This window comes from Shewanella psychrotolerans (assembly GCF_019457595.1).
GTDB classification, from domain to species: Bacteria; Pseudomonadota; Gammaproteobacteria; order Enterobacterales; family Shewanellaceae; genus Shewanella; species Shewanella psychrotolerans.
This window is the reverse complement of sequence record NZ_CP080419.1, coordinates 2883578-3806323: the sequence shown is the minus strand read 5'-3', so window position 1 is coordinate 3806323 and position 922746 is coordinate 2883578. Positions and strand designations below refer to the sequence as shown.

General features: G+C 44.0%; 788 protein-coding genes, 8 tRNA genes, 1 other RNA gene, 1 pseudogene, 1 riboswitch and 1 other annotated feature (2 of these 800 only partly in view). Of the genes and pseudogenes, 478 read left to right on the top strand and 320 right to left on the bottom strand.

Annotated features, from left to right (window positions below; all coding sequences use genetic code 11):
• On the bottom strand, positions 1–420 hold the 5' portion of the coding sequence (gene degQ, locus K0I62_RS16740; protein ID WP_220069181.1) for a Do family serine endopeptidase DegQ. It extends 933 nt beyond the left edge of the window; 420 of the gene's 1353 nt are visible here — the first part of the coding sequence; it begins with the start codon at positions 418–420; the stop codon falls past the left edge of the window.
• Positions 421–841: 421 nt separating this feature from the next.
• Here degQ and zapE point away from each other — a divergent pair, with 421 nt between their 5' ends.
• The 8 genes from zapE to rlmB all read left to right on the top strand — a co-directional run bounded on the left by zapE (position 842) and on the right by rlmB (position 8847).
• The gene (zapE, locus tag K0I62_RS16735) at positions 842–1948 is read left to right on the top strand and encodes a cell division protein ZapE (RefSeq protein WP_220069180.1); all 1107 of its coding nucleotides are present in this window, start codon (positions 842–844) and stop codon (positions 1946–1948) included.
• A gap of 276 nt (positions 1949–2224) precedes the next feature.
• Positions 2225–2656 carry a 50S ribosomal protein L13 gene (gene rplM / locus K0I62_RS16730; RefSeq protein ID WP_028762636.1) on the top strand — a complete coding sequence of 144 codons (432 nt, stop codon included), beginning with the start codon at positions 2225–2227 and terminating at the stop codon, positions 2654–2656.
• A gap of 14 nt (positions 2657–2670) precedes the next feature.
• On the top strand, positions 2671–3063 hold the full coding sequence (gene rpsI, locus K0I62_RS16725) for a 30S ribosomal protein S9 (protein WP_220063045.1): 393 nt from the start codon (positions 2671–2673) through the stop codon (positions 3061–3063).
• 171 nt (positions 3064–3234) lie between these two features.
• Positions 3235–3423 (top strand): DUF2065 domain-containing protein, encoded by a 189-nt coding sequence (locus K0I62_RS16720; RefSeq protein ID WP_220069179.1) that lies wholly within the window; start codon positions 3235–3237, stop codon positions 3421–3423.
• Between the two features lie 66 nt (positions 3424–3489).
• A complete protein-coding gene (locus K0I62_RS16715; RefSeq protein ID WP_220069178.1) occupies positions 3490–4785 on the top strand; it encodes an adenylosuccinate synthase in 1296 nt (431 codons plus the stop codon).
• A gap of 175 nt (positions 4786–4960) precedes the next feature.
• Positions 4961–5581, top strand: coding sequence for a tetratricopeptide repeat protein (locus tag K0I62_RS16710; RefSeq protein WP_220069177.1), 621 nt, complete (start codon positions 4961–4963; stop codon positions 5579–5581).
• A 42-nt stretch (positions 5582–5623) separates the two neighbouring features.
• A complete protein-coding gene (gene rnr / locus K0I62_RS16705; protein WP_220069176.1) occupies positions 5624–8077 on the top strand; it encodes a ribonuclease R in 2454 nt (817 codons plus the stop codon).
• Between the two features lie 29 nt (positions 8078–8106).
• Positions 8107–8847, top strand: coding sequence for a 23S rRNA (guanosine(2251)-2'-O)-methyltransferase RlmB (rlmB, locus tag K0I62_RS16700; protein WP_220063050.1), 741 nt, complete (start codon positions 8107–8109; stop codon positions 8845–8847).
• Between the two features lie 362 nt (positions 8848–9209).
• Here rlmB and K0I62_RS16695 read toward each other — a convergent pair whose 3' ends face one another.
• The gene (locus tag K0I62_RS16695) at positions 9210–9407 is read right to left on the bottom strand and encodes a hypothetical protein (protein WP_220069175.1); all 198 of its coding nucleotides are present in this window, start codon (positions 9405–9407) and stop codon (positions 9210–9212) included.
• Positions 9408–9673: 266 nt separating this feature from the next.
• Here K0I62_RS16695 and K0I62_RS16690 point away from each other — a divergent pair, with 266 nt between their 5' ends.
• Positions 9674–10096: a hypothetical protein gene (locus K0I62_RS16690; protein ID WP_220069174.1), complete on the top strand. Its 423-nt coding sequence runs from the start codon at positions 9674–9676 to the stop codon at positions 10094–10096.
• Positions 10097–10917: 821 nt separating this feature from the next.
• Here the strand turns inward: K0I62_RS16690 and K0I62_RS16685 are convergent.
• On the bottom strand, positions 10918–11661 hold the full coding sequence (locus tag K0I62_RS16685) for a DUF481 domain-containing protein (RefSeq protein WP_220069173.1): 744 nt from the start codon (positions 11659–11661) through the stop codon (positions 10918–10920).
• 227 nt (positions 11662–11888) lie between these two features.
• Here K0I62_RS16685 and rpsF point away from each other — a divergent pair, with 227 nt between their 5' ends.
• Genes rpsF through rplI form a run of 4 tightly spaced genes read left to right on the top strand, consistent with a single transcriptional unit; the run spans position 11889 to position 13332 of the window.
• Positions 11889–12299, top strand: a complete 411-nt coding sequence (rpsF, locus tag K0I62_RS16680) for a 30S ribosomal protein S6 (RefSeq protein WP_220069172.1) — start codon at positions 11889–11891, stop codon at positions 12297–12299.
• 8 nt (positions 12300–12307) lie between these two features.
• Positions 12308–12613 (top strand): primosomal replication protein N, encoded by a 306-nt coding sequence (priB, locus tag K0I62_RS16675; protein WP_220069171.1) that lies wholly within the window; start codon positions 12308–12310, stop codon positions 12611–12613.
• A gap of 11 nt (positions 12614–12624) precedes the next feature.
• Positions 12625–12852, top strand: a complete 228-nt coding sequence (rpsR, locus tag K0I62_RS16670) for a 30S ribosomal protein S18 (protein ID WP_011867078.1) — start codon at positions 12625–12627, stop codon at positions 12850–12852.
• A 27-nt stretch (positions 12853–12879) separates the two neighbouring features.
• The gene (rplI, locus tag K0I62_RS16665) at positions 12880–13332 is read left to right on the top strand and encodes a 50S ribosomal protein L9 (RefSeq protein ID WP_220063057.1); all 453 of its coding nucleotides are present in this window, start codon (positions 12880–12882) and stop codon (positions 13330–13332) included.
• A gap of 286 nt (positions 13333–13618) precedes the next feature.
• Here rplI and K0I62_RS16660 read toward each other — a convergent pair.
• Positions 13619–14687, bottom strand: a protein-coding gene (locus K0I62_RS16660; RefSeq protein WP_220068015.1) for an IS630 family transposase whose coding sequence is annotated in 2 segments (ribosomal slippage) — positions 13619–14192 and positions 14191–14687 — 1071 coding nt in all. Because the reading frame shifts where the segments join, the coding sequence is not laid out codon by codon here.
• Between the two features lie 12 nt (positions 14688–14699).
• Between K0I62_RS16660 and K0I62_RS16655 the strand changes: the two genes are divergently transcribed.
• A complete protein-coding gene (locus tag K0I62_RS16655; protein WP_220071430.1) occupies positions 14700–15989 on the top strand; it encodes an IS4 family transposase in 1290 nt (429 codons plus the stop codon).
• A gap of 59 nt (positions 15990–16048) precedes the next feature.
• Here the strand turns inward: K0I62_RS16655 and K0I62_RS16650 are convergent, their stop codons facing one another.
• Positions 16049–18253, bottom strand: a complete 2205-nt coding sequence (locus K0I62_RS16650) for a S46 family peptidase (RefSeq protein ID WP_220069170.1) — start codon at positions 18251–18253, stop codon at positions 16049–16051.
• A gap of 123 nt (positions 18254–18376) precedes the next feature.
• On the opposite strand from K0I62_RS16650, the gene dnaB reads away from it, so the two are divergent.
• Both dnaB and alr read left to right on the top strand, forming a co-directional pair.
• Complete coding sequence (dnaB, locus tag K0I62_RS16645) at positions 18377–19783, top strand: replicative DNA helicase (RefSeq protein WP_220063059.1); 1407 nt, start codon at positions 18377–18379, stop codon at positions 19781–19783.
• Positions 19784–19885: 102 nt separating this feature from the next.
• Complete coding sequence (alr, locus tag K0I62_RS16640; protein ID WP_220069169.1) at positions 19886–20962, top strand: alanine racemase; 1077 nt, start codon at positions 19886–19888, stop codon at positions 20960–20962.
• 541 nt (positions 20963–21503) lie between these two features.
• Here alr and K0I62_RS16635 read toward each other — a convergent pair.
• The gene (locus K0I62_RS16635; RefSeq protein ID WP_220069168.1) at positions 21504–21968 is read right to left on the bottom strand and encodes a chemotaxis protein CheX; all 465 of its coding nucleotides are present in this window, start codon (positions 21966–21968) and stop codon (positions 21504–21506) included.
• A 408-nt stretch (positions 21969–22376) separates the two neighbouring features.
• Between K0I62_RS16635 and dusA the strand changes: the two genes are divergently transcribed.
• The 4 genes from dusA (at position 22377) to K0I62_RS16615 (ending at position 24678) form a co-directional block, all read left to right on the top strand.
• Entirely contained in the window at positions 22377–23366 is a 990-nt protein-coding gene (dusA, locus tag K0I62_RS16630; RefSeq protein WP_220069167.1) for a tRNA dihydrouridine(20/20a) synthase DusA, read from the top strand.
• A gap of 286 nt (positions 23367–23652) precedes the next feature.
• Positions 23653–23940 (top strand): hypothetical protein, encoded by a 288-nt coding sequence (locus K0I62_RS16625; protein ID WP_220069166.1) that lies wholly within the window; start codon positions 23653–23655, stop codon positions 23938–23940.
• Positions 23941–24092: 152 nt separating this feature from the next.
• Entirely contained in the window at positions 24093–24299 is a 207-nt protein-coding gene (locus K0I62_RS16620) for a PspC domain-containing protein (RefSeq protein WP_220069165.1), read from the top strand.
• 19 nt (positions 24300–24318) lie between these two features.
• On the top strand, positions 24319–24678 hold the full coding sequence (locus tag K0I62_RS16615; protein ID WP_220069164.1) for a hypothetical protein: 360 nt from the start codon (positions 24319–24321) through the stop codon (positions 24676–24678).
• 23 nt (positions 24679–24701) lie between these two features.
• On the opposite strand, the gene K0I62_RS16610 is transcribed toward K0I62_RS16615, so the two are convergent.
• Positions 24702–25439 carry an enoyl-CoA hydratase gene (locus tag K0I62_RS16610; protein ID WP_220069163.1) on the bottom strand — a complete coding sequence of 246 codons (738 nt, stop codon included), beginning with the start codon at positions 25437–25439 and terminating at the stop codon, positions 24702–24704.
• A gap of 50 nt (positions 25440–25489) precedes the next feature.
• On the opposite strand from K0I62_RS16610, the gene K0I62_RS16605 reads away from it, so the two are divergent.
• From K0I62_RS16605 to K0I62_RS16595, 3 genes are read left to right on the top strand one after another with little or no spacing between them, the layout of a single operon-like run.
• Positions 25490–25957: a copper chaperone PCu(A)C gene (locus K0I62_RS16605; protein ID WP_258405029.1), complete on the top strand. Its 468-nt coding sequence runs from the start codon at positions 25490–25492 to the stop codon at positions 25955–25957.
• A 12-nt stretch (positions 25958–25969) separates the two neighbouring features.
• Positions 25970–26941 carry a DUF2333 family protein gene (locus K0I62_RS16600; RefSeq protein WP_220069162.1) on the top strand — a complete coding sequence of 324 codons (972 nt, stop codon included), beginning with the start codon at positions 25970–25972 and terminating at the stop codon, positions 26939–26941.
• Positions 26942–26945: 4 nt separating this feature from the next.
• Positions 26946–27704, top strand: coding sequence for a TIGR04219 family outer membrane beta-barrel protein (locus tag K0I62_RS16595; protein ID WP_220069161.1), 759 nt, complete (start codon positions 26946–26948; stop codon positions 27702–27704).
• Between the two features lie 73 nt (positions 27705–27777).
• Here K0I62_RS16595 and tolC read toward each other — a convergent pair whose 3' ends face one another.
• Positions 27778–29103 (bottom strand): outer membrane channel protein TolC, encoded by a 1326-nt coding sequence (gene tolC, locus K0I62_RS16590; protein WP_220071428.1) that lies wholly within the window; start codon positions 29101–29103, stop codon positions 27778–27780.
• Between the two features lie 277 nt (positions 29104–29380).
• On the opposite strand from tolC, the gene nudF reads away from it, so the two are divergent.
• From nudF to parC, 7 genes are all read left to right on the top strand, one after another.
• Positions 29381–29989, top strand: coding sequence for an ADP-ribose diphosphatase (nudF, locus tag K0I62_RS16585; RefSeq protein ID WP_220069160.1), 609 nt, complete (start codon positions 29381–29383; stop codon positions 29987–29989).
• On the top strand, positions 29986–30432 hold the full coding sequence (locus K0I62_RS16580; RefSeq protein WP_220069159.1) for a DUF1249 domain-containing protein: 447 nt from the start codon (positions 29986–29988) through the stop codon (positions 30430–30432). Before nudF ends, K0I62_RS16580 begins: the two co-directional genes overlap by 4 nt.
• A 9-nt stretch (positions 30433–30441) precedes the next feature.
• Positions 30442–31281, top strand: a complete 840-nt coding sequence (gene cpdA / locus K0I62_RS16575; RefSeq protein WP_220069158.1) for a 3',5'-cyclic-AMP phosphodiesterase — start codon at positions 30442–30444, stop codon at positions 31279–31281.
• A gap of 239 nt (positions 31282–31520) precedes the next feature.
• On the top strand, positions 31521–32099 hold the full coding sequence (locus K0I62_RS16570) for a YqiA/YcfP family alpha/beta fold hydrolase (RefSeq protein ID WP_220069157.1): 579 nt from the start codon (positions 31521–31523) through the stop codon (positions 32097–32099).
• 48 nt (positions 32100–32147) lie between these two features.
• A complete protein-coding gene (gene parE / locus K0I62_RS16565) occupies positions 32148–34040 on the top strand; it encodes a DNA topoisomerase IV subunit B (RefSeq protein ID WP_220069156.1) in 1893 nt (630 codons plus the stop codon).
• A 56-nt stretch (positions 34041–34096) separates the two neighbouring features.
• Positions 34097–35239 carry a PQQ-dependent sugar dehydrogenase gene (locus K0I62_RS16560; RefSeq protein ID WP_258405028.1) on the top strand — a complete coding sequence of 381 codons (1143 nt, stop codon included), beginning with the start codon at positions 34097–34099 and terminating at the stop codon, positions 35237–35239.
• The gene (gene parC, locus K0I62_RS16555) at positions 35239–37506 is read left to right on the top strand and encodes a DNA topoisomerase IV subunit A (RefSeq protein ID WP_220069154.1); all 2268 of its coding nucleotides are present in this window, start codon (positions 35239–35241) and stop codon (positions 37504–37506) included. The genes K0I62_RS16560 and parC overlap by 1 nt, the downstream gene beginning before the upstream one ends.
• Before the next feature lie 75 nt (positions 37507–37581).
• On the opposite strand, the gene K0I62_RS16550 is transcribed toward parC, so the two are convergent.
• The 3 genes from K0I62_RS16550 to uvrA form a co-directional block, all read right to left on the bottom strand.
• The gene (locus K0I62_RS16550) at positions 37582–39381 is read right to left on the bottom strand and encodes a DEAD/DEAH box helicase (protein WP_220069153.1); all 1800 of its coding nucleotides are present in this window, start codon (positions 39379–39381) and stop codon (positions 37582–37584) included.
• 233 nt (positions 39382–39614) lie between these two features.
• Positions 39615–40634 (bottom strand): M28 family peptidase, encoded by a 1020-nt coding sequence (locus tag K0I62_RS16545; protein ID WP_220069152.1) that lies wholly within the window; start codon positions 40632–40634, stop codon positions 39615–39617.
• 146 nt (positions 40635–40780) lie between these two features.
• Entirely contained in the window at positions 40781–43606 is a 2826-nt protein-coding gene (uvrA, locus tag K0I62_RS16540) for an excinuclease ABC subunit UvrA (protein ID WP_220069151.1), read from the bottom strand.
• A 228-nt stretch (positions 43607–43834) separates the two neighbouring features.
• On the opposite strand from uvrA, the gene K0I62_RS16535 reads away from it, so the two are divergent.
• From K0I62_RS16535 to K0I62_RS16510, 6 genes are all read left to right on the top strand, one after another.
• Positions 43835–45202, top strand: coding sequence for an MFS transporter (locus tag K0I62_RS16535; RefSeq protein WP_220069150.1), 1368 nt, complete (start codon positions 43835–43837; stop codon positions 45200–45202).
• A 77-nt stretch (positions 45203–45279) separates the two neighbouring features.
• Complete coding sequence (locus K0I62_RS16530; RefSeq protein WP_220069149.1) at positions 45280–45951, top strand: single-stranded DNA-binding protein; 672 nt, start codon at positions 45280–45282, stop codon at positions 45949–45951.
• A gap of 320 nt (positions 45952–46271) precedes the next feature.
• Entirely contained in the window at positions 46272–46667 is a 396-nt protein-coding gene (locus K0I62_RS16525) for a curli production assembly/transport protein CsgE (protein WP_220069148.1), read from the top strand.
• Positions 46668–46676: 9 nt separating this feature from the next.
• Positions 46677–47063, top strand: coding sequence for a curli assembly protein CsgF (locus K0I62_RS16520; RefSeq protein WP_220069147.1), 387 nt, complete (start codon positions 46677–46679; stop codon positions 47061–47063).
• A 3-nt stretch (positions 47064–47066) separates the two neighbouring features.
• Positions 47067–47852, top strand: coding sequence for a CsgG/HfaB family protein (locus K0I62_RS16515; RefSeq protein WP_220069146.1), 786 nt, complete (start codon positions 47067–47069; stop codon positions 47850–47852).
• Between the two features lie 404 nt (positions 47853–48256).
• Positions 48257–48922 carry a response regulator transcription factor gene (locus tag K0I62_RS16510; protein ID WP_220069145.1) on the top strand — a complete coding sequence of 222 codons (666 nt, stop codon included), beginning with the start codon at positions 48257–48259 and terminating at the stop codon, positions 48920–48922.
• A gap of 47 nt (positions 48923–48969) precedes the next feature.
• On the opposite strand, the gene K0I62_RS16505 is transcribed toward K0I62_RS16510, so the two are convergent.
• Entirely contained in the window at positions 48970–50481 is a 1512-nt protein-coding gene (locus K0I62_RS16505) for a curlin (protein WP_220069144.1), read from the bottom strand.
• A 14-nt stretch (positions 50482–50495) separates the two neighbouring features.
• On the bottom strand, positions 50496–50903 hold the full coding sequence (locus K0I62_RS16500) for a curlin (RefSeq protein ID WP_220071427.1): 408 nt from the start codon (positions 50901–50903) through the stop codon (positions 50496–50498).
• 479 nt (positions 50904–51382) lie between these two features.
• Between K0I62_RS16500 and K0I62_RS16495 the strand changes: the two genes are divergently transcribed.
• The 3 genes from K0I62_RS16495 (at position 51383) to K0I62_RS16485 (ending at position 55943) form a co-directional block, all read left to right on the top strand.
• On the top strand, positions 51383–53896 hold the full coding sequence (locus tag K0I62_RS16495) for a S8 family serine peptidase (RefSeq protein ID WP_220069143.1): 2514 nt from the start codon (positions 51383–51385) through the stop codon (positions 53894–53896).
• Positions 53897–54209: 313 nt separating this feature from the next.
• Positions 54210–55232: an NAD(P)H-quinone oxidoreductase gene (locus tag K0I62_RS16490; protein ID WP_220069142.1), complete on the top strand. Its 1023-nt coding sequence runs from the start codon at positions 54210–54212 to the stop codon at positions 55230–55232.
• A 279-nt stretch (positions 55233–55511) separates the two neighbouring features.
• Positions 55512–55943, top strand: coding sequence for a hypothetical protein (locus tag K0I62_RS16485; RefSeq protein ID WP_220069141.1), 432 nt, complete (start codon positions 55512–55514; stop codon positions 55941–55943).
• A gap of 101 nt (positions 55944–56044) precedes the next feature.
• On the opposite strand, the gene K0I62_RS16480 is transcribed toward K0I62_RS16485, so the two are convergent.
• From K0I62_RS16480 to cutA, 5 genes are all read right to left on the bottom strand, one after another.
• Complete coding sequence (locus K0I62_RS16480; protein ID WP_220069140.1) at positions 56045–57088, bottom strand: aldose epimerase family protein; 1044 nt, start codon at positions 57086–57088, stop codon at positions 56045–56047.
• An 87-nt stretch (positions 57089–57175) separates the two neighbouring features.
• Positions 57176–58348 (bottom strand): galactokinase, encoded by a 1173-nt coding sequence (galK, locus tag K0I62_RS16475; RefSeq protein WP_220069139.1) that lies wholly within the window; start codon positions 58346–58348, stop codon positions 57176–57178.
• 287 nt (positions 58349–58635) lie between these two features.
• The gene (locus K0I62_RS16470; protein WP_220069138.1) at positions 58636–60264 is read right to left on the bottom strand and encodes a cation:proton antiporter family protein; all 1629 of its coding nucleotides are present in this window, start codon (positions 60262–60264) and stop codon (positions 58636–58638) included.
• Positions 60265–60441: 177 nt separating this feature from the next.
• Positions 60442–62268 carry a protein-disulfide reductase DsbD gene (locus tag K0I62_RS16465; protein WP_220069137.1) on the bottom strand — a complete coding sequence of 609 codons (1827 nt, stop codon included), beginning with the start codon at positions 62266–62268 and terminating at the stop codon, positions 60442–60444.
• Positions 62265–62588, bottom strand: coding sequence for a divalent-cation tolerance protein CutA (cutA, locus tag K0I62_RS16460; RefSeq protein WP_220069136.1), 324 nt, complete (start codon positions 62586–62588; stop codon positions 62265–62267). Before cutA ends, K0I62_RS16465 begins: the two co-directional genes overlap by 4 nt.
• 273 nt (positions 62589–62861) lie before the next feature.
• On the opposite strand from cutA, the gene K0I62_RS16455 reads away from it, so the two are divergent.
• Positions 62862–63419: an FxsA family protein gene (locus tag K0I62_RS16455; protein ID WP_220069135.1), complete on the top strand. Its 558-nt coding sequence runs from the start codon at positions 62862–62864 to the stop codon at positions 63417–63419.
• On the opposite strand, the gene K0I62_RS16450 is transcribed toward K0I62_RS16455, so the two are convergent.
• Entirely contained in the window at positions 63416–65245 is a 1830-nt protein-coding gene (locus K0I62_RS16450; RefSeq protein WP_220069134.1) for a protein kinase domain-containing protein, read from the bottom strand. The two genes, K0I62_RS16455 and K0I62_RS16450, sit on opposite strands and share 4 nt — an antisense overlap.
• Positions 65246–65459: 214 nt before the next feature.
• On the opposite strand from K0I62_RS16450, the gene K0I62_RS16445 reads away from it, so the two are divergent.
• Together K0I62_RS16445 and K0I62_RS16440 are read left to right on the top strand one after the other, a co-directional pair.
• Positions 65460–65804, top strand: coding sequence for a hypothetical protein (locus K0I62_RS16445; RefSeq protein ID WP_220069133.1), 345 nt, complete (start codon positions 65460–65462; stop codon positions 65802–65804).
• Positions 65805–65901: 97 nt separating this feature from the next.
• A complete protein-coding gene (locus K0I62_RS16440) occupies positions 65902–66561 on the top strand; it encodes a thiopurine S-methyltransferase (RefSeq protein WP_220069132.1) in 660 nt (219 codons plus the stop codon).
• Positions 66562–66668: 107 nt separating this feature from the next.
• Here the strand turns inward: K0I62_RS16440 and K0I62_RS16435 are convergent, their stop codons facing one another.
• The gene (locus K0I62_RS16435; RefSeq protein ID WP_220069131.1) at positions 66669–67685 is read right to left on the bottom strand and encodes a porin; all 1017 of its coding nucleotides are present in this window, start codon (positions 67683–67685) and stop codon (positions 66669–66671) included.
• A 451-nt stretch (positions 67686–68136) separates the two neighbouring features.
• Complete coding sequence (locus K0I62_RS16430) at positions 68137–69195, bottom strand: porin (protein WP_220069130.1); 1059 nt, start codon at positions 69193–69195, stop codon at positions 68137–68139.
• 420 nt (positions 69196–69615) lie between these two features.
• Between K0I62_RS16430 and tcdA the strand changes: the two genes are divergently transcribed.
• Both tcdA and pepT read left to right on the top strand, forming a co-directional pair.
• Positions 69616–70416: a tRNA cyclic N6-threonylcarbamoyladenosine(37) synthase TcdA gene (tcdA, locus tag K0I62_RS16425; RefSeq protein WP_220071426.1), complete on the top strand. Its 801-nt coding sequence runs from the start codon at positions 69616–69618 to the stop codon at positions 70414–70416.
• A 73-nt stretch (positions 70417–70489) separates the two neighbouring features.
• A complete protein-coding gene (pepT, locus tag K0I62_RS16420) occupies positions 70490–71716 on the top strand; it encodes a peptidase T (protein ID WP_220069129.1) in 1227 nt (408 codons plus the stop codon).
• A gap of 14 nt (positions 71717–71730) precedes the next feature.
• On the opposite strand, the gene K0I62_RS16415 is transcribed toward pepT, so the two are convergent.
• Positions 71731–73365, bottom strand: a complete 1635-nt coding sequence (locus K0I62_RS16415) for a sensor histidine kinase (RefSeq protein ID WP_220069128.1) — start codon at positions 73363–73365, stop codon at positions 71731–71733.
• A 228-nt stretch (positions 73366–73593) separates the two neighbouring features.
• Here K0I62_RS16415 and K0I62_RS16410 point away from each other — a divergent pair, with 228 nt between their 5' ends.
• A complete protein-coding gene (locus K0I62_RS16410; RefSeq protein WP_220069127.1) occupies positions 73594–74205 on the top strand; it encodes a superinfection exclusion B family protein in 612 nt (203 codons plus the stop codon).
• Positions 74206–74296: 91 nt separating this feature from the next.
• Here the strand turns inward: K0I62_RS16410 and K0I62_RS16405 are convergent, their stop codons facing one another.
• Positions 74297–74425, bottom strand: a complete 129-nt coding sequence (locus K0I62_RS16405; protein ID WP_081730679.1) for a DUF3149 domain-containing protein — start codon at positions 74423–74425, stop codon at positions 74297–74299.
• Between the two features lie 315 nt (positions 74426–74740).
• Here K0I62_RS16405 and K0I62_RS16400 point away from each other — a divergent pair.
• Both K0I62_RS16400 and K0I62_RS16395 read left to right on the top strand, forming a co-directional pair.
• Positions 74741–74825 (top strand) — tRNA-Leu (locus tag K0I62_RS16400).
• 83 nt (positions 74826–74908) lie between these two features.
• Positions 74909–74995, top strand: a tRNA-Leu gene (locus K0I62_RS16395).
• A 56-nt stretch (positions 74996–75051) separates the two neighbouring features.
• On the opposite strand, the gene K0I62_RS16390 is transcribed toward K0I62_RS16395, so the two are convergent.
• From K0I62_RS16390 to K0I62_RS16375, 4 genes are all read right to left on the bottom strand, one after another.
• The gene (locus tag K0I62_RS16390; protein WP_220069126.1) at positions 75052–76683 is read right to left on the bottom strand and encodes a methyl-accepting chemotaxis protein; all 1632 of its coding nucleotides are present in this window, start codon (positions 76681–76683) and stop codon (positions 75052–75054) included.
• Between the two features lie 185 nt (positions 76684–76868).
• Complete coding sequence (locus K0I62_RS16385; protein WP_258405026.1) at positions 76869–77981, bottom strand: site-2 protease family protein; 1113 nt, start codon at positions 77979–77981, stop codon at positions 76869–76871.
• 114 nt (positions 77982–78095) lie between these two features.
• Positions 78096–79766, bottom strand: a complete 1671-nt coding sequence (locus tag K0I62_RS16380; protein ID WP_220069125.1) for a flagellar assembly protein A — start codon at positions 79764–79766, stop codon at positions 78096–78098.
• A 196-nt stretch (positions 79767–79962) separates the two neighbouring features.
• Positions 79963–80985 (bottom strand): methyltransferase, encoded by a 1023-nt coding sequence (locus K0I62_RS16375; protein ID WP_220069124.1) that lies wholly within the window; start codon positions 80983–80985, stop codon positions 79963–79965.
• Positions 80986–81166: 181 nt separating this feature from the next.
• On the opposite strand from K0I62_RS16375, the gene K0I62_RS16370 reads away from it, so the two are divergent.
• From K0I62_RS16370 to K0I62_RS16360, 3 genes are read left to right on the top strand one after another with little or no spacing between them, the layout of a single operon-like run.
• Positions 81167–81607 carry a type 2 periplasmic-binding domain-containing protein gene (locus K0I62_RS16370; protein WP_220069123.1) on the top strand — a complete coding sequence of 147 codons (441 nt, stop codon included), beginning with the start codon at positions 81167–81169 and terminating at the stop codon, positions 81605–81607.
• Positions 81591–82754, top strand: a complete 1164-nt coding sequence (locus K0I62_RS16365) for a hypothetical protein (RefSeq protein WP_220069122.1) — start codon at positions 81591–81593, stop codon at positions 82752–82754. Before K0I62_RS16370 ends, K0I62_RS16365 begins: the two co-directional genes overlap by 17 nt.
• A 52-nt stretch (positions 82755–82806) precedes the next feature.
• Positions 82807–85236 carry a putative bifunctional diguanylate cyclase/phosphodiesterase gene (locus tag K0I62_RS16360; protein WP_258405025.1) on the top strand — a complete coding sequence of 810 codons (2430 nt, stop codon included), beginning with the start codon at positions 82807–82809 and terminating at the stop codon, positions 85234–85236.
• A 9-nt stretch (positions 85237–85245) separates the two neighbouring features.
• On the opposite strand, the gene K0I62_RS16355 is transcribed toward K0I62_RS16360, so the two are convergent.
• The 7 genes from K0I62_RS16355 to K0I62_RS16325 form a co-directional block, all read right to left on the bottom strand.
• Complete coding sequence (locus tag K0I62_RS16355) at positions 85246–86730, bottom strand: alkaline phosphatase (RefSeq protein WP_220069120.1); 1485 nt, start codon at positions 86728–86730, stop codon at positions 85246–85248.
• 12 nt (positions 86731–86742) lie between these two features.
• Positions 86743–87690 (bottom strand): glutathione synthase, encoded by a 948-nt coding sequence (gshB, locus tag K0I62_RS16350; protein WP_220069119.1) that lies wholly within the window; start codon positions 87688–87690, stop codon positions 86743–86745.
• Positions 87691–87730: 40 nt separating this feature from the next.
• Positions 87731–88462 (bottom strand): 16S rRNA (uracil(1498)-N(3))-methyltransferase, encoded by a 732-nt coding sequence (gene rsmE, locus K0I62_RS16345; RefSeq protein WP_220069118.1) that lies wholly within the window; start codon positions 88460–88462, stop codon positions 87731–87733.
• 3 nt (positions 88463–88465) lie between these two features.
• On the bottom strand, positions 88466–89176 hold the full coding sequence (locus tag K0I62_RS16340) for an endonuclease (protein WP_220071424.1): 711 nt from the start codon (positions 89174–89176) through the stop codon (positions 88466–88468).
• 273 nt (positions 89177–89449) lie between these two features.
• Positions 89450–90016, bottom strand: coding sequence for a SprT family zinc-dependent metalloprotease (locus K0I62_RS16335; RefSeq protein ID WP_258405024.1), 567 nt, complete (start codon positions 90014–90016; stop codon positions 89450–89452).
• Positions 90017–90067: 51 nt separating this feature from the next.
• Positions 90068–91219, bottom strand: a complete 1152-nt coding sequence (locus K0I62_RS16330; protein ID WP_220069117.1) for a PA0049 C-terminal domain-containing protein — start codon at positions 91217–91219, stop codon at positions 90068–90070.
• Between the two features lie 483 nt (positions 91220–91702).
• Positions 91703–92614 (bottom strand): LysR family transcriptional regulator, encoded by a 912-nt coding sequence (locus K0I62_RS16325; protein WP_220069116.1) that lies wholly within the window; start codon positions 92612–92614, stop codon positions 91703–91705.
• Between the two features lie 121 nt (positions 92615–92735).
• On the opposite strand from K0I62_RS16325, the gene K0I62_RS16320 reads away from it, so the two are divergent.
• On the top strand, positions 92736–97286 hold the full coding sequence (locus tag K0I62_RS16320; protein WP_220069115.1) for an ATP-binding protein: 4551 nt from the start codon (positions 92736–92738) through the stop codon (positions 97284–97286).
• 64 nt (positions 97287–97350) lie between these two features.
• Here the strand turns inward: K0I62_RS16320 and K0I62_RS16315 are convergent, their stop codons facing one another.
• Positions 97351–98550: a cation:proton antiporter gene (locus K0I62_RS16315; RefSeq protein WP_220069114.1), complete on the bottom strand. Its 1200-nt coding sequence runs from the start codon at positions 98548–98550 to the stop codon at positions 97351–97353.
• Positions 98551–98672: 122 nt separating this feature from the next.
• On the opposite strand from K0I62_RS16315, the gene K0I62_RS16310 reads away from it, so the two are divergent.
• On the top strand, positions 98673–99551 hold the full coding sequence (locus tag K0I62_RS16310; RefSeq protein ID WP_220069113.1) for a universal stress protein: 879 nt from the start codon (positions 98673–98675) through the stop codon (positions 99549–99551).
• On the opposite strand, the gene K0I62_RS16305 is transcribed toward K0I62_RS16310, so the two are convergent.
• Positions 99511–102102: a cation-translocating P-type ATPase gene (locus tag K0I62_RS16305; protein WP_220069112.1), complete on the bottom strand. Its 2592-nt coding sequence runs from the start codon at positions 102100–102102 to the stop codon at positions 99511–99513. The genes K0I62_RS16310 and K0I62_RS16305 overlap by 41 nt on opposite strands.
• A gap of 191 nt (positions 102103–102293) precedes the next feature.
• Positions 102294–102554, bottom strand: coding sequence for a DUF5062 family protein (locus K0I62_RS16300; RefSeq protein WP_220069111.1), 261 nt, complete (start codon positions 102552–102554; stop codon positions 102294–102296).
• A 170-nt stretch (positions 102555–102724) separates the two neighbouring features.
• On the opposite strand from K0I62_RS16300, the gene K0I62_RS16295 reads away from it, so the two are divergent.
• On the top strand, positions 102725–103126 hold the full coding sequence (locus K0I62_RS16295) for a VOC family protein (RefSeq protein ID WP_220069110.1): 402 nt from the start codon (positions 102725–102727) through the stop codon (positions 103124–103126).
• Positions 103127–103224: 98 nt separating this feature from the next.
• On the opposite strand, the gene K0I62_RS16290 is transcribed toward K0I62_RS16295, so the two are convergent.
• The 9 genes from K0I62_RS16290 to K0I62_RS16250 all read right to left on the bottom strand — a co-directional run bounded on the left by K0I62_RS16290 (position 103225) and on the right by K0I62_RS16250 (position 113932).
• On the bottom strand, positions 103225–103533 hold the full coding sequence (locus tag K0I62_RS16290) for a hypothetical protein (protein WP_220069109.1): 309 nt from the start codon (positions 103531–103533) through the stop codon (positions 103225–103227).
• Between the two features lie 918 nt (positions 103534–104451).
• Positions 104452–104874, bottom strand: a complete 423-nt coding sequence (locus K0I62_RS16285; protein WP_220069108.1) for a nitrate reductase cytochrome c-type subunit — start codon at positions 104872–104874, stop codon at positions 104452–104454.
• Positions 104871–105752 (bottom strand): quinol dehydrogenase ferredoxin subunit NapH, encoded by an 882-nt coding sequence (gene napH / locus K0I62_RS16280; RefSeq protein ID WP_220069107.1) that lies wholly within the window; start codon positions 105750–105752, stop codon positions 104871–104873. The genes K0I62_RS16285 and napH overlap by 4 nt, the downstream gene beginning before the upstream one ends.
• On the bottom strand, positions 105749–106480 hold the full coding sequence (gene napG, locus K0I62_RS16275) for a ferredoxin-type protein NapG (protein WP_220069106.1): 732 nt from the start codon (positions 106478–106480) through the stop codon (positions 105749–105751). Before napG ends, napH begins: the two co-directional genes overlap by 4 nt.
• A 65-nt stretch (positions 106481–106545) precedes the next feature.
• Complete coding sequence (napA, locus tag K0I62_RS16270; protein ID WP_220069105.1) at positions 106546–109029, bottom strand: nitrate reductase catalytic subunit NapA; 2484 nt, start codon at positions 109027–109029, stop codon at positions 106546–106548.
• Complete coding sequence (locus K0I62_RS16265; protein WP_220069104.1) at positions 109026–109295, bottom strand: chaperone NapD; 270 nt, start codon at positions 109293–109295, stop codon at positions 109026–109028. Before K0I62_RS16265 ends, napA begins: the two co-directional genes overlap by 4 nt.
• A gap of 284 nt (positions 109296–109579) precedes the next feature.
• Positions 109580–110761, bottom strand: coding sequence for a lipocalin-like domain-containing protein (locus K0I62_RS16260; RefSeq protein ID WP_220069103.1), 1182 nt, complete (start codon positions 110759–110761; stop codon positions 109580–109582).
• Entirely contained in the window at positions 110758–113271 is a 2514-nt protein-coding gene (locus K0I62_RS16255) for an ABC transporter permease (RefSeq protein ID WP_220069102.1), read from the bottom strand. Before K0I62_RS16255 ends, K0I62_RS16260 begins: the two co-directional genes overlap by 4 nt.
• A complete protein-coding gene (locus K0I62_RS16250) occupies positions 113264–113932 on the bottom strand; it encodes an ABC transporter ATP-binding protein (protein WP_220069101.1) in 669 nt (222 codons plus the stop codon). Before K0I62_RS16250 ends, K0I62_RS16255 begins: the two co-directional genes overlap by 8 nt.
• 411 nt (positions 113933–114343) lie before the next feature.
• Between K0I62_RS16250 and K0I62_RS16245 the strand changes: the two genes are divergently transcribed.
• Positions 114344–119686 carry a PAS domain S-box protein gene (locus K0I62_RS16245; protein ID WP_220069100.1) on the top strand — a complete coding sequence of 1781 codons (5343 nt, stop codon included), beginning with the start codon at positions 114344–114346 and terminating at the stop codon, positions 119684–119686.
• A 103-nt stretch (positions 119687–119789) separates the two neighbouring features.
• Positions 119790–120809, top strand: a complete 1020-nt coding sequence (locus tag K0I62_RS16240) for a response regulator (protein ID WP_220069099.1) — start codon at positions 119790–119792, stop codon at positions 120807–120809.
• Between the two features lie 81 nt (positions 120810–120890).
• On the opposite strand, the gene ygfZ is transcribed toward K0I62_RS16240, so the two are convergent.
• Positions 120891–121853 carry a tRNA-modifying protein YgfZ gene (gene ygfZ, locus K0I62_RS16235; protein WP_220069098.1) on the bottom strand — a complete coding sequence of 321 codons (963 nt, stop codon included), beginning with the start codon at positions 121851–121853 and terminating at the stop codon, positions 120891–120893.
• A 356-nt stretch (positions 121854–122209) separates the two neighbouring features.
• Positions 122210–123439 carry a phosphoglycerate dehydrogenase gene (gene serA, locus K0I62_RS16230; RefSeq protein WP_220069097.1) on the bottom strand — a complete coding sequence of 410 codons (1230 nt, stop codon included), beginning with the start codon at positions 123437–123439 and terminating at the stop codon, positions 122210–122212.
• A 165-nt stretch (positions 123440–123604) separates the two neighbouring features.
• Here serA and K0I62_RS16225 point away from each other — a divergent pair, with 165 nt between their 5' ends.
• From K0I62_RS16225 to K0I62_RS16190, 8 genes are all read left to right on the top strand, one after another.
• A complete protein-coding gene (locus tag K0I62_RS16225; RefSeq protein ID WP_220069096.1) occupies positions 123605–124225 on the top strand; it encodes a DUF2238 domain-containing protein in 621 nt (206 codons plus the stop codon).
• A 245-nt stretch (positions 124226–124470) separates the two neighbouring features.
• Entirely contained in the window at positions 124471–125136 is a 666-nt protein-coding gene (locus tag K0I62_RS16220) for a helix-turn-helix transcriptional regulator (protein WP_220069095.1), read from the top strand.
• 888 nt (positions 125137–126024) lie between these two features.
• Positions 126025–127077, top strand: coding sequence for a porin (locus K0I62_RS16215; RefSeq protein ID WP_220069094.1), 1053 nt, complete (start codon positions 126025–126027; stop codon positions 127075–127077).
• 34 nt (positions 127078–127111) lie between these two features.
• On the top strand, positions 127112–130360 hold the full coding sequence (locus tag K0I62_RS16210) for an ExeM/NucH family extracellular endonuclease (protein WP_220069093.1): 3249 nt from the start codon (positions 127112–127114) through the stop codon (positions 130358–130360).
• Between the two features lie 76 nt (positions 130361–130436).
• Positions 130437–133082: an endonuclease gene (locus tag K0I62_RS16205; protein WP_220069092.1), complete on the top strand. Its 2646-nt coding sequence runs from the start codon at positions 130437–130439 to the stop codon at positions 133080–133082.
• A gap of 168 nt (positions 133083–133250) precedes the next feature.
• The gene (gene ushA, locus K0I62_RS16200; RefSeq protein WP_220069091.1) at positions 133251–134984 is read left to right on the top strand and encodes a bifunctional UDP-sugar hydrolase/5'-nucleotidase UshA; all 1734 of its coding nucleotides are present in this window, start codon (positions 133251–133253) and stop codon (positions 134982–134984) included.
• Positions 134985–135373: 389 nt separating this feature from the next.
• On the top strand, positions 135374–135811 hold the full coding sequence (locus K0I62_RS16195) for a PaaI family thioesterase (protein WP_220069090.1): 438 nt from the start codon (positions 135374–135376) through the stop codon (positions 135809–135811).
• A gap of 118 nt (positions 135812–135929) precedes the next feature.
• Complete coding sequence (locus K0I62_RS16190) at positions 135930–136178, top strand: YgjV family protein (RefSeq protein WP_220069089.1); 249 nt, start codon at positions 135930–135932, stop codon at positions 136176–136178.
• Positions 136179–136185: 7 nt separating this feature from the next.
• Here the strand turns inward: K0I62_RS16190 and K0I62_RS16185 are convergent, their stop codons facing one another.
• Positions 136186–137067 (bottom strand): LysR family transcriptional regulator, encoded by an 882-nt coding sequence (locus K0I62_RS16185; RefSeq protein WP_220069088.1) that lies wholly within the window; start codon positions 137065–137067, stop codon positions 136186–136188.
• Positions 137068–137193: 126 nt separating this feature from the next.
• On the opposite strand from K0I62_RS16185, the gene K0I62_RS16180 reads away from it, so the two are divergent.
• Positions 137194–139194, top strand: coding sequence for a ligand-gated channel protein (locus K0I62_RS16180; protein WP_220069087.1), 2001 nt, complete (start codon positions 137194–137196; stop codon positions 139192–139194).
• A gap of 111 nt (positions 139195–139305) precedes the next feature.
• On the opposite strand, the gene K0I62_RS16175 is transcribed toward K0I62_RS16180, so the two are convergent.
• Together K0I62_RS16175 and K0I62_RS16170 are read right to left on the bottom strand one after the other, a co-directional pair.
• On the bottom strand, positions 139306–140337 hold the full coding sequence (locus tag K0I62_RS16175; protein WP_258405023.1) for an AraC family transcriptional regulator: 1032 nt from the start codon (positions 140335–140337) through the stop codon (positions 139306–139308).
• On the bottom strand, positions 140337–141224 hold the full coding sequence (locus K0I62_RS16170; protein ID WP_220069086.1) for a GGDEF domain-containing protein: 888 nt from the start codon (positions 141222–141224) through the stop codon (positions 140337–140339). The genes K0I62_RS16175 and K0I62_RS16170 overlap by 1 nt, the downstream gene beginning before the upstream one ends.
• Positions 141225–141638: 414 nt before the next feature.
• On the opposite strand from K0I62_RS16170, the gene K0I62_RS16165 reads away from it, so the two are divergent.
• The 3 genes from K0I62_RS16165 to katB all read left to right on the top strand — a co-directional run bounded on the left by K0I62_RS16165 (position 141639) and on the right by katB (position 148015).
• Positions 141639–144377, top strand: coding sequence for a TonB-dependent receptor (locus K0I62_RS16165; protein ID WP_220069085.1), 2739 nt, complete (start codon positions 141639–141641; stop codon positions 144375–144377).
• A 10-nt stretch (positions 144378–144387) separates the two neighbouring features.
• Entirely contained in the window at positions 144388–146223 is a 1836-nt protein-coding gene (locus K0I62_RS16160; RefSeq protein ID WP_220069084.1) for a phytase, read from the top strand.
• A gap of 325 nt (positions 146224–146548) precedes the next feature.
• The gene (gene katB, locus K0I62_RS16155) at positions 146549–148015 is read left to right on the top strand and encodes a catalase KatB (protein ID WP_220069083.1); all 1467 of its coding nucleotides are present in this window, start codon (positions 146549–146551) and stop codon (positions 148013–148015) included.
• An 83-nt stretch (positions 148016–148098) separates the two neighbouring features.
• Here katB and K0I62_RS16150 read toward each other — a convergent pair whose 3' ends face one another.
• Positions 148099–148653: a TMEM165/GDT1 family protein gene (locus K0I62_RS16150; protein WP_220069082.1), complete on the bottom strand. Its 555-nt coding sequence runs from the start codon at positions 148651–148653 to the stop codon at positions 148099–148101.
• An 81-nt stretch (positions 148654–148734) separates the two neighbouring features.
• Positions 148735–148855, bottom strand: a riboswitch (yybP-ykoY riboswitch).
• 443 nt (positions 148856–149298) lie between these two features.
• On the opposite strand from K0I62_RS16150, the gene K0I62_RS16145 reads away from it, so the two are divergent.
• The gene (locus K0I62_RS16145; RefSeq protein ID WP_220069081.1) at positions 149299–150498 is read left to right on the top strand and encodes an aromatic amino acid transport family protein; all 1200 of its coding nucleotides are present in this window, start codon (positions 149299–149301) and stop codon (positions 150496–150498) included.
• 275 nt (positions 150499–150773) lie between these two features.
• A complete protein-coding gene (locus K0I62_RS16140) occupies positions 150774–152930 on the top strand; it encodes a S46 family peptidase (RefSeq protein WP_220069080.1) in 2157 nt (718 codons plus the stop codon).
• 406 nt (positions 152931–153336) lie between these two features.
• Here the strand turns inward: K0I62_RS16140 and K0I62_RS16135 are convergent, their stop codons facing one another.
• The 3 genes from K0I62_RS16135 to K0I62_RS16125 all read right to left on the bottom strand — a co-directional run bounded on the left by K0I62_RS16135 (position 153337) and on the right by K0I62_RS16125 (position 156349).
• Positions 153337–154062, bottom strand: coding sequence for a pseudouridine synthase (locus K0I62_RS16135; protein WP_220069079.1), 726 nt, complete (start codon positions 154060–154062; stop codon positions 153337–153339).
• Positions 154063–154074: 12 nt separating this feature from the next.
• On the bottom strand, positions 154075–154776 hold the full coding sequence (locus tag K0I62_RS16130; RefSeq protein WP_220069078.1) for a DUF998 domain-containing protein: 702 nt from the start codon (positions 154774–154776) through the stop codon (positions 154075–154077).
• A 229-nt stretch (positions 154777–155005) separates the two neighbouring features.
• Positions 155006–156349, bottom strand: coding sequence for a Na+/H+ antiporter NhaC family protein (locus tag K0I62_RS16125; protein WP_220069077.1), 1344 nt, complete (start codon positions 156347–156349; stop codon positions 155006–155008).
• Between the two features lie 370 nt (positions 156350–156719).
• Between K0I62_RS16125 and K0I62_RS16120 the strand changes: the two genes are divergently transcribed.
• Positions 156720–157244 carry a DUF3087 family protein gene (locus K0I62_RS16120; protein WP_220069076.1) on the top strand — a complete coding sequence of 175 codons (525 nt, stop codon included), beginning with the start codon at positions 156720–156722 and terminating at the stop codon, positions 157242–157244.
• Positions 157245–157300: 56 nt separating this feature from the next.
• Here K0I62_RS16120 and K0I62_RS16115 read toward each other — a convergent pair whose 3' ends face one another.
• Together K0I62_RS16115 and K0I62_RS16110 are read right to left on the bottom strand one after the other, a co-directional pair.
• On the bottom strand, positions 157301–158038 hold the full coding sequence (locus K0I62_RS16115) for a FadR/GntR family transcriptional regulator (RefSeq protein WP_258405022.1): 738 nt from the start codon (positions 158036–158038) through the stop codon (positions 157301–157303).
• Positions 158039–158606: 568 nt separating this feature from the next.
• Positions 158607–159542: a LysR family transcriptional regulator gene (locus K0I62_RS16110; RefSeq protein ID WP_220069074.1), complete on the bottom strand. Its 936-nt coding sequence runs from the start codon at positions 159540–159542 to the stop codon at positions 158607–158609.
• 115 nt (positions 159543–159657) lie between these two features.
• Here K0I62_RS16110 and K0I62_RS16105 point away from each other — a divergent pair, with 115 nt between their 5' ends.
• The 3 genes from K0I62_RS16105 to lgt all read left to right on the top strand — a co-directional run bounded on the left by K0I62_RS16105 (position 159658) and on the right by lgt (position 163478).
• Positions 159658–161115: an NAD-dependent succinate-semialdehyde dehydrogenase gene (locus K0I62_RS16105; protein ID WP_220069073.1), complete on the top strand. Its 1458-nt coding sequence runs from the start codon at positions 159658–159660 to the stop codon at positions 161113–161115.
• Positions 161116–161141: 26 nt separating this feature from the next.
• On the top strand, positions 161142–162422 hold the full coding sequence (gene gabT / locus K0I62_RS16100; RefSeq protein WP_220069072.1) for a 4-aminobutyrate--2-oxoglutarate transaminase: 1281 nt from the start codon (positions 161142–161144) through the stop codon (positions 162420–162422).
• Positions 162423–162686: 264 nt separating this feature from the next.
• Positions 162687–163478, top strand: a complete 792-nt coding sequence (gene lgt / locus K0I62_RS16095) for a prolipoprotein diacylglyceryl transferase (RefSeq protein WP_220069071.1) — start codon at positions 162687–162689, stop codon at positions 163476–163478.
• A 326-nt stretch (positions 163479–163804) separates the two neighbouring features.
• Here the strand turns inward: lgt and K0I62_RS16090 are convergent, their stop codons facing one another.
• The 5 genes from K0I62_RS16090 to K0I62_RS16070 all read right to left on the bottom strand — a co-directional run bounded on the left by K0I62_RS16090 (position 163805) and on the right by K0I62_RS16070 (position 169013).
• Complete coding sequence (locus K0I62_RS16090) at positions 163805–164800, bottom strand: WD40 repeat domain-containing protein (RefSeq protein WP_258405021.1); 996 nt, start codon at positions 164798–164800, stop codon at positions 163805–163807.
• Between the two features lie 125 nt (positions 164801–164925).
• The gene (locus K0I62_RS16085; RefSeq protein ID WP_220069070.1) at positions 164926–165645 is read right to left on the bottom strand and encodes an oxidative stress defense protein; all 720 of its coding nucleotides are present in this window, start codon (positions 165643–165645) and stop codon (positions 164926–164928) included.
• Positions 165646–166033: 388 nt separating this feature from the next.
• Positions 166034–166279 carry a hypothetical protein gene (locus K0I62_RS16080; RefSeq protein ID WP_220069069.1) on the bottom strand — a complete coding sequence of 82 codons (246 nt, stop codon included), beginning with the start codon at positions 166277–166279 and terminating at the stop codon, positions 166034–166036.
• A gap of 555 nt (positions 166280–166834) precedes the next feature.
• On the bottom strand, positions 166835–168457 hold the full coding sequence (locus K0I62_RS16075) for a PepSY-associated TM helix domain-containing protein (protein ID WP_220069068.1): 1623 nt from the start codon (positions 168455–168457) through the stop codon (positions 166835–166837).
• 292 nt (positions 168458–168749) lie between these two features.
• Positions 168750–169013 (bottom strand): hypothetical protein, encoded by a 264-nt coding sequence (locus K0I62_RS16070; RefSeq protein ID WP_220069067.1) that lies wholly within the window; start codon positions 169011–169013, stop codon positions 168750–168752.
• Positions 169014–169166: 153 nt separating this feature from the next.
• Between K0I62_RS16070 and K0I62_RS16065 the strand changes: the two genes are divergently transcribed.
• Entirely contained in the window at positions 169167–171224 is a 2058-nt protein-coding gene (locus tag K0I62_RS16065; RefSeq protein ID WP_220069066.1) for a TonB-dependent receptor, read from the top strand.
• A gap of 65 nt (positions 171225–171289) precedes the next feature.
• Here the strand turns inward: K0I62_RS16065 and rluF are convergent, their stop codons facing one another.
• Complete coding sequence (gene rluF, locus K0I62_RS16060) at positions 171290–172189, bottom strand: 23S rRNA pseudouridine(2604) synthase RluF (protein WP_258405019.1); 900 nt, start codon at positions 172187–172189, stop codon at positions 171290–171292.
• Between the two features lie 288 nt (positions 172190–172477).
• Here rluF and K0I62_RS16055 point away from each other — a divergent pair, with 288 nt between their 5' ends.
• From K0I62_RS16055 to K0I62_RS16045, 3 genes are read left to right on the top strand one after another with little or no spacing between them, the layout of a single operon-like run.
• On the top strand, positions 172478–173212 hold the full coding sequence (locus K0I62_RS16055; protein WP_220069065.1) for a basic amino acid ABC transporter substrate-binding protein: 735 nt from the start codon (positions 172478–172480) through the stop codon (positions 173210–173212).
• 7 nt (positions 173213–173219) lie between these two features.
• A complete protein-coding gene (locus K0I62_RS16050; protein WP_220069064.1) occupies positions 173220–173900 on the top strand; it encodes an amino acid ABC transporter permease in 681 nt (226 codons plus the stop codon).
• Positions 173893–174618 carry an amino acid ABC transporter ATP-binding protein gene (locus K0I62_RS16045; protein WP_220069063.1) on the top strand — a complete coding sequence of 242 codons (726 nt, stop codon included), beginning with the start codon at positions 173893–173895 and terminating at the stop codon, positions 174616–174618. Before K0I62_RS16050 ends, K0I62_RS16045 begins: the two co-directional genes overlap by 8 nt.
• A 346-nt stretch (positions 174619–174964) precedes the next feature.
• Here the strand turns inward: K0I62_RS16045 and K0I62_RS16040 are convergent, their stop codons facing one another.
• From K0I62_RS16040 to K0I62_RS16020, 5 genes are all read right to left on the bottom strand, one after another.
• Positions 174965–175960 (bottom strand): diguanylate cyclase domain-containing protein, encoded by a 996-nt coding sequence (locus tag K0I62_RS16040; protein ID WP_220069062.1) that lies wholly within the window; start codon positions 175958–175960, stop codon positions 174965–174967.
• 217 nt (positions 175961–176177) lie between these two features.
• Positions 176178–177119 carry a cytochrome c nitrite reductase subunit NrfD gene (gene nrfD / locus K0I62_RS16035; RefSeq protein WP_220069061.1) on the bottom strand — a complete coding sequence of 314 codons (942 nt, stop codon included), beginning with the start codon at positions 177117–177119 and terminating at the stop codon, positions 176178–176180.
• The gene (locus K0I62_RS16030; RefSeq protein WP_220069060.1) at positions 177116–177805 is read right to left on the bottom strand and encodes a 4Fe-4S dicluster domain-containing protein; all 690 of its coding nucleotides are present in this window, start codon (positions 177803–177805) and stop codon (positions 177116–177118) included. Before K0I62_RS16030 ends, nrfD begins: the two co-directional genes overlap by 4 nt.
• Before the next feature lie 10 nt (positions 177806–177815).
• On the bottom strand, positions 177816–178295 hold the full coding sequence (locus K0I62_RS16025; protein WP_220069059.1) for a cytochrome c3 family protein: 480 nt from the start codon (positions 178293–178295) through the stop codon (positions 177816–177818).
• Positions 178296–178403: 108 nt separating this feature from the next.
• Positions 178404–178784, bottom strand: a complete 381-nt coding sequence (locus K0I62_RS16020; RefSeq protein ID WP_258405018.1) for a DUF2726 domain-containing protein — start codon at positions 178782–178784, stop codon at positions 178404–178406.
• A gap of 508 nt (positions 178785–179292) precedes the next feature.
• Here K0I62_RS16020 and K0I62_RS16015 point away from each other — a divergent pair.
• Complete coding sequence (locus K0I62_RS16015; RefSeq protein WP_220069057.1) at positions 179293–180270, top strand: LysR family transcriptional regulator; 978 nt, start codon at positions 179293–179295, stop codon at positions 180268–180270.
• A 32-nt stretch (positions 180271–180302) separates the two neighbouring features.
• On the opposite strand, the gene K0I62_RS16010 is transcribed toward K0I62_RS16015, so the two are convergent.
• Both K0I62_RS16010 and K0I62_RS16005 read right to left on the bottom strand, forming a co-directional pair.
• On the bottom strand, positions 180303–181424 hold the full coding sequence (locus tag K0I62_RS16010; protein ID WP_220069056.1) for a LysR family transcriptional regulator: 1122 nt from the start codon (positions 181422–181424) through the stop codon (positions 180303–180305).
• A 331-nt stretch (positions 181425–181755) separates the two neighbouring features.
• Complete coding sequence (locus K0I62_RS16005; RefSeq protein ID WP_220069055.1) at positions 181756–182112, bottom strand: DUF3718 domain-containing protein; 357 nt, start codon at positions 182110–182112, stop codon at positions 181756–181758.
• A 772-nt stretch (positions 182113–182884) separates the two neighbouring features.
• Here K0I62_RS16005 and K0I62_RS16000 point away from each other — a divergent pair.
• The 6 genes from K0I62_RS16000 (at position 182885) to K0I62_RS15975 (ending at position 189076) form a co-directional block, all read left to right on the top strand.
• Positions 182885–183994, top strand: a complete 1110-nt coding sequence (locus K0I62_RS16000; protein ID WP_220069054.1) for a glucosaminidase domain-containing protein — start codon at positions 182885–182887, stop codon at positions 183992–183994.
• A gap of 618 nt (positions 183995–184612) precedes the next feature.
• Positions 184613–185992 (top strand): UDP-N-acetylmuramate:L-alanyl-gamma-D-glutamyl-meso-diaminopimelate ligase, encoded by a 1380-nt coding sequence (gene mpl / locus K0I62_RS15995; RefSeq protein WP_220069053.1) that lies wholly within the window; start codon positions 184613–184615, stop codon positions 185990–185992.
• A gap of 31 nt (positions 185993–186023) precedes the next feature.
• Positions 186024–186683: a flavin prenyltransferase UbiX gene (locus tag K0I62_RS15990; protein WP_220069052.1), complete on the top strand. Its 660-nt coding sequence runs from the start codon at positions 186024–186026 to the stop codon at positions 186681–186683.
• A gap of 19 nt (positions 186684–186702) precedes the next feature.
• A complete protein-coding gene (gene hpt / locus K0I62_RS15985) occupies positions 186703–187233 on the top strand; it encodes a hypoxanthine phosphoribosyltransferase (protein ID WP_220069051.1) in 531 nt (176 codons plus the stop codon).
• An 83-nt stretch (positions 187234–187316) separates the two neighbouring features.
• Complete coding sequence (locus K0I62_RS15980; RefSeq protein ID WP_220069050.1) at positions 187317–188255, top strand: ABC transporter ATP-binding protein; 939 nt, start codon at positions 187317–187319, stop codon at positions 188253–188255.
• A 50-nt stretch (positions 188256–188305) separates the two neighbouring features.
• Entirely contained in the window at positions 188306–189076 is a 771-nt protein-coding gene (locus K0I62_RS15975; protein WP_220071419.1) for an ABC transporter permease, read from the top strand.
• A gap of 43 nt (positions 189077–189119) precedes the next feature.
• On the opposite strand, the gene K0I62_RS15970 is transcribed toward K0I62_RS15975, so the two are convergent.
• From K0I62_RS15970 to sfsA, 11 genes are all read right to left on the bottom strand, one after another.
• Complete coding sequence (locus tag K0I62_RS15970; RefSeq protein WP_220069049.1) at positions 189120–189440, bottom strand: DUF4144 domain-containing protein; 321 nt, start codon at positions 189438–189440, stop codon at positions 189120–189122.
• Positions 189441–189500: 60 nt separating this feature from the next.
• Complete coding sequence (locus tag K0I62_RS15965) at positions 189501–190040, bottom strand: DUF4124 domain-containing protein (protein WP_220069048.1); 540 nt, start codon at positions 190038–190040, stop codon at positions 189501–189503.
• 264 nt (positions 190041–190304) lie between these two features.
• A complete protein-coding gene (locus K0I62_RS15960; protein ID WP_220069047.1) occupies positions 190305–193109 on the bottom strand; it encodes an FAD-binding and (Fe-S)-binding domain-containing protein in 2805 nt (934 codons plus the stop codon).
• Positions 193110–193178: 69 nt separating this feature from the next.
• Positions 193179–194822: an L-lactate permease gene (locus tag K0I62_RS15955; RefSeq protein WP_220069046.1), complete on the bottom strand. Its 1644-nt coding sequence runs from the start codon at positions 194820–194822 to the stop codon at positions 193179–193181.
• A gap of 847 nt (positions 194823–195669) precedes the next feature.
• A complete protein-coding gene (gene panC, locus K0I62_RS15950) occupies positions 195670–196515 on the bottom strand; it encodes a pantoate--beta-alanine ligase (protein WP_220069045.1) in 846 nt (281 codons plus the stop codon).
• A 14-nt stretch (positions 196516–196529) separates the two neighbouring features.
• The gene (gene panB, locus K0I62_RS15945; RefSeq protein WP_220069044.1) at positions 196530–197324 is read right to left on the bottom strand and encodes a 3-methyl-2-oxobutanoate hydroxymethyltransferase; all 795 of its coding nucleotides are present in this window, start codon (positions 197322–197324) and stop codon (positions 196530–196532) included.
• A 78-nt stretch (positions 197325–197402) separates the two neighbouring features.
• The gene (gene folK, locus K0I62_RS15940; RefSeq protein WP_220069043.1) at positions 197403–197891 is read right to left on the bottom strand and encodes a 2-amino-4-hydroxy-6-hydroxymethyldihydropteridine diphosphokinase; all 489 of its coding nucleotides are present in this window, start codon (positions 197889–197891) and stop codon (positions 197403–197405) included.
• Positions 197891–199279 (bottom strand): polynucleotide adenylyltransferase PcnB, encoded by a 1389-nt coding sequence (gene pcnB, locus K0I62_RS15935; RefSeq protein ID WP_220071418.1) that lies wholly within the window; start codon positions 199277–199279, stop codon positions 197891–197893. The genes folK (K0I62_RS15940) and pcnB overlap by 1 nt, the downstream gene beginning before the upstream one ends.
• 140 nt (positions 199280–199419) lie before the next feature.
• On the bottom strand, positions 199420–200286 hold the full coding sequence (gene gluQRS, locus K0I62_RS15930) for a tRNA glutamyl-Q(34) synthetase GluQRS (protein WP_220069042.1): 867 nt from the start codon (positions 200284–200286) through the stop codon (positions 199420–199422).
• 68 nt (positions 200287–200354) lie between these two features.
• On the bottom strand, positions 200355–200798 hold the full coding sequence (dksA, locus tag K0I62_RS15925; RefSeq protein ID WP_220062010.1) for an RNA polymerase-binding protein DksA: 444 nt from the start codon (positions 200796–200798) through the stop codon (positions 200355–200357).
• A gap of 159 nt (positions 200799–200957) precedes the next feature.
• Positions 200958–201662, bottom strand: a complete 705-nt coding sequence (sfsA, locus tag K0I62_RS15920; RefSeq protein ID WP_220069041.1) for a DNA/RNA nuclease SfsA — start codon at positions 201660–201662, stop codon at positions 200958–200960.
• A gap of 167 nt (positions 201663–201829) precedes the next feature.
• On the opposite strand from sfsA, the gene pepB reads away from it, so the two are divergent.
• Positions 201830–203107 carry an aminopeptidase PepB gene (gene pepB / locus K0I62_RS15915; protein ID WP_220069040.1) on the top strand — a complete coding sequence of 426 codons (1278 nt, stop codon included), beginning with the start codon at positions 201830–201832 and terminating at the stop codon, positions 203105–203107.
• A 25-nt stretch (positions 203108–203132) separates the two neighbouring features.
• Here pepB and thpR read toward each other — a convergent pair whose 3' ends face one another.
• Positions 203133–203690, bottom strand: a complete 558-nt coding sequence (gene thpR, locus K0I62_RS15910; RefSeq protein ID WP_220069039.1) for an RNA 2',3'-cyclic phosphodiesterase — start codon at positions 203688–203690, stop codon at positions 203133–203135.
• A gap of 544 nt (positions 203691–204234) precedes the next feature.
• Between thpR and K0I62_RS15905 the strand changes: the two genes are divergently transcribed.
• The 3 genes from K0I62_RS15905 (at position 204235) to mrcB (ending at position 211452) form a co-directional block, all read left to right on the top strand.
• Positions 204235–206433, top strand: a complete 2199-nt coding sequence (locus tag K0I62_RS15905; protein WP_220069038.1) for a putative bifunctional diguanylate cyclase/phosphodiesterase — start codon at positions 204235–204237, stop codon at positions 206431–206433.
• A gap of 149 nt (positions 206434–206582) precedes the next feature.
• Positions 206583–209078: an ATP-dependent helicase HrpB gene (hrpB, locus tag K0I62_RS15900; RefSeq protein WP_220069037.1), complete on the top strand. Its 2496-nt coding sequence runs from the start codon at positions 206583–206585 to the stop codon at positions 209076–209078.
• 31 nt (positions 209079–209109) lie between these two features.
• Positions 209110–211452 carry a penicillin-binding protein 1B gene (gene mrcB, locus K0I62_RS15895; RefSeq protein ID WP_220069036.1) on the top strand — a complete coding sequence of 781 codons (2343 nt, stop codon included), beginning with the start codon at positions 209110–209112 and terminating at the stop codon, positions 211450–211452.
• Positions 211453–211511: 59 nt separating this feature from the next.
• Here the strand turns inward: mrcB and K0I62_RS15890 are convergent, their stop codons facing one another.
• The 5 genes from K0I62_RS15890 to K0I62_RS15870 all read right to left on the bottom strand — a co-directional run bounded on the left by K0I62_RS15890 (position 211512) and on the right by K0I62_RS15870 (position 216350).
• Positions 211512–212114 (bottom strand): GNAT family N-acetyltransferase, encoded by a 603-nt coding sequence (locus tag K0I62_RS15890; RefSeq protein ID WP_220069035.1) that lies wholly within the window; start codon positions 212112–212114, stop codon positions 211512–211514.
• Positions 212115–212198: 84 nt separating this feature from the next.
• Positions 212199–213332, bottom strand: a complete 1134-nt coding sequence (locus K0I62_RS15885; protein WP_220069034.1) for a flavohemoglobin expression-modulating QEGLA motif protein — start codon at positions 213330–213332, stop codon at positions 212199–212201.
• A 269-nt stretch (positions 213333–213601) separates the two neighbouring features.
• Positions 213602–214408 (bottom strand): PepSY-associated TM helix domain-containing protein, encoded by an 807-nt coding sequence (locus K0I62_RS15880; protein ID WP_220069033.1) that lies wholly within the window; start codon positions 214406–214408, stop codon positions 213602–213604.
• 154 nt (positions 214409–214562) lie between these two features.
• Entirely contained in the window at positions 214563–215048 is a 486-nt protein-coding gene (locus K0I62_RS15875; RefSeq protein ID WP_434086854.1) for an FMN-binding protein, read from the bottom strand.
• A gap of 126 nt (positions 215049–215174) precedes the next feature.
• Positions 215175–216350: a porin gene (locus K0I62_RS15870; RefSeq protein ID WP_220069031.1), complete on the bottom strand. Its 1176-nt coding sequence runs from the start codon at positions 216348–216350 to the stop codon at positions 215175–215177.
• 573 nt (positions 216351–216923) lie between these two features.
• Here K0I62_RS15870 and K0I62_RS15865 point away from each other — a divergent pair.
• From K0I62_RS15865 to K0I62_RS15815, 11 genes are all read left to right on the top strand, one after another.
• Positions 216924–217634: a DUF3581 domain-containing protein gene (locus K0I62_RS15865; RefSeq protein WP_220069030.1), complete on the top strand. Its 711-nt coding sequence runs from the start codon at positions 216924–216926 to the stop codon at positions 217632–217634.
• 499 nt (positions 217635–218133) lie between these two features.
• A complete protein-coding gene (locus K0I62_RS15860) occupies positions 218134–218349 on the top strand; it encodes a DUF4177 domain-containing protein (protein WP_220069029.1) in 216 nt (71 codons plus the stop codon).
• A 2-nt stretch (positions 218350–218351) separates the two neighbouring features.
• Positions 218352–218576: a membrane protein insertion efficiency factor YidD gene (gene yidD, locus K0I62_RS15855; protein WP_220069028.1), complete on the top strand. Its 225-nt coding sequence runs from the start codon at positions 218352–218354 to the stop codon at positions 218574–218576.
• A complete protein-coding gene (locus K0I62_RS15850) occupies positions 218576–218965 on the top strand; it encodes a TM2 domain-containing protein (protein WP_220069027.1) in 390 nt (129 codons plus the stop codon). The genes yidD and K0I62_RS15850 overlap by 1 nt, the downstream gene beginning before the upstream one ends.
• A gap of 278 nt (positions 218966–219243) precedes the next feature.
• On the top strand, positions 219244–220506 hold the full coding sequence (locus K0I62_RS15845; RefSeq protein ID WP_220069026.1) for an efflux RND transporter periplasmic adaptor subunit: 1263 nt from the start codon (positions 219244–219246) through the stop codon (positions 220504–220506).
• A 7-nt stretch (positions 220507–220513) separates the two neighbouring features.
• Positions 220514–220780: a hypothetical protein gene (locus K0I62_RS15840; RefSeq protein ID WP_220069025.1), complete on the top strand. Its 267-nt coding sequence runs from the start codon at positions 220514–220516 to the stop codon at positions 220778–220780.
• Positions 220781–220825: 45 nt separating this feature from the next.
• Positions 220826–221548 carry an ABC transporter ATP-binding protein gene (locus K0I62_RS15835; RefSeq protein ID WP_220069024.1) on the top strand — a complete coding sequence of 241 codons (723 nt, stop codon included), beginning with the start codon at positions 220826–220828 and terminating at the stop codon, positions 221546–221548.
• Between the two features lie 11 nt (positions 221549–221559).
• The gene (locus K0I62_RS15830; RefSeq protein WP_220069023.1) at positions 221560–222870 is read left to right on the top strand and encodes an ABC transporter permease; all 1311 of its coding nucleotides are present in this window, start codon (positions 221560–221562) and stop codon (positions 222868–222870) included.
• Between the two features lie 10 nt (positions 222871–222880).
• Complete coding sequence (locus K0I62_RS15825; protein WP_220069022.1) at positions 222881–224080, top strand: ABC transporter permease; 1200 nt, start codon at positions 222881–222883, stop codon at positions 224078–224080.
• A gap of 109 nt (positions 224081–224189) precedes the next feature.
• Positions 224190–225674, top strand: coding sequence for a sigma-54-dependent transcriptional regulator (locus tag K0I62_RS15820; RefSeq protein ID WP_220069021.1), 1485 nt, complete (start codon positions 224190–224192; stop codon positions 225672–225674).
• Positions 225675–225757: 83 nt separating this feature from the next.
• Complete coding sequence (locus K0I62_RS15815; protein WP_220071417.1) at positions 225758–227071, top strand: sensor histidine kinase; 1314 nt, start codon at positions 225758–225760, stop codon at positions 227069–227071.
• A 251-nt stretch (positions 227072–227322) separates the two neighbouring features.
• Here K0I62_RS15815 and pyrC read toward each other — a convergent pair whose 3' ends face one another.
• Positions 227323–228351 carry a dihydroorotase gene (gene pyrC / locus K0I62_RS15810; RefSeq protein ID WP_220069020.1) on the bottom strand — a complete coding sequence of 343 codons (1029 nt, stop codon included), beginning with the start codon at positions 228349–228351 and terminating at the stop codon, positions 227323–227325.
• Positions 228352–228614: 263 nt separating this feature from the next.
• On the opposite strand from pyrC, the gene K0I62_RS15805 reads away from it, so the two are divergent.
• The 5 genes from K0I62_RS15805 (at position 228615) to K0I62_RS15785 (ending at position 233312) form a co-directional block, all read left to right on the top strand.
• Positions 228615–230318, top strand: coding sequence for an FAD-dependent oxidoreductase (locus K0I62_RS15805; RefSeq protein ID WP_220069019.1), 1704 nt, complete (start codon positions 228615–228617; stop codon positions 230316–230318).
• Positions 230319–230394: 76 nt separating this feature from the next.
• Positions 230395–230832: a YeeE/YedE family protein gene (locus tag K0I62_RS15800; protein ID WP_220069018.1), complete on the top strand. Its 438-nt coding sequence runs from the start codon at positions 230395–230397 to the stop codon at positions 230830–230832.
• A 10-nt stretch (positions 230833–230842) separates the two neighbouring features.
• Positions 230843–231304 carry a DUF6691 family protein gene (locus tag K0I62_RS15795; protein WP_220069017.1) on the top strand — a complete coding sequence of 154 codons (462 nt, stop codon included), beginning with the start codon at positions 230843–230845 and terminating at the stop codon, positions 231302–231304.
• 111 nt (positions 231305–231415) lie between these two features.
• On the top strand, positions 231416–231757 hold the full coding sequence (locus K0I62_RS15790) for an FKBP-type peptidyl-prolyl cis-trans isomerase (RefSeq protein WP_220069016.1): 342 nt from the start codon (positions 231416–231418) through the stop codon (positions 231755–231757).
• Between the two features lie 190 nt (positions 231758–231947).
• Positions 231948–233312, top strand: a complete 1365-nt coding sequence (locus K0I62_RS15785; protein ID WP_220069015.1) for a diguanylate cyclase domain-containing protein — start codon at positions 231948–231950, stop codon at positions 233310–233312.
• A gap of 434 nt (positions 233313–233746) precedes the next feature.
• On the opposite strand, the gene K0I62_RS15780 is transcribed toward K0I62_RS15785, so the two are convergent.
• The 5 genes from K0I62_RS15780 to yjjX all read right to left on the bottom strand — a co-directional run bounded on the left by K0I62_RS15780 (position 233747) and on the right by yjjX (position 238425).
• On the bottom strand, positions 233747–234193 hold the full coding sequence (locus tag K0I62_RS15780; RefSeq protein WP_220069014.1) for a SufE family protein: 447 nt from the start codon (positions 234191–234193) through the stop codon (positions 233747–233749).
• Positions 234194–234262: 69 nt separating this feature from the next.
• A complete protein-coding gene (locus K0I62_RS15775) occupies positions 234263–235474 on the bottom strand; it encodes a cysteine desulfurase (protein WP_220069013.1) in 1212 nt (403 codons plus the stop codon).
• A 92-nt stretch (positions 235475–235566) separates the two neighbouring features.
• Positions 235567–236607 (bottom strand): NADP(H)-dependent aldo-keto reductase, encoded by a 1041-nt coding sequence (locus tag K0I62_RS15770; RefSeq protein ID WP_220069012.1) that lies wholly within the window; start codon positions 236605–236607, stop codon positions 235567–235569.
• A gap of 123 nt (positions 236608–236730) precedes the next feature.
• On the bottom strand, positions 236731–237699 hold the full coding sequence (locus K0I62_RS15765; protein ID WP_220069011.1) for a bifunctional helix-turn-helix transcriptional regulator/GNAT family N-acetyltransferase: 969 nt from the start codon (positions 237697–237699) through the stop codon (positions 236731–236733).
• Positions 237700–237855: 156 nt separating this feature from the next.
• Positions 237856–238425, bottom strand: coding sequence for an inosine/xanthosine triphosphatase (gene yjjX / locus K0I62_RS15760; RefSeq protein ID WP_220069010.1), 570 nt, complete (start codon positions 238423–238425; stop codon positions 237856–237858).
• Positions 238426–239098: 673 nt separating this feature from the next.
• Here yjjX and K0I62_RS15755 point away from each other — a divergent pair.
• On the top strand, positions 239099–240370 hold the full coding sequence (locus tag K0I62_RS15755) for an aromatic amino acid transport family protein (protein WP_220069009.1): 1272 nt from the start codon (positions 239099–239101) through the stop codon (positions 240368–240370).
• 73 nt (positions 240371–240443) lie between these two features.
• Entirely contained in the window at positions 240444–241811 is a 1368-nt protein-coding gene (locus K0I62_RS15750) for an L-serine ammonia-lyase (protein WP_220069008.1), read from the top strand.
• 98 nt (positions 241812–241909) lie between these two features.
• Here the strand turns inward: K0I62_RS15750 and K0I62_RS15745 are convergent, their stop codons facing one another.
• Positions 241910–242353, bottom strand: a complete 444-nt coding sequence (locus tag K0I62_RS15745; protein ID WP_220069007.1) for a GNAT family N-acetyltransferase — start codon at positions 242351–242353, stop codon at positions 241910–241912.
• A 142-nt stretch (positions 242354–242495) separates the two neighbouring features.
• Here K0I62_RS15745 and K0I62_RS19290 point away from each other — a divergent pair, with 142 nt between their 5' ends.
• Positions 242496–242834 (top strand): DUF4234 domain-containing protein, encoded by a 339-nt coding sequence (locus K0I62_RS19290; RefSeq protein ID WP_258405016.1) that lies wholly within the window; start codon positions 242496–242498, stop codon positions 242832–242834.
• Between the two features lie 165 nt (positions 242835–242999).
• On the top strand, positions 243000–244298 hold the full coding sequence (locus tag K0I62_RS15735) for a dicarboxylate/amino acid:cation symporter (protein ID WP_220069006.1): 1299 nt from the start codon (positions 243000–243002) through the stop codon (positions 244296–244298).
• Between the two features lie 126 nt (positions 244299–244424).
• Here K0I62_RS15735 and K0I62_RS15730 read toward each other — a convergent pair whose 3' ends face one another.
• Positions 244425–244847: an META domain-containing protein gene (locus K0I62_RS15730; protein ID WP_220069005.1), complete on the bottom strand. Its 423-nt coding sequence runs from the start codon at positions 244845–244847 to the stop codon at positions 244425–244427.
• Positions 244848–245012: 165 nt separating this feature from the next.
• Here K0I62_RS15730 and K0I62_RS15725 point away from each other — a divergent pair, with 165 nt between their 5' ends.
• Entirely contained in the window at positions 245013–245216 is a 204-nt protein-coding gene (locus K0I62_RS15725; protein WP_220069004.1) for a hypothetical protein, read from the top strand.
• 72 nt (positions 245217–245288) lie between these two features.
• Here the strand turns inward: K0I62_RS15725 and K0I62_RS15720 are convergent, their stop codons facing one another.
• Both K0I62_RS15720 and K0I62_RS15715 read right to left on the bottom strand, forming a co-directional pair.
• Positions 245289–246230, bottom strand: a complete 942-nt coding sequence (locus K0I62_RS15720; protein ID WP_220069003.1) for a diguanylate cyclase domain-containing protein — start codon at positions 246228–246230, stop codon at positions 245289–245291.
• Positions 246231–246478: 248 nt separating this feature from the next.
• Positions 246479–247453 (bottom strand): GGDEF domain-containing protein, encoded by a 975-nt coding sequence (locus tag K0I62_RS15715; RefSeq protein ID WP_220069002.1) that lies wholly within the window; start codon positions 247451–247453, stop codon positions 246479–246481.
• 143 nt (positions 247454–247596) lie between these two features.
• On the opposite strand from K0I62_RS15715, the gene K0I62_RS15710 reads away from it, so the two are divergent.
• The 6 genes from K0I62_RS15710 (at position 247597) to K0I62_RS15685 (ending at position 250577) form a co-directional block, all read left to right on the top strand.
• Complete coding sequence (locus K0I62_RS15710) at positions 247597–248145, top strand: GNAT family N-acetyltransferase (protein ID WP_220069001.1); 549 nt, start codon at positions 247597–247599, stop codon at positions 248143–248145.
• 76 nt (positions 248146–248221) lie between these two features.
• Positions 248222–248506 (top strand): hypothetical protein, encoded by a 285-nt coding sequence (locus K0I62_RS15705; protein WP_258405015.1) that lies wholly within the window; start codon positions 248222–248224, stop codon positions 248504–248506.
• A gap of 42 nt (positions 248507–248548) precedes the next feature.
• A complete protein-coding gene (locus K0I62_RS15700; RefSeq protein WP_220068999.1) occupies positions 248549–248941 on the top strand; it encodes a VanZ family protein in 393 nt (130 codons plus the stop codon).
• Between the two features lie 78 nt (positions 248942–249019).
• Positions 249020–249451, top strand: a complete 432-nt coding sequence (locus tag K0I62_RS15695; protein WP_220068998.1) for a DUF3429 domain-containing protein — start codon at positions 249020–249022, stop codon at positions 249449–249451.
• Positions 249451–249840: a thiol-disulfide oxidoreductase DCC family protein gene (locus K0I62_RS15690; protein ID WP_220068997.1), complete on the top strand. Its 390-nt coding sequence runs from the start codon at positions 249451–249453 to the stop codon at positions 249838–249840. The genes K0I62_RS15695 and K0I62_RS15690 overlap by 1 nt, the downstream gene beginning before the upstream one ends.
• Entirely contained in the window at positions 249837–250577 is a 741-nt protein-coding gene (locus K0I62_RS15685; RefSeq protein ID WP_220068996.1) for an SDR family NAD(P)-dependent oxidoreductase, read from the top strand. Before K0I62_RS15690 ends, K0I62_RS15685 begins: the two co-directional genes overlap by 4 nt.
• Before the next feature lie 291 nt (positions 250578–250868).
• Here K0I62_RS15685 and metK read toward each other — a convergent pair whose 3' ends face one another.
• Positions 250869–252023 (bottom strand): methionine adenosyltransferase, encoded by a 1155-nt coding sequence (gene metK / locus K0I62_RS15680; RefSeq protein WP_220068995.1) that lies wholly within the window; start codon positions 252021–252023, stop codon positions 250869–250871.
• Between the two features lie 470 nt (positions 252024–252493).
• On the opposite strand from metK, the gene tkt reads away from it, so the two are divergent.
• From tkt to K0I62_RS15650, 6 genes are all read left to right on the top strand, one after another.
• Positions 252494–254488, top strand: a complete 1995-nt coding sequence (gene tkt, locus K0I62_RS15675) for a transketolase (protein WP_220068994.1) — start codon at positions 252494–252496, stop codon at positions 254486–254488.
• Between the two features lie 140 nt (positions 254489–254628).
• A complete protein-coding gene (gene epd, locus K0I62_RS15670) occupies positions 254629–255645 on the top strand; it encodes an erythrose-4-phosphate dehydrogenase (RefSeq protein ID WP_220068993.1) in 1017 nt (338 codons plus the stop codon).
• A gap of 144 nt (positions 255646–255789) precedes the next feature.
• Complete coding sequence (locus K0I62_RS15665) at positions 255790–256965, top strand: phosphoglycerate kinase (RefSeq protein WP_220068992.1); 1176 nt, start codon at positions 255790–255792, stop codon at positions 256963–256965.
• A 184-nt stretch (positions 256966–257149) separates the two neighbouring features.
• On the top strand, positions 257150–258214 hold the full coding sequence (fba, locus tag K0I62_RS15660; RefSeq protein ID WP_220068991.1) for a class II fructose-bisphosphate aldolase: 1065 nt from the start codon (positions 257150–257152) through the stop codon (positions 258212–258214).
• A 197-nt stretch (positions 258215–258411) separates the two neighbouring features.
• Positions 258412–259152, top strand: a complete 741-nt coding sequence (locus tag K0I62_RS15655; RefSeq protein WP_220068990.1) for a DUF481 domain-containing protein — start codon at positions 258412–258414, stop codon at positions 259150–259152.
• A gap of 273 nt (positions 259153–259425) precedes the next feature.
• Complete coding sequence (locus tag K0I62_RS15650; protein WP_220068989.1) at positions 259426–259926, top strand: helix-turn-helix domain-containing protein; 501 nt, start codon at positions 259426–259428, stop codon at positions 259924–259926.
• A 189-nt stretch (positions 259927–260115) separates the two neighbouring features.
• Here K0I62_RS15650 and K0I62_RS15645 read toward each other — a convergent pair whose 3' ends face one another.
• Together K0I62_RS15645 and K0I62_RS15640 are read right to left on the bottom strand one after the other, a co-directional pair.
• Positions 260116–260637: a hypothetical protein gene (locus tag K0I62_RS15645; protein ID WP_220068988.1), complete on the bottom strand. Its 522-nt coding sequence runs from the start codon at positions 260635–260637 to the stop codon at positions 260116–260118.
• A gap of 14 nt (positions 260638–260651) precedes the next feature.
• Positions 260652–261473: a cytochrome c3 family protein gene (locus K0I62_RS15640; protein WP_220068987.1), complete on the bottom strand. Its 822-nt coding sequence runs from the start codon at positions 261471–261473 to the stop codon at positions 260652–260654.
• A gap of 593 nt (positions 261474–262066) precedes the next feature.
• On the opposite strand from K0I62_RS15640, the gene K0I62_RS15635 reads away from it, so the two are divergent.
• The 3 genes from K0I62_RS15635 to K0I62_RS15625 are packed head-to-tail and all read left to right on the top strand — an operon-like array spanning position 262067 to position 264835.
• Entirely contained in the window at positions 262067–262858 is a 792-nt protein-coding gene (locus tag K0I62_RS15635) for a winged helix-turn-helix domain-containing protein (RefSeq protein WP_220068986.1), read from the top strand.
• On the top strand, positions 262851–263369 hold the full coding sequence (locus tag K0I62_RS15630; protein ID WP_220068985.1) for a hypothetical protein: 519 nt from the start codon (positions 262851–262853) through the stop codon (positions 263367–263369). The genes K0I62_RS15635 and K0I62_RS15630 overlap by 8 nt, the downstream gene beginning before the upstream one ends.
• Before the next feature lie 59 nt (positions 263370–263428).
• Positions 263429–264835, top strand: a complete 1407-nt coding sequence (locus tag K0I62_RS15625) for a hypothetical protein (protein WP_220068984.1) — start codon at positions 263429–263431, stop codon at positions 264833–264835.
• A 336-nt stretch (positions 264836–265171) separates the two neighbouring features.
• On the opposite strand, the gene K0I62_RS15620 is transcribed toward K0I62_RS15625, so the two are convergent.
• From K0I62_RS15620 to K0I62_RS15590, 7 genes are all read right to left on the bottom strand, one after another.
• Positions 265172–265591, bottom strand: coding sequence for a GFA family protein (locus tag K0I62_RS15620; protein ID WP_220068983.1), 420 nt, complete (start codon positions 265589–265591; stop codon positions 265172–265174).
• Between the two features lie 637 nt (positions 265592–266228).
• The gene (locus K0I62_RS15615) at positions 266229–268445 is read right to left on the bottom strand and encodes a PAS domain-containing protein (protein ID WP_220068982.1); all 2217 of its coding nucleotides are present in this window, start codon (positions 268443–268445) and stop codon (positions 266229–266231) included.
• A gap of 99 nt (positions 268446–268544) precedes the next feature.
• Complete coding sequence (locus K0I62_RS15610; protein ID WP_258405014.1) at positions 268545–269177, bottom strand: TatD family nuclease-associated radical SAM protein; 633 nt, start codon at positions 269175–269177, stop codon at positions 268545–268547.
• An 83-nt stretch (positions 269178–269260) separates the two neighbouring features.
• Positions 269261–272398: an efflux RND transporter permease subunit gene (locus K0I62_RS15605; RefSeq protein WP_220068981.1), complete on the bottom strand. Its 3138-nt coding sequence runs from the start codon at positions 272396–272398 to the stop codon at positions 269261–269263.
• On the bottom strand, positions 272398–273612 hold the full coding sequence (locus K0I62_RS15600; protein WP_220071415.1) for an efflux RND transporter periplasmic adaptor subunit: 1215 nt from the start codon (positions 273610–273612) through the stop codon (positions 272398–272400). The genes K0I62_RS15605 and K0I62_RS15600 overlap by 1 nt, the downstream gene beginning before the upstream one ends.
• A 234-nt stretch (positions 273613–273846) precedes the next feature.
• Entirely contained in the window at positions 273847–275079 is a 1233-nt protein-coding gene (gene srmB, locus K0I62_RS15595; protein ID WP_220068980.1) for an ATP-dependent RNA helicase SrmB, read from the bottom strand.
• Positions 275080–275185: 106 nt separating this feature from the next.
• Positions 275186–275896: a tRNA1(Val) (adenine(37)-N6)-methyltransferase gene (locus K0I62_RS15590; protein WP_220068979.1), complete on the bottom strand. Its 711-nt coding sequence runs from the start codon at positions 275894–275896 to the stop codon at positions 275186–275188.
• Positions 275897–276358: 462 nt separating this feature from the next.
• Between K0I62_RS15590 and brnQ the strand changes: the two genes are divergently transcribed.
• From brnQ to K0I62_RS15555, 7 genes are all read left to right on the top strand, one after another.
• A complete protein-coding gene (gene brnQ / locus K0I62_RS15585; RefSeq protein ID WP_220071414.1) occupies positions 276359–277675 on the top strand; it encodes a branched-chain amino acid transport system II carrier protein in 1317 nt (438 codons plus the stop codon).
• Positions 277676–277750: 75 nt separating this feature from the next.
• On the top strand, positions 277751–278662 hold the full coding sequence (gene xerD / locus K0I62_RS15580; RefSeq protein WP_220068978.1) for a site-specific tyrosine recombinase XerD: 912 nt from the start codon (positions 277751–277753) through the stop codon (positions 278660–278662).
• A 117-nt stretch (positions 278663–278779) separates the two neighbouring features.
• Positions 278780–279511: a bifunctional protein-disulfide isomerase/oxidoreductase DsbC gene (gene dsbC, locus K0I62_RS15575; protein WP_220068977.1), complete on the top strand. Its 732-nt coding sequence runs from the start codon at positions 278780–278782 to the stop codon at positions 279509–279511.
• A 158-nt stretch (positions 279512–279669) separates the two neighbouring features.
• Positions 279670–281394: a single-stranded-DNA-specific exonuclease RecJ gene (recJ, locus tag K0I62_RS15570; protein WP_220068976.1), complete on the top strand. Its 1725-nt coding sequence runs from the start codon at positions 279670–279672 to the stop codon at positions 281392–281394.
• Positions 281395–282799: 1405 nt separating this feature from the next.
• Entirely contained in the window at positions 282800–283357 is a 558-nt protein-coding gene (rimJ, locus tag K0I62_RS15565; protein ID WP_220068975.1) for a ribosomal protein S5-alanine N-acetyltransferase, read from the top strand.
• A 200-nt stretch (positions 283358–283557) separates the two neighbouring features.
• On the top strand, positions 283558–283710 hold the full coding sequence (locus K0I62_RS15560) for a hypothetical protein (RefSeq protein WP_220068974.1): 153 nt from the start codon (positions 283558–283560) through the stop codon (positions 283708–283710).
• A gap of 123 nt (positions 283711–283833) precedes the next feature.
• On the top strand, positions 283834–284352 hold the full coding sequence (locus K0I62_RS15555; protein WP_220068973.1) for a hypothetical protein: 519 nt from the start codon (positions 283834–283836) through the stop codon (positions 284350–284352).
• A 431-nt stretch (positions 284353–284783) separates the two neighbouring features.
• On the opposite strand, the gene K0I62_RS15550 is transcribed toward K0I62_RS15555, so the two are convergent.
• The 3 genes from K0I62_RS15550 to K0I62_RS15540 all read right to left on the bottom strand — a co-directional run bounded on the left by K0I62_RS15550 (position 284784) and on the right by K0I62_RS15540 (position 287683).
• Positions 284784–285095, bottom strand: a complete 312-nt coding sequence (locus tag K0I62_RS15550) for a hypothetical protein (RefSeq protein WP_220068972.1) — start codon at positions 285093–285095, stop codon at positions 284784–284786.
• A 542-nt stretch (positions 285096–285637) separates the two neighbouring features.
• Positions 285638–286795 (bottom strand): membrane dipeptidase, encoded by a 1158-nt coding sequence (locus K0I62_RS15545; protein ID WP_220068971.1) that lies wholly within the window; start codon positions 286793–286795, stop codon positions 285638–285640.
• 216 nt (positions 286796–287011) lie between these two features.
• Positions 287012–287683, bottom strand: coding sequence for a type 1 glutamine amidotransferase domain-containing protein (locus K0I62_RS15540; protein ID WP_220068970.1), 672 nt, complete (start codon positions 287681–287683; stop codon positions 287012–287014).
• Positions 287684–287919: 236 nt separating this feature from the next.
• Here K0I62_RS15540 and K0I62_RS15535 point away from each other — a divergent pair, with 236 nt between their 5' ends.
• Positions 287920–288807, top strand: a complete 888-nt coding sequence (locus K0I62_RS15535; protein WP_220068969.1) for a LysR family transcriptional regulator — start codon at positions 287920–287922, stop codon at positions 288805–288807.
• 12 nt (positions 288808–288819) lie between these two features.
• Here the strand turns inward: K0I62_RS15535 and K0I62_RS15530 are convergent, their stop codons facing one another.
• Positions 288820–289395, bottom strand: a complete 576-nt coding sequence (locus K0I62_RS15530) for a TetR/AcrR family transcriptional regulator (RefSeq protein WP_220068968.1) — start codon at positions 289393–289395, stop codon at positions 288820–288822.
• Positions 289396–289529: 134 nt separating this feature from the next.
• Positions 289530–290954, bottom strand: coding sequence for a coniferyl aldehyde dehydrogenase (locus K0I62_RS15525; RefSeq protein ID WP_220068967.1), 1425 nt, complete (start codon positions 290952–290954; stop codon positions 289530–289532).
• Between the two features lie 345 nt (positions 290955–291299).
• On the opposite strand from K0I62_RS15525, the gene K0I62_RS15520 reads away from it, so the two are divergent.
• The 3 genes from K0I62_RS15520 to K0I62_RS15510 all read left to right on the top strand — a co-directional run bounded on the left by K0I62_RS15520 (position 291300) and on the right by K0I62_RS15510 (position 292789).
• Positions 291300–291677, top strand: coding sequence for a SpoIIAA family protein (locus K0I62_RS15520; protein WP_220068966.1), 378 nt, complete (start codon positions 291300–291302; stop codon positions 291675–291677).
• A 158-nt stretch (positions 291678–291835) separates the two neighbouring features.
• Complete coding sequence (locus K0I62_RS15515; protein WP_220068965.1) at positions 291836–292267, top strand: universal stress protein; 432 nt, start codon at positions 291836–291838, stop codon at positions 292265–292267.
• A 78-nt stretch (positions 292268–292345) separates the two neighbouring features.
• Complete coding sequence (locus tag K0I62_RS15510) at positions 292346–292789, top strand: universal stress protein (RefSeq protein ID WP_220068964.1); 444 nt, start codon at positions 292346–292348, stop codon at positions 292787–292789.
• A gap of 47 nt (positions 292790–292836) precedes the next feature.
• Here the strand turns inward: K0I62_RS15510 and K0I62_RS15505 are convergent, their stop codons facing one another.
• On the bottom strand, positions 292837–293427 hold the full coding sequence (locus tag K0I62_RS15505) for a TetR/AcrR family transcriptional regulator (protein WP_220068963.1): 591 nt from the start codon (positions 293425–293427) through the stop codon (positions 292837–292839).
• Between the two features lie 156 nt (positions 293428–293583).
• On the opposite strand from K0I62_RS15505, the gene K0I62_RS15500 reads away from it, so the two are divergent.
• Positions 293584–294624: an alkene reductase gene (locus K0I62_RS15500; RefSeq protein WP_220068962.1), complete on the top strand. Its 1041-nt coding sequence runs from the start codon at positions 293584–293586 to the stop codon at positions 294622–294624.
• 187 nt (positions 294625–294811) lie between these two features.
• Here K0I62_RS15500 and K0I62_RS15495 read toward each other — a convergent pair whose 3' ends face one another.
• The 5 genes from K0I62_RS15495 to K0I62_RS15475 all read right to left on the bottom strand — a co-directional run bounded on the left by K0I62_RS15495 (position 294812) and on the right by K0I62_RS15475 (position 300651).
• On the bottom strand, positions 294812–296980 hold the full coding sequence (locus tag K0I62_RS15495; protein ID WP_220068961.1) for a TonB-dependent siderophore receptor: 2169 nt from the start codon (positions 296978–296980) through the stop codon (positions 294812–294814).
• Between the two features lie 179 nt (positions 296981–297159).
• A complete protein-coding gene (locus K0I62_RS15490) occupies positions 297160–297918 on the bottom strand; it encodes a sulfite exporter TauE/SafE family protein (protein WP_220068960.1) in 759 nt (252 codons plus the stop codon).
• A 14-nt stretch (positions 297919–297932) separates the two neighbouring features.
• On the bottom strand, positions 297933–298487 hold the full coding sequence (locus K0I62_RS15485) for a DUF924 family protein (protein ID WP_220068959.1): 555 nt from the start codon (positions 298485–298487) through the stop codon (positions 297933–297935).
• A 9-nt stretch (positions 298488–298496) separates the two neighbouring features.
• Positions 298497–300008, bottom strand: a complete 1512-nt coding sequence (locus K0I62_RS15480) for a PH domain-containing protein (RefSeq protein WP_350354793.1) — start codon at positions 300006–300008, stop codon at positions 298497–298499.
• Positions 299998–300651, bottom strand: coding sequence for a PH domain-containing protein (locus K0I62_RS15475; protein WP_220068958.1), 654 nt, complete (start codon positions 300649–300651; stop codon positions 299998–300000). The genes K0I62_RS15480 and K0I62_RS15475 overlap by 11 nt, the downstream gene beginning before the upstream one ends.
• 184 nt (positions 300652–300835) lie before the next feature.
• Here K0I62_RS15475 and K0I62_RS15470 point away from each other — a divergent pair, with 184 nt between their 5' ends.
• Together K0I62_RS15470 and K0I62_RS15465 are read left to right on the top strand one after the other, a co-directional pair.
• Positions 300836–301126, top strand: coding sequence for a winged helix-turn-helix domain-containing protein (locus K0I62_RS15470; protein ID WP_220068957.1), 291 nt, complete (start codon positions 300836–300838; stop codon positions 301124–301126).
• Between the two features lie 69 nt (positions 301127–301195).
• Positions 301196–302602 (top strand): NAD(P)/FAD-dependent oxidoreductase, encoded by a 1407-nt coding sequence (locus K0I62_RS15465; RefSeq protein ID WP_220068956.1) that lies wholly within the window; start codon positions 301196–301198, stop codon positions 302600–302602.
• 90 nt (positions 302603–302692) lie between these two features.
• Here K0I62_RS15465 and K0I62_RS15460 read toward each other — a convergent pair whose 3' ends face one another.
• Positions 302693–303028 (bottom strand): DUF2956 domain-containing protein, encoded by a 336-nt coding sequence (locus K0I62_RS15460; RefSeq protein WP_220068955.1) that lies wholly within the window; start codon positions 303026–303028, stop codon positions 302693–302695.
• Between the two features lie 196 nt (positions 303029–303224).
• Between K0I62_RS15460 and K0I62_RS15455 the strand changes: the two genes are divergently transcribed.
• The gene (locus K0I62_RS15455; RefSeq protein ID WP_220068954.1) at positions 303225–305075 is read left to right on the top strand and encodes an ABC transporter transmembrane domain-containing protein; all 1851 of its coding nucleotides are present in this window, start codon (positions 303225–303227) and stop codon (positions 305073–305075) included.
• 81 nt (positions 305076–305156) lie between these two features.
• Here K0I62_RS15455 and K0I62_RS15450 read toward each other — a convergent pair whose 3' ends face one another.
• Positions 305157–306134, bottom strand: coding sequence for a DUF4382 domain-containing protein (locus K0I62_RS15450; RefSeq protein ID WP_220068953.1), 978 nt, complete (start codon positions 306132–306134; stop codon positions 305157–305159).
• 310 nt (positions 306135–306444) lie between these two features.
• Between K0I62_RS15450 and K0I62_RS15445 the strand changes: the two genes are divergently transcribed.
• The gene (locus K0I62_RS15445) at positions 306445–306954 is read left to right on the top strand and encodes a lipocalin family protein (RefSeq protein WP_258405012.1); all 510 of its coding nucleotides are present in this window, start codon (positions 306445–306447) and stop codon (positions 306952–306954) included.
• Positions 306955–307072: 118 nt separating this feature from the next.
• Here K0I62_RS15445 and K0I62_RS15440 read toward each other — a convergent pair whose 3' ends face one another.
• The 4 genes from K0I62_RS15440 to K0I62_RS15425 all read right to left on the bottom strand — a co-directional run bounded on the left by K0I62_RS15440 (position 307073) and on the right by K0I62_RS15425 (position 312621).
• The gene (locus K0I62_RS15440; protein WP_220068951.1) at positions 307073–308671 is read right to left on the bottom strand and encodes an AMP-binding protein; all 1599 of its coding nucleotides are present in this window, start codon (positions 308669–308671) and stop codon (positions 307073–307075) included.
• A gap of 226 nt (positions 308672–308897) precedes the next feature.
• The gene (gene ccoG / locus K0I62_RS15435; protein ID WP_220068950.1) at positions 308898–310373 is read right to left on the bottom strand and encodes a cytochrome c oxidase accessory protein CcoG; all 1476 of its coding nucleotides are present in this window, start codon (positions 310371–310373) and stop codon (positions 308898–308900) included.
• A gap of 180 nt (positions 310374–310553) precedes the next feature.
• The gene (locus K0I62_RS15430) at positions 310554–311999 is read right to left on the bottom strand and encodes a sigma-54 interaction domain-containing protein (RefSeq protein ID WP_220068949.1); all 1446 of its coding nucleotides are present in this window, start codon (positions 311997–311999) and stop codon (positions 310554–310556) included.
• 85 nt (positions 312000–312084) lie between these two features.
• Entirely contained in the window at positions 312085–312621 is a 537-nt protein-coding gene (locus K0I62_RS15425) for a thioredoxin family protein (RefSeq protein ID WP_220068948.1), read from the bottom strand.
• A 322-nt stretch (positions 312622–312943) separates the two neighbouring features.
• On the opposite strand from K0I62_RS15425, the gene K0I62_RS15420 reads away from it, so the two are divergent.
• Positions 312944–313558: a LysE family translocator gene (locus K0I62_RS15420; protein WP_220068947.1), complete on the top strand. Its 615-nt coding sequence runs from the start codon at positions 312944–312946 to the stop codon at positions 313556–313558.
• A gap of 150 nt (positions 313559–313708) precedes the next feature.
• On the opposite strand, the gene K0I62_RS15415 is transcribed toward K0I62_RS15420, so the two are convergent.
• Both K0I62_RS15415 and K0I62_RS15410 read right to left on the bottom strand, forming a co-directional pair.
• Positions 313709–314026 carry a DUF3144 domain-containing protein gene (locus K0I62_RS15415; RefSeq protein WP_220068946.1) on the bottom strand — a complete coding sequence of 106 codons (318 nt, stop codon included), beginning with the start codon at positions 314024–314026 and terminating at the stop codon, positions 313709–313711.
• A gap of 135 nt (positions 314027–314161) precedes the next feature.
• Positions 314162–314698 carry a pilin gene (locus tag K0I62_RS15410; RefSeq protein ID WP_220068945.1) on the bottom strand — a complete coding sequence of 179 codons (537 nt, stop codon included), beginning with the start codon at positions 314696–314698 and terminating at the stop codon, positions 314162–314164.
• 127 nt (positions 314699–314825) lie between these two features.
• On the opposite strand from K0I62_RS15410, the gene ung reads away from it, so the two are divergent.
• Together ung and K0I62_RS15400 are read left to right on the top strand one after the other, a co-directional pair.
• Complete coding sequence (gene ung, locus K0I62_RS15405) at positions 314826–315494, top strand: uracil-DNA glycosylase (RefSeq protein ID WP_220068944.1); 669 nt, start codon at positions 314826–314828, stop codon at positions 315492–315494.
• 153 nt (positions 315495–315647) lie between these two features.
• Complete coding sequence (locus tag K0I62_RS15400) at positions 315648–316262, top strand: hypothetical protein (RefSeq protein ID WP_220068943.1); 615 nt, start codon at positions 315648–315650, stop codon at positions 316260–316262.
• Positions 316263–316277: 15 nt separating this feature from the next.
• On the opposite strand, the gene K0I62_RS15395 is transcribed toward K0I62_RS15400, so the two are convergent.
• Complete coding sequence (locus K0I62_RS15395) at positions 316278–316718, bottom strand: copper resistance protein NlpE (RefSeq protein ID WP_220068942.1); 441 nt, start codon at positions 316716–316718, stop codon at positions 316278–316280.
• A 544-nt stretch (positions 316719–317262) separates the two neighbouring features.
• Between K0I62_RS15395 and K0I62_RS15390 the strand changes: the two genes are divergently transcribed.
• Complete coding sequence (locus K0I62_RS15390) at positions 317263–318225, top strand: substrate-binding periplasmic protein (RefSeq protein ID WP_220068941.1); 963 nt, start codon at positions 317263–317265, stop codon at positions 318223–318225.
• Between the two features lie 262 nt (positions 318226–318487).
• Here K0I62_RS15390 and K0I62_RS15385 read toward each other — a convergent pair whose 3' ends face one another.
• From K0I62_RS15385 to K0I62_RS15375, 3 genes are all read right to left on the bottom strand, one after another.
• On the bottom strand, positions 318488–319159 hold the full coding sequence (locus tag K0I62_RS15385) for a 5-formyltetrahydrofolate cyclo-ligase (protein WP_434086817.1): 672 nt from the start codon (positions 319157–319159) through the stop codon (positions 318488–318490).
• 512 nt (positions 319160–319671) lie between these two features.
• A non-coding RNA gene (gene ssrS, locus K0I62_RS15380) (6S RNA) lies at positions 319672–319852 on the bottom strand.
• Positions 319853–319961: 109 nt separating this feature from the next.
• Positions 319962–320270: a cell division protein ZapA gene (locus K0I62_RS15375; RefSeq protein ID WP_220068940.1), complete on the bottom strand. Its 309-nt coding sequence runs from the start codon at positions 320268–320270 to the stop codon at positions 319962–319964.
• 313 nt (positions 320271–320583) lie between these two features.
• On the opposite strand from K0I62_RS15375, the gene K0I62_RS15370 reads away from it, so the two are divergent.
• The 9 genes from K0I62_RS15370 (at position 320584) to K0I62_RS15330 (ending at position 334385) form a co-directional block, all read left to right on the top strand.
• The gene (locus tag K0I62_RS15370) at positions 320584–321156 is read left to right on the top strand and encodes a UPF0149 family protein (RefSeq protein WP_220068939.1); all 573 of its coding nucleotides are present in this window, start codon (positions 320584–320586) and stop codon (positions 321154–321156) included.
• A gap of 76 nt (positions 321157–321232) precedes the next feature.
• Positions 321233–322552: a 2-octaprenyl-6-methoxyphenyl hydroxylase gene (gene ubiH, locus K0I62_RS15365; protein WP_220068938.1), complete on the top strand. Its 1320-nt coding sequence runs from the start codon at positions 321233–321235 to the stop codon at positions 322550–322552.
• An 11-nt stretch (positions 322553–322563) separates the two neighbouring features.
• A complete protein-coding gene (locus K0I62_RS15360) occupies positions 322564–323772 on the top strand; it encodes an FAD-dependent monooxygenase (protein ID WP_220068937.1) in 1209 nt (402 codons plus the stop codon).
• A 462-nt stretch (positions 323773–324234) separates the two neighbouring features.
• Positions 324235–325329: a glycine cleavage system aminomethyltransferase GcvT gene (gene gcvT / locus K0I62_RS15355; RefSeq protein WP_220068936.1), complete on the top strand. Its 1095-nt coding sequence runs from the start codon at positions 324235–324237 to the stop codon at positions 325327–325329.
• Between the two features lie 207 nt (positions 325330–325536).
• Positions 325537–325926, top strand: a complete 390-nt coding sequence (gene gcvH / locus K0I62_RS15350; RefSeq protein WP_220068935.1) for a glycine cleavage system protein GcvH — start codon at positions 325537–325539, stop codon at positions 325924–325926.
• A 130-nt stretch (positions 325927–326056) separates the two neighbouring features.
• Positions 326057–328945, top strand: a complete 2889-nt coding sequence (gene gcvP / locus K0I62_RS15345) for an aminomethyl-transferring glycine dehydrogenase (protein WP_220068934.1) — start codon at positions 326057–326059, stop codon at positions 328943–328945.
• A 397-nt stretch (positions 328946–329342) separates the two neighbouring features.
• Positions 329343–331205, top strand: coding sequence for a hypothetical protein (locus K0I62_RS15340; protein WP_220068933.1), 1863 nt, complete (start codon positions 329343–329345; stop codon positions 331203–331205).
• Positions 331206–331540: 335 nt separating this feature from the next.
• Positions 331541–333535: a WD40 repeat domain-containing protein gene (locus tag K0I62_RS15335; RefSeq protein ID WP_220068932.1), complete on the top strand. Its 1995-nt coding sequence runs from the start codon at positions 331541–331543 to the stop codon at positions 333533–333535.
• Positions 333516–334385, top strand: coding sequence for a toll/interleukin-1 receptor domain-containing protein (locus K0I62_RS15330; RefSeq protein WP_220068931.1), 870 nt, complete (start codon positions 333516–333518; stop codon positions 334383–334385). Before K0I62_RS15335 ends, K0I62_RS15330 begins: the two co-directional genes overlap by 20 nt.
• Before the next feature lie 134 nt (positions 334386–334519).
• Here the strand turns inward: K0I62_RS15330 and K0I62_RS15325 are convergent, their stop codons facing one another.
• Together K0I62_RS15325 and K0I62_RS15320 are read right to left on the bottom strand one after the other, a co-directional pair.
• On the bottom strand, positions 334520–335341 hold the full coding sequence (locus tag K0I62_RS15325; protein WP_220068930.1) for a DODA-type extradiol aromatic ring-opening family dioxygenase: 822 nt from the start codon (positions 335339–335341) through the stop codon (positions 334520–334522).
• Positions 335342–335437: 96 nt separating this feature from the next.
• Positions 335438–335887 (bottom strand): DoxX family protein, encoded by a 450-nt coding sequence (locus K0I62_RS15320; RefSeq protein ID WP_220068929.1) that lies wholly within the window; start codon positions 335885–335887, stop codon positions 335438–335440.
• Between the two features lie 174 nt (positions 335888–336061).
• Here K0I62_RS15320 and K0I62_RS15315 point away from each other — a divergent pair, with 174 nt between their 5' ends.
• The 3 genes from K0I62_RS15315 to K0I62_RS15305 all read left to right on the top strand — a co-directional run bounded on the left by K0I62_RS15315 (position 336062) and on the right by K0I62_RS15305 (position 338495).
• A complete protein-coding gene (locus K0I62_RS15315) occupies positions 336062–336994 on the top strand; it encodes a LysR family transcriptional regulator (protein ID WP_220068928.1) in 933 nt (310 codons plus the stop codon).
• Between the two features lie 194 nt (positions 336995–337188).
• Positions 337189–337674, top strand: a complete 486-nt coding sequence (locus K0I62_RS15310) for a VOC family protein (RefSeq protein ID WP_220071411.1) — start codon at positions 337189–337191, stop codon at positions 337672–337674.
• 368 nt (positions 337675–338042) lie between these two features.
• Positions 338043–338495 (top strand): hypothetical protein, encoded by a 453-nt coding sequence (locus K0I62_RS15305; RefSeq protein ID WP_220068927.1) that lies wholly within the window; start codon positions 338043–338045, stop codon positions 338493–338495.
• 335 nt (positions 338496–338830) lie between these two features.
• On the opposite strand, the gene K0I62_RS15300 is transcribed toward K0I62_RS15305, so the two are convergent.
• Positions 338831–339391, bottom strand: a complete 561-nt coding sequence (locus K0I62_RS15300) for a DUF2726 domain-containing protein (RefSeq protein ID WP_220068926.1) — start codon at positions 339389–339391, stop codon at positions 338831–338833.
• A 97-nt stretch (positions 339392–339488) separates the two neighbouring features.
• Entirely contained in the window at positions 339489–339923 is a 435-nt protein-coding gene (locus K0I62_RS15295) for a dCMP deaminase family protein (protein ID WP_220068925.1), read from the bottom strand.
• Between the two features lie 296 nt (positions 339924–340219).
• Here K0I62_RS15295 and K0I62_RS19285 point away from each other — a divergent pair, with 296 nt between their 5' ends.
• Entirely contained in the window at positions 340220–340432 is a 213-nt protein-coding gene (locus K0I62_RS19285; protein WP_258405011.1) for a hypothetical protein, read from the top strand.
• Between the two features lie 155 nt (positions 340433–340587).
• Here the strand turns inward: K0I62_RS19285 and K0I62_RS15285 are convergent, their stop codons facing one another.
• From K0I62_RS15285 to K0I62_RS15275, 3 genes are all read right to left on the bottom strand, one after another.
• The gene (locus tag K0I62_RS15285; RefSeq protein WP_220068924.1) at positions 340588–341613 is read right to left on the bottom strand and encodes a substrate-binding domain-containing protein; all 1026 of its coding nucleotides are present in this window, start codon (positions 341611–341613) and stop codon (positions 340588–340590) included.
• A 313-nt stretch (positions 341614–341926) separates the two neighbouring features.
• The gene (locus K0I62_RS15280; protein WP_220068923.1) at positions 341927–342172 is read right to left on the bottom strand and encodes a DUF3297 family protein; all 246 of its coding nucleotides are present in this window, start codon (positions 342170–342172) and stop codon (positions 341927–341929) included.
• Between the two features lie 139 nt (positions 342173–342311).
• Entirely contained in the window at positions 342312–342974 is a 663-nt protein-coding gene (locus K0I62_RS15275) for a glutathione S-transferase (RefSeq protein WP_220068922.1), read from the bottom strand.
• Between the two features lie 138 nt (positions 342975–343112).
• On the opposite strand from K0I62_RS15275, the gene K0I62_RS15270 reads away from it, so the two are divergent.
• Together K0I62_RS15270 and K0I62_RS15265 are read left to right on the top strand one after the other, a co-directional pair.
• Positions 343113–345410: a peptidase U32 family protein gene (locus K0I62_RS15270; RefSeq protein WP_220068921.1), complete on the top strand. Its 2298-nt coding sequence runs from the start codon at positions 343113–343115 to the stop codon at positions 345408–345410.
• A gap of 291 nt (positions 345411–345701) precedes the next feature.
• Positions 345702–347018 carry an anaerobic C4-dicarboxylate transporter gene (locus K0I62_RS15265; protein WP_220068920.1) on the top strand — a complete coding sequence of 439 codons (1317 nt, stop codon included), beginning with the start codon at positions 345702–345704 and terminating at the stop codon, positions 347016–347018.
• Between the two features lie 355 nt (positions 347019–347373).
• On the opposite strand, the gene K0I62_RS15260 is transcribed toward K0I62_RS15265, so the two are convergent.
• The 4 genes from K0I62_RS15260 to K0I62_RS15245 form a co-directional block, all read right to left on the bottom strand.
• Positions 347374–347940 (bottom strand): PepSY-associated TM helix domain-containing protein, encoded by a 567-nt coding sequence (locus K0I62_RS15260; protein ID WP_220068919.1) that lies wholly within the window; start codon positions 347938–347940, stop codon positions 347374–347376.
• The gene (locus K0I62_RS15255; RefSeq protein ID WP_220068918.1) at positions 347933–348400 is read right to left on the bottom strand and encodes a DUF4920 domain-containing protein; all 468 of its coding nucleotides are present in this window, start codon (positions 348398–348400) and stop codon (positions 347933–347935) included. The genes K0I62_RS15260 and K0I62_RS15255 overlap by 8 nt, the downstream gene beginning before the upstream one ends.
• Positions 348401–348458: 58 nt before the next feature.
• Positions 348459–350957, bottom strand: a complete 2499-nt coding sequence (locus K0I62_RS15250) for a TonB-dependent receptor plug domain-containing protein (RefSeq protein WP_220068917.1) — start codon at positions 350955–350957, stop codon at positions 348459–348461.
• 127 nt (positions 350958–351084) lie between these two features.
• A complete protein-coding gene (locus K0I62_RS15245; RefSeq protein ID WP_220068916.1) occupies positions 351085–353913 on the bottom strand; it encodes a M16 family metallopeptidase in 2829 nt (942 codons plus the stop codon).
• Positions 353914–354230: 317 nt separating this feature from the next.
• On the opposite strand from K0I62_RS15245, the gene K0I62_RS15240 reads away from it, so the two are divergent.
• The 3 genes from K0I62_RS15240 to K0I62_RS15230 are packed head-to-tail and all read left to right on the top strand — an operon-like array spanning position 354231 to position 356050.
• Entirely contained in the window at positions 354231–354839 is a 609-nt protein-coding gene (locus tag K0I62_RS15240) for a MotA/TolQ/ExbB proton channel family protein (protein ID WP_220068915.1), read from the top strand.
• A gap of 2 nt (positions 354840–354841) precedes the next feature.
• Entirely contained in the window at positions 354842–355264 is a 423-nt protein-coding gene (locus K0I62_RS15235; RefSeq protein WP_220068914.1) for an ExbD/TolR family protein, read from the top strand.
• A 9-nt stretch (positions 355265–355273) separates the two neighbouring features.
• Complete coding sequence (locus K0I62_RS15230) at positions 355274–356050, top strand: energy transducer TonB (RefSeq protein ID WP_220068913.1); 777 nt, start codon at positions 355274–355276, stop codon at positions 356048–356050.
• A gap of 273 nt (positions 356051–356323) precedes the next feature.
• Here K0I62_RS15230 and K0I62_RS15225 read toward each other — a convergent pair whose 3' ends face one another.
• Entirely contained in the window at positions 356324–357742 is a 1419-nt protein-coding gene (locus K0I62_RS15225) for a family 43 glycosylhydrolase (RefSeq protein ID WP_220068912.1), read from the bottom strand.
• A gap of 440 nt (positions 357743–358182) precedes the next feature.
• Here K0I62_RS15225 and K0I62_RS15220 point away from each other — a divergent pair, with 440 nt between their 5' ends.
• Positions 358183–360369: an OsmC domain/YcaO domain-containing protein gene (locus K0I62_RS15220; protein WP_220068911.1), complete on the top strand. Its 2187-nt coding sequence runs from the start codon at positions 358183–358185 to the stop codon at positions 360367–360369.
• A gap of 101 nt (positions 360370–360470) precedes the next feature.
• Here K0I62_RS15220 and K0I62_RS15215 read toward each other — a convergent pair whose 3' ends face one another.
• Positions 360471–361085, bottom strand: coding sequence for a DsbA family protein (locus K0I62_RS15215; RefSeq protein ID WP_220068910.1), 615 nt, complete (start codon positions 361083–361085; stop codon positions 360471–360473).
• Between the two features lie 209 nt (positions 361086–361294).
• Here K0I62_RS15215 and K0I62_RS15210 point away from each other — a divergent pair, with 209 nt between their 5' ends.
• A complete protein-coding gene (locus K0I62_RS15210) occupies positions 361295–361543 on the top strand; it encodes a hypothetical protein (protein ID WP_220071410.1) in 249 nt (82 codons plus the stop codon).
• A gap of 29 nt (positions 361544–361572) precedes the next feature.
• A complete protein-coding gene (locus tag K0I62_RS15205; protein WP_220068909.1) occupies positions 361573–362055 on the top strand; it encodes a cupin domain-containing protein in 483 nt (160 codons plus the stop codon).
• Between the two features lie 139 nt (positions 362056–362194).
• Here K0I62_RS15205 and yghU read toward each other — a convergent pair whose 3' ends face one another.
• The 4 genes from yghU to K0I62_RS15185 all read right to left on the bottom strand — a co-directional run bounded on the left by yghU (position 362195) and on the right by K0I62_RS15185 (position 368870).
• The gene (gene yghU, locus K0I62_RS15200) at positions 362195–363052 is read right to left on the bottom strand and encodes a glutathione-dependent disulfide-bond oxidoreductase (RefSeq protein WP_220068908.1); all 858 of its coding nucleotides are present in this window, start codon (positions 363050–363052) and stop codon (positions 362195–362197) included.
• 289 nt (positions 363053–363341) lie between these two features.
• A complete protein-coding gene (locus tag K0I62_RS15195; protein ID WP_220068907.1) occupies positions 363342–365291 on the bottom strand; it encodes a TRAP transporter permease in 1950 nt (649 codons plus the stop codon).
• Between the two features lie 205 nt (positions 365292–365496).
• Entirely contained in the window at positions 365497–366423 is a 927-nt protein-coding gene (locus tag K0I62_RS15190; protein WP_220068906.1) for a TAXI family TRAP transporter solute-binding subunit, read from the bottom strand.
• A gap of 377 nt (positions 366424–366800) precedes the next feature.
• On the bottom strand, positions 366801–368870 hold the full coding sequence (locus tag K0I62_RS15185; protein ID WP_220068905.1) for a M13 family metallopeptidase: 2070 nt from the start codon (positions 368868–368870) through the stop codon (positions 366801–366803).
• A gap of 457 nt (positions 368871–369327) precedes the next feature.
• Here K0I62_RS15185 and ptsP (K0I62_RS15180) point away from each other — a divergent pair, with 457 nt between their 5' ends.
• Positions 369328–371916: a phosphoenolpyruvate--protein phosphotransferase gene (gene ptsP, locus K0I62_RS15180; protein ID WP_220068904.1), complete on the top strand. Its 2589-nt coding sequence runs from the start codon at positions 369328–369330 to the stop codon at positions 371914–371916.
• 37 nt (positions 371917–371953) lie between these two features.
• The gene (gene ptsG, locus K0I62_RS15175; protein ID WP_220068903.1) at positions 371954–373705 is read left to right on the top strand and encodes a PTS glucose transporter subunit IIBC; all 1752 of its coding nucleotides are present in this window, start codon (positions 371954–371956) and stop codon (positions 373703–373705) included.
• Between the two features lie 281 nt (positions 373706–373986).
• Here ptsG and K0I62_RS15170 read toward each other — a convergent pair whose 3' ends face one another.
• Positions 373987–375294 (bottom strand): NAD(P)/FAD-dependent oxidoreductase, encoded by a 1308-nt coding sequence (locus K0I62_RS15170; protein WP_220068902.1) that lies wholly within the window; start codon positions 375292–375294, stop codon positions 373987–373989.
• 183 nt (positions 375295–375477) lie between these two features.
• Between K0I62_RS15170 and K0I62_RS15165 the strand changes: the two genes are divergently transcribed.
• The 9 genes from K0I62_RS15165 to K0I62_RS15125 all read left to right on the top strand — a co-directional run bounded on the left by K0I62_RS15165 (position 375478) and on the right by K0I62_RS15125 (position 385826).
• The gene (locus K0I62_RS15165; RefSeq protein WP_220061745.1) at positions 375478–376026 is read left to right on the top strand and encodes a cupin domain-containing protein; all 549 of its coding nucleotides are present in this window, start codon (positions 375478–375480) and stop codon (positions 376024–376026) included.
• Between the two features lie 629 nt (positions 376027–376655).
• Positions 376656–377417, top strand: a complete 762-nt coding sequence (locus tag K0I62_RS15160; protein ID WP_220068901.1) for a gamma-glutamyl-gamma-aminobutyrate hydrolase family protein — start codon at positions 376656–376658, stop codon at positions 377415–377417.
• A 5-nt stretch (positions 377418–377422) separates the two neighbouring features.
• Positions 377423–378772: a glutamine synthetase family protein gene (locus K0I62_RS15155; RefSeq protein WP_220068900.1), complete on the top strand. Its 1350-nt coding sequence runs from the start codon at positions 377423–377425 to the stop codon at positions 378770–378772.
• Positions 378773–379072: 300 nt separating this feature from the next.
• Positions 379073–380173, top strand: a complete 1101-nt coding sequence (locus K0I62_RS15150; RefSeq protein WP_220068899.1) for a polyamine ABC transporter substrate-binding protein — start codon at positions 379073–379075, stop codon at positions 380171–380173.
• Positions 380174–380353: 180 nt separating this feature from the next.
• Positions 380354–381454, top strand: a complete 1101-nt coding sequence (locus K0I62_RS15145) for a polyamine ABC transporter substrate-binding protein (protein ID WP_220068898.1) — start codon at positions 380354–380356, stop codon at positions 381452–381454.
• Between the two features lie 100 nt (positions 381455–381554).
• On the top strand, positions 381555–382691 hold the full coding sequence (gene potA / locus K0I62_RS15140) for a polyamine ABC transporter ATP-binding protein (RefSeq protein WP_220068897.1): 1137 nt from the start codon (positions 381555–381557) through the stop codon (positions 382689–382691).
• 11 nt (positions 382692–382702) lie between these two features.
• The gene (locus K0I62_RS15135; protein WP_220068896.1) at positions 382703–383611 is read left to right on the top strand and encodes an ABC transporter permease subunit; all 909 of its coding nucleotides are present in this window, start codon (positions 382703–382705) and stop codon (positions 383609–383611) included.
• Positions 383608–384435 (top strand): ABC transporter permease subunit, encoded by an 828-nt coding sequence (locus K0I62_RS15130; RefSeq protein WP_220068895.1) that lies wholly within the window; start codon positions 383608–383610, stop codon positions 384433–384435. Before K0I62_RS15135 ends, K0I62_RS15130 begins: the two co-directional genes overlap by 4 nt.
• Before the next feature lie 104 nt (positions 384436–384539).
• Complete coding sequence (locus K0I62_RS15125; protein ID WP_220068894.1) at positions 384540–385826, top strand: NAD(P)/FAD-dependent oxidoreductase; 1287 nt, start codon at positions 384540–384542, stop codon at positions 385824–385826.
• A gap of 280 nt (positions 385827–386106) precedes the next feature.
• Here K0I62_RS15125 and K0I62_RS15120 read toward each other — a convergent pair whose 3' ends face one another.
• Positions 386107–388560 (bottom strand): EAL domain-containing protein, encoded by a 2454-nt coding sequence (locus K0I62_RS15120; protein ID WP_220068893.1) that lies wholly within the window; start codon positions 388558–388560, stop codon positions 386107–386109.
• Positions 388561–388725: 165 nt separating this feature from the next.
• Between K0I62_RS15120 and K0I62_RS15115 the strand changes: the two genes are divergently transcribed.
• Positions 388726–392358 carry an ATP-binding protein gene (locus K0I62_RS15115; protein ID WP_220068892.1) on the top strand — a complete coding sequence of 1211 codons (3633 nt, stop codon included), beginning with the start codon at positions 388726–388728 and terminating at the stop codon, positions 392356–392358.
• A gap of 47 nt (positions 392359–392405) precedes the next feature.
• Entirely contained in the window at positions 392406–393341 is a 936-nt protein-coding gene (locus K0I62_RS15110) for a GGDEF domain-containing response regulator (protein WP_220068891.1), read from the top strand.
• A gap of 290 nt (positions 393342–393631) precedes the next feature.
• Here the strand turns inward: K0I62_RS15110 and K0I62_RS15105 are convergent, their stop codons facing one another.
• The gene (locus K0I62_RS15105; RefSeq protein ID WP_220068890.1) at positions 393632–394423 is read right to left on the bottom strand and encodes a substrate-binding periplasmic protein; all 792 of its coding nucleotides are present in this window, start codon (positions 394421–394423) and stop codon (positions 393632–393634) included.
• 386 nt (positions 394424–394809) lie between these two features.
• Here K0I62_RS15105 and K0I62_RS15100 point away from each other — a divergent pair, with 386 nt between their 5' ends.
• Positions 394810–397128: a phosphatase PAP2 family protein gene (locus K0I62_RS15100; protein WP_220068889.1), complete on the top strand. Its 2319-nt coding sequence runs from the start codon at positions 394810–394812 to the stop codon at positions 397126–397128.
• Between the two features lie 150 nt (positions 397129–397278).
• On the opposite strand, the pseudogene K0I62_RS15095 reads toward K0I62_RS15100, so the two are convergent.
• The 6 genes and pseudogenes from K0I62_RS15095 to rpsU all read right to left on the bottom strand — a co-directional run.
• Positions 397279–397509, bottom strand: a pseudogene (locus K0I62_RS15095) (VOC family protein); the annotation flags it as partial.
• Positions 397510–397847: 338 nt separating this feature from the next.
• Positions 397848–397924 (bottom strand) — tRNA-Ile (locus K0I62_RS15090).
• 195 nt (positions 397925–398119) lie between these two features.
• Positions 398120–399961: an RNA polymerase sigma factor RpoD gene (rpoD, locus tag K0I62_RS15085; protein ID WP_220068888.1), complete on the bottom strand. Its 1842-nt coding sequence runs from the start codon at positions 399959–399961 to the stop codon at positions 398120–398122.
• 126 nt (positions 399962–400087) lie between these two features.
• Positions 400088–401815 carry a DNA primase gene (gene dnaG, locus K0I62_RS15080; RefSeq protein ID WP_220068887.1) on the bottom strand — a complete coding sequence of 576 codons (1728 nt, stop codon included), beginning with the start codon at positions 401813–401815 and terminating at the stop codon, positions 400088–400090.
• A gap of 96 nt (positions 401816–401911) precedes the next feature.
• Positions 401912–402355: a GatB/YqeY domain-containing protein gene (locus K0I62_RS15075; RefSeq protein WP_220061731.1), complete on the bottom strand. Its 444-nt coding sequence runs from the start codon at positions 402353–402355 to the stop codon at positions 401912–401914.
• Positions 402356–402361: 6 nt separating this feature from the next.
• A complete protein-coding gene (gene rpsU, locus K0I62_RS15070) occupies positions 402362–402577 on the bottom strand; it encodes a 30S ribosomal protein S21 (protein ID WP_006080725.1) in 216 nt (71 codons plus the stop codon).
• Positions 402578–402900: 323 nt separating this feature from the next.
• On the opposite strand from rpsU, the gene tsaD reads away from it, so the two are divergent.
• A complete protein-coding gene (tsaD, locus tag K0I62_RS15065; RefSeq protein WP_220068886.1) occupies positions 402901–403914 on the top strand; it encodes a tRNA (adenosine(37)-N6)-threonylcarbamoyltransferase complex transferase subunit TsaD in 1014 nt (337 codons plus the stop codon).
• An 84-nt stretch (positions 403915–403998) separates the two neighbouring features.
• Here tsaD and plsY read toward each other — a convergent pair whose 3' ends face one another.
• Positions 403999–404607 carry a glycerol-3-phosphate 1-O-acyltransferase PlsY gene (plsY, locus tag K0I62_RS15060; RefSeq protein WP_220068885.1) on the bottom strand — a complete coding sequence of 203 codons (609 nt, stop codon included), beginning with the start codon at positions 404605–404607 and terminating at the stop codon, positions 403999–404001.
• A 298-nt stretch (positions 404608–404905) separates the two neighbouring features.
• Here plsY and folB point away from each other — a divergent pair, with 298 nt between their 5' ends.
• From folB to K0I62_RS15035, 5 genes are all read left to right on the top strand, one after another.
• Complete coding sequence (gene folB, locus K0I62_RS15055) at positions 404906–405259, top strand: dihydroneopterin aldolase (protein WP_220068884.1); 354 nt, start codon at positions 404906–404908, stop codon at positions 405257–405259.
• A gap of 4 nt (positions 405260–405263) precedes the next feature.
• A complete protein-coding gene (gene folK, locus K0I62_RS15050) occupies positions 405264–405755 on the top strand; it encodes a 2-amino-4-hydroxy-6-hydroxymethyldihydropteridine diphosphokinase (protein ID WP_220071409.1) in 492 nt (163 codons plus the stop codon).
• Between the two features lie 22 nt (positions 405756–405777).
• Positions 405778–406578 (top strand): undecaprenyl-diphosphate phosphatase, encoded by an 801-nt coding sequence (locus tag K0I62_RS15045; RefSeq protein ID WP_220068883.1) that lies wholly within the window; start codon positions 405778–405780, stop codon positions 406576–406578.
• Positions 406579–406615: 37 nt separating this feature from the next.
• On the top strand, positions 406616–407482 hold the full coding sequence (locus tag K0I62_RS15040) for a methyltransferase domain-containing protein (RefSeq protein WP_220068882.1): 867 nt from the start codon (positions 406616–406618) through the stop codon (positions 407480–407482).
• Positions 407483–407547: 65 nt separating this feature from the next.
• Complete coding sequence (locus K0I62_RS15035) at positions 407548–408495, top strand: L,D-transpeptidase family protein (RefSeq protein WP_220068881.1); 948 nt, start codon at positions 407548–407550, stop codon at positions 408493–408495.
• A gap of 225 nt (positions 408496–408720) precedes the next feature.
• Here K0I62_RS15035 and K0I62_RS15030 read toward each other — a convergent pair whose 3' ends face one another.
• Positions 408721–408987 carry an Lpp/OprI family alanine-zipper lipoprotein gene (locus K0I62_RS15030; protein ID WP_028762277.1) on the bottom strand — a complete coding sequence of 89 codons (267 nt, stop codon included), beginning with the start codon at positions 408985–408987 and terminating at the stop codon, positions 408721–408723.
• A 211-nt stretch (positions 408988–409198) separates the two neighbouring features.
• A complete protein-coding gene (locus K0I62_RS15025) occupies positions 409199–410437 on the bottom strand; it encodes a multifunctional CCA addition/repair protein (RefSeq protein ID WP_220068880.1) in 1239 nt (412 codons plus the stop codon).
• 167 nt (positions 410438–410604) lie between these two features.
• Here K0I62_RS15025 and K0I62_RS15020 point away from each other — a divergent pair, with 167 nt between their 5' ends.
• A complete protein-coding gene (locus tag K0I62_RS15020) occupies positions 410605–412248 on the top strand; it encodes an ExeA family protein (RefSeq protein ID WP_220068879.1) in 1644 nt (547 codons plus the stop codon).
• A complete protein-coding gene (locus K0I62_RS15015; protein WP_220068878.1) occupies positions 412248–413246 on the top strand; it encodes a general secretion pathway protein GspB in 999 nt (332 codons plus the stop codon). The genes K0I62_RS15020 and K0I62_RS15015 overlap by 1 nt, the downstream gene beginning before the upstream one ends.
• 21 nt (positions 413247–413267) lie before the next feature.
• Here K0I62_RS15015 and nhaD read toward each other — a convergent pair whose 3' ends face one another.
• The 3 genes from nhaD to K0I62_RS15000 form a co-directional block, all read right to left on the bottom strand.
• Positions 413268–414515, bottom strand: coding sequence for a sodium:proton antiporter NhaD (gene nhaD, locus K0I62_RS15010; RefSeq protein ID WP_220068877.1), 1248 nt, complete (start codon positions 414513–414515; stop codon positions 413268–413270).
• Between the two features lie 443 nt (positions 414516–414958).
• Positions 414959–416245: a glutamate-1-semialdehyde 2,1-aminomutase gene (gene hemL, locus K0I62_RS15005; protein ID WP_220068876.1), complete on the bottom strand. Its 1287-nt coding sequence runs from the start codon at positions 416243–416245 to the stop codon at positions 414959–414961.
• 706 nt (positions 416246–416951) lie between these two features.
• Positions 416952–418661: a chloride channel protein gene (locus K0I62_RS15000; protein WP_220068875.1), complete on the bottom strand. Its 1710-nt coding sequence runs from the start codon at positions 418659–418661 to the stop codon at positions 416952–416954.
• 71 nt (positions 418662–418732) lie between these two features.
• Between K0I62_RS15000 and K0I62_RS14995 the strand changes: the two genes are divergently transcribed.
• Together K0I62_RS14995 and erpA are read left to right on the top strand one after the other, a co-directional pair.
• The gene (locus tag K0I62_RS14995) at positions 418733–419671 is read left to right on the top strand and encodes a DUF6776 family protein (RefSeq protein WP_220068874.1); all 939 of its coding nucleotides are present in this window, start codon (positions 418733–418735) and stop codon (positions 419669–419671) included.
• Positions 419672–419690: 19 nt separating this feature from the next.
• On the top strand, positions 419691–420041 hold the full coding sequence (erpA, locus tag K0I62_RS14990) for an iron-sulfur cluster insertion protein ErpA (protein WP_220068873.1): 351 nt from the start codon (positions 419691–419693) through the stop codon (positions 420039–420041).
• A gap of 78 nt (positions 420042–420119) precedes the next feature.
• Here the strand turns inward: erpA and K0I62_RS14985 are convergent, their stop codons facing one another.
• The 4 genes from K0I62_RS14985 to K0I62_RS14970 all read right to left on the bottom strand — a co-directional run bounded on the left by K0I62_RS14985 (position 420120) and on the right by K0I62_RS14970 (position 423709).
• Positions 420120–420569: a hypothetical protein gene (locus tag K0I62_RS14985; protein ID WP_220068872.1), complete on the bottom strand. Its 450-nt coding sequence runs from the start codon at positions 420567–420569 to the stop codon at positions 420120–420122.
• Between the two features lie 23 nt (positions 420570–420592).
• The gene (locus K0I62_RS14980; RefSeq protein ID WP_220068871.1) at positions 420593–420964 is read right to left on the bottom strand and encodes a DUF2750 domain-containing protein; all 372 of its coding nucleotides are present in this window, start codon (positions 420962–420964) and stop codon (positions 420593–420595) included.
• Between the two features lie 183 nt (positions 420965–421147).
• On the bottom strand, positions 421148–422257 hold the full coding sequence (locus tag K0I62_RS14975) for an anhydro-N-acetylmuramic acid kinase (protein WP_220068870.1): 1110 nt from the start codon (positions 422255–422257) through the stop codon (positions 421148–421150).
• A 9-nt stretch (positions 422258–422266) separates the two neighbouring features.
• Positions 422267–423709, bottom strand: coding sequence for a peptidoglycan DD-metalloendopeptidase family protein (locus K0I62_RS14970; RefSeq protein ID WP_220068869.1), 1443 nt, complete (start codon positions 423707–423709; stop codon positions 422267–422269).
• A gap of 126 nt (positions 423710–423835) precedes the next feature.
• Here K0I62_RS14970 and tyrS point away from each other — a divergent pair, with 126 nt between their 5' ends.
• Complete coding sequence (gene tyrS / locus K0I62_RS14965) at positions 423836–425032, top strand: tyrosine--tRNA ligase (RefSeq protein ID WP_220068868.1); 1197 nt, start codon at positions 423836–423838, stop codon at positions 425030–425032.
• Positions 425033–425223: 191 nt separating this feature from the next.
• Here the strand turns inward: tyrS and K0I62_RS14960 are convergent, their stop codons facing one another.
• The 7 genes from K0I62_RS14960 to K0I62_RS14930 all read right to left on the bottom strand — a co-directional run bounded on the left by K0I62_RS14960 (position 425224) and on the right by K0I62_RS14930 (position 431542).
• A complete protein-coding gene (locus tag K0I62_RS14960) occupies positions 425224–425703 on the bottom strand; it encodes a nuclear transport factor 2 family protein (RefSeq protein ID WP_220068867.1) in 480 nt (159 codons plus the stop codon).
• A 1-nt stretch (position 425704) separates the two neighbouring features.
• Complete coding sequence (locus K0I62_RS14955) at positions 425705–426325, bottom strand: trimeric intracellular cation channel family protein (protein ID WP_220068866.1); 621 nt, start codon at positions 426323–426325, stop codon at positions 425705–425707.
• Entirely contained in the window at positions 426322–426711 is a 390-nt protein-coding gene (locus tag K0I62_RS14950; RefSeq protein ID WP_220068865.1) for a DUF2721 domain-containing protein, read from the bottom strand. Before K0I62_RS14950 ends, K0I62_RS14955 begins: the two co-directional genes overlap by 4 nt.
• 107 nt (positions 426712–426818) lie before the next feature.
• Positions 426819–427811: a cobalamin biosynthesis protein CobD/CbiB gene (locus K0I62_RS14945; RefSeq protein WP_220068864.1), complete on the bottom strand. Its 993-nt coding sequence runs from the start codon at positions 427809–427811 to the stop codon at positions 426819–426821.
• A 15-nt stretch (positions 427812–427826) separates the two neighbouring features.
• Positions 427827–428519 (bottom strand): 5'-methylthioadenosine/S-adenosylhomocysteine nucleosidase, encoded by a 693-nt coding sequence (mtnN, locus tag K0I62_RS14940; protein WP_220068863.1) that lies wholly within the window; start codon positions 428517–428519, stop codon positions 427827–427829.
• A 978-nt stretch (positions 428520–429497) separates the two neighbouring features.
• Entirely contained in the window at positions 429498–430484 is a 987-nt protein-coding gene (locus tag K0I62_RS14935) for an ATP-binding protein (RefSeq protein ID WP_220068862.1), read from the bottom strand.
• A 911-nt stretch (positions 430485–431395) separates the two neighbouring features.
• Positions 431396–431542, bottom strand: a complete 147-nt coding sequence (locus K0I62_RS14930) for a hypothetical protein (RefSeq protein ID WP_220068861.1) — start codon at positions 431540–431542, stop codon at positions 431396–431398.
• A 145-nt stretch (positions 431543–431687) separates the two neighbouring features.
• On the opposite strand from K0I62_RS14930, the gene K0I62_RS14925 reads away from it, so the two are divergent.
• From K0I62_RS14925 to K0I62_RS14915, 3 genes are all read left to right on the top strand, one after another.
• The gene (locus K0I62_RS14925; protein WP_220068860.1) at positions 431688–432857 is read left to right on the top strand and encodes a PepSY-associated TM helix domain-containing protein; all 1170 of its coding nucleotides are present in this window, start codon (positions 431688–431690) and stop codon (positions 432855–432857) included.
• On the top strand, positions 432857–433324 hold the full coding sequence (locus K0I62_RS14920; protein ID WP_220068859.1) for a PA2404 family protein: 468 nt from the start codon (positions 432857–432859) through the stop codon (positions 433322–433324). Before K0I62_RS14925 ends, K0I62_RS14920 begins: the two co-directional genes overlap by 1 nt.
• Positions 433325–433541: 217 nt before the next feature.
• Complete coding sequence (locus tag K0I62_RS14915; RefSeq protein ID WP_220068858.1) at positions 433542–435704, top strand: TonB-dependent siderophore receptor; 2163 nt, start codon at positions 433542–433544, stop codon at positions 435702–435704.
• A 572-nt stretch (positions 435705–436276) separates the two neighbouring features.
• Here the strand turns inward: K0I62_RS14915 and K0I62_RS14910 are convergent.
• The gene (locus tag K0I62_RS14910) at positions 436277–437686 is read right to left on the bottom strand and encodes an FAD-dependent oxidoreductase (protein WP_220068857.1); all 1410 of its coding nucleotides are present in this window, start codon (positions 437684–437686) and stop codon (positions 436277–436279) included.
• 6 nt (positions 437687–437692) lie between these two features.
• Positions 437693–442141: a glutamate synthase large subunit gene (gene gltB / locus K0I62_RS14905; RefSeq protein ID WP_220068856.1), complete on the bottom strand. Its 4449-nt coding sequence runs from the start codon at positions 442139–442141 to the stop codon at positions 437693–437695.
• 464 nt (positions 442142–442605) lie between these two features.
• On the opposite strand from gltB, the gene mnmL reads away from it, so the two are divergent.
• The 3 genes from mnmL (at position 442606) to oxyR (ending at position 445332) form a co-directional block, all read left to right on the top strand.
• Positions 442606–443517: a tRNA modification radical SAM protein MnmL/YtqA gene (gene mnmL, locus K0I62_RS14900; RefSeq protein WP_220068855.1), complete on the top strand. Its 912-nt coding sequence runs from the start codon at positions 442606–442608 to the stop codon at positions 443515–443517.
• A gap of 199 nt (positions 443518–443716) precedes the next feature.
• Positions 443717–444082 (top strand): Hpt domain-containing protein, encoded by a 366-nt coding sequence (locus K0I62_RS14895; protein WP_220068854.1) that lies wholly within the window; start codon positions 443717–443719, stop codon positions 444080–444082.
• Between the two features lie 335 nt (positions 444083–444417).
• Positions 444418–445332, top strand: coding sequence for a hydrogen peroxide-inducible genes transcriptional activator OxyR (gene oxyR / locus K0I62_RS14890; RefSeq protein ID WP_220071408.1), 915 nt, complete (start codon positions 444418–444420; stop codon positions 445330–445332).
• Positions 445333–445359: 27 nt separating this feature from the next.
• Here oxyR and K0I62_RS14885 read toward each other — a convergent pair whose 3' ends face one another.
• Positions 445360–446439, bottom strand: coding sequence for an adenylate/guanylate cyclase domain-containing protein (locus K0I62_RS14885; protein ID WP_220068853.1), 1080 nt, complete (start codon positions 446437–446439; stop codon positions 445360–445362).
• A 597-nt stretch (positions 446440–447036) separates the two neighbouring features.
• Positions 447037–447717: a DNA mismatch repair endonuclease MutH gene (gene mutH, locus K0I62_RS14880; RefSeq protein ID WP_220068852.1), complete on the bottom strand. Its 681-nt coding sequence runs from the start codon at positions 447715–447717 to the stop codon at positions 447037–447039.
• A gap of 691 nt (positions 447718–448408) precedes the next feature.
• Between mutH and rppH the strand changes: the two genes are divergently transcribed.
• The 9 genes from rppH to K0I62_RS19345 all read left to right on the top strand — a co-directional run bounded on the left by rppH (position 448409) and on the right by K0I62_RS19345 (position 456523).
• Entirely contained in the window at positions 448409–448933 is a 525-nt protein-coding gene (rppH, locus tag K0I62_RS14875; RefSeq protein WP_220068851.1) for an RNA pyrophosphohydrolase, read from the top strand.
• A gap of 44 nt (positions 448934–448977) precedes the next feature.
• The gene (gene ptsP, locus K0I62_RS14870; RefSeq protein WP_220068850.1) at positions 448978–451209 is read left to right on the top strand and encodes a phosphoenolpyruvate--protein phosphotransferase; all 2232 of its coding nucleotides are present in this window, start codon (positions 448978–448980) and stop codon (positions 451207–451209) included.
• Positions 451210–451303: 94 nt separating this feature from the next.
• Entirely contained in the window at positions 451304–452098 is a 795-nt protein-coding gene (locus K0I62_RS14865) for a sulfite exporter TauE/SafE family protein (RefSeq protein ID WP_220068849.1), read from the top strand.
• 65 nt (positions 452099–452163) lie between these two features.
• Positions 452164–453015 carry a thymidylate synthase gene (locus tag K0I62_RS14860; protein ID WP_220068848.1) on the top strand — a complete coding sequence of 284 codons (852 nt, stop codon included), beginning with the start codon at positions 452164–452166 and terminating at the stop codon, positions 453013–453015.
• A 304-nt stretch (positions 453016–453319) separates the two neighbouring features.
• A complete protein-coding gene (gene nhaA / locus K0I62_RS14855) occupies positions 453320–454495 on the top strand; it encodes a Na+/H+ antiporter NhaA (protein ID WP_220068847.1) in 1176 nt (391 codons plus the stop codon).
• Entirely contained in the window at positions 454492–454875 is a 384-nt protein-coding gene (locus K0I62_RS14850) for a hypothetical protein (protein ID WP_220068846.1), read from the top strand. The genes nhaA and K0I62_RS14850 overlap by 4 nt, the downstream gene beginning before the upstream one ends.
• Before the next feature lie 34 nt (positions 454876–454909).
• Positions 454910–455818 carry a transcriptional activator NhaR gene (nhaR, locus tag K0I62_RS14845; protein ID WP_220068845.1) on the top strand — a complete coding sequence of 303 codons (909 nt, stop codon included), beginning with the start codon at positions 454910–454912 and terminating at the stop codon, positions 455816–455818.
• Positions 455819–455892: 74 nt separating this feature from the next.
• A complete protein-coding gene (locus tag K0I62_RS14840; RefSeq protein ID WP_220071407.1) occupies positions 455893–456132 on the top strand; it encodes an FAD assembly factor SdhE in 240 nt (79 codons plus the stop codon).
• A complete protein-coding gene (locus K0I62_RS19345) occupies positions 456065–456523 on the top strand; it encodes a protein YgfX (RefSeq protein WP_350354792.1) in 459 nt (152 codons plus the stop codon). The genes K0I62_RS14840 and K0I62_RS19345 overlap by 68 nt, the downstream gene beginning before the upstream one ends.
• 7 nt (positions 456524–456530) lie before the next feature.
• On the opposite strand, the gene nadB is transcribed toward K0I62_RS19345, so the two are convergent.
• Positions 456531–458141, bottom strand: a complete 1611-nt coding sequence (gene nadB / locus K0I62_RS14830; RefSeq protein ID WP_220068843.1) for an L-aspartate oxidase — start codon at positions 458139–458141, stop codon at positions 456531–456533.
• A 200-nt stretch (positions 458142–458341) separates the two neighbouring features.
• On the opposite strand from nadB, the gene rpoE reads away from it, so the two are divergent.
• The 11 genes from rpoE to acpS all read left to right on the top strand — a co-directional run bounded on the left by rpoE (position 458342) and on the right by acpS (position 467842).
• Positions 458342–458920 carry an RNA polymerase sigma factor RpoE gene (gene rpoE / locus K0I62_RS14825; protein ID WP_220061687.1) on the top strand — a complete coding sequence of 193 codons (579 nt, stop codon included), beginning with the start codon at positions 458342–458344 and terminating at the stop codon, positions 458918–458920.
• A gap of 39 nt (positions 458921–458959) precedes the next feature.
• Positions 458960–459565 (top strand): sigma-E factor negative regulatory protein, encoded by a 606-nt coding sequence (locus tag K0I62_RS14820; RefSeq protein WP_220068842.1) that lies wholly within the window; start codon positions 458960–458962, stop codon positions 459563–459565.
• A gap of 66 nt (positions 459566–459631) precedes the next feature.
• Positions 459632–460564, top strand: coding sequence for a MucB/RseB C-terminal domain-containing protein (locus tag K0I62_RS14815; RefSeq protein ID WP_220068841.1), 933 nt, complete (start codon positions 459632–459634; stop codon positions 460562–460564).
• A 7-nt stretch (positions 460565–460571) separates the two neighbouring features.
• The gene (locus K0I62_RS14810; protein WP_220068840.1) at positions 460572–461030 is read left to right on the top strand and encodes a SoxR reducing system RseC family protein; all 459 of its coding nucleotides are present in this window, start codon (positions 460572–460574) and stop codon (positions 461028–461030) included.
• 127 nt (positions 461031–461157) lie between these two features.
• The gene (gene lepA / locus K0I62_RS14805) at positions 461158–462948 is read left to right on the top strand and encodes a translation elongation factor 4 (protein WP_220068839.1); all 1791 of its coding nucleotides are present in this window, start codon (positions 461158–461160) and stop codon (positions 462946–462948) included.
• Positions 462949–463096: 148 nt separating this feature from the next.
• Positions 463097–464014, top strand: a complete 918-nt coding sequence (gene lepB, locus K0I62_RS14800) for a signal peptidase I (RefSeq protein ID WP_220068838.1) — start codon at positions 463097–463099, stop codon at positions 464012–464014.
• A gap of 1 nt (position 464015) precedes the next feature.
• On the top strand, positions 464016–464693 hold the full coding sequence (gene rnc / locus K0I62_RS14795) for a ribonuclease III (protein WP_220068837.1): 678 nt from the start codon (positions 464016–464018) through the stop codon (positions 464691–464693).
• Positions 464690–465682 carry a GTPase Era gene (era, locus tag K0I62_RS14790; RefSeq protein WP_220068836.1) on the top strand — a complete coding sequence of 331 codons (993 nt, stop codon included), beginning with the start codon at positions 464690–464692 and terminating at the stop codon, positions 465680–465682. Before rnc ends, era begins: the two co-directional genes overlap by 4 nt.
• 108 nt (positions 465683–465790) lie before the next feature.
• Complete coding sequence (gene recO / locus K0I62_RS14785) at positions 465791–466486, top strand: DNA repair protein RecO (RefSeq protein ID WP_220068835.1); 696 nt, start codon at positions 465791–465793, stop codon at positions 466484–466486.
• A gap of 108 nt (positions 466487–466594) precedes the next feature.
• Positions 466595–467332: a pyridoxine 5'-phosphate synthase gene (pdxJ, locus tag K0I62_RS14780; protein ID WP_220068834.1), complete on the top strand. Its 738-nt coding sequence runs from the start codon at positions 466595–466597 to the stop codon at positions 467330–467332.
• A 111-nt stretch (positions 467333–467443) separates the two neighbouring features.
• Positions 467444–467842 (top strand): holo-ACP synthase, encoded by a 399-nt coding sequence (gene acpS / locus K0I62_RS14775; RefSeq protein ID WP_220068833.1) that lies wholly within the window; start codon positions 467444–467446, stop codon positions 467840–467842.
• Positions 467843–467895: 53 nt separating this feature from the next.
• Here the strand turns inward: acpS and K0I62_RS14770 are convergent, their stop codons facing one another.
• Positions 467896–468918: a sensor domain-containing diguanylate cyclase gene (locus K0I62_RS14770; RefSeq protein ID WP_220068832.1), complete on the bottom strand. Its 1023-nt coding sequence runs from the start codon at positions 468916–468918 to the stop codon at positions 467896–467898.
• A gap of 395 nt (positions 468919–469313) precedes the next feature.
• Between K0I62_RS14770 and K0I62_RS14765 the strand changes: the two genes are divergently transcribed.
• The gene (locus tag K0I62_RS14765; RefSeq protein ID WP_220068831.1) at positions 469314–469853 is read left to right on the top strand and encodes an Mpo1 family 2-hydroxy fatty acid dioxygenase; all 540 of its coding nucleotides are present in this window, start codon (positions 469314–469316) and stop codon (positions 469851–469853) included.
• A 104-nt stretch (positions 469854–469957) separates the two neighbouring features.
• Here the strand turns inward: K0I62_RS14765 and K0I62_RS14760 are convergent, their stop codons facing one another.
• Together K0I62_RS14760 and K0I62_RS14755 are read right to left on the bottom strand one after the other, a co-directional pair.
• Positions 469958–471244 carry an HlyC/CorC family transporter gene (locus K0I62_RS14760; RefSeq protein ID WP_220068830.1) on the bottom strand — a complete coding sequence of 429 codons (1287 nt, stop codon included), beginning with the start codon at positions 471242–471244 and terminating at the stop codon, positions 469958–469960.
• A gap of 123 nt (positions 471245–471367) precedes the next feature.
• Positions 471368–472156: a cytochrome C assembly family protein gene (locus K0I62_RS14755; protein WP_220068829.1), complete on the bottom strand. Its 789-nt coding sequence runs from the start codon at positions 472154–472156 to the stop codon at positions 471368–471370.
• A 290-nt stretch (positions 472157–472446) separates the two neighbouring features.
• Here K0I62_RS14755 and ffh point away from each other — a divergent pair, with 290 nt between their 5' ends.
• The 13 genes from ffh (at position 472447) to K0I62_RS14690 (ending at position 488380) form a co-directional block, all read left to right on the top strand.
• A complete protein-coding gene (ffh, locus tag K0I62_RS14750; RefSeq protein WP_220068828.1) occupies positions 472447–473820 on the top strand; it encodes a signal recognition particle protein in 1374 nt (457 codons plus the stop codon).
• Between the two features lie 271 nt (positions 473821–474091).
• On the top strand, positions 474092–475312 hold the full coding sequence (locus tag K0I62_RS14745; RefSeq protein WP_220068827.1) for an efflux RND transporter periplasmic adaptor subunit: 1221 nt from the start codon (positions 474092–474094) through the stop codon (positions 475310–475312).
• Positions 475313–475314: 2 nt separating this feature from the next.
• Positions 475315–478461 carry an efflux RND transporter permease subunit gene (locus tag K0I62_RS14740; RefSeq protein ID WP_220068826.1) on the top strand — a complete coding sequence of 1049 codons (3147 nt, stop codon included), beginning with the start codon at positions 475315–475317 and terminating at the stop codon, positions 478459–478461.
• A complete protein-coding gene (locus K0I62_RS14735) occupies positions 478454–479968 on the top strand; it encodes an efflux transporter outer membrane subunit (protein WP_220068825.1) in 1515 nt (504 codons plus the stop codon). Before K0I62_RS14740 ends, K0I62_RS14735 begins: the two co-directional genes overlap by 8 nt.
• Positions 479969–480226: 258 nt before the next feature.
• Positions 480227–480478: a 30S ribosomal protein S16 gene (gene rpsP, locus K0I62_RS14730; protein WP_033539792.1), complete on the top strand. Its 252-nt coding sequence runs from the start codon at positions 480227–480229 to the stop codon at positions 480476–480478.
• Positions 480479–480498: 20 nt separating this feature from the next.
• Positions 480499–481029, top strand: coding sequence for a ribosome maturation factor RimM (rimM, locus tag K0I62_RS14725; protein ID WP_220068824.1), 531 nt, complete (start codon positions 480499–480501; stop codon positions 481027–481029).
• Positions 481030–481044: 15 nt separating this feature from the next.
• Complete coding sequence (trmD, locus tag K0I62_RS14720) at positions 481045–481791, top strand: tRNA (guanosine(37)-N1)-methyltransferase TrmD (protein ID WP_220068823.1); 747 nt, start codon at positions 481045–481047, stop codon at positions 481789–481791.
• A 35-nt stretch (positions 481792–481826) separates the two neighbouring features.
• Positions 481827–482177, top strand: coding sequence for a 50S ribosomal protein L19 (gene rplS / locus K0I62_RS14715; RefSeq protein ID WP_220061669.1), 351 nt, complete (start codon positions 481827–481829; stop codon positions 482175–482177).
• A gap of 377 nt (positions 482178–482554) precedes the next feature.
• Positions 482555–483646 (top strand): 3-deoxy-7-phosphoheptulonate synthase, encoded by a 1092-nt coding sequence (locus K0I62_RS14710; RefSeq protein WP_220068822.1) that lies wholly within the window; start codon positions 482555–482557, stop codon positions 483644–483646.
• A gap of 14 nt (positions 483647–483660) precedes the next feature.
• Complete coding sequence (gene tyrA, locus K0I62_RS14705; protein ID WP_220068821.1) at positions 483661–484800, top strand: bifunctional chorismate mutase/prephenate dehydrogenase; 1140 nt, start codon at positions 483661–483663, stop codon at positions 484798–484800.
• Between the two features lie 294 nt (positions 484801–485094).
• On the top strand, positions 485095–486759 hold the full coding sequence (gene hcp / locus K0I62_RS14700; RefSeq protein WP_220068820.1) for a hydroxylamine reductase: 1665 nt from the start codon (positions 485095–485097) through the stop codon (positions 486757–486759).
• Positions 486760–486820: 61 nt separating this feature from the next.
• Entirely contained in the window at positions 486821–487873 is a 1053-nt protein-coding gene (locus K0I62_RS14695; RefSeq protein WP_220068819.1) for an FAD-binding oxidoreductase, read from the top strand.
• Positions 487874–488044: 171 nt separating this feature from the next.
• A complete protein-coding gene (locus K0I62_RS14690) occupies positions 488045–488380 on the top strand; it encodes a hypothetical protein (protein WP_220068818.1) in 336 nt (111 codons plus the stop codon).
• Between the two features lie 100 nt (positions 488381–488480).
• Here K0I62_RS14690 and pheA read toward each other — a convergent pair whose 3' ends face one another.
• Positions 488481–490457 carry a prephenate dehydratase gene (gene pheA / locus K0I62_RS14685; protein WP_220068817.1) on the bottom strand — a complete coding sequence of 659 codons (1977 nt, stop codon included), beginning with the start codon at positions 490455–490457 and terminating at the stop codon, positions 488481–488483.
• 39 nt (positions 490458–490496) lie between these two features.
• Positions 490497–490617: a sequence feature (Phe leader region), on the bottom strand.
• An 813-nt stretch (positions 490618–491430) separates the two neighbouring features.
• On the bottom strand, positions 491431–491805 hold the full coding sequence (gene hpf, locus K0I62_RS14680) for a ribosome hibernation-promoting factor, HPF/YfiA family (RefSeq protein ID WP_220068816.1): 375 nt from the start codon (positions 491803–491805) through the stop codon (positions 491431–491433).
• A 274-nt stretch (positions 491806–492079) separates the two neighbouring features.
• Between hpf and K0I62_RS14675 the strand changes: the two genes are divergently transcribed.
• On the top strand, positions 492080–492763 hold the full coding sequence (locus K0I62_RS14675) for a cytochrome b/b6 domain-containing protein (protein WP_258405009.1): 684 nt from the start codon (positions 492080–492082) through the stop codon (positions 492761–492763).
• A gap of 43 nt (positions 492764–492806) precedes the next feature.
• Here the strand turns inward: K0I62_RS14675 and K0I62_RS14670 are convergent, their stop codons facing one another.
• The gene (locus K0I62_RS14670) at positions 492807–493268 is read right to left on the bottom strand and encodes a c-type cytochrome (protein ID WP_220068815.1); all 462 of its coding nucleotides are present in this window, start codon (positions 493266–493268) and stop codon (positions 492807–492809) included.
• A 242-nt stretch (positions 493269–493510) separates the two neighbouring features.
• Here K0I62_RS14670 and trpR point away from each other — a divergent pair, with 242 nt between their 5' ends.
• Positions 493511–493786: a trp operon repressor gene (trpR, locus tag K0I62_RS14665; RefSeq protein ID WP_220068814.1), complete on the top strand. Its 276-nt coding sequence runs from the start codon at positions 493511–493513 to the stop codon at positions 493784–493786.
• Between the two features lie 72 nt (positions 493787–493858).
• On the opposite strand, the gene K0I62_RS14660 is transcribed toward trpR, so the two are convergent.
• Both K0I62_RS14660 and slyD read right to left on the bottom strand, forming a co-directional pair.
• The gene (locus tag K0I62_RS14660) at positions 493859–494239 is read right to left on the bottom strand and encodes a hypothetical protein (RefSeq protein ID WP_220068813.1); all 381 of its coding nucleotides are present in this window, start codon (positions 494237–494239) and stop codon (positions 493859–493861) included.
• A 148-nt stretch (positions 494240–494387) separates the two neighbouring features.
• Positions 494388–495005 carry a peptidylprolyl isomerase gene (slyD, locus tag K0I62_RS14655; protein ID WP_220068812.1) on the bottom strand — a complete coding sequence of 206 codons (618 nt, stop codon included), beginning with the start codon at positions 495003–495005 and terminating at the stop codon, positions 494388–494390.
• A 755-nt stretch (positions 495006–495760) separates the two neighbouring features.
• Here slyD and thrA point away from each other — a divergent pair.
• The 4 genes from thrA (at position 495761) to K0I62_RS14635 (ending at position 501393) form a co-directional block, all read left to right on the top strand.
• Positions 495761–498229 carry a bifunctional aspartate kinase/homoserine dehydrogenase I gene (thrA, locus tag K0I62_RS14650; RefSeq protein ID WP_220068811.1) on the top strand — a complete coding sequence of 823 codons (2469 nt, stop codon included), beginning with the start codon at positions 495761–495763 and terminating at the stop codon, positions 498227–498229.
• Positions 498226–499161 carry a homoserine kinase gene (gene thrB, locus K0I62_RS14645; RefSeq protein WP_220068810.1) on the top strand — a complete coding sequence of 312 codons (936 nt, stop codon included), beginning with the start codon at positions 498226–498228 and terminating at the stop codon, positions 499159–499161. The genes thrA and thrB overlap by 4 nt, the downstream gene beginning before the upstream one ends.
• Positions 499162–499189: 28 nt before the next feature.
• On the top strand, positions 499190–500470 hold the full coding sequence (thrC, locus tag K0I62_RS14640; RefSeq protein ID WP_220068809.1) for a threonine synthase: 1281 nt from the start codon (positions 499190–499192) through the stop codon (positions 500468–500470).
• A gap of 623 nt (positions 500471–501093) precedes the next feature.
• Positions 501094–501393 carry a hypothetical protein gene (locus tag K0I62_RS14635; protein WP_220068808.1) on the top strand — a complete coding sequence of 100 codons (300 nt, stop codon included), beginning with the start codon at positions 501094–501096 and terminating at the stop codon, positions 501391–501393.
• Here K0I62_RS14635 and nfo read toward each other — a convergent pair.
• On the bottom strand, positions 501390–502244 hold the full coding sequence (nfo, locus tag K0I62_RS14630; RefSeq protein WP_220068807.1) for a deoxyribonuclease IV: 855 nt from the start codon (positions 502242–502244) through the stop codon (positions 501390–501392). The two genes, K0I62_RS14635 and nfo, sit on opposite strands and share 4 nt — an antisense overlap.
• Positions 502245–502383: 139 nt before the next feature.
• Between nfo and K0I62_RS14625 the strand changes: the two genes are divergently transcribed.
• The 3 genes from K0I62_RS14625 (at position 502384) to K0I62_RS14615 (ending at position 506171) form a co-directional block, all read left to right on the top strand.
• Positions 502384–504405, top strand: coding sequence for a hybrid sensor histidine kinase/response regulator (locus K0I62_RS14625; RefSeq protein ID WP_258405008.1), 2022 nt, complete (start codon positions 502384–502386; stop codon positions 504403–504405).
• A gap of 2 nt (positions 504406–504407) precedes the next feature.
• Entirely contained in the window at positions 504408–505502 is a 1095-nt protein-coding gene (locus tag K0I62_RS14620) for a response regulator transcription factor (RefSeq protein ID WP_220068805.1), read from the top strand.
• 126 nt (positions 505503–505628) lie between these two features.
• Positions 505629–506171 carry a hemerythrin domain-containing protein gene (locus tag K0I62_RS14615; protein WP_220068804.1) on the top strand — a complete coding sequence of 181 codons (543 nt, stop codon included), beginning with the start codon at positions 505629–505631 and terminating at the stop codon, positions 506169–506171.
• 33 nt (positions 506172–506204) lie between these two features.
• Here the strand turns inward: K0I62_RS14615 and K0I62_RS14610 are convergent, their stop codons facing one another.
• From K0I62_RS14610 to K0I62_RS14590, 5 genes are all read right to left on the bottom strand, one after another.
• The gene (locus K0I62_RS14610; RefSeq protein WP_220068803.1) at positions 506205–506396 is read right to left on the bottom strand and encodes a DUF3545 family protein; all 192 of its coding nucleotides are present in this window, start codon (positions 506394–506396) and stop codon (positions 506205–506207) included.
• A 238-nt stretch (positions 506397–506634) separates the two neighbouring features.
• Positions 506635–508272 (bottom strand): glucose-6-phosphate isomerase, encoded by a 1638-nt coding sequence (pgi, locus tag K0I62_RS14605; RefSeq protein ID WP_220068802.1) that lies wholly within the window; start codon positions 508270–508272, stop codon positions 506635–506637.
• Positions 508273–508286: 14 nt separating this feature from the next.
• Positions 508287–509243, bottom strand: coding sequence for a transaldolase (tal, locus tag K0I62_RS14600; protein WP_220068801.1), 957 nt, complete (start codon positions 509241–509243; stop codon positions 508287–508289).
• 254 nt (positions 509244–509497) lie between these two features.
• A complete protein-coding gene (locus K0I62_RS14595) occupies positions 509498–510601 on the bottom strand; it encodes an OmpA family protein (protein ID WP_220068800.1) in 1104 nt (367 codons plus the stop codon).
• A 222-nt stretch (positions 510602–510823) separates the two neighbouring features.
• A complete protein-coding gene (locus K0I62_RS14590) occupies positions 510824–513187 on the bottom strand; it encodes a phosphoketolase family protein (protein WP_220068799.1) in 2364 nt (787 codons plus the stop codon).
• Between the two features lie 426 nt (positions 513188–513613).
• Between K0I62_RS14590 and K0I62_RS14585 the strand changes: the two genes are divergently transcribed.
• Positions 513614–515092 (top strand): alanine/glycine:cation symporter family protein, encoded by a 1479-nt coding sequence (locus K0I62_RS14585; RefSeq protein WP_220071405.1) that lies wholly within the window; start codon positions 513614–513616, stop codon positions 515090–515092.
• A gap of 133 nt (positions 515093–515225) precedes the next feature.
• Positions 515226–515999, top strand: a complete 774-nt coding sequence (gene yaaA / locus K0I62_RS14580) for a peroxide stress protein YaaA (RefSeq protein ID WP_220068798.1) — start codon at positions 515226–515228, stop codon at positions 515997–515999.
• A gap of 68 nt (positions 516000–516067) precedes the next feature.
• Here the strand turns inward: yaaA and K0I62_RS14575 are convergent, their stop codons facing one another.
• On the bottom strand, positions 516068–517474 hold the full coding sequence (locus K0I62_RS14575) for a M28 family peptidase (protein ID WP_220068797.1): 1407 nt from the start codon (positions 517472–517474) through the stop codon (positions 516068–516070).
• A 135-nt stretch (positions 517475–517609) separates the two neighbouring features.
• Here K0I62_RS14575 and K0I62_RS14570 point away from each other — a divergent pair, with 135 nt between their 5' ends.
• Positions 517610–517906: an ArsR/SmtB family transcription factor gene (locus K0I62_RS14570; protein ID WP_011864899.1), complete on the top strand. Its 297-nt coding sequence runs from the start codon at positions 517610–517612 to the stop codon at positions 517904–517906.
• Positions 517907–518681: 775 nt separating this feature from the next.
• Here the strand turns inward: K0I62_RS14570 and rpsT are convergent.
• Positions 518682–518948 carry a 30S ribosomal protein S20 gene (rpsT, locus tag K0I62_RS14565; protein WP_028762782.1) on the bottom strand — a complete coding sequence of 89 codons (267 nt, stop codon included), beginning with the start codon at positions 518946–518948 and terminating at the stop codon, positions 518682–518684.
• A gap of 246 nt (positions 518949–519194) precedes the next feature.
• Here rpsT and murJ point away from each other — a divergent pair, with 246 nt between their 5' ends.
• The 12 genes from murJ (at position 519195) to K0I62_RS14505 (ending at position 533068) form a co-directional block, all read left to right on the top strand.
• On the top strand, positions 519195–520754 hold the full coding sequence (murJ, locus tag K0I62_RS14560; protein WP_220068796.1) for a murein biosynthesis integral membrane protein MurJ: 1560 nt from the start codon (positions 519195–519197) through the stop codon (positions 520752–520754).
• A gap of 65 nt (positions 520755–520819) precedes the next feature.
• Positions 520820–521755 (top strand): bifunctional riboflavin kinase/FAD synthetase, encoded by a 936-nt coding sequence (gene ribF / locus K0I62_RS14555; RefSeq protein WP_220068795.1) that lies wholly within the window; start codon positions 520820–520822, stop codon positions 521753–521755.
• A gap of 32 nt (positions 521756–521787) precedes the next feature.
• A complete protein-coding gene (gene ileS / locus K0I62_RS14550) occupies positions 521788–524610 on the top strand; it encodes an isoleucine--tRNA ligase (RefSeq protein ID WP_220068794.1) in 2823 nt (940 codons plus the stop codon).
• Between the two features lie 11 nt (positions 524611–524621).
• Positions 524622–525134, top strand: coding sequence for a signal peptidase II (gene lspA, locus K0I62_RS14545; RefSeq protein WP_220068793.1), 513 nt, complete (start codon positions 524622–524624; stop codon positions 525132–525134).
• A gap of 4 nt (positions 525135–525138) precedes the next feature.
• Entirely contained in the window at positions 525139–525561 is a 423-nt protein-coding gene (fkpB, locus tag K0I62_RS14540; protein ID WP_220068792.1) for an FKBP-type peptidyl-prolyl cis-trans isomerase, read from the top strand.
• A 29-nt stretch (positions 525562–525590) separates the two neighbouring features.
• Positions 525591–526520, top strand: a complete 930-nt coding sequence (gene ispH / locus K0I62_RS14535) for a 4-hydroxy-3-methylbut-2-enyl diphosphate reductase (RefSeq protein ID WP_220071404.1) — start codon at positions 525591–525593, stop codon at positions 526518–526520.
• A 233-nt stretch (positions 526521–526753) separates the two neighbouring features.
• On the top strand, positions 526754–527287 hold the full coding sequence (gene pilV / locus K0I62_RS14530) for a type IV pilus modification protein PilV (protein WP_220068791.1): 534 nt from the start codon (positions 526754–526756) through the stop codon (positions 527285–527287).
• Positions 527288–528301, top strand: a complete 1014-nt coding sequence (locus K0I62_RS14525) for a PilW family protein (protein WP_220068790.1) — start codon at positions 527288–527290, stop codon at positions 528299–528301.
• Positions 528302–528313: 12 nt separating this feature from the next.
• Positions 528314–528784 carry a pilus assembly PilX family protein gene (locus K0I62_RS14520; protein WP_220071403.1) on the top strand — a complete coding sequence of 157 codons (471 nt, stop codon included), beginning with the start codon at positions 528314–528316 and terminating at the stop codon, positions 528782–528784.
• A complete protein-coding gene (locus tag K0I62_RS14515; RefSeq protein WP_220068789.1) occupies positions 528781–532380 on the top strand; it encodes a pilus assembly protein in 3600 nt (1199 codons plus the stop codon). Before K0I62_RS14520 ends, K0I62_RS14515 begins: the two co-directional genes overlap by 4 nt.
• Before the next feature lie 2 nt (positions 532381–532382).
• A complete protein-coding gene (locus tag K0I62_RS14510) occupies positions 532383–532772 on the top strand; it encodes a type IV pilin protein (RefSeq protein ID WP_220068788.1) in 390 nt (129 codons plus the stop codon).
• Positions 532769–533068, top strand: a complete 300-nt coding sequence (locus K0I62_RS14505) for a TapY2 family type IVa secretion system protein (protein WP_220068787.1) — start codon at positions 532769–532771, stop codon at positions 533066–533068. The genes K0I62_RS14510 and K0I62_RS14505 overlap by 4 nt, the downstream gene beginning before the upstream one ends.
• Positions 533069–533193: 125 nt before the next feature.
• Here the strand turns inward: K0I62_RS14505 and K0I62_RS14500 are convergent, their stop codons facing one another.
• A complete protein-coding gene (locus K0I62_RS14500; protein WP_220068786.1) occupies positions 533194–533682 on the bottom strand; it encodes a GspH/FimT family pseudopilin in 489 nt (162 codons plus the stop codon).
• 167 nt (positions 533683–533849) lie between these two features.
• Positions 533850–534386, bottom strand: coding sequence for a GspH/FimT family pseudopilin (locus K0I62_RS14495; protein ID WP_220068785.1), 537 nt, complete (start codon positions 534384–534386; stop codon positions 533850–533852).
• 247 nt (positions 534387–534633) lie between these two features.
• Here K0I62_RS14495 and K0I62_RS14490 point away from each other — a divergent pair, with 247 nt between their 5' ends.
• Entirely contained in the window at positions 534634–534972 is a 339-nt protein-coding gene (locus K0I62_RS14490; RefSeq protein ID WP_110456541.1) for a P-II family nitrogen regulator, read from the top strand.
• Positions 534973–535040: 68 nt separating this feature from the next.
• On the opposite strand, the gene K0I62_RS14485 is transcribed toward K0I62_RS14490, so the two are convergent.
• Positions 535041–536072, bottom strand: a complete 1032-nt coding sequence (locus K0I62_RS14485; RefSeq protein WP_220068784.1) for a LacI family DNA-binding transcriptional regulator — start codon at positions 536070–536072, stop codon at positions 535041–535043.
• 427 nt (positions 536073–536499) lie between these two features.
• Between K0I62_RS14485 and K0I62_RS14480 the strand changes: the two genes are divergently transcribed.
• Both K0I62_RS14480 and K0I62_RS14475 read left to right on the top strand, forming a co-directional pair.
• Positions 536500–539121, top strand: coding sequence for a TonB-dependent receptor (locus K0I62_RS14480; protein ID WP_220071402.1), 2622 nt, complete (start codon positions 536500–536502; stop codon positions 539119–539121).
• Positions 539122–539272: 151 nt separating this feature from the next.
• The gene (locus K0I62_RS14475; protein ID WP_220068783.1) at positions 539273–540826 is read left to right on the top strand and encodes a tryptophan halogenase family protein; all 1554 of its coding nucleotides are present in this window, start codon (positions 539273–539275) and stop codon (positions 540824–540826) included.
• Between the two features lie 212 nt (positions 540827–541038).
• Here K0I62_RS14475 and K0I62_RS14470 read toward each other — a convergent pair whose 3' ends face one another.
• Positions 541039–541758, bottom strand: coding sequence for a SapC family protein (locus tag K0I62_RS14470; protein WP_220068782.1), 720 nt, complete (start codon positions 541756–541758; stop codon positions 541039–541041).
• 1068 nt (positions 541759–542826) lie between these two features.
• Between K0I62_RS14470 and K0I62_RS14465 the strand changes: the two genes are divergently transcribed.
• The 5 genes from K0I62_RS14465 to nagP all read left to right on the top strand — a co-directional run bounded on the left by K0I62_RS14465 (position 542827) and on the right by nagP (position 550591).
• On the top strand, positions 542827–545484 hold the full coding sequence (locus K0I62_RS14465) for a beta-N-acetylhexosaminidase (RefSeq protein WP_220068781.1): 2658 nt from the start codon (positions 542827–542829) through the stop codon (positions 545482–545484).
• A 220-nt stretch (positions 545485–545704) separates the two neighbouring features.
• A complete protein-coding gene (nagK, locus tag K0I62_RS14460; RefSeq protein ID WP_220068780.1) occupies positions 545705–546604 on the top strand; it encodes an N-acetylglucosamine kinase in 900 nt (299 codons plus the stop codon).
• 46 nt (positions 546605–546650) lie between these two features.
• The gene (gene nagA, locus K0I62_RS14455) at positions 546651–547784 is read left to right on the top strand and encodes an N-acetylglucosamine-6-phosphate deacetylase (RefSeq protein ID WP_220068779.1); all 1134 of its coding nucleotides are present in this window, start codon (positions 546651–546653) and stop codon (positions 547782–547784) included.
• A gap of 123 nt (positions 547785–547907) precedes the next feature.
• Positions 547908–549044, top strand: coding sequence for a transmembrane glucosamine N-acetyltransferase NagX (gene nagX / locus K0I62_RS14450; RefSeq protein ID WP_220071401.1), 1137 nt, complete (start codon positions 547908–547910; stop codon positions 549042–549044).
• Positions 549045–549286: 242 nt separating this feature from the next.
• On the top strand, positions 549287–550591 hold the full coding sequence (gene nagP / locus K0I62_RS14445; RefSeq protein ID WP_434086816.1) for an N-acetylglucosamine MFS transporter NagP: 1305 nt from the start codon (positions 549287–549289) through the stop codon (positions 550589–550591).
• A gap of 264 nt (positions 550592–550855) precedes the next feature.
• Here the strand turns inward: nagP and K0I62_RS14440 are convergent.
• Both K0I62_RS14440 and K0I62_RS14435 read right to left on the bottom strand, forming a co-directional pair.
• Positions 550856–550931, bottom strand: a tRNA-Thr gene (locus K0I62_RS14440).
• 32 nt (positions 550932–550963) lie between these two features.
• Positions 550964–551039, bottom strand: a tRNA-Phe gene (locus K0I62_RS14435).
• Positions 551040–551499: 460 nt separating this feature from the next.
• Here K0I62_RS14435 and K0I62_RS14430 point away from each other — a divergent pair.
• Together K0I62_RS14430 and K0I62_RS14425 are read left to right on the top strand one after the other, a co-directional pair.
• A complete protein-coding gene (locus tag K0I62_RS14430; protein ID WP_220068777.1) occupies positions 551500–552054 on the top strand; it encodes a cytochrome b in 555 nt (184 codons plus the stop codon).
• On the top strand, positions 552051–552626 hold the full coding sequence (locus K0I62_RS14425; RefSeq protein WP_220068776.1) for a YceI family protein: 576 nt from the start codon (positions 552051–552053) through the stop codon (positions 552624–552626). Before K0I62_RS14430 ends, K0I62_RS14425 begins: the two co-directional genes overlap by 4 nt.
• Positions 552627–552710: 84 nt before the next feature.
• On the opposite strand, the gene K0I62_RS14420 is transcribed toward K0I62_RS14425, so the two are convergent.
• On the bottom strand, positions 552711–552989 hold the full coding sequence (locus K0I62_RS14420; RefSeq protein WP_220068775.1) for an oxidative damage protection protein: 279 nt from the start codon (positions 552987–552989) through the stop codon (positions 552711–552713).
• A 2-nt stretch (positions 552990–552991) separates the two neighbouring features.
• Positions 552992–554053 (bottom strand): A/G-specific adenine glycosylase, encoded by a 1062-nt coding sequence (mutY, locus tag K0I62_RS14415; RefSeq protein ID WP_220068774.1) that lies wholly within the window; start codon positions 554051–554053, stop codon positions 552992–552994.
• A 283-nt stretch (positions 554054–554336) separates the two neighbouring features.
• On the opposite strand from mutY, the gene trmB reads away from it, so the two are divergent.
• From trmB to K0I62_RS14385, 6 genes are all read left to right on the top strand, one after another.
• Positions 554337–555053: a tRNA (guanosine(46)-N7)-methyltransferase TrmB gene (gene trmB, locus K0I62_RS14410; protein ID WP_220068773.1), complete on the top strand. Its 717-nt coding sequence runs from the start codon at positions 554337–554339 to the stop codon at positions 555051–555053.
• 65 nt (positions 555054–555118) lie between these two features.
• The gene (locus tag K0I62_RS14405; RefSeq protein ID WP_220068772.1) at positions 555119–555442 is read left to right on the top strand and encodes a YggL family protein; all 324 of its coding nucleotides are present in this window, start codon (positions 555119–555121) and stop codon (positions 555440–555442) included.
• Positions 555433–556356, top strand: coding sequence for a glutaminase B (gene glsB, locus K0I62_RS14400; protein WP_258405006.1), 924 nt, complete (start codon positions 555433–555435; stop codon positions 556354–556356). The genes K0I62_RS14405 and glsB overlap by 10 nt, the downstream gene beginning before the upstream one ends.
• A gap of 203 nt (positions 556357–556559) precedes the next feature.
• Positions 556560–557387, top strand: coding sequence for a YggN family protein (locus tag K0I62_RS14395; RefSeq protein ID WP_220068770.1), 828 nt, complete (start codon positions 556560–556562; stop codon positions 557385–557387).
• Between the two features lie 350 nt (positions 557388–557737).
• Positions 557738–558679 (top strand): LysR family transcriptional regulator, encoded by a 942-nt coding sequence (locus tag K0I62_RS14390; protein WP_220068769.1) that lies wholly within the window; start codon positions 557738–557740, stop codon positions 558677–558679.
• Between the two features lie 750 nt (positions 558680–559429).
• Positions 559430–560101 carry a hypothetical protein gene (locus K0I62_RS14385; RefSeq protein WP_220068768.1) on the top strand — a complete coding sequence of 224 codons (672 nt, stop codon included), beginning with the start codon at positions 559430–559432 and terminating at the stop codon, positions 560099–560101.
• Between the two features lie 233 nt (positions 560102–560334).
• Here K0I62_RS14385 and K0I62_RS14380 read toward each other — a convergent pair whose 3' ends face one another.
• From K0I62_RS14380 to K0I62_RS14345, 8 genes are all read right to left on the bottom strand, one after another.
• The gene (locus K0I62_RS14380; protein WP_220068767.1) at positions 560335–562176 is read right to left on the bottom strand and encodes a DUF885 domain-containing protein; all 1842 of its coding nucleotides are present in this window, start codon (positions 562174–562176) and stop codon (positions 560335–560337) included.
• Between the two features lie 152 nt (positions 562177–562328).
• Positions 562329–563468 (bottom strand): radical SAM family heme chaperone HemW, encoded by a 1140-nt coding sequence (hemW, locus tag K0I62_RS14375; RefSeq protein WP_220068766.1) that lies wholly within the window; start codon positions 563466–563468, stop codon positions 562329–562331.
• The gene (gene rdgB / locus K0I62_RS14370) at positions 563468–564070 is read right to left on the bottom strand and encodes an RdgB/HAM1 family non-canonical purine NTP pyrophosphatase (RefSeq protein ID WP_220068765.1); all 603 of its coding nucleotides are present in this window, start codon (positions 564068–564070) and stop codon (positions 563468–563470) included. Before rdgB ends, hemW begins: the two co-directional genes overlap by 1 nt.
• Before the next feature lie 140 nt (positions 564071–564210).
• Entirely contained in the window at positions 564211–564645 is a 435-nt protein-coding gene (locus K0I62_RS14365) for a DUF4426 domain-containing protein (protein WP_220068764.1), read from the bottom strand.
• Between the two features lie 92 nt (positions 564646–564737).
• Positions 564738–565025: a DUF167 family protein YggU gene (yggU, locus tag K0I62_RS14360; RefSeq protein WP_220068763.1), complete on the bottom strand. Its 288-nt coding sequence runs from the start codon at positions 565023–565025 to the stop codon at positions 564738–564740.
• Positions 565025–565573: a YggT family protein gene (locus tag K0I62_RS14355; RefSeq protein ID WP_220068762.1), complete on the bottom strand. Its 549-nt coding sequence runs from the start codon at positions 565571–565573 to the stop codon at positions 565025–565027. The genes yggU and K0I62_RS14355 overlap by 1 nt, the downstream gene beginning before the upstream one ends.
• Positions 565574–565610: 37 nt before the next feature.
• The gene (gene proC, locus K0I62_RS14350) at positions 565611–566429 is read right to left on the bottom strand and encodes a pyrroline-5-carboxylate reductase (protein WP_220068761.1); all 819 of its coding nucleotides are present in this window, start codon (positions 566427–566429) and stop codon (positions 565611–565613) included.
• 72 nt (positions 566430–566501) lie between these two features.
• Positions 566502–567212: a YggS family pyridoxal phosphate-dependent enzyme gene (locus tag K0I62_RS14345; protein ID WP_220068760.1), complete on the bottom strand. Its 711-nt coding sequence runs from the start codon at positions 567210–567212 to the stop codon at positions 566502–566504.
• 35 nt (positions 567213–567247) lie between these two features.
• Between K0I62_RS14345 and K0I62_RS14340 the strand changes: the two genes are divergently transcribed.
• The 4 genes from K0I62_RS14340 (at position 567248) to hemH (ending at position 571120) form a co-directional block, all read left to right on the top strand.
• Positions 567248–568285: a type IV pilus twitching motility protein PilT gene (locus K0I62_RS14340; RefSeq protein WP_220068759.1), complete on the top strand. Its 1038-nt coding sequence runs from the start codon at positions 567248–567250 to the stop codon at positions 568283–568285.
• A gap of 13 nt (positions 568286–568298) precedes the next feature.
• Positions 568299–569411: a PilT/PilU family type 4a pilus ATPase gene (locus K0I62_RS14335; protein WP_220068758.1), complete on the top strand. Its 1113-nt coding sequence runs from the start codon at positions 568299–568301 to the stop codon at positions 569409–569411.
• Between the two features lie 125 nt (positions 569412–569536).
• Positions 569537–570079, top strand: a complete 543-nt coding sequence (locus K0I62_RS14330) for a glutathione peroxidase (protein WP_220068757.1) — start codon at positions 569537–569539, stop codon at positions 570077–570079.
• Positions 570080–570103: 24 nt separating this feature from the next.
• Entirely contained in the window at positions 570104–571120 is a 1017-nt protein-coding gene (hemH, locus tag K0I62_RS14325) for a ferrochelatase (RefSeq protein WP_220068756.1), read from the top strand.
• Positions 571121–571635: 515 nt separating this feature from the next.
• Here hemH and K0I62_RS14320 read toward each other — a convergent pair.
• The 3 genes from K0I62_RS14320 to lolB all read right to left on the bottom strand — a co-directional run bounded on the left by K0I62_RS14320 (position 571636) and on the right by lolB (position 574151).
• Complete coding sequence (locus K0I62_RS14320; protein WP_220063398.1) at positions 571636–572583, bottom strand: ribose-phosphate pyrophosphokinase; 948 nt, start codon at positions 572581–572583, stop codon at positions 571636–571638.
• A 67-nt stretch (positions 572584–572650) separates the two neighbouring features.
• Positions 572651–573505, bottom strand: a complete 855-nt coding sequence (ispE, locus tag K0I62_RS14315; RefSeq protein WP_220068755.1) for a 4-(cytidine 5'-diphospho)-2-C-methyl-D-erythritol kinase — start codon at positions 573503–573505, stop codon at positions 572651–572653.
• A complete protein-coding gene (gene lolB, locus K0I62_RS14310; protein WP_220068754.1) occupies positions 573495–574151 on the bottom strand; it encodes a lipoprotein insertase outer membrane protein LolB in 657 nt (218 codons plus the stop codon). The genes ispE and lolB overlap by 11 nt, the downstream gene beginning before the upstream one ends.
• 272 nt (positions 574152–574423) lie before the next feature.
• Between lolB and hemA the strand changes: the two genes are divergently transcribed.
• From hemA to prmC, 3 genes are read left to right on the top strand one after another with little or no spacing between them, the layout of a single operon-like run.
• Positions 574424–575674, top strand: a complete 1251-nt coding sequence (hemA, locus tag K0I62_RS14305) for a glutamyl-tRNA reductase (RefSeq protein ID WP_220068753.1) — start codon at positions 574424–574426, stop codon at positions 575672–575674.
• Between the two features lie 13 nt (positions 575675–575687).
• Positions 575688–576773 carry a peptide chain release factor 1 gene (prfA, locus tag K0I62_RS14300; protein WP_220068752.1) on the top strand — a complete coding sequence of 362 codons (1086 nt, stop codon included), beginning with the start codon at positions 575688–575690 and terminating at the stop codon, positions 576771–576773.
• Between the two features lie 40 nt (positions 576774–576813).
• The gene (gene prmC / locus K0I62_RS14295; RefSeq protein ID WP_220068751.1) at positions 576814–577656 is read left to right on the top strand and encodes a peptide chain release factor N(5)-glutamine methyltransferase; all 843 of its coding nucleotides are present in this window, start codon (positions 576814–576816) and stop codon (positions 577654–577656) included.
• A 123-nt stretch (positions 577657–577779) separates the two neighbouring features.
• Here the strand turns inward: prmC and K0I62_RS14290 are convergent, their stop codons facing one another.
• Both K0I62_RS14290 and K0I62_RS14285 read right to left on the bottom strand, forming a co-directional pair.
• Positions 577780–578988, bottom strand: a complete 1209-nt coding sequence (locus K0I62_RS14290) for a class I SAM-dependent methyltransferase (protein WP_220068750.1) — start codon at positions 578986–578988, stop codon at positions 577780–577782.
• Between the two features lie 358 nt (positions 578989–579346).
• Positions 579347–579781: a GNAT family N-acetyltransferase gene (locus tag K0I62_RS14285; RefSeq protein ID WP_220068749.1), complete on the bottom strand. Its 435-nt coding sequence runs from the start codon at positions 579779–579781 to the stop codon at positions 579347–579349.
• Between the two features lie 146 nt (positions 579782–579927).
• Between K0I62_RS14285 and K0I62_RS14280 the strand changes: the two genes are divergently transcribed.
• The 5 genes from K0I62_RS14280 to K0I62_RS14260 all read left to right on the top strand — a co-directional run bounded on the left by K0I62_RS14280 (position 579928) and on the right by K0I62_RS14260 (position 585365).
• Positions 579928–580314, top strand: a complete 387-nt coding sequence (locus K0I62_RS14280) for a SirB2 family protein (RefSeq protein WP_220068748.1) — start codon at positions 579928–579930, stop codon at positions 580312–580314.
• Positions 580314–581102, top strand: a complete 789-nt coding sequence (locus K0I62_RS14275; protein WP_220068747.1) for a transglutaminase family protein — start codon at positions 580314–580316, stop codon at positions 581100–581102. Before K0I62_RS14280 ends, K0I62_RS14275 begins: the two co-directional genes overlap by 1 nt.
• Before the next feature lie 388 nt (positions 581103–581490).
• On the top strand, positions 581491–582744 hold the full coding sequence (locus tag K0I62_RS14270; protein ID WP_220068746.1) for a DUF819 family protein: 1254 nt from the start codon (positions 581491–581493) through the stop codon (positions 582742–582744).
• Between the two features lie 68 nt (positions 582745–582812).
• Entirely contained in the window at positions 582813–583661 is an 849-nt protein-coding gene (gene kdsA, locus K0I62_RS14265) for a 3-deoxy-8-phosphooctulonate synthase (RefSeq protein ID WP_220068745.1), read from the top strand.
• Positions 583662–583826: 165 nt separating this feature from the next.
• Positions 583827–585365: an AbgT family transporter gene (locus K0I62_RS14260; RefSeq protein WP_220071400.1), complete on the top strand. Its 1539-nt coding sequence runs from the start codon at positions 583827–583829 to the stop codon at positions 585363–585365.
• A gap of 119 nt (positions 585366–585484) precedes the next feature.
• Here the strand turns inward: K0I62_RS14260 and K0I62_RS14255 are convergent, their stop codons facing one another.
• From K0I62_RS14255 to K0I62_RS14235, 5 genes are all read right to left on the bottom strand, one after another.
• Positions 585485–586924, bottom strand: a complete 1440-nt coding sequence (locus K0I62_RS14255) for a methyl-accepting chemotaxis protein (protein WP_220068744.1) — start codon at positions 586922–586924, stop codon at positions 585485–585487.
• A gap of 290 nt (positions 586925–587214) precedes the next feature.
• Entirely contained in the window at positions 587215–587886 is a 672-nt protein-coding gene (locus tag K0I62_RS14250; protein ID WP_220068743.1) for a phosphatase PAP2 family protein, read from the bottom strand.
• Between the two features lie 107 nt (positions 587887–587993).
• Positions 587994–589985, bottom strand: coding sequence for a flavohemoglobin expression-modulating QEGLA motif protein (locus tag K0I62_RS14245; RefSeq protein WP_220068742.1), 1992 nt, complete (start codon positions 589983–589985; stop codon positions 587994–587996).
• The gene (gene gshB, locus K0I62_RS14240; RefSeq protein ID WP_220068741.1) at positions 589972–591006 is read right to left on the bottom strand and encodes a glutathione synthase; all 1035 of its coding nucleotides are present in this window, start codon (positions 591004–591006) and stop codon (positions 589972–589974) included. The genes K0I62_RS14245 and gshB (K0I62_RS14240) overlap by 14 nt, the downstream gene beginning before the upstream one ends.
• Before the next feature lie 3 nt (positions 591007–591009).
• Positions 591010–591369, bottom strand: a complete 360-nt coding sequence (locus K0I62_RS14235) for a MaoP family protein (RefSeq protein WP_220063419.1) — start codon at positions 591367–591369, stop codon at positions 591010–591012.
• Positions 591370–591521: 152 nt separating this feature from the next.
• On the opposite strand from K0I62_RS14235, the gene K0I62_RS14230 reads away from it, so the two are divergent.
• The gene (locus K0I62_RS14230) at positions 591522–592406 is read left to right on the top strand and encodes a LysR family transcriptional regulator (protein WP_220068740.1); all 885 of its coding nucleotides are present in this window, start codon (positions 591522–591524) and stop codon (positions 592404–592406) included.
• A 34-nt stretch (positions 592407–592440) separates the two neighbouring features.
• On the opposite strand, the gene K0I62_RS14225 is transcribed toward K0I62_RS14230, so the two are convergent.
• The 4 genes from K0I62_RS14225 to K0I62_RS14210 form a co-directional block, all read right to left on the bottom strand.
• Complete coding sequence (locus K0I62_RS14225) at positions 592441–592551, bottom strand: MetS family NSS transporter small subunit (protein WP_220068739.1); 111 nt, start codon at positions 592549–592551, stop codon at positions 592441–592443.
• Positions 592541–594082 (bottom strand): sodium-dependent transporter, encoded by a 1542-nt coding sequence (locus K0I62_RS14220; protein WP_220068738.1) that lies wholly within the window; start codon positions 594080–594082, stop codon positions 592541–592543. The genes K0I62_RS14225 and K0I62_RS14220 overlap by 11 nt, the downstream gene beginning before the upstream one ends.
• Before the next feature lie 90 nt (positions 594083–594172).
• Positions 594173–595126, bottom strand: a complete 954-nt coding sequence (locus tag K0I62_RS14215; RefSeq protein ID WP_220068737.1) for a ketopantoate reductase family protein — start codon at positions 595124–595126, stop codon at positions 594173–594175.
• A 33-nt stretch (positions 595127–595159) separates the two neighbouring features.
• Positions 595160–595516 carry a VanZ family protein gene (locus K0I62_RS14210; RefSeq protein WP_220068736.1) on the bottom strand — a complete coding sequence of 119 codons (357 nt, stop codon included), beginning with the start codon at positions 595514–595516 and terminating at the stop codon, positions 595160–595162.
• Positions 595517–595676: 160 nt separating this feature from the next.
• Here K0I62_RS14210 and K0I62_RS14205 point away from each other — a divergent pair, with 160 nt between their 5' ends.
• A complete protein-coding gene (locus K0I62_RS14205; protein ID WP_220068735.1) occupies positions 595677–596162 on the top strand; it encodes a YajQ family cyclic di-GMP-binding protein in 486 nt (161 codons plus the stop codon).
• A 136-nt stretch (positions 596163–596298) separates the two neighbouring features.
• Here the strand turns inward: K0I62_RS14205 and K0I62_RS14200 are convergent, their stop codons facing one another.
• From K0I62_RS14200 to K0I62_RS14185, 4 genes are all read right to left on the bottom strand, one after another.
• A complete protein-coding gene (locus K0I62_RS14200) occupies positions 596299–597732 on the bottom strand; it encodes an AmpG family muropeptide MFS transporter (RefSeq protein WP_220068734.1) in 1434 nt (477 codons plus the stop codon).
• Positions 597733–597847: 115 nt separating this feature from the next.
• Entirely contained in the window at positions 597848–598180 is a 333-nt protein-coding gene (locus K0I62_RS14195) for a hypothetical protein (protein ID WP_220068733.1), read from the bottom strand.
• Between the two features lie 145 nt (positions 598181–598325).
• Complete coding sequence (locus tag K0I62_RS14190) at positions 598326–598910, bottom strand: peptidylprolyl isomerase (RefSeq protein WP_220068732.1); 585 nt, start codon at positions 598908–598910, stop codon at positions 598326–598328.
• Positions 598911–598929: 19 nt separating this feature from the next.
• The gene (locus K0I62_RS14185; RefSeq protein ID WP_220068731.1) at positions 598930–599499 is read right to left on the bottom strand and encodes a YajG family lipoprotein; all 570 of its coding nucleotides are present in this window, start codon (positions 599497–599499) and stop codon (positions 598930–598932) included.
• A 314-nt stretch (positions 599500–599813) separates the two neighbouring features.
• On the opposite strand from K0I62_RS14185, the gene K0I62_RS14180 reads away from it, so the two are divergent.
• The gene (locus tag K0I62_RS14180; protein ID WP_434086853.1) at positions 599814–600848 is read left to right on the top strand and encodes a DUF2804 domain-containing protein; all 1035 of its coding nucleotides are present in this window, start codon (positions 599814–599816) and stop codon (positions 600846–600848) included.
• Between the two features lie 54 nt (positions 600849–600902).
• Entirely contained in the window at positions 600903–601823 is a 921-nt protein-coding gene (locus tag K0I62_RS14175; RefSeq protein ID WP_220068730.1) for a sterol desaturase family protein, read from the top strand.
• 81 nt (positions 601824–601904) lie between these two features.
• Here the strand turns inward: K0I62_RS14175 and K0I62_RS14170 are convergent, their stop codons facing one another.
• Positions 601905–603068, bottom strand: a complete 1164-nt coding sequence (locus K0I62_RS14170; RefSeq protein WP_220068729.1) for a methyltransferase — start codon at positions 603066–603068, stop codon at positions 601905–601907.
• Between the two features lie 239 nt (positions 603069–603307).
• Here K0I62_RS14170 and K0I62_RS14165 point away from each other — a divergent pair, with 239 nt between their 5' ends.
• The 17 genes from K0I62_RS14165 to K0I62_RS14085 all read left to right on the top strand — a co-directional run bounded on the left by K0I62_RS14165 (position 603308) and on the right by K0I62_RS14085 (position 618980).
• On the top strand, positions 603308–603934 hold the full coding sequence (locus tag K0I62_RS14165; protein ID WP_434086815.1) for an alpha-ketoglutarate-dependent dioxygenase AlkB family protein: 627 nt from the start codon (positions 603308–603310) through the stop codon (positions 603932–603934).
• A gap of 101 nt (positions 603935–604035) precedes the next feature.
• The gene (locus tag K0I62_RS14160) at positions 604036–604539 is read left to right on the top strand and encodes an ACT domain-containing protein (protein WP_220068727.1); all 504 of its coding nucleotides are present in this window, start codon (positions 604036–604038) and stop codon (positions 604537–604539) included.
• Positions 604540–604609: 70 nt separating this feature from the next.
• Complete coding sequence (locus tag K0I62_RS14155) at positions 604610–604909, top strand: BolA family protein (protein ID WP_220068726.1); 300 nt, start codon at positions 604610–604612, stop codon at positions 604907–604909.
• Between the two features lie 287 nt (positions 604910–605196).
• Complete coding sequence (gene luxS, locus K0I62_RS14150; RefSeq protein ID WP_220068725.1) at positions 605197–605706, top strand: S-ribosylhomocysteine lyase; 510 nt, start codon at positions 605197–605199, stop codon at positions 605704–605706.
• Between the two features lie 473 nt (positions 605707–606179).
• The gene (locus K0I62_RS14145) at positions 606180–607514 is read left to right on the top strand and encodes a Na(+)-translocating NADH-quinone reductase subunit A (RefSeq protein ID WP_220071398.1); all 1335 of its coding nucleotides are present in this window, start codon (positions 606180–606182) and stop codon (positions 607512–607514) included.
• Positions 607514–608713 carry an NADH:ubiquinone reductase (Na(+)-transporting) subunit B gene (locus K0I62_RS14140; RefSeq protein ID WP_220068724.1) on the top strand — a complete coding sequence of 400 codons (1200 nt, stop codon included), beginning with the start codon at positions 607514–607516 and terminating at the stop codon, positions 608711–608713. The genes K0I62_RS14145 and K0I62_RS14140 overlap by 1 nt, the downstream gene beginning before the upstream one ends.
• A complete protein-coding gene (locus K0I62_RS14135; protein WP_220068723.1) occupies positions 608706–609500 on the top strand; it encodes a Na(+)-translocating NADH-quinone reductase subunit C in 795 nt (264 codons plus the stop codon). Before K0I62_RS14140 ends, K0I62_RS14135 begins: the two co-directional genes overlap by 8 nt.
• Entirely contained in the window at positions 609500–610132 is a 633-nt protein-coding gene (locus K0I62_RS14130) for an NADH:ubiquinone reductase (Na(+)-transporting) subunit D (protein WP_220068722.1), read from the top strand. The genes K0I62_RS14135 and K0I62_RS14130 overlap by 1 nt, the downstream gene beginning before the upstream one ends.
• Before the next feature lie 5 nt (positions 610133–610137).
• The gene (gene nqrE / locus K0I62_RS14125; RefSeq protein ID WP_220068721.1) at positions 610138–610746 is read left to right on the top strand and encodes an NADH:ubiquinone reductase (Na(+)-transporting) subunit E; all 609 of its coding nucleotides are present in this window, start codon (positions 610138–610140) and stop codon (positions 610744–610746) included.
• Between the two features lie 48 nt (positions 610747–610794).
• Complete coding sequence (gene nqrF, locus K0I62_RS14120; RefSeq protein WP_220068720.1) at positions 610795–612042, top strand: NADH:ubiquinone reductase (Na(+)-transporting) subunit F; 1248 nt, start codon at positions 610795–610797, stop codon at positions 612040–612042.
• A gap of 120 nt (positions 612043–612162) precedes the next feature.
• Positions 612163–613185, top strand: coding sequence for an FAD:protein FMN transferase (locus K0I62_RS14115; protein ID WP_220068719.1), 1023 nt, complete (start codon positions 612163–612165; stop codon positions 613183–613185).
• A 117-nt stretch (positions 613186–613302) separates the two neighbouring features.
• Positions 613303–613524 carry a (Na+)-NQR maturation NqrM gene (nqrM, locus tag K0I62_RS14110; RefSeq protein ID WP_220068718.1) on the top strand — a complete coding sequence of 74 codons (222 nt, stop codon included), beginning with the start codon at positions 613303–613305 and terminating at the stop codon, positions 613522–613524.
• Positions 613525–613880: 356 nt separating this feature from the next.
• Complete coding sequence (bfr, locus tag K0I62_RS14105; RefSeq protein ID WP_220068717.1) at positions 613881–614354, top strand: bacterioferritin; 474 nt, start codon at positions 613881–613883, stop codon at positions 614352–614354.
• A 10-nt stretch (positions 614355–614364) separates the two neighbouring features.
• Entirely contained in the window at positions 614365–614832 is a 468-nt protein-coding gene (bfr, locus tag K0I62_RS14100; RefSeq protein WP_220068716.1) for a bacterioferritin, read from the top strand.
• Between the two features lie 276 nt (positions 614833–615108).
• Positions 615109–616188: a DNA polymerase IV gene (gene dinB, locus K0I62_RS14095; protein ID WP_220068715.1), complete on the top strand. Its 1080-nt coding sequence runs from the start codon at positions 615109–615111 to the stop codon at positions 616186–616188.
• Between the two features lie 359 nt (positions 616189–616547).
• Positions 616548–617492 (top strand): carbon-nitrogen hydrolase family protein, encoded by a 945-nt coding sequence (locus K0I62_RS14090; RefSeq protein WP_220068714.1) that lies wholly within the window; start codon positions 616548–616550, stop codon positions 617490–617492.
• Positions 617493–617759: 267 nt separating this feature from the next.
• Entirely contained in the window at positions 617760–618980 is a 1221-nt protein-coding gene (locus K0I62_RS14085; RefSeq protein WP_220068713.1) for a substrate-binding periplasmic protein, read from the top strand.
• A 134-nt stretch (positions 618981–619114) separates the two neighbouring features.
• Here K0I62_RS14085 and K0I62_RS14080 read toward each other — a convergent pair whose 3' ends face one another.
• Positions 619115–620575 carry an aminoacyl-histidine dipeptidase gene (locus tag K0I62_RS14080; protein ID WP_220068712.1) on the bottom strand — a complete coding sequence of 487 codons (1461 nt, stop codon included), beginning with the start codon at positions 620573–620575 and terminating at the stop codon, positions 619115–619117.
• A gap of 248 nt (positions 620576–620823) precedes the next feature.
• On the opposite strand from K0I62_RS14080, the gene K0I62_RS14075 reads away from it, so the two are divergent.
• The 5 genes from K0I62_RS14075 (at position 620824) to K0I62_RS14055 (ending at position 628115) form a co-directional block, all read left to right on the top strand.
• Positions 620824–622353: a M17 family metallopeptidase gene (locus tag K0I62_RS14075; protein WP_220068711.1), complete on the top strand. Its 1530-nt coding sequence runs from the start codon at positions 620824–620826 to the stop codon at positions 622351–622353.
• Between the two features lie 867 nt (positions 622354–623220).
• Positions 623221–624510 (top strand): NCS2 family permease, encoded by a 1290-nt coding sequence (locus K0I62_RS14070; RefSeq protein ID WP_220068710.1) that lies wholly within the window; start codon positions 623221–623223, stop codon positions 624508–624510.
• Between the two features lie 174 nt (positions 624511–624684).
• On the top strand, positions 624685–625803 hold the full coding sequence (gene proB, locus K0I62_RS14065) for a glutamate 5-kinase (RefSeq protein ID WP_220068709.1): 1119 nt from the start codon (positions 624685–624687) through the stop codon (positions 625801–625803).
• Positions 625804–625891: 88 nt separating this feature from the next.
• Positions 625892–627166 carry a glutamate-5-semialdehyde dehydrogenase gene (locus K0I62_RS14060; protein ID WP_220068708.1) on the top strand — a complete coding sequence of 425 codons (1275 nt, stop codon included), beginning with the start codon at positions 625892–625894 and terminating at the stop codon, positions 627164–627166.
• 307 nt (positions 627167–627473) lie between these two features.
• Positions 627474–628115, top strand: coding sequence for a hypothetical protein (locus K0I62_RS14055; protein ID WP_220068707.1), 642 nt, complete (start codon positions 627474–627476; stop codon positions 628113–628115).
• A gap of 481 nt (positions 628116–628596) precedes the next feature.
• Here the strand turns inward: K0I62_RS14055 and K0I62_RS14050 are convergent, their stop codons facing one another.
• On the bottom strand, positions 628597–629517 hold the full coding sequence (locus tag K0I62_RS14050) for a DMT family transporter (protein ID WP_220068706.1): 921 nt from the start codon (positions 629515–629517) through the stop codon (positions 628597–628599).
• Positions 629518–629812: 295 nt separating this feature from the next.
• Between K0I62_RS14050 and dnaK the strand changes: the two genes are divergently transcribed.
• From dnaK to greA, 8 genes are all read left to right on the top strand, one after another.
• Complete coding sequence (dnaK, locus tag K0I62_RS14045) at positions 629813–631726, top strand: molecular chaperone DnaK (protein ID WP_220068705.1); 1914 nt, start codon at positions 629813–629815, stop codon at positions 631724–631726.
• A gap of 89 nt (positions 631727–631815) precedes the next feature.
• A complete protein-coding gene (gene dnaJ, locus K0I62_RS14040; protein WP_220068704.1) occupies positions 631816–632949 on the top strand; it encodes a molecular chaperone DnaJ in 1134 nt (377 codons plus the stop codon).
• Between the two features lie 116 nt (positions 632950–633065).
• Positions 633066–633854: a M48 family metallopeptidase gene (locus tag K0I62_RS14035; RefSeq protein WP_220068703.1), complete on the top strand. Its 789-nt coding sequence runs from the start codon at positions 633066–633068 to the stop codon at positions 633852–633854.
• A gap of 79 nt (positions 633855–633933) precedes the next feature.
• Positions 633934–634551, top strand: a complete 618-nt coding sequence (gene bamJ, locus K0I62_RS14030) for a BamJ family beta-barrel-assembly machinery protein (RefSeq protein WP_220068702.1) — start codon at positions 633934–633936, stop codon at positions 634549–634551.
• 117 nt (positions 634552–634668) lie between these two features.
• Positions 634669–635484, top strand: coding sequence for a 4-hydroxy-tetrahydrodipicolinate reductase (gene dapB / locus K0I62_RS14025; protein ID WP_220068701.1), 816 nt, complete (start codon positions 634669–634671; stop codon positions 635482–635484).
• Between the two features lie 159 nt (positions 635485–635643).
• Positions 635644–636816, top strand: a complete 1173-nt coding sequence (gene carA / locus K0I62_RS14020) for a glutamine-hydrolyzing carbamoyl-phosphate synthase small subunit (protein ID WP_220068700.1) — start codon at positions 635644–635646, stop codon at positions 636814–636816.
• Positions 636817–636836: 20 nt separating this feature from the next.
• On the top strand, positions 636837–640058 hold the full coding sequence (gene carB / locus K0I62_RS14015) for a carbamoyl-phosphate synthase large subunit (protein WP_220068699.1): 3222 nt from the start codon (positions 636837–636839) through the stop codon (positions 640056–640058).
• A gap of 287 nt (positions 640059–640345) precedes the next feature.
• Positions 640346–640822 carry a transcription elongation factor GreA gene (greA, locus tag K0I62_RS14010; protein WP_220068698.1) on the top strand — a complete coding sequence of 159 codons (477 nt, stop codon included), beginning with the start codon at positions 640346–640348 and terminating at the stop codon, positions 640820–640822.
• Between the two features lie 89 nt (positions 640823–640911).
• On the opposite strand, the gene yhbY is transcribed toward greA, so the two are convergent.
• Positions 640912–641211, bottom strand: a complete 300-nt coding sequence (gene yhbY, locus K0I62_RS14005) for a ribosome assembly RNA-binding protein YhbY (protein ID WP_220068697.1) — start codon at positions 641209–641211, stop codon at positions 640912–640914.
• Positions 641212–641302: 91 nt separating this feature from the next.
• Here yhbY and rlmE point away from each other — a divergent pair, with 91 nt between their 5' ends.
• The 14 genes from rlmE to rpsO all read left to right on the top strand — a co-directional run bounded on the left by rlmE (position 641303) and on the right by rpsO (position 654732).
• Positions 641303–641932, top strand: coding sequence for a 23S rRNA (uridine(2552)-2'-O)-methyltransferase RlmE (gene rlmE / locus K0I62_RS14000; protein ID WP_220068696.1), 630 nt, complete (start codon positions 641303–641305; stop codon positions 641930–641932).
• 45 nt (positions 641933–641977) lie between these two features.
• Positions 641978–643948: an ATP-dependent zinc metalloprotease FtsH gene (gene ftsH / locus K0I62_RS13995; RefSeq protein ID WP_286670319.1), complete on the top strand. Its 1971-nt coding sequence runs from the start codon at positions 641978–641980 to the stop codon at positions 643946–643948.
• 304 nt (positions 643949–644252) lie between these two features.
• Positions 644253–645038, top strand: coding sequence for a dihydropteroate synthase (gene folP / locus K0I62_RS13990; RefSeq protein ID WP_220071397.1), 786 nt, complete (start codon positions 644253–644255; stop codon positions 645036–645038).
• 66 nt (positions 645039–645104) lie between these two features.
• Complete coding sequence (glmM, locus tag K0I62_RS13985; protein WP_220068694.1) at positions 645105–646436, top strand: phosphoglucosamine mutase; 1332 nt, start codon at positions 645105–645107, stop codon at positions 646434–646436.
• A gap of 180 nt (positions 646437–646616) precedes the next feature.
• A complete protein-coding gene (tpiA, locus tag K0I62_RS13980; RefSeq protein WP_220068693.1) occupies positions 646617–647399 on the top strand; it encodes a triose-phosphate isomerase in 783 nt (260 codons plus the stop codon).
• A gap of 3 nt (positions 647400–647402) precedes the next feature.
• Positions 647403–647735 carry a preprotein translocase subunit SecG gene (gene secG, locus K0I62_RS13975; protein WP_220068692.1) on the top strand — a complete coding sequence of 111 codons (333 nt, stop codon included), beginning with the start codon at positions 647403–647405 and terminating at the stop codon, positions 647733–647735.
• A gap of 124 nt (positions 647736–647859) precedes the next feature.
• Positions 647860–647945 (top strand) — tRNA-Leu (locus tag K0I62_RS13970).
• Between the two features lie 106 nt (positions 647946–648051).
• A tRNA-Met gene (locus tag K0I62_RS13965) sits at positions 648052–648128 on the top strand.
• Between the two features lie 155 nt (positions 648129–648283).
• Positions 648284–648739 carry a ribosome maturation factor RimP gene (gene rimP, locus K0I62_RS13960; protein ID WP_220068691.1) on the top strand — a complete coding sequence of 152 codons (456 nt, stop codon included), beginning with the start codon at positions 648284–648286 and terminating at the stop codon, positions 648737–648739.
• Between the two features lie 27 nt (positions 648740–648766).
• On the top strand, positions 648767–650266 hold the full coding sequence (nusA, locus tag K0I62_RS13955) for a transcription termination factor NusA (RefSeq protein ID WP_220068690.1): 1500 nt from the start codon (positions 648767–648769) through the stop codon (positions 650264–650266).
• Positions 650267–650292: 26 nt separating this feature from the next.
• Complete coding sequence (gene infB / locus K0I62_RS13950) at positions 650293–652953, top strand: translation initiation factor IF-2 (RefSeq protein ID WP_220068689.1); 2661 nt, start codon at positions 650293–650295, stop codon at positions 652951–652953.
• Positions 652954–653003: 50 nt separating this feature from the next.
• Positions 653004–653420 carry a 30S ribosome-binding factor RbfA gene (gene rbfA / locus K0I62_RS13945; RefSeq protein WP_220063469.1) on the top strand — a complete coding sequence of 139 codons (417 nt, stop codon included), beginning with the start codon at positions 653004–653006 and terminating at the stop codon, positions 653418–653420.
• The gene (gene truB, locus K0I62_RS13940; protein WP_220068688.1) at positions 653420–654367 is read left to right on the top strand and encodes a tRNA pseudouridine(55) synthase TruB; all 948 of its coding nucleotides are present in this window, start codon (positions 653420–653422) and stop codon (positions 654365–654367) included. The genes rbfA and truB overlap by 1 nt, the downstream gene beginning before the upstream one ends.
• A gap of 95 nt (positions 654368–654462) precedes the next feature.
• Positions 654463–654732, top strand: coding sequence for a 30S ribosomal protein S15 (gene rpsO / locus K0I62_RS13935; RefSeq protein WP_220063471.1), 270 nt, complete (start codon positions 654463–654465; stop codon positions 654730–654732).
• 382 nt (positions 654733–655114) lie between these two features.
• Here the strand turns inward: rpsO and K0I62_RS13930 are convergent, their stop codons facing one another.
• A complete protein-coding gene (locus tag K0I62_RS13930) occupies positions 655115–657151 on the bottom strand; it encodes a putative bifunctional diguanylate cyclase/phosphodiesterase (RefSeq protein WP_220068687.1) in 2037 nt (678 codons plus the stop codon).
• A gap of 204 nt (positions 657152–657355) precedes the next feature.
• Between K0I62_RS13930 and pnp the strand changes: the two genes are divergently transcribed.
• The 11 genes from pnp (at position 657356) to deoD (ending at position 670683) form a co-directional block, all read left to right on the top strand.
• Complete coding sequence (gene pnp, locus K0I62_RS13925) at positions 657356–659458, top strand: polyribonucleotide nucleotidyltransferase (RefSeq protein WP_220068686.1); 2103 nt, start codon at positions 657356–657358, stop codon at positions 659456–659458.
• A 128-nt stretch (positions 659459–659586) separates the two neighbouring features.
• Positions 659587–660477 carry a lipoprotein NlpI gene (gene nlpI, locus K0I62_RS13920; RefSeq protein ID WP_220068685.1) on the top strand — a complete coding sequence of 297 codons (891 nt, stop codon included), beginning with the start codon at positions 659587–659589 and terminating at the stop codon, positions 660475–660477.
• A gap of 180 nt (positions 660478–660657) precedes the next feature.
• Positions 660658–662238: a peptide chain release factor 3 gene (prfC, locus tag K0I62_RS13915; RefSeq protein WP_220068684.1), complete on the top strand. Its 1581-nt coding sequence runs from the start codon at positions 660658–660660 to the stop codon at positions 662236–662238.
• Between the two features lie 102 nt (positions 662239–662340).
• The gene (locus K0I62_RS19385; RefSeq protein WP_491573760.1) at positions 662341–662505 is read left to right on the top strand and encodes a DUF5363 family protein; all 165 of its coding nucleotides are present in this window, start codon (positions 662341–662343) and stop codon (positions 662503–662505) included.
• Positions 662495–663292, top strand: coding sequence for a TatD family hydrolase (locus tag K0I62_RS13910; protein WP_258405005.1), 798 nt, complete (start codon positions 662495–662497; stop codon positions 663290–663292). The genes K0I62_RS19385 and K0I62_RS13910 overlap by 11 nt, the downstream gene beginning before the upstream one ends.
• Before the next feature lie 178 nt (positions 663293–663470).
• Entirely contained in the window at positions 663471–664730 is a 1260-nt protein-coding gene (locus tag K0I62_RS13905; protein ID WP_220068683.1) for a NupC/NupG family nucleoside CNT transporter, read from the top strand.
• A 343-nt stretch (positions 664731–665073) separates the two neighbouring features.
• Complete coding sequence (locus tag K0I62_RS13900) at positions 665074–665916, top strand: nucleoside-specific channel-forming Tsx family protein (RefSeq protein WP_220068682.1); 843 nt, start codon at positions 665074–665076, stop codon at positions 665914–665916.
• Between the two features lie 448 nt (positions 665917–666364).
• The gene (gene deoC / locus K0I62_RS13895; protein ID WP_220068681.1) at positions 666365–667138 is read left to right on the top strand and encodes a deoxyribose-phosphate aldolase; all 774 of its coding nucleotides are present in this window, start codon (positions 666365–666367) and stop codon (positions 667136–667138) included.
• Positions 667139–667294: 156 nt separating this feature from the next.
• Complete coding sequence (deoA, locus tag K0I62_RS13890) at positions 667295–668626, top strand: thymidine phosphorylase (RefSeq protein WP_220068680.1); 1332 nt, start codon at positions 667295–667297, stop codon at positions 668624–668626.
• Positions 668627–668636: 10 nt separating this feature from the next.
• Positions 668637–669854: a phosphopentomutase gene (locus K0I62_RS13885; RefSeq protein ID WP_220068679.1), complete on the top strand. Its 1218-nt coding sequence runs from the start codon at positions 668637–668639 to the stop codon at positions 669852–669854.
• A 118-nt stretch (positions 669855–669972) separates the two neighbouring features.
• Entirely contained in the window at positions 669973–670683 is a 711-nt protein-coding gene (gene deoD, locus K0I62_RS13880) for a purine-nucleoside phosphorylase (RefSeq protein ID WP_220063481.1), read from the top strand.
• Positions 670684–670755: 72 nt separating this feature from the next.
• Here deoD and K0I62_RS13875 read toward each other — a convergent pair whose 3' ends face one another.
• The gene (locus tag K0I62_RS13875; RefSeq protein WP_258405004.1) at positions 670756–671475 is read right to left on the bottom strand and encodes a YtjB family periplasmic protein; all 720 of its coding nucleotides are present in this window, start codon (positions 671473–671475) and stop codon (positions 670756–670758) included.
• Positions 671476–671517: 42 nt separating this feature from the next.
• Between K0I62_RS13875 and serB the strand changes: the two genes are divergently transcribed.
• Both serB and K0I62_RS13865 read left to right on the top strand, forming a co-directional pair.
• On the top strand, positions 671518–672501 hold the full coding sequence (serB, locus tag K0I62_RS13870; protein ID WP_220068678.1) for a phosphoserine phosphatase SerB: 984 nt from the start codon (positions 671518–671520) through the stop codon (positions 672499–672501).
• Between the two features lie 256 nt (positions 672502–672757).
• Positions 672758–673681 (top strand): alpha/beta fold hydrolase, encoded by a 924-nt coding sequence (locus K0I62_RS13865; protein WP_220068677.1) that lies wholly within the window; start codon positions 672758–672760, stop codon positions 673679–673681.
• A 33-nt stretch (positions 673682–673714) separates the two neighbouring features.
• Here the strand turns inward: K0I62_RS13865 and K0I62_RS13860 are convergent, their stop codons facing one another.
• Positions 673715–676093: a PilZ domain-containing protein gene (locus K0I62_RS13860; protein WP_220068676.1), complete on the bottom strand. Its 2379-nt coding sequence runs from the start codon at positions 676091–676093 to the stop codon at positions 673715–673717.
• A gap of 443 nt (positions 676094–676536) precedes the next feature.
• Between K0I62_RS13860 and radA the strand changes: the two genes are divergently transcribed.
• The gene (gene radA / locus K0I62_RS13855) at positions 676537–677910 is read left to right on the top strand and encodes a DNA repair protein RadA (protein WP_220068675.1); all 1374 of its coding nucleotides are present in this window, start codon (positions 676537–676539) and stop codon (positions 677908–677910) included.
• A gap of 15 nt (positions 677911–677925) precedes the next feature.
• Here radA and K0I62_RS13850 read toward each other — a convergent pair whose 3' ends face one another.
• Positions 677926–678642: an RluA family pseudouridine synthase gene (locus K0I62_RS13850; RefSeq protein ID WP_220068674.1), complete on the bottom strand. Its 717-nt coding sequence runs from the start codon at positions 678640–678642 to the stop codon at positions 677926–677928.
• A gap of 109 nt (positions 678643–678751) precedes the next feature.
• Positions 678752–679120: a PilZ domain-containing protein gene (locus tag K0I62_RS13845; protein WP_220068673.1), complete on the bottom strand. Its 369-nt coding sequence runs from the start codon at positions 679118–679120 to the stop codon at positions 678752–678754.
• 202 nt (positions 679121–679322) lie between these two features.
• Here K0I62_RS13845 and K0I62_RS13840 point away from each other — a divergent pair, with 202 nt between their 5' ends.
• Entirely contained in the window at positions 679323–680549 is a 1227-nt protein-coding gene (locus K0I62_RS13840; RefSeq protein ID WP_220068672.1) for a DEAD/DEAH box helicase, read from the top strand.
• 34 nt (positions 680550–680583) lie between these two features.
• On the opposite strand, the gene K0I62_RS13835 is transcribed toward K0I62_RS13840, so the two are convergent.
• Positions 680584–681240 (bottom strand): class I SAM-dependent methyltransferase, encoded by a 657-nt coding sequence (locus tag K0I62_RS13835; RefSeq protein ID WP_220068671.1) that lies wholly within the window; start codon positions 681238–681240, stop codon positions 680584–680586.
• A gap of 554 nt (positions 681241–681794) precedes the next feature.
• Here K0I62_RS13835 and K0I62_RS13830 point away from each other — a divergent pair.
• Complete coding sequence (locus tag K0I62_RS13830) at positions 681795–683153, top strand: NCS2 family permease (protein WP_220068670.1); 1359 nt, start codon at positions 681795–681797, stop codon at positions 683151–683153.
• Between the two features lie 65 nt (positions 683154–683218).
• Here the strand turns inward: K0I62_RS13830 and K0I62_RS13825 are convergent, their stop codons facing one another.
• The 3 genes from K0I62_RS13825 to K0I62_RS13815 form a co-directional block, all read right to left on the bottom strand.
• Positions 683219–683623: a CBS domain-containing protein gene (locus tag K0I62_RS13825; RefSeq protein ID WP_220068669.1), complete on the bottom strand. Its 405-nt coding sequence runs from the start codon at positions 683621–683623 to the stop codon at positions 683219–683221.
• A gap of 324 nt (positions 683624–683947) precedes the next feature.
• Positions 683948–687640, bottom strand: a complete 3693-nt coding sequence (locus tag K0I62_RS13820) for a two-component regulator propeller domain-containing protein (protein ID WP_220068668.1) — start codon at positions 687638–687640, stop codon at positions 683948–683950.
• 131 nt (positions 687641–687771) lie between these two features.
• Positions 687772–689127, bottom strand: coding sequence for a YjiH family protein (locus K0I62_RS13815; RefSeq protein WP_434086814.1), 1356 nt, complete (start codon positions 689125–689127; stop codon positions 687772–687774).
• Between the two features lie 589 nt (positions 689128–689716).
• On the opposite strand from K0I62_RS13815, the gene K0I62_RS13810 reads away from it, so the two are divergent.
• Entirely contained in the window at positions 689717–690409 is a 693-nt protein-coding gene (locus tag K0I62_RS13810; protein ID WP_220068667.1) for a hypothetical protein, read from the top strand.
• On the opposite strand, the gene K0I62_RS13805 is transcribed toward K0I62_RS13810, so the two are convergent.
• Positions 690406–691254: a U32 family peptidase gene (locus K0I62_RS13805; protein WP_220068666.1), complete on the bottom strand. Its 849-nt coding sequence runs from the start codon at positions 691252–691254 to the stop codon at positions 690406–690408. The genes K0I62_RS13810 and K0I62_RS13805 overlap by 4 nt on opposite strands.
• Before the next feature lie 18 nt (positions 691255–691272).
• A complete protein-coding gene (gene ubiU / locus K0I62_RS13800; RefSeq protein ID WP_220068665.1) occupies positions 691273–692274 on the bottom strand; it encodes a ubiquinone anaerobic biosynthesis protein UbiU in 1002 nt (333 codons plus the stop codon).
• A gap of 196 nt (positions 692275–692470) precedes the next feature.
• Here ubiU and ubiT point away from each other — a divergent pair, with 196 nt between their 5' ends.
• The gene (ubiT, locus tag K0I62_RS13795) at positions 692471–692983 is read left to right on the top strand and encodes a ubiquinone anaerobic biosynthesis accessory factor UbiT (RefSeq protein ID WP_220068664.1); all 513 of its coding nucleotides are present in this window, start codon (positions 692471–692473) and stop codon (positions 692981–692983) included.
• Positions 692984–693107: 124 nt separating this feature from the next.
• On the opposite strand, the gene K0I62_RS13790 is transcribed toward ubiT, so the two are convergent.
• The 6 genes from K0I62_RS13790 to trhP all read right to left on the bottom strand — a co-directional run bounded on the left by K0I62_RS13790 (position 693108) and on the right by trhP (position 699869).
• The gene (locus K0I62_RS13790) at positions 693108–693365 is read right to left on the bottom strand and encodes a YfhL family 4Fe-4S dicluster ferredoxin (RefSeq protein WP_220068663.1); all 258 of its coding nucleotides are present in this window, start codon (positions 693363–693365) and stop codon (positions 693108–693110) included.
• A 624-nt stretch (positions 693366–693989) separates the two neighbouring features.
• Positions 693990–694295 carry a cytochrome c3 family protein gene (locus tag K0I62_RS13785; RefSeq protein ID WP_220068662.1) on the bottom strand — a complete coding sequence of 102 codons (306 nt, stop codon included), beginning with the start codon at positions 694293–694295 and terminating at the stop codon, positions 693990–693992.
• Position 694296: 1 nt separating this feature from the next.
• Entirely contained in the window at positions 694297–696012 is a 1716-nt protein-coding gene (locus K0I62_RS13780) for an FAD-binding protein (protein ID WP_220068661.1), read from the bottom strand.
• A gap of 140 nt (positions 696013–696152) precedes the next feature.
• Complete coding sequence (locus K0I62_RS13775) at positions 696153–697160, bottom strand: porin (protein WP_220068660.1); 1008 nt, start codon at positions 697158–697160, stop codon at positions 696153–696155.
• A 141-nt stretch (positions 697161–697301) separates the two neighbouring features.
• Entirely contained in the window at positions 697302–697994 is a 693-nt protein-coding gene (locus K0I62_RS13770; protein WP_220068659.1) for a TetR/AcrR family transcriptional regulator, read from the bottom strand.
• A gap of 510 nt (positions 697995–698504) precedes the next feature.
• On the bottom strand, positions 698505–699869 hold the full coding sequence (trhP, locus tag K0I62_RS13765) for a prephenate-dependent tRNA uridine(34) hydroxylase TrhP (protein WP_220068658.1): 1365 nt from the start codon (positions 699867–699869) through the stop codon (positions 698505–698507).
• Positions 699870–700160: 291 nt separating this feature from the next.
• On the opposite strand from trhP, the gene K0I62_RS13760 reads away from it, so the two are divergent.
• Both K0I62_RS13760 and K0I62_RS13755 read left to right on the top strand, forming a co-directional pair.
• A complete protein-coding gene (locus K0I62_RS13760) occupies positions 700161–701003 on the top strand; it encodes an HDOD domain-containing protein (protein ID WP_220068657.1) in 843 nt (280 codons plus the stop codon).
• A 69-nt stretch (positions 701004–701072) separates the two neighbouring features.
• Positions 701073–702569 carry a putative bifunctional diguanylate cyclase/phosphodiesterase gene (locus K0I62_RS13755; protein ID WP_220068656.1) on the top strand — a complete coding sequence of 499 codons (1497 nt, stop codon included), beginning with the start codon at positions 701073–701075 and terminating at the stop codon, positions 702567–702569.
• Here K0I62_RS13755 and K0I62_RS13750 read toward each other — a convergent pair.
• Entirely contained in the window at positions 702564–703010 is a 447-nt protein-coding gene (locus tag K0I62_RS13750; RefSeq protein ID WP_220068655.1) for a thioesterase family protein, read from the bottom strand. The genes K0I62_RS13755 and K0I62_RS13750 overlap by 6 nt on opposite strands.
• An 85-nt stretch (positions 703011–703095) precedes the next feature.
• Positions 703096–703857, bottom strand: a complete 762-nt coding sequence (locus tag K0I62_RS13745) for a substrate-binding periplasmic protein (RefSeq protein ID WP_220068654.1) — start codon at positions 703855–703857, stop codon at positions 703096–703098.
• 320 nt (positions 703858–704177) lie between these two features.
• On the opposite strand from K0I62_RS13745, the gene K0I62_RS13740 reads away from it, so the two are divergent.
• The 5 genes from K0I62_RS13740 to K0I62_RS13720 all read left to right on the top strand — a co-directional run bounded on the left by K0I62_RS13740 (position 704178) and on the right by K0I62_RS13720 (position 712457).
• Entirely contained in the window at positions 704178–707198 is a 3021-nt protein-coding gene (locus K0I62_RS13740) for an EAL domain-containing protein (protein ID WP_220068653.1), read from the top strand.
• Positions 707199–707447: 249 nt separating this feature from the next.
• Positions 707448–708719 (top strand): DEAD/DEAH box helicase, encoded by a 1272-nt coding sequence (locus K0I62_RS13735; RefSeq protein WP_220068652.1) that lies wholly within the window; start codon positions 707448–707450, stop codon positions 708717–708719.
• Positions 708720–708760: 41 nt separating this feature from the next.
• Positions 708761–709819, top strand: a complete 1059-nt coding sequence (locus tag K0I62_RS13730; RefSeq protein ID WP_220068651.1) for a CobW family GTP-binding protein — start codon at positions 708761–708763, stop codon at positions 709817–709819.
• Positions 709820–709868: 49 nt separating this feature from the next.
• Entirely contained in the window at positions 709869–711209 is a 1341-nt protein-coding gene (locus K0I62_RS13725; protein WP_220068650.1) for an MATE family efflux transporter, read from the top strand.
• Positions 711210–711386: 177 nt separating this feature from the next.
• Positions 711387–712457, top strand: coding sequence for an energy transducer TonB (locus K0I62_RS13720; RefSeq protein ID WP_220068649.1), 1071 nt, complete (start codon positions 711387–711389; stop codon positions 712455–712457).
• A gap of 81 nt (positions 712458–712538) precedes the next feature.
• Here K0I62_RS13720 and nadK read toward each other — a convergent pair whose 3' ends face one another.
• Positions 712539–713417 carry an NAD(+) kinase gene (nadK, locus tag K0I62_RS13715; RefSeq protein ID WP_220068648.1) on the bottom strand — a complete coding sequence of 293 codons (879 nt, stop codon included), beginning with the start codon at positions 713415–713417 and terminating at the stop codon, positions 712539–712541.
• Positions 713418–713517: 100 nt separating this feature from the next.
• Here nadK and grpE point away from each other — a divergent pair, with 100 nt between their 5' ends.
• The gene (gene grpE / locus K0I62_RS13710) at positions 713518–714135 is read left to right on the top strand and encodes a nucleotide exchange factor GrpE (RefSeq protein WP_220068647.1); all 618 of its coding nucleotides are present in this window, start codon (positions 713518–713520) and stop codon (positions 714133–714135) included.
• Positions 714136–714281: 146 nt separating this feature from the next.
• On the opposite strand, the gene dxs is transcribed toward grpE, so the two are convergent.
• The 3 genes from dxs to xseB are packed head-to-tail and all read right to left on the bottom strand — an operon-like array spanning position 714282 to position 717294.
• Complete coding sequence (dxs, locus tag K0I62_RS13705; protein ID WP_220068646.1) at positions 714282–716150, bottom strand: 1-deoxy-D-xylulose-5-phosphate synthase; 1869 nt, start codon at positions 716148–716150, stop codon at positions 714282–714284.
• 22 nt (positions 716151–716172) lie between these two features.
• The gene (gene ispA / locus K0I62_RS13700) at positions 716173–717054 is read right to left on the bottom strand and encodes a (2E,6E)-farnesyl diphosphate synthase (RefSeq protein WP_220068645.1); all 882 of its coding nucleotides are present in this window, start codon (positions 717052–717054) and stop codon (positions 716173–716175) included.
• Positions 717055–717294: an exodeoxyribonuclease VII small subunit gene (gene xseB / locus K0I62_RS13695; protein WP_220068644.1), complete on the bottom strand. Its 240-nt coding sequence runs from the start codon at positions 717292–717294 to the stop codon at positions 717055–717057.
• 398 nt (positions 717295–717692) lie between these two features.
• On the opposite strand from xseB, the gene pomA reads away from it, so the two are divergent.
• The 3 genes from pomA (at position 717693) to thiI (ending at position 721028) form a co-directional block, all read left to right on the top strand.
• Complete coding sequence (pomA, locus tag K0I62_RS13690; protein ID WP_220068643.1) at positions 717693–718460, top strand: flagellar motor protein PomA; 768 nt, start codon at positions 717693–717695, stop codon at positions 718458–718460.
• A gap of 4 nt (positions 718461–718464) precedes the next feature.
• A complete protein-coding gene (locus K0I62_RS13685; RefSeq protein WP_220068642.1) occupies positions 718465–719409 on the top strand; it encodes a flagellar motor protein MotB in 945 nt (314 codons plus the stop codon).
• A 164-nt stretch (positions 719410–719573) separates the two neighbouring features.
• Complete coding sequence (gene thiI, locus K0I62_RS13680; protein WP_220068641.1) at positions 719574–721028, top strand: tRNA uracil 4-sulfurtransferase ThiI; 1455 nt, start codon at positions 719574–719576, stop codon at positions 721026–721028.
• Between the two features lie 160 nt (positions 721029–721188).
• On the opposite strand, the gene K0I62_RS13675 is transcribed toward thiI, so the two are convergent.
• On the bottom strand, positions 721189–721416 hold the full coding sequence (locus K0I62_RS13675) for a hypothetical protein (RefSeq protein WP_220068640.1): 228 nt from the start codon (positions 721414–721416) through the stop codon (positions 721189–721191).
• Between the two features lie 179 nt (positions 721417–721595).
• On the opposite strand from K0I62_RS13675, the gene K0I62_RS13670 reads away from it, so the two are divergent.
• From K0I62_RS13670 to rlmM, 4 genes are all read left to right on the top strand, one after another.
• On the top strand, positions 721596–722507 hold the full coding sequence (locus K0I62_RS13670) for a transcriptional regulator GcvA (protein WP_220068639.1): 912 nt from the start codon (positions 721596–721598) through the stop codon (positions 722505–722507).
• 36 nt (positions 722508–722543) lie between these two features.
• Positions 722544–723242: an alpha/beta fold hydrolase gene (locus K0I62_RS13665; RefSeq protein WP_434086852.1), complete on the top strand. Its 699-nt coding sequence runs from the start codon at positions 722544–722546 to the stop codon at positions 723240–723242.
• Positions 723235–723624 (top strand): DUF423 domain-containing protein, encoded by a 390-nt coding sequence (locus K0I62_RS13660; protein ID WP_220068638.1) that lies wholly within the window; start codon positions 723235–723237, stop codon positions 723622–723624. Before K0I62_RS13665 ends, K0I62_RS13660 begins: the two co-directional genes overlap by 8 nt.
• 99 nt (positions 723625–723723) lie before the next feature.
• Positions 723724–724806, top strand: coding sequence for a 23S rRNA (cytidine(2498)-2'-O)-methyltransferase RlmM (gene rlmM, locus K0I62_RS13655; RefSeq protein WP_220068637.1), 1083 nt, complete (start codon positions 723724–723726; stop codon positions 724804–724806).
• A gap of 73 nt (positions 724807–724879) precedes the next feature.
• Here rlmM and K0I62_RS13650 read toward each other — a convergent pair whose 3' ends face one another.
• Complete coding sequence (locus K0I62_RS13650) at positions 724880–725887, bottom strand: isocitrate dehydrogenase (protein WP_220063518.1); 1008 nt, start codon at positions 725885–725887, stop codon at positions 724880–724882.
• Positions 725888–726375: 488 nt separating this feature from the next.
• On the opposite strand from K0I62_RS13650, the gene K0I62_RS13645 reads away from it, so the two are divergent.
• Both K0I62_RS13645 and K0I62_RS13640 read left to right on the top strand, forming a co-directional pair.
• On the top strand, positions 726376–729189 hold the full coding sequence (locus tag K0I62_RS13645) for a S9 family peptidase (RefSeq protein ID WP_220068636.1): 2814 nt from the start codon (positions 726376–726378) through the stop codon (positions 729187–729189).
• 83 nt (positions 729190–729272) lie between these two features.
• On the top strand, positions 729273–729743 hold the full coding sequence (locus tag K0I62_RS13640; RefSeq protein ID WP_220068635.1) for a methyltransferase family protein: 471 nt from the start codon (positions 729273–729275) through the stop codon (positions 729741–729743).
• A gap of 121 nt (positions 729744–729864) precedes the next feature.
• Here K0I62_RS13640 and K0I62_RS13635 read toward each other — a convergent pair whose 3' ends face one another.
• The 5 genes from K0I62_RS13635 to K0I62_RS13615 all read right to left on the bottom strand — a co-directional run bounded on the left by K0I62_RS13635 (position 729865) and on the right by K0I62_RS13615 (position 736650).
• Positions 729865–730251, bottom strand: coding sequence for a DUF3192 domain-containing protein (locus K0I62_RS13635; RefSeq protein WP_220068634.1), 387 nt, complete (start codon positions 730249–730251; stop codon positions 729865–729867).
• A gap of 142 nt (positions 730252–730393) precedes the next feature.
• The gene (xni, locus tag K0I62_RS13630) at positions 730394–731161 is read right to left on the bottom strand and encodes a flap endonuclease Xni (protein ID WP_220068633.1); all 768 of its coding nucleotides are present in this window, start codon (positions 731159–731161) and stop codon (positions 730394–730396) included.
• A gap of 22 nt (positions 731162–731183) precedes the next feature.
• Positions 731184–732536 (bottom strand): nucleotide 5'-monophosphate nucleosidase PpnN, encoded by a 1353-nt coding sequence (gene ppnN, locus K0I62_RS13625; protein WP_220068632.1) that lies wholly within the window; start codon positions 732534–732536, stop codon positions 731184–731186.
• Positions 732537–732751: 215 nt separating this feature from the next.
• Positions 732752–734308 (bottom strand): GGDEF domain-containing protein, encoded by a 1557-nt coding sequence (locus K0I62_RS13620; protein WP_220068631.1) that lies wholly within the window; start codon positions 734306–734308, stop codon positions 732752–732754.
• A 164-nt stretch (positions 734309–734472) separates the two neighbouring features.
• The gene (locus tag K0I62_RS13615) at positions 734473–736650 is read right to left on the bottom strand and encodes a tetratricopeptide repeat protein (protein ID WP_220068630.1); all 2178 of its coding nucleotides are present in this window, start codon (positions 736648–736650) and stop codon (positions 734473–734475) included.
• Between the two features lie 124 nt (positions 736651–736774).
• On the opposite strand from K0I62_RS13615, the gene K0I62_RS13610 reads away from it, so the two are divergent.
• Complete coding sequence (locus tag K0I62_RS13610) at positions 736775–738574, top strand: M61 family metallopeptidase (protein ID WP_220068629.1); 1800 nt, start codon at positions 736775–736777, stop codon at positions 738572–738574.
• Positions 738575–738707: 133 nt separating this feature from the next.
• Here K0I62_RS13610 and rdgC read toward each other — a convergent pair whose 3' ends face one another.
• The gene (rdgC, locus tag K0I62_RS13605) at positions 738708–739619 is read right to left on the bottom strand and encodes a recombination-associated protein RdgC (protein ID WP_220068628.1); all 912 of its coding nucleotides are present in this window, start codon (positions 739617–739619) and stop codon (positions 738708–738710) included.
• 301 nt (positions 739620–739920) lie between these two features.
• On the opposite strand from rdgC, the gene K0I62_RS13600 reads away from it, so the two are divergent.
• The 6 genes from K0I62_RS13600 to K0I62_RS13575 all read left to right on the top strand — a co-directional run bounded on the left by K0I62_RS13600 (position 739921) and on the right by K0I62_RS13575 (position 748287).
• Positions 739921–740871 carry a porin gene (locus K0I62_RS13600; RefSeq protein ID WP_220068627.1) on the top strand — a complete coding sequence of 317 codons (951 nt, stop codon included), beginning with the start codon at positions 739921–739923 and terminating at the stop codon, positions 740869–740871.
• A 207-nt stretch (positions 740872–741078) separates the two neighbouring features.
• Positions 741079–741768 carry a phosphate regulon transcriptional regulator PhoB gene (phoB, locus tag K0I62_RS13595; protein ID WP_220063528.1) on the top strand — a complete coding sequence of 230 codons (690 nt, stop codon included), beginning with the start codon at positions 741079–741081 and terminating at the stop codon, positions 741766–741768.
• Between the two features lie 65 nt (positions 741769–741833).
• Complete coding sequence (gene phoR, locus K0I62_RS13590) at positions 741834–743129, top strand: phosphate regulon sensor histidine kinase PhoR (protein WP_220068626.1); 1296 nt, start codon at positions 741834–741836, stop codon at positions 743127–743129.
• A 261-nt stretch (positions 743130–743390) separates the two neighbouring features.
• The gene (locus K0I62_RS13585) at positions 743391–744362 is read left to right on the top strand and encodes a PstS family phosphate ABC transporter substrate-binding protein (RefSeq protein ID WP_220068625.1); all 972 of its coding nucleotides are present in this window, start codon (positions 743391–743393) and stop codon (positions 744360–744362) included.
• Between the two features lie 668 nt (positions 744363–745030).
• The gene (locus K0I62_RS13580; protein WP_220068624.1) at positions 745031–745648 is read left to right on the top strand and encodes a MarC family protein; all 618 of its coding nucleotides are present in this window, start codon (positions 745031–745033) and stop codon (positions 745646–745648) included.
• Positions 745649–746502: 854 nt separating this feature from the next.
• Positions 746503–748287, top strand: a complete 1785-nt coding sequence (locus tag K0I62_RS13575) for a M1 family metallopeptidase (RefSeq protein WP_220068623.1) — start codon at positions 746503–746505, stop codon at positions 748285–748287.
• Positions 748288–749272: 985 nt separating this feature from the next.
• On the opposite strand, the gene K0I62_RS13570 is transcribed toward K0I62_RS13575, so the two are convergent.
• Positions 749273–749752, bottom strand: a complete 480-nt coding sequence (locus K0I62_RS13570; protein ID WP_220068622.1) for a glutathione peroxidase — start codon at positions 749750–749752, stop codon at positions 749273–749275.
• A gap of 269 nt (positions 749753–750021) precedes the next feature.
• On the opposite strand from K0I62_RS13570, the gene K0I62_RS13565 reads away from it, so the two are divergent.
• On the top strand, positions 750022–750555 hold the full coding sequence (locus K0I62_RS13565; RefSeq protein WP_220068621.1) for a YfaZ family outer membrane protein: 534 nt from the start codon (positions 750022–750024) through the stop codon (positions 750553–750555).
• 83 nt (positions 750556–750638) lie between these two features.
• On the opposite strand, the gene K0I62_RS13560 is transcribed toward K0I62_RS13565, so the two are convergent.
• Together K0I62_RS13560 and K0I62_RS13555 are read right to left on the bottom strand one after the other, a co-directional pair.
• Positions 750639–750821: a hypothetical protein gene (locus K0I62_RS13560; protein WP_220068620.1), complete on the bottom strand. Its 183-nt coding sequence runs from the start codon at positions 750819–750821 to the stop codon at positions 750639–750641.
• A 542-nt stretch (positions 750822–751363) separates the two neighbouring features.
• The gene (locus K0I62_RS13555; protein WP_220068619.1) at positions 751364–752767 is read right to left on the bottom strand and encodes an RsmB/NOP family class I SAM-dependent RNA methyltransferase; all 1404 of its coding nucleotides are present in this window, start codon (positions 752765–752767) and stop codon (positions 751364–751366) included.
• Between the two features lie 318 nt (positions 752768–753085).
• On the opposite strand from K0I62_RS13555, the gene K0I62_RS13550 reads away from it, so the two are divergent.
• Both K0I62_RS13550 and K0I62_RS13545 read left to right on the top strand, forming a co-directional pair.
• Positions 753086–753562, top strand: coding sequence for a MarR family winged helix-turn-helix transcriptional regulator (locus tag K0I62_RS13550; RefSeq protein ID WP_220068618.1), 477 nt, complete (start codon positions 753086–753088; stop codon positions 753560–753562).
• An 80-nt stretch (positions 753563–753642) separates the two neighbouring features.
• Entirely contained in the window at positions 753643–754527 is an 885-nt protein-coding gene (locus K0I62_RS13545) for a patatin-like phospholipase family protein (protein ID WP_220068617.1), read from the top strand.
• Between the two features lie 180 nt (positions 754528–754707).
• Here K0I62_RS13545 and K0I62_RS13540 read toward each other — a convergent pair whose 3' ends face one another.
• From K0I62_RS13540 to K0I62_RS13530, 3 genes are read right to left on the bottom strand one after another with little or no spacing between them, the layout of a single operon-like run.
• The gene (locus K0I62_RS13540; RefSeq protein WP_220068616.1) at positions 754708–755328 is read right to left on the bottom strand and encodes a glutathione S-transferase; all 621 of its coding nucleotides are present in this window, start codon (positions 755326–755328) and stop codon (positions 754708–754710) included.
• 21 nt (positions 755329–755349) lie between these two features.
• Positions 755350–756192 carry an SPFH domain-containing protein gene (locus K0I62_RS13535; RefSeq protein ID WP_258405003.1) on the bottom strand — a complete coding sequence of 281 codons (843 nt, stop codon included), beginning with the start codon at positions 756190–756192 and terminating at the stop codon, positions 755350–755352.
• Between the two features lie 16 nt (positions 756193–756208).
• Positions 756209–756913 carry a DUF2461 domain-containing protein gene (locus K0I62_RS13530; RefSeq protein WP_220068615.1) on the bottom strand — a complete coding sequence of 235 codons (705 nt, stop codon included), beginning with the start codon at positions 756911–756913 and terminating at the stop codon, positions 756209–756211.
• Between the two features lie 231 nt (positions 756914–757144).
• Here K0I62_RS13530 and K0I62_RS13525 point away from each other — a divergent pair, with 231 nt between their 5' ends.
• Entirely contained in the window at positions 757145–757597 is a 453-nt protein-coding gene (locus K0I62_RS13525) for a YaiI/YqxD family protein (RefSeq protein ID WP_220068614.1), read from the top strand.
• Between the two features lie 76 nt (positions 757598–757673).
• Here K0I62_RS13525 and K0I62_RS13520 read toward each other — a convergent pair whose 3' ends face one another.
• The 3 genes from K0I62_RS13520 to K0I62_RS13510 all read right to left on the bottom strand — a co-directional run bounded on the left by K0I62_RS13520 (position 757674) and on the right by K0I62_RS13510 (position 759201).
• Positions 757674–758195 (bottom strand): NUDIX hydrolase, encoded by a 522-nt coding sequence (locus tag K0I62_RS13520; RefSeq protein WP_220068613.1) that lies wholly within the window; start codon positions 758193–758195, stop codon positions 757674–757676.
• A 69-nt stretch (positions 758196–758264) separates the two neighbouring features.
• On the bottom strand, positions 758265–758921 hold the full coding sequence (locus K0I62_RS13515) for a Rossmann-fold NAD(P)-binding domain-containing protein (protein WP_220068612.1): 657 nt from the start codon (positions 758919–758921) through the stop codon (positions 758265–758267).
• A 28-nt stretch (positions 758922–758949) separates the two neighbouring features.
• Positions 758950–759201: a hypothetical protein gene (locus K0I62_RS13510; RefSeq protein ID WP_220068611.1), complete on the bottom strand. Its 252-nt coding sequence runs from the start codon at positions 759199–759201 to the stop codon at positions 758950–758952.
• 625 nt (positions 759202–759826) lie between these two features.
• Between K0I62_RS13510 and K0I62_RS13505 the strand changes: the two genes are divergently transcribed.
• Positions 759827–761650 (top strand): S8 family serine peptidase, encoded by a 1824-nt coding sequence (locus tag K0I62_RS13505; RefSeq protein ID WP_220068610.1) that lies wholly within the window; start codon positions 759827–759829, stop codon positions 761648–761650.
• 143 nt (positions 761651–761793) lie between these two features.
• Here K0I62_RS13505 and rsmS read toward each other — a convergent pair whose 3' ends face one another.
• From rsmS to K0I62_RS13485, 4 genes are all read right to left on the bottom strand, one after another.
• Positions 761794–761976: a pleiotropic regulatory protein RsmS gene (gene rsmS / locus K0I62_RS13500; protein ID WP_220068609.1), complete on the bottom strand. Its 183-nt coding sequence runs from the start codon at positions 761974–761976 to the stop codon at positions 761794–761796.
• Positions 761977–762188: 212 nt separating this feature from the next.
• The gene (locus K0I62_RS13495; RefSeq protein WP_220068608.1) at positions 762189–764582 is read right to left on the bottom strand and encodes a TonB-dependent receptor plug domain-containing protein; all 2394 of its coding nucleotides are present in this window, start codon (positions 764580–764582) and stop codon (positions 762189–762191) included.
• A gap of 355 nt (positions 764583–764937) precedes the next feature.
• The gene (locus K0I62_RS13490; protein WP_220068607.1) at positions 764938–765345 is read right to left on the bottom strand and encodes a hypothetical protein; all 408 of its coding nucleotides are present in this window, start codon (positions 765343–765345) and stop codon (positions 764938–764940) included.
• A gap of 2 nt (positions 765346–765347) precedes the next feature.
• The gene (locus K0I62_RS13485; protein WP_220068606.1) at positions 765348–766937 is read right to left on the bottom strand and encodes a S41 family peptidase; all 1590 of its coding nucleotides are present in this window, start codon (positions 766935–766937) and stop codon (positions 765348–765350) included.
• 258 nt (positions 766938–767195) lie between these two features.
• On the opposite strand from K0I62_RS13485, the gene K0I62_RS13480 reads away from it, so the two are divergent.
• Positions 767196–767948, top strand: coding sequence for a DUF599 domain-containing protein (locus K0I62_RS13480; protein ID WP_220068605.1), 753 nt, complete (start codon positions 767196–767198; stop codon positions 767946–767948).
• 421 nt (positions 767949–768369) lie between these two features.
• Here the strand turns inward: K0I62_RS13480 and K0I62_RS13475 are convergent, their stop codons facing one another.
• A complete protein-coding gene (locus K0I62_RS13475) occupies positions 768370–769482 on the bottom strand; it encodes an HD domain-containing phosphohydrolase (RefSeq protein ID WP_220068604.1) in 1113 nt (370 codons plus the stop codon).
• A gap of 317 nt (positions 769483–769799) precedes the next feature.
• Complete coding sequence (locus K0I62_RS13470) at positions 769800–771089, bottom strand: O-acetylhomoserine aminocarboxypropyltransferase/cysteine synthase family protein (protein ID WP_220068603.1); 1290 nt, start codon at positions 771087–771089, stop codon at positions 769800–769802.
• 168 nt (positions 771090–771257) lie between these two features.
• Here K0I62_RS13470 and K0I62_RS13465 point away from each other — a divergent pair, with 168 nt between their 5' ends.
• A complete protein-coding gene (locus K0I62_RS13465) occupies positions 771258–772103 on the top strand; it encodes a DUF3465 domain-containing protein (RefSeq protein WP_220068602.1) in 846 nt (281 codons plus the stop codon).
• Positions 772104–772352: 249 nt separating this feature from the next.
• Positions 772353–773231, top strand: a complete 879-nt coding sequence (locus tag K0I62_RS13460) for a LysR family transcriptional regulator (RefSeq protein ID WP_220068601.1) — start codon at positions 772353–772355, stop codon at positions 773229–773231.
• Positions 773232–773247: 16 nt separating this feature from the next.
• Here K0I62_RS13460 and K0I62_RS13455 read toward each other — a convergent pair whose 3' ends face one another.
• The 6 genes from K0I62_RS13455 to K0I62_RS13430 all read right to left on the bottom strand — a co-directional run bounded on the left by K0I62_RS13455 (position 773248) and on the right by K0I62_RS13430 (position 779153).
• Entirely contained in the window at positions 773248–773856 is a 609-nt protein-coding gene (locus K0I62_RS13455) for a response regulator transcription factor (RefSeq protein WP_220068600.1), read from the bottom strand.
• A gap of 297 nt (positions 773857–774153) precedes the next feature.
• The gene (locus K0I62_RS13450; RefSeq protein WP_220068599.1) at positions 774154–775452 is read right to left on the bottom strand and encodes a response regulator; all 1299 of its coding nucleotides are present in this window, start codon (positions 775450–775452) and stop codon (positions 774154–774156) included.
• Positions 775453–775517: 65 nt separating this feature from the next.
• Positions 775518–776864, bottom strand: a complete 1347-nt coding sequence (locus K0I62_RS13445) for a GGDEF domain-containing protein (protein WP_220068598.1) — start codon at positions 776862–776864, stop codon at positions 775518–775520.
• 2 nt (positions 776865–776866) lie between these two features.
• On the bottom strand, positions 776867–777460 hold the full coding sequence (locus K0I62_RS13440) for a response regulator transcription factor (protein WP_220068597.1): 594 nt from the start codon (positions 777458–777460) through the stop codon (positions 776867–776869).
• A gap of 14 nt (positions 777461–777474) precedes the next feature.
• Positions 777475–778641: an EAL domain-containing response regulator gene (locus K0I62_RS13435; protein ID WP_220068596.1), complete on the bottom strand. Its 1167-nt coding sequence runs from the start codon at positions 778639–778641 to the stop codon at positions 777475–777477.
• Positions 778641–779153 carry an Hpt domain-containing protein gene (locus K0I62_RS13430; protein ID WP_220068595.1) on the bottom strand — a complete coding sequence of 171 codons (513 nt, stop codon included), beginning with the start codon at positions 779151–779153 and terminating at the stop codon, positions 778641–778643. The genes K0I62_RS13435 and K0I62_RS13430 overlap by 1 nt, the downstream gene beginning before the upstream one ends.
• Before the next feature lie 432 nt (positions 779154–779585).
• Between K0I62_RS13430 and K0I62_RS13425 the strand changes: the two genes are divergently transcribed.
• The 7 genes from K0I62_RS13425 to nqrF (K0I62_RS13395) all read left to right on the top strand — a co-directional run bounded on the left by K0I62_RS13425 (position 779586) and on the right by nqrF (K0I62_RS13395) (position 787688).
• Positions 779586–781490 (top strand): hybrid sensor histidine kinase/response regulator, encoded by a 1905-nt coding sequence (locus tag K0I62_RS13425; protein WP_220068594.1) that lies wholly within the window; start codon positions 779586–779588, stop codon positions 781488–781490.
• A gap of 227 nt (positions 781491–781717) precedes the next feature.
• Complete coding sequence (locus K0I62_RS13420; protein ID WP_220071391.1) at positions 781718–783079, top strand: Na(+)-translocating NADH-quinone reductase subunit A; 1362 nt, start codon at positions 781718–781720, stop codon at positions 783077–783079.
• Positions 783079–784293 (top strand): NADH:ubiquinone reductase (Na(+)-transporting) subunit B, encoded by a 1215-nt coding sequence (locus K0I62_RS13415; RefSeq protein WP_220068593.1) that lies wholly within the window; start codon positions 783079–783081, stop codon positions 784291–784293. Before K0I62_RS13420 ends, K0I62_RS13415 begins: the two co-directional genes overlap by 1 nt.
• A gap of 114 nt (positions 784294–784407) precedes the next feature.
• Positions 784408–785178 (top strand): Na(+)-translocating NADH-quinone reductase subunit C, encoded by a 771-nt coding sequence (locus K0I62_RS13410; RefSeq protein WP_220068592.1) that lies wholly within the window; start codon positions 784408–784410, stop codon positions 785176–785178.
• Position 785179: 1 nt separating this feature from the next.
• Positions 785180–785803 (top strand): NADH:ubiquinone reductase (Na(+)-transporting) subunit D, encoded by a 624-nt coding sequence (locus tag K0I62_RS13405; protein WP_220063567.1) that lies wholly within the window; start codon positions 785180–785182, stop codon positions 785801–785803.
• Between the two features lie 9 nt (positions 785804–785812).
• Positions 785813–786421 (top strand): NADH:ubiquinone reductase (Na(+)-transporting) subunit E, encoded by a 609-nt coding sequence (gene nqrE / locus K0I62_RS13400; protein WP_220063568.1) that lies wholly within the window; start codon positions 785813–785815, stop codon positions 786419–786421.
• Between the two features lie 49 nt (positions 786422–786470).
• On the top strand, positions 786471–787688 hold the full coding sequence (nqrF, locus tag K0I62_RS13395) for an NADH:ubiquinone reductase (Na(+)-transporting) subunit F (protein ID WP_220068591.1): 1218 nt from the start codon (positions 786471–786473) through the stop codon (positions 787686–787688).
• Between the two features lie 135 nt (positions 787689–787823).
• On the opposite strand, the gene K0I62_RS13390 is transcribed toward nqrF (K0I62_RS13395), so the two are convergent.
• Entirely contained in the window at positions 787824–788189 is a 366-nt protein-coding gene (locus tag K0I62_RS13390; protein ID WP_258405002.1) for a group I truncated hemoglobin, read from the bottom strand.
• Between the two features lie 258 nt (positions 788190–788447).
• Positions 788448–788798: a putative quinol monooxygenase gene (locus K0I62_RS13385; protein ID WP_220068590.1), complete on the bottom strand. Its 351-nt coding sequence runs from the start codon at positions 788796–788798 to the stop codon at positions 788448–788450.
• A gap of 171 nt (positions 788799–788969) precedes the next feature.
• Here K0I62_RS13385 and K0I62_RS13380 point away from each other — a divergent pair, with 171 nt between their 5' ends.
• A complete protein-coding gene (locus K0I62_RS13380) occupies positions 788970–789713 on the top strand; it encodes a pseudouridine synthase (protein WP_220068589.1) in 744 nt (247 codons plus the stop codon).
• Positions 789714–789762: 49 nt separating this feature from the next.
• On the opposite strand, the gene K0I62_RS13375 is transcribed toward K0I62_RS13380, so the two are convergent.
• The gene (locus tag K0I62_RS13375; protein ID WP_220068588.1) at positions 789763–791169 is read right to left on the bottom strand and encodes a DUF3300 domain-containing protein; all 1407 of its coding nucleotides are present in this window, start codon (positions 791167–791169) and stop codon (positions 789763–789765) included.
• 191 nt (positions 791170–791360) lie between these two features.
• On the opposite strand from K0I62_RS13375, the gene K0I62_RS13370 reads away from it, so the two are divergent.
• The 4 genes from K0I62_RS13370 (at position 791361) to K0I62_RS13355 (ending at position 794878) form a co-directional block, all read left to right on the top strand.
• Positions 791361–791741, top strand: a complete 381-nt coding sequence (locus K0I62_RS13370; RefSeq protein WP_220068587.1) for a VOC family protein — start codon at positions 791361–791363, stop codon at positions 791739–791741.
• Between the two features lie 1173 nt (positions 791742–792914).
• The gene (locus tag K0I62_RS13365; protein WP_220068586.1) at positions 792915–793901 is read left to right on the top strand and encodes a DUF5677 domain-containing protein; all 987 of its coding nucleotides are present in this window, start codon (positions 792915–792917) and stop codon (positions 793899–793901) included.
• A 163-nt stretch (positions 793902–794064) separates the two neighbouring features.
• Positions 794065–794337 (top strand): hypothetical protein, encoded by a 273-nt coding sequence (locus K0I62_RS13360; protein ID WP_220068585.1) that lies wholly within the window; start codon positions 794065–794067, stop codon positions 794335–794337.
• A 103-nt stretch (positions 794338–794440) separates the two neighbouring features.
• Positions 794441–794878 carry a GNAT family N-acetyltransferase gene (locus K0I62_RS13355; RefSeq protein ID WP_220068584.1) on the top strand — a complete coding sequence of 146 codons (438 nt, stop codon included), beginning with the start codon at positions 794441–794443 and terminating at the stop codon, positions 794876–794878.
• 811 nt (positions 794879–795689) lie between these two features.
• Here the strand turns inward: K0I62_RS13355 and xseA are convergent.
• Positions 795690–797018: an exodeoxyribonuclease VII large subunit gene (gene xseA / locus K0I62_RS13350; protein WP_220068583.1), complete on the bottom strand. Its 1329-nt coding sequence runs from the start codon at positions 797016–797018 to the stop codon at positions 795690–795692.
• Positions 797019–797137: 119 nt separating this feature from the next.
• On the opposite strand from xseA, the gene guaB reads away from it, so the two are divergent.
• The 3 genes from guaB to tadA all read left to right on the top strand — a co-directional run bounded on the left by guaB (position 797138) and on the right by tadA (position 800997).
• The gene (guaB, locus tag K0I62_RS13345; protein WP_220068582.1) at positions 797138–798604 is read left to right on the top strand and encodes an IMP dehydrogenase; all 1467 of its coding nucleotides are present in this window, start codon (positions 797138–797140) and stop codon (positions 798602–798604) included.
• 106 nt (positions 798605–798710) lie between these two features.
• Positions 798711–800288, top strand: a complete 1578-nt coding sequence (guaA, locus tag K0I62_RS13340) for a glutamine-hydrolyzing GMP synthase (RefSeq protein ID WP_220068581.1) — start codon at positions 798711–798713, stop codon at positions 800286–800288.
• Between the two features lie 199 nt (positions 800289–800487).
• Complete coding sequence (tadA, locus tag K0I62_RS13335) at positions 800488–800997, top strand: tRNA adenosine(34) deaminase TadA (RefSeq protein ID WP_220068580.1); 510 nt, start codon at positions 800488–800490, stop codon at positions 800995–800997.
• A 207-nt stretch (positions 800998–801204) separates the two neighbouring features.
• Here the strand turns inward: tadA and mltF are convergent, their stop codons facing one another.
• A complete protein-coding gene (gene mltF, locus K0I62_RS13330; protein WP_220068579.1) occupies positions 801205–802638 on the bottom strand; it encodes a membrane-bound lytic murein transglycosylase MltF in 1434 nt (477 codons plus the stop codon).
• Positions 802639–802965: 327 nt separating this feature from the next.
• Here mltF and purL point away from each other — a divergent pair, with 327 nt between their 5' ends.
• The 4 genes from purL to cydX all read left to right on the top strand — a co-directional run bounded on the left by purL (position 802966) and on the right by cydX (position 810933).
• The gene (gene purL / locus K0I62_RS13325; RefSeq protein ID WP_220071389.1) at positions 802966–806847 is read left to right on the top strand and encodes a phosphoribosylformylglycinamidine synthase; all 3882 of its coding nucleotides are present in this window, start codon (positions 802966–802968) and stop codon (positions 806845–806847) included.
• Positions 806848–808086: 1239 nt separating this feature from the next.
• Positions 808087–809643 carry a cytochrome ubiquinol oxidase subunit I gene (locus K0I62_RS13320; protein WP_220068578.1) on the top strand — a complete coding sequence of 519 codons (1557 nt, stop codon included), beginning with the start codon at positions 808087–808089 and terminating at the stop codon, positions 809641–809643.
• A gap of 15 nt (positions 809644–809658) precedes the next feature.
• Positions 809659–810798 carry a cytochrome d ubiquinol oxidase subunit II gene (cydB, locus tag K0I62_RS13315; protein WP_220068577.1) on the top strand — a complete coding sequence of 380 codons (1140 nt, stop codon included), beginning with the start codon at positions 809659–809661 and terminating at the stop codon, positions 810796–810798.
• Positions 810799–810813: 15 nt separating this feature from the next.
• Entirely contained in the window at positions 810814–810933 is a 120-nt protein-coding gene (cydX, locus tag K0I62_RS13310; RefSeq protein ID WP_220068576.1) for a cytochrome bd-I oxidase subunit CydX, read from the top strand.
• Positions 810934–811296: 363 nt separating this feature from the next.
• Here the strand turns inward: cydX and K0I62_RS13305 are convergent, their stop codons facing one another.
• The 4 genes from K0I62_RS13305 to K0I62_RS13290 all read right to left on the bottom strand — a co-directional run bounded on the left by K0I62_RS13305 (position 811297) and on the right by K0I62_RS13290 (position 819415).
• On the bottom strand, positions 811297–812511 hold the full coding sequence (locus K0I62_RS13305) for an OprO/OprP family phosphate-selective porin (protein ID WP_220071388.1): 1215 nt from the start codon (positions 812509–812511) through the stop codon (positions 811297–811299).
• A 511-nt stretch (positions 812512–813022) separates the two neighbouring features.
• On the bottom strand, positions 813023–815026 hold the full coding sequence (locus K0I62_RS13300) for a methyl-accepting chemotaxis protein (protein WP_220068575.1): 2004 nt from the start codon (positions 815024–815026) through the stop codon (positions 813023–813025).
• Positions 815027–815218: 192 nt separating this feature from the next.
• On the bottom strand, positions 815219–818299 hold the full coding sequence (locus tag K0I62_RS13295; RefSeq protein ID WP_220071387.1) for an efflux RND transporter permease subunit: 3081 nt from the start codon (positions 818297–818299) through the stop codon (positions 815219–815221).
• A gap of 3 nt (positions 818300–818302) precedes the next feature.
• Positions 818303–819415 carry an efflux RND transporter periplasmic adaptor subunit gene (locus tag K0I62_RS13290; RefSeq protein ID WP_220068574.1) on the bottom strand — a complete coding sequence of 371 codons (1113 nt, stop codon included), beginning with the start codon at positions 819413–819415 and terminating at the stop codon, positions 818303–818305.
• A gap of 142 nt (positions 819416–819557) precedes the next feature.
• Here K0I62_RS13290 and K0I62_RS13285 point away from each other — a divergent pair, with 142 nt between their 5' ends.
• Positions 819558–820175, top strand: coding sequence for a TetR/AcrR family transcriptional regulator (locus K0I62_RS13285; RefSeq protein ID WP_220068573.1), 618 nt, complete (start codon positions 819558–819560; stop codon positions 820173–820175).
• 112 nt (positions 820176–820287) lie between these two features.
• The gene (locus K0I62_RS13280) at positions 820288–821190 is read left to right on the top strand and encodes a DUF6268 family outer membrane beta-barrel protein (protein WP_220068572.1); all 903 of its coding nucleotides are present in this window, start codon (positions 820288–820290) and stop codon (positions 821188–821190) included.
• Between the two features lie 76 nt (positions 821191–821266).
• Here K0I62_RS13280 and K0I62_RS13275 read toward each other — a convergent pair whose 3' ends face one another.
• From K0I62_RS13275 to K0I62_RS13265, 3 genes are all read right to left on the bottom strand, one after another.
• Entirely contained in the window at positions 821267–821827 is a 561-nt protein-coding gene (locus K0I62_RS13275) for a chalcone isomerase family protein (RefSeq protein ID WP_220068571.1), read from the bottom strand.
• A 43-nt stretch (positions 821828–821870) separates the two neighbouring features.
• Positions 821871–822350 (bottom strand): DUF2947 domain-containing protein, encoded by a 480-nt coding sequence (locus tag K0I62_RS13270; protein WP_220068570.1) that lies wholly within the window; start codon positions 822348–822350, stop codon positions 821871–821873.
• 114 nt (positions 822351–822464) lie between these two features.
• The gene (locus K0I62_RS13265) at positions 822465–824945 is read right to left on the bottom strand and encodes a motility associated factor glycosyltransferase family protein (protein ID WP_220068569.1); all 2481 of its coding nucleotides are present in this window, start codon (positions 824943–824945) and stop codon (positions 822465–822467) included.
• Between the two features lie 382 nt (positions 824946–825327).
• Between K0I62_RS13265 and pseB the strand changes: the two genes are divergently transcribed.
• Genes pseB through K0I62_RS13240 form a run of 5 tightly spaced genes read left to right on the top strand, consistent with a single transcriptional unit; the run spans position 825328 to position 829655 of the window.
• Complete coding sequence (gene pseB, locus K0I62_RS13260; RefSeq protein ID WP_220061465.1) at positions 825328–826329, top strand: UDP-N-acetylglucosamine 4,6-dehydratase (inverting); 1002 nt, start codon at positions 825328–825330, stop codon at positions 826327–826329.
• A 35-nt stretch (positions 826330–826364) separates the two neighbouring features.
• Positions 826365–827051: a pseudaminic acid cytidylyltransferase gene (gene pseF, locus K0I62_RS13255; protein ID WP_220068568.1), complete on the top strand. Its 687-nt coding sequence runs from the start codon at positions 826365–826367 to the stop codon at positions 827049–827051.
• Positions 827052–827945: an SDR family oxidoreductase gene (locus K0I62_RS13250; protein ID WP_220068567.1), complete on the top strand. Its 894-nt coding sequence runs from the start codon at positions 827052–827054 to the stop codon at positions 827943–827945.
• Entirely contained in the window at positions 827911–828999 is a 1089-nt protein-coding gene (locus K0I62_RS13245) for an N-acetylneuraminate synthase family protein (RefSeq protein WP_220068566.1), read from the top strand. Before K0I62_RS13250 ends, K0I62_RS13245 begins: the two co-directional genes overlap by 35 nt.
• Positions 828981–829655 carry a glycosyltransferase family 2 protein gene (locus tag K0I62_RS13240; protein WP_220068565.1) on the top strand — a complete coding sequence of 225 codons (675 nt, stop codon included), beginning with the start codon at positions 828981–828983 and terminating at the stop codon, positions 829653–829655. The genes K0I62_RS13245 and K0I62_RS13240 overlap by 19 nt, the downstream gene beginning before the upstream one ends.
• Positions 829656–829691: 36 nt before the next feature.
• On the opposite strand, the gene K0I62_RS13235 is transcribed toward K0I62_RS13240, so the two are convergent.
• Positions 829692–830312, bottom strand: a complete 621-nt coding sequence (locus tag K0I62_RS13235; protein ID WP_220068564.1) for a pseudaminic acid biosynthesis-associated methylase — start codon at positions 830310–830312, stop codon at positions 829692–829694.
• A gap of 454 nt (positions 830313–830766) precedes the next feature.
• Entirely contained in the window at positions 830767–831000 is a 234-nt protein-coding gene (locus tag K0I62_RS13230; protein ID WP_220068563.1) for a hypothetical protein, read from the bottom strand.
• A 234-nt stretch (positions 831001–831234) separates the two neighbouring features.
• On the opposite strand from K0I62_RS13230, the gene K0I62_RS13225 reads away from it, so the two are divergent.
• From K0I62_RS13225 to K0I62_RS13205, 5 genes are all read left to right on the top strand, one after another.
• The gene (locus tag K0I62_RS13225; RefSeq protein WP_220068562.1) at positions 831235–832548 is read left to right on the top strand and encodes a tyrosine-type recombinase/integrase; all 1314 of its coding nucleotides are present in this window, start codon (positions 831235–831237) and stop codon (positions 832546–832548) included.
• A gap of 47 nt (positions 832549–832595) precedes the next feature.
• Positions 832596–832799 (top strand): ATP-binding protein, encoded by a 204-nt coding sequence (locus K0I62_RS13220; RefSeq protein ID WP_220068561.1) that lies wholly within the window; start codon positions 832596–832598, stop codon positions 832797–832799.
• Positions 832735–833640: an AAA family ATPase gene (locus tag K0I62_RS13215; protein WP_220068560.1), complete on the top strand. Its 906-nt coding sequence runs from the start codon at positions 832735–832737 to the stop codon at positions 833638–833640. Before K0I62_RS13220 ends, K0I62_RS13215 begins: the two co-directional genes overlap by 65 nt.
• Before the next feature lie 79 nt (positions 833641–833719).
• Positions 833720–834343, top strand: coding sequence for an HNH endonuclease (locus K0I62_RS13210; RefSeq protein WP_220068559.1), 624 nt, complete (start codon positions 833720–833722; stop codon positions 834341–834343).
• Positions 834344–834584: 241 nt separating this feature from the next.
• Positions 834585–835735 (top strand): IS3 family transposase gene (locus K0I62_RS13205; protein WP_220068250.1). Its coding sequence is split into 2 segments (ribosomal slippage): positions 834585–834822 and positions 834822–835735, totalling 1152 coding nucleotides; the frame shifts between segments, so codons are not numbered across the junction.
• A 12-nt stretch (positions 835736–835747) separates the two neighbouring features.
• On the opposite strand, the gene K0I62_RS13200 is transcribed toward K0I62_RS13205, so the two are convergent.
• The 16 genes from K0I62_RS13200 to K0I62_RS13130 all read right to left on the bottom strand — a co-directional run bounded on the left by K0I62_RS13200 (position 835748) and on the right by K0I62_RS13130 (position 848028).
• Complete coding sequence (locus K0I62_RS13200; RefSeq protein ID WP_220068558.1) at positions 835748–835915, bottom strand: hypothetical protein; 168 nt, start codon at positions 835913–835915, stop codon at positions 835748–835750.
• 10 nt (positions 835916–835925) lie between these two features.
• Positions 835926–836138 carry a hypothetical protein gene (locus tag K0I62_RS13195; RefSeq protein WP_220068557.1) on the bottom strand — a complete coding sequence of 71 codons (213 nt, stop codon included), beginning with the start codon at positions 836136–836138 and terminating at the stop codon, positions 835926–835928.
• A gap of 100 nt (positions 836139–836238) precedes the next feature.
• Entirely contained in the window at positions 836239–837213 is a 975-nt protein-coding gene (locus K0I62_RS13190) for a caspase family protein (protein ID WP_220068556.1), read from the bottom strand.
• Positions 837214–837225: 12 nt separating this feature from the next.
• Positions 837226–837597 (bottom strand): TIR domain-containing protein, encoded by a 372-nt coding sequence (locus tag K0I62_RS13185; RefSeq protein ID WP_220068555.1) that lies wholly within the window; start codon positions 837595–837597, stop codon positions 837226–837228.
• Between the two features lie 118 nt (positions 837598–837715).
• On the bottom strand, positions 837716–838393 hold the full coding sequence (locus tag K0I62_RS13180) for an HNH endonuclease (protein ID WP_258405001.1): 678 nt from the start codon (positions 838391–838393) through the stop codon (positions 837716–837718).
• A 54-nt stretch (positions 838394–838447) separates the two neighbouring features.
• Complete coding sequence (locus K0I62_RS13175; protein WP_220068554.1) at positions 838448–838939, bottom strand: hypothetical protein; 492 nt, start codon at positions 838937–838939, stop codon at positions 838448–838450.
• A 127-nt stretch (positions 838940–839066) separates the two neighbouring features.
• The gene (locus K0I62_RS19275) at positions 839067–840245 is read right to left on the bottom strand and encodes a replication endonuclease (RefSeq protein ID WP_258405000.1); all 1179 of its coding nucleotides are present in this window, start codon (positions 840243–840245) and stop codon (positions 839067–839069) included.
• A complete protein-coding gene (locus K0I62_RS19270) occupies positions 840232–841047 on the bottom strand; it encodes a replication endonuclease (RefSeq protein WP_258404999.1) in 816 nt (271 codons plus the stop codon). The genes K0I62_RS19275 and K0I62_RS19270 overlap by 14 nt, the downstream gene beginning before the upstream one ends.
• Positions 841040–841348: a hypothetical protein gene (locus tag K0I62_RS13165; protein WP_220068553.1), complete on the bottom strand. Its 309-nt coding sequence runs from the start codon at positions 841346–841348 to the stop codon at positions 841040–841042. Before K0I62_RS13165 ends, K0I62_RS19270 begins: the two co-directional genes overlap by 8 nt.
• Positions 841348–841713, bottom strand: coding sequence for a hypothetical protein (locus K0I62_RS13160; protein WP_220068552.1), 366 nt, complete (start codon positions 841711–841713; stop codon positions 841348–841350). Before K0I62_RS13160 ends, K0I62_RS13165 begins: the two co-directional genes overlap by 1 nt.
• Complete coding sequence (locus K0I62_RS13155; protein ID WP_220068551.1) at positions 841697–841882, bottom strand: helix-turn-helix domain-containing protein; 186 nt, start codon at positions 841880–841882, stop codon at positions 841697–841699. Before K0I62_RS13155 ends, K0I62_RS13160 begins: the two co-directional genes overlap by 17 nt.
• 131 nt (positions 841883–842013) lie before the next feature.
• Entirely contained in the window at positions 842014–843648 is a 1635-nt protein-coding gene (locus K0I62_RS13150) for a hypothetical protein (RefSeq protein ID WP_220068550.1), read from the bottom strand.
• Positions 843645–844538 carry a hypothetical protein gene (locus tag K0I62_RS13145; RefSeq protein ID WP_220068549.1) on the bottom strand — a complete coding sequence of 298 codons (894 nt, stop codon included), beginning with the start codon at positions 844536–844538 and terminating at the stop codon, positions 843645–843647. The genes K0I62_RS13150 and K0I62_RS13145 overlap by 4 nt, the downstream gene beginning before the upstream one ends.
• 213 nt (positions 844539–844751) lie before the next feature.
• Positions 844752–844827 (bottom strand) — tRNA-Arg (locus tag K0I62_RS13140).
• Between the two features lie 77 nt (positions 844828–844904).
• Positions 844905–846062 carry a flagellar assembly protein FlgT gene (locus tag K0I62_RS13135; protein ID WP_220068548.1) on the bottom strand — a complete coding sequence of 386 codons (1158 nt, stop codon included), beginning with the start codon at positions 846060–846062 and terminating at the stop codon, positions 844905–844907.
• Positions 846063–846243: 181 nt separating this feature from the next.
• Positions 846244–848028, bottom strand: coding sequence for a GSCFA domain-containing protein (locus K0I62_RS13130; protein ID WP_220068547.1), 1785 nt, complete (start codon positions 848026–848028; stop codon positions 846244–846246).
• Positions 848029–848343: 315 nt separating this feature from the next.
• Between K0I62_RS13130 and K0I62_RS13125 the strand changes: the two genes are divergently transcribed.
• On the top strand, positions 848344–848970 hold the full coding sequence (locus K0I62_RS13125) for a FlgO family outer membrane protein (protein ID WP_220068546.1): 627 nt from the start codon (positions 848344–848346) through the stop codon (positions 848968–848970).
• A complete protein-coding gene (locus K0I62_RS13120) occupies positions 848967–849413 on the top strand; it encodes an LPP20 family lipoprotein (RefSeq protein WP_220068545.1) in 447 nt (148 codons plus the stop codon). Before K0I62_RS13125 ends, K0I62_RS13120 begins: the two co-directional genes overlap by 4 nt.
• Positions 849414–849451: 38 nt before the next feature.
• Here K0I62_RS13120 and K0I62_RS13115 read toward each other — a convergent pair whose 3' ends face one another.
• The 3 genes from K0I62_RS13115 to flgA form a co-directional block, all read right to left on the bottom strand.
• Positions 849452–849877 carry a flagella synthesis protein FlgN gene (locus K0I62_RS13115; protein ID WP_220068544.1) on the bottom strand — a complete coding sequence of 142 codons (426 nt, stop codon included), beginning with the start codon at positions 849875–849877 and terminating at the stop codon, positions 849452–849454.
• A 6-nt stretch (positions 849878–849883) separates the two neighbouring features.
• The gene (gene flgM, locus K0I62_RS13110; protein WP_220068543.1) at positions 849884–850207 is read right to left on the bottom strand and encodes a flagellar biosynthesis anti-sigma factor FlgM; all 324 of its coding nucleotides are present in this window, start codon (positions 850205–850207) and stop codon (positions 849884–849886) included.
• A 118-nt stretch (positions 850208–850325) separates the two neighbouring features.
• Entirely contained in the window at positions 850326–851033 is a 708-nt protein-coding gene (flgA, locus tag K0I62_RS13105) for a flagellar basal body P-ring formation chaperone FlgA (protein ID WP_220068542.1), read from the bottom strand.
• A 207-nt stretch (positions 851034–851240) separates the two neighbouring features.
• Here flgA and K0I62_RS13100 point away from each other — a divergent pair, with 207 nt between their 5' ends.
• The 50 genes from K0I62_RS13100 to K0I62_RS12855 all read left to right on the top strand — a co-directional run bounded on the left by K0I62_RS13100 (position 851241) and on the right by K0I62_RS12855 (position 899709).
• Positions 851241–852161 carry a chemotaxis protein CheV gene (locus tag K0I62_RS13100; protein WP_220068541.1) on the top strand — a complete coding sequence of 307 codons (921 nt, stop codon included), beginning with the start codon at positions 851241–851243 and terminating at the stop codon, positions 852159–852161.
• A gap of 154 nt (positions 852162–852315) precedes the next feature.
• A complete protein-coding gene (locus K0I62_RS13095) occupies positions 852316–853155 on the top strand; it encodes a CheR family methyltransferase (protein WP_220071385.1) in 840 nt (279 codons plus the stop codon).
• Between the two features lie 149 nt (positions 853156–853304).
• Positions 853305–853703 (top strand): flagellar basal body rod protein FlgB, encoded by a 399-nt coding sequence (flgB, locus tag K0I62_RS13090; protein WP_220061450.1) that lies wholly within the window; start codon positions 853305–853307, stop codon positions 853701–853703.
• 2 nt (positions 853704–853705) lie between these two features.
• Complete coding sequence (gene flgC / locus K0I62_RS13085) at positions 853706–854125, top strand: flagellar basal body rod protein FlgC (RefSeq protein ID WP_220068540.1); 420 nt, start codon at positions 853706–853708, stop codon at positions 854123–854125.
• Between the two features lie 10 nt (positions 854126–854135).
• Positions 854136–854924 carry a flagellar hook assembly protein FlgD gene (gene flgD, locus K0I62_RS13080; protein WP_220068539.1) on the top strand — a complete coding sequence of 263 codons (789 nt, stop codon included), beginning with the start codon at positions 854136–854138 and terminating at the stop codon, positions 854922–854924.
• Between the two features lie 62 nt (positions 854925–854986).
• Positions 854987–856351 (top strand): flagellar hook protein FlgE, encoded by a 1365-nt coding sequence (gene flgE / locus K0I62_RS13075; protein ID WP_220068538.1) that lies wholly within the window; start codon positions 854987–854989, stop codon positions 856349–856351.
• A 189-nt stretch (positions 856352–856540) separates the two neighbouring features.
• Entirely contained in the window at positions 856541–857284 is a 744-nt protein-coding gene (gene flgF / locus K0I62_RS13070; RefSeq protein WP_220068537.1) for a flagellar basal-body rod protein FlgF, read from the top strand.
• 10 nt (positions 857285–857294) lie between these two features.
• Positions 857295–858083, top strand: a complete 789-nt coding sequence (flgG, locus tag K0I62_RS13065) for a flagellar basal-body rod protein FlgG (RefSeq protein ID WP_220068536.1) — start codon at positions 857295–857297, stop codon at positions 858081–858083.
• A 9-nt stretch (positions 858084–858092) separates the two neighbouring features.
• Positions 858093–858767, top strand: coding sequence for a flagellar basal body L-ring protein FlgH (flgH, locus tag K0I62_RS13060; protein WP_220068535.1), 675 nt, complete (start codon positions 858093–858095; stop codon positions 858765–858767).
• A 10-nt stretch (positions 858768–858777) separates the two neighbouring features.
• Positions 858778–859869, top strand: a complete 1092-nt coding sequence (locus K0I62_RS13055; protein WP_220068534.1) for a flagellar basal body P-ring protein FlgI — start codon at positions 858778–858780, stop codon at positions 859867–859869.
• A gap of 17 nt (positions 859870–859886) precedes the next feature.
• The gene (flgJ, locus tag K0I62_RS13050) at positions 859887–860885 is read left to right on the top strand and encodes a flagellar assembly peptidoglycan hydrolase FlgJ (protein ID WP_220068533.1); all 999 of its coding nucleotides are present in this window, start codon (positions 859887–859889) and stop codon (positions 860883–860885) included.
• 43 nt (positions 860886–860928) lie between these two features.
• Complete coding sequence (gene flgK / locus K0I62_RS13045) at positions 860929–862842, top strand: flagellar hook-associated protein FlgK (RefSeq protein WP_220068532.1); 1914 nt, start codon at positions 860929–860931, stop codon at positions 862840–862842.
• Between the two features lie 12 nt (positions 862843–862854).
• Positions 862855–864054, top strand: coding sequence for a flagellar hook-associated protein FlgL (flgL, locus tag K0I62_RS13040; RefSeq protein WP_220068531.1), 1200 nt, complete (start codon positions 862855–862857; stop codon positions 864052–864054).
• 86 nt (positions 864055–864140) lie between these two features.
• The gene (locus K0I62_RS13035) at positions 864141–864962 is read left to right on the top strand and encodes a flagellin N-terminal helical domain-containing protein (RefSeq protein ID WP_220068530.1); all 822 of its coding nucleotides are present in this window, start codon (positions 864141–864143) and stop codon (positions 864960–864962) included.
• A 235-nt stretch (positions 864963–865197) separates the two neighbouring features.
• The gene (locus tag K0I62_RS13030; RefSeq protein ID WP_220068529.1) at positions 865198–866016 is read left to right on the top strand and encodes a flagellin N-terminal helical domain-containing protein; all 819 of its coding nucleotides are present in this window, start codon (positions 865198–865200) and stop codon (positions 866014–866016) included.
• 107 nt (positions 866017–866123) lie between these two features.
• Positions 866124–866522, top strand: coding sequence for a flagellar protein FlaG (locus tag K0I62_RS13025; protein WP_220068528.1), 399 nt, complete (start codon positions 866124–866126; stop codon positions 866520–866522).
• A 51-nt stretch (positions 866523–866573) separates the two neighbouring features.
• Positions 866574–867944 (top strand): flagellar filament capping protein FliD, encoded by a 1371-nt coding sequence (gene fliD / locus K0I62_RS13020; protein ID WP_220068527.1) that lies wholly within the window; start codon positions 866574–866576, stop codon positions 867942–867944.
• A 2-nt stretch (positions 867945–867946) separates the two neighbouring features.
• A complete protein-coding gene (locus tag K0I62_RS13015; protein ID WP_258404998.1) occupies positions 867947–868294 on the top strand; it encodes a hypothetical protein in 348 nt (115 codons plus the stop codon).
• Between the two features lie 6 nt (positions 868295–868300).
• On the top strand, positions 868301–868711 hold the full coding sequence (fliS, locus tag K0I62_RS13010) for a flagellar export chaperone FliS (protein ID WP_220068526.1): 411 nt from the start codon (positions 868301–868303) through the stop codon (positions 868709–868711).
• A 269-nt stretch (positions 868712–868980) separates the two neighbouring features.
• On the top strand, positions 868981–870414 hold the full coding sequence (locus tag K0I62_RS13005; protein ID WP_286670318.1) for a sigma-54 dependent transcriptional regulator: 1434 nt from the start codon (positions 868981–868983) through the stop codon (positions 870412–870414).
• A 177-nt stretch (positions 870415–870591) separates the two neighbouring features.
• Positions 870592–871662 carry a sensor histidine kinase gene (locus K0I62_RS13000; RefSeq protein WP_220068525.1) on the top strand — a complete coding sequence of 357 codons (1071 nt, stop codon included), beginning with the start codon at positions 870592–870594 and terminating at the stop codon, positions 871660–871662.
• Positions 871655–873007, top strand: a complete 1353-nt coding sequence (locus K0I62_RS12995; RefSeq protein WP_220068524.1) for a sigma-54-dependent transcriptional regulator — start codon at positions 871655–871657, stop codon at positions 873005–873007. Before K0I62_RS13000 ends, K0I62_RS12995 begins: the two co-directional genes overlap by 8 nt.
• Before the next feature lie 165 nt (positions 873008–873172).
• The gene (gene fliE, locus K0I62_RS12990) at positions 873173–873505 is read left to right on the top strand and encodes a flagellar hook-basal body complex protein FliE (RefSeq protein WP_220068523.1); all 333 of its coding nucleotides are present in this window, start codon (positions 873173–873175) and stop codon (positions 873503–873505) included.
• A gap of 88 nt (positions 873506–873593) precedes the next feature.
• On the top strand, positions 873594–875282 hold the full coding sequence (gene fliF / locus K0I62_RS12985; protein WP_220071382.1) for a flagellar basal-body MS-ring/collar protein FliF: 1689 nt from the start codon (positions 873594–873596) through the stop codon (positions 875280–875282).
• Positions 875275–876324, top strand: a complete 1050-nt coding sequence (gene fliG / locus K0I62_RS12980) for a flagellar motor switch protein FliG (RefSeq protein WP_220068522.1) — start codon at positions 875275–875277, stop codon at positions 876322–876324. The genes fliF and fliG overlap by 8 nt, the downstream gene beginning before the upstream one ends.
• On the top strand, positions 876324–877298 hold the full coding sequence (gene fliH, locus K0I62_RS12975) for a flagellar assembly protein FliH (protein ID WP_220068521.1): 975 nt from the start codon (positions 876324–876326) through the stop codon (positions 877296–877298). The genes fliG and fliH overlap by 1 nt, the downstream gene beginning before the upstream one ends.
• On the top strand, positions 877267–878607 hold the full coding sequence (fliI, locus tag K0I62_RS12970; RefSeq protein WP_220068520.1) for a flagellar protein export ATPase FliI: 1341 nt from the start codon (positions 877267–877269) through the stop codon (positions 878605–878607). Before fliH ends, fliI begins: the two co-directional genes overlap by 32 nt.
• Positions 878608–878655: 48 nt before the next feature.
• Positions 878656–879099, top strand: coding sequence for a flagellar export protein FliJ (gene fliJ, locus K0I62_RS12965; protein WP_220068519.1), 444 nt, complete (start codon positions 878656–878658; stop codon positions 879097–879099).
• Positions 879100–879285: 186 nt separating this feature from the next.
• Complete coding sequence (locus K0I62_RS12960) at positions 879286–880932, top strand: flagellar hook-length control protein FliK (RefSeq protein WP_220068518.1); 1647 nt, start codon at positions 879286–879288, stop codon at positions 880930–880932.
• A gap of 88 nt (positions 880933–881020) precedes the next feature.
• On the top strand, positions 881021–881542 hold the full coding sequence (gene fliL, locus K0I62_RS12955) for a flagellar basal body-associated protein FliL (protein WP_220068517.1): 522 nt from the start codon (positions 881021–881023) through the stop codon (positions 881540–881542).
• Positions 881543–881584: 42 nt separating this feature from the next.
• A complete protein-coding gene (fliM, locus tag K0I62_RS12950; protein WP_220068516.1) occupies positions 881585–882613 on the top strand; it encodes a flagellar motor switch protein FliM in 1029 nt (342 codons plus the stop codon).
• 36 nt (positions 882614–882649) lie between these two features.
• The gene (gene fliN, locus K0I62_RS12945; RefSeq protein ID WP_220061423.1) at positions 882650–883033 is read left to right on the top strand and encodes a flagellar motor switch protein FliN; all 384 of its coding nucleotides are present in this window, start codon (positions 882650–882652) and stop codon (positions 883031–883033) included.
• 11 nt (positions 883034–883044) lie between these two features.
• Positions 883045–883422, top strand: a complete 378-nt coding sequence (fliO, locus tag K0I62_RS12940; RefSeq protein ID WP_220068515.1) for a flagellar biosynthetic protein FliO — start codon at positions 883045–883047, stop codon at positions 883420–883422.
• Positions 883419–884168 carry a flagellar type III secretion system pore protein FliP gene (gene fliP, locus K0I62_RS12935; protein ID WP_220068514.1) on the top strand — a complete coding sequence of 250 codons (750 nt, stop codon included), beginning with the start codon at positions 883419–883421 and terminating at the stop codon, positions 884166–884168. The genes fliO and fliP overlap by 4 nt, the downstream gene beginning before the upstream one ends.
• An 8-nt stretch (positions 884169–884176) precedes the next feature.
• Positions 884177–884446, top strand: a complete 270-nt coding sequence (locus K0I62_RS12930) for a flagellar biosynthetic protein FliQ (protein WP_220068513.1) — start codon at positions 884177–884179, stop codon at positions 884444–884446.
• A gap of 57 nt (positions 884447–884503) precedes the next feature.
• A complete protein-coding gene (fliR, locus tag K0I62_RS12925) occupies positions 884504–885301 on the top strand; it encodes a flagellar biosynthetic protein FliR (RefSeq protein WP_220068512.1) in 798 nt (265 codons plus the stop codon).
• Positions 885301–886434: a flagellar biosynthesis protein FlhB gene (flhB, locus tag K0I62_RS12920; RefSeq protein WP_220068511.1), complete on the top strand. Its 1134-nt coding sequence runs from the start codon at positions 885301–885303 to the stop codon at positions 886432–886434. Before fliR ends, flhB begins: the two co-directional genes overlap by 1 nt.
• Before the next feature lie 138 nt (positions 886435–886572).
• The gene (gene flhA, locus K0I62_RS12915) at positions 886573–888672 is read left to right on the top strand and encodes a flagellar biosynthesis protein FlhA (protein ID WP_220068510.1); all 2100 of its coding nucleotides are present in this window, start codon (positions 886573–886575) and stop codon (positions 888670–888672) included.
• An 11-nt stretch (positions 888673–888683) separates the two neighbouring features.
• On the top strand, positions 888684–890075 hold the full coding sequence (gene flhF, locus K0I62_RS12910; RefSeq protein WP_220068509.1) for a flagellar biosynthesis GTPase FlhF: 1392 nt from the start codon (positions 888684–888686) through the stop codon (positions 890073–890075).
• Positions 890076–890079: 4 nt separating this feature from the next.
• Positions 890080–890961, top strand: a complete 882-nt coding sequence (locus K0I62_RS12905) for a MinD/ParA family protein (RefSeq protein ID WP_286670317.1) — start codon at positions 890080–890082, stop codon at positions 890959–890961.
• The gene (locus tag K0I62_RS12900) at positions 890954–891673 is read left to right on the top strand and encodes an RNA polymerase sigma factor FliA (RefSeq protein WP_220068508.1); all 720 of its coding nucleotides are present in this window, start codon (positions 890954–890956) and stop codon (positions 891671–891673) included. The genes K0I62_RS12905 and K0I62_RS12900 overlap by 8 nt, the downstream gene beginning before the upstream one ends.
• 42 nt (positions 891674–891715) lie before the next feature.
• Positions 891716–892099 carry a chemotaxis response regulator CheY gene (gene cheY, locus K0I62_RS12895; protein ID WP_081953870.1) on the top strand — a complete coding sequence of 128 codons (384 nt, stop codon included), beginning with the start codon at positions 891716–891718 and terminating at the stop codon, positions 892097–892099.
• 13 nt (positions 892100–892112) lie between these two features.
• Positions 892113–892850: a protein phosphatase CheZ gene (locus K0I62_RS12890; protein ID WP_220068507.1), complete on the top strand. Its 738-nt coding sequence runs from the start codon at positions 892113–892115 to the stop codon at positions 892848–892850.
• A gap of 15 nt (positions 892851–892865) precedes the next feature.
• Positions 892866–895049, top strand: a complete 2184-nt coding sequence (locus tag K0I62_RS12885; RefSeq protein WP_220068506.1) for a chemotaxis protein CheA — start codon at positions 892866–892868, stop codon at positions 895047–895049.
• Positions 895050–895146: 97 nt separating this feature from the next.
• Complete coding sequence (locus K0I62_RS12880) at positions 895147–896253, top strand: protein-glutamate methylesterase/protein-glutamine glutaminase (protein ID WP_220068505.1); 1107 nt, start codon at positions 895147–895149, stop codon at positions 896251–896253.
• Complete coding sequence (locus tag K0I62_RS12875; protein ID WP_220068504.1) at positions 896246–896845, top strand: hypothetical protein; 600 nt, start codon at positions 896246–896248, stop codon at positions 896843–896845. The genes K0I62_RS12880 and K0I62_RS12875 overlap by 8 nt, the downstream gene beginning before the upstream one ends.
• A gap of 39 nt (positions 896846–896884) precedes the next feature.
• Entirely contained in the window at positions 896885–897676 is a 792-nt protein-coding gene (locus K0I62_RS12870; RefSeq protein WP_220068503.1) for a ParA family protein, read from the top strand.
• Positions 897660–898688, top strand: coding sequence for a chemotaxis protein CheW (locus K0I62_RS12865; protein ID WP_220068502.1), 1029 nt, complete (start codon positions 897660–897662; stop codon positions 898686–898688). The genes K0I62_RS12870 and K0I62_RS12865 overlap by 17 nt, the downstream gene beginning before the upstream one ends.
• Before the next feature lie 7 nt (positions 898689–898695).
• Positions 898696–899190 carry a chemotaxis protein CheW gene (locus tag K0I62_RS12860; protein ID WP_220068501.1) on the top strand — a complete coding sequence of 165 codons (495 nt, stop codon included), beginning with the start codon at positions 898696–898698 and terminating at the stop codon, positions 899188–899190.
• 117 nt (positions 899191–899307) lie between these two features.
• Positions 899308–899709, top strand: coding sequence for a DUF2802 domain-containing protein (locus K0I62_RS12855; RefSeq protein ID WP_220071380.1), 402 nt, complete (start codon positions 899308–899310; stop codon positions 899707–899709).
• A gap of 34 nt (positions 899710–899743) precedes the next feature.
• Here the strand turns inward: K0I62_RS12855 and K0I62_RS12850 are convergent, their stop codons facing one another.
• The gene (locus tag K0I62_RS12850; protein WP_220071379.1) at positions 899744–900055 is read right to left on the bottom strand and encodes an EscU/YscU/HrcU family type III secretion system export apparatus switch protein; all 312 of its coding nucleotides are present in this window, start codon (positions 900053–900055) and stop codon (positions 899744–899746) included.
• A 44-nt stretch (positions 900056–900099) separates the two neighbouring features.
• Positions 900100–902076 (bottom strand): hypothetical protein, encoded by a 1977-nt coding sequence (locus K0I62_RS12845; protein WP_220068500.1) that lies wholly within the window; start codon positions 902074–902076, stop codon positions 900100–900102.
• 186 nt (positions 902077–902262) lie between these two features.
• On the opposite strand from K0I62_RS12845, the gene K0I62_RS12840 reads away from it, so the two are divergent.
• Positions 902263–903048 carry an MlaA family lipoprotein gene (locus K0I62_RS12840; protein ID WP_220068499.1) on the top strand — a complete coding sequence of 262 codons (786 nt, stop codon included), beginning with the start codon at positions 902263–902265 and terminating at the stop codon, positions 903046–903048.
• Between the two features lie 127 nt (positions 903049–903175).
• Entirely contained in the window at positions 903176–904279 is a 1104-nt protein-coding gene (locus K0I62_RS12835; RefSeq protein ID WP_220068498.1) for a response regulator, read from the top strand.
• Positions 904280–904372: 93 nt separating this feature from the next.
• On the opposite strand, the gene K0I62_RS12830 is transcribed toward K0I62_RS12835, so the two are convergent.
• Positions 904373–905842 (bottom strand): peptide MFS transporter, encoded by a 1470-nt coding sequence (locus K0I62_RS12830; RefSeq protein ID WP_220068497.1) that lies wholly within the window; start codon positions 905840–905842, stop codon positions 904373–904375.
• Between the two features lie 719 nt (positions 905843–906561).
• Between K0I62_RS12830 and K0I62_RS12825 the strand changes: the two genes are divergently transcribed.
• The 13 genes from K0I62_RS12825 to K0I62_RS12765 form a co-directional block, all read left to right on the top strand.
• The gene (locus K0I62_RS12825) at positions 906562–909333 is read left to right on the top strand and encodes an SLBB domain-containing protein (RefSeq protein WP_220068496.1); all 2772 of its coding nucleotides are present in this window, start codon (positions 906562–906564) and stop codon (positions 909331–909333) included.
• A 104-nt stretch (positions 909334–909437) separates the two neighbouring features.
• A complete protein-coding gene (gene gspG, locus K0I62_RS12820; RefSeq protein WP_220068495.1) occupies positions 909438–909854 on the top strand; it encodes a type II secretion system major pseudopilin GspG in 417 nt (138 codons plus the stop codon).
• On the top strand, positions 909851–911518 hold the full coding sequence (locus K0I62_RS12815; RefSeq protein WP_220068494.1) for a GspE/PulE family protein: 1668 nt from the start codon (positions 909851–909853) through the stop codon (positions 911516–911518). Before gspG ends, K0I62_RS12815 begins: the two co-directional genes overlap by 4 nt.
• Positions 911518–912714, top strand: a complete 1197-nt coding sequence (locus K0I62_RS12810; RefSeq protein WP_220068493.1) for a type II secretion system F family protein — start codon at positions 911518–911520, stop codon at positions 912712–912714. The genes K0I62_RS12815 and K0I62_RS12810 overlap by 1 nt, the downstream gene beginning before the upstream one ends.
• The gene (locus K0I62_RS12805) at positions 912715–913353 is read left to right on the top strand and encodes a prepilin-type N-terminal cleavage/methylation domain-containing protein (RefSeq protein WP_220068492.1); all 639 of its coding nucleotides are present in this window, start codon (positions 912715–912717) and stop codon (positions 913351–913353) included.
• Positions 913346–913780, top strand: a complete 435-nt coding sequence (locus tag K0I62_RS12800; RefSeq protein ID WP_258404997.1) for a type IV pilus modification PilV family protein — start codon at positions 913346–913348, stop codon at positions 913778–913780. The genes K0I62_RS12805 and K0I62_RS12800 overlap by 8 nt, the downstream gene beginning before the upstream one ends.
• Positions 913777–914463 (top strand): type II secretion system protein, encoded by a 687-nt coding sequence (locus K0I62_RS12795; RefSeq protein WP_220068490.1) that lies wholly within the window; start codon positions 913777–913779, stop codon positions 914461–914463. The genes K0I62_RS12800 and K0I62_RS12795 overlap by 4 nt, the downstream gene beginning before the upstream one ends.
• Before the next feature lie 74 nt (positions 914464–914537).
• Positions 914538–915368: a type II secretion system protein GspK gene (locus K0I62_RS12790; protein ID WP_220068489.1), complete on the top strand. Its 831-nt coding sequence runs from the start codon at positions 914538–914540 to the stop codon at positions 915366–915368.
• Positions 915369–915733: 365 nt separating this feature from the next.
• Positions 915734–916972: a hypothetical protein gene (locus K0I62_RS12785; RefSeq protein WP_220068488.1), complete on the top strand. Its 1239-nt coding sequence runs from the start codon at positions 915734–915736 to the stop codon at positions 916970–916972.
• The gene (locus K0I62_RS12780; protein ID WP_220068487.1) at positions 916972–917538 is read left to right on the top strand and encodes a hypothetical protein; all 567 of its coding nucleotides are present in this window, start codon (positions 916972–916974) and stop codon (positions 917536–917538) included. The genes K0I62_RS12785 and K0I62_RS12780 overlap by 1 nt, the downstream gene beginning before the upstream one ends.
• Positions 917538–918278, top strand: a complete 741-nt coding sequence (locus tag K0I62_RS12775) for a hypothetical protein (RefSeq protein WP_220068486.1) — start codon at positions 917538–917540, stop codon at positions 918276–918278. Before K0I62_RS12780 ends, K0I62_RS12775 begins: the two co-directional genes overlap by 1 nt.
• Before the next feature lie 137 nt (positions 918279–918415).
• A complete protein-coding gene (locus K0I62_RS12770; protein WP_220068485.1) occupies positions 918416–920518 on the top strand; it encodes a secretin GspD/PilQ domain-containing protein in 2103 nt (700 codons plus the stop codon).
• A 916-nt stretch (positions 920519–921434) separates the two neighbouring features.
• On the top strand, positions 921435–922746 hold the 5' portion of the coding sequence (locus tag K0I62_RS12765) for a hypothetical protein (protein WP_220068484.1). Its footprint extends 113 nt past the window's final position; 1312 of the gene's 1425 nt are visible here — the first part of the coding sequence; it begins with the start codon at positions 921435–921437; its stop codon lies beyond the right edge, outside the window.

Here is a 922746-nt window from a genome sequence, read left to right as displayed (position 1 = left end):
GATATCTGATTCGGCATCGGCACCAATTAATTTTGCTTCAATCTCACGACCGTCAGATAAGCCGATGAGAATTTCATCAGCGCCATTAATAACATGGTTGTTGGTGACGATATAACCCTCGTCAGCATCGATGATCACCCCCGAACCCAACCCTTTAAACGGGCGTTCTTGTACCTGTTCTCTTGGTGCATTGGGGCCAAAGAAATAACGAAATGCATCAGGAACTCTCTGTTTAGACACATGGGTTCCAGAAACTGCGACTGCAACGACGGCGGGAGTCGTTTTCTCAAGCATCGGGGCGAGACTCGGAACTTGTTGGCTACCAACGGCTAATGGAATCGCGGCCTGTGATACACTTGGCATCACCAGAAGAGTGGCACTTAATACTGCTGCTGAAATTAGTGATAGTTTTGTTTTCATCAATTCATGACTCCAAATTGGGGATAATGGACTTATGATCACTATAGATATAAGGCTGTTTTGCCTCAAATCAAGTTGTTAATCTTAAATCTGCTATCCAATCGGACTATACGAGTTTCGGTTAAGTTCACCTTGATTAACAAAGGTTAATTGTTTGATCATGATAGGGATTAGCTATCTGTCCTTTCGCTGGTTCGCTAGGTATCACTGTGCGGCGCTGTGTCCCCCCAGCCGAGTGTTATTACCTAATTTATTAGGATCTCTATTAGATCAATTCCTATAATGCGTCCATCTTTACGGCCGGATATTTAGCTTAACTTCCTTTTTATCTGCTTATGTTCGTCGGTAGATATCTATGAGAATTACTGACTGTCATGATACCATCTGGCCGTTGATTTAAGGATAGAAGAGAATATTGACTGTGCCGCATCTCACCCCTTGGGAACATTACCAGCAAGATTTACAGCGAGCCGAGTTCTCTCATGATCTCGCACAAGAACAAGCGGTCAAATCACTGCAGCGTGTCTATGACGAATTAGTTGCCGCTCAGCAACCTGTTTCGGGGATTTCTAAGCTGTTTGGTTTTTTGAGAAAAACAAACTCGCAGGTAAAAGGGCTTTATTTGTGGGGCGGCGTAGGACGTGGCAAGACCTATTTGATGGATACCTTTTTCGATGCGTTGCCTGGTGATAAAAAGCTGAGAGCCCACTTTCATCGATTTATGCATCAAATTCACCTAGATTTAGATGGCTTGAAAGGTCAGCGTGATCCGCTATTAGTGATTGCCAAAAGAATGGCTGAGCAATATCAAGTTATCTGTTTCGATGAGTTTTTTGTCTCAGATATTACCGATGCCATGTTGTTAGGCACGCTGTTTGAGGCGCTATTTGCTGAAGGGGTTGTCTTGGTGGCCACCTCTAATATCATTCCTGATGAGTTGTATCGCAATGGCTTGCAACGGGCGCGTTTTCTTCCCGCAATTGCCGCCATTAATAAGCATTGTGAAATCCTCAATGTCGATAGTGGTATCGACTATCGTCTGCGTACACTTGAGCAGGCTGAAATCTACCATTTCCCATTAGATACGCAGGCAGATGCAAACTTGATTAGCTATTTTGATCAATTGGCGCCCGAATCTGAAGTATCAGATGCGCCAGTTGATATTGATGGTCGTGAAATTGCTATACGTAAACAGGCTCAGGGCGTGTTATTGATCAATTTCAGAGAACTATGTGATGGTCCGCGCAGTCAGCGAGACTATATGGAGATGGCCTGCATCTACCATACGGTGCTGTTAAGTAATGTTGAGCAGATGGGCAGCCAAACGACGGGGGATGATATCGCGCGTCGGTTCTTGGCAATGGTGGATGAGTTTTATGAGCGTAACGTCAAGCTGATTATTTCTGCTGAGGTGGCACTCGAACAGATCTATACCGAAGGTTTATTGTCGTTTGAATTTAGACGCTGTCGCTCACGACTCACTGAAATGCAGTCTCATGAATATCTCGCGCTAGAGCACTTGCCTTAATAATCAAAATGGCAAAAGGGATAATTGTCACTTTTAGCTATTTCATCATTCAATGAGGCAAAGCTGAAGAATTCCTGCAAATTAGCTAAAAAATTAGATGATTTTTAACTCAGCTTTGTCTATAATTCGCGACCTGCCCTCGTTACTCCGCTAATAAGGCGGAAGATGTAAAGCCTTATTCTTTGCTCGAAGGGGTAGAGAATGGCACTTTTTGTGTTGTTATTTAATGATGAATGACGGCATGTGAGACAGAATTTTAACATTGGGTTTTTGTAAATGAAGACTACTTTTACTGCTACACCAGAAACCGTTACTCGCGACTGGTATGTTGTTGATGCTGAAGGTAAAACTTTGGGTCGTATCGCTACTGAGATTGCTGCTCGCCTACGTGGTAAGCACAAGCCTGAGTATACTCCTCATGTAGATACTGGCGATTACATCATCGTTATCAACGCTGAGAAAGTTACTGTTACTGGTAATAAAGCGAAAGGCAAAGTGTACTACTCGCACTCTGGTTTCATTGGTGGCATCAAGCAGATCACCTTTGAAAAGCTGCAAGATCATAAGCCTGAAATGATCATCGAGAAAGCAGTTAAGGGTATGTTACCTAAAGGTCCTTTAGGACGTGCCATGTTCCGTAAACTTAAAGTTTACGCTGGTACAGAACATAACCACGCTGCACAACAACCTCAAGTTCTTGATATCTAAACAGGATTAAGCAAATGGCTGCAACTCAGTACTACGGCACTGGCCGTCGCAAAACATCTACTGCTCGCGTATTCGCTAAAGTAGGTAGTGGTAACATCGTCGTGAACCAACGTCCACTTGACGAATATTTTGGTCGTGAAACTGCTCGTATGGTTGTTCGTCAACCACTAGAGCTAGTTGAAATGACTGACAAGCTAGACATCTATGTAACTGTTAAAGGCGGTGGAATCACTGGCCAAGCAGGTGCAATCCGTCACGGTATCACTCGTGCATTGATGGAACTTGATGAAGCTCTACGTCCATCTCTACGCGCTGCTGGTTTCGTTACCCGTGATGCTCGTAAAGTTGAGCGTAAGAAAGTGGGTCTACGTAAAGCACGTCGTAAGCCACAATTCTCTAAGCGTTAATATTTCGCTTCGAAAATTCAAAAACCCAGCATTATGCTGGGTTTTTTTATGGCTAAATTCTGCTATTTTTAGCTCATCCATTCGCTTTAAACCCGTTCACCAAGGACTGGCTGAGTTGATCAGTTTGTTATAGTGGCAGGTATTACTGTTCTGTATAGGAAAAACTTGTTTATGTCATTTCAACTTCTGATGTTAGTGTTGGCGATAGTGCTCATTATTGAAGGTATTGGGCCACTTTTATTTCCCAATCGTTGGCAAGCATATCTGAAGGAAATTTCTAATCAAAATCAGCGAGTTTTGCAAAGATTAGGCGGGGCGTTAGTGACGGCTGGTGTGGTCATATTGATTATTTTTTCATAAATTACTTGCAACTTCCCCCCTAAGATCTGCTAAAATCCCGTTTTAACCACTACCTTGCAGCAAATAATGGGCAAAAACGTCGTAGTTCTCGGCACCCAATGGGGTGACGAAGGAAAGGGTAAGATAGTCGATCTACTTACCGAACAGGCCAAATATGTCGTTCGTTACCAAGGTGGCCACAATGCGGGTCACACACTGGTAATCGATGGTGACAAAACCGTTCTTCATCTTATTCCATCAGGGATTTTACGCGATAATGTAAAATGCATTATCGGTAACGGTGTGGTGCTTGCGCCAGACGCTCTGATGACTGAGATCAACATGCTTAAAGAGCGTGGCGTACCTGTAGAGGAACGTCTACTTATCTCTGAAGCGTGTCCTTTGATCCTTCCATTCCATTGTGCGTTAGATGTCGCTCGCGAAAAAGCGCGTGGTAATAATGCTATTGGTACTACGGGTCGTGGTATTGGTCCAGCATACGAAGACAAAGTTTCTCGTCGCGGTTTACGTGTAGGCGATCTGTTTGATGCAGAGTTGTTTGCCGCTAAACTGAAAGAAGTGATGGCTTACCATAACTTCATGTTGACTGAATACTACAAGTGCGAAGCAGTTGATTACGAAGAGACATTGAAAGATGCGCTAGCAATTGCTGATTACTTGAAGAGCATGTGTACAGATGTATCTGAGCTGCTTGATCAGGCACGCAAAGCGGGCGAACCAATTCTATTTGAAGGTGCTCAAGGCACGTTACTGGATATCGACCATGGTACTTATCCCTATGTAACCTCTTCTAATACTACCGCAGGTGGTGTTGCAACTGGTTCTGGATTTGGTCCACGTCATCTAGATTACGTTTTGGGGATCATGAAGGCATACACCACTCGTGTCGGTGCAGGTCCTTTCCCTACGGAATTGAAAAACGAAATCGGCGACTACTTAGGTACTAAGGGGCACGAGTTCGGTGCGACTACTGGTCGTAAGCGTCGTCCAGGTTGGTTAGATGTTGTCGCTATGAAGCGCGCAGTTCAAATCAACAGTGTTAGCGGTTTCTGCTTAACTAAACTAGACGTTTTAGACGGCCTAGAAGAAGTTAAGATTTGTGTTGGCTATCAATACCCAGATGGCTCTGTAGCAACCACGACTCCGCTAGCAGCTGAAGGTTATGAGCAGGTAACACCTGTTCTAGAAACTATGCCTGGTTGGAGTGAATCAACTTTCGGCGCCACTTCTGTAGATCAATTGCCACAAGCGGCATTGAACTACATTAAGCGTCTTGAAGAGTTGTTGGAAACGCCAGTCGATATTATCTCAACGGGTCCCGATAGAAACGAGACCATGATTCTAGTGAATCCGTTTAGTTAATCATAAGGGCCGCGTTAAGCGGCCTTTTTATTGAGTCAGACAAAAGAAACCGCTATAACTAGCCAAGAGTCTTTAAGGTAATTGCCAAGCGGCCGATAAGATAAGTTATACTGCCCAGTGTTAATATATGCCGAGAGGCGATGCAGGGCGCGAAATCGATATAGAGAATTTTGTTATGCTACGATTTGTATTCTTTATTATTTTGAGTTCCTTATCTTTAATGAGCTACGCAGAAACTCAAGCTGTGAATATTTACAGCCAAGAGCAATTAATCGATATGATCCGCGATAAGTCTTATCTTACTCAGGTCAAAGGCGATGATTGTCAGTTGGTGCAAGACATTGAAGCGCGCGCTGAAGTATTAAAGCAACCCTTATATCAGTACCTTTGGGCGGAGATGCTTAATTATGGCATCTGTGTTTCAGCAAATCCGCCGAGGGGGATCTCATTACTTCGTGATGCAGCCGAGCAAGGCAGTGCAGAAGCAATGGTGAGGATTGCCGAGTATTACCATGACGGTAAGTTTGTGATCCAAGATAAAGAGCGCGCAGTGCAATACACGCTGCCCGCAGCCGCAAGTGGCGATCTACCAGCACGAATGATGTTAGTCAGATTGTTTGGCGAAGGCTATGGTAGCCCCAGAGATTACGAGATGGGTTATCATTGGCTATACAACGATGTATTTAGTGATGAGGCAACGAAGCAACAAGCCTTGAAATTATTGATGGTGCTAGAAGCAAAAATGCCCGCCAGTGCAGTAGATAGGGCAAAGCAGGAGCATCTGAGATCCCGGTAATTGCCCTACGCAAGAAGCAAGGGCTGACATTTTGGATATTGAATGATCAAAGATCCGCATTTAAAGCGTGAACAACAGAAGTACGACAACCCCATTCCCAGCCGTGAGTATATTTTAGATTACTTGCGTTCAGAGAAATCACCCCTCAATCGTGAAAAAATAGCGCAAGCGCTAAAAATTGTTGATGAAGAACAATTAGAAGCATTGCGTCGTCGCCTACGAGCGATGGAAAGAGATGGCGAGTTAGTGTTTACTCGTGGTCAAGCCTACGGTTTACCAGAGCGCATGGACTTACTCAGCGGCACGGTTATCGGCCACCGCGATGGTTTCGGCTTTCTAAAACTCGATGAAGGTGGTGACGACCTTTATATTAATAACCGTGACATGTTGATGTACTTTCATGGTGACAAGGTGCTGGCGCAAAAAGCTGGCGTCGATAGAAAAGGACGCCGCGAAGCACGTATTGTACGTTTAACTCATCAACGTACCGCAGCATTAGTCGGACGTTTCCATATCGATTCGGGTATGGCGTTTGTTATTGCCGACGATCGCCGTATTACCCAAGAGATCTTAATCCCTGATGAAGATCGTGGTGGTGCTCGCCAAGGCGATGTAGTGGTGCTTGAGTTAACTCGACGCCCTGGTCGCCATATCAAAGCGGCAGGTAAGATCACCGAAGTTTTAGGTAAAGAGCTAGCGCCAGGGATGGAGATTGAAATTGCACTGCGCAATTACGATCTGCCTCATACTTGGTCGAGCATTATTGAGAAGAAACTGCGTAAGATCCCAGATGAAGTGACCGAGGCCGATAAGCAAGGCCGTGTCGATTTACGTCATCTGCCGCTGGTCACTATTGATGGCGAAGATGCACGAGATTTTGATGACGCTGTGTATGCCGAAACCAAAAAAAGTGGTGGCTGGCGTTTATGGGTAGCGATTGCCGATGTGAGCCATTATGTGCGCACCGAATCCGCCTTAGATACAGAAGCACGTGCTCGAGGTAACTCGGTTTATTTTCCATCGCAAGTGATCCCAATGCTGCCAGAGAAGATCTCTAATGGCTTGTGTTCCTTGATGCCAGAGGTCGATCGTCTGTGTATGGTGGCTGAGATGACTATTTCAGCAGCGGGTAAGTTATCTGGTTATAAGTTTTACCCAGCCGTTATGCATTCCCATGCAAGGTTAACTTATACCCAGGTTGCCGATATGCTGGAAGGCGGCGAGGTGAGCGATAAGCTCAAACCCATATTCCCACACCTGAAGACACTGCAATCTTTGTATCTCACGTTAGATGATACTCGTGCTCAGCGCGGCGCGATTGCCTTTGAGACCACAGAAACCCAGTTTATCTTTAATGCCGATCGTAAGATCGATCGCATCGAGCCACGTACCCGTAATCAGGCACATAAGATCATCGAAGAATGTATGATCATGGCTAATGTTGCGTCGGCTAAATTTGTGCAGAAACATAAAGGTGAAGTACTTTACCGTGTACATGAAGCGCCATCTGAGCAAAAACTAGCGAACTTTAAGGAGTTCCTTAAAGAGCGCGGGCTCACCATGAGTGGTGGTCTCGAGCCAACGCCGGCCGATTATCAAGCGATAATGGAAAAGATAAAAGACAGACCCGATGCTGAACTTATTCAGGTGATGTTGCTGCGCTCAATGCGACAAGCGACTTATACGCCTGATAATCAAGGCCACTTCGGTTTGGCATTGGAGGAGTATTCACACTTTACCTCACCCATTCGCCGTTATCCCGATCTAGTGCTGCACCGGGTTATTCGTTACTTGTTAGCCAAAGAGCGCGGTGAAAGCATCGATAAATGGACCCCTGATGGCGGTTATCACTACAAGATTGAAGAACTGGATCTACTTGGCGAAGAGTGTTCAACTACCGAGCGCCGCGCCGATGAAGCCACTCGCGATGTAAGTGATTGGCTCAAGTGCGAGTTTATGCAAGATCATGTGGGCGACACATTCGAAGCGGTTATCGCCTCGGTAACCCATTTCGGTATGTTTGTTCGTCTTAACGACCTATTCATCGATGGCTTAGTTCATATATCTAGTCTGGGCAGTGATTATTATCAATATGATAATATGCGCCAACGTTTAGTAGGTGAAGCTTCTGGAAAGATCTATCAACTTGGCGACCCAGTTACCGTAAAAGTGGCTGCCGTGAACCTTGACGATCGTCAAATTGATTTGATGATGGTCGATGATGAAGGTCGCACACCAAGAAGAGCTAAAGCCAAAAAGCCATTAACAGCTAGAGAACGAGTTAATCTTGAAGGGGCTAAAGCGGGTAAGGCTGGCGACAAAAAGGTTAAAAAGCCTCGTCGTAGCAGTGCTAAGGCGGGCGTAAGTAAGCCTGCTGCAAGCAAAGCTAGTGGCAGTAAGGCCGGCGGTGCTAAAAGTAGTACCGCTAAACCCAAGAGCGGTACAGCTAAAACGGCTGCCAAGAAACGCAAACCAGTTAAGCGTAAAGCAAAATAGTAAGCGCAAAAATAAGAGAAACCAAATAGATGAAAAAACAAGATATCACCTTCGGTATTCATGCACTTGAAGCAGTGCTAAACCATAGTCCCGAACGTGTGATTGAGATGTGGGTATTACAAGGTCGTGACGATCAGCGTTTAGCCCCTTTACTTGAAATTGCCGCTCAATATGGCGTGTCGATCCAAAAGACTTCACGTAAGGCGCTTGATGAAAAAGCAGGTAGCACTCAGCATCAAGGCGTATTAGCGCGTGTTAAAGCGGTGAAGCAGCTTAATGATAATGATCTATTGGCATTGGTCGAAAAGACCGAAACGCCATTTTTGTTGATCCTTGATGGTGTTACCGACCCTCATAACTTGGGGGCCTGTTTACGTAATGCTGACGCTGCTGGTGTTCATGGGGTGATTGTTCCTCGCGATAATTCAGTTGGCTTAACACCTGTTGTGAGCAAGGTTGCTTGTGGTGCAGCAGAAGTGGTGCCGCTATTTCAGGTGACAAACCTTGCGCGTACCATGAAGGCTTTACAAGAAAAGGGCATCTGGATCGTTGGTGCAGCTGGTGAAGCCGAACATGATCTTTATAAAGCCGATCTTAAAGGTCCGATTGCGATTGCCATGGGCGCCGAAGATAAAGGTCTGCGCCGTTTAACTCGTGAAGGGTGTGACTCGCTAGCATCGATCCCTATGTCGGGTAGCGTTTCGAGCTTGAACGTCTCGGTAGCAACCGGAATCTGTTTGTTTGAGGCGGTTCGCCAAAGGTTGGGGTGATCGGGAATTCGATCTTTCAATTTTTGAGTCGCTGACTCAAGGTTGATGAATGCCGATGAGGGAGACTTCATCGGCATTTTTGTATCTGCCGTTTGACTACATGGTCATTTAGTGACGTGGTTATAGCGTTAACCGTCGCTGTTGTTTATAGCCTGCGGCTCGCTTATGTGCAGATACATCTGCTACACACCGACTCTTTATTTCGAAGAGAGTCGTCCGTGGAGGCTCGACGATGGCATCCCTGCCATCGACGTCCGCAGATGCATCTACACCCGGTTATTTCATCTCTTCGATTGAATGGTATCGGAATTTTCTATGTGTCTGGATAAAGTGCATTTGTTCTTGCCGTGGATCTTGTAGCGTTAACCGTCGCTGTTATCTATCGCCTGTCCGGCGGGGGATGTGCAAGCACTCTTTTGGCACGGTGAGTGAAGCGAAGCTTCGCGCTCACGAGCGAGAGGCATGGATGCCGAACTGGCTGTTAAACAGGGATGTTGTTTGAATATATCCCTATACGCTTCACGGCGGTACTGACCTACATGGATAATGGATGGGTCCATTCCATTATCCTTGATATCTATCGGCTGCCCGGCGGGGGAAGTGCTTACACCCGTATCTAAACGTCTCTTCGATTTGGCTTCACTTGGCATCGGTAAATGATGTTGATTAATTTTGAGGAATGCTTTAACTGTATATAGGCCAAATAGTGATGGATTAGTCTCTTCATCAGTTGGTTACATCGGTACTTGGAGTGTAAATTAATTATCGGCAGGGGTTTATCCGGTCGGTCGGATAATAAGCCACTAGCTGTAGAAAGGAGGTCATTATGCAGTATAAAAACACTCAGCCTGGAATTGCGATGCTTTCAATTATGGGAATTGTAGTATTGGTGCTTCTCTTTGCTTCGGTAACTAAGCCTACCGAACCTATTGGATTTGCATATTTAATTTTAGGTGTGCTTTCAATTCTTTTTTCATCATTAACCATTAAAGTGGAAGGTGGAGAAGTAAAGTGGTTTTTTGGCCCAAAATTTTGGAGTAAATCAATAAAAATATCTGAAATAGAGTCGCTCAAAAAGATAAGAACAAAATGGTACTATGGGCTTGGAATTCGTTTAATTTCAACTGGATGGTTATATAACGTCTCAGGGCTAACAGCTGTTGAGTTAAAACTTAAAGATGGCACAACGGTTAGTTTGGGGACAAACGATTCTGAAAACTTAATAAAGGCTATTGAGCAAAGCAGCTAACAATACTGTCATTAAAGACACTGAATAGCTGACTGGTGCTCGTTCTTCACAAACTTTAGCAGCTTTTAAATTGCATTTTATGAACACGTATCTGGTCAAATCGAAGAGGCGTTGGATAACTAGTGTAGATACGCTGGTGAGCTTCCGAAACAGGGATGTTTCGGCAGAGCCTATAGGGATATATTCACGGCGTCTCACAGGCGTATCTGCACATGAGCCCACCGCAAGTGATAAGTACACCATCAAGCGATGGTTTGAATTACCCTTTCAGACGGCAAAGTCCTTTCGACCCAAAAAATTGAAAACATACTGACATCAGTAACGTTAAATCGAAGAGACGATAGATACAGGTGTAAACACGTTTTTGGCCTTCGAAATCAGGGATGATTTCGCAGAGCCCACAGGGATGTGCTTGTGGCGTGCCAAAAACGTGTTTGCACATAAGGCCTGCGGCAGGCAATTGATACAACATAAGGCCAAGGTTGGCTTAAACCTTTCAAATATCAAAGTAGGGTAGAAGCTACTACTATCTGAAAAGTAGTTGAAAACGACAGGCATCAGTAACGTTAAATCGAAGAGATAAATAACCCGGTGTAGGTGCGGCTGAGGCCTTCGATTTCAGGGATGAAATCGTAGAGCGCCCAGGGACGGGTTTACAGTGTGCCTCAGCAGTACCTGCACATGAGCCCACCGCAGGTGATAAGTACACCATGCTGCCATGGTTCGCAGAACCCTTTCAAATTTCTACTTGGCTTGATGTATAAGCAATTGAAGCAGCGCTTCATCTACCAGAGCTGCATTGAAACCTTGTGCTGCTAAGCTTACTTGAAGGTATAAAGCAGATTAAAGGTGGTGATGGTATCCGTCTGCTTTGAATCCTCGGGTACTACTTCTGTGTACTTGATATTCATGCCGACTTTAAACGCCCAGTCTTGAAACAGGGTGTTCTTGTAACTCATGTCTAGGGTGACAGTGCTGTTGTCCTCGCCAGTTTCGGCGGTGAGATCGGCGTTGAAGCTAGTGTATTCGTGGATCTTCTGCTCAAACTTGGCTGCGGTACGCAGGATCACTTCACGCTCGGCTTTTGGGTCGGGTATCGACTCACTGACTTGAGGCAAGTTGTATCGATAACCTGGACCCACTTCGAGACTCAGCTTAGTGCTGTCGCCGCTAATGGCGTCGAAACCATAACCAGTCGAGATGGTCGAGATACGGGTATAACTACCAAATCTGTCTTCGGTGAAGTCGCCACGGGCAAAGATATAGCCTGAGTAAATCTTGTAGTTCGACTGGAGCTGGACATCATATTTTTCTGATGTGGTTTTTTCTGAGTCTGAGGCGAAGTAAGCCTTGAACACCCCTTCCTGACGAAAGTTGTCTGTGTCGTAGAGTAGTTTGGTGCGGCCGTTGAAGCTACTGGACTCTGTGTTACCCGTGTTGATCTGCAGCCCCGCTTCGATCTCTGCCGAGAAGTCGCTTGGAGGCTCCTGATAGTCCGGGGGCACCAATGCCCATGCACTATGGGGCAGGCAAAGCGATGCGAAAAAAAAGCTGGCTCTTAACATTATTTTTATTCTTGAACGAGTCGAATTGAAGGAGGCTTTATTTTAAGTCGCCTATCATACCGTTTCACTGTCCGATCGGCAAAGGCAATAGCGAAAGATATCGCTTGAGTTTAAGCCGCTTCCCATGTAATATTCCGCGGCTTAATTCAGTCACTTTAATTAGTTCCTTGCCTCCATTTGGTTTGACTGAGCCAACAACGAGGCTAGATAACCGTAAGGAGCAAAAAATGCGTCATTATGAAATCGTATTTTTAGTTCACCCTGATCAGAGTGAACAAGTGCCAGGTATGATCGAACGTTACACGGGTATTCTTACCCAAGCTGGCGGTCAAGTTCACCGTTTAGAAGATTGGGGCCGTCGTCAATTGGCTTACCCAATCATCGAATTGCATAAAGCTCACTATGTTCTTATGAACGTAGAAGCAACTGCAGAATCGGTTGAAGAGCTAGAAACAGCTTTCCGTTTCAACGACGCTGTTCTTCGTAGCATGGTTATGCGCACTAAAGGTGCCATCACTGAAGCTTCTCCAATGGCTAAAGCGAAAGACGAGCGTGATTCACGTCGTTCTAGCGAAGACCGTCCAGTTGCTGATGCAGCTGATGAGTCTGAAGAAGCCGCTGAAAACACAGCTGAGTAAGTTTTTCTGTGACCACCAATCACTTGGTGTTATCTGGAACCATAACCCGTTCTAGAAGCTTTAAAAGCCCAGCGGGCATTGCGCATTGCGTGATTATGTTGGAACACAAATCGCAGGTTTATGAAGCAGAAATGCTCAGAAACGTATACTGTCAGATGCAAGTGGTATTGAGTGGTGAGCGCTTTGAAAGCGTAACAGACAAGCTGAAAACCGGTGTGGATATCGAGGTTCAAGGTTTTATTGCTCTACAACAGGGGCGAAATGGCCAAAACCGTTTGGTATTACACGCTGAAAATGTCGAATTGAAAACTTAGGAGACTGTCACATGGCACGTTATTTCCGTCGTCGCAAGTTCTGCCGTTTCACTGCAGAAGGCGTTACAGAGATCGATTACAAAGATATCGCTACTCTAAAGAACTACATCACTGAAAGTGGTAAAATTGTTCCTAGCCGTATCACTGGTACAAACGCTAAATATCAACGTCAACTAGCTCGCGCTATCAAGCGTGCTCGTTATCTTTCTCTACTGCCGTACACTGATTTACATCAGTAATACCGCATCAATTTAGAGGAATATAAAATGAACGTTATTTTACTAGATAAAATCGCTAACCTAGGTAACTTGGGTGACCAAGTTTCTGTAAAAGCGGGTTACGCACGTAACTACCTTTTACCACAAGGTAAAGCTGTTGTTGCTAACGCTGCTAACACTGAAGTTTTTGAAGCACGTCGTGCTGAATTAGAAGCTAAGTTAGCTGGTGATCTAGCTGCTGCAAACGAGCGCGCTGAGAAGATCAACGCACTTGAGCCTGTTGTTATCGCTTCTAAAGCGGGTGACGAAGGTAAGCTATTCGGTTCAATTGGTAACCGTGATATCGCTGATGCAGTAACTGCTGCTGGTGTTGAACTTGCTAAGAGCGAAGTTCGTCTTCCACTAGGTGCTATCCGCACTACTGGTGAATACGAAATTGATGTTCAAGTTCACACTGAAGTTAAAGCTGTTGTTAAAGTTTCTGTTGTTGCAGAAGACTAATACCTCAGTTTAAAAGCTTTAAAGAAAACACCGCACTAAGTTGATTAGGCGGTGTTTTTTTATGTCTGAAATTTGCTGAGAAGCGATGCTCGGCATTATAAGCGAGACAAAAAAATACCCAGCAGTGCCGTAATGCCGATCAGTTAATGCCAATATGATCGGTTGACTGATCTTTAAAAGCCGTCAAAATCCAGTACAGACTCTTGTTTGTACTGGATTTTTTAATGGAACTTTCTGAAGCTTTAGCGCGTACTTCTATCAATCGACCTACTGATACCATTCCATCTTAATACTTAGTCATTATTGCCCACTCTCTACGACATAAAGACATCACTCTTTTCGTATCGCTAATGAAGTTGTTCCAAGCATCAGAGCAGGCTGCAACGATATCATCGTATCCTTGAAAGCTGCGATTAGCTAAATGATGCTGCCGTAACCAACTCCATACTTGCTCTATCGGATTTAGTTCAGGGGAGTATGGCGGTAATTTGATGATGCTAAGGTTGTTAAACTCATCTGCGAGATCTGCTGTATGCCAACCTGCACCATCCATGACAACAACGGCATGCCTACCTGGTTTTGTCCTTTGTGCTATCAGTGATAGATGCTGACGCATGACGTCTTTGCTTAGGTAAGGAACGATCATCGCTTCAGTATCGCCTGTTTGCGGACAAACAGCGCCAAAGAAATGCGCATATTCGAACTGTTGCTGGCGTATAGCGCGAGGACGAGTGCCTTTTCTTGCCCATAAACGTGTGGTCGTGTTTTGCTGCCCGAAGCGGGCCTCATCTTGAAACCAGATATCAACTCGCTCAAGCGCCACACTACCAGGGATGTTAAGGATCGTTTCCAGTTGGAACTTTTTTAAAAGCCTCTTGGACTTCTATTGATTGCTTAGGATGTTTTGAACGACTCGTTATCCAACTAAAACCTAATTGTTCCAGTAATTTGTAAATCGCGTTTGGATGGTAATCAACATTAAAGTGATATTTGACATATTTTAGGATCGCATCACCTGTCAGTCTTCCACCTGAATCACTCGAGCATTGTTCCTCTATGTAGGCACTGAGTTGCTGCTTTTGACTTGAGGTTAAGTAGCTATCACGTCCCTTATTTTTCTTAGCATCCAACCCTTTGATACCGTTGGCAAGATACTTAGCTACCCAAGCGTTGACGCTAGCGCGGGCAACTTTGAGCCTCAAGGCGACATCAGTACGATTATTTCCCTCGAGGAAGAGAGCGACGGCAAGTAATCGCATACGTTTACGAGGTTCTTTTTCTGCTCTAGATAAAGCTAAAAGCTCTTCGGCACTATAAGTTTTCAATTTGGAATACGGGTTAAGGTTGGTGCGCATATTAGATCATAGATCATTACTAATTGGTATGAGTTCACCAATCTTGGGGAGCTTCTTTGTCCAGAGCTTATTCAAAACTGTTTACAATCCAATGGTGTAGCCACGCTTCGTAAGCGAAAATTACCTATGGAGTCTATGATTTGGGCTGTTATCGGCATGGCTTTATTTCGGGGGGAGTCCGTTAGGCAACTGATTAATAAACTGGATATTATCCTCCCAAATAAGGTCGATTATGTTGCTCGAAGTGCTGTCACTCAGGCAAGAAAGAAATTGGGCAGTGACGTTGTAAAAGATATTTTTCGACAGACTCAAAAGAGATGGAACATGCTGGCTGAGCATCCACAATGGTGCGGCCTTAATCTTTATGGCGTGGACGGTGTCGTCTGGAGAACCCCTGATACACCTGAAAACGATAGCGCCTTTTCTCGCACGAGCAACCAATCGAGTAATGCTTCCTATCCTCAAGTTCGCATGGTGTGTCTAATGGAACTCAGTAGTCATCTGTTAGTCGACTCATCTTTTGGGAGTGTAGCTGAAAATGAAATGGCATTAGCCGCTAATCTCATCAACAATACGCCGGATAACAGTTTAACCCTGTTCGACCGGGGCTTTTACTCGTTGGGGTTATTACATGACTGGTCACAAGCTGGCAGTAATAGACATTGGTTAATGCCATTGAAGAAGAATACACAATATGAAGTGGTACGTTCTTTAGGGCGACAAGATAAGCTTATCAGGCTAACCACAACCCCTCAATCTAGAAAGAAAAGGCCTGATTTACCTGAGTTTATGGAAGCACGTTTACTCACTAAAACAGTGAAAGGAAAAACGCTGCAAATCATCACTTCACTCACAGAGCCAATGCGTTATCCATCAGGTGAAATCGTTGATTTATATGCACATCGATGGGAGATAGAGTTGGGGTACAGAGAGATGAAGCAGTATATGCTTGAAACTCGGTTTACACTCAGAAGTCAGCTTCCGGAATTAATTAGGCAGGAGTTGTGGGGAGTCCTTCTTGCGTATAACTTGCTGAGATATAAGATGGTATTGATGGCACACTCATTAAAAGGGGTCTTCCCTAACCAATTGAGTTTTAGAGAAGCGTCGTCGCATATTATTTTTAAACTATCCCAACTTCCTAGCATATCTCCCGGCAATATTCCTAAGGTAATCTTTGATATAGAAAAAAATGCAAAACAGTTTGTTTTAGAAGGAAAGAGGGAGCGTAGTTATCCTAGAGTGTTGAAGTGTTCGAAGGACCGATATCCCATAAAAAAGAAAGCCGTTCACGTTAAGTGAACGGCATTAAGCAGTGCCGGGTATTTTTATTGTAAAAGACGCAGTGGATGAGTCTTTTGTTAGTTACGCACTAACTCCAGCTCTTTGATCAAGTTGTCGGCATGGTCAACTTCATCCATCATCCATAGGATATATCTAAAGTCGACGTGAACTGCACGAGTGATCGTTGGGTTAAAGAACCAATCTTTGGTGATGGCTTCATAGGTCGAATCGAAGTTCAATCCAACGAGTTCGCCTTTGCCATTAAATACCGGTGAACCTGAGTTTCCGCCAGTGGTATCAACACTCGACAGAAAGTTTACAGGCACCGAGCCAAAACTCTCAGGTTTGTCTAAACAAGAGAACAGGCGACATAGCCAAGATGCCGGATCTTGATACACAGACTCAACTTGATGGCTGCCATAGCGTTTAGCGTTAATCGCATCTAATACCTTTTGCGGTGCATTAAATGGCTCAACACCAGTGTGCTTAGCTACGATACCTTCAAGGCGAGTGAAAGGCTGCTTGTAAAGGGCATCTTTCGATTGATAGCCATCAACCATACCATAGGTGATACGTAAGGTGCCGTTGGCGTCTGGGTACACTGGCCAGTTGTTTGACTTATAGTAAGCGATAACGGCTTCCATATAAGCTGGTCGTGCTTTGGAGAGCTTACCTGCTAGTGTTTTTTTCGCCTTTTCTTGTGCCATATTGGTGTCGTATAAGGCTACGGCAAGACGAATAAAGGGATCGGCACTGGTTTCAAATGCCTTAACGTCTGCATCCATCCAAGCTAAACGTTTAGCTTGGTCTGTGAGTGAGGTTAATGAGTAGAGACCGTCTAATTTGTCGGATAGTGTCACGCTACTATCTTCAGTTTTGAGCATCTCGTCGAGTTCAGCAACCCGATTTTCTTGTGCCAGATAAGCGTTAAGATCTTGTAGCCATAGAGTCTTATCAACCGATACCGCAAAACTTGAATCGATACGCTTAAGACGCGCTTTAAGCATCTTCATGTCACGTTGCTGATAACCCTCTTCACGTTCTGCATCGGGCTTGGTTTTCTCTTTTGCTAGTCGATACAGTTGGTTGGCTGCAGTTAACAGCGCGCTCGATTGAGCGTTTTCAAAGAAGTAACGGGTTTGCTGGGCGGTGTGCTGCTCAACTAACAGGTTTTCTAGCTGATCAAATTTAGCCTGATAGCTTTGATATTGGCTATCGGCTGCTAACCACTTGCTAAAATCATCTTCGCGCGCTTGCTTAATCCCTGCAATATCGGTGGCCTTAAAGCCATCGAGCAGACCATTGTATTTTTTCATCCGGTTTGCCATTGAGGCTAAGGTGCCTGCATATTTGATGGCAATCGCAGCATCGCTATCACCCATAGCTTCAATGGTATCTATGCGCAGTTGATAGCGCTTAGCTAGGGTAGGGTAGAGCCAATCGCTGGCGAATTTTAGTTCGCTGGTTAAACGATAGCGACTGGTTGAGCCTGGATAGCCAGCGACAAACACGCCATCACCCGCTTTAACACCATCGGCGTTAATTTTGAGGTAGCTTTTAGGTTTAAAAGGCACGTTATCAGCAGCATAGGCTGCTGGCTTACCATCTTTGCCTACATAGGCGCGCAGGAAGGTAAAATCGCCCGAATGGCGCGGATACTCATAGTTATCGATATCACCGCCGAAAGAGCCAACACTTTTGGGTGGCGCGTAGACTAAACGAACATCGCGGATGATAAGTTGCTTGATAAGGTAATATTCGAGGCCGTTATGAAAGCTTCGCACCGAGCAGCGATAGTTGTCATCGCTTTCACACTCTTTGATGAGTGATTTACGGTTGGCTTGGATCTCTTCAAAGCGTTTAAGCGGGTCATCGCTTAAACCATTCATTACCTTGTTGCTCACGTCGGTAACGGCTTCGGTAATATAGAGGCGTTCGTTGGGACCAGCCGAAGGTTCTTCGGACATCTGCTTGGCTAGGAAGCCATCGGCGATATAGTTGTGCTCTTTTTTACTATTGTATTGTATCGCACGATAAGCACAGTGGTGATTAGTCACAACTAAACCTTGGGGCGACACGAAACTGGCGGTACAATACCCGAGGCCAACAACCGCATTCATGGGATATTGGGTGAGATCGGCAAGTTGTTTTGCTGGAATTTTAATACCACGTTCGCTAAGTTTATCGGCGATCGAAGGCATTTGATAAGGTTGCCACTGCCCTTCATCGGCAATAGCGATGCCCGATGACAGCATTAAGGCTGCAACCAATGCTTTGCGCATGTTTATTCCTTAATTATTATATGTGTGTTTGTTGGACGAACAGGCGTAGGCGGCCTGTTTGAGTTCTGCTTGACCCGGGTTTTATACCATATTTTGCCTAATCGTTGGAAATTTGGAGATTTAATGGCACAGCAAGGTGGTTTTCAGGCTAAGAAAAAGCCGAGAGATTTACAACTCGATGCATTGAAGATGCCGCCACACTCTATTGAGGCCGAGCAATCTGTGCTCGGTGGCTTGATGTTGGATTCAGACGCTTGGGATAAAGTTGCCGAAGCCGTGGTGAAGGAGGACTTTTATTCTCGTTCACATCGGATGATCTTCGTCGCGATGGAGGCCCTGGTTGCTGCAGGTCAACCGATCGATTTGATCACGGTATCTGAGCAGCTTGAGCTTGAAGATAGTCTTGAAGATGCCGGTGGTTTTGCCTACTTAGGCGAAATTGCGAAGAATACCCCGAGTGCGGGCAACATTTTATCTTACGCCTCGATTGTACGTGAACGTGCGGTTGTACGTGAAATGATTAAGGTGGCCAATGAGATTGCCGACGCGGGTTTTAATCCCGAAGGACGTAATTCGGGCGAACTACTCGATTTAGCCGAAAGCAAAGTCTTTAAAATTGCCGAGCAGCGTGCCAATGCGAATGAAGGCCCTGAGGGCATTAAGAGCATTTTGGAAAAAACGGTCGATAAGATTGAAGAGCTGTACAACAACCCACACAACGGCGTCACTGGGGTGTCGAGCGGCTTTGGCGATTTAGATAAGATGACCGCGGGTTTCCAGTCTGGCGATTTGATCATTGTTGCGGCGCGTCCATCTATGGGTAAAACCACTTTTGCGATGAACTTGTGTGAGCAAGCCGCACTCAATGAAGATAAGCCCGTGCTTATTTTTAGTTTGGAGATGCCATCAGAACAGATCATGATGCGTATGTTGGCCTCACTCGGTCGTGTTGACCAAACTAAGATCCGTACTGGTCAGCTTGACGATGATGATTGGGCACGGGTTTCATCGACTATGGGGATCATGCTTGAACAGGGCAAGATGTATATCGATGATGGTTCGGGTTTAACGCCAACCGAAGTGCGCAGCCGCGCCCGTCGTATCGCCAGAGAACATGGCGGCTTGTCGATGATCATGATCGATTACCTTCAATTGATGCAAGTTCCTGCGCTATCTGACAACCGTACGCTAGAGATCGCCGAGATCTCTCGCTCACTTAAGGCGCTTGCTAAAGAGTTAGAGATCCCTGTTATTGCGCTGTCGCAGCTTAACCGTTCATTGGAGCAACGTGCCGATAAACGTCCTGTTAACTCTGATTTGCGTGAATCGGGTTCTATTGAGCAAGATGCGGATTTGATCATGTTTATTTACCGTGATGAAGTGTATAACAACGATTCTGAAGATAAGGGCACCGCAGAAATCATTATTGGTAAGCAGCGTAACGGCCCTATTGGACGAGTGCGCTTGGTGTTTCAAGGTCAATATTCGCGCTTCGATAACTATGCCGGCCCTCAATTCGAAGAAGATTAATTTATGAGCAGGGCAAAGATTAAACATGGTTTATTTTGCCCCTTTATGACTCATTTTGCGTTAATTTCATATTAAGCGTATTTGCTTTTATAAGGTTATTGTTTGAAACCCTTTCCCCGTGCAGAGATCAGTGGTGATGCGCTGAAGTCTAATTTACAGCGATTACGAGAACTTGCACCCCATAGCAAGGTGATGGCGGTCGTTAAGGCCAATGGTTATGGCCATGGTTTACTTAATGTGGCTAAGTGTCTGACGACGGCTGATGGTTTTGGTCTTGCCAGATTGGAAGAGGCGTTGGAACTCAGAGCCGGTGGCATTAACGCCAAGCTGCTTCTGTTGGAAGGCTTTTTTCGCCAAAGTGATCTTAATACCTTAGTTAATCATGATATCGATACCGTGGTGCATCACGAGTTTCAAATCGAGATGCTAGAAACCGCTAAGTTAGATAAACCTGTCACTGTGTGGATGAAAGTTGATTCGGGAATGCACAGATTAGGGTTTACCTTAGCGCAGTTCGCCTCAACCTATCAGCGGTTACTCGATTGTCCTCAGGTGGCTAAACCTATTCATTTGATGACCCATTTTGCTTGTGCAGATGAGCCTGACAATCCTGCTACGGCTAATCAAGCTAAACACTTTAACGAGATGACTAAAGATCTTCCTGGCGACAGAACTTTAGCTAATTCGGCTGCGGCGCTTTATTGGCAAGATACCCAAGCTGACTGGATAAGACCCGGAATTGCGCTTTATGGCGTATCACCAGTTACAGGTGATTTTGGTAGTAATCATGGTCTTATACCTGCTATGGAGCTGGTTTCTCAGTTGATTGCAGTGAGAGAGCATAAGGCGGGTGAGCCTGTCGGATATGGTAGCTATTGGCACGCTAAACAAGACACCAAACTCGGCGTGGTCGCCATAGGCTATGGCGATGGCTATCCCCGTAATGCACCTGAGGGAACTCCAGTGTGGATTAATGGCCGTTTGGTACCGGTCGTTGGCCGAGTATCCATGGATATGCTGACGGTGGATTTAGGTATCGATGCAACAGATGCCGTGGGTGACGATGTACTGCTTTGGGGTAAAGCGTTACCCGTTGAAGATGTTGCTGAACATATTGGTACGATAGCCTATGAACTAGTGACTAAGCTGACCCCGCGCGTTGCAGTATGTTTGGGGTGATTTTTTGCCTTATATTAATGGTGAAATTACTCATTAATTTGAGCAGCTCGCTAATGGATTATTAAGTGTTATCCCAATCAGTATAAGAAAGCGATCGACTCAGCGTGTTTTTTGGGTAACCAATCCAAGGCGAATGGATAATGCAATGGTTGTTTCCATGTGAGGCCATTCAACGCAGAAGTCGAAAGTCAAAAAACACGCCTAACAGGCGAATTTTAGCGCTTTTGATGCTGTGTTAACGAGTTTGACCCTAGAACAAGTATGCGCTTCACTCGTTGTAAACAACAAGGTCTTGCATGTTGCCGACATACTTAAGACATTCCCGCCAGCCTTGGCGGTCAGATGTTATGAATGTCTTTAATACTGGAGCAATTAAAGACCTTGCCTCATCAGCGCTAACCTTTAGTGTTGAATCGTCGCTGAGCGATCACATCTTTATACTAATTGGTATTAGACCTGTCTAAAGCTTCGAGGAGAAAAGAAAGTGCTCCTCGATGATTCGCTTTCAATATAGCCTATTTCGATGATGCTCTGCTTGCCATTAAAGCTCGAAGCAGATTTCGATGTACGCATTTCCAAAATTACTGGTAAATGGCATTATAATTTTTTGACCGTCAGATTTATGGGCTATGGTATGGCCTTTACCTGAGACGACAATTGGTGTGGCCATTTCGAAGTCATAGCCTTTATCACCCAATAAGTTTTTGGCACCACCCGTCACCATATTAGTAATTTCGCCAACGAGATCGGTAACCTCTTCGTTAACGCTAGAGGGTCTTTCCCCTAGCATATTATTCATGATCTCTAAAATTAATGACTCTTCGAAAGTGATAGAAAGCGAACCTTTGGTTTGTGGGCCGACCATACCGATTAAACCTGATACGTCACCCTTTGCGATATTATCTTTTTTAAGATTGGGCTTCCCAGGCTTAAGTTCCATGCTGGCCATGGTCTTGAGGACGTTAAGTAGCGATTCTAAAAACGGATTTATAAAGTTCACATTCATCTGGGAAGAGGCTCCTATACTGTCTCTAAATTGATTGCCGATGCCTGACTATAAGCTTAGGAGAGTTTTTATTTAAAATCTTAAAATCTCATTTTTTACCATAGCACAGCACCACCTTAACTGTATAAATTGTTGGGATTAACTTGCCAATATTTTATGATTTGTGACCACAACAGTAATGCTATCGGCTATGTTGACATTGGTTGGCTCTCTTTCTCACGATGAGAATGCGGTATGTATTGCCGTTGCAGTTTGTGTTGGCCGCTTTGTTCGGTACGGTGTCTTTAGGGTGAAAGGTCAAATTTATAGAGTTGAGTGAGAGCAAGCCTGTGCATTTTTTGATGACCAGTGTAAAATGCGCGGCCACGCCCTGTACTGGGGGCTGTTAAACTACGGGTTACTGTTTTTATGTCACTAAATACCATGCCAGATACCATCAATCGCACTTTCAGCATTGCGCCCATGCTCGATTGGACTGATCGGCATTATCGCTACTTTGCTCGCTTGATGTCTGAGCAAGCTTTGCTTTATACCGAAATGGTCACTACTGGCGCGATTATTCATGGTAAAGGTGACTATCTTGCCTATAACGATGAAGAACACCCGTTAGCTCTACAACTAGGCGGCTCTAATCCTGCCGATCTCGCTACCTGCGCCAAGTTGGCCGCAGAGAGAGGCTATGATGAGGTTAACCTGAATGTGGGGTGCCCGTCAGATCGTGTCCAAAATGGGCGCTTTGGTGCTTGCTTGATGGCTGAGCCAAAGCTGGTAGCACAATGCGTTGATGCGATGCGAAACGTGGTCGATATTCCGGTGACGGTTAAAACCCGTATTGGCATCGATGAGCAAGATAGCTACGAGTTTCTTACCGATTTTATTGATATTGTTAGCGCGGCCGGTTGTGATACCTTTATTATTCACGCTCGCAAGGCTTGGTTACAAGGATTAAGTCCAAAAGAGAATCGTGAGATCCCAGAGCTCGATTATGAGCGTGTGTATCAGCTAAAGGGGGATCATCCCAAGTTAAGCATCTCTCTCAATGGCGGCGTGAAAACATTGAGCGAATGCAAAACCCATCTTGAGCAATTAGATGGGGTGATGGTTGGGCGAGAAGCCTATCAAAATCCTTATATACTTGCCCAGGTTGATCAATTCTTGTGTGGTAGTGATAAACCTGTTTTGAGTCGAGATGCTGTTTTGGAGAAAATGATTCCTTATATAGAGAAACATTTAGCTGCAGGTGGTCGTCTGAATCATATTACTCGTCATATCACAGGGCTTTATCAAGGTGAAGTGGGTTCGCGTGCTTGGCGTCGTTATGTGAGTGAAAATGCGCATCGCCAAGGCGCTGGTATTGAAGTCATACATCAGGCTAGAGCCAGTATGGATAATAAATAAACATTTTTAAATTAAGTTCTTATCTGTTTTTTTCATCGAAAGCCTGCATGTAAATTGTAGGCTTTTTTGTTGGTTTTTTAATCTTTTCACTGCAAAGTAGCGAAAATTACTAGTGGGTAGCGAAACTCGCTATTTCGCTTTTTTATTTATTTTCGTAAATTAGCTCACATTATTCTTGCATAAGTTAAAAGTTAAATAAAAACAATGTATTGAGTGTGCTGTTAAAAGTTGGCACACCCTTTGTATTGTCTTACTTGTCACAATCGAATATGAAAAGGAAGACATTATGAACAAGCTAACTAAAGTATCACTTATCGCCTCTTTACTTGTAAGTGCGAGTGTCTCAGCAAGTGCTGATGAGTTTATCCCATCAAACATCAGTGCAACGCTTGAGCGTAACCTTGCTACTCAGATGCAGGAAATGATGGTTGTCGCTCAGCAAGAACTTAGCCTTTCACTACAAGCACAGTTATCTGAGTCTTTATTTGAAACTAGCCTAGAGCAAGCGGTAGATGTTGCAGATAGCGAGCAGAGTAATAACGCTGAGATAACTAGTGCGATGGCGAATCAGTAATGATGACTTATCTGTTTGAACTAGCGGCGATATTGTTGCTACCCGTATTGGGCTTTGCGTTGTGTGCTGCAGTGGTATGTACCTTTAATTGGCACAAGGTCATTTAGTGAAGCGCTGGGATCAATATCCATTTATGTCATCAGGAGTATCCAATGAATATAGATAATCTAGTCCGTAGGCTGAAGCGTCCGAAAGGGGTTGTGTGTGGTATTGCAGCAATGATGGCGGATAAATTTGGCTGGTCGCGTTTGTGGACCCGAGTAGTATGGGCTATTGCAGTAATAATGAATCCCGCAATTAGTTTGTTAGTGTACTTTGCATTGGCCTTAGTATTGCCTAAATGGGATCCACAGTACTAATTTTGTAAGAGAGTACCGCGTGAAGGGATATGAGCGACTAAGCAACATTTTAGAGACAGTCATCGGGTTAGGTGTAGTTATATCGTTAATCATGATGTTGCTGATGCTTAGTCAGTACATGGACGGTGGATGGATTTATGTTAGTTTAGAATCGTTTCAAGGGATCGATATTGGGTTATGGCGAATTGTCCTGACGGGTGTCGTTTCGTTTATGATGTTGCTTTGGATAACCTTAGCCTTTAGTTTTGTCGCTGTGGTGTCTGCAATGTGCGTCTTATTTGCCATGATCATGATGGTTACAGGTTTTTCGCCTTTATGGCCCTTGTTATTATTGTTGCTGGCCGCTTGGGGCATAGGTAAAGCTAGCCAGCTAGACTAGAGACTAACTCAACCTGATTTCTGTTATCGGTTTAGAAATGCTTGAAATCGTTGTTTTGCCTCATCGCTTTGCAGCCTAACATTAAACTCTTTTAGCTCTTTCTTCATTTGTGCTCGGACTAGATCTTGATCGTAACGCATCAATTGTCGACTGGTTTGCAAGGCTTGAGGTGGTTTTTGAGCGAGCTTAATCGCTTGGGTCTTGGCATAGTCAAATAATGATTCCGATGGAATTATCTGATTTATCAAGTTCATTTGCTGTGCGTCGTGGGCATTAAAGCTTTCTCCTAACAAGAGTAACTCGGCAGCTTTTTGCGGCCCAACGAGGCGAGGGAGTAGCAAGCTAGCACCCGCTTCAGGCACTAGGGCTAAATTGACAAACGGTAGCTGAAATTTGGCGCTATTATCGGCATAAACAAGATCGCAATGCAGCAGTAAAGTGGTGCCTATACCCACCGCGGGCCCCGTCACTGCCGCAACGATAGGTTTGTTTAGATCGAGCAGTGTAAACAGAAATTTGAATGTGGGATGATCTGGCCCTAAGTTACTATTTTTTAAAAAATCAGCAACATCATTACCTGAGGTAAAACAATCGCTCTGGCCTTTAATCATAAAGACGTTAATACCATTGTCGGATTCCCCTTGGATAAGGTATTCTGTGAGCTGAGTGTACATATAGAGGTTAAGCGCGTTGCGTTTATCTGGGCGGTTTATAGTGATGATGCGAACGCCCTGCTCATCCTGAATTTGAATGGTACTCATTGGTCAATAGTCCTTATTATGGCGAATGGGATTAAAAGGAGTTTAAGACATTGAAACATATTTTCAAACATGCGTTTAATTTTGTTTTGCTATCATGTACTTCATTCTCTGTCTTGGCAAATGTGATGCTTGTTGAAGGTTACGTTAGAGCGATGCCTCCGAGTGTGCCAAATACAGCGGCTTACTTTACCCTTATGAATCACGGCCCCGAGATCAAACTTGTTGGGGTCGAAACGGTTATTGCCGAAGAAGCTCAGTTGCACACTTTAGTCGAAGAGGCTGGTGTCATTAAAATGAAGCAACAGACAAGCTTTACTATTCCAGAGCACGGCAATCTTGAATTGGCTCCTTCAGGTGATCACGTTATGATCCTAGGCTTGAAACAGCCATTAAAGGTTAATGAAGCTGTTAATTTAAAGCTAAAATTTGATGATGGCACTGACAAAGTTATTAGTATCAAAGTGACTAAGCAAGATATGACAAAGCAACATGGTGAAATGGAACATCATCACCATTAATGGAGTAATTGTATGCAGATGACATGGAAACGAGGCGGGCTAGTAGCCGTAGTTTTATTTTTAATTGGTTATTTTATTAGTGTGTGGTGGAGTGTGGAGCCGGAACCGCTAACTCCGCAGCAGCTTAGTAGTTCGACGGGGAAAAATGTGGTTGGTTATGCGACGACAACCTCGCTTATTCTGACCGTTGAAACCTTATTGGATAAGAATGGCGGCTGGCTATCTAATGACATTATGCCACCATCTGTATTTATGGATAATATGCCGGCATTTGAGTTTGGTGCTATTGAGCAGGCTCGAGATCTTGCGTTAGTCATGCGCAAGGAGTTTAGCCGTTCTCAATCGCAATCTACAGCGGACAAAGACCTGTTGGCGGCACATTCAAAACTTAACATTGAACATACCAGCTGGTTGGTGCCTAGTGCCGAAGGTGAGTATCGAGATGCCATTAAGTTATTAAAGCTGTATCGAGCCCGCATTGCTGACCCCAATACTCCTGATGCACAATTTTATGCTCGCGCAGATAATCTTAATGAGTGGCTAAAAGAGATCCAGAAGCGTTTGGGCAGCATGTCACAGCGTTTGTCTGCCAGTGTTGGGCAGGAGCGACTTAATACCGATCTTGCTGGTGAAGCGGAAGCCAGTCAATCGACGCCTAACCTTGCTAGCCAGCAGATTAAAACCAGTTGGTGGAAGATAGATGATGTTTTCTACGAGACTCGTGGCGCTACTTGGGCACTGCTTAATTTTATGAAGGCGATTGAGGTAGACTTTGCCGATGTACTAAAGAAGAAAAATGCTGAAGTCAGCTTACAGCAGATCATTCGTGAACTGGAAGAGACTCAGCAGCCTGTGTGGAGTCCCATTGTCTTAAATGGCTCTGGGTTCGGCATAGTGGCCAATCATTCTCTCGTGATGGCCAATTATATTTCCCGCGCAAATGCCGCGGTGATTGACTTAACTAACTTATTGACTCAAGGCTAAATAGATGAAAAAAACACTAGTTGCATGTGCATTGCTAGGGTCTATAGCAGCGACGTCCGCACACGCGGCCACCGTTGTTGGTTTTAAAGTGGGTGGTGATTATTGGGAAGCCGATGCAGAGGGCACCTTTGCGCAAAAAGGAGTAGCCCAACAAGAGTTTGATTACAGCTCTTCATCTCAAGGCAGTGTATGGGTTGCCATCGAGCACCCAATTCCGTTAGTGCCAAACTTTAAGATCCGCGAAAACAGTTTGGATGCCGATGGAAAAGCAACACTCGGTGGCGAATGGGATTTTGCTGGTAGCCAGTTTAACGACGACGTGACGACAGTGAGTAATCTGAGCAACACCGATTTTGTGCTTTATTGGGAGCTGCTAGATAACGATATCGTCGCTTTGGATCTTGGTGCTGCCTATAAGAAGATGCATGGTTCTTTTCGTGTTCATCAGGTCTCGCCATCTGGCGTAGTGGGTGCCTACTCACAGAAAGATCTCGATGATGGTGTCGTGATGGCTTATGCCAATGCGGAAGTGGGGATCCCTGGCATAGGTTTGTATGTTTTTGCCGATGTGATGCAGGGCATAGATGAAAGTAACGTCTATGACTATCAGTTGGGCCTAGGCTGGGCGTTTGATGGCACAGCATTGGATACTAAGATCCGTTTCGGTTACCGTGACTTTAACTTTGATGTGAATGATTTCGATGGTGTGACCGCCAATATGCAGTTCAAAGGCTATTTTGCTGGACTTGAACTGGTTTTCTAACGTCTTGTTTCAAGCATAAAAAAACCGCCATAATGGCGGTTTTTTTATGTCTAAAGGCTTACTCTCAGAGGTCTTATTGACTGACTTCTGGTGCCTTAAGGCCGTTATTGATGGCGATGACATCGTCTTCGTTCAATGTGCCTGTGGCCTGTTTCAACGCTAGGATAGAGTTGATGTAACCGTAACGGGCATTAGAGAGTTGACGCTTAGAGTCGTATAGATCACGCGTACGGTTGAGCACGTCAACAATGGTACGAGTACCAACTTCAAAACCAGCTTGAGTGGCTTTCAGCGCGCTTTCTGAAGAGATCACAGATTGCTCATAGGCGCGGATTGAGCTGATAGAAGCGCCAACGTTATTGAAGTTGTTACGCACATCTTTGACTACCTTGCGGAAAGTCTGCTCCATTTTTTCACTGGCTTCTACGTACTGGTATTGAGCCTGATTGACTTTAGAACTGACTTTAAAGCCTTCAAAAATAGGCACGTTTAGGGTTAAGCCTATATTGGCATTGTCATAATCACCTTGACTGCCAGTTTGATTTTGTTGATCAAGATTAGTGGTGTAGCCCGCGTTCAAATTTAGCGATGGCATGTGGCCAGCTTTGTATAGCTCAATGGTTTGCTGCGCGATATCTTTACCGATACGAGTTGTCATCAAGTCTACGCTGTTGGTTTCAGCCATTTTCAACCAATCGCTAGGACGCTCTGGTGACGGTGTTACAGCGGTAAAGCGATTCGTGTCGAGAATATTAATCGATTTATGCTCAAGGCCCGTTATTTCGCGTAATGCTTCGTAGCTGTTGGTTAACTGGTTTTCAGCTAAGATTTCTGATGCGCGAGCCAAATCGTATTGTGCTTGTGCTTCATGTACGTCGGTGATAGCTGTTAACCCTACAGCGAAACGTTGTTTGGTTTGCTCTAATTGGCGCTCAATCGCACGCTTTTCTGCGCCTTTAAATTCATAGTTATCTTTAGCCGCTAACACATCGAAGTAAGCACTTGTCACGCGAATAATTAGGTTTTGCAAAGTTGAGGCATAAGCCGCATCGGCTTGAGAAGCTGCGAGTTCGGCTAGATCTAGGCCGACCCATGCACTGTGGTCGTAAACGACTTGCTTAAGTGATACACCCGCATTTAGACCGCTGTTATAATTGTTATCTGATACATCTGACCAGTTTTTACCATAGCCGACAGTGGCACTGATAGAGGGCAGTAATGGAGCGCGATTTTCTTCAATCTGCTCATACAGTCTGTCACGTTGAGATTGGGCTTGAAGCGCGATAGGATCATTCGTAAGCGCTTGTTGGTATATCTGTAGTAGATCATCGGCGTGCACGGCTGAAGTGGTTGCCGCAAGACTCAAGGCTGCACATAGGGTGCGGATCTTAAATTTCATTACCTGTCCTTTTTTAGACATAAAAACTCCTTACTTGGAGCAATTTACTTAAAAGTTAAGTGATGCTTTACGCAAATTGGTTGAGTAAAGCGGTTTGCGCTTCCCGACGCTTCCCGATATATCTAAACTTATTAGAGTTAAGATATTAAGAAATTAACTAATTTTAAGTCAACTGTGAAGTATAACAGTTTTTGATTTTATGTCTGCAAATTTTGATGTGTTACATGGTATATTGGGGCATATTAGACATGAGTCATATTTATCTGCGAGCAGAAGCATGAACCAGAAATTTACCAGCGATGATATAGAGATGTTGAGTCAGCGAACCTTATACCAAGGGTTCTTTCGATTGGACGAGTATCGGTTTAAGCATCGCTTGTTTCGCGGAGGCTGGAGTGAAGTCGTTACTCGCGAAGTGTTCGAGCGTGGACACGCGGTGGTGGTTTTGCCTTATGATCCCAAAGAAGACAAAGTGGTGTTGATAGAGCAGATACGGATCCCTGTTTTTTCTACGACAGACCAGCCTTGGTTACTCGAATTGGTCGCTGGGATGGTTGAAGATGGCGAAACCGCCGAGCAGGTCGCTCATCGTGAACTGCATGAAGAGGCAGGGTTAGTTGCTAATAAGATGGAGTTTATTAGTCATTATTTTTCTAGTCCAGGGGGAACCAGTGAGCGGTTTGATTTTTATTGGGCCGAGGTCGAATCAATTAGCGCTGAGGGGATTCATGGCCTGAGCGAAGAGCATGAAGATATTCAGGTTCATGTTATGTCTAGAGAGGCGGCCTATCAGGCAGTTTGTGACGGTGTGATTAATAATGCATCGACAGTGATCGGGCTGCAATGGTTACAACTTAACTACCTAAAATTAAGAGCTAAGCCGTGAGTATCTCTTTAAATAAAAGACATCATAGTTACCAAGTGGATGTCAGCCGCTTTTTGGCGCTATGTTCTCGCAACTATTTTAATATATTGCGTTGGTTGCCTGTATCATGCCAGCAAGGGGAAAGTTGGCAAGTTGAAGGTGATTTTGGCTGTTTAGAGGTCAAATTGCTTGAGAATACCCAATATACCCAATTAATTGAGATTTCCAGAATAATAGAAACCTCGCAATTGATTGATACCCCTAAAGTTGTAGTGCGTGTTTATCATGACGCTAAATTAGCAGAAGTGTTAACTAGTCGACAGATTTATCGTTTAAGAGCGGTATATGATTATCCAAATATACGTATGCATCATCGCGATGAAAAGTATCAGGTAAATGCTTTTCTTGAAGAGTTATTAATTATTGACAATCATGTTCGTGTTATTTGTCAGTCGGAATTCTAGGGTTTTAATGTGCTAAAAGAGGCTATCTCTTATTCTATTGACAACAGTGAGAGTGTCAGACTTGTTCAAGTGACTGATCCTCATCTGTTTGCCGATCCTGAAGCTCAGCTTTTAGGCGTTAATACCGCGCACAGTTTGGACGCCGTTCTTAATACGATTAAGGCCGTCGATTATCCCGCGCATTTTATGCTGGTTACAGGCGACATTAGCCAGGACTATTCAAATGAGTCTTATCAGAATTTCGTAAAAGCGATCGCTCCCCTAAAATTAGCGTGTCATTACTTACCCGGTAATCATGATGATCCTCGGATCATGAATTTGCATATGCAGGGCCCGAATATTTATGGTGATCGCCGTATTCTGGCTGGAAACTGGCAGATAATTATGTTGGACTCTACCGTGCCGGGAAAGCCTGGTGGCCACATGGCCGAAAGTGAGTTTGACTTAATTGAATCGGCTGTTAAACAACATCCAGATAGATACACCTTGTTAGTGATGCACCATAATCCGATTTTGGTTGAGTGCAAGTGGCTCGATCAACATTGTATGGATAATGGCAGTGACTTTATCGATAGGGTCAGCAAACTTCCTCAAGTTAAAGGGCTGTTGTGGGGGCATGTTCATCAAAGTCTCGATCAAAGCCACTCAACAGAGACTGGAAGTATGCGGTTAATGGCGACACCGTCTACCTGTATTCAGTTTAAGCCTAAATCGCCCTATTTTGCTTTAGATGCTCAACAGCCCGGTTATAGATTACTTGAGCTGAAAGCCGATGGCAGCATACTAACTAATGTCTACAGAGTGCCCGGGAACAAATTTTCTCCTGATCACGATTCCAAAGGTTATTAGTTTACCGTAAGGCCTAAAGCTATCTTTAGTGTTTGTCGTCGGTATTAACTGATAACCTTTAACATTCAAGCTTGAAAGCTTTATTTGGCTAATCGTGCAGCCAATGTTAGCATCCCTATTTGCGGTAAGGTTTATTTGATTCTACTTAGTATAGGTTTATCGGCTGCCACAACTTGATGATAGTGTAAAAACACTATTTTAATTGTCGCAATTCGGACAACAACTGTTATCGAGGAAATATGCTGCTTTATATCCATGGTTTTAATAGCTCACCTCAGTCTGAGAAAGGGGTGATCACCGCCGAATATATTGCTAACCATTTTCCACAACTCTCATTTTTCCAACCTCAATTACCCTCAGCGCCGAAAGATGCGATGGCACTGCTTATCGATATTGTTGAGCGAGAGAGAGCCAAAGGTGAATCACTTCATTTTATCGGGTCGTCACTTGGTGGCTATTTTGCTAGCTATTTAGCGGAAACTTACGGTGGCAAGGCAGTGCTAATTAACCCCGCGGTGACACCATTTGAGTTGTTTGATGAGTTTTTGGGGCCACAGTACAATCCCTATACCGATGAAACCTATGAGGTGTTGCCTGCGCATAAGCAAGAGGTTGCACTTTATAATACCGAGGTCATTTTTTACCCTGAACGTTTTTTTGTATTATTGCAATCAGGCGATGAAGTGCTTGATTATAAGCAAGCAGTGAATAAATACCATTGTTGTCAGCTGCTGGTTGAAGCGGGTGGTGACCATAGTTTTATTGGCTATGAACAACAGTTGGATAGGATCTGCCAGTTCCTGTTTCTTGACAAATAGACATGTAGGGCCGCAACATGGCCTGAATAACTATATATTGTGTGCGCTATGACTAACCAATACACCTCAGATTCAATTGAAGTCCTCAATGGGCTCGACCCTGTAAAACGTAGACCTGGCATGTATACCGATACCTCTCGTCCAAATCATTTAGGGCAAGAAGTTATCGATAACAGTGTTGATGAGGCGTTGGCAGGCCATGCGACCAAGATTGATGTCATCCTTCACAAGGATAACTCTTTAGAAGTTATCGATGATGGTCGTGGTATGCCTGTCGATATTCATCCTGAAGAGGGGATTTCTGGGGTCGAGCTCATCTTAACCAAGCTACATGCCGGTGGTAAGTTTTCGAATGACAACTATCAGTTTTCTGGCGGCTTGCATGGTGTCGGGATCTCAGTGGTGAACGCGTTGTCTAATCGCGTAGAGATCACGGTTAGGCGTAATGGCCAAGTCTACGACATGGCATTTGAGCACGGTGATAAAGTTGAAGACTTAGTCGTCACGGGCACCTGCGGTCGACGTAATACAGGCACCAGAGTGCATTTTTGGCCAACGGCCAGCTATTTTGATTCACCTAACTTTTCGATTCCCAAATTAATCTATTTGCTACGCGCCAAAGCGGTATTGTGTCCAGGGCTGCGGATTAAGTTTTCGAATAAACAGTCTGGTGAAACCGAAGAGTGGTTTTATGAAAGTGGCTTGACTGACTATTTACAAGCGTCGGTTAATGGTGCTGAGATGCTACCTAAAGAGCCTTTTATTGGCACGATGCAAGGTAACACCGAAGCCGTTGATTGGGCTATCACTTGGTTACCCGACGGTGGTGACTATCTTAACGAGAGTTATGTTAACCTCATTCCAACGCCCCTTGGCGGGACTCATGTCAATGGTTTCCGACAAGGCTTGCTAGAGGCCATGCGCGAGTTCTGTGAATTTCGCAATTTAATTCCTCGGGGTATTAAGTTGTCACCTGAGGATATTTGGGATCGCTGTAGTTTCATTTTATCGATTAAGATGCAAGATCCGCAGTTTGCAGGGCAAACTAAAGAGAAACTATCCAGTCGCCAAAGTGCTGCATTTGTATCGGGTATCGTCCGTGACGCCTTTAGTCTATGGCTTAATACCAATACAGAGCAGGCTGAGGCTTTGGCTGAACTGTGTATTAATAATGCCCAAAAGCGTTTAAAAGCGGCGAAGAAGGTCGCACGGAAAAAGGTAACCTCTGGGCCTGCGCTGCCAGGCAAATTGACCGATTGTAGTGGTCAAGATCCGATGCGAGGCGAACTATTTTTGGTCGAGGGTGATTCAGCTGGTGGTAGCGCGAAACAGGCTCGAGACCGCGAGTTTCAGGCAATCATGCCACTGAGAGGAAAAATTCTTAATACTTGGGAAGTTGAGGCTTCTCAGGTACTCGCCTCGCAAGAGGTACATGACATTTCGGTTGCCATTGGCTGCGATCCTGACAGCAGCGATATATCAGAGTTACGCTACGGTAAAATTTGTATTCTAGCGGATGCCGATTCCGATGGACTGCATATTGCGACCCTGCTTTGCGCTTTATTTGTGCAGCATTACAGAATATTAGTGGAAAAAGGCCATATTTATGTGGCGATGCCGCCACTGTTTCGAATCGACATTGGTAAAGAGGTTTTTTACGCGCTAGATGAAGACGAGAAGCAGGGGATTTTGGACCGTATTAGTGCGGAGAAAAAGAAAGGCAAAGTTCAAGTAACTCGCTTTAAAGGTTTGGGTGAGATGAATCCATTGCAGTTACGTGAAACCACAATGGATCCTAATACTCGTCGTTTAGTGCAGTTAACGATTGAAGATGGTGATGATACTATGGCGCTGATGGATATGTTATTGGCCAAAAAGCGTTCAGGAGACCGAAAAACTTGGTTAGAGACCAAAGGTGATTTGGCCCTTTTAATCGACTAAGTAAAAACGTAGTGAGAGATGATTTGACTCAAAATAATAATATGAACAATAAAACAATGAGTTGTAGGTTTTCTTTAGCCCTAATAACCTTGGTTGCATCGATTATTTCAGTCGCAGCAAAAGCTGAGAGTCAGCCCATTATGATCACAGTAACTAAAGGGTTTGGCTTATCTTTGTATGCGTCTGATTTAGGGGACGCGAAGCAGATGGCGCTCGGAGATAAAGGCACACTATTTGTCGGTACTCATAAATCGGGCGAGATCCAAGCTTTAGTTGATAGCAATGCTGATGGTCGGGTTGATAAACGCTATGTCGTCGCTAAGGGACTTGAATATCCAGAAGCATTAGCGTTCCACAACGGTGATCTTTATGTTGCCGAAGAGGAACGTATTATTCGTTACGTCGATATTGAAAATCGTTTACGTCGGCCAGGGCGCGGTAAAGAGGTCTACGATCGCTTGCCTGGTAAGCCCAACAAGAGTCACCGAGCGATGCATTTTGGACCTGATGGTCGTCTCTATGTCGCTATCGGTGCGCCATGCAATGTCTGTGAGCCTCAAGCGCCGTTTGGCAGTATTATTGCTATTGATATCGACACGGGGAGTAGTGAGCAAATCGCCACTGGAGTTCGTCACGTCACTGGATTTGATTGGTCTCCAGTAGATGATAAATTGTGGTTTGCCGACTTAGGACGCAACTGGATGGGTGATAGGCTGCCACCCGATGAGATAAATCGAGTTGATAGCGTGGGCGCGCATTATGGTTTTCCTTATATTCACGCCACTACCGTGCTTGAGCCAGCCTATGAAAAGCCTAAAAGCTTAAAGGCGATCCCGCCTGTTTTTGAACTACCCGCCCATGTTGCACCTATGGGGTTAGCATTTTATCGAGGCATGCAATTTCCTGACAAATACCATGATCAGATGTTTGTTGCCGAGAATGGTTCATGGAACCGCTCGAGTAAAATTGGCTACCAAGTGACGATGTTGACCATTGAAGATAATGAGATCACTAATCGTCAAACCGTAGTCAGTTTTCTTGATGGTGAATTTCCGGTGGCAAGACCTTACGGTTTGTTAAACTCCCCTGATGGTGCAATGTATATTTCTGATGATTTGAAAGGCAATGTTTATCGCTTATTTTATAAGGGGAACACTGCCGAAGAGAGTGAAGCGAGTGAACAACAGGATCAAAACTAATGAGTGATGCGATAGATTTAAGCCTCGATGGCGTCGAGCAAATGCCACTGAGACGTTTCACTGAGGAAGCTTATCTTAATTACTCAATGTACGTTATTATGGACCGTGCGTTGCCTCACATCGGTGATGGTTTAAAGCCTGTTCAACGTCGAATTATTTATGCAATGAGCGAGCTTGGGCTTTCTGCACAATCGAAACACAAGAAGTCAGCTCGTACTGTGGGTGACGTTTTGGGTAAGTACCATCCCCATGGTGATAGTGCCTGTTATGAAGCTATGGTGCTGATGGCGCAGCCTTTCTCTTATCGCTACCCATTAGTCGATGGTCAAGGTAACTGGGGGGCGCCCGATGATCCTAAGTCATTCGCGGCAATGCGTTATACCGAAGCCCGTTTATCTAAGTTTTCAGAGGTTTTATTAACCGAGCTGGGTCAGGGAACCGTCGATTGGGGCGTTAACTTTGACGGCACCATGAAAGAACCTTTGGTGTTGCCTGCACGTTTGCCTCATATTTTACTCAATGGTATTACAGGTATTGCGGTGGGCATGGCTACAGATGTGCCGCCTCACAATGCCCGAGAGTTGGTTAGTGCCTGCATCGAGCTGTTAGACAACCCAAAGACTGAACTTGAACGCATAATGGAGTTGGTGCCGGGGCCAGATTACCCTACTGAAGCCGAAATTATTACACCTAAGGCTGATATCGCTAAGATATACAGTACGGGTCGAGGCTCTATTAAAGCGCGCGCCGTTTACACTATAGAAGCTGGAGAAATCGTGATTACCGCATTGCCTCATCAGGCAAGTAGCGGCAAGATTTTAGAACAGATAGCGGCGCAGATGCAGGCGAAGAAGCTGCCTATGGTTGCCGATCTTCGTGACGAGTCCGATCATGAAAGTCCAGTTCGTATGGTCGTGGTGCCGCGTTCAAATCGGGTTGATTGCGATCAATTGATGGCCCATCTATTTGCTACCACAGATCTGGAAAAGAATTTCCGCGTCAACCTCAACGTGCTAGGGCTCAATGGTCGTCCACAGGTTAAAGGTCTTAAGCAGCTACTTACCGAATGGCTCGAATTTAGGTTAACTACGGTAAGGCGTCGTTTAGAACATCGACTCGATAAGGTATTAGCGAGATTACATATTCTTGATGCCTTGATGATCGCTTTTCTCAATATTGATGAAGTGATTGAGATCATTCGTTACCACGATGAGCCTAAAGCGGAGTTGATGTCGCGGTTTAGTCTGACCGATGAGCAAGCTAATGCGATCCTTGACCTAAAACTACGTCACTTGGCCAAGCTTGAAGAGTTTAAAATCAAGAGTGAACAAAGTGAACTAGAAGCTGAGCGTGACAAATTGGAGTTACTCCTCAGTTCAGAACGCCGTATGAAAACTTTGATCAAAAAAGAGTTAACTCAAGACGCTGAAAACTATGGTGATGATAGACGTTCGCCACTGGTCGAGCGCAGCGAATCTAAGGCGTTGACCGAACAAGAGCTGATGCCTGCTGAAGCGGTTACAGTCGTATTATCTGAAAAAGGTTGGGCACGCTGCGCGAAAGGGCACGATATCGATCCGACAACCTTATCTTATAAGGCGGGTGATGGTTTCCTTTGTGCTGCGTCAGGGCGAAGTAATCATCCGACCGTCTTTATTGGCAGTACAGGACGTGCATTTGCAACAGATACGCACACCTTGCCATCAGCGCGTAGTCAAGGTGAGCCATTAACTACTCGGTTCCAGCTCTCTGCGGGTGAAACCATCGAGCACGCCTTGATCGGTGAAGATGGCCATTGCTATTTGCTTGCCTCAGATGCGGGCTATGGCTTTATTGGTGATTACAAAGATATGGTATCGCGTAATAAGGCGGGTAAAGCGCTATTGAGTTTGCCTGCAAACGCCAAGGTGTTACCACCTAAGCGAGTAGATAAATCTCGTAATGAATCGATTCTGGCTATAACCAACGAAGGTCGGATGTTACTGTTTTCTGTTGATGCGCTTCCGCAGTTATCCAAAGGCAAGGGCAACAAGGTGATAGGCATCCCGAGTGAGCGCGCTAAGAGTCGTGAAGAACTATTGACTCACCTACATGTGGTGCCAGAGGATACCCCTGTCACGTTATGGGCGGGTAAGCGTAAACTCACCTTAAAGGCGAGTGATCTTGAACATTATCGCGGTGAACGTGGTCGTCGAGGTGCTAAATTACCAAGAGGCTTACAGCGTGTCGATAAAGTTGAATTAGGCGATGATGAGCCTGTTTTATAGCCTTGTTGTCTAGATGACGAGAATAAAAAAAAGCTGCAATATGCAGCTTTTTTTTATTGGCAAGAGATAACGCGATTATGCGTTGTCTTTACCACCTTTGCGATGTGGTTTACGGTCGCCAGCTGGCTTGCGGCGACGTGGTGGACGACTGTCATCACCACTGTTTGCAGGCTGTTCAGTACCCGCTTCGCGAATGTTTAGTGGCTTACCACAAACACGCACTTTCTTAAGGTGTTGTAGTACATCTTTTGGCATACCGTCAGGTAGGTCAATTGCTGTCATTGAATCAAATAGTTGAATTTGACCGATATAACGACTGTCGATGTTAGCTTCGTTAGCTACTGCGCCAACAATGTTACCTACTCCAACACCATGATCGCGACCTACATCGATAATATAGCGACACATCTTAACGTCAGGATTATCTTTTAGAGCATCAGCTTTACCAAGGTTGGTCGGCGTTGGACGTGAGTCGCGACGGCTACGTTCGCGAGGAGCACGATCACCACGGTCACGCGAACTACGGTCATCACTTCTGTCGCGCTGACGCTCGTTGATAGGAGGTAGCTGCAGAGGGCGATCTTTCTGAACTTGTTGCAACAAAGCCGCAGCAAGTACGTCTGTATCAACTTCTAACTCTTGACATAGTTGTGCAACAGCGCCTTTCATGAAGTCTAAAGAATCTTTAGCAATCACTTCAGAAATCTGCTCACCTAAGCGAGAAAGACGACGCTCTGTTACTGTCTCTGGGCTAGGTACGTCCATTGGTGAGATACGGCTATTGGTTGCACGTTCGATGGTGCGCAGCATGCGCATCTCTCTGTGTGTAACAAAAAGAATCGCCATACCTGTACGACCAGCACGACCAGTACGGCCGATACGGTGAACATAAGCTTCTGTATCGTATGGAATATCGTAGTTTACTACGTGTCCGATACGCTCAACGTCAAGACCACGAGCCGCAACGTCAGTAGCAATAATAATGTCTAACTTGCCACGTTTAAGCTGATCAACCGCACGTTCACGTGCTTGCTGGTTCATATCACCATGTAGCGGTGATGAAGCATAACCGCGAGCTTCTAGCTTCTCGGCTAGCTCAACACAACTGTTACGAGTACGAACGAAGATAATAATACCTTCAGTCTTTTCAACTTCTAGAACGCGCACAAGTGCTTCTAGTTTGTTGTGCTGTGATACTTGTACAAAACGCTGTTCAATGGTTTCAACCGTAGTTGTGGTCGCAGCGATTTTAACGTGTACAGGCTCAGATAAATATTTGTTAGCAACACGCTTAATTTGCTCAGGCATAGTGGCTGAGAATAGTGCGAGTTGACGTTGCTTCGGCGTATGCTCCAGGATCCATTCGATATCATCGATGAAGCCCATTTTTAGCATCTCATCAGCTTCATCAAGCACCATTGCTTTTAGTGACTCTAATTTAAGAGTGCCACGACGCATGTGGTCCATAACTCGGCCTGGTGTACCAACAATGATCTGTGGGCCACGACGAAGTGCGTTAAGTTGTTGATGCATGCTTTGGCCGCCGTATATTGGCAGTACATGCAAACCTTTCATGAATTTAGAGTAGCTACCAAATGCCTCTGCAACCTGAACCGCAAGTTCACGAGTTGGGGCTAACACCAAAATTTGTGGTGTGTTTGAGGTAGGATCGATAGCATTTAATAATGGAAGTGCAAAAGCACCGGTTTTACCAGTACCTGTTTGCGCTTGACCCAAAATATCTTTACCGGCCATAAGAGGGTCGATACTAGCAGATTGAATTGGTGTTGGTTTTTCGTAACCAAGCTCGTCAAGAGCACGCAACAAAGGCTCGGATAGACCGAGTTCGCGGAAAGTTCTTTCTTCGGATGACATGGGTTGTAGCCTTGTGGAATAACAGAGTGCAGTAAAATGCACTTATTTATAGACAGAAAATCAACCCCGTGTCGACTTCCCGCAACAAAATTTGCTTTAATAAGCCGAGCATTATAGCAAGAGGTTATGTAATTTTCCACCACTATGATTGTATGTTTAGTGTTTAACTGATTAATTGGTTGGTGATAACTAATATTAACAATAAGTTAAGTGTTCTAAAAAAACAAAGTTGTTTACTGTTTTAGTTGGTTATTTAAGAGATAACTGTCAATAACTAGCAGTTGATAGGCTGTTTCTGTCACAGCCGCTAGAAAATTCATATCTATCTTTGCGGCTTTATCACTCGGTTGGTGATAGTCCTGATGTGGTGGGACACCAAAGTATAGCCAAGGGATATTGGCTTTATGGAAAGGATAATGATCCGATGCCCTTAACCAATCAATCCTTTGAATCGATTTGCCCGCCTCGGGTGGGTGATTTGCCCTGATGCATAGCCCAACAGTTTGTTGCAGGGTCACTTTGAGTTGTGCAAATTGATTAAAGCCACGTCTTCCTTCTATGTAGATGTGATTTCGCCGACTTGGGCGGCCAATCATATCGAGATTTATCATTAACTCAATTTGTGGTTTGGTCGGCACGCTATCGTGTTGCAAGAGCCGTTCGACTAATGCTTCGCTGCCGTATAATCCTGGCTCTTCAGCGTCGGTTGCGACAAAAAGCAGGTTGGTGGAAAGAGGTTGTACTGATGCTTGTGTAGACACATATTCTGCTAGTGCGAGCATCGCTGAGACGCCTGAAGCGTTGTCATCGGCTCCAGGATAGTATGTATAACCTTTTTTGCCTAAATGATCATAATGCGCCACGACTATTCGCCATTTTTCGCTGGGGATTGCTGCTTGATGCATACCGATAATATTAACGCCATGGCGACGACCAAATTGATAATCATAATCGAAACCTTGCTCGTAGCTTTGGTTCCACGGGGCTAATTTAGCCTGTTGCATACGTTCAACAATGTAAGCGCGAGAGCGAGTCGCTCCCGTAGTCGCGGTTTTTCGGCCTTCAAAATCGGGCGAACTTAAGGTTTCAATATCTGCGGCTAATTGCAGTTGATCTGTCCAAGTTAGGGTGTATGGCTCGCCGCATTGTGATGATGAGCTTGAGCAGCCAACAATCACAGTCAAAGCTGCAAGTATGGTGAGCAAGGCTGGATTTAATGAATTGACTATTTTTTGATAATCGATCAATGCCATTGAAAGCGAGTCATTATTGGGCGGTAACAGTTAACCTACATTTAGTTGTCAGATAAAGAAAGCAAACGCAAGATAAAGAAAGTAAAAAGCCAGAGCGGTATTAAGTACCACTCTGGCTTTTTTAAGACGCTCAATACCTAACGATATTAAGCTTGCAGCAGCGGCTTAAGGAAGCGTGCAGTGTGCGATGTTGGGTGCTCGGCAACCTGCTTGGGCGTACCACTGACCAAAATAGTGCCGCCACCAGAACCACCTTCAGGACCCAGATCGATGATCCAATCAGCGGTTTTGATCACATCGAGATTGTGTTCAATCACTACGATGGTATTACCGTGGGCCTTAAGGCGATGCAAGACATCTAGCAATAGCTGAATATCGGCGAAGTGTAAGCCTGTCGTCGGCTCATCTAAGATATACAAGGTTTTGCCTGTGTCGCGTTTTGACAGCTCTTTAGCCAGTTTGACCCGTTGTGCTTCACCGCCTGATAGCGTGGTTGCACTCTGGCCAAGGCCGATATAAGAGAGGCCAACTTCCATTAAGGTTTGTAGCTTACGGGCTATGGCCGGTACGGCATCGAAGAACTCTCGCGCTTCCTCAACGGTCATCTCTAACACTTCGTGAATATTCTTGCCCTTATAACGAACCTCTAAGGTTTCACGATTATAGCGTTTACTCTTACAGCTATCGCACGGTACATAGACATCCGGTAGGAAGTGCATCTCAACTTTGATCAGACCATCGCCCTGACATGCCTCACAGCGTCCACCTTTTACGTTAAAAGAGAAACGCCCCGGTTTATAGCCACGGGTTCTGGCTTCTTGTGTGGCGGCGAACAGCTCACGAATAGGGGTAAAGATACCGGTATAAGTTGCCGGATTCGATCGCGGTGTACGACCGATGGGGCTTTGATCGATATCGACCACTTTATCGCAATGATCCATCCCCTCTATTCGCTTATAAGGGGCGGGTTCATCGACGGTAGCACCATTGAGCTGACGATGAGCAATCTTATAAAATGTATCGTTGATAAGCGTTGATTTACCTGAGCCTGACACGCCCGTTACACAGGTAAATAGGCCTACTGGTATGGTTAAATCAACGTTCTTCAAGTTGTTACCCGTAGCGCCAAACAGCTCGATGACTTGCTCAGGGTTATATTGTGCTGGCGTTTCGCTGATGTGGATCTGTTTAGTGCCAGAGATATATTGTCCAGTTACTGAGTCTTTACAGCTGATGATGTCATCTAAGGAGCCATCACAAATCACCTCGCCACCATGAATCCCCGCGCCTGGACCGATATCGATAATGTGATCCGCCATGCGTATGGCGTCTTCATCGTGCTCCACTACAATAACGGTATTTCCCAGATCCCTTAAGTGAATCAGGGTTTGCAGTAAGCGTTCGTTATCACGTTGATGCAGGCCAATGGAGGGTTCGTCGAGAACATACATCACGCCGACAAGACCTGCGCCAATCTGGCTGGCTAGACGAATACGCTGTGCCTCTCCGCCAGACAAGGTGTCAGCAGAGCGAGACAGGCTCAAATAGTTAAGCCCGACATTGACCAAGAAGCCTAAGCGATCGCGCACCTCTTTTAAGATCTTTTCGGCGATCTGAGCGCGCTGTCCCGTGAGGGATAGCTGTTCAAAATAGCTCATCGCCTCGCCAATAGACCACTCGGTCAGCTTTGGTAGATTAAGGTCTTCGATAAAGACATTACGCGCCTCTTCACGTAGACGTGAGCCTCCACAGCTTTTACAGGCCTGAGTATTAATATACTTGGCTAACTCTTCGCGAACTGAATTAGATTCGGTTTCACGATAGCGCCTGTCCATATTATTTAAGATCCCCTCGAAAGGGTGGTTACGTACCACGACATCGCCGCGATCGTTGATGTACTTAAACGCGATGCTTTCTTTGCCTGAACCATGAAGCACAATTTGGCGCACTTTATCGCTAAGTTGCTCATAGGGCACTTCAACATCAAACTTATAATGTTCGGCCAATGAACTGAGCATCTGAAAGTAATAGAAATTACGTCGATCCCAACCGCGTATCGCTCCGCCAGCAAGGGATAGCTCGGTGTTAGTGATCACTCTGTCGGCATCAAAAAACTGCTGCACACCTAAGCCGTCACAGGTTTGGCAGGCGCCAGCCGGATTATTAAATGAAAATATGCGTGGCTCGAGTTCCGCCATAGAGTAACCGCAGTGTGGGCAGGCAAAGTTGGCCGAAAAGAGCAGCTCTTCAATATCGCCATCCATAGAGGCGACAGTGGCGATACCACCAGAAAGCTCTAGTGCTGTTTCGAATGATTCCGCTAAACGCTGAGTAATATCATCACGCACCTTGAAACGATCGACGACAACCTCGATGGTGTGCTTAACGTGCAGCTCGAGGGTTGGTGGGTCGGAAAGATCACACACCTCGCCATCGATACGGGCACGGATAAAACCTTGTGCCGAAAGGCTATCGAGCAGTTTTACATGCTCTCCTTTGCGATCGTTAATCACTGGTGCCAATAGCATTAGGCGGCTGCCTTCTGGCATTTCTAATACTTTATCAACCATTTGGCTAATGGTTTGTGCCGCTAGAGGTTGATTATGAGTTGGACATCTTGGTTCGCCGACGCGGGCAAACAACAATCTTAAATAATCATAAATTTCGGTAATAGTACCCACGGTAGAGCGTGGATTGTGAGAGGTGGATTTCTGTTCGATAGAGATCGCAGGGCTTAAACCTTCAATATGATCGACATCGGGTTTCTCCATCAAGCTTAAAAACTGACGAGCGTAGGCAGAAAGTGACTCGACGTAACGACGCTGCCCCTCGGCATATAGGGTATCGAAGGCTAATGATGATTTACCTGAGCCCGATAGGCCAGTGATCACGATCAACTTGTCCCTTGGGATTGTCAGGTTGATGTTTTTTAGATTGTGGGTGCGGGCGCCACGAACTTCAATCTTGTCCATCTGTCTCTCTGATTGGCCGAATAAAAAAGAGGCTGATTATCGCATAAAATTTGAAGCAGGTCATAGAAAAGCCTCTATTAGAAGATTGACTACTAACATCTTGTTTGCCGCTAAAGCATTAAGATAATCTTGCATATATATCGCATCTTTCATTTTTTCTTTTTGAGCTGAATCTAATCTTCGTGATAACATGCTCGACTTATTTATGAATTCAGATCAGGGCGAAAAATGGCCAATAATGGACTGTCTAAGACTGAGCAAAAAGTCGCATTTTCTTTAGCCAGTGTCTTTGGTTTGCGAATGATGGGCTTATTTATGATCATGCCTGTCTTCGCACTTTATGGGCAACACTTAGAGGGATTTTCACCGTTATGGGTGGGGATTGCTATTGGTGCATATGGGTTAACTCAGGCGGTATTGCAGATCCCTATGGGGATTCTGTCTGATAAATATGGTCGTAAGCCCATTATTTTAATCGGATTGCTAATGTTTGCTGTCGGTAGCGTCGTTGCGGCGATGGCTGATTCTATTTATGGGGTGGTTTTAGGGCGGGCCATGCAGGGAATGGGCGCAATTGCTGCGGCCGTGTTAGCCTTAGCTGCCGATTTAACTCGCGATGAACAGCGCACAAAAGTGATGGCGATTATCGGTATGTGTATCGGTTTCTCCTTTGCGCTTTCGCTGTTGGTCGGCCCCATTGTCGCGCAGCATCTTGGTCTATCTGGCTTGTTTGCCATGACGGCGGGTTTAGCGCTGTTAGGCATGGTGATTGTACAGTTGCTGGTGCCTAACCCAATTAGCCAAGCACCGAAAGGCGACACGGTTGCCGCGCCGGCTAAACTTAAAGCCATGCTCAAAGATCCGCAATTGATTAGGTTAGATGCAGGTATTTTTATTTTGCATTTGGTGTTAACCGCGGTATTTGTCGCATTACCACTGGACTTAGTCGATGCCGGCTTAGTCAAAGAAAAGCACTGGATGCTCTATTTTCCTGCTTTTGTGGGTGCCTTTTTCCTTATGGTGCCGCTGATCATCATTGGCGTGAAAAAGAAAAACACTAAGGCTACCTTTCAAATTGCCCTGTTAATCATGATGGCAGCGCTCGCTTCAATGGCGTTATTTGCTAATAGCTTAGTGGTGCTAAGCGCTGCGATTGTGCTGTTTTTTACTGGATTTAACTATCTTGAAGCCTCATTGCCGAGCTTGATTGCTAAATTTTGTCCGGTAGGGGATAAAGGCTCAGCTATGGGAGTGTATTCGACTAGCCAATTTTTAGGGGCGTTTTGTGGCGGATTACTCGGTGGCGGTGCCTATCAATTAGTCGGTGCAGCAGGGGTATTTGCTGTCGCCTTAGGCTTAATGTTTATTTGGTTAGTGTTGACGCTCGGAATGGAAAATCCTGTGTTGTTAAAGAGCTACACATTAGAAGCCAAGGTTGAAGGTAAAGAGCAAGCTAGAAACATGGTTACAGAGCTGTCACAGCTCCCTGGTGTCGCAGAGGCTATTGTTGTTCTTGAAGAGAAAGTCGCTTATTTGAAAGTTGATGAGCATTTCGATTTGAGACAAGCGCGAGCTGTGTTAGGCTCTGTCAATTAACTGTTTGGGACTTGAGTTGACCTCACCCGTTAAGCAGTATTTATATTAGATTTGTAAGAATATCGCAGGAGATTTCAATGGCCAGTCGTGGTGTCAATAAAGTAATTTTGGTCGGTAACTTAGGGAAAGACCCTGAAGTACGCTACATGCCAAATGGCAATGCCGTAGCCAACTTTACAGTGGCGACCAGTGAGTCTTGGAAAGACCAGCAAGGTCAGGTGCAAGAGCGTACAGAGTGGCACAATATTGTAATGTATCGTCGCTTAGCTGAAATCGCAGGTGAATACCTAAAGAAAGGTTCTAAAGTTTATCTCGAAGGTAAACTGCAGACTAGCAAGTGGCAAGATCAGCAAACTGGGCAAGATCGTTACAAAACTGAGATCAACGCCAGTGAGATGCAGATGCTAGACAGCCGTGGTCAAGGTGGTCAGCAGCAAGGTGGTATGGGCCAAAGTGCAGGTGGTTATGCGCCACAGCAAAACCAATATGCACCGCAAGCTCAAACTGCGCCAGCTCCTCGTCCTGCCGCACAACCCGCTACTCAACAAGGTTATGCGCCACAACAGCAAGCTGCACCTGCATCACAGCAAGGATACGGAGCACCACAGCAGCAATCAGCGCCAGCTTATGCACCTAAGCCTCAAGCTGCTCCGCAGCAGCAAGCTCCGCAGCAACGTCCAGCGCCGCAGCCACAGCAAAACTTTACGCCAGATTTGGATGATGGTTGGGATGACGATATCCCGTTTTAGATCCCAGTTATTATAGTTATGTAAGATTAACTAGTATGAGTACCCTAAACCCAGTCATTTGATTGGGTTTTTCTTTTTCTGACACTTTTATTCGTCTAAAAATCCATAAATCGCTATTACCCAAAAGTATTACTCCTTTTTTCTACATTTACTAATCCCTTCATTCTCTGCTGCGGTATCACTGCCCAAAAACACCAATTGCTGTTAGCTTTGTTCTACTAAATCGTACTGGTTATTGTTAACCAGTACTTTGTGATGGAAGATATCGTTTTCAGTTGATTTATTCTGCATCGGTTATGGATTAAATAGGTGCGATTGTTATGCGGTTAAATATTTGTGCATTGGTAGTTTTATGCTGTTGCTCGCTGCCATTAAGTGCCGAAGATAGTGATATTGATATCAGTGGCTTAGTGATTGATAGGACGTTAACTCGTTTTGGTAAAGACTTTGGTTTTTACTACTCAAGTTATTGGCGTGATCTGCCTTTTACTCAAGGATTCAATGTCACTCTTTTCGAGACTGTATTCCCTCAAGCTGGAACGCTGCTAACGTTAGAAGTTAATGGGGTAACAATTTATAAAACCCATTTTGGACGTAGAGCTAGCCCGATAAAAGAAAGAGCTGAACAGGCCATTTTGTTGACAATAGATCATCTTGCCCAGGTTAGAGCCAATGCTATTACTGGTGAGTTCGCTGATGAATCAGATGGATATTAGGAAGATATAATGAAAAACAGGATGTTAATTATCACTGCAGTTTTTATGGCTTTTGCTACCCATGGTACTGAGTTGGTCTATACACCAATCAATCCGAGTTTTGGTGGTTCAGCGCTTAATGGCTCTTATTTATTAAATAAAGCTAATGCGCAAAATGATCATACAGCGGAAAGTAATGAGAAAGATTTCGTTACCCGTTTTAAAGAGTCGTTAGAGCGCAATATCTTGAATACGATTACTAGAGGTGTGGCTAACGGTGAAATCACCGATGGAACTTATGATACCGGTGATTTTAGAATTGAAGTCGCTTCTATTGGTGGTGGGGTAATGTTAACTATCACTAACTTGCTGACAGGTGAAGTGACCGTTATTGAAATGCCGACATACGGAGGGTAAGTGATGAAAAAGATAATAGCTTTGGCATCACTAGTGTGTTTGTCTGCTTGCAGTTTGGTTCCTAAACCAGAGTTGAATATCAGTGAGGCTCAACTCAATCCTATTAGCGATACAATGCAATCGCTGATGGCAAAGCCTGGCCCTAAGTATCCCATTCCTGTTGCAGTGTACTCATTTAGAGATCAAACAGGGCAATATAAACCTCAGCAAAATGTTAGTTCATTTTCTACTGCAGTTACTCAAGGTGCTACATCTATGTTGGTGCAAACCTTACTCGATTCTAAATGGTTTACACCGGTGGAAAGGGAAGGGTTGCAAAACTTATTAACTGAACGAAAGATAACTAAAAAACAGCCGGGTAGCTCCAAAACTGATGACGTCCCTCAACTGACTAATGCAAGGCTGTTATTAGAGGGTGGGATTATTAGTTATGAAACAAATATCAGCACAGGAGGCACGGGTGTTGAGTACTATGGCATAGGCGCTTCTGAGATGTATCGCGAGGACCAAGTTACTATTTATTTGCGGGCTGTTGATGTGCATACAGGAAAAGTCATGATGTCAATATCCACCAGCAAGAAAGTTTTTTCACAGGAGATGCGGGCAGGTTTAATGCGTTTTACGAGTCTAAATAGACTTGCTGAAGCTGAAGTCGGTTTTACAACTAACGAGCCTGTGCAATTTTGCGTGCTTCAAGCCATTGAATTAGCTGTATCTGAACTGGTTGATAAGGGGATAAAAATGGGGTATTGGAGTCCCGCTGAACCTATTGAGGTATCTGAAGGTTGAGTTTATTTCTCACAGAGAAATCGATGTTGTAGTGCAGATTTAAAAGGCTAGAAGCGCTAGCCTTTTTGTCATCTATTTTACTATTTTTAAGTGTATTATATTTTTTAGTCCTTATTTTGTGCAGCTTTCGTCTAATAAATGCTTTGTTTGTAGATAGTGCTGACACAAATATTGTATTAATATTGTTCGCATTGCAGTGTGATTTTTCAGAAGAGCAAAACCCATTTGTTACAAATATGGCTCTGTTGGTCTTTCAACGATGTTTTTACCATAGGTTTATGGGCTATTTGGATAAGATTGAGGCTAGGAAGAGCCTATTTATTATCCATAGATAGTTCATTGCAAGATAAAAACAATTACCGCATTAGCAGAGATAGAAATATTTGATTCAGGGAGAGAGATCAATGAACAATATCGATGAGTTAGTGTTTATTCATCAAGTTTCAGCCCCGTGTCACCTCGCTATATTAGCGGACTCAATAGGCTTGAAAACTGTTGTGGTGAAAAAACCATCAGACTTGATCATAACGAAGGAGTGTAACCGCCTTTTTCTCGTGGCTCAAAAGGGGACAGCATTAGACAGTAAAGGTATCCCTTTGTTGGCCTCGAGATTAATCAATCAGGCGCCTATCGCCCTTTATCAGGTGGAGCGTAACACCTTAGATCCTCAAGCAGCTTTGTTATTAGGTGTTAAGGGTCTTTTGTATACCGATCAGGGGATGGATTTGCTATTAACCGGGTTGCGGAAAATGGTGGCTAATGAACTTTGGTACGAAAGAGCGTTATTGAGTAATACTTTTAATCATTTGGTTAAACGATTAGATAATCAAACAGATTGCGATCAAGATACGATTGCTATGCTGCAGATGTTAACGGGTCGAGAGCGGGTGATTATTCAGTTGGTATCAAGTGGTGCGCGAAACAAGGAGATTGCACATCAACTTTGCATCAGTGAGCATACGGTAAAAGCTCATATTTCCTCTATCTTTAGAAAGACACAATCACGTAATCGAGTTGAGCTTTTAAGGTGGGCACAGACTTATCAAAGTCAGTTTGAACTGTGTTCATAAAAAGCAAAAAAGGGAGCTAAGCTCCCTTTTTACATTGTAACTTTGATTTAGTTTTGCATTACTGTCGCAGTGTTGTAGTCGCCTGTTTGCGTCACTGAGATAGTGTTGCTATCGCCAATTTGAGAACCCATGACTAAGTTATCGTTACCCGATTGAGCAATGATTAGGGTGTTATCAGAACCATCGACTCTGAATGCTGGTTCCTCTTCACCACCAACCCAGTTGCGCTCGCCTGTTTGTTCTATCATGGCGCTATTTTCATCGCCAACGATGATAAGGTCAATAAGGTTTAAATCACCGACTTGTGTTGTCTCTACATTGGTATTATCAAAACCAACAATAGTGACTAATGATTCATTGTCACCACCATCTTGCTCGACATCAACTTCATTGTCATTACCCTCGATGTCAACATAACCATAGTTTTTGTCACCCTCTTGAGCAATTTCGATGTCGTTGTCATCACCCGTAGTAAATGCCACTGTGGTATTCATATCGCCATCAGAGCTTAGGTCGATGTCGTTGTCGTCGCCATAAGCACCAAATGTTGCGAAATTAGAGTTGCCTTCCTGATCAAGATCTATATCGTTCTCGCTACCGAAAACTTGGAACTCAGCGCCGTTGTAATTACCTTCTTGCTCTATATCAATCGTGTTATCGTCACCTTCAATTTCAGCTGTTAGCGTGTCACCAATGGTATTGTTATTGCCATCTTGGATAATTTCAACATCGTTGTCATTGCCATCGGTAAATGCAAGGTAAGCAGTGTTAGTGTTTCCTGTTTGGTCTAGTGAGATTTCATTATCAGAGCCTGTCAGCGCATAGACAAAGCCAGTATTACTATCGCCAACCTGAGTCACAACAAAGTTATTATTGTCGCCGGCAACACCTTTAACAGCCCCTAAATTGCTACTCCCTTCTTGATACACTTCAACATCGTTGTTATTACCAATGTTAGGCGTGATATCGAGTGACACCATACCGGCGGTGTTATTATCGCCAATCTGGGTGATGAGGCCATCGTTATTGTCACCTTCTACGCGGAATACACCGAAGTTTCCGTTGCCTTCTTGAGTCACTTCAGTAGTGTTTTCATCACCAAGTAATTCCACCACGGCTTCGTTTTGTTCGCCATCTTGCATTATATCAGCGCTATTGGTATCGCCTGTGATATCAATTGTGCTTGTGTTGAAATAATTGAATTGCGCTACAGTAGCTTCGTTGCCATTACCATTGATATTGGTTGTGCTTACGTGCCAATCATCAGTTTGAACGATTTCAACACTGTTAGTTTGACCGTTTGAATCGACATAAGCTTCATGCCATACCCCGTCTTGCAATATGGTCGCAGTCTGATCATCACCAACTTGGGTTACATCTGCCTGATTAAGTAAGCCCGTTTGGTAAACTGTTGCTTCTTGACCCACTGCAGGATTAGGGCTATCAATGATTTGAGTGATTGTTGCGCTATTTTGTGAACCAGCCATAGCGTTACCACTAATTCCTAAGCTTGCTGTTATTGCTATTGCGATGAGTGTTTTAGTCGTTTGCGATTTCATTAGACGCTCCTTGTTTAATACTGAGTTATTGTGATTGCGGCACCATCTGCAATCTGTTCGATTGAAAAACTGGCACTTCCAAGTTGGTTAATCTGTACTAAATTGTCATTACCGACTTGAGTTATATCGGCAAAGTTATTAATCCCAGCCTGTAAAAGTTCTACTTCATTATCTTCGCCGTACTGGATAATTTCAGCGTGATTGCTACTACCCATTTGAATTAAGCTTGTTCCATTTCCTGCTCCTGATTGACTCAAGTTGGCATGATTTAGAGTGCCTAATTGAAATAGATTGATGACATTTTCTCGCCCAGAACCTTCCAGAAGTGTTTGCAGTGTTATGGGGAGTCCATTTGCACCATCAATTAACTCTTCCGCCTGATTAGGGGCGGAAAAGATGCTTAGCGCGACTATGACTCCCATTGCTTTTAAAGTTGACACCTAACGCTCCTTCATTGCTGAGTAATTTAGATTTTTGATTAGCTAATGCTAAGCCTTCTAAATTACAGCTACCTGATGAGCAACTATCACTGTGTGTTCATCAGCTAGTACGTCCAAGTTACAGTGGTGTCTTTTTGCCGCAATCAGAAGAAGGTCTATTTATTCTTAAATGTCATGAGTGGATAAAAGACAAAGTTATTTTGCTTTGATTATGAATTTATTGGTGTTTATGGCGTTTGGGTGGTTTATATCATTTTCGGGCTAATCCAATGTTACTAGTAGTTAAGTGTTGAAGTGTTGTTGTTTTCTTTTCAAAGTCGATGCTCTGTGGCAACAATTCTTGGGTTTAGAGTTGCCGGATGTTCACTTTGTCATTTTGTCGCTTAGCAGTTGTCTAATGGTAGTACTGGTGTATGGAGTACCGGTTTAGGAAATTTAAAGGACTAACAGGAAACCTATCTATGTTTAAGAAATTAACACCACTAGCCTCGGCTATCGCCGGTATTATCGCGGTCTCATCGACACCGGTTCAGGCAAAAGGCCCAATACAGCATGAATTTGTTAAAGATTCTCTTATTGTCGTTTATAAAGATAACGCCACTAAAAGTGAGCGAGCGGCAGCACAGCGCTTAGTTCGAGGCTCAATACGCGACATGAATGCAGATGGTGTTGATGATCGCTTCTCAAACCTTCTCAACGGTAAATTGGCGAGATTGTCGCTTCGTGCAGGCTCTGACGTTGAGCAGGCAATTAAAGTGATCAGCCGTCACCCTGCGGTTAAATATGCCGAGCCTAACTATGTCATTAAGGCTGCAGGAGCGCCTGATGACCCTGATTTTGTTTCATTGTGGGGCATGAATAATACAGGCCAAGATGGCGGTACAGCAGATGCCGATATTGATGCTGTCGAAGCGTGGGATGTGACAACCGGTAACAGTTCAGTTGTGATTGGTGTCATCGATAGTGGTGTCGATTATAACCACCCCGATCTACAAGGAAATATTTGGACCAACCCTAACGAAATCCCTGGTAATGGTATTGATGACGATGGTAACGGTGTCATTGATGATATTCACGGATTCAGTGCGTTGAATAATGACGGCGACCCAATGGATAGCAACAGTCATGGGACTCATGTGTCTGGAACCATTGGTGCTAAAGGTAATAATGGTGTCGGTGTTGTCGGCGTTAACTGGGACGTGACTATCGTTAGTTGCCAGTTCCTTGATGCGGGTGCTTCAGGTTCTACAGAAGGTGCTATCGCATGTATCGATTACATGACTGATTTAAAAGTTAATCATGGTGTAAATATTAAGGCGACGAATAATTCTTGGGGGGGCGGTGGATTTAGCCAAGCGCTTAAAGATTCGATTGAATCTGCGGGTGAAGCTGGCATTTTGTTCTTTGCTGCCGCGGGTAATGACGCGGTAGATAATGATGTTGAGCCACATTATCCATCTAGCTATGACTCAGATGTTGTCATGTCTATAGCCAGTACCGATCGCGATGACAATATGTCTACCTTTTCACAGTGGGGTCTAACAAGTGTCGATATGGGCGCGCCAGGTTCAGCGATTTTATCTACCACCCCAGGCAATAGTTATGCGACCTATTCGGGCACCTCTATGGCGACTCCGCATATGACGGGGGCAGCAGCATTGGTGTGGTCTATCAATCCCGATTTGTCCCCTGTTGAGATGAAACAGCTGTTGATGGATTCAGGTGATTCGAATGCTGCTTTGACGGGGAAAACCGTTGCTGGTACTCGACTTAATGTCGCTAATGCTCTTGATGTGGCCGATCCATCACCAGGCTATCGCTTTAATGTTACGCCGAGGATGCAAACAATCGAAGCTGGTAGTGCGACAAGTTATGACTTTAGTGTCGGCAGCGTTGCTGGTTGGGATGCTAGCGTTGCACTAAGTGTCGAGGTTAATCCTGCGCTTGCCGGTGTAAGTTTATCGACTCATAGTGCTATGGCGGGTGACAGTTTTACTGTTAATGTTGCGACCGACAGTGCAGCGTTGTGGGGTGACTATACCATTACCGTGACAGGTGATGATGGTGCAACATTGAGGAGTAAATCTGTTTCCTTGACCGTTTTACCTGAAGGCATTCAAGACTTCAATTATGGTAATGATGCTTCAGTCGCTATTCCTGACGGCGATACCAACGGCATTACCAGCACTATTGTAGTGGTTGATGATGTTCAAGTCTTCGGCGTGAATGCCGATGTCGATATCTCTCATACCTGGATCGGTGATTTAGTGGTAACGCTGACTTCTCCTGCGGGAACGGAAGTTACACTGCATAATCGTGACGGCGATAGTGCAGACGATATCGTCAAGAGCTGGGATCTGTCAGCCTTTAATGGCGAGATGGCAACAGGTACTTGGACGTTATCGGTTAGCGATCATGTTGGCCCTGATAGAGGTACACTAAATAGTTGGGGCTTGGTTATCTCAGGTGTTGGCGAAGCTGCACCTGCTGCACCTGTCGCTGACTTTAGCTATACCGTTGATGGTTTGTCGGTCGCTTTCACTAATTTAAGTCGTGATATGAACGATGACATTGTTAGCTATAGCTGGGACTTTGGTGATGGTTCAACGTCATCAGAGATGAACCCTACTTACGCTTATGCTACTGCTGGTGCTTACACCGTCTCAATGACAGCAACAGATGCTGAAGGCAATCACAGTACCACAGATATGCTGGTTGAAGTGTTTGAGCACAGTATTACTGCAGGTGTGACTCGCGCGAAGCTTTCTCGTCGTGGTAGTGCTTTAGTTGACTTAAACTGGAGCGGTGCAGCGGGAAGTTCTGTTGTTATTTATCGCGATGGAGCCGCTATCGCAACGACAAGTAACGATGGCAACTACCGCGATCGCTTTAGCGATGCAGCGACATCGGTTGAGTATCAAATTTGTCAAACTGAGAACAGCTTGTGTTCAGAGGTGTTCACAGCAACATTCTAAAATATAGAGTTTAACTCTTGTGATTTGAGCGGCCTTCGGGTCGCTCTTTTTTGGCCTGTTTTGTTCAATAAGAAATGAGATCTCTCCTTTTACAGGACGTTGTTCGCGTTAATCTTCCTATTTAATCTGAACTTAGTTTGTTTATCTTTCATGTTTTTGACTTTCCAGCGAAATAGCGCGTATTGATTAACGCGGTTTCGCTACATCAGTTTATCGGTTGTCATCGTCAATAAATATGTTGTTGCTATGGTGATCTTGGCTATTACAAGATAAATTGCCATATCCAATTCCAAGTCACTACTTGAGGTGTCTAATGGCCGAACAAACAGATAGCTGTAAACAGATAATATTTGATCAAGCTGGTGGTCCTGAGGTGTTGTATATCGCAGAGAGCAACGTGCCAAAGGTTGATTCGGAGCAGGTATTGATAAAGGTGAGCTACGCAGGAGTCAATGGCCCAGACATCGCACAGCGAAAAGGAATGTATCCACCGCCACCGGGTGCTAGCGAGGTTTTAGGCCTCGAAGTGTCAGGTACTATTGTTGCAGTCGGTGACTCGGTAAGTCAATGGCAGGTTGGAGATGTGGTATGTGCGTTAGTGCCTGGTGCCGGCTATAGCGAATATGTTGTTACTTGGGGCAGTCACTGTTTGCCTATACCCTCAGGTCTAACGCTTGCTCAAGCTGCGGCTTTGCCAGAGACCTTTTTTACCGTTTGGGGCCACTTGTTTATGCGTGGAGCCTTAAAGGCTGGTGAAACCGTGTTAATTCATGGTGGTTCTGGTGGTATCGGTTCTGCGGCGATCGCGTTAGCTAAGCAGTTTGGCATTAAGGTGATTGCAACTTCAGGTAGCCAAGATAAATGTGATTATTGCAAGCAACTCGGCGCAGATTATGCCTTTAATTATCATGATACAGACTTGCTTGAGCAGCTCCTTGCTGTAGCACCAGATGGGGTTGATGTGGCGCTCGATATGGCATCAGGCGATATGATTAATCTTAACTTGAAGGCCTTAGCGGTAGAGGGGCGTCTGGTGACCATTGCATTGCTGCGCGGCCCAACGGCCTCGGTTGATGTGTTTCGACTGATGTCAAAACGTATCACGTGGACTGGGGCTACCTTGAGGCCGCAATCGATTGAGGCTAAAGCTCGTATTGCCAAAAGACTGTTAACAGATGTTTGGCCACTATTTTTAACGAGTCAAGCGGAGCCGCTAGTACCGCATATTTTTGCTGAATTTAGTTTTGACAAGGTGGCCGAGGCTCATCAGCTAATGGAGTCTGGCAGACACTATGGCAAGATTGTGCTTAAAATGGCTGCTGAAGATGTAACTTAGCCTGTTCAAAGCTTGGATTGTGGATTCTCGTCATCATTAGAAAAAAAACTTGAATAACTGATTTGATCGGCTAAATTCGATACTAGTGTCGGTAGAGTGCACAATTTGATAGCAATTGAAAAAAATAGATCTATTTTGCTATTGATTTCTGTCGTTATTTATTAAGAATGTGGACATAATCGCTGCGGTCTGATTTTGTGCGATGACAATGACTGAGCTAACCATGGTCGGCTTAATAATTTTATATTGGTATGTGTTGATTTAAGGGTATTAGCATATATGTATAACACTTCAAAAGAACCTGTCTGGTATGGTGAACTCCGCACTGCGCGAGGCAACACTATTCTCATTCATGATAAAGAGTTCCCAGAGGCATCTGCCGGACGGGTTTATCTCTATAATACGGCAAGAGATGCTGTTATTGAATATGCAGAAGATATCGTAAAGGTCAATCTGCACGACCTAACGGATGAGGAATTAAAGGCAGCGAAAGCCGAGTATGACGCTAATTGGCTAGTTGCTCGAGCTGAGTTTATGCAGCGGCACGCTGGTTGGGTTGAAGCCATTCATGCCAAGCCTGCTCCGGTACCGAAAAAGCCTAAGGTCGATCCTGAAGTAAGCACCGACGACGATGACGATGATGTTGAATTAGAAGTCGATAGCTTAGATGATGACTTTGATGATTGGTCCGATGATGACGATCGACCTTAACTTCGAGTTAAGTCGATAAGCGGATTTTAGGCATCAGGTTCTAGTTAAACTAGGCCTTTGCCTAAAATCCCTCTCTTGATGTAGCACAGTTGTTGTGGTTATTAACTGGCATTAGTCTCAAATTGATATCGACTGATGTGATGATAAACTTCCCCCGGTTTAACCCAAGGTGTTCCTGGTAGTACTGTTTGATTGGGTGCATCGGGTAGCTGTTGTGGTTCAATACAGAAGCCTTGATAAGATTTCAGTGCTTTACCTTGTTTACCTATAGTGCCCTCTAAGAAATTGCCCCCATAAACCTGTACACCAGGCTGATTTGTGTGGAGTGTCAGACGTCTGCCTGAATGTGGTGTGCTTACGGTCGCTACCTGATTCAAGGTGTTGGGTTCATAGTTTGGCGTGAGAAAACAGTGGTCAATTCCAGAGGTCACAGAGAGAGGGAGTGCTTGTTGTAATTCACTAAATCGACGGCCTTCTCTGAGGTCGAAAATCGTATTTGCAACAGGGTTTATCCCGACAGGGATCCCTTGATCATTACTCTCGAGATAGTGTTCAGATGTCAGTTCAATTGAGTGTTCGCCATTGCTTTGATGATTAGCGCCTTCGAGATTGAAATAACTGTGTTGCGTCAGACTGATAGGGCAAGGCTTATCGGTCACAGCAAAGATTTCAACATAGAGGTTATTCGCCACTAGGCGATAATCTAGTTGAATATTACAATTACCAGGAAAGCCCATGTCACCATCTGGGCTAAACAAGCTGAGTCTAACGCCGTCTGGAAGCTGACCCATATGCCATTGCTTTCGATTAAACCCTTGCTCTCCGCCATGTAGACAATTGTCTTGATGATTGTTATTTAACTCATAGTGAATGTTATCTTGGGTGATGCTAGCACCTGAAATACGGTTAGCGTAGCGCCCAACGACAGCGCCTAGATGGGCATTTTGCTTGAGGTAGTCTTCCACACTATCGCATCCTAATACAATATTGCTACGTTCCCCTTTATTATCTGGCGCCCAGAAAGAGCGAATAATTCCGCCTAAACTTAGCACTTCCAATGCGATTATGCCGTTATCAATGTTAATGCGTTCAATCTGGCCACCTCTTGGATCTTGCCAGGCATCTAGTGAACGAAAACGAACCATTTGTTATCCTTTCTATAATAAAAAGAGCCGTTTGGGCTCATTTTATTTTTTAACTTAGTTGGTTAAGGTTGAATACGTATTCGGAGGTTAAAACTCATAAAGCTCGTCATCAAGTCGGGTCGCACCATCGCTTGCTGAACATAGATACACCGTTGGTTCAAGATTCGTCTTGGCTTGGTATTGCGTTTCTATTGCATCTACCACGGCATCACTCAGTTCATGTTCAACTAAAGCCACCACGCATCCGCCAAATCCTCTACCTGTCATGCGTACACCACCTTGTGTGCCAACCACTTTGGCGATGATCTCTACTAAGGTGTCGATTTCTGGCGTGGTTATTTCAAAATCATCTCTCATCGATGCATGAGATTGTGCCATGAGTTCGCTAAGTTTCGCGATATTACCCGCCTGCAACGCGTGGGCTGCATTTTGAGTGCGACGGTTTTCTGTTAGCACATGATGTGCTCGTCGATAATTTACCTCTGAGAGTTCTGATGCCGCAGCCTCTAGCATACTGAGCTCTAAATGGCGCAGACTCTCAACACCAAAATGAGTGGCCACTTGTTCGCATTGATCGTGACGCAGATTATATTCGGCGTCAAAATCGCCTCGCGGCACGTTAGAGTTGACAATAATTAGGCTTAAACTTTCAGGAATGGGGACAGGTTCACTATCAAGGTCTTCACAATCGATTAATAGTGCATGATCTTGCTCACCCAGAGCACTGATCATATGGTCCATTATGCCGCTAGCGCTACCAATATATTGGTTTTCGCCGCGCTGCGCCATCTGTGCCACTGCCAATGGTGAAAGCCGTAATTGACTGCTCTCATTCACGGCGGTGCCAAAGGCCAGCTCTAAGGCCGCCGACGAGGCCAGTCCTGCGCCAAGGGGCACATTACCCACTACAGCTAGGTCCATTCCTTTAGCGGGAAGTCCTGAAGCGGCTAGCGCTGCGGTAAATCCTTTGAGGTAGCTGGCCCAATCATTTTCAGGGTGAACTTGATCCTCTTGGCCAAAACGCCAACTGTTGATTTTTCCTGGATAGACATCAGATACCGCTCGAAACAGATCATCTTCGCGTCGTTTGATGGCTATTATGGTGTGAAAATTAATAGCCGCAGGCAATACAAAACCGTCGTTGTAATCGGTATGTTCGCCAATTATGTTCACTCTCCCTGGGGCGAGATAGAGATCATCCGCAGTGGTACCAAAGGTTTGCACAAATAATTTGTTAGCGCGCTGTGCGGGATTAGACATGCTCTCAAGCTTCTCACATAAAAAGTTATCACTCTCTGCACCATCGTTTGGGGCAGTGTCATTTACGGCTCATACTGATTGGTATTATGACCACCGTAATTCGTTCCTTATGATTTTTATATCACGACTGAGCTCAGCTGTAACTGAGTTTTTTATAAGTCGCCGTGAGTAGCGATTGGGGAGACTGGGTATATGAATTGCGGACTTAGGGTATGGGAGTCTCTGCCCAGTGGTGCTTACCATCTGATGATAGAATGACAAGCACCGCGGTAGACTAATATTACGGCTTAGCTAGCATGGGTTGGCTCTTCGATATTGATGTCGGCTTCATGTTGTTTACCCGACTCAAGCTCCTGGATTACATGATCAACGAAACCAGCACCAGCCGCTTCATAGAGATTAAATACGCTATGCACTCCCGATTCCTTAAGTTGCACTGCATCTTCACTATATTGCACAATGGCACTTAATTTTCCTTGATAATTTAATCGTTTAAGTTGTTCAACTGCAAATAGGTTTCCTGCATGGTGTGGCATGGCAAGCAAGACTAGCTCTAAATTTGGCGCATGCTCAAGTTTCTCCCAAAAGTCAGTATCGGATGCATCCCCCTTAACAACATTACGTCCTTCGTTGCGGTGGAAATCGACTAACTCCTGCTTATGTTCAATACCTAAAATGTCACCACTGAATTTATTGGCTAGTTCATCATAGGCACCGCTACCAATTCGTCCCATACCTAAAATGAGAAAGCGCGGATTACCCACAGGGATCTGACGATCCTCTGGGTGTAATGGGTGACGTTCTAATTTGCGTAATCCTGATTGGAAACGTTGGTATAACCTGTTTGAGGCTGTGTTAAGTGGCGCTGCGAATAAAAAGCTTAAGCTCAAAGCAACTGCTAAAATGATCATCCACTGGGCAGGTAACCAACCTTTATTAATGGCTACAGCAGCGACAATAAGACCAAATTCACTATAGTTACCTAAATTAAAAGAGGTCATTAGTGAGGTGCGCGAGCGCAGTTTAAAGTAGGTCAGTAGGTATAAAAACAGCACAATTTTAATCGGTACAATAAGTACCAACAGGGCGGCGAGCCCGATATCAGAGAAGCTAGGTAGTCCATTGAGGCCAACCGTTAAGAAGAAGGCCACTAAGAATAGTTCTTTGAAATAAAATAGCGACTTAGCAAGCTCCGATGATTTTGGATGTCCCGCGAGTAAGATACCGACAATCAAGGCCCCCAGATCAGGTTTTAGGCCGACCAGTTCAAATAAGCCTGCGCCCACCACTAAGGCCATAACCAATCCGAATAAGACTAACAGCTCACCATGGCCGACACGATCGAATGCCTTGTAGATAAGGGGTTTGGCAAAGGGCAGAAGCAATAAGCTCAGCGCCCAAATAGAGGGGATATCACCTTTAGATATGGTCAAGAAGAGTACCGCGAAGATATCTTGCATGATCAAAATACCAATAGCGACACGACCATAAAGTGATTGCATATCACCTTTATCTTCAAGCACTTTGACCGCGAAAATGGTACTGGAAAAACTCAATGCAAAGGCCAATAAGGCCAATTGATTCCACTCAAGACCTGTTAGCTGTTCAAGGCCTAATAGTCCGAGCAGCTTAAGAAGCGGCACGAGGAAAAGAATCGAGCCTATTAAGTGAAGACTCGATCCCGCCCACACCTCGGCTTTGAGTAAGCTCTTTATATCCAGCTTTAAGCCAATAGCGAACAGTAGCAGAGTTACACCAAGATTAGCTAATTGCTCTAACAGTGGCAGACTTTCCTCTTGCACACCAAAAAGAAACAGTACAAACCCCGCCACTAAATAGCCAATTAGTGGTGGTAGTCCTACGCGACTTACCAACATTCCGCAGACTAAAGTGATAATAAGAATGGCGGGTTCCATGTGACTCCTTCGAAATAGGGGGTGAGAGTGGCGTTAACTATCTCTTATTGTATAAGATTTCTGTTAACTATAAATGAAAAAAATCGGCGTTAAATAATACTTTTGCCATAGAGGACAAGATAAGCTAACAACAAAAAGCCTCCCGAAGGAGGCTTAAGTTGATGTTAAATCATTGCGCTATTTAGCGAGTAACAGATCTAAATGGGCTGCAAAGGCTTCGGGCTTCATAAAGCCTGTTACCCTGAGTTCATCACGTAGCTCACCGCTTGCATCAAACATGAGTAGTGTTGGCAGTCCTAATACGTTGTAGTGTTCTAGCAGTTCAACGTCAATCGCATCGCTCTTGGTTACATCGGCTTGTAAAAAAATCATCTGTGATAGACGTTGTTGAACCGCCGGATCTTTAAAGGTAATGTTTTCAAACTCTTTACAAGCAACGCACCAATCAGCATAAAGATCCAGCATTACTGGTCTGCCTTGGGCTTTTGCTGCAGCGACTTCTGCTTCGAGATCGGCAACAGACTTAATGGTTTTGTGAGTGACTCCGTGACCCTCACTGCTTAGGGTGTGAGATTGAAAACCTAAGCTATTCATTACCGCTTGAAAGCCATAGGAGAAGCTTGCCAATAGCATCAGCAATAGCGTTACCGAGCGAACCGTTTGTTTCCAGTTAAACTCAGTCAGCTTATTTTGATGCATTAAGTAGCCAGCAAGTGCAATGCCCCATAAAGCCCAAAGTAGATCTGACACTAAACCTGTCCAGATACGGCCGAGCATGACAATTGATACCGCGATTAATAGGAAACCAAAAATGGTCTTGATGATATCCATCCACGCACCCGCTCTTGGTAAAAGCTTGCCGCCAGATGAACCAATGATTAATAGAGGAAGCCCCATTCCCATACTAAGGACATAAAGGGCTAAGAACCCCTGCATTAGGTCGCCCGTTTGTGCCACGTAGACGAGTGCGCCTGAAAGCGGTGCAGTGGTGCATGGAGAGGCGACTAAGCCCGAGATGATCCCCATGATAAACACACCAGCGATATTGCCGCCTTTCTGGTTGTTGGAGAAGCGATTCATCTTCTCCTGCCAGCTCGATGGCAGTTTTAAGTCATAAAGACCAAACATTGATAAACTGAGCACGAAGAACAAAATAGCCAGTACCACTAACACGGCAGGGTGTTGCAGGGCGGCTTGATACTTCATTCCCGCAGAGGCCACCACTAACCCAAGTAGGGAGTAGGTAATAGCCATACCTTGAACATAAACCATTGAGAGGGTAAATGCTTTGCGAGTTGACAGTTTCTCCCCTTGACCGACAATAATCCCTGACAAAATGGGATACATAGGAAATACACATGGGGTCAAGGCGAGGCCGATGCCTAAGCCAAAGAAAATCACTAAGGTCCATAAAAGACTGTCATTAGCCAACATCTGACTCAGAGTGTCTTGCTCTGTGATCGGTGTTGTCGTCGCTTGCTGGGCAGATGAGGGCGTAGATAAGCTCTGGCTCGCGCTTGCCTCTGCAGCTGGCAGTACACCGTCGTTTGCCACGACTTCAGCTAAGACAGCGCTGCGTTTGGTTGGTGGATAACAGAGTTTTCCCTCGGCACAGCCCATAAAAGTGACGTTCAGCGTACCTTCACTAGAGGCTTGTTTGATAGCGATAGGGACTTCTACATAAGAGTAATAGACCTCTTGCTCGCCAAAGTAGTCATCGGTATGCGCCTTGCCGCGGGGCAAGTGTATTTCGCCTAGAGTCGCGCCATCGGCTTCAAATTTAAGCTTATCGCGATACATGTAGTAACCATCGGCGATAACCCAGCTGACTTTGACTTGCTCACCCTCTTGCTTAAAGTCGAATACAAAAGCTTGATCGACGGGCATCAACTTAGGTTCGTCTTTTAGAAAGCCAAATTTATTACTGCTGAAAATGCCTTCACTTTGAACCGCGGGGGCAAGTAATAACAGTGACGAGAGAAAAAGGAACAGTATTTTTTTCATATTTGTGTGGTTTCTTTTATCCAATCTAAATAAGCAGGAGAGCCGTTAGCGATTTCCAAGGCGATAAGCTCCGGTACATCATAGGGATGCATGGAGAGTATCAGTTTGGCGATCTCATTATAATGTTGGCTATGACATTTGATCTGCAATGAAAACTCTGGCTCTTGGCATAACTCGTCCTGCCATGAGTAAACAGAGATCACAGGCGATGATATCTGTACGCACGCCGCAAGTTTAGCGCTCACTAATGCCCGCGCGATATTGCCTGCAATCTCTTTATCTGGGCACGTTGTTATGACTAATAAATAGCTGTTATGCATGATGTCGATCGTCTTTCTCGCATTGGGTTTTAAAGCTGTTTTAAGTCAAAGAGTGTAAACTTCATCCTATCAGTCTCATCGGGATGAATGCTGTGGGATACTTTACGTCTTTTACCGTTGTCTTGCATTAAGCTATGACTAAAATAGTGAGCTTATCCAAGTTAGCTTAGCCGAGTTGAAACCGCGGTTTTTATCGACTAGCTTGAAAGTAGACCAGATTGCCCCCATTTAGTTTTCAATGAATTAAGAAAAATTTTCTTTTGCGAGGTCAGTGTGTTTTTTATTCTACTAATTATTTTTGTGCTCGTGCCCGTTATTGAGTTGAATGTACTGATCCGTGTAGGCGAGTCGCTAGGGAGTTGGACGACCGTTGGTCTCGTGTTATTTACAGCAGTGGTTGGGGTGTCTTTGGTGCGCAGTCAAGGAATAAGCACCTTGATGCAGGTGCAGCAAAAGTTGGCTAGAGGCGAAGCGCCTGGGCAAGAGATTGTCGAAGGTATGATGTTGGCTGTAGCAGGATTGCTGTTACTTATCCCTGGCTTTGTAACTGACTTTATCGGTCTATTGTTGTTAACGCCGATAACTCGAGTTCCAGTCGCTGGTTTTTTATACAAGCGCATGCAATTAAAGGTAAGTAGCCAAGGTGGTTTTCAAGCGGGATTTGGTGCCGGTGGATTTGGTTCAAAAAATGGTCGCTCCCCATTTGGCGATGATCCTTTTACTCGTGATGATGGCAATACCTTCGATGGTGACTTTGAACGTAAGCCCGACCCATCAGAAAAAAAAGAGGAGTCACATCAGCTAGACGACAAGAAGGATCCTAAAGTTTAAACTTCATTTTTAATCGCTTTGGGGTTCTTGGGATAGAAAAAATCAGGTTTTCTATCTATATGGTTGAAGCGGCGAGTGTTTTTGTATGGTAGCTTCATAAAACCAGATACCCCTTTTCCTTGTATTTTATCGACGTGGCTGAGAATACGATCTAGGCTAGCGCGAAACGCGGCCTGTTTTCTAGGGTTGAGTAGCCTAAGGTAACTGTGGATCTTCATATGCTTGGGAAGCACTTCGAAAATGATACATCCAGTATGATGGATCTGGTTTATCCAACCGAGTTCGGTCATGATCTCTTTTGGTAGTTCGAGGTTTTCATCGGGATCGCGTCCATCCTCAAAGTAAGAATGTAATCTCGACTTGTCTTCCAGCGACGGTACATCACCAACTTCGAAAGGCAGTTGCTGCTCTGGGCTGGGCTTAAATGGTTGATTAATATCGCTTCGCTCTAAATGTAATGTGTCTTTTGCATTAAAGAAGCAGGCTTTAAATACGCCGATACGGCGGATCCCTCTCGCTAACGTCACCATGTTGTTGACCGCGAGTATTAAAGCGGGTTTTTCTTCGCTATTGTAAGTTGCAAGGTTTGAGTCGATAAATACCCCTGACTCTTGCCAGTGAATCGCAATTCCCCCCATAAGCGAGTATTGTCCTACACGACCGACAGCGGCGATGAACCCCTTTTCTGTATCGCCCATTCCAGCCATAAAATTGCGATAATATTTCTCTAATTGCAGATCGTCCATTTTAGCAATGGGATCATCCGCGTTGTGTTCTTTCAGGAAGGACTTTCTGGAGCTGTAAGTCACGGTTTCAACGTCTTTGCCACGAGCAAGTTCCCATACGGGGATCTCGGCTTGTAGCGGTGGTTTTGGTAACTCGGGAAGATGCAATCTATGACTATGAGCCATGCTTTTAAGAAAATAATCGCCCGCCTTGTTTCGAGTGACAGGGTCATCACTGAGCATGCCGTCCAAGGTTTTTGCCAACTCTATGGGTAAGCCGATGCTGGTGGCAGGAATAACCTTACTACCAAAGCGACTGGCTTGACCTGAAGCTAATGCGTATAGCGTTGCGGCTGCACCTTGTTCATCAAACCTTGGGCTTGAGAGCGCGCCATTGAGTTGCTCATCGCCAATAAAATAGACATCGCCCATACGGGCGTTGGTATGTTGTTGATCGCTCGATAGCAGATCCATAACATTGCCATTGACTGGATTGCCATTGCCATCACGCTGGGCAAAAACCGCTGATCCCCAGTCGATCAAGGATAGATGATTGGTTTTCATATCATAGACAAGGTTTGATGGCTTAATGTCTCCGTGGACTAACGGACGACCATTGTGCAGATAATGCAATATATGAGCGAGTTGACGGGCGATACTAACAACTATGCCTACGGGGAGTGCGCCGAGACGTTTACAAAGCTTGTCGAGATCTTCACCCGGCGCTCTCGCCATGACTAAAATACCTTGCTTACCGACGTGCTCGAATTTAATCACGGGAGGCACATTGGGGTGGATCACCTGAGATAGCATGAAGGCTTCCTCTTCTAAGCGATCTTGAATATGTTGCGGTAACGTCAGTCGAGAAAATTTAAAGACATGGGCATTGTGCTGCTTATCTACTCCAGCAAATACAAAGCCATAAGCGCCTTTACCGACTAACTCAATGTCGCTGTAACCCAACTTAGTTAATTGCTGTTTACACAAACGAATCCATGCTCTGTGTTTACGAGCATCATCGGCCTTCAATAGATAAATTGATTGCTCTTCTGAGATATAAAAGTGCTGCAACTCTGGTGTTGGATTGCTTGAATTAGGCATGAGTGACATCTTTACAAATCGATATGTTTTTATAGCAAGAACACGGTCTAGTGCACAATAGCTAGATTTTTCATCACTGTGAGCCCTAACCGATATTTTCGTTGTAGATATTGACCTACATCAATCCTGCTACATACACATAAAGGTAACCTGAAGCTAATATAAAATTAAGCCTCTAAATAAAGAGTAATACCCGATGAGTGAGGAGGGTGTGATGACGGAACCTGACAAAGCCCTATTAATTGAGCTGTTGGAATATCCTAGAAAACGTATCGTGCAGTCGATGGAACTGAAGTTTTGTCCCCATGCAGGTTTCTTTAATAGCACTGACCCCCAATGCATCCACTGTCACCAGGGGATGGAATGCACTTGGATGAACCACAATGACGAGTTAGTCGCTGTTGAGCGAAAATCGGTACAAGAGTTAAGGCAGCAACTGCTCATCGCGGTCGACTTTATCGATTCGAGCCTCACGCCACATCATTTATCAAGACGCAACTGCGAATGCGAAAATTGTGTTTGGCTCAGGCGAGTACAGAAGGTATTAAACCCTCAGTAATGACCAGCGGTTATTTGTATAAGATTTTTTGCGTCTAGTGCCACTTACTATTAGAGTACGGTGAATATTCACCGTATTAGGTTAAATGGAGTGAGAGATGCAACCAAGTTTTTGGCATGACAAATGGGCGTCCCAGCAAATAGGCTTTCACCTTGGTGAGGTTAATCCCTTATTAGTCGATAATTGGGATTCGTTAAATATTAAATCTGGTGCCAAGGTTTTTGTGCCGCTATGCGGTAAGAGTTTAGATCTCTGTTTTCTCGCAGAGCAAGGGCTAGATGTTGTTGGCTGCGAGCTTAGTCAAACCGCAGTTGAGCAGTTTTTTTCTGATAATCAGCTTGATGTAGATGCTCAAGCACTCGCGGATCATACGCTTTATCGCACAGAGCAAGTCGCTATTTATCAGGGCGATCTATTTACCTTACCGGCTCACCTATTGGAAGATATTTCGGCCTTTTACGATAGGGCGGCACTCATTGCCTGGCCAGATGAGATGCGCCGCCAATATGTGCTGCAGTTAGCGAAACTTCTTCCTCCCAAGAGTATAGGGTTACTTATTACATTAGATTATCCTCAAGAGACGCTAACTGGCCCGCCATTTGCGGTATCTAACGACTGGATTATGGAGCACATGAGTGAGCATTTTGAGATTGAGCTGCTACATACCGAGGATGTGCTGGCTGACAATCCAAGCTTTGTGAAAAAACAGGTGCCTTGGTTAACTGAGTCTGTATATCGATTGACTCGTAAAGGTTAACTTATTTAGGGCTCTTATCAGTTAGCGATATTAATATGACTAACTTTAAGGATATAAAAAAGGCGACCTTAGGTCGCCTTTTAGCATCTATGTCTTAGGTAAGATGATTAGAAGTCGTAACGAATACCAACAGTGAAGATGTCATCATCAGCTAGGTCAGTTTTAAGACCAGCAACTTTGTAATCGCCTTCGTACATCGCATAGTGGCCATAGACTAGCGTAGACTTAGCTACACGGTAGTCAGCACCGATGGTGAAGTTAGTCACATTGATGTCAGAACCTTGTTGAGCTTGCTTAGAGTACTTACCGAAGCCTGCTTCATCTACACCATATTCAGCTTTTAGATTTACGCCGTTTAGGTTGTAAGCTAGGTTAACTAGGTAAGTGTTGTTGTCTTCAGAACCATCAGCAATGCTTTCAGAGTTTTGGAACAGACCGCCAACTTTAAAGTCGCCAACCTTGACTTGAACCACGCCACGATAAGCATCAATGTTAGAGATGCCTTTGTTGTAAGCGAATGCTAGGTAGTAGCTTTGTTCTTTGAACTTCTTGTCACCAAGTGTTGCACTGACTGCATACTGATTTTCTGGATCTTCAACACCAGCTTGGTTGTTGTCTTCCATTAGGTAAGTAGCGTTGATAGTCAGAATGTTAGCGATACGTGGTGAGTAGTACCAGAAGCCGTCAGCGCTACGAGTCTGTCCGCCTACTAAGCGGTCGATATCGGCATTTGAGTTACCGAATAGGTCGATGCCACCTTCAGACTGTTTGAAAACAGTGTCGTTACGACCAACAAGCAATGTACCTGCAGCGCTCTTAAGACCTAGGAAAGTGTTACGAGCTTTAAATACGTCGCCTTTAGAAGAAGTATTCTCTACTTGGAATTCCATTTGGTAGATAACATCTACACCGTCAGAAATCTTTTCGCTACCTTTAACACCAAGGTTTGAGAAGTTGTTTTCGATAACCGTGCCTTCTTTGCCTTCTTGCGTAGTTACACCTGTATCAGAGTTTGTAACTGAAAGGTCTAAACGACCGTAGAAGCCTGGGCCATCGGCTAGCGCACCGAATGAAGCTAGAGTAAGTACAGATGCAATTGATGCAGAGATTAGAGATTTTTTCATGTGTTGTGCTCCCAAGAACTGAGTTCTTTTCCATTTTTTAATGGTTATTAACATAGTTTCTATAATTTGCTCCGAGTGTCCATTCTCGTAACAAAGTTGGCTCGAAGTTTACAGTTTTATGTCATTAAAATTGTGGTGTAGATCAAATTTTTATCTATTCACGTTAGGTTTAAAGCTAATTTGTGAACAATTTAACCGCCTTGTACAAAATTAATACTAAATTTGTAAAACCCTAGCTTTTCATCTACTTATAAAGAGGTAGATCGGGTTGAAGGTCAAACTGAACTAAAACTTAATAAGTAGACGCTAAAATTGTAGTTTGTTTGCTAATAAATGCATTGAAATGTATAGAAAATATGCAGAGAAGAGCGGGGTTAACACTGTGTGTGTGATTGGTGTCACAAAAAAAGCGGCCCTAAGGCCGCTTGATTTATTTTTATACAAAATAACTCTAGAAGTCGAAACGCATACCTAGGGTGACGATATCATCGCCAAGATCTTGTGTTACACCCGTCAGTTTCAGGTCACCATCATATTTGGTGTAGTGGCCGTAGAACAGGGTGCTCTTGCTGATGCGGTAATCTGCGCCGATGCTGAACTGTTGTAGATCGACATCTGATACGGTTTCCATACCTGCGCCATCGGCGTTACCCACGAAACGGCTGACATATTTACCTAGGCCTGAGTCGTCACTACCAAACATGGCTTTAATTTTTACATTGCCCAGTACGTATGCAGCGTTAACGAAGTAGGTATCACCCTCTAGGTTGGCATATTTAGCGTCAATATGTTCACTGTTCTGGTATAGACCACCAATGATGAAGTTACCGACTTTGACTTGAGCCACACCACGGTAAGCTTTTACATCATCGATATTTTCGTTATAGGCGGCAGCTACATAGTAACGTTGTGCCTTGAGGGCCTTATCGCCAAAGGTTGCACTTAGGGCATACATGCTGTCTGGCGCGACGCGCTCATCACCATTGTATGTGACATAATTGTCTTCAACTAGGTAGGTAGCGTTTATGGTCAAAAGGTCAGCAATTTTCGGTGAGTAGTAAGTGATACCGTCAGCGGTACGCGACTGACCAGCAACCAGTAGGTCGATATCTGAGTTAGTGTTGCCAAATAAATCGAAGCCGCCTTCAGAAGCTTTAAACACAGTGTCGTTGCGACCAATGAGGCCTGTACCGCCAACCCCTTTCAAACCAAGGTAGGTGTTACGTGCAGCAAAGGTCTTGCCTGAGTTATCAAAGTTACTAACGCCAAATTCCATCTGATAGATCACTTCAAGACCATCGCTGATTTTTTCGTTGCCCTTGACCCCTAACCAGGAGAAGTTGTTTTCTATAATAGTGCCATCTTTTTGGTTTTGGGTTGCAATGCCATTATCAGAATGAGTAACAGCGAGATCGGCACGGCCATAAAATTGTGGGCCGTTTGCGAGAGCGGTAAACGAGGTAGCAGCGAGTGTTGCGATGATGCTTGCCGATAGAACAGATTTTTTCATTATCATCTTCCTGTAGCGGTGATGCTCTTTTATCAGAGCGTTTATTTATCGTGATATAGGCACAGGTTGGTTCGACAACCTGACCATGTTGTTTTTGACACACTGAGTTTCGATGTGCTTTTTTCTTGTTAGGTAAGCCTTCATATCTTGCGGAGATATTTGCATGTTTTTAGATTTTTGCTGGTTGATCCTGATCACGTTTTAGTGAATTGGTGTGATGTTTATTATTTTTTTTACATTTAAAATCATTGGGTTGACCTTGGTCATTACATTTTTCACATTGCTATTTCGTCTACTTATTAGGTTTGCCGTTTCGTTAACACTTATTGCTGGTATTTTTATTTTGGCTTTATGGATGATTAGGATAAAATCAGTGCCTTTATCCTATTGCCTGTGGAGCACAATTTGAGCCAGCCAACATTGTCAGATCCGTACTTAAACCGATTTGCTGGAATAGGTCGTCTTTATGGGGTGAAAGCATTACATCAATTTGCTCAGTCCCATGTTGCTGTTGTGGGCATTGGCGGTGTGGGCACTTGGGTGGCTGAATCACTTGCTAGAAGCGGTATCGGGGAGATCACGTTAATTGATCTCGATGATATATGTGTGACGAATACCAACAGGCAATTACACGCGCTTAAACAAACAATTGGCGAATCTAAAGTTGAGGTGATGGCCGAGCGGATCCGCCAGATAAATCCTGATTGTAAGGTGAATGAAATCGAAGATTTTATTACTGCCGATAACTTAGGAGATTATTTTAATGGCAAGAAGCAGGGGGGAAGTCTCGACTATGTTGTTGACTGTATTGATGCGGTTAAACCTAAGACAGCTTTAATCGCCTGGTGTAAACGTCAGAAGCTGCCAATTGTGACGGTTGGTGGTGCTGGCGGCCAAACCGATCCGACTCAAGTACAGGTTGCCGACTTAGCCAAGACCTACCAAGATCCCTTGCTTGCTAAGGTGAGAAACCTACTAAGGCGTGAATATAATTTTTCGAAAAATGTACAACGTCGCTTTAGTATCGAAGCTGTATTTTCGACTGAGCAGTTAGTTTATCCCCAGTCCGATGGTAGCGTATGTAATGTAAAGGCGACCGCAGAGGGGAGTATGCGTATGGACTGTGCATCGGGATTTGGCGCCGTGACCGTAGTCACTGGAACCTTTGGTTTTGTTGCAGTGAGTCGAGTGCTGACTAAAATCGCAGCCAAAGCTAGCTAAAGATTGATCAAGGTCTAAAGACAACTTCATGGAGCTTGTTAGACTCAGGAGAATTTTTCTATAGGTCTTTTTTATGAAACAAGCTCTTCTTAATCGTTTTTTGCGTTATGTTCAGTTTGATACTCAATCTAATTCATCAAGCACTAGCGTGCCGAGTTCATTTGGGCAACTTGCCTTAGCTGATCAACTTAAGTTAGAGCTAATTAAACTCGGCTTTAGTGATGTAGCGCTATCGGACAAGGGATATCTAACCGCCGTGCTCCCTGCCACAGTGGCTAATATACCTGCTATCGGTTTTATCGCACATCTTGATACTGCTCCCGACTTTTCTGGTGCTAATGTAAAGCCACAAATCATCGAAGCCTATGACGGCAGCGTGATCTCTCTTGGGGGAGATGAGTTTTTATCTCCGGATGAGTTTCCTGAATTAGCGCATTATATTGGCCAAACCCTTATCACAACCGATGGCAATAGCTTACTTGGCGCCGATGATAAAGCCGGAATTGCAGAGATTATTACGGCGCTGGCCACACTCAAAAATGAGGTCGGTGCTGTTCACGGTGATATTCACCTCTGTTTTACGCCAGATGAGGAGATAGGCCGAGGTACCGATCATTTTGATGTTGACGGTTTTGGTTCTCAATGGGCTTATACCGTAGACGGTGGCGCTATTGGCCATTTAGAGTGTGAAAACTTTAACGGTGCACTCGCGGTGGTTACTGCTCAAGGCAATAACTGCCATCCTGGCACAGCCTTTGGTGTGATGGTCAATGCTCAAACTATCGCGGCTAATTTCCATGCGCAAATGCCAGTTGGTGATACACCTGAGAAAAGTCGTGGTTATGATGGCTTTTTCCATCTTATTGAGATGAATGGTGTTACAGAAAAAGCACAATTGACATACTTGATCCGCGATTTTGACTTAGATGCTTTTGAGCAACGTAAGCTCTGGTTAACAGAAAAGGTCGAGGGATATAACCAAACGCTTAAGCAAGGAGCGTTGAGTGTGCAGATCACTGATAGCTACTACAATATGCGCGAGCAACTTATACCGTATCCGCACGTTATCGAAATCGCGAAGCAAGCTATGTTGAACGTGGATGTTGAACCTATCATTGAGCCAATTCGTGGCGCTACTGACGGTAGCCGCCTGTCATACATGGGGTTACCTTGTCCCAATCTGTTTACTGGTGGGCATAATTTTCACGGTAAACATGAGTTTATTAGTCTGCAATCAATGGTAAAAGCGACAGAAGTGATTATTGAGATCTGTAAGCTAACCACAATGCGATACCGTTAGTTAGTGATTTAATATTAAAGATTATTGGCTAGGATGAATTCTGATGAGTCTATTTCCACGACTTCGACAGGGAAGCTGACTTCGAAGCATGCACCGCCAAGCTCACATTCTGGCAGGTATCGCATCGTGCCTTGTAATAGGGTTGCCGCATTGAATGCTGCCGATAACCCAAGACCTGTTCCTCCTTCTGAGCGCGTGGTGGTATAAAACGGCTCGAATATGTGGGCAGCTGCTTCGGGGCTGATCCCCTCGCCATCATCTTGAATTTTGATCGTGAGGAGTTGGTTATCGACACTGGCATCGATACGTAGTTTGCCATTGTTTCGATTTTTGAATGCGTGAGCATAAGCATTTGAAAACAGGTTAGTGATGATCTGTTTGAAGAGGCTTAGGTTCGTCCTGACGGTTAAATTGGGATCTAGGTGATAGTCGACGTTAACAAGTTGAGCACCGTAAATAAATTTCATTGATTCGTGGTGCTCTATCAGTCCTTGTTGCACATTGATGCTGCGTTTTTCTTCGTGACTTTGTTCGGCTGCTATCGTTTTAAATTTTTGAATTAAACTGCTAGCGCGGGTGATGTTATTGATGATCAATTCACAGCTTTGTTGATACTCCAATAAGATACTATTGATCTCTTCTAGTGTGGCGTTTTCACTATGAATTAACGTGATAAGTTCTTCGACATAAGAAAGTTGAGCGCTTGCTGCGGTAAGGCAGATTCCTATAGGTGTATTTATCTCATGGGCAACCCCCGAAACTAAGCCTCCCAATGCTGCCATCTTTTCCTGTTCGACCAATACTTCTTGCGCTCGTTTTAAGATTAATAACGACTGTTCTAGTTCGGCTGTTCTTTCTTTGACTTGCCTTGCAAGCTCATCTTTATAGCTTCGTTCAAGCTCGAGTAGCCTTTCTCTATCTTCAAGGGCTTGTTGTAGTTCGAGTTTTGACCTTTTGATATCGTCAAAAGATGTTCTAAGCTGCCGCTGCATTTGATTGATAGCTTCAGCCACTAGCCAAAACTCATCATTTTTATGGCTATTTTTGACGAAAACCAAGGGTTCAAAATCAGTATCTAAATCAATGTTCTGGCTATATTCACTGAGTTTGTGAAGATGGCGAGTAACCAAAAACCACACTAAAAATAAAATAAAACCAGCAACAATGAAGGTTTTAATGGCGTTAGACAATAGGATGATTATTGCCCGATCCAGTAGTTTATTGTATACCTCTTGCAAATCGGCTTGTACCGTCAGTGTACCGACGTTGATACTCTGTTCACCTGAAATATAGGTTAGTGGAAAAGACTTTTCAATGGTGTTTTCTGGTGTCGCTATACCTGCTTGCCATTGCTGACCACTGTCATCTTCTATCGAAATATAAGTAATATCGGGTAATTGAATTAAACCATTGATTTGGGTGTTGATGAGTCGTTCGTCGATAACCCAAATACTCGCGGCCATCACATTGAGATTCACCTTCTCTATACTCTCGAATTGATTTGAAATTCGGTTTACATCACTTCGATAGTCATTGATCAGTTGAAAGCCTGTAGTGAGCAAAGTGATTAACGAACTAAAAAGGATAATAGACAGAGTCAGTTTTCTGCCTATCGGGCTTTTGAGTAGCTGTTTGGTCATATTTTGCATTGAAAAGTTCGCTTACCTTAATATGCGATCTATAAGATGATGTTCTCGCTCATCGCTTTTAGAGAAAACTAATAGCTTTAAGCATAGCCTCAATCTTATTTTCTGCATGATCTTGTTGATAAAAATAGTCACAAAGTAATGTTTGTTAAGTCTTTCTTGTTAGTTATTCTTTGGCACTATATTTGCAGTTAATTAAGCATCTGCGGATTTTTGACACTGGGTATCAAGATGGAAAAGCTGAATCTGATTCTGTTTAAACATGCAACGCCAAAACAAATGATTTTTAATCTTATGCTATGGGTTACATTGGTGAGCAGTGCATTACTTTTTGCACCAGCGGCACTGCTTGGCGCATTAAAGTTAGATGCTTTAGTGAATCAATATGCTCACTTTATCGGACTTGGACTCATTATAGGTGCTGCTTATTTATTGATGAAAGTTGCGAACTACTTTCTTGATGAAGCGATTCATTATCTGCGAAGCAAGCGTACAGTCGAAACGATAGAGAATAAAGTATTGTTGTTAGATCCCATAGAGAGAGCTTTGTTACGTGAGTTCTTTTTACAAGGTGAAGCCGTGTTAACTTTGCCGGAAAATGAATCGGCGGTGAAAAGCTTACTTGAAACTAATATCTTGGAATACCTAGGAAATAAGAAGCACTACGCAATTCATGGGCCTACGGCCGATTACAAAATTTCTATGGCAGCAAGACGCTACCTTAATCGACAAGTGTTACGTTTACCACCAGGTGAGCCTAATCAGGAGCAGATGCAGCTATTGATTAAGGCTAGGCCTCATTTTATACACAGTGTCGTACCAAGTCGTAAACACGCTGCATAATCGACAAATTTGAGATTTATAGATAAAAAAGAGGGGGCATAGCCCCCTTTGCATTAGAAAAGTGTATTCACACTGAGCCTTAAGGCTCTATCTATTCTGGTTTTGACTTCGATATAAACAACCACATCAGATATGACATTATTCCAATGGTTGTGAAAATAACGATCATAGACATTAAACCAATGGGGTTACCAAACATTAAATCTAACCAAAATGCCATTTGAGAAGTCCTCTTTCGCAGATGTTTATAAAGGCGTCACAGCTAATTTAGCGTGATTAAATATGGTAGATGCTGATCTCGATCAATAATTGCCATAAATTTGCTGGCGTTGTTAAAATCGGTCGTTAAATTTGTGATAAATGCATAGAATTGAGTCATGCCATGTGTGAGCTTTAGGTCCCAACGGGTCTGTTAGACGGAATTTTGTCCATTTGGCAATATGAATGTTTCAAAAGGCTTGCCATTAGCTAAAGCAAAGGTATAATTCCGTTCACTTGCTAAGGTAAACACGTTTAGCATGGTCTATTTGATAATGCCGGAGTGGTGGAATTGGTAGACACGACGGATTCAAAATCCGTTTCCTTCGGGAGTGACGGTTCAAGTCCGTCCTTCGGTACCATTATCAAAAATTGCTCTTTAAGAGCTACTCTCTTCAGAGAGAGAAAGCCTGCCTTAGAGCAGGTTTTTTTATATCAAAAATTTGCAGATGTGGTGGAATTGGTAGACACGCTAGCTTCAGGTGCTAGTGGCCTAACGGCCGTGCGAGTTCAAGTCTCGCCATCTGTACCAAATTAAAAGCCTTGCTGATGCAAGGCTTTGTCTATAGAACATGGTGATAACCTTTCCTAAGCAACTTTAAACCGCGATACCTCATGTTGGAGGTTATTGCAGATGGTCTGTGTGCTTTGAACAATTTTCTGGGTCTCACTGATCACATCATGAAAATGCACGGTTTTATCTGATAGCTCGGTCAAGTTCCGATTAATCTCTTCAGACACATGAGTCTGCTCTTCTGTTGCCGTTGCGGTTTGGCTAGACATGTCACTCACTCTGGAGGTTGAGGATAAGATCTCATCTAAGGCATTTTGGGTTTGGGCTGTTAACGAGACCGTAGAGCTGGTCAAGGCTGCGCCGGCTTCGATGGTTTTTACTGCATCTAACACACCGTGTTGCAATTGCTCTATCATTTTTTGAATATCTTGGGTGGAGGTTTCTGTTCTGCTCGCTAAGGTACGCACTTCATCTGCGACCACGGCAAAGCCTCGACCTTGCTCTCCGGCGCGAGCTGCTTCAATCGCTGCATTCAATGCCAATAGGTTGGTTTGTTCCGCGATGCCACGGATAACATCTAGTACCGAGGCGATATTAGCCGAGTTTTCGGATAGCTTCTCAATAACAGTAACGGCTTGTTTTACCGACCCAGATAGCTGATCTATTTGCTCAACCGATAGACTGAGAACGCGTTTCCCTTCTATGGTTTGATCGTTGACTTTATTTATCTCGCTCGCGGTATCCATTGCGTTGCTGGCGACTTCTTTTACTGCGGCACTCATTTCGTTTACGGCCGTGACTATGGTTTCAACAAATTGCGACTGGTCTGAACTGATTGTCAGTGTTTCAGTGGATTTCTCTGATAACTGCTCAACGCTAGAATTAACTTCATGGGTCTGAGCGCTAATGGTGATAATCATCTTCTGTAGTTGTTCGACAAACAGATTGAAAGAGCTGGCAAGAGTGCTAATTTCATCGTCTCGCTTTATTTGAATTCGTTGGGTTAAATTACCATCTCCGTTAGCTATATCATTGATCCTATTAGTTATATCATTGATTGCGTCAACGATAGTTTTAGGGCCAAAGTAAGCGATGATGAGTGCAAAAATAGCCACTATGGCAGCAATCCCAACTGACATTCTGTTTTGGCTAATCGCCCGTTCACTGATAAGTGTATCGAGTTCTTTCACTCGCTGATCAGCCGCTTCTCCTGCGGCGTTATAAATACTTCTTAGTGCCTTAAACTCCTTTTTAGAGAGCTGGTTATGTAGCACAAGTGCATTGGTATAGTCTTGCTGTTCTACAGCTTTGACGACCTTGCCCGATGCCTGATACCAAAGGTTGAATTGCTCATCAAATCCCTTAGTTGCATCCGTTACCGTTGGGTGGTTGGCTAGCATCTCTCTAAACTGCAGCATTCTATCTTTCGCTTGGTCGACATTTTCTTGCCAATTTTTTATCTCTTTTTGTCTCTGCTCGGCATTCAATTGATCGTTTAATAGGGTGACTTCACTGAGCTGTGCCTGGTATAAATCTCGGTCAGCATTCAGGATGGCAGATGTGGCAGGATTGAAGCGTTGACTAAACTCTTGTAGTTGATTGACTATTTGATGATTGCGTGTGGCATCAAATATAGAGATAAAAATAAGTACTGCCGCAACAGCGATAAACATCAAAGAGAATTTAACTCGGATACTTTTAAACATAGCGACGCGACTCCTCTGTTTTTATTAAGTTTAGACGTAAACCGTTAAATCGCGAGTTAACCTTTAAATTTTATTTACTTAATTTTTTTCAATGGTTTTCAATAAAAATAATTGTGTAAATAGATAAGAAGAGTTTAGACATGCCTATCCTTGAAGGATAGGCATGGAGCCCATGTCTGAAAGGGTTAACTTTGTAATATCTGCAGTGGTAAACCGAGTATTTCATCACCACTACCTGCGAAATACCAGATAATCGCGACTAATGCTCCGACCGTTACAAGGTACCAGATGGCGGAAAAAAGTTGGCCATATCGGTCTAATGGCAGAAGGTGGCTTTGATGGCGAGACTTCCACTCAAATACTATTTCTAAGCTACCTATCAGTAACAGAAAACCTAGTAGTGCAAGCCCTAAGGTATAACTGATGAATACGCCGATAGCAGCGCCAGTAATACAGGCGAAAAGTCCGAGCAGGCTGTTCATTGAAAAGCTGATACTCTTGAGAATATGACCGCCGTCTAACGGTAAAATAGGTAAAAGATTAAACAGGTTTAACAGTGCGTTGAAAGCGGCTAAGCCTGCGAAGAAAACATTACCTGTGACCCAATAGGCAATTAACGCAGCGATAGACATCAATAACCCGAAGGTGGGTCCCATGATGGAGATCACCACATCTTGCCAACGAGTGTTAATCTTTTCATCACTAAGCGCGAGCCCTCCCATGAATGGGATCAGGTAAATCCCTTTTGTTTTCATGCCGAAGTATTTCATTGCTCTAATATGACCATATTCGTGAAACACTAAGCAGGCAATAAGCGCTAAGGCAAATTGGAAAGAAAATAGCCAAGAGTATGCAGCCACACTCGCCCCTGCGAGAACCACCTTTATGACTTTCGCATTTTTGAGCAGTTTAAAGCCTAAAGAAGCTAGTCCTACTAAGCTAAATTGCTTTTTGACTGGAATAGGTGCGACAGGTGTTTGTTGCTCGATATCTTTGCTATCTCGATTACCTTGGGTCAGTACGTCATCATTTTTTAATAGACGATATTGCAAATTAAAGGGTTGCCACTGTAAATCGACTTCTAAGGTGATTTTTAGGCTCGTTGATATCTGGGCTTGCTCTTCGGTGCTAGCTGTATGGGGAGTAAGTTCAAACTCATGATTTCTAAGTCCCTCATGGTTTGCCGACGCTTGTTTGACTGAAACGAGTTTATTGTCCCAATAAAGTTGTTGCCAACCCGCCATTGAGCCTTCCAGCCGTAGCTCTTTTCCTAGGCAGTCAATCCTGAGTAGTTCCACGTTATCTCTCTTATTTGCACAGCGTTATGGTGCGGGATTATGCCTGTAAAACTGAAAGAAATAAAAGAGGCGTAACTTTAGGTTACGCCTCTCCAATAAAAAACTACGCCAGAGTTACTTTCTACTACTGTAATCGAAGTTAATCTCTTGATTTACATTGGTCACAATACAGGGCCCGTGTTCGCGTTGAGTGCGGTTAAAGGCTGGCCCGATATGAAGCTCTACGTTGGCAAAGATATGTTTGCTCGCTTCTATTCGATATTGTTGATAGTAGTCTTCGACCTCTTGATGGGCGAGATTATACTCGATCTCTTCTTTCGAGCATTCGGTCATTATTCGGCGTTTCTCTTCGAGCATGCCTTTAACTTGCTCAACCATCAGCTCGTCGTCTTGCCACTGGGCTTTGGGCGGTAATTTATTTAGGCTCGATTCGATATTAAGCTTTGCGACCACCATCTGTTTGATGCTTTGATCAAACTGCTTGAGAGACTCTTTTAGTTCGCCGTATCTCATCGCACAATAGATGTCGGTTTTTGTTCCTGCGGTCGCACCAATAATGACAGCTTTGACGCCTTTATCTGCCTTAGCTATACCGCCAACCAAGTCGCCTCTGCGTCCATTAGCATCACTGACAGTCAAGGTTTGAGCTGTGCTGGCATGACTATGAAGTAGTTGTTTGGTGACTAAGATTTCCCCTTCCGCTTCAAGCTCTGAGTATTGAACAAATTGAGCTGAAATTTGACCTTTAGCATGCAATTTAGTTGAAAGCTGATCTTCTTTTAACTGTCTTCCGATCACCCCTTTGCTGACGGTGATATCACCATCGGCGATGAGATGAGCTGAGTCGACAAACCCCATCACTGTGATATCCCCCGTGGTTTTGACCACCATACCTTCATGGACATCGCCAGTTACTAGGATACTGCCCTTAAAGTCGACGTTACCGTAACCAATATCGACATCTTTTATCTCAAGTACATCATCGACCTGCATGCCCGTTTTGGTTTCGACTGGCTGACCTGCGACTGAAGCGACTAATATATTCGCATTGGTTTCGAGTAAATGGGCGCCATTACCCGCAGTCAATGGAATATCCTTACCTGGAATGGGGAGTAGTTTTTGACCTTTAACGTCATAACCGGGACTACCTTCGGTAGCAGGTTTTTTTATCATTAGAGTGTCATTCGGCTTGACCATGATCACATCGCCCAAGTTTCGCATATCAACGGTACCGTCTTGGCGTTCTTGGGGTTGTAGGAGTCGCTCTCTTGCTAATGGTACTTTGCGTTCGATAATAGCATTATCACCATTGATAGCTGGTTTTCCATGAGCAATGACTTCGGTGCAACGTTCACCAGGTCGGAGGGTGGTTAACTGTTTCAATAAGGATTGGATCTTAAGCTTGCTGAGTCCCATGTTGATATCATTAGCTTTTAATGCTTTTAGGATATCGGGTAGAGTGACTTCGTTCCCCCCCCAGGCCGCGACTAAAGTCATCTCGGCGCTCATATTATCTTCGGCTATCGTAATTTCAATTTCGCCATCACGACGCTCGGCGACTTCAAAGAAAAGTTCATATTGTCCATCATCTTGGCCTATTAACTGGTTGACTTGTATAACGGCGTTATTGATGACATTGGTTCGAGGGAAGAGGTGTGATAATTCAGGGAAAGAGAGCAACTCGTTAATCCCCTCAACACTAAGTGGTCCGTGAGTATTGGGGATCAATCTTAATTCTGCAAATTTGCCATCGCTACTTAGTTCTATGAGTCCGGGATCCAGCATATGTTGTTTCCGAAGTGAGATTCTTATTATTAGAGAGTGTTGCCTGAGTATAACAGCATAAAGTTTGACCTATGAAGTCTTTATTTATGAAGTATTTGAGCTGAGTCTCGTGTTGGAGAAGATATAAAAATGAGGCCAGGGGAAAATCGATAACCCCTAGCCTTATTGAATGATTTTACAGATTGATAAATATTTTTTAACTATTTGAATAAACTTTGTATTTATTATTCTCCGCTATGACGTTCACTTTTTTGAACTGTTTCGCGATAAGCTCGCTGTAGGGAAGGTGGCGGTTAGCTACGATGCGCCATTGACCCGATGGCTTTAGTTTTTTGGCGCTATCTTGTACAAATTGTGCCGCAATATTGGTGGTGCTATGCAACCCATCGTGGAAGGGCGGGTTAGAAATAATGCCGTCAAATACCCCTTGTGCTTGCCCTATGCCATCTGAAGGATAGATATTTGCGGTCATGCCATTGGCGGCTAACGTGAGTTGGCAAGAGGCCAATGCCATGGCGTTGATGTCGACGCAATCGATGTCGAGTGTCGGTTGTACTTTCAACATGGCCGCACTAATGATGCCGGCGCCGCAACCAAAATCGAGCACTTTGCCATGCAGTGCAGGAAGGTGTTCGAGTAACAGTTTTGTGCCCTCATCTAAACGCTTTTCACTAAAGACACCGACCAGATTGCATATGGTGATCTCCCCTTGTGGCGTCGATAAAGTGTATTGGCTTACCCAGTCTTCCAGTTTCAGTGCGGGGGCGGTATCAATCAGCTCGGTGCCAAACAGTAAGCAATGGCGGGCATTGTCCAGTTTACTGGCGCTATCAAAGTAGTCTGGAAGCTGTTTCGCGATAGAGCGAACGCCGCCCTTATTTTCGCCAACGACAAAAAGTTCTCCGCCCGATTTAAGATGTAAGCCTGCTAAGTTGATGAGGTAAGGGGCTAAACTTTTGGATTTAGGATAAAACAGTATTACTGCATCAAACTCAGCTTCGATGGGCAAATTATGCCCAAAGTAGGCCGATAGCCTTGCAGACTCATGGGAGGCTAAATGTTGATAGTGATTGAAATCAAGTGCTAACGCAGTGACCTGTTTGGCGCTGTTGAGTAACTCTTTAGCGAGTAGATCACTTTCGAAGTTGAGCAGTAAAACATGCTTTGATTCAAATAGTTCACTGTTTCTTAAAATAAGTTGCGAGGGGTTAGATAGCACGAAAACCACAAGATAATAGAGAATTTGCGGCAATTATAGCCTAAGCCCCTAGATTATCAGTAACATTTATTATGCCACTTTGCCAAATCTTGCCTAAGCTATATCTCATGAGACAATAAATATCCTTTGTTATGTGGGATTTGCCGCATCAACAAGGTGAATGGAGATTAGAGGATCTGAAATGCGACGAGTGTCGACATGGATGTGCTTATTGAGCTTATGTTGCGCCAATGTTTTCGCGGCTCAGGTAATTGTTAACGACTCCGTCGATGTATCTGTGCTCACCCCTAAAGAGCTCAAATTGATCTTCGCCATGCAGAAGCTGTACTGGCCTGATGGGCAGAAGATTAAGGTATTTGTCTTACCCAGCGAATCCCCCATACACCAAGAGTTTTGTTATCAGCAGCTTGAGTTGATGCCTTATGTACTGCGTCATCGTTGGGATCGGCTGGTATTTTCTGGGATCGGTGAACGACCAACCACCTTGGCCTCTGAGGCGGAGATGCGCACTCGGGTCGAAAACACGCCTGGCGCTATAGGGTATGTGGCGGGGAGCGGTGAGAGTCAAACTATTGTGGTAAGTGAGCAGAGCCAAGGAGGACAAGATGAAGCCGAGCATTAGTAGCCTATGTCTGCTGGCCCTTTTTATGGGACCAGCTTCTGCCAATCAGTGGCAGTTGAACGGTTTCATTGGTCAGGGCTATATCAGCGCCGACGGGAGTGAATTTATTGTTGGTGATTCTGGGGACACCTTGGATGTGACCGAGGCCGCGCTACATCTCTCCTGGAATCCAGATGAGCATTTTCGCTTGGCGGGGGCGGCACGTTACCGCCAATGGGGCAACTTAGATGAGTCGGGCTTCGATGCTGACTATCTGTTTGCCGAGTATAAATTTATTTTGAACCAAGGCTATCTGGGAGTCAGGGGAGGCTTGTTTAAGAGTGAGGCCGGTTTTTACACTAGTACTCGAGACGTTTCTTTTACCCGGCCTGGCATCTTGTTGCCCCAATCTGTCTATAGTGACTTTTTTCGAGATTCTCTGCTGCATATTACAGGTGGTGAGCTGTTTGGCCGTCACCCAGTGTTCGATGGGTCGATCGAGTGGCACCTGACTTTAGGGGACGCTCAGACCTCGGACGATTTAGCGCGCAACGTACTCGGTTCCCAGACGTTTGGGGATTTCGATGCCGATGGTTACTGGGGCTCGGATATCGAATATCAGGATGACAGTTTGCGTCTAGGGCTAACCTATTTTGATGCTAAGAGTGCCTTTGACGCCTATCAGGGAAGTCCCTTTAGAGAGGGTAGCTTGCGATCTAAACACTTGATTGTTTCGGCCCAGTATCGAGTTGATTTTATGGAGTTTACAGCGGAGTACCTGCATTTCGATCGCGACATTGACGGGGTCTTTGTTCCGCCTGGGCAAGGAACCTATGAAGTCAGAGGTTATGGGTATTATCTGGATATGCGCGGCTATCTGCCGGGCGATGTGGAACTGTTTCTACGTTACGATCGTCAAGTGAGGGATGAGGATGACCCTGATGGCAAGGATCTGCCCGCAGTGGGTCTGCCGACTTATTTTGGTTATGCCAATGACTGGACATTAGGAACGCGCTGGTTACCGGCAAAAGACTGGATGCTGGAGGCCGAATATCACTGGGTGCGGGGTGGTGGTTGGGTGACCCCTATTTTGCGACCTAATCCAGAGACGCAAGATAAGGATTGGTCACTGTTTGCCATTGAGCTTTCCTATAAGTTCCAGTGGTAACACTATGATAGTGGACCACCCAAATCGTTTCGTGAGTATTAAATGGAAGCTGATGATAGCGGTCGTTTTGATCCTCACGTTTGTGGGTACGGCCATCAGTACCCTGGCTTATCGACAGTTACTTAATCAGGAGAAAGTATTACTTGAAGCTCAGCGAGATAAGCTGGCTCAGAGCCTCTCCTTTTCCTTAAGTACTGCCGTTGAGCATTCGCTGCAGGCCGCGATGCAGCTAGGTTTTGTCGCCAACGCGAAAGGGGATGGCGGCGCCGAAGGTTATCAATTGCTGCTGAGCGAAAACTGGCCAGATGTACAGCTTTATTGGGACCTTAGGCGATTTGGTCTTTATACCCTAGATGGTGAGCGGCTGGCTCATGCAGGCGAGCCCAACTCGGAGGATGATCTCAACTGGCTGCTCAACAGCGAGGTGTCTTATGAGCTCTCTTCAAGAGTCATTTGTATCGAGGAGTGTGTGATCCAGACGTTGGTCCCCACACTGGTTAATTCCAAGCCCCACCTGTTTTTCTTTGAGTCCGCCCTGACAGAAGTGATCAGCCATTTTCGTACAGATAAGTCTATTGAGCTCGCCGTATTGGGCGGGCAGACAGGCGAAGCCGAGCCTGCGCCTTTGTGGGGGCGTCATCTCTATAGTATTAGTAATCGCCCAAGCAGTTTCAGCTTACTAAGCCATATGGCCGATAATTATTCCTGGCAGCAGATCTCCATGGGCGAGGAGATCTATGAATATCAAAGCAGTCACTGGGCGGTGTGGTCCTTTCCGCTGGATAAGGTGGCTAACGCGCCAGCGATAGTAGTCTTGATGAGTCTGGAACAGTGGCAAATCATGCTCTCTAGTTTCCAGTTGGGTTTAGTGGCGACCTTGCTAGTGGGCCTCATCTTGGCGGCTGGGCTAGTGATGCTGGTCGCCTGGAAACCAGTACTTAGCTTAGCCCACCATGCCAGCCTGCTGCCCTTACTGGCGGACCATGACTTTGCCCGCGTGCGTGCCAGCCTGCCGAGTAAGCCATCACTGTTTCCCGATGAGGTGGATCTTATTCACCAGGCCACTCGTCAGCTGGCCGACAATATGCAGGGCCTTGAAAGCGAGGTGGATGAATATACCCATGAGTTAGAGCGTTTGGCAATGCTCGATACCCTGACCGGCTTGCCAAATAAGGCGATGTTGAACCATGAGTTACAGACGGCTATCGCCTGTATCGCCAACGAGGACGACTGCGTTGTGCTGATGTTTCTGGATCTGGATGAATTTAAGCGGATCAATGACACCCTGGGCCATATCCAAGGGGATGAATTGCTCAAGATTGTCACCGCCAGGTTAATCAATAGCGTGCGAGAGGTGGATACCGTGTTTCGTCAGGGAGGCGATGAGTTTCTAATCTTGCTCAGGATGGTACGCGATGATCAGGAGGTCAGTAATGTGATCCACAGGATCTTTGCTGCCCTGCAACATCCAGTGGTACTGGGGAGTCATAAGCTCATTGTGACCACCAGTATCGGTCTGGCTTACTGCACTACGCCGTATATGCGATCCGAAGAGCTGATACAACATGCGGAGCTGGCAATGTATCAGGCCAAAAGTGCGGGACGCAGCAATTATCGGGTGTTCAGCGAGGAGATGCTGAACCAGGCGAACAACCGATTAATGGTAGAGCAAAGCATAGAGGCGGCCATTAATGAGGAGCAACTGGTGCTTTTCCTTCAGCCTATCGTCGAACTACGTGAGGCGAAACTGAAAGGGTTCGAGGCGTTGATCCGCTGGTTCCATCCTGAGCGGGGGCTCATCATGCCGGGGGACTTTATTCCCGACATCGAACATAGTGAAGCGATTATTCATGTGGGTAATTATGTGATCCACAAGGCGGCGGAGTTGCTCGCTCAATTTAAGTTAGCCGGTTGGTCTGAACTCTATATTGCCGTTAACCTGTCGGCGAAACACTATCTCGCCGCCGATCTGCTTAACGTGGTGCGTCAAGAGGTGGATGCACATGGTATCTCGGCGCAGTCACTGGTGTTGGAGGTGACAGAGGAGAGCGTGATAGAGCAGGTGGAACGTGCGATGGCCGCCATGGAGTCGCTTAAGTCGTTGGGGGTTAAGATTGCCATTGATGATTTTGGTACCGGCTACTCGTCACTGAGCTACCTTAAGCAGTTGCCGTTCGATCTGTTGAAAATTGATCGCAGCTTTACTGCTAATGTGCTCGACGGTGAGGCCGATGCCCATATCATTACCACGGTTATCGAATTGGCCCACAACCTCGGCCGGCAGGTGATTGCCGAAGGTATTGAAACTCAGCTGCAGGCACAGTATTTAAGTTGCCAGCAATGTGAATTAGGTCAGGGTTACTACTTCTCTCGCCCCCTGGATGTGACTTCTGTCTTTAAGGTGCTTAGCGAAATTGAGCATACCCGCATGTGGCCAGTGAATCAAACTCCCCAGCCTAAGCTGGTCAGGCAGGGGAGCTGAATCTGGCATCTAGGCTTGATTATCGACCTGGGTGACAGGTGCGGCAGATTGACTTTCGGCGCCTTCGCTCAGTAGGTCTTTGGCTTGCTGTAGCTCACCATTTTCCTCATTTTGAGCAGGCGTTACCTCTGTAGGCGTTACGTCAGAGGCTGGTTTTGCTGGCATTTTCACCTCTGCTTTAGGCTTGGGCATCTTAGGCAATAGGCTGATCAGTTTATTGGCGATATCTGTATTGTCCTGATGACCGGCAAAGAGGGGGGAGGCAGGCCCTGCGGCAAAGACCTGAACATCTACGCCGGTATGACCGCTCGTGGTCCAGCCGGTGTTTGAACGCTGGTCGATAAGCTTCTTGAGCTGCGTGGTCAACACTTTTTCACCCTGCATTCTGGCGCTATCTAGGGTGTTGAACTCCTCATTGCTTGGCGTAAAACCAAGCGATTCACTCAGGCCTGTGTGCCACTCATCTTGGGCCAGTGCATTCGCAGCGATGCGTGAAGGGCTGGCACTGATATCACGCAGTACCTGGCTGTCCCAGCGGTACTCACCTTGGGTGCCGATAGATAAGCCTCCCGTGTTGTGGTCAGCGGTGACCACCAATAAGGTGTCCCGATGCTGACGCACATATTGCTCGACCACTTCGATGGCGCTGGCAAATTCGTGCATCTCGGCCATGGCGGTGGCGATATCGTTGTTATGACCTGCCCAATCGATCAGGCTACCTTCGATCAGTAACACGAAGCCTTGCTCATTTTGCGAGAGAAGTTCCAGTGCCTTGGCTGTCATGGTGCTCAGGCGTCTGGCTTCAGGCTCATCTATGGCCCAAGGAAGTTGTACATCGGCAAATAGCCCCATCACCTTAGGTTGGGTCACGCCATCTAGCAGCGCGGCATCTTTAAGCACCTGATAACCTTTGGTCTCGAACTGCTTGATCAGCTTGTCGGAGAAATAGCGCTGACCACCGCCGAGCATGACATCGGCATCAGTGTTTAGATAGTTTTCTGCCAGAGCCTCGTAATTACGGCGGCTCTCGTTATGACTTAAAAAGGCAGCCGGGGTCGCGTGGTTGATCTGGCTGGTTACGGCTACACCCGTGCTCATGCCACGTTTTTTCGCCAGTTCCAGTAGGGTTGGCACAGGACGTTTGTCGGTATCGACCGAGACGGCGCCATTGTAGGTCTTAACCCCGGTTGCCAGTGCCGTGGCAGCGGCCGCCGAATCGGTGACATAGCCGCTGACTGGTGCCGGATAGGTGCTGGCATTGCCAACCAGCAAACGGTCAAATACCGTCTGCTCTATCTCCTGAGTATTGGGATTGTCCTGATAGTAACGATAGGCGCTGACGTAGGCGGGCCCCATACCATCCCCAACCATGATCACGATATTCTTGGGACGGCTCGGCGCCGACTGCGGGCCCAGCAGGCTGTCGGCCCACAGACTGCCAGAGAGCAGCGCGGCCGACAGTGAAACTAGGCTGAATAAACGGGTTAACTTCATTTGGTCTCCAGTTTAACGGGCAATACGCGCTTCTATGGCATCCATCAACATGCCGGTGATATCCACATCGAAGGCGGCTTCGATCTCTTTAATGCAAGTAGGGCTGGTTACGTTAATCTCGGTAAGTTTGTCACCAATAACATCTAAACCGACAAAGATGAGTCCACGCTTTTTAAGCTCAGGGCCTATAGCATTGGCAATGGCCCAGTCACTGTCAGATAAAGGCTGAGCCACGCCACGACCGCCGGCGGCTAGGTTGCCTCGGGTTTCCCCTTTTTGCGGAATACGCGCAAGGCTGTATGGCACAGGTACGCCATCGACCACCAAAATACGCTTGTCGCCGGCAGTGATGTCGGGAATAAAGGCCTGGGCCATGGCATATTGTTGACCGTGGTTGGTCAGGGTTTCGATGATCACTCCAAGGTTAGGATCGTTAGCTTTAACTCTAAAAATCGAGCTGCCACCCATGCCGTCGAGCGGTTTTAAGATGATGTCGCCTTTCTCTTGATAGAAAGCGCGAATACGCTGAGCATCGCGAGTTACTATGGTTTCTGGAGTAAACTCACTAAACCAAGCGGTAAACAGTTTTTCATTAGCATCACGCAAGCTTTGCGGCTTGTTAACGATCAGTACGCCTTGCTCTTCGGCGCGCTCAAGCATATAAGTGGCGTAGATAAACTCAGTATCAAATGGAGGATCTTTACGCATTAAAATGGCGTCTAATTCAGCCAGTGGCGTATCGGTGGCTTCACCAAGCTGATACCAGTTTTGCTCATCTTGCTTAACGGTTAGCAGGCTCATCGTTGCCATCGCAACGCCGTTGACCATAGCGAGATCTTTCATTTCCATATAAAAAAGTTGATAGCCGCGAGACTGCGCTGCCAATAACATGGCGAAGCTAGAGTCTTTCTTGATGTTGATGTCGCTAATCGGGTCCATCACTATGCCAAGCTTAATCATCTTCGTATCCTTATTGTTTCTGGTGGTGCATTTAGGTCTATTAACCTAAATCGCCAAATCTAAGTTGTAATGCGCTGATCGCTGTTAGGGCCGCTGTTTCTGTTCTAAGCACGCGCGGGCCAAGGAGCACATCGGTAAACTGATATTGTTCTGTCATCATGATCTCAGGTTCTGATAAACCGCCTTCGGGGCCGATTAACAGGCGTACTCTTGTGGTATCGAGTTGCAAGCCATTAATACCGTGAGCCGCGCGAGGATGAAGGTTAAGTTTTAGCGCTTGGCTTGGTTCAGCGCACCAGGTTTCGAGTGACATGGCTGGGCGTACCAGTGGCACCGTACTACGACCCGATTGCTCACATGCGCTGATGACAATTTTCTGCCATTGCTGGATCTTTTTCTCTAGACGCTCACCGTTAAGTTTTACCCCGCAACGTTCAGAAAACAGCGGTGTAATGGTGCTTACGCCAAGTTCTACCGATTTTTGAATGGTGAAATCCATTCTGTCACCACGAGAGATCACTTGCCCGAGGTGTAAGTTAAGTGGCGACTCGCTATCATTGGTTGTTTGAGTTAAGACCTTCACTTCGACGTTTTTCTTACTTGCACTAACAATTTCAGCTAAATAGTTGTGTCCATCGCCGTTGAATAGTTCTAGATTTTCGCCCGGTCCCATGCGTAATACTCGGCCAACGTGACCCGCGGCTTCGCTGTCTAACATAACCGTTTGACAAAGGGCGAGTTCGCCCAGCTGGTAGATTCTTGGAACTCTCATCTGCTACTCCGCAGTTTGTTTAAATTCGGCCAACTTTTGGCATTGTGCCTGCACAAATGGATTATGGTTGCCTTGGCGATTGGCTATCGCTAGGTCTCGTTGACACTCAATAGTATCAACTGGGTAGGTTTTATCCCATGCTTTAAATAGCTTTAACTGACTTTTAGCTATTTGTAATCCATAAGCCTGCTGCATGTAGAGATAGGTTCGGGCAATTTTACCGCGAGTATAGCTCGGCGGTTCAACTTTTCGCGATTTAAAGTCGACGATCATGGCGCATTGACCATATTGCTGCGGCTTAGCATTCCATTGACTGAAACGGTAGTTGCTGCGATCACCGTTGACCTCGCCGATGGCGGGCACCAAGTTGTGTAGGTCGCTCTCCATCTTCTTAAACTGTTTATCAGTTCTTCCGCAGTTTTTACGGCCACCTTGTTGCCAGCATAGGCGCTGATGACCAAATTCCCAAGCTGGAACGATATGTTCCCATTCGATGCGACTGGCGCGTTTTTGCTGTTTACGTACCTGATAACCGCAATGACTAAAATTAGGCTGCCACTTTTTACCCATTACCGTGATATCGCAACCACAATAGAAACTGGTGGCGGGAAGTTCTTCTGTGTAGATGAGTCGAGCGATATTTTTAGCTTGCCCAAAACTGCTGGGATGTGAAGCGAGTGCACTGCTAGATAATGCAGACAGCGCCAGCAGCATAGCCGTAAGTGCATATCTGCACCGACTAGATAAGGTGTTCAATATTATAAATCCCTAAAAAAATTACAGTGACATTGAATGCATGCTATTGGCTCTAAATGGCCTTGAGCTCAGTGTCACCTTAATACGGCGATAGATACGGTAATCGTTATGCTCAGCGTGACAACAAGTGCTGTTGCCTTTGCCGTTGGGGCAGATTTTACGGGATGGGACTGTGATGAAGCAAGGCGTCAAGGTGAGAGATTAACGAAACTTCTAGATGCCTAGTGTTAATCATTCTGCCAAGGTTAATGTTTGGCTGCAACGACGGCAACGGTACAGAGTCTGTTGTCGAAGTATCTTGTTATGTCTGCGAACGCTGAGGTTAACTGGCCCACAATCACATTGATATTCATAGGTTTTGCCTTCAACCGAACTGGTATCCAAGTTGTGCGTGGTACTTGGCCGCAGTTGGTAGAGTGTTATCATTAAAGATTGCCACTCTTTCCCATGGGGTTTGACTCGTCCATAAAGTTGATAAGCGAGTAGATGACAGATCTCGTGTGGCACCACTTGGGCAATGAACTCGGTCGGATTCTCTTCTAATAAGGTCGCATTAAATCTCAGCTTATTGAGTTGCAGGTGGGCCGTACCCGCGCTTTTGCCTCGAAGTTTGAAATTAACTTCAGGGCGAGGAAAGGAGCGATTGAGTTGTTGTTCTGCGAGTCGATAGCAACTTTCTACACTCCGCAAAATGTGTGCCTGACTATCAGTTTTGGGCTGTGCACTTTTATTTACGTGAGGGGGAGTAACTTGGGCTGATGCCTTGCCCTTAATCATGGTTTTGATGCGCTGATACATGTTAAATCTTATGATTGCGCCCACTGTATGTGGGCGCCTTAATGGTGGATATTATAACTGAGTTGCCGCAGCTTCAACCATAGCTTTGATTTGAGCCACTATCTTCATTTCCGTTTCGGCTTCATAGGCCGCTACTCTCGGGGTGTGAATATGGCCAACCGGGATTGCACTGTTAAACTGTGCCCCAAGTAACACTGCGCGATAGGAGATCTCATTTGAGAGGTAGCCACCACCAGAGCCTTCTACCGAAGTTGCACTTTGTAATTCCAGTAGCGATTTAGCCTCAAACTCACCTTTGGCAAGTGTGGTCACAGTGTGGTTATCATTGACCTTCCATGGTCCTTCGACACCTTGCATTGCCGCTACCGGAAGTGAGAACTCAACAAACTCGGGTCCATTGAGTGTCTTGCCATCGAACATAGGGGCTTTAGGCGCAGAAGGACTGGCTCCTGTGAGTACATTCAAGTTGTCTGGTGCCGTTGCACTGCGGTTGCGACCTGGAAAGCGCTCTAGATCGAAGTTATCACGGCCCATGCTGATGGTAAAAATCGCATTGACGCTATTGTCACGATAGATAGGGGTCAGTAAAGATTCGATTATACCTTGGTCAAAATCGGCGAAGCGCACAGGTATCATCACGGTTTCGACTTGGGCTTTCTTACCATTGACGCTAAATTTATAACCATCAAGCGCCAGAGCGGCTAAGCCAGATGGATTACTCTGATCAATATGGCGATCGAGGAAGAAAGGATCGAATCCCGTTAAGAGTATACGGATTTGAGTACTGTCATCGAATTGAATATCGCTAAAACCTCGAGAAGATTTCTCCACCGCGTTAAGGAGAATTTTACGCTGCCAGCTGGCGATGTTAAACGCAGGATTATGTTGTTTTAGTTGTTGTTTCATCGACAAGCGGCTCCAGTAGAGTGGCCTGTCATCTTGTCCACCAGACTGTACATCTCTAACCGCTTGTTGCCACAATCTCTGGCCTTGACGGGCGACCATTTGCGTCATGATAAGCTCATCGGTTTGTTGTCTATATTTACTATCTAGATCTTCAACCATAGCTTGATAACGGCCCACCACATCGGGAATTGCTTGGGTTGCAGTTGGGAGGCGCAGCTCTTCAACATCAAGATTTGCAAGGGCGGCAGTGCTGCTTAAAATGGCGGTCATCGCCAAGGCTAAGGCTGATTTACTCATGGCTTTTAATCCTTTCCGTACTCATCTTTTGACTTATCCCTAGAGACTAGGAGTGAGTCGAGTAATGTGTGGCTGGGTAGTTATCAATTTGAATTTATTATAGTCAACAACTGAGTATGCACGACATCAAAGCGCAAATAAAGCATTGAGGTTTATTGATAAAACGCCCTTTTTTGACTTAAATCATCACGGTTTTGACCGATTGTCGAACCTCTTGCTCTGTTATGCTGAGAGCGTCGTTCATTTGGCGTGCTGGTGTTACTTTACGATAGCAGTGGTGAGCAGTTGATCCATAGTAGCGTCCGCAGCCAACAGCGCTGTATTCCAGCTTCAACGTTTAAGATCCCTATCGCGAAACTATTGTCTGGCAAGCGCTCACTAATTTGGGGGTGATCTCGTATCTTCTTACTGCTTGGTTAACCAGTTTGAAGATAATAGGCTGGTAGGTTTTTGATATTCTGCAAAGCCATCAAGCTCAAAGAGTTAGATCATCATAGATTGCAGAGATTCATGGCTGCTAAATCGTTTGGTGAAAAAGTCTAAGAAGACACTGATATTGGTTGCAAGCTGACGCCGACTTGAATACACACCATAGACTTTAAATGGTTCTATCGGCCACTCTTGTAATAGTGGCACTAAGCTGCCGCCAGCTAACTCATTTTTACATACCGAATTAGATAGCATGGCAATGCCAAAATCATCTAGGGCTAGCTGTTTTACCATAATCGCGCTATTAACCCTCACTTTGCGCTTAAAGTTAACCATTGTCTTACGTTCACCTTTACCTAATGGCCAAATGGGCGCTGAGCGCGAGGTTCCAAGTAAGATACCGCTATGCTCACTTAGCTCCTGTGGTGTTGCTGGAGTGCCTTTGGCTTTTAAATAGGCAGGACTCGCGACTAAAATGGGTTGGCGTTCTAACAGTAGCCTAGCGACCAGATCTGAGGATTGTAGTGGACCATATTTAATGGCGATGTCATAGCCTTCGCCAACGAGGCCTACATCATTATCGGTAAACTGCACGTCGAGTTCGATATTGGGGTAGAGGCGCATAAAGCTGCTACAGAGCTTAGCAATCAGCTCTTGGCTAAATGAAACTGGGATAGCGATGCGCAGTGAACCCGATACGTCATTATGAGTATTTTCGATAGTGGCCTTGGCAGCTTCGATTTCATCATTAATACTACTGCAGTGTTGATAAAATAATGCACCCACTTGAGTTAGGCTTAAATTACGGGTATCTCGCTGCAATAAGCGTACGCCAAGCTGCTCTTCAAGTTGGGCAACTTTACGACTTATGGTTGATTTTGGCATACCGGTATTACGCGCTGCTTGGGAGAATCCCTTGGCCCTAACTACCGCTGCAAATAGCATCATACCGTTCAAATCTGGCATTTTTCTATCACTGTCTCAAATATGGAACAAAGCGTCTAGGCCAGTTTAATAGCATTTGACCCTATAACAAAGCTATATTTATGGGCTAAAAATTTTAGAGGCTAAAGCAGAGGATCTATTGATGACCAGCACCAATCAGCCCACAAACTCGACTCAGGTTCAAACTGCCGATCCGCTTTTTCTTCAAGCAGAGCATTTGGCACAAGATTTTTCTCTGTTTCCTAAGCATAGTAAACAGAGCCTTTCGCATCAGATTAACGGTCTGTTAAGTGAAGATACGATTCAGTCTAACCTTAAAGAACTGGAACAGTTAGACGTTGACGGTTATGTCGCTAAAGTTATTCAGCCAACATTAGATAAGAACCGTCTTGGCGCAAAGCGCGTAATTGCCGATCTTAAAGGTAAGCTGATAACCGAAAAACATTTAGGCGCTTTTTATAGTGCAGAGATCGAACTGAATTTTGGATCTCGTACTCGCCGTATCGGTTTTATAGCTCAAGAACGTACAACCAGTAATGGCGCGTGGATGCCAGAGCATCACTTAGCGGCATGTGCTGCTATTCGTCATTTTGCCGAATTATGTATGCCTATCGTTTACCTTATCGACACCCCAGGTGCCGATGCGGGTGAAGTAGCGAACAGTCAAAATCAAGCGCATACCATCTCTAAGGCGATTGCCGAAAGTGCTAACGTTGACGTACCGACTATCGGTATCGTTATCGGTGCTGGTTATTCAGGCGGCGCAATTCCATTAGCTGCTGCAAACATCTTATTGTCTCTTCGTGACGGTATTTTCAATACCATTCAACCACAGGGCTTGCAGAGCATTGCGCGTAAGTACAACTTGTCTTGGCAGGAGTGTGCCAAGTCTGTTGGCGTATCGCCAGAAGAGTTGTACACCTCAGGTTGTATCGATGGCATCATCGACTTCTCGCCTTCAGACAAAGATGAGCGCCAGCACAACTTACGCCGCGCTATCGTTAGCAGCATCGAAGCGGTTGAAAATGCGGCAGTGAAGTTTGTTCGTGAATCGACAGATCTGCGTGAGCATTACGATCGTAGTTTGACCCGTTTCCTTCATCCTTCGAAGAACCTTGCTGCACTAGAGGATCAGGCGGAGTTAGCGGTCGCTGATAACCCAACCATGCACTTAAACCTGTTTGGTAGCGCCTATCGTTACTTGCGTTATCTTACGCTGCGTAGCCGTATTCACTCTATCTCTCAAGAACAATATGGCCGTCTATCTAAGGTCAGTATCCCAGAAGGTGATCTGCTTGCGCGTATTCAGCAAGAGCAAGATAAAGTTTTCCAATCTTGGTTATCTAGCCCTGATAAAGTTGTTTACGACGAAGAGCTAAACAAGCTTTGGGGTAACTTTACCTCTAAGCGTGACGATGTTGCTACTGAGCGTAACATGTTGACTCGCCTTATCTTGGGTGAGCCAAAAGAGAACTACAAAAAAGCACGTAAGGCGCTGTTATTTAACATTGGTTGGTCGCTATACCACCGCTGGAAGAGTAACGCTGAAAACAACTTCAAAGGCCTAATCCATTACTTGGAAAGTCTACCAGATGAAGTCACTCAAGCCGATTGGCCTGAGCTTAATCAGCTTACTGTTCTCGATGTGATTGTGCATGATGAATTACGTGAAGACTTCATTTGGCAATGTTATAACATTCTGGTTTTCAACGCACTTTATGACAATGTTGTTGGTAATTTGGCGTCAATCGCTAAAGAAGCCATGATGTCTAAGAGCCTGTCACGTGCATCGGTTGATAATCTATTACATGACTCAATTGACCGTGCTATCTCAAAGCAAGATACGGCTAACGATAAGAGTAAATTCTACAAATGGCTGAAGTACTTTATGTCTCAGTCAAACCGTGCTGATCTACTCACCAAAACAGAGCAGTGGAAAAGTGTCGGTTTCCCACAACTTAACGACAGTCTATTCGTTATCTTGACCTACTTCTTCGAGCGTTTATTGCCAGAGTATTTCGCTAGCGAAGAGAAGAGCAATGAATATACAGGTGCCATCAACCCTGTGCGTATCGGTCGTCGTAAAGATTTCTGGAACCGCTTAACCATGGGTTACCAAGATCTGCTTATTCAAAAGGTGCTTCGTGATGAGAAGCGCAAGGGCAATATGACGTGGGAAAATGTCATTGGTAAGTTCTTCACCGAGTTTGATGAACTAAATGGCGATAAGATGTCGGCTAACCTACTTAACTTCCCTGGTTTCCGTCTCTCGATAGAAGATGCGCTAGATAAAGGTATTCGCCCTTGCGGTTTGATCACGGGTACCGCTGATTTTGAGCATAACGGCCAGACGATGCGTGTGGGTGTTGCTGTCTCTAATACCGCATTCCAAGCGGGTGCATTTGATATGGCCAGTGCGGAGAAATTCAGTGCGCTACTTATTGAGTGTGCCAAGCGTAAACTCCCTGTTATCTGCTTTATTAGCTCAGGTGGTATGCAGACTAAAGAAGGCGCCGCTGCATTATTCTCAATGGCGGTAGTGAATGACCGTATTACACGCTTTATCCGTGATAATGAGCTGCCAGTATTAATGTTCGGCTACGGTGACTGTACTGGTGGGGCGCAAGCTAGTTTTGTGACACATCCGTTGGTACAAACCTATTATCTATCGGGTACCAATATGCCATTTGCGGGCCAAATGGTAGTACCTGCATACTTGCCTTCTACATCGACCTTGTCTAACTACTTGTCGAAAGTCCCTGGTGCGATGAACGCGCTAGTGAACAATCCATTTAGTGACAGTATTGACGATCAGTTAGCGGGTATCGATCCATTGATGCCTAAGCCAACGGCTAAAGTAGAAGATATCATTGGTAATGCGTTATCGACGCTTGTACCTGAGATGATGATCACCGAAGAAGAGATTGTTCAAGATGATCCTCGTCAATTGATGAAGCCTATCGATAAGGTGCTTGTCCACGCTCGTGGTTGTACTGCGGTTAAGCTGATTCGTAAAGCACACGATAACAATATCAAGGTTGTATTGGTTGCATCGGATCCCGATATGACTTCCGTACCAGCCGATATGCTAAATGAGAACGATAAGCTGGTTTGTATCGGTGGTAATACGTCTGATGAAAGTTATCTAAACGCCTATTCAGTGTTGAAAGTGGCTGAATATGAAAAGGTCGATGCACTGCATCCAGGTATCGGTTTCTTGTCTGAAAGCCCACAGTTTGCTGCTCTTTGTGTTAACAACGGGGTTAACTTCGTCGGTCCTAGTGTTCATTCAATGACCACTATGGGTAACAAATCGAACGCGATTAAAACATCTCAGGCACAAAATGTTCCGGTAGTTCCAGGTAGCCACGGTATTTTGACCAACGCAGAGCAAGCGGTAAATGTTGCTAGTGAAATCGGTTACCCTGTGCTGCTAAAAGCGGTGCAAGGTGGTGGCGGTAAAGGTATTCAGGTTGTTGAGCGTCCAGAAGATATGATCTCTCTGTTCCAAAAGACCTCTACCGAAGCGGCAGCTGCATTTGGTAATGGCGACCTTTACCTAGAGAAGTATGTGACTTCACTACGCCATATCGAAGTTCAGTTGCTTCGCGACAAGTTTGGTAATACCAAGGTGCTTGGCTTACGTGATTGTTCTGTGCAGCGTAACAACCAAAAAGTAGTTGAAGAGTCTGGTTCTACCATGTTACCAGATGAGCTGAAGCAACAGGTGATGGCTTATACTCGCGCACTGGGCGATGCGACCGATTATATGGGCGCAGGTACCGTTGAGTTTATCTACAACCTTGATGCAAACGAAGTGTACTTCATGGAGATGAACACTCGTCTTCAGGTTGAGCATCCTGTGACAGAAGCAACCTCAGGTATCGATATTGTCAGTGCCGGTTTTGATATTGCAGCGGGTCGTTCAATTGAGCATCTTGAGCCACAAGATATTGGCTATGCGATTGAAGTACGTGTAACAGCAGAGAAAGCGGCGCTCGATAGCAACGGTATTCTGCAGTTAGTACCACACCCAGGTAAGATCACTGAGTATGTTATGCCTGAGCGTGATGATATTGAGATCATCTCTATCGCTGGCGAAGGCAAAGAGGTTTCACCTTACTATGACAGTTTGATCGCTCAGATCATCTGCCGTGGTGAAACTCGTGAAGACGTGATTAACAAGTTACACGATTACCTAGCAGATCAAGTCGTGATCAAAGGTATCGCGACCAACATTCCATTGTTAACGCGTATTCTTAAAGATGGCACCTTTAACGAAGGCGTATACGACACTAACTATCTACCACGTTTCATGGCTGAACTTGATATTCCAGCGTTGATCGCAGAGATGGAAGCCGCAGCAGAAACCCTAGGTGTTGATACTGAGTCGCTACGTGTCGGTGAGAGTAACGAGTTGAAAGTACTGGCACAAGGTGCGGGTATCTTCTATACCTCGCCAGCACCGGGTGAGTCAGACTTCGTTAAAGAAGGTGATATCGTCAGTGTTGATCAGACGTTAGCACTAACCGAAGCCATGAAGATGTTCTCACAAGTGACCCTTGCTGGTTTCAATCGCCAAGATGCTGTGCTGTACCCAGAAGATAAGCAATACCGCATTGAGCGTATTCTTAACAGTAACGGTCAGCAGGTTTCACAAGGTGAGCTGCTATTTGTGGTGTCGCCAGTTTAGGCCATCGCTTATCGCGTGAATAATATTAAAATACCCATCCAATGATGGGTATTTTTTTGCTTGCTTAATTGGCCTTGTGCGGCGAATGCAGTGCCCACTTTAATAACAGTGGGCCCGCTATCGTGGTGATGGCGATAACGAGTACTAATTCAGTAAACAGTTTCGATGAGATGATCTCCATCTGCAGTCCCATCTCGGCAAAGACTAATCCGACTTCTCCCCGTGGCACCATAGCGCTGCCGATGATCAACTTAGTGCGCGAACATCCTTCGACAAACGCCCCCGCTGCGACTTTAGCGGCAATAGCCAATATCGCTAGGGTAACCAATATGAAGAAGCCGCTCCAGCTCGCATCGATCTGACTGAGATCTAAGCTCACACCGACATAAACAAAAAAGATCGGCGTGAACACATCGACGAGTGGTTTTGAAGCGACTTCCATTCGATGGGTAAACGGGAAGGGGTTTTTGAGGTATCGGTTTAGGGGCGACACAAATTGCCGGCTTAGGGCGAGTCCTACGGCGAAACCACCGAGTAGTGCTGGTGCCCCAAAAGCGTGCGCCAGCCAAGCAAATAGACAGATTAGCACCATAGTCACAATCGCTTCGTAGCCTGTATGGTGTTCGGTCGGCCTTAATGCCCTAAAGATATAGAGTAGTCCACGTGCTAAAGGAGGGGACAGCAGTAAGAAGCTGACGATTTTAATGATCAGTAACCCTGTCGCTAACAGGCTCAGTTCGTCTTTAGATGCGAAGTTAAATAGTAGGCTAAGTAGGATAACCCCTGCGATATCATCGATCACCGCCGCGCCTAAAATAATATGCCCTTCACGGGTTTGCGCCTGTTTAGCTTGCGCTAGCACTCTTATCGAGATCCCTATGCTTGTTGCGGTGAGCGCGCAGCCTAGGTAGATAGCGGTAAAGCCGCTTTGGTTTAACCAAAGCATCGCAGTCACGGTGACAACGATGGCAGGCAGTAATATGCCAATAAATGCCACGCCAACAGCACTACTTCCCGCCTGATATAGATGTTTTATCGAGGTTTCACAGCCGATGGAAAACAGCAATAAAATCACGCCGAGTTCAGCCATGACTCCAAGGGTTTCATGGGGAGTGACCCAATTGAGTAATGTGGGGCCCAGTAGTAATCCCGCGAGCATCTCCCCGACGACGCTGGGGAGTTGTATGCGCTGAAACAGATCGCCGAACAAGCGAGCAAAAAGTAAGATTAGACACAGTGACAGCACAAAGTTATCTATGGCCATGTTGGTCTCCGATCGCGAGTGGCGATGTAAGTATGATCTTTATCAATATGATGGCCGATATCAAGGCTATTTTGTGCAACAATGGCTAAGCTCAAACTACGATGTAGTAATAGGAGATCACCATGGATAAGGTATTTATTATTTCGCAGAAAGAACAACAGCAAGCCGATGCGATAGCGACAGGAGTGAGCCTCGCTAAAGCGCTTGATAAAAGTGCTGAGGTATTTGCTTATAGTTATGAATCGTTTAGTGGTAAAGAACACTACAACCCCCGTCTTGCTGCGGTTGCCAAGCTGCATATTATGAAGCAACGTAGTAGCGAAATTGAGGCGCAGTTGCACTCCCTTAAGGCTGACGATGTTCCTGTCAATACAGTATGGACTAAAGATCTTTTTGAGCATGCCTGTAATCACTCCGTGCGTCATGGATTCGACTTAATGGTCAAAGCCGTGCATCATGCCGACCACTATTTACCTATGGATTGGCATCTGATTCGCCATGTCAAAATTCCATTAATGTTACTGTCTAATAATCCCCTTAATCGTGCTAAAAGCGTACTGATGGCGGTCGATCTAGGCAGTGACAACAAGATAAAAAAACAACTTAATCAATCAGTCATAGCCCATGCGCGCAAATTAGCCGAGGCAACGAATAGTCAACTGCATTTAGCCTATATTATTAGAGTTCCCAAAATCCTTCGAGATATGGACTTGGTCAATACTCGCACCTTGATTAAAGATGCCTATCAGCGTTATCAATCTCAATTGGCTGAAATTGGCCTACCTCAAGATCATGTTCATATCTTAGCGGGTGAACCGGATCTTTGTCTGTATGAACTCTCATGCCGCTTAAAAGCTGGCTACGTCGTGCTCGGCGCGCGCCAGCGCAGCGGTATGCTTGGTTATGTCATAGGTAATACTGTCGAAGCGATGTTGAGTCGAATTCGCAGTAATGTTTTGGTTATTCCAGCTGATGACCAGTTACTGATGCCGCTGGCTTAATCTGGTGTTTGTTACGGCAATAACGTTTGTGGAGTTCATCGACGATCAATAGCGTTAATGCAGTGGCTAGTAGGATTAGCCACTGCTGTATACTTATTGGGCTTAGCCCAAGGGTATCACTTAGTCCGGGAGTGTAACTTGCGCTGATATGAATAGTTTGTGCGATGATTATCCCCACTAGCAGTAAAGGGTTGCTAAACCAACGCATCGAAAACAGAGAGTTACGCTCTGAGCGACTATTAAGGGCGTGAACATTTTCAAACAACACCATCAACATTAAGGTGAGATTACGTGCGGTCTCTTCAGTGGCTCCCATCTTGAGTGTGAGGGAAAATAGCCCAAAGGCAACAAGGCCCATCCAGAGGGCACTGATAAACACACGCTCTAACATGAGGCGATCGAAGATTGGCTCGCTAGGCTTTCTTGGTGGCTGCTCTATCTCATGTCCTTCAGCTGGTTCAAAGGCCAGAGCTACATCTTGTACGCCATTGGTGACTAGGTTTAGCCATAAAATCTGCAGTGGAAACAGCGGAATAGGTAGAGCGAAAAGTACACTCAGAATAAACAGTAATAGCTCCGCCGCGCCAGTGCTTATCAATAGGTAGATCACCTTACGAATGTTGTTGTAGACGATTCGCCCCTCGATGATCCCTTTTACGATCGAGCTAAACTTGTCATCAGTTAGCACCAGATCGGCATTCTCTCTGGCGACATCGGTGCCTTTTAACCCCATGGCGATGCCTACATGAGCGTGCTTTAGCGCGGGCGCATCATTGACCCCATCGCCTGTCATGGCGACAAATTCCCCTTGGCGGATCAATGATTGGGTTATCTCCATTTTTTGCTTGGGCTGCACTCTGGCAAACACCCTATGTTGTGCCACTAAGACATCAAACGCCTCCTCGCCTTGCTGCTGGGCTTGGCTCAGCTGAGCGCCCGTGACCACATCATCTTTATCTGACACCAGTTTAAGTTGTTGTGACAACGCCAGCGCAGTGACAGGGTGATCGCCTGTGATCATCGCTACCTTGATTCGGGCTTTTTGACACAGGCTAACCGCTTCAATAGCATCCTCCCTGAGGGGGTCGCTCATAGCGGCGAGTCCGAGGAACGTGAGCCCAGTAAATGGATTATCAAGCTCACAGGGATGGCCTGATGCAAGTGCTAGGACGCGGTAGCCATGGCGCGCCATCCAATGGGTTTCGTGGTGGATTTGTTCTATTTCGGCATCGCTAAGCTTGCACATGGTTAGCAGCTTTTCGACCGCGCCCTTGACCGAGATCACTAATTGGCCATCGATCTTATTAATGCTGGCGCTAAACTGATTCTCAGACTCATAGGGAAAAAGCTGCGTCTGTGGAGGACGCCGTGAGGTTTGCATCGGCAGATTGAGTTTGTAGCCTAAGGTCAGAAAGGCGAGATCAACCCCATCACCATCGCTGTGAGTCTTATCGTCATCGAAAACCAGGTGAGCCTCGTTGGCGAGTATGCCTGTTAACCCCAATTGATAGAGCTGCGGTGCGTCATCGCTAGAGACGTGAACCCCGTGACCATGTTTATTAATCAGTCCTGTCGATGCCAGTCCGGTGCCTGCAACATGATACTTGTCGCCATTGGTGAGCCAAACTTGGCTAATGGTCATCTCATTAACTGTGAGGGTGCCAGTTTTATCTGAGGCGATATAGGTACAAGAGCCCAAGGACTCCACCGCCACCAATTTACGTACAATCACATTGGCTTTGGACATCCGCTTCATGCCGATAGCCAATGTCACGGTAATAGCGGCAGGGAGCCCCTCTGGAATAGCCGATACCGCCAGTGCGACACCGAGTAAGAATACCTGTGAAAGATCCGCTCCACGGATTAAGGTCAGGCCAAAAATAAGCGCAATGATCACCAATGTCGCGATGGCGATAATCAGGGTAAATCGTTCAATACGTTGCATTAGTGGAGGCTTCGCACCGCCTTGTTGATGAACTAAGTCGGCAATTTGACCGATCTGGGTATTAGTGCCTGTCGCTATCACTTCGCCCTCAGCGCGGCCATGGGTCACTAAAGTCCCCGCAAAGGCTAAATCTGTCTTGTTGACCGAAACCGATTCGCCGGTTAACGCCGACTCATCGACCTTAAATTGATTGTATTTTTCAATGCGAATATCGGCGCCAATACGATCACCATTGCTTAGCATAAGCCAATCCCCAGGGACGAGATCCATGCTGCTAATGGTCAGCGGATGTCCGTCGCGGATCACATGGCTTTTCAGTGGCACCATCTTGCTCAATGCATCGGCTGCTTGCTGGGCGGAGAACTCTTGTACTGTGCCTATGATGGCATTAAGCATTAATACCGCGAAAATGAAAATCGCATTAAGCAACTGCCCTAGCAGTAAGCACATCAAAAAGGCGGCCAATAGGACATAGATAAAGGCACTTTTAAACTGAGTGATAAAGAGTGTAATAAAGCTTAATCTTGGCGGTTTTGGCAGGCAGTTCTGGCCATATTGCTGTAACAGAGTGTGTGCCTGCTGACTCGTTAGTCCATGCAGTGCCACTGGAGACCCTAGATTTTGGTTGGTGAACGATATCTGATCTATAGCTTATCTAGAGAGACTTTGCAGGGAATCGAAGTGCTTGTTGATAGAGATCAAAGTCTTGTTTTTCTGATCTTTCAAATGGCTGAAACAGTGCGCTTTAGAGGATGTTAGCGCACTACTCTGTCTGCTGGACGAACATTGATTGAGTATTAATTGAGTAGCGGATGATCTTCGGGGAGTTGGCGGCTGATCCACAGTATCAACTTATGCTTCATATTAGGGCCATCTTCTTTGTCTGTGGCTAATGGCTGGATCAGTTTATCTTGTACTAATAAGCGGTAGATACACTCGACTTTATCTTTAGGTGAAATGCCTTTATCAAAGTCGCCGAAACCGCGTTTCTTGGCGTAGCCTACACCAATTTCCATGGCGAGTTTTAATAGTTGTGCGTCGTGCTTGCCTTGTTTCATAACTGACTCCATTAAAGCTGATAGCACTAAACTACCCTAAATAGGGGCAATAAAAAATGACAAATTACCAATATTGAACAAGATGTTAGATTTAGGCTTTTGCCAGTTGAGAATCGTCTATTCTTACAGCATAAAGCCATTGGTAAGCCGCTCGAATCGTGGGGGAAGTGATGATAAATATTCAAGGAATAGATCATGTGGTGTTTCGCACCACTAAGCTTGATGCCATGCTGCACTTTTACCAGCAGGTATTGGGCTGCAACATTGAGCGCGAACTCAAGCAAGAGGGATTAACTCAGCTAAGAGCTGGCAATGCCCTGATTGATATTGTGCCTTGCGATAGCGAGCTGGGCCGTTTAGGTGGCAAAGCTCCGCAGCAAGATGGACGTAACGTCGACCATGTATGCCTGCTGATTAACCCAATGGATGAACAGGCACTGCTGGATTATCTCGCTGAGTTCGGTATTGCCACTGAGGGATTCGCCAAGCGTTATGGCGCCCAAGGTTTTGGCCGCTCACTTTATATCAATGACCCTGAGGGGAATGTTATCGAACTTAAGTTTTCGAATTAATTGGGTTCGCAAATGTTTTCTATCGAGTAGTTAAGGCTTATTTTTTTATAAAAAAACGGCAACCTTAGCTGCCGTTTATCTGACTATTTCAAATTATGCTAATTTAATTTTGCAGATGAATTATAGCGAATCAATCCTTTCAATACTGGACTGGTTTGTTCACAACTTTGCTGAAAGTTGACGGCGAGTTTTTTAACTTGGTTATCTGCATCATAAGCAAGCTCTATAATTTCAAATTCACCTAAGACAGAATTACAGCCTCGATGATCGCCATTAAAGTCTAATCCTGGCGCTAAAGGTGCTTGAAATGGATAGCGTGTTGCATTTTCATATCTTTTGGTCGTGAGCTGCTGACCTTTCGGTGCCGCTATGTCTAGTGTCCACCAGGTATTACCATCAACACGCACACCAATATGATCTTCATTTTCCCAGTTATTACGGCTCTGGGGGATCCCCTCATAATTCAGGTCTCCCAGCAGTGTGAACCAACTTGGTAAGCACCCTTTACACTAGACACTACACTGATTAGAAAAAAGTAGGTCAAATACTTATCCTTAAAGGCTGACGGATAAGTGCGCTAGCTTGGAATGGGGCAAAAGCACGTTAGCTTTTATCTTCTCATTCACACAAATAACGTCAAATCGAAGAGAGTTAATAATCCAGTGTAAGCGCGGTTTTGGCCTTCGAAATCATGGATGATTTCGTAGAGCCCACATGGAAGTGCTCGTGGCGAGCCAAAAGAGTGCTTGCACATTCCTCGCCGGACAGGCGTTAAGTAACAGCAAAGGTGTGACCTTCTAAAACACCCAACAAATAAGATGCAGCCAAACGCTACTAAAGTTAATCCCAAAAATGCCAAACCTTCATTCCAAGGCCAACAAACTTTGGTGCAAAAGCACGTTAGCTTTTTACTCGCCCCTCACACCAAATGAAGCAAAATCGAAGAGAGAAAATAACCTAGTGTAGATGCAGCTGAGGGTATCGAAAACATGGATGTTTTCGTTAAGCGGCCAAGGATGGCGCAAAGCGTCCCGAAGCAGTATCTGCACATCAGCGTGCCGCAGGCTATTGGTTACAGCGATAGTTAACGCTAGATACACCCTCACCGTAGGTGATAGCTAACCATGAAGCTGAAACCTTCAAACACTTTGCCATTATTGCAAACGTAATAAAAAACCACCTATTGCTAGGTGGCCTTTGCATGTAAGAATAGGCTAGTTTTCAATGCTTAACCTCGAACCTCGAACCTCGAACCTCGAACCTCGAACCTCGAACCTCGAACCTCGAACCTCGAACCTCGAACCTCGAACCTCGAACCTCGAACCTTACTGATTCGAAAAGTTATTCTCGACTAACTTCTGCTTGTTCTCAGCTTGTGGAACGTGACACTGAGTACAGTTGAAGAATTTGTTATCGAGCTTACTGTCGGCAAGCAGATGCGAAGCGTGGATCTCGGTCGCTTTCATGCGCTTGGCCTTTGCAGGGCTATGACAAGTCATGCAGCCGTTTTTCTTAATGGTGACGCTGTAGTCGGCTTTATGGGGGATCAGCGGTGGCTGGTGGACGAAGCCTCGCTCGATTGATGCTCCCCTCTTAGGGTAAGTCGGCATCGCATCGGCGGCACGCACCTCGGTGATCTCCGATTTTCCGAGTGAGCTGACATTGACAGGCTCAGCCGTGTTGTTGGCTTGCTGACCAGAGCAGGCACCTAGCGCCATAAGCGCGACTAAAGTGAGTACTTTTTTCATTGGTTGTTCTCCGCCTTTAGGGCAATTCGATTTTGATACTGGAAAACGCGTTGAGCACAGACGTCGATACAACGACCACATTGGGTGCAATCACTGTCGGTTATCATCGGATTTTTCCCCTTGAGGGCCGGTTTTAACACCTGCCTTTCAGGACAAATTTCGAAGCAATCCATACAGTTGTCGCAGTCTTTCGCATTCACAGCCGATATTTTTACCGGGCTTGCTTTGCCTAATAGCGCAAACATCGCACCAGTAGGACAAAGATGGCCACACCAGGCTCGCTCACTGATAAACAGGTCGAGCAAGAAGATCGCCGCTAAGATCCACAAGCTGCTTCCCGCACCAAATAGCAGTGCGCGATAGACTACGGGGACGGGGTTGACCCATTCCCAGGCAGCGATGCCGGAAAATAGTGGCATAAGCAGCACCACTGCTAGCAGGTAGTAGCGTAAGTTCCTTGGCATCTCGCTGGTGCGAGGCAAGTGAAGTTTACGTCTCAGCCAGCTTGCGGTATCTGTCACTAAATTAACCGGGCATACCCAGCTGCAAAATACGCGTCCACCAGTCACTAGATAAAATAGGGCTATGATGGCGGCGCCTAGCAGTAGGCTGAGTTCTGGCCAATGCCCTGTCATCAACACTTGCAAGGTCGCCAGTGGATCAGACAGCGGAATGGTAGCCAATAACTCGCTACTTGAGAGGTTGCCTTTGAGTAACCAAAGGCCAAACCAAGGGCCAATAGCAAAGGCAAGCAGCACACACAGTTGGCTAGCGCGACGTAGAAATAGAAACTTGTGGGCACGCCACCAGCCTAGTTCATCGATCGCAGCTTGAGCGAAACGTGCATTAGCCGTATTACTCATGCTTTTGCTGTTCATAATGTGAGCCCCTTGTTTAACATCTCAAGTGTGGTCTCTTCGGTGTTCATATAGGTATCGTGTGAAGCGGTTTTACCCAGCGCAATATGGGTTGGCAATACACGGATCGCTGACTCTTCCAACACGCAGACGTGTTCACATTTCCCGCAACCGGTGCAGCTGTCGCTGTTGACGGTGGGGAGGAACATGGCGTGGTGGTCGCTGCGTTGATTGTGTTGCCGCTCTAGGGTGATGGCCTCATCAATTAAGGGGCAGACGCGGTAACAGACGTCACAGCGTAACCCTTTAAAGTTGAGGCAGTTCTTCTCATCAATAAGGACGGCTATGCCCATTTTTGACTCATTAATCTCAGTCAAACTGTGGTCCAGCGAGCCCGATGGGCAGGCTTTAACACAGGGGATATCCTCACACATTTCGCACGGAACAGTGCGCGCCGTGAAATAGGGCGTACCCGTAGGAACTCCCTCAAACCAACGTGCTAGTTTAAGGGTGTCATAAGGGCAAGCCTCGACACACAAACCGCAGCGAACACATGCAGATAAGAAGTCATCTTCCGTTAATGCACCGGGTGGTCTAATCGCCAATGGGTCAAGGTGAGACGATTGTTTTGCAACCCCCGTCACTCCTAGCCCCAATAACCCCATCGCACAACCCGCCTTAGCCGATGTGGCTAAGAACTGGCGGCGATTAACGCCTTTGGCTTTGGTGTTGCGATTGACCTGGTTCATATTGTGCTCGTTAACTCTCTGTTTTTACTCAAGCGATTAAAGTTGTTTAGGTTGAGTGATCTGCCTTAGGCTTTCATCACTTTGACTGGACACTTCTTGAAATCCGTCTCTTTAGAGAGGGGATCGGTCGCATCGAGTAACAACTTGTTGACCAGTTGGCGCGCATCGAAGAATGGCATAAATACCACGCCTCTTGGCGGTTTGTTCCGGCCTTTGGTTTCAACACGGGTTTTAACTTCACCGCGAGGTGAGGCCACGACTACTTCATCACCGCGCTGTAGCCCACGCACTTTGGCATCTTCAGGATGCATAAATATCTGTGCATCGGGATAGGCGCGATAAAGCTCAGGAACACGGGCTGTCATCGAGCCTGTATGCCAATGCTCAAGTACGCGGCCGGTTGACATCCATAGATCGTATTCGGCATTAGGCTCTTCGGCGGCAGGCTCATAAGGCAGGGCGAAAATCACCGCTTTACCATCTGGTTTGCCATAGAAGTTAAAGCCTTCTCCGGCCTTAACATAAGGATCGCTGCCTTCGACGAAACGGCGCAATGTCTCTTTGCCGTCAATCACAGGCCAACGTAGACCGCGGGTCTCGTGGTAAGAGTCAAAGTTGGCCAAGTCATGGGCATGGCCGCGACCAAATTGGGCGTACTCTTCGAATAAGCCTTTTTGTAGGTAGTAACCAAAGGCCTCTGATTCATCGTTAAGATCAGCCTTGCAATCTGAAGTTGGGAACTTGTTCACCACACCGTTGGCAAACAACACATCGTAAAGGGTCTTATCGGCGTACTCAGGCTTCTTAGCGACCAACTCTGCTGGCCAGACTTCAGCGACCTTGAAGCGCTTAGAGAACTCGACTAACTGCCAGAGATCCGACTTTGCGCCGTCTGGTGCTTTTACCTGTTGGTGCCACATGTGAGTGCGACGCTCGGCATTACCATAGGCTCCCTCTTTTTCTACCCACATTGCCGTTGGTAGAATCAAATCTGCTGCCATTGCCGTGACGGTTGGGTAGGGATCAGATACTACGATGAAGTTTTCAGGGTTACGGAAACCTGGATAAATTTCATCGTTAATATTAGGGCCTGCCTGCATATTGTTGGTACACATAGTCCAGTAACAGTTGAGCTTGCCATCTTTGAGCATACGGCTTTGAAGCACTGCGTGATAACCCGGTTTTGGCGGGATAGTGCCTTCAGGCAGTTGCCATAGTTTTTCGGTTGCGGCGCGATGCTTAGGATTGGCTACAACCATGTCGGCAGGTAGGCGGTGAGCAAAGGTGCCAACTTCGCGAGCAGTACCACAGGCTGATGGTTGACCCGTTAGTGAGAACGGACTGTTACCTGGAGTGGCTATTTTACCTGTGAGTAGGTGGATGTTGTAGAGCATGTTGTTGGCCCACACACCACGTACGTGCTGGTTAATCCCCATGGTCCACAGGCTCATTATTTTCACTTTAGGATCGGAATAAGCTTTAGCCATGAGCTCAAGTTTTTCAGGCTCAACGCCACTCATCTGTGCGGCATATTCTAAGGTATAAGTGCTAACAAACTTAGCGTACTCGTCGAAGCTAATTGGCGTCGACTTACCGTTACCAGGGTTTTTCGCTTTCTGCTCTAGGGGATGGTTTGGACGCAGTCCGTAGCCGATATCGGTTGTCCCTAAGGCAAACTTAGTGTGCTTGGTAACGAAGTCTTTGTTTACCGCATCGTTTTGAATGATGTAGTTAGCGATATAGTTGAGGATCACTAGGTCTGACTGTGGACGGAACACCATGGCGTTGTCTGCTAGGTCGAAACTGCGGTTCTCAAAGGTCGATAATACGTGCACCCTGCTATCAGGGTTGCTGAGGCGACGGTCCGATAAACGCGCCCATAGGATCGGGTGCATTTCGGCCATGTTGGCACCCCAAAGCACAAAGTGATCCGCGGCTTCTAAGTCATCATAGCAGCCCATAGGCTCATCGATACCAAAGGTACGCATAAAGCCACCCACCGCAGATGCCATACAGTGGCGAGCGTTGGGATCGATGTTATTGGTGAGGAAACCTGCTTTGTGCAGTTTCGAGGCCGCATAGCCTTCCCATACGGTCCATTGACCAGAACCAAACATACCTACGGCGGTAGGTCCTTTGGTTTTGATGGTGTTTTTCCATTTGTCGGCCATAGTATCGAAGGCGACATCCCAGCTGACAGGGGTAAATTCACCCTCTTTGTCATACTGGCCATTCTTCATGCGCAGTAGCGGCGTGGTCAGCCTGTCTTTTCCGTACATGATTTTTGATAGGAAGTAGCCCTTAATACAGTTAAGGCCTTTGTTCACTGGACTTTCTGGATCGCCCTTAGTGGCAACAACTTTCCCTTTATTGGTGCCCACTAATACGCTACAGCCCACGCCACAAAAACGGCAGGGGGCTTTATCCCACTTGATGTTGTCTTTCTGCTCAGCGGCTTCAACGATCTTCACTGGCAGAGTGACTCCAACAGCGGTAGCAGCTGCAACTGCGGCGTTGGCTTTTAGAAACTCGCGGCGGCTAATGCTCATGGTGTTTCCTCACTCTTTTCTTCTATTGGTTCAACTTGGTGATAGACAAGACTGCTTGATAACACCCCGTTAAGGGCGTTAATGGCTTCGACGTTACTCAGTATAGACGCTTGAGTTTCACCCTCGAGGGTGACCACAAACTTACCTTCGTCGGTAACGGCATGAATATCGGCACCCTCTAAGGCGTCGATATCTGTTTGTACTTGTGTCACGGCATTAGGCGCCGCGTGCACGACTAGGCTGGTGACGTGATATTCCTGACTCATTGGGGCTTACCTTTTCAGTGCAAAGTAGCGGCTAAAAATATGGCGATGGTTAGTGGCGTTACTTGCTATAGGATAAAATTAAGTCTAAACCTTGCTGTTAATAGGGGTATACCTCTTGAGGGGTAACTGCAGTGTTTGTAGATCAAGATCAAACTTTTTGGCGTGATACTGTTCACAATTTGTTGTTAAACAGTTTTGGTGGATGTGTTGCTCAATTAGCGTACAACAAGGTACGAAGTGATTGACTAAGCTATTGAATAAAAAGAATCGTTGTTAAATGATAATTATTCGTAATATGGGGGGTAATATCCAGTTAGCTCCATATAACCAGAGCCAGTATGGCTACCTTTAATTGTAATTGGCCCCTCCCAATAAGTGATAGAGAGTGGCATTTTTGCATCGGGATTCAGTGGTGAAATACGCAGGTCAAGTGCTTGGTTGTCGATACGGATCTGCCACTCCACCGGATGCGGTTTTCCAGCAATCGTGTGCCAAGCGGTGGGCGTCATGCTTATTTCATTGGCACTAATGGTTTTACCACTGCCATCGGCGTACATGCGTCTGCCACTGTAAAAGTGCTTGCTGGGTGTGGTTTGAAGGTTATTTTCAGCTCGAAGTTGGAATAGCATTAAGGTCGAGCCGTCATTCAGTCGGAGCGCAAACCAGTCCCAGCCCTGCTGCTGTCTCGTGAGGAATTGAGAACTCCATTCTCGATCGAGCCATGCCTTACCTGATACATTGACGAATTTGCCATCAAGCATCACTTGACCTGTCACCTCGATAAAGGGTTGGCTGTAATAATAAGAGGCGACACTCGCATCGGCACTTTTTACGCTGTATCCGCCATCTCCTTGCAGCTGATAGGGCGCGCTTGTGGTTAACTTAAGTGAGTAGTTAACATTATCGCCAGTGACATGGAGCGTTGCAGGAAACAGCTCTTCGTTTTGGCTCTGCCATTGCCAACTATCGAGCTTTATTGTTAGCGGCGACGAGGATATACCTGCTAGTTGCTGCTGACCTCGAGACCAGCGCTCTTCGGCGTGATGGTGCTTAGCCGTGGTTATAGCACTGTGGGCCATATAGAGCTGGTTGCTCGCCCAGTTTGAGTTTGATTTGGGCACCTTTGAAGATAAGGCAATACGAAATTGAGTCCACTGAAGTCCTAATGGCGTTCCGGTTTCAGTGGTGAGGTTAGCGGTTAAGTACCACCACTCTTGGCGAAAATCATCATGGGCTAAATGATCTTCGGGGAAGCTAAAACTGCGGTTAGGCAATACCTGAGCGTAACCGATTTGGGTCTCGCCCATTAAGCCGCCCATACCGCTCGATGTATCTTGTTGTGGCTCGCTACAGCCAACCAGTAGGGTACATGAGAGACCGATCAGAGTCGCACTCGTGAGGACCACACGCGCGAGTTTGGGTGCTAAAGCACAAAGTTTGACTGACCGGTGGATTAATCTGCTCATAAGATATCGCTCTGTAGGCTGCTAATTAATGGGCGGCGGGTTTGTCGATAGAGTGGCAGTGCCACAGCGAGCGTGCTGGCGACTAATGCCAATAACACCACATCGAAATAGGCTGACCAATCCCACACCATGGCGATGCTCCAACCAAAGGCTTGTAAGGTCACTTTGTTGATCAGTAGGTAGCCCAAAATTGCCCCTGTTGGTAGGGCTACGATGCAGGTCAATATGACCATTAACAGCATTTGGGTTGTGACCATAGTGGTTAATTGGCGTCGACTAACCCCTAAGGTATATAGGCGAGCGATGGGGGCCATACGCGCTTGGGTCAACATATAACAAGCGCTAAATAAGCCAATAGCGGCCACTAATAAGGTTAAGGTGTTAAGCACTTGGGTAATGGAGAAGGTACGCTTAAACATCTCTATTGCTTGGACTTTAATCCGCGCCTGACTATAGATAAGAGATTCAGGCAGGGCTAACTGTTGCTGCAATTCTAAGCCATAGGCATCAAAATCGCCTCGATAGGTGATGGCGATACTTAGGGGCTCTGTGTCGAGTTTAGCCTGATGCCACAAGGCGGAAGGGATGATCACCTCACCATAGGGGTTGCCATAATCATAATAGATGGCCGCTATGGTTAACTTGGTATTGCCCAATGCATCAAGGCTGATGGAATCGCCGACGTTAAGTTGATGTTTAATAGCAAAGGGCTCGCTTACTATTACCTCAGGGGCTTTGGACAGCGCAGCGTCAAAGTAGTCTTGCCACAGAGCGGTTTCTGATGAGCTTTTAGCCGTCTTGATCACTGTGGTGTTTTCGATAGAGTAGCGATCGCGAGTCAGCAAAAAAATCGGTGTGTGCTGATACTTAGTTTTGGTTAACCACTGCTTATAGATCCCCGTTACCTGTTTATTTTGGCTTAATAGGGTTTCAAGCTCTACCATTTGATTCTTGGGCGGTCGCAAGTAAAGGTCAGCATGCAATCGGGCGTTAAGCCACTGTTTTAGGGTGATCTCAAAACTGCCTACTAGGCTATTCATGGAGATATTTGCCGTCAATGCCAGTAGCATCGCCATCATGGCCAGTGAGAGCGGTGGAATAAGCTCTTTGGTTTCGGCTATTTGATAACCAATAAGCCCTTTGGGACTCATTGCTGCTATGGCATTGATCAGTCGTACCAGTAGCCAAGGCAGTGACAGTGGAATGGCTAACACCACTAAGCCAAGTAGCCCCATGGTGATGCGGTAGTCTTGGCTGATGGGCATAAAAATTAGTGCGATAAGGGCTAAGATCATCGCCGACAACATTTGCCACTTCTGCGCCCGATGGGCATTTTTTTGCTGGCTAAACTGGCCAGAACTTTGGGCCAAGGGCTGACGCAGTAGCTCGATAAACAGTGAGCTACAAGCTAATAGCGCGGCCCCCAAGGTCAATAGCGTCGCTTGCACTAACCATTGCCAACGCCAGATCCCCGGTAAAATATTGGCTCCATATAACTGCTCTAAGGTCACAGAGACCATAGGCTGTAGCCAATAGCTAAGTTGTAAGCCTAAAATAAAGCCTACGACGGATCCCACGAGTACCAGCAGCAACAATTCGCCACTCAGGGCTGCCATGATAGACAGCTTCATAACGCCCTGTTGCTGTAGTTGAATGATTAAGCGTTTACGTTTGAGTAGGCTGTAACGCACGCCGTTGTAGGCAATAAATAGACCGACAATAAACGCCAGCAAGCTCATGGCGGTGAGGTTGAGATGAAAGCTGTTTGTGAGTGCTTTCATGCTATCGCCATTATCGCTTTCGCTGAGATTTCCGTTTGCTGCTAACCAACTTTCTAGGGCTAACTGTTTGTCGCTAACATCGCTGAAGATAGCGATATAACTTAACTGACCGGGTTTATCTAATAGTTGTTGCGCCAGTGATATATCCACTAGCAGGCGATTACCAAGATTAAACCTGTCATCCACTGTCACCACTTCTAGGGATACATCATCAAGGGTGAGGCGGTGGCTATCGAGGGTGTTAGCGGCAGAGCGGCTCATGAGTACAATAGGTTCACCAGCGATAATGCGCGCCAGTGGTAAGTCAAGTTTGCCAAAGGGGCTAGCGTGTGAGGAGGTGTCGTCTTTACTGTTTAATGCGCTAATAGCGGCAATGATATCGCTACCTTGCAGCTGCCAACGTTGCTGACGACTGTCGGTTATCCAGCCTTGGAGCACGGCGAGGCTCTGGTAGATCCCCATCTGTCGCAGTTCAATATAGCGCTGCTCTGCTAAATTTTCTTGCTGCGCTGCGGGGGTAATGAGCCATTTGGCTTGTTGACTGAGGAGTTCGGTGGCGCTGCTATAACTGTTAATTGCGTTCTCATTAGTGGCTCGAACTCCTGTTAACAGGGTAACGGCCAAAATGATCCCAATAATGATCGCCCCAGCTTGTAGCGGTGATTGGTGATAGTGAGCTAAGAACACCTTAAGGGTTAATAGGCTGCCTTTGATACTTGGACTATTCATGTATTTTGCCAAGATCTAAATGCCAACGTCGGTGCATAAAGTCGGCGCATTCTTGGCTATGGGTTACCATCAGAATGCTGGTGTCATGTTCTGCGGCGAGGGCACAGATTAGTCCCATCACTTCCAAGCTGGTGGTCTGATCTAAGTTACCTGTCGGCTCATCTGCCAGAAGCAGTGCGGGTTTATGAGCGAGGGCTCTAGCTATCGCCACTCGTTGCTGTTGACCACCTGAAAGGGTTTCGACGTGTCGTTTTAGTAGTGCTCGTAAGCCTAAGGTATCGACCAGATGATCGCACCAGCTGTTCCAGCTATCGCCATTAAGATGAAGAGGGAAGGCGATATTGTCTTCTACATTGAGCGGTGTTAGTAGATTAAATTGTTGGAATACCACCCCAAGTTGTTGATGACGAAATTGACTCCAATCGGTATCTTTCCAACTTTTAGTGACCTGTCCTAGTATTGACAGGCTGCCTGATGTGGGCGGCTCAAATCCGGCGATGATGTTCAGTAGGGTACTTTTGCCGCTGCCACTAGGCCCTGTCAGAGCTATGGTGTCGGCATGATTGAGTTTGAGTTCGATATCATCAAGAACGCGATGAAATTTATCGCCATCGGTAAATCCTTTGGAGATATTGTCTAAGCTAACTACGCTTGTATCCATCATCGCTCCTACTGCCCAAGTAACATGATGCCGTAAACCATATTGTTATCATATAGTAAATTACCCTGAGGTCTGCTTAATACTACTTTGTACGCACGAAATGCAGATAAAGATCGTTGTCGCTTATTTTGTCGGCGTTTTTATTCGCAATAAAAGTGGACTTGATTGGTTTGCCTTGTCACTCAAATTGAGTAGAAGGTTATTTAGCTTAGCATTGGTCTGTATTTGTAGGATAAATAATCAGTTTGTTGTTGAATACATTTGGTCATGGTGCTTTAATGAATTTACTAATTTCAGAATCTTCATGTAGTTAGCAATATTTTTTGGGTGATACTAGCAAGCCTTTAATTGACTTAGCGTATTGCTTTATGGTTATAAGTAAATCTTCCTGATTTTTAAGCACTGTGGAATATGGATATGAGCAGACTTCGTACTTTTCGTAGCAGGATTTTATCGCACATCGCTCTGCCGTTAATTGCGATCATGACTACCGTTTTCAGTATCAATGCTTGGTTCAATTATCAGGCTGAAGAAAAATATATTTATGATGATTTAGCGAAACAAGCCGATAATGCGGCACGTAGAATGCAGTTCTTTTTGTCGACGGCCGAAAAAGATACGAAAGCCATCACCGATCTGCTGAGTGAAATCGACAATAAGCAGCTGTTCAGCGATGCTCAAAAACTGCGCCAATTACTTACCCATCGTTTAGAGCTTCATCCTGATTTCTACGGCAGTGCCATTGCCTTTCAAAAAAATAAAGTTGAAGGTCGAAATCTCTATGCCCCCTACGTTTATCGTGACAAAGGAGACTTCAATACCCTAGATATTGGTGTCGATGGCTATGACTACACCGATGGCAAATGGGATTGGTGGAGTAAGGCGATAGATAACATTAATGGTTATTGGTCTACTCCCTACTTTGATGAGGGGGCGGGTAATATCTTGATGCTCACTTATTCTCACCCTTTTGGTTCAGCGCAGCCCTATGACGGCGTGCTGACGGTTGACTTGGCCTTAGATGTTATTCCACAAATGACGGGGATACCTCCTGAGCGAATTGTGATTATCGATGATAGTGGGCGATTGATTTTTCATGAAGATCATAGCCTTCTGCTAGCAAAAGGGACCGAGACTTGGTTGGCCAAGTCTAAAGATAACCAACTGTTTGTCGACCTATTTAATACGGGAAAAGAGGGCAGTAGCCTTATTGTTGATAGTGATGGTAATACGTTTCTTGCCAGTGTTGGTGTAGTGCCTGCACTGGGTTGGCGAGTGATTATCATGACCCCAGAAGAGCAGCTCTATAACCAGTTTTTTAGTGATTCCTCTTCATTAACGCTTAACCTGCTGCTGATCGTCATCGTACTTTTACTGACAAGCTATCTTACTGCCCGTCGTCTAACTCGGCCGATTGAAGAGTTAGAAGAGGGGATTGTCGAATTTGCCGCTGGGAGAGCCAAACGTATCGAAAAACCCAGTGGCGCCGTAAGTGAAATTGTGACCCTGACCAATAAGTTTAATGATATGGCAGGTGTGTTAGAGGAGCGTGAACAAGCACTTTTGGATTCTCGCGGCAATCGTTTTGCCAAGTTGATTGACGGTATGAGCGATAAATCTTTTTATTGCTCATTAGAACCCGATGGCCAAATTGCTCAGGTGAGTGCCGGGGTTGAAAAGGTGTTGGGGGTTACTCCCGATTTGTTGAAACGAAAATATCAACGTATGTTCTCCGACAATCCTTTAAATGAGCAAAATTGGGAGTATATGGATAGGGCGTTACAAGGGGAAAGTGTGCCGCCCCATCAAGTCGAGATGCTTGATGCCAGTGGTAAGCTGCGTCAGCTCGATCTGTTTATGCAACCACTGGTTTCCGATAGCCAAGAGTTACTGTCGGTTGAGATGCTATTTAACGATATTACCGAACAGTTTTCTGCAGCCGCCTGGTCTAATGCAGTGCTCGAATCAGCACCTGAGGCGATGTTGATCGTTGATGAAAGTGGGCAGATTGTTTTCACCAATACGCGCTGTCAAACCTTGTTTGGCTATGATGAAGAGCAGATGTTATCTATGTCTGTCGAACAGTTGGTACCTGAATATGCGCGTGCTAAGCATCCGGAGTTTCGTAGAGGCTTTATTGTCGCAGGCCAGGACCGTAAGATGGGACTCGGTGCTGGTGCCGAGCTTATGGCGCTTAAGGCTAATGGTAGCTTATTTCCTGTTGAAATTAGTTTAGGAATATTGCCACAAGATGTTGATGGCGGAAGACAAATTGCTGCATCTGTGCGAGATATGACAGAAGAGTTGGCGACCGCTAAACGCATTAGTGATAGTGAAAGCCGTTTTAGAGGCCTAGTCACCAATATTCCTGGCGCGGTATATCGAACGCGCATAGGCGATACTTGGGTGATGGAATATGTCAGCGATAACATAGGTGATATTACCGGTTATCCTGCCACTGATTTTATCGAAAACCGTAAACGTAGTTTCGTCAGTTTGATTGTTGAGGCCGATCGTGAATTAGTCAGTGAGGCGATCAACAGTGGTGTCGCTGAACACCGCGGATTTGAGGTGCAGTATCGTATTAAACACCGAGACGGTAGTGAACATTGGGTGCACGAAAAAGGTAAGGCGATCTACGATGATGCCGGTCAGCCTTTATGGTTTGATGGCAGTATTAATGACATCACCAGCAGTAAAATTGCCCAGCAGAAGATTGCTGAATCTCAACGGCAACTGGAAACCATTACCGAATCAATACCCAGTACAGTGTATCAATTACGCTGGATATCCAACAAGGAACGTAAATTTACTTTCCTATCCAGTGCATGTATTAGCACGTTAGGTTTTCATCGCGATCAAGCGATCCAGAATTTTGATCTTGTCGCTAATTGTATAGTGGAAAAGGAGCGTCCACAGATAGTTGAATTACTGTCAGGTAAAAGTAGCGAAGGGTTGAAATGGATAAATGAGTTTAGGTATAACCATCCGATGGGAGATTTGCGCTGGTTACAAGCGGGGGCCCATGGGAGCTATCAAGAAGACGGCAGTTTGCTCTGGAATGGTTACCTTATGGATGTTACAGAGCGTAAGCAGCTAGATAGGGAGCTTGCGAACCGAGAAGCTCATTTTAGAGCTCTGTTTGACCATGCGGGGATCGGCATTGTTAATATTGACGACCGCGGCGTTATTATCGATTGTAATGAGCAGTTTAGCCAATATATGCAGCTATCTGTCGCCGAGCTTAAAGGCACCTCCTTTTTTGATTGCCAACATCCCGAAGGCCGTGATGATGCTAAGGCGATATTACGTGAGAGAGCCGAAAATGGTAGCGATAGCATTACTGGCGAAATAAGATTAGTGAATCACAGCGGTGAATTGATGTGGATGGATATCACTGTCACTTGGTTGCAAGACAAACAGGGCAACATCAATTCAGCCGTATTGTCGATGGCGAATATCACCTCGTTGAAAGCGATATCCGAGGAATTAAGACAGGCGAAAGATATTGCCGATGCGGCGAGCAAGGCTAAAAGTGATTTTCTTGCTAATATGTCCCATGAGATCCGTACCCCTATGAACGCCATCATTGGCATGTCGCAGTTATGTTTACAGACAGAGTTGGATTCTAAACAACAAAACTACATCGAGAAAATCGATCGTGCATCTAAATCCCTGCTGGGGATCATTAATGATATTTTGGATTTCTCCAAGATTGAGGCGGGTAAGTTAGATATCGAATCGATACCGTTTCAACTCGATACCATGCTCGAAGATCTCAGCGATATGTTCTCAGTCAAAGCTGCCGATAAACAGCTGGAACTCTTGTTTGCGGTTGCGCCCAATATACCAAGGCACCTCGAAGGCGATCCACTGCGTTTGAGTCAGGTGCTAATCAATCTAATGAACAATGCGATTAAGTTCACTGATCAGGGCGAAGTATTACTGTCCATTAGTCAGTTAGAGCGCATTGATGACGATATCGTGCTGCGATTTAGCGTGCGTGATAATGGGATAGGTTTAACCGAAGAGCAACGTACAAAATTGTTTAAGTCGTTCAGTCAAGCTGATACCTCAACGACACGTAAGTATGGTGGTACTGGGTTAGGATTAGCGATTTGTAAGCAACTGGTCGAGTTAATGGGTGGTGAAATTGGCGTTGAAAGTCAATTTGGTAACGGTAGCACCTTCTTCTTTTCTGTGCGCTTTAAAGTCGCCGACAGTCAACTGTTAAAGGTTGAGGAGGAACTCGAAGGAATGAGGATCTTGGTGGCCGACGATAATGCAACAGCGCGTGATATTTTACGTACTACTTTAGAAAGCATGGGCTTTGAGGTGGATACCGTACGAAGTGGCGCAGAAGCCATCTCTCGCTGTGAACAGATGCATTACCCCATGGCTCTTATTGACTGGCGTATGCCAGAAATGGACGGTTTAGAGACATCGAATAAGATCTTAAATCAGATCGAGAATCCACCTAAATTATTGATCGTCTCGGCTCATGCCAATGCCGAGTTTATCGATAAGATAGAGAGTAGTGGTATCTCTGGATATATCACTAAACCTATCAGTGCTTCACGTCTACTCGATGGCATTATGTCGTCTTTGGGCAAGCATGGTGCCATGCCTGTGCGGCGCAAAGCTGTTGATATCAGCAAAGAGGTGCTATCACAACTCAAGGGTAAGCGCATCTTGTTAGTCGAAGATAATGAGATGAATCAGGAAGTGGCGACCGAGTTTTTAGAGCAGGTAGGCGTGATCTTATCGATTGCTGAAAATGGGCAAATCGCACTAGAAAAACTGGCGATGCAGAGCTTTGACCTCGTGTTAATGGATTGCCAGATGCCAGTGATGGATGGTTATCAAGCCACAGAAGCATTGCGTAAAAATCCACAGTTTGAATCACTACCGGTGATCGCTATGACAGCAAATGCCATGGCGGGTGACAAGGAGATGTGTTTGCGGGCGGGGATGAACGATCATATTGCTAAGCCAATCGAAGTGTCTCTGCTCTATAAGACCTTAATTGAATATTTAGGCGATGGTTCAACGGTCACTGCAGCCGACGATATTGTCTGCAGTGCTAACGACGAGTCGACGCGATTTTGGCCACAACACGAAGCTATTGATGTCGATAAGGGATTACAACTAGTCCAAAGTTCGGTAAGACTGTACCGCAGAATATTTGAGCGTTTTTATGCCGGTCAGATGCAGGTTGCCGAAGAGATCGACTTGGCGCTAACTCAGGGCCGCATTGAGGATGCAATTCGTTACGCCCATACGCTAAAAGGAGTGTCAGGCAATCTTTGTAGCCCTAAGCTGGTTGAATTGGCTAAAGCGATTGAAACCAAGTTAATGGCCTCAGAGAAACCGGATGTTTCAGCAGAGTTAGCGCAGTTATCGGAACTTGTTGCATCGATATGCGAAGCAATCTCTCTGTGGATATCTCATCAACAACAAGAAACCGCTGATGACACTAATGATGCAGATGTCCCTGAGAAACCGTTAATGTCGGATAGTGAGTTACAGCAAGCGATTAGCGAACTGCTCGATATGCTAGAAGATGCTGATTCGAGTGCGGTGGATAAAATGAATCAGATAAAAGAGGGACTACCCACAGAAAGGTGGCAGAAGATCAGTCCCGCAGTCGCTATGGTCAATAGCTATCAATTTGATGAGGCCGCGGAATTAATTGAAGAGTATTTCGGCTCGAATAACACAAGCGACTCCACCATCAATAAGCACCAGCAGTAGCGCAGAGTTTATCGCTGTAACTGCGAATTTGACGCAATAGATCAAAGTGGATGAATATTGGTGACTATGCTGATGATATTATACTCAAAGGAGAATGAGTTTCATGGATAATGCGACGGTTCTGGTTGTAGATGATACCCCTGAGAATATCGACATTTTGGTTGGTATCTTAGGGGGAGATTACAAAGTCAAAGTGGCAATTGATGGCCCGAAAGCGTTAGCGCTGGCAAGGAAGAGCGCACCTGATCTCATCTTGCTTGATGTGATGATGCCTGGCATGAATGGCTACGAAGTGTGTAAGCGCCTCAAGCAAGATCCCTTAACCAGCCATATCCCCGTTATTTTTGTTACCGCATTAGCCGATGTTGCCGATGAGACTCAAGGGTTTGAACTTGGCGCGGTAGATTACATCACTAAGCCTGTAAGTGCGCCGGTCGTAAAAGCGCGAGTAAAAACCCATTTAGCGTTATATGATCAAAAACGCTTGTTAGAAGAAGAGGTTAAATCTCGAACCAAGGAGCTGGAAGAGACTCGTTTTGAGATCATCCGTCGACTTGGGCGTGCAGCTGAATATAAGGATAATGAAACGGGGCTACATGTCATTCGTATGAGTCATTATGCCAAGTTGTTAGCGCAGCAAGCGGGGTTGCCTGATAAGTATTGCGAACTTATTTATAACGCAGCGCCCATGCATGACATAGGTAAAATTGGCACCCCAGATTCAATTTTGAAAAAGCCAGCTAAGTTAGATGCAGATGAATGGAAAGAGATGCAGCGCCACGCCGAAATTGGTGCCCAGATCATTGGCGAGCATAACGATCCTTTACTTGAAATGGCGAAAAGGATTGCGCTTACCCATCATGAAAAATGGGATGGCTCTGGTTATCCTAATGGACTGTCGGGAACCGAGATCCCGATAGAGGGACGTATAGTTGCGATTGCCGATGTATTTGATGCGCTCACCTCCATTCGCCCCTACAAAAAAGCATGGACAATTGAAGATACAATGAATTTAATCGAGAGTGAGTCGGGCAAGCATTTTGATCCAGAGCTGGTGGTCCATTTTTGCGCCATTTTAGATGAGGCGGTAAAAGTCCGTGATGCCCACAATGAAACCGAATAGCGCTTATTGGATGTTATGGGAATAGTAAAAAGGCGCTTAATGCGCCTTTTATTTTGGTCTGTATTAGATCAATGCTGAATACTATTCGTCGTCTAGAGAGTAAGGAAGAGGCTGAATCGACAGGTTTGATGTTTCATCATCAGCGAAACGTAGTATCGCAGCATCAGTGGTGTCATTGGGGAGGACAGCCGTTAATATGACGTGCTCTCCCGATTGAGCGTACTCGATAATCGATCCCGTTTTTTTGAAACCACTCTCCAAGGCTAACTCGAGCTGGCTCTCAAGGGTTATCGTATTCTGGGTTGTGCCCGCCAAAATATAAAGCGCCCGCTTGTTGCCACCACGATATTTCATCCTAGCAACGGTTTCTTGCCCCATGTAACAGCCTTTGTTAAAGCTAATGCCATTAACCGCTTGTAAGTTACACATCTGAGGCACAAATTGTCCTTGATGGGCCGCAGCGATATTGGGATATCCCGCTTGAATCTCTATGCTTTGCCAAACGCTGCTTGTGTAAATCGGTTGCTCTATTGTGTCTATCAGTGCGTCACTGTTCTTGGCCGCAACGACGATAATGTAGCGTTCGCCATCTTTAAGGATCACGCCATCAGGGATTGCTGTGACGGGCGCTGAGATTGCACCAAACTGGCTTTGAACCCAAGAGTTCGCCTCTTGTCCAGCAACGCCTAATATGGCCCAGCTATCGCTTGCATCTGCAAGGTCTGCTTTGCTAAATACCGCATATTTAGCCAGTTGTGGCAAATCTGCGGCTAAGGTGTCTTTAGGCATCATCAGCATTAATGCATCATCGATACTAAAGGCTCTAAAGCTTGCAAGCATTTTACCTTTAGGATCGCAGTGCGCGCCCCACATCCATTGGTCGGCATTAAGTGAGCTGATATCTGTAGTCACTTGGCCATGGATAAAGCTACGGCCCTGTTCGCCAGTGACACTAAGCAGGCCTAAGTGGGAAAGATTACAAAAAACGAGCGTGGGGATCTCCTCAGTTACACTCCACTGAGGTTGAGAAACGGTAAGTGTCATATCATGTTCCTAGGCATTGGCATGGAGATAGTATTCGATTGTAACCTTAATGGTTTATTACTCATAAATATATGGGCGTTTGGAACAATTTAAAGGGGCAGGTGTAGTCGTTTGGTGAATTTGGTCTGCTGATTTGAGGTGATATCATCACTTTTGTAACCAGTGACATTATGACAAAGAGCGTTATACCGACATATAGCTCAGAGTTGCGACTTGACGCTGTTTAATGGGGCATTGGCCAGTGCTATCGCTAAAGCGATGAATGTGAGCAAGTCAGTCATGGTTCCGTGAGTTGAGATAAAAAAAGACGCACCGTTTAGGATGCGCCTTCATGTTATTGGATATCGATGTAAGGATTAGTGCAGCAGGCGTGCTCTAATCGTGCCTTCGATGGCTTTCATCTCTTCCAATGCTTCAGCTGCTTGGTCTGAGTTGACTTCCATGACGACATAACCAATTTCTGCTGTGGTTTGTAGGTACTGAGCAGCGATGTTGATGCCCTTCTCTGCAAAGGCTTGGTTAATCTTAATCAAGATACCTGGGCGGTTATGGTGAATATGCAGTAAGCGTGAAGCATCTTTATGCTGCGCTAACGAAACTTCTGGGAAGTTCACTGCGGTCATCGTTGAACCATTGTCAGAGTATTTCGCGAGCTTACCAGCCACTTCAATACCGATGTTTTCTTGTGCTTCTTGGGTACTACCGCCAACATGAGGCGTTAAAAGCACATTATCTAGCCCGCGAAGTGGGCTGACGAACTCATCATCATTTGATTTTGGCTCGATAGGAAACACGTCGATGGCGGCGCCGGCGATATGGTCATTGCGAATCGATTTTGCTAGCGCTTCGATATCGACTACAGTGCCACGAGAGGCATTGATTAAAATGCTGCCTGCACGCATGCAAGCTAATTCAGCCTCGCCAATCATGTTCTTGGTTTGTGGCGTTTCTGGCACATGTAGGCTGACGACATCAGATAGTGATAGTAGCTGCTCCAGAGAATGCACTTGCTGCGCATTACCTAATGGTAGTTTGTCTTCAATATCGAAGAAGATAACTCGCATACCTAAGGTTTCAGCTAAAATGCCAAGCTGAGTTCCAATATGGCCATAACCAATCACACCTAAAGTTTTACCACGGGCCTCGAAGCTACCCGATGCACTTTTTAACCAGCCGCCACGGTGAGCTAACGCATTACGCTGTGGAATGCCACGAAACAACATAATGATCTCACCCAATACCAGTTCTGCAACACTTCGAGTGTTTGAGAACGGTGCATTGAACACGGGGATCCCCAGTTTTTCTGCCGCCGTAAGGTCGACCTGATTGGTGCCGATACAGAAGCAACCGATACTGACCAGTTTTTCAGCGTGGTTAAGTACGGATTGGGTCAGTTGGGTACGAGAGCGAATACCGACAAAATGAGCATCTTTAATCGAGGCGAGTAACTCCTCCTCCCCGAGTGATGCTTTGTGATATTCAATGTTGCTGTAACCTGCTCGTTTGAATACATCTACCGCAGATTGGTGGACGCCTTCCAACAGCAGGATCTTGATCTTATCCTTGTCTAGCGAGTGTTTCGCCATGATTTAGGTACCCTCTTTGTCGGTTGTTGCTATTATGTGGTAATTGTTTTGTATGTTGATTGCAAAGCCCCCACAAAATAGCACCTTTTTTAGTCAGTGTGGAGGGCTAGATGGCTAAAGTTATTATTCTGATATTAAAACAATATCATCTAAGGAGTTTCAATTTTGAATAAAAGCATTATTTGGCTCACAATTTTCTTCTGCGTACTTATCTGGTCAGGTATCGAACCTAAGGATAACTTCACTTGGTTTTTAGAAGTTGCGCCCGCCTTGATTGCTTTACCTATTTTATTTTTTACCCGTAAACGCTTCCCTTTAACTGCTTTAGCCTACGGGCTTATTTTGATCCACGCGGTAATTTTAATGGTAGGTGGCCACTATACCTATGCAGAGGTGCCGTTATTTGATTGGATTGCAGATCTCATGGGCAGTGACCGTAATAACTACGATAAGTTGGGACATTTTGCTCAAGGATTTATTCCTGCACTGCTTGCTCGCGAAGTGTTTCTAAGGCTGGAAGTGGTTAAGCCCGGAGCTTGGTGTAATTTTTTAATATGCTGTTTCGCTTTAGGTTTTTCAGCTTTTTATGAGCTCATTGAGTGGTGGGTGGCGCTATTTTCTGGTGAGGATGCCGAATCCTTCTTAGGGACTCAAGGTTATGTGTGGGATACCCAATCTGATATGGCGATGGCATTGCTGGGAGCTGTGGTGAGTTTAATATTATTGCCTCGTTGGCACGATAGATTGCTCGCCTCTCTCAAAAAAGTGGAAGGCAGCCGCGGTTAATGTTCATCTAGTTGATGATAGTTTTAAGATCGTTGTTTATTATAACAATTGGTGATAGCTGTTGTTATCAATGTTAGTTAGTATGGTCGCGACACTTTTCTACTAGCCTTTAGCAGATAAAAGTCAGGTTAATGTATTTATTTGGCGGATTGAATTGTTTAATCAGCCAACAATAGGATTGATAGGGATAGCATTCTTAAATATGTATATTTATGTGATTCAACACTTTTCAGGGAGAGAAGTTAGTGGGTAGAATCGATGAATTGGTGTTCTTACACCAGCTTTCTACGCCTTGTCACTTAGCGGCTTTGGCTGAATTAATAGGCTTTAAAACTCGTATAGCTAAGCAGGTGAGCGATCTCGATCCCGATCGTGATCATAATAGTTTTTATCTTATTGCTCAAAAAGGCGCCGCCATAGACAGTAACGGCGTGCCTTTAATTGTATCTCGATTGCTGCCTCATGTGCCGATCGCCCTTTATCAAGTTGAAAGGGGGACTTTGGATCCTGAATTTGCATTACTACTTGGTGTGAGAGGATTGCTGTTTTCTGATCAGCGCATGGATCTGTTACTGACGGGTTTACGTAAAATGGTTGGTGACGAGTTATGGTACGATCGGCCATTGATCTCGAAGGTGTTTAGACGCTTAGTTAGTCGACAAGATAGTGGCATAGACTTGACTCAAAATACCGTCGCTATGCTGCAAAAGCTAACGGGAAGAGAGCGAACTATCATACAGTTTGTCTCTACTGGTGCAAGAAACAAAGAAATTGCCGAGCGTTTATGTATAAGTGAACATACGGTAAAGGCGCATATCTCCTCTATTTTTAGAAAAACCCAGTCACGTAACCGAGTCGAATTACTCCGTTGGTTTCAAGACAATGCTTGCCATTTTGAGTTTTGTTCTTAGGAAGGAAAATTTTGGTAAAGTGCCGATAATATCCTCCGTTTGAAAGACTTTGTCATCAATATTTGGGTCGACTGGATTGAAAAACAGCGCTGGGCACAAACCTACCTACTCCATGCGTTGCCCGACCTCCTATATCCATAGCGTCGTGCATTAATGACATTCACAACGTCCTTGTTGTTTACAACGAGTGAAGAGCATAGTTGAACTAGGCTCAAACTCGTTAACACAGCATCGAAAGCGCTAACACTTGCCAGTTAGGCGTGTTTTTTACCTTCCTACTTCTGCGTTGAATGGCCTCATAAGGGAACGACCATTCCATCATCCATTCGCCTTGAATGAGTTGCCAAAAAACATGCTGAGTAGATCACATTTTTATACTGATTGGTATCAATCGCTTTTGCTGAATATTTTTAGTTTTAGCAACAATTTTAGCAACAAATTAATTGATTATTTAGTTTTTTGCTAAAAAGTCCCCCCTTAATTCTCCCATCATTTTATACAAAAATACACCGCCCCTGTTCTCACTTAAGTTCCTGATTTTCGGCTGCATAAAACCCAGTTACTATTGCCTTGTTCTGCTCTCGTGGTTAATGGGGCTCTATTTTTCTTTACATAACAAATGCTTGCGCGTTACAAATGTGACTGGATATCCTTTTTTTTGTTATCAAATTCTGCAACAATCGCGGCTGGCGTTAATGGGTGTTGTCAGAGTTATTGTCAAAATGGAGTTGGCTTATGGAAGGGGTAACAAAGTTGTTGGCGATTTCGCCGTCGAACTTACCACGTGTCTGACCAGCTTGCAGTTTTAGATACTACTAATAAACATTTTTAATTTTGAATTTGGCCTTTAAATATAGGCTGATAAATTACTAGTCGGAAGTAACATCAATGTTAAATAAATCAACAATTGCAATCGCTATCGTCACTATGCTTAGTGCTGGTTCAGCGAGTGCTGTAATGCTAGATGGTGACAGTCAAGGTGACCACGTTCGCTTATATGGCGAAGTAGGGGTAGGTGGGCATTTTGATACTCATGCCGCTTACAATCACGATGAGTTCTACGATACCAAGGGTTATGTCGATGATAGTTTTGCGACTATGGGGGTTGAGGGGCAGCGTCAGCGGTTTACTTATCGTCTAGAGCTAGACTATCAACGTCGAAACTGGCTTGGTGGAGACGGTGAGTTTGAGTTGGCCATCGACAAATTGTACGTAGGTTATCTCTTAACCGATCATCAGTGGATTGAGCTCGGTTTGACCGATACTGCATTCGACGATTATGACCACTTTGGTGACTTTACTTTCAACAAGTCTGTTGAAACGGGTGAGGCGGGTGACCAAGAAAACACTGTTAAGTACCAAGCAGATTTTGAAAATTTTATCGTTGGTGTTTCCTATTCATATGATGGCGAGCATAAGAGCGGCGCACTACAAGGTGACATAGTTAATGGATATGTCGGTTGGATGTCTGATCGAGTATCTGTTGTCGTTGGTTTAGAAACGCGTGGCGGTTCAAACGGCATCAGTAAATATGGTGAGCAGGAACAGATAGGTTTAGGCCTACGTCTGAAACTGATGTCAGACTTATCTATTGGTTTTAACGGCTTTATAGAAGATGAAGATTTAGCTACACGTAAGGGCGGTGATGTATACCTCGATTATCAGACCTTCCGCAATAAGGGGGCAACGGTAAGCGGCAAGTACGATCTGAATGAGCACTGGGAAATCATTGGCTCCTTAAATCACGAAGAATACGAAGGTTGGGATCTGATCGGTCCGAACTACGACTATTCTGAGCTGCCACCTGAGTATGGGAAAGAGCGTCGTTGGGCCAGCTTAGGTTTCAATTATCGTCCCGCTCGTGACATCGTGCTGTCTGTAGAAGGCAGAGTCGGTGAAGCCCCTGAAGCTGCCTACGCATACGCGCGTATGTACTTTTAGTCCGAATTGAATCCAACTTTTATAGAGCTTACTTATGAAGAAAAGTTTCCTCTCGCTGGCCATTGCCAGCACCATCAGCATGGGTGCCTTCGCGGGTGTCGAAGACTTGCTGATCACCGAAATGACGCAAAGCACTGATGCCATTGTTGGCGCGGTTGAAATCACTAATACAGGCTCAGATGCCTTCACCTTTACCGATGATGTGACTGCCTACCAGCGCTCAAGTGGTAAGTACGATAACGAGTTGCTTAACGCTGATGCTAAGCCGTTGTTGAGTGGTTATACGCTGGCTCCTGGTGCTTCTATGGTGGTAGTCAATAGCAGATCGAGCGAAGAGTTTCGTAATGCCATTGCGACTCAAGGCGGCATGGTTGTTGTTTCTACTTATGATCCAAGTAATAAGTACAACAACCTGTATATGACAAGTGATGACGGCTTCTTCCTGAAAAATGGTGATACCGTTATCGATCGTGTTGGTGCTGTGAATGAGACGAGCAAGTGGGCTACGAACACGACGTTGCGTCGTAAGAAAGCCGCTGACGGTACCAATCCCGTTCAATCAGGTACTTTCGATGCGGCTAAGTGGCAAAATATCTTACCAATGAGGTTTGATGATTTAGGTAAATCTGAGTTGCCGGCTGCCGATGCTGAAGACATCATGGACATCTTCACTTGTCCAACCGATCAGAATGAAATCAAGTCTCCTAGCGAAGTCCAGGGTACGGGCTTTACCTCACCTCTTATTGCCGAAGGGGAAACCGAATCAGCTGAAAAAGTTGCCGTAGAGGGGATTATCACAGCCAAGGTGTCTCTTCCTCATGAGGGCTTCTATCTTCGCAATATTATTTCTGACAACGATCCTGAGACCTCCGATGGTATTTTCGTTCGTAGCAGTGCTGCTGGTGATCTGAAGGTTGGTCAAACTGTTTGTATCGGTAGTAAAGTTGTCGAATACCAAGGTCAGACTCAACTGTCAGCTGATACTGCATTTAGCTGGAACGTGACTGATACTGACATCCTAACGCAACCTACAGATATTGAGGTTCTAAGCTCAGATAACGGCTCTTTCGATAAGACATTAGAGCGTTACGAAGGTATGTTGGTTAATCTGCCGAGAGATCTGGACCCTCAGACTGATGGCGACCAAGATATGCGTATTGCTCGCAGCTTTAGCTACAACTACTTGTCGTCTCCTAACGGTCGTAACAATATGGTCGCGGCTTATAAGCGTCCTAATTTGCAGCCCAACCATTTGCACGTTGCAGGTAGCCCTGAGTCTAAAGCGGCTTACGAGCAAAATAATGACTATCGTTTAGTGATTGAAAGTGCGACTAAATCAAACGGTACCGATATACCTTACTACGCTGGTTTCAACAGTGACCCACACACTAACTATATTCGTATCGACGATAGTATCGTGGATGCGCAAGGTGTGATCAGTCAGTATGAAACTGAGGCGATTCCAGGCACTGACAAGTTTGAGCAGGACTACAGCCTGACTGTAACCAACCAGTTGACCAGTGATAACTTTATTCACAACCTACCGCGTACCACTAAGCCGGATTTGAAAGACAATGTAGCAAAAGATGATTTTGCTATCCGCGTTGCTAGCCAAAACCTGTTTAACTTCTTTAACTCTCCTTTTGGTGGCGACAATAACAACTATGGTCAGAGCCGAGGCGCAGAGACCTATGATGAATACATTCACCAGAGAACCAAGCTGGTAGAAATTATTCGTGCGCAGGATGCCGATGTCATGGCCCTGATGGAGATTGAAAACAACGGTTTTGGTGATGCAAGTGCCATTGCTGAGATTGTAAATCAGGTCAATATCCAGTATGTGGATGAGCGAGCCCAGGATTACAACGGCCCTAACTCCACTGAGAACCGTTATGTGTTTGTTGGTTTTGACAACAACGGCAATCAAATGTTGGATAACCTAGACGCCATTGGTTCTGACGCCATTGCTACCGGTATCATCTATCGCCCTAGTAAGATGAGTATTGAGCGCACTCGCGTTATCCCAATGCCTCAGCAGAAAGCACCTACCATAGTTAACGACTTGGGTGAGGTGATCAAAGATCAGAACGAGGAAATTCTAGAGAACGGTCAAAATTACCACCGCGATGCCTTGGTTGTAACCTTTATCGTTAACCAAACAGGCAAGCGCTTGACGCTATCTGTGAATCACTTTAAGTCAAAAGGCTCTACTTGTTGGGAAGAGTGGCAAGGTGTTGAGTTTGGCAATGCCAAGACTTGGGATAACCGTAGTGCCCCAGATGCCGATTTCCAAGGATCTTGCGCCGAGTTCCGCGTAGCGGGTGCCGTGCACTTAGCCGAAGAGATGAAAGATATCCCAGGGGATAAGATCATTCTAGGTGACTTAAACTCTTACGGTAAAGAAGATGCTGTACTGGTTCTGACTGAGAACCCACGTAACAAAACTATCGTTACCGCTAGCCACACCTTCCTTGGTCCTAAGCCTCAGTTTAACGAAGATGGCTCTCCAGTTGTTATCACTAAGACGTACGGCTACATCGATATCGTCGGTGAAAAGTTTAAGGAGAAAGGCAAGACGCCTTGGAGTTACTCTTACAATGACGAAATTGGCTCACTTGATCACATCTTGATCTCGCCGTCTTTGAAAGATCGTGTTATCGACGCTACAGATTGGCATGTTAATGCTGCAGAGACCGGCCTGTATGACTACCAAAACAGCTTTAAGGGTAGTATCGACGGTACTGGCGCGCATAAGTTCTACAAAGGGGACTTTTATCGCGCGTCGGATCATGACCCAGCACTTATTAGCCTTAGCTATAAGCCTGGTGATGCGGATGCTAACGTGCCTCTGAACCTGCCAAAACTCAGAAAATTGATCAAGGTTCCTTACCAGATCCCAACTGATATCTCTGCTCAAGTTGGCGATGTTGCGACAATCAGTATGACGCCTGTTGATGATGAACAACGTCTAGATTTGACCCAAATGGTACAGCCTAATGTTGTCATTTCGAATGATGAGACCGCTTTGGTGAATTTCGAGGTCTTTGGCGCGCCGTCAGCTATCTACAAGGTCACCGTAAGCCTACAGCGTGATGGTGAACTTGTAGAAGGATCTAAAAAGACTTTCCGAGCCAAGGTATCAAACCGCGACGCCTTGATTGCAGACATTGTAGAAGAAGAAACCGACAACACTGGTGGTAACGGTAAGGCTGGTAGTGCTGGCTTTATCAGCCTGCTATCCCTATTCGGATTGGCAGCGATTCGTCGTCGTCTTCGCAAATAAGGGTTGATCTCGATAATGAAGCGCACAGCCTCTGGGCTGTGCGCTTCCCACCATGGATTCAAATAGAGATACGATTATGAGAATTAAAAAGAATGCAGTTGCTGTAGCTACTGCTATGGTTTTGGGTACCCTATCTACAGGTGCCAGTGCTAATTTAGTTATCACCGAATACATCGAAGGCAGCAGCAACAATAAAGCGGTTGAGATCTCCAACCTAGGTGGCAGCGCCATCGATCTGGATGCCAACGTCTATAAGCTGACTTTGTTTGGCAATGGTAAAACCGATCCGGGTAATACCGAGACGCTGACAGGCACTCTAGCTGCAGGAGAGAGCCTTGTTTTCCATAACTCTGGTGCGGTTGATGCGTTCAAAGTTGGTAGTGCTTCTACCGTTACTTACTTCAACGGTGATGATGCGCTGGTATTAACCAAAGACGATGCGGTTATCGATCGCTTCGGTAAGCGTGGTGAAGATCCAGGCTCGGCTTGGACAGATCCAAACGACGCTAACTTCTCCACGGCCAACAAGACACTACGCCGCAAAGCCAGTGTCACTACTGGTGACACTGCAGCTGAGGCTGATTTCCCTGGTACTGACAATCAATGGGTGGTCTTCGACCAAGACACATCTGATGGCCTTGGTTGTCCTGGTGAAAGCGCTTGTAATTCAGAAGCCACTCCTGGCGTACTCTTGCTTACCGAATATATTGAAGGCAGCAGCAATAACAAAGCAATTGAGATCTCCAACGTTGGTGGCACAGCCATCGATCTGGATGCCAATGTTTATAAGTTGACTCTGTTTGGTAATGGTAAAACTGATCCAGGTAATACTGAGACACTGACTGGCACTTTGGAGCCAGGAAAGAGCATTGTTTTCCATAACTCAGGTGCCGCTGATGCCTTTAAAGTAGGCACTCCTTCTACGGTCACTTATTTCAACGGTGATGACGCACTGGTATTGACCAAAGACGATGTGGTTATCGATCGTTTCGGTAAGCGCGGTGAAGATCCAGGTTCTGCTTGGACTGATCCAAACGACGCCAACTTCTCTACCGCGAATAAGACGCTGCGTCGTAAAGCCAGTGTGACTGCTGGTGATACTAATGCTGAAGCCGATTTCCCCGGCGCCAACAATCAGTGGGCCGTATTTGATAGCGATACCGCTGATGGCCTAGGTTGTGCTGGTGAAGGCGCATGCGATGGTTCAGTAACGCCACCAGAGCCACCAGAGCCAGAAACAGGCCCTTGTACGGGGTGTGAGACGCTGACTCCTGTTGCCGATCCTGCTACGTTCAATGCTGAAATCTATTACTCAGATGTATTGAGTGGTGAGTTTGCCAATGCTGAAGAGCTTAAAAATGCACTGTCAGTTATCATTGCTAAAGATCACAAGCAACTGACTTATAAGCAGGTTTGGAGCGCACTGAGTTATGCAGACCAAGATCCTGATAATGATAAAAATGTTATCGAGATCTATACCGGTGCTTCTATTTCAAAGTACGACAATCAAACTGGTGGTAGTGGTGTAGGTAAGTGGAACCGTGAACACGTTTGGGCCAAGAGCCATGGCTTCCCAAGTGAGTCTCAGTGGGGCTATACCGATGCCCATCACCTGCGTCCTTCAGATCCAGGCATCAACACCGCACGAAGCAATAATGACTTTGGTCTATGTAGCGATACTGGTGAAGAGGTTCTATTCAATGGTGTGGGTACGGGTAACTACTTGAACAAAACAACGGATTGCTGGGAGCCTCGTGATGAGGTGAAAGGCGACGTTGCCCGTATGATCATGTATATGGATACTCGCTATCAAGGTACGGATACCGCAACGACGAATATGCCAGATCTCGTCGCCGTCGATCGTCTAACCACGACTGACGAGGATAGCGCTCCGCTTATTGGTACGCTTTGTACTCTGTATGCGTGGAACCAGTTAGACGCTGTTGATACCTATGAGCAGAACCGTAACAACCAGGTATATAAATACCAAGGCAACCGTAACCCTTTCATTGACCGCCCTGAGTTAGTAAAAGAAGTGTATGGTGCAGTTTGTGGTGATGATCCAAATCCTGTTTTGGACGTCGAAGGCGAGATTGTTGCGCCTGAGAGTGTTATTGAAGGTGCAGCTTACACAATCGATGCCTCGGCAATCAAAGCTGGCGAAGGTGTAGCGCTTACTTATAAGTGGGAACAGCTTGTTGGTGAAGAGAAAACAGTGGTTGGTGATAAGGCTATCTTGTCTCTGACGGCGCCAATGGTTAAAGCCGACGAGACGTTGAACTTCACTTTGACCATCAGTGACGGCACTTTGGAAACCACCAAAGCGGTTAGCCTGAGCGTGATTAACGTACCTTTGACGTTGAATGTAGAGTTTACAGGGACAACCAAAGTGACTGAAGGTGAAAAGACGGCAATTACTGCCGTTGTTGCCGATGCACCAGAAGGGACTGACTACAGCTGGAAACAGGTATCTGGAACCACGGCCATGTTTACTGCTACAGGTCTGACACTTGATGTGACTGCACCTAGTGTCAATATTGACCAAATATTGGTGTTCGAACTCACGGCAACGGTTGGGGAAGACAGCTTTGTTAAGTCTGTTAGCCTTGAGGTGACAAACACCGAAGAACCTGGTTGGACTAAGCCTGATGGGGCGGGTAGTTTGGGCGGTCTTATGACTCTACTGCTACCGCTATTGTGGTGGCGTCGCCGTCAAGGTTAATCATCAGTTAAGCCGATAAAAAGCAGCACCGGGATCCGCTCTGGGTGCTGCTTTTTTTAACTGTACAGACGTTGTCTACACCTCGCCTTGTGCGCTTTGTTCTTAATGTAGAGATTAAGCCCTTTGGGCAAGTGACAACGCTTATCTAAATATTATTGAAGGATTATTATGAATACTTCACTCCGTCCTTCTAGCCTACTTCTTACTGGCTCAGCTATCGCACTAACGTTAGCATTGAGCGGCTGTGGTAAGGAAAAGGTGGAAAAGGCGCCTAAGACAACAGCATCTATTGCCTGTCAAGCCGCCGGTGATGACTGTAAACGCTTCACCGTGCTACATACCAATGATCATCATGGACGTTTTTGGCAAGGCTCAAGAGGTGAGTATGGTATGGCTGCGCGAAAAACCATACTAGACCAGATCCGTAAAGAGGTTAGCGAGCAAGGTGGGGAGACTTTACTGCTCTCTGGTGGCGATATTAACACTGGTGTTCCTGAGTCTGATCTTCAAGACGCCGAGCCAGATTTTATCGGCATGAATCACCTTGGCTATGACGCCATGGCCGTGGGCAACCATGAGTTTGATAATCCATCGACAGTGATGGGTAAGCAGAGAGGCTGGTCAAAATTTCCTTGGTTATCGGCCAACATCTATCGCCAAGTCGATGGTGAATGGCAACGCTACTTCGAGCCTTATAAGCTATTCGAGGTTCAGGGGTTAAAGCTCGCCGTTGTCGGCCTGACTACCGAGCATACCGCTGAGATCGGCAATCCAGAGTACGTTGAAGCATTAAAATTTACTCCTGCTCAAGCAGAGGCGAAAGCGGTTTTGGCAGAGCTTGAAGAGAAGCATCATCCTGATCTTGTTTTTGGTCTTACTCATATGGGCCACTATGAAAATGGTCGGCACGGCAGTAACGCGCCCGGTGACGTCGCTCTGGCTCGTAGCCTTAAGCCTGGTCAGGTTCAAGCCATCATTGGTGGACATTCGCAGTTGCCCGTCTGCATGGAAGGGGATACTGGTAAGTACGTAAAAGATTATGGTCGAGATGAACCTTGTAAGCCTGATCGTCAAAATGGCACCTGGATCATGCAAGCCTACGAATGGGGCAAGTATGTTGGTCGCGCCGATTTTGAATACTATGGTGGTCAACTGCATCTAGCAAACTACCAGTTGGTACCTGTGAATACCGAAACCAAGTTTGGTTCCTACTATCCGCCTGAAATGATGACGCCTAAGGATAAGGAAACTCTCGAGCTGCTTCGTCCTTATCAGCGTAATGGTCAGCTGAAGTTGAGAGAGCAGATTGGTGTGGCAAAGGCGGATTTCATTGGTAAGCGTAAGGTTGTTCGTAACCAAGCGACCCCGCTAGGCATGATGATCGCCCATGCTCAGACTCAACTCCCTGTGCCTGCTGATTTTGGCATCATCAATTCTGGCGGTATTCGTGCCAGCATAAAGAAAGGGCCTATTCGCTATCGTGATGTGCTTAAGGTGCAGCCTTTTTCAAACAGCGTGACTGTGACCGAGATGAATGGGACCGAACTGAAGAAGTATTTGTCTAAGGTGGCACTTAAGACTCGAGGTTCTGGCGGCTTTGCCCACTTCAGCGGTATCAAGATGACGGTTGACTGTAAAGCTAAAGATGTCGATATCAGATCTATTGGTGATAAGCCTTTCAAGCTAAAGGATACATATCGATTTACCCTGCCTAGTTATAACGCTGCTGGCGGTAACAAATACCCCAAGTTGAAGGGCAAGGCGATAGACACCGGCTTTATTGATGCAGATATGCTTTATCAATTCATCAAAAAGCATGAAACGCTCGATCCTGCCGATTATGATAGAGCGAAAGATGTTCGCTATATCAACTCCAACAGTTCTGATGGCTGCGGCAGTTAATCTTATTATTTTATAAGGTTAATCAGCAGTTCACTTAGATCTTGAATCAGTGCCTAACCTTTAGGTTAGGCACTGTTTTTTTAAGGTATGCATCCGACACTCGACACCTAGCTTCAGAGTCACAGCTTGAACCAGAACCCAAGCCTGAAAATGAGTGTTAGGCTGCTTGAGCTTGATGTTACTGGTTTATTTGGTTTACGTTGTTGTTAAAGCAAATCTAGTTAATCGAAGGTATGGCTAAGAAACTTAGTTCAAAACTTAGTTAATCCAAATCAAGGCCAGCGGCTCGCCTCCGCAGCTTCTTTTAGCCCTAGCGGTAAGCGTATTTAATTTGTGATAGTTACACAGTAGACTAACGCTCTCACTTTACAGACAAAATGGAATAACGCATGAGCATTTGGTTTAGACCTGTCACACTGGAAGACTGCGCCAAGATGGATGCAGGCATGCATGGTAAAGGCACATTGATGCAGACCATGGGGATTAAAATATCGGAAATTGGCGAGGATTATATGAAGGCAACGATGCCTGCTTCTCCTGCGATCCATAATCCACTTGGTATTGTTCATGGTGGAGCTAACGTCGCTTTAGCTGAGACGGTAGCCAGTTATGCAGCTAATTTTGTTGTCGATTTCGAGCAATATTATTGCGTCGGGCAAGAGATTAATGCCAATCATTTGAAAGCATCACGTAATGGCATACTTACAGCGACGGCAAAGCCTGTTCATCTGGGGAAACGCAGTTCAGTTTGGGAGATCCTTGTTCATAATAGCGCGGGTGAGCTTTGTTGTATCTCCCGTATGACGGCTGCCGTCGTGCAGCGTTAATTGTCGGGATAAAGGGCTGCTATGACGCCAAATAAACGCTTGTTATATTTGTCATTACTGTCGTTTATAGCGGTTAGTGTCCATAATAACATAGCGTTTATTAATTGAAGAGGTATCTATGGATAGCGCGACAATTTGGGAATGGGTAGGTTATCTAGCCTCAGTGGTTGTGGCTGTGTCATTGATGATGTCAAATATCAAGAAGCTACGCTGGTGGAACTTAATCGGTGCTTTGCTATTTGTAGCCTATGGTGTGGCTATTAGTGCTATACCTGTGGCATTAGTTAATTTCTTTATTGTATTAATTGATATCTACTATTTGGTTAAGCTTTATCGTGAACCTGATACATCGACAACTGATGGCTAAAATGAGGTTAGCCAAAATATTCACTAAGGGCATTGATGGCCTCTCTTACTTTAGCTGGTTGCTTATCTCGCGCCGAATTGACACAGTAAACGCTAAAGTTATCGAGTGACCATTCTGGCAGTATTGTCACCAGTTTTCCTTGTTCTAGATATCGATAAACCTCAGGCTCTGGCACAGCCGCAAATCCTAGCCCATCTAGGGTCAGTTGAATTAAGGTCTGCATATTGTTGACTGTGATTCGCTGACCTGTCAGCTCGAAACGTTCTTGGCTGTGGTTGTGGGTTAGAGTTTCCCACTTAGCGTAGGCGTGATTGATTCTATTGTATTTCATTAATTCAGATGGATGTTTTATCTCTTGCTCTCTTGTTATGTATTCGGGCGAGGCGCAGAGTAACATGCGCCAATTGGCTAAATGGCGAGCAATAAGATTAGAGTCCGACAACGGACCGATGCAGATAGCCAGATCGATGCCCTGATTTACTATATCTATTGGCTCATCTTGTAAGATTAAATTTAAACTTATCTGAGGATGTGACATTAGCAGTTGATTAAAGGGCTCACTGAGCAAGCCCCCACCAAAGCCTACCGGTACAGCAATTTTTAATTCTCCAGATGGAATATCTTTCAGATCATGTAGTTGCTGCTCTGCACTTTCGACTATCGCTATGACTCTGCGACAGTTCTCATAGAACAGTCTTCCAGCTTCGGTGAGGGTTAGGTTGCGAGTATTGCGATGAAATAGGCAGATCCCCATATCCATTTCGAGTTTAGATACCTGTTGGCTTACTGCCGATGAGCTGAGATTTAGCGATTGCGCGGCCGCACTCATAGAACCCTTCTGCGCAATAGTTGTGAAAACGATCATCCCCTTGATCATATTTTTGTTCATTCTTAAGTAACTCTTACAAGTGAATAGATAAAGTCTAACTTGAGGCGATTGTAACATAGAGATACATTATCGAACTGAAAATAATTCTCATTTACAAAATTTGCGCTTTAGGGAGACTTGTCGCTTATGTTGTTAAGTCGTAAGAAATATCTTGCTCAATTGATCACTGCTTTATGTTTGTTGCCTGCTGTGCAGGTGACCAATACCTTGGCTGATACAGTATTAGATAAAGACAGTGAGATGGAGAGGATAGTCGTAACCGCCTCGGGATTTGAACAGCAGATCCGTGAAGCTCCCGCCTCTATCAGCGTGATCGTTCGTGAGGATCTCGACAATCGTTTCTACCGTGATTTAACCGATGCCATGCTAGCAGTGCCCGGGGTTGTGGTGACAGGTGGCGCCGATCGTCAGGACATTAGCTTACGAGGTATGGGCAGTCAATATACGCTTATCTTGGTAGATGGTAAGCGCCAATCCTCCCGCGAGACTCGTACCAACAGCGACGGTCCTGGAGTCGAAGGGGCATGGACGCCTCCGCTGGCCGCCATCGATAGGATCGAAATTGTCCGCGGTCCCATGTCATCCCTTTATGGTTCTGATGCAATCGGTGGGGTGATTAATATCATCACTCGCAAAGTGCCTAATGAGTGGCAAGGCGAAGTGCGACTCGATACGACGCTGCAGGAAAAATCGGTGTCGGGCAATGTGTATCAAGGGAACTTTTTTGTTAATGGCGGTTTGATCGAAGATCTGCTTGGGATGCAGTTGTACGGTCAATATTCCCAACGACAAGAAGATCAGATCTATGACGGTTATCGTGGCCGCGATGCCACTAACCTTACTGCAAGGTTTGCGCTTACACCGAACGATAATCATGACATCATGTTGGAGCTTGGCGTATCGAGCCAAGAGCTCGACAGCACCTTAGGTAAGACCGTTGCACCGCTCCCTCCTGGTGAAAGTTGCGGCCGTCGAGGCTGTCCGGAATCTTCGACTACAGAATATGACAACAGCACCATCTCTCTTTCTCATACTGGACGCTGGGATGTTGGAACTTTGAATTCATACATCAAGCATGAGGTTTTTGATAACAAGACTCGTAAGATGAAGATCACCAACACCGATGTTCAGTCCAGCTTGGTAACTTTCCTAGGTGACAGCCATACGGCGACCTTTGGAGCCGCTTTTAACTATCAGGATTTAACCGACGAAACGGGGAATCAACTCAGCGATTTAACCGATATCAACCGCAGACAATGGTCGATTTTTTCCGAGGATGAGTGGCGCATAGTCGATAACTTTGCGCTGACCTTGGGACTTCGAATAGACGATGATGAGAACTTCGGCAACCATCTTAGCCCTCGTATTTACGGAGTTTGGGGCGTCACCGACAGCACCACCTTAAAGGGTGGGGTATCAACCGGGTTTAGGGCTCCGAGTTTACGTCAGACCGTGCCCGATTGGGGCCAAGTGAGTCGTGGTGGCAATATGTATGGTAATCCAGATCTTGAGCCCGAAACTTCAGTTAACTATGAGCTAGGTCTATATTCAGATCTAACCGATAACATAACCGCTAGCGCTGGCGTTTTTTATAACGAGTTTAAGGATAAGATCACCCGTGTTGCCTGTCCTATTACTCAGTGCAACGATGGTCCAAACCAGTTTGGTTCAGACCCCACCACTTATGTGAATATCGACGATGCGGTAACGCAAGGCGTGGAGTTGACCATAGATTATAAAATTCTTGAAAACCTTGGCTTTACGGCAAACTATACCTACACAGATTCAGAGCAAAAGACCGGAGCTTATAAAGGCAGCCCACTCAATCAATTGCCTAAGCATTTAATTAATAGCTCATTAAACTATGAACCTTTTGAGAGCGTAAATACTTGGCTAAGAGTTAACTATCGTGGTGAAGAGAGCCAGCCGACGACGGGGCCATCGTCGCGCAGCTTAATCGCGCCTTCGTACACTTTATTGGATCTGGGCGCCAATTATCAGATGAATGAAATGCTCAAATTTAGCTTAGGTATATATAATGCGTTTGATAAGGAGATCACTCAAGATGAGTATGGTTATGTCGAAGATGGACGTCGTTATTGGTTAGGTATGACTTATCGTTTCTAAGTTAGCCTCACGTCTCAGAGCGATAAAACAGCTCAGCCATGCTGGGCTGTTTCCTTTTTCGGCTTCGCCTATTTTAGCTTTCTCTACTCACAAGAATGTAAAGACCATCAATTAGTTCTGGGCGAGCCAGTACTTAAATTGACTCGGTAGTTGACCCGTCCAACGTTTGAAAGAGCGTCTAAAATTATTGCCGTCGGCAAAGTTAAGCCGTTTGGCTACGTTAAGGTTGTTCTCTCCCGAGATAGCGAGCAAATAGATGGCTTTTTGTAAGTTGGCTTCATCTTGCAGTTGCTGAAAGGTCAACTGGTACTCTTTAAGTCGCCGTTTTAAAGTGGCAGGGCTGAGGGATAATTGCATTGCGACCGCTGGCAGACTGTATTGGTTGTCGCAGCTCTCTAACAGGAGTCGACGGATGGCTCCGGGTAGTCCAATTTGGTACTTGGATTGACTCTGTTTTTGCGATATTAGATGGTTTGCCTGCAGGTAGCCCTGTCGGTTTGCCATTTCAAACTGCTGCTGATTCATCTTCGAATCATAGCTAACGACGCACACGGGTTGGTCAAATAACAGTGATTCTCCCAAGTATTTATAGTATTGATCTACAGAGTTTGGTTTTGGGAAGGGCAGGGCAAATTGCCCTTGCCACTGATGTCGACTAAGTCGTTTATAGCTAGAAACTAGGCTCGATAAGGTTAGCTCAATGAAGAAGCGTCTATGGCGATGACAGCCCAGATCCAGCTGTAACAGTAAATGGTTCGACTGGCCACTTCGCCAACGCCAGCCTTGGAGCCAAGGTTGGCAGTGCCAGTGGTGACGCTGCCAAAACACTTGCATCTGGAGTAAGTGTTTGCAACAGAGTAATCCGTTAGTGAGATGACCACTCTGACTGGGTAACCACTGTTGACCTAATAGAAATGCTAAATCGTTTCCGGGCCACATCCGCAGTGCATTATCGATAAGCTTGCCTAATTGAAGTGGACTGATATGGTATTCGACTTGCTGTAAATCTTGTTTAAATATCTGAGTCCCTCGCAGTAAGGTATCTATGTCTAGTTGCCTATGCTCAAATAGTGCCACTACGTTAAATACCAGTAATTGGCTGTCGATACATTTGTCGTGCGCATATGCGATTTTTTGCATCATTACACAGCCTTAGGCCACTGCTTACTCTTCTTAATATTGGCTATTTCGCTATTGATTTGGGTGATCAATTGTTCGGCATCGACATCATGTTCACCCTGAAGGTTTGCTTTATGCAGCATGGCATAGCTCACCATACACTTGAGTTGACTGACCGAATCAACAAGATGACGCGCCATTGCTTGGGTGAAGGCTTTTGATGTATTGGGTAGCATGATGATGAAGCGATCACCGGCAAACCGGCAGACGAGATCTTGGGATCTAAGCTGGCAGGCGAGCATTTGGGCCATATCGGTGAGCAGCGTATCGCCTCGAGCAAAACCTTCCTTAGCATTGAATTCACTAAAGTTATCTATATCGAGCATGATGAGGCTAATGCTTTGGAACTGCTTGAGATTTCGATTTATTTGCTGGCGCATACTGCTGGCGTCATAGATCTTTGTCACCCGGTCAACGAGCTGATGCTGACGAAAAAACTGCTCTCTGGTGCGTAACTGTTCGTTAATGGTTAACTGCTCTTCCCGCCACAGCCATAGGCCAAATGTCAATGTGACTAAGCCAATCGGCGTCGGTAATTTCTCTAAAAAACCAAACCAGTTAGGTAAGCTTTGATGAATAAAAAATTCATCGAGTAGATCCATGTAACAGCCCAGAGAATATCCCAACAGCCCGAGGATCAATAGCCGAGTGACTCTACCATCTGGACGCGCTTGCAGCATCAGAACTAACCAGCTTAATCCCAGCAGTAATAATGCGCCTTCGGTGACGACATCAAACCAGTCTATGGCTATCAGTAGTTTGGATCGCGCCTGAATACTACAGAGTACCAACAGCAGACTAGCTGTTAGTAACGTACTAATAAATATCCTGTTTTTTAACGCTTTGTACATTATGTAACACCTTGTGCTTCGTTGCTAAAGGCCATAAAAAGTTATGATGAGTGTTAAAGATAGGCGAGATTTATGACTGTTTAGTGATGCTTAAGGGGGGCAAATTAGCTCAGTAGATCGATTCGATTTCTTTAAAAATAATCAGATCCCCACAGGTAACGCTGGCTTACCTTAATTGTTACAGTCTCTATTTTATTTGTTTATCAGTTGCTTAGTTCTTTTGTGTCATGTTTTTTTATTGAGGCCGTTACCAGCGATGTCATCTGAAATGGTAGGCAATTGAGCTCACTTTGGTTGAGAAATCAGTGAAAAACTGACGATGAGCCGATGCTCGAAACACCCTGTCACCGAACTGTCATCTCACTACCTTAGCTTTGCCTGCCATCATAGTTAACTAAACATAGGATAGTGAAAATGAAGCCGTCGAAAATTCTTTCGCCGTTATATTTAGCGCTGTTAACGTCGAGTCTTTGTCTCTCTTCAACTTCTTGGGCTGGGCGTATCGAAGGGGCAGTTAAAGACAGTGCAACTCAAATACCACTTGAGGGCGCTTTAATTAGCATCGAAGAGTTAAAACTTAAGCAAGAGTCTAATCGCAGTGGACGCTTCTTTTTTACCGAGATCCCTGAGGGGAGATACACCTTAGTTGCACAATATATTGGTGGCGAGACTTATAGACAGGAGATTCAGGTTGGGGAGATCAGCTTAACCACCGCTAATATTCTTCTTAATGGCCAAGGAATTGAGCATATTCAAGTTGTGGGTCAACGAGGTGCGCTAAGCAAATCGTTAAATCGCCAGCGTGCGGCGGATAACCTTATTAGTGTCTTAAGTGCCGATGCCTTGGGGAATTTTCCCGATACCAATATCAGTGAAGCACTGCAACGGGTTCCAGGGGTGTCGATTGAGCGAGATCAAGGAGAGGGACGTTTCGTTCGTATTCGCGGCATGGCTCCCGACTATAACGCTGTCTCAATGAACGGCACTCGTTTACCTTCCCCTGAAAGTGAGCGGCGCGCGGTGGCTCTGGATGTGATCCCCTCTGATTTATTGCAATCGGTTGAGGTCACTAAGACGTTAACACCAGATATGGATGGTGACTCGTTAGGTGGTGCAATAGAGGTTAAGAGCCTGTCGGCCTTCGATCGTGATGATACATATTTTAACCTTAGTGCCGAAGCCAGTTTTGACGAGATAACGGGGAGCACTAACCCTAAACTGGCCGCAAGCTATAGCCAGATTTTAGGTGAAACCGTTGGGGTTGCCGTGGCGGCGAGTTGGTATGACCGAGATTTTGGCTCAGATAACGTGGAAACTGGCGGCAGTTGGGATTTTGATGGCGATGAAAAACTCGAGTCAGTTGAGCAGCGTGACTATCAAATTAACCGTGAACGCATCGGTGTCGGTATTAACTTTGATTATCGTCCTAGCGATAACCACGATCTATTTCTACGTACGCTATATAGCCGCTTTGTGGATACGGAAGCGCGTAATGCTGTCGAGGTCGAGTGGGAGGAGCCTGCGCTCATTGATACAAAAGGCAGTGCAGAAGCAAAGCGTTCACTTAAATCCCGTGAAGAGGAACAATCGATTATCTCATTGGTGCTTGGCGGCGAGTCTCGACTCGACATATGGACCTTGGACTATCAAGCCAGTTTCAGTGAAGCGAAAGCTGCTAAGCCAGATTATATCGGTGGGGCTGACTTTGAGGGAGAGTTTGATGAGATCAGTTATCGTCAGCCAAATATCCCGGAGTTGTCGGCCGACGAATCTTTTTATCAAGCTAGCGAGTATGGCTTGGACAAAATCGAGATAGGTGATTCTAGTGCTGTGGATACGATGATCGCCGCCAAAGTCGATTTTAGTCGCGAGTTGAAGCTTGGCCAATATCCAGCGGAGATTAAGCTTGGAGCTAAATACAGTGGCAGGAAGAAAGAGAACCATGAAGATATCTGGGTGTATGAGGATTTTGACGAGCAAGGGATCTCAGATGACCAGCTCGGCTTAAGTGTTTATGCTGGTTCGGAGCCTGATTACGGGCTTGGGCGCTTCGGTCCCTCAATTAACACAAATGCGATTTGGAACTTAGTGAATCGTATGGACAGGGCTATAGCAAAAGATGATATCGAATCTGCCATTAATGACTTTGATATAGATGAAGATATCTCATCGGCCTATGTCATGGGTCATATCGATATTGACAATTTGCGTCTCCTCGCCGGAGTGCGTTACGAGCATACCGATGTCAAATCTAGCGGCACAGGATATGACGAGAGTCAGGATGATTTCTTCGACAGTGAGATAGACAGCGATTATCAGCACTGGTTACCAGGTATTCACCTCAATTATAAATGGAGCGACAAAACCATTGTACGCGCCTCTTGGAACAACACTATCGTTCGTCCTACGTTTGGTCAGTTGGCACCTGGTTATTTAATCGAACAGGATGATGACGAGTTAGAGGCGAGTTTTGGTAATCCAGAGCTCGAGGCATTAACCTCGACAAACTGGGATCTTAGTATTGAGCATTACATGGGAGGGTTAGGTGTACTCTCTGTCAGTGGTTTCTACAAAGACATAAATCACTTTATCTATGAAGCCGATCTTGGTGGTTATGGACAATACCAAAATTTTGAGAAGGCGAAGACCTATGTCAATGGTGACGATGCGAAGATCTTAGGTGCAGAGTTGGCCTATGTGCAAGAGTTTGGATTTTTGCCTGAAGCTTGGCGGGGGCTGATCTTTACCACTAACTTCACCTACAGTGACTCGACGGCCAGTATCAGCTGGATGGATGATGGTAAACAGAGCCGTGATATTCCTATGCCCAGCCAGTCAGAGTTTACGGCAAATGCATCATTAGGTTATGAAAACCCTTATGTTAGCCTGCGTCTTTCGGCGGCCTATAAATCGAAATACTTACTTGAGGTTCAAGAACTCGATGATGCGAATTTTGATATCTATCAAGATGCCCACACCCAGTGGGACTTAGTGGCTAAAAGCTTCATTACAGATGAAATCACGATTTATTTCAAAGCAATCAACTTATCTGATGAACCCTTCTATGCCTATACCGGAAGGCAAAACTTCAACGCTCAATATGAAGAGTACGGTCGTACTTTTCAGTTAGGCATTCAATTTATCAACCTATAGAGTAAGCAGTATGAAACAACAATTAATAATGACAGCCTGCTTAGTCGGTGCTTTTATCAGTGCAAATGTTGCTCCCTTGGCATATTCGGCTGATCAAGAGAGTGCTGTGTTTATCGAACCCGATGGCGGTAGTGAACTTGTAAAATGGCAGCAGCATCGGCTATTTGTGAGTGAAAATAAGGGATTGCTTATGGCGCAGCAGCAATCTTTTAAGGTCTTAATGCCGGGGCAATTTGAGTATTTAAGTGTTCAAGATAATGTTGCGCTCACTTACGATACTCAGGTCGATCAGGTTCAGGGGATAAGGTTAGACCTGAGTAATGTTCAGCGATTGACCTTGCTGCCTAAGCGAAGCTTTCAAGTGGAATGGCTCTGCCTCCAGCCTCGCAAGGCCGATCAAAACTTGTATGCATGGATCGGCGATGACGAAGGTCGAGCCGAGCAGTGGCTATTAAGCTCAAATAATGAGTGGCGACCTCAGTTAGTTCGGGCTCTCTCGGTGGCTATGGGCGCGATGAAATGTGCAGTTGATGCTAGAGAACAGCTATATATTATCGATAATCATCAAGGGCTTTGGGCTTATCCTGCGGCGCCGAGTGCACCAGCCGAGTCAGAGCTGAAGCTCTATATGCCAGATAACCAGCTATCGGGTTTGGCTATTGTCGATGATCAAGTGATCATGATGGATGAAGAGGGGACCCTGTACGACAGTCGCGGACAACAAGTTGCCAGACCATTTAACGGGCTGTCATCTTTAGAAAGCTTATATATTAGCGATGGAGAGGTTTGGGCTTACTCTGACGATGAAGATAAATTTTATCGCGCTAAATTATCGCTTGAGATGGAACTTGCCACGGAAAAAGCCGAATTGATCAAAGAGATCCCAACGGCAGTCGAGAGCGCAATCGCTGATAGAGCTGGAGATACCATGGATGATCCAGCGATCTGGGTACACCCAAATGATCCCAGTAAGAGTCGAGTGATAGGAACCAATAAGCGTTCAGGATTACTGAGTTTTTCTATGCAAGGAGAGCAACTTCAAGCACTTCCTGCCGGCAGATTAAATAATGTCGATATCCGCCAGAGAGTCAAATTAGGCGGTCAATTTCGTGATATTGCCGTGGCGAGTAATCGTGACCGTAATAGCTTGAGTCTGTTCGAGATAGATAAGCAGGGACAACTCATTCAACTGCCAGAACAACCCACTCGCTTAACGGATATCTATGGTCTATGCCTATTTCAACCCAGTGACAATGAACTCTATGTGTTAGCCAACGATAAGTCAGGCATCATTAGTCAGTTTGCATTGCAGTGGCAAGGCGATAGCCTTATAGCGACTGAAGTTAAGCAATTTTCCGTGCCAAGCCAGCCTGAAGGCTGCGTTGCCGATGACAAAGCGCAGCGCTTATATGTTGGAGAGGAAGATCAGGGAATTTGGATGTTTGATTTGGCATCTAAAAAGACGACCGAACGAGGCGAGATGATCATTTCGGTTGGAGGACCATTGGTTGCCGATATCGAAGGGCTCGCGCTTTATCAAGGGCGGAAAGGTGTTGATTACTTGGTGGTCTCTAGCCAAGGGAATGACAGTTATCTGCTATATCAAGGGCAACCTCCTTATGCTTATGTCGATCGTTTCCGGATCGGGGTGAATGGCCACAAAGGACACGACGGCAGCGCTGAAACAGATGGGTTAGAGGTGACATCTCGAGCCGTTGGTTCTGGTGTTTGGTCGCTAGGAATGATGGTGGTTCAGGATGGAAGGAATCGACTGCCTGAACAAAATCAAAATTTTAAATGGATTCCATGGAGTGAGATTGAGCAGAGACTCGGTTTAACCAAGTAAAGACTCTGTCATTCTAAGCTAAGTAGAAACAGCCCACACTTGTGGGTTGTTTCGTTTGTGTCTGCATGTCGGCTCGGTTTCATCTTCGTATTCACACCTCTTTAATCTGTAAAACAGTTTAGAGCTATTTGTTTTAATCGTTTTATTTGTTTTTTGTTTGCGCTCTACTATAGCCCTATTGAAATCGCATTGACGATAACCGTCAGCCAGGAGCTAACACACTATGGCAACCATCTATGACGTGATTGAAGAGTGGATTAACAGCAAGCATTAATTGAATGAACACATTTAGCACAGACAAATTTGAATTTTGGAGATAAACATAATGACTCAGACTAACAATACTCTAACTAGCCAAAGCGGCGCCCCTATTGCCGATGATCAAAACTCACTCTCCGCCGGTGAGCGTGGTCCACTACTGCTTCAAGATTGGCACTTAATTGAGAAACTAGCCCATTTTAACCGTGAGCGTATTCCTGAGCGTATTGTTCATGCTAAGGGCACTGGAGTTTACGGGACTTTCACCTTAACGAAAGATCTCAGTGATTACACCATCGCTGATCACTTCAATGGCGTTGGCAAACAAACAGAGACCTTCATTCGTTTCTCAACCGTTGGTGGTGAGATGGGTTCTGCCGATGCCGAGCGTGATCCGCGTGGTTTCGGACTGCGTTTTTATACGGCGCGAGGTAATCACGATATTGTGGGTAATAATACGCCGACCTTCTTTTTACGTGATGGCATTAAGTTCCCAGACTTTATTCACACCCAAAAGCGCAATCCGCAGACCAATTTAAAAGATCCACAAGCGATGTGGGATTTTTGGTCGCTAAACCCTGAGGCGATGCATCAGGTAACGATATTGATGTCAGATCGTGGTATCCCTGCGAATTATCGTCAGATGCATGGTTATGGCTCGCATACCTTCTCTTTCTGGAATGCTAAAGGTGAGCGTTTCTGGGTCAAGTTCCACTTTAAGTCACAGCAAGGCGTGGTGAACTTAACGGGCGAGCAGGCGGATATGTTGAAAGGTATTGATCCTGACTCATCGCAGCGCGATATGGTGGCGGCAATTAACGATGGTAATTTCCCGCGCTGGACTGTCAATGTGCAGATCATGCCAGAAGCCGACGCTAACCATTACCATATTAATCCATTCGACCTGACTAAGGTATGGCCGCACAGCGATTATCCTTTGATTGAAGTGGGTGAACTTGAGCTGAATCGTTTGCCACAAAACTACTTTGCCGAAGTAGAGCAGGTGGCGCTAGCACCAAGTAATTTGGTGCCAGGTGTGGGGGCATCACCTGATAAGATGTTGCAGGCACGTCTATTTGCCTATGCCGATGCACAGCGTTACCGCATTGGAGCCAACTATAATCAGTTGCCAGTTAACTGCCCTCATGCCACCCAAGCCAATCACCATCAACGTGGCGGTGCGATGGCGGGAACCCAGTGTCCATTTAGCGGTAGCCAAACCGGTGGTGACGCAACACCTAACTATGGGCCCAATAGCACCGGGTCAGCATTGGTCGAGCCAAGTACTTTTGCTGAACCCCCACTTCGAATCGACGGTGAAGTGGCGCGTTATAGCCGTTATGATCAGGATGACTATACTCAGGCGGGCAACTTGTATCGCTTCTTCAGCGAGGAGGAGAAAGCGAGGTTGGCGACTACTATCTCGGGTTCTTTGAGTCAGGCAAGCCTCGATGTGCAGGAGCGTATGCTGGCGCATTTCTTCAAGGCCGACGAAGACTATGGTCAGCGTATCAAACAGGGATTAGGCCTATAAATGTAAGTACAAGTCGCTGTAGATAGAAAAGCCAGTGACCCGAGTCACTGGCTTTTTGTGGCCTGTTGAGTGCGGATCAGCGCTTAATAGATCAGTGTTGCGACCCCTAGTAGTGCAAATAGCACAGCGCAGCCGCGATGGATCCACTTCATCGGCAGTTTTTCGGCACTGAAATGCCCCGCGATCACCACTGGCACATTGGCGATCATCATGCCTAAGGTGGTACCTATGACGACTAATCCTAGCGCATCATATTTAGCCGACAGTACGACTGTCGCTACTTGGGTTTTGTCACCCATTTCAGCTAAAAAGAATAGAATAAAGGTGGCGATAAAAGGCCCCATTTTATAGAAACGGCTCTCTTCACTGTCGACCTTGTCGGGCACTAATACCCATAATGCGATGGCGAAAAAGGAAAAAGCGACTAAATAGGTAGCCATCTCAGGGCTTATCCAATTTATGGCCCATTGCCCAAACCACGCAGCAGCAAAATGATTGGCTAAGGTAGACAGCAAGATGCCCAAAATGATGGCGGTCTTATTTTTAAAGCGGGCAGCAAGAATCAGTGCTAAGAGCTGGGTCTTATCACCAATTTCGGCAATGGCTACGGTAAAGGTTGATGCGAGTAGAGCTTCCATGATGGTTCCTTAGGGGGCGAAAAATCCAAGCACAGTCCGCCGCCCCCTAATTTGAGCGGTAACCGTGCTTAGGTCTTGCCTGGCAATATGTGGACATAAACTGTCACCTATTGCTGTGAGTACCATGGCATGTGGCCAAGTATGTTGATACTCACCCGTGACGCATTATTCGTCACGTTAGCTACTCCCCTAAAGCAGTGTGCAAATTATACTGATAAGATCGGCTAAGGCAATATCTTAGATCATTTTATCAGTAGTAAAGGGCCGCGGTGATCAAGCTGTAGTGCAGTTATTTAGACATTGTTGCCTGATTGTGTAATCTTGGCTTGGATTGCGACAGATGCCTTGTACACTGAGTTTGCCTCTGATATTGTCGCTAGCAGTCAAATTTATAGAGTAAGGTCGTGATGAAACAAACCTATCGATATTATTACCGATTTAGGCAGCCTCAGGGGCTTAGTTAAAAATCATCGGTAGATAAGGTTAGCTAAGCTGTTGGGGCCCACCAACTCGTACTAAGGCAGAGATGCGCAGTTCGGTTAGGAGGCTTAAGCTTAGTGTGTGTTTTATTGCTAAATCCCTCCTTTGCAGTCGTTCTAAATCTGACCTTCCAAAACAGATAACAATCAAAGACAGGACAATTTTGTGAACTTAAAAATGCTAGGCTCTATTGCCATTGTTGCGGGCACCGCAATTGGTGGCGGCATGTTGGCGCTTCCACTTGCTACAGCTTCGTTAGGCACCATTCCGGCGTTACTACTTTTAGTCGCCATTTGGGGTATCTCCATCTATACCTCACTGTTAATGTTAGAGATCAATTTACGCGCTGGTGTTGGTCTCAATGTCCATGCGATTACAGGTATAACCTTAGGTAAAGTCGGCCAGTTGATCCAAGGCGGTTCGTTTTTAAGCCTGCTGTTTGCGTTAACTATGGTATATCTGATGGGGGGATCTTCATTATTAGAGTCACGTTTTGAGCCCCTGGGCATTACCATTAATCATGAATTCGCGGTGCTACTATTTACGGTGATCTTCGGTGGTTTCATCGCCGTTGGTGTGTCTTGGATCGACAAAATTTCTCGGATTCTGTTTACCGCTATGGTAGCCCTCTTTATTGTCGTGGTGTTGTTTTTGCTTCCAGAAGTGAGCCCTAGCTATATTTTGCGTGAGTCGGCTACAGAGTTAGTTTCCAAAGGTGAGCTAGGCGACTTGTGGTTAGCGGCGATTCCTGTCGTCTTTACCTCGTTTGGTTTCCATGTATGTATTGCCACTATTGTGCGCTACTTAGATGGCGACGCGATGTCGCTGCGTAAGGTGTTAATTATCGGCTCTAGCATTCCATTGTTGTGCTATATCCTGTGGTTAATGGTGACTTTAGGCACTGTGGGCGGTGCGACTGTGTATGGTTTTGACGGCTCGCTACCTAAGCTAGTCTCTGCGCTTCAAGGTATTGCCCAGTCGGCTATTTTGCAGCAGTGTATCGACCTATTTGCTAACTTGGCGTTGATCACCTCATTCCTAGGGGTAACCATGAGTTTGTTTGATTACATTGCCGAGCTGACACGTGCAAAAGATGATGTTGGCGGTCGCATCAAAACTTGGTTAATCACCTTTGTACCGCCATTGTTATGTGCACTTTATTATCCAGATGGTTTTATTCAGGTGTTAGGGTTTGCGGCCTTACCGCTAGTGATGATGATTATTTTCCTACCGATTGCGATGGCGTTAGGGCAACGAAAGCAAAACTTAGGTGGCTACCAAGTCTCTGGTGGTACGCCAGCGTTAATGGTGTCAGCATTGCTTGGGGCTGTGATTGTCGCCGCGCAATTGTGGATCGCACTGTAATCGTGATCAGTATAGGCAAGTGGGCGTTTATATTGCGATATTGATTGGTATCGGTACACAGTTAGTTACAACTCATGCGGTTAACTAGCGCTGTTTGCCGTTGTGTGAGTTGATAGGTTTTATGATAAAGTCGGGCTCTAGCCCGACTTTTTTATGCCTTAAATTTAAGGGCGCTAGCACCATCATATTTATCTCCATTGTATTAAATTGCTAAGCTGAATCATTAATCTGATGGAGATACGATGAGATAACGATAACAAAATGGACTTAACAGAATGAAGAAACTGATATTAACAGCAGCATTGGTGGCCTCTTTTGCCGCACAAGCTGATGAAGGAATGTGGCAGCCGTATCAGCTACCCGCAATGGCGGATGAGCTAAAAGCCAAAGGCTTGGAGATTGATGCAAAGTCTATCTCAAAATTAACAGAGTTCCCTATGAATGCTGTTATTAGCCTTGGTGGTTGTACCGCATCATTTGTGTCACCTAAAGGGCTGGTTGTGACTAACCATCACTGCGCCTACGGCTCTATTCAATACAACTCAACACCAGAGAAAAACCTACTGCAAGATGGCTTCTTAGCGAAATCTTATGCAGAAGAACTGCCAGCGACTCCGGGGTCACGCATCTATGTGACTGAAGCGGTCACCAATGTGACAGATAAGGTTAAAGAAGGTCAGGCGGACAAAGTCGGTAACGATTTTTACCAAGGGATCGAAGCTAAAGAGAAAGCGCTGGTTGCTGAGTGTGAAGCGGAAGATGGCTATCGCTGTCAGGTATACAGCTTTCATGGTGGCTTAGAGTATTACCTCGTTAAACAACTCGAGATCCGCGATGTGCGCTTGGTGTATAACCCAGCTGCAAGCGTGGGTAAATATGGCGGTGATATCGATAACTGGATGTGGCCACGTCACACTGGCGACTTCTCTTTCTATCGTGGTTATGTGTCAAAAGATGGCAAGCCAGCCGACTTTAGCAAAGACAACGTGCCTTATGAGCCAAAAAGCTTCCTTAAGGTATCGGCCAAAGGTGTCAGCGAAGGTGATTTCGTGATGGTGGCGGGATATCCAGGCCGCACCAACCGTTATCGCACTGCCAATGAAGTAGAAAATCAGTTCGAGTGGGCATACCCAGAAGGTAAGATGCTGCGTGAGCGCTTTATTGAGATCATCAAAGAAACCGCACCTGAGGGCAGTGACGAGCGTATCAAGTATGAGAGCCTCATTGCTGGCTTGGCGAACTACGCCAAAAACTTTACCTCAATGATCGAGTTTTATGGCAAGTCGACCATGCTTGATGACCGTAAAGCGCGTGAAGCAGAGTTAATCGCTTGGATCAATAAAGACAGCAAGCGTCAGGCTAAGTATGGCAAGACCATGGCTGAACTCGATAAGCTGATCAAAGAGAGTCAAGAGCATCAAGCGCGCGACATTATCTTAGGGTATTTGGGTTACACCACCATGTTGCCTACGGCACGTAATTTATATCGTTTAGCCAATGAAAAGCAGCTTGATGATATGGCGCGTGAGCCAGGTTACCAAGAGCGTGATATGACACGCTTTAAGTCAGGCATGGAGCGTATCGACAGACGTTATGCGCCAAGCGTTGATAAGGCGGTCGTGCTCGATCTATTAACTCGTTATGCAGCGCTGCCGGCCAGTGAGCGTATTCCTGCGCTTGATAAGGCATTTGGTCTGGGTAAAAAGTTTGATGCAGCTAAGCTGAGCAAAACCTTAGACAAGATGTACGCTAAAACAGAACTTGGTAATAAAGAAACCCGTCTAGCTTGGATGGACAAATCGGTCAGTGACTTTAAAGCTTCTAAGGATCCGTTCATTAAGTTTGCAGTGGCTATGTATGACACAGATATGGCCCAAGAGAAGCAAGAGAAAGAGCTGGCTGGTAAGTTGATGAAGGTCCGCCCTCAATATATGGACGCCATCATCGCTTACAACAAAGAGCTGGGTAATCCAGTGTATGCTGATGCCAACTCAAGCCTACGTGTGACAGTGGGTCATGTTAAAGGTTATTCGCCACAAGATGGCTTGCAGGCTGTGCCATTTACTCGCCTCGAAGGTATTTTGGCTAAAGATACCGGTGTTGATCCATTCGATGCACCTAAGAAGCAGTTGGATCTGATCAAGAAGAAGCAGTATGGCGATTTCTATGTGAAATCAATTGACTCTGTGCCCGTTAACTTCCTCTCGACCTTAGATACGACAGGGGGTAACTCTGGTTCCCCGACCTTGAATGGCCGCGCCGAACTCGTCGGTTTGCTGTTTGACGGTGTATACGAGAGTATCATTGGTGATTGGGGTTACGATCCTGAAACTAACCGCTCTATTCAAGTCGATAGCCGTTATATGCTTTGGGTGATGAAGTATCTGGATAACGCCGATAACCTGTTGGCGGAAATGGAAATTGTTCACTAATTTTAGCGATTAGTGGAGGCGCTGGTTTGATGCTTTTAGTATCTAGTTAGCGTTAAGATTAAAAGGGCTTAGATGAAAACTTAAGCCCTTTTTTCATGCCTTTAAAATGGTTGTAGTTAGCTGATGCTAGCGTTAACCTTTTTGGCAACTAATTGCTTGCAGTAGAGCTTTCATGCAAACGCTCTTTTGGTTCGCAGCAAGTCCCTCCTTGGATGCTCTGCGAAATCATCCCTGATTTCGAAGGCCAAAAGCGTGTTCACATCGAGTTATCTATCTCTTTGATTTGGCCTTAATTTGACCTTAACTGGTATCAGTCGGGCAATCACAAATTAACTATGCCACCTTCAAAAATACGGCGAAAATGTAATGAAGCCTGCCGCTACTTAAGAAAATACAGATGTTTATCCTATGTTTGATGCTTGATAACCCCTTTGAGCGATGACTCTTCCTCGCACGTTAGGGGGCGCATTTCTCCTTCAGGCAGCGCGCCAAGTTGTAATGATTCGATGGCGATCCGTTTAAGATCGATCACCTTATAACCAAGGGCTTGACTCATACGTCTGATCTGCCTATTAAGTCCTTGAGTGAGGATGATTTCAAATTGGTCATCGCTAAGCCTGCGTATATTGCAAGGCTTTGTCGTGACAGCTTTGTAGCTTACGCCTGCGGCCATCTCCTCAATAAAATCGTCGTCAAAATGGCGATCTAAACGAACCTCATAGATTTTACTGTGGTTAAAATCGGGGTGCATGAGTCGCTGGGTTAGATAACCGTCATTAGTGAGCAGTAGCAATCCATGAGAATCTTTATCTAAACGGCCCACGGGATAGAGTCGCGGTTGTGCCGGCAGTAAGTGAATAAGACTCGATGGATCATCTGGTAATAATCGACAATCGGTGCCCACTTGTTTATTAAAAATCCAATAGGCTTTTGCTTCAATCTCAGCAATGGGCTGCTCGTCGACACAGACATTTTGGACGGGGTGAAGGCCATTTGTGGTTTCAATAAAAGAGATACTATCGATATGGTTTGCGAGCCTGCCATCAATAGTGACTCTCGCATCGCGGATCCTGCGGGTTGCTGCGCGACGAGAGCAGAGTCCAGTTGAGGCGATATATTGGGCTAAACGCATTGAAAACTCAGATTAATAGTTGGCCGTCAATTGGTTGGATATTAATTTTTTATAGTCATGCCGCGCCAAATTTTTTATGGTCAAGGCTAGGGTGATACACCAAATCATCACGAGGTTGGTTTGACACCACGTAAGTAACGATATTGTACAAATATCTGTCTTTGGATGAACACATGGCGAAAAATCCAATATATTCCAATTGAGCATTAGTGCTAATGATGATGCGGAGATAAACCCTAATAAACTGACGCCAAACAGTGGCAGTGGACAGATCTCTTTATGATTGAGGCGCGCGCATAGGGTAAGAAAGTAAAGCAGTAAAGTGGTTACCAGAAAACCGGTTGAAAATAGCCGATGTTCAAATAGGTAGTTGATGGGATAGATCCCAATCAAGATAATACATGCGCCAACGGCAAACCCTGTGATTGAGATATAGTGGCCAAAATGACCGAGGCGTAACTGCTGCAGTCCATACATAGCAAGTAAAACACACAGCCCCGCCAAGATCAGTCCCATATTGAATATGTAGGCTAATGGAGAGTCCATATAATTACCTAAAAAATCGGGTCGCTGATTAAATACTAAGCTGCCAATTTGCATGTATTTGGCAATAAGACTAATGCCTAGACCTAAGCTCGAGACTATCGCACCAGCTAAGGTTGTAAATATCACCATACGGTGGAAGTCATAATTGATTGGATGGTAAACAGCCATAGAGTCGTCAGTTATTTTTGTTATGTAAAAAAGGAGCGCAACAATTGCACTCCTTTGATAAATCTGGCGCTGCTACTTATGATTACTCGTGAGTCAAATAACCCGACTGAGATCCTATCACGTCATACTACGCCATTGGTGATATCCCTATGGCTACAGTCTAAGCGATAGCAAGCGATTGTGAAACTATATCTTTAATATTCGCTTTCGCTATCTACTCATACTGTGTTTAATGACGTTTACGAAAACTCACTATCGCAACCGCGACAACAGCTAATATCATGCAATACCAGGCATGGGTTACCGCTTCTAATGGACTAATTGCAAAAGTTGAGGCGATCAATAGTGCTTGTGCACCGTAAGGAATCAATCCTTGAACAATACAGGAGAAAATATCCAAAATACTGGCGGCGCGCTTTGGGGTGACATTGTGTTTTTGTGCCAGTTCTTTTGCGATATCACCAGTCACCACAATCGATACCGTGTTATTGGCCACGCAGGTGTTGGTTACGGCCACAATACCTGCCATACCCAACTCTGAAGCGCGAGTCGAAGCTTCACCTTTAGCCTTAGAGAAACGAGTGATTAACTTCTCTATCTGGTTACTGACAAAAGCCAGTCCACCTTGCTGTTGCATTAGTGCGGCGAGTCCACCGACAAGCATCGAGAGAATGAAAATCTCCTGCATATTGCTAAAGCCTGCGTAGATATCTTGACCGAACTTAATCATGCCATAATCCATGGTAAATAGGCCTGTGAATCCTGCGAGTAAAATGCCGATGGTTAACACGATAAACACGTTCAGGCCTGCGACCGCTAAGGCCAAAATAGTGAGGTAAGGGAGCACTTTTACAAAATCAATCTCTTGCGCTGCAACGTCTGCCTGACCTTGGCCTACCAAAGTAAAGATCACTAAGGTGATGATCGATGCGGGAATAGCAAAGATAAGGTTCTCTCTAAACTTATCTTTCATCTCACAGCCTTGTGTTCGAGTCGCAGCAATTGTGGTGTCAGAGATAATAGAGAGGTTATCACCAAAAAGAGCACCAGAAATTACCGCGCCAGCCATGATCGCGTGATCAATTTGTGCTTCGTTGGCAACGCCAAGTGCAATAGGTGCTACGGCAGCAATGGTACCCATAGAAGTTCCCATTGCAGTGGCAATAAAAGCGGCGATCACAAAGAAACCTGGAAGCAACAGATTGGATGGCACCAAGGATAAGCCTAAAGCGACGGTGGCATCTACACCACCGGTCGCTTTAGCCACAGAGGCAAAGGCACCGGCGAGTAAGTAGATAAGACACATGGCAATAATATTGGAGTGTCCAATGCCCGCAATAAAGGTTTCAATGCTTTGATTGAGCTTTTCCTTAGAGATAATCAATGCCAAGATGATCGCTGGGAGTATCGCTATTACGCTCGGTAATTGATAGAAAGCGAAATCGACGCCCTGACTCTGAAAGTAAACTCCAGCACCAATAAATAGTGCTAAGAAGAGGAATAATGGTAGCAAGGCAATAAAGGAAGCTTGCGTTTTTGCTGTTGATTTATGGGCATGCGTCGAAGTTGTCAATGTGATCTCTCTTTTCACTTAAACGTCTCATTAATGAGAACGTATCTTTAAAACTAGATGTACACCAATGGTTCCCTCGCCCTCCTAGCTGGAACATTTCGTTTAAAAACGAAATGGGTCATCTCAATAGGTGAGAGGATATGAGATTGAAAGACGTCTGTCAATTTAGACGTCTAGATGTTTTTACTTCCAAATGTTTTGTTACTGTTAAATTAGTGGTTACTCAGCTTTAACAAATCAATTAGCTTACAGCTTAACTTGCCTAGCTTTAATCAATAGATCAAATGTTTTATATCAGTAAAACCGCGACTTAGACTGCGACTCATGGTAATCTTGCAAGCTATTTTTGTCGTGGTAAAAGAGAACTAAAATGAAGTTAGTCGAGGTCGATAAAGTACTTTATCGCCAACGTTTAAATCGGGTGATTGGGGTTTTTATCGGCAGTCTAGCGCTGTTATCATTACTTTTTGGCCAAGTGTTGATAAGTCTTTTTGGTCATGTTGAGGTGCAAAGTGGTGAGCCAACGGGGAACTTACATCTTAATTTTTTAGGTGTACTTATTGCTTTTGCGATTTGTGCGGGTGGGTTATATCTAAAGCGCCACAATGATTATTTGAAAGAGATCTATTATGTGTCGCGCTTAAAAGCGCTACAAAATCGGATCTATCGTAAGCTGAAGGCGATAAAACGCGAGGCGGACAACGATAATGTTGACGCCTTGATTATCTTAAGTTTTTATTTCACTAGCCTAAAATTGGTTTATCTGCTGGATGACAATACCCTGACATTAAATCAGCTTGATAGTGAGCTAACGGCGATAAAGCAGCGAATTGAACTCCTTGGTCTTGCTGTAACAGAGCATGATTTTGATGTAGAACTACTGAATCGATTTTAGGTTAATCGATTCAGTATTAGCTTTACAGGGGAAATCTCAGTGATCTGTTTGGGATATTAACTAGGAGTGTAACTGGCATTAAGCCATTCCCTGTACTCTTCTTCGATACCCTGTAAGAGTGAGATAAACTCAATTAAGTGCTCTCGCATCGCATTTTCTGCACCAATTTCATCGCGAGCGATCACTGCATCAATGATAGATTGGTGTAGTCCCGCCGGATGGACTTTGTCGGTATCGGGTTGAAATTGATGAGTAATGTTAGCGACTAGCTGAATTAATGATTTGTCGATAGCGGTTAAAAAACGATTGTTACACATATCGGCGAGCAGGTAATGTACGCGGCTGCGTAGCAATACGGTTTCCGGATGTTCTAAGGTTTTATTTTCATTATTATTGGCTTCGATCAACATCTTTGCTTGCTCATCGGTGCAATGTTTTGCGGCCAAACCTGCCACGACAGGCTCTATGGCTAAACGCGCTTGGCAGATCTCAGTAAAAGACATTTGACCTAGGGAAAACAGATCCTTACAGTCATTGGTTAGTCTTTCAAAAGTGAGTTCTTTAACGAATGCGCCGCCCGTAGCGCCCTGCTTGATTTCGACTAATCCACGCGCTTCTAAACCTTTTATCGCTTCACGAACCACTGTTCGACTTACCTGAAAGTTTTCAATCAACTCTCGCTCAGAGGGCAGTTTATCGCCGGCAACATACTTACCTTCAAAAATGGCACACTTGAGTTGCTGCGACACTTCTTCTGAGGCTTTAACCTGCTTGATTGGCTTAAAATGATTCAAGGTAAGATCCATAAAAATATGAGATTTAACATTATAACATAGCTATTAATTGGCTGAGTAGCGTCACCTCCACCTTTCGTCATTTCCCCTATCAGTATCTTTGTTAAACATTCAATAGTGGTTGTGGCAGTTTTTAATAACTTATTGTCACAACAGTGATCATTTACCCATTTTAAATAAATTCGTGAGCCACTTTTTAGATCTCGTTTGTTTAAATATACGTCCAAATTCAATTGTATTACATTTGATGTATAGCTTTTGTTATTTTACGTTATATTGTTTGGTGTGGTGTTGTTAAGTGGCTTTTAAATAAAGGTAGCCGTCATCTCTGGTTGTCAAGCAGTTGAACACTTAATCCTAGTTACGACGATTAAAAATAACACTATCTTAAGGCTCTGAATATTTTCGAATTCCTGCAATCGACTTAGGGTTGGGCCTTTTGTTTCATCGTGTTGCTTTCATTGATGTACTTGCGGTCAGGATGAGCGTATTACATTTTTATATTACTAAAGTTTCATCATTTTAGCTGTTGGCAATATCTTTACTTAAGGTGTTGCTACAGCTTTTTTTATACCACTTCACTCAATGCGAAGACTTCCTCAAATGCCGCGATTAACAGCTCGACTTTAGCCGTCTCTCTCGCCGAATGCTTACAGACCATAGAAAGGTTAAATTGGTAACTGGCTTCATCGCCGTGGATTATCTTCATCTGCTTGGCTTCAAGCTCTTGCTGTATATAGCTTAGCGGCAGATAACCTATGTAGCATCCCGATAAAATTAAGGTTTTACGAGTATCAAACTGATAGGCTTTTGCCGCAAGGTTTAGGCGCTTTAACTGTTCCCTTCCATCGGGATCGATATCGACTCCCGGGTGAATAGAGTGGGTCTTAGCCAACATTTCCGCGCTGATCTCATCATCATTTAAGTAAAAATAGGGGTGTTGCGCGCTGCAACAGAGATAAATAGGCTCACTGAAGATGGTGCGATAGTTCAGGCCTTCTATCTGTTGATAGCTGGGAAGTAGCCCAACATGGGCTTTATCTTGTAACAGTGACTTCTCGATATGGTGCAGTGCTTCACCATCTAAGATGAGGTGCAGCTGTGGCTGACGCTGATGAATATAGGCGATCACTTGCGCCAACTTTTGTTGCATCGTATGGTCGAGCTGGTCGGCGCAGAGTATCACCAACTCTCCGATTAACTCTTCACCTAGATTGTTGACAAACATCGAGAAATTATTGAGTGAGTCGAACAGCTCGATACAAGCATGGTACACGGCTTGGCCCGCTTCGGTGAGGGCAAAACCACCTCGCCCTCTGCTACAAAGTTTCAGTTTCATACGGCTCTCAAGATTAGACATATGGACGCTGATCGTGGAGCGGGTCACGCCTAATTCTGTCTCGGCGGCAGCGAAACCACCATTTTCAACAACAGTGCGAAAGATACGCAGCAATCGTAGATCATATTCGGTGACCGTTTTAGGAATTATCGATTGCTTACTCATAAGTTTTATCGCTATAAAACATTGTGTTGATTTTTTTGTATTTAACCTGAGTTGGTTTTGCTATTCAATAGAGAGATAAGTAAAAGTTAGTGAACCTTTTTGATTTGGAGTAATTATGCAGGGAATTAAAGATAGCCAGTTAATCAAGCTCGCCTCATATATCGATGGCAACTGGAGTCACAGCGATAAGCGATTCGCGGTGGTGAACCCTGCTAATTTAGAGACGATTGCCGAAGTATCCGATGCGGGATGCGCCGAAACAGAGATGGCGATAGTCGCAGCGAAGAAGGCGTTGCCAGCTTGGTCAAAAAAATCCGCTAATGAACGTGCGGCGTTAATGCGTAAGTGGTTCAACCTAATGATGGAGCATCAAGAGGATCTTGGCCGGATACTTACCCTTGAGCAGGGCAAGCCTCTAGCTGAAGCAAAGGGTGAAATTGCCTATGGTGCTGCCTTTATCGATTGGTTTGCCGAAGAGGGTAAGCGAGTCTATGGTGATACAATTCCCGCCCCCTCTAATGACAAACGTATCTTAGTCATTAAGCAACCCGTTGGCGTGGTGGCATCGATCACGCCCTGGAACTTTCCTAATGCGATGATCGCCCGTAAAGCGGCCGCAGCGCTGGCGGCAGGTTGTACTTTCGTGGCTCGTCCTGCCCCATCAACCCCCTTATCTGCATTGGCTATGGCCGAGCTGGCAGAACGCGCCGGCATTCCTGCTGGGGTGTTTAATATTGTGGTGGGTGAAGATGCCGTGGGTATGGGGAAGGTATTGACTCAACATCCTGATGTGGCCAAGTTTACTTTTACTGGATCCACCGCAGTGGGCAAAATTTTGCTAACACAGTGTGCTAGCAGTGTGAAAAAAGTATCGATGGAGTTAGGTGGCAACGCGCCATTTATCGTTTTCGATGATGCCGATATCGACGCAGCAGTGCAGGGCGCCCTGATCTCTAAATACCGTAATGCGGGTCAAACTTGTGTCTGTACCAACCGAATATTTGTCCAAAGTAAGGTTGCTGCTGAATTTACCGAAAAGTTTGCAGCGGCGGTGGCGGGTTTAAAAGTGGGTGACGGTTTAAGCGAAGGCGTTACTGTCGGCCCAATGATCAATAAAACGGCCGTCGATAATGTGCTCAAACTGGTGGAAGAGACCGTTGCCAGTGGTGCTAAGGTGATGACTGGTGGTCAGCGTAGTGACTTAGGGGAGAGCTTCCTCGCGCCTGTGATTGTTACTGGCGTGACCAATGATATGGCGCTGGCGCGTAATGAAATTTTTGGCCCAGTGACACCGATTATCTGTTTCGATGATGAAGCCGAAGCGATCAGCATGGCTAACGATACCGAATATGGCCTGGCCGCTTACTTTTATGCCCGCGATATTGGTCGTATCTTCCGCGTCGCAGAGGGGCTGGAATATGGCATGGTGGGGGTTAACGAAGGGATCATCTCTAATGCTGCCGCGCCTTTTGGTGGGGTGAAACAGTCGGGTAATGGTCGTGAAGGTTCTAAATATGGTCTAGATGATTACTTAGAAATTAAGTATTTGTGTCTTGGCGGATTGGATAAGTAACTTTAGGTTGAGTAAAGGACAAACAGATGAATAACGCAGAACTACAGGCGCGTAAAGTTAAGGCTATTGCTAGAGGTCAAGGCAACGCTTATCCAGTTTATGTTGAACGTGCTAAAAATGCTGAGATTTGGGATGTCGAAGGCAATCGTTTTATCGATTTCGGTACGGGGATTGCGGTGTGCAATACCGGTCATAGTCATCCGAAAATTGTCGAGGCGGTTAAGGCTCAGCTGGATAATTTTAGCCATACCTGTGTGATGGTTAATCCCTATGAGTCGGCGGTTGAGCTAGCTGAGAAGCTGACTGAGATAGCGCCTGGTGACAGTGATAAGAAAGCGATTTTTGTGACAACAGGTGCAGAGGCCGTTGAAAACTGCGTCAAAATCGCCCGCGCTTATACGGGTCGTCGTGGTGTTATCGCTTTCAATGGTGGCTTCCATGGCAGAACCAATTTGACCATGGCACTGACGGGAAAAATTAGCCCTTACAAGCATCAGTTTGGTCCATTTGCCGGAGATATCTTCCACGCACCTTATCCAATGGCGTTGCATGATGTTAGCGTGAAAGACTCACTTAAGGCGATTGAAAACCTATTTAAGGTGGATATTGCGCCCTGCGATGTGGCGGCCATTATTGTCGAACCCGTTCAGGGTGAGGGCGGATTCTACGCCGCGCCAGCCGAATTTTTACAGGCACTACGTAAGCTATGCGATCAGCATGGGATCGTGCTAATTGCCGATGAGATCCAAAGTGGTTTTGGTCGTACTGGTAAGATGTTTAGTTTTGAACATGCAGATGTTGAACCCGATCTGATCACCATGGCGAAGGGGATCGCTGGTGGTTTCCCGCTTGCGGCTGTGGTTGGTAAGAGTGAGATTATGGATGCGCCACTGCCTGGTGGTCTGGGTGGTACCTATGGTGGCTCGCCAGTGGGCTGCGTCGCAGCGCTGGCAGTGCTCGAGGTGATGGCCGAGGAAAACTTAGTTGAGCGGGCAGCGCAAATTGGGTCGATTTTCAATGAACATTTAACGGGGTTGCAGCAGCAATATCCTCAAGTCATTGGCGAGGTGCGTAATCAAGGCGCTATGATCGCGATGGAGTTGATTGTCGATGGCGATAAAGAGCAGCCTAATACCGCACTGACTCAAGCCATTATTGCCAATGCCGCCAAACATGGATTAGTGCTGTTAGCCTGTGGTTTTTACGGTAACGTGATCCGCTTCCTGCCAGCCTTGACCATTAGTGATGCCATCGTCCATGAAGGTTTAGAAAAGTTTAATCAGTTGTTTGCCTCGGTCGCAAAGTAGTGTTTTAAGCGTTAACTAATATCAATCAATATAAATTAAGGGCTTGGTCGCTTTGGCGACTAAGCCTTTTTCATTGCCAGCGAAAATCCTAACGACCTTAGAAAATTGACTATCTATGGATGACAGTTAAACCGATTATTCTTAGATAAAGTTTAGCTAATCCAAAGCCAAAGTCTTGAATAACCTAGGCGAAGCGCGTAAAACTGCATGTCAGCAGATAATTTTTATTTAGGCCTTTTGGTCAGAGGTTTGGGAGCAACACGTTTGGAGCATTTAGTTTGGAATATGGACCCAGTATTAGTGTCTTTTATGGGGCTAACAATACACTGGTACGGCGTTTTATTTGCCACGGCGATCGCCAGTGGTTTTCAGGTGATTAAGCATATTTATGTCCGTGAAGGGCTCGATGTGGATTCACTGGATAACTTGTTGGTTTATTGCGTGGTTGGCATAGTGCTCGGGGCGCGATTAGGACATGTTTTGTTTTATGATCCTCAATATTATTTTGCCCATCCCGCGAAGATTTTCGCGATTTGGGAAGGGGGGTTGGCGAGCCATGGTGGTACTGTAGGTGTGGTACTGGCCATGTATTATTACAAGCACAAAGTGAAGCTTCCGTTTCTATTCGTGCTTGACCGCTTAGCGATCGCAACAGGCATTTTCTGTGTATTCGTCCGTTTAGGTAATCTGGCTAACTCTGAGATTCTCGGTGTCGCAACCGATAAGCCTTGGGGGATCATCTTTGAGCGAATCGATATGGTGCCACGCCATCCGGCGCAGTTATATGAGGCCTTAGCTTATTTGGTCATCTTTATCACCTTGTGGCTGCTCTATCGTTATACCGAGATGAAACGCAGGGAGGGGGCGCTGGTAGGCTTGTTCTTGGCATTAGTGTTTGGGGCTCGTTACCTGATAGAGTTTGTCAAAGTGCGTCAGGCTGAGTTTGCCCTGGATTGGAGCCTTAGCGTGGGTCAGATGCTCAGTGTCCCCTTTGTGTTAGCTGGATTAACTTTGTTGGTGACGGCCTATTTAAGACCGCCTCGGGATTTACGCTAGCGTCAAGTCAAACAGAAGCTCAACTTAGGTTGGGCTTTTTTATTTTTTTTATTAAGTTTTTTATCAGTAATACCAATCAGTATAAAAATGTGATCGCTTATTTCGGCCGCTGCTGGGGTGGAAGCTGCTATTGAGTTTGTGCATGTGGTGTTCTTTATCGTGCAGTTTTCGATTGTGTTGCAAGGTGCGGCGATAGAATCTTTGGCTAAAAAGCTCAAGCTGAATATCTAATGTTTAATATCTAGTGTTTAATATCTAATGCTGATAAATCACCTGATTTTAGGCTAAATGTTTAGGTTAAACTCGTCAGGTTAAAGCGAGGTGGACTAGAGGGCCCACCGCTCAAGGCCTGCGTCAGAGCTTAATGTGAGTAATTTTCCGCTGTCATCTAATACCATATCCATAACCGTGGTGCCGAGAGAAAACGCGCTAATTTCCCAATGTTGGATCTCTTGGCCTGTTTTAGCGTCCCAGTGGATGATGGCTTGTTTTGAGGTTGCGGTAAGTAGCTCCTGTCCATGTTCAATAAACAGTGCTTTGCGGAAATAGCGATAGCGTTCAAGAAAATTTAACTGCGCGATATCTGTGTTTGAGCTGGGGTCGATAATGCGATGGTTATCTAAGCTATCGGCAAAGAACAGGCGCCGATTGGCTTGGTCAAATCCGGTGCTGGTGATTCTTTGTGGAAGTGAGAACTCTTTAATAACCTCCCCGCTGCTTGTGGCCCACCAAAGCACTTTGCCATCGTATCCCGCAGACAGAATATGTTCATTAACCTGGCTAAACTCTAAATGGCTCACTTCGGTATCATGTTGTTTAAACATAGATAACTGCTGGCTTGACAGGTTGACTATGATGATGCTGCCTTCGTTCATGCCTATCGCAACTTGTTTACCACTTTGATTGAATGACATGCTTGAGATACTGGCATCAGGATCAAAGCCATTAACCTGCCAATGCAGAGCAAGTTGACCATTAGTTAAATCAAACAGGGATATCTGTCGTTTGCCTGCGACAGCTACATAACGGTTATTACCAGACAGCGCAATGAGGTAGGCCGGAGTGTCGAACTGCTCCGGAGGCCAACGATAGATAGGCTTATTGGTTGTGGTATCCCAAACTGTCACAGTTCTGGTGCGCGTTAATGTTACAGCGAGTCGGGCATTTTTTGATAATGCACCATCAATCAGCGTGTCTTCAACTAACCTATGGGTTTGCTCTGGCGCTTTTGCAGGAGTCACATCACTACAAGCACTTAATAAGAGCAGTGGCAACAATAACAGAAGCCAATACCCCCGACGATTGAGAGACTGAATATGCAAGTGAGACCTTAGGTAAATAGCTGTATGCCTACAGTGATAGTAGCATATATGGTCGATGGACAAGGTGCGCTAATTTCAGCGCGCCTTGTATCATCAAGCGGTTACCTCGGTTTGATCTATACGGATTATTTCAAGCGATAGACCACTTCAACTCGATCGCTGATAGTCATCTGTGCCTCTTGGTAGCTCTCGGCTACATTGGCTTTCGCAGACGCCTCCATTTGATACATGACTGGCTGGATTGGACGTTGGTCAAAATAACGGATCTCCCATACGCCCGCTAATCGCTCGCCGAATCCTTGCGCGAGCGATTTTGCTTTATGCTGTGCATCTTTAATGGCGAGTAAGCGAGCTTCTTCAACCAACTCCGCCTCTTTGCTCGATTTAAAAGCGATATTGTTAATTCGATTAATGCCTTGGGCTAATGCACTGTCTAAGATGTCGTTAAGCTTGTCGAGTTCTGTGATGGTCACGGTCACTTTTCGACTAGCTTTGTAACCCACTTTATTGTTAGTGCGTGTCTGTGGGTCGTAAATATGGTTTGGGTAAAGTTGTAAGTTAGCACTTTGGATCTGCTCGCGCTTTACTCCTGCTTTAGTCAGTCTGTCGATAAAGTCGGCTACCGCTTTGTCGGAGCCAGCTTTGGCATCGCTAGGCGTTTTAGCTTCAGTAACCACTTCTACATTAAGCTCTGCCATGTCGGCTTTGACTAGGATTTGGCTAGTGCCTATGGTTTCAATATGGGGGAAGTTAATGTCACTGGCTTGTGCATTAGGTGTAGTTATAGCAAAAGTGGCACTTAATAAACTGGCTGACAATATGGCTGCTAATACCGATTTTTTCATTGGTTACTCCGAAATTACGTTCGTTAGTCATGCTGATGAGATTATCAATCTTGTCGGTATAAACGAGGGTGTTTTAAAAAAGGGTTAATAGCAATCTAATATTTTTTTTATAGTGGAGTTGGTCTTGGCGGTATAGATAGAGGGGTAAAAAAAGAAAAAACCTAGAAAATGAGCATCCTGCCATTTACTAGGCTAAAAGCGCCTTTGGGGGTGCGCTTCGAGATACCACCTGTAAGATACCTCGATTAAAATGGTTGTCGTATTAGAAAGTGTGCCTTTTGGCATGAGCTATTATGTATGCTGCCCTTTCACTTTCTACTACACGCTTCCTGCTGACTACCTATTATTTTTATTATTGTATTTCTCAGTTTATCCGAGCACGGATTCTTTAATGTTGGAGCAATTTTAGTTCACGCATTAATAGATTAAGGTGCTGAGTCACTTTATCTATTTCTGCTTTTAAACTATTGGCACGGCTTCCTTGTTGTTCGCTCTGTCTAACGAGCTGATAAACCATTTTATTTGATACGCCAAATTTCTTAGCGACATCTGACAGCAGGCAATTGTTAGTTTTTACTTCTTCTACAATTCGCTGTGCCATCTTTGGAGTGATATTTTTACCTAAGTGACTCATTTCGAACTCCTCATAAAAAATTAATATCCTGTGGCGCGATGATTCGAGCCGACTTAGTTTTTGCTTTGTTATGTATTAGGCTTATTCAACATCCCACTGGCTTACGCCAAGATGAGTGAAGAATTGCCATTGCTGCTGCACTAACAAGCTAAATAGATTAAGATTTTTCATGATTGACTCCTAATAAAGCTACTAATCACTGGGTATACTATCGACTACCTATATATAGGTATGTAAGTTTCGTGCCAACTTTTTATTTAATTAATAAGCTGTTGATATATATGTTTGTTTTTTGTTTTTGGCGTCACAGAGCTATTTTTGTTTTGATTAAAGCTTTCACCAAAATGGAGCAGGCTTGCATAAGCTTGGTGCATCAAGAGTATTGCCAGAGGGATTCGCGTATTGCGTTGGCTTAATATGGCGAAGATATGAATGGTATAGTGCTGACTGGTAAACTAATGAGTCACAGAAAGAACTAGCATCAGTCACTTTAGTGACCTTTGCCAGTTCGTATTTGTGCCAGTTCAATATTGCCCTTTGAGTCGTTGCTTAAGGTTAAATAGTCTCCGTTTTTAAAGACGAGAGACCCTGAGAAGACTGAGTCTTGGTGGTTATAGCCCAAATACTATTGGGTTCACCATTGTGTGCCCTTTGGTATGTTTTTCGGCTAGCGATATAGAATAGCAATGAGAATAGCGTTGCCACTACTTCAATTGAAAATCCATAGAAATCACGTAGGGCCCAAGTATCAAATAGAGGTAGGTAAGCCAGTATTAGCGATGTCACAGGAATTAATAAGCAAGCGATTGCTAATAACCTCAATAAGTGAATCGCTGCAATTGCCGCTCCGCGCCATAAAGCGTAACCAATCGCGCCAAAGAAGCTAAGGTAGTAGCAGTAAAGGTAATAGTAGTTGGGTTGATCATCAAATATATACAGCCATTTAGTGGCGAGTATTGCGCTGCAAACACCTAATATCGACCCTAAACAGACCCCCACAGTTAGCGCTGCCATAATGTAGCTGGAGCGGGTTTGTCCCCCCTGTTTTTGTCGGCGTTTTTCGAGCCATAATAGGTTGCCGCTATAGAATAGAAATGCTCCTAACAACCCCATAATGAAATAGAGCCAACGACCAAATTGCCCTGCATAGTTTCCAAAGTGTAAACCGAAAAAACTATTCACTATTGCCGCATAGACGCCAGCGTCGTCGTTCGCAATCGTGTTAAAGGCGATTTTTTTTGTATAAGGATTCATATAGATGTAATCGCTATAACCGCCGCGCATTATGGTGTTGTCGCCCACCAGTTTGACTGCCAAACTCGGACTAGTGCTCTCAAGCTTAGAAAACGCCATGGAGCTAATGCGGTAGCCTTCGCTTATAGCATTGATTTCCGTTAGGTAACTGGTTACTGGTTGCAGATCGGCTACGGAATAGCTGATTGTGGACTGTTCTCTCGGTGTAAACATTGGTTCATCGCCATAGATTAGGCTTAGCCCTCCGTAAAGTACATCGTGGAAGGCGAAGACAATGACACTCCACGCGATGATGAGATGAAAAGGAAGACTAAATATACCGACTAGGTTATGACTATCGAGCCAAAAGCGATTGGCGCCTTTGTTCTTACGCAGTGCAAACAGGGTTTTCATTAGTGTGGGAAGCAGGAATATTACGCCTGAGACAAGTGCTAAGAAGTATAATAGGGCGGCGATACCGAGAACCAAAATACCTAGTCTTTCATGGCCCACTTTACCGGCAATCCCTGCAGTGCGATGCAGTTGATCGATAAGGTTTCCAAGCTTATTACTGGAACTACTTACGGTGATCAGTTCATCGTTGTCTGTTAGGCTGCCTTGCATCAGTCTGTCGTCGAGCCGGATGCCTCGTCCACCGCCTTTTTCATACCAAGCAATGGGTGACTTATCTTGCTCGAAATTAATGATAAAACCTTGTTTAGCTTTATCGTGGGATGCCATTGCCTGCGCGACTAAGTCGTCAAGCTGCGAGATGTTAACTTGGGGCAAGTTATGGCTAGGAGGCGTCGCCCATTGAGTGATTTGGGGTTTAAACATGGTCAAGGACCCTGCATAGAACCCGATAAACAAAAATAAGCCAGCAATTATGCCTGTCCAAGTATGGATTGATTGATAGGTACGTAGAATATCTGAACGTATTTTCACAGTGACCACCTCAAAACGGCGAATATAAGCCAGCTCAACAGGTTTGCTAGGCCTAAATAAAGCAGTGCATTCCGTGCAGTTTTGAACATAAAGCCCAAGCTCAAGATGCACAGCCATAACAGGCAAACCAGCCACATATTAAATTGCACTTTTGTCGGCGCATCTATGCCTCCTGGGCCAAACCAGGCAAATAGGCCAATGATGCTGTAAGCCAAACTGAATCCTAACAGGCTCGCGATCAGTGTTTTTTGCCACCACTGTGGTTGGATCTTATTGACGGGAGATAGCAGGTTCATTTGGAGTGCTCTTGCTTGTTGATTAGGGTCAGAAATGGAATACAGGCGAATAGACTAATGGCGGTGAATATCCAAGTGAATACTGCCGCAGTCGTGGTTAACAGCTGTAACCAGCTGAGCAATGCTGCTAGCAGTATGCTTATTCCCATTAGCGCTACCGGAGCGGGGAGACGCTGACGGAGTACTCGCTGATGTTTGCGGGTTAAGTAGATAAGGGTTGTACCAATAATTGTCAGTACTAAAGCCATTGCCTGAAACATAACAGTATTCGTTCCTTTTTGTGTCGTTATTCATGCTGACAAACATGTTAATGTAAATGGTAATAGTTCTCAATTGTATTTGGTCTTTTGGTAACGTAAATTGTTGCCCTGTTAATTTACTTATCACCTTTTTGGTTTAATTAGAGGACGAATATGAACGATAAGTCGCCCCACAAAAATCTCACCGCGATGACTTTGCTTTGTTCACCGTTATTATTTAACGCCTATGCGGCGGCAGGCGATGAACCGACGAAGTCTATTGAGGTGATCACTGTGCTTGGAGAAAAGATTGAGCGTAGTCTTAAAGACACTAGCTCATCGGTATCTGTAATAGATAAAGAGATCTTAGATAGTGGTCAGTATCAGTCGATTTCTAGCTTGTTAGCTGAAGTGCCTAATGTTGTGGCGTTGAGTGGAGCGGTTCCTGATATTCGCGGTGTTACGGGCAATGGCGCTGCGGGTGGTTTTAACTCTTTTACTGGTGGTGCCAATGCTAGGGTGTCAACCTTAGTGGACGGGGTGGCAGAACCCTTTGTTGCCGATTTAACTGGGGACACAGGTCTTTGGGATATTCAACAAGTTGAAGTGTTTCGAGGTCCACAATCTACGTTAAATGGGCGTAATAGTATTGGTGGAACCGTATTCATTAAGACCTTAGATCCGACATTTGACTGGAATGGTGCGGCTCGAATTGGTTATCGCAATCAAGATAATTATATCGACAGTGCGGTAATGTTATCTGGGCCAATTTTAGAAGATCAATTGGCATTTCGTATTAGCGGTCAAAATGTTACTGGTGATACCTATGCCGAAGAAAATCTCTATGCAACTAATCCTGAAAGCTTTGATCAAACAGAGCTGACGACCAATCGTTGGCGGGCTAAATTACTCTGGCAGCCTGAAGCGTTAGCAGATCTAACTGTGTTGTACAGTTATTCCTATAATCATGAAAAGGGTAATACGGGGCGAAAATATTATACCGGTGACGATCCGTGGGCGTTCAAACCCATTATGAATAGATATATGGATACCGAGTCGAATACACACTCGGTCAAATTTGATTATCAGCTTGGGAAAGGTCAGAGTGTCGATCTGTTGTTAGCCTATCTGGACTATCAATGGGGGTTTAGTACCTACGAAGCTATCGTCGCGAGTCAGCAGTACGTTGCAATGGATGACACTAGCTACACCTTAGATGGAAAATACAGTTTTGGCTTAGATGATCCAAGCTTTAATGGGTTTGTCGGCTTATCGCTTTTTAAGCGTAACCAAGATTTTGCCAGTACTGGAGGCACGGTATATCAAGGCGATGACACGAGTGAGTCTCAATCTATATACGGAGAGCTTTATTACCAGCTTAGCCAACATCTAGGGCTGACGATTGGCGGCAGAGTGATGCATGAGGAGCAAACTCGTAATTTCGCCATGTTCTTACGTGGTGACGATCTAAATGAACAGCTCGATAAGAGTAATACTGTGACCTTACCAAAATTAGTCTTGCAGTATTTCGTCGATGACTCGACCACCTTATCAGTTAGCGCCCGCCAAGGTTATAACTCTGGTGGAGGGGCCATTTCGGCAGATAATCAGTATTACTATTACGATGAAGAATCGGTTAATACCTATGAGATCAGCTCTAGGAGCAGTTTTCTCGATGGCGACATCAGTTTGAGTGCTAATCTGTTTTATAACGATTTTGATGGTTATCAGGCATCGAACAGTCAACGTATGATCACCAATATTGAAAAAGCGGTTACTACCGGACTCGAGGCCGAATTAACCGCGATGTTAAATGATAATTGGCAGCTAACCAGTGGCTTTGGTCTGCTCGACAGTGAGATTAAATCTGCCGATCAGGCTTATGGTGACATCATAGGTAATGAACTCAATTCAGCCCCTAACTTCACCGCTAATGTAGGCGTAAAGTATTGGTTAAATGATGAATTGACCTTAGGTTTTTCTGGACATTATGTGGGTGAGTATTTCGGCGATATCAATAATACCGATGAACGAATTGCTGGTGACTATGTGATCACTCGTTTCAATCTCGATTATCAAAATGAGAACTGGCGTATTAGTGGTTTCGTCAATAACCTATTCGATGAGCAAGCCGTGACGGTAAGACAGCCCCCTGGGCGCGGTTATGTTGACGGCTATGCGGCAATAGTTGACCCCAGAAACATTGGTGTATCAGTCGCTTATAATTTTTAGTGTAGAAAAGGTAACCGCTAATGCAACGCTGCTATCGACTCGTTGCATTAGCGATGAATCGAGTGTTAGCGCTTAGGACGTCTTGCGTGCGATGGCTTGCCTTTATTGGCGCCAGTAGGCTTTTTCTTTTTATTACCACCGTGATTTTGCATAAAGTGTTCAGGGCCTTCAATCTTATCCCGTAGCGATTTATTGGGTTTCTTGGCGGGCTTTTTTACCGCTTTTTTCGGGGCTTTTTTGTCTTCAGAAGAGGAGTTCTCTATCAGTTTAAACAGGGTTGAAAGCTCCTCATCATCTAAGTCACGCCATTCACCTATCGGTAATCCCTTTAAGGAGACGTTCATTATGCTTTGGCGTTCAAGTTTGGTGACTTCGAAGTTGAAATGTTCACACATTCTGCGGATCTGACGGTTAAGGCCCTGTACCAGCACGATCTTAAACACGAACGTCGAGATCTGCTCCATCTTACATTTCTTCGTGATCACCCCAAGCATGGGCACCCCAGCACGCATTCCGGTTAAAAACGCTTCGGTGATCGGCTTGTTGACGGTGACCACATACTCTTTGTCGTGGTTGTTACCCGCACGCAAAATTTTATTGACTAGATCGCCATTGTTGGTCAGGAATATTAAGCCTTGAGAGTCTTTATCTAAGCGGCCAATAGGGAAAATTCGGTCACTGTGATTAACAAAATCGACTATGTTATCGCGCTCGGTGCTTTCCGTGGTACTGACAATACCCACAGGCTTATTTAATGCGATGAAGACTAAGTCTTCTTCCTGTCTAGGCTCTATGTCACGGCCATTGACTTTAACCTTGTCACCAAAGCTAACCGTATCGCCAATCTGGGCACGTTTACCATTGATAAATACATTGCCCTGTTCGATATAACGATCGGCTTCTCTACGTGAACAGATACCACTTTCACTGATGTATTTATTAAGGCGGGTTGCTGAATCGCTCAAAATGGCTTCCTGTAATTTAGGGTCTGTTGCAGACTTAAATCTGTGTTGCGCACACTTGTTCTAAGCCGCGTAGCGGAATGGCAAGATGCTACCACAAATCTCACTTTGGGTATTAACCTCAGGCATATTTTCTGTGACAGATTTAGTCGAGGTGATTGTTAATAGTGTAAATGGATAGTGAACAAGGTGAATTGATAATCAATATAAATGCATAAGTATTGACTGCGAGATTGAATGAACTTATAGTCCTGCCCAGCTAAGTGTTTATTATTAAAAAGAGAGTTAACAATGAAAAAATCCATGTTATTGGGCTGCTTTGCATTTATTACGGCCTTGGGGTTAACAGGATGTGGTAAGCCGCAAGACGTGTTGGTGGTTGGAACCAATGCCTCGTTCCCGCCTTTTGAATATGTTGGTGGCACCAGCGGTGATGAGATCAAGGGGTTTGATATCGATTTAGCGCGTCAAATTGCTAAGGATGCAGGCAAAACTCTTAAGATCGAAAACATGAAATTTGACTCGTTAATCGTAGCTTTAAATTCAGGCAAAATTGACTTCATTGCATCGGGGATGACCATTACTCCAGAGCGTGAGGCGAGCGTGAATTTTTCTGCTCCCTATTATGAAGCGACCCAAGTGGTACTAGTGAATAAAGATGACGATAGTATTCACACTATTGAAGATCTCACTGGTAAACATTTTGCGGTGCAGCTGGGTTCTACCGCAGACATGATGGCGAAGCAATACACCCAAGAGATCACCGCATTTAACACCGGATTCGAAGCTATTATGGAGCTGAAGAATGGCAAGGTCGATCTCGTCTTATTTGACAGTGAACCTGCGGCCAACTATCTCGAGAAAAATCCCGATCTCAAGTTAATCAACCTAGCGTTTCCTCCTGAGTTTTACGGCTTTGCCGTTGCTAAGACCCAGCCAGAACTATTGTCGAGCATCAATAATACTTTGATTAAGATGAATAAAAACGGCGAATATCAGGCGCTCGTGTCTCAGCATATTAAGTGATCCCATCATGATAGATGCAATTAATGCTTCACTCTTTACCCCTATAGGTGACGATGGTCTGGTTGGGATCTTACTGATCTTAAATGGTCTTAAGGTCACGCTAATTGTGACCTTTTTTGCCATGATATTAGGGTCGATGCTCGGCATTACTACCACGCTAATGAAGATGTCATCTAAATGGTATCTGCGCTGGCCAGCGGAGCTTTACGTTGGAGTGATACGTGGTACCCCCGTCGTTGTGCAGTTAGTCATTCTTTACTTCATCGTGCTGGCTGCATTTGATGTCGATAAAATTACAGCGGCCATTATCGCCTTTGGCCTTAATAGTGGTGCCTATATTTCAGAGATCATCCGTGCGGGAATTCAGGCGGTCGATAAAGGCCAAACTGAGGCGGCGCGCTCCTTAGGCTTGTCTCAAGGGATGACCATGAAAGAGGTGATACTGCCTCAAGCGATTAAGAATATTCTGCCCGCCTTAGGTAATGAGTTCATCGTACTCTTAAAAGAAACCGCGGTGATCGGCTTTATTGGTGGAGTGGATTTAATGCGCGCTGGAGAGATCATCCGTAGCCGAACTTTTGAAGATAGTGTGCCGCTGTTTACCTGTGCGCTCATCTATTTGCTGCTGACATACAGCTTCACCTTTATGTTGTCGAAATTTGAGAAGAGGTTAAAGCAGAGTGATTAATATAACTAATCTACATAAAAGTTTTGGCGATAATTTGGTGCTTAAGGGGATTAATGAGCATATCGCTCGCGGTGAGGTGGTCAGTGTGATTGGCCCAAGTGGTAGCGGTAAGAGTACGTTTCTGCGCTGCATTAATCTGCTCGAGCAACCAACACAGGGTGATATTGCCATCGATGGTCAATCGATCACTGCCAAAGGTGCTTGCATAGACAAGCTACGCCAAAAAGTGGGCATGGTGTTTCAGAACTTTAATCTGTTTCCCCATAAAACGGTTAAGCAAAACATTACTCTGGCACCAGTTAAGTTAGGCCTAATGACTCAAAATGATGCCGATATTGAGGCGCTTGCCTTACTTGAACAAGTGGGGCTTTCCGACAAGGCGCAAGCTTACCCCTCTAGTCTCTCTGGCGGCCAAAAGCAGCGGGTCGCGATTGCCCGCGCGTTAGCCATGAAGCCTGAACTGATGCTGTTTGATGAGCCTACATCGGCACTGGATCCCGAGATGGTTGGCGATGTACTAGATGTCATGAAGTCATTGGCGCTTGCTGGGATGACCATGGTGATCGTGACCCATGAGATGGGCTTTGCTCGCGATGTGTCCAATAGAGTGATCTTCATGGATGGCGGTTATATTGTCGAAAACAGTAAGCCAGATGAGCTATTTACTCAGCCTAAAGAGCCGAGAACACAAGCGTTTTTAAGTAAGGTGCTTAGGTAATACCAATTAGTATAAAGATGTGATCGCTCAGCGAGAATTTAGCGCTGATGAGGCAAGGCAACGAGTGAAGAGCATAGTTGTTCTACGCTCAAACTCGTTAACACAGCATCAAAAGCGCTAAAACTCGCCTGTTAGGCGTGTTTTTGGCTTCCTACTTCTACGTTGAATGGCCTCACAAGGGAACGACCATTCCATCTGCCATTCGCCTTGAATTAGTTGCCAAAAAACACGCTGAGTAGATCACTTTCTTATACTGATTGGTATAAGATAAGCCGCCGACTAGGTTAGCTTTAGTGGATTAAAAAAGGAAGCATCGGCTTCCTTTTTTAGGTTTATTCATTAGTGCTCAGGGGGAGTTTGAGATTTTGACCCTAGGTTGCCAAAATTGATACCCATGCTTACCCTGGTTTTTGACTCGGTACATAGCCGCATCCGCTCGCTCTAAGCCGACAGTAAAAGAGTCCTCTGGGCTGAAACAATACACCCCAATACTCAAGCCCAGTGAGATATCATAGCCATCGAGTTTGAAATCTTGCTCATAGGTATCGAGTATCTTCTGGGCCAACTGACTCAATGTCTCCCCATCTGTGGTGGGCAGCATAATCATAAACTCATCACCACCAATGCGGGCGCAGTGAGCCGTTTCTCCTGCAAGCATCTTTAAGTTGTTGGCCACATGGATCAGTAATAGATCGCCAAACTTATGCCCAAGTTTATCGTTAAGGCCTTTAAAACCATCGAGATCGATGAAAAATAGCGCCCCGCCTAGACTCGATTGTGCCTGATGTTCATTGAAGGCGCGAGTAAGGGCCTTACGGTTACTCAGGTTCGTCAGCGGATCGCTGTGTGCCAAGATGGAGAGTTCCTGCTCGTAACGTTTTTCTTGGGTGATATCCATATGGGTTCCCATGATACGTAGCGGCGTTCCGTCGGCCTTACGTTCGACGATTCGCCCACGATCTGATACCCAAGTGACAGAGCCATCTTTATGGATCATACGATGGACGGCCTGATAGTAATCGGACTTACCGTTAACGTGATCTTCAAAGGCTTTTATGACCCACTCTTTATCTTCTGGATGCAAGTTTTGTTTCCAGCTGTCTACATGGGCAGCAAGTTCTTCGCGGCTAAAGCCCAGTAGTTCACCCCATTTCATGTTAAAGATGGTTAAGTTGCCGCTGGGGATATGTTGCTCCCAAAGGCATAAGCCATTGCCATCTAATGCGGCAAATAATTTCTCTTCTGCGCGGGCATTTAACAGTTTAAGCTTGGCATTTTCTCGCTTAAGTGCTGCTAGCTCAGCGCGTAATTCGGTTAAGGATGCTTGCTCATCCGGTTCCATCTCGCGTTAGCTCCTCGATGATATTGTCGTAAGTTAATCATCAATTTTGGCAATAGACAACAATAGAATCGTTATGCAATCAAATGCTATACATGTGTAGTCAAATCATAAGGCGCACCATTTGGTAATCGATGCGCCTTGGGGGATCATGTTGTTGCGGTGAGTTAGAACACTGAACTTTAGCACTCAAACTTTAGCATTCGAGCTAGTGCTGCCTCTATACCCCTGTCATCTGTCCTGTGTAGAGGATGAAGTTTCGCAGTAAAAATACCCCGATAAGGCTAAAGCTTGCAGTAACCGCAACATAGGTAAATTTACGGTCCGCTGACACCTTCATCCATAGGTTGGCTGCAAGGGGTAGTGTCAGTCCGACACCTATCACTCCCCCCCAAAATATCCAGCCCCAAAAGCCATAGCCTATAGCGTTAAGCGCCGCCACTTGGCTTTGGCCACCTGAAAGAATAAGCCCAACAAAGAAGGTAAATATCAGGCCAATCTCCACCAAGATCATCGGAATTTCGATGCCATGGATAAAGCGCACTTCGATACCATTGGGGTTGCCTCGTAAAAGCACTCCACCGAGCAGTGTTGCTGCTGCGCCAGAGGATAAACCTGAGATTAAAAATAGCAAAGGCAGCACAGGGTTATTCAGTAGTGGGAAGCCGATTAGCGCCGATAGTAAGAAGCCAGTGTACGCCCCTAATGAGATAGACAAAATCACCAACACGCCGGTAATAGCCGCTTCTTGCTTAACTAGCCATTTAATCATGCGGCTGACAAATGCCAATCTGTCACCTAGCAGTTGAAGTATCATCTTGTTGAAGATACAGGCTATCCAAGCAAATAACGCAACCTGATAGGCCATCAATACCAAGACCCCCATAGACATCACTGAAGTGGTATTGTAAAACACCAAAATCTTCCAGAAATCTAAGGGCTTGGTAAGATCGAATACCAATATCCCTAAACCGCCAAATACGGTGATTGGCGCGATGATTGCCGCTGCCTGCACGAAAGGGGAATGGTAGGCTTCACCTGCCAATTTAAAATGTTTGAGCATGATAGCGAAAAACACTGCGCCAGCTGATAGTCCCGCTAAGAACAGATAGATGGCAATAGGCCAATGCCATACTAGGCCTTCAAAGTGAAAAGCACTCATAGCATTATCTCCCCATCAATGATTTGCACATGGAACAATTTAGGCCGAGTACCGAGATCGACTTTAGAGCGATAGGTCGGTTTACTCTTTAAGAGCCGTACTAGGTCTGAGTCAGGGTCTTTTAAATTGCCAAAGGTTAATGCCTTAGTTGGGCAAGCCAGCACACAGGCAGGCGCTAATCCCTGCTTCAATTGGGTCTGCTGACAGAAATCGCATTTGTCGGCGGTGCGGGTCTCAGGGTTAATAAAACGAACCTGATAAGGGCAGGCGGCAATACAGTATTGGCAGCCGACACAACGTTCTTCGTGCACCGCGACGATACCGGTTTTTTTATCTATGTAAGCTGCGCCTGTTGGACAAACTCTGACGCAAGGTGCTGCTTCACAGTGTTGACAAGAGACGCGATTGAAACGGTAGCTCTGTTCTGGGTATTCCCCAAAAGGCCCTGTACGATCGATTTTGAGTCGAGTGACACCCTCTGGTACATGATTGACTTCGCGGCAGGCCTCTACGCAGGCATTACAGCCTATGCAGATGTTCTCATCGTGAACCATGGCATACTTTATCTCGGCCTGCGCTTCAGTATCGGTGTTTTCGGCTAGGGGGGATTTAGTGACGCTATAAACCGATACCCCAGCTAGTAGTGCGCCGCAGCCTTTTAGAAATTGTCGTTTTGAATGTTCCATAACAGGCCTCCTATTGATTGACCCGATGGCAGGTAACACATAATTGGCTATGTTGTTTGCTGTCTAACGTCAACATAGGATCGGATTCTGGATGTAGCTTGTGGCATTGGGCGCAAGCAAGTTTGGTTGCGTGCACATTGTGAGTCCACTCGGCTTCGGCCAAGGCTTGATGATCATGACATGCGAGGCAGATGGCGACTTGTTTATCGACGGGCACCAGGCTACCGGCACCAAAGGTATTTATTTGTGAATCTTTTTTAGGATGATTGCCTTTTTTACCATGACAATCTTGGCATTGGATCGCCAGTCCTGGATTTGCATGTATGCCTAGTAGTTGACCATTACGCTTATGGCACTTCATACATGTGCTGCTTGTTGTATGACTTGTTGCATTATCTGCTGCAATGCTTGGGGTTGGGATACCGCACCAAACGCATGTCGTAACGGCGACATAGAGCAGAATTGAGATATAACGGCTAATTTGGCACATACCGTATCCTTACACCTTAGGGTGAACATGATCTCGGCTTTAGAGGAGAGCGCCAAGTGGTAAGTTTGACGCTCGGTTGCGCGATTACTGCTTGAGTTACGTTAACCATCAGGCTGCGAGGGCATTGCGCAGTAGGGCTTCGTCACAGTGCTTATCTTTATCTAATTTGATAAATTGTACACCGATGTAATCTAAACATTTTTCGACAAACTTCATCTGTTCATCTGAGCTGGCATCTGGGTCGCTAACCACTAATTTGACCGCTGATGATTCATTGTCGACGACCACATAATCTAGGTGGCAATGTTCCATGAAGTCCTGAACCTCTTCGTGATTTTTTATTGAATCATCAATATCGACCACATTAACCAGAGACGCCCCGTACAGCACATCGTAGCGATTACTCGCGATTGATTTTAAGCTTTTTAGGAAATGCATAGACTCCTTATCGAGCAAGTGGGGCTTGATGCTTACCGTTGCATCGACCATCTGAACCTCATTTGATCTAAAGAACTTTATGCAAGTCATTACGAAGGTCACGATTACGAGAGGAACAATTATGAATAAAACAAAATACATAAATGCATAACTTAAAATAACTGTAGCGGTGGCGTTCATGATAAACCTCCATTAGTACTTCTATTTTTAACTCTCCATTTTATTATTACTTTATGCTGGATATTTACAATAATTATTGAAATCAAATTATTAAAATTTAGTGGTGGGTCTGATAGCTGGTTTTAGCTATTTGGAATTGTAGATTATCAATAGTTGGATATGTAGTTATTAAATTGTGAATATCTTGTTTTTAGGTTTAAATGCTTTTAATTTTGTTTTAAATTAGTGGTTTGCACTACACCTGTAAACCATTGAAATTAAGAATTATGATCTAAGTCTATTTTATTTAATTTATTAATTATGTATAGGAACATTGTTAAAACCATTATGTTGGTTATAATTTAACTTGGTGTATTTAATATTGTGGAGGTATTTTTAAATGAAAAATATAACTCTAGATAGCTTGGATATGCTTAGTGCTAATATATTGGTTAATCTTTATGAAAAGCATTCAGCTTCTTCGGTTGCTATCGATATGAATATACCAGCACCTAAAGTGAGTCGTTGCCTACAACATGCGAGGATGATTTTTAATAATCCATTATTTATTCGAAAAAAGCATGGCCTCGAACCTAACGAGTTTACGCGGCAACTCTATCCAATTGTGAAGGAGTTAGTGCAATGCTCCGAGCATCTGTATCAATTGAATCAACTTAACCCGCTAGAGCTAAACACGGCGATGGTGATTTATGTCAGCGACCTGCTGATCCAGCATTTTCCTCAGCACTTGAGTACCGCGATCAACTCAGCACACGTGCCGCTCAGTTTTGAGTTACGCAGTGGCTCGGAAGATATTTTGGAAGATACGGCTAATGGGCTGATTGATATTGCCATACTCAGTGAATCTAACCCTGAATTATTACAAAATGATCCCCGTCTTGAGGTGATACCGCTAAAGAGATTAACGCACCTTTATCTATTGTGTGGTCTGCATCATCCAATATTAAATCAAGAGATTAGCTTAGTTAATATCGCGAGTTATCCCTATCTCAGTGCATTTAGTTCATTAAATAGATCGTCCCTAGATCCGTTCCAAGCCTTTTGCCGTCATCAAAAGCTGTTTTGTCACCAGGCGCCCTATGACAACGCGCAAACAGGGTTGGGATTTCACGATCTCTTCCGTTACCTGTCTGATAATAAGACGGTGAGTTTACTGCCCTATAACAAGGTATATGACCAGAGCCATCTATTACCCGGGCTGCACGTTTGTTGTTTATCCGCCATCGATACCGAATTACTTTATCGAGAGCAGCCTCAACCAATGCTCTATCTTATCAGTGCTAAACATCATCCCAGCTCACATCTTGATTGGCTTAAAAATGAGATCACATTACTGATCAATCAGAGCGTCCACTAACTAAGGCATTAAAGCCTTATACTGATTGAGCGTTAGTTATCGCAACATCTTGGTGCTGGATCATCGCTGGTGTCGTTAGGGCAGTGGGATTTGGTCATGCCATCCGTTGACGAGCGATTGCTTGTTCCATGAGGACAGCAGTGTTTAGAGGAATGTTTTGCAGTCGGTTCTGTTGAGCTATCACAGGTTAGATTATGGCCCGAAGCAACCGCATCATAGTGAGACTGCATCTCAGTTAGTTTCTCTGTAAGAACCGTTTTTAAGCAGTTAACTAATTGTGGTTTGATGCTTTTATGGCAATGCAAATAGTAACTCTCGCACTCTATTCCACTGGTTTCACGCCAAAGCTGAGATACGTCGATATAGTCGACATCATTGCGGTTTTCAAAATAAACCATCGACATAGCCGATGAGAGTAAAGCGATATCGTCACAATGACATACGTGGTCGACCAACATCCGTAAACTTGGACTCTTAAGGGCGATCTTAATATTGAGATTGTGTGCAGTAGCATATTCTTCTATCGGGTGGGCTTGTTGCTCATGTAAGTTGGTATTCACCAGCGCAAGAGGGTAGTTGAATAGGTCTACCAATGGCTGGCTTGATGTCAGAATCGGGTGGCCAGTTCTGGCGACGATAAAGAAATAGCTAATATCGCCGAGCTTGTAATTGTTCACCATGGTGTGGTTAATCGGTTCGGTAGAAATACTGCAATCGATTTTACCCTGACATAAACGCTGAGCTATGTTGTCTGTCCAAGGCAGAATATTGATACTGACTCCGCCTTCGATACAGTGACAAGTCTCATGCACGCAGTTCATTGCCATCAGTGACCATTGCTCATAGGTGGCTACGCTGAGTTGGTATGGTTCTGTGCCTTTATCTATGGTCGTCGCGACAATTTTGTCGTATTGCTCCAAAACCGTTTGCACCATTGGATAGATCTTAAGCGCCACTTGATTTGGCTCAAATCCATATTGCTGGCGAACAAAGAGTTCATCTTCTAATACTTCGCGTAAGCAGGTTAGGCTTCGACTGATCTTAGACTGGGTTGTTTGCATTCTGTCTGCAACCGCGCTGCCATTTTTAAGCTCAATCAACCCAATAAACACTTGTAGTGTAAAGTAATCGAGGCGGCTCACTTTTTTCAGCATAGCGATATCCTTTGCATTAACTGCATAACATCTGCATTTTCAATTATAAGAAGTCGATTTAACGCTCCTTAAATTGGCTAAAAAATAAACATTAAGCAGCTTCTGTTTGTAGCATGAGCTGATTAAAAAAACTGCGGCTAACGTCACGTTTGGCGTGCCGTTTGTAGATGAATAACGCTAGAGTTTGTGGTAGTGGAAAGATATAGGCATAAAAAATCCCTATCACAATCATGTGATAGGGATAAATACGCTTAATGGGTGGTTAAGCGAGTGGCATAGCCATAAAAGGGAGAGATTCTAACAATTTCACAAGATCACCTAAGTGTATCTGTTAATAGTTGACGGCATAGACCTCCTTAGAGATATTAGTTTGAGCAAGATCTTTGATGGTGACTCGACCTTGAACATACTGGTTAATTTTATTAGCTGTTTTATAAGCGCCTTGATTAAAGGCAAACTGATAAAAATTCTGGCCATTGCACACTAAGCGTGGAAACACGACATGTTTGTTAATACGGTAGTCACGCATAGTGTTATTAAAAGTGGTGATTTTATTACTTGCACCGGCTTTGCACACTTGGATTAATGTGTTCTCAAGTTGAGGGTCCATCGCTGCAGAAGCTGTGCTAGAAAAACCGATTAAACATAAAGTTGCAATGGCAGCGCATTTAGATACTGAAATGTTCATGTTGAGCTCCTAAATTTTAACGTCGATATAACTTAATTTCTTAGTTTATGCCCCCCGATCTACGGACGGCTCCCAAAGGTCAGATATATCGAAATACATTGCATTGCTAGATGTTTAACCTAGGTAAATGTTCTTTTGTATCAGTGATATCTGAACTTTTAATCTTACCCTGAAGTAATGACAATGATGGTATTGTATGACGAAAGTAATTTATGTGATCCGGCTCGTATAGATGAATTAACAAGATCGATTCGATCACAATTTCTTACAACATTTGCAAAAAGGTGTTTGCATTGAGATTGGTCATCGATAGTGAAATAGAGAAAGGTAAAGTTGGGCGAAGAGTCATCGCTAAAGATTAATACCAATTAGTATAAAGATTTGATCGCTCAGCGAGGATTTAGCACTAAAGGTTAGCGCTTATTAGGTAAGCTCCCCAGGCTCTAGCATCCTCGAGAAGTGCTCCATGCGTTATCCTATCTCCTAAATACCTTTAGTCGTGCTTCGCCCTACCTTCTATATCCATCTAGTCGTGCATTAAGGGCATTCACAACATCCCTAGGCTAAAAGGCGGACAATATATCCATAGATTAGTTAGGACGATTAACATGGTTTGACATACGAAAATGCGACATTTTTTGTTTTTTAAACAAGTTAAAAGCGATTGATGCACCTCATTAGGCGGTACATGATGCCGGTGACGTTGTCACAGCAGACTCTCGTTCCACAATCGGTTAGAGTAAGGTGAACATTTGAGATTTGGGATGATGTGATGCCGAAAAATGACACTGAGTTGAACGATGGCCAAAGCCATGGCAATGGGACAAAAATAACTAAAAAGAATATCGCCCTATTCATAGTGGTAAGTGTTGCGATTCTATCGCTCATCTTCTACCTCACAAAGCAGCGCAGCGAGACATTGGATATTTCAATGCAGGAGGCGCTCGCCTCTGCTGGTATGGGGATGCCGGTGTCTAATGCCAGTGAGCTAGCCACTGCGCCAGGGTCTGATAAGACACAAACCGGCTTTAAAACTGTGTCACAACAGCGTCCCGAAAAAGCCCCTAAAGATATTAAAATAAGCTCCTTGGATGAGTTGTCGGCACTATTTGATAAGCTCAACTACACCACTGAGAGCTGGCAACAAGGTAATCGAGAGGTGCCGAGATTAACGTTTGAAGCTGTGGGTAAAAGTTGGCAGCAAACTTCATCACAGATCCCAGTTCAACAGAAAAAGATGGTGTTTTTTCGTTTGATGGCACCACTGATCCTCGTCGCCAATGAAAACATTCTCCTCCAACGCCAACTCGTTGCCGAGGCAAGCTTAGATGATCCTAAGTTAATCAATATGGCACTAAAATATCGTCTTCTGAGTCGAGACCAAACTATCACTGCCTTGACTGAGGAGCAGCGTCAGCAGCTACTCGAACAAGTGGATATTATGCCACCGTCATTAGTACTCGCTCAGGCTGCAGAGGAAAGTGGCTGGGCAACCTCGCGATTTACGGTTGAGGGTAACGCCTTTTTTGGTCAATGGGATTTTAGCGGTAATGGCATGATCCCTAATCAGCAGCGCAAAGAGCTTGGTAACTATGGATTAGCGCGTTTCGATACACCGCTAGACTCGGTCGAAGGTTATCTGCTTAACTTAAATACCAATAATGCCTATCAGAAGTTACGTGCGCTGCGGGCTAAACTGCGTGCCGATAACCAACCCATTACCGGGCTAGAGCTTGCTGGCACCTTAGATAAGTATTCTGAGCGAGGACAGGCGTATATTGATGGTATTCGCGAGATGATACGTTACAACCATCTCGATCAAGTTGATGAAGCTTATCTCAGTGATGATGCGCCGTTACATCTTATTTCGGGGAATGATTAAGGGTTTTAGGGAGTGCGGTCTTGCGACCGAGAAAGTCGTGGAATTCCATTCCACACCAGGGCAAGAAGGGGATCAACAGCAATCCCCCTCTTGCATCTCCCCGTGCCGCCCCAGACGAAGTTGTTCTTCCTACGCGGCTATTTGAAAATAACTGACGCTTCCGATGGGGCATCCATGCCCCCCGAAAGCTAGCCTCACATCCATGTGAGTCTCACATTATTTTCTGTTAGCCACTTCGGCAACTTCGATGGGGTTTATCGTAGCCACAACCTGAGTTTGGCGATATCAAAATTTAATATGGATTTATTGTTGATGTGGTTATGCGGTTTTACGACCGAGGTAAGCTTTTCCAAACTTCGTTTGGATTAAGGTCGTGGGTTGAAGACCCACGACTTTCCTCGGCCGTAAGGTCGCATCCCTTTGTGCGGAATGGCATTCCACGATTTATCTCGACCGCAAGGCCGCACTTTCGGCGCTAGCCATTCAAATGCAGTTTGAAAACCACTTCCTAGTGGCTCCAGCCAGAACTCAAATAGTTATTTAAAGTATTGTTAACTGACAATGGCATCCCAAATCGTTAGAATACCGACAGATTATTCCTCATCTAGAGCCAACCCCATGCATGTACATATTCTTGGCATTTGCGGCACCTTTATGGGTGGTCTTGCACTGCTTGCCAGAGCCAATGGTCACAAGGTTACCGGCAGCGATGCCAACGTCTATCCGCCGATGAGCACCCAGCTCGAAGAGCAGGGTATTGAACTGATCCAAGGTTTTGATCCTAGTCAGCTAGGACACAATGAAGATGATGCACCGGATCTGGTGGTGATAGGTAATGCCATGAGTCGCGGTAATCCATGTGTCGAGGCGGTACTGAATCGTGGGTTAAAATACACCTCTGGGCCGCAGTTTTTAGCCGAGCATATTCTGCAGGGGCGCTGGGTATTAGCGGTATCTGGGACTCACGGTAAAACTTCTACTTCGAGTATGTTGGCGTGGATTTTACAAGATTGCGGCTACGAGCCGGGTTTCTTGATTGGCGGTGTGCCGCAAAACTTTGGGGTGTCGGCGCGTCTCGGTGGCTCGCCATTTTTTGTGGTCGAGGCCGATGAATATGACAGTGCGTTTTTCGATAAGCGCTCTAAGTTTGTTCACTATCAACCTCGTACGCTAGTCATCAATAACCTCGAATTCGATCACGCTGATATCTTCGATGACTTAAAAGCGATCCAACGTCAGTTTAATCACGTAATACGTACAGTGCCTGGCCAAGGTAAGGTTATCTGGCCAAGGGATAGCGTTGCCGTGCGTGAGGTGATCGATATGGGTTGCTGGAGTGAGCAGGAAACCTATAGTGTTAATGAGGCCAATACAGGCTGGCACACTGAGCTTCTGAGTGATGATGGTCATAGCTTCGAGCTGTTTTTGGACGGCGAGTCGCAAGGGATCTTAGATTGGCAGTTGATTGGTCAGCACAATGTGGAAAATGCCACCATGGCGATAGCAGCGGCGCGTCATGTGGGCGTTAAGCCTTTGGCGGCGATTGAGGCATTAGCCAAGTTTGCTCCACCTAAGCGCCGAATGGAGCTGATTGGCACGGTCAATGGCATTGAGGTATACGATGATTTTGCCCATCATCCTACAGCGATAGCGACAACCTTACAGGGTTGCCGCGCTAAAGTGGGCGAGGGGCGTATTATAGTGGTGCTTGAGCCGCGATCGAACACCATGAAACGTGGGGTACATAAAGCGACCTTAGCGGGATCTATGGCCCTTGCTGATGCGGCATTTTTATATCAGGCCGATAATATCGATTGGGATGTTGAGGCGGCGATGGCTAGAGCGACATTGCCTGTTGCTGTGCTATACCAAATAGAGGATGTGGTCGAGGCAGTAGCAAGTGAGGCCAAACCCGGTGACACCATTATTGTGATGAGTAACGGCGGCTTTGGTGGCTTACACGGTAAGTTACTCGCTAAGCTAGTGCCTAGTGCCTAGTGCTTAGGTGCTTTCAATTTAAGAGAACAAAATGAATTATCCAAGAAAGGCCAAGGCGATCAGTTTAGCGTGGACCGGGGCATCGGGTGCACCTTATGGGCTTAAATTACTCGAGTGTTTGCTGGTGGCCGACTATCAAGTGTTCTTGATGATATCGAGTGCGGCGCGGGTGGTGCTGGCGACTGAGCATGGTTTACAGCTCAGTGCCAATGGCGATAAAGCCAAGGCGCAGCTGTTGACCTTGTTTGCAGAAAAGGGTGTGGCTATTAGCGGTGAACTGCATGTGCTTGGCAAAGAGGAGTGGTTCTCGCCGCCAGCATCGGGTTCGGCTGCACCTAAACAGATGGTGATCTGTCCCTGCAGCACAGGCACCTTAGCGGCGGTGGCGACCGGAATGAGCAACAGTTTGTTAGAGCGGGCTGCAGATGTCGTAATAAAAGAGCGTGGTCAGTTGATTATGGTGCCAAGAGAAACTCCTTTTAGCAGCATACACTTAGAGCACATGTTGTCCCTGTCTAAACTAGGTGTAACCATAATGCCAGCTGCGCCGGGCTTTTATCATGATCCCAAATCGGTTGAAGATCTGGTAGACTTCATGGTCGCTCGGATTTTAGATCATCTGGGCGTCGACCACGCGTTAACTAAGCGTTGGGGCTATGATAAGCACAGTGCCAGCAATAGCGACCATTAAGACAATTTTTGAGAGTAGTATGAAACACACCATCGAAGTGATGATCTCCGCAGATGAGATTGAGCAACAACTGGATATCCTAGCAGAGCAGATTAACGCGCATTACGCTAATAGCGAGCGTTTGTTAATGGTGGGTCTATTAAAAGGTTCTGTGGTCTTTATGGCCGATCTTTGTCGTCGTATTAAAGGCCATGTGGAGATCGATTTTATGTCGGTATCTAGTTATGGTAATGCGATGAGTAGCTCTCGGGATGTCAAAATCCTTAAAGATGTGCAGTCAGATATCGAAGGCCGCGATGTATTGATCGTTGAAGATCTTATTGATTCTGGTAATACCTTGAACAAGGTACGAGAGATGTTAATGCTACGCGGACCCAAGAGTCTAACCTTGTGCACCTTGCTAGATAAACCAGAGCGCCGCGAAGTGGATGTGCATGTCGATTTTATCGGTTTCACCATTCCTGACGAGTTTATCGTTGGTTATGGTATCGATTATGCTGAGCAATATCGTAACTTGCCTCATATCGCTAAAGTGGTGCCACTCGATTAAGTTCGTCAGTGAATCAAATTTGAAACTCCTGCCCAGTGCGGGAGTTTTTGTTTTATGTTTAACCCAACTAACGGAAGTAAGTAATGACCAACGAGCCATATGCTTTAGTCATCGACTCGCTCAAGAAAACCTATAAAGGCGGTGTCGAAGCGGTAAAAGGAATAAGCCTTAAGGTTAACGCGGGGGATTTCTTTGCCCTGTTAGGCCCTAACGGGGCGGGTAAGTCGACGACCATTGGTATTATCTGTTCCTTGGTACAAAAAAGCGCAGGTAAGGTAAAGGTGTTCGAACACGATATCGATACTCATCTTGAGTTAGCTAAGATGTCGATAGGCTTAGTGCCGCAAGAGTTTAATTTCAACCAGTTTGAAACCGTGCAGCAGATCGTGGTCAATCAGGCAGGATATTTCGGTGTGTCTCGTGATGTGGCCCTGCAGCGAGCGAAGAAGTATTTAAGCCAGCTCGATTTATGGGAGAAGCGTAACTCACCTGCCCGCGCATTATCGGGCGGCATGAAGCGCCGATTGATGATCGCTCGCGCCTTAATGCATGAGCCAAAGTTACTGATCCTCGATGAACCCACCGCTGGCGTCGATATTGAGCTACGTCGCTCCATGTGGACCTTTTTAACCGAGCTTAATAAACAAGGTGTCACTATCATCTTGACCACTCATTACCTTGAAGAAGCGGAGATGCTGTGCCGCAATATCGGTATTATCGATAAAGGGGTATTGGTGGAGTGCACCAGCATGAAATCTTTGCTAAGCCGCTTGAACATGGAAACCTTCGTGTTTGATCTGCGCGACGATCTTAACCAAGCACCTGAGATATCTGGGATTAATTGCCGCTTAATCGATCCGCACACCTTAGAGGTTGATGTGGCCAAAGAGCATAGTATCAACAGTGTGTTTGCTCACCTCAGTGAGCAAGGGATCGAAGTGTTGTCTATGCGCAATAAGGCGAACCGTTTAGAGGAGCTATTTGTTGAGTTGGTTGAGAAAGGTAAGGGGACTGCGCAATGAGTAAACAGATGAATAATCAACTGAGTACAGACACTAGTCAGGTTGCGAACATGAAGCATGTCTATTTCACCGCATTTAAGAGTATCTTGATCAAAGAGATCACCCGTTTTACCCGTATTTGGGTACAAACCTTAGTACCGCCCGCAATCTCTATGACCCTGTATTTTCTTATTTTTGGTAACTTAGTCGGTAAGCGCATCGGTGAGATGGGTGGGGTTACCTATATGGAGTTTATTGCTCCTGGTCTTATCATGATGTCGGTGATCACCGCATCCTATTCCAACGTCGCCTCCTCGTTTTTTAGCGCTAAGTTTCAGCGCAACCTCGAAGAGTTGATTGTCGCGCCTGTGCCTCACTATGTGATGATTGCCGGTTATGTGGGGGGCGGTGTGGCGCGGGGTTTGTGTGTCGGCACCATTGTCACTTTAGTCGCCATGTTTTTCGTTGATATTAGTCTGCATCATGCAGGGCTTGTGGCGATCACCGTGTTACTTACCGCAGTGCTGTTTGCCCTTGGCGGACTGATTAATGCCGTGTTTGCTAAGAGTTATGATGATATCAGCATCGTTCCCACCTTTGTGTTAACGCCGCTAACCTATTTGGGCGGGGTGTTTTATTCGCTGAGTCTGTTGCCTGACTTTTGGCAAGGGGTGTCGCAGCTTAACCCTGTGGTCTATATGATTAACGTATTCCGTTATGGGTTCTTAGGTTACGCCGATATCAGCATTCCGTTATCGATCGCGATTATGGTGGGCTTTTGTACCGCGCTATGGGCTGTTGCTTATTACCTGATTAGCCGCGGCATAGGCCTACGTAGCTAAATTGATAGCGTTTAAAATCTCTTACTCGTTCCTAGATGTTAGCTTATAGGAACGAGTGCTCCTCCAAATAAGTCATCATGTCGAACACTTGGACTATGTTGTTAGCCCCAAGTTTGGCCGTACAACAGTGGCCATTAAGGCCGGCATGGGCGCGAACCCAGTCGATAATAGCAGCTAGACTTATCTGTTCCGTTGCAAGATAGAATGCCTCGCCTTGCCACTGATAGCTGTGACCTTGGCTATCGATGATTTGTAATTCTTGTGGGTAAAGATGGGCCGTTTCTTGCTGCCATTGGGCTAGGTTTTCGAGCAGTTGTAGCTCGGGCTGTTGTGGGTGCTTGATGAGTATCGGCCACTGTAGCATTAAGTTACCTGTTATTTGGGGCTTCTGACGTTACCCGAGCTTAATCAATATATCTTGCTATTATTGCTGCTTAGCTTCGGCGGTGGGACTCGCGTTCTCATCTTCGATTGATTCGGCTTGGATCTTAGCTTGATGCTGTTTTAGTACGTCTATTGCGTCAATGTTAATCTGAATCAAATTATCGAAGTGGGCATTCATCTCGTCGATCTTGGCAATAAACTCAGGATCATCTTTAGCTTGCTTTTGCCAGTAACGCTTGCGATCTAGCTTCTGTTTTTCGCTGGCGCGTAGGATCTCGTAATAGCTGTTTTCCTGCTTAAGACGATAGATCTCGCTGCCAATTAGTAGCAATAGTTTCTCTTTGGAGATGGTGTTTTTGGTTAGCAGAGCGTGCAGAGGATCGACGGACTGTCGCTTTTTATCTGTGTCGGTTTCTGTGGTGATCCCAAGTTGATACTGAATTTCATGTTGGCGAAACTCTTTAGGGCAAGATGACTGGCTGAAGACAATTTTGTCTCCTTTTATACACTTATAAATGCTATTAGCATGAGCACCCATAGATAGCATCATGAAAGTGAGCGTCAGGAGCAGTTTTCCCATTTGGCGATATATCCTCTATCAGCCTAAAAAGACGGTTTATTAATTACATTAGTCGATGGAAGACATTTATTGGCAGTGCCATACATCCCTATTTCCTCCATTAAACTCCCTTACTATGGCGCAAGTCGACTGTTAACACCAGTATTTGTGAAGTTAAATAACTGTAATCGCGGCAAATGATACCAGAAATAAAAAACCGCGATATAAAATCAATTCATATCGCGGAGTTTGCTTGGGTGGGGTTATTTAAAACCTCATTTGTGACTAACGGCTACACTCTTCTAGAAGGTAAGCCAAATGACGATACGAGATACCGCTGTGATGTGATAGACCCACTTCACACATACGGTTAGCGTAATAGCCCTCTTTGATATCGACAGGGATCAGTTTCTTAATGTTACGCAGCGCACTGGCGTTCATCTCAGGCTTGTACAAGCCTTTCTCGCCAGCATAACCACAACACTCGATGCCTTCAGGTAGCTTAACGCCTGCACTACAGGCATCGGCTAACGCTTGCATCTTAGGCTCAAGCTTCATCTTACGCGCACTACAACCAAAGTGCAGCGCGATGTTGACCTTCTTGGTGAAGGTGAGCTTAGGCATGATCTTGTCGTGCATAAACTCAACCAGATCGGTGATCTCTACCTTAGGATTACCTGTTAGGGTGCGGTAAGTACAAGATAGTGCATCAACTACTACTGGCACTTTGCCATTATCGCTTAGTGCGCTTAGGGCATCGATCAGCTCGTCGCGCTTAGCATCGGCATTTTTAAAGTCGCCTTTTGATTCCCACATCTGACCGCAGCATAGATGACGGGTATTCTCTGGGGTAACGACGTTATAGCCCGCACGTTCAAGTAAGGTAACCACGACATCGGGTAGGGTACGATTGTCTGGGTCTAGTGGTGTTGGACCGAAAGTTCGACCGCCACATGCTGGGAAGTAGACCACGGTTTCTTTATCGGGAGATGCTGGTGATGGCGTAGGCAGATTACCGCCTTTAGCGAAATCAGGATTCCAGTAAGGCACCTCTTTAGTCACCATGCGGCCAACGTTCATCAGTCCGTTTGTGACTTTGTCACCGGTGACCTTATGGATGATGTTGAGTATATTGAAACCTGTGCTGATCACTTGGTTTACTGCGCCAAAATGTTTGGCTTGGAAATCCAGTACTTTCTGCTCAGTGGTCGTGATATAAGGTGTACGTAGCTTACGCACCAGGTTCCCCATGCTGTTATCGACAGGGCAAGCAATGGTACATAGCTGACAGGCGGCACAGGTATCAACCACATCATATTTAGCGGCTGCACGCATCTCTTCTGCCGCTTGTTTATCACCTGAGGCTTCGAGACGAGCAATTTCACGTAAGGTCGCGATGCGCTGACGTGGCGTGAAGTTAAGCGCCGAGGTTGGACAGGTCTTCTCACAGAAACCACACTCGATACACTTATCGACATAGTCATCGACCACAGGACAAGGTTTGATGTTCTTCACGTGCACATTGGCGTCATCGTTCAGTATTACGCCTGGGTTAAGTAGCCCTTGTGGATCGAAGATATGCTTGATGCGCTTCATCAAGGTGTAAGCATCAGCCCCCCATTCCATCTCGACAAATGGCGCGACCGCACGACCCGTTCCGTGCTCTGCTTTCATTGAGCCATCGTACTTGTCGATAACCATTTCTGCCACATCTTGCATAAAGGCGTGGAAACGGTTGATATCGTCTTGTGAGGCGAAGGTTGGCGTAATAATAAAGTGGAAGTTACCCGCTAGCGCGTGACCATAGATCACCCCTTCAGGGTAGCCATGTTTATGGAATAGCGCGGTTAAGTCACTCGCTGCGTTGGCTAAATGTTGTAGCTCAAACGCGACATCTTCGATAATAACCGAGGTCCCTTTTGGACGTTCGCCACCAATGATGGGGAACAAACCAGAACGCATTGCCCAGTATTTGCTGTAAACCTCTGGATCGTTACTGAAGGTGATTGGACGCTCAGTTTCGATATGAGCAAGCTTAGCGATCACATCTTGAGTGTAACGATTAAGAGTGTCTTCATCGTTAGCACGGGATTCAATCAACAGAATTGCCGCCCCCTCGGGAAGTTCACTTAACCACTCAGGCATCCCTTTCTTGCCTGTGACGGACTTAATCGATGCCCAGTCGAGTAGTTCTGCCGCTGCAACGCTTTCGCACTTAATTGGTGGGATAGCACTTGCCGCATCGACCATGTTGTAAAATACCGCCATGGCAGATGCTTTAAACTTAGCTTCTTCAACCGTGTCGTAGGTTACTTCTTCTACGAATGCGAGTGTGCCTTCTGAGCCCACGATTAAGTGGTTGATTAAATCGAATGGATCGGTGAAATCAACTAAAGCGTTAATGCTGTAGCCCGTGGTATTTTTGATTGAGAACTTTTTACGAATACGGTTAGCTAACACTTCGTTATTACGAGTCAATTGGCTTAATTCGGTCAACTCGTTAAGTAGGTCTTTATGGCTGGCAGCAAAGGCTGCTTTTGATTTCTCACACCCTGTATCAAGCTCGGTGCCATCGGCAAACAGCAGTTTGGCTGATGAGATGGTTTGATAGCTGTTTTGCGCCGTACCACAACACATCCCCGAAGCGTTATTGGCGACGATACCACCGACCATCGCTGAGGCTAAGGTTGCTGGATCGGGGCCAATTTTTTTACTAAAAGGCTTTAGTGCCATGTTGGCATCGCTACCAATCACCGCCGCACCTAATGAGATCTTTTGTTTATCTTCGCTGATAGTAATTTTTCTAAAACCATCATGGCCCAAGATCAACAAAATACCTTCACCAATTGCTTGACCCGATAAACTGGTACCTGCGGCGCGGAAGGTGATAGGCGCCTGATGATTACGGGCAACCTCTAGGGTTTGTTTGGCTTGCTCTAATGTTTCTGCGTGTACGACCACTTCAGGAACAATACGGAAATAACTGGCATCGGTTGACCAGGCAAAACGGCGCACCGCATCGTCGGTGACCGCATCTTGGCCCAGTTTTTCTCGTAAATCTGCGACAACAGCTGAATAGTTAATCGACATAACATTACTCTTTATTTTAACGGGTAAAAAGGCAAGCAATGACTTGCTTGCCTCCCTGAGAATTAATACTTAGAAACCGCCCCATGCCGCCGCAATCGTACCGGCGATTAAGGCATAACCAAGCGCGATAGGCATGGTTTTACGAATAATTTCAGATTCCCTACCAGCCATACCAACAACCGTTGCCGCTGCGACCACGTTCATCACACACATCATGTTACCCGCATTAGCACCTATGCCTTGTAGGGCAAGTACCATAGCGTGGTTCATGCCGATGTTGTCGGCTACGCTGTATTGTAGGCCAGAGAACATCATGTTGGAGAAAGTTGCAGAGCCAGATAGGAAGGCACCGAAGATACCCACAATCGGTGACATCCAAGACCATACCGCGCCCATTGAGCCGGCAAGCATGTCAGCTAGCGCCACAGGCATAGAGGCTAAACCAGATTCATTTGCCCCTGAGTTGAGGAAGATCTTCACCATAGGAACCGAAGCGCCTAGAGAGATAATCGTTGGCAGCATAGATTTGCAAGAGACGGTGAAAGACTCTTTTATTGCTGGCGATTTCATCTTAAATAGGAAGAAACCAAGGATACAGACAAGCACGAAGAAAGCGCCTGGTGCGTAGAGCGTGGCAAAGCCCGCTTTAAGTTCGGTGCCGAGTAAACCAGTCCAGCTGATGTTAAAGCTAGTTAACCAAGATTTGAGTGGGGCCACGGTGCGAGAAAGAACCAGCAGCGCCGCCATAATGATATAGGGTGTCCATGCCGCAACTTGAGAGAAATGAGCTTTAGTCTCGATTTTGTTCTGCTCTTGGTTGTCATTCTCGGCAAAGTCGTTCCAAGGTGTAGCAGGTAGTAAATAACCTTTTCGAGCAACAGGAATCACTAAGGCCATACCTACAAGCGCACCGATCACCGATGGGAACTCTGGGCCGGCGAAGAAGTTGATGAGCCAAGCTGGAACAGTGAATGCTAGACCTGCAAACAGGGCAAACTTCCAAATGGCTAAGCCTTCCTTAAATGATTTGTTGCGACCGAAGAAGCCAGTCAGTACAGAAACCAATACTAAGGGGATCAAGGTGCCTGTGATCAAATCAATCGTGATCATGTGCATCGCGATAAACTGAGCATAGTCAGCGAAGTGACCGCCATGTTCGGCAATCTGTTCAGCGGCCATACTCACACCGCCTGACATCAATCCCTGCTCCATACCAAACAATACAGGTAGGCCAATCGCACCAAACGACACGCTGGTTGAGTCAGCAATCAAAGCGACTACGGCTGCGGCAATAGGGGGGACACCGAGCAGCACTAGCAGTGGTGCACCGATTGCCGCTGGAGTACCAAAACCAGCTGAACCTTCGATGAATGAGCCAAATAACCAACAGATGATAACCACTTGTACGCGAGCATCACCACTGATATTAGTGAATCCTGCACGAATGGTGTCCATAGCGCCCGAGTATTTTAGGGTGTTTAGTAGGAACACTGCACCGAAGATGATAGTCAACGGCGTTAGGGCTGAAAGTAGCCCTTCGACCACAGATGCGCCAAGTATTGTGGTGTCCATCTGCCAGATAAAGACGGCGGCTAAACCTGTCATTACCATAGAGATCGGCATCGCGCGCGACGCTGGCATTTTTAGCAGTACCAAAAATAGCATAACGCTGATTACTGGCGTTAAACTGGCGAGCAGTTCAAGTAGGGTCATGATTGCCTCTTACTGTCTTTACTTGTGGGTTCTAATTTTGTTAGGGCTGGCTCAATTGATACAGCACCGTGCTTGGTTTGGCTTAATTATTTCATTGGTCAATTAAGCTTTGATGCGTACTAAACGCTAATTCACCAAAAGCAAATATGATCTAGATCATCTTGTATTGATTATGTATGAGGAGATGGAGTGTGTGTGAGCTTAGTCTGTTGAGGTGGGGGTAAAGTGTGATCTGGCTCACTGGTCTGCGCAGTTTGTTATAACTAAATGGAATTAAAAGTAGCTAGTGTAATCAGATAAGCTGTTTTTTCGGGAGTTTTTACTCTAAAAGGCTATCATTTATGGAAATATCTGATCTTATAATTTCAGTTTAGAATTCATTAATGAAAGCGCTGTTTTTTCGCAAGAGTGATCTAAATCACTCTGTTAATCATTGGTTGTAGGTTGTATTTGTTGGTAAAAAGGTATTACCAGTATTATTCAGTGAGTTAGTCATTATCTGCAAAATTTCACACCCGATCCGTGTAAACATTATGTATGTGCTTTCGATCTAGCTCATTTTATGCATTTTTCTCAAATAGGTAATTTTATTTCTGGTTTTCGGCGACTGAAGCTAAATTCGTCTGCACCAATTTGGGGCGAAAAAAGTCATTTTGTGAGATGAAGATGAAGTAGCGATGCAATAATGGGGCTAGGTTTGGTTGAATTGTAGCCATTATCGCTAAGGGAATAAAACGAGGAACTCAGGTTTTTGCTCCTCGTTTTATTGGTCAAATGACAAGCTAAAGGAGGCGAACGATAGCTATCAAGTAGTATTGACTCGGCCAACCTTGGCTCATTTTAGTGGCTAGCGCTGAAATGTCAGATTATCAATCAGGCGCGTTGTCCCCATATAGGCGGCAGCTACGATCACAAGCTTATTATCTTGGTCGTTTACTTCATGGAGATTATTGGCGTTACGTACCGCCAGATAATCGGGTTTAAAACCTGCTTGCATCAATTTTGACTCTGCTGCTTGCACTACATTAGGGATCGCTTCACCGCGGCGAATCGCGTCAGCTATTGTATCCATGGTTTGCTTAAGTGTAGCGGCCTGAAGCTTTTGTTCTGTACTTAAGTAACCATTACGCGAACTCATGGCTAAACCTGTTTGCTCTCGTATGGTATCGACCCCGATGACATTAATTGGTAATGAAAGATCCTCCACCATGGTTTTAATCACCATGAGTTGCTGAAAATCTTTGTTGCCAAACAAGGCGGTATCAGGTTGAACAATATTAAATAGCTTACAGACGATGGTTGCTACGCCTCGGAAATGACCTGGACGGCTAGCGCCACAGAGTTCGTCTGAGATCTTAGGAACTTCAACGAAAGTCTGTTTATCCATATCTTTGGGGTACATGGTCTCTGGTGTTGGGATAAATAGCAGCTCTACACCAGCATCTATTAACGCCGCCTTATCGGCATCTAAGGTGCGAGGATAGGCGTCGAGATCTTCATTTTCTCCAAATTGCATGGGGTTCACGAAGATTGAGACAACGACGTGGTCAGCATGCTTAGCGGCTTCCTTTACTAAGGTAATATGGCCTAGATGCAGATTACCCATGGTTGGAACAAACGCTACTGTTTCACCTTGGCGTTTCCAAAGACGCACTTGCTCTCTGATTTGAGCGATATCTTGAGTGGTAAACATCTTTACTACTTACCTTAGCTAAACGTATGTTCGCTGCTGGGAAAGGTGCCGTTAGCCACCTCTTTAATATAAGCGCGAATGGCGCTACGAATTTCGCCCGTTTGGGCTAAATAGTTTTTCGAAAAGCGAGGAATATAGCCACTAGAAATACCTAGCACATCATGCATGACCAAAATCTGACCATCGGTATCAGCACCTGCACCGATACCAATAACCGGGATGGTTAGCGCTTCGGTGATGGTCTTTGCGAGGGCGGCAGGAATGCACTCTACCACTAATAACTGCGCGCCAGCAGCCTCAAGGGCTTTGGCTTCATCTAAGATCCGCTGTGCATTATCAGCGTCACGTCCTTGGACTTTAAAGCCCCCAAACACATGAACAGACTGAGGCGTCAGGCCTAAATGAGCACAGACGGGAATGCCGCGTTCGGTGAGTTTAGTGACGGTTTCAAGCAGCCAATGACCGCCTTCGACCTTAACCATATTCGCGCCAGCTTGCATCAAGACAGTGGCATTGGTCATCGCCTGATCAGGCGTGGCGTAGCTCATGAAGGGCATATCTGCTATCAGCAAGGCACGTTTGATACCGCGGCGCACACAGCGCGTGTGATAGGCGATATCTTCAATGGTGACAGGCAAGGTGTCATCATGACCTTGAAGTACCATCCCTAATGAGTCACCAACAAGCAGGACATCGATTCCTTCACTGTCGAATGCACCAGCAAAACTGGCATCATAGGCGGTGATTGAAGTGAACTTTTTTCCTTCCTGCTTAAATTTAAGCAGGGTAGAGCTAGTTATCTTAGACATAATGATGGTCTTAAATGTGATTTAAAAAGGATTCTGTATTCACAGTAGTCTGCTTTATAAGCTAACTGTGGCTTAAGTTCAATGATCTGTACCGAGTTGTTTCACTTCGGCTCGGAGATTGTCATTGATTAATGCGGCGATTGGCGTGCCGCAAGGCAATATCAGTTGTGGTGCTAGGTCGCTTAAGGGAACCAATACGAAACTACGTTGTTTCATCCCATAGTGGGGCACAGTTAATCGCGGTAATGAGAGTTGCTCATCGCCATACAGCAGAAGATCGAGATCTAGGGTTCTCGCGCCCCAGCGCACATTGCGTACTCGTCCCTGTTGTTGCTCGATAGTTTGTAAGGCATCAAGCAGTTCAATGGGGGCTAATTGAGTTGTGAGGCAAGCGACGGCATTGATATAGTCGGGCTGTTCAATCTCCCCCATAGGGGCGCTACGATAGTAGGGAGACACTTGCACATTCGCATCTTCTGCGAGCGAACGGAGTGCGACAATCGCGTCATCGAGTTGCTCTTTGGGGGACTCAAGATTAGCCCCCAATGCGATATAAACCCGGATCATTATTCTTCTGGTTTAATGGTTTTTTTCGGGGAGCGGCGACGACGATTGTTATTACGGTTGCGACTGCCTTTGGCTGTGCTGCGGGCGATCACGCTACGCTGCTCTTCATTGCCCTCAACGAAACTCTTCCACCATGCCGCCGACTTGGATAGATTACCGCCCTCGGCTTCGGCGCGAAGTAACAGAAGATCATAGGCTGCGCGGAACTTAGGATGCTCAATGAACTTAAATGCGCGAGTGCCTTGATTACGGTCGAAACGTAATTGTAACTGCCAAATATCTTTAGCTGGCGTGCTAAAACGACGGGGAATACTGATTGAGCGACATTGCTGCTCCATCACATCGCCCATTGCGGCATAGAATGCATCATAAGTACTTAGGCCGCTTTCTACTGCAATATCATCGGCGCGTTGACTGAGTGGATACCATAAAATCGCCGCATAGAAGAAGGCTGGTGTGACTGTTTTATCGGCCTGTACCCGTTGATCTGTGTTACGCATGATGGCGTTGTTCATCTTAGTTGCAGGCCCGTGAGGGTCTTCTACTAAGACATTTTCAACTAATGGGAATAGCGGTTCAAATAAACCATATTCACGCATCATAGTGTAGTTATTCTGTGCTTGACCGTTAAAGAAGAGTTTCAATACTTCTTCATACATGCGAGCGGCTGGAATATCTTTAAGTAGTGGCGCGAGTTCATAGATAGGCTCGGCAGCATCTTTATCTATTTGCATTCCTAGCTTAGTGGCAAAACGCACGGCTCTAAGCATACGAACCGGATCTTCTCGGTAGCGTTTCTGCGGATCGCCAATCAGACGTAGGGTGCGAGACTCTAAATCTTGTAGTCCACCACCATAGCTGTGGATAGAGAAGTCACTGATATCGTAATAGAGGGCATTAACGGTAAAGTCGCGGCGCTCTGCATCTTCATCTATGGTGCCATAGACGTTGTCGCGCAGTAGTCGACCTTCGGCATTGACCTTAGAGATCTTCTCTTCGTTGTCGACATGGTGGCCACGTAGAGTCGCCACTTCGATAACATCACGGCCAAAGACGATATGGGCGAGACGGAATCTACGGCCAACGAGGCGACAGTTTCGAAATAATCTTTTTATCTCTTCTGGCGTAGCATTGGTGACTACGTCGAAATCCTTAGGTTTAAGGCCCAGTAAAATGTCACGTACTCCACCACCGACAAGATAGGCTTTAAAGCCTGCTTTATGGAGTCGGTAGAGTACCTTTATAGCGTTTTCGCTAATCTGCTTACGAGAAATTGCATGATTTTTTCTTGCAACTACTTCCAAGCTTAGTCCCGCTTGTGTGGTTTCTGTTGTGTTTTGATTGTCGTCAAAAAGCTGCTTACAGAATTGACTAATACGGCGAAAAATAGGACACCTCGAACATGGATCTTAACTAAGGGTTAAAATAAGGCCGCTATCATAACCCAAATATGGGTTAAAGAGTATACCCATAGGAGGGGCTTAAGTGTGGCTTTCGTGATGGGGTTAGTGTTTAGGCTGCGCCACGGTTACAGTATTATCTGTTGTTGTTTAGGAATGGCATCCAAATTAAATTGTGTAACGGCTTGAGCGAGCATGATCTCTGGCGCATCGATATCGACACAGGGTTGACCTAAGAAGCGAAGCGCGGCCTGAATGCTTTGCTGTGGTGCACGGTTATCGATCGCTGGCGCATGGTTTTGTTTAGACAATTTGCGTCCCAGTTCGGCGCAGGCCAGTGGCAGGTGAAGCCAATTTGGCGTGTGATATTCAAATAGGTTAAACAGGGTCGCTTGGCGGGCGCTGGATGTGAGCAGATCGCAGCCGCGCACCACTTCGGTGATCCCTTGAAATGCATCATCCATGACGACCGCTAATTGATAGGCATAAAGGCCATCACGGCGTTTGATAATAAAGTCTTCGCCGGCAAAATCCTCATCAACCTCAATTTGTCCCATAAGCTGGTCGGTAAACTGAGCTATGGGTTGATGGTTGCGAATGCGTATTGCACCTTCATTTAAGGCGGGTGTTAGCCGACCACATCGGCCATCGTAACAGTGTCCCATTGCTTGGATCTGCTTGCGGGTACATTGGCAATAATAGGCTTTATCTTGGCTAAGCAGTTGCTGCAACTGAGCCTCGTAATCGCCCAAGCGCGAGCTCTGAAATAGCACGCTATCGTCCCAATGTAGGCCGTAAGCGTCCAGTGTCGATAAGATCCCTTGGCTTGCGCCTTCAACTTCTCTAGGAGGATCGATATCTTCAATGCGCACTAGCCACTTACCCTGCAGTGCGCGGGCACGTAAATAACTGCCGAGGGCAGCAATCAATGATCCGAAATGGAGAGGACCCGAAGGTGAGGGGGCGAAACGACCAATGTAGGCTTTAGAGTGCACGTTGCAGCCTTTGCAAAAAGCGGATACTAAAAAGCGGGGATAAACCCCGCTTCCATTAAAAAGTCAGACTAGCCAGCCATCTGCTTTTCTTTAATCTCTGCAAGAGTCTTACAATCGATACACTGATCGGCTGTTGGACGCGCTTCGAGACGACGGATACCGATCTCGATACCGCAAGAGTCACAGAAACCAAAATCATCATCTTCGATTTTCTGTAGCGTCTTTTCGATCTTCTTGATCAGTTTGCGTTCTCTGTCTCGTGCACGAAGTTCTAAGCTGAACTCCTCTTCTTGAGCTGCACGATCCACTGGATCTGGGAAGTTAGCAGCTTCATCTTGCATATGACTAAGAGTACGGTCGACCTCTTCACGAAGCTGGCCACGCCATGCATCGAGAATTTTCTTGAAGTGATTCAGTTGAGCGTCATTCATGTACTCCTCACCGGGTTTTTCCTGGTAAGGATCTACTCCTGCGATAGCGAGTACGCCAAGTTTTTTAGTGCCTTCAGGCATAACGCATCTCCTGTTAATCATTTGCGTTGTAGGACGGCTTTCAATAAAGGCCGATATCTATATCAGAATCTTATATACCACGCAAATTTTTTATGCTGCGGTTTATCTATCTTCTGACTATGTCCTCTATTTAGCATTTATTCAACTTTTACCGCTCATTTACAGTTTGACAGGGCAGGATTTAGTCAAGTAGGCGCCTTGGACCGACATTTCGGTGCTATAGGCGAGTACTTCAACGCCAGCTTGATGGGCTTTTTGCAATAGTTCGCTGTAGTGGGGATCGATATGTTGCGCTGCCGTGACAGAGGCGATCCCTGTGTGCTGAACCACAAATAACAGTACCGCCCTATGACCTAGTGCCACCATCTCCATTAGTTCTCTGAGGTGTTTTTGTCCGCGGGTGGTGACGGCGTCGGGAAAGTAACCCTGACCCTCTTCTAAGAGGGTGCAACTTTTAACTTCTATATAGCAGAGCCCTAATTGGGGATCATCTAACAATAGATCGATACGACTATTTTCGCTGCCATATTTGACCTCTCTGCGCAGATTGGCGTAGCCCGAGAGTTCACTGATGACATTATTGGCGATCGCTTCGGCGGCGAGTTCATTGGCTCGGCCGGTGTTGATACCTATGATATCGCCAGCATCGGTTTGCGCCTGCTCCCAAGTATAAGGGTATTTTCGCTTGGGATTGTCAGATGTTGAGAACCAGACTTTTTCTCCGGGGAATAAGCAGTTGCGCATCGAACCAGTATTTGGGCAGTGGATGGTTATCACGCTGCCATCTTTGAGTTCGACGTCAGCTAAAAATCGTTTGTAACGTTTAATTAAAATACCTTGTTCGAATGTTGGACTAAAAAGCATACTCTGCACGGCTATACATGGGCGATAACCGCAGGTTATCAGAAAGCCTAGATTGACACTAATTGATAGGTGATGATCTGATTTCAGTTGGGTTATACTTGGTCGCAAAAATTCAGCTCGAGCGATCAACAGAGCCTAATAATAGCGGTACAAAACAAGGAATCAATATGAGCGACGCGATGAAGATTTTTCTGACTAACGACGCACCAGCGGCCCACTGGGGCACGGCTGATGTAACATTTACCCAAGATCAAGCCAGAATCCATTTACAGGCCGGTGATCAGTTGCGTCAGGTACAGCAAGCTGCGCGTAAGATTCGTAGTCAAGGCCTCTCAGAGGTTGTGTTGAGTGGTATAGATTGGGATCTTAACAGTCAGTGGGCGTTTGCGCTTGGATTTGCTACCGCTAAGGCTGAGGGAAAGATTCACTGGAGTGGTGATGAGGCTTTGCAAGCGGCGTTAAATGCTCGTCTTGAGAGTGCTAATTTTGCCAGACACTTAATCAATGAAACGCCTGAAAATTTATCCCCCGTGAGTTTAGCGACTCAAGCGGCTAAATGGTTAGCCAAACTAGGTGGTGATAAAGTGACTTACCGCATTATCGAAGGTGAGGCGTTACTTGAACATAAGTGGATCGGTATTCATGCCGTTGGTCGTGGTAGTGAGCGTCCACCCGCATTATTAGAGCTGGATTTCAATCCGTTAGATGTCGATGCCCCTGTTTCTGCGGCGCTCGTGGGTAAAGGGATCACCTTTGATTCGGGTGGATACAGCATCAAGGCGTCTGAAGGTATGCTAGGGATGAAGTGCGATATGGGCGGTGCGGCAACAGTGACCGCTGCACTGGGCTTGGCGATTAAATCAGGGCTGAATAAACGCGTTAAGTTGTTCCTTTGTTGCGCCGAGAATTTGATCAGTGGCCATGCATACAAGTTAGGCGACATTTTGACCTACAAAAATGGTGTTTCAGTTGAAGTGGTTAACACCGATGCCGAAGGTCGTTTAGTCCTTGCCGATGGCTTGCAAGCAGCGTCAGAGACTGGTGCTCCGCTGATTATCGACGCAGCAACCTTGACTGGTGCAGCGGTAATGGCGGTGGGAACCAATTACAATGCGATTTTCTCGCCAAGCAGCGAATTATTAATGCGTGCTCAAAATAAGGCTTCTGCAGTGGCAGAGCGAGTATGGCCATTACCATTAGATCCTTGGCATAAAGAGATGTGTCCATCGCCTTACGCGGATACGGCTAATAGCCGTCCTGTCAAAGGTGGCGGGGCGGGTGGTGCGTCAAATGCGGCCGGTTTCCTATGGCGATTTGTATCACCCGATGCACAATGGTTGCACCTTGATTTGGCCGCGGCCTTTGCCGATACCGCTAATGGTTTATGGGCAGCGGGTGCGACAACTCACGGCATGTTAACCATTGCGGGTCTATTAGAAGATTAAGCTGAGTTGATGAGACTAAATGCGCCTATTTGGGCGCATTTTTTTTGACATCATGAGTAGATGGTATGAGTGGCCATGAATGAATAATAGGATAACTGACGCCATCTTCGCCGCTAACAGAGTGATACAGATGCAACTCATGGGCCGTTATCGTTAGCGGGGGGATTTGCCGTGGAGAATACTTCCTCGCTTTACGAAACAGAGTGATATGAGGCGTAAATGGGTGTTCGCTTTGATGTAAATTCAATGCATGACTTAACTGCAGACAGGTTTGATGCAGTTCGATAAGGGCGAAATCCTTTGCGGTCCCTGACTGACAAATTACCTTAGGTTTCTGCCACCACTCGATGGTTTCTAAATCGACACTAAAGCGTTTAAGTTTGTTTTGAGCATTAAGTTGGTTCAGGGTCTTTATCAACTGTGTTTGTTGTAGCTCATCAACTTGACCAAGAAAATAGAGAGTGACATGAAAATTATCTTTGGGAATAGCCCGTCCATCAGTGCTTATCAGTGATTGGGTGCGGGCTAGGAGCTGGGCTTGATCTTGTGTCGGGCTGACGCCGAGAAATAGTCGTTTAATCATTAGGACCTATTGATCTTTTAAGGTTGTTTTTACGCCGAATTGTTGGGTATTTATACTAAGCAGAAGCTTTTTAGTGTAGTTACTGAGAACGCAGTGGCAATGACCAACAAACGCTGCCTGAAGGGCTTGGCTCTTTGTTAAGTGAATGTTGCTTCGATCTCTTATCCCTAGGTTCTCTCACTAGTATTTTAGCTTTTCATCAATTCGTTAGCTTGAATAATACTTGAGCATGATCCCTTTTTATTGTTAAGTTAACTTCTTGAGTTTATTTTAGTTCTACCTATTTCTGCTGCCATAGCCAAGCTTGGAGTGCAGTTTATTTTGAGTGAAACAAATGAGTTAGAGCTAAAACGCTACGCCAAACAGCGGCAGACTGTAGATGATTAATTATTGAAAATAGCTGCTGGTTTAAGTATTTGTTTTTTACTTTAAGTTATATGGTGCTGTGATTGGTTTATACATTGGTATCTTAGACGCTAATCATATGATTTTGTCTATAATTAGTGCAGATCACACATGAATCATCATAAGGAAGCTTTGTTACATGTCAAATCGTCAGCAAAATCATTCGACACTATTGCAACAGGTGACAGCTTATCTTTGTGACTATGATTTAGATGACGAAGTTGATGTTTTATTGCAAGGTCTGGCCCAGAGAACAGGCTGTAATGGTTTGTTTTTATTGCGTGTTACATCCAAACGTCGTGGAGTCAAGGTTAAAGCCATGTATCGAAGTGATGATTCTGTTTTTAGCCAGCGTGATGCCGAATTATTATTAAGACGGGTTTCCAATAACAACAATCTTCAAAGCTATGCCTCACTGAAACATCCCGTAATTATTGAAGATATTTCAATGGCTATCGATGATTTAGATAGTCAGCAGCAACTTGTTCAAGCTGGTGTTCGCAGCGTATTATTACTCCCAGCGTGTGGTGAAAAACACTATATCTTTGGTGCTTATCGTTATGATTGTGATGGCCTCTGGGATAAGGATTTAGTCGAAGCGCTGACATTGGCGGGCAATGTGTTGGGGTATTCTCAAGAGGTGTATCGTCTTGAGCAAGTGGTCAATAGTAATGAGTTAGTTTGCATTGAACACTTGTATCGCATGCCCATGTCTTGTGTACATATCAGCGCAGATAATCGGGTGGTACGATTTAATGCCCGCGCGACACAAGAGCTGGGTGTTGAGACCCTGCAAGATATTCACAGCTTAATTCATCCCCTAGAACTTCCCCTGTTTCGGGACACTATGGCACTCGTGCGTGAGCAAGTGTTAGAGCAAGCCAGTTGTGATGTATTGATGCGCCACGATAGCGCGACTAAGGCTAAGGTAACGTTTCTTTCGCTATCAGGTGAAAATGGCTTGTTGCTGATGTTTGTTGAAGCGGCTCAAAATGAGAAGTTAACCGAGCCATCAACAAACATTTCATTTAATTTTGATGGATTAACAGGGCTGGCAAATCGAGCCTATTTTGAATCTTTGTATTCTTATATTGCCCCTTGTACAGGCCCACGAAAAACCTTTATAGGGTTTATGAACCTCGATAGTTTTCAAATCGTTAATAATGTCAGTGGTCATCAGGCTGGAGATCAATTGCTGCGTGAGGTCGCCGAGAGATTAAAGCAATTAGTGCGCCGAAATGATGTGGTAGCAAGACTCAGTGGTGATGAATTTGGCATTTTAATGCCCACCGTTGATCAAGCTATTGCCGAGCAAGTCGCGCAGCGGATTTGTCATGCCCTCAATAAACATGAGTTTGTTTGGGGCGGAAGAAAACATAGCGTTAGCATCAGTATGGGATTGGCCGAATGTGATTGTCATGCTGATTCGATATCGGATTTATTGCGACGCGCCAGCGCAGCCTGTCGTGTCGTTAAAGAAGGTGGAGGCAATGGCTGGTATCTATATGCTAGCGATGATCCTGAAGTCGAGCGTCTCAATGCCGACATGAATACCTCTGTTGATGTTATCGGTGCGTTGGCCAATGACCGGTTTGAGCTCTATTTTCAACCTATTGAGACGCTATTGGAGGATGGCGGAGGCTTGCACTTGGAGATCTTACTGCGAATGCAGTTAGAAAATGGAGAATACCTGCTCCCTGGGATATTTTTACCCGCCGCAGAGCGTTTCAATTTAGTGTCTAAAATCGATCGTTGGGTCGTTGAACACTTGCTGCGTTGGGGGAGTGAGAATATAGCGATATGGCGTCAGCTTTCGTTAGTCTCTATTAATTTGTCGGCGCTCTCTATCGGTGATCGAGATTTTATTAATTGGCTTGAAATGAGGTTGTTATCTGAGCCTGAGTTAGTAAATAAAATCTGCTTTGAGATCACCGAAACGGCCGCTGTTAGCCAATTAGATTTAGCCACTGAGTTGATCAATATGGTGAAGTCTATGGGATGCACATTAGCGCTCGATGATTTTGGCTCTGGTTTTTCAAGCTTCGCTTATCTGAAACTGCTCGATATTGACTATGTGAAAATCGATGGCCAATTTATACAAAACTTATGCAGTGATAAAGCTGATCAGGCTATTGTGTCTGCTATCTGTCAGCTTGGGCGAGATATGGATTTTAAGATAGTGGCAGAATATGTTGAATCCATCGAGATAGGTCAGCATTTAGCCCAACTTGGGGTTGAATATGGCCAAGGTTTTGGCATCGCTCGGCCCATGCCCTTAAACAGTTTGTTATCGGGTCAAAACCTAGAGTGGTATAAGCTACTCTCAGAGAACGCTTAGCCTTGAGTGCGTGTTATACCAATTGAGATGACGAGTCGCCGTTAGCATGAGTTGGATTGATACTGATTGCTATTAGCTTGAACCAGCATTTTGTTTTGCCTTCATACCTTGTACACTTGTGGCAGTTTTTAGCGTATTGAAAGCCACTTTTGAACCAACTACCCATTCATGATCTGCTACCCGCCTTACGAGAGGCGCTAGCTCACTCACAACAGCTGATTTTACAAGCACCAACAGGGGCTGGTAAATCCACCGCCTTACCTTTAGCCATGCTTAATTGGTCTGAGATTAAGGGCAAAATACTGATGCTAGAGCCTCGTCGTATGGCGGCGCGTAATGTCGCCCAGTTTATTGCTAAGCAGTGCGGCGAGACCATAGGGCAAAGCGTTGGCTTTAGGGTGCGTGGCGAATCAAAGGTGAGTGCCGCGACGCGGCTAGAGGTAGTGACCGAAGGGGTGTTAACCCGAATGATCCAGCAAGACCCTGAGTTGACGGGTTATGCTGTGATTATCTTTGATGAGATCCATGAGCGTCATCTGACGACCGATCTTGGGCTTGCCTTGGCGTTAGAGGTGCAAAGCTCCTTTCGTGAAGACCTCTCGATTTTGGCGATGTCGGCAACCCTGTCGGGCTTGCCTTTACAAGCGATCATGCCTACAGCCGTTAATCTGCAAAGTGAAGGTCGAAGTTTTCCGGTTAGCATCGAATATAGCGCTCCTCGTTCATCCCAAGATTGGCTTGACCATATGGCGCAGGTGATTGTTGAGGCTCTTAATCATCAGGGGGAAGGCTCTTTGCTGGCATTTCTACCAGGCCAAGGAGAGATAAATCGTCTGATGCAGCGCTTATCTGCGCGTCTCGATCCTAAACTTTATTTGCTTGCGCCCTTATATGGCAGCTTATCACCCAAGCTACAAGATAGTGCCATCGCCCCAGCGCCCGAGGGAATGCGTAAAGTCGTGCTCTCCACCAATGTTGCCGAGTCCAGTTTGACCATCGAGGGGATAACCTTGGTAGTTGATTGTGGCTATAAACGGCAAGCAAGTTTTAATCCTAAAACGGCGGTGAGTCGACTGTCACTTAAACGTATTAGCCAGTCTTCTGCGGCCCAGCGGGCTGGGCGAGCGGGACGTCTATCGCCAGGGCACTGTATTCGTCTGTGGGGACAAGAGGAGCAAGGTCGTCTATTACAAGCCGATGAGCCTGAGATCCTTCATGGTGATTTAACGTCTATGGTGTTGGATGTGGCTTATTGGGGCGAGAGTGCCCTTGAGCAATTACCCCTGCTCAGTCCGCCCGCGAGTGCGAATGAGGCGGTGGCATGGGCTTTATTAGCGCAGCTTGAGATTGTTGATGATAAGCGCCGAATAACGCCTCATGGCAAGCAAGCTTATCAGCTAGGCTGTCATCCGAGGTTAGCGCATATGCTATTAACGGCTAAGCAATGGCAACAAACGGAACCAGAAAGTCAGATTCTGGGCCTTGCTTGTCTGTTAGCTGGGATCATCGAATCTCGTAGCCGCGCACGTCGTGGTGCCGACATTACGGATTATTTAGCCGATGCTCGGCACGGTGAAACGGCGCAGTTGGCGCAAGGTTATCTGACGCGTATGCAGAGTAGAGCGAGTTTAGATAAAGCCATAAGTTTGGCTCATCCTGATGATATTGCGGTACTGCTTGCTTTGGCGTTTCCCGATAGGATAGCGAAAGCGCGCGGCAGCCGCGGTTATCTCCTTTCTGGCGGCGCGGGCGCGTCATTGGCTGAAGATGATCGACTCAACGGCGAGCCGTGGTTAGTGGTGGTTGAGTTTCAAGAGACTCAAGGGCAGAGTAGCGGCCGAATATATCTGGCTGCAGCGGTTAATCCCGAGCGTTTTAAAGACAGATTAAGTCACTGTGTATCGCAAGAGGTGGTTTGTGGTTGGGATGATGATAAAGCGCGTTTTTATGCCCAGCAGCAGCGCCGTATTGGTGCGATTGTATTAGAGCGACGTCCCATCGAACAGTTAGACGATGAGTTAATCAAGCAGGCGATTTATGATTTAGTTCGCTGTAAAGGCATCTCCGTATTGGGTTTTGATGATAAAGTAGCCCAGCTTAGACAAAGAGTCACATTAGCTCGTAATTATCAATTATCAGGTGATTGGCCAGCGATGGATGATGCTAGCTTATTACTCAGCTTAGAGACCTGGTTAGGCCCCTATTTGGACAATGTTAGGCGTTTAACTCAGCTTAAGGCGCTCGATTTTTATAGCCTGTTGCACAACCTTTTACCTTGGCCGCAGCAACAAGTGTTGGCGGAGCAGTTGCCCACTCATTGGCCGATGAAAACTGGGACTCGAGCCCAGATCCGCTATGAAGAATCGGGGCGTGCTCTGTTAAGTGTTCGCCTACAAGAGGCGTTAGGCATGGCCCAGAGTCCAACCTTGGCGCAAGGTCAGCTGGTGGTGACTATGGAGCTGTTGTCTCCTGCGCAGCGTCCGTTAGCCCTGACGGCAGATTTAGCCAACTTCTGGGTTGGTCCCTATGTAGAAGTGAAAAAAGAGATGAAAGGGCGTTATCCGAAACACTTATGGCCAGATGACCCAGCAAACACATTGCCGACCAAATATACCAAGAAAAAGACGTTAAATAACGGCCAGTAAAGCGTCGTTATCTATTTTTAATGGAAATGAAATGACAAGCAAAGAGACACCTAAAAAGCGTGCAGCCAAGAAGCCGACCAATAAGTCTGCTAAGACCAAGTCTAAAAAAGCACAGCCAGTATCTAAAGGCTGGGGACGCAAGTTATGGTCGATTACGTGGAAGCTAGCGCTTATTGTTATCGCAGGCTTAACGATTTATAGCATCTATCTGGATCAGATCATTGCCCGTAAATTTGAAGGACAGAAATGGCACCTTCCGGCTCAGGTCTTTAGTCGCTCGATGGCGCTTTATCCTGGGGCTGCAGTGAGCCATGAACAATTGATTGCCGAGCTAAAACTGCTGGGCTATCGCAAGGTGGCGAATCCGCGTCAAGTTGGTGAGTTTTCAGCGTCAAAAACTAAGGTTGATCTGTGGCGTCGCCCGTTTCAACATCCACAGGGCTCTCAGGTCGAGCAGCGAGTGATGATCACCTTCGATAGCCAAGGGGTGGCGTCGGTTGCGCGTCAAAGTGATCGTCGTCAAATGGCGGTGTTTCACTTAGAGCCAGTATTACTCGACAGAATGATCACGGGCGACGGTGAAGATCGTCTATTTGTACAGACAGATAAAATTCCCCCAGCGATTGTCAATGCATTGATTTTAGTGGAAGACCGCAGCTTCTATGAGCATCATGGGGTAAATCCCTTTGCCATTTTACGTGCCGCATTGGTTAATATTAGTGCAGGACGAACCGTGCAAGGTGGCTCGACACTGACGCAACAATTGGCGAAAAACTTCTTCCTCTCCAGTGAGCGTTCCATCGTGCGTAAAGTGCGCGAAGCCTTAATGGCGATCATTATTGATTTTCGTTATGACAAGGATGAAATCTTAGAAGCCTACCTAAATGAAGTGTATATGGGGCAAGATAAATCCCGCGCGGTTCATGGCATGGGCTTAGCCTCGCAATTCTATTTTGGCCGGCCCATTGCGGAGCTGACTTTGCCGCAACAGGCGTTCTTAGTGGCGGCAATTAAGGGACCCTCATATTACAACCCTTGGCGTTATCCTGAGCGAGCTCAAGAGCGCCGAGATCTAGTGCTGCGATTATTAATGGAAGCCGAGCAATTGTCGGTAGCCCAGTATAAAGCGGCGGTAGAATCTCCGCTGGGTTTACGCAAATTCGATCGACCAGTGCATCAAAAACTGCCCGCTTTCTTTGCGGTAGTAAGAGGTGAGCTATCTAGACGCTTTGGTGATGCTTTGTTGCAACAGTCTGGGGTTAAGGTATACACCACGCTCGATCCTATGGCGCAAGAGGCAGCGGAAAAGGCGGTTGAGTCGACCATGAAACATTTAGCTGGACGTGATAAAAACTTACAAGTTGGCATGGTGGTGACCGACAAATATTCGGCGGGTATCGCCGCGATGGTAGGCGATAAGGTGCCAAGTTATCAAGGCTTTAACCGTGCGGTAGAGATTAGGCGTCCTATCGGTTCCTTAATTAAGCCGTTTGTCTATGCCACAGCCCTTAGTCAAGGCGATAAATACAACTTAGCCACGCCACTTAAGGATGAGCCTATCACCCTTAAAAATGAGCAAGGTAAGACCTGGTCTCCACAAAACGTCAACAAGCAGTTTTCTGGACAGGTGCCGTTATTGACCGCGTTTAAGAAGTCGATGAACGTGCCTACGGTGAACTTAGGTATGGCGATTGGCACCGGAGCGGTAGCAACCACCTTAGACAAGGCGGGCTGGGCCGATAAGATCCCTGAATATCCATCTATGCTACTTGGCGCAGTCAATGGCTCGCCATTGATGGTTGCTCAGGTATACCAAACCTTAGCCGATAATGGTCGTTATCGTCAGCTTAGTGCGGTAACCCATGTTTTGGATGCGAATAACAATCCTTTGGAGAGTGCAAATACTGGTGCGAGTCAAGCGATTGGGGTTGCCAGCGATTTCTTAGTGCAGCATGCGATGACCGAAGTGGTTCGTTCTGGCACCGCGGCCAGACTTGGTAAGGCGTTTCCTGGAGTCACACTAGCGGGTAAAACTGGCACCAGTAACGATTCTCGTGACTCATGGTTTGCAGGTTTCGATGAGCGAAACGTTGCCGCGATTTGGGTCGGCCTCGATGATAACGGTAAGACCAGTCTTTACGGGAGTAGCGGTGCTATGGCGGTCTATCAGGCCTTTTTAAATAATCGTTCACCCATCAGTTTGCGACGTACGCCTGTTGATGGTGTGGTACAAGGTTATTTCGACAAAGCAGGTATTGCACAAGAACCCGATTGCGCAAATGTTGTGGCATTGCCAGCGTTGCGTGAAAGTTACCAGCCAATCAAAAATTGCGGCAAACCGCTTTCATGGTGGCAAAAGTTAACGGGTAGCTAGTGTGCTCGGTTTTAATGGGCTTCAATAGAGAAGGGGGCTCGCCCCCTTCTTTTTAAACCTTATGCCTGCTGTTGCCATAATGTTTGAGCGAAGCGGTCGGCGCTGATATGGATATAGTACTGCGCCATATCAACCTCTTTCTTATGGGTAGGTGAAAGGCGATTTTTATCCTCGTTAATCACAAAGCCAAGCGAGAGTAGACTCTTTACCGAAGGTTGGTTTTCGCGGTTGACATAACAGTAGACTTCTTCAAGTTTTAGTATCTCAAAGGCTACTGTGAGTAGTTGTTTTTTAATATATTTGTTGATTCCCTTCCCTTGACTGGTACCCATTAACCAGGTGCCTATTTCAGCTCGCTTATGGTTAAAGTCAATGCTTTTAAGGCGAGTAAACCCTATTACTTCTTGGGTGTTTTTATCTCTTACCGTAAACAGGAAACTGCTTGGATCTTTAAGCAGCGATTCAAAATAACGATTGAAAACAGCTTGCTCGCTTTTAGGGAAACGAGCGAAGCGCCAAATGGTCGGATCGGTTCCGATCTGTTTTAGCGTCGCAATATCAGCGTCGATTAATGGCGAAATATACGCCTGACATTCACTGTGCCTAAATGACTGGCAGAGCATGTTTGCGGGTTGCCTGTATTGCTCAAGCACCTTCATCATAAAACCCCTTCTCCATTTACGCATCGGTGTAGTCTGATGCGTAATGTTTTGAATTAAGCCTGTTGATTCAATTAAATGATGTTATCAACGGATTGCATGAGTAATGAATCTACTCACAGCGCCATTGGACGCTGGATTGCGGTATGCAGGTGTGATGAACTCTGGCTCGAGTAATATCCCTTTACTTATCAAACGAGAAATTAAAGGTAGGTAGGCCAATGATGTTTTCCCGGCTAGCAGGTGGTTAAAGTGCTTCTCTTGCTCATAAGCGCTTAAAATCATGCTGAATCCTTTGAGATAAAGATGATCTTTGGTGTAACCGCCGCCACGGTATACGCGCGCGGTAATGGTGTAGGCTAAGTTATCGTCTACGCCATAGTTTTCTTTGAGCAGTAAAAATGTGGTTCGAAAGTTTTTATCTTCTATCATCGAGTTGACCGCCATGACCCTTAAGGCAAGGGTCTTGAGGCGTTTTACACTCAGGTTACCAGATAGGTATTCACTTAAGATGGCCAGCCCTTCTTGGGTCATGGTATTGAGTGGGCAACCTAACGATAAAATTTGCAGTGGCTGAGCCTTAGCGTTGAGAGAGGTGACTAAGTGGACGCCTAATTCATGGTGAGCAAGGGCTTGGGCATCGATTGTCGATAAAATAGCGTGGCTGTTGATGCGCACCTTAGTGCCAGAAACTAAGGCATTGGCGACCATGGTTTCATCCATTTGTAACTGCCAGTTATAGTTTTCCTCTATTGCCATTTTGGCCAAGATTTCGCTGATGGCCTGAGCATCGAGTAGCGCTCCGGTTTGCTCGTCTGGATTGTCTGGTAGATGCAAAATAAACTGAGCGTTACGGATATCTTTTTCGCTGGGTTCGCCATAATAGCGCAGCGAGTCATACAGAAATTCACTGCTACCAATCGATTTAAACTGGTCAATCTTATCAACATAGGAATCAATTACATCGAGATATAACGTATAGATATCAGGATCTTCAATCTCCTCTAACGGCAAGTTAAATAAGCTGCGTTTGAGGGTGAATGGATCGATAGAGGTATCGGCATAGATAAATCTTGGCTCGATTGAAAAATGATTTTCGAAAAATGCGTTTCTTTGTTGCAGATAGTTGAGCGGTTTAACCGCCTCAAGAATATCAATATCTTTGACTAGCTGATGCAACTGAGTGTCGATAGACGACAGGATAGGAGCCACATTAGACATAGGTTGTAAAATCTCAGCAAGGGTTGGTATCGATGTCGAAAATCGACATAGTCTAGAAACATTCTGCAGGCGTTTGTGGGTCCTATCGCACCGAAGAACTTATCTTCGCTAAAGCTAACTCAGGTTTTGGGTTTTAGCCAGAAAATCGTGATGCATAAATCAAAATTATTAGCGGTATCTCAAGGGCCAAAACGGCAAACATATCATGCAGCTTGAGGGGGATAGATCTAATACTCACTGTTTGAACCAGAGTTAGAGCAAGTGGGCGATCAAGCGTTAGATTTGCGCTTTTTAGGTTTGGTTTGCTGCCATAAATATAGGCCTGAAATGGCCATCATGATTAAGGATAAGGCGACAATATCCATTAACCAAGGCCCTGATAAGCCGATAATTCGACCACTATGAAGGTCCAGTAACACTCGCTCCCAAGTGAGATGACTCGATCGGGCTTGTTGAGTGATCTTGTCTATGATGGCTGGGTTAGCCTTGTGTTTTATTGGGGTTTGCCACTTGGGTTTTATATTGGGCACAGCGGTGCGCCATTCGATCAGCTCGCTATCGGCAAGGTAAATGCCATTTTCGCTGTTAAGCCAAAGTTCACTGCCATTGTCATTAACCTGTACGGTTAGCGACATAAGAGCAGAGGGTAAGCCTGTTGAGCTATCTTGCTTCTCCAGCAGTTCACCCTGCTGGGATATTAAGTAGAGGTTGTTGTTATCGATTGCCACTATGAGTCCCTGATACTCGACAGCGCTAAGGATAGTATTTGCCGCTTCTAAAAGCTGAGTGTCGTCTTGCCAAAGTAAGTTATCGGTGCTGGCGAGCAGTGGGGAAAGTGAGAAAACACTGGTTTTTTCGGGGGCTTTGATCGCGTAATGATCGAGTAACCATTTTTGCTGTACGCGCATACTGTCGAGTGCTAGGTAGTGGCTATGGTTAATTAACATACCTGTTAACGAGACCAAAATAACAAAAAAAGCACTAATAATGCCTACTCGTCGATGCCAAGGCCTAAACCGTTTCGCCAGCTTTTGAGGCAGTGATTTACGATGAGGATGGCGAGGTTTATTAGTCATTAATGGTTATCTTTCTATCTGCGCTAGATAGGCAAACTTGCCTAGAGGGAACAATGTTATTTGGTTAGCGATCATATTACACAATCGATAACAATAACATTGGGTTTTACTCAATATTTTAATGAATGAATCAGTCAATATTAATGTTGCGCAGTTAACCATGGAGCTTACTATCGAGGTATAAGGCGATGCGGGATAACTTGGTTAATGCTCTAACCGATAGCGTCGCACCTGTGATGCCGTCAATATGTCGATCTAGCTGTCGATCTGACGTTAGCCTAGCCATCTTAAACTGGTCAGTAAAAAAGTCGTGGCGTACTTCATCACCGCGGCTTTCACGGTAAACAAGTACCTTAGTTTTCACTATGGCTTGCTGTTTAATATGGATACCAACAGTAATGGGTGATTCTTTACCTATCTCTTCCATGATCCATACAGTCTCATCGGCTTGCTGCCAATAACGTAGTCGCATCTTATTGAATCTATGCGCTAAGATCTCCTCAATTACTTGCTTATCTTCATCTTCTAGCCAATACACTTTTGCTTTAGGCATCGCAGCGTTAAAGGCTTGGCTGATGAATTCGTCAGATGTTTGGTACACGCTAGCCGCCTTAACGTGAGCAAATGACGCCAATAGCATGGAGATTAATAATGCAGTAATAAGTGATCTGAGTGCGTGCATATCTTAAGCCTAAATCAGTTTGTTGTTGCAGCGTTCAAACCAGGTTGAACGCTGCAATGATGGTTTTTTACCTAGGTTATGGGCTTAAAACTGATAGCCAACCCCTAGATTGAAGCCATCAGCGTCCTTCGCGCCGCCGACTTTTTCATAGTCTGCTTTGAAAACCACGTTCTCATGTAACCAGTAGTTTACACCCACATTGGTTTGGGTGATTTCGGTATCATCACCATTACCAGCATTGTTGTCCCATGCGTTGTAACGAGCGAATATGCCGACACTCTCATTAAAACGGTATGAAGGTTCAATGTAATAACCGCTCTGCTCATCGCGTCCAAGGGCTTTGGCTTCTTGTCCATCGATATCCCATTGTGCATAAAGTGCTTTAATGGTGAAGTTTTCAATGCTGTAAATTGCGTGAGCAGTTATTAGCGTTGCAGAGGCGGTATCGACATCGCCAGCACCTTGAGTCAGATCAGATTGATATTGAGCGGTAGCCGCTAGCTCTAGACCGGGTACAGCAGTGTATTTTACGCGTGCGGTGTAAGCTAAGTCATCAGCTTTGGCTTTCGATACCTTTTGACGGCCGCCACGAATTTTGTAGTCATCGCCCACATTAAGACCCGAAGTGACTGCTGCGTCGAACGCTAAGCCTGGAGCGGCTTTGATGTTTAGGTTAAGACCGGCTTCCCACCAAGTGGCTGGTAAAATATCTTTCTCAACCGGGTTACGTTCGACACCGTAGAATGCTGGTGGCTCATGAGTTTCGTTGATGATACCTACAGGCATGAGAAACAGACCCGCTTTACCGGTTAATGCATCGCTAAAATCATGTTCGATATAGGCTTGTTCTAGCTCTACTTCACCATTTTGACCGTCACCAGAGATTGAGTGTTCAACTTCTAGCTCAGAGAAGAAACGGGTATTAGCCGTGAACTCATGGCCAAAGAACAGCACGAAGCGATGGAAGTCGAACTCTTTCTTGTCTTTGCCTGACTTATTGTCAGTGATGTTGTTGTAGTGAAGTTCACCATAGCCGCCAATGGTGGTCGCGCTTTTAGCTGAGCTTGATTCTTCAACCACATCCGCGGTTTTTTCTACGCGTTTTTCTGTTTCTTCTAGACGCTTCTCTAGGTCTTGAAGCACTTTTTGTTGTTGCTCAATAATTTTACGTAACTCTTTAGTTTCTTCAGAAGCATAAGCACCTTGGCTTGCAAAAGTGCTAAGTAAAGCCGCGGCAATCAGTGTTTTTTTCATCATCATTTTTCCCAGTTGTTATGTCAGGGTTATTAAATTAGGGGCAAGTTTACTTAATACGTATGTAAACGCAAACTATTATCATTAAGTTCTTTGATTGAAATCAAGAGTGATGTAAAAATTATGTAAACAGCTGTAAGCAGTGTTGTATGAGGGTTTTGTGATTAACTGTTTTTAAAACAGTGTTTTAGCTTGCTTGCTGTGTGGGGGAGTCGATATTAGTCTTAGGTTTGATATTTTTTTGTTAAAATCATTGTCATCGCTCCCGCATTAATGCTGCTAAAACCATCAGCTTGATAACGATACAGATCCATTACTGCGCCCACACGATCTCCTTAGTCAGCAACAAATGCGTGCAGTTTTCCATAGCCATGTTGGGCTGCAGCCAGATCAATTTGTCATGTTAATGCTTCCTTAAGGAGCTGGCATGAGATGAGGTTAATTGCACCGCTGGCAGTGCGTGGACCATATTTACACTTGTTAAATTTTATATTTCAAGTCATCGGAGAAGTATTTGTCACAATTTGCTATACACTATGCCCCTTGATTGATAACAACACTCTGCATTATTGAGCCAATATGTTTCTAAGTCCTTATTTTAAAAAAGAACTACAACTTGTTTCTGTCTCGGCCCAGCAAGCGAGCGAGTTTGCTAAAGGCGTCGCACAAGATTTTAACCCTATCCATAATGTTGCGGCCAAGCGCTTCTGCGTCCCCGGTGATCTGCTATTTGCCTTAGTATTGGGTCAATATGGCTTGAGTCAGACGATGAGCTTTAGCTTCGAAGGTATGGTTGGTGATGGCGTTAAACTGGTTTTCCCAGATAGCGTAGGCGATAGCTTTACGATTTTTGATGATAAACAGAAGCAATATTTAAGTGTCGAGCGCAGTGGTACTAACACCCAGTGTGAAGTTCAGATCGAATCATTTATCCGTAGTTACGTGGCTTTCTCTGGGCTCAACTTTACTCATGTATTAGTGCCTATGATGCGTAAACATGGGGTGATGATAAACCCTGCTAGGCCGCTGGTGATCTATGAGAGTATGTCGTTCGATTTGGTTTCTTTCGATTTTAATCACATCGAACTTTCTTTAGTGGAACAACACTTAGAAATCGATGGTAAGCGCGGTGATGTGACGCTCAAATTTGAGCTGCACTGTGGTGATAAACTTGTCGGAACAGGCCGTAAAACCTTAGTGTTAAGTGGCCTGCGCACACTCGAAGAAGGTGGCCTAAATGAGATGGTTGAGCGCTATGAATCACTCCGAGTCGACTATCAAGGGGTGTAACCCCCTTGGTTCCAAAGTGCATTTTTAGCTGACAGCATTTTGTTGAGTTCGTTTCAATTCACTCTTGGTAGCATTAACCTTCATGGTTTTGAATTGTCTGCGGCAGGTGAAGCGCATGGATGCGAAAATGTCGTGATCACAGGATGTGAAAGAGCGACCTATCTGTGCAGCTAATTCGATGACACGCTACGAGCACTTCCATGTAGCTCTACCTCGGCATCCATACCTCGGAAGGTCACAAATGTGTTTACACCCATATCTAGCGTCTCTTCGATTTAACGTTATTGCATAGCCTAGCTTTAAAAACACTCTTCGACACAAATGAGTCACCTAATTACCTCCATCCCCTTTATCTGTTTTTAGCAATCCCCTAGTCGCAAACGATAATCAGCTGCTTCACGTAGTCAAGTGCGATGTCGCACACTTTATCCTATTCATCTTGATGCCTGCTTATTGGTGTTATAACATTATGTATTTATTGTAATAGTTGGTTAAAAAAATGACAAAGTATTCAGAGTATAAAGTAGTTCATATCGTTGAAGGTGGCTGCGGTACTATTTTGCTAGGGGCAAGTGGTTTGCCAATTCAAAAAATGGAAGCTGAGCTAAACAAGTATGCGCAAGATGGTTGGCAAGTCGTATTTCAAGTCGTTGAACAAAAACGCTTTATGCTATTTTGGAAGCGTGAGGCCGTAATTATCACTCTCGGCCGTTAAGTTTGCTTAAATATATTTCTTTGAAGCTTATCCACCGCTACCAAGTTAGTGGTGGCTCCAAGCAATTATTGAACATTGAGTGTAACTTCGAACCTACCTGTTCTGAATATACTAAGCAGTGTATTTCGAAGTATGGGGCGCTAAAGGGTTGGAAGCTTGGTTTGTCGAGAATAAAGCGATGTAGTCAACCAGACTTAGTTGAAAAAATATATGACGAGGTGCCTTAATGCGCTTATTCGAACCAATAGAGCAGCTAGAGGAAAATGAAGATTCATTGAGAAAGCAGGTAAATGCATTACCTGAAGCTCAAAAGAAAGAGTTTTATAAGCGTCAATCTGAAGAACTCAAAGATCCTGATACCTATGCAGCGTTGAATTGGTTTTTTCTTGGTGGCTTTCATCACTGTTACTTGAGGAAATATGCTTTATTTTCATTTGAGTTAATACTGTTGACTATTAGCATTATTGGACTTGTTTTAGAGTATACAAACTCACTTTTCATTATTGCTTTCTTGGTTCTTTTTGAGTTACCTCAACTGTTTTTCTCGCAGAAGATAGCAAGGCAATATAACTATGACGTGTCTTGTGACATTTTTAATGAAGTCAGCAGAGGCTGAGTTTAAAACTACCGTATAACAACTAAGGTTGGGCCAGCGCGAAGCTGTGCTCCCCGCTCCTCTTTCTTCGCTAAACCGTTCTACTTCCTGATTTACGGACACTTCCTTATAACATCGGACACTTAACATGTGTCCGCGGACACTTTTATCTTTCCTAAAATACCTATTTCAATCCTAAGTGATTGGTTTTAATTGTTATTTATAATTGGCACGACAATTGTAATCCTACATTGTATAAATCGATGAGATCGAGTAACGGACACAGTTAGGGATCAATAATGATTAAAGATACCAGCGGACAAGATAAACAAGTCGCTCCCAGTTTAGGGCGTCGTTTGCAATGGCCTTTGAGTCTTGGGGCAGCGGTGCTACTTGTATCTGGCTTAGTTTGGGCGAGTGTCAACGGCAGTAGTGTGAGTGAGTCTATCGACAGTACAGAGTTACGCTTTGCGACCTTGGAGCGGGGCACGTTAACCCGTGATATCGCCACTAACGGTAAAATTGTCGCGGCGAATGCACCAATCCTCTACAGCCCTGAGCGCGGTACTGTGACTTTGCTTGCGAAACCAGGGGATAGGGTTGAACAAGGGGATGTGGTCGCGCAAATAGAAAGTCATGGTTTGACTAATAGCCTGAAGCAGCAAGAGGCGCTACTTGAAGGAATGCAAAGTGCGCTGGAACGAACCCGTCTCGATGCTCGTCGTGAACAGCTTAAAGCCCTACAAACCATGGATATGGCAAAAGTTGATTTAGATGCGGCGGACCGTGAAAGTCGCCGTGGTGATCAACTCATTGAAAGCGATCTTATTTCAAAAATTGATTTTGAGAAAAACAAAGATGATCTGCATAAGGCCAAACTCTTGTTTGCTCATGCGAAGCAAGAAGCTGATCTGATGAAAGATACGCTCGCCTTTGAGCTAAAAAATAAGGCGCTAGAAGTGGATAGACAGGCACTGGTGGTTGCAGAGCTAGAAAGACAGGTGGCGGCATTGAATATCACCGCCCCCGTTGGCGGCATCATAGGTAATTGGTTAACTGAGCAAAAAGCGCGTATCGAACAAAGTCAGCCTATTTTGACTGTGGTCGACTTAAGTGCGTTTGAGGCCGAATTGGCTGTGCCAGAATCTTATGCCGATGAGTTAGGGCTCGGCATGGATGTCGAGCTGAGCTTTGGTAGCGTGACCGTGATGGGCAAGCTCTCTTCGATATCGCCTGAAGTACGCGATCGCGAAGTGACCACTCGGGTGCGCTTTAAGCAAGATGACAATTTACATCTGCGCCAAAATCAGCGTTTATCGGCGCGCGTGTTACTGGAAAATCGCAGTGATGTCTTAATGGTAAAACGTGGGGCGTTTGTCTCCAGCGGTGGGGGGCGTGTGGTTTATCGCGTGGATGGAGATATTGCAGAGCGTACAGAGATTCAACTCGGCGCGCGCAGTATGAGTCATGTTGAGGTTTTGCAAGGTGGTGAAGTGGGTGACAGATGGGTGATCTCCAGTATCGAGCCGTTTAAACAAGCCCAACAAGTATTAGTTCGCTAGGAGAAAGATGATGAAGGAGTTGAGTCTTTGGCTTAACCGGGAGCGGGTGATTACCATATCGGCATTATTGCTGCTGTTAGTGGCCGTACAAGTGATGACCCAAGATGCGTCAGATTGGTTTTTATTGGGTCTTAATATCTTGCAGGCGACAGAGTTTGCTGGTGCTCAGCAGCTCGAACAAAGTCTAGCGGAGGTGATTAAGGTTGATGCCGATCTAGGTGAGACGTCCGTCGCGTTAGTGGAATTGACGATTAAGTTACTCGGTGCGAGTTAGTCTAATTATAACGAATTGATAAAAGAGAAATTAAGGAATAACACCATGTTATTGATGAAAAATATCAGCAAGGTATTTAAAACGGATTTAGTCGAAACCCATGCATTACGTGATTTTAACCTCGAGGTGAATGAGGGCGAGTTTGTTGCCGTCACTGGGCCATCTGGTTCGGGAAAAACCACCTTTCTTAATATCGCGGGTTTGTTAGAGGGCTTTACTCATGGCGATTACTTTCTCGATGATGTCAATATCTCGAATCTGAGCGATAACAAGGCCGCCGGGATCCGTAATGAAAAAATTGGCTTCATTTTTCAGGGATTCAACCTGATCCCCGATCTTAACTTAGCCGAAAATGTTGAAGTGCCATTACGTTATCGCGGCCTCAACGCTGCTGAACGTCAACGCAGGGTTAAACAAGCGCTTGAGCAAGTTGGCTTAGGAGCTCGGATGAAGCATCTACCGTCACAACTTTCCGGTGGTCAGCAGCAGCGTGTGGCTATTGCCCGTGCTCTTGCTGGCGAACCAAGATTTCTCCTCGCCGACGAGCCAACAGGTAACTTGGACAGCCTGATGGCTCGTCAGGTGATGGAGCTTTTAGAAGCGATCAATAAGGCGGGAACGACCATCATCATGGTGACTCACGATCCTGAGCTTGCTCGCCGTGCTCAGCGCAATATTCAGATCGTCGATGGTCAAGTGTGTGACTTTACCCTTTATCAAGGCGGTCAGCCCCATCTGGTTGACGGTGCCGAGCAAGTGGCTATTTAAGGAGAGTAGGCATGTTTTTATATTACGTGGATCTGGCCTGGCGCAGCATCAAAAAGACCCCGGTGTTATCACTATTGATGGTGCTGGCGATCTCTATTGGTATCGGCATTACGATCACGACGCTTAACGTGTACAACATGATGTCCTTTAATCCGGCAGGAGATCGCAACGACAGATTGAATGCCATTCAGCTTTGGAGTCAGGGAGTGGACTCTTGGGATGAGTATCATTCGCTGGTGACATACCAAGATGTGATGAATCTGCGTCAGTCTGATGTGCCCAAGGCGCAAGCGGCAATGTTTCGCTCTGGTGCGGCAGTGCAAATCGATGACCCAGAGTTTGTGCCCATTCTTCGAGGGGTAAGAGTCACCGATAGCGGATTTTTCAGCCTGTTTTCGGTGCCGTTTTTATACGGCAATGTTTGGGATAAATCGGTTGATAGCGATCCACAATATCAAGTGGTTATCGGCGAGGAGCTCAACCAGAGTTTATTTGGTGGTGAAAACAGCCTAGGCAAGACTGTCTATCTTAATCGTAAGCCGTACCAAGTTGTGGGGGTGATTAAAGAGTGGAATCCTCAGCCTAAATATTATGATCCGACCTCGGGAGCGTTTAATAAAGCTGAGCAGTTATTTATCCCATTTTCACTGACACCTATTGAAGAGTTTGATGTGTGGGGCAACTCATCGGGTTGGAAGTTTGAACCTATGTTCAGTTATTCCGACCGTTTAACCTCAGAGAAGGTGTGGCTGGAATATTGGGTCGATTTACCTAGTGAAGAGTCTCGCTCGGCTTATCGCAGCTTTTTAACCAACTATGTCGAGCAGCAAAAAGGATTGAATCGTTTTACCGACGATAAAGCCGCGGCCGATTCGGTACAGTTATCTAATGTTGCTGCTTGGCTCGAGATGAATCATGTGGTGCCCGAAGATAATAAAATATTGGTTGGCTTGAGCGCGCTGTTTCTGTGTGTGTGTTTGGTCAATATTCTGGGATTGATGTTAACTAAGTTTCTTAAACGAGCACCAGAGGTCGGGGTAAGGCGTGCTATTGGCGCCAGTCGCGCGCAGATTTTTTCCCAATATATGGTCGAGGTCGGCGTGATTGGCTTATTTGGTGGGCTATTAGGTTTGCTTTGGGCTTGGCTTGCGCTCTATGGCTTGTCGGCGCGATTTAATGTGTCCGATGGCCTGACAAATTTATCGATCAATATGTGGGTTATCACGCCGACTATCGCGGTTGGCACTGCGTTGTTAGCGGGTTTGTATCCAGCCTGGGTGGTGTGCCGCACTAAACCTAGCGTTTATTTAAAAAGCCAATAAGGGATTTAAAATGCTTAATATTAAACCGATTCTAAGCACCTTAATGCGCAGTAAGAGTGGCCCTGTATTGCTGCTATTACAGATTATTTTATCTGTCGCTATCGTAGCCAACGCCAGTTTTATTATTCATGAGCGGCTGGGCATGATGGAGCGTGATTCTGGTATTGCCGAGTCTGAGATCTTAAGTTTCAATATGTATAACTTTGATCCCAATATAGATGCTGTGCAACAAAATAAACTGGATCAGCAACTGTTACGCAAGCTGCCTAATGTGCTTCATGCGACGTCGACAAACATGCTGCCGTTAAGTGGCAGTGGTTGGTCGAGCACCCTTAACTTAGGGCCCGATCCAGAAACGGCTAAATCGACGCCCCAATTTGCGATGTATTTAGGGACTGAGCACACTATAGATACTCTAGGCGTTAAGCTGATTGAGGGGCGCAACTTCTATCCCGATGAGATCAACACTAGCCTTTCTGCTAGTGGCAAACTGGCTATCGTGTCAAAGGCTTTCGCCGATGCGACTTGGCCTAATGAGTCGCCACTGGGCAAAGTGTTATATGAAGGGGAAGATACCCAGATAACCGTTATTGGCGTGGTGGAAAAGCTGCAAGGTGCTTGGATAGATAGTGACGATTTAGAATACAGCGTTATTCAAAATGTCGATTGGGGCGGGCGTTCCTACTTGGTTCGTGCGAATCCCCGTCACCATGCTGAACTGAAAAAGGCGATCACCGATGCCATGCTCAAGGAAAACCCCAATCGGGTTATTGATGATTTTCAGTCGATCAGCGCGGTAAAGGAAAGCTCCTATCGAGATCATGAGTTGATGGTGACAGTACTGTCGATGATGGTGGTGTTATTGCTACTGATCACCAGCTTAGGACTGACTGGTATGGTGATGTTTAATATTCAGCGCCGTACAAAACAGATAGGTACTCGCCGTGCATTAGGGGCGACAAAAGGTGATATCTTGAGTCTGTTTTTGGTGGAGAATTACATTATCTGCATCCTTGGCGGTGTGGTTGGTGGCTTGTTGGCTATGTTACTTGGGCAGCAACTGATGCAGCATTATGCGCTGCCTCATCTTGAGTGGGGTTATCCTGTGATGACGGTTATCGGCTTATTAGCGGTAACCACCATAGCTGTGGTATTGCCGGCGCGTAAGGCGGCCAATATCTCACCGGCAATGGCGACGCGTAGCGTGTAAGTTGTCGTGTTCGTTTCAGTACTCGAAAGTGCTATGACCTTTATATTACTGGCACTTTCGGGTAGTTTTGTTGTTCTTGTATAGATGTGTAAAAAATTAATAAGAAGATATGGATACCATTCTCATCGTTGATGATAATCAAGCAGTGTGCAGCGCACTGGCATTGATGTTAGAACTACATGGATTTAACACTCATACTTGCCTCTCACCCGATGCGGCCTTAGCCTGCATGAGCGATCATGAGTTTGCGCTAGTGATCCAAGATATGAACTTTACTCAAGACACTACATCCGGTGAAGAGGGGAAGCGTTTATTCTTTGAATTGCGGGCGTTGCAGCCACAACTGCCGATTATCTTACTCACCGCCTGGACTCAGCTTGAATTAGCGGTGGAGCTGGTTAAGCAGGGTGCTGCCGATTATATGGGTAAGCCTTGGGATGATGATAAGTTACTTAATAGTGTCAATAATCTTATTTCGCTTCACCGACTCTCTAAACAAAATACTCAGCTGGCTCGCAGTGAACATCAGCGGATGGCAGCGATTAAAGATGCTGACTTATGCGGCATAGTGTTTGGCAGCGGTGCAATGCAGCGCTGTATCGACTTGGCGCTGCAAATTGCCAAATCAGATGTATCGGTGTTGATTACTGGGCCTAATGGTGCGGGTAAAGATAAATTGGCCGACATTATTCATGCTAATTCTCCACTTAAGAATAAGCCTTTTATCAAGGTGAATGTGGGTGCGCTGCCGATGGAACTGCTTGAAGCGGAACTGTTTGGCGCGGAGGCGGGGGCGTTTACTGGGGCGAATAAGACCCGAATCGGTCGCTTCGAGGCGGCCGACGGCGGCACACTATTTTTAGATGAGATAGGTAATTTGCCTCTCTCAGGCCAGGTCAAGTTACTGAGAGTGCTACAAACGGGCGAATTTGAGCGCTTAGGAAGTCATCAGACTCGCAAGGTCAAGGTGAGGGTATTGAGTGCGACCAACGCCGATCTGGCGGACGATATTGCCACGGGGCGATTTAGAGAAGATCTCTTCTATCGCTTGAATGTGATTGAGCTTGCTTTGCCGCCATTGCACCAACGTCAAGACGATATTCTTCCTCTGATTGGTCATTTTATAGGGCCAGGTTTTTCATTGTCTAAGTCGACCCAGCAGGCCTTAGTTAATCATCCTTGGCCGGGGAATGTTCGTGAGTTAGAAAATGCCTGTAAACGGGCGGTGATTTTAGCCCCAAGCCCTGAGCTGACCATTGCCGACTTCGGTTTGTTGAATTTGGTTGGCAGTCGAGATTTAGGCAGTCGAGATTTATCACCTGCGGCTGAATCTGAACAATATAGCCGTCATGCGGGCGCGCGATCTCAGACTCACTCCCAGCCCGATACTCAGCCCCTGACCTCTTCTCATCTTCCTCCTCAGAATGATACCGTTGCTGGTGCAAAAATAGCGGCCAAAGTCGACCCCGACAAGGATGAAATTGAAACGGCCCTTGCCGAGCATAATGGCGTTATTGCTAGAGTGGCTAAGGCGTTGGGATTAAGTCGCCAAGCGCTATACCGGCGCATGGAAAAGTTTGGTATTGATAAGTGAGCCAATCATTGAATCAGCGACCCGATCACAGCGATATCATATCCACAGGGCTGTCACTGCGGACTAAGCTCATTTTGGGCGCAATGTTGTCAACTTTATCTGCCATAGGGTTACTGATAGGGCTTTTTTGGTGGTTAGCCCCAATGGCGATAACCGATTTGGGCTGGCCGCTTATTAGTGCCGCTGTTTTGGGTTGTTTGACATTCTCACTGCTGGTGAGTCGTTATCTTACTCACGATCTCGGGCGCAGTTTAAGTGCATTAGAGGTGGGTCTGCTTAATTTTAAAGATAACGATTTTAGCGTGCATATTCCCCTGCAAGGAGATGGCCAACTTCGGGCGTTGGCGACCCTGTTCAATGAGTCTGCAGAGGTGTTACGGCGAGAGCGTCAGTATATCTATCAGCGTGAACTGCTGCTCGACAAGGTGATCCAAAGCTCGCCCAATGTGATGTTACTGCTCGATGATCAACAGCGGGTTATCTATGCTAATGATGCCGCCCGTCACTTGTTTAATCAGGGCATACGAATCGAAGGACTGAAATTGCCTGAATTGCTTAAAGGGTTGAGTGAAGAGTTAGCGATAGCGCTTAACAACCCTAAGGGCGGCTTGTTTACCTTGGCCAGCGAGAACGAAGATCGTGAGGATGAAACTTGGCACCTGTCTCGTGGACGTTTCTTGCTTAACGGCCAGTATCATCACCTTATTTTACTTAAGCAGATGACACGTGAGCTTAATCGGCAAGAGGTAGCGGTTTGGAAAAAGGTGATTCGAATCATCAGCCATGAGCTGAATAATTCGGTGGCACCTATCGCCTCTATGGTGAAATCGGGGCGCAAGATCACTGAGCCGCTAGCGGATCCTAAGCTCAAACTGATTTTCGATACCATTGAAGATAGAACCAGCCATTTAAGCCAATTTATTTTTAATTATGCCCGTTTTGCCAAGCTGCCTTTACCGAAAAAGAGTCGAGTCGATTGGACTCGTTTGACCGAACAGTTGGCGCAACATTATGGTTTTACCCTTGAAGGTGAGTTGCCGCCAGATCCCGGTTATTTCGATGTTATTCAAATCGAGCAGGTACTACTCAATTTACTTAAAAATGCTCATGAATCCGGCTCCAATGTCGACGATATATCGCTGCGTATCTATGCCAGTATTTTGGCCGATGGTGTTTCAGGAGTGATTATCGAAGTTAAAGATAGCGGAAGCGGCATGTCGCCTGAGGTATTGACTCAAGCCTTATTACCTTTTTACTCGACTAAACACTCGGGAACTGGCCTAGGTTTGGCATTGTGCCGAGAAATAGTCGAAGCCCATGATGGACGCATAAGCTTGCATAATCGCGCGGATGCGGGATTGATGGTGAAACTCTGGTTGCCTAATGATGAGAGTTAGTGATGCGCCCTAGCCATAAGAGGCATTAAGAGAAAGGTATCGATAGATGATCATTTATTAAGGGTCATATATTGAGAGTCATATGTTGAGGGTTACATATGTTGAGGGTTGTTGGTACGACATGAGCTACTCTCGCGATAGAAAAAGTCTCACCCTTAGATAAAACACCGCCAATTTGCGGTGTTTTATTATGGATTGCTACTGATTAACCCTAGTTAAGCTGACTATTTATCAACTTATTTATCAACTTGTCACTTCTCAACTTGCCACTCGATGGTTTCGCCAGCGCGGATAGGCACGACGCCAGTATCACCCAACGGATAGGTTGCTGGCACATCCCAGCTGCGTTTCACTAAGGTGATGGTGTCGCTGTTGCGCGCTAGGCCATAAAAGTCTGGGCCGTTGAAGCTGGCAAAGGCTTCTAGTTTATCTAACGCATTGACCGATTCAAAGGCTTCAGCATAGAGTTCGATCGCTGCGTGAGCGGTATAAGACCCCGCGCAGCCACAAGCCGCCTCTTTACGATCTTTAGCATGAGGGGCCGAGTCAGTGCCTAAGAAGAACTTCTTATTGCCACTGGCCGCTGCCGCGAGCAGTGCTTGCTGGTGGGTGTTGCGCTTTAAGATAGGCAAGCAGTAAAAATGAGGACGAATACCACCGGCTAACATATGGTTACGGTTATACAGCAGGTGATGGGCAGTGATGGTTGCTGCCACATTGTCTGGCGCGCTCATCACAAAGTCGACCGCATCTTTAGTGGTGATATGTTCAAGCACGATTTTAAGCTTAGGAAAGTCTTCAACCACTTGCTTTAAGGTGTTCTCGATGAAGATCGCTTCTCTGTCGAAGATATCGATAGAGGAGTCAGTGACTTCACCGTGAACCAAAAATAGCATGCCTACCTCTTGCATCGCCTCAAGCACTGGGTAGATGTTTTTGACATCGGTCACGCCCGAATCTGAGTTGGTGGTGGCCCCGGCCGGATACAACTTAGCGGCGACTACTTTGCCTGAAGCCTTAGCGGTGCGAATATCCTCAGCTGTCGTATTATCGGTCAGGTAGAGCACCATCAAAGGCTCAAAGTTGGTCGTGGTTACGGCTTTGATGCGCTCATAGTAGGCCATGGCGCTATCAAGGTTGGTGGCGGGTGGTACGAGATTTGGCATGATGATCGCGCGGCCCATATAGCGGCCTGTGTCTCTGACGGTATCGGCAAGCACATCGCCATCGCGTAGGTGAACATGCCAGTCGTCTGGGCGAGTAATGGTTATTGTGGTCATTGAGGTATCTTTCTTTTTGCGTAGAGTGGCTGGATCTTATGTGGCTGGACGAGCGCTGTAAAGGGGAAACTTGTCAGACAATGTTGCTTCGAGACAGATCAGTATTTAAAAAATATCAATTTGGAAAATGTCCTTAACTTGAACCGAGATCACTGTTTTAAATTTTCACTTAGATTTTTCTAATAAAACAAATTTGCATGTAATGGCGAATGTAATACACTTTCGGCCATGATTTGGTTTGGGTTGAAATTAGAGGCATTAAGATGAAAAAAATTTTGATTATCGGTGGCGTCGCAGGGGGCGCCTCTGCAGCGGCTCGAGCACGTAGACTCAGCGAAGATGCACAAATTATCATGTTTGAGCGTGGTGAGTATGTCTCTTTTGCCAATTGTGGCCTGCCTTATCATATCAGCGGTGAGATCAGCCAGCGAAGCGCGTTAGTATTGCAGACTCCTGAGAGCTTTAAAGCGCGATTTAATGTCGATGTGCGAGTGATGAATGAAGTTGTCGCCATCAATCGTCAGGATAAAAGCGTCACGGTTAAAAATCAGCTCGATGGCTGCGAATATTGTGAGTCTTATGATTTTCTACTGTTGAGTCCTGGCGCTTCGCCAATAGTGCCGCCTATTCCCGGTATCGATAATCCGCTTACCCATTCACTGCGTAATATTCCTGATATGGATCGCATTCTGCAGACGATCCAGATGAACAATGTTGAACATGCCACCGTGGTTGGTGGGGGTTTTATTGGTCTTGAGATGATGGAGTCACTGCATCACTTAGGCATTAAAACGACCTTGCTGGAATTGGGCGAGCAAGTGATGACGCCGATTGACCGAGAAATGGCGGGATTTGCCCATGTTGAAATTAGGCAAAAGGGTATCGATCTGCGTTTGGAGACCGCCTTATCTGCTGTTGAGTATGTGCCGCAGGTGCATATGGCTAGCGATGCAGCGGGTGAAGATACCGCCCATCAACATATTAAAGGTCACTTAAATCTTTCTTTGAGTAATGGTGACAGCCTAGATACCGACTTGTTAATCATGGCGATAGGCGTGCGACCAGAGACACAGCTGGCCCGTGATGCAGGGCTAGAGATTGGTCAATTAGGTGGCATATACACCAATGAGATGATGCAAACCAGCGATCCCGCTATCTTCGCAGTGGGTGATGCAGTAGAAGAGCAAGATTTCGTCACGGGTTCACAAACTCTAGTACCACTTGCCGGACCTGCCAATCGTCAAGGGCGGATGGCTGCCAATAACATGTTTGGCCGTCAGGAAAGCTATCAAGGAACTCAAGGTACTGCGATCTGTAAAATCTTCGATTTAGCGGTGGCTTCTACGGGTAAAAATGAAAAACAGCTTAAGAAAGAAGGCATAGAGTACCAAAAAGCCTACGTCCACACCGCGAGCCATGCCAGCTACTATCCAGGTGCTGAAGTTGTGTCGTTCAAGCTGTTGTTTGACCCAAGCTCAGGCAAGATCCTTGGCGCGCAGGCGGTAGGTAAGGATGGTATCGATAAGCGCATCGACGTCATGGCGGTTGCCCAGCGAGCGGGGATGACCATAGAGCAGTTACAGCATCTAGAGCTGAGCTATGCGCCGCCATTTGGCAGCGCAAAAGATGTGATCAATCAGGCTGCCTTCGTTGCTTGCAACATAATGAAAGGCGATGCGATGCCGATTCATTTTGATGAGATCGATAACCGAAGCGATGAGCAATTGTTACTGGATGTGCGTAATCCTAGTGAATTGCAAAATGGCGGATTTATCGATGGTGCGCTGAATATTCCTGTCGATGAGTTGCGCGATCGCATGGATGAGCTACCTAAAGATAAAGAGATCGTTATCTATTGCCAAGTAGGCCTACGCGGTAACGTGGCCTATCGTCAGCTGGTCAATCGTGGCTACAAGGCCCGTAACCTGATCGGTGGTTACCGTACCTATAAGTTTGCCAAGGCTTAGTCCTTTGTATCAAAGGCGTCTTTGCCACATAAGACTCCTTTAAATTCTATTCAGTGTTAGATGAAAGAGGTATTTGATGTTTTCATCCTTCGCCCCCGCGCTATTCGGTGGCCTGCTTGTCGGTTTAGGCGCCATATTATTATTGTTACTTAATGGCAGAATAGCTGGGATCAGTGGCATTTTGTCTGGCGCACTTTGGTCTAGCGGAGAAAGTGACTCAAAAGGTCTTGCTTGGCAATGGTATTTTTTAGCTGGATTACTACTCAGTGGATTGCTGATGGGAGGACCACTTGAAGCCCTGTTTGGCGTCAAGCCTATGGATATGAGTACCCTAGAAATACCGACTCCGTTACTGTTGATATCTGGCGTATTAGTTGGGTTGGGATGTAGTTTAGGCAGTGGTTGTACTAGTGGTCATGGTATTTGCGGTATCGGTCGGTTATCGCCTCGATCGATTGTCGCTACGTTAGTGTTTATGTTTGTCGGCGTACTTGCCGCCATCGTGTTTCACTAGGAGGGCCATTATGAATAAATTGATGGCGCTGTTGTGTGGAATCCTGTTTGGTACGGGCTTGATGTTATCGGGACTTGCTGACCCAGATAAAGTGATTCATTTTTTAAATTTAAGCTTGTTGTTAACGGGAGAGTGGGATCCCTCATTGATGTTTGTGATGTCTGGGGCGTTAGCGGTTTATTTACCCACCTATTTACTGGTTGTGAAGCCAAGGGTATTAGATAACCAGGGTCCGCTATTGGATAAGCAATATCATCTGCCAGCCAAGCGAGCTATTGATGCGCCTTTACTGATTGGTTCGGTATTATTTGGTCTTGGTTGGGGGATGGTTGGGATCTGTCCTGGCCCTGGGATTGTTAACTTGGCCTATTTCGAACCTGATATTTTTCTATTTGTGTTTGCTATGGTGCTAGGGGCATATGTAGGTCGTCAGATTCATCGGTCGATACCTATTGCCGTTAATAATGCTTAAGCTCACCCGATTGCCTTAGCGCTGCCATTGTTGGCCGCAGTCTTATTATTAGCCTCCTTTATCGGGGGCTTTCTTATACTGATTAGTATTATCGTTGAGTTAGGAGTTCAAATGAATAGTGAATTAGAGATTATCGATGTCGAAGTTGGTGAAGGAAAAGCAGTGGTAAAAGGCGCGTTAATTACAGTGCAATATGAAGGTTTTCTATCCGATGGCACTAAGTTTGATTCTTCATATGATAAAGGAAGAGCGTTCCAGTGTGTTATTGGTACGGGGCGTGTTATCAAGGGATGGGATCAAGGCATGATGGGGATGCGAGTTGGTGGTAAGCGCAAGCTTAAGGTACCTGCTCACCTTGCCTATGGCGAACGTCAAGTTGGTGAGCTGATTAAACCTAATTCAGATTTGAATTTTAATGTCGAATTACTCGAAGTCTTGACCCGTGACGATTAAGTCACCTTTAATTTGTATTGCAATTGTTACCGCGTATAGTTATAAAATTTAAGCATCTAGCCGTGTTTGCAACTTTATGATGGCTTTATTTAATTAAAGATAGAAAGAGGAGTTTCGTTAACATGGAAGCGCGGTTTGTCTTCAGCGATTATAAATTACTTTTTTTGTGGTTTCTTAATAGAGATATTGCATGAATAGCGCTGCAGAAATAGCGATTGTCTTTGCTATTTCGGCGCTCACTTTAGTGAGTGTTATCGCCTTAGTGTTTAAGATAATCGCTCATCGCCGTTCATCCCATAAGAGTGAGCAGGTTAAAGGAGCGTTTGATAACCTTAATCAACATATTGACGACGGCTTGTTGTTAGTCAGTCACGATGGGTATCTGTTGCAACATAATCTCACCGCCCAACAACTTTTAGACAGAGATTCTAATGATTTATCTCATCGCTTCATCGGTGAGTGGCTTGATAATATTAGCGAGCTTTCGTCGATAACTTGTCCCGATCGCCAATATGGCAAAAGTTTAAATAGCAGTCAGATGGATTTAAGTTTTACTCGCTTAACCGATAACGGCGCTGAGTTACTGTTTTTGGTGCGTAAATTGGATCTATCCGACGAGATTGCGGGTGATGTGGAGCGTTTCAAACGCAGCCAATATTTTGCCCAAATAGGGACTTGGGATTGGAATGTGGGTACCGATATCCTTTATTGGTCTGAAGCGATATACGGTATCTTTGGATTTAAAGTCGGTGAAATAACCCCTAGTTATCAGTTCTTTTATTCACGTGTGCATCCAGAGGATAGGCAGAAGGTACGAGCCGGTGAGTTGAGGTGTATCGAAACGGGGGAAAATCACGATGAAGAATATCGAGTTGTATGGCCTGATAATAGCATCCACTGGGTAAGGGAGACGGGCAACCTAGTTAAAGACGAAAAAGGCGAAGTCGTCAAAATGATGGGCGTAGTACGTGATATTACTCAAGAAAAACTGCAGCAACATCATCTTCATCGTTTAGCGCATCATGATGCATTAACTGGGCTACCTAATCGATTGATGTTGGAGCAACACCTATTAAAATCAATCCAGCGAGCAAGGGCACAAAATACCAGAGTCGCATTGGTGTTTATCGATCTTAATGGTTTCAAAGAGATTAATGATACGTTAGGGCATAAAGCGGGCGATCAGGTTTTGGTTGCTTGCGCCAAACGGTTAAACGCACTTAAGCAGCCTAGCGATCTCGTTGCTCGTATTGGCGGGGATGAGTTTGTCATGGTCGTTGAGGGTTTGTTTAGTGAAAATAACCTAGATCAACAAGCAAATGAGATCTGTACTCGACTATCGCATCATTTGTCTCAGCCGCTAAATATTATGCCTACGGGGATTAACGCGAGTCTAGGTATTGCTGTTTTCCCTGAACATGCGGCGAATATGGATGGCTTGTTACATGTGGCTGATCAGGCGATGTATGCCGCAAAAGCTCGAGGGGACAATCAATACCAAATTGGGCTTGATGAGCAGTTTGAACAGACGGCGCGACAGGCATCAGTGATATAGTCTTGGTTAACTTTCCTATGCCGATATATCCTTGCTTTCGATGATCAACGCGCTCTGTTTTTGGCTGTGAATAAACATCACATAATATAAACGAGCAGCTAATCCAAGAAATGGTGAGCCTCATCGACCGTGAGAAATAAAATGCGCGCCTCTAAATGAGCAATACCAAATATCAATCCTTAATTCGACTCCAAATAACAGTCCTATACAGCGAGTAAGAGTGATTACGAAAGTCGTGTTCGGGTATTGTTGTCTCAAAGGTTCGCGTCATCTTTTCTCTTTCAAGTACGTACCGCAACATTAGGCGATTAGAGTGCACTCTAATCGAAGCGTAATACCTATATTTTTTGTAAGAGACTGATTTTTTTGAAGATTAATGCTTAACTAAATACCAATACGGGAAGAGAGCGATTATAGTGGGGTCAAACCGGTGTTTATTCGGCGGCGGATTTGATTGCTGCGGCTAAGGCAAATAAACCATTGGTTCTCGATGGACTCAGTTGACCCGTTAACCCTAGTTTATCGAAATAAGCATTAATATCTAATGCCGCGATGGTTTGCGCACTCTGTCCATGTGTCATCGCCAACAGTAATGCGATAAGGCCTTTAACAATCCGCGCATCGCTGTCGGCCAAATAGTAGTTCTTGCCTTCGATATTAATGTGATAAAGCCAAGCACTGCTTTCACAGCCTCGTACTTGCGCCTGTTCAACACGTAATGCGTCATCCAGTGTAGGTAAGGTCTTTCCTAGTAGCATTATCTCCCGATAACGCTCTTGCCAGTTGGCGGCGTGCTCGAAACGAGCCAATATCGCTTCGCTGTCGAAGGTTAACGCAAGATATTGTGCCTTTACTGGCTGTGGAGTTTTGGATGAACTCATGGATATCCTTGATCGCTGATGGCTCATTTGGGCCGTTAACGGTTTTTTTAAGTGCTTGCTTATTCTACTTTAGAGTAGCAGTTCTTTGACCGATTTTAGCGCATCGATAAAGCGATCGATATCTTCGACACTCGTGTAAACCCCAATTGATGCGCGGCAACACCCCTTAATATTGAGAGATTGCATCAGTGGCATGGCGCAGTGATGGCCACAGCGCACTGCAACGCCTTGTTGATCGAGCAGTATTCCTACATCTTGGTGGTGTTCGTCGGCCAGATTAAAGGCGACTGCGCCAAGGTTGTCATCATGGGCACCGTAGAGCGTAATATCGCCGAGACTACGCAGTGACACTTGTAGATAACTAAGTAGCTCAGCTTCTCGTGCTTGGGTTTCTGTTTTTGGTAAGGCCTTGATAAAATTAATGGCTTCACCGAGACCTATCACTTCGCTTATGGGCGGCGTCCCAGCTTCAAGGCGATTAGGTAGAATATTAAACACAGTGTTATCGAAACTGACGCTGGTGATCATCTCTCCGCCAGTGAGCAAGGGATCCAGTTTATCGAGCTGCTGATAACGGCCAAAAAGAATACCAACTCCAGTAGGACCATACATCTTATGGCCAGAGAATAGATAGAAGTCACAATTAATCTGCTGCACGTCTACATCCATATGGGCAATCGCTTGAGCGCCATCGATAACCGTTATCGCACCGACAGCTTTTGCTTGCGCCACCATCTGTTTGACTGGGTTTACCGTGCCTAGCACATTGGATACGTGGCAAAGAGCCACAATTACGGGCTGCTCTTTAAGTAACTGAAGATAAGCCTTGTTATCGATTCTCAGCTGATCATCGAGCGGAATGGGTTTTATGAGAGCTCCAGTGCGCTTAGCTAGCATCTGCCAAGGTACGATATTAGCGTGATGGGCTGCGGTATCGACTAAGATCACATCGCCTTTTTTGACCTGTTGGCTCAGGCCGTGGGCAATCATATTGATGCCCAGGGTGGTACCGTGGGTGAAGATAATCTCTTCACGCCGCTGAGCATGAATAAATGCTTGTACACTGTCGCGCACAGCCTCATAACTTATCGTCGCTCGAGTCGATAGCTGATGGGCCGCTCGATGGACATTGGCGTTATCATATTGATAGTAGTTTGCCATGGCATCGAGTACTTGCTTTGGCTTTTGGCTGGTGGCCGCAGTATCAAGGTAACATAGAGGATAATCCCCTAATGTCTGGGCAAGTGCAGGAAACTGCTCACGCAGTAGGTTCACGTCCATCGATGGGTCCAACGATAATAAATAATAGGCGCTAAGATCTTGGGAGATCTTAACGCCTATTGCAAGCGGCTTTTTAGTCAGATTCGCTTAGATTATGGGCAGGGAATACGGTATAGCTCTGCTAGTTCATTGAGTCTGGCAAGCAAAGGAGCACTTAGTGTCACCTCGATACTGTCGATATTCTCTTTGAGCTGCTCGAGATTGGTTGCCCCAATAATGTTTGAGCCGACAAATTGCCGTGTATTAACGAAGGCCAACGCCATCTGTGCCGGACTGAGATTAAATTCACGAGCCAGTTCGACATAAGCCTTGGTTGCTTCGAGTGCAATGGTTGATCCTGTATAGCGAGCGAAGCGCTTAAACAATGTTAGACGCGCCCCTTCAGGCCATTGATCATCCATGTATTTACCAGTCAACGCACCAAAGGCTAACGGTGAATAGGCCAGTAGTGGTAACTCTTCACGGTGAGCAATCTCTGCCATACCCACTTCGAAGCTACGATTAAGCAAGTTATAGGGGTTCTGCACGCTAATGATCCGTGGTAAGCCATGTTTTTCAGCGAGTCGCAGGTACTTCATCACGCCCCAAGGCGTCTCATTTGATACACCGATATAACGAATTTTTCCCGCAGAGATGAGTGAAGCTAATGCCTCAAGAGTTTCTATTATCGGGGTGAGTTTTTCCGAGTCTTGTTGCTGATAGAAGAGTTCACCGAAGAAATTGGTATTTCTATCTGGCCAATGAAGTTGATACAGATCGATCGTCTCTATCTGTAATCGCTCGAGAGAATCATCGACAGCTTGATGAATATTACGCCAATCTAGCGCCATATTGTCGCGGATACCGTCGCTCTTTCCGCCAGGGCCTGCCACTTTAGTGGCGATAACCAAATTATCTCGGTTACCTCGAGACTTAAGGTAGTTACCTAGAATGCGCTCGGTCTCTCCTTGGGTTTCTGCTTTAGGTGGTACCGGATACATCTCGGCAGTATCGATAAAGTTGATCCCTTTACCTATGGCGTAATCGAGTTGTGCGAACGCTTCGCTTTGGGTATTTTGTTCGCCCCAGGTCATGGTGCCGAGGCAAAGCTGACTAACGTCTAGGCTCGAATGTGGTAGTCGTCTATAGTCCATTCAAATCTCCAGAATGAGCAAGGATTACCCTTGAGGCTAGCAAGCTTTGTTGTGAAACACTAGATAATTTATTTCATGATTTATTAATAGATTATCTAGATGATCTCCATTTTAAATTTGTGGTCAAAGTTTAATCATCATCGGTATTTCACAGGCATCATGTCCCGTATTTCCAAGAGGCTTATCTAGATGTTTAAAGCCCAGCTTTTCATAAAGGAACACGGCCTCTTTTAAGCATGCCGTGGTTTCTAAATAGCAACTTTCATAACCTTGGCTACGAGCGAAATCTAAGGTTTGAAGCGCTAGGCGTCTTGCTAGTCCTTTGCCTCGTATCTTATTGTCAAAATACATCTTTTGTAACTCGCAGACACCAGGGTGTCCATCGAGAGGGGCAATGCCTGCACCGCCCCAAATTACGCTTTTAGCCTCTATAACCCAATAGTGAGCTTTAGGTTTATCGTACACTTGATATAAGGTGTCTAAGGTAGGGTCGGCAACACCATAACCCTTGTCTGGTGTTAGACCATATTCGGCTGAGACATGACGAATGACCCTAGCAATATGAGGATTGTCTTCAGGGGTGATACTGCGGATCTCGTATCCCTGTTGCATGTTCGCATACTCAATCGCTCTAGTGTATTGGGTCAAGGATGATTCTAATTGGGTGATTTGATTGGTCGATAATTGGGACAGAATAAGTGTAAATATCTGGTCTTGTTGCTGATTCAGATATTTGAGTTGTCGTTTACCTTGGGACGTAAGCTGACATAAAGAGCTGCGGCTATCTCGTGGATTATTACGGCTTTTGGCATAGCCTTTCTCACACAACTGGGTAACAGCTCGGCTAGCATTGGACTTATCAATATTCAATGCCATAGAGATTTGTTTTATGGAGAGTTCCTGTGAATCAATCTCAATCATTGCGTGAGCTTGAACTGGCGATATAGGCAGTTCCCCCAAAGCGGAATTGAGCAGACCTAATTGCCTGACTAATAATCTTGATAAACTGCGCAAGGATGAACAGGTTTGAGGGGGGTCGATAGCGCTAACCTGACTCGTTTCATCTATGGTGGCTTGGCAAGGAGATGACATTGGTGATCCGTAGCGGTAAATATAGTTGCGATTTACATCTAACTTAGACGGCCTAATTTAGAAATGCAAGTTTTTACTCATTCGACTCAAAACATTTTCAATTAACTTTGCAATGCAGCTTAAGATTTTCGCCCTAAGCTACTTATTTCGATAGGGTTAGCAAAAGATCTTGGGGTTTAAAAATGGTGCCATTGCCAGCACTATTGCCTGTGTATAAACGCTTTCTCTGCTCGCTTTTCCATCGGTAAACAAGGCAATTGCGCCACCTTTTTGCTTAATATTGACAGTATTAAATAACCTGTCCATGACATGCCCTAGCTCCTCTCCGTTCTCTAGTGCTTGATAGACTGACTCTGGCAGCGGCAGTTGTGCGCTTCGTCCTATCGATAATTGCCCTTGATAGATAACCGCCATATAGGCATAAGTTGCTGCACCATGGTCAAAGCGATCAACGCCTCCTTCCATTGCAATATAAAGATCGGCTGTCAGCCCTGGATTTAAGCGCGCTTGCTGCTCGCAGTAGCGTACACGGTTGATGGCTCCGGCTTTCGTTTCATTGTCAGTCATTGGTTGGTCAGCAACGTCTGAAGGCGCGTGAATACCTTGGCAAATCACCTGAGCGTTTGGAAATAGTAATGAGATGGCCTTGTTAGCGGCCCCAATTTTGACCGGATTTTTAGAGCCTACAGTAATGCGGATTTGATTTTGGTTGTTGAGTGTTGACATCGGTGATCTCTAGGGGCTGTTGATCTTTTAAGGTTTTTTGCTGCAAGTTGTTGGTTATTTATACAAGGCAGACGCTTTGTGGTTATTCTACATGAAAAGCTGACAACCAAGTAGAAATGACCAACAAACGTCGCCCTAAGGGGCGGCTAAAAACCTTTTACGCTTGGTTAACTGAATTTTGCTTAGATGACTAGGCTGCAATCTACTTACCTCGATTAAAACGTTTTTTGTCTTCAACAAAATTCAACCTGCAAAGATCAACGGGTCCTAACGATGAAAAGAATATGGCGGCTATTTGCCCATAGCGTGGGCTAAAATGCTTATAGCGCTTTTTATTGAGGTCATCGTATTGTTAACCCTAAGTACTTTGCTCTCTATGTTGGGCTCAGTGATTCCTTGTGTGGCAAGCGCTACAGGTGATGAAACTGTTAATGTTCAGTACGTTCTGGTTGTTGCTTTATTGCTAATATGAAAATTAATTACAGGCTTATTTAGAGATTGCTCACGATATTAGCTTGTTCTGAAATTTAACTACAGAATGCCGTTCTGGATCAATATTTTTAGCTTTTTCTCCTATATTCTGAGCGCAAATTTAGTCGACCTTCTAGCTGAATTACAGCCATTAGAAGTCGTGGAAACATTGAGATGCAAGTGCATCGAGAGGGTTTTATCTATGCAAAATGAAGCAACAGTTTCTGAAGTAATGGTTTCAACCAAACAGGGGTGGTCGCGCACAGATACCACTTGGATGTTAAGTTTGTTTGGCACTGCTGTAGGGGCTGGGATCTTATTCTTGCCAATTAACGCCGGAATGGGAGGCTTTTGGCCATTAGTGATGATGGCTGCGATTATTGGGCCTATGACTTACTTAGCCCACAGAGGTCTATCTCGTTTCGTGTGCTCATCACAAAAGCAGGGCAGTGATATTACTCATGTGGTTGAAGAGTATTTCGGTATTGGTGCAGGTAAAGCGATCACCTTACTTTATTTCTTTGCTATTTATCCTATCGTTTTAATTTATGGTGTTGGTATTACCAACACTGTTGATAGTTTTATTGTTAATCAGCTTGGCATGGCGTCTCCACCGCGTTTCATTTTATCTGGCGTGCTGATTTTAGGCATGATGTCAGTAATGGTTTCTGGCGAGAAATTCATGCTTAAGGTGACTCAATTGCTGGTTTATCCTTTGGTTGCTATTTTGGCCTTTATGTCTTTGTATCTTATTCCGAGTTGGAAAACGGACGCATTGATGCAAGTACCTGCCACCGGCGAATTCCTCGGAACCGTTTGGTTAACCATCCCTGTATTGGTTTTTGCATTTAACCATTCTCCTGCGATCTCTCAGTTCTCTGTATCGCTTAAGAAGCAACATGGACAAAATGCCGCTAAAAAAGCCGACGTTATTTTACGCAACACCACTATGATGTTGGTTGGCTTTGTAATGCTATTTGTTTTCTCTTGTGTGTTGTCATTAAGCCCAACGCAACTTGCTGAGGCGAAAGCACAGAATCTTCCAATTCTTTCCTATTTAGCCAATGTCCACTCGAGTGGTTTTGTGAGCTACTTTGGCCCTATCATTGCTGTTATTGCGATTGTGTCTTCTTTTTTTGGTCACTATATGGGAGCAACAGAAGGCATGAAAGGGATTATTACTAAGCAATTGCGTAGTGGTAACAGAGAGGTTGCTGACAGTAAAATTGACAAGTTTATTCTTGGTTTTATGTTCCTCACTATTTGGGGCGTGGCCATCATTAACCCAAGCATTCTGGGGATGATCGAAGCGCTGGGTGGCCCGATTATCGCGGCTATTTTGTATCTAATGCCAATGTATGCCGTATATAAAGTGCCTGCATTAAAAGCGTACCGTGGTCGTATCAGCAATGTGTTTGTGGTGATATCGGGCTTACTTGCCATGACTGCGATCGTGTTTGGTATGCTGTCTTAATACGGGGTTAAGTTATTGAGTCGTGATTGTTTTGATTGGGTGGCGGCTCATTTCATTTAAGTAGTGGTGATTTATGGTTAGCGCATTTGATATTTTTAAGATAGGTGTGGGTCCCTCGAGCTCACATACTGTCGGGCCGATGAAGGCCGCGAAAGGTTTTATCGATGATCTTCGTCAACGTGGAGAGCTGAACCTACTAACGAGTGTTACCGTTGATATTTATGGTTCATTGTCGTTGACAGGTAAGGGGCATCATACTGATATCGCAATTATTATGGGCTTAGCCGGTAATATGCCTGAAACCGTCGATATCGATTTAATGCCTGAGTTTATTCGCCAAGTCGAGCTTACTTCAGCTTTGCCCCTCGGTTCAGAGATGCATAGGGTTGATTTTCCGGCTGAAGCGGTTGTTTTTCATCAACACGCTTTGCCATTACATGAAAATGGTATGACTCTAAGTGCGTGGATTGGTGAAAATCGTGTCTATAGTCAGACCTACTACTCTATTGGCGGCGGCTTTATTGTTGATGAAGCGCATTTTGGTTTAACGGCTGCCAATGAAGTTGTGGTGCCTTATCCGTTTGCCTATGCGAGTGATCTACTTAAGTTGTGTGATGATACTGGCATGAGTATCAGCGCGATTATGCTGGCCAACGAAAAGGTATTTCATAGCGAACAGAGCATCTATCAACGCTTTGATGCTATTTGGCAAACCATGAAAGAGGGCATTGAACGAGGCTGTCATACCGAAGGCGTTTTAGCCGGCCCACTTAGAGTCCCACGTCGTGCGCCAGCACTATTTCGGCAGTTGGTGACCAATGAACGTCTATCTTCCGATCCTATGATGATTGTTGATTGGATCAATATGTTTGCGCTTGCGGTAAGTGAAGAGAATGCGGCTGGTGGTCGAGTCGTAACCTCCCCAACCAATGGTGCCGCAGGGATTATTCCTGCGGTACTGGCTTATTATGACAAGTTTATTCAGCCTGTCGGTCAGAAAGAATACACACGATTCTTTCTCGCAGCCGCTGCTATTGGTGGCTTATATAAGCGTAATGCTTCTATTTCGGGAGCCGAAGTTGGCTGCCAAGGCGAGGTCGGTGTTGCCTGTTCAATGGCCGCTGCTGGATTGGCTGAATTGCTGGGCGCTAATCCTTCTCAGGTATGTATTGCAGCCGAAATTGGTATGGAGCACAACTTAGGTTTGACTTGCGATCCTGTTGCTGGCCAAGTTCAGGTGCCTTGCATTGAGCGTAATGCGATTGCGGCGGTTAAAGCAATTAATTCTACTCGGATGGCGATGCGCCGTAACAGCGAACCAAGAGTCAGCTTGGACAAGGTGATCGCAACCATGTATGAAACGGGCAAAGATATGCACGTTAAATACCGTGAAACCAGCCAAGGGGGATTGGCGATTAAAGTCACCAGTATTTGCGCTTAAAGCTGTGCTTAGTGTCTATCGCTAAACATACAATGCCCTAGCAAGGATAATGTCTCTAGGGCATTTTTGTATAAGCTTGTAGGTTATACTGATTGGTATTATTTTTCTTCGTACATCAAGTAGTAGCTTTGTTCCATACCCAGCGCTTGGTATGTTTGTTGCGCCTTGCTGTTTTCCTGTTCGACATAAAGTCTAAAGCTAGCGGCCCCTCCATTTTGCTCGGCGATCGCTTTTACCGTTTGATAAAGCTCGCCGTAAATTCCTTGGCGACGACTCTCAGGCCGAATATAGACGCTTTGGATCCAATAATAATCTTTGGCTCGCCAATCACTCCATTCATAGGTGACCATGAGAGAACCTAGAATTTCACCCGCTTGTTCAGCAACCAGATAGAAGCCTTTTTCAGGATGGTCTAATAAGGTTTTTACGCCTTTAGAGAGGATCTGTTCGTCGAGTTGTAACCCTTCGGTTTCGTTGGCCATCGCCTGATTAAATCGCACTAAAGCGCTCAGATCTGCTTGTTGACCTTTTCTTATTTGCATTGTGTTCTCCTTAATAAGAAGGTCACTTTAGCATGTATTCAGTGGCGAGTTAGAGAGAATATTTTAGTAACGGACTACGACTAAAGTCTAACTCTGCTAGACTTTTATTATGCGCATATAGTCAACCGTTATAGGTGAGGTTATGAAACATGAACAGCCACAAAAAACGCTATGTACAAAGAATACAGATAGCGCTGGGACTAAATTAAATCACCGTAATATTAGCGCTATAGAAGCGCATTGTTTTCAACTCCATAAGATCGAACATCATTGGCACTTCTTATTAACCTTAGTGACTTTTGGATTGTGGGGACTGGTCTGGTGGCGAATCATTTTAAGGTCGCAAGGTAAGCAAGGGGAGTTTTTCCATGGCTTTGATGATGCTTATTGGAGCCACTTGATTGAAAGAGATCAGCCGCCAGCTGCACTGCATACATTGGAGTTTGATAACCCCAAACCCTCTTATCGGTTTGACGCCTGAGCATGTCAGTCTTTATTGGTGTTGCTCATGACATGCATCACACACTTTACCGTGTTCGCTGTGATAAAATTGAGTTCCCTATTGTGCGTGCATGATGGTAAGACTGCTGTTCTAGTCGTTTAAGCGTTCGCTAGGCGAAATCACTCTCTATTCAAGGTTAAAAACATGTCTCAACAATCCTCTTCTTGGCTGGGCCGAGCCTGGTCTGGCTGGATGTCTGTGCCACTTTGGCTGCAGATTCTGATTGGTATGCTCTTAGGGATCTTAGTGGGTATTGGACTTGGCGAGCAGGCTGTTGTACTTAAGCCTATAGGAACGCTTTTTGTAAATACAATTAAGATGTTAATCGTTCCGCTTGTATTTTGCTCCCTGATTGTTGGCGTGACTTCTATGCAGGATACCGCAAAGATGGGAAGGATCGGCTTTAAGTCGTTTGCTTTCTATTTAGGAACAACCTCTATCGCGATCACTTTGGGACTCGCCATTGGTTATATTATGCAGCCAGGTGCGGGGTTACATATGACCCCAGATGTCAGTGTTGCAGTGGCTAAAGAGGTTCCCTCTGTGATGCAGACCTTAATCAATATTGTGCCAACCAATCCTATTGCGGCATTAGCAAATGGCCAGATATTACAAGTGATCGTCTTTGCTGTGGCACTGGGGATCTCGTTGGTCTTAATTGGCGATCATGGTAAGCCTGCGATCAAGGTGTTTGAGAGCTTGGCGGAAGCCATGTATAAACTGACGGATATGGTAATGAAGTTAGCTCCTTATGGCGTATTCGGCTTAATGGCTTGGGTTGCTGGGCGGTATGGTATCGATATGCTTGCACCGTTGCTTAAGGTCATCATTGCTGTTTATGTCGGTTGTGCGCTGCATATTATTGGTTTCTATAGCCTATTGTTGAGCACAGTTGCTAAGCTTAATCCGCTGCAGTTTTTTAAAGGGATCCGCAGTGCGCTAGCCGTTGCTTATACGACGTCAAGTTCAGCTGGAACCTTACCCGCCAGTATGAAGTGTGCTAGTGAGTCTTTAGGGGTCAATAAGAAAATATCCAGTTTCGTGTTACCGCTGGGGACGACCATCAACATGGATGGTACCGCGCTGTATCAAGGCGTGACGGCACTGTTTGTGGCGCAGGCATTTGGTATCGATCTCACTTGGGTTGACTATATCACCATTATCTTAACCGCAACCTTGGCCTCTATTGGTACCGCAGGTGTGCCCGGTGCGGGTTTAGTCATGCTGACTTTAGTGCTGACCACAGTGGGATTACCATTGGAAGGTGTTGCCCTTATTGCGGGGATCGACCGTGTTTTAGATATGGCTCGTACCGTGGTGAATGTTTCTGGTGACTTAGTTGCGACAACGATTATTGCCAAGTCAGAAAACGAACTCGATGTTGAGCATTACAATGCAGATGCTGAGCAGAGTCAGATCTTGGCCGAGAAACTCGAAGGCTAAGAGGCAGCATTTGTAGATAAGTGAGTTAGATAACTGATCTATGAATAGCAGCTTTATGAATCAACGCTCTATTCATCAATGTGAAAGTTAAAACCGTCAAGTGTGGCGGTTTTTATTCACTGCGTTTTATTTTGTGTCAGTTTTAGTCAGTGACAACTGAATATTACCGTCGACATCTTTAAGTAATAACTTACCTTTTGATTCATTTGCTTGGGTCACTGACGCCATGGCTTGCATAACACGTTGTTCTTGATTCATTAACGCATCGACGCAGGCTTTCATTGTGCTACCCGCAGGTGACAGTTCAAGTTGTTGACCATCGAGTTTATATTGGCCAAAGAACTCGTTGCAGCTGTTATTGCCACTGAGTTTTCCACCGTCTGCAAATACTAATTGGGCAGGGCTGTAATCGATGACAGCTTCACCTTGTACGGCTTCTATAAGCCATGTTCCTTCAATAGCGATATCCGGTGTATCCTGTACAGGGATTGTTTGGCAAGCTGATAAACCTGTAAGCATACAGGCGATTAAGACGTGCTTTTTTAACATGATGAAGCCCACAAAATAATTCAGATCGCTATTTTGACAATGTTAGTGGTAATAAAAAAGAGATGAATGAGAGTTTTAACATGATTTTTTGTTCATTTAGATCCTTAACGCTAAATAGGTCAGATAATAGCAGTAAAAGATAGTATTGAGAGGATTGAAAACGAGATGATGACAGGATTAAAAATCACTCATTGGGTGGGGGTATTTATGTTACTCGTGGGTGTAGCTATTTATTTCTTTACCTCGCTAACTCAAGAGATTAACGGCATGCTTTTGGTCGCAACCTTAATTGGCTTAGGTTTAGTGATGATGTCTCCCTTTCCAATTGTCATGTTTATCCAATGGGCACGCTCGCAGGAAGAGTCTTAATCATAGGTCGGTCTGCACCTTTTAAGAGTGGTTATTCTAGGCTAGGAGTCTTCGCGTTTTGATATGTTGCTGCTAAATATTGATTCGATTCGGGATATCTGCTTTGTTGGTAATTAAGTTTTGCCGTGCGGCTTCTAACATAGGCTCGATAGCAAGGTGAGAGTTAGGAGTAAAAAAGCTACAACCTATAGCCATTTGTGCGTTAATTTCCTCTTTGGCTATCTGTTTTTTTAGACGGCTAGTGAGACTGTCTAGGTTCACTTGATTGTCGACAAATGCAAGGATGGCAAATAACCGATCTTCGATCCGCGCTGACACATCAGCGTCTCGCATATGATGATGTATTACCCTTGCCAACTTTCTTAATCCTTGGCTTTGAGCGGCTTTATCTGTGTAATCGCTAATATCTTCAATAAGCACGATCCCAGCATGAGAACCAAAGCGGCGGCTAAGACTTAATTGTCTAGGGGCCATTAGGTTAAATCCGTAGGGATTTAACATACAGGTCAGTTCATCTTGCACTGACATCATCTGTATTTGTTGCATTAAGAAAAGCTGCTTTAATTCAGCTTGCAGAAGCGCTTTACTGTTTTCTAGCATTGGGAGTAAACGATTGAAGTGTTTAGCTTGCTTACTGTTGCAAACGATAATGATGCCAAAGACTTGGCCATCGGCCCAATAGATGGGCAAGGCGCAAATCTTTTCAAATTGTGACAATTTGCTATGGGGATCTTGAGTTTGAGTGAGTGCTAAAACACCATAGCCACTGTGTGCTAGTAATGCTGACGACAACTGGGGATCTTTAAATTGTGTCCCTGCGTATAGCGCTAAATTTGTTGTTTGACGACTGCAGACGACCTGAAAATCACCTTCAATATATTGCAAAACCATACAGGCATCGGCCTGGTAAAACTCATTGAGTAGGTCAACTTGTTGCTGCCAACGAGGAAGGGTGATAGCGGGATGATCGCGCTCTCTTAACCATAAAGTTTGATCGGTACATTGCAGTAGCATTATATTGCTCTCTTATTATTGTTCAACATATCGAGTTTATCTGTACATTGTATGATAACGCGTAGAATTGGTATCACAACCTAAAGGCGTTTGTTGCGATAATGTAAACCTTTTTTTTGGGAGCATTGTCTAGTTTTTATAAAAAGATTCATTTCTCTTGCTACAGAGCATTGCTCTTTAGTGTACTCCTTTGTGTTGTACTTTTTGCTCCTCTGGTACTTAGGTTATGTTAGCTAAGTGGTTATTCCTTACTTTTTAGTCATTGTCGTTTCGTCTGTTTCAATCACATCCTGGGTTGATTTCTGAGAGCGTAATTGATTCTTTGCTTTTTCTAGCATGGGGGCCAATTTGGCACTGGATTCTGGTGCGAAGAAGGCATATCCACAGTCGAGTTGTAGCTGATCATTTTGTTGATTCAATAATTTTTCTACACGTTTGCCTATGTGGGGGAGGTCTCGCTCAGCATCGATAAAGACTAAAACGACAAACTGTGCCTTGCTATAATGAGCGGCAATATCAGCGGTACGAATCGTATCTTGGATAATATTTCCCAGTAGTCTTATGTGCTTATCTTCAATAATTTCTAGTCTAGGGGGGGTAGGATACAACTCAAAGAACAGAATACCTGCATGAGCACCAAAGCGACGCCCTAGGTTTAACTGCCGTGGTGCCATCATAATAAAACCATAGTGATTAAGCATCCCTGTTTCACGATCACGCATCGATAGCGACTCTATCCGCTGACTTTGACATAGCAAGGCTAAATCTTGCTGCAACAATATCTGGAAAGGTTCAAGCATGAAAGAGTTGATCCCTGGCGTACCATCATCGGCAGTGTTGATCACACATAGGCAACCGAAAATACTGCCGTCAGGCCAGAGGATAGGGCGTGACAAAATGTTGTTTACCGACGCTAGGTCATCGGGTAGTGCCATGGTGTTGCTTGATAGTTCAAGGTTGATGCCATCAGGTTGACTGCTCGATAATCGGTTAAATAGGTCTATTTTTTCACTATAGACTGTGCCAGACAGGTATTTGCGGGTATCGTTGATAGAGCTGACTATTACTTCAAAACCTAAATCGGTTTTTTGCACCACAAAGGCGACCTCAGCTTGATAATATCGCTTCATTAATTCACATTGATGCATCCAGCGCACTAAGTTTATCTGTGCATTGTCGTTTTCCAGTATACTTATTCCAGTGTGTATGTTTTCTGGCAGCATGAGAAGTATTTACCATCAATGTTGAAAGTATGTTAATTGTGGTCTTCGATAGGGCTTTTAGCAAATGTCCGCGCTGTATTTTCATTGGTTTCCCCTGTTTTTTGGCAAAATAGATTTATTAAGATCTGATAGTGAGAGGTTTGATGCAAATAAGGCAAGCGACATTGGCAGATGCACAAGCGATAGCTCAACTTGAACAGTCGCAATTAGAAGCTGAGTTAGATCCTAGTCAACGTGGTGGTATCATGACGGGGCAGTCATTTTCCTTAGGGGATATTCAAACCCTCATCAAAGCACATTGGATTGTGTTGGCGGAGCAAGACGGAACCATTATTAGTTATGTGATTGCAGGAAAATGGTCCTTTTTCGAGTCTTGGCCTATTTATCGACGCTTGCTAGGACGAATGAGTGAACTTGAGTTTGATGGAAAGTCGTTGAATAAACAGAACTGTTGTCAGTATGGCCCTATCTGGATAAGTCCTGCACATCGTGGCCAAGGACTATTTGAGGTTATGGTAACCGAGTTAAAACTCGCGGTAAAACAGCAGTATCCTTATATGCTGACTTTTATTTCTGAGGAAAATGAGCGCTCTTTTGCTGCACATACCAATAAAGCTTCTATGCAGGTGGTCGACTTTTTCGGCTTCGACGGTAGGGATTACTACCTGCTCGCCACGGCTAACGAAGGCTAGAATATCGATGAACTCTCTTAACTTAAATTTGTTATTACAGCCCTATGAAAAACTCAGTTTAAGTGCCTTTGATAATATGAAATTGATTCGAGCCTTATTGAGTGAACAGGGGGAGAGTTGTCATTGCTTCGAACTGCCGCGGATAAAAGAGGGCTGCGAATCACGTAATGGCTATTTTGTTAACTGGCAAAATAATTGGATCGATTGTGGTTGGACAAACGACTACAGTGCTCACATCAAATTCGTTACGGCGCCATCACTGCAAGCCATAAAGGTGGCAAGAGAGGTCGCGGTACCGATACTGACGATTCAGCAAATCTCGTTTATGTGTATGGAATATAGTCATTTTGATCACTGCTGATTCATTTCGAATACATCTTAATAAAACGAGTCGATACTTGATATGGTGAGATTGTTTGCAGGCTTAAGTGTGTTATTTAGTCTGTTTCTCGGTTGGATTATTTATAGCGCCGATGCGGGGCAGCCCAACCTATTTTTTGACCTGATTAAACAGGTCCCCAATGGTGATAAATTGGGGCATTTGCTGCTGTTTGGCACGCTTACACTGTTGGTTAACCTTGGCACAAATTTTAGACGTGTTCCTCTAGGCCATTTTAGCCCTTACCTCGGTGCGACGGCTGTTGCTGTTATCGTTGTTATAGAGGAGTGCAGCCAAGCTTATTTTCCGCAGCGGACCTTTGATTTGTTTGACCTGCTGGCCGATGCCGTGGGCATATTGATTTTTAGTTGGCTGAGCTATCAAATTGAAATAAAAAGTCAAAACCTTCAATCTTAGCAATCGCTACAACTTGGTATGATCGCAATACCAGCTTAATACGTAATAGTCTTAAATTACCTTAAGTGGAGTGCGCTCATGTCAAAAACCTATTCTATGTTGGGGTATGCAGGACTCTTACCTTTTATTATTTCTACCTGCTTAATTTTGATGGGACAAACACTCTTCTCTATCGATCCCTTTACGTTGTTCATCACCTACAGCGCTATTATTCTTTCGTTTCTTGCTGGCACCCTGTGGGGCAGAGAAAGTAGCAAAGTTCATTATCTTAATGATGACAAATTGTTGATTATCAGTAACGTAGTAAGTGTATTGGCTTGGGTGACCATTGTCATTAACCACCTTTATGCTTCACTGATCATCTTAATGCTGGGTTATGTGGTGGTCTACCGACTAGACAAGCAGCAGTGGCGTGACAAAACCTTATCTGATGAATATATCCAGCTAAGAACTTATCTTACTGGCGTGGCGTTGGTTTGCCACGTCATTGTATTAGGGGTTGGCAACTGATGAAACTTCGCATCTTCTATGACAGTCAATGTCCACTTTGCGCGGCCGAGATGGCTAAGCTAAAACGATATGATACTAAAGAATTTATAGAGCTCGCCGATCTCGCGAGTGTCGACTTTACCACGCGATTTCCCCATATCGATGCCAAATACGCCAATCAGATATTGCATGGCGAAACCGAACATGGCGAATTGTTAACAGGGCTAGATGTCACCTACTTAGCTTGGGCGTTAGTGGGCAAAAAACACTTTGTTGTGCCGTTAACGTGGCCAGTGGTTAAACCCGTTGCAGATTTTCTCTACTTAAAATTCGCGAAGCATAGGTACAAAATTTCCTACTTATTAACTGGCAAGAAACGCTGCGATACAGGTCAGTGTGGTATGTCATGAAGGAAGTTTCGACGAAAGAAGCATGCCGTGGCGGCGTTTCCGTCGTCATCGGAGCCAGTAGCGTGATTGCCAAAGCGTTGATTGGCCATCTTTTAATGCAAGGTCCTGTGATAGCAATTAGTCGTCAACCCTTAACCTTTACAGCTAAGGGGCTTAAATCTATTCAAAGTGGTTACAGTGAAGGGGAGATTGCTGCATTAGTGAGTGAGCTAGCCGTTCAGAAATACGTTATTAGCAATGTGTTTATTTTTAATGGCGTTTTACATCAAGACACGGTCAAACCTGAAAAACGGCTTGAAGAGCTGAGCGAAGAGGCGATGAATACCCTGTTTAAGATTAATACCATTACGCCGATGATGTGGCTGAAACACCTGATGCCGTTAGTAAAAGGTGATAGAAAATGCGTCATTGCGGTAATGAGTGCCCGTATCGGTAGCATTAGTGACAATCGCCTTGGAGGCTGGTACAGCTACCGAGCATCTAAGGCCGCGCTCAATATGCTGTTGCAAACATCGGCCGTTGAGTATGCTCGCCGTGCTAAGAATGTAGCAATATTGGCATTTCATCCCGGCACAACCGACACGCCGTTGTCTAAGCCATTCCAGCAAAATGTTCCCAAAGAAAAACTCTTTTCTCCCGACTTTGTCGCTCAGCGGCTGTTAGCCGTGACACAAACCGTGACTCCTTCAACGCAGGCCCATTTTATCGACTGGAATGGTGAAGCGATTTTATGGTGATTCAATTTTGTTGCGAGTGAAGCAGTGCATATCGATCAAACAAGGCTAATGCAGTTAGAGCTGTGCTAGGTGTGTGTTAACGACTTTGACTGTGGAGCAACTATGCTGTTCACTCGTTGTCTTGCCTCATAAGCGTTCAGCTTTAGTGCTAAATCGTGCTGAGCGATCAGATCTTTTTATTCGTTATGCAGAGCCAGCTCAGCCGTTAACGTAGATTGATTCGTGTTAATTTAAGAAAGCAAGGATACAAAAAACCGCCATATAGGCGGTTTTTTTAACTGATAATCTTGATTAAAGCTTGGCGTCAGCGCGAAGAGCGTCGGCTTTATCAGTGCGTTCCCAAGGGAACTCGTTACGACCAAAGTGGCCATACGCAGCTGTCGCTTTATAGATTGGGCGAGCGAGATCTAGCATCTCTGTTAGTCCATAAGGACGTAGATCAAAGTGCTGACGTACAAGCTTAATCAATACATCTTCAGATACTTTACCCGTACCGAAGGTTTCAACGCTGATTGAGGTCGGCTCTGCTACACCAATAGCATAAGAAACTTGGATCTCACAGCGATCGGCAAGACCCGCTGCAACAATGTTCTTAGCCACATAACGCGCAGCATAAGCAGCACTACGGTCAACTTTTGATGGGTCTTTACCAGAGAAAGCACCACCACCATGACGCGCCATACCACCGTAGGTATCAACGATGATCTTACGACCAGTTAGACCACAATCGCCTACTGGGCCACCGATAACAAAACGGCCTGTTGGGTTGATAAAGTACTTAGTATCTTTAGTTAACCACTTAGCCGGTAGTACAGGCTTAATGATGGTTTCCATCACGCCTTCGATTAGGTCTGGCTGACTAACATCTTCACGGTGTTGAGTTGACAGTACAACCGCATCGATACCAGCAATGCTTCCGTCATTGTTATAAGCAAAAGTCACCTGACTTTTCGCATCTGGACGTAACCATGGAAGGGTGTTGTCTTTACGTACTTCTGATTGACGCTTAACCAACTTATGAGAATAAGTGATCGGTGCTGGCATTAATACGTCAGTTTCGTTGTTGGCATAACCAAACATTAAACCTTGGTCGCCAGCGCCTTGTTCTTTAGGATCTGCGCGATCAACACCTTGATTAATATCTGGAGATTGCTTACCGATGGCGTTAAGTACGGCACAAGAATCGGCATCAAAACCCATATCAGAGTGAGTGTAGCCAATATCGCGAACGGTTTTACGGGTGATCTCTTCGATATCAACCCATGCAGAAGTGGTCACTTCACCACCAACCATTACCATGCCGGTTTTTACGTATGTTTCACACGCAACACGAGCTTTAGGATCTTGCTCTAAGATCGCGTCGAGTACCGCATCAGAAATTTGATCGGCGATTTTATCTGGATGACCTTCTGAGACCGACTCAGAGGTAAACAAGTGCTTTGCCATAATGGAAAATCTCGTGTTTATACAATTTGAATGTGTAGAAGTATCTACATCTAGACGGCTATTTTAGTGGAAAACAAACGGGATAACACCCTTTTCGATAAAAATTGTGCTGTAACACCCAGTAAATAATCTAATGATGCTCATTATATTTTTTGCTGAGCTTCTATAACGTATTGTTATATAGTTACTATTTATTAAATTCCTGTTTTTTTGAGAACCGATAATATTAGTGAAATCAATTAGTCATACAAATAGCGTTGACAATAAAATGGCATTATCAGGGGGCGGTTATTGGATCGTTTGCTGCATTTTGGGCAGAAGAATAAGCATGATGACTGGAAAAATGGCCCGGTCAGAACACTATAATCTCTAATATAAGGTTATTTTTATTTGCGTCCTACCGCCTAGTAGGGGAAAATATGCGTCCACAATTGCCCGCAAAATCCCTAAAAAAATAAGCAGGAGAGAGCATGTCATCTCGTAAAGAACTCGCAAACGCTATCCGTGTGTTAAGTATGGATGCCGTTCAAAAAGCCAATTCTGGTCATCCAGGTGCACCAATGGGAATGGCTGATATCGCTGAAGTGCTTTGGAATGACTTCCTTAAGCACAACCCTACCAACCCTGAGTGGGTTGATCGCGATCGCTTCATTCTATCTAACGGTCATGGCTCTATGCTGATTTACTCTTTGCTGCACCTTACTGGTTATGCATTGCCGATCGAAGAGTTGAAGAATTTCCGTCAGTTACACTCTAAAACCCCTGGTCACCCAGAGTATGGTTACACCCCCGGTGTTGAAACCACTACTGGCCCATTAGGGGCTGGTATCAGTAATGCCGTGGGTATGGCTATTGCTGAGAAGACGTTAGCTGCACAGTTTAACCGTCCAGGACACGATATTGTCGATCATTTCACCTATTGCTTCTTAGGCGATGGTTGTTTGATGGAAGGTATTTCACACGAAACTTGTTCATTAGCAGGCACTTTAGGTCTGGGCAAGCTGATTGCATTTTGGGATGACAACGGTATCTCTATCGATGGGCATGTTGAAGGCTGGTTCACCGACGATACACCTAAGCGTTTCGAGTCATACGGCTGGCATGTCATTGCTAACGTTGATGGTCATGACAGCGACGCGATTCGCGCGGCTATCGAAGAGGCTAAGTCTGTTACCGACAAGCCAAGCATGATCTGCTGCAAAACGGTTATCGGTTTCGGTTCGCCAAACAAGTCGGGTAGCCATGACTGTCACGGCGCGCCACTGGGTGATGCTGAGATTGCTGCGGCACGTGAGTTCCTTGGTTGGGAACACGGTCCGTTCGATATCCCTGAAAACGTCTATGCTGGTTGGGATGCTAAAGAAGTTGGCGCCAGCAATGAAGCGGCTTGGAATGAAAAACTTGCCGCTTATGAAGCTGCTTACCCAGAGCTTGCAGCAGAATACAAGCGCCGCGTGATCGATGGTGAATTGCCTGCCGATTTCGAAGCCAAAGCTCAAGCTTTCATTAAAGAGTGCCAAGAGAAAGGTGAAGGTATTGCAAGCCGTAAAGCTTCACAAAATGCTATCGGTGCTTATGGTGCTATGTTGCCTGAACTGCTCGGCGGCTCTGCCGACCTTGCGGGTTCTAACTTGACCCTATGGTCTGGTTCTAAAGGTATTCAAGATGACGCTGCCGGTAACTACATCTACTACGGTGTACGTGAGTTCGGTATGAGCGGCATCATGAACGGTGTTTCTCTGCATGGTGGTTTCATCAACTACGGCGCCACTTTCATGATGTTTATGGAATATGCGCGTAACGCGGTACGCATGTCAGCGCTGATGGGCATTCAAAATATCTTTGTTTACACCCATGACTCTATCGGTCAAGGTGAAGATGGTCCAACTCATCAACCTGTCGAGCAGCTAGCTAACCTACGCATGACACCTAACATGATGGTATGGCGTCCATGTGATGCGACTGAAACAGCGATCTCTTGGAAGAATGCAATTGAGCGTCGTGATGCACCAACATCACTGATTTTTAGTCGTCAAAACCTAGCGGCTCAAGCGCGTACCGATGAGCAGTTAGCCAATGTGGTTAAAGGTGGTTATGTACTGCGTGATTGCGCCGGTATGCCAGATGTTATTTTGATTGCAACAGGTAGTGAAGTTCAACTCGCACTGGATTCTGCAGCAGCCTTAACAGAACAGGGTAAGCAGGTTCGAGTAGTATCTATGCCATCGACTAATGCTTTTGATGCGCAAGATGCCGCATACAAAGAGTCTGTATTGCCACGCGCTGTGACTAAGCGTGTTGCTATCGAAGCGGCTCACGTTGATTTCTGGTATAAATATGTTGGTTTCGACGGTGCGGTAGTTGGTATGACTACCTTTGGTGAGTCAGCTCCTGGTGGCGAACTAATGAAGCACTTTGGTTTTACCGTTGATAACGTAGTGGCGACCGTTAACGGCTTGTTTTAAGCGTTAGCAGTTGTTGAGGCGTTGGTTTTTCTAGAAACTAATGCCTGATGGAGCGGCTTATCTGATAGCAATATTAGATAAGCCGTTGTCGCATCAAAAGTCTGCCCTTTCAGGGATGGTTTGAGGAGTCAAAGCGCTTAATGATCAGAGTTGCTATTAATGGATATGGCCGTATTGGTCGTTCAATTCTTCGCGCCCTTTATGAGTCAGGTAAACGCGATCGAATTCAGATCGTTGCTATCAATGAGCTTGCCAAACCGGAAGCCATGTTGCACTTAACGCTATACGACACGACTCACGGTCGCTTTCAATCACCTACCTCACTCAATGATAATGTATTAACCGTTGGTGATGATCATATTACTTTGCTCCATGAAGCGGATGCTGAAAAGCTGCCTTGGGCCGAAATGGGCATTGATATTGTCTACGAGGCCACAGGTGTCCTCATTGACAGACAAGCTTGTGAGGCGCACCTGAAAGCAGGGGCCAAACAAGTATTAATAAGCCATCCATCGTCAAGTGACGTTGATGCCACCATCGTTTATGGTGTTAATCATGAAGCGCTAAAAGCTCATCACACCGTGGTTTCTAATGCTTCTTGTACGACTAACTGTCTGGTGCCGATTATTCAGGTGCTCGATAGAGCTTTCCAAGTTAAAAGCGGCGCGATCACCACGATTCACTCAGCGATGAATGATCAACAAGTGATCGATGCCTATCATGATGATCTCCGGCGAACTCGCGCTGCAGGGCAGTCAATCATTCCGGTGGATACCAAGCTTGCGCGAGGTATTGAACGTATTTTGCCTGAAATGAAAGATAAATTTGAGGCGATTTCTGTGCGCGTACCGACAATAAATGTCACTGCAATTGACTTATCGGTCACCTTAGACAAACGTGTAGATATCGATACAGTGAACCGAGTACTATCTCAAGCCGCGAATGGCTCATATCAGGGGGTTGTCGGTTATACTAATGCACCGTTAGTTTCCTGTGATTTTAACCATGATCCACGGTCCAGTATCGTCGATGGCACACAGACGCGGGTCAGTGCTGGTCATTTAGTCAAGCTACTGTTGTGGTGTGATAATGAGTGGGGGTTTGCTAATCGCATGCTCGATACCAGTTTAGAGATGATAAAAGCCGTTAGGGCGTAATCGATATTTATCGCTGATGGCGTTTTAGATCAGATAGCGTTGCCGTCAGCGTTAGCAGCGATTAAGTGTACTGTCCTTAATTTGCTAGCAATGAAGAATTTTTTAACTTTTGTCTTTTAACTTTAAATCTTAAGGAAATATAAAATGGCTATTATCAATATGTCAGCTTTAGATCTTCAAGGTAAGCGCGTGCTTATTCGTGAAGACCTGAATGTCCCTGTCAGTGATGGTGTGGTGACCAGTGATGCGCGTCTACGTGCTTCTCTACCAACGATCAAGTTAGCGTTAGAGAAAGGGGCTGCCGTAATGGTGATGTCTCATCTTGGTCGCCCAACTGAAGGCGAATTTAATGCTGAATTTTCATTGCAACCTGTGGTCGATTACCTAGCAAAAGCACTTGATTGCCCTGTGCGTCTAGCGACCGATTACCTCGATGGTGTTGAAGCTAACGTCGGTGAAGTTGTGGTATTTGAGAACGTCCGTTTTAACGTCGGCGAAAAGAAAAATGATGAAGCGCTTTCTAAAAAGCTGGCTGCATTGTGTGACGTTTATGTAATGGATGCATTCGGTACAGCCCACCGCGCCCAAGCATCGACTCATGGTGTTGGTCTTTATGCTCCTATCGCTTGCGCTGGTCCTTTATTGGCTGGCGAACTTGAAGCACTAGGAAAAGCAATGGATAACCCAGCACGTCCATTAGTGGCGATTGTTGGTGGTTCAAAGGTATCGACCAAGCTGACTGTGCTCGAAAGCCTATCTGGCATCGTTGATCAGCTTGTTGTTGGTGGTGGTATTGCTAATACCTTTATTGCTGCAGCGGGTCACGAAGTGGGTAAATCACTTTATGAAGCGGATCTTATCGATGAAGCTAAGCGTCTTGTCGCTAATGCGCAAAGCCGTGGTGGTGATATTCCGGTGCCTACAGATGTGGTTGTTGCAGGTGAATTTAGCCCAACAGCAGCGGCAACATTGAAAGATGTAAGCGCAGTATCAAGCGACGATATGATTTTCGATATCGGACCAGACAGCGCTGAAGCACTGGCTGAGATCCTTAAAAATGCCGGTACCATCGTATGGAATGGTCCAGTAGGTGTGTTTGAATTTGACCAATTCGGTGAAGGTACTAAGCGCATCGCTCAAGCTATTGCTGAGTCATCAGCTTTCTCTATCGCTGGTGGTGGAGATACTTTAGCTGCTGTCGACAAATACGGTATCGCTGATAAGGTGTCTTATATCTCAACTGGTGGCGGTGCTTTCCTTGAGTTCCTAGAAGGTAAAGAGCTACCCGCTGTCGCTATGCTAGAAAGCCGCGGCGAATAACGGTTACTCAATAGCAGTAATTGAATAAGTAAAAACGAATAATTAATATTAAAAAAAACCGCTGACGATGTGCATCCACAGGATGTGGTTGCCATCGTTAGTATAAAAATCTGTCCAAACGATAGTGACCTCGGTGATCGGATTAATCAAAAGTTAGTTCGCCACCCTATTATTGGAGTAAAAAATGGCCTTAATTTCCCTACGTCAAATGCTAGATCATGCAGCAGAACATGATTATGGCGTTCCAGCTTTTAACGTAAACAACCTTGAACAGATGCGTGCCATCATGCAAGCCGCTGAAGCGACTGATAGCCCTGTTATCGTTCAAGCTTCTGCGGGTGCACGTAAGTATGCGCGTCCTCAGTTCTTAAAATACCTAATGACCGCTGCGCTTGAGCAGTATCCAGATATTCCTGTATGTATTCATCAGGATCATGGTACCGATCCTGATATCTGTCAGCGTTCTATTCAGCTCGGTATGTCATCAGTGATGATGGATGGTTCATTGATGGCAGATGGCAAGACACCTGCATCATATGAATACAACGTTGATGTGACCCGTAAAACGGTTGCGTTTGCTCATGCTTGTGGCGTATCGGTTGAAGGTGAGATCGGTTGTCTAGGTAGCCTAGAAACGGGTATGGCAGGTGAAGAAGATGGTGTTGGCGCAGAAGGTGTTCTTAGTCACGACCAGCTATTAACGACCCCTGAAGAAGCGGCGCGTTTTGTACGTGACACTCATGTTGATGCACTCGCGATTGCGATTGGTACCAGCCATGGTGCCTACAAGTTTAGCCGTAAGCCTACCGGTGATGTGCTGCGTATCGATCGTATTAAAGAGATCCATGCACGTATTCCTAACACCCACTTAGTCATGCACGGTTCATCTTCAGTACCACAAGAGTGGTTAGAAATTATCAACCAGTATGGCGGTGCAATCCCTGAAACTTACGGTGTACCGCTTGAAGAGATCGTTGAAGGTATCAAGCACGGCGTACGCAAAGTGAATATCGATACCGATTTACGTTTAGCATCGACAGGGGCTGTGCGTAAATTCTTGGCTGAAAATCCAAGTGAATTTGACCCTCGAAAATTCCTAAAAGCCTCTATGGAAGCGATGGCTGATATCTGTACCACGCGCTATGAAGCCTTTGGCTGTGCGGGCATGGGCTCTAAGATCAAGCCTAAGTCGCTACAAGCGATGTACAAAGCTTATCAATCTGGAGAGTTAGATCCAAAGATCAACTAATCTAACATTCGATATGTTGTTAAAAGCCCACTTTCGTGGGCTTTTTCCTTTCTAGGACACGTCATTAAAGCAATACTGCCTATTATATCAATCAGTATAAGAAGCCGAATTATGCAAGGTCGGTTTTCATTTATGTTCGCTGGATGTTAATATTGCGCCAATTTTTAAGGGGCTTGGATAACATAGGTAACATAACAATGAAAAAATTGCTGACAGCTACAGCTATTTTGTTAGCGACTCCGTTCGCTGCTCATGCAGGTGCAGATTTCGTAAAGGGTGATAAGACGTTTGCTGCAGACGCGGAGCTCGGTGCAACTGTCACCACGGGTAACACAGAGACGACCTCATTAAAGGGGCGTTTAGATATGAAGCATGAGCTAGGTAATTGGGAAAACCAGTATCTGCTTGAAGCCTTATATAAAGAGGATAGCGGTGAAGAAACCGGTAAGCGTTATTACGGCCTAATCCAAGGCAACTATCAGTTAAGCGATGTTAACTACATTTTTGCTAACGCTAATCATGAGATTGATCCGTTTACTGGTTTCGATTCTAAATCAACAGTGTCGGCTGGTTATGGCCATAAGTTTGTAGATACAGGTAAGACATTGCTTGCCATTGAAGTCGGTCCTGGTTACCAGTATAAACGTCTTGATGATGCGAGCACGCTAGCAGCGGGTTACGATACCGAAGAGAGCTGGGTTGGTCACGGTGTGATGAATTTTGAAACTGAAATCACTGATAACTCTAAGTTTAAGCAGCTGTTTGTTGCCGATTATGGTGATAGCCTCGAGGGGCGCTCTGAAACGTCTATCACAGCAAATATTATTGGCGCATTAGCCATGAAATTTGCAGTTGTCGTGCGTTACAACAGCGAACCCGCCGATGATAAGAAAAGTACAGATACAGAAACCAACATGACTTTACTTTATTCTTTCTAAGTTAGTCCGTCTCGAAAAAAGCGCCTAACAGGCGCTTTTTTTACATCAGTTGTAAATCAATGGTTTGCTTGTACTTTTGTTTACATACGTATCGGTTTGTATCTTTTTTGTGTTTTTTTTGTGTTTTTTTTGTGTTATTTGATCTGTTTTTATTAATGGCTTGCGTGCTTAATGTCACGAAAGAGAAAAATTACTATCCCGAATGTAAGGTGTCACAGATTCCAGCGTTAGCTATGGTTACAATGAGTTATTGTCATTGGTGAGAGACCTAGTATGCAAATTGGTAGTTGTTGGTTTGATATGTCTCAAGCACAATTGTCAAATCAGGAAAATGAGACAAGCTGGATGATGCCTAAAGCTGAGTTTGCTGTGTTAAAACAATTGGCTAAGCATCGTGGTCAAGTATTGTCTAATAGCCAACTGCTTGCTTGCCTTGATGAAAATGAACGCAATATCGAGCGATTAAAAGAAGCGCTTGAGCGCATAAAGTTTTTTCTTGGTGAGCCCAGTGCGATATTAATCGAAGCTGTCGATGATCAAGGTTTTATCCTCCATGATAAGTTAAAACAATCATCAGGATTTTCGGTGGGGCTCCCAGGAAAGAGCATTTCACGTCAGAAATATATTCTATTGATATCACAGTTAATATTACTGCTATTACTGTTGTATTCGGTTTTTGAACCTTACCACGATACTTCTATGTTTTATGAGGTGGTGACACCCAGCCTGAATGAAACGTCAGAATACACGCCTACCGTGAATACCGCGGAATAAGTGACAGGTTTGGATTCGCATCTGATTCTGATTCGTGCCTACTATTGGTTGAGAGTCGATTAATTCGTGATGGTATAGTGGCAGCGCCTATTACCGACAGGTTGTTTCTGCTGTTATTTCGATGTAACTCACCCTCTATAAAAAAGAGGACTAATATATTGGCTATTAGTCCTCAAAGTCGTGCAGTGGTTAGGTTGAGGGAAGTAATACTAACTCGTTGTTTGCCATCGCTCCTTTGATCTCAATGGCTACTTTATATTTTTTGACTGAGCCATCGCTGGTATTTCGGTCCCAATCTAGGCCAGTCGCTTCAAAGTGATAGCTGCCTTTCTCTGACTCCACTAAAACGCCTTCACATTCGCCAGCGCTGCTATCGCATTCAAAGCTTTGGGTGACATGCCAATGCTTCCATGCTTTTGCATTACGGGAAGTGACACCATCTTCAGGAAAGCCAAAATAGGTGATTTTATAATCTTTAGCATTGGTAATAGCCAAAGCGGCGTCATCTTCTAGGGTGAAACTCAATGCTCCGCTCGCGCCATCAAATTCGGCCAGAGAAAGGTTAATGGCCAATGCTTCATTGGCATCAACGCTGTCGGCTACTGGCGGTGGTGTAACAACAGGTGGCATTTCGGTGTCATTGTCATCACTACCACATCCACCACAGAGCAGCAGTGCTGCTAGTAGGCTGGTCACTAATTTATCGTTCATGACTAGCTCCTTACTTAGTTAAAGTGTCCGGTATGGCAAGTGGTGCATTCCATATCTGTTTTAACACTGGCCGCGCTGCCCATTGTGTCGGCGGCGCCATGACAGCTTTGACAGGTTTGCGCTTCGCTTGATGGTTTCGATTCTGGTAGAGCAGCAATATCTTCACCCGCATAGGCACGATTAAGTAATTCAACTAAGTGGTAAGCGATAGAGGCTGACAAACGGTAGCAGCGCTCACCTTTTTCACTAAAGGTAAAGCCTGATGCTTTTGACCAGTTACTGATTGATGAGTGGCATAACACGCTATTGGCGACAGAGGACTTACCTACTTTTAGCGTTTTTTCATCGGTTGAGCCGATACCAGCAATAAACTCAGGGCTAGAGAGTGGTAATTCAGTTGTTTCATAATATCTAAAGGCGGCTCCAATCACCGCTGCGTTTTGGCCGTTAATGTCATCGAGGAAGTTTACTAACATTCCTGTGGCATTCATGTTGCCACAAACTGTACCTTGTCCGGCGATACCCGCTCCACCGTATGCTGCGATGGCAGTAGGAATAGTAGCAAACTTGGCTGCATCGGCACTTGAAGAGTTGGCAAGCATGGTGACTAACGAATGGAATACCTGATGCATACATCCACCACCTGTTTCATAAGCAAGCTTAGCTGTTGCCATAGCATCGAGTGGTACGTACTTTAATTTATCCCCAAGAGCTAGGTGAAAGTTACCTTGTTCATCTGTGCCAGCAAATGCAGAGGTCCCCATAAGAGTGGCTCCAGCAGCTGCGGTGCTAATACCAATGATTTTGGTGAGTGCTTGGCGTCTAGTAATTGTCATAGAAAATGTCCTCACATGGAAATAAGTGTTGTTATTGTCGGTACGAAATGTTCGTCCCTTGTAAGCTTGGAATCAGTTTGCTGGGGGAATATTGTGAATAGTGTGATGACGGATAGATGAATGGCGTGAAAGCGAATAGTGAGGTGGTATGACTTATTTTTAGTTAATGCTAATCGGATTTTTATGTTGCGTTAAGCTCTTTATGGGCGGAATTCAATTGCTGTGTGAGGTGCGTCACTTTATTTGTAGCATTCATGTTAATTTTTGTGGTTTAGCTATGGAGAGAATAGCGTTATTCATGCCATAAATAATGTGACTTGGTTCGCGTAACGACAAGCTTTATTAACACGATCATAATAATTTCCACATTGATTGTAATGAGATAGTGGGGATCACAGAAATTTGTGATTGTATTGTTTATGCTGTGACTACGTCTCGATGACCTACATAGTTAGGATCTTAAAAGATATTCTAATTTACTGTTTTAAAAGAATATGATGATTTTGACTCTATTGTGAACAATAGAGCAGATAACGCAGTTCGTCAGATTCGCCCCAGCTAAGAGTAGGTTGAATTGAATAGTGAAGGGAATAATGCAATTAGGTGATTGTCTTTTTGATAGCCAAAGAGGCTTACTCACACACCAAGTGACCCAGGAGCAGTGGTTCTTACCTCGAGCCGAGCTGCAGGTGCTGCGTCTGCTAATCGCTAATCACGATAAAGTGGTTGCTAAACATGTATTAGGTTCTGCCGATGCGGAGCATTTGGCGTTAAGTGATTCTTCCGTCACTCGAGCTGTGTTTATGTTGCGATCGTTTCTAGGGCCAGCGCATGAGCATATGATCGAAACCATTAAAGGTAAAGGCTATCGATTACGTTTAGAGAGTCAGTCGCGAAAGCGGATAAAGAAACCTAGCACTCCGGTATGGGTGTCTGTATTCATTAGCCGGTTATTCGGTTGTCAGCATCGTCGAATCAAGCTAGGCGTTGGCCTATTGATCTTGGCTATAATCCCTTTAGTTGTGATGCAATGGATGGGGCAATTTTCCAACCATAGCACCTATACCGAACCCTTTAGCAAGCAAGTCATCACCTTAGAGTCTGGCCAGAAGGTAATGCTTATCTCTTATGCTAAATCTAAAACCAATAATACCTCATTACTTGCGTTAACCCAGCGTTTAGCTCAGGGCATTAAGCTTTGCGAATCAGCGCCATGGAAGCAAGTCTATCTTTCTTTATCTCATGATAAACAGGTATTTAATATCACTATGAAAGGCGATAAATTAGGCCAATCTATAGTGAGAAACCTTAAGCTGACCGATTTTAGACAAAATAAAGTCTTTATTTCTGATCAGTGGCTTGCGGAGGTCTCTTTGTGTGAATAGAAAAGTACTCTGGGGAATTAATTTTCTGATTTTATTGCTGTTGGTTGTTAGTCTTACCATCAGCTATCGTTATCTTTATCCTACGCAGAGTCTAATGCTTAGCTGTAGCTCGGAGCTATTCGATAGACCCGATAATAATGAGATAGAGGGACGTCATTATCTGTTGGTTGATATTTTGGCCAAGAAACAGCAGGCTCAGATTAACTATCGTTACTTCAATTTAGATGGCACGCTGGCAGGAAGTATTCGAATGAAGGGAAAGCTTGTTAACTATGATAAGCAGGCGCACCGCTACAATTTTTCGGTGTATACCAAAGAGGAGAGTGAGGACAACTATCAAAGCCAACCACAACATATGCAGTATCTTTCTTATATCAGTTCATTTAACTTAGACAGTAAAGGAATGCATAATCTATCTATCGAACCATTGGATTTAGATTCTTTGCGAGACTATGCAATAGTGCTATTTCAACCCAGCAATACAGTTTGTGGTTGCCGTCTAGTGCACTAAGATATGTTCGACTATAATCTAGCTGTAACTTACTGATATTTAAATGTCTATGAGGCTCTGTGTCTAAGATCTACGTTAAGCAGGAAGAATCACTGTCGATAAAATTCACCCATCAAATGAAGGTGGGTGATCATAGGCGACTCGACCTCTATTTTTTCTTGCCTAAAGAAATGGGTATTAACCCCCAAAGCCTAGATGAAGAGGAGTATTACCATGCCGCTATTGCGGGGCGACGTTCCTATTACTCTTCAGGCCTACATCTTCCTTTAGTCCAAGGGCGTTTTATTAGTCAAAATAAGCGAACTGTTGAGGAGTTTAGGCTCTATCTCAACTTGTTTGCCTATCAATTTGCGGTAGCGATCGAGACCGACAGTAAAGAGTTAGCCCAGATCGAAGATGTCGATAAGTTTTACGCTTCACTCAAAGAGTTGAGCGATATTGTGGCTCAGCTGCTGAAAAAGTTTCGTCGTAATGAACCAAGCGACCCAAAGTGGAAACATTATTTTGAAAACTCGGATAACTACTTATCCTGGTTTTGTGAACAGCGATTGTTGAAGTTAATGTCCAGAGCCCCTCGCAGCAGCGACTACAGCGAAGTCGTGGAAGAGGTGATCGCCCTTTGCCGCAGCGAGAAAAGTTACCGCGATAGTCGAAATTATAATTCCACTCAGACTAAAGATGATCCTAACCGGATCTCAAATAAGATGTTGTTGCTGCGTCGTCTTATTCAGCAAGGGGTTGTGCTTAAAGAGGAGCTTAAAACCTTAGGTGTCGGGTTAAAAAAACTCACCACCGGGGTGGCGACAGGCTTTGTTATGCTGGTGGTTTCGGCGCTTATTATTAAGGCGCAAGGGGTGTTTAGTGGATTAACCTTATCGCTGTTATTGAGCTTGGCGGTGATCTATGGTTTTCGTGAGATTTTCAAAGAAGATATTCGTAATGCCCTATGGCGGGTTATCCAGAAAGGCCGACCTCGTTGGAGTCGTATTTTGCGTGATACAACTAGCCAAGCGGTTATTGGCCGTCAACTGGTGTGGCTTGACTTTGTTAAAACGAAAGAGCTGCCTGATGGCGTTAATGAGATTTTGAATCGTCGCCACAGTCAAAATAAGGTCGATGCGGATATTTTGCATTATGGTATCAGCTCACGGATTTCACAGAAGGACTTTTTAGCGGGTTACTCGACCATTCAAGAGCAGGTGAACTTCAGTTTGGTTCCATTTGCCCGTTATCTTGAACGAGGCAAGGCGAAGATATACAAAGAAGCCGATGGCAAGATCAGTAATGATTCGGTAGAGCGACGTTACCAAGTTAACCTGATTTTGACGCTCCGAGAAGGCCGCAATCCGCCGCAATATGCGCGTTATAAGATCACTATGAACCGTTCGACTATAGTAGAGGTGACCGAAAGCAAGTTACCCGATGGTATGGAGCCGATAGGGGACGAGCAAGAAGATGCTGTCTAGGTAGGCTCAACGCTGCTAGGCAATCTCGCTTGATAGAGTACCTATTTCCAGCAGTTGGAATTAGTTGTTTGAAAACAAAATATAAACTTCTTTTTCAGCTGCAGCCGATCTATTGGCGACAGAGCCATTGTCAGCCTTCGCCTTCATTGTTTTGAATTGCTTAGCGCAGGTGAAGTGTATGGATGCGCAAGTGTTGAGGTCAGATCTTCCCTCAAATCATGAGACATCACAGCTAAACATATTTACGATATAAAAGGTATCACTTCCTGCAAGTTCGGGCTTATTTAACACTTGGGACAAGGTCGCAGCTGCGCGCGGCCGATTTATTGTATGTGTTTAGCTCTTAACTTGGTCTGGAAGCTTTTCATAGCTAGGTATACTGCATAAATTCATCGCCCAACTAGCGCAACTATCAACAAAAATTTTAGCCGTAGGCGCAATTGGAACAGGACTATCAAGGCTGCCTGCCGGAACCACTACACAGTGAATACTATCAGCAAACGTTGGGAGCGCAGAGCCGCATTTTGAACAAAAGCTTTTTGCATGAAATGAATTGGGATGTTCATAGGTTCTAACATCCTTTTCACCATGCAACCAAATTAAGGTGCCTGCTTTAGCAAACAAATTTGCGGCATGAGCTGAGCCTGTATCCTTTTGACAACGAGTACAATGACATAAGAAGAAAGACTGGAACTCACCTAAAAGCTCATACTTCACACCACCACAAAGGCATGAACCTCGATAATTATTCGCCATAAAAGCCTCCTTACTTTCGATTACAGATAACGTCGTATTAAGTCGTTATCAAGATTGCCTAACCTAACCCATTGTGCTGTATATACTAAATTCAACGTAAGTTGAAAATGACTCGCATTGCGAATCTGTCCTAAACGTCTTGTTATGTGCGAACTAAAAACGTAACTCTCATCACGCTAATTACTAACATCTGCGCCGTCGAAAAGATTTTAGACTGGTCCGGTTATTTAAGTCCTCGAGCACTTCGAGATTTAGTTGCTTCAAACTAACCCGCGGCACTAACCTTTTATTCGGATAGTGCTCGTCTATACGTTTTGCGCACCATCCATAGACACTTTAGACGAAGCAATGCAAAAGAAGCTGACCCTAATTATCGGACAACTCTTTATCTCCTTTATGATGGTACTCTTTATGACTGGCATCTTCAGCTTAATTGAACTCGCAACTCACCCACAATGGAGCGCATAGGGACAACTTTCTTTAACAAGAAGTCAGTGTGCCCAAAGTGTGCTTGCACATTTGATCGTTCTTTCACTCATGTGTTCATGACATTGTTATATCCATATACAGCGCTAAATTGATAATATACGGAGGAAAAAGGCGCCTGTAGGCGCCTTTGTAATGAGATAACCTGAGGTTAATTATGACGGGTAAACGCCTGACAGATATTTTGTTCCCCTATCTGTTTGGCTCGTTTGAGGGCAACCTCGGCATTGATTAGGTATTGTTCTAGGTTTTGTTCGGGCTGATAACTGGCAATGCCCATACAGATCCCTGCGCCTAGGCCTATGTCGTTTAAGCTTGCAAGGGTGGACACCGCGTAATGATGGGCATCATCTGGATGGGTGTTAGGCAAGATGACAATCAATTTGCCTAGCTGCCAATGAGACATTTGATAGCCCATAGGTAACGATTTGAGAATGTGGATCTCGACTTCACGTTGACGACTCTCTAACTGACCAATGTCACTCATATGGCTAAGCATGCTCTCGGCAGTTATGTCGATCAGCAGCAAGCTAGAGTTGTCGCGACTAACGCGACTTAAAGAATTAAAGTAGTCATCTAAATCACGTAGGTTGATTAAGATAGTGCTTCGATGAGGAATAAAATCTCCCCTATCTTTCAGTAATGTTCTTTTTTGAGCCTTTTCTAGGGTACAGACAATATGCTCGATCTCACCAGCCGCATCTAAGTGCCCTTTAAGGGTCGCTTGAAGGCAAGTGTTTTCATGGCCATTGGGATCGCACAGTATTTGCCCTTTCCATGTGCTTTGTAATAGTAACTGCTGAGTGATACGTGGCCATTGAACATCGAGGTCATTATTAAGTAATTCGGTTAAGTTCTTATTATCAGTATTGTGGATGGACACCAGTTCCTTAAAGGCATCGTTTGCTAACTCAAGCTCGCCATTTGCTTTAACTAATGCGCAGGCGACGGCATTATCATTGAGTAATTGGTTGAGGTGAGCCTGTTGCTGCGCTTGTTTGAGCTGAGTGACATCTTCAAAGGTCACCAACAAATAACTGCCTTTTTTTGCTGAGCGTATAGCACTACTTATGTTCACCGCTAACGTGCAACCGCATAGATCTTCTAAATCGATAACGTCATGCCATTTTTTATCTTTTTCTAGTTGAGTCAGAATGTCTGCGTATTGCTCGTTTTCTAGTTGTAAAATTCGTTGCAGATTACGGTCTGACAACTCATCTAGTGGTATGGCTAACAATTGTGCCGCCTTTTCATTAGCGGTGACGACGCGATTGTTTTCATTAACAATGACACAGCCGATATCTTGATAGAATAATCTATTGGCCAAATCGATACTAAATGCTCTTGAGCGTTGACCGATACGATAGGAGTGACTCAGCAAGATTAGCGCCAATGCGAGTAGCGTTAACACTAGCGCTCCAGCAATCAGAATATTACGCCATTCTGAGAAGTTTTCGGCAATAGCGTCATTACGCACATAGGAGACTAAATAATATTCTCTGCGAGTCTCATATTGAGTCGTGAGCTCAATCTTTAAATAAACAAAGGTCGCATCATCGCCATGGAACTGACCAAAGTTACTGTTCGACATTTTACGCCATAACGCAGGATAGGTTTGGCGTAGGCTGCCTCCCATGGTTTCAGGTATCCGATTGATGTTTGGTTTATTTTCTGCTCCTGCGTATAGCAAGCCTTGGGTATCAAGTATCATAAGTGGTGATTCGGCGCTGGAATAGGCTGGCTTGATACTCTTTAACATACGAGTCATCGATTGGTAGGTCACCAAATAGCCTCGCACGCTTTGGTTAGGGTTTTCTAACCATGCTAATTGATAAAGATAGGGCTCAAGCTTGCCATTAATCGGAGTGAACTCCAGTGGCGAAGTATAAACTTCGGTACCGCCCATATTGCGGGAGCCTTCAAGCAACGAAGCAGGTAGCGGTTCTCGGCTAAAATTATTGGTGGTAGAAAACTTATATTTACCCTGAGGATCAAACAGCGCAATATCCAACAGTCCTGGAATGTTTCGCGTCATTAAGGCCCAATGTTGTTGGAGTTTTTTCTGGCGGATCTCGCTGGGGATCGTTAGATAGCGTTTTAATAACTCAGCGTTGGCCAACATCTGTGTTCTAAACTGCTGGAATGAGACTTTATCGGCAATTAAGGTGCCGACAGACTGTAACTCACTGTATCTCTGTGTTGCCCAATCTTCCTGAAGACGACGCTCACCGAGTGTAATGATCACATTGGTTAGCAAGATCACGCTGATAAGCAAAATAATGATCTGCGTTGCTACAGAAAAAATACGTTGCGTTGACCAGTGCAAACCTTGGCCAGTGATCAGAAGTGAAGTTTTTTGCGTCAGCATTGAAAGTGGTGTTTGTCCTAGTTCTTTTGCGGCTATGTTAGCATGATTCTATCTGCTTAACACAGTCACTTACATCTCGCTAACGCGCTATTTGCCCTTTTACCCAATCACCCCTAAATGGCGATGTTTGAATTCGGCTTTGGCGTTAATGACAATCGCTTCGCAGCGTTCAATGTTGACCCCTTCCAAGCCATCTATGGCTGATACTTGCACTTTGTCAATATAGTCTGGCGCCAGTTTTATAAACTCATTTACGGCTTGGTAAGCACCTTTTAATTTAGGTTTGCAGTGGCGTAGATAAGCTTCTTCGGTATCGGCATTGAGCGAAATGGATAGGGAATCGACCACAGGTGCGAGTTCAGGCAAGATGTTGCGTCGATGAAATAGATTACCTAAGCCATCGGTGTTGACTCTGACTTTTCCGCCTTGCCGTTTAACCTCTGTTGCGACTTCAATCAAGGTGGTGAGATTTAAAGTGGGTTCCCCATAGCCACAAAACACATATTCCTCAAACTGGCTAACATCTCCGAGCAGTGGAATGATCTCATTGGCCTTAGGCTGATGATCTAATGCCAATTGGTACTCATGGATCTGTTTACTGCCATTATGCTTTGGGCAAAACTGGCAGCGTAATGTGCAGCGTCCTGTGATGTTTAGGTAGCGGCTATTACGGATGTCGTAGACTAGGGTGGATTGACTCATGATCAGCTTATACTTATTTATCAGAGTCATATTCTAGCGACTTTCTGGTGCTTAAAATGCTGAATAGATCAAAAAGGGAGGCTATGCCTCCCTTTATTTAACACTCAATAGGTTTAACTTCCGATAGCCTCATCTTTCTTCGGTTGCCACCACCAGTGATAAAAACGGCGAGATGTGCGTCTTATATCATCGAGGATAATATAGAGCACTGGCACCAAAATAAGCGTCACCACTGTCGAGAATAAAATACCGAATGCCAACGAGGTGGCCATGGGTATCACTATCTGCGCCTGTAAACTCCGCTCTAAGATAATTGGCACTAGCCCAACGAACGTGGTCATAGAGGTGAGGATAATCGCTCTAAAGCGATAGCAGCCAGCATCTATTGCAGCATCCACTAGCGGCAAACCTTGGTTTCTTGCTCGGTTAACAAAATCGACTAAAATCAGCGAGTCGTTGACCACAACCCCAGCCAAAGCAACAATACCGCAAAGGCTTAGGACACTCATCGACAGTCCGAGAATGAAATGACCAAACAGCGCACCAATAATACCAAATGGGATCACTGACATGATGATTAAGGGTTGGCTGTAGGATTTTAGTGGAATCGCCATCAAGGCATAGATGGTAAACATCGCGAAGAAGAAACCTTGGAATAGACCCACCATCGCACTTTGTTCATCGGCGCTACCGCCATCTAAGGTGCTTGAGATATGTGGGTACTTACCTTCTAAATAAGGAAGGAAATCCTTTTGAATTTCACCGACCACTTTCGATGGCTCGACAATGTTTTTATTGGCATTCGCCATCACCGTAATAGCGCGTCTTCCATCGACTCGGGTAATTGAGGAATAGGAGTCGCCTAACTCAATTTTCGCAACGGTAGAGAAGGGAACAGAGATCCCCTGAGGTGTTCGGATCATCATGTTTTCCAGATGTCCAACGGTTCGGCGCTGCTCTAATGGATAGCGCACCATCACCTTCACTTCCTCTTTATTACGCAAAATACGTTGGGCTTCAAAACCATAGAAACCATAGCGAACTTGGCTAGCAAGATCGGACAGGGTTAAACCCTGCGCTTCGGCTTCAGGCTTAATCGCCAAGCGGATTTCATGACTGCCCGATGAATAGTTATCGGAAATGTCGTAAACCCCCTCATAGGTTCTTAACTTTTGCTTAAGTTCATTTGCTGCCAGCGAGAGTTGCTCCAAATCGCTTGAGGTTAATCTAAAGGAGATATCTCCGCCGGCATCATTGGTGCTGGCATTGATATTGAGCTTTTTGACCGAAATGAGCTCAGGCAATGCCTTGCGCCACTCATCAGCAATGGTGACACCATCAACATCTCGGTCTTCACCTTTAGTCAGCTCGGCGAAGATAAAGGCTGAGGTTCTGGAACTCATATTGATGAAGCTGTGCTTCACCACTGGGTAACCATACTGATCTTCCATCTTCTCGTTCATGGTATAGAGGGCATTTTCAATCTCTTTTACCACCTTCAGGGTATTGGCTTCGGAGCTACCGACATCCATCTCCAGTCGTACTTGAATAAAATCAGATGGAATATCTGGGAAGAATACCCAGCGCACTTTGCCACTCGCCACCAAGGCAATAGAAAGAATTAATACCCCAACAAAGGTCGCCACAACATTGTATCTATGACGAATGCAGCGCTCGATAAACACCCGGTAGCTGTGGTGAATGAAGTGCTGCACTTTGTTATTCAGTGCCGTTTTAAATCGTACAAAAACATTAGGGTTAGGATTAGGACGTCTGGGTTTGATATGAGCCAAATGGGCGGGCAAAATCAATTTAGATTCCACTAGTGAGAAAGCTAAACAGAGGATCACCACTAAACCTATCGATTTCCAGATAATCGCCATCGGGCCTGATACCATGATCATTGGCATAAACGCAGCAATGGTTGTTAGTACGCCGAAGGTGGCTGGCATGGCGACTTTCTGGGCACCTTTCACGACGTTTTCTAGGGAATGACCATGCTTTTCGATCTCAGTATAGGCGCTTTCACCTATTACAATGGCATCATCGACCACTATGCCTAGCACCAAAATAAAGGCAAACAACGTCAGCATGTTAATCGATAGTGAGAAGGGTTCCAGTGGCATGATAAACATCGCCCCAAGGAAACAGACGGGTAAGCCCATCATGACCCAAAATGCCAATCTTAAATCAAGGAATAGTGCCAATATGATAAATACCAGCAAGGCGCCATAAAACATGTTCGATATCATCATGTTAAGGCGACCCTTAAGGTAGTGAGTTAAATCACCCCAAGTATCGAGCTCTGCATTGGCCGGTAATGTTGCTCGGCGCTCTGCGATATAGCTCTTTACTTGAGATGAAATATCGAGTGCATTTTGATCATCGACGCTAAGCACTTCGATAATTGCCGCTGGCTTACCGTTAAATCGGGTGTACTCTAATCGCTCTTCAAAGCCATCACGAATAGTGGCTACCTGTGGCAGCATGATACGACTACCGTCAGGACGCGTGCTAACAACGATTTGAGCAAAGTCATCGCCTGTATAGGCTTGGCCTTTAGTTCTGAGCAGGATATCGCCATCTTCGGCTCTAATTGAGCCACCAGGTAGATCGATAGAGGAGTTACGCACCGCTTGTGCGACCTGTGCGAAGCTTAAGCCATATTCGCGCAGCTTATCCTCAGAAAGCTCGATACTAATTTCATAATCACGAACCCCGGTCACTTGCGCTCGGGTCACTGCGGGCAGGGCGGTGATCTCTTCGCGTATCGATTTAGCCAGCTCTTTCATCTGATGCAGATCCATGTCGCCATAGACCGACACCCAAATAACGTTATTTTCTGGCTTTATGCGGTAAATATTGGGTTTTTCGATATTTTCTGGAAAGGTGGAGATAGCATCGATTCGCAGTTTTGATTCATCGAGAATATCTTGTGCATCGAAGCCATCTTCTACTTCAATGGTGACATTACCGAAACCTTCACTGGCGACCGAGGTGACTTTTTTTATGCCGCTAATATCTTGAATCGCCTCCTCTATCTTGATGTTGATCCCTTCTTCAATCTCTTGAGGGGCAGCACCGGGATAGGCAACCGATATTTGCAAATAATTGAGTTCAAAAGAGGGGAAAACTTCTTTATTAATCAATACTGTGCTAAATAGTCCGCCAACGAGTAAGATGACCATTAGTAGGTTGGCCGCCACACTGTTACGGGCAAACCAGGCGATAATTCCTTTGTTACTATCCATTACAATTCACCCGCAGCAACTAGGGTACTCTCCGACTTATTCTCATCGGTATCAGTGTTGGAGTCATCTTGCTCTCCAATCACTTTAACCAACTGACCCGTGGTCATATTGTTAATATTGGTCAGAGAAACACGTTCGCCATCGGCAAGGCTATCTTTGATATAGACGTTGTCGATATCCGTGCGTACCACGTTGACGTCACGCATCTCTAGCGTGTTGTCATTTCGGACGACTGCAACCTGATTTCCCCTCACTATATGGCGAGGCAATTTAACGATACCTTCGACAGTGCGCCCTTTAATCACCGCGTTGACGAAGCTGCCATATTTGAGTGGGAGTTGTCCCGGCTGCTTCTGCTCTCTGAGGTAGGGATCTTTGATCTCGGCGACTAAATACACCATACGGTTTTCGGCATCGATCACCCCTTCACTGCGGACAATCTTTCCTACCCAAGTCACCGTTCGGTCAGCAAGTTCAGCGCTCAGAGTGACTTCGGTGTCGGGATTGTCAATCGACTCTAAATAAGCCAGTTCGTTGTTTGCGAGAGGTAAACGTATCTCGGCTATGCGAGTGTCATACAGCTCACCCAAATTGGTGCCGAGAGTAACATACTGACCAAGATCGACATTTCTCGCCTTAATGATGCCGTCGAATGGCGCGCGGATAATGGTTCGCTCAAGATTACGCTGTGCACGGGCAAGTGCCGCTTCGGCAAACTTGACATTCGCTTGCTCTTTTTTGAGTTGTGGGACACGTAATCCAAGTTCGGGAGCTGGGCCGCTGTCATAGCCGTCCCAATCATTTTTGGCCACTTCACCGCGAGCAATCTCTTCATCGAGCAGGGCTTTTGCTTGTGCTAGAGTGGCTTGTGCTTGCATGAGATCGGCTTGATAGTCTGAAGGCTCTATTTCAGCCAGCTTATCGCCCCGTTTTACAATACCACCGGCGACGAATTTGTCAGAGATAGCGAACATACGCCCCTGAACTTCAGTCACTAACTGGGTTTTGTTCTTTGGCATAACGACGCCATAAGAGGGGAGATTCAGTGATACCGTTTCTTGAGTTACAGAGGTAACGTCAACAATGGGGACTGGGATCTCATCTTCTTTCTGTTCAGGTGCTTCTCGCGTACTCATCAATAATCCGGCTAGGGCACCAAAAACGATCAAGATGAGAAAAGGTGGAAGGACTCTACGTATAATTTTTTTTATCATTGACTTCATGCTATTCCATGCTGAGCTGCTTGCTCTATAAATTACCAGAGTCTGGCCTAGGGTCAAAAGTCTTTTTGTAAATTAAATGTTTCAGGTTAGGTGATGTTTACCCTGCTTAACATATTGATATTCAAGGGAGGCTGCGTCGCTTGGGTTTTATCCGTTAAATTGGGTTACAAAAAAAACGCCCATTTAGAGGCGCTTTTTTTTTGAGAGAGATAAGGATCTGCTCGTTTATTTCTTCTTTTTACTCGCTTTGTATTTCTTACTGACCTTTTTAGCGTCGCCCGCTTTGACTTTTTTCTTTGATGGTGGGCGTGCTTCCTTATGCTTAGGACGTAACTCTTCGATAATTCGGCGTTTTAAAGGTTGCTCAATATAGCGCTCAATTTTTGCGACGATACGCATATCATGGGCTTCAGCTAGCGAAATCGCAGTGCCTTTGTTGCCTGCTCTAGCGGTACGACCGATACGGTGAACATAGGTGTCGGCGCTGCGAGGCATATCGAAGTTAATTACATGACTAATATCGTCAACGTCAATTCCACGTGCCGCTACATCGGTAGCCAACAGTACATTGACTTCACCTTTAGTGAATCGGCCCAAGGCTTGAAAACGCGCTTTCTGTTCCATATCACCACGCATAAAGGCGCAGTCAATGCCAACACGTTTTAGTTGGCCTTCGAGGCTAGCAACCACTTCACGAGTTTTTACGAAAACGATAGCACGGGTCACATCTTCACGATTTAAGATACTGCACAGTAGCGCAAACTTGTGGTCTTTATCGTCTGCTAAATGGATCCATTGGTGGACCTTGGCTTTCTCGCTGCGAGGCGGCTTAGTCTCAATGGTAACGGGATCGGTTAGCAGCTCTTGTGCAAAACGACTGACGCCACCACCTTCCAGTGTCGCCGAAAATAGCATGTTCTGCTTACGACCCTGGGCTTCGATAGCGATAGCTTGCACGATAGAGGTAAAGCCCATATCAAGCATGCGATCGGCTTCATCGATCACTAATATTTCGACTTCTTGTGCGTCAAACAATCCCTTATCAAGGTATTCCATCAAGCGGCCTGGTGTCGCAACCAGAATATCAACATTGCCACTTAATGCTTTTTCTTGTGGTGCATAAGGCACACCGCCAGTAATAATGGCGATATCAAGATCTAAGTCGGTGGCAAGGTGCGAAGCATAACGATGCACTTGGCTGGCGAGTTCGCGGGTAGGAGTTAAGATTAACACCCGAGCTTGGCCAGAAAATCGGCGAGGAAAGTCGATCAAGTGTTGCAGCGCAGGCAACAAAAAGCTGGCAGTTTTCCCTGTTCCCGTTGGTGCACGAGCCAAAATATCTTGTTGCTCGAGTCCTAGTGGAATGGTCTGTTGCTGGATTGTGGTGGGCGTATTGTGGCCCATCGCCTTGAGTGACCTTAGTAAGGTTTCGTCAAGATGGAAATCTTCAAATTGCATGCGCAGCGTCTCAATGAATAATAGCGCGGCATTATACACTCAAATTAGCACAAAGTGCGAGGTTCCCACTGAGATATCACGGATCCTAATTTCTGCTCAATCTTGCTTACATCTTTAGGTAAAACGCCCGAGTGAGTTCGACCATCTCTTGGGTGTAGTCGCCTAAACGATTTCTTATGATCAGCTGCTTAACCTCTGTAGGCCTAGCTTGAGGTGTTTTATGAGCCAGTAACAGCAGGTGACGCTGTGGACTCTTTCCTTCGACGCTTATTATATCGACCCGTTCTATTAGGTTCAGCTGGTGATCACCAAGTCGCAATAAGAAACGGCCTAAACTGGCTTGCGGCAAAATAAGGCTTGCATTGCCATCTGGGTTAAGCAGTCTTTTTATTGCGGTCAGCAGCATCTCGAAATTTAACGTATCAGTATGCCGTGCCTGTGCACGGCGCTGGTCGTTAGATTGTGGACCATTGTCGAAATAGGGCGGATTGCAAAGAATATGGTCGTATTGCTGATTATGGGTCTGTGCCCATTGGGTTACACACTGAGTGACAAGTGTAATACGCTCATGCCATGGGCTTTGATTGATGTTGTGCTGACAATCCTGTGTTGCTTGGCTGTCGATTTCGATCGCGGTGACTTGCGCTTCAGAGCGCTGGGCAGCCATCAGTGACAGTAATCCACTCCCAGCGCCAATATCAAGAATGCTCTCTGCATCAGACAACGGAGCCCAAGCCCCCAAAAGAACGCCGTCAGTACTGACAGGCATGCCGCAATGGCTATCGTCGATATGGAACTGTTTAAAGCTAAAGGGCATGGCGTTAACTGGTTATTTAGATGGAGGCGTCATTGTACGATATCGCGTGTAGAGTAAAAAGGCTGATATAGCCAGCGGTAAAGCATGATCTATATGAGAAAATGAGAGTTAGATGTGAAGGGGGTAATGTCAGTGTGCGTGAAATGTTAAATTGTCGGTGTTAATTGCAGTTTCAGCCTGTGGTTTGCTTGTTAATTTAAAAAGTTTTTGCTAATAGTATGCCTTCGGTTTGGCGCTCTAAGGGCCAAATTGGTACAGGTAAACCAGTTTGAATGCATTTTTAGCGTTAGTTAATCCTGCTGTAGTTTAATAATTAGTCACTTATCAACTAGATTTACCATCGAGTAGTGTAATCCTATCTTTACACATTAATAAGCTGAGAGCGATGTTGGTTATACGCTTGCAAGCTATTGAGATAAATATAAAAGCAGATTAACGAGGCGTTGTGTGCAGAATAGTAAAATGAGTTTCACCGATACACTAGGTTTAGGCTTTATGACCTTTGCCTTTTTCTTAGGTGCTGGAAATCTGATTTTTCCACCGTTAGCTGGTTTTTTAGCGGGTGAAAATATGTCACTGGCGATGCTTGGGTTCTTACTCACAGCAGTCACATTGCCGTTAATCACCTTGATTGCTGTTGCAAAGGCTAATGGTAAGGTGATGGGATTATTGCCTACATTTGCCGCCACACTTTTTGCCATCTCCATCTATATTATTATTGGCCCTGCTTTTGCCGCGCCTCGTGCGGGTCTTGTTGCTTATGAGATGGGCTACAAGCCGTTTATTGCCGACAGTAGTGCGACGTTTGAGCTGGCTGGGATTGTACTCAACAGCTCGCAGCTGCTTTATACCGTCATCTTTTTTGGGCTGGCTATGGTGTTATCGCTGTTTCCCGGTAAGTTACTCGATAGTGTTGGTAAAATCTTAACCCCAATCATGATCCTACTGCTGGTTGGTCTTGCTATTTCTGTGCTGGTGTTACCGGGCTCTGATGTGGGTCAAGCTATCGGTGAATATCAGTCTAACCCGCTCACTAAAGGTATTTTAGAGGGCTACAACACCATGGATACATTGGCGTCATTGATCTTTGGTATGTTGATTATCGATATTCTGCGTAAAAAGGGCATCGACTCGCCTAAAGAACAGACTAAATATTTAGTTAGGGCTGCTTTAATTGCCGCAGGTGGTTTGGCTTTCGTTTATATCTCGTTGTTTTATTTAGGTGCCAGTGCTGGCGATTTGGCGGCCGGTGCCGATAATGGCGGTATCATTCTCACTAACTACGTCAACATGCACTTTGGTGATCTTGGTCAGCTACTGTTGGCTATGGTTGTCACATTAGCCTGTTTGACCACAGTGGTGGGATTAGTGTCAGCTTGTGCCGAGTACTTTAACGAATTGATGCCTACACTTTCATACCGCTTATTAGTGGTGGTTATGAGCTTAGCCTGCGCGACTGTCGCCAACGTTGGATTAGCTGAATTGATTAACATTAGTATTCCAGTGTTAGTAACAGTGTATCCTGTTGCCATAGCATTGGTGGCGGTGACTTATTTGACAGAGCTTTTCCCTAGACCGGCTTTTGCTCACCGTATGGTATTGAGTGTGGCGCTGGTATTTGGTCTTATTGATGGAATGAAAGCGGCAGGATTAGATATGAGCATCTTCAATAGTATGCCATTGCACGCTGAAGGCATGGCATGGTTGCTACCAACGGTGATCACTATCTTTATCTGCTTAATGGTTAAAGGCCCTAAGGCTGAAGCAGTTCTTAATTGATAGAGCGGCTAATTATTGCGTAATATAACGGTGTTAATTCCTTTGAGTTAGCACCGTTTTTTATCTGGAGTCAATGTGACTGAACCTCAGGCATCTTATCAAATCGATCCGTTAATTGAACCTTTTCTCGATGATTTATGGTCGCGTAAAGGGTTAAGTGATAATACCTTGCAAGCTTATCGCAGTGATCTTTGTCATTTTGATCAGTTTGTACAGAAACAACATCAACGGCTACTCGATGTCGAGCAAGAATTGATTCGGCATTATCTCAGCGCGCGATTTGAACAAGGATTTGCTAAAACCAGCAGTGCTAGATTAATTAGCTGTTTACGGGCTTTTTATAAGTACCTTGTAACTAAAAAGCGTATCGATGTTGATCCCGTCGCAATGATTAAACTGCCTAAACTGGCTAGAAAATTACCCGATTCACTTAGCGAGGCGGATGTCGATAGGTTACTTAGTGAACCGAATATCGATGATCCTATTGAATGCCGCGATAGGGCCATGCTGGAGCTGCTCTATGCAAGTGGGTTGCGGGTATCTGAACTCGTGGGTTTAACTATGGAGCAGATGAGTCTGCGCCAAGGTCTGGTGCGAATTGTCGGTAAAGGAAGCAAAGAACGACTAGTGCCCCTAGGTGAAATGGCCGTTAGCGAAATTGAGCAATATTTAGCATCCGCGCGGTTTGAGCTACTTAAGGGGAAGAGTAGTGATGTGGTGTTTCCATCGAAGCGCGGCACTATGATGACCCGGCAAACCTTTTGGCATCGCATTAAGCTGTATGCGTTGCGCGCCGGTATAGTTGTTCATTTATCTCCGCACACTCTGCGCCATGCGTTTGCAACGCACTTGCTCAACCATGGCGCGGATCTTAGAGTTGTGCAGTTGTTGTTAGGTCATAGTGATCTATCGACCACGCAAATCTATACCCATGTGGCGAAAGCGAGATTAGCGCAACTGCACCAACAGCATCATCCGAGAGGTTAAGCGAATAATTTGCTTTAAATGCCTTGAGCATGTAACTTTTCAGCCCTTAGTCGGGTCTAATTAACACGACCATGTTTGGTTTTATTGTTGTAGCCCAAATACTGTACAGGATATCTAATGAACTTTACTCGAGCTCTTACCCTATTATGCGCCATGCTCGTAACGCCATTTACGATTGCAGCATCTAATAGCACCGTCGATAACAGCGAACAATTAAAACAAAAATTATCAGATGCCTTAAGCGTTGAGATCCAAAGTCTGACTCAATCTGCGGTGCCTGGGTTGTATGAAGCGGTCACCAACCGTGGTGTGCTTTACATTAGCCAAGATGGTTCTAAGCTGTTTCATGGCAACTTATATGACTTAGATAATGGTATGAAAAACCTTACAGAAGCAGCTTTAGCTGGTCCTCGTATGGAGATGATTAAGCCATTTGAAAAAAATATGTTGGTCTACAAGGCTAAAGATGAGAAGCATGTTGTTACCGTATTTACCGATATCACTTGTGGTTATTGCCGTAAATTACATAACCAAATGGCGGAATATAATGACCTAGGTATTACCGTGCGTTATTTAGCTTTCCCACGCCAAGGTATACCGTCGAAGAATGCCAATGACATGGAAGCAGTTTGGTGCGCGACCGATCCACTTAAAGCGATGGATGATGCTAAAGCGGGCAAGTCTGTCAGCTCGGCTAAAAACTGTGATGCAAAAATTGCTCAGCAGTATAATCTTGGCCAGACGTTAGGGGTTAATGGTACCCCAGCGATTATTTTAGAAGACGGTACTATGATCCCTGGTTATCAGCCTCCGCAGCAGCTATTTCAAGCATTAGAACGCGTGCAATAATCAATATCGAACCGATGAGAAGGTGAGCTAAGGCTCACCTTTTTTATTGGCAAAAATAGCGGTTCTCCCCTTTGCGAATTCTTCAAGGCAGTTTTGCTGTGTGTTCTGCTGCCGCCTTTGTTATGCTATCGCCATTGTTTTCTTAGGTTGTCTCTGTTGTGATCCATAAGATAGTTCGCCGCCCTAAGGTCGATGATAATCATCTGCCTGCCCATCTTTCCCCCATCTTAAAACAGGTCTATGCCAGCCGTGGTTGTAGCGATGCCGATTGCGAGTTAGCGCTGGCTAACCTGCTGCGGCCTAATACCATGAAAGGCCTTGATGTTGCCGCAAAGATCATTGCCGATGCGATAGCCAATAACACCAAGATATTGATCATGGGCGATTTCGATGCCGATGGCGCGACATCGACCTGTGTCTGCCTGTTGGCGCTGCGGATGATGGGCGCGCAGCAGGTGGATTACCTTATCCCTAATCGCTTTGATTATGGCTACGGCCTGAGCCCTGAGATTGTTACTGTTGCCCATCAGAAAGGGGCGCAGCTACTGATCACCGTCGATAACGGTATCTCATCGATTGAAGGTGTTGCCGCAGCTAAAGCGCTGGGGATGGAGGTGGTGATCACAGATCATCACTTACCAGGGCAAACCATTCCCGATGCCGATGCCATCGTCAATCCTAATCAAGCCGAGTGTCAGTTTGCCAGTAAGTCGATCGCTGGGGTTGGCGTTGCTTTTTATCTGATGTCAGCGCTTCGCGCCGAATTGAGGACGCGAGATTGGTATCAACAATTAAACATTGCTGAGCCTAACTTAGCGAGCCTACTCGATATTGTTGCCTTAGGGACAGTGGCCGATGTGGTGTCGCTCGATACCAACAACCGTATTTTGGTTGATGCGGGATTAAAGCGGGTGCGAGCCGGACGTTGCCGCCCAGGGATCACCGCCTTATTGGAAGTCGCTAAGCGAAATACCTCACGTATTGTCGCATCTGATTTCGGCTTTGCCGTTGGCCCAAGACTGAATGCTGCAGGGCGTTTAGATGAGATGGCACTTGGGGTTGAAACCTTACTGTGTGATGACATCATGCTCGCTCGGCGTATGGCCAGTGAACTCGATAGTCTTAACGCCGAGAGGCGAGATCTCGAAGCCGATATGCAGCAAGAGGCGCTAAAAAGCCTAGAGGCGTTAGCGCTAGACGAAACGGATTTACCTTGGGGAATCGCGCTTTACCAGAGCGATTGGCACCAAGGCGTGATCGGTATCTTAGCCTCGCGCATTAAAGACAAATATCATCGCCCCGTCATCGCCTTTGCCGAAGCGAACGAGGGCGAAATTAAAGGCTCCGCGCGCTCGATAAAAGGCTTGCATATGCGCGACCTACTTGAGCTAATTAATGCCAGACATCCGGGAATGATCATCAAATTTGGTGGTCATGCCATGGCGGCGGGATTATCGCTTAAAGCGGGTGAGTTTGGCCGTTTTGCCACAGCCTATGATGAAGCGGTGCGCGAGCTGTTGGCGCCTGAGCAGTTAACCGGCGAAATCATCAGTGATGGTGAGCTTTTGCCCCATCAGTTGACCATGGATCTTGCTAGAGAATTACGTAATGCTGGTCCTTGGGGACAGAATTTCCCTGAGCCGTTATTCGATGGTTATTTCAGAGTGGTGCAGCAGCGCATTGTTGGCGAGCGTCACCTTAAACTGGTACTGGAGACCGAATGTGGCCAAACCATGGTCGATGCCATTGCCTTTAATGTCGATTTAAAAACCTGGCCCGACGCCACTATCCAGTTTGCCCATGTTGCCTATAAGCTTGATATTAATGAATTTAGAGGTAATGAGAGTTTGCAGTTTATGGTGGAGCAGATAGAACCTAGATAAGCTGGGAGCGCCCAGCTAGGGGCTAGGGGCTAGGGGCTAGGGGTTGCGGAGGTCGAGATGCGAGCTTTAGCGTCTGACGGCGTGGTTGCTGGTTGGGTTTGTTTGAAGCTCGAACCTTCACAGTTGCTTATCGCCTGTCCGGCGAGGAATGTGCAAGCATTCTTTTGGCTCGCTGTCTTCTTGTTCACAAGAGTTATCCCTATACTCTCCACGGCGGCATCTGACGTGAATGGATTCACAAATGCCGCGATGACATGTCAGAGAGCGGCCATGCCGCCAAGGGCCAAAACCGTGCTTACACCTATCTCTAACGCTTCTTCGATTGGACTTCATTTGATACGATTAGTGAGTTAAAGGCTAAGGTACTTTTGCCCCAAAGTTTGGTGGCCTTGGAATGAAGGTTTGGCATTTTTGGGATTAACTTTAGTAGCGTTTGGCTGCATCTTATTTGTTGGGTGTTTTAGAAAGTCACACCTTTGCTGTTACTTAACGCCTATCCGGCGAGGAATGTGTAAGCACTCTTTTGGCTCGCCACGAGCACTTCCATGTGGGCTCTGCGAAATCATCCATGATTTCGAAGGCCAAAACCGTGCTTACACTGGGTTATTTTCTCTCTTCGATTTGACTGCATTTGGTGTGAGTGGCGAGTAAAAAGCTAACGTGTTATTGCCCGAAAGCTTGTTGGCCTTGGAATGAAGGTATGGCATTTCTCTAGTTTGCTTGGTTGGCATTTGGCGACACGCTCATTTATTAAATGAGTTGAAGGTCGTACCTTCATCGCCATCTAACGCCTGCCCGGCGAGGGCTGTGCAGATACGCCTGTGACACGCTGTGCGCCATCCCTGGCCGCTCTGCGGTTTCATCCCTGAAACCGAAGGTCACAGGCGTATCTACACTTGGTATTTAACGTCTCTTCGATTTGGCGGTATTGGTGTGTTTAAGGCGTGAAAGCTAACTGATTTTTGCCCCCAAATGAGTTAACAAGTTGTCGGTGGATCAGTAACGATTAGACTTTCTGGCCTAGAAATTTTCATCGCTACACCCGTGTGATGTAATTCACTATGCCACTTGTATCTACATACTGCCGATCAAAAAACTAGATAAGTATACAGTGATATTCAAATCATCAGGATTGTGAACGATTTTTATCCTATATTCGTGCGCATTTTCTCATTTTGGCTTAAATAAATAGATTTAAAATTAATCACTTATAATATTCGTCAAGTAGATAATAGGTTTGGAAAACGCGCATGCGCGTTTTTCCAGATGGTGTATTTAGCAAAATGCTGATAAGTTCATTACATACAGATAGTTAACTGTGCGCGTTTTTACTGGTCCAACGAGGTAAACGCGCATGCGCACTAATAAAATGTTAGGTGCCACCAAATATCAAACATAGAGTAAAATGAGAATCAAAACAGATAGAACAGTGATTGAAGTCCTCAGCAGTGATGATGCTGAGTTGATGCTGAAATATCACATAGAAAATAAAGATCACCTTGCTCCATGGGAACCAACCAGAAGTGAAGATTATTTCACTATTGAAAATTTCTCTGCAATGCTCAGTGATAATCATAAATCTTATCGAGATAAAACTGCTTTAAAGTTTGCAGCATTAACTCCTGACAGAACTGAAGTGATCGCCGTTTGTAACTTTACAAATATTGTTTTCGGCGCATTTCAAGCTTGTAATCTTGGCTATTCCATAGCGAGGAATCATCAAGGTAGAGGCCTTATGTCAGAGGTTCTGGGCGCAACAATTGCATACGTCTTTGATGAGTTAAATCTTCACAGAATCATGGCAAACTATATTCCCAATAACGCCAGAAGTTCAGCCATTCTGGATAGATTAGGTTTTGAACGTGAAGGGCTTGCTAAATCATATCTGCAAATTGCGGGTAAATGGCAAGACCATGTTCTTACATCAAAAATAAACCCCAAACATCAAGCACCTAACAAGTAAATCGTAGGGACGCCTACGGCGCCCCACATTTAGGCGTTATATGCTACTAAGGGATCTAGACATTGCGTTCAAACTTTAACTATCGTATCGATGCTCCGTTCAATAAAAAGAAACGATTTCTTAGATTTTGTGTTTACTTTGTGCTCATTCCCTTATTCACTGGTTCAATGACTGCAATGATTTATGTGTTAGGAAACCTAATGAATATTGATCTCAATGAACCGATTCGGACCAGTGATTTATCAGGTATAAAAATAGCGATGTTTTTTGGTGCATTTGGACTATCGATATTAACGCTTGCTGGCTTGACTTTATTCATCGCCAGAAAGACGTTCGAGTGGTTTAAAATTTAGTGAAATTGCATATAACAAGGCGCTCAAGCATGGAAAAATACTCGCTGGCCTCCGGCCAATGCGCTAGTATTTTCCGCTTAGCTTGGCGTTAGGAGCAACCATAACAACTTTGGAGAAATTAGCATGAGTAGCTGGCACTGGGTAGGAGTAATCGTGTTTGGAGGCGCACTAGTTGTACTCGGTAATATACAGTACGCAAGGAGTAAAGCTGACGAAGACAGCAAAAAAGTTGAAAAGTCGGCACTTTCAATACTTGAGCCTGAATTATTGAAAAATCATCAGACTGCTTTTCAAATATTGAATGCTCTAAATAATCAAACGATTTCATACTCGCAATTGTCCATGGGTGCATGGAAGGTATGCACAGAAGCCAATTTAATTTCCAATTTGCCGGAAGAAAAGCTCAATAAAATTATTAATGCGTATCAACATATTGAGAATGCAATGTTATTTCATAAAAAGCTAATTGACCATTCAAGCGGCACTGGTGCTGCCATGTCAGGGGCGCCTAAAGTAAGAGAAGTAATAATTAGTAACTTGCAACATGAGCTGAATAATGTAATTGCTACATCGCAGGAGTTGCTTGAAAAACCTGCTCCTAACAAATCAATGCAGCCGACCGCTAACGCGTCGGCTGATTGAGGCGTTAGTCCATAGAAAATTTAATCTGAAATCTGTTAATTAGCGGACAAGGTTCTGCCCAAAAACGATTTAACTTTTGATTATCCGAGTAATACCCGTAAGGCTAAATCGAAGAGATAGAAAACTCGGTGTGAACACAGTTGTGACCTTCCGAGGCATGGATGCCGAGGTAGAGCTCACATGGAAGTGCTCGAACAACGTCCATATCTAAAAGCCAGTTCGCCGTCCATGCCTCTCGTTCGTAAGCACGAAGCTACGCTTCACTCATCGAGTCACAAATGTGTTTGCACGTGAGGCATGCTGCAAGCAATTCAAAACAATGATAATTAATAATGGCTGGCTTATTAATCATTACCTAATTATCAGCCTTGCAGAGGCTTTGGCTCACCTAGATTTCTTGTGGGGCGGCAGGTTACCTGTGATAGCGGCGATTAACTGAATAAGCGATAGCCGTAGTACATTACCAGTTCGATAATCAGAAGAGTAGAGAACGTCAGTGAGCCGATGTATGGCCCCAGCATAGACTTTGGATCGCTGCTGCCCCAAGGATGCCAGATTTTATCGATGATTTTTTCCCAAAACGGATTGGGACGGCGTAACAGCTGGACAAACAGCAGAAAAATGGCGCAAACTGGGAGCAGTAAATAGACCATCTGGTAGGCATAGACCCACCAGTGCAGCAGTGCCAATACCACCACCAATACTAAGCCATATTCATAGGCCTCTCGAAACAGCTTTCCCATCTTTTTGTTCTGTCCTTATATAAATCAGCGTTCGGATTGGCTGACTGTGTGCAGTGAGGCGTGAGTATACCAGTTTAGAAGCCTAGCGATGAGAAAAGCTGTGATTATTGGTGTTGTGTTTATAAGGGGTGGCTAGTCTTGTGCCTCAAGGAAAGCAACAACAAAATAATATATAGACAGCCATAGTTAATGGCATCACTGGCGACCTCCAACTCAGCAAAGTGCAGCAAGCAACTCCAAACTGTGAGGGTTAGCAAGATTAACAATGGCTGGCTATATTTTTTGGTGCACAAGCTTCCCGTAAGGCTAAATCGAAGAGATAGAAAACTCGGTGTGAACACAGTTGTGACCTTCCGAGGGATGGATGCCGAGGTAGAGCTCACATGGATGTGCTCGTAGCGAGTCACAAATGTGTTTGCACGTGGGACCTGCCGCAGGCAATTCAAATCAATGATGGTTAACGCTGGCTTTAGCTAAGTTCAAGTAGAGTAAGCTGCGCATCCCAACTCCACATCATTTAGAGAATTAAAGGTTAACCAGTATTAACCCAATACCTGACTCAACACGCGTTGCCAGTTGCCACCCATGATCTTACTGCGATCGCTGCTGCTAAAACCGGCGATCGATAACGCGCTATCGATTCGCTCCATGCGATCGATATTGTTAAGCTCTGGGATCACCACATGTTCGGGTTCAACATCAAAGCCTAATACGCCGCGAGCGCGCAGGCTATGCCACCACTCTATGTACTCTTTCACTCCCTCGGCATTATTGTTACCCAGTTTAATCAGGTTTTTATGGCCGCGAAGTGGGTAGTCATTGGCAATAGCAACGGCGTCGATACCACCGATGTTGGCCACATGTTTAAGGTGCGCTAAATAATGCTCTGTGGTTGGCGTGTTATCGTTTGTCAGCCAGAAGGTCATCATAAACACCCCAAATAGGCCGCCAGTATCGGCAATGGCTTTAATCACCTCATCGGGAGAGCAGCGAGCATGATTAACGATAGCGCGCACGGCGCCATGGCTTTGTACTATCGGCATACGGCTTGCTTTAGCGGTATCGAGCGCAGATTGTGGGCTAGAGTGACTGACATCGATGAGCATCTTATTGTGATTGAGCTTGTCGATTAACTGATGACCTGCGGTAGTTAAGGGTAAATTGAGCCCTTGCTTGCCATTATTATCTAATGCGCCGCCGCTGAATTTATTGCCGTAGTGATGAGTCAGTTGCAGTACCCGCAGGCCGCGCTGATAAAATTCATCAACCTGATTAAGATCGCTATCGATACTCTCTTCGACACAGTCGGCGCCTTGGATCTGAAATATCACCGCAGTGCGCCCCGTTTCGTGGGCGAGTGTAATATCGCTAGCACTTTTGCCGAGCAGTAGCTTGTTAGGGTTGGCGTTAACCCGAGTTAATGCCTCACTAATGCTGTTAACGCAGGCATTGTAGGTGCGTTTGTAATTGGTGGTGCCGTCGGCTTGTTCAATGGCTTCGATGGCCGAGATATCACACAGGTAGGCATCGAGTTTCGAGGCGCTAAGATCGGCTAAATTATCGGGTAGAAAAGACAGGCCATCGATATAGAGTGGCTTAGAGATGGGCCGTTCAAATGCGCCTAGTGGCGCGAACTGGCTAAGTGTGCCCGCTGCGGCTAATGCTTTGATAAGGTTACGTCTGCTTACTTCGATTGCCATCTAACATTCCTTTGGCTTGTTATTTTTATTTAGTGTTTTAGCACCATTGAGTGCTTGATACTAACATCAAAAATGTGCTCAAAGTAAGCTGGCTGTCTAGCGAATGGGATGAAAAGACGGCTCTGAGAAAGGGCCATCAAGGATAAATAATAAGGTAAAAAAACGCCAGATGAATCACTCCATCTGGCGTATTGCTCGTCTAGCAACTCAGTTCATTTATGCTAGGTGTTTAACGATAGCTCTACCTACTGCTCCTGCACTCGCCGGATTTTGACCCGTGATCACTCGGTTGTCTTCGATAACAAACTCATTCCAAGGTTGCACCTTGTTATAGCGCGCCGCGGTGCGAGTTAACGCCTCTTCAAGTAGGAAAGGAATTTTGTCGATCGTGGCATAATCCACTTCCTCTTCACGGGTAAAGCCTGTCACTGATTTATCGGCAACCAGTTTTTGACCATTGCTTAAGGTAATAGGCAGTAAACCTGCTGGGCCGTGACAAACTGCGCCAATGACGCCGCCGTTCTCATAGTGAGCCGCACTCAATTTAGCGACGCTTTCATCTTCAGCTAAATCAGACAGTAGACCAAATCCACCCGGATAGAAGATCGCAGCGTAATCGTCAATATTGATCTGTGATGCTGGGATGGTGTTGTTGACTCGGGTTTGGAAAGACTCGTTAGCCAAGATTGCGGCATTGACAGCATCACCTTCAATGTCGGTGCCGTAAAGCGGCGCCTTACCGCCCTTTATTGACACGAGATCATATTCAAGACCTGCATCTAACATCTCATGTAGTGCATGAGTCAACTCTGGTGCAAAGGTGCCATTGGCTTCATCTGTGGTGCCTAGGGTCGCATGGTTAGTCAGTAGGATAAGTACTTTTTTCATCGTTAGATAACTCGTTTGCTGAAAGTGGAGCTATTGTAATTGTTGCAGCGTGTTATGATAATTGGCTTAGTTTGCAAATTACTATTGTTATATAGCAACAATGGCTAGGTTGTTTTAGAAAGCATTGTTGTAGCAAGCGCCGTTATAGAAAGCGCTGTTATTGAGTGAGCTGTGCAAGAGGCTTTGGCTTTGTTTGTGTTTCTTTGTTTTTGAATAAGCGGTGAGAGTGAAGCGATATGGATAGCTTTGAAGGTATTGTCGAGTTTATTGCGGTGGCTGAGTCTAATGGTTTTTCGGCAGCGGCTCGCCAGCTTGGGAGTTCGACCAGCCATGTGAGCCGTCAGATCTCGCGATTAGAGACTCGGTTAGGTTGTGCGCTGTTTGCGCGAACCACTCGTAGCGTTAACTTGACTCAGGCTGGGCAGAGTTATTACCAACAGTGCAAAAATTTGCTGGTGGGGTTAAAGCAAGCCAACGAAGAGGTGAGTCAGCAACAGCTCAAGCTCAATGGCACATTAAGGGTCAGCGCCGCAGGCGCATTTGCTGAGCAATATATCGCGCCTGTGTTGATCAAGTTTGCATCAGAGCATCCAGAGTTAACCATAGATATGGATTTTAATAGCCGCATGGTTAATTTTGTCGAAGATGGTATCGACTTTGCTATTCGTTTTGGCACGCTAAAAGACTCTGGTTTGGTGGCGCGTAAGCTGGCGAATCGCGATATGATGGCGGTGGCTAGCCCTGAATATTTAGCTGAGCACAGCGCGCCGAAAATGCCTAATGATCTCAAGCGCCACAGCTGCATTATTTCTAATAATGATCACTGGTTATTCCATCATCCCGAAACTGATGCAGAGCTTAATATTAAGGTGGAAGGGCGTTGGCGCAGTAACAATGTACCCGCCGTTATCGCTGCTGCCGAGCAAGGGTTAGGTATCGCCTATCTGCCCAAGAGTAGCTTTGTCACCTCTCTTGAAAAAGGCAGCTTAACGCCAGTATTAGCACCATACTGGACGAGTGGATTAACCAGCTGGATTGTTTATCAAAATCGACGTTTTCTCCCCATGAGAGCCAGAATGGCTATCGACTATTTGATTGCCCATTTTAAAGATTGGCAAGAGTAAGCTTGCCACATATCAAGTTGCCGCCATGCCATTCCAAAAAAGCTTGAAGCTGGCTTCTCTATGTTTATCGAGCTGCCAGTGTTGTGGGTGGTCGATGAAGTAACGTGTTGCCGCCAGATATTGGCCGTGGCAATTGTCTTGCATTAGCCCAATAGGATAATCGGCTATCAGCCCCTGTTGCTGACCTGTTTCTATTAATGTGGTGATAAAGCCCAAAATGGTATTCATCGCTTGGAAGCGAATCGATGGGTCTATGGTGGGTGACATAGAATAGAGCTGGAAAAACTCCTGCTTAAGTGGGTTGGCTATCGCCCAGCTTAGCGCGCAGAACCACAGATTTTTGGCATTCGTTTTAAGATCGGTCGATTGGGTCGCACTGCCGACGATTGCGTCGGCAAACTCCTGTTTAATCGATAAAAAAAGATAGTCTAATAGCGCGTCTTTAGATGAAAAGTGATGAAACAGCGTGCCCGTTGCCACGCCCGCTTGGCGCGCAATGGCCGCGGTGGTTGTGGTATGAAAGCCCTGGGCAACAAATAGCGCTAATGCGGTATCTAGGATGGCTTGTTTTTTATCGGTAATGCCCATATTTGTCTCTATTTTAGCGCGCCATGAATGGTGATAAATGGCGCTTCGTTGCACTCAAACCGCGTTAGTTAAACTGTGTTAGTTAAACCGTGTTAGTTAAACTGTTTTAATCAATCCGCATTAATCAAAGGGGGTTAGCGTAAAAATAGCTTCATCAACAGTTTCTGTATTGGGTTGCCATAGGGCGGATGCACTAGCTTGCCTGTGTTCAGCTTGCCTCGGCTCAAAATGGTTTTGGCATGGCTCATGGTCAGGAAGCCCTCTTTACCATGATAATGACCCATCCCAGAGGGGCCTATGCCACCAAATGGTGCATCATCGGCGGCGACATGGAATATGGTTTCATTGATGCAAACACCACCAGAATGAGTGTGAGACAAAATATGCTGCTGAGTTGCCTCATTAAAACTCATGATATAGAGCGCCAGCGGACGAGGTCGATCGTTAACATAATCGATAGCGTCATTTAGGGTGTCATATTCGATAATGGGCAGCAGCGGACCAAAGATCTCATCTTGCATCAAAATCATTTCATCGTTGACCTGAGTGATCAATTGGGTTGGGATTTTACGCTGCTGATTATCGATCGCTTCACCGTTGGCCGAGGTGATCTGTGCACCTTTGACTTTCGCATCTTCAAGTATCGTGATGAGCCTATCAAATTGGCGTTCATTGATGATGGCACCATAGTCCGCATTATTGCTAATGGAACCATACATCGCATTGAACTTAGTTTGAAAAGCAAGCTTAAAGCCGTCCACTTTTCCTTTGGGGATTAACACATAATCGGGGGCTACGCAGATCTGGCCTGCATTTAAACACTTACCATAAATCATGCGCTCTACGGCTTCATCGAGTGGCATATCTGGTGCAACGATCACCGGAGACTTACCGCCAAGCTCCAAGGTTACAGGTGTCAAGTTTGCCGCGGCGGCGCGCATCACATGCCGACCCACGGTTGTCGATCCTGTAAACAGTAGATGATCAAAGGGTAAGGATGAAAAGGCGGCGGCGACCTCTGCTTCGCCTTCGATAACGGCAACGAGCGTTTCATCAAATAGACTGCTAAGTAGCTGCTTTAAAACGGCATTAGTATGGGGAGTAAATTCTGAGAGTTTCAACATGGCGCGGTTGCCCGCTGCAAGCGCAGTAATTAATGGACCAATTGATAGCATCACAGGAAAGTTCCACGGTACGATAATACCGACCACGCCCACGGGTTGATATTGAACCGTGATTTTAGCGGGCGCGAGTAACATGCCTGCATGACGACGACTCGGTTTCATCCAGGTTTTAAGGTGCTTAAGGGTGTAGTTGATATTGTTGATGCAGGGCATGATATCGGAGATGCGACTGTCATCTTTCGATCTATGGCCATAGTCTTGACTCAATGCTGTGATAATCGCTTCTTGGCGTGCGAGCAGTGCCGCTTTTAGCGCTTCGAGTTGCTGTTTGCGTTCATCTAATGTTGGGGCCGGTTGTTGTCGATAGCTGGCTTGCTGTTTGGCCAATATCTGTTGCAGTTGCTCATTTGGGTTAAGTTCAAGTGGCATATTCATTAAGCCTTTCCTTATGTAATAGATGGCAAACCTTGGCCAACAATAGTGGCTCCGCGCTAACAGACTTAGATTAAAAAGTCTTACTGCTGTTGAAGTTAACAACAGGGCTGATTGCTTTGTGGAGATGGGGGGAAATCATCATTTATCTCAATCTTTTAACCCCTTCCAATCGGGAAGTACCAGACCGACTAATCAGTCGGTTTAATGTTACCATTTCAAAGCCTGAGGTCAATTATTAATCTATCACCGCAAGATGTGTGACGTTGATCACATTATGTCAATGCTATAAAACTACACTTAAAGAGGTAACAATACGTCTTTATTCATGAACAACAGGAGGTTGGTATGAGCGACGTCATTCATGGTTTCTCTATCGGTATTGAGCGTAATGGCGACCATTTTTATCTGGCACTTAAAGCGGTGGGTAGTTTGTCTCATGATGACTATCAACGTATGACGCCAGTGCTTGAGTCAGCCCTTAGTGGTATTGAAGAACCCGAGATTTATGCTTTAGCAGATATAACGGAACTTAAAGGTATTTCGCTTCATGCCGCTTGGGATGATTTGAAACTTGGTTTAAAACATGGGAAAGAGTTTAAGAAAGTGGCTATTGTGGGTAAAGGTGATCTGCAACAATGGATGGCTCGGGTTGCTAATTGGTTTACACCTGGAGAGTTTAAGTTTTTCGAAGATAAGCAAAAAGCGCTTGAGTGGTTAAGTTAACTTTAAAGCTAATTTGATTTCAATGTTAACTTTGGCTTGTTTAGGGCTAATTAGGTGTTCTGTAGATTTAATTAGACAATTGGTTAGCCTAAAACTCCATCAACTAGGTGTCATTATCCTGTGATATTTTAACTGTGATTAATGCTAAGGAGATTACTATGAGAGCCGGTCCTATTTTATGTCCGACAGATTTTTCTGAGACAGCATCACACGCCCTTGCTTATGCCATTGAGATGGCGAACTTGTATCAGGTTGGCTTTCGATTACTGCATGTGGTTGAGCCGCCAGTAGGTGATGAAAATTTTCAAATCCTTGCGATCACGCCTGATGAGCTAGCCAAGTCAATGGAAGAGTCTGCTGCAGAGAAGATGAAATCGCTGCTGGCAAAACTCGATAGTAACTTAGTCGTTGATACCATGATACGTCGTGGTGAAGCGGTGGCCGAAATCTTGGCGGAAGCCGAAGAAAGCCATGCCGGTATGATAGTGATTGCCAGTCATGGACGTACAGGTATTTCACATTTCCTACATACTAATGTGGCCGAATCAGTCGCTAATAGAGCTAAATGTCCTGTGTTGGTTGTTAAATAGCCATCACATTAATCGTTTATCGACCTGAAAACCTTCACCCAAGGTAAGCCGTGGAAGAAGATGAGGAGGAGAAGGGAGATGCGTACACGTCAAATATTATGCCCGACAGATTTTTCTGAAACGGCATCCCATGCATTAGGCTATGCCGTAGAGATGGCCTCTCTTTATGGGGTCGATTTACGGATCATCCATGTGGTGAGTGAACCCTATGGTGCCCATAACTACGGCATTATCGTCGAGAGTGATGAAGAGCTTGAACAGCACCTACACGCTTATGCTAATGGCAAGTTAGAGCAGATAGTTCAAGATGCCCAAAAGAGTATGCCAGCAGGATTAAAGGTTATTGGTCAAGTAAGGGCTGGCGGTGTTTTAGGCCAACTGATCTTGGACGCTGAAGAGAATGACGTGGGTATGATCGTCATTGCCAGTCACGGCCATACCGGGCTTTCGCATTTGCTTAACCCTAGTGTCGCTGAAGCCTTAGCCAATAAGGCAAAATGCCCTGTGATGGTGGTGAAATAAAGTGACCGAACCTGAGTTTTACGTTAGAGGTAGAAGTGTTGCGATCGCTAGCTAAAGCTTAAGCAGGTATCTTGATAGAGCTGCTCAGCCAGATCTTTTAATACCTCTGGCTCGGGTTGACTGTGGGCAAAAGTGCGTAAACCATAAACTCCCATTACAAAGTATCGCGCCAAATGTAGGCTATTCTTAGTGCTGCTTAGTTCGCCGCTATCTATTGCCGCTTGAAAGTTGTCTGCCAAGGCTTGATGCCAGTTTTGTAAATACTGGTTGATAATGTTGCGCACATCATCATCTTGCTCTGCAAGTTCGTTTAATGCCTTGGTTAGTAAGCAGGCTCTGGCGGTATCACAGCTCAAACACTCTTGCACTATGTTGTCGAGATACGCTTTTAACTGCTTGGTAAAGCCGTTATCAGTATTGAAAAATAACGCAAATTCGTGATTGCGGTCGCTAACATATTGTTCCAAGGCAGCCAGAAGTAATCCACGCTTATTATCAAAAGCGCAGTAGATCGAGCCAGGGTGTAAACCTGTGGCTTTAGTGAGATCTTGCATACTGGTTTTGGCATAGCCTTTTGCCATAAAGGCGGTCATGGCTTGTCTTAACACTTGCTCGCGGTCGAATTCGGCGTTTCGCATCTTCTAATCTATTTTCAACATAATATTGGTTAGTGTACTCATTTTTGAATGCTTGTTCAAAAAAGTTCTTGAATGCGTGTTCAAGTCAGTTTATCTTGAACGTACATTCAAGAAAGAAGATTTCTTAAAGCAAGTTTTATTGAAGAGAGTTTTATCATGACGGCTAACCTATTTGAACCCCTGAAACTGAACGACACCATTACGTTAAATAATAGAATTTTGATGGCACCACTCACGCGCTGTATGGCCGATGACGAGCTAGTACCGACTCAGGCTATGACGGATTACTATGGTCGCCGTGCGGCTGCAGGACTGATCATTTCTGAAGCGGTCATTATTCGCCCCGATGGTCAGGGCTATCCCAACACGCCAGGTTTGTTCACACCCAAACAGATCGATGGTTGGCGAGTGGTTACCAATGCCGTGCACAGTAATGGCGGCAAAATTTTTGCTCAGCTCTGGCACACGGGTCGTGTTGCTCATTCTCATTTCTTTGGCGGACAGACAATTGCACCGTCGGCCATCGCTATCGAAGGCAGTGTGCCTAGACAACGTGAATTAACCTATGAGACACCAAAAGCGGTAACCCATGAAGATATCGAGCAACTTGTTAGTGATTACTCACAAGCGGCCGCCAATGCGATAGATGCTGGTTTTGATGGGGTAGAGATCCATGGCGCAAATGCTTACCTTATCGATCAGTTTTTACATCATGACAGCAATCGTCGCACCGATGAATATGGTGAAACGCCTGAAAATATGGCGCGTTTTCCACTAGCCGTTGTCGATGCTATTTGTCAGCGCATTGGTAATGAACGCACTGGGTTACGCGTTTCTCCAGGGGCATACGTCAACATGAAAGCTGATAGCCGTGATCGTCAGGTATTCGACTATTTCCTTGCGGAGATAGAGAAGCGTGATCTGGCATTTTTGCATATTGGCATTTTCGATGATGCTATGGAATTCGACTATTTAGAGGGCAGCGCATCAAGCTATGCTCGTAAACACTACAGCAAAACCTTAGTGGGTGTCGGCAGCTATAGTGCGCAAACGGGGGCAGAAGCAATTGCCAATGGTAAATTTGATCTGTTAGCGATTGGTCGTCCATTTATCGCTAACCCTGATTATGTAGAGCGAGTACGTGATAATCAGCCTTTAGTTGAGTATTCAGACGAGATGTTAGCTAGCCTAATTTAATCCATTACAGCCTTTCTTACACTATTGATGATAAAAGCCAGCAATTCACCGTTACGTGATTGCTGGCTTTATATTTTAATAAGTGAATAGATGAATAAGCGAATTAGCTTTATTAATACCAATCAGAATAAGGCTAGCGGCCAAACTCATGAGGCAGCCATATTCCCATAGGTTATCGACCGCGTGGTTACATTTTCCAACTTATGGTTGCGCTATAGTTTGCTGGTGCGCCGTAGAATCCTTGTGCCCAATAGAGGCTATTGATGTATTTCTCATCGGTGACGTTATTGGCATTAACGCTTAATTCAAGATGGTCATTAAACTGATAACGTGCCATTAAATCGACAATGGCATAGGCATCTTGGCGAGTGATGATCTCTTCGCCTGCGTTGGCAAACTCTTTGCCTACAGTGCCTTGCTTACGATAAATGTCATCTTGCCAGCGCATGTTCATGCCGACAGAGAGTCCCTCTATTACTGCGACATCATAGGTTGCGGCAAATTTTAAGAGTTTGCTTGGTGTGTAGGCGGCTACGAGTTCGGCGTTTTTATCATTACCCTCGATGTCAAAATCGGTGAAACCTAGGCTAAGGTTTAAACCATCGAACAGTTCTCCAGCAACTTCAAATTCATAACCCTTGCTGTTGATTCCATCTGCACCAATATAACGTTGCTGAGTTGGGGGCAGTTCTGATGTGTCAGGATCGGGAACAGCCAAATTCACTTGCTGAATATCAAAGTAGGCGATACTGGCGAGTAGCCGGCCGTCGAACAGTTCGCTCTTAAAACCAATCTCCTTACTTTCACCCGTGACAGGCGCTAAGTTTTGGTCGTTGATATCGAGCTCGGTTTGCGATTTAAATGTCTCGGTATAGCTGGCGTAAACGACGAGCTCGGGAATAAATCGATAGACCATACCTAAATAAGGAATAAACTCACTGTCTTCAGCGTCTTGTGTTTTACCATAGGCTAAGCCTTCCGCTTGCCATTTGTTAAAACGACCACCAGCGATCAGATGAAAGCCATCAAATAGATTAAAGCGACCCGTAATATATGCCGCTTGTTGTTTGGCACTCACATCACTGCCATCGGGCCTATCGGTAAATGTTGGTTTGGGTGTGTTGCCATCCCAGGTATTGAGATCGGATATTGGCGGGAAGCCATTACCTGTAGTGTAGTCATAGAGCGAGAGGTCATTATAGTTGACCTCGGCGTAATTAACGCCTGTGACCAGTTGATGTTCTCGGCCGAATAGTTCGAAATCACCGCTGATATAAACATCGGCAAGATCATGTTTCTCATCTAAGTCATATTCGCTGCCATAGCCTGTTAGGCCAAGTTCAGTCGTTTTATCTGGGGTGCCATAAATGTAGAACAGTTCGGTATCTTCATCTGTCGTTCTATGTGAGTAGGTGGCGCGTAATCGCCAGTTCTCGTTAAAGTAATGACTCAGTTCGACAACGGTGTTTTGCTTAATCACTTTCCAATTAGACCAATCGGCAGAGGTGTTAGTCGAGCGATCATAATTAGTCGCGCTGCCATCGGTGTAGAACAGTGGCAGTGCTCCCCAGTTATTGCCCTTGGCATCATTGTTGGTATAGCTATGGCTAACCGAGATGCTGGTGTCGTCACTTAGGTTGGCTTCGATGAAGGCGTAAAGTACGGTTTTATCGGTTTCGTAGCGATCTAAATAGGAGTCTTTGGTCTGTTTTACGGCAACGACTCGCGCGGCAAAGGTGTCATTAAGGCGGCCGCTACCATCGGCTTCGAGTCTAGTGTTATTCCAGCTGCCGTAACTTGCGCTCAGGTTGAGTTGGTTATCGGCCGTTGGGCGCTTACGAATAAAGTTAACTGTTGCAGAAGGATTACCCACGCCAGTCATTAGGCCGTTAGCCCCGCGAATAACTTCGACACGATCATAAATTGCCGTATCTTCGTCGGCATGGCTATTGCCGTTAGTCAGTGGCAGACCAACGCCATCGATTTGAAAATTAGTGACATCAAAACCGCGGGCAGTGTAATAGGTTCGGTCTGTTTCAATGCGTTCGACATTAATACCTGTAGCACTGTCTAATGCGGTATTAATGTCGTTGAGCTGAAAATCCCTTAGTTGAGCATTGGTGATCACAGATACCGATTGTGGAATGTCGCTAATAGCAAGATCGAGTCGTGATGCACCGCTCACCGAGTGAGCGTTATACCCTTGTATGTATCGACCAGTTACTTCAATTTTTTCGATATCATCTTTTGTTGAGGTATTGCTTGCGGCTTCATTGGCAGTGGTTTGGGCATAGCCGAGTGGCGCAGTAATACTCAATGCACACAATACGGCAAGACTAATTGGTTTTAGTTTCATTATCTGTTTCATCATGGCGAGGTGAAAAAAAAGCCACGCATAATTGTAACAGTAGCGATTTGCGTAGCATCTATTTGTGTAACAAAGGATACACGCAAAACGTAAAGATCTAAATGGGAATTGTTATCGTTTACAGTTGTGATTGTTTGTAAAGATGGTCGTTTCTAACTCACAAATGGTTAGCTGAGCATTGCCGCAATACTGCCACATAGGGTCATGATAAACAGAAACCATTTTAAGGTGTTTGGGCTAACTTTTATGGCGAGTTTTACCGCGATATGAGCGCCAACCATAGTGCCAGCAGCCAAGATCAATCCTGGAAGCCAAAGAATAAGATCTTCTGCAATAAAAATGACCAGTGATGCCAAGGTAAACATCAAGGTACATAGGCCCTTTAAGGCGTTTGCTCTGACCAAATCGTAACGCAAACTTCCAGCCAGAGCGGCGAGCAACACAAAGCCAACGCCAGCCTGTACGAAGCCGCCATAGATACCTGCAATCGTTAACCAAACCCATGAACTGGGAGTTTGGCTGACTTTGTTTACCGGGGTGCCAATTGCAGGAGAGATCATTGCGGGTTTAACTAAAATGATTAAGGCCATAATCAGCATCGTGCCGAGCAGTAAGGGTTTTATCATCTCCGCTGGAGCGTATGCCGCTGCGCCTGCACCGATAAACCCGCCAATGATGGTTGGTAGTAAAATAGGACCTTTATCATCGGTATAGAGTTTACCGTGCTTTCTAAAACCAATCAGCGCAGTGATAGATTGAACGGTTACACCTACGCGGTTAGTCGCATTGGCAACTTCGGCTGGCATTCCCATTACCATTAACGCTGGCAAGGTTAAATTAGAGCCACCGCCTGCTAGGGTGTTAATGATGCCTGCCAAGAAGCCTGTGGCAATGAGTAGTAGCGCGTGGGTAACTGTAACATCCATTTTTTATCACCTAGTTAAAAGCTCGAACCCGGTTGTTTTAAGAAAAGGAGTTCTTCTGTTGTGGATGGTCGTCCTAAGATCGCATTTCGATGAGGGTAGCGACCAAACTTGTCGATAATGGTCTTATGTCTGCGTTCAAACTCTAAGTTAGCCGCTGCGGCCTCGCGGCTAAATAGCACTATGGCAACCTCGTGAATTGCACTCGATTCACTGTGCATATAAGGCATATAAAGAAAGGGGACTTGTTTGGGCTTTAGTTCATTATCGATCCCTAACGCCACCGCTTCTTGAGCTAGGGTCAATGCCATGGGGTCGGCAGCAAATGCTGCTGGTGTATCGCGATAGATATTACGGCTGAACTGGTCCAAGATAATAATTTCGGCTAATCGCCCAAGTGGGCAGGTGCGCCAATGATAAAGCTCGCCTTGTTTTGCCTGTTCTAGCAAATCACCGAAACGCTGTTTGATCATTTTATCGACATGAAGATCCTTTTCGAACCAAGACTTTGGCTCAATCTCCTCGAACCAAAAACGGATAATATCATCGGGTGTATGGCCTATCCTGTGCATAGTGACTCCTTATATCCAATTTGTGTGGTCGTGCTTGGTTAAGCTTAATGCGGTTTCGGCGATCAACCTAGCATCTTCAATGGGAAAATAGGGGATTTTTTGTTCGCCACTCGCTAAGCCAATATAGAGAGTCGCTAATTGTTTCTTTTTCTGTCCAAGGGTTTGGCTTATGCACACATGCTGTACTTTTTTTAAGGAGATTAGCTGCCAGCTTTGGCCTAAGACTCCAGTATGGATCCAGAGATCATCGCCCTGTAGATGATAACCCCATTGGCGGTATTTAAGGTATAGCCCTATTACAAATACCATGGAACCAAGCCAAAGTAACTCGGTGAAAGGATTAGGCCCTGCAACGAGCAAAGCAATTATTGAAATAACAACCGGTAAGAGTGCACGTCGCCAAAACCAACCAAAATAGATGCCATTATAGTGGGTTGGAAGAGCGCTGGCGTTGCTACTAAGGCCTGTTAGCTGTGGCAATGTTTCAGCGATCTGCTGCTGGCTCATACTGGGGATCAACATATGACGTTTAGCCATTTGTTCCACTTCAGTGCCCTGAACTTGTTTAAAGTTAACGGTCCATAACTTAATTATTCGACCAATAATCGGTTGCTCAAAGCGGATTAACTGTACTCTTGCTAGCACTAATGCATCTTGTTGTTTTGCCAGCAACCCACCCGTCCTATGTAAAGTATTATGCCGCAGGCTTAGTTGATATGGGTGATATTTTAATACGGCCGAAGTGATAGAGATGAGTGATAGCAAAAGATAGAGGCTCACCAAGGCTAGCAAACCAAATAGCAACTCATTAAGTAGGCTGGTGGCGATGTTATTTTGATACCAATCCAAGGCGTCTACTGCAAGTGGGCTCTGACCTACCTTGCTCCAGTCAAGTTGCCCAAGTATTGAGCCGGAAATAATCGATAGCCAAAAAAGGTTGTTCTGATATAGACCAAAAAACAGTAGATCTTTAAGGCTTTTTCTTACTACAACTCCATGATTATTAATTGAATCAGTCTGTGATAACTCTTGAACATTGATACCGTTTGTTGTCGCTGCTGAACGTTGAAATAACTGTTTCTTTAGTTGCATGGCTTGGCGATAGTTGATCGCCGATAACACAGCTTCATCTTTCTTCGACCCCGCGGTCTCTACAACTAAACTAAATAATCCTAAGGGGCGAAAGTAGAGCGGCTGTTCGAGGCGCACATTTTGGATCTTGTTTAGCGGTATTTCGTGAGCGCTCTTGAATAGGATCCCCTGTTTAATTCCGAGTTTTGCATCGATTAGTCGGTAGCGGTATTGCGCCCATTGCGCAATGGCAAAGGTAAATATGGCGATGATAACGCTGACGATCGCGATGATCATCCACGGAGAGCTAAACCCTTGTTGCCAGCCGGTATAGACGATAGGGATCATCGCATAACCATTATTAACCATAGTTTTAAGTGTTTGTAGGCTAAAACTGATGATTGACCAAGGAGATAAGCTTGCCCAGTTAGAAAAACGCTTACTCATCATTATCGCCCACCGCTGGTTTAGATGGCTGTGCTTGAGGTGGCGTTGCTTGAGATTGCGTCGATAGTAATTCGTCTTGTGCTTCAGTAATGGTTTGCCGCGCTTGACGTACGGCCGCGGCTTTGGCAAGTAAGTGTTGTCTCAAAGACTCGGCAATATCAGAATCTAGACCGGGAAGACTGATTTCAGCGCTGCCGCTTCCTGCGCTGAAACACTTTAGAGTATGTTGTTTAAAATAGCGTTCAAGTGGCCCTTGAGCCAAACTCACATGTTGTAATCGTGTGTAGGGCAGGGATATTTTTTGATGCCAAAGAATCCCTTTTTGCATCACAAACTCATGTTCAAATGCACCATAGGCAAGTGATAACGCATAGCGATAACGGCCATAACTTATGAGGCATGCCAAGAGCAGCGCTAAGCTTATAAGGGTTAACAAAATCATCATTGGTAAGTTGATAACAATGCCCGCTATCGGAAGGGCGATAAGGATTGGGATGAACAAGATGAGGTTTTCTATCTGTACCAGTTTGACGTAGCTAGGCTCAACTGGGGTCAGTGGGATCTGGTCGAAACTAAGCCATTCTTCTGGCGACAGCTGGGTTCGTTTAAGGTCGATTTGTTGACTAAGCGGCTTAACGTCTTCCATTTGTTATCCTAGGGCGTGTAATTTATCGTTGTTAATTTAGACTATATCAGCATCTTACAGGATTTAATGCGTGGTCATACTAATCAGTTTTTAGTGGTAAGCATCATACAATTTTGTTCGTAACTATAGTTAGGTCTGTTATGTTACAGAGTGTGGATTTTTATTGTGGCTATGGGGTGTTTGAGTGGCTGATGTCGTATCAAAACAGAAAAAGGCGTTTCTTAGAAAGCTCTATCTTGCTCATCTTATCGATAATGAGCGTCATAATTTATTGTCTTTAAATAAGCTCACCGGAATGCCTAGACGCACCTTGCAAGATGCTATCGCAGCACTTGCTGATCTGGGTATCGAATGTCATTTTGTTCAAGATGGCGAGCGTCATAATGCTGGTTACTACCAAATTAGTACTTGGGGCCCAATAAGCAGTAGCTGGGTTTGCACTCATCTTGATGACTTGTTGAAGCAACTTAACTAGGGACTGTTGACCTTAAAACGTTTTTGTCTCGAACAAAATTCAACCCGCAAGGAGCAACAGGGCCTAGATATGGAGAGTTCACTTTATCAGAGCCTATGGTTTGATACTTTAGGTGAGCCTATTGAGCCGCGCCGATCATTAACTGCAGACATAGAGGCCGATGTTGCCATTATTGGGGCGGGTTATACAGGGCTTTGGACCGCGTATTATCTAAAGCAGAAATCACCCTCGTTAAAGATTGTAGTCGTCGATGCTTCGGTTGCTGGAGAGGGCGCTTCTGGGCGTAATGGTGGCTGGTTGATGGGCAGCTTTGTTGGCGACAGCCACTACCTTGCAGGTTTATCGGGCACAGGCTTTACTCAAGCAAAGCAGTTAATTCAAAGTCCAGTAAATGAAATTTCAGCTGTGCTTAAACAGCATCACATTGATTGTGATTTGGTCCATCGTGGCAATTTAAGAGTGGCTGCTCGTTATCCTGAGCAGCTGCGATCCCTAGGTGAAGAAATTACCCTGTTACATCAACAAGGATTTACCGAGCAAGACTATCGCTGGGTGGAGGGCGACGAGCTAAATCAGGCTATCAGTATGCGAGATGGCCGCGCGGCGATTTATACTCCTCACTGCGCGACAATCCATCCGCTGAAGTTGGTCCGAGGGCTTGCGCGTATTGTGGAGTCTGTGGGAGTCTCTCTGTATGAGCAGAGCCCGGTAACGGCGTTTGGTGACGGCCTTGTAAAGTGTGAAAAGGGCGCTATACGTGCCGATATTATCGTGCCTGCGCTTGAAGGTTATCAGGCCGAGGTGAGCTCATTAGGTCGCTATACCATGCCGCTACAGAGTTTACTCATCGCTACTCAGCCATTGACCGAGAGCCAGTGGCTGCAGATAGGCTTGGCTGATCGCGCCACCTTTAGCGACGCGGCCCGGCAGGTGACTTATGGTCAGCGAAGTAAAGATAACCGCATGGTGTTTGGTGCTCGTGGTGGCTACCGCTTTGGTGGAGAGACGCAAACCCTGTTTGCCGCTGACAGTGATGCCTTTGCTTGGCGAGTGAGTTTGATGGCCGATATCTTTCCCATACTGAAAGGCGTTAATATCACGCATCGCTGGGGCGGTACGCTTGCTATGGCAAGAAAGTTTGCCCCTCATGCCATATTTGATAAACGCAATGGTGTTGGCCTTGCTGGTGGTTATGGCGGCGAAGGTGTCGGGGCGTCTAATCTGTTTGCCAGAACCTTAAGCGATCTTATCCTTGAGCGTGAAACTGAGCTAACTAAAATGCCTTGGGCTCATGTGAGTGAGGTTAAGCAAGTATTAACCCCATGGGAGCCGGAGCCATTTCGCTGGTTAACCTATCAGTTGATCAATAAGGTATTTAGCTGGGAGGAGCGCTTATGTTTGCAAGCGAACCAATCAAGCTTGCAAAAGCGTATTGCGATCCATTTAGCTCAGCGACTCGATGGCTTAATGCACTAATATCATGAGCTAGTTCGATAAACGAGTTCGCTGCGAACGTCTGACACCTTAGATTGCGGTATTGGCTTTATGTGCTCTTCGCGTGAGGCATTAGCGCATTAACAGATAAGCGGAAAATCCAGCCCAGCTGAGGAGCAGTAGCGCCCAAGGAAGCTTGGATGAATTACTGCTTGAGTCGCTGCTTGAGTGGTTAGCCTGCGTATCATCGGTTTGCTCGACGTCGCGGTTTTTGGCTTTTATTTCTTGTTTGCGGGCTTTATCTTTCTCACGGGCCTTACTCTTTTGCTGCTTTTTGTATTCAGCAATTCCTTTTTCAATACCCTGTGCGATCAGCTTGGTTTGCTCTTTAGTCTGTCCGGGCTTTTGAGTGGCTTTAGCGACCTTCATTGCTTCATTCTTGGTTTCGTTGGAGATGCTTTTATTCATGAACCATTGCTCTTTTTGTTGTCGGGTGAACTATATCATAAAGCGTCATCATAAAGGGCCATGATTAAAGTGGTATGGACTAGGCTCGCCTTATTATTCAAATAGGTAACCTGAGTTCAGGTTAGATAAACAAATATCATTTTATGGTGATATTTTTGGTACTCTTGGGGCTATTGACCTATCAACGTTACCCAATATGAGCGATAACAAACCTGCATCCCAGCCTGAGCGTGCATTTTCTTCAGCTGACAACGAATCTGAACGGCTATCGCTTGTGAGTAAGCGAGCCATTCTGCCATGGATTGGTGGTTTTTTAAAACCGTATCGAATACGGGTGATCGCCGCTATCGTCTTCCTATTTATTGGCTCACTCGCCTGGCTATCGCTTGGCCAAGGTGTGCGCTTGATGGTGGATGAAGGTTTTTTAAAAGATAATGGCGAGCGTCTTAACGAGATCATCTTGTTGGTGATCGGCATTACCGCCCTTAGTAGTTCTGCGATTTTTTGTCGTTTTTATTTAATGACTTGGCTCGGTGAGCGAGTCAGCGCTGATATTCGCTTAACGGTTTACGATCACTTGCTAAACTTGTCACCCGGTTTTTATGCCAAGCTAAGAACGGGAGAGGTGATCTCTCGTTTTACTGCCGACTCAACCTTGTTACAGTCGGTTGTTGGTTCAAGCCTTTCTATGGCGCTTCGGGCCAGTGTGACCGTAATTGGCGGCATAGTGATGATGGCCATTACCAGCCTGAAGATGACGGCTTTGGTATTGCTTGCTGTTCCTATGGTGTTGGGGCCTATTTTCTTCTTTGGCCGTAAAGTGCGCGATCTGTCACGTCAGAGTCAAGATAGAGTCGGCGATCTTGGTGCTTATGTAGATGAAACGCTGCATGAAATCCACACGGTGCAAGCCTATTGCCATGAAGATAGAGATCGGCTGCTATTCAATCAGCGTGTCGAAGCGGTTATGGATGCCGCCAAAGGTCGTATCAAATACCGTTCTATTCTCATTTCACTGGTGATGTTTCTTAGTATTTTAGCGATAGCTTTAGTGACTTGGGTTGGCGCTCACGATGTGATGCAAGGCGCAATTACTGGGGGGGAACTGTCAGCTTTTATGTTTTATGCCGTGATGGTGGCCGGCTCTGTCGCGACTATTAGCGAAGTGATCGGTGAGATACAGCGAGCGGCTGGAGCGACCGAGAGATTGATTGAGTTGGTCGAAACCCCAATCGATATTCCATTGCCGGTTAATCGAGTGACGTTACCTGCGACAGTACGTGGCGAGTTGCAATTAAAGGATGTGCGATTTTCCTATCGAGATATAACCACGTCAAATCGACCGGATGATTTCACCCAAGAGGTGATCTGCGGCTTGAGCCTACATATTCAAAGTGGCGAACGGGTGGCGTTGGTCGGGGCTAGCGGTGCGGGAAAGAGTACCTTATTTGAACTGCTGCAACGCTTTTATACCTTAAATAGCGGCAGTATTATGCTCGACGGTATCGATATCGCCGATTTATCACCACAGGATTTACGCCAGCAGTTTGCGTTAGTGCCACAGGAGTCGGTGATCTTCGCCACCAGTGTGTTAGAAAATGTCCGTTATGGGCGACCCGATGCCAGCGAAAAGGAGGTGATTGAAGCCTGTATTGCGGCGCGTGCCCATGAGTTTATTAATGAGTTTTCGATGGGTTACCAAACCTATTTAGGTGAGCGCGGTGTTAGGCTTTCTGGTGGTCAAAAACAACGTATCGCTATTGCTAGAGCTATTTTAGCCAAGCGCCCCGTGTTACTGCTCGATGAGGCTACCAGTGCACTCGACGCCGTGAGTGAGCAAAAGGTGAAGCAGGCTTTAGATGTCTTGATGCAGGGCAGAACCACCTTAATCATCGCTCACCGGTTGGCGACGGTACTTAATTCCGATCGTATTTTAGTGATGGATAAAGGTCAGCTTATTGGTAGTGGCACCCATCAAGAGTTGATGCAAACCAATGTGCTTTATCGAGAGTTTGCCACACTGCAGCTGTTAAATGATGAGCTGTGAATGTGCTTGTTAGTCACCATTATCCATAAAAATAGCGAGTGATTCGACTCGCTATTTTTAATCGGGCTGAAAGGGTTACGTCTAACCGCGGCCCCCACGACCGCGATGGCCGTTGCCACATTGATGCCTTGTCTCTTGACCACCCTCTTCAACAGTGACTGAGCCTGCATCTTCAAATAGGCTAAATGTGCCTTCGGATAAATCATCGAGAGCGGGGTCATCTAAATGGCCGAGGCAAGTATAGCCGACACGATAGTCGCCAGCGGGGAGATAACCCATGGCAAATGACCAATCGCCATTCATATCCTGATGTATCGGTGAGACAGCGACTGGGGAGAATTTACCATCGCTTCTTGTCGGGCTTACATCAGCCATCTGTTCAATACTGGTGACACTGTTTTGGTAAAGATAGGCCATGTGATAAAACTGACCACCAGCCGGTGTTTTATCAGTGTTGCTCGTTTCACAGTTGGCGATCCATTGCGGATCCATTTCACCTTTTATATGCCCCATATCTCTATTATCTATGGAGTAGATGCCATCGTGATTGAGGTGATATTGGTTATCGCCATGGTGCATCGATTGGTACAGATCGATCTCCATCGTTAAGAAAAGAGCCTCGTGTTCATTTACCATAAAGTCATGCAATGGAAGATGATTGCCTTCGACCATTAACGGTGATCGTCCTTGGCCATTTTCAATCGCACAACCATTAGCTTGATCACCATTAATTAGGGTGAAATGCACATCATGGTAACGTCCGGTAGGGAGTTGTAGGTCGCTAATGACTGTATGGCTCGCCATTCCCGGATAATCGAGTAGATTAAATCTGTGCTGTGCCATATCGTGTGTATGGACGGTACCATGTTCATCTGTCATGACGAGTTGATCTAACACCAACTCGACTTTACTGACTTGATTCATTGGTGAATCTGAAATTGCAATATTGACCAAGCCGAAGGTAGGTTCTGTGATTGGCGGATTTGAATCATCAGAACCACCACAAGCACTGAGGAGCATTGTAGGGATCAGTAGGGAAGCTAAGTATTGGTTACGCATCTTAATCAGCCTTTTAACTATGTGATATGAGTTATATGTGATTTTAGTCTTCCATGAGGTTTATCTAATTAATCTAGGTTATTTTGTCGGCAGTTTCACTTCATTTGGCGATAAAACGGATTGAAATTTGTTCTTTGTGATCGATGTGAAAGTTTGAAGATTTTTTTTTGTTATTAGCCACTATGTGCGATAGGGAGCGTCAGCGGTTTCTATGTCTAGTGAACATTTTTCTCCGTTTGATCGTATTGAACCTTATACTGATTGGCATTCGCTGCGGTGCCCTTTTGATAAATATACTTTCGGAGTCCATGTGAAAAAATTAGTTTTGTTATGCCTGCTATTGCTTAATGCCTGCACCAGTGTACCGAATGGGATTAAGCCGGTTGATGAGTTTGAGTTAGATAAATATCTTGGCACTTGGTATGAGATAGCCAGGCTAGATCATAGCTTTGAGCGGGGTTTATCTCAGGTTACTGCAACCTATAAGATGAAGCCTGATGGTGGCGTTCAAGTGATTAATCGTGGATTTTCTGATTCGAACGCGGCCTGGAAGGAAGCGGAAGGTAAAGCTTATTTTGTCGATGGAGATGATATTGGTCATCTTAAAGTGTCATTTTTTGGTCCCTTCTACGGTGCTTATGTGGTTTATGAGCTGGATAAAGCGGATTATCAATATGCGTTTATTACCAGTTATAACCGCGACTATCTGTGGTTTTTGTCGCGCACGCCTCAAGTGAGCGATGCGCTTAAACAGCGGTTTACCGCGCAGGCGAAACAGATGGGATTTGCTGTTGATGAGATAATCTGGGTAAAGCAGTAGTCTTGTTTTGTAGAGCTAAAATACAACTAAAATATGACCAAAATACAACTAAAGGGAGCCGTTAGGCTCCCTTTAGTTGTATTGGATTTCACTTAAGTCATTTAGTTAACTTATCGCGCTACTTTCTCAGTTCTCTGCGTAAAATTTTGCCGACGGTTGATTTAGGTAAGGTTGTCATAAACTCGATTATTTTAGGTACCTTGTAAGCGGTGAGTTGTTTACGGCAATGACCTAAAATATCGGCTTTGGTTGCGTCGATGTCTTGGCTAGGGCGACTGAGTACAATCGCTGCCTTGACCGTCTCGCCACTGTGTTCATCTTCTACTCCAATAACGGCGCACTCGAGTATCGCTTCATGTTGTGCTAATACCTCTTCGACTTCATTTGGATAGACGTTAAAGCCTGAGACTATGATCATATCTTTCTTGCGATCGACAATTTTATGCATCCCATCTTCAACGGCTTGGGCGATATCACCAGTTTTAAAATACCCCTCTTTGGTCATCACTCTGGCGGTTTCCTCTGGCTTTTGCCAGTAGCCACTCATTACCTGTGGACCTTTTACTGCGAGCTCTCCAATTTCCCCAAAGGCAACTTCGTTGTCATCGAAATCGAGGATCTTCACCTGAGTGTCTAAAACGGGTTTGCCTATGGTGCCTAGTCGTTCAAGCCTTGGCGCATTAAGTGATACAACTGGTGAGGTTTCCGACAGCCCATAACCCTCAGAGATAGTACAGCCTGTGGTCGATTTCCATGCGTTAGCTGCCGCTTGGGTTAGGGCTGTACCGCCTGATATGGTGACTTTAAGATGACTAAAATCCAGCGTCTTAAATTCGGGTTGATGACATAAGCCGACAAATAGGGTGTTAAGTCCAGCAAAGCCAGTAAATGGATGTTCCGATAAGGTTTTTATTAATGAGGTTATATCTCTGGGGTTAGGGATTAATACCGAGCATCCGCCTCGTTCAAAATAGACCACCAAGTTAATCATAAAGGCGTAGATATGATAGATAGGTAGCGGTGCAACAAATATCTCTTCACCGGGTACTATTTGGCTGCCAATACGAGATTTAGTTTGCATCGCATTGGCGATAAGATTTCGATGACTCAACATCGCACCTTTAGAGAGTCCTGTGGTGCCTCCTGTGTATTGTAACGCCGCGAGATCGTCTAAGTTTGATTTAACTGGGATTAAGCTAAGTTGGCAACCTTCGGCGAGAATATCGGTAAATTTTAAGATCGGAAAATCGCTAGCTGCTTGTGTTTGCGGCGCTAGCAAATCAAGGGCATGAGTCGAAATAACGGTTTCGATGGCGGTGGATGCGATGACGTTGGTTAACGTAGGTAATAGATCGCTCAGTACCACTAAGGCTTTAGCGCCCGAATCATTATACTGATGGATCAGCTCTCGTTCGGTATATAAGGGATTGGTGTTCACCAGCACGAGTCCTGCGCGTAGTGCACCATACGCGGCAATGACAAATTGAGTGATGTTAGGTAATTGGATGGCAATACGATCGCCCACCTCAAGTGATGTTTTGTGTTGTAAATAGGCGGCAAAGTAACGTGAGTCGCGTTCGATATCGGCAAAGCTGCTGGATTTCCCCAAACATACATAGGCGGTCTTATCTTTATAGCGCTGTGCTGAGGTTTGGATCAAATCGATCAAGGAAGAGTACTGGGTAAGATCTAGGTGGGAATCGACATCATATACCATAGTTTGCCTCTAATTATTGTTTTAGTGAAAAATCAAACAGGTGTTTAGATTGTGCTAAAAAGGTATACAGGTCAACAGCAAATGTCATGGTGTAATTCTATAATCGACAAGCTTAAGATTTTGTATCTATAGTCTTTTGTTATTGCTAGCCTTTTGGTCTGGTCAGACCTTGAAAACATCCTCTTTACAGAGGATGTTTTCAAATGGTGGTCTATATGAGCATTCTTTATGGGGTAAAGAATTGCGTCTGTTGTGATACGGTATCAAGAGGATCGTTAAGATTCATTACCGTGAAATTGAACGATTGCTTGAACAACTTTTCATCTTGGCGGGCATTACGTTGTTGATAGACAGTGACGGGATAGCTTAGCTGTTCACCTGCCTTGATGCTTATCTCAACATTAATGTCGTTGTTGATGTAGTGATCATGACGATCTTCGATATAGATAAGGTATTTTTGTGCTTGTTGCGTCTTATTGCGGATCTTCAAGGTATAGCTGTTTTCAATTCGATTATCACCGACCTCACGATAAAGACTCTGTCTGTCTCTAATCACGTTTAGCTGAATATCGTCCTTGCGATAAATATCTGCCGCAAAAACGCTAAGCATGATCAATACCGCAGCGCCATACCCAATAAACTTCCAAGAATGTAATCGTTGTGCAGGTTTGCCTTGCAGTTCATTTTCGCAGGTATAGCTAATGAGATTTTTGGCGTAGCCAAATTTGTCCATGGTCTGATTGCATGCATCGACACAGGCACCGCAGTTGATGCATTCATATTGCAAGCCATTACGAATATCTATGCCTGTGGGGCAAACATCGACGCAAAGATTACAATCGACGCAATCGCCTAGTTCAGTTGCTTGTTTACGTTTTCTTGGACCACGAGATTCGCCGCGATTGGCATCATAGGTAACGGTAAGGGTGTTGCTATCAAACATAGCCGATTGAAAGCGAACATAGGGGCAGCAGTGCAAACACATAAGCTCGCGCATAAAACCCGCATTTAGATAGGTACATACAGCAAAAAACCATACCCAAGTCGTTATCCAAAAGCTGGCGTTGAAGCTCAAAATATCTTCATAGAGGCGTGTCGCCGGAACGAAATAAGCGATAAATCCACATCCAGTGATTAGTGCCATAACGCCCCATAATAGATGTTTGCTGACGCGTTTAGTGAGTTTGTCTAATGTCCAGGGGGCTTTGTCTAAGGCATAGCGTTTGTTGCTATTACCTTCTATCTGTTTTTCTAGCCAGACAAACATAAAGCTCCAACTTGTTTGTGGGCACAGATAACCACACCATACTCGTCCCCAAAAGACGGTAATAAAGAACAGCATAAATGCAGCGATAATAAACACCCATGCCATCAAGGTGAAATCCTGTGGCCAAAGTGTGGTGCCGAAAAATGAAAACTGTTGGTTTTCAACATCAAATAAGATGGCTTGTTGCCCTTGATATTGAATGAATGGTACTAAGAAGAAACTGATAATTAATAGGGTGTTAATCCCTGTTCTCAATCGTTGAAAGTAGCCTTTCTGCTCCTTGATATGGATCTTGCCTTTTTCGCCAGGAATAAAGGTAATAGGAATTGGTTCAGACGGTTTTTTCTGAGGTTGGGAGTTGCTATTCGTGCTAGAGAGCGAGGCGGGCGCTGATGCTGGTTCGAGCTTAGGCTTTGGGGTAACACTATCAGTCATAAGAGGTTCCGAACGTTAAAATACAGAGTTAAGTTCGCCTATAGTGCAATTTAGGAACCAACTATCGCTCGCTTTATCTTTTTGATTTTATAGTTTTTTTATTTTTAACTCTTCATTTGATACGCGATATATCAAGATTTGGTGATATATCGCTAAAATTGTAGTTGTCAGGGATGACAGTTAGCTAGGCCGCTTAATATTTAGCTTCTTCATTCGGGATCTTAGTGTGCTGGCAGGCAATCCAAGTACGCTTGCGGCACCTTTAGGACCAGATATTCGCCAATTGAGCTGTTGCAAGGTATGGCGAATATGAGCGGTTTCTACCTGCTGTAATGTTTTGCCATGGATGATATTGGCTGCAGCGTCTTCTGTTTGTAGTGGGGGGATCTGTAATATTTGCCCTTGGGTCAATATGCTTTGGCGTTCAATAATATTCTGCAACTCCCTCACATTTCCAGGCCAGCGATAAGCCATAAGGTTCGATAGACCATTTTTACTTACCCCTTTGATCTTTTTACCTAACTTTTTGTTTAGCCCCGCAACGATATGGCTTACTAGGGTGGGGATATCGTCGAGTCGCTCTCGCAATGCAGGAACGTGCAGTGGGAAAACATTGAGTCGATAATAGAGATCCATTCGAAATAAACCTTGCTCAACGCGTTTCTGTAGATCGTGGTGTGTCGCGGTAACGAGTCGAATATCGACTTTAATTGGCGTGCTACTGCCGACGCGCTCAAATTCCTGCTCCTGTATGACTCTAAGCAGTTTCGATTGTGCCTCCAGCGATAGCTCTGCTACCTCATCGAGAAATAGTGTGCCTTGATGCGCCAGTTCAAATCGACCTTTCCTGCGGCTGGTGGCGCCGGTGAACGCCCCTTTCTCATGGCCAAATAGCTCACTTTCCAGTAGGGCAGGGGAGAAGGCCGCGCAGTTGACACTGACTAATGGTTTATTGCTACGCTCACTTAATCGATGAATATTGCGGGCTACCAGTTCTTTACCTGTGCCATTTTCACCACTGATTAATACCGTACTATTGGTATTCGCCACTAACTTTATTTGTTGTATAAGATTTTGAATAGGCAGACTTTCACCGGCAATGTTTACATCACCCGTGTGGCTAGCTAATTCAGTCAATAGATAGTCATTTTCGCTGGCCAGTTTTTCCGACAAGGCTTGTACTTGCTCTAACGCTTGGCGGAGAGAGTCTTCGGTTTGTTTTTGAATGCTAATGTCACGAAATATCGCGACTACACCAATAAGCTTTTGATTTTTATATACAGGAGTTGAAGTGTAATGTACCGGAAAGCTACTGCCATCTTTGCGCCAAAACAGTTCATGACTAATCTCTCTAGCGATCCCATCGTGCAGTGTGTTGTAGATCGGGCACTCTTCTTGAGGATAGTGGCTGCCATCGGCGTGACTGTGGTGATGACAATTATGGATATTGGTGCCAAGTAACTCTTGTGCTGTCCAGCCTGTCATCCGCTCTGCCGCAGGGTTGATAAACACGGCATTGCCATTTAGGTCAAAACCATAAATTCCCTCTCCGACAGCATTGAGGAGTAGTTTATTCTCCGGAAGAAAGTCCACCTGAGGATCGATTTCCGATGGAGTCATAGCCATTATCTCTTTACGTTGTCATAAAACACTAGTGTCAGTTTATAATAAGTCACGAAATACCGCGAATTAATAATAAAAGCATGAGATGTTAGTTGCTATCGAGTAGGGAGATCACTTGTTGGTAATCGAGTACTCGGGGAAGCACGATGCCATTTGGGTGGCTCGGTGAGTAAATCACGTTAAAAGGCACACCAAAGGCATTGTAATCAGCTAAAAAGGCTTCGATTTTTGCATTACTGTGAGTTAAGTCGCCTCGCATCAGCACCATATTGTCACGCTGTAAAAGGTTAACCACGGCTTCGCGATGAAGCACACCATCTTTGTTGCCTTTACAGATATTGCACCAATCGGCGCTAACATCGACAAACACTGTCTTATCTTGAGCGACTAAGGGAGCGATTTGCTCTTGAATTAACGACTGCCAAACTAAGCTTTTGTAGGCGTTAATATCTTCTTTAGGATAAATAAAGTAGGTCACCGCGGCATTCATGGCTGTAAAACAAACGAGCAGGAGCAGCACGGCTAGTGGGATTTGGCTGCCCTTGGCTTTTTTAAATCCTAGAAAAATAATGAGTAGCACAAGTACAGTTAACGTCATGCCGCTGACAAGAAGGATAGTATTCATATTGATCTGAGAGTGCCTTAAAGCGTGCTGAAATTTATGTGAGTCTAACAGGTTAAATAAGTTTGTTTGCAAATGATGTTTTGTGTCGCTAGATGACTATTTGTAAGCAGCGGTTCCTTACATTCTTGAACACAACAATAATAGTGGCTGCTGGTGAGTGCTGAGCTACGCACTATTTACTGTGCTTGGTGATTTTTGTGCAGGTAGGCTAGAAATGGAGTGTTTGGTAATTTTCTTTTGTTGTTTGAATTAAGTGTCTCAGATTTAGATTGTACCGTGGCATAATTAGCGCGATATTGCGTAAAGTTAAAGAGGATTTATCATGAGTTTTAGTGTGTGGCTAGGATTGTTGGCCATCAGTTGTCTAGGAGCCATGTCTCCCGGCCCAAGTCTTGCCATGGTGGTGCGCCATACGTTAGGAGGTGGACGTGCTAAAGGGATCGTTTGTGCTTGGGCGCATTCTATAGGTATAGGTGTGTACGCGCTGGTGACGCTGCTCGGGTTGGCGGTATTGTTAAAGCAAGCTCCGCTGATTTTTAACGGCATTGCGATAGTGGGCGCCCTTTATTTGGCCTACATGGGTGTACAAGCGTTACGCTCTAAAGGTGGCATGTCGGAAAGGCTCGCGGCAGGCAAAGAGACTGATGCGCTCACTGCTGCGCGAGATGGGCTCGCTATCTCACTTTTTAATCCTAAGATCATGCTGTTTTTTTTAGCGCTATTTAGTCAATTCGTTATGGTTGCCGATGACCTCTGGGGGAAAACGGTGATAGTGCTAACGCCATTAGTTGTAGACGGGCTTTGGTACACTATTATCGCTTTTTTACTTTCTCATAAAGCGGTATTGCCCAAACTAAAAGAGAAGGCTGTTTTGATCGATAAATTGTCGGGACTAGTGCTTATCGCGCTGGCTGTGCGCGTGTTGGTGACTATCTAAGATTTGAAGGCGAAGGTTTGAAGGCTAAGGTTTGAAGGTTAAGGTATAAGCTTGAGCGTGCGAAAAGTGTTAGAACATAAAAGACGATAGAAACAAAAATGCCACCGTGCTCCTTTGCGGGAACGATGGCATTTTAATCCAATCAGCAACTTAGCCTTTAAATACTTTTACCGCGTCATCCTGCACTGGCTCAGTTTGTACTACTGGCGGATTATCGATATGGTCATCTAAGTTATCATTGAGCATGTCATGGTATTCTTTGCTAAACCACTCTAGTGCATTGTTTTTTTCTGCTTTTAAATCTGCCGATTTTAGCGATGCTTCAAATGCATTAAAGCGAGCCGCGGCAAAACGCAATGCGGTACCAACTTTGCCCACATCTTGTTCCTTGCTGCTAAGTTCGTTAGCTAGCGCTATAAATTGATCTGCGATTTGAAAAATAGTGGTTTCTTTTGCTTGTTCTGACATGCTTTTTGCTCACAAATGAGTGGATGTAATTAACCGATATTAACTTAAATTAGCCAATAGTGAATCATTGAATTTGGTGTTATGGGATCAACATCGGTTATTCTGGGCGACTTGATGTGCTGATTACAATGGCTATTAGCTATTAGGGTCGCTATCGACACTCACTTGGCCATTGCGTGAGTCGTAGTAAATACTCAGGTTTTGATTGTCGGTAAAGTTGTAACGACATTGATTAGGCGAAATATAGTTTGCCTTGTAGTCGGTTTCATCACTGCTATCGAATTTTGATATGCTAGGTTCATCACCTTCAAACAGTGTTTCCCAGACCGAAATACAGTCTTCCACATGGTCGAGTTGTGGTGATGCTTCATTGTCTGTGTAATAGTGTTGAGCAGGCCATCCGGCATCGTTAAAATCCATCTCTCCCGCTTCAGCGTTACCAAAGGTGGGGAGGTTTTCTGCAGGACCAGCCCCTACTCGGGTTGCCCAAACTGTATGGGCTAAGTTAATTCCTGACTTGAATGCTCCGCCTGTGGCTTTAACACTCGATATTTGAGCATCTTGAGATACATTTAAAAATTTGGGGAGCGCGGTAACAGCGAGGATACCTAAAACGATGATGACAACGACAAGTTCAATAAGGGTGAAACCCTGTTGTTTAGCTAATTTCATCTACAGGTATGCTCTAATTAATGCAATGGATATAAGTCAATGGTGGAAAAATAGACACGCTTGCTTTTCCAAGCATGCTTTAATCACTGATTTTATATGTTTTTTGGATAGATATAAAGAGAAGGGTATGAATAATATCACTAATTGGAATGACTTTATTAGGTTGCAGTCGCAGCAGGCATATTTTCGTCAGTTGCAGGATTTTGTTGCAGCCGAGCGTGCTAGTGGAAAAGTGATTTATCCCAGTGACGATGAAGTATTCAGCGCTTTTAATCTAACCCCTTTAGATAAAGTGCGTGTGGTTCTTATTGGTCAAGATCCTTATCACGGAGAAGGACAGGCTCACGGTTTATGTTTCTCGGTAAAACCTGGCATAAAAACACCGCCTTCATTGGTTAATATCTATAAGGAGCTGGTGACTGATATTGAGGGGTTTGAGGCCCCAAATCATGGCCATTTGGTCAAATGGGCTGAGCAGGGGATCTTGATGTTAAATACGGTATTAACCGTAGAGCAGGGAAAGGCCCATTCTCACGCGAAAGCGGGTTGGGAAACCTTTACCGACAATGCGTTAAAGTTGCTTGATGCTCAGCCTAAGCCGATTGTCTTTGTACTATGGGGCGGCCATGCGATTAAAAAAGCTAAGTTGGTGACTCAGGAACATCATCAGGTGATCTCTGGGCCTCACCCATCGCCTTTATCTGCATATCGCGGCTTTTTTGGCTGTGGTCACTTTTCGAAAATTAATGAATTATTAGCAATAAATGCAGGCACTGTGATTGACTGGCAAGTATGAGTGAGATGATTTGGTAATTCATACTTGCTGTAACGATAAATCCTCATTATATTCATATGTGTGGGTAACAAACTGTTAACTTTGGTCAGCATCGGAATGCGACTCCAAAGGTTTAGAGCAAATCGTTAATAGTTTCAGCTCATTGATTGAACTTTGCAGTGGAAGCAATATGGCGGGTTAGATATGGATATTCGAGCAAAGCGAGGAAGGCTTGTTCGTTGGAACAAAGAGCAGCGAGTAGGATTTATTGCTCCTGATGATGGTTCCGATGAGTTACGTATTTTAGGGATTAATCTGCTTCCTTATGAGCATATGCCTCAAGAAGGGGAGCAGGTAGTTTATCGTCAATGGAAGGACAGTCTTCGAGGCGTAAGCGTTACTAAGGGTGAAATTGACCTTGGAAATCCCATCAAATTGACCTCACCATTTGAGCCTCAAACCCAATTTGAAGAATTCAATAGAATAAGTTGGTCCACCAAAATTGGTTTAGTGGTTTTGCCTTTAGCGCTAGCTAATTTACTCTACTTAATGGTGATTAACTATGCCCCTGAGCCTGTTAATATCCAACCTCCTGCGGGGCTATTTCCTCCCGGATCTGAGTACTATATTGGCAAACAGGATTTAAGCCATATTGTGTTTGAATGTGATGCAAGGCAGCAATGTTTGCAGATGACCTCATGCCAAGAGGCTAGGTATTTCATTCGTAACTGCCCCGAATTTGAGAAAATGGTGGGTGATATGCCTTGTGAAAAACTCTGGTGCAAGTGATTCTATATTCAGGGCTCACTGTACTTTTAGCAACCGATAACGATTGGCTAGTTCGCCAGATATTCGTGTTGCATCGCTATTTAACATAAACAGCTGGTTTTCACCAACTTGAAATAACATAGGGGACTCATTGGTATCTAGCGTGATATAACTGCCGCGGGCATTCCAGTTAAAGTGACCTATTTGAACCTCTGGTGTATCCGTTTGCCCTAAATGGTTTTGAGTGAGCTGATAGCTATTATCACTATTGAGTTGTAAGCGTAATTTAATGCCTTTGCAATTTGAGCATGGAAGTAGCCCTTCATACACTCCTGGCCAATCTAATGAGGTTCTGCTGTTATCTCCTATTGGCATGGGCGTAGGCTCGACGTTAGTGCTGTTAACTGTTGTCGACTGTATAGAGCAAGCGCTCAGAGCAATAAAAATCAAGGGAAAAATTCGAGCGGTGGTTTTCATCACAGGATCCTTTAGTTAAGTGGTTATACCCATCAGTATAAGAAAGTGACCGACTCAGCGTGTGTTTTGGTAACTCGTTCAAGGCCAATGGGGGATGGAATGCTTGTTCCCTTGTGAGGCCATTCAACGCAGAAGTAGCAAGGTAAAAAACACGCCTAACAGGCGAGTGTTAGCGCTTTAGATGCAGTGTTAACGAGTTTGAGCTTAGTTCAACTATGCTCAAACTCGTTGCAAACCACAAGGTCTTGTATGTTGCCGACATACTTAAGACATTCCCTCCATCCCTAGAGGTCGGACGTTGTGAATGTCTTTAATGCCGGAGTAATTAAAGACCTTGCCTCATAAGCGCTAACCTTTAATGGTAAATTCTCGCTGAGCGATCACATCTTTATACTGATTGGTATTACTTTGGTTTAATGCAATTGGCAATACTTTAGCTCGTTTGGCAATTGAAGCAAAGTAAGGACTGTTGAATGGTTAAACCGACAGAGCGAATTTGGGCTAAAATTTGTAATAACAACAAATAAAGAGTGTTTACCTAACTATGTTGAGTTTCCCTGCTCGTTATCAGCTCTCCAGCGCTAATGATCATCGTGTGGCCTATACGAGAAAGCGAGGCCGTTATGTTTATGTCGCGGTGACTCGTGCACTGTGTTTGTATTTAGCCTTACTCTGTTTGGCTTTTTCTTGTGTGGTTGTTGCCAAGTCTTCTCCTATCGTTCCGCTTTATTTAGCTGATGCAAGAATGGCGTTAGCGCAAGATAAAGGGGCGAATTTATTAAGCAGTGTGTCTAGCGAATACCCACCGTTTTATTCACCAGAAATTGCAGGTAATGGTTTAGTTTATCATCTAACTGAGGCTGCATTGCGACATGCAGGGTATCCACTGTCACATCATTTTTATCCCTTTGCACGCGCTAAGGTCATTATAAAGAGAGGTCTTGCCGATGTGCTCGTTGGTGTTTGGTATCGAGAATCGCGTGAGGCTTGGATAGCTTTTTCTGATCCCCTGCTGTCAGTCAACATTTTGTTGTACAAGCGTGTGGGTGCCCAGATTAATTATAAGAATATTGAAGATCTCCGTCCGTACCATATAGGTGTTGGTAGGGGGTATGCTAACCCTCCCGAATTTAAAAATGCTCAACTGCACACGGAAGCTGTAAGTACCGATATTGTCAATCTCAGAAAATTATTGGCTGGAAGAATCGACCTAGTGTTGATCAGTGAAGATGTTGCCAAATACTTGATCACTAAAGGAGGTGATGAGTTTAAGGGGAAGTTTGAGCCAATAGGTGAACCGCTTAGCGTCGAGCAATTTCATTTAGGGGTATCTCGAAAACTAGCTAACTATCAGCAGATACTCGATGACTTTAATCGTAGTTTGCGCGAGATGCATCGTAGTGGAGAGGTGAAACGCTTGCTCACTGAGTATGGCTTTGAAACGAATGATTATTGGAAGGAAAAGATAATTTTAGAGGCTCCCCTTAAGTCTGTGTCAAAACATTAGGGCCCGTTTAACTTTCTAGGTTATTTTTGCCGCAAGTGTTGCTCATTTTTACCAGACAGAGACCTTATGGTGTAGTTATGCTACATAAAAATTATGCTACGTAAAAAGTCGACAACGCTGTAAAAATGACCAATAAACGCTGCCCGAAAGGTTCGGCTAAAACCAGTTTACGTTTTGATGAATAGCCTCACAAGGGAGCAAGCATTCCATCATCTATTCGTCTTGAATGAGTTGCCAAAAACACGCTGAGTAGATCACTTTCTTATATTGATAATACGCCAGATGGCGTCACAATTATCGGCAAGGGAACATCCCAGTGTTGTGTCGGTAACCGCTCTACTCGTTGACAGTCATGGGCATAACCGACAGGTAGCGGGCGTCCGCTGGTTTGCCAATTCGCTAAGGTTCTATCATAGAAGCCACCGCCCATTCCCATCCGATTACCTTCATTATCAAAAGCAACTAATGGGGTGATGATAAGGTCAATTTCACAAGTGCATCTCATCTCGCGTATATCTAACTTAGGCTCCCAAATGCCTAAGCTATTTTTAGTCATTGTTGAGTTTGGTGTATAAGCTAAAAAGATAAGGTTACCAGCGGTAAAAGGGTGCAATCGGGGCAGATAAACCTCAACACCCTTTTGCCATAATGCCTTAATAAGTGGCTCTGTATCGAGTTCACCATCATTGGTTAGATACAGCGCGACTCGTTTCGCTCCCCGTTTTTGTATCACATTCAATGCAAACGTTGATGCTTGAAGTGCAAACTCAATTTGCGCTTCAGATGAGAGTGCTCGACGAGCGTTACGCACCTGAGCACGCAGCTCTTTGCGTGTCAGTATAGTTTGTTTGTTTTGTTCACTCGATGCGCAAACAGCGTCATTTGTTTTTGGCAATGCTGTTGTTGTCAATATAACTGCAGGCGTTGGTTTCAATATAATACTCCTGACGGTGATGTTTTAGTTTAACGTTAGATTCAGCCGATGCCATATATTAACTTGCTAACTTGCCGCGCGGATACAAAAAAGGCCAGAAGGAATATTTACCTTCTGGCCTTATCACTTTCGAGCTTCTAGCTTAAAGTGTCTCTATTTGAATTGCTCCCCCAAAGATGCCGTTAACGATGTAGCCCTTGAATCCATAGATGTTTCAAGGCGGGGATTTGCCGCTATAAAAAAACCACCGCTGATTAAGGCGATGGTTTCTTAATTTGAATTGCTCCCCAAGATGCCGTTAACGGTGTAGCTCTTGAATCCATAGATGTTTCAAGGCGGGGATTTGCCGCTATAAAAAAACCACCGCTGATTAAGGCGATGGTTTCTTAATTTGAATTGCTCCCCAAGATGCCGTTAACGATGTAGCCCTTGAATCCATAGATGTTTCAAGGCGGGGATTTGCCGCTATAAAAAAACCACCGCTGATTAAGGCGATGGTTTCTTAATTTGAATTGCTCCCCAAGATGCCGTTAACGGTGTAGCCCTTGAACCGTAGGTTCAAGGCGGGTAAATGATTAAATCCTAAGGCTTCTCGGTTCGAGCCGAGCTTGCACAATGTCATTAAAACATTCACCCTGAGTTTGTAAATATCGGCACAGGGACATAACCGACTCACGCACACCACAGGGAGCAAAAACGTTTCATTGATACTCTTTTTGAGTATCGAATTAACCTCAACACGGTTAACTCTATTAAAGCTTAGCTAATTTTCTATTAAGTAAAAGGCCGTTAGCTAGCGATTTTAATCTTCTTGAGATGAACGCTCAACTAGGGCGCTCTCTAAAGTCGATTGCAGCAGACCAATTTTGTCATCCATCTGCTTTATATAATCTTGATTTTTTTGCTGTTCTTCTAATAGCTCATAGCCAATATTTAACGCTGCCATGATAGCGATCTCTTCCCGACTTAGATTATTTGTTCGGGCACGAAGAGAGCTTAACTGTTTTTCCAGATTAGCTGCTACATGGCGCAAAGCATCTTCTTGACCAATCGGGCAAGCGATGGAGTAGGTACGGCCCATTAAGCTAATTTCTATAGCATGGCTACTCATTGCGATGTAGATCCTTTTATCGTGTTGTTGAGCGGACTATATCGGTCTGAATCTTAAAGTGCAACAAGCGTTGGACCCTAATAACACTTTGTTAGATTAAATGTTGTTTAGATAACCAATATTCGCATCACAGCCGCAGAAAACGTGGAAAAATCCAGCTAAAGATGACTAAAGCGTCCACATAACTCTGTTGGGTCTTCTCTTCTTCATGGCTAATGCTTATTAATCTGCTCTCGCTCTTAGGTTGTTAGTCTTGGTCGAACGGGGCACTTCTGCTAGCATGTGTGCAGATAAATAATGATTGGAATAAGTTATGGCAACGCCTCCCTCTTTAAGTATTGATAGTTTATTGGCAGAGCTGAATAGCGCTGAAATTGCACAGCACCCTGTAGAAGTCCATGGTTCATTAGTTGGGCTGATCTGCGGTGGTGTCGGGCAAGCGAAAAGTGAATGGTTAAAATCGCTGCTTGAACTTATTAACGATGGCCAATTGCCGCCACCGTCGTTGACTCAGTTACTTGAGGAACTCTATCAAGATACCTTGGCTCGCATTACTGATGAAGACTTTGGCTTTACGCCAATGGCGCCAGAAGAGGAGGAGCCACTCGCTAAGCGTGTTGAGGCGCTGTCATTGTGGGTGCAGAGCTTCTTAACCGGTCTGGCTATTGTGCAGCCGAAATTGAATCGTGCTTCTCGGGATGTCAAAGAAGTGATTAACGATCTCGCCGAAATCGCTCAGGTTGAGTTCGATGTGGGGGATGATGACGAATCTGAAGCGGCTTATATTGAGCTAATGGAGTTTGCCCGCATGGCAGCGTTGCTGTGTTACGCCGAGTTTGGTCGTGAGCAGAATGACAATCAAGATCTAGATTCAACAATTCATTAAGCGAGTGACGAGTTAGGCAGTCGCTAGCTAAACAGGGGCGGGCATAGCTAAATGCCTGCTAAAAAAGAGAAAGTGAATGAGCGCTTCGACACGATCGCAGACACAGAATACGCAAACACAGAATACGCAGACTACGCAAACACAGAATACCCAGACTCAGAATACGCAACAGCAAAGTGAGTTTGACATCGCTATTGTTGGTGGTGCAATGGCTGGCGCGACCTTAGCTTTAGGGTTAACCAAGCTGTCAGAAGAGCTTAAGCGGCCACTGAAAATAGCGTTAATTGAGGCCAACCGTCCCGGCGCTGAGCATCCTGGTTTCGATGCGCGTTCAATTGCCATCGCCCAAGGGTCTATTTTCGAACTCACTCGTTTGGGGATCTGGCCAAAGCTGGCGCACCTAGGCACTGCGATTGAAAATATTCATGTTTCTGATCGCAGTCATTTTGGCATGACCACCCTCAATGCTAGCGATTTTTATCTGCCTTATCTTGGACAGGTGGTGGAGTTACAGCGAGTGGGCGCGGCGCTATTTACCTTACTCGATAAACAGCGGGTGACTCTTTATTGTCCCGCTAAGGTTGCTAGCATTACGGCTGGCGTCGACAGTAATCAACTGCGATTAGATGATGGTCGCCAGCTTAATGCTAAGTTGGTTGTGGCCGCCGATGGACTCAATTCTATTGTGCGGCGCGACTTTAAATTACCCCTTGAGCAGGTCGATTTTGAACAAGTCGCTGTGGTGGCCAATATCGCTACCGATAAGCCTCACGAGCAATGGGCATATGAGCGCTTTACTGACACCGGGCCATTAGCCGTATTGCCAATGGCTAATGTCGACGGTCAGGCGCGAGTCTCTCTAGTGTGGGCTTTGTCGCCAGAAAAAGCCGAGCAGATGCTCAGTGGTTCTAAAACGCAATTCTTAGCGACACTGCAAAGCGATTTTGGTTTTAGGGCTGGGCAGTTTATCGATGTGGGTGAGCGCCACGCCTATCCTCTAAAACTTTCTTATATGCAAAGGCCTATCTATCAACGCACCGTATTTATAGGCAATGCTGCCCAGACGCTGCATCCTATCGCTGGCCAAGGCTTTAACCTAGGGCTGCGGGATTTAGTGTGTTTAATCGAACAAGTGCGTGCAGCGTTAATTAATGATGAAGACATTGGCGGTGCTAAGCTGACTCACCAATATCTCGCCGAGCGCACTGATGATAGAGAGTCCACCATTAACAACGTCGAGTTTTTAGTGCGTGGCTTCTCTAATCAATATTGGCCACTGGTCGCCGGACGCAACCTTGGTCTTCGACTGCTTTCTTGGTGTCCGCCACTTAAAACGCCTATCGCTCGTAAAGCCATGGGCTGGAAGTCACCTCAAACTACGACATCGATTTTATAAAGGATAATCCTATGTTCAGTACACAAACCTATGATGTAGCCATTGTTGGCGGCGGTATGGTGGGACTGGCAACCGCCATAGGCCTCGCTATGGAAGAGTTGCGAGTAGTGGTTATCGATGCGGGCGAAACCGAGGCGGTATCCGGAGATGCTCGATTGCGCGTCAGTGCGATTAATAAGGCGAGCCAACGTTTACTCACCCATCTTGGCGCTTGGGCTTATGTCGATGAGTCTCGCATCGGACCCTATCAAAAGATGGCGGTATGGGACAAAGACGGCTTAGGCAAAATTGGTTTCGATGCGCACAGCATTAGCGAGCAGACCTTAGGTAGCATTGTTGAGAACGATAACATCGCTTATGGACTCGCGACGCGCGTAGCAGAACTCAATGAAATTACTCACCTTGAGAATCGCCGTCTCGATAAAATCGCCTTTGGCGAACGTGAAGCTTGGCTCACTTTAGATAATGGCGACAACTTGGCTGCTGCTTTAGTGATCGGTGCCGATGGCGCTCATTCTTGGGTGCGTGAACAGTGTAAGATCCCAATGACCTTTTGGGATTATGGTCATCATGCCATCGTTGCTTCTATCCGCACTGAGTTACCGCACAATGACACTGCTAGGCAGGTATTTCTTAGCGAGGGTCCATTAGCTTTTTTGCCTCTGTTTGAACCCGATCTCTGCTCTATCGTGTGGTCGGTGCCCCCCACCAAGGCGCAATCGCTATTAGATGGCGATATTACTGAGTTTGAGCGTAGCCTCACCGCCGCATTCGACGGTAAACTAGGGATGTGTAAGTTAGCCAGTGAGCGGCAAGCCTTTCCGCTGCGCATGCGTTATGCCCGCCACTTTGCTCGTCATCGTTTAGTGTTAGTTGGGGACGCAGCTCATACCATTCATCCGTTAGCAGGCCAAGGTGTTAACTTAGGTTTCCTCGATGCCGCAGCCACCATTGAAACCCTCGTAGAGCTTAAGCGTAAAGGTAAAGATATTGGTGATTATGCTAATTTGCGTCCACTAGAGCGTTGGCGTAAAGCCGATGCGTTAGAGATGATTGCCGCAATGGAAGGCTTTAAGCGCTTATTCGATGGCAGTAATCCGATTAAGAAAGCGGTGCGAGATATTGGCCTAAACTTGGTCGATAACTTTTCTCCTGTGAAAACACTGTTTATGCAGCAAGCGATGGGGAACAAATCTCGTCTGCCGACGCTGTGTAAATAGCGGTTGAGAAAATCACATATTTTATTAATTTTGTATTTAAATACAGAAGCTTGAGGGTTTTTCATTTCGATAGCTCTTTTTTATGTAAAAAAAACTACATTTTTAACATGAGAAAAAGTAATGCTAAAATCGTTCGGATTAGAAAATTCTCTTGTATACAAAACTGTGACGCAAGGTATAATTTCGCCGCATTTTGATACCATTGACCATGTTTAGACTAAGCGTGGTCGATGCATCTTATTCACCGCAATTGATGCAAAAATTCATCTTTGCGATCACATCCTGGCCAAACGTACCCTGCGTTCAGGTGTGTCTATAAAGCACACTTAGGTGCCGCATAGCTAAGACTAAATTGATAAATGAGTTGGTTGCCGAACCTATCGGTCAGGTCATTACCTTTACGTTTTCGTTATGTGGTTGCTGCCAGGCAAGACCCGAAAAGGGCATAAAGAAGAGATAATAATGGCTAATAAAACTGTACTCTTTAATAAGCACTTGGAATCTAACGCCAAGATGGTTGACTTCCATGGTTGGGACATGCCGCTAAACTATGGCTCTCAAATTGAAGAACATCACGCTGTACGTCAAGACGCAGGTATGTTTGACGTATCTCACATGACAGTGGTTGATGTCACTGGTACTGAGGCCTGTGAATTTCTACGTAAGCTATTGGCCAACGATGTAGCCAAATTAAAAGTACCTGGTAAGGCGCTTTATGGCGGCATGCTAGATCACAATGCTGGCGTGATCGACGACCTCATCACCTATTATCTCACTGACACTCACTACCGTGTGGTCGTCAACTCAGCGACGCGTGAAAAAGACTTGGCTTGGATTGCCGAGCAAGTAAAAGGCTTCGATGTCACTATTACCGAGCGCCCAGAGCTGGCGATGATCGCTGTTCAAGGCCCGAATGCTAAAGCGAAAGCGGCAATGGTATTTACTGCCGAGCAAAATGCTGCAGTAGAAGGAATGAAGCCTTTCTTTGGTGTGCAATCTGGTTCCTTGTTTATTGCCACTACGGGTTATACCGGTGAAGCGGGTTACGAGATCATTGTCCCTGAAGATGAAGCCGCCGCCCTTTGGCAAGCGCTACTCGATAATGGCGTTAAGCCATGTGGTTTAGGTGCGCGTGACACGCTTCGTTTAGAAGCTGGTATGAACCTATATGGTTTAGATATGGACGAAAGCGTTAACCCGCTCGCGGCCAACATGGGCTGGACCATCGCGTGGGAACCACAAGATCGTGACTTTATCGGTCGTGAAGCGTTAACCGCTATCAAGGCCGCTGGAACAGATAAGCTTGTGGGCTTGGTGATGGAAGAGAAGGGGGTTATCCGTCCTGGTATGGCAGTGTTCTTTACCGACGCTGACGGCGTTGAGCAGCAAGGCACTATTACCAGTGGTACATTCTCGCCAACCTTAGGCTATTCTATTGCAATGGCGCGTGTACCTAATTCTGTTGGTGAAGTCGCAGAAGTAGAGATGCGTAAAAAGCGTGTGCCTGTTAAAGTTATCGCACCTAGCTTTGTACGCAACGGTAAACAAGCTTTCTAACAAGCTGACGAGGCAATAGCCAATTAGGCTAGTTTGGTGGTTAAAGTCGCAAATGAGATCACTCAATTGCGCGTTAACTCCACAAATAGCCCATAAATTTGGGCTAACCTCGTCGATGAGCAAGTAACCGAACCTATGTCTTAACAGTAACAATCAACGCATTGTCTGATTAGTAAATTTAGCATTACGGAACAAGGAACAAAAATAATGAGCAATATTCCAGCTGAACTCAAATACGCTTCTTCACACGAATGGATCCGCAAGGAGTCTGACGGTTCATACACTGTTGGTATCAGCGAACATGCCCAAGAACTACTCGGTGATATGGTATTCGTTGAGCTACCAGAAGTTGGCGATACGGTTAGCGCTGGCGATGACTGCGCCGTTGCAGAATCTGTTAAAGCGGCATCTGACATCTATGCACCTATCTCTGGTGAAGTGATCGCAGTAAACGAATCACTAGAAGATTCTCCAGAGCTAGTTAACAGCGATGCATATGGTGACGGTTGGTTCTTCCGCTTAATGCCTTCTGATGAATCAGAAATAGACAGCTTGCTTGATGCCGAAGGTTATCAAGAAGTTATCGACGAAGAGTAAACGTCGATATCAACAAAGCCCCGTGACAATGTGACATGGGGCTTTGTTCGTTATACAGCCCAACATTAAAACGAGACCGGTAACCCCTCCCTACAGGTAGGATGCTGGCAAATATGGAACTAGGTTTAACATGACCAAAGAAACACTCACTCAGTTAGAGCAGCACGAACTATTTATCCGTCGTCACGTTGGCCCGGACAGCGCTGAGCAGCAAGAGATGCTGAACTTCGTTGGTGCAGAATCTTTAGAAGATTTAACACAACAGATCGTACCTGAGTCGATTCGTCTAGGCCGCGACCTTGCCGTTGGTAGTGCATGTGGCGAAGCCGAAGGTATGGCCGCTATTCGCGCTATTGCCGATAAAAACAAGGTGTTTAAAAGCTACATAGGTATGGGTTACCACGGCACGTTAGTGCCAAGTGTTATCCAACGTAACGTGCTTGAAAACCCCGGTTGGTACACTGCCTACACTCCATATCAGCCAGAAATCGCCCAAGGTCGTCTAGAAGCGATTCTAAACTTCCAACAGGTATCGATGGATCTAACTGGTCTTGATTTAGCCTCAGCATCATTACTCGATGAAGCGACCGCAGCAGCCGAAGCTATGGCATTAGCTAAGCGTGTATCTAAGGCTAAAAAAGCCAATATCTTCTTCGTTGCCGATGACGTATTCCCACAAACTGTCGACGTGGTCAAAACCCGCGCCGAGTGTTTTGGTTTTGAGGTTGTGACTGGCCCAGCAGAAGAGGCCGTTAACTACGAGCTATTTGGCGCCATGTTCCAGTACAGCAACCGTCATGGTGAAATTCGTGATTTCACTGAGCTATTTGCTGCGCTAAAAGAGAAAAAAGCGGTCGTTACCGTAGCAGCCGATATCATGTCACTGGTTATGCTTAAATCACCAGGTGCCATGGGCGCAGATGTTGTTTTTGGTAGCGCGCAGCGTTTTGGCGTACCCATGGGCTTTGGTGGCCCACACGCGGCATTTTTCGTCTCTCGTGATGAGCACAAGCGTTCACTTCCGGGTCGTATTATCGGTGTCTCACAAGATGCTCGCGGTAATCGCGCACTGCGTATGGCAATGCAAACTCGTGAGCAACATATCCGCCGCGAAAAAGCTAACTCAAACATCTGTACTGCACAGGTGTTATTGGCCAATATGGCGTCTTTCTACGCCGTATTCCATGGCCCACAAGGGCTTAAAACCATTGCTCAGCGTATTAACCGCCTTGCCGATATCTTGGGCGCAGGCCTAAGCGCTAAGGGCGTAGAACTGGTCAACAAGACTTGGTTCGATACCGTTTCATTTAAGCTTGCCGATAGTGCTGCCGTTGTTGCACGCTCAGCTGCTGCGGGTATTAATCTACGTGTTGATAGCGATGGTATCTTAGGGGTAAGCATCTCTGAGCCAACGACTCGCGCCGATATTACTCAGCTATTTGATGTCATTTTAGGTGAAGGTCATGGCTTAGACGTAGCTGCAATCGATGCCAGCATTGTGGCTAATGGCAGTAGTTCAATTCCTGCTGAGCTTGTGCGTACCGATGCTATCTTGACTCACCCAACATTTAATCGCTATCAAAGCGAAACCGAGATGATGCGTTACATCAAGCGTCTCGAAAACAAAGATTTAGCCCTAAACCACTCAATGATCTCGCTAGGCTCATGCACCATGAAGCTAAACGCGGCGACAGAGATGATGCCTGTTAGCTGGCCAGAGTTTGGTAACATGCACCCATTCTGCCCACAAGATCAGGCCCAAGGTTATGCTGAGCTTATCGAAGAGTTATCAAGATGGCTTATTGATATCACAGGTTATGATGCGGTTTGCATCCAGCCAAACTCTGGTGCACAGGGTGAATACGCGGGCCTATTAGCCATTAAGAAGTACCATGAATCACGTGGCGATGCGCACAGAAACATCTGTCTAATCCCACAATCTGCTCATGGTACTAACCCTGCGTCAGCACAACTTGCGGGGATGAAAGTCGTGGTTACCGCATGTGACAAAGCGGGTAACGTCGATCTGGAAGATCTCAAGATTAAAGCAGCCGAAGTGGCCGAAAATCTTTCATGCATCATGGTCACTTACCCATCGACTCACGGTGTGTATGAAGAAACCATCGGCGAGATCTGCGAAATCATCCATAGCCATGGTGGTCAGGTTTACCTCGATGGTGCCAACATGAACGCGCAGGTGGGCTTAACCTCTCCTGGCTTCATCGGTGCCGACGTGTCTCACCTTAACCTGCATAAAACCTTCGCGATTCCACATGGCGGCGGTGGACCAGGTATGGGCCCTATTGGTGTTAAAGCTCACCTTGCGCCATTTGTTGCAGGTCACGCCGTGGTTAAACATGGTCGTGAATCAGACAACAACGGCGCTGTATCGGCTGCACCATACGGTAGCGCGAGCATTTTGCCTATCACTTGGATGTACATTAAGTTATTGGGTTTCCAAGGCTTAAGACAATCTACCCAAGTGGCACTGCTTAACGCCAACTACATGATGAAGAAGCTATCTGCTCATTATCCAGTGCTTTACACTGGCCGTAATGACCGCGTTGCTCACGAATGTATTATCGATCTGCGTCCGCTTAAAGAAGCGTCTGGCGTAACCGAAATGGATATCGCTAAGCGTCTAAACGACTATGGGTTCCACGCGCCAACCATGAGTTTCCCTGTTGCTGGGACCTTAATGATTGAGCCAACCGAATCTGAGTCTAAAGTTGAGCTAGACAGATTCATCGATGCGATGATCTCCATTCGTGGCGAAATCGCCCGAGTAGAAGCAGGCGAGTGGCCAGTGGATAACAACCCACTGCACAACGCGCCACACACCATGGCTGACATCATGGACCCTGAGTTCGACTCACGTCCATACAGCCGTGAATTGGCGGTGTTCCCAAGTGCAGCGGTTAAGGCTAACAAGTTCTGGCCAACGGTTAACCGTATCGATGATGTTTATGGCGACCGTAATCTAATGTGTTCTTGCGCACCGATTGACGACTATAAGTAAAATGGTTACTTAGCCTCGATAATGCTGCGTCAGTGACGCAATTATGATAAAACGCACCCTTAGTGGTGCGTTTTTTATTTGGCGGGATTGTGGAACTTGTAGAAGTTATCGCATATTTCTAAATAGGGGGAAATTACCGAATCAAGCTATGATCAGTACGCAATTACAGAATTAATAATTAGTTGGCAACAAGTAGATTAAGAGTCAGTTTAATTCAGTTTTACTGATAATTTCTGAGCTGATTTTGAGGTTATATATCGACTTCGATTATAGATAGTTACCTTTTTGAGTCACACTTTTTTGATTTGGCCAATTCTGTTTATTAAAATGTGGTTTCACTTTTCTCTAGCTCTGGTTAGTATATTAACACTGCGTTTTTAATGGATTAGTAGATTTAATGGGCGCCCCTCACAATGATGTATTAGAAAACTGTCTACCGTTTATTATTGGTGTTACTGGACATCGTGACATACATAATTCAACCAATTCAGAACAACAAACACCTTATAAAGATGATGTTCGCCAAGCGCTGTTGTATTGGCGTGAGGTAGTTGGCCCTAATACTCCCATTTGGCTAATGACTGGTTTGGCTGCTGGCGCTGATTTACTCGCCGCTGAAGTGGCGTTAGAGATGCAACAATCCGCTGAGCTTGGTGCATTTAAAGTTATTGGCTGTTTACCCATGCCCTTAGCTAATTTTCAAACGGACTTTAAAGGGGCGAGTTATGCCCCCGATGCCGTTGAGCAATTGAATAACGTTATCGCAGCGCTTGAGTTAAACAATAATCAACTTATTGAAGTGCGTCATAGCTTGAGTGATGAAGATTATAATACTGCCATTGTTGATCAATCTTATGGACCGTTACGCAACAGCTTATATCTTAATCAAGGCCTTTTTATCTCCAAATACAGCAATGTATTACTGTCGCTATGGGATGGTAAACCCTCACAGGGTGTTGGTGGTACCGCTGATATTGTGATGTATAAACTTGGGGCCGAAGTGACTTGGCCGCCAGGAACCGAAAATCCCGCATTACAACCTACCTCTGACTTTGATGGTCAAACCTCAGGTTTAGTGCATCACATCTGTGTTTCTCGGTTGACACAAAATGAATCGTTTAATGCAGCTCCAGTATTTGAATTTATTGAGCATACCCAAGGTAATACTGGCGTATCGGTTGGTAAGTTGTATTCAAGTCTGCGTAAAAATGAGCAAAATGATAATTACTTAAAAGATTTCTTATCTAAAGAGTTTGTTAAGTTAGTGGCTGAGTTGACGGTGCATAATGCCAAGGCGCGTCAACACAGTGCAAAGCAAATAATAGACGAGGGTATTGGCTTAAAAGACACGGCTCCTATTTTTAAAACTGCCGACGCGCTTGCATTAGCGTCTCAAGCTGAATATCGAAAATTTGTATTAATGTTCTTTTTATTGGCTATACCAGGGTATGGCTTATATGAAATTGCTGGAAACTGGGTTAACTCTGAAATTGGTTTGGGCATATTTGCATTGATTTTTTTGGTGATTTTAAGCTGTTGGTGGGTCATCAAGCAGACGGCCAAGAAAGACATGAAATGGAATTATCAACTTGCACGAGGTGTAGCTGAGGCAATGCGTATTCGTGGTTTTTTGAATATGGCCGATATTGACCCCTCATCTACAACGCTTATTCCGCGTCGTTTTAGATTACATTTACCTTTACTTAACCATGCCATTAGTGTCGCTGAGCTGGACTGGTGGCGTCATCCAACTCCATTTCAGCGACAAGATATCGAACAAAAGTGGCTGCGAGATCAACTTGGCTTTTTAAATTCAAGACTCCAGTTAAGTTCGAACTCATTTAAAGAGCTTATTTATAAACGTCCTCGGTATGCCGCCAGTATGGCAAACCGATATGCTCGAGGTTTTTTTTACGGCTCTATTGGTATTGGCATTGTATTGCTGGTGTTGATGTTGCTGCAGTTAACAATGCAATTAACCGTATTCACTCAAGTTAACGAATGGCTGATGTTGATACTTCAATACAGCTTAATGATGGCTGGTTTGATTATGTTGTGGAGTGAGCTTGCAGGTTATGAGATGACCGCAAAAGGCTATGAAAGCCTTGAGGATCTATACTGCCGAGCGCTGGTGTTACTGGAAGGTCAGTTAACGCCGTCAAAAAAACTAATGTTATTAGATCTCGCGAGGGAGGCCATGTTTGAACATGTCTCTTGGACAAGTTCAGAGATGAATAATGATTTAAAGCAAAAACAATAGAATATCTGAAGTAGCAGGGAATAGAGATAATGAGTTCACCAGTATTAGGGCGTTACCCCACCAAAACTTTAGCAGAAGTCGAAAAAACACGATTCAAGTTAGCGGTAAGTAACGATTACCAAGTTGAGTGGCACAATAGCCATGAATTTGATTTGATATGTGAAGATGAAGATATTCATCAGACTATTGATATACACCAAGACAAGGTGACTGCAGTTATTCCTCTGCAGCATAAAGCTAATAGCGGCCACTTTATTACAGTTAGCTTAGATCACACCGTGCAGGTGTTTAAATTCTATGGTGAACATATTGCTAGCCTTGATGAGCATGACGATGTGATTATCGGTGTGTTTGAGCTTACTGATGGCAATATAGTCACGGCAAGTAAAGATGGCAGCTTACGTTTTTGGAATCCTAGATTGAGCGTCTGCTATTCAACGATTGAAGCGAAAATTGACAATTTTGACTCAATACAATTCTTCGCTAACCAAAAGCAGCTAGCCATCAGTGAGCCAGAAGGTATCAGCATTTTCCGTTTTTCTGGCGATCAAGTTGTGCAGTTAAAAGGGCAAAAAAAGCCGTTAAATTCCCTCTGCCAACTAAGTAGTGGTAATTGGTTAACCTGGAGTGAAGGTGAAAACCCAACACTTTGGTCGGACTCAGGGCAAAGTTTAAAGCGATTTAATTTTAACTTCTCATTTGAAAATGGCTTCATAGAGAAAGTGGCTGAGCAGCAATTGCTGATTAAAAACGCTAATGAGCAAGTCTCATTATGGCAAAACGATGGTACACGGATTGATTCGCATGTTAACTCGGCCGAAGTCTCTGACTTATTTGCCGCTCTATCAAAAGCATTGACTCAGGTTGAACTGCATATTGAAAAGCAGCCAACAATTAACCATTACCCTCATTTAAGAAATTTTATCGGTAGCAATGAAAGCAAAAGTTTTTTAGTGCCAGCTCGGGAACTGGAGTCGCAAAAGCTGAACTTTGATAACGATGCCAAACAAAAAGAGATATGGGACTTTTTTAATCGTCCTATTCCGCGAGAACTGACCACTGCGATGAAAAGAGAGGTGAAAGCGGCTCGTTCGGCAGAAAAGGTGCTTAATCACAAAATTGAGACAGCACAAGAAGCGCTGGAAGTTCACAAGAAAAAGCGTGGCTTTAATAAGATTATTAGCTTAGTGATGCTGTTTTTAACCTTAGTTGTTGCTGGCGTTGGTGCCGTTTTATGCACTGAGGCTAATGCACCAGACTTGTTTAATCAGTTAGCGGGTGATTATGTTTCTGGATTCAGGCCTCTTAAGCTCGATGTTGTTATGATTATTTGTGCTGGGGCAGCAGGTCTGCCGTTGTTATTGTGTTTGATCTTTTTCATGAAAAACAGAAGTCAAAAAACATTGCAGCTTTTGGAAACAGGAAACTTAACGATACTTAATGCACTTTTACCCGAGTATTGTCTGTTAATTGACAAGGTAAAAGCCCATCGCGCTCAATTATGGAAGAGTGTACCGCTAAGAAAGAATCGTAACCTCTATAGTGGTGAATCTGTTAATGCTACCATTCAAAGTATTATTGAAAATGAGATCGAAAAACAAGCGCTTCATAGCTGTGGTTTAGAAAAAGAAGATGTTATTTACTCTAATCACGAAGCCATTGTATTAAGTGATTGGGCATTGATTCAGTCTGATGAAAGGCGTGCTCCAGCATTAACTAAGCTACGTGGTGAAAATGAATTTAGTTTCTGGGGAGATAAAAATGGATCATTGGTTTTTGCCGTTCAATATATCCAATTTATTTTCTTAACCGCAGACAAAATTGATTTGTTTACCGGTTTTTATGACTTTATTAACAAAGAATTGAGCGGTAAATCGTCAAAAAGCTTTTTCTATAAAGATGTGACCACAGTTAATAAGGACGATGTAGAGCGTCAAACTGGTATTGGTAAAAAGACGATTTCAGCAATTGACGTTAATCTCGTTGTGAGTAGCGGCGATAAGATTCGATTAACTATTCTTACTCAAGATAGTTTACGAAGTATTGTAGAAGCTGCGAAAGATAACGAAGAGAAAGAGAGAGTGAGCAACCATTCTATTTTGAAGGCGCTGGAAGCGAGAAAGAAAAGCATACTTGAAGACACCGACATGGATGAAGAGGAACGTGAAGAAGAGTTAGATGATATTGAAACTCAAATCAAATCCATGGATAAAGATAATGCGGCTTTAGATAGCGAGATCTCAACGAATAAAGCTGAAGAGGCAATTAAGAATATCCGTCATCAACTCAAGCTGCATAAGCAGGAACGCAATGAAGAACTTGTTTCTTAGTTACAGCTCAAAAGATCGTGCGCTTGCCTTGTCACTCAAGGCAAGTTTAGAAAATTGTGGTCATCAAGTATGGTTTGATCAGGAAAAAATTGCGGGTGGCGAACATTATGCGGCCCGTATTCCTAAAGGCTTAAATGAAGCGGAACTGTTTTTGGTACTCTGTACAAAAAACTCAATGGGTGATGCTCGAGTTAATTACACTGGTTCGAGTGAGGTGATAAAAGAAATTGAGCTGGCTTTGCAGTTTGGTTGCCGGGTGTTGCCATTAAAGGCTGATGATACGCCAAATACGGCATTTGATAGCGCTTACCAATATCACATGTCGACATTACAGTGGATAGATATTTGTGCTGCGGTAGCACAGAATGATTTTACTGTTGTGATGACTCAAATATTGGCGGACAGTAACACAACTCCTCGTGAATCACTTGATGAACAATACCTTAAGCAAGCGACAAGTGCGTTAAAAACCGCCAATCCAAAGGCGGCGTTAACTATTTTAGAGCATCATCATTTTCAAGCCGATTCGAAAGATGAAGCCCAGTATTTAATCTTGATGGCTAAGTTACAAATAAAGACCTTCAAGCACTTGTCTAAAAGCCAAGCCGATACTTTTGTTGCTAGTTTTACTCGCTTGCTTTATACCGACATGGCGCCAGCAGCAGCCTATAGTCTGGGGGCGCTTTCTCGGCATTACTATCAAGATAATTACATTGCTGATGCAACGCCCGGATTTAATCAATTAAAGTCGATTGGTCAAAGTAAGGGGCGTGTGAAAGCTAAGTATAAAAAGACTGTGGAGCCGATTTTACCTGCGGGTAATCGTTTTTCTCTGGATTGGGACTTCTAGTCTGATAGGGTATATGTGCTTTAGAGATTAAAAAGCGAACCTTAGGGTTCGCTTTTTTGTTGGTGGCTGGAAAGCGTGTCGCACATTTATGCATCAAGCTTTCATTGATGAGCAAAGCCTCTGTTTAACAATAGCTAGCTGGGTGAACTTTCTGCTTGGCTGTGCCACACAAACGAGCTGGATTGTTTGTTAAAAATGGTGACGTTTTGATGCTCATCGCTGGCACGACCAGCTAAACCGTAGCACACGTGAAGTGGCAGCAAGTGCTCTTCACGAGGCTGACAATAGCGGGCATGAGGGGCGCTGATCCAATCTACCATTGCTTGGGTTCGTGCCGCTTCGGTGAGCTGCTTATCGCTCAAAGTTGTCTGCAGCCAGTGTTCAAACTGGTGGTTTTTAACCTGGCGATCCTCGGTGTTCGGCGCAAAAAACTCTCGCATATTATGAAATGAAAACCCAGAACCTATCACTAATAAATTATCGTGATCTAGGGCCTGTAATGCTTTGCCTATGTTCAGATGCTGCGCTGCATCGAGGGTGTTGACCAGTGACAGTTGGATTACTGGAATATCGGCCTCGGGATACATCAAGATTAATGGTACAAACATGCCGTGATCATAGCCGCGCTGATAATCTAATTTCGCGGTAATATCGGCACTTTGTAACGCTTTTTGTATTTTTTCAGCGAGTATTGGCTCTCCCGGGCTTGGGTATTGCAACTGATAGCTGTCGGCCGGAAAACCTGAATAATCGTAGAGCATTTTTGGGTTAGGGCTGGCGGTGATTGTCGCCACCGACTCCTCCCAGTGGGCGCTAATCACTAAAATGGCGCTGGGGCGTGCTAGTTTGCGAGCAAGTGATTTAAGATAAACCACTAAATCAGCGTGAGCAGGGTCATCAAGTAACGGCATTGGGCCACCACCGTGGGAAATAAAAGCGATGTTTAGGTTATTCATACTGTCTCCATGCAATATCACCGCAGTCCCTCAGATATCAATTTCGCCGCGGCCTAAGCCGCGATTGGGGCTTGTGTTTTAGATGCGCTAGATGGTCTAGCGGTTCAGTTTGTTGGCGATAAGTTTATCAAGGCTTAGCGAACCAGCACCTTGTACGACTATAGCAAGGAGTGCGACCAAGAGTGTTAGTGCATATTCATAGCCGTTGTTTGACATAAATAGACCATTGCTAATATGCACAGTGAATATCGCTACTAGCATAGTAAAGGCTGCCACCGCTGCCGCAGGGCGAGTCACTAGGCCTAACACCAAGGCTAAACCACCAAAGAACTCAGCGCTGCCAGCCAGTAACGCCATTAAATAACCTGGCGTCATGCCAATACTCGCCATCCATTGCCCCGTGCCTTCTAAGCCATAACCACCAAACCAGGCAAACAGTTTCTGCGCGCCGTGAGCGGCGAGAATTAGGCCAATGGGTGCTCTGAGTATCAAGCCTGCAAGCCCAGCATTCGTTTCAAATAATGTGTTCAATAGTGATCTGTTCATACTTGTGTCCTTCATTAAATTGAGTTGATTCGGTTCCCGTCTCGGGATGAACACACTTTACTATCAACATAACGCGGGAGTAATATGGCTTTTGAAGAATGATTATCAACATATTGTTTGTAATTAGCTAAGCGATGAGGCTAAGTAAAGGGGCTAAGTAAAGGGACTAAAGTAATGGATAGAATCGACGCCATGCGCGCCTTTGTCTCGGTCGTGACCGAAGGCAGTTTCAGCAATGCTGCGACCGCAATGCAGCTATCACCGCAACTGGTGAGCAAATACGTGTCTAAATTAGAAGAGCGCCTCGATGTGCGACTGCTGCATCGTACCACACGTAAAGTGAGCCTGACCGAAGCAGGTACACATTACTTTCAGCATGCGCAGCAGATCCTATTAAGTATCGATGAGATGGACTCACAATTAGGCGGCCTACAACAAAATCCCAAAGGTACCCTGAGGATAAGTGCGCCGGTATCATTCGCGTTAAAACATCTAAGCAAGTTGCTTGCTGAGTTCCAATTGCAGTACCCGCAAGTTAATGTCGATTTGCAGCTTAACGATCGCAAAGTCGATATTGTCGATGAAGGTTTCGATATTGCGCTGCGCATTGGGCGGCTTAAAAGCTCGTCACTTATTGCCAAACCCGTAGCGCCCATTCGGTTAATGTTATGCGCCGCGCCTGCATACCTCAAAAAACATGGCATTCCGCGCCAACCTGAAGATTTAAAGCATCACCGCTACTTGCATTACAGCTACATGGAAATGGAGGGCAAGGACGAGGTATCCCAGTGGCTCAGGGTGAAAAATAGTGAATCTAGTGGTCAATTTCATTGTAATAATGGAGATGTGCTAGTGGGGGCGGCGATTGCCGGCGCGGGTATCGTGCTACAACCTACTTTTATCGCAAGCGACGCCATTAGTCGTGGTGAACTTGTGGAAATATTGCCTGAGTTCGCCCCTGAGTCCTTAGGTTTATATGCGGTTTATGCCAATAGAAAACTACTACCGAATAAGGTGAGGTGTTTTATTGATTTTATCGATGGCTACTATGGCTCACCGCCCTATTGGGACCAAGCTATCATTAGCGCGCAGGCGCAAACGTCATAAGGTAATCAGTTACACATTACATATCGATGCTAAAAGCGACTCACGGTTATTTAACTGGCACTGCCTTGGTTTTATTGATAACAAATCGTACTTATAATCATAATTATTGATAATTTTACGTAATCATTCGTGCTCCATATACTGTTCCCATCGAAACAAATGAGTTATCTAATTTAAGTGTGTGGAGCAAAATGATGAAAATGAATCATGTAGGTATTATGGTTGGCGACATGGACACGGCGGTTGAGTTTTACACGAAAGCGCTTGGTTTAAAGATTGTTATGAACAACACCAAAGTGGTTGAAGAGCGTGAAACTGCGATAGGTAGAATGTGTATTGCGGTATTTGGCGAAGGCTTCAAAGGCTTTAATATTGCCCACCTAGTTACCAGCGATGGCATCGGCGTTGAATTGTTTGAGATGAAAGATCGCGCTGAGCGTCACGAAGTCGATTTCTCGCGCCTTGGTATCTTCCATTTTTGTCTGCAAACCGATGACTTTGAAGGCGCAATCGCGCGCACCGAAGCGTTTGGCGGTAAAGTGCGTATGGACATCATGCGCTACCACCCTGAAGATGACAGCAAGCAGGCGAAGATGGTGTATCTAGAAGACCCATTTGGAAATCTGTTTGAGCTTTATTCGCATACGTATCAGGAGACTTACGCCTCCGACTACGAGTAAGTCATGGCTACTTAACCTCAGCAATACGGCATCAGCCGCTACTTTTCACTACTCATAGACAGCAGTCAACTCCGTGGCGAAAAGCAGCGGCTTTTTTGTCTTACTATCGGCAGTAACGTCATTACGCTGCTTGGGTTTCTCGCCAGAGACGCAATTATGTTGGTTTGGCTAGTTATCTAAAGTATTAAGAAAGCGACCATCTGGTTGCTTTTTTGTTGGGTGCTATTAATTGGTTGTGGTTGCATCTGGGGTGGTTAGCCAGCAAAATCTAAGTTTATCGCCAGTGTGACCCAAGGCTAACCGCCTATGGAAAAGCAAAATCAGCGCTAACAGCAAAGGCAAAATAAAAGGCAGAGGAAAACATAGATATGCAGCAAGGATTTCCCATTACGGTAGCGGCCGATGGCCAATTTTCGAGTTCGCTTAACCCTTTGTTGACTCAGCTGGAGATGTGGATCAACTTTCAGGCGCTAAAGGCGGACTGGTACAGTAATGAAGACTTCATCTTGTCTTTCGATTTTACCTTGGTTCGATCGCTAGCAGAGAAAGCCGAGCATCTGACGAGCGCACCAGCGGGAACACAGGCGGGCATACTGGAAGAGAGTGAAGAAAGGGCTGCGACCGCTCTTGGAAATAGCTGGGTCGTCGAATCGGGTTATGCCTACCAGTATGACAGCGACAAGCTAACGACCAGGGCTTTTATTGCAGTCGATGATCTGCTTGAGGACGGCGTTGGTATCGAGCAGGGGATAAAGGCGAGACTAATAGCAGTGGCTAATGCGGTTGCACATCAACATGGCCTTTTTGCTTTATCTGAGTAATGGCTACTTAACCTCGATAATACTTCGTTGAACCTCGGCTCTAGTCCTCATTGACACCAGTCAACTCCGGGCTAAAGCCTTCGATTCGCCTTGTCTTATTATCGGCAGTAACGCCATTATGCTGATTAGACTTAATAATACCGCCTCAGTTCGAAATTTTCACATAGCTCGAAATAAGGAGTTTGACCGGAGTCAACTCCGCGGTGAAAATCCCAAACTTCATTGTCTTATCATCGTCAGCGACGCAATTATCGTGGAGAGGGACGTCATTTGATTTTGGCTTGTGATATGGTGCGGCTAGAGTAAGTTACTTGAAAAGAATCTATTGATGAATACTAACTTTCTCGGCTAGCTGTTATAAATGGGATCGTTTCTACTTCTGGTTGTGTACTTATTATCTTAATTTGGGATTGAATGACAGTGCGAACCGTTTCAATGTGATAACTGCGTTTAGCGTCGAATCGAAGGAGAGGAAGATCGGCGGTTTGGCAGGCGTCTTCGACCAGTTGGTCGCGTTGTTGTGTTTTGGTCTGCTTGTGGCTCTTGTCATCGAGTTCTATGGCTGCAACCACGGCTAGTGTTTGTTTGTCGCATAGTACGTAGTCGAAGTGTTTGCTGCTGATTTTGTTGAAGGCAATTTGCCAATGTTTGCGGGTCATGCCCTTTTCGGGCGTAAGCACATCGGCGATGCGAACCTTGCCAAGTATTCGATATTGGTCACCTACGGCTTGGTCGAGTATGCCAAGGAAGGAGCGTTCTGCTGCGGTGAATAGCACTTTTTGTTTGCGATAGTGGTAGCTGGCATCCCTTGAAGGCTTGATTAATAGCGTAAGCAATCGGAGAAGAAAGATAGCGACTAGTGCAATGATTAATGGGTATAGAATACTTAACGTCATGAAACTTCCTTGTATGTTGTCCCTGGCTTCGCAACTAAAGTGAACCTGTGCAAACGCCTGATCGGTTCACTCTGCCTCACTGCATAATGTTGTCTAGTTAATCCACCAGCATCCAATCGACTTGAACGCCAGCTTGCTCAAACATCTCTTGGCTGACCTTAATCTTATCGCCCCAGCGTGACAGGAAGTCTTCACTAGGTTGTGGGCTGTGTACGGCACGTAAACCTGTTTGGATGATTTTGGCGGCGCAGTTCGGGCAGGGGAAGTGGGTCACCCAGATCTCACAGCTGCTGAGGTCGCGCTTAGCATGAAGAATAGCATTTTCTTCGGCGTGCAGGGTTTTAAGCAGCTTCATCTCACGGTTGTCGGTTTCGGCACTATCTGAGATGCCGTGAGGGTAGCCGTTAAAACCGAGTGAGACGATGCGATTGTTTTCGGTGATCACTGCGCCCACTTGGGTGGAGGGATCTTTACTCCAAGATGCTACGAGCTCGGCCATCTGTAAAAAACGTATTGCCCATTTTGTCATCATTCCGTTGGCGCTCCTATGCGATTTGATGTAATTCATTTAGGCGTTATTTTCTATGCAGAACAATGATAAAGCAACCTCCAATTAGCGTCGTGATGGCGTGTCTCGCTTCCCCCATCTTTCGCTTCATGCTTGTGTCTTTTTTGCGCAGCTTTATTTTCGTTTTGTGAACTGTACACCTATATTTCAGCGCACACTTGTACGCATAATGTATGTTTAGTATTTAGTCAAAGTGACGGTTAAAGATTTTGAGCCGTTTTTGATTATCGTTTTACTTGCGTATGACAATGGAGTTTGCAATGCCCAACAATCACGCCTCTTTTTCGCAGTATATCGACATGCAATGTTCTCAGTGCCGAGAGAGCATAGGTCTTAATGTGGCGATCTGCCCGCAATGTCATGCTGCTCAAGGGTTGGAAGCGCTTGCAGGGATCGACCCGAAAGTACAAACCAAAAACCAACCCCTCACTATTTGGTTCGGCTTGTTGTTTGGCGTGTTCGGCTTACACTAGTTCTATTTAAGGCATTATGTAAGAGGCCGTTTGTACTGAGTATTTTACTGGATGTTAGTGCTGATGATTGTTGGTTGGGTTGATGGGATGACAGCCCTGCTGATGAGTTGTTTTAGGTTTAACCAACGTTATGGCCGCCATTGGGCCTTGTATCGCTAATCCCCAGCGGGTTCTGGCGTGGCAATCTTGGCACAGGAGTCATAGTTGTCAGGAGTACAAAATTTCATAGGGGTGTAGATTATGTCGTCATATTCTTGTTTAGTCACAATTTTATGCAGAGTCAAAATTGCTTGTCTGCCCATTTCATAAGGGTTTTGACCAACATTGATGTGAGCAAGGTTATCTTTCAACATGGTTAATTGTGAAGGAGATGCATCGGTAATAATGATGATCACTTCCTTGTTATCAACTTTTGCTTTATACGGTGCGATCATTTCACGGTAGAGGGTTTCATTATTTTGTGGCCAGCCACCGACGGCAATAAAGGAGTCTGCTTTTACAGGCTTGCCTTTCATCACCGACTCCATCTGTTTCACCGCTCGATCCAGTTGGTCGAAATTTAAAAACGGTTCCCTAACTTCAGTCCAACCCTGCTCGTTGTTGAGTAAGTCTCCTGGCGGCGTGTCATATATTTTTCCTGATAGCGCGGACCGCACTCCCATCAATCTTAAATTTAAATTTGGAGAATCGGGTCGCCCAGTTTGCATGATGAGGGTTCCGCCATTGGGCCGGAGTTTTTTAAGCTGTTCACCTAATGATTTACCGAGTTCAAAATTGTTTGTGCCAATATAGGCCGCTCGAAAATCTGCTGCTTTTCCTTGGATGTCGCCATCGAAATCAGAGTCATAGGTAATAATCGGGATCCCAGCTTCTTTGGCTCTTTTTAGGCTATTTTCAACGAGAAATTTGGATTGGGTTATGGCGACAGCGATCCCGTCTATCCCTTCATCGATCAGTTGGTTTATCAATTGATCTTGTACTCTTACATTGGCAATGTCAGGTCCACGATAGATACACTCTACCCCTTTTATTTGGGCGGCTGCGTCTTTACAGCCGATTCCGCTTTGATCAAAAAAAACGCTGTAAAATTTGGGAACAACAGCAAACTTCAGTTCTTCTCCGTTAACAGAAAATATTGGCAGTAGGCTAAATATGATTAAAGTTATGAGCGATCTCACCATAACTTCCTCCTGGAAACCATGAGACTGTTACTTAAACTCGGATTTTACAAATTCACAACAATACAGATTCACTATTAAATGTAGCAAAGACATTCGTTTAAAGATATGGACTAAAGTAGATATCGATAACTTATCTGTGGCCGACAATAATATATTGATATTTTGAGGTTTGTCTGTACTAAAGCATTCAATTTTAATGGATATAGGAGGCTTGCTTGATGATCACTATACTGATGAGGATAAAGCCCATAGTGATAAAATGAAAAAGCCAGCGGTTAATGACTGCTGGCTTTTGCGTTGGCGCTAAATTCTATTAACGATAAAAGGCTTCAACTGTGCCTTTTCGAGTCATCAACAGTGGTTGCCCACGACGGTCTAACGATTTTGTTGGGATTTTTACCCAGCCTTCGCTGATGCAATACTCTTCTACATCAAAACGCTCTTTGCCATTAAGGCGAATGCCGATGTCATGCTCGAATATTTCAGCCACATAATGTGGGCTACGGGGATTAACGGAAAGGCGATCCGGTAAGGCTGGTTGCGATATAGTGTCGTTCATAATCGTTGTCTGTTAATGAATAAACGTGCGCTATTGTAGGCAAAACTGGCCTTATGCTCAAGAAATTAAGATGGCTTGCCAAGCTTAATTTGAGTTAATAGATGGGGAGCCTATGGGTGAGTCTTTTTACTATTCTATCTCAAGCACCGAATAGTAGATCGGTACGATTTTGTAGCCACAACTCATGTTTGGCCATCACTTTACTGAACATTTTGCTTTGCAGGTAGCTGTTGAGCCACTGGCGAACATGAGGATAAGGGGAGTGCAGATACCACTGGCGCTCGACGCGGGCAAATTGGCGGATAAAAGGCAGCAAGGCGATATCGGCAAGGCTCTCTCTGTCGGCCATCAGGTATTTATGCTCGGTTAATAATCGCTCCAACTGCGCGATATAGACTTCACAGGCTTCACGGCATTCGATGATATTGGTTTCGCTGTAACGTTTAGCGCATTTGTAATTTTCTAAGCAGCGCTTGAACTGACTATCAAATAGATAGATTAAGGCTAGCATCTTATCGAGCATCTTTTCATCGCCGGTGAACAGCAGATCGTCTGGATCGCTCATGCTAAGCGCCCACAACATTATTTCAAAGCTCTCTTCTATTACAGTGCCTTTTGGCGTGATCAACACGGGGACCGTACCTTTGGGCGATGCGGTCAACATTTCAGCAGGTTTATCACTTAATACTAGGTCCCGTAGCAATACAGGCTGCTGAGATTTATAAATTGCGATTCGAGCTCGCATGGCAAAGGGGCAATTTCTTAGGGAATAGATGATAGGTAAGTCATTATTTTTATTCATTTTTAAAAACTATTCCTTGGCGAGTTACTTAACTGTTTGCTAATGCTCAATCTTATATTGAGAGATATTAACCATATTAATAGGCAAAATATACGGGTACCATTCTCCCTTTACCGTTAACAGAGACCCGTTAAAGTGATGAAACCCAAGATTGAATTATTAGCCCCTGGTGGTGATGTTGAAGCCATAAAAGCCGCCATTATTGCAGGTGCTGATGCTGTGTATTGCGGCTTAGACACGTTTAACGCCCGTAATCGCGCCGCTAATATTTCATTCGATCAACTTGTGGGGATCATCAGGCTTGCCCATCAATATGATTGCCAAATTTTCTTAACCCTCAATATTGTCATCTTAGAGCAAGAGTTTAAAACCTTATTTAAGTTATTGAATAAGTTGGTTAACACCACCTTAGATGGCGTGATTGTGCAAGATATGGGTTTACTGTACGTGTTGCGTAAGTACTTTCCGACTCTCGATATTCATGCATCGACTCAGCTGACGACCCATAATGCGGGGCAGATTCCTTTCTTAAAAGGCCTCGGCGTGAGTCGGGTGAACTTATCTCGTGAGCTTAATCTTCGCGAGATCACCGCGCTTGCCAAAGTAGGCCAAGAGCATGACACCTTACTAGAAGTGTTTGTGCATGGTTCGCTGTGCGTGGCGTTTTCTGGTCTTTGCTATTCAACTTCTGCGAGCGCGGGTAACTCGGGTAATCGTGGTCGTTGCAGCCAAGCGTGTCGTGAAGAGTATGAAACCACAGGGTCGGGTCATAATTTCCCGTTGAATATCAAAGATAATTCGGCATTTTTCGACTTGCCAGCATTGATTGAAGCGGGTGTCTATTCTTTTAAAGTGGAAGGTCGGATTAAAGGGGCAAGCTACGTTCATACTGTGATCGATAGTTTCCGTAAGCAGATTGATGGCTATGTTGAAACCGGTGAGCTGACTCAAGATGGCGAGCGCTTATATAAGGTCTTTAACCGCGACTTTACCAATGCGTTTTTACGGGGTGACTTAAACCAGTCGATGTTTATCGATAACCCTCGTGATAACTCTAAGAATCACTTGGTCGATAAACTCAAAGCCGAAAAAGGCGAGTCGATCTCCGTGGTACAAATTCACGATGCTAAGCAGCAGCTGCAGCTAGACAAACAAGAGATCAATGCGTCGGTGGATGAAAAAATTGCTCACTTGAGTATCGACAAGATCAGGCTCAGCTTGCACTTTGCTAGTGAGCAAGGCGAGCAACTGCGTTTAACGGTTGTCACCGAGCAAAGTGATAGCCTGTTGCCTGAGCAAGCTGCTAACACTCAAACCAAGGTGTTCACCTCGACTAGCTTAATGCTACCGAGTGAGGAGATAAGTGTTGACAAAGAGGCTATTGAAAAACGCTTTAGAAATATCAACAACGCTAACTATGAGTTAGTTCTACTCGATACCGAGCAGGTAAAAGAGGGGTTGAGTATTCCGTTTCGCGAGATCACTAGCCTAAAAAATGAGCTGCTTAGCTACTTAAATAATGGCATAGCGGTGATTGCTGAGGTGCAACCACCTAAACTTGCGCATCATGCTAAAGCCGAAGGGCAGAAGCCTGCGCTGTCGATGCTGATCTGTGATGAAGCAGATGTGGCACTAGCCGAAGAGACCGATGGCGATATCTACTTTAAGTTGCCCGATGCTTACAAACGTGGCTGTACTAAGTATGTCGATTTCTTGCAGCAAAACCCACGGTTGATCCCTTGGTTTCCACCAGTATTAATCGGTAAGGATTTTGATGTTGCGCTGAATATTTTGCAGCAGGTGAAGCCTGAGCTGATTGTCACCAACAATACGGGTATAGCCTATCATGCCCAGCAACTTGGGGTTAAATGGATTGCTGGGCCATTTTTAAATACCACTAACTCTTATGCCTTGCTGGCATTGCAAGAGGGATTTGGATGCAGCGGCGCCTTTATTTCAAACGAGATAAACAGACAGCAGATTAAGCAGATCGCTAGACCTGATAACTTCAAGATGTTCTATAGCATTTATCACCCGATCTTGTTGATGGCCAGTCGTCAGTGTTTCTTCCAGCAGAGTGTGGGCTGTGAAAAGCCGCGTATCGATAACGGTTGTATGTTGTCGTGTGATAAGTCGACCAGTATTAAAAACCTCAAAGGTGACTCTTTTGCTATCGATAAGCAAAAAGCCGGTTACCCAAGCATTTACAACCAAGATCAGTTTTTAAATACGGATATTATTGATGATCTGGGTGATATGTTTGATGGCTTTATGATTGATCTGACCAATATTGGCGCGGGTGACAGACAGTCTCCTGACAAAATTGAGTTAATTAAACAGTTCGAAGCCCTGCTTAATGGCCAAAGTGAAGCTAGCGTTAAGCTATCGAGCCTAGTGCCAGAATCGACCTATCAGCAATATCAAAACGGGCTGTAAATTACGGCCGCTATTGTTACGTGTTAATGGGTCGGTGTTGCTGACAATCAGTAAGGATTCATTAATGCGTAACGATTGGCATACATTAAGTTTTTACTCTAAATATCACTGGGTTCACATAATTAACGTTAATAGTCTGCCTAGGTTGATCTTTCTCTCTTTCTTCATGAATGCCGCTGTTTTGTATTAGTATTCCGTTGTATAAACCTAAGGTTACATGAAGGTTAATAATCAATAAGTATTATTGCTGGTTGATTTTTAGCGTCGGGTGGATCAAGGGGGATTAACGTTATGTTTTTTGTGCATATGATGTTGCTGTTGGCGGTGATTTTTGTCGGGATCCGTCATGGTGGTATAGCTTTTGGTTTACTCGGTGGGTTGGGTGTATCGGTACTGGCGTTTGTGTTTGGTATAGCGCCTGGAACGCCGCCAATCAATGTGATGTTGATCATCCTCGCCGTGGTGGCGGCATCTGCCACCCTAGAAGCGACCGGGGGGCTTAAGTTATTAGTTCGTTATGCAGAAAGACTACTGCGTAAACATCCGAATCAGATCGTATTTCTCGGACCTTTATGCACCTATTCATTAACTGTGTTGGTGGGAACAGGCCATTCAGTTTATCCGCTGCTGCCGGTTATTTATGATGTGGCTTATAAAAAAGGGATCCGTCCTGAACGGCCATTAGCTATCTCGACAGTCGCATCCCAGATGGGGATCACTGCGAGTCCAATTGCGGCTGCGGCAGCTGTTGTTATCGCGACCTCAATGGAAAATCATCTCGATATCAGTCTTATTGACGTGTTGATGGTGACGATTCCGGCAACCCTGACAGGTGTGTTAGTGGCAGCCACATGGAGCTTGAGGCGTGGTAAGGATTTAGATAAAGATCCTGAGTTTCAGGCACGACTTCAAGATGATGAGTTTAGAGAAAGCCTGATCGATCCTGAAATTGAATCAGCAAATCAAGTTGAGCAAGAGCGCACCGCTAAACGGGGTTTAACGGTTTTTATATTAGGGATTTTGGCCGTCATCATTATTGCGATGTTCAGTAAGCAGGTATTACCTAATAAAGTCGGTATGTCAGTTGCGATACAGTTTATGATGCTGTCGGTGGGGGCTATTATTCTGCTGACAACTAAGGTCTCGCCTAAGAAGATAGTTAATAGCAATGTGTTTAGTGCTGGTATGACGGCGGTGATCATCATCTTTGGTATTGCGTGGTTAAGCGACACCATTATCAGCCATCATAAATCTTACCTTGTCAGCATGGTGAGCGATCTGGTTAGCCTTTACCCCTGGACCTTCGCTATTGCGATGTTTGTGGCTTCAATATTCTTAAAGAGTCAGGCGGCAGTGTTAACGATTATGTTGCCTCTGGGGTTCTCCTTAGGGATCCCCGCTCCTGTGTTGATTGGGGTATTGCCTGCTTGTTATGCTTATTTCTTTTTCCCATTTTATCCAAGTGACTTAGCGGCGATAAGTTTTGACCGCAGTGGCACAACTTGCATCGGTAAGTATGTGGTCAACCATAGCTTTATCATTCCAGGGTTTATTGGGGTCTCCACAGCAACCGTCGTTGGCTATTTTATTTCGATGGCGATTAATTAGGTAGCATCAGTTGTATTAATGACATTCGCAACTGGCCTCCAGGGACGGAGGGAATGTCTTAAATATGGAGGGAATATGCAAGATCTTGTTGCTTGCAACAAGTGAAGCCCATACGTGTTTTAGATTCAAATGAGTTAAAACAATATCGGATGGGCTAAAACGCGTCAGTTAAGGGACTATTTTAGCGTTGAATGGCCTCACAAGGGACAAGCATTCCATCACCTATTCACCTTGAATACGGCGTAAAACAGACCCTGAGTCGATCTCTTTCTTATACTGATTGGTATTAGTAAACAGTAAAACCAATGAAAAACTCGCCCATGAATAGTCACTGGGCGAGCATTTACCTTGCTGGTTAAATCAAAATAAAGATAATGGGAAGGATTATTCCAGAAATTAACCACACCGATTTTTTGCGCCATGGGCTATTACGCCCTTTCACCATAAAAAGCGATGAACAAGCCAAAAAAAGCAACAGGGCTGCGTAGATATCGGAAAAAAATACCCATGCTTTATGTGCTTCGTTTAAATGTAATTTATTAAATGCCTTTAGCACATATCGCGGTGTTATCTGTTCTATTATGAGTTCAGAATTTGCACTATTTAAGGTCAGATTCGCCCCATCTTTAAGGAACACTTTGTACTCCTGAGGCGAACTCCAATAGCCACTTTTTACGGGTTGACTAATATTCGCTTGTCTTACTAATTGAGCATTAAGCACCGCATCATCTAATGTATGCCATTGAGTTGGCTCAAGCATTTTTACAGTACGCTTGATATCATAATTGGGGTTCCAATCATGTATATGATTAACTGCTATGCCCGATATGGCGAATATAATCGTTAAGCCCACGCAGAAATAGCCAACATCACGGTGCAGGGTGCGGTTGAACTTAAACCAACTAAAACTGGAACTACTCAAGTATTTTTACTCCAACGGGGGTCAGTTCGTAAAGGCTGATGGCTTTGGTTACTGTGTCTGGATCAAATGACAGCCCCTGATGTTTTGCCTGCTCGGCAAGCCAAGATTTTGTCTGCGCCAGATTTAGCGGTTTGGCCTTTAATGCACCCGTGACAATGGCTTCACTGCCTTTAGCACTGATAGGAAATACCATTTCACCATCGGGGACTTTAATAAATAGTTCCTGAAACCTTTGATCCGATGCAACTGTCATCCAACATCCACGCTTGCTACAGACATTGGTGATCATGCCTTTGATTGTTACTTGCTGACCTACATAAGAGGCTGGCGTAGCTAAAATAGTAGAAACATTGACCAAGTGGTTGTCATTCACCTCAGTACCAAAGGTGAGTATTTGTGCCTGGATGCTCCCCATGGAAGCTAATATTAATAGGGAGATGCCGATGATTTTACTTAACATAATGTCCTTTCTTAAATTTGCATTGTTATGATTCATGTTTATCTTAGATTCCTGTTACTTAATAGTCATATTTCAGGTACAGCCAGTAACTGCGTCCTTGTTGATAGGGCATGGAAGATGAAGCCTTTGTATGTGGCAAATCATTAAAAAGATTTGATAATTTTATATCCACACGGGCCCAGTTCCCTGCTATCTGTGCAAGACGGTAACTCGCATTAAAGTCTACAGAGGTGAATGCTTTACGATCTGTACGCTCATAAATATCGTAGTTACTGCCATCAACAGGCATGTTTTCGCCGCTATCGGATAGAGAGGTGTATTTTCCTCGATAATTCATCCTTGCTGTTGTGCTAAGGCGCTCTGAAAACCAGTCTGTAGACCAACTGAAAAATGCCTTCACTGGAGCTGCAAAGTTCTGTGCTTTTTCAATATCATATAGTTCTGTTTTGGTTATTAGCTGACCTTTGTAGTACACATAGGTTGTACTGTCTTCGCTTGGGTCTATTTGGCTGTCATAGCTGGTGGCATTGCCAACCGTTTTGGTTTGTGACCAATTGATATTGGCATTAAAGTGGTGATCTTGATAATGGCCAGCCCATTCTAATGATATACCTCGATAATCTGTTGCACCGTCATTATTTAAAACGTAATAATTATTTACTTTAGGCGAACCTTCTGAAGTATTGAAATCAACAAGCTTCTCTTTAGCAAATAGATCACGGTTCCAACGATAAACTGCTTTTAGACGAACAGAGCCCTCAAGCGGAGTTGGCAAGGTGATGGCTGCTGTTAATTCATCACTGTAGGGTGTTTTTAAATCAGATGTACCGTAATCAGTATTTCGAACCCGCCTATATTCATACCAGTCTCCCACTGTTCCGTCGGCGTTAATATCACGGTAATCGGTAATATCATCCGGCATCTGTGAGCGAATAGCGTAGGCCAACATACTATTGGTGTAATAACGGTTGGCACCGACGGTTAAAAACATCTCATCATAAAACTCCCAGTTCGCAGTAATACGAGGAGATATATTATGGTTACTCAGGAAGTTTTCATGGTCATAACGCAGGCCTGTACGCAGGTTAATGTTACCGAATTGACGCTGATATTCAGTCCATAAGGCTAAAGAATTGAGATTAACTTCAGCATCGTAAGCTTGATAGATGGAGCGACGGTTTAAAATTGCGAGTTTTTCTTTGCATGCATCATCGTCAATTGCACACACAAACTCATTAGTCGCACCGGGGACTTTTTTGTAGTAATTGTAACTATAGCTGTCCTGATCTCTGATTTTACTCGCCTCTACGCGAGTTAAGTCAGTACCAAAGCTTATATCGCCTTCCCATAGGGGAAGGTGGCCCGTAAAACTGGCCGTGTAATCTTTTTGCTTTTGATCTAGGTTACCAAAGCTACCATCGGTACACGATTTTCTTGAGCACCAATCGGCATAATTGCTAGGCCAAACATAATTATATGAAGCTGCTTTTCGGCTGGTGTCGGAAAGGGTATAAGCCAATTTCGCTTCCCAGTCCATATCACCATTGATCCCACTTAATTTAAAATATGTAGATAGTCCTGTCGAATTGCTATCTACATGAGAGTTAATTGCATTGGTGCGATCATAGCCGCTGGTATAGGGGCTGTAACTAACTTGTGCCTCGGCATCTAAGGTATCTGAAAATTGGTAAACAGCTTTTAGCATGAAGTTTTCTGAAGTATCACCGTTGGTGAATGAGAGGCCACCATACGCATCGTCCATATCATAATCGACTTCAGATACAGAGCGGCTATAACTCCATAAGGTTTTGAATTTTTCGGTAAAGGGAATATCTACCGAAATAGCGGTATTGTATTTAATGAATTCTGGTGGGGGATTATTGTCGATATCGTCTTTAAATTCATCAGAATAGATGTAGTTTTTCATACTGTCATTTTGAATTCCGGCCGCAAACCCTACGGAAAACACTTCTTTAGGCTTACGCAAATTCATGTTTACAGCACCACCGACAAAGTTGCCGTATTTTGCCGATACGTTGGAGTCAAATACCTCAATGCTCTCTAACAGAGATGGGTCAACGTAAAGTGTTTGAGCTGTTTGCCCTGCGACATTGTTAACACTGCTGGGGTTGGTATCGGCTGCAACATCCATTACAGAGTTAACGCCGATACCATCGATCATTATGTTATTGTCGTAATAGTTACCACCAGAGATAGAGAAGTTTGATGGCCGAATTGACTGCTCGTTCGCTTGGTTAACTCGATTACGATCTTCATCCATTTGGACGAATGGGAGAATTTTAAGTAACTCTGAGGTATCAATCCCTCCTGCAGAAACTTTGTTGATGCCCTTTTGGTTAACAACACTTAATCCCGAGTTTTCTGGATCAAAACTCTCGTATGCCGTTGATGCTTTACTATTATCGTCATTTGTGGCGGTTGTCGTTGCTGATTTGTTTATAATGTCAACGGCCCCTAAATCTACGGGGTTATCAGCAGCTGTTGCCATAGATATAAAGCCACTACCGATTAAGCTACATATGGGTAATATTTTCATTCGAACTCAACTTATTATTAATGTGCTAATTTTTCACTGAATAACGCTTTATCAACACAAAACGTGCAATGACAGCTATTCCGTTTCCTAAAAAGGTGTTTATGTTACAAATACTGTGATAATCGATTCAGTCGTTCTCGCCTTTTGGTTTTGCAATAACAGTGGCACTGTTCTGTAGGGGGAAGATGTGCTCTGCAAGTGTCGCTAAAGATTGATGAGTAACAAGTGATGGCAAGTTGCGAACATGTTCAAGGTAATGACCGTTACCATAACGGTGGTCACTTAGCTCAAGTCTTTTTAGCCAAGTTGCACCAAGGGCTAAACGTTGCTGTTCTGCGTAATGAATATTGCTAATTAATGGGGTTAAGTCTTGTTTTTTTAACCACTGTGGCATGTTTTGCAGTACCTGTTGAGCGGCAGTTAATAGTTCATTGCGACGTTCTGGCGCACAGAAAAAAGATAAGGCCATTTCAGCATGATTGGTTGCTGGATTGAGTGTCAGATCAAAACGGATATTGTAGATTCCGGCTAACTCTAGTCTGAGGCGCTGTTTTAATGCGCTTTGAGTTAACTCAGCTAAGCTTGATACCAAGAAAGCTTGTTCTGGTGACCATTCAAGCTGAGTATAACCTTCAAACATCACCTGCATTTTAGGTGAATCATATAAGGCTAACTCTTTTAAATGGTGGCCGCTTTGCTGCATCAATGGGGCCGCGACTAGGGTCTTTCTTCTGGGTAATGAGGCTACTTTTTGCGTCCAGAGTTCATCAACCTCTTGAGGTAGAGCACCGACAACATAGAAAGTGACTGGTTGGGTTAACACTTCTTTGGCAAGAGCTTCCAGCATAGGCACATCGATATCAGCAACGGTGGAATCATCCAATACGTTTATCTGGCTAGGGTATTTCAGCTGCGCCATTGCTTCGCTAATATGGTTCTTATTCGCGCTGCTTAGGTGGCGTAATAAATCAGATTTAACCGAAGGTAAGCCTTCGGCGGCAATATGACCCTCTTGCAGCTGTATACGGTAGGTATCTAACAGTTTTGGTAATTGCGCTGGGGTTATCACGGCACCTAAACTTAACTGTTGTGACTTATATACCCAGCTCCACTGTGGCATCAGTTTCCATTGGGCTTCAGACCATCCTGTTGGAGGGGTTTGTTGCCATAGCTGTACTGCTATTTGGCTTAACATTGGAGACTGAGTGCGGTTATCAAATCCGGTGTCTGTGACGACATTAATATACAGCTTATTATCGGCTGTTGGCTGTTCGAGCCATACAATACTATCGCCGTTATCTAGCGACCATTGACTGATTGCCGCGGCATCCCTTGTAGCGGGAATACGGTTGAAGCGACGAATCTCACCCTCTGGATAGAGAGTGATTGGCGGCAGCGTTATCGGTTCTGCTTGTTGTTCTTGCTCAGCTATAGAGACTTGATAAGCAACGGTCGGCTTTAAAGCGTTCCCTGCATTTGCCTGTAGTTGACGAACAGTAGTCGCAGTCGGCAGTGGAACTTCGATGCCATCTGGAATTTGATAATACAAGAATTGATCAGGGGCATTGAGGAGTTCTTTAAGTCTATCGTTAAGTTGCTCTAAAGTGATGCTGTTTAATAATAATATCTGCTGGCGGGCTTTTTCACGGCTGTTTTGTAGGACTTTCCCCGCTATGACTGCATTCGTTATCTTGTCTTCCCAGGCCTTATAATCACGATTGTCTGCGCCGTTTTTGAGTTGACGCTGTAGAATCGAGTAAGCTTCTGCTTTAAGTGCATTGAATTCTGTTTTATCGACACCAAAATGCTTAAGACGTTGGGCCTCTTCCAGTAGCAGTGGTAATGCTTCGTCATGGTTTTGGGTTCTCATGACTAACGCTGCTACAATGCGGTTGTTAGTTGGCTGCTCTAATCTTAGGCTAATTTTTTTATCATTCAGTAGAGCACGATCTCTAATCACCTGATTCCGCATAAGCTTGCGCAAAAAGTAGCGTACTAATTGATCGAGTTTCCTTTCTTTAGAATTCTGTTGAGCTAAAGCGCTACGAAATCCAAATACAACAGCGGCAGTCGTGCCTTTCGTTGATTGGACTTTGCCAATATGTAATTGGGGCGCTAAAGGCAACTCAACATAATCTCGCTTAGGGGCTGGTGACTTTTTTACTTGTCCAAAATGTTGCTCAATGGCGTTGATTGCCGTTTGTTTATTGATATGGCCTGAGATGATTAAGGTCATATTGGCTGGCACATAAAATCGTTTGTAGAAATTTTTAATTTCTACAATAGGCGTACTTAGAATACTTTCTTCTGTGCCTATGGTTGGGCGATTAACATAACGAGAGTCATGACGCATCTGATCTTTTTTCAGACGATTAATGCGAGATGCCGTACTTTCGCCACGGCGCCACTCTTCTAGAATGACTTTTTTTTCTTGTAACCAATCGGCCTCATCGAAACTTGCACCAAAGGCTATATCTCCCATTAGTGCTACAGAACTTGGGAGATCTAAGCTGTCATTGACTCGAGTGCGCAGCATGTACTGGGTTTCAGATTCTCGAGTCAATGCATTTATTTGTTTACCTGTGCTCCAGCCTAATGTGGTGAAATAGCTATGCAGAGACTCCGGATGAGCATAAGTTTTACGAAAAACCATATGCTCCACCATATGAGCAACACCCGCATAGCCAGTTTCATCCACCGATCCGGCATTGACTATGAGTCGAATATTGAACGGATCGTTCGCATTGCCGCTGTCATAAAGATAGTAAGTTAAACCGTTGCTTAGTTGTCCTTGAGTGACAGATTTGTCCCATTGCTGCCCGCTGTTTGGTAATGCGCTACATCCAGCCAATAAGGTGTAAAACAAGATCGTGATATTAAGTGAAAAATACCTTGTTAATAGAGTGAGCAATTTGGATTGGCGAGGTGTAGAAGGGGTTGGCATTATGTATGACATTGGTTAACTTGAATTTGGCGGATTATCGTATTGATATTGATTGTCATTAACAACAAAATTTACAATCATGCCGGTTTTGATTCTGTTATAAAAAAGAGTCGACATAGGTGTGAATTTTCAAGGTTATGTTTTAAAAGGTTTTTTGTTTGATTTGGGATTGGGTCTTTTGACTGGAATGATCTTTTAATCATATGAAATGACAATAAGTGTAAAGGTTGTATTCAAGAGCGACTTCTTTGTTGAAAATAATTACTATTTACATCAAAATGCGCTGTTAAAGATGGGTTTACAAATTGATACAACTCGGGAGAGTCTCTATGTTTGATGATGTTTGGAGCATAGGTACAGCGGTTCCTCTAATACTTTGCTCAATAGTTACACTCGCGCTGGTGGCTGATCGCTGTTTTTCTATGGCTCGTTTACCTCAGTTGTCAGCACAACGGCAATTACAGGCTATGCAGCAACTGCAACAGGGATATGTTGATAACGCCGCGCAAATAGTCATAAAAGGTCAGCCTTTTTATGCTGAAACTGTGTCGCTGCTGCTCTCTCTTAGAGAATTCACGCGTAACAATCGTGATGAACAAGTGAGTTTTCACTTGCGAGAATTACAGAAAAAAATGAAACAACGTCTATCTGGGCTCATCACTGTGGCAACACTGGCGCCCATGCTTGGGCTACTTGGTACCATTATTGGTTTAATGCGAGCGTTTCATGATATTGGTAAACATCAAGGACCCGTTGAGCCTGCGATTGTCGCTGATGGTTTATGGCAAGCTCTTTCCACCACTGCGGTAGGGCTTATTATTGCGGTTGTCTGTGTGCTTGCACATGCGCTGTTGGCTGCAAAAGCTCGACATGCTTTAACTGAAAGTACCGAGATCCTTAATCGATTCTCACATGCCCTTGGCGATAATAAGGGATAAAAATGATCGATTTAAACGATGATAGCAGTTTGGATGTGCCCCCTCCAGATACCATGACACCTATGATAGATGTGATCTTTTCTCTTATCGCTTTCATGATGTTAATGATCAATGCACCGCTATTAAAGATGGATTTTTCATTGCCGCAAACGTCAGAAAAAAGTCAGCGTAGTTATGCAAACAGTGAATTTGTTACTCTAGGTATTTCGGTTACTTCAAATAGTTACACCCTTGATGGCGATGCGTTAGATAGCAATGGATTGGAGTCGAAGCTTATTGAACTCAAGCAGAAGGGGGAGCTGAAATTAATGCTGAAAACAGATAGCAACACCCCAGTACAACGTATGGTCGATACTCTTGCACTGCTTAATAGACTCAATATCAGTAATGCCCAGATAGCGCTTAGCGATATTAATGGTTCATAAGGTTAGTCAATGAATCGATTCAACACATTTTTTTTGGGCTCTGTTTTTATCCACATTATTATCGGTATTATTTTTGTCTGGGAATATCAAGAGCGGCCAACAACACTTGCTCAAAGTAATACTAATATAGTGAGCTTAGGGATGATGACTGCGATGGCGGGGAGCTTGGCTCAACAACAAGAGGTCGCATCAAGTAAGCCATTAATTGAGCATAAAGAAAATCAGCCTCCAGTGGCTGAAAAGAAAATTCAACCAACAAAAAAAATGACGGTTCCGCCTAAACCTAAACCTAAACCTAAACCTCAGCCGAAAGAGCCAAATAAGCCTTTAGATAAGCCCTTAGATAAGCCTTTAGATAAGCAACAACCTACTGACTCAAAAAGAGAGAAAATGGCCGTCGCAGAGACTAAAGCAGGGGCGTTAGGCAAGCAGGGGGCGACGAGTAATGAGTTGCGCCAACAAGAAACGGGTACTGCTCAGCAAATCGGTGGGGCTGAATTAAATCAACAATATGATTTGCGGATACGGCATCATTTGTTGTCATTTAAAACGGCACCAAAGCGCTTATCTCTGCGCAATGTAAAAGGTGTCGTTAACCTGTCTTTTAATATCGATCGCACAGGGAAAGTATTACAGCAAAAAGCAACAGTGTTAATCGGTAGGCAAGCATTTCGTCATGAAGTATTGGCAATGTTAAAAAGAGCTGAGCCATTTCCTTGCCCCCCAGAAGAAACCAGCTGGGCAAATCGTGAATATCAATTAGATATTAATTATAAAAATCAATAGTTTAAATTTTTACGCGAGATGTTTCATATATATAATAAGTAATCACCATTTAGTTGTGATGGAAACATTGCATGACGTTTTCTTGGTTCTAATGGTTAGAGATATTTAGCCATCATTGACGTTTTATAGTGATTGCTACAGCATGCCAGATAGAGAAGTAAATTGATTGGCTTAGGATAGATTGGCTTAGGATAGTTCCCCCTTAGCCGTTTGTGCAATAAGCGCTAGCTTGTTATCAAGCTAGCGCTTATTGCAGTGGTTATACTATTGATATTATTGCTTCTCAAGTTGGAACATTTGATTCGTTGCACCTGAGATGCACTGCCATTGCAGAACATTAGCGCTGTCTGCAGAAGAGGCTGCTTCGATATCAATGCATTTTTCACTGTGACGATTTATGATCCGCACTTTTCCCGACCCAGCAGATTGAAAGCGAAACTGTTGATTCTGTGCGCCTGAATAATTCCAAAGCATAACATTAGCGCCATTATCTTTTGAGAATGAGTCAATATCGAGCGCCATACTTGGAGCATTGATTGGTGAGATCCTGTGCCAAACACCATCAACTCGAGTGATCTTGAACTTTTGACAGTCATTATTCAACCAAGACCACTGTTGTACATTAGTCCCAGCGGTTGTATCGCAGTTTTCTATATCTAGGGACTTTTGTTGACTATGAACGGGTTTAATACGGTAGGTGCCGTTGATTGAGGCATTTGTATCGGTTTTTAAGGTGAAATTACGATTTAGTACCGGCCAATCGTTCTGGAAAGTCATCTCTAAGATATCTAATCGAGCGGGCCAGCCTGTAGGGCTTACGCCATCATAGTAATGGATTGAGACTAAATTTTGTCCATTATTGTAGTAATAGCCAAAGTGACCAGGACCAATATGGTTGCCATCGGTTTTTAATACGGTGCTGCCACCATAATGCCATAGATCATTACCATTTTTATCTAGGAATGGTCCGACTGGGCTGGTGGAGCGACCTGTCACTATGTAGTAATCGCTGTCGTCGCCTTTACAACACTCGCCTAAATTGACAAACATATAGTAGTAACCGTTGATGTACTTCACTTGGGCGGCTTCAAACTCATGCCATTTATAGTTATTACCGACGGCTGGAAAACGATCGTTGTTGGCTAAAAGACCCGTTGTTTTATTGATCGGGCGAATAAAAATGCCTGCATAGTGCGATCCGTAAACCATCCACACGTTATCTTGTGCATCGCGGTATACCCCAGCATCGATGGTGTTAACTGGTTGGCCTCCTAATGTGCCTTCATCTTTAGTCGACACAAGCATGCCTAAATCTCGCCAGTTAGGGTTATTTAGCGAATCGGTGACCATCACCCCGATTGCTGAGTGCATCCCCTCAGCATCTGAGAATGCGGTGTAATACAAATAGTATTTACCATTCATCTCAATTAAATCGGGGGCCCAGAAGTTACCGTCAAATCCCGGTACCTTGCTGTTTATCCAGTTTGGATAGGTGTTAGCTGGTATCGGTGAAGGTCCGCGTTTCCAGTTAATTAAGTCGGTAGAATATAGTGCATTAATGGGTAAGGTATCTGCGCCACCGCCGGTTCCAAAAGTCCAGTAAGTATTGCCTTCCTTGATGATGGTTGAGGGATCGTGAATGTCGGTTGTTCCATTGAGCGTTATTGCTGCAGCATTGAAGCAAATCAACATGAAAGTTAAATTGCATAGCCTAATTAAGCTTCTCGTAAATCTTTGCATATTATACCTTTTCCGTATTTTTTACAGTATTGTTAACAATATGTAACTTATATCATCATACGATAACACGATATAGTGCTTTTTTTGGGTTTGAGTTCAATAATGAGACTGAGTGAGAGACATGTCTTATTATTGAGAGCTTAGGTGGTATTTAGGTCTGTTTAACTCACAGGCTAATTTGCTGTCATCTTTCTGGTTTTGTGACAACCCTTGCCCTGTCGACTTAGCTTGGCCTTAAGCATTGTCGCTGTGTTAATTGGTTAAATTGTCTGAATTCGGGATTTTATATAATTAACCCAAGACTAATGGGTCAAAAACACCGATAATTCCCCCATTAAGTTTTTTGGCTGCGGCCATGCGAGACGTTCGCCACCAAGTGGAAATCATATTCAATGGAAATCAAAGTTAATTTTCTCGACAACCTGAGACTCGAAGCCAAGTTTGACGATTTTACCGTCACTGCCGATCAGCCGATTCGTTATAAGGGTGATGGCTCTGCGCCGAGTCCGTTTGATTACTTCTTAGCTTCGTCAGCCCTGTGCGCCGCTTACTTTATCAAGGTGTATTGTAAGGCGCGTGACATCCCGACTGAAAATATCAGACTGTCGCAAAATAACATTGTCGATCCTGAGGATCGCTATAACCAGATTTTCCAAATTCAGGTTGAGCTGCCAGAAGATATTTCGGCAAAGGATCGCGAAGGGATTTTACGTTCAATCGATCGTTGTACGGTTAAAAAAGTGGTGCAAACTGGGCCTGAGTTTAAAATCGAGACGGTTGAAAACCTCGATGCTGATGCCAATGCCATGTTGATGGGCCAGCCCGAAGGCGATGCGAGCACCTACATTTTGGGTAAAGATCTGCCGCTTGAGCAAACTATCTCTAATATGACGGGGATTTTGGCTGAGCTTGGGATGAAGATTGAGATCTCATCATGGCGTAATATCGTGCCAAATGTATGGTCACTGCATATTCGTGATGCGGCGTCGCCAATGTGTTTCACTAATGGTAAAGGGGCAACCAAGGAGAGCGCGCTGTGCTCGGCATTGGGTGAGTTTATTGAGCGCCTAAACTGTAACTTCTTCTATAACGACCAGTTCTTTGGGCTAGATATCGCCAACAGCGAGTTTGTGCACTATCCCAATGAGAAGTGGTTTGCGCTCACTGATGATGACGCGCTACCTGCAGGTTTGCTCGATGACTATTGTTTAGCTATTTACAATCCAGATGATGAGCTGTGTGGGTCGCACCTTATCGATACCAACTCAGGTAATATTGAGCGCGGGATCTGCACCATTCCTTACAAGCGTCGCTCCGATGGGGAGACGGTTTATTTCCCTTCAAACTTAATTGAAAACCTGTTTCTGAGTAATGGCATGAGTGCGGGTAATAACCTGCAAGAAGCTGAAGTGCAGTGCCTATCGGAGATCTTCGAGCGTGCGGTTAAGCGTCAAATTATCGAGCAAGAAATTGTCCTACCCGATGTGCCTCAAGCAGTACTGGAAAAATACCCAAGTATCTTAGCGGGCATCAAAGGGCTAGAGGAGCAAGGCTTTCCCGTTGTGGTGAAAGATGCCTCCTTGGGCGGTCAGTTCCCTGTGATGTGCGTGACCTTGATGAACCCTAAAACCGGCGGTGTGTTTGCCTCATTTGGCGCGCATCCAAGTTTTGAAGTGGCATTAGAGCGCAGCCTGACAGAGCTGTTACAAGGGCGCAGTTTTGAGGGGCTAAATGATGTACCTAAGCCGACCTTTAACAGCATGGCGGTCAGCGAGCCTGAAAACTTTGTTGAGCACTTTATCGATTCAACAGGGGTGATCTCTTGGCGCTTCTTTAGCAGCAAGTATGACTTTGAGTTCTGCGAGTGGGATTTCTCTGGCACCAATGAAGAGGAAGCCAAGGGGCTGTTTGGCATCTTGGAAACCTTAGGTAAAGAGGTATATGTGGCTGAGTTCGATCAGCTCGGCGCCTCAGCTTGCCGTATTTTAGTGCCTGATTACTCTGAGGTTTATCCTGTTGAAGATTTGATTTGGGATAACACTAACAAGGCACTCGATTACCGTGAAGATATTTTAAATCTTCACTCGCTAAGTGACGATGAGTTGGTTGATCTGGTTAATCGTTTTGAAGAGAGCCAACTCGATAATTACACCGATATTCGTACCCTTATTGGCATCGTATTTGATGAAAATACCGTATGGGGTCAGCTAACCATTATCGAGCTTAAAATTCTTATCTATCTTGCACTTGGTGCTCATGAAGAGGCGATGGAGCTGGTTGGCGACTTCTTGCAGTTTAACGACAATACCGTCGAGCGAGGCTTGTTCTATCAAGCGGTAAACGCGGTACTCGAAGTGACCTTAGATGAAGAGTTAGAACTTGAACACTTTATCCATAACTTTAAGCGCATGTTTGGTGAAACCGTGATGGAAAATGCCGTTGGCTCTGTCACTGGCGAGATTCGATTCTCAGGACTCACTAAAACCAGCATGGCGCTCGAAGGTATTGAGCCGCACCTGCGCCTTATCGAGAGTTACAAGAAGCTGCATCAGGCGCGTAAGCTCAAAGCGTGCCTGTAGCCCTCTAGGCCATAAGCGAAAAGGCTATAAACGAAAAGCGAACCTTAGGTTCGCTTTTTTTACCCAAGTTTCTGGTTAAAGGGAGCTAACTGAACTCAGTCTTACTTCAATCTGATTGCCTGCCGTATCTGCTCAATACAGGTGTCGGCATTTTGGTAGTCAATGGGGATTGGCGTGATGCCAGTAGCGGTTTGCACAAACAGGGAAGGAAAACTATTGCCACCGATTGAGCGTGCAAATTGGATTTCAGCTAATAGGGCTTGTTGTGTCGTTTCACACAGTAAGTCAGTGGTAAACTTAGCTGTATCTAAGCTGAGCTGGTTAGCCAAATCGATTAATACCACGTCGTCGCTTGGGTTGCGAGCTTGCAGATAGTAGGCGTGTTGGATGGCGGTTAGCATCTGCTTTTCAGCTTGTTGATCACGGGCGGCGAGTATGGCTCGGCAGGCCGGGTAGGTTGCGCGTCTTGGGATGTTACTAGTCCAAAATTCATGATTAAATTCAGTGCCCAGCAAGTTTTCGATTTTGTGCCAATGAGCGGCAATTTGTTGCTGCATAGCAGCTGGCATAGGTTGGTCGCTATCGGGTGCGAGCCCGCCAAGTAAGTAAACTATCTCTACTTCGCCTGGTAGCGTTTGTTCTATTTTTTCCCAAATGGATTTGAATCCCCAGCACCAAGAACACATGGGATCGTATACATAATACAGCTTATTCATATCAGGCGGTTTCTCTTCGGTATGTAGCACTAACACTATCATGGCTTAAAAGCATTGAGTTGATAACCGTTTTGTTGTTGAGATGCTAGCCCAAATAACCTTAGGCGACTTTTAGGGTTCAAATTGATCGCGTTGAGCGGTAAAGTACCCGTCATGATAATGCCGCGACAGCGTCGCAGGCAAAGATGGTTAATAGTGAGTATTTAAAGATGCATGATGAACAGAATATGATTGATAGCTTAGAAGCCTTAGAGCGCTTTTTATTATCAGTGGAAAATGGTGGATTAGGGCTTAAAGGGGTTGAAGGGGTCGGTATGGCGACCAACAATGCCGATGGTCGTCATTTTGTTGCCGTGTTTGATAATAATCATAAGTTACTTCATGCGCGTTGGATCACTGATGAAGTGTTCGAAACAGGTAAAGATATGGTGCGCAATGGCGTTAAGCCAAAGCATTAACTAACTAGAATTCACACAGAGTGTTTTTTATGCAAAATGTAGATGAATTCATTGAACATTTACAGTTAGAGCAGCATGTGGAAGGAGGGTATTATTGTTCATCCTATCGCTCTGCGCAGCAGTTTGATGATTCGCGCCAATTGTGGACCAGCATCTATTTTCTACTGCGTGATGGCGAAGTGTCTAACTTTCACCGTTTGACTGCTGATGAGATGTGGTATTTCCATGCGGGACAGTCGTTGACCATCTATATGATTGATGAGCAAGGAGAGTTGACAACGGCGAAGTTGGGGCTTGATCTTGCTGCTGGCGAGCGACCGCAATTTTTAGTGCCTAAAGGGTGTATTTTTGGTTCAGCGATGAATCAAGCTGGGTTCTCTTTGGTTGGTTGTATGGTCTCCCCCGGCTTTACTTTCGAAGATTTTGAATTGTTTAGCCAAGAAGATCTATTGGCTGAATATCCACAGCATCGAGCGGTTATTGAGCGCCTGAGTCGTAAAGGGACTGTTTAACATCATCAAAAGGGAAGCTATGGGCTTCCCTTTCTTTTTCGTGTCGATGGTCAATCGCTATTATCACTAGTTATTATCACTAGCTATTCTCACTAACAATCGCACTCACGATGAGTATGTTGAGCTAGCGTTTGGTGCTCTATGGTCGCTTACTGAGTACCAGATCAATGTCTGCTGCGCTGTGACGCTCAGCTAGCTGTTCCCACTCTTCACCAAATGAACGGTTAACAATACGCCCACGTTGAACGCCTTCACGAGACAGAATCATTTTTGCCCAGCGCACCACGTTGCTATAGGTTTCGACTTGCAGAAACTCGGCCGCATCATACAAATTACCCAACACTAGATTGCCATACCAAGGCCAAATAGCCATATCGGCAATAGTGTATTCATCGCCTGCAACGTATTGGTTATTAGCGAGTTGTTTGTCCAGAACGTCTAATTGGCGTTTTACTTCCATGGCGAAGCGATTAATTGGGTATTCTTGTTTTTCATCGGCATAGGCATAAAAGTGACCAAAACCACCGCCTAAGAATGGGGCAGAGCCTTGCGCCCAAAACAGCCAGTTAAAGGTTTGGGTGCGGGCATTACCGCTCTTAGGTAAGAATTGCTCAAACTTTTCAGCAAGATGAACCAGTATTGAAGCTGACTCAAAGACGTTAACCTCTTGAGCGCCTGAACGGTCGACTAAAGCGGGTATTTTGGAGTTGGGATTAACGCCGACAAATCCCGATGAGAACTGATCTGATTCACCAATATTAATGAGAAAAGCATCATACTCAGCTTCTTTGATGCCGAGAGCGAGCAACTCTTCTAGCATTATGGTGACCTTTTGACCGTTCGGGGTGCCAAGTGAGTAAAGTTGAAAAGCGTGTTCACCTGCTGGCAGATCGCTATCAAACCTCGCACCAGACTCTGGGCTGTTAATGTTTGCCCATTTATTACCGCCACTCGCGTTATTTACCCACACTTTTGCTGGAGTATATTTGTTTGTCATTCTATTTCCTTATCGCTTGCGCTATATCTGATATTAACTATTCGCTTGTTAGTGATATCGGGGCATTTTTTTCAGTTAAAACCCTAAATAACAGATTTAGCTATAATGCTTTGTTATTTAAAGATCGTTTAAGTGATAAGCAAATTGACATTAACAAGTGAAAAGTGACGATCGCCATGTGAGAACAGCAATGATAAAGGTATCGGTTGTGTTTTTTTCGCGATATTACACGATAGAGAATGTGCAATATCGCTTAATGTTTATGAGTAAACTGACAGCAAAATAGCGTTTAGTTATCGGTTTGCTTCACCTCAACATTATGTCGGTTTCTCCATTGTATTACCATTAATGCCAAAATAACCACAATCCCCGCAATGCCCGCATTGTAGGGATTAAACAGGATGAGCGGGATAGAGAACAATGCCACTAAGCGTTCGATAAGGTTCAGTTTGGTTAGCATGTAACCTTCGATCGCGATTGCCAGTGCAACTATGATAATGCTTGCTTGTAACAGGGCAAACATAAAGCCAACTAGACCCGCTTCAAAATTAAGTAGGTCGGTATAAGCCATCATGATCGGAATGATAAATAGCCCTCCTGCCAATTTAAATGCCTCAACCGATGATTTCATCGGATTCGCATTGGCGACCCCTGCGCCAGCAAAAGCTGCCAGTGCGATTGGTGGTGTCACATTGGAGGTTTGTGATAACCAAAAGACGATAAGATGAGCGGTTAGTAGTGGCAAACCAAAGTCGCCAAGCATAGGGACTGCCATCACCGCCAGAACGATATACGCGGCAGTTACTGGTAAGCCCATTCCTAAGACAAGGGCAACGATACTGACCAGTAATAGTGCAACCAGCATATATCCGCCAGAGAAATCCATCACGAATTGGGTGAACTGCAAACCGATGCCGGTTTGACCAACGACGCCCACGATAATTCCGGCTGCGCCACAGGCAACTGAGATTGGCAGTGCTAACAAAGCACCATTTTTCATGCCCGATATAAATTTTGCGAGCCCGATGCGACTATGTTTTCGCAGGGCTGAGGTGAGTAATATTGCGGCGCATCCTGCAACGCCTACTAATAGCGGCGAGTAGGCCAGCATCAACAAGAAGGTGATTAGCACCAAAGGAATAAGGTGATGTGCCCCATCTTTGATCACATTGATCACTGCTTGTGTGCGGCTTTGTGTCTTGAGGTTTAATTTACACGCCATTAAGTGCACGTATAGCAAGGTGCAGAAAAAATACAAAATAGCTGGGGCTATCGAGGCGAGCATGATGTCGCTATAGGGAACGCCTGTAAACTGGGCCATCACAAACGCTCCGGCGCCCATAATGGGTGGCATGATCTGACCGCCTGTTGACGCCGCAGCCTCAATTCCTGCAGATTGCTCTGGCGTGTAGCCAAGCTTTTTCATCATAGGAATGGTGACAGAACCCGTTGTCACGGTATTAGCGATGGCTGAACCTGAAATTGAGCCTAAGCCTGCCGACGCCAAAACCGCGGCTTTTGCTGGACCTCCGCGATATTTACCCGCGATAGAGAATGCTAAATCGATAAAGAATTTACCTGCGCCAGTTACTTCCAAAAAAGCACCAAATAACACAAAAATAAATACCGTGGTTGCCGCAATTCCTAATGCAGAGCCGAATATACCATTTGCCGAATAAATTTGGAATTGGATCAGCTCTTGAAGTGAGTAGGCTTTAGTTGCTAGCGCCCCAGGGAGCAAATTGCCAAAGGCACTGTAACTTAAAAACATAAGGGCGATGAATACCATAACCCAGCCTACGGTACGACGGCAGCCCTCCATTAAGAGCAGGAGTAAAGCACTCCCCGCGATGAGATCGGTAGAATTTAATCCATAAAGCAGATGATCAATATCGTTGTAATCAAAAATCCAAAGGCGATAGCCTGCAAATACCGTAAGGCCGCATAAGATGAGGTCGACGATTCGACCTGGTAAGTACAGTTTGTTGTAACGATTACTGATGAGCGGAAAATGGAGAAAAATAAGCACTAACACCCAAGACAGATGCACAGGTCGAAAATAGGTAGCTGAAACAGTTGATGTTATTCCCTGCCAGATTTGAAATGTCGATAGCGACACGGCAAAAACAAGAATGAGATAACCAAATAAGGTAAATACCTTTTCATATGGCATTGGGCTATCTGTTGTTGACGGTGCTATTTCTTTGTCGATGGGGGTATGTTCTTCGACTGCACTCATGTGATACCTCTTATAATTTGGATATTTGGTCGATGATGCTTAGCGTTATCAGCTCAAGATTCTTATTCATAGGCGCTTAAAAAAAGGGGCAACGGCAAGATAAGGTACTAACCAAATTTGATTGATACCGACACCAATCGATACAAATTGGCGTCGGTATTATTTTGTTCACACAGCCAAAGTCAGTAATGTTTTAGCTGGCTGATTATTTGGTTAGCGAATCGAGGTATTTCTGCGCGCCAGGATGCAATGGAACCCCCTTGAGACGATAGGCATTTTCTGGTGTGGTGGCTTCAGCCACTTTTACCACCTTACGCACATCTGCCATATGCTCAAATGCTGTCTTAGTTAAATTAAATGCCATTTCATCACTCATATTGGCGCTCACCACAATGACATTCCAAACACTGAGGGTCGATACTGCACCGACATTGTTGTAGACATTCTCTGGGATAGTGTAAGCACTATAGGCTGGGTACTGTTCGATGAATGCTGAGCTTTCAGCATCAGAGATGGGGATAACGCTAATTTTATGAGTTAATGCGATTTGGGTCACTGCGCCAACGCCTTGACCACCGACGATAAAGCCGGCATCAATTTGCCCATTCGCTAGTGCATTGGTGGTTTCTGAATAATTGAGATAAACCGCATCGATATCTTTTTTGACATCAATCCCCATAGATTCGAGCAATGCAGCCGAGGTTACTGCTGTGCCGCTTGCGGGTGCACCTAAAGAGATGCGTTTACCCTTAAGCTGAGATATTGAGGTAATACCTGATTTTTCTAGTGCGATGGCATGGACTAGATTTGGATAAAGTGCGAATAGGGTTTTTACTGGCATCGCACTTTTAAATTTACCTTCACCTTTGTAAGCGTCAAGCACGACATTTCCCATCGCTATGCCTGCAATCATATCGCCACGAACGACTTTAATGGTGTTTTCGACAGAGGCTGCGGTGACTTCCGCTTTGACATTTGTGTCGGCAATGTTCTCCGACCAGACTTTAGCTAAGGCACCACCGAAGGGGTAATAAATACCGCTTTGGCCACCTGTACCAATGGAGTAATTTTCTGCGTGAACGCTAGTGGGCAAAATAAGTAATAGAGCAAGAGCTAAGACGCGATTAATCATGGTCTTTCCTTTGAATAAATAAAGCAATTAATGGTAGTTGTATTCGTTTTTTTATTCCTATTAACCCTAGTGAATAGTACCTTCTGGCAGCTTGGTAACTTTCGTAATGATGAATATTCAATCAAGGTGCGCTTGATGTCAAGTTATAGACCTTGGGCTATAGTCTGCTTGACAGTGCTCGATTTGTGTTGCAGGACAAGCATTTTTCTGCCTGTGTATATGACGTTTGAGAGTTAGTTAACGATGGCGTCAATGATATTTATTCTGTGAGAGTGCATATAAAAATGCCAGTGTTCACTGGCATTTTTACTGATGAATGTTTAGTTATCGCGATTCGTGGCTAACAATCATCTTTAGCCCCAGGTGCTGATATTCGATTACCAAATACGCACACGCTCATCTTCAGCAAGGTAGAGTTTGTCACCCGGTTTCACATCAAAGGCCTTATACCAAGCATCATGGTTACGTGGTGCTAATGCACGGTAACGACCTGGCGCATGGGTGCCGCCGCGAAGCTGGTTAAGCATGCTCTGCTCGGTACGCTTCTCTTTCCATACTTGTGCCCAAGCGAGGAAGAAACGCTGATCGCCTGTTAGACCGTCGATAACAGGCGCTTCTTTGCCGTTTAGGCTCAGCTTGTAAGCATGGTATGCCATTGATAAACCACCCACATCACCGATGTTTTCGCCGAGGCTATTACGGCCATTGACGAAGTTATCTGGGATAGGTTCATATTTACTGTACTGCTCGGCGAGACGATCGGCTTTCGCATCGAACGCCGCACGATCGGCATCTGTCCACCAGTTGCGCTGAATACCGTTGGCATCCGACTTTGAGCCTTGATCGTCGAAACCATGACCCATTTCATGACCAATTACCGCTCCTATACCGCCATAGTTCACAGCTGGGTCGGCATTAGGATCAAAGAAGGGGGGTTGTAAAATCGCAGCGGGGAATACAATCTCATTAAATGAGCTGTTGTAATAGGCATTGACGCGCTGGGGTGTCATGCCCCAACGATTACGATCGGTTTTTTGTAACTCTTTGGCTACGCTGTCGGCTCTAAAGTACTGTCTGAGGTTTCGAATATTGCCCACGAGGTCAGTTTTACTTAGCTCAAGGCCATCAAACTCTTGCCATACATCTGGGTAACCGATCTTAGGATTGAAGGCTTTGAGTTTTGCATGGGCATTGACCTTAGTTTCATCGCCCATCCAGTCAAGACCGTCGATACGTTGGCCTAATGCGGTGCGCAAATTTTCTACCAATTCAGCCATCTGCTGTTTAGATGACTCAGGGAAGTAACGCTTCACATAGACTTTACCAATCGCAAAGCCAAGAGACTGAGTGTCAGACATCTGCTCAACAGCACGTTTCCAGCGTGGACGTGGCTCTTGTTGACCGCTTAAGGTTTTGCCAAAGAAGTCAAAGCTCGCCGCGTAGATATCCTCAGACAGTAGATTGGCGTTGTTACTGATGGTATGGAAGGTTAGGTAATCTTGCCATACGCTAAGCTCTTCCTTATTAACTAAGTCGATCATGGCTTTGATTGGAGCGGGTTGTGAGATATTTAACTGTGGGACTTGGTAACCCGTTTGGGCAAAGTAGAGATCCCAGTTAAACCCTGGGTATTCCTTGGCTAAATCCTCACGCTTGATTTGGTTTAGGGTTAAGTCACGATTACGGCGCTTCTCTCTTGGCCATTGACCCTCAGCCATTTTGGTTTCCAATGCTAAAATAGCATTAGCTCTCTTGGGCGCTTCTTTAACGCCTGCAAATTCAAGCATCTTAGCGATATGGGCTACATAGGCTTCACGGATCTTAACAAAGCGTTCGCTATCTTCGAGGTAGTAAGAGCGGTCGGGCAGACCGAGACCTCCGGCCCCTAAAGACATCTCATACTGGTTAGGGTCAAGGCGGTTAAACCACATGCCACCACCAATAGGCGCGCTGCCGCCCACTAACCATGACTGACCAAACACCTTGGTTAGATCATCGGTCGATTTGATGGCGGCAATATCATCTAAGGTGCTTTGAATTGGGCTGATCCCGAGTTTATTGATGGTCTCGGTATCCATGTAAGCATGGTAAAAGTCGGCGATAAGTTGTTCTTCGCTATTGAGGTCGGTGCGGCTAGCAATATCGTCGATAATCTCTTTTACCTGTTTCTCACTGCGCTCTGCTAACCCAGTAAAGGCGCCGTAACGCGTCTTATCTGCGGGCATGACATAGTGATCATACCAATTACCGCTGGCATACATGAAGAAATCATCACCAGGTTTTACAGCTAAATTGCGAGCGGTTAAGTCGACACCGAAGCTACCGAGTTCAGCTTTGGCGGCTGGGGCGCTGGTTTCAGCGGTGGCTTGAGTATTATTGACGTCAGATGTGCCACAGGCACTGAGAAAGGTGGTTGCCAGCGCGATGGCGATTAAGGATTTTTTCATTGGTCTATTATCTTCCTTACTGAGTTGATATTTCTTATATTTCTGACCTTGCATATTCTATACCTGACAGTAAATGTCAATTATAGAATTGTTAGTAAAGATTGTCGGCCAGTACTGAGTTAATGAAAAGTTACAGTGCTTGCCTTATGTCATCAACTTTATATTCATAAATGCGGCTGACTGCATTCGATTGCAACTTGTGAGTCCTACAATATGTTTGCTAAGTTGGGGCGTTATTAAAACTGTATTAGGTGTGTATTGCCATTAGCTAATGCAGCTAGAGAATTCAGATAGCGAAAATCAGCGAATAACAGCGCTAACAGCCAATGCGGCAGTAATTTTGAATCGAGTCATTAATTGTAGAAATTAGTCGACTAGGTTTGCCGACTAAATTTGATTATTTACCCCTTACGCTAAAAGCAATTGATGAAGTTTTGGCGTTACGTTTGGAGTGGCAATGAATAATAATACTTCCACCATGATCCAACTATTATCACCATTTAAAGGGATTAGCTGTCCATTAAACCAGGTGCCTGATGCAGCATTTGCACAAAAACTGGTTGGTGATGGTTTTGCAATTGATCCCACCGCAAATATCTTACATGCGCCTTGCGATGCCAAGGTCACGCAAATTCATCCATCACAACATGCGGTTACCTTAACCACCGATGATGGAGTTGAGATCTTGCTTCATATTGGTGTCGATACGGTAAAGCTTAAGGGGGATGGCTTTAAGGCGTTAGTTAGTGTCGGTGAACATGTTGAGGCTAAAGCGCCACTTATCGAAGTGGATTTAGATAAAGTTGCCTGTAGTGTTAAGAGTCTACGCACAGTGGTGTTGTTAACAGACCAAGAACGTATTATCAGATTAACCCCAACAACCGATAAGCGACTCAATGTCGGTGATCTGCTTTTCAGTGCAGAGCTTGGTCAGGTCGCAGAGGCTGTAGTTAAGTCTGATGACATGATTAGCTCGCCAGCAATAAAGGTGATCAATCCAACTGGTATTCACGCACGTCCCGCTGCGGCTATCGTTGCTGCGGTTAAACCCTTTAATTGTGATGTGATGCTTGAGAAAGCGGGTGAGCAAGCCAATGCTCGCAGCGTTGTTGGTTTAATGGGGCTTGATATTGGTTTTGGCGATGATGTGGTTATTCTTGCAAAAGGCGCCGATCAACAAGCGGCGATCGAAGCATTAAGTGCGGCTATTGCTTCAGGCCTTGGTGAAGAGGGGGTTGATGAGAAGGTAGGTGAAGATCCTGCTAATGCGTTCGATCCTTTCTCTGAGCCATCATTACTACTGGAGACCAGTAGCGATCCACGTAAATTATTGGGGGTTGAAGCTTCGCCTGGTCAAGTTAGGGGGCGATTGTTCGTTATAAAAGCAGAATTGCCTAAGTTTGAGACCTTTGCAACCGATCCTATCGCTGAGCAGCAAACGCTGGATCAGGCTATTAAGGTTGCCGATGCCACATTAATTGAACTGGTCGAAGATCTGCGCGCTAAACAGATGGGGCAAAAAGCGGATATTTTTGTTGCGCATCAAGAGTTGTTAGCCGATCCAGAATTGTATGAAAAATGTTTGATTGAATTAAAGCAGGGTAAGTCAGCGCCCTACGCTTGGGATAAGTCGGTTTGTCGTCAGGCGGACAAATTGGCTGCAATGAATAACCCACTTTTGGCTGGCCGCGCAGCGGATTTAGTCGATGTCGGTAATCGAGTTTCCCGCATTTTGGCTGGGCTTTCACAAGATACCATTCCTGACTCTTTACCTGAAAACACCATTATTGTTGCGAAAGATCTTGTCCCTTCTGAGACGGCTAAACTTGATCCTGCAGTAGTGCTAGGTATCTGTACCACCTTAGGTGGCGCGTCTAGTCATAGTGCGATTCTGGCCAGAGCCATGGGGATTGCCGCCATGGCTGGAGTGGAAGCTAAGGTGATGGAGTTACATGGCGCCGAGGTGTTACTCGACACAGCAAAAGGGTATCTACTGCTGGAGCCGACAGATTCGGAGATGGCTGAACTCAGTCGCCAACAAGCGGCAAACGAGCGGCTCAAGGCGTTAGCCTTTGCCGACAAAGATAATGCGGCAGTGACCACTGACGGTGTGCAAGTCGAAGTGGCTGGCAATATTGCTAAGGTTGCCGAAGCTGAAAAGTTGGTGGCGATGGGCGGCGAAGCCGTAGGTCTGCTGCGCTCTGAGTTTTTATATCAAGATCAAAGCGCTGCGCCTTCAGAAGAAGATCAAGAGCAAGCGTACCGCACAGTGCTAACCACCTTAGGCGAGCGTCCGCTCGTGGTGAGAACCTTGGATGTTGGGGGTGATAAACCTTTGTCTTATCTTCCACTTCCTAAGGAAGATAATCCATTCCTTGGTGAGCGTGGTATCCGTGTCGGTTTAGACAAACCTGCGGTATTACGTCAGCAAATTCGTGCTTTATTGAAGGCGGCGGATGCTGGGCGACTGCGCATTATGTTCCCTATGGTGGCGTCACTGTTTGAGTTAAAGCTGGCTAAGCAAGTATTGAAAGAGGAAGCCCTGAAGCTCTCTATCGATATCAGTGGGATCGAGGTGGGCATCATGATTGAGGTGCCATCAGCAGCGGTGATGGCAGATCTATTGGCTGAACATGTGGATTTTTTCTCTATTGGTACTAATGATTTAACTCAATACACCTTAGCGATTGATCGTGGTCATCCTAAGCTTGCAGCCATTGCCGATGGTTTACACCCCGCAGTGCTTCGTCTTATCGATATCACAGCGAAAGCCGCTCATGCTAAAGGCAAATGGGTCGGCGTTTGTGGCGGGTTAGCTGGTGAAAAAGATGCTGTGCCTATTCTTGTCGGACTCGGTATCGATGAGCTGTCGGTAAGTGTCCCCTCTATACCAGAGGTTAAGTATCAAGTGCGTAGCTTAAATCAACAGGCATGTCTGAAAGTGGCTGCCGACGCGATGGCCTGTGCTGATGCAAAGGCGGTGCGTGAATTGATGCATGCCCCTAACACCTTAATCGCCGTCACTGGCGGTGTTGCCTCGGCGTAAACGCTTAGCTGCTTATTAAAATTAAAAGGTTCGTACTATGACAACAACTACAATCAGTGCCGCTAAACCGAAAAAGGCCGTGATGGCAGGGGCATTTTCAGTACTGCAAAAAGTGGGTAAGGCGGTGATGCTGCCCGTGTCAGTGCTGCCCGTCGCAGGTATTTTGCTTGGTGTGGGAAGTGCTGGATTTAGCATTATGCCCGATATTGTTAATACCTTAATGGTGCAAGCGGGTGAGGCTATCTTCGACAATATGGGCCTGCTGTTTGCTATTGGTATTGCACTTGGGTTCGCTAAGAATGATGGCGTGGCAGCCATGGCGGCATTAGTCGGTTATGCGATTATGATCAAGACCATTGGCGTGATGTCTCCAGGCACCGATGTGGGCGTGCTGGGTGGCATGATCGCTGGTGCTATTGCGGCATACTCATTTAATCGATTCTTTAAAATTCAGCTACCTTCGTATCTAGGCTTTTTTTCTGGTAAGCGAAGTGTTCCCATCATCACAGGTTTTGGGGCTATATTTGCTGGCGTTATTTTATCGTTTATTTGGCCCCCAATTGGCCATTTGATCGCGACCTTCTCTCACTGGGCTGCAAATCAAAATCCTATCTTAGCCTTTGGTATTTACGGTATGGTTGAGCGTTCGTTAATACCTGCTGGACTGCATCATGTATGGAACGTGCCTTTCTTCTTCGAGGCGGGTAGCTGTATCGATAGTACAGGTAAAGCTGCTAATGGCGTATTAACTTGTTACTTGCAGGCCAATGAGGCCAGTCGAGCCGCTGGAAACGGCTTTGGCCAACTTGCTGGTGGTTATCTGTTTAAGATGTTCGGTTTGCCGGCTGCGGCTATGGCGATTTGGCATACCGCTCGTCCAGAAAACAGAGCTATGGTGGGTGGGATCATGATCTCCGCGGCATTAACCTCGTTCTTAACGGGGATCACCGAGCCTATCGAATTTGCTTTCATGTTTGTTGCGCCTTTGCTTTATGTGGTTCACGCCCTCATGGCTGGTTTGGCTTATGTCTTAGTCAATATGTTGGGCGTTGTTCATGGTACTTCGTTTTCCCATGGATTATTCGATTTTCTTTTATTATCGGGTAAGGCCGAGAAGATCGGCCTATTGGTGATCCTAGGGTTAATTTATGCCGCGCTCTATTATGTGGTATTCCGCTTTTTGATCGTTAAGTTTGATTTGAAAACCCCCGGTCGTACCGATTCAGAAGCTGAATTAGTCGGTGGAGAGGGAACTGAAAGGGCGCAGAACTTTATTGAAGCTTTTGGCGGCCCACAGAACTTGGTGAATGTGGATTCTTGCATCACTCGTTTGCGTATGGATGTGCTTGATGCCAGTAAAGTTGATCATGCTCGGCTTAAACAGTTAGGTGCTAGCGGTGTTCTGGTTTCTGGTAATGCGGTCCAAGCGATTGTCGGTACTATCGCTGAGGTGACTCGTACCGAAATTGACGAGATGTTAGCATCTGGCGGTTTTGTTATTTCAGCGCCAACAGTGGCAGAGACAGTCGATGATGTGGCTGTGACATCGGCTAACATGGAACAAGCGTTGCAGTTGAAAGGATTGCTTGGTGAAGTGCTGTCGTGCCGCTCTGTTGCTGACAATAGGTTACGTATCGAAGTTAGTGATAGCAGTCAGTTAGATCTCGATGCATTGAAGACACAAGGCGTAGAGGAGGTGTTGGTGTTCAATAAGCAACTGATTCATCTGTTATTTGCTGAAAATACTGCAGGTTTGGCGGCGGCATTAACCGAAACGACAAATCACTAACTGGTATTGCTTTTTAACGTGTTCTCAATCTTGTAGAGCAGCTATGCAGCTGGTTTTTGCCACAATGAAATAGCCAATTGATGCTCTAAGCGTTTTGATGATATCGTCGATAGGTTATGTTTAGTGAAGCTTGGTTTGATGCAAGTAAAAACATTTTTTATTTCAGTTTGTTATCGAGATAATGATCATCTGAACGGTTAATTAATGGCGTTGCTGTTAATAAGGTTGAAATGGGCATTAAAAAGGAGCTTAGTCGCTCCTTTTTTGTCTTTATGATTAGGTTAAAAAAGATCTTTAAATCTGTGGTAAAGCATTCCTGCCGCTAACATAGGCGACCTAAAGGTGGGACCTCCCGGAAATGTCATATGGGAAACGCTATCGAATACGTTAAATCGCTCTGCTTGAGTCGTTAAGGCTTCACTGATAAGTTTTGCAGCCATATGGGTGGCATTGATGCCATGCCCTGCATAAGCTTGGGCGTAGAAGATATTTGGGCAATCAGTTAGTCTGCCTATCTGAGGTAACCTGTTGGCTCCTATCCCTATCATTCCGCCCCATTCATAGTCGATCTTAACTCCCTTTAATTGAGGAAAAACTTTCTCAAGATTAGGCCTCAGTGCCGCATCGATATCTTTGGGATCTTTGCCCGAATAGGTGCATAGGCCACCAAATAGCAGACGATTGTCTTGAGATAGATGGAAATAATCTAAATCAATACGCATATCGGCAAATGCCATATTCTGTGGAATAATTTCGTCGCATTGAGCTTGGGTCAAGGGTTCTGTTGCGAGCAGATAACTGCCCGCAGGGAGCACTTTACCACCGAGATAACTATCCAATTTATGACCAATATAGGCATTGCACGCCATAACAAGATATTGACAATCGACTTCGCCTTTTTCGGTAATAATCCGAGGTTTATCCCCTTTGATAATTTTTGTGGCGGCGCTGTATTCAAACATCTGCACGCCCAAAGCGCGGGCAACTCGTGCCTCACCTAATGCGAGGTTCAGAGGGTGAAGGTGGCCACTATTCATATCGACCAAGGCACCGCTATAAATATCAGAACCGATGACTTCACCAAGCTCATGCTTTTGCAGTAGTTTGAAGCTCTCTCCTCTGCCTTCATTAAGCATATCTTGGTAGTCGGCCTCTAGTTCACTCATATGGCGGGGTTTCATCGCGAGATCGCAGTAACCCATGGTTAAGTTGCAATCGATGTTATGTTCTTTTACGCGATTTCTGACAATCTCGACAGCCTCGAAACCCATTTCATGAATCGCCTTCACGCCTTCGCTGCCGATCTCATTTTTAAACTGAGCGACGTTGTGGCCAATACCGCGGATCAGCTCACCGCCATTTCGACCAGAAGCCCCCCAACCAATACGCTTAGCTTCAAGTAATACGACGCTAAAGCCTTTTTGAGCAAGTTCAATAGCAGTATTGATACCGCTAAATCCTCCCCCCACAATACATACATCGACGCTGATCCGCTCTGTTAATTGAGGTTGGGGATCCAACGCATTTGCCGTCGCGAAATAATAGGAATCAGGATAGTTTTCACTGTGAACGGGTGGTTTGCTAGGCATCATGGCTCCAAAATCGGGTTTTATTGTTGTTATTCGACTAATTTGGCCTGAGTCAGTATACTTTTGGCCGGTGAGTTGGTTATAATTCACACTTGTTGATTATATTTAACATGCTTTTTTGTTTGAGACAAACTAGTATGGGAAATTAGTTCATCTACAACCTGTTTGTTAGGAGATGTTTTTTTGGATATCGGCGCAAATCTCAAAGCTGTTCGCAAAATGAAAGGTTTATCGCAACGAGAGTTGGCCAAACGAGCTGGCGTAACTAACAGTACTATTTCGATGATAGAGAAGAATAGTGTTAGCCCTTCGGTAAGTTCATTAAAGAAAGTTTTGTCTGGATTACCTATGTCTTTGGTTGATTTTTTCTCGATTGAGGAAACGTTACCGTCAGAGCAGAAGGTGGTCTATCGTGCGGGCGAGCTGTTAGATATTGGTGATGGTAATTTAGATTACAAGCTCATTGGACGAGACTATCCAAATCGTTCTATGTCAGTGATGAATGAAGTCTACCCGCCAGGTTCTGATACGGGTGAAGAGATGTTGCAACATGAAGGCGAAGAAGCCGCCATGGTCATTGAAGGTAAGATTGAAATTACCGTCGGTGATGAGGTGTTTATACTCGCTGAAGGTGATAGTTACTATTTTAATAGTGAATTACCGCATCGTTTTCGTAATCCTTTCGACCTCCCTTGTCGTATTGTGAGCGCTACAACTCCCGCTAACTTCTAATTTTAACGCGTTACTCTCTAGTATAGGCGTGGTATCGCGCCTACTAAGAGCCTCTCAGTTATAATACCAATTCGGACCGTTGATGCGGTGTTAATGAGTTTGATCCTAGAGCAAGTATGCGCTTCACTCGTTGCAAGCAACAAGGCCTTGTATGTCCCGACATACTTAAGGCATTCCCTCCATCCCCGGAGGTCAGACGTTGTGAATGTCTTCTTTAGTGCTAAATCGTCGCTAAACGATCACATCGTTATACTCATTGGTATAAAACCCCTTTGATCTCCAGTTGCTATGATTTCGTTTTTGTTCCTACTCTAGTTTTATTTTCGTGTAAATAATTTCACTCATTATGATTGATTTACGCCATGATCAATCTTGAATTCTACCTGAGGCTCAGCTCACAATTATTTTTAAACCATGAGGTCTGCATGCTGGCTGTTATAAATGCAGTTTTGCATTTCAATATTGTTTTAACTGGTTTTTTTTGTTGATTGCTATCTATTGTATATTTTGTTTACCAAGACCTATTGCCTCGTGATATTTTTCAGTGTAGTGTGTGAAAAAATGAACATTCGGTTAACGTCTGCTCAAGATTAATAACAATAAAAGCATCAATACACTATAGGTGAACTATGTCCGAGGAAGGACTTGCTGTCATTGGCGTCACAGCGTGCAATCAACAATTAGGCCTACATCCATTTAATATTGTCGGCGAGAAATACCTCCTGAGTATCGCAGACGCAACGAGCGCTTGGCCGCTTGTTATCCCGTCTTTGGGCCACTGTCCCGCTGAGACCATTCTTCCGCGTTTAGATGGCATACTTTTTACTGGGTCCCCATCGAATATTGAACCTCATCATTATGATGGTTTACCTAGCGATATCGATACTCTGCACGATCCTAAACGTGACGCGACAAATTTGCCGTTACTCAAAGCAGCTGTTGATGCCGGAGTCCCCGTATTAGCCATTTGCCGTGGCTTTCAAGAGATGAATGTGGTTTACGGCGGTTCATTGCACCAAAAATTGCATCAAGTGGGTCAATATATTGAACACCGCGAAGATCGAAGTGCACCGGTAGAGGTTCAATATGGGCTCTCTCATCAAATCCGCATTGAACCAGGGGGATTGCTCCACGATGCATGGGGCCGTAATTTAGCAGAAGTTAACTCTGTACATACTCAAGGCGTTGACCGTTTGGGTGTTGGATTGCGGCCAGAAGCTTACGCTCCCGATGGATTGATCGAGGCGTTTTCGGTCAAAGATGCGAAAAATTTTGCGCTAGGTGTGCAGTTTCACCCGGAATGGAAGGTGTTAGACAATCCTTTTTATCGCTCGATTTTTACAGCCTTTAATAAAGCCTGCCAACAAAGAGCAGCGCAACGAACGAGATAACAAAGATGAAGAAGTTAATCAGCTATTTAAAAGAGAATAAAATCACGGAAGTTGAGTGTGTTATCAGCGATATGACTGGCATAGCTAGGGGTAAAATTGCCCCAGTTGCCAAATTTATCGATGAAAAAGGGATGCGTTTGCCTGAAAGTGTCTTGCTGCAAACCGTCACCGGCGATTACGTTGAAGATGACATTTACGATTCACTACTCGATAAGGCCGATATTGATTTCATTTGTGTCCCCGATGACAACGCCATATTCATGCTGCCTTGGTGTGTCGAAGCGACCGCTCAGGTGATTCATGATACTTACGACAAGATGGGGAATCCTATTGAGTTGTCTCCTCGTAACTTGCTTAAGAAAGTGTTGAAGCTTTATGAGGATAAAGGCTGGAAGCCGGTCATTGCACCAGAGATGGAGTTTTACCTCACTAAGCCAAACGAAGATCCTGATATTCCATTAAGCCCACCAATTGGGCGCAGTGGTCGTAGAGAGTCTGGTCGTCAGTCTTTCTCTATCGACGCTGCTAATGAATATGATCCGCTATTTGAAGATATGTATGACTGGTGTGAAGCCCAAGGGCTCGATATTGATACCTTGATCCATGAAGAGGGCACCGCCCAAATGGAGATCAATTTTAGCCATGGTGATGCACTTTCTTTAGCCGATCAAGTGTTTGTCTTTAAACGCACTTTGCGCGAAGCTGCGCTAAAACATAATGTATGTGCCACGTTTATGGCCAAGCCTGTTACCGATGAACCCGGCAGTGCGATGCACATTCATCAGAGTGTTGTCGATGCTAAAAGCGGTAAAAACATTTTTACCAATGAAGATGGCACGAAGAGTGCTAAGTTTTTAAGTTACATCGGTGGCTTACAAAAGTACATTCCAGAGCTTTTGCCGTTGATGGCACCGAATGTTAATTCGTTTAGACGTTTCTTGCCTGGTACTTCGGCACCAGTCAATTTGGAATGGGGTGATGAAAATCGAACTTGCGGTCTGCGAATTCCTGAGTCATCACCACAGAATCGTCGTATTGAAAACCGTATAGCCGGTGCCGATGCCAATAGTTATTTAGCGATTGCAGCGACATTGTTGTGTGGCTTTATGGGCATGGTTGAAGATGTTAAACCATCGACACCCGTGCAGGGGCGCGCTAATGAAAATCGTCAAGGTATTAGCTTACCCTTAACGCTGGAAGAGGCTTTAGCTGTGATGTCTGAAAGCTCGGCAGTCCGTGAATATTTAGGTGAAACATTCACTAATGGATATATCGCGGTCAAGCAAGCCGATCTCGAGAACTATCGCCGAGTTATTAGTTCTTGGGAACGAGAGTTTTTGCTTCTAACAGTGTAAAACCTTAGTGCACTTTTTTGGTGCACAATATTAATCAGCTTGGGTTAATTCGGGGCGTTTAGCGTCACTCTGTAACCTAGCTGATTAAGCAAAAACTAAATCGTTTGTATTGCCTATAAATTCAAATTGAATATGGAATTATTCAAAATTACACTACGGGAGAGCAGGAATTAGCAAGGTTCGATGCGGAAGTAAGCTGTAGCATTGGTTGATAATAATGAGATCTATTTGTCGATAACTCGACAACACTATGACTAACAGTTTTACCCCGTGTAAACGGCGGTAGTAATGGAGAGATTGATGACACTATTAAAGATGGTAAAAGTATCTTGTTTGGTAATGGGGTGCAGCTTAGCAAGTGGTGCTCTTCATGCTGAAGAGATCTTAAAGGTTTATAACTGGAACGATTATATTGCCAAAGATACCTTAGAAAATTTCTATAAAGAAACGGGTATTCGGGTTATTTATGATGTTTTCGACAGTAATGAAATGGTCGAAGCTAAGTTGTTATCTGGCCATTCTGGTTACGATATTGTCGTGCCATCAAATGATTTTTTGGCTAAACAGATTAAAGTGGGGGCTTTTGCTCCGCTGGACAAAAGCAAACTCACGAATTTAGGCAATTTGAACGCCGACTTGATGAAACAGCTAGAGAAAGCCGATCCGCAAAATCGTTATGCAGTTCCTTATTTGTGGGGCACAACGGGGATCGGTTACAACGTTGAGAAAGTCAAAGCTGTATTAGGTGAAGATGCGCCAGTGGATTCATTAGCGTTAATTTTTGATCCTAAATATGCAGAAAAAATATCGAGTTGTGGCTTCTCTATGATGGATTCAGCCGACGAGATGATGTCCCAAGCACTCTCTTATCTCGGTCGCGATCCTAACAGTACAACAGCAGATGATTACAAAGCCGCTGGTGAAGCAATAGAGAAAGTGCGTCCCTATGTGACCTATTTTCATTCGTCACGTTATATAACCGATCTCGCCAATGGTGATACTTGTGTTGCCTTTGGTTTTTCAGGCGATGTATTTCAGGCTGCAGCGCGTGCAGATGAAGCGGGCAATGGCCAAAAAATTAAGTACTCCATTGCCAAAGAGGGTGCAAACCTTTGGTTTGATATGTTAGCGATTCCTGCAGATGCAGAGAATAAAGATAATGCTCATGTATTTATTAATTATCTACTTCGTCCTGAAGTGATTGCTGATATCTCTAATTATGTTGCTTATGCCAACCCTAATGATGGTGCTCAGAGCTTGGTTGATAAAGAGATCCTTGCTAATCCTGGCATCTATCCAAGCGAAGAAATAATTAAGAACTTATATATTCGCGAAGTGCGCCCACTAAAAGTGCAAAGAGTGATGACTAGAGCATGGACCAAAGCCAAATCTGGTTATTAACTATCAAGCGTCTTTAAATGCATTTTTTGAGGCGCTCAATATTTTTAACTGTAAAGCAATCTACCGATGCGTTTTACTAGCTGTAGCATTGGATAACTATAACAATGAAAGCCGTATTAACGGCAATGTCATGGCAGTAAGTCTTCAACACATTACTGGCTAGCGAAAAAAGGAGATAGCATGAAGCTTTTAAAGAAAATGACAACACTCGCTTTGGTCACAGCGGGCGTGTTTGCAAGCTCTGCAGCGACGGCAGAAGAGGTCGTTCACGTATATAACTGGTCTGATTATATTGCTGAAGACACGTTAGCTAACTTTGAGAAAGAAACGGGTATTCGTGTTATTTACGATGTCTTTGATAGTAATGAAGTGGTTGAAGCTAAACTACTTTCCGGTCGTTCAGGTTATGATATTGTCGTCCCTTCTAACAACTTTCTTGCGAAGCAAATTAATGCTGGCGCGTTCCAAAAGCTTGATCAAAGTCAGCTAACAAATCATAAAAACCTCAAACCAGAGCTGATGAAACAGCTTGAATCTGCAGACCCACGTAATGAGCACGCAGTGCCTTACCTATGGGGAACCACGGGGATCGGTTACAACGTCGCTAAAGTAAAAGAAGTATTGGGCGAGGATGCACCAGTTGATTCACTTGAACTACTTTTCAATCCAAAGTACGCCGAAAAAGTCAGTAAGTGTGGCATGTCGTTCCTTGATTCTGCTGATGAAATGCTGCCAATGGCGATGGTTTATCTTGGTCTAGATCCGAATAGCACTAGTAGTGCGGATTATGCCAAGGCGGGTGAAGTGATGGCGAAGGTTCGCCCCTATGTGACTTATTTCCATTCATCTCGTTATATTACAGACTTAGCCAACGGTGATATCTGTGTTGCCTTTGGTTATTCAGGTGATGTGTTCCAAGCGGCGGCGCGTGCGGAAGAGGCCGAGAACGGCCAAGAAATTCACTACGCTATCCCTAAAGAGGGCGCTAACCTGTGGTTCGATATGTTGGCTATTCCTGCCGATGCGAAAAACGTTAAAAATGCTCATGCATTTATTAACTACCTACTTCGTCCAGATGTGATTGCACCAATCACTAACTACGTTGCTTATGCAAACCCAAATGTGCCAGCACAGGAGTTTGTTGACGAAGAGATCTTAAATGATCCAGCCATCTACCCAACTCCAGAAGTGTTGTCACGCCTTTATATTGCCGATGTGCGCCCAATGAAAGCACAGCGTGCTATGACTCGCGTATGGACCAAAGTTAAATCAGGCATGTAATGCCACTGTTCTATGGGCAAGCTCGCTTGCCCTTTTAAACCAAACTTTATTCTAAATATTGCAGTAGGTGCTACAGAGGCACTTTTTGTGGAGAAGTAATATGGCTAGCAATTCGGGCGTCACCAATAAACCGACAACAAAGACGCAAGGAGAGGTATTGCTGAAGATAGATAGAGTCAGCAAGCTATTTGACGATGTTCGTGCTGTAGACGACGTGTCACTCAATATTAATCGAGGGGAAATCTTTGCACTACTAGGTGGCTCTGGCTCGGGTAAGTCAACACTACTGCGTATGTTAGCAGGCTTTGAAAAGCCTTCTGAGGGACGCATCTACCTTGACGGTGTCGATATTACCGATATGCCTCCCTATGAGCGCCCAATTAATATGATGTTTCAATCATATGCACTATTTCCACATATGACAGTTGCCCAAAATATTGCCTTTGGGTTAAAGCAAGACAAGATGCCAAAAGCTGAAATTGAGCAGCGAGTGCAAGAGATGCTCAAACTGGTGCATATGGAGGCTTATGCTAAGCGTAAGCCTAATCAGCTTTCTGGTGGACAACGTCAGCGTGTGGCATTGGCCCGCTCGTTAGCAAAGCGACCTAAGTTGTTACTGCTCGATGAGCCGATGGGGGCGCTCGATAAAAAGCTGCGTACCCAAATGCAGCTAGAAGTTGTTGATATTCTTGAAGCTGTTGGGGTGACTTGTGTCATGGTAACCCACGATCAAGAAGAAGCGATGACCATGGCAGAACGTATTTCTATTATGAATGATGGTTGGATTGCGCAAACGGGTTCGCCAACGGATATATATGAAAGTCCTGCTAACCGTATGGTGGCCGAATTTATTGGCTCTGTTAACCTTTTTGAAGCCGATATTGTTGAAGATGAAGCGGATCATCTAGTGATTCAATCGCCTAATATCGCTCAGCAATTCTATGTTGGTTATGGTGTGTCCACGAGTGTGGATAGTACTCAAGTCTGGTTGGCTGTTCGCCCTGAAAAAACCCATATATCCCGAGAGCAACCACAAGGTAAATACAATTGGTGCGCCGGCGAGGTCGAAGATATAGCTTATCTTGGTGGTATCTCGGTTTATTACATCCGCTTAAGCAACAAGCAACTTATCCAATCGGTAATGACCAACAGTGACCGCCGTTCAGACTCGCCTACATGGGAAGAGAAAGTGTTTGTCAGCTGGGAAGCCGATAGTGGTGTGGTACTTAGATCATGAGTGGGGGCCGTATGAAAAAAAATCCGCTTAAGCTTTTGTTCCCCAAAGGCCGATTTTGGACAATAGGCATCCCCTATTTTTGGTTGCTGATGTTTTTTGCGCTGCCGTTTGCGATTGTATTAAAGATCAGTTTGTCGACGCCTGCGATAGCTATTCCGCCCTATGAAGCGCTTTATCAGTATGCTGATGAATCACTACATATTCTGCTCAATCTGGGCAACTATTTATTGGTGTTTCAAGACTCCTTATATGTGAATGCTTATCTTGGTTCACTGAAAATGGCATTTATTACGACGATAGGATGTTTACTGCTTGGGTATCCAATGGCCTATGCTATTGCTCGAGCACCGAAACAACATCAAACCGTATTGATATTGTTAGTGATGTTACCTTCATGGACTTCATTCCTTATCCGTGTTTATGCCTGGATGGGGATCTTGAGTAACAATGGAGTTATCAATAACGTCTTGATGTGGCTAGGCGTCATATCTGACCCCATTCAGATGCTCAACACTAATTTTGCCGTCTACATAGGTATTATTTATACCTATTTACCTTTTATGATTTTACCTCTCTATGCCAACTTATCTCAGCTAGATGGTAGCTTGTTAGAAGCTGCGGCGGACTTAGGTTCTCGTAGTTTGAATACCTTCTGGAAGATCACGCTACCCCTATCGAAAGGCGGTGTTATTGCGGGATCTATGTTGGTGTTTATCCCTGTAGTGGGTGAGTTTGTTATTCCTGAACTACTCGGTGGCCCTGATTCCTTAATGATAGGTAAGGTGCTTTGGCAGGAGTTCTTTAATAACCGTGATTGGCCAGTAGCCTCATCGCTTGCGATTGTGATGCTAGGACTATTGATTATACCTATCACGCTATTTCATCGTTACCAGTCTAAAAGTATGGAGAAAACGGTATGAATAACAGACTAAATAAACCTAGTTTTTCTACCATAATGCTTTGGGCTGGGATGTTTTTCCTGTACGCGCCAATGTTTATTCTGGTGTTTTACTCATTCAACGAATCTAAACTGGTTACGGTTTGGGGGGGATTTTCGGCTAAATGGTACGGCGAGCTGTTTCGTGATGAGCAGATATTAGATGCTGTTTGGACCAGCTTAAAGGTCGCGTTTTTCGCCTCAACGATGGCGGTGATTTTAGGTACGATGGCGGCATTTGTGATGACGCGTTTCGCGCGCTCTTGGGGACGAATGACGCTGTCGAATATGATCACTGCGCCACTGGTTATGCCTGAAGTGATCACAGGTTTGTCACTGTTGCTACTGTTCGTTCATATGGCAGATCTATTTGGCTGGCCAGCAGAGCGAGGCATGTTGACCGTATGGATTGCTCATTCGACCTTCTGTGCCGCTTATGTCGCCGTTGTGGTGTCATCGCGTTTACGTGAGCTCGATATGTCGATAGAGGAGGCGGCACAAGATTTAGGTGCTACGCCACTAAAGACCTTTTTCTACATAACCGTCCCTATGATCTCACCAGCACTGATCGCGGGCTGGTTATTATCTTTTAGTTTATCACTGGATGATCTGGTTATTGCCAGTTTTGCATCAGGACCTGGTGCGACGACGTTGCCTATGGTGGTGTTCTCATCTGTGAGAATGGGCGTATCGCCAAAGATTAACGCCTTAGCAACCCTGATCATTTTGATGGTGTCCTTAATCGCCTTTATCTCTTGGTATATGGCGCGCCGCGCAGATAAGCGCAGCAGAATGGCGAGCGACTAATCTCACAATAACTCATCAATAATTCTGGTGACAGGCTATAGCCGATTACGTCTATAGCCTGCCTAATCTAACTGAACAATTATTATAAAATTCAGGTGGTTTATATGAACTGTACACCTCACGCTAACTCCTATTATGCCGCGTCTGCTAATACTAAGCAGTTACGCACAAAATTAGCCGATAACATTGAAACTGATGTTTGTATTATTGGTGCTGGGTACACTGGTTTATCTTCGGCAATTCATCTATTGGAAGCGGGATTTAAAGTTGTTGTGCTAGAAGCCGCTCGGGTAGGTTTTGGCGCATCGGGGCGTAACGGTGGCCAGATTGTCAATAGTTTCAGCCGCGATATCGATACTATCGAAAAAACTGTCGGTGTTGAAAAGGGCAAACTTTTCGGTGAGATGGCGTTCGAGGGTGGACGTATCATCAAGCATCTAGTGGCCAAATATAACATTCAATGTGACCTAAAAGACGGTGGTGTATTTGCCGCACTTAACCCAAAGCAGATGGGCCATCTTGAGTCACAAAAAGCCTTGTGGGAAAAGCATGGTCATATGGGGCATCTAGAGCTCCTCGATGAGTCTGGCATTCGTAATGTTGTCGCTTCAGAGCGCTATGTCGGCGGTTTGCTAGACAAGAGTGGTGGCCATATTCATCCGCTTAACTTAGCCTTGGGTGAAGCGGATGCTGTTGAGTCTTTAGGTGGACACATTTTTGAAGATTCGGCGGTGGTTAAAGTTGATCAAGGTGAAAGCCCAGTGGTGCATACCAAAGAGGGCTCGGTCAAATGCAAGTTCGTCATTGTCGCGGGTAACGCCTATCTCAATGGTTTGATGCCTGAGTTACAAGCTAAATCGATGCCGTGTGGTACGCAAGTGATCACCACCGAACCTTTAGACGAGGCGTTAGCCAAGTCATTACTACCACAAGATTACTGTGTTGAAGATTGTAACTACTTACTCGACTATTTTAGATTGTCAGGCGATAAACGCCTTATCTATGGTGGTGGGGTGGTTTATGGTGCAAGGGATCCTGCTGATATTGAAGCGATTATCCGTCCTAAGATGCTCGAAACTTTTCCGCAGCTTAAAGATGTAAAAATTGATTTTACTTGGACAGGTAATTTCTTGCTGACCCTTTCTCGTCTTCCTCAAGTTGGACGTATTGGCAGTAATATCTATTACTCTCAGGGATGCAGTGGCCATGGCGTGACTTATACTCATCTGGCTGGCCAGATACTGGCTGAGACCATTAATGGTCAAGCAAAGCGTTTCGATGCGTTTGCAGGCTTACCACACTATCCTTTCCCTGGGGGGCATCTACTTCAAGTGCCATTTTCTGCTATCGGAGCTTGGTATTATACGATGCGTGATAAATTGGGGATTTAACTTACAGTCTTGGTTAAACATGTGATACCAATCAGTATAAGAAAGTGATCGGTTCAGCGTGTTTTAGCTGTTTTGATGCAGGGTAACGACTTTAAGCCTCGAATAAGTATGCGCTTCACTCGTCGCTGAGCGACGACACCTTTATACTCATAGGTATTAAAGCCCGCGTAGGCGGGCTTTTTGTTGCGTAATACTACGCATAACATATCGCCAGATATACGGTATGAATACCAATCTATACCCTAGTATTGGGCATTGGTTATTGGGTATTGGGCATTGGTTATTGTTTTTGTAACAGTAGATTAAACTCTTCTAACGGTAGTGGCTTGCTAAATAAGTAGCCTTGGCCTTGTTCACATACTAAGGTCTTCAGCTGATCAAGTTGCTGCAGAGTCTCTATCCCTTCGGCGACTAACGTGAGCTTCAGTGATTTAGCTAGATTAACCACCGCCTTTACGATATCTAAACTCTGCTCATCGACAAACATATCTTTAACGAATGATTGATCTATTTTTAGTGTGTTAACGGGAAAATATTTCAAATAGGACAAGCTAGAATAGCCTGTGCCGAAATCATCAATAGCAATAGTTAAACCAATTGACGATAAGGTATTGAGAATGGTTAAGGCTTCGTCAAAATCATGCATTAAAGCACTCTCTGTCACTTCGAGTTCTAAGTACTTACTTCTTAGTCCTGTCAATTCCAGCGCATCGGTTACTGTTTCACAAAAATTGGGGTTGGAAAACTGTTTTGCTGCGATATTAACCGCGATGCGCAAATCATGACCTTCGTCGCTCCACTTTTTTGCGACAGCACAGCTTTTGACCAATATAATTTTACCGAGATCGTGAATTAATCCAGTTTCCTCCGCCAAAGGGATAAAATCTAACGGTGAAATCACTTCGCCTGTGGGGGTTGAGAGCCTAGCTAAGGCTTCTGCTCCGACTATTTTCATGCTTTTTAAGTCTAGCTTAGGCTGGTAATACACCTCGATAGCCTCGGTGTTTATAGCGGTTTTTAAATTTGTTATCAGTAGGCTACGCTTTAATAATTGACTTTCTAACTCTTGGGAGAAATAACAAAATCTGGCCCTGCCTAGGTCTTTTGCACGATACATGGCGGCATCAGCATGGGTCATCATCTCTTCGCATCTAATGGCATCTGTTGGGAAGATGCTAATTCCTATGCTGACCGATAACGAGTGTTCTTTTCCCTCAATTCTAAATGGGGTTTGCGTACTTTGGACGATGTCATTTGCTATGGTGTCGATTTGACTTGCGGAGTTAATGTTAGGTAGCAGTAACACAAATTCATCACCCCCTATTCTTGCTAATGTGGCATTAGGATCAATGAGTGATTGTAATCGTTTTGCGACCAGTTTAATCATGAGGTCGCCAAGAGCGTGACCGAGTGAATCATTTAGGAATTTAAAGTGGTCTATATCAATCATCAGCAGTGCAACTAGCTTATTGTTGGCTTTTGCGACATTACAAGCATGGCTCACTCTATCATGGAGTAAAATGCGATTAGGAAGATCTGTTAGTTGATCATGGTTTGCCAAGTGACTCATTTTTACTGCCATAGCCACAGATTCACTACAGTCGTGAAAGACGATGATTGCCCCTGTTATATAGCCTTCATCATCTTTAATCGGAGAGGCTGAGTCTTCTACTCTATAGACTGTGCCATCTTGGCTGGTTAATTGGCAGTTTAATGCCATACCGACCGTGCGCTGTTCTTTCAAGGCTATGGTGACTGGGTTCTGGCCTTTATATTTTGTGCTTGCATCACATAGATTCATCACTTCATCTATATGTAATCCCATAGCATCGTGGTTTACCCAGCCTGTTAGTCGTTCAGCAATAGGGTTCATAAAGGTAACTCGTGCTAGCTCGTCGGTTGCGATAACGGCATCACCAATAGAGTTAAGCATAATTTTCAGGCGGTTGTTTTCAGTATAGAGCTGTTTTTTAGCCTGTTTTATTGAGCTGATATTCGTCATGGTTAAAAGTAAGCCAGCGAATTTATTGTCTTGCTTTGCTATGGTCAAATGGACTTGTGCATCGCTGATCTGGTGACCGTTATCAGGTAGTTTTATTTCAAACTCATGGTTTAGTTGGTCTAACTCCAAACAGTCAAGAACCGCTAGGTATAGATTGGATGGCAGGATTTTAGATGCATGTTTAGATATCGTTGCCCTATGTGGGAGGTTTAACCATTTGCCCTCGTAGTCGTTATTAAAGAGGTTGTTCAAGTCTTCTGACCAATAAGAGATGTAAGCGGGAATTTGATTAACCAAGGCCTGCATATCTTTTTGAGTTTCAATTAGTGCGGCTTCATGTCGCTTTAGCATTAAATGATTTTTGACTCTTAAGCGGCATAAAGCGATATCAACAGGTTTACCGATGAAGTCAATTCCACCATATTCTAACGATTTGTATTCAAAGGTACTTTCACTGTGCGCGGTGACAAAAATGATCGAGATATTGCAGGTTTTTGGATTGTTTTTTAACCTTCTGCAAATTTCAAAGCCATCCATCTCTGGCATCTCAATATCCAGAAGAATAATATCGGGGAGTTCGGTCTCTGCCTGTTCTAACGCATCGGCGCCTCCTGCGCTGCAAAGAACCTGCGCTAAGTCGCCAAGCGCAGAATCTAACAAGTGTAAATTAGCAGGATCATCATCAACAACTAAAATTTTCTGACGAGATTCGACGTCGTTGTTGAACAGCATACATGAACTCCCTTTCATATTTGGCATTAATTGTTAGTCTAGCTTATTGATTTCAATTTGCTTAGCCGAATTGTTAGAAATTCTTGCTAAGTGTAAGTGTTTGAACTTGAATAAAACAAAGCGTTCAGAAACTATGGCTTCCAAAATGTTATGGGGTTTACAAGGATGGTAGTAAACAAACGCAGTCTAACTCGTCTTTTTGATAGGTTAGGCCGTTCATTATTAACGATCTCTTTTGTTACATTATTCTTTGTTTCGGTTGTTGCGGTTGTGGTTTTCGAATCTCGACTAACTCGCTCTATTGTTAGCGAGGAGCATTCAAACTTATCTGATGTAAGTCGCCAGATTGATCATCAAATACAGGAGCATTTATCTCGATATTCAGATAATTTACGATTTTTGTATTCAACCCCACCTGTTTCTGGTTTAACTCGTGCTAAAAATAATCATGGCGTCGATCCTGTTGATAACAGTAGCTATTTATTATGGCGTAAGCGGTTGGAAGTTATTTTCGAGTCTTTTTTACGTAACAAAAGTGAGTATGAACAATTACGAATAGTATCGCTTGATGGCAACGAACTCGTGCGTGTTGATCAGCGTGCTAACCTAGTACAAGTCGTTGATGATTCTAATTTACAAAATAAAACTCATCGGGATTATTTTGCTGCGAGTGTAAAACTTCCCCCTAATGAGGTTTACACTTCGGCTATCTCGCTTAATCGAGAGTTTGGCCGAATCGAGAGTCCTCATCGACCAATGTTGAGGCTATCAATTGCCATTTTTGATGAGTCAGGTAAGCGCTTTGGTTTTATGATTGCAAATATTAATGTTGCGCAATTACTGAACTCCTTCGAAAAGATGATCCCATCTCCTTATCAATTTATATTGCTCGATCAAGATGGATTTTTCTTGGTACACCCAGATAAGGAGGCGCAGTTTAGCCGAGACTTAGCACCTGAACAGCGATGGGATAAGCGTTATCTTATCGTTGATGAGGTTGAGGACGATTTTCATAAAGTAATTGATAGATATAAAGATAACAAGCCATATTATATTTTTAGAGATGATGTAACGCTTTCAAGTTATAGTCAAAATGGTCAATTGGAAATGATGTTGCTTACCTCAAAAACCGACATTGATCAGATTATGGCGTCCAGACGCTTTAGCGTTTATTCATTTATGTTAGCCCTGTCTTTGCTCTTCGCTTTTGTGGTCATCATTCTTCATCGCAATGCGAAAAGCAGCTATGCCCTTACTGCTGCCAGAGCTCAATCTTCGGCAATTATTGGTAGCTCAAAAGATGCAATCATATCGGTCTCAACCAAAGGTCAAATTACCAGTTGGAACCGTTCTGCTCAGTTGCTTTTTGGTTACGATGCCAAATATGCCATAGGCAGAATGCTTAGTGACTTATCACTATTGGAGGAGGTGGATCTCGCCGAACTCGTTGACGAGTTACATAGCGATGATAAGTCATTCTGTATTGAAACCTCTTTTATGCAAGAGAATGGTACGCAATTATATTTATCGGTTTCTCTGTCATCGATTACCAATGAGTATCAGGAGTGCTGTGGGGTCGCTGTGATTATTAGCGATATCACGATTGAGAAGAACGCTGCACAAAAAATACAATCTATCAACGCCGAATTAGAAAAAAAGGTTGCGATTAGAACCGCAGAGCTAGAGCGGGCAAGCCGAGTGAAAAGTACTTTTATTTCAAATATAAGTCATGAGATGAGAACGCCTCTTAACGGTATTGTCGGTACCTTAAACTTGCTAAAGGGAGAGCCCTTGTCCGCTAGTCAGTCTCGTTATTTGAATATGGCTGAGGTTAGTGTCAATGCGCTAGCGATACTCATTAATGATGTGTTGGATCTTTCTAAGATAGAAGCCGGTAAGTTAGAGCTCAATATACAGCCATTTAACCCGCGTCATTTAGTTGAAAGCTTGTGTGGCGGTATGGCAGTTAAAGCGCAGGAGGAAGGACTGGATTTTATTATTGATCTGGTTGATTTAAATTGTATTTCGATAGTCAGTGACATGCATAGAGTGTCACAAATTTTGTCCAATTTAATCAATAACGCCATTAAGTTCACCGAGAAAGGGATGGTTAAGGTGAGCGTTACTAGCCTGCTGACTAATACTGGGGAGATGCAGTTTAGCTGTCATGTATCTGATAGTGGGATTGGAATAGCAGCTGAAAACCAAAACAAACTTTTTCAGGCATTTACTCAGGAAAACATGAGTATTTCATCCAAATATGGTGGAACCGGGCTCGGATTATCGATATGTAAGCAGTTAAGTGAGCTACTAAATGGCAGTATAAGTTTTAAATCGGAAAAAGGGGTTGGTAGTACTTTTACTTTTACCATGAATCTTGAGGAAGGAGATTATACGCTAACGTCTTTTCCTCCAGTGTTAGCGGGACATCAATGTGTTTTAAGGGTGGCGCAGCCAACACAGTCGGTATGTATCGAGAGAGCGTTAACGGCATTAGGTGGTGAAGTGGTATCGGCGCAATCATTATTGGATTGGCTTATTGATAACCAAAGAGGCTCAGAATCAATGCCCGATGTCATTGTCATTGAGCAACAAGATCCACTTCTAGTCGAGTTAGATAATAAATGGAACGAACTAGTATCTAGCTTTAATCCTCCAAAGATACTGATTTTTCAACGGAGTGGAGAGCCTCCAGTAAGAGTGACTCATGCAGAGGTGACACTAATAAATAATCCTTTACTGATATCTGAGTTGATTAAGGTGTTTGGCGAAGAGGAAGAACAGCTTGGCTCTAGTTATGAGCATCATAGCGAGTTTGACGCGAGTCGCACTCAGCTTACGTTAGATAAGCTTAACCTAGATAAAGTTGCTGGAGCTAGGGTTTTGGTTGTCGATGACAATAACATCAATATAGAGGTCGCAATAGGCGTGTTATCGGCATTTCCCCTTGTGTTTGTAAAAGCTGCAAATGGCCAAGAGGCAATAGAAGCATTAATTAGTTGTGCCGAAGACAACAAGCCAATCGATTGTATTTTAATGGATTGTCAGATGCCTATCATGGATGGTTATCAGTGCACTCGAGATATTCGTCAAGGTAAGGCCGGAGATCAGTATATTTCGACGCCAATTATCGCTATGACCGCGAGCGCCATGATGGGAGAGCGTGAAAAATGCATTGACTTGGGGATGAATGATTACGTCACTAAGCCTATTGTGGCGGAGGAGTTACAAGAAAAAGTATTCAATTGGGTTGTTGCTGGGGATTTTCCCAAAAAACGTCCTACTATCAACAATGAGATAGGTTCGCAATTTGACGGTTTGAACATTAGTGCTGATAGTAATAGTGTGGATATGCAAATCAATAGTCTTGATAGTGAGGTTGATGGCAGCGCCTGTGATGAATTAGATACCAGTAATGAATTAGAGGTAAGTGATGATGTATGGAATGTGACCCTAGCGCTTGCTCGATTGATGGATGATATTCCGTTATTTATTGATATTTGTCAGATGTACTTAGACTCCACTCCAGTACAGATTGGCGAACTAAAAGCGGCAATTGAATTAGGTGATTGGGAAAAGGCGCGTCAATTGAGTCACGGGTTGAAAGGATTATCAAGTAGCATTGGCGCAGTGGAATTACAAGCAAAGCTATCCGATTTAGAGGCTGCAACCCAAGAGCAGAATAAGCAAAACTTAATTAAATTATATGATGAAATAGACGCTTCGTACCTGAGGTTGATAGGACTAGTGGAAGGTTATTTAGAGGAACAAGCTAACCTACAGGCCGCTGATGATTAATCGACAGTAAAGCGTTAAGTCATTGCAAAAAACAAAAGGTTGGCTCGATGGTATCCGAAAATCAAAGTTACGGATTAGAGGTAGATAGACGAGGAAGGATTTTGCTTGTAGATGATTTGCAGGTCAATATCGTTATCTTATCTCAGCTGTTTAAGGGACAACACGAAGTCGCATTTGCCTTAAATGGTGAGAAAGCTGTTGAGCTGTGCCGAAGTTTTAAGCCAGATCTTATTTTGTTGGATATTGAGATGCCTTACATGTCCGGTTTTGAGGTCTGCGAACAACTTAAAGCCGATAATTTAACAAAGGATAGCGCGATCATCTTTGTATCGGCTCATCATGACGAAGAGATAGAAGCAAAGGGATTTGAAATGGGCGCGGTCGATTTTATCCATAAGCCGATCAATGCCACCATCACAAAGGCTCGAGTCGAAAACCAACTGTTACTGAAAAAACAAACGGACACTCTGCGATCCTTAGTCATGCTTGATAGTTTAACCGGGATAGGTAATCGCCACCATGTTGAACGTCGCCTGCCTGAAGCTTGGCGTAACAGTATTCGCCTACACTCACCGATATCGATATTGATGTTAGATGTCGATTATTTTAAGCGCTATAACGACATCTATGGCCACCAAGAAGGGGATAAAGCGCTAACTCGTATTGCTCAGGTTATAGCTAATACCATTAGGAGACCTTATGACTTTTGTGCGCGTTACGGCGGTGAAGAGTTTATTTGTGTTTTGCCTGATACTGATATGAATGGGGCGCAAGTCTTGGCGCAGCAGATTGTTGATGCGGTTAGGGAGCTGCATATCCCCCATTCGGATTCAGATGTGAGCGAGTACGTGACTATCTGTGCAGGTGTAAGCTCGATTATTCCAGATCAAACATCGGACTGGGAGCGAGAAATTGAGTCCGCAGATAAACAGTTATATCTTGCCAAAGAGCATGGGCGCGACCGCATAGAGCCCGCAATTTAACAATGTTTTGGTTTGTAGTCACATCTATGCATCGAACTCAGGCGAGGGTTTCTAGCACGATAAAGCTTGATGGTGAATGTGATGATACCGCGTTGAAGCAACACACGGAATACAGTTTGTCCAAGTTGTATTTTATGTTCCAGATGTGAACATCTACAGCGTTTTTTATGAGTGATAACGAGCTAAATATGTGATTGGTACTAGGGCTTTGATGAGTCGGATAATCATATGAGATGGGACTGATAAATACTGAACAAGATTTTATGCTCCTAATACCTAATACCTAATACCTAATATCCGATTGAAATGTTATCAGGGTATTTGGATTTTATATTGTTGACAGTCCCATCGTTAATCATATCGCATAAAGCGTCATCAAAAGCCCCTGCTAGGGCTGAATAGTCTCGAACTCTTGTAAATGCCAGATAACTATTTAACACTTCTATTGGTGGTTCGATTAGCTTAACTTGCTTTTTTTTCCCTAGCCTAGACAGTAGCGCATAGCCAACATCTTGACTATTGATGATGATGTCAGTGCGACCTGCTAACAGCTTTTTTATATTGAGTTCGAAGCTTTGAGCGCAATCTATATTTTTTAATATTCCGTTGCGAACTGCGGTATCAAAGATAGGGCCGTATGAAGTATTACAACTCACTCCAATATTATAAATTGCGAGATCGTTAATATCACCTTTATAAGTTATGTTTGAATCAACCAGTGTGAATATTACAAATCGTTGCTGCACTAATGGCATTGTAGTGAAGAGCAGTGTGGCGTTTCTTTCGGGAGTTTTTTTTAATGAAAAGTACGCATCAACTTCACCCTCTTTAACCATTTTCAAGCCCCGTGTTATAGGGAAAAACTCGATATCAACATTAACACTTAGTCTGTCAAATGCTTCCGTGACTATTTCGAGTAAAATGCCTGTTTTTATATCGCCATTTTGGTAGATAAATGGCGGGTAATCTAACGTTGCGATTTTAATGCTATTTTCTTTGGCATTGGCGTACAGTGACCCAAAAAAGGCGGAAAATAGAAGCACCGCCGTAAGCTGTGTCAACAGTAATACAAGCTTGAGCATGGACTGGTCTCCTATGGTCAATGATGTGTACAGAAAATACGTTATAGCCTTTGCTTCGTGAGTTCACCATGTCAAAAAAATCACGGTAAAGTCTGCGTATAGTGAGTACTAAGCTTAGTCTGTAACTCTTAGCTAATGCAATTAGGTGGCGTAATTGATGTCATAGTTACAGCTATTGCTAGTCACGTGAGAGGCTAGAGGCTAGCCAGCAAGTGCTAATAGGCCGTAGTTAAAGCTTTTGTCATAACATTTAGAAGTGATGAGGTCACTAAGTCTTAATCAAATTGTCATACTTTAGAATTATCGTACCAAACGCTAAAGCAGAGACGGATCAGTGTAGCAAGCTCTCTATTTCGATTTGATCACTTCTAGGAAAGTACGAAATTATGAAATATTCAACAGCAAGTAAGATGTTCACCATGACGGCGATTGCTTGTGCGTTATCAGCATGTAATTCGAGTGATGACGATACTAATGTATATGTAAAACCTAGCGAGCCAGTGGGAACCGCTTATATTGAAGTCATCCCTGAGCCTGAGCTGTCTGGATCAGATGTTGCCATAGTCGATGGCAATATTCCTGTGACTAACAATAAAAAAAATGTGGTGGCTTTGGATGAAACGACGAGTCCTATGCTACAAATTTTGAATGGTTTTAACCGTATTTGGACTCACGGTGATGAAACATGGGCCAGCACTGGCTCAAATAGTCTAACCGTGGCCGCTGGCTATGAGGCATATAATGGTATCGATGGTGGCGCTTCAACCAGTACTTCTAAAGCGCTGCAACTGAGTTTTGTCGATAATGCTATTTTGGATGAGACTGTATGGAAAGAGAACTTCGATTACGTTGCTACGCTGACTCGACCAAATCAAGATAAACCCGATCTGGATCGGAATGATAAAAAGGTGTTGGTTGATGCCTATTTAGACGATCAACGTAATAAAGGTTTTAGTATCACCTCGGGCCTAGGCCCACTAGCCGAAGGTTATAAAGTCGGCGCAAACTCGGTATCGCCATATAAGGTCAATGCTAATGGCGATGTCAGTGTGGGCGGAAAAGTTATCGACATTCTCGATAGCGAACATTTAATGAATAACGATCTTAGTGCGCAGGTAAGTGCAACAGAGACTGGATATGGTACGACCGAACTCGATGGCGCTGCGACTAAGCTCGCCAGTGTTGTTAACATGCTGCATGCTATTGCGAGTTATGGCGCATCGAGTGAAGCCCCTAAGTATCATTTTGAGTCACCACGGCCTTGGCGTATCTATTCGAGTGATTATTCCGTTGCTTCTTATACCGATTTTAGCGATTTAACGCCATTGACTTGTTATAACCTCGATGGCACCTCGACGATCAAATATTATGATTTACCCGATATAAGTAATCGTTTAGTTACCGCAATTGATGGACTGAGATGTGCTGCACGGACTATTTATACCGACAACGGTGGAAATTCCTACTCGGGAGGTTATAACGATCCCACGGGTGGACAAGCCTGGGTTTCGGGCAGGGCAAAAGATGGCGGATATCCAAGTGGTCACACCGCAGAAGCCTTTGACCGTGGTTTAGGCTTTGCTTATGCCATACCTGAACGGTTTGCCGAAATGGTCGCGCGTGCCGGTGATTTGGGGCAAAATCGCATTGTCGCGGGAATGCACTCTCCATTAGATGTTATTGGTGGACGCATTATGGCCACGGCAATCACAGCGGCCATGCTGAATGATGAAAATAATAGCGATGTGATCAATGATGCGGTGACGCAGGCCCATGACTACTTTTTAGCTGAAGCCAATGCGGCGGGTTATGACTCTATCTATGATTTTGCCCATTGCACCACCGATGCTGACGCTGCCTGTGATGCGAGCGATGAATACGCAGATCATAAAGCGATGAAGGAAAGATATCGCGCCTATATGACCTTTGGATTCAATCCATTGAAAGAGGAATCGAAGGCTCCTGAAGTACCCAAAGGTGCGGAAAAACTGTTAGAAACACGTTTGCCTTATTTAGATGCTCATCAGCGCCGCGTGGTATTGGCGACCACTCAGATCGCATCTAATTATCCTGTTATCAATCAATCTCGTGGTTGGGGACGATTGGATTTAGTGGCAGCAGCAGATGGATTCGGCGCTTTTAATGAGAACATCAGTGTTGATATGGATGCCGACAAAGGGGGATTTTTTGCCCAAGACAGTTGGCGCAATGATATATCGGGTGCCGGTCGCCTAGAGAAAACGGGTTCTGGTAGCCTCACTCTCGAAGGTAACAACAGTTATAGTGGCGGTACAGTGCTAGAGCAGGGCACGCTTAAAGCGGCGTCAGCGACAGCATTTGGCACTCACACTTTCTATCAAAAAGAGGGGACGCTTCTGGTTGCTATCACTGCAGGTGAGACAGATAGCGAGAGCGGTGCGTTACATGTCACTGACTTTGTACAAGATGGCGGCGTGTTATCGCTGGATCTCAGTAAAAACGCCAAAATAAATGCAAAGAATACCATTTATCTTGCTGGCGCCTTGCAGCTAACGGTTCCAAATTTAACCGAGGCTAAAAAATACACTATTTTATCTTCTTCTCACCTTGAAGGTAAGTTTGATGCCGACAGTATCATGGCAACGGATAAAGCCAATAACAGCTATGAAGTTTCAATGACTTATACAGGCACCGAAGCGAGTGTTACTGTGACACCTAAAGCCTAACTGGTTAAGGTCATGGTGGCTTGTTAAATAGCGGCGAAAGAGACCTCATCAGTTCTTATTTTATGGGGCTGGTGAGGTTTATTGGTTTATATCAATACAGACGATTTCGGAACTGGCCCTATGATAACGCTAAAAGACAGCTGGCGATCGCTATCTTTTTGCCATTGGATGTTCTGGATTCAATGGTAATAGATCCCAAAGATTGCCATACAAATCTTCAAACACTGCTAACGTGCCGTAATCCTGTTCTTGCGGTTTACGAATGAAATTGATATCAACCGATCTCATGTATTCATAGTCTCGCCAAAAATCATCGGTATTAAGAAATAGAAACACTCGGCCTCCAGCTTGGTTGCCGATGAAATCATGTTGTTCGGGTTTGAACTCATCGGGATAACGTTTTCCGCGCATGTAACACCTCATATTTTTGGTTCATTATAACTCTATGAAGTGTCTACTGTTCTAGGGGCTTACCAATCGCCCTACTACTCACAGCGTTTTAGCAAGTAGCTATAATACCTCCAAAAAAATTATACTTTATCAAGTGAAATTTGTTCCAGTCAATTAGGTTACTCTTGATTAAGACTTAATGGCTTGAATATGCATGTGGATGCTTTAGGAGAGCGTTACACAACCTGCATCTGCTACATATTTGCTACACAGAACTCTAGATGCGAAAAAGGCGTAGCAAGTACTAACCTGCTACGCCTTATCTGTATTGGTGGCCCCTCACAGACTTGAACTGTGGACCTGACGATTATGAGTCGTATGCTCTAACCAACTGAGCTAAGGGGCCGACTTAAGATAGTCGTCACTATCGAAAGCGCTGAGAAGTATACGAGGTTTGATTGCGCTTGTCACCCCAGTTTTGCGTTCAAATCCTAAGTTTGAATTCAAGTGGTTATCTGTTAATCAATCTTGGCTCGTGCAAAGCATAAAAACAAAAAACCCAGCAAGATGCTGGGTTTTAAATGAGTCATTTAAACAAGGGTTACTCGTCTAGGAACGACTTTAAGATCTCAGAACGAGAAGGGTGGCGTAACTTACGTAACGCTTTCGCTTCAATCTGACGAATACGTTCGCGGGTAACGTCGAACTGCTTGCCCACTTCCTCTAAGGTGTGGTCAGTGTTCATGTCGATACCGAAACGCATACGCAGTACTTTAGCTTCACGAGCGGTTAGGCCTGCTAAGACTTCGTGAGTCGCGTTCTTCAAGCTTTCGCCTGTCGCAGAGTCAAGTGGTAGCTCTAGGGTCGTATCTTCGATGAAATCACCTAAGTGCGAATCTTCATCGTCACCAATAGGCGTTTCCATAGAGATAGGCTCTTTGGCTATCTTAAGTACTTTGCGGATCTTGTCTTCTGGCATCAACATGCGCTCAGCCAACTCTTCTGGAGAAGGTTCGCGACCCATCTCTTGCAGCATTTGGCGAGAGATACGGTTTAGCTTGTTGATTGTTTCAATCATATGTACTGGGATACGGATCGTTCTTGCTTGGTCAGCAATAGAGCGAGTGATCGCCTGACGGATCCACCAAGTCGCATAGGTCGAGAACTTATAACCACGACGGTATTCGAACTTATCAACCGCTTTCATCAGACCGATGTTACCTTCTTGGATAAGATCCAAGAACTGTAGACCACGGTTGGTGTACTTTTTAGCGATAGAGATTACTAGACGTAAGTTCGCTTCAACCATCTCTTTCTTCGCACGACGAGCCTTAGCTTCACCTATTGACATACGACGGTTGATGTCTTTGATTGCTGCAATCGCAAGACCGGTTTCATTTTCAATCGCATCGAGTTTAGCGCGGCAACGTCTTACGTCATCGGCAACCATTTCTAGACCTTCAGCATAAGGTTTTTTGGCTGCAAGTTCGTCGTTAAACCATTCGATGCTGCTTTCGTTAGACGTATAAACTTTAACGAAATTTTTCTTTGGCATCTTAGCTTGTTCAACACATAGCTTCATGATGAGGCGTTCTTGAATACGCACTTTATCCATCATTTCACGCATGTTTTTCACAAGGCGGTCAAACTGTTTTGGCACTAAGCGGAACTCTTTAAAGATCTCACCAATCGCAAATAGTGCACCAGTGGCTTCAGGGTGTTCACGACCTTTTTCTGAAATCACTTTTAACGCATGTTCATGTGCTACGCGAAGTTGAGTGAAACGCTCGCGGGCTTCCTCTGGATCTGGCCCTTTTGGCGTATCATCATCTTCATCATCATTTTCATCGTCATCATCTTCGTCATCTTCGTCATCGAGATCGTCGTCAGATAATTCTGAACCGATATGCGTTGCTGTCGGGGCAACATCATCAGCATTAGGGTCAACAAATCCAGAGATAATGTCTGATAGTCTGACTTCTTCAGCTTCGTAGCGGTCATACTGCTCAAGGATCATAGTGATTGCTTGAGGATATTCAGCGACCGAGGCTTGAACGGTATTAATACCTTCTTCGATACGCTTGGCGATAACAATCTCGCCTTCACGGGTAAGAAGCTCTACAGTACCCATTTCTCGCATATACATACGAACAGGGTCTGTTGTGCGTCCAAGTTCTGCCTCTACCGTAGCAAGCGCTGCGGCAGCTTCTTCTGCAGCATCCTCATCGGTACTGTCTTCAGACATCATAATGTCATCGGCATCCGGCGCCTGCTCATAGACGCGAATACCCATGTCATTTATCATCTGGATAATATCTTCGATTTGGTCAGAATCGACCATATCTGCAGGTAAGTGATCATTCACTTCTGCATAGGTTAAATAACCTTGCTCTTTACCTTTGGCAAGCAACAATTTAAGTTGCGACTGCGGAGTATGCTCCATAGATATCATCCAAGTTGGGTAACTGTTAAACGACGGGCAGATCAGTGCCGCGCAAATCGTCAATTATAGCCGTGTGTGCAATGCTGTGCTAGTCCAAGTCTTTACTTATTGAGACAAAATTTGCTCTTAAGTTTGTCCTTGCATCACAGCGATGAGCTTTTTCAATTGCATCCGCTCTTCTTTAGTATGGTGCTGTTTTAAGCTCAATTCCTGATATCGTTGTTCAATGTATTGATTGTTTAACCATATCAGGGTTTTTTTGAACTCTTGCTGTAAATTTTCATCCGCCACTTGATGTTCCCATTGGGTCAGCTTTTTCAGGGTGCCTAACTGGTCATCACCTCTGAACTGTTCAAGTAGTTGTGCGCTGTTAATCTTATTTGCTCGAGTTCGGTCTAATAAGAGGGTTAGCAAATCAATGCCTGCCATCTTGATATGTTTTAGCGCTGGCTGCTCGGGTAAGCCATTACCCAAGTGAGGATGTTGAACAAGCAAGGCGATGGCTAATCGCAATGGTGTTCCTCGTCCTTTAAGCGCTTTGTTTTGCATCGGTTTATTCTGCTTTTTAGCTTGAAAACCGAGTTTACGTTGCAACTCTTCTGCACTGTTCATGCCCAGCTTATAGGCTAGATTTTCCAGCAATAAACTTTGTAGAACAGTGTCTTGTACCTTTTCAATCAGCGCCATGGCTTGTTTAGCTAGGGTGCCTTTATCTGTGCCGTAACGGCTGGCTAAGGTATCGAATAAAAATTCAGGTAACAGCTTAGCTTCTGTTATTAATTGCTCAAATGCTGGTTTGCCAATTTGCCTCACCATGGAGTCTGGATCTTCACCTTGTGGCAAGAACATAAACTTAACCTGATCGCCAGGTTTTAGCAGTGGCAGGGCGGTTTCTAGTGCGCGCCAAGCCGCTTCGATACCTGCTTTATCACCGTCATAACAACAAACGACCTCTTTAGCGCTGCGCAGCAGTAGTTGAAACTGTTCTGCTGTCGTTGAGGTGCCTAAAGACGCTACCGCATAATCAACATCGAACTGGGCCAACGCAACAACATCCATATACCCTTCGACAATCAATATTTGATTTGGGTCCCTGTGACGTTGCTTTAGTTCGTATAGGCCATATAACTCATATCCCTTATGAAATATGGGCGTTTCCGGAGAATTCAAGTATTTTGGTGTACCATCACCAAGCACTCGTCCACCGAAACCTATTACTCTGCCTCGTCTATCGCGGATTGGGAACATCAGCCGGTCACGAAATCTATCGTAACGCTTACCACTGTCATTTTCGATCACCATTCCCGCGGTGAGCAGTTTGTCTTGCGAATCTTGGTTTTGGCGATAACGGCTAAGGAGTCCATCCCAACCATCGGGCGCAAAACCGATATTGAAGTGTTTAATCACTTCATCAGACAGTCCTCGATGAGATAGATAATCGAGCACTTTCTGTTTATCTGTATGTTGTCTTAGCTGATTTTGGAAGAATAGACTCGCTTCTTCCATCAACTGATAAAGATCGCGGCTTAATCCCTCATCTCGACGCTTACCCGTGCCTTGTTCTCTAGGTACTTCTAGGCCGAGTTGGCCAGCGAGCTCTTCAATGGCATCGACAAAGTCGAGTCGGTCATATTCCATGACAAAATCAATTGCGTTGCCATGGGCGCCACAGCCAAAACAATGATAAAACTGCTTATCTCTACTAACGGTGAAAGAGGGCGATTTTTCGCTATGAAACGGACAGCAGGCAGAATGATTTTTCCCCGCCTTTTTCAGGGGGACTTTAGCATCGATAAGGTCGACAATATCGGTGCGAGCTACAAGCTCATTGATAAAATCACGAGGTATCGCCATTGGTGTATAAATGCCGCCTTTCGCGAAATAAAACAGAAATCCTACAAACAAACAAGCCGTGCTTAAGCACGGCTCATTCATACATCGAACACTAAGTTACTGAAGTTTAGCCTTAATCATAGCGCCAATTGCCGCCATGTCAGCTCGTCCTTGTACCTTAGGTTTCAACGCTCCCATTACTTTGCCCATATCCGCCATGGATGACGCACCGACCTCTTGGACCGTTGCATCTACTAGCTCAGCAATCTCTTCTTGCGAAAGAGGTTTTGGCAGGAAAGTTTCAAGTACTTGAATCTCACTTGCTTCTGCGTCTGCTAACTCGTCACGACCGGCTGCTGTATATTGAGCAATCGAATCACGACGCTGTTTAACCATTTTGGTTAAGACAGCTATGGCTTGATCATCATTCAGAGTTTCGCGGGTATCCACTTCAATCTGCTTGACGGCAGCCAGTGCCATACGAATAGTTCCCAAGCGCACCTTATCTTTGGCACGCATGGCATCTTTCATTTGGTCTTTTAGCTGATCAACTAGGCTCATAAGAGATTAGTATAAACGTACGCGACGCGCATTTTCACGAGAAAGCTTCTTAGCAAGACGCTTAACTGCAGCGGCTTTAGCACGCTTACGTGCAGTAGTTGGCTTCTCGTAAAATTCACGAGCACGAACGTCGGCTAAGATACCAGCTTTTTCACAAGAGCGCTTGAAACGACGTAAAGCTACGTCAAATGGTTCATTTTCACGTACTTTAATAATTGGCATACGCCATCACCCCTTAGGTGTAGGTTGTATTGAGTTAATTTCTTAACCCAAGTTAATTTAAAAATGGTGCGGAATTCTATACCGACAGCCTAGCCTTTGTAAACCCCTTTATAGCGATCCATTTTGCGATCTTTACTGTCGATAGGGATCAAGTTTAGCATTTAATGCGATTGAATGCCGCGCCGAGCCGCGTTCAATATAGCAATGGCGGTGATCTTGTTGATGAAGATGTGGCCTAAAGGCTTTGCTAATAAGCAAGATTGGTATAATTTCAATTGAGCAGGTAAAATTGGCCGCCACTTAATTTCAGTAGACAGGAAACGATGCGAGTTATAGGTATAGAAACATCTTGTGATGAGACAGGTATCGCCGTTTATGACGACGAAAAAGGTCTTTTATCTCATACGCTTTATAGCCAAGTTAAGTTACATGCTGACTATGGCGGGGTCGTACCTGAACTGGCGTCTCGCGATCACGTTCGTAAGATAGTGCCGTTAATTAAGCAAGCGTTGAAAGATGCTAACTGTACTCAGGATGATATCGATGGCATCGCCTATACCAAAGGCCCAGGTCTTGTCGGGGCATTGTTAGTGGGTGCATGCGTCGGTAGAGCACTTGCCTTTGCATGGGGGAAGCCTGCTGTTGGTGTTCATCATATGGAAGGCCACCTGCTGGCGCCAATGTTAGAAGATGATATTCCTGAGTTTCCTTTCTTGGCACTACTCGTCTCTGGTGGTCACTCTATGATGGTTGCGGTTGAAGGGATTGGTCGCTACGAAGTGCTTGGTGAGTCGGTCGATGATGCCGCTGGTGAAGCGTTTGATAAAACCGCTAAGTTGATGGGGTTAGATTATCCCGGAGGACCAAGGCTTGCTAAGCTTGCGGCTCAAGGTTTGCCAAACAGTTACCGTTTCCCTCGGCCAATGACAGATCGCCCCGGACTCGATTTTAGTTTTTCAGGCCTTAAAACCTTTGCTGCCAATACGATTGCATCTGAACCAGATGATGAACAGACTCGTGCTAATATCGCCCGCGCATTCGAGGAGGCGGTCGTCGATACGCTCGCAATTAAATGTAAACGTGCCCTTAAGCAGACTGGGTATAACCGCTTAGTGATCGCGGGGGGAGTAAGTGCCAATAGCCGTTTAAGAGAATCTTTAGCTGAAATGATGCAAGGATTGGGTGGCCGAGTTTACTATCCTCGCGGAGAGTTCTGTACCGACAATGGTGCAATGATTGCTTATGCGGGAATGCAACGTCTTAAGGCTGGACAGATAGAAGACTTAGCGGTAAAAGGCATGCCACGTTGGCCATTAGATTCATTACCTGCGGTGTAACGCGAATATCCACACAAGCACAGGGCTATATTTTATAGCCCTCGTTATTTGAGCTACTTCTATAACCTACTGTTATCGTTAGCGCTAAATTTTATCCTGCTTCTTTCTCGACACTTTTGACTCTTCCCCTTTTAGTAGTCGATGAATATTCTCCCTGTGTCGAATGACTATGAGCAATGAGAGCATGGCGACTGGCAGAGTAAAACGTTCGTCAAAATACCACGTATAGACTGGTGCCAAAAGTGCAGTGATGATGGCGGCAAGTGACGAGTATCGGCAAATTAATACTAATACTATCCAAGTGGCAACAAGCGACAGCGACAAGTCTGCGCCAATAGGAGCCATTGCACCAAATGCTGTTGCAACGCCTTTACCGCCTTTAAATTTGAAAAAAATGGGAAATATATGCCCTAAACAAGCAGCGATAGCAATCAGGCCGAGCGAAATGGCATCTACGCCTAATCTGAACGCCACGTAAGCTGGAATAGCGCCCTTGAGCATATCAAATAAAAGCACCATGGCCGCGGCACTTGCCCCACCAATACGCAGCACATTGGTTGCCCCAGGGTTACCTGAACCTTCGCTGCGTGGATCGGGTAATCCTCGAAGACGACATACTAGCACAGCACTTGAAATTGAACCTGCTAGGTAGGCACTCAATATCATTGCTAGAGTCAGCAGCGTTAAGTTCAAATTGGTTTCCTTATCCTTCTTAAGGTATTATCGCGACCTAGCATCGAGGCCTTCGATTCAACCTTATATTTTTCGCACTGGTTGATTATGTTGTTGTAATGAGCAGTTGGGTGATGTCATCCGTTCTCATAGCCCCTGTTTAGGTGCCATTACAGCAGCTTATCCTACTTGGGTTTTCGACTGTACGAAAGGGGTAATGACAGATATCTGATCAATTTTGCGATTATATCAAGATTGGGCCCATTAGCTTATTAGACCTCTTTTTAGACCACATTTAATTTGCCCATTGGGAGGCATTATGGACAAGGTGCTCATTTCACAACTCAAAGTGGAAACAGTGATCGGAATTTATGAGTGGGAGAAGCAGATCCATCAGAATCTATTGATCGATCTGGAGATGGCTTGGGATAATCGTCAAGCGGCTGATAGTGATGATTATCAGTATGCACTTTGCTATGAAACAGTGTCGAATCGATTGACAGCGTTAATCACAGAAAAGCCGATAGAGTTAATTGAAACGGTTGCCGAGCTTTGTGCTAAGTGTGTGATGACAGAGTTTGATGTGCCTTGGGTCAAAGTCAAAGTGATGAAGCCAGGAGCCGTACCTACTGCGACTGCTGTGGGTGTAGAGATTGAACGAGGTCACTTATAACGCTATGGCACGTATTTTTATTAGTATCGGGAGTAATATCGAGGCTGAGCGTTATTTCAATGCCGCATTAAAAGCCTTATCTACAAGTTTCTCAAATCTATGTTTATCATCGGTTTTTGAAAGTGAGGCTGTTGGGTTTGATGGTAGTAATTTTTTGAATATGGTTGTCGCTGCCGATACTCAGTTAGATATTGCTCAAGTCGTTGCTGTATTTAAACGTATTGAGCAAGATAATGGTCGAAAAGTGGGCGCGAAGAAGTTTAGTCCGCGGACATTAGATCTCGACCTATTGTTGTATGACGATTGCGTGGTAACTACGCCAGTGGAATTGCCAAGGGCAGAGATCACCACGAATGCATTTGTATTATGGCCATTAGCCGAAATCGCTCCTAATCTCGTACATCCTGTCGAGCAAAAAACATACCAAACCCTTTGGGATAATTATGACAAGTCGCAGCAAAAGCTGTGGCCGATTGAGTTTTATTGGTCTTATTAAGACGCATTTATAAAGGATTAACATGGACACTTTTCAGGTAATTGTATTGGCTTTGATCCAAGGTCTTACTGAGTTTTTACCTATTTCTAGTTCGGCGCACCTTATCCTTCCGGCGCAGTTATTAGGGTGGCAAGATCAAGGATTAACTTTCGATGTTGCGGTAAATACTGGCTCATTACTGGCGGTGGTGATCTATTTTCGTCGTGAGTTATGGTCTATGTTTACCGCTTGGACTGGCAGCATAGTCAGTCGTCAACAAAATGAAGAGAGTAAATTAGCTTGGTGGATCATTTTGGCGACAATTCCAGCTGTGATTGTCGGCTTTACTGCGAAAGGGTTTATTGCCACGCATTTGCGTAATATTGAAGTTATCGCGTTTACTACTATCGTATTTGGTCTGCTGCTTTGGTGGGCCGATCGGATGACGCGTGAAGGCTTTAGTGAGTTTCAGGTAGGTTGGAAAAAAGCGTTAGTTATCGGCGTCGCTCAAGCAATGGCGCTTATTCCTGGGACTTCCCGTTCTGGTGCCACTATCACAGCGGCATTAATGCTTGGATTAAGTCGTGAGGCTGCTGCTAGGTTTTCATTTTTGATGTCAGTGCCAGTGAGTTTGGGCGCGGCTATTTTAGTGGTCAAAGATCTGCTCGAAAGCGGTGAAAGCATCGATTTACAGGCTCTTGCACTCGGTACCGCACTTTCCTTTGTTGCAGCTTATCTTTGTATCCACTATTTTCTAAAGATTATTAGCCGCATGGGAATGACGCCGTTTGTTATTTATCGTTTAGCATTAGGCGCTGTGTTGTGTGCCGTGATTTTTGTCTAAACCCCCAGATATTATTATTTTTTATTAAAGAGAACTAATGCAAAGCCATTATTTATGCCCTATCTGTCAAGCGCCTATGTCGGTCCATGAGGCCTCACAAGGGCTATATTGCGTCAACAAACATCATTTAGATAAAAATGAGCAAGGGTATTGGATGTTTAGTCAGGCAAAGAAGCCAAATATCGATTCGCGTCAGGTGATGCGCTCGAAGCGCTTTTTACTGGAATCAGGCATTTTTGCTCCCGTTGTCGAAGCGTTAAATCAACATGTTGCAGACGCCTTGGCATCTTCGACTCAGCCGATAGCTCATCTGGATTTTGATTGTGGTGAAGGTTTTTACTTGCGGGCGTTAAGAGCAACATTACAAAGCTTGTCGAGTGAGTTTAGCCAAACTGGAGTAGGTGAGGCAGAAAATGCGTTGTTTTCTGCGGCGAAGAGTTACGCTGATGCAACTTACATTGTTAGCCAGCTTAAACAATTACCTTTTGCCGATGCTAGCTTTGATCTTATCACTCTTATCGATAAGCCATTAAAGGGTAAAGAGCTATTACGGGTGCTTAAACCCGGAGGCCTATTTGTACAGCTTTCACCTGGTCCTCGTCATTTGTGGCAGATTAAAGATTTTCTCTACAGTGATTTAACCGAGAAAAAGGCGGATTTGAGCTTACCTAAGCAGTTAGAGTTAGTTGCCCAGCAAAGAGTTAGCTTTACTCTTGATGCCACGCCAGAAGATGCAATTACCTTGTTAGAGATGACGCCTTATGCATGGCGTGCGGGTGATAAACAGAAGCGGCAAATGTTGACTGGTGACTTTAGTAAGCTTGAAATCGACTTCTATTTGACCTTGAGTACAAAGTTAATTGATGACAAGGTCAATGAGGACTTGCTGCGGAAGCAAGACTAGAAAACAGAAGCCGCTCAGGTTACCCTTTGAGCTATTAATCGAGAAATTTTTGGAAGCGATTGTTGATGATGCGTAAAGTGCTGTTGTTCATCCTGTGCCTATTTCCGCTGCAGTTGTTAGCGAATGTCTATTCACTGCCAACTCAAGGTGGACGCCTGATTGGAGAGTTGCAGACTCATGTCGTGCAAAAAGGCGATTATTTCAAGACTATTGCAGAGCAATACAATATTGGGATCTTGGAGTTAATGGAGACCAACCCTGGTGTGGACCCTTTTTTACCAACACCGGGTACTGAGTTAATTATTCCTACCCAGATGTTGTTGCCTGATGTTCCTCGAAAAGGGATCGTTATCAACTTGCCTGAACTTCGCCTCTACTATTTTCCTAAAAATGGTCGTGAAGTGCATGTCTTCCCCGTCGGTATTGGGCGTATCGGGCGTGAAACTCCCGAAATGACCACTAAAATTAAGTCACGTATTCCTAACCCTAGTTGGACGCCTCCTGCCAGTTTAAGAGCTGAGCATTTAAGGGAGAAAGGTGAAGTGTTGCCTCGGGTCGTTCCTGCTGGCCCTGATAATCCTCTTGGCAAGTACGCAATGCAGTTGTCCTATGGGGATGGTAGCTATCTTATTCATGGTACCAATAAAGATTTTGGCATTGGAATGCGCGTTAGTGCCGGTTGTATCAGGCTCAACCCTGATGATATTGAATGGCTGTTCCATCAATCGAAATATGGCGATAGCGTGAGAATTATTAACCAAACGGTGAAAACATCTTCAGAGCCAGATGGCAGTCAAATTATCGAGGTCCATTCGCCGCTGTCTAAGTCAGAAGGTGAGCAGCGCGAGAAGGTGATTAGTCTAAGTAGCCAAGTCGTTAAGTTTATCAGCCAAGATACGGTTGATAGTACAAAGGCTAATGATGCGCTGCTGACTCAAAATGGTATTCCTATGGTGATTTCTACACCATCGTTAACCGCATCGCAAGAAAGTGATATTACGCCAGAGGGCTAATGCAGAAACTAAAATAATCTTATAAGGCGTCCCTAGGGGGGCGCTTTTTTATGTCTGAAAATGACAACGATGAAGGGTATAGATGTCGGTGATAATTAGACTTGAGAGATTTTAGGACCGGAGATTTAAGGCTGGGAGAGTTGAAAACAAAAAGTTCGACAATGAGTTGTTAGCAGAAGAAGGAAAATATATCGGCAACACAGATGTGTTGCCGATACAGACAAATTACTTCTTGTAAGAAGAAGCGATGTTGTCGATACGGTCGTTAGCACGCTTAGCTTCAGCTTGTGCGTCCATAGCAGCAGCTTTTGCATCTTTAACGTCTGCAGAAAGAGCGCCTTGCTCAGACTTAAGAGAGCTAACTTCAGCTGACAATTGATCAACCTTGTTGCCTAGGTTAGCAACGCTTTCTTCTAGAGCAGTAGTGTTTGCGCAACCACCAAGAAGGGCAGTCATTGCTACGCCAGCAATCATCAGTACTTTTTTGTTCATTGGGAAATCCCTTTAAATAAGTTGGATTGAAATGGAGCAGCCGAAAAGACAACTGCAACGGGTTTATTATGTCATAGCTATTTTATTTTGCTATGAATTTTCACAATCAGCTCCCTATACAATATCTCATGAAGCAACAAAAGCAAGTCTGAGTAGGCTTTTTGAGCAATTTTTGGCTCAATGATCACTAAAACTGTACTTTTAATTATCATTATTGATGTTCTTTTAAATATTTATTTTTATATTCATCTAATATTTCAATACGTTGGCGTTGAAGTTCCGTTTTTATGTCAGCACCTTTAAAGCCAGCATCAATGATAGGTTTTATTGCCACATCAAGGGCTGTGTTAAAACAGCCTTTTAGATACTCTGCTTGGGGGTAATCGCTGTGCTCAAAACCCGTTCTACCTTTGACATCGGCTTCACAGGCGATGAGCAACTGATCGAGTCGCTGCGGTTTGCGCCAAAGATCGGCTTTATCGAATATCTTTATGATCGTTTGTGGTTTTAGCTCGAAGGCTTGGTGTATGTTTTGGTGTTGATCGCTTACTAAAAGGGCAAGGTCTCGATACTCGTTAGGTACTCGAATACGTTCACAAAGCGCTCTGATTGGTACAAGTCCTTTTTGTCCATGCCCATGATGTTTTGGCAAGTGTTCTATGGGAGAGAGCGCTTTACCTAAATCATGAACCAGTGCTGCAAAACGAATGGCGCGATCAGATGATAGCTTAGCTGCTTGTTCCAATACCATTAGCGTATGGATACCTGTATCGATTTCCGGATGCCATTTTTCTGGTTGCGGGATACCAAATAGCGCGTCTATTTCGGGAAATAAAATAGCTAAACTCTGAGTTTGCCTTAATACCTCAAAAAAGATCTGGGGTGATTGAGTGCTTAGGGCTTTATCGAGTTCGAGAAAGACTCGCTCAGGTGTTAGCGCTTCAAGTTCACCGCTTTGGGCTATCTGTTGCATTAAAGTGAGCGTTTCGGGGGCGACGCTGAAACCTAGATTATGAAATCTAGCTGCAAACCTTGCGACTCTAAGTACTCTTAGGGGGTCTTCGATAAAGGCATCCGATACGTGCCTAAGCTGTCGGTTTTCTATGTCTTGCTGGCCGCCATAAGGGTCGACCAGCGTACCATCTTCATCTTGGGCGATGGCATTAATGGTCAAATCTCTTCTGAGTAGGTCTTCCTCAACCGTGACATCCGGAGCTGCATAGCAGCTAAAACCGCTATAACCTACCGCAGTTTTGCGCTCGGTTCGTGCCAGAGCATATTCTTGTTGGGTCTTAGGGTGAAGGAATACAGGGAAGTCTTTGCCTACTTGGTTATAGCCGAGATCTAACATCTGTTGCGGTGTGGCGCCAACAACCATATAGTCGCGATCTTTAATGGGAATTTGCAGTAATTGGTCGCGGACGGCACCGCCAACTAAGTAGATCTTCACGTTGTTTCATTCTCTTTGCGTTATCTGTCACTAGCTTATCACGCTCAACCGCTATAAATGTACTATTTGGGCTAGGATTGATGTCAATTATTTGTGGGGTTTTTTTGACAATAATAGCCCTAGGGATTAATTTGGAGCGTCATTTATTTTTTGGGACTAAAGGCTGCATGTACAAAGCGTTTTATGGACTTAACGATAACCCATTTTCAATTGCCCCAAACCCGCATTATCTGTTTCTTAGCGACCGACATCGTGAGGCGTTGGCACACTTAACATATGGATTGGGGGAGACGGGGGGATTTGTACTGCTGACTGGTGAAGTGGGAACCGGAAAAACCACAGTTTCACGCTGTTTACTCAACCAATTACCCGAAAATACCGATACTGCTTTCATTCTTAATCCTTCGCTTACTGAGCTTGAGCTATTAGCGACGCTTTGTGATGAACTTAATATCACCTATGGTGAATCTCCGACGCTAAAGCAGTTGACCGATAGACTAAGTCAGTTTTTGTTGGCCAATCATGAAAAGGGTCGTAATACTGTACTCATTATTGATGAAGCTCAGCATCTTCGTGCCGATGTACTCGAGCAACTCAGGTTACTTACCAACCTTGAAACGGATACGAAAAAGTTGTTGCAGGTGATCTTAATTGGTCAGCCTGAACTCCAACAGTTGCTTAAGCGACAAGAACTAAGGCAGCTAGCCCAACGGATCACCGCTCGTTACCACTTGTTACCCTTAACTGAGCAAGAGATCGCGCTCTATGTGCAACATCGTCTGCAAGTCGGCGGTCGCCATGAGCCGCTATTTCATCGCAGTGCCATTAAAGCGTTACACAAATACAGTGGCGGTATTCCTAGACTGATTAACCTCTTATGTGAACGAGCATTAATGGCGGGATACGCGCAATCAAAAGTGCCTATTGATGCCAAAATGGTTCGCACTGCAGCGTCTGAAGTTTTGGGTGAGGAGATTAAGCAAGAAGGTTCATTGCTTTGGCCAAGTTTAGCCGCTGTAGCGGTTGGTATCACCTTCGCTGGGGCGTTTTACCTATTTAATCAACAGCAAGTTAATCAACAACAATCACCAAATTCGCCCTCCGAGACCGTGATCGCCAACGAGCAGAAATCTGTTACGCCTTCGGCCATGCAACAAGCCGATAAGCCTGCGCCACAGAAATCCCTGTCTGCCAGTCAACAAGTGTTGCGCAGTGCGATCGAACAAAGCCGCAGTATTGATACTGCCTATGCGGCGATTTTAGGGCTATGGGGGAAATCCCCCTATATCGGACTCACCGCTTGTCAGTCAGCTCAGCAACAAGGGCTAGATTGCTTTCAGCAACAGGGCAATTGGCATTCGCTGGTGCGATTAAATTATCCTGCGGTAGTGTATCTTGTGGATGACGCGCAGCAGCCATTTTATGGCACCGTTGTTTCTCGCCAAGGAGAGCAATTATTACTGCAGTTGTCCGAGCAGCAATTGTGGGTAGATAGAGAGTGGTTTACGCGTCACTTTAGCGGAACGATGGAGCTATTGTGGCAAGCGCCCCCTTATCAACCTAAAGAGATAGGTAAAGGTGCGCCCGCGACGCAGATCCAGTGGCTTGAAAACGCATTGGCTCATATCCAAGATAAATCACCTCGATTAGTGAGTCATTTTGACGATGAACTCGAGCAGTCATTGAAAGCGTTTCAGCGCCAACATGGATTACGTGCCGATGCGATAGCCGGTAACCAAACCTTAGTACAGTTAAACTTGTATTTGAGCGACAAAGGCCCGCGCTTGCAAGAGAGCGGAGGTCGCTACTAATGTCGATTTTACTCGATGCGGTGACTCGAGCTAAACAGCAAGATCAGCTTATTGATCCCGTTATTACGCCGCGGGCGCAATATCAGGCAATGAATCAAGGGCGTCATTTAGGCCTTAAAATATCACTATTTATCCTATTTTTACTGCTTGCTGTGGTGCTGGCTTGGTTGTTTAGTCGTGCAAGCCCATTGGGTGAGGAATATGATACTCAAGTGGCTCAAGCGATAAACGAGCCGTCAGTGAATGTTGTCGATAAAAAAGCGCCGCAAACAGAGCCAAGTCGCGTTATAGGGCAGGTTCAGACTCATCAAACGTCTGAAAAAAACACATTCAATGAGGTACAACTGGCTGGTAAAGTCGCGCTGCCCGTCGCGATTGAACGCCCGAGAGTCGAGCGTTATGGAGCGGCGGAAAACTTCCGTTATGTTGAGCCCTCATTACCCAAGCAAAACGTAGCTAAGGGGTCGAAGACGATTGCGGTAGCGACTCAAGCTAATGACGGTGATTTTCAAGAACCTATCATCTTAGGTGCCAACAGTAACCAGCGTGGCGAAGCGTTACTCAGTTCATTGAAATCTAGGGTGAATGAAGCGGCGCAGGATCTAGGTTTGGAGCGGTCTCAGCCCAAGAATGTATCCAATGATTTACCGTCGAATAATCTGGTGGCAGCGTTCGAAGCGGCACTCAAAGAGGTCGAAAAAGACAATGCCGTCGCTAAGCCTGTGACCGAGCCTAAACTTGATCCCATTCCTCAGCCTCAGCCTGACGAATTACCTAAATATGGCCAGTTACCTGCAGGGGTGCAGTTGCAGGTACCTGAATTTAATATTTTGGCTCATGTCTATGCAAGTGATCCTAATAATCGCTGGCTAAACGTCGACGGTGCGGAGTTACAACAGGGAGATATGATCGACGGTAAATTAACGATAGTGGAGATCCGTCCCCGTGATGTGGTGTTAGAGGTTGCAGGTACTCAATTTAAGGTACCTGCCATCTAAATCGATCTTACCGCTAAGGCATTATCCAAAAAACTCATAGGCAATAAGCAGAGTAAGTCCGTAACCTACGGTATAGCATAGCGAAAGCGCTGGCACATATCTTAAATAGGTGACAAAGGTCAGCTCTTTGACCTTGCTCATGGCGATGATACCAGCCGCGCTACCAATGACCAGCAGTGAGCCACCAACACCGACCGAATAGGTTAGACCTAGCCATTCGGGTGTCGTCAACGCGGGTTCTGCTTTAAGTAGGGCCGCGGTGAGTGGCACGTTATCTAATATTGCCGATCCAATACCAGTAACGAAGTTAGATATGTTGGGATCAAACTTAGCATATACCTCAGTGAGTAGATGAAGCGTACCTATCTCTTTAAGCATACCCACAAGTAACAAGATCCCAAGGAAGAACAGCAGGGTATCAAACTCAACCTGACGGATATATTCCAAGATCTGTAACTCCTCTTTGTTGCTACGAGAGGTGGTGCCGACTAAGAACATCACAGACAAACCAGAAAGGAAGGTAAGTACCGGGGGAATACCAAATAAAATGTTGAGCACCATAGTTAGAATGATGGTGATCAAGAAGATAAAGGCGATCAGCACATCAATACCATTGTAACTGCGCTTAATTGGGGTTGTACTGACGTGTCCCTCAGCCTTGAGCGAAAATAATACTGCCAGCAACATGACGCTTACCGCAGCAGGAATAAACAATATCAGCAGCTGAGATATATGAACGTGGCCGCCAAGGAAGATCATCAGAGTGGTCACATCACCAGTGATAAGCGCAACCCCTCCGGAGTTAACCGCAAAGATGATTAATACTGACATACGGCGTTTCATCTGGCTTTCGAGCTGGAAAGTGGTTAATAAGCCTAGAGAAACTAAGGTTGCTGTCACGTTATCACAGATAGCAGACAGAACGAGTGAGAACAGCGCCACCTGTATCATCAGCATGCGTACAGAGACTTTCTGCGGAAAAAGCTTTTGCACTAAGATCTGGATCATACCCTTGGCATTTAGATAAGCCACAAAGGTCATGGTCGACATTAAGAATAACCAGAGGGTCGCGATTTCGAGTAAGTTCTCGTTTAACTCTTCTGCCACCAAGCGTTGGTGATCTGAATCTTGAGCCGCCACAAATAGGGTTATCCAGGCTATACAGCCGAAAAACAGGGTGGTTTTCGCTTTATTTAAGTGAGTTACCTCTTCGAAAATAATGCTTAATAGCGCTAGCACAGCAAGTGTGATCAGGAAAATGTCGAGCATACATTTGTTCCTACAGCCGAGTTCGATCCGCTCCCCAACACGGACAAGGAAGCGTGATTTAATTCAAGGTTTGGTTAAGGTTGTTGTGATAGACGGCGATCTGACCATAGGATGAGCTAATACGCAAGTGTTACCTTAGTCTAACTTTGGGGTGGAAATGAGAGGCTGCGCACACTTGGGGAGGCTGATTAGTATAATATTTTTTTTAACCGATTAGCTTTGGTGAATAGCACTAGATAAAAATAAGTTTAAGCATCTTTTTAGGTTATTGTGCTTACTTTTGTGTCTAGGTCGTTTTTTGTCATGGTTAACTGGTAAAGGGGCAGTGAAAATCACTGCCAATCTATTCGCTGTTAGTAATCAGTCGGTATAACTTAATCATTTAGTCGGCCCAATAAAAAAGGACGCCGAGGCGTCCTTTTATGATCTGTTACCAGAAAAGTTTACTTAGCCATTTTAGCAAAGACACGTTCAGCGGCTGCAAGTGTTGCCTCAAGCTCTTTCTCGCCATGAGCCATAGACAAGAAGCCTGCTTCATAGGCGCTTGGTGCAAGATAAACACCTTCATCGAGCATGCCATGGTAGAAAACAGGAAATGCTTCAGCGTCACACTTAGTCACTTGGTCGAAGCGAGTGACTTTCTCTTCTTCTGTGAAGAAGAGTCCGAACATACCGCCAACATAGTTGATGCTCAGTGGAATACCGTGCTTGTTCGCTGCGGCTTTAAAGCCTTCTGCGATACGTTTTGTCTTAGCGGCTAGCTCTTCGTAAAGACCCTCTTCGCAAAGCGCTTCCATCTGTGCAAGACCGGCTGACATGGCAATTGGGTTACCAGATAGGGTACCGGCTTGATAAACAGGACCCGTTGGGGCGATAAACTGCATCACATCTTTACGACCACCGAAAGCACCGACTGGCATACCGCCACCAATCACTTTACCTAAAGTCGTTAGATCTGGGGTAATTCCGTAGTGACCTTGAGCGCCGCTTTTCGATACGCGGAAACCTGTCATTACTTCGTCGATAATGAGTAGTGCACCGTATTGGTCACAAAGGGCTCGTAGGCCCTCCAGGAAACCAGGGATTGGCGGTATGCAGTTCATGTTGCCAGCAACAGGCTCAAGAATGATGCACGAGATCTCTTCTGGATACTGTTCAAACAGCGATTTGACCGATTCTAGCTCGTTATAAACGGCGGTCAGAGTGTGCTTAGCGAAATCTTCAGGGATACCAGGTGAGCTTGGCTGGCCTAGTGTTAGCGCGCCTGAACCTGCTTTTACGAGTAAGCAGTCAGCGTGGCCGTGGTAGCAACCTTCAAATTTAAGGATCTTATCGCGGCCAGTGAAACCACGAGCTAAGCGAATCGCACTCATGGTGGCTTCGGTGCCTGAGCTAACCATGCGAACCTGTTCCATCGATGGTACCATCTCAATCACTTTTTCTGCCATGCGCACTTCAAGCTCTGTCGGTGCACCGAAAGACAGGCCGTTTTCGACAGCAGCTAACACAGCAGCACGAATCTTAGGATGATTATGACCTAAAATCATCGGGCCCCAAGAACCAACATAGTCGATATAGGCTTTACCATCGGCATCATAAATATAAGCGCCATCGGCTTTTTCGATAAACAGAGGTGAGCCACCCACGCCGTTAAAGGCACGTACAGGCGAGTTAACGCCACCAGGGATGGTTTTTTTAGCCTGTTCAAATAGGGTTTCAGAACGGGTCATTCTATATCCTTAAAGTCAGTCGCCAGATTAAAACCGGCTTTTTGTGAATACCAATTAACTGGACATTCGTATTGTTCAATTTGTGAATCAATCGTCGATGTCAGTGCTTACTGCATGAATGAATAGTGCCGTGGGAATGAAAAGTCCGTTACCTGCTCATCTAAAAACGGCTGAGTATCGATGACTATTTGAGCCATTATCTTATTCATTATCCCGCTCTCAATTGCCTCTGGATAACGGGAACACGATCACTTTATTTGCCATGCAACATATAAATATTGTGGTTAACGGCGAATTTACCACTTAGTCTTCTCTGATAACAGAAAACGCGCTTGTTGAATTCGTGTCAGCTAGAGTATATCAGCCTGATCTAAATTTCCCTCAAGTTGAACTGTTATTGTGATCTTATACGCAGCATTTTCAACATCATCGATCACATAGTCTTACTTTGCTAATGCTTTGGGTTGGACAAGGGCAAAGCCGTGGTGATCATCACTTCACTGCAGTATTAAGCCATATAACCAAGCTATAAAAGCGAACTTAAAAGCACGCTATCAATCATCAGTAAGCGCTTCAGCACTGGTCGATAGAGCAAGCCATTGCGACCCAATAGTCACTAAAATATAAGGCACTAAGCGTTTATGATGGCACTATAGCAGATCCCCTAATACAGTGGAATCGTACGTAAATGGTTTGATAAGGTTGATTATATTTGTCCCGAATTAATCTCTTTTTGCAGCATTGCCCAGCTAATCACCCCCACGACTTTGTCGATGCTATCTTGATAGATGAACACTTCTCCTCTTCTGTCTCTTGATAGTACCTCATACACTTCTTTTAGGGTGCAGGTATCTGCCAGTCCTTGGATCGGGTGACGAGTTAAGGTACTCATGTCATCCACGAACTGAAGCTCAAGCTGCAGCATCTCCATTTCGCCTAGGTTGTTTTGCACCAGTACCGAGCGACCTTCGGCGCGTTTTAATACTTCGAGTAGTAGCTCATTATTATCTTTGACAATTACAAAGCGTTTATCCATAACGGCTCTCACGCCCTTTTTCTGAAGTCCTAGTTTAATGGAAGAGATTTTATAATCGAGCCCCATAATATCCATTTGGCGGTAAAACAGCGATTTTGTATGGAACGCTTGGTGAGCGATCAAAAACGCCGGAATCGTCACAAACATCGAAGGCAAAATGATCGATGCATTGTTAGTCAGTTCAAGTAATGCAACGAGTGCGGCTAAGGGGGCACTTAGACAAACGCCCATCATGGCGGTCATACCAATAATGGTATAGAGACCAACATAAGGAGTCACCGACGGAAAGAAAAAGGCACTGATAACGGCCAAAATTGCACCAATTAACGCGCCAATACCAAATAATGGGCCTATGATCCCGCCTGGAATACCTAGCCCAATAGCGCCAATGGTAGCCACGATTTTACCGATCAAAAGGCCTATCAATAAAAGTAAGCTTGGGTTGTCGCTAATCGCATGGGTGATTGCAAGATCGCCACTGCCTAATGCTTGGGGGAGAAATATGCCAATGATCGTAGTGATACCGCCAGCTAATAAAAGGCGGTAGATCAAAGGCCACTGCTGACCCTTGTCAGTGACTCGCAAAAGCGTGTGATTAAATAGCGCTGCGATACAGCCAAGTGTAACGCCGCAGACGAGCAAAAGAGGATATTGAGATAAGGGAATATGATTAATACCAATCTGCTCATATTCATGGATATTACCAAATACTAATTGGCTGCTCAGTGCGCCACAAATTGCCGAGAGCATGATTGGGAAGAAGTAGTGGACTTTGTACTCTCTAAGTACTACCTCAAAGACAAAGATAACCGCCGCTAAGGGGGAGTTAAAGATTGCCGCTATTCCTGCGGCGATCCCACTAGCGCACATGATGCGTACACTGTTGTCTGGCAATTTAAACTTCTCTGCCATCACACTCGCACTGACCGCACCGAGATGGATGGCGGGTCCCTCTCGCCCCACTGAAAAATTAGTTGCCAATGCAAACAATGCTTGGAAAAATTGCCCAGGCGCAGATTGCAGTGGGATCTTGCCATAATGCAATTTCATGCGGTGCATGACATAGGCGATTCCCATGCGCTTGTAGCGTTTAGATCCCAAAACCGCCACGATCCAGATTAATATCGCCCCTAAAAGTGGCAATAGCACTCGCCAGTCACCAAAGTTGCCAGTAAAATCCCACTCTTGAGTTTGGGTGAAAGTGTTTAATCCGAGTAATAACAGGCGAAATAGTATTATCACCGCCGATGCCACTAGAGCAAAAGCGAGCGCGAGACCACAAAGCTGCACACTGATCTGGGCTTGTGATAGCTTATCTTTGAGATCGGTATTGAGGTATTTCTGGCATTGCTTAATGAGGCTATTAATTGTTAGCTGCACAGTAACCTTCCGGATAAACCATTGTTGTACTCAAATAGAGTTAAGATTTTTTTATAAGGGGCTAATACTTAATGCCAAATTATCATCGCTGGGTCGATCGCATGCAAGTCATTGAGCGAAAAATTAGACCTTCGAGCGTTTATCTGTTGTTGCTAATCTTAGTGGCATTTTTTACTGGTGTCTTAACGTGGGATATTTGGTCGTCTCAGCATCAAGTTATTGCTAATCCATCTAATGCGCGCGTAGCTGAACTTAGTCAGGCGTTAAAAGCCCAAGCTGAGGCGCTGGCATCTCGTAATTTAGAGTTGTCGCTCGAGCGTGAAGCAAACGATAATATGCAGCAGATGTTTTTAGAGCAGCATCAGAAGCAGAAAGAGCTAGATCGTGAACTGGCATTTTATCGCAGTATTATGGCGCCTGAACATCAAGCCGACGGGGTAGCGATTCACGAGTTAGAGATGAGCCCGAGTCTGCTAGCTAACCAATACCGAGTTAAGTTAGTGCTTACTCAGCTGAAAAAGCGAAAGCAAGCGCTGAAAGGTAAAGCTGAGCTTGTATTTATCGGTCTTCAAGCAGGTAAGGTGACTCAGCTAGCGCTAGCTAGTTTAACTGAGGATAAGTTTAATTTTAGCTTTAGATATTTTCAGAGCCTAGAAACGGTCGTGCAGTTTCCCGATGGATTTGAACTATCCCGTGTGGAAGTAAAGGTCACGGTACCATCGAGTCGTTGGAGCAAAGGCGCGTCAGCCGAGCAGGCATTTACGGTTCAGGAGCTGCTGAACAAGACTGAATCAATGACCGAGGAGGTTGGTGATGATTCAGTTGAAGATGCAAATAAGCAAGGAGTAAGCCCTTCTCAAGATGATATCATCACCCCAGAGAGCGACTCAGCATCGTCTCAAGTACAGCCTGAAAATCATGCCAATGAGTCGGCTTTACCACTGATTTCACCTGAGTCACGACTATTACTTGAACAAAATGGTCAGGTATCGGATAATTCCGCTCAGTAAACCGATGTAAGAGGTAGTAATGACTGAACAAGCTGAAGATACAATGCCAATCCGTTTTACCGACGCGGCAGCTTCAAAGGTAAAAACCTTGTTGGACGAAGAGCAAAATGATGCGCTTAAGTTACGTGTATATGTAACGGGTGGTGGCTGCTCAGGTTTTCAGTACGGCTTTACGTTCGATGAGAAGGTAAATGAAGGTGACTTCACCGTGGAAAAACAAGGTGTTCAGTTAGTGGTTGACCCCATGAGCTTGCAATACCTAGTGGGTGGTGAAGTCGATTATACTTCGGGGCTTGAAGGTTCACGTTTCTTTGTGAAAAACCCTAACGCGACCACGACCTGTGGCTGTGGCGCAAGCTTCTCAGTATAAATCTGATTTTAAGCACTTTAGTTAAATAAAAAGCCAGCATAGCTGGCTTTTTTGTATCGAGAGCGCTAAGTCTAGGGCTTATCGCATAATGTTCATATTGGTCTTTATGTAGCAATAGGCTTTTACCTTGGGAGTAAAGGCGATCCACACTTGCAATATAGACAATAAAATCAGCACGCTAAACACAATATAATCGGGTATTTGTCCTTGCCATTCGCCAATTTGGAAGGTCGATGGACTGACTAAGAGATTATCTGGGTCATATAAAATTACGGGTAATAGGGATACCAAACCTAACTGCACCACTGTGTAGCCTCTGAGCATATACAAACCTGCTTTTTGGCGACCTAATACTGCGACCACCATCAACAAGGTCAATATACAAAATAGTACCCCTTGTTTTGCCACTATTCCGCTTATAGAGGCGATACTCAAGAATAGTAGCAAGGCTAATAAGCGTTTGGGTAACTTAGTTTTCACCGTTGCGTTGTGGTCAGCTTGGTTATCTGATGGTATCGATGACGACACGTATGACTCCCTAAATAATAAAACTAGTGGCGTTGCTTTGGTGTTAAGCGCTGCTCTAGTTCATAAGGTGGGATCACCACTCCGAGATCTTCTTGTACAGGGAAGACCGCAACAAATAGATCGTCATCTTGCATACCAGCAACCCAACGTTCTAGCCATTCATCTAGCGGGATCGCAAGTGGCGTGCAGTCAGCCCAATCATCAACGGCCCACATTTTAGCTGTCTCTTCACATGGCCACATAGGTATGCAATCTTCATCTTCAGTGGTTAACATTACGCAACCATCTAAGTCTTGCAGTGTCCACAACGTCTTGTGAGTTTTAGCTTGTTCAACGAGGTAGTCGTAACGCGCTTCTGGCGTCATGTTGCTGGCATCTTTTGCACTTTTGGTCATGGTTTACTCTTTAGTTTTGATGGCTAGGCCGATTGGTTGCAATGATAACATTTGTTGTACTGGAGTATAAAAGGTTTTGTTGATGCAGTGGGATTGGCAATGAGGAATGTTGTTTCACTGGGTAGCAAGGCGATAATGCCCTGCTACTCTGTTGTTAAGTATCGGTAACACGAGTGCGTGTGGTTAAATCGCTGGGAAAAATCCACCAAGCACAGCCTCTCTAGAGGCACCTGTTACGGCTGGAAGGTTACCGGGTAATCCATGTTTATGGCGCATGGCGAGCCAAGCAAAGGCGATGCCTTCGACCCATTGAGGGTTAACCCCAAGTGGCGCTGAGGTGTTCACCGTATAATGTGGCAACAGCAGAGTTAAGCGGCGTAGCAGCTCTTTATTAAAGGCGCCGCCACCACAGACATAAAGCTCGGCGTTATCGGTGAGTTTTAGGCAATCATTAGCGATACTGTGGCAGGTGAGATCGAGCAGCGTCGATTGAATATCAGCCTCATTCATGTAACCAAAATCAGCGGTTTGTTGCTCCATCCAAGCTTGATTGAACAGTTCCCTACCTGTGCTCTTTGGCGCACTTAGTGAGAAATAAGAATGAGATAACATCTGCTCTAAGAGTTGTGGGTTTGTGGTTCCACTGGCGGCCCATTCGCCATCTTTATCATAGGGCTCACCGTTAACCTGCTTCATCCAAGCATCGATTAAGGTGTTGCCTGGGCCATTATCAAACCCGATAACCGCAGTCGCATCACCGGGTAGATAGGTGATGTTAGAGATGCCACCAATATTTAAGATCATCCGTTTGGTGCCTGCTTTTGCAAACAGCTGCTGGTGGAATGCGGGAACTAAAGGTGCGCCTTGGCCGCCAAGGGCGATATCCTTTCGCCTGAAATCGGCTATCACATCGATCCCCGTCAACGCTGCAATGGTATTGGGATCGCCTATTTGCAAGGTAAAGCCCATCTCGAGATTTGGCATGTGCCTTATTGTTTGACCGTGACTTCCAATGGCAATCACATGCTTTTTAGTTATCCCTGCTTTGTCGATTAATCCATTCACCGCTTGCGCAAATAACTTACCGACACTCCTATCTAAGGTGCCAACCCGATTAATCTCATCATTGCCTGACTTACATAAACGCTGTAAGCCACTCAGCAGGTGTTTAGGCAGAGCTTCGGTATGGCTAGCGATCAGAGTGATATTGTTGTCACTAAAATCCACAAGAACGGCGTCAACGCCATCCATGCTGGTACCCGACATTAGGCCGATATAGTATTTTGAGGTCATGAATAGGTCCTATTGAGCAGCAAGCTGAATTTGTTGTTGCTGTTCAAGTTTAGCCATTAATTGCTGGCTAAGCGCGAGGAATTGTTGTTTCTCTTTTTTGTCGATAGGCAAGGACTGCGGTAGTTTTACCGTGCGAGGATTACGATGAACCCCATTGACGATAAATTCATAATGGAGATGTGCGCCAGTAACCCGACCGGTTGAGCCTAATGTGCCGATCACTTGGCCCTGTTTGACTGTTTGTCCTTGCTTTACTTTACGCTTTTTAAGGTGAAGATATTTAGTGGTGTAGGTTTCGTTGTGTTTAATAAACACATAGTTGCCATTGTACTGATTGTAACCAGATTTGATCACCCGGCCTTTACCCGCCGCTTTTATCGGTGTGCCTACCGCGGCGACATAGTCGACACCTCGGTGGGCCTTGACTTGCCCTGTAACGGGATGGAGCCTGCGTGGATTGAAGCTTGAGCTCACATATTTAAAATCAACCGGGGAGCGCAAGAAGGCCTTACGCATGCTGCGCCCTTCCGCTGAGTAATAACTGCCATCTTTATAGCGCACGGCAGTATACTTATCGCCTTGGTTGATAAACTCTGCGGCAAGAATGTTACCGTTACGCAAAAACTCACCGTCGGCATACTCTTCTTCGAATAAGATAGAGAAATTGTCGCCTTGTCTTAGGTCGAGGGCGAAGTCGATGTCCCAGCCAAAAATGGTGGCTAATTGCATGATTTGATTTGGTGTTAGGCCTGCGCCAACACCTGCATTCCAAAAGTTACTGCTGATGGTTGCTGCGGCAAATTTAGTGCGGTTTTCAACTTGTTTAGTTTCGACCTCTTCACTATAGCCACTGTTTTGCTTACTGATAATGAGTGTCGAGATGGGATCGAGGTGGTAACGCACCTTAGTGAGTTCACCTGCGTCATTTTTTACGATCTCTATCTCTTCGCCGGGCATGATTTTTAGTAGATTCTTTTTGGCTTTAGGCAGTTGAGTGATCTCATATACGTCACGAGCGCTAAGGCCTGCGCGCTTAAATAGTGCTGCTAAAGTATCACCGCTACGAACCGTAAATTGTTCCTTGTGCTCAAGGATTTTATTCGGTTCGATCACCGACTCTTCAGCATCATGATCTGTTGTTACAGAGGTTAGCGCGGTTTGGCTTAAATCTACTTCGTTGGCTTTACTTGCTTTTTGAGCTATTTCGGCTGCACTTGGGGGGACGGGCTTTCTAAAGGCTAATGGCACGGGATAGGCTTGGGCGTTTGGCGCTATGGCTTTACCTTCGTCGGAAAAGGTCACCGACCCCGATAGCGCACTGTTAGTCGAACGGGAAGCCTGAGCATCGTCGGATGGTAAAAATACCACCGTTAGGGTGATCACCACTAAGATACTCAATATAATTTGATGTAATCTGGGTAACAATTTTAAGAGTGTTATTACCTTTCCCATTGACTCCGATACCAATTTCTTACACTTAAGCCCATCCTATTAGTGTACACTCTTTCATTTGTGCTGGCTAACAAGTAACATTAGTGCCCAATATTTACCTATAGGCTCTCAGGAGTAGCTGCCAAGATGGCTGATTTAGACCAAGCATTAGCAGAAATTAAACGTGGTACCGACGAGATCCTTCTCGAAGCGGATCTGCTGGAAAAACTCAAAGAGGGTCGTCCTCTGCGCATTAAGTTGGGGGCTGATCCCACTGCGCCAGATATTCATCTTGGCCATACCGTTATTTTGAATAAGATGAGAACTTTTCAAGAACTCGGTCATGAAGTGATCTTTTTAATAGGTGATTTCACCGGTATGGTCGGCGACCCAAGTGGTAAGAACAGCACGCGTCCGCCATTGACCCGTGAACAAGTTTTGGCGAATGCCGAGACGTATAAAGAGCAAGTATACAAGATTTTAGATCCGGCTAAGACACGTATCGAGTTTAACTCTAGCTGGCTTGAGCCGCTTGGCGCTGCAGGGATGATCCGTTTAGCTTCTCAGCAAACGGTTGCGCGTATGATGGAGCGCGATGACTTTAAGAAGCGTTATGCTTCGGGTCAATCTATCGCGATTCATGAGTTTATGTATCCATTATTGCAAGGTTATGACTCAGTAGCGTTAGAGTCTGATGTTGAACTGGGTGGTACCGATCAGAAGTTTAACTTGCTGATGGGGCGTGAACTGCAAAAAACAGCGGGTCAAAAGCCACAGACGGTTATCATGATGCCGCTGCTTGAAGGCTTAGATGGCGTCAAGAAGATGTCAAAGTCTGCGCACAACTATATCGGTGTCAGTGAGCCTGCGAGTGAGATGTTCGGCAAAATCATGTCTATCTCTGATGATTTGATGTGGCGTTATTTCGATCTATTGTCGTTCCGTCCGCTTACTGAGATTGCTCAGTTAAAAGAGGATGTAGTTCAAGGGACTAACCCGAGAGATGTTAAGATCTTACTGGCGAAAGAGATCATTGCGCGTTTTCATGATGAAGCTGCTGCAGAAGCTGCGCATCAAGAATTTATCAACCGCTTTCAAAAAGGTGCTCTACCTGAAGATATCGCAGAGGTTGAGCTTGTTGCCGGTGAAGGGATTGCGATTGCTAACGTGCTAAAAGAGGCTGGCTTAGTGGCTTCAACATCAGATGCGATGCGTATGATAAAGCAAGGCGCTGCTAAGATTGATGGCGTTAAGATTGAAGATACTCGTCTACAATTGACCGCTGGGACTAGCGGGGTATTCCAAGTGGGCAAGCGTAAGTTTGCTAAAATCACTTTGGTTTAGCTTACTCTGGTTTAGTTCACTTTGGTCTAGAGTACTTGGCTCAGAGTGCTTGGGTCTAAGTAAAGCTAAGCGATATAACAAAAGGTCTGCCAATGCAGACCTTTTTTGTGTCTGGAACACTTATGCAAATTTCCCATGGATGGATAGAAATTGGCGTTGTGTCTGGAACACTTATGTTAGGTGCTAGAAGCTTACTGCGTCGCGAGTTGATCTTGCATGGTTTGATAGTCCATTAGATCTTCATGCTCTGTCACGCGATGATTCGCTAAATCCAGTTTTACCGTCGTCACCCCTGGTATCGCCAATTCAATGACTTTTCCTGGCTTACCAAACAGGCTTCCAGGGCCACGATAGTGATAGTTACCTATCATGATCACCAATGAGCCAGAGTTAAACATGTGTTCAATATTGAAGTTATATTCCAGCACGCCGCGATGAGCGCGCTCGAAAAACTCTAAGATATCGCGTCTACCTGTGTATTTTTTACTGGCGGTGCGATCGATAAAGATACTGTCGCGATTATAAAATGAACCTAGAGTTAGATAGTCGTGATCGGTTAGCGCTTGAATATACTGGACGGCCATCTGCTGCTCTTCAGGCATATCACCAGGATTTGCTTGTGCAAATAGAGGAGTTAGTGCCAATAGGCTGTATAAAAAATACCTGATCATTTTATGTTTTCTTCAGATCGAAAGCGGGAAGTCTTAAGTGCCATTTTATGGCGGCTAACCTTATTGCCAAAGCGCTAATCATAGCAACTGCAAATGCCGCCTTATTAGCGGCACCTAGGCTTAATGCCAAGGTATAACTAATTCCACCAAATATTGATGCGGTAGCGTAAATCTCAGTACGTAAAATCATTGGCACCTGACGGCAAAGTACGTCTCGAATAATGCCGCCTCCGACGCCAGTTATCAAGCCCATTACGACGGCAATCATGCCGCTGAGGCCGAGATTGAGCGCCTTTTCTGCGCCAATAACAGTAAATAGTGCTAACCCTAAGGCATCGGCTACTGGCAAAGTATACTGAGGTACTTTCTTGGGTTTACGAATAAATATCAGCGTTAACAACACAGTAGCGAGAATCACTATGATGTAATTATGATCGCGGATCCAAAATACTGGTGTGGTACCTAGCAGCGCGTCACGAATACTACCGCCACCAATGGCGGTTACCGAGGCAAGAACAATCACCCCAAAAGGGTCCATTCGATGGCGTCCAGCGGCTAACGCGCCTGATAGGGCAAAGACCGCTGTACCACATAAGTCAAAAAAATAGACCCACTCTTTCATTGATCGAGTTCTTTTAAGTGAAAATTAAGTGCATCGACCGAGATACGAATTTCAATGACGGATAACAACAAAGAATAAAGCAGTAATAACAGGCTTGACCCAAAAATGAGAGACCCCGTTTTGTTAAAACCAATATAGATAAAAATCATACACAACACACATAGCGCAAAGCTCGATACTCCGGCTTCTTGCATTCGACGGATAATAATGATTCGTTGGCGTAGATTTTTAAGTTGTCCGCTATGGATTGGCGTTCCCTGACTGCTAAGATTACGGATTAATGCCGCCAGAGAGAAAAAACGATTTGTATAGGCGAGCAACAGTAATGAAATTGCAGGGAAAAGCAGCGCTGGGGTTGTCAGCGAAATATGAAGATTATCAAACAAAATCGTTATACCTATAATGTCAGTATGTTACCACTAGAGTCGCATAATACCAATCCGTTGCCGCTTGTCTAGTCCAATCCCTTTCGGGCTGAGTTGTTCTGTGAAAATTACAGTGCTGCTGTTTTTAGGTAGCGTAATAACGCCCAAATAATAGGAATCATTATCACACTTAACACCCATATCGTATTTCCCATTCGGGCCAACTTTAGGGCATGGGGCAGGTGAGAGGCATCGGGTTTCTGTTTTTTACCGACTTTCTCAAGAGAAACCTTGGTATTGGCAAATTTTATCGGCCCACCCAGCTCTATTCCTAGTACATGAGCGGCAATTTCACAGGTCGCGATATGATTGTTGACTGGATAACGACTCTTAGTCGACCGCAGTATGAGCACTAGTGTTTTAGGGCCACCTTGTATGGCTAAGGTAAAATTCCATAGCAATGTTGGCAAGAAATAGAGCCCATAGCTTAAGTAGTAGGCGGGTTTCCCAAAGCTTTGATATTGCGGATTAACCGAAGGCCAGCAATATTCAAGCTGCTTTATCATGCGCGCGCCTAGGACTAAAGGTGCACCACCGATGGCGAAAAACAGGATGGTGGCCACAATGCTGTAGACTGGGATGGTGACCAGTTTTTCTATTGTCGCTTTAGCCAAACCGACTTCAGATAAGTCTTGAGTGTCTCTGAACAGCCAGTTTTTTAGTAGTGCTCTAGCACTTGGTCTATTGTCTTGTCTTAATGCCTGCGCGGTCTCGTCGGCGACTTTATAGAACTGTTCATCACATAGGCAGAGGTAAAGAATGATAAATTCGAAAAACCACGGAAAAGCGGCCAGCTGAATTAAAAAGGTGATGATCAGCCAAAAGGGCACGACCAAGAGGACGATAGCGAGAAAGCCTGCGGTTTTTTGTTGGGAACTGGTGCGCCCTTTACGGTTAACCTTGGCTGATAAGCTGCGCGCGAGATGGCTGTACCAGTAAAATACTTGTGCCTCTCGTGGCAGCGGGGCCATTTTTGCCAGCAATATCGACACTAATAGGATAAGCGCCCCTTGATATAAGGGGCTGTCATTCATTAGCTGTTGAGTAAAGTCTGGCAGCATGGATAAGCTATAAGATTACAGTTGTTTAAGTAGCGACATCACCATAAGCGCCGAGTGGTGTCCCGCTTTAACGATGTAGCTATCAAAATCGACTGGCGAGTCATTGTTAGCATTGTCTGATAGTGAACGGATCACCACAAATGGTACGCCAAACTGATGGCATACTTGGGCTATTGCCGCCCCTTCCATCTCGCACGCCGCCATTGTTGGGAAGTTTTCTATCATTGTCTTAGTGCGAACAGGGTCGCAGATAAAGCTATCGCCAGTGCAGATCAGCCCTTCGATGGCTTTTACTTCACCAAGGCTAGCGACCGCTTTCTGTGCTGCGCTAACGAGAGTTGCATCGGGCATGAAGGCGGCTGGTTGCTGCGCCATTTGGCCAATTTCGTAACCGAATGCGGTCACATCGACATCGTGATGGCGTACTTCAGATGAAATGACGATATCGCCAATCGCTAGGCTGTCGACAAACCCGCCAGCCGAGCCGGTATTAATCACATAATCAGGGGCATATTTTTCAATCAATAGGGTGGTTGCAACGCTCGCGGTGACTTTACCAATCCCCGAGCGAGTCACTACAACATCTTTGCCTTCTAGCTGCCCGGCAACAAATTCGATGCCTGCAATAGTTTGCGACTCTGGGTTAGTCATAGAGGCGATGAGATGAGCGACTTCTGGCTCCATGGCGCCGATAATACCGATTTTCATTGAATGACCTTAATATGGTGATGGTTGCGATTACGTTCGCTATTACGTTCAGCTGTTACGTTTGATAGTAGGTTTGACGTAATAGGCAGGTTAATGGGGGCTAATATAGCAATAAAGTGGTTCTCTGGCGAGATCGTGGATCGCAAGCTCGATGGCTTGTGGGAAAACAAGTTAGAAGTTGCTTTGTCGGTGCCCATAGCCAATTGGACAGTCCTTAGCTGGTGCTAGTCTTGAGCTTTATTGTTTTTGAATTGCTTGCAGCAGGCCTTTCGTGCAAACACATTTGTGACTCGGTGAGTGAAGCGTAGCTTCGTGGTTACGAACGAGAGGCATGGACGCCGAACTGGCTTTTAGATATGGACGTTGTTCGAGCACTTCCATGTGAGCTCTACCTCGGCATCCATGCCTCGGAAGGTCACAACTGTGTTCACACTGAGTTTTCTATTTCTTCGATTGGACCTTGCTGGTACCACTTGGGCAATCACAAGTTAACTCATTTTTGGACAAAAATAAGCTGACCTTCGAATGACAGTGTTGGCTTTTTTAGCTTGTAACCTTTAGCTGCATAGGTTTTTACTTCGCTGATGGCAGCGTTGACCTTCATAGTTTTGAGTTGCTTGCAGCAGGCCTCACGTGCAAACACATTTGTGACACGCTACAAGCACTTCCATGTGAGCTCTACCTCGGCATCCATGCCTCGGAAGGTCACAACTGTGTTCACACCGAGTTTTCTATCTCTTCGATTTGACCTTACTGGTACCACTTGGGCAATCACAAGTTAACTCATTTCTGGACATAAGCTTGTTAGGATATTTGCTCTAACTCGCCGGTTTCAAATTAAAATTTCTATGGGCTAACGCCTTGCTAAGGTGAGGCTAAGTCAAGAAACTTAAACATATCCACCATAATTACTAAACTCAACCGTCCCAAAAATGCCAAAGGTTAGCCGTCACTTTTAGGCAATTTGTTAGCCCTGCACTACAATATTTTCGTAATTCCCGACGCCTTACGCTCAATTCCATATTCTTGAGCTTCATCTTCTCCTGTCTTGATTATGTCTGCTGTTAATTCAGAGAAGTTTTTGGGAGGAGAAACGAGCCTTAGACCAAAATAAGTACCAGAGAAATTCATATTCTCTTCGCAAATTGTATCGTTGAAGCCAACAATACGGGCTGTGTTACTACCCAAGGCGTACCACCCAAAACTGCGAGCGATTTCAGTCAAAACGTAAAGGCCAAAGCCAGAGTTATCAAATACGTTTTCATCTTGAGAAAGCTGTGATGTACGTGAAACACCAGGCTTAACAGAAAGCTTCAATGCTTCAATGTCACTATGTAATTCATAAGACTGAGTTAATGAAGAGCTAATACCTACACCTTCATCAACTATAACAATTTCAGCCTTACCATCACACCAACGCTGCCCAAAGACATAACACTCATTTGCACCAGAATGCTCAAATACATTCCTAACAATTTCACGTAAGGCATAATTATAAAATTTATTGATCTGTTGCCCTTCAGCTTCGCCAGAAATAACTATTGCCAACCCTCGAACTTCCGATTGTATACTTTCGTACCACTTTTCAAGAGCATCTTCACCATCGCCCATTATCGGCTTTGCAATTCTAGTAATCGCAGTGTAAGTGCTAGAACCCTTAGCTTCCCCAACGCACTTGCCCTCACCCATCATAACAAAATCGAAGAAACCTATGTGCTTCAGGTAATCATGGACAGCAGAATAAGTATCAACTCCTTTCCTTGTCGTACTTAGCTTCAGCTCTCGGCGTTTTTGTATCCACTGTCTAAGCTTAGAGCCTGCTACTAGCATAGCTGTTGGCTTTGACCACGTAATTGTTGAACAATCGACACACACTTTATCTAGGTCTTGGCTATTATCTAGCTCGTCAAAGAAATCTTGAAGAGTGTCACGATCAAATGTTTTCGGAAACTTTATTGTTGTCACTTTTATTGCACCAAATCTACTAACAATGGGAAAGGGCTAACAGCTTTTAGTGAAACCTTGCAATGTACACTACCTTGTAAAGTAGGAGACTAAGCATGTATTGACACGCTAGTAAGATTCAAAAAACTACTGTAAATCATACAGTAATGTAAATGCTGCTTCAGCACAATGTGGTAATCCTCTAGAACAGTAGACACTTTGTAGCATTACTAAAATTAGGTCAACAGTCCAGTACCAAGCAGCGCCAGTTCAGTCATGCGAAACAAACTTTGGGGCAAAACCTTCTTAGCTTTTTATTCTCAAGTCACACCAAACACTGTCAAATCGAAGAGATAAAATGACCCAGTGTAAGCGCGGTTTTGGCCCTTGGTGGCAGGGATGCCACCGTGGAGCGTATAGGGATATATTCACAGCGAGCCAAAAGAGTGCTTGCACATTCCTCGCCGGACAGGCGATTAGTAACAGTGAAGGTGTGACCTTCAAGTACACTTAACAAATAAGATGCAGCCAAACGCTACTAAGCCAAAAAAGGCTAAACCTTCATTTTAAGGTCTACCCACTTTGGGGCAAAAGCACGTTAGCTTTTTACTCGCCACTCACACTAAATGAAGGCAAATCGAAGAGAGAAAATAACCTAGTGTAGATGCAGCTGAGGGGATCGAAAACATGGATGTTTTCGTTAAGCGGCCAAGGATGGCGCAAAGCGTCCCGAAGCAGTATCTGCACATTAGGTTGTTCTTTCACATCGGACCCATAGGGATACGGGAAATGTCAGTGTGATGTAGGGAACATCACTGACCATGTGATCACGACATTCGTATATCCATATACATCACCGCTGCAAGCAATTGAGTCCTATTGAAGGTGCGACCTTCAAACCTTGTCAATAGATGAACATGCAGGCAAAAATACTAAGCGGTCATTCGCCACCAAGGCACAATAGCTTTTGTTGGTAAGCTCATACGTCCATTGAGCCCTATGGTCGCAGTCAGTTGTCGTACGTTGCTGATCTTTTTTCCTTTGTAGGCATAGTTAATTAGCCAATGGTTCTCCTGCATTGCCGATCAATGATCCCACTAAGTTTTGGAATGGATCGGTTTCACATTTTAGTTTCAACTTAGTTATTAATCTTGTTATTTAATTGATAATAGTTCGTATTACGCTTATTATCGCCAAATTATAGATACCCTAGGAAAATGATAAATGGCGAAGATCAGTAATCGATTCTGGTTTATGTTGCACGGCTGGGTGTCGCTCCCGATTTGGTTGTTATTTTGTTTTATCTGTATAACTGGAACGGTAGCGGTGGTGAGTCATGAGATCACTTGGCTGACTAATCCTCAGTCTAGAGCGGTTAATCCCGATGATTTGCCGGCAAAACCCGTTAGCGAATTAATGACTATTGTAGAGGAGCGCTATCCCAGTGCGGCGGTTACGGGGGCTATGACCTTCGAATCTTATTTAGTCAATGTCGTTATGTTTAGCGACACGGACAAACCCTTTGCTATGGCTTATGTCAATCAATATACAGGTGAGATCCAGCAGATTAACCAAGGTATTACTTTTATTGGTTTTATGCGCTCCTTGCATTCTTGGTTATTGTTTCCTTGGCGGGGTGGCTATAGCGTCGGTTACTATCTCGTTTGCTCTATGGCATTATTCATGCTTGCTTCCCTAGTAACGGGTCTTATTGTTTATAAACGATTTTGGCGAAGTTTTTTGACGCCTAAATTGCGTATTCATCAAGGGCGAAAGACGTTATTAGCCGATTTGCATAAGCTATCTGGCGTTTGGTCTATTTGGTTTATCGCTATCATGTCGGTGACTGGATTATGGTATCTGGTTCAAGCCATTTTTTGGCATGCTGATATTGATATAGAACCCCACGCGCCTTTAATCGAGGCGGCACAACTCCCCGTTATCCAAAAAGGCGATACTAGTTCAGCCACTGCAAGCGTTTCATTTGCAGAGGCTCTGACGTTAGCGCAAACACGCTTTCCTGAGTTTAAGGCCAGTTATGTGACTAAACCAGAGCACAGCCGTGACATGTATCATCTTAGTGGTTCTGGCGATCATCTGTTTTACGACCAATATTCTTACAACCTGAGTATTAACCCATGGACTGGGGAGGTGGCGAGTGCATCATCTCCGGAGACTATGACGGGGATACAGACTCTAATGCATATTGCCGATCCCTTACATTACGGTACGTTAGGGGGAATTTGGACAAAGTTTATTTGGTTTATTTTTGGATTGATTCTGTCTGGTATGTCGATCACCGGATTTATGATGTGGGGATTACGTAATGTGCGTGCATTTAAGCAAGCAGAAGAGAAATATTTGGCAACGGAAATGTTAGGAGAGATGCGCTGATGGCTTTGGTTCGCTCAATTTGGTGGAACAAAAATAAATATAAACTCAGTGGGCTCATTTTATTGTTTCCCATTGTGTTTTTGTACCAGTCTTTAACACCTAAATTTCCACCGGCATGGCCGGCTCAGCAGCTTGGGGAGTTTAAGGTTTCACCTTTACCGTTAGATCTCAAAGCGCCCTATGTACATCATGACGATTTTGTAAAAGATTTTATGGTGATTTTCGAAGAAGGTGAAATAAGCAACATGCGCCAAGGGTACGCGAATATTGGTGTGGAGGCCTTGCCTATGAGTATATTGCAACGCAGTGAGAATGGTATTTTGCACGGTAATAAACATGGTCAACATGTGCATGCCATCGCGGCAAAGCAGCTCAATGCTACCGATAGTCTTTGGGTATCGATACAAAATTGGCAAGGTGAATGGAGCGTTGCGCGCTGGCCTCTGCCACCAGAGTTACTGCCCTAAGTCGATTAAGCAATATGAGCCGGCCAGCTTATTTTATGGCTTACTCACTAGTAAGCCATTTGTGCCGGCATCAATTTAATTACTATTTTAATTACTATTGTGGCCTTAATGGAGAGATTGTGAGCACTTTGCTATCTACATCACTAAAATGTAAATGAAAACGATTCGTAATCGTGTTAATGTCTGTTTACTTTAAACTGACTAACTAAAAATAACTATGCGCTTTAATCTACTTCCTCTCGCGGCTGCGGTCACTTTGGCTTTAAATCCTCATCTAGTTTTGGCTGAAGAGCAGTCTTCGATTAATAATGTACAAGATCAAAATATCGAAAAAATGACTGTGACGGGTAAGTATACCGTCAGTAGAACAATCGATACTGCGACTGGTTTGGGGCTGTCGTTACAGGAAACGCCACAGTCAGTCAGCATTATGACTGCTGAGCGTATACAAGATCAGGCTCTTAATACGGTCGTCGATGTTGTTAATAACACCGTTGGTTTGTCCTCATCCAAGACGGATAATGTCCGCAACGGGTTTTCGGCGCGTGGATTTACGGTTCAGAATTATCAGATCGATGGTGTGCCACTATCTTGGAGTTTGGGCGGGGATGCCGGTGAGACCGTGTCTGATATCTCACTCTATGAACGGGTCGAAGTGGTGCGTGGTGCGACTGGGTTGCTTACTGGCGCAGGGGACCCTTCGGCTTCAATTAACTTAGTACGTAAACATGCCGATAGTTCAGAGCTCAAAGGCTATGTTGATGTCGCAACGGGAAGCTGGAATAAAAAGGAGGTTACGGCGGATATTTCCAATGGCCTGAATGACAGCGGTAGCGTACGTGGTCGTATGGTTGCTAAATACGTTAATAGCGATTCCTTTCAGGATTTATATCAAGACCGAAAGACCATAGTTTATGGCGTAATTGACGCTGATATCACCGATGACACTATGCTGCGAGTCGGTGGTAATTACAATAACAATAATCCTAAGGGAGCCATGTGGGGCGCGTTACCTGCGGTATTTAGCGATGGCTCTGTTACAGATTGGGATGTTTCTACCACTACGGCTGCCGATTGGAGCCGCTGGGAAACCACTAACATTAACTACTTTGCGAATCTGACTCATTATTTCGATAACGGTTGGCAAATTGTGGCTAACTATAATCGCATGGAATATGAAACTACCACCAAGATGATCTACATGTCGGGTTTATTGAACAAAGAAACCGGCGCTGGATTGAGTGGTCAGCGTTATCATAGCCATGGTGAGAGTAACTCCAACAATTTCGATGTGCAGTTGAAAGGCGATTATCAACTGTTCAACCGTGATCATGAATTTGTGGCTGGTGCGCTCTATAGTAAGCAAAAATCTTATGCTGATACCTATGAACCGATTCGCGATAATATGAGTGGGTTTGATTCAAAGACGGTTGATAATTTCTATGAATGGCAGAGTAACACCTTCGCTGAGCCCGTGTGGTCGGCTGACGCCAATCGTCAGCTGAATATGGATACAGAGCAGAAAGGTTTCTATGCGGCAACTCGGTTAACGATCACCGATGCGTTCAAGGTGATTGCCGGCGGACGTATTTCCAGCTGGAACCGTGACGGTGTTAGCTATGGAACAGATACTAACTTTGGTGATGATGGCGTATTTGTGCCTTATATCGGTGCCCTGTATGACATTAATGAATCGCATCGTGTTTATGCCAGCTATACCGAAATCTTTAATCCGCAAAACAACATAGATATTAATGGTGATTATCTTGACCCATTGGAAGGTAAAGCCTACGAAGTCGGGGTTAAGAGTTCATACCTTGACGACCGACTACACACGACTGTGGCACTGTTCCAGATCGATCAAGATAATCTTGCTGTAGAAGCAGGAACAGCGATTATTGGCGGTGTTTTAACGACTTATTATGACGCAGTTCAGGGCACTAAAAGTAAGGGGTTTGAACTAGAAGTCGTTGGTGAGCCTGTCGATGGATGGAACATTTCTGCCGGCTATTCTCAGTTTAACGCCGAAGATGCCGAAGGCAAAAGAGTGGCGACCACGAGCCCTCAAAAACAGTTTAAGTTGTTTAGCACGTATCAGCTTGTCAACCTTCTGCCTGAGTTAACATTTGGTGGTGGCGTTACTTGGCAGAGTGAAAGTTATTCTGAAGTGGGGGATGTAGTGATAGAGCAGGACTCTTATGCACTCGTTAACCTGATGGCGCGTTACAATTTAGCTGAAAATATGGATCTGCAGCTAAATGTAGAGAACTTGCTAGACGAAAAATATTACGCCTATATGTCAGCTTCAATTCCAGCATATAGCGTATATCACTACGGTACACCTAGAAACACCACGGTTAGCTTTAATTATCGTTTTTAAGGCGTTAGACCAATCGGTATAAGAAAGTGAGCGACTCACTGTATTTTTGGCAACTCATTCAAGGCAATGGGCGATGGACTGCTTGTTACCTTGTGAGGCCGTTCAACGCAGAAGTAGGACGGTAAAAACACGCCTAACAGGCTGTTTTTAGCACTTTTGATGCAGTGTTAACGAGTTTCACCCTAGAACAACTGGGTATTACTGTTGAAGACGCGGGTGTTTATCTGAGATTGAACACTCGCGTTTTAATATACATTGATGATGCGGGTTTCCTTTAAACTGCCTATTTATAGAGCTTAGCTATTTTATAAAACTGGCTATTTTATAGAAGGGTAGCGCTCTGTTTTAGGCGCTATTAAGTTCCCTTTTTGGATGACAAGTTAAGTGTAAGTCTGAACGAATTCCATCAAGCCTACTTATACGGATTGCTTTTAAATACTTAAAATCAACAAACTAGGTTTTCTATAGGCAAAAAAAAGCGCTTTAACCTTCACTCAAAGTTAAAGCACTAAATCACAAGCAAACACGTTTTTGTTATATCGTTTAGCGCTTTGGTTAAGCGCCTAACAAGATTAAGCTTCGAAGCTGTTTAAGATCCCCATGGCCGCATCGCGTCCTTCGGCAATCGCGGTGACGACGAGATCTGAACCTCGCACCATATCGCCGCCTGCAAACACCTTCGGATTGCTGGTTTGGAACGGATTGTCAGCGACTTTAGGCGCAACCACGAGTCCCCATTGATCTAGCTCTACCCCATGCTCGCCTAACCACTTAGCAGGGCTGGGCTGGAAACCAAAGGCGATGATAATGGCATCGGCCTCGATGAGTTTCTCGCTACCTTCAATCGGCTGTGGGCGACGACGCCCCGACTCATCTGGCTCACCAAGGGCAGTTTCGACACACTCAATGCCGCAGACGACTCCATTTTCGGTTTTAATCGCAGTCGGTTGACGATTAAATAGGAACTGGATCCCCTCTTCACGGGCATTTTGAACCTCGCGGCGCGAACCGGGCATGTTCTCTTCGTCACGGCGATAGACACAAGTGACTTCGCTAGCGCCTTGACGTATCGCAGTGCGCACGCAATCCATGGCGGTATCACCACCACCGAGTACCACAACCTTTTGCCCTGCAAGGCTTAAATAAGGCGATTCGGCCGATTCTGTGCCCATGATGTGATGGGTGTTACCGATAAGGTAGGGTAGGGCTTGATAGACGCCTTTGGCATCTTCGTTTTCTAGCCCAGCTTTCATCGCTGTGTAGGTCCCCATACCGAGAAAAATGGCATCATATTCGTTTAGTAGGCTATCAAAGCTCACATCTTCACCGACGGTGACGCCCAGCTTAAATTCGATACCCATACCTTCCAGTACCGAACGGCGGGTTGCCATGACCGACTTATCGAGTTTAAACGACGGAATACCATAGGTCAGTAGCCCACCGATTTGCGGATTTTTGTCATACACCACTGCCTGTACGCCATTACGGGCGAGAATATCGGCGCAGCCTAGACCCGCTGGGCCAGCACCAATGATGGCAACGCGCTCAGAGCGTGCGGTAACCTTGCTCATGTCTGGGCGCCAACCTTGGGCGATGGCCGTGTCGGTAATATACTTTTCGACATTACCGATGGTGACGGCACCAAACTCGTCGTTAAGGGTACAGGCGCCTTCACACAATCTGTCTTGAGGGCAAACGCGACCACAGATCTCTGGCAGAGTGTTAGTCTCGTGGACTAGCTCAGCTGCTTCGAGAATACGCCCCTGCTGTGCTAGCTTGAGCCAGTTTGGGATGTAGTTGTGCAGTGGGCATTTCCATTCACAATAGGGATTACCACAATCGAGACAGCGATCCGCCTGCTCAGCCACTTGAGGCTGAGCGAATGGCTGATAAATCTCGATAAACTGGGTGGCACGCTTTGCCGCTTGGTGTTTGGTCGGATCCTTGCGGCCCACTTCAATAAATTGAAAATCATTGCTCATTTGAAGTTACCCCGCTACTACTGAAAGTTCTGGCTGCGATTGTTCGATGCGTAATAGATCACCAAGCGCAATATTCTTTGGCTTAATGAGTACGAAGCAATCGATCCAGTTTTCAAAATCATTTAATAACATCTTGGCATGTTCACTGCCGGTTTCAGCCAGATGTTCTTCTATCAGGCCTTTAAGATGTTGTTGTTGAATAGGTGAACTGACTTTATGGGTATCGACTAAGTCGGTGTTCACCCGGCGATTGAAGTGACCAAAACGGTCAAATACATAGGCAAAGCCGCCAGTCATACCCGCACCGAAGTTGACGCCAGTTTTACCTAGCACAACCACGATTCCACCTGTCATATATTCACAACCGTTGTCGCCTAGACCTTCGACAACTGCAATCGCGCCTGAATTACGCACCGCAAAACGCTCACCCGCTTGGCCTGCTGCAAACAGCTTACCGCCGCTCGCGCCATAGAGGCAGGTGTTGCCGACAATGACACTCTTTTCGCTTTGGAACATGCTACCAACAGGAGGGTAGATGGTGATTTTGCCACCGGACATCCCTTTACCGACGTAATCGTTAGCATCGCCGCAGAGGTCGAGCGATAGACCCGGGGCATTCCACACACCAAAACTTTGGCCTGCGCTGCCGTTAAATTTAAGCCTGATTGGTGCCTTGGCACCTTCGCGACCAACGGTTGTGGCAATGTAACCCGAAAGGGCTGCACCCACAGAACGGTCGGTGTTGTTGATTTCAAAGCGTCCCTTAAAACTCTCGCCTTGTTCAACTGCATTTTTAGCCGCGGCGAGGATCTTTTGGTTGAGATCGCCCTTATCCGATGTCGCGTTAGTTTCCTGCCAAGTCAGCGCGCAACCTGCAGGGATTGTAGGTTTATACAAAATCGCCGACAAATCTAAGTGTTGCTGTTTGGGCGTCGAGCCTTCAAGTACACTAAGCCATTCGCTTCTACCGACTAATTGTTCAAACTCTGTGACTCCAAGCGCTGCCATCCATTCACGGATCTCTTGTGCCATAAATTCAAAGTAGGTCATCACGCGCTCTGGTAAACCGTGGTAATGATTGTCTCTCAGCAGTTTATTCTGAGTTGCAACACCCGTCGCGCAGTTGTTTAGGTGACAAATACGCAGGTATTTACAGCCGAGGGCGATCATCGGTACGGTACCGAAACCAAAGGTTTCTGCTCCCAGTAGGGCTGCTTTAATCACATCGGTTCCTGTCTTTAGACCACCATCGACTTGCAAGCGGATCTTATGACGCAGGCCATTAGACACTAGCGACTGATGTACTTCGGCCAATCCTAGTTCCCACGGGCTGCCAGCGTATTTAACCGAAGTCACAGGGCTTGCACCCGTACCACCATCATAACCAGAGATAGTGATCATATCAGCGTAGGCTTTGGCAACGCCGGTGGCAATGGTGCCAACACCAGGTTCTGACACCAGTTTCACTGAAATCATCGCCTTAGGGTTGATCTGCTTAAGGTCAAAAATCAGCTGTGCCAGATCTTCAATCGAATAGATATCATGGTGAGGCGGTGGTGAAATTAGCGTGACACCAGGACGAGCATTTCGCAGCGCTGCAATTTCGACACTGACTTTATCACCTGGTAGTTGTCCACCTTCGCCGGGTTTTGCGCCTTGTGCGACTTTAATTTGCAGCACTTCTGCGTTGACTAGGTAGTGAGCGGTTACGCCGAAACGTCCCGATGCGACCTGCTTAATTGCTGAGTTTCGCTCAGAGTTGAAGCGGCGTGGATCTTCTCCGCCTTCCCCTGAATTTGAGCGTCCGCCTAGGCGGTTCATTGCAACGGCTAAGGCTTCATGAGCTTCTGGGCTGAGCGCTCCAATACTCATCGCCGCACTGTCAAAGCGTGGGTATAAGTTCTTAGCGGCTTCGACACTGTCGATATCGACAGCGCTTAGGTTGCCCTCGATTTTAAAGAGATCCCTTAGGGTTGCTACCGGTCGATCGTCAACCAGCTTCGTAAAGCGTTTATAACCACTGTAATCTTTGTCACGCAGACAGGCTTGTAAGGTGTTGACTACGTCAGGGTTGAAACTGTGGTATTCGCCACCTTCCACATATTTGAGTAAGCCACCTTGAGGCAAAGGCTGATGTTTTTGAAACGCCAGTTTCTGCAGCTTTTGTTGATCTTGCTCTAGTAGGGTAAAGTTGGCGCCTTCGATACGGCTGATCACGCCTTTGAAACAAAGCTCAACCACTTCTGATGATAGTCCTATGGCTTCAAACTGCTGACTACAGCGGTAAGAACCGACCGTACTGATGCCCATTTTCGACATGATCTTACGTAGACCTTTATCGATGCCGTAACGGAAATTGAGCATCAGTTTTTGTGTTTCGCTGACTCCGCGAGTTGCGGCCAGTGCTGAGATAGTTTCATAAGCTAAATAAGGGTAGATAGCCGTAGCACCAAAGCCAAGGAGCACGGCAAAATGGTGTGGATCGCGCGCTGATGCGGTTTCAACAATGATGTTGGTGTCGCAGCGCAGACTCTTATCCACTAATACCTTTTGTACCGCGCCCACCGCCATTGCCGCAGGGATCACTTGCTTATCTTTATCCGTTGCACGATCTGAAAGGATCAGCAGTGTGGTACCAGTACGAGCGAGTCGTTCTGCCTCGTCACAGATACGCTTAACTGCGGCCTCTAGGCCTTCGCTAAGGTCGTAGTTAAGATCAACCGTGTTGGTACGGTAGTAGGTCGCATCTAATGCCAGTAATTGCTTGAAATCACTAAATAGCAGTATCGGTGAGTTAAACATGACTCGATACGCGTGTCCTGTGGTTTCATTAAATAGGTTTTGTTCACGGCCGATACAGGTCGCAAGTGACATCACATGCTTTTCCCGTAATGGGTCGATAGGCGGGTTAGTAACCTGCGCAAACTTTTGACGGAAGTAGTCATATAAAGTGCGTGATTTTTTCGACAGCACCGCCATTGGGGTATCATCGCCCATTGAGCCAATCGCTTCTTCGCCTTTTTCTGCGAGCACCCAGATCACTTGTTCAAGCTCTTCACGAGAGTAACCAAACTGCTTTTGGTATTGCAGTAATGTCTCTTGGGAGAATTCACATACACCTTGGGCTTCAGCTGGCATCTGCTCTGCTGGGATCAAGGTTTGACTATTTTTGGCCATCCACTCTTTGTAAGGATGGCGACGTTTAAGGTCGTTATCAATTTCAAATGAGGAGTAGAGTTGACCATTAAGGGTATCGAGTACCAGTAGCTCTCCTGGGCCAACGCGACCTTTTTCGACCACTTCATCGGGGGCATAGTCCCAAATGCCAATTTCTGAGGCGAGAGTTAAAATTCGGTCTTTGGTGATCACGTAGCGTGATGGGCGCAGGCCGTTACGGTCGACGGCGCAGGCGGCATGACGTCCGTTGGTCATTACGATACCCGCAGGGCCATCCCACGGCTCCATGTGCATGGAGTTAAAGTCATAAAATGCTTTTAGCTCGTCATCCATTTCTGGGTTGCTCTGCCATGCAGGTGGAATAAGCAGACGCATTGCTCGGTAGAGATCCATGCCGCCTGCTAGCAGCATTTCGAGCATGTTATCGAGCGATGATGAGTCTGAGCCTGTTTCATTTACAAAGGGGGCAGCTTGCTGCAGATCCGGTAGCAGCGGTGCATTAAATTTGTAGGCACGGGCTCTGGCCCATTGGCGGTTACCTGTGATGGTGTTGATCTCACCGTTGTGAGCCAAGTATCTAAACGGCTGTGCAAGTGGCCATTTAGGGGATGTGTTTGTCGAGAAACGCTGGTGGAATAAGCAAATAGCACTTTGCAAGCGAATATCGGCGAGATCAGAATAGAATGCGGGCAGATCGGCCGGCATCATCAATCCTTTATAAACGATCACTTGGCCTGAAAGACTTGCGACATAGAAGTCTTTGCAGTCAGTCATCTGCTGTTCTAGCCGACGACGAGCCATATAAAGGCGGCGTTCTAAATCTTTCTCGCGCCAACCAATCGGTGCATTAATCAATACTTGCCAGATTTGTGGCTGACTCGCTTGGCCTATTGGCCCAAGCACATCAGGGTTTACCGGAACTTCACGCCATCCAGCGACACTTAATGTCTCTTTTTCAAGTTCGCGCTCGAGTATCGATTTAGTCAGGCTTGCGACCTCTTCATCCTGACTAAGAAATAACATTCCGACGGCAAATTTACGGCTAAGGTGCCAATCATTCTCTGCGGCTACGGCTTCAAAAAATTTTATGGGAAGTTGCATAAGCAAACCACAGCCATCTCCGGTGCGGCCGTCTGCAGCAATGCCGCCACGATGTTTCATACGGTCAAGACCGTGAATCGCAGTGCGCACAATTCTATGGCTGGCTTCGCCATCCATTTGGGCAATTAAGCCAAAGCCACAGTTATCCCGTTCAAAACTGGGGTGATACAAGCTCATTATAAAAACTCCCTAATACTAACCAATACTACGTCGGGGGAAATAGTTGCGATTGATATGCACCCGAACCAACCAAATTAACTTTTGCCTGATAAAAGGTCAAACCAAATTTGTGCATAAAATTTGGGTGTAAAATGGCGTTTAATGCACTTTGCTACATCGCTTTACGTTAACGTTAACTGTGAATGTGTGTCTATAACATTATGAATAAAAAGAATTTTGATATGTGTCTCACTTTTGGTTTACCAAAATGTAACAAGTGGGGTGATTGTTTTTTATTTTAAAAAAGTGATTTTTATTGCAAATACAGTGAATGTTTTAACACTTGAGGCTTATCGCAGCGCACAAGGCGCTAATTTGGTTTTAAGGTGTTGAAGCGATCTTGTTATTGTTTGAGGTAGTACAAGGTTTATTTATTTTAGAATGAGTAAAATCAGCGCCTGTAAATTTAGAGAGAAAACAGCGTGGGATTGGATAGTCATGTCAATACTTTTGGCCTGCAGTGCAAGCTAAAGTATGGCGAACGCCTTAAAAAATTGACCATAGATGCAAAGTTTACCTGTCCTAATAGAGATGGGACATTGGGATTAGGTGGTTGTACTTTTTGCAATGTTGAATCTTTTAGCCATGAGCATGGAACGATAGATTCAATTGCCGAGCAATTGGCAAAAGGGCGTGAACGCGCTAAAGGTAAGAGCTCAAAGTTCATCGCTTACTTTCAGGCTTATACCAGCACTTACGATGAGTATTGTGTGCTAAAGCAAAAGTATGACGAGGCAATAATCGATACTGATATCGTGGGTCTGTGTGTGGGCACTCGTCCAGATTGTGTTCCAGATCAGGTGATCGAATTGCTTGCTAGTTACCAAAAACGCGGTATCGAAGTATGGCTCGAACTTGGGCTTCAAAGTGCCAATCCTGCAACACTAAAGCGAATTAATCGTGGTCACGATTTTGACGTTTATTTAGATACCGTTAATCGAGCACGGCAGGCCGGAATAAAAGTGTGTACGCATCTGATATTGGGCTTACCTGGTGAAACACATGATGACTATTTAGCCACTCACAAGGCTGTAATCGACGCTGGAGTGGATGGGTTGAAATTACATCCGTTACATGTGGTCGAAGGGAGCACTATGGCTAAGGCTTGGCGTGCTGGAAGATTAGAGCTGTTGTCATTATCTGATTATGCTTTTAGTGTTTCGGAATTAATACGCTATACACCTAAAGATATTATTTTTCATCGTGTTACAGCCTATGCTAAGAAGCCAATATTACTGGCGCCTGATTGGTGTGCTTTTCGTTGGGATGGTTTAGTGGCTATCGTTAATAATTTAGAAAAGTCAGGTGGGCAAGGTCATTATATCGTCGGCTAGTATGTTTACCGAATGCTGACTGATGATGGGTAAAGTGAATTTTTACGCAATAAAATTGCAATAAAGTTAATACACTGTTAAAAAATAACGAATTTTACCTTCATATGCTTCAATTAGTTGCACCTGCAATTATAGAGGGTATTATGGGATAAATTTAGTTCTCACATATAGTAAGCATTATTTCGAGGGGTGCCTTAATATGGCAACAGCTGAGTTAGAATCAATATTGGATCTTAACACACTTGAGCAGTACTGCAGTGCGATTGGTGCAGGCACTTTGCTGAAAAGTGTCGTCTTATTTGAGCAGCTTATGCCTGAGTATGTCGGCAATCTGGTCAATGCTAATGAGGCTCAAGACAAAGATACCTTATGTTCTGAAGCTCATAAGTTTAAGGGCGCAGCGGGATCGGTAGGTTTAAAGCGTATTCAACAGTTCGCTCAATTGCTCCAACATGGCGAAAATCCCGAGTGGGCAGAGGGACATGAAATTTGGTTGCAAGCTATCGTAGATAATGCAAGTAAAGACTTAGCTGAGCTAAAACAATATTTAGAATCAAAAGTATAAATTTGATTCGTAAAAAAGCCCTCGATGAGTGATCATCGAGGGCTTTTTTATGCTTACAAATATCAAATCAACACCTCGAATTGAAAATTTTGAAGGGCCTAACCTTTAGTGCTAAATCCTTGCTAAGCGATCACGTCGTTATACTCATTGGTATAACAGGTTTCTAAATCGAACTTTACTTATGCAGATGTGATGAAAATCTAACACTATTAGATATTTATTGTTTTTTGCGCGACCGCTCACATTTCGAACTGTGTAAAAGGGTTTTTATGTCACCGACTATGCTAAAGTTAGATAGGATATTTGAATATAAAAACAAGTTGGTAATCGATTTTATGAAGCATCTACCGAGTTTAAAAAACCTCTATTATTTGGTTAATCTCTATCAAGAGCAGAATTTTAATCGCGCTGCCAAACTATGTCACGTGAGCCAGTCGACGCTATCGAGTGGCATTCAAAATTTAGAGGAACAACTAGGCCATCAGTTAATAGAGCGAGATCATAAGTCATTTATCTTTACCGCCATAGGCGAAGAGGTCGTATTACGGTCTCGAAAATTACTGACCGATGTTGATGATCTGGTTGAGTTAGTTAAACATCAGGGCGAACCGATGACCGGTGATATCCGTCTTGGTTGTATTCCGACTATAGCGCCATTTTTACTTAGCCGTGTGGTAAAGCATTGCCAATCGAGTTATCCCAATTTAACGCTGTTTCTCAAGGAAGATACGACGGAGCGATTGCTCGATGCGTTAGGTAAGGGTGAGTTGGATCTGTTATTGCTCGCGTTACCTGCCGATACAAGTGGTTACCATAGTATGAAGGTGGGAATCGATCCTTTTAAATTGATAATGCATAAGGAGTTGTCATCTGATGTGACTCAGCCTGTGGATTATAAAGCGTTACCCGATGAGAGTATTTTTTTGCTGCAGTCTGAACATTGCATTACTGGTCATGCTATCAGTGCTTGCCGACTCGGTGATAGTGACAAGATCAATCCATTCGCTGCAACGAGTTTACATACCTTAGTACAGATGGTTAATAGCAAGTTGGGTACGACATTTTTGCCACAGATGGCGATTGATGCAGGAATACTTAACGATACCGATTTAACCGTAATGATGCCTCCAGGGGAAGCTCCCTACCGCGATATCGGTTTAGTATGGCGTCAAACATCCAGTCGAATTATGACTTTTAGAACCTTAGGCAAGGCGATTGAAACACTGCTGGAATTACCCGTTAAGTCATAAAGCCGCATCTGGACCTTATACTTAATATTAGCTAGCAGAACCTCTAGGGGCGACACCAAAAACGTCGATAGAATGCTGCTTTCCTTTTAGTTTTATTGGTCCTAGGTTGCTAAATTCATAGTTACTGTCGCTGGTATCAAGTTGAGAGTGTAGCGATCCTGAGATCAGCATTCTTTGACCTAAAGGATTGCATTGATCTTGCAGACGAGCCAATGTGTTTAATACGTCACTAAAGAAGCTTATCTCTTGTTTTTGTACGCCAACAACAGCTGCTACCACTTGTCCACAATGTGCAGCAGCTTTGAATTTGGGGACAAATCCATATTGTTCTTCAAAATATTTTCGTTGCCAATTCAGTTGTTGGCTAAAGTCGTAATAGATATTGAAGCTGCGGTCATGAACAATGCCATCTTCTAGTGGCCAGTAGATTAATACGGCATCACCCATATAGCGATATATCTCAGCATCATTATTGACAATGGTATCTGATAGTAGGCTAAAGCAATCTTGGATCAGGCGACTAAAACGGTAATCTCCTAAGGATTCAGCATGTGTGGTTGATGCCACCATATCCAGATAAAGAAAAAGACGTTGCTCATATCGAGGGCGATGGTATTTTCCCAACCCAATATTCAGTAATACTTTCGGTCCAACTAACAGCGCCATCTGCTCAATGAAGGCTAGACCAACCCGAACAACAACCAAATAAATAATCAATGCCTGAAATGCAGGACTGTAGAGAATATGCGCCGTTAGCATCTGCCGTAGCGTTGTCATGTGGTTTTCGATTGCCCACATATTTAAAAACTGGGTCATATAGGCGATTGTTGTTGCGCCCAAGAGAAGGAAAAGGCCTTTAAATATGACGGAAAATAGATAAGGTAATCGATTGATAGCACTAAAATCGGCAATGATATTAGACATCCAGTGCAGACTGCCAAAGATAATTCCCATATAGATAGCAAGTGTTGCAAGATCTGCCTTGCCTACAGCCCATTGAGGTAATTCAGTCGTCTGCGCATATCGGAAAAACACAAATGCCGCCATGGCAATAGCCCAAGCGAATATGGCAAAAAGGAGTTTTTTTGCTTGTCTGCGCGCTTTCACTGTAACGAATAAATCCTAATATGTTGCTGATGCTTCAGGATGCGCTAGTGTATAGAAAACACCCCTACTATTTCCAGTGAAATTTGTGATCTAAGTCAAATGATGTTCAGATGCGTCAAAAAATAGACGCTTTTTATTTATGCTCGATATAAGTTGCGGCTTTAACTACGCTTTTTATCTTGTTATCGCAGGCTTTGTATTAGGTATTGCTGTTGCAGAGGTCGCTAAACTAGTGGCGTGGCTATCGATATAAACTGACCAATCTCATGCCTGCTTCAATTAACTACGCTTTGTCTAAAACAGCATATTTTGCGCTATCTATTGGTTTGATCATATTCCCTTATACCAGCTAGTTTAAAGATGTGATCGCTCCGCGACGATTCAGCACTAAGGTTAGCGTTTATGAGGCAAGGCCTTTAATTGCTCTTTGGTAGCAGCGCCCTGCCTCCTATATCAATATCACCGTGCATTAAAGGCATTCACAACATCTGACTGTTAGATAACCATTCCATCATCCATTCACCTTGAATGAGTTGCCAAAAAACACCCTGAGTAGCTCACTTTCTTATACTGATTGGTATTTAACCCTGTTTGGCATTAAATACCTGCTAAGTAATTATTAAGGATCTGCTGAGTAAATGGGATCTTTAGATAAAAGCCTCTAGGATTGGTCTGTTTTATTCCACCATCAGCTGCAATACTTTGAGTCAGTGAACGGCTGTTGGCTCCTTTGGGACGTAGTTGTAACACTTCACCATGGCGAGCGGTAATTTGTTCAACTTTACCTAGAGCTATCAGTTCCATTAATTCCTCCCAGTCTTGGCGGATCATGGCTAACTCTTGTTCAGAGGGGGTCCAAAGAATTGGCATACCAATTTGGCGATCTTTTATCGGTTTGTCACGCATTCCCTCTACAGGGATCCATAAGACGCGTTGTAGCTTGTGATATACCAGACTTTGCTCCCATGTCAGTCCTTGAATGTTAACTAATGGAGCGACGGTAACATAAGTGGTTTCTATCGGTTTCCACTGGCTATCAATGGGGATCGTTTTTAGTTCAACCCCTAAATGCAAGAAGTCTTGTTCTGGCTTTGAGCCTGCAAGGGCGCCCAATTCATGTTCGATGAGTTGACCGACCCAACCTTTGTCTCGTTTAAGGTTATTGGGCACTCTTATATTGTGTAACTGTGCTAATTGGCCCAGGGTAAGTCCAGCCATATCTTGGGCTCGTTGCATCAGTTCATCGACAGATTTAGGTGGATTAGGAGTAGTGATCATCTGCCGATTTTACTCAAGTTACAGCGTTAATCAAATGTGTTTAAAAATCACCCACCATAAGGTTACACAAGGTTGGATGTTAACACTCGAATCTAAGGTGTTGTTTTATATATTGATTGGTGCCAGGTGGTTTTTCTTCGGTGTCGCCATTTATAAGTTACTCTTTTATTTCCCCAGCGTTTCCAACATGGTTATCCACAGAAATCTTGGATAAGTGAGATCATATTTTTTAATCATGGGATTTATGATTACTGTTACGCGTAAATAGTTGCATAAATTTACCAAAATGGGTTGCCAAATGGTTTTACCTGTGAATAACCTAGGTTGTAATAAGATGAAGTTCCAACAACCCTCAGTGCTGGTTGAAATTTACCCACTTATTTGTGTGTTACTGTTTTTATCAATTAATTAATTGTGTAATTGCTTTAAATTCAGGTGCTTATTGTTTTTCCTTGCGGTGTTGAAGCTAAGCTTTTTTTTAACTTATTCTATCAAAATGACATTTTTAACAGAGTTTCAAACAGAGATATCCACAGATTTTGTGGATATCCTACGGATGAAACCGGGGTGACTGTTGATAAATACGATTATTTTTGTTTTTTATCCAAATAATATCTGCTAAGAGGTAATTGCTCAGTGTGCCGCTTTGTGAAACAATCGATCCATTAAAATTTTTCAATTTGGAGTCCATGTGATTGATAGTGACGGCTTTCGTGCAAATGTTGGCATCATTATCTGTAATCGCTTTGGGCAGGTTATGTGGGCTAGAAGATTTGGCCAACATTCCTGGCAATTTCCACAAGGTGGCGTTGATGATGGCGAAACAGCCGAGCAAGCCATGTATCGGGAGTTGTATGAAGAGGTCGGATTAAGACCTGAACACGTTCAGATTTTAACTTCGACTCGTTCCTGGTTGCGTTATAGATTACCGAAACGGTTAATTAGACAAGACAGTAAACCTTTATGTATAGGCCAAAAGCAGAAGTGGTTTCTATTATTATTGAAGAGCCAAGAGTCTGCTGTCGATCTCAGTGCCAGTGGTCATCCTGAGTTTGATGATTGGCGCTGGGTAAGTTATTGGTATCCGGTAAGGCAAGTCGTTTCTTTTAAGCGAGATGTTTACCGAAAAGTAATGAAAGAGTTCGCACCAACGGCATTGCCATATCAAGCTCAAGAATCTAGCCACAGTGGCAGAAGAAGAGGTCGTCGTAGGTAGGTAGTTAGATAAATAGATGATCGATAGATAAGGAGATTTAAGCTGTGCTAAAAACGCTTAGGGATATCACTCAGGCCGTTGCTGCTGCTGACGATCTTCAATCTGCTTTAAGCTTATTGGTTACCCAAACCAAGTCTGCTATGGCTACCCAATGTTGCTCTATCTATATATTAGAAGAGCAACAGCTGGTTTTATCTGCAACCGATGGCCTCGACCCTAGTGCCGTTGGCCAGGTTAAAATGCCGTTAACGCAGGGGCTTGTTGGTTTAGTCGCTGAACGTGAAGAACCTATTAACCTCGCAGATGCGCCGCTCCATCCCAGGTTTAAACTATTTACCGAAGTTGCTGAAGAAGATTTTCGCGCTTTTCTCGCTGTCCCCATCATTTATCAAAAACTTATTCTCGGTGTGTTGGTCGTCCAGCAGGCAGATGAGCGTCAGTTTAGTGAGGCCGAAGAGGCATTCTTAATGACCTTGGCTGCCCAATTAGCGGTGGCCGTTCGTGAGCAGCGTAAGAAAGCTGAAGTAAAGTCTTTACCTGATCAATGTTATTACAGCGGTACATCGGCGGCGAATGGAGTCGTGATAGCCCATGCCATGGTCATTGGTGGTGATATTTCATTAGAACAGGCAGATTCTTTGGCAACGGATATCGAAGAGGAGCTCGTTCAGCTTAGGTATGCGCTGGATGTTTGTCGGAATACCTTAAGTGCACTGTCTCAACGTTTCGATGGTGAAAACGAAAAAGAGGTGCAATCCATTTTCTCGGCATTACTTTTACTACTCGATGATAGCAGCTTGGGTGGGGAATATGTACGCGAAATCCAATTGGGTTGGAGTGCTATTTCTGCCGTTAGCCGAGTTTCGCTACGGTATATCGATCAGTTTTTACAAATGCAAGATCCCTATCTGCAAGAGCGCGCGACAGATATCAGAGATTTAGGGCAGCGAGTGCTTCGAGAGTTAATTGAACCGCAGAAGATGCATATTGAGTTCGACGCTCCAGTTATCTTAGTAACCAAGGAAGCGACGGCCACTATGCTTGCAGAGTTTCCGCAGCATAAACTGGTTGGTATTGTCACTGAGCTTGGTGGTGTTAACTCTCATGCCGCTATTTTAGCTAGAGCTTTTGGTGTGCCCGCTGTCATTGGGGTTGAAGGGATCCTTAATGCTGGAATCGATGGTAAACAGCTTATTCTAAATGCGACTCGTGGTCAGGTGTTAGTATCACCAACTCCCACACTCATTAAAGAGTATCGCAGTCATATTTCGGCAGAGAAGGCACTGCAAAAGCGTTATTCGAAAGAGTTATCCTTATCGGCTTACACTTTAGATGATAAACGAATTCATCTCTATTTAAATGCAGGCTTGCTCAGCAGCTTAGCTTCGGAAATCGCAGAAGGCGCTGATGGCATTGGTTTGTACCGCACCGAAATCCCGTTTATGTTACAAACACGCTTTCCCAGTGAAGCGGAGCAGGTTGAGATCTATCGCCAAGTAATACAAGCGGCTGGGAATAAACCTGTGGTGATGCGTACTTTAGATGTTGGTGGTGATAAACCCTTATCTTATCTGCCCATTATTGAAGACAACCCCTTTTTAGGTTGGCGAGGTATTCGGTTGACCTTAGATCATCCCGAACTGTTTTTGGTGCAGCTACGCGCGATGTTAAATGCTGCTAGTGATAGTGAGCAGTTACATATCTTGTTACCTATGGTCAGTTGCCTCGATGAGATAGATCAAGCCATTGCATATCTAGAGCAAGCGTATCTTGAGGTTAAACAGGATGTTCATCCGCATTTAGTTAGACCCAAAATCGGTATAATGTTAGAAGTGCCAGCTTTGCTATTTCAGCTTGAAGAGGTGAGTAGGCGAGTCGATTTTATCTCAGTAGGTTCGAATGACTTAACCCAATACTTACTTGCTGTTGACCGCAATAATCCACGGGTTAGCACGCTTTATGATTGTTATCACCCTGGGATATTACGGGCGCTAAAACGAGCACATATGGAGTGTAGTCAGTATCAACTCTCTATTAGCGTTTGTGGCGAATTAGCTGGTGAGCCCATAGGTGTCATTTTATTGGTCGCTATGGGATTTGATCAATTGAGTATGAACCAAGGCAGCCTCGCAAAGATCAATTATTTGATCAGGCGAGTCTCTTATGCCGATTTAAGTGAGCTATTAGAAAGGGCGCTCTCTTTATCGAGTGGCGGTGAAGTGAGGCGTTTAGTGGCTCAATATTTGAGAGATAATGAATTGGAAGAGTTTTTATAAAGCTTACGGAGAGTGAATCGAATTAAGGTAATTTCAATCCGATGAGATTTCATTTAAGCTAGAGCGCTTGAATAATCTAAGCAATCGAGACTGAATGTTAACCATATTTTTAAGTTGTGTTGCCCTTGGCGCATTTATCGGTTTTATGGCTGGTTTGCTTGGGATCGGTGGCGGTCTTATCGCAGTTCCTGTTCTGTTGTTTTTGTTACCCAAGGCGGGTGTGGTACCTGAACATTTAACCCATGTGGCCATAGCGACGTCGTTAGCTGCAATTATTTTGACCTCTTTATCTTCCGCTAAAGCCCATCATGCTCGGGGCAATGTTCCCTGGCCTTTGTTAAAAGTGATGTTACCCGGTTTTGTCTTAGGGGCATTATCTGCAGGTTTTATCTCATCACTTTTTTCGGCCGCTATGCTGAAACAAGCTTTTGCCATCTTCGTTATCATTATGGCGATTCAGATGGTTTTTCCCTTTAAAGCGCCAGAGGTAGAACGCCAGCTACCTAAACCCAGTTATCTTTTTCTTGCTGCATTAGTGATTGCGATTGTCGCTGCGCTGATGGGGATTGGTGGTGGCGTTCTATTGGTGCCATTTCTGTGCTGGAGTGGTGTGCAGATGCGCCATGCCATCGGTTTTTCGTCGGTCACAGGCTTTATGATTGCGCTATTTGGCAGTATTAGCTACATCGTTTCTGGTCTAGGGGCTGAAGGGCTTCCTGATTATATGTTGGGTTATATTTACCTTCCAGCACTTGTCGGTATTGTCTCTACCTCTATTTTTATGGCGCCTGTTGGAGCAAAAGCGGCGAGTGTCTGGCCAACACCAATATTAAAGAAAATATTTGCGGTAATGCTTATCTTTACAGGCCTAAAGTTAGCATTAACCTAACTAATTTTTTGTTTGCTCACTTTTTAGCAAGCTATCGACTAATCGCGATAACTGAGTAGGAAATCATGAAACAGTATTTGCAACTTTGTAACCGGATCATTGATGACGGTGTTTGGGTAGAGAATGAACGAACAGGTAAGCGTTGCCTAACCGTAATCAATGCAGATTTGGTATATCGTGTTGATAAAAATGAGTTTCCGCTCATTACTACTCGTAAGAGTTTCTGGAAAGGTGCGATAGCAGAGTTACTCGGTTATTTGCGCGGTTATGATAATGCAGCCGATTTTCGCCAACTGGGCGCAAAAACATGGGATGCCAATGCAAATGAAAATCAAGCCTGGCTTAATAATCCTCACCGTAAAGGTGTCGACGATATGGGACGGGTTTATGGGGTTCAAGGACGAGCTTGGAGTAAACCAGATGGGGGCTGCGTAGATCAATTAAAGAAGATTGTTGATAACCTCTCTAAAGGAATCGATGATCGTGGTGAGATCTTAAGTTTCTATAATCCTGGTGAGTTTCATATGGGCTGTTTGCGTCCTTGTATGCATACTCATAATTTCTCCTTGTTGGGAGATACTCTCTATTTAAATAGCTTTCAGCGCTCATGTGATGTCCCGCTAGGTCTGAACTTTAATCAAGTGCAAGTCTATGCTTTATTAGCACTTATTGCCCAAATTACAGGTAAGAAGGCGGGAGCGGCTTATCATAAAATTGTTAATGCGCATATTTACGAAGATCAGCTTGAATTGATGCAAGAAGTACAACTGAAACGGGAACCTTTCCCTTCTCCACAGTTGCATATCAATCCTGATATTAAGTCGTTAAATGATATTGAAACTTGGGTGACAATGGACGATTTCGAAGTGACAGGTTATCAGCATCATGATGCGATAAAATATCCTTTCTCGGTCTAACGATAAAGACAATTACGAGGAAATACTGAGGTTAAAGTGCTAAGTTCCCATGTGGGATTTAGCACTTTATTTATTATGTGCGCATAAAAACGCTTTTAAACATCCATTCTCATTTGTGAACCACCTAACATACCTGTCTTTAATCCTATTTCTCAGTAGATTATTGCATAACTGTTGATTAGTTATCTTTTGCTGTCTACACTCGATACATCGGAAATTTCGATGTTTAAAGCAGAGGCAAACGATTATTCAGTAAGATAGCAATGAGCTAGACTCAATACATTAAGTGTTAATGGAGTTATATATGGAACGGGCAATTAGAAACTTTCTAAGCCAAGAGTCGGCAGGTGGGATTCTGTTAATGGGGGCGGTATTATTAGCTATGATTATGGCTAACTCTCCATTATCGGATATTTACCAAGGTTTTTTGCATACAGAGATGCAGATTCGTGTTGGTGTTTTAGATATTGATAAGACCCTTATTCACTGGATTAATGATGGTCTAATGGCATTGTTTTTCATGCTAATCGGTTTAGAGGTAAAGCGAGAGTTACTTGAGGGGGCATTATCGAGTCGTGAGCAGGCGTCCTTGCCTACTTTTGCTGCGATAGGCGGAATGTTATTTCCTGCCGCTATCTATTTGATTTTCAACTATTCAGATCCTGTAACTCAAAACGGTTGGGCGATCCCTGCTGCGACGGATATAGCGTTTGCGCTCGGGATTATGGCGCTGCTGGGGAATCGTGTTCCTGTTGCGCTGAAAGTGTTTTTGTTAGCGCTTGCGATTATTGATGATTTGGGTGTCGTGGTGATTATTGCGATGTTCTACAGTACAGATCTATCAACTATCAGTTTAGTCGTTGCTGCCGTTGCGATAGTTTGTTTGATAGCACTAAATCGTAAAGGCATTACAGCATTAGGGCCATATGCTGTAGTCGGACTTATTCTGTGGATCGCGGTGCTTAAGTCTGGGGTTCACGCCACACTTGCAGGGGTTATTATTGCTTTTTGTATTCCATTACGAGCGAAAGATGGAAGTTCGCCATCAGAAAGCCTCGAGCACAGTCTACACCCATGGAGTACTTTTATTATTCTGCCTATTTTTGCCTTTGCAAACGCCGGCGTTGACCTTTCAGGTATGAGTATTGTTGATTTAGTCTCTCCAGTGCCTGTGGGTATCGCATTAGGCTTGTTGTTAGGTAAACCGCTTGGGGTGCTGTTGTTTAGCTTTATTGCTGTTAAATTAAAACTTGCCGTTTTACCTGACGGGATGGGGTGGCGTCATATTGCTCCAGTCGCTGTAATGTGTGGTATCGGTTTCACTATGTCGATGTTCATTTCTTCTCTAGCGTTTGTGGGGGAAGGGGATATGTATGGTGACGTTGCGCGCCTCGGTATTTTGACTGGTTCGATAATGTCTGCATTAATTGGTTACTTCTGGTTGTCAAAAGTGCTTCCAGAAAAAGGAGAAAAAGCATGAAGAGATCATTAATAATCCTAATGTTTACGTTTGGTGTGGTTACGAGTGCATCGGCGTCTCAATTAGCGGCCTGTAATCAAGATGTAGAAAGCGTAGCTTGCGTGCATTATCTCGAAGGTGTTGTTGACGGTGCTTTGATGTATAAGCCTAATGCTGTGGGTCAACGTGTCGAGTCTAATGATTATGAGTCTCGAGCGCTAAAATATCGCAGTGGTAAACGTTTTCAGCAGGCTAATAGAACCTATTGTGAGAGCCGAATCCCAGATCGTGACGATTTAGTACTCGGATTGGAAGAGGCTTTTACTGCTGGAACTATCAATACTGCCGATGAACTAGCCAGTGTTGTATATAGTTTAATGGACTGTCAGCGATTGAAATAAGAATGTCGTTGAGCATAGGTTAGATAACGTATTGATGTCGCATCTTAATTATAATCATCTGTATTACTTTTGGATGGTGCACAAAAAGGGCTCTGTAGCGAAAGCGGCAGAGACCCTTTGCCTTACACCTCAAACTGTAACGGGTCAAATCCGAGTGTTGGAGCAGCGTTTAAAAGGCAGTTTATTTAAACGTGTTGGGCGTTCTTTAGAGCCTACAGAGCTAGGCGAGTTGGTGTTTCGCTACGCTGATAAGATGTTTAGCCTTAGCTATGAGATGCTCGATATTCTCAATTATCAGAAAGATAATAATATTCTTTTCGAAGTCGGTATCGCTGATGCGCTCTCTAAGGCGCTAGCAAGTCGAGTTCTGCTTACGGTTGTGCCGAGTGACGGCACTATGCAACTGGCCTGTTATGAGGCGACTCATGAGAGTTTGATGGAGCGTTTGCGAGCCCATAAACTCGACATGATCTTGTCTGATTGTGCGGGGGAGTCGTTAAAGTATCCTGAAATTTTGTCTAAAAAGTTAGGTGAATGTGGGGTGGGTTTTTTCTCTTCAGAGCTCTACAGTCAACCGTTTCCCGCTTGCCTTGAGCAAGGCAAGTTGTTGATCCCAGGTAAGCGAACTTCACTTGGTCAACAATTACATCATTGGTTTGATGAAAATGGTTTGGATATCACAATATTGGGTGAATTTGATGATGCGGCGATGATGAAAGCCTTTGGTTATTTTAAACAAGGGATATTTGTGGCCCCATCGATTTATAAACAAGATATTTTAGCTCATGGTATGCATCTACTTGGTGAAACCACCGATATTACCGAGGTATATCATGTGATGTTTGCCGAACGGATGATCCAGCATCCTGCCGTTAAACGACTATTGGATACGGATTTTACCGATCTTTTTGAAGGCAAAGATCTGCAAGTTCAGTTGCTATAAAAGATGTAAGCACATGATGTTGCTGGTACACTAGCGCCAACAATCAATAAGGGAGAAGTTGTGTGTCTGAACCAATGAAGATAGCTAGAGTAAGGTGGGCATGCCGCCGCGGTATGTTAGAGCTTGATGTATTGTTTCAACCCTTTGTCGAGGCGCAATATGAGTCACTCTCAAATCAAGATAAGGCGATATTTGTTCGTTTGTTAGAGTGTGAAGATCCTGAATTGTTTGCCTGGTTTATGGGCCATGAAGAGTGCCCAGATCCTGAGCTGGCTAAGATGGTTATTCAAGTTCGTGGTCGCCCTGCGCCATAATTTTTATCTTTGTGCTTCTTTTGAACAGCGATTATCGTTGGTCGTCTTTGCGGCTGTATGTCTAAGTTCCTTCTTAGCCTGGCCGCCAGTTTTCCCACTATGGTTTGTATTTATTAAGTGGTTTGTTATCACTTTAGTATGCTGTTTTTTTATCTATCAATGGTTCAGTTTAATACACTGGCGCTTAAATTTTTGGCTCGATGAGTCAGGCAATGCTGCTTTCATGGATAATGAGAAAAGCTATCGATTAAAACGTCTGTGGATTAGTCCCTTTGTGGTGTTATTTCAAATGACTGTGGAGCAAGAAAAGCATCTCATCGTCGTTTGGCGAGACATGTTAGACGACACAAGTTATCGTCACTTGTGTCGTCTTTTGCTGCGCTTTGGCTAGTAGAATATTAGTCTGGTAGCAGTATGGTTGGTAACGGATTATTACTTTTATTGGGGTGGTCGATGTTGTAATGCAAGCCGCGACTCTCTTTGCGTTCCATCGCGCAACGTATAATCAGTTCGGCTACCTGCACTAAGTTTCTTAACTCGAGTAAGTTATTACTGACTTTGAAATTACTATAGTACTCTTGGATCTCTTGTTGCAGCATGGCACAACGCCTCATTGCGCGCTCAAGACGTTTATCTGAGCGCACAATGCCAACATAATCCCACATAAAGAGTCTCAGTTCGTGCCAGTTATGTGCAATAACAACCTCTTCATCAGAGTTTGATACTTGGCTTTCATCCCAAGCGGGCAAGTCGTTAGGCATGGGGATTTTTGCCAGTTGGCTCTCGATATCTTCACCAGCAGCTCTTGCAAATACCAAACATTCTAACAATGAGTTACTTGCTAGTCGGTTAGCACCATGAAGGCCTGTATAGGCTACTTCACCTATGGCATAGAGGCCGTTGAGATCGGTTTGACCATGCAGATCTGTCATCACTCCGCCACAGGTGTAATGTGCCGCTGGCACGACAGGGATCGGGTCTTTAGTAATATCTATCCCTAACTCTAAACAACGTTTATAGATGGTTGGGAAATGTTTAATCACAAAGTCGGCTGGCTTGTGGGTAATATCGAGATAAACGCAATCAGAACCGAGACGCTTCATCTCATAATCTATTGCGCGAGCAACGATGTCGCGGGGCGCGAGTTCTCCGCGTTCATCAAAGTCTGGCATAAAACGGCTGCCATCTGGGCGACGTAAATAAGCGCCTTCACCTCTTAATGCTTCGGTCAATAGGAAGTTACGCGCATCGGCATGATATAAACAAGTGGGGTGGAACTGGTTAAATTCCATATTCGCCACACGACAACCTGAACGCCAAGCCATGGCGATACCGTCTCCCGATGCAATATCTGGGTTTGAGGTATATTGATAAACCTTAGATGAACCGCCAGTTGCTAGAGCGACAAAGCGTGCTTTTACGGTTTCTACATGCTCTTCATTGCGATTCCATACATAGGCACCAAGGACGCGATTACCTGGGCGATTTAACTTACGAGTGGTAATAAGATCGATAGCGTTATAGCGTTCGAGCACTTGAATATTTGGATGGTTAAGTGCGCGTTCTTGCAGGGTGACTTGTACTTCTTTACCCGTTGCGTCGGCTGCATGCAAAATACGTCTATGGCTGTGACCACCTTCACGCGTTAGATGATAAGGGGCATTGCTTATATCACCATCAGTCGTTTCCTCTTTATCAAAGGCAACACCACAGTGTATTAGCCACTCCATTGCGCTCTTAGCATTTTCAGCGGTAAATGTGACAACCTGCTCATCACATAGCCCCGCGCCAGCCACGAGCGTATCGGCGACATGGGATTCAATGGTATCCTCTTCATCGAAGACGGATGCGATACCACCTTGAGCATAATAGGTTGACCCTTCGCTAAGGGGGCCTTTGGAGAGTAAGATAACTTTCGTTTTTTCAGCCAGATGCAATGCTAAAGTTAGACCTGCAGCACCGCTACCGATAACCAAAACGTCAGATTGGTGTTCAACTACTTGTTTCATCGGGTATCATGGGTAAGTTATGCGAGTATCGTCTATGGTAAACCAAGACTGAAATTATGGATACAGGCAAGGCCTTAGAAAATAAATTCATATTTCGCAAATTTTTTTAGAACTTTTTCGGTATAGGCTAGTCTACATATGTGAATATGATTCGAGCGACTGAGAAATCAGCATTTTAGATTTAGGAGTAGTCGGCTCGGATGAGTGGACAAATAAGCGATCAACAGTTAGTTGAACGAGTTCAGCAAGGAGATAAAAACGCTTTTAACCTGCTGGTACAAAAGTACCAGAGTAAAGTCATTAACCTGATTGCACGTTATGTGCGTAATCAGGCCGATGTGGCAGATGTTGCTCAAGAGGCATTTATTAAAGCCTATCGCGCATTGCCAAATTTTCGAGGTGAAAGTGCTTTTTACACTTGGTTGTACCGTATCGCAGTTAATACTGCGAAAAATCATTTAGTGGCACAAGGCAGGAGAACACCTGCAAACGATGTCGATGCCGAAGAGGCCGAATACTACGATGGTAGCGATGCGCTTAAAGAGTTTGCCTCTCCAGAGCGCTTAATGTTATCGGAAGAGATTCGCAAAGTGGTGTTTGATACGTTAGATACGTTGCCAGAAGAATTGAAAATGGCTATCTCGTTACGAGAACTCGATGGGATGAGTTATGAAGAGATAGCTAATGTGATGGAATGTCCCGTTGGTACGGTGAGATCTCGAATCTTCCGAGCCCGTGAAGCCATCGACAAGCAGTTGCAGCCTTTGCTGGAACGATGAAAGTTTTATCTCAGTACATTAATTTTATATGGGTGATAAATGGATAAATTAGGTCAGGAATGGGTATCCGCTGCCGTCGATGGTGAAGTCGATGAGCAGGTATTGGCTGAATTAGCGGCTGATACGGATTCACATCAACAGTGGCATGATTATCATATGATAGGCGATGCTATGCGCGGTGAGTTGCCACAGATGGTCGATCTCGATCTTTGTGCCAACATTGCTGCCGCTCTTGAAGATGAACCTACAATTATTGCACCAAAGCGAGTTGAAGCGACAGAAGCCGCTCCGGTACGTAAGTTGGCCAGTGTTATCCCTATGTTCAAGCAGTTTGGTCAATACGCTATTGCAGCAAGTGTTGCGCTTGTAGCTGTTGTCGGTGTGCAAAATTATAATCAGTCTCCAGAGCAAGATGCCTCGCCATTGCCAGTGCTTAATACGCGGCCTTTGATTGGTAGTGCATCTCCTGTGAGTCTGCAAACGGGCCCTGTACAACAAAACCAAAGTTATACTAACGAGCGAGTGATGGAGCAACGTCACCGTATAAACACTTATATTCAAGATCATATGTTGCAACAAAGATTGAATAATAGTGCAAATATAGACGACAATAGCGATACCACACCGATCCCGGTTAATCACTAAAAGCTATTGGTACTGGTCACTGCAGTTATAATCATTCAGATGGTCAGTCTTTTTTAAGGAGTTAGCTTGCGTCTTATCTGGTTGGCCCTGTTAGTCCTCGGACTTCCCGTGACCGCACGGGAAGATATGTCAGCTAAAGCTTGGTTAGATAATATGAGCCAAGCTTTGCAGACTCAAGAATTCAAAATGTCTTTGATCCATTTGCAAGCGGATCATATTCGACCTCTCGTATACATTCATGGTCAAGTTGAAGACCAAGAAGTTGCTTTTTTAGAGCATTTAAATGGCCCCCCAAAAAATGCGGTGAGAGTAGGCTCTAAGGTGACTTTCATCGAGCATGATCAACCCGCTTATAGTGTCTTAGCCGATCGTATTCAAGGTGTATTGCCTCCAGCGTTCGCTGGTGATATCAGCGTGCTAGAAGAGGGTTATCAATTTGTCCTCGGTGGTCGTAGCCGCTTAGCGGGTCGTCCAGGGCAGTTAGTGCGCATTATCCCTAATGATGAAAATCGTTACGGGTATCAAGTTTGGTTAGATATGGATACATATTTACCGCTGCGATACGACATGCTTAATTTAGACAAGCAGTTACTAGAACAGATAATGGTGGTTGAGCTTATAGTGCTCGACGATGCACCATCGATTTTACGCGAAGCATACAAGGCAGAATGGCCTGAGGTGATGCCACAGCCCCAACGTGAAAAAGCCGATAATTGGCAATTTAAGTGGTTGCCACAAGGTTTTAAAATTTTGGTTCGAGATAATCATAGATTAATTGGCAGTCACGAAGCTGTTGAATATATTTCCCTAAGCGATGGTATGACTCACATCTCTGTTTATGTTGCTCGCGCTGGTGAGACGGCAATGCCGGAAGAGTTAATGACTCGTAATGGTTTATCGTTAGCGAGCGAACGTGTGGGTAATGCCGAAGTTGTTGCTGTGGGTAAAGTCCCTGTCGGAACGTTAATTCGGATAGCAAAGAGTCTCACAATAGAGTGATAGCAAGATGATGGAAGAGGTCGCCACTGTTATTCGCAGCGGCAATGACGGTTGGGTAACCGTTGAGGTAAAAGTTAAAAATGCCTGCAACCATTGTGACAACAATGAGTCTTGCGGCACTTCTGCTGTATCAAAAGCCTTCTCACCTAAAGTGCAGCGTTTTTCTGTGCCCTCAAATGAGCAGTATAAAGCTGGTGAACTACTTAAGCTTGGTCTTCCTGAAAGCGTGATTTTAAAAGCGGCTGCAATCGTCTATTTATTACCTTTAGTTGGTTTGTTTATTGGTGCGGTTTTCGGTCAGCTGTTTATGCCGCTACTCGATGTTGCTGCGAGCGATGGATTAACTATTGGGTTCGCCCTGCTAGGAGCTACAGCGGCGTGGCGTGTTGGCCGACGTTGGGCTAAGGTGCTAGAGCAAAATAGTCAGCCAGTTATCATCGCGCGTCTTGGTCGTGGTCTGGTATAATCCATTTCGTTCTCAACACGCTAATATTTGCTTTCTCTTTATGATTCCAATTGGTATTAGGTCGGTGATCGGGTACAATTCGGCACTTTTAGATAATTTTCAACTTTGAGTTTAGTCATTTCGCACAATGAAGCATATTAGAAACTTTTCGATTATTGCCCATATTGATCATGGCAAATCAACCCTTTCTGACCGTCTTATTCAAGAATGCGGTGGCTTGTCTAACCGTGAGATGGCGGCACAAGTATTGGATTCAATGGATCTTGAGCGTGAGCGTGGTATTACCATTAAGGCTCAGAGTGTAACGCTCGATTATAAAGCCAAAGATGGTGAAACTTACCAGCTTAACTTTATTGATACTCCTGGCCATGTGGATTTTTCCTATGAGGTTTCACGCTCCCTCGCTGCATGTGAGGGCGCTCTGCTAGTCGTGGATGCTGGCCAAGGTGTAGAGGCTCAGACCTTAGCAAACTGTTATACCGCATTAGAGATGGATCTTGATGTTGTTCCTGTATTGAACAAGATCGATCTTCCTCAAGCCGACCCTGAGCGTGTAGCAGAAGAGATCGAAGATATCGTGGGTATTGAAGCCACCGATGCGGTTCGCTGCTCTGCTAAAACGGGTTTAGGTATCACCGATGTTCTTGAAACTATCGTAGCCCAAATTCCTCCTCCAGAGGGCGATCCTGATGCGCCGCTGCAAGCACTGATTATCGACTCATGGTTTGATAGCTATCTTGGCGTTGTATCGTTAGTGCGTATCAAGAACGGCAAGCTCAAAAAAGGCGATAAGTTTAAGGTGATGTCTACAGGGCAAACCCATACCGCTGACCGCGTAGGTATATTCACGCCAAAGCAAACTGATACTGGTGCATTAAATACCGGTGAAGTAGGGTTTGTTATCGCGGGTATCAAAGAGATCCACGGCGCACCGGTTGGTGATACTTTAACCTTGGCAAAAAATGGCGCTGAAAAGCCGCTCCCAGGCTTTAAAAAGGTTAAACCTCAGGTTTATGCTGGTGTATTCCCTATCTCGACCGATGATTATGAAAACTTCCGTGACGCGCTTAATAAGTTAAGCCTCAATGACGCCTCTTTGTTCTTTGAACCTGAAACATCATCAGCACTTGGCTTTGGTTTCCGTATTGGTTATCTCGGTCTATTGCACATGGAGATCATTCAAGAGCGTTTAGAGCGTGAATACAACCTTGATTTGATCACCACTGCACCAACGGTAGTCTATGAGGTGGTAACGACGAAGGGTGAAACCATCTACGTTGATAATCCATCTGATCTTCCTGCGATGAATAACATCGAAGAGATGCGTGAGCCGATTGTTGAGACAAACATTTTGGTACCCAAAGAGTATTTAGGTAATGTGATCACCCTTTGCGTTGAAAAGCGTGGTGTACAAACCAATATGGTGTATCACGGCAATCAAGTGGCGATCACTTATGATATGCCGATGGCTGAAGTGGTCATGGATTTCTTTGACCGTTTGAAGTCAACCAGTCGTGGTTATGCGTCACTGGAATATAACTTTAAACGTTTTGAGCCTGCCGATATGGTGCGTTTAGATGTGTTAATTAATGGTGATCGTGTTGATGCGTTAGCTATGATTTTACATAAAACGAATGTGCGTTATCAGGGCTTAGCGCTTGTGAATAAGATGAAAGAACTTATTCCAAGACAGATGTTTGATATTGCGATTCAGGCTGCTATTGGTAGTCAAATTATTGCGCGTTCTTCTGTGAAGGCATTGCGTAAAGACGTGACGGCTAAATGTTACGGCGGCGACGTATCACGTAAGAAGAAACTGCTTAACAAGCAGAAAGAGGGTAAGAAACGCATGAAGCAGGTTGGTAATGTGGAAGTACCACAAGAAGCCTTCCTTGCGGTACTTAAGCTCAACGAATAATCACTATTTCGTTAATAATTGTTAATAGTGATAGATATTAGGCGCCGCGGTTTGCGGCGCTTTCTTTGTTACAGTATAAATGAGCTATTGAGGCGTCAGACTGGTTAGTCCGATGCTGATATTCTTATTTCGCAGGAGTTAGTTAGCTATGGCAGCTTATTTTTCCCTCATCTTGGTATTGGTGACAGTCAGTAGTGGTTTGATCTGGTTGTTCGACGCGATTGTGCTCGCACCTAAGCGCCAACAGAAGCTCGCTATTGCGCAAGCCTCCGAGGCTAATATTAGTGAAGAAAGCGCTGAAAAAATTGTTCGTGAATCAGCTATTGTTGAAACCTCGCGTTCCATTTTTCCAGTTATCGCTTTTGTATTGATTTTACGTTCGTTTATCTATGAACCATTTCAGATTCCATCTGGTTCGATGATGCCAACACTGTTAGTCGGCGATTTCATCTTAGTTGAGAAGTTCAGCTACGGGTTAAAAGATCCTGTCTGGCGCAGTAAGTTGGTTGAAACTGGCAAGCCTGAGCGTGGCGATGTTGCGGTATTCAAGTATCCTGAGAACCCTAAAATTGATTACATTAAACGAGTGATTGGTTTGCCAGGGGATCGTATTGTTTATCGTAATAAAGATCTCTATATCCAAAAAGCGTGTGCTGAAGGTGAAACGACTTGCCCTAAGCTTGAAAAAATTGAGCGTGTGGGTGTCAATCAAGGCGAATTTAGCCAAGATAATATCCCGTTATTACGTTACAAAGAGCAGTTAGGTGACGTGACCCACGATATCTTGATTAACCCTGGACGAGGTGAACCCACTTCTTACTATTTCCGTGAGAACAATCTTGCTGTGGGTGAATTTATTGTACCTGAAGGCCAATATTTCATGATGGGTGACAACCGCGATAACAGTACCGACTCGCGTTTTTGGGGATTTGTGCCAGAAGCAAACTTAGTGGGCAAAGCGGTGGCTATTTGGATTAGCTTCGAGTTTGACCGCAGCAAGAGCGACTTTTTGCCAACATGGATCCCAACGGGTGTGCGTTTTAATCGTGTAGGCGGAATTGTGTAATATGGAACCGATTAAAAACCTGCCGCGTTTATGCCGAACATTAGGTTATGAATTCAATAAGCTAAGCCTTTTAGAGCAAGCTTTAACTCACAGAAGTGCAGCAAGTAAACACAATGAACGCCTCGAGTTTTTAGGTGATTCAATTCTGTCTATTGTGATCTCGGATGCTTTGTATCATCAGTTTCCCAAGGCGACCGAAGGTGACTTGAGTCGTATGCGTGCTACGTTGGTGTGCGGCAAAATGTTGGCGCAAATAGCTAAAGAATTTAAGCTCGGAGATTACCTCAAACTCGGTCCTGGCGAACTTAAGAGTGGTGGATTTCGCCGTGAATCCATTTTAGCTGACGCGGTCGAAGCGATTATTGGTGCTATCTATCTCGATGCCGATCTCGAAGCTTGTCGAGTATTAGTGTTAAATTGGTATAAGACGCGATTGGCCGTCATTGAGCCGATTAATCAAAAAGATCCCAAAACCCTGCTGCAGGAACACCTGCAGGGCTTTAAAAAACCTCTACCGGTATACAAGGTTGTCAATATTAGCGGAGAGGCTCACGCGCAAACTTTTACAGTTGAATGTAAAATTGAGCAATTAGATAAAGCGGTCGTTGGCATAGCCAACTCCCGTAGAAAAGCGGAGCAGATTGCCGCAGCAGAAGTTTTGGAGCGTATTAAACGATGAGTGATCCTAAAAAGCCGCAAAGCAGTAACGAACCGAGTTTAGACGAGCTGCTTGCTCGTATGAACAGCGGTACGAGTGCCAGCGAATATGCTGTCACCTACTGTGGTATGGTTGCTATTGTTGGCCGCCCAAATGTGGGTAAGTCGACACTACTCAATAAGCTTTTAGGGCAAAAAATTTCAATTACCTCTAAGAAGCCGCAAACTACGCGTCACCGTATTATGGGGATTCATACCGATGGTCCTCGCCAAGTGGTATTTATCGACACGCCTGGTTTGCATATAGAAGAGAAGCGCGCCATTAACCGTTTAATGAACCGCGCTGCATCGAGCTCCCTTGCTGAGGTGAGTCTGGTTGTTTTTGTTGTCGATGGCCTTAACTGGACCGCCGACGATGAGATGGTACTTAAAAAGCTTCAAAGTCGTGATGATGGTCGTAAAACAGTACTGGCCATCAACAAGGTGGATAACATCAAAGACAAGGAGGCGTTATTCCCGCATTTGCAGGAGCTTGCGGCTAAATTTGAGTTTGATGAAATTTTGCCAATATCAGCGACTCAAGGCACCAATGTGCAGCGTATTATGGATATGGCGGTTGAGTCTGTTCCAGAATCGCCTTTCTATTTCCCTGAAGACTATGTTACCGACCGCTCTCAAAAGTTTATGGCATCAGAAATTGTGCGTGAAAAGCTGATGCGCTTTTTGGGCGATGAATTGCCTTACGATGCAACGGTTGAGATTGAACAGTTTAAGATGATGGAAAATGGCGTTTATCAAATTAATGCCTTGATCTTAGTTGAGCGCGAAACTCAAAAGCGTATGGTGATTGGTAATAAGGGTGAACGTATTCGCACGATTGCAACTCAAGCGCGTTTGGATATGGAAGTCTTATTCGATAACAAGGTGTTCTTAGAGGTTTGGGTTAAGGTTAAATCTGGTTGGGCCGATGATGAGCGTGCGTTAAGATCATTAGGCTATGGCGAAGATTAACCATCAGTAACGTGATGATCTGAGGCCGAGATGAGGGATTGCAACAAGGTTTGCGGTTTATTATCTTGGCCTTTATTGTAATGATTGATAATAAGCGAGCGAGGATAGATGCTGCGGGGATATGTGTTACATACTCGTCCTTACAAAGAGTCGAGCGTTCTCGTTAATTTATTGGTCGATGGTCATGGACGTATCGATTGTGTTGCGCGTCTTGGTAGTGGCAAGTCATCAATTAAGAGTATTCTTCAGCCATTTCAACCTCTGCTGTTTCAACTTTCTGGTCGCAGTAGCCTTAAAAACTTGTATCAAGTTGAAGCCGCGAGTCCGGCAGTGCCTATAAGTGGCGAAGTTAGCTTTGCTGGATTTTACTTAAATGAATTATTGGTGCGTTGTCTCTCTGTTGAACACGGGGCCGAGCAGCTGTTTTTTACTTATCATAAAACCTTGATGGCAATGGCAGCGGGATTTAATCAGGCGCAGCTAAGGTCATTTGAGATTGAACTCCTAAAAGAGCTGGGGGTGATGCCATCGTTAACACTGGATGTTACGCAATCTCCTATCGAGGCTGATTTCTATTACCGCCTGTTATCGGATGAGGGTTTTTCTACTGCACTTGGGCCTAAATCTAATCACTATAGTGGTGAGTTGCTGCTGGCTTTAGAGACTGGAAAATTGCAAGAGTCTGATTTTAAACAAGCTAAGCGATTAATGAGGCAACTGCTCTCGGCTGTACTTGGCGATAAACCACTCAAGTCGCGGGCCTTGTTTAATAAAGGCATCAAAAAATCATCTTATAGCAAGTAATTTGCTTGCCTCTGGCGCAGTTTCGACTGGTTTTTCCTTTGTGGCTTAGTACAATAAGCGCCAACCAATCTACAATCACTTAATATTCTTAAAGGTTAGGTACATACCATGGGCCGTATTCATTTGGGCGTTAATATCGATCACATTGCAACCTTACGTCAGGCTCGTGGTACTAGCTATCCAGACCCTGTCCATGCCGCAGCCGTCGCGGAGCATGCAGGGGCTGAAGGTATTACCGTGCATCTACGTGAAGATCGACGTCATATCTGCGATCGCGATATTTATCTGCTTGCTAAGACGATCAAGACGCGGATGAATTTTGAAATGGCCGTGACTGATGAGATGCTCGATATCGCCTGCGAAGTTAAGCCGACTTATGTGTGTTTAGTGCCTGAAAAGCGTGAAGAGTTGACCACTGAGGGGGGACTGGATGTTGCTGGGCAACAGGATAAGATCCGCGCTGCTGTTTCCCGTTTGGCTGCGCAGGGGATTAAGGTTTCGTTATTTATCGATGCAGATAAAACACAAATCGATGCCACTGTTGACGTAGGCGCCCCAGTGATTGAGCTACATACAGGTTGTTATGCTGACGCCGAGACCGACGAAGCGCAGGCTAAAGAACTTGCGCGTATTACTGAGATGGCCACGTATGCCCACGGTAAGGGATTAGTGGTTAATGCTGGCCATGGACTCCACTATCACAATGTGAAGCCGATAGCCGCGATCCCAGAGCTTTATGAGCTTAATATTGGTCACGCAATTATCGCCCGTGCGTCTATCGATGGTTTAGACACTGCAGTTCGTGATATGAAGCTGTTAATGATTGAAGGGCGTAACGGCGAGTAAATTGCTGGAAGTATAGGCTACGAGCTAATAGCTAACAGCTACTAGTCACGTGCTTATCAATGTTTTCGTTGAGTGTTGGGCCGCCACTGCTCAATTTTTTAAGGAATAGTCATGATTGTCGGTTTAGGTACAGATATCGTTGAAATTGAACGTATCGAACAAAAGGTACCTCAAGCGGGCGATCATGATGCGCTCGCTCAATGTCGCTTGGCCAAACGGGTGTTAACCCCGTTTGAGCTTTCGATCTTTGTTAACGCCACCCAACCGGGACGTTACCTAGCGAAACGTTTTGCAGCCAAAGAGGCTGCGGCTAAGGCATTAGGTACAGGAATAGGCCGCGGTGTATCGTTCCAGCATATTGAAATAAGTAATGATGCTAACGGCGCGCCTTTAGTGAGTTTCAATGCTGGTGCAGCTGAGCGATTAACTTTGTTAGGTGGTGTTAAAGCCTTCCTATCCATTGCCGATGAAAAACATTATGCCACCGCGACTGTGATTATTGAGTCATAGCGGAAATTTGAAGAAAAATTATTAGTCTTTTTTCTTATAGAGGGCTTTAGGGGTTAACAGCTTTCGACTCGATTGCGACCGTTTTTTTTGGCTTGATATAGTGAGTTATCAATACGCTGAAAGACGGTTTCTATTGAATCTGTACTATTATATTCGGTCACACCAAAACTGCAGCTAATGTATAAATTGGGTTCGAACTCATATTGGCTGATAGTGCTTCGTAATTTCTCTGTCACCTCCAGTGCGTTTTCTAGTGTTATTTCAGGAAATATAATAACAAATTCTTCTCCACCCCATCGAGCGAAGCAGTCTTGCTCTCTAATATTTTTAGAGACTAGCCGACAGAGCTTTTGCAGAATAAGATCACCTTTATTGTGACCGTAGGTGTCATTGATGTTTTTGAATAAATCTATGTCAAACATAGCCAGTGATAATGGGTGATTATATCGTTTTGACCGTAAGATCTCTTTGGTTAATTCGACTTCAAAACTTCTTCTATTGGCGATAGAGGTGAGCGGATCAATATTGGATAGCAGAGCTACTTGTTTGATTTTATCTTCAAGTTGCTGATTTTTAATTTTAAGTTCTCTAGCACTTATCTTTATCAAACTTTCCAATGATATCGTGCCCTGTAGTGCCATCTCTTTGAGTTTGTCGGCTTCTTGTGCTGCTAATTTCTCATCATGAATATTCTGATGAGCGCCAATCATTCTCGCAACTGTGCCGTCAGCTTTATAAGTCTGGATTTTGGCATGATCCAATATCCATAAGTAACTATCATCGGATTTTTTACATCGGTATTCGATCCGGTATTGATTAGACTCTCCATTGATATATTGCTCAAAGTGGGTCATCACTCTGTTATAGTCATCTGGATGAATGATGTTTTCCCATGTAAATACATTCTCTTGCAAGGATTTTTCATCGTAACCTAGCATTCGATACCAGCCTGGACTTCTTATTACTATCCCTGTTTTGGCATCCCAGTCCCAAGTCCCTTCCGCTATCAGATCTAAGATGGCGTTGAGTGTGAAGTCAGATTCGGCAAGGGTGTTATGTTTATAGGTATTTTTCATAGAATACTGATATAAGATCGGCCTTGTTCTTCTTTAATATAGTTGAAGCTACCAACATAAAACAGTGAGCTTTCGGTTTTTCTATTTTTAACTTTTGTCGAGGAAGGCTTTAATAAGGTGCTGAATTTTTAATGATAACTTGGGATCCACTCTTCGGGTAAAATTTGAATCTTGAGCCTATGATTTAAGCGGTAAATGAGCTAGGTTAGAGATAATAAAAGGGGCTATCGAGACTCTCATCGATGAAGTCGGGCAAGGATAAGTGTTTGCATCGGTGAAGCTGTCATTCATGTGAGACAATTTCGTCTCTTCATCTCGATAGGTGTATTTCGTTTAAACGCCGTGCCTGCAATTGAGCATAATAAAAATAAATTCATCAAATCTGGGAGTGCAAAATGAAATCCGCTGTAGAGCAGCTAGCGACTTATAAGAGTGTGCACCTCAATCCAACCAATATTAAGACTCACTTCGTTGGGATCCCGCTGATTATTTGGGCTGCATTTGTGATGCTAAACACTATTCCTGTTAATTTTTTAGTTCTTGAGGATTCAGGCTTAGTATTCAACGTTGCCGGATTATTCGCTGCAGGTGTACTCATTTACTATTTTAAGTTGCATGCGAAATTAGCGATTGGATTGTTACTTTTTATCTTACCTGTATTGTACAGCTCATATCTGGTTTCTAGATTAGACGAGGTTTGGATGATTGCTATTGGTGTCTTTGTGGTTGGCTGGGTATTTCAGCTTATAGGGCACAAATATGAAAAGGCGAAGCCTGCGTTTATCGATGATTTGAATCAGTTGTTAATCGGCCCGTTTTTCTTGATGGCTGAGGTTTATTTTATGCTGGGATTGGAGTCTGAGCTGGATAAAGAGATCACGCCGTTGGCAATAGAAAAGAGGCGTAGTTTGACAAAGTTGAATTCTGCTAACTAATGTCGCTGCGCTCCTGTATGCCCAATACAGTAAGTTAACGAAGTCGATTAGACAGTAAAAAGGCGCTATATAGCGCCTTTTTACTCTTTTAATTTAGAAGGCTATTAGCTTTTCTTAGTTTTTGGGGCTTTGTAGTGCTTAGGTATCACTCGCACTGTTTTTACCATGTTCTCCCCGACTTCGATAACTTCAAGAGGATAACCAAATATCCGCATGGAAGTGCTAGGTTCAGGAATATCTTCAAGATATTCTATGATGAGGCCATTAAGTGTCTTTGGTCCATCAATTGGGAAATGCCAACCCATCTCTTTGTTTAAATCGCGAATGTTGATGGTGGCATCGATTAAGTAACTTCCATCGGGTTGTTTATTGATATCTTCACTTGGGGTGGTGATCATCGACGTGGTGAAGTCACCCACAATCTCTTCGAGAATATCTTCTAGGGTAACTAAGCCTTGAATGTCGCCATATTCATCGACGACCAGTCCGATACGTTCTTTATTTCGCTGAAAGTTGGCCAGTTGTACGTTAAGTGGCGTACCTTCAGGGACAAAGTAGAGCTCTTTTACGGCGCGAAGTAAGGAAGACTTACTAAATTGTTCTTTGGATTGTAGTCTCAGAGCATCGCGAAGATGAACAAAGCCGACCGCATCATCGATCGTATCCCGATAGAGTAACACGCGAGTATGTGGACTTTGGATCACTTGCTTATTAATGCTCTTAAAGTTGTCATTAATATTGATGGCGTAAAGATCTGAACGCGGGATCATAATGTCTTCGACGGTGACTTTTTCAAGATCCATAATCGATAACAGCATCTCTTGATGTCGTCTTGGGATCAAAGCGCCAGCTTCATGTACTACGGTGCGCAACTCTTCTTGGCTTAATGCATCATCCTCTTTTACTGATCGGATACCGAGAATATGCAAGAAAGTCGAGGTGATAAAGTTAACACTTTTGACTAAAGGTAAAAGTACAACTAAGAGGATTTTTAGTAGCACGCTCGATGGGAAAGCGATACGTTCAGGGTGCAATGCGGCCACAGTTTTAGGGGTTACTTCGGCAAAAACGAGTATCACTAACGTGAGCACTCCCGTGGCTACAGCAGGACCTGCAACCTCACCGAAATAGCGGCTCGCGACAATGGTCGCGATAGACGCTGCAAGAATATTGACTAGGTTATTACCAATTAAGATGAGACCGATAAGACGGTCAGGTCTATCGAGTAATTTAATCGCTCTTTTAGCCCCTTTATGACCATTATTGGCTAAATGACGTAACCTATAGCGGTTGAGGGACATCATCGCAGTCTCAGAACCTGAAAAGTAGGCCGATATTACGATAAGTACAAATAGAATGAATAGAAGTGCGCTGGTGGATATGACGTCCAAACAGTGGCCTCGCTTTGGCGATAGTAAGAAAATTGTTGTAAGAAGTAGTAAATACAGCGATTTGAACGAAGAGTCAAGTTGGCCCTAGCCGAGAGTTTATGTCGTCAACTAGGGTTATTTGACCTATTGTAAAATAAGCTCTTTAACGATTCTTGCACCGAAGTACGCAAGAGATAGCAAGGTTGCGCCTGTAAGCGTATAGGCTACGGCTGTACGGATTTTGCAGCCGACCCAATACTGTTGCGCTAGCATAGCAATATAGGTAAACCAAGCAAGGATAGATAAAATCGCCTTATGGCCTTTACCCGCAGCAAACATATCGTCGAGGAAAATAAACCCGGTAGCCAGTGACAAACTCAGTAACACTACGCCGATGATAACGAGATGATATAGCTGTTTTTCAACCGTCATTAAAGGCGGTATCGCAGGACTTAGCATTAACTGCTTTTTCTTCAATTTATTTTGGATTATTGCAAGCTGTATCGCATAGAGCGCTGCAATCATCAGGGCGCTATATGCCATCAGTGATAACACCACGTGGGCAAGTACTTCTGGGTAGAGCTCAAAATGGGTAATAAACTTCGGAGGAAGTAACCATAGCAGCGCGACAGATATTACCGAGCAGGCATAGACCACTGGAACGACTACAATCACCTTTAATCTGAACATTAAAATGGTAAAGGTAAAGGCAATGATCCAGTTAACCATGGAGATAACGTTGGTTAGGCTAAAGTTTTGTCCGTCACCAGTAAAGATGGCCTGTGAAAGTGCGGCGGCATGAAGAATCACGGCGATCGCAGCAAACCCGGCAACAGCCTTGCGGTTCGGGCCATCGGCATGAAACAGGCGACTAATCACCAAGATAAGGGCTATGCTGTAGAAAAATATGGCTGAAGCCGAAAAAATGACCATCGAAAATTAACCTATCGTTATGTTCGTTTTCTTTGCAATCGCAACCCTTCTGAGTTGGTTGTATCTTGCTTATCTAATGTCATTAGAATAACACGAGCTATGTATAAATGGGCAGGGGCTTTACACACAAAAATTAGCACTTTCTGAGCGTTAGTCCTAAGTTTTACAAATTTTTAAAAGATTAATGCATCCGTTCAAGTTCGATAACTTGCTTAGTGCGGTAGCATAATATCTATGCATCGTTATAATACGCTCAATCATGTAAATTCTAAACGGTAAAGAACGCGATAATGTTTGAGAACCTAACGGACAGATTATCACGTACCCTGAAGAACATCAGTGGTCGTGGTCGCTTAACTGAAGATAATATAAAAGAAACGTTACGCGAAGTGCGTATGGCGTTGCTTGAAGCCGATGTCGCTTTGCCTGTTGTGCGTGCTTTTGTAAACAGCGTTAAAGAACGTGCTGTTGGCCAAGAAGTCTCGAAAAGCCTTAGTCCAGGCCAAGCTTTTATTAAGATAGTACAAAGCGAGTTGGAAAACGCCATGGGCGAAGCCAACGAAGCGCTAAATCTATCGACCCAGCCTCCTGCGGTTATCATGATGGCTGGTCTTCAAGGTGCCGGTAAAACTACCAGTGTGGCGAAACTGTCTAAGTTTCTTCGAGAGCGTGAAAAGAAATCTGTCCTCGTGGTCAGTGCTGACGTATATCGTCCTGCTGCAATAAAGCAGCTTGAAACCTTGGCTGCCGAAGTTGAGGTTGAGTTCTTCCCATCAGATGTCAGCCAAAAGCCAGTCGATATTGTTAATGCAGCTATGGCGCATGCAAAACTGAAGTTTATCGACGTTGTTATTGTCGATACGGCAGGTCGATTGCACGTTGACGAAAGCATGATGGATGAGATCAAAGATCTTCATGCTGCGGTTAAACCAATCGAAACCTTGTTCGTGGTTGATGCTATGACAGGTCAAGATGCGGCCAATACGGCTAAAGCGTTTAACGAAACACTACCTTTAACAGGCGTGATTCTTACCAAAGTCGATGGTGATGCACGCGGCGGTGCGGCATTATCCATTCGCCATATCACCGGTAAGCCGATTAAGTTTTTGGGTGTCGGTGAGAAGACCGATGCACTAGAGCCTTTCCATCCCGATCGTGTAGCCTCTCGTATCTTAGGCATGGGCGATGTGTTATCGCTTATCGAAGAAGTAGAGCGTGGCGTCGATAAAGATAAGGCGATGAAGCTTGCTTCTAAAGTGAAGCAAGGCGGTAGCTTTGATCTTGAAGATTTCCGTGAACAGCTGCAGCAGATGAAAAACATGGGCGGCATGATGAACATGCTGGAAAAGCTGCCTGGTGTTGGTCAACTTCCGCCAGAAGCGCTCGCTCAAGTGCAAGACGGTAAGATGACGGGGCAAATGGAGGCGATCATTAACTCCATGACAGCCGCAGAGCGTAAACGTCCTGATATTATCAAGGGCTCACGTAAACGCCGTATTGCAATGGGATCAGGTACCCAGATCCAAGATGTAAACCGTTTATTGAAACAGTTTACTCAGATGCAAAAAATGATGAAGAAGATGTCGGCTAAAGGCGGCATGAAAAAAATGATGCGCGGCATGAGTGGCATGTTGCCTCCAGGCATGAAGATGCCAGGCCGTTAATTAAGTCTCTTAAAATGCGCAAATCTTAAGGCTCAAGCAATATGCTTGAGCTTTTTTTTGCGATGTTGAAGAAAGCTGCAACTGAGGCTAGTGACTGATTTTTCAGTTTTTTATCTTGCTGTTATTTGGTTGTTCTCTTGATGTTGTGGGATGTTAGCGTTTACACTTATTCCTGCACACCATATCGTATTAACGTTGCTCATTGACTCGTTGGGGTTTAAATGGGCGGCCTTGTGCTGCGTGGTACGATTGATTAATTTAGGGCATATTCATGATTAGAATAGTTTTTCCGGCAAAACGCTTAGTCGTTGTCATTGTGGCATTTATTTCTTTAGTTGGTTGCGAGAAGACTGAGCCGAAAATCATTCCTAAGTTAGTCGTTGTTGAGAAAGTCAGTTCAGCCAAGGTGCCACTCTATGGCAACTACATTGGTGTGACACAAGCATCACTCGATGTAGAGGTTAGGGCACGTGTTGATGGTTTTGTTGAAGACAAAAGCTTCATCGAAGGTAGTGCGGTAAAAAAAGGTGCGGTGTTATATCGGATTGACAACCGCCCTTATTTGGCCGTGGTCAATCGTTTAAAAGCCAATGTCGAATCACAGCAATCTGCTTTGGATAAAGCCAAGCGTGATGTGGACCGTTTAAGGCCTTTGTATGAGCAAGATGCTGCTAGTCAGCTCGATTTTGATAATGCGTTATCTGTGTTATCCCAAGCCAAATCAAGCCTTGCGGCAAGTATGGCTGAGTTGGAAGAAGCTCAGTTGGAGCTGAGTTATACAGAGATTAAATCGCCGATATCAGGTTTAGTTAGTCGTTCAGAGGTTGATATAGGCGCACTCGTTGGCAGTAATGGTCAATCTTTGCTTACTCGGGTAAAGCAAGTTAACCCCATCTATGTCACCTTCAACATGTCGGCTTTAGATTACCTTAACGCCCGTCGTCGCATGACGAGTTACTCTGACAAGAAAGATGCCGAGACCGAAGGTAAAGCCGTCGAAGGTTTTGTGGCCATCACCTTACCCGACCATAGTGCTTACCCATATCTAGGGGATGTGCGCTTTACCGATCCGTCGGTTAATCCTGAAACGGGTACATTCCAAGTAAGGGCTGAGCTACCCAACCCCAATAAAGAGCTGCTACCCGGTCAATACACCAATGTACGGATCAAGCTTGATGAGATAGATGACGCCGTCGTGATCCCACAAAAGGCTACCCAGGTAGAACAGGGCGGGGTATATGTCATGGTGGTGCAACCTGATAATAAGGTCGAGCGGCGTTTTATTGTGATAGAGCATCAGGGCAAGATGGGGGTCGTGGTTAAGAGTGGTTTGCGCGCGGGTGAATTGGTGATTGTTGAAGGTATGCACCGCGTTCGTCACGGTCAACTGGCGGAGCCATTAACTCAACAAGAATATCAACAACGTGAAGATAGAGCACAAAAAGAACAGGCGCTTAAACAGCAAGCGTTAGAACAAGAGCAGGAGCAGTAACCATGGCACAATTTTTTGTGACTCGGCCGGTGTATGCTTGTGTTATCTCCATAGTGATTGTACTGCTTGGCTTAATTGCCATGTTTAAACTGCCCATAGATCAATATCCTTATATTACGCCGCCACAAGTTAAAGTGTCGGCTTCCTATCCTGGTGCCGCATCGACAACGGCTGCAGAGTCGGTTGCTACACCGTTAGAGCAAGAATTAAACGGTTTACCGAACATGATTTATATGAGCTCTAAGAGTACTAACTCTGGCAGCGCTAATGTCACCATTACCTTTGATGTTGGCACTAATCCTGATTTGGCGGCGGTTGATGTGCAAAACTCAACTCAACAAGCGGCTGGAAGCTTACCCATTGATGTGCAAACCGAAGGGGTGTCTGTATCGAAAGAAGCCTCGGTTGAGCTACTTAAATTAGCGTTAACATCGACCGATGACCGCTATGATGAAATCTATTTAAGTAACTACGCGACCATCAATATTCAAGCGGCCCTTAAACGTATCCCAGGCGTCGGACGTGTGCGAAATACCGGGTCACGCAGCTATTCAATGCGAGTCTGGTTAAAGCCCGATATTATGGCCGGTTATGGTCTTACGACTAGCGATGTGATCGCGGCGGTGAAGGCACAGAATAAGGAGTCGCCCGCGGGGGCGATTGGTTCGCAGCCCAATGCTGAGTCCCTAAGTATGACAATGCCTATCACCGCAGAGGGGCGTATGAGCAGTGTGCCACAATTTAAAGAGATTATTGTGCGCGCCAATAGCGATGGCTCTCTTATCAGGTTGCGTGATATTGCGCGGGTGGAGTTAGGCTCGTCATCCTACACCCTACAGTCACAACTAAATGGGATTAATGCGACCATTTTGCAGGTTTATCTGTTACCCGGAGCCAATGCCCTAGAGGTGACCAAAAATGTTAAAAACGAGATGGCGACACTGGCAGAAAAGTTCCCGCAAGGTATGAACTGGGAAGTCTTTTTTGATGCTTCTATTTTTATTGAAAACTCGATTGATGAAGTGGTCAAAACGTTAATTGAAGCATTGATACTAGTGATATTGGTGGTCTATCTGTTCCTGCAAAACTTTCGGGCAACCTTGATCCCCGCAATTGCGGTGCCAGTATCATTGGTTGGTACGCTGGCGGCCATGCTGGCGTTTGGGTTTACGATTAACACTGTGAGTTTACTGGCCTTAGTGCTGGCGATCGGTATTGTAGTTGATGATGCCATTGTGGTCGTAGAAAATGTTGAGCGCTTAATGCATGAAAAGGGCTTAAATTCCGTTGAGGCGACCGGTGTTGCCATGAAAGAGCTTTCTGGCGCGCTGGTGGCAACAAGCTTAGTCTTGGCGGCGGTATTTGTACCAGTTTCTTTTTTATCGGGGATAACCGGCATCATGTACCGCGAGTTTGCCATAGCGATTACCGTGGCGGTGTTGATCTCTACGGTCGTGGCGCTGACACTGTCGCCAGCCTTATGTGCCTTATTGCTAAGGCCAGGAGATAAGGCCACCTCGGGTTTTTTCAAATGGATGAACGACAAGCTGGATATTTGTACCAGTAAATATGTCGCGATCGTTGCATTAACTGCTCGGCAGGCTACACGTAGTTATTTGGTGTTTGCCATTATGGTCGGTGGCGTTTATATGATCATGTCAAACCTACCGTCGAGTTTTATGCCTGATGAAGATCAAGGTCGCTTTTTTATCGATATGACCTTACCTGATGGCGCAACCGTGAATCGTTCACAAGCCGTGCTAAAGAAAGCCGAAGCCAAAGTGTTGGCCCATCCTGCTGTTGCATATTCGTTTACCTTGGCCGGAGAGAATCGTCGTTCAGGCTCTAACCAAGCTAATGGTCAATTCGAAATTATTCTTAAGCCTTGGTCTGAGCGGATGCAGAGTGATGCAACGGTTAAAAAAGTGATGAAAGAGATAGATCACGCGTTACTCGATATATTAGAAGCTGAGTTCAACGTGTATTTACCCTCGGCAGTGCCAGGATTAGGTAATGGTTCTGGGGTTGAAATGGAGCTACAAGACACCTCTGGGACAAACTTTAAAGGCTTAATGGAAACCGCTGGTGAGCTGGTTGAACAACTTAAATTACAACCAGAAATTGCAACGGCAGGGCTGTCTCTTCAAAGTGCGATACCACAGCTGCACTTAACGGTTGATGAAGCCAAAGCGATGGCCATTGGCGTTAATGTGGCTGATATCTACAGTACGATAAAAACTTTTACAGATTCTTCTACGGTTAATGATTTCAATTTATTTGGCCGTGTGTATCGAGTAAAAGTGCAAGCCGAGGAGAGTTATCGTCAATTTCCTGAGCAGATAAAAGATTACTACGTGCGCTCATCCAGCGGCGCTATGGTGCCTATCGGTGTGCTGGCGAAGTATGAGTATTCTGTTGGCCCAGCTGCGGTAACTCATTACAATTTATTTAGCAGTGCCTCGATTAATGCAACGCCGGCAGCGGGTTATGCCTCTGGTGATGTGATTAGAGCCATAGAGCGAGTGGCTAAACCCATTTTACCCAATGAGTTTAGTTACGAATGGACAGGTATTACTTATCAGGAAGTACAGTCAGCCAATCAAACCAGCATTGCTGTCGCGTTAGCTATGTTGTTTGTATTCTTATTCCTTGCTGCACTGTATGAGAGTTGGACTATCCCCATTGCGGTATTGCTCATCGCACCGATTGCTATGTTGGGGGCGGCCTTAGGCACTTGGGTCAGTGGCATGGAGAGTAATTTATTCTTTCAAGTCGCCTTTATTGCTCTCATTGGGATGGCGGCGAAGAACTCTATTTTGATTGTCGAGTTTGCTAATCAATTGCATAAGGAAGGAAAAGGTTATCTTGAGGCCGCGTTAGAGGCCGCCAACATGCGTTTTCGCCCCATTCTAATGACCTCAATGGCATTCATTTTAGGTGTGTTGCCGCTGGTGTTATCTGTGGGGCCAGGCGCGGTGAGTCGCCAGAGCATCTCTATCCCTATTCTGTGCGGAATGGTGTTTGCGACCACCATAGGTATTATTATGGTGCCCCTTTTTTTCGTCACGACCGCAGGCTGGTTAAAATCTAAAATAAAGCCTGGCGCAGCGAACGGACGTCCTGCGCAGGAGGGCAATGCTCATGGCTAATCAACGGCTCGGAGATCAAGCAAGATTCACGTTAAAGCTCGTTTGGGTTGCTAGTAGGGCTAAGGTCATAGGGTTTACAGCCACGGTACTGGGCTTAGTTGGTTGTGCAATGGGACCTGACTATCAGCGTCCAGACGTTGACCTACCGGCGCAATATCATCATGAGTTGGTACAAGATACCATCGACAATGATGGTCTGGTGGCATGGCAGTCATTTTACCTTGACCCCAATGTGCGTAAACTTATCTCTTATGCGCTGGCGCAAAACTTAGATCTTGAGGCGGTACGTTCTCGTCTCATCGCTGCTCGTTCGAAAGTGACAGTGACTGACGCGACGCTTTATCCGGAATTTGGTTTAGGCGCTAATGCAGAGCGTTCAATCGACAGTGGTATAACCAACACTAATCCTACCCACGGCAATGAATTCGATATTGCCGGTACAGTGTCTTGGGAGCTTGATGTTTGGGGAGCTAATCGGCGTCGCAGTGAAGCTGAATATGCACATTTTCTATCGACACAAGAAGCGCTTAATTTGGCGGTTATCAGCCTAATAAGCGATGTTGCCAGTCGTTATTATGAATGGCTTGATATTGAGCAGCGTTATCAAATCTCTGTCAATACGGTTCAGTTGCGTAAAAAAGAGCGTGATTTGGCAAGGTTAAGAAAACAAAATGGGGTGATTTCAGGCTTGCAGGTTAAGCAAGCTGAAGTGGAATACCAGAGTGCTAAAGTCACCTTGCCGTCTCTCGATTTTGCGCGTCAAGAAAAAGCTAATCAGTTAAGGGTTTTGCTCGGCGAATATGATTATCCGCTTAAAGTAGAGGGTGATTTAGCGTCACTCATTGCCGAAGTGCCATTTCCTTCCTCTTTTAGGGTGGGCATCCCGTCACAAATGCTGTCACAGCGGCCAGATGTCAAAGCTGCAGAGCTGGCATTAATTGCGGCCAACGCGAATGTGGGGTTGGCCAAAACGGCTTTTTTCCCTAAATTTAACATTACTGGTCGCTATGGTACGGAATCTGAGGATTTAGATAAGATCTTTGATAGTCAAGGAGTCACTTGGTCACTCCTTGGCGGTATTACTGCGCCTATTTTCAATGCTGGCAGTATCGCGGCCCAATACGATATAGCCCAAGAGGAATCGAGGCAGGCTCTACTTGCTTATCGCAGCGCAGTATTGGCAGCATACTTTGAAGTTAACGATGCCATGAATAGTTTTCGGCGCTCTGAGTTAGCGATTGAAGCGCAAGAAGAGCTGGTCGAAGCAGCACGCGGATATACTCACCTAGCGATGTTACGATATCGCAATGGCGTATCGAGTTCGTTGGATCTTATGGATGCACAACGAAGCTTGTTTAATGCTGAGCTTAGCTTAAGTGAGGTGAGACGAGACAAATTGCTGGCGATGATTAAGCTATATCGCTCACTCGGTGGCGGTGTGCTTAAGGAAGAGCAACAGACGCAGACTTTGGCGGATAAGTCTTCTAGGGTGGGGGATGTTCAATAGCCGTCGAGTTGCCGTTGACCTTTTGGGTTACACTTATCATTAAATTAGCTTTTTAAGTTTATTGCCTGCGGTTTGAGTTGCATATTCCCAATGGTGAGTAAGTCATATGCTGTAGAGTATTGTCGTGTAAAAATGTTGCATTCGTCGCCGATTCAGGTAGAATCGTGCGGCTTTCTATCTGGGACTCTTCGCGAACACGGGGTTCCAGTTTTTATTTTTGCCCCATTTAAAGGGTAAATCATTAGAGGATAAAGACGCATGGTTACCATTCGTTTAGCTCGTGGCGGCGCAAAAAAGCGTCCATTTTATAACATCGTTGTTGCTGATAGCCGCAATGCTCGTGACGGTCGTTTCATCGAACGTGTTGGCTTTTTCAACCCTGTTGCTCAAGGTCAAGAAGAAGCACTTCGCTTAGATCTTGATCGTGTAGAACACTGGGTTGCTAACGGTGCTGCTACTACAGATCGTGTAGCAAAATTGATCAAAGACGCTCGTAAAGCTGCTGCTTAATAGCGTTAAGGTATAGATTAATGAGTAGTCACCAAGACCCTATCGTACTGGGCAAATTAGGCTCATGTCACGGTATTAAAGGTTGGTTGAAGATCACTAGCTATACCGATTCTGCCGAAGATATTTTTGACTATTCACCTTGGTTGATTAAAGAGCAAGGTGAATGGCGCGAGGTTAAGGTTGACCAGTGGCGTTTTCAGGGTAAGGCGTTAATCGCTGCACTCGAAGGCATAACCACTCGAGACCAAGCGCAAATGCTCACTAATTGTGAGATTGCCATTCCTGCTGAGTCGATGAAAGAGTTGCCTGAAGACGAGTTCTACTGGCGTGATTTGATCGGCTGTAAAGTAGTGAATACCAAAGGCTACGACATGGGGAAAGTCGAACAGATCGTGGAAACAGGATCGAATGACGTACTCCTTGTAAAAGCGAATGCGAAAGATGGCTTTGGCAAAACGGAACGTATGATTCCTTTTGTTACTGAGCAGTTCATCATTGAGGTGAACCTATCGGACAAACAAATTTTAGTGGATTGGGATCCGGACTTCTAAGTCGAGGGACAACAGATGTGGTTAGGGGTAGTAACCCTGTTTCCAGAGATGTTTCGTGCCGTAACAGACTTTGGTGTAACGGGTCGGGCCGTTAGCAACGGCTTGCTGGAGTTGCAAACGTGGAATCCTCGTGATTTCACCCATGATAAACATCGCACAGTGGACGACCGGCCTTATGGCGGCGGACCTGGCATGTTGATGATGGTGCAACCTCTACGCGATGCCATCCATGCAGCCAAAGCGGCTGCTGGAGAGAAGGCGAAGGTGATTTACCTTTCTCCTCAAGGACGCAAGCTGACTCAGCAAGGCGTCGAAGAGTTAGCTAAATCAGAGAGTTTGATATTAGTGTGTGGTCGCTACGAAGGTATCGATGAGCGCATTATTCAAACGGAAGTGGATGAAGAGTGGTCTATTGGCGATTACGTGCTTTCGGGCGGTGAATTGCCAGCGATGACTCTGATTGATTCAGTATCACGTTTGGTTCCAGGGGTTCTTGGAAAGCAAGCATCAGCAGAGCAGGATTCCTTCTCTGATGGTTTACTGGATTGTCCACACTATACTCGACCTGAAAGCCTTGATGGTATCGATGTACCGGCAGTGTTGTTAAGTGGTAACCACGAACATATTAGACGCTGGCGTCTTAAGCAGAGTCTCGGAAGAACTTTGTTACGACGACCAGAATTATTTGAAAATCTAGCTCTGACTGACGAACAAACTAAGCTACTAGCCGAATTTGTCGATGCCGCCCAAAAGGGTGAGTAACAAATGGTCAGTTATATCTAGTATGGAGTTTATTCATGAATAACATCATTAAAATGCTCAACGATGAGCAAATGAAGCAAGACGTACCACAGTTTGGTGCAGGTGACACAGTAGTTGTTAAAGTACGTGTTGTTGAAGGCGGTAAAGAGCGTCTACAGGCTTTCGAAGGCGTTGTAATCGCAAAGCGTAACCGTGGTCTGCACTCTGCATTCACAGTTCGTAAGATCTCTAATGGTGAAGGTGTTGAGCGTGCGTTCCAAACTCACAGCCCAATCATCTCTAGCATCGAAGTTAAGCGTCGCGGCCGTGTACGTCGTGCTAAGCTTTACTACCTACGTGATCGTTCAGGTAAGTCTGCACGTATCCGTGAGAAGCTTTCTAAGTAAGAAATCGCTTCAAGTAAAACAAGATGCAGTGTTCGCACAAATACCCGCCTTATGGCGGGTTTTTGTGTTTTAGGGCCTGCATAAATGTTGGTGATCATATCGATTTATCTGTTTGAAAGTCATGTTTGCTGCAGGAGTTTGACGTCGAACGAGTGAATTGACAATTTTCCAAGTCTTCAAGCTCTCACTCTAATCACTAAAGTTGAATTTTACAATTGATGGTAATTTCTGCTTGATCTGATCTCAATCCACAGGCATAGTTACCCTAAGTTGTAATGGTGTACTATTACGGTATTGCGGTGGCGTCGTCAGCTATTGTAATATTTATATTTAAATGTAGTCGTGAGTAAATAACAGAGATTAGGTTGGTGACAGGTATGCAGCAAGACACAATTAATAATGTCCATATTAGTTCTGAACAAGTATTGGTGACTCCAGAAGAGTTAAAGCAACAACTACCTTTGTCGGACGCTGCCTACCAATATGTGCTTAATGCGAGAAAGACAGTCTCGGATATTGTTCATAAGCGAGATAATCGAGTGTTGGTCGTCAGCGGTCCATGTTCGATTCATGACATCAAGTCAGCAAAGGAATATGCACTCAAATTAAAAAAACTCCATGATGAGTTACAAGATGAGTTTTACATTCTGATGCGCGTTTACTTCGAGAAGCCTCGGACAACGGTTGGCTGGAAAGGAATGATTAATGACCCTGATATGGATGAATCATTCGATGTCGAAAAAGGACTTCGTATGGCGCGAGAGTTAATGATTTGGCTTGCAGAGCTTGGACTCCCTGTCGGAACCGAAGCTCTCGATCCTATTAGCCCGCAGTACCTGTCTGAATTAATCACTTGGTCGGCAATTGGTGCTCGTACCACTGAATCGCAGACTCATAGAGAGATGGCATCAGGCTTGTCTATGCCTGTTGGTTTTAAAAATGGGACAGATGGCAAACTGGGGGTTGCGATCAATGCGCTTGAATCAGCAGCCAGTAGTCATCGGTTTATGGGGATTAACCAGCAAGGGCAGGTGGCATTGTTGCAAACGGCCGGTAATCCAGATGGCCATGTCATTTTACGCGGTGGAAAGACGCCAAATTATGATGCAGCCAGTGTCGCAGAGTGTGAAACTCAACTGCATGCAGCCAAACTCAATGCTCGCCTAATTGTTGACTGCAGCCATGGCAATTCATCTAAAGATCACAGCAGGCAGCCAGCGGTATGCCAAGATGTTTTCAATCAGATAGAAAACGGTAATCAATCAATTATCGGTGTTATGCTTGAAAGCCACCTAAATGAAGGCAATCAAAGTAGTGATAAGCCGCTGAGTGAGTTAGCTTACGGTGTGTCGGTTACGGATGCCTGTATTAATTGGCAGACGACTGAGCAATTACTGCGCCAAGGTGCGGCACAATTAACTTCGGTTTTACCGACAAGGTTTGATATGCTCAAGGCAGTAAATGCTTGATGGATAGCCAACAAATGAATGAAAAAACCACCGAGGAGTTAGAAAAACTTCGCGGACATATCGATAATGTCGATCAACAATTACTGCACCTACTGCGTAAACGCCTCGATCTCGTCGGTCAGGTCGGTGCGGTAAAGCATGCCGCTGGTGTGCCGATTTATGCGCCAGAGCGTGAAGCATCCATGCTTGCCAAGCGCCGCGAAGAAGCGGCCAATATGAATGTCTCTCCTCAGCTTATCGAAGATATTTTACGCCGTTTAATGCGTGAATCTTACCTTAATGAGAAGGATGTGGGCTTTAAACAGGTTAAAACTGATCTTGGTCATGTGGTGATTGTCGGTGGTGAAGGTAAGCTCGGTGGACTGTTTAGCCAAATGTTACGACTATCTGGCTATCAGGTTCAGTCGCTAGACAAAGATGATTGGCAGCGCGCTGATTCCATTTTTGATGGTGCAGGTTTAGTTATCGTGACAGTGCCAATCAGTATTACTTGTGAGTTGATTGCTGACAAGCTGGGTCAATTGCCTGCGTCGTGCATCTTAGCTGACTTAACCTCGATAAAAGCCAAGCCGCTCGATGCCATGCTAACGGCGCACAGAGGCCCAGTGGTTGGGCTTCATCCCATGTTTGGCCCAGATGTTGGCAGTCTCGCGAAGCAGGTGGTTGTGGTGTGCCATGGTCGTGGTCAGGATAAATATGAATGGCTGATGGAGCAGATCAAGATTTGGGGCGCTCGATTGGTTGAGGCTGATGCGCAAAAGCATGACAAGGCGATGCAGTTGGTACAGGCGATGCGTCACTTCTCATCATTTGTTTATGGACTTAATCTTTATCGTGAAGCCGCAGATATCGATAACCTATTGCAGTTTAGCTCGCCAATTTATCGGTTAGAACTGGCGATGGTAGGGCGTCTTTTCGCCCAAAGTCCCGAACTTTATGCCGATATTATCTATGCTCAGCGCGAAAGCTTGACGGCAATCGGTGATTATTTGGAGAATTATACCCAGGCACTTGAACTATTAAAGTCTGGTGATCGCCAAGGGTTTATCGATCAGTTTGAAGAGGTGGCTAATTGGTTTGGTGATTTCGCACCACAATTTCAACGGGAGAGTCGCGCTATGTTGCAATCGGTCAACGACATGAAAGCGGGCTAGTCATCGCCTAAAAGCACAATGATTGCTGCAGAGTTTCAACCTAAAACCTGAGCTTAGATTCACACAATCTAGATCAGGTTTTTTTATGGAATAAAAGTAGGTTATTGTCCATTTTCCCTTATGTTCCTTGTATGTAGGTATAAACACCCCGCATTAATTGCATCTTTGCTAATTTGATCTGCCTCATAGTTTGCCACATTACTCCAATAAATCACTTTTGGTGATGACCAAGTCGCAGTAGACTTTATCAAAACATGCAAAATAAAAGCATGATTAAAACTAGGAGTAGTTGTAATGTTTTGTATTCAGTGTGAGCAAACGATTAGAACCCCAGCGGGTAATGGCTGTAGTTATTCTCAAGGTATGTGCGGTAAGTTGTCAGATACTTCAGATCTGCAAGATCTATTGATCTACTTACTTCAGGGTGTTTCAGCCTATGCCGTTAAGGCAAGAGAGTTTGATATTGTTGATAGTGAGATTGACGCCTTTGTTCCTAAAGCCTTTTTCGCCACACTAACAAACGTCAACTTTGATGACGAACGCCTACTCGATTACGTCAATCAGGCTGATGGTTATCGCAACCGCTTAAAAGTAGCCTATGAAGCAGCATGTGCTGAGACTGGCAAAGCGGTCGATACGCTTATTCCTGCCGCATCATTAATATTGGGCACATCTAAGCCTGAAATGCTTGCTCAAGCCGCTCAAGCGGCACCTAATCGCGGTAAAGACAGTGTCCACGAAGATATTATGGGCCTACGTTTACTTTGTTTATATGGCCTAAAAGGCGCGGCAGCTTATATGGAGCATGCGCGTGTACTGGAGCAAACAGATAGCGATGTCGCGGCTAATTTCCATGAAATAATGGCTTTCCTTGGCTCAGATTCAGAAGATGCTGACAAACTGTTTGCCACCGCAATGGAGATTGGTCAGCTGAACTATCGCGTGATGGCGATGTTAGATACCGGCGAGACAGAGTCCTTTGGTCACCCTGAGCCGACACAAGTCAACACTGTTGCAGTGAAAGGCAAAGCGATTTTGGTCTCTGGCCATGATATGAAAGACTTAGAGCTGATTTTAGAACAGACACAAGGCAAGGGCATCAATGTCTTTACCCATGGAGAGATGTTGCCAGCGCTGGCTTACCCCGCCTTTAAAAAGTATCCACACCTCGTCGGTAACTACGGCAGTGCGTGGCAGAATCAACAGAAAGAGTTCGCGAACTTCCCTGGTGCGGTAGTGATGACCTCTAACTGTATTATCGATCCAAACGTAGGCGATTACTCTGACCGTATTTACACCCGCAGCATCGTTGGCTGGCCAGGTGTAACCCATATTGTTGGTGATGATTTCTCTGCGGTGATCGATAAAGCACTATCGCTAGAAGGCTTTATCTATGATGAGATCCCCCATCTTATCACCATAGGTTTTGCTCGAAATGCGTTAATGGCTGCTGCTCCTGCCGTGGTTGAAAATGTGAAGAATGGTTCGATTAAACATTTCTTCCTTGTGGGTGGTTGTGACGGGGATAAGTCTGAGCGTAGCTACTTTACCGATATCGCAACCGCAGCGCCAAAAGACTCAATTATCATGACGTTGGGTTGTGGTAAGTACAAGTTTAACAAGCTTGCATTTGGCGATATTAATGGTATTCCGCGTTTATTGGATATTGGTCAATGTAACGATGCGTACTCTGCTATTCAGTTAGCCATTGCACTGTCAGAGGTGTTTGAGTGTGAGATCAACGAACTGCCATTGAGCTTAGTCTTGTCATGGTTTGAGCAAAAGGCAATTGTGATCCTCTTGACCTTGTTATCATTGGGCGTGAAGAATATTCGCACAGGCCCGACAGCGCCCGCTTTCTTAACTGAAAATCTGGCTAAGATTTTGGAAGACAAGTTTGGTCTGCGCACCACAACAACCGTCGAAGCTGATCTTAACGATATCCTAAGCGTTGCATAACTCCTCTAAGCGCCTATGACTAATGTCATAGGCGTTCTCTTTTGTCTGGGTAAATCACTCTATGAACAGCCAACAATATCATTCTGCGACCTGGCAACATGGCGAGGTACGTTTAACGTGTGTCGAACGCTGGCAAGAAACGCACGATGTCACTAGTTTTCGCTTTCAGGGCGAACAGAGTGTTAAGTTTCACTTTAAGCCAGGCCAATTTATCACCTTGATGCTTAATATTAATGGTAAAGCCGTTGCGCGCAGCTATACCATCTCTTCATCGCCATCTCGCCCTTATTCAATCGTGGTAACGGTAAAGCGCATAGAGGGCGGAGTAGTATCAAATTATTTAGTGGATCACTTGCAGCCGGGACATAGCATTACCGCTCAAGGGCCTGATGGTGCATTTAATTTGGTCGATATTGAAGCCGATAAATATCTTTTTTTAAGTGCTGGTAGCGGTATTACGCCTATGTATTCTATGTCTCGCTGGTTGACCGATACACAGATCGGCAGCGATATTGCTTTTTTCCATAGTGCTAAATCGCCACAAGATCTGATTTTCCATCAGGCTTTACAGCAGCTAGCGCAACGCCATGAACACTTCTCGTTAGATTATTGCTTGGAGACGGGAGAGCTTGCAGATATGGACTGTTATCAGGGACGCCTGTCGTTAGTCTCTTTAGCATCTGCTGTGGCCGATTACAAAGAGCGAACCATATTTGTCTGCGGTCCAGCCCCCTATATGCAGGCGGTCAAAACGATGCTTGAGCAAGCAGGTTTCGATATGACTCGCTATCATCAAGAGAGTTTTGGTGATGCTCCTATGATGATTTCGCAGCTAACTCCTACCACAGCCTCAGCCCCATTTATGTTGCATATAGGCGATGTTAAGACACCGTTGTTCGCAGATCAAACCGTACTTGAAGGGATTGAAGCCGAAGGCTTACCCATTATTGCAGCGTGTCGTTCAGGTGTGTGCGGGGCGTGTAAATGTAAGGTTGTTAGTGGTGAAACTGAGTCGAGTAGCCAGATGACACTAACCGCTGAAGATATTGCGAGTGGATACATTTTAGCTTGTTCAACCAAAATTAAGTCTAACGTAAACATAGCATTAAGTTAATTTTGTGCATTAACGTAAAACTAGAAACAAGGAGGGGAATGCGCGGTTAGATGAATAAGAGCGTCTTTTCCTGTGTGACAAATTTGCGCAAATAGGTCTGACAAAGTATGGTTATTATAGCAACCCAAATTTTTTATAAACCTAGTTTGTCAGCTTTGGAGTGACCAGCTTATGATATCGACAACGTCTTCGCGCATTGCCCTTGATGATCATAGTCTTGGTCATCTGCTTTATGGTTTGATGTTGGCTTTCCCGCTGTTTTTATTGCCACCTATTTTGGGGTTAGTGATCAATTGCTCTCAGAAAAGTCACAAGATGAGTCAGCTGCTTTATTCCCATATTCGTTGGCAAAGATGGTCGATAGTGACCATGCTTTCTTTACTTGTATTAGCCTACATTGTGTCTCAAACATGGTTAGCCATTACCCTTGTTGTCTTATCATTATTTTGGTTTTGCCACCGTACGATAAAAGGTTGGATGGCGTTGGTTGACGGTCAGCCTATTTAATCCTAGTGTGGTTTATATTGGGTATTATTCGTGTATTACACTAAGACAGAAAAGAGGACATATGTCCTCTTTTCTGGTTCTATTGCCCACTCAATTGCTGCTAAGCTCGATATATTTCGCCTAAACATCGACTCGCAGTTAATAGTTGTTCATCTAAGAGAGTGGATTCGTCCATTAAAGAGATGATCAATCCATCTGCATTAAGCTGTTTTGCTGCAGCGGCTTGAACGGGCGCATCGGTAGCATTGCAGGCGTAACTGGTATTGACGATAATCGGGAGATGGCTGAGTGATTTGATATTAACTAATCCAGCTAAGTCCAGTGTAGGTTTTAATGTCTCGTTAAAGGTTCTTACGCCTGCTTCACAAAGGATCACTTGTTGATTCCCTTTGGAGAGGATGAGTTCGGCTGCATCGAGAAGTTCATCGATACTGGCCATAGTGTTGCGCTCGAGTATGACGGGAATATGCAGTGAACCTACTTTTTTCAGTAGTGGTCTGTTGTGCATCTGTTTACCACATATAAGTAGTAAGTCACCATGATCTGTTGCCAGTTTTAACTCTGTTTCATACTCAACCTCAACCACACAGCTTAGGTCGAACTGGTGCAGTGCACGCTTCATCTCATCGAGTAATTGATTAGGATGCTGAGCATTGTTTAAACCTGTTATCACAACGGCTTGAAAACCCGCTTCTTTGATCTGCTTTGCTGTTTGACCATAGGTTTGGATATCTGTGTTTAGTTCAATTTGAGCTAAGGCGCCAAATTGGCCATCACCGACGCTTAGTCGTCCATGTTTTACTTGGGTTAACTGATTTTTTTGCCTCAAGCTAGCGCGAGGATGAGTTTCGTTATTTTGCTTAGTGTTCAGCTCTGGGGCTCTGCTGGTACTTGGTTCAATCATCAGCTGACTATTGCTTAGCTGTGTAGGATTGACTGTTTCACAGGGATAGCATCCAAGCACTTTGATAAAACGCGTAATGCGCTCTAGCTCTTTTAGCGCTTTTTGCATCGCTTCGCTGGAAAGGTTTGCGTCGAGATCTAGGTAGAACATCTCTTCCCATGGTGTTCCAGGGATTGGTCTAGACTCTAATTTACTCATGTTAAGGTTATGAGCTTTGAGAATTAACAACGCTTCTACTAAGGCGCCTGGTTTTTGGCCCGTGGCCATAATTAGGGTAGATTTTGCAGGCAGCTGCTCAGGCACCGCAATTGCCTTACGAGCGACAACGATAAAACGGCTCTGATTGACTTTTTGGTTTGCTAGTTCTTTCTCTATCGCTTCGAGCTGGTATAGCGCTCCGCCTTCTGCACTGCCAATAGCAGCGACGGTTAGATCATTGCTATCTAGTACTCTTTCCATCGCTTCAGCACTGCTAGAGCAATATTCTAACTTTAAGTCTGGGTGTTGGCTTAAGAATCGACTGCACTGACTAATGGGCTGTGGATGAGCGTAAACGGTTTTTATTTGCTTGAGTTGAGCTCCTGAATGTCCAAGTAAGCAGTGCCCGACTTCAATGGTTGTTTCTCCGACGATTGCTAGACTCGTGTGTTGGAGAACATCATAAACTTCATTTATCGATCCTGATGAGGTGTTTTCGATAGGTAGAAAACCATAATCTGCGTGCCCTGATTCAACGGCTTGGACTATCTCATCGAAGCTTTTACAACCTAAATCCTGCATATCAACTTGGCGTCGTTCACAATAACGTGTCGCGGCTAGATAGGAATAAGAGCCTCGGGCACCGAGATAGGCAATGTTATATTGCTGTTTTTGTAAGTCAGGATTCGCTCTGCTTTGCAGATAGGCTTGTTGGTTTAGTACTGAATCTTCGATAATATTTTGATAGAGCGAGAGGACATAATGTGCATCTAACCCTTGTTCACGTCCTTGCTTTACCAATCTAGCTAATAGCTCTTTTTCTCGTTGAGTATCACGAATTGGGCGAATGTCCACCTCTTTGCTTCGTGCAACATCTAGGCTCAAATCACGACGTTTAGCGAGTAATGCCAATAGTTCATTGTCGAGTGCGGTGATCTGCTCCCGTGTTTGATTTAGGGGATGTGGTTTGGTCATGCGTTCCTCTATAATTGAACTATATTTTTGATTTTTATAAAATAAAAAGCCCCCCTTATGGGAGGCTTTGGAATTTTCACTTTCGTTTTTACACCGAAATTCCGCCTCCCTAGAAGGGTGGAATAAAAAAGAAAGTAAAAACTGCGTTGCTTGAATTTTTCATAGCATTCAAATTAGATCACTAGGCTAGTGAGTGTCAATGAAAAGTTATTCAATATGAGAATTTATCTGCTTATTAAAAAACATGAAAAAGCGCACCTAAATGATGCGCTTAGTTGGAGCAAGGATAACACTTTCAAATCTAAGATACCCTCCCGATAAAACACTAAGAACCTGAATCAGTGGATCTGTACAGTTAACATGTCAGGGGTCAGTTACCAAACAGGCGACCATGCTATGACATTAGCTATGTTCCTTTGCAAGTATGTTATTCACCTTGCTTGGCTTTAATTAGTCACCTTCAAAAACTCAATTGCCTATCACTCAAATTTTACTCTCTCCTCATCGTATCTGAGAACCATTTATATTCACTTGTAAACTGTGAAATAGGTTCCACTATCAATAAAGAGACGACTATATTGGGTAAGCTTGTTAGCTAATATCCTCTTGGTTCATCACGCAACCTTTAGGCTGTTTTAGTCGTCGTTTTTGTATGTATCGCAAAATCGAATTTAAGTGTCAGCGTTCTCCTTTGCATTGTTTGACTAATGTTAATCTTGCTGCTTACTATCAGTATAACAAGGGGTGACGACATCGCTAGCTCATTAGCTAATTTCCTTCGGTTAGTGGATAACCTGTTAAGGCTGATACTCTCGCCTTGCCCCTCTTTTACTTTGCTGTACATCGAACATCATAGTGATTAACTATCGAACTACTCTTTCGGATACCGAAGGCTAAGTTGCTAATGAGTTAGCTGTATTCCTTTATGACTTCAAGGTGGCTACTTTCAGCTACGGTATCCTTTGTACTATTGCTAAGCTATATACTCCTTCTCTAAAGATTCATCGTATTCGTTGTCAAAATCTTCACTTGTCGCTTCATTTTCGATTGCTGGAACCGCTCTACGAGCTCCTTCTGGTTTGTGATTAATACGGTTAAGCTGTTTTTCTAACTTCTGGCCCATCGCGTTAATTGCAGCATAGAGATCGTTGTCTGTTGCCTGGGCAAATAGTGTGTTACTTGGAATACCAACCGAAGCCTCTATTTTAAAACCTTGCTTCTCTTGAGTTATGATTACATGCGGGTTTATCAACTGAATATCGTGTCTACTTAGTTTCTCCAAACGACTTTCAATGCGCTGACGGATAGGAGCTGTGACTTCGAAATCTTTACTTGTAATCTTTATCATATGTCAAACCTTTCGTTGTTTCCTTGAGTTCAGATTACCAATATGGTGCAGTTAAAATGTGATCTAGATCATATTTGGTAGTGCTTAATTATCCGTTCGTTCTTTATTTGACCCCTTAGACAAATTTAGTAAATAAACACCAAAACAGGCTTGTAATTGCACTAGTTAAGGCTCATATTTGAGTGGATAACCGCTAGCGTGTAATTCTATTTGCCTCCCTGCTTTGCTTCAAATATCATCAATAGCATCTTCTTCCGTTGTATGAGAGAACTCGGTGTCTATCCAAGATTCAAGTGAGAATAACAAGATAAAATTGAAAGTGTGGGATCTTCCTACTCGAGTATTCCATTGGGGGATGGTGGCTCTATTAGGCGCGTTATGGTGGAGTGCTGAGGTGGGGGAGATGCAATGGCATCAAGTTTTTGCTTACAGCCTAATGGTGCTGATTTTATTTCGTCTTGTGTGGGGCTTTATCGGTAGCGACACCTCGCGATTTAGCCACTTTGTAAAGTCACCACAGCATGTATTGCATTACGTCAAGCAACCCAATCGAACCAGTGTGGGCCATAATCCATTAGGTGGATACATGGTTGTTACTATGATTTTCGTCATATTAGTGCAACTGACCAGTGGGCTATTTGCAACAGATGAGGTTTTTACTGAAGGGCCGCTTTACAATTTAGTGAGCAGTGACGTGAGTAGTCTATTAACTTGGTTGCATAAAATGAATTTTAATTTGCTGTTAGTATTGGCTGGGATGCATATATTGGCGGTAATAGTGCACGGTATAAAAGGGGACAAATTAGTTGGTGCAATGATCACGGGCTATAAACATGTAACTCTGGATATTGCTACTGAGCTTAGATTTAAGTCAAATTTGATAGCCTTGGTTCTAGTATGTTTCTTGGCTGGGCTTGCTGTTAATTATCTTATTTTGCCCTTAACTGCAATGCTTTAAGATAATGAAGGATTAGCGACTTATGCCGCTAATCCTATTTTATTTAGTCTTTCTTATAAACATCATGGCAGCCTTTACAGCTTTTCCCTGTGTTCATAAACGCTGCTTTGATGGCATTTTTGTCGTCTGATTTTGCAGCGACAGCTAACTTTGCTGAATTTTCTTGAAATTGGTTCATTTTGCTATCAAATTCGGCTTTTTCGCTCCAGATTTTGGCTAGAGCATCTGTTTCACCTTTATCTGATCCCGCTACAAATCCTTCGGCAGGAAGTTGACTCAAAGCCGCCACGTTTTGAGCGCGCATAGCGAATACTTCAGCGTCAAATGGCTTCTTACCTTTTAGCATTGCTCCCATATCGCCGAAATTGTGTGCGATTAAGCCAAATGCAGATTGACGATAATGAATCGCATCATCTGTTTCTTCAAAGTTATTTGCTTGTACTGCTGATGCAAGTAGTGCGCTTCCTGCTAGTGCGAGTAGACTTAATTTTAGCTGTTTTTTCATTTGGCTTATCCTCACGAATTCCTAGTTTATGTGATCGAGTTCATACATTGTAATGGTAATTAACTATCAGATACTAATGATTTTTTAGAAATGAAATTTTAAAGTTTGTTGCTAAATGTGTTTTGTCGCCGTTTTATAAAACAAGGGGCTGTCCCTGTGGATTTAGCACAATTTTAATATAGCGTTTTAAGGTGGTTTGTTGCTACACTAGTGTAATGGTCAACAAGTACAGTGAGGCGTCAGTGCGGGCAAATTGGGATTTAGTTTTAGAAAAGGTGGTTGCTCATCAAGATCATTGTGCACTCATAGATCTGTTTGAATTGTTGTTAACCGAAGAGGAGCGAAGCGCGATTGCTGGGCGTTTAAAAGTTTTTCAGGTGCTACTTCAAGGCGAGATGAGCCAAAGACAAATTGCAGCCGAGTTTGAGATTAGTATTGCGACAATCACCCGTTGTTCTAATTATCTTAAGCATATGAATAATGAGCAGCGTGAGACGATTAAGGCACTAATTTTATAATCGACATTAAGCATCAAAATAGCGCTTTTACCATTGATGTGTGAGGTGACAGAAGGCTTGCCTAATCTGATCTTAAAAGAACCTATGGCTCTGGGGCTGTAAGTGCCTGCGATAACTTGCACGTTGCATCAATATATACAGGGCATAACAAAGTAACGCTATCCCAATTGATGAGACCAAGGCTGAGTTGGCAAAACGAAAAACCAACATTGAACTTAGTATGTAGATAAAGGGGACAAAATTATAGATAGCTAGAGGTAGCATACCATGCTTACGTTTCTTGGATGGGTCGGTACGTCGATTCTGAGAACGCATATTGTAAATTTTGGCGCCAAGAATAAATACGACTAAAGCCAATGAAACAGCGATAGCTTCCTGATTTAACGCTATGGTTGAACTGCCAAGTATCAGGTAGCTCGTCGGTAAGACTTCGTAGATGGAACGTGTGATCATTGTTGTTTTCCTGTATCCCTATCAGCTTCCTGCCGTCACTACAGTAAGTCTAAAATAAAAAAGCTGGCTATGCCTAGATAAAAGGCTGCCAGCTTAGAATATTACTACCTGGGTAGTACTGCGTTAATACGCTTTTAACCTATTAAGATTAGTGACGACAACCGCATCCGCCGTTACCATCACAACCTTCTTTAGCTTCTTTGGCATTGTCGTCACTGCAACATCCGCCTTCGTGGCTATGATCGTCTCCACCACCGCAGCATCCACCTTCATGGCTATGCTCATGGCTTCCACAACCACCGCTAGCGTGAATATGGCCGTGCGCGATCTCTTCTTCAGTTGCTTCGCGAACAGAAAGCACTTCAACACTAAAGTTGAGTGTTTGGCCAGCTAAAGGATGGTTACCGTCTACGACAACGACTTCATCTTTGACTTCCGTCACTTGAACTGGGCGCTGGCCCATTTCTGTCTCTGCAATAAAGCGCATACCAGGAACGATATCTTCGATATCACCAAAAGCTGAAAGTGGAACATCTTGGCGTAAGCCATCGTGATAAGGACCATAAGCTTGTTCAGCTTCAATAGTCACTTCAAGCTTATCGCCAGCAGTTTTACCTTCTAATGCAGCTTCGAGGCCTGGAATCATGTTTTCTGCACCATGAAGGTAAAGCATTGGCTCGCCTTCAAATGAACTTTCAACTAACTCACCTTGCTGGTTTGTTAAGCGGTAATGGATGCTAACAGCTTTGTGTTGGGTGATTATCATATCGCCTCCAATTCAGAATGTGGCGGCATTTTATCTTGCTTTTGGCGCCTTGGCGATGACCTAGCTCTGCTTCTTTGAGGAAAATAGTCGAATTTGTTCTCTGTTCTATTAGTAATTGCTGAATTTTGTGATCAAACACTCAACTACAAAATTAACTCAATTGATGAGCGAATAGATCGCACCTTAAATACGCTCCCTAGTGATGAGATGTTTTTTGCTTCAACATGAGTGATATCTTATCGAGGGAACCCATCCAAATAATGATTCAGTATTTAACGTTATTGTCGATTGGGTGAACTTGCCGTGACAAATGGCTATTTTTACCGGTTAATAATTTTTGCTTGAATTTACCTGTTATTATTTAAGGGGTTAATTCACCTCCTCCTTACGTTTACGTAAAGAGTATTAAAGGTGGTTTTACCTGTAATGAGCATTTTCTTCGTTTTATAAATACTCTATGTGATTGTTGGCGGTATTCTTGGCCTGGGAGGACTATTTTTAATAAAGTTGCTAAAAGGGGGTTGACAGTTGCCTACAAAAAAGGCAATTCTGTTACCACTTAAATGCAAATGAATTGTTAATAGCGAATTTTAATGTTTAGCCTCAATCTTGTAGTGACCACCATTATTACAACCACCACGATTACTATCGTGGGGGCCGGCTGAATATACTCAAAAAATGTATTAATTTAAGCCCGCTCCCCACCAAGGAGCGGGCTTTTTTGTTTCTAGGGTGCGCGGTACAAGGAGAATGATATGAAAGTAATGAAGTTTGGCGGTACCTCGCTTGCTAATTGGCAACGCTTTCGTAGCGCAGCCGATATCGTGGCCAATAGTGCACAGCAGGAAAGCATTGCGGTTGTGTTGTCGGCGCCAGCAACTGTGACCAATGGTTTGTTGGAGATGGTTGATCTGGCCATTGCTGGTGGTGAGTTTGTGCCGGTGCTAGAAAGTGTTAAACGCGTATTTGATGATTTATGGGAAAAAGCCGCAGAGAACAAATTAACACCAGCACAGTCGTTGGGACTCCAAGAGGTGTTAGATAAACAACTCGCTCTCTGGAAAGATAAGTTACGAGGTGTTGTTTTATTGGGTGAGTGTCCCGATTATGTTCGTGCTGAGATTGTCGTTGGCGGTGAAAGAATGTCGGCAGCTTTGATGGAGCAGTTGATGTTAGCTCGCTCTATTTCTGCAAATCAATTGGTGCCACAACAGCTGTTCGTCGGTTCTGGAGAAGTGCTTGAGTCGGTGGTCGATATTGTCGCCAGCAAGCAACGCTTTGGGACCTTATCACTCGATGCCCATCAAGTTTGGGTGATGCCTGGATTTACCGCAGGCGATAAAGATGGCCGTATCGTCACACTTGGTCGTAATGGTTCGGATTATTCTGCGGCGGTGCTTTCGGCCTGTATTGGTGCTAGTTGCTGTGAGATTTGGACCGATGTCGATGGCGTTTACAACACAGATCCTAGAGTTGTCGCAGATGCTAAGTTACTTACTCAGTTGAGTTACCAAGAGGCAATGGAACTCTCTTATTTTGGTGCAAAAGTGCTTCACCCTAAGACGATTTCTCCTATTGCCCAGTACCATATTCCTTGTTATATCCGTAATAGTTTTAACCCTGAAGCTCCCGGTACCTTAGTCTCTAATCAAGCAGATGAGACAGGTCTGAATGTTAAAGCTATCTCAAATTTAGATGATCAAACCATGTTTGATATTGCTGGCCCTGGGATGAAGGGCATGGTTGGCATGGCGAGCCGTACTCTTGGTGCAATATCTCGCTCTGGAGTGTCGGTATCTCTGATCACTCAAAGTTCATCTGAATACAGCATTAGTTTTTGTGTCGCCACTCAAGATGCTAACAAAGTGCGCCAAGCCTTAGAGCTTGAGTTTGAATTGGAGCTCAAAAGTGACATTCTTGAAAAGATAGAGATGCGCCATCATTTGGCCATAGTGTCACTGATTGGTGATGGAATGCGCACCCATAAAGGGGTCGCTGGTAAGTTTTTCCAAGCATTGGCACAGGCAAATGTTAACATTGTCGCCATCGCTCAAGGTTCATCGGAACGCTCTATTTCGGCGGTTATTGAGCTGCGCAAAACTAAGCATGCAATCTCGGCCTGTCACCAAAGCTTCTTCGATGTTCAACATTATCTCGATGTGTTTCTTGTTGGATGTGGCAATGTGGGCGCGGGATTACTCGAACAGATCAAGCAGCAATCTGAGATGTTAAAACAGCAACACATCACCATTCGAGTTTGCGGTATCGCTAATTCTAAACAGATGCTGCTCGATGCTCAAGGTGTCGATTTAACCCATTGGCAGGGGCTGTTGTCCGATAGCCAGCAAAGCTGCGATTTAGACCAAATGTTGGCATGGGCCAAAGAGCAGCAACTGTTAAATCCAGTATTGGTTGATTGTACTTCGAGTGAATATGTCTCTGACAAATACTTAGATGTCATGAACGCTGGGCTTCACGTCGTGACGCCAAATAAGAAGGCCAATACTCGTGATCTTGGCTATTATCGTGCTCTGCGCCAAACCGCATTGAAACAGCGCCGTCAGTTTCTGTATGAAACTACGGTAGGTGCGGGTTTGCCTGTGATCGATAACTTGAAAAAGCTGCTGTTTGCTGGTGATAAGTTACAGCGGTTTAACGGCATTCTGTCGGGCTCATTATCATACATCTTTGGTATGTTAGATGAGGGCATGACCTTGTCTGAGGCAACTAAAATTGCCCGGGAGAAATGCTTTACTGAGCCAGATCCGAGAGACGATCTTAGTGGGATGGATGTGGCACGTAAGGTACTCATTTTAGCCCGTGAAGTGGGGATGGAAATCGAGCTTGCTGATATTGTTGTTGAGTCGGTTTTACCTAGCCATTTCGATGCATCGGGTGATGTTGAGTCATTTATGCAAAATCTATCTAAGCTGGATGAGGAGCTCGCATTGCGAGTCGCCGATGCGAAAGCCGCGGGCAGAGTGCTTCGCTATGTCGGTCAGATAGATGATCAAGGTTGCCGAGTCAAGATAGTTGAAGTCGATGCAAATGATCCGCTTTATAGCGTTAAAGGCGGTGAAAATGCACTCGCTTTCTATAGCCGTTATTATCAACCAATTCCATTTGTGCTTAGAGGATATGGTGCGGGTACAGATGTGACTGCGGCGGGTGCCTTTGCCGATCTACTGAGAACATTAAACTGGACAAGGGAGATGGGGGTATGAGTTTAACGGTTTACGCCCCTGCATCGATGGGTAATGTTGGCGTTGGGTTTGATTTACTTGGCGCTGCACTGGCCCCTATCGATGGGTCTCTTTTAGGGGATCGAGTCAGTATCGAATCGAGCTCGTCTGGGATCAGCTTGTCATTGACAGGACATTGGGCCAATAAGCTCCCAGTCGATCCAAAGGAAAATATTGTTTACCAATGTGCTGAATTTTTCTTAGCGCAATTAGACGTCGATACTGGTGTTGCAATGACGCTGGAAAAAAATCTTCCTGTGGGAAGTGGCTTAGGCTCTAGTGCATCGTCTGTTGTAGCGGCTTTGTATGCGCTAAATGAGTACTTTGAACGTCCCTATGACCAACAGGCTCTGCTCAGATTAATGGGAGAGTTTGAAGGCAAAATTAGTGGCTCTATACACTATGATAATGTTGCACCCTGTTATTTAGGTGGAATGCAGTTGATGCTCGATACGCCCACTTCAATATGCGAAGGATTACCAGTTTTTAGAAATTGGTATTGGGTAGTCGCTTATCCAGGGATTTCATTGTCGACCGCTAAGATGCGCGCGTTACTGCCTGATGTTTACGATAAATCAGTGGCGATTGATTTTGGCCGTTATTTAAGTGCCTTCGTTCATGCAAGCTATAAGCAAGATGCCCCTTTGGCTATTGCAGTATTAAAGGATGTTTTGGCTGAGCCCTATCGGGCCAGTGAGATCCCTGGCTATGAGCTGGCTCGTGAATCGTTAGCCGGACTGGGCATGTTAACCACGGGGATCTCTGGAAGTGGCCCGACGCTGTTTTCAGTGACCGATGATCTTGATACTGCTATCGCCGCAAAAGCATGGCTCGATAGCCACTATATAAAACCAAGTATGGGTTTTTCTCATATATGTCAGATTGATACCCAAGGCACTCGTCGAGTGGATTGAGCATTATTAACCAGTTAAGGCGTAAAAGATGGAACTATATAATTTAAAACACCCGTCTCAGAAAGTGAGTTTCACCGAGGCTGTAAAGCTTGGGTTAGGTCAAGATAGAGGATTGTTTTTTCCGACGTTAATCCCAGTGCTCGATAATGTGGATGCACTGCTGGCAATGCCATTTGTTGAGCGTTCGAAACATATTATGGGGGCTTGGTTAGCGCAAGAGTTAGGTCAAGAGCTGGTCGATAAGTTAGTTGAAAACGCATTTAACTTCGAGTTGCCTTTGGTTAAAGCTGACGATAAACGCTATTGTTTAGAGTTGTTTCATGGTCCAACCTTAGCATTTAAGGACTTTGGGGCAAGATTTATGGCTCAGTGTCTTAATGCTTTGGCGACTGAAGATAAAATTACGATTTTAACTGCCACATCCGGAGATACTGGTGCTGCAGTGGCAGATGCTTTTTATGGGTTAGATAAGATCCAAGTTGTGGTCTTGTATCCCAAAGGAAAAATTAGCCTGTTGCAAGAAAAGATGTTTACCACTTTAGGGCGAAATATTCATACGGTTTCAGTCGAATCAGATTTTGATGCCTGTCAGGATCTGGTTAAAGCGGCATTTGAGGACAGAGATGTTCGCGAGGATCTGCATTTAAATTCGGCAAACTCAATTAATATTAGTCGTTTATTAGCGCAAATTTGTTATTACTTTGAGGCGGTTGCACAATTTAAGCGTACCAATGATTGTGATCCTGTTATTTCGGTGCCAAGCGGAAACTTTGGTAACCTTACGGCGGGATTGTTTGCCCGAGCGATGGGACTCCCTGTGAAACGCTTTGTTGCCGCAACCAATAGTAATGATACTGTGCCGCGTTATTTAGCGCTTGGTGATTGGTTACCTCACCAGACCGTCGCCACTATGTCGAATGCGATGGATGTATCTGAGCCAAGTAATTGGCCTCGAGTTGAAGCGATAGTTGAAGCCATGGGGTGGAGTCTATCTGATATTACCGGGATCGGCTTATCGGAATCAGATACTCAAGATTCTTTAGCTCAACTTCATCAAGCGGGTTACCTGTCAGAGCCTCATGCCGCTATCGCAGCTAAAGCTTTGTCGTTGACTATGGAAGATAAAGAAGCGGGGATTTTCTTGGGTACAGCTCATCCTGCTAAGTTTAAAGACGTGGTTGAGCAAGCTCTCGATATTAAAGTGCCATTGCCACCAGAATTAGACGCGGTAAAAGATAAGCCTATTTTATCTGCATCGTTGCAAGCTAATTTTACCGATTTAAAAGCGCATCTTTTTGCAACGTTATAAGCCTTATGACTAGATAACGATAGAGCTAAGCCGCTATTTTGCTTAGCTCTTTTTTGTTTTTGGCTTGTTGTATTTCCCTGCCGTTGATCCCATTTTTTTATCTTATTGCTCACAAGTGTGGCTTTCATCTTTTTCGGCTGCACTTTTTACAACGAATGTCGCTAAATGTAACTTTGTAGAACCCATTTACGTGATAGTTATCACTTATAAACTGATTTAATTTCATTATCTTATATCAATCAGTATAAAGATTTTAACGCTCAGCGACGATTTAGCACTAGCGCTTAGCGCTTATGAGGCAAGGACTTTAATTGCTCCTGCATTAAAGATTTTAGGGACGGAGAGAATCTCTTAAATATATAGGGAACATGCAAGACCTTGTTGTTTGCAACGAGTGATAAGCATCGTTGAACTAGAGGCAAACTCGTTAATGCAGTATCAAAAGCGCTAAAACTCGGCAGTTAGGCGTGTTTTTTTACCTCCCAACGTCAGTGTTGAATGGCCTCACAAGGGAATAACCGTTCCATCACCCATTCGCCTTGAATGAGTCGCCAAAAAACACGCTGAGTAGCTCACTTTCTTATACTGATTGAGATTACTACTATTTATTCTACGGGTATGACGTGTTTAAACGATTATTTGGGCTACTTGCCATTGGATTGCTTGGAGGCTGCGCAGCAAATGAACCTGAGCTCTATTCTCGTATAAATGAAGCCTATGACTTCGAGGTGACCCATTGTGATAGCTTTGCCATCGTCACAGGCGTTGGAAGAGGAGACGAAGGTGTCAAAGAGGCAAAAATCAGTGCTAAGCGCCAAGGCGAAGCGCTACTCGGTACCCATATTGTGTGGTTGCATATAGATAATATTGAAGACAGCGACCAGACGAGAGTGGTCGCTATTGTGTATAAATGCCTTGTTTAGCCCTTAGTTTGGCTGCGTAGCCAATTTATTTCTTGCGGCCAAAGGTTGGGTTCTATTGTTTCTAGAATGAGGGGGATGTGCTGAGTTGCTGGTAGTTGCATGATGAAACGGAATGCCTCGCTGCCGATAAAGCCAGCTCCTAGGGATTGATGTCTGTCGACTCTGCTGTTGAGTGGTGTTTTACTGTCGTTAAGATGCATTGCTTTGAGGTATTGATATCCCACAATATCATCGAATAGCGCAAAACTTTTTTTACATGCGTCTAAGGTTGTTAAATCGTAGCCTGCAGCAAACATATGACAAGTATCGATACAGATACCAACTCTTGATTTATCTTCTACTTTATCAATAATTTGGGCTAGCTGTTCAAAGCTATGCCCTAAATTTGAACCTTGACCAGCAGTGTTTTCGATCACAGCGGTAACGCCTTGGGTTTTTTCTAGCGTGATATTGATCGATTCGCTTATGCGCGCAAGACAATCATCGATGCTAATTTGCTTGAGATGACTGCCTGGATGAAAATTTAATAGCGATAAACCGATTTGCTCACAACGTTGTAATTCATCTAAAAATGCATCGCGTGAGCGTTCAAGTTGTGCGAGATCAGGATGACCTAAGTTAATCAGGTAACTGTCATGGGGGAGTACTGCATCTAGAGAAATTTTTGCTTCTTCACAATGTTGCAAAAAGGCATCTATCTGTTTTGTGCACAGTGGTGAAGCTTGCCATCTACGTTGATTTTTAGTGAACAACGCAAATGCATTAGCGCCAATCTTTTTCGCGTTTAGAGGAGCATTTGCAATGCCTCCTGATGCACTTACATGTGCTCCTATCCAGTGATTGTTTAACATTCTCTATGTACCTTTATACAAACAAGTTTATAAATTGACTAAGAATTTTCAGCGAAATTTTTTAGCTGCGCTATGCTCAATGTGAAGAAAGCTCATCGCTACTATTTTATTTTTTGATCTTTTTGGAATGGACTTAACTGTGTTTAAAGATCTTGCTCAATCTGAGTTTACTGATTTTGGCCCAAGGTTAATAGCTCAAATAGGGCGATTACAAGCCAGCTTTATTAAGGGCGAAGATATATTCTTGCCCTTGTGCCGTGTGCTGGCTGAAATCAGTGGGGCTGAGTCAGTTCTTATTTTGTCGTCCAATCAGCTAGTTAAAGATGAAATGCCAGCAGAGGTAACTTGCTGGTGCAGAGATTCTGTGCGTTTTATCACTCTGTGGCGTCAGGTCAAGCAATGGCCTTTTGTTTGTGCTGATAAAGTTGTTCATCAGTGGCAATCATTTACCGTTTGGCCGATAGATGGCCAAGATTTTTACCTTTTCTTTCTTCGACCAGCTGATGGCTGGTTTGTATTTCTCAATCAATTTCATCGCTTATTTGCTGACGCTATGGCTGGCATGTTAGTTCAGCAAAGTATCGACTGGCATAGCTATCGTGATGGGTACATGGAACGGAGTATCGATGCTGAAATTTATCAGTCGATTGTCAGTAATAGCGAAGATCTTATCGTTGTGGCCAGCCGAGGTTTAGGGAATATCCCCGTTATTATGTACGCCAACACCGCTGCGACTTCTATTAGTCAATATCCTCGTAGTCAGCTTATTGGTAAACCTATCAGTCTTTTTTTTAATTCGGATGATATGAGAGTCCGAGAGCTATTCGATGCGATCGCGTTACATCAAGATTTTGATGAGGAGCTTGAATGTATAACGGCTACTGGAGAAACAGTGATCATGCATACTCATTTAGTTGCACTTAATGATCAGAGTATGGATGGCAGTTTATTCACCTTAGTCGGACGAGATATTACGCAGCAAAAGTTGTTACAGCACACCATGGCTCGTACTCAAAAGATGCAAGCGATAGGGCAGCTAGTTGGAGGCGTCGCCCATGATTTTAATAATATTTTGGGGGTATTAAAGGGCAACTTAGAGTTGATGGGGTTAAAAAATCGTGATGATTGCTTAAACCGCTATTTAGCTACGGCATTAAAAGCATGCCAGCGGGGAACGGATCTTACTCGGCGATTGCTACAGTTTTCTAGACAAGAGCAGTTTAGTGCTCAGCCGCTTCAAGTTAACGATGTAATAGATAGTCTTGAGGAGCTTATTGGTAAGTCGCTTACCTCTCAGGTGCAGTTGGATATCAAAGAATCTAGGGAAATGCATGATGTGTGTGTTGATAGAGGAGATTTGGAAGACGCTTTAATTAATTTAGTGCTCAACGCAAAAGATGCAATGGGTGGTGAAGGCGTGATCACTATCGAAACGGGGGAAAAGTACCTTTCAGGCAAATTGCCTGGAGTTGGGAATGCAGTGCTGACTGATAATAGAGACTACGTTTGGGTGTCTGTTATTGATCATGGCACCGGCATTGATAAAGCCATATTAGACAAGGTGTTCGAGCCCTTTTTTACCACCAAAGATAAGAGCAAGGGGACTGGTTTAGGCTTATCTATGGTGTATGGTTTTGTGAAACGCTCCAATGGCTATATGAGTATTATGGATACCAGTGATGAGGGTACCGAAATACGACTTTGGTTCCCTGCAATGAAGTCTGCAACTGTTCATAACCCTCGACCGTTGAAACATCTTACTTATCCAACGGTATCATCACCCTTTAAGGTCTTGATTGTTGATGATGAGCCAGATCTGTTAGAAGTGCTAAAAGATTATTGCCAGATGATGGGGATGGAGGTTTGCGCCTACACCGATCCTGTGATGGTTCGTGAGCAATATCGAAATAGGATCGATGAATTTAATTTGTTGATATCAGATGTGTTAATGCCTGGCGGGCTAAATGGCTACGAGTTGGCTGTTGATCTTTGCCAAAACAGTCAGGTGCCTGTATTGCTTATTTCTGGATTCGTTGGCGATATAGGTATTAGCCGCCGAGAGGAATTGCCCTTTGAAGTATTACAAAAGCCATTTGATTTTCAGGCTTTTGTTAAAGGTCTTGAAGGGGTTGGAGTGCAATTTAGAAAAGGGGAACGGTAGTCATGGAAAATATGGATATATGGGTTGTAGATGATGACAGGGACTATTGTGAGCTTATCTGTGAGGTGCTGCAAGATGATTTTAAAGTGAGTAGCTATTTTGGCGCTACCGATTTTCGTGCTGCGTTGAAGCAACGAACGCCCGATGTGGTATTGATGGATATTAACTTGCCTGACGCTGATGGTATAACCTTGTGTAAAGAGTTGAATCAGATCAATGATGATGTCGCTGTGGTGTTTGTGTCAGGGATGAATACTCTTGAGGAGCGGTTAAAAGCCTATGAGGTGAATGCAGTTGATTTTATTGCAAAACCTTTTGAAATGAAAGAGTTACTTGCTAAAGTGACAAGTGTAGCCCATTATCAACTTAAAAAACGCTCCCTGATCCAAGCCGAGTCTATGTCGCGTAACATGGCGTTTCAGTCTATGACTGAGTCGTCACAATATGGTGGGGTATTACAGTTTTTTCGTCAGTGTTTTTTGTGTAATGACTATCAATCGCTAGCCACTGCATTTTTTGATTTGATGGCCCAGCTTAATCTCAATACCTGTTTAGAGATCCGAGGTGAGGGCATTGAATACTTCACTCCCCAAAATGGCACAATTAGTCCGATAGAGTCGAACATATTGGAGCTACTCGATAAGCATGGCAGATTATTCGATTTTGGCTGTCGTACCATTTGCAATGATAAGCATGTCTCGTTTTTGATTAAAAATATGCCAATTAACGATGAGATTTTGTATGGACGTTTAAGAGATATTATTGCGGTTGTTGTCGAAGGATTAGAGGCGAGAGTACTCGATATTAAGCGTCAACAGACGCTCAATAAGGTATTTGTTGATATAAAGGAGCTTATCGATAATATTAATACGGCAACGCTAGAACATGACGAGCGCTTTAGTGCGGCAGTGGTTGGAATGACAACCGAGATCCGCAGTAGCTTCCATGTCCTTGATATGACTATTGAGCAAGAAGATTTTTTTGCATCAATGATTGAGCGCAACCTTAAGCAGGTTAATTCGGCTAGTGAATCCTTTAATCGTTTGCAGTCATCGTTGGCTAAAGTGATGGATGTACTATCCTCTAGCACAACTTAAGCTATTATTTTAAATTCATTTTAGTTGATCTGAGTCACGTCATTAGAGTCAGTTACATATTAGTGTGAGTAAATATTAAACTATTGACTATAGTAACTAGAAGCATTTAGAAATATGGAGGTGACGATGTTAGCAAGACTTCATAACGATCATAAGCATATCGCGATACTGTTAAAATTATTGCATAACAAGCAGCAAAGGTTGGAAAACTCAGAGGCAATAAATTTCAATCTCATCAGAGATATTGTTGAGTATATGCAATGTTATGCTGAACATAGTCATCATCCTTTGGAAGATCTAATAAATGACTATTATCTGCAGCAACATCCGGAGGAAGCAATTCAGCGACAGCTCGGAAAAGAGCATACGGTTTTGATTGAGTGCTCGTCTCAGTTGATGACGACGCTAAACTTAATTTTAAGCGATGTACCTGTGCAAAATGAGGTACTGAGTGATGCATTACGCGAGTATGTTACGATCCAAAAAGAACATTTGATTTACGAAGAGGCAGAGCTTTTTCCAAAGTGGAAAGCGGGTATGAGTGATGAAGATTGGAAAATCGTAGAGACTCAATGCCAAGAGCGGCTGATTAGTGACCCACTATTTAGTGACGATGATAATGCCCTGTTTGAAGAGCTGAGAGAATATATCGCTAAAGCAGAAGAATAAAAAATAGCGCCCAAGGCGCTATTTTTTTAGTTATCACATCAGGAGATTATCAAAATCATATTCAAAGTTGCTGTCTATATCCTGAAGCTCTTTAAGTAAACGATGTTTCTCTTTTATAGCCTCTATCTCACGCCATTTTCGCTTCTTATTGGAGCTTCGCGAACGACTGTTTGGTCTTTCAATGACGGTATCATCTAGCGCACTACCATAATCTAAACGATTCATGGCAACCTCCTATTGTTGTATTTTTTCTCAACAATTAAATATCACATTTCCATTTTATGGTGCAAGAAAAATGTTTCATTATTGTTAAGGTGGGGTAAACTTTTTATGAATCGGAAATAAGGTTTTTCTGTACACTTGGTGGTTAAAGTGATTAGAGACAGATGGTATTGACTATAAAAAACAAAAAAGCCAGTGAGAAACTGGCTTTTTTTAGAGGGGAGCGTTCAGAGTCTAAACTTTAGATATGAGTCGCTCTAAATTTATTGATAAGCCCATTACTTGAAGCGTCAAGCTCACAGGAATCTGTATCGGCTTGAAGTTTCTCTAGCACGTCATTGCCTAATATCTTGCCTAATTCTACGCCCCACTGATCGAATGAGTTGATGTCCCATATTGCGCCCTGAACAAATGTTCTGTGCTCATACAAGGCGATTAAGGCCCCTAAAGTTGATGGCGTTAGCTTGTCCATTAAAATCGTATTACTCGGCTTATTGCCTTGCATTACTTTATGTTTAGCGATCAATGTTTTTTCATCATCACTTAGCTTGCTAGCACTCAATTCTGCCAAGGCTTCATCGTAGGTTCGACCTTGCATCATCGCTTGAGTTTGGCCAAAACAGTTTGAGGCTAATTGTACATGGTGTTCGCCTAATGGATTATGGCTTTGCAATGGCAGAATAAAATCAGCAGGAATCAGGGCTGTCCCTTGATGAATTAGCTGATGATAAGCGTGTTGACCATTGGTGCCTTCTCCACCCCAGATAACAGGGCCAGTGCTATAGTCAACTTCAGCACCATCTATGGTGACTGACTTACCGTTACTTTCCATATCGAGCTGTTGGAAATAAGCTGGCAACCCACGAAGATAATGATCGTAAGTTAATACGACATGAGATTGGGCATTGTAAAAATTGCCATATAGCAATGAGAATAATCCCATGATCACCGGCATATTGCTTTCTAATGGTGCATTTAAGAAATGGTCATCCATCTCTTTCGCACCTTCTAGCAATGCATAAAAGTTGTCCATGCCCACTAACAGTGCGATAGGTAGACCTATTGCAGACCAGAGTGAATAACGTCCACCGACCCAATCCCACATCGGGAAGATATTGTCGGCATCCATACCGAACTCCGTTGCTTTTGCGACGTTAGAAGTCACAGCAACAAAGTGTTTTGCCACATCATCCTGAGTGCCACCGTTGTTAAGGAACCATTCTTTAGCGCTTAGGGTGTTGGTTAGTGTTTCTTGAGTGCCAAATGATTTGGACGACATAACAAACAATGTTGTTTCTGGATTAATAAGACGTAGCTTTTCACACAGGGAACTGGCATCGACATTTGCAACAAAGTGACAATTAAGCGCCTTATTCCAATAGGGGCGTAGTGCTTGAGTGACGATTTTGGGGCCCAAGAAAGAGCCACCAATACCGATAGCTACGATATCGGTTATCGTTTTACCGCTATAACCTTTCCACTGCCCTGAGGTCACTGCATCGACAAATTCAGCCATTTTAGCTTGAGTTTGCTTAATTTCAGGAACAATATTAACCCCGTCTACGATAATCGTCTGATCATCATTGGCGCGTAGCGCGGTATGCAATACTGCGCGCTTTTCTGTGTTATTAATGATCTCGCCATTAAACATGGCGTTTATTTTGGCCGTTAAATTACTTTCTTCGGCTAATGAAAAAAGCAATTTAAGGGTATCGTCATTTGCTCTATTTTTTGAATAATCAAGAAATAGCCCGCATGCCGATATCGACATTTTTTCAAATCGCTGTGGGTCAGACTCAAACATTGACCGCATGTGAGGCAGCTCGGCGCTATGTGCCATGAGCTTAGACCAAGATGCGCTTTCAGTAAACTTTGTCATAATACCTCCAACCATTAACCTTGAAGTTGTGTTTTTAACATTTGCTCAAGTTTACCTTGGTCTACGGCAAAGTTACGGATACCTTCAGCTAGTTTCTCTACAGCCATTGGGTCTTCGTTAAATTCCCAGCGGAATTCTGCTTCTGTCATTGGTGCGTCAGGCGCAACGATTTCTGTTGCTGGTTTTAGTTTCTGTACTACAGGTGTATTAGCGTTGGCCATCTCTTCAAGTAATGCAGGGCCAATTGTTAGGCGGTCGCAACCTGCTAGTTCGATAATTTCTCCAGTGTTACGGAAGCTTGCTCCCATTACGACCGTCTTAAAATCATGACGCTTGTAATAGTTGTAGATGTTGGTTACCGATACCACGCCAGGATCTTCACTAGCGCTATACTCAAGGCCTGTATCTTTTTTGTACCAATCAAGAATACGCCCTACAAATGGCGAAATAAGATAAACGCCGGCTTCTGCACATGCTCTTGCTTGAGCAAAACAGAACAATAAGGTGAGGTTACAGTTAATGCCTTCTTGTTCAAGTTGTTTGGCTGCACAAATGCCCTCCCAAGTAGACGCTAGTTTTATAAGAATACGAGATTTATCTATGCCAGCTTCTTGGTAAAGTTTAATCAGCTTATGTGCTTTTTCGATAGAACCTTCTTTATCGAAGGACAGTCTTGCATCGACTTCTGTCGAGATACGACCAGGGACGATTTTTAATATTTCAAGACCAATGTTAACGGCTAACTTGTCTCCAGCATCTTCAATTTGCTGAGTTAGATCATCACTTTGATTTTTTGCCCACTCAATTGCGTTATCAATTAAGTGTTGATATTCAGGGATTTGAGCTGCTTTAAGGATTAAAGAAGGGTTGGTTGTAGCATCTTGTGGTTGGTATCGTTTAATCGCCTCAATATCGCCAGTGTCTGCAACGATGGTGGTGATAGATTTGAATTGCTCTAGTGTATTAGTCATGAAATTTACATCCTTCTTAAGAAGCAGCTTAAGTTGTGTTGTTTATTAACAGCTATTAGACGCGATTTCGTTGATATTTCCAACCGTGATTGAAAAGAAATTACAGAAAAGTTGCAAATTATCAGTGAAACCAACTCCTTTTGCGTATTGCTAGTTTGGTTAAGAGTATACCTCTTAACTTGCTACAGGAAAAAAATCGCTGCAACAGCAGCGATTTTTAATTCATTTAGATATTACTAGCCTAAGAAGGGATATTATTTTATCAACGCCTCTTTGTGAATACCGGTAACATAAGCTTCTATACGGCGGTTAGCCTTATTGGCTTCCGCTGAGTTTCCTTCAATGACAGGTTGTGTGACGCCATAACCTTTAGACGTTACTCGATCTTTGCTGATGCCATATGTATTGACCAAAATCTCGGCTACTGCTGCAGCGCGGCGCTCGGATAGGTCCATATTGTACTCAGGGTTACCTACGTTAGAGGCGTGACCTGAAATAGCTACTGTTGAACGCGGGTGTTGGTTCATGTAGTTAGCTAATTTTTCAATACGTTCGTATGATTCCTTCTTAACAACAGATGAGTTATTAGCAAATAGGATAGAGCCAACATCTCGTTTTTCTGTCACTTCTTTATAAATCGTACAGCCACTAGAGTCTACTTGATGGTTGCTTGGGGTGTCCGCACACTGGTCTTTATCGTCTGTGACTCCGTCATTGTCCGAATCTTTTGGTGCGACAGCGACTGGAGCTACAACAGCGGCAGGCGCTGTACGACCAAAGCGGTAGCTAAGTTCAAGACCCCAGTAGTTACTCTCCATTTCAAGAGTGTTCCACTTGTCTTCATCTAAGTTCTCATAACGGCGATACTTAGCTTGTAGCTTTAGGTTTTCTGTGAAGTTATAACCGATACCAGCACCAACATATGGTGCTACACCGCGATCACTGTAGTATTCGCTGCCCCACTGCTTGTTATTCGATAGCAGATAGTTCATTGCACCAGCTTCTGCAGATAGACTCCACTTGTCAGCAAATGGCCAAAAACCGACTAGACCTAACGTCATGCCGTGTGCGCCGACGTCATTAAGCTTGTCAGAGTAGTCAATCCACTGTGCGCGGCCAAGATCACGATAACCGAGCTCAACTCCGAAATAGTCGTTAAATAGATAACCACCGAAAACGTCCCATGCATAAGGATCATCTTCGCCACAAACCTTCATGGTTTTTTGATCGCAGTTCGGTTCATAATTATTTATGCCTAAACCACCACCGACATACCAAGGACTGAGTTCTTGAGCCGCATTAGCTGCAAATGGAAGCATTGACGTAAGCAGAATAGCTTTGAATGTGTTGTTCATCATTTTCCAATTCCTTTGATTTTTAATCTCTTTCCCTCAATGCTATTTTTAATTCTTTAAAAACACGCCAGCACTTTGCGGAGGGATCCTTTGTATTATCGCCAGCGTTAGTATTATCCACTGAAAATGATGTTTTTTCCATACATCAAGGAAATATGGTATTTAAATAAAAAAGGGGCTTTCTTTCGAAAGCCCCTTTTAATGCTAAATCATTTTACCAAATGATTAACGAGTCCAAACCCAGTTTTCGATATTGCTTGGGTCTACACCGTTCGCCTTAATGTAGTTTCTATGGTCTACAAGACGTTGCAGCATGTCTGTTGTGATACCTACGTGCTGAGTTTCGTCGATAACGCCTTGTTGGAATAGCTTGTATGCCATGTCGATAACAAGGTGGTAGCGAGAAGTACCGTTACGTACACCCATATCAAATGGAGTCGTAGTAGAACCTTCCTCTTCGTAGCCTTTGATGCGGAATCTGTGGCTGCCTTTGTAATCAAATACCAATTTCTTAATTGTATTTGGATAACCGTGATAGTTAAACACCACACCTTTATCGGCAGTGAACACTTCATCCATCAACCATGGCTTGCTTTGGAACTCTAGGCTACCTAGACCACTGCTAGTCAACTCAGTGACGCTGACGAAGCGGATACGTACTTTTGGTAGTAGTTCTCTAATAAGCACTAGTGACGCCATTGCTTCTTGTGTGACATAGTCACCACAACCAACAAGGACAACATCTGGGTTTTCATCTGAGGCAAAATCCCAAACCATGACACCATCTTTAGCTTGTTGGCGAGCTTCAGCAAGCGTTAGCCATTGTGGTAACTCTTTTTTACCTGCCACTAAGATGTTTAGCTTGTCACGATCTTGATATGCGCGCTCGGTATACACTAACGTGCTGTTACCATCAGCTGGTAGATAAGCAGAGATGATCTTAGGATGCTTCTCTAACATCGCACCCAAGAATGATGGGTTTTGATGTGAGTAACCGTTATGGTCTTGGCGCTCAAGTAGCGAAGACAATACCACGTTACATGCTGGAACAGGTTTACGGAAATGCACACCTTGGCTAGCGTATACATATTTACAGTACTGGTCAGCCATAGATGATACCACTTGTGAGAACGCCTCATAAGTTGGGAACATCGCATGACGACCTGTTACTGTGTAGCCGTGAAGCATACCAAACAGTAAGTTTTCAGAAAGCAGTTCAATGACGCGACCGTCGCGAGACATATCTTCGTCCCAGCTCTCGATTGGCCACTGCCAAGCACGATCTGTCTCTTCAAATACGGCTTGAAGCTGATTTGAGTAAGTTTCGTCAGGGCAGAAAATACGTAGGTTGCGTTGATCTCGGTTGAGTTTCATCGCATCACGCATCCATTCACCCATTTTATACATGGATAGACCACGTTGACCGCGAGGTGTTTCAGGACCGTAGGCGAGCTTTTCTAGATCTGGCAGTGCTAATGCACGAACAACTTCACCACCATAACTTAACTTTTGACGTCCGCAAGTCAGCTCTTTTGGAGGAAGTAAAGATTGGATCTCTTCATCAAAAATCAATTCACCTTTGTCATTGATGGTGTATAGCTCATTAAATTTATAGCTTGCTAGCCAAGCTTCTAATGCATCAAGGTGACTCTTGTCTGTTTCACACTTGTTAACGATAACTTGGTGTGATTCACAGTTACCTTCAAGTTTTTTACCGCCAAATTCGGCAGTACCTGTCCAGCCTTTTGCGGTACGCATAAGGATAACGGGCCAGCGTGGCTTAACAATATCTTCGCCTGAGCGAGCACGAGTTTGGATATCGTTGATTATTTCATATGACTTATCCATTGCGGCAGTCATTTGAACGTATACGTCTTCTTCTAGCTCATCATCAACGATAATTGGGTGATAGCCTAAACCTCTAAACTCAAGATCTAGCTCTTCATGGCTCATACGTCCCATACGTGTTGGGCCTGAGATTTTGTAGCCGTTGATATGAACGATCGGTAATACTGCACCGTTATTTTTTGGAGAAACTAGGCGGTTGGCATACCAAGATGCTGCCAATGGACCTGTTTCAGATTCACCATCACCAATAAGACAAGCAGCGATCAGGTCTGGGTTATCGAGTACGGCACCCCATGCAACTGAAAGAGAGTAGCCTAATTCACCACCTTCTAGAATTTGCCCTGGTGCTTCAGGGTTAGCGTGTGATGGGTAACCATACGCAGCTGAAAATTTCTTACAGATATCTTCAATACCAGTCTCATTGTATGGAATGATTTCTGGGTAGTAATGGCTTAGCGAACCTTCCATGAAAAGGTTAGCTTGTACAGCAGGAAATCCATGACCAGGACCGACCAAATATACGAAAGGGCGGTTATGTTTGGTGATGAGACGGTTAACGTTAGCATAAACGAAGTTAATACCAGGGCATGTGCCCCAGTGTCCTAACAGTCTAGGCTTGATATCGCTGTGCTCTAAAGGACGTTTGTGTAGTACGTTTTGTTTTAAGTAAATTTGCGAAGTAGCGAGGAAGTTGGTCGCTCTAACAAATTTCTTAAGTGCACTGATCTCTTGTTGTGACATAAAGAACCCCATTTAATGGTAAGCATAAAGTTAATCAAATCTTCTGTGAGTAACTATATTTGTAATTTTATTACAAAAACGTGTCCAATATCTTATTTTTTAAAAGTCATGAAATTTAGCTGATTGTTAAAATTGCATGTAAAAACACTGTTATTCTTGTTAATACAGTGGTTTGCTCGTGTTTTGTCACGTGATGCCAATGTCATGTAAATGGGTAATTGTGATCTGTGTCACGCGGTGTATTTTTGGTGGTATGCTATTTTGTCGCGTCGAATCTGGTAGACATGATGTTTTGGCATCATGAAAGGATAATTCTAAAAGAAATTTCTACCGATATTCTTCGATCAATTCGGGAAGGAAATTAAAACAACGATGCTATCTGAGCTATTGGTTTTGCTGTCATCGTTTACGGGGTTAGAAGGTACTATGCTTGAATCTATATTAAATTCAGTCGAAGCGACTGTTAACGCAATAAACGGCATACTGTGGGGTAGTGTGTTGATATATGTGTTGGTCGCTGCTGGCGTCTTATTTACCCTGCGTTTAGGGTTTATCCAGTTGAGAATGTTTGGACATGGTGCGAAGTTAGTCATCAAAGGACGAGAGAAAACCAATGGGATCTCATCTTTCCAAGTGTTTTGTACCTCTATGGCTGCTAGGGTTGGGACCGGCAATATGGCTGGGGTTGCCGTAGCGATTACCGTTGGGGGCGCTGGCGCGATTTTTTGGATGTGGTTGATTGCGCTTCTAGGGATGGCGACAGCGTTTATTGAATCCACACTAGCGCAAGTTTATAAAGTGAAGGATAGTGACGGTCAATACCGTGGCGGTCCGGCCTACTACATGGAACGAGGCCTTGGTAAACGCTGGATGGGGACGCTGTTCTCGCTGTTACTCATCATCGCATTCGGTTTTGCTTTTAATGCTGCGCAAGCCAACACAATGACTGATGCTTTAAACAACGCTTTCGGTTTTGATAAGGCGATTGTCGGCGCTATTATCGTTTTCGCGGCAGCTTATATTATCACTGGTGGCTTGAAGAAAGTGGCTAAAGCATCTGAGCTAATCGTCCCCGTTATGGCGGTCGCTTATTTAGCGATAGCAATGGTCGTATTAGTGATGAATATAGAGCAAGTTCCTGCTGCTATTGAATATATAGTAAGCAGCGCATTTGGCTGGGAAGAAGCTGCTGGTGGTGCAATGGGAGCCATGATGGCGGGTATTGCTCGTGGGCTATTTTCTAACGAAGCTGGGATGGGCAGTGCAGCGAATATTGCAGCCTCGGCGTCTCCAAATCCGAACCATCCAGCATCTCAAGGCTTTGTGCAGATGATAGGCGTGTTTGTTGACACTATTGTTATTTGCTCTGCATCTGCGGCAATTATCTTATTGTCTGGTGTACTCGATAACCCTGGTGAGCAAAAGGGGATAGGCTTATTGCAGTTAGCATTGACCAATGAATTAGGTGGATGGGCCGCTTACTTTGTTGCATTCGCGATTATTCTATTTTGTTTTTCTTCGATCATTGCCAACTACAGCTATGCCGAAAGCAATGTGATGTTTTTAACTAAGAGTAAAAAGGTCTTGTATGTTTTTAGAGGCCTAGTGCTTGCTATGGTGATGGCTGGATCTGTTGCTTCTTTACAATTAGTTTGGAACTTTGCTGACGTTTCTATGGGATTGATGGCGTTAGTTAATATCGCTGCTATCGTCATGCTATCTAAAGTTGCATTTGCGGTTATCAAAGACTACGAGAAACAGATTAAAGCCGGAGTTACACCGACATTTCATGCTGCAGAGTTTCCTGAAATAAACGGTTTGGATGATGGTATTTGGCGAGGAAAGCCAAGTGCGAGTGCCTTAACTCATGAGCAAAATAAAACCGAAGCTTTACCTGAAGTTTAATATTGTTGATTAGTTTTTAATGTAGAAATTGAATTGATGTAATCTAAAAAACCATGCTGTTTAGGCGTGGTTTTTTTATGTCTTGAACAGTATGATAGGTGCTAATTAAGTCGCTATAAATGAAGGAACTTGGATGCTTATTTTAGTGTCTCCAGCGAAAACGTTGGACTATGAAACCCCCGCAAAAACGACAGAATACACACTGCCCGATTTGTTGGCACACAGTAAAGAGCTGATCCAAGAGTGCAGAAAGTTGACTCCGGCAGATATAGCATCATTAATGAAAGTCAGCGACAAAATAGCAGGCCTTAATGCTGCTCGTTTTAGCTCGTGGAGTGCTGATTTTACGTTGGATAATGCGAAACAAGCGGTGTTTGCATTTAGGGGGGATGTCTATACTGGATTAGATGTAGATAGTTTATCTGAGGCGAGTTTAAGTCGGGTGCAAAAACAGCTGAGGATCTTATCTGGTTTATACGGTTTATTGCGCCCACTTGATTTGATGCAACCCTATCGTCTTGAGATGGGGACTCGCCTAGCCAATGCGCGCGGTAGTAACCTTTATCAATTTTGGGGAGATATTATTACCGAACAAGTCAATACGGCGTTAGCAGAGCAGGGGGATGATATTATCGTTAATCTTGCATCTAATGAGTATTTTAAGTCGGTAAAACCTAAAAAGTTAAATGGACAATTGATCACCCCTATTTTTAAAGATAAGAAAAATGGTCAATATAAGGTTATTAGTTTCTTCGCTAAGAAAGCCAGAGGGATGATGGTTCGCTATATCGTTGAGAATGAAGTTAATGATTATGATGCGTTGATTAAGTTTGATGTTGCTGGCTACTATTATAGTGAGGCTGAGTCATCATTGCACGAGCCCGTGTTTCTGCGCGAAGAGCAGTAAGCACAGCCAGTAAAAAACAAGCAACCATTAGGTTGCTTGTTTTTTATTAGGCAACGACTTCTGTTTAGTTAAAGGTTCTGTTTAGTTAAAGGTCTTAATTCGATTTCAGATTGTGCCATCAGAAAAGCAAATTGTGCATATGCCGCGGCATTTTGTGCTAAAGCGGCAGGATCAATTTTATCTAATGTGTCGTTAGGCGTATGGTGATAATCGAAATAGTCAGTACCATCTTGTCGTAAAGATGCTACTGGAACGCCATAAGAAGGCAGCATTGACACATCTGGCCCCCCTGAGGCTGTATTATTACCCGATGCGACACCATTGGCTTGCATTGATTCAGTATGTTGTTGCAGCGCTTTAAAGGCGTCTTGAGCTACATTAAAATCAATTTGGTATATTTTACCTGCGCCGAAATCTGATTCCGCGGCGATATAGTGTTTATCTAGCTCACCTTGATGTGCCTTAGCGTAGCTTTTCCCACCAACGAGTCCAATTTCTTCAGCTGCGTAGAGGACGACTCTAATAGTGCGTGCAGGTTTTGTCGGTAATTGAGATATTAGATGTCCTGCGGTGGTAACGATGGCGACGCCAGCACCATCATCAATCGCGCCAGTGCCCTCGTCCCATGAATCTAAATGCGCACTTATCAGCACAATTTCATCAGGCTTACTGCTACCAGTGACTTCACCGATCACATTGTAAGAGGTCGCATAACCTAAGTTTTCAGCTTCAAGTTGTAATTTCATTACAACATTAGGATCACGCTTTAGCATTAAATCTATCAAATCGGCGTCGGGATTCGACATCGCAGCGGCTGGGATCTTAGTAACACCTTCTTGATAACGCATCATACCAGTATGTGCCATACGGTCATGATCGGTTCCAATAGAACGAATAACGATAGCGACGGCCTCTTTCTTTGCGGCAGCAACAGCGCCCTTGGATCGGCCACCTACGGTTAGGCCATAGCCTTTACCCGTTTTAAAGCGAGGTGTTATGTGATCAATGAAGACGATTTTGCCTCTAACGTCATCGGTTGAGGCTGCTTCTAACTCTTCCAACGAAGAAAAACGTATTAAAGGCGCAGTTAAGCCTTCTTTTGGCGTTGCGATACTGCCGCCTAACGCGGTAATAACGATAGGCTGAGGGTAAGGGCTTGTGATCGAAGCTTTAGCAGCTCCTCGATGCCATACAGGAACCTGCACCGGTTCTTTGTATACTTTGTCAAAGCCTAGTGAGTTAAGTTTATCTTCAGCCCATTTTACAGCAACTAAGTCTTGAGGGCCGCCAGCAAGTCTTGGACCGACTTCGACTGTAAGTGACTCGACAATATCGTAACTTAATGTCGAGTTTAATGCTTGTTGTTGTAGCAGCATACTAACACTTTGATTTGTGTCTGTTGTTGGTGTTTGTTGGCAACCTATCAGTCCTGTAAAAAGCAGACTACTGAGCAGGATAAGAGCGGAGCTTTTCATGAGTTTCCTTTATTTTTATTACGTATATCCCATTTTTGAAAACAATCTAACAAAAAGTGTGCTTTATGTCCCGACTATATCTTTAAGTCAACGCTATATTAGTCGCGGGGTTTGATTTAGGAGAAAATGCTCGTAATGAATATAGAATTGATGCAGCAACGAGCAGATAATGCTGTTGTATTGCTAAAGGCGCTCGCGAATGAACGTCGTTTATTTATCTTATGTTACCTTCTGAGTGAAGGTGAGATGTGTGTTGGTGAGATGAATAAGAAGTTAGGCTTAAGTCAGTCTGCTCTGTCGCAACACTTAGCTTGGCTGCGTAAAGATAATTTAGTTGAAACGCGAAAAGAGGCTCAAACAGTATTTTATTCTTTAAAGAGTAAAGAAGTATCTGAAATTATTAAACTTTTAAATACTATCTATTGTCATTAGTCTTTAAGCGTATTGCTTAATTTTAAAACTGGTATTGCGTAAGCTTTACCAGTTTTTTTTGGGAAAATTTTTAAGTCTAACTTTACTGACTGTCGGTTGATATGGCCGTAATACAAGAATTTAGATATAAGAAGAGAGCCTAACACCAGTTAGTATAAAGATGTGATCGCTCAGTGACGATTTAGCACTAAAGGTTAGCGCTGAAGAGGCAAGATCTTTAATTGCTCCTCGGTAACTGCTCCATGCGTTACCCTATCTTCTATATCCATACAGTCGTGCATTAAAGACATTCACAACGTCTGATCTCCAAGGATGGAGGAAATGTCTTAAGCATGTCGGGAGCATACAGGCCTTGTTGTTTGCAAGGAGTGAAGAGCATAGTTGAACTAGGGGCAAACTTGTTAACACAGCATCAAAGCGCTAAAATTAGTCTGTTAGGCGTGTTTTTTACCTTCCTGCTTCTGCGTTGAACGGCCTCACATGGAAATGACTATTCCATCATCAATTCGTCTTAGCTTGTCCTTGGCCGCCGCTTGATGCGTTATCATGTTAACTACTATGATGATTGTTGTTCTGAAATGCGGATAGAGTTTAGTACAAAATAGATCATGGGTCGTTGAATTGATGTTTTGCAGTAACAAGCAGTGCTTTTAATTGATGACACAGGATTGTTTCTCAATTGACGGCTGATCCAGTGCCACCTATCGAATCGTCTGCACAAATTTTAGACATAAAAAAACCGGCTTAAGCCGGCTTTTTTATGTCGCTAACAGAATTAAGCAGCTAGTGCTTTGATTCTGGTATTCAAGCGAGACTTTTGACGAGCAGCTTTATTCTTGTGAATAAGGCCTTTAGTCGCCATACGGTCAACAATTGGTTGTGCAACATTAAATGCTTCAGTCGCCGCTTTGTGATCGCCAGCGTGTATAGCAGCGATTACTTTTTTAACGTATGAACGTAACATTGAACGACGGCTAGCATTATGCTGACGACGTTTTTCAGATTGAAGCGCGCGCTTCTTTGCAGACTTGCTATTAGCCAAGGTGCAACTCCTAAAAGGGTTAGATATTTTTAAAGGTCGAGGAATATGCCTTTTTTTTGTCACTTTGTCAATGACAATGATCGGATCTTTATCTTAAAGATAAATTAATCAGAGCAGACTTGGCGTTCTTCAACCTAACTCGTGTAATATGGTGCGCAATTCTAGCAGCAAAAGCTGCATGGCGACAGAGTTAAGTCGACTTTTTATATGATTTTGTCGCTGTCTGTGCTCGGTTTAGGGGTTATTTTGAGCAGAAAACTTTTTAAGTCAGGAATGATAGTCAGTGCTATGACACTGATTTCACGTGTATTAGGCCTCGTTCGTGATGTGGTTATTGCTAATTTGATGGGGGCTGGTAGTAGCGCTGATGTTTTTTTCTTCGCAAATAAAATCCCCAACTTTTTAAGGCGACTCTTTGCTGAAGGTGCATTTGCTCAAGCATTCGTTCCAGTTCTTACTGAATATCAAGAGAAGAACAGCGATGAGGAGGTGCGTGAACTCCTTTCTAAAGTCGCGGGTACCTTAGGTGGGGTGGTTACTATTGTGACCTTGATCGGCGTTATTGGATCTCCTGTGTTGACTGCGTTGTTTGGTGGAGGTTGGTTCTTAGCGTGGTTAAATGATGAGCCTAACGGTGAAAAGTTTGAGTTAGCATCATTAATGCTAAAGATCACTTTTCCTTATCTGTGGTTTATCACCTTTACCGCTTTGGCTGGGTCGATTCTTAATACCAGAGGACGTTTTGCGGTATCTGGCTTTACGCCTGTTTTCTTAAATGTCGCCATTATTGCTGCAGCAATCTATCTCGCGCCTACATTGGAGCAGCCTGAAATTGGTCTCGCTTGGGGGGTGTTTGCCGGCGGTGTTATTCAATTTTTATTTCAGATCCCCTTTCTGCTCCGAGAGAATGCGTTGGTTAAGCCATCATGGGGATGGCACCATCCTGGAGTCGTTAAGATCAGAACCTTAATGATCCCAGCTTTATTCGGTGTGTCGGTATCCCAGATTAACTTGTTGCTCGATACCTTTATTGCCAGTTTTCTCGTTACTGGATCGATAAGTTGGCTTTATTATTCGGATCGATTATTAGAATTCCCCTTAGGACTCTTTGGCATCGCGATTGCCACTGTGATTTTACCGGCATTATCAAGAAATCATGTTAATGCCGAAAGCCCTGGTTTTGCTAAAACCATGGATTGGGGCGTTAAGGCTATTTTGTTAATGGGCTTACCCGCAATGTGTGGCCTTATCGTATTGGCAAAGCCGATGTTAATGGTGCTGTTTATGAGAGGGGCTTTTACGCTTGATGACGTTGATATGGCTTCATACAGTTTAATGGCTTACGGCAGTGGGTTATTAAGCTTTATGTTAATTAAGGTGTTAGCTCCTGGGTACTATTCAAGGCAAGACACTAAGACGCCTGTGCAATATGGCATTATCGCTATGGTGAGCAACATGGTATTTAACCTTATTTTGGTTTTTCCATTTGGGTATGTTGGTTTGGCTATTGCGACCTCTATGTCGGCGCTGCTTAATGCATCGTTACTTTATCGAGGGTTGCATAACGCAGGTGTCTATCAGGTTAGTAAACAGACGTTATTATTTTTCTTGAAAACTGTATTGGCGTCGATATTGATGATTATCTTTTTATATCAATTTCTTCCGACGATAGATGAATGGCTCGTTTTTTCATTCTCGCAGCGGATAATGCAGTTACTTCAGCTGATTGGAGGTGGTGCTGCCGTCTACTTATTGGGTATGTTATTGTTAGGAATTCGTCCTTGGAGGATGAAAGCTGGCTTTTGAGTGCTGATTATCGCGCTTAGCTGGTATATAATCCGCGAACTTATGCTTGCTAGTTATTGAATGTAATGGAACTGATCCGCGGTATACATAATATTTTACCCAGGCACAGAGGCTGTGTGTTAACTATTGGTAACTTCGATGGAGTACATCGGGGTCATGCCGAAGTGATTGCTGCGCTGGTAAAAAAGGCACATCAGCATGACGTTCCAGCCACACTGATGACTTTTGAGCCTCAGCCTCAAGAGCTATTTATGGGGGATAACGCACCAGCGCGACTTAGCCTATTACGTGACAAAATTGTATTGCTAGAAGAGTTAGGCATAGCGCGTTTACTGTGTGTTAATTTCAATCGCAAGTTTGCGGGTATGCCTGCTGAAGACTTTATTGAGCAGTTACTGGTCAAACAATTAGGGGTTAAGTATCTCGTTGTTGGTGACGATTTCTGTTTTGGTAAGCAGCGTAGCGGCAATTTTCAGGTGCTTAAACAGGCGGGTGAGAAGTTTGGTTTTGCGGTTGTGAGCACTCAGAGTTTTCTTTTGGCGGATAAAAGAGTCAGTTCGACGGAAATTCGCGCGCAACTAGCTAAAGGTAATTTAGAACAAGCTCGTCGACTCTTGGGTCATCCATTTACCTTGTGCGGTAAGGTGGCTCATGGTGAGAAGATTGGACGGACAATCGGTTTTCCAACAGCCAATATTGCATTAAAGCGTAAAGTGTCTCCTGTTAGAGGAGTCTTTGCGGTAAGACTGTATTGGGATGGTAGCGATATTTATGACGGTGTGGCTAACGTTGGTTTTAGACCTACGGTCAATGGGCAAAATTGTCAATTAGAAGTGCACTTGTTTGATTTTGACGGCGACCTTTATGGCAAAACTGTTGAAGTTGAACTGGTGGCAAAAATTAGAGATGAACAGCCATTTAAATCTTTAGATGCGCTGAAGCAACAAATTAAAAATGATGCTGACAGAGCACTGGCTCTGCTTGGCTTTGATGCAGGCTGAGCTCTTTTAGCTAAATTAACGGTATGGGATCAATGAGCGACTATAAATCTACTTTGAATTTGCCGGAAACAGAATTTCCGATGCGTGGTAACTTGGCTAATCGTGAGCCAGAGATGTTGAAGTCTTGGACTGAAAATGGTCTATACCAAAAGATTCGTGAAAGTCGTATTGGCGCTAAGCCCTTCATATTGCATGATGGCCCTCCATATGCGAATGGCGACATCCATATTGGACACTCAGTTAATAAAATTCTTAAAGACATCATTATTAAGTCTAAAACCATGTCTGGTTTCGACGCCCCCTATATTCCTGGTTGGGATTGCCATGGTTTGCCTATTGAGCTGAAAGTTGAGCAAAAGGTTGGTAAACCAGGTCAAAAGGTGAGTGCGGCTGAATTTCGTCAGCAATGTCGAGAATATGCGGCTAAGCAAGTCGATGGTCAACGAGAAGACTTTATTCGTTTAGGCGTTTTTGCTGATTGGCAAAATCCTTATTTGACCATGGATTTCAGTACTGAAGCCAATATCGTTCGTTCGCTATCAAAAGTAATTGAGAGTGGCCATTTGCATAAAGGTGTTAAGCCTGTGCATTGGTGTACCGATTGCGGTTCTGCTCTTGCTGAAGCTGAAGTTGAGTATGAAGATAAAAACTCACCCGCTATTGATGTCGCTTTCAGTGTTGTTGATAAGCCAGCGTTGTTAGCTAAGTTTGGTGTGAGTGATTACGCTCATCAAATCTCAATGGTTATCTGGACCACGACGCCATGGACATTGCCTGCTAACCGAGCGCTGTCTGTTGCCGGTAACATAGAATATACCTTAGTTGAGATGATCAAAGATGGTCAAGCTCAAGCGTTAGTCCTTGCCGATGAATTGGTTGAATCTTGTCTTGAGCGTTATGGTGCTGAGTCACATACCGTTTTGGGTAAAGCTCAAGGCTCTGCATTAGAGTTGTTACGCTTTAATCACCCGTTTTATGCGTTTGATGTGCCAGTTATTTTGGGCGATCACGTTACTGTCGATTCTGGTACCGGTGTGGTTCATACCGCTCCTGGTCATGGTCAAGACGATTTCGTTGTCGGTCAAAAATATGGCTTAGAAGTCGCTAACCCTGTTGGCGACAACGGTGTTTATAAAGCGGATACAGAGATTTTTGCAGGGCAACATGTCTTCAAAGCAAACAAAAGTGTTATCGAGCTACTCGAAGAGAAAGGCACTCTGCTTAACCATGTGGTGATCAATCATAGTTACCCACATTGCTGGCGCCATAAAACCCCAATTATCTTCCGTGCAACGCCGCAGTGGTTTATTTCGATGGATCAAAAAGGTCTTAGAGCCCAAGCGTTAAGCGAAATCGAAAAGACGCAGTGGATCCCTGATTGGGGACAAAGCCGAATCGAGAAAATGGTAGAGAATCGCCCAGACTGGTGTATTTCTCGTCAGCGTACATGGGGCGTTCCTATTACTCTATTTGTGCACCGTGAGACCGAAGAGCTGCACCCTGACAGTGTTGCGCTCATGGAGCGCGTTGCTAACCGTATAGAGCAAGAAGGGATCCAAGCATGGTGGGATCTTGATGCATCGGAACTACTTGGTGATGAAGCCGAGCAGTATCGTAAAGTCACCGATACGTTAGACGTATGGTACGACTCTGGTTCGACTTTTTCATCTGTGGTTGCGTCGCGTCCAGAATTTAACGGACACTCAATCGACCTGTATCTAGAAGGTAGCGATCAACACCGTGGTTGGTTTATGTCATCTTTGATGATCTCAACGGCGATGAGCGGTAAAGCACCTTATAAGCAAGTGTTGACTCACGGTTTTACCGTTGATGGTCAAGGCCGCAAGATGTCAAAATCGGTCGGTAACGTGATTGCGCCGCAGCACGTAACCAATAAGTTGGGCGCTGACATTCTACGTCTTTGGGTTGCCGCTACCGATTATAGTGGTGAGATGACGGTTTCTGATGAGATCTTAAAGCGCAGTGCTGATGCTTATCGTCGTATTCGTAATACTGCACGATTCTTATTAGCTAACCTCAATGGTTTTAACCCTGAAACCGATATGGTTGCAATTGAAGATATGGTTGCACTAGATCGTTGGGTTGTGCGCCGCGCCGCCGCATTGCAACAAGAGCTGCTTGAAGCTTATGAGCAATATAACTTCCATGTCGTTACGCAAAAATTGATGCAGTTCTGTTCAGTTGAATTAGGTAGTTTCTACCTTGATATCATTAAAGACAGACAGTATACGGCCAAAGATGACAGCAACGCGCGTCGTAGTTGTCAATCAGCCCTGTATCTGATTGCTGAAGCTATGGTTCGCTGGATTGCGCCAATTTTGAGCTTCACCGCCGATGAGATCTGGAACTTACTACCTGGTGAACGTAGTCAATTTGTGTTTACTGAAACTTGGTATGACGGTTTAGCTTCTGTAACACTAGAGTCAGATTTAAGTGACGAGTATTGGGAACAACTACTCAGCGTGCGCGCCGAAGTCAATAAAGTGATTGAAAATGCCCGTCGTGAGAAACAAGTTGGTGGTTCGTTAGAAGCTGAAATCACCTTGTATGCTGATGAAGCGCTTAAGTCGTCTTTAGCGGTACTCGGTGATGAGCTGCGTTTCGTATTACTCACCTCTAAGACAACGTTAGTTGACTTGGCTGATGCTCCAGCTGATGCTATCAGTACTGAGCTTGCGACGCTTAAACTAGGGCTTAAAAAGTCTACGGCTGAGAAGTGTGATCGCTGCTGGCATCACCGTGAAGATGTTGGTCAGGTTGTTGAGCACCCAACATTATGTACGCGTTGTGTGACTAACATCGAAGGTGACGGCGAAGTTCGTCAATTCGCATAAGGGAACAGTTGATGCCATCTAGCTGGAAAGAGAGTGGCTTGCGTTGGTATTGGGTAGTTGTGTTGGTGTTTATCGCCGACCAGCTATCTAAGCAATGGGTTTTAGCCAATTTTGACCTTTATGAGTCAATTAAATTATTGCCGGTTTTTAACTTTACCTATGTACGTAACTATGGTGCGGCATTTAGTTTTCTAAGTGATGCGGGTGGCTGGCAACGCTGGCTATTTACCTTAGTGGCGGTTGGTTTTAGTACACTGTTAACGGTTTGGCTTAGAAAGCAATCGAGCGGTATGTGGCGATTAAATTTAGCCTATACACTGGTGATTGGTGGGGCGCTTGGGAATCTAATCGATAGATTACAGCATGGTTTTGTTGTTGATTTTCTCGATTTCTATTGGAATACGAACCATTTTCCGGCGTTTAATATTGCCGACTCGGCGATCTGTATCGGTGCAGGGCTGATTATCATCGACTCATTTATCAGTGAAAGTAAACCAAACGGCGAAGGTGCCGCAAAGGGGTAGTTAAGTGTCCGTATCTCGTTCATTGTTATGCCACATGAATATCGTGCTTGAAGATGGTTCAACGGCCGATAGCACTAAAGCATCTGGTAAGCCGGCTAAATTAAATATTGGTGATAAAACCTTAAGCCCAGCGTTTGAGGCGGAGCTCATTAACCTTAATCAAGGCGACAAACATAGCTTCACCCTGCAAGCGGCTGATGCATTTGGTGAATCAAATCCTGATGCGATTCACCATATGGATAGAAGTAAGTTTCCTGCAGATATGAGTTTAGAAGCTGGTGTTATCGTCAGTTTCGCAGGTCCAGGTGGCAGTGAGATCCCTGGTATTGTGCGTGATGTTATTGGCGATTCAGTCACTGTCGATCTTAATCATCCTTTGGCTGGACGCGCCGTCACCTTCGAATTAGAAGTTGTTCAGGTACTTTAATTATGACAATGATTAATCCTCCCCAAAGCTTGCAAATCAAGTTAGCTAATCCCCGTGGTTTTTGTGCAGGGGTCGATCGTGCAATTAGTATTGTCGAGCGAGCGCTTGAGTTATTTTCGCCACCTATTTATGTGCGTCATGAAGTCGTCCACAACCGCTATGTGGTGCAGAATTTAAAAGATAGGGGCGCGGTGTTTGTTGATGAGCTAGATCAAGTACCCGACGATAGCATTGTGATCTTCAGTGCTCACGGCGTATCCCAAGCGGTCCGAGCTGAAGCTAAGCAACGTGGATTAAGAGTGTTTGATGCAACCTGTCCGTTGGTGACTAAGGTGCACCTTCAGGTGACTCGAGCTAGCCGTAAAGGCATTGAGTGTATTCTTATTGGTCATGCTGGGCACCCTGAGGTCGAGGGCACCATGGGCCAATACGATAATCCTGAGGGTGGGGTTTTGTTAGTAGAGTCTCCAGCAGATGTCGAAGCTCTAGTGGTTAAAGATCCCGATAACCTCTGTTTTGTAACTCAGACTACGTTATCTATGGATGATACTGCTGACGTTATTGCTGCACTACAAAAGCGTTTCCCATCGATACAAGGGCCGCGTAAGGATGATATCTGTTACGCCACTCAAAACCGTCAGGACGCGGTACGTAATGTTGCCTATGATGTGGATCTGTTTATTGTTGTAGGTTCAAAAAATAGTTCGAATTCGAATCGACTTAAAGAACTGGCCATAAAAAAGGGGACGCAGTCTTATTTGGTCGATAATGCTGATGATATTGTACCAGGATGGTTTAACGGTATAGAAAAAGTCGCTGTTACGGCTGGGGCATCGGCCCCCGAAGTACTTGTAAAGCAGGTTATCGATGCGATTGCTAAGCTTGCTCCGAGTGTTATCACTGAAGTTGAAGGCCGCAAAGAGGATACCGTTTTTGCTGTGCCCGCAGAGCTGCGTTAGACAATATACTGTTTAGACATAAAAAAAGGAGGCTTAGCCTCCTTTTTTTATGTCTAAAATATAGCCAAGGTATATGGAGTTATATTTTTAGACTCGAATGTTACTAGCGAGTAACATTCGACTAAACTATGATTAACTAGTATAGTTTAGTGTTATGTTAACTTTCAGATTTTAAAAGACTAAATGACTGAAAAAGCTGTCAAAAGTATGACGTGTATCGGAGATTTGACGCCATGGTAAAGCGTGAGCAAGGGTTCACTTTAATAGAGGTGATGGTATCGCTGGTGATCATGGTGATTGGATTAATAGGGATATTTAACCTTCACATCGTTGCCAAGCGAGGCAGCTTCGAGTCTTTTCAGCAAACCCAGGCTTCATATTATGCCAATGATATTATTAATAGGATGAAGTTGAACCCCTCTCAGTTAACAAACTACGCAGGCACTTACAGTGGAACACCTTCCTCCGCAACGGCTTGTAATGCAGCGGTTTGTACACCATCTCAGATGCAGTTGAGGGACATTTATGAGTGGCAATCGTCATTCACGGGAGCTGACGAGACTGTAGATACACAAAATGTTGGTGGGTTAGATACGCCAACGGCCTGTATTGAGGTTAATGCTAATACAGTAACAGTTGTTCTCGCATGGCGAGGTATTAGAGAGACTAAAATTGATGCAGGTTCTCCCATCGTTGATACCTCGACACCTTGTGCTGCAAGTAAAGAGAATCGCCGCATATTTTCCATTCAAACAGTGATTATTTAGATGAAAAATATAACCAAAAATCTGAAATTATATCAGACAGGTATGTCTCTGGTTGAGTTAATGGTCGCTATGGTGATAGGCCTGTTTTTAACTGCAGGTGTGTTTACCATGTTCAGTATGTCGTCATCTAATGTGACGACAACCAGCCAGTTTAATCAATTACAAGAAAACGGTCGGATTGCATTGGCTATTATGGAGCGTGATATAAGCCAACTGGGTTTTTTTGGTGATTATACTGGGACTGATATAGATCCAACGAACCCTAATGTTATGTCGGCGGCAGTACCCAATGATTGTTTCGGTGGAGGAGCTAATAATGCGACACTTCCAAATACTTCTGGGCTCCAATTTAGGCGCGTTTGGGGTTATGAAGCTGGGGGCAGTGGAGTAGGAATAAATTGTTTGACTGGGGTGCGAGCAAATACCGATGTCATTCAACTTAAAAGACTCTTGGGGCCCGGGGCCCCTTTACCGCTTAATACTTCACGTCACTATGTCGCAACCGCATCTAATGAAGCAATTTTTTTTACTGGTGGGCAATCTTTGCCTGTTCTTGAAAATAGTCGAATTTGGGAGTATCTGCATCATATTTATTTTATTAAAAATGACGGCGAGGTACCGGTTTTGAGACGACGTACGCTGACGGTAACTAATGGTATGAATAACGAGGAGCAGCTAGTCGAAGGAATAGAAAATATTCGAGTGTTATATGGGTTTGATGATGATGCTGATGGTGTTGTGGATATATATAGATCTGTTTCTAACGTTTCAAATTCAATGTGGGAGTCTGCATTAATGAGTCCCAATACAAATGCAATATCACTTACACTACCCCGTTTGGTTGCTGTAAAAATATATGTGTTGGTTAGGTCGCTGCAAGAAGACGTTACTTACACCAATGATGTTGAATATCAGTTAGGAGATAAAACGATAGTCGCACCTAAAGACCATTATAGACGTAAGGTTATGTCAACATCCGTAATTTTAGAGAACCCAATGCTTATAGGGAGCTAAATGATGGTGCAAATCAAAAAGCAAGAAGGTATGGTGCTGTTTTTTTCGTTAATTGTTCTCATCATTATGACAGTTATAGGTGTTGCTTTAGCCGTAAATTCTACTCAATCATTAAGAATGGCAGGGGCCGGAGCTGAACGTATTGAAGCCAAGGCATTGGCTGATGGTGGTATTGCTGCCGTCTTGTTAAATAAGACTCCAGCATTTTTAGCAAGCATGTCCAATATTGATAATGACAATGCTTATTTGGGGGGGACACAAGTACTAACCCCTCTTCCTTTAGTCGATGATGGGGCTGGTGGTCTTAAGGTTGAGCCTAAAAATGTGGCTTGTCAGCGCACTGGAGCAGCTAGTAGCACAGGTTTATTTCAATGTCGACGTGTCGAAATATCCAGCCAGGTGAGTTTTGGCAGGGATAATTTAGGTCAGCTGACTGTCGTTACGGGTATTGAGCAGGAAGTGCTCAGTGGGAGTGGAATATGAAGTTTAATCAATTCTTATGTGCAAGCTTTGTCGCTGCATTGACAATGTCAGCGCAATCACAGGCTGACGATACTGATTTGTATTTAAATCCAGAGTTAACTCAAAACCGTAGTAAAGTTTTAATCATATTTGACAACTCTGGCAGTATGGATGCAGAGGTTGAAGGGGGGCAAAAGGGGTATGATCCAGATATTCCTTACCCTGCTGTTGGTAGCTCCAATTCGTATCAAGGTCGAATGATCTATTTTACTGTTGGCACGGGTATGGATGAGTCTTCATTACCTGTACCTGATAGTCCTTCTGAATCTCGGCGATTTAATGAATTAATCAATGGATGTGCTACGGCAAAAGAAGCATTGGATAAATATGGACGTTTTACAGGCTATATTCGAGAATTTAAGTTTACAGGTAATGGTAAAGGAACATGGCAGCAGATTAAAGAAAATAGCGGTGCTGAAAAGAACAATCCAGTTGATTGTGGTGAAGATATCGAAGCGGGTACAGCTGATAATAATAAAGCTTTAACTGGGTATGAGCCTGGTTACCCCCAGGATAGTGTTAAATCTGGTAATACTTATATTCCCTATGGTGCTACAGACTCTACTGCGCAAGATACAGCTAAAGCTATTGGCTTCGGAGCTGGTGAGTTAGTGACTCTATATACTGATAATTATCTGCGTTGGTACACACTGTATAAAGGTGGTTTGTTACCACCAGACGAAACTCCACCAACTCGGCTAGAAATGGCGCAGAGTGCAATTACAGGTGTAATTAGTTCTATCCCATCGGTCGATTTTGGTTTGGCTCTTTTTAATTTAAACTATCCTGAAGAAGGTGATCGAGATGGCGGGCGTATTGTCGCGGGCATTAAGCAAAGAACCAGTGCAGAAAAGGACCTATTAATTAGTACTGTAGAGAATATTCCTGCTGAGACAAATACTCCTTTGTGTGAAACGTTATTTGAAGCTTATAGATACTTTAGCGGTGGAAGTATTACTTTTGGTCATTCTGATAGTAACTATTCGAATTGGTATCGGTCTAACAGACCGCCCTATGATTCAAGTATTGAAGCTAATGGTGGCACCACTTATAAATCCCCATTATCTGAGTGTGATAAAATTGCGTACGTTATTTATATCACAGATGGTGCGCCAACAGTTGACACTAGTGCCGATGATTTTATAAAAACGTTAAATGATGCACCATATGAATATGACACCGTTAGGAATAGGTCTAGCTATTTACCTGCATTAGCTGGATATATGTATAATAATGATATAATGCCTAATGTAGAGAATTTTCAACGAGTTATTACTCATTCAATTGGTTTTAGTTTAGCGGAGGGGTCTGAAGCTGAGCCATTATTGATTGAAACAGCTAGACGTGGTGGTGGTAAGTACTTTGCCGCTAATGATACCGCTCAGTTACAAGAAAAAATTAGTAATATAGTTGATGAAATAACCAAGACCGGTCAGCGTTTTTCTGCTCCCGGAGTCGCTTTTAGTAATGCAGATCCTACAAGAACACTAGACTCTGCATATTACGCACTCTTTCGCCCTTCTCAAAGTCCAAAATGGGCAGGTAACCTCAAGAAGCTAAAAGTAAATTCAAGTGGAACTCTTGTGGATGCTACAGGGAAACCTGCTATTGATAGCTCTGGAGGTATTTCCGAAACGGCTTGTAGTTTTTGGAGTAATTGTTCAGGCTCGCCTGATGGCAATGATGTTATTCTTGGGGGGGCTGCTAGAACGATTTCTCCTGACGAACGTAACTTATATAGCGATATAGGTTCAGGTGGCTCAGTTACTACTTTATCTGTGGCTAATGCGGCATCATATGCCGGAGGAACGAGCTCTTTAGCAACATACATGTCATTGCCAGATTCGACTGCTGAGTTAAGTAAAGCGTTTGAGTGGATTAAAGGTAACAATGTTGATAAAGCTGATGATGGGGAGTTCACATCTGAGGACTTTTCCGGTGTTCGAGGCGATATAGTTGGGGACCCTCTGCATTCGCAACCGCTTGCGATAGACTATGGTGGCGACGGTTCCAATGTGATTATATTTTTTGGAACAAATCATGGGATGCTTCATGCTTTCAAAGATACAGGTACGTCAGTTTCTGAAAGTTGGGCATTTATGCCTTACCAACTACTGCCCAATGTGACGACTCTTAGAGGAAATAATTATGCCCTAGGGCATAGTGTTTATGGTTTAGATGGCTCACCGGTTGCCTATTTAGAGAGAAGTGCTAGTGGTTCTATAACTAAAGCGTGGTTATTTATTGGTATGCGAAGGGGCGGCGAAACATACTTTGCGTTTGATGTGACAGATCCTTCTGCCAAACCCAAATTATTGTGGAAAGTGTCCAATAGTACCGATGGTTTCACTGATTTAGGGCAAACTTGGTCAACCCCTGTAGTTACTAAAGTCCCTGGTTCTGATAAACCAGTAGTGATTTTCGGCGGAGGTTACAATCATGGTTATGACTCCGGTACGGGAAAAAACTCCGATGGACGTGCTGTTTTTATTGTGGACGCAGAGACAGGCTCATTAGTGCATAAATTTGGAGCGAGCGGTAATACCATATTGGCAGGTATAGAAGATTCAATCGTTGGTTCTATAGCGACGCTGGATAGCAATAGTGACGGTTATACAGATAGATTGTATGCGTCAGATTTAGGCGGTAAAGTTTGGCGAATGGACATGCCTTTTGATGATAAGACTACTTGGAGCGGATTTAAGTTCGCTGATTTTGGGGGGACATTAAGTAACGATCGTCGTTTCTTTTATGAGCCAACAGTTGCCCAAACCTATTTTACTAACACAACCAAAGTCACTGTTACTGATGCGTCAGGTACGACTACCACTGTCGCTTATCAAAATGTTCCTTATGATGCTGTGACTTTAGGTACAGGTAATAGGGCTGAACCGTTGGATCGAGTAACTAATGATATGTTTTTTGTTTTACAAGATAGGAATGTTATTACTCAACAGTTTGGTTCTGGAGGTTCTGCCGTACCTGAAGCGATTACGTTTTCAAACCTCTATGATGTGACATCAGCGTCACCGATTACGGAGGCTGAAAATATCGAATTTGGTACTAAGAAAGGTTGGTATTATGACTTTCCTGTAGCGGGAGAAAAAAGTTTATCGCCGTCAGTCATTATCAGAGGGAAAGTGTATTTTACGTCCTTTATTCCCACTCAACCAGCGGCTGATCAAGATGTGTGTACCGTTTCTTCTGTTGGTAGATTGTATACATTAGATTTGCATAAAGGGGCTCGTTATTCTGAAGAGTATGTTATTGACGTATGTGATAATTGTATTCCACAGCCGCCTAAGATTATTACCCCACCAGTAGATAAGTATATTCCTTGCGAGGGAGAGGATTGTCCACCTTGTGAAGGTGAGGGGTGTAATCCTCCTGAGCCTGAGCCTGAGCCTGAGCCTGAGGCTGATTGTGAAAGCCAGATCAGGTTGATCATTGGTAAAGGTACTTGTGATGAGAATGGATTTAATTGTACAGGAACAATTAACCTTGATGCCTGTTTAAATACAAATAAGCTTTATTATCATCAGAATGAGATTAATTAGTAATGCAAAAAGTAAAAGGCTTTACCTTAATTGAGTTGATGATCACGGTGGCAATCGTTGGGATCCTAGCTTCGATTGCCTATCCATCTTATATCGACTACATAACTAAGAGTGCTCGCTCTGAAGGGGTTGCAGCAGTGATGAGAGTGGCTAATTTACAAGAGCAGTACTATTTAGATAATCGTGCTTATGCGACCGACATGGCTAAACTCGGGCTTGCAAATCCCTTTGTTACTGAACATGGTCATTACAGTGTGGCTTCGGCTGGAACGAGCTCTTTTACCATTACAGCTACAGCTCAAGGCAGTCAAGCTGCCCGTGATTCGACATGTACGACAATCACTATGACATCTGCGGGGGTTAAAGGCCCCTCTACGGAGTGTTGGAAATGATGAAATTTATAGGAGCTTTATCTTGCTTAGTTTTATATGGCGTGACTACGTCGGCAGTGGCTGCCAAGCAGGATTATAAGTGCTTTATCAATAGTGCTAAGAAAGGCGATCAAGTCGTTTTTTATCGCTGGGATGAAAAAGATGTTCGTTTAAGGGCCGCTAGTTTACCCGGAAAGCAGTTAACGGATAAAAAGGGCAAGAAGTACTTCATTAAGGAAGTGGAGGAGTGCGTTCCTCTGAGCCAAGAGTTTAGTAGTAAAGAAGCTAAAGCTAAAGATAAGCAGACATTAAGATAACGATTTGAGCTGTGTTATAAAGCTAACTAAAAGCCCTGCGATGCAGGGCTTTTGTCATATAGGGGGCAGGAGTATAGGACTCAGGAGTATAATGCTCAGGGCGTAATATGATGTGTTAAGTGTGGTTAGCAAGAGTTGCCATCGTTGCCATAGGAGATTTTTCCGCTAGTAGTAATATCAACGCTTTGAGACTCAGCTGTTTTTCCGCCAGGACAGTAGATAAGAGTTCCGCCAGATGATAATCCCTCAGGGGAGAAGGTGATGGTACCTGAGGGTCCCTTAACTTTGTCATTGCTGTGAAAGCTGTCTATAGCTCTTAATTCTTTGTCTGTTCCTGCCGAGTTAATATATACCCGTATTCCACCACTCCAGTCTGCACTAGTGCCGCAAGTGCTTACACTAGCGAATGGACAGACATTAACGGTTGCACCGTAGCTAATGGCTTGGTTGCGCGCAAAAGCCATAACATTGTGAATCTTTTCAACGTTGCTATTGGTCCTAAATCCCTCATACATAGACACTAGCGAGGGAACACCAATGGTGAGTAAAATGGCTGCTACGGCAATGGTGACCATCAACTCGACTAGTGTAAATCCTTGTGAACGATTGCGCATGCTTATTAATCCTCGCGAAGCCTTGAGTAAGTATAAGCGAGATGTAAGCGGATTTCAGTATATATAACTCATTCTTTTTAATGCCAATAGTTTGGCATTAAAAAGGAATTTGGCAGAAACTGATATTGCTCTTTTATTGCGAAATATTAATTGGATAAAACTATCTTCTACCCGTCACAGCTAATATTTGTATCTTTTGAAAATCTTACCCTTCCAGCTTGATTAACTATTACCGCTTTAGAATAGGGGTTAGTTTTTGAACTTGGACAGTATCGCAATGTGCCATTAGTGCCTGATGCTAATCCATCAGGCTGAAAGCGTGCCGCAGCGCGGTTGTAGTAAACGAAGTCATCGCGATCGAATGAGGCTGTTTGCATCAATAGTTTGTCATTACCATCGAGCTGATTGCTGGTACCTGAGTCAGTAAAAACACTGAGTCCTAAGTGCCAATCATTAGTGCATTGATTATCTTTGACTGGGCATACCGTTACCCGCACACCATAATTAATGGCGGCATTTCGAGCAAACTGCAGTGTTTGTTGGATGATTCTTATCGCTGCATCGGCGCGATATACCTGATGTAGGCTGGATAAGTTGGGTACTGCTATGGAGAGGAGTATAGTAGCGACCGACAGCGTCACCATTAACTCAATTAAGGTAAAACCACAGGAAAATCCACAGGTAAATCCATTTTGATTTTTCATCGTTCATTCCTTGAACATTTATTTTGCCTGTATTCCACAGCCACAGGCTAATTGAGACAAATATAACGTCACAACTAACCAGTATAGTTAGCTATCTTTGTGCTTGGATGCGGTTTTTATATTGTTGCGTTCTATGAATACAGCTTCTTTTTGCATATTGATATAATCGGCTTCTGTGTATTTATGGGGCGTGATAAGCTATTGTTTCAGGTGGTTAGTCGTTGAGTTATTTTAATGGGAGCGTTTGATGAAGAAAGTTGAGGCCATTATTAAGCCGTTCAAGTTAGATGATGTGCGGGAATCTCTGGCAGAAATTGGTATTACCGGCATGACTGTTTCTGAAGTCAAAGGTTTTGGTCGTCAAAAAGGTCATACAGAGCTCTATCGTGGTGCCGAGTATATGGTCGATTTCCTTCCTAAGGTTAAAATTGAGCTAGTTATTCAAGATGAGCAATTGGAACAGGCTATAGAGGTTATTGTTGATACCGCAAGGACAGGCAAGATCGGCGACGGAAAAATATTTGTCACCGAGGTTGAGCGTGTTATCCGTATTCGAACAGGTGAAGAGAACGAAGAAGCTGTTTAATTGCGCTTGTTAATTCGTTTTATAGAAAGCCGTTAAATACTATATTTAACGGCTTTTACTTTTTAATATTATAGCGTTGAAGACTTGAGTGGACGTGAAGATGAATCTCTGATCACTGGCTCAGGAACAAAAACTTCATCTTGTAAGATGTTGTCGCTTTTGGTTTGATTCGCGATTAATAGCTCTGTGGCAGTTTGTGCTATCTTGCCATTCGGTTGATGTACTGTGGTTAGTTTGGGCCAAGTTTGTCGTGAAAACGGACTGTCTTCGAAGCCTACTATCGATAACTCGGAAGGGATGGCAATACCTTCTAAACGTGCCGCAAATAGTGCGCCGGCGGCGATTTCATCGTTACAGGCAACAATTGCAGTTGGCTTACAAGGGTTATTTAGCAGTGTTTTAGCACCTTCTACTCCAGACTCAAAAGAGTATTGACCATCGATGATATAACTATCATCGATAGGTAAATGATTTTTCTCCATGGCGAATTTAAAACCGGCTAAACGTTCTTTGGTTGATTCATGTTGGTGATCACCACTGATAAAGGCGATACGTTTATGGCCTAAGTCGATTAAGTGTTGAGTGATTGATACCGCGCCATGTTTATCGTTCACTAACACTGACAATCCACCATGCTTGTCAGCAACTTCGCCAGCAATAATCCTAACGTAATTAGCTCCTATAGTGTTTAACGCGTCTAAAACTTTAGGGTTTTCAGATAAAGGTGGTGTTAACACTAAGCCTGAGAGTCTTGCATGGCGAACCATATCTGTTAGTTCTTGGCAGATGTTATCTGATGTGGCATCACAAGGGTGAATAAGAAGCTCATAGCCTCTTTGTTTACATGATGACAAAATTCCGTTCTGCATATCAATGACATAGTAAGCATTTGGGTTATCGTAAACGAACGCGATGACATAAGATTTTGTGCCAGCCAAATTTCTTGCTGCGACATTGGGCTGGTAGTTTAAAGCCGTAATTGCTTCATTGACTTTGTCGATAGTGGCTTGTCTGACCGAGGGCTCTTTATTGGTTACCCTAGATACGGTTTTGATTGATACCCCAGCATATTTTGCGACATCATTAATGGTTACTTTCATCTAGCGGATACTCGTTGTCGTAGGCGCACAGTTGCAAACTACAGAATTTAATTTTATTCAAACGATGTGCTGTATATATAAACAGCAGATCACACTTCCCCTGACGACAATATTGCTAACTTTTGACTCAATAAGCAATCATCAAATTAATTTTCACACATTGGACATACCAAGTTACGTTTGTGACGGTAACGAAATATTAGAGTTTATATTATTTAACTTCAAATAGTTATGGTTGTGCTATTCGTTTGTGGTTAATGATTTATCGGGCGTTAAGTCGGGTGGTGTCCATCTTTAAGTTATTTTGTTGTGGCGCATTTGTTAATTGTTGTGTAATCTTTAACCTCACATGACAGCGTTGTCATTCCTAGTTAAAGGAATGGGCATGGAAAATAAAACGATAATAAAGTTATGGAAGGGAAATGAGATGCGACCATCTACTTTTAAGAAAAGTGTACTAGCTACAAATATTGCATTACTGATGAGTGGTGCTTTGTCTGTTTCTGCAATGGCGGCTGAAGCCGATGCAGAAGCTGTCAATACAGATAATATTGAAAAAATTGAAGTACGTGGTTTACGTGCATCAATGAAAGCTTCTATCAACGCAAAACGATTTTCAGATGCGGTTGTAGATGCAGTTACTGCTGAAGATATTGGTAAGTTTCCTGACGGTGATGTGGGTGAGTCTTTGGCCCGTATTCCTGGTGTGACCGTCAACCGTCAATTTGGTCAAGGTCAACAGGTTTCAATTCGTGGTGCTTCATCACAGTTGACTCGTACTTTGCTTAATGGCCACTCAGTTGCGTCAACGGGGTGGTTTGATCAACAGGCGATTGACCGCAGTTTTAACTACTCTTTATTACCACCTGAAATGGTAAGTGGTATCGAGGTTTATAAATCTTCTCAAGCTGATATCACTGAAGGTGGGATTGGTGGTACGGTTATCGTTAAAACTCGTAAACCGCTAGATTTAGACGCTAATACTGTTTTTGTTAGTGCAAAAGGCGATTACGGTACGGTGTCTGAAGCAACGGATCCTGCGCTTTCCGGCTTATATAGCTGGAAAAATGACAGTGAAAACTTTGGTATTTTAGTGTCGGCAGCGGGTTCTCAAACCGAATATCAGCGTAACGGTATTGAAACGCTCCTCGGTTGGGGCGAGATTGTGCCAACAACTTTCCAACAAGATCGTGAGCGTACCGCTTACAACATTGCCCTACAGTATCGTCCAACCGATAATCTAGAGTTTGGCTTAACTGCGACTAGCCTAGATCTTAAGGCAAACAACGCTAACACCTCTATTTTCCTTTTCCCAACACAGCAGGGGGTCAGTACTTGTAATCAGACTAACGCCGCAGGTGTTTGTACTGATATTACTCATACGGGAGAAGGCGGATTTGCTTGGGCACAGACGTGGGCTCGTGAAGCAGAAATGTCTTCAGACACTTACGACTTTGACTTTAAATATGAAGCCGATAACTTCACCCTAGAAGGCAGAGTGGGTAATACCAGTGCTGATGGCGGCACTAGTTTAACGTCTAACTACGGTAACTCTATCGGTCAGCCTGGTGATTTTGCTGGCCACTATGATGCAACCGGCGAAAAGATTTTAATCGATATTGCTAAGCAATCTTTCGACGCTGATGACTTTAATGGTCAGCTTGAGACTGCTGGTTGGGCGCTTAAACAGCAACCAAACACAGACGAAGAGACTTATGCGCAAGTTGATTTAACTTTCCCTGTTGATTTTGGGGCTATTACTTCGATTAAAGCGGGTGTTCGTTACGCCGATCACGATGTAACTCAAGAAACGGATGCCGCTATTGTTGGTGATATCGTTGCTAGGGATGCATCTGAATATTACTCTGGTACTATGTCTGCCGGTGCTGGTTTTACATTACCTAAACCTAATTTCGATGCCATGATCCGTGATGCGAAAGCGGCTGTCGATGGCTTTACTCGTGACAAATCGGGTTACGGTACCTTGAATGAGAAAAACCTTGCGGCATACGCAATGGCTAATTTCGAAGGCGAGGGTATTCGAGGTAACTTTGGTTTACGTTTCATCTCTACCGATATTGAGTCCGATTACTATGCTCTGAGTGATTCAGGTCAATTTGCTGATGACCTTAGCACTGATAAGTCTAGCTATAGCGATGTGTTACCTAGTATCAACGTGGCATTTGATCTAACACAAGATCTTATTTTGCGTACGTCAGCAGCTCAGGTTATATCACGTCCTAACTATTCAGAGTTATTTGCAACGTCAACGCTTCCTGGTTTAAATGATGGTACTCCTGGTAACGAGAAGCTTAACCGCGGCTCAGTTGCATTGGATCCGTTTAAAGCGACTCAGGCTGATGTTAGCTTAGAGTGGTACTTTGGTGGTGAAGGCTTAGCGTCAGTGACTTACTTCATTAAGGATGTAAGCTCATTCATCACTACTCGTCAAAAGCTAAATCAACAGATCGGTATTGAAGACAACAACCTAATAGAGCAAGGTGGAAGTGCTTGTGGTGTTGGCATTTACGATTGCTGGACGGTAAGTGAAAAATACAATGCTAACGGCGGACGTATTGAAGGGGTTGAGCTACAACTTCAAGATTCGTTCGACAGTGGTTTAGGTTACTCTGTTAACTATACCTTTGCTGATGCGGGTTCGCCTAGCGAGAACTATCCAGATTCGGTTGGTGTCTTCTCTGATTCATCTAAGCACACGGTTAACTTAGTGGGCTACTATGAGATGGATAGCTTCAATGCCCGTTTAGCCTATAACTGGCGCAGCGAGTATATGATGCGTGAACTTCCAGGCTTCTATGGTAACCGTCAGCACGAAGATTACGGTTCACTGGATTTAAGCATGAACTACAGTGTGACCGATTGGCTAGATATTACTTTTGAAGCCGTTAATTTGACTGAAGAAGACAGTATTCAAACTGGTGTCGCACCGCTAGATGCTGAAGTTATTTCTGAGTTTAAGGCTGATTACCCAGTATGGAGCTTTGATGGTGAAGCGAGATACAAAGTGGGTGTAGCGCTAAGATTTTAATAGCACTCAAATTCTACTAGCACTAGGCTGCTAGTAGAGTTCAGTTATAAATTAGCTTAAGAGCCCGGCATCCGCTGGGCTCTTTTATAAAAGAGCTAAAAGGTATAGCTGTTGTTGATATTCTCGGTTACATGGTTAGATTGGGTTAAGTATGGATATAAAAAAAATCATCATTGTCGGTGGCGGTACTGCTGGTTGGCTCGCCGCAAACCATATTGGCAAAGCCTTTGAGGGGAATGATACCGTCTCTATTAGCCTTATTGAGTCACCCGATATTCCAACAATTGGCGTCGGCGAAGGCACAGTCCCAGCTATTCGTAAGAGTTTAAAGCAATTTGGGATTAGCGAGAGCGAGTTTATTAGAAGCTGTGATGTGACATTTAAACAGTCGATTAAATTTGTTAATTGGATGGACAAACATCGTCATGGTGAGGGGAACTTTTATCATCACCTCTTCGATATGCCAAGTCCGTTAGGTGAGGATTTAACTGAATACTGGTTAAGAGAGCGAAGCGGCTCTGATGGTGCTCCCTCTTTTGGTGAGTTTTATGGTGAGCTCGTCTCGCCTCAACATGCCGTATGTGAATCCTATAAAGCGCCTAAGCAGATAACCCATGCTGAATATGAAGGCTCACTTGGCTACGCTTATCATCTTAATGCCGCAAAGTTCGCTTTACTGTTAGCCAGTAACGCAAAAACTCGTTTCAATGTGGAGCATATCAGCGCAAATGTCGTTGATGTAAGGCTTAATGAAACTGGCCATATTGAATCGCTTAAAACCGATAGTCAGGGTAGGTTATATGCTGATTTTTATATCGACTGTAGTGGATTTGAAGCGCTACTCATCGATAAGGCCCTAAAGGTGCCTTTTGTCGATAAATCTAACGAGCTGTTTGTCGATAGGGCGGTTGCCGTTCAGGTACCTATTGCTGAAGATGCACCTATTCCGCCTTTTACCATTGCAACGGCCCACCAAGCTGGATGGATCTGGGATATTGCCTTAACTAATCGGCGCGGCGTAGGCTTTGTTTATTCATCAAAGTATATGAATGAACAAACCGCCCTTAAAAAGTTGGAGTATTATCTAGGTGAGGATTTAGCCCAATACCAGCATCGTGTATTACCGATGAAAGTGGGTTATAGGAAGCAATTTTTTTATAAAAATTGTTTGTCTTTAGGTTTGGCTCAAGGCTTTTTAGAGCCGCTGGAAGCGACTTCTATCCTATTAACCGATTTCGCTGCAGGCTATTTGGCGAGTCGATTTCCGACTGACGTAGATGAGCTTGATTTGCTGTCTGCGCAGTTTAATAAGGTGATGACCTATGCATGGGAAAGGGTTGTCGAGTTTGTTAAGTTACACTACTGCATATCAGATCGCAGTGATTCGCCGTTTTGGATTGATAATCGAGATCCCAGTTCTATTCCGCCAGAGCTAATAAAAAGATTAACACTCTGGCAAACCCATATCCCAATTAGGGAAGATTTCTTTAGTAAGTTTGAGGTGTTTGATTTAGATAACTATCTCTATGTGCTTTACGGTATGGCTTACGGTACTTCTTTAAGAACTAGTCTTTCAACAGACAAGAGGCAATGGAAGGCACATAGTGAACGTATTAAACAGGTTGGAGATGCATTGACTCAAGAGTTACCTCAGCATAGGCAATTGCTCGATAAAATCATTCGCTATGGATTACAGAAAACCTGAGATAAAAAGGGCGGGGACGTCGTTAATTAGGGGCTGCAAACTAGCGGACTTCAAATCAGAACTCCTTAAACCAGAGCCTTTCAAACGAGCCCCTTTTGTTTAAAGAGGCCCGCAGAGTGTGAACCATTTAAGTTTCACTGAACAATAGCTCTGTAACCCTTTTGGTGGTTTTATTTAATAGCAAATAAAACCGCGATGAGTTTATAGGTTTGTTATTGGCTACTATCGTGTTGATTTTGTTTAGCGATGAGTCGAGAAAGCTGGTTTAGTGATGCTCTGTGGGCATAAATTATCGGTAATAAGCCTTTATTTTTAAGCTCCAAGAAATCTTCGTCACTAATCGCATTAAAGCTGTCGTCATCGATAACGTAAACACCATTAATGTTGATATTCTGTTGTTGATTATCAAGTTTGAGGGTAAGTTGCTGAGGATTTAACAGGTTTTTCTGTGCTAGATACTGGCACATTCCCTGAGTTTGCTGGTGCATCGCAGCAACATCTAACAGTGAGTTAGTTCTCGCAGTTAGATATTCGGTTTTTTCCCCGCTATCTGTAAATAGTCGGCTACCCGCTTCTTGGGAGATCATCGGGCTATCTTCGTCAATACAGACAATCACCTTGTCATCTTTTTCGGGCGTTTTCGCTATAGAGAGGGGCGCATTATTAAACCCTAGCGGAGTTACTGGCGAGCTCCATTCAGTCGATTGGCAATATAGGTTAGTGTCAGGCTTTATGCCCATCATTGCCACAGGTAGAAACTGTCCATTCTCGGTGTTTTTTACAAAAACAATAGGAAACTCAGCTGCTAAATTTGGGATCTCTCGTGCTAAAACAGGAATCAAGTGTTCTTTGGCAAAACGGGTATAGTCACTCGAGTGGGTTAACTTTATGTTTAGGTGTTTTTCCGATGAAAGAGGAACTATTTGGGTCATTATTGTGAACCTTATTTATCTGGTAATAGTGTGTTAGTTGTTGACCTTGAATGATATCGAGCAAACAAGATTATATTTAATTGATAAGCAACTTTGCGATACATGGCCTATATCTTCATGATTATTCGTCTAAAGCCAAAGCACTTTTTATCTAAATACTTAGCATATCGTTATAAATGCCAGCGTAAAGCATCAGTTATCCAATGATTAATAGAAGGCTTGTTTACTTGATATTAGTACTCGATGTTAGCAACTGTTGATAGCGCTGTCATATCAATGTTGTTTGTACGAGTGATTGTTTACTGTTTAAGCTTATTAAATCAAGCTACAAATATTTAGGTTGAGAAGCTTTTCTCTATTTTTGTCAAAAAAATGTAGAAATTTCGTTTTGTTTTGTGTAGATTTATGAATGACAGCGTTGTCATTTGCTTGTGTGGCACGTCTGTTTTGTAAGGTTTACATGAATTAGGAAGAGGTCTCCTAATTCATGTGATTGGCAATTATCGTGTTTAATTAACTGTAATTGTGTTTGATATTTCCAATAGTCTCTCCCAGATACTAGAGATTGCTGGGGGTTATCGATCAGTTGATAGATAAAACCCCCAGTATTTTTTTCTGAAGAGCGACCAAGCTCTCGCTAGCCTTCACATTGGATCAGTATTGAGAAGTCCCTTTATGCGAAAGCCGACGGGCGGTTATAAGCTATTGGTCATTGCGGTTACCCAGATGATAGTTTCTTTATATTTATCAGCGTCTTGACTACGCAAGCTAAGGTGCAAGCTAAGGTAACGAATATCATTGATTTTTTGTGCTTAACTATTATGCCGTTAACTATTAATAGGTTTGATATATCAGGCTAAAAAGTCAGTACTCATTGCTCATACAATCGCTAACTGTGGTTGCTATATATTGTTAGATTTCAGTTATCTTGAATGCTTTAGTCAGTGTCTTTGGTACTGCATATGATTGGGTGTGGACTGTTAGTGCGAGGAGATGGCTGTGGCGTTCATAGTCAACTTTAGATGATTGATTAGATCATTTATTAGATTAAATATTAAGAGGACGATAATGAACAATAAACTTGTCGCAGTCGCTATGGTGCTTAGTTTAAGCTGCATAGCTTGCAATGCATCAAGATCGCAAAATACCGATATAGCTTCCCAGTCTAGTTCAGTTGCTCATTTGACTCAAAACCAGCTCAATGAGTTTGCAGATTCATTAGTCGTTACCTATAAGACTGTGACCAATTATCCACAGCAATGTACCACATCTGGTGTCGACGGCCGCTGTTTTGCCGCGCAAATAACATTAACTCCTAACGCAGAATTGCCTACTGGCGATTGGGCTATCTATTACAGTCAGATGCGCCCTGTAAAACAGGTGTTATCAGATCAGTTTAATATCAAGCATATTAAAGGTGACTTACACCGGATCACTCCTACGGAGAAATTTGGCGGATTTAGTAAGGGTCAAGCTCAGACTATCGATTTTCTCGGAGAGCTCTGGCAGTTATCAGAAACCGACGCCATGCCTAATTATTATATGGTGGTTCCGGGGTTTAATCCTGCGGTGATAAAAAGCACCATGCTAGGAATAGATGTTGATACCGGTATGGAGACTCGCCCGTATACCGCGTCTTATACCAATGCCGAAACCCAATATAAGCGCAGCGACACAGATCGATTACAGTGGGCAAAACCTGAAGTATTGTTTAGGGCAAATGAGGGCGTGGTTAACGATCCTAGTCGAGCAATTAACACCATTATTCCTACCCCTAAGGCACAAATTTTAGATACTCATCTTGCTGCCACCTCATTAAAGAGCGGCTATCGTTTATCACTTGGTGATGTACAGCGCAGCAGTGTCGATGCCGCGTTAAATCGTTTGCAGCGTTTAGGGGTCAATGAAACCTCAAATGGTGCTCTACTGGAACTTAAGCCACTTAAAAAGTTGTTAGTGGCTGGTGGTTATCAGCTCACTATATTACCCAATAAGATCAGTATTTATGCGGCTGACGATGCTGGGTACTCATATGGTATTGCCTCACTCGCCAGTCTAATTGATGTAAAAGAGTTAACAGTCAATGCTATGCGCATTGAAGATGAGCCTAGATATCCATTTAGAGGCATGCATGTTGATGTTGCGCGAAACTTTCACAGTAAACAATTTGTGTTAGATCTGATCGATCAAATGGCGGCTTATAAACTGAATAAGCTTCATCTGCATATGGCTGACGATGAAGGTTGGCGTCTTGAAATCGATGGTTTGCCCGAGCTAACCGATATTGGCAGTAAGCGCTGTCATGACCTAAGCGAAGATACTTGTCTGTTACCACAACTGGGAAGTGGGCCAAGTGCAGATGCTAAAGTAAATGGGTATTACACCAAGGCCGATTATATCGAGATTTTACAATATGCATCTGCAAGGCAGATCCAAGTGATTCCCTCTATGGATATGCCAGGTCATTCTCGCGCCGCAATTAAAGCGATGGAAGCGCGTTTTCGAAAATTAATGGCGCTAGGAGAGACCGCTGCTGCAAATGAGTATCGGTTGATCGACCCACAAGATAAGACTCAATATGCATCGATTCAGTATTATGACGACAACACCTTGAATGTGTGTATGGAGTCAACGTTCCACTTTGTCGACAAAGTGGTCGATGAGATAGCTAAGCTGCATCAGCAAGCCGGTCAACCATTAACTATTTATCATATTGGCGCAGACGAAACTGCTGGTGCATGGGTTGATTCGCCCGTATGCCAGGCTTTTTTGAAGAGTAATGATAAAGGTGTCGCTAGCGAAAAGGATTATGGCGCTTATTTCATCGAACGCGTGTCTAATCTATTGGCACAGAAAGGCATAAAGCCCGCAGGTTGGAGTGATGGCATGAGCCATACTCGTGTCGATCGTATGCCAAAGGTTAGCCAGAGTAATATCTGGGATGTGGTGTCTCATGACGGCTTTAAGCGAGCACATGATCAAGCTAATTTAGGCTGGGATACGGTATTAAGCAATCCTGAGGTGCTCTATTTTGACTTCCCCTACGAAGCCGATCCTAAAGAGCATGGTTACTACTGGGCTAGTCGCAGCAGTAGTGAGCGTAAATTATATAGCTTTATGCCAGATAACTTGCCAGCGAATGCTGAGCAATGGACTGATATAGAGGGGCGTCCATTTGAAGCTGACGATACCCTAAAGCGTGATGAAACAGGAACGCGGATCAGCGGGCCGTTAGCTAAGGACGTTAAGTTTTCGGGGATCCAGGGGCAGATTTGGAGCGAAACGATTCGTAGTGATGATGTGGCTGAATACATGATCTTTCCAAGATTACTGGTGCTCGCTGAACGTGCTTGGCATCAGGCCGATTGGGAAGTGCCTTATCAATATCAAGGCGCGATTTATAATCAAAACAGCGGTCACTTTACCCAAGAGATGCGTGCTAAGCAGCAGGCGCAATGGACACAGTTTGCCAATACCTTAGGCCATAAAGAGTTGATAAAACTCGATCGAGCAGATATCGCTTATCGCGTCCCCACCGTTGGGGCGATGATTAAAGATGGCTTGCTTTTTACTAATACTATTTATCCTGGGTTAGCGGTCGAGTATAGAGTCAACGATGGGCCTTGGCAGCGTTACTTTGAGGCGGTGAGAGTCCTAGGTAACGTAGAGGTAAGAGCTATCGCAGCAGACGGTCAACGCAGGGGACGTGTGTTATCCGTTAATTAATCGTGTCATAAATTTAGCGCTGTCAATGTCTGCGGCAGCGCTAAATTCTTTTGCTTATCCAGCTGATTTATTTGTATAAAATCATTAATTGTCGAATCCTTTAAAATATGAATGACAACGCTGTCATTTGTGTTGTAACATAGGTTTAACCTAGTCGGAAGGCAGAGCTAAGCTTTTTAAATGCTTCTCTCTGGATATAAAACTGTGAAAGAGGTCCGTAATGGGATTTAACCAGACAAAGGAAGCCCCCTTATTTATTGGTATCGATGGTGGTGGCAGTAAATGTCGAGCTACCATTTATGCAAGCGATGATACCGTCCTTGGGACTGGCGTCGCTGGACGAGCAAATCCTTTGTTCGGGCTATCACAGACTTTTGAGTCTATTAAACTGTCTACTCAACTAGCATTAGAAGATGCCGGGCTGCAGGCGAGCGACGGTGGACAGCTTGTGGCTGGCCTTGGTCTGGCCGGCGTTAATGTTCCCCATTTATATCAAGAGCTGGTTAATTGGCAGCATCCATTTGCTAATATGTTTGTTACTACCGATCTTCATACCGCTTGTATCGGGGCACATCATGGCAGTGATGGCGCGGTGATTATCACCGGAACAGGATCGTGTGGCTATGTCCATGTGGGAGAAGAGTCTTTATCTTTAGGCGGACATGGGTTTCCATTAGGCGATAAGGGAAGTGGTGCCTGGTTAGGCTTAAAGGCCGCTGAACAGGTGTTATTAGAGCTCGATGGTTTTGGTCCTAAAACACTGTTGACCGAGCGACTTAAGAATCATTTTCAGACAAGTGATGCAATGGGGATCGTTGAAAAATTAGCCGGTAAGTCATCGAGTTGCTACGCTACCTTGGCCCGCTTAGTGTTAGAAAGTGCAATAGAACAAGATGAGGTCGCTAAAGGCATTGTCGTAGAAGGAGCGGCCTACATAAGTGACTTAGCGAAGAAGCTATTTGCTTTACATCCGCCCCGTTTTTCAATGATAGGCGGGCTTGCTGAGCCGTTAGCTCCTTGGTTAGATAAAGACGTAGTCGCCAGAATCTCGCCCGTTATCGCACCACCAGAAATGGGAGCGGCTTACTATGCGCGTCAGTGTTATGTCGCTGCAGATTAATCAATGTAACTTATCTGATGGATAAGCATTTCGTAGGATTTTATTTATGAAGCAAACCTTAATCGCCGATCAGGTCTTTGATGGTGAGGTGTTTCATCAAAACTTACCTGTGACCATCGACGATGGTCACATTATAGCGTTCGATACTGTGGCAAACGTTAAACCTGTTAGGGTCAATGGCACACTTGTACCAGGATTTATCGATATACAGGTCAATGGTGGCGGTGGGGCACTACTCAACGCAGACCGAAGTGTTGCTTGTATAGAGACGATTGGTCGTGCTCACGCCCAGTTTGGTACGACAGGCTTCTTGCCCACCTTAATTACTGATGATATTGATGTGATGCGCACCGCTGCTGATGCCGTGGCTGAGTCATTAGCTCAAGGTTGTGATGGTGTTTTAGGTGTGCATTTTGAAGGCCCGCATCTATCATTGCCCAAAAAAGGGGTACACCCACAGTCTTATATTCGTCGTATCTCAGATGCGGAGTTAGCCATTTTTTGCCGTAAGGACTTAGGTATTAAAGTTGTTACCCTCGCACCAGAGAATGTCTCTGTAGAGGTGATTAAGGCCTTAGTGGCCGAAGATGTACGAGTCTGTTTAGGCCATTCTAACGCCGATTACGATACCGTGGTTGCCGCGCTTGAGGCGGGTGCAACTGGCTTTACTCATCTGTATAACGCCATGTCTCCTATGGGATCTCGCGAGCCTGGAATGGTAGGCGCCGCTATCGAGAGTCGTGATGCTTGGTGCGGTTTGATTGTCGATGGTCATCATGTACATGCTGCTGCCGCCAAAGTTGCCATCTATGCCAAACCCAAAGGCAAGGTGATGTTAGTCACCGATGCCATGCCACCCGTGGGTATGGCACAAGATGCAAGCTTTGAGCTTTTCGGCACTCAAGTTATTCGTCAAGGCGATAGGTTAAATGCGGTAACTGGTGAGCTTGCTGGTTGTGTTTTAGATATGGCACAAGCGGTGAACAACAGCGTTAGCATGTTAGGGCTTGAGCTTAGTGAGGCTCTGCGTATGGCCTCACTCTATCCTGCGCAGTTTATTGGCCAAGATAGTGTTCGCGGAACGCTTAAGGTTGGAAATAAAGCGGATATGGTCTTGCTTGACTCGCAGCGACAGGTAACCAGAACTTATATTGGTGGCAAATTGGTATATCAGGTTTAACCCATCACATTTTGTTATTAAGCCCCTAAAGTTAGGCTTTTAGGGCTTAATAACGACACAAGTTGACCGACCTAAACGAATAAGAACAAAAACAGTAACCTTAGTATGGCGGAAAACCTCAAGATGGAAGCAAGCCTGAAAAAATCGGTGAAACCACGGCTTATGTCACTCGATGCGTTGCGTGGATTCGATATGTTTTGGATCCTCGGCGGCGAGGCTTTGTTTGCCGGCTTATTGGCCTGGACGGGATGGCAAGGCTGGAAGATTGCGGCTGCGCAGATGCAGCATAGTCAGTGGCATGGATTTACTTTTTATGATTTGATTTTTCCGCTGTTTATTTTCTTATCTGGTGTCGCATTGGGTTTATCTCCTAAGCGGCTCGATAAGCTACCTTTGACGGCCCGCTTGCCTGTCTACCGTCACGCGTTTAAGCGTCTGGCGTTATTACTCTTTTTCGGTGTTCTTTATAATCATGGTTGGGGAGCAGGAGTTCCTGCAGCACTCGATGAGATCCGTTATGCGAGCGTTCTCGGGCGTATCGCCTTTGCTTGGTTTTTTGCAGCGATGCTGGTTTGGCACACAAGCTTAAAGACTCAGATTGGCGTTGCTATGGTATTGCTGTTTGGTTATGCCTTTATCCAGCTTTTTGTGCCAGTTCCCGGTGGAAGTGCTGGTGACTTGTCAATGGCAGGCTCAATCAACGCTTATGTGGATAGCCTGCTGCTACCAGGCGTTAGTTACCAAGGTCGAGCAACGGATCCAGAAGGAATCTTATCAACCATTCCCGCGGTTATTAATGCGTTAGCAGGGGTATTTACAGGACGCTTCATTGCTAATCCTCACCCAAAAGGGGAGTGGGCAAAGGTAGGGATTCTATTTTTAGTGGGTATAGCCATACTAGGATTAGGTTGGTTATCTAATGAGGTTATTCCAGTTAATAAGGACCTATGGACCAGTAGCTTTGTGTTGGTGACTACGGGCTGGAGCTTGATATTTTTGGGACTTTTCTATGCCTTGGTCGATGTGCTCAGATTGCATCGTTTTGCCTTTGTATTTGTCGTTATAGGTTGTAATGCCATTATCATTTATCTAGCCTCAAGCCTTGTTAAATGGCAATTCGTTTCAGCGAGTCTTTTTGGTGGCCTTATTGATGCATTACCTGGGTCAATGCAGATGTTTGCTGCAACGATTGGGGTGCTCACGGTGCAGTGGTTGTTACTGTATTGGATGTATAAACGTGGCATTTTCATTAAAGTTTAATTTTTAAAACATCGAGACTTATCTTTTAGTGAACTAAATCGGTAGGTTAGCTATTTATTCTGATAAAACACAAAATGACAGCGTTGTCTTTTTATGTTTTATGTTTTAACATCGATGAAACAAAGGGGCAAACTATTCCAATGTTTCTGGAGTCGAGCCTTTAATAGCTGTACCACCATAATATTGAGCCGGTACCAGTTTAATTGGTATCAACATATTAATTACTATAAGAAAACAGGCTTATGGAAATGACATTAAATAGTGAAAGTAAGCGCAGTAGCGCGATCCCTATGGCGATTGTCGCAGGACTGTTCTTTATTCTAGGGTTTGCAACTTGGTTAAATGGCTCACTGATGCCTTATCTTAAACAGATCCTTCAACTTTCCCCCTTTCAAGCTTCGCTCATCCTTTTCTCTTTTTATATTGCCGTGACATTTACAGCGCTTCCTTCTGCTTGGGTCATTCGTAAAGTCGGTTATAAAACGGGTATGGCATTAGGCATGGGGATAATGATGCTGGCGGGCTTGTTGTTTATTCCCGCGGCTAAGACCCAAATATTTGTCCTGTTTCTTTTTGCTCAATTGGTGATGGGGACTGGGCAGACTTTGTTGCAAACCGCTGTTAATCCTTATGTGGTGCGTATTGGCCCTGAAGAATCCGCTGCTGCTCGTGTTAGCGTAATGGGTATCCTTAATAAAGGTGCTGGCGTTATTGCACCGTTAGTATTCACCGCACTGATTCTAGATAGCTTTAAAGATCGCGTCGGCATGGAGCTGACTCAAGTTCAAATCGATGAGATGGCCAATAGCTTAGTTTATCCCTATATGGGAATGGCACTGTTTATCGGGTTCTTAGCCATCTTAGTGAAGAAGTCTCCTTTGCCTGAGCTAGAAAATGAAGATGATGAAGCGGACGCTGGTAAAGGTCATACTCGTGAAGCGCTGTCTCATCCGAACCTTGTATTAGGTGTTGTAGCGCTGTTTTTCTACGTTGCCGTTGAGGTAATCGCTGGCGATACCATAGGTACTTTTGCACTGTCATTGGGCGTTGAAAACTACGGCGTTATGACCTCATATACCATGATCTGTATGGTGTTAGGTTACACATTAGGTATTTTGACTATCCCGCGTTTTATCTCTCAACCCAAGGCGCTAATGATCTCTGCGATGCTAGGGCTTGTACTAACCCTAGGGATTTTGTTTGGCGACAATAACTCTTACGCCATAGCAAATACCCTGCTGGTACCGTTTGGTGGCGCCATGTTACCCGATACCTTGTTAATGATCGCTTTTCTTGGTCTTGCCAATGCGATTGTTTGGCCTGCGGTGTGGCCGCTAGCGTTATCGGGTATGGGAAGGTTGACTAGCACTGGTTCAGCGTTGTTGGTGATGGGCATTGCTGGTGGTGCTTTCGGTCCACTATTTTGGGGGCTAACGAGTTCGGCAACGTCACTCGGACAGCAGGGCGGTTATATGGTGATGTTACCCTGTTATCTGTTTATTCTGTTTTATGCGGTTAAAGGGCATAAAATGAAAAGCTGGAAATAACGCTAACTTGAAATGAAGAAGGAGCCTTATGGCTCCTTTTTTGTAGAATTATACTAATTGGTATTATCCAAGGAACTGCTACTTTGCAATTCATCTCATATTGATGTGACAAGGGTTTGAATTGGCTTGAGAGGGCTATTTCAGTCTCAAAGGCTAGACCGTTGTTGAGTTTGATAAGATAAGCAATCGTTGCTCTTAACTAATTGAGGACTTTGAACTACTACAGGCATAAAAAAGCCCCGACAATGTCGAGGCTAATTTATATGGTGCCGGCACCAAGAGTCGAACTCGGGACCTACTGATTACAAGTCAGTTGCTCTACCAACTGAGCTATGCCGGCTTAACTTTTAAAGCTAATGTACTGCTAAATAGTGGTGCCCGAACCCGGAATCGAACCAGGGACACGAGGATTTTCAATCCTCTGCTCTACCGACTGAGCTATTCGGGCAACTAAACTAAGTGTCTAGTTAACTACTTCAAACTAGGTCTTATGTAACCCGTGTCGTTTGGAGTGCGCGTATAATATAGCGGTCATATTTATCCTGCAAGTGCTTTTTTAGATAAATCTTACTGCATGGCTAGTTAATGCTCAAAATGTCTGTTTTTTATCTTGTTAGCTGGTTTTTAGTGCGATAAGACTATACTCAAGCGCATTTATAACGCTTGTTTGCTTGGTTTGTCGCTAAAGCTTCTATCTAAAGTTCTCGCTAAAGCTTCTATCTAAAATTGAGTCGTTAAATTGCAGCTTTCTCTGGCCAAAGCCCCAAAATACTCCCTAAAGTGCACGAAAGATCATGACAGTTCTAATAATTCGAATTTAATTGGCTAAATTACGCGATATTCACCGTTAAAAATCGAACGTAATATCGTTTAAAAGGAAAATATGATCTGAATAAGTGGGCCTGACTATGTTTAAGAATACCGAAACTCATTTTGGCTTAATGAGTATCCTGTTGCACTGGGTTTCAGCAGTTGTTGTCGTCGGGTTGTTTGCTTTGGGTTATTGGATGGTGGATTTAACTTATTACAGTAGTTGGTATAAAACAGCGCCAGAATTACATAAGAGTGTTGGAGTGCTATTGCTTCTGGCAACATTAGCTCGATTGCTTTGGCGTTGGAGTAACCCAAAACCTAGAGGGCTGGCCGGGCATCAAGCTTGGGAGAAGACCTTTGGTGCAGTAGTTCATGCGTTGCTGTATCTGCTACTCATCGCTATTTTGTGCAGCGGTTATTTGATCTCTACGGCGGATGGGCGCGGCATTATGGTATTTGGTTTATTTGAGCTACCTAGCCTAGGGTCGTTATTTAATGATCAAGCCGATTTAGCGGGTGTCACCCATCAGTATTTGGCTTATAGCCTAATTGCTTTAGTGGGTATACATGTGCTTGGGGCGATAAAGCATCACGTAATCGATAAAGATTCAACATTAGTCAGAATGGTTACTATTAAGGAGATAAAATGAAAAAGGGTTTATTAAGCAGCGTGATCGCTGGAGCACTATTGATGGCTGGACAGGTAAATGCTGCCGACTATGTTATCGATACTCAAGGAGCTCATGCTTCAGTGCAATTTAAGGTTAGTCATCTAGGCTATAGTTTTGTCGTGGGGCGTTTTAACGATTTTTCTGGTGATTTTAGTTTCGATAATGGCGACATTGGCGCATCAAAGGTTAATGTCACCATTAATACGGCAAGTTTAGACTCTAACCATGCCGAGCGAGATAAGCATCTTCGCAGTGAAGATTTTTTAAATGTGGCTAAGTTTCCTCAAGCCACATTTAAATCAACTTCGGTGGAAGATAAAGGCGATGGCAAGTTTGTGATTAATGGTTTGCTAACCCTAAATGGGGTATCGAAAGATGTGGCTATCGATGCCAATCTTGTGGGAGAGGGCAAAGATCCATGGGGAGGCTACCGCGTTGGATTTATAGGTAGCACAGAATTTGCTTTGAAAGATTACGATATCAAAATGGATTTAGGTCCAGCCTCTAGTCATGTGAAACTCGATCTGGTTGTCGAAGGCATTCGTCAGTAATTGCCAGTTTGCATTAAAGATAAAAAGCGCCGTTAATGGCGCTTTTTATTTAAGTCGTTTTTCAGTTATAACTTGTTGGAGAGACTATTGGTCATCTTTCTCTGGCACATAGCCTTCAATTTCAACGTCTTTTCCTTCAAATAGAAAATTGACCATCTGCTCTTCCAAAAATTTGCGGTCATCGACGTTCATCATGTTGAGCTTTTTCTCGTTGATAAGCATCGTCTGTTTCGACTGCCAAAGAGTCCATGCTTCTTGACTGATGTTGTCGAAAATACGCTTACCCAATTCGCCTGGGTAGAGTTGAAAGGCTAGGCCATCTGCCTCTTTATTAAGATATTGGCAGTTCACTGTACGAGCCATGATTACTCCTTATTAAATTCAGAACCTAAGCTGGATAGGATCCGCTCTGTTGCCGCGGCTAAACCAACTTTAGGGGGATTGGCTATGTTATACCAGAGTGATGCAGCATCTTCCATGATCAGATCTGCTTTACTGGGGTTAATCTTTGCCGTTAATGCGGTGATGTCTAAATGGAAATGACTAAATGTGTGTCTAAAGCTCGCTAGCGGTTCATCGATATCTAGCTGCATTCCGTGCTGTTCAATAAACTGGTTAAGCTCTGACATGGTGCCAAATTGTGGAAAACACCATAATCCCCCCCAAATTCCAGCGGGTGGACGTTTGGCCATCATGACCCGGTCACTGTCTCTTATCACCAACATATATGCCTGTTTTTCAGGAATCGTCTTTTTGGGTTTCTTCCCTGGGAATTCGGTCTGTCTTCCCATTAATTGCGCCTTACAATCTATGGCGACAGGGCATTGGTCACATTTAGGTTTCGAGCGGGTACAAATACTCGATCCAATATCCATCATGGCCTGATTGTAATGGGTGATATTGTCTCGCGGCGTTAAGCTCTCTGTGAGTTGCCATAATTGCTCTTCGACCTGTTTCTTACCTGGCCAACCTTCAATTGCGCCGTGTCTTGCGAGGACTCGCTTTACATTGCCGTCTAAAATGGGGTGGTGTTGGCCAAGAGATAGAGACAAGACGGCTCCGGCTGTAGAGCGGCCTATACCTGGTAAGGCGAGCACTTGGTCAAATTCTGTTGGAAATTGTCCATCATATTCACGGGCTATAAGCTGGGCACTTTTATGTAGGTTTCTCGCTCTTGCGTAGTAACCCAGCCCTGTCCAATGGTGCAGGACTTCATCTTGCTGTGCATCAGCTAAAACGGTAATGGTTGGAAACCTTGCCATAAAGGCGTCGAAATAGGGGATAACCGTAGCGACTTGGGTCTGCTGCAACATAATCTCTGAGACCCAAACTTTGTAAGGGGTCTTATTTTGCTGCCAAGGAAGGTGTTTGCGACCATGTTCGGCGTACCAGTTAACAATGCGCTGGTGAAATTGCTCTTTTTTCATGGCGCTCAGTGTATAGAGCAGCTGATGTTTTCTCAACTTAAATAGGGTTTAAAGCATAGCTTTGCTCGCACCTAGAGCGTTTATTGGTATACTTTGGCAACAATAGGGCTTGCACTGCTCCATTAACTTTGGATAATGCCCTTCTTTTTTAAAATTCCATCATATTAGTGTCAAGATTGTGCATGATCTTGCTAGTTCGGCTGTGTCATTAACTAATGAGTTAAACAGTCGCTACGTTAGATGCTATATGGCCAACTAATGGCAGAGACAGAGGCTAGAAATAATGAGCGACGTTACAACCGCTGAGTTTAATGAAGAGGGTAAATACCTTCGTAAAGTAAGAAGCTTTGTTCTTCGAGAAGGGCGTTTAACAAAAGGGCAGGCGGTTGCGATGGAACAGCAGTGGCCGCTAATGGGGCTAGATTATTCTCCCGAGCCATTGGATTTAACTCAAGTTTTTGGCCGTGAAGCGGATACGGTTCTCGAGATAGGATTTGGCATGGGGGCCTCTTTAGTTGAGATGGCTAAAGCCGCTCCAGAGCTCAACTTTATCGGTATCGAAGTGCACAAGCCGGGAGTCGGTGCTTGTTTGGCTGATGCCGCTGAAGCGGGCGTAACCAATCTACGTGTTTTCCATCATGATGCGATTGAAGTGTTAGAGAACAGTATTGCGCCCGCCTCGCTTGCTCGAGTGCAGCTGTTTTTTCCCGATCCATGGCATAAAAAGCGTCACCATAAGCGTCGTATCGTGCAGCCTGAATTTGCACAGATGATCCGTAATAGCCTTAAAGTCGGTGGTGTATTTCATCTTGCCACCGATTGGGAAAATTACAGTGAACACATGCTCGAAGTGATGAGTGCGGCGCCAGGTTATAAGAATCAGTCTGCAAATGGTGATTTCGTGCCGCGTCCAGATCATCGTCCGCTAACGAAATTTGAAGCTCGCGGTCATCGTCTCGGTCATGGTGTATGGGATCTGATGTTCGAGCGCTGCGAATAGATTTTACGGTTTAGCTAGGGTCACTATTTTTATTAACTATTTTAATGAACTAACGGGGTAATAACATGGCAACACGTAGCCGTCGTCTTCGCAAAAAATTGCGTATTGATGAGTTTCAAGAGTTTGGATTTGATGTTAATTGGACGTTTAACGATTCAGTTTCTGAAGAGCAGATTGATAGTATTGTCGATCAGTTTATTGCCGAAGTGATTGAAGTGCGTAAGCTTGGCTTCCATGGTGGTGGACATAAAGAGTGGGAAGGGATCATCGCTACTCAAGCTATTGGTAAATGCACCGAAGAAGATCGCGAAGCGGTTAGCGCTTTCTGGAAACAGCAACCAACCACTAATGTAGAGATCAGCGAGTTGTACGATATTTGGTGGAACTAACACCAAATAAGGCATTACTTGAGCAGGTGATAGAGCAAGTTCGTCCCCTGCTTGGTCAAGGTAAAGTTGCCAATTATATCCCCGCATTGGCTAAGGTAGATCCACACAAATTAGCCATAGCTGTCACTAGCGTCGATGGTACCACTATTGGCGCTGGTGATTATTTAGAGCCTTTTTCTATTCAGAGTATCTCAAAGGTTTTCAGTCTCACGGTGGCGCTCACTTTATACGAAGAGCATGAAATATGGTCTCGTGTAGGGAAGGAGCCTTCTGGTCAATCTTTCAATTCATTAGTGCAAATTGAATTAGAAAAAGGGCTGCCACGTAATCCTTTTATCAATGCGGGTGCCTTGATTATCGCCGACTTATTACAAAGCCGATTAGGAGCGCCTAAACATCGTATGCTCGAGGTCGTTAGGAACTTAAGTGATAACGCCCATATTTTATATGATAAAAATGTCGCTGCCTCAGAGTATGAACACAGTGCTCGTAATGCTGCTATAGCCTATTTGATGAAGTCTTTTGGCAATTTTAATAATGATGTCGATAAAGTGCTAAAGAATTATTTTCATTATTGTGCGATGAGAATGAGCTGCGCCGATCTGTCGAAAGCTATGCTGTATTTAGCCAATGGTGGTAAAAGTTTATCAGGTAAAACGATTGTTTCTCCAGTGCAGACTCGCAAACTTAATGCTTTGCTGGCGACATCTGGGTTATATGATGGTGCAGGCGAGTTTGCTTACCGGGTCGGAATGCCTGGCAAGAGTGGGGTTGGTGGTGGAATTATTGCGGTGATCCCCGGCGACATGAGTGTCTGTGTTTGGTCTCCTGAATTGGATAAGAATGGCAATTCACTTGCGGGTACAGCTGCGCTTGAGTTGTTATCTCAATCCCTAGGACGATCGATATTCTAATCTGTAAAAGTTAGTGATATCTACTAACAACTGGTTTATATCGCTAATGCCGACGGGTTGCTTTTAACCCAGTTACACTTCTACTTATTGAATTTAATAGTTATTTTATTTTTGGCATGATATCTGTATCTAGCTAATTCAATATCGTATTGCTCTGGTGAGCCATATTAAGATACGACGAATTAATGATAAGGATGAATGGAATGAAAAAGATAACTGCTTCTTTGGGATTAACTGCATTAGTACTCGCAACCACTAGCTCCGCTTGGGCGAGTGACAAAGACAACAGTCTTTCTTTTGGTCATGATAATAATCAGTGTGAGGTTAGCCTCAACTATGATGTCGCAGTTGAACCTCAAAAGCTGATCATTAGCGAAGATAAAAAAGAAGTTTATCGTATTGAACTTGGCCAGCTTTACATCGATGGAGCTGCTGTAAATTTAGATGCAAACCAGCAAAAATTGGTAAATCAGTATGCCGATGAAGTCTCTCAGCAGCTTCCTGAGGTGATTGATCTAGTTCATGATGCGGTCGATATCGCATCGACGGCCGTCAGTATGGCATTAACGCCTTTGCTTGGTGATGTAACCGGAGCGAAAATTGATGAGATGATGGATCGCCTGGGCAGCAGAATCGATACTGTCGCCTATCAAAATGGTGATAGGTTTTATCTTGGTTCGACTGAATCATCTTTAGAAGACACCTTTGGCAAAGAGTTTGAGCAGGAGATGGAGCAGCTAGTGCAAAGCTCTATTGGCAGCATGATGATGACCCTAGGCAGTGAGATGATGAATGGCGATGGCGATTCTTTCGAAGAAAAAATGCAAGCCTTCTCAGTTAAAATGGATACTGTAGGTAAAGATATTGAAGCTCAGATTGAGCAACAGGCCGCAGATCTTGAGGATCGTGCAGACAAGCTTTGTGATAATTTTCAACAGTTAGTTGTTTTAGAGTCACAGCTGCGCAAGGAAATCCCACAGCTTGATAAATACCCACTAATGAAGGTGGCTAAACAAGAGTTGCTTGAATAGTTTTATCTTTTAACACTTCTCCCTTTGTTGGATCTTAACAACCAGCAACTTCCCTATACTTTCCTTGGGTATAGGGCTTTTTTATTTTCTACTATTTGATTATTTTTCCGCTTTGCTATTGGGTGTATAGTGACAAAAAAATAGGTATTAGAATCAAAGGGCAAATCTTTGGTATACTTGTAAAAAAACAATAACAATGCGGGCCAAATTTGTCTGAATCACTAGGCAACTGTCTGACTCTACTATTTGGATTATTCTTAATTGTCAAAGAAATAACCCTATCTTATTGGTTTATCTCTATGATTTATAATTAGTATTTATAGGGTCGCAAACACCTTAAGGCTATTTAAATGTTAGAACTTTTAGAACCTATTGCCATTTTTACTCATGTTGCTCGTGCTGGCAGCTTTAGCTCTGCTGCTCGTAAATTGGGAATTTCTAAATCTAAGGTTAGTACTCAGGTTGCTGATCTTGAACATAAACTAGGTGTTCAGTTGATCCAACGTACGACACGTAGCTTGAGTTTAACTGAAGCGGGTCAACTGCTTTATGCTCAAGGCGAGGAGCTTTTGAGAGATGCAGAGCAAGCCGTAGCGAGTGTACATAATCTTAATGATGCGACTCGTGGTGTATTAAAAGTCGGTATTTCTCAATCTTTCGGAACTATGCATATTATTCCTGCATTGCCTGATTTTATGGCTAAACATCCAGAGTTAGAGCTGCAGGTGAGCTTGTTAGACCATAAAGTGGATGTTGTAAGCGAAGGCCTTGATTTACTGCTAACTATGTCTGAGCAACTTCCTTTGGGTATGGTTGCTAGACCATTGATGAAGTGTCAGTTTTTACTTGCAGCCTCTCCTGAATATGTTGCTAAGCACGGCTACCCAGAACGTCCAGAGAAGTTGGTAGATCATAACTGCTTGGTATATCAAGGTGAATGGCATGAACATAGTGTTTGGCAGTTTAAGAAGGGTGATGATTACTGCGAAATTGGGGTGGCGGGTAACTTCAGAGTCGACAATGCTCCAGCATTAAAAACGGCTGCTGTGAGTGGTTTAGGTGTGGTTTATTTGGCGAGTTATCTTCTAGAAGATGAGATCGAGCAAGGCACTTTGGTTCCACTGTTACCCGAATGGCAATTGACTCATCATCTGCCGTTACAAGCTGTTTATCCAAGGCGTAAGCATTTAGCACCTAAAGTGAGCGCGTTCATTGATTTCATCAAAGAGCATATCGGTACACCACCTTATTGGGATGCTAAATATGCATCACTTTATGCGCAGCGTAAGTAAATCTCTTTGTTAGTTGATAAATAACTTTATGGTTAATAAGTAACTTCATGGTTGATAAGTAACCTCGTGGTTAATAAATAACCTGTTTATTCTACAATACTTAAGATGTTGCTTCGTTTCAGTTGTTAGTAATTTGAAAACATTGTTTTGTTTTTTGGACTATAAAACCTTTAAATTTATATTTGAAGGTTTTTTTGTTTATTATCAGTGGGTTGCTATAATTGTTTTTATTCTAATTTCAATGGCTTATTTAGCCTGAGCTAATAGTTGAAACAATTCACGTTGAAGTTTGTTCTTATTTTAATACAATGTTGACAGTTGATTCGGGATGACTTGAATAATATAGACGGTTTAGGAATGACCCCTCGTGATCCGGCTATACAGGTCTGCGTTATGCAATCTTGATTCAATGCTGGCGGCGATTTAAGAACTAAAACAATGCTAGCCTTAAAACCATCATCCTAGTTGTGGTTTACCCCAGTAATTACTTGCTGGGGTGATTTTTCTGAGTGTTTCAATTCTCTTTCTCTAGTGCCTCGCCATTATCTCTCTCAAGAATAGTTATCCTATACTTATTTAATCAGTTATCTGTGTATATAGTGAGTTTAACGCCCTCGATGCTGCATTGAATTTTTTCGATATACGACTAAATGGATTTATAAAGTCTGGCGACGCGAAATGCTCGATCCGAGAATAACGATTCGCCTCAATCATCTAACTTGCTCACCTAATCGTTGTAAAGGGATATCCATGATGCGGAAAATCTTATTATTTATTGTTATTTGGATGACGCTGGTTATCGTTGCTGGTATCTATCGTTTTAATTTCACTCAAGATAATACCTCTGATACTCAACACTATGTCCGGGGTGATGTCCGAGATGATGTCCGAGGTGAGGTTGATGTTCAGTTCGACAGTGACAATGTTATGTTGACGCTATTAAGCTTTCAAACTGACAATCTTTGGGAGATCGACTTACCGGAGTCTGACACTAAAGTCGCGTTGACTAAAGTCACCACAATTGGAGAACGTCACCTTGCAACGGGTCAATATCGAAATGGTGCAGAGCATGGAGTAGTCGGTGTCGACTTTTATAAAATCATACCCTTAAATTTACCTAGTAGCGATAATGAAATGGTATTTATCGTTCCTTTCTCGGTATCCAATCAGGGAAGTGGTGTATTTTGGTATTTAGGGCTATTCCTATTAAATAGTGATACCGCTGAAATTAAACAAACAGATACCACTTTTATCGGAGACCGAATTCAAATCCAAACTCTTCATATCGATGAACCTTTTGATGTGACTTCTAGCATAGTCGTCAGTTATTTGCAGCGGGGCCAAAGCCAAAGTATGGTTGAACCGCCAAAAGAGCTGATTGAAAAACGTATTCGGGTATCGGCTCAAGGCTTTTCTATATAGAGTTCAGTTAGACATGTTTTAGTCAATGACGATAGCTCTTTGCGTATTTATGTCCGCCAGCTTAGAGATGTGATCACCGTGGGATCGCGTGGTAGTTGGTTCGCTGACTAGTCGTTTGAGTATTTAGTTACTTGAATCGTGTAGATAATGACCCCGATCAAGATTGTTGAACGAGGTCATTATCTTATTTAGTGCCGACTACTATTTGTTGTTAGCACTATTTCTTGTTAGCACTATGCGTCGTTCGCCCAATCCATTATTTGTGTTTCAAGCACATCAAGTGGTAAAGGGCCATTCTTTAATAGCAAAGTATGGAACTGACGGATATCAAACTTATCTCCCATTATCTGTTTGGCTTTCTCTCTGATATCGATAATTTTTAACATGCCAATTTTGTATGCTGTGGCTTGAGATGGCATAACGATATGTCGCTCTACCATCTTTACTGCATCGGATTTTGCATTGGGGGTATTGTTAACGTAGTAGTTGATCCCCTGTTCACGGGTCCACTTTTTAGCATGTATGCCAGTATCGACAACTAAGCGACATGAGCGCCACAATTCCATGGCCAGACGACCAAAATCAGAATAGGGGTCGCTATAAAGCCCCATCTCTTTAGGAAAATATTCACTGTATAATCCCCAACCTTCAATATAAGCGGTGTACCCGCCGAACTTCCTAAATTGAGGAACACCGTCTAATTCTTGTGCTATGGCAATTTGCATATGATGCCCAGGAGTTCCTTCATGGTAGGCTAACGCTTCCATCTGGTATTTGGGCATGGCTTCCATATCATAAAGGTTAGCGTAATAGGTTCCTGGGCGACTGCCATCTGGCGATGGTTGATTGTAAAAGGCTTTGCCTGCTGACTTTTCTCTAAATGCTTCCACGCGCTTGACGATCATCGGCGCTTTAGGTTTGACATTAAATACCTCATCCAGACGTTCTGAGATGTTATCTATTAGGCCCGTGGCGTCATTGAGATAGGCTTCGCGGCCAGCTTCAGTATCTGGATAATAGAACTGTTTATCTTCTCGCATAAACTTAAAGAAGGCTTGTAGATCACCTTCGAAACCCACTTTCTTCATGATGGCTCGCATCTCTTGGTGGATGCGATCGACCTCGGACAATCCTAATAGATGGATCTCATCGGCCGTCATATGGGTTGTTGTGGTTCTGGCAAGCGCATTGTTGTAAAACGCTTCGCCATCTTTAAACTTCCATACCCCGTCTTTATTATCAGCGCGTTTTTCCAGGGTGATGATGTAGCTAATAAGGCTATCGTATGCGGGTTTGACTTGAGTAGTGAGTGCGGTTTTGGCGTCGAATAGGAGCTGATTCTTCTGCTCTGCATCAATTTCTAGTTTGGCCACTTTTCGTTGAAAGTCTGCCCACAAAGCACTGTCGGCCTGCCCATTAAATGGGGCGCCATTAATGATGTTTCGGCTATCGGACAATACGTGTGCAAACACAAACTTGGGCGCGATGATCCCTACCTGAGCGCGCTCTTCGAGGGCATCTTGTAATTGCTCAAGATATTTGGGCACGCCATTTAAGCGACTAATATAGGCTTTGGCATCGGCTAAATCGCTAATTTGGTGTTGGTTGATTAGAAAAGAGGCAACCATCGAGTGGCCACCATACATCTGATTCACTGGATAGTTGTATAAACGCCATTTGTGATCAGCAATGCCGTTTTCAAGCTTTTGCGTCAATAGGTCGTAACTAAGTTTGGTTTGGACATCAAGCTTTTCACGTTTGAGTTGCTTTAATTGGGCAAGATGCTTTTTGTTACGCTCTAGCATTTGTTTATCGGCTTTTTTGCCACGTTCATCCCATTTGTCGTAATCGGTTTTAATGCCTAAATGTGTTTGTCTGATCGGACTTGTCATCACATTTTCCATGAATATCGATTCGAATAGCTGATTGGCTTTTTTTGATTCTTGTTCACTCACTTGAACTCTTGGCTCTTGAGGACTAAGTAGAGATTGAGGTACCTGCTTAGCGTAAACTGAACCTGATAAAATACTTGAAAGGGCTAAGGCGATCAGTGTTGTTTTTGTTTTTATAGACATAATTAATCTTCTAGTTATTAGGGGATTGCCGAATGAGTTATCCTAATAAAGCTAGCGTTAAATTATTGGATCTAAGTGTTAGAAAATGTTTCAAAAAGCCCTCTAAAAAGAGGGCTATTAAAGTTTAATTGGTCATTTTTACAGGGATAAGATCAGTCGCAAAATTGCGACAGAATCTCATTAACGAACATATTGCCCTTAGACGTTAGGCGCCAATGCTGATCTTCGACTAGCAGCAGGCCTTTTTGCTGAGCTTGCAGCATCCCTTTGTCGAGAAGAGTGCTAGCGAGTCCCGTTCTCTCTTCAAACTCCTGTTTAGGAATTGGAGACATAAGGCGAAGTCGGTTCATTAAATACTCTAATGGTCTGTCTTCCTCGGCCACTTCTGTCTTTTCAAATAGATAATCGGATGCAGCTAGGTATCCCTTAGGATGTTTAATTTTTACCGTGCGGTATATACGCTGCTCGGCTTCAATGGTTATCTTGCCATGGGCACCACAACCTATTCCTAAGTAGTCGCCAAATTGCCAATAGTTGAGGTTATGCTGACATTGGTATCCCGGCTTGGCGTAGGCCGAGATCTCATATTGCTGGTAGCCAAGTTCGGCTAACCGTTTTTGCCCTTGTTCATAAATATGCCACAAGTCTTCATCATCAGGCAGTTGAGGTGGCTTAGAGTGAAACAGGGTATTAGGTTCAATGGTCAGTTGGTACCATGATAGATGGGGGGGATTGAGTGCGGCAGCGGTTTCGATATCGCTCATCGCTTCATCGAAGCTTTGATTGGGTAATCCATGCATTAAATCGAGATTAAAGCTGTTGTAGTTGGCCTGTTTCGCCTTCATCGCAGCCACTTCCGCTTCATTCTTATCGTGAATACGCCCCAGAAGGTTTAGCTTATCGCTGGAGAAGCTCTGTACACCGATCGATAACCGAGTCACACCAGCGGCTCGATAATCGGCAAAATCATCATGTTCCAGTGTGCCAGGATTGGCTTCCATGGTGATCTCTATATCCTCTTTAAAGGGGATTTGCTCCCGAACACCATCGAGTAATCTTTTGATCTGACTGGCATCAAATAGTGATGGTGTGCCACCGCCGATAAATATTGAATGCAGCTTACGGCCTTGAATATAGCTGCAATCATTGGCTAAATCTGCGAGTAGGGCATCGACATACTGCTGTTGAGGCAACTCACCATTTTGTCCATGGGAGTTAAAGTCGCAATAGGGGCACTTCTGTACGCACCAAGGAATATGGATATACAGGCTTAGCGGAGGAAGGGTTAACATTAACCTAATACGCCTTTAGCTTTAAGTTCGGTCAATAACAACTGCATCGCTTTACCACGATGGCTTAACGCATTTTTTTCTTCGCTGCTTAGTTCTGCTGCGCTGCATTGATGACCCTCAGGAATGAAAACAGGATCGTAACCATGGCCATTGTCGCCTTTAGGTTCGAAGCCAATTTTGCCTTCCCAAGATGCTTGGCAGATCACTGGAGTCGGATCGTCGGCGTGACGCATATAGACTAAAATACATTGAAAGCGGGCACTACGTTGCACCGGTTCATCTTTTAATGCGTCGAGTAGTTTGTTGAAGTTATCGGTATCTTTGGCATTTTCGCCAGCATAGCGTGCAGAATAGATACCTGGTGCACCACCGAGGAGATCGACCTCTAAACCTGAGTCATCGGCAATCGCGGCAAGTCCAGTGACTTTAGCGGCGTGACGAGCTTTAATAATCGAGTTTTCTACAAAGGTGGTTCCTGTCTCTGGAACCTCTTCGACGTTAAACTGGCTTTGTGGAAGAACTTCAATACCAAATTCAGACAAGATCTCTGAAAACTCTTTTAGCTTACCTTTGTTGCCACTGGCCAATACTATTTTGTTCATATGAGGCATTAACTCTTGAGGGAGATATTATGGGCGCAATGATACCCAAGCTGACGTTGAAACGGTAGTGGAGAGTTAACCTGTGCGCTTTGTCTGTTAGTTAAAAGAACACAGGTGAAGGGAGATTATTGATTCATGGATTAATCGACATAAAATTTCTGTTTAAACTTCAATTGTGTATTAAGGGTCTTGCCATATTTTATTGCGATTTGAAAATTTATCTCTTGGTCATCTCGATAGGGAACCTCTGCAATATAGTAAATCGCATCGCCTTCACGGATCTCTCTAAAAACTAAGTCGATACGTGCATCGAGTAGATTATTTGCAATGCCAGAGATTTCTACAGGGATCGCAGGGTTACCCTCAACGCTTTTATCTAAAACTGAGATATTAACCAGTCCAGTATAACTGCTGCGCTGGATCCCATAGGACTTGGCAATCGTTGGGGTAATAAACGTACTGCCTAAGGCGACATAGTGAATATCATAATTGCCTACACTCTGTTTCTGTTCGGCAAAAGCGTTAGCAGCTATTCCTAGTGAGAGAAGTAGACCGAAAAATAAGGGACGGAACATGGTGTTAACTCCTAGCGTCTAAATATTAGGTTTTAGTATAGCTACTATCATTTAACTATGTGGTTTGTAGAGTTATTTGCTTACAATATTGCTTAGAGTAATGCACAGATCTCTGCTGGTAACAACTTAGGCGCGATGATCCTAACTTGTTTATGTCTGTCAAGTTCCCCTTTCTCGATGACAATGCTGCCTTTAGGGACTTTAAACTGTTTTGCTAGATATTTGCTGAGATGGGCATTAGCTTTGCCATCGACAGGCGGCGCGGTGATCGCGACTTTTAGCTCGTCGCCGTGGGGACCGACAATCTGGTCCCGGCTGGCTTTAGGCTGTATATATAGTTTAAGTAACAGATCACCTCGTAGCTGTGTCACTGGACCCATTAAACATTGGCCCAAAACGGCACGTATTGTGATAGCAATATATTGAGGAAGTTTAAAATAATCATCATGACTAATAATGATAGATCTAAACCACCCATAGGTGGAAGAATTCGGCGGATTGGTGCCAGTAAAGGTTCGGTTAGCTGGCCCATGACCATTTCTATTGGGTTATGGCCTTGACTGACCCAACTTAAAATTGCACGTATAATCAACATCCAAAACAGTAGAACCCCAGCCTGTTTAAATACCGATACCACAGAGATTAACAGGATTGCAGGGACACTTATGGCTGCACCTGCGATCAGGCTTAACACCACAAACTTAGTGATCACCACTAACAACGCTAGAACCACTGACGCTGTGTCCAATCCGCCCATTGCAGGTAATACTCGACGCATAGGTGCAACGATAGGGTGGGTTGCCTTAACGACAAATTGGCTAAACGGGTTATAAAAGTCTGCACGGGCGAGCTGCAGCCAGATGCGAATAATGACCACCATTAGGTACAGGTCAAATACGGTATTCACTAAAAAGCTTAATGCGTTCATTGGGTTTCTCTACTTAACTATTATCGAAAAATTCAAATTAAAATTGTTTAGCCATCTCTTCAGCGCGAGCGATACAGTCGTGCATTGCGCCTCGAACTATGCCCCTTAAGTCAGCTTGTTCAAATGCGGCAACGGCTTGAGCTGTTGTTCCCCCTTTTGAGGTGACGTTTTCTCTGAGTTGCCGCGCCGATAAATTCGTATTGTGTTTTACCATTTGTGCCGCCCCGAGGGCCGCTTGCTGCACTAACGCTCGTGCCACCGACTCATCGACACCATCTTGTTTAGCACTGTCAATCATAGCCTCCATCATAAGGAAAAAATAGGCGGGAGAGCTACCTGCTAATGCAATAACTTGATTCAGTTCATCCTCTTTTGAAACCCACACCACTTCGCCGCCGCTTTTCATGATCTGCTCACAAAGGGCCTTATCGGCATCAGATACTGATGGCTCGGCGTAAAGTCCTGTCATGCCATAACCAATCTGTGTTGGCGTATTGGGCATGGTTCTGATGAGTTTTATGGGCTGCTTAAAAAAGTCATGGTAGCGCTTAGCAGTTACGCCAGCGGCTATAGTTACAATCAATTTCTGCGATAAGTCGAGCTGACTCAGTTGCTGACAAACTTGTTCCATCAGTTGAGGTTTTACCGCTAGTACGACGACATCAGCCTCTTCGGTTGCCTTTAGGTTGTCATGGGACACTTGAATCCCCAGCTCTTGATGCAGTGCGGTAAGCTTAGCTTCACTGGGATTAGTGGCATGGATAAGCTCTGGCGCATAGCCACTTTTGACTAAGCCATTGGTGATACTGCGGGTCATATTACCTGCACCGATAAAGCATATTTTCTTCTGTGTCATAGGGTTCTCAGTCTATTTTCTATCTTAAGGCAGTTGTATCTATATTAGGGCTGACAGCGTAAAAACAAGGCGTTAAACCGCCTGATTGTGAGTGTATTCGCGCTCACCAAAAATGGCACTGCCAATTCTGACCATGGTTGAACCTGCAGCAATGGCAACTTCTAGATCGTTACTCATCCCCATGGATAGGGTATCAAGTGTTGGATAATCTTGTTTTAACGTCTGGTAAACCTGCTGCATTTTATCGAGTTCCTTATGTTGAAGTGCGACATCATCCGTTGCGGTGGGAATCGTCATCAGGCCGCGCAAACGCAAACGGGGTAACGATTCAATGATGGCAGCTAATGCGTGCACTTCATCTGGGTGAATGCCAGATTTTGTCTCCTCTTCACTAATATTGACCTGAATACAAACATTGAGAGGCTTAAGATGAGCGGGCCTTTGTTCATTAAGCCTTTTTGCTAGCTTCTCTCGGTTTAGGGTATGCATCCAGTCAAAATGCTCAGCGATGGTTCTACTCTTATTTGACTGCAATGGGCCAATGAAATGCCATTCGATGTCAGGGTAGTTAGGTTTTAGTGCAATTATCTTTGATTCACCCTCTTGAACATAGTTTTCACCAAAAAGACGCTGCCCAGCTTCATATGCAGCTATTATTTGAGTATTAGGCTTAGTTTTACTCACCGCCAGTAGCTTAATTTCATTACTATTACGTGATGAATTTTGCGCCGCTTGAGCGATTCTTTGGTGGGCGTTAGCCAGTCTGTCTGCTATTGTTGTCATGATGTAAGTTTTTGGTTGAATGGATATCCCATACTATGGAAATCACAGAGTTACTTGCCTTTAGTGTAAAGCACAATGCGTCAGATCTACACCTTTCTGCGGGAGTATCTCCAATGATACGTGTAGATGGTGAGGTCAGAAAGATTAATCTGCCTGCATTAGATCATCAAGGTGTGCATAGTCTCGTTTATGACATCATGAATGATAAGCAGCGCAAAGATTTTGAGGAACATCTTGAGATCGATTTCTCGTTCGAAGTGCCTAATTTAGCCCGTTTTCGTGTTAATGCTTTTAACCAGTCTCGCGGTGCCGCCGCGGTATTTCGTACGATTCCAAGTGAGATCTTGAGTCTCGAGAAACTGGGAGCGCCAGAAATTTTCAAAAAAATCGCTAGTTTCCCTCGTGGACTAGTGCTGGTTACGGGCCCAACGGGATCGGGTAAGAGTACCACCTTGGCGGGGATGGTCGATTATGTGAACGAGAATCGCCATGACCATATTTTGACCATTGAAGACCCTATCGAATTTGTCCACCAAAACAAACAATGTTTGATTAACCAACGGGAAGTACATCGTCATACTCACAGCTTTAATGCTGCACTAAGAAGCGCGCTGCGTGAAGATCCTGATGTGATCCTTGTGGGTGAGATGCGTGACCTTGAAACCATTAGACTGGCGATGACGGCGGCAGAAACGGGTCACTTAGTCTTTGGTACCTTACATACCACCTCGGCGGCGAAAACCATTGACCGTGTAGTCGACGTTTTCCCCGAAGGTGAAAAAAGCATGGTCAGAACCATGTTATCTGAATCACTGCAAGCGGTTATCTCGCAAACCCTTATCAAGAAAGTGGGCGGCGGCCGTGTTGCCGCACATGAGATCATGATGGGAACGCCTGCTATCCGTAACCTGATTCGCGAAGATAAGGTGGCGCAGATGTACTCGGCAATTCAGACCGGTATGGCGCATGGAATGCAGACACTCGATCAATGTTTACAAAATTTGGTTAATCGAGGCCTTATCACTCGCGAAGATGCGATGTCTAAGAGTTCGAATAAGAATGCTAGTTTCTAAGTAAGGTTTGCTTATGGAAGTTCGTCCATTTTTAAAAGTAATGATAGATCGTAAAGCATCGGATCTGTTTATTACCGCTGGGTTTCCACCGAGTGCCAAAATCGATGGCGAGGTGAGACCGTTAGGGGAGAATCCGTTTACCCCAGAGCAATCGTTAGAGTTTGTTGAATCGTTAATGACAGAGGCTCAGCGTAAAGAGTTCCATGAAAGCCGTGAATGTAACTTTGCGTTTGCCGCTAAAGATCTGGGACGTTTTCGTGTGAGTGCCTTTTGGCAGCGTGAGTCTCCTGGCTGCGTCATGCGTCGAATAGAAACTCAAATTCCGGAAGTCGAAGATTTAAAGTTACCCCCTATACTAAAAGATCTGGTCATGAGTAAACGTGGCTTGATCATCATGGTGGGTGGTACGGGTACCGGTAAATCTACTTCGCTTGCGGCGCTAGTGGGTTATCGTAATGCCCATGCTCGTGGACATATTTTAACCATCGAAGACCCAGTCGAATTTGTTCACAATCATCGCAAGAGCATTATTACTCAGCGCGAAGTGGGTATTGATACCGAGTCGTTTGATGCAGCGCTCAAGAGTTCGCTACGCCAAGCTCCAGATGTGATTTTGATTGGTGAGATCCGTAGTCAAGAAACTATGGAGTTCGCGTTGTCATTTGCCGAGACTGGGCATTTGTGTATGGCAACTTTGCATGCCAACAATGCTAACCAAGCGTTAGATCGTATTATGCACTTGGTGCCTGAGAGTAAGCATCAACAGCTGTTATTCGATCTGTCGCTCAATCTGCGTGGTATTGTTGCGCAACAACTGGTACCCAAGAGTGATGGCAGCGGTCGACGAGCCGCCATTGAGGTATTGATCAATACGCCTCGTATTGCCAGTCTTATTCAGAAAAATGAGCTGCACCTGCTAAAAGAAACGATGGCTAAATCTAATGAGCAGGGGATGCAGACATTCGATCAGGCTTTGCTTAAGCTTTATTCAGAGAATGAGATTAGTTATGCAGACGCACTGCACTATGCTGATTCTCCAAATGATCTACGCTTAATGATTAAATTGCAGAGTAAAGAAGGCGCAAGCTCGGGCTTTATGGAAGGGGTGACCTTAGATCTCGATTAAGTTTTGACCAAGAAAAACCGATAGCATTGTATGTTATCGGTTTTTTATTGCTCGTAATTGTTGATCTTAGTTTGTTTACGGGACGTATATCCAGTCTACCCTTAATTAATATAAGAGAACTGAAGATGAAATCTGTTTATTTGGGAGTATTATTAGTCAGTTGCGGTGTTATTTCTAGTGCGGTAAACGCAAAGCAATGTGCCGATTTTCTAGATGTAAAGGTGCGTAAATTACATTCTGAGCAGCAGCTGGATTTATGTCAGCTGACTCAAGGTAAGCCGGTGTTAATTGTGAACACGGCCAGCCACTGTGGTTATACACCGCAGTTTAAAGGCTTAGAAAAACTTCATCAAAAATATAAAGATGACGGGTTAGTCGTGTTAGGTTTTCCATCAAACGACTTTAACCAAGAAGAAGCACAAGAGGTGAAAACTGCCGATGTTTGTTACATCAATTATGGTGTAACCTTCACTATGGCCGCCACGGGTGTTGTAACTGGCGAATTGGCTCAGCAGCCTTTTAAACATTTATCTGCAGAGACTCGTGAACCGAACTGGAATTTTAATAAATACCTCGTTAGCGCCGATGGTAAACAGATCCAAAGGTTTTCATCGAATGTAAAGCCCAATGATAGCGCGTTGATTGAAGCGATTGAAAAACTATTATAAAAATTTAATAAGCAGGGAGTTAAATTGGCAAAATTTACAGGTTTAACCAAAGAGCAGGGGCATCAACCGCGTTCAAAAACCACCGTGTTACTGATGAATCTAGGGACTCCTAGCGCGCCTACAACATCGGCGGTTCGCCGCTATTTGGCCGAATTCCTAGCCGATCCTCGCGTGGTAGAGATCCCCAAATTGGTGTGGATGGTAATACTGCACGGGATTATTTTGCGTGTTCGCCCAGCAAAATCTGCGGCGTTATATCAACAGATCTGGGGTGAGTCAGGTTCCCCTTTGATGGAGATCACTCAAAAGCAGACGGCAAAGTTAGCTAAGCGTTTTAGCGAGCAGGGCGATAGTGTCAACGTCGAGTTTTGTATGCGCTACGGTGAACCCAGTGTCAAAGACACTGTTAATCGCCTGCATCAACAAGGCACTGACAAGCTGGTGGTACTGCCTTTATATCCACAATTCGCGGCGCCAACGACAGCATCGGCTTTCGATGCGCTGACCCAAGAGCTACGTAGTTGGCGTTACTTACCTAGTGTTCACTTTATTAATACTTATCACGATAATGCTGATTATATTTCAGCTTTGGCTGATTCTATTCAGCGTGATTTTGATCAGCACGGTAAGCCTAAAAAACTGGTTCTTTCCTATCACGGTATGCCTGAGAGAAATCTGCACTTAGGCGATCCTTATTACTGCTTCTGTAAAAAAACCACTCGCTTAGTGGTTGAAAAGCTCGGTTTACAGGAGAGTGATTATGTCACCACTTTCCAATCTCGATTTGGTAAAGCCAAGTGGTTACAGCCATATACCGATGCGACCTTGCAGTCTCTAGCGAAAGAAGGCGTCGATGATATCGCGATTATTTGCCCCGCCTTTAGCGCAGATTGTTTAGAGACATTGGAAGAGATTGAGCATGAAAACCGTGCGCTATTTACTGACGCGGGCGGTAAGCATTATCGTTATATTCCTGCGTTAAATGATGATGATGCACATATCGAGATGATGGAGAATTTGGTTAAGCCCTATTTGGCTTAGTTAAATTTTTTATTACTAACAAATACCAACAGGCCTTCGAATGAAGGCCTGTTTCATTTTTAGTGTTTGAGTTTGAGTTTGAGTTTGAATCGGGACGGGAGATTGTGTTTATTCAGTGGATTTGAAGAGCGATCTTTGAATGAAGGTTTGGCATTTTTTGGGATTAGCTTTAGTCGCATTTGGCCGTATCTTTTTGTTAAGTATGTAGGGAGTATACAAGACCTTGTTGTTTGCGACGAATGAAGCGCATAGTCGTTCTTCCCAAAACTCGTTAACACAGCATCAAAAGTGCTAAAATTGCCTGTTAGGCATGTTTTTTACCTTGCTACTTTGGCGTTGAATGGCTCACAAGGGAACATCATTCCATCATCCATTCGCCGTGAATGAGTTGCCAAAAATAGGCTGAGTCGATCACTTTCTTATACTGATTGATATTAGTGGCTTAGCTATAAAAATAAGCCATAAAAAAACGCACTCTGTGAGTGCGTTTCTCGTGTCGGCATTAATTTAAAATATTAATGCTTGAACATTGCTGAGATAGATTCTTCATTGCTAACACGGCGAATCGCTTCAGCCATAACTGAAGACATGGTTAACTGAGTCACCTTACTTAATGCCGCAATTTCTGGACTTAGCGGAATCGTATCGGTAACGATCACTTCATCGATAACCGACTCTGCAATGTTTTTAGCCGCATTACCTGAGAATACAGGGTGAGTCGCGTAAGCAAAAACACGATTAGCACCGTGCTCTTTCAATGCTTCAGCGGCTTTACAAAGTGTTCCACCTGTATCGATCATATCATCAACGATAATGCAATCACGTCCTTGAACATCACCGATGATGTGCATGACTTGAGCTACGTTAGCTTGAGGACGACGCTTATCGATAATTGCTAAGTCAGAATCATCAAGTAGCTTAGCGACGGCACGAGCACGTACTACGCCACCAATATCTGGAGAAACCACAACAGGATTATCTAACTCTTTGCCTAACATATCTTCTAACAGTACTGGGCTACCAAATACGTTATCAACAGGCACATCGAAGAAGCCTTGGATTTGCTCTGCATGAAGGTCACAAGTTAGTACGCGGTCAACGCCAACACTTGATAAGAAATCGGCAACAACTTTTGCCGTGATAGGTACACGAGCGCTACGCACGCGACGATCTTGACGTGCGTAACCAAAATAAGGAATAACCGCAGTAATACGGCCAGCAGATGCGCGGCGTAACGCATCAACCATAACGATAAGTTCCATTAGGTTATCGTTAGTAGGTGCACAAGTAGATTGAATGATAAATACATCCGCCCCACGTACATTTTCGTTAATCTGGACACTGATTTCACCGTCGCTGAAAACGCCAACCTCTGCGTCTCCAAGTTTACAAAATAGACGATCCGCTATCTTCTTTGCGAGACTAGGTGTTGCGTTACCAGCAAATAGTTTAATGTCAGGCACTGTATGAACCTCAGGCGTATGCTTCATTGTAATGGCCGGGATGAAAGTAGCCTTATCCCGCATGATTTTAACACTGCGCTAAGCGTAGCATTAGTGGTGATTTATTTGTCCCTTTCGCGATAAAACCGCTCATATCGGCAGGCATTTGGGCAAAAACTTGCTCTGCTTGTTCGCGAGTATCGAATGATCCGAAAACGCATGCTCCGGTTCCAGTCATTCTCGACGGCGCATATTCTATCAGCCACGCTAACGCTTTGGCAACTTGGGGGTGGCGAGCTGCGACCAGTTGTTGGCAGTCGTTGTGCCAATCATTGCTCATTAAATCAACTAAAGTTAGCTTAGGGGTATCTCTTGGTAATTGTGGATCTTGAAACACTTCTGCTGTAGAAATGTGCACATCTGGAGTGAGTACAAGATACCAAGGTTCGGGGACGTCAACGGTAATAAGCTTCTCGCCGACTCCCTCTGCAAATGCCGATAAACCATTAATAAAAACAGGAACATCAGCGCCTAAAGATAACCCGATTTCAGCGAGTTCTTGCAGGGATAATTGGGTATTCCATAAATGATTAAGCGCAACTAATGTTGTTGCTGCGTCCGATGAACCGCCCCCAATTCCACCACCCATAGGCAATTTTTTGTCAAGCCATATCTCTGCACCAAAAGAGGTTGCTGATCGTTGTTGTAATGATTTTGCGGCTTTCAGAATTAAGTTATCGCTATTTGCAACAACATCACCAATATTAGAATGTAATGTGATTTCGCCACTTTTATTGACGGCAAAATCCAGCAGGTCGCAATGGTCGACAAATTGAAACAGGGTTTGCAGTTCATGATAACCATCGGTGCGACGGCCATTAATATGCAGAAACAGATTCAGCTTCGCTGGCGCAGGCCAGGCTCGTGAAATATTATTGCTCATTGGGTTTCTCTGGTGTCTCTGGTGATATAGCGACGCTTTCGGCGAGAGCTTGCCACTGATTAATCTGAATTTTTAAACGAATATCTTCTCGGGTAAGCTCAAGTAGCTTAGGTAACGGCGCTCCGCTTTGCGTTTGCCAGCTTTTGAATGTCACCTGCCAAGGAGTGGTTCCCAAATGAGACTGTACCGTTAACGGTCTATGCTGCTCATCTCTGCTGATCACTTGATCTGTCGCCGATATCTGTCCGGTTATCCATCTCGGCAGGGTATCAATAGGAATAGACCAACCTGTCAGCCGCTTAAGTAACTGTTCTGGCTCGTCATCTCGATAGGTTTTTCCATCAAGTTCAAGCTTAGCTCCATTGGTGTCACTGGTTAGCGACATTACTGTAGTGCCGAGCATGGTCGTGAGTCTAAGCTCATTACTGTATTCAGTATGGAGCCAATAGAGGTTAGTACTATATTTATCCTCCGCTGTTTTGATGGCTAGTTTGCCCTGCATCTCCCAAGCTTTTGCTCTCTCGATACTGTTTACGTTAACAGGAATCAAGTTTATATCGGGTCTGCTGACACAACCACCAAGCAGTAAGCTCGAAAGTAGGGGTAAAGTGAGGATGATTTTTGTGAAGTAGTTCAAATTATTCATCTATTGCTGAAGTACCTAGTCCATATCATACGAGGGCTGTTTCTAAATACCAATGCTATTTGACAAATTTCCTGCCAGCCTAGGCTAGGGTTAGCAATGGCTAATTTTCATTAGTAACAAATTTTATGGCTTTAATGGCCTTGTTTAATTGGAAAAATAAGTAACAAACGAGATTATTATTCGGTTTTGTTAAGCGTATTCTGTTTTTAGTTGGCTCAATTCAGTAGAATAGCTGCCAATAAGTGAGATGCCTAGAGACCAGAAAGAGTCAGATGAGCCTTGTAGCAATCGGTATTAATCATAAAACAGCCACCGTAGACCTACGCGAAAAAGTAGCGTTTGCGCCTGATAAAATTCATGATGCGATGAAAAGCCTTGCCAGCCGCACTAAGACTGGTGAAGCAGTGATCGTCTCAACCTGTAATCGTACCGAACTTTACTGTAATACGGGTGAAGAGGAGGAGGTTATTCAATGGTTGGAGGATTATCATCAACTTTCTCATGAAGATGTCTTGCCGTGCCTTTATAAATATAAGGGGCAAGAGGTGGTGCGGCATCTGATGCGCGTATCAGCGGGGCTGGACTCTCTTATCTTGGGTGAACCGCAAATTCTTGGTCAGGTGAAGCAGTCTTTTGTTAAAGCAAAAGAGGCGGGTACGGTTGCTGTAACGATAGATCGTCTGTTTCAAAATACCTTTTCGGTAGCGAAAAAGGTTCGTACAGAGACCGAAATTGGCGCTGCAGCTGTTTCGGTTGCCTTTGCGGCTGTCAGCATGGCTAAGCATATCTTCTCAGCAATCAGTGCGACAAAGGTGTTGCTTATTGGTGCGGGTGAGACCATAGAGCTTGTTGCTCGTCATTTAAAGGATAATGGCGTTGACTCAATGATTGTTGCCAACCGCACCATTTCACGTGCCGAAGCTATGTGTGAAGAGTTTGGCGCAACAGCAATTACGCTAGAACAGATACCAGAGTATCTCCCTAAAGCTGATATCGTGATATCCTCTACCGCCAGCCCACTACCAATACTTGGTAAAGGCATGGTAGAAAAAGCGCTGAAACAGCGTCGTCATCAACCTATGTTATTGGTTGATATAGCAGTTCCTAGAGATATTGAAGCTGAAGTGGGGGATCTTGATGATGCCTTCCTTTACACGGTTGACGACCTGCAAAGCATTATTGAACAAAATATGGCCTCCAGACGAGAGGCTGCCGAGCAAGCTGAAGTAATTGTTGAAGAGGAATCTCATCTGTTCATGGAGTGGATCCGCTCACTAGAGTCGGTGGATAGTATCCGTGAATATCGCACCCAAAGTATGGCGATAAAAGATGAGCTGGTTGAGCGAGCGATCAATAAGTTAGCCCAAGGCGGAGATAGCGAACAGCTGATCCTCGAATTGGCCAATAAACTGACCAATAAATTGATCCATGCGCCCACTCAGGCTCTTACCGCTGCTAGTCGCCGAGGTGACCTAAACAGCATAGGGCAGTTACGTACAGCGCTTGGACTAGATAAAGACTAAGGTTAGCGTTGGAATGAAGGACAGTGTTATTCGCAAGCTCGAAGGCTTGCTTGAGCGTAATGAAGAAGTTTTGGCGCTGTTAAGTGATGCGAGCATCATTGCCGATCAGGAGCGTTTTCGCGCTCTTTCCAAAGAGTACTCTCAACTCGAAGATGTCGTCAGGACGTTTAAAGCCTATCAGCAGGCTGAAAAGGATATTGAGTCAGCAAAAGAGATGCTAAGCGAAGATGACCCAGATCTTAAAGAGATGGCGCAAGAGGAGATAAAAGAGGCTAAAGCCACTTTAGAAACCCTCGAAGCTGAGTTGCAAATTCTGCTGCTTCCTAAAGATCCTAAAGACGATAACAACGCCTTCCTCGAAATCCGCGCTGGTGCGGGCGGTGATGAAGCGGCTATCTTTGCCGGTGATCTATACCGCATGTATAGCCGTTATTGCGAAGCTAATCGCTGGCAAGTAGAAGTCATGACACTTAATGAAGGTGAGCATGGCGGCTTTAAAGAGATCATTGTTAAGGTTTCTGGCGAAGGTGTTTTTGGTAAATTGAAATTTGAATCTGGTGGACATCGTGTACAACGTGTACCAGAAACTGAATCTCAGGGCAGGGTGCATACCTCTGCTTGTACCGTGGTTGTTATGCCTGAAGTTCCTGAAGCCGAAGCGATTTCAATTAATCCTGCCGATCTAAAGGTCGATACATTCCGCGCATCGGGTGCGGGTGGACAGCACGTTAACAAAACCGACTCGGCTATTCGTATTACGCATATTCCATCAGGCATCATTGTTGAATGCCAAGATCAACGTTCACAACACAAAAACCGTGCCCAAGCCATGAGTGTTCTGGCTGCGCGTATTCAAGCTGTTGAAGATGAGAAACGTCGTAGCGAAGAGGAAACGACTCGCCGTAGCTTAGTGGCTAGTGGGGATCGCTCTGAGCGTATTCGCACCTATAACTACCCACAAGGTCGTGTTAGCGAACATCGCATCAATTTGACCCTTTATCGCCTAAATGAAGTAATGGAAGGCGATCTTAACGCGATTATTGAGCCGCTCATGCAGGAAAACCAAGCAGATATGTTAGCAGCATTGGGCGAAGATTAATCTTTATCAAATCTGCTGACAAAGCTTTTAAGGATACTCTTTGTACCAGACTTTAGCTGAAGCCCTTGCGTGGGCTTCATCTCAACTTGTTGAGATCTCTGATACCGCTAAGCTTGATGCTGAAGTGATGTTATTGCATATCATTCATAAGCAGCGCAGTTATCTTTATACTTGGCCCGATGAACGTCTAACCTCTGAGCAGGTAACTACCTACAAACAGATGGTTCAGCGGCGCGCCATAGGTACGCCTATTGCGCATATTGTGGGTGAGCGTGAGTTTTGGTCGTTACCTTTTATGGTCAACCCCACCACTCTGATCCCCCGTCCAGATACCGAAATTTTGGTCGAAACAGCACTTAATCTGCCACTAGCAGATAATTCAAAGGTGCTTGATTTGGGCACAGGTACTGGGGCGATTGCACTTTCGTTGGCATTTGAACGCAATACCTGGCAAATAACCGCTGTAGACAAGGTGGGTGAAGCTGTCGCATTAGCCAAAGCCAATAGAGACAACTTAAAGCTGCCGCAGGTGAATATTTTGCAAAGTGATTGGTTTGACGCCATCACTCAATATGACTTTAACCTAATTGTCTCTAACCCTCCCTATATCGATGAAGAGGATGAACATCTTTCTCAAGGGGATGTTAGGTTCGAGCCGCAAAGTGCATTAACTGCAGGTGAGCATGGTTACGCCGATCTATTTCATATTGCCGATTGCGCGAGAGACTATTTAGCACCCGGTGGATATTTACTGTTGGAACACGGATTTGGTCAAGCCATTACTGTACGAAATAAGATGATAGAATTGGGTTATGAATCGGTGTCGACAGTCAGGGACTTTGGCAGCAATGACCGTTGTACCTTAGGCCGTTGGCCGAGATAGTGGCACATTGACGCACCATTTATCTTGGTTGTATTAGATAAATTGATAGGCTTTCAATAACTGAAAGTATGCCAGCCGTTGATATCTGAAGGTAGAAGTGTGGCTTCTACCTTCAGAGCATCGTTAGGGAATGAAAATAATCTCTTTCTCAAGCAACTCGTATATTAATTCGATAGCTGAGTTTTTATCTGCGCCATTCTGACTCAACACACTGATGATCTCGCTACCCGTGAAACATGTTGTCTGTTCACTAAGAAGCAATATTATTTGTGCTAATAGGGGATCGGTAACCGACTGATTCTTGCTGTGCCTAATCTTATAGCTGAGGCACTCGATCCTTTGAGACTGGTTTAAGTTCCTTTTTTCCACTGAAAATGAAGCTTCAGGATTTACTGCAAATTGACTGGATTCTATCTTATCTATATTTACCGTCTCAGCTGCAGCATTATCGGCTTTACATATAATGAGCTCTAATTTTGGGATTTCGAATAATCTTTCAATTACTTGATATTGTTCAAACTCGCTCAACTCCCTAAGTCTTGCTAATAGCACTGGGTCGTTAAAACGTTTATCTACTGACCAGACATCAGGATCGACCCAACGAACAAACTTCATTTTCGCGCTATCAATGAACTTCCATAGGGAAGCGATATCGTAACTCACTTCATTGACATTTAGGCAAGTATCGACAAACTCTATATCGGGGTTTCTATAGGTACCTTGCCAATAGTTGCCTTTAAAAATGGTGTTATCGGCTTCCTCTGTCAATGCTCTTGCAAGTGGTAATCTATCCTCAATTTCATCTTCACTAGAAGAGATAATATCGATTCCTTCAATTAGTCGGTATAGGGCTTGTCGACCAAAACTGCCATAGAGCATTAAAGAGATAACTCCGTGTGGAGCGAGAATACTGGCTAAGTTATTTAGACCGACTTGAGGGTCTGCCAAATGGTGTAATACGCCAGACGAATAGATAACATCAAACCCTCCTGGAGGAATGTCAACTCCCTCCAGTGTCATCAGGTCTGCTTGTACAAAATTAACATTAGTGAGTCCTCGAGCCTCTGCATTAGCCTTCGCTTCCGCTAGACCGACACTATTAATATCTATAGCCGTGAACATCACATCGGGTTGTAGGGATGCTGCACCAAGAACCCCTGGGCCACGTCCGCACCCAGCGTCTAAAACATTCAGTTGTGTATTGACATCTTTTTTCTTTGTCACATAACTTAAAAGTAATCTAGCATCGAAACCCGCTCTTATGGATGGATCTCCAGATGGATAGGGATATCTTTCATACATACTTTTTACTTTTTTAGTCGTTTGATCCACGGTCCATCTCCTCATAAGGCACGATTGGCAATGCTAAAGGGTGTAAAGAGGTCTGTTGCGATCCCAAACAAGCCTGACAGCATCGAATTAGCTAAATAACTGGATAATCAAAATTCGAGGTAAATTGATAATAGTGTTAATAGCTTAATGCTACTTAATCTATGTTACTTTAATCCCATTAGCAAAAACCTAAGTCACAGGTAGGGATTTATCCGATAGCCTAATCAATATTGAAATTGGGTTGTAGAGTCTCTCCATTTTTCATGCTTATGGGCGATCATCCCATTTCAGCTTTAATCAGTTTATTTTAGTCTGAACATTCACAGGGGATTGCTTATCTGCTACAGAACAGTAATTGTTAATTGTTAGTTTGAACACTCGACAATGCTTTGGTCATGAAATATTTACATCCAGTGGCTGGATAGGCTTCTAGTGTCCATTGTAACTGATAGCCACGCGACTCATAGAAGGGCTTGGCCTGAAAGTTTAGGGTGTCTAAAATTGCGTAGATGCAACCGCGCTCTTTGGCTATGTGCTCAGCTTCGTTAAGTATTTGGCTGCCGATCTGTTGGCCACGTAGTGCATCGCTTACCCACAGGTTATCAATCATCAGCCAATTGCCGAAGGTACGTGCTGAAAGGCCTGCAAGCAAGGTGCCTTGTTCATCCTCTAACTTTAGACCGAGTGGTAAGCGCTCGCTGACCTCCCAATGTTGCCAGTTAAACTCGGCAATTTTTTGTTTAACGGCATCGGCAAACTCATTTGAGTTGTCGTGTGTAAATTCAATAGTCATATCGCTTCCACATTGTGCTGATTATTTATAATGCTAATCTGTATAAGGTTTTAGCTAGTTTATCGTGGATAATAGTTTGATGATATTGGTGATAGAGCCTTGAATCAGGTACACTAGCGCCTTTGCGAGTAACGAAAGAATTTAAAATGGACAGTTTATACCCTGCTATTAAGCATATTCACCTTACGTTTATTGCCCTGAGTGTGCTGTTTTTTATTGTGCGTTTTACATTACATTTAAAACAGTCACCGATCATGGAAAAGAAGTTCGTTAAGATCGCGCCGCATGTTATCGATACTTTCCTTTTGCTATCGGGTTTAACATTATGTTTTATCGTTAAGCAGTATCCATTTCAAGATGCTTGGCTTACCGAAAAGATCTTTGCCGTCGTCGCTTATATCTTCCTGGCAACCATAGCTTTGAAGGCCAATCGTAATAAATTATTCAAGGTTTTCGCTGCATTAGGAGCGATTGCGTGGATAGTTTACGCTGCGAAAATTGCGATGTTTAAACAAGCTATATTAATGAGTTAATGACACAAATGATCCTTAATGATGAACTCTCATTACCAGAGAGTGCGTTTGACATTACAGAGCATTTAGGTTTTTCCAAAAAAGAAACCGCGAAGTGGGCGTGGCTAGAGCTAGCGGGTTCAGTGCTGAGTCAGTATCTGGTTGACCGTAATGATAGGCTTAATGCCTTAATTAAGTGGTTTTATCAAGATTTAGGATTCTGTGCTAGAGATTCATACTTTAGTGTTGAAGCGGCTGACTTAGCTTGTTGTGTTACGAGCCGCCAGGGTAATAGTACGACTTTATCGACATTGTTGATATTGCTTGCTAAACAGCTAGATTTGGTGTTAGAGCCGTTACTGCTGCCTGGTAATACAGTGCTTTGCAGTCGTATCGATAAGCAGGTGAGGTATATTGACCCGTTAACGGGGAATGATATTACTAAGCATCAATTGCATGTATTGGTTCGAGGGGAGTTAGGTAATGGTGCGCCCTTTAAGCCGCGTTACTTAAAGCCTGCGACGATTAAACGCTTGCTGTCTCGTATGCTGCATGAGCTCAAAGCTGGGGCGATTCTATCGCATCAATTTGAGAGTGCGATGGAGTGCTGTAATTTACTATTACAGTGGCACAGCGATGATTTAAATCTTAATCGTGAACGGGCTTTCATTGCACAGCAATTAGGTTGTATCAGTGTGGCAGCTGCTGATTTACAGCATTTTGTCGACAATAGTCCCCACGATCCTGTCACCGAACTGGTGAAATTACAGCTAAAAGAGCTTAATGAGGATCAAGAGGTCTATCACTAAATGCGAGCTTATAAAGGCATAATAGCTGAGGTTGAAATACTTCAGCTTTTTTTATGCCTAGCTTGTTCATCGTCATGAATTGTTCTAGCCATAAGCAGTGTATAGGTATTAGCAGTTTTAAGTCGTTATACGCCATATTATTAATCAGCGAGCCTTATGAGTTTGCAGCAAGGTGTCAATTATAATGTGGTCGTTAAAGGTAAAGCAGAACAAGCACTTTCATTGGTAAGGAGTCTCGGCTTATCTATTTTTTTTATGGAAATTCAAGCCGTGTAAAAATCGATCAATGTAAATAATAAAAACAAACAACTAGAATCATAAAACAGAACAAGATAACGAAAAATAGCTAAAAAAAGATAACTAAAATAGAGTTACTAAGGGAGATGAAATGAGCAGTACAGCACTAGTCAGCAATGATGCCACGGGTCTAGGCCTATTAGCAGTAATATTGGGTTTCGTTTTTTATACCAATAGCAGCAGCCATCCATTTTGGGTGAAATTTTATCGTTTTATTCCTGCACTACTACTGTGTTACTTTCTTCCCTCTTTACTCAATTCATTCAATATCCTTGATGGCGATACGTCAAAGCTCTATTTTGTCGCCTCGCGTTACCTGTTACCTGCGTGTTTAGTACTGCTAATCTTAAGTGTTGATCTTAAGGCTATTATGAGCCTTGGCCCCAAAGCTATCGTGATGTTTTTAACTGGGACAGTGGGGATTGTAATTGGTGGGCCAATTGCACTGTTGATTATATCAACGATTAACCCTGATGTGCTTGGTGTTAGTGGCCCCGATGCAATATGGCGTGGAATGACCACGCTTGCCGGCAGTTGGATTGGCGGCGGTGCGAATCAAGCTGCGATGAAAGAGATCTATGAAGCGGGTGGCAGTATTTTTTCTATCATGGTGACGGTAGATGTGATTGTTGCCAACATTTGGATGGCGGTATTGCTGTTTATGGCTTCGAAGGCCAAAGAGATCGATGCCAGAACTGGCGCCGACACTCGGGCGATTGAAACCTTAAAACAAAAGGTTGAAAAATATCATGCCGAAAATGCCCGCATTCCAAGTCTACGTGATTTGATGATGATAGTGGCGGTCGGTTTTGGTATTACCGGCCTTGCGCACATGATTGCCGATTTCTTAGGTCCGTTTTTCGAAACCAACTACCCTTGGACTCGCGATTACAGTTTAACCTCTAAGTTTTTCTGGTTAATTGTGACAGTAACCACGATCGGATTGGCAATGTCTTTTAGCCCTGTACGTCATTTAGAAGCCGCTGGTGCCTCTAAAGTCGCTTCGGCTTTCTTGTATATCTTGGTCGCCACTATCGGCCTACATATGGATGTGTTTAAGCTATTTGATCCCGCTAATCTTTGGTACTTTGCCATCGGTATTATTTGGATGATAGTGCACGCAGGCTTTATGTTGCTGGTAGCAAAGTTAATTAAAGCGCCGTTGTTTTATATGGCGGTGGGCAGTCAAGCCAATGTTGGTGGGGCTGCATCGGCACCCGTTGTGGCTGCTGCATTCCACCCTGCGCTCGCGCCAGTCGGTGTGTTATTAGCGGTGTTAGGCTATGCTGTAGGCACTTATATGGCTTGGTTGTGTGGTCAGATCTTGCAAGTCGTCGCCGCTTAGCGTTTCGACTTAATACCTATTTGATTAATGCTAAGGCGAGGCCTTAGCTTCTTAAGAGAGAAGTAGCGATGAGTAATAAAACCATTAAGTTAGGTAGTATTGAGATTGCAAACGATAAACCGTTTGTCTTGTTTGGCGGTATGAATGTGCTCGAATCTCGTGATTTGGCCATGAAGATCGCAGAAACCTATGCCGAAGTTACTCAGAAGTTGGGTATTCCTTATGTGTTTAAGGCCTCTTTTGATAAGGCCAATCGCTCGTCGGTAAACTCTTACCGTGGCCCTGGAATGGAAGAGGGGTTAAAGATTTTTCAAGAGATTAAGTCGACCTTTAACTTGCCGCTGATCACCGATGTTCATGAAACACATCAGTGTGCACCAGTTGCCGAGGTGGTTGATATTATTCAGCTACCGGCTTTTTTAGCACGCCAAACAGATCTTGTGGTTGCTATGGCTAAAACTGGCGCCATTATTAACGTGAAAAAACCACAGTTTTTAGCGCCCCACGAGATGCGTCATATCATCACCAAGTTTAATGAAGCGGGTAATGATGAGATCATCCTGTGTGAGCGTGGTTCAAGTTTTGGTTATAACAACCTAGTGGTTGATATGCTTGGTATGGATGAGATGAAGCAATCGGGTTACCCAGTGATCTTTGATGCTACCCATGCGTTGCAGCGCCCAGGTGGACGTAGCGATAGCGCTGGTGGACGCCGAGCTCAAGCAACTGAGCTTGCTCGCAGTGGTATGGCATTAAGCTTAGCGGGTTTGTTTATTGAGGCTCATCCAGATCCTGATAATGCTAAGTGTGATGGCCCTTGCGCATTGCCACTGCATCAGCTTGAAAACTACCTCACTCAGATGAAGGCTATTGATGATTTGGTGAAATCTTTCGCACCGATCGACACCAGTAAGTAGTCACTAGCAAGCAAAAGTTGCTGCATCGAAAGCCTCGCTCATTGAGTGGGGCTTTTTTCTGTCTGTGATTTAAGGTTGATTACAGTCTCTGTTTGTATCCTGTTGCTATATTAAGAAAGCCGATTAGTCCAAAAAATCGGCGTTATAAATCAGAAGGGTAGAATGATGGCAAGTAATGATAAAGCGCCAGGAATGCTGGGAAGGGCATTGGATGGCATTGAACGTGTGGGCAACAAGTTACCGGATCCAGCGATGCTGTTCCTGATGTTGCTCTTTACCGTGTGGGGCCTTTCCTGGCTGTTATCCGGTGTGAGCTTCGAGGCGATAGACCCTCGCTCTAATGAGCCAATTCAGGTGAGCAATTTGCTCAGTGGTGAAGCACTTACTCACTTTCTAACCTCCATGGTATCGACCTTTACCGCCTTTGCTCCCTTGGGGGTTGTCTTGGTCGCCATGCTGGGTGTCGGTGTTGCAGAACATTCTGGTTATATCAATACCGCGCTGAAACAGATGTTGAAAGTCACGCCAGCCAAATTGCTTACGCCTGCGGTGGTATTGGTGGGGATTATCTCTCATACCGCGACAGATGCCGGGTATGTAGTTGTGATTCCCTTGGCCGGGGTGATTTTCTTTACCGTTGGGCGACACCCGTTGGCGGGGATAGCAGCGGCTTTTGCCGGCGTCTCAGGCGGTTTTTGCGCTAACTTTATTCCCTCTGGCATAGACCCTCTACTGCAGAGCTTTACCCAATCGGCTGCGCAAATTGTCGATCCGGATATACGAATCAACCCGCTGAACAACTGGTTCTTTGCCGCTTCTTCTTGTATTCCCATCACTTTGTTGATCTGGTATCTCACCGATAAGGTGCTTGAGCCTAGGTTAAACCGCACTCATAAGGTGGCGCGGGATCAGGTGGATATTCCTGCGATGGAGCAGACAACGGCAACAGAATTGAAAGCTTTTCGTATTGCCACTGTGGTGATGTTGCTTGCCATTGCTGGTTTCTTTTCTCTGACCCTGTCGGAAACATCGACTCTTAGGGACGCTAACGGCTCATTGACCAGTTTCAATGCGCCTTTGATGCAATCGATCGTGCCGCTGATCTTTCTCTTCTTCGTCTTACCTGGGATTGTGTTTGGTTATCTGACGAAGACATTCAGCAGCTCAGCTGATGTAGTGCAGGCAATGTCAAAATCCATGAGTGGTATGGCGCACTATATCGTGATGGCGTTTTTCTGCGCCCAGTTTGTGGCTGCATTTTCTGCCTCAAATCTTGGGGCGCTTATTGCCGTAGAGGGCGCTGGCGCGCTAAAGGCGATGAACCTTTCGGCCGAAGTCACCATAGTGGGTATGATTATCTTGGTCGGCTTCGTGAACCTTTTTGTCGGCTCATCATCTGCCAAGTGGGCGCTAATTGGTCCGGTACTTGTCCCCATGTTGATGCAGTTGAATATTAGTCCTGACTTATCCCAGGCTGCCTATCGCGTTGGCGACTCAAGCTCGAACATTATTACCCCTTTGATGCCATATTTCCCCTTGGTAGTGGTCTACTGCCAGCGCTACGTTAAAGGGATTGGCATAGGGACCTTAATCTCTATGATGCTGCCATTCAGCTTGGCATTGCTCTCGATCTGGAGTGCTTGGTTGCTGCTCTATTGGTCGCTAGGGATCCCGCTTGGTTTAGGGGCAAGTTATACCTATTAATCTATAGCTTAAGTGTTACCGTCTTTCTTAAAGGCGGCTGACACAGGCTTTAAACCTGAGCATTAAAAATGGCCGCCCTGGGGTAGCATGGCGGCCATTTTTATTACCTTACTTTTTGTTTAGGCGGTTTGGTACCGAGCGAGGATTTTTCCTAGGCTTTCAGAGGCCTGAGATAGTTGCACAACACCATTAGAAGACTGGTGAGCAAGCTCTTTAATCGTATTCGCTTTTTGTCTAATTTCACTAAGTTCAGAGGCTATATCATTAGCAACAGCGCTTTGTTCTTCTGACGACGCAGCGATTTGGAAGCTCATATCGATAACACTTTGAGATGATTCGTTGATTGAGCTGACATCTGTGCCTATTTCGGTGATCAGAGTTTGACTAGACTGCGCTTGCTTGACGGTATTTTGAGTGATGCTGTCTATGTTGTTGGTCTCATGTTGTAGATTTTCAATCATGGCTTGGATCTCTACCGTTGCCGCTTGTGTTCTACTGGCAAGGGTACGGACTTCGTCTGCAACCACCGCAAAACCTCGACCCATTTCACCGGCTCGTGCGGCCTCAATGGCGGCGTTCAACGCAAGTAGGTTGGTCTGCTCTGAAATTGCATTAATTGTGGTGATCACTTCGTTAATTTTAGTTGCGTTTACTTTCAAGGTGTTGACTGAATCTGACGTCTGTTCGATAAAGCGAGATAGCTGTTCTATATCATCTATCGCTTTTTGCACTCGCTGGTAACTTTGACGAATAGATTGAGAGTTTTGCTCTACTTGAGCGACCGAATTATTTGAGATGCTAGAAACTTCTGAAGCCGATGCTGTCATCTCTTCCATTGCGGTTGCCACCGAATCGAGCGACAGGTATTGCTGCTCTATTTGCTCTTCACTTTCACGGTTTTCTGCTGCGAATGATGATGCCGTGTTATGTAGGGTGTTGGCATTGTCTTTTACCGTAACAACCAGTTCAGTTAGGGTATCCATGGCATTATCAAGTGCACAGCCTATGGTGCCAAACTCATCGCGGCCAGGATGAAATCCAAGTCTAGAGGTAAGATCGCCTTTGGCGATATTTTCGGTCGTATTCCATAGCACCCATAGCGCACCGCCAATGAAAGTCGCGGTCCAGTAGAGGATCACTGCAAATGGTAGCGCCCATAAGTAAGTGAACAATAGACTATAGAAAGCCGATTGTTTCGCAGCTTTTTCTTGAGAGCTGACACCTTGACTGATGCTTAACATTTGTCCCGATTGACTCTTTACTACCGCTGTTATCGTGTCATTTTTACGCGATGATTTGCTGGCATTGCTATTTTGAATATTTAGTGTCGCGAACTTATCTGTTTGTCCTGTGCTTTCAATCGCACGAACCATACCCGCTAGTTGGCTTTCTAAATTACTGAGCGATTGTTGTTCAATCTGTTCTATGTTGTCTTGATAGCGAAAAACGGCAACGCTGGTTATCGCGATAAGAAAAGCGGCAAAGATCGCCCAAAACTTATCGTTTATCGACATTTTTATAAATAGTTTATCTATGGTGCGGAAATTCACTTCTTTCATAGTTGGTTCCAAATCGTGGTCAGACGAAAGCTTAAAAGAATAAGTAAAATAGATGGTAAAGTTTAACACCAATTTAATAACCTATTTAGCATTTTCGTAATGACTTTCTAGTGGAGTGTATCCATTTTAGCCAATAACGATATTACGAATTGTACGTCAGCGCTATCAGAGCCTGTGTCTGTCGTTGGTTGAGGCTGTACTGCGAATGGATGTGTCAATTTTTATCTGCTTGAGGGAATCGACTTTCCATGAGGAAGACCTAAGGACGGTGCTTATATTACAAAAGCGGCTCAATTGGACACATTTTTACTTTGCAACCACGAAAGCTTAGTTGCTATGTGTTGAGCGCCATGGCTCACGAGTAATCCGAAGCTAGCACCTGCAACGAGATCGCCAACATAGTGATAATTCATCCCCAGTTGTCCGGCAAGCGCCCCAATAAGCAAGCTAATCCATATCAGTCTAAATTGCGCTAGATGGCGCCAAAAGGTCAGCGCTAAGGCAAAAGTAAATAGGGCATGCCCTGAGGGAAATGAGTTGTAAGATAGCCCCTCTGCGAAAGGGTGAAATGCTTCAACCCCGTCTGCTATCCATGAGGGATTATGGCCTCCTGATGGCAGTTCAAACCAGCTTTCTGGCCAAGTTCGGCCAAATAGGTATTTAGTGGCGAGACGAGTAACGAATGCCAATGCAATCGTTAATAACAGTTCGATAGCGAGTGTGAGGTACTTTTGTCTAAAGGTTTGACTCATACAAGCTGCAATCACAAGGCCTGCGGTGAATTCCAATAGTATAGGGGTATAACTGAACCACTTCAGAATCTGCCGGCCGTAGGGTTGTTGATGCATTAACTCGGCGACGTTACGGTCGAGAAAGAGGATGCTAAACAGACACAGGAGAATTAACGAGCCATAGAGTAGTGCTAATCCTTTAAGGCTGCTAGGGAAAACGCTTTTTATCATAGTAGGTTAACACCCAGGTCGAGTCTGTTCACCTTACCTTTTAGTTAAACAAAATGCCATAGGTTTAGTATGGCATTGGGGGGATTTAAATCGTCATAGAGTGAGGTTTAGCTTCGCAGACTCTCGATAAGATAATTAAGGCTTGGGTTTTCTTCGAGACATTTGTCACTGGTGACATTGAAACTCGGCGCAACAAGCCAGTTACGTTGAACTAATTCATCGATAAGATCTAGGTATTGCACACTCGTTTTACCGACGAGTAGATTACTCAAACTACGAGTCTTCGATAATGCAAGCATCTCTAAAAATCCGCTGAGATAAAGATGATCTTTAGTAAATCCACCGCCGCGGTAAACGCGAGCCGTCGTCACAAAGGCATCACTTGGTTCCATACCGACTTCATCAACGAGATAGCAGTGGGTAAGGTAAAAGTCTTGCTCTTGTAACATAGAGTTAACGGCCAATACGCGACAGGCGAGAGTGTTGAGGCGCGCGTGTGCCATAAAGCCTGCATTGAGTTCAGCGAGTATTGCCAAGCCTTCTTGGGTATATGTGGCACCAGGTAGCCCGAGTCGCAGCACCTTTAATGGTTGCTGCTTGGCATTGAGCGTTGTAGCCATGTGGACACCCAGTTCATGTTGAATTAGGCGCTGCACCTCACTGTTATAAAACTCAGCATGGCTATTAATCGTCAGCTGTGGAGGCATCGAGCTTACCATTGCTCGGGCGACAATAGAGGTGCTTAGACTAATTTTACACTGCATTCCCCATGCGTCTGCCTGTTGCTTCATTTGCTCACATGCAGCTTTGGCATCGAACTGATCGCCACGGTCTTCGGGGATCTCCTTAGCGTAAAGCAGGAACTTCGCGTTGTTTATGGCGCTGTTATCTGGGCGGCCATAGTAGCGTAAGGAGTTATAAACAAACCCTTCTTGTCCAACGTTTGTTAGCATATCTACCTGCTCGCCGAGCTTGTTAACGATATCGCTATACATCTGCTTTAGCGCGGGATCAGAGATATTGTCTATCGGTAGACGGTAAAGTTTATATTTAAACTCATTGGCATCTATCGGGAGCTGACGGTAGCGAAAATTTGGCCTAAAGCGACTCGGTGCACTGAAAAAACGTTTGCGCTCAGCCACTAAATTAGTCGGGTTTACATATTTTAAGGTATCGACCTTTTGGGCCAAACGGAATAGGCTAGCGTCGATTTCGACGACCGAGGGCTCGACGGCGCTACTAAGCATGTCGGCGCTACGGGTCTTGCTGCGACGATTGAGCTTACGTTGAAAATAAGCACTGGTGGCGCTAAACGCATTTTTCAGCCCCAGTTTTAGATCATCGAGTACGATAGGATAAACTTCGCCCGTTAGCTCATCCATGAACACTTTTTTGATCTCAATGGGCAGCACTAAGGTACGATCAAAATGTGCGTTAGTATGGGCGATAAGATAGCCTCGGCCCTCAAAGACGGCGTTGATCTTAGCATCGACTTCAATATTGGGTAGGGTGATGTTGTCGAGTTCAGTTTGGAACTTTTTAACCACGCTCTCCCAACGCTCCATATCGATTTGTGCGGTCCCGATATTAAATACAGGTGTTGGCTTTTCGATGCGCTTGTAGTTGTATGAGTGCAGATCAAATACGATAACGTTGCCAAACATCGATTCTAGCTTGGCGATAAGCGCTTCATAAAGAAGATAGAAGTCGTTATGTTTGGCTTGACTGATGCTGCGCTGTTTGGCGCTCATTGTCTTGCGCCAGACCTGCTTCATCCACGCCGATTTGTAGTAGGTACTTAAACTCTTTGGCCGATTAAGATCATATTCAAACCGTGAATCAGTGCCGACCAGTGTAATGGGTTGTGAGGCGATGACTTCATCGGTATAGGGATCTTCTTCGAAATAGCGTTCTTCGGCGGTAAGCTGACCCAATTTGATCAGCTCATTTCTCAAGTTGTGGCCCGCATGGATTGCGGTGCACACTACTGGGAGATATTCCTCTATTTTGATAATACAGCCAGATGTTTCTAATTGACCCGAAAAAGCTTTGCCTTGCTTAATCAAGTCTAACATCTGCTCAAGACTATAAGTTTGCATCTTCTACCGCACGTCGATATGCACTCTTACGTTGCATAAGTAAATCTTTAGAATTAATGATGTTTTCAGCAAAATCAATCACTTGCTTTTGAAGTCTCACTCGGTTTAATTTATTAATACGGGTAATGCCACCAGGGCTTAACACATTAACTTCAACGAGTTTGTTACCTATAACATCTAGGCCTGTAAAATAGAGGCCGTCACGCACTAACTTAGGCCCAATCGCAGCGCAAAGTTCACGCTCTTCACGCGTGATGGTGTGTTTTACGACACTGCCACCGACATGCACATTGGAGCGGAACTCGCCAGATGCGGGAACGCGCCTCATGGCACCGATAGGTTCGCCATTAAGCATCAGGATTCGTTTATCGCCTTCTTCTGCTCCTTCGATGTAATCTTGTAAGATCACATAGTTACTTTGCTCATCGGCTCCAATATAGAAGTCTAACAATGAGCTGAAGTTTTGTCTGGCACTTTTTTCAATCACAATGACCCCGTGGCCACCAAAACCGTTTAATGGTTTGAGGATCATCTTATCGCTTTCACTCTCTTCTAGTACTCGCTGAAGGTAGTCACGATTTTTTGATACGTGGGTCGTGGGGATATAACGACTGGCCGCACCGCTCATACTGGCGGTATAAAGTTTATTATTGGCGACTCGTAATCCTTCGAGATCATTAATGATCAAGGTGTCTCCCTTGACGGAGTCGAGGAAGTTAAGTGCAAGGTTATCCAATGGGGGATTGGCACGCATGAAGATGCAATCAAATCCCGCCATGGGTAAACGCGCTTTATGAAACTCAATCGACCGATAAAAGCGCGGTATGTTATCGGGGATCTTAGTTCCTTTTTTGATGATTTGACAAAACCCGTAGACACTACTGTCTCGAATAGTTAACCCACTGGTGGTGGTAATCGCAACGGTATGACCGCGTTGCGCGCATTCATGAACTAGTCTTAGGGTGGTATCAGATTCAGGATCGATACGTTCCCACGGGTACATCAAAAAACAGATGTGCATTATTTAAGCAACCTCATCGTCGGGGTGTGATTCTACGTAACTGTATTCTTCAACACGTTTGTTCACTGTGCTATTTAGGGTGTGAAACTTTTTCGGCTCACGAGTGAGCTTAGTGTATTTTATCCATACATGTTCGAGTTTAGTATTGGCCTTATTAGGGTGTTTTAACACCTTAATAAAATGTTTTTCCTCTGCGGTTTCAGGATCTAATTCGCCTGATTCAAACGCGAGCATCGTATCGCCATAAAGGCTTAATAGCTCGGCTTCAGACAGGGTGAACTCACCTGACTTGCTGAACCCTCTTGGAAAGTTTTTGTCATCAAAAAAACGCTTTTGACCAAAACGGAATGAATCTTCTGACATGGCAACCTCTAACTGTGATTTAAACGCTTTAACTACAGGGATATTCGATCGCGAAATTATGTTTTTTACCCTCAAAAGAGAAACAAAATTTTTTTGTCGTCACCATCAGGATTAGTTGTTATTCTCTCGGTGAAATCGACAGAGAGTCAGTAATGGACGTAAAAGTATTTAAAACGTTTTTAGAAGTAGCACAAACACGTCATTTTGGCCGTGCTGCCGAAAACTTATATATAACCCAAGCTGCTGTAAGTGCAAGGATTAAGCAGTTGGAGTCTTTCTTTGATTCACCACTTTTTATCCGAGATCGTAATAGTATCAAATTGACGACATCCGGTGAGCGATTAGTGGCGTATGCCGAGGTGATGGTGAACACCTTAGAGCAAGCTAAGAATGAGTTAGCGCTTGCGAACAATAAAGCCTTACAAATCACTATGGCTGGAACCCCGAATATTTGGGATGCCTATCTGCAACATTGCTTGAGTAAGGTCACTGAGGCCTTTGGTGGCTATGGCTTTTTAGCCGAGGCTTTAGGTCGTGAACAGCTTAATCGTCAACTTATTGAACGTACTATCGATATGGCATTTGCTTTTGACCCGCTTAAATCTGATGAGCTGGTCTGTAAGCAGGTAGCAGATCTAGTTTTGGTGTTGGTATCGACGTCTCCCTGTAGCCAAGAGCAAGCATTATCTGAGCATTATGTTTATGTTGATTGGGGCACCCGATTTGCGTCAGAGCACGCTGAGCGGCATTACCGCATTCCACCGCCTTACTTAAGAACTTCTACTGGCCGAATCGCACTGGATTTTATTCTCGATAAAGCGGGAGCGGCTTATTTACCGCTTTCGATGGTCGAGCCGTTTTTGAATGCTAAGCAGTTATATTTGGTTGATGGCGTCGAAGCGTGGAACCGGCCTATTTACCTCTCTTATCGAAAAGACAGCGGTTCAATCGAAGCAATTACTAAGATCAAAGAGTTAGTAAAAGATATTCAGCCGCTGACAGCGTCAAGTTTACAGCAAGCAAGTTTGGTGGATTAAGCTCTTAATCCATATTGCCACAGTAACCAGCATTTCATTCTCGGTCTGTATTGCGATGTTTTAGTGCAATCGCAATGCAGACGGCTGCACCGCCCCATGTGAGCAACATGGCTATCGACATCATCATAATGGCGCTAGTTGTCATTAGAGTGCTTCTCCTTTTCTTTGGTATTGTCTGAAGAATGAATGTTTGGATATCCTTGATGCTTACTGCTCAAATTAATTAGTATGGCAAAAAACATCATGGTACCCACTAATCCCCAGCCAAAAATAAGCTGATCGGCTATTGGATAGTCACCATAGCCGTTGACGATAGTGTTGTAGAGGTTCTTCATTAGAATAGTGACTAGGATTACTGGGCTGATGAGTTTTAAACAGATCTCTAGCCAGTGGCCCACATGAAACTCTGAGTTTTCATTGGCATGTTGCCTAATAAAGCTGACCTTGAGTAACCAGGTGACAATAATTAACTCGATTAGACAGCTCATCAATAGTGCGATGTTATTGATAAAGTAATCGACTAAATCCAATAGCAAAAGCCCACCATTGGTGGCAAATGCCATAGAGACCAGATACCCAAAGCTGCAAACAATAGTCGCCGCGACTTTTCTTCGTAGATGAAACTTGTCTATCACCGCACTGATCACCGCTTCGATGATTGAAATATGGGAGCTGAGCCCTGCGATAACCAATGCAATAAAAAATAACGGACCAAGGATATAAGGCGCTGGCATTAGGTTAATTGCTGTGGGAATCGTCACGAAAGCCAGACCAATTCCCGAGCTAACGACTTCGGTGAGCGGCTTCATCTGTTGCTCTGCCATGTAGCCCAATACGCCGAAAATTAGAATACCCGCTAGAATCGAGAAGCCGCAATTGATCAACACTGTCATGAAGGCGTTGTTGTTAATATCGGATTTACCTGGCAGGTAGCTGGAATAGGCGAGCATGATGGCAAAGCCTACACTTAAGGTGAAGAAGATCTGTCCGTAAGCCGCTGACCATACTTTAAAATCCAGTAGCCGACTAAAATCGGGTTCAAACAGGTAGTTGAGTCCTGATAGTGCACCTGGTAAAAATAGCACCCTTGCAATTAGCAGCAATACCATCATAAATAGCAGTGGCATCAATATTTTATTCGCCCGTTCAATCCCGCCTTTAACGCCAGTGTAGACCGCAGCGAAACTCATAAACCAAGCAAGTGTGATACTGACGGCGATACCGAATTGGAACTCTCCTAAATTCGAAGGGGAATTATTACCCAGCTTTAAAAACTCATTGAAGAAAAACTGGTTTGGATTGTCGCCCCAACTTAGGTTGAATGAAAAGCCTAAGTAGGAGATGGTCCAGCCGATAATGGCAACATAATAGACAGCGATCACCGCAGCGATAAAAACTTGAAACCAACCAAGCCATTCAAGCTTGAGGCCTAGGGTTTGGCCAAGTTGAGTAAACACCCGAGGCGCTGTTTTTCTGATTTTATGCCCGAGACTAAACTCTAAGATCATAAATGGGATGCCAGCAGTCAACATGGCAAATAGATAGGGGATGAAAAAGGCGCCACCGCCATTTTCGTAGGCCATGTAGGGGAATCGCCAGATATTACCTAATCCGATCGCCGATCCCACAGCCGCCAGTATAAATCCAACCCTCGAATTCCATTGTTCTCGCTTCATCGGTCACCTCAAGGTAACTCTTGCAATACTTGGATCAAGTCTAGTCTTTAATAGGCAATAGCGTGAGAGATCACCTTCATTTAGATGCGGTTACGCTGATTGGCCATAGTTTTGTAGCGTGATGATTTGTTGGTACACCTTGGTATTGCAGGGAGTCGCGATGTGATGATGCTGGGCACGGGTTATCAAGTAACCGTTTATCGCATCAATTTCAGTTTTTCGCTGATAATAAATATCTTGATGCATGGAGGAGTGATTGTTTGCTGTCAGGTGTATGACATCAAAAACGCGCTGGGTGAGAGCGGACCTATCGAGCGTTAGCCCCTCAGCCTCGGCCACAGTGAACACTTCGTTTAATAGTGCGCAGATGTCATTGTGGTACTGTGGCTTCGCCAGCTCTCCATTTCGGCAATTATAGATGGCCGTTAATGGATTAATGGCAATGTTGATCGCCAGCTTCTGCCAAAGCATGGGCAAAATCGGCTCACACCACTGGCTATTAGGAATGCTATCTAATAATTGTTGTTTGAGTTGCATTGACATCATTGGGCCGCCGTAGTGGCCAAGCTGGGTTAACCCTGTGCCAGTTTGAATAATGTGCCACGGTTTAGGCCTCAATGCGCCTTGGGATGTCGTTCCAAGGCTTAATCCTCGGCCGTTTAAAAGTTTAGCGATCTTAAGATGAGGCCCCATGCCATTATGCAGCAGCAATAGATGACAATGGGGTTTGAGCTTAGGTATGAGAGGCTTTAAGGCGTCAAGCACTTGATAAGCTTTGACGCACACAATGAGCAGATCGATTTCAATGAGCTGTTGTGATTCGGGGCAAATCAGCTGCGCCTGTCGTTCTACCTGCTCGCCTAATACGTCGGTAAAATGCAGCGGAGTCATGTTTGAAATATTTATGGCGGTGGCTGCGTGCGCGCTACGCCCTATTAAGTAAGGCGCCTCACTAGCCTTAGCAAGTTGATGGAAGAGTAGTTGTCCAATCGCGCCAGCGCCGAGTATTGCAATCTTTGACTCCCCATCAGTGCTGTTTAGCATTTGCATCGCAAGTGACCTATTTGGTAAATGAGTTTAACTAATCAAACTGGCTTTAATGTAACGTCTGTAGAGCCAGCGCATAAAATAAAACAGTGCTACACCCGCCATATCGGCGATAAAGTCAGCCGCAGAGGCGCTTCGATAGGGAAGAGTCGATTGCACTAGCTCAATAAAGATTGCATAAAATGCCAATATTGAGGTCAGCACGTACCATTTTGGCTCGAAAGCCAAGTAGGTAAGCAGCGCAAGGCAGAAAAAACTGCCCAAGTGACCAATTTTGTCCATGTTGGGTATAAGCTGAGGATAATTGGGGCGAGAGAAAACTAAATAACTGATCACGAGTAACGCAAGAAGTAAGGCTAGTTTAAAAATGAGCTTTCTAGAGATCACAAGTCACTATCATTGAGGTGGTTTTAGCAATCATAGGAAAATGTCACCTTAAAGTCATTAAGAATTCGTCGCTATTAAGCCGACAAGTTTTTTTGCTACCCGTTAGTGCAAGAAGGTAAACTAGCAACCATAGATTAAGCGTAACAAGAGGATGGTAACTATGCCTTCTATGGATATAGTGTCGGAAGTAAATGAAGTCGAACTACGTAATGCTGTTGATAATACTCGCAGAGAATTAGATGGTCGTTTTGATTTTCGAGGTGTGGTATGCGAAATCACCTATAAAGATCACCAAGTCACTTTGGCCTCAGAATCAGATTTCCAGTGTCAACAGCTGGTGGACATGCTGCGTAATCAACTTAGCAAGCGTAACGTTGACCCTGCTTCAATGGAGGTGGCCGATAAGGCGATTCACAGTGGAAAAACCTTCTCGCTAAAAGTGACCTTTAAAGAGGGCATCGAAAGTCTTGTAGCCAAAAAGCTAGTAAAGCTGATTAAAGACAGTAAGCTTAAGGTTCAGGCGGCTATTCAAGGTGATTCGGTCCGTGTTACTGGTAAGAAGCGAGATGACTTACAAGCGGTGATGGCGATAGCTCGCGAGTCTGATTTAGGTCAACCATTTCAGTTTAATAATTTCCGAGATTAGGCTGTGATCTAATAAGGTTAAGCGACATTGTAAGCCCCGTTTTATTTCAATAAAGCGGGGCTTTTTGTTTTTGCGGTGCTAATCCTTGTGCTAACGCTTGTATAAGATGTTGTGTTAGCCGTTATGCGAATAGGAATTAAACCTTTGGTGCTTGCTTTTCGCCTTCAACGCTGGTGTTGGTCGCCAACTTATCATTGCGGATATCATGACTTGGATGTGGGGCATATTTTTGAACTAGCACAATCAAGCCTAGCACCGGGAAACCAATGATACTGGCACCGACAAAGAAATTGATATAGCCAAAAGCATCGATATAAGCGCCCGAGAATCCAGCGACGAATTTAGGGAATAGCAACATGATTGATGATAATAATGCATATTGGGTCGCGCTGTAGCCACTACTGGTCAGACTCGAAAGATAAGCGATAAAGGCCGCGGTGGCGACACCAGCGCTGAAATTATCGATAGAGATCACCATGGTTAATAGGGGCACGTTGTAGCCAATCATGGCCTGATAAGCAAACAGTAAGTTAGTCACCGCCACCATAAAGGCGCCTAGGAAGAGGATTTTCATGGTGCCATAGCGAGCGAGTAATATTCCTCCTGCACCTGCGCCAACTAAGGTCATTATTAGCCCATAGACTTTACTGATGGTGGCAATTTCTGATTTGGCGAATCCCATATCGACATAGAACACATTGGCCATAATTCCCATGACAATGTCGGAAATTCGATAGCAGGAGATTAACAGCAAAATTAAAACGGCACTGCGACCATAACGTTTAAAAAAGTCGATAAAAGGCAAAATGCTGGCGGTATAAAGCCAAGAGATCCCTGCTGCGATAAATTTTGGATACTTTTTTGACAGAGCGAGTTTGAGTTCAGCCTCTTTTGCGTCGGCTTCTTTGCTCTCTACAACGGGTTCTCGGCTCATGAGGGTGGTGATAATACCCACGGACATTAAGCCTGCCATTACTAAGTAGGCGGTTTGCCAAGAAGCAAGATCATAGACCTCGCTATTGGGGTCGACCCAAGCGGCAATGGTTAATGCTCCGGCGGTGGCAATAATCATCGCGCTGCGATAACCCACTTGATAGGCTGCGGCCAATGCCGCCTGCATCTTTTCAGGGGCGGAATCGATTCGAAATGCATCGATAACAATATCTTGTGTTGCCGAGGCAAAGGCAACCATTAAGGCAAATAGTGCAAGCCGCTCGAGATCTTTAACCGGATCGCTCTGACTCATACCGAAAATAGCGACCACTAGGAGCAGTTGAGCAAATAACATCCAGCCTCGTCGCCGACCTAAAAACCGAGTGAAAAAGGGTAATGATAAGCGGTCGACTAGCGGAGACCATGCCCACTTAATCCCATAGGCAAGCGCTATCCAGCTAAAGTAGCCAATCGCCGTTCTATCAATTCCCGCTTCTCTTAGCCAAAAGGAGAGGGTCGAGAAAACTAACATTAAGGGAAGACCAGCAGAAAAACCAAGCAGTAATAGCACCAACACCCGCTTGTGGCAGTAAATAGAAAGTGCATCTTTTACACGAGACAGATGGGTCACAGACATACAACAGTATTAAGAAAGATAGAGTTAGCTTAAACGCTAAGAGCTCAAATAAAAAGAGAAAATCTGAGTCATAAAAAAGCTCAGTCCATTAGGACCGAGCTTGGCTTTTATTGCATTAGTATATAGAGATAGGTCTGCGACCAATACAGCCTGTCGGGCAGGGGCCTTGATAGGTTAGAAAATCACAACAATCGTTTATTTGATTTCGCAAAAATTGATTGCCGCGTATCGTCCAATCTGGCCATTTGTCGAAGGCGTGGAGCAGGTGCCAAAACACTTTTTCTATATCACTTTGCGCATCACCCTGATGATTGAACTGTTGCCACTCTTCGAGGGTGTCCCATAAGTAAAGCTGGATCTCATTGAAATCGAGTTGATTATTCAAAAACGCTTTCCCGTATTGACCCAGCTGGGGCGCTTTATTATCGATGAACTCATTTGGGGTCATCGTTCGCCTCCTTGCTAATTACCAGACAAGTATAGTCGGCGATAATTTTGACTACAGTCTAAAAAGCAAAATTTACATTTCTAGTGTTGTGGCACTTTGATGAAAGTGCCAAGAATTTTAGGTTATTTTGTGAAGAGGCTAACGTTTATTCTCGCGGCAGCAAGGTTGCCTTAGTTAAGATAATCTCTTTTACAGGGAAATCAGGCCAGCCAAGTTTAGTGTTGATCTGAGTTTCGACCATCGACATGGCTTCTAATACTTCCATGCCTTCAATAACTTCACCAAAAACGGCATATCCCCAGCGTCGCTTCGACGGATCTAAGCGCGTATTATCGCCGACATTAAAGTAAAACTGTGCCGTTGCTGAGTGAGGATCATTTTCACGAGCCATCGCTATAGTCCCTAGGCCATTACTCAAACCATTACCTGATTCGTTAATGATAGGTTTATCTGTGGGCTTTTCTTCCAATTTAGGGGTAAGCCCACCGCCTTGAACTACAAACTCAGGGATGACGCGATGAAATAGAGTGTTGTCATAATGACCTTTGACCACATAGGTCAGGAAATTATCGACAGTGATCGGCGCTCTTTTACGGTCGAGCTCAACGATGATGTTGCCCATGGTGGTTTCGAGCTTTACCTTGGGGTAAATGGTATCACTTTGAATGTCGACAGCATGGGCTAAGGTGCTTATCGATAGCATGATGAAAAAGCATATCCAATGTTTCATCTGGTCTCCTTACTAAATATCATTTTTGTTGTATAAACTGGTTGAGCTCAGGATCGTTAATGATTTTCCCGGTGAGATCATCGAGTAGATTATTCATCGCTAACTCTAATGTGGCGAAATCTGCACTAAATGGGCCTGACACCACGTTGCGACCGGTATATCGCTTAGTAAAGGTTTTTGTCTCATTACTGGCAATCACATTAATAATGATATCGTTGCTCGCTTCATAACCTAAGGTGGTTTCATTGACGTCGGTGAGCAGTTTCTCCAATTGAAATTGCAGGTGATGAGCAGAACTAGGGTCGATGCTATACCCTGCTTTAGTAAATCCCTGTCTAAACACTTGCTCTAGCTGCTGGCGAGGTGCTTCAGAGGGACTAACTAATCTTGCTGCATCATCTTTTTGATTAAATCTGGCAACAAAATTCGCCGATCGGGTGTCGAGCATTTCGATAGCGATCGGGGCAGAAGCTAGGCCTTGAACCGTTATCGATGGTAACTGTGGGTCTAGCGCCATATGAGTAGGCGTATGGCTGGCACAACCAATGAGAGCAACTGCACTAATCATAAGTGGAATAAAACGTTTCATGAGATCTTATATGCGGTCAAAAGGTGGCATCAGCATACCAGAACTTGATGATGTTTCCAGCCCAGCTCATATTGAGTTTATTGTCCCTATACTATTGGTATTGTGCGCTTAGCGAATTCTAATCGTTAGCTTAGATTTTTGTTAACAGATTGTTGCGCCGCAAGCTTTAAACTTGTTAGATAAAGCGTTAGAGTAAAAATTTAAAATAAAACGGGAACTTGGCTGAGCTTTGACGGCTTCAACACTGGCCTTATTCATCTCTAATCGTGAACATTACCGAGGTTGTATCTGACGCTATGATGACTGCAAATAAAATCACTCAATTAGATATTAATCTGGCGCCAGAAAGCCTTATCTTGCCGTCAGGTAAAGTGCTATTTGGCCACTTTGATGGGCCAGTAAAATCATTGGGATTGGAGCATTTTAATTATACAAATGTGATGGATAAGCCAGCCAGCGCGATGGAACACTATTTTCATTTCAAACAGTTTCAGTTTGTGTCGATAGTCACTCCGAGGTTTGTTATTGGGGTCGCCATTGCTGATATTCGCTATGTGGGTAGCGCATTTTGTTATCTCTACGATATTAAAGCCAATCGCTTGGTCGAGAGCACTTGGCTAAAACCTTTGGGGATGGGATATCAGATGTCTGCGTCGCCAAGTTCGGGGAAGGCTGAGATAAGCAATAGAAAAGGCGCAATTAAGTTTAATATTGTCGATGGCCTATGGCAGTTGGTATTGAATACGCCGCAGATAAATGCCGAGCTGGAGTTACTTCCTCATGCGCTAAGTTTGCCAATGGCGATGTGTAATCCGACTGGCTATAGCGGATGGACTTACACTCAAAAACATAATGGCTTAAAGCTCAAAGGTAGCTTAGTGGTAAACCATGAATCTCAGCCCCTTAATCATGCGTTGGCTGGATATGATTATTCTGCTGGTTATATGCGCCGTGAAACCAGTTGGCGTTGGGCGAGTATTAATGCCAACGTGGATAACAAGGTGATTGGCCTAAATCTCGCTGCGGGGGTTAACGAAACTGGTTGTAATGAAAATGTGTTTTGGGTTGATGGCGCTCGGCATCTTCTAGGGCCGGTACATTTTGAATTTTCTAGAGACGTACCTATGGTTAATGAGTCGGTTTGGCGTATTTACTCTGACAATGGCGAGGTCGAACTGAATTTCCACCCGAGAAATTGCCGTCAAGAAAAGCTCAACCTTTGGCTAATTAAGAGCAATTTTAGGCAGTTTATTGGTTATTTCGATGGATTTATCATCGATAGTGACGGTGTTAAGCATCAGCTTAAGCAAGTATTAGGTTTAACAGAAGATCACTTTGCACGCTGGTAGCGCGTTGCATGCGATATTGGTCAGCGTATTCAAAGGATAATACAGGCATAAAAGATGGATTTTAATTCACTCATTTCGAACCCAGAAGTTTTACTTTTGGTGTTAGCACCCGTTTTCTTGATCTGTATTTTGCTTGAATGGTATCTCGGCGATAAGGGGGGGAGATTGCCACAAACGGCACGTTATCATCTGCCAGAGGTATTGTGTAATTTTACCCTAGCGGGCATGCATCAAGTTGCCGATATTGTTGCGGGTTTGCTGGTGGCCAATATCTATTTAATGGTGTTTGGCTGGCGTTTGTTTGATATCGAAATGGACGCCCTCAGTTTTATCATGCTACTGATAGCTCAAGACTTTTGTTATTACTGGTTTCACCGTGCCAGTCATCGCGTTCGCTGGATGTGGGCTGCTCATGTGGCGCACCACAGTTCTGAGAAGATGAATTTCAGCACGGCTTTTCGCCAAAGCTTAATGTATCCACTGGCGGGTATGTGGCTGTTTTGGTTGCCATTGGTGATAATTGGTTTCGACCCAAACTGGGTTGTCTTTTCCGTGTTACTTAATTTGGGACTGCAATTCTTTGTTCATACTCAAGCCGTCGATCGTTTAGGACCGTTAGAGTGGAGCTTTAACACACCATCACATCACAGGGTGCATCATGGATGTAATCCACAGTATATCGATAAGAATTATGCGGGAGTGCTGATTATTTGGGATCGTCTATTCGGCACTTATGTCGAGGAGGAAGAGACTGTGGTGTATGGGATCACTAAGCCTGTGAATAGCTTTAATCCTTTGGTGGTCACTTTTTGCGAGTGGCGAGATATGTTTAGCGAAGTGTCTGCTAAAGGACTGAGTTTTAAGCAGCGATGGCAACTGCTGTTTGCACCGCCAAGTGCTAATGATACCAAACCAGAAGTTGTAAATCAGCGCAGTGAAACCCAGCACTCAGCGAATACCACCAAGATGGTATGATTGGTGGAGGGTTGCTTATGCATGGGGCGGGATTTCACCGACTCGCACTTTAATCTGGTTAACTGCGTTTAGGCGACACTGTTAACTACTTTTGGGCATTTTTCGTGCTTGTAGAATAACGAACTTACCGTTGGAGGCTACCGTGGTGCAGTTTTTAAAAATTCGTTTCAGTTTGACATGGTAGGCAAGGTGTCTGTTGCCGACCACATGCAAAATCCCGCCTTCGTTAAGCTTTCTAAATGCATCTAAAAACATCTGCCATGCGATATGGTCTGTGATGGCCTCACCTTGGTGAAATGGGGGATTACATAGCACCAGATCGGGGTAAACCTCGTCGTTTAAATGAGTTAAGCAATCATCCCAATGAAATGTGGCTTGTTCGCCTTCAAGACTAGGATTATCGAGTTGATTAAGCTGCCAATTTTGTCGTGCCGAAGCAATTGCCATCTCAGAGTCATCGACAAAGTGAATCGTTGCGGTAGGGTAAAGCTGCTTGGCTCTTAGGCCTAAAATGCCATTACCGCAGCCCAGATCAACAATTGAACTAAACTCGCCTTTTGGCATATTTTCTAGCATTATTCTCGCGCCAATATCGAGCTTGTTGGCGGCAAAAACATTGCTTAAATTACTGATAGTCAATTGATACTCAGGAACAGTCCAACAAGTTTCAGCCGGAAGCTCACGAACAATACCGTCGCTAATGCAAGTGATCACTCGGGTCTTTTTCCATGTTAGGCTCGCGGTTGCCGTGCCTAAATGTTTAGCGAGTAATTCAAGTAGTGACTTATTGATCGATTTCGCTTTTGCGCCAATATAGATAACGGTGCCTTTGGGCAATACTTGAGAAAGCCTATCCAGTTGATGCGCAAAGTAGTTAAGGTTTTTAGGCAGCTTCATCAACACCAGTTCAATCGATTGCGGCAATAAGTCACGGCTATTGCACCACTGGATATTGTCACTGCTAAGCTGATTATGTTGCAGATTCTGCTTGATACCAAGCTGGCTGGTTTTAGCATCGGTTTCAATAATCAGTGGCCAATCAGGATTGTGCTTGGTTAGCGCCGCGCTTAATGCGCCGAAGCTGTCATTGATAATGGCAGTGCTGACAGGAGCTTGTTGGCTCTCCTTAAGATGTTTAATCAAATGTTCGTCAGCGGCATCCCAAGCTTGCAGGTTAGATTCCTGCTTAGCGGGATAACGATAAAGTTCAAGTTCGATATCGGCGACGGAGAATTGAGTTGTCATAACTGCACTGTTACTTGGAATTTGGGGCGCGATTATCGCAGATTTAGCCCATTAGGTATAGCAAGTGCATTGAGCAAATCATCGGTTATGGGTGGGTCTTAGTGTGTTACAGAGGGGTGAGCGACTCTTACGCTCGGGCTGGGATTGAGCTAGAGTCGGTGCTAAGTAGCATCGGACTTAACTAGAACGGGGGATGAAGTCTCCTTGAGTACAACCGATTATCATTTATGGGGGGGAGAGTGGAGCAGCCTAGTTTAGATTTCGATGAGCAACACCCAGATAAACAGTCATTAATTGCCGCCCCATTGACTTTAGTCGAAGGGTATTTGACCGTACGTCAGCAGCAAGCATTGCTGACCGAGGCCGAAACGTATCCGTTTTCCAGACCAAGCATCAAGGTTTACGGTAGATCTCATGTTATTCCGCGTAGTCAAGTTTGGTTTGGCGATGAAGGCTGCGACTATCTCTATTCTGGTTTGTTTATTCAAGCGCTACCTTGGCCTAAATATGCCATGAGATTGCGAGATAAACTGGCTAGAGATTGGGGGCTAAGCAGTAATGGCGTATTGGTTAATTGTTATCAAAATGGCCAGCAATCGATGGGCTGGCACAGCGATGACGAACCTGAGATTGCGCCAAGGTCAGATATTGCCTCTATCACTCTTGGCGCAAGCCGAGCTTTCCATATACGCCATAAGCAGACTAAAGAGAAAATAGAAATCATCTTAAATAGTGGTGACTTGCTGATAATGCATTGGCCGATGCAGGATGATTGGGAGCATAGTGTGCCAAAACGTATGGGCGTAAGCCAAAGTCGACTAAACTATACCTATAGGGAACTCATTCCTCGATTCCATCAAATTTAGTTAAATCTTGGGCGGTAACTTTTGTTATCTAGCTCTCACTCTCAGGGAAACGAATGATTTATGCTCAAATCAGTTTGAGATTATCATCTAAGGAGTCAAATATGAAAAAGATGTTCATTACGACAGTGGTAGGAAGCGTTACCCCAGGTGTCATTAAAGCCTTGGCTAGTTTGACTCGCGAAGCAGGTGGGGAATGGTTAACTAGTAAAGTGATTAAAATAGATAACCTTTTTGCCGCTATGATGAAAGTCGCCATCGAAGATGAGAGTGTCGAATCGTTAAAACAACAGTATTCGACCCAGTTTCCAACGCTACAATTTAGTTATGGTGCTAAAGGTGAGGTGTATAACGAGCATACACGTAGCATGCGGCTTAATGTGGATTGTTCTGATCGTCCTGGCCTGACGCGTGAAATTGTCGATCTATTGTCAAACTTAAACTTAGAGATTGAACATATGGAGTTCAATCGAATGCACGTATCGACGATTGGTCAAACGGTGTTTTCTTCCAAACTCGCTATTGCCGTGCCAGATGAAGTGAGTAATGAAAGTGTGGTTGAGTTATTGGAAGGTGTGTCAAAGGATGCGAGAGTCAGCTTGGTGTGATAGTTGACCTTTTAACGTCACCGCAGTAATCTGCCGCCATCATTCTTGTACTCATAAAGAGACAATGTATATGTCAGTAGAACAGATCATTATTGAAAAGCTAACTGCGGGATTATCACCCGTTCATTTAGAAGTGATAAATGAAAGTGATAATCATCATGTGCCACCAAATTCAGAGACGCATTTTAAGGTTATCGTAGTAAGTGAGGCTTTCGACGGTAAGCGTTTGATCGGCAGGCACCGCATGATCAATGAGCTTTTAGCCGATGAGTTTGCTAATGGTATGCATGCGCTTTCGATGCACACTTTTACGCCAACTGAGTGGCAAGCGGAAGTGGAAATTCCATCGTCACCTAAGTGTCGCGGTTAAGCTGTATTAGCGATGGTCATTTATACTAAAACCACAGAAATCATCTGTGGTTTTTTTGTTTTCTATTTTTTGTCAGTCTGGCCAATTTCTCGTCGCAGCGAGTCATTCAATGCTACGGATATTAAGTACGCTTTACATCGCTTCGACACTGTCGCATATTAGGCAAGCCTTCTTCATTAGGCATTTAATAATGACGCCAGTCAGTGTGTCATTTTACCAGATTTTAGCTTTGTGGCGCTGAATGGTTTTGCTATTCATTGTTGCTGCAAATCAGGGAGAATAGAGCAATGCCGTTACTTGATAGCTTCACCGTTGACCATACCCGTATGAACGCCCCTGCTGTGCGTGTCGCTAAAACCATGACCACACCGAGTGGCGACAAAATTACGGTTTTTGATCTTCGCTTCTGTGTTCCCAATCAAGATATTTTGAGCGAGCGTGGTATTCATACCCTTGAGCATCTTTTCGCGGGATTTATGCGTGATCACCTTAATAGCGATAGCGTTGAAATTATCGATATTTCACCAATGGGATGTCGCACCGGTTTTTACATGAGCCTAATCGGTACGCCAACAGAATCATTAGTTGCCGAAAGTTGGCTGGCAGCGATGGAAGATGTACTTAAAGTTAAACAGCAGTCAGAGATCCCAGAGCTTAATGAGTATCAATGTGGTACTTATGAGATGCATTCACTCGATCAAGCCAAAGATATTGCCAAGAACATTATCGCGGCAGGTGTTCATGTGAATAAGAATGATGATTTGAAATTGAGCGATGAGATCTTAAAAGGACTTTAATGTTCGTTAGGATTAAAAAAGCAGCTTAGGCTGCTTTTTTTGTCGCTATCCACTGATATTGATGATTAAACTTTAGTCGAACAAATGCATTTTTTGTTTGTTTTTTGCGCTAACAGTTATTGCTGATATTGGATGAAAATCACCCTCAAAAAAATCTATTATAAACTTATAAAATCGATATAACCCTGCTAGGACAGGGGACTAAATTAATTTTGGTTTATCTAAATCATAAAAATCCTCAGAACTGTGATCTACTCCGCACCGCCAAAAACCCAAGCAGCCTTTTAAAACGCCCGTATTTTTCATAGCGATAACTAAATATTTACGGTAAAATGCGCCCGACCAGCGTGATTGCGATCGCATTTCTGTAATAAATCTGCGCTAGCTCAATGCGATAGCATTTGTTTGAAATCTATCTCATTTAGCAGGAACGCGACGCATTATCTTTCCTTCATAACGTAGTGCTTGTGGATATGATTACAATAAAGAAAGGATTGGACCTACCTATAACAGGTAGACCAGAGCAAGTTATCCATAATGGCCCAGCCATTAAACATGTAGCTACTTTGGGTGAAGAGTATATTGGCTTACGTCCCACAATGAAGATCAAGGTGGGCGATAAAGTGCAAAAAGGTCAGGTGATTTTTGAAGACAAAAAGAATCCTGGCGTTAAATATACTGCTTTAGCCAGTGGCACTATTTCCGAAATTAACCGGGGCGCTCAGCGTGTTCTTCAGTCTGTTGTCATTGAAGTGGAAGGGGACGACAGTGTTGCCTTTGCTAAATATGATGCATCGGCTTTAGATACTCTGGACCAGCAGCTTGTTCGTGACAACTTGATTGAATCAGGTTTATGGACAGCATTGCGTACGCGTCCTTTCAGCAAAGCTCCAGCAGTTGACTCTAGCGCTGCCGGTATTTTTGTGACCGCCATCGATACCCAACCTCTTGCCGCAGATCCTGCCGTTATCATTAACGAGCATAAGGATGATTTTGCTAATGGACTTAAAGTCTTAGCGAGATTAACCGAAGGTAAAGTGTATCTGTGTAAAGCACCTGGTGCTGATATCCCAGCTGCGAATGCACAGGTTGAAGAGTTTGCTGGTCCGCATCCAGCGGGGCTTGTTGGTACTCATATCCATTTTGTTTTGCCCGCATCTGCTAAACGTACTGTTTGGCATATCGGCTACCAAGATGTGATCGCAATCGGTCAATTATTTACCACTGGTGAGCTAAACACGCAACGTGTTGTCTCTGTTGCCGGCCCTAAAGCGCTTAAACCTAGGCTTGTTCGAACCTTAGGTGGTGCATCAACAGCTGAACTTTTGGTTGGTGAAGTAGCCGAAGGGGATGTACGTCTGATTGCAGGTTCTATCCTTAACGGTAAAACCGCAGTTGGTGTACACGCTTACCTAGGCCGCTTCCATAATCAAGTGTCATTACTTGAAGAGGGCAGAAATCAAGACTTTATTGGTTGGGCAATGCCTGGTGCTGATAAATTCTCAATTACTCGTGCTTTCTTGGGCCATTTGTCACCATCACGTCTATTTAATATGACGACCAGCACAGGCGGTTCTGACCGCGCAATGGTGCCAATTGGTAACTACGAGCGAGTGATGCCTCTCGATATTCTTCCTACTATGTTATTGCGTGACCTTGTGTCAGGTGACAATGACGGTGCTGTTACATTAGGCGCATTAGAGTTAGATGAAGAAGATTTGGCACTATGTACTTTCGTATGTCCTGGTAAGTATGACTATGCGTCATACCTACGCGACTGCTTAGATACGATCGTGAGGGAAGGCTAATGGGCTTGAAACAGTTTTTCAAAAGTATTGAACCGCAGTTTGAAAAAGGCGGTAAATACGAGAAGTTTTATGCGCTTTTCGAAGCGGCATATACGGTATTTTATACGCCAGGCCACGTTAACAAGGGTCGTACCCATGTGCGTGATAACCTCGACCTAAAACGTATGATGATTACGGTTTGGGCTTGTGCATTCCCAGCGATGTTTATGGGTATGTATAACGTAGGTTTACAAGCGCAAGCCGCATTGCTGGCTGATTTTGCCACTCCTGATACATGGCAATATGCTTTATTTGGGATGTTTGGTACTGAGCTAACCGCCACATCAGGTGTACCAGCCTTAATGTGGTACGGCGCTTGCTACTTCTTACCCATCTATGCGGTGACATTTGCTGTTGGTGGTATTTGGGAAGTGCTATTTGCATCAGTTCGAGGCCATGAAGTTAACGAAGGTTTCTTCGTTACCTCAATTTTGTTCGCGCTCACCCTGCCGGCAACAATCCCGCTTTGGATGGTTGCCTTAGGTATTACCTTCGGTGTGGTTGTGGCAAAGGAAATATTCGGTGGTACGGGTCGTAACTTCCTTAACCCAGCGCTTGCTGGCCGTGCGTTCCTATTCTTCGCTTATCCGCTAAATATGTCAGGTGATACCACATGGGTTGTCGCTGATGGCTATTCAGGTGCGACAGCACTGAGTCAAGCGGCGCAAGGCACATTAGAATACGGATTGACGCAAGACTGGTGGAATGCCTTCTTCGGTTTCATTCCTGGTTCTGTGGGTGAAGTATCGACTTTAGCCATCTTACTTGGCGGCGCCGTGATCGTTTATACCCGCATCGCTTCTTGGCGCATTATTGGTGGTGTCATGGCCGGTATGATTGCCGTGTCATTGCTGCTTAATGCGATTGGCAGCGACACTAACCCTATGTTTGCAATGCCTTGGTATTGGCACCTTGTATTAGGTGGATTTGCCTTCGGTATGATGTTTATGGCGACGGACCCAGTTTCTGCGTCTTTCACCAACAAAGCAAAGTGGGCTTACGGTATTTTGATTGGTGCAATGGCCGTATTCATCCGTGTCATTAACCCTGCTTTCCCAGAAGGTATGATGTTGGCTATCTTGTTCGCCAACCTATTTGCGCCGCTATTTGACCACTTTGTGGTTCAAGCAAATATCAAGCGGAGGATTGCTCGTGGCTAGTAATAAAGATTCGTTCGGTAGAACGCTGTTTGTTGTTGTTGGATTATGTTTTATCTGCTCGGTATTTGTATCTACCGCAGCAGTATTACTTAAGCCCACTCAGCAAGAGAACAAATTGCTTGATAAGCAAAAGTACATTCTTGAAGCTGCCGGCCTAGTTGATTCTAAGTCTGGTAAAGTTGAAAAGGCCCAAATCCTTGAGACGTACAACAAGTATGTTGAAGCTAAGCTGGTAGACCTTAAGTCTGGCGACTGGGTTGAAGGCGATGCTAACACCTTTGATACTGAAAAAGCGGCTCGTAATCCTGCTACGTCATTCAAACCAAAGAACGATATTGCTTCGGTTAAGAATGTGGCTAATACGGGCGTTGTTTATTTGGTTCATGATGATCAAGGCAAACTGCAGACTGTGATTATTCCAGTTAAAGGTTACGGTCTATGGTCAACCATGTACGCATTCTTGGCGGTAGAAGCTGACCTGAATACTGTTCGTAGCTTGGTTTATTACGACTTTACTGGTTCGGGTGAGACTCCAGGTCTTGGTGGCGAAGTACAAAATCCTCAGTGGATTGCTAAGTGGGAAGGTAAGAAGCTTTATGACGAGCAGGGTAACCTAGCGATTAAAGTGACTAAGAACCCAGCTATCGCAAACTCTGAGCATGGTGTCGATGCGCTATCTGGTGCAACGCTAACCAGTAATGGTGTTCAGCATTCACTTGATTTTTGGTTAGGTGAAGAAGGTTATGCTCGCTTTATCGAGAAGGCGCGCAACGGAGGGCTAAGCTAATGGCTGATGCTAAAGAACTTAAACAGGTTCTGACTGGACCTATTGTTAGTAATAACCCGATTGCATTGCAGATCTTGGGTGTGTGTAGTGCCTTAGCTGTAACCAGTAAGATGGAAACCGCCTTGGTTATGACTATCGCGCTGACTGCAGTAACGGCATTGTCTAACTTGTTCATCTCAATGATCCGTAACCACATTCCAAGCAGTGTACGTATTATTGTACAGATGACGATTATCGCGTCGCTGGTTATCGTGGTTGATCAGGTACTGCAAGCATATGCCTATGACGTTGCTAAGCAGTTATCGGTATTCGTTGGTCTGATTATTACCAACTGTATCGTAATGGGCCGCGCTGAAGCCTATGCGATGAAGACGCCACCAATGATGAGTTTCATGGATGGTATCGGTAACGGTTTAGGTTACGGGGCCATTCTGTTGTCCGTGGGCTTCGTTCGTGAACTCTTTGGTAGTGGTTCGCTATTTGGCGTTGAGATCTTAAGTAAGATTTCTGACGGTGGATGGTACCAGCCAAATGGTCTTTTATTGCTGCCTCCAAGTGCGTTCTTCCTGATTGCTGCGTTGATCTGGATTATTCGTACTATGAAGCCTGATCAAGTAGAAGCAAAAGGGTAAGCGTAATGGAACATTATATTAGTCTATTAATTCGTTCTGTTTTCATTGAAAACATGGCGTTATCCTTCTTCCTTGGTATGTGTACTTTCTTGGCTGTATCGAAGAAAGTCACCACGGCCATGGGCTTAGGTGTTGCCGTTATTGTGGTATTGGCGATTTCAGTACCCGTTAACCAAATTATCTATCAAGGTTTATTAGCACCAGGCGCACTTGCTTGGGCTGGGGTTCCTGATGCCGATCTGAGCTTCTTGAAGTTCATCACCTTTATCGGTGTTATCGCGGCATTAGTTCAGATCCTTGAGATGGCATTGGATAAGTATTTCCCACCGCTATATAACGCGTTAGGGATCTTCCTACCTCTAATCACCGTTAACTGTGCGATTTTCGGTGCAGTATCTTTCATGGTTGAGCGTGATTACAACCTGACTGAAAGTTTGGTGTTTGGCATAGGTTCTGGTATCGGTTGGGCATTGGCGATTGTTTTGCTAGCTGGTATCCGTGAGAAGTTAAAATATGCTGATGTCCCTGATGGTCTACGTGGTTTAGGTATTACCTTTGCTACTGCGGGTTTGATGGCGTTAGGTTTCATGTCGTTCTCTGGTGTGTCTCTGTAATAGAGACACCTTAACGGCTTCAGATTTTGAACCTTAAAGGATAAGTTCATGGGTATTATTGAATCTACTCCAATCGACGTCTATCTCGGTGTGAGTATGTTTACTGCCATAGTATTGGTTTTGGTTTTGGTTATTTTATTTGCCAAATCAAAGCTAGTACCAAGTGGCGATATCACTATCGGCATCAACGATGATGCTGGTAAAGCAATTAAGACTGGTGCAGGTGGCAAACTACTTGGCGCGCTCGCTGAAAACGGTATTTTCGTATCGTCGGCTTGTGGTGGCGGTGGCTCTTGTGGTCAGTGTAAAGTGATCGTTAAGTCTGGTGGCGGCGATATTCTGCCGACAGAACTTGATCATATTTCTAAGGGCGATGCTCGTAACGGCTGCCGTTTATCTTGTCAGGTAAACGTGAAAACCGATATGGAGATTGAACTAGAAGAAGAGATCTTTGGTATCAAGAAGTGGGATTGTGAGGTTATCTCTAACGATAACAAAGCGACCTTCATTAAAGAGCTTAAGTTGCAAATTCCAGATGGCGAGTCTGTACCTTTCCGTGCCGGTGGTTATATTCAGATTGAAGCGCCTGCGCACCATGTAAAGTACGCCGATTTTGACGTACCAGCAGAATATCGTGGTGATTGGGAACACTTTGGCTTCTTTAACCTAGAATCAAAAGTTGACGAAGAAACAATTCGTGCGTACTCGATGGCTAACTATCCTGAAGAGGAAGGTATCATCATGTTGAACGTGCGTATTGCGACGCCGCCTCCACGTAACCTGAGCTTGCCTTGCGGTAAGATGTCGTCGTACATCTGGAGCTTAAAAGCGGGTGATAAAGTGACGATTTCAGGGCCATTTGGTGAGTTCTTCGCTAAAGATACTGATGCAGAAATGGTATTCATCGGTGGTGGTGCTGGTATGGCGCCAATGCGTTCACATATCTTCGACCAGCTTAAGCGTCTTAAGTCGAAGCGTAAGATGAGCTTCTGGTACGGTGCACGTTCTAAGCGTGAAATGTTCTATGTTGAAGATTTCGACGGCCTAGCAGCTGAAAACGAAAACTTCGTTTGGCATGTGGCCCTGTCAGATCCTCAACCAGAAGATAACTGGGATGGTTACACAGGTTTTATTCATAACGTCTTGTATGAAAACTACCTGCGCGATCATGAAGCGCCAGAAGATTGTGAGTTCTATATGTGTGGGCCTCCAATGATGAACGCGGCAGTTATCGGCATGCTTAAAGATCTAGGCGTTGAAGATGAAAATATCCTATTGGATGACTTTGGCGGCTAATCACACCTTGTTGTGATAATATCTGTTCAGATGAATTAAGTTCATCGAAATCTATGAAAGTAGCGTTTCGATGAACTTAATCGAAATGTATTTGAGCAATTATTAAGGAATTTGGTCAATATGTTTAAGACCTTGGTAAATGGGTTAGTCCTTGCTGGACTAGCCTTTTTTGTTTCAGCCTGTACTCAACCAGCACAAATGCTCTCATTCTCTGGTCAGACAATGGGGACGACATATCATATTAAATTTGTTGGCGCAGAGCAGTTGCCCAATGAACAGCTACTTCAAGCTGAGATCGATCTGGCGCTTGATAAAGTTAACGATCAGATGTCTACCTACCGAAAGAATTCAGAACTATCGCATTTTAATCAGATGACAATAGCATCGACCATAGAGGTCTCACCTGATACGGCAAAAGTCATTCAAGCTGGCATCGATCTCTATCAAAAAACCGATGGTGCATTAGATATCACCTTAGGTCCATTGGTTAATCTGTGGGGGTTTGGGCCGGATAAGCGGCCAATTAAGGTGCCAAGCCCTGAGCTGATCGCTGAGACGAAAGCCAAGACTGGCATTCAATATCTGACGATTAACGGTCTTAAGGCGAGTAAGAGTAATCCCGATCTTTATGTCGACCTGTCATCCATCGCTAAAGGATTTGGTGTTGATAAAATAGCATCAATATTAGCCAAGTATCAGCCTAAGGGTTACCTAGTCGAAATTGGTGGCGAAGTTAGCCTTTATGGCGTTAAAGCCGATGGTAGTCCTTGGCGTATCGCGATAGAGCGGCCCGATGTCGATGAGCGCCAGATTCAACAAGTGATAGAGCCCGGTAATATGGCGATGGCTACCTCTGGCGATTATCGTAACTATTATGAAGAAGATGGCCAACGATTCACCCATATTATCGATCCTCGCAACGGTTATCCGGTCGATCATCGATTGGCGTCGGTAACTGTGCTTCATCCTCAAAGTATGATTGCTGATGGTTATGCTACGGCCATGATGGTGCTAGGCACAGAAGCGTCTTTGGCATTGGCGAAAGAGCAGAACTTAGCGATAATGTTAATTGAGAAACAAGCAGAAGGTGAAGGATTTAAGGTCTATTACAGCGATAGCTTTAAGCCTTTTGTTGGTTTGTGATAGAATATCTTGTTTGTTATTTGGGGTGCTATCAATTTAGTCTCGAATAAGCAGGGCAACATATTTGATTTTAAGCTAATGATGAAGCCAATTCATTGCTAGCAGTTGGAGTAAGTGATGAGCACTTTTATAGCGGCTTTTGTAGTATTACTACTGTTTTTTTTACTCATGTCGATTGGTTATCTCGTCAAGCAAAAAGCGGTGGCAGGAAGTTGTGGCGGTTTAGGTTCCTTAGGTATAGAAAAAGCCTGTGATTGTGATGATCCTTGTGACAAGCGGAAGGCTAAAATGGCCGAAGAAGCACGTCGCGAGAAACTAACCAAAGATCGTATTATCTGACATTTCAAGCTTGCTTAAACGACTAAAGGCTCCAATAGGAGCCTTTTTTGTTGGCGCTAAAATGGCTTTCTTGTTAATGCTTAGAGAGTTCACTCGCAAAGCAGATGAAATATTTGGGATGAGAGCATATTAACACGACTCATTTACCTTTATACATCCCTTCTGATACTGATTGTTTACTCTTCCTATACTCCTGTATTTGCTGGTAATTACACTGGGTACTTCACTCTAGTTAAGAATCAGAATGATAATGATTATCTTTGGTAAACATTTGAAACTAAATGTTAATTTGTTTTTGGGTGGATTTTGTTCTAGTCTTAAACATTGATTTAGATCAATATTTTTAAGGAGATGAAATGAAGGGTCATCCGAACGTTATTCGGCAGCTCAATAAGATTTTGACGTTTGAATTGACGGCAATTAATCAATACTTCTTACATGCCCGTATGTACAAGAATTGGGGTTTAGAAGAGCTCAACGAGAAGTGTTATAAAAAGTCGATTCAAGATATGAAGCATGCTGACAAGCTCATTGAGCGGGTGCTGTTCCTCGAAGGTTTACCTAATCTGCAACAGTTAGAAAAATTACGCATTGGAGAGAATCCACAAGAGATGCTGCAATGTGATAAAACCATGCTAGAAGAGCAATTGGTAGAATTACGCAGCGTGATTAGCCTTTGTGAGACAGAGCAAGACTATGTCAGTCGAGAAATTTTAGAAGATCTTCTTGAAGATGAAGAAGCTTATCTAGATTGGATAGAAGCCCAGCAAGATCTGATCAAAATGACTGGCATTCAAAATTACTTACAAGCGCAGATAGAGTCGGACTAGGGAGATTAGTATGAAAGGTGATAAAGAGGTCATAGATACGCTTAATCAACTACTCACCGGAGAGCTATCGGCGATGGACCAGTATTTTGTGCATGGACTCATGTATGACGACTGGGGGCTCACAGAATTGCATGAGCGTATTTCCCATGAGTCTGACGATGAGCGCGAACATGCTAAAAAATTGGTTGAGCGGATCCTCTTTCTAGAGGGCACCCCAGATGTTGCGAGCCGTGAGGCGCTTAATATCGGTAAAGATCCGCAGCAGATGTTGCAAAACGATTTGAACTACGAATATCAGGTGGCAGACAATCTTCGCAAAGCGATAGCCTTATGTGAAGCGAAGAAAGATTATCCGTCGCGTGAGTTACTCGAAGTCCTGTTAGAGGAAACTGAGTCAGATCATATGTACTGGTTAGAGAAACAACTGGGTCTCATCGATAAAATTGGGCTGCAGAATTACCTACAGTCTAAGATGTAAGGTTATAAGCTGTGGGCTGCAACTAAGGTCGTGCAAGTCGTGGTTATTTGAGCTGCTCCAGGTTCACTCTGGTTGTTTTAATCATGGCGGATAAAGGTAGCCGATAGCTAAAAGGGTTCGATATAAGCCACAGCATCATGCTGTGGTTTTTTGTCTAAGCTTAAGGCGGTAGGGCCTTTAAGTCTACAGCAGTGGCTGGTTTAGGTGAGTTGGCATGGATAAGTGTTTGTATACTGTTTAAATATACAGTATTCTTGTGGGTGGAGGTAATGCCCGTTGAGAAAGATTATTCATGTGGACATGGACTGCTTCTATGCGGCAGTTGAAATGCGAGATTTTCCCGAGTTAAGAGACAAGCCGGTAGCCGTGGGCGGGCGCAGCGATCGCCGCGGGGTGATCAGTACCTGTAATTATGAAGCGCGCGCATTTGGTGTTCGCTCGGCGATGGCATCTGCCTATGCCTTAAAGCTGTGTCCTCATTTAATTTTGGTGCCAGGACGTATGGAGGTTTACAAAGCGGTATCGGCACAAATTCGTAGCGTTTTTGCTCGTTATACCGATTTAGTTGAACCGCTGTCATTAGATGAAGCCTATCTCGATGTCAGTGATTGTAATGAACATCATGGCTCTGCAACCTTAATCGCGGCAGCGATTAGGCAAGAGATATTTGAATTAACAGGTCTCACAGCATCGGCAGGAGTAGCCCCAGTTAAATTTCTAGCCAAAATTGCCTCGGATCTCAATAAACCGAATGGCCAATATGTGATCACTCCAGATGCTGTCACCGAGTTTGTTAAAACCCTCTCCCTGATAAAGATTCCCGGGGTTGGAAAAGTTACCGCGACTAAGCTCGAAGAGATGGGACTGCATACGTGCCTCGATGTGCAGCAGTTCTCAGAGGCCAGATTAATAGAGAGATTTGGTAAATTTGGTGCAGTCTTGATTGAGCGCGCTAAAGGCGTCGATCCCCGGGGAATATCGCCTCATCGGGAGCGTAAATCTGTTGGGGTGGAAACCACGCTGGCCCAAGATATTTATACTTACGAGCAATGTGAGGCGGTAATGCCTCAACTTATTCACGAGCTAGCAGCTAGGGTTAACCGCAGCGCTTCTGCGCGACGTATTAATAAGCAAGTGGTTAAGTTGAAGTTTGATGACTTTAAGCAGACCACTATAGAGCACCGCAGCGATGAGATATCGGTCAAGCTGTTTTATGACTTGTTGACTCAGGCACTAGAGCGTCGAAGCGAACGGGGAATTCGTTTGCTTGGGGTCTCTGTGGGGTTAGAGAGTGCTGACGCTGGCGTGGGTAGTGAAGATGAGGTTAGTGCATCGCAGTTAAACCTCGGGTTTTAGTGCACCTTAATGAGTGCAGCTTAAAATGAAGGTTCGACATATCTTTCGTCGCAGTTGCTGCTGGCTGCATTGTAATTTATTGACCAATTTTAAGGGTTAACCATCGATGGTTCCCTATCATCAGCGGTGGGCTTATGTGTATTCCTGTGAGACACAGTGAATAAGTCCCTTTAGGTTCTGCCGAAACATCCCTGTTTCGCAAGCTCATCGGTGCATCTGCATCGAGTTATCCCGTTTCTTCTATTTGGCTTTTTTTAATTTCGATGGCTTGCGCTACCTGAGAGAGGGCACTTAACGAAACCTGCGTAGGACAAACTATACTGAGGGTTAACTCCACTCCTAATAAAAAGGATTGACCTATGAAGAGGGTAGCTATTATTCAAGAGGCACCTTGTGTACTCGATAAAGAGGCAACAATTGATAAAGCGGTGGCGTCGATTAATTCTGCATCTGCTCAAGGTGCCGAACTTATCGTGTTTCCCGAGGCCTTTATTCCTGGTTATCCTGCCTGGATATGGCGACTCAGGCCCGGTGGCGACTGGGGGCTCTGCGAAGAGCTGCATGCTAGGTTGCTCAGAAATGCCATCGATTTATCGACGAACGACCTTAAGCCGCTGCAAGACGCCGCCAAACAAAACGGTGTGACTGTTGTCTGCGGTATGAACGAAAGAGACAATGCCAACAGCCAATCGACCCTTTATAACGCGCTGGTGATGATTGACCCTGATGGTGAGATTGTTAACCATCATCGAAAACTCATGCCGACCAACCCAGAACGCATGGTATGGGGCTTTGGTGATGGCCACGGGCTTAATGTCATTGATACGCCTGTGGGACGGGTTGGCTGTTTAATATGCTGGGAAAACTACATGCCGCTTGCTCGGTATGCACTGTATTCTCAGGGGATCGAGATTTATATTGCGCCGACCTATGACAGTGGTGAAGCCTGGATAGGCACTATGCAGCACATTGCTCGGGAAGGTAAGTGCTGGGTCTTATCTTGTGGTGTTGCATTAGAGCGTAAAGATCTGCCTAAGGACTTTCCCAATATCGATGAGCTTTATCCTGCCGATGAAGAGTGGATCAATCCTGGTGATTCTATCGTGGTATCGCCAAGTGGCGAGATTGTTGCGGGGCCCTTATCTAAGGAGAAAGGCTGCATTATTGTCGATATCGATGTTGAGAAGGCTGCCACCTCCAAACGCGCGCTGGATGTGGCGGGGCATTATTCGCGGCCAGATGTATTTGAGTTGCGTGTCGATAAATCGCGACAATCACCGACAGTCTTTAAAACTGAGCGTTAGCGGCCAGTAAGGCCTGAGTACTCTGCCTAGCAAAGTGGTTAGTTTTCATTACTCGGTCTAATATTTGTTTAGGCTGAAGAGATAGTTACCTTTCAATTGTCTCATAAATGCAAAACAGTTGGCGTAGGAAAACTTTGAAAATGCCCCAATATAGGGTGCTGAGAAGGTAAAGTTTTGGTGTTGAAAATGTGAGGAAAGTCAGTGTGTTAAATGTTCATTAGCACAAACAACTAATAGATAACGCTTGAATTTGGATTTGAGGCAAACATGCATCGATATTTTAGATTTTTATTATTAATTTGTATTTTTTTATTTCCGATACATCATGTTTATTCTGAATCCATTCGTTTGTTCACCAATATTTCCCCTCCTTATCAAATCAAAGATAAAAATGGCTTGTCTGGTACCTCAATCGACGCTTTGAAATGTATTTTTGTCAAGATGAACTATTCATATGAGTTAGAGACCTATCCTTGGAAACGGATTCATTTCAATATAAAGGCGGGAAAAGGTGATGGTTTCTTTAGCGCTATTCCTCACCCCAAAATAGAAAATTATGCCACGTTGTCTTCTCCTATAGCATTAGAGAAGTGGTATTGGTATTACAACGGTGATTCTTTAAAAAATGATTACATTGGGGTTATTCGTGGTAGCCCCCAAGATATTTGGTTTGAACAGAGCTATAAAAATGCCAACATTCACAGGGTTGAAAGAGTTGAGCAATTAATCAAATTACTTGACAACAAGCGTGTCAGTGCTGTTTTGGTGGATCAAAAAACATTTAAAAACACCATGATTTCTTTGGGAAGACAGGCCCATGATTTTGGTGTTCAATTCGAGAAATATACGCCCCTAGGCTTTTATTTTACTGATAATTATTTGAAAGAGCATCCGTCCTTTTTAAAGCTATTTAACCAACATTTATCAAGTTGCGTGACGAATGTTATTCATTTATCTCAGGGTGACAGACAAATTATTCAAAATATCGCTGAGACTAAAATTCGAAAGTGGATGTATGATCCAATAGTGATCCAAACATTAGAATCTCAAAATAATCGTCATAAATCTTTGACTTCGTCTGACATTCAACAATTAGATAAGAGGTGGCGCTATACATCTGAATCAATTGATAAAACGTTAGCCGATCAAATACTACAAAACCCGCTTTCACAATTTTTAAAAGATAAAGTGGAAAACTCTAATGGTTTGTATGACGAAATTTTTGTTATGGATTCGATGGGACTAATTGCGGGGAAGAATGCCATGACATCAGATTATTGGCAGGGGGATGAAGCCAAGTATATCAATACTTACTTACAGGGCAAGGATGCAGTTTTTATTGATGAAATTCAATATGATGACTCCGCTAAAAAGTTTCAGTCTCAAGTAAGTTTAACCATTCATGACCCTAAAACCTTAATACCAATAGGTGTCATTACGGTTGGAGTCGATGTTGAAAAAGCATTAGTTCGAGGGGCGCGCAATTAAGGTGTGGGGCTTGCTAACGATTTGAAGGTAAAATGTATAGACTGCCATAGCTACAACTTATAACAGCCACATTTTTGTGTGTTGAAAAAAAGCGCCGATGGATTAACATCGGCGCTTTTTTGATGAATCGCAAATTAAGCTTTAGCAGGAATACGTTCTAGTACCGCTAGAAGTAGTTTCCAGTATTGATCGACGGTCTCAATTAACACCATCTCATCAGGGCTGTGTGGGAAGCGAATGGTGGGGCCAATCGAAACCATGTCCATCTCTGGATAAGGCTTCTTAAATAGACCACATTCAAGTCCCGCGTGGATCACCATAATAGTTGGCTCTTTATTATAAATCGACTCGTAGGTGTCTTTCACGATCGCCATCACTGGTGAGCTGCTATCAGGCTTCCAGCCAGGGTAAGCACCGCTAAATTCAACCTCTGCACCGGCTAGGCTGCTCAGCGCTGTTAGGTGGCCTTCAACCTCTTCACGGCCAGAATCGATCAGTGAGCGAATTAAGCAAAGAATATTGACAGATTCTGCTTCGGTCGAGATCACGCCGACGTTTAATGAGGTTTCTGTTACGCCTGCGATCTCATCGCTCATGCGCATTACGCCATTTGGACAAGCATGTAGCAGATCGATAAGGTTTTGCTGGGCATCTTCACTCATGACTTGAGTAGCCGCAGGGCTTTCTTGCAGGGTTAACTGCATATCAGGATCTGCAATGGCTAACTCTTGACGAACCAGATCGGTAAACTCTTGCATTAGCTCATTGAGACGCGCCACATTTTCACTTGGCAGCATAAAGCTAACGCTCGCTTCACGTGGGATCGCATTACGCAGTGAGCCACCTGTAAAGTTAGTGAGTTCAAGTGCTAATTCATCGCCATGATTAAATAGAAAGCGAGCCAGTAGCTTGTTTGCGTTGCCGCGGCCTAAATGGATGTTAACACCTGAGTGTCCACCTTTGAGACCCGAAATAGACAGTGTGTAGGTTGAGTTTGTTGGCTCAGGCGCTTGCCATACCATAGGCACACTGATTTGAGCATCGACGCCACCAGCGCAGCCCATATAGATCTCACCCTCTTGTTCAGAGTCGGTGTTGATCAAGATCTCAGCATCGAGATAACCAGCCTCTAAACCAAATGCGCCAGTCATGCCCGCTTCTTCGTCTATGGTCAGTAAGACTTCAAGTGGGCCGTGAGGAATGTTATCGCTGCCAAGTACTGCTAGCGCCGATGCCATGCCGATACCGTTGTCTGAGCCTAAGGTTGTTCCCTTAGCTTTGACCCATTCGCCATCGACATAAGCTTCGATAGGATCTTTCTCAAAGTCGTGGACTTTATCGGCGTTCTTTTGCGGCACCATATCGATATGAGCTTGCAGCGCAACGACTTTGCGATCTTCCATACCTGGGGTGGCTGGCTTTTTGATAATAAGATTGCCGACTTTATCTTCGACAATGCTGAGCCCTTTGTCTTTCGCCCAGTTTTGAATGTGTTGACTTAATGCTTGCTCGTGCTTTGATGGGTGCGGAATCGCACAGATCTGTTCAAACCATTGCCAAAGCGCTTGAGGTTGCAACTGACTTAATGTGCTCACGGACTAACTCCTCTGTATTAAAGGTCGCTGAGATCAAAATTGGCGATAGTTTATCACAGAGTCAAAGCGGGTGAGGTGATTTGCTGATACAGGTTTATCTAGAGTGTCATTCCAAGTTGCCACATCTGTAGATTGATATTGCTATTTCACTTGGCTTTGTTTGCTCAATAGGGGAATAATGCCATTACTATTTGCTCGGGTTATTCGGCATAGATCGAAATCGGGGTTCACAAGCTATAGGAATCGATATGACTCCAGTTAATTTTGTTGATGTAAAAGATAATGATGCAATTTTTGAAGGTAGCGGTTGGGATGCCGTTGTTGTCGTCACATCAAGTTTAGATAACATTGAGTTTGATGAGATAAGTCTGCTTGCTAGCCATGGCGCTAATATTGATGCTCGGGTTGGCCGCTCTGCGACATTACTGTTTGCCCCTGGTCTTGCTGGCGGCAGACTGATTGTGTCGCCAGTACTCAATTATGCAAGTGATGTCCAAGATGTACGAGGATATGCCGACGCTGCTCGTAAAGGCTTAAGCCTAGCTAAAGAGGCGGGAGCGCGTAAGCCACTACTCGTGGTTTCACTAAGTCATGAGGGCAAGTATCGTCAGTCATTGCCTGTTGCTGCGCTCGCGTGTGGCCAAGAGCTTTGGCAGGCATTAGAGCTACGTGAGGCCGTTATACAGCGTGATACTATCGAGTCTATCGGATTGTTGGTGTCAACTGAGCAGGCCAAGGTGCTGAATGCGATAGAAAGTGGCCGTCATCTGGCTCGCGATCTTTGTGGCACTGAACCTGAAAGAATGTCGGCGCCAAATTTTGCTCAGTATTGTGTAAATGCATTTGCAAATACCTGTCTTAAGGTGGCTGTGATAGAAGACCGTGCTGTACTTGAACGCGATTATCCTCTACTCAGTGCGGTTGCTCGTTCATCTTTTGCTGTGCCGCGTCATCAGCCTCGAGTGGTTAAAGTTGAATATTGCGCTGATGGTGACATTGAGCGTAGCTACTTCTTTGCCGGGAAAGGGGTGGTATACGATACCGGTGGTGCCGACATTAAGGTTGCAGGCGGTATGGCTGGCATGAGCCGCGATAAAGGTGGTGCCGCAGCGGTTGCAGGGTTAATGAAGACGTTATCGATACTCAAACCAAAAGGGATCAGAGTGGTTGCTGAGCTTGGGCTGGTGCGTAACAGTATTGGTAGCGAAGCATTCGTCACCGACGAGATCATTACGAGCCACGCTGGCGTTCGAGTGCGCATTGGTAATACTGATGCCGAAGGGCGCTTAGTGTTGGCCGACCTATTGTCTCACTTACGATTAAAAGCGATAAATGAACCTAACGCGCAGCTGTTTTCGGTCGCAACCTTAACTGGTCATGTTGTGCGTTGTTATGGCGGATATACCGCCGTTGTCGAAAATCCGGTGGCGCGTGAACAAGGTGTAGGAGAGCGCTTGCAACAATTAGGCGAAGCGTGGGGCGAGCCGCTTGAGTTATCTCGTTTGCGCCGCGAAGATTATGCTAAAATTGTCGATCCATCGGGTGCTGCGGATGTACTTTCCTCTAATAACGCACCTTCATCTGTTACTGCGCGTGGTCATCAATATCCAGCGGCATTTTTGTTAAAAGCATCTGGATTGCAAGCCCATGGGATAAATAGTGATAAGCCACTCGTTTATGCTCATGTCGATATCGCTGGAAGTGCGATCGAGGGGGATCCGCTTTACGGTAAACCAACGGCGGCGCCATTAGTGGGTTTATTCCAACATCTTTGTTAGTGCGCTAGTCTGTTAGCGCGTTAGTACAAGGGCAAATATTTGAAGGGGGAAAGCTAAGGCTTTCCCCTTTTTGTTGTTAGATCACCATTTATAGGTATGTGTGACCTTGGTACGTTACAAAATGTACTTTTGTCGTTATAAAACTACATAATTAGGGGTAATTTAAAAAAATTAAGAAAATAGTTGTAATAAAACTACATTTGGCTATAATGGTTCTCGTTGGTTAGACACAGTGTCTTCCACCTCTAGTCTATCCAGGATGGATAATTCTCCAAGGAATCGAGCGACAAGTTGACTCTGCGGCAGACTCGGCTTTTAAGCCAGTTAGCTAAGTTTCACTAGAGTAATTTTTATCACAACTTTGTTTAGGAGTTTGACTATGGCTTACACAGGAATTCAACACGTTTATTGGCAGAAAAGTTGGTTTTGTACTAACGCTCTGCGTGGCGGGTTATTTGCTATGACTTTCAAGGGCTAACTACCCCTTGTATCATCTGAACCTAGTTTAGTTGATATCAAGTAGTTGCATCATCCATCAACCTTACCCCTTTTGGGGAGTTTTGAATCAAGTTGTATATTGCTTACGTTTAATCGTAATTGATATGCCAGTGTAATCCGCTCGTGCGTGCGGTAGCCCTTTCCTTTCGGAATACTTGATATGTGTTTTGCCTACTCTTTGAGTAGGCTTTTTTTTGCCCAAAATTCGATAAAATCCATCTTTGGTCACATCCTTGTATTATCACTTTAGTGTGACTCGCGTTTTCCTATTAGTTGAGTATATAATCTGCGCCAATGTTAGGTTGTTAACTTAGCGTTTACATCTACCCTACTAAAATAACTCATAATTAATTCAAGGAACCTTGTTCCATGTTAGAAAAACTATTCAAACTGACAGAGCATCAAACGACGTTGAAACAAGAGGTGATAGCGGGACTCACCACGTTTTTAACGATGGCTTATATCATTTTCGTTAATCCTATGATGCTAGCCGATGCCGGCATGGATCATGGTGCTGTATTTGTTGCAACCTGTTTGGCCGCGGCAGTTGGCTGTTTGGTGATGGGATTTGTGGCGAACTATCCGATCGCATTAGCTCCTGGTATGGGGTTAAACGCATTTTTTACTTATACGGTTGTTGGCGAAATGGGTTACACCTGGGAAACGGCATTAGGTGCAGTTTTTCTTTCAGGGATCTGTTTTTTAGTGCTATCGCTTGTCAAAATACGAGGGTGGATTGTTAATAGCATTCCTATCTCTTTGCGTATTGGTATCGCTGCCGGTATCGGTTTATTCCTTGCACTAATCGGATTAAAGAGCGCGGGTATTGTAGTTGCGAGTCCTTCAACGATTGTGACTATGGGAGATGTCACCGCATTTCCTGCGGTAATGGCGGTGCTGGGATTCTTTTTGATCATCGCCTTGGTGCATCGCGGTATGAAATCGGCGGTTATCATTAGCATTCTATCTATTACGGTTTTAGGTTTGTTGTTTGGTGATGTGCAATATAACGGTATGGTTTCTGTACCACCTTCTATCGCACCGACGTTTATGAAGATGGATCTGTCGAGCGTATTAGAGATCAGCATGTTGTCAGTGGTGTTTGCCTTTTTGTTTGTCGATCTGTTTGATACTTCTGGCACCTTAGTTGCGGTAGCACAGCGTGGTGGTTTCCTCGATGAAAAGGGTCGTCTACCTAGGCTTGGGCGTGCACTCACCGCAGATAGTACTGCAACTATTGCTGGTGCAATGTTGGGGACCTCTACTACAACCAGTTATATCGAAAGTACGGCGGGTGTAAGTGCTGGCGGTCGCACGGGCTTAACCGCGGTTGTTGTAGGTATTTTATTTCTGTTGTCGCTATTTTTATCGCCATTGGCGGGGATGGTTCCGGCCTATGCTACTACAGGTACTCTGTTTTATGTGGCAATTTTGATGATGTCGGGCTTGGTACATGTGGATTGGGAAGACTTAACCGAAGCCGCGCCAGTCGTGGTGGTGTGTATCTTAATGCCATTAACTTTCTCAATAGCGACAGGGATCGCTATGGGCTTTATTGCCTATGCCGCAATAAAACTCTTCAGTGGACGTTACCGAGATTTAAGTGCTGGTGTGTTTATTTTGGCGGCGCTATTTTTGGCTAAATTTATTTATGGTTAATGTCGCATTGTTGATAATCTAAAATCATTTTTAAGGGCCATACAATGTATGGCCTTTTTTTATTGTATTTCGAAATAGAATAACGATTAGCTCTAATCTTTTTGTGCCCACGCTACCAATTGTATCGGGGATTGGGTATAACAATAAGTTCGGTTTTTTTCCTTTAATGTATAAATGAACTTAAGTGAGATTGGTTATCGCCGCGTAGTGGTGAAATTGGGTACCAGTGTGCTGACGTCTGGCTCTCGCCAGTTGGACAAGGCGCATATGGTTGAACTTGCTCGTCAAATGGCAAGTTTAATGAAATCAGGTGTTGAAGTTGTATTGTGTACATCGGGGGCAATTGCTGCTGGTCGCGAACACTTAGGTTACCCCTGTCTCCCCGATACTGTCGCCAATAAACAGCTATTGGCTGCGGTGGGGCAAAGTCAGCTGATTCTTGCTTGGTCACAGCTATTTAGTATCTATGGTTTGCATGTAGGGCAGCTATTGTTAACGCGGGCTGATCTGCATGACAGAGAACGTTATCTTAATGCTAGGGACTCGCTTAATGCATTGCTTGCCAATGGCATTGTGCCGATTATTAATGAAAATGACGCGGTAGCGACTAATGAGATCAAGGTGGGTGATAACGATAATTTGTCAGCCAGAGCCGCGCTACTTTGTGATGCGGATTTATTGATCTTACTTACGGATCAGAAAGGCTTGTTTGATGCTGATCCTCGCTCTAATCCCGATGCTAAATTAATTAAGCAAGTTATCAATATTGATGACAGTTTACGTCGTCTCGCTGGTGGCGCGGTTTCTGGTCTAGGTACTGGCGGTATGGCTACTAAGTTACAAGCTGCCGATATCGCGCGCCGTGCGGGGATTGAAGTGGTTATCGCTTCGGGACATCGTCCATGCGTTATTCAAGACGCTGTGTGTCGAGAGGCGGTTGGCACCCACTTCACCGCGTTAGAAAACCCGCTCGAGAGTCGTAAACAATGGATACTCGCAGGCCCCGCGACCAAAGGGAAGCTAGTGTTGGATGCGGGGGCCATCACTGCGGTGACAGAGAAAGGCAGAAGCCTGTTATCTAAAGGTATTTTGACTGTGAGCGGTCAGTTTGAACGCGGTGCAACATTGCAGATAGTGGATGAAAAAGGGCGTGAACACGCCCGGGGAATGACTCGTTACAGCGCCAAAGATCTGATCAAGATAGCGGGTAAACACTCTGATGAGATCGAAATTTTACTTGGATATGACTATGGGGATGCGGTTGTGCATCGTAATGATATGGTGGTGCTTTGAGCTGCACAATAAATAGAATATCAGCCGTGACAAATGTATAGGCATAATTCCATGTCGTTGGGTTAAAGAATAGGGTTGGGAGAATAGCGTGATAGAAGACAATCAAGCTTACTTGCTGGCATTAGGTCAACAAGCTAAGCAGGCTAGTTATGCACTGGCTAATCTAACGGGCTCGCAAAAGCAGCAGTTATTGGCAGCGATAGCGGCTAAGTTAATTGCAAAGAGTGATGTTATTGTCGCTGCTAACAAGATTGATGTTGCTAATGCGCGTGAGCAGGGATTAAGTGATGCGATGATCGATAGGCTGTTACTCGATAATGTTCGTCTCGCAGCTGTAATTGCCGATATTGATAATGTCATAAGACTTGCCGATCCCGTCGGCGCAGAGCTGGAAAGTCAGTTATTGGATAATGGTTTGCGTTTGTCTCGTCGCCGAGTTCCACTTGGGGTTATTGGGGTGATCTACGAAGCGCGGCCTAACGTCACCGTCGATATCGCCGTTTTGGCCTTAAAAACAGGTAATGCCGTCATTCTCCGTGGTGGTAAAGAGACATTACAATCTAACTTGGCACTGAGTGATGCAATACGTGAAGCCATAAGTGAACAGGGGCTACCTATCGATGCGGTGCAACTTATTCAGAGCCCTGACCGCGCCTTGGTGACTGGTTTACTCAAGTTAGACTGTTATATCGATATGATAGTGCCGCGTGGTGGACAACATCTACAGCGTTTATGCGCTGAGCAAGCCACGATTCCGGTGATTTTAGGTGGGATCGGCATTTGTCATCTCTACGCCGATAAAGATGCCAATATCGATAAAGCCATTGAGGTGATAGTGAACGCTAAGGTGCAGCGACCTACTGTATGTAACGCGCTCGACACCTTATTAGTGCATCAAGATATTGCCGAGGAGATACTACCCAGCCTCTATTTAAAAGCTCAATCCTTGGGGGTGAGTTTTTATACCTGTGAGCGAGCAGCAAAGATAGCCAAAGGCATAAACGTTGATGTTGAGCCTGCAACCGATGAAACTTACGGACAAGAGTGGCTGTCACTCGTGCTTGGCATTAAGGTTGTTGATGATATTGATCAAGCTATCACTCATATTCGTCAGTATTCTAGTGGTCACTCAGAGGGGATCCTTACCGATAATATCCACTCGTCGGCAACTTTCGTCAATCAGGTCGATGCATCGGCAGTCTATGTTAACGCGAGCACACGTTTTACTGACGGTGGTCAGTTTGGACTCGGGGCTGAAGTGGCAGTATCAACACAAAAACTCCATGCGCGAGGCCCTATGGGGCTCGAAGCGCTCACCACCTATAAGTGGATTGGCGTTGGGGATTATACTGTCCGCGCTTAATGGAATGTTTAAACAGTAATAAAGGGGCTTGGGTGTCTTTATTACTGTTTGCTATTGAGTGGTAAATGCTTCTGCTCTGTGAAATCCCCCAAGTTTAAGCTGAAATACCTATTGCAGCTAATTCACCAATGCTTGTCTCATCCTTTCAACCGAGTCTAGGTTGGTTAATTCAACTAATTGTTAGTTATATTCTTATTATCTATTACCGCTTTATGTTTAAAAGTGTTTAATAATTAATATCTTAAATTGTTGGCATCGTCTTTGCCTTATTTGGTGTATTCAAACAGGTATAAGCTAAGGATGGAATATGAGCACTTCGATATTTTCTAAAGTCGTCATTGGATTAGGTTTGGTATTAACCCTTTGCACTGTGACAGCACACGCCGAGTCAAAAGTAACTTTGAATGATAACTTTCAATACGATGGTCAAACGGTACTGTTAGATATGGAAGTGGGTAAGGCAGAGATGATTGCTACTGATGAAACTGAAATACGGGTGGAAGTTGTGGTGCGGGCATCCAATGGAAATTGGTTAAGTTTTTGGAGCCGTGCGGATATCGATGATGTCAATCTTGCCGTGGTTGAACGAGATAATAAGCTGATATTAAAACTCGATAATCAAGACGGTATTAATCAAGAGTGGCGCGTTTACTTGCCTCGTGGCACAGCATTAGAGGTTGATGCGGGGGTGGGGGAAGTGATCGTTGATGGATTGACCAGCAGCATAGATGTTGATTTAGGCGTTGGTCGTGCAGAGATTAAGCATCAAAACCAATACGGTAATATTGCTTTAGAGTCTGGTGTGGGTGAAGTGTCTGTCAGTCAAAATGGCCAGCGTCAAACGGTAGAGCAAAGTATCGTTAGTCAGAGTTATCATAGTAAAAACAACGATCATCAGGCTCATCTGTTTGTTAGTGTTGGTGTTGGTGAAATATCGATAAGTAATTAACCATTTAGCTAATTAATTAAGGGATTAAGCTGGATTGATATAGAAAAGCCGACTTCTGTCGGCTTTTTTAATTTTCAGCCCTAAACCACCTACTTCAGTAGGTGGTTATCATCATTTAGGCTTAGCCTGTAATTTGCATTGATGGATAGATGCAGTTACCCATCGTACGGGGCAGTGTAATTACTTTCCCAATGCTATAAGCGGGCTAAATAGAGCCAAAAATAGGTTGGGTAAATAAGTAGACGCTTTTGGCCCCCTTTGAGGGGGCTAATACAAAGCCACCTTTAGGCTTAGCCTGTAATTTGCATTGATGGATAGATGCAGTTACCCATCGTACGGGGCAGTGTAATTACTTTCCCAATGCTATAAGCGGGCTAAATAGAGCCAAAAATAGGTTGAGTAAATAAGTAGACGCTTTTGGCCCCCTTTGAGGGGGCTAATACAAAGCCACCTTCTTCAGAAGGTGGATTTTTACAAGTGGTTATAAACTGGTTGAAAGCCGTTTTTTCGGGCGTAGGCGATTAAACTGGGGTAACAATTTTTGTAGTGCAAGTGCCGTTAAAATAAGCCCAAGGCCGATAAACGTAGAGCGGGTGATACTCTCTTGCAATATCCAAGCGATAAAGCCAACGGACAGTACCGGGGTAATAAATACTAACGTACTCATACTTGCGGTGCGATCTGCCTTTTTGAGCGCGACTAACCAAAGTACGAATGTCACGCCCATTTCAAATAGTCCAACATACATACCAGCAGCAAAGGCCTTTGCATCCCAGGTTGGCATCGATTGGGTCAGTAACAATGTAACCAAGATAAATGGCAAGCCCACGATAAAGCTTAGCAGCAGACTCACAACGGGATCACCCTTATCTTTAGTGTTAATGATCCAATAGAGTGACCAAAGTAAGGTGCTGGTTAATGCCAGTATTACGCCAGTGGCACTGTCGAAGTGAATATCAGTAATATGACCGTTAGTGGCGATAACAAACACACCTAAATAGGCGATCAGCGCCGCCGTGATATCACTTTTCCTGAGCTTTTGTTTAAGCAAAGGGACGGACATCAATGGCAGTAAAATGGCCCAAGTGTAGTTAAGTGATAACGCTTGTTGAGCGGGAAGCAGGGCATAAGCCTTAAATAGCACTAAATAGTACAAGAAGGGATTTAGCAATCCAGTTTGTAAGTAAAACCAAGGACGTGCGATAAATTGCTGCTTTATTGATGTCAGCTTTCCCATGATAAATAGAATGATGGTTAGCGCGATAATCGAGGTCATGACGGCAATAAACACTAACTGCAAAGGCGTAAAATGTGCGAGCGCCAGTTTAAAAGCGGTTGCTACCGTTGACCACAATAGAATTGCACCTATGGCGTAAAGATAAGCTTGGCTTGATGATTTCACTGGTATTTCTCACTGAACGGCTATTGCGAGTTGATTTAGCCCTACGCAACACTTTCTTAGATTGCATGCATTATACGTCCATCTTTGAGTCAAAGCTGCTTTTTAAGCTCAAAAAAATTCTTAATTAAGATAATTTTTATCTTTTAGCCCTTGTAAACCTCTCAGGCGGCCCAATATAGGGTGTTAAGGAAAGATATTGGTTTGGAAAATTAGGCTTGAAATTGAATCCGCCTATCCCCATATCTGAATCAGATGACAAATTTAGCGTTAGTTAAAAGTTTTTTTGGAGGACTCCATGGGTAAAATTATTGGTATCGATTTAGGTACAACCAACTCTTGTGTTGCCGTACTAGATGGCGGAAAAGCACGTGTTATTGAAAATGCAGAGGGTGATCGTACCACTCCTTCAATTGTTGCATACACTGGCGAAGAAACTATCGTAGGTCAGTCTGCGAAGCGTCAAGCTGTAACAAACCCAGCTAACACCTTCTTCGCAATTAAGCGTCTAATTGGTCGTCGTTTTACCGATGATGAAGTTCAGCGTGATGTTGACATCATGCCATTTAAGATTATCGGTGCTGATAACGGTGATGCATGGGTTGAGGCGCACGGTAAAAAAATGGCTCCTCCACAAGTTTCTGCAGAAATTCTGAAGAAAATGAAGAAGACTGCCGAAGACTTTCTTGGCGAGCCAGTGACAGAAGCAGTTATTACTGTTCCTGCATACTTTAACGATTCACAGCGTCAAGCAACTAAAGATGCTGGCCGTATCGCGGGTCTTGAAGTTAAGCGTATTATCAACGAGCCAACAGCGGCTGCGTTAGCATACGGTATTGACAAGAAGCAAGGCGATAACATTGTTGCGGTATACGATTTAGGTGGGGGTACATTCGATATCTCTATCATCGAAATTGATAGTGTTGAAGGCGAACAAACGTTCGAAGTACTTGCGACTAACGGTGATACTCACTTAGGTGGTGAAGATTTCGATAACCGTCTAATTAACTATCTAGCCGATGAATTCAAGAAAGAACAATCTATCGATCTACGTAATGATCCATTAGCAATGCAGCGTCTAAAAGAAGCGGCAGAAAAAGCTAAGATTGAGCTTTCAAGTACCACTCAAACAGAAGTTAACCTGCCTTACATCACTGCCGATGCAACGGGTCCTAAGCATTTAGTAGTTAAGATCACTCGTGCCAAGCTTGAGTCACTAGTCGAAGATTTGATTGCTCGTTCACTTGAGCCATTAAAAGTTGCTCTTGCTGATGCCGATTTATCAGTATCTGAAATCAATGAAGTGATTTTGGTTGGTGGTCAAACACGTATGCCTAAAGTTCGCGCTGAAGTCTCTGCTTTCTTCGGTAAAGAACTTCGTCAAGATGTTAACCCTGATGAAGCGGTTGCAATTGGTGCTGCAGTTCAGGCAGGTGTACTTGCTGGTGACGTGAAAGACGTATTACTACTAGACGTTACGCCACTATCTCTTGGTATCGAAACCATGGGTAGCGTAATGACTAAACTGATTGAGAAAAACACGACTATTCCAACTAAGGCTAGCCAAACTTTCTCTACAGCTGACGACAACCAAAGTGCGGTAACGATTCACGTACTTCAAGGTGAGCGTAAGCAATCAAGCGCTAACAAGTCTTTAGGTCAATTCAACCTAGAGGGTATCGAGCCTGCACCACGTGGCATGCCACAAATTGAAGTTGCTTTCGATATCGATGCCGATGGTATCTTGCATGTGTCTGCAACCGACAAGAAGACGGGTAAAGCACAGAACATTACGATTAAAGCCTCTTCAGGTCTAAGCGACGAAGAAGTTGATGCAATGGTTCGTGATGCTGAAGCGCATGCTGACGAAGATGCTAAGTTCGAAGAGCTTGTGACTGCTCGTAACCAAGCTGATGGCATGGTTCACGCCACTAAGAAGCAGATCGAAGAAGCTGGCGATGCGTTACCAAGCGAAGACAAAGAGAAAATCGAAGCAGCAATGGCTGAGGTTGATACTGCATCTAAAGGTAATGACAAAGAAGCAATCGAGAAAGCGACTCAAGCATTGATGGAAGCATCTGCTAAATTAATGGAAATCGCACAAGCCAAGGCACAAGCTGGCCAAGGTGAGCAAGCGCAGCAGTCAAATGAAGCACCTGCTGATGATGTTGTCGATGCTGAGTTTGAAGAAGTAAAAGACGACAAAAAATAATTAAGGCCCTGCCTAAATTATTTCCAGCGGGCGTTACGGGGAAACTCTAACGCCCGTTCGTACAACTCCAGCACAAAAAGTATAAGACTATGTCAAAGCGAGATTATTACGAAGTATTAGGCGTAGGTCGTGACGCCAGCGAACGTGAAATTAAAAAGGCTTACAAGCGGTTAGCCATGAAATTTCACCCTGATCGCAATCCTGGTGACAAGGCGGCTGAAACCAGCTTTAAAGAAGCGAAAGAAGCATACGAAATTCTAACCGATAGCGATAAGAAAGCGGCTTATGATCAGTTTGGTCATGCTGGCGTTGATCCTAATCGTGGCGGCGGTGGTGGTTTTGGCGGCGGCGCTGATTTCGGTGATGTTTTTGGTGATGTTTTTGGTGATATCTTCGGTGGCGGACGCCGTGGTGGTCAACGTCAGGCTGCGCGTGGTAGTGATTTACGTTACAACTTAGAGTTATCGCTAGAAGAAGCGGTGAGAGGATTAACCAAAGAGCTGCGTATTCCAACACTGGCAGCATGTGATGTCTGTGATGGTAGTGGCGCGAAGAAAGGTTCATCACCAACGACCTGTGGAACCTGTCATGGTCAAGGTCAAGTGCAGATGCGCCAAGGTTTCTTTGCGGTGCAGCAAGCCTGTCCAACCTGTCATGGGCGCGGCAAGATCATTAAAGATCCTTGCAACAAGTGTCATGGCGAAGGCCGTGTTGAAAAGAGCAAGACCCTGTCGGTTAAAATCCCTGCTGGTGTTGATACGGGCGACCGTATTCGTCTATCTGGTGAAGGTGAAGCGGGTGAGTTTGGCGCACCACCAGGCGACTTGTATGTTCAGGTTACTGTGCGTGAACATGCTATTTTTGTTCGTGACGGTAACAACCTTTACTGTGAAGTACCGATTTCATTTAGTACTGCAGCATTGGGTGGTGAGATTGAAGTGCCTACACTCGATGGTAAAGTTAACCTTAAGATCCCATCAGAGACGCAAACAGGCCGAATGTTCCGTTTACGTGGCAAAGGGGTTAAGTCGGTTCGCAGCCATGCTGTAGGTGATCTGCTCTGTAAGGTTGTGATGGAAACGCCGGTGAACTTAAGTGACAAGCAAAAAGAGCTATTACGTGAGTTTGACAACACCCTCACAGGTTCATCAAAGAAGCACAGCCCTAAAGCTGAAGGTTTCTTCGATGGTGTGAAGAAGTTTTTTCAAGACTTGAATAGTTAGCACTGACTGATACACAATAAAAACCTCGCTATGCGAGGTTTTTTTATGTCTATTTTTTACCGCTATTCATAGTAGATACTCAAATAGCCAAGTTTCATAAACAGAAGGAACGAAAGATGAAGCAGTTAACCGCGGTGCTGGTGGTCCTACTATTAGCCGGTTGTGCAATGACACAGTCGCCTACTGGGCGTAATCAGACTTTATTGTTTTCATCGCAGCAGATGGATCAGATGGGCGCCGAATCATTTGCTCAGATGAAAAAGCAGCAGAAGGTGAGCCAGGATAAGCAGGTTAATCAATATGTGACCTGTGTGGCCGAGCGTATCACTTCCGTCTTACCAGGCCGTCAGCCAAATTGGGAGGTGGTGGTGTTTGAGTCCGATCAGGTTAACGCGTTTGCCTTGCCAGGTGGTCATATCGGTGTCTATAGCGGGCTGCTCAAGGTGGCGAAGAACCAAGACCAGTTGGCAACTGTGATAGGTCATGAGGTGGCCCATGTGCTAGCGAACCACAGCAACGAGCAGGTCTCAAGAGCCCAGTTAACGGGTGTGGGTATGCAGATCGCCGACGCTGCCATCGATGTTAGCGGATTAAGTAATAAAGATCTCTATATGTCGGCCCTGGGACTGGGGGCCCAGTATGGTTTTATCCTCCCTTATGGCCGGGCACAAGAGAGTGAAGCCGATGTCATGGGGGTTGAGTTAATGGCACGAGCGGGGTTCGATCCTAGCCAGAGTATCAATCTGTGGCAAAACATGGCGAAGGCGGGGGGCAATCAAGGCCCTGAGCTGTTATCGACTCACCCTTCTCATAGACATCGCATTGCCGACCTGCAACAGATGTTGCCCCAAGTAACGCCTCTGTATCGCACCGCAAGTGCCAGTGTAAAAAATCGCTGTGACTAGGGGCAATTTATGGGTTTTTTATCGTCGACTGTGATAAAATCCGCGCGAAATTAATTGAATAAATGAGAGTACTATCATTATGTCTGACAAGTTCACCACAATTGAACAGCATGCCAGCTACGGTGTCGGTCGCCAATTAGGCGAGCAATTAGCGGCAAACTCTTTCGAAGGTATTGATATTTCAGCGGTTCAAGTTGGTTTATCTGATGCTTTTGAAGGTAAAGAGAGCGTTGTTTCTATGCAAGATCTTCAAACTGCCTTCACTGAAATCAGTCAGCGTATTCAGAAGGTACAAGAAGCTGCAGCCGCAGCTGCATCTGCGGAAGGTGAAACTTTCTTAGCTGAAAACCAAAAGCGTGATGGCGTTATTACCTTAGAGTCTGGTCTTCAGTATGAGATCATTAACGAAGGTAACGGCGATAAGCCTGGCTACGACTCAACTGTTCGTACTCACTACCACGGTACTTTCATTAGCGGTGACGTTTTCGATAGTTCAGTATTGCGTGATCAACCAGCCGAGTTCCCTGTTTCTGGTGTTATCGCAGGTTGGACTGAAGCATTACAACTAATGCCTGTGGGTTCTAAGTGGAAGCTATATGTTCCTCATCACCTAGCTTATGGCGAGCGTGGTGCTGGTGCATCTATCCCACCTTATTCAGCCTTAGTATTTGAAGTTGAATTGCTCGACATACTATAATCTAAAAGCCTAAGCTGTTGCTTAGGCTTTTTTTTGTAGCTTGTTTTAATAACAAGTTACAAGGTGATTTCTAGACTGCCTGTATAGGCAAAGCAAATGAAGTGCAGGGAGACGTGGATGACAGAGCAAGTAAGAGTCGCTATTACTGGTGGCAGTGGTCGTATGGGCCGCACTCTTATTGAATCGGCAAAGCTTAGTAGCAATATCTTTTTAGGTGCAGCGATTGAGCGTGCGGGTTCAACATTGATTGGAGTTGATGCTGGCGAGTTAGCAGGTGTTGGCGCAATGAATGTTGCGATAACAGATTCCCTTGATCTTGCTGTTGATGATTTTGATATTCTGATTGATTTTACCTCGCCCGAAGCCAGTGTAGTCCACACTGACTGGTGTGCACGTAATGGTAAAGGTATTGTGATCGGCACAACCGGTTTTAATCATGCTCAAAAAGAGCAGATTGCAGCATATGCTGAAACAACGCCTATCGTGATGGCACCGAATATGTCAGTAGGTGTGAACTTAATGTGGCGTTTGCTTGAGTTAACCGCTGAGGTGATGGGTGACTATACCGATATCGAGATCATCGAAGGTCACCACCGACATAAAAAAGATGCACCTTCGGGAACGGCTCTCAAAATGGGAGAGGTGATTGCTGAAGTGTTAGGTCGCGATTTAGAAAAATGTGCGATTTATGGGCGTGAAGGGATCACTGAAGAGCGTAGTCGTGAAACCATTGGTTTCTCTACTATCCGCGCGGGTGATCTCGTGGGTGAGCATACGGCTATGTTTGCTGATATCGGTGAGCGCTTAGAGATCACCCATAAAGCCTCTAGTAGGATGACCTTTGCCAATGGCGCAATGCGCGCTGCATTTTGGCTCGGTGATCAAGTCCCTGGACTTTATGACATGCAGCAGGTTTTAGGTCTGAAAGATTAGTATTTAAAAAAACGCCGATATGGCGTTTTTTTTTGTGGAAAAACACCGTTTGTCTATAGACGAAGTGACATTTCACCTATAGAATTGACGGAATTTGTCAAAATTTCGTATTTAAGCGAAAGTTGGTATCTTAAAAGTAAAATAAAACCCTATTATACAATGGCTTGGCTCTTTTCGGAGGTCGCGTTGACAAAGTCTGCCTTACTCGTACTCGAAGATGGAACCGTATTTACTGGCACTGCAATTGGTGCCGATGGACTTGCAGTTGGTGAAGTTGTTTTTAACACTTCGATGACTGGTTACCAAGAAATTCTTACGGATCCTTCCTATTCTCGTCAAATCGTTACTTTAACTTACCCCCACATTGGTAACACAGGAACCAATAGTGAAGATATTGAATCTGATGCGGTTCACGCATGCGGGTTAATTATTAGAGATCTTCCTCTAATCGCAAGTAACTTCAGAAACCAGCAATCCCTAAGCGATTACTTAAAAGCTAACAATGTCGTAGGTATTGCCGATATCGATACGCGTAAATTAACGCGTATTTTAAGGGAAAAAGGGGCGCAGGCTGGCGCAATTTTAGTCGGTGATATGGATGAAGCTAAAGCGCTTGAAGCGGCTAGAGCTTTCCCTGGATTAAAAGGCATGGATCTCGCCAAAGAAGTGACCACAGATAAACAATATCAGTGGCGCAGTGGTAGCTGGCGTTTAGTTGGTGGTTTACCTGACGATACTCCTGAATCAGAGTTGAAGTTTAAGGTCGTCGCTTATGACTACGGCGTTAAACGCAATATCTTACGCATGCTGGTTGACCGCGGTTGTGATGTGACCGTTGTACCTGCACAAACACCTGCGAGCGAAGTGCTTGCAATGAACCCAGATGGCGTGTTTTTATCCAATGGCCCAGGTGATCCAGAGCCATGTGACTACGCGATTAGCGCGATTCAAGATATCTTGAAAACTGATATTCCAGTGTTTGGGATCTGCTTAGGTCATCAATTACTGGCATTGGCTTCAGGTGCAAAAACCTTAAAGATGAAGTTTGGCCATCACGGTGCAAACCACCCTGTCAGTAATATTGAGCTAGGTAATGTGATGATCACCAGCCAAAACCACGGTTTTGCTGCAGATGAAGCAAGTTTGCCTGCCAACATCAAAGTGACCCATAAATCACTGTTTGATGGTTCTTTGCAAGGCATCCATCTTACCGATAAGCCTGCGTTTAGCTTCCAGGGTCACCCTGAAGCGAGTCCAGGTCCTCATGATGCGGCCCCATTGTTTAATCACTTTATCGAGTTGATTGAGCAGTATCGTCACAACGCTAAGTAGTCCGGGAGAAGGTTTAAGCAATGCCAAAACGTACAGATATAAAAAGTATTCTAATCCTGGGCGCAGGCCCGATTGTGATTGGTCAAGCATGTGAGTTTGATTACTCTGGAGCTCAGGCCTGTAAAGCGCTTCGCGAAGAGGGTTATCGAGTTATTTTGGTTAACTCTAACCCTGCGACTATTATGACTGACCCTGAAATGGCCGATGCAACCTATATCGAGCCTATTCATTGGGAAGTTGTGCGTAACATTATTGCCAAAGAGCGTCCAGATGCCATTTTGCCAACCATGGGTGGTCAAACGGCATTGAACTGTGCACTTCGCTTAGAAAGCGAAGGTGTACTGGCTGAATTTAATGTTGAAATGATTGGCGCGACAGCCGATGCTATCGATAAAGCTGAAGATCGCAGTCGCTTCGATGAAGCAATGAAAGCGATTGGTCTCGAGTGTCCGCGTGCAGGTATTGCTCGTAGCATGGAAGATGCTTATGGCGTACTTGAAGAAGTAGGATTCCCTTGTATTATTCGCCCATCATTTACTATGGGTGGGAGCGGCGGTGGTATCGCTTATAACAAGGAAGAGTTTGAAGAGATCTGTTCTCAAGGCCTAGAGCTTTCACCAACCACCGAGCTGCTTATCGATGAGTCGTTAATTGGTTGGAAAGAGTATGAGATGGAAGTGGTTCGTGACCGTAACGATAACTGTATTATCGTGTGTTCAATCGAAAACTTCGATCCTATGGGTGTCCATACTGGTGATTCAATCACAGTTGCTCCAGCACAAACATTAACTGATAAAGAGTATCAGTTGATGCGTAACGCATCACTCGCTGTGCTGCGTGAGATTGGTGTTGAAACCGGTGGCTCTAACGTTCAGTTTGGTATCAATCCTATAGACGGCCGTATGGTTATCATCGAGATGAACCCTCGCGTATCGCGTTCATCTGCCTTGGCATCTAAAGCAACGGGATTCCCGATTGCTAAGATTGCTGCCAAACTTGCAGTTGGCTTTACCCTTGATGAATTGAGCAATGATATTACTGGCGGCGCAACGCCAGCATCATTTGAGCCAGCTATCGATTATGTAGTGACTAAAGTACCGCGCTTTAACTTTGAAAAGTTTGCTGGCGCAAATGACCGTTTAACCACCCAGATGAAATCTGTGGGTGAAGTGATGGCGATTGGTCGTACTTTCCAAGAGTCGCTGCAGAAAGCACTGCGCGGCCTAGAGGTTGGTGTTAACGGCTTAGACCCAATTATCGATATCGAAGATAATGATGCGTTGTCTCGTATTCGCCACGAATTAAAAGAGCCAGGTGCTGAGCGTATTTGGTATATTGGCGATGCATTCCGTGCGGGTCTTAGCTTAGAAGATATCTTTAAGCTCACCAATATCGACCCTTGGTTCTTAGTGCAAATCGAAGAGCTGCTTAGCCTAGAAGCACAAGTTAAAGAGTCTGGCATGTCTAGCATGGATAAGGATTTCTTATACAAGCTTAAACGTAAAGGTTTTGCCGATTCACGTCTTGCTGCGCTGTTAGGTGTTAGCGAATCAGAGATGCGTAAGCTGCGTTATCGCCATGAAATCTATCCGGTTTATAAACGCGTAGATACCTGTGCAGCAGAGTTCTCTACCGATACCGCTTATATGTACTCAACTTATGAAGAAGAGTGTGAAGCCAACCCCACAAATCGTGACAAAATCATGGTGATTGGTGGTGGTCCAAACCGTATTGGTCAAGGTATTGAGTTTGATTATTGCTGTGTTCATGCGGCGTTAGCGCTTCGTGAAGATGGTTTTGAAACTATCATGGTTAACTGTAACCCTGAAACAGTATCAACCGACTACGACACATCTGATAGGCTCTATTTTGAATCCGTCACACTAGAAGATGTGCTTGAAATCGTACGTATCGAAAAGCCTAAAGGCGTTATCGTGCAGTACGGCGGCCAAACACCGCTTAAATTGGCTCGTGATCTAGAGGCTGCTGGCGTACCGATTATTGGTACTAGTCCAGATGCCATCGACCGTGCGGAAGACCGAGAGCGTTTCCAGCAAGCGATTCAACGTTTAGAGATGAAACAACCCGAAAACGATACCGTGACTACCGTTGAGGGCGCTGTCATTTCTGGTGAACGTATCGGTTATCCATTAGTTGTTCGCCCATCTTATGTGCTTGGTGGCCGCGCAATGGAAATCGTATACGATGAGCAAGACTTGCGTCGTTACTTTAGCGAAGCGGTAAGTGTTTCTAATGCATCACCTGTATTGCTTGATCGTTTCTTGGATAATGCGACCGAAGTCGATATCGATGCCATTTGTGATGGTAAAGATGTTGTTGTCGGTGCCATCATGGAACACATTGAACAAGCAGGGGTTCACTCAGGTGACTCAGGTTGCTCCCTACCTCCATACACGCTAAGTCAAGCGATTCAAGATGAGATGCGTGAGCAGGTTAGAAAACTTGCTATGGAACTGGGTGTCGTTGGTTTGATGAACGTGCAGTTTGCGGTTCAAGATAACACCATCTACATGATTGAGGTTAATCCACGTGCCGCTCGTACCGTGCCATTTGTATCGAAAGCGACTGGGGTTCCACTTGCTAAGATCGCCGCGCGCGTTATGGCTGGTCAATCACTTGAAGAGCAAGGTTTCACTAAAGAAGTGATCCCACCTTTCTATTCAGTGAAAGAAGTGGTGCTGCCATTTAATAAGTTCCCAGGTGTTGACCCTTTGCTTGGCCCTGAAATGCGTTCAACGGGGGAAGTCATGGGGGTGGGTGATACCTTTGCTGAAGCTTATGCTAAAGCGCAGCTTGGTGCGACATCAGAAGTACCTAAGTCTGGCCGTGCGCTATTGTCGGTTCGTAATAGCGACAAGAACCGCGTTGCCGATTTAGCGGCTAAATTGATAGAGCTTGGTTACGAAATTGATGCCACCCACGGTACTGCTGTTGTGTTAGGTGAAGCGGGTATTAATCCTCGCTTAGTGAACAAGGTACATGAAGGACGTCCTCATATTCTTGACCGTATCAAGAACGATGAGTATACCTATATCGTCAATACGACTGAAGGTCGTCAAGCAATTGAAGATTCTCGTCAGTTACGTCGTGGTGCACTGCGTTACAAGGTTAATTACACCACGACCTTGAATGCTGCATTTGCAACTTGTATGGCGCATGCGGCAGATGATCGTACCAATGTCACTTCGGTGCAAGAGCTACACAAACGTATTAAAGGCTAATAATTGCTTTAGTGTTAAAAGGCCGCGTAAGCGGCCTTTTTTATGACGAGGTATCTATTTGACCTTGTGGTTTATTGGCCCAATGTTAATGGTGATATTACTTTAGTGATGTGGGATGAAAAACACACTTCTTTCAATGTTAATGTTATCTAAGCGTGATTCATTAGCTTCTAGTGCAATCCCAGTATAGAATAGATCCATTCCATGCTTTCTTTATACTTAGTCAGTGGTCTTTATATGGACCAGGCTGGCTAGGATGCTTTTGTTTTAAGGAGACGATCGTTCCTATGAATAAGGTTCCGATGACAGTTGTTGGTGCAGAACAACTACGTAAAGAGTTAGATTTTTTAAAGTTTGATAAGCGCCCTAAGATTGCTGAAGCTATCGGTATCGCAAGAGAGTTAGGTGATCTGAAAGAGAATGCTGAGTACCATGCGGCCCGCGAAGAGCAGGGATTATGTGAAGCTCGTATCAGAGACATCGAAGGCAAATTATCGAATGTGCAAATTATCGATGTTACTAAGATGGAAAATACAGGGCGAGTGATTTTCGGCACGACGGTGACTATCTTAAATCTTGATACCGAAGAAGAGTCAACTTACCGTATAGTGGGTGAAGATGAAGCTAATATCAGAGAGAATTTGATCTCAGTATCATCGCCAATCGCGAGAGGCTTAGTCGGTAAATCAGAGGGGGACGAAGTTACAATCTCTACCCCTGGTGGTGTGACCGACTTTGAAATTACAGCGGTTGAATATATCTAAATCTTTTTAAGACAAGACTCTGTAAACAAAAAAGCCGCTAATTGATAGCGGCTTTTTTATGAGGCAAATAGAACCAATACTGATGGGTATTACTTTGCTCTTGGAATGGCAATCTTCATTTCTGGAGATTGACGAAAAAGGACCAATACGTGACCGATTAGCTGAACTTTTTCAGCTCGGGTTTCGCGTACTATGGCGTCAACGACTGCATTTTTTAGCTCTCTGTCACCAGAGGCTACTTTCACTTTGATTAATTCATGATGAGAGAGTGCATTATCAATTTCAGCCAGTACGCCTTCAGTCAGACCATTGGAACCAAGCTGTACAACAGGCTTTAAGTTATGTGCTAAGCCCTTTAAGTGCTGTTTTTGTTTGGTTGTTAAGTTCATTTCTACCAACTTTATGCTGAGTTACTGTTGAAAAAACGCTATTCTACCCTCATATAGCCTTTGTGTAACTTATATTTGTTGCGGATTTTAAATGTCAGGTAAAAAACGAACAGCAAGTTCCTCCCGTTGGATGCAGGAACATTTCGATGATCACTATGTAAAGTTATCGCAAAAACGAGGGTTACGTTCGCGTGCCGCGTTTAAAATCGAAGAGATACAACAGAAAGATAAACTGATCCGTCCGGGGATGACCGTTGTGGATTTAGGGGCCGCTCCTGGTGGTTGGTCACAGATTGCGGTTAAATTAGCTGGTGATAATGGTAAAGTTATCGCCTGCGACATTTTACCTATGGATCCCATCGTTGGTGTCGACTTTCTACAAGGTGATTTTCGCGAAGAGAAAGTACTGAATGCCTTACTTGAAAGGGTAGGTGATGCTAAAGTTGATGTTGTACTTTCTGATATGGCGCCTAATATGAGTGGTACAGGTGGTGTGGATCAACCGCGCGCCATGTATTTGGTAGAACTAGCGTTAGATATGTGTCATCAAGTGTTGGCACCCAATGGTAGTTTTGCTGTTAAAGTCTTTCAGGGGGAGGGCTTTGACGAATATATGAAGGCGGTAAAAGAAGCATTTACAACCGTTAAAACACGAAAGCCAGACTCTTCGCGACCGCGTTCGCGTGAAGTCTATCTTGTGGCGACAGGATACAAGTTGTAGTAACCTAACGTCAGTAACCGCAAGACTGTATGAGGTCTAGTAATTTTGAGTGATATGGCAAAAAATTTAATTCTCTGGGTTGTCATCGCCGTTGTGCTGATGTCAGTGTTTCAGGGCTATTCCCCCTCTTCATCAAATTCGTTGAAGATGGATTATTCCGCATTCCTGGATGATGTCCGTTCAGGGCAGATTAATACTGTCGAAGTTAAAAGCGACCAACGTACCATTGAGGGTACAAAGCGAACGGGTGAAAAATTCACGACGATTATGCCCATGTACGATCAAGATTTGATTAATGATCTTGACCGCAAAGGCGTGACCATGAAGGGTCAAGAAGCCGAAGAGTCTGGCTTCTTAACTCAGATATTCATCTCTTGGTTCCCAATGCTTCTGCTTATTGGTGTGTGGATATTCTTCATGCGCCAGATGCAAGGTGGCGGCGGAAAGGGCGCTATGTCATTTGGTAAGAGTAAAGCCAAATTGATGGGTGAAGATCAGATCAAGACGACCTTTGGTGACGTTGCTGGTTGTGATGAAGCTAAAGAAGACGTTAAAGAGTTGGTTGATTACCTGAAAGAACCAACCAAATTCCAAAAACTAGGTGGTCGCATTCCTACTGGTGTGTTACTTGTTGGGCCTCCTGGTACAGGTAAAACCTTACTTGCAAAGGCGATTGCTGGTGAAGCTAAGGTGCCTTTCTTTACTATCTCAGGTTCAGATTTTGTTGAGATGTTTGTCGGTGTCGGTGCATCACGTGTGCGTGACATGTTTGAACAAGCGAAAAAATCAGCACCGTGCATCATCTTTATCGATGAGATTGATGCCGTTGGTCGCCAGCGTGGTGCCGGTGTCGGTGGTGGTCACGATGAGCGTGAGCAAACATTAAACCAGATGCTGGTTGAGATGGATGGTTTTGAAGGTAATGAAGGTATTATTGTTATTGCCGCGACTAACCGCCCAGACGTACTCGATGCAGCGCTGCTGCGTCCAGGTCGTTTTGACCGTCAAGTGGTTGTTGGCTTGCCTGATGTGCGCGGTCGTGAACAGATCCTGAAAGTGCATATGCGTAAAGTGCCATTAGCCGATGATGTCAAGGCGAGCGTTATTGCGCGTGGTACTCCAGGTTTCTCTGGTGCGGATTTGGCCAACCTTGTCAACGAAGCTGCGCTATTCGCTGCACGTGGAAATCGCCGCGTTGTTGGAATGGAAGAGTTTGAAAGTGCGAAAGACAAGATCATGATGGGCGCTGAGCGTCGCACTATGGTGATGTCAGAAGATGAGAAAGAGATGACCGCCTACCATGAAGCGGGTCATGCGATTGTGGGTTGCTTAGTACCGGAGCATGATCCTGTGCACAAGGTGACTATTATTCCACGTGGTCGTGCGTTGGGTGTGACTTTCTTCTTGCCTGAAGCCGATGCTATCAGCCAGAGCCGTAGAAAGCTTGAGAGCCAGATCTCTGTGGCTTACGGTGGACGTCTTGCCGAAGAGCTTATCTATGGTAGCGAACGCGTATCGACCGGCGCTTCACAAGATATTAAGTATGCGACGTCTATTGCGCGTAACATGGTAACGCAGTGGGGCTTCTCTGAAAAACTGGGTCCTGTGCTTTATGCTGAAGATGATAACGAAGTTTTCCTTGGACGCAGTATGGGTAAATCACAGCATATGTCTGATGAGACTGCCAAAGTTATCGATGACGAAGTTAAGATGATTATCGATAGTAACTATGACAGAGCCCATAAGTTCTTAACTGATAATATGGATATTCTTCATGCGATGAAAGATGCGTTGATGAAGTATGAAACTCTTGATTCTACTCAGATAGACGATCTTATGTCTCGTCGAGAAGTACGCGCTCCTGCCGATTGGAATATGGACGAAAATGGCAGTAATGGCGATCATAAAGGTGGCAAGCAAGCTGAGGTTAATGATGCTGAGGTTGTAGAGCCTCAGAGCGAAGCATCGACTCCAAGCGATACAAAAGGTGTTGATGAGTCACCTGTTACTAAATAATTCGACTTATTGAATTAGTGAGTATTTACAATAATAGAAAACCCCGAAAGGGGTTTTCTTGTTTACGATCGGTTAATTCAACGAATTAAACGGTGGAATGATTTTTGAGAGACTAGTAGCTATCGCTTTCGTTATCTCATTATTCAAAATGGCTAAAATATATGTTTACAGCGTTGTAAATCTTACCATTGTCATAACTAGTTATTTCAATTGAAGGTTCAACTTGCTGTTCATTGTTGTCGAGGAAGATCTTTTGCAGTTAGTCAGCAGACAGAAACAAATATCTCTTAATCGCCCACATGTGATGGGGATTTTGAATGTGACACCAGACTCGTTTTCTGATGGTGGTCATCATAATAGCTTTGAACGGGCTTGCCGACACGCAGATTTGATGGTTTCCCAAGGAGCAAGTTTTATCGATATTGGTGGAGAGTCAACTCGGCCAGGCGCGGCAGGTGTCACGCTTGAGCAGGAACTAGAGAGGGTTATTCCGCTTGTTGAGTATGTTAGTGCCAACCATGATGTCTGGATATCGATTGATACAAGTAAAGCACAAGTGATGCAAGAGGCGGTTGAGAGTGGCGCTCATCTTATTAATGATGTGAGGGCATTGCAGGAACCAGACGCTTTATCCGTTGCCGCCAAGCTTAACGTGCCGGTTTGCTTGATGCACATGCAAGGGCAGCCGCGAACGATGCAGCAATCGCCTGTGTATGGTGATATTGTTGAAGATATTGTGCAGTTTTTTAATATGCGAATTAACGCATGTGAAGCCCAGGGCATTGATCGTTCTCAAATTCTCTTAGATCCTGGTTTTGGTTTTGGTAAGACGCTTGCTCATAATTATGAATTACTGAATCGCTTGGCTGAATTTAATCGTTTTGAGCTGCCTTTGTTAATCGGACTTTCAAGAAAAAGTATGATTGGGCAGCTTTTGCAAGCAGATGTTGATGAGCGGTTAGCGGGAAGTTTGGCCGCTGCAATGTTAAGTGTGCAGAAAGGAGCACATATTCTTCGTGTACATGACGTCAAAGAGACTGTCGATATGATTGAGGTCATGCATGCTACCACGCATTTTAAGACGCTATAGCACCGTTGATAATAATACTATTTGTAAATATAGACATCCTAGCTGTGGATGTAAGAGGTTAACATCGTGAGAAAATTTTTTGGTACTGATGGTATTAGAGGTAAGGTTGGTTCAGGAAAAATGACTCCTGAACTGGCCTTAAAATTAGGTTGGGCTGCAGGGCGAGTGCTCACGCGTGCAGGCACTAACAAGGTGATTATTGGTAAAGACACTCGTATTTCAGGTTATTTGTTCGAATCGGCAATGGAAGCCGGTCTGTCTGCGGCTGGGTTAAATGTGATGCTGATGGGGCCAATGCCAACGCCCGCAGTCGCCTATCTTACACGTACCTTTCGGGCTGAGGCTGGTGTGGTGATCAGTGCATCACATAATCCTTATTACGATAACGGCATCAAGTTTTTTTCAAATGATGGTAGTAAATTGGATGACGCCATCGAGCTTGAAATCGAAGCTGAACTTGAAAAGCCGCTAACTTGTGTGGAGTCACATTTATTGGGTAAAGTTTCGCGTATAGATGATGCCCCTGGCCGATATATTGAATATTGCAAAGGTAACTTTCCTGCAGAGCATACGCTTAAGGGATTAAAAATTGTGGTTGATTGTGCTCATGGAGCGACTTATCACATTGCACCTAATGTATTTAGAGAGTTAGGTGCCGATGTGGTTGTGATTGGTGCAGCACCCAATGGTATTAACATTAATCATGAAGTGGGTGCCACTTCGATGGGGAAAATCCGTGAAACTGTAATTGCCGAAAAGGCCGATTTGGGCATAGCGCTCGACGGCGATGGCGATCGCATTATGATGGTTAATCGTCATGGTAAGGTTATTGATGGGGACGAAATTCTTTATATCCTAGCCTGTGATGCTCAAGACCGCGGGATCTTACAAGGTGGGGTCGTCGGCACACTGATGTCAAACTTGGGGTTAGAGTTAGCGCTAAAAGCCCGCGATATTCCATTCGCAAGATCTAAAGTTGGCGATCGTTATGTGATGGAGCTGCTTAAGAAGAACGCATGGCGAATTGGCGGCGAAAACTCGGGTCACATACTTAACCTTGATCATGGGACAACTGGTGATGGTATTGTTGCTGGGATCCTTGTCTTAGCCGCAATGTGTCGTAAGAAAGCGACACTTGAAGAGTTAACTGAGGGGATAAAAATGTTGCCTCAAGTTTTGGTGAACGTTCGTTTCGAAGGCAATCATAATCCGCTGGCAGCGGAAAGTGTGTTAGCTGCGCAAGCTGAGGTGGAGAAGCAATTAGGCGAACGTGGTCGGGTACTGTTAAGAAAATCAGGAACCGAGCCGCTTATTCGTGTGATGGTTGAAGGTGACATTGCTAGCGATGTGACTCGTCATGCCAATGTCATTGCCGATGCCATCAGGGCGTTAGTTTAAATCGATTAATACACAAGATATCAGGATTTAACTTTTACTTGGTTAAATCCTGTGCTCAGCTGAGTGTTTAAGGATAAAAAGTAGACGGGTAGACGGTTTATCGTAAAAATTCGGCATTTAGGTATTGTAAGTTAACAAGTGGTTCGCTATTATTCACGCCGCTTTCAGAAGGAGACAGTGATGGCACTTAGACGTCCAATGGTCGCTGGGAACTGGAAAATGAATGGCACGGCGCAATTAGCGCAGGAGCTATTTACCAAGTTCGCTAATAAGCTTCAAAATGATTCTGCGGAAGTAGTCTTATGTCCGCCTAGTATATTTCTAGAAAGCGTACGTCAGCAGCTAGATGCAAACAAAGAAGCCTTAAATGGTTGTCTTGTCAGGATGGGCGCACAGAACCTCAGTCAACATGAGTTTGGTGCTTATACTGGTGAAGTGTCTGGGCAGATGTTGTCAGATTCAGGATGTCGATATGTTATTATCGGTCACTCCGAACGTCGCCGTATGTACGGCGAAACAAGCGATATCGTGGCGGACAAGTTCGCTGCAGCGCAGAAGCATGGTTTGACTCCGATACTCTGTGTTGGTGAGTCGGGTCCGGCTCGTGAAGCAAGACGCACCTTTGAGGTGATTGCTGAAGAGCTAGACGTGGTCATTGAAAAAAATGGCACTATGGCTTTTGATAACGCAATTATCGCCTACGAACCTTTATGGGCGGTAGGTACAGGTAAGAGCGCTACGCCAGAGCAGGCACAGGAAGTTCATGCGTTTATTCGCAAACGCCTCTCTGAAGTTTCTCCATATATTGGAGAGAATATCAGGATTTTGTACGGTGGTAGCGTAACGCCGAGTAATGCAGCAGATCTATTTGCTCAGCCTGATGTAGATGGTGGACTGATAGGCGGTGCAAGCTTAAACTCTACCGAGTTTTTAAGTTTATGTTCGATAGCAATGAGCGCATAAAATATGTACGAAGTTCTAATGGTTATTTACTTGTTGGTCGCGTTAGGTCTAATTGGCTTAATCTTAATCCAGCAAGGTAAAGGTGCTGATATGGGAGCCTCTTTTGGCGCCGGAGCATCAGCAACATTATTTGGATCAAGTGGTTCAGGTAATTTTTTAACACGTTCTACCGCTGTTCTAGCAATTGCGTTTTTCGCTTTAAGTTTAACCATTGGTAACTTAAGTGCTAACCATGCGAAAAGCGAAGATTCGTGGAAAGATTTAGGTGCTGATGCAGCCGCTGTTACTCAACCAGTAACAGAGACCCAAAAGTCAGAAGATAAGATTCCTGACTAATATAGCTTAATCATTGATTAAGTTGGGCTAAAACAAAGTATGATTGTTTTAGCCTGTTGTAAACACTGAGATTATTCCTCAATTATCTGATTAAGGTGTAAACAACGAAAAAGTAACAACACATGCGGATGTGGTGGAATTGGTAGACACGCCATCTTGAGGGGGTGGTGAGCTATGCTCGTGGGGGTTCAAGTCCCCCCATCCGCACCAAATCTTAGGATGAGCCATTGGCTTGTCTGAGTGTGATAAAGTCTCTTACTAAATAGGCTTTATTATTGCAAATATTGAAGAGTATCAATATAATTGCAGCAGTTGACGCGGGGTGGAGCAGTTTGGTAGCTCGTCGGGCTCATAACCCGAAGGTCGTCGGTTCAAATCCGGCCCCCGCAACCAGCTTCCCAGTAATGGATTTGTCCATTTCTGATACAGGTTCTGAATGCTATGACCTCGTGATTACGGGGTTTTTTGTTATCTGGACTTTTGAAATATCGTCATTTGACGATGTCGTATTGGGCTTTAGGCCCTTTTTTGTTTTTCGGGGGGTAACCTTGGCAACTTTGGAAAGTAAACTGGAACAGATGCTTATCGCACCAGTTGAAGCATTAGGCCACAGTCTTTGGGGCATTGAATACATTCAAGCAGGCAAGCATTCAGTTTTGCGCGTATACATAGATAATGAAAAAGGCATCTTTATTGACGATTGCGCCGATGTTAGCCGTCAAGTTAGTGCGGTGCTTGATGTTGAAGATCCCATATCAACCGAATATACATTAGAAGTTTCTTCGCCAGGTGTAGACAGACCGCTATTTAATGCGGCGCAATACGCGCTTTACATCGGCGAGACTGTAAAGGTTCAATTGACTATGCCTGTCGCTGGTAGTCGTAATTTAAAAGGTACCGTCACTGGTGTAGAGGGGCAAATGCTTACTCTGACCGTTGATGGCAACGAACTGATTATTGCCTTGGATAACATCCGTAAAGGCAACTTAATCGCTAAGTTTTGATGGATTCAAGGTGAACGAGGCAAGAGGATGAACAAAGAGATTCTGCTAGTCGCTGAGGCGGTTTCAAATGAGAAGGCCGTACCGCGTGAAAAGATTTTTGAAGCGCTAGAAATAGCGTTAGCCACAGCAACCAAGAAAAAGTACGAAGGCGATATTGAAGTTCGTGTTGCTATCGATCGTAAGACTGGTGCATATGAAACTTTCCGTCGCTGGATGGTCGTTGACGATCATGGAGAAGCGTTAGAAAATCCATTTCGTGAAATTACGCTAGAAGCGGCTAAATACGAAGACCCAGAGATCCAAATCGGTGAATATATCGAAGATGAGATCGAATCTGTTGTTTTCGACCGTATTACCACGCAAACCGCTAAGCAAGTTATCGTACAAAAAGTACGAGAAGCTGAACGTGCTCAAATCGTCGATCAGTTCCGTGAGAAAGAAGGCGAGTTAATCACTGGTGTCGTGAAGAAGAGTAACCGTGAAAGTGTCGTGGTTGATTTAGGTAATAATGCTGACGCAGTGTTATTTAAAGAAGACCTGATCTCTCGTGAAAGCTTCCGTCCTGGTGACCGTGTTCGTGCATTACTTTATGCTGTGCGTCCAGAGGCTCGCGGTGCTCAGCTATTTTTAACTCGTACTAAGCCAGATATGCTTATTGAGCTTTTCCGTGTCGAAGTACCTGAAATTGCTGACGAGATGATTGAGATTATGGGCGCTGCTCGTGATCCAGGTTCTCGCGCTAAGATAGCGGTTAAATCTAATGACCGTCGCATCGATCCTATCGGTGCATGTGTCGGTATGCGAGGCGCTCGTGTGCAAGCCGTTTCTAATGAGCTTGGTGGTGAGCGTGTTGATATCGTGCTTTGGGATGATAACCCTGCACAATTTGTGATCAATGCAATGGCGCCAGCTGATGTGGCCTCTATTATCGTTGATGAAGATAATCACTCAATGGATATTGCCGTTGAAGCTGACTCTCTTGCACAAGCAATTGGCCGTAATGGCCAGAATGTTCGTTTAGCAACCCAGTTATCGGGATGGGAGCTAAATGTAATGACAGTGGCTGATATGCAAGCTAAACACCAAGCAGAAAGTGCGAAAGTGGTTAACTTGTTTGTTACCTCACTGGATGTCGATGAAGATTTTGCTCAAGTACTTGCCGATGAAGGTTTCACTTCATTGGAAGAGATTGCTTATGTTCCAGAATCTGAACTATTAGACATCGAAGGTTTTGACGAAGATGTCGTTGAAGCATTGAGAGAGCGCGCGAAAGCCGCTATCTCTACACGGGCTCTGGCGTCCGAAGAAGCACTCGATGGTGCTGAGCCGAGCAAAGATTTACTTGCCTTAGAAGGTTTAGAGCGTCATTTGGCGTATGTGTTGGCAAGTAAAGGCGTAATTACGCTTGAAGATTTAGCCGAACAAGGCATTGATGATTTGATCGAGATTGAAGAATTAACAGAACAAAAGGCTGGTGAGCTCATCATGGCAGCCCGCAATATCTGTTGGTTTGGCGAAGAAGCATAAGTCGATCAACAGAGGGGATTTAACAGATGGCAGATACTACAGTAGAAAAACTGGCCGCAGAAGTCGGAAAAACAGCAGATCGATTAGTCGAGCAGTTTTCTGAAGCAGGCATTAAAAAGAATAAAAGCGACACAGTTTCTGAACAAGAGAAGCAGCAGTTACTTGATTTCTTAAAGAAACAACATGGCGGCGATGCTGCGCCAACTAAGATGACATTACAGCGTAAGTCGGTATCAACACTGAGTGTTGCAGGCAGCGGTGGTCAATCTAAAGACGTTAAGGTCGAAGTTCGCAAAAAGCGTACTTTCGTAAAACGTGACGCAGCTGCAGACGCAGAGGCGGAAGCTAAGGCTAAGATTGAAGCAGAAGCCAAAGCCGCTGCAGAAGCTGAAGCTAAGGCCAAAGCAGAAGCCGAAGCTAAGGCAAAAGCCGAAGCCGATGCCGCCGCCAAAGCTAAGGCAAAGGCCGAAGCAGAAGCGAAAGCTAAAAAAGCTGCAGAAGCTAAGCCTGTTGTCGCTGAAACCGCTGAAGAGAAAGCGGCTAAGCTTGAAGAAGCTCGCTTACTTGCAGCGAAAGAAGCGGCAGCTAAGCAAAAGCTTGATGAAGAAGCGAAAGCGGCCGCTGAAGAAGCGCGCCGACTCGCTGAAGAAAACGAGAAGCGTTGGGCTGAAGAAGAGCGCATTCGTAAAGAATCAGAGAAAAGCGCTGATCATCACGTTACGACTTCAACTGAAGCGCGCGCTGCAGAAGATACCGCTGATATGAACGCTGAAAAGCGTGGTCGTCGTGCACGTAAACCTGCGGGTAAGAAAGAAGTTGTCAATAAGAAACGTGGTGGCAGAGATAACCGCGGTGGTCGTGACCGTAATAGTCGTAACCAACGCAATGCTCCAGAGTCAATGGATCATGGTTTCAACAAGCCAGCAGCGGCTGTTAGCCGTGATGTAAGCATTGGCGAAACGGTCACTGTTGCTGAGCTAGCGCAGAAGATGGCTGTTAAAGCCACTGAAATCATCAAGCAGATGATGAAGATGGGGTCTATGGTTACGATTAACCAAGTACTCGATCAAGAAACTGCGCAGATGGTGGCAGAAGAGATGGGTCACAAGGTTGTTCTAACTCGTGAAAACGAGCTTGAACATCAAGTGCTTGCTGATCGTGATGGCAACATTAAAGTTGAGCCTCGCGCGCCAGTTGTGACTATTATGGGTCACGTTGACCACGGTAAGACATCGTTACTTGATTATATTCGTCGCGCAAAAGTTGCATCAGGCGAAGCCGGTGGTATTACTCAGCACATTGGTGCGTACCACGTTGAAACTGAAAACGGCATGATCACCTTCTTAGATACTCCTGGTCACGCGGCGTTTACCGCTATGCGTGCTCGTGGTGCGAAGGCAACCGATATCGTTATCTTGGTGGTAGCGGCCGATGATGGTGTGATGCCACAAACAATTGAGGCTATTCAGCACGCGAAAGCGGGTGGAGTGCCATTAATTGTTGCTGTTAACAAGATGGATAAGCCAGAAGCTGACCCAGATCGAGTTAAGTCTGAGCTGTCACAGCACGGTGTTATGTCTGAAGATTGGGGTGGAAGCAACATGTTCTGCCACGTTTCAGCCAAGTCTGGTGAAGGTATCGACGAACTGCTTGAAGGTATCTTGCTAGAAGCGGAAGTTCTTGAGCTTAAAGCGGTTCGTGAAGGTATGGCTGCAGGTGTAGTTGTCGAATCTAAGCTTGATAAAGGCCGTGGACCCGTCGCTACAGTATTGGTGCAAGAAGGTACACTTAAGCAAGGTGATATCGTTCTTTGTGGTCTTGAGTACGGTAAAGTCCGTGCGATGAAAGATGAAAATGGTAAGTCGATCACTGAAGCTGGTCCATCTATTCCTGTAGAGATCTTAGGTCTTTCAGGTGTGCCATCAGCCGGTGATGAAGCAACCGTTGTACGTGATGAGCGTAAAGCGCGTGAAGTTGCACTTTATCGTCAAGGTAAGTTCCGTGACGTGAAACTTGCGCGTCAGCAGAAGTCTAAGCTTGAAAACATGTTTGCTAACATGACTGAAGGCGAAGTTCAGGAGCTTAACATCGTGCTTAAAGCTGATGTTCAAGGTTCGCTTGAAGCTATCTCTGATTCACTTAACAAACTGTCTACCGATGAAGTTAAAGTTAACATCATCGCTAGCGGTGTAGGTGGATTGACCGAGACTGATGCTTCACTTGCTGCAGCATCTAACGCGATTATGGTTGGTTTTAACGTTCGTGCCGATGCGCAAGCGCGTAAGACTATCGATAGCGAAAGTGTCGACCTTCGTTACTATAGCGTTATCTATCATCTTATCGATGAAGTTCGCGCTGCGATGGGCGGTATGCTTGCACCAGAATTTAGACAAGAGATCATTGGTCTTGCTGAAGTTCGCGATGTGTTTAAGTCGCCTAAGATTGGTGCTATTGCTGGTTGTATGGTTACTGAAGGTACCATCAAGCGTAGCGCTCCAATCCGTGTTCTTCGTGATAACGTGGTTATTTACGAAGGTGAACTTGAGTCGTTACGTCGTTTCAAAGATGACGTTAACGAAGTTCGTAACGGTATGGAGTGTGGTATCGGCGTGAAGAACTATAATGACGTCAGAGTTGGCGATCAGATAGAGGTCTTCGAAACGGTCGAAATCGCTCGAACCTTATAATCGTAAAGGGCGGCGTAAGCCGCCTTTTTTAGTTAAGAGTGGCAATAATTATGGCAAAAGAATTTAGTCGTACTCGTCGTATTGCTCAGCAACTTCAACAAGAACTTGCTCAAGTGTTACAACGTGATATTAAAGACCCTCGTATCGGTATGGTTACCGTTAACGACGTCGATGTGTCTCGAGATCTCAGTTATGCCAAGGTGTATGTGACCTTCTTTGAAGAAGACAAAGCTGTGGTCGAGGAAAAGCTCGCCGCACTAGAGACCGCGGCAGGTTATGTGCGTTCGTTAGTAGCTGGTCGCATGAAACTGCGTGTTATGCCAGAGATTCGTTTTATTTATGACGCATCACTTGTAGAAGGTATGCGTATGTCTAACTTGGTCAGTCAAGTCATTAGTTCTGATCAGGCGAAGGCGCGTGAACACGGTAGTGATACTGAACAAGACGAAGAGCAAGGTGAAAAGTAATGGCGCGCAAACCTAAGGGTCGTTTTGTCGATGGTATCGTGCTGCTCGACAAAGACACAGGAATGAGCTCGAACTTTGCTCTACAGCGTGTTAAGCGTATCTATAATGCCGCTAAAGCGGGCCATACTGGCGCACTGGACCCATTAGCAACAGGAATGTTACCTGTGTGTCTTGGCGAAGCAACTAAGTTTTCTCAGCATCTACTTGATGCCGATAAACGTTATTTAGTTACCGCTAAACTTGGTGTGCGTACGGATACCAGTGACTCCGATGGCGAAGTCGTACAAATTCGCCCAGTAGAGTTTAGCCAAGCTCAGCTGGACGAAGCCTTAGAGTACTTTAGAGGAGATACTATGCAGGTTCCCTCAATGTATTCAGCGCTTAAGTACCAAGGTCAACCGCTATATAAATACGCTCGTGAAGGGATAGAGGTGCCAAGAGAGGCGCGTCCTATCACTGTGTATGAGTTGAATTTTATTAAGCTCGAAGGTGATGAGTTAACCTTAGACATTCACTGTTCTAAGGGCACTTATATCCGCACCATCACAGATGATCTTGGTGAAATGCTTGGTTGTGGCGCTCACGTGATTATGTTGCGCCGCACAGGTGTTGCTGGCTATCCCTACGATAAGATGGTTTCGCTAGAACAGCTAGAGACCTTATTACAACAGGCTCAGTCAGAAGAGCGTCCACCGAAGGAATTGCTCGATCCTTTACTTCTACCTATGGACACCGCGGTGAGTGGCTTTAAAGAGATCAATGTCTCTGATGATATTGCTCACTATTTACTGAATGGTAATCCAGTTCAAGTGGCTAATTTACCCGTCGATGAGTTGGTTCGAATAACCATTGGTGACGAACGAAAATTTGTTGGCGTAGGTTCAATGAATGACGATGGCTTATTGGCGCCAAAGCGTTTAATTGTATTACGTGATGAACAAGTATAAGCCTTGCAAGCAGGTTATAAAATAGGTACTATATCGCGCTCTCTTCGGCTGAGTTAGTGATCGGCTGAAGCATTTATATTATTTTGGAGAAAAACATGTCACTAAGTTCAGAAGTAAAAGCACAAATCTTGGCTGATTTCGGTCGTTGTGAGAATGACACTGGTTCTACTGAGGTTCAAGTCGCTCTTTTAACCGCACAGATCAACCATCTGCAAGGTCACTTTAAAGAGCACATCCATGATCATCACTCACGTCGTGGTTTGCTTCGTATGGTTAACTCTCGTCGTAAGCTTCTTGCTTACCTAAAGCGTACTGAAAACGTTCGCTACCAAGAGCTGATCAAAAAGCTAGGTCTACGTCGCTAATATTGCATTAGTGTACAGTAGTAAAAAAAGGAGGCTTAGCCTCCTTTTTTTATGGGTTATTGATACATCTTGAAGACGGTTGACGCTTTTCAACTTAAATTTGGAGAGAGTGATGAAGTCAATCACTGAGAGAATTCCAAAAGACTATTCTCTCGCTTTTTTATTGTTAGTGGCAGGCCAAGTCGAAAAGGCTAAGTCGAAAAAGGCCAATTCGCCTGTTAGGCATGTTTTTACCTTCCTGATTCTGTGTTGAGTGGCATCACAAGGGAACAACTATTCGATTACCCATTACCCATTATCCATTCGCCTTGAATGAGTCGCCAAAAAACACGCTCAGTCGATCACTTTCTTATATTGATGGGTACTATTTATCGCTAACGAATTATTGTAGCTGACTGATCGTTGCCGTTTTGGGAATAATATATTTACTTTCAAATTCATCCAGTGGCAACGGCTGACTGAAATAGAAACCTTGTCCTATCTGACAATCCATCTCTTTTAACCAATCTAACTGCTGCTCATTTTCTATGCCTTCTGCAACAATATGCAAGTTTAGCTGTTTGCCTAACATTAAGATTGTTGAAGCGATCGCACTTTCGTGTGGGAGATCGGTTACAAAGCAGCGGTCAATTTTCATGGTTGTTATTGGCAGATGTCTTAGGTATGAAAGTGATGAATACCCCGTTCCAAAATCATCTACAGCAATGCCAAATCCTGCTGATTTTAATTGTTCCAGCTTGCTGATTGCTAGCTCGATATCATTCATTAACGAAGTTTCAGTGATCTCGACTTCGAGTAATTGAGGTTCAATTTGATATTTAAGTGACAACTGTTTGATATCAGGCACTAGACTTGGATCGGCAAACTGCTGTGAGGCCACATTAACCGCTATCGGAACCGTATAGTTGTAGCGTTTCTTCCAGTGTTTAAGTGTCTTACAGGCTTCTTCTATCACCCAGCGACCGAGTGGAACAATAATCCCTGTTTCTTCGGCGACAGGGATAAATGACATTGGACTAATTAGACGGCCATCTTTTTTCCAGCGAATAAGGGCTTCACAAGCGATTACTTCACCAGTCTTAATGTTGAATTTAGGCTGAAAGTGCAGAAGAAACTCGTTATTTTTTAGCGCATCATGCAACGATGCTTCGGTACGTAATCGCACCGCTGCACGTTCGGTCATCTGCTGTTTGAAAAATGCCCATTGATTTGAACCAGATGCTTTTGCGCTATACATTGCGATGTCAGCATGGCGTATAAGATCTTCCGCGGTTAATCCGTCGTCAGGGTAGATAGAGATACCCACTGATGCTGCGGGATGAATAGCATGTTCATTTAACTGTAGCGGAACGTTCAGTTGCATCAATAATTTGTCAACAAAATCGGCGGCTTGGTCAGGAGTGCGAGCCTCGTCGGCTAAAATGACAAACTCATCACCACCGAGACGAGCAACGGTTCCTCGGTCACCCACTACGCGTTCTAGGATTCGTGCAATCCTCGCCAAGAATTGATCGCCTAGCGCATGACCCAGTGAATCGTTAACGTTTTTAAACCGATCTAAGTCAATAAATAACATAGTGAATTGGTGCTTATGTACGCGCGCTCTTTGGATTGATACTGCTATGGTTTCCAATAGTAGTGTTCTATTAGGCAATCCCGTTAATGGGTCTCGGGTTGCCATGCGGCGTAATTTGGTTTGGGTTTGACCAAATTGGATTAAGATTTGATTAAATTTTGATGTCACCAAGCCCAGCTCGTCATCTTGATGTGCTGGAGACATTGGCAGTAGATTATCATCTGGAAGTTCCGGATCAATTTTATCAATGGCTTCACTGATCTCTGCAATAGGTTTGGTCAAAAAACGGTGGAATAACACCGATAAGACTAACGTGACCAACAGGGCTCGTGCTAGGGTTGCTAGAAAACTAAAACTAAGTCGATAAAATAGTGAGTTGGTGAGTTCTTGAGTGTTGTAAGATATGGTTAATGTACCGATAACCTGTTGTTTATCGGTTCCTTCGAAAAATGATGGCCGGTATAACGTGCGAGAAATTTGTTTCAGATCGCCGAAGAGTTTTTGACTTAGCTTTCGTACGAATGCGTTATCGGTAGCGGGGTTATTCATTGACACGAACATGCTGCCATCGTCGAGTTCAATTAATGCCTCACCAACATGCTCGACCTTTAAAACCCCTTCTAAGGTTTGAGTTGCTAAGTTATCATCAAGCGCCCAAACTGCATTTGCTGCTGGTTGTTCGATCGAATCTAATAGTTCTATTTGAGATTCGGTAAGTTGTTGGCGTGCTGAGATACCGACTAAGGCAATTTCGACGATAAAAATGGCAATAGCAAAAAAAAGCGCTGAAAACACGACTAACGTCGTTTGTTTCCATGTCAATGATTTGAATCTAACGCTCATTTTGCCACTCCTTTGAATCTGATTGGTGACCTTTCACATTCTATTACCATAGAAAAAGCAGCGATTGTTGACGAAAGTTGCCTTATATACCTACTTTAGAGAAAAGATTAAGCTTTGTCATCTACATGTACTCTTTATCTATTGATTAGACTTGAAGTATACTTACCCGCGAAAATAAGGTTATTAAATTAAGGAATGGTTCACGTGAATCCAATCGTAAAAAGTTTTGAATATGGTCAACATACAGTCACGCTAGAGACTGGGGTTATTGCACGTCAAGCTGACGCTGCTGTTTTAGCAAGTATGGGTGATACAACAGTTTTAGTTACTGTTGTCGGAAAGAAAGCTGAAGAGCCAGGTCGTGACTTTTTTCCATTAACCGTTAATTACCAAGAAAAAACATATGCTGCTGGTAAAATCCCTGGTGGATTCTTCAAGCGCGAAGGCCGCCCATCAGAAGGTGAAACATTAACTGCACGTCTGATTGACCGTCCAATTCGTCCACTATTTCCAAATGGTTTCAAAAACGAAGTTCAGGTTATTATTACTGTTGTTTCTGTTGATCCTGAAATTAGCCCAGAAGTTATCTCTATGATAGGTACTTCAGCTGCGCTATCTATTTCAGGTATTCCATTTAATGGTCCACTCGGTTCGGCATGCGTCGGCTATGTGAATGGCGAATACATCCTAAACCCAACCGTTTCTCAGTTAGTTGACAGCGAACTTGAATTGTCAGTAGCAGGTACTGAAAACGCAGTACTTATGGTTGAGTCTGAAGCGAATGCGCTTCCTGAAGAAGTTATGTTGGGTGCCGTAGTTTATGGTCACCAGCAACAACTGGTTGTTGTTGAAGCAATTAAAGAGCTACGTGCCGAAGTTAACAAGCCAGTATGGGATTGGAAACCAGCTATCGTAGATGAAGACTTAGTTGCTAAAATTAAAGATTTGGCTGAAGTTAGTTTAACTAATGCATATCAAATTACGGCAAAACATGAACGCCGTGATGCAGTTATTGCTATTAAGGAAGACGTGACGGCTAAGTTGGTTGAAGAAAATCCAGATGTCGATCTGCGTGAAGTTGACAAGTTACTTGGTAGCTTAGAGAAGAAAGTTGTTCGTGGTCGTATCATTGCGGGTAACCCACGTATCGATGGCCGCGAACCAGATATGATCCGTGCGCTAAACGTCATGGCGGGTGTATTGCCACGTACTCACGGTAGCGCGCTGTTTACACGCGGTGAAACTCAGGCGTTAGTCACTTGTACCCTTGGTACTGAGCGTGATGCACAAAAGATTGATAGCATCATGGGCGAATACACTAATCGCTTTATGCTTCACTATAATTTCCCTCCATACTCTGTTGGTGAAACCGGTATGGTTGGTTCGCCAAAGCGTCGTGAAATTGGTCACGGTAAGCTAGCTTGGCGTGGCATTAAAGCTGTTATGCCAACGGCTGAAGAGTTCCCATACAGCGTTCGTGTTGTATCTGAAATCACAGAATCAAATGGTTCAAGCTCGATGGCTTCAGTTTGTGGTACTTCACTAGCCCTTATGGATGCCGGTGTACCAATCAAGACTTCTGTGGCTGGTATTGCTATGGGTCTAGTTAAAGAAGGTGACGATTTCGTCGTACTTTCTGACATTCTAGGCGATGAAGATCACTTAGGTGACATGGACTTTAAAGTTGCTGGTACTCGTGACGGTATTACTGCACTGCAGATGGATATCAAGATCGAAGGTATCACTCAAGAGATCATGCAGATTGCACTTCAGCAAGCCTATGGCGCTCGTGTTCATATCCTAAATGTAATGGACCAAGCGATTTCAGGTCACCGTGAAGAGATCTCAGATCACGCTCCTCGTATTACCACCATCAAGATCAATCCTGAAAAGATCCGTGATGTGATTGGTAAAGGCGGCGCAACGATTCGTGCATTGACTGAAGAGACTGGTACGACTATCGAACTTGATGACGATGGTACAGTGAAAATTGCTTCTTCAAATGGTGAAGCGACTCAAGAAGCGATTCGTCGTATTCAAGAGATCACCGCTGAAGTCGAAGTGGGTACTGTATACAACGGTAAAGTGGTTCGCATCGTTGACTTCGGTGCATTCGTTACCATTCTTCCGGGTAAAGATGGTCTAGTACACATTTCACAAATCGCTGAAGAGCGTGTAGCAAATGTTTCTGACTACCTAGAAGTGGGTCAAGAAGTTAAAGTTAAGGTGATGGAAGTTGATCGCCAAGGTCGTGTACGTCTTTCGATGAAAGAAGCTCAGCCTAAAGAAGAAGTTGCTAGCGAGTAATTGCTAGTTGTTTGACTAAAGGAGACCAATAGGTCTCCTTTTTTATTGGATTTTTTTAAATGCTGATAGCCGTTAGTATTTGAGATTGCTATGATTGAGGCTATTGCTTAAGTTAAAAGGTTAAATGGATGACTTATAAATTGCGCTCAGCCACAGTAGCGGTTATGGCTGGTCTTAGTATGTTGCTAACAGGATGTGTATCAACTCAATCAGACGCCAGTGCTGAGCAGGGCAAGCTTATGGTCGCACCGGTTATGCCGGATTATAAGTTAGAAGTCACTTTAGCGAGACTTAACGATATTTTGACCTCTGCCGAACTGACGCCTGATCAACGTGCACGGTTTCATTATGATCGCGGTGTGATTTACGATAGTGTCGGCCTACGTATTCTCAGTCGTATCGATTTTCATCAGTCATTAAAGCTGCAACCTAATTTGGCTGACGCCTATAATTTTATCGGTATCTACTATACCCAAGAGGGTGAATTCGAAAGTGCTTATGAGGCTTTCGATGCCGTACTTGAATTGTCGCCTGATTACGATTATGCCTATTTAAATCGTGGTATCGCGCTTTATTATGGTGAACGTAATGACTTAGCTACCGCTGATATGCAAAGCTTTTATCAGGGAGATGAACAAGATGGTTATCGTGTCTTGTGGCTTTATATCATCGAAGCTAAAGGCGATGCAGAGCTTGCTAAAACGCACCTTGCTGAACGTAGAGCAAAGTTAGCCGACAATGCTTGGGCGACGACGTTAGTGGATTATTATCTGGGTAAAGTGAGTAAGGAGCAGGTTTTTAGTATCGCCAAGCAAGGACTTAGCCACCCTAATGAATATGCCGAGCGTCTTTGTGAAGCCTATTTTTATCTTGCGAAAGTCGCTCAGAATAAGGGGGAGTATCGTGATGCGGCAAATTATTTCAGGCTCGCTCTCGCGACTAATATCTATGATTTTGTTGAACACAGATATGCCCGTGTCGAACTTGCAAGAATGAATCAAGTATTAGAACAAGAGTAATTATTGATTCCTTGTAAACCTAGCCTCCGCTCTTATGGAGGCTTTTTTCTGCATAGGCGGTCATTCCCAAAAAAAATCCTGTACTTGATTAGGGCGCTGTTGACGGCTAACAGACTAGCCATCACAACAGCTAGGCGCTATAATTGCCGGCTTTTAGCACTCCATCATTCGCAGGTAACCATGTCAGGCTATAAAGTTGAAGTCGACAAGCGTCGTACTTTCGCCATCATCTCGCACCCCGATGCGGGTAAAACTACCATCACTGAAAAAGTATTGTTGTTCGGAAACGCGCTACAAAAGGCTGGTACAGTTAAGGGCAAAAAGTCGGGTCAACACGCTAAATCAGACTGGATGGAGATGGAGAAAGATCGTGGTATTTCGATCACTACCTCCGTGATGCAGTTTCCTTATCATGATGCGCTAGTCAATCTGCTCGACACTCCTGGCCACGAAGATTTCTCCGAGGATACTTATCGTACTTTGACTGCAGTCGATTCTTGCTTGATGGTTATCGACTCGGCCAAAGGTGTTGAGCAACGCACCATTAAGCTTATGGAAGTGACTCGTTTGCGTGATACGCCTATTGTCACCTTTATGAACAAACTCGACCGCGATATTCGTGATCCAATCGAGTTGATGGATGAAGTCGAAGACGTGCTTAACATCGCCTGTGCACCGATCACTTGGCCTATTGGTGCGGGGAAAGAGTTTAAAGGTGTCTATCATCTGCTGCGTGATGAAGTGATTCTGTATCAAAGTGGTATGGGTCATACAATTCAAGACTCTCGTGTAATCAAAGGGTTAGATAATCCAGAGTTAGACGCAGCAATAGGCAGTTACGCCCAAGAGATACGTGATGAAATGGAGTTAGTGCTCGGTGCATCAAATGAATTTGATCTAGATGCTTTCCTCAAAGGTGAGCTTACTCCTGTATTTTTTGGTACTGCACTGGGTAACTTTGGTGTCGATCATATTCTCGATGGTATCGTTGAGTGGGCGCCTAGACCACAAGCTCGCGAAACAGAGCTGAGATCGATTGAACCTGAAGAGGAAAAGTTCAGTGGTTTTGTGTTTAAGATCCAAGCTAATATGGATCCTAAGCATCGTGACCGCGTCGCCTTTATGCGGATCTGTTCGGGTCGTTATGAACAGGGCATGAAAATGCATCATGTACGTATAGGTAAAGATGTCAACGTCAGCGATGCGTTAACCTTTATGGCTGGCGATCGTAACCGTGCCGAAGCGGCTTATCCTGGTGATATTATCGGTTTACATAATCACGGTACGATTCGTATCGGTGATACTTTTACCCAAGGTGAGAAATTCCGCTTCACAGGTATTCCTAACTTTGCACCAGAGATGTTTCGTCGTATTCGACTAAAAGATCCGCTTAAGCAGAAGCAATTGCTAAAGGGCCTTGTCCAGCTTTCGGAAGAGGGGGCTGTGCAGGTCTTTAGGCCGCTTGATTCCAATGATTTGATTGTTGGCGCCGTTGGGGTGCTGCAGTTTGAAGTTGTTGTGCAACGCCTAAAGAGCGAATATAAAGTTGAAGCTATCTATGAGGCTATCAGCGTGGCGACAGCGCGTTGGGTTTATTGTGATGATCATAAAAAACTCGATGAATTTAAGCGTAAGTGCAGTAACAACCTTGCACTAGATGGTGGCGATAACCTTACTTATGTTGCGCCGACTATGGTTAACTTAAACCTGTCGATGGAACGTTATCCCGATATAGAGTTTGCCAAAACGCGAGAGAACTAAGCGTTAAAGCTATATTAAAAAGCAGATTCGTCTGCTTTTTTTGTGCCCCAAATTCTCCTATTTTGCTAGAGTGAGATTAAATGTGGCTACAGAACAGTAAGAATGATTAAACGGTGCTGGCGAGCTTATATCGCTTGGTGTGACAAAATGGGGTTGACCGAAGATAACAAACGATGCTGCGTCCCTAATCTATCTGATCCGCCATTACAGCGGGGGCAAAAACAAGCTAGGTCGACAGAAAACGAGACCAAAGATAATGCACAGTGATGCGCTAAAGGTGATCGATAGCCATATCCATCTCGATTTTGATGAGTTTGACCTACAGCGTGAGCAACTTGTTGGGCTGATGAGGCTGCAAGGCTTAGAACACCTGGTCATTCCGGGAGTGTCTGTCGAGCGTTGGGGCAAGCTAATTGAGATAGCTAAGCGATACCAATGTCATTACGCCTTAGGTATTCATCCTTGGTACTGCAATCAAAATTGGCAAGCCGATGTTTCTCTACTTGAACAATATCTAGTTGCTGGAAGGGACGAGCCATCTTTAGTGGCTATTGGTGAGTGTGGGCTAGATGGATTTCATCGTGATAATTGGCAGTGGCAGATCTCTTGTTTTGAAGCTCATCTCGCTTTAGCTCAGCGTTATCAGCTGCCCATCATTATTCATAGTGTTAAAGCACACAATGAGGTACTCGAATTACTTAAGCGTTATCCGTTAGAAAAGGGCGGCGTGATCCATGGCTTTTACGGTGGTATGCAGTTGGCCAAAAGATATCTCGATATGGGGATGAAATTAGGTATTGGTGATTTATTACTTGATCCAAATGCTAAGAAATTACCAGAAACGATTGTCAACTTACCATTGACATCTTTTGTCATAGAGACCGATTTAGCACTTATTTCTAAGGTAAAAAAACGAGAGATCACTGACGAAATCAACGGATCCAGCTTAATTTTGCAGTTGCTAATTGAGAAAATCGCTAATTTACAAAAAAAATCTTGCGTTCTAGTATCAGAACAAGTGTTTCAAAATACCCTGCAACTCTTTGACCTCTAGTTTATTTTTGAAAAAACAGATGTTAATCGCATCAACTTATCTTTCTAACACCTTGAAATAAAACTTCAAAAACTTGATCAAAACGACGATTTTAACCATTTCGTCTAGTATAATCTGACGGTGAAAAAAGGTTGGTTAACAACATAATTAAAAAGTATTAACAATAGGGTGATGGTTAATGGATATTTTAATGAGTTTAGTAGGGGTGGTCACCTTACTTGCAATAGCGTTCTTGTTCTCTAATAACAAAAAAGCTATTAACGTACGTACCGTGTTCGGTGCGTTAGCAATTCAAGCGTTCTTTGCTGGTTTCGTTTTATACGTACCAGTGGGTAAGGACATTTTAAAGGGCGTTTCTGACGGCGTATCAAGCGTGATCAGTTATGCTCAAGATGGTATTAACTTTGTGTTTGGCGATTTAGCCCAATTTAAAGTAGGTTTCATCTTCGCGGTTAACGTATTACCCGTTATCGTTTTCTTCTCTTCTCTAATTGCTGTGCTTTATTACCTAGGCATCATGCAGTGGGTCATCCGTATCATCGGTGGTGGTCTACAAAAAGCACTAGGTACTAGCCGCACAGAGTCTATGTCAGCAACAGCTAACATCTTCGTTGGTCAAACTGAAGCTCCACTTGTGGTTCGTCCGTTTATCGCGACTATGACTCAGTCTGAACTGTTTGCCATTATGGTGGGTGGCCTAGCGTCTATCGCGGGTTCAGTTCTTGCTGGTTATGCGCAGATGGGTGTACCAATTGAGTACCTAGTGGCAGCGTCATTTATGGCGGCACCCGGTGGTCTATTGATGGCGAAGCTAATGCATCCTGAAACAGATACACCTGTGAACGAGATGAATGACCTTCCTGATGATCCTGATAAGCCATCTAACGTATTAGACGCTGCAGCTGCAGGTGCTTCATCTGGTATGCACTTAGCATTAAACGTTGGTGCAATGTTGATCGCATTCGTCGGTTTAATCGCGATGATCAACGGTATTATTGGTGGTGTAACTGGTATCTTCGGTGCCGAAGGCATCACTCTTGAGCTGATTCTTGGCTACATCTTCATGCCGCTAGCGTTCCTTATCGGTGTACCTTGGAATGAAGCGCTTGTTGCAGGTTCTTTCATCGGTCAAAAGATTGTTGTCAATGAATTTGTTGCTTACCTTAACTTTGCTCCATATCTAAAAGATGTGGCTGATGGCGGGATCTTAGTTGAAGCGACTAATGCGGTAATGTCTGATAGAACTAAAGCTATCATCTCATTCGCACTATGTGGATTCGCTAACCTATCTTCTATCGCTATTCTACTTGGTGGTTTAGGTGCGATGGCTCCTTCTCGTCGTCACGACCTAGCTAAGCTTGGTATCCGTGCTGTTATCGCCGGTTCTCTAGCTAACTTGATGAGTGCAACGCTAGCAGGTCTATTCCTGGCGTTATAAGTCTCAGGTCATTTCTTGGGGGGGGGATCCCCCTGAACTTTGGCTCTGCTCAGCAGAGGAGAGTCAAAGTTAACCTAACCATTTTTCAAAAAATTATTATTAAGCTGAGCTACTCTTACTAGGTTAATAGAGTTGTTTTGTGTAAATAAACTAAGGCCAGACTTGGGAGCTAGCTCCTGATAGTGTGCCAAATTATAAGTTTGTTTTATTGTTAAAATATAGTGTTCGCATTTTTACATTAATTGTGTTGTGATTTAATTCAATTTGAGTAAAATGCGGCGCCAACAAAGAAAAAATGCTGACTCATAAAGAGCAGTAAAACCATAAAATAATGGGGTTGATGATGAAAAACGTTAAAACTTTAGCTTTAGCCGCTACAGCCGTAGCTGCAATGTCTGGCAATGCATTAGCTGCAGATCGTTCAGACCTACACGGTAGCGACTACAAATGGATGCAGTTCAATGCTATGTATTCTGTAGGCGAGAAGCCTGATAACCCAGCATCAGGTGATCAGCATAACTACCTAGAGATGGAATTTGGCGGTCGTTCTGGTGTATTCGATCTTTATGGTTATGTTGATGTATTTAACCTAGGCAACCAAGACACTAGCAACGGTGATAAAAATCCAGGTTCTGGTACTAGTAAGCTGTTCATGAAGTTTGCTCCACGTGTTTCTATCGATGCGCTAACTGGTAAAGACTTATCTTTTGGTCCTATCCAAGAAATTTACTTTTCGACACTATTTAACTGGGATGGCTTAAACGGTGATGGCGTAAATACTTCTTTCTGGGGTGTTGGTGCTGACGTAAACGTGCCATGGTTAGGTAAAACGGGCATGAACTTATATGCTCACTATGATCTAAACCGTAAGCAGTGGAATGGTTATCAGTTCTCAGCTAACTGGTTCAAACCTTTCTATTTCTTCGACAACAATAGTTTCCTATCTTTCCAAGGATATGTTGATTGGCAGTTTGGTGCTGATGACGAGTTAGGTAATGAATTCGTTCCTATGACCTCTAGCGGTGGTAACGTATTCTTCGGTCTATACTGGCACTCAGATCGTTACGCTCTTGGCTATGGTCTAAAAGGCTTCAAAGATGTATATCTACTTGAAGATAAAGGAGGTATTGTTGGTCTAGAGTCTACTGGTTGGTCACACTACTTCTCTGCAACTTACAAGTTCTAAGAGTAGAATAAGTATGTATTGGAGCTGTGATCATACGGCTCCAATTAACCATCAACTTAAATGTTTATTTGATAGTTTGGTGGTTAATCTTTATCTAAGCATGGACTATATTAATAGAATTTGTTTATATAAAGGTTAGTAGTTTTACGCGCTAAAAAGGATTTTTCGCGGAAAGGCTGGAACACTGCTCTACAAAGTATAATTACTCGTTCCCCCTTCCCGGTCTTCAAGGATTCAAGTCGTGACCCTTGTGTCAGGATCGCTTTGGCTAATACCAAGGCATTGAATACCTGAATTAGTAAATTTGTTATGTCTTACTGATAAAACAAATTTACGGCAACGCCTGAAGGCCCGGCCATAAAAATAATCAAAAGATGCCAACTCTAGGTGCTGTCATACGTCAATTTTTTTATTCCTGAATTAATAATTTACGTTTCGGAGAGCTAATATGAGTGATTTAAAAAAAGCAGCACAAAAAGCCATTGAATTGATGGATCTTACTACCTTGAATGACGACGATACCGATCAGAAAGTGATTGAGTTATGTCATAAAGCGAAAACTCCTGCGGGTAATACTGCTGCAATCTGTATTTATCCACGCTTTATTCCTATTGCGCGCAAAACGCTAAATGAGATGGGTTGTGAAGAGATTAAAATAGCCACAGTAACTAACTTCCCCCATGGTAATGATGACATTGCGATTGCTGTGCTTGAGACGCGTGCGGCTGTTGCTTATGGTGCCGATGAAGTTGATGTGGTATTTCCATATCGCGCTTTGATGGCGGGTAATGAAACGGTAGGTTTTGAGCTAGTTAAAGCGTGTAAAGAAGCTTGTGGCGAAGACGTTCTTTTGAAAGTTATTATCGAATCTGGTGTGCTTCAAGACCCTGCACTTATTCGTAAAGCGTCTGAATTATCAATCGATGCAGGTGCTGATTTTATTAAGACCTCTACAGGTAAAGTGGAAGTCAATGCCACGCTAGAAGCGGCTGAAATTATGATGACTGTGATCAGTGAAAAGAACCCTAAAGTTGGCTTTAAGCCTGCGGGTGGCGTACGTGACGCCGCTGCAGCTGAAGAGTTTTTAGGTCTTGCGGCTCGTCTTTTGGGTGACGATTGGGCGACGCCTAGCACTTTCCGTTTCGGCGCTTCAAGCCTATTAGTTAACCTACTTCATACATTAGAGTTAGGTGATGCGCCAAAAGGTCCTCAAGGTTACTAAAAATAGCGTCGGCTTTATTTAGTTAAGCGTGATCTAAATCTATTTGAAGACGTCAAAACTCGTTTATATTAAATGTAGTTTTATTACGGTTTTGACGTCTTATAAAAGAATTTGTCACTAAAAACGAAATTTTGTGACAAATTTGGAGGCAGTACTATGTTTCTAGCACAAGAGATAATTCGTAAAAAGCGCAATGGCGAAGCATTAACCACTAAAGAAATTCAGTTCTTCGTTAAAGGGATCACTGATAACAGCGTATCTGAAGGGCAAATTGCTGCACTCGGTATGGCTGTTTACTTTAATGACATGAATATGGATGAACGTATCGCATTAACCACTTCAATGCGTGATTCTGGCACTGTGCTTAATTGGAAAAATCTCGACTTAGATGGCCCTATTATCGACAAGCACAGTACTGGTGGTGTTGGTGATGTAATAAGCTTAATGCTTGGCCCCATGGCTGCGGCATGTGGTGGTTATGTTCCTATGATCTCTGGCCGTGGCTTAGGTCATACTGGTGGCACCTTAGACAAGTTTGATGCCATTCCTGGTTATCAAACTGAGCCCGATAGCGCACTTTTCCGTAAAGTGGTTAAGGAAGCGGGCGTTGCAATTATCGGTCAGACTGGCGATCTCGTTCCTGCCGATAAACGTTTCTATTCTATTCGTGATAACACCGCAACCGTTGAATCAATCTCCCTTATTACAGCGTCAATACTTTCTAAAAAGCTCGCAGCGGGTTTAGATGCACTTGCTATGGATGTTAAAGTTGGTAGTGGCGCATTCATGCCAACCTATGAAGCATCAGAAGAATTAGCCCGCAGTATTACAGCCGTTGCAAATGGTGCTGGTACGCGTACAACTGCTCTGTTGACAGACATGAATCAGGTGTTAGCTTCGTGTGCTGGTAATGCGGTTGAGGTGAAAGAGGCGATAGATTTCTTAACGGGTCAGTATCGTAATCCACGTCTTTATGAAGTGACCATGGGCTTATGTGCTGAAATGCTCCTACTTGGTGGTCTTGCGGCAAACGAAGCGGAAGCTCGCGCTAAGCTTAATCAAGTGCTGGATAACGGCAAAGCTGCTGATATCTTTGGCCGTATGATCTCAGGTCTTGGCGGACCAGCAGACTTTATCGAAAACTACAGTAAGTATCTACCTCAGTCCCAGATCATCCGTCCTGTTTATGCCGATAGAACTGGTTTTGCATCGTCTATGGATACCCGAGAGCTTGGCTTAGCCGTCGTGACTTTAGGCGGCGGTCGTCGCAAACCGGGTGATGCATTGGACTATAGCGTAGGTCTCACCCAAGTGTGCGCTTTAGGCGATGAGATAGTTGCGGATAAACCGATAGCCATGATCCATGCGCAATCGGAAAGTGCATTCGAAGAAGCGGCTGCAGCCGTGAAGAAAGCAATTCACATTGGCGATAGTGCGCCAGAGAAAACACCAGAGATCTATCGCTACATTCGTCAAGAAGATCTCTAGGAGAGTAAAGATGAAAAGAACAGTAATTATGATGCTCGATTCGTTCGGTGTCGGTGCGGCTAAAGATGCAGAAGCCTTTGGCGATGTTGGTTCAGATACTTTTGGGCATATTGCTAAGGCATGTGCAGAAGGCAAAGCAAACGATGGCCGTGAAGGTCCGTTAAAGTTGCCTAATCTTGCTAAGCTTGGTTTGGCCTTGGCCGCTAAAGAGAGCACTGGTGCTTTTGCTCCTGGCTTTGCTAATGATGTTGAGGTTATCGGTGCCTATGGTTATGCCGATGAACTTAGCTCTGGTAAAGACACCCCAAGTGGTCACTGGGAAATGGCAGGTGTACCTGTACTTTATGAGTGGGGTTATTTCAGCGATCTGACTAACTCTTTCCCAAAAGAGCTTACTGATAAGATCCTAGCGCGTGCAGGTTTAACGGATTACCTTGGTAATTGTCATGCATCGGGTACGGCTATTTTAGAAGAGCTTGGCGAAGAGCATATGCGCTCTGGAAAACCTATTTTCTATACATCAGCCGATTCGGTATTCCAGATTGCCTGTCACGAAGAATCGTTCGGCCTAGAGAAGCTTTACGAGCTTTGTATTATCGCCCGTGAAGAGCTTGAGCCGTATAATATCGGCCGTGTTATTGCGCGACCTTTTGTCGGCACAGGTCCTAGTGATTTTGCGCGTACCGGTAATCGCCGTGATTACGCGGTTGAGCCGCCAGCGCCAACGGTATTAGATAAGTTAAAAAGTGCCGGTGGTGAAGTGGTGAGTGTGGGTAAGATTGCCGACATTTATGCCCATTGCGGTATCACTAAGAAAGTCAAAGCAACAGGGTTAGAAGCGTTATTTGATGCCACTTTAGAGCAGGTTAAGCAAGCGGGTGATCGTACTATCGTATTCACTAACTTCGTTGATTTTGACTCTCATTATGGCCATCGTCGTGACATCGCCGGTTACGCTCGTGCGCTCGAGTATTTCGACAGCCGTTTACCAGAGATGCTAGCGCTGTTAAACGAAGATGATCTGTTGCTATTAACCGCCGATCACGGTTGCGATCCAACATGGAAAGGCACCGACCATACGCGTGAGCGCGTACCTGTGCTTGCATATGGTGCAGGCTTAGTGCCGGGGTCACTCGGTTGTCGTAATAGTTTTGCCGATATAGGCCAAAGCATTGCGACCTACTTCAAACTTGAGCCGATGGAATATGGCGAGTCATTTGTCGCATAAATGGCTATTAGAGATGGTCGCAAGATCATTTGGGTACAGAGAATTTTTGATTTGGCGGTTAAGATGATGGCCGCCAGTACTAGAAAGACTTAAGTCTAAAATTATAGGGGTTATATAGATGGCTACACCACATATTAATGCAGTAGACGGTGCATTCGGCGATACAGTGTTATTTCCTGGCGATCCACTACGTGCTAAGTACATTGCTGAGACTTTCCTTGAGAACGTTGAGCAAGTGACTGACGTGCGTAACATGCTTGGCTTTACTGGTACTTACAAAGGTGTACGTATTTCAGTTATGGGGTCAGGAATGGGCATCCCATCTTGTTCAATCTACGCTACTGAGCTTATTAAAGATTACGGTGTTAAGAATCTTATTCGTGTTGGTACCTGTGGCGCGATCAGCACTGACGTTAAAGTGCGTGACGTGATCATCGGTATGGGTGCATGTACTGATTCTCAAGTTAACCGTCTACGTTTCAAAGGCCAAGACTTCGCTGCTATTGCTGATTACAGCTTGCTTAGCGCTGTGGTTAAAGCCGCTGATGCGAGAGGGACTAAATACCGCGTAGGTAACGTATTCTCTGCAGACCTTTTCTACACGCCAGATCCAGAAATGTTTGACGTGATGGAAAAGATGAATGTACTTGGTGTCGAGATGGAAGCCGCTGGTCTTTATGGTGTAGCAGCTGAATTCGGTGCTAAAGCACTTTGTGTTGTTACTGTATCTGATCATATCCGTACTGGCGAAAAGACCTCTTCTGATGAGCGTCAAACCACCTTTAATGACATGATCGAAATGACACTAGACGCGGCAATTACTCTGTAATTTTTCGCATTAGTGAGCATTAAAAAAAACGGGCCAATCGGCCCGTTTTTGTTTTCTATACACCGCCATCTCCTATCGAGACGGCTTATCTTTATCCTCGTTCGATTCGATTGTAGCGTCAGTTACCGAAAGCGCTGCGGCAAGCTTTTTCCCGAGTTTCGTTTTTGTTTTTCTGCGGTCAAAGTCGGCACGTTTGAAAGATAGCGCGCGCGAAAGCAACATCCCAATTAGGCCTGCAATGATAAGCATCATCTGCTGTTGCTCCATATTAAGCTGATGGGCTTCTTTAATCTCATTAAAGAAAAGTTCAGGTTGTAGTCTCACCTCGATATAGCCCAAATTCCTATCATCTTGTAATACGGCTTCGACATAAGGAGGGTATGTCGACAGTAACTCTTTCATCTCATCAGAATCTGGATCTAGCTCATCTTGGGTCACACTTTGGGCGAATGAAAGTCGTTGTCCCTGCTCACTAAAGATGGTTGCAGACATCACTTTAGGATCTAAAACCAAGGCGGTTGTAAGCCATTGCAGTTGTTCATCATTTTGTAATTGCAGTGCTGGGGCTGCGCCATAGGCTGTTTGTTGCACAAGTAATCGTGCCATCTTTTGCGTTTGGGACTTTAGAAGCTGCTGACCTTGTAGTAGGCTTGTTTCCCATAACTGGAACAGACCCACCATAAGCGCCAGTGCGATGCCTATCTGGATCAAGCGTGAAAGCCTATGGGATTTTTTGAGTCCTTTAAGAAAAAACACTTTGTACCTGAACATGATAAGGGTTTTATTAATCATAATTGATTATCGACAAACCCGATAGCCGGAGATGTAACACTAATGGAAAGTCAGCGCCAAGTTTCACTGTTTTCATGGATATATGATGAGAGTTCCGACGCGTTCGAATATCAAGGTAACACTTTTGTGCGTCACCTCGAGGCTAATGCATTACTAGAACAGGTGAGAGTGCGTATTGTATATGAGTGTATCGACGCAGAAACTCAATTAGCCGCGGCGATAATGACACTGACTTCGCTGGTGAGTGTGGCTCAGATCGAACGTAAATCGGGTTTATACTGTATCGAGCTTGCGCTTAGCAACGCACTTAGTGAAGCTGAACTGGATCAGTTTGAAGCTATTGCTGGTTTGGAACTTATTGTGATGGGCAACAACCCACCTCGTTTAGACCAAGTTGGCTTACTTGTGATGGATATGGATTCTACAGCGATTCAAATTGAGTGTATCGATGAGCTTGCGGTCATGGCTGGAGTTGGTGCTGAGGTGGCTGAGGTGACCGAGCGAGCGATGCAAGGTGAGCTTGATTTTGAGCAAAGTCTTCGGGCGCGAGTCGCTAAGCTGGCGGGTGCCGATGTTAAGATTATCGATGATTTATGTGCGCGACTTCCACTAATGCCAGGGTTGATTGAGATGATCCAGGAACTGCAATCTCATCAATGGCGTTTAGTGCTCGCCTCAGGCGGGTTTACCCCTTTCGTTGGCCATTTAAAGCAGATGTTGTCACTCGATGCCGCCTATGCCAATGAGTTGGTGATTGAAGCTGGCAAACTAAAAGGTGAGGTGTGTGGCACTGTAGTCGATGCCCAATTTAAAGCCGATACCGTTGAAAATGCGGCCAAATTGTGGCACATCGCTTCAGGACAGCGTCTCGCCATTGGGGATGGTGCGAATGATATCCCAATGGTAAAGAGTGCTGATTTTGGTATTGCTTATCATGCTAAACCTAAACTGCGCGCCGCAGCGGATGCGGCGATCGATAAGCTAGATCTACGAGTATTGCCTTATATGCTAATCGATCGCAGTTGATTCAATAATGAGTCAAGCCTATATAGTCGCTTGCTGTTATAGCCGCTTGCTGTTTTCTCCTTGGCAATGAATGAATAATTTATTGCCAAGTATCATATTGTTATATTAAGTGTTGTTTTAATTATCTCGTTACCTGCTGATCTATAAAGGCTATTTTAAAACGCCTGTTTACTTCTGTTTTTTATCTGTCAGCTGACTTGTTTTATTCTATTATTGTCAGTAACTTAATCGAAATTTGTTTTATTTTGATCCTATTTTGAACATCATTCAGCAATCTCTCTATATTCCCTACCGTCAGGGTCAACTTCATCTGCGGCAAATAAAACGTAGTGATGCCGATATGCACAGGCCGCCAATCTTGATGCTCCATGGCGCCATGTCTAATGGTCGTGTGTTTTATAGTGACAAGGGGAAAGGCTTAGGGTGTTATCTGGCTGAAGCAGGTTATGTAGTGTATGTACTCGATACCTTAGGTCGAGGTCTGAGTACCCCTAAGTTATCAGCGGGAGCCAGTCATGGTCAGGGCGAGGTGATCTGCGAGCAGCTGCCTTTAGTACAGCACTATATTTTGTCGATTCATCAAGGCGTCGGTAAAGTGCATTGGTGCGCTCATTCATGGGGCGGAGTGCTTATGGCGAGTGCTATCGCTCGGTTCGATCTCTTCCAAACGAGTGTGGCATCACTGCTGACTTTTGGATCTAAACGAGCGATTAAGGTGAGATCGTTTAAGAAGTGGCTCATGGTTGATCTCGCTTGGAATCGACTCGCCCCCGCCATCGCTATGGGTCATGGTTACTTAGCTGCAGACAGATGGCGCATGGGGATGGATAACGAAAGCCGGGTATCACTCTCTCAAAGTATCGATTGGGTTCGAGGGGATTGGGTTGACCATGATGATAACTTTGATTATGCCAAAGCCGCGACTAAACTCGCCGAAGGCGCTGGATGGCCCAAATCTTGGTTCATTGCGGGTCTTGGTGACAAAGTACTGGGTAACCCAAGCGACGTGCAGCGTATGATCGCCGAATGCCACATTCGCGATGTAAAATACACGCTATTGTCAAAAGCAAATGGCAATAAGCATGACTATGGCCACGCCGATATGCTGATCCATAAGGATGCCGTATCCGATCATCTCCCTTCGGTATTAGCTTGGTATAACGATTTTATGGGAAAGTAATCTTCTGTCAGGTAATGTCGTCAAGATGATTTCTTAATTATAGAGGCTTGGGTAGCGTAGCATTACCTCAGGGGTAACATCTAATAGTTCACCCACACCGATAATACGCCACATCTTCAGCTCTAATTGTTTTGCCTTGTGGGGCGCATGTACCTTGATATATTCGAGTTCACGCTTGATATAGCTCATATCAGGCTTGCTTGTTGCGCCCCGATAGATACGCAGCGCCATAAACTTACCTAAATTTTGGCTTTGGCGAATAAAGTGAATTTGCGCCTGTTCATCCCCGATCTCTTTTGGCGCAATACATTTCATTTTTATCCGCCCTTGAGATTGGCGTGATACCTGAACATAGACTTCGAAAAATTCCATGCCATGTTGTGGTTTCATCTGCCTGATCGGATCGATAAAATCACGTTTGAGATGGCCATCATCAAGCAGAGTGCTGAGATCATATTGCAGCGATTGCTGGGTGGTTGCAGCGAAAAGATCGGTGATCTCGTTAGAATGTTTACTTACCCCTAATACACCTAGCTTGGCTGATTTACTCGTTTTCTCAATGAAATAGGGCACAGAAGCAAGTTCTCTCATCAACAGGTTTTTCAAGCCATCGGACAGTTCTTTCATATCACTATTGGCTTCGGTGAGTTTTTGTAATTTGTCACGGTTGGCTTCGATGAGTCGGTTCAAGAAGGCTACACCTATATGGGCTGAGTGGCCGACCATTGCTGCTAAATGTATAGTGATGCCATTTTTTCGTGTCCGTATCAATCGGTAAGGCAGTTGAGAAAGCTTGGCTTTTCCGGCCAGGTGCTGCAACTTAGGAAAACTTAAATATAACGGTGCGGTCGCATCGAATGTTGCGGGACCATCTAAGGTGACTTGCAGCCCTTTACCAGATATATCTAGGGTAAAGCCTTGATGACTCTCTTTTCCTTGGGTCACAGTCACTAACGTTTTGAAAGAGAATCTCGCTTCGTTTCGCCTTTCAGTAAATTGCAGTGACAACAGCTTTATTTGATTCGATGTTAATTTCTTTTGCCCAAATTGCTTTAATTCATTGGCTTGATGCCCTTTGGCATCCCACTGACCATATTGGCTTAACATATCATTATTGGTTAAATCGATAAGTTGTAATACATGGCTAAAGCGTTTGAGCTGCACTTCGGTTAGTGGTGAGTAATAGCTACTATCACCCGGGAGTATGCTGGATTTATAGGACGTGGGATGGTCAATTTCATGGCTGGTGAGCTTAAAAATACTCCAGGTGGATTTACTTGACCCAAAGCGGATAAAAAGCCCTAATAGATCAGTCGCTAGCAGTTCCGCTAAGGTCGCCGAATAGAAAAAGATGTTGCCTTGTGTCTGGAAGGTAAAACAGAAAAAAAGCGCGTGTTCAATATTATCAGGTTCATCGATTAATGCTTTTAGACGGTTAGGGGTTAACATGCCCGGTAACTGATTGATCTCTTTTTCATCACTAAAGAAATGCTGCAGTTTTTGATTATCTCGGCTGAGTAATTTGTGGGTGATCTTATATTGCTCCTCTATATGCTCGACATAGAGTGGCAGATGGGGCAAGTGGGGTAAATAGTGACGCTCGAATCCCAATCCTGTCGCGGCAACTAAAATGTCATTGATATCGACCTTGTAGCGGAACTTATAACCCTGAATTAAATTTCCGAGCATTTCGGCTAGGGCATCACTACCTCCGAGACGTTTTAGGCGCATCCAGCTGTATTCATGGTTGCCTTCGACATCGACGACTTGATAATCGACCCCTTGCTGTAAGTCTTCGAAATAGTACTCTTTACTTAGATCAAGCAACTTAATTCGTAGTGGTTGTTCGATATTAAGTCCATGGCTTGCAGGTAAACGAATTCGAGCCCCGCCGACAGAGAGGTCGACAGTTATCCCCCCAATCTCACTCGAACCGGGTTGCAGCGCACTAATGCGAATTGAGTAGTTCATCCGCTCTTCGCTGCGATTAAAATAGCTACCCAATATTGCTCCCTCAGCAATAAAAGGTGTTAGCGCCATATCGCTATCGCTGTCAGAATCCCGAGCTTTTTGACGTCTGAGCTTATGGGTTTCCATCACTTGCTCATAGACGCCTAAGGTATACTGTCCTTGATACAGTGCTAACGCTTGGATAAAACTATTTTTGGCGGGTGCATCGAGAAAGTGGGTTTGAGAGCCACTTTTAACCGTCTCACAGGGGAGCTCTGACTTATCTCTTAAATCAATGACTCTGGTACATAGGGACGATAGTCGATTAAGCTCCATTTTTAGCAAGAAACGCGTAGAGTTTGACTCTTCTGAGGTCAAATTTTCAAACAACTCTTGGAAGTTCTCTTCCATAAGCAAAGGTTTTAGCTGCTCTATCAAGGCGTTGTGTTGCTCTAAACTCATTGGCAATTTCTTTTGTCGGATGATTATTTTTAAGGTCACTTATTTTGTGTCGGCTAGCGATGACAAAACTTGATAGCTTCATGTTTATTAATGATAAAAATTAATTTTTCAAGTAAGCGTTGACCATTTTATTGATGCAGCAGTTTAAGTCATTATGGGGGCTCAGTGCGACCGATTTATGATGAATGGTTCAATATTACTGACTTCTGGATCCACTTTCGCTTCAGATGGTTAATTGAAACCGATGTTAAGATATGTGCCCCAGGTGAGTGTTATAACAATCTAGATTCGACTTTTGTGTCTTTCTAGTACTTGTTTAGCATTGTTACAGTGTTTAACGATACTCATGTAGAATGATGGCATCATACTGGCGCTGTTAGGTGCCGATATATATCAGCGGCTGCAGAAACAGACGGTAAAGGTTAATAGAATTAGAATCGAATATGGCGAAGAATAAAACAGCGTATGTATGTAATGAGTGCGGTCAAGATTTTCCGCGCTGGCAAGGGCAATGCAGTGCCTGTAACGAGTGGAATACTATTACCGAAGTCCGTTTAGGATCGGTGAAATCGAGTAGTGCTTCGGTGGCGGGTTATGCTGGTTCTGTAGGTGGCGGCTCAAAAAAACTCAGCGAAGTTGAGGAGTTTGAAGCCAAGAAGATGCTGACCGGGATCGGGGAGCTAGATCGGGTGTTGTGTGGCGGGCTGACCACGGGTTCAGTGAATATTATTTCTGGTGATCCAGGTGCCGGTAAAACGACCATTTTGTCTGATCTGGTGGCGCGTATGTCGCAGGTTATGCCATCGCTTTATTGTACTGCCGAAGAGTCGCTGTCACAGTTTAAGAATCGAGTTAACCGACTTAAGTTAGATTGCAATGAGGACAATTTGTATCTTATGGCCGAGACCAGTGTCGAGGCTATCATCGCAGAACTAGAAGCTAAGCAAGTCAAATTTGCGGTGATTGATTCTATTCAGGCGGTTGTCACCGAGCTCGCTAATGGTAGTCCTGGCTCGCCATCACAAGTCAAGAGCAGTGCTCAGGCGTTGACTCAGTATTGTAAGCAAAATAATGTCACTATGTTTCTCGTGGCTCATGTGAATAAGAACAATGAAACTGCTGGGCCGCAGACACTTATCCATATTGTCGATTGTTTAACTCATTTAGAGTGTAACGATGGTCAAGTTCGTACACTACGCGCTAATAAAAACCGTTTTGGGGATGTCGATACCGTCGGTATTTTTAAGATGACGGAGAGAGGGATGATCAGTGTCGATAATCCCAGTGAGATCTTTCTCTCTGGTTCGACGACCGACTCACCGGGCGCCGCGATCACCTGCATTCGAAAGGGCAATCGTAACTTACTGCTAGAGATCCAGTGTCTAACCACTGAGACCGAGGGTGAGTTTCCACAGCGGGTTTGTGTGGGATTGAATATGAATCGAATCAAGATGCTCACTGGTATTTTACGTAAACACACACGTACCAAGATTTTCCATGACACCTATTTTAATTTAGTTGGTGGTCTGAAGATTGATGAGTCCGAGACCTGTATCGATTTGGCTTTAGTCACCGCCTTGCTCAGCAGTTTAAATGATTTCGTTGTCCCAAGAACCACTTGCATCATGGGCGAATTGAGTTTAAACGGTGATGTGCGTCCCATTGATAGTGGCGTACCGCGGGTGAAAGAGGCGGTGCAGCACGGCTTTACTGAGATTTTTATACCCTATCGTAACTATCATAAATCGATGGAGGGGCTTGGGGCGAAGATCAACCCTATCAAGACGATTCATGAACTGCTGGAATTAATCAGTTAGTTAAAACTGCTTCGCTTAATAAAAAGGGCTAGGACAATGCCCATGAAAGCGTTCGCCACGAGTAGGGTGCTCAAAATAGAGGTCGCTTGCGTGTAACTGTAAGCGATCTGCCATCTGCTGGCTCTGATGGTTTTTATAGAGATCGCAGCCAATAATGGGGTGGCCTATGGTCAGGCTATGGATCCGTAACTGGTGTGTACGGCCGGTATGAGGAGTATATTGCACAATACTCCGGCGTGGCTTTTCTAATCTATTTAATACCTCATATTCACTGATGGCGGCTTTGCCTGTGATATGGCAAATCTTTACCAGTGGAAACAGCTTTTTATCTTTGGCTATTGGTGCTGTTATTTGTCCTTTATCGTCGGCAAACCAGCCATCTAACATTGCGATGTAACGTTTCTGGACAGTGCGAACTTGAAATTGCTTATTGAGATGTTGTGCCGATCCTGCGTTTAGCCCTACCACCATAATGCCTGATGTACCAAAATCTAATCGATGTGGTAATTTTGCATCAGGGAAGGCAGGAGTAAAGCCTGCTTGACCATGCACCAAACGGTAGTGTACCGAATCCCTATTAAGCGGATTTTTGCCTGACAGACTCAGCAGTCCACTAGGCTTACTAATTAATAGTATCTCTTCGTCTTGATAAAGGATCTTCACGACATCATTACATTGGGGGGCGATAAAGTGATCAAGAATAACGTGATCTGCTGGACTCGGGGGAGACATTTAGGGTTCCCTATTGGCGATATTAGGCTGATAAAAAACGAGTGGTAATTGCTGATCAAAAAAGGGGGAACTTCCCCCTTTTTTGACATTGATTCACTTGAGCTTACTTTTAACCGTGATCGTGAACCTCGATAAACATCTTTAGCTCGCGGTTAAGTAAGGATGCGTCGCCCAAATTGAGTTCAAGCATACGCCTAAGATGGCTGATGCTATCCACGTCGATATGTAAACACTCTAAACCTAACTGACCATCTTTTTGATGAGTTAGTTTGGTTTCCATCGATACCACAACATCGGATTCCCCGAGGGTAAAGCTCAATTGCAGTGGCTGTCCTGATGATGAAAACCCTGGAGGCTCAGCAACCAATGCGCCATTAAGACTCAGATCGTGGATCGTCGTTGGCCAGACAGTTTGGTGCTGAGTGAGTGTTGCTTTCGCATCAAATAAAATCCGCGAAAATTGGCGCCTTTCATCCATAATCTGTCCTTAGGTTTTGAGGGAAGCTTTATGTTATAGAGTAAGCATAAGCTAACATAGCCTTAGTGTAAAAAATCTTGATTTATATTTATGACATTAAGCTTATAAAATTAATATTTATTCAGACTATTTCCTTGTCTCTTGTGGGGTAAATAAATCTGGTAAACTTACATAACTATTATTGGTGTTATGATTGGTTGTTATGTTATTTGCACAATTAGGCTTAAGTCAGCCGTTATTAGATGCGCTAGATAAACTTGGTTTTTCTCAAGCGACAGCTATTCAGACTGAAGCGATTCCGGCTATTTTAGCAAAAGAGGACCTGCTTGCGTCCGCGCAAACCGGCACTGGCAAAACTGCTGCATTTGGTTTACCTATCTTGCAACAACTACTCGAACTTGGTGTCTTGGCTCAAAATCAGCATGATGTTAAGACATTGATACTTGTACCAACGCGAGAGCTGGCATTGCAAGTGCAAGCGAGTTTGCAGGGGCTGAGTCAAAACACCCAGCTGCGAGTCGGCATCGTTTATGGTGGCGTCAGTATTGAAGCGCAGCAAGCCTCATTGGCGAAAGGGCTCGATATTTTGATCGCGACCCCAGGCCGTCTACTCGATCATCTTAATCGCGGCTCACTGACGTTAGCTAAGCTTACTCATCTGGTATTTGATGAGGCAGATCGCATGCTCGATATGGGGTTTATGGATGAGATCCATGCCTTAATGGCTCAGTTACCATCATCGCGCCAGACACTACTTTTTTCTGCCACCCTCGACGATAGTGTTTTGAGGTTTAGTCGTGATTTACTCACTCGCCCTAAACGGATTGAAACGGATCAAAGTAATAGTGCGGCTAAGGATATAGAGCAGCGAGTCTATGCCGTTGACAGTGATAAAAAGTTTGCTCTGTTATGCCATCTTGTGACTAAAGGTCATTGGCAACGAGTGTTAGTGTTTAGCCGTAAAAAAGTGGCAGCAGATAAGTTAGCGAAACACTTAAATGAAAAAGGGATTGAGGCGAGTGCCTTTCACGGCGACCTAGGCCAAGGTACGCGTGAGCAGGTGTTACAAAGGTTTAAAGCGGGCGAAATTAAAGTGCTGGTGGCGACGGATGTCGCTGCGCGTGGCATCGATATTCAGCGTCTCGATTATGTGGTTAATTATGAACTGCCATTTGTTGCTCAAGATTATGTTCATCGTATTGGGCGTACTGGGCGGGCGGGGAATAAGGGCGTTGCAGTGACTCTTTTTAGTGAAGATGACGCCTTGTTGCTTGAGGAGATCGAGGTATCACTCGATAAACGCTTACCTCAGCAGTGGTTACCCGGTTTTGAGCCCGATTTAACCAAAGCGGACCCCTTTGCAGGTAGAAATAGTAAATCGGCGCAAAAACGTCGTGCCAAGAAACGTGGCTACCGCAGTAAAAAATAGTCTTAGTATCGTGCTTAAATATATGAGTTAGTGCTTAGCTAGGTTTACGGTAGAACAGCATTTGCCCTTTAAAAGAGGGTGACATATCGCTGGTAGGGGAAATTTTATGTTGCCGATGACTATAGCCTAAGCTACACATTTTTTTGCTAAAGAGAGCATGATTTCCCCGACCTGGATCGACCAATATGATTTCACAGTTAGGGTTGGCATGACGGTCAATAAATTCTGATAGCAGTTCGATATGCTCTCTTTCATAAAGCAGATCCGAGCCGATAATGACGTCAAACTGGCCTAGCCCATCGGTGATAGATGCCCAGTTAGTGCGTAAGAATGGGATTTTACTGCCATTATTTAAGCGAGTATTTTCAATGAGAAAGCTGGCCGCTTCAGGGTGGTAGTCGGTTGCTGTAATATCGGCATCGCGGCTGTTAAGCAGTAAGCTAGCTAAGGCCATGCCGCAGCCGACCTCTAATATCCGTTTATTAGCAATATCAAAACCGACCATTTGATCTGCTAAGGCGCGGCTAGAATCCCAAACGACACCAAATAACGACCATTGTGCCGATGAGATCCCCAGTGCATCAGCTTCTCCAAGTGGATCGGAGAACTCTTGTTTGTCTCTAAGACTGCGAATGTGAATATCGGTATCTTGAAATTCGAGCGTTTGATAACGTAAACGTAGCGGTGGCATAAAAGGTCCTTGCATGAGTACGCAACAAGCCTTGATCGATATCGATTCGCTACGTTAGAAGGGCTCACTATAAACCTCTTTAACTTCTCTTACCAATATAAAGGTCGGAACATTGAGTTCAGCATGGTTTAATGATTGATGATGTCGATTGCCATCAATGTTTGCTTGCCATAATTTGTATAGTGGTATTCGGTTGATGAATACGTCAATGAACTCATCTATCTCAGTCGTGTGTCTCCCTACAGTTACAAAAGTTTAAAATAACTGCTGATTTGATACTTTGCTCTAGTTTCTCGTATTCGGTTTACTGTAGAATTCGCGCCCAACTAAGGCTGTGATATTGGTAAGTGTTTGCTTACCTCCATGAGTCGCTTCGGTTTACTTATCAAATTAAATAGTCATTCAATTTTTAATGCGATAGTGATCAATAACATCGACTTGCAGGTCACGTTAGGCACACTAATAAGTGCTCAGTGGATCTCTCACCCGTTTTTTAGCGGGGCTCTAACTTGCCACAGCCTTCCAAATTAAGAGATCAAAAAAGGTAAATAATTATGAAGTCTGAACAGACTCTCGATACCCCCGCTGTACCCACTAGTTCTATGCTTGACCGTTATTTCTCTATTACTGCGAGAGGCAGTACTCTAAGGCAAGAAGTGATTGCCGGACTGACCACTTTTCTTGCCATGGTGTATTCGGTGATCGTTGTGCCTAATATGCTAGGTACGGCTGGGTTTGATCCTGGTGCAGTGTTTATTGCTACTTGCTTGATTGCTTCGTTTGGTTCCTTGTTGATGGGGCTTTGGGCAAATCTACCTATGGCGATTGGTTGTGCCATTTCGTTAACGGCGTTCACCGCATTTAGTATGGTTTTAGGTCAGGGGATTTCGATTCCTGTCACCCTTGGTGCCATCTTTTTGATGGGAGTTGTATTCACTTTAGTGAGTGTGACTGGCATACGTCAGTGGGTACTCACAAATTTACCTAAGGGGATTGCTCACGGTACAGGTATTGGTATTGGCTTGTTTCTATTACTTATTGCGACTAATAGTGTCAACCTGATCATCGCAAATGATACCGGGCTGCCTGTAAAACTGGGTGATATTCATAGTTTACCTGTACTGGCTACGATCATCGGCCTAGCAGCGACTATCGGTCTTGAACGCCGTGGCGTACCTGGTGGTATTTTATTAGTGATCATCGCTTTGTCGGTATTTGGCTTAGTATTTGATCCCGCAGTAACTTACCAAGGGCTATTTGCATTTCCCGAATTGATGTCGGAGAAGTCGCTTATTGGGCAGTTAGATATCATGGGGGCATTAAACCCTGTGGTATTACCAATCGTATTAGCGTTAGTGATGACTGCTATTTTTGATGCAACCGGAACGATACGTGCAGTGGCTGGTCAAGCTGAGCTGCTTGATAGCAAAGACAATATTGTCGGTGGCGGTAAAGCGCTAACATCAGATTCTGTAAGCAGTATTTTTGCTGGTGTGGTGGGGGGAGCTCCTGCTGCGGTATATATTGAATCGGCAGCTGGAACGGCTGCTGGTGGTAAGACAGGATTAACTGCGACGATCGTCGGTATTCTGTTTTTACTTATGGTTTTCTTGGCGCCACTTAGTTACTTAGTGCCAGCTTATGCAACTGCTCCGGCGTTGATGTATGTAGGCCTTTTGATGCTGAGCAATGTCACTAAGCTCAATTTTGATGACAAAGTCGATGCTATGGCGGGTCTAACGTGTGCTGTATTTATCATTCTAAGCTGTAATATTGTGACTGGCATTATGCTGGGGTTTGTCACATTAGTGATTGGGCGCATTTGTAGTGGTGAATGGCGAGCATTAAAACCGGGCGTACTGGCCATTACTATCGGTTTAGTGGCGTTCTATCTCGGTGGCTGGGCGATTTAATATCACAACCGCTATGTGAGTCGCTATTCTTGGAATACTAAAGGCGAAACTTAGGTTTCGCTTTTTTATTGGCTAAAGGCTTTTAACAGATCTTTCCAGGTCACAATCCCCACAATCTGTCCATGCTCAAGTACGGGTAATGAGCCTATATTGTGTTCAATAAGCAACCTACTCGCATCTTTAATACTCTTATGGGGGGCTATGGTGACGGGATCTCGGCTCATCACTTGATGAGCTCTACGTTGCAGGGTTTCAGAGTCGCGTTCAGTTTCATTGATGGCACCGACATTAGGGCTCAAGGTTCGCAGGTAATCTCGTTCTGACAATACCCCTTGCAACTTGTTGTCCTCGATCACTAATAGGTGATGAAATGGAGCACTGTCGAAGATCTCTTTGACGACGGTAAGCCTATCATCCATCTCTATAGTGACCACTCGGGTACTCATAATATCTGCAACCTTTATTGTCATCGCAATCTCCTTGTTATGTTACTTATAACAGACAATTGTGTGTTCAACAATCCAGCAACTTTTTTCCATTCTCGCTTTATAGCAATCAGTATAAGAAAGCGATTTACTCAGCGTGTTCTAAATACCTAAGGCATTCTCCCCATCCCTGGAGGGCAGATGTTGTGAATGTCTTTAATGCACGACGATATGGATCTAGGAGCTTGGGTAACGCATGACGCAGTTACCGAGGAGTAATTAAGGGTCTTGCTTCATAAGTGCTAACCTTTAGTACTACATCGTCGCTGAGCGCTCGCATCTTTATACTGATTGATATGGTGACGTGACTTAACGGTTTACGATTAAATCAGAGGGAAGGGTGATGATAAAAGTACTGCCTTGCTCTGGTGTTGAGGCTATCTGTATCTCACCTCCAAGGACTTGGGTCACTATGTTATAGACGATGTTCATTCCTAAGCCGCTACCGCCTTTTCCTCTTTTGGTTGTAAAGAAGGGCTGAAACACTTGGCTTTGGAGCTCATCTGACATACCACAGCCATCATCTTGGTAAGTGATTTTTATCCCAAAATCATCGTTTTCAACCGTAAGGGTTAAGTTGCCTGAGCGGCCATCAGGGTATGCGTGGATCACCGAGTTGTTGAATAGATTACTGACTATCTGATAGAAAGCTCCCGGTGTACTTTTAATATTGAGCTTTTCAGGACAGCTATAGCTGTATTTATGCTGAGTGCGAGACAGCATTGGATTAAGGGAAATAAAAATTTCATCGAGGTAAGCATGTAGATCGAATTCTCTAACATCTTCATGAGATTGATCGACAGAGACTTGCTTGAAGCTGGCAATAAGTTTGGAAGCGCGCTCTAAATTCGAGAGGATTAATTTACAACATTCAGCCACCTCAACTTGGTAAAGCACAAAGTCTTCGTGGGATACATCGCCTTGTTGATAGTTTTTGTCGAATACTTTTACACTTTCTTGTAGGTGTGATGCTGCAGTTACGCTAATGCCAATGGGAGTATTCACTTCGTGGGTAATACTCGCTACCAGACCACCAAGGGCTGCCATCTTCTCTTTATCCATAAGCTCACCCTGAGTGTGCTTTAGCTCATCCAAGATGTTGTTGAGTTCATCGTTGCGCTGTTGTAACTCCATTGTGCGTGATTGGACTCTTTGTTCAAGTTGTTGATTGAGTTCTCTAAGGGCATGTTCAGTTTCTTTTTGCTGTTGAATATTCTTTACTGTGCCAGCAAGCCGAGTTGCCTTACCGTTAGCGTCACGTTCAACAACTTGGCCACGATTTAGCACCCAAAGCCAATTACCTTGTTTATCTAATCCTCGGTAAGAGATTGAAAATTTGTCTATTTTTTCATTTATGCACTCTTTGGCCACTTGCGAAACTTTAGGCATATCTTCAGGATGGATAAGGTTGACAATGGTCTCTTCGACAAGCTCAATATTATCAGGATATTCTAAGAAGGTATTGGTTCGGCTGACTATTCCTTTAGTGATGTCCCAGTCCCAAAACTCATCACCACTTCCCCTGAGCGCCAATTGCAGACGCTGTTCACTATCAGCTATCTCATTTAGCAGTTTTGCTTGTTGTTTGTATTGGCACCATTTTCGATAGAAGAGGTAGCTTGTGAGCAAGAATGCTAACGTGAAGTAAAAGACATAGGCAAAAGGAGAACGCCATGGATCAGGCTCTATCATCACCTTCAATTGCCTAATTGGGCTGCTGATATTGTTAATATCTTTTGCGCGTACTTCAAAAATGTAGTGACCAGGGCTTAGCCCGGTAAAGTAAGTGAGCTGCTCAGAGGAAGATTTTAACCAGGTTGGGTTAAGGCCAATCATGCGGTACTCATAGCTAAGACGATTAGCATTATGTAAGTTAGGACTGTGGTAGTGGAGTGCAAAAATATTATCTTTGTGGGAGAGTAACAGCGAAGGTTTATTCAGTTCTAACGCGTTATTCACTTTATCGTTTTTAGCTGATTGATTTAAAATGTTAATTTTGGTTATTGCTGGCATATTAGGCGGCTGTCTTTTCGGAAGTAGACTCGGGTTGAAGTGATTAAGCCCGTTTATACCACCGACGTATAAGGTGTCATTTTTACCAAGAGTAGCGGCCCCAAAGTTAAATTCATTGGCTTGTAGCCCATCGATATCTGTGTAGTTAGTCGTTGTCATCGAATCAGTATCTAGGTCGGTTAATCCCTTGGTGGTCCCCAGCCAGAGATGATGTTGTTGATCGGCTAACAGCATATAGATGCTATTTCCGATAAGGCCATCTTCAGTTGTGAATAGTTGGCTAGACAAGGTTGCTGTATTAAAAAGGATTAAACCGTCATTACTGGCTATCCATAGATTATTATCTTTACCATTTATGATAGATAGCAGACTTTTTTTAGGTAATTTAACCGCAGACTCGGTATTGAAGTGACGAATTTCTCCAGTTGGCGAGATACTGATCAGGCCATCGGTAGATGAGGTTAACCAATAGAATCCTTGATCATCTTGTGTCATATCACTGATGAAATTAGTAGGAAGTCCATGGGTTTTGTTTATGCTCTTAAAGCCCTTTTCCACACCTAAATATTGAGTGATCCCTGCATCTTTAGTGGTCAGCCAGGGGCGTTTTTCGCGGTCGAAGTAAAGCGAGTAAAGCATATTGCTTGGGAGACTGTTTTTGCCTGCCGAGCCGGCTTGATAGTGGATGTAGCTTTGTTTATCTTGGGCATAAATAAAAAGCCCATCGCCCCGAGTGCCAATCCATGTTTGTCCCTTGTCATCTTGGTGTACGAAGCTGATAAAGCTTTTTGTTAATACAGTATTTTGCGGATTAAATAGTTCAAAGCCAGAAAGGTCGCCGTTGTTATCTTTTAGACCAAAGTAAACGCCCTTAGCCGTACCAATCCAAAGATCTTCATTTTCATCATGTAAAATTGCGCGAACATCAAGATTCTTTAAATTATCGGTGGGAAAGCTAAAGCCGTGAATATGACCAAAATATTTAGCATCTAAGAAAGTTTTATTAAGGCCTCCGCCTTGACTCCCAATCCAAAGCTGTTGTTCATTGTCTATCAATAATGAGGTGATCAAAGGGCTGTTGACACTGTATCGATTTTCGGCTGCTGAATTAAATAGATGCAGATGGCGCTGATTTGGCGAATATCGCGCTAATCCATAGGAGTCGTAGCCTATCCAGAGGGTGCCAAACTTATCTTGTTTTAAAGCGGAAATCGGACTCGATCGATAAGTTGTCGCTGCGACTATTTCGATAAGGTTATTATTTTGGATGTTGAGAAGAAACAGTCCTTGCGCTTGAGTGCCTAACCAGAGCGTATCGCTATTCCCTTGCTCTATTGCTGTGATCTTATTGATTGTACCTCCACCCCAACGTGAAATTTCATATTGATTTTGAAGGTGTTTAATGCTTAACAGTCCGGTATCACTGCCAAGCCAAAGGCGATCATCGTTATCACGAAACAGACAGAGTAGCTTATTACTTGGTAGACGATTATATTCCGATGATGTATCAAATCGCTGAATAATCTTACGGCTTGTTGGAGAAAAATAGAGTAATCCTTTATCGGTTGTCGCTACCCAAATATTGCCATTTTCTTCAATATCTATGTCGACAATATCATTTGGGAGTTCGCTATTTTGGTTGTTGAATCGCTCAAAAACACCGGTATCGTGATGATAGTGATTTAATCCATCATTACGAGTAATTAACCACAGCTGTTTATGTTGGTAGCGTAGCTTTTTAATATGTTTAACTGATGGGCCGTATTGATTGCCTGTGGTGTCGTATATTTTGAAGTGTTTACCATCGAACCTATTTATCCCTGCTTGGGTTGCAATCCATAGGTAGCCATCATCGTCATTCACAATATCGGTAATGGTGTTCATAGATAGACCGTCATTGGCTCCAAAGGAGTCAAATTGGGGGGGGGAGGCTAATGCGCTGCAGCAAAAACTGGTCGCGAATAGTAACAAAACAACAATTGCTTTCATTTAAGCAAGCCGGATAGGTATTCGTTGATGTTAAGTCTTTAAGTTTAGGAGTGATTTGGGAAATTGCGAGTAATGCAAATGAAGATAATATCCAGAGCAGCAGATGCTGCTCTGGTTGGTGAGTACAATATTTAAAAAACTAGGTGGGCTACCCCTGCAATAACGGGCAGAGTCACTAATGTTCTTAGAATAAACACCACAAATAGTTCAACGATATTTACAGGGATTTTACTGCCGATAAGCAGGGCACCGACTTCACTCATATAGATAAGTTGAGTGACTGACATCGCTGCAATAATAAACCGAGTCATGTCTGATTCTATTGAGCTTGCTAAAATAGATGGAATAAACATATCAGCAAAGCCAACCACGATCGTTTTCGAAGCTTCGGTGGCTTCTGGTACTTGTAGTAGCTCCAAAAGTGGGATGAACGGCATACCAAGATAATTAAAAATCGGTGTATATTCGGCAATTATCAAGGCGACGGTGCCTATTGCCATCACAATAGGAATAACCCCAAAAATCATATCAATAACGTTTTTTAATCCATCTTTAAGGGTGTGAACAATGCCTTCAGATTTTTCTGCTTTTGCCATTGCTTGCTCAAATCCCCACGCAAACACGCCTTTACCTTTGGGAACCACTTCATCGTCTGGATGACGCGGTGTGTCGTCGATATAGTGATCTTTTTTCCATGACAGAGGTGGAAGTTTAGGCACTACGATAGCGGCAACAATACCCGCAAGACAAACAGTTAGGTAGAAGGGAACAAATAGATGTTCTAGTTTAACTTGTGATATCACCACTAATGAGAAAGTGATCGATACTGCCGAGAAGGTGGTTCCGATAACGGCCGCTTCTCTTTGAGTATAAAAACGTGACTCATATTGTTTGCTCGTCATCAAGATACCAACACTACCATCGCCAAGCCAAGAGGCCATACAATCGATAGCACTGCGACCAGGAAGGTTAAACACTGGGCGCATTATCTTGGTTAGTAGAGTGCCAAATAATTCTAATAGGCCGAAATTAAGTAGTAATGGAAGTAACATACCTGCAAAGATAAAAACGCAAAATAATACAGGCAGTAGATCATTTAACACTAGGGCTCCAGTGTTTGCCGATGTGATGGCTTCTGGCCCTATGCCTGCATACGTGAGTACGATAAACACTGCGCCAACCACTCGGACAATCGCCCACATAAGACTGACATTTAGCAATGAATGCATGAAATGGTGTTGTAATAGCATCCTTGGCTTAAGCAGTTTACACACTAAGGTTCCGAGCGCGGTTATCACGACTATACTCGTTACGATTGCTGTAGCGGCATCGCCCAGCAGGTTTTGTAGTCCTTTGGATACAACCGCGATGGGAATGGTGATCGCATCTTGATAACTGATTGGCGTCATAAATAACAACAGGCCGATCAGTGATGGAATAAGAAAAGTCAAAAATGTCTTTATGTTATGGGGTTGTTTTTCAGCCACTTTGTTTTGCCCTAAATTACGCTGTTTTTACAACGGCAATAAATTAATCAAAAATCCATAAAACGATTTACTATGAATATCCATTCACGAATAAGCGGGGAAGGTTACCCCCTAAGTCTAGTGATGTAAAACCTTTATCTTGCTCGATGAATAGAATCACTACAGCAGAATAGTTATTAGCACTTTGTGACTAATTATATTGTACTGGATATCCTTAGATTTGCATCATGTATTTTTTGGTTAATTTTGTTTTAAAACAGTGTTATATAGGTGTTTGTTCTTTTGGTGTTTCCCTGTGGTTGGCATGTGGAGGGAATAAGCGCTAACCTCTAGTGTTAAATCGTCGCTGAGCGGTCACCTAATTATACTCATTGGTATAAGTGAACTGTACATCATGACGTTTTCTGTAGCACTTATAAGGTTGTATTTTGTTTATCCAATTGTTTTATATGGCAATTATAGGTTATAATGCATTTGGCGTGATGTAACCCTTATGTGGTATTTATAAAAAAATATGCGCCAGACCACTGCAGAAAAATCGCATTCGATATATGTTAGTAAGATATCAACTACAAATGATCAAGGTACCATGAACTCAAGAGAGCGTAAATTATCAAAACTAGCGTTTAGATTTGGCTTGCTTGGGCTTTTTGGCCTTCTTTTAGGCTTAGTTCTCGCGACGTTAGGTTTCAGTGATTTTAATGGTCAGGGGTTTAGTTTCTATAATTTTACCTTGAGCGAACTTGGGCAATATGGACATTCAGAATTGGCCGTAGTCTTTAATGGCGGACTTTTCTTTGGGAGTTTGAGTCTGGTATTGTTCTGTTTATTTGCACTGCAGATTTGTGACATCCCTTGGTTATACCTTTGTTTATTTTTGTCTATTCTTGCGCTACTAGCGCTTGCTATTACTGGGCTATTTCCTATTAATGTTTATCATCTCCACACCATTGGTGTTGAGTATTTTTTCCACTTTGCCGCGTTAAGTGTGGCGAGTTATTTCATCTATCTGTTAAAAAAACCACGGTCAGGCAAGCGATTTGCTGTAAAGGGCAGTTTGCCTCTTTGTCTGTTGAGTCTGGTCATTTTTGGACTGTTTATCATTTTAGCGCATATTGATTTGGGGATGGTGGATGATGGACGCTGGTTTTACCATGATATGACAATGGTTGAGCCGCGCCCTGCATATTGGTGGCCAGCTATACTAGAATGGCTATCTTTGTTGATGTTTATGCTTTGGATATTCTCGCTGGTATGGAGCCAGCGAGACGTTAAACGCTAAACTACTCGGTTAAATCCTGCTTGCTTAAACCAATAGCCGTTGGCGCCATCGCTGCTTTGTGGCTGACTCGCCTTTAAGTTTGATGCGATAACTAGCGCATCGACTGATGAAGGGGACACCCTAAAATAGTCAACGCCCATTCTTTCCATCTCGACTTGCTGATCTCGTAAATCGATATGAGTCGCGGATTGGGTTTGAATGCCATTTAAGCGCAGTAGCGGTTGCGCTTCTTGGGTTTGTGCCAAAATGCCCTTCGGATAATCGATACAGATGGTTTTACAACTATCTTTAGTTAGACCTTTGTTACGGGCGGTGAAACAGCGCGCCGAGTGCGCTAAGGGCATATAACCGTGACCAAACACTTCGACTTCTATCTGTGCTGGTGGTAGAGCAACCATAATCTGTTCAAGCCACTCTTCAGACAGCTCTAAAGGCATAACAAAGCGTTGCATCCCCCAAGAGGCTAATTTTTTCAGAGTCGCCGCATTATAGTTGTTGATAGTTGGGCCACACACAAAAGGCAACTTAAGCGACTTAGCGACCTCAACTGCGCCCATATCATTAGCTTCAATGATAAATTCACCATTATCGATTTGCTGCTTTAATGCACTAAATTCTGATTGCGCTTCGATTAGGGCCAATGTCGATAATACGACTTGCTTACCCGATGCTTTTAACATCTGAGCCAATTCTAGATAATCGGCAAATTTGATTTCTCGGCGACGACTACAAACGGTTTCACCTAGATAAACTAAAGGGATGTCGCTTGTCGCCACTTGTTGATAAAAATCGATAACTTTTGCCTTTGGCCAGCAATACTGAATCGGCCCAAGAGATACTTTCATATTGATTCCTTATGCAACTTACTGCCAAGCTCTTTCGTATGCGCCTAGTGTGGTCACTTGGCCCTCCGATACCTTAGCTAAGGCCTGATTCCATTGTGCTTGAGCGCTATAGGCGTCAGGATCGCTTAAGTAGGTATCAATTGCTTGACGCCACACTCGAGTGACTTGTTCAACATAAGCTGGACTGCGTTGGCGGCCCTCAATTTTGAGCGAGACCACATTCGATTGTGCAAGCTCAGGTAACAGACTGAGGGTATTTAAACTGGTTGGCGATTCTAATAGGTAATTGGGATTAGCGTTCTCCTGTGTCGTATAGCGCCCCTTACACACCACGGGATAACCCATTTGATCATCGATATCAGATTTATCGATAAGCACTTCGTTAAGACGTGTTAGGCGTTTTCCACCAACCTCTTGCCAGCGAACATCTTTTGCTGGTGAGCATGAGCCACCGGTATTGGGCGATTGTCCTGTAACATAAGATGACAGATGACAGCGCCCTTCAGCCATGATGCACAGACTACCAAAAGCGAAGACTTCGAGATCGACTGGGGTGACTTTAGCGAGATCACGCACTTGCTTCATCGATAACACCCTAGGTAATACCGCGCGCTCAATATTAAATTCTCGTTTATACAAACTTAGCGCACCAAGATTTGTCGCACTGGCTTGAACAGAGAGGTGCAGGGCTAAATGTGGATAATGACTATGAGCATAATCGAGTAAGGAAAGATCGGCTATAATCAATGCATCGACACCTGTGTGTGCTGCGAGATCGATAGCTTGATACCAACGTTGCTCTTCACCTGGTTTGGGAAAAGTATTAATGGTTAAGAATATTTTTTTGCCCTGCTGTTTGGTGTATTGAACCGCTTGTTCGAGTTTCTTTGGGGTGAAGTTTAGCCCAGCGAAGGAGCGGGCATTGGTGTCATCCTTTAATCCCAAATAAATCGCATCCGCACCTGCATTGAGTGCGACTTTCAGTGATGCTAAGTTGCCTGCAGGACACAAGAGTTCCATATCTGCCTCTTTCTTGAAAAGTGTGCAGTTTAAAAGGGATTGCACACTTAAATATTGATGTAAAACAGGTTTGTGATCATAAAATCTGGTTAAAATTGAAATATTTCACATTCTTGGTTAACCGCCGAGCTGATTGTATAAAATTGAGACGAGTTCAAATTCGCTGAACGCGTTTTTTGTTAGGAGTAATTAAGCGATGCAAAACAACTTGCTGGCTAATGCGGCCAAGCACCTGTTGCAATACGGTCCAAAAATGATTGCTAAACCCTTATTTATCGTGCCATTTTCTGTTAAGGCAAGGGTGTTAGAAAAGCTATTGAATCTATTGTTGACCCAGCAAATTGAAGATGACGAATTGGATTTTTTGCAACAACGTTGGGTCAAAATTGACATTCTCGATATGGCGCTGAGCTTCGAGGTGAGTTTCGATGAGCGCCTAATAGTCAGAGAGCGTGGTGAAGCCGAGGTGAGTTTCAGTGGCTGCAGTCAGGAGCTGCTGCTGATAGCTGCTGGTAAAGAAGATCCCGACACCCTATTTTTCCAGCGCCGTCTAGCAATTGAAGGTGATACCGAACTGGGGCTTGAAGTAAAAAACCTTTTACTAAGCATAGAGTTCGATACCATGCCGATGTTTTTTCGCCAAAGTATCACTCAGGCGGCGAGCATGCTCACTCAGTTACAGCGCCAGGCCAATATGCCTTGGGCCTAGCTCCATAAGCTAACGGCTGATGAGCCATTAAAAAGCGAAGCCTTAGCTTCGCTTTTTTGTCTCTATTTTTTATCGCTATTTTTATTGCGATAGGATAGAGGCGAGTGATTTATCACTCGAAGGCTTAATCGATAGGCTTACCCGTGATCAGGTGATATTTGATCAGGAGTTCATCCTCTGATTCGACATGAGCGGGATCGGGATCGATACAGTCTATCGGGCAGACAGAGACGCAGGTCGGCTTGTCATAATGACCGACACACTCGGTGCACAGGTTGGGATCTATCTCATAGATCTCTTCACCCATGGTGATCGCCTGGTTAGGACATTCAGGTTCACACATGTCGCAGTTAATACAGCTGTCGTCGATCAGTAATGCCATCTATTTGTAATACCTTGTTTCTGTTTTTAATAACAATCGCTTACATATGGGGCGGATTGTTGTAGATACTTTACGTTAGGCCGTATAAGGGCCTTTGTTTCACTTTGATTTTCCATTTTCAGTAACACAAAATAGCCACACAAACTTGGCCGAGTTTAATGTGATTCTTCTAACCCAAATGAAGAATATTTCTATCTTATTTAGTGGAGAAAATAGCTTGAACCTATTGTATCACAGCGTTCGGATAGACCTAGCCTATCAGATTATAAATCAGCATTGGCCAAGTGGTAATCACTTGCATCAGTCACTTACACCACCCTACTTACCTACACACATACAATCTTGTGTTACGGTGTCGAAAAAAATTTTGGTTTATGACGGAAATCATAGGTGTCTACGAAGTTAGGGACTTACAAGTGGCGATTCAGTGAGTTCAAAGCGATAGACTACAATGTGAATAAAAAATCGAACAAGATATATTATGGTACAGTACAAATGATGAATAAATGGCCATAATTTAAGGCTGTTCGACCAAAAACATTTTAAATCAAGCAATTAAATACCTTACTTTGGCTCTGGCAGTCACAAGTAATGGTTCGTGGCTGCCAGTTCCAATCTATAAGACTATTTTTTCAAATCAGGTTTATATTCATGACAATATGAGCAATAGTTCTTCGTTAGCTTATTTTGTTCATGACAGTTAGTGCAATCAACATAGCCACCGTGGATGGAATTATGTGGATTCCACTTGCCGAGTTCAGCGGTTTTAGCCGCATTTTCTTCATAAGAACCATGACATTCCAAACATTGTTCAGCTTGTGTATAGCCTTGATGCATTTGATCCAGCGAAGATTGGCTCTGTTTCGCTAGTGCGATGCTAGAACCTGCTATAAAAAGTGAAATACATAATAAACTTTTTAATAATTTCATTTTAAACTCCTGTTATAGCGTGTTTAGCAGATAAGTAACCAAATGTAATTGCACGGCCCATTGATGTACCTGGAATATGACGAGGGTAATTACCGGAAAAGAAATCACCTGACGCATTACCAGCAGCATAAAGACCTTTAATAACTTCGCCTTTAGTGTTTAACACTCGACCATGCTCATCGATAATTAATCCGCTAACCGTGGCAAGAATTACGCTATTACACACCAATGCATAGATTTTATTACCATCAAATGCCTTGGCAAACTCCATGTCTCTATTGAAGTCCTGATCTTTCCCATCCTTCTTAAAGGCATTAAATTTCTTAACGGTATTGACCAGATTACCTTTTGGCATTTTCATCAGCTTTTCTAATTCACTAGGTGAATTAGCTTCGAATAACCATCCTTTCTCTTTAAGGACTTTGAATGCAGCAATCGCTTTATCAAATGTTTCTTTATTTTTAGAAATCATGGTGTCATCAAATAACAACCAGCTTTGTTTGCCAAAGCTTGCTTGACGGTTAGTTGCATTTGAAATGAATTGGAAAGCGGTGTCTTCACGAACAAAACGCTCACCATCATCATTAACCATGGCATAGAGCCCCATGGCTCTTAATGTACGAACGGCCGGGATATGGAATGATTCTGGACTACCAAAAGTGAAATTCATTACGGCATGAGGAACAGGATCCATTGCTGCACCAACTTTTAGCCCCATCATATGGCCATCCCCCGTAGTCCCCCAACATGGGTTCCACCATGAAGCTGAAGAGTAATCTTCAGGACGTAAATACGCCTTCATCATTTCAGGGTTAGCATCGTAACCACCAGTAGCTAAAATCACGCCCTTCTTAGCGTTGATTTTAACGTATTTGCCATCTTCTTTGGCAATGACCCCCGTTACTCTTCCTGAGCTATCGATAACAAGTTGCGCCGCTGGCGTACTATACTTAGCTGTGATATTTGGATGTTTCTTAGCGATTTTTGTCAAATCTTGAATAATATACAAACCGACATGACCACTTCTAAAACGCACATCTTTTGGCAGACCAGGAGTGTTATAGAACATACACTCGGCATCAATAACGGGTGCGCCAGTGTTGGGATACTTTGGACGTAATGGCATTGGCGCAATAACCACCCCAGTTCCCGCTTTTTCGAACATTTGTTCCATAAAGTCTGACGCTTCACCTGATTTTTCTACATAGGTTCTAACAACATCGGGACCAATACGATAATTAGCTGAACGGTGCATTTCACCAAGTAAAACGGCTTTATCGGTCTTAATGCCAGCTTCACGTTGTGTTCTTGAATCAACGGCACCAAAACATTCGAAAGCACCACGACCTTCTGTCATTTTCTCGATTAAAACGACTTTTGCACCATCCTCTGCGCCTTTCAGTGCGGCTATTAGGCCAGACATGCCACCACCGACAACTGCGATATCGCAGTTATATTCTTTGGTGATCTCATTTTTAGCAATTTTGCGATCTTCGAAACCAATAGGGCCTTTAGGGCCTTGAGATTTTCCTTTTTTTACATAGATTTGTTGTACGTCATCGCCAAAAGCTTTCTCATAAACACTCTTATCTTCTAGGTGCTTAGATTCACCAGCAACAGCGGTACCGAATACGCTTGCCGCACCAACAGCAATACCAGCAGTACCCGCATTTTTTAGAAAATCTCTTCTAGAGATATCTGTTTTAAACTTACTCATAAACACTCCTTAAGCGTTATAATTAAATTTTTATTATTTTAAATCTAGAGATCTATATCGTTAATTAATATTAAGCAGAAGAATATCGAACACAGAACTCTAAAGTATATATGGGTTCAAAATTGAAAATACTTTAGATGTTAGAAATTAAACCTTGCACCAATAGTGAAAGAGTCATCTTCAGGATTGGTATTGCCACCGACAAAGAAGTCATTATCTCCAGTATATTTCGCATATTCGACCATGAAGTCTAATTCTTTAGTATAAGAATATGTCACACTTCCAATAACTAAGCCAAGATCATCTCTAGACGCTAACTCTGAATTGACCAGTTGGTAAGAAAGTCCATATTTAAAATCATCTTGTTTAATTGATATGGCAACAGAATGAACTTGCTCGCTATAACCCTCTATACTCGTTGCCGAGAATGCGTTTTCACTGTATTCACCTGTATATGCAAGGGTAAGATTATTGAATGTATAATCAGCACCAAAAGAATAACGGTTATAATGATGGTTATCTGCATTGCCACTGAATTTTTCATCGATACGATTTAAGTTTATCACCGCGTTGAATTTGCCAGCCGAATATAATATTCGACCAACAAGAACATCATCATTTGCACCATCATTACTATTTGGGTTTACCAGTGCCATTTTAGCTTGGAACTTTCCCATAGCCGAGTCATACCAAGGTGTAACATAAGCGATAATACTATCTGAATATTTGCCTTGTCTAAATAGCATTTTATTCATTGTGTATTGCTCTGAATTAGAGAAAGGATGAATATCCACTCGCTTATAAAGGTTCAAATAGGCACCAGAGTAACCTTTACCCACGTAGAATGAACCATAATCTGTGCTAAATATTAACGATGCCACACGTAATGCAAACTCATCACTTTCATTGGTAGCGATAAAGCGGTCGCCACTGGCTGCGTAATAGCCTTCCAATTGGTATGAAACGTCAATGTCTTTAACTTTTACCTTGTCTTTATAACCAGCAAAACCAGTAGCAATTCCGGTTTGCTGATCTAAATTATCTTTCCAGTTAGCCATTACATTGGCTTCGCCATAAAAACCATTATCGGCAAAGACGCTAAAACAAGAAAACGCAGCAATACCCACTACTAATTTAGATAGTTTCATATTATCTCCATGATTAACATTTAATTTTTAAAATAGAATGAAGCAATGAAAATACCGAAGGTATTTATCATAATTAAATTTAAAATACTGCTTTAAGCGCAATATCAAATAGGGCTTGGTATAATTAAAAAATAGGTGTAACTATTTATTTGAAGGTGATTGATTACCCTCTCTTTTTAAAAGGTAGTTATTGATGATGGTGTGAATATCATTGAAATCTATTTTTATGTCATTTTTTATTCTTTCATTAAGTATTGATAGGTATCCATTGTAAAGAGATTTAAGAGGTGCGTTAATACAACTGTTAAAGTAAACTTTATTCGAGACGCACCCAACAATACCTCTGGCATGTATTCTGTAGGTGTTTAATAGTGGTTTAATCTCTTGCTCTTTAAACATGTTCTCCTTAATAAACATGCTTTCAACTTCATCAAAGGTTTCATTAAGATCTGTTAAGGCTATTTTTAGCTGGCTGAAAAGATATTTGGAACTAAAGTTATTAACGGCTGATGTCGAAGCAATCATTGATACACTATCTGCAGGAGAATAATTAAGAAAAACCCTAAACACATCAAACATACATGCTAAGATCATCTTTTCACTTACCGACAGATTATGGTTAGATAGTATTGTTTTATTAAATGAAACAATTTCATTAATATTGTTAATATATATCCCCATAATCACGTCTTCTTTACTATTATAATTATGGTATAAAGTCGATTTTGAACAACAGCACATTTTTGAAAGTTTTGTGAATGAAAATGAAGAAAGGCCTTCTTCCGATATTAAAATGGCTGCATTCTTTAAAATTTTATATTCAATCTTTGACATAAGGCCTGTCTCCTTTAGAAACATAATATAATTTTAGTTTTAACCAAGTTGTGACAAAAGTCATACTTGATGAGTACATTTTGTACCATTTTAAAAGTCGGTTTATATGCTTTTAAATCAGTCATTTACAGTGCACGCCAAGAGGGGGGACGAATTGTATGGGTTCATGTTGGGGAGTGGGGAAGTGCTCAGAAAATGGTGTTCAACGCATGGTAATTATAAAGGTAGTAGAACTGGGGGGAAATTAGTGTACTGGTATCAGAGGCGGCGTGTACTGAAGTTATTGGTAGTTGGCCGGTGAGTGTGACTTCGCTGGGATAATCTAAATTGGCCAGTAAAGAGCCTTTCAAACAGGTTTGTGCTACAGCCATAATAAACAAATTTTAGGCTGTAACACAAAGAAGTGTTGTTATGTAAAGTGCTGTTATTAAAAGGTTATAGATTAAAGTTCACACATGTCGCAGTTAATACAGCTGTCGTCGATCAATAATGCCATTGAGTTGTATCCAATTACACCGCTGTGTGCGGGTTACGGGTATTTTGTCCGTCGTTTAGGTTGCGCATTAAAATCGCTTTATCGATTTCAACTTCTTGTGGCACAGGTAAGAACACGAAATGCCCTGAACCTAGTCCGGCCTCGACGCGCTCGCCTTTACGATTCTCCAGATGATCGATAGTCAGGTTGATATTGCCCTGAGGGGTCATCAATTCAACACTGTCGCCGACAGAGAATTTGTTTTTTACATCGATCTCGGCCATGCCTTTCTCATTACGTTTACCTGTGAGTTCGCCCACAAATTGTTGGGTGTCGCTAATAGAGTAACCATAGTCGTAATTTTGATATTCATCATGTACGTGGCGACGCAGGAAGCCTTCGGTGTAGCCTCGGTGTGCTAGCCCTTCTAGCTGATACATGAGCGCCGGATTAAATTCACGGCCGGCAGCGGCATCTTCAATCGCCTGGCGATAGAGCTGAGCAGTTCGCGCCACATAGTAGAAGGACTTGGTACGGCCTTCAATTTTCAGTGAATCTATGCCCATCTTAGTCAGACGCTCGACGTGCTGAATGGCGCGCAGATCTTTAGAGTTCATGATATAGGTACCATGCTCATCTTCAAATGCTGGCATGTATTCACCGGGACGTCCCGCTTCTTGAAGTAACACCACTTCATTACTAGGCTGACCAGCGCCTAAGGTTGGATTGTGAACCTGCACCTCAGGGTTAACCGCCACTATGTCACCTGTTTCGGTTTGTACCGCTTCGTGAGCATCATATTTCCAGCGGCATGCATTGGTGCAGGTGCCTTGATTGGGATCGCGTTTATTGATGTAACCGGAGAGTAAGCAGCGTCCAGAGTAGGCCATGCACAGGGCGCCGTGGACGAAGACTTCGAGTTCAATATCAGGGCAGCGCTGGCGGATCTCTTCAATTTCATCAAGCGAGAGCTCGCGAGAGAGGATCACACGTTTGATGCCTTGCTGCTGCCAAAACTTAACCGAGGCCCAGTTAATGGCGTTGGCTTGTACAGAGAGATGCACAACCTGATCTGGAAACGCTTCGCGAACCATCATAATAAGACCTGGGTCTGACATGATCAGCGCATCGGGTTGCATCGCAACCACTGGCTCCATATCTTTGATGTAGGTTTTTAGTTTGGTGTTATGGGGCGCAATGTTACTGACCACATAGAGTTTTTTACCTAGGCTATGGGCTTCTTGGATACCTGTTGCTAGGTTTTCCATTTTGAAATCATTGTTTCTGACACGCAGGCTATATCTTGGCTGACCTGCATAGACTGCATCTGCGCCATAAGCAAAGGCGTAACGCATATTTTTAAGCGTCCCAGCAGGAGACAGTAGCTCAGGTTTAAACATAATTTCTCTCAATTAACAGGGTTCAATCTAACTTGGGGCGGGCATTTTACTCAATGGGGGGAGACTTATGCAAATTAGAAATTGTTTATTTTGTGGTCAAGCAGTGATCAGCTAGGAAAAAATGTTGGATATCCAATAAAATTAAGCCAATTAGTAACCTATAATCTGAAACTTAGCTAAAATTAAACAAATTTTTAACTGGATGTGCGATTTTTACCATCGCGCTCATTGAGAGTCCTGATATACTCTGCTCCATCATTAATGGGCTGATCTGTTTTTTAAGGAATACGAATGTCTAACGAGCATCAACTACTGGTTGGGTTATTGAAAAAGTTGAAGGCTGATGCCTTAGTTTTACCAACTTTACCCGAGGTAGCAATGCGCGTTCAAGAAGTCGTGTCCAGGCCTGATTCTAGCCCTAAGCAGGTGGCTGAAATTATTGGTCAAGACGCCGCTATTTCTGCCCGAATGATTAAAGTCGCTAACAGTGCCATGTATAGCCGAGGTGTTAAGGCTGAAAATATCACCAGTGCAGTAACTCGCATTGGTTTGACTCAGATTAAGTCCATTGCGACATCGGTGGCAATGGAACAGCTGTTTATCTCTACTAATGAAATGGTATGGGAGGTGATGGATGAGGTTTGGAGTTCATCAATCGAAGTCACCTCAGCTGCTTGTGCTCTATTGCTTAAATATTCTAAGACTCATAAGGGATGCGGTTTAAATTACGACACGCTGACATTGGCGAGCTTGGTACATAATATCGGTGCTTTACCTGTGTTGACTGAGGCGGAGGTTAATCCTCATCTGTTTACCAGTATCGATCAGCTGCGAGCTCTGGTGCGTAAGATGCAGGGCCCCATAGGGCGTGCGGTACTTAAAAGCTGGGATTTTTCTCCAGAGGTAATGGAGGTTGTCGAGCGATGGGCCGATCTTCCCTATCTTCCTGAACGAGTGACCTATTTGGATTTTGTCCGTGCGGCAGCGTTTTATACCGGCGAATTACGTTCGGGACATGAATTGGAAGAGCGCTTGGATGTTTTTGCTCAACGTGGCTTGCCTGTCTCACCAGAATATTTAGGCTCAGATGAGTTTCTTGATAATTATCATTCAATTAAGTTGAGTTACGAATAGTTGTTACTTGCGGTAATCTTTGCTAATAATGGTCAGTCATTTCGCTACACTAAGCATTAAAGGTAAGCTGTGGGTGTTACAGAACTTTATTGGATAATTGTTTATATTGTTGCCATAGGCATCGCTGGTATCATTTATTGTTACTGGCATCGACGAGTTGAGGTAAAGTTTCTTAGTCGGCTTATCAATCAGCTACGAACGCAAAATAAAGTTCGCCAAGCCCTTAACATCAACCATATTCCATTTCGTTACATTCCTTTATATGTTCAGCTACAACAACTATTAAATACTCTGCCGCCTCCGGCCGGCCGCGATAAGCTTACGGGCTTAATTAATCGAGTTGGTTTAAAATCTCAGTTAACGCGATTAATGCCTGTTACTGAAGGGACGTTTGTACTCATCGATATTTATCGATTTAGGTATGTAAACGATCTCTTTGGCTTCTCTTTTGGAGATAAGTTACTTTTGGCCATGAGCGAACGCCTAAAGCGACAAGTGAGTGAACAAGACATGCTGGCGCGTATGAATGAGGACGAGTTTCTTATTTTCTTTAAAACGCCGCTGAATGAGACCCAACTAAGTGTTTTGCAACATACATTGCAGCAACCCGTCAGTATTAATGACACGCTTATTAATTTACAGATACAAGTTGGATATTTAGATCTGTCGTTATATCACAGCGATGTCAGCCAGATGCTAAGACGGTTGGATTTAGCCTTAGTGAGGGCGAAATCGAGTAGTAACTTAGTGGCGAGCTATCGGGAAGGGGATGATATTAGCCAACATCGTCAACTGACATTGATTAGCTGTTTTCCCAAGGCACTTAAAAACAATGAACTCTACATGGTTTATCAGCCAAAATACAACGTCGCTGGGGGTAATTGTCGTCATGCTGAAGCCTTAATTCGTTGGAATAGCTCGGCTTTAGGTCCTGTGTCACCTGGCGAGTTTATTCCTTTGCTTGAATGTGCAGGGATGATTAGCATGCTAAGTCAGTGGGTGATCGAACAAGTTTTGATGCAGCTGCGGCAATGGAAACGTAGCGGACTCGTGATACAAGTGGCTGTTAATTTGGCAATCGATGATCTTAATGGTAACCAGCTTAGCGAGTCTATTATTGCCCAATTGAAGCAATATGATCTGAGCGCAGACCTATTTGCGATAGAGATCACTGAAAGCCAATTAATGACCGATATGACGCGAGCTGTTGCAGTGTTAAATAAACTGAAACGAGCAGGAGTTAATGTTGCAATAGATGACTTTGGTACCGGTCATTCATCACTTGCTTACCTTAAGCTTCTGCCTGTTGATGAAGTTAAAATTGATAAAGCTTTCCTCGACAATATCGATGATGATAAGCGGGGGCTACATATCCTCAAGAGTGCGATTGAGCTTGCTAAAGGGCTGGATTTTTCGGTCACCGTTGAGGGGGTCGAGACTCAGACCGTTTTTGATATGCTCTGTGACATGGACGTCGATAAAATTCAAGGCGATCTTTATGCGAAACCAATGACCGCGGCTGAATTAGAGATGAACTGGCGTAAGCTCAATCGCGCTGAGTTATAACGGAATTTTTTCGCTGAAATTCTGGCTTAATAAGTTTATAACGTCTGGGGACATAGGTGCTAGTTGACGGGCCTTATTCATACAGACCATCTCTATCTGTGCGGTAACGGCAGGCTTCTTACCATTGGGCCGCCAAATCTCTTGCTGCCATACCGTGCGGTATTTACTTTCGAAATAAAACTTTGTTCTCACATCAATAATTTCAGCAAACTCAACGCCATCATGACATATCATATCACTGCGATACACCGCAAATCCAAGACCATGGATATCCCAAAGGCTTGACAGTAGATTCGCGCCGATAACATGTTCTCGTGCCCGCTCAAAATACTTCAAAAAGTTAGGGTGATAGACCACACCGGAGAAGTCCGTGTCTTCATAATATATCTGTACAGGAAAGTGAAACGTCGAACTAAAGTGTGGGGTTCCAGCGCTATTCATGGTTTATATCATCATAATAAAGAGCCCAAGTTTAACATACTAACTATTTAGAATGCAGTGTATGAGTAAGCACTGTATATCGTGCTCATTCAATTGATGTTTGAATCGATCCCATTATTTTGTTGTAACTACCGTCTTGCTTTAGTGATTTAAGGCCTTGATCTAATTTATCTGCAAATAACTGGGCACTCGGGCTGTGCTTAGAAAACGCGAGGTAGAGTTCCCCTTTATGATTGGGAACACTCTTGCTGATGACATTTGAAACGCCCATTTCGTTAATATACTGTTTGGCAACCTGATCATACATAATGATTGCATCGAGACGATTGAGCAGCAGTAAGTTGATCAGCTGATTATGATTGTTAACTTTAACGATGTTGAGATGAGTCAGGTTAATCAGTTCATCACCATATTCATAACCTTCAATAATACCTATTTTACTGTTTTTAGGTATATCCCATTTAGTTTGAGCCGTAATTGGGTGCGCATTGTTTTGATAAAAAGAGGCTGTTGTTGAAAAGAGTGGTTCGCTGCCAAAAATGAATCGGTTTACTGTACTTTGCTCTTTGTGTAGATTGAAAACCCCGTCTACCAAGCCACTATCAGCCATAACCAGCCCCCTAGCGTAGGACACGACAATAGTGTCGACATTGATATTCATTCGAGAAAATGCTTGATAGATCAAATCGTGTGATAAACCTTTGCCATTGTGATCTGCAAAAGGTGCCCAATTGTCTTCTGCAGCGATTTTGATATTGTGCGGGATTTGATCGGCTTGTAATGATGGATGCCACATTAGGCAAATTGCAAATAGGCATTGCATGGTCCATTGGACATATTTCAGCATTTTAATCCTTGAAGTAAAGCATCCTAGAGCAGGTATCATAAGCTGTTTTAAATCATATAAAAATGAATAATTCGTACATTTTATCGGTTCTACTATCGTCTACATATCACATGAGGCGTTGTTCTATTTGCGCTGTATTAAGGTGAGTTTGGATTGTGATGAATTGCTAATAGGAGCGAGAGGTCAGGTTAACTTTTGCTCAATTGCATTGGCTGAATCGTAATTCTTTCTGTGTTGTTGATAAGTGAAGTATTTTTTACAAATAATTCTGCTAAACTCACACTGATGTTATCAACTTGATAATAATAACTAAGATTGATATGAATCAAGATACGCTATTTGCACTTCTCGAAAATGCAGCACTATTGTTGATATTGGTTTTTATTTATGATGCGGTGCCTCGTCAGCAGCGTAATGAACATTTTTTGCTTTGGCGTTTATCCACTGGAATGGTGATCGGTCTGGTGACCGTTGTTACCATGCTTGCTTCTTGGGAATATGAGCCTGGTATTTTTATCGATACACGTACTGTCGTGTTAGCCATTTCGGGCCTTTTCTTTGGCGGCTTGCCTACCTTTATCGCGACATCAATTGGGATCGGTTACCGCTTAATTGAGGGCGGTGCGGCGGTGTTTTCCGGTAGCGTCGCCATGTTGTTTGCTGGCGTGGTTGGTTATCTGTGGCGTTATTACCGTAAGAATCAAATTGCAGATATGGCATTCAAAGAATTGTATTTCTTTGGTTTTATAGTGCATTTAGTCGTTTTGACGTCCTTTTTTATTCTGCCATCCGAGCTTTATTCAAGCATATTATCTCAAATCACTTTACCTATTTTCTTGTTATTTCCTCTGGTAACAGCGCTTATTGGAATGATGTTATCTCGCCGATTTGAAATAGAACGCGATGCCAAGATCCAATTACAAGATGATTTTATTTTTCGAACCCAATTTGATATCGGCAATATGGGGATTGCGATCACCACTGTCGATAGAGATTGGATTAAGGTTAACCCTCGATTATGTAAAATGCTTAAATACAGTGAGAAGGAGTTGTTAACCTTAACTTGGTCCGATCTAACCTACTTTGAGGATCTCAAAGCTGACGAATCGCAATTTCAGAAAATGTTAAGGGGCGAGATTGATGCCTATGAAATGGACAAACGTTTTGTCGCTAAAAATGGAGAGATCGTCTACACCCATATGACCGTCGCTTGTCGCCGCATAAACAAGGGCGTCGAAATGGTGATCGCTGGATTTATCGATATCACCTTGCATAAGCAAGCTGAAATGGAGGTTAGAACCAATCAAGAACGTTTATCTTTGGTACTAGAGAGCAGCAACCTTGGTTTTTGGGATTGGGATATTAAGACCAATGAAGTCAAGCGCAATCCTTGGTGTGCTGATTTATTAGGTTGCGATTTCGAACGTTTAAATAAAGATAGCCGGCTTTGGCAAGACGCTATTCATCCCCAAGATAGAATGGTTTTTTTGACCTCGATAGATAACCATCTTACGGGGAAGACGGAGAGTCATAATCTAGAGTATCGGCTCATTAGTTTCACCGGTGAAGAGCATTGGATATTCGATTCTGGAAAAGTGGTTAGTCGTGATATTAATGGCGTGCCGCTAAGGATGTGTGGTATTCACGCTGATATTACTGAGCGTAAACAGGTACAGGAATCGCTAGAGCTTGCCGCATCTGTTTATAACAACTCTAGTGAGGCCATGAGTGTACAAGATCTCAACGGCAATATTATTACCATTAACGCTGCTTTTACGAGTATCACGGGGTATGACGAGCATGAAGTCCTCAGCAAACACATTAGTATCTTAGAATGCGACCAAAATAAGCAGCAATATGCAGAGCTTGAAAGCGCTATTAGGGAACACGGCTATTGGCAGGGAGAGCTGTGGTTAAAAAATAAGCTTGGCAATGAATTTATGGTGTGGCTGACCCTTAATAGTATTTATGACAAGCATGGTGAGGTATTTCGTCGAGTTGCGTTGTTTTCTGATATTACGGAAAAGAAACAAGCTGAGCATATTATTTGGAAGCAAGCCAACTATGATCCGCTTACAGGATTGCCCAATCGGCGTATGTTACTTGAATATCTAAGCACCGAAATATTACGTATCGATCGTAACCAGAGCCATTTTGCTTTGATGTTTCTTGATTTAGACTTTTTTAAAGAGGTTAATGATACGTTAGGCCATGATATGGGCGATCTCCTGCTACAGGAAACCGCTAAGCGTCTTAAGAGCTGTATTCGAGAATCTGATGTTGTCGCTAGATTAGGTGGCGATGAGTTTACTGTCGTACTCTCTGCGGTAGACTCGCCTCGAGGTATAGATCGTGTTGCTCAAGGGATTTTAGAGAGGATTGCTGAACCCTATAATTTAGGGGATGAGACTGCTTATATCAGCGCTAGTATCGGTATCACCATCTATCCAGATGATGCGACAAGTATCGATAGCTTACTTAAGCATGCCGATCAGGCCATGTATGCGGCTAAAGAGCAAGGCCGTAATCGTTTTCATTATTTTACCCCGTCTATGCAGGAATATGCACATTATCGTATGGCGTTGATCAAAGATTTGCGTAATGCCATAGGCCGAAAAGAGTTTGAGATCTACTATCAGCCAATTATCGATATGGAAAATGGTCAAGTACATAAAGCTGAGGCGCTGATTCGCTGGAATCATCCTGAGCGGGGAATGGTCTCTCCTGGAGAGTTTATTCCCGTCGCTGAAGAAACCGGACTGATTAATGATATCGGGAACTGGGTTTTTGAAAAAGCCGCTCAACAGTCGGCGCGTTGGCGCAGTGAATTTGGGGTAGAGATCCAGATCAGCATTAATAAATCACCAGTCCAATTTAGGGATGAAGGTGACGTCTTTGTCAGTTGGCTGGCACTGTTAAGGCATTTAGATCTGTCTAGTAATGCGATTTGTGTCGAGATCACAGAAGGGCTCCTGCTAGATGCTTCAATGGGGGTAACCGACAAATTACTTGCGTATCGAGATGCGGGGATTCAAGTGTCGCTCGATGATTTTGGTACCGGTTATTCTTCACTGGCTTATTTGAAAAAGTTCGATATCGATTACCTAAAGATCGATCAATCCTTTACCCGAAATCTAGAGTCAGATAGTGACGGCGTTGCCTTGTGTGAAGCGATTATTGTCATGGCTCATAAGTTAGGGATTAAGGTGATAGCAGAAGGCGTAGAGACTCGTTATCAACAGCAGATCTTAGCCGATGCAGGATGTGATTTTGGTCAAGGATACCTGTTTTCTAAGCCCATGCCATTAGCCGAGTTTGAGGCGCTTTATTTGAAAAAATAGCCAGCCGAGTAATGCCAAAATGTGGTGCATTCGGGTTTCAAATTATATTGCTCGGTAAATTAAGGTAGCGTATTTGGGTTGCTTTTAGCCTCTGGCCTACGTGGCCTTGGGGGATCTGTTTTCGGTATTCATTTTGTTATTTGATCATTTTTCACGCTTTTATGCTAATGCTTGTTATCCTTATTATGCGGTTTTTGGTAGACTCCGCGCTCACTTTTGATGCAATTCCCCAAGACCTGCGAGCTTAATATGAACTTTGATTCTCTCTCTTTACATCCTCTGTTGATCCAAGCAACGGCGCTTTGTGGCTATACCCGCTTGACTGAGGTGCAATCAAAAGTCATTCCAACAGCCTTGCAAGGTTTAGACGTAATGGCTTGTGCCGAGACTGGCACGGGTAAAACCGCTGCGTTTAGTCTTCCTTTTTTACATCGTTTGCTTCAAGAAGATAAGCCAAAGGGGACGCTTAGGGTATTAGTCTTGACGCCGACACGTGAATTAGCCATTCAGGTTGGCGAGAGTATTCACAAATATAGTCAGTTAACCACGTTAAAATCGGTCGCTGTGTATGGCGGTGCGAATATCAATCCACAGCGTAAAGCATTAGCGCAAGGTGTAGATATATTGGTCGCTACTCCTGGCCGTTTGTTTGATCTTATTGGTCAGCATGGGCTAGATCTTTCTTCGGTTGATCATCTGGTTATCGATGAGGCTGACCGTATGTTAGATCTCGGCTTTGTAAAGGATATCGAGCGAGTTAAAACCTTAGTCGCGAAACAACATTCTACTCAACTTTTTTCGGCAACATTTAGCAATGGCATTAAGGTGCTCGCGACTAAGATGCTCAATAATCCAGAGTGGATTAATGTTACCCAAAACACGACGGCCAGCATGATTAAGCAAGAGGTCTATATCCTTGATAAACGGCGTAAGGCTGAACTGCTCGCGGAGCTTATTGGCCGTAATAATTGGCAGCAGGTACTTGTCTTTGTTAGCAGTAAAGAGAGCGCTGAATCGTTGCATAAAGAGTTGAAGCTCGATGGGATTAACAACGCAGTCTTTCATGGTGATAAAACCCAAGGAGCTCGAAATCGGGCGCTTGAGCACTTTAAGTCTGGTTCGCTCAGAGTCATGGTGGCAACGGATGTGGCGGCTCGCGGATTAGATATTGAAGCATTGCCCCTTGTCATCAATCTTGAGCTGCCGTTAGATGCAGAAGACTATGTTCATCGCGTGGGGCGAACTGGACGAGCAGGGCTTGCGGGACATGCCATCTCTTTTGTCGCGTTAAACGATGAAAAGATGCTGCAGGAGATTGAAGCGCTTATTGGTCAAACGTTGCCGCGTCAGGTTATCCCTGGTTATGAGATTGGTGCGCCTTTACCTGAACGTTACCGCAAGTTGGATGTTGAAACGACGACTAAGCCTAAAGGGCATCAGCGCCGTAAATCCTCTTCCGGCCGCAGTAGTCAAGGTAATAGTTACGACAGTCGCCGAGCTAATAAGTCGCGTAAAGTATAATTTAAGGGAATGAAGCTTCCCGAGCTTTGGAGTTCGTTTCAATGATAGTAAAACCTATCGCTACCCATGTAATTACAGGCTTTTTAGGTGTGGGTAAAACGAGTTTTATTAAGTACTTGTTAGCCAATAAGCCCAGCGATGAAGTGTGGGCGATATTGGTTAATGAGTTCGGTGAAATTGGCATCGATGTTGGATTAATCGATAACCAGTCGGGTCAGGTGACAATAAAAGAGGTTGCCGGTGGTTGCTTGTGCTGTGCTGCTGGCGTACCCACCCAAGTAGCAGTTAATCAACTTATTGCTAAGGCTAAACCAGATAGATTGTTGATCGAACCCACGGGGTTAGGCCATCCTAAAGCGATAATTGAAACCTTAATGCAACCTCACTTTCAACAGGTTATAGCGCTTAAATCTTCAATCTGCCTTGTCGATGCTCGTAAGGTAAGCGACAGTCGCTATCGACAAAACGACACCTTTAATCAGCAGTTAGCGATTGCTGACCTTATCCTTGCCACCAAAACCGATCTGCTTGAGCAAAACGATCTCACTAATTTGCATCGTTACCTTGAAGCCAAATCGATTGATAAACAGGTTGTTGCCGTTAGCTTATTAGATAAGCCCGTGCAGGTAGAGCAAACTGAGCTGTTTGAATGGTTATCTACCCATTATCTGCAACGTGCCTCGGCGATGGTCTCATTTTCAGGGCTGGCAGCAGAGACAATGCCAGAGTCACTATTTCGATCGTCACCATTACAAGCTGCGCCTGAACAACAATCGGTATCATTTGATCCGCAGGGTGTGTATCGCAGCGGTAATAAGATAGATGATATCTATAGTGCTGGATGGGTATTCGATTGTTATTACGAATTTGATTTTACTGCGCTGTTAAGTTGGGTTAAAGCGCAGCACTGTTTGCGTTTAAAGGCGGTGGTTATTTGTGATGAAGGCATCGCGGGGCTCAATTATGTTGATGAGCAGCTTAGCGTGATAGAGCTTGATGATGCAATGGACTCGCGTATAGAGCTTATTAGCGAGCAACCCATCAACCTTGTTGAGATGGAACAACAATTGATGATGCTATCTAAACGGGTTGTCCTCTGATATCTCTGACGTGACCTAGTGGTCTAAATATTTAAATAGAACTTTTCATATGCCTGTCGTCGACAATGATCAAGCCTTAGCTACCGACCCCATTCCTACGCTCGTATGGCGTTACACCATACCGACCATCTTATCTATGTTGGTGACAGGAGTTTATGTCGCCATTGATGGCATGTTTGTCGGCCATTACTTGGGTGACGTGGGACTTGCAGGGATGATGTTGGCTTATCCCGTTGGTGCTGTGCTCTATGCCGTTGGTGCGCTGCTTGGTATGGGCGGAGCTTCTTTGGTATCGATCAACTTGGGTCGTAATGATGCAGCAAGAGCGCGAAAAATATTGGGTAATACCTTTACCTTGTGTTTAATTTCTGGCGTATTATTTGCTTTGGGAGGCACCTTATTTAGTCGAGCGATCTTGGCTTGGCTAGGCGCGGAAGGCGAGGTGTTGCAAAGCGCTAACGATTACCTATTTTGGTATTTTGTTTTAGGTGTGTTTCCCATATTGGCTATCGCTTTTAGTGCGCTGTTGAGAAACGATGGTAGACCCGGCTTCGTCACCTACGTATTGATTATTAGTGGCTGTTTAAATGCGTTGCTAGACTGGTTATTTATCGTTGGCTTTCCCTTTGGTCTTGCTGGCGCTGCGATTGCGACGATGATCTGCCAGGCATTAACAGCCTTATTATGTTTACAGCATTTTTTTACCGCTAAGACGCGTCTTAGGATCACCTTTGAGCAGATGACATTAACCTTAGATCACTGCTTAAATATCGTTAGGGTTGGTTTTCCTAGTTTCTTGATGAACCTCTACCTATCGATTGTGCTGACACTGCACAATACCGCATTCCTTTGGGTCGGTGGTCCTATTCATGTGGCGGCTTATGGTGTCGTCAGTTATACCGAAGCGCTCTTTTATTTAGTGTTTGAAGGGATCGCTTTTGGCACTCAACCTATCTTCAGTTTTAATGCGGGCGCGAATCGATTCGACAGGGTATTTAGAACTTTTAAAATTGCCATCATGATGACCCTTGTCACGGCTGCTGTTGGGCTGCTATTTATCTATATTGTCCCTGAGTATCTCGTCTACATCTTTGCTGGTGATAACCCAGAGTTGACACCTGTCGCCATTGAGGGGATGCGGCTTTATTTCTGGGGGCTCCCGTTTGAGGGATTAATCCTAGTTGGTGCGGCTTTCTTCCAAGCAATTAATAGGTCAAAAGAAGCCTCTATGCTTACAGGCAGTAAATTACTGTTAATTGCAGTGGTGATTTATTTGTTTGCCTGGATTTTTGGGGTCACTGGGGTTTGGATATCCTTGGCGTGTTGCAGTTTGGTACTGACATTTTGGATGGTAAGTCGTCTGCGAAAACTGTCTGACCATTTAAGTTAATTCATATTACTGTTAGGATGTTGTGGCACATATTGTATCTGGTTATGCCGATTTGAAATTGGCTTTACCTAGTGGCATAGTGCGGGTTTATACCGCAAGCTCAAGTGTAATATCAATTGCAATATTTGAGGTTAAACGGAAGGTTTAATCAGAGTTCACAAATAAGGATATTTGTTTATGGTTTTAAAGTTTCAAGTCGTCGCAATTGCGTTTAGTGCACTGATAAGTGTTAGTTCCCTCGTAAATGCCTCTCCATTTAGCGAAAGCTATGCCGCATATCAGCGGGCGATAGATGCTGCCGATACTGATGCTGCGGTGAAATACGCTAAACAGGCTTATGAATTCGGCCAAGGTTATTTTGAGAGGGATAGTCTTGATGTCATTCATCTAGAACTCAATCTAGCCACTGCTCTGCAGCAAAATGGCGATGATAAGTTAGCATTTCAACATTTTGATCGTGTGATAAAGGCCTATCGTAAGCAAGTTGGGAGTAATGCGATTGAGCTTGTCGATCCTCTTATTGGCGCTGCGCAGACCATTGCCGCTTCTGAAGAGAAGAAGCGTTTATTTAAACTGGCTATTGAAATAGCTGAAGATGCTGAAAAACCTCTGTTGGTGGCTGAGCTTAAGATGCTGGCCTTCAACGAACTTGCTCCGACTCCTGTCTATACTCGTGACATTCGCGACTATGCATTAGAGGCCCATGAAATTTATAGCGCCCTGTTACCCGCCGATGCCATTGAGCGAGTGAAAGCCACATTTTCAGCGGGAATGATTAAGGCTGCGCAACATAAGAATAGCCAAGCGATAACGTACCTTGAAGAGGTCGTTAAGCAGTTTTCTGTGCTTGATTACAGTCATCCCTATCAACTTGCCGCACATGCGCGTTTAGTTGAGCTTTATGAGGCTGAGGGGGCGAGTGATAAATCAACTCAGCACTGTATCGCTATCGGCAGCATGACGCCGTGGAACGATACCCAAGAGCAGACGCCATTGTTTAGAAAGCCTCCTCGTTATCCGATTGCTTATGCTCTCGATGGTAAAGAGGGCTGGGCTCAGATGTCGTTTACGGTCGATGAGCAGGGGTTTGTGAAAGATCCAGTTCTGTTGGCCTCTGAAGGTGGAAAATTGTTTGCTAGGGAGTCTCTTAAAGCGATTAAACAGTGGCGTTATGCGCCAAAGTTTGTTGATGGTAAACCGGTTGCTGCCGAGGCAACGGTGCAGCTAGACTTTTCGTTAGGTCGTTAAACTCTCAATATTTAGATAAAATAAAGCCTCAGATAAATCGCTGGGGCTTTATGTTTGGTTTTATTTGGTTGTATAAAAGCGTTAAAACAGTTTACTTCCCCATCCCAGCTTATTTCTCAATACGTGAAAGTAGTTATAGCCTTTTGGATGGATTAAGCGCAGGCGCTCTTGGCTGCGACTGATAATAATTTCATCACCAGGCAATACTGGCAGGGCAACATGTCCATCACAACTCACTTCTAATGTGTCACCATTATCGGGAGAAACCACCAGTTTGATGGTGCTACAGGCATCGACGACTATTGGGCGACACGAGAGTGTATGGGGGAACATAGGCACCAAGATCAGGGCTTCTAAATTCGGGGTGAGAATCGCACCGCCTGCCGATAGTGAATACGCTGTCGATCCTGTGGGTGTTGAAACGATCATTCCATCAGCGCGTTGGCTGTACATGAACTTGTCATCAATATAGACTTCAAATTCAATCATATGAGCAATTTTACCAGGATGGAGTACAGTTTCATTAACTGCGGTATTACTCGATTTTACGATGCCGTGGCGATGTACCTCTGATTCGAGTAAGAATCGATGCTCAGTTTCATAATCCCCTTGTAATACTTTACCTAAGGCTTCTTCAAAGTTATCGGGTGCTAAGTCCGTTAAGAAACCCAAATTACCACGGTTGACCCCAATAACGCCTATGTCGAAACGTGCTAATACACGTGCGGCACCGAGCATATTACCGTCGCCACCAACAACAATCGCAAGATCGCAATATTCGCCAATTTGTAGCAGGTCAACGGATTTGACGTGAGTGCCAATTTCAGTGGCAATTCTTTCTTCAACATAAACATCAAGACCTTGCATCGTTAGCCAATGATGCAAGCGCTTTAAGGTTTTGTGTGTGCCAGTATGGTGTGGTTTGCCAATTAAGCCAATTGTTTGGAACGCTTTGCTCATATTTGTCTTTGATCCATGCCTTAGGGCTTGAAACCTCAAATTTGATCCCCATAATATGCCCAGAGCATGCAGAAACAAAGCATTTTTAGCTGGAGTAACAATGAGCAACGAATCAAGCAAAGCACAAGAGCCACAAATTGAAGAAACCATCGACCCACAAATGGAAACTGAAGTGGTTGAAGATCCAGCCAGTTTGATGGATGAACTTACCCAAGCTAATTTTCGTGTAGAAGAGCTTGAACAGGCGCTAACGGCTGCTGAAGCTAAAGTTGAAGAGCAGAAAGATTCTGTAATTCGAGCTGCTGCGGAAGTGGATAATGTTCGCCGCCGCGCAGCGATGGATGTTGAAAAGGCGCATAAGTTTGCCCTAGAAAAGTTTGCCAACGAACTTTTACCTGTCATTGATAACATGGAGCGTGCGCTTCAAGGAACCAATGCCGAAGATGAAGCGACCAAGGCAATTTATGAAGGGGTGGAGTTGACGCTGAAGAGTTTCACTAGCGCAGTTGAAAAGTTTGGTTTAACTCAGGTTGATCCTCAAGGAGAAGCGTTCAATCCTGATCATCATCAGGCCATTGGTATGCAGCCTAGCGCAGAGTTTCCTGCCAATACGGTGATGTTGGTGATGCAAAAAGGTTATATGCTCAATGAGCGTCTGCTGCGTCCTGCTATGGTCATGGTGTCTCAAGGTGGCGGCTCTGTCGATACCCAAGCCTAATTTGAGAAAATCGATAAATGACTAACATTTGGGAGTCATCTCAATCAAGATAAGTCATTTATCACCAAGTTTAGATATGAAAAAGGCCTCAGTTTGAGGCCTTTTTGCTTAATCGACGCTTTGTTTAATCAACTATCTAAAGGTGATTATTCGCTAAGGTATTGATTAATTTGCGCTAAGATCCCTTCACCATCCAGCTTGAGCTCTGCCAAAATTTCCTCTGAATTACCGTGTTTGATGAATTCATCGGGGAGACCGATATTAAGCACTGGCATTGGCAACTTCATTTTTTGCAATAGTTCGAGCACACCCGATCCCGCGCCCCCCATCACTGCGTTTTCTTCCACTGTTACTAGGAGTTCGTGGCTGGTGGCGAGCTGTTTAATTAACTCTGCATCTAACGGTTTAACAAAGCGCATATCAGCCAGCGTTGCATCTAATGTCTCGGCTGCGTGAGATGTTGACGCCAAGGTGGTACCAAAGTTGAGGATAGCGATCTTCTTACCTTGACGTTTAATCAGACCCTTACCAATTTCAAATGCGGTCATTGCTTCCACTTGAGGTTCGCCAGTGGCACTGCCTCTAGGGTAACGGATTGCCGTTGGGCCATCGTTATAGCAGTAGCCAGTGTAAAGCATTTGCCGACATTCATTTTCATCAGATGGCGCCATGATCACCATATTAGGAATGGTGCGCATAAAGCTTAAGTCAAATGCCCCTTGGTGGGTTGGACCATCCGCGCCGACAATACCGCCACGGTCGATAGCAAAGATCACAGGCAGTTTTTGCAGTGCAACATCATGAATTAACTGATCGTAGCCGCGCTGCAAGAAGGTTGAGTAAATCGCGACCACGGGCTTGTATCCTTCACAGGCAAAACCGGCCGCCAAGGTGACAGCGTGTTGCTCGGCAATTGCCGCATCAAAATATTGCCCTGGAAAACGTTGAGAAAACTCCACCATGCCAGAGCCTTCTCGCATGGCTGGGGTAATACCCAATACTTTTTCATCTTTCTCTGCCATATCACATAGCCAGCGGCCAAACACTTGTGAAAAGGTAGGGTTTGATGGCTTTGAAGCGGGTTTAGCAAAGGTTGATGGATCAAATTTGGGGACAGCATGCCAGCCAATAGGGTCTTTCTCTGCAGGCTCATAACCACGACCTTTCTTGGTCATGATATGGAGTATTTGTGGCCCGGAGAGATTGCGCATGTTACGCATGGTCTCGACTAAGGCATCGACATCATGGCCATCGATTGGACCAATATAGTTAAAACCAAGCTCTTCAAACATGGTGCCAGGTACAACCATGCCTTTAAGGTGCTCTTCGGTACGTTTAGCCATCTCTTTAATAACAGGCATGCCTTTAAGCACTTTTTTGCTGTTTTCACGTATGGTGGTATATAAGCGACCAGACATGAGTTGTGCTAAATGATTGTTAAGTGCACCAACGTTTTCCGAAATAGACATCTCATTGTCATTGAGTACCACAAGCATGTCATTGTGCAGATCGCCAGCGTGATTCATGGCTTCAAATACCATACCACCAGTCATGGCACCGTCACCGATAACTGCCACCACTTTGCGCCCAGCTTGCTCTTTTTCAGCGGCAACCGCCATGGCTAAAGCCGCACTGATTGAGGTGCCAGAGTGACCAACACTAAAGGTGTCGTATTGACTTTCTTCACGCCAAGGGAAAGGATGAATCCCACCTTTTTGGCGTATGGTGTGCATTCGATCTCGGCGACCTGTCAAAATTTTATGAGGATAGGCTTGATGGCCTACATCCCAAATCAAACGATCGAAAGGTGTGTTGTAGACATAATGCAAGGCGACCGTTAGCTCTACCGTGCCAAGACCTGATGCAAAATGGCCACTCGAGATACCTACCGATTGCAGTAGATAACTTCTGAGTTCATCAGCAAGTTTTGGGAGCACGCCTTGAGGAAGCTGTCTTAGCTCGTCGGGAGTGTTTGCCTGCGCTAGCACAGGGTATTTCGTTATATCCAAACTCATAGCGAGATTCTTTGGCTCTTTATTATACTCTTCGCTCTATGATGAAACGGGCGAATTCGGCAATTAACTGGCTATTGTATGGTAATTTAGCCAGCGCTGATAGTGCATCGTCGATCAAACTTTTAGCAGTCTCTTGCGCACCCTCTAAACCAAGCAGTTTAGGGTAGGTACTTTTATTTGATTCACAGTCAGAACCTTGAGGTTTACCTAGCTCTTCGGTACTGGCAATAATATCGAGTACGTCATCTTGCACTTGAAAGGCTAAGCCAACCGCATCAGCAAATTCTAACAGGAGTTCTCTGTTTATATCTGTGACGCCAGCGGCAATGATAGGTAATTCAACGGCGCAGCGGATTAACGCCCCAGTTTTTAATCTGTGTAGGCGTTTTAAAGTGTCTAAATCTATGGGGGTGTTCGTCGCGTTAAGATCCATTGCCTGGCCACCACACATGCCTCGGTAACCAGAAGCGTTAGCGAGTGAGCGTATCATTAATACTTGCTGTGTTGGTGTTAACGCCGTCGTTTCTTGGCTGAGGATCTCAAAGGCTAAGGTTTGTAATGCATCGCCAGCTAAAATCGCTGTGGCTTCGTCAAAGGCGATATGTACGGTTGGTTTACCGCGGCGCAGTGCATCATCGTCCATCGCCGGAAGGTCGTCATGAATTAGAGAATAAGCATGGATACATTCTATTGCCGCAGCGCAACTGTCGAGATGTTCCAGTGGCACATTAAGCATCTCGCCTATGGCATAAACCAAAAAAGGTCGAATTCGTTTGCCACCGATTAAGGCGCCATGCTCCATTGCCGCTTTTAATTTCGGCTCGGTATCGTCCTGAGCATTGATAAATAGACGCAGCTGATTATCGACCCGCTGCTGATATTGGGTTATCGCTTCGGTTAGCAATTATTCGCCCTCTGCTAAGTAGGGTTGCAAACTTGGTTGATCATGTTCTTGGGTAAGAATAGACACTTTTTGTTGGGCTTGTTCCAACTTACCTTGGCTATTTCTGACTAAGTTGATACCCCGTTCAAACTGTTTTAACGCATCGTCCAGAGAAACATCTCCCTGCTCTAGCGCGGCAACTATTTGCTCCAATTCCGATAATGATTGTTCAAATGTCAGGTTTTCAGGTTTTTTAGCCACGGTAATATTCCCAAGAAATTAGCGACACACAAAGTATCTTAGTGAACTTCATGGGTCAAATTAGGGTGTCGTATATTTGTGCAATAGCACGATTTACGGAGGAATTTTTATAAAAAATTGAATTTGTAGCTAAACTTGCTTGTAAGCTGTCCGATAACAGAATTAGAACAATATTCAATTTTGTCAGATATTATATCCTAAAGCGATACGTGCGGTTAGGCCTATCAAGGTCAATTAGAGAACTTTATTTTGCTCAACTTTAGCTACAAACCCTATCTTTAGGGAGGATTTGGGGTAAGATCATCAAAACCCTATCTTTGATGTTTTAAAGCTGATTAAAACCTAGACACCTCAGTCGATGTTTTAGAAACAGCCAGTACAATAAATAAGGAACAGTTGTGGATTTAGCGACCCTGATAGGCCTCATTGGTGCATTTGCTTTTATTATCGGAGCTATGGTTAGTAGTGGCGGGATCGCCATTTTCATTGATGTGCCCTCAGTGCTTATCGTTATGATAGGTTCTTTGTTTGTGGTGATGATGAAATACAACCTCAAACAGTTTCTTGGCGCGGTAAAAATTGCAGCCAAAGCGTTTATGTTCAAAATCGACAAACCTGATGTGCTGATAGAGCAGTCAGTCACTATGGCTGATGCCGCGCGTAAAGGTGGCTTTCTCGCATTAGAAGAAGCTGAAATTAGTAATAGTTTTATGCAAAAAGCCGTCGATATGTTGGTTGATGGACACGATGGTGATGTGGTTCGTGAAGCTCTAGAAAAAGATATCGCCCTGACTGAAGAGCGCCATAAAGCGGGGATTGGTATTTTCAGGGCGCTAGGTGATGTCGCACCCGCTATGGGAATGATAGGTACGCTTGTGGGGTTGGTTGCCATGTTGTCGAATATGGATGATCCAAAATCTATCGGACCATCGATGGCCGTTGCGCTACTAACAACCCTGTATGGCGCGATTATCGCCAACATGGTTGCCATTCCTATTGCTGATAAATTGACTTTGCGCATGGGGGAAGAGATGCTCAACCGCAACCTTATTATGGATGCGGTGCTTGCCATTCAAGATGGCCAAAACCCAAGGGTCATCGAAGGGTTCTTGAAGAACTACCTTTCTGAAAAACAACGCCAGATAGATACTACGGACGGGGAATAGCCAGATGGCTAAGAAGCAGAAGTGTGACTGTCCACCCGCAGGTGCTCCCATGTGGTTGGCGACCTTTGCTGATCTGATGTCGCTGCTGATGTGTTTCTTTGTTCTTTTGCTCGCGTTTTCTGAAATGGATGTGATGAAATTCAAGCAAATTGCCGGTTCGATGAAATATGCCTTCGGTGTGCAAAATAAAGTAGAGGTAAAAGATATTCCCAAGGGAACATCGGTGATTGCACTCGAGTTTCGTCCCGGTAAACCAGAGCCAACACCCATAGAGATCATTAACCAGCAAACCAACGAGATGACCGAGCCCACTATTGAAGTTCAGGCTGGTGAAGATGACAGTGCCGGTGGAGTGCAGCAACAACGTGGTGAGCAACGAGGTGGCGAGGCGTCATCTACCGCGCAAGAGCAAGCCGACGCCGAAGCGCAATCTCAATCACAACAGCAACAAGCATCCTCTCAAGATCAGATTAATGATCAAGTGAAGAAAATGGCTCAAGAGCTTAACAAAGAGATTGTCGATGGTGCCATTGAGATCGAGTCTTTAGGGCAGCAGATCATTATTCGAATTAGAGAGAAGGGCGCATTTTCATCCGGTTCAGGATTCTTGCAGCCTAGGTTTAAACCTGTGGTGCGTCGAGTCGGAGAGCTACTTAAAGATGTTCCCGGAATAGTGACAGTGTCAGGTTATACCGATGATATGAATATCAGTAATGAACTTTATAGTTCTAACTGGGATCTGTCGAGTAAACGTGCGGTTGCTGTGGCTCATGAGTTGATTAAAGTCAAAGGGTTTGATGATACACGTATGAAGGTGGTTGGAATGGCAAGTTCGGCACCATTGGTGCCTAACGATTCAGCCGATAATCGTGCACGAAATCGCCGGGTTGAAATTGCTATTGAGCAAGGTAAGGCAAAAGAGTCGGATGAGATATTGGTTGGCCAGTAACCTTTAAGTGAACGATTGATATAACAAAACAGGCCCTCATCGAGGGCCTGTTTTGTTTAAGATCTCTAAAATTGTCATCTTTTACTGCGGCTCGATAGGCATTTGCATACTGACCTTGGTATAATAACAAAATTGCTGTCTAAATTTATTCCCTCGGAACCTCCATGAAATTTATCGTAAAACTGTTTCCTGAAATCATGATGAAAAGCAAACCGGTAAGAATGCGCTTTACCAAGATGCTTGAAACTAATATTCGTAATGTGCTTCGAAAAGTCGACGACGATGCAAAAGTGCAGCGTCAGTGGGACAAAATCATGGTCAAGGTGCCTGCCGATAAGCCTGAAATGGTTGCTATTTATGCGGAACGTTTAGCATGTATTCCAGGGATCGCCCATGTACTGCAAGTCAAAGAGAGTACTTTTGAATCGATTGATGATATTTATCAACAGACGTTACCAATTTATAAAGATCTCCTTGCGGGTAAAACTTTCTGTGTTCGAGTAAAACGTAGCGGTAAGCATGACTTTAACTCAATTGAGGTGGAACGTTATGTTGGTGGTGGATTGAATCAATTTACCGATGCTGCAGGCGTTAGACTTAAAAACCCTGATATGACGGTTAATATAGAAATCGATAGAGAGAATCTCTATTTGGTTGAAAAGCGGATTGACGGGCTTGGTGGCTTCCCTATGGCCACGCAGGAAGATGTATTGTCATTGATTTCAGGTGGATTCGACTCAGGTGTATCGAGCTACCAGTTTATTAAGCGTGGCTCTCGAACTCATTACTGCTTCTTTAATCTTGGTGGTGATCAACATGAGATAGGTGTTAAGCAGGTTGCTTATCATTTATGGCAAAAATATGGTGAGTCGCATAAGGTTAAGTTTATTTCTGTTCCCTTCGATCCTGTGGTCACCGAAATCCTAGAAAAAATCGATAACGGCCAAATGGGCGTCATATTAAAACGTATGATGATGCGTGCGGCTACCCGCGTCGCCGATAAAATGGGCATTCAAGCGTTAGTGACTGGTGAAGCGATGGGCCAGGTTTCTAGCCAAACATTGACTAATCTGAATGTTATTGACCGTTGTACCGAGATGTTGATTCTGCGCCCGCTGATCGTGATGGACAAACAGGATATCATAAACATTAGTCGTCAGATCGGTACCGAAGATTTTGCGAAATCGATTCCTGAATATTGTGGCGTGATTTCACAAAAGCCAACCGTGAAAGCGGTACTATCTAAAATCGAAGCCGAAGAGGCTAAGTTCTCTGAAGATCTATTAGATAGAGTTATTGAAGCGGCAGAAATTATCGATATAAGAGAGATTGCAACGAGCATGGATACTAAAATCACTGAAACTGAGACAGTCGATACGATTAGTGGCGGCGAAGTTGTTGTTGATATACGCGCTCCAGAAGAGGAAGAGCAAAGTCCTCTGGCTATCGATGGGGTGGAGATTAAAGCGATTCCTTTCTTTAAGCTTGCGACTAAATTTGCAGATTTAGATAAAGATAAGACTTACCTGCTTTATTGCGATAGAGGCGTGATGAGTAAGCTTCAAGCGCTATATCTACAAGAACAAGGGTATAACAACGTTAAAGTGTATCGTCCTTAATCGTTTTACTCCTAGAAATAATAAAACCACCATTCCGTTAGATGGTGGTTTTTTTTGGTTATCCTTCGGTGTCAGCAGATACATTCAGCGGAGCTGAAGATACAAAAAAGCCGCATCGGCTGCGGCTTTACATTATCTATTCGAATTACGCGATAAGGCGTTACTCAGTGCGTTGAGCATTGAAGGTTGTTGGCTGTTCATCTTTTTCTGCAATTAGAACAGCGTTAACATCCTCATTGATATCCTGTTGCATCTGGGCTAATCCTTCAGCTAATTGAGCGCTGATTGATGCATGTAGATCTGTGGTATCAATAATAATTTCATCGGCACTTACTGCAGTTGAAACAGAAAGTAGTGCGATAGCAAAAACAGTTTTAAGGTTAATCATAGTGGTGCTTCCGGGCGGCTAACTAAGGTGTCAGACGCGCCCTAATTAGGTCGTAGAGGCTGTCTAACTTCATATGTTTCATTGGCACAAAATTTAACCAAAAATGCGTTTCTTTACAAACGATAAAATGTAACAATGAGGATTAGAAAAACTAATCGAAATGTGAGTCAAGGATCATTATGTCTAGACGTTTACCTCCCCTAAATGCGGTTAAAGCATTTGAAGCCGCGGCAAGGCATTTGAGTTTCACTCGAGCAGCGGAAGAACTTTTTGTAACGCAAGCTGCTGTTAGTCATCAGATTAAGGCATTAGAGGAGTATTTAGGTCTTAAACTCTTTCGTCGTAAAAATAGATCTTTGCTGCTCACCGAAGAGGGGCAGGGCTACTTTCTCGATATAAAAGATATTTTTGTGCAACTGGCCGATGCAACAGATCGTTTACTTGCCCGAAGTGCTATAGGTTCACTAACGGTCAGTACTTCACCCAGTTTTGCAATTCAGTGGCTGGTTCCAAGATTAGCTAACTTCAGTGAAAAGAATCCTGACATCGATGTGAGGATCAAGGCTGTCGATAGTGAATCTAGCTCACTTACTGATGATGTGGATGTTGCTATCTATTATGGTATGGGCAATTGGTCAGGTGTTCGTGCCGATAAGCTGCGTAATGAGGTATTGATCCCTGTATGCTCGCCTATGCTACTTAATGGACCTAAGCCATTATCACAGCCAAGCGATCTTAAATTTCACACCCTATTGCACGACTCTAGCCGTCAAGATTGGCAGGCATGGTTTAGACAATGTGGGATTAATGATATTAATGTGAACCAAGGTCCTATTTTTAGCCATTCGTCCTTAGTGCTGCAAGCTGCGGCTCATGGTCAAGGGGTCGCGCTCGGTTATAGTGTATTAGCACGTCCTGATATTAAGGCTGGTCGATTGGTGTGTCCTTTCCCCGAAGTGCTTGTGAGTAAAAATGCCTACTATCTGGTGTGTCTGCAAAATCATGCTGAGATCGGTAAGATCGCCGCATTTAGAGAGTGGATGTTGGATATGTTTGAAGAGGAGTCACGTAGTGAATTGCTGCCAGGTTAATCGAGGAGAGTTGGTCACCATGCTCGGAGCAGGATGATGGACGCGCTATTTACTATTTCATCATCGATGCTGGCAAACGAACTGCCCCAAAGTGAATGCATAGTCGAAGGACCTATTTGTGAGTCTCAATCGGACTTGTCAGACACCTTGATTCTTTTGGCTCATGGCGCTGGAGCCAATATGAACCATGCTTTCATGACGGAGATGGCTAGTGGGCTCGCAGGTAAAGGGATGAACGTTGTGCGCTTTAATTTTCCCTATATGCGAAATAATGCCATCGATGGTAAACGTAGGCCACCAGACAGGGCTCCTAAGCTGTTGATGGATTTTATTTTGCATATAGAAGCTGTTCGCCAGCACTTTAAGCCTGTAAGGCTCATCCTAATGGGGAAATCTATGGGGGGGCGTATGGCCGCTATGGTTGCTAGCGAGGCGCTTGTCGATGGGGTGATATGTTTAGGATATCCATTTGTCCCACCAAAAGGCGGTGAGCCGAGATTCGAGCCTATCGCAAACAGTAAGGCTCCTCTGTTAGTGATTCAGGGAGAGAGAGATAAATTTGGTGCAAAAGGCGAAGTGGAAACTTGGCTCGCACCATATTCTGCTCAATTAGCCTGGTTAACCGACGGTGATCATAGTTTTGTACCAAGGAAGTCGTCAGGCACCACGCAAGCGGCTAATCTTGAGCAGGCTATATCTCACAGTGTTAGTTTTATTAGGGGGTTAAATGCGTAAGGGATTTTTTTTAATGGCCGCATTAAGTGGCTTTATGGCTGTTGCACTTGGCGCGTTTGCTGCTCATGGGCTCAAGAGTGTTACCACAGGTGAGATGATTGCCATTTTTAATCTTGGCGTTGAGTACCAGTTTTACCACACCTTCGCATTGATCGCGGTGGCTTTTAGTGGACATTGGTTAACGTCTCGTCTAATCGATTGGGCGGGTTATCTATTTTTACTTGGGATAGTGCTGTTTTCTGGTTCTCTCTACCTCTATGCATTATTAGGGGTCAAATGGACTGGACCTATCACACCGATGGGCGGTGTATGTTTCTTGCTTGGTTGGTTACTCATTGCGGTTGCCGTTTGGCGCAATCGGGTGGTTGAACTCGATGATTAAGCTATCTTGGATTGAATTAAGATAATCGTATTCATTTTAGAGAAAGTGTAGAATGGCGGCCAATTGCTTTGGTCGCCATTTTTTATTCAGGAAGTTCTGATGATTAACCTATTTTTATATTGCCGTGCCGGCTACGAAAAAGAGTGTGCCGCTGAGATACAACAGCGTGCGGCTGAATTGGATATTGGTGGCTTTGTTAAAACCAACAAGAATGATGCCTATGTTATTTTCCAGTGTTTTCAAGCGGGTGACGCCGATATATTAGCTAAATCGCTCGATCTCGATTCACTCATTTTTACCCGCCAGATGTTTGCTGCCAATGAATTACTTAAAGCATTACCTGAAGGCGATCGCGTTACTCCAATTGTTGAGGCGTTGGCTAAGGTCAGTAAAGCGGGTGAGCTTAGAGTCGAGACCCCAGATACCAATGAAGCGAAAGAGCTGTCTAATTTTTGTCGTAAGTTTACTGTACCTTTGCGTCAAGCGTTAAAGCGCAGCGGTAGCTTATTAGAAAAAGAGAACCCTAAGCGTCCCATTATCCATGTTTGCTTTGTCGGCTCAGGCACCGCCTATGTCGGATACTCCCTGAGTAATAACAGCTCACCCTACTTTATGGGGATCCCCAGGTTAAAGATGGCTGCTGATGCGCCGAGTCGCTCCACATTAAAGTTGGATGAAGCCTTTATCCACTTTATTCCTAAAGAAGATCAGGAGCAGCGTTTACGCAGCGGGATGAACTCTGTTGATTTAGGTGCGTGTCCTGGCGGTTGGACTTATCAATTAGTTCGTCGCGGTATGTTTGTTGCGGCAGTAGATAACGGGCCGATGGATCAAGGTTTAATGGATACCGGGCAGGTAAAACATTACCAGGCCGATGGATTTCGTTTTGAGCCACCGCGTAAGAACATTTATTGGTTAGTGTGCGACATGGTTGAAAAGCCTTCTCGCGTTGCCGAGCTTATCGAAGCTTGGGCGATTAATGGCTGGTTTAAAGAGGCCATTTTCAATCTTAAGTTGCCGATGAAGAGTCGTTACAAAGAAGTGTCGACGATTTTGGATACGATGAGAAGTATCTTAAAAGAGAATGGTATAGAAGAGTTTCAGCTCTCTTGTAAGCATCTATATCATGATCGTGATGAAGTCACCGTGCATTTATGGTTGCGTCCAAGTGTTGGTTTTTAGGCGACCGTAGCATGTTAAAAAAGCCCCGAATAGTCACTATTCGGGGCTTTTTAATCTCATTTTAATGAGTGGACTAAAGACGCTCAATCACAGCTTGAGTGAAGTCAGTTGTACCGTGGGTACCGCCAAGATCACGGGTCGTGCGATCTCCTTCTTCAATTACCGCTGACACAGCTTTACGAATCGCTTCCGCTTTATCTGACATGCCTAAATATTCAAGCATTTGAATTGATGCCAAGATCACTGAAGTTGGGTTCGCGAGGTTTTTGCCTGCGATATCAGGTGCACTGCCGTGTACCGCTTCAAAAATTGCGGCATTTTTACCAATGTTGGCGCCAGGAGCCATCCCCAGTCCACCGACAAGACCCGCACAAAGGTCAGATAGGATGTCACCAAATAGGTTAGTGGTAACTATCACGTCGAAGTTTTCTGGATTCATTACCAGTTTCATGCACGTTGCATCCACAATCATCTCTTCGGTAGTGATGTCTGGATAACGTAGACTGACTTCACGAGCAACTTTAAGGAATAGACCCGAAGTTGATTTCATGATGTTAGCTTTATGAACGATAGTGACCTTCTTACGGCCCTCTTTGCGTGCTAATTCATAAGCAAACGTTGTGATTTGTTCTGCACCTTGACGGGTAATGATACTCGTTGCTTCAGCGGTAGCACCATCTTCTGAGATGGTTTGACCTAAACCTGAATACATTCCCTCAGTGTTTTCGCGTACCGTAATAATATCGATATTATCGTAGCGAGCTTGAGTTCCTTTAAAAGAAAGCACTGGACGGACGTTGGCATATAAGCTGAACTTTTTACGCAATGTGACGTTGATTGAGGTAAAACCTTCTCCAACGGGTGTTGTGAGTGGACCTTTGAGCGTAATGCTGTTTTTTTCAATGAGATCAAGCGTACGTTGAGGAAGCAGTTCGCCTTGCTTCTCTAACGCTGCTAAACCAGCATCGGCAAACTCATATTCAAAATCACATCCTGCTTTGTCGAGGATTTTGATGGCTGAGTCGATAATACTAGGTCCAATCCCATCACCAGGGATCACGGTAATTGTTCTTTTTGACATGGAGAGTCCTTCCACGGTTGGTCGTTACTGCTATTGTCTGGCCATGTCGAGCGACACGGTTAATGACTATGAATTTTGTAGAATCTTATCGACTCTATTTTAACTACTTTTACGCAAGTTTTACAGGAAATAGTGAGCAATCTCACGTTTTTTTGTGTAGGCTAACTTGCATTAATAAAGGCTAATGAGGATGATTGAATCTTAAGTGTTAAAAAAGTCTACTTTAGTCTATGAGCGATTGATCTTTCGCGATTGTTGCTGCTCGAATTTATTGACTACCTCGTGTAGCAAGGCGAAGGTTTAGGTGTGCAGTTATTCTCCATCTCGGTTGGTGATATTGTAAAACATAGCTAACACGCTAAGTCTTATAAAGGGTCGTTAGAGTCTTTTACATCATTGAGTAAGAACAAAAACCAAGCTAGAACGATCGACAGTCCCTATTACATCGAGAAAAATCCGTTAATAAAATAATTAAAACGAGGAATACCTTGAAGTCATTACCAATTGCAAGCCTAGCACTGTTTTGTGCCAGCCTCTTATCCCCCTCACTTTTTGCCGCGGATGTCACCCCTGAATCCATTATGAAATTTGAGTCTCTTAATAAACCTGTTATTTCTGCACAAGGTAACGCGTTTGCTGTGGAAGTGGCTCCAGATCGTGGTGATAGCTATGGTATGGTCAAAAGGCTCGATTTAGCTAAGTCATTTGAGGTTCAAGGTGGTTCAAAACCCAAAATGAACCGTACTGGTCGCTTTGCGGCATTTGTTACCGAGCCTGGTTTACTCGAGCGGGAAAAGGCCACAGAAAAACAGCGTAAGAAGTTGAAATCGGGCCTCGTCTTACTCGATACCCAAAGTGGTCAACAGCGTAGTTATCAAAGAGTAAAAGAGTTTGCCTTTAATGATGCGGGTACTCATTTGGCTATTTGGTATGAAGAAGCTGAAGCTAAGTCAGAACCAGAACCAAAATCAGAAGAGCAAACCGCAGATAATAAGTCTTTGAGCAGTACAGAAGAGAAGACTCTCAAAGTTGATGAGTACGATAAAGGACGCAGAATTGAACTGGTTAGTTTAGCCAGCGGTGAAAGCCAAACGATTGAAAATGTGACTGCGTATCACTTTGGTCAGTCGGGCGAGTATGTCGTGCTTGCGCAAAATGATATTGCTACCAATCTACACCGCGTAATCCTTGTTGACCTAAAAAATGATCAACAATCGGTTGTACAGGGCTATGTGGATCAGCAAATAGGCGCTGTTGCCGTTAGTGATCATGCGATGATTTCTTATACCTATGGCGCGGCAAAAGAGGCGCCGTATGGTCGAGAATATCAATTGGCACTACTTGATATTAATAATGGCAAACTGCATCTCACGTCTCAATCTGATGGCTGGATGCTCAATCGTTATACTGAATTAAGATTTTCGGACGATGGCAAGCGCTTGTTCTTTGGTCGAGTGCCTCAAGTGAGTCAGCAGCTCGAATTACCTAAAGTTGATACTGAGGCGGATCTATTTGATCCTTCAATTATTACAGGACAACGAGAACTGCATATTTGGCATGGGGACGATCCTCGTATTAAGCCAAATGAGATCAAGCAGTATAAGAAGGAGCTAAAACGCACTTATTTAGCCGTATTGCATATTGATAGTAAACAGATAGTTCAATTGGCCGATCAGCAAGTTCCTGATGTTGAGATTCAACAGCAACAGCGCTATGTGTTAGCGAGCAGTGATGTTCCCTATTTAAAGATGATCACCTGGGCTGGTTTTTATCGTGACTATTACATTATTGATTTAAACACTGGTCGAAGAGTGCCATTCTTAATTCAGCAGCCTAGCGGTGAAAAACCAATACTTTCGCCAAATGAGCGTTTTGCTGCCTATTATCAGCAAGGTGACATTTACCTATATAAAATTGCGCAAGATACTCGGATTAAGTTAACGAAAGATTTTAAAACGCCCTTTGGGGATGAAGATCATGATTATCCATCAACACCCCCTAGTTACGGTTTTGGTCCTTGGCTAAAAGATGGTTCTGGCTTTTTAGCTTACGATAAATATGATATTTGGCAATTCAACACTGATTCATTGGCCGCCTTTAGAATCACCGCGGCGAAAGGCCGAGAAAATCAGATCCAGTATAGAGTGACTGGGTTATTTGAGGATGAAAACGCCCCTGTAACACTAGATAAAGAGCAAGCTTTGTTGCTGCATGGCTATAACGAACGCACTAAAGCCGATGGTTTTTATCAAGCTAAAGTTGGTGTGTCCGGTGTTGAGCCATTAATGCAAGGTGACTATAAACTTAAGGTGGTCGCGCGCGCAGAAGAGAGTGGTGAAATCTTGTTTTCGAAAGAGCGTTATGATCTCTATCCTGATCTCTACAGTGCTAAATTTGACGCACCACAACAAGCAGTTCGTGAAACAGACTTAGATAGTCAGCGAAGAGCACTCGATTGGGGGCACTCAGAATTAGTCCATTGGACGAATGGCGATGGACAGCCGCTTGATGGTGTATTGATTAAGCCGACGAATTATAAAGAAGGTCAGCGTTATCCTGTCTTGGTCTATTTTTACCGATTTATGAGTGATCGCTTGCATGCGTTTCCACAAATGAAGCTTAACCATAGACCGAATTTTGCGTGGTATGCCGATAATGGTTATGCGATTTTCTTACCGGATATTCGCTTTGAGGTCGGTTACCCAGGGGCGACATCGGTACAAGCATTAACATCTGGTGTGCAAAAGCTAATCGACATGGGGGTTGCAGATAAAGAAGCTGTGGGGATCCAAGGCCATTCTTGGGGAGGCTATCAAACTGCGTTCGCTGTCACTCAAACTCATATTTTTAAGGCTGCGGTTACCGGAGCCCCCGTATCGAATATGACGAGTGCTTATAGTGGTATTCGTCACGGCACCGGTCTTGCGAGGCAGTTTCAATATGAAACGGGCCAAAGTCGTATCGGCGAAAGCCTATTTAAGGCACCGCAAAAATACATAGAAAATTCGCCCATTTTTTACGTTGAACGTATTCAGACGCCAATGATGATCATGTTCGGTGATAAAGATGATGCGGTGCCTTGGGAGCAGGGTATTGAGCTATATTTAGCGATGCGCCGAGCGGGTAAGGATGTGGTGTTTTTGCAGTATGAAAATGAGCCTCATCATTTGAAAAAGTACCCTAATAAGGTCGATTATAGTTTGAGGATGATGCAGTATTTCGATCATTATCTTAAGGGGAAGCCTGCTCCGCAATGGCTAACTCAAGGCGAAGTCTATACTGAGTATAAAAAGCCAGAGTAAGCTTATATCGGTTGGTATAAGTGGTCTTTTTTAGGAAAGCCGGGCAGGAGTTAGCTCGGCTTTTTTGTTATGAAGGAGTTGTTATGGCTGAAATAGATAGTAAAGGTGCTAGAGTCAAATTTCCACCGCCGCTGATTTTTATAAGCTTTATGGCGCTGTTCTATTGGGGAGGCCATTTCTATCCTATTTCTCTCCCTAGTCCAGATTGGCTAAAACTCATTGCTGCAGTGTTGATGACATTAGGGGGGGGCGTTTTATTGCATATTTTGTTTATCTTTAAACGTCAGCAAACCGCTATTGAACCATGGAAACCGACATCGGTGATCATTTCCCATGGCTATTATCGTTATTCGCGAAATCCGATCTATTTAATTTTTTGCCTTTATCCTCTCGGTCTTGGTTGTATGCTTGAGTCATTATGGCTGATGGTGAGTGTCGTTCCTGCCTGTAGTGCTATTTACCTAGTAGCGATAAAGCCAGAAGAGCGTTATTTGCAGCAGAAGTTTCCTAAGGAGTATGGTGAGTACTGTCGCAGAGTGAGGAGATGGTTATAAACAGGGCTGATTTTGCTCAGCCCTGCCACAGACATTTTTATGCACTGACGTCGAGGATACTTGTTGGTTTCTTAGAGGCCAATATGTTGTTTAATATTGGTATAGCTATTGATTTGCGTTATTAACCGTCGATAGCGCTAGCTAAATATTGTTGATACGTATCTTGTCCCCAAGCGATGAGCTTATTGTTTTTAAATAGCAAAGGCGTACATTCATCCCGAGTCGTTTCGCCATCGGATTTAATGTGATGAGTGCGATAGAATAGCACTTGAAGCGTGTCATTATTTATTGTCTTTGCTTCAGAAAAGTCAGCTCGGCCTAGGAGTGTTTTTACTTCATCAACAGGAGTGCCGAGTGTGATTTCAGTTAGCTTGGCCTTGTTATAAGCCTGCCTATCTTCCCAATCCATACTATCGGGCGTCGGCTCATAAACCAAAACAACAACGGCGACAAAGGCGAGATAGGCGGCAAAAACTGAGCCTATTATGACAGGAGCTTTTGATTTCATTGTACTAAACAATCCTTCTGTTTATACGGCATCGGTATGTGTATGTCACTTTGGCAACATGATTTTTACAATATAAAACAGATGAAAAATGGAAGATAGCCTAATAGCGGTTATCGTAAAAAAGAAATAAGTAACCGAATGTTTACGTTGGAGTTGATTGCTTTACTCGATAATTAGCAAGATGTGTATTGAGTGCAATATCAGTTTGTAGTTGAACTAATTTATAGCTTAGTCGGGCAAGCGGCCTACCTTCTTCAAGCTTCTTAGCCTGTTTAGCGCCAATTTTATCTAGGGAGTTATAGATATTAGCTAAGGTTCGAAATGTTTTCAGTAGTTCAGCCGCGGATTTTGGCCCGATCCCTGGTACGCCAGAAATTTTGTTGCCGCTGTCTCCTGCAAGTGCTAAGAAATCGATAAATTGAGTTCGATCGACCGCAAGTTTTTGTTCCCGCTCTTCGATGGTTAATGCCGTTTGATTAAAGTAGTCCCAGCGAGAAATATTAGGGTTTAACAGCTGAGTAAAGCCTTTGTCGGTTGAAACGATAATGGCTTGATTAGATTGGGCAACTTTTACTGCTAGCGTCGCAATAACATCATCGGCTTCGGATTCGGCATTAATTGAATTTATGCCTATTTCACTGAGGCATTTTTTTATATCGTTAAGTGCGTTAGCCAGCGCTTGAGGCATTGGCTTTCGACCTTTTTTATAATCATCGTATAAGCGTTTTCGCCAAGAGATCCCATCTCCATCCCACACAATAACTACGTGGGTTGGAGCATGGGTTTTTAACAGCTTAGAACAAGCACTACGCACTCTTTCTGGCAATCCATTTACATCATTTTCGTTAGGTTGTGCGGCGTGTATTCGCCTTACAAGGTTAAGTCCGTCGATGATTAAAAAGGTGTTCATAGCTGTCTAGGGATCTCGAGTGTTAAGTCACTATCTTATAGCAAGGGATATATTCGCTGCCTGGTAATTTCATGCGTTGTTGGGTCACAAACGCTTGCAATAGTGTATCCATTAATTTCATTAAGTTCTGGTCGCCTTTAAGTTCAAAAGGTCCTTGGTGCTCGATCTCTTTAATGGTGTCCATTTTCACATTGCCCGCGACTATACCAGAAAATGCTCGCCTTAGGTTGGCTGCAAGCTCCGCTTTATTTGGTTGAAAATATAAATTTAAATTATTCATCATCTCATGAGTGGGAATGAATGGTAGTTGAAATTCAGGCTCGATTTTGAGTGACCAGTTATACTGATACGAATCACCTGTATCTTTACGGTACGTTTTAATTTCATCCATGCCGTGGCTCATAACTCTTGCCACGCGGACAGGATCATCAATGATGATCTCGTATTTATTCTGTGCCTCTTCCCCAAGAGTTGCGGCAATAAACTGATCTATTTTACGGAAATAGTCCTCGCTCTCTTTGGGACCCGTTAATATTAATGGAAAGGGGCGAGAAGCGTTTTCTTTATTGAGCAAAATACCCAGTAGATAAAGCAACTCTTCAGCTGTCCCCGCTCCACCAGGAAAGATGATCACTCCATGGCCTAAGCGAACAAATGCTTCGAGTCGTTTTTCAATATCAGGCAGGATGACGAGTTCATTGACAATTTGGTTTGGTGGCTCTGCTGCGATAATACTGGGCTCGGTTAACCCGATATATCGTGCATTTCTTACACGCTGCTTCGCGTGACCAATAGCGGCACCTTTCATTGGCCCTTCCATAGCACCGGGTCCACAACCTGTACAAATATTTAAACTACGCAGGCCGAGTTCATAACCGACTTCACGGGTATATTGATATTCGATAGGGTTGATACTATGGCCACCCCAACAGACCACCACATTAGGCTCCTGACGAGGGAGCACCTGTGCGTTTCGCAGAATATCAAACACAACATTGGTGATGTGATTGGAGTTAGTCAGGTTGATATGCTTGAGATTATCGTAGCGATCACTAATAAAAACGATGTCTCTTAAGACGGAAAATAGATGTTCTTGGATTCCAGCAATGATGCTGCCATCAACAAAGGCGGCTTCTGGTGGATTAACTAATTCAATTTTGATCCCACGTTCGCGCCTCAATACGTTGATATTGAAATTGCGGTATTGTTCGAATAAATCGTGGGCATTATCGGTTTGGGCTCCGGATGCGAGAACGGCTAATGAACAACTGCGAAACAGTTGATAAAGTTCACTACTGGCATTTTGTTTTAGGCGATCTGCTTCCAATTGTGAAAGCTGATCCATACTGCCTCTGGGACTGATATTTACGATCATGACAACTCCTTAGCTGCAGAATTGACTCATGAATATGACGGGGAGATGGAGAAGGTTGCACAACTCATGTGGAGAAGTGCTATACCAAGCGCGTATATGAACCACTCATCTTTGATGGCCTCAATGCGCTTCTACAAGGTATAACCCAATAAATCGTTATTGGTTATACCAGTAGCAACCGATTTAGTTATCAATAAACCGATGATCGATTGGTATTAAGCGTCAATAATCACTCTGTCTCTGCTTTCATGTTTAGCTTTATAGAGTGCTGCGTCGGCTCGTTCAAAAGTTTCACTTATTTGTTCGTTATCAAGAATTTGTGCAGCACCTATAGACACTGTAACTGTAATTCTCTGATTTTTAAACTTAAAAGGAATATTTTTTACTTTTTCTCTTACACGATTCAAAAGCTGTTCTATATCGGTAGCAGAAACATCGGGAATGATTAATACAAATTCTTCACCACCATATCTGGCAACGAATTCTGATTCTCTGAGAGAGTTTTTCAATGCCATTGAGATAACTTGTAGGGTTTTGTCGCCAGTACTGTGGCCAAAACTATCGTTGATTAATTTAAAGTGATCAATATCAGCCACGGCAATCCATAATGGGTGTTTATGGCGTTGGTAGTTACGATACTCTTGATCCATTCGTTCTTCTAAAGCAGCTCTGTTTGGTAACTGAGTTAGCGAATCAAGCATATTGAGCTTTTGTTGTTCAAATAATCGCTCTTTATAGGCATTGGCTTCTTTACTTAACTCATTAAGCTCATCGCGCATGGTTTCCATTGATTTACGCAGTAATGCTTGTTCTCGTTGCTCTAATGCTTCTTTACGACCAAGAGCGGTACGAATCGAGGCAAGTTGCTCGGTAACTTGAAACTTAAGATGATCGATATCATTAATATCAATTATAGCGTCACCGACGTTATCGACTCTCGAGTTAATCTCTCTGTTGAGCTGTTTTTTTAGTTGAAAACTGCGTTGGTTGCTGTTGTAAGAATCACTAACCACTTCTCTAACCGCAGATAATGTATCATTGAGCGCATAGAGGAACTCTTGGGAAGCACTCTTTTCTAAAGCGATATTTTCTAATAGCAGTGAGAGTATGGTTTGATAAGCATCAATCAAGCCCTCAACGTCTATCTCACCGGCTAGGTAGTCTTTGATAACAAGAACTTGGTCGCGTTGAACTTTACGGAATTCTATTTCAGAAATCATCTGGGCTAGTTCGTGGGCGAGCTGGCGATGTTTTGGTAAAACTTCTAGCTTTTCACCTTGTTCTAGCTGTTCTTGTAAAATGGCATCATAGAAGCCAATCAAACGTTCGACTTTAGGGAAATAGTCCCAATAGGTATGAAAAGGTTTGGCGAGATCCTGTTTAAAGTAAGCTATCTCTTTTTTCAGTTTATCTGGTATCGAATTAACACGCTGTAGCTGGCGTATTACCTTTGAAAGACTTGAGCGACCATCCTCTAGCTGGGTCATTACATGGTTATATTGATGCTTAAGGAGTTGTTCTACTTCGACAAGTTCAGGGAGAGCATGTTCGATATATTCAATTGAGCCTAGGTTGTGGCGAAGCTTAGCCAGTTTATTATCTAACTCAATGCTTTGGCCTTTACATGCAAGACTTAGATGGCCGATAAATTGCAACAATGAATGTTGATTTTGTTCTTTTTGTTCGCTTATTTCCGCTAACGCGGTTTTGGCAGAATGAAGTTTCTGCTGTAGTAGCGATACTTGGGAAACGCTTGCCATAGAGTCCTTCATTCTAGACCTTGTAAATATTTTTCAGTGATTCTGATTGACTAAAAATACCCTGCTCTATAAAGACTAGAAGTAGCTGAGTTCTTTTGCTATGTTCAACGCATACGTTAATGGTATCTCATCCATCATGTTATGCAAACGTACTTTAGGCGCTATGTGACCTAGGCTCACAGCTTTTCATCATCTAAACCTATTTGGTTGTCACCGTTATATGGCCATTTAGGCCAGCGAATTAGGCTTTTGTTTCCGTTGCTTTCAACCTTGACCAATCCACGAGTGATCCCTTTTTCTAAATGTAAGTATAGTGGAGTTGAGAAAATTGCAGCAGGGGCAAAGTTTAGTGGTGTTATTGAGACAAAATAGTCTTGTTCATCTCCTAAACTTATTGCTCCTGCTGTCAACATTTGTAAAACGTTGAAATAGACTGTCGGTTCAAATTTAATGTCCGGATTATTCATTAAGGGTAATCTGAGTATTCCGAGATGAAGCCTGGTCTCTTTCAATAATGGTTGGTCATCAACGATAGTACGCAGTTCTTCTAAAACCTTTAGATAATCATTAGTCTGGCTCAGCGTGATTGCAACAACTCCTGGGCGTATTAAGTAGCTGTGATTACATAAGGATTGGTTTAATCCTGTCATCAGTTGTTGGGTCGCACGTTGATTTGGCTCAAGACCTAATTCTATGTCCATATTATGTTTATCGGTGAGCGAGAGCATCGCTATCATTGCGGTTTTTTGTTTTAATTTAAGCTCTTCGATAAAAGCCCTGTATCCAGGTAAATCGGTGACGGGATCTTGGCTGAGTTTATGCCCAATAGTGTGTAAATGTTGATTGGCCGTTTTTTTCCCTCGCCACAGATTAAAACAGACTAACGAGATAAGAAATGTAGCCAATGCGGTAATAATTAAGGCTAAACGAAATTGACTTATCTGTTTGTCGTTCTCTTTCTGTGCCGATTGGATTTGAGCTAACTGTAATTTTAATTTTTGCTCGGCTAAACTGCTAGGGTTGTAGGTTTGCGTCTCTTTATGAACCTTGCTTAGCTGCTCATTGTAATCGATTAGCTGATCTAAGGCGTTGAGTGACTTTTCAATGTCTCCTAATTCCTTTAATGCTTTGGTGCGATACCTTAGCGCTTCTATCATCTGTTCAAGTAAATCTTGCTCTTTTGCTAAAATAAAGGCTTTGGCTGCATAGCTGTTTACCATATTCCAATTTGTAAGGCTTGTGGCCACTTGGGAAATGAGTAGATCATTGTATACAAGGTAATGTTTGCTTTTCTTTTGCAAAAATAGGCTGTTAGCTTTAAGTAGAAAGTCAAGTCCTGTACTAGCCTGATCATTGTTAAAGTAAGCCTCACCTAAATTATGATAGTTCAGTGCTTGTGCGGTTAAATTGCCACGTTTAGCATCAATTTGTTGGGCGTTAAGGTAGTAATCGATAGCTTGATTCCATAAACCCTGTTCGCCATAAACCATGGCTATGACAGTCATGGCGCTAGAGAGGTAATTATCTTTATTGAGGGCTTTAAAATTATCAGCCGCTTTGTGGGCGTATTCTAAAGCTTCATCCCATGCTTGTAGATCTCGATAAACTCTAGCCAGACGTAATGACAGCGTCGCGCTTAAAAATGGCTTATCTAAGCTTTCAGACAGGCGAATGGCTTCACTGTAGTGCTGTAAAGCTTTAGTAAATTGTTCATCTTCATTATAAAACCGTCCGAGTGCCGCCTCTGCTTTGGCGATAAGATAGTTATCTTTGAGTTGGTAAGCGAGTTCTCGGTAGTGGTTAAAATGGTCTAAAGCTTGATTTTTTTGCAGGGTAATACGATAGAGATCGCCTATTTGATAATGAATGTTATGTAGCAGTAAGGTTGTCCGTATATCTTCATCTATCAATGGTTGTTCGAGGCCTTTCTTATAGAGGTCAATGGCCTGTTGATAATCTTGTTTTTCTCTGGCAGTTTTGCGACTTTTAAGCATGGCGAGATAAGCCACGTCATAAGGGGTATCAGCAATGATCTCCAGAGAGTGCAAAATAGTGGTCGCTTTCTCAAGTGCATTTTTGGCGCCGACACCGGGCTCTAAATATAGTCGTGCGAGCCATTGCATCTCCTCTTCGAGTTCTGCGTTGGTAAAACCTTGTTCCTCTGCGATACGGTTAAATTCTGCTTCGCTAGTAAAAGCTAAAGAGAAAGCCAGAGTTTGTGCCATATCTTGATAAAACTGCGGCGCTGATTCGATTAATTTAACTTCTTTACTCAGGATTTGGCTGTCGGATGCCAGCGCTATACTGGCAAAAAAATAGCTTGGCAGTAACAAGGAGTACAGGAAAATGCGCATTGATCTCTCACTACCAGCCCTTTTGGGCTTGTTATGTTTTTAGGATAATGTCCGCAACCTAATGTTAAATCGGGTTATAATGACGAACTTCACATTAAAACAATGATAACAGAAGGAAGCTCGCGTGAAACTAGCTGTTCCGGCGATTTTGATTTTTAATCTCTTGTTAATTACCTCTGCTCATGCAAATGTTAACTACCATATAGACTTAACTACGCCAGACCATCATCTGGCACAAGTTGAAGTGCAATTTCCTCGTACCCAATTATCTGAGTTGGTGGTTAATTTGCCCGTTTGGCGTACGGGCAAATACCAAGTGCTGCCGCTAGCTGACAGTTTGCGTTATTTTAGTGCCAAAGATGAGCAGGGGAATAGTTTAGAGTGGCGCAGAAGTGCCAGCGGTGAGTGGTTAGTTCACTTAACCGAGCCAACAAGCGTGACCATTGGCTACCAGTTATATGCCAATAGTTTGGGCCAGCGTGTCAGTCATATCGATGGGTCACATGCTTATCTGGATGCCAGTGGGGTATTCGTCTACAGTCCTTCATTTCGAGAGCACAAGCTTGAAGTGTCACTCAACGTCCCCCCGCAATGGCGCAGTTATTCTGGGATGAATCGTGGCAAAAATGAACATAGTTTTATTGCAGATAACTACGATATATTAATCGATTCCCCCATTGAAACAGGTATCAACACACATAAGCAGTTTAGTACCGATGGGCGAGATTATGAGCTAGTGATCTGGGGGGAAGGGAACTATGACATAGAGACGATGGTTGAGGATCTCACTAAGCTCAGTGGACAAGCAAAGGCGATTTGGGATGGTTATCCTTTTGAGCGATATGTTTACATGGTACATGCGACGAGTGGGGCAAGCGGCGCAACAGAGCACCTTAATTCAACGGTGATCCAACGTCCTAGATTTAGTTATCGTGAGCGTAAAGACTATCTTGGTTTTATTAAAACAGCGTCCCATGAGTTTATTCATACTTGGAATGTGAAGGCTTATCGTCCTCAGGGGTTAGTGCCCTATGATTATCAGGATGAAGGGATCACCGAGCTGTTGTGGATAGCCGAAGGCTCGACAAGCTATTTTCAGAGTCAGCTTCTCCTTCGTGCGGGCGTTATCACGCCCAAAGAATTTTTAGAGGATCTGGCCAAACGCATCAAGCGTAACCAGAAGACTCCTGGCCGCGAGGTGCAAGCAATTGCCGAGGCGAGTGCAGGGCAGTGGGTCAGTACTGGTGGTGATTATGCCAAAAACCATAGTGCTAATATTTACTCTGAGGGTTATCTCGCCTCATTGTCGTTGGATTTTTCCTTACTCAGTGATACTCAGTTAACGCGGTCATATCGCGACGTGCATCAGCTGCTGTATCGTGATCACCGTATTCCGACAGGTTATACAGTTAAAGACGTGCAGCAGATTTTAAAAAAGTTGACCGGGAAGGATTATACCGACTGGTGGCAATCTCATATCAATCAACCTTTCGTTATCGATTTTGAAACCGTACTTAAGCAAGCCGGTTTAAAAATGAGTTATGGCAGCGACAGTAAAACAATCGCATTTTCGGGCATGGAATTAGCCGATGATGAGTTGCGTTTAAATCATATTTTACGCGATGGACCGGCATGGCGAGCGGGTATCGTTGCTGGTGATGAATTGGTTGCGATTAACGATCTAAAAGTCACGGCTAAAGGTTTTAAGCAGCGAATTAAAGACTTCGCTCCTGGCGATACGATTAAGGTGACGCTGTTTAGTGATCAACGTTTAAAAGAGGTTGAGCTAACGCTAGCACAAGAGCAAAGCGGCAAGCTAGTGCTTGAAAGTGTGGCTAAACCTTCTCTGATGCAAAAGGCATTTTTTAAAGCCTGGTTAGGTATTGAATGGCCTTTTGATTCAAAGGGTAAACTTAAAAGTTAATGGTATGCTTTTTTGAAGTAGTTCTGACGGTTTATCCATAATAGATAGCGTGCTGATAAAAGGCCGATTAACAAAAAACCACCGACAATTCGGTGGTTTTTTATATGATTTTCGCAGCAATAACGTTTCTCTATTATAAACTGTCTTCCATGCCACCAAGTGCTTCGACCAGAGAGTTCATTAGCGCAATAAGCTCGCTGCCCATCAGGGCAAAATCGGCGTCGAGTCTAGCTAGGGGATCTTCAGTGCCTACTTCGTCATTGCCTGCCCTAAACTCTTCGGAGAATTTAAGTCGTTTTATGCCAGCGTCTGATTGCAACACAAAAGCAATAGATTGACCAAAATGCAGCGCTAATTTATGCACCTGCTTACCGACTTCGATATGAGCAAGCACCTCATTTTCAGTGAGATCTTGTTGCTTAAAGCGAACGATCCCGCCTTCGTCTGAGTCTGACTTTAGTTCAGCTTCATCTTGCATCTCAAATGGAGCGGGTGTGCTGTCGGTTTTTAACCAATCGGTTAATTGAGTTTCGATAGGCGTTTTAAAGCTCATCGGGATTACGGGGAGTGAGCCTAAGGCTTTACGTAGCAGTGCTAGTAACTCTTCTGCTTTAGCTGCGCTTGAGCTGTCGACTAAGATCATCTCGATTTCAGGTAAGATTAACGCGTGAATCTGGCTGCGGCGAGAGAAAGCGCGTGGCAGTAAGGTGGTGGTGATCTCATCTTTGAGTGAATCTTTCTCTTTTTTGGCGAGTTTACGATTCTCTTCATCTTCAATTTGAGCGACTTTTTCTTCAAGTGCTTCTTTAATGACTTGTGAAGGAAGGATTTTCTCTTCTTTAGTGGCGCAGATAAGGTGTCTGTCACCAGCGCTATGGACCAATGTTTGTCCCAGTTTGCCTAACGCTTTAGAGAAGCCAAATTTGCTGATGTCCTGGCTTGAACAAGGTGAAAAGGTAAAGTCTTCTAGTGACTTCTCTAGCGCTTCAGTATCGACAGAGAAAGGTTTATTAAAACGATAAACAGTAAGATTTTTAAACCACATGATAGGCGCTCAATCAAAAATAAAGCCGCAGTGTAAGCCATTGTTGGCGTCGGGTAAACCGCTATCGTTTACAGTGAAAACACTATAAAAACCGCCTCTTCGACATAATTCATCAAACTGTAATATTTATATCCGTAGTGCTGTAAGCCTTGTCAGCTGTGGGTTTCGCCATCAATGAACTTGTATTTGTTACTGAGTTTACTTCAGTGGGAAATATATGAAATAAAACTGCAATATAAAAGTTGCACACTTTCGGCCGTCCAAACCAATAACTAAGACGAACAAACGTCGAAAGGATTAAATGATGAACGTTTTTTGTAAAACTCTACTTGCTTCTGCGCTAGCCTCTGCCACTTTAGCCTCTGCACACGCTGCAGATCCTTTGACAGTTTACGGCAAACTAAACGTAACGGCTCAATCTAACGATGTAGATGGTGATGCAACGACGACTATTCAGAGCAACGCTTCTCGCTTTGGTGTGAAAGGGGCTTTCGAGCTAAGCAGCTCGCTGGAAGCTTTCTACACTGTTGAGTATGAAGTGGACACTGGTGATGACGTTAAGGAAAACTTCAAGGCTCGTAACCAGTTCGTTGGTGTAAAAGGTAACTTCGGTGCGGTTTCTGTTGGTCGTAACGACACCATGCTTAAGATTTCACAAGGTAAAGTTGATCAGTTCAACGACCTGTCTGGTGATTTGAAAAACTTGTTCAAGGGTGAAAACCGCATTGAACAAACAGCGACTTATATGACGCCTAATTGGAGTGGTTTTAAGTTAGGTGTGACCTATGCTGCTGAAGGCGCAAGCTCTCAGTATGGACAAGACGGTTTCAGTGTTGCCGCTATGTACGGTGATGCCAAGCTGAAAAAGACCCCAGTATTCGCCTCTATTGCCTATGATGCTGACGTAAAAGGCTATGAAGTTGTTCGTGCCACCATTCAAGGTAAGGTTGCAGGCCTGAAGCTTGGCGGTATGTATCAGCAGCAAGAAGAGACTTATAAGAAAGATGGTTCTGAGGTTGTCGGTGCAGACAGCAAGACGGGTTACCTATTTAGCGCATCTTACACAATTGATGCGGCAGTATTAAAAGGTCAGTATCAAGACATGGAAGATAAAGGTGATTCTTGGTCAGTTGGTATTGATTATAAGTTAGGTAAGCCAACTAAAGTGCTGGCATTCTATACGAACACTTCTATGGAAAGTAAAGATACTGACGATAAATACTTCGGTGTTGGTTTAGAACACAAGTTTTAATGTATGAAGTCAACACGTTAGTGTTTGACCTAATATGGCAAAAGGGAGGCATTTAGCTTCCCTTTTTGTTATCTGTTTTTTGAAGTCGTTTTTAAGTTTTATGACAAAAACAGCAACTTTATGACAATATAGCGCTGTAGTTTCATAATTTTGTAATAAAAAAGTCTAATAATGGACACGTGGGTATTCACTGATAGAAGATCGCATATGACTGCTAGGATTTTGATAGTTGAAGATGAGCTAGCCATTCGAGAGATGGTAGCTTTTGTTTTAGAACAACATGGATTCACGACAACTACAGCAGAGGACTATGACTCGGCATTAGATATGTTGTCGGAACCTTATCCGGACTTGGTTCTGCTCGATTGGATGTTTCCAGGTGGGAGCGGTATCCAGTTAGCCAAGAAGCTACGCCAAGATGAGTTTACTCGTCATATACCGGTGATCATGCTGACCGCACGTGGTGAAGAGGAAGATAAAGTCAAAGGGTTGGAGGTTGGTGCCGATGACTACATTACTAAACCTTTTTCGCCTAAAGAGTTAGTTGCTCGTATCAAGGCGGTAATGCGCCGCAGCGCGCCTACTGCGTTAGAAGAGCCGATTGATGTGCAAGGATTAGTATTAGATCCTGTTAGTCACCGTGTTACGGTGGGAGATCAAGTGCTAGACATGGGACCTACTGAGTTCCGTTTATTGCACTTCTTTATGACTCATCCCGAACGAGTCTATAGCCGTGAGCAACTGCTTGATAATGTTTGGGGGACTAACGTTTACGTCGAAGATCGAACTGTCGATGTGCATATTCGCCGTTTACGTAAGGCGGTAGAGCCATCGAGTCACGACCGTCTTATTCAAACCGTTAGGGGCGCAGGCTACCGCTTCTCCACTCGGCTTTAGTAATTTGATAGGCACAAGTGACGATTTGCGTTATCTTGTGCCCAATTGCTCACTATGGTTTATCTATGTTTGATTCATACTCAGGGTATCGGCTCCTCAGCCGGCTGGTGATCTTCCTCCTGCTCTGTTTTGCTGTTGGATTGCTCATCAATCAAGTGCTGTGGGTTATGCTTATTGGCACCATTGGGTTGCTGGTTTGGCATTATAAACAGCTCTCTCGGCTTAATTATTGGTTGTGGCGTGATAAACGACTGACACCACCAAATGGTAGTGGTAGTTGGGAAGGTGTGTTTAATGGTATTTATCGTTTACAGGGTAAAAATCGTAAACGTGTGAGTCAGTTAGCTTATCTGTTAGCGCGTTTTCGTCAAGGTGCAGAAGCCCTGCCAGATGCTGCAGTGGTGTTAGATTCTGAAAACAATATTTTATGGTGTAACAAATTAGCGCAATTATTATTAGGCTTAGTTTGGCCGCAAGATAACGGTCAGCGCATTGATAATCTTATTCGCCATCCTGATTTTTCTATTTACCTTAAGCAAGCTGATTTTAGTGACCCTTTTGAGTTAACCGATACTCAAAATGACGCTCGGGTATTAGAGATCCGTATCATGGGCTATGGCTCTGGCCAGCTGCTACTGATCGCTCGAGATATTACCCGAATACGTCAGCTCGAAGGGATGCGGAAAGAGTTTGTCGCTAATGTGTCTCATGAGTTAAAAACGCCATTAACGGTATTGCAAGGTTATCTCGAAATGATGCAAGGCATGGCTGAGCCAGGTTCGCCAAGTATTAAGGCGATGGAGCAGATGCAGCAACAAACTCACAGAATGCGTTCGATGGTAGAGCAACTTCTGGTGTTGTCACGTATTGAAGATGCGTCCGCGGTTAATCTTGAAGCTAAGGTCAATATGGCATTGCTGATGGATACACTTAAAGAGGAAGCTCAAGCACTCGCTGCGAATAAATATCAGCTGTGTTTTGAAAGCGATGCTGATCTCAACATCTACGGTAATGAGATGTTGCTTCGAAGTGCGTGTTCAAATTTGGTGTCTAATGCGATCCGTTACACTGAGCCTGGCGGTAAGGTTTCCATTGCATGGAAGCGAGTACCTATGGGAGCGCAGTTTAGTGTCACCGATACCGGAGAGGGGATAGCACCACAGCATTTGACCCGTTTAACGGAGCGCTTCTATCGCGTTGATAGTGCCCGTTCTCGCCAAAGTGGTGGCACAGGTTTAGGCCTTGCGATAACTAAGCATGCACTGAGCCATCATCAAAGTGATCTCAATATTGAGAGCCAATTAGGTAAAGGTAGTTGTTTTAGTTTTATTATCCCTATTCACCTCATCGATATGGATTAGCAGCCTTGCTGCATAAAGTGGCCGATAGCAAGTAATTAGCATTCGTTTTAATACGTTTACGCCGTCATATAATGACGGCGTTTGGCGTTTATTATGACCACCGTTTGACAATCGTATTTAAGAAATATAAAAAACTGCATTTTATTGCGCTTTGTCATCTAAGTGTCACATCACGGTCATAGACTTGTCACTGTAGCGATTGATACTAGCTGCAACTTAAATGAAGCAAGTAAGCAAATCAGCTTAACACTGGAGCAAAGAATGAAACTTAAACAGCTTGTCGGTGCGGTGAGTTTAACAGCCGCTAGTGTATTTTCAGTAGCCGCAATGGCTTCTATCGATCCATCACTACCAACTTATGAAAAGAGCAGTGGTGTATCGGGTAACCTATCTTCTGTAGGTTCTGACACGCTAGCTAACATGATGACGTTATGGGCTGAAGAATATAAAGAGATGTACCCTAACGTTAATATCCAAATTCAAGCTGCTGGTTCATCTACTGCGCCACCAGCATTAACTGAAGGAACTTCACAGTTCGGCCCAATGAGTCGCAAGATGAAGCCTAACGAAGTTGAAGCGTTCGAAAAGCATTACGGCTACCAGCCAACACAAATTCGTGTTGCTATAGATGCATTAGCAGTATTCGTACACAAAGATAACCCAATCAAAGGCCTAAGCATTGAGCAGATCGACGGCATCTTCTCTGCAACACATAAGTGTGGCGGTAGCGATGTACAGCGCTGGGGGGATGTGGGTCTAGAAGGTGACTGGTCTGCTAAAGACGTACAGCTATATGGTCGTAACTCAGTATCTGGTACTTACGGTTACTTCAAGAAGAAAGCACTTTGTAAAGGTGACTTCAAGGCTAATGTTAACGAGCAACCAGGTTCTGCATCTGTAGTGCAATCTGTTTCTCAGTCACTAAATGCTATCGGTTACTCTGGTATCGGTTATAAGACTGCAGGCGTTAAAGCGGTCGCTATCTCTAAGAAAGGCAATGACTTTATCGAAGCATCTGCTGCGAACGCCGCTGACGGTAGCTACCCACTTTCACGTTACCTATATGTTTATGTGAACAAGCATCCAAACAAAGATTTAGCGCCACTTGAGCGTGAGTTCCTTCGCTTTATCTTGTCTAAGCAAGGTCAAAAAATCGTTGAGAAAGATGGTTATGTACCACTTCCACGTAGCGTAACTGCTAAAGACTTAGAAAAAGCGGGCATCCGCCTGTAAGCTTTACCCTAAGTCAAAAAGGCCTCCTCGGAGGCCTTTTTTGTCTTTAAATGAAGGCGGTATTTTTGTTTGAGTTTCGGTGGGTTGTATTTTGTTTGGGTAGCGTTTTGTTTAGTCGGTGTTGGGCAGAGTGTTTGAAGGCGTAACTTCATCGCCATCTAACGCCTGCCCGGCGAGGGATGTGCAGATACCCCTGTGAGACGCCGTGAATAAGTCCCTTTAGGCTCTGCCGAAACATCCCTGTTTCGGAAGCTCACCGGCGTATCTACACTCGGTATCTATCGTCTCTTCGATTTGGCGGTATATTGGACTGGCATACAGCCGAATTTAGATTGTGTGAGTGTTAAGTGATTTTAAGTCGATATCGGTGTGTGCTTTTTGTATGGATGAAAATAAAAAATTTTAGAGCAAAAAGCTTTAGAGTTAGTCATTTAATTTTAAATCTAGCTAGATAATCGATTTGGGGAAATGCGCATGCGCACTAATAGCATCTTATGCTGTGAACCTCTTACAAGCGCACATCGTAAGATGGTGCAGTGGTCAAGTTAAATTGGATCGAAGATATTCTGAACCAATAATTCATGCCAGCACTTCTGGCTAATTAAGTATTTACAGGGCAAAATACCTGCATAATAAAATGTTAGCTCTATAAGAGAAATGGTAACCGAATGAATGATCTATATACTCAAGTGATCACCGTCTTTTTAGGTTTTTTTGCGATCATGAACCCTATTGCTAATACCGCTGCTTTTGCTGGTCTGGTCGGCGGTAAAAGCAAAGCCGAGCAAATTAAAATTGCATCGAAAGCACTCATTATTACATTTATCGTAATTTTATCTTTTGCTCTACTTGGAAAAGCAATTTTTCATTTATTTAGCATCACCATCTCCGCATTGAGGATAACAGGGGGCATTTTGGTGTTTCTTGTCGGGTATCATATGCTTAATGGGCATGGCTCCAAGATGCATTCAGCTGAAGGTAATGAAGAAACGGATATCGCGGTATCGCCCTTGGCAGTCCCTCTTCTTGCTGGGCCTGGTACCATTGCAACGGCAATGAATTATTCTTCCTCAGGAGGAATAACGGGGATATTAGTGACTGTTTCTGTATTTGCAGTAATGTGTCTTATCACTTTCGTCTGCTTTATTTTTAGTTCAAAGATTCTAGCCGTAATAGGTGAAAGTGGTCTGAGTATTGTCACTCGACTAATGGGGCTAATTCTTGCTGTCATGGGAACGCAAATGGTGATTACTGGGGTAACCTCTGTTGTCAGTAACATCAGCTAGCAAGGCCTGCAAAAACCGCCCTCCGGGCTGGAGGTTGCTGATGCTTTGCCTTTTATGGCGCCGTTAGACATAGAAATATTAATCTGACACTCACATGTATAGGGTTAAAGTTTTAACTCGAAAATGTCCAACCAGTTTTTCATAAGGCCAAATCTAAGAGAGCGAAAACTCTGTGTGATATCCATCAGTATCATTTGTAGTCTCTGCTTGTTTAATGCGAACGAGTTCAGATAGAGCTAACTCTCGCTCGTCTCAGCCAAATTTTAGATAAAAAAAAGCGACCTTAATAAGGTCGCTACAAGTTCCAATTCGGAATCTAATGATAGTTGCGCTAGAAACTATCTCAAGGGAATGATGATGAACGATGAAAAATATAACCAGTTGAAGAAGTGAATTTTCAACTGCTGCAAATTCTGTTCATATAGTCAGAGTGCACTTTTTCTAATTAGTTCCGATTATTTTTAAATTTTTTTGATTTTTTTAAATAATTAACTAAGACGAATAGTGAAACTGAAAAACGACTTGGGCTTTAATCTTGAGTTTTAAGCGTAGATTATAAGTTCGTATTTTGAGCTAGGGGCTTTATTGGCTGTACAGTACGCAGCCAGTGATTGTTGAGTTGGGAGGCTTAAGATTGTGCGGTCTAACCCTCAAGCCTGGAGTCTATCTTATTTTTATGGTTTTTCATCATAAAGCGCAACGTCGGTATTGGCGCTAGAAAGGCTGGGTTATGGTTGTATAAAATATGCGCTGGTGTTTTGTCTTCACCTAACACAGTCAATTTCAATGGTATTGTCGGGTGAGATGGCTACAATATCCTCAACCGCTCTGCCCACTAAAAGAAGGAATCATCAGTGTCTAAGCAATGGGATAATAATCAAGACCATCACTCGTTTGCGAATGTCGACCATGTCAGAGTCACCCATTTGGATCTTGCGCTGTCGGTACGGTTTGAACAAAAGCAGTTGTTAGGGACCGCGCAGTTACAACTCGACTACCTCGATGCTCAGTGCCGAGAGCTGTATCTAGATTGCCGCACATTAACCATTGAATCCGTTATTGATGATGCAGGGCAAGCGTTAACATTTAGCATGGATAAGCAAGACCCTATTCGTGGTGAGCGGCTCAATATTCGCTTACTCTCGGCAACCAAGTGGGTATCCATTGGCTACCGTACTTCTGCCGATGCCCAAGGTTTGCAGTGGTTAACGCCAGAGCAAACCAGCGGCAAACAGTTACCCTTTCTTTTTAGTCAGTCGCAGCCGATTAATGCCCGCAGTTGGATACCGCTGCAAGACAGCCCCAAAGCCCGTATCACCTTTAACGCGACTGTCGAGGTGCCTAAGGGGATGCGCGCAGTGATGAGCGCCATGAATGATGCCGATGCGCCATTAACTGGCCGTTTTTCTTTTGAAATGGAAAAGTCTATTCCAACTCATTTAATGGCCATTGCGGTGGGGGATTTACAGTTTGGTGCAATAGGTCCAAGAACTGGGGTGTATGCAGAGCCTGAACTATTACAGGCAGCGGTAAAGGAGTTTGAAGATACCGAGCAGATGGTCGAGATTGCTGAATCGCTGCTTGGCCCCTATCCGTGGGGGCGTTATGACATGATTGTGCTCCCCCCGAGCTTTCCTTTTGGTGGTATGGAAAACCCAAGGCTCGCATTCATGACCCCAACATTGATAGCAGGCGATAAGAGCTTAGTGTCAACCGTTGCCCATGAGCTCGCGCACTCTTGGACGGGGAATTTGGTCAGTAACGCCACTTGGCGCGACTTGTGGCTCAATGAAGGCTTTACTACCTATTTCACCAACCGCATCGTTGAAGCGGTATTTGGCCAAGAGCAGGCTCAGCTTGAGGTCGTACTGGAATATGGCCGCTTAAAAGAGGAGTTGGCATTAATGCCGTTAGCGGCGCAGACGTTACCCGCCAACGTGCAAGCGGGCGACCCAAATGATGCGTTTAACCGCTTTACCTATGATAAAGCGTCGATGTTTGTCCACGACTTAGAAAAGCGTCTTGGCCGTGAATCATTCGATAAGTTTCTTTATCAATATGTTTGCCACTTTGCTTTTGAAGCTATCACCACCGAAACTTTTGTTGATTATGCAAAGCAGACCTTGTTAGTTGAACATGGCGACAAGATCAGTGAGCAAGAGTTGCAAGAGTGGGTATATGGAAGAGGGATGCCCTATTGGTTTACGCCGCCTAGCTCAGACAGCTTAGATAAAGTGGATGCGCTGCTGGCGGATTGGCAAATGGGAGGCAAAATCGATAAACAAAATACCCAAGATTGGCGCGTACATCATTGGCAGTATTTTTTGGGTAGCTTGCCTGGCAGTGTCGATCAACAAACATTGATGCAGTTAGACGAAGTGTTTGATTTTACCCACTCAACTAACGCCGAAATAGCCTGTGATTGGTATCGAGTGGCGATCCGTAATCACTACGACCTTGTACTACCTGCGCTTGAGCGCTATCTGGTGAAAATTGGTCGTGGTAAGTTTGTGCGCCCGCTATTTACCGAGTTGCAGCTTGCTGGCTATCACTCTGAGTTAGCTGCTATCTATGCCAAGGCGCGGAGCGGTTATCACCCCTCTTTAGTCGTGCAATTAGATAAGCAGTTTGCCAACTAGCTAAAAAAAATGGCAACCAAAGGTTGCCATAAACAAAGTGTTTTTAGAGTCATCAGCCATATGCGCTAGCTTTGGGTAATGCTCTTGGGACCGATAGGGTCACCAAAGGGAGATGATGAACAAACATGATGAAAAATCTGTTACCTATTATCAGAGTCGCAGATTAACGGTTAGTTCCCACCTTATTGTAAAAAATAGAGTTTTATTTCAATACGGCTTCAATGGTTTAGAACAAAAAAGGTTTAGAACAAAAAGGTTTAGCACAAAAAAAATGGCAACCAAAGGTTGCCATAAACAAAGTGTTTTAGAGTCATTAGCCATATGCGCTAGCTTTTGGGTAATGCTCTTGGGACCTATATAGGGTCTCCAAAGGGGGGATGATGAACAAACAATGATGAAAAAATCTGTTACCTATTATCAGAGTCGCAGATTAACGGTTAGTTCCCACCTTATCGTAAAAAATTGAGTTTTATTTCAATACGGCTTCAATGGTTTAGAATAAAAAAGGTTTAGCACAAAAAAATGGCAACCAAAGGTTGCCATAAACAAAGTGTTTTAGAGTCATTAGCCATATGCGCTAGCTTTGGATAATGCTCTTGGGACCGATAGGGTCACCAAAGGGAGATGATGAACAAACAATGATGAAAAAATCTGTTACCTATTATCAGAGTCGCAATTTTTAAAGAAGTTCAGTAAATGATGTGAAAATAGTTTAAATTTTTCAAATTATCTTATATGGATATTTCTATCTCCATATAAGATGTTGTTTTAAAGTGTTTTTATTGGGAATATAAAAAAAGGCAACCTATCTAGTTGCCATTGATCTAGGAAGATCAAGGGGACCGCGCTAGAAGTCCCAGGGAGAATGATGAACATGAAAAATCAATTCTTCGCGTTCAATTATTTGAGCCAGTAACGTCAATAAAGTTCAAAAAATAAACAAATTAATTTCAGTTTATTGCCATATTTTTGCTATCTGTTTGGATTAATTGAGTAAAGATTTTATCTTTTGTTCAAGAGATTCGGGTGTGGTTGTTGGGGCGAATCGCTCAAGGACCTCTCCGTCACTATTGACTAAGAATTTAGTGAAATTCCATTTAATCGATTCACTACCTAATAGACCTTTAGCTTGTTTCTTTAAGTAACGATACAGTGGGCTAGCACCGTCTCCGTTGACCTCTATTTTTGCAAATAGTGGAAAATTAACCCCAAAATTGAGTTCACAAAACTGACTTATCTGCGACTCGTCTCCTTGCTCCTGTTTACCGAATTGATTACAAGGAAACCCCAGTACAGCAAAGTGCTCAGGGCCATAAGAATCATACAAAGCCTGCAGGGCCTTGTACTGGGGTGTAAATCCACACTTGCTGGCAGTATTGACGATAAGCAAGACTTTACCTTTAAAGTCACTCATTGGTTGTTCGCTACCATCAATCCTTGTTACTGAAAAATCATAAATAGACATAATACTCTCCCATGCTTGTTTTAATCTTAGACTAGCAGCAAATTAAGTTGTGCGCAATTTAATTTGTTTTGGTGCACCTCTCCAGAGGAGTGTGATGTATCAACCTATCGATGTGTCTGCGTGATACAGCTGTTTTACTTGGGTTTGATTTGTGGCTTTATGTTATGCACTTTGTTGCTTAAATCTTTTTAAACAATAAGATAGCTAAGTTTTGATAGTTAACCTTTTTGCGTTTTGCTACTCTGCGATCAATATTCAAAGAGGTATTTATGAAATCTAGATTTGCAGTATTTAGTTTAGGCTTAATGGCATTGTCTGCTAATGCGACCGATATTAATGTGGGTATCAATGATGATGTACTCTCTGCCGATGTAGAGATGAATTTGAATAAGTCGGCCAATCTTGTACTTGGCTATATCTATTCCGATGATGATGGTCATGCGGTGTCGGCTGCGGCACATATGACTCATAATGCGGGGATCCACCATTTTGAAATTGGTCCAAAGTTTTCTCATTATTGGGCTAAGCAGAGTCAAAATGGCAGCCTTGTTTCCATTGGTGGGCGCTATTCAATGGATCTGGGCTCTAACATAGCGCTGAAGACCTCGGCATACTATGCTCCTTCGGTACTCAGTTTTGGCGATATAGATGGTCAATATGAACTTGATGGCAGAATTCAGTTTCAACTGAATCCTGCGTTAGGGTTATTTGTGGGATACCGTAATATTCGTCTGCAATACGATCATCGAAGAGACAGCACTTTTGATAATGGTTTTTATATCGGTGCGGCAGCAAGATTTTAGCGTTTTACTCGGCTCGTCGCTTGTTTCAGCTGATTGCTTAAATGCCTACGAGCCTTTTATTAACTGGGCGCAATATTTATCCGCTAACGCCACTGTTCTTCTCGATAATTATCACTATTGCTATGTCGTTTTTGCTGTTCACTCTGCTGGCGACGTCGTTGTTTAGCCCGTTTTCCACGCTGTTTGTCTTGTGAGTCGAGCTCCCATGGTGTTGAGCCATTGGGTACCATTTCATATTTGTCTAAGTATTCATCATAGTGTGACATTGCAATATCCATATCTAGCGTCTGTAAAACATTGTTGATTTTTGTCGCCGTTTACTGAAAACCTTTACTGGTTAAGACGATGAGTTGTCGCTATCTCGACAGCCTGCAACGCAGTAAAACAGGGTCAATCGATGCAGCAGATTTTGCTCATTAATCATCAAATGGCATACTAAAAAGCGTAAGTGACAGCGCTGTGACAAACATAAGACGGTAGCGTGACATTTTTTAAGTACTACCAATCGATATAATGTATGACTATATAGAGATAGGGCAAAGCTCGACTGAAGGAATTTAGGCGCTAGGGTAACGCATGGCGCGGTTACCGAGGATGCTAGCGCCGAGGAACAATGAATAACCTCACCTCAGAAGCGCTAAACGCTCGCTGAGCGAGCAGATCTTTTAGACTGAAGGTAACTTGGAGTTAAGCTCAGCTAGTTTAGTGAAGGCGCAGACAGATGCGGGAATAATCGCAGGTTTTGGCTTTAAAATAGTATCGATACATCATTGGCCGACGAGTTATCGCCGGCCAATTAACGCTATGGTTAACCCTTTACCATTTTGGCGACAAACATGCCGTCGCTATCGGCCTGATAGGGAAGGACCGTTAGCATTGATGAAACATCACCTGTAAATGGGTGGGTTAATGCTTGTAGGGTAAATTCACCGTGAGTGGCTAAAAAGGACTCAACAACCGCTTCATTTTCACTAGGACTCAATGAACAGGTGGCATATACCAATACGCCGCCCGATTTTACCGCGGCAGATGCGCGGCTTAAGATATCGAGCTGCAGTGCCGGTTTGTCGGTAATCGCGGTTTCATCATCGAGCCAGCGCATATCGGGATTGCGTCGCCACGTGCCAGTGCAACTGCAGGGCGCATCAACTAATACTCCATCGAAATGTTCGCTTGGCACGGGAAGGGCGTCCGATTGCCAAGGTGATACGCGTATCTGTGTAAAGCCTGCCCGCTTAGCTCGTTTATTCAGCTCTTCTAGTGGCTTACGACGAATATCAGAGGCCACTATACTGCCTTTGCTGTGAGGGTTTTGCTGTAACATCAAGGAGCGCAGCTGCAGCGTTTTTCCGCCCGCACCGCTGCAAGTATCCCACCATAGCTGATCATCTTTTGGCATACAGATATTACCTATTACCTGAGAACCGAGATCTTGGATCTCCAGTTGGCCTTCGGTATAGAGTGTTAATCCATTAAGGTTAATGCTCTTATGGCCAAGATTAATGGCATCACTAAAGTAGGCGCTCATCGATGCTGGGATGTCGCTATCGCTTAATGCCGCGATAGCCTTGTTGCCATCTATTCCTTGTAGGCGTCCCCATATCGGTGGACGAGAGCATAGGGATTCGATAAGGGCATGTTGCTCTTGTGGTGTCGAGTCAGGATAGTGCGCCCAGAACCAGTTAGGCACCAAATCGGTAATGGCAATAGCAAGCTCACTAAAGCAGTTTTGCATCATCTTAAGCTTGAGAACTAAGCTACTAATATCATTTGTGTTATTAATGTGTTCAAGTTCAGTTAATGCCGCAAAACTAAACCAGGCATCACGAATATCTTGCCATGGATGATCTTCGATTTTTGCCGTTAACACTAATGAAGCAAACCAGGCTTGAGGTGCATTACACACTTGAGGCAGTTGTTTCAGCCACCCGTGCCAGCGGAATAGCCCAAACAAACTTTCTCTAATGACGCGTCTGTCTTTTGAACCATGTTTTTTATGGGTACGAAAATACTCTGCGACTACGCGATCCGCGGGCATCTTACTCTGCATCACTTGTTCAAATAGTTGATGAATAGTGATGCTGTAACTCAATGCGCGTTTATGGGGGGATGTATCAGCATTTACATCTTGATGGATGGTTTCAGTTATCGACACGTTCGATGCCTTATCTGTCGCTGCTGAGGTTAATGGAGAAGCTGAAGTATCGACCATGAATATTTGCCTAGCGCTGGTTCTAATTTCGAAGCCGCAAGTTTAACAGATGTCGTTGCTTTTGGGAGCTTTGCTTAACAGATTCGCTAGGCCTATTTTACGGATGAAGAGCGGGGAGCCTATAGATATTTAAAAAGTCCCGCTAACCCTTAGTGCTAAATCGTTGCTGAGCGATCACATCTTTATACTAATTGCTATTATTGAGACCCTAGTCAGTACAAAAGCAGAGCAAGCTAATTAGGTTGCTCTGTTTTTTGCATTTCGAGCATGAGTCGAAGTCATATTTCTGTTATTGTGCAGCTGAAATGAGAGGGGATTATGGAAAAGTACGAACAACTATTAATTTCATTGCGCCGAGTGATCAGAGCCATCGATATACATTCTCGGCAACTCAATAAGCAGTCTGGCCTAACAGGTCCACAGCTGATGGTGATTCAAACCATCTCTCAACTAGATCGCCCTTTAGCTAAAGACGTGGCTCAAGAGGTGGCGCTAAGTCCTGCCACTGTGGCGACTATTATTGATAGACTCGAAGCACGTGACCTTGTTGTCAGAACCCGCAGCGAGTCAGATAAGCGCAAGTGGCATTTGTCATTAAGTGATGCGGGAGTAACGATTTTAAGTGGTGCCCCTAAACCATTGCAGGATCATTTTATTAAGCGTTATCAAAATCTTGAAGAGTGGGAACAAAGTCAACTGCTCTCTGCTGTAGAACGAATTGCTTCTATGATGGATGCCAACGAACTCGATGCAGCGCCCGTTTTGCTCGTGGGTCAGATACAAGCCGAAGAATAAGTGTTTCGCTCAGGTAATCTCTTGGCGTGCAGATTGGTTTTTGTGCAAACAAAACTTGGTTGTAGGAATGTGAGAGCGATATGGATCGTGAGATAAGTGGTATTAATAGAACAACACCAGCTTTAGTGCTTGAGGGCGGTGGGCTTCGTGCCATCTATACTGCAGGTGTGCTTGATGCTTTCCTTGAGGCTAATGTTCACTTTGAATATCAAGTGGGTGTTTCTGCTGGCGCTATTTACCCCGCATCTTATTTATCACTTCAACATGGACGCAATCTAAAAATTCAGCAGAACTATCTTGCCGACAAGCGTTATATGGGATTTAAGTATTTCTTGCGTGACGGCAACTATGTTAATACCGACTTTACCTACCGGCGTATGGCCCATGAACTGTTACCTTACGATTTTGAGACTTTTCAACGTAGTAATGCTGAGTTTAAGGTAGGCGCCTTTAATTGCTTAACGGGTGAGACTGAATTTTTTGGTAAGGGTGATTTTGCCGAACACGATCAGTTTTTGGAGGTTCTTATCGCCTCAAGTAGTTTGCCGTTTATCTCCACGCCCACAATGCTAAACAATATGCCTTACCTAGATGGGGGGATTGCTGAACCTATTCCTTTAGCGCAAGCGCGAGCTGATGGGTATCAACGCCAGGTGGTTATTTTGACCCAAGAGCCTAATTATCGAAAATCAGCCTTTAAATTTAAGTGGTTAGCACAGCGCGTTTACCGTCGTTACCCCAAAGTCGCTGCGGCGATATTAGCCCGTCATCAAGTTTATAACGACGCACTAACTGACTTAGCCTCCGCTCAGGCAGCGGGCACTGCGCTGGTTTTACAGCCCGAAACGTCTTTGGGGCTATCGCGTTTAGAGCGTGATGTGTCCAAAGTCGAGGCGGTATATCATCGCGGTGTATCAGATGGCAAAGCTTTCTTGCCAAAGCTTCAAGCGTTTCTTGGCCAATAGTTGTTCTGGTCAATTTTGTTCTTTCGCTTCCTATTAGGTCATTTTACAATTTTTTACGTCGCATATTAGGCGCTGCTGATTTATATGGGCTTTCGATAATAAGTGTTAGTTGAAGGGCGAGCTTGAGCCTTGGCTTGGGCTCGCCTTGTTTGTTTCTGCCCTTCAAAACTGGGCGCGGTGTTAGCCGTTGACTGCGATGATGGAGGGGCGTTGTTCCATCTTGTTTAACCAGGCTTTGATATGGGGTTGCTCGTCGCTTGGGGTTATCTCAAGATTCTTGATGAAGCTCATCATTACATAGGCGGTAATGTCAGCGACCGAAAAGTGTTCTCCAGCGACATAGGGCTGCTTGCTGAGCTGTTTCTCTAGTGTGGGTAGAAATTCGATAACACGTTGGCGAGACTCTTCTCCCCAAGCTTCGACGCAGCGCTCACGATCTTGGTAAATCTTAGTGATATTTCTAAATGCCTGAAACGCGACGAATAAGCCTTGCAGTTCACAGATCCGCTGCCACATTTCAACCTGTGCCTTTTCCAGAGGGGTATTGCCAAATAGCGAATGCTCCGCTGGATTGAGTTCGTCAAAGTAGCGGCATATTGCCATGGATTCACATAAGGTTTGCCCATCATCAAGCTCAAGTACTGGAATGCGGCCATTGATACTGATAGCTTTAAATTCATCGCTGAGGTTATCACCAGCACGAAGGTTGAGACTTTCACGAGCAAGTTCAATTCCCAGCTCATTGAGGAAAATATTGACGCGTCTTGCACTTGGGGTCATGGCTAATTCGTACAGTTTCATTGATCCATCTCCTTTTGTAAGCTATTTCGCGCCTTTAATCAGCGGAATACCGTTGGTTCCAACAGGGATATATACCGTTGTATGATTGGGCGAATCAGCCATTTTTAATTGGGCATTAATGGCTTCATGTTGCAGGTAATTCGGGGTTAAGGTGGTGTTGATAATCTTTTGTGCCTCGGCGATACCTTTGGCTTCTTCAATGCGGATCTCGGCATCTTTTTGCGCGATCTCTTTTTGGGTTTCTTTCTCAGAGAGCAGCTGCTGCGCGGCAAGTTTTTTCTCCACCGCAATCGCCACAATCTCTGGATAGTTGATATTGCCTACTACTACGTTTCTGAGCTGAAACGGTGATGTTTTAAGGTAGTTTTTGAGTTTTATCTCGACCGATTCAGCGATTTTTGAACGGTTTTCTTTCAGGGCAACACTATCATAGCGCTGCACTTCATCGCGGACATAGGTTCTGAAGGTTTCACGCACAAAGCGGATGTACCAGTTTTCTGCGCCATATTGTTCAACCACTTCTCTGACTGAGCCTGATTTGATAGCGATGACTGCATGAAAATTGAAACTGATGTTGAGATCATCATTGGCCAGTATCTTGAAGTTTTCGGTGTAGGTATTTGGCCGCATATCGATATTAATAATTTCGTTACGCCATAATGATACCCCATAGTTGCTAGGTCCAATCAGACTGCCGCGATATCCACCAGAACCAAAAATTCTCGGTTTTTCGAATACATAACCTTCTTCACCTGCTGGGGTGTTTGGGTTGGTACAGCCAGATAGTAAGGCGCTGAAGAGACCGACACTAATTAATACCGTTAGTGGTTTTATGATTGTTTTAATCGTTAATTGTTTGTTCATCTAATATCCCTATTTTTTAATAATCTAAATCCAATGCAAAGCAAAGATAACCCATGAGCTTGTTAGCTTGGCTAAATTGCTCGCTACACCAGAGAGCAAAGTCGTTGCCAAGTAGTTGCTCTGTGCTGATGGCCTTGATGGCGATAAAGTCTTTGCGCTTAAGCTCACTAATCATTGGATGGTCTTTATCAAGTCCTTTAGGCGGCCTGATTAAGCTGTCTCCCTCTAGGGCGAAACCTGCATCCATCAGTTGTTTTAAAGCTTGTTTATAGGCATTGGGGTTGTCAACGATACAGCTGCGAATCTGGTTTAACGCCTTACCGTCGGGATGCCAAATGCCAGCACCGATAAAGCAGCCGTCGTTTGCAATATGCAGGTAAAAACCAGGTGCATGTACGTCCTTGCCTTGGAAGTGACGAAACTGAATACCGACATTCGTTTTATAGGGGGTTTTGTCTTTGCTAAAGCGAGCATCACGCTGGGGACGCATTAGGCTGCCACCCACCTTTTTTGCCACCGCAGTTAGACGAGGTGAGAGCTGCTGAATATGCGGCGCCATTGTCTCAATAAATTGTAGCGCAGGCGTGCGTACCTTAGCTTCATAGTCAGCTTGATTGCTTTTAAACCAGTCGCGGTGGTTGTTGGCTTCGAGCTGGGCCAAGAAGGCGAAGGTGTCGGGGGTAAATATAGCTGCTGGTACGTTTTTGGTAACCACTTTCATAATGATTAATTACTGATAAAAGCCTGATTGTGGGATAAAAATACCATATTTTTTATTAAAGTGTTTCTTCAGTACAGGTTTAGATGGGGAAGGGCAGCTTTAGGCGTTAAGCGGATTTATGCTATAGTCGCCGCTAATGAATGATGTATGCACATTGCACTGCCTCCGGTATGAACCAAGGGCATAATGGATACGCGTATAGGTGTTTGCTCAAGCGAGTTGGAGGGATAAATGAAAATTTGGGTCGATGCCGATGCATGTCCTGGGGTGATAAAGGAGATGCTATTTCGCGCCGCCGATCGCGCCGAAATTGAGGTCACGTTAGTGGCTAACCATGCAATGCGCATCCCGCCGTCACGTTTCATCAATTTAGTGACAGTATCATCAGGTTTCGATGTGGCCGATGATGAGATTGTTAAACGTCTCGATGCCGGAGATTTAGTGATAACAGCCGATATTCCGCTGGCGTCAGAGGTGATAGATAAGGGGGGCTTTGCGTTAAACCCAAGAGGTGAGTTATATACCACGCAAAATATCAAATCTATCCTAAATATGCGTGACTTTATGGACACCATGCGCGCCAGTGGTGTGCAAACAGGTGGGCCCGCAGCGATAGGCCAAAGTGAGAAACAAGCCTTTGGTAATCAGTTGGATAGGTTTATTACTAAACATCACAAGCGTTAACTGTATAGTCAAAACTGCTGTTTTAACCTTCTCCACAAAGGCGCTATTTGCGCCTTTTTGTTCGAGTAACTATTCGCTAGAGTAGTTCTGTGACAACTCGCTTTAACAGAAATGTTTCGCGCTCTATCGACATCCCTTTCTTATCGCTATGGGCCATAGTGTGCTCATTGTGGGCGATGGCATCATGGATGTTAATCCAAACTGGATGCATGCCATTTTGAATTTCATGGGCTTCGAGTTTTGTGTCTCCTAGGGTTTCACCTATGGTGCAAACAAAGCAAAATGACTCCATATGAACAAAGTCAAAGCCATCTTTATACCAAGGGCGGTATTCTACATAACGACCAAATTCAGACACAATAGAGATGGCGTGGGCGCCTGTCTCCTCTTCGAGTTCACGTATTAAGCCTTGACGAATATCCTCGCCTTCATCCACACCGCCACCGGGAATACTGTAATCGTGATAGCGCTCGGTATAGAGCATCAGAATATCTTCACCGCGTAAAATAATGCCGCGTGCGGCTTGGCGATGAAAGCCTTTCGCGTTTGCCTGTTGGCTATTGAGAGCGGGATGAGTGGTTGATTTTAATAAGCGCATAGCAATTCAGGCTGAGGTCTAATGATGAAAAGGCGCGGAGTATAGCGTTAATTGGCGAGGGAACATAGGTCAGAGCTTCATGTTGAGCATTTTCAAATTGTTTAATGTCGATATGGTTTTGGGCTCCATTTTATGCAGCGTAAACAGCATTGCCTCGGCGACAATTTCGGCCTTTATGGGGCGATATTGCGCTAAGTGACCTAGCATTAATGGCGCGATAACAGGCATGAGATACTGGCCAATATCTTCGAGTATTCGACTATGGCTGCGCTGGCCTAGCAGTAAGCTTGGCTGTACTAACAGCAGGGCTTTGGCTTGCTCTAATGCCCAAGTGGTAAGCTTTAACTCAGTTTCACCTTTGATCTTGTTATAAAACACACGGCTATTAGCATCCGCTCCCAGTGCTGTAATGACAGCAGTTTTACTGGCATTGCAAAGCTGGGTGAATTGGATCACCGCATCTTGGTCAACCGCGCAAAATGCCGCTTTGCTGCCTGCTTGCTTCATAGTGGTGCCAAGACAGCAAAAACCATGGTCAATGGGAAAGGGGCAAGTGAGTTGCTCAAGCGTATCCAGCTCAATTGACTGAAATACCAATTTGGGATCATCGAAAGTAGGCGCTCGTCGTCCTAACACCCAGACATTTTGATATCTTTCATCAGCAACAAGTCGTCTTAATAGTTGCTTCCCGACTAATCCGGTCGCGCCAATGATGGCTGCATTCATATTGCTTTCTCGTTTGCTGTTGGCTTAGTTAGGCGATCATTTCCATTTCTAGCTCAATATCGGTGCAGCCATTTTTACAAAAAACGCCATATTTACCGCTAGCTTGCTTATCGGTTGGCACAATCAATTGCAGTGGTTGTTTACACACTTCACACTGAACGGTGTTACCTTTGAACAGCCTCTTAATCAGATTTTTTTGCTCATTGAACGACTTGGCTGTGGTTTTATTTATGGCTGAAAAATCCATTTTTTGAGTTTTCAGCGGATTGTTATCACTCATTTTAATATCATCATTATTAGTTAGTTCTTTCGCTAGTATATCAGCCTTGAATCAACTCTAAAGCGATTCTATAAAATCCTTTACCTTCTGGATGAATAACAAGCGATAGTCGATGCTCTGTGAGTTTTTTGGGAGTTTGACCTTGAAATGCTAACGACTAGCCTGAGTATCAGACCTAGTCACAGACTTAGTACTAGATTGAGGTTAGAACAGCTTGCAGTCATTGGGTCGAAAGGCATCAATAATGCTTTTTTCTGATCATCTGTACATTGTCAAAACGTGTTGAGGAGGATATCTACCTTATTGGTTACCGACGTCTTCTACGCGAGTCACCGCTTGAATCATTATTTTTGGCCTGTTATTAAGCTCATTTTCATTACGCATAGACGTTATTATTTTCTCATTTTAGCCGTACTGCCTATGCCAAATGCACTATAATGCAATATATGTTTGTTTTTTGTTGATTGTTTGTTGTTTTTAAGTTGTTGTGATAGGTTTGTTTTCGTTTGCTAGCGGTAAATATCATATATGGTCGCAATGGAAGATTTAAATGTCGTGGTATTTGCTGTTTAAAACAACATTCTAACAAGCAACTCTTAATAAAAAATATAATGGAGAGATTTTCATGAAGTTAGCTAAATTAGCAAGTGCCGTGATGGCAATTAGCGTTGGCATTTCAACACAGGCTTTTGCTGATGATGACCGTTACATCATCCAAGTGGAAAATGGCAATAAAGGTGTCGTTAAGGCGTTAGCAAAGAAGCTTGGCGCGCAGATCCATGTCGATGGCAATGGCTTTATTGCTGCGACATTCAGCGGTAAAGATTTGGCGCAGGTGAAAGGGTTACTAAACAATCCTCATGTCAAATTGGTTGAAGCAGATCAACGTCGCCGCTTAATGGGGTTTAGTGACGATGCTGGTAATCCAATGACACAGCAGATTACTCCCTATGCAGTGTATCAATCTCAAGCCGATAAAATTAGCTTTAACAGCGCTGCGGGGATGAAGGTCTGTATCATTGATTCCGGGCTTGATGCATCTAATCCTGATTTTGTTTGGAATAATATTAGCGGTAATAATGATTCTGGTACCGGTAATTGGAATGAAAATGGTGGCCCACATGGCACTCACGTCGCGGGTACAATTGGTGCGGCCGATAATAATATAGGTGTTGTTGGTATGGCGCCTGGCGTTGATATGCACATCATTAAAGTGTTTAATGCTGAAGGATGGGGCTATTCATCAGATCTAGCACATGCGGCTAATCTGTGTAGTGTTGCGGGTGCGAACATCATTAGCATGAGTTTAGGTGGTGGCGGTGCTAATTCTACGGAGTCCAATGCGTTTCAAGCTTTCGTTGATGCTGGTGGTTTAGTTGTTGCCGCAGCCGGTAACGATGGTAATAGCGTTCGTTCATATCCTGCTGGCTATCCATCAGTGATGATGGTGGGTGCAAATGATGCGAATAATAATATCGCAGATTTCTCTCAGTATCCTTCATGTACATCTGGTCGTGGTAAAAGAGCCACCATAGATGAAACTATCTGTGTTGAAGTTACTGCTGGAGGTGTTGATACGCTGTCAACTTATCCTGCTGGCATGGCTACGGCCTCCAATCTGACTGCTGATGGTGGTTATGTCGCGAGTAGTGCAATGGAAAATTCAGGCACAGTAACTGGTAACACATACTTTATGGGAACCGCCGAAGCTACAGATGCTGGTGCCAACGGGAATGTGTGTATTATCGACCGCGGTATTATTTCTTTCCACGATAAAGTGGCTAACTGTGAAAACTCTGGTGGTATCGGTGCTGTTATCATCAACAATGAACCAGGGATGTTGTACGGTACATTAGGCGATACTAATGCGACAACTATTCCCGCAGTGGGCACGGCGCAAGAGGATCGCGCGGCGTTAACGGCGGCAACGTCTGTCACGGTTGACATTAGCACTGCCGATTACGGTTTTATGAGTGGAACCTCAATGGCAACGCCAGCGGTATCAGGTATTGCTGCGCTTGTGTGGTCTAATCATAACCAATGTACTGGTAGTGAGATCCGTGAAGCGCTGAAAGCAACCGCTCTTGATGGTGGTGCAGCAGGTAAAGATGTCTACTTCGGTTACGGTATCGTTCAGGCCGCTGCGGCAGATGCATACCTCACTGCCAATGGTTGCGCTGGTGGCGATAATGGTGGTGGAACTGGTGGAGATTTCTCTATTGCTGCTAATGGCTATAAAAGCAAAGGCGTGAAGAAAGTTGATTTAACCTTCAGCGGTGCAGCTGGCGCTAATGTTGATGTTTATCGTGATGGTAATCAAATTACCACAACTTCTGCTAACAGCACTTATACAGACACTATCAGTAGTAAGGGCGGCGGAACATACACTTATAAAGCCTGTGATGCTGGTACTTCAACTTGTACTGCTGATGCAACCGTTGTGTTCTAAATAAATAGTTTTATTAATTAATCCAAAAACGCAGCTAAGGCTGCGTTTTTTTATAAACTAGGTCTGTGTTTGGATATTAAGAGGAGAATATCTGCAGGAGCACTAGCGGGAGACTGGAGGTGGTGCCGCTAAGCTTGGTTTCATTACTTTTTATTCAACTTCCCTTGTAGATCTTGCTTCACGATATCTAATGCCGCTAATGCTACCTCGGGTGCAATCTCATGAGTTTCGAGCAGGTAAATTAGATCGACAGCGAGTTTTACTTCTTCGCTTGCTTGCTTGAGACCACTTTCTGCGGCATCGGTGTGACTCGGTTGCTGTGCCATATTACATCCTCTATTTTATTGCCATTGATTTTCACATAGCTAGTCAGCAGGAACAAGTTGCTTGTGCTATCGCCTTTATGGGCATCCTACTTCGGTGTTGAACGGCCTCACAATGGGCAAGCGTTCCATCGTTCTTCGCCTTGAATGAGTTTCTAGAGATAAAAAAACAGGCCGTTTAGAGGCCTGTTTTAGGAGAATGAGACAATGATGGTTTAATAGGTATATTTTGCTTCTAAGAAGAAGTAACCACCATTGAAACCAAATGGAGTATTGGTTAACGGATATACGAAGATGCCATTGTAATTATTGCTATCTGGACGTTTCTCTGGGTACACATCAAATAGGTTTTGTGCTCCAGCGGTGAAGCTTAATGCATCGGTAGCAGCATATCGCACCGATAAGTCCATCACCCATTGATCGCTGTAATTCACATCGCCAGTTGAATAGCCCACAGTATAGTCACCAAAGTAACTAAGACGCATATTGGTCTTGAAATCACCTAATTCATGGGTAATACCAATATTGCCAGTGTTATTTGGTGTAGCAGAGGTCATTCGCGTTTGTTCGATACGATCAAATAGCTCTTCACCTATACCATCCAAGACCTGTGGAAAATGAATGTTTTGGATCTCAGTTTTATTATAGGCATAGGCTAAGTTTGTCCTTAAATCCCCCCACGAACCGATATCAAAATCTTGGCTTATCACAAGATCAACACCTCGAGTACGAGTATCGACAGCGTTGATGAAGAATCGTGCTGACTCTGCATTGGTTCCGGCTAGTGCTTGCGCAACTGAGGGGGAATCGTCTGCGGTGACAGAGCTCGACAGAATAATACGGTCATCCACAGTGATTTGATACGCGTCTAATGTAAGCGCTAAACCTGTATCATTGCGGTATACCAGACCCAAACTAAAAGATTGCGATAATTCAGGATCGAGTTCATTGATCTCCAGTGCTTTAGTCACAGGTGATAGAGTGTTGAAGGTACCCGATTCCATCGGCACTAGCTGACCCGTAATAGGATCTGGATTAAACAAGGTTGAGATATTGCTAAAGTACAGTTGTTGTACACTCGGTGCTCTAAAGCCTGTGTTAATTGTTCCGCGTAGCGCTAAGCTATCGGTAAAGTCATAACGACCTGCCAGTTTCCAGCTGGTATTGCCGCCGAAGTCAGAATAGTTTTCGTAACGTAGTGCGGCGGCCCAATAGAAATCATCGGTTAACTGGTTTTCTAGTTCTGCATACACACCGGTATTGTCGCGGGTTTCATCGACCTCTGATTCAGGGGTAAAACCGGTAAAACCTTGACTACCTGCGGCGCGGTTATCATAACCGCCATTGATGTATGAACCACTTTCACCCGCTTCAATTTGGTAGCCGTTTTTACGCCATGAAATACCCGTTGCAAACAGGATCTCCGAATCATTTACAAAGGAAAAATAGCGCGATACATCGACATTTACATTAGTTTCACGGGTCGTTAGTGTACCGGCATCAAACTCGGTTGGGCTCGTCGGGCCTAAGGATGCATTTAAGGTGTTATCAATATTGTAGTTAAATGAATTCTCACCATGGCCTATTGAGGCATCAATATTCCATTTGTCTAGACTGAATTCATAGCCAAATACCAATGAGGCGTCGATAATTTTAGGGTTTATCTGCGGTAAGAAACCATCGGGATAAACTTCGGTTAGGTTACGTTTATCGATAGCTCTGCGATAAAACGCGCCAGATTTGGTTTCGCGTTGACTGATGCCGCCAAACGCGTAGAGCTTGCCATTATTTGATATAGACTTTGCCGTATTGATAAATAAGCCTAGGTTGTCATATTCAGCATCACCCACTTGGTGGCTCTTGCGGTTAAAAGTGGCTTCGCGAGGGTCGGGTGAGTCGTCAGATAACTCTGGATATTGTTGGCGCGGATCTAATCCTGCACGGTTAGTACTATTTTTGTGGTGGGCTTCGAGAGAAATATTAACAAAACCATCGTCACTTAAATTTATACCGTGGTTGACACCAACACGCCATTGTTCACCATCTCCTAAGTAGGTTTGTCCTGCCTGAGCAGACACACTACCGCCTTGATTGCCGTCTTTTAGTACCACGTTGATGACGCCAGCAATGGCATCAGAACCATATTGCGCCGATGCGCCATCACGGAGAATTTCAATACGCTTGATGGCCGTGATTGGAATTGCGTTTAAGTCGACGTTGGATGAGCCTTTACCAACAGTGCCACTAAGATGCACAAGGGCTGAGCCGTGGCGACGCTTACCGTTAACGAGTACTAAGGTGTGATCGGGTGATAGACCACGTAAGCTTGCGGGGCGCACAGCATCGGAACCATCGGTTACCGATGAGAAAGGAAAACTGTAGCTTGGTGCAGCAAATTGCAATGCTTTAGCCGTTTCTGTCATCCCCGTCGACTCAAGCTGCTCTGCGGTGATAATGTCCACTGGAGCAACGCTATCTGTTGCTGTGCGCAGCGCGATACGTGAGCCTATAATTTCGATTTTTTCGAAGCTGGCTTGTTGCTCTTCAGCGTGAACGGTAGGAATAATTAGTGCAGATGACACTGCCAATGCGGTAACAGCTAAACGCATAAGACCTCTTAATATAGATGGGAAACAATTCAATTGGCGGGATATTATCACTGTAACAATTGTTACATTTAGACGGATATGTACTAACTCAGTGCGGACGGTTCTAAATATTATTAGTGGATGGGGTCTTGTTCTTCAGACAAAATGGGATCAAGGCAAGGTCTATAAGTGTAGATCTAGGGGGGACGAAGGCTTAGATGGCTAAAAGGTGTCACATATTGCTATAAAGTTAGTGCTGACCATCGATTGAGCAAAGCTGTAAAATAAACAATGGCTACTTTGGGGAAAGCAGCCATTGTGTTAGGCGTACACTCTTATTTGTGAGTGGCATGTCCTTGCAAGCAAATAAGTTTAATCATTCAGCCTGACATAGAGTGTGGGTGAGTGGGGGGCTGCGATGGTTGTTGCTATCGGTCAAAAAGCATTTATCACCACTGATCCACAGCTGCACAATTTCAGGGAGTTCAAAGCTTCGCCCCATCAGTAACTGACCATTAGGATCGGTATGAGGCGCTCGCTCTAAAGAGAGGCGACTATTGCGAGTAAATGCATTATCGGCAATCGTCACCTGTTCCATTTTCAGTAAGTTCGCGATGGCGATTTCCAGTTCATTGATACTCTCGGCGCTAGGCTCTGTGACCAAGGCTGGTACCGGAGCGGGTAATGCGGTTGCAGTCTGACTATCATCAGCCTGCAGACTGCACCCCATTAACAGGAATGGGGTGAGACCTAACACACAGTTAATAAGGCGCGGCTTTATCATGGCTACTGTTTCACCTGAGTTAAGATGCGATTATTAAACATCACATTTTGTAGTCGGGTATCTTCGAGTATGTAACCTTGGTCAACAAATTGTGGCTTAGCCGGGGCTTTCGCTACAGAGGCTGGAGCCGTTGGACAGCGATTGTTGTCTCGGTAATAGAGAGCCGCTGAGAGCAATCGCTCCTCCTTGTCACCTAATGCATGACTTAAATCATCTGTTAACTGGCAGCCCTTGATTTCGCTCGCCAGTGTTGGGCTGGTACTAGGAACAAAACCATCGGAGTAGTCACCAAAGCCCTTGTCATTTTCCCCTTTAAATTGCACGGTAAAGTAGGTTTCGCCGCAGTTAGGTGTTGGATAGAAACCATAAGGCTTACCACAAGTTGTGCCGCCCAGTTGAATCACTTCAATATCAATGCCGCGTAAGCTGTTTATGAGGGCTTCACTCGCTGAGCAGGTACTATCGGTGGTTAGGACATAGAGGCGCTGTAAATTAAGTGAAGGTAAGGCTTGGCCTGCACCGAGTAGGCCTGAATTAAATCCGATGGATTGATCTATAAATGGCATCGGCGTTAGTGATTCTCCGGTGACAGGATCTGTTGTTGGGTATTTGTCGTTAAAAGTGCTGCGTTCAAAGATACGGTTTTCGGTTGCTTGTTCACCTGCAATCATATAACCGAGCTGACTCGCAAGTGCTAGCAGTCCACCGCCGTTATAGCGAAGATCGAGTACCAAATCCTTTACATCAAGGGTTTTTAGTTCAGTGATCGCATCGACCAGTCCACGTTCTGCGGTAGCAATGTGAGAGTTAAACTGCATATAGCCTACGTTCCCCGTGGGCGTAGCCACTGTTTTTACGTTTTGTACAGGGGTTGAGACCACAGTTTGTGCCGTAAGAGTGACATTTCGGGGCTGAGCGGCTCCCAGGTCTAAGATAGAAAACTGAGTTTGTTGTCCCGCAGTTGTCGGGAATAAACCTTGATTGAGGGTGTTGATTGAAGCCGTATCGTTGGCGTCTTTTACACTGACGCCATTAATGCTCACGATAACGGCGCCCCGAGCGATATTAGCATTGGTCGCAGGAGTCCCAGGTTCGGTATAGGTTACGGTCACTTTCCTATCAACATCTGCGCTGGCTTGTTGCAGATAGAGGTTTAAACCGTATCCCACCGAGGCTCCAGATTGGTTGAGTTGCTCCCATTCGCTGGTTGGCATAGAGAAGTGAAATTTATCTTTCTCTTTACCCGATGCAGATAGTTCGGTGGTTTTTAATAATTGGAAGTATTCAATGACACCGTAAGGTGCTGGATCTCTATCGATAATTTCGTTGTACCATAAATAGGTGTCGTTACTCCAAGAGCGCAACCAGAGTTTTTCATTTAATCCATAACTTGAATTGTTGACCGCACATTGATTGGCTAATTGCTGATAAGGGGGAAACTCACCTTCAACCCATTTTAAGGTGCTGCCTGTGCCAATAGAGCCGTTATTATTTGAGCTACTACCAGTATCGCTGCCGCCACCGCTACATCCTGTTAATATTAGGCTTGATAGCATAAAGCTGCTTAATAGGGTTTTAGTGAGTAACTGCATAAATAATCCTTTACTATTCGACTCTTAATGGTTCAATTGTTGATAGGTTGTTTCTTGTGTGTGAATATTGGTGTCGCTTTTGTTAAGTTGATTCTATAACAGATGATTTCACTTTGTCAGTGAAGAATTGCTTTCAGGCTGATAAAAATCATTAAGTTGAATCATTATGATATTGATTGCGTATCATCCAATTCCATTTATATTAAATATAGTTTTATTCCCAGCCACTTAAGGCGTTATTTAAGGTGTTATCCGACCATGAGTTATTCGTTGCTCGATATTATTGCTGTGATCTGTTTTTTTACTTGCTGGATTGGTTATGCTCGCTTTGCGCGCAAGAAAGCTAAAACGACTAACTGTATCGCTAAATGTTTACACCAGCACCGAATTCATTGGATGCATCAACTTATTGGCCGAGAGGTCAGGGTTGGTGAGGCGGCACTACTTGCTAATTTAGAAAGAAATATAACCTTTTTTGCATCTACAACAATGCTGGTTCTCGCTGGTGTATTAACGCTTTTTGCACAGGTTGAGCGACTAGAAAGTGTGATTGCTTCTATTCCGCTGACAGCGCCACCGATACACCTGCTTATTCAACTTAAGTTAGGTCTATTGACCTTTATTTTTGTAATGGCTTTTTTCCAGTTTACCTGGTCGATGCGTCAATATGGATTTTTGAATGTCATGATTGGGGCGACACCTATAGATAAGAGCGGCACGAATACAGCGCTGATGGAGTACGCTAGTCAGATGGCGATAGTACAAGATCAGGCTGCACATTCTTATAACTATGGATTGCGGTCTTACTATTTTGCCATGGCAGTACTAAGTTGGTTTTTTCATCCACTGCTGTTTATTATTGCGAGTCTGGTGGTGGTCTATACCCTTTATTGCCGCGAGTTTAAGTCTAAGGCGGTACTCGCCATTACCGCTGGAATGCAAATTTTAAACGCGCAAAAACAGCTTACTGATAACAAACTCAAGTCAAAACAAGTACAACACCAAGGATAATTTGAGTTGATCGTTGATTAGAAAGTTGTTTCAGCTGGAGCGCTACCGCTGTGTTTTTGTTGTCGTGTTGGTTTTTGAGCGGGGTCGCGGCATTTGATTCGTTATTGATTGTATTTGTAACAGCGCTTCTATTAATCAGGCCTCGTTAGGGGAGCAAGGTATTAAACCGACTTAAATATCATTATTCGACGGATTGATTTAGCTATTTATTTGACTTCTCTTTTGTCATTCTTCTAAATCTTAGCAACATGAGCGCTATTGCAGCGCAAGATCATGCTTTTCACCATGAGCCTAGTATCAACTATCTAACAAACGCTGAATGGTGTGAATATGAATCTTGGCGTTATTGGCCGTTTTTAAATGAGTTTAGATTAAGCTAGATTGTATTAGCGGCCATGTATTATGCATTGGCCGCTTTTTGTTAAAGTTGTGTTTGTGAGAAGGTCGCTTGTATCGTCATCACTTCATCATGGGCGTTAATGAGTGCATTGACACAATCTCTATCAAGCTTTGTTCCTGCTAATTTTTCAAGTTCCGCATAAGCTTCTTGATTACTCCATGCCTTTTTATAGGGCCTAACGCTAGTCAGTGCATCAAATATGTCCGCTACTGCAACGACCCTTGCTTCAATTGGAATATCGTTACCCATTAAACCACTTGGGTAACCTTGCCCATCTAAGGTTTCATGGTGATACATCACTATGTTGCGCAGTATTTGGGTGTGGTCTAAGTTATTGAGATGATAATTATTGAGTAACTTGTCGATGAGGTCTAAGCCTGATTGACAGTGTTTTTGCATCTCTTGGCGCTCTTGTGTTGTCAGCGGACCGGGTTTAAATAGAATGCTATCTGGCACTGTTATTTTGCCGATATCATGCAGCGGTGCAAACAGAAACACGTGTTCGGCAAAATGATCATTGAGCTGATGTATGTCAGCAACTTTTAATATAATAAGCCGTGAATAATGCGACATTCTTGATAAATGCTCGGCAGTTTCTGGATCGCGGAAATGCGTCACATCTATTGCGGTTTGCATGGTTGAGGCTAAGGTCTTTATCTCTGAAAGCTCGTTGATTAAGATCAATGCCAGCAGGTTACCAATAAGATCTAGGTATTCAATACAGCGCTGGTCGAAGACATCTTCAATATCGGCATTGAAGAAGATAAAGCCTAACATTTCACCACTATAGATCACCGGAATCGTATAACTGCTGCGGTAACCTGCTTCATATATTAATTGTGCATGTCGGTGTTTACTATTACAGAAAACTCGTAAATCTTGCTCTATTCTTGCATTATTGGAGGTTGCTATTTCGTTAAGTGAATAACAGTCGCACAGTTTTGCCTCATAGTGATTTAATGGAGAGGGTTTACCGCTGTAGATAAAGGTTTTGACCTTATCGGTATCATGATCATAAAGGGCTACGGCAATGCGTGAAATTTCAGGGATTTTTTCTTGAGTGCATAAATGGAGATAAACTAACTTATTCATCGCTGACGAATGTTGGCCTATGTCTAAAGGTTTGTGATTCATGGCCGCTCCTTTGGCACGCAATTATCAACAAGGACGTTCAGTAGCCTGAACTTAGCATAATCAAGGTAGAGCTTACTTTGTTCATCCTGACAATAAGTATAGACCCTTAACATATTTTGACTGCAAATTTTAAATAGGCGTTTATCAAACGATAGATGAAGTGATACCCATTAGTGTAACGGTGTGATCGCTCAGCGATGATTTAGCATTAAAGGCGATCATTTTCTTATACTGATGGGTATTAACTTAAAGCAAAAATACGCCAAGTAATAATGAATACTTGGCGTATTGAAGCAATATTACCGACTTTGATCGCGTTATATCGCTTTATCTAATGCTTGAGCCACATCTTTGATGATGTCGTCGATATGTTCAATCCCAACCGAGATACGGATTAAATCTTCTGATACACCTGCGTTGGCGAGCTCTCGGGCATCGAGTTGTCTATGGGTGGTTGTCGCAGGATGGCAAGCCAGCGATTTAGCATCGCCAATATTGACCAGACGTAAGATCATTTGCAGTGCATCGATAAAGCGCCCTCCAGCAGATTTAGCTTCATCGGGAGAGTTGGCTTTAATGCCAAAACTAATAATGCCAGAGGCTTTACCATCAGTAATTTTGTTGCAATTTTCTTTATATGGGCTGTTTTCAAGGGCCCCATAATTAACCCAGCTCACTTTAGGGTGTTGTTCTAGGTATGTCGCCAGCGCTAATGCATTGCTACAGTGGCGCTCCATTCTTAAGGCTAAGGTTTCTAGCCCTTGGAGTAATAAAAATGCGCTTTGAGGTGACAGCGCCGCCCCAGTATTTCTAAGTGGAACCACGCGGCAACGTCCGATGAAGGCGGCTGGTCCGAAGGCCTCAGTGTAAACAACACCATGATAGGATGGATCGGGTTCATTTAGCAGTGCAAAACGCTTAGGCTGAGCTGCCCAGTCAAATTTTCCTGAGTCTATAATTGCGCCGCCAATGGTAGTGCCATGACCGCCAATATACTTGGTTAACGAATGAATCACGATGTCGGCCCCATGCTCAAATGGACGACACAATACTGGCGTTGCCACCGTATTATCGACCATCAATGGCACGCCATATTTATGGGCTATTTCGGCTAAACGTTCGATATCGACGATGTTCCCGGCAGGATTACCAATAGACTCGCAAAACAGCGCCTTGGTATTATCATCGATCAGTGCTTCTAAACCCGCAAAATCATCGAACGCCGCCATGCGTACTTCAACGCCTTGACGTGGCAGAGTGTGTGCAAATAGATTGTAGGTGCCACCGTAGAGCTGGCTCGTACTGACGATATTGTCGCCCACTTGTGTTAAGGCTTGAATGGCGTAGGTGATGGCTGCCATGCCTGATGCAACTGCTAATGCACCAATACCGCCTTCGATGGCGGCGAGACGCTGCTCTAAGACATTGGTGGTCGGGTTCATTATGCGGGTGTAGATATTTCCCGCCACTTTAAGATCGAAAAGATCGGCACCATGTTGAGTGTCATCAAAGGTATAAGAGGTCGTCTGATAAATAGGTACCGCAGCGGCTTTGGTGGTTGCTTCAGATTCGTACCCGTGATGCAGTGCTAGTGATTCAAGTTTCATCGTTTATCCATTCCTATTCCTTTGAGTAAGTATCGAACATATCACTCGGCCATCTAGATGTCTAAATGTTTTTTAGGTTGATAAGGCTTCATCTCTTTAGTGATAACAGATAGGAAATCGATATGATATTGTGATGTTTAGGGAAACTAATTAGCTACTGGATAATCGATGACGGCTTCGATAAGAAAAGGGACATTAGTACGCTGGAAAGATGATAAAGGCTATGGCTTTATTAAGGTCGAACCCAGTGATAGTCAGTCCGAACCTGATGAGCTGTTTATTCATGCTAAAACGCTACGTCATATGAGTAGGCGTCCTGTCGTTGGCGATATGGTTTATTTTCAAATAGAAGCGCAACCAAATGGTAAACGCGCAGCAATCAATGCGCGCATAGATGGTGTAGCGCCTCATTTTGTCGATTCGAACTCAACGGCTAAGGCTTTCCCTTCGTCTGACGCTCATTCTAAGCAAAGTGTTCAGCGAACAACTAAGCATAAAAGCAAACGAAAGCATTCATCGCAATCCCCATTAATTGGCATTGTGCTGCGTATCCTAGTGATGATATTGCTGCTGGCGCTAGGCAGCGAACTATATCAACGTTTTTGGTTTACGCCAGATGAGACTACCATCGAGGCAGGCTCTACCCTAGCCGATACCGCTAACATTGATGGCAAGGTTAACGCTGACAGCGTGATAGCCAGTGCATTTGAGTTGCAACAAAGCGGCGTGATGGTTCAGAGCCAAGGTCGGGTGACAAAATTATTAGCCGATGATAATGAGGGCAGTCGTCACCAGAAGTTTATTCTGCGGTTATCGACAGGTCAGACATTGCTGGTGGCCCATAATATCGACTTAGCGCCGCGTATCGACAGCCTTAATGTTGGTGATAATGTTAGCTTTTCGGGTCAATATGAGTGGAACAGCCGCGGTGGTGTTGTGCACTGGACTCATCATGATCCCAAAGGACATCATCAAGGTGGTTGGTTAAGACACAATGGATGCACTTATCAATAGTATTAAGCTTTAATCGATCGAAGTCTCAAATTTCGAATATGAAATTATATTTTACAGTACTCAAATAGCTGAGTTATCACATCCGTAATCTATGTAGCTCAGGTCAATATCTTGCACGTTTGAATGGGCTAGCAAATAAGCCGAAATTTATTAGTATTATCATGATTTGTTGTTAAATTTTTAAAGAAGTATTATTAGTTAGATAGAGCTCTTCATTAGTTTAAATACACTTGTCGCTAGGAAGCGAATATGAACATAGATTATAATTTACTCAACAATCTAATTGTCATTTCAAAAAGTGCTACGCTGAAAGTTGCAGCGGCAAGATTAGATCGCTCAGAGGGCTCTATCAGCAAGGACCTTACAAAGCTAAGAGAGCAACTGGGTGATCCTCTGCTCGTTCGCATTGGAAGTAAGAATGAACTGACTCCTTACCTTCGGGAGTTGTTACCAAAATTAGAAAATTATTTTGCTGAAATAGAAACCGCTTTGTATCCAGCGGAGTATAGCCCTGCCGAGTATCAAGGGAAGATAAAGGTGATGATTAATAGTCATCTTTGCGGTCTATATGGCGACAAAATATATAGCAATTTAAGGTCCGCATTCCCGAAAGCTAAGCTCTACATCAAAAATTGGGGAGAAAGTACGGAACGTGCATTGCTTAACGAAGAGGTGGATATCGGGTTGCACCTATTTAACATTGATAGAAGCCAAAGTATTCGTCAGATACCAGTCAAAAATTTAAAGCTTGCAGTGATTACGAGTAATGAATATCCGATATCATCGGTTTCAGATATTAATAATAGACCATTTATTTTATCAAACGTTTATGGTTGGAATGAAGACAAAAAATTCTTTATTAATGCACTGCTTTCCAGTGGGATAACGTTAAGTAGTCAGCTTGAGGTTGATGATTTTATTGCAGCTAAAAAAATTGTAAAAAATAGTGACTTTTTTATGTTAATGCCTGCTGAGCTAATCGATACAAATGATGGGTTGTTAACTTTTATTCTTCCAGATGATGTCGTTAATTTAAACTTGAAAATCTGTGTGAATATTAAATCTAACTTTCTTGAGTCTAACATAAAGAAACACATAGTAGCGACGATAAAAAATATATTCGATTAATCTTGAAGTATCTATTTTAAGTGGATATTAAATTTTCTTGATAAGGCATTAAGTTTATCAAAGAACTACAATTTAATTTCTTAAGCAGTCTTACTTTATAGGTGCTCACTGTTTTTTCGCTGAGGAATAACTTAGTAGAAATTTGTTTATTTGTTAACCCTTTTGATAGGTATAAAAAAACCATCTTTTCACGTCTTGATAATTTCATAATATCGGTTTCATTGTCTGATTTAAATAGAAGGAATCCAGCGAGTAAGCAGTTTATAGCGCTAATAATTTCGTTTGCAGACGCGTTTTTATCAATGAAACCTTTTGCACCAAGTTGATGAGCGAGAGAAGATGCTAACTTTAAATTAGCATTAGAATAACATAATACCTTACAGTGTCGCTGTTCAATATTGATTTTTTGTATTAAATTGAATCCATCATAATTATCTATATCAGATTCTAATATGACAAGATCTACAGTATCTTTACAGATAATACTATTAGCCTTTTGAACCGCATCTGCTACAGAGATCACAGCGTTAGGATAATTTTCTTTTAAAATTGTTGACAATCCAACTTGAAGTAACGGATTTGGCTCCACAATTAATATTTTTAAGTTAGTTTGTTGTAACGGCATAACATGATTCCCCCATAGCTACCTTGGGATTCATACTATCAGTTTGGAGCTGCAATTTAGGAAATCCTACCTTTCCAAATTGAAGCTAATGCTTTTGTTAGCCAAGCTAGATTTTATAATATTGAATTGTATGTGTTTTTTAGTTTGTAGGCCAATAGTTGAAATTTGATCGTATTAACTATTTAGGCACGGATGATCAATCAATGTTTCACCGGTTTTATGTTAAAATGAATGTTAAAGTAATCGTTGTTACTTTTTATTTGTAGTTTGCTTAACTTTTTTATAAATTGCTGGTAATTATTTAAAGTTTAAAATTGTGTTTTTATTAATTTGAGATTCAATGCTAGGAAAATTATTTTTCAAAGTATCTAAAGCAAAATTTTTTATCTGAGATGATTCTTTTTTATTACCGGTCAATTCAAGAAGGATTATTAAGTGAATTAATGATTCTATCGAAAGTGCATTGTAGTTTTTTGCAATAGAAATAATTCTTTGTTTAGCGGGTTCCGACTTTTCGGTTAATAGGTCGTTATGTGCTTGCAGCAATAAATAGTATTGTTTTTCTTCTGCTCCCAACTTTTCGTTGGATATATTTTCCTTGGTGAATTTATCCATAAGCATTCTAACGTTAGTGTCTTTTAATATTAGTTTACACCTAAGGTAAAAGTAAGAAGAGACAAAATTATTTCGGAATGTTCCACTTACCATGGCATTGTAATTTTCAAACGTATTACTTGCTAAAGTATATTTTTTTTGTGAAAAATAAACATGCCCCAATAGTAGCCATCGTTCAGCATTATTTGGTATTAGGATGTTACATGTTTCTAATAGTTCCTGTGCTTTGATAATTTCATCTGAAAGCAGAAGTAATTTTATGCGTGTATCAAAGGCCGCTAATGGTATTTTTTGATCCTTTTTTCCTAACCAATCATGCAAACTATCCTCTGCAGATTTAATGTTATTCATTGATATCAGCGAGTTGATAGACCCTAGTTTAGCCCAGTCTTCGTTGTCTGTTTCAATAGCTCGGATATAAAGCTCATAAGCGAGTTTGAATTCATTACATTGTTGCAACACATTACCCTTTATCTTGGTAATTTGCTTTTGGTAATCAATACGTTTTTCAGAATATAAATCCAATAGACGTATGGCTTCTTTATAGTTTTTATTATGATTTTCAATATAAAATTGCTTTAGATAAAGTTTAAAGTTGACACACTTTATCAGTCTGGTCTTAAAGTCTTTAGGGCTATATGGTTTCAAAATATAGCTATCAGGCTGGTAATCAAGAATACTATAGACTATGGGGGAACTCTTTTCTCCTGTCAGCATGATTACGGTGGCGTAGCCTGGCAATAGATTTAGGTGTTTCAGTTCATCAAGAAGTCTTAAACCATTGAGTCCATGACCTAAATTAAAGTCACAAATGAATAGCCCTACATCGACAACTTCACATGTTTTTAGAGCATGATTAAAGCTTTTACATGTATATATTTGTCGATCATTTATCCCTATTTCTCTGAGTAACAGTTTAATACTTGTCAAAATCAAAGGGGAGTCATCTACGATGACGGTGTTTATATTTAATTTGCTCATTTTAGTCTTTAATTGATTGTAATAACTTTTTTATAAGTAAATATGTTCTGGTTGTAGAAACTTTATTACATCGTGTCAGCTAACTCATAGGAGCTGTCTTTGCTGTTGGACTTATCTATATATAATAACTTATCAGCTCGGTTAATTGCATTATCAAGAGACTCGTCTTCTGCTAACTCAGTGTAGCCTGCACTAATCGTGATAGTTATATTCATTAAACTTAATTTTCTTGATTTTACAGAGGATTTTATTCTATTACTTAATTCTTTTGCTGCATTTTTGTCACAATGAGCAACAATTACAAACTCATCTCCACCCGTTCTCACCGCTACATCTGAATCTCTAATACAGCTTTTTATGGCTGTTGAAATATGTTTTATTGCGGCATCACCAACAAGATGTCCATATTGATCATTTATGCTCTTTATTTTATTCCCATCTATAGTAATTAAGCTTATTTTCCCTCCATCCTTCAAGTGGTTATTATTGTTGGTTAAAAAATCATTGCTGTCAAAATACAATCTATTATATAGTTTTGTTAGCGGATCTTTATATGTTTTATCTTGTAATTCAATATTGTATTTTCTTTCATGTAAAAGTGTTAATGTTATTAATGATAAAATAAATGTGATGACAAAGAAAGCTGCTATTTCATTCTTGTTTTCTAATAGTAGTATTGTGTAAGGAGTGTTGATTACCATTATGATGTTTTCGCTAACAAAATACGTTTTTGCATACGAAAATCGATCACCAAACAATGCATTTTTGTCGATAAGATTTATGATTGTTAATGAATTATTTAAATCAACTCTAGTGGTAGTGCTAATGTTGTGTGTTTTGTAAATCTCTGAATCTTTCATATCCAGCTTTATAGTTAACTTACCGATGAAATCATTATTTTTCATGATTGGAGTTGTTATTTTTAAGACGCCAGATTTCTGGTATTCAATATCCAGTTTTGATGTTTTTTGAGGTGTGTAAATTTTGCTTTTACAATCTGTTTTTACCCAGCACCATTTACTTTGTACTGTAGTAGTATTGTGGCTTTCTTTATTAATATTTGTCAGAGTATGTCTAACAAACATGTTTCCACTATCTGCTATATATTCATCAAGATAGGTTTCTTTATATTCATAATTAAATGAGTTGAATCCTTTGGTGTTAGCGAGATTTTCAACTAAATTCATAAAAGTTAATTTTCCACTATGGCCACCATTTTCTATCATTATTTCTATGACGAGATTTTTCAATTGAGTGTTTTCAACAATATTCTCAAAGATTGACGCTATTCTTTTGTTACTTTTTTTTAACAAAAAATCATTGGATGTAATGGCGGTGAATAAGTAGTAAGCAGAGAGTGAACCTGCCAAAGCCATTGCTATTAAAAATGAGTTAGATATATTTTTTAACATTTTTATCTCGTCGTGTTTCTATATTTTATCAGTTCGATTACATTGTTGACGTTATACTTTTTTAATATTCTTGTTTTATATGTGGATACGGTTTTTGGACTTATATTTAACGTTAAAGCTATCTCTTTGTTTTTTACTCCACTAATTAATAATGTTATTATTTGAGCCTCTCTTTCAGATAATGACACTCTATCTGTGTGTAGTTTGAAAAAACTATATCCACACATTATTGTTTTGACCGCACTCGTAATAGAGGTTGATGATTGGTGTTTATCAATGAAACCATTCATTCCTATATTTAGCGCCGCTTCTGATAGTAAAGGGTTGTCATTAGCAGACATGCACAATGAATAGCCATTAAAGTTTAATTTTTTCAAGGTTGTAAATAGTTTGAATCCATTGTTAGCGCTTCTGCCCAGATCTGCATCGAGTATAATAAAATTAGGCTGAATCTGGTTATAAAGTCGCACGGCATCATCATAGTTTTCAGCGCAATATACCTGGGAGATATAGCATTCAGGTTCAAGTAACAACTGCAGCGCTTTGCATATTATCGGGTGATCATCGACAACGAGTATGACTAATTTGTCATCCATAGTTTTTATTCTCATTAATAATACTGTTGAATGTCTATGGCAGACATAGGTTTACCCGTGTAAAATCCTTGGCATGTATCAATGCCATATGCTTTTAAGTGTTGTAAGGTCTTTAGATCCTCAACACCCTCGGCGACAATTGTAAGGCCAAGTTGTTTTCCAAGTGCAATTGACATCTGAGTGACAGTGTCTGTGATACTGTTTTCAATGCACGTAGATACAAAGCTTCTATCTATTTTTAATTCATGAAATGGATAGTTAACTAATTTTTGTAAAGACGAATATCCTGTGCCGAAGTCATCGATAGATAATTTGATATTCTGGCATTTCAAGTTACACAAATTTGTTAACATTTGTAAGGTTTCACTATATGCTTCAGATTCCGTTAGTTCTAAAGTCAGTGTAGATGTATCAAAGTCATATCTATTTGTAATATCTAATAATTTTTTAATAAGTTGTTCAGATTCTAAACATTTCTGGCTAATGTTAATTGATAGCTGACATTTTAAGTTGTTCTCAACTGTATCGTTAATGGCATTGTTTAATACAGTTTCAAATAAAAGAATATCAATATCTTTATCTGTGCAAAAATGCATGAAATCGCTCGGTAAGAGTAGGCCGTAGGAAGGATGTTGCCATCTGACTAATGCCTCTATTCCTTGTAGCTCATAATTATCTACCGATACTTGAGGTTGATAATAGTTTATGATTTGGCCACTTTTTAGTGCTGATTCAAATTCACTCGACGTCAGAGTTACTCTTTGTTTAGTCATGATTTTATTTTTATCATAAGCGTTTATAGATTTATTTATTAAGTTGTCAATAGTCACTTTATCACATGGTTTAGGTGTGACTTCAAATGAGTTAAAGCATAAGTGATAACTCATTGCCTCTACTAACTCTATCACTTCATTATTCATCGACGTCATTATTATTACGTTACTTTTACAATTTATTTCCTTAAGGAATGATAATAACTCTATACCATTCGTTTTTGGCATTTTTATATCTGTGATTATAAAGTCGTAGTTAAAATTCTCTATAAGAGTTTTAGCTTCATCTCCATCACAGGCTTCTGTAACATCATAGTAACCTAATTCATTGAGCATTATAGTTAATGCTTTTCTTTGGAATATATTATCTTCAACGTTTAAAAATTTAGCGCTATTTTCTTTTAACATTATACGTTCCTCTGCATCGACTCTATTACATCTCCAATCGTTTCGATTAACAGTGTCGTCATAATTAATATGTTTTTTTCGTTTTTCTGGAATAGGCTAAAGGTTTCAATCGAGTTACAAATAGAGCTTATGAAGTTACAGCTGGCTACACTTGCGGACCCTTTAACTCTATGAGTTACCGATAATATTTTTTGTATATCATGATTTTTAAGATGAACCTCTAGTTCATTTGCATCATCGGTCATTGTCTTTATAAAATAACTGTTTAAAACTATTACATCTTGAGCGCTGTATTCTGTGAATTTAGGTACTAACCATGGTTTATCAAGCCAACGATTTGTTGGATGATATGATTTTCTAGTTTCTAATATTTCTTTTGAAATCAAAGATGTTGGTAATGTTTTAGGTTTTTGGTCTTGTTTTTTGAATATTTCTTTCTGTATTTCTGATTGACATTCTATATCAGGTAAAGCTTCATCAACTTTTAGAGTTAAATTAAGCTCTTTATTCATCAATTCTTCACATATTCGTGGCCAGAAACTGATTGCTAAAAAATCATGTTGGAAGATATTGATCATGTGTTGATTCTCTGCGATATATTCTAGCTTTAAAAATATGCGCGTTAATGTTAAAAGATGTTGGCGTTAGTTTTGTGGTTATATTTTCATCCTCTTCTGGAGTGTGGTCAAATATTAGTTTGGATGATGTTTTTTTAAATTTCTTTAAAATCAGCTATTTGGGGTTTTGTAGGTTAATTCCTACAAAAGAATCAGATTTATGGTGGGTGTTGTAAGGCTTTTCTTCAGTTTTATGGGAAATATCCTATTTGCTTTGTATTGTTTATAGCCTAGATAATCAATGTCTATAAATGTTATTATATTTCTGTTTGTATCAACCTGGCTCTACTTTTTAGTTGGTTTTCTTATATTAATTCTGAGGTTTTAGTGGTTTATAATAAAAATGCTTTCATTTATTTTTTTATTGGTTTCTTTATTACATCTTTAGTTGTTTCTATGGCTTGGATACATTCTGAGCATGAGTTTAACGAGGTGTATGTAAAGCAGTCAAGTGCAGTAATGAATTCATCTGAAGATATGTTTTTTCAGCATAGAATATTGATAGATTCTATTCAATCATTCTTAAATACATCATCAGAAATATCTTTTTCAGAATTTGAAGCTTTCACAAAAGACCTTCTTAAAGTTAAATCTGCGGTAGCATTTACTTTAACTAAAGATTTAAATATAGCCTATGTGTCTGATTCGGAGTACCTTAACGAACTATCTAATCTGAAAATTGAAGTTAATTCAGATGACACTCCTGCTGTGTTTTTATCTGATTATACGTTATTGACTTTACCTACGATTTTTCCTGATATGCCATATTTGGTCTACGCAATATCTCATCAACGAATGCAAAAAAGAATGGATAAACAGAAAAACATTTGTGTCGCATATAAAATACGTGGTGAATTAATAGAAAATTCTGCATGTGATGATACTTTTGATTCAGAATGGTTTTCTTGGTTTAAGTATTCCACTGTCGAGAATTTTTCTGAAACGGAACATTTTGATGCATATTCACTTAAAACAGAATATAGGGTTCCGTTTAGAGATGTTGTTGGATTGTTATTGATTTTACTGATGATATCGATTTTAGGGTTGGCTTTTTCTGTTTTATGGTTTTTTAAAGCTAGGAACGCTGAAAAACTGAGAAAAATACATCTTATCAATCGTTCTAAGATTGCAATTCTATCCAGCATAAATCATGAAATCCGTACACCTATCAATGCCTTAATTGGTTATAGTCGGATATTACGCGAACAGACTAGTTTGAGTGACTCACAGTCCATTATTGTCGATAAGATGCTTTGGTCAGCTAATTTGCTGAACTCAGTTGCGGAAAATACGCTTAATTACAGTAAGGCGCAGACAGGGACATTAACGCTTAATATTGATCGGGTTAATGTTAGGGATTATGTCAAAAGAATAGAACAGTATTATCAGGTACTAAGCAATACTTCGAATAAGTACTTGCAAGTAAAAATAAGCGATGAAGTTCCAGATTTTGTCGAGGTTGATAGTACTAAATTATTTCAAATTATTACTAACCTTATCAATAATGCATTCAAGTACAGTAGTGACGATCGAGTTGAATTGCATTTGGATATGATTAACAGGTTTTTTAATGCTGAAGCGCGTTCATTTCTCCGTGTTCTAATACGTGATTTCGGGGAGGGGATGCCTAATTCAGCAAAAAGCGTTTTGTCGCGGCCTTTTCTACAAGAGGATTCATTGAGTTCAATTCGTGGTTCTGGTATCGGTTTAGGCCTTCACACTTGTAAAGGGATCATATCACTGATTGGGGGGCGATTTTGGCTTAGCAGTCATAGCGGTGATGGAACCAAAGTTTTGTTTCACTTTCCGTGCCGGCCTCTAGCGAAAAGTCCGACACTATCCCGAGAACTGGTTAACGCTCCTTTATTACTTGTTGACGATAATTTATTTAATTTGGAGGCGGGCAAGGCATTGTTGAGTAATCATCAATTTAAACCAGTCACCGTAGATAACGCTGAAGACGCATTGAGGTTAAAGGCGACTCTTTCACCCAAGATAGTGGTTGTGGATTACCGACTCAAGGAAATTGATGGCTTAAGTTTAATTCGTCAGATGAAAAAGTTAGATGAGGATGATTCCGTTCGCTACTTTATTCTGTCTGCAAATGATAAGAGTGAGATATTGGATCATGAATCGTATCCCTATGTGTGTTTTTTGCAGAAGCCGTTAAATATTGGGCTGTTTCGCAGTCAATTAATGACTGGATGTTGTCCTGCCTGCATGAAAACTTGATCTATTTAGTGTAAGCTAAATAACGGGTATAGCATTTACTTGTTTTATTGTTATATAACTACATTGTTAACATTCACCTTTCTCTTGTGGTGATTTAGATCACACATTTATTCTAAAATTCGTTCTTTAGTTACAAAGTCGTGTCGGAATGTGACTTCAATATCGGTATTTTCGTTAATTTTGTCGTACGATTAACCATCCCCAATTTTAAATGGTTGATGTTTGCGATGGCAGGTTTCTCAGACAAGATTAAGATAATTAAGAAGGGTCTAGATGTGCCCATCGCCGGTGAGCCAAGGCAGGAGATTGAATCATCATCTCTGCCCGTTAAAGTGGCTTTACTCGGTGAGGAGTATGTAGGCTTAAAACCCACTCTTTTGGTTGAAGTTGGCGACCGTGTAAAAAAAGGTCAACCAATTTTTGAAGACAAAAAGACACCCGGGGTGCTATTTACCGCACCAGCTAGCGGTGTCGTTGTCGAGATCAATCGTGGCGAGCGCCGAGTGCTGCAATCGGTTGTGATTGCTGTTGAAGGTGATGAGCAGGTGTTATTTTCAAGGGTTGATGACCTGTCTCAGTTAAGCCGTGAAGCGGTGCAACAAAACCTCGTAGAGAGTGGATTGTGGACGGCGCTACGAACTCGACCTTTTTCGCGCGTTCCTCAGCTCGATTCTGAGCCATCAGCTATTTTCGTTAATGCAATGGATACCAATCCGTTAGCAGCCGACCCTCGCGTCATCATTGCCGAGCAAGCTGAGGCCTTTGCCGCTGGTTTGCAAGTGGTGAGTTATTTAACTCAAGGCAAAGTTTATCTTTGCCATGATGCTGGCGATGCTCTACCTGGCGCAGATTTAGCAAAAGTGGAAAGTCATCGTTTTGGTGGGGTTCATCCTGCTGGACTTGTTGGCACCCACATTCATTTTATTCAACCTGCGAGTTTAGAGCGTCCTGTATGGCATCTGGGATACCAAGATGTTATTGCTTACGGCAAGTTGTTTCTCACTGGCGAACTTTATACTGATCGTGTTGTTGCGCTAGGAGGACCAAGAGCCATTAATCCTCGTTTGTTGCGTACTCAACTTGGTGCACAATTGAGCGCTTTAGTTGAGGGCGAAGTCAAGCCTGGTAACAATCGTGTGGTATCTGGTTCGATTCTTTCTGGCCATACCGCTAAGGACGTTCACGATTTTCTTGGTCGTTTTCATCAACAAATTTCTGTATTGGAAGAAGATGATCAGCACCAGTTCTTATCATGGGTGCGTGGTGGTTCAGATAAGTTTTCCATTACACGCGCAGTGACCTCGCGTTTTAGCAGTACCAAGCGCTTATTCAACTTAACGACGCATGCGGGTGGCTCTCAAAGAGCGATGATTGCATTTGGTCAGTTAGATCGTGTAATGCCACTCGATATTTTACCTTTGCTTTTGATGCGTGATCTTGTGGTTCGAGATACCGATGAAGCACAGTTGCTTGGTGCATTAGAGTTAGATGAAGAAGATTTAGCGTTATGTACGTTTGTGTCTCCGGGGAAATATGACTACGGACAAGAACTACGTATCTGCTTAGATATTATTGAGAGGGAAGGTTAATGAGTAAGCCAAGCAAAAAGCCTGACGTTCAAAATGACTACTATGCACATGGTCAGTCAATGCGCAGCTTCTTTCGTTCACTACTCTATTTGCATGGCCGCAGCACCAAGGGGAAGGTGCATGTGCGTGATGCCATTGATGTAAAACGAACAATGACCTTAGTAGGCTTATGTCTACTGCCTGCCATTTTATTTGGTATCTACAATTTGGGCTTACAAGCTCAACTCGCAGTGGCTTCAGGATTAACAGCGCCGAATGTATGGCAACTGTTCATCTTTAACGCGATTGGCGGTGGATTGACTGAACAGACAGGCTTTTTCGGCTTGTTTGGTTATGGTCTTAGCTTCTATCTACCTATCTATCTAACCGCACTATTTGTGAGTCTTTTTTGGGAGGTGGTTTTCGCTAAGGTGCGTCGCCAAGAGCTACACGAAGGCTTCTTCGTTACTGCGCTACTGTTTACCATGATTATGCCTGTATCGACGCCACTATGGATTGTCGCTTTAGGTATCACCTTTGGTGTGATCATGGCGAAAGAGGTGTTTGGTGGTATGGGATATAACTTCCTTAACCCAGCACTTGCGGGTTACGCCTTTATCTATTTTGCCTATCCAACTCAAGTTGCTTCACTTTCTCAGTTTGTTGCGGTTGATGGTTTTGCCGGGGCTACAACCTTAGTGCAAACCGCTGCGGGTAAGATGAGCTTTGCTGATTACAGCTGGTATCAAGCGTTTAGCGATCCTTTATGGTGGGACAGCTTCTTTGGATTTACCGTGGGTACCATGGCTGAAACCAGTACGCTGGCAATCCTAATCGGTGGCTTGATGCTTATTCTAACGCGTCTTGCCGATTGGCGAATCGTGGTTGGTGTGATGTTAGGCATGGTGCTTACTACGGTGATGTTCAATCTTATCGGTTCTGCTAAGAATGAAATGTTTGCCATGCCGTGGACTTGGCACTTGGTTTCTGGTGGTTTTGCCCTCGGTATGATGTTTATGGCAACAGACCCTGTAACCACGGCCTACACCCGTCAAGGCAAGTTTATTTATGGCTTGATGATCGGCTTTATGACAGTACTTATTCGTGTGCTTAACCTCAAACTACCTGAGGGCATTATGTTAGCCATTCTGTTTGCCAACCTTTGGGCACCGTTATTCGATTATGTTGTTGCTCGTCTTAATATGAAGCGGAGGCTAAAGCGTAATGCCTTATAAATCAGAAAAGATGTTGCAGATTCAGACTGCAAACTTATGGTCATCGATCATCGCATCCTTTTTATTTCGACTTTCCAGCTGCTTTGAGCGCGTCGATATGGGAGATAAATCCTAATGACATTTAAGAAAGATACCGTAGTGGGGACCATGATCTTCACTATCATTCTCTGCCTCTCTTGTTCATTTATGATCACCGGCACTGCTGAGATCTTGAAAGAACGCAAATTGGCTAAGAAGCGTGACGAATTAAAGCGTTATGTATTGATGGCGGCGGATGTCGATATCAGTGGTGATAAAGATTTTCGTCAAATTTTCGAAAAATCAGTTACGCCACTGTTAATCGAAATTGATACTGGTGTGGTTGATACTGAAGCGAACGTGCTCGATTTTGATGAGCGCATGGCGGCTATCAATCCTGACACCTCAAGTAAGCCGAAGAAAGACACCGCTAAAATCAAAAGCCGCGCCGATAAAGCCCGCGTGTTTAAGGTGTTTAACGATAACGGTGAACTACATGCCGTGGTACTACCGATTTACGGGAAAGGCTTATGGTCGATGATTTATGGCTATGTGGCGGTTAAACCAGACTTTAATACCATCGAAAACGTGGTGTTTTATGAGCATGGTGAAACACCTGGTATTGGTGATTTCCTCGATGATAGTGCTTGGACTGACAAGTTTAAGGGTAAGCAACTATTTGATAAAAAAGGAAAGGTATCTTTCAAGGTGGTTAAAGGCGGCGCTAAAGAAGGCGATGTTCACGGTGTGGATGCGGTGAGCGGTGCGACTATGACAGGGCGTGGCGTACAACGCGCGGTACAGTTCTGGTTTGGTGAGGAAGGCTTTGAGACTTTCCTTCACAAGCTAAAAGCGTCGGAGGTTTAAGATGAGTAAAAGTATGACATCGACTCGGGATATTTTGACCGGTCCTATTTTTGCCAATAACCCTGTTGCGATGCAGGTGCTAGGTGTCTGTTCGGCGCTAGCGGTGAGTAACTCGATGCAAACTGCGCTAGTGATGACACTGGCAGTGACCTTTGTATTGGTGTTCTCAAACCTGATTATTTCGACCATTCGTAACTTTATACCTAATAGTGTGCGAATTATTGCTCAGATGACGGTGATTGCGTCATTGGTGATTATCGTCGACATGATTTTGCAAGACGTGGCCTACGAGTTATCGCGTCAGCTATCGGTATTCGTTGGTTTGATTATTACCAACTGTATCATCATGGGACGCGCAGAAGCCTATGCGATGAAGATGCCACCGCATCTAGCCGTGGTTGATGCTTTGGGCAATGCCATGGGCTATGGCGTTATCTTACTTGGGGTCGCCTTTGTACGTGAACTCCTTGGCAGCGGCAGTTTATTTGGCCATGAGATCTTTGCCACTATCGAAAATGGCGGCTGGTATTTAACCAACGAGATGTTCAAGTTACCACCAAGCGCTTTCTTCTTGATTGGCTTGATGATTTGGGCAATCAACGTCATTCAGCGTAAGCGAGGATAAGGAACGGATATGGAACACTATATTAATCTTTTTGTTCAAGCTGTCTTTATCGACAACATGGCTCTGTCATTCTTTATGGGGATGTGTACCTTCCTCGCGGTATCGAAAAAGGTATCGACCTCATTTGGTCTAGGTATCGCCGTTATTGTGGTGATGATGCTAGCCGTACCGCTAAACCAGCTGATCTATGCCAACGTGTTAGCGCCTGGTGCACTCGCTTGGGCAGGCTACCCAGAATTGGATTTGAGCTACCTGCAGCTAATCACCTTTATTGGTGTGATTGCCGCCTTGGTGCAGATTTTGGAAATGTTCTTAGATAAGTACATTCCAAGCCTGTATCAAAGCCTAGGTATCTTTTTGCCACTATTAACCGTGAACTGCGCGATTTTTGCGGGCGTTATTTTCATGGCTAACCGCGACTATACCTTAGCTGAATCGGCGGTATTTGCCGCAGGTTCGGGACTGGGTTGGGCAATGGCGATTGTGATGTTGGCAGGCCTACGTGAGCGGATGAAGTTTCATGCAATTCCTGCTGGGCTTCAAGGTGTTGGTATCACCTTTATTACCACGGGCTTGATGGCTTTGGGCTTTATGTCTTTCTCTGGGATTTCGTTTTAAGTGGTGTGTTCCCGCTTAAATCAGATGCATTAAAGAAAAGGGTTATTAGATGGAAATGGCAATAGGCATAGGCATGTTCACCATCGTGGTGTGTGTGCTGGTTATGGTGATATTACTCGCCAAAAGCAAGCTGGTCATCAATGGTGATATCACTATTGGTATTAACGATGACGAAGAGAAGCGCATCACTACAACGGCTGGTGACAAGTTACTTGGCGCACTGGCAGGTAAAAATATCTTTATTCCATCGGCGTGTGGCGGCGGTGGGACTTGTGGTCAGTGCCGGGTGACGGTGAAGTCGGGCGGTGGCGATATTCTGGCGACAGAGCTTGACCATATCAGTAAGAAAGAGGCCAAAGAAGGCTGCCGATTAGCCTGTCAGGTGGCGGTTAAAACGGATATGGAGCTTGAGATCGAAGAAGAGATCTTCGGCGTGAAGAAGTGGCAATGTGAGGTGATCTCTAACGATAACCAAGCCACCTTTATTAAAGAATTACTGCTGAAACTGCCAGAAGGCGAAGATGTTAAGTTTAAGGCGGGTGGTTATATTCAAATCGAAGCGCCAGCGCATCAAGTGAAGTACAGCGATTTCGATATTCCTGCTGAGTATCGTGATGACTGGGAAAAATATAACTTGTTTGATTTAGTTTCAACCTGTGAAGAGGACGTACTGCGTGCTTACTCAATGGCAAACTACCCAGACGAGAAAGGCCTGATCATGCTTAACGTGCGTATTGCTACGCCGCCTTCAGAAGGCTTGCCGCCAGGTAAGATGTCATCTTACATCTTTAACCTTAAGGCGGGTGACAAGGTGACTATTTCAGGCCCATTTGGTGAGTTTTTCGTTAAAGAAACCGATGCCGAAATGGTATTTGTTGGCGGTGGTGCGGGTATGGCACCGATGCGCTCGCACATCTTTAACCAGTTAAAAGCTGAGAAGACCAAGCGTAAGATGACTTTCTGGTATGGCGCGCGTTCATGTCGTGAAATTTTCTACAAGGAAGATTTCGATAAACTTGCTGAAGAAAATGATAACTTCGAGTGGCATGTGGCCTTGTCTGATCCGCTTCCTGAAGATAATTGGGATGGCTACACAGGCTTTATCCATAACGTACTTTATGAAAACTACTTGAAGAATCATAAAGCGCCAGAAGATTGTGAGTTCTACATGTGTGGCCCTCCAATCATGAACTCTTCGGTGATCAACATGCTGGAAAACTTAGGTGTTGAACAAGAGAACATCTTACTCGATGACTTTGGTGATTAGACTCAATTGAATTACCATAGTTAACACGACAAAACGTCCAATAGGGCGTTTTGTCGTTTTTAGCATAACATCATTTGTATTGGTCGATGATTATTGTCAATAGCGGGTTGATTTCGGATGCGGCCATGGTATTGCTTATTGACCTAAGATCTCATCTCGCAACGAATAGGCTGCCATCAAGACCTCCTGCTGCTCTTGCTGACCGACATTATGCTTTGCCATTACCGCTAAGATATCATCGATCACCGCCATATATTCTCGCTCATTGATATTCATGCCTCTGTGAGTATCTACCATGTTCTTGCCGGTATATTCCTGCGGTCCGCCCGTGGCCATGCAAAGAAATTCGGTGACTTTTTCGATAACCCTATCTCGATTAGAATCTTTGTAACGGCTCGCGATAATCGGATTTGCAGCGTGAGTATCAAAGATATCGGCTGCAACTTTGGCTATATTTGACTCGCCGCCTAGGCGTTCATAAAGACTTGTTTCACTCATCATATTGCCTCTGAGTTGATTCAAACAAACAGAAGAGATTAAGCATCTTCAATAGTGATCTTTAAGTGTAGTGCCTGAGGAGAATATTATGGCGCTAATGGGCTGTCATAACGGTTGATTTGAGCAAGTAGTTGTAAGGGGATAATTCATTTGCTCTTAGTTGTTATTTTTAGCCCTAAAGTTGGGTTAGGAATTTTATCTTTAAAAACAGCTCAAAAACGCAGCGATTAGCTGCGTTTTACGCTGTACTCGACTTATATTTTATATAAATACGGGGGCGTCGTAGTTATAACCCTCGTCTGTGTAAGCGGTAACAATTGCGTCGTCAACTAAGCCGTCAGTGGCGGCAACTTGGGTATCAAAGAAGTGCTGTATCTGTTTGCGGCGTCCATGGGCTGCCCAGCTTTCGCCATCGGCCCAAATTTCATTAAACACGATTGGATAGTCAGTGCGGGTCGCACTCGGATGATCAATTTGACGGGTCAAGATGTATTGAATACAACCTTGTTCGCGCAGCGCATCTGGCTCTAACGCTTTGAGGACTTCAAATAGCTGGGCCTCTTTACCTGCTTTGGGACGAAATTGAGCGATAACAAAAACACGTGATGACATAGCGTGGCCTTTTCCTTGGTAAAATCCAAAGTGTAAATCATCCACCATCGATCCCCTAGGTTGTTTTTGTGTTTTTTGTACCGATGTTTGGCTAAATTTGAGCAATGGCTTGTGCTGTCATATCAGTACTGGATAATGCCGCTATTAGATCAAAAGAGATATTGCCAGACTATGCGGTTAGACAAATTTGTGTGCAAGAGTACAACCCTTAATCGCCAACAAGCAGTATTGGTTATCTCTGCTGGTGAAGTCACGGTGAATGGCAATGCGATTGTTGATGCGGCCGTGCAGGTACACGAAAGTAATTGCATTGAGTTTCAAGGTGAGCGCCTGTTGCCGCGTCCTTTTCGTTATATATTGTTAAATAAGCCTAAAAGCACCCTATGTTCTAATGTCGATGGGGATTACCCCTCCATCTTTAATTTACTCAATGTGCCGAATCCTGATGAACTGCATATTGCGGGCAGGTTGGACGCGGATACCACCGGGCTGGTACTCATCACCGATGATGGCCGCTGGTCGTTTAATGTGTTTAATCCCAAATATCATTGCCAAAAAGTGTATAGGGTAAGGCTGAGAGATAGCATAGAAGGTGAACACAAAGGCGAGATTGATGGGCAATTGGTGGCTAGGTTTAAACAGGGGTTACAGTTACCCGGTGAGACAAAACTAACGTTGCCAGCCAAACTGGTCTATGTCAGTGAGCGCGAGGCGTTACTGACTATTAGTGAGGGGCGTTACCATCAGGTCAAGCGCATGTTTGCTGCGGTGGGCAATCGTGTTGTTGGCCTGCATCGTGAGCGGGTTGGCAGTATTGAATGTGATGTCGCCTGTGGTGAATGGCGATATTTAAGTGATATTGAGGTTGAGGGTTTCGGCTTTTCTTCGTTAAGTGAGTTAGATAACAGGCGCTAGTTGGTGACTAAGGCCTGTTATCGGGAAAAAATTGCGCCTTGTTCATTTGTTAGTGCTCTCGTTGCTTTGTTCGGCCTTGTGAGCTGTACTTTGAACGTTCGCGGCTAGCTTGGTGATTAGCTTGAGCGCGATATTGAGTTTTTGGTTGAGCGCGCTTATCCCGTTGGGTGTTGTTATTACGTTGCGGACTCAGCTCTCGCTGAACACCTTTATGTCGCTGAATACTCTTATTCCTTTGATGCGTCCTATCTTGTCCTACAACGGGCTTCGTTTTGGGTGACTCGACCCTATAGGCCGAATTCCTAGACTGCTTGTTACCATCTGATTTATACGTTGTGGCAGAGCTGTTTATCTGTCGTTGAGCACTATCTCTCTTATAGCTACTTTTAAACTCAGGTCTTTGGTTTGCTTTAATATTTCGGTCAGCATTGGCATGACTGTTTGCGAGTTTATGACGAAAACCCTGTTCACGTTTCTGTTTAACTTGAGTCGTGCTGTAGTGCTTGGGCTTGGCAGCGTTACCATAACGTTCAGCACTTCTTAGTTGCTTGGTTTGCAGTGTACTTGGTCGATGACTGTTATAGCGCTGTTTAACCACCGTTGAGCGATACGCTACGCCGCGTCTATGCTGTGGTTTGTGAGCCCAACGCTGTGCACCGCTACTTGATACGATACGCGTACGCGGACGATAGTGATTCGAGTGGCGGTGGTGGGTCACGACTATATGGCGGTTGTGCCAGTGAAACGCACTAAAGTAGTAGTTAAAGCTAATTTGTATGCCACTGTGCCAATAAAAATGACTCGATATGTGGTTTGGATAACCAATGGCATAACGTGGCGGATAAACCCAATACACTGGCGGATAGTTGTACCAGCGCCAATGACCATAGACGACACGAGTATCATAAACGGGTACGTAAACAATCTCTTTTCTTGCTGGCTCTATGATGATCTCTTGGTTGACTTTGGTCACCCTCATATTGTCCATATCATCTAAGCTATTGGCATCATCGGCTTGTCTGCGTAGCATTTGAATGCTGCTCAGTACTTGCTGCTCATCTTGTAGAAAAGCATCACCAAGTTTTTGCGTCCAATTGAGATCCTCGCTGAGCTTTTCTAAGACAGTCGGAAACGCCACTAACGCGACGACACTGGGGTCCCAATCTTTATCTTCTGCTTGGTTAACGGCTTCACTGGCTTGCAGATCTTTATGTTGTTCACGCCAGCGATTGGCTTGGACAACCTCTAAAGGGTAAGTCGATGCGATGAGAATATGGGTTAGTAGGCTATCAGGGTAGAGTGCGATAGGCGCTAATATCTGCGCCAGCTCTGCCTCACTAAACTGTATCTCATCGATATGTTCTGTGGGGGTGTCAATCGCGAATACTGCTGGTGCAACGAATAGCGGTAGTAGGGCGATAAGCAGGATGAAAGTTCCTTGTTTTATGCTGTTCATACCGTCTCCAAATTTATTCGGTTGTTTGATTTACCGTCATGATAAGTGAGTGAAGATGAACATAAGCTGAAAGCCTTATTGGGTTTAATTTGAATGATAAAGATTTAGATTGTTGGGTGATCTGAAATCCATTAGAGTGACGTGAGATAGGACCCTAATGTCTAGTTAGAATAATTTGATAAGGAGATTTGATGTTTAGTCATGTGATGCTCGGTGCTAATGATATTGAAAAATCAAAAGCATTTTATGATGCGATCTTAGGTTCGTTAGGTTATGACGCAGGTGTGTTTGATGAGAAAGGACGCTGCTTTTATTTCTCTGCAAGTGGCGTATTCGCGTTAACAAAACCTATTGATGGCGAACCAGCGACTCGTGGTAATGGAAGCACTTTGGGCTTCAACGCAAAAAATACCGAGTTAGTCGATGCTTGGCATACTGCAGGCTTAGCTAATGGTGGCACAGCTTGTGAACAACCACCAGGCCTTAGAGAAGGGGCGGTAGGTAAGTTGTATTTGGCTTATCTAAGAGATCCTTCAGGAAATAAAATTTGTGCACTTCATCGAGTAGCTTAGTTTCGGTTATTGACTCGTTTATGTTGGGGTGGATTAGCGTTGTGATTAGGTAACCTGAACTCGGGTTAAGTGATCAAACATAAGCTAATCCGCTTTTTGTTGATAAAAGTTAACAGGCTTTTGCCCCAAAGTTTGTTGCCCTTAGAATGCAGGTTTGGCATTTCTCTAGTTTGCTTGGTTGGCATTTGGCGACACGCTCATTTATTAAATGAGTTGAAGGTCATACCTTCATCGCCATCTAACGCCTGCCCGGCGAGGGCTGTGCAGATACGCCTGTGACACGCTGTGCGCCATCCCTGGCCGCTCTGCGGTTTCATCCCTGAAACCGAAGGTCACAGGCGTATCTACACTTGGTATTTAACGTCTCTTCGATTTGGCGGTATTGGTGTGTTTAAGGCGTGAAAGCTAACTGATTTTTGCCCCAAAGTGGCTTAACAAGTTATCGGTGGATCAGTAACGAACGGACTTTTTGGCCTAGCAATTATCATCGTGACACCCGTGAGATGCAATTCACTACGCCACTACATACGGCCCATCAAAAAACGGGATAAGTATACAGTTATATTAAAATCATAAGGATTTTGAACGATTTTCATCTTGTGTTTTTGCGCATTTTCTCATTTCGGTATAAATAAATGACTTTAGAATTAACTACTTACAATATTCGTTAAGTAGATAATAGGTTTGGAAAACGCGCATGCGCGTTTTTCCAGATGGTATATTTAGAAAAATGCTGATAAGTTCATTGTATACAGATAGTTAACTGTGCGCGTTTTCACTGGTCCAAAGAGGTAAACGCGCATGCGCACTAATAAAATGTTCTTACCTGCGGTAGACGATTTTTAGCAAAAAAGAAGTGATATTTAAGTCTAGCCGAAGGAATAGATAGAGCCAAACGCGATGGAAGAAACGCCTTATTTATGATAGCTTGAAAGCCCTTGCTAAGGCTCGTAAAGCGAAGCTTTAAAGAGACCTGCAAGTGACTTCAAGTAAAGAAGCGATGCTTCACTCACGCCGCATGGGGCATCAATTAAGCCCCAAGGGCATGGAATATGAACTCACGGATTGAGTAGCGATAACCTCCTCTCTCCGAAAGTAAAGAACAAGCCGTTACACGAGACCTTCGGCTCGTGAACTAGATCGTTATATTGGTCTCAAGTTTTGGAGTCATCATTGTTCGAAGAATTATTAGATCTCGCCGAAAGTAAGCTAAGAGAAAATGGTGAAAGTCCAAGTTATGAAGCTGTCAAAAATTTAGTATCCGATATCTTAATCGAAGATACAAAAGAGCAGGAAGAAACAAGAATTAAAAGTATTGTTTCTGAACATGATGCTTTTATAAAAAGAAACAGAAAACGCTGGGCTGTCGGCTTTCGAAAACTTCATGGATTAAGGGAAACCTGCTTACAAGCAGGTATGAACTTTCAAGAACAATTCTTGAAGAACCCAAAATATGAAACCGATGAATTAATTGGTGTTTTTCTTCGTCAACATGCACATGCATGCCGTATTTCGGGTGAAATAATCCATCTCCTTGAAGGTGGTTACCCTGATGCAGCTTTAGCTCGATGGCGTACATTGTATGAAATGGTAGTTACTTGCCTTGTTATACAAAAACACGGAAAAGAAGCTGCTATTGATTATATCAAGCAAGGAGCAATCCATACCGCTGAAGGTATCGAAGAACACAGGAAAACAGCAGAAGCAATGGGGCAAGAAACCTTTACAGATGAAGAAGCTGAATATTATTCAAACCTAAAAAAAGAGGTTACCAATGGAGAATCCCATTGGAATTGGGCTCGTAAGCACACAAAGTTTTCGAAAATAGGAAAGTTAAGTGAGTATGTTGGACTTGAAAAATGGTCACATAATTACTTATTAGCTAATCGGAATATACATTCTGATTATTTCGAAATGGCTTCACTGTATGCAATGAGTGAGGCAAAATACGATATGCTGCTTTGTGGTCAATCCAACTCAGGACTAACTGAACCTGCACATTTTACAGCAATTAGTTTGGCTCAAATTACTACTATATTTTTGGGTACATATATTGAAGATGAAAATAGTGGTTTGGATTATAAGGATTCAGTGATCTTCATGAGGATAATAGATAATTACGTCAAAGAAGTTGGAGATGCATTTTTGAGTGTAGAATGACCAATATAACAAGTTGCTTAAACGGACAAAAAACAGTTGGCTTTTGCTCGTTCCTCGCTAATTTTAGCCAACAATTTTATTGCCGCTTAGCAAAGCGTTATATGCCATGAGATACATCGCGATATTACTTGTAGTATTTTCAGTCCTTGGTTGTTCCCGTGTAGTGAAGGAAGATGAGAGAATTTCATACTGGAAAAGTGAATTTTCAACTCAAATTCCCGATGGATCTACATACGAAGATATTGAACGTTGGGCTACATCTCATAATATTCCTTTTAATGTTGCAAAAGGAGACGAGGGATATTTTCTTGTACTTGAAGAAACGAAAGAAAATAGCGTTGTTTGCGTTTCCTGGGTGTATAAATTGGCCTTCCAAGTAAATGAAAAACGTGAACTAACTGAATACGAAATAGGGCGGCAAGGTAGGTGTTTGTAATGGCATATAACAAGCCGTTTAACGAAAACGCCAGCAAACAACGCTGGCACGGACTCGCGAACTACGCTCACCCGTTAACGGAGCGTTAGAATTCAGGATGAACATGCAAATTTCATTGGAAGAAATAAACAAGAAAAATTATGAGTCAGTCTGTGACCTTGATGTCACTGAAGCACAAGAAGATTATGTAGCGTGCAACATGTGGTCATTAGTTGAGTCATTTTATAACGAAGGTCACACTTGTAAGGCCATTTGCTTCGACGATAAACCCGTTGGTTTCTTTATGTGGGTTAAAGAATCAGTTTCAAAAGTTTCAATTTGGCGGTTTATGGTTGACAAGAGTCATCAGAACCAAGGGATAGGTCGGAAAGCTTTAACGCTGGCAATCGAGGCTATAAAGCAAACTCCTGGCATTAAAGAAATCGAAATATGCTATAACCCCACTAATCCGGTTGCTAAAGATTTCTATTCCAGCTTTGGGTTTCAAGAAGTCGGCTTGGATGAAGATGGTGACGATATGCTAGCTCTTATCCAATTATAGCCGCCGTATTTGTGTCCCTAAGCAGGGCGTTATCCCATAGAAATTTTTATCCGAAACTGACAGGTTAGAGTTAAGGCTTTAACTCGAAAATGTCCAGAAATGAGTTAACTTGTGATTGCCTAAGTGGTACCAGTAAGGTCAAATCGAAGAGATAGAAAACTCGGTGTGAACACAGTTGTGACCTTCCGAGGCATGGATGCCGAGGTAGAGCTCACATGGAAGTGCTTGAACAACGTCCATGTCTAAAAGCCAGTTCGGCATCCATGCCTCTCGTTCGTAAGCACGAAGCTACGCTTCACTCACCGTGTCACAAATGTGTTTGCACGTGAGGCCTGCTGCAAGCAATTCAAAACTATGAAGGTCAACGCTACCATCAGCGAAGTAAAAATCAACACAGCTAAATGCTACAAGCCAAAAATGCTAGCCCCTTCATTCCAAGGCCAGAACACTTTTGTCCAAAACCTTCTCATAAGGTCAAATCGAAGAGATAGAAAAGTCGGTGTAGGTGCGGCTGAGGCCTTCGATTTCATGGATGAAATCGTAGAGCGCCCAGGGATGGGTTTACAGCGAGCCGAAGAAGTATCTGCACGAATAGGTCGCTCTTTCACATCCTGTGATCACGACATTTGCGCATCCATGCGCTTCACCTGCGGCAAGCAATTCAAAACCATGAAGGTCAACGCTACCATCAGCTATGTAAAAACGAACACACCCAAATGTTAAACCACAAAAATGCCAACACCTTCATTCGAAGGCCTAGCTATTGGGGGCAAAATGTAGCTGAGTTTATTTAGGCTAACTTAGCCGTCTGTCACAATACGGTAGATTGCACTTCACCATCGATGAGCTTAGTGGTTAGCCTGTCGCCTGCGTTAACATCGGCCACTTTTTGTACGACCCTTTCATTTGCATCTAAGGTAATGCTGTAGCCACGGCTTAGTGTTGCGAGTGGACTGACGGTGTCTAACTGGTGGGCGGCGTGAGTTAATGCGGTGTTTGCATCAGATAATCTAGTTTGCATTGCTTTATTAAGCTTTTGGTTTAAAAAACTTAATCGACTCTGTTCCAGCCTTAAGCGGTTGCTAGGGGATTGCTGTGCTAATCGGTGGGCTAACCCTTGGCTGCTCATATTCAATTTTGCCAGTCTGGCATTGATCGCCGATTCGAGTCTGAGCTGCATCTCATCGAAGCGCTGCTCATACTGTTGTAACTGGCGTTTGGGATCTTGCCTATGTAAACGATGCTCGATCATGCTAAAGCGTTGCTGCTGCTTTAGGCGGTAATGTTGCCAACCTTGTTTTAAGCGGGTGATCGCCATAATGAGCTTATCGCTTTTGCTTAGGGCATCTTGTGACAGCAACTCAGCCGCTGCTGACGGCGTCGGGGCACGAAGATCGGCAACGTAGTCGCTAATGGTGGTGTCGACCTCATGACCGACCGCTGAGACAATGGGAAGCGCACTGTTGTAAATTGTATGGGCCAGCGCTTCACTGTTAAAGCACCATAAGTCTTCTAATGAACCGCCGCCGCGGGTAACCAGCAACACGTCGACCTCATTGCGATCGTTGGCTTGCATAATGGCGTGACATATTGCTCTATCTGCATGTTCGCCTTGGACGGGGGCGGGATAGATTATGACCTCAATAGAGGGATCGCGGCGTTTGAGTACCTGTAGTACATCTCTTATTGCAGCACCTGTTGCTGAGGTAATAACACCGATGCGTTGAATATTATGGGGCAGTGGTCGCTTAGTGTCTGCTGCAAATAGGCCTTCAGCGGCCAGTTTCATTTTTAAGGCTTCATATTGCTGCGCTAATAAGCCATCACCTGCAGGTAACATGGAGTCGATGATAAGTTGATAGTCGCCTCTAGGCTCGTATACGCTAATAGAGCCTTTAACTAAGACCTGCTGTCCATTGGCTGGTCTAAAAGTCACGCTGCGATTTTTACCTTTGAACATGGCCGAGCGGATCTGGGCGTAGTTATCTTTTAAGGTTAAATACCAGTGGCCAGAACTGGGCGCCGAAAAATTGGAGATCTCAGCTTCTAGCCAGATCCGACCCAGTTCGCCTTCGAGAAGTTGTCTGACCTCTCCATTGAGACGGGATACGGTGTAAACATTATTTTTCGGCATATTCATAGAAATTTTACAACTAAAGCGACTTTTTTACTATTTTCCATTTACCAAGCTCAATATGCAAGGTATAATCCCGCCGCAATATTTTACCTCTTATATCACCTACATGGGGAGATGTTGCCATGCTACGTTTAAAAAAAGAAGCACTTACCTTTGACGATGTTTTGCTTGTTCCTGCACATTCGACTGTACTCCCTAATACAGCTGTTCTTAATACTCGTTTAACCCAAACAATAGAACTCAATATGCCAATTGTGTCTGCAGCCATGGATACCGTGACTGAAGCTCGTCTTGCGATCGCGATGGCGCAAGAAGGTGGTATTGGTTTTATTCATAAAAATATGAGCATAGAGCAGCAGGCAGAGCAAGTTCGCCAAGTGAAAATCTATGAAGCGGGTATCGTTCAACAACCTGTAACGGTAACGCCTTCTACAACACTTGCTGAGCTGAAAGTATTGACACAAAAGAATGGCTTTGCTGGTTATCCTGTTGTTGATGATGCGAACGAATTGGTGGGTATTATTACCGGCCGTGATGTACGTTTTATCACTGATTGGAGCCGTACTGTCGAGCAAGTAATGACGCCGAAAGCGCGCCTTGTTACTGTACCAGAAGGTACGCCTCTCGATGAAGTGCAAAAGTTGATGCATGCTCATCGTGTTGAAAAAGTCTTAGTGATCGATGCTAATTATCGTCTAAAAGGGCTTATCACTGTTAAAGATTTCCAAAAAGCGGAAGAGAAGCCAAACGCTTGTAAAGATGAGTTTGGTCGTCTACGTGTCGGTGCCGCTGTTGGCGCTGGTGCGGGCAACGAAGAGCGTGTCGATGCGCTGGTTGCTGCTGGTATCGATGTCTTGCTTATCGATTCATCACATGGTCATTCAGAAGGCGTGTTACAGCGTATTCGTGATACGCGTGCTAAATACCCAGATCTACAAATTGTTGGCGGTAACGTCGCAACGGCTGAAGGCGCACTAGCCTTAGTCGAAGCAGGCGTTAACGCAGTTAAAGTGGGTATTGGCCCTGGATCTATCTGTACCACTCGTATCGTGACGGGTGTGGGTGTTCCACAAATTACTGCGGTATCTGATGCGGCGGCAGCTGTTAAGCACTTAGATATCCCTGTTATTGCCGATGGTGGTATTCGTTTCTCTGGTGACTTAGCTAAGGCATTAGCTGCTGGCGCGTCATGCATCATGGCAGGTTCTATGTTTGCTGGTACTGACGAAGCTCCAGGTGAAACTGAACTTTACAATGGTCGTGCTTATAAATCATATCGTGGCATGGGTTCACTTGGTGCAATGACTCAAGGGTCATCGGACCGTTACTTTCAAACTGACAACGCTGCAGACAAGCTAGTACCAGAAGGTATTGAAGGTCGCGTACCGTACAAAGGTAAGCTTAAAGAGATCATCCATCAGTATATGGGTGGTTTGCGTTCATGCATGGGGCTAACTGGTTGTCCAACGATCAAAGACCTCAACGAGAAAGCTGAATTTGTGAAGGTAACATCGGCAGGTATGGGTGAGTCTCATGTGCATGATGTGACCATCAGTAAAGAAGCGCCGAACTACCGCAGCCGTTCATAAAGATTGAAATCAGGCAGTGTTATTAATAACGCTGCCTTTTGTTAATTTGATCTGTCGATAGTGATATCGGCGAGTCGCGATAATATGAAAGATAATAAGGTAAACCATGAGCAATATTCATGATCATAAGATCCTCATTCTCGATTTTGGATCTCAGTACACGCAATTAATTGCCCGCCGCATCCGTGAGATCGGTGTTTACTGTGAACTTTGGGCATGGGATGTGTCTGAAGCGCAAATCAAAGAGTTTGCACCTAACGGTATTATCCTTGCTGGTGGTCCTGAAAGTGTCACCGCCGAAAACTCACCACGTGCGCCTGAGTATGTGTTTAATGCTGGCGTTCCTGTACTTGGGATCTGCTATGGCATGCAAACCATGTCTGAACAACTTGGCGGTAAAGTGATCCGGGGTGTGGGTGAAGGTGAGTTTGGTTATGCTCAAGTTGAAGTGCAGGCACCATCACAGCTATTTAAAAGCATTGAAGATGCCGTAAGCGACAGCGGTAAGGCTTTGCTCGATGTGTGGATGAGCCACGGTGATAAGGTCTCTGAAATTCCTGAAGGCTTCATTACGGTTGCGAATACTGAAACCTGTCCATTTGCTGCGATGGCAAACGAAGAGAAGCGTTTCTACGGTGTTCAGTTCCACCCTGAAGTGACCCACACTCGTCAAGGTCAACGTATGCTGGAGCATTTCGCTCTGGGGATCTGTGGCTGTGAAGCTAACTGGAAACCATCTTCGATTATTGAAGACGCTATTGCGCGTTTAAAGCAGCAGATTGGTGATGATGAAGTTATTTTAGGTCTGTCGGGTGGCGTCGATTCATCGGTTGTCGCCATGCTACTGCACCGTGCTATCGGTAAACAGTTAACTTGTGTGTTTGTTGATAACGGTTTATTACGTCTCAATGAAGCCGATCAAGTGCTAGAGATGTTTGGCGATCACTTTGGACTTAACATCGTTCATGTTGATGCAGAAGACCGTTTCCTTGATGCCCTTGCTAGTGAAGCGGACCCAGAAGCTAAGCGTAAGATCATTGGTAAAGTGTTTGTCGATATTTTCGATGAAGAGTCGAAAAAATGCGTTAATGCTAAATGGTTAGCACAAGGTACAATTTATCCTGACGTGATCGAATCAGCTGGAAGCGCGACGGGTAAGGCACACGTGATTAAGTCTCACCATAACGTTGGCGGTTTGCCAGACGATATGGAGCTTGGCTTAGTTGAGCCACTTCGCGAGCTGTTTAAAGATGAAGTGCGTAAGATTGGTCTAGAGTTAGGCTTGCCTTACAATATGCTCTACCGTCATCCATTCCCTGGACCTGGCCTTGGTGTTCGCGTGCTGGGTGAAGTGAAAAAGGAGTATTGCGATCTGCTGCGCCGCGCCGATGCGATCTTTATTGAAGAGCTGCATAAAGCAGATCTTTATAATAAAGTCAGCCAAGCGTTTACCGTGTTCCTACCTGTGCGCTCTGTGGGCGTGATGGGTGATGGTCGTAAGTACGATTGGGTTGTCTCTCTACGTGCGGTAGAAACTATCGACTTTATGACGGCACATTGGGCGCATCTACCTTATGATTTCTTAGGCCGCGTATCAAACCGCATCATTAATGAAATCGACGGTATTTCTCGTGTGGTTTACGATATTTCTGGTAAGCCCCCTGCGACCATTGAGTGGGAATAATCTTGCTGTGATAGCTTGAATAAAAGGGGCATAGCAATATGCCCTTTTTTTTGTGGTTAATGTGACCGATTCTAGTATGAGTGTAACCGGTCGTTCTAGCTTTGCTTTGAGTTTACTTTGAGTTTACTTTGAGTTTGGTACGAGTTTGGTTTTAGTCTGTTCTGGCAACCAGTGTTGTCGTCATAAATGGAGAAGTGGCTTGTCTCAACAAGAGAGAGATATCTATTTTATGCGCCATGCAATGGCGTTAGCTGCAAAGGCTGAAGAGGCTGGAGAAGTCCCGGTAGGAGCTGTACTGGTTAAAGATGACAAAATTATAGCCGAAGGATTTAACCTCAATATTTGTCAGCATGACGCCAGTGCTCATGCTGAGATGAGCTGTATTCGCGCAGCGGGTCAGTCGTTGGCAAATTATCGCCTGCTCGATACCACAATCTATGTGACGTTAGAGCCTTGTGCTATGTGTGCTGGCGCTATGGTCCACGCTCGCATTGGGCGTTTGGTTTATGGCGCTAGCGATCAAAAAACGGGCGCGGCAGGTAGCGTATTAGATCTGGTGCGTTTTGGTGGTTTTAATCATCAATTGGAGGTGACCAGCGGTATATTAGCGCAGGAGTGTGGCGAGCAACTCAGTGCGTTTTTTCGCCGACGCCGACGCGAGAAAAAGGCATTGAAAATGGCAGAGAAACAACAAGGGCTTAATGATTAAGCCCTTGGTTTATTATGGTCTACGAGAAAGTTTCGTTGGCAGACTGTTTAATAAAAGTGAAAAAATGTTTTTGTCTATTCATTGTCTGTTGGTGGCGCACTTTTATCTGGGTTCTGCGCCTTGAGGATAAATTACTGAGTGTTCTCTTTTTCATATTAACGCTCCTTAAGTATTGGCAGCCATCCCTTTACGCTGCAAGTGCTTTTTTTATTGAGGTTGGGCACCAGCGAGCTGGTCATCCTCTATTTTCTCAGCCGTCTGCTGAGTGTCATCCATCAAATCGTGTTGTAATTCTTGGTTCTGATTATCAATCCACACCAATGTATCATAGTAGCGTCTAATGTTATCGACATAATGTACCGCTTCGCTACCTCTAGCATAGCCATAACGCGTCTGCTTATAGTATTTTCGTTTCTGTAGTAAGGGAAGTACCTGTTTGAGATCCCGCCATGCACTGGGATCGAGTCCCATCGATTGCGCTAGCTTACGCGCATCTTCAACATGGCCGTAGCCTATGTTGTAAGAGGCCAGGGCAAACCACATCCGTTGATTTTCCGGAATGGATTCGGGGAGTCGCGTTAAAATATCGTTGAGATATTTAGCGCCGCCTCTGATACTTTGCACCGGATCGAGACGATTATTAATGCCCATCTGTTTGGCGGTGGGGAGCGTTAGCATCATCAAGCCGCGAACCCCTGTAGGTGAGCGAGCGTTGGGATTCCAATGTGACTCTTGATATGCCGTTGCCGCGAGTTTTCTCCAGTCGAGTTCACCTGCATGCTGTTGAAATTGCTCTCGATATTTAGGTAACTTGCTATCGATAGCGCGCAGAAACGCGCGGGTGTCCACATAGTCAAATCGTTTAACGTGAGCAAAATATTTTTCGTTTAAATGGGCGAGGGTACCGCTCCGCTTTTGCTCATGCCAAAAGCTTAATAGATCGCTCATGAGCTGGTCGCTATTGTTGGCGGGTAGTAGCCAGACGATGGCTTGGTCTTCACGCAAAACGGGTCCAGCTCTGAGCTCTGGCATATAACGGCGATTAATCTCAAAGGTCGTCGAATCGGCTAGGGTATAGCTGATCTCATCGCGAGCGATCATGGCTAATAGCTCTTCACTGTCTTTATCACTGTGCTGATCCCAAACTAGCTCGGGATACATTTTTTGTAGATTAGCTAAGGTTTCAATAAACGAGGAATCGGCGATAACGGTAACATTGTCATCAAGCTGGCTGATATCGGTAGGATATTTGGCACCTTGTTTATATACCAATACTTGATTGACGTAATAGAGCGGTGGGCCTAATCGAAACTGTTCGCGGCGGTTTTTGGTATCGGCAAGTCCTGCAGCAATGAGGTCAATCTCACCTTGTTTGAGTGCTTGGTATAGTTCATTAATATTCGAGTAGGGTCGCATATTGAGGTCTAGTCCCAAGTACTGCGCAAATCGTTCTGCCATCTCATAATCAAATCCTGCCAAACCTTGTCCGGTTGTAACATAAATTTGCGCACCATAAAGCGTGCCCACATTTAACTCAGTTTTAGATTCGACAATAGGCGCGACTTTTGTTGCTTCCACAGCTGATTGCTGACAGGCAGTCAGTAATATTAAGCAGCTAAGGATAAACAACATTTTTTTCATTAAGACTCTATTTTTTTAATCTGTTTTTTAAAGGCAGTCGACAATTATATCATAAGGGAGTGAAAACGGGATAACGCTTGAGTAGCAATGCTTGAGTCGTTGAGATCATGGCAGAGTATTTCGCTATCATGACGCTTTAATTATGGAGCAATTTCTATTGTCTGCGTCAGTTTCTTTATCACACAAAGCTGTTTTCTGTTTATGGTGATAATAAATATCGGGAAACTCTGTTTTGAAACGACTCTACGGATGATTTGTGTATGACATTTCCCTATAATAACGCCAGTTCTGACCCTGCAATTATAATTTATAAGGTGAATAGACGTGATGGAGATCATCCGCGGAGCCCCTGCATTATCAGCATTTAGAGTTCAAAAGTTAATGGAAGCCTGTGAAAATGCAGCACTTCCTATAAAAGATATCTATGCTGAATTTGTTCATTTAGCTGATTTAACTGATGATTTAGATGTTAGTGAGACCGAACAACTAGAGAAATTGTTGACCTATGGACCCGCTATCGAAGCGCACGCTCCTGAAGGCACACTGTATTTTGTCACTCCTCGTCCTGGGACCATCTCTCCATGGTCATCGAAAGCCACTGATATTGCTCACAATTGTGGGCTCAATAAAGTCAAGCGCTTAGAGCGTGGTGTCGCCTATTATGTACAAGGTGAGCCGCTAAACGATGAGCAGCAAAAACAGCTAGCTGGCTTGCTGCATGATCGCATGGTTGAAGTTATCTTAGCCGAGTTTGAACAGGCTATCGCACTATTTACCCGTACCGATCCCGCAAAAGTGATCAGCGTGAACATTCTCGGTGAAGGTAAGCGCGCACTAGAATTAGCTAACCTTGAGTTAGGCTTAGCCTTAGCCGACGATGAGATTGATTACTTAGTTGAAAACTTTGTCCGTCTTAATCGTAACCCTAATGACGTTGAATTGATGATGTTTGCTCAGGCTAACTCTGAGCATTGCCGTCATAAAATCTTTAACGCTGATTGGACTATCGATGGTGAGGTTCAACCTAAATCATTGTTTAAAATGATTAAGAATACCTTCGAGAAGACTCCAGACTACGTGTTGTCTGCCTATAAAGATAATGCTGCCGTGATGGAAGGTTCTGTTGCTGGGCGTTTTTTCCCTGAGCAAAACGGTGTCTATGCTTATCACACCGAACCTATGCATATCTTGATGAAGGTTGAAACCCATAACCACCCGACAGCGATCAGTCCATATCCTGGGGCTGCAACCGGTTCTGGTGGTGAGATCCGTGATGAAGGCGCTACAGGTCGTGGTTCTAAGCCTAAAGCGGGTTTAACTGGTTTTAGCGTATCTAACCTAAAAATCCCTGGCTTTGTTCAGCCTTGGGAAGGGGATTACGGTAAACCTGATCGCATCGTTAACGCCCTCGATATTATGACTGAAGGTCCATTAGGTGGTGCGGCATTTAACAATGAGTTTGGACGCCCCGCACTGGTCGGTTATTTCCGTACTTATGAGCAGGAAGTCGCGAGCCATAATGGCGTGGAGGTGCGCGGTTATCACAAACCGATCATGCTTGCTGGTGGTTTAGGTAACATTCGTGAAGAACATGTCCAAAAGGGTGAGATCACCGTTGGTGCTAAGTTGATTGTGCTTGGCGGACCTGCGATGAATATTGGCCTTGGTGGTGGTGCGGCTTCATCTATGGCATCGGGCCAGTCGAGTGAAGATTTAGATTTTGCCTCGGTTCAGCGTGAAAACCCTGAGATGGAGCGTCGTTGCCAAGAGGTTATCGATCGCTGCTGGCAGATGGGTGAAGACAACCCAATCCAGTTTATTCACGATGTGGGCGCGGGTGGTTTATCAAATGCGTTTCCTGAGTTAGTTAATGATGGTGAGCGTGGCGGTAAGTTTGAGCTACGTAACGTGCCTTCTGACGAACCTGGCATGAGCCCATTAGAGATCTGGTGTAATGAGTCGCAAGAGCGTTATGTGATGTCGGTTGCGCCAGAAAACCTTGAGGTTTTCACTAAGATTTGTGAGCGCGAACGTGCGCCGTTTGCGGTCGTTGGTGAAGCCACTGAAGAGCGTCATCTATCATTGTCTGATACCCATTTTGACAATAAGCCTATCGATCTACCGCTGGAAGTGCTGTTAGGTAAAGCGCCTAAGATGAGCCGAGATGTGGCGTCTAAGAAGGCACAATCACCAGCGTTAGAGCAAGACGGTATCGAATTAAAAGATGCAGTGCGCCGCGTACTTCGTCTCCCTACCGTTGCAGAGAAAACCTTCCTTATCACCATAGGTGATCGCAGCGTAACCGGTCTTGTTAATCGCGACCAGATGGTGGGGCCTTGGCAGGTACCTGTTGCCGATTGTGCGGTAACTGCATCAAGTTTTGACACTTATTCTGGTGAGGCAATGTCACTGGGTGAGCGTACACCGCTGGCATTATTAGATTTTGGTGCATCGGCTCGTATGGCGGTGGCTGAATCTATCATGAATATTGCTGGAACCGATATCGGTTCGTTTAAGCGTATTAAGCTATCGGCTAACTGGATGTCGGCCGCAGGTCACCCAGGCGAAGATGCCGGTCTTTATGAAGCGGTTAAAGCCGTAGGTGAAGAGCTGTGCCCTGAGCTAGAACTGACCATACCGGTCGGTAAAGACTCGATGTCGATGAAAACGGCATGGCAAGACAATGGTGTAGATAAGACTGTAACCTCGCCAATGTCATTGGTGATCACCGCCTTTGGTGTGGTGCAAGATATCCGTAAGACCGTGACCCCAGAGCTGAGAAGCGATAAGGGTGAAACGGAGTTATTACTGGTTGATCTAAGCAGTGGTAACCATCGTCTTGGTGGTTCTTGTTTAGCCCAGGTGTATAGTCAGCTAGGTGATTGTGCACCAGATCTTGATGATTCTGCGCTGCTTCGTGGTTTCTTTGAGGTTACCCAAACGCTGGTTGCAGACCAATCTGTTATCGCTTATCACGATCGAAGTGACGGTGGTCTATTGACGACCTTAGTTGAGATGGCGTTTGCGGGTAATACCGGACTTAACGTTAATATCGGCGCGCTTAGCGGCAGTTATTTAGAGCGTTTATTTAACGAAGAACTCGGCGCCGTGATCCAAGTCAGCGCGGCAGAGGCGAGTGCGATAAAAGCCCAATACCAAGCCGCAGGCGTTGCTTGTTATAGCATCGCCAAGCCAGTGGCTGGCGACACCATTACGATTACCGACGGTGATACTGAGGTGTTGGTCGAGTCTCGTAGCGAGCTAAGAACTATCTGGGCTGAAACGACTTATCGTATGCAGGCGATGCGTGATAATCCTGAGTGCGCTCTTGAAGAGTTTACACTTAAGCAAGTTGCTGATGCGCCAGGCCTGACGGTCGATTTAACATTTGATCCAAGTGAAGATGTTGCAGCCCCTTATATTCTTAAAGGCGCTGCACCTAAGATGGCTATTTTGCGCGAGCAAGGTGTTAACTCTCATCTAGAGATGGCTGCCGCGTTCGACAGAGCTGGTTTTGAAAGTCGTGATGTTCACATGTCGGATATCCTAGCAGGTCGTATAAGCCTAGAAGAGTTCCAAGGCTTGGCGGCGTGTGGTGGCTTCTCATATGGTGATGTACTTGGCGCGGGTGAAGGTTGGGCAAAATCGATTCTATTTAATGCCCGTGCACGTGAGCAGTTTAGCCGCTTCTTTGAGCGTGAAGACAGCTTTGCGCTAGGTGTGTGTAACGGTTGTCAGATGTTGTCTAACTTAAAAGATATCATTCCTGGCACTGAGCACTGGCCGCATTTTGTGCGTAACCGCTCTGAGCGTTTTGAAGCACGTTTCAGTTTGGTTGAAGTACAAAAGAGTCCATCACTGTTCTTTGAAGGCATGGAAGGCTCACGTATGCCAATCGCTGTCTCTCATGGTGAAGGGCGTGCGGAGTTTGCTTCTCCAGAGGCGTTACTTGCTGCGGAAGCATCTGGCACTGTGGCCCTGCGTTTTGTCGATGGTCATGGCAATATTGCGACTCAGTATCCTGAAAACCCTAATGGTTCGCCTAATGCGCTTACGGGGATCTGTAATAGCGATGGTCGTGTGACTATTATGATGCCGCATCCTGAGCGTGTATTTAGAACCGTTGCTAACTCTTGGCATCCAGATGAATGGGGTGAAGATAGCCCTTGGATGAGAATGTTTAGAAATGTTAGAGCTAAATTAGGTTAAGGTTAATTTGGTGTGCTAAATGCAAAAAAAGGGCTTCGAAAATTCGAGGCCCTTTTTTTATATCTCTAAATAGGTAGGGTGAAAGCGTCTCGATACATATAGTTAGCGATACTTGATTATATCAACTCACGCTAAATAACATTGAAAATCTGCTAATAGCAATTTTTTATGTATATGGTCTTAAATTAGAGGTTTATCACGATAACGATTTTTATGTGAAGATTCTGGGTAATTTAATTAGCAGGCGCTAAACTAATGTGTGGGTTTTAAAATTTTCAGAGGCATAAAGAAAAAGCCCCTGCTTCAACTTAGAAACAGGGGCCGTTTTGCGCTAACAAAACTTCAAGTAGATCTGATGTTAGAAAGCCGCTTATAGCTCTCTGGCTGAATACAGTTCAACAAAAGTACGTTTGTAACGGTTAACTAGACGTTCGAATAATTTGGTCATTTTACTATCTCCACACAGTGATTGATGATGTGAGCGGAGGTGGACGTTGCCGGGCTACTTCACCGGGTTGGTCAGCCGTCTCCTTAACACTGGGCATATGTTAATAATAAAGTGATCTACAGACAAACTATTAAAATTGAGATTTAAGATTAGTTTATCTAATGATATTTTTTGGTTGCAAGTAAGTTTTAAAACGATTATTTATTTAATGCGTTTGATTTTATGTGTTTTTTTATTAAGTCATTCTATTTTGTTAGTTAGTATTTCTAGGTGTTGATTTGTTACTTTTTGTTAAATGTCTACTTTTGGTGGATGTAAGTGTTAAATTCATAAAATAATGACTCTTTATATTGTAATAATTTTTCCTACCACAAAAGTATGATTATGGCAATGATGTTGGCGAGTGAAGTGTGTGGTCGTCCGCAAAACCCGTTATCCGCGCTTTGATTGATTGATTTGCATCAATTTGGAGTGGTATAAAATAGTGATGGTATGTTTGCCGTGCCTTTGTGTAAGTTTTTGATAAAAAAGATTTAAGTTGATGGTTTACGCGGTGGTAGTGTGACGTGTGTAGCAAAAGCTGTCGCTTTTGGGATCTGCATCTCGCGCATTGTCGTAAAAAGGTTGTTTGGGAAGTTGTTTAACTCAAATTAATTGAAATGTAATTTTTTGGCGGTTTGTAAATCCTTCGATTTACAGATTACTTTTGATAATAAAATTCCTAACTAGGCATTTTTTTGGTTGATGGGGATCTAACCAAAAAAATGATCGCACCACCTAAGGAGTCACTGATGATTGTTGAAGAGGTTGTAGAGCTCTCGCGTTTGCAGTTTGCGCTGACGGCTATGTATCACTTCCTATTTGTACCTTTGACCTTGGGGTTAGCATTTTTGCTAGCCATTATGGAATCACTTTATGTGATGACCAATAAGCAGATCTATAAAGATATGACCAAGTTCTGGGGTAAGCTATTTGGTATTAATTTTGCGCTAGGTGTGTCGACTGGTCTAGCGATGGAGTTCCAATTTGGTACCAACTGGTCCTATTACTCACATTATGTAGGGGATATTTTTGGCGCCCCACTTGCTATCGAAGGTTTGATGGCATTCTTCCTTGAATCGACATTGGTCGGTATGTTCTTTTTCGGTTGGGACAGATTCAGTAAGCGTCAACACTTGGCGGTTACCTGGCTGGTGGCGCTGGGCTCTAACATGTCTGCGCTGTGGATCCTGGTCGCTAACGGTTGGATGCAACACCCAGTGGGTAGCGTGTTCAATTACGAAACCATGCGTATGGAGATGACAAGCTTCGCAGAAGTCTTGTTTAACCCTGTTGCTCAGGTGAAATTCGTTCATACCGTTGCATCTGGTTATGTGGCAGGTGCGATGTTTGTGTTGGCAATTAGTGCTTACTATATTCTGAAGAAGCGTGATTTACCTTTTGCTCGCCGTTCGTTTGCGATTGCGGCAAGTTTTGGTATGGCTTCTATCTTGTCTGTTATCGTACTTGGTGATGAGTCAGGTTATAAGGTCGGTGAAGCGCAGCGTGTTAAGTTAGCTGCGATTGAAGCTGAATGGCACACTGAGCCTGCACCAGCTGCATTTACCGCGGTAGGTTTACCAAATCAAGAAACCATGCATACCGATTATGCGATTAAGATCCCATATGCGATGGGTATTATTGCGACTCGTTCACTCGATGAAGAAGTTACGGGTATCCGTGATTTGATCGTCGAACACGAAGAGCGTATTCGCAATGGTATGAAAGCCTATGCGATGTTGACTGAGCTTCGTGCGGGTAACGAAACGCCAGCCCTACGTGCAGCGTTTGAAGAGGCAAAAGTTGACTTAGGTTATGGCTTACTGCTCAAGCGTTATACCGACAATGTTGTCGATGCAACTGAAGATCAGATTAAGGCTGCAGCCAAGGACTCAATTCCTTCTGTGGCGCCTATTTTCTGGAGTTTCCGTGTAATGGTCGGTCTCGGTTTTGTTATGTTGCTAGTATTTGCTGCTGCATTCTGGCAAAGCACGCGTCACCAAATCGAAGAGAAACCTTGGGTACTTAAAGCAGCATTATATAGCTTACCGCTGCCTTGGATTGCTATTGAGTGTGGTTGGTTTGTGGCTGAATATGGTCGTCAACCTTGGACCATCTCTGAAGTGTTGCCAACGTTTATGTCTGCATCGAGTTTAACGGTTGGCGATCTTTGGTTCAGTATCATCTCTATCTCTCTGTTCTATACAGTGTTCTTAGTTATCGAACTGTTCTTAATGATTAAATATGCTCGTAAAGGACCTAGCAGTCTGAAAACGGGTCGTTATCACTTTGAAAAGCTAGATGCTTAAGCCGGAGATCTGATTATGTTTGATTATGAGATATTAAGATTAATCTGGTGGGCGCTGATTGGTGTGCTGTTCATCGGGTTTGCCGTTACTGACGGTTTCGATATGGGGGTTGGTGCCTTGTTACCTATTATTGGTAAGGATGACACTGAGCGCCGTATTATGATTAACACTATTGCCCCTCATTGGGACGGTAACCAAGTGTGGTTGATCACCGCTGGTGGCGCACTATTTGCTGCTTGGCCTATGGTCTATGCAGTATCCTTCTCCGGCTTTTATGTCGCGATGATGTTGGTGCTATTTGCGTTATACCTACGTCCAATTGGTTTCGATTATCGTTCTAAAATTGAAGATCCAAGATGGCGTAAGACGTGGGACTGGGCCTTGTTTGTCGGCGGCTTCGTGCCACCACTTATTATAGGTGTGGCATTTGGTAACTTATTGCAAGGTGTTCCATTTAACTTTGATGAGTACCTACGTGCAACTTACCATGGCGGTCTATTTGGCTTATTGAACCCATTTGGATTACTGTCAGGTCTGGTCTGTGTGTCTATGTTCATGATGCAAGGTGCATCTTGGTTACAGATGAAGACCGAAGGCGAGTTACGTGTTCGTGCTGCTAAAGCTACGCAAGTTTTTGCCGCGCTATTGGCAGTGCTATTCACCTTGGCTGGTGTTTGGTTAGCAAATGGTATTGACGGTTATGTGTTGACCTCAGCAATTGATACACAAGGTGCATCAAACCCAGCATTGAAAACAGTAGCGATAGAAGCAGGTGCATGGTTAGTTAACTATGATAAGTATCCTGTGACTATGCTGTTCCCAATCCTAGGTATTGCCTTGCCGATTTTGGCTTTGCTAGCGAGTAAGTTTAATCGTTCTGGTTTTGCGTTCTTATTTAGCTCTCTGGCAATTGCGATGGTTATTTTAACTTGTGGTGCAGCGATGTTCCCATTTGTTATGCCATCGTCACTAGAGCCAAATGTGAGCTTAACTATGTGGGATGCGACGGCAAGCGAGATGACTTTGGGAGTAATGACGGTGGCTGCAGCGATATTTGTGCCTATCGTACTTAGCTACACCATTTGGACTTACTTCAAGATGTTTGGCCGTTTAAGTCGCAGCTACATCGAAGACAACAAGACGTCACTTTACTAAATAGGAGCCGATATTATGTGGTATTTTGCTTGGATATTAGGCATTTTGCTAGCGTGTTCTTTTGGTATTATTAACGCCTTGTGGTTAGAGAATACTGAAAATATGGACCGAGACACAGAGAATAACCAAGATTAATCTCTTGGGGCGTCTAGCTACTTTTATTGAGTAAATTAGATGCACTTATTTCTGTAAAGACCTGCTAAATCCGAGTGTATTTAATGCACTCGGATTTTTTTTGCCGATTTATCCATTATTGATAACGCGCTAGGTTTAGTTACGACACTCGTGCTTTCAGTGATGCTCATTGTTGTCTTATACCAATTAGTATTAGCTCCTATAGCCTCAATCGATAACGATTTGGGCGATTGACTTCAATTGGTATTATTGATTTCTGATATAAAAAACCGCATCCCAACAGCGATGCGGTTTTTGTTATTGATTAAACAGCTATGACTTGGCTATATCTTGCTTTGGTTGAAGCTTAAGTAAGCAGTTTAATTAGAAGTAGTAACCGAAGTTAATATTCAGGCGTTTGTTCGTGTCGCCATCACCGACCATAGTTCCACCGATAAAAGGCTGATTCTCTGCGACAACAAAATCGACATAGGTGTACAGTCCGCCAGCGGTGATAGCCATGCCAGTAACATTCATAAAGGTATCTGGCTGAGTCGATGGTTTGTCGGTGATAAGAGAGTAATCATTATAGAAAGTGAGGTTTGAGATGGGACCAATGTCGACGGGAAGACTATAGGCTACGTTAGCCACATAGGTCGTCGCTTCAGCTGGAATTGAATCGTAGAAGTGGTAAGCCGCTACGACAACTCGCTCAATGTCCATACCATCGACATCATATTTGTAGTCAGTTACCTGCAACTTAACGTTCCAGCGGTCATAGTTAATCACACTATGCAGAGCTGCTGCTACATTATCACCATCGGCACCGCTTTCGATCTCTAGTTGACCGGCTTGGATTGATACACCCAGTTCGACGTTAACATCATCAAATATCAAGTGATGAGCATAGCGGCCATTGAAAGTATTCACTTCACCAGCCGCATTACCGTCGCTTGGAGCATCGTAGATCCCTTCACCCTCTAAGCGAATGCCTACAACATCGTACGCATAACGATCGGTTCGATCAGTGACATAACCATCAAGCCCCCCCTGTTCATCATTCTTATAAAAAGCGAGATCGAGCTTGTTGTTATCACCTTTATAAGTGTAGTTAAGACCTAGATCATAATCATCTTCTAAGCCTAAGTAGAAGTTGGAACTAAAGAAATAGTTATTTGACGCATAAGTCAAAATACCAAATGGCACCTGAGTAACACCAATTTTACCTTGATGTTTTTCATTAAAGTTATAGCCAACCCAAGCATGATGAATGACATTCATGTACTCGAACCAGCGGTACTGGGCTGAAAAAATGATGTCGCCGAGGTTACCATTAACATCGAGACGAAATAGGTCGAAGTCAAAATCGCCACCACGATCTGTATTATCGTCGTTATAGTCTTCATAGGTATACTGGAAACGAGCTGCGCCGCCAAACTTAATGTCGTTCCCTTTATCTTGCTCTGCAGATTTTTTATCTGATTCCAGTTGGTCGATACGAGCTTTTAGTGCCGCGATCTCTTCATCAACAGGCGCGGCATAGGCATTAGCCGTAAGCGCTAGCGCAATACAGGAGGCCAAAAGTGTATGTCGAATCATCATTTATCCTTGTTTATTTAGTTTGAATTATGTGTCGTTGTTGCCAGAACCATCTAGCTATGATCCTGAACGTATATCTATCCGATGAATGTTGAAACTTCTATTAGCACAGTTTTATCAGCTGTAATTACATTAACCAATATTAGTTTACATTCCGCGTCTTAACCGCTTTTTTACTAGAGCCTACTATTCGAAATGAGAGTTTGTTGTATGTCAGTTAATCATCAAAGATAGTCAGTATTGATACTAATGATTGCTCATTAGCTACAGACTAATCATGGTTTCTTTATCGATTTTTTTGTAATTAGAGGGCTAAGTGCATATTTTTATGGCTAAATTGTAACATGGGTGGTGTTTGGTTAATAGTTTTGTGGGGAGAGGTTGCTCTTTTGAATAAACCCTCCGTTTCAATATGGTTAGTGTGCATACTATTTTAGGCGCATGTTGGCGTATTATTTATAATAAAAAAGCCGCTACCGCGGCTTTTTAACTGAGCGATACCAGTATAAGATCAGGACTTAAATACGCTGATTTGCTGTTTTATTTCTTGAGCCAGATCCGATAGGCTTTGGGCGGCATCAACGGTATCTCCCGCGCGCTGCTCACCCTCTCTTGCCAATTCGGTGATCTGATGAAGGTTACGGGTGATCTCTTCGGCAACGGCGCTCTGTTGTTCGGTGGCGCTGGCAATGCTGCTCGATGAGATAGCTAGCTCTCCTATGCTAACGGTGATCAGGTTAAGCTGCCCAGCCGCTTCTTCACCTTGGTTTGCCGATGTGTTGCCTAATTGATGGCTTTGTGCCATTTGTTCTGTCGTAATTTTTATCTGTGATTGTAACTGGCTGATTGTCTGACTTATCTCTGATATTGAGCTTTGGGTTCGCTGGGCAAGCGTTCTCACCTCATCGGCAACCACTGCAAAGCCTCTACCTTGTTCGCCTGCGCGTGCAGCTTCAATAGCCGCATTGAGTGCTAATAAATTGGTTTGCTCTGCAATGCTGTTAATCACTTCGGTAACTTGGCTAATCGCTTCGCTCTCTTTACTAACATTTTCTACACTGGCATGGCTTTCGCTGAGTTGCTCACTTAGACTGGCAAGCCCTTTGACGACCATTTCAAGTTGTCGATGACCATCACGTGATGCACCATCAACTTGTTGGCTTTTATTTGCCCCTTCGCTTGCATGGTTGGCTACATCACGAATAGAGGTGGACATCTCTTCAATTGCGGTAGCGATTTGATCCGTTTGCGCCATTAGAGATTGAGCTTCGTCACCATTAAGCCGCGCTATCTCTTGGGCACTTTGTGCTTGAGTTTCTAATGTATTAACCGAGGTTTGCAACGCATTGATCAGGGCTCTGAGGCTGGTGGCCATTTGCTGGGCACCTATGGTAATTCTATCGACTTCGTTATCACTGGTATCTGATACAGGGGCAAATTGTTGTGATAAGTCTCCTTTACCGAGCTTAGTTAGTTGCTCTTGTAGCTCTCTAAGGGGTCTTAAAGTTTTGAATAACACTATGGATAACAATAGGGTGATGACTAGCACTCCGGCGATAGCTACTATGGCATTGATATTCAGTAGCTGAAGACTTTCTTCGTTTAGTTCGCGTATTTTGGCCTGACCGAGTAAGCTCCACTCCCAACCTGGAATGGTCAACGAATACGCGTACATAGCTTCGCCTTGAAGATTATCGTATTCCCATGAACCATCATGCTGCTTGACTTGTTCTAAGGTTAAACCATCGATGATGTCGGTGGTCAATTCAGTGCCTGATTGCTGATGTGGTTGGGCGATAATGCTATTGTCGCTATTACGGATAAGAGTAAAGTAGCCAGATTCTTCAAGCTTTAATTGATTCATTGATGTTTTGAGTTGCGACAATGATTGTGAAATATCAAAACCGATGTATAAAATGCCAATAATATCGCCTTGGGGATCAATAATGGGGCGATAGACGGTCATGTAGTCTTTACCAAATAGTTTGGCGTAGCCTTCATATTCTTGGCCATTTATCAGTGAGTTATAACCAGGGTGAGATTTGCCTAAATAGGTTCCTAAGGCCCGTTTACCATCGGCTTTTTTTAATGACGTTGAGATCCGAATAAAATCATCACCATCGCGTACAAATATGGTTGCAGTGCCACCAGTGAGGTTGGAAAAACGATCGACTTTACTTTTTGAAGCGTTTATCTGTTCCTTTTCATGCACTAAAGCTGGGGTTGTCTTACCGAGGACCTTAACGCTTTTATCCGGTTTAAAAAACTGTCCTGGATACATTTCGCGTAAAACGTCAGCGTTACGTCTCGCGAGTGATAACAAGCTATTGTATTGGAGTTCAATGAGGTCTGCAGTACTATGCATTTGCGATCTCATTGCGTTCATGCCTTTATTTTTCAGTACATTCGCCGCAGTTATGTACGAGATGCTTCCTAGGACGCTAAATACAAGGAGAGTCAGTACAAAAGCGAGTACACCAATCTGTTTTGCAATAGCCCAATTCTTATAGTTCATCTCGACAATCCGTTAGTTTCAATATCGTATTATTAATGTAGCTTAACTGTATGAAAAAAGATTTGATATAGGTCTATTTCAATCACGCAATTTGAACATTAGCGAGTTTTATCAAGTGTTAATTAAATGCGGCTAATGAATAAGGTGAGCTACAAAGTCTGCAACTCACCCCATCGTTATAGTAAAAGTGGTTTATGCCATCGCTTTATTGTTGGGGTTAATCGAATTTGAGCTTGGCTGTGTGTTCATCACTAGCTGGTACATGGTCGGCACCCATACTAATGAAAGCAGGGTAGTGAGTAAGGTTCCACCGGCAATCGCGATAGCAAATGGTGGCCAGAATCCGCCACCTGAGATGATCAGTGGGATAAAACCACCTATGGTTGTAATGGTGGTTGAGCCAATATGACGACCACAGCCACTGACTCTTTTGACTATCTCAGCCGTGGTTTCATTGCGTTTATTAGGCATATCTTCAAGCTCTGCCAAAATAACGATCGCGGCATTAATCGCCAGTCCCATCAGCCCTAATAAACCGATGATCACCGTAAAGCCGAAGGGGTAACCAAATAGATATACTGCTAATAAACCAAGGCCTGCCGATTGTACTGCGCTGAGTAAAATGATGCCCGTTAGCCTAAAAGAGTTAAATGATAACACCACGGTAGCCAAGAGTAGGGTGACAACTAATACAATGTTAGATAGCAGGTTTCCGACAGCTTCGTTGCGCTTAGCGCTCTCTCCGCCCACTTCAATCTTGTAACCTGCGGGAAGTTGCAGTTCATCAATACGTATTTTGGCGCTGTTGAGCACTTGTTGAGGCAGCACACCACTTTCTAGATATGCTTCTATGCTGTTAACCCTTTGTCCATCGCGTCTTGGAATGGCACCTAGGCTGACATCGATACGATTAGTCGATAACGCCGATAGGGGAATTCCGGTGCCGTTTGGCGAGATCAAGTTGATCTCTGATAATTTGGTTTGTTGCCCTCGGGTCAGCTCTTGGGTACGAACACGAATAGGCAAAGACTCTGTTTGCTCCAATATACTACCGCCATTAATGCCTGTCGTTGCCATCTGAATTTGGTTCGCAATTTCTGTCAGGGATAACCCACTCATCATGCTGGCATCTTCGTTGATTTGAAACCAGACTTTAGGCGCACCTGCACTTAGCGTTGCGCGGGTGTGGATCACATCGTCGGTGGTTATCAAAATCCGCCTGATCTCATCACCTATTTCTCGTAGTTTGTCGAGGTTAGGGCCGTAGATCCTAAATTCGACCGGCGCGTTAAACGGCGGACCCTGTTCGAGTTTTCTTACCAAAATTTGTGCTTCAGGAAAATCGTCATCGAGAGTGTTCTGTAACATAGGCATAAGGCGATTGGCAGTTTCAAAGTTGGCGACTTTGACCATAGCTTGAGCATAGTTACTCGCGCCTTGCTGTCGTTGTAATAGGTTGTAATAAAATGAGGGGGCGTTACTCCCTATTACCCAGTCTAGTCGCCGCATCTCTCCCGTTTCTCTAAGCTTAGCATCAATACGAGTGACGACAGCGCGAGTATGGTTGATACTCGCTTGTGGCGGTAGGTGAATCTCAATTTGAAACATATCTCGGTCTGATGGCGGGAAAAACTGCTCGGTCATTTTACCTGCCGCGATAAACCCAGAAACGGGTAATATGCCGATGATCATGCCAGCAAGCATTGGCCGCCGTAATGCATGATTAAGGGTGAGGGTAAACGCATGGCTAAGTGCGGGGAAGCTTATGCCTTGTTGATACCATCTATTCGATGAGCCTTTTGAGCCAAATCGACCAGCTAATCCAGCGATTAAGGTATGGGAGATAATATAGGAACCCAGTAGGGCAAACATCACCGATATTGCGATGCCGCCAACAAACTCTCCGGCTGCGCCTGGCATCAATACGATGGGAGCAAACGCCAACATGGTGGTTATGGTTGAACCTGCCAAAGGCAGCCATAAATGTTTGAGTGTGTCGCGCACCGCTGTGAGTCTATCGAGCCCTTGCTGACGGCGCTGAGCGATCGCATCAACAATCACAATGGCATTGTCGACCATGATCCCAAGGGCAACCACAAGCCCCGTTACTGACATTTGATGGATCGGTAGGCCAATATATTTCATACACGCAAGCGTGAATAGGGCGGTAAGGGGCAGTGAAATGGATACGATCACTGCGTTTCTAAGCCCTAAGGTGAGCATTAACACTAGAAGAATAATAATAAAGCCCAGTAATAGGCTGCCAACTAAGTCGCTGAGTCGTTGAGTTGTATACCCTTCTTGGTCAAATAGCCATTGAATTTCGACGTTGGCCGATAACTCTGATTGCATCTGGTCAACAACGTTGTGAACCCGTTGCAACCAAAGGTCGACGCGAGTATTGCTCAGCATGCGCGCCGATACCATTACACCTTGTTGTTGTTCGATCAGCGCAATATTACGCTCAGGTGTTTTAGGTTGCCTTAGTACTTCAGCCACTTCAGACAAGCGAATGATTTGACCATTGGCATCGATTTTTAGCGGTACTTGCTTAATTCGGGTGAGCGAATCTAGCTCTCCAGAGACCTCGACTAAGGCGCGAAAATTGTCGTTGTTGATCTCACCTGCAGACACCTTGGTATCGGAGTTTGCGAGAATTTGAGCAATGCTGGCAGGGCTAAGACCTATCTGATTGACTCTATTACCGTCAAGCTGAACTAAGATCTCCTCGGTCGGGGCTCCATAGAGTTTAACGAAGTCGGTACCGCTGATAAGACGCAGTTGGCTTTGTAGTTCTTTGGCATAGCGATTGATGATATCGAGCCTAGGCTCACCAGCACCCGTCCAAACCAGTCCCAAAATAGCCGTGTTGGCGTAACCCAATTGATCATCGAGTAGGGCATTTTGTGCATTAGCTGGCAAGGTGTTTTTAGCATCGTTAAGTAGATCTCGCGCTCTAGACCAGACGGGGTCGGTTTCTGTGACGCTGTCTTTAAGTTCCAGCTGAATTACTGAGATCCCTGGGCGAGAGGTTGATTGAATAAGTTTGAGTTCCTCCAATCGTCTGAGTTGGTTTTCTAATACTTCGGTGACTAAGGCTTCGACACGCTCTGCTGAGGCCCCTGGATACTGGGTAACAACCGAGGCAAACCTATTAGTGATATTAGGATCTTCCATACGAGGAAGGCTACTGATCGCCCCTAATCCCGCGACAATGAGCAGTGCGATAGCAAGGCTTGCTAGGCGTCCGTTTTCTACGAGTGATTTTATCATCATCTACCTCGTTGCAATATTGGCATTGAGGGTGACGATTTCACCAACGACGAGTTTGTGTAGGCCTTGGGTTACGTATTGCTCTCCAGCTGAAATCGCGCCAGTGATATAGGCTTGCTCTCCCTTAGTGTAGATGATCTCAATGTCACGGCGCTCGATAAGATACTGATCGTTATCATGCTTTGTTAAAACATAGATGTTCCATAACCCCCTTAAGCCATCGGTTAGCGACGATATGGGGATCCAATACCCTTTTTTAGTGACAGATTTACCATAGTGTAAATAGGCGAGTTCACCGTTTAGCACTGGCGCATCATTTGGCAGGGTAAAGCGTACCGGTACCGTTCGAGTCACAGGATTCACTTCGGCGCCGACACCTGCCACAGTCGCTTGATATGCTTGCTCGTTCACTGTGAGAGTGAACTGCTGCTTTGCGGCCATAGCCTGAGCAATATTAACTGGAACGCCAATCATTGCCTGGGGATTATTGTGTTCAATAAGTGTAAACAGCGGCGAACCAAGGGAAACAACTTCGCCGAGATTATGATTACGCTTTGCTACAACACCATTAAATGGCGCCGTTAATGTAGACTTCTCTATTCTGAGATTATTGGCGTCAATAGCTGCGATGAGTCGCTGCCTAGCAGCTTGCAAACTGTTAAGTTTACCTTTGAGTTCATCGAGTTGTTGTGCTGAAGTATATCCCTGCTTTTTGAGCGCTAAGCTGCGCTCAAGGGTGGTTTTAGCAAGTTGTAGATCCGCGTTGTTTTGTGCAAGATTGGCGTGCAACTCTCGGCTTTCTGCTTCGAGTAAAGAGATGTCTAATTTAGCCAGCATTTGTCCAGCTTTAACGGTATTACCACTATCGACAGCTAAATGATTAATTTTACCAGCCAATTCAAATCCAATTGCAGTCGTGTTACCCGAACGGACAGTACCTGTGAATTGTTGTTCGATTTTGTAAGCATCAGATTGAACCAGAATATCGTTAGAAACCTTTGGATAGCGTGGTTTTTCTGCGGTGATATCACTTTGCTGTTGGCAACCTCCAAGCAAGACCGTCGCCGTAAAAAACAGCAAGGTAGGTGCAGAGTATATGCTGTTAAATAGTTTCATACTGATACGCTTCCGTGGTTAACAGTTGGTTGGTAAAATGTTAAATTAGACTTGGAAGTCTAATTTAAGCAAACTAGACTGTCTAGTTTAGTTTGTGTATAAATTATGTCGTTTATGATAATACCCAGAGTATGGAGTTGTAATGGTTCATTCATCCCTTAGCCGCAGTGAACAAAAGCGTTTTCAAATATTACAGGCAGCTATAGCGCTATTTTGTGGGCAAGGATTTCCGAATACCAGTATGGATGAAGTGGCGAAGAAAGCGGGGGTTTCTAAGCAGACCGTATACTCTCACTTTGGCAGCAAAGATGAGCTATTTGTTGCCTCTATTGAGTCTAAATGTGTTGTTCACCAAGTTACTAATGAGCTGTTTGCTGATCCGAAGCAACCACAATCGGCATTGATGCAATTTGGTGTCTATTTCGGTGAGATGATTATCTCACCCGAAGCACTCGATGTGTTTAAGACGTGCGTTGCCCAGTCAGATTCTCATCCTGAACTGTCAAAGTTGTTTTTTAATGCTGGACCACAACATTTGCTGGAATTGTTGGAAAGCTACTTTGAGCGAGTAGAGATGATCGGTGAATATCGATTTGGTCATCTTCGCAATGCGGCGGTGCAGTTATGTATGATGTTATTTGGTGAGATGCGGTTACGGTTAGAACTTGGATTACCCGTTGACGATATTAGTGCTGGTCGAAGTGAGTACATTACTTCGTCAGTCAATATGTTTTTACGTGCTTATCGTGTTGAAAAATAGTTTGAAATAATGATCTCTGATGGACTTAATGTCGTATAGGTCTTTAACGTCACATAAATCAGCATTTTTAGCACGAGATAGATTGGTTCTCCCGTGCGCTAATGGAGCTAGCATGAACGCTTTATTGAAACCCAATTTCATTACCCTTTCATTGATGCTTGGCTGGTGTGCTTATATACCCGTTTCACAGGCTGCGTCTAAACCATATTCCCCTCTCAGTATTAGTGTTTCGCGTATTAGCAGTGCCAATGCCGATGTGGGTGATGGTAATTTGCAATTACAGCGAGACACATGGTTGTTTGGGGCTAAAACAGCTATTCCCTTGAATCGACAATGGTCGATGAGTTTTAGCGTGAACTATGACCAGTTAGATTATGACTGGGGCAGCCGAGCTGGGACTATTTTGGGGAACAACATTCAGACATGGCCTTCTGTCGACCGTTACAGCGCCAGTATTGGCTTGAGCTACCGCCCAGATAAACATTGGATGTTTATATTCGCGCCTAAAATCCAATATGCTTATGCCGATGGCACCTCTTTCTCCGATGCTCAAAGTTATGGTGTCGTTGCTTCAGGTATGTATCGATTTGAAAATGGCAATATGTTGGGGCTTGGGGTTGCTTATCTTAACGATATCTCTGAGGTGCGCACCGTTCCCTATTTGGCAGTGAATTGGCAGATAACGGACAATTTAAAACTAGGCAATCCTTTTTCGGCAGGTTTTAGTGGCCCCGCGGGGTTAGAGTTAAGTTACCGCTTGAACGACTCTGTTGATTTTGGTTTTGGAACCTCTAAACGGACACAACGATTTTTGGTTAAAAACGATGACACCACAATGGAAGTCGATGAGTGGGTCAGTTTTGTGCGTGCAGGGTGGGCAGCAACGTCGTCATTGTTGGTCAATGGTTATCTTGGATACTATTTTAATAGTGAGCTAGAGTTGAGTGAACCGAGCATCACGGAAGAGATGGATAATCAACTCGCATTTGCCATCGCTGCACAATATAAGTTTTAGATAATGCAAGGTCATAAAAAAGCCAAGTCAATTAGACTTGGCTTTTTTCTTTAAATGACGATATTCACGACGATGTTTATTTACCCAGCATCGCTTTTTTCAGGCTCTTTTGAGCAGGCTCATCACCTAACCATATCATCAATAGGGCTTGTCTAAATGGCTCCCCCTCAATGGTCGCTTGTGGCTTGCCATTTTTATAGGCGGTAACACCGAACATTTTTTTGGCTTCTAATGTGAATTGATCGCCTTCAATAATTTCATCAGAAAACAACGCCATAAAATCATCAATTTGTGGCTGTATAGGTTCAACTCTACCATCTGTCGCATCGTCAAAGCCTTCGATGATGGCATCGTGCATCTTATCTGAAGTGATCATGCCTGAGGTAATATTGAGGCGTATTACAGTAACAGGCGCATCTAATACCGCTTTAGTATTGCTCACTACGCTTGGTGTATACAAACTGCCGACATAGAGATCCATAAAAAATTTACTGCGTACACCAGCGCCATTAAGTTGCAGTGTTTGCCCTGCAATATCGATATTGTCTGCAACCTCTAAATCGGCGACGCTTTTGGCATTTACGTTACATGCGATAAGGCTAACGGTAATTAACGTGAGTGTTATGAGGGACTTCATAAAACCTCTTTATTATTTTGTATGTGATGATACGTTGGTTTTTTTAGCCGCGATGACCAATCTGATATTGGCCGCTTTGATGAAAGATCACCGCTTGCTTCTTCTTAGGGGAGATCAATAGCGGACCGTCATCGAAAAATAGGAAGCTTTTCCAATTACGCACAAACAGATCCCAACGGGTTTCAATCACTTGATATTTTTCATAGCAAAAATAGACCAGAGTATCGTCTGCCCAATTGATATGGTTACGCAGCAATTCAGGTAGCTCGACAGCCTCGCTATCCCAAGCGCTTTGCCAATGGTCTGTTTCGATCCACGCATCTACCTTGGCTGCCCAATCGCCTTTAGTAAATTGCTCTGTACGGCTACTCTTATTACTGATCCACTTATTCCACACTTCCATCGATGATTTTTGATCTAACGGCTTGATACCTGCCTTATCTTCATCGGTAACTGGTAGATCTTTATGATTAAAGATCCATTTACGTTTGTATTGTTCGAGTGGGATGTAAGTATGTGCCACAGAGCCTCGCTATTGGAATGTATGATTTATTCGGCGATTATTATACGGTTTGAGGAGCAACAAAGGAAACGGTGCCAGCCGATAAATTACCGTACTGGCACAGAATAGTCAGAATTAGCAACCAATCTGCTGTAGGTAACTCATTGCGGCTTGGTTGTTTGGATCTAAGTCCAGTACACTTTGAAAGCACGATTTAGCTTCATCAATTTGACCAAATTCGGCTAAGAAAATACCGAGTTTTAGGAGGATAGGGATATCCTCTGGGTACTTGTCCAAGTAATCAAGATAAATGTTTAGGGCTTCCTGTGGCTTATCATTGAGCCTTAACGCATGGGCATATTGAGGGAGGTACTCATCGCTGTATTGGATAATTTGTTTAAAACAATCCAATGCAAAATCGAGTTTATTTAGTTTTAAAGATAATTTTATAAAGTGTTTTAATTCATTCTCTTTCCTTTGTTTTGGTGCAATGGAAAGTAATGTATTTAAGGCTTCCTCGTCATCGCCCTCTAGCGTCAATTTGTAACTCAATGCGAGACAGTACAATGCTTTGATTTCTGGCTTGTTACTGTCTTTATGGGGCTGTAAATATTGCACCATTTTAGAGACACCTAATAAGTGTTTGTTTCTAAATAAAATTTCAAGTTTTCCATGTGCTTGTTGAATGTTGTTGATATCCTCAATATTGTTATTAGGTTTTTTATCATTGAGCCGTTGCTGATAACTTGTGATTGTTCTATTTAAAAGGCTGCTTTCTTCGCTAGATAATAATGGAACTTTCTCTTGATGAATTGTCTGCCAAATTAGTGCGCGTCCAGATTGGTTGTCTTTTGTCCATTGTTTTACAAGAGCTACTATATCTCCACGAGGATGCAACTCTTCCAGCCTAGAGTGTGTGCGTGACATAGCTGCATCAATTAAAGCTTGCAGTTCAACACAAATCGTTAAATATGCATTGTAGTATGTTTTTGACATCTGATTGATCTGTGATTGAGTCCAATCAGAGCTGTTTTTGGTTGATAGAAATTTAGAAAATTCATAGTAACCATAAAATTTTATTAACGTAGATTCTGCTGAGAAACTGCTATTAATCCTTTTTTCAATTTTTTCGAGCTGTTCCGATAGCGGACCGATTTTGTGCGAGTCACTAGGAGAGTTACAGATATCATTTGTTAATTTTTCAGCGTCTTTTAATAATGATTCTAATTTGATTAACCTTTCATGCGCGTGGGTTAATTCTTTGATGCAATGCTTGAGGTCCAATTCTTTTTCTGATGTAGTTATGAGGTATGAATCAGGCGAAAGTATATTGCTAAATTCGTAGTCAATCGGTGTTAAGCTAATTGAGTTAGCATCACAATAGCTCACTCCTGCGACTTTGGCTGCGTTTTCAGATAAGTTAATGAAGTCGATTTGTGGTGACTCTGCTACTTTATCTTGTAGTGACCGTGCGGCATGAAGAAGTTGAATTGGGGTTTCGGCCATTTCACCAGAGTATGTTTCTACCCATTCAAACATTTTTCCAATATTGGGGGGTAACTCTGCGTCATATGTTCCTTGAGCGTGTGTCACCCCGGTTTGCGAGTGACAAAAATCAACCCCACATAAAAGTATCCGATTAAATCCCATTTCATCAGCTATCTGAATAGCACTATTTGTTACTGTAGGACCAGCGTTTAAAAAGTTGTCACACTTATCATCTGGCGTCCAAGGAAAACGTTTAGATGTGTACATCACGCTACCATTCCATTGACCTATGATCTGAGGACTTACATGATGTGAACAAATTAATAGATGTTTACCTGCTAGAGGCATCATCTCTCTATATACTTCGAATGTCAGATCTTGTGGGTCGACTGACACTAAAATATCGGAATGAATACCTTCTTTTGCAAGTTTACCTGCTAGGCGAGATACTGAAAATATGATGAATTTATCTTGGTTTTTTTTAATCCATTTAAGATTAGTATCTAGTGAGGGACCACCTCCCAATATTATACATGTTTTCCCTTTAAAACTGTTGCGTAACTTTGAAGCTGGCACCCGATTTTCGGCAACATTCTCAAGTTGTTTTTTTATAAAAATTTTTTGATTAAATCCGATACTTTGCTCAAAAAACTCGTGTTCAATTATCTTTTCAACCTCTTGATTTAAAATGGTATAATCATCGATATAATGACCGGATACGGCAAGCGATTGATGAATTAAAAATTGTTGTTTGACGATAAAAAGATTGTAAAGTTCTCCCTTTAGAAGGTCTGGCAATGATGCTAAGTCACATACTGCTATTTTATCTTTTTGGTGGCAGGGAATATCGATGCTTAGTAAGTCTAGAATACTATTGAGTTCTACAAAGAGAAATTTACTTCCCTCTGGTATAGTGTTGTTTATTACGTAATTTGCAAGTAAACCCGAATCAAGACCAATGACAATTTGCAGTACATCTACTTGTGAAAACGATTCTTTAAATTGTTTGTTATATAAGCTAGTTGAGTCCAGGTGCTCAAAGGTATTCCTATTTACGCTGGGTAAGTAGGTTTCATTGAACTTACTGAGAGCAAAAACTTTTGATACTTCAAATGTTGAGTCAAACATAGGTATATGTTTTCCTTTGTGGCTATTGGCATTTTCATTTGGCGTCAAGATTTTGGCATTTTAGCCATCAGTAGCGTTTGATGTGCCTGCAAATTGATCGTTATTGCATAGCGTAGCTAAAAATGTGCCATCAATATCGATGATTATGACTATATTGCTATATAGTCATTAGGTTAGCAAAAACTTAGAGGATATCGTCGTTTAGACATATACAATAGACCGCTTATCGTCCCGATATTGCTTCGGCGATGTTTTTTGTTCTGCGGCTCGACGTTTTTACATTTGGTGCGTATTTTGCATTGTGACGTTAAATTTCTTGGTGTGGTAACTTTGAGTTTGCTCTCATTATTCCGTAGGCGCTACAGTGGCAACTGGAGATAGTATGTTTGACAATAAATCGATTCTTATTACAGGCGGTACTGGTTCATTTGGCCAGAAATATACTAAGACTATATTGGAGCGCTATAAACCAAAGCGATTGATTATTTTATCTCGTGATGAGCTCAAGCAGTATGAGATGCAACAGATTTATAATGCGCCTTGTATGCGATACTTTTTAGGTGACGTCAGAGATGCTGACCGCATGATGCAAGCGTTAAATGGGGTCGATTATGTCATTCATGCGGCAGCAATCAAACAGGTTCCAGCTGCTGAATATAATCCTATGGAGTGCATCAAAACGAATATTTATGGCGCTGAAAATGTTATTAAAGCGGCCATCGCGAACAATGTGACTAAAGTTATCGCGTTATCTACTGATAAGGCTGCATCTCCTATTAACTTATATGGAGCAACTAAATTAGCATCGGATAAACTATTTGTTGCTGCCAATAATATGGTGGGTAAAGGCAAAACACGTTTTGCTGTTGTGCGTTATGGCAACGTCGTAGGCTCTCGCGGTTCTGTTGTGCCATTCTTCAAGAAGTTAGTTAATGATGGGGCTGATTACCTACCAATAACTCATGAAGAGATGACTCGTTTTTGGATAACGCTTCAACAGGGGGTCGATTTTGTATTAAAGAATTTTGCACGTATGTATGGTGGAGAGATTTTTGTACCCAAAATACCTTCTGTACATATTAAAGACCTAGCTAAAGCCTATGCTCCGGATTTAGAGACTAAGATCATTGGAATCCGTCCAGGTGAAAAGTTGCATGAAATTATGTGTCCAGCAGATGACTCTCATTTAACGCTTGAATTTGAAGATCATTTTGTGATCTGTCCTAGTATTAAGTTTTATAACGATGAACATTCTTATACGCGTAACTTAATTGATGAGGTTGGTACACCTGTTGACCAAGGTACAGAGTACCATTCAGGTAAGAACCCAGATTTTCTTTCTGTTGAGCAAATTTTAGCGTTTGATAAGTTAGCAGAACTGTAGTTTTAGTTCGTTTTTAGAATTATAAGGATTTGCTTATGAAACCTAAGGTACTCGCTATTATTCCTGCAAGAGGAGGTAGCAAACGAATAAAACGAAAGAATATTAAGCCGTTTTTAGGGCAAGAAATTATTGCTTATCCTATTAAGGCTATTTTGGAGTCTGGTGTGGTAAATAGATTAGTTGTTTCTACAGATGATAAAGAGATAGCTTGTGCTGCCAAGAAGTTTGGCGCAGATGTCCCCTTCATGAGAAGTGCTCAAAATGCGGATGATTTTGCAACTACTTTTGATGTCGTTGAAGAGGTTATTACACAATTAGATGAAAAATATGATTACGTATACTGTGTCTATCCAACATCGGTATTTGTAACCAGTGATTTAATTAGAGATGCGCTTACTGCACTAAATACAAACCCTAGTGCTACTAGTATTGTTACTTGTGTTGCTTATTCTAATCCAATTCAACGTTCGTTATCTTGTAAGGATGGGTATCTTCAATCCAACTACCCTGAGTTTTATAATACACGCTCCCAAGATTTGTCTAAAAACTATTCAGATGCTGGTCAGTTATACCTATTTAAACCAGATGTTGTTTTACAATGCAAAAGGTTAATTACCGATAAGTGTTTGCCACTGGAGCTAGATGAAATCCGGACTCAGGACATAGATAGCGAAGTTGACTGGGCGCTTGCTGAACTTAAATATAGCTATATGGTTAATTAAGTGGAAAAGGTATTATTAATCGGTAGTACAGGGTTGCTAGGTAGTGCTTTGTCTGCTCATCTTAAATCATTTTATCAATATGATGTTTACGGGTTGAGCCGACAATCAGCTAATGCTGATATTCAATTGGATATTAGTAACACTGCAGATGCATTGGTTTTTTTGGCGGAGTTAGAACCTGATTATATTGTTAATTTGGCAGCTTTAACTGATGTGGAAGCATGCCAAAGAAATTTAAACTTAGCATATAGAGTTAATTGTAAAATTGCTGAAAATTTATCTTTGTATGCTGTGAAATTTTCTAAAAAACCTGTCTTTATAATCCATATCTCTACTGATCATTTTTATGATGAAGAGGGTGATTCGAAAGAAAGTAATATTGTTATGCTAAATAACTATGCAATAACAAAATATTGTGCGGAAAAATCTCTTCCTATTAAACAGTCTGTTGTTTTAAGAACTAATTTTTTAGGACGTTCACATGTTAGCTCAATACCAAGTTTTACCGATAGTATGTGTGCAAGATATCTTTCAGGGAGCGATATTAAACTTTTTAATGATGTTTTTATCTCTCCATTATCGATAAAGAGATTATGTAATGTAATTTTAGTGTGTTTACAGAAAAAGATTCCTGGAACATATAATGTAGGCTCGAAAGAAGGCGCAAGTAAAGAAGCTATTGTTATCGATTTTTTTAGATGGTTAGGTATTAAAGATTTTAAATATGAAAGCATATCTATAGATAGCTTGCCTGAGCTTACAGTTAGGCCTAAAGATATGAGAATGGATGTTAATGCTTTTGAAAAGGCCTATAATTATATATTGCCCAATTTAAACGATGAAATTAGAGAAATAGCAGATGAGTATAAAACGTCAGATATCAAGTGTGATTGAAATCGGAAAGCGAGTTATTACTCGTGAATCTTCTCCTTATTTTATTGCCGATATCGGGGCTAACCATAACGGTGATTTGCAGCGTGCAAAAGAGTTGATTTATCTCGCAGCAGAAGCTGGTGCCGATGCCGCTAAGTTTCAACATTTCAGAGCTGACACTATTGTTAGTAAGGTGGGCTTTGAAGCGCTTAACGGGCAGTCCTCTCATCAAGCTAAATGGAAGAAGTCAGTCTATGAAGTGTATCAAGATGCCTCAATTTCTACTGATTGGACTGCTGAGTTGGTGGCAACATGTCAAGATGCAGGTGTAGATTTCTTCACCAGCCCATACTCGTTAGATTTGGTTGACTATATCGATCAGTATGTCTCTTGTTATAAAGTCGGATCTGGTGATATTACCTGGTTGGAAATCATCGAACATATGGCCAAGAAAAATAAGCCTATGTTACTCGCATGCGGGGCGTCTTCTATGGATGAAGTGGTTGCAGCTGTCGACGCGGTACTATTACACCAAAGCCAACTTGCCATAATGCAGTGCAACACCAACTACACCGCCTCAATAGAGAATTTTAAGTATATTAATCTCAATGTACTTAAGACTCTAGGAACCATGTATCCTGATGCGATTTTGGGACTAAGCGATCATACTCCTGGACACGCTACGGTGTTAGGAGCAATTGCATTGGGCGCCAATGTTATTGAAAAACACTTTACTGACAATAATGATTTAGAAGGTCCTGATCATAAGTTTGCCATGAACCCAAGCGCATGGCGTACGATGGTGAATGTATCACAAGAGTTACATTTAGCCCTAGGTAATGGGGTTAAAAAAGTTGAAGATAATGAACGTGAAACAGTGGTGCTGCAGCGTCGTTCAATTCGATTAAAGCATTCGCTTAAGCAGGGACATACTATAACTGCGCAGGATCTAGAATTTTTAAGACCTTGCCCAAAAGACGCATTAGCGCCATATGAAGTTGACCTTGTGATTGGTAAAAAACTCAATCAGGCATTACCCACTGGGGCACATATAAAGTGGAATTATCTAAAGTAGCGGTAATTATTCCTGCATACAACGAAGCGACTTCAATCGGTTCAGTTATTGCAGAACTCAATGATTATATGCCTGGTGTGAATATTATTGTGGTAGACGATGGATCTGGTGACAATACGGCCAAAGAAGCTGAGATCGCTGGAGCGACCGTGGTTACTTTGACCACTAATCAAGGGTATGCTAACGCCATAGAACAGGGCTTTATACAGGCGGTTAACCAAGGTTGCTATCAATATGTGGTTACTGTGGATGCTGATGGTCAACATCACCCTAAATCTGTCAAAGCAATGATAGAGCTGGCGCAGAATACTGATGATCTGATTATTGGTCAACGAACACGAGCTGCAAGATGGTCTGAATGGATCTTCGGTCTGTATTTTAATGCAAAGTTTTCGGTAAAAGATCCACTGTGTGGTTTACGTCTTTACCGATTATCGATGTTCACTAAGTATGGGGCATTTGAAACTTATGACTCGATAGGCACTGAGTTGATGACGTGGATAATACTTCAAGGTAAATGTTATAAAACTCTTGATGTAGAAATTAGGTATAGAGCTGATAAGCCAAGATTTGGCACCGGTTTTTCTGTAAATCAACGTATTTTTAAAAGCTTGCTTACAACGTTGTCATTTGTAAAGCGACATCAGTCAACATAGTTTAAGGCGTCTGCTGTTCGTGACGCCTTGCTGTTTTTACGATATTTTTTCTAATAAAAACCAAGTCATATCATCTTGCGGAAAACGATTGTCTCTGTGATAAACAAAGCCGTAATCAACCAATTTTAGATCAGGGTACTTATCTAACATTTCACCGGCAAAATCACGCTTAAACAATCGAGACTGATGGCCACGGTAATTAACTTCAACAGGGGTTGGGTTATAGTATTCAGACAAGCAAATATAACGACTGCTAGATTGATAAAGTAATTGATAAACATGATCTAGTTCATCAGGATTTATGTGGATCAGAACCCCCTTTATTAAGGCTAAGTCATGCTGCTCTTTAGGAATAAACTCTAAAATAGAAGTATGGTGTACGGTTAAATCACTAAATCTGGCCAATTTCTTAACAGCGTTGTCATTGATTTCAATAGCTGATAGAGCAGCGTTTGGAACTAATACCTTTAACGCTTCAAGATTTAAACCAATATTAGAGCCGAATTCGATTATTTTTTGCACATTTTGGGTGCGTTTTAGAATTGCTGACAGCATAGCGATATTGGCGGCGACTATGGTATCACTCTTATTACGCTCAATGTAGTTATTGCCAAACTCTCCAGCCCAAAATGCTTCTTGTTCAGTTTTGAATTTCATAATGTTCCTATTGTTTGCTTTTTTTATTTGAGGTGACTCATATTCTAGATAGTCTGCAAGTTCTTGCCAATCATGTTTCTGCTGAGCATCGAGCATGCTAGGCAGCATGTCTAAAATAGATTGTTGATGGCTTAGTTACGGCAACAACAACTCTAGCTGAATTAAACATTGTCGTAGTTGTAATGAGCATTCAGTTTCTTTCTAATCCGTAACTCATGGGCAGCTCTTATAAGTTGTGTTACTAACGTATCAATTGCTTGGGTTGTCATGCAATACACTTTCTATATTGGGTACCTTTAATTTTAGCGCTAATCGGATGCCTACATGGTTGTCAATTAACCATTCATTTTGGTCTGTATATGATATAACCAAGGCGAACAAAGGTAAGCTTAATGGACAAATATTGATAACGGTACATTTTTTGAGTGGCGCGATAACAGTATCGGTGCATCGCCTATGACAATACCTTATACAGTGACTTGTCTGCAGTCTTTGGTGCGTTGCTCAATAATGGTCTGGGTCTATCATGACGACTACAGAGCTGAATGCCGTTAACGCTAATGGTTTGGTTTTGGCTGGTGACGAATGTTGCGTTGAGATGATCGAAAGAAACTTGTTGGAGGCTTGAGGCGATATAGGGCCAACGCTGGCTGATGATGTTGAGATTGGCATTAAAAAGCTCAGTCATTGACACTGTCCCTTGAAGTCATGCTTCATATTATAGGTAAGTTCACTAACTGGTCTCCCCACAGGAGAGCTTTAGCGACTTTAACGAAAATTGATGATTTTTAATCATTCTTTATTATTCAATATGTTATGGCGCACTTTGGTGTTTTTGACATTAACCGAAATTACTGTAAATTGGTTAAAATTACTCCCTATGGCGGCACAGGGGCGGCACCAGATTTACAGGTAAGTCATTATGAACACTGAAATACCTTTCACAAAACGTAGTTTTGAACAGCTAAAATTACCCCAAAAACGCTATAGAATCCATGATATTGCCCATAGAGACTCAATTAAAGGCTTATTTTTAGACGTTTTGCCGTCTGGAAAAACCATTTTTCGCTTTCGTCGCAAGCGCTTAGGTCGAGACGTCACAATTACTATAGGGCACTTCCCAACAATTACAATAGAAAACGCCCGTAAGCTCGCCGCAAAACACGCATCAGAATTGGCCGAAGGTCAGAACCCTAATGAGGTGAAACGTCAGCAGAAGCTGGATGCAGAGCTTGAACGCGCGCTTTCAATGTCGGTACAGCAATTGTTTGACGTTTTTGAAGTGGAATTTGAGTTAAAGATTAAATCGGGCGAGCGGCGTCAAAAGTCCTTACAAGATATTCGCGCTACATGGCGAACCCATCTGCAAGCACGAATCGGCCATTTGCCTATTGATAGGATCACTGAGCAGGAAGCCAGTAATCTGTTAAAACTGATTCTAACTAAACGCTCGGTATCAGTACGCAATAAGTGCTTAACCTTGCTTAAGTCGATGTTCGCCGAACAGCAAGCTAATCCCTTTAGCAAAATCAAAAAGCTGGCCGATACCAAACGTGAGCGCATTTTGAGTCAGTTGGAAGTTAAAAACTTGCTTGAGGCGCTCAATGATGAAGAAGCCATTTACCGTGATGTGGTAATGACGCTACTGCTTACTGGTCAGCGTAAAAGCTGCGTGTTCAGTATGGAGTGGAAGGAGATAGATCATCAGCGCGGTATCTGGCTTATCCCAATCACTAAGATGAAAGTGAAAAAGCCTCATGCAGTACCATTAACCAAGGAGGTGATGGAAATTCTTGAGCGGCGAAGTAGTGAGGCCAAACGTGGTGAGAAATATGTCTTCCCCGCAAGTAAAAGTCTGTCAGGTCACATTACTGAAAAGTCGGGTAAGGGCAGCTTTTGGTGGCGTATTACTGAAAGAGCAGGGTTGAGAAGTGAAAAGAAGGGCGAGAGCGTCACCATTCATGACTTGCGCCGAACAATCGCCAGTTGGAGCGTTATGCGCGGTGGCAACATCCAAACAACCAGTAAGCTGTTAGGTCACAGTGACATTAGCATTACTGCCAGCACCTATGCCCACTTAGATATTGAGCAGGTGAGGGCTGAGTTGGGGATTACTACAGCTCAGTTGCTAGGGACTGATGTTCGAGAGTCGAAGGTGGATAGGTTGGTGAGGGATATAGGATTGCTTTCTGAAGTAGAAAGATTAGAGTTGTTTGGTAAGATCGAAAGTAGATGAATATATAAATATTTTCATTTTAGTAAATTTAATTAACTTGGTGATAGATGTTAAATTTAAATATAGATCAACAAATCAATGTGCTGATAGGTGAAAATGGTTGTGGTAAAAGCCAAATTTTAGCTGATTTAGCGTTTAGTGAAATTGATAACTATGATGCTGTTTTGGCTATAGCTACTTCAGTTTTTGATAAATTTCCAAGAAGAAATTTTTCAAAAAAAATATCATTACACTGGAGCAAGGTTAGGTAGGTTTATTCCAAGAGCGAATATAAAAAATGCCATTATTGAATTGAGTGGGAATTCTTCTATAAATTTTTCTAATATTTTTAGAGTGTTAAGTTATATCGGTTATGATAAGTCTATTGGGTTTAAATTGCATGATTTCAAACCAATGACTTCAATAGATACGATGGATATTGATAAATGGGAACTCTATAAAGACTTTAATAGACTTATATATTTGATGAATGAACTAGATTACAGAGTAAGGTTAGATGTTATATGGTTTGATGATTCACATCAATATGATGAGGTTTATGATGAGTTGTTAGTTGATTTATTACGAATGGAACCTCTGTTGAGGAAGCATAAAGTAATAACTTCAGTAGAAATTTATTTATCTAAAAATGGAAGTAAATTCACTCTTAAAATGGCAAGTTCCGGTGAACTTTTGTTGATTTCTACGTTGGTCTTTATTTCTTCTTATATTAAGGATGATAGCTTAATTTTGATAGATGAGCCTGAGAATAGTTTACATCCTAAATGGCAAAAGCATTATGTAACTATGATTTTGGATCTATTCCACTATTACAATCCTAAGATAATAATTGGTACACACTCACCTACGATAATATCCGGGTTGGCAAATGAAAGCCTTGTCGACATACATAAGTTTTCTGGTGAGAAATTTGAGTTGGTTAATATATATTCGAAAAACACGGAAGATATTTATGATAGTTTGTTTGACTTAATAACACCCTCTAATAGAAGCCTGTCTAACAATTGTGCTGAAATATTAAATAAAGTTTCTTGTGGTGATATTTCTAGTGCTCATGCCATAGGTCGAATAAAATCGTATATTGATAAGTAATATGATGAAGAGCAGAAAACATTTTTAAAAGGAGTAATAGATCTAATTGGCATGATTGAAATTAAAAAGGTAGGTAAAAATGGGTAAATTAAAATTTACAGATAGAGAAAAGAATAATATTAGGGATGCTTGTGATAGAGGGCATCGATCATGGGGTGATGAAAATTTAAAAACTGTAAGGGATAAAATTAAAGAGCGGAATCTTAATAAGCAAAATCACTCTTGTTGTTATTGCAATATTCCTTTAAATGGTGCGTTTAATTTAATTGTAGATATAGAACATATAATCCCTAAGTCAAAATGTATTAAACATATGTTCACATCAAAAAATCTAAGTGTTTCATGCGAGCGCTGTAATGTGAAAATAAAAAAGGCTAAATTGGATTTTATTAACGTGGAACTGAGAAATCCTCCAGGAAAGATTTTTAGGAGCAGGTTTTATAAATTTATCCACCCAAATTTAGATAAATATGATTCTCATTTAAAATTAAATATGCACATAATCGGAAGGGGTAAAAAATTAATAAAATATCAAGTAGTAAATAATAGTCATAAAGGGGAGTTTAATTATGATTATTTTAGATTAAATGAACTAGAAGTAAACAGTTTCGATAATGCACAAGGTATGAAGTCGAGAGTTGAAGTTATTGATGATATGATTGGTGATGAATTTAAAAGATTAGATAGAGATTTGAATGTTTAGTCTATTTACTATAGAAGGCTGCAAAGTCGGGGTTTAACACCCGTCTCAACAGCTCCCGGAAGTTAAATCTAGTCGGAACTAACTGCTTAGCCTCCGTTGATTTCTTCTATGCTATAACCACGCCTCTTCAGAATCCCATATGCCACGCCTTTTTCCTTTTTGTTTTTTCCAAAGAATGGTAAGCCCCTAGAACAATAGACACTTCATAGAGTTATAATGAACCAAAAATATGAGGTGTTACATGCGCGGAAAACGTTATCCTGATGAGTTCAAAATTGAAGCCGTCAAACAAGTCACTGAACGTGGTTATAAAATCGCTGATGTGGCAGAAAGGTTAGGTATCACAACTAAAAGCTTGCATAACTGGATTAACAAGTTCGATAAACCAGAGAAGCAACACATCACCATTGATAATCAGCAAGACGAAATTCGTAAACTGAAAGCAGAGCTTCGGCGAGTCACGGAAGAGCGAAATATACTAAAGGAGGCCGCCGTGTACTTTGCAAGCGAGTCAAAGAAAAGTACACGTTCATAAAGTCTCGACTCGACCAATATCCCATAGCCGTACTGTGCCGAGTGCTCAATGTTCATCGTAGTGGTTTTTATGCTTGGCTAAAGCAGCCCTGTAGTAAGCGTACCATTGAAGATAAGCGACTTCTGGGCAAAATTAAGCAATTTTGGCTAGAGAGCGGTTGTGTCTACGGTTATCGAAACCTGACTTTAGATTTAAAAGACGATGGCGAAAGCGTCGGGAAAAATCGTGTTTATCGAATAATGAAGGAAGCCCAAATAAAGGCCATTCGAGGTTACAAACGCAATCCAAGCTTTGGAGGTGGGAATATTAGCCACACGGCACCAAATACGTTAAATCGTGGCTTTGATGTCGCAGAACCCAACAAGGTTTGGGTGACCGACTTTACCTATATCCGTACGCATGAGGGCTGGCTATATTTAACAGTTGTTATTGACCTTTTTTCTCGTCAAGTCGTGGGTTGGACGATGAAGAATACACCTAAAGCTGACTTGGTAATTGATGCACTATTAATGGCCATTTGGCGACGTTCACCGAAATGTAAGGTTTTGATACATTCTGACCAAGGAGTGCAATATACCTGTTCTGATTGGCGTAGCTTCTTAAAAGAGCACAATTTAGAAGCCAGTATGAGTCGACGAGGAAACTGTCATGATAATGCTGTCGCGGAAAGCTTTTTCTCGTTGCTGAAGAAAGATAGAGTTAAGAGAAAAATCTATAAAAACAGAGATGAAGCTCGCTCAGAAATATTTAACTATATCGAATATTTCTATAATCCTGTGCGTCGTCATGGTAGTAATAATGGACTGTCTCCCGTGCAGTTCGAAAAACAGTACTTTGAGAAACAGTTAAGTGTCTAAGAAATTAGGGGCTTACCAGAAACCATCACTTTTAATAATCCGTAACAGCTCATCGTCACTCATCTCTTCGTATTTTTGCTTAATTTCTCTAAGTTCATTTGCCGTTGACTCAATTTCTGACGCTACGGCTGTACCGACATTCTTTGCAACATCAAATGCTTTATCCCAAAATCCCATCATTTAACTCCTTTTACCAAGTTTTTCCTTCGTGTTCTTTAGCTTTCGACTCATTTTCTTTTTGACTTTTGTATTGATGCTGAGCTTGAGCCATGTATTTTTCTGCGGCCTTATCATCTCCAGACTCTTTAGCAGACTTGGACAGAGCATAATAACGATCACCATCTCGTTTATTTTTCTCTGCCCGCTGTTTGAACATATCCGATTGATTGTCATAGTGTCCCATTTTTACCTTCCTTAAGTTTCATGGTTGTTTAAATTGACTCAGAGCCGAACGTCTCGCTTCGGGGCGTGTCCCTAGCTGCACTTTGTTAGGCAATTTTATTCTAGATCCTATTCTTTTCAACTAAACGTCTATAATGCTCGCCCAAAGCTGTAAGTCTACAGGATTTGCTTTCCATTGCTGCGTTCCACATATGCGGGACATCTACAGGAACAAGCAAATTCAAGCGGTTGAATCGTTGGAGAATCGCAAAAATTCGCGTATTTTCCGGATCTGGTGGAGGCATTCCGGAATCCCTTCCTTTCATCTCAGGCTCAAATGTTGGATCAAGCTGGAATAAATATCCTGGAGATGGAAAAAACTCAGTAATTCTTCTTAATTCATCCGTAGCTATTGCCGGAGTAGACCTTCTAAGAGATACGAACTGCTTTACATTTGTTTTGAATACAGGTCGCTGTTCCCAAGCACCTAAAGATTGATCAATGTGTGCATAGATACTACCCGGTGTAATATCGCCTGTGAGATTAGCGGCACTACCATTTAGCGCATCAACTAATAAGGTAGTAAAAACACCCCTACAATTTTCCTCAGTAGCATATTGGTCTTTAGTTGATGCGGTCAGAACAGTGAGCCCCTCCGACAATGAAGCTAGTAGCCCAGGATTTGGCGGAGTTCCTGCAATTCCAGAGTGGCAGCTGTCTAAAAAGATTATTTTATTTTTTGCGGGTGATTTATTAGCTAAAGTGAGAATCTCAGTCAATGAAACACCTTCATCTCCTCGACTAGAGTCAGTTGTCAACAAGTACCCGCCGGTCGCTTCAATATGGCCATGCCCAGCAAAGTAAAATAACGCAATATCTGCATCCGTTTTAAAAAGCTGTTCGATTTGATCTTTTAATTCGCCACGATTAACGCGGTCTGTTGGTCCTGTAGCAGTCAACAAACGACAATCGAAATTTACAGCACCTCCATCATGTCGTTCTAGCACAGCTTTAACTTCGTGGGCATCGTTCACGCAACCGTGAAGTGAGCCTCCGTGCTCATAATAATTTATTCCAACAATAAGAGCGATCCGCATTTGAGTCACTCCTTATAAGCTGTCAATGAAATCTTCGATAGCCTTCCATGTCCATACAACAGTTCGGACACCTTGGACATTAGTTCTATCGTCGGTATAAGCCCATATCCCTAAAACTTTCTTCCCTTCCTCCTTGGCACACGCTATCTCCCATTTCTGCCCGCTTGAGGTAAGCGAGTCGCTACTAACAAGAACGATTACACCATCAGATCGCCTAATTCTTGTTCTAACTTTACTCTTCCAGTCTGTGTCATAAGCTTCTTTTACTGACATATCAATATATTCAAAAGGAGAATTTGTATTTAGTGATTGCCCCTTAAGAAAGTCTCGTTGCCTTTCATCTTCAATGGCAAACGCAACAAATATTGTCTTTTTTATAGCCATTTTACTCTCCGTTATAGTTTATGGTTGATACTCGATTGGTTGCCTAGCGTCTTAATAATCTGGCTAGCTTTCTTGCGTTTGACGCCGTAGGCGTAAAGTTTATTTATTTGTTACATATTTACTCAAATACAAGCCTAGATAACTTGTCGTATATGGAATCAACCAAAGAATACTTGTTTACTCCGTAGTGCATTTCTCTGTGGCAGTTTGGGCATAAAGCAATAACATTTGTAATGGTGTCTGAGCCTCCATCAGCTAAACGACGAAGGTGATGAATTTCAAGAAATGGCTCACCCTCAGCTGTGGTAAATGGCGCATCAGAGCCACAGCACTCACATTTACCAGATGCCTCTTTAAGAACCCATGCTTTAACTTTTGGATCCCTATTGAAATTTGTTACCTGTGAATATGTCTTTTCGGGCTCTTTGATGCCATTTGGCTTGGAAAGATTTGCCTTGGATTTATATGAAATAACTTTAGTTTCAAACTCTGCGACTTTGGGTAGACTTTGACCTTCAACTTCACATATTTGCCTTTCAATGACTGCGGCGTTATTTGAGCCTACATTCTTAGCAGGTTTTAGACCTGAAACCCATTTGCGCCCCATAAGCGAGTAGACATAGGAGATATTCTGCATTCTATATTCGAATGATTTATCACTACGGCCAAAACGATTAGCAAGTTCAGAATAGATTTGCCTTTTAACAAAAGGTACCCCATTCGTTTCATAAGAATGCATCTGAACATATGCTTCAACCGCTGCTTTTAGCTCTTCTTCTGTCCAGTTATCGCTCAATGGTGATTCCTATTGTATCGGCGTAGCAAAAAATACCGGCAAAAAGTTGTTAGGTTAGTCACTTACTCTCACCTCGGAACAGATGATGTCTCTGTGTTTTGCTATCTTAGGATCATTATTCTGCATTGCTTTAAGGATAAGCTTATTGCATGCCTTCTCTTTAAGTTGTTGCTCTGTCTTTTTTGCTGGTTTGCCTATGATTGCAATCATAGGTTTGTAGTTAAGCGAGGCGTTACAGTACATTCGCGACAAGCTGCGGCCTTTTGAGTTGAGGTTTTTTGTTACCGATAATTGTTCACATAGATCGGTGAACATGGCTTTGGCTTGCTGGGTGCACTTGGAATAGGACGTAGCTTGCTGCTGAACGTCGGCACAGACGCTTTCTTGCTTGACCTGCCATAGAAAGTGCTGGAATCGAATGTCGGTGCCTTTGTAATTGAGCATTTGTGCTGTGACGGTAGTGTTTGCCGCATCAACATAGGCGTTGGTGATGTTATTGCTCACCATCTCCAGATAGGCTGCAAATAGCTGTGATAATGGATCCATTACTCGTCCTTAAGTAGCTGTTGTGTATCACTAATAGACTTGATACTACTCTTTTCTCTGACTGATTAATAGTCAGTGCTGGTTAAAATATCTTGTGTATTTCTTTATAAAATTGACCAATATCAATTCAATGGTAAATCGGGTGGTTGGTTCGGTATCTGGTCGCGGTTTGACTCATGTACCTTGTTGATAGGTCTATTTCGTTTAATCTCCTTTTTCCCGCTGACCGATCATCTTCTGGCATCAGATTAATAGTCACGAGGTTTGGTATCGTATCTGACTTTGTGACGAGGGTTGTACAGTTATTGACAGAACTCCAAGTTAACGGCTTTGGCTTGGTTGCCATTGAAATCGTCCAGTTGAGTACGCGAGTGATGATCTCAACACCTAAACAGACGATGCCTTTTAGTTGCTTGATGAGTGCATCACCGTAACGATTGGTTTTTAGTTCTAGTCGATCATGTTTAGTATCTGCTGTTGCTTTATATCGATTTTCGGCACTTTCGGGAGCTGATTCCGATACAAATCCCGGAAATTCGGCAATCGATTCCGGGATTGGATTCCCGGATTCCGACAATGTAATCCCGGAATTTTCAGGGCGATTCCCGCAATTTCGAGATTCTTGCTGGATTGTTTCAGGGTTTTGCTTGCTTTTTGCGCTAATTGAGTTGCCGTTGATATAAAGCGGTCTTATGAGTTGATCTTGTCGTTTGCAGAATACCCCGCCCATTAATTCAGTGTAACGGCTCCAGTTAGATTCATCTGCGGCCTTTCTGATTGGTTCAACCCACTTGAGGGTTTCGTCTTTGATAGCGTCTAACCGTCTTAATTCACGCCATTGGGTTACACCCACGCCACCAATTTGTTGGAATTGGCGAATGCCCCAACAAGACGCCCATACTTTGATACGAACAGCTGAAGTTACTGCTTCCTTACCGTATGAGTCATGGTCTATGCCTTCACCGTCAATATTTTTAGATACGTACTTCACCACGTAACCTGTGGCAGAGCCTTTATCGGGATTAATATATTCAACCTTAAAGCGCCTCTGCTTTGCGCCTTGCTCATCTCCATCTTCCTCTAGGCAATATTGCTCGAAGGTGTCGACTAAGGCTTGTTGCTGCTCCATAGGGATAAACAGCAATAGATGCCAATGGGGTGTGCCGTCATGGTGCGGTTCAGCAATGCGGAAACCGAACGGGGTGATTTTGTCACGGTTGAGTGAAGCCCTAATACGCTGAAAAGTAAGATTTAAGTATTCTTGCGCGTCAAGTGGTGTCGCGCCGTTCCAGTTAGGGTTTTTCATCACCTGATTTAGAATAGCTGCGGTGATACTTCGACGGTGTTGTCATGGTGAGGAATAGAGCGGAATAGCCCTTATCTTTGGCGTAGTCTTCAAAGCCACGTATACGAACCATGAGTTCAGCTTTGCGTATGGCTGGATTGGAGACGTTGAGCTTTGAGAGTTTAGCAAGGCTCATGCTGTAATCAAGCTCATTGGTGGCGATGGTGTTTTCTAATAAATCTTGGTTGTTTTGCCATTGAGTTTTGAAGTTATCGACTGTGATGTTACTGGCGTAAATTCCACGATGTTTGTTCACTTGGTTTAATAGGCGAGAGATGGTTTCAATCTGCCTGTTATGTTGCCGCCGTAATTTTGGCTTCCACCACGACTCATCGTTGGCGCGTTTGAGTACGCCAACGACTTGAGCCAGTTCCGTTTGGTTTAATGTGTCAGCCTGAAGGTTGTTAATGACTGACTCAGAAAGCTTAGGCGGGGTGATTTGATAACCCGTTATGTAATGGATAATGCGGTTATAAGTGTTGAGCAAACTGCCGTTACTAGCGGCTGCAATTTTAATGCAGCAACGAGCATGATATTGAGCCTGGCGCTTATGATCTCTGTCTTCGACATTAACGCTGTAAAAATGGCTGTCTTTGCCTAACACCTTAGCAATGGCCTTGGTGGTTTGCAGCACATAGAGGTTTGCCTCTCGTCTTGTCGAATGTTTTTGGTATTGCTGCATGATGGCTTTTTTGTGAAGGGAGGGGAGGCCATGAAGCTTCCCCGATAGCCATTGCTTATCATGTTCATGGACGTTAGGCATTGTGGCACCCCTTGCTAGGCGCTTTTTCGCGACTTTGCTCTGCATGGAATGTCAGCCAATTAAGTCCACGTTGGTTAAGGCTGCAACGTAACCAGCGCATTCCCGTTATGTAATGGACACTCTCACTGATAAAACCTTGTGCCTTTAATCTAAAAAGGGTGCGCTTTTGAAAATGTCCGTGATAGCTTTCAAAGCCCGTCATCTTGCAAAGGTCAGGGCAGATCTCGATACAGACATCGATGTTATTGCCTTGAGCTAACCATTGGATGAACTCAACTTGCTCGTTAGTGAAGGCGGCCATTACTTGCCTCCTTCAGTATTAGCGGCTGTTTCATGCTCTGGTTCTAGCTGTTGTGATGGTCTCGGTGTCGGTAGCTGCGGTGTCGTCTGCCCGTTATGTAACGAAGCCTTGGCTAAAGGTTTGCTTTTATCCGATCCGTTAACGGGTTCATGTTTCGTTAACGGGTACATAGATGAATCAAGCGCGCCGTTTTCGGCCTGTGTACCCGTTAACGGGTACAAGGGCGGTAATTGCGCTTTGGGACTCGTTAACGGGCTGGAGCCGATTGAGGCTTTAAGCATTGTGTTAGTCGCATCAAGCATTCCACACATATGAGACAAAAAACAAAAGATGACGATAGCGCCGAATTTAAGCAGTGTGCTCATAAACCCTCCCGTTGATAAAGTTTTCAACATCGCTTTGGCGGTACATCACACGACGACCAACTTTGATAAAGCTAAGAGGGTAGCGGCCAGTACAGCGCCATACTGAAAGGGTGCCTATAGTGACGCCTAAAAAGTTCGCCACTTCAGCAGGGGTGAGTAGTGTTTTCATGTTAACTCCGGTTAGTGTGTGTCTTTCGGAGTTAACAATATGATCAGATGGTTAGTGTGTATTCACGTCACCGGGTGTGAAAGTACATTATAGGGGGGTGAAGGTACTGCGACACCCTGTCACGGTAATACTTAAGGCTTACTTAGCCAGTCATATTTATGGCCTGTAGCGATGAGGTTTTGTTTGAGTCGGCTTTTTATATTATCGCTAGCCCTGAAATAAACCGATTTTATATCGTTGTCGTAGGCTGCCTGACTAAAGCCCCGTTCTTTTGCTTTATCGTACCATTCATGGCCTAGAGTGAATTCTCCAGTTGAAAGGTAGATAGCGCCGAGTAGGGTACAAGGCCTGAAATTTAATGGGGTGACATTATGTGCTTCACTACCAAACTTGATGCCTTGGCCATATTCTTGTAAATCTCGACAGACCCCACCATAGGTAGTGAGTAGAGCAGACCTTAGCTTTTTGTCCTTTTTGGCGTCTTTAAAAGGATAAGTTTCATCTAATGCTTTCTTGATTTTCTTTAATTCACGAGCTTTTCTGTATGCGGCACTCGCGTTAACCAGTTCCCATGGTAACTTCTTTTGTTTCCAGTTTTGGTAATGTTGATGTGCAAGCTGTAGGTAGTATTTGCTTTCGAGCCGTTCACTTGAAATCCCTTCATTATCCAACCAATTTTTTTCATCTTGACTAATTGGTTTAGTAAGTAGTTTCTTTAAAATTGTTTCTCCCCGCGAGCCTTTGGGGATATTTTTAATATCAAATTGGGGGAAGTCAGAAAATTTTTTTAGCCTTTCGATTTCGGCATCCTTAATGTCTCGTAACCTCTTGGCTTGAGCGGCTTGCCTTTGAGCTTCTCGTTCTTGATTTTTTTTGGCCTCAATAGCATTAAGTTTGCCTTGATATTGCTTAGTGATCTCTCTGATAACTGATATATTCGCGATTGTGGACAATTCACTGCCAGTGTCTTTAAGCCTCTTCTTAGCAGAAATTTTTAGCTGAAGCCCACTAAATGTGATGTGCTTCAATTTATCTTCAATAGTGTTGTGGCTTCTTAGGTTAACGAAGGCTGCTAATTCCTCTGAGCCAAATGCGCTTGATAATCTTTCCATTTCGGCACCGGAAAGTCGCAACGAATCATTAGTAGCCTGTTGAATTAGAAAGTCAATGAACCGACGATAATGAGGATAAAGGTTTTCTGGAAATAGCGACTTAGCTTTAATAGTCTGTTTTTTTATCAAAGCGGTGGCATCTAAGCAATTGTCGTATGAATTTTTGTTTGTTATTTTTTCAAGTAATCGTTTTGGCGAAGCTTTTGTTTTAGCTTTTTCCTCTTCGATTCTTTCGATTTTTTGTTCATTAATCGTCTGTTGATTAAAGGCTTCAATAAAAGCACGTTCGACTTTGTATTTTTCAAAAATTAAATCAATAACAGCACTATTAGAGTCTTTGGATAACTCTGATTGGTCTGCTGCCAGTCGCTTCCTAGCATCTATTTTTAGTTTAAGGCCATCAAAAATTAGACTATCAAGTTTTTCTGTAAGGCTAGCTTTTGAACTAACGGTCTTGAAAAGTTGATGGGAGCTATTTCCTAGTGCAATCGAGAGTATTTCAATATCTGATTCGATTACACATATATCTTGTTTACTTAGCATCATGGTAAACAGCTCGATGTAAGCCCTATGTGTTGGATATTGCGATTTTGGGAACAGCAATTGAGCTTGGGAGGCTTTCTTGGCAATGATCAGTGATGTCTCATGTGTCATGATTGTGACTTCTTATGTTCGCTCAACCAGGAGTTGATAGTTCTCGTTGCTTGATATGCAGAGGTAAATGAATAACCAACACTTTCTGCATATTTCAATACCCGATCAGCGATTAGCTGTGCGGCTTGGTGTGGAGAATCATAGTTTTTTTCGCTGAAAAGCTTGATAGCGTAAGCGTTAACTTTGTCCCTTTTTTCATAGCGTATACTCCTGCCTGAACTTCCTGCTTTTGAAGAGGCTTCGATGTAGCCTTTAACTTTGAGAACTTTCTCTCTCATGATGTGGGCTTGTGAAGCTTGGTGTGTGATGAGTTCTTTAATAAGGTAATCGATAAACAAATTTGCCTGATCTGATAAGCCTGCTAGCTGGCATGCTAGAAAGCTCTTAAACAATATGAATAATTTGTCCGCTAAACTTGAGGGTATATTGGCAAGGAATCTTGAGCGAAACACAGATATTTCAGGGATAACCAAATTTTCAAAATTGGGGATAAGTATTTCTGCAATTTCTCTAAAATTATTGGCTTCTGATATAGCCTTTGCCTGTGTGGGGTTACCTAAGTCTTCAATGATCACTAGTAGAAGTTTTAGAGTGTTGCTCCAACTGTCACACCTAGCTCGATTCAGTTCGTCTAAAACAGACAGGCCATTTGGATTCGTGGCAAATGCTTTAATGATTTCTTCTTCACTTGCATCTAGGGGTACTATTTTTTCATAAGCTTGTGCGGCTGTAATGAACTTAAATAGATTGTTTACAACCGATTTGGTCTCTTGAGGTAACTCGCCATTATCAAATTTTTCAGAAACGCGGAAGGGGTTAGAACTTAATAAAATATCGATTAAGGCTTGTTTGTCCGATGGTAGATCGAGCGATGAATACTCTTGACTCATTTTGATGCAACTTCCATGTGTTCTCTTGATAAAGAAAACTATTAGAAATGGCGTGAAAAGTCTACAACTGAGGTTAACTGACTAAAACAGGCGTTATTCAAAAAAGTTATAACAAAAAGTGCTAAAAAAGGCCTGTTCTATGGCGGCACAGGGGCGGCACCAGATCTTGCTAAAATCGTAAGTGATTGAATTTTATAGGTAAAAAGGTCTAACTGGTCTCCCCACAGGGACTCGAACCCCGATCGATCGCTTAGGAGGCGACTGCTCTATCCTGTTGAGCTATAGGGAGACGTCAGTGATTATACTGTTTTTCATCTCGATGAAAAGGCTTTAGATTTAGTTGCTTAAATAGTGTTCTAAATCCGTCTATATTTTTATCGCGATATCATTAATTTGGATATTTAGCGCTGCATTGGCACCTTCTAGCACCGCTGTAGCACTCTCTTGTGTGACTTGGTCTATGGTGACTGTTGCGCTGCTTTTGCTTGCTACCGCTCGCATGTTCTCAAGTCTGTCTGGCATGTTTTGTTGGAGTACCAACTGGAAACTATCACCGACTTTGATGCCATTGTTACGGCCGAGATTGATAATAATGCGATTATGTTGCCGGGAGACTATCTGTCCTAGTAGAGGCCGGCAACTGAGCACTTTATCGATATCTGCACTTGCTTGAGTTAACACTGTGTCAATATTCTTGCCATAGCTTGAATCCCAAAAGCGATTACTTTGCGATGATACCGTTTCTTGTTTTTCAAATTCCCATTGAGCAGGTGAGTTATAGGATTCACTCCATATTTGTTCCCCACTAATACCGTGGTAGAGAGATAAGCGAATTTGAAATTGTCGTTCTGGTGAGCTGTCCCACAAACCGAGTATGCTGCTTGGTGCTGGATCGGTTGAGATGTCGATGATCTCTGGTAATAGCACATATTGGCTATCGGTGATTTCACTCAACCAGCTTGGAAGGCGATAACCGCGTATATCCACTAATGATTGGGTTATGTCTAGACGTTCGTTAGCATGGATATTTGGAAAGCTGGCTTTACCACGCTGGCGTATGATATTTCCCAGTCGCTGAGAAAGTTCTTTTTGAAAGTTCCCAATGTTGCCGTATCTCAATTGGGCCCTGTCATTAATTTGTGCCTGAGTGACCAAGATTGCTGCTTTTTGGTTTTCAGTTTGACACTGCTGTTCCGTGGCATTTAACACATCGACACGAAGATTGACGGTAAGTATTTGCTGATCGATTTGCTCACTCAATAGTTCGACTTTTGACGCATGTGTCAACTGCGTGATTGTAAAGTTATCTTTAGTCAGTAGACCATTTTGTATTTGTTGTTCACTACTAAAGTTAGCTCCAGACTTAAGTGTTACATAACTCAACGCTTGCTGAATGGCATCCTCTCTAGCTTGAGTAACATTGCCATTGATAATTTTTGCTTCTCCAGATGTTTCAACCCATTGCGCGAAAGCACTCAAATGAATTAAGGAAACAATGAAAATCAATAAATGAATTTTTTTCATTACTCGTTCTCTGGTTGATACTCTTGCCTTAAGCTCTACCGGTAGTGCCAAAATGATGACTGTTTAGTGCCGATAATTGAACCTAACTCTGTTATTACAGGTAATAAGCAATAAATGTGCCTAGTGAACTCAATTAGTGTAATAGCAGAGACTCTGACGTTACACTCTTACTGAATAGTGTTTACGCTTTGTGCGATTGGTCTATGAGCGTTAACAGTTCTTCTGCGAGCCAAGAATAATACTTGTCATTACCGTGAATCCAATCATGTTGCTGGTCTGCGTATTCGATAGTCGATAGATAACTTTCTGGGTCTGGTACTTTTTCATCGAATGCTCGCGCTGCATTGAAGAAGGTGATACCAAATTCATTCCATACATATTCCATCGCATTAAAATAGGCATAAATGATGTTCTTCATGTTTTTAGATTCTTCAAAATACTGACTAAATGGTGGATCTGATACTACGATGACTTTGTGACCATTTTCGTGAAGCTTAAGTAAGATGGAAAGCTGTTCTGTGAGATCGTCATTAAAGTAATCAACGAACTCTTTAAGTGTTATTTCTGCTATCCCTTGTGGGTAAGAATTTTGTATCCATGTTGTAAATCTAAGTATGTTTTGATGAGTCTGTAGCCCTAAATTTGTAATAATTGTTGAAGTTAGAGGGGGGCATTTTTGTTCATGACTATTTAAGTTGTTAAATATCACTGACCATAACTTTCTCGATATGGCATTTTCTAGAGGAACAAAGTATTCAGTGTCGCACAGCGCAAATTTCTTTTGAGAGAAACCTGAGCCATTCATCACCATACCGCCACAGTGTGTAATATTCATCCTGTCAAGTGCTGTTGATAATTTACCCATGTGGCTGTCACCAAATAGGGTCAGATCGCATATTGGATTGTCTAGCGATTGTTTTGTCAGCTTGGCTGCGGATTCGATGAGTTCTTCGTCGCATACAACTTCTTCAGTATCTGCTGTTCGGTGCTTAACATTTGAAAGCTTATTCTGATTGGAGTTTGAAGTCATATTGTTAGCGTTATCGAGCACCATTCTGAAATGTTCCATTACATAGTTTACGGCCTCGGGAGTAACTGTTCTTCGATTCGTTTCAAACCTAAAATCGTTGTCGGCAGGAACTGTAATGAGTTCGAAAGAGGGGAAATATTCGAAATTGTCATAATTATCACACATGAAGCTGGCTGCTGTGCGAAGTAGTGATTTTGAGTGTTGATTAGCGACTAATATATGCTTATTAGTCATTGTTGCCGTCAGTGGTACAGGAGATACGGTTAATATAATGTTGATTTTTGGATTTACTGATGTAATACGTGATTCTAGTCGTTGTAAATCAGAGCAAATTTCATCATAAGTGAAATTGTGAAACAGATGTTCTGCTTCATTGAATTCTCCTGATATAACACCGGGGCAGCTTGGATAGAAAATATCGTTTCGATTTTTCCAAGATTCTGTTAAACCAAGTGTGAAAATGAGTACGTCTGTATTTTTAAGGGTTTGGTACATCTCTTTTGCGGCAAATATTCTCGCCTCAACTAACTCATCTTTTGTATTGAAACCAGAGGGATAGACACTAGGTCTTAAGAGGTCATAGTAACGGTTGTTTTCATTATGAATAGCGCAAGCAATATCAAAATATTTATTTTCATCAATAATATCAAACCACTGAAGAAAGCATCGCGGGGTGTATATGTTGCCGAAAGCAAAACTTGAAACTTGATTAGTTTCAATTGTGCTTTGATTAAATAAATACCCTTCTCTATTAAGCCAGCGCCCAACATGCTGTGCAAAACAAGAACCTGCTGATGAAATTTTCGGGTTTTCAATTGGTAAATTTATTCTATGTAATTTATCGAATGTCTGATGACCAAGGTTGATAGAAGCAACGCCACTGCGCCAAAAAAAATTTTCATCTCTATCGTTATAGGGAGTTGTTCTTTTTTGCATAAGAGTTTCCTAAATTTATGGAAATGTCATAAAAATAGGACTACAGACATTTATATGACAAAAGTGAATTAATGACTTGTCAAAGCAAATATCATGCCTGCTGCATGGCATTAAGGTATTACATTAAAGAATTTCGTTGTTTTGCCGATGGGATGGCATCAATAGTCGATTATCTTTATAAATAACGGCTTGAAAATTGCATTTCACTTTACAGTGAGCCTAATTTTGACGTTAAGATTGCTATGCTTCTCCAATCACTTTTAGTTAAATGGCCTGCAGGAATGACGTTACTATTTGTATTATTTAGGAATTATTATGCGGAAAGTACTTTTAACTTCGGTTATGTTGATGTTAGGTGCATGCTCGACCATCGATGACCGTGATTCGCAAGCTTTGGTTAGCGGCAATCATTTGCCGTCTACTTCGGCGGTAATACACTTAACTCAGCAACTGGCTAATGAACTGGTGAGGCAAAATGATCAATTAACACCAAAACAACCTTTATTGGTTGCAACGCCGGTGTTAACAGAAACGCTGATGCTAACGAACAGTTTAGGTCTACAAATTCAGCAAGGGTTGATTGCAGCTTTGCATGATCATCAGTTTAATTTAATCGATCTCAATGTTGGTGATAACGTCAGAGTGACAGACAAGGGTGATTTTTTACTGACACGAGATTGGCGACAATTGCCTGCTGATTTGCCTGTAGAACATGTGCTAGTCACTACGATGAGTTCGTCTGTCGATGCAGTATTGATTAATAGCCGTATCGTTAATGTAACCAACAATCGAGTGGTATCGGTCGCTTCTGCTAGCGTTGGTGTGTCAGATTTACCAGGCTATTTAAGCATGTCTGATACTGTCGTGTCGCAAGACGGTTTATTATTTCGTAATCAATCTGCAGGACAAGGCAAAATAAAGATAGGCGGAGAAGTACAATGAAGAACATGGTTATTGCAATGGTATTGATACTGGCGGGTTGTGCCTCTCAAGATAGATATATTCAGTGGGAAACAGAAACTCCAGAATCCTTTCCAACATTAACTGCTATCGGTTATGCCCCGCTGGATACTCAACCCGCGAAAGAACAATCACAACGAGTGTTAATGGCGATGCAGGCGTCTAAAATCGCTGCATATCGAGAGTTAGCCGAACAGGTATATGGCCAACAACTTACAGCCTCTAGCCAAGTTAGAGACTGGATGTTATCTAGTGATAATATTCAAGCGTCGGTAAGTGGCGTGATTCGTGGAGCTAAAGTCATCAAGAGTTATCCGGCGGGAGATCATTATGTGACAGAGCTAGAGTTAGATTTTTCTCAAGTTTGGGCATTGTATCAGCAGCAGAATCGACCTCAGAAAGTTAAAGAAGTGACCTACTTTTGAGATATGAGGTGATTGAATAAAAGGTTTAAAAATCGATTTTAAGCTTTTAAGTTATTACCGAGAGTCGAAATGGTAGAAGTTCTTCCTTTACCGTCATAGGTGAGGCTAGAGGCGTTTCTGCTCGCTTGGAGAGCTTGGGAGAAACGGTTGATACTTGCCATACTATGTTCAATCAATGCGGCATTTTGTGAATTCAACAGCTTACACTCAGCTAACGTTTGCTGTGTGAGGGTTACCAGATTAAGTAGTGTCTCATCAGTTTTGAGCATCGCGTTTTCAGGGTGTAAAGATAACCTATCATCACCAGATTTGATCTCATCTAACAACTTTGCTTTATCATTGGCAACGGCTAATAACTGATCCGCATTTTGCGCAATTAGTGCCGTTTTTTCTGCCTCAATAGTCGCTTTTAAACTGTTTAACAGCTTATGTTGATTAGTGATGATGTCTGTTATCGAATCCATAAAAAATTAATTCAGGTCCCGCAGTTCATTCTCAAATTTTGCAATATTGCTTGCTAGCTTATCAGCATCAACTTTATATCGACCTTCTGCAATCGCAGTCTTGATCTCTTCAACTTTTTTGACATCAATTTCAGGTATATTGCTTAGCTTCGCTTGTACACTCTGTAATTGCTGAGCTTGAGATGTAATTGACACCGAGTCACTCTTTACGCTTTGAGCGGGGGCTTTCGCTTCAGAGGAGGTGTTCGCACTTTGCGAAGCTTTACCGGCCGAATGCGTTGCTACTCGGTTATTAGTGCCTGTATTTACTTGTTTTATATCAATAGCCATTCTGGGTTCCAACATTTTAAAATGAGATCAACATACTTGTATATCGGCACTTACTTTTAGAGCTTTAGTTAATTTTGTTCAACTTTAGACAAATTTTTACTATAGGAGTTTATATAATTTACATCCTAACTTCTACTTCGCCGATGTTTATCACCTTAGCTTCGACAGTTTTATGAGACTTGCTGTTCTTTATCTGTATTCGATCACCTAAATTTCCGTCAGTTAAAGCCTCGCCGATAGTCTTAATCTCAAAGTTTGCTGAGCGAGCATAGATAGACACCATATCACCTTTGCACACAAAGCAAAGGTTGCTATTAAAAATAGGTTGATTAGAGGCTATTCTGCGTTTAACTCTTGTTCCTGTTACTTGGTTTAAATCATCAAACTGCTGTCCACGTAGGTTAGTTTGTTCAATATATTCAATTTTTACTTGATCAGCCGAGATGATATCACCAGGGCCTAGCGTTTGAGTTGCCACGACGACAGGATAGAGAATATCGACGCGAACGGAGATAAATATTTGCCAAGGGTATTGAAGGCTCGGTGTTTCACAACTGATTTTAACGGTGTTATTGCGACCAACTTCTCGATCGCTAGCGATTTCAGCCTTGATTGCAGAACTGCAAGCTGGGGGGGATAGGCGAGTGTCTAAACTCTGTGGGCTGATCTCTACTTTGGCGTTACTCGGTACAGTTAATTTTGATTGAATAACATCTATTGCTAAGTTTGAAATTGTCGATAAAGAGGGCACAGTTGCAGTTTCCGACCCAGAGACAGGGTTAGAACAGGCTACAGCGGCTAAAAAGAACCAAAATTTTATTTTCATATTGAATAGACTAGCTTGAACTGCCAGATTGCACCTATACTTCTGTTTGTGACCGAAAATTTTGACATTTATTATGGAAATTAGAGTCATAAATTTGACAAAGTTAAGGTCTGGTTGTCATATAACTAGATAAAGCAATTAGTATGCCTATACTCATTATAAACATGAGATGGCTTCGCATTCACCCGACAACAGGGCAAAGGCATTATGTCGAGTATTCTTGATTCAGTTAATAAAAGAACCCAACTGGTAGGACAAAACCGTTTAGAGTTGCTGTTATTTAAGTTAAATGGACGGCAGAGGTTTGGGATCAACGTATTTAAGGTTAAAGAGGTGCTTCAATGCCCCCCATTAACGACTTTACCCAAGTTAAATTCTGTTGTTCGAGGTGTCGCACATATTCGTGGTCAAACTATTTCAGTGATCGATTTGAGCGCTGCAACAGGTGGTCGTCCGATAGAGGATACATCAGATTGTTTTATCATTATCTCTGAGTATAACCGCAGTGTGCAGGGCTTTCTGGTTAAGTCTGTTGAGCGCATTATCAATATGAACTGGGAAGCTATTTTGCCTCCGCCACAGGGAGCTGGACGGTACTCTTATCTTACGGCTGTCACAGAAATCGAGGGTGAGCTGGTTGAGATTTTGGATGTAGAGAAGATCCTTGATGAAATATCACCCGTTAAAACTCAGATCAGTGAAGAAGTCGACGAAAAGCTCACTATAGATAGAGAACGTCATTTCCATATTATGGTGATTGATGATTCAGCGGTAGCAAGAAAGCAGATTGTCAGAGCATTAGAGTCACTCAGTTTGCAGATTGATACAGCCAAAGATGGTCGAGAGGCATTGGATAAGTTGGTCAGTGTTGCTGCAGAGATGGACAATGTTGCGACAGAGATCCCTCTGATTATCTCTGATATCGAGATGCCAGAGATGGATGGCTATACTTTGACTGCCGAGATTCGCAATAATCCTAAGTTAAAAGATATCAAAGTGGTTTTGCATACCTCATTAAGTGGCGTGTTTAACCAAGCTATGGTCGAGAAAGTTGGGGCTAACGATTTTATTGCGAAGTTTAATCCTGATGAATTGGCTGCCGCGGTGAATAAGCATTTGAGTTTATAATTTTGATTTATTTCTATTTGAACGTAAGTAATGCAACCGCTTAAATTTAATAAGTTTATACTTGTTTCAACGAGAAGGCTCATGTATAACAGCTGAGCTGTTTAAAGCTTGCTATAGTGTATGTTGTAGCCTGTTTTTTTTTTGATATTGGGATATCAAGGTGCCGAATAAATCACTTGCTGAAGCTGAGTACAACCAATTTCGATTATTTCTGGAACAACACAGCGGTATCGTGTTGGGCGAGAATAAGCAATATTTAGTGCGCAGTCGCTTAGCGCCCTTGATGGGGAAACATAATCTACCTTCGTTGTCAGAAGTGGTTAAGCATTCGATGAAGCCTGCTGAGCGTCAGTTACGAGCAGAGGTTATTGATGCGATGACGACTAACGAAACGTTATGGTTCCGTGATCGTTATCCTTTTGAATTGCTGTCTAATAGTTTGTTGCCTGAATACGCACGTTTAGGGCGCCCGTTAAAAATTTGGTCTGCAGCTTGTTCCTCAGGTCAAGAACCTTACTCGCTTGCGATGACCATATTAGAATATCAACAACGTAAACCTGGTGCCTTGCCTGGTAGTGCATCCATTTTGGCGACAGATTTATCTCCGTCCATGTTGGAGCGTTGTAAAAATGCGGAATATGATAATTTGGCGCTCGGTAGAGGGTTATCGGATGAGCGTAAACGTCAGTTTTTTGAGTCTTCTGGTACCGGTTCTATGACGCTAAAGGCGAACGTTAAACGTTTAGTCAATTTTAGAGCACATAATCTATTGGACAGTTATACCTTGCTCGGTAAATTCGACATAATCTTCTGTCGTAATGTACTGATCTATTTTGCCCCAGAGGCAAAGGCTAAAATATTGCGGCAATTTGCTGCCGCATTAAACCCTAAAGGTATCCTCTTTTTAGGAGCATCTGAGTCTATCGCTGGATTAACGGAAGAGTTCGATATGGTTCGTTGTAATCCTGGTATCTATTATCAAAAGCGTACGTAGCGATTTTGACGTTTGAAATTACAGTAATAATGTCAGCCTAGGCTGGCATTTTTTATGCTCTATTCATTACAAAGTTAACAACCTCTTTCTATATTATATTTGGCATGACTATTGCTTTGATAATTGCATCTGTATGAGGAGGCAATTTTATGGCGATTAGTTTTGATAAGGCATTAGGGGTGCATCAGTATACTTTGGGAATACGCTCGGCGCGTGCTCAAGTGATCTCCTCCAATATTGCCAATGCCGATACTCCTCATTACAAAGCTAAAGATCTTGATTTTGATAAGGCATTGCAGGCGGCACGAACCACTCAAAGTGGGCTGGCTATGAGTCGCAGTAATGAAAAGCACTTTGATTTAGCTGCACTTAGTCAACAACACATTAGTTACAGAGTGCCTAATCAACCCGATACAGGTGACGGCAATACGGTTGATATACAGCAAGAGCAGTCAGAGTTTATGCAAAATGCGCTGGAATATCAGATGTCACTTGGCTTTTTAGACAGTAAGTTTTCTGGCCTAAAAAAGGCACTTAAAGGAAATTAATTATGAGCTTATTTAATATCTTTGATGTAGCAGGCTCTGGCATGTCGGCTCAGTCAATTCGGCTAAATACAACCGCAAGTAATATTGCAAACGCTGACTCTGTTTCGAGCAGTATCGATCAGACTTATCGTGCACGTCATCCTGTATTCGAAGCTGAGATGGCCAAAGCCTCTCATCAGCAACAAACCTCTCAAGGCGTAAAAGTGGCTGGAATTGTCGAAAGTGATAAACCATTGCAGAAAGAATACTCTCCCGATCATCCGTTAGCGGATGCAGATGGTTTTATCTATAAACCGAATGTAAATGTGATGGAGGAGATGGCAAATATGATCTCGGCATCACGTTCGTATCAAATGAACGTACAAGTTGCTGACGCGGCCAAATCTATGCTGCAGCAAACATTGCGTATTGGCAATTCCTAGGAGGTAAGCAGTGAGCCTCATTAACCCTTTAAGCAGTCAATCGCCACTCAGCTCTCAAGCTCAAAGTGGTCAGTCGATTGCGCCGCAGTCAACGAGTACTCAAACTTCGTCGCAAACGGAAACCACTGGAAATCCGTTTCTTGACAGTATTCGTTTACCTCAAGAATCCAATATTCCAGAAGCAAAAAGTCAGGAATTAACCCAAGAAGACTTTTTCTCTTTGCTCAGTCAACAGTTGTCGATGCAAGACCCGTTTAAGCCTGTTGACAATGATCAGATGATCGCACAAATGGCGTCGTTTTCAACGGTTGATGGTATTACCAAGTTGAATGAAGAGATTGTTAATCTCAATACGGTGATGACATCAAGTCAAGCGCTGCAGGCTTCTGGATTGGTAGGGCAAAAGGTGTTGATCCCGTCAGATACTGGGCATATATCTGCTGAAGATCCAGCCTTGAAAGGGATTGTCAGTACGCCTGAAGCAATTGAAAAAATTACCGTTCGTATCGAAGATGAGGAAGGGCAGCTGGTTAAAACCTTTACGATTGATGGTAGCGCTGGCGGTAATATTGACGTCGCTTGGGATGGCTTAGATAAAAACGGTGAACCTGTAACTAGTGGTAATTACTCGATCAAAGCGAGCGGGTTAGTCGATGGTGAGAGCCAAGAATTAGCAGTTTCAACATATGCGCATGTCACTAGCGTATCGTTAGGCACTGCCAGCACGGGGGCAATTTTGAACCTTAGAGGCATTGGCGGTATTAAGTTAGGTGATGTACTTGCCGTTTCTGAAACATAGATGAAGCAAAGAGTTAGGGCATAAGGTCCAAGACGAACAATTGATATTTAATGAGGTGAATTATGTCATTTAACATTGCATTGAGTGGTATCGCTGCAGCGCAGAAAGATTTGAATACCACCGCAAATAACATTGCTAATGTCAATAGTATCGGCTTTAAAGAGTCGAGAGCAGAATTTGCAGATGTGTATGCAAACTCAATTTTTGCTAATGGCAAAACGGCTGTCGGTGGTGGTGCCACTACTAGCCAAGTTGCTCAGCAGTTCCATCAGGGGAGTCTGCAATTTACTAACAATGCACTGGATATGGCCATTAACGGTAGTGGCTTTTTTGTTACCTCGTCAAGTGTGGGGTCTCAAGATTTAACCTATACAAGAGCTGGTGCGTTTAAAGTCGATGCAAACAGCTACCTTGTAGATTCCCAAGGGAATTTTTTGCAGACATTTGAGGTGGACAAAGATGGGAACTCAACTTCTGTGAGCTTAACCGAGACTAAACCTGTTAGAATCCCTGACACCGCTGGTAGCCCGAAGAAGACCGAAAACATCGGTATACAGATGAACCTCAATGCTGGAGATTCAACTCATGATCCAGCGCTGTTCGATCCAAGTGATCGAGATACTTATAATAACTCTACTGCTATTACCATGTATGATTCTCTGGGAGAGCCGCATGTGATGACTACCTACTTCGTTCGTCCACAGGATGCTGCTTATAATGGCGAAAGCAATTGGGTTGCCTTCTATGCTGTTGACGGTAAGCCGGTAGACCTGGCTGGTGCGGCTGGGGTTTACGATAAAGATACCACGGGAGACGGTATAGCTGATACGCCCAATGTTCCCGCAGTTACAGCCGGTGGTTGGAAGGGAGCGGTAATTAAGTTTGATGAGTTAGGCTCTCATACGTCGACTGATCCAGCAACGATCGTTACAGAGCCATTGGGTAATGGTGGGGCTGATGTTCTAGGGCCAGGCACTGATGGATCACAAACCTTGACCATAGATTTTGAAAACCCAACTCAATATGCATCTGCTTTTGAAGTGACGGAGTTAACCCAAGATGGGACTACGGTTGGTCGCCTGACAAATGTCGAGGTTGGCGCTGATGGACAGATCAATGCTAGTTACAGTAATGGAGCGACTGTAGCCTTGGCCAGAGTTGCTTTGGCACGTTTTGCCAACGAGCAAGGGTTAACTCAAGTGGGTAATACGTCATGGAAGGCGAGTTTAGACTCTGGCGCTGCGCTTGCTGGTGAAGCTAATAGTGGTACTTTTGGTAGTATCCGTTCTTCGGCACTAGAACAATCGAATGTCGATTTAACCACTGAGCTGGTGGATCTTATTTCCGCACAGCGTAACTTCCAGGCGAATTCTCGGACGTTAGAGGTGAATAACACGCTTCAGCAAACGGTGTTGCAGATCCGATAGGCTTTTTTCATTAAAGAGTGTTGCCGATGCGGCAACACTCTTCCGTTTTTTGTTATTTCAACCTCTCGTATTCACTCTCTTCTTTCTATCTTGTTGATTCCATACACTCCTTATGAATCTTCTCTTGGCATGATGTTTGCTTTGTACTGTTATTAGACAGTTTTAGTTAAAACATTGACGGAGCAGCAAGTGGATAAATTACTCTATGTCGCCATGAGTGGTGCTAAGCAGAATATGAATTCGCTGGCAGTACGAGCGAACAATCTTGCCAATGCCAATACTGACGGCTTTAAGTCCGATTTAGAGCAAGCACGCTCAATGCAGGCCTTTGGTGAAGGGTTGCCGACAAGGGTCTTTTCGATGACAGAAAACCCTTCCGCAGACTTCTCTAATGGCCCGATTAAGACCACAGGTCGCGATCTGGATATCGCCGTTAAAGGGAATGGTTGGATTGCCGTGCAGGGAGCCGATGGTGGCGAAGCTTATACCCGTTCCGGAAGTTTAAGTTTTGATACAACGGGATTACTTCGTAACGACCGTGGCAACCCTATTATGGGGGATGCAGGTCCTATCGTATTGCCTCTGCCAATAGAAAAAATTGAAATTGCTCAAGATGGCGTAATTTCGGTGAGGCCGTTGGGTGCTACAGCGGAAGTCATCGAAGAAGTAGGGCGTATCAAGTTGGTTAATCCTGGTAATCAAAATCTGATGCGAGGAGAGGATGGTTTATTCCGTCAAATGTCTGGCGAAGTCGCGCCTGCCGATCCCTTTGTATTTGTTGAGAGTGGTGCCGTCGAAGGAAGCAATGTCAATGCTGTCGATGAGATGGTGTCGTTAATCGATTTACAGCGTCAATTTGAAATGCAAGTCAAAATGATGAAAACCGCCGAAGAGATGGATCAAGCCTCTTCGACATTAATGCGCATTAGTTAGGAGATAGATTATGCATCCTGCGTTATGGATTAGTAAGACTGGCTTAGATGCCCAGCAGACAGATATCTCGGTGATTTCTAACAATGTGGCTAATGCGAGCACGGTTGGTTATAAGAAAAGCCGAGCAGTATTCGAAGATTTACTTTATCAAACCGTTAATCAGGCGGGTGGGATTAGTGCATCTAATACCAAGCTGCCAAATGGTTTAAATATTGGTGCAGGTACCAAGGTTGTTGCCACGCAAAAGGTGTTTACTCAGGGCAATATGCTAACCACTGATAATTCATTGGATTTAATGATTGAAGGCCCTGGCTTTTTTGAAGTACAGATGCCTGATGGCACAGCAGCTTATACGCGAAATGGTCAGTTTACTTTAGATGATACTGGGCAAATCGTCACGCCAGGCTCAGGCTATGTATTACAACCTTCGATCACGATTCCTGACAATGCCATCAGTATTACCGTTTCGGCAGAAGGTGAAGTGTCGGTTAAAACCCCTGGTACTGCAGAAAACCAAGTTGTCGGTCAATTGACTATGTCTGATTTCATTAACCCGAGCGGACTCGATCCTATGGGGCAAAATCTTTATACCGAGACTGGTGCTAGTGGCACCCCCATTCAGGGGACGGCTTCACTCGATGGTATGGGCGCTATTCGTCAAGGGGCGCTTGAAACATCAAATGTTAACGTGACTGAAGAGTTAGTTAACCTTATTGAAAGCCAGCGTATTTATGAAATGAATTCTAAAGTCATCTCTGCGGTCGATCAGATGTTGTCTTACGTGAACCAAAATTTGTAGAGGCTTAACATGACTAAGTATCTCATTTTCGCAGCAGCCATTACCTTGGTTGGATGTAACTCAACTAACAATAAGCCGATCGCTGACGATCCTTATTTTGCGCCTGTTTATCCTGAGGCGCCGCCAACTAAAATCGCTGCAACAGGTTCAATGTATCAAGATAGTCAGGCATCGAGTCTGTACTCGGATATTAAGGCGTTAAAAGTCGGTGACATTATTACCGTCATACTCGAGGAGTCAACTCAAGCTAAAAAGAGTGCGACCAACGAGATAAAGAAAGGCTCAGATATGACTCTCGACCCGATTTATGCGGGGGGAGGTAATGTGACCATCAGTGGCTCGCCAATCGATTTACGTTACAAAGATAGTATGAACACCAAGCGAGAGTCCGACGCCGATCAAAGCAATAGTTTATCGGGCAGTATCTCCGCGAATGTGATGCAAGTACTAAACAATGGCAACTTGGTGATCCGCGGTGAGAAGTGGATAACGATTAATAATGGTGATGAGTTCGTTCGCGTGACCGGAATTGTTCGCTCTCAAGATATTCGCCCAGATAACACGATCGACTCTCAGCGCGTAGCAAATGCGCGTATTCAATATAGCGGCACAGGCACATTCGCCAATGCCCAAAAAGTAGGTTGGTTGAGTCAATTTTTCATGAGTGACTGGTGGCCTTTCTAGGAGTGATGTCATGAAATTAAAAATCATATTCGCTTGTGCATTAATGGTCATCTCTTCGGCCAGTTTTGCACAACGCATTAAAGATATAGCCAATGTCCAAGGGGTTAGGAGTAACCAACTCATTGGTTATGGTTTAGTTGTTGGCTTACCCGGCACTGGCGAAAAGACGCGCTATACCGAGCAGACCTTTAAAACCATGTTGAAAAACTTTGGCATTAATTTGCCTGACAATTTTAGGCCTAAAGTCAAAAATGTCGCGGTGGTTGCCGTTCATACCGATATGCCTGCGTTTATTAAGCCAGGGCAAACTTTAGATGTCACTGTGTCAAGCTTAGGTGAGGCTAAGAGTCTTCGTGGTGGTACCTTGTTGCAAACCTTTTTAAAAGGGGTTGATGGTAACGTATATGCTATTGCGCAGGGCAGTATGGTTGTCAGCGGTTTTAGTGCCGATGGACTAGATGGCTCTAAAGTCATTCAAAATACACCAACGGTTGGGCGTATCCCCAATGGCGCTATTGTTGAGCGTACAGTCGCAACCCCGTTTTCAACCGGGGATCATCTTACCTTTAACTTACGCCGTGCCGATTTTTCTACCGCGAAGCGTTTAGCCGATGCCATCAATGAGTTGCTCGGTCCGGGTATGGCTCGCCCCTTAGATGCCGCATCAGTGCAAGTGAGTGCGCCACGCGATGTGTCTCAGCGAGTATCATTTTTAGCAACCTTGGAAAACATAGAAGTAGAACCCGCGTCAGAATCCGCCAAAGTCATAGTTAATTCTCGCACAGGCACGATTGTCGTAGGCAAGGATGTGCGTTTGCTGCCGGCTGCTGTTACCCATGGTGGATTGACCGTGACGATTGCCGAAGCGACACAAGTATCACAACCTAATCCGCTGGCTGGTGGCGATACCGTTGTGACCTCTGACAGCACTATTGACGTATCTGAAGCTGATAATCGCATGTTCCTGTTTAATCCTGGTACCTCGCTCGACGAACTTGTGAGAGCGGTAAACCTTGTCGGGGCTGCACCATCCGATGTACTTGCAATCCTTGAAGCGTTAAAGGTGGCAGGTGCTTTGCATGGTGAGCTTATCATCATCTAAATATTGTCGGACTGAACATGGAAAAGCTGTCGAATTCATCGCACTTCTTAGACATCGGGGGACTCGACTCCCTTCGTGCTAAAGCGCAGAAAGATGATAAGGCAGCGCTTAAAGAAGTCGCGCAGCAGTTCGAAGGTATCTTCGTTCAAATGCTAATGAAGAGCATGCGTGACGCTAATGCCGTGTTTGAGTCTGATAGTCCGATGAACAGCCAGTATACCAAGTTTTATGAGCAGATGCATGATCAGCAGATGTCAGTAAACTTGTCAGATAAAGGGATGCTGGGGCTAGCCGATCTTATGGTGCAGCAACTCGATCCCGCTGGCAGCGCTTACACACCAGCATCAGTGCTTCGCGGGGGAATGACTCAACCTACTGCTGCAAATGTTAATTTAACGACGCAACAGTTAAATCTATCTAAGCTGCCTGATATAAAAAGTGTTCATCCACAACAATCAATAACCAATGTTATCGACGATGTGGTTGGCGGCAAAGTATTGCCATCTCGTGCGCCAATTGATGGCTTTAGTAGTCGTGATCAGTTTGTGGCTGCGGTATATCCACATGCTCAACAAGCGGCCAAAGCATTAGGTACGACGCCAGAAGTTTTGATTGCGCAATCGGCGCTAGAGACTGGCTGGGGACAGAAAATGGTGCGTCAAGCTAATGGCGAGCCGAGTAACAATTTGTTCAATATTAAGGCCGATAGACGTTGGCAAGGTGATAAAGCCGGGGTGAGTACCCTTGAGTTTGAGCAAGGAGTCGCGGTTAAGCAGCGTGCTGATTTTCGGGTATATGACGACATTAAGCAGAGCTTTGATGATTTTGTGTCATTTATTTCCGAAGGTCCTCGTTATCAAGAGGCGTTAAAAGAGGCCAGCAATCCAGGCTCTTTTATTCAAGCACTGCAAGATGCGGGTTATGCAACTGACCCTAAATACGCAGAGAAAGTGATTAAAGTGATGCAATCGGTCAGTAAAGATTTTGGCTCGGTTATATCGGGAGTAACACCATGAGCGAATTAACAATAGTCATCGTTCATATACGAGGTATTCGCTGATGTCGATGGACTTACTCAATATTGCCCGTACTGGCGTGCTTGCGTCGCAATCACAGCTTGCCGTTACCAGTAATAACATTACTAATGCCAATACTCAGGGTTACCATCGTCAGGTGGCTGAGCAATCAAGCCTTGAGTCTCAACGTTTAGGCAATAGTTTCTACGGCGCAGGCACATATGTTACCGATGTAAAGCGCATCTATAACGATTATGCAGCAAGAGAGCTTCGTATCGGCCAGACTGCGGTGAGTCAAGCGGAGACGACTCAAGTCAAAATGAGCGAACTGGATCAGCTATTTTCTCAAATTGGTAAATCAGTGCCTCAAGGTCTAAATGACTTTTTTGCGGGGTTGAATAGCCTTGCGGATCTACCAGATGATCTCGGGATCCGCGGAACCGTATTAGGCAATGCAGAGCAGATAGCCAAAGCACTTAACCAGATGCAATCTCATCTAGATGGACAGATGAGCCAAACCAATGACCAGATATCTGCTGTTACAGACAGAATTAACGAAATCAGTACGGAGCTTGGTCATCTCAACCAAGAGCTAATGAAGTCTCAAGGCTCTGATTCGCAATTATTGGATAAGCAAGATGCCTTGATACAAGAGTTAAGCCAATACTCTCAAGTCAATGTGATCCCACTAGAGTCGGGTGCAAAGAGCATCATGCTAGGTGGCGCGGTGATGTTGGTTTCTGGCGAAGTATCGATGCAGATGGGTTCAACTGCTGGCAATCCTTATCCTGGAGAGCTGCGGATCACCGCAACCACTGGTAATCAGAGTTTAGTGGTTGATCCTGCCGAGATGGGGGGAAGCCTAGGTGCATTGTTCCAATATCGTGATGAAACGCTGATCCCAGCGCAATTGGAGATGGGCCAATTGGCGCTGGGTATTGCCGATACGTTTAATAAGGCTCAGTCACAAGGTTTCGATCTTAATGGCAATATCGGTAGCAATATTTTTCTGGATATCAACGATTCGAAGATGTCAGTGGGACGTGTTGGCGGTTTTGAGACTAATACCGGGAATGCAGCACTGCGTGTCAATATTGATGATGTCAGTGCGCTGACTGGTGGCAGTTATGAGCTGACATTTACCGCTCCTGCGACCTATGAGCTGAAAGATAACGATACGGGAACGACTACGCCGTTGACATTAACGGGTTCGCAGCTCACTGGTGGCGATGGTTTTAGTATCAATATAGATTCAGGTGCCTTTGCATCGGGAGATCGCTTTGAAATCCGTCCTTCTTCTGGAGCCGCTGCGGGTATAAAAGTGGTGATGACTGATCCCAAGGGCATTGCGGCGGCAGGTCCTACTATTACAGCGGATTCGGCTAATTCAGGCAATACGGCGATTACATTGAACGCAATGGATGCCTCTGTGCCAGGATTTCCAGGCGTTGGTGCTCAAATTACCTTTGAAATCGATACCACAACCAATAGTTATGAAGCATTTGATGCAGCAGGTACTTCATTAGGAACAGGAACCTATACAGCGCCAACGATCGATGCATTTGGAATCAACTTTGATGTGCAAAGTAGCGCAGGCGCTTTGGCAGACCGTTTTACCTTTGACCTTTCCTCTGCTGAGGGCAATAACAGTAATGCCGTTGCCATGGCCAAATTGAATGAAGCGAAATTAATGGCTGGTGGTAGCTCAACGTTAAGCGATGTTTACGAAAATACTAAGTTACAGGTAGGTGGTAAGGCGAAAGCGGCTGAGGTGGCACTTGGAACAGCTGAAGCGGTTCATTCTCAAGCCTATGCCAGAGTGCAAAGTGAGTCTGGAGTGAATTTAGATGAAGAGGCGGCAAATCTCATGCGCTTTCAGCAAGCATATCAAGCGTCAGCACGGATTATGACTACCGCTAATGCCATATTCGACACTTTATTTAGTTCGGTGAGATAGGAGTAACAATATATGAGGATCTCAACGGCGCAGATGTTTAATCAAAGCATCACAAGTGTTTTAGATAAACAAACATCGACCAGTAAAATTTTGGAGCAGCTTTCTAGCGGTAAGCGTGTTAACACCGCGGGTGATGACCCCGTTGCCGCTATTGGTATCGATAATCTTAATCAACAAAATGCGCTTGTTGATCAGTTTATGAAAAATATTGATTACGCCAATAATCATTTGTCGTTGACCGAAAGCAAGCTAGGCAGCGCTGAAACCTTAGTGGGTTCAACCCGTGAACAAGTTCTGCGTGCAATTAATGGTGGTCTATCCGATTCTGAGCGGCAAATGATTGCCGATGAGCTGCGTGGAACTCTTGAAGAGCTGCTGGCAGTGGCCAATACAAGGGATGAATCAGGTAATTTCATGTTTTCTGGATATGAAACGGGTAAGCAACCCTTTGCGTTTGATGCATCAGGTAATGTGGTTTATAGCGGTGACAGTGGTGTGCGTGATGCCATTGTCGCGTCAGGGGTCACAGTTGCGACCAATATACCAGGCGATCAAGCTTTTATGAATGCGCCTTCAGGGCTTGGTGATTTTAGCGCCAATTATCTGGCGACACAGGTAGGCGACTTTAATGTTCAAAGCGCCAAAATAACCAATCCTTCCGTAGTACCCGAGCAGTACACCTTTGATTTTGCCGATAATGGCGCGGGTGGTCTTGATTTAACGGTAACTGATTCTGGGGGCACTGCGCAGGTGTTTACTAACTTTGATGCCACTAATCCAGTTAGCTTTAATGGCATTGAAGTAAAACTCAGCGGCATGCCCGCTGCTGGCGATAGTTTCAGTATTACGCCACAAAGTGAAGTGAGTATTTTCGATACGATAAGCCAAGCAATATCCTTAGTTGAAGATACGAATAAGATAGATACCCCTCAAGGAATGGCTGAGTTGGCACAGATATTGAATAATTTGGATGGTGGCGTCAATCAAATAAGCATTGCGCGCGGCCAAGCTGGTAATAGTTTAAAAAGTTTGGATAGTCATAGCGCTACCCATACAGAAGAAAAGCTAGTGAACAGTTCGGCCTTATCAATGCTAGAGGACTTAGATTATGCCTCTGCGATAACAGAATTAGAGAAGCAGCAACTTGCGTTAAATGCTGTCTCTAGTGTCTTTAGTAAAGTTGGCTCAACAACACTATTTGATTACATCTAACTCATGTGAACCTAGATGGGTCAACCAATACGAATTTTTAGCCAAGCTCGAAGTCTTGGCAGTGCAACCAAGAAGAGGAAAACACAATGGCTATTACCGTTAATACTAACGTGACATCGATGAAAGCTCAGAAAAATTTAAACGTATCTAGTGGTGGCTTGGCCCAATCCATGGAGCGTTTATCTAGTGGTTTGAAAATTAACAGCGCTAAAGATGATGCGGCAGGTTTGGCAATTTCTAACCGTTTGAACTCTCAGGTACGCGGTCTTGAAGTGGGGATGCGTAACGCTAACGATGCCATTTCGATTGCACAAATTGCTGAAGGGGCGATGCAAGAGCAAACCAACATGCTCCAACGTATGCGTGATTTGACTATTCAATCGGAAAACGGTGCAAACAGTACTGATGACTTAGTGGCTATTAAGGCTGAAATGGATCAATTAGCCACTGAAATTGACAATATTGGTACCAGTACCGCATTTGGTAATACCAAGTTATTGCAAGGTGGATTCTCTGCCGGTAAAGCATTCCAAGTTGGTCATCAAGATGGTGAAGATGTAATTGTAAAAGTGAAGAAAACGGACAAGACCACTTTATCAGTGGCATCACTAACTAATGTTACCTCTGCCAATCGGGCATCAGCATTAGCAGCTATCGATAAAGCGATTAAGACGATTGATACCCAAAGGGCTGATTTAGGTGCGGTTCAAAACCGTCTAGCACATAATATTAGTAACAGTGCAAACACACAGGCAAACGTTGCAGATGCAAAGAGTCGAATTGTAGATGTGGATTTTGCCAAAGAAACCTCGACCATGACTAAGAATCAGGTACTACAGCAAACGGGGTCTGCAATGTTGGCTCAGGCCAACCAGTTGCCTCAAGTTGCTCTTTCACTATTGGGTTAATTATTGGTATTTTGGCTAGACAATAAAGTGATGTATCAACTCTATGGTGCATCACTTTTTGTTTTGCCAAGATTAAGGTGTTGAAATAATTGGAAATAAATATTTTCTATTATTTTTTTTAAAAATATCCTAAAGATCGAAAAGCCTCAGCCGTTAAATATACTGTAACCAATAAGCTCAGCCTGGCTTAATCAGACAGGCAAGTGATTAAGTCAGGTATAAAGAGGAAACGATTATGGCTATTACAGTAAACACCAACGTTACATCGATGAAAGCTCAAAAGAACTTGAATCATTCTAGTGGTAACCTAGCTACCTCTATGGAGCGTCTATCAAGTGGTCTTCGTATTAACAGTGCAAAGGACGATGCGGCAGGTCTTGCGATCTCTAACCGTTTGAACTCTCAGGTTCGTGGTTTAGAAGTGGGTATGCGTAACGCTAACGATGCAATTTCAATCGCGCAGATTTCTGAAGGTGCGATGCAAGAACAAACAAACATGCTTCAGCGTATGCGTGACTTGACTATTCAGGCTGAAAACGGTGCAAATAGTGCAGATGATATTGCCGCACTTAAGGCTGAAATGGATCAGTTAGCTAATGAAATCGACGCGATTGGTACTACCACAGCGTTTGGTAACACTAAGTTGTTAACAGGTACATTCTCTGCAGGTAAGAGTTTCCAGGTTGGTCACCAAGATGGCGAAGATATCAAAGTCACAGTTAAAAAGACTGATAAGACAACTCTTTCGGTAGGTGGTTTGGCTCTAGCAACTTCAGCGAACCGAGCTTCTGCACTAGGTGCAATTGATAAAGCGATTAAGACTATTGATACTCAACGTGCAGACTTAGGTGCGATTCAAAACCGTCTATCACACAACATTAGTAACAGTGCTAACACACAAGCTAACGTGGCAGATGCTAAGAGCCGTATCGTTGATGTGGATTTCGCGAAAGAAACCTCTACGATGACTAAGAACCAAGTTCTACAACAAACAGGTTCAGCGATGTTAGCCCAGGCTAACCAGCTTCCTCAGGTAGCACTATCATTACTATAATTAGTAATGACTTAGTCTAAGTATGGATACTAATGAGGGAGGTTCGGTGACGAATCTCCCTTTCGTGGTTTTAAGGATAAGTAGAAATCAGAGTAGAGGTGAATGTGATGGATATCAACACAGTCAACGCATCTAATGCCACAACTGCTAAAATTGAAGTAGGCGCATCTGCGATAAAGTTTCGCACTGAGCAGGATTCGGAGCTTAACCCTAATGCTATCATTCAAGCGGTTGATGAAAGTCAAAAAGCCGAAGAGGCGAAGGGTGATAAGCCCCAACAGAGTCCTGAAGATATGCAAAAATTAGTCGCTGAGCTTTCAGATATGATGTCAGTTATGCGTAAAGGGCTTGAGTTTAAGATAGATGAAGATTCTGGTACAAATATTGTTAGTGTAATGGATGTTGATTCGGGGGATATTATCCGTCAAATTCCGAATGAAGAAGCTCTAGAGTTAGCCCAGAAGCTATCTGAAGTGACTGGGTTATTGATGAAGACAGAAGCCTAGTATTTTTTATATTAATGCTTTTTTAAAATTGTAAAGTAAGTAGAGGTATTTATGGCATTAACAGCAACCGGAATAGGCTCAGGGCTCGATATCAACACTATTGTTGGTGTGCTAGTTGATGCAGAGAAAGTGCCTAAAGAAGCGATCTTCAACAAAACCGAAGATACTATCGATGCTAAGGTGTCAGCGATAGGTTCTCTCAAAAGCGCTTTGTCTACATTCCAAGATGCCTTAGACAAATTAAAAGATGGTGAGAGCTTGAATCAGCGTAGTGTGTCTACGGGGGACAGTAATTACTTTAGCGCTTCAGCAGATAAAAATGCCCAAACTGGTAGTTACAATATTATCGTTGAGCAACTTGCCCAGAGACACAAAGTGGCAGGAGCTTTTGCTGCAGATGCCAGCTCGCCAGTTGGTGAGGGAAGTTTAGGTTTTACCGTTAATGGCCAGAGTTTTTCGGTTGACGTAGCCGCGGGAGATTCGCTAACGGCGATTGCAGATAGCATTAATAATGCTGATGATAATGTCGGCGTAACTGCGACCGTTGTGACAACCGATGGTGGTAGTCGCTTGGTTATTAGCTCTGATACCGAGGGACCTGCGAGTAATGTTAGCGTAACTGCATCAGATATAGCTGGTACAGGTTTGACTGATATGTTTGGTGCTGGCAATCTCAGTGAAGTTCAAGCTGCAAAAGAGTCTATCATCTACATTGATGGCCAGAAGCTGCAATCTGAAACCAACGAGATTAAGGACGCGATTGCAGGTGTGACATTAAATCTTTCCGATGCGGATCTCAATAAAACATCGGTTCTTAAGATTGAGCTTGATGAAGAGGCTGTGAAAGATAATGTTCAGGGCTTTGTTGATGCTTACAATAGTCTTATGGACACCATTGACTCGCTATCGTCCTATGATGTCGATAAAGAGAAGGCCGCTGCACTGCAGGGGGATTCGATGATTCGTTCTATTGAATCTCAAATGCGTAGCATGATCTCTACCCGTGTAGATGATGGCAGTGGCTCAGTCGCATTATATGATATTGGTATCGAAGCGGATCGTTACGGTAAACTCAGTGTGAATAGCGCTAAGTTAGATAAAGCCATTAGTGAAGATATGGGAAGCATTGAAACCCTATTTGCGACAGAATCAACTGGATTAGCGACTAGACTAGATACCCTAGTCGAAGGTTATGTGAAAACAGGTGGCTTAATCGATTCTCGCAACAATGCTTATACGAATGACAAGCAACGTTTAGAAGATCAACGAGAAGCTTTTTCGCTTAAAATGGAGCAGTTGCAAGCAAGGTTATTTAAACAATTCAATGCGATGGACTTAGTTGTTGGGAGGTTGAATCAACAATCATCTGGTATTATAGGTGGTTTAAACTCGCTACCAGGAGTTGTTAGGCAACAAAATTAAAGATGTCTATAGATAGAGGTGAAACCAAGTTGCAGTCATTGGATAGCTTGAATCAAAAAATTGCTGACGCGATAGAACATCTGCAGAAAGTACCTGCTGAAGAGCTAGAGGCTGATGAGTTGGTATCAAACTTGCTTGATTTGGTGACGCGGCGTCAACTTTTACTTGATGATGCGTTAAAGTCCCCTAAAGATGAAGATAAGTCATTTTTAGAGACACAGTTAGCGTTGACCAATCAGTTTACCCAAGCGGCAGTTTCGTTATTAAAACATCGTCAGGAGTTGCTCCATATGGGAAATAAAAGTCAGCGTCAACTTAATGTTTATAAGTCTATAGATTCGAATAGGTAGGTAATTATGAGAAAGTCACTTCAATCATATCGCAAAGTGTCAGTCGAGAGTGAAATCTCTGTGGCCTCACCACATCGCATTATTCAGATGATGTTTGAGGGCGCGCTCCAACGCCTTGCCCAGAGTCGTTATGCTATCGAAAATAATGATATCCAAAATAAAGGCATTTATATCAGTAAAGCGATTGGTATTATTACTGGTTTAAACAACAGCTTAAACATGGATGCTGGTGGAGATATCGCTAATAATTTAAGCGATTTATATGATTTTATGTTGCGAAAAATTTCAGAAGCTAACCTGAATAACGATGTTCAGGCGATTGATGATGTATGTGAAATCATTCGCACCATCAAAGAAGGATGGGATGCGATTCCTCAAAATGAGCACCATTTGGCATCGCACTCAGAAGCAATTTAATTATCTCTATTTGCTGTAATATGTGCGACGAATCTATGTCAGGCGTCAAAGGTTTGGCGCCTAATGCTTGATACGTAGAGAATTTGTTCTAAAATCAGATGAGTTTGTCAGAAAGTGAATCTGATACTTGCTAATGTGCTGCTGATAATACACTATTCATTTTGATATCGAGTTTTATGAAAATTGTATTAACACGATTATCTCGCTTTCTAAGCAACTAACACTAATAATTAATGCGAATAACACTAAGCGCTTTACGGCCTTCTTAAATGATGCAAACAGATCAACGAATTCTACTTGTCGGTAATCAGTCTGAGCGAATTAATCGCTTATCGTGTGTTTTTGAGTTTCTTGGTGAACAAGTTGAACTGCTTGCCGTTGATAAACTCGAAGCGCGTGTTGCTAACACCCGTTTCCGGGCGTTAGTTATTGCCCAAGAATCACAATCAAAAGAGTTATTGCAGTCAATTGCCGCATCTTTGCCATGGCAACCTATATTGCTATTGGGTCAAGGTGGTGGAGTGTCTGCATCTAATATCTTGGGTTGTATTGAAGAACCTCTTAGCTATCCACAGTTGACAGAGCTTTTGCATTTTAGTCAGGTTTTTGTGCAAGCAAAACGTGCAGATGTTCCTACCAGTGTCAATCAAACTAAGTTATTTAGAAGTCTCGTCGGACGCAGCGAAGGTATTGCTCAAGTTCGCCATTTGATCAGCCAAGTCGCAAAGTCTGATGCGACTGTATTAATACTTGGTCAGTCTGGCACTGGCAAAGAGGTTGTCGCGCGCAATATTCATTACATTTCAGAACGACGAGATGGTCCTTTTATTCCAGTGAATTGTGGTGCGATTCCTGCTGAATTGCTAGAGAGTGAGCTTTTTGGTCATGAAAAAGGGTCTTTTACCGGCGCAATCAGTGCTCGTAAAGGTCGATTTGAATTGGCCGAAGGTGGCACGCTATTTCTTGATGAAATTGGTGATATGCCGCTACAAATGCAAGTTAAATTATTGCGTGTCTTGCAAGAGAAAGTATTTGAGCGAGTTGGTGGCAGCAAAGCTATCAATACCGATGTTCGAGTCATCGCCGCGACTCATAGAGAGCTTGAAGTTATGATCGCTAACGGAGAGTTCAGAGAAGACCTCTTCTATCGTTTAAATGTTTTTCCTGTTGAAATGCCTGCGTTATGTGAGCGTAAAGACGATATTCCTTTATTATTGCAAGAGTTGGTAAGCAGGGTATTTAACGAAGGACGCGGTCGAGTTCGTTTTACTCAACGTGCCATCGAATCATTAAAGGAACATTCTTGGTCTGGTAACGTTAGAGAGTTATCTAATCTAGTAGAGCGTTTGACGATTCTTTATCCTGGTGGATTAGTCGATGTTAACGATTTGCCTATCAAGTATCGCCATATCGATGTACCTGAATATCAAGTTCAGGTGAGTGAAGAAGAGTTAGAGCGAGACGCATTAGCTTCTATCTTTAGTGATGAGGTAGCGGTCGATATTCCGGAAAGTCGATTCCCAAGTGAATTGCCTCCAGAGGGAGTTAATCTTAAGGATCTGCTAGCAGAACTTGAAATTGATATGATAAGACAAGCATTGGATCAGCAAGATAATGTGGTTGCTCGGGCGGCAGAAATGCTTGGGATCCGCCGGACGACGCTGGTTGAAAAAATGCGTAAGTATGGTATGAGCAAAGACTGAGCTACTACAGCTTAGCCCATGTTTGTGTTATTCGTTTTGTTTTAACCACACCTTAGATAAGGCCCATTTTAGGGCCTTTTTTGTTTTGGTTGATATTACTCACTGTTTTAAAACATATTTTTGTTGGCATAATAACTGCATTTATTCCGTTAGCAGCAATTTATTGACGGAGTGGTTATGTCCGCTAGCCCCAAGCTACACTTTGACACCCTTAATCTGGCGACTCCTTTAGCGCCAGTGGCGAATGATGCTATGTCGAGTAGAATGGAACATATACTGCAGGCAATGCCATCAGGTGTTGTCATTATCAACGGAGATGGCTTTGTGACTGAAGCTAATCCTGTTGCCGTTCAACTCCTTGGGCATCCGTTAATTGGTATGCGCTGGCTACAAATAATCAACCGAGCATTTTCGCCACAACATGATGACGGTCATGAGGTGTCGCTTAAAAATGGTCGCCGGGTTAAGTTGGCTATAACGCCATTGGCACCCGAACCGGGTCAGCTGATCGTATTGACGGATCTCACTGAAACGCGCTTGCTACAAAAAAATCTGTCTCATCTTCAGCGTCTTTCTGCTTTAGGAAAAATGGTGGCAAGCCTTGCACATCAAGTCAGAACGCCACTTTCTGCTGCATTACTTTATGCTTCTAATCTCGCTAGCCCTAAGCTAAGCCAAGATGCAAGGCAACGATTTCAATCTAAACTCATCGATCGGCTTAATGAACTTTCGCAGCAAGTCGATGATATGTTGTTGATGGCGAAAGGAAGACAACAGGAACTCACCGATGTAACAACTATGGCCGATGTTGTCGATGCCGTGGTGGCCAATTGTGAGCCAATCGCTCAGCGTAAAGGATGCCTTTTGCAGTTAGAGGTTCGCTCTGAACAGGCTTTTATGGCTAATCGTCCAGCGTTAAGTTCAGCAATTAACAATTTGGTGATTAACAGTGTAGAGGCTGGAGCCACCAACATCATTATCCGTTCTATCGATGATGGTCAGCAAATAAAGTTTGAGGTGATTGATAATGGTAAAGGGCTAGATAAATCGATGCAGGAACAAGTGTTGGAGCCATTCTTTACCACAAAAGCACAAGGCACTGGCTTAGGTCTTGCTGTCGTGCAAACCGTTGTTGCAAATCATCATGGTCGCTTGCAATTAAATTGTATAAAGGGACAAGGCTGTGTTGCATCGTTTACCGTACCTGCAATGATTACCGAGCCCAATGAGGAAATTGATCATGGCTGAAGCAAAAATCCTATTAGTAGAAGATGATGCTTCGTTAAGAGAAGCGTTGATCGATACGTTATTGTTAGCTCAGTATGAGTGCGTCGATGTTGAGTCTGCTGAAGAAGCGATCGTTGCACTTAAGTCGCATCATTTTGATATGGTGATCAGTGATGTACAGATGGAGGGGATTGGCGGCTTAGGCTTGCTAAGTTATTTACAACAACATTGTAGCCAACTGCCCATTTTATTAATGACGGCGTTTGCGACAATAGATAATGCCGTTAGCGCTATAAAACTTGGTGCAGTTGATTATCTTGCAAAACCGTTTGCCCCCGAAGTGTTGTTAAACCAAGTATCCCGTTACCTTAAGCCGAAATTAGTTGAGAATCAGCCTATTGCCGCCGATGAAAAAAGTTTGGCACTATTGGCATTGGCGCAAAAGGTTGCTCACTCAGATGCGTCAGTGATGATTTTAGGTCCGAGCGGATCAGGTAAAGAGGTATTGGCGAGGTACATACATCAGCATAGTCCCCGTTGTGATAACCCTTTTGTTGCAATTAACTGCGCTGCGATTCCTGAGAACATGCTTGAAGCAACGCTTTTTGGATATGAAAAAGGAGCGTTTACTGGGGCTTATCAAGCATGTCCTGGCAAGTTTGAGCAAGCTCAAGGTGGGACATTATTGCTTGATGAAATTTCAGAAATGGATTTGGGATTACAAGCCAAATTGTTGCGTGTTCTCCAAGAGCGAGAGGTTGAACGTCTTGGTGGCCGCAAAACGATTAAGCTAGATGTGAGAGTCTTAGCCACGTCAAACCGAGATCTAAAAGCGTATGCTGATAAGGGAGAGTTTCGTGAAGACCTTTATTACCGTATCAATGTATTCCCTTTGACATGGCCTGCATTGCATCAAAGGCCTGCCGATATATTACCCTTGGCACGGCATTTAGTATTAAGGCATGCCAAGCAAGCTGGGCTTGCTCAAGCGCCTGAGTTAGACGAGACTGCCAGTCGGCGATTACTCGCTTATCGGTGGCCTGGTAATGTGCGAGAGTTAGACAATGTGGTTCAACGCGCCATGATTTTACAATCTGGTGAGTTTATTACTGCAAGCGATATTATTATTGATACTCAAGATGTCGTTATTGATCCTGAGTCGTTAAGTGTTACAGCTGATAAACAAAGTGAGCCAGAAGGGCTTGGCGATGAGTTAAAAGCGCAGGAACATGTCATTATTTTAGAAACATTGTCTCAGTGTAAAGGCAGTCGAAAGTTGGTAGCTGAAAAGCTAGGTATCAGTGCTAGAACCCTCAGGTATAAGATGGCCAGAATGAGAGATGCGGGTATCCAAATCCCTGCGTAAACAGCGCTAGATTCCCATTAAAATAAGGTGATTTGCTTGGCATCTCACCTTATTTTCATCTCCTTTCTCATACAAAACTTCTTCATGATTCAGTTTGGCAAATATATTGCATAGACCTAAGTAACATTGATTTTTCGTCAAATTAACGGCGAGTGCGAGGTTAAAATGCAGATAAGTGCTAACTCACTATTACAAGAGATGCAATCGCTTTCAGGTGAAATAAAGCCTGGAGCAATCACTTCTGGCATCACTCAGCAAGTGGCCAACACCAGTGGTAGTGATTTTGGTGATCTGCTGTCACAAGCTGTTGGAAATGTAAACGCGCTTCAGGCCAACTCATCTTCACTACAGAGTCGTCTCGATATGGGCGATACCCGAGTTACGCTGTCTGATACCGTGATTGCTCGAGAAAAATCCAGCGTAGCGTTTGAAGCAACAGTGCAGGTAAGAAATAAACTGGTAGAAGCTTATAAAGAGATCATGAGCATGCCCGTTTAATGGGTTTCGTTTCTCCATAACGAACGCATTAATGATTAAGTTTAATTTGACGATTCTAAAACAGTAGGTATCTATAGTGAGCACAGATATGGTAGTGGGAACAAACTCTACAGGCGATATGTTAGCCAGTGGAGTCCAAGAAGAGCATAAGCCAAGCGGCGGTGCTTTTGGCGGTGTCGACATGCTACGTCAGGTCACTATGATCTTAGCGCTAGCCATTTGTTTGGCGTTGGCAGTATTTGTCATGTTATGGGCTCAAGAGCCAGAATATCGCCCGCTCGGAAAGATGAGTACCGATGAGATGGTGCAGGTGCTGGATGTTTTAGATAAGAATAAAGTTAAATATCAAATTGATGTTGATGTCTTAAAGGTTCCAGAAGATCAATATCAACAAGTCAAAATGATGTTAAGTCGGGCGGGCGTGGACAATAGTGCTGCTCAAAGTGATTACCTTTCTCAAGATAGTGGTTTTGGTGTGAGCCAGAGAATGGAGCAAGCGCGACTTAAACATAGTCAGGAACAAAACTTAGCCAGAACCATTGAAGAGCTTAAAAGCGTAAGTCGCGCTAAAGTTATTTTAGCCATTCCCAAAGAAAACGTATTTGCGAGAAATCGCTCTAAGCCAAGTGCAACCGTGGTGGTTAACACTCGCCGCAGCGGTCTTGGCCAAGAAGAGGTGGATTCGATCGTCGATATCGTTGCATCTGCGGTTCATGGCTTAGAGCCGACTCGGGTTACTGTTACCGATTCGAATGGACGTTTATTGAATTCTGGTAGTCAAGATGCGGTGTCAGCTAGAGCACGTCGAGAGCTTGAACTAGTTCAGCAAAAAGAAGCGGAATATCGCAATAAGATTGAATCTATATTGATGCCAATTCTTGGGCCTGAAAATTTCACCGCTCAAGTCGATGTTAATATGGATTTTACTGCCGTTGAGCAAACAGCTAAGCGTTATAACCCCGATTTGCCTGCTGTGCGCAGTGAGATGACGGTAGAGAATAATTCGACAGGCTCATCAACCGGTGGAATTCCTGGCGCCTTAACTAATCAACCGCCAATGGAAGCGAATATTCCTCAAAATGCGACGGGTGCGCAAGAGTCGACAACGAATCCTGGATCGAGTCACAAAGAGGCAACGCGCAACTACGAACTCGATACGACGATTAGTCATACACGCCAGCAAATTGGTGTGGTAAGACGTGTCAGCGTGTCTGTTGCAGTTGATTTTAAGACAGGAGCAGCAGGAGAAGATGGACAAGTTTCTCGGGTTGCCAGAACTGAGCAAGAGCTGACAAATATCAGACGTTTACTTGAGGGTGCGGTTGGTTTTAATACTCAGAGAGGTGACATGATTGAGGTGGTTACCGTGCCATTTATGGATCAACTGGTTGAGGAAGCCCCTGCTGCTGAAATCTGGGAAGAACCTTGGTTCTGGCGGGCAATCAAATTAGTCATGGGTGGCATTATTATATTGGCGTTAATCATCTTTGTTGTGCGTCCAATGCTGAAGCGACTCATTTATCCTGACGCCAACAATATGCCTGATGAACCCTCTTTAGGCGGTGAACTCGCAGAAATTGAAGATCAATATGCGGCAGATACGCTGGGTATGTTAAATCGTCCTGATGCGGAGTACAGTTATGCTGACGACGGTTCTATTTTGATCCCCGATCTACATAAAGATGATGATATGATTAAGGCTATACGCGCATTAGTTGCCAATGAGCCTGAATTGTCAACGCAGGTAGTTAAAGGGTGGTTACAAGACAATGAGTGATGATAAGAAGGTCGCCGCCGCTGGCGCTTCAAATGAATTTAATGTCGATGACTTAACGGGCATCGAGAAGACTGCTATTTTGCTCCTTAGTCTTAGTGAAGCCGATGCGGCTTCAATATTAAAGCATCTCGAGCCTAAGCAAGTTCAAAAAGTTGGCATGTCGATGGCTGCAATGAAGGACTTTGGTCAAAGTAAGGTCATTGGTGTACACAAGCTGTTCCTCGAAGAGGTACAAAAGTATTCCTCTATTGGCTTCAATAGTGAAGAGTTTGTCAGAAAGGCCCTGACAGCAGCACTTGGCGAAGATAAAGCCGGTAATCTTATCGAGCAGATCATTATGGGCGGCGGGGCTAAAGGTCTCGAGTCGCTTAAGTGGATGGACGCAAGGCAAGTGGCGACCATCATTCAAAATGAGCATCCACAGATCCAAACAATCGTATTGTCCTATTTAGAACCCGATCAAGCGGCCGAGATCTTTGCGCAAGCGCCAGAAAACACCCGTTTAGATTTGATGATGCGTATCGCAAATCTAGAAGAGGTGCAACCAGCGGCATTGCAAGAGCTGAACGATATTATGGAGAAACAGTTCGCTGGCCAAGGTGGCGCGCAAGCTGCCAAAATGGGTGGCTTAAAAGCTGCAGCGAGCATCATGAACTATCTCGATACCGGTGTTGAGAGTCAGCTAATGGAGACCATGCGTGAATCTGATGAAGAGATGGCGCAACAGATCCAAGACTTGATGTTTGTGTTTGAAAATCTCGTAGACGTTGATGACATGGGGATTCAAACCTTATTGCGTGAAGTCCAGCAAGATGTGTTAATGAAGGCGCTTAAAGGCGCTGATGAACAGCTTAAAGAGAAAATCCTACGTAATATGTCGAAGCGTGCGGCTGAATTGCTAAAAGATGATTTGGAAGCGATGGGGCCAATTCGGATCAGTGAAGTGGAAGTGGCTCAGAAAGAGATATTATCAATTGCTAGACGTTTAAGTGATGCTGGCGAAATCATCCTCGGCGGTGGTGGTGGAGAAGAGTTCTTATAATGAGTAAACCTGCTGACGATCATGTTCCTAGCGATGCCACTAACGCTGATTTTAGTCATTGGCAGCTTCCCGACGTAACTGTGGTTGATGAATCGCCTAAGCAGAATATGTTCGGTCGTACGACGCCCCAAAAAGAAGTCACCGAAGTTGAACAACAGATCTTGCCACCTACGTTAGCTGAGATTGAGGCTATTAGAGCCGAAGCCGAGGCTGAGGGATTTGAGCAAGGTCAGCAACAAGGCTATCAAGAGGGGTTAGAAAAAGGTCGACTTGCGGGGTTAGAGCAAGGGCACGAAGAGGGATACGCTCAAGGAAAAGAGCAAGGTTATCAGCAAGGATTGCAGGATGCTGAGCAAAGTGTGAAGCAGTTTGAATCACTAATGCAACAATTAGTTGCTCCGCTTGCACTTGTCGACACCGAAATAGAACAATCACTACTAAACCTCAGTATGACTCTAGCTAAAGCCGTTATTGGTCATGAGCTGAAAACTTACCCTGAGCATATTTTAGCGGCACTTCGTCAGGGCGTCGATGCGTTGCCGTTGAAAGAGCAGGGAGTTCATCTGCGCTTACATCCAGATGATTTGCTGATCGTTGAGCAATTATATGACGCGCAGCAATTACAAAAAAATCGCTGGGAGTTGGAATCTGATCCTTCAATTAATCCTGGTGAGTGTATTGTCAACAACACCCGTAGTACGGTTGATATGGGCTTAGAAACTCGAATAAAAGCGGTATTTGAAAACTTGATCCAAAGCGATAATCACCTTGAACAGCAAAAAATACAGCAGCAACAGGAATTAGCACAGCAGTCAAGTAAGGCTAAGCAAACAGAAGCGCTCTCATCCGAGTCAGATGCTTCTGCCGATCCTATAGAGAACCAATCCCTTGCTAGCAACGAGCCTAGTGAAGGTACGTCATCCGATGCTGAGGGTCCGCAAGATGCAGAGCCGACAACACCAACTGCTGAATAAACTTAAGCAGCATACCCAGAAAGTTCATCCCTTTATACCTGATGCCAGTGGGCAGTTAGTGCGTGTGGTTGGCTTAACGCTCGAGGCGACAGGATGTCGAGCGCCTGTAGGTAGCTTATGTAGCATAGCCACCATGGCTGGAGAATTGATTGCTGAAGTGGTTGGGTTTGATGATGAACTGCTATACCTTATGCCGATAGAGGAACTGAGAGGGGTGATGCCCGGTGCTCGTGTTACGCCTCTGGGAGAGCAAACTGGGCTAAATGTCGGTTTAGGGTTACTCGGCAGAGTGCTTGATGGTAATGGCGTGCCATTAGACGGACTCGGCCAACTTCATACCGATCAGAAGGCCCCGCGCCATGCAGCGATGATAAATCCGCTTGCCAGACGAGCAATTACTGAACCCTTAGATGTTGGAGTTCGAGCGATTAACGCCATGCTAACCGTTGGCAAAGGACAGCGTATGGGTTTGTTTGCTGGCTCTGGTGTGGGTAAAAGTGTGCTTCTTGGGATGATGACCCGCGGTACCACGGCCGATGTGATTGTGGTCGGGCTGGTGGGTGAGCGTGGTCGAGAGGTTAAAGAGTTTATCGAAGAAATTTTAGGTGAAGAGGGACGCGCCCGCTCTGTGGTCGTAGCAGCTCCCGCAGATACATCACCGTTAATGCGTCTTCGAGCCTGTGAAACATCCACCCGTATCGCAGAGTATTTTCGCGATTTGGGTTACAACGTCCTGCTATTGATGGATAGTTTGACACGTTATGCTCAGGCCCAGCGTGAAATCGCATTGGCGGTGGGAGAGCCACCTGCTACCAAAGGTTATCCGCCTTCGGTGTTTGCCAAGTTACCCAAGTTAGTTGAGCGAGCTGGTAACGGTGGAGCTGGCCAAGGATCAATCACGGCATTTTATACGGTACTTACCGAAGGTGATGATCTGCAAGATCCGATAGCCGATGCCGCACGAGCTATTTTAGATGGTCACATTGTGCTGTCTCGTACCTTGGCCGATTCAGGCCATTATCCTGCCATTGATGTTGAGGCATCGATTAGCCGTGTGGCGCCAATGGTCATATCTGAAGCACACCTTGAGGCGACCAGACGCGTAAAACAGATGTATTCTCTTTATCAACAAAATCGCGATCTTATCTCAATCGGTGCTTATACCCAAGGGAGTGATCCGCGTATCGATAATGCAATCAGGTTGCAACCCGCAATGAATGCATTTTTACGGCAAACGATGAAAGATGCTATTAGTTTTGACTCTAGCGCTTTGATGCTCGGTCAACTCAGTGCCCAGTGTCAGGTATGAGCTGCATCATAATATCGTTTTCGATTTTTCATTTAGGCTGAGGATTGCATGGCAAAGCATGACCCGTTAGATACTGTGCTCAAGTTAGCCTTAGAGGCTGAGGAGCAGGCCGCTCTTCAGCTCAAGTCTGCTCAGCTTATTCATAAGAAATGCCAAGATCAGTTGGCTGCGCTGCAACAATATCGTCTCGATTATATGAAACAGATGGAACAACAGCAGGGTCATGTCATTAGCGCGAGTAATTATCATCAGTTTCATCAGTTCATTCGTCAAATTGATGAGGCAATTACTAAGCAACTCTACGCCGTTGCTGAGTCGGATAAGCAACGTCTAAAAGGACAAGAATATTGGCAAGGCAAACAACAAAAACGGAAAGCTGTGGAGCTGTTATTAGAGAAAAAGGCAACAAAACGTCAATTAGCTGAATTAAAGCAAGAGCAGAAGTTAACAGACGAGTTTGCTTCCCAGCAGTTCTTTCGAAAGAGAAGGTGATCACTTCAGCCTCGCGTTAAGGTGCTGCTTGTCGCACTTTTGCTATCCTCTTTGAGTATCAAGTAAATGAGATAGTTGGCATTCTATTTGCTTTTATTTCTGAATCTAGACTATTGCAATAGCGAATTATTGACGCTTACAGCATGGCTATATCGCGTAATTATCATGTTGAGTGTTGGAGGGTTTATGCCACAAATGAATACTGTACTGTTACCTACAGTCGAGGCTAGTACCGAAAAGCAAATGGTACAGTCAAACAAGTCGGATTCTAACTCCTCTGAAAATAAAGATTTTTCTTTAGCCTTAGCAGAGGCTTCATCTCCAAACTCATCTTTGAATGCTGACGAGAAAGTGAAAGCCAGTGTTGAAAAACCTGATTCTGAATCTGCTGAGTTAATAGACGAAACAGGTGAAGATAATGACGGTGTTTCTAACGTATTAGCGCAAATAAACCTTGCGGTGCAGTTTGCTGAAGATGAGTCAATTGCCGCTGACGGCGCACAATTGCCGCTTGTAAATACAGAGCTAGTCGAACCGGAGTTGGGCGCTGAACAAGAGGATTTAGATCAAACATCATCACAGAGCTATATTGGCGATAAAGCAGGAATAGTGGACATAACGCTTACAGCGAAAATAGATGACGCACTACAATCTGTTGATGTTGATGTTGATGTTGATGTTGATGTTGATGTTGATGAAGATAGTGACATGCTGCTCAATGGTGCTTTGATTGAGCAATTAACACCAACTCAGATTGATAACCTAGTTAAGCAGACTGGATTAGAGAAAGAACAGTTGATCGAGTTACCCGCACAAATGTTGCAAGCATTAATTACCGAGGTTAATAAGTTTGCGCTGCAAGGATTAGATCAACGCTCAATGCCCGTAGATCTTAAATCCTTGATAGAAAATGCAAACAAGCTAGTTGGAGAACTTGATGCAAAGACTAAAAGTGTGCGACAGACTGATGTTAGCGCAGTAATCACCTCTTCTGTCAGTGATAAACCTATTTCTCAAGGAGCCGTGGCAGATAAGTCTGTCCAGCAAGGGACGGGAACGGTTGATCCTGCTACAACGCTAGGGACATCTGGTGAACGTAAGTCAATTCTAGGCGAGTTTAAGAGTGACTTAACAGGAAAGTCAGTGATAACGGCAGAGCCGAGCCTTTCTCAAACCGCTCAAACCGCTCAAACCGCTCAAACAAGTGACGTAAACAAGCGAGTTGATTTTACAACTGCTAAACTCTCTGTCGCTATGGTAACCGAGTCCGATGGCATAGATACTATTGGTACTCAGTTAAATGAAGCGAAGCCAACAAATCAGGGGATGAATGGAACGACATTTATTCGAACTGAAACACCTGTTCAATACCAAGTATCTATAAAACCTAATGGTGAACCAGCTCAACACATACAAGAGATGATTCAAAAGTTTTCTCCTGTTATGCAACAACAGTTGTTGACCATGGTAAAACAAGGTGTACAACATGCTGAAATTAGGCTCGATCCCCCTGAACTCGGTCATATGATGGTAAGAATTCAGGTGCATGGCGATCAAACTCAGGTTCAATTTCAAGTGATGCAGCATCAGACCAAAGATCTTGTTGAACAAGCTATTCCTCGTTTGCGAGAGCTGTTAGCTGAGCAAGGTATGCAGCTCACTGATAGTAATGTTTCACAAGGTGGAAGTGGCCGTGAGCAGGGTGAATCTGATGCTAATAATGAACATGGTCATAGTTCGGCCTCTGATATGGATGAAATATCAGCAGAAGAAAGCGTATTCGCATCTAATAGCACAACAAGTTATCGTTCAGGTATAGATTATTATGCATAAGCAGGTAACCTATAGAGTTAGCTGTATACTAAGTGTAATAATAAGTGCTAAAAATCATAATGATATTGAGTGTTGATAGGGAATAGAGATGGCAGAAGAAGAATCGTTAGAACTTGAAGAAAATGCTGCTCCTAAAAGTAAGAAAAAATTGATTATATTTGGCGCCATCGGTCTTATTGTTGTCTTAATCATCGCGGTGGCACTGTGGTTTTTTCTTGGCTCCAGTGAGCCTGTTGCTGACGCAACTGATGGCGAGGTTGAGACTGAGCAAACGGAGCCAGTTAACAACAGAGAAGCTTTCTATGTCGGTATGCCAAGGCCATTTTTGTTTAATCTTCCAGGTCAAGGACGTTCTCGTCTTGTTGAAATTAAAGTGCAGTTAATGGTTCGTGGTTCTGACGATGATGTTCTGATAAAAAAACACATTCCGTTGATTGAAGATGCATTATTGACAACCTTCAGTAGCGCAGATGTGCAAAAGCTGAGTTCGTTAGCAGGTAAAGATGAATTACGCCAATTAGCACTGCTTAATGTGCAAAACACCTTGTTGCCAGTTACCGGGCGTAAAGTTGTTGAAAAGGTGCTATTTACTGGGTTTGTGATGCAATAATGATAAGATCAGTAACCTTAATTAACCAAATAGGGCGATATTGTGAGTGATCTATTAAGCCAAGACGAAATTGATGCGTTGCTGCATGGTGTCGATGACGTTGAAGAGGATGAGGTTGGTGACGCTGGGCTGGACGCTCGCTCTTATGACTTCTCTTCGCAAGATCGTATCGTCCGTGGACGGATGCCGACACTCGAAATTGTTAACGAGCGTTTTGCTCGGCATTTGCGTATTAGCATGTTTAACATGATGCGCCGCAGTGCTGAAGTGTCGATTAATGGCGTGCAGATGCTTAAATTTGGTGAGTACGTACACACTCTTTTTGTACCGACAAGTTTGAATATGGTGCGCTTTAGTCCGTTAAAAGGGACGGCGCTAATCACCATGGAAGCGCGCTTGGTGTTTATTTTGGTGGATAACTTTTTTGGTGGTGATGGCCGCTTTCACGCCAAGATCGAAGGGCGTGAATTTACCCCAACAGAGCGTCGAATTGTACAGTTATTGCTAAAGATTATTTTCGAAGATTATAAAGAAGCGTGGGCGCCAGTAATGGACGTTGAGTTTGATTATTTAGACTCAGAAGTTAACCCCGCAATGGCTAACATTGTTAGCCCTACCGAGGTTGTGGTTGTCAGCTCATTTCATATTGAAGTCGATGGTGGTGGTGGCGATTTTCATATCACAATGCCTTATTCGATGATTGAGCCTATTCGTGAGTTGCTCGATGCTGGTGTGCAGAGTGACACTCAAGATACCGATATGCGTTGGTCGCAAGCCTTGAAAGATGAGATCATGGATGTGGAAGTTGGGATTGAGGCCACAATTGTTGAAAAGAAAATATCATTAAAAGATGTGCTGGGCTTTAAAGCGGGCGATATCATTCCTATTGAAATGCCTGAATATATTGTGTTGCGTGTTGAAGATTTACCCACGTACCGCTGCAAGTTGGGTCGCTCAAGAGAAAATTTAGCTTTGAATATCAGAGAGAAAATTCCACGACCTGAAACCGTGAAGTCGGAGTTGCAGTTAGTGAGAAAGAAAGGCAAAACGAGAGAAATTAGCAATATTTAATTCGCTATTAATTGATGAGTTTGAAAGGTAAAGATAATGAGCACAGAAGATACAGGTGATGATTGGGCTGCAGCAATGGCTGAGCAAGCGATCGAAGAAGCTCAGGCGGTAGAATTAGATGAACTTGCTGATAGTTCAAAGCCCTTGACCGAAGAGGAAGCTGCTAAGTTAGACACGATTATGGATATTCCTGTCACTATTTCGATGGAAGTAGGGCGCAGTTTCATCAATATTCGTAACTTGTTGCAATTGAATCAGGGCTCAGTAGTCGAGCTTGATCGTGTTGCCGGTGAACCATTAGATGTGATGGTAAACGGTACTCTAATAGCCCATGGCGAAGTGGTTGTGGTAAACGATAAGTTTGGTATTCGCCTAACGGATGTCATTAGCCAAACTGAGCGAATTAAAAAGCTCAAGTAGAGGTAAGGCCCATGGGAATGTCATCTTTGATGGCAACTGCGCTAAGCAGTAGCACTACGCAGGCGACAGTAGAGCGTGAACCTGCCCTAACAACTATGTCTAATATGTTGGGCGGTTTGATTATCGTACTTGGGCTTATCTTTTTACTTGCCTACTTGGTTAAGCGATTAAAGCTGGTGCCGACTAGCCATGGGGTGTTAAAAACCCTAGCGGTAACACCATTAGGTCAGCGGGAGAAGATGGTCTTAGTCGAGGTTGATGGTCAACAGTATCTGCTCGGTGTTACAAGTCAACAAGTCACACTTATCGATAAACTCGATAATCCTATTAAAGTAGAGCAAGACTCCTTTGCGAGCCGCCTACGTCAAGCAAAGTCATCACAATCATGAAGTGGATTACAATCTTAGCGAGCTTATTTATTGCTTTTTTGACCCCTGAGTTTGCCTGGGCACAAGATGGCATTTTACCTGCAGTGACGGTGACAACAGGGCCAGATGGCTCGACGCAGTATTCTGTGACTATGCAGATCTTATTGTTGATGACTGCACTGAGTTTTTTGCCTGCAATGGTCATTATGTTGACATCATTTACCCGAATCATTGTGGTGTTATCAATCTTGCGTCAAGCCATTGGTTTACAGCAAACGCCTTCTAATCAAGTATTGATCGGTATGAGTCTGTTTATGACGTTCTTCATCATGGCACCAGTGTTTGACAAAATTTATGATAATGCGGTTAAGCCCTATATCGATGAGACGTTAACCATAGACCAAGCCTTCGATACAGGAAAAGGCCCACTGAAAGAGTTTATGTTAGCCCAGACACGAATAACCGATCTACAGACCTTTATCGAGATCTCCGGCTATAAAAATATTCAGTCACCTGAAGATGCGCCAATGAGTGTATTGATCCCCGCATTTATTACCAGTGAGTTAAAAACAGCTTTCCAAATTGGCTTTATGTTATTTGTGCCATTCTTAGTACTGGATCTCGTCGTGGCGAGTATTTTAATGGCCATGGGTATGATGATGTTGTCACCTATGATTGTGTCATTGCCCTTTAAAATCATGTTGTTTGTTTTAGTTGATGGTTGGAGTTTAGTCATGGGCACCTTAGCAAACAGCTTTGGGATTTAGGAGCGGTAATGTCACCCGAAGCCCTCATTGATATTTTTCGTGAAGCTCTATCGGTTATCGTGACCATAGTGTCGATGATCATTGTGCCGGGGTTGGTTATCGGGCTGGTTGTAGCGGTTTTTCAGGCGGCCACATCGATTAACGAACAAACATTAAGCTTCCTACCGCGCCTGCTTACTACGCTATTTGCACTCATGTTTTTAGGTCACTTGTTGGTTCAAATCATGATGGAATTTTTCTTCGAAATGGTGAACATGATCCCTATGGTTATAGGCTAATTATGGTGCCCGAGGTTGCAATGTTGCTCGGCATACCTCAGATGATAGGGGGCTGACGTGGAGATTTTAATGTCCACCATAATGCAGACTTTGTCAGCATATATGTGGCCTCTTTACCGAGTGTCTAGCATGCTCATGGTCATGGCGGTGTTTGGCGCGAATACCACGCCGGTAAGGGTTCGACTATTACTTGCCGTTGCCATTACCTTTGCTATCGCCCCTGTTTTACCAATCAATACCGATGTTGACTTGTTTTCATTGTCGGCAGTTTTTGTTACTGCGCAGCAGATCTTGATCGGCGTAGCAATGGGATTTGTGACTCTACTTATCATGCAAACATTTGTGCTGACAGGGCAAATTATCGGTATGCAAACGAGTTTAGGTTTTGCCTCTATGGTCGATCCTAGTTCCGGTCAACAAACTCCAGTTATTGGTAACTTTTTTCTGTTATTGACGACGATGATCTTTCTAGCGGTTGATGGCCACCTGGTATTGATCCGTATGTTAGTTGCCAGTTTCGATACTATTCCGGTATCGACTCAGGGAATTTCCATCGCGAGTTACAGAATGCTCGCGGAATGGGGAGCCTATATGTTTGGCGCAGCGTTAACCATGTCTATCTCGGCTATTATCGCATTATTGTTAATTAATCTGTCCTTTGGGGTCATGACAAGAGCTTCACCGCAGCTAAATATTTTTGCTATCGGTTTCCCAGTAACTATGGTTAGTGGTTTGATCATCTTATGGTTAACCTTGACACCCATCATGGCGCATTTTGACGAGGTTTGGCACTCAGCACAGTTATTGCTTTGTAATATTCTCGAGTTGCAGTGCCGTACGGATGGGAGTTTCTGATGGCTGAAAATGATTCTAGTCAGGAAAAAACCGAAGAGGCCACCCCCAGGAGGCGTGAACAGGCACGGGAAAAAGGTCAGGTCGCTCGCTCAAAAGAGTTAGGTACGTCTGCGGTATTAATGTCAGCGGCAGTCGGCTTTGCGATGGTCGGCCCCAATCTTGGGACCGCGCTAGTGACGTTGATGGAAAAGCTATTCACTATGGATAGGGCCGCCATTTTTGATACTAATAGCATGTTCAATGTATGGCAGGTGGTGGGCAGCGAACTTGCGATCCCGATGGCCAGTTTTATCGGCTTCTTAGCTTTTGTTGCTTTCTTAGGTAATGTCGTTATTGGTGGTATCACATTCTCTGTCAAAGCGTTTATGCCCAAGGGAAGTAAGATGAACCCTATGAGCGGCTTTAAACGTATGTTTGGTGTTCAAGCTTTAGTTGAATTGACTAAGGGGATTGCTAAGTTTTCTGTTGTTGCCATTATGGCGTATTTGCTTCTCAGTTATTATTTTTTCGATATTCTGACCCTGTCTCAAGGTCACCTGCCGAGTAATGTTTATAACGCATTAGATTTACTGATCTGGATGTTTATTATTCTTTGTTCATCGACGGTCATTATTGTTGTTATCGACGTACCATTTCAAATTTGGAATCATAACAAACAGTTAAGGATGACGAAGCAAGAAATTAAGGACGAATATAAAGATACTGAGGGTCAACCTGAAGTGAAAGGTCGGGTGCGTCAAATGCAGCGGGAAATGGCGCAGCGTCGTATGATGACTGAGGTGCCTAATGCTGATGTTATTGTGGTTAACCCTGAGCACTATGCGGTTGCCGTTAAATATGACGCCAGCAAAGCGGCAGCACCTTATGTATTAGCTAAAGGTGTAGACGAAGTTGCATTTAAGATTAGAGAAATAGCCAGAGAGCACGATGTCGCTATCGTGTCGGCACCGCCACTTGCAAGAGCGATATATCACACGACCAAGATAGAACAAGAGATCCCTGAAGGACTCTTTACTGCTGTTGCGCAGGTTCTCGCTTATGTATTTCAATTAAGACAATATCAGCAAAAAGGCGGAAAACGTCCAACCCCAATTCCACTTAATCAGCCTATTCCCGATGAATTAAAATACTAGTTTGTTCCAGATAGCATTACATTATGAATATGTTATCGCAACGGGCTAACATTCTTTTATCTTTACTTTTTAATCAAATTAAATTGGCGCGGTTTTTGCTGCTAGTCAACTAGATGTCAAAGTTTAGGCGCTAAATTGATGGATTTTAAAGCAACTCTAGGTCAAATTAAGCAGGTAAAACCTGCTAATTTTAAAGGTGTCGGCACACCCGTATTAGTATTGGCTGCGCTTGCCATGATCATTTTGCCAATGCCGGCATTTTTACTCGATATTTTATTTTCATTCAATATTGCGCTAGCACTGGTGGTGTTACTGGTTGCTATCTATTCTGATCGTCCCCTCGATTTTGCTGCATTTCCTACCGTGCTCTTAGTCGCTACCCTGCTGCGTTTAGCGCTCAACGTCGCCTCGACTCGAATTGTACTGCTTGAAGGCCATAATGGTGGTGATGCTGCGGGTAAAGTGATTGAGGCGTTTGGCTCTGTGGTGATTGGCGGCAACTATGCTGTGGGTCTGGTCGTGTTCTTGATTTTGATCATCATTAACTTTGCTGTCGTCACAAAGGGGGCAGGACGTATCTCGGAAGTGAGTGCGCGTTTTACCTTGGATGCTATGCCTGGTAAGCAAATGGCAATTGATGCCGATTTAAACGCTGGGGTACTTAATCAAGATCAAGCTCGTATTCGCCGGGCTGAGGTGACTAAAGAAGCCGATTTTTATGGCGCAATGGACGGTGCTTCTAAGTTTGTTAAGGGTGATGCTATCGCCGGTATCATGATTTTGGTTATCAATATCTTAGGTGGCTTTGTTATCGGTATGGCCCAACATGGGTTGGATTTTTCGACAGCGGTAGAAATTTATACCCTATTGACGATTGGTGATGGCCTTGTTGCGCAGATCCCTGGGCTACTGCTGTCAATTGCAGCGGCCTTGATGGTCACTCGGCAGAATGAATCTGGCGATATGGGACAGATGGTGATGAGCCAAATGTTTGATAATCCAAAGTCACTATCTATTGCCGCCGGTGTTTTGCTTATTATGGGGATTGTGCCAGGCATGCCGCACTTTGCATTTCTAACCTTTGGTCTAGCAACGGCAGGTGGTGCGTATTTTATTCATAACAAGCAAAATAAAGACCGTCAACGAGCGTTAGAGCTCGCTAAAACATCACCCACGCCTGCTGGTGATGCCAAACCAAAAGAGCTTAGTTGGGACGATGTACAGCATGTCGATACCATAGGTTTAGAGGTGGGTTATCGGCTGATTCCACTGGTAGATAAAGGCCAAGGTGGAGAGTTGTTAGGCCGTATTAAAGGGGTACGTAAAAAGCTGTCTCAGGAACTGGGTTTCTTGGTTCCTGCGGTACATATTCGCGACAACTTAGATTTGTCACCAAATACTTACCGTATTTCGTTAATGGGTGTTGCATCGGGTGAAGCAGAAATTCGTCATGATTGTGAGCTAGCGATTAATCCTGGCCAAGTCTACGGTAAACTCGATGGTGTTGAAACAACTGACCCAGCATTTGGTTTAGAGGCGGTTTGGATTGCGCCAGAGCTTAGAGAACATGCGCAAACCTTAGGCTATACCGTTGTCGATGCCGCCACTGTCGTTGCAACACATTTGAGCCAACTGCTGACCAATAATGCATCTAAACTACTTGGTTATGAAGAGGTTCAACAGCTTATGGATATGCTAGCTAAACATTCTCCTAAGCTAGTGGCAGGCTTCATTCCAGATGTGATGCCGCTTGGCACTGTGGTGAAAGTGATGCAGAACCTGCTTAATGAAGGGGTATCTATACGCGACCTTAAGACCATAGTGCAAACCCTATTAGAGTACGGTCCTAAGAGTAATGACACTGAAGTTTTGACTGCTGCAGTACGTATTGCCTTAAAACGCATGATAGTGCAAGAAATAAGCGGGCCGGAGCTGGAAATTCCTGTCATTACTTTGGCGCCAGAACTGGAACAGATGTTGCATCAGTCAATGCAGGCTACGGGAGGCGAAGGGCCAAATATTGAACCTAGTCTCGCTGAACGGATGCAAAAGTCGTTACTTGATGCATCCCAACGCCAAGAGATGGTGGGTCAGCCAGCGATATTACTGACCTCTGGTATGTTACGTTCGACACTGTCTCGATTTGTTAAACATACCATTCCAAATTTACGGGTGATCTCTTACCAAGAGGTACCTGATGAAAAACAAATCCGTATCGTTTCTGCGGTAGGCCAGTAGAGGGTATTTAGGTGAAAATTAAACGTTTTTTAGCAAAAGATATGCGCTCGGCTCTGGCCCAAGTAAAAGAAGTTTTAGGTTCAGATGCGGTCATTATGTCTAACAAAAAAGTCACTGGTGGCATCGAAATTGTTGCGGCAGTTGATTATGACGAACCCAAGTCAGCGGCAACTAAACCTTCCTCGAATAATGCTGCCTCAACGTTTTTAGATCTTGCAGAAGAAAAAGTGTCTATCGGCCGTCAACCGATAAAAGCGGAGTCAAAAAAACAATCTGCACCGGTAGCGGATTCATTACAAGCTTTGCTTGAGCGTCAACAAAGTCGCGTTAATCAACAGATAAATCGCAGTAATGAAGAGTTCGATATGCCTGCATGGGCAAAAGGGTTACAAGCACCTCACGATGAACCTAAGATGCCTCGTCTCGATGAAGCCAAGTCTAACTATAATCATAAGAAAGAAAAATCAGCACCAGTCAGTGCCGAATTAGACTCAATGCGCGAAGAGTTGGCCTCTTTGCGTAACTTGCTGACTCATCAAGTGACCTCTCTTATCACTGAGCAGAAGAGTCGTCTCGATCCTGTCGGTGCCATGTTAGAGAGTCGCTTGCTTGATGCTGAGTTTTCACCCGAAGTCGCCAGTAAGCTTTCAAATTTAAGTGAGCATTACCCACCCGCAGAATTAATCAAAACATTACCAAGAAGTCTAGCAAACATGTTAGACAATCAAGGGGATGATATTGTTCGTCAAGGGGGCGTGGTTGCGTTTGTTGGTCCAACAGGTGTTGGAAAAACGACAAGTGTCGCAAAATTAGCCGCAAGATTCGCTGCACATCATGGTTCAGATCAAGTTGCATTGATAACAACCGATCATTATCGCATTGGAGCCTTTGAGCAACTGGCAACCTATGGCAAAATAATGGGGTGTCCTGTAAAGCAGGCTCATGATTTAAATGAGTTGGAACAAATACTTTATCAGTTTCGTAATCGCAAGCTAGTATTGATAGATACGGCAGGAATGGGACAGCGAGATGTGCGATTGTTTCAGCAACTAGATAATTTAACTGCAAATAGCAGATTACCTATACGCAGTTATCTGGTACTGTCATCTACAAGTCAAAGAAGGGTGCTTGAAGATTCAGTAAAACAGTTCACTAGAATACCGCTATCGGGAGCGATATTAACCAAGCTGGATGAGTCTGTCGCATTAGCTCCAGCGTTAAGTGTATTGATCCAAAGTGGGTTACCATTAAGTTATGTTACTGATGGACAAAGAGTTCCAGAAGATATGCAGGTTGCAGATACACTAGCATTGGCAAACCAAGCGCTTTCAGTACTAGATAAGAAAGAGCAACCAATCAGAAATATTGAAAGGTCTCATGAGCAGGCCTACGCATTTGAGTAAAACAATGAGTCGGGATCAAGCAAGCGGTTTACGTATGATGAATCAACCATATAACGAAAAAGTAAAAGTAATCGCCGTAACGGGTGGTAAAGGTGGCGTAGGTAAAACTAGCGTATCCATCAACACTGCGGTCTCGTTAGCAGAGAAAGGCAAGCGTGTGCTTGTTCTCGATGCTGACCTTGGCTTGGCGAATGTTGACGTGATGTTAGGCTTAAGGGCCGAACGTAATCTGTCTCATGTTCTTTCCGGTGATGCCGATCTCGATGATATTATCGTTCGAGGTCCTAAAGGAATAGGAATTATTCCTGCGACTTCAGGCACGCAAGCGATGGTCGAGTTGACGCAAGCGCAACACGCTGGCCTTATTCGCGCCTTTAGCGAGATGCGGACTCAATTTGATATCTTAGTCGTTGATACAGCCGCAGGGATTTCAGATATGGTGTTGAGCTTTTCACGCGCAGCGCAAGATGTGTTGATTGTCGTGTGCGATGAGCCTACCTCTATTACCGATGCTTATGCGCTAATTAAAATTTTAAGTCGAGAACACGGCGTGTTTAGATTTAAAATAGTTGCCAATATGGTTAGAAGTTTGCGGGAAGGTATGGAGTTATTTGCTAAACTTAGCAAAGTAACGGATCGTTTCCTCGATGTAGCGTTAGAGTTGGTAGCGACGATTCCATTTGACGAAAATCTTCGTAAATCTGTTCGTAAACAAAAATTGATAGTAGAAGCGTTTCCTAAATCGCCTGCATCAATTGCATATCACGGGTTAGCTAATAAGATTATTAGTTGGCCCATACCACAACAGCCTGGTGGGCACTTAGAGTTCTTTGTTGAGCGTCTAGTGCAACGTCCTGAATATCAAGAGGATCGAGCGAGTGAGTAAAGCCGCTGCGTATACTTGTTTAGATAATAAAACGTCTATCGTTGAACAGTATGCACCGTTGGTTAAAAGGATTGCTCACCATTTATTAGCCCGTTTGCCAGCTTCTGTTCAATTAGATGATTTAATTCAAGCTGGTATGATGGGATTGTTAGAGGCGTCAACTAAATTTGATGGTAGTAAAGGAGCTAAGTTTGAAACCTTTGCTGGCATTCGAATTAGAGGCTCCATGCTTGATGAAATTCGGCGTGGAGACTGGGTTCCTCGCTCTGTTCATCGAAACCAAAGGCGAGTTGCCCAAGTCATTGACGAGCTTGAACAAGAGCTAGGACGAGATGCAAAAGATAATGAAATTGCAGATCGACTTGATATGTCACTCGATGAGTACCATCATATTCTTAATGATGTATCAGTTGGAAAAGTAGTTGGAATTGAAGATCTTGGTGTATCGGTCGATGTAGTTAGTCAAGACGATGGACATCAAGATGATGCTTTTGAGGCATTAGCTGAAGATCAATTTCACGCAGCCTTGGTTGAAGCCATCAAATTGTTACCAGAAAGAGATGGTTTAGTTTTGTCGTTATATTATGACGAAGCGTTAAATTTAAAAGAAATTGGTGCGGTTCTTGATGTTAGTGAGTCTCGTGTTAGCCAGATACTCAGTCAGGCAATGCTAAGACTTAAAGCTAAACTTAAGCACTGGACCCAAATATAACGATTACATGAGCAATATAAAAGCAGCTCCGCGGAGGAAACCTTGGACAAGAATATGAAGATTCTCGTCGTTGACGATTTTTCAACAATGAGGCGTATCATCAAGAACTTGTTAAGAGACTTGGGTTTTAACAACACTCAGGAAGCAGATGACGGTTCGACGGCATTGCCTATGCTACAAAAAGGTGATTTTGACTTTGTCGTTACCGATTGGAATATGCCCGGTATGCAAGGGATTGATTTGTTGAAGGCAATTCGTGCTGACGATGACCTCAAACATATTCCAGTATTGATGGTAACTGCGGAAGCAAAAAGGGAACAGATCATTGCCGCGGCGCAGGCCGGTGTTAATGGTTATGTCGTGAAACCTTTTACTGCAGCGACATTGAAAGAGAAGTTAGACAAAATTTTCGAACGACTCGGTTAATCAAGGTTTAGCTATGCAGGCAGATACTTCAGGGCTGATTAGTTTAGCGCAGGCTAAGCAACTTGTTGAGTTGCTAGAAGCCAATGAACAGGCGCAGGCTGATGAGATAATTAAAGAGATAGCTAGTCCAATCCAAAAAGAGCTGTTTGATGAAGTAGGGCGTTTAACGCGTCAACTTCATAGCGCTATTGTGGATTTTCAGGTTGATGACCGTCTGGTCGAACTCGCAAATAGTGAGATTCCAGACGCGAAAGAACGTCTAAATTATGTTATCGACATGACAGAACAAGCAGCTAATAAGACGATGGATGCTGTAGAAGAGTCTCTGCCCCTTGCAGATGCCTTAACTCAGAATGTAAAAGCCGTTAAGCCATCTTGGGAAAGACTAATGAAGCGAGATCTTGAACTTCATGAGTTCAAAACCCTTTGTCATGATGTGCAGCAATTTATTGAACGAAGTGAATCGGATTCAAACCGCTTAAGAGAATTGTTAAATAACATATTGTTAGCACAAGATTTCCAAGATCTTACCGGGCAGATGATCCGTCGAGTCATTGAGTTAGTGCGTGAGGTTGAGAATAATTTAGTTTCTATGTTAACGGTGTTTGGTGAGCAACCCGCATCAGAAAAGCCCGTTAATAAAAACAAAAACGTAGAAGCAGAAGGTCCTATTATGAACGCAGAATTGCGTGATGATGTCGTGACGGGACAAGATGAAGTCGATGACTTACTGTCGAGTCTGGGTTTCTAAGTAGGAGTCATATTAATGTCCTTTGATGTTGATGAAGAGATACTGCAGGACTTTTTGATTGAGGCGGGTGAAATACTCGAACTCTTATCTGAACAGCTTGTTATGCTGGAAAATAATCCAGATGATACTGAACTGCTCAATGCCATTTTTCGTGGTTTCCATACCGTAAAAGGTGGTGCCGGCTTCCTAAGCCTTAGCCCTATGGTTGATGTCTGCCATGAGGCAGAGAACACGTTTGACCTTTTGCGAACCGGTAAGCGAAGCGTTACGGCAGAGCTTATGGATATTATTTTACAAGCGGTTGATGCGATTAATTCAATGTTTGCCGAAACTCAGGCCGGTCAGCAGCAAAGCCCTGCGGATGAGGATTTACTAGCAAACTTAAAGTTATTGAGTTCTGGTGCCGCTTTACCGTCTGAAATCGGTGAATCAACAGAGCCTCCTGCCGTTGAAGACTCAGGAGTTGAGCTTTTTGATGATCCTGAGCCAGATGTAAGTGTCGAACTTTTCGATGAGGTTGATGCGCCTGTCGTGACTTCAATTAGCGGTGAAGGCGATATTGATGATATCGATGAGTCCGAGTTCGAAGCGTTACTTGATGCGTTGCATGGAACGGGTAAAGGTCCCTCTATTGCAGAGAACGATAGTAGCAGCGTTTCGACGAGTAACAGCGACGACATCACTGATGATGAATTTGAATCCTTACTCGATGAGCTTCATGGTTCAGGCTCTTTTAAGGCTGCAACAACGCCAGTCGCTCCGGTTGCAAGTGTTCCAGAACCCACGGCACCTCCAGTAGATGCCGATGAAATAAGTGATGATGAGTTTGAAAAGCTACTCGATGAGCTGCATGGCTCTGGAGCGGGGCCAGGAATAAAAGCTCCTGCAACGCCTTCGAGTGCTGATAAGCCAGCGGTACCAGTTACACCTAAAGCTCAGGTTGCAGCCCCTGTAGTTAAAGCACCGTCAGTCGTTAAAGAAAAGGCTGCTGCTAAACCTCCGGCGGCCAATATGCCGCAAGCCGAAACGACCGTTAGGGTTGATACTTCTAGGTTAGATCAGATCATGAATATGGTCGGAGAGTTGGTATTGGTTCGTAATCGTTTACTGAGCCTTGGTATTTCTCGTGATGACGAAGATATGTCCAAAGCGTTGGCGAACCTTGATTTAGTCACTGCGGATTTGCAAGGCGCGGTGATGAAAACGCGCATGCAGCCTATCAAAAAAGTATTTGGACGTTTTCCTCGGGTTGTTCGTGATTTGGCTCGAAGTCTCAACAAAGAGATCGATCTGAGGATGATCGGTGAAGATACCGATCTAGATAAAAATTTAGTTGAAGCATTAGCCGATCCATTAGTTCACTTGGTGCGTAACTCGGTCGATCATGGTATTGAGATGCCCGATGAGCGAGAGGCTAATGGCAAATCACGTACAGGTACCATTACGTTATCTGCCAGCCAAGAGGGCGACCACATCCTGTTAAAAATTGAGGATGATGGTGCAGGGATGGATCCTGATAAGCTGAAACAAATAGCGATAAGCCGTGGCGTTCTCGATGAAGATGCGGCCGCTCGTATGTCTGATAGCGAAGCTTATAACTTAATCTTTGCTCCTGGGTTTTCAACCAAAGTAGAAATTTCTGATATATCGGGACGGGGTGTTGGTATGGACGTGGTGAAAACCCGTATTACTCAGCTCAACGGTACCGTGCATATCGATTCCCTTAAAGGTAAGGGAACCATTTTAGAAATTAAAGTACCGTTAACCTTGGCGATTATGCCTACTTTGATGGTTGAGGTTGCCAAGCAAGTATTTGCTTTGCCATTGTCGAGTGTGAGTGAAATCTTCCATCTTGATTTAACTAAAACCAACATTGTTGATGGCCAGCTTACGGTCATCGTCCGAGATAAAGCGGTGCCTCTATTCTACCTTGAGTATTGGTTAAGCCGAAAAGTTGTTAGCTTTAAGCATGGTGACAAAAAACATGGACATGTTGTCATTGTTCAACTTGGTACGATGCAGATCGGCTTTGTGGTTGATTCATTAATTGGACAAGAAGAAGTTGTGATTAAACCACTTGGTAGATTGCTTCATGGAACTCCAGGTATGGCCGGGGCGACCATCACGTCTGATGGTGGTATAGCACTAATATTAGATGTCCCTGGTTTGTTAAAGCACTACGCTAAGAATAAGAGATAGTCGCTTTTAAAATATAGTTGCATGACAGCTGAGCGTGTGTGTCAAGTTGGCACCACGCTCTGTTTATAATGATATTTTGCTGTCGATAGGAAATTGAATGGCCATTAAAGTATTAGTAGTTGACGATTCGAGTTTTTTTCGTCGAAGAGTTAGTGAAATCGTTGCCAAAGATCCTGATTTAGAGGTCATTGGTACAGCAACAAACGGAGCTGAAGCGGTAAAACTTGCACAGCAATTAAGGCCACAGGTTATCACTATGGATATTGAAATGCCTGTGATGGACGGTATTACTGCCGTGCGCGAGATCATGGCTAAATGTCCTACTCCGATATTGATGTTTTCCTCATTGACTCATGACGGTGCTAAAGCCACACTGGATGCGTTAGAAGCGGGGGCGTTGGATTTTTTACCTAAACGCTTCGAAGATATTGCCACCAATAAAGATGATGCGATTGTATTATTGCAGCAGCGTATAAAAGCCTTAGGTCGTCGTCGAGTCTATAGACCCATTACCCCAAGAACTCAGCCTTTAACAAATAGCCGTACAGCGACTCAACCAGCAAGAGAGATTTCTCAACCTGTTAGGCAACCAGTTAGAAGCGCCCCTCCGCAACGGGCGAGTGGAAAAAGCTACAAAATGCTCCTTATCGGGACCTCAACTGGAGGGCCCGTTGCACTACAAAAGATATTGACTAAGCTTCCCGCTAATTATCCGCACCCGATACTTTTGATTCAGCATATGCCAGCCGCATTTACTCCCGCCTTCGCTGCTCGTCTCAATGGTTTGTGTGCTATTGATGTGAAAGAGGCGCAAAATGGCGATCAATTACGATCTGGTTGCGCATATTTAGCGCCAGGTGGGATGCAGATGATGCTTGAGCGCGGCGGAGCGTATGGAAGGATTAAGATTATTCCAGGCACTTCAGATATGAATTATAAGCCCTGTGTTGATATCACCTTTGCGTCGGCGTCAAAATTGGTCGGTGGTGATACTTTAGCCGTTGTGCTTACCGGGATGGGGGCTGATGGACGCGAAGGCGCTAGAATGTTAAAAGCGGCCGGTGCAACGATTTGGGCTCAAGATGAAGCCAGTTGCGTTGTTTATGGCATGCCTCAAGCTGTGGCTTCGGCAGGCTTATCGAGCCAGTCCATTGCGCTGGATGATATGGCTGAGGCAATTATTAGAGAGAGCGGTCGTGGCTAGCGTCGATAAAAGTAACAGCATTTATATGGTGTTGTTGCTTTTTTTGCTGCTCATATCAACTATTGTCACCGGTTCTCTTTATCTGGATATGCGCCATAAAAATAGTTTACTTGAAGCTAGAATTGATCAGTTAGAAAAGAGTCAAGTCTTGTTGATGGTACCTGATGCTCAAGCACAGGCTTTAGCTGATTGGATGGCGAAAAATCCAGAGGTCACCCAGAGCTTAATTAAACAAGCAAAACCCGGCGTGCGAACGAGTGTTGAAATAGGGCCTGGTGTGGATAGCGATGAACCAACACTAGAAAGCGATACAGGTGAAAATCTTAGAGTTGCAACAAACGGTGACATCAGTAGTGCCACATCAGAGGCTAAACAAGATGTAAGTGATGTTGTTATCCCTATGAGAGCCTCTGTTGGCGACGATATGGCAAATAATGCCCAAACAGTGCTGTCGGAATCAGCTGCTGACGGCGTAAAAATCGATGAGCTTAGCAAGATAGAACTAATTAAGCTGTCTGAAGATAAAGATGGTGTTAAAGTTATTAGCCTACCTCATGGTGGCATTAGAGTGACAACACGCGAAGATAATTAGAATGATAAGCGATAGGTTGGACTATTTAAGGGGTTTTTGTTGAAGATCTGGACCATAGCAAACCAAAAAGGTGGCGTAGGCAAAACCACGACGGTTGCAAGTTTGGCCGGGGCTCTCGCCAAACGAGGTAAGCGTGTATTAATGATTGATACCGATCCTCATGCATCGTTAGGTTATTACCTTGGGATCGATTCAGAAGAAGTTCCTGTTTCCCTTTACGACCTTTTTTTAAGCCATAAATCATTTACTCGCGATACTGTATTAACTCATATAGTGCCGACAAAAGTTGAGGGGATTGATCTGCTTCCTGCAACAATGGCATTGGCGACCTTAGATCGCTCCCTTGGTCACCAAGGTGGGATGGGCTTGATCTTGAAGAAACTACTCTCCCTATTAGAAGCCGATTATGATATTGCTCTCATTGACTGTCCTCCTGTGCTTGGGGTGTTAATGGTTAATGCATTAGCAGCCAGTCAGCATATCATAGTGCCTGTGCAAACAGAGTTTTTAGCCATTAAGGGGTTGGATCGAATGGTCAAGACCATGACGTTAATGGGGCGTTCAAAAAATACGACATACAGTTATACGATTATTCCTACTATGTATGATAGAAGAACAAAAGCGTCACCTTCGGCACTGACTCAATTAAGCGAAGATTATGGTGATGTTTTGTGGCCCGATGTTATCCCTGTCGACACAAAATTTAGAGATGCGAGTTTAGCTCATTTACCTGCGTCGCATTATGCGGGTAATACTCGGGGCGTCAAAGCTTATGATCGGTTATTAGATTACTTGCTTTCCAAGGAGTTTGCTCATGTCAAACTCAGTTGATGAAGCGGTTTTTGATTATTTCGCGTTGTTGTTATCTGAGCCAGTTGCTGAAGATGAAAAGCGCGTAGCGACAGCCACTCAATCGGATCGATTATCATCAAATGCTGTAAATATACAAGTTGATGGTGGCGAGAGTCGGTTTGCCGTCGATGAAGCGCCAAAGACGCAAATGCAACCGACGGTTAAATCAACCGTAAATTTACCGCCACTGGCGAAGCATCAAGTAGAGCATCAACTTAATAAGAGTGCGTTAGAACAGCTTTTAGCACCGGTTACCGAAGCCGCGCCCTTAACCATTGAGTCCAAGACGGTAGTTGAAACCAAAGAGATTATTGACAGCGCTGCGAGGGTAACGTCGGTTTCTGACGAAAAAGTTGTGATTTCAACAACAAAACAAGCTGTTGCCGATGTTCAAATTAATGAAAAGATTAAAACTTCAGCTAGTATTAAAGTTGATAGTCAAGATATCGATCATTCTGAGTTAAAAACTGATGTTAAGCTTCAAACGCAAACAGGTGCAACGCCACCTGGTGTGACCGAGGGGCTTATTGATACATTAGATGAAGAGTTTCAGGTGTTGTTTTTCAAGGTTGCTGGCTTGACATTGGCAGTGCCGTTGGTGAATTTAGGTGGAATTGTAAAGTTAGAGCGCGTTAATCACATTATGGGTCGGCCTGCTTGGTATCATGGTGTTCAGACTCATAGAGATTCACAACTTAACATTGTCGATACTTGTGCTTGGGTAATGCCTGAAAAATATGACGATAAACTGGCGCAATCCGTTGATTACCAATATATTGTATTGTTAGAGGATAGTAATTGGGGATTGGCTTGTGAATCCTTGGTTAATTCAGTAAAAATTGTAAAATCAGAGGTTAACTGGCGCACCAAAGCGGGAAAACGTCCTTGGCTCGCTGGGGTGGTAAAACAACAGATGTGCGGCATACTTCACGTGCAAGCATTGATCGAGTTATTAAATTTAGGATTAGGTAGTCAGGACTCTATTGACTGAGGTTTTTATGGCAGATGCAAAAAACGTTGCGGCAGTAGCTGCGAGTAAAGACGATGAAGTGTTGCAATGGGTAACGTTTCGTTTAGATAATGAAACCTATGGCATTAATGTAATGCAGGTTCAGGAGGTTCTACGTTATACCGAAATCGCTCCAGTACCAGGTGCACCCCATTATGTTTTAGGGATCATCAACCTACGGGGTAATGTTGTTACAGTAATTGATACACGTTCTCGTTTTGGTTTAGCATCTTCTGATGTTGATGATTCTACACGAATAGTGATTATTGAAGCTGAAAAGCAGGTGATTGGTATTCTCGTGGATAGTGTTGCAGAGGTCGTTTATCTGCGCGGTTCTGAGATTGACAATGCACCAAACGTAGGCACGGAAGAAAGTGCTAAATTTATTCAAGGTGTTAGCAACCGTGACAATGAATTACTGATTCTGGTTGATTTAGATAAATTACTATCTGATGAAGAGTGGATGGAATTATCTCAGATATAGTTTGCAGTGATTTGCGTATGATTGCTGTGTTTAAAAGCCGTCGGTATTTACCGATGGCTTTTTAATTGTGATATTTCTAGTGAGTTTTGTTGTTTAAATAGAGTAGGGAAGTCTATGATTGGCGATGAAATGTTGATCGCGGCATTGTTGTACGTTATTGCCTGTTTGGGGCTTGTGTTATATCAACAAAAGCAGATAAGTAAATTAAGGACCAAGGTCGACGCATTAACACTGCTCGTTAAGGAGAGCGATCGCCAACGTGAAGTCGTTAAGCGTGAACTTCAGGAGCTTCGAACTGGTACTATCGGTGTTGGTCGTCGAATGTTGGAACTAGAAAAACGTGTGGTAAAACAAGATGCGCGTATCGATGAGACTAGCCAGCAAGATCCTCAAGCACGACTTTACTCAAGAGCAATGAAAATGGTCGAGTTAGGTGCCGGTGTTGATGAGTTAGTTAAAGAGTGTGAATTGCCGAAAGCGGAAGCTGAACTACTACTTAGACTACATCGTAAAGCTTAGGATACTAAGTCGTTGTATTTAGGGTTTACAAGGATTAGACCTCTTCCATAATCTTTTTATGCATGTTATCCCATCTTTCTGGGAACTTGCCATCTAACATGTAGGCAAATGCGATAAGTTCGGCGATCAATAGATAGAGTTCTTTCGGGATCTCTTCGCCGATCTCTAGCTTCTGTAAAAAGTTGCTCAAATTTGTATCTTGATGGATATAGATCCCAGCCTCTTTGGCTAAGGCGATGATCTCCTCTGCAATTAAATCCTCTCCTTTTGCCGTGATCGTTGGTGCCGAACTGTCATTATAACGCAGCGCCGCTGCCTGCTTCGGTTTCTTACCTTCTGAGTCCATTTTTGAATATTGGTCATTTGACATTAGCTTATCCTATCGCTTTATTATGCTTTAATTTTAACAAGGTAATGCTCACCAGGTAGTAAGCTTCCTGGCACTTTTGCTTTATGGGTGACAATATTGTCAGTAACAAGGCCGATAGCGGAAATTTTCTGAGAAAGTGGCGTGAGTTTATTGCTCACTTGAGACAATAGCTTGTCACTATCAGAAGTAAATCCAAGTTTGAGTCTATTTTTGTTTACTTCGGCATTAATTAAGATGGCACCGAGGGTTAAATTAAATTTGAGCTGTAAACGCCAATGCTGGTTTTTGGCGTCTGCTTCTTTGTTCTGTTCGAAGTGGCCCTCTAGCTCTTCTTGTCGACTATCCAACATATAGGGGAGGGTGAAATACCAGTTAGTGGCTTGGGTTGTGTCACTGCTCGCTTGTTGGTAAAGCGTAAGACCGGAAATTAACTTGCCCATTACATCACCAGTGTTAGCCTTATCTAATAGATTCAATAGGGGCGAACGCATCCCTAACTTTTGTTGTAACTGATTTAGATACTGATTTAACTGATTAGTATTAGACTGTTGATGTTGCCGACCTAAAAGGAGCTGAAATAAGATACCTATCGTACTACTGTGGCTGCTCGTTGCTAATTTTGGCAAGGAGGATGACACGATTGACGCTGCAATACTATCGACGAGTTCCTGTTGCAATACAGTTGGCGTAGCCAATTCTCCCAGTGGCCTAGGAAAAGCCAAAGGTTGAATTTGCTGGAGTAATGAGAGTAGTGACCGTTTACTTATCAGTTGGCCGCTATCTGCATTTGGCAGGCTTTTATCAGCAATAAGATTTAGTGCTTGATTGAGGCCTCGATGCATCGCTTTAGTGTCACTCGCACTTACATCTGCACTTCCCAGTGTTAGTTTGTTTGATAATGACTGGCTTGTGTCCGTTGGCATATTTATCTGCTGCAAGCCGATCTTTGTTACTAAGGACGTTGTCAATGCCGCAGTAATAGGCGTTGATAAGGCTTGCGTATTGATATTATTTATCATTTTAAACAACAGAGTTTGCGACAACCCTGCAATTTGAGATGTTTCAGGCCTATAAGCCTGTCGACCTTGCGCCACTGAAGGGGGAGATTCAGTTGGCACAGAAAGCACCATTCTATTGCTGAGTTGCTTAATTATCGGATCAGATATGATTGTGTCAGTAAGGCTGGTTTGCAGCCGTTGCGAATTTAAACCAAGAAACTGTTTTGGTATTAGGTTTTGAGGCGTTTGTAACGTGAAAGCTGTCGGTGCCTCTAAAGGTTTAGCTAGAGTGGCTAGTTGCTGCTGTGTGAGCGAGTATTTACCAAGGTTATGAAGCAGCTGTCCGTATCCGCTTACGAGCGACATTTTCTGTGTTAATGATGTTGCAATACCATCGTTACTGATGACTCTTTCTAGCTGGCCTTGCTCACCGGTAAGTGTAATAGGTATCTGAGCTAATCTTGGTGTTAATGCTAACTGTAAGTCTCCCTTTATACTCATTAAGCTTGCTGAGTAGCTTCCATCGAGTACTTGTCCCTGAGGCAGTCTAAATTGTATTGATGGTGGTATGGACACCAAATTATTAATGATTTTTGCTTCACCAATTGGATAGCCTTGTACTCTCTCTGCTAAATTGATTAGCTGAGCCATCGAAATATTATTGCCTTTTATGTAGGCCAGCAAAGTTCTGGGTAAGTCTACGGTTTTTGTCGTGCCGATCACTTGCAATAGTCCTTTAAGTTCGTCTGCTGTAATGGACTGTGTCGCAAGTTGCACCGTTGATGAAGGCTGATCGGCGGACGCTTTTAACAGTTGGCGATCTGAAGCTTGTTGATAATCGATTGTCAGTGTCTGTTTGTTTAGAACGATTGAATCTTTAAGCTCTGTAAATTGAATATTAACAGGGATTAGTTTATCTGGTTGTGGAGTTTGAGACAGCTGAAATGAATGCCCTGCGGGAGCCGATCCTTGGGTGATGTTTAGGTTTTGTTCACTCACAACGTGACTCCATTTAAATGGGGTTGATTAATACATTTTACAAATTTCAATTTGACCTCGCGAATATGACGAGTATCCTTGTCGGTCTCAAAATGAAAATCAAACTGTGTAGTCTAGTATCACCTATATCGTCATTAAATGCTTCTGACTTTAACTGCGGTGATATTAATTAGGAACTAAAGCTATATGAAGTTTAAATGGATTGCGTTAAGTCTACTTATCATAGGGGCGCCGATTGCGGCTCAAACAGTAGAACAAGGCGATGAAATTGCTAAGGATAGCAGTACTAAAGAAGTTAGCATTGTTTATAATGATCCCCGAGACCCAATCGAAGGCTTTAACCGAGCTATGTGGGATTTTAACTATCAGTTTATGGATAGGTATATTTATCGGCCAGTAGCCCATAGCTATAATGACTATCTACCTCGTCCCGTGAAGACTGGGGTTAGTAACTTTGTCTTGAACTTTGACGAACCTAGTTCTCTTGTCAATAACGCTTTACAAGGCAAGTGGGGATGGGCAGCAAATGCTGGCGGTCGGTTTACCATCAATACTACTATTGGTCTTTTGGGCGTCATTGATGTTGCAGATATGATTGGATTGTCACGAAAACAAGATCAATTCAATGAGGTCTTAGGTTATTACGGTGTTCCTAATGGTCCCTATTTTATGGCGCCGTTTCTTGGACCTTATGTTACCAGAGAGTTAGCATCTGATTGGATTGATAGTCTATATTTTCCATTGTCAGATTTAACCATCTGGCAGTCTTTAGCTAAATGGGGGCTGAAAAATTTGCATAAACGTGCCTCTGCTATCGATCAAGAGCGGCTTGTCGATAATGCCTTAGACCCCTACACTTTCGTAAAGGAAGCCTATATCCAGTATCTTGATTATAAAGTTTATGATGGTGATGTGCCTGTATCGACTGATGATGACGAACTGCTTGATGAGTATATGAAAGAGCTTGATTAGTTTTAAAGGTGATGCATGATTTGATCAACTTTGAACGAACGGCGTGGCAATTGATATTGCTTACAATCGTATAGGGATATACTAGATTAGTTTACTTTGCCTCACGAGCAAAGTATGAGGAAGCTTAATGGCGTTAGAAGATCTAGTGATATTGTTGGTCGAAGACGATCCGGTCTTTCGCAGCGTTGTTGCGGCATTTTTATCGAGTAGAGGTGCTACTGTCGTTGAAGCCGATGATGGCCAACAAGGGCTGGAGCGATTTTGCCAGCGTGATTTCGATATCGTTCTCGCCGATTTAAGTATGCCAATCTTAGGTGGTTTGGACATGCTTAAACAGATGATTAAGCGTAAACCTAGCACGCTGTGTATTGTCGTTTCAGGCAATCAAGTGATGGCTGATGTCGTTGAGGCTCTTCGGGTGGGGGCGTGTGACTATTTAGTTAAGCCTGTCAATGACCTTTGTCTAATCGAAAATGCAATTCATCAGTGTTTAGGTGGCGCACATCAGCAAGATGTTCAACTCGACGATCTTGAAGAACTCTCATATCAAGAGCTCGAGGAACATCTTGCGTTGTTAGAGCAAAATGCCGAAGCAGCCAAGAGCGTGCAACAACAGCTTTTCCCGCCATCAGAAATAGACTATCCCAAAGCTAAGATCGACTACAGCCTTTTCAAAAATGATGATGTTAGTGCTTATTTTATTGATAGCGCTAGTGTCGGCGATCAATACTTAATAATGTATATGGCGCATTTTCATCCACAAGATAATCGTTGCGCATTTGCAAGTGTTCTGCTTAAAAGCTTTGTTAATCAGAAGCTTAAATTGTTTAGAAATAGCAATACGCAAACCGTTATAGAACCATTCAACATGCTTAGTTATCTTAATGAGCGTATGAGTAAATCAGGTTTAAATATCTATGTGGATATTGTCTATGTGGTGCTAGAACTCAGTCACTTTAGAGCGTCTATTGCACAAGCGGGCAAAGGACTTCGTTGTTACATCCGTAATGAAGAGGGATTATTACCGCTAGCAATGCCTGATTCGCTCCAGATTGGGGTTTTAGAGTGGGGACAACCTAGCACTCAATTTAGAAATTTAATGCCTGGAGAAAGCCTGTGTATTATCTCTAGTATTCCTGAGCATAAAGAGATGTTGCTCTGCAATGAGTTTCTCGGCCTCACATATCAAACGACGATTGCGCCAGGTGGTTATGTACAAATGAGTTTTTAGCGACAAGACTGCAGGCGCTGAGACATAAACTGCATAAATAAAAACGCCTCACTACAAATAGTGAGGCGTTTTTCATTCTACAAATCTAGCAACTTATCTTTTAATCGCTTCATGCTCTGCAGTAATCGCGATCTCTTCTTCCAGAGCTTCTTCTTCGGTATGGTGACCGTCTTCAGCACCATGCATCCAGTCGACTAGCTTGTCTGACATGAAATAAAGAATGACACCAGAAAGTGCAGCAGTAATCGCAATACCAGCGAAGATAGACATAGCGTTTGCAAGTTGCTCTTCCTTAGCACCACCGTGGCCGATGAATGAACCTACAACACCACCAATTTTGTTAGCAGCGGCAACGAATAGGAACCATGCACCCATCATCAAAGATGCGATACGCAGTGGAGCCAGTTTGGTCACCATAGACAGCCCGATAGGCGATAGGCAGAGTTCACCCATAGTATGGAAGAAGTAGGCACCGACTAACCACCACATGCTTGATTTAGCACTAGCGTCACCGCCCATTTCAAGTACAGCACCAATCATGAATAGGAAACCAATACCCAGTAGGATAAGACCTAAAGCGAATTTAACCGGTGAGTTCGGTTCATTTTTACCTAAGCGGATCCAGATTGAAGCCACTACCGGTGCAAAAATAACGATGAACATAGCGTTCAATGACTGGAACCAAGTTGTTGGTACTTCCCATGAACCGATCATTCGGTCGGTGAAGTCATTAGTGAATAAGTTCATCAAGCCGCCAGCTTGCTCGAAGCCTGCCCAGAAAATGATCGTGAACAAACCCATGATCATGATAACTTTAATGCGATCACGCTCTACTTTGGTCAGTGGCTCTTTACGAATTTCACCACGCTCGGCCGCTTTTTCTTTCTCAAGTTGCGCTGCTGGTACGCGGCCAATATCACCAAGTAACTTTTGTGCGAATACAAATTGAATGATTAATGACAATACCATACCAATACCAGCACATAGGAAACCAGCTTGGAAGTTACCGTCAAAATAGGCAACGACAGAGCCTACGATAATACCCGATAGGAATGCACCAACGTTGATACCCATGTAGAAGATAGTGAATGCACCATCACGTCGATGATCGCCTTCTTCATACAGATCGCCCACCATGGTAGAGATATTAGGCTTAAATAAACCGTTACCTAAAATAAGTACGCCTAAACCGACATAGAACACTTCCGTTTCCATACCTTGAACCCACGCATGAGGGGTACCAAGAATGAATTGGCCTGCGGCCATTAATGCGCCACCAATAACAATGGCCTTACGCTGGCCTAAATAGGTATCAGCTAACCAACCACCGATGAGCGGGGTTAAGTAAACAAGGCCTGTAAATGTTCCGTAGAGCGAAAGTGCATCGGCTTGGGTCCAACCCAATCCATGACCACCTTGCGATTGAACAGCGTCGACCAGATATAAAACCAAAATCGCACGCATTGCGTAATAACTGAATCGTTCCCATAATTCTGTTGTAAATAACAGGAATAATCCCTTAGGATGCCCGAGCATCGTACCTTGGGGTTTAGCTACGCTCATGTAAGTCTTCCACCTTCAGCTTGTGATTGCCTACATAAAAATATATGTAGAAAAATTTGTTGTTGCGAGTATTACCATATCTTAACGACAAAAAAGCCTGATGCTTTTAACTGATTGATTTTATTTGTAAAAATCTAAGTTTCGAGGTGGCTTAATTGTTGTAGATTTTTGTTATATTTTAATATTTAGGGTGTAAAATTGTTTTAAACCCACCTTATATACCCTTTTAATAAGACAAAAGTCAATTTGATTGGTCCAAGTGGCGAGGATTTGAACACAGGAGGGGTTGCAAATTTAATATATTCGCTATTGCTAAAAATCTATCTTACTAATAAGTTCAGCTGAACCTTAGATAAGTTGCCCTATGTCATGATTGAGGCTTATGGCGTTTAACTCCTACTCAATCGCTAGGTTAGTTTGTATATGTTTTGTTGGGGTTTTGGATGCTGTCAATTTAAGTGTATTTTGTTAACACTGCGTAATTAGGGTTGTTTGAATGGTTCTTATACTGTACTGAAGCCATTAAAGGCGTATAATCACCCCGAATTTTTAGTTATTAATTTTGATGGTTTCAGTTTTGAGGCTTCAAAGTTGGTAATAGTTTCATCGATTTTTTGGGAAATATTAAGGTGATATCCTCAATTCGGGATTCACCCCAATTTTAGCCTGAGTCCTTACCCAAAGGAACTGGTTGTAAGTACGATTATCGGAGAGTTGTGGTGTTGCAAAAAGTGAAGAAACTAATCATCGTTAGCATGAGTATTTTATGTTTGATAAGTGGAGTGGCGCATGCAGTCACTCCCTCACCGCAGATGATAGAGCAATTCAAGAAGCTACCCAAGGCTGAACAACAGCGTGTAGCGAAACAATATGGACTTGATCCTGCAATGCTTACCTCTAGTCCACAAACCTCTCAGAATGGATTTGATGATCAGCCAATTATAAATCCAAGAGAAGTGGAGGATGAAAAAGCTAAAGAGTTAAAAGAACAGCAGCTCGTTGTAGAAGAGGTTGCTCAATTCCTTAAAGATCAAAAAGATAAAGATACAAAAAAATTACAGCCATATGGATATGACCTGTTTGAAGGTGAGCCTACTACTTTCGCTCCCGTATCGGATATTCCTGTACCTGGTGAGTATCTGGTGGGCCCTGGTGACAATATCAAGGTACAGCTTTATGGTAAAGAGAATAAAGAGTATGACTTGGTTATCGGCCGTGATGGCAATATTCAATTCCCTGAGTTGGGACCCATATCTGTATTAGGTTTGAAGTTTGAAGACCTACGCAAAACAATCTCTGCGCGCATTAAGCAGCAGATGATAGGTGTTGAATCTAGTATCACTATGGGTGAGCTTCGTTCTATACGGATTTTTGTTGCTGGTGATGCGTATAAGCCTGGGTCATATACTGTATCCAGTCTTTCTACAATAACCCAAGCACTGTTTGTCGCAGGAGGTATTGCTGAAATTGGATCGTTAAGAAACATTCAATTAAAACGTAAAGGTAAGCTTATAGGGACATTAGACCTTTATGATCTGTTGATGCGCGGTGATGCTTCGAACGACATGCGGTTGCGCTCTGGTGATGTTGTGTTTATTCCCTCGGTTGGTGGTCTGGTATCTGTAGATGGTGAAGTTCGACGCCCGGCTATCTATGAGCTTAAAGGTACAGAGTCCATAGGGAGCGTTATTTCCATGGCCGGTGGTCTTAAAAGTGGCGCCTATCCGAGAAGCAGCAGTATCGAACGTTACAATAAGCAAGGCTTGAAAACCATAAAAAATGTGGATTTAACAAGTGAAAAAGGTATGTCCACGGAGGCCAAAGCTGGCGATGTTATCAAAGTGAAAACTGCGACATCTCAATACGAAGATGCCATAACAGTAGCTGGTGCTGTTATTCGTCCAGGTAAATATCAATGGTATCAAGGGCAAAAAATAAGTGATTTACTTCCATCTATCTGGGGTGATCTTCAGCCGTCAGCAGATCTCGACTATGCGATTATTATCAGAGAACTTAATAAGCATGGTGATATCGAGGTTCATCAATTTGCACCATCCAGCGCGATAATTGATAAATCAGATAATCAGAACTTAGAGCTAAACCCTCGAGACATAGTCATCATATTTAATTTTAGTGATGATGCTCAAAATCGCTTCGAACTTAATAAACTCGTTAGAGAAAGAGTTGAAAAAGTGGTTCAACTGGTTGGTGATGATTCACTTTCAAAAGATCTATTTAAGGTTGGTTTCTCTCAGTTAGAAAATCAAAAATTACGCAATCGCAGCCAACTTGGTGGTGTGGTTGTTAATAATGAACAAGTTGATGATGATGATGATGCGTTAGCGGTAAAAGGTGAAGTTAATAGGATGATGGCGAACCTATTTGAAGATCCTGAGCTCCTTCAACTCAGTGGATTAATGAACCGTAGTGAGCTACTTTACCCCATAATAATGAGACTAAACCATCAAAGTCGTTCTGGTGAGGGGGTGCCGATAGTTGCAATTAAGGGGCAGGTTTTTCATGAAGGAATCTATCCTCTTGCGGTTAATGCCAAGATTGCTGACGCAATCAAAGCCGCTGGTGGTCTTAAAGAGGGGGCCTATACTGCTAGAGCAGAACTGACACGTACTGTTACTGCTGCTGATGGCTCGACTATAGCACATCAAAATATTGAACTTTTGGAAGCTTTAAATGGTGAGTCAAGTGCCAATCTGCCTTTAAAAGAACGGGATATTATTACTGTAATGACAACGCCTGAATGGCAAGAAAATAAGTCAGTCGAAATCCGTGGTGAGGTGCTTTTCCCTGGGGTCTATAACATTCGACGCGGAGAAACCCTTAAAGACGTTGTAGAAAGAGCTGGTGGTTTTACTAGTTTTGCTTATCTTCCTTCTGCAGTATTTGTTCGTGAGTCGGTTCGACTTCAAGAGCAACTTGAAATTAAAAAATTAGCTGATCAGCTACGCAGAGATATTGCTACTCGTGGTGTATCGAAAGACGGTGATGTTGTCAATTATGCCGATGCCCAAATGATGCTAACCGATCTCGAAAACATCGAGGCTGTAGGGCGTTTGGTTGTAGACCTTTCGGCTATATCGATTGGTATAGACGAAGCGGATATACAATTAGAAGATGCTGATGTACTTTATGTACCATCAACCAAGCAAACTATTGCAGTAATGGGAGAGGTTCAGCACGCAGCGACGCATCGATATAAAAAGGGTTTAACACTTGATCAGTATCTAAATATGTCAGGTGGTGTCAGAGAACGTGCTGATGATGGTAGAACTTATATCGTCAAAGCGAATGGCTCGGTCATGTTGCCCAGTCGTTCAATGTGGTTTAGTAATGGAGATCAGCTACAACCTGGAGACACCATTATTGTGCCGTTGGATACCGAATACAAAGATAGCCTGACTCTTTGGACCCAAGTGACCAGTATCATTTATAATACAGCGGTCGCATTTGCTTCAATCTCGAATATCAAATAGAAATGGTAGTTGTAATACATTAATAATTATATTGAAAAGCGAACTTAGAAGTTTAGAAGTTCGCTTTCGTTTTTAACTTAAGCAGTAGAAGGTTCATGACACACATGCAGAATATATCTTTAAATTGTAAGAGAGAAAATGGCTTTACTCTTATCGAACTACTTATTGTGATTGTAATTCTCGGTTTGTTAATGTCCTTAGTTGCTCCAACGATGTTTTCGAAAGTTGGTTCAACTAAAACTAAAACGGCTCAAGTTCAAATGGAAATGATCTCTACAGCACTAGATACTTATCGTCTTGATATGGGGGATTATCCGTCTACCTTGAATGAGCTTAGAAGCTCTACTAAGCCTCAATGGGATGGTCCTTATCTGCCAAAAGATGTCCCGTTAGATCCTTGGAATAATCCATATATTTACACCGTACCTGGTGAAAATGGTCAGCCTTACAGTATGAAGTCATACGGTAAAGATGGCGTAGCGGGCGGTGAAGGTGAAAATGCGGATGTTATTTATCAATGATAAATGTTAATTCGTTGTTGCTGAAAGAGTTTCAGGTATCGCAATCTGATCTCGACAAAGCTGCAATTTTTCAAAAGAAATATGCTGGACGTCTTGAACATATCTTAATTAATATGGGCTCCCTGTCGGAAGATATGTTGCCTCAATATTACGCTAAAATTTTGGGGCTTACTCTTCTTAGCCGTGAACAATATCAGACGATTGATATTAATAAAATTAAACAGATTGATATCAATAAGTACCTTATCGGATTTGATTGGATCGCTTTAGAAAAACTCAATGAGGATCAAAAGGTCCTCGTTATTGCTTGTGATCCACTCTCTGCCGAGGCTAATCAGTATATTAGTCAACAACAGCTGACGATAGAATTACGGGTTGCCTCCGAGGAACAGATACAAGCATTAAAGCAGCAATATTTACAAACCGATACAGATAACCTTCCAATTGGTGAAGAACTATCGGATGTTGAAGAGGATCGGCTTAGAGAACTCGCTGGTGAAGCGCCCACAGTTAACTTGCTCAACTCTTTGATATCACGAGCTTTAAAGGCGAGAGCCTCAGATATGCACCTTGAACCAATCGGAAATCGCTACCGAGTAAGGTTCAGAATTGATGGTGTGTTAAAAGAAGCCGATTGGATACCACCAAGAATGCGTCTTCCTGTTGCGTCTCGTTTAAAGATTCTATCTGGGATGGATATTGCCGAAAAACGCCGTCCTCAAGATGGTAAAATAGCGATGAAAATTTCGAACGAAGACCTTGATATTCGTGTCTCTGTGCTGCCATTACATGATGGCGAAAGTATAGTGATGCGTTTTTTGAGGCAAGATGCAATAAGCTATAGCATGGAGATGTTGGGGCTTTCAAAAGACATTGAAAAATATATCAGGGAAGATATTCAGAAAACGGCAGGCGTAATTTTACTTACAGGCCCTACCGGTTCAGGAAAAACCACCAGTCTTTATACTTTTTTGAATGCTATTAATGATGAAAAAGTTAAAATTATTACTCTCGAAGACCCTGTCGAGTATCAGTTAGAAGGGATAAATCAGGTACAAATTCAATCCAGTATTGGATTTGACTTCTCAGCAGGTTTGCGCAGTATTGTTCGTCAAGATCCCGATGTGATCATGTTGGGTGAGATTCGAGATAAAGAGACTGCTCAAATTGCAATGCAGTCGGCACTTACAGGGCACTTAGTGTTTTCAACAGTGCATACCAATGATGCATCTAGTGCCTACACTCGTTTGCTTGATCTTGGGGCTGAAGAGTATCTGCTTAATGCAGCAATTGTCTCGATTATTGCTCAACGTCTGGTGAGAAAGTTATGCAGTCACTGTAGTCAGCCTGATGATAATCAACAACAGAGTATAGCCAAATATGGTTTGCAACCTTTAGCCGATGCCTATGGCACCGATATCAAATTACATAAGGCTGTAGGGTGTGAACACTGCTCAAATACTGGTTACCGTGGTCGTGTCGGTATCATCGAGTACCTCAGGTGTGATGAGGCCATTAAAGCCTTACCTAAAGATGAGAACTTTCCAAGTCATGCGGTTCGTTTAAACCTTGAACGAGGCGGCCGAACTCTGATGCAAGATGGCTTTATTAAGGCGATAAATGGCCAAACAACGATTGAAGAAGTGATTCGGGTTGCAGGATAATGGCGTTATTTGAGTATAAGGCATACGACAGTACTGGTGCGGCTGTTAATAGTGAGCTGACCAGTAATACGCTGGAAAACGCTAAAAAATTACTGGCTGATGAAGGCTTACATCTCGTTTCGATTAAAGAAAAAAGCACTCAGGCATCGCTGACACTGTTCCGCTCAGAAAAGCTCAGTTTGGATGAACTCGAGTTTATTACATCTGAGCTGTCGTTACTGTTACGTAGCGGCGTGAAGATCGATAAAAGTTTACACATTCTCAGCAAAGGCAAGGCAAATACCCCGTCTGGTAAGCTACTGGGTGAGCTTTCTCAATCGGTGAAGCGTGGTGAATCACTGGCCGATGCGCTATCTCATCACTCAGATTTTGATAATTTATACGTCAATTTGGTAAAAATGGGCGAAGCCAGTGGCGAACTCAGTAAGGTTTTTGCTGGGTTAGCGCAGGATCTGATTTTTCGCAAAGAGCTAAAAAGTAAGATCATACAGGCGCTCACTTACCCGAGTGTCATTCTGATGGTCTGTATTTTGGCTATCGTATTTGTGTTTAACTTTATTGTGCCGCAGATGGGGGGCTTGTTTGAGGGCAACGATAACCTACCCGTTTACACCTTGTTTTTGCTTGAGGCCAGTCAATGGATGCAGGAGTACCAATGGTTTCTGTTCGGCGGTATTGTTGTTGCTGGGATTGCCGTTAAGGTATTACTCCAAAAAGGCATTATTACTGACCAGTTTGATGAAACCTTAATTAAACTGCCATTGTTTAAATCAGCAATAAATCAAATTGAACGTATTCGTTTTAATACTAGCATGGCGCTGATGCTCGATGCTGGGGTACAACTTGACAAGGCTATTGAACTTGCCTCTGGTACGGTCAAAAATAGGTATTTGCGTGAAGGTCTGCTCTCTGCTAAGTCTAAAGTCAAGCGCGGTATCAGTCTGACAGAAGCCTTAAGCGCTAGCCCAATCTATCCCGATTTCTTTATTTCTCTGTTAGAGGTAGGTGAAGAGAGTGGGCAGTTAACGCCCGTTTTTGAAGAGATAGCCAATCGAAGTCGTAACGATTTCGGCAGCTGGACCAGTCGTGTAACCAGCCTGCTTGAACCTCTGATGATCCTGATCATGGGAGGCATAGTTGGCTCTGTGGTCGTGGTGATGCTACTTAGTATCATGTCGGTCAACGACGGGTTTTAAATGCTGAGAACCATCAAAAAAACAGCTGGTCGATCTTCATTAAAAGCTCAATCTGGGGTGACCCTGATTGAGCTTTTAGTCGTTATCGTATTACTTGGGGTTGCCATTGCATTAGTAGGCCCTTTTACTATAAAACAGGTCGACAGCGCTAAAGCCCGGAACGAGCAGTTATTCTTACAGCGTTGGTTACAAAAGCAGAGTTTTAGTGCCTTCACCAGCGATAGCCCCATATTACTAAGGTTTGACGGCAAAGCAGTTTATAGAACCTTGTTGCCCGGTACGCCACTGTATAATCAGCAGGTAGTCGTTAGGACTCAAGGGGGGAGTGCAGATTACGGCATCGGCGATGGTAGCGGTTATGGTGAGAGTTATGACTCTGTCGTAGGGACTAAAAAGGCTCCACAATTTAATAACCTGAATGATTACCTCAACTATGATGACAGTCTTTATAGTCAGAAAAACAGTGACGACGCGATGCCTGCTCTGTTATTTGACCACCTGTTCTTCGATCCTCAAAGACTTAAAATCAATCGTCATGGTTACATAGACGCCGAGATATTTAGTTATCACTATCGCGGAAATGAGGTATCACTCAATATTTCAAATCTGTTAACCGGGGCTCATGATGAAGATGAATAAGCCCGTAATGAATAACTCTCAAAATGGCTTTACCTTAATCGAGGTGTTGATCGCGGCTACTATCCTGTTTGCTGTGATCGGGGTTGTCAGCCAAACCTATCGCAGTGCCACCATTGCGAGCAGCAAAGCTACGCGGTCGGCAGAGTTGCTGGGTATTACCCCTCTACTATTGGATACTATTCGTTTCAGGCTTAAGATGGAAAAAACAGATAAGCCGATAGACGATGAAGGAATACTCAACGGTTTTGAGTTTCAGTGGCGTGCCCACGTTATCAAAAAAGGGGCACCACCGTCGCGATTTGGTTCAGACGGCGAAATGGTATCATTTGACAATAAGTTTTACCTTTGGCAGGTCAAGATCGCGGTGAAAAAGCAAGACTATAGTCAGACCTTTGAGTTTGAAGAGTTAACCTGGGGGACACAATGATAAGGCGAGAAAAATCCGCGGGTTTTACCTTGATAGAGATCCTGATCGCAATGCTTGTACTGAGCATCGTAATGTTTATAGGTAGTTTAAGTTTCTCAACCTTTAGCGAACGCTGGCAAAAGGATATGGGACATTTTACCCAAGAAGTCGCTAATGCTAAAAATTTGGTGCTACTACAAAAAGCGCTGAATGGCATTTCCAACTATATAGTAAAAAACGACAAAGATGAGTCAGTCTATTTTTTCAGGGGCAATGACAAGTACCTGATGTTTGTGACCAATAATCCGGTTTTTAATACCAATGATCGAGCCTTGATCAGGCTAAGTGTAACTGTTTTAGCGGACGGAAAGCAGCAACTCAGGTATGAAGAGGCGCCATTTGAACTTTCCCCGTTATTACGTTTAACTTCACTGCCTAAAGGTAATTACAGTCAAATATTACTCACTGACGATGATATCCGCTTTAACTTCTATGGTTGGGAAGATCAAAAACAACGGGCTGCATTTTTTGAGGGAGAACCGATGAGTCCGAAGTGGATGAGGGAGTATTTTGGCGAAAAAACGGGAATGTTGCCCTATGCGATTAATATAACATGGGGGAGTAATGAACCCATTATATTTCCACTGCTTAACGATAATGGTTATCAAATGCTCTATACCAGAGAGAAACGTGAAGATGCTTAAGTTATTCATTTTTATAGCTGTTAACCATTAAAATGCCGTCGATAAGGTTTAATTCTGCTCAGCGAGGCGTAGCCTTGATTCAGGTTCTGTTGCTTAGTGCAATCCTATCTATGATGGCGCTGCAGTTTACCCTATCAAGTCGCCAGCAGGTAACGATTGCCACCGATCTGCAGAACAAGATACAGGCCGAGATAAAACTACGTAACTTGGAAAGTCGGTTACTGTTTACTTTGCTGACTCTCTCTAAGAATGATGTTGACCGCGCGTTGCAGCAAGAAGATGAAATTGGCCGATTATGGAACTTTTATGGCAAGCCATTCACTGTTTCAGACGGGGCAACTGTGTCGATTCAGGATGTTAATGGTTTACTGTCGGTTTATGGTGTGAGTAATTCAGACAAATTAAAGAAGTTGCTTCTATTCCTTGGGAAGCAACCTCAGGAGGCTCAAATTATCTCGTCAAATTTGCAGTATTGGCAGGGCTATGAAAGTAATCAATTTACAACCATAAAAGGAAACGTTGTAAGGGGAGACCACCTGCTAAGTGTTGGTGAGTTAAAAAATATTGATGGCATCGACGATAAGCTTTATCGGCGACTCTCGCCCCTTGTTACTAGATTGCAAAATGTACTGTTTAATCCTATGACGGCGCCATTGCCTCTGTTACAGGCTGAGTTATCTCCTGAAATATGCATGGAGGTCGAAAAGCTGCGTAAAGAAGGAAAGTTAACCCGCCAACGTTTTTCGGAGCTGACTCAGATTCAGGAGGGAGATAGCATTACATTTGCGCCAGGTATGCGCCTTCAAATTGAATTGACGGCCTCCGTTGGTGCCTCGGTAGCAAAAAAGCGCTTTATTGCTTACCTTCGTCCCGAAAATAGGTTCCCGGTGGTATGGTTTCAGTAAGCTGGAATGAAGTGCATAAAATTACAGGTGTATATTTGATTTCTCAGTGATTGACGATATGACTTTCTCCTTTGTTTAGAAGCTTAAGTCAAGAGCACTACTTTTTATGTCGATAAATAGTGTTTAGTACCGAGAGCGTGGCTATAAAATGAGATGTAGGCGGTATTTAAGCTGGGCATAACTTCATTTTGTTTTAATACATCGCCACTTACTGATATGATGCGCGCTATTATCGATGCGATAAATTTCCAATCGACAAGCGAACATAAAGGTAACCTAAGCAGTTCGTATGGATGTTAAAAAACCAGATTAAAGAATGAATGATGCCAAGTGCTAGCCTTAAAGTAATTAATAAGATCAAAAAAATGGTTTTGAACCAGGTTATCTATGTCGATAGGCATATTTACCGTTTCAATCAAACTGAAACCCATGCTAAGCATGATGCCGTTGTTTCATTTAAAGTCATCGAAACTAGCACCAATAAAAGTTCTGAATGGGAGGCTAAAGAGGACGTTATAACTTCGGTCAATGGCCGTCAGATTAAATCAAAAGTTGCGATATTGAGTCGTAACTGTTACCGCGAGCAGCTCCAATGGTATCCGATTGTTAAAAAATCTGATGTGCTGAAGCTGGTCAAGTTGCAGGTACAAGGTAGCCCTTCACAAGTGCTATTCATTGTCGGATCAACCGTGAACGGTAAAACACCAGTCACCTATTACTACCTCAATGAATTAACAAGAGGCTTAAAGGCTTGGTTACTGGTTCCCGAAACCAGCCTGTTGGGTAATGAGCTTTCACCTGACAGGCTGTTAAGCTATCAAACCGTAGATCCGCGCAATACCGTATTCGTCTCTAACAGCGTTGCCGGTATAGTATCGGCAACGCAAGGAGGGATGATACAAACTCTCGAACAGTTTGCTCTGTCACAAGGTGTGACAGCTCAGTATCAAGTCAATCTGTCGGCTGAAGAGCATATATTATCGCTCAAAACTCAGCTGAAACACCTCTATCAACTGCCGCTAACAGGCCTTGTTAATAGGTCAGCACTCACGTTCGATGCGAGCACGGCTGCATTGTTTCGTCTCGCTGCTTTGCCGGGGATTGTGATTATCACCCTCTATTTAGTGCTAGCCGTTCAGGTGTCGGAATATAAGGCCGACAGCGCTAAACAAGAGCTGCGAGTTGCCACCAAAGAAGCCAACTTGGTGCTGAATCAGTATCAGGAAATCAATGAGATGATTGGCCGTTATGGTAGGTTGGGCGAAAACAGCCCGCAAAGTACTCAACTGCTTAATGTGTGGAAGGTACTTGCACCTATGTATGAGTTGGGAGTGATCTTTAGTGATGTCACTCAACAACAGCAAACTGTCACCTTACGTTTTACTGCCGACTCAGCCTCTCGGGCGTTGCAATTACTCATAAAGCAAGGTGGTGTAACCAATGCTAAATTTGTTGGTTCGGTCAGGCGTCAGAGCAATATGGACGCGGCAACGGTTCAGTTTGAACTGTCGGCGAACAAGCTTTCTCTGCCTGTTGAAGATGCCATTGAAAGTGTCAAGATGATCGACCGAGAAAAAGATAAGCCTCTTTTGGAGACCCCATAATGCAGGAGCTAATAAAATATAAGCGTTATCTTATCTTAGTCGCTGTGTTAGTGTTGATAAAATTTGCTTGGGTGCCTTTATGGGTAAGTAAACAGGAAAACTGGCAGCAACAGCAGCAAACTCAGTCGAACCTGAATAAAACCCGAGCTCTGTTGGCGCTTAAAGATGAGATGCTGACCAGAAAAACACTTATGGCTGCGCGCCTTAAGAAAGTCGAGTCCTCTTTTGCTCAAACGGCTAGCATTACCAGTTATAAACTGACAGCACAATCGAAATTGGAGAGCCTGTTCAAACGTCATAGCATCGAGCTAAATAACTCATCATGGCGTGATGGCCTGAAAACTGACGATATTCAGACCTTGTTATTGGATATTCGATTTTCAGGCTCTCTTAAGCAATACCTTAATTTACTGCAAGAGCTGCAACAAAATGAAGATTTCGCTAATGTTAGTTTGGACTCTAATCGGTTGACTATCCGCGGTCAAACTTCAGATAGACTCGGTAGTGTTAATGGGTCTGTGTCGTTAAAGCTTGCTGTTAAGCTCCTTTCAAAGGAGGAATCTTGATGGCTATCTCTTTGAATAGTTTATTTGGTAGCCTCTCGGGAAAGGGGGGCGGTAATGCTACTTTTGTCGAAAAGCTAAAATGGGTCGGCGTTAGTCTGATACTTTTGTTTGCACTGCTCGTTATTGATTATTTTTTTAATCAGTCAGATGAGCAATTTGCTGAATCGGATCTGTTACCTGAGTTACCTGTTGAGATTCAACTGAAACAGAGCAGCGAAAGTGAAAGTGAGATAATTGCTTTGTATAATCAGTTCGATTTGCCCGAGGTCGTTGAAGCCGATAAAGAAGATGAATCGACAGAAGAAGTTATCGACAGCATGTCGCTGGCAGAGCAAAACCAACAGTCAGGTCTGTTGAGTAAGCTATATATCGATGACGCAATATATCGACTCAGCGGAATCGTTAGTGCTGGGGAATACCGAACCGAGAATGATAAGCCGGGAGAGTCTAGGGCTGCCTTGAGTGTATCTTACACCCAACAGCCAGTGGATAGCATTTCGACAGTAAAAGAAAACGATAGCGAAGTTTCAGCACAGGACGGCGAAAACGTGTCGCCACTGATACGTAAAACAAACATCAGTCTGTCTAAAGGTGATAATCTGGGGCCCTATCGGGTAGAATCGATCGATAGCCGTCGTTTAGTTCTGGTCGATAACGGACGTCGCCTCTGGCTGGAGTTGTTTGTACCTCAAATGATTAACAATCAAGATGACCAACAACTTATTGACGAAAATGGCTAAATTTTAAGCGGCTGATAAATGTTTAGTTTTGAGCTTGCAATTCTACGTCATTGTTTAAATGAGTTTTTGGCAACTGTTCTAAATGATTGCGGTACATAAATAAACAGATATAAACATATTTTGGATTGGATAATTTAATGATGTCACAAAAGCGAGACGACTTAATGACGCTGCGAGCATTACCTGAAAAGCAAATCCCGCGCCAACTAAGGGTGGGGGCTGCTGTCTGTATCAGTATCCTTTTCCTCAATGGCTGTGCCAGCTTAGAGAGTCAAAGTGAACGAAATCATAAGAAACTAGACACCTCTTACCTTTTAAATACCAGTGTAAGAGATAGCCAAACTGGGCAAGGGGTGAATACTGAAGAGGATGGCGTACTTAAGCCTGAATCTGAAACCTCTCTTACAAGAGTGCCGTCGTTGTTTAAATCTCAGGTGGGCTTCAGTAATGATGACGCCATAGCCGATAGCTTCTCTGCTAAGCCCAGCCTGACTATTGCAGCCGATAAGATGCCTCTGGTGGATTTCTTACATTACAGCTTCGGTGAACTATTACAGAGAAGTTATGTTTTAGGGCAGAACTTAACCGATGAGCCAAGTGCTGTCACTTTGAATGTTCAAAACAAGATCAGCCCGCAAAAGTTTTATAGCTTAACTGAGCAACTCTTGTTAGAACGTGGCATAGGCATCAAACGACAGAATGACGTTATCTATATTCACAAGATTGAGAAAAATGGCGGGCAGGCCACGGCTGTAGGTTACGGCCGAACGGTAGATTCTGTGCCTAACGCACTAAATGTTCAGCAGATAGTCCCATTAAGGTTTTTACTCAATAGTAATTCACTGCGTACTCTAAGAGAAATCACAGGAGTTAAAACATCGGCCGATCCGTCTCAAGGGGTGCTTTTTTTAACTGGAGAACGTGAGCAGGTTACCCGTTCACTTGAACTGTTAGCACTTTTGGACTCGCCGGGTAGTCGTAGTCGTAATATCGGTTTTCTAAAGCTCATGTATATAGATACAGATAGCTTTATTTCATCGATCACTGAAATTTTGCAAAATGAAGGTCTCATGGGGCCGGAAAAGAGTAACGATAACCGTTTATCATTTGTGCCTATTAGCCAGTTAGGTGCCGTTGCGGTGTTTTCCAGTGAGGCCGATTTTATCGAGCGAGTCGAGTTTTGGGCCAAGCAACTGGATAGACCCAGTAAGGGAAATGATAAGAAGTATTTTGTCTATACCCCGAAGTTTGCCAGAGCTGCTGATTTAGGACAGAGTGTCTCTGCGCTGATCTCAGGCCGTAGTGCTTCGACGCAGAAGGCGGAAAAATCGTCGGATGATAAGGCCGCGGCGATAGAGAATCGTGCGCCAAATGGCAGTACAAGTGTTAGCAATGAAGATATCAATATGGTGATTGATGAACGTTCAAATGCACTCATATTCTACTCATCGGGCCCAGAATATCAGGCTATTCTACCTCTGGTGGCACGTCTGGATGTAATGCCAAAACAGGTGCTCCTAGAGGTATCTATTGCAGAGGTAACCCTTACCGATGAGTTTAAATTCGGTGTTGATATGGCGTTTAGTTCGGGTAAATTTAGTTTTAGTAACAATCATGGTGCGTCTGGTATTGGAGGAAGTGCGTTTAGCTGGGCCAGTGGCGGCAATAAAATCGATGCTCAGGCGTTTGAAAGTAACAAATGGGTTAATGTACTTTCAAAGCCCAGTTTATTAGTGCGTGATGGGGTCGCTGCAAGCATCCAAGTGGGCACTGATATTCCAGTTGTAGGTAAAACCACAACCGATCCCACAAACGGGGTAACAAAGTCGGTTGAGTACCGTAAAACGGGTATTGATGTTACGGTAACGCCTACCATTAATGCTCAGGGGGTGGTGATTATGACCATACAGCAGAGCAATTCTAATCAAGTTGATGGTGGCGCTGATGTTGAGGGGAATCCGCAAATTTTTGAGCGTAGTATTGATACTGAAGTTGTCGCTGAAAGTGGCCAAACCGTGATCTTGGGCGGTTTAATTAGCGAGAACTCATCAGATAATCAGGCTGGATTACCTTGGGTAAGCCGATTACCTCTGATTGGCCCGCTATTTGGCACTACTACGCAGAATAAGGTAAGAACTGAGCTGGTGATCATGGTCACGCCGAGGGTGGTAACTCGTACCGATGAGTGGGAGGAGATTAAGCGTAGCCTAACCCAAGGGTTAAAGTTTATAGAACTATAATCGCTGCAAGGTGTGAACAGTGGCATTACTAAGGTTGACAATGAGTTATGGCTTGTTTTGTGTAAGTGTTATATCAAGGGGGGAGTGTTACAAAAGTATATTCTTTTTTGAGGCAAGTTTATTTCATTTTTTCAGCTTGGTTGAAAACTAAGCATTTGGTTTTTATTTACCAAAACTGACAAGTTAATCGCTTGCTTTTTACTTGTGGTCGCTATACCTTTGCAGCTGTTTTAATAGAGTTTAGGCACTATAATAGTGCCTGATTTTGTATTCGAATGAATAAAGTTTTGTGCTTTATAATGTGCCATTTATATCGATGTCTAGGGGTTTTTAGGTAACATTTATCTTATGCTAAAACTAGGTTAGCGAAGACATTGTTGTTGCTTTAAGGATACGCGAAGTGGATGTTGAAGCCGATAGCTAACATTAACACCGTTAGTGTTGAAATCGGTTGGTTAAATGGCGTTTGATTTAGCGCGTCATAAATACTTGAGTGACGGTTATTTGACGTTGTTTTAAGTGTTTTTGGAACTGAATCGAGATATTTAATCCTGTTGAAAATTAATAATAATGATTAGATTGGGTGAATCTTGAGCAGTTTTTCGGGTTTAGGTTAATCGACTTGGCATTTTTGTTAATTTGTAAGCTAATTAGCCCCATTCTGCAGTTGACTTATCATATTGAATACATAAAACTAGAGTTCGGAAAGTTAAAGTAAATGTGCGCTAGGGGTTTCTAGTGCTTCTAGCTTAACTTTACACATTCGTTTAAAGCGTTAACCATTTTATGGTTAGGCTTAAAAATGATTAATTTAACTTTCTCAAGAAAGTTGTAAAAAAAACGGAACAAAAGTTGTCAAAATCAGGAATGATTATTGCTGCTTGTTCCAATTTCATGAAATTGGAGATTTTGAAATATGAAAAAGGTATTTAATGCCTCAATCCTTGCTGCTGCTGTAGCATTGTCTTTCGGTGCAAATGCTGCTGATGTAGCTATCAGCCAAACGTTAGATATTACTAACGAAGCATCTGCAGCTAAAGTTGCTGGTACTGCATTCAACGCTGACATCACTTTTTACAACCGTGAAGAGCTATCTGCTGGTGACAAAGTTACTCTAAGTTTCCCATTCGGTACTACGCTGCCTCTTGTCGCTGATATTACAGTTGATACTGGTGCTGGTGTTGGTACTTTTGAGTCGCCAGTACTCGTTGCTGAAGATACAGTAAAGAAAATTGGGCCTAAGATTGAGCTAGTTGTAGCAACTGGTAGCCCAGTTTTAAACAACTCTAAGACAGTTGTTCAGTTAGCAGGTGCAGCACCAGCTTACTTGCCTACTGCTGGCCAGCTTGTTTACTCTGCAGAAGATGGTTTCTCTGGCGATGCTAAAGATACTACTGGTCAAAACTCTGTAGCGCTTACTACTTCTACCGATCAGGAAGTTGCGTCAGTATCAGCAGTATTTGATGGTTATGTTAACCGTCTTAACCGCGATACGTACGTTACAACTAAAGGCAATCTTGTTGCTGAAGTAACGTCTACTCGTCCAACAGCAACAGTTAAAGCTACCGTTGCTACAGAAACTCTAGTTCTTACTGCTAAGAAAGATCTAGCAGATCTAACTAAAGCGTCGCTATATTCTTGTGATGACAACTCTGCGGTAAGCTTTAGTGCTACTGGTGTTGCTTCTTGTGCTAGTGGTAATTTAGAAACTGTTGATGTTGCTGCTGCTGCTTTTGCATGTTCTGACGCCGCTGCTGTTCCAGCATGTTCAGATACAGTAGTTTTTGACACATCAGGCTTAACTTATGCTGCCGTTACTGGTGGTGATCAAGCTAAATTCAGTATCTACCTTACACCAACAGCAAGCAAAGATATTCCTTTGACTACTTATACTGTTGATCGTGTTGTTACTTATACAGCTGCTCCAACTAACCTAGAGTATAAGTATGTAAACGGTGCTGATTTTGGAATGTTTAAGCTTGACGCTTCTGTTGTTAACGTTCCATACCTACCAGTAGGTCTTGGCCTAACACCAAATGTTGAAATTGCTAATGCTGGTAATACTGATGCCGCAATTCAACTTGAAGGTTTTGACCAAAATGGCGTAGCTTACGGACCAGTAGCGCTAACAAAAGTAGCTAAGAAAGGCGCAGTGACTAAGGTTTCTGAAGCCGATATTCAAGCTGCTTTCGGTCTTGCAACTGATGGTAGTACTGCTGGTAAGAAGA

Coding starts and splice junctions, on each gene's coding strand:
- rpsR (WP_011867078.1), top strand. CDS start 12,625: ATGGCACGTTATTTCCGTCGTCGCAAGTTCTGCCGTTTCACTGCAGAA.
- nfo (WP_220068807.1), bottom strand. CDS start 502,244: ATGTTAAACAATCACTGGATAGGAGCACATGTAAGTGCATCAGGAGGC.
- K0I62_RS13515 (WP_220068612.1), bottom strand. CDS start 758,921: ATGAATGCAGCCATCATTGGCGCGACCGGATTAGTCGGGAAGCAACTA.
- K0I62_RS15825 (WP_220069022.1), top strand. CDS start 222,881: ATGCTTAATATTAAACCGATTCTAAGCACCTTAATGCGCAGTAAGAGT.
- K0I62_RS13120 (WP_220068545.1), top strand. CDS start 848,967: ATGAAGAACATGGTTATTGCAATGGTATTGATACTGGCGGGTTGTGCC.
- K0I62_RS12805 (WP_220068492.1), top strand. CDS start 912,715: ATGCTGAGAACCATCAAAAAAACAGCTGGTCGATCTTCATTAAAAGCT.
- K0I62_RS13530 (WP_220068615.1), bottom strand. CDS start 756,913: ATGAAAGTGGTTACCAAAAACGTACCAGCAGCTATATTTACCCCCGAC.
- K0I62_RS16600 (WP_220069162.1), top strand. CDS start 25,970: ATGCAGATGACATGGAAACGAGGCGGGCTAGTAGCCGTAGTTTTATTT.
- K0I62_RS15860 (WP_220069029.1), top strand. CDS start 218,134: ATGACAAAGTATTCAGAGTATAAAGTAGTTCATATCGTTGAAGGTGGC.
- K0I62_RS13845 (WP_220068673.1), bottom strand. CDS start 679,120: ATGGATGAAAGGCGCCAATTTTCGCGGATTTTATTTGATGCGAAAGCA.
- K0I62_RS14070 (WP_220068710.1), top strand. CDS start 623,221: ATGTTAGAAAAACTATTCAAACTGACAGAGCATCAAACGACGTTGAAA.
- K0I62_RS14915 (WP_220068858.1), top strand. CDS start 433,542: ATGCGCTTTAATCTACTTCCTCTCGCGGCTGCGGTCACTTTGGCTTTA.
- nagX (WP_220071401.1), top strand. CDS start 547,908: ATGGAAGCAAGCCTGAAAAAATCGGTGAAACCACGGCTTATGTCACTC.
- K0I62_RS14420 (WP_220068775.1), bottom strand. CDS start 552,989: ATGGCTCGTACAGTGAACTGCCAATATCTTAATAAAGAGGCAGATGGC.
- K0I62_RS13600 (WP_220068627.1), top strand. CDS start 739,921: ATGATGAACGTTTTTTGTAAAACTCTACTTGCTTCTGCGCTAGCCTCT.
- K0I62_RS16295 (WP_220069110.1), top strand. CDS start 102,725: ATGATAAATATTCAAGGAATAGATCATGTGGTGTTTCGCACCACTAAG.
- K0I62_RS12795 (WP_220068490.1), top strand. CDS start 913,777: ATGATAAGGCGAGAAAAATCCGCGGGTTTTACCTTGATAGAGATCCTG.
- K0I62_RS15250 (WP_220068917.1), bottom strand. CDS start 350,957: ATGAAAATATTACCCATATGTAGCTTAATCGGTAGTGGCTTTATATCT.
- K0I62_RS15230 (WP_220068913.1), top strand. CDS start 355,274: ATGAATCGATTCAACACATTTTTTTTGGGCTCTGTTTTTATCCACATT.
- K0I62_RS16610 (WP_220069163.1), bottom strand. CDS start 25,439: ATGAGTACCATTCAAATTCAGGATGAGCAGGGCGTTCGCATCATCACT.
- K0I62_RS16355 (WP_220069120.1), bottom strand. CDS start 86,730: ATGAAGTTAACCCGTTTATTCAGCCTAGTTTCACTGTCGGCCGCGCTG.
- K0I62_RS13495 (WP_220068608.1), bottom strand. CDS start 764,582: ATGCGTTTAGCTGTTACCGCATTGGCAGTGTCATCTGCACTAATTATT.
- K0I62_RS15885 (WP_220069034.1), bottom strand. CDS start 213,332: ATGTCTAATGTGGCTCCTATCCTGTCGTCTATCGACACTCAGTTGCAT.
- ribF (WP_220068795.1), top strand. CDS start 520,820: ATGGAACTGATCCGCGGTATACATAATATTTTACCCAGGCACAGAGGC.
- K0I62_RS13225 (WP_220068562.1), top strand. CDS start 831,235: ATGAACACTGAAATACCTTTCACAAAACGTAGTTTTGAACAGCTAAAA.
- K0I62_RS13660 (WP_220068638.1), top strand. CDS start 723,235: ATGCGTAAGGGATTTTTTTTAATGGCCGCATTAAGTGGCTTTATGGCT.
- K0I62_RS13150 (WP_220068550.1), bottom strand. CDS start 843,648: ATGACACATGAGACATCACTGATCATTGCCAAGAAAGCCTCCCAAGCT.
- K0I62_RS15975 (WP_220071419.1), top strand. CDS start 188,306: ATGAAGCATGTCTATTTCACCGCATTTAAGAGTATCTTGATCAAAGAG.
- K0I62_RS13135 (WP_220068548.1), bottom strand. CDS start 846,062: ATGAAAAAAATTCATTTATTGATTTTCATTGTTTCCTTAATTCATTTG.
- K0I62_RS15720 (WP_220069003.1), bottom strand. CDS start 246,230: ATGCTACTGCAATGTACCGATCAAACTTTATGGTTAAGAGAGCGCGAT.
- K0I62_RS14385 (WP_220068768.1), top strand. CDS start 559,430: ATGATGCGGAAAATCTTATTATTTATTGTTATTTGGATGACGCTGGTT.
- secG (WP_220068692.1), top strand. CDS start 647,403: ATGTACGAAGTTCTAATGGTTATTTACTTGTTGGTCGCGTTAGGTCTA.
- K0I62_RS14585 (WP_220071405.1), top strand. CDS start 513,614: ATGCTTGAATCTATATTAAATTCAGTCGAAGCGACTGTTAACGCAATA.
- mpl (WP_220069053.1), top strand. CDS start 184,613: ATGCATGTACATATTCTTGGCATTTGCGGCACCTTTATGGGTGGTCTT.
- K0I62_RS16545 (WP_220069152.1), bottom strand. CDS start 40,634: ATGGCATTGATCGATTATCAAAAAATAGTCAATTCATTAAATCCAGCC.
- K0I62_RS19275 (WP_258405000.1), bottom strand. CDS start 840,245: ATGAAAAACCCTAACTGGAACGGCGCGACACCACTTGACGCGCAAGAA.
- hemL (WP_220068876.1), bottom strand. CDS start 416,245: ATGACCCGTTCTGAAACCCTATTTGAACAGGCTAAAAAAACCATCCCT.
- K0I62_RS15790 (WP_220069016.1), top strand. CDS start 231,416: ATGAATAGTGAATTAGAGATTATCGATGTCGAAGTTGGTGAAGGAAAA.
- K0I62_RS13420 (WP_220071391.1), top strand. CDS start 781,718: ATGGCAGGTTTCTCAGACAAGATTAAGATAATTAAGAAGGGTCTAGAT.
- K0I62_RS14170 (WP_220068729.1), bottom strand. CDS start 603,068: ATGACAACTCAATTCTCCGTCGCCGATATCGAACTTGAACTTTATCGT.
- K0I62_RS16210 (WP_220069093.1), top strand. CDS start 127,112: ATGAAGAAAAGTTTCCTCTCGCTGGCCATTGCCAGCACCATCAGCATG.
- K0I62_RS15450 (WP_220068953.1), bottom strand. CDS start 306,134: ATGCGTAACCAATACTTAGCTTCCCTACTGATCCCTACAATGCTCCTC.
- dnaK (WP_220068705.1), top strand. CDS start 629,813: ATGGGTAAAATTATTGGTATCGATTTAGGTACAACCAACTCTTGTGTT.
- K0I62_RS16160 (WP_220069084.1), top strand. CDS start 144,388: ATGAAACAACAATTAATAATGACAGCCTGCTTAGTCGGTGCTTTTATC.
- K0I62_RS15850 (WP_220069027.1), top strand. CDS start 218,576: ATGCGCTTATTCGAACCAATAGAGCAGCTAGAGGAAAATGAAGATTCA.
- K0I62_RS13130 (WP_220068547.1), bottom strand. CDS start 848,028: ATGCAAAAAAGAACAACTCCCTATAACGATAGAGATGAAAATTTTTTT.
- K0I62_RS16140 (WP_220069080.1), top strand. CDS start 150,774: ATGAAGAAACTGATATTAACAGCAGCATTGGTGGCCTCTTTTGCCGCA.
- K0I62_RS13155 (WP_220068551.1), bottom strand. CDS start 841,882: ATGAAAACACTACTCACCCCTGCTGAAGTGGCGAACTTTTTAGGCGTC.
- K0I62_RS16025 (WP_220069059.1), bottom strand. CDS start 178,295: ATGTGCCAAATTAGCCGTTATATCTCAATTCTGCTCTATGTCGCCGTT.
- trmB (WP_220068773.1), top strand. CDS start 554,337: ATGAGCGACGTTACAACCGCTGAGTTTAATGAAGAGGGTAAATACCTT.
- K0I62_RS13740 (WP_220068653.1), top strand. CDS start 704,178: ATGAATCAAGATACGCTATTTGCACTTCTCGAAAATGCAGCACTATTG.
- K0I62_RS15515 (WP_220068965.1), top strand. CDS start 291,836: ATGAGAGCCGGTCCTATTTTATGTCCGACAGATTTTTCTGAGACAGCA.
- K0I62_RS16360 (WP_258405025.1), top strand. CDS start 82,807: ATGATAGCGGTCGTTTTGATCCTCACGTTTGTGGGTACGGCCATCAGT.
- K0I62_RS16000 (WP_220069054.1), top strand. CDS start 182,885: ATGCCGAAAAATGACACTGAGTTGAACGATGGCCAAAGCCATGGCAAT.
- K0I62_RS15500 (WP_220068962.1), top strand. CDS start 293,584: ATGACGGCTAACCTATTTGAACCCCTGAAACTGAACGACACCATTACG.
- xni (WP_220068633.1), bottom strand. CDS start 731,161: ATGAACACCTTTTTAATCATCGACGGACTTAACCTTGTAAGGCGAATA.
- pheA (WP_220068817.1), bottom strand. CDS start 490,457: ATGACCAAACCACATCCCCTAAATCAAACACGGGAGCAGATCACCGCA.
- K0I62_RS13235 (WP_220068564.1), bottom strand. CDS start 830,312: ATGAAATTCAAAACTGAACAAGAAGCATTTTGGGCTGGAGAGTTTGGC.
- K0I62_RS15410 (WP_220068945.1), bottom strand. CDS start 314,698: ATGAAATTAGCTAAACAACAGGGTTTCACCCTTATTGAACTTGTCGTT.
- K0I62_RS14955 (WP_220068866.1), bottom strand. CDS start 426,325: ATGAAAGAGTGGGTCTATTTTTTTGACTTATGTGGTACAGCGGTCTTT.
- K0I62_RS16250 (WP_220069101.1), bottom strand. CDS start 113,932: ATGGATACAAGCGTAGTTAGCTTAGACAATATCTCCAAAGGATTTACC.
- K0I62_RS13485 (WP_220068606.1), bottom strand. CDS start 766,937: ATGCAGTTACTCACTAAAACCCTATTAAGCAGCTTTATGCTATCAAGC.
- K0I62_RS13615 (WP_220068630.1), bottom strand. CDS start 736,650: ATGCGCATTTTCCTGTACTCCTTGTTACTGCCAAGCTATTTTTTTGCC.
- infB (WP_220068689.1), top strand. CDS start 650,293: ATGGCAGATACTACAGTAGAAAAACTGGCCGCAGAAGTCGGAAAAACA.
- K0I62_RS15955 (WP_220069046.1), bottom strand. CDS start 194,822: ATGACCCTACTTGAACTGCTCGCCAGTTTAACGCCAGTAATCAGCGTT.
- fliF (WP_220071382.1), top strand. CDS start 873,594: ATGGTAGTGGGAACAAACTCTACAGGCGATATGTTAGCCAGTGGAGTC.
- K0I62_RS14620 (WP_220068805.1), top strand. CDS start 504,408: ATGGAAAATATGGATATATGGGTTGTAGATGATGACAGGGACTATTGT.
- K0I62_RS13200 (WP_220068558.1), bottom strand. CDS start 835,915: ATGATGGGATTTTGGGATAAAGCATTTGATGTTGCAAAGAATGTCGGT.
- nudF (WP_220069160.1), top strand. CDS start 29,381: ATGAACCAGAAATTTACCAGCGATGATATAGAGATGTTGAGTCAGCGA.
- rpsF (WP_220069172.1), top strand. CDS start 11,889: ATGCGTCATTATGAAATCGTATTTTTAGTTCACCCTGATCAGAGTGAA.
- fliP (WP_220068514.1), top strand. CDS start 883,419: ATGAAGTGGATTACAATCTTAGCGAGCTTATTTATTGCTTTTTTGACC.
- K0I62_RS12890 (WP_220068507.1), top strand. CDS start 892,113: ATGCAGGCAGATACTTCAGGGCTGATTAGTTTAGCGCAGGCTAAGCAA.
- K0I62_RS14480 (WP_220071402.1), top strand. CDS start 536,500: ATGCGACCATCTACTTTTAAGAAAAGTGTACTAGCTACAAATATTGCA.
- K0I62_RS14340 (WP_220068759.1), top strand. CDS start 567,248: ATGGAAATCACAGAGTTACTTGCCTTTAGTGTAAAGCACAATGCGTCA.
- K0I62_RS16440 (WP_220069132.1), top strand. CDS start 65,902: ATGCAACCAAGTTTTTGGCATGACAAATGGGCGTCCCAGCAAATAGGC.
- recO (WP_220068835.1), top strand. CDS start 465,791: ATGCTGCGGGGATATGTGTTACATACTCGTCCTTACAAAGAGTCGAGC.
- K0I62_RS14475 (WP_220068783.1), top strand. CDS start 539,273: ATGGATATAAAAAAAATCATCATTGTCGGTGGCGGTACTGCTGGTTGG.
- K0I62_RS16370 (WP_220069123.1), top strand. CDS start 81,167: ATGCGACGAGTGTCGACATGGATGTGCTTATTGAGCTTATGTTGCGCC.
- K0I62_RS13455 (WP_220068600.1), bottom strand. CDS start 773,856: ATGCCGTTACAACAAACTAACTTAAAAATATTAATTGTGGAGCCAAAT.
- K0I62_RS15815 (WP_220071417.1), top strand. CDS start 225,758: ATGTTGTCAACTTTATCTGCCATAGGGTTACTGATAGGGCTTTTTTGG.
- K0I62_RS13930 (WP_220068687.1), bottom strand. CDS start 657,151: ATGAGCGTTAGATTCAAATCATTGACATGGAAACAAACGACGTTAGTC.
- napH (WP_220069107.1), bottom strand. CDS start 105,752: ATGAACAGCAAAAGCATGAGTAATACGGCTAATGCACGTTTCGCTCAA.
- K0I62_RS12785 (WP_220068488.1), top strand. CDS start 915,734: ATGGTTTTGAACCAGGTTATCTATGTCGATAGGCATATTTACCGTTTC.
- trmD (WP_220068823.1), top strand. CDS start 481,045: ATGTGGTTAGGGGTAGTAACCCTGTTTCCAGAGATGTTTCGTGCCGTA.
- K0I62_RS13505 (WP_220068610.1), top strand. CDS start 759,827: ATGAAGTTAGCTAAATTAGCAAGTGCCGTGATGGCAATTAGCGTTGGC.
- rpoE (WP_220061687.1), top strand. CDS start 458,342: ATGAGTGGACAAATAAGCGATCAACAGTTAGTTGAACGAGTTCAGCAA.
- K0I62_RS15540 (WP_220068970.1), bottom strand. CDS start 287,683: ATGAAAAAAGTACTTATCCTACTGACTAACCATGCGACCCTAGGCACC.
- K0I62_RS15125 (WP_220068894.1), top strand. CDS start 384,540: ATGAACTGTACACCTCACGCTAACTCCTATTATGCCGCGTCTGCTAAT.
- pepT (WP_220069129.1), top strand. CDS start 70,490: ATGAAACAAGCTCTTCTTAATCGTTTTTTGCGTTATGTTCAGTTTGAT.
- rnc (WP_220068837.1), top strand. CDS start 464,016: ATGGAACCGATTAAAAACCTGCCGCGTTTATGCCGAACATTAGGTTAT.
- K0I62_RS15710 (WP_220069001.1), top strand. CDS start 247,597: ATGCAAATAAGGCAAGCGACATTGGCAGATGCACAAGCGATAGCTCAA.
- ubiU (WP_220068665.1), bottom strand. CDS start 692,274: ATGGAACTCTTGTGTCCTGCAGGCAACTTAGCATCACTGAAAGTCGCA.
- K0I62_RS14595 (WP_220068800.1), bottom strand. CDS start 510,601: ATGATGAACAACACATTCAAAGCTATTCTGCTTACGTCAATGCTTCCA.
- K0I62_RS13820 (WP_220068668.1), bottom strand. CDS start 687,640: ATGAAAGCAATTGTTGTTTTGTTACTATTCGCGACCAGTTTTTGCTGC.
- flgA (WP_220068542.1), bottom strand. CDS start 851,033: ATGAAAATAAAATTTTGGTTCTTTTTAGCCGCTGTAGCCTGTTCTAAC.
- K0I62_RS16450 (WP_220069134.1), bottom strand. CDS start 65,245: ATGCCTAATTCAAGCAATCCAACACCAGAGTTGCAGCACTTTTATATC.
- K0I62_RS16175 (WP_258405023.1), bottom strand. CDS start 140,337: ATGATGCAAAAAATCGCATATGCGCACGACAAATGTATCGACAGCCAA.
- K0I62_RS13900 (WP_220068682.1), top strand. CDS start 665,074: ATGAAAAACGTTAAAACTTTAGCTTTAGCCGCTACAGCCGTAGCTGCA.
- K0I62_RS16550 (WP_220069153.1), bottom strand. CDS start 39,381: ATGTCATCCGAAGAAAGAACTTTCCGCGAACTCGGTCTATCCGAGCCT.
- K0I62_RS15015 (WP_220068878.1), top strand. CDS start 412,248: ATGTCGATTTTACTCGATGCGGTGACTCGAGCTAAACAGCAAGATCAG.
- K0I62_RS12835 (WP_220068498.1), top strand. CDS start 903,176: ATGGCGTTAGAAGATCTAGTGATATTGTTGGTCGAAGACGATCCGGTC.
- K0I62_RS15100 (WP_220068889.1), top strand. CDS start 394,810: ATGAAATATTCAACAGCAAGTAAGATGTTCACCATGACGGCGATTGCT.
- K0I62_RS13245 (WP_220068566.1), top strand. CDS start 827,911: ATGAGTATAAAACGTCAGATATCAAGTGTGATTGAAATCGGAAAGCGA.
- K0I62_RS15785 (WP_220069015.1), top strand. CDS start 231,948: ATGAATAGCGCTGCAGAAATAGCGATTGTCTTTGCTATTTCGGCGCTC.
- K0I62_RS14740 (WP_220068826.1), top strand. CDS start 475,315: ATGGCACAATTTTTTGTGACTCGGCCGGTGTATGCTTGTGTTATCTCC.
- K0I62_RS14155 (WP_220068726.1), top strand. CDS start 604,610: ATGTCAGTAGAACAGATCATTATTGAAAAGCTAACTGCGGGATTATCA.
- K0I62_RS14185 (WP_220068731.1), bottom strand. CDS start 599,499: ATGAAACGTTTTATTCCACTTATGATTAGTGCAGTTGCTCTCATTGGT.
- K0I62_RS13810 (WP_220068667.1), top strand. CDS start 689,717: ATGAACTCAAGAGAGCGTAAATTATCAAAACTAGCGTTTAGATTTGGC.
- K0I62_RS15615 (WP_220068982.1), bottom strand. CDS start 268,445: ATGCTGACGCAAAAAACTTCACTTCTGATCACTGGCCAAGGTTTGCAC.
- K0I62_RS16070 (WP_220069067.1), bottom strand. CDS start 169,013: ATGTTTCAGGCAATGGCTTTAGTACTGACAATTATTGGTACAACCCTT.
- ptsG (WP_220068903.1), top strand. CDS start 371,954: ATGACAACAACTACAATCAGTGCCGCTAAACCGAAAAAGGCCGTGATG.
- K0I62_RS15325 (WP_220068930.1), bottom strand. CDS start 335,341: ATGAATAACCTAAACATCGCTTTTATTTCCCACGGTGGTGGCCCAATG.
- K0I62_RS15370 (WP_220068939.1), top strand. CDS start 320,584: ATGGCAACGCCTCCCTCTTTAAGTATTGATAGTTTATTGGCAGAGCTG.
- K0I62_RS14925 (WP_220068860.1), top strand. CDS start 431,688: ATGGCGAAGATCAGTAATCGATTCTGGTTTATGTTGCACGGCTGGGTG.
- K0I62_RS13670 (WP_220068639.1), top strand. CDS start 721,596: ATGTCTAGACGTTTACCTCCCCTAAATGCGGTTAAAGCATTTGAAGCC.
- nrfD (WP_220069061.1), bottom strand. CDS start 177,119: ATGAGTGCTTTTCACTTTGAAGGCCTAGTATGGCATTGGCCTATTGCC.
- K0I62_RS13470 (WP_220068603.1), bottom strand. CDS start 771,089: ATGAAACTTGAATCACTAGCACTGCATCACGGGTACGAATCTGAAGCA.
- K0I62_RS16685 (WP_220069173.1), bottom strand. CDS start 11,661: ATGTTAAGAGCCAGCTTTTTTTTCGCATCGCTTTGCCTGCCCCATAGT.
- rplS (WP_220061669.1), top strand. CDS start 481,827: ATGAATAACATCATTAAAATGCTCAACGATGAGCAAATGAAGCAAGAC.
- K0I62_RS15185 (WP_220068905.1), bottom strand. CDS start 368,870: ATGAAAAAATCCTTAATCGCCATCGCGCTGGCAACCACCTTTCTCAGT.
- K0I62_RS16500 (WP_220071427.1), bottom strand. CDS start 50,903: ATGGGAGTCATAGTCGCGCTAAGCATCTTTTCCGCCCCTAATCAGGCG.
- K0I62_RS15220 (WP_220068911.1), top strand. CDS start 358,183: ATGGAAATCAAAGTTAATTTTCTCGACAACCTGAGACTCGAAGCCAAG.
- K0I62_RS13635 (WP_220068634.1), bottom strand. CDS start 730,251: ATGAAATCAAAAGCTCCTGTCATAATAGGCTCAGTTTTTGCCGCCTAT.
- K0I62_RS14235 (WP_220063419.1), bottom strand. CDS start 591,369: ATGTCAGAAGATTCATTCCGTTTTGGTCAAAAGCGTTTTTTTGATGAC.
- K0I62_RS15525 (WP_220068967.1), bottom strand. CDS start 290,954: ATGAATATGCCACTTGAACTTAACCCAAATGAGCAACTGCAACAGATA.
- napA (WP_220069105.1), bottom strand. CDS start 109,029: ATGAGCATTAGCCGCCGCGAGTTTCTAAAAGCCAACGCCGCAGTTGCA.
- K0I62_RS13320 (WP_220068578.1), top strand. CDS start 808,087: ATGATTGTTGAAGAGGTTGTAGAGCTCTCGCGTTTGCAGTTTGCGCTG.
- K0I62_RS14690 (WP_220068818.1), top strand. CDS start 488,045: ATGATATCGACAACGTCTTCGCGCATTGCCCTTGATGATCATAGTCTT.
- K0I62_RS13265 (WP_220068569.1), bottom strand. CDS start 824,945: ATGTTTGACTCAACATTTGAAGTATCAAAAGTTTTTGCTCTCAGTAAG.
- K0I62_RS15800 (WP_220069018.1), top strand. CDS start 230,395: ATGTTTTCATCCTTCGCCCCCGCGCTATTCGGTGGCCTGCTTGTCGGT.
- K0I62_RS13165 (WP_220068553.1), bottom strand. CDS start 841,348: ATGGCCGCCTTCACTAACGAGCAAGTTGAGTTCATCCAATGGTTAGCT.
- K0I62_RS15205 (WP_220068909.1), top strand. CDS start 361,573: ATGCAAAATGTAGATGAATTCATTGAACATTTACAGTTAGAGCAGCAT.
- K0I62_RS14755 (WP_220068829.1), bottom strand. CDS start 472,156: ATGGTCATTTTTTCGGCTTCAGCCATATTTTTCTACAGCATAGCCCTT.
- K0I62_RS16480 (WP_220069140.1), bottom strand. CDS start 57,088: ATGGTTCGTTTTCGTTCACTAGATGCCTGGCAAGATCCAAGAGGTGGC.
- K0I62_RS14745 (WP_220068827.1), top strand. CDS start 474,092: ATGATTAGAATAGTTTTTCCGGCAAAACGCTTAGTCGTTGTCATTGTG.
- K0I62_RS15420 (WP_220068947.1), top strand. CDS start 312,944: ATGAGTTTTAGTGTGTGGCTAGGATTGTTGGCCATCAGTTGTCTAGGA.
- K0I62_RS16470 (WP_220069138.1), bottom strand. CDS start 60,264: ATGGAACCCGCCATTCTTATTATCACTTTAGTCTGCGGAATGTTGGTA.
- gcvH (WP_220068935.1), top strand. CDS start 325,537: ATGAGCAATATTCCAGCTGAACTCAAATACGCTTCTTCACACGAATGG.
- nagK (WP_220068780.1), top strand. CDS start 545,705: ATGGGATTTAACCAGACAAAGGAAGCCCCCTTATTTATTGGTATCGAT.
- K0I62_RS12840 (WP_220068499.1), top strand. CDS start 902,263: ATGAAGTTTAAATGGATTGCGTTAAGTCTACTTATCATAGGGGCGCCG.
- K0I62_RS16245 (WP_220069100.1), top strand. CDS start 114,344: ATGGATATGAGCAGACTTCGTACTTTTCGTAGCAGGATTTTATCGCAC.
- K0I62_RS13910 (WP_258405005.1), top strand. CDS start 662,495: ATGCACAGTGATGCGCTAAAGGTGATCGATAGCCATATCCATCTCGAT.
- prfA (WP_220068752.1), top strand. CDS start 575,688: ATGAAGGACAGTGTTATTCGCAAGCTCGAAGGCTTGCTTGAGCGTAAT.
- K0I62_RS16185 (WP_220069088.1), bottom strand. CDS start 137,067: ATGAACAAAAATATGATCAAGGGGATGATCGTTTTCACAACTATTGCG.
- K0I62_RS15505 (WP_220068963.1), bottom strand. CDS start 293,427: ATGCGAAACGCCGAATTCGACCGCGAGCAAGTGTTAAGACAAGCCATG.
- K0I62_RS16130 (WP_220069078.1), bottom strand. CDS start 154,776: ATGGCTGTTTACCATCCAATCAATTATGACTTCCACCGTATGGTGATA.
- K0I62_RS16330 (WP_220069117.1), bottom strand. CDS start 91,219: ATGAGTAAATCAGCCTTAGCCTTGGCGATGACCGCCATTTTAAGCAGC.
- K0I62_RS14820 (WP_220068842.1), top strand. CDS start 458,960: ATGGATAAATTAGGTCAGGAATGGGTATCCGCTGCCGTCGATGGTGAA.
- panC (WP_220069045.1), bottom strand. CDS start 196,515: ATGTTTACCACTCAAGATATCGCTCAAATCAGAGAGCAAGTGCGTCTT.
- K0I62_RS15750 (WP_220069008.1), top strand. CDS start 240,444: ATGGTTAGCGCATTTGATATTTTTAAGATAGGTGTGGGTCCCTCGAGC.
- greA (WP_220068698.1), top strand. CDS start 640,346: ATGAATAAGGTTCCGATGACAGTTGTTGGTGCAGAACAACTACGTAAA.
- K0I62_RS15280 (WP_220068923.1), bottom strand. CDS start 342,172: ATGAACGACACTATATCGCAACCAGCCTTACCGGATCGCCTTTCCGTT.
- rlmE (WP_220068696.1), top strand. CDS start 641,303: ATGTCAGGTAAAAAACGAACAGCAAGTTCCTCCCGTTGGATGCAGGAA.
- K0I62_RS14710 (WP_220068822.1), top strand. CDS start 482,555: ATGCAGCAAGACACAATTAATAATGTCCATATTAGTTCTGAACAAGTA.
- ubiT (WP_220068664.1), top strand. CDS start 692,471: ATGCAAAACAACTTGCTGGCTAATGCGGCCAAGCACCTGTTGCAATAC.
- K0I62_RS13300 (WP_220068575.1), bottom strand. CDS start 815,026: ATGAACTATAAGAATTGGGCTATTGCAAAACAGATTGGTGTACTCGCT.
- flgE (WP_220068538.1), top strand. CDS start 854,987: ATGTCATTTAACATTGCATTGAGTGGTATCGCTGCAGCGCAGAAAGAT.
- K0I62_RS13525 (WP_220068614.1), top strand. CDS start 757,145: ATGAAAATTTGGGTCGATGCCGATGCATGTCCTGGGGTGATAAAGGAG.
- katB (WP_220069083.1), top strand. CDS start 146,549: ATGACTCAGACTAACAATACTCTAACTAGCCAAAGCGGCGCCCCTATT.
- K0I62_RS13440 (WP_220068597.1), bottom strand. CDS start 777,460: ATGGATGACAAATTAGTCATACTCGTTGTCGATGATCACCCGATAATA.
- K0I62_RS13390 (WP_258405002.1), bottom strand. CDS start 788,189: ATGATGAGTGAAACAAGTCTTTATGAACGCCTAGGCGGCGAGTCAAAT.
- dusA (WP_220069167.1), top strand. CDS start 22,377: ATGTCACTAAATACCATGCCAGATACCATCAATCGCACTTTCAGCATT.
- K0I62_RS13375 (WP_220068588.1), bottom strand. CDS start 791,169: ATGAACAGCATAAAACAAGGAACTTTCATCCTGCTTATCGCCCTACTA.
- K0I62_RS13450 (WP_220068599.1), bottom strand. CDS start 775,452: ATGAGCAAATTAAATATAAACACCGTCATCGTAGATGACTCCCCTTTG.
- K0I62_RS14510 (WP_220068788.1), top strand. CDS start 532,383: ATGCAAAAAGTAAAAGGCTTTACCTTAATTGAGTTGATGATCACGGTG.
- K0I62_RS16195 (WP_220069090.1), top strand. CDS start 135,374: ATGAGCATTTGGTTTAGACCTGTCACACTGGAAGACTGCGCCAAGATG.
- K0I62_RS12995 (WP_220068524.1), top strand. CDS start 871,655: ATGGCTGAAGCAAAAATCCTATTAGTAGAAGATGATGCTTCGTTAAGA.
- K0I62_RS15650 (WP_220068989.1), top strand. CDS start 259,426: ATGCAAATTGGTAGTTGTTGGTTTGATATGTCTCAAGCACAATTGTCA.
- K0I62_RS14195 (WP_220068733.1), bottom strand. CDS start 598,180: ATGACCCCAAATGAGTTCATCGATAATAAAGCGCCCCAGCTGGGTCAA.
- K0I62_RS13570 (WP_220068622.1), bottom strand. CDS start 749,752: ATGTCTATTTATGATTTTTCAGTAACAAGGATTGATGGTAGCGAACAA.
- K0I62_RS12850 (WP_220071379.1), bottom strand. CDS start 900,055: ATGGACTCAGAAGGTAAGAAACCGAAGCAGGCAGCGGCGCTGCGTTAT.
- K0I62_RS16255 (WP_220069102.1), bottom strand. CDS start 113,271: ATGAATAGTCCAAGTATCAAAGGCAGCCTATTAACCCTTAAGGTGTTC.
- grpE (WP_220068647.1), top strand. CDS start 713,518: ATGAGCAACGAATCAAGCAAAGCACAAGAGCCACAAATTGAAGAAACC.
- K0I62_RS14765 (WP_220068831.1), top strand. CDS start 469,314: ATGAAATCCGCTGTAGAGCAGCTAGCGACTTATAAGAGTGTGCACCTC.
- K0I62_RS15295 (WP_220068925.1), bottom strand. CDS start 339,923: ATGATGACAAAATGGGCAATACGTTTTTTACAGATGGCCGAGCTCGTA.
- K0I62_RS15035 (WP_220068881.1), top strand. CDS start 407,548: ATGATGCGTAAAGTGCTGTTGTTCATCCTGTGCCTATTTCCGCTGCAG.
- K0I62_RS15725 (WP_220069004.1), top strand. CDS start 245,013: ATGATGACAGGATTAAAAATCACTCATTGGGTGGGGGTATTTATGTTA.
- K0I62_RS16040 (WP_220069062.1), bottom strand. CDS start 175,960: ATGGAACCGGATGAGCAAGCATCCTTAACCGAATTACGCGCTGAGCTA.
- K0I62_RS15320 (WP_220068929.1), bottom strand. CDS start 335,887: ATGAACAGATCACTATTGAACACATTATTTGAAACGAATGCTGGGCTT.
- K0I62_RS16320 (WP_220069115.1), top strand. CDS start 92,736: ATGACCAGCACCAATCAGCCCACAAACTCGACTCAGGTTCAAACTGCC.
- rplM (WP_028762636.1), top strand. CDS start 2,225: ATGAAGACTACTTTTACTGCTACACCAGAAACCGTTACTCGCGACTGG.
- K0I62_RS12860 (WP_220068501.1), top strand. CDS start 898,696: ATGGCAGATGCAAAAAACGTTGCGGCAGTAGCTGCGAGTAAAGACGAT.
- folK (WP_220069043.1), bottom strand. CDS start 197,891: ATGATCCGGGTTTATATCGCATTGGGGGCTAATCTTGAGTCCCCCAAA.
- K0I62_RS13830 (WP_220068670.1), top strand. CDS start 681,795: ATGAAGTCTGAACAGACTCTCGATACCCCCGCTGTACCCACTAGTTCT.
- thiI (WP_220068641.1), top strand. CDS start 719,574: ATGAAATTTATCGTAAAACTGTTTCCTGAAATCATGATGAAAAGCAAA.
- K0I62_RS14995 (WP_220068874.1), top strand. CDS start 418,733: ATGCCAAATTATCATCGCTGGGTCGATCGCATGCAAGTCATTGAGCGA.
- folB (WP_220068884.1), top strand. CDS start 404,906: ATGGACAAGGTGCTCATTTCACAACTCAAAGTGGAAACAGTGATCGGA.
- K0I62_RS15510 (WP_220068964.1), top strand. CDS start 292,346: ATGCGTACACGTCAAATATTATGCCCGACAGATTTTTCTGAAACGGCA.
- hemA (WP_220068753.1), top strand. CDS start 574,424: ATGAGCCTTGTAGCAATCGGTATTAATCATAAAACAGCCACCGTAGAC.
- K0I62_RS16650 (WP_220069170.1), bottom strand. CDS start 18,253: ATGCGCAAAGCATTGGTTGCAGCCTTAATGCTGTCATCGGGCATCGCT.
- K0I62_RS13160 (WP_220068552.1), bottom strand. CDS start 841,713: ATGAGCACACTGCTTAAATTCGGCGCTATCGTCATCTTTTGTTTTTTG.
- K0I62_RS15805 (WP_220069019.1), top strand. CDS start 228,615: ATGAAAAAAATTTTGATTATCGGTGGCGTCGCAGGGGGCGCCTCTGCA.
- K0I62_RS16285 (WP_220069108.1), bottom strand. CDS start 104,874: ATGAAAAAAGTACTCACTTTAGTCGCGCTTATGGCGCTAGGTGCCTGC.
- mutY (WP_220068774.1), bottom strand. CDS start 554,053: ATGAAAAAAGAGCAATTTCACCAGCGCATTGTTAACTGGTACGCCGAA.
- K0I62_RS13885 (WP_220068679.1), top strand. CDS start 668,637: ATGAAAAGAACAGTAATTATGATGCTCGATTCGTTCGGTGTCGGTGCG.
- K0I62_RS14590 (WP_220068799.1), bottom strand. CDS start 513,187: ATGTCACAACAAGAGATCAGTGCACTTAAGAAATTTGTTAGAGCGACC.
- gshB (WP_220069119.1), bottom strand. CDS start 87,690: ATGATTAAGCTTGGCATAGTGATGGACCCGATTAGCGACATCAACATC.
- K0I62_RS15735 (WP_220069006.1), top strand. CDS start 243,000: ATGTCTCAACAATCCTCTTCTTGGCTGGGCCGAGCCTGGTCTGGCTGG.
- serB (WP_220068678.1), top strand. CDS start 671,518: ATGGAAAGTCAGCGCCAAGTTTCACTGTTTTCATGGATATATGATGAG.
- K0I62_RS14485 (WP_220068784.1), bottom strand. CDS start 536,072: ATGAAAGTAACCATTAATGATGTCGCAAAATATGCTGGGGTATCAATC.
- K0I62_RS15390 (WP_220068941.1), top strand. CDS start 317,263: ATGTTGAGTTTCCCTGCTCGTTATCAGCTCTCCAGCGCTAATGATCAT.
- K0I62_RS13015 (WP_258404998.1), top strand. CDS start 867,947: ATGTCTATAGATAGAGGTGAAACCAAGTTGCAGTCATTGGATAGCTTG.
- K0I62_RS15425 (WP_220068948.1), bottom strand. CDS start 312,621: ATGAATACTATCCTTCTTGTCAGCGGCATGACGTTAACTGTACTTGTG.
- K0I62_RS12960 (WP_220068518.1), top strand. CDS start 879,286: ATGCCACAAATGAATACTGTACTGTTACCTACAGTCGAGGCTAGTACC.
- prfC (WP_220068684.1), top strand. CDS start 660,658: ATGTCAGGCTATAAAGTTGAAGTCGACAAGCGTCGTACTTTCGCCATC.
- K0I62_RS12770 (WP_220068485.1), top strand. CDS start 918,416: ATGATGTCACAAAAGCGAGACGACTTAATGACGCTGCGAGCATTACCT.
- K0I62_RS15120 (WP_220068893.1), bottom strand. CDS start 388,560: ATGCTGTTCAACAACGACGTCGAATCTCGTCAGAAAATTTTAGTTGTT.
- K0I62_RS16445 (WP_220069133.1), top strand. CDS start 65,460: ATGACGGAACCTGACAAAGCCCTATTAATTGAGCTGTTGGAATATCCT.
- K0I62_RS14495 (WP_220068785.1), bottom strand. CDS start 534,386: ATGAAAAATCAAAATGGATTTACCTGTGGATTTTCCTGTGGTTTTACC.
- srmB (WP_220068980.1), bottom strand. CDS start 275,079: ATGCAATTTGAAGATTTCCATCTTGACGAAACCTTACTAAGGTCACTC.
- K0I62_RS16710 (WP_220069177.1), top strand. CDS start 4,961: ATGCTACGATTTGTATTCTTTATTATTTTGAGTTCCTTATCTTTAATG.
- K0I62_RS13290 (WP_220068574.1), bottom strand. CDS start 819,415: ATGAAACTATTTAACAGCATATACTCTGCACCTACCTTGCTGTTTTTT.
- panB (WP_220069044.1), bottom strand. CDS start 197,324: ATGTCTAAGATAACTAGCTCTACCCTGCTTAAATTTAAGCAGGAAGGA.
- K0I62_RS15155 (WP_220068900.1), top strand. CDS start 377,423: ATGAAGAAGTTAATCAGCTATTTAAAAGAGAATAAAATCACGGAAGTT.
- rpsU (WP_006080725.1), bottom strand. CDS start 402,577: ATGCCAATTATTAAAGTACGTGAAAATGAACCATTTGACGTAGCTTTA.
- K0I62_RS13805 (WP_220068666.1), bottom strand. CDS start 691,254: ATGAAAGTATCTCTTGGGCCGATTCAGTATTGCTGGCCAAAGGCAAAA.
- nhaR (WP_220068845.1), top strand. CDS start 454,910: ATGTCGCATCTTAATTATAATCATCTGTATTACTTTTGGATGGTGCAC.
- K0I62_RS15310 (WP_220071411.1), top strand. CDS start 337,189: ATGAAAATGAATCATGTAGGTATTATGGTTGGCGACATGGACACGGCG.
- nadB (WP_220068843.1), bottom strand. CDS start 458,141: ATGAAACAAGTAGTTGAACACCAATCTGACGTTTTGGTTATCGGTAGC.
- K0I62_RS16120 (WP_220069076.1), top strand. CDS start 156,720: ATGAAGTTAGTCGAGGTCGATAAAGTACTTTATCGCCAACGTTTAAAT.
- K0I62_RS14055 (WP_220068707.1), top strand. CDS start 627,474: ATGAGCACTTCGATATTTTCTAAAGTCGTCATTGGATTAGGTTTGGTA.
- K0I62_RS14175 (WP_220068730.1), top strand. CDS start 600,903: ATGGATTTTAATTCACTCATTTCGAACCCAGAAGTTTTACTTTTGGTG.
- K0I62_RS15275 (WP_220068922.1), bottom strand. CDS start 342,974: ATGAATAAAAATAATGACTTACCTATCATCTATTCCCTAAGAAATTGC.
- K0I62_RS16715 (WP_220069178.1), top strand. CDS start 3,490: ATGGGCAAAAACGTCGTAGTTCTCGGCACCCAATGGGGTGACGAAGGA.
- K0I62_RS15640 (WP_220068987.1), bottom strand. CDS start 261,473: ATGACAATTACTAGACGCCAAGCACTCACCAAAATCATTGGTATTAGC.
- nqrM (WP_220068718.1), top strand. CDS start 613,303: ATGAGCACTTTTATAGCGGCTTTTGTAGTATTACTACTGTTTTTTTTA.
- K0I62_RS13760 (WP_220068657.1), top strand. CDS start 700,161: ATGTCTAACGAGCATCAACTACTGGTTGGGTTATTGAAAAAGTTGAAG.
- flgC (WP_220068540.1), top strand. CDS start 853,706: ATGAGCTTATTTAATATCTTTGATGTAGCAGGCTCTGGCATGTCGGCT.
- lepA (WP_220068839.1), top strand. CDS start 461,158: ATGAAGCATATTAGAAACTTTTCGATTATTGCCCATATTGATCATGGC.
- K0I62_RS13370 (WP_220068587.1), top strand. CDS start 791,361: ATGTTTAGTCATGTGATGCTCGGTGCTAATGATATTGAAAAATCAAAA.
- purL (WP_220071389.1), top strand. CDS start 802,966: ATGGAGATCATCCGCGGAGCCCCTGCATTATCAGCATTTAGAGTTCAA.
- K0I62_RS15045 (WP_220068883.1), top strand. CDS start 405,778: ATGGACACTTTTCAGGTAATTGTATTGGCTTTGATCCAAGGTCTTACT.
- K0I62_RS16430 (WP_220069130.1), bottom strand. CDS start 69,195: ATGAAAAAATCTGTTCTATCGGCAAGCATCATCGCAACACTCGCTGCT.
- fliG (WP_220068522.1), top strand. CDS start 875,275: ATGAGTGATGATAAGAAGGTCGCCGCCGCTGGCGCTTCAAATGAATTT.
- parE (WP_220069156.1), top strand. CDS start 32,148: ATGACTAACCAATACACCTCAGATTCAATTGAAGTCCTCAATGGGCTC.
- K0I62_RS16190 (WP_220069089.1), top strand. CDS start 135,930: ATGGATAGCGCGACAATTTGGGAATGGGTAGGTTATCTAGCCTCAGTG.
- gcvT (WP_220068936.1), top strand. CDS start 324,235: ATGGCTAATAAAACTGTACTCTTTAATAAGCACTTGGAATCTAACGCC.
- K0I62_RS15645 (WP_220068988.1), bottom strand. CDS start 260,637: ATGAACGATAAATTAGTGACCAGCCTACTAGCAGCACTGCTGCTCTGT.
- K0I62_RS16170 (WP_220069086.1), bottom strand. CDS start 141,224: ATGTACAAAGCGTTAAAAAACAGGATATTTATTAGTACGTTACTAACA.
- lspA (WP_220068793.1), top strand. CDS start 524,622: ATGCCATCTAGCTGGAAAGAGAGTGGCTTGCGTTGGTATTGGGTAGTT.
- K0I62_RS16490 (WP_220069142.1), top strand. CDS start 54,210: ATGGCCGAACAAACAGATAGCTGTAAACAGATAATATTTGATCAAGCT.
- ccoG (WP_220068950.1), bottom strand. CDS start 310,373: ATGACTGATAGTGTTACCCCAAAGCCTAAGCTCGAACCAGCATCAGCG.
- K0I62_RS14215 (WP_220068737.1), bottom strand. CDS start 595,126: ATGCTAAACAGCACTGATGGGGAGTCAAAGATTGCAATACTCGGCGCT.
- rsmS (WP_220068609.1), bottom strand. CDS start 761,976: ATGGCACAGCAACCGAGTCACACCGATGCCGCAGAAAGTGGTCTCAAG.
- K0I62_RS13540 (WP_220068616.1), bottom strand. CDS start 755,328: ATGAAACTGTACGAATTAGCCATGACCCCAAGTGCAAGACGCGTCAAT.
- K0I62_RS13790 (WP_220068663.1), bottom strand. CDS start 693,365: ATGGCATTACTGATCGACGACAGCTGTATTAACTGCGACATGTGTGAA.
- K0I62_RS19290 (WP_258405016.1), top strand. CDS start 242,496: ATGAAACATGAACAGCCACAAAAAACGCTATGTACAAAGAATACAGAT.
- K0I62_RS13565 (WP_220068621.1), top strand. CDS start 750,022: ATGAAATCTAGATTTGCAGTATTTAGTTTAGGCTTAATGGCATTGTCT.
- K0I62_RS15965 (WP_220069048.1), bottom strand. CDS start 190,040: ATGGGAAAACTGCTCCTGACGCTCACTTTCATGATGCTATCTATGGGT.
- K0I62_RS15330 (WP_220068931.1), top strand. CDS start 333,516: ATGAAGAACTTGTTTCTTAGTTACAGCTCAAAAGATCGTGCGCTTGCC.
- K0I62_RS13750 (WP_220068655.1), bottom strand. CDS start 703,010: ATGAATAGCGCTGGAACCCCACACTTTAGTTCGACGTTTCACTTTCCT.
- K0I62_RS14770 (WP_220068832.1), bottom strand. CDS start 468,918: ATGAAAAATACCTATAAACATAACACCCTTGCCGAATCTGACTTCACA.
- K0I62_RS13905 (WP_220068683.1), top strand. CDS start 663,471: ATGGATATTTTAATGAGTTTAGTAGGGGTGGTCACCTTACTTGCAATA.
- K0I62_RS14920 (WP_220068859.1), top strand. CDS start 432,857: ATGGCTTTGGTTCGCTCAATTTGGTGGAACAAAAATAAATATAAACTC.
- K0I62_RS15490 (WP_220068960.1), bottom strand. CDS start 297,918: ATGGATGTTACAGTTACCCACGCGCTACTACTCATTGCCACAGGCTTC.
- K0I62_RS15215 (WP_220068910.1), bottom strand. CDS start 361,085: ATGAATAAGCTGTATTATGTATACGATCCCATGTGTTCTTGGTGCTGG.
- K0I62_RS14465 (WP_220068781.1), top strand. CDS start 542,827: ATGAACAATAAACTTGTCGCAGTCGCTATGGTGCTTAGTTTAAGCTGC.
- K0I62_RS15890 (WP_220069035.1), bottom strand. CDS start 212,114: ATGATGAAGGTGCTTGAGCAATACAGGCAACCCGCAAACATGCTCTGC.
- K0I62_RS15545 (WP_220068971.1), bottom strand. CDS start 286,795: ATGGCAATCGAAGTAAGCAGACGTAACCTTATCAAAGCATTAGCCGCA.
- K0I62_RS15905 (WP_220069038.1), top strand. CDS start 204,235: ATGTCAAATCGTCAGCAAAATCATTCGACACTATTGCAACAGGTGACA.
- flgB (WP_220061450.1), top strand. CDS start 853,305: ATGGCGATTAGTTTTGATAAGGCATTAGGGGTGCATCAGTATACTTTG.
- K0I62_RS13675 (WP_220068640.1), bottom strand. CDS start 721,416: ATGATTAACCTTAAAACTGTTTTTGCTATCGCACTACTTTCTGTTTCA.
- ygfZ (WP_220069098.1), bottom strand. CDS start 121,853: ATGACACTTACCGTTTCTCAACCTCAGTGGAGTGTAACTGAGGAGATC.
- K0I62_RS15135 (WP_220068896.1), top strand. CDS start 382,703: ATGAAAAAAAATCCGCTTAAGCTTTTGTTCCCCAAAGGCCGATTTTGG.
- K0I62_RS15795 (WP_220069017.1), top strand. CDS start 230,843: ATGAATAAATTGATGGCGCTGTTGTGTGGAATCCTGTTTGGTACGGGC.
- K0I62_RS13125 (WP_220068546.1), top strand. CDS start 848,344: ATGCGGAAAGTACTTTTAACTTCGGTTATGTTGATGTTAGGTGCATGC.
- K0I62_RS16215 (WP_220069094.1), top strand. CDS start 126,025: ATGTTAAATAAATCAACAATTGCAATCGCTATCGTCACTATGCTTAGT.
- K0I62_RS13620 (WP_220068631.1), bottom strand. CDS start 734,308: ATGAAGGACTCTATGGCAAGCGTTTCCCAAGTATCGCTACTACAGCAG.
- K0I62_RS16165 (WP_220069085.1), top strand. CDS start 141,639: ATGAAGCCGTCGAAAATTCTTTCGCCGTTATATTTAGCGCTGTTAACG.
- metK (WP_220068995.1), bottom strand. CDS start 252,023: ATGGCAAAGCACTTGTTTACCTCTGAGTCGGTCTCAGAAGGTCATCCA.
- K0I62_RS13380 (WP_220068589.1), top strand. CDS start 788,970: ATGCGGTTAGACAAATTTGTGTGCAAGAGTACAACCCTTAATCGCCAA.
- K0I62_RS15270 (WP_220068921.1), top strand. CDS start 343,113: ATGAAACCCAAGATTGAATTATTAGCCCCTGGTGGTGATGTTGAAGCC.
- cutA (WP_220069136.1), bottom strand. CDS start 62,588: ATGCATAACAGCTATTTATTAGTCATAACAACGTGCCCAGATAAAGAG.
- fliN (WP_220061423.1), top strand. CDS start 882,650: ATGAGCACAGAAGATACAGGTGATGATTGGGCTGCAGCAATGGCTGAG.
- K0I62_RS14130 (WP_220068722.1), top strand. CDS start 609,500: ATGGCTGATGCTAAAGAACTTAAACAGGTTCTGACTGGACCTATTGTT.
- flgL (WP_220068531.1), top strand. CDS start 862,855: ATGAGGATCTCAACGGCGCAGATGTTTAATCAAAGCATCACAAGTGTT.
- K0I62_RS14470 (WP_220068782.1), bottom strand. CDS start 541,758: ATGACCCAAATAGTTCCTCTTTCATCGGAAAAACACCTAAACATAAAG.
- era (WP_220068836.1), top strand. CDS start 464,690: ATGAGTGATCCTAAAAAGCCGCAAAGCAGTAACGAACCGAGTTTAGAC.
- K0I62_RS13840 (WP_220068672.1), top strand. CDS start 679,323: ATGTTATTTGCACAATTAGGCTTAAGTCAGCCGTTATTAGATGCGCTA.
- K0I62_RS13510 (WP_220068611.1), bottom strand. CDS start 759,201: ATGAGTGATAACAATCCGCTGAAAACTCAAAAAATGGATTTTTCAGCC.
- K0I62_RS16105 (WP_220069073.1), top strand. CDS start 159,658: ATGCAGGGAATTAAAGATAGCCAGTTAATCAAGCTCGCCTCATATATC.
- hcp (WP_220068820.1), top strand. CDS start 485,095: ATGTTTTGTATTCAGTGTGAGCAAACGATTAGAACCCCAGCGGGTAAT.
- K0I62_RS16625 (WP_220069166.1), top strand. CDS start 23,653: ATGAACAAGCTAACTAAAGTATCACTTATCGCCTCTTTACTTGTAAGT.
- K0I62_RS15715 (WP_220069002.1), bottom strand. CDS start 247,453: ATGCTGCCAGAAAACATACACACTGGAATAAGTATACTGGAAAACGAC.
- tpiA (WP_220068693.1), top strand. CDS start 646,617: ATGGCACTTAGACGTCCAATGGTCGCTGGGAACTGGAAAATGAATGGC.
- K0I62_RS13875 (WP_258405004.1), bottom strand. CDS start 671,475: ATGATTAATAAAACCCTTATCATGTTCAGGTACAAAGTGTTTTTTCTT.
- K0I62_RS16020 (WP_258405018.1), bottom strand. CDS start 178,784: ATGGTCGATGCAACGGTAAGCATCAAGCCCCACTTGCTCGATAAGGAG.
- K0I62_RS13460 (WP_220068601.1), top strand. CDS start 772,353: ATGAACATAGATTATAATTTACTCAACAATCTAATTGTCATTTCAAAA.
- K0I62_RS13730 (WP_220068651.1), top strand. CDS start 708,761: ATGATAGTAAAACCTATCGCTACCCATGTAATTACAGGCTTTTTAGGT.
- K0I62_RS16465 (WP_220069137.1), bottom strand. CDS start 62,268: ATGAAAAAAATACTGTTCCTTTTTCTCTCGTCACTGTTATTACTTGCC.
- K0I62_RS12780 (WP_220068487.1), top strand. CDS start 916,972: ATGCAGGAGCTAATAAAATATAAGCGTTATCTTATCTTAGTCGCTGTG.
- K0I62_RS14810 (WP_220068840.1), top strand. CDS start 460,572: ATGATGGAAGAGGTCGCCACTGTTATTCGCAGCGGCAATGACGGTTGG.
- K0I62_RS15970 (WP_220069049.1), bottom strand. CDS start 189,440: ATGCTACAGTGGCCGATACTCATCAAGCACCCACAACAGCCCGAGCTA.
- fba (WP_220068991.1), top strand. CDS start 257,150: ATGGCCTTAATTTCCCTACGTCAAATGCTAGATCATGCAGCAGAACAT.
- K0I62_RS19345 (WP_350354792.1), top strand. CDS start 456,065: ATGAAGAGTGCCCAGATCCTGAGCTGGCTAAGATGGTTATTCAAGTTC.
- K0I62_RS15395 (WP_220068942.1), bottom strand. CDS start 316,718: ATGAAAACCACCGCTCGAATTTTTCCCTTGATTTTTATTGCTCTGAGC.
- K0I62_RS15610 (WP_258405014.1), bottom strand. CDS start 269,177: ATGACTCTGATAAATAAGTATAAGCTGATCATGAGTCAATCCACCCTA.
- K0I62_RS14430 (WP_220068777.1), top strand. CDS start 551,500: ATGTTTAAGAATACCGAAACTCATTTTGGCTTAATGAGTATCCTGTTG.
- K0I62_RS13000 (WP_220068525.1), top strand. CDS start 870,592: ATGTCCGCTAGCCCCAAGCTACACTTTGACACCCTTAATCTGGCGACT.
- nhaA (WP_220068847.1), top strand. CDS start 453,320: ATGGAACGGGCAATTAGAAACTTTCTAAGCCAAGAGTCGGCAGGTGGG.
- K0I62_RS13665 (WP_434086852.1), top strand. CDS start 722,544: ATGGACGCGCTATTTACTATTTCATCATCGATGCTGGCAAACGAACTG.
- K0I62_RS13055 (WP_220068534.1), top strand. CDS start 858,778: ATGAAATTAAAAATCATATTCGCTTGTGCATTAATGGTCATCTCTTCG.
- K0I62_RS13275 (WP_220068571.1), bottom strand. CDS start 821,827: ATGAAGTCCCTCATAACACTCACGTTAATTACCGTTAGCCTTATCGCA.
- K0I62_RS13385 (WP_220068590.1), bottom strand. CDS start 788,798: ATGTCATCACGTGTTTTTGTTATCGCTCAATTTCGTCCCAAAGCAGGT.
- flgJ (WP_220068533.1), top strand. CDS start 859,887: ATGGAAAAGCTGTCGAATTCATCGCACTTCTTAGACATCGGGGGACTC.
- K0I62_RS16265 (WP_220069104.1), bottom strand. CDS start 109,295: ATGAGTCAGGAATATCACGTCACCAGCCTAGTCGTGCACGCGGCGCCT.
- rpsO (WP_220063471.1), top strand. CDS start 654,463: ATGTCACTAAGTTCAGAAGTAAAAGCACAAATCTTGGCTGATTTCGGT.
- K0I62_RS15480 (WP_350354793.1), bottom strand. CDS start 300,008: ATGATGAGTAAGCGTTTTTCTAACTGGGCAAGCTTATCTCCTTGGTCA.
- K0I62_RS15300 (WP_220068926.1), bottom strand. CDS start 339,391: ATGACGTTAAGTATTCTATACCCATTAATCATTGCACTAGTCGCTATC.
- K0I62_RS14895 (WP_220068854.1), top strand. CDS start 443,717: ATGGCAACAGCTGAGTTAGAATCAATATTGGATCTTAACACACTTGAG.
- K0I62_RS16515 (WP_220069146.1), top strand. CDS start 47,067: ATGAAAAAGATAATAGCTTTGGCATCACTAGTGTGTTTGTCTGCTTGC.
- K0I62_RS15040 (WP_220068882.1), top strand. CDS start 406,616: ATGCAAAGCCATTATTTATGCCCTATCTGTCAAGCGCCTATGTCGGTC.
- K0I62_RS16405 (WP_081730679.1), bottom strand. CDS start 74,425: ATGGCATTTTGGTTAGATTTAATGTTTGGTAACCCCATTGGTTTAATG.
- brnQ (WP_220071414.1), top strand. CDS start 276,359: ATGAGTTTCACCGATACACTAGGTTTAGGCTTTATGACCTTTGCCTTT.
- dnaJ (WP_220068704.1), top strand. CDS start 631,816: ATGTCAAAGCGAGATTATTACGAAGTATTAGGCGTAGGTCGTGACGCC.
- K0I62_RS16390 (WP_220069126.1), bottom strand. CDS start 76,683: ATGTTTAAAAGTATCCGAGTTAAATTCTCTTTGATGTTTATCGCTGTT.
- rimM (WP_220068824.1), top strand. CDS start 480,499: ATGAGTAGTCACCAAGACCCTATCGTACTGGGCAAATTAGGCTCATGT.
- K0I62_RS15780 (WP_220069014.1), bottom strand. CDS start 234,193: ATGAGTTCATCCAAAACTCCACAGCCAGTAAAGGCACAATATCTTGCG.
- K0I62_RS13355 (WP_220068584.1), top strand. CDS start 794,441: ATGCAAATTTCATTGGAAGAAATAAACAAGAAAAATTATGAGTCAGTC.
- deoD (WP_220063481.1), top strand. CDS start 669,973: ATGGCTACACCACATATTAATGCAGTAGACGGTGCATTCGGCGATACA.
- K0I62_RS14670 (WP_220068815.1), bottom strand. CDS start 493,268: ATGAAAAAACAGCTAAAATTAAGTCTACTCGCACTAGCAGGAAGCGCA.
- K0I62_RS15550 (WP_220068972.1), bottom strand. CDS start 285,095: ATGGGAAAGCTGTTTCGAGAGGCCTATGAATATGGCTTAGTATTGGTG.
- K0I62_RS15820 (WP_220069021.1), top strand. CDS start 224,190: ATGGATACCATTCTCATCGTTGATGATAATCAAGCAGTGTGCAGCGCA.
- K0I62_RS14960 (WP_220068867.1), bottom strand. CDS start 425,703: ATGATCAGGTATTTTTTATACAGCCTATTGGCACTAACTCCTCTATTT.
- K0I62_RS16005 (WP_220069055.1), bottom strand. CDS start 182,112: ATGAACATTTCAGTATCTAAATGCGCTGCCATTGCAACTTTATGTTTA.
- K0I62_RS14200 (WP_220068734.1), bottom strand. CDS start 597,732: ATGTCTGTGACCCATCTGTCTCGTGTAAAAGATGCACTTTCTATTTAC.
- fliI (WP_220068520.1), top strand. CDS start 877,267: ATGCAGAGCCGACAACACCAACTGCTGAATAAACTTAAGCAGCATACC.
- K0I62_RS15535 (WP_220068969.1), top strand. CDS start 287,920: ATGGATAGCTTTGAAGGTATTGTCGAGTTTATTGCGGTGGCTGAGTCT.
- K0I62_RS16380 (WP_220069125.1), bottom strand. CDS start 79,766: ATGCTGGATCCCGGACTCATAGAACTAAGTAGCGATGGCAAATTTGCA.
- K0I62_RS15705 (WP_258405015.1), top strand. CDS start 248,222: ATGAAATTGATTCGAGCCTTATTGAGTGAACAGGGGGAGAGTTGTCAT.
- K0I62_RS16410 (WP_220069127.1), top strand. CDS start 73,594: ATGGAAAAGCTGAATCTGATTCTGTTTAAACATGCAACGCCAAAACAA.
- K0I62_RS13435 (WP_220068596.1), bottom strand. CDS start 778,641: ATGTTAAAAGAAAATAGCGCTAAATTTTTAAACGTTGAAGATAATATA.
- K0I62_RS16560 (WP_258405028.1), top strand. CDS start 34,097: ATGAGTTGTAGGTTTTCTTTAGCCCTAATAACCTTGGTTGCATCGATT.
- K0I62_RS13005 (WP_286670318.1), top strand. CDS start 868,981: ATGATGCAAACAGATCAACGAATTCTACTTGTCGGTAATCAGTCTGAG.
- K0I62_RS16690 (WP_220069174.1), top strand. CDS start 9,674: ATGCAGTATAAAAACACTCAGCCTGGAATTGCGATGCTTTCAATTATG.
- K0I62_RS14115 (WP_220068719.1), top strand. CDS start 612,163: ATGTTTAAGACCTTGGTAAATGGGTTAGTCCTTGCTGGACTAGCCTTT.
- K0I62_RS15265 (WP_220068920.1), top strand. CDS start 345,702: ATGTTTTTTGTGCATATGATGTTGCTGTTGGCGGTGATTTTTGTCGGG.
- thrC (WP_220068809.1), top strand. CDS start 499,190: ATGGAACTATATAATTTAAAACACCCGTCTCAGAAAGTGAGTTTCACC.
- K0I62_RS13835 (WP_220068671.1), bottom strand. CDS start 681,240: ATGCCACCGCTACGTTTACGTTATCAAACGCTCGAATTTCAAGATACC.
- K0I62_RS13555 (WP_220068619.1), bottom strand. CDS start 752,767: ATGGTCGATACTTCAGCTTCTCCATTAACCTCAGCAGCGACAGATAAG.
- fliL (WP_220068517.1), top strand. CDS start 881,021: ATGGCAGAAGAAGAATCGTTAGAACTTGAAGAAAATGCTGCTCCTAAA.
- deoC (WP_220068681.1), top strand. CDS start 666,365: ATGAGTGATTTAAAAAAAGCAGCACAAAAAGCCATTGAATTGATGGAT.
- K0I62_RS15460 (WP_220068955.1), bottom strand. CDS start 303,028: ATGAATAAAAGCATCTCCAACGAAACCAAGAATGAAGCAATGAAGGTC.
- K0I62_RS14205 (WP_220068735.1), top strand. CDS start 595,677: ATGCCTTCTATGGATATAGTGTCGGAAGTAAATGAAGTCGAACTACGT.
- K0I62_RS14035 (WP_220068703.1), top strand. CDS start 633,066: ATGAAGCAGTTAACCGCGGTGCTGGTGGTCCTACTATTAGCCGGTTGT.
- K0I62_RS15530 (WP_220068968.1), bottom strand. CDS start 289,395: ATGGGCATTACCGATAAAAAACAAGCCATCCTAGATACCGCATTAGCG.
- K0I62_RS14735 (WP_220068825.1), top strand. CDS start 478,454: ATGGCTAATCAACGGCTCGGAGATCAAGCAAGATTCACGTTAAAGCTC.
- napG (WP_220069106.1), bottom strand. CDS start 106,480: ATGAACCAGGTCAATCGCAACACCAAAGCCAAAGGCGTTAATCGCCGC.
- pseB (WP_220061465.1), top strand. CDS start 825,328: ATGTTTGACAATAAATCGATTCTTATTACAGGCGGTACTGGTTCATTT.
- K0I62_RS19385 (WP_491573760.1), top strand. CDS start 662,341: ATGATTAAACGGTGCTGGCGAGCTTATATCGCTTGGTGTGACAAAATG.
- parC (WP_220069154.1), top strand. CDS start 35,239: ATGAGTGATGCGATAGATTTAAGCCTCGATGGCGTCGAGCAAATGCCA.
- lolB (WP_220068754.1), bottom strand. CDS start 574,151: ATGAATAATTTGAACTACTTCACAAAAATCATCCTCACTTTACCCCTA.
- K0I62_RS15700 (WP_220068999.1), top strand. CDS start 248,549: ATGGTGAGATTGTTTGCAGGCTTAAGTGTGTTATTTAGTCTGTTTCTC.
- K0I62_RS15755 (WP_220069009.1), top strand. CDS start 239,099: ATGCAAAATGAAGCAACAGTTTCTGAAGTAATGGTTTCAACCAAACAG.
- K0I62_RS14930 (WP_220068861.1), bottom strand. CDS start 431,542: ATGCAGGAGAACCATTGGCTAATTAACTATGCCTACAAAGGAAAAAAG.
- dsbC (WP_220068977.1), top strand. CDS start 278,780: ATGAACTTTACTCGAGCTCTTACCCTATTATGCGCCATGCTCGTAACG.
- K0I62_RS14850 (WP_220068846.1), top strand. CDS start 454,492: ATGAAGAGATCATTAATAATCCTAATGTTTACGTTTGGTGTGGTTACG.
- K0I62_RS13220 (WP_220068561.1), top strand. CDS start 832,596: ATGTTAAATTTAAATATAGATCAACAAATCAATGTGCTGATAGGTGAA.
- tsaD (WP_220068886.1), top strand. CDS start 402,901: ATGCGAGTTATAGGTATAGAAACATCTTGTGATGAGACAGGTATCGCC.
- rimJ (WP_220068975.1), top strand. CDS start 282,800: ATGAGAATCAAAACAGATAGAACAGTGATTGAAGTCCTCAGCAGTGAT.
- K0I62_RS13735 (WP_220068652.1), top strand. CDS start 707,448: ATGAACTTTGATTCTCTCTCTTTACATCCTCTGTTGATCCAAGCAACG.
- K0I62_RS13825 (WP_220068669.1), bottom strand. CDS start 683,623: ATGACAATAAAGGTTGCAGATATTATGAGTACCCGAGTGGTCACTATA.
- yhbY (WP_220068697.1), bottom strand. CDS start 641,211: ATGAACTTAACAACCAAACAAAAACAGCACTTAAAGGGCTTAGCACAT.
- K0I62_RS14285 (WP_220068749.1), bottom strand. CDS start 579,781: ATGACTATTGAATTTACACACGACAACTCAAATGAGTTTGCCGATGCC.
- nqrF (WP_220068720.1), top strand. CDS start 610,795: ATGGGTATTATTGAATCTACTCCAATCGACGTCTATCTCGGTGTGAGT.
- cydB (WP_220068577.1), top strand. CDS start 809,659: ATGTTTGATTATGAGATATTAAGATTAATCTGGTGGGCGCTGATTGGT.
- K0I62_RS16180 (WP_220069087.1), top strand. CDS start 137,194: ATGTTGTTAAGTCGTAAGAAATATCTTGCTCAATTGATCACTGCTTTA.
- nlpI (WP_220068685.1), top strand. CDS start 659,587: ATGACTTATAAATTGCGCTCAGCCACAGTAGCGGTTATGGCTGGTCTT.
- ushA (WP_220069091.1), top strand. CDS start 133,251: ATGAATACTTCACTCCGTCCTTCTAGCCTACTTCTTACTGGCTCAGCT.
- K0I62_RS14330 (WP_220068757.1), top strand. CDS start 569,537: ATGAAATCTGTTTATTTGGGAGTATTATTAGTCAGTTGCGGTGTTATT.
- dnaB (WP_220063059.1), top strand. CDS start 18,377: ATGGCACAGCAAGGTGGTTTTCAGGCTAAGAAAAAGCCGAGAGATTTA.
- K0I62_RS16110 (WP_220069074.1), bottom strand. CDS start 159,542: ATGAGTAAGCAATCGATAATTCCTAAAACGGTCACCGAATATGATCTA.
- hpf (WP_220068816.1), bottom strand. CDS start 491,805: ATGATAAAGATTACAAGTAAAGATTTCGAAGTCACAGCTCCTATCCGT.
- fliE (WP_220068523.1), top strand. CDS start 873,173: ATGCAGATAAGTGCTAACTCACTATTACAAGAGATGCAATCGCTTTCA.
- K0I62_RS16010 (WP_220069056.1), bottom strand. CDS start 181,424: ATGCTGAAAAAAGTGAGCCGCCTCGATTACTTTACACTACAAGTGTTT.
- carA (WP_220068700.1), top strand. CDS start 635,644: ATGGCTTGGCTCTTTTCGGAGGTCGCGTTGACAAAGTCTGCCTTACTC.
- K0I62_RS15685 (WP_220068996.1), top strand. CDS start 249,837: ATGAAGGAAGTTTCGACGAAAGAAGCATGCCGTGGCGGCGTTTCCGTC.
- K0I62_RS16030 (WP_220069060.1), bottom strand. CDS start 177,805: ATGGAACATTCAAAACGACAATTTCTAAAAGGCTGCGGCGCACTACTA.
- rbfA (WP_220063469.1), top strand. CDS start 653,004: ATGGCAAAAGAATTTAGTCGTACTCGTCGTATTGCTCAGCAACTTCAA.
- flhB (WP_220068511.1), top strand. CDS start 885,301: ATGGCTGAAAATGATTCTAGTCAGGAAAAAACCGAAGAGGCCACCCCC.
- pgi (WP_220068802.1), bottom strand. CDS start 508,272: ATGACAAAGTTTACTGAAAGCGCATCTTGGTCTAAGCTCATGGCACAT.
- K0I62_RS15285 (WP_220068924.1), bottom strand. CDS start 341,613: ATGGTGAGATCGCTCATAACTTTAATCATATTTAGCCTACTGCCAATA.
- yghU (WP_220068908.1), bottom strand. CDS start 363,052: ATGACAAACAAATATACTCCAGCAAAAGTGTGGGTAAATAACGCGAGT.
- K0I62_RS13550 (WP_220068618.1), top strand. CDS start 753,086: ATGGAAAAGTACGAACAACTATTAATTTCATTGCGCCGAGTGATCAGA.
- K0I62_RS15880 (WP_220069033.1), bottom strand. CDS start 214,408: ATGACTAATAAACCTCGCCATCCTCATCGTAAATCACTGCCTCAAAAG.
- yjjX (WP_220069010.1), bottom strand. CDS start 238,425: ATGTCAACACTCAACAACCAAAATCAAATCCGCATTACTGTAGGCTCT.
- K0I62_RS15495 (WP_220068961.1), bottom strand. CDS start 296,980: ATGAAACTAAAACCAATTAGTCTTGCCGTATTGTGTGCATTGAGTATT.
- K0I62_RS13585 (WP_220068625.1), top strand. CDS start 743,391: ATGAAACTTAAACAGCTTGTCGGTGCGGTGAGTTTAACAGCCGCTAGT.
- K0I62_RS16495 (WP_220069143.1), top strand. CDS start 51,383: ATGTTTAAGAAATTAACACCACTAGCCTCGGCTATCGCCGGTATTATC.
- K0I62_RS15160 (WP_220068901.1), top strand. CDS start 376,656: ATGTCCGAGGAAGGACTTGCTGTCATTGGCGTCACAGCGTGCAATCAA.
- mrcB (WP_220069036.1), top strand. CDS start 209,110: ATGACAAGCAAAGAGACACCTAAAAAGCGTGCAGCCAAGAAGCCGACC.
- yggU (WP_220068763.1), bottom strand. CDS start 565,025: ATGGGTCCAGTGACACAGCTACGAGGTGATCTGTTACTTAAACTATAT.
- nadK (WP_220068648.1), bottom strand. CDS start 713,417: ATGAGCAAAGCGTTCCAAACAATTGGCTTAATTGGCAAACCACACCAT.
- K0I62_RS14525 (WP_220068790.1), top strand. CDS start 527,288: ATGAAAAATATAACCAAAAATCTGAAATTATATCAGACAGGTATGTCT.
- K0I62_RS13520 (WP_220068613.1), bottom strand. CDS start 758,195: ATGCGCTTATTAAAATCAACCACTCATCCCGCTCTCAATAGCCAACAG.
- serA (WP_220069097.1), bottom strand. CDS start 123,439: ATGGCGAAACACTCGCTAGACAAGGATAAGATCAAGATCCTGCTGTTG.
- K0I62_RS13480 (WP_220068605.1), top strand. CDS start 767,196: ATGAGTTATTCGTTGCTCGATATTATTGCTGTGATCTGTTTTTTTACT.
- K0I62_RS15870 (WP_220069031.1), bottom strand. CDS start 216,350: ATGATGATGAAAAAAACACTGATTGCCGCGGCTTTACTTAGCACTTTT.
- rlmM (WP_220068637.1), top strand. CDS start 723,724: ATGATTAACCTATTTTTATATTGCCGTGCCGGCTACGAAAAAGAGTGT.
- K0I62_RS16315 (WP_220069114.1), bottom strand. CDS start 98,550: ATGGCCATAGATAACTTTGTGCTGTCACTGTGTCTAATCTTACTTTTT.
- K0I62_RS12930 (WP_220068513.1), top strand. CDS start 884,177: ATGTCACCCGAAGCCCTCATTGATATTTTTCGTGAAGCTCTATCGGTT.
- K0I62_RS14405 (WP_220068772.1), top strand. CDS start 555,119: ATGGCAACACGTAGCCGTCGTCTTCGCAAAAAATTGCGTATTGATGAG.
- gspG (WP_220068495.1), top strand. CDS start 909,438: ATGCAGAATATATCTTTAAATTGTAAGAGAGAAAATGGCTTTACTCTT.
- K0I62_RS15360 (WP_220068937.1), top strand. CDS start 322,564: ATGTTCAGTACACAAACCTATGATGTAGCCATTGTTGGCGGCGGTATG.
- fliJ (WP_220068519.1), top strand. CDS start 878,656: ATGGCAAAGCATGACCCGTTAGATACTGTGCTCAAGTTAGCCTTAGAG.
- K0I62_RS15105 (WP_220068890.1), bottom strand. CDS start 394,423: ATGCTCAAGCTTGTATTACTGTTGACACAGCTTACGGCGGTGCTTCTA.
- rpsP (WP_033539792.1), top strand. CDS start 480,227: ATGGTTACCATTCGTTTAGCTCGTGGCGGCGCAAAAAAGCGTCCATTT.
- lepB (WP_220068838.1), top strand. CDS start 463,097: ATGGCAGCTTATTTTTCCCTCATCTTGGTATTGGTGACAGTCAGTAGT.
- K0I62_RS13785 (WP_220068662.1), bottom strand. CDS start 694,295: ATGAAATTATTAAAAAGTTTATTATGTATTTCACTTTTTATAGCAGGT.
- K0I62_RS16435 (WP_220069131.1), bottom strand. CDS start 67,685: ATGAAAAAATCTCTAATCTCTGCATCAATTGCATCTGTACTTACTCTA.
- K0I62_RS16300 (WP_220069111.1), bottom strand. CDS start 102,554: ATGAAACAAGGCAAGCACGACGCACAACTATTAAAACTCGCCATGGAA.
- K0I62_RS14615 (WP_220068804.1), top strand. CDS start 505,629: ATGTTAGCAAGACTTCATAACGATCATAAGCATATCGCGATACTGTTA.
- K0I62_RS14275 (WP_220068747.1), top strand. CDS start 580,314: ATGACACAAATGATCCTTAATGATGAACTCTCATTACCAGAGAGTGCG.
- flgG (WP_220068536.1), top strand. CDS start 857,295: ATGCATCCTGCGTTATGGATTAGTAAGACTGGCTTAGATGCCCAGCAG.
- thrB (WP_220068810.1), top strand. CDS start 498,226: ATGAGTTTAACGGTTTACGCCCCTGCATCGATGGGTAATGTTGGCGTT.
- K0I62_RS16485 (WP_220069141.1), top strand. CDS start 55,512: ATGTATAACACTTCAAAAGAACCTGTCTGGTATGGTGAACTCCGCACT.
- K0I62_RS16340 (WP_220071424.1), bottom strand. CDS start 89,176: ATGCTGCTGGCGCTGTCTGCATTATCTAGCAGTGCACTCGCTTCACAT.
- K0I62_RS14365 (WP_220068764.1), bottom strand. CDS start 564,645: ATGTTCCGTCCCTTATTTTTCGGTCTACTTCTCTCACTAGGAATAGCT.
- nqrE (WP_220063568.1), top strand. CDS start 785,813: ATGGAACACTATATTAATCTTTTTGTTCAAGCTGTCTTTATCGACAAC.
- K0I62_RS14395 (WP_220068770.1), top strand. CDS start 556,560: ATGAAAAAGATAACTGCTTCTTTGGGATTAACTGCATTAGTACTCGCA.
- K0I62_RS15775 (WP_220069013.1), bottom strand. CDS start 235,474: ATGGACGTGAACCTACTGCGTGAGCAGTTTCCTGCACTTGCCCAGACA.
- fliS (WP_220068526.1), top strand. CDS start 868,301: ATGAGAAAGTCACTTCAATCATATCGCAAAGTGTCAGTCGAGAGTGAA.
- K0I62_RS16205 (WP_220069092.1), top strand. CDS start 130,437: ATGAGAATTAAAAAGAATGCAGTTGCTGTAGCTACTGCTATGGTTTTG.
- K0I62_RS15245 (WP_220068916.1), bottom strand. CDS start 353,913: ATGTCATACATAATGCCAACCCCTTCTACACCTCGCCAATCCAAATTG.
- K0I62_RS13475 (WP_220068604.1), bottom strand. CDS start 769,482: ATGAATCACAAACCTTTAGACATAGGCCAACATTCGTCAGCGATGAAT.
- K0I62_RS16720 (WP_220069179.1), top strand. CDS start 3,235: ATGTCATTTCAACTTCTGATGTTAGTGTTGGCGATAGTGCTCATTATT.
- K0I62_RS13640 (WP_220068635.1), top strand. CDS start 729,273: ATGGCTGAAATAGATAGTAAAGGTGCTAGAGTCAAATTTCCACCGCCG.
- folK (WP_220071409.1), top strand. CDS start 405,264: ATGGCACGTATTTTTATTAGTATCGGGAGTAATATCGAGGCTGAGCGT.
- radA (WP_220068675.1), top strand. CDS start 676,537: ATGGCGAAGAATAAAACAGCGTATGTATGTAATGAGTGCGGTCAAGAT.
- yaaA (WP_220068798.1), top strand. CDS start 515,226: ATGCTTATTTTAGTGTCTCCAGCGAAAACGTTGGACTATGAAACCCCC.
- K0I62_RS15865 (WP_220069030.1), top strand. CDS start 216,924: ATGTTTCTAAGTCCTTATTTTAAAAAAGAACTACAACTTGTTTCTGTC.
- luxS (WP_220068725.1), top strand. CDS start 605,197: ATGCCGTTACTTGATAGCTTCACCGTTGACCATACCCGTATGAACGCC.
- K0I62_RS13560 (WP_220068620.1), bottom strand. CDS start 750,821: ATGTCACACTATGATGAATACTTAGACAAATATGAAATGGTACCCAAT.
- K0I62_RS16365 (WP_220069122.1), top strand. CDS start 81,591: ATGAAGCCGAGCATTAGTAGCCTATGTCTGCTGGCCCTTTTTATGGGA.
- K0I62_RS14255 (WP_220068744.1), bottom strand. CDS start 586,924: ATGAAAGAAGTGAATTTCCGCACCATAGATAAACTATTTATAAAAATG.
- K0I62_RS14505 (WP_220068787.1), top strand. CDS start 532,769: ATGATGAAATTTATAGGAGCTTTATCTTGCTTAGTTTTATATGGCGTG.
- K0I62_RS14355 (WP_220068762.1), bottom strand. CDS start 565,573: ATGAACGCATTAAGCTTTTTAGTGAATACCGTATTTGACCTGTACCTA.
- K0I62_RS15210 (WP_220071410.1), top strand. CDS start 361,295: ATGCATGATGAACAGAATATGATTGATAGCTTAGAAGCCTTAGAGCGC.
- carB (WP_220068699.1), top strand. CDS start 636,837: ATGCCAAAACGTACAGATATAAAAAGTATTCTAATCCTGGGCGCAGGC.
- pseF (WP_220068568.1), top strand. CDS start 826,365: ATGAAACCTAAGGTACTCGCTATTATTCCTGCAAGAGGAGGTAGCAAA.
- flgM (WP_220068543.1), bottom strand. CDS start 850,207: ATGGCTATTGATATAAAACAAGTAAATACAGGCACTAATAACCGAGTA.
- K0I62_RS15145 (WP_220068898.1), top strand. CDS start 380,354: ATGAAGCTTTTAAAGAAAATGACAACACTCGCTTTGGTCACAGCGGGC.
- K0I62_RS14225 (WP_220068739.1), bottom strand. CDS start 592,551: ATGACAACTAGCGCCATTATGATGATGTCGATAGCCATGTTGCTCACA.
- K0I62_RS15840 (WP_220069025.1), top strand. CDS start 220,514: ATGATGAAGGAGTTGAGTCTTTGGCTTAACCGGGAGCGGGTGATTACC.
- K0I62_RS16080 (WP_220069069.1), bottom strand. CDS start 166,279: ATGAGTCACTTAGGTAAAAATATCACTCCAAAGATGGCACAGCGAATT.
- galK (WP_220069139.1), bottom strand. CDS start 58,348: ATGTCTAATCCCGCACAGCGCGCTAACAAATTATTTGTGCAAACCTTT.
- fliO (WP_220068515.1), top strand. CDS start 883,045: ATGGGAATGTCATCTTTGATGGCAACTGCGCTAAGCAGTAGCACTACG.
- K0I62_RS15340 (WP_220068933.1), top strand. CDS start 329,343: ATGGGCGCCCCTCACAATGATGTATTAGAAAACTGTCTACCGTTTATT.
- K0I62_RS15475 (WP_220068958.1), bottom strand. CDS start 300,651: ATGGAAGACGTTAAGCCGCTTAGTCAACAAATCGACCTTAAACGAACC.
- K0I62_RS13720 (WP_220068649.1), top strand. CDS start 711,387: ATGGTTTTAAAGTTTCAAGTCGTCGCAATTGCGTTTAGTGCACTGATA.
- K0I62_RS12815 (WP_220068494.1), top strand. CDS start 909,851: ATGATAAATGTTAATTCGTTGTTGCTGAAAGAGTTTCAGGTATCGCAA.
- K0I62_RS13780 (WP_220068661.1), bottom strand. CDS start 696,012: ATGAGTAAGTTTAAAACAGATATCTCTAGAAGAGATTTTCTAAAAAAT.
- dxs (WP_220068646.1), bottom strand. CDS start 716,150: ATGAGTTTGGATATAACGAAATACCCTGTGCTAGCGCAGGCAAACACT.
- K0I62_RS15195 (WP_220068907.1), bottom strand. CDS start 365,291: ATGAGTGCAGTCGAAGAACATACCCCCATCGACAAAGAAATAGCACCG.
- thpR (WP_220069039.1), bottom strand. CDS start 203,690: ATGATTAAACGACTATTTCTCGGCGTCAGCCCGACACAAGATCAAGCC.
- K0I62_RS15990 (WP_220069052.1), top strand. CDS start 186,024: ATGAATTATCCAAGAAAGGCCAAGGCGATCAGTTTAGCGTGGACCGGG.
- K0I62_RS13175 (WP_220068554.1), bottom strand. CDS start 838,939: ATGGATCCATTATCACAGCTATTTGCAGCCTATCTGGAGATGGTGAGC.
- ubiH (WP_220068938.1), top strand. CDS start 321,233: ATGAGCGCTTCGACACGATCGCAGACACAGAATACGCAAACACAGAAT.
- K0I62_RS16065 (WP_220069066.1), top strand. CDS start 169,167: ATGAACGATAAGTCGCCCCACAAAAATCTCACCGCGATGACTTTGCTT.
- K0I62_RS14160 (WP_220068727.1), top strand. CDS start 604,036: ATGAAAAAGATGTTCATTACGACAGTGGTAGGAAGCGTTACCCCAGGT.
- mltF (WP_220068579.1), bottom strand. CDS start 802,638: ATGAAAAAAATGTTGTTTATCCTTAGCTGCTTAATATTACTGACTGCC.
- uvrA (WP_220069151.1), bottom strand. CDS start 43,606: ATGGACAAGATTGAAGTTCGTGGCGCCCGCACCCACAATCTAAAAAAC.
- mutH (WP_220068852.1), bottom strand. CDS start 447,717: ATGATCACTACTCCTAATCCACCTAAATCTGTCGATGAACTGATGCAA.
- K0I62_RS15830 (WP_220069023.1), top strand. CDS start 221,560: ATGTTTTTATATTACGTGGATCTGGCCTGGCGCAGCATCAAAAAGACC.
- fliD (WP_220068527.1), top strand. CDS start 866,574: ATGGCATTAACAGCAACCGGAATAGGCTCAGGGCTCGATATCAACACT.
- K0I62_RS14380 (WP_220068767.1), bottom strand. CDS start 562,176: ATGTCTATAAAAACAAAAACAACACTGATCGCCTTAGCCCTTTCAAGT.
- K0I62_RS14980 (WP_220068871.1), bottom strand. CDS start 420,964: ATGACCAAAAGTGCAAAAGATGCCAGCAACATGACGCCAGAAGCGCGT.
- K0I62_RS14085 (WP_220068713.1), top strand. CDS start 617,760: ATGCATCGATATTTTAGATTTTTATTATTAATTTGTATTTTTTTATTT.
- rsmE (WP_220069118.1), bottom strand. CDS start 88,462: ATGAGAGTTCCAAGAATCTACCAGCTGGGCGAACTCGCCCTTTGTCAA.
- sfsA (WP_220069041.1), bottom strand. CDS start 201,662: ATGCTTTTTAGTCCAACATTCGAACAAGGTATTTTAATTAAACGTTAC.
- K0I62_RS14975 (WP_220068870.1), bottom strand. CDS start 422,257: ATGACCTCAAAATACTATATCGGCCTAATGTCGGGTACCAGCATGGAT.
- tal (WP_220068801.1), bottom strand. CDS start 509,243: ATGACTAATACACTAGAGCAATTCAAATCTATCACCACCATCGTTGCA.
- ptsP (WP_220068904.1), top strand. CDS start 369,328: ATGAATAATAATACTTCCACCATGATCCAACTATTATCACCATTTAAA.
- epd (WP_220068993.1), top strand. CDS start 254,629: ATGATCAGAGTTGCTATTAATGGATATGGCCGTATTGGTCGTTCAATT.
- proC (WP_220068761.1), bottom strand. CDS start 566,429: ATGACACAGAAGAAAATATGCTTTATCGGTGCAGGTAATATGACCCGC.
- K0I62_RS13465 (WP_220068602.1), top strand. CDS start 771,258: ATGACGGCTTCGATAAGAAAAGGGACATTAGTACGCTGGAAAGATGAT.
- rdgB (WP_220068765.1), bottom strand. CDS start 564,070: ATGAACAAAATAGTATTGGCCAGTGGCAACAAAGGTAAGCTAAAAGAG.
- K0I62_RS15835 (WP_220069024.1), top strand. CDS start 220,826: ATGTTATTGATGAAAAATATCAGCAAGGTATTTAAAACGGATTTAGTC.
- K0I62_RS12775 (WP_220068486.1), top strand. CDS start 917,538: ATGGCTATCTCTTTGAATAGTTTATTTGGTAGCCTCTCGGGAAAGGGG.
- K0I62_RS16595 (WP_220069161.1), top strand. CDS start 26,946: ATGAAAAAAACACTAGTTGCATGTGCATTGCTAGGGTCTATAGCAGCG.
- bfr (WP_220068717.1), top strand. CDS start 613,881: ATGAAGGGTCATCCGAACGTTATTCGGCAGCTCAATAAGATTTTGACG.
- K0I62_RS16635 (WP_220069168.1), bottom strand. CDS start 21,968: ATGAATGTGAACTTTATAAATCCGTTTTTAGAATCGCTACTTAACGTC.
- K0I62_RS15655 (WP_220068990.1), top strand. CDS start 258,412: ATGAAAAAATTGCTGACAGCTACAGCTATTTTGTTAGCGACTCCGTTC.
- rplI (WP_220063057.1), top strand. CDS start 12,880: ATGAACGTTATTTTACTAGATAAAATCGCTAACCTAGGTAACTTGGGT.
- K0I62_RS13745 (WP_220068654.1), bottom strand. CDS start 703,857: ATGCTGAAATATGTCCAATGGACCATGCAATGCCTATTTGCAATTTGC.
- K0I62_RS15745 (WP_220069007.1), bottom strand. CDS start 242,353: ATGCAAATAAGAAAAGGTCAACAAGCAGATCTGAGCGCTTTAGTGCGA.
- trhP (WP_220068658.1), bottom strand. CDS start 699,869: ATGTTTAAACCTGAGCTACTGTCTCCTGCTGGGACGCTTAAAAATATG.
- K0I62_RS14230 (WP_220068740.1), top strand. CDS start 591,522: ATGGACGTAAAAGTATTTAAAACGTTTTTAGAAGTAGCACAAACACGT.
- K0I62_RS14945 (WP_220068864.1), bottom strand. CDS start 427,811: ATGCTGCCAGACTTTACTCAACAGCTAATGAATGACAGCCCCTTATAT.
- K0I62_RS12810 (WP_220068493.1), top strand. CDS start 911,518: ATGGCGTTATTTGAGTATAAGGCATACGACAGTACTGGTGCGGCTGTT.
- K0I62_RS15695 (WP_220068998.1), top strand. CDS start 249,020: ATGTCAAAAACCTATTCTATGTTGGGGTATGCAGGACTCTTACCTTTT.
- K0I62_RS13145 (WP_220068549.1), bottom strand. CDS start 844,538: ATGAGTCAAGAGTATTCATCGCTCGATCTACCATCGGACAAACAAGCC.
- K0I62_RS16510 (WP_220069145.1), top strand. CDS start 48,257: ATGAACAATATCGATGAGTTAGTGTTTATTCATCAAGTTTCAGCCCCG.
- K0I62_RS15030 (WP_028762277.1), bottom strand. CDS start 408,987: ATGAACAAAAAAGTACTGATGATTGCTGGCGTAGCAATGACTGCCCTT.
- K0I62_RS16055 (WP_220069065.1), top strand. CDS start 172,478: ATGAAAAAATCCATGTTATTGGGCTGCTTTGCATTTATTACGGCCTTG.
- K0I62_RS16520 (WP_220069147.1), top strand. CDS start 46,677: ATGAAAAACAGGATGTTAATTATCACTGCAGTTTTTATGGCTTTTGCT.
- K0I62_RS14190 (WP_220068732.1), bottom strand. CDS start 598,910: ATGAAACATTGGATATGCTTTTTCATCATGCTATCGATAAGCACCTTA.
- hpt (WP_220069051.1), top strand. CDS start 186,703: ATGAAACACACCATCGAAGTGATGATCTCCGCAGATGAGATTGAGCAA.
- K0I62_RS14575 (WP_220068797.1), bottom strand. CDS start 517,474: ATGAAAAGCTCCGCTCTTATCCTGCTCAGTAGTCTGCTTTTTACAGGA.
- K0I62_RS16505 (WP_220069144.1), bottom strand. CDS start 50,481: ATGAAATCGCAAACGACTAAAACACTCATCGCAATAGCAATAACAGCA.
- K0I62_RS14490 (WP_110456541.1), top strand. CDS start 534,634: ATGAAGAAAGTTGAGGCCATTATTAAGCCGTTCAAGTTAGATGATGTG.
- nqrE (WP_220068721.1), top strand. CDS start 610,138: ATGGAACATTATATTAGTCTATTAATTCGTTCTGTTTTCATTGAAAAC.
- ffh (WP_220068828.1), top strand. CDS start 472,447: ATGTTTGAGAACCTAACGGACAGATTATCACGTACCCTGAAGAACATC.
- K0I62_RS12905 (WP_286670317.1), top strand. CDS start 890,080: ATGAGTCGGGATCAAGCAAGCGGTTTACGTATGATGAATCAACCATAT.
- K0I62_RS16535 (WP_220069150.1), top strand. CDS start 43,835: ATGGCCAATAATGGACTGTCTAAGACTGAGCAAAAAGTCGCATTTTCT.
- K0I62_RS14390 (WP_220068769.1), top strand. CDS start 557,738: ATGTTAGAACTTTTAGAACCTATTGCCATTTTTACTCATGTTGCTCGT.
- K0I62_RS13410 (WP_220068592.1), top strand. CDS start 784,408: ATGACATTTAAGAAAGATACCGTAGTGGGGACCATGATCTTCACTATC.
- rlmB (WP_220063050.1), top strand. CDS start 8,107: ATGAAAAAACAAGATATCACCTTCGGTATTCATGCACTTGAAGCAGTG.
- K0I62_RS16135 (WP_220069079.1), bottom strand. CDS start 154,062: ATGCGTTTAGCCCAATATATCGCCTCAACTGGACTCTGCTCTCGTCGC.
- K0I62_RS13445 (WP_220068598.1), bottom strand. CDS start 776,864: ATGTTAAAAAATATATCTAACTCATTTTTAATAGCAATGGCTTTGGCA.
- K0I62_RS13725 (WP_220068650.1), top strand. CDS start 709,869: ATGCCTGTCGTCGACAATGATCAAGCCTTAGCTACCGACCCCATTCCT.
- K0I62_RS15520 (WP_220068966.1), top strand. CDS start 291,300: ATGAGCGACGTCATTCATGGTTTCTCTATCGGTATTGAGCGTAATGGC.
- K0I62_RS14660 (WP_220068813.1), bottom strand. CDS start 494,239: ATGATCACACGTTCCATCTACGAAGTCTTACCGACGAGCTACCTGATA.
- ispE (WP_220068755.1), bottom strand. CDS start 573,505: ATGAGCAATAATATTTCACGAGCCTGGCCTGCGCCAGCGAAGCTGAAT.
- bamJ (WP_220068702.1), top strand. CDS start 633,934: ATGTCTGACAAGTTCACCACAATTGAACAGCATGCCAGCTACGGTGTC.
- K0I62_RS14860 (WP_220068848.1), top strand. CDS start 452,164: ATGAAACAGTATTTGCAACTTTGTAACCGGATCATTGATGACGGTGTT.
- phoR (WP_220068626.1), top strand. CDS start 741,834: ATGTTTGATTCATACTCAGGGTATCGGCTCCTCAGCCGGCTGGTGATC.
- nhaD (WP_220068877.1), bottom strand. CDS start 414,515: ATGCTCGACATTTTCCTGATCACACTTGCTGTGCTAGCGCTATTAAGC.
- K0I62_RS14570 (WP_011864899.1), top strand. CDS start 517,610: ATGAATATAGAATTGATGCAGCAACGAGCAGATAATGCTGTTGTATTG.
- K0I62_RS15875 (WP_434086854.1), bottom strand. CDS start 215,048: ATGCTATTGGCGTCATTTGCTCACGTTAAGGCGGCTAGCGTGTACCAA.
- K0I62_RS15600 (WP_220071415.1), bottom strand. CDS start 273,612: ATGATAAAAAAAATTATACGTAGAGTCCTTCCACCTTTTCTCATCTTG.
- K0I62_RS15555 (WP_220068973.1), top strand. CDS start 283,834: ATGAGTAGCTGGCACTGGGTAGGAGTAATCGTGTTTGGAGGCGCACTA.
- K0I62_RS16530 (WP_220069149.1), top strand. CDS start 45,280: ATGGCCAGTCGTGGTGTCAATAAAGTAATTTTGGTCGGTAACTTAGGG.
- K0I62_RS15590 (WP_220068979.1), bottom strand. CDS start 275,896: ATGCCCTTTAGCTTTAAACAGTTCCATATCGACGATAGCCATTGCGGC.
- K0I62_RS16150 (WP_220069082.1), bottom strand. CDS start 148,653: ATGGAAGCTCTACTCGCATCAACCTTTACCGTAGCCATTGCCGAAATT.
- rpoD (WP_220068888.1), bottom strand. CDS start 399,961: ATGGAGCATACTCCGCAGTCGCAACTTAAATTGTTGCTTGCCAAAGGT.
- K0I62_RS14910 (WP_220068857.1), bottom strand. CDS start 437,686: ATGAGCAATGATTTTCAATTTATTGAAGTGGGCCGCAAGGATCCGACC.
- K0I62_RS14335 (WP_220068758.1), top strand. CDS start 568,299: ATGGAAGTTCGTCCATTTTTAAAAGTAATGATAGATCGTAAAGCATCG.
- tyrS (WP_220068868.1), top strand. CDS start 423,836: ATGGCTGATTTAGACCAAGCATTAGCAGAAATTAAACGTGGTACCGAC.
- kdsA (WP_220068745.1), top strand. CDS start 582,813: ATGAGTAATAAAACCATTAAGTTAGGTAGTATTGAGATTGCAAACGAT.
- tyrA (WP_220068821.1), top strand. CDS start 483,661: ATGAATGAAAAAACCACCGAGGAGTTAGAAAAACTTCGCGGACATATC.
- K0I62_RS14345 (WP_220068760.1), bottom strand. CDS start 567,212: ATGACAACAATAGCAGACAGACTGGCTAACGCCCACCAAAGAATCGCT.
- K0I62_RS14260 (WP_220071400.1), top strand. CDS start 583,827: ATGGCAAGTAATGATAAAGCGCCAGGAATGCTGGGAAGGGCATTGGAT.
- folP (WP_220071397.1), top strand. CDS start 644,253: ATGGGGATTTTGAATGTGACACCAGACTCGTTTTCTGATGGTGGTCAT.
- K0I62_RS12830 (WP_220068497.1), bottom strand. CDS start 905,842: ATGAGCGTAGCTAAACCCCAAGGTACGATGCTCGGGCATCCTAAGGGA.
- dksA (WP_220062010.1), bottom strand. CDS start 200,798: ATGCCTGAAGGCACTAAAAAACTTGGCGTACTCGCTATCGCAGGAGTA.
- K0I62_RS13025 (WP_220068528.1), top strand. CDS start 866,124: ATGGATATCAACACAGTCAACGCATCTAATGCCACAACTGCTAAAATT.
- K0I62_RS14425 (WP_220068776.1), top strand. CDS start 552,051: ATGAAAAAGGGTTTATTAAGCAGCGTGATCGCTGGAGCACTATTGATG.
- K0I62_RS16335 (WP_258405024.1), bottom strand. CDS start 90,016: ATGTATCAGCGCATCAAAACCATGATTAAGGGCAAGGCATCAGCCCAA.
- K0I62_RS13280 (WP_220068572.1), top strand. CDS start 820,288: ATGAACGCTTTATTGAAACCCAATTTCATTACCCTTTCATTGATGCTT.
- dnaG (WP_220068887.1), bottom strand. CDS start 401,815: ATGGCGATACCTCGTGATTTTATCAATGAGCTTGTAGCTCGCACCGAT.
- K0I62_RS16415 (WP_220069128.1), bottom strand. CDS start 73,365: ATGCAAAATATGACCAAACAGCTACTCAAAAGCCCGATAGGCAGAAAA.
- K0I62_RS14145 (WP_220071398.1), top strand. CDS start 606,180: ATGATTACAATAAAGAAAGGATTGGACCTACCTATAACAGGTAGACCA.
- K0I62_RS13850 (WP_220068674.1), bottom strand. CDS start 678,642: ATGTCTCCCCCGAGTCCAGCAGATCACGTTATTCTTGATCACTTTATC.
- ppnN (WP_220068632.1), bottom strand. CDS start 732,536: ATGATCGTAAATATCAGTCCCAGAGGCAGTATGGATCAGCTTTCACAA.
- tolC (WP_220071428.1), bottom strand. CDS start 29,103: ATGAAATTTAAGATCCGCACCCTATGTGCAGCCTTGAGTCTTGCGGCA.
- K0I62_RS13230 (WP_220068563.1), bottom strand. CDS start 831,000: ATGACTGAGCTTTTTAATGCCAATCTCAACATCATCAGCCAGCGTTGG.
- guaA (WP_220068581.1), top strand. CDS start 798,711: ATGAGCAATATTCATGATCATAAGATCCTCATTCTCGATTTTGGATCT.
- K0I62_RS16525 (WP_220069148.1), top strand. CDS start 46,272: ATGCGGTTAAATATTTGTGCATTGGTAGTTTTATGCTGTTGCTCGCTG.
- K0I62_RS12880 (WP_220068505.1), top strand. CDS start 895,147: ATGGCCATTAAAGTATTAGTAGTTGACGATTCGAGTTTTTTTCGTCGA.
- mtnN (WP_220068863.1), bottom strand. CDS start 428,519: ATGAAAATCGGTATTATCGGCGCCATGGAGCCAGAAGTCGCTCATCTC.
- K0I62_RS15375 (WP_220068940.1), bottom strand. CDS start 320,270: ATGAGTAGCCATGCTATAGAAATTAGCTTAATGGGCCGTACCTACTCC.
- fliH (WP_220068521.1), top strand. CDS start 876,324: ATGAGTAAACCTGCTGACGATCATGTTCCTAGCGATGCCACTAACGCT.
- K0I62_RS15605 (WP_220068981.1), bottom strand. CDS start 272,398: ATGGATAGTAACAAAGGAATTATCGCCTGGTTTGCCCGTAACAGTGTG.
- K0I62_RS15455 (WP_220068954.1), top strand. CDS start 303,225: ATGAGCGATAACAAACCTGCATCCCAGCCTGAGCGTGCATTTTCTTCA.
- K0I62_RS14840 (WP_220071407.1), top strand. CDS start 455,893: ATGAAGATAGCTAGAGTAAGGTGGGCATGCCGCCGCGGTATGTTAGAG.
- pepB (WP_220069040.1), top strand. CDS start 201,830: ATGAGCGACGCGATGAAGATTTTTCTGACTAACGACGCACCAGCGGCC.
- K0I62_RS15765 (WP_220069011.1), bottom strand. CDS start 237,699: ATGTCATCTCCTTGCCAAGCCACCATAGATGAAACGAGTCAGGTTAGC.
- K0I62_RS14610 (WP_220068803.1), bottom strand. CDS start 506,396: ATGAATCGTTTAGATTATGGTAGTGCGCTAGATGATACCGTCATTGAA.
- K0I62_RS13030 (WP_220068529.1), top strand. CDS start 865,198: ATGGCTATTACAGTAAACACCAACGTTACATCGATGAAAGCTCAAAAG.
- K0I62_RS15560 (WP_220068974.1), top strand. CDS start 283,558: ATGAATATTGATCTCAATGAACCGATTCGGACCAGTGATTTATCAGGT.
- K0I62_RS16620 (WP_220069165.1), top strand. CDS start 24,093: ATGAATATAGATAATCTAGTCCGTAGGCTGAAGCGTCCGAAAGGGGTT.
- K0I62_RS14075 (WP_220068711.1), top strand. CDS start 620,824: ATGACTCCAGTTAATTTTGTTGATGTAAAAGATAATGATGCAATTTTT.
- K0I62_RS12865 (WP_220068502.1), top strand. CDS start 897,660: ATGTCAAACTCAGTTGATGAAGCGGTTTTTGATTATTTCGCGTTGTTG.
- K0I62_RS16240 (WP_220069099.1), top strand. CDS start 119,790: ATGGATAATGCGACGGTTCTGGTTGTAGATGATACCCCTGAGAATATC.
- nusA (WP_220068690.1), top strand. CDS start 648,767: ATGAACAAAGAGATTCTGCTAGTCGCTGAGGCGGTTTCAAATGAGAAG.
- K0I62_RS14250 (WP_220068743.1), bottom strand. CDS start 587,886: ATGATAAAAAGCGTTTTCCCTAGCAGCCTTAAAGGATTAGCACTACTC.
- slyD (WP_220068812.1), bottom strand. CDS start 495,005: ATGATAATCACCCAACACAAAGCTGTTAGCATCCATTACCGCTTAACA.
- deoA (WP_220068680.1), top strand. CDS start 667,295: ATGTTTCTAGCACAAGAGATAATTCGTAAAAAGCGCAATGGCGAAGCA.
- K0I62_RS13115 (WP_220068544.1), bottom strand. CDS start 849,877: ATGGATTCGATAACAGACATCATCACTAATCAACATAAGCTGTTAAAC.
- K0I62_RS19270 (WP_258404999.1), bottom strand. CDS start 841,047: ATGCCTAACGTCCATGAACATGATAAGCAATGGCTATCGGGGAAGCTT.
- bfr (WP_220068716.1), top strand. CDS start 614,365: ATGAAAGGTGATAAAGAGGTCATAGATACGCTTAATCAACTACTCACC.
- flgH (WP_220068535.1), top strand. CDS start 858,093: ATGACTAAGTATCTCATTTTCGCAGCAGCCATTACCTTGGTTGGATGT.
- ileS (WP_220068794.1), top strand. CDS start 521,788: ATGAGCGACTATAAATCTACTTTGAATTTGCCGGAAACAGAATTTCCG.
- K0I62_RS13195 (WP_220068557.1), bottom strand. CDS start 836,138: ATGGGACACTATGACAATCAATCGGATATGTTCAAACAGCGGGCAGAG.
- K0I62_RS13430 (WP_220068595.1), bottom strand. CDS start 779,153: ATGAATAAAGAGCTTAATTTAACTCTAAAAGTTGATGAAGCTTTACCT.
- K0I62_RS13190 (WP_220068556.1), bottom strand. CDS start 837,213: ATGCGGATCGCTCTTATTGTTGGAATAAATTATTATGAGCACGGAGGC.
- K0I62_RS15115 (WP_220068892.1), top strand. CDS start 388,726: ATGGTAGTAAACAAACGCAGTCTAACTCGTCTTTTTGATAGGTTAGGC.
- K0I62_RS13100 (WP_220068541.1), top strand. CDS start 851,241: ATGTCGAGTATTCTTGATTCAGTTAATAAAAGAACCCAACTGGTAGGA.
- gabT (WP_220069072.1), top strand. CDS start 161,142: ATGAATAACGCAGAACTACAGGCGCGTAAAGTTAAGGCTATTGCTAGA.
- nagP (WP_434086816.1), top strand. CDS start 549,287: ATGGAAATGACATTAAATAGTGAAAGTAAGCGCAGTAGCGCGATCCCT.
- K0I62_RS13490 (WP_220068607.1), bottom strand. CDS start 765,345: ATGATAAAGCCGCGCCTTATTAACTGTGTGTTAGGTCTCACCCCATTC.
- K0I62_RS13650 (WP_220063518.1), bottom strand. CDS start 725,887: ATGTCAAAAAGAACAATTACCGTGATCCCTGGTGATGGGATTGGACCT.
- oxyR (WP_220071408.1), top strand. CDS start 444,418: ATGAAGCATCTACCGAGTTTAAAAAACCTCTATTATTTGGTTAATCTC.
- K0I62_RS13405 (WP_220063567.1), top strand. CDS start 785,180: ATGAGTAAAAGTATGACATCGACTCGGGATATTTTGACCGGTCCTATT.
- rnr (WP_220069176.1), top strand. CDS start 5,624: ATGATCAAAGATCCGCATTTAAAGCGTGAACAACAGAAGTACGACAAC.
- K0I62_RS13770 (WP_220068659.1), bottom strand. CDS start 697,994: ATGTCAAAGATTGAATATAAAATTTTAAAGAATGCAGCCATTTTAATA.
- K0I62_RS15690 (WP_220068997.1), top strand. CDS start 249,451: ATGAAACTTCGCATCTTCTATGACAGTCAATGTCCACTTTGCGCGGCC.
- ung (WP_220068944.1), top strand. CDS start 314,826: ATGAATAATATCACTAATTGGAATGACTTTATTAGGTTGCAGTCGCAG.
- K0I62_RS15430 (WP_220068949.1), bottom strand. CDS start 311,999: ATGGCTATGACTCCATCGGAAATCGATCCTCAGGTGGACTTTCTTCCG.
- K0I62_RS15190 (WP_220068906.1), bottom strand. CDS start 366,423: ATGATTAATCGCGTCTTAGCTCTTGCTCTATTACTTATTTTGCCCACT.
- K0I62_RS13545 (WP_220068617.1), top strand. CDS start 753,643: ATGGATCGTGAGATAAGTGGTATTAATAGAACAACACCAGCTTTAGTG.
- K0I62_RS15255 (WP_220068918.1), bottom strand. CDS start 348,400: ATGTTAAGTAAAATCATCGGCATCTCCCTATTAATATTAGCTTCCATG.
- K0I62_RS15845 (WP_220069026.1), top strand. CDS start 219,244: ATGATTAAAGATACCAGCGGACAAGATAAACAAGTCGCTCCCAGTTTA.
- K0I62_RS15665 (WP_220068992.1), top strand. CDS start 255,790: ATGGCTATTATCAATATGTCAGCTTTAGATCTTCAAGGTAAGCGCGTG.
- K0I62_RS14515 (WP_220068789.1), top strand. CDS start 528,781: ATGAAGTTTAATCAATTCTTATGTGCAAGCTTTGTCGCTGCATTGACA.
- K0I62_RS13415 (WP_220068593.1), top strand. CDS start 783,079: ATGAGTAAGCCAAGCAAAAAGCCTGACGTTCAAAATGACTACTATGCA.
- K0I62_RS15150 (WP_220068899.1), top strand. CDS start 379,073: ATGACACTATTAAAGATGGTAAAAGTATCTTGTTTGGTAATGGGGTGC.
- K0I62_RS13775 (WP_220068660.1), bottom strand. CDS start 697,160: ATGAAACTATCTAAATTAGTAGTGGGTATTGCTGCGTTTTCTTGTTTT.
- K0I62_RS15305 (WP_220068927.1), top strand. CDS start 338,043: ATGCAGCAAGGATTTCCCATTACGGTAGCGGCCGATGGCCAATTTTCG.
- flhA (WP_220068510.1), top strand. CDS start 886,573: ATGGATTTTAAAGCAACTCTAGGTCAAATTAAGCAGGTAAAACCTGCT.
- K0I62_RS13305 (WP_220071388.1), bottom strand. CDS start 812,511: ATGATTCGACATACACTTTTGGCCTCCTGTATTGCGCTAGCGCTTACG.
- K0I62_RS13685 (WP_220068642.1), top strand. CDS start 718,465: ATGGCTAAGAAGCAGAAGTGTGACTGTCCACCCGCAGGTGCTCCCATG.
- K0I62_RS16085 (WP_220069070.1), bottom strand. CDS start 165,645: ATGAAAAAATCGGTATTAGCAGCCATATTGTCAGCCAGTTTATTAAGT.
- pilV (WP_220068791.1), top strand. CDS start 526,754: ATGGTAAAGCGTGAGCAAGGGTTCACTTTAATAGAGGTGATGGTATCG.
- K0I62_RS13295 (WP_220071387.1), bottom strand. CDS start 818,299: ATGATAAAATCACTCGTAGAAAACGGACGCCTAGCAAGCCTTGCTATC.
- pdxJ (WP_220068834.1), top strand. CDS start 466,595: ATGGGCCGTATTCATTTGGGCGTTAATATCGATCACATTGCAACCTTA.
- K0I62_RS15225 (WP_220068912.1), bottom strand. CDS start 357,742: ATGTTGATTTGCTTCAATGCTGCAGCAATAACGCTCAATGGAACAACC.
- proB (WP_220068709.1), top strand. CDS start 624,685: ATGAACTTAAGTGAGATTGGTTATCGCCGCGTAGTGGTGAAATTGGGT.
- K0I62_RS13210 (WP_220068559.1), top strand. CDS start 833,720: ATGGGTAAATTAAAATTTACAGATAGAGAAAAGAATAATATTAGGGAT.
- K0I62_RS16325 (WP_220069116.1), bottom strand. CDS start 92,614: ATGCCAGATTTGAACGGTATGATGCTATTTGCAGCGGTAGTTAGGGCC.
- potA (WP_220068897.1), top strand. CDS start 381,555: ATGGCTAGCAATTCGGGCGTCACCAATAAACCGACAACAAAGACGCAA.
- K0I62_RS14695 (WP_220068819.1), top strand. CDS start 486,821: ATGAACAGCCAACAATATCATTCTGCGACCTGGCAACATGGCGAGGTA.
- cydX (WP_220068576.1), top strand. CDS start 810,814: ATGTGGTATTTTGCTTGGATATTAGGCATTTTGCTAGCGTGTTCTTTT.
- acpS (WP_220068833.1), top strand. CDS start 467,444: ATGATTGTCGGTTTAGGTACAGATATCGTTGAAATTGAACGTATCGAA.
- K0I62_RS15485 (WP_220068959.1), bottom strand. CDS start 298,487: ATGCACAGGATAGGCCATACACCCGATGATATTATCCGTTTTTGGTTC.
- K0I62_RS15235 (WP_220068914.1), top strand. CDS start 354,842: ATGATCGATTTAAACGATGATAGCAGTTTGGATGTGCCCCCTCCAGAT.
- K0I62_RS13185 (WP_220068555.1), bottom strand. CDS start 837,597: ATGGCTATAAAAAAGACAATATTTGTTGCGTTTGCCATTGAAGATGAA.
- erpA (WP_220068873.1), top strand. CDS start 419,691: ATGACTGAACAAGCTGAAGATACAATGCCAATCCGTTTTACCGACGCG.
- dapB (WP_220068701.1), top strand. CDS start 634,669: ATGACAGAGCAAGTAAGAGTCGCTATTACTGGTGGCAGTGGTCGTATG.
- K0I62_RS14280 (WP_220068748.1), top strand. CDS start 579,928: ATGGACAGTTTATACCCTGCTATTAAGCATATTCACCTTACGTTTATT.
- rpsI (WP_220063045.1), top strand. CDS start 2,671: ATGGCTGCAACTCAGTACTACGGCACTGGCCGTCGCAAAACATCTACT.
- K0I62_RS15170 (WP_220068902.1), bottom strand. CDS start 375,294: ATGCCTAGCAAACCACCCGTTCACAGTGAAAACTATCCTGATTCCTAT.
- K0I62_RS16015 (WP_220069057.1), top strand. CDS start 179,293: ATGAAAAATATAACTCTAGATAGCTTGGATATGCTTAGTGCTAATATA.
- rdgC (WP_220068628.1), bottom strand. CDS start 739,619: ATGTGGTTTAAAAATCTTACTGTTTATCGTTTTAATAAACCTTTCTCT.
- K0I62_RS14270 (WP_220068746.1), top strand. CDS start 581,491: ATGAGCAGTACAGCACTAGTCAGCAATGATGCCACGGGTCTAGGCCTA.
- K0I62_RS14090 (WP_220068714.1), top strand. CDS start 616,548: ATGAAGAGGGTAGCTATTATTCAAGAGGCACCTTGTGTACTCGATAAA.
- K0I62_RS15635 (WP_220068986.1), top strand. CDS start 262,067: ATGCAATTAGGTGATTGTCTTTTTGATAGCCAAAGAGGCTTACTCACA.
- K0I62_RS15075 (WP_220061731.1), bottom strand. CDS start 402,355: ATGAGCCTAGTTGATCAGCTAAAAGACCAAATGAAAGATGCCATGCGT.
- phoB (WP_220063528.1), top strand. CDS start 741,079: ATGACTGCTAGGATTTTGATAGTTGAAGATGAGCTAGCCATTCGAGAG.
- nagA (WP_220068779.1), top strand. CDS start 546,651: ATGAAGCAAACCTTAATCGCCGATCAGGTCTTTGATGGTGAGGTGTTT.
- K0I62_RS15315 (WP_220068928.1), top strand. CDS start 336,062: ATGGATAGAATCGACGCCATGCGCGCCTTTGTCTCGGTCGTGACCGAA.
- truB (WP_220068688.1), top strand. CDS start 653,420: ATGGCGCGCAAACCTAAGGGTCGTTTTGTCGATGGTATCGTGCTGCTC.
- K0I62_RS15440 (WP_220068951.1), bottom strand. CDS start 308,671: ATGGTATATGATGTCGATTCCCACCTAGATCTTACCCAGTACTCTTCC.
- K0I62_RS13860 (WP_220068676.1), bottom strand. CDS start 676,093: ATGAGTTTAGAGCAACACAACGCCTTGATAGAGCAGCTAAAACCTTTG.
- xseA (WP_220068583.1), bottom strand. CDS start 797,018: ATGAATATGCCGAAAAATAATGTTTACACCGTATCCCGTCTCAATGGA.
- nqrF (WP_220068591.1), top strand. CDS start 786,471: ATGGAAATGGCAATAGGCATAGGCATGTTCACCATCGTGGTGTGTGTG.
- K0I62_RS16570 (WP_220069157.1), top strand. CDS start 31,521: ATGCTGCTTTATATCCATGGTTTTAATAGCTCACCTCAGTCTGAGAAA.
- K0I62_RS15110 (WP_220068891.1), top strand. CDS start 392,406: ATGGTATCCGAAAATCAAAGTTACGGATTAGAGGTAGATAGACGAGGA.
- K0I62_RS14970 (WP_220068869.1), bottom strand. CDS start 423,709: ATGGGAAAGGTAATAACACTCTTAAAATTGTTACCCAGATTACATCAA.
- K0I62_RS15620 (WP_220068983.1), bottom strand. CDS start 265,591: ATGGCGAATAATTATCGAGGTTCATGCCTTTGTGGTGGTGTGAAGTAT.
- K0I62_RS15130 (WP_220068895.1), top strand. CDS start 383,608: ATGAATAACAGACTAAATAAACCTAGTTTTTCTACCATAATGCTTTGG.
- K0I62_RS13535 (WP_258405003.1), bottom strand. CDS start 756,192: ATGAACAAACAATTAACGATTAAAACAATCATAAAACCACTAACGGTA.
- K0I62_RS14220 (WP_220068738.1), bottom strand. CDS start 594,082: ATGAAGCGAGAACAATGGAATTCGAGGGTTGGATTTATACTGGCGGCT.
- K0I62_RS12800 (WP_258404997.1), top strand. CDS start 913,346: ATGAATAAGCCCGTAATGAATAACTCTCAAAATGGCTTTACCTTAATC.
- K0I62_RS14500 (WP_220068786.1), bottom strand. CDS start 533,682: ATGCGCAATCGTTCACAAGGATTTACACTAGTCGAGTTGATGGTCACC.
- K0I62_RS15960 (WP_220069047.1), bottom strand. CDS start 193,109: ATGTCGATTAACTATTCAGCTGTTGTCGCAGATTTACGAGAAAAACTG.
- K0I62_RS14140 (WP_220068724.1), top strand. CDS start 607,514: ATGGGCTTGAAACAGTTTTTCAAAAGTATTGAACCGCAGTTTGAAAAA.
- K0I62_RS14865 (WP_220068849.1), top strand. CDS start 451,304: ATGTTAACCATATTTTTAAGTTGTGTTGCCCTTGGCGCATTTATCGGT.
- K0I62_RS14245 (WP_220068742.1), bottom strand. CDS start 589,985: ATGCAAACTTATAGTCTTGAGCAGATGTTAGACTTGATTAAGCAAGGC.
- K0I62_RS15240 (WP_220068915.1), top strand. CDS start 354,231: ATGTTTGATGATGTTTGGAGCATAGGTACAGCGGTTCCTCTAATACTT.
- tkt (WP_220068994.1), top strand. CDS start 252,494: ATGTCATCTCGTAAAGAACTCGCAAACGCTATCCGTGTGTTAAGTATG.
- pyrC (WP_220069020.1), bottom strand. CDS start 228,351: ATGACCACAATAACCATTACTCGCCCAGACGACTGGCATGTTCACCTA.
- gcvP (WP_220068934.1), top strand. CDS start 326,057: ATGACCAAAGAAACACTCACTCAGTTAGAGCAGCACGAACTATTTATC.
- K0I62_RS19285 (WP_258405011.1), top strand. CDS start 340,220: ATGCCCAACAATCACGCCTCTTTTTCGCAGTATATCGACATGCAATGT.
- K0I62_RS16260 (WP_220069103.1), bottom strand. CDS start 110,761: ATGAGCAGATTAATCCACCGGTCAGTCAAACTTTGTGCTTTAGCACCC.
- K0I62_RS15465 (WP_220068956.1), top strand. CDS start 301,196: ATGGAGAGTTCACTTTATCAGAGCCTATGGTTTGATACTTTAGGTGAG.
- K0I62_RS15730 (WP_220069005.1), bottom strand. CDS start 244,847: ATGTTAAAAAAGCACGTCTTAATCGCCTGTATGCTTACAGGTTTATCA.
- K0I62_RS13580 (WP_220068624.1), top strand. CDS start 745,031: ATGAATGATCTATATACTCAAGTGATCACCGTCTTTTTAGGTTTTTTT.
- K0I62_RS16310 (WP_220069113.1), top strand. CDS start 98,673: ATGGATAAGGTATTTATTATTTCGCAGAAAGAACAACAGCAAGCCGAT.
- K0I62_RS16695 (WP_220069175.1), bottom strand. CDS start 9,407: ATGGACCCATCCATTATCCATGTAGGTCAGTACCGCCGTGAAGCGTAT.
- K0I62_RS15770 (WP_220069012.1), bottom strand. CDS start 236,607: ATGGACTATAGACGACTACCACATTCGAGCCTAGACGTTAGTCAGCTT.
- K0I62_RS15415 (WP_220068946.1), bottom strand. CDS start 314,026: ATGTCAGAACAAGCAAAAGAAACCACTATTTTTCAAATCGCAGATCAA.
- hemW (WP_220068766.1), bottom strand. CDS start 563,468: ATGTTAACCCTTCCTCCGCTAAGCCTGTATATCCATATTCCTTGGTGC.
- K0I62_RS15020 (WP_220068879.1), top strand. CDS start 410,605: ATGTACAAAGCGTTTTATGGACTTAACGATAACCCATTTTCAATTGCC.
- K0I62_RS15980 (WP_220069050.1), top strand. CDS start 187,317: ATGACCAACGAGCCATATGCTTTAGTCATCGACTCGCTCAAGAAAACC.
- gshB (WP_220068741.1), bottom strand. CDS start 591,006: ATGCACATCTGTTTTTTGATGTACCCGTGGGAACGTATCGATCCTGAA.
- guaB (WP_220068582.1), top strand. CDS start 797,138: ATGCTACGTTTAAAAAAAGAAGCACTTACCTTTGACGATGTTTTGCTT.
- K0I62_RS12885 (WP_220068506.1), top strand. CDS start 892,866: ATGTCCTTTGATGTTGATGAAGAGATACTGCAGGACTTTTTGATTGAG.
- K0I62_RS16050 (WP_220069064.1), top strand. CDS start 173,220: ATGATAGATGCAATTAATGCTTCACTCTTTACCCCTATAGGTGACGAT.
- thrA (WP_220068811.1), top strand. CDS start 495,761: ATGAAAGTAATGAAGTTTGGCGGTACCTCGCTTGCTAATTGGCAACGC.
- flgK (WP_220068532.1), top strand. CDS start 860,929: ATGTCGATGGACTTACTCAATATTGCCCGTACTGGCGTGCTTGCGTCG.
- K0I62_RS13285 (WP_220068573.1), top strand. CDS start 819,558: ATGGTTCATTCATCCCTTAGCCGCAGTGAACAAAAGCGTTTTCAAATA.
- gltB (WP_220068856.1), bottom strand. CDS start 442,141: ATGAGCTTGTATCACCCCAGTTTTGAACGGGATAACTGTGGCTTTGGC.
- K0I62_RS13035 (WP_220068530.1), top strand. CDS start 864,141: ATGGCTATTACCGTTAATACTAACGTGACATCGATGAAAGCTCAGAAA.